The sequence below is a fragment of the Ectorhizobium quercum genome, assembly GCF_026552795.1.
GTDB classification, from domain to species: domain Bacteria; phylum Pseudomonadota; class Alphaproteobacteria; order Rhizobiales; family Rhizobiaceae; genus Ectorhizobium; species Ectorhizobium quercum.
Genome location: NZ_JANFPI010000001.1, coordinates 1 through 918,057 on the forward strand (window position 1 = coordinate 1; position 918,057 = coordinate 918,057).

The 918,057-nt window shown below is 64.2% G+C and carries 805 protein-coding genes, 10 tRNA genes, 1 other RNA gene, 13 pseudogenes and 3 riboswitches (1 of these 832 only partly in view); of the genes and pseudogenes, 486 read left to right on the top strand and 343 right to left on the bottom strand.

Going from position 1 to position 918,057, the window contains the following annotated elements:
* Positions 1 to 123: 123 nt before the first annotated feature.
* A pseudogene (locus NOF55_RS00005) lies at positions 124 to 372 on the top strand (hypothetical protein); the annotation flags it as partial.
* Positions 373 to 563: 191 nt separating this feature from the next.
* Positions 564 to 1,253: a DUF72 domain-containing protein gene (locus tag NOF55_RS00010; protein ID WP_306409270.1), complete on the top strand. Its 690-nt coding sequence runs from the start codon at positions 564 to 566 to the stop codon at positions 1,251 to 1,253.
* A 361-nt stretch (positions 1,254 to 1,614) separates the two neighbouring features.
* Here the strand turns inward: NOF55_RS00010 and NOF55_RS00015 are convergent, their stop codons facing one another.
* Positions 1,615 to 1,773 (bottom strand): hypothetical protein, encoded by a 159-nt coding sequence (locus NOF55_RS00015; RefSeq protein ID WP_306409271.1) that lies wholly within the window; start codon positions 1,771 to 1,773, stop codon positions 1,615 to 1,617.
* Positions 1,774 to 2,487: 714 nt separating this feature from the next.
* On the opposite strand from NOF55_RS00015, the pseudogene NOF55_RS23430 reads away from it, so the two are divergent.
* From NOF55_RS23430 to NOF55_RS00060, 9 genes and pseudogenes are all read left to right on the top strand, one after another.
* A pseudogene (locus NOF55_RS23430) lies at positions 2,488 to 3,441 on the top strand (Ig-like domain-containing protein); the annotation flags it as partial.
* A 48-nt stretch (positions 3,442 to 3,489) separates the two neighbouring features.
* Positions 3,490 to 7,563, top strand: a complete 4,074-nt coding sequence (locus NOF55_RS00025) for a BapA/Bap/LapF family large adhesin (RefSeq protein ID WP_306409273.1) — start codon at positions 3,490 to 3,492, stop codon at positions 7,561 to 7,563.
* 207 nt (positions 7,564 to 7,770) lie between these two features.
* Positions 7,771 to 9,051 carry a TolC family protein gene (locus tag NOF55_RS00030; RefSeq protein WP_306409274.1) on the top strand — a complete coding sequence of 427 codons (1,281 nt, stop codon included), beginning with the start codon at positions 7,771 to 7,773 and terminating at the stop codon, positions 9,049 to 9,051.
* A complete protein-coding gene (locus NOF55_RS00035; RefSeq protein WP_306409275.1) occupies positions 9,051 to 11,249 on the top strand; it encodes a type I secretion system permease/ATPase in 2,199 nt (732 codons plus the stop codon). Before NOF55_RS00030 ends, NOF55_RS00035 begins: the two co-directional genes overlap by 1 nt.
* 1 nt (position 11,250) lies before the next feature.
* Positions 11,251 to 12,444, top strand: coding sequence for an HlyD family type I secretion periplasmic adaptor subunit (locus NOF55_RS00040; RefSeq protein ID WP_306409276.1), 1,194 nt, complete (start codon positions 11,251 to 11,253; stop codon positions 12,442 to 12,444).
* Between the two features lie 75 nt (positions 12,445 to 12,519).
* Positions 12,520 to 13,545 carry an alpha/beta fold hydrolase gene (locus tag NOF55_RS00045; RefSeq protein ID WP_306409277.1) on the top strand — a complete coding sequence of 342 codons (1,026 nt, stop codon included), beginning with the start codon at positions 12,520 to 12,522 and terminating at the stop codon, positions 13,543 to 13,545.
* Positions 13,546 to 13,617: 72 nt separating this feature from the next.
* Positions 13,618 to 16,683, top strand: coding sequence for a UDP-N-acetylmuramoyl-tripeptide--D-alanyl-D-alanine ligase (locus tag NOF55_RS00050; protein WP_306409278.1), 3,066 nt, complete (start codon positions 13,618 to 13,620; stop codon positions 16,681 to 16,683).
* Positions 16,680 to 17,444 (top strand): D-alanyl-D-alanine carboxypeptidase family protein, encoded by a 765-nt coding sequence (locus NOF55_RS00055; protein WP_306409279.1) that lies wholly within the window; start codon positions 16,680 to 16,682, stop codon positions 17,442 to 17,444. Before NOF55_RS00050 ends, NOF55_RS00055 begins: the two co-directional genes overlap by 4 nt.
* 198 nt (positions 17,445 to 17,642) lie before the next feature.
* Entirely contained in the window at positions 17,643 to 19,262 is a 1,620-nt protein-coding gene (locus tag NOF55_RS00060) for a PAS domain S-box protein (RefSeq protein WP_306409280.1), read from the top strand.
* Between the two features lie 174 nt (positions 19,263 to 19,436).
* Here NOF55_RS00060 and NOF55_RS00065 read toward each other — a convergent pair whose 3' ends face one another.
* A complete protein-coding gene (locus NOF55_RS00065) occupies positions 19,437 to 20,915 on the bottom strand; it encodes an NAD-dependent succinate-semialdehyde dehydrogenase (protein WP_306409281.1) in 1,479 nt (492 codons plus the stop codon).
* Positions 20,916 to 20,918: 3 nt separating this feature from the next.
* Complete coding sequence (locus NOF55_RS00070; protein WP_306409282.1) at positions 20,919 to 22,199, bottom strand: 4-aminobutyrate--2-oxoglutarate transaminase; 1,281 nt, start codon at positions 22,197 to 22,199, stop codon at positions 20,919 to 20,921.
* 177 nt (positions 22,200 to 22,376) lie between these two features.
* Here NOF55_RS00070 and NOF55_RS00075 point away from each other — a divergent pair, with 177 nt between their 5' ends.
* Positions 22,377 to 23,195 (top strand): MerR family transcriptional regulator, encoded by an 819-nt coding sequence (locus tag NOF55_RS00075; RefSeq protein ID WP_306409283.1) that lies wholly within the window; start codon positions 22,377 to 22,379, stop codon positions 23,193 to 23,195.
* Between the two features lie 6 nt (positions 23,196 to 23,201).
* On the opposite strand, the gene NOF55_RS00080 is transcribed toward NOF55_RS00075, so the two are convergent.
* The 11 genes from NOF55_RS00080 to NOF55_RS00130 all read right to left on the bottom strand — a co-directional run bounded on the left by NOF55_RS00080 (position 23,202) and on the right by NOF55_RS00130 (position 36,227).
* The gene (locus NOF55_RS00080; RefSeq protein ID WP_442342024.1) at positions 23,202 to 23,984 is read right to left on the bottom strand and encodes an ABC transporter permease; all 783 of its coding nucleotides are present in this window, start codon (positions 23,982 to 23,984) and stop codon (positions 23,202 to 23,204) included.
* Positions 23,985 to 23,986: 2 nt separating this feature from the next.
* Entirely contained in the window at positions 23,987 to 25,162 is a 1,176-nt protein-coding gene (locus NOF55_RS00085; protein WP_306409285.1) for an ABC transporter permease, read from the bottom strand.
* Positions 25,159 to 26,229, bottom strand: a complete 1,071-nt coding sequence (locus NOF55_RS00090) for an ABC transporter ATP-binding protein (RefSeq protein WP_306409286.1) — start codon at positions 26,227 to 26,229, stop codon at positions 25,159 to 25,161. Before NOF55_RS00090 ends, NOF55_RS00085 begins: the two co-directional genes overlap by 4 nt.
* 125 nt (positions 26,230 to 26,354) lie before the next feature.
* Entirely contained in the window at positions 26,355 to 27,410 is a 1,056-nt protein-coding gene (locus NOF55_RS00095) for an ABC transporter substrate-binding protein (RefSeq protein WP_306409287.1), read from the bottom strand.
* Positions 27,411 to 27,829: 419 nt separating this feature from the next.
* Positions 27,830 to 29,365, bottom strand: coding sequence for a SpoVR family protein (locus tag NOF55_RS00100; RefSeq protein ID WP_306409288.1), 1,536 nt, complete (start codon positions 29,363 to 29,365; stop codon positions 27,830 to 27,832).
* Between the two features lie 22 nt (positions 29,366 to 29,387).
* Positions 29,388 to 30,701, bottom strand: coding sequence for a YeaH/YhbH family protein (locus NOF55_RS00105; protein WP_306409289.1), 1,314 nt, complete (start codon positions 30,699 to 30,701; stop codon positions 29,388 to 29,390).
* A gap of 34 nt (positions 30,702 to 30,735) precedes the next feature.
* Positions 30,736 to 32,685 carry a PrkA family serine protein kinase gene (locus NOF55_RS00110; protein WP_306409290.1) on the bottom strand — a complete coding sequence of 650 codons (1,950 nt, stop codon included), beginning with the start codon at positions 32,683 to 32,685 and terminating at the stop codon, positions 30,736 to 30,738.
* Between the two features lie 653 nt (positions 32,686 to 33,338).
* Positions 33,339 to 34,388 carry a site-specific integrase gene (locus NOF55_RS00115; RefSeq protein ID WP_306410153.1) on the bottom strand — a complete coding sequence of 350 codons (1,050 nt, stop codon included), beginning with the start codon at positions 34,386 to 34,388 and terminating at the stop codon, positions 33,339 to 33,341.
* A gap of 133 nt (positions 34,389 to 34,521) precedes the next feature.
* Positions 34,522 to 35,010, bottom strand: coding sequence for a DUF6985 domain-containing protein (locus NOF55_RS00120; RefSeq protein ID WP_306409291.1), 489 nt, complete (start codon positions 35,008 to 35,010; stop codon positions 34,522 to 34,524).
* Positions 35,011 to 35,201: 191 nt separating this feature from the next.
* Positions 35,202 to 35,606 carry a LysR substrate-binding domain-containing protein gene (locus tag NOF55_RS00125; protein WP_306409292.1) on the bottom strand — a complete coding sequence of 135 codons (405 nt, stop codon included), beginning with the start codon at positions 35,604 to 35,606 and terminating at the stop codon, positions 35,202 to 35,204.
* Positions 35,607 to 35,717: 111 nt separating this feature from the next.
* The gene (locus tag NOF55_RS00130) at positions 35,718 to 36,227 is read right to left on the bottom strand and encodes a helix-turn-helix domain-containing protein (RefSeq protein WP_306409293.1); all 510 of its coding nucleotides are present in this window, start codon (positions 36,225 to 36,227) and stop codon (positions 35,718 to 35,720) included.
* Positions 36,228 to 36,623: 396 nt separating this feature from the next.
* Here NOF55_RS00130 and NOF55_RS00135 point away from each other — a divergent pair, with 396 nt between their 5' ends.
* The 7 genes from NOF55_RS00135 (at position 36,624) to NOF55_RS00165 (ending at position 41,782) form a co-directional block, all read left to right on the top strand.
* Positions 36,624 to 38,399 carry a transposase domain-containing protein gene (locus NOF55_RS00135; RefSeq protein WP_306409294.1) on the top strand — a complete coding sequence of 592 codons (1,776 nt, stop codon included), beginning with the start codon at positions 36,624 to 36,626 and terminating at the stop codon, positions 38,397 to 38,399.
* A 62-nt stretch (positions 38,400 to 38,461) separates the two neighbouring features.
* The gene (locus tag NOF55_RS00140) at positions 38,462 to 39,214 is read left to right on the top strand and encodes an AAA family ATPase (protein WP_306409295.1); all 753 of its coding nucleotides are present in this window, start codon (positions 38,462 to 38,464) and stop codon (positions 39,212 to 39,214) included.
* Positions 39,215 to 39,223: 9 nt separating this feature from the next.
* On the top strand, positions 39,224 to 40,045 hold the full coding sequence (locus NOF55_RS00145) for a hypothetical protein (RefSeq protein ID WP_306409296.1): 822 nt from the start codon (positions 39,224 to 39,226) through the stop codon (positions 40,043 to 40,045).
* Complete coding sequence (locus NOF55_RS00150) at positions 40,032 to 40,346, top strand: hypothetical protein (protein WP_306409297.1); 315 nt, start codon at positions 40,032 to 40,034, stop codon at positions 40,344 to 40,346. Before NOF55_RS00145 ends, NOF55_RS00150 begins: the two co-directional genes overlap by 14 nt.
* Complete coding sequence (locus NOF55_RS00155; protein ID WP_306409298.1) at positions 40,333 to 40,776, top strand: regulatory protein GemA; 444 nt, start codon at positions 40,333 to 40,335, stop codon at positions 40,774 to 40,776. Before NOF55_RS00150 ends, NOF55_RS00155 begins: the two co-directional genes overlap by 14 nt.
* Before the next feature lie 102 nt (positions 40,777 to 40,878).
* Entirely contained in the window at positions 40,879 to 41,448 is a 570-nt protein-coding gene (locus NOF55_RS00160) for a hypothetical protein (RefSeq protein ID WP_306409299.1), read from the top strand.
* Positions 41,441 to 41,782 carry a hypothetical protein gene (locus tag NOF55_RS00165; protein WP_306409300.1) on the top strand — a complete coding sequence of 114 codons (342 nt, stop codon included), beginning with the start codon at positions 41,441 to 41,443 and terminating at the stop codon, positions 41,780 to 41,782. The genes NOF55_RS00160 and NOF55_RS00165 overlap by 8 nt, the downstream gene beginning before the upstream one ends.
* A 146-nt stretch (positions 41,783 to 41,928) precedes the next feature.
* On the opposite strand, the gene NOF55_RS00170 is transcribed toward NOF55_RS00165, so the two are convergent.
* The gene (locus tag NOF55_RS00170) at positions 41,929 to 42,528 is read right to left on the bottom strand and encodes a LysR family transcriptional regulator (protein ID WP_306409301.1); all 600 of its coding nucleotides are present in this window, start codon (positions 42,526 to 42,528) and stop codon (positions 41,929 to 41,931) included.
* A gap of 194 nt (positions 42,529 to 42,722) precedes the next feature.
* Here NOF55_RS00170 and NOF55_RS00175 point away from each other — a divergent pair, with 194 nt between their 5' ends.
* Together NOF55_RS00175 and NOF55_RS00180 are read left to right on the top strand one after the other, a co-directional pair.
* Positions 42,723 to 43,610 (top strand): DMT family transporter, encoded by an 888-nt coding sequence (locus tag NOF55_RS00175; protein WP_306409302.1) that lies wholly within the window; start codon positions 42,723 to 42,725, stop codon positions 43,608 to 43,610.
* A gap of 54 nt (positions 43,611 to 43,664) precedes the next feature.
* Positions 43,665 to 44,234, top strand: a complete 570-nt coding sequence (locus NOF55_RS00180) for a putative glycolipid-binding domain-containing protein (RefSeq protein ID WP_306409303.1) — start codon at positions 43,665 to 43,667, stop codon at positions 44,232 to 44,234.
* A gap of 33 nt (positions 44,235 to 44,267) precedes the next feature.
* Here NOF55_RS00180 and NOF55_RS00185 read toward each other — a convergent pair whose 3' ends face one another.
* On the bottom strand, positions 44,268 to 45,188 hold the full coding sequence (locus NOF55_RS00185) for a LysR substrate-binding domain-containing protein (RefSeq protein ID WP_306409304.1): 921 nt from the start codon (positions 45,186 to 45,188) through the stop codon (positions 44,268 to 44,270).
* Between the two features lie 214 nt (positions 45,189 to 45,402).
* Between NOF55_RS00185 and NOF55_RS00190 the strand changes: the two genes are divergently transcribed.
* From NOF55_RS00190 to NOF55_RS00230, 9 genes are all read left to right on the top strand, one after another.
* Positions 45,403 to 46,251, top strand: a complete 849-nt coding sequence (locus NOF55_RS00190; RefSeq protein ID WP_306409305.1) for a transporter substrate-binding domain-containing protein — start codon at positions 45,403 to 45,405, stop codon at positions 46,249 to 46,251.
* Between the two features lie 76 nt (positions 46,252 to 46,327).
* Positions 46,328 to 47,038, top strand: a complete 711-nt coding sequence (locus NOF55_RS00195) for an aspartate/glutamate racemase family protein (RefSeq protein WP_306410154.1) — start codon at positions 46,328 to 46,330, stop codon at positions 47,036 to 47,038.
* 16 nt (positions 47,039 to 47,054) lie between these two features.
* Positions 47,055 to 47,714, top strand: a complete 660-nt coding sequence (locus tag NOF55_RS00200) for an amino acid ABC transporter permease (RefSeq protein WP_306409306.1) — start codon at positions 47,055 to 47,057, stop codon at positions 47,712 to 47,714.
* Between the two features lie 22 nt (positions 47,715 to 47,736).
* Complete coding sequence (locus tag NOF55_RS00205; RefSeq protein WP_306409307.1) at positions 47,737 to 48,513, top strand: amino acid ABC transporter ATP-binding protein; 777 nt, start codon at positions 47,737 to 47,739, stop codon at positions 48,511 to 48,513.
* Positions 48,514 to 48,810: 297 nt separating this feature from the next.
* Complete coding sequence (locus tag NOF55_RS00210) at positions 48,811 to 50,079, top strand: NAD(P)/FAD-dependent oxidoreductase (RefSeq protein ID WP_306409308.1); 1,269 nt, start codon at positions 48,811 to 48,813, stop codon at positions 50,077 to 50,079.
* Between the two features lie 97 nt (positions 50,080 to 50,176).
* Positions 50,177 to 51,163 (top strand): D-2-hydroxyacid dehydrogenase, encoded by a 987-nt coding sequence (locus tag NOF55_RS00215; protein ID WP_306409309.1) that lies wholly within the window; start codon positions 50,177 to 50,179, stop codon positions 51,161 to 51,163.
* Positions 51,164 to 51,198: 35 nt separating this feature from the next.
* Positions 51,199 to 52,446, top strand: a complete 1,248-nt coding sequence (locus tag NOF55_RS00220; RefSeq protein WP_306409310.1) for a pyridoxal phosphate-dependent aminotransferase — start codon at positions 51,199 to 51,201, stop codon at positions 52,444 to 52,446.
* 12 nt (positions 52,447 to 52,458) lie between these two features.
* Entirely contained in the window at positions 52,459 to 53,820 is a 1,362-nt protein-coding gene (locus NOF55_RS00225; RefSeq protein ID WP_306409311.1) for a hypothetical protein, read from the top strand.
* 98 nt (positions 53,821 to 53,918) lie between these two features.
* Positions 53,919 to 54,647, top strand: coding sequence for an aspartate/glutamate racemase family protein (locus NOF55_RS00230; RefSeq protein WP_306409312.1), 729 nt, complete (start codon positions 53,919 to 53,921; stop codon positions 54,645 to 54,647).
* A gap of 22 nt (positions 54,648 to 54,669) precedes the next feature.
* Here the strand turns inward: NOF55_RS00230 and NOF55_RS00235 are convergent, their stop codons facing one another.
* Entirely contained in the window at positions 54,670 to 56,862 is a 2,193-nt protein-coding gene (locus NOF55_RS00235; protein ID WP_370868844.1) for a TonB-dependent siderophore receptor, read from the bottom strand.
* Positions 56,863 to 57,126: 264 nt separating this feature from the next.
* On the opposite strand from NOF55_RS00235, the gene NOF55_RS00240 reads away from it, so the two are divergent.
* From NOF55_RS00240 to NOF55_RS00285, 10 genes are all read left to right on the top strand, one after another.
* Positions 57,127 to 57,951 (top strand): ABC transporter ATP-binding protein, encoded by an 825-nt coding sequence (locus tag NOF55_RS00240; protein WP_306409314.1) that lies wholly within the window; start codon positions 57,127 to 57,129, stop codon positions 57,949 to 57,951.
* Positions 57,948 to 58,973 carry a FecCD family ABC transporter permease gene (locus NOF55_RS00245; RefSeq protein WP_306409315.1) on the top strand — a complete coding sequence of 342 codons (1,026 nt, stop codon included), beginning with the start codon at positions 57,948 to 57,950 and terminating at the stop codon, positions 58,971 to 58,973. Before NOF55_RS00240 ends, NOF55_RS00245 begins: the two co-directional genes overlap by 4 nt.
* A complete protein-coding gene (locus NOF55_RS00250) occupies positions 58,970 to 60,022 on the top strand; it encodes a FecCD family ABC transporter permease (protein WP_306409316.1) in 1,053 nt (350 codons plus the stop codon). The genes NOF55_RS00245 and NOF55_RS00250 overlap by 4 nt, the downstream gene beginning before the upstream one ends.
* A gap of 13 nt (positions 60,023 to 60,035) precedes the next feature.
* Positions 60,036 to 60,980 carry an ABC transporter substrate-binding protein gene (locus NOF55_RS00255; protein WP_306409317.1) on the top strand — a complete coding sequence of 315 codons (945 nt, stop codon included), beginning with the start codon at positions 60,036 to 60,038 and terminating at the stop codon, positions 60,978 to 60,980.
* Between the two features lie 58 nt (positions 60,981 to 61,038).
* Positions 61,039 to 61,932, top strand: a complete 894-nt coding sequence (locus tag NOF55_RS00260) for a MurR/RpiR family transcriptional regulator (protein WP_306409318.1) — start codon at positions 61,039 to 61,041, stop codon at positions 61,930 to 61,932.
* Between the two features lie 152 nt (positions 61,933 to 62,084).
* Entirely contained in the window at positions 62,085 to 63,449 is a 1,365-nt protein-coding gene (locus NOF55_RS00265) for an MBL fold metallo-hydrolase RNA specificity domain-containing protein (RefSeq protein ID WP_442342025.1), read from the top strand.
* Between the two features lie 189 nt (positions 63,450 to 63,638).
* Complete coding sequence (locus NOF55_RS00270) at positions 63,639 to 64,130, top strand: tripartite tricarboxylate transporter TctB family protein (protein ID WP_306409320.1); 492 nt, start codon at positions 63,639 to 63,641, stop codon at positions 64,128 to 64,130.
* 8 nt (positions 64,131 to 64,138) lie between these two features.
* A complete protein-coding gene (locus tag NOF55_RS00275) occupies positions 64,139 to 65,644 on the top strand; it encodes a tripartite tricarboxylate transporter permease (protein ID WP_306410155.1) in 1,506 nt (501 codons plus the stop codon).
* A 22-nt stretch (positions 65,645 to 65,666) separates the two neighbouring features.
* Positions 65,667 to 66,650: a Bug family tripartite tricarboxylate transporter substrate binding protein gene (locus NOF55_RS00280; protein ID WP_306409321.1), complete on the top strand. Its 984-nt coding sequence runs from the start codon at positions 65,667 to 65,669 to the stop codon at positions 66,648 to 66,650.
* 128 nt (positions 66,651 to 66,778) lie between these two features.
* On the top strand, positions 66,779 to 68,104 hold the full coding sequence (locus NOF55_RS00285) for a CapA family protein (protein ID WP_306409322.1): 1,326 nt from the start codon (positions 66,779 to 66,781) through the stop codon (positions 68,102 to 68,104).
* Between the two features lie 19 nt (positions 68,105 to 68,123).
* Here the strand turns inward: NOF55_RS00285 and NOF55_RS00290 are convergent, their stop codons facing one another.
* From NOF55_RS00290 to NOF55_RS00300, 3 genes are read right to left on the bottom strand one after another with little or no spacing between them, the layout of a single operon-like run.
* On the bottom strand, positions 68,124 to 68,849 hold the full coding sequence (locus NOF55_RS00290; RefSeq protein ID WP_306409323.1) for an SDR family oxidoreductase: 726 nt from the start codon (positions 68,847 to 68,849) through the stop codon (positions 68,124 to 68,126).
* A gap of 35 nt (positions 68,850 to 68,884) precedes the next feature.
* Positions 68,885 to 69,307 (bottom strand): GlcG/HbpS family heme-binding protein, encoded by a 423-nt coding sequence (locus NOF55_RS00295; protein WP_306409324.1) that lies wholly within the window; start codon positions 69,305 to 69,307, stop codon positions 68,885 to 68,887.
* Between the two features lie 11 nt (positions 69,308 to 69,318).
* The gene (locus NOF55_RS00300; protein WP_306409325.1) at positions 69,319 to 69,801 is read right to left on the bottom strand and encodes a MarR family winged helix-turn-helix transcriptional regulator; all 483 of its coding nucleotides are present in this window, start codon (positions 69,799 to 69,801) and stop codon (positions 69,319 to 69,321) included.
* Positions 69,802 to 69,976: 175 nt separating this feature from the next.
* Here NOF55_RS00300 and NOF55_RS00305 point away from each other — a divergent pair, with 175 nt between their 5' ends.
* Both NOF55_RS00305 and NOF55_RS00310 read left to right on the top strand, forming a co-directional pair.
* Entirely contained in the window at positions 69,977 to 70,651 is a 675-nt protein-coding gene (locus tag NOF55_RS00305; protein WP_306409326.1) for a hypothetical protein, read from the top strand.
* Positions 70,652 to 70,770: 119 nt separating this feature from the next.
* Positions 70,771 to 71,214 (top strand): PepSY-like domain-containing protein, encoded by a 444-nt coding sequence (locus NOF55_RS00310; protein WP_306409327.1) that lies wholly within the window; start codon positions 70,771 to 70,773, stop codon positions 71,212 to 71,214.
* A 33-nt stretch (positions 71,215 to 71,247) separates the two neighbouring features.
* Here NOF55_RS00310 and NOF55_RS00315 read toward each other — a convergent pair whose 3' ends face one another.
* Complete coding sequence (locus NOF55_RS00315) at positions 71,248 to 71,910, bottom strand: DJ-1/PfpI family protein (RefSeq protein ID WP_306409328.1); 663 nt, start codon at positions 71,908 to 71,910, stop codon at positions 71,248 to 71,250.
* Positions 71,911 to 72,156: 246 nt separating this feature from the next.
* On the opposite strand from NOF55_RS00315, the gene NOF55_RS00320 reads away from it, so the two are divergent.
* Complete coding sequence (locus NOF55_RS00320) at positions 72,157 to 73,182, top strand: ketopantoate reductase family protein (RefSeq protein ID WP_306409329.1); 1,026 nt, start codon at positions 72,157 to 72,159, stop codon at positions 73,180 to 73,182.
* Positions 73,183 to 73,275: 93 nt separating this feature from the next.
* Here the strand turns inward: NOF55_RS00320 and katG are convergent, their stop codons facing one another.
* Positions 73,276 to 75,450 carry a catalase/peroxidase HPI gene (gene katG / locus NOF55_RS00325; RefSeq protein ID WP_306409330.1) on the bottom strand — a complete coding sequence of 725 codons (2,175 nt, stop codon included), beginning with the start codon at positions 75,448 to 75,450 and terminating at the stop codon, positions 73,276 to 73,278.
* Positions 75,451 to 75,644: 194 nt separating this feature from the next.
* Here katG and NOF55_RS00330 point away from each other — a divergent pair, with 194 nt between their 5' ends.
* Positions 75,645 to 76,601, top strand: a complete 957-nt coding sequence (locus tag NOF55_RS00330; RefSeq protein WP_306409331.1) for a hydrogen peroxide-inducible genes activator — start codon at positions 75,645 to 75,647, stop codon at positions 76,599 to 76,601.
* On the opposite strand, the gene NOF55_RS00335 is transcribed toward NOF55_RS00330, so the two are convergent.
* Positions 76,559 to 77,962 (bottom strand): helix-turn-helix domain-containing protein, encoded by a 1,404-nt coding sequence (locus NOF55_RS00335; protein ID WP_306409332.1) that lies wholly within the window; start codon positions 77,960 to 77,962, stop codon positions 76,559 to 76,561. The two genes, NOF55_RS00330 and NOF55_RS00335, sit on opposite strands and share 43 nt — an antisense overlap.
* A 125-nt stretch (positions 77,963 to 78,087) precedes the next feature.
* Between NOF55_RS00335 and NOF55_RS00340 the strand changes: the two genes are divergently transcribed.
* Positions 78,088 to 79,680: an isocitrate lyase gene (locus NOF55_RS00340; RefSeq protein WP_306409333.1), complete on the top strand. Its 1,593-nt coding sequence runs from the start codon at positions 78,088 to 78,090 to the stop codon at positions 79,678 to 79,680.
* Positions 79,681 to 79,782: 102 nt separating this feature from the next.
* Here the strand turns inward: NOF55_RS00340 and NOF55_RS00345 are convergent, their stop codons facing one another.
* From NOF55_RS00345 to NOF55_RS00370, 6 genes are all read right to left on the bottom strand, one after another.
* Complete coding sequence (locus NOF55_RS00345) at positions 79,783 to 80,466, bottom strand: DsbA family protein (protein ID WP_370868847.1); 684 nt, start codon at positions 80,464 to 80,466, stop codon at positions 79,783 to 79,785.
* Positions 80,467 to 80,571: 105 nt separating this feature from the next.
* Positions 80,572 to 82,080 (bottom strand): alkaline phosphatase family protein, encoded by a 1,509-nt coding sequence (locus NOF55_RS00350; protein WP_306409334.1) that lies wholly within the window; start codon positions 82,078 to 82,080, stop codon positions 80,572 to 80,574.
* A gap of 88 nt (positions 82,081 to 82,168) precedes the next feature.
* Positions 82,169 to 83,527, bottom strand: coding sequence for an ABC transporter permease (locus NOF55_RS00355; RefSeq protein ID WP_306409335.1), 1,359 nt, complete (start codon positions 83,525 to 83,527; stop codon positions 82,169 to 82,171).
* On the bottom strand, positions 83,524 to 84,438 hold the full coding sequence (locus NOF55_RS00360) for an ABC transporter permease (protein WP_306409336.1): 915 nt from the start codon (positions 84,436 to 84,438) through the stop codon (positions 83,524 to 83,526). Before NOF55_RS00360 ends, NOF55_RS00355 begins: the two co-directional genes overlap by 4 nt.
* 8 nt (positions 84,439 to 84,446) lie before the next feature.
* Positions 84,447 to 85,553 carry an ABC transporter ATP-binding protein gene (locus NOF55_RS00365; RefSeq protein WP_306409337.1) on the bottom strand — a complete coding sequence of 369 codons (1,107 nt, stop codon included), beginning with the start codon at positions 85,551 to 85,553 and terminating at the stop codon, positions 84,447 to 84,449.
* A gap of 112 nt (positions 85,554 to 85,665) precedes the next feature.
* Positions 85,666 to 86,805, bottom strand: coding sequence for an extracellular solute-binding protein (locus tag NOF55_RS00370; protein ID WP_306409338.1), 1,140 nt, complete (start codon positions 86,803 to 86,805; stop codon positions 85,666 to 85,668).
* Positions 86,806 to 87,026: 221 nt separating this feature from the next.
* On the opposite strand from NOF55_RS00370, the gene pdxR reads away from it, so the two are divergent.
* From pdxR to phnX, 3 genes are all read left to right on the top strand, one after another.
* Complete coding sequence (gene pdxR, locus NOF55_RS00375; RefSeq protein ID WP_306409339.1) at positions 87,027 to 88,511, top strand: MocR-like pyridoxine biosynthesis transcription factor PdxR; 1,485 nt, start codon at positions 87,027 to 87,029, stop codon at positions 88,509 to 88,511.
* A gap of 163 nt (positions 88,512 to 88,674) precedes the next feature.
* Complete coding sequence (locus NOF55_RS00380; RefSeq protein ID WP_306409340.1) at positions 88,675 to 89,805, top strand: TIGR03364 family FAD-dependent oxidoreductase; 1,131 nt, start codon at positions 88,675 to 88,677, stop codon at positions 89,803 to 89,805.
* Positions 89,802 to 90,578, top strand: coding sequence for a phosphonoacetaldehyde hydrolase (phnX, locus tag NOF55_RS00385; RefSeq protein WP_306409341.1), 777 nt, complete (start codon positions 89,802 to 89,804; stop codon positions 90,576 to 90,578). Before NOF55_RS00380 ends, phnX begins: the two co-directional genes overlap by 4 nt.
* Before the next feature lie 19 nt (positions 90,579 to 90,597).
* Here phnX and NOF55_RS00390 read toward each other — a convergent pair whose 3' ends face one another.
* Positions 90,598 to 91,059 (bottom strand): Lrp/AsnC family transcriptional regulator, encoded by a 462-nt coding sequence (locus NOF55_RS00390; protein ID WP_306410157.1) that lies wholly within the window; start codon positions 91,057 to 91,059, stop codon positions 90,598 to 90,600.
* Positions 91,060 to 91,225: 166 nt separating this feature from the next.
* Here NOF55_RS00390 and putA point away from each other — a divergent pair, with 166 nt between their 5' ends.
* Both putA and NOF55_RS00400 read left to right on the top strand, forming a co-directional pair.
* On the top strand, positions 91,226 to 94,915 hold the full coding sequence (gene putA / locus NOF55_RS00395) for a trifunctional transcriptional regulator/proline dehydrogenase/L-glutamate gamma-semialdehyde dehydrogenase (RefSeq protein ID WP_306409342.1): 3,690 nt from the start codon (positions 91,226 to 91,228) through the stop codon (positions 94,913 to 94,915).
* 299 nt (positions 94,916 to 95,214) lie between these two features.
* Positions 95,215 to 96,606 carry a hypothetical protein gene (locus NOF55_RS00400; RefSeq protein ID WP_306409343.1) on the top strand — a complete coding sequence of 464 codons (1,392 nt, stop codon included), beginning with the start codon at positions 95,215 to 95,217 and terminating at the stop codon, positions 96,604 to 96,606.
* Positions 96,607 to 96,664: 58 nt separating this feature from the next.
* Here the strand turns inward: NOF55_RS00400 and efeO (NOF55_RS00405) are convergent, their stop codons facing one another.
* From efeO (NOF55_RS00405) to NOF55_RS00425, 5 genes are all read right to left on the bottom strand, one after another.
* On the bottom strand, positions 96,665 to 97,483 hold the full coding sequence (gene efeO / locus NOF55_RS00405) for an iron uptake system protein EfeO (RefSeq protein ID WP_306409344.1): 819 nt from the start codon (positions 97,481 to 97,483) through the stop codon (positions 96,665 to 96,667).
* Positions 97,484 to 97,512: 29 nt separating this feature from the next.
* On the bottom strand, positions 97,513 to 98,838 hold the full coding sequence (gene efeB, locus NOF55_RS00410) for an iron uptake transporter deferrochelatase/peroxidase subunit (RefSeq protein WP_306409345.1): 1,326 nt from the start codon (positions 98,836 to 98,838) through the stop codon (positions 97,513 to 97,515).
* Between the two features lie 4 nt (positions 98,839 to 98,842).
* A complete protein-coding gene (gene efeO, locus NOF55_RS00415) occupies positions 98,843 to 100,021 on the bottom strand; it encodes an iron uptake system protein EfeO (RefSeq protein WP_306409346.1) in 1,179 nt (392 codons plus the stop codon).
* Between the two features lie 2 nt (positions 100,022 to 100,023).
* The gene (gene efeU, locus NOF55_RS00420) at positions 100,024 to 100,869 is read right to left on the bottom strand and encodes an iron uptake transporter permease EfeU (RefSeq protein WP_306409347.1); all 846 of its coding nucleotides are present in this window, start codon (positions 100,867 to 100,869) and stop codon (positions 100,024 to 100,026) included.
* Positions 100,870 to 101,670: 801 nt separating this feature from the next.
* Positions 101,671 to 103,170, bottom strand: coding sequence for a lipopolysaccharide biosynthesis protein (locus NOF55_RS00425; protein WP_306409348.1), 1,500 nt, complete (start codon positions 103,168 to 103,170; stop codon positions 101,671 to 101,673).
* 129 nt (positions 103,171 to 103,299) lie between these two features.
* Between NOF55_RS00425 and NOF55_RS00430 the strand changes: the two genes are divergently transcribed.
* The 5 genes from NOF55_RS00430 to NOF55_RS00450 all read left to right on the top strand — a co-directional run bounded on the left by NOF55_RS00430 (position 103,300) and on the right by NOF55_RS00450 (position 108,165).
* Complete coding sequence (locus NOF55_RS00430) at positions 103,300 to 104,229, top strand: ATP-grasp fold amidoligase family protein (RefSeq protein WP_306409349.1); 930 nt, start codon at positions 103,300 to 103,302, stop codon at positions 104,227 to 104,229.
* A gap of 245 nt (positions 104,230 to 104,474) precedes the next feature.
* Positions 104,475 to 105,668, top strand: a complete 1,194-nt coding sequence (gene exbB, locus NOF55_RS00435) for a tonB-system energizer ExbB (protein WP_370868849.1) — start codon at positions 104,475 to 104,477, stop codon at positions 105,666 to 105,668.
* Positions 105,669 to 105,672: 4 nt separating this feature from the next.
* Positions 105,673 to 106,161: a TonB system transport protein ExbD gene (exbD, locus tag NOF55_RS00440; protein ID WP_306409351.1), complete on the top strand. Its 489-nt coding sequence runs from the start codon at positions 105,673 to 105,675 to the stop codon at positions 106,159 to 106,161.
* Positions 106,158 to 107,090, top strand: a complete 933-nt coding sequence (locus NOF55_RS00445; protein ID WP_306409352.1) for an energy transducer TonB family protein — start codon at positions 106,158 to 106,160, stop codon at positions 107,088 to 107,090. Before exbD ends, NOF55_RS00445 begins: the two co-directional genes overlap by 4 nt.
* Positions 107,091 to 107,157: 67 nt before the next feature.
* Complete coding sequence (locus NOF55_RS00450) at positions 107,158 to 108,165, top strand: Ldh family oxidoreductase (protein ID WP_306409353.1); 1,008 nt, start codon at positions 107,158 to 107,160, stop codon at positions 108,163 to 108,165.
* An 83-nt stretch (positions 108,166 to 108,248) separates the two neighbouring features.
* Here NOF55_RS00450 and NOF55_RS00455 read toward each other — a convergent pair whose 3' ends face one another.
* Genes NOF55_RS00455 through NOF55_RS00465 form a run of 3 tightly spaced genes read right to left on the bottom strand, consistent with a single transcriptional unit; the run spans position 108,249 to position 113,952 of the window.
* Entirely contained in the window at positions 108,249 to 110,018 is a 1,770-nt protein-coding gene (locus tag NOF55_RS00455; protein ID WP_306409354.1) for an acyl-CoA dehydrogenase C-terminal domain-containing protein, read from the bottom strand.
* A 16-nt stretch (positions 110,019 to 110,034) separates the two neighbouring features.
* Positions 110,035 to 112,305, bottom strand: a complete 2,271-nt coding sequence (locus tag NOF55_RS00460; protein WP_306409355.1) for a 3-hydroxyacyl-CoA dehydrogenase/enoyl-CoA hydratase family protein — start codon at positions 112,303 to 112,305, stop codon at positions 110,035 to 110,037.
* Between the two features lie 6 nt (positions 112,306 to 112,311).
* Positions 112,312 to 113,952 (bottom strand): electron transfer flavoprotein-ubiquinone oxidoreductase, encoded by a 1,641-nt coding sequence (locus NOF55_RS00465; protein ID WP_306410158.1) that lies wholly within the window; start codon positions 113,950 to 113,952, stop codon positions 112,312 to 112,314.
* A 276-nt stretch (positions 113,953 to 114,228) separates the two neighbouring features.
* Here NOF55_RS00465 and NOF55_RS00470 point away from each other — a divergent pair, with 276 nt between their 5' ends.
* A complete protein-coding gene (locus NOF55_RS00470; protein WP_306409356.1) occupies positions 114,229 to 114,876 on the top strand; it encodes a TetR/AcrR family transcriptional regulator in 648 nt (215 codons plus the stop codon).
* Between the two features lie 9 nt (positions 114,877 to 114,885).
* Here the strand turns inward: NOF55_RS00470 and NOF55_RS00475 are convergent, their stop codons facing one another.
* The 5 genes from NOF55_RS00475 to NOF55_RS00495 all read right to left on the bottom strand — a co-directional run bounded on the left by NOF55_RS00475 (position 114,886) and on the right by NOF55_RS00495 (position 119,916).
* Complete coding sequence (locus NOF55_RS00475; protein WP_306409357.1) at positions 114,886 to 115,677, bottom strand: ABC transporter permease; 792 nt, start codon at positions 115,675 to 115,677, stop codon at positions 114,886 to 114,888.
* Positions 115,677 to 116,861, bottom strand: coding sequence for an ABC transporter permease (locus NOF55_RS00480; protein WP_306409358.1), 1,185 nt, complete (start codon positions 116,859 to 116,861; stop codon positions 115,677 to 115,679). Before NOF55_RS00480 ends, NOF55_RS00475 begins: the two co-directional genes overlap by 1 nt.
* Positions 116,858 to 117,937, bottom strand: coding sequence for an ABC transporter ATP-binding protein (locus tag NOF55_RS00485; protein ID WP_306409359.1), 1,080 nt, complete (start codon positions 117,935 to 117,937; stop codon positions 116,858 to 116,860). Before NOF55_RS00485 ends, NOF55_RS00480 begins: the two co-directional genes overlap by 4 nt.
* A gap of 115 nt (positions 117,938 to 118,052) precedes the next feature.
* Positions 118,053 to 119,099, bottom strand: a complete 1,047-nt coding sequence (locus NOF55_RS00490) for an ABC transporter substrate-binding protein (RefSeq protein ID WP_370868851.1) — start codon at positions 119,097 to 119,099, stop codon at positions 118,053 to 118,055.
* Positions 119,100 to 119,181: 82 nt separating this feature from the next.
* A complete protein-coding gene (locus tag NOF55_RS00495) occupies positions 119,182 to 119,916 on the bottom strand; it encodes an SDR family NAD(P)-dependent oxidoreductase (protein WP_306409360.1) in 735 nt (244 codons plus the stop codon).
* A gap of 302 nt (positions 119,917 to 120,218) precedes the next feature.
* Between NOF55_RS00495 and rimP the strand changes: the two genes are divergently transcribed.
* From rimP to truB, 6 genes are all read left to right on the top strand, one after another.
* A complete protein-coding gene (gene rimP / locus NOF55_RS00500; RefSeq protein ID WP_306409361.1) occupies positions 120,219 to 120,824 on the top strand; it encodes a ribosome maturation factor RimP in 606 nt (201 codons plus the stop codon).
* A 50-nt stretch (positions 120,825 to 120,874) separates the two neighbouring features.
* Positions 120,875 to 122,479, top strand: coding sequence for a transcription termination factor NusA (gene nusA / locus NOF55_RS00505; RefSeq protein WP_306409362.1), 1,605 nt, complete (start codon positions 120,875 to 120,877; stop codon positions 122,477 to 122,479).
* Positions 122,476 to 123,162, top strand: coding sequence for an RNA-binding protein (locus tag NOF55_RS00510; RefSeq protein WP_306409363.1), 687 nt, complete (start codon positions 122,476 to 122,478; stop codon positions 123,160 to 123,162). Before nusA ends, NOF55_RS00510 begins: the two co-directional genes overlap by 4 nt.
* Positions 123,163 to 123,259: 97 nt before the next feature.
* A complete protein-coding gene (infB, locus tag NOF55_RS00515; protein WP_306409364.1) occupies positions 123,260 to 125,962 on the top strand; it encodes a translation initiation factor IF-2 in 2,703 nt (900 codons plus the stop codon).
* Positions 125,963 to 126,070: 108 nt separating this feature from the next.
* A complete protein-coding gene (gene rbfA / locus NOF55_RS00520; protein WP_306409365.1) occupies positions 126,071 to 126,481 on the top strand; it encodes a 30S ribosome-binding factor RbfA in 411 nt (136 codons plus the stop codon).
* 7 nt (positions 126,482 to 126,488) lie between these two features.
* Positions 126,489 to 127,424, top strand: a complete 936-nt coding sequence (gene truB, locus NOF55_RS00525; RefSeq protein WP_306409366.1) for a tRNA pseudouridine(55) synthase TruB — start codon at positions 126,489 to 126,491, stop codon at positions 127,422 to 127,424.
* Positions 127,425 to 127,436: 12 nt separating this feature from the next.
* Here truB and NOF55_RS00530 read toward each other — a convergent pair whose 3' ends face one another.
* Positions 127,437 to 128,639, bottom strand: a complete 1,203-nt coding sequence (locus NOF55_RS00530) for a serine hydrolase (RefSeq protein ID WP_306409367.1) — start codon at positions 128,637 to 128,639, stop codon at positions 127,437 to 127,439.
* 64 nt (positions 128,640 to 128,703) lie between these two features.
* A complete protein-coding gene (locus NOF55_RS00535) occupies positions 128,704 to 129,705 on the bottom strand; it encodes a helix-turn-helix domain-containing protein (RefSeq protein ID WP_306409368.1) in 1,002 nt (333 codons plus the stop codon).
* A gap of 120 nt (positions 129,706 to 129,825) precedes the next feature.
* Between NOF55_RS00535 and NOF55_RS00540 the strand changes: the two genes are divergently transcribed.
* The 5 genes from NOF55_RS00540 to NOF55_RS00560 all read left to right on the top strand — a co-directional run bounded on the left by NOF55_RS00540 (position 129,826) and on the right by NOF55_RS00560 (position 136,092).
* A complete protein-coding gene (locus NOF55_RS00540) occupies positions 129,826 to 130,845 on the top strand; it encodes an alpha/beta hydrolase family protein (protein ID WP_306409369.1) in 1,020 nt (339 codons plus the stop codon).
* Positions 130,846 to 130,996: 151 nt separating this feature from the next.
* The gene (gene rpsO / locus NOF55_RS00545; protein WP_306409370.1) at positions 130,997 to 131,266 is read left to right on the top strand and encodes a 30S ribosomal protein S15; all 270 of its coding nucleotides are present in this window, start codon (positions 130,997 to 130,999) and stop codon (positions 131,264 to 131,266) included.
* A 354-nt stretch (positions 131,267 to 131,620) separates the two neighbouring features.
* Entirely contained in the window at positions 131,621 to 133,759 is a 2,139-nt protein-coding gene (gene pnp, locus NOF55_RS00550; protein ID WP_306409371.1) for a polyribonucleotide nucleotidyltransferase, read from the top strand.
* Between the two features lie 82 nt (positions 133,760 to 133,841).
* Positions 133,842 to 134,858, top strand: a complete 1,017-nt coding sequence (locus NOF55_RS00555; RefSeq protein WP_306409372.1) for a class I SAM-dependent methyltransferase — start codon at positions 133,842 to 133,844, stop codon at positions 134,856 to 134,858.
* Between the two features lie 205 nt (positions 134,859 to 135,063).
* Positions 135,064 to 136,092: an AraC family transcriptional regulator gene (locus NOF55_RS00560; RefSeq protein ID WP_306409373.1), complete on the top strand. Its 1,029-nt coding sequence runs from the start codon at positions 135,064 to 135,066 to the stop codon at positions 136,090 to 136,092.
* Positions 136,093 to 136,183: 91 nt separating this feature from the next.
* On the opposite strand, the gene fabI is transcribed toward NOF55_RS00560, so the two are convergent.
* The 3 genes from fabI to fabA are packed head-to-tail and all read right to left on the bottom strand — an operon-like array spanning position 136,184 to position 138,793.
* Complete coding sequence (fabI, locus tag NOF55_RS00565; RefSeq protein ID WP_306409374.1) at positions 136,184 to 136,990, bottom strand: enoyl-ACP reductase FabI; 807 nt, start codon at positions 136,988 to 136,990, stop codon at positions 136,184 to 136,186.
* Between the two features lie 5 nt (positions 136,991 to 136,995).
* Positions 136,996 to 138,219 (bottom strand): beta-ketoacyl-ACP synthase I, encoded by a 1,224-nt coding sequence (gene fabB / locus NOF55_RS00570; RefSeq protein WP_306409375.1) that lies wholly within the window; start codon positions 138,217 to 138,219, stop codon positions 136,996 to 136,998.
* Between the two features lie 58 nt (positions 138,220 to 138,277).
* A complete protein-coding gene (gene fabA / locus NOF55_RS00575) occupies positions 138,278 to 138,793 on the bottom strand; it encodes a 3-hydroxyacyl-[acyl-carrier-protein] dehydratase FabA (RefSeq protein ID WP_306409376.1) in 516 nt (171 codons plus the stop codon).
* Positions 138,794 to 139,089: 296 nt separating this feature from the next.
* Here fabA and irrA point away from each other — a divergent pair, with 296 nt between their 5' ends.
* Positions 139,090 to 139,509, top strand: a complete 420-nt coding sequence (gene irrA / locus NOF55_RS00580; RefSeq protein WP_306409377.1) for an iron response transcriptional regulator IrrA — start codon at positions 139,090 to 139,092, stop codon at positions 139,507 to 139,509.
* A gap of 12 nt (positions 139,510 to 139,521) precedes the next feature.
* On the opposite strand, the gene NOF55_RS00585 is transcribed toward irrA, so the two are convergent.
* Positions 139,522 to 139,722: a TRIC cation channel family protein gene (locus NOF55_RS00585; RefSeq protein ID WP_370868854.1), complete on the bottom strand. Its 201-nt coding sequence runs from the start codon at positions 139,720 to 139,722 to the stop codon at positions 139,522 to 139,524.
* 165 nt (positions 139,723 to 139,887) lie between these two features.
* Between NOF55_RS00585 and NOF55_RS00590 the strand changes: the two genes are divergently transcribed.
* Positions 139,888 to 140,379, top strand: coding sequence for a hypothetical protein (locus tag NOF55_RS00590; RefSeq protein WP_370868856.1), 492 nt, complete (start codon positions 139,888 to 139,890; stop codon positions 140,377 to 140,379).
* Positions 140,380 to 140,393: 14 nt separating this feature from the next.
* Here the strand turns inward: NOF55_RS00590 and NOF55_RS00595 are convergent, their stop codons facing one another.
* From NOF55_RS00595 to NOF55_RS00615, 5 genes are all read right to left on the bottom strand, one after another.
* Positions 140,394 to 141,185, bottom strand: coding sequence for a YdcF family protein (locus NOF55_RS00595; protein ID WP_306409378.1), 792 nt, complete (start codon positions 141,183 to 141,185; stop codon positions 140,394 to 140,396).
* 198 nt (positions 141,186 to 141,383) lie between these two features.
* Positions 141,384 to 141,662, bottom strand: a complete 279-nt coding sequence (locus tag NOF55_RS00600; RefSeq protein ID WP_306409379.1) for a helix-turn-helix domain-containing protein — start codon at positions 141,660 to 141,662, stop codon at positions 141,384 to 141,386.
* On the bottom strand, positions 141,659 to 141,931 hold the full coding sequence (locus tag NOF55_RS00605; protein ID WP_306409380.1) for a type II toxin-antitoxin system RelE/ParE family toxin: 273 nt from the start codon (positions 141,929 to 141,931) through the stop codon (positions 141,659 to 141,661). The genes NOF55_RS00600 and NOF55_RS00605 overlap by 4 nt, the downstream gene beginning before the upstream one ends.
* A 218-nt stretch (positions 141,932 to 142,149) precedes the next feature.
* Positions 142,150 to 142,225 (bottom strand) — tRNA-Ala (locus NOF55_RS00610).
* Positions 142,226 to 142,376: 151 nt separating this feature from the next.
* Positions 142,377 to 142,766, bottom strand: a complete 390-nt coding sequence (locus NOF55_RS00615; RefSeq protein WP_306409381.1) for a TIGR02300 family protein — start codon at positions 142,764 to 142,766, stop codon at positions 142,377 to 142,379.
* Positions 142,767 to 142,989: 223 nt separating this feature from the next.
* On the opposite strand from NOF55_RS00615, the gene aroA reads away from it, so the two are divergent.
* From aroA to rpsA, 3 genes are all read left to right on the top strand, one after another.
* Entirely contained in the window at positions 142,990 to 144,348 is a 1,359-nt protein-coding gene (gene aroA / locus NOF55_RS00620; protein WP_306409382.1) for a 3-phosphoshikimate 1-carboxyvinyltransferase, read from the top strand.
* On the top strand, positions 144,345 to 144,980 hold the full coding sequence (cmk, locus tag NOF55_RS00625) for a (d)CMP kinase (RefSeq protein ID WP_306409383.1): 636 nt from the start codon (positions 144,345 to 144,347) through the stop codon (positions 144,978 to 144,980). Before aroA ends, cmk begins: the two co-directional genes overlap by 4 nt.
* Before the next feature lie 199 nt (positions 144,981 to 145,179).
* Entirely contained in the window at positions 145,180 to 146,883 is a 1,704-nt protein-coding gene (rpsA, locus tag NOF55_RS00630; protein WP_306409384.1) for a 30S ribosomal protein S1, read from the top strand.
* 127 nt (positions 146,884 to 147,010) lie between these two features.
* Here the strand turns inward: rpsA and NOF55_RS00635 are convergent, their stop codons facing one another.
* From NOF55_RS00635 to recR, 4 genes are all read right to left on the bottom strand, one after another.
* Positions 147,011 to 147,913 carry a hypothetical protein gene (locus NOF55_RS00635; protein WP_306409385.1) on the bottom strand — a complete coding sequence of 301 codons (903 nt, stop codon included), beginning with the start codon at positions 147,911 to 147,913 and terminating at the stop codon, positions 147,011 to 147,013.
* A 288-nt stretch (positions 147,914 to 148,201) separates the two neighbouring features.
* The gene (locus NOF55_RS00640) at positions 148,202 to 148,828 is read right to left on the bottom strand and encodes a ribonuclease D (protein ID WP_306409386.1); all 627 of its coding nucleotides are present in this window, start codon (positions 148,826 to 148,828) and stop codon (positions 148,202 to 148,204) included.
* A 64-nt stretch (positions 148,829 to 148,892) separates the two neighbouring features.
* Complete coding sequence (locus NOF55_RS00645; RefSeq protein ID WP_370868918.1) at positions 148,893 to 150,113, bottom strand: lytic murein transglycosylase; 1,221 nt, start codon at positions 150,111 to 150,113, stop codon at positions 148,893 to 148,895.
* Between the two features lie 108 nt (positions 150,114 to 150,221).
* Entirely contained in the window at positions 150,222 to 150,827 is a 606-nt protein-coding gene (gene recR, locus NOF55_RS00650) for a recombination mediator RecR (RefSeq protein ID WP_306409388.1), read from the bottom strand.
* A 56-nt stretch (positions 150,828 to 150,883) separates the two neighbouring features.
* Here recR and NOF55_RS00655 point away from each other — a divergent pair, with 56 nt between their 5' ends.
* Positions 150,884 to 151,504, top strand: coding sequence for an MOSC domain-containing protein (locus NOF55_RS00655; RefSeq protein WP_306409389.1), 621 nt, complete (start codon positions 150,884 to 150,886; stop codon positions 151,502 to 151,504).
* A gap of 6 nt (positions 151,505 to 151,510) precedes the next feature.
* On the opposite strand, the gene NOF55_RS00660 is transcribed toward NOF55_RS00655, so the two are convergent.
* The 3 genes from NOF55_RS00660 to ffs form a co-directional block, all read right to left on the bottom strand.
* Entirely contained in the window at positions 151,511 to 151,834 is a 324-nt protein-coding gene (locus NOF55_RS00660) for a YbaB/EbfC family nucleoid-associated protein (protein ID WP_306409390.1), read from the bottom strand.
* Between the two features lie 38 nt (positions 151,835 to 151,872).
* Positions 151,873 to 153,747, bottom strand: a complete 1,875-nt coding sequence (locus NOF55_RS00665) for a DNA polymerase III subunit gamma/tau (protein WP_306409391.1) — start codon at positions 153,745 to 153,747, stop codon at positions 151,873 to 151,875.
* A 42-nt stretch (positions 153,748 to 153,789) separates the two neighbouring features.
* Positions 153,790 to 153,879: signal recognition particle sRNA small type (gene ffs / locus NOF55_RS00670), an RNA gene on the bottom strand.
* Positions 153,880 to 154,003: 124 nt separating this feature from the next.
* Between ffs and NOF55_RS00675 the strand changes: the two genes are divergently transcribed.
* Both NOF55_RS00675 and nudC read left to right on the top strand, forming a co-directional pair.
* A complete protein-coding gene (locus NOF55_RS00675) occupies positions 154,004 to 154,411 on the top strand; it encodes an HIT family protein (protein ID WP_306409392.1) in 408 nt (135 codons plus the stop codon).
* Complete coding sequence (nudC, locus tag NOF55_RS00680) at positions 154,408 to 155,364, top strand: NAD(+) diphosphatase (RefSeq protein WP_306409393.1); 957 nt, start codon at positions 154,408 to 154,410, stop codon at positions 155,362 to 155,364. Before NOF55_RS00675 ends, nudC begins: the two co-directional genes overlap by 4 nt.
* Positions 155,365 to 155,385: 21 nt before the next feature.
* Here nudC and NOF55_RS00685 read toward each other — a convergent pair whose 3' ends face one another.
* Both NOF55_RS00685 and NOF55_RS00690 read right to left on the bottom strand, forming a co-directional pair.
* Entirely contained in the window at positions 155,386 to 156,240 is an 855-nt protein-coding gene (locus NOF55_RS00685; RefSeq protein WP_306409394.1) for a prephenate dehydratase, read from the bottom strand.
* A gap of 4 nt (positions 156,241 to 156,244) precedes the next feature.
* Positions 156,245 to 157,003, bottom strand: a complete 759-nt coding sequence (locus NOF55_RS00690) for a 3-deoxy-manno-octulosonate cytidylyltransferase (RefSeq protein ID WP_306409395.1) — start codon at positions 157,001 to 157,003, stop codon at positions 156,245 to 156,247.
* Positions 157,004 to 157,163: 160 nt separating this feature from the next.
* Here NOF55_RS00690 and NOF55_RS00695 point away from each other — a divergent pair, with 160 nt between their 5' ends.
* Positions 157,164 to 157,697 carry a c-type cytochrome gene (locus NOF55_RS00695; protein ID WP_306409396.1) on the top strand — a complete coding sequence of 178 codons (534 nt, stop codon included), beginning with the start codon at positions 157,164 to 157,166 and terminating at the stop codon, positions 157,695 to 157,697.
* Between the two features lie 167 nt (positions 157,698 to 157,864).
* Here NOF55_RS00695 and NOF55_RS00700 read toward each other — a convergent pair whose 3' ends face one another.
* Positions 157,865 to 158,809, bottom strand: a complete 945-nt coding sequence (locus NOF55_RS00700) for an AEC family transporter (RefSeq protein ID WP_306409397.1) — start codon at positions 158,807 to 158,809, stop codon at positions 157,865 to 157,867.
* A 432-nt stretch (positions 158,810 to 159,241) separates the two neighbouring features.
* Between NOF55_RS00700 and NOF55_RS00705 the strand changes: the two genes are divergently transcribed.
* Positions 159,242 to 160,234 carry an adenosine kinase gene (locus NOF55_RS00705; RefSeq protein ID WP_306409398.1) on the top strand — a complete coding sequence of 331 codons (993 nt, stop codon included), beginning with the start codon at positions 159,242 to 159,244 and terminating at the stop codon, positions 160,232 to 160,234.
* Positions 160,235 to 160,243: 9 nt separating this feature from the next.
* Here NOF55_RS00705 and NOF55_RS00710 read toward each other — a convergent pair whose 3' ends face one another.
* On the bottom strand, positions 160,244 to 160,774 hold the full coding sequence (locus NOF55_RS00710) for an SH3 domain-containing protein (RefSeq protein WP_306409399.1): 531 nt from the start codon (positions 160,772 to 160,774) through the stop codon (positions 160,244 to 160,246).
* 197 nt (positions 160,775 to 160,971) lie between these two features.
* Between NOF55_RS00710 and NOF55_RS00715 the strand changes: the two genes are divergently transcribed.
* On the top strand, positions 160,972 to 161,976 hold the full coding sequence (locus NOF55_RS00715; protein WP_306409400.1) for a 2-hydroxyacid dehydrogenase: 1,005 nt from the start codon (positions 160,972 to 160,974) through the stop codon (positions 161,974 to 161,976).
* Positions 161,977 to 161,987: 11 nt separating this feature from the next.
* Here NOF55_RS00715 and NOF55_RS00720 read toward each other — a convergent pair whose 3' ends face one another.
* The 4 genes from NOF55_RS00720 to NOF55_RS00735 form a co-directional block, all read right to left on the bottom strand.
* Positions 161,988 to 162,464 carry a GNAT family N-acetyltransferase gene (locus tag NOF55_RS00720; protein WP_306409401.1) on the bottom strand — a complete coding sequence of 159 codons (477 nt, stop codon included), beginning with the start codon at positions 162,462 to 162,464 and terminating at the stop codon, positions 161,988 to 161,990.
* Complete coding sequence (gene moeB, locus NOF55_RS00725) at positions 162,461 to 163,222, bottom strand: molybdopterin-synthase adenylyltransferase MoeB (protein ID WP_306409402.1); 762 nt, start codon at positions 163,220 to 163,222, stop codon at positions 162,461 to 162,463. Before moeB ends, NOF55_RS00720 begins: the two co-directional genes overlap by 4 nt.
* On the bottom strand, positions 163,219 to 164,355 hold the full coding sequence (gene recF / locus NOF55_RS00730) for a DNA replication/repair protein RecF (RefSeq protein WP_306409403.1): 1,137 nt from the start codon (positions 164,353 to 164,355) through the stop codon (positions 163,219 to 163,221). The genes moeB and recF overlap by 4 nt, the downstream gene beginning before the upstream one ends.
* Positions 164,356 to 164,416: 61 nt before the next feature.
* A complete protein-coding gene (locus NOF55_RS00735; protein ID WP_306409404.1) occupies positions 164,417 to 165,025 on the bottom strand; it encodes a TetR/AcrR family transcriptional regulator in 609 nt (202 codons plus the stop codon).
* 104 nt (positions 165,026 to 165,129) lie between these two features.
* Here NOF55_RS00735 and NOF55_RS00740 point away from each other — a divergent pair, with 104 nt between their 5' ends.
* Positions 165,130 to 165,366 (top strand): putative antibiotic biosynthesis monooxygenase, encoded by a 237-nt coding sequence (locus tag NOF55_RS00740; protein WP_306409405.1) that lies wholly within the window; start codon positions 165,130 to 165,132, stop codon positions 165,364 to 165,366.
* Between the two features lie 156 nt (positions 165,367 to 165,522).
* Here the strand turns inward: NOF55_RS00740 and dnaJ are convergent, their stop codons facing one another.
* The 6 genes from dnaJ to NOF55_RS00770 all read right to left on the bottom strand — a co-directional run bounded on the left by dnaJ (position 165,523) and on the right by NOF55_RS00770 (position 174,430).
* On the bottom strand, positions 165,523 to 166,662 hold the full coding sequence (gene dnaJ, locus NOF55_RS00745) for a molecular chaperone DnaJ (protein ID WP_306409406.1): 1,140 nt from the start codon (positions 166,660 to 166,662) through the stop codon (positions 165,523 to 165,525).
* 83 nt (positions 166,663 to 166,745) lie between these two features.
* Entirely contained in the window at positions 166,746 to 168,653 is a 1,908-nt protein-coding gene (dnaK, locus tag NOF55_RS00750; RefSeq protein ID WP_306409407.1) for a molecular chaperone DnaK, read from the bottom strand.
* A 185-nt stretch (positions 168,654 to 168,838) separates the two neighbouring features.
* Entirely contained in the window at positions 168,839 to 171,130 is a 2,292-nt protein-coding gene (locus NOF55_RS00755) for a transglycosylase domain-containing protein (protein WP_306409408.1), read from the bottom strand.
* Positions 171,131 to 171,314: 184 nt separating this feature from the next.
* Positions 171,315 to 171,773, bottom strand: coding sequence for a YbaK/EbsC family protein (locus NOF55_RS00760; RefSeq protein WP_306409409.1), 459 nt, complete (start codon positions 171,771 to 171,773; stop codon positions 171,315 to 171,317).
* A gap of 779 nt (positions 171,774 to 172,552) precedes the next feature.
* Positions 172,553 to 173,935, bottom strand: a complete 1,383-nt coding sequence (locus NOF55_RS00765; protein WP_306409410.1) for a M20/M25/M40 family metallo-hydrolase — start codon at positions 173,933 to 173,935, stop codon at positions 172,553 to 172,555.
* Positions 173,936 to 174,013: 78 nt separating this feature from the next.
* Positions 174,014 to 174,430, bottom strand: coding sequence for a MarR family winged helix-turn-helix transcriptional regulator (locus NOF55_RS00770; protein WP_306409411.1), 417 nt, complete (start codon positions 174,428 to 174,430; stop codon positions 174,014 to 174,016).
* Between the two features lie 373 nt (positions 174,431 to 174,803).
* Here NOF55_RS00770 and polA point away from each other — a divergent pair, with 373 nt between their 5' ends.
* Positions 174,804 to 177,782: a DNA polymerase I gene (gene polA / locus NOF55_RS00775; protein WP_306409412.1), complete on the top strand. Its 2,979-nt coding sequence runs from the start codon at positions 174,804 to 174,806 to the stop codon at positions 177,780 to 177,782.
* 197 nt (positions 177,783 to 177,979) lie between these two features.
* Here the strand turns inward: polA and phnN are convergent, their stop codons facing one another.
* From phnN to phnG, 14 genes are all read right to left on the bottom strand, one after another.
* Positions 177,980 to 178,561, bottom strand: a complete 582-nt coding sequence (phnN, locus tag NOF55_RS00780) for a phosphonate metabolism protein/1,5-bisphosphokinase (PRPP-forming) PhnN (RefSeq protein ID WP_306409413.1) — start codon at positions 178,559 to 178,561, stop codon at positions 177,980 to 177,982.
* Positions 178,561 to 179,700, bottom strand: a complete 1,140-nt coding sequence (locus NOF55_RS00785; protein WP_306409414.1) for an alpha-D-ribose 1-methylphosphonate 5-triphosphate diphosphatase — start codon at positions 179,698 to 179,700, stop codon at positions 178,561 to 178,563. The genes phnN and NOF55_RS00785 overlap by 1 nt, the downstream gene beginning before the upstream one ends.
* Positions 179,701 to 179,717: 17 nt before the next feature.
* Entirely contained in the window at positions 179,718 to 180,404 is a 687-nt protein-coding gene (locus NOF55_RS00790; RefSeq protein WP_306409415.1) for a DUF1045 domain-containing protein, read from the bottom strand.
* A gap of 137 nt (positions 180,405 to 180,541) precedes the next feature.
* Positions 180,542 to 181,894, bottom strand: coding sequence for a phosphonate ABC transporter, permease protein PhnE (gene phnE, locus NOF55_RS00795; RefSeq protein ID WP_306409416.1), 1,353 nt, complete (start codon positions 181,892 to 181,894; stop codon positions 180,542 to 180,544).
* The gene (gene phnE, locus NOF55_RS00800; protein ID WP_306409417.1) at positions 181,891 to 182,871 is read right to left on the bottom strand and encodes a phosphonate ABC transporter, permease protein PhnE; all 981 of its coding nucleotides are present in this window, start codon (positions 182,869 to 182,871) and stop codon (positions 181,891 to 181,893) included. The genes phnE (NOF55_RS00795) and phnE (NOF55_RS00800) overlap by 4 nt, the downstream gene beginning before the upstream one ends.
* Before the next feature lie 71 nt (positions 182,872 to 182,942).
* Entirely contained in the window at positions 182,943 to 183,848 is a 906-nt protein-coding gene (gene phnD / locus NOF55_RS00805) for a phosphonate ABC transporter substrate-binding protein (protein WP_306409418.1), read from the bottom strand.
* Between the two features lie 77 nt (positions 183,849 to 183,925).
* On the bottom strand, positions 183,926 to 184,771 hold the full coding sequence (phnC, locus tag NOF55_RS00810; protein WP_306409419.1) for a phosphonate ABC transporter ATP-binding protein: 846 nt from the start codon (positions 184,769 to 184,771) through the stop codon (positions 183,926 to 183,928).
* Positions 184,772 to 184,879: 108 nt separating this feature from the next.
* Positions 184,880 to 185,500, bottom strand: a complete 621-nt coding sequence (locus tag NOF55_RS00815; RefSeq protein WP_306409420.1) for a DapH/DapD/GlmU-related protein — start codon at positions 185,498 to 185,500, stop codon at positions 184,880 to 184,882.
* Positions 185,497 to 186,204: a phosphonate C-P lyase system protein PhnL gene (phnL, locus tag NOF55_RS00820; protein ID WP_306409421.1), complete on the bottom strand. Its 708-nt coding sequence runs from the start codon at positions 186,202 to 186,204 to the stop codon at positions 185,497 to 185,499. The genes NOF55_RS00815 and phnL overlap by 4 nt, the downstream gene beginning before the upstream one ends.
* Positions 186,205 to 186,206: 2 nt before the next feature.
* A complete protein-coding gene (gene phnK, locus NOF55_RS00825; protein ID WP_306409422.1) occupies positions 186,207 to 186,983 on the bottom strand; it encodes a phosphonate C-P lyase system protein PhnK in 777 nt (258 codons plus the stop codon).
* 178 nt (positions 186,984 to 187,161) lie between these two features.
* A complete protein-coding gene (locus tag NOF55_RS00830; protein WP_306409423.1) occupies positions 187,162 to 188,052 on the bottom strand; it encodes an alpha-D-ribose 1-methylphosphonate 5-phosphate C-P-lyase PhnJ in 891 nt (296 codons plus the stop codon).
* Positions 188,049 to 189,161 (bottom strand): carbon-phosphorus lyase complex subunit, encoded by a 1,113-nt coding sequence (locus tag NOF55_RS00835; RefSeq protein WP_306409424.1) that lies wholly within the window; start codon positions 189,159 to 189,161, stop codon positions 188,049 to 188,051. Before NOF55_RS00835 ends, NOF55_RS00830 begins: the two co-directional genes overlap by 4 nt.
* A 1-nt stretch (position 189,162) precedes the next feature.
* A complete protein-coding gene (gene phnH / locus NOF55_RS00840; RefSeq protein WP_306409425.1) occupies positions 189,163 to 189,771 on the bottom strand; it encodes a phosphonate C-P lyase system protein PhnH in 609 nt (202 codons plus the stop codon).
* Positions 189,771 to 190,238 (bottom strand): phosphonate C-P lyase system protein PhnG, encoded by a 468-nt coding sequence (gene phnG, locus NOF55_RS00845; protein WP_306409426.1) that lies wholly within the window; start codon positions 190,236 to 190,238, stop codon positions 189,771 to 189,773. The genes phnH and phnG overlap by 1 nt, the downstream gene beginning before the upstream one ends.
* A gap of 144 nt (positions 190,239 to 190,382) precedes the next feature.
* On the opposite strand from phnG, the gene phnF reads away from it, so the two are divergent.
* Entirely contained in the window at positions 190,383 to 191,120 is a 738-nt protein-coding gene (gene phnF, locus NOF55_RS00850) for a phosphonate metabolism transcriptional regulator PhnF (protein ID WP_306409427.1), read from the top strand.
* Positions 191,121 to 191,282: 162 nt separating this feature from the next.
* On the opposite strand, the gene NOF55_RS00855 is transcribed toward phnF, so the two are convergent.
* From NOF55_RS00855 to mepA, 5 genes are all read right to left on the bottom strand, one after another.
* Positions 191,283 to 191,918 (bottom strand): 2,3-bisphosphoglycerate-dependent phosphoglycerate mutase, encoded by a 636-nt coding sequence (locus NOF55_RS00855; RefSeq protein WP_306409428.1) that lies wholly within the window; start codon positions 191,916 to 191,918, stop codon positions 191,283 to 191,285.
* Between the two features lie 34 nt (positions 191,919 to 191,952).
* On the bottom strand, positions 191,953 to 192,762 hold the full coding sequence (dapB, locus tag NOF55_RS00860; protein WP_306409429.1) for a 4-hydroxy-tetrahydrodipicolinate reductase: 810 nt from the start codon (positions 192,760 to 192,762) through the stop codon (positions 191,953 to 191,955).
* A gap of 27 nt (positions 192,763 to 192,789) precedes the next feature.
* Positions 192,790 to 194,574 (bottom strand): ABC transporter ATP-binding protein, encoded by a 1,785-nt coding sequence (locus NOF55_RS00865; RefSeq protein ID WP_306409430.1) that lies wholly within the window; start codon positions 194,572 to 194,574, stop codon positions 192,790 to 192,792.
* 102 nt (positions 194,575 to 194,676) lie between these two features.
* A complete protein-coding gene (locus NOF55_RS00870) occupies positions 194,677 to 195,699 on the bottom strand; it encodes a glucokinase (protein ID WP_306409431.1) in 1,023 nt (340 codons plus the stop codon).
* A 222-nt stretch (positions 195,700 to 195,921) separates the two neighbouring features.
* Entirely contained in the window at positions 195,922 to 196,950 is a 1,029-nt protein-coding gene (mepA, locus tag NOF55_RS00875; protein ID WP_306409432.1) for a penicillin-insensitive murein endopeptidase, read from the bottom strand.
* 231 nt (positions 196,951 to 197,181) lie between these two features.
* On the opposite strand from mepA, the gene NOF55_RS00880 reads away from it, so the two are divergent.
* The 6 genes from NOF55_RS00880 (at position 197,182) to pncB (ending at position 205,431) form a co-directional block, all read left to right on the top strand.
* Positions 197,182 to 199,023, top strand: coding sequence for an extracellular solute-binding protein (locus tag NOF55_RS00880; protein WP_306409433.1), 1,842 nt, complete (start codon positions 197,182 to 197,184; stop codon positions 199,021 to 199,023).
* Between the two features lie 108 nt (positions 199,024 to 199,131).
* Positions 199,132 to 200,229 (top strand): microcin C ABC transporter permease YejB, encoded by a 1,098-nt coding sequence (locus NOF55_RS00885; RefSeq protein WP_306409434.1) that lies wholly within the window; start codon positions 199,132 to 199,134, stop codon positions 200,227 to 200,229.
* 1 nt (position 200,230) lies between these two features.
* Positions 200,231 to 201,379: an ABC transporter permease gene (locus NOF55_RS00890; RefSeq protein WP_306409435.1), complete on the top strand. Its 1,149-nt coding sequence runs from the start codon at positions 200,231 to 200,233 to the stop codon at positions 201,377 to 201,379.
* Between the two features lie 7 nt (positions 201,380 to 201,386).
* Positions 201,387 to 203,021 carry an ABC transporter ATP-binding protein gene (locus NOF55_RS00895; RefSeq protein ID WP_306409436.1) on the top strand — a complete coding sequence of 545 codons (1,635 nt, stop codon included), beginning with the start codon at positions 201,387 to 201,389 and terminating at the stop codon, positions 203,019 to 203,021.
* Positions 203,022 to 203,050: 29 nt separating this feature from the next.
* On the top strand, positions 203,051 to 204,010 hold the full coding sequence (locus NOF55_RS00900; protein ID WP_306409437.1) for a 2-hydroxyacid dehydrogenase: 960 nt from the start codon (positions 203,051 to 203,053) through the stop codon (positions 204,008 to 204,010).
* Positions 204,011 to 204,123: 113 nt separating this feature from the next.
* Entirely contained in the window at positions 204,124 to 205,431 is a 1,308-nt protein-coding gene (gene pncB, locus NOF55_RS00905) for a nicotinate phosphoribosyltransferase (protein WP_306409438.1), read from the top strand.
* A gap of 51 nt (positions 205,432 to 205,482) precedes the next feature.
* Here the strand turns inward: pncB and NOF55_RS00910 are convergent, their stop codons facing one another.
* The 3 genes from NOF55_RS00910 to NOF55_RS00920 form a co-directional block, all read right to left on the bottom strand.
* On the bottom strand, positions 205,483 to 205,815 hold the full coding sequence (locus NOF55_RS00910; RefSeq protein WP_306409439.1) for an ElaB/YgaM/YqjD family protein: 333 nt from the start codon (positions 205,813 to 205,815) through the stop codon (positions 205,483 to 205,485).
* 224 nt (positions 205,816 to 206,039) lie between these two features.
* The gene (locus NOF55_RS00915) at positions 206,040 to 206,645 is read right to left on the bottom strand and encodes a nucleotidyltransferase domain-containing protein (RefSeq protein WP_306409440.1); all 606 of its coding nucleotides are present in this window, start codon (positions 206,643 to 206,645) and stop codon (positions 206,040 to 206,042) included.
* 249 nt (positions 206,646 to 206,894) lie between these two features.
* A tRNA-Ser gene (locus NOF55_RS00920) sits at positions 206,895 to 206,984 on the bottom strand.
* A gap of 189 nt (positions 206,985 to 207,173) precedes the next feature.
* Between NOF55_RS00920 and NOF55_RS00925 the strand changes: the two genes are divergently transcribed.
* The 13 genes and pseudogenes from NOF55_RS00925 to NOF55_RS00980 all read left to right on the top strand — a co-directional run bounded on the left by NOF55_RS00925 (position 207,174) and on the right by NOF55_RS00980 (position 217,016).
* Complete coding sequence (locus tag NOF55_RS00925; protein ID WP_306409441.1) at positions 207,174 to 207,467, top strand: hypothetical protein; 294 nt, start codon at positions 207,174 to 207,176, stop codon at positions 207,465 to 207,467.
* Between the two features lie 18 nt (positions 207,468 to 207,485).
* Entirely contained in the window at positions 207,486 to 208,136 is a 651-nt protein-coding gene (gene msrA / locus NOF55_RS00930) for a peptide-methionine (S)-S-oxide reductase MsrA (protein WP_306409442.1), read from the top strand.
* Positions 208,137 to 208,313: 177 nt separating this feature from the next.
* Positions 208,314 to 209,309 carry a BMP family lipoprotein gene (locus NOF55_RS00935; RefSeq protein ID WP_306409443.1) on the top strand — a complete coding sequence of 332 codons (996 nt, stop codon included), beginning with the start codon at positions 208,314 to 208,316 and terminating at the stop codon, positions 209,307 to 209,309.
* A 74-nt stretch (positions 209,310 to 209,383) separates the two neighbouring features.
* Positions 209,384 to 210,895 (top strand): ABC transporter ATP-binding protein, encoded by a 1,512-nt coding sequence (locus NOF55_RS00940; RefSeq protein ID WP_306409444.1) that lies wholly within the window; start codon positions 209,384 to 209,386, stop codon positions 210,893 to 210,895.
* A 7-nt stretch (positions 210,896 to 210,902) separates the two neighbouring features.
* Complete coding sequence (locus NOF55_RS00945) at positions 210,903 to 212,006, top strand: ABC transporter permease (protein ID WP_306409445.1); 1,104 nt, start codon at positions 210,903 to 210,905, stop codon at positions 212,004 to 212,006.
* A gap of 10 nt (positions 212,007 to 212,016) precedes the next feature.
* On the top strand, positions 212,017 to 212,988 hold the full coding sequence (locus tag NOF55_RS00950) for an ABC transporter permease (protein WP_306409446.1): 972 nt from the start codon (positions 212,017 to 212,019) through the stop codon (positions 212,986 to 212,988).
* Position 212,989: 1 nt separating this feature from the next.
* Complete coding sequence (locus tag NOF55_RS00955; protein WP_306409447.1) at positions 212,990 to 213,382, top strand: cytidine deaminase; 393 nt, start codon at positions 212,990 to 212,992, stop codon at positions 213,380 to 213,382.
* Positions 213,383 to 213,423: 41 nt separating this feature from the next.
* Positions 213,424 to 214,185, top strand: a complete 762-nt coding sequence (locus tag NOF55_RS00960; RefSeq protein ID WP_306410161.1) for a purine-nucleoside phosphorylase — start codon at positions 213,424 to 213,426, stop codon at positions 214,183 to 214,185.
* Positions 214,182 to 214,952 carry a deoxyribose-phosphate aldolase gene (gene deoC, locus NOF55_RS00965; protein ID WP_306409448.1) on the top strand — a complete coding sequence of 257 codons (771 nt, stop codon included), beginning with the start codon at positions 214,182 to 214,184 and terminating at the stop codon, positions 214,950 to 214,952. The genes NOF55_RS00960 and deoC overlap by 4 nt, the downstream gene beginning before the upstream one ends.
* A gap of 7 nt (positions 214,953 to 214,959) precedes the next feature.
* Positions 214,960 to 216,267 (top strand): thymidine phosphorylase, encoded by a 1,308-nt coding sequence (gene deoA, locus NOF55_RS00970; RefSeq protein WP_306409449.1) that lies wholly within the window; start codon positions 214,960 to 214,962, stop codon positions 216,265 to 216,267.
* 139 nt (positions 216,268 to 216,406) lie between these two features.
* Positions 216,407 to 216,523, top strand: a pseudogene (locus NOF55_RS00975) (IS5/IS1182 family transposase); the annotation flags it as partial.
* Positions 216,500 to 216,690: pseudogene (locus NOF55_RS23435) on the top strand (IS5/IS1182 family transposase); the annotation flags it as partial. The pseudogenes NOF55_RS00975 and NOF55_RS23435, both read left to right, overlap by 24 nt.
* Before the next feature lie 11 nt (positions 216,691 to 216,701).
* Positions 216,702 to 217,016, top strand: a complete 315-nt coding sequence (locus NOF55_RS00980) for a DUF6678 family protein (protein WP_306409450.1) — start codon at positions 216,702 to 216,704, stop codon at positions 217,014 to 217,016.
* A gap of 122 nt (positions 217,017 to 217,138) precedes the next feature.
* On the opposite strand, the gene NOF55_RS00985 is transcribed toward NOF55_RS00980, so the two are convergent.
* The 7 genes from NOF55_RS00985 to NOF55_RS01015 all read right to left on the bottom strand — a co-directional run bounded on the left by NOF55_RS00985 (position 217,139) and on the right by NOF55_RS01015 (position 222,509).
* Positions 217,139 to 217,666, bottom strand: coding sequence for a TIGR02281 family clan AA aspartic protease (locus NOF55_RS00985; RefSeq protein ID WP_306409451.1), 528 nt, complete (start codon positions 217,664 to 217,666; stop codon positions 217,139 to 217,141).
* Between the two features lie 114 nt (positions 217,667 to 217,780).
* The gene (gene upp, locus NOF55_RS00990; RefSeq protein WP_306409452.1) at positions 217,781 to 218,410 is read right to left on the bottom strand and encodes a uracil phosphoribosyltransferase; all 630 of its coding nucleotides are present in this window, start codon (positions 218,408 to 218,410) and stop codon (positions 217,781 to 217,783) included.
* 39 nt (positions 218,411 to 218,449) lie between these two features.
* The gene (locus NOF55_RS00995; protein WP_306410162.1) at positions 218,450 to 219,469 is read right to left on the bottom strand and encodes an adenosine deaminase; all 1,020 of its coding nucleotides are present in this window, start codon (positions 219,467 to 219,469) and stop codon (positions 218,450 to 218,452) included.
* A gap of 23 nt (positions 219,470 to 219,492) precedes the next feature.
* On the bottom strand, positions 219,493 to 220,713 hold the full coding sequence (locus NOF55_RS01000) for a phosphopentomutase (RefSeq protein ID WP_306409453.1): 1,221 nt from the start codon (positions 220,711 to 220,713) through the stop codon (positions 219,493 to 219,495).
* A gap of 101 nt (positions 220,714 to 220,814) precedes the next feature.
* Complete coding sequence (locus NOF55_RS01005) at positions 220,815 to 221,333, bottom strand: TadE/TadG family type IV pilus assembly protein (protein ID WP_306409454.1); 519 nt, start codon at positions 221,331 to 221,333, stop codon at positions 220,815 to 220,817.
* A gap of 82 nt (positions 221,334 to 221,415) precedes the next feature.
* Complete coding sequence (locus NOF55_RS01010) at positions 221,416 to 222,048, bottom strand: TadE/TadG family type IV pilus assembly protein (RefSeq protein ID WP_306409455.1); 633 nt, start codon at positions 222,046 to 222,048, stop codon at positions 221,416 to 221,418.
* Positions 222,049 to 222,128: 80 nt separating this feature from the next.
* Complete coding sequence (locus NOF55_RS01015) at positions 222,129 to 222,509, bottom strand: pilus assembly protein N-terminal domain-containing protein (protein WP_306410163.1); 381 nt, start codon at positions 222,507 to 222,509, stop codon at positions 222,129 to 222,131.
* A gap of 365 nt (positions 222,510 to 222,874) precedes the next feature.
* Between NOF55_RS01015 and NOF55_RS01020 the strand changes: the two genes are divergently transcribed.
* From NOF55_RS01020 to NOF55_RS01060, 9 genes are all read left to right on the top strand, one after another.
* Positions 222,875 to 223,084, top strand: a complete 210-nt coding sequence (locus tag NOF55_RS01020; protein ID WP_306409456.1) for a Flp family type IVb pilin — start codon at positions 222,875 to 222,877, stop codon at positions 223,082 to 223,084.
* Between the two features lie 155 nt (positions 223,085 to 223,239).
* A complete protein-coding gene (locus tag NOF55_RS01025; RefSeq protein ID WP_306409457.1) occupies positions 223,240 to 223,752 on the top strand; it encodes an A24 family peptidase in 513 nt (170 codons plus the stop codon).
* 188 nt (positions 223,753 to 223,940) lie between these two features.
* Positions 223,941 to 224,813 carry a Flp pilus assembly protein CpaB gene (gene cpaB / locus NOF55_RS01030; RefSeq protein ID WP_306409458.1) on the top strand — a complete coding sequence of 291 codons (873 nt, stop codon included), beginning with the start codon at positions 223,941 to 223,943 and terminating at the stop codon, positions 224,811 to 224,813.
* Entirely contained in the window at positions 224,810 to 226,297 is a 1,488-nt protein-coding gene (locus tag NOF55_RS01035; protein ID WP_306409459.1) for a type II and III secretion system protein family protein, read from the top strand. The genes cpaB and NOF55_RS01035 overlap by 4 nt, the downstream gene beginning before the upstream one ends.
* Before the next feature lie 59 nt (positions 226,298 to 226,356).
* Positions 226,357 to 227,031: a CpaD family pilus assembly protein gene (locus NOF55_RS01040; RefSeq protein WP_306409460.1), complete on the top strand. Its 675-nt coding sequence runs from the start codon at positions 226,357 to 226,359 to the stop codon at positions 227,029 to 227,031.
* A gap of 31 nt (positions 227,032 to 227,062) precedes the next feature.
* Positions 227,063 to 228,358, top strand: coding sequence for a CtpF protein (locus tag NOF55_RS01045; RefSeq protein WP_306409461.1), 1,296 nt, complete (start codon positions 227,063 to 227,065; stop codon positions 228,356 to 228,358).
* A gap of 57 nt (positions 228,359 to 228,415) precedes the next feature.
* The gene (locus NOF55_RS01050) at positions 228,416 to 229,921 is read left to right on the top strand and encodes a TadA family conjugal transfer-associated ATPase (RefSeq protein WP_306409462.1); all 1,506 of its coding nucleotides are present in this window, start codon (positions 228,416 to 228,418) and stop codon (positions 229,919 to 229,921) included.
* A gap of 44 nt (positions 229,922 to 229,965) precedes the next feature.
* The gene (locus NOF55_RS01055; protein WP_306409463.1) at positions 229,966 to 230,970 is read left to right on the top strand and encodes a type II secretion system F family protein; all 1,005 of its coding nucleotides are present in this window, start codon (positions 229,966 to 229,968) and stop codon (positions 230,968 to 230,970) included.
* Between the two features lie 13 nt (positions 230,971 to 230,983).
* Positions 230,984 to 231,943, top strand: coding sequence for a type II secretion system F family protein (locus NOF55_RS01060; RefSeq protein WP_306409464.1), 960 nt, complete (start codon positions 230,984 to 230,986; stop codon positions 231,941 to 231,943).
* A 48-nt stretch (positions 231,944 to 231,991) separates the two neighbouring features.
* Here the strand turns inward: NOF55_RS01060 and NOF55_RS01065 are convergent, their stop codons facing one another.
* Entirely contained in the window at positions 231,992 to 232,822 is an 831-nt protein-coding gene (locus NOF55_RS01065) for a tetratricopeptide repeat protein (protein ID WP_306409465.1), read from the bottom strand.
* 133 nt (positions 232,823 to 232,955) lie between these two features.
* On the opposite strand from NOF55_RS01065, the gene NOF55_RS01070 reads away from it, so the two are divergent.
* The 4 genes from NOF55_RS01070 (at position 232,956) to NOF55_RS01085 (ending at position 236,017) form a co-directional block, all read left to right on the top strand.
* The gene (locus NOF55_RS01070) at positions 232,956 to 234,347 is read left to right on the top strand and encodes a leucyl aminopeptidase family protein (protein WP_306409466.1); all 1,392 of its coding nucleotides are present in this window, start codon (positions 232,956 to 232,958) and stop codon (positions 234,345 to 234,347) included.
* A gap of 69 nt (positions 234,348 to 234,416) precedes the next feature.
* Positions 234,417 to 234,767 carry a MarR family transcriptional regulator gene (locus tag NOF55_RS01075; protein ID WP_306409467.1) on the top strand — a complete coding sequence of 117 codons (351 nt, stop codon included), beginning with the start codon at positions 234,417 to 234,419 and terminating at the stop codon, positions 234,765 to 234,767.
* A gap of 39 nt (positions 234,768 to 234,806) precedes the next feature.
* Positions 234,807 to 235,655 carry a C40 family peptidase gene (locus NOF55_RS01080; RefSeq protein WP_306409468.1) on the top strand — a complete coding sequence of 283 codons (849 nt, stop codon included), beginning with the start codon at positions 234,807 to 234,809 and terminating at the stop codon, positions 235,653 to 235,655.
* A complete protein-coding gene (locus NOF55_RS01085) occupies positions 235,652 to 236,017 on the top strand; it encodes a hypothetical protein (protein WP_306409469.1) in 366 nt (121 codons plus the stop codon). Before NOF55_RS01080 ends, NOF55_RS01085 begins: the two co-directional genes overlap by 4 nt.
* Before the next feature lie 6 nt (positions 236,018 to 236,023).
* On the opposite strand, the gene NOF55_RS01090 is transcribed toward NOF55_RS01085, so the two are convergent.
* Positions 236,024 to 237,793, bottom strand: a complete 1,770-nt coding sequence (locus tag NOF55_RS01090; RefSeq protein WP_306409470.1) for a putative bifunctional diguanylate cyclase/phosphodiesterase — start codon at positions 237,791 to 237,793, stop codon at positions 236,024 to 236,026.
* A gap of 568 nt (positions 237,794 to 238,361) precedes the next feature.
* Here NOF55_RS01090 and NOF55_RS01095 point away from each other — a divergent pair.
* The 7 genes from NOF55_RS01095 to NOF55_RS01125 all read left to right on the top strand — a co-directional run bounded on the left by NOF55_RS01095 (position 238,362) and on the right by NOF55_RS01125 (position 241,948).
* Positions 238,362 to 238,550 (top strand): hypothetical protein, encoded by a 189-nt coding sequence (locus NOF55_RS01095; protein WP_306409471.1) that lies wholly within the window; start codon positions 238,362 to 238,364, stop codon positions 238,548 to 238,550.
* Positions 238,551 to 238,689: 139 nt separating this feature from the next.
* Positions 238,690 to 239,745 (top strand): succinylglutamate desuccinylase/aspartoacylase domain-containing protein, encoded by a 1,056-nt coding sequence (locus tag NOF55_RS01100; RefSeq protein ID WP_306409472.1) that lies wholly within the window; start codon positions 238,690 to 238,692, stop codon positions 239,743 to 239,745.
* A gap of 158 nt (positions 239,746 to 239,903) precedes the next feature.
* Positions 239,904 to 240,254 carry an ArsC family reductase gene (locus NOF55_RS01105; RefSeq protein ID WP_306409473.1) on the top strand — a complete coding sequence of 117 codons (351 nt, stop codon included), beginning with the start codon at positions 239,904 to 239,906 and terminating at the stop codon, positions 240,252 to 240,254.
* 183 nt (positions 240,255 to 240,437) lie between these two features.
* Positions 240,438 to 240,524: transfer RNA gene (locus tag NOF55_RS01110), tRNA-Leu, on the top strand.
* 164 nt (positions 240,525 to 240,688) lie between these two features.
* Positions 240,689 to 240,973 (top strand): Arm DNA-binding domain-containing protein, encoded by a 285-nt coding sequence (locus NOF55_RS01115; RefSeq protein WP_306409474.1) that lies wholly within the window; start codon positions 240,689 to 240,691, stop codon positions 240,971 to 240,973.
* On the top strand, positions 240,970 to 241,548 hold the full coding sequence (locus tag NOF55_RS01120; RefSeq protein WP_370868860.1) for a tyrosine-type recombinase/integrase: 579 nt from the start codon (positions 240,970 to 240,972) through the stop codon (positions 241,546 to 241,548). The genes NOF55_RS01115 and NOF55_RS01120 overlap by 4 nt, the downstream gene beginning before the upstream one ends.
* Entirely contained in the window at positions 241,517 to 241,948 is a 432-nt protein-coding gene (locus NOF55_RS01125; protein ID WP_306409476.1) for a tyrosine-type recombinase/integrase, read from the top strand. The genes NOF55_RS01120 and NOF55_RS01125 overlap by 32 nt, the downstream gene beginning before the upstream one ends.
* Positions 241,949 to 242,097: 149 nt before the next feature.
* Here the strand turns inward: NOF55_RS01125 and NOF55_RS23475 are convergent, their stop codons facing one another.
* Positions 242,098 to 242,430, bottom strand: a complete 333-nt coding sequence (locus NOF55_RS23475) for a hypothetical protein (RefSeq protein WP_442342026.1) — start codon at positions 242,428 to 242,430, stop codon at positions 242,098 to 242,100.
* A gap of 404 nt (positions 242,431 to 242,834) precedes the next feature.
* Here NOF55_RS23475 and NOF55_RS01135 point away from each other — a divergent pair, with 404 nt between their 5' ends.
* Positions 242,835 to 243,683: a MipA/OmpV family protein gene (locus NOF55_RS01135; protein ID WP_306409477.1), complete on the top strand. Its 849-nt coding sequence runs from the start codon at positions 242,835 to 242,837 to the stop codon at positions 243,681 to 243,683.
* 83 nt (positions 243,684 to 243,766) lie between these two features.
* Here NOF55_RS01135 and NOF55_RS01140 read toward each other — a convergent pair whose 3' ends face one another.
* From NOF55_RS01140 to NOF55_RS01155, 4 genes are all read right to left on the bottom strand, one after another.
* Positions 243,767 to 245,107, bottom strand: a complete 1,341-nt coding sequence (locus tag NOF55_RS01140) for an ATP-binding protein (protein WP_306409478.1) — start codon at positions 245,105 to 245,107, stop codon at positions 243,767 to 243,769.
* A complete protein-coding gene (locus NOF55_RS01145; protein ID WP_370868861.1) occupies positions 245,107 to 245,832 on the bottom strand; it encodes a response regulator transcription factor in 726 nt (241 codons plus the stop codon). Before NOF55_RS01145 ends, NOF55_RS01140 begins: the two co-directional genes overlap by 1 nt.
* Positions 245,833 to 246,008: 176 nt before the next feature.
* Entirely contained in the window at positions 246,009 to 249,110 is a 3,102-nt protein-coding gene (locus NOF55_RS01150) for an efflux RND transporter permease subunit (RefSeq protein ID WP_306409480.1), read from the bottom strand.
* Positions 249,107 to 250,315 carry an efflux RND transporter periplasmic adaptor subunit gene (locus NOF55_RS01155; RefSeq protein WP_306409481.1) on the bottom strand — a complete coding sequence of 403 codons (1,209 nt, stop codon included), beginning with the start codon at positions 250,313 to 250,315 and terminating at the stop codon, positions 249,107 to 249,109. Before NOF55_RS01155 ends, NOF55_RS01150 begins: the two co-directional genes overlap by 4 nt.
* A gap of 379 nt (positions 250,316 to 250,694) precedes the next feature.
* On the opposite strand from NOF55_RS01155, the pseudogene NOF55_RS01160 reads away from it, so the two are divergent.
* Positions 250,695 to 251,755, top strand: a pseudogene (locus NOF55_RS01160) (HlyD family secretion protein).
* Positions 251,752 to 252,567: pseudogene (locus NOF55_RS01165) on the top strand (ATP-binding cassette domain-containing protein); the annotation flags it as partial. The pseudogenes NOF55_RS01160 and NOF55_RS01165, both read left to right, overlap by 4 nt.
* A 14-nt stretch (positions 252,568 to 252,581) precedes the next feature.
* On the opposite strand, the gene NOF55_RS01170 reads toward NOF55_RS01165, so the two are convergent.
* Positions 252,582 to 253,481, bottom strand: a complete 900-nt coding sequence (locus NOF55_RS01170) for a LysR family transcriptional regulator (RefSeq protein ID WP_306409482.1) — start codon at positions 253,479 to 253,481, stop codon at positions 252,582 to 252,584.
* A gap of 106 nt (positions 253,482 to 253,587) precedes the next feature.
* Between NOF55_RS01170 and NOF55_RS01175 the strand changes: the two genes are divergently transcribed.
* The 3 genes from NOF55_RS01175 (at position 253,588) to NOF55_RS01185 (ending at position 256,569) form a co-directional block, all read left to right on the top strand.
* The gene (locus tag NOF55_RS01175) at positions 253,588 to 254,382 is read left to right on the top strand and encodes an SDR family NAD(P)-dependent oxidoreductase (protein ID WP_306409483.1); all 795 of its coding nucleotides are present in this window, start codon (positions 253,588 to 253,590) and stop codon (positions 254,380 to 254,382) included.
* A 45-nt stretch (positions 254,383 to 254,427) separates the two neighbouring features.
* Positions 254,428 to 255,378, top strand: coding sequence for a LysR family transcriptional regulator (locus NOF55_RS01180; RefSeq protein WP_306409484.1), 951 nt, complete (start codon positions 254,428 to 254,430; stop codon positions 255,376 to 255,378).
* Between the two features lie 78 nt (positions 255,379 to 255,456).
* A complete protein-coding gene (locus tag NOF55_RS01185) occupies positions 255,457 to 256,569 on the top strand; it encodes an NADH:flavin oxidoreductase (RefSeq protein ID WP_306409485.1) in 1,113 nt (370 codons plus the stop codon).
* Positions 256,570 to 256,587: 18 nt separating this feature from the next.
* On the opposite strand, the gene NOF55_RS01190 is transcribed toward NOF55_RS01185, so the two are convergent.
* Positions 256,588 to 257,532: a LysR family transcriptional regulator gene (locus NOF55_RS01190; protein WP_306409486.1), complete on the bottom strand. Its 945-nt coding sequence runs from the start codon at positions 257,530 to 257,532 to the stop codon at positions 256,588 to 256,590.
* Positions 257,533 to 257,628: 96 nt separating this feature from the next.
* On the opposite strand from NOF55_RS01190, the gene NOF55_RS01195 reads away from it, so the two are divergent.
* Complete coding sequence (locus NOF55_RS01195; protein WP_306409487.1) at positions 257,629 to 258,429, top strand: NAD(P)H-dependent oxidoreductase; 801 nt, start codon at positions 257,629 to 257,631, stop codon at positions 258,427 to 258,429.
* Between the two features lie 37 nt (positions 258,430 to 258,466).
* Here NOF55_RS01195 and NOF55_RS01200 read toward each other — a convergent pair whose 3' ends face one another.
* On the bottom strand, positions 258,467 to 258,763 hold the full coding sequence (locus NOF55_RS01200) for an ArsR/SmtB family transcription factor (protein WP_306409488.1): 297 nt from the start codon (positions 258,761 to 258,763) through the stop codon (positions 258,467 to 258,469).
* 188 nt (positions 258,764 to 258,951) lie between these two features.
* On the opposite strand from NOF55_RS01200, the gene NOF55_RS01205 reads away from it, so the two are divergent.
* Entirely contained in the window at positions 258,952 to 259,536 is a 585-nt protein-coding gene (locus NOF55_RS01205) for an NAD(P)H-dependent oxidoreductase (protein ID WP_306409489.1), read from the top strand.
* Complete coding sequence (locus NOF55_RS01210) at positions 259,533 to 260,717, top strand: MFS transporter (protein ID WP_306409490.1); 1,185 nt, start codon at positions 259,533 to 259,535, stop codon at positions 260,715 to 260,717. Before NOF55_RS01205 ends, NOF55_RS01210 begins: the two co-directional genes overlap by 4 nt.
* A gap of 93 nt (positions 260,718 to 260,810) precedes the next feature.
* Here the strand turns inward: NOF55_RS01210 and NOF55_RS01215 are convergent, their stop codons facing one another.
* The gene (locus tag NOF55_RS01215; RefSeq protein WP_306409491.1) at positions 260,811 to 261,764 is read right to left on the bottom strand and encodes an AraC family transcriptional regulator; all 954 of its coding nucleotides are present in this window, start codon (positions 261,762 to 261,764) and stop codon (positions 260,811 to 260,813) included.
* Positions 261,765 to 261,871: 107 nt separating this feature from the next.
* On the opposite strand from NOF55_RS01215, the gene NOF55_RS01220 reads away from it, so the two are divergent.
* Positions 261,872 to 262,846, top strand: a complete 975-nt coding sequence (locus NOF55_RS01220; protein WP_306409492.1) for an SDR family NAD(P)-dependent oxidoreductase — start codon at positions 261,872 to 261,874, stop codon at positions 262,844 to 262,846.
* A gap of 85 nt (positions 262,847 to 262,931) precedes the next feature.
* Here the strand turns inward: NOF55_RS01220 and guaA are convergent, their stop codons facing one another.
* From guaA to dnaN, 15 genes are all read right to left on the bottom strand, one after another.
* Positions 262,932 to 264,509 (bottom strand): glutamine-hydrolyzing GMP synthase, encoded by a 1,578-nt coding sequence (guaA, locus tag NOF55_RS01225; RefSeq protein ID WP_306409493.1) that lies wholly within the window; start codon positions 264,507 to 264,509, stop codon positions 262,932 to 262,934.
* Positions 264,510 to 264,670: 161 nt separating this feature from the next.
* The gene (locus tag NOF55_RS01230) at positions 264,671 to 265,309 is read right to left on the bottom strand and encodes a 5'-methylthioadenosine/S-adenosylhomocysteine nucleosidase (protein ID WP_306409494.1); all 639 of its coding nucleotides are present in this window, start codon (positions 265,307 to 265,309) and stop codon (positions 264,671 to 264,673) included.
* The gene (locus NOF55_RS01235; protein WP_306409495.1) at positions 265,306 to 265,755 is read right to left on the bottom strand and encodes a PaaI family thioesterase; all 450 of its coding nucleotides are present in this window, start codon (positions 265,753 to 265,755) and stop codon (positions 265,306 to 265,308) included. The genes NOF55_RS01230 and NOF55_RS01235 overlap by 4 nt, the downstream gene beginning before the upstream one ends.
* Positions 265,756 to 265,823: 68 nt before the next feature.
* On the bottom strand, positions 265,824 to 267,113 hold the full coding sequence (locus NOF55_RS01240; RefSeq protein ID WP_306409496.1) for an RsmB/NOP family class I SAM-dependent RNA methyltransferase: 1,290 nt from the start codon (positions 267,111 to 267,113) through the stop codon (positions 265,824 to 265,826).
* A 180-nt stretch (positions 267,114 to 267,293) separates the two neighbouring features.
* Positions 267,294 to 267,638, bottom strand: coding sequence for a septal ring lytic transglycosylase RlpA family protein (locus tag NOF55_RS01245; protein ID WP_306410164.1), 345 nt, complete (start codon positions 267,636 to 267,638; stop codon positions 267,294 to 267,296).
* A gap of 412 nt (positions 267,639 to 268,050) precedes the next feature.
* Positions 268,051 to 268,914: an SDR family oxidoreductase gene (locus NOF55_RS01250; protein WP_306409497.1), complete on the bottom strand. Its 864-nt coding sequence runs from the start codon at positions 268,912 to 268,914 to the stop codon at positions 268,051 to 268,053.
* Positions 268,911 to 270,068 (bottom strand): tRNA epoxyqueuosine(34) reductase QueG, encoded by a 1,158-nt coding sequence (gene queG, locus NOF55_RS01255; RefSeq protein WP_306409498.1) that lies wholly within the window; start codon positions 270,066 to 270,068, stop codon positions 268,911 to 268,913. Before queG ends, NOF55_RS01250 begins: the two co-directional genes overlap by 4 nt.
* A 66-nt stretch (positions 270,069 to 270,134) precedes the next feature.
* Positions 270,135 to 270,827 (bottom strand): glutathione S-transferase family protein, encoded by a 693-nt coding sequence (locus NOF55_RS01260; RefSeq protein WP_306409499.1) that lies wholly within the window; start codon positions 270,825 to 270,827, stop codon positions 270,135 to 270,137.
* 199 nt (positions 270,828 to 271,026) lie between these two features.
* The gene (locus NOF55_RS01265) at positions 271,027 to 271,173 is read right to left on the bottom strand and encodes a hypothetical protein (protein ID WP_306409500.1); all 147 of its coding nucleotides are present in this window, start codon (positions 271,171 to 271,173) and stop codon (positions 271,027 to 271,029) included.
* A gap of 245 nt (positions 271,174 to 271,418) precedes the next feature.
* The gene (locus NOF55_RS01270) at positions 271,419 to 272,399 is read right to left on the bottom strand and encodes a complex I NDUFA9 subunit family protein (RefSeq protein WP_306409501.1); all 981 of its coding nucleotides are present in this window, start codon (positions 272,397 to 272,399) and stop codon (positions 271,419 to 271,421) included.
* A 100-nt stretch (positions 272,400 to 272,499) separates the two neighbouring features.
* Positions 272,500 to 272,787: a DUF1330 domain-containing protein gene (locus tag NOF55_RS01275; RefSeq protein ID WP_306409502.1), complete on the bottom strand. Its 288-nt coding sequence runs from the start codon at positions 272,785 to 272,787 to the stop codon at positions 272,500 to 272,502.
* 12 nt (positions 272,788 to 272,799) lie between these two features.
* Positions 272,800 to 273,498, bottom strand: coding sequence for an orotidine-5'-phosphate decarboxylase (gene pyrF / locus NOF55_RS01280; protein WP_306409503.1), 699 nt, complete (start codon positions 273,496 to 273,498; stop codon positions 272,800 to 272,802).
* A gap of 3 nt (positions 273,499 to 273,501) precedes the next feature.
* A complete protein-coding gene (locus NOF55_RS01285; RefSeq protein ID WP_306409504.1) occupies positions 273,502 to 274,086 on the bottom strand; it encodes a histidine phosphatase family protein in 585 nt (194 codons plus the stop codon).
* A gap of 18 nt (positions 274,087 to 274,104) precedes the next feature.
* Positions 274,105 to 274,701, bottom strand: a complete 597-nt coding sequence (gene pmtA, locus NOF55_RS01290; RefSeq protein WP_306409505.1) for a phospholipid N-methyltransferase PmtA — start codon at positions 274,699 to 274,701, stop codon at positions 274,105 to 274,107.
* A gap of 121 nt (positions 274,702 to 274,822) precedes the next feature.
* Positions 274,823 to 275,941 (bottom strand): DNA polymerase III subunit beta, encoded by a 1,119-nt coding sequence (gene dnaN, locus NOF55_RS01295; protein ID WP_306409506.1) that lies wholly within the window; start codon positions 275,939 to 275,941, stop codon positions 274,823 to 274,825.
* Between the two features lie 246 nt (positions 275,942 to 276,187).
* On the opposite strand from dnaN, the gene rsmI reads away from it, so the two are divergent.
* The 5 genes from rsmI (at position 276,188) to NOF55_RS01320 (ending at position 280,934) form a co-directional block, all read left to right on the top strand.
* Positions 276,188 to 277,099: a 16S rRNA (cytidine(1402)-2'-O)-methyltransferase gene (gene rsmI, locus NOF55_RS01300; protein ID WP_306409507.1), complete on the top strand. Its 912-nt coding sequence runs from the start codon at positions 276,188 to 276,190 to the stop codon at positions 277,097 to 277,099.
* Positions 277,096 to 277,458 (top strand): YraN family protein, encoded by a 363-nt coding sequence (locus NOF55_RS01305; protein WP_306409508.1) that lies wholly within the window; start codon positions 277,096 to 277,098, stop codon positions 277,456 to 277,458. The genes rsmI and NOF55_RS01305 overlap by 4 nt, the downstream gene beginning before the upstream one ends.
* 105 nt (positions 277,459 to 277,563) lie before the next feature.
* Positions 277,564 to 278,076 (top strand): cupin domain-containing protein, encoded by a 513-nt coding sequence (locus NOF55_RS01310; protein ID WP_306409509.1) that lies wholly within the window; start codon positions 277,564 to 277,566, stop codon positions 278,074 to 278,076.
* Between the two features lie 173 nt (positions 278,077 to 278,249).
* Positions 278,250 to 279,197, top strand: coding sequence for a glutathione synthase (gshB, locus tag NOF55_RS01315; protein WP_306409510.1), 948 nt, complete (start codon positions 278,250 to 278,252; stop codon positions 279,195 to 279,197).
* Positions 279,198 to 279,401: 204 nt separating this feature from the next.
* Positions 279,402 to 280,934 carry a YifB family Mg chelatase-like AAA ATPase gene (locus NOF55_RS01320; RefSeq protein WP_306409511.1) on the top strand — a complete coding sequence of 511 codons (1,533 nt, stop codon included), beginning with the start codon at positions 279,402 to 279,404 and terminating at the stop codon, positions 280,932 to 280,934.
* A 149-nt stretch (positions 280,935 to 281,083) separates the two neighbouring features.
* Here NOF55_RS01320 and NOF55_RS01325 read toward each other — a convergent pair whose 3' ends face one another.
* Positions 281,084 to 282,157: a sensor histidine kinase gene (locus tag NOF55_RS01325; protein WP_306409512.1), complete on the bottom strand. Its 1,074-nt coding sequence runs from the start codon at positions 282,155 to 282,157 to the stop codon at positions 281,084 to 281,086.
* Positions 282,158 to 282,886: 729 nt separating this feature from the next.
* Here NOF55_RS01325 and NOF55_RS01330 point away from each other — a divergent pair.
* On the top strand, positions 282,887 to 283,978 hold the full coding sequence (locus NOF55_RS01330) for a GGDEF domain-containing protein (RefSeq protein ID WP_306409513.1): 1,092 nt from the start codon (positions 282,887 to 282,889) through the stop codon (positions 283,976 to 283,978).
* Positions 283,979 to 283,990: 12 nt separating this feature from the next.
* Here the strand turns inward: NOF55_RS01330 and dut are convergent, their stop codons facing one another.
* The gene (gene dut / locus NOF55_RS01335; RefSeq protein ID WP_306409514.1) at positions 283,991 to 284,461 is read right to left on the bottom strand and encodes a dUTP diphosphatase; all 471 of its coding nucleotides are present in this window, start codon (positions 284,459 to 284,461) and stop codon (positions 283,991 to 283,993) included.
* A gap of 90 nt (positions 284,462 to 284,551) precedes the next feature.
* Between dut and NOF55_RS01340 the strand changes: the two genes are divergently transcribed.
* Positions 284,552 to 286,132, top strand: a complete 1,581-nt coding sequence (locus tag NOF55_RS01340) for a peptide chain release factor 3 (RefSeq protein ID WP_306409515.1) — start codon at positions 284,552 to 284,554, stop codon at positions 286,130 to 286,132.
* A gap of 2 nt (positions 286,133 to 286,134) precedes the next feature.
* Here the strand turns inward: NOF55_RS01340 and NOF55_RS01345 are convergent, their stop codons facing one another.
* Positions 286,135 to 287,766, bottom strand: a complete 1,632-nt coding sequence (locus NOF55_RS01345) for an alpha/beta hydrolase (RefSeq protein ID WP_306409516.1) — start codon at positions 287,764 to 287,766, stop codon at positions 286,135 to 286,137.
* Between the two features lie 221 nt (positions 287,767 to 287,987).
* On the opposite strand from NOF55_RS01345, the gene NOF55_RS01350 reads away from it, so the two are divergent.
* Complete coding sequence (locus NOF55_RS01350; RefSeq protein WP_306409517.1) at positions 287,988 to 288,797, top strand: class II glutamine amidotransferase; 810 nt, start codon at positions 287,988 to 287,990, stop codon at positions 288,795 to 288,797.
* Positions 288,798 to 288,856: 59 nt separating this feature from the next.
* Here NOF55_RS01350 and coaBC read toward each other — a convergent pair whose 3' ends face one another.
* From coaBC to ubiE, 3 genes are all read right to left on the bottom strand, one after another.
* A complete protein-coding gene (coaBC, locus tag NOF55_RS01355) occupies positions 288,857 to 290,065 on the bottom strand; it encodes a bifunctional phosphopantothenoylcysteine decarboxylase/phosphopantothenate--cysteine ligase CoaBC (RefSeq protein ID WP_306409518.1) in 1,209 nt (402 codons plus the stop codon).
* 20 nt (positions 290,066 to 290,085) lie between these two features.
* A complete protein-coding gene (gene ubiB / locus NOF55_RS01360; RefSeq protein WP_306409519.1) occupies positions 290,086 to 291,660 on the bottom strand; it encodes a 2-polyprenylphenol 6-hydroxylase in 1,575 nt (524 codons plus the stop codon).
* A gap of 88 nt (positions 291,661 to 291,748) precedes the next feature.
* Positions 291,749 to 292,525, bottom strand: coding sequence for a bifunctional demethylmenaquinone methyltransferase/2-methoxy-6-polyprenyl-1,4-benzoquinol methylase UbiE (gene ubiE, locus NOF55_RS01365; RefSeq protein WP_306410165.1), 777 nt, complete (start codon positions 292,523 to 292,525; stop codon positions 291,749 to 291,751).
* 141 nt (positions 292,526 to 292,666) lie between these two features.
* Here ubiE and mutM point away from each other — a divergent pair, with 141 nt between their 5' ends.
* The 4 genes from mutM to NOF55_RS01385 all read left to right on the top strand — a co-directional run bounded on the left by mutM (position 292,667) and on the right by NOF55_RS01385 (position 296,998).
* Complete coding sequence (mutM, locus tag NOF55_RS01370) at positions 292,667 to 293,557, top strand: bifunctional DNA-formamidopyrimidine glycosylase/DNA-(apurinic or apyrimidinic site) lyase (RefSeq protein ID WP_306409520.1); 891 nt, start codon at positions 292,667 to 292,669, stop codon at positions 293,555 to 293,557.
* A 211-nt stretch (positions 293,558 to 293,768) separates the two neighbouring features.
* On the top strand, positions 293,769 to 294,035 hold the full coding sequence (gene rpsT, locus NOF55_RS01375) for a 30S ribosomal protein S20 (protein WP_306409521.1): 267 nt from the start codon (positions 293,769 to 293,771) through the stop codon (positions 294,033 to 294,035).
* 883 nt (positions 294,036 to 294,918) lie between these two features.
* Positions 294,919 to 296,367, top strand: a complete 1,449-nt coding sequence (dnaA, locus tag NOF55_RS01380; protein WP_370868863.1) for a chromosomal replication initiator protein DnaA — start codon at positions 294,919 to 294,921, stop codon at positions 296,365 to 296,367.
* 13 nt (positions 296,368 to 296,380) lie between these two features.
* Positions 296,381 to 296,998: a LysE family translocator gene (locus NOF55_RS01385; RefSeq protein ID WP_306409523.1), complete on the top strand. Its 618-nt coding sequence runs from the start codon at positions 296,381 to 296,383 to the stop codon at positions 296,996 to 296,998.
* Positions 296,999 to 297,057: 59 nt separating this feature from the next.
* Here NOF55_RS01385 and gcvA read toward each other — a convergent pair whose 3' ends face one another.
* On the bottom strand, positions 297,058 to 297,948 hold the full coding sequence (gene gcvA / locus NOF55_RS01390; protein ID WP_306409524.1) for a transcriptional regulator GcvA: 891 nt from the start codon (positions 297,946 to 297,948) through the stop codon (positions 297,058 to 297,060).
* Between the two features lie 219 nt (positions 297,949 to 298,167).
* Here gcvA and NOF55_RS01395 point away from each other — a divergent pair, with 219 nt between their 5' ends.
* Positions 298,168 to 299,079 (top strand): DMT family transporter, encoded by a 912-nt coding sequence (locus NOF55_RS01395; protein WP_306409525.1) that lies wholly within the window; start codon positions 298,168 to 298,170, stop codon positions 299,077 to 299,079.
* Positions 299,080 to 299,189: 110 nt separating this feature from the next.
* Here NOF55_RS01395 and hemW read toward each other — a convergent pair whose 3' ends face one another.
* From hemW to rph, 4 genes are read right to left on the bottom strand one after another with little or no spacing between them, the layout of a single operon-like run.
* A complete protein-coding gene (gene hemW, locus NOF55_RS01400; protein ID WP_306409526.1) occupies positions 299,190 to 300,374 on the bottom strand; it encodes a radical SAM family heme chaperone HemW in 1,185 nt (394 codons plus the stop codon).
* 4 nt (positions 300,375 to 300,378) lie between these two features.
* Positions 300,379 to 301,023, bottom strand: coding sequence for an RdgB/HAM1 family non-canonical purine NTP pyrophosphatase (gene rdgB, locus NOF55_RS01405; RefSeq protein WP_306409527.1), 645 nt, complete (start codon positions 301,021 to 301,023; stop codon positions 300,379 to 300,381).
* Between the two features lie 4 nt (positions 301,024 to 301,027).
* Positions 301,028 to 301,450 (bottom strand): VOC family protein, encoded by a 423-nt coding sequence (locus NOF55_RS01410; protein WP_306409528.1) that lies wholly within the window; start codon positions 301,448 to 301,450, stop codon positions 301,028 to 301,030.
* A 13-nt stretch (positions 301,451 to 301,463) separates the two neighbouring features.
* Positions 301,464 to 302,180 (bottom strand): ribonuclease PH, encoded by a 717-nt coding sequence (gene rph / locus NOF55_RS01415; protein WP_306409529.1) that lies wholly within the window; start codon positions 302,178 to 302,180, stop codon positions 301,464 to 301,466.
* A 164-nt stretch (positions 302,181 to 302,344) separates the two neighbouring features.
* On the opposite strand from rph, the gene hrcA reads away from it, so the two are divergent.
* From hrcA to NOF55_RS01430, 3 genes are all read left to right on the top strand, one after another.
* Positions 302,345 to 303,430 (top strand): heat-inducible transcriptional repressor HrcA, encoded by a 1,086-nt coding sequence (gene hrcA / locus NOF55_RS01420; protein WP_306410166.1) that lies wholly within the window; start codon positions 302,345 to 302,347, stop codon positions 303,428 to 303,430.
* 69 nt (positions 303,431 to 303,499) lie between these two features.
* The gene (gene grpE / locus NOF55_RS01425; protein ID WP_306409530.1) at positions 303,500 to 304,132 is read left to right on the top strand and encodes a nucleotide exchange factor GrpE; all 633 of its coding nucleotides are present in this window, start codon (positions 303,500 to 303,502) and stop codon (positions 304,130 to 304,132) included.
* 95 nt (positions 304,133 to 304,227) lie between these two features.
* A complete protein-coding gene (locus NOF55_RS01430; RefSeq protein ID WP_306409531.1) occupies positions 304,228 to 304,857 on the top strand; it encodes a histidine phosphatase family protein in 630 nt (209 codons plus the stop codon).
* A gap of 104 nt (positions 304,858 to 304,961) precedes the next feature.
* Here the strand turns inward: NOF55_RS01430 and ptsN are convergent, their stop codons facing one another.
* From ptsN to lptC, 6 genes are all read right to left on the bottom strand, one after another.
* Positions 304,962 to 305,426, bottom strand: coding sequence for a PTS IIA-like nitrogen regulatory protein PtsN (gene ptsN / locus NOF55_RS01435; RefSeq protein WP_306409532.1), 465 nt, complete (start codon positions 305,424 to 305,426; stop codon positions 304,962 to 304,964).
* A gap of 68 nt (positions 305,427 to 305,494) precedes the next feature.
* Positions 305,495 to 306,067: a ribosome hibernation-promoting factor, HPF/YfiA family gene (gene hpf / locus NOF55_RS01440; RefSeq protein WP_306409533.1), complete on the bottom strand. Its 573-nt coding sequence runs from the start codon at positions 306,065 to 306,067 to the stop codon at positions 305,495 to 305,497.
* 334 nt (positions 306,068 to 306,401) lie between these two features.
* Positions 306,402 to 307,958: an RNA polymerase factor sigma-54 gene (gene rpoN / locus NOF55_RS01445; RefSeq protein WP_306409534.1), complete on the bottom strand. Its 1,557-nt coding sequence runs from the start codon at positions 307,956 to 307,958 to the stop codon at positions 306,402 to 306,404.
* 182 nt (positions 307,959 to 308,140) lie between these two features.
* Entirely contained in the window at positions 308,141 to 308,911 is a 771-nt protein-coding gene (gene lptB / locus NOF55_RS01450) for an LPS export ABC transporter ATP-binding protein (protein ID WP_370868919.1), read from the bottom strand.
* 51 nt (positions 308,912 to 308,962) lie between these two features.
* On the bottom strand, positions 308,963 to 309,523 hold the full coding sequence (locus NOF55_RS01455) for an LptA/OstA family protein (RefSeq protein ID WP_306409535.1): 561 nt from the start codon (positions 309,521 to 309,523) through the stop codon (positions 308,963 to 308,965).
* A complete protein-coding gene (gene lptC, locus NOF55_RS01460) occupies positions 309,516 to 310,202 on the bottom strand; it encodes an LPS export ABC transporter periplasmic protein LptC (protein ID WP_306409536.1) in 687 nt (228 codons plus the stop codon). The genes NOF55_RS01455 and lptC overlap by 8 nt, the downstream gene beginning before the upstream one ends.
* 203 nt (positions 310,203 to 310,405) lie before the next feature.
* On the opposite strand from lptC, the gene sppA reads away from it, so the two are divergent.
* From sppA to olsB, 8 genes are all read left to right on the top strand, one after another.
* Positions 310,406 to 311,365, top strand: a complete 960-nt coding sequence (sppA, locus tag NOF55_RS01465) for a signal peptide peptidase SppA (protein WP_306409537.1) — start codon at positions 310,406 to 310,408, stop codon at positions 311,363 to 311,365.
* 28 nt (positions 311,366 to 311,393) lie between these two features.
* Positions 311,394 to 311,699 carry an integration host factor subunit beta gene (locus NOF55_RS01470; RefSeq protein WP_306409538.1) on the top strand — a complete coding sequence of 102 codons (306 nt, stop codon included), beginning with the start codon at positions 311,394 to 311,396 and terminating at the stop codon, positions 311,697 to 311,699.
* Between the two features lie 126 nt (positions 311,700 to 311,825).
* Positions 311,826 to 312,182, top strand: coding sequence for a DUF1049 domain-containing protein (locus NOF55_RS01475; protein ID WP_306409539.1), 357 nt, complete (start codon positions 311,826 to 311,828; stop codon positions 312,180 to 312,182).
* Between the two features lie 105 nt (positions 312,183 to 312,287).
* Positions 312,288 to 313,409: a class I SAM-dependent methyltransferase gene (locus tag NOF55_RS01480; protein WP_306409540.1), complete on the top strand. Its 1,122-nt coding sequence runs from the start codon at positions 312,288 to 312,290 to the stop codon at positions 313,407 to 313,409.
* Entirely contained in the window at positions 313,406 to 314,263 is an 858-nt protein-coding gene (locus NOF55_RS01485; protein WP_306409541.1) for a TrmH family RNA methyltransferase, read from the top strand. Before NOF55_RS01480 ends, NOF55_RS01485 begins: the two co-directional genes overlap by 4 nt.
* Positions 314,260 to 314,754 carry a signal peptidase II gene (lspA, locus tag NOF55_RS01490; protein WP_306409542.1) on the top strand — a complete coding sequence of 165 codons (495 nt, stop codon included), beginning with the start codon at positions 314,260 to 314,262 and terminating at the stop codon, positions 314,752 to 314,754. The genes NOF55_RS01485 and lspA overlap by 4 nt, the downstream gene beginning before the upstream one ends.
* Before the next feature lie 55 nt (positions 314,755 to 314,809).
* Positions 314,810 to 317,107, top strand: a complete 2,298-nt coding sequence (locus NOF55_RS01495; RefSeq protein ID WP_306409543.1) for a hybrid sensor histidine kinase/response regulator — start codon at positions 314,810 to 314,812, stop codon at positions 317,105 to 317,107.
* An 84-nt stretch (positions 317,108 to 317,191) separates the two neighbouring features.
* Positions 317,192 to 318,070, top strand: a complete 879-nt coding sequence (gene olsB / locus NOF55_RS01500; protein WP_370868920.1) for a l-ornithine N(alpha)-acyltransferase — start codon at positions 317,192 to 317,194, stop codon at positions 318,068 to 318,070.
* Positions 318,071 to 318,173: 103 nt separating this feature from the next.
* Here olsB and NOF55_RS01505 read toward each other — a convergent pair whose 3' ends face one another.
* Positions 318,174 to 320,459: an NADP-dependent malic enzyme gene (locus tag NOF55_RS01505; RefSeq protein ID WP_306409544.1), complete on the bottom strand. Its 2,286-nt coding sequence runs from the start codon at positions 320,457 to 320,459 to the stop codon at positions 318,174 to 318,176.
* A gap of 195 nt (positions 320,460 to 320,654) precedes the next feature.
* Here NOF55_RS01505 and mutS point away from each other — a divergent pair, with 195 nt between their 5' ends.
* From mutS to trmB, 18 genes are all read left to right on the top strand, one after another.
* On the top strand, positions 320,655 to 323,303 hold the full coding sequence (gene mutS / locus NOF55_RS01510; RefSeq protein WP_306410169.1) for a DNA mismatch repair protein MutS: 2,649 nt from the start codon (positions 320,655 to 320,657) through the stop codon (positions 323,301 to 323,303).
* Positions 323,304 to 323,359: 56 nt separating this feature from the next.
* Positions 323,360 to 326,182: a [protein-PII] uridylyltransferase gene (locus tag NOF55_RS01515; protein WP_306409545.1), complete on the top strand. Its 2,823-nt coding sequence runs from the start codon at positions 323,360 to 323,362 to the stop codon at positions 326,180 to 326,182.
* Positions 326,179 to 327,768 carry a murein biosynthesis integral membrane protein MurJ gene (gene murJ, locus NOF55_RS01520; protein WP_306409546.1) on the top strand — a complete coding sequence of 530 codons (1,590 nt, stop codon included), beginning with the start codon at positions 326,179 to 326,181 and terminating at the stop codon, positions 327,766 to 327,768. The genes NOF55_RS01515 and murJ overlap by 4 nt, the downstream gene beginning before the upstream one ends.
* A 94-nt stretch (positions 327,769 to 327,862) precedes the next feature.
* Positions 327,863 to 328,933 carry a tryptophan--tRNA ligase gene (gene trpS, locus NOF55_RS01525; protein ID WP_306409547.1) on the top strand — a complete coding sequence of 357 codons (1,071 nt, stop codon included), beginning with the start codon at positions 327,863 to 327,865 and terminating at the stop codon, positions 328,931 to 328,933.
* A 61-nt stretch (positions 328,934 to 328,994) separates the two neighbouring features.
* Positions 328,995 to 329,486 carry a universal stress protein gene (locus NOF55_RS01530; protein WP_306409548.1) on the top strand — a complete coding sequence of 164 codons (492 nt, stop codon included), beginning with the start codon at positions 328,995 to 328,997 and terminating at the stop codon, positions 329,484 to 329,486.
* 101 nt (positions 329,487 to 329,587) lie between these two features.
* Complete coding sequence (locus tag NOF55_RS01535; protein WP_306409549.1) at positions 329,588 to 330,151, top strand: NifU family protein; 564 nt, start codon at positions 329,588 to 329,590, stop codon at positions 330,149 to 330,151.
* 3 nt (positions 330,152 to 330,154) lie between these two features.
* Positions 330,155 to 330,823, top strand: a complete 669-nt coding sequence (gene tsaB / locus NOF55_RS01540) for a tRNA (adenosine(37)-N6)-threonylcarbamoyltransferase complex dimerization subunit type 1 TsaB (RefSeq protein ID WP_306409550.1) — start codon at positions 330,155 to 330,157, stop codon at positions 330,821 to 330,823.
* Positions 330,824 to 330,870: 47 nt separating this feature from the next.
* On the top strand, positions 330,871 to 331,362 hold the full coding sequence (locus tag NOF55_RS01545; RefSeq protein WP_306409551.1) for a GNAT family N-acetyltransferase: 492 nt from the start codon (positions 330,871 to 330,873) through the stop codon (positions 331,360 to 331,362).
* Positions 331,363 to 331,397: 35 nt separating this feature from the next.
* A complete protein-coding gene (locus NOF55_RS01550; protein WP_306409552.1) occupies positions 331,398 to 331,826 on the top strand; it encodes a Fur family transcriptional regulator in 429 nt (142 codons plus the stop codon).
* A gap of 67 nt (positions 331,827 to 331,893) precedes the next feature.
* Positions 331,894 to 332,679, top strand: a complete 786-nt coding sequence (olsA, locus tag NOF55_RS01555) for a lyso-ornithine lipid O-acyltransferase (RefSeq protein WP_306409553.1) — start codon at positions 331,894 to 331,896, stop codon at positions 332,677 to 332,679.
* Positions 332,680 to 332,771: 92 nt separating this feature from the next.
* Positions 332,772 to 334,172 carry a tRNA (N6-isopentenyl adenosine(37)-C2)-methylthiotransferase MiaB gene (gene miaB, locus NOF55_RS01560; RefSeq protein WP_306409554.1) on the top strand — a complete coding sequence of 467 codons (1,401 nt, stop codon included), beginning with the start codon at positions 332,772 to 332,774 and terminating at the stop codon, positions 334,170 to 334,172.
* A 26-nt stretch (positions 334,173 to 334,198) separates the two neighbouring features.
* Complete coding sequence (locus tag NOF55_RS01565; protein ID WP_306409555.1) at positions 334,199 to 335,260, top strand: PhoH family protein; 1,062 nt, start codon at positions 334,199 to 334,201, stop codon at positions 335,258 to 335,260.
* Positions 335,261 to 335,483: 223 nt separating this feature from the next.
* Positions 335,484 to 335,990 (top strand): rRNA maturation RNase YbeY, encoded by a 507-nt coding sequence (gene ybeY / locus NOF55_RS01570; protein ID WP_306409556.1) that lies wholly within the window; start codon positions 335,484 to 335,486, stop codon positions 335,988 to 335,990.
* Between the two features lie 12 nt (positions 335,991 to 336,002).
* A complete protein-coding gene (locus NOF55_RS01575) occupies positions 336,003 to 337,157 on the top strand; it encodes a hemolysin family protein (protein ID WP_306409557.1) in 1,155 nt (384 codons plus the stop codon).
* 157 nt (positions 337,158 to 337,314) lie between these two features.
* Positions 337,315 to 338,904, top strand: a complete 1,590-nt coding sequence (gene lnt / locus NOF55_RS01580; protein ID WP_306409558.1) for an apolipoprotein N-acyltransferase — start codon at positions 337,315 to 337,317, stop codon at positions 338,902 to 338,904.
* Between the two features lie 142 nt (positions 338,905 to 339,046).
* The gene (locus NOF55_RS01585) at positions 339,047 to 339,466 is read left to right on the top strand and encodes a helix-turn-helix domain-containing protein (RefSeq protein ID WP_306409559.1); all 420 of its coding nucleotides are present in this window, start codon (positions 339,047 to 339,049) and stop codon (positions 339,464 to 339,466) included.
* Positions 339,467 to 339,665: 199 nt separating this feature from the next.
* Positions 339,666 to 340,904, top strand: a complete 1,239-nt coding sequence (metK, locus tag NOF55_RS01590; RefSeq protein ID WP_306409560.1) for a methionine adenosyltransferase — start codon at positions 339,666 to 339,668, stop codon at positions 340,902 to 340,904.
* Between the two features lie 7 nt (positions 340,905 to 340,911).
* Positions 340,912 to 341,613: a tRNA (guanine(46)-N(7))-methyltransferase TrmB gene (gene trmB / locus NOF55_RS01595; protein WP_306409561.1), complete on the top strand. Its 702-nt coding sequence runs from the start codon at positions 340,912 to 340,914 to the stop codon at positions 341,611 to 341,613.
* Between the two features lie 90 nt (positions 341,614 to 341,703).
* On the opposite strand, the gene NOF55_RS01600 is transcribed toward trmB, so the two are convergent.
* Both NOF55_RS01600 and NOF55_RS01605 read right to left on the bottom strand, forming a co-directional pair.
* Positions 341,704 to 341,961 carry a BQ00720 family protein gene (locus NOF55_RS01600; RefSeq protein ID WP_306409562.1) on the bottom strand — a complete coding sequence of 86 codons (258 nt, stop codon included), beginning with the start codon at positions 341,959 to 341,961 and terminating at the stop codon, positions 341,704 to 341,706.
* A 47-nt stretch (positions 341,962 to 342,008) separates the two neighbouring features.
* Positions 342,009 to 342,440: an Hsp20 family protein gene (locus NOF55_RS01605; RefSeq protein ID WP_306409563.1), complete on the bottom strand. Its 432-nt coding sequence runs from the start codon at positions 342,438 to 342,440 to the stop codon at positions 342,009 to 342,011.
* A 162-nt stretch (positions 342,441 to 342,602) separates the two neighbouring features.
* Between NOF55_RS01605 and NOF55_RS01610 the strand changes: the two genes are divergently transcribed.
* Positions 342,603 to 343,547: a nucleoside hydrolase gene (locus tag NOF55_RS01610; protein ID WP_306409564.1), complete on the top strand. Its 945-nt coding sequence runs from the start codon at positions 342,603 to 342,605 to the stop codon at positions 343,545 to 343,547.
* A 79-nt stretch (positions 343,548 to 343,626) separates the two neighbouring features.
* Here NOF55_RS01610 and NOF55_RS01615 read toward each other — a convergent pair whose 3' ends face one another.
* Together NOF55_RS01615 and NOF55_RS01620 are read right to left on the bottom strand one after the other, a co-directional pair.
* Positions 343,627 to 345,960 (bottom strand): methyl-accepting chemotaxis protein, encoded by a 2,334-nt coding sequence (locus NOF55_RS01615; RefSeq protein ID WP_306409565.1) that lies wholly within the window; start codon positions 345,958 to 345,960, stop codon positions 343,627 to 343,629.
* Positions 345,961 to 346,147: 187 nt separating this feature from the next.
* A complete protein-coding gene (locus NOF55_RS01620) occupies positions 346,148 to 347,035 on the bottom strand; it encodes a ribokinase (RefSeq protein WP_306409566.1) in 888 nt (295 codons plus the stop codon).
* Between the two features lie 288 nt (positions 347,036 to 347,323).
* Here NOF55_RS01620 and NOF55_RS01625 point away from each other — a divergent pair, with 288 nt between their 5' ends.
* From NOF55_RS01625 to truA, 4 genes are all read left to right on the top strand, one after another.
* Positions 347,324 to 348,838, top strand: a complete 1,515-nt coding sequence (locus tag NOF55_RS01625) for a globin-coupled sensor protein (RefSeq protein ID WP_306409567.1) — start codon at positions 347,324 to 347,326, stop codon at positions 348,836 to 348,838.
* Positions 348,839 to 348,921: 83 nt separating this feature from the next.
* On the top strand, positions 348,922 to 349,434 hold the full coding sequence (def, locus tag NOF55_RS01630; RefSeq protein WP_306409568.1) for a peptide deformylase: 513 nt from the start codon (positions 348,922 to 348,924) through the stop codon (positions 349,432 to 349,434).
* Positions 349,435 to 349,474: 40 nt separating this feature from the next.
* Positions 349,475 to 350,413, top strand: coding sequence for a methionyl-tRNA formyltransferase (gene fmt, locus NOF55_RS01635; protein ID WP_306409569.1), 939 nt, complete (start codon positions 349,475 to 349,477; stop codon positions 350,411 to 350,413).
* Positions 350,413 to 351,162 carry a tRNA pseudouridine(38-40) synthase TruA gene (gene truA / locus NOF55_RS01640; protein WP_306409570.1) on the top strand — a complete coding sequence of 250 codons (750 nt, stop codon included), beginning with the start codon at positions 350,413 to 350,415 and terminating at the stop codon, positions 351,160 to 351,162. Before fmt ends, truA begins: the two co-directional genes overlap by 1 nt.
* A 6-nt stretch (positions 351,163 to 351,168) precedes the next feature.
* Here truA and NOF55_RS01645 read toward each other — a convergent pair whose 3' ends face one another.
* The 3 genes from NOF55_RS01645 to dapD are packed head-to-tail and all read right to left on the bottom strand — an operon-like array spanning position 351,169 to position 353,852.
* Entirely contained in the window at positions 351,169 to 351,765 is a 597-nt protein-coding gene (locus NOF55_RS01645; protein WP_306409571.1) for a hypothetical protein, read from the bottom strand.
* Positions 351,752 to 352,945: a succinyl-diaminopimelate desuccinylase gene (dapE, locus tag NOF55_RS01650; protein WP_306409572.1), complete on the bottom strand. Its 1,194-nt coding sequence runs from the start codon at positions 352,943 to 352,945 to the stop codon at positions 351,752 to 351,754. Before dapE ends, NOF55_RS01645 begins: the two co-directional genes overlap by 14 nt.
* A 55-nt stretch (positions 352,946 to 353,000) precedes the next feature.
* On the bottom strand, positions 353,001 to 353,852 hold the full coding sequence (gene dapD, locus NOF55_RS01655; RefSeq protein ID WP_306409573.1) for a 2,3,4,5-tetrahydropyridine-2,6-dicarboxylate N-succinyltransferase: 852 nt from the start codon (positions 353,850 to 353,852) through the stop codon (positions 353,001 to 353,003).
* A 222-nt stretch (positions 353,853 to 354,074) separates the two neighbouring features.
* Here dapD and NOF55_RS01660 point away from each other — a divergent pair, with 222 nt between their 5' ends.
* A complete protein-coding gene (locus NOF55_RS01660) occupies positions 354,075 to 354,947 on the top strand; it encodes an LOG family protein (RefSeq protein ID WP_306409574.1) in 873 nt (290 codons plus the stop codon).
* 149 nt (positions 354,948 to 355,096) lie between these two features.
* Here NOF55_RS01660 and NOF55_RS01665 read toward each other — a convergent pair whose 3' ends face one another.
* The gene (locus tag NOF55_RS01665) at positions 355,097 to 355,813 is read right to left on the bottom strand and encodes a hypothetical protein (protein ID WP_306409575.1); all 717 of its coding nucleotides are present in this window, start codon (positions 355,811 to 355,813) and stop codon (positions 355,097 to 355,099) included.
* Between the two features lie 99 nt (positions 355,814 to 355,912).
* Positions 355,913 to 356,626, bottom strand: coding sequence for a pyrimidine 5'-nucleotidase (locus tag NOF55_RS01670; protein ID WP_306409576.1), 714 nt, complete (start codon positions 356,624 to 356,626; stop codon positions 355,913 to 355,915).
* A gap of 100 nt (positions 356,627 to 356,726) precedes the next feature.
* Between NOF55_RS01670 and NOF55_RS01675 the strand changes: the two genes are divergently transcribed.
* On the top strand, positions 356,727 to 357,629 hold the full coding sequence (locus tag NOF55_RS01675) for an EamA family transporter (RefSeq protein WP_306409577.1): 903 nt from the start codon (positions 356,727 to 356,729) through the stop codon (positions 357,627 to 357,629).
* 116 nt (positions 357,630 to 357,745) lie between these two features.
* On the top strand, positions 357,746 to 359,125 hold the full coding sequence (tpa, locus tag NOF55_RS01680; protein ID WP_306409578.1) for a hypotaurine--pyruvate aminotransferase Tpa: 1,380 nt from the start codon (positions 357,746 to 357,748) through the stop codon (positions 359,123 to 359,125).
* A gap of 103 nt (positions 359,126 to 359,228) precedes the next feature.
* Here tpa and NOF55_RS01685 read toward each other — a convergent pair whose 3' ends face one another.
* The gene (locus tag NOF55_RS01685; RefSeq protein WP_306409579.1) at positions 359,229 to 360,821 is read right to left on the bottom strand and encodes an IclR family transcriptional regulator; all 1,593 of its coding nucleotides are present in this window, start codon (positions 360,819 to 360,821) and stop codon (positions 359,229 to 359,231) included.
* A 447-nt stretch (positions 360,822 to 361,268) separates the two neighbouring features.
* Between NOF55_RS01685 and NOF55_RS01690 the strand changes: the two genes are divergently transcribed.
* The 8 genes from NOF55_RS01690 (at position 361,269) to NOF55_RS01725 (ending at position 372,070) form a co-directional block, all read left to right on the top strand.
* On the top strand, positions 361,269 to 362,879 hold the full coding sequence (locus NOF55_RS01690) for an ABC transporter substrate-binding protein (RefSeq protein WP_306409580.1): 1,611 nt from the start codon (positions 361,269 to 361,271) through the stop codon (positions 362,877 to 362,879).
* A gap of 143 nt (positions 362,880 to 363,022) precedes the next feature.
* Entirely contained in the window at positions 363,023 to 363,964 is a 942-nt protein-coding gene (locus NOF55_RS01695) for an ABC transporter permease (RefSeq protein ID WP_306410170.1), read from the top strand.
* A 74-nt stretch (positions 363,965 to 364,038) separates the two neighbouring features.
* Entirely contained in the window at positions 364,039 to 364,851 is an 813-nt protein-coding gene (locus NOF55_RS01700) for an ABC transporter permease (RefSeq protein WP_306410171.1), read from the top strand.
* Entirely contained in the window at positions 364,848 to 366,515 is a 1,668-nt protein-coding gene (locus NOF55_RS01705) for an ABC transporter ATP-binding protein (RefSeq protein WP_306409581.1), read from the top strand. The genes NOF55_RS01700 and NOF55_RS01705 overlap by 4 nt, the downstream gene beginning before the upstream one ends.
* A gap of 175 nt (positions 366,516 to 366,690) precedes the next feature.
* On the top strand, positions 366,691 to 368,193 hold the full coding sequence (locus tag NOF55_RS01710; RefSeq protein WP_306409582.1) for a M81 family metallopeptidase: 1,503 nt from the start codon (positions 366,691 to 366,693) through the stop codon (positions 368,191 to 368,193).
* 39 nt (positions 368,194 to 368,232) lie between these two features.
* Positions 368,233 to 369,393: a M20 aminoacylase family protein gene (locus NOF55_RS01715; protein ID WP_306409583.1), complete on the top strand. Its 1,161-nt coding sequence runs from the start codon at positions 368,233 to 368,235 to the stop codon at positions 369,391 to 369,393.
* A gap of 102 nt (positions 369,394 to 369,495) precedes the next feature.
* A complete protein-coding gene (locus tag NOF55_RS01720; protein WP_306409584.1) occupies positions 369,496 to 370,629 on the top strand; it encodes a M20/M25/M40 family metallo-hydrolase in 1,134 nt (377 codons plus the stop codon).
* A gap of 16 nt (positions 370,630 to 370,645) precedes the next feature.
* Positions 370,646 to 372,070 (top strand): amidase, encoded by a 1,425-nt coding sequence (locus tag NOF55_RS01725; protein WP_306409585.1) that lies wholly within the window; start codon positions 370,646 to 370,648, stop codon positions 372,068 to 372,070.
* Between the two features lie 121 nt (positions 372,071 to 372,191).
* On the opposite strand, the gene NOF55_RS01730 is transcribed toward NOF55_RS01725, so the two are convergent.
* From NOF55_RS01730 to NOF55_RS01755, 6 genes are all read right to left on the bottom strand, one after another.
* Positions 372,192 to 373,838 (bottom strand): ABC transporter ATP-binding protein, encoded by a 1,647-nt coding sequence (locus NOF55_RS01730; protein WP_306409586.1) that lies wholly within the window; start codon positions 373,836 to 373,838, stop codon positions 372,192 to 372,194.
* Positions 373,835 to 374,761 carry an ABC transporter permease gene (locus NOF55_RS01735; RefSeq protein ID WP_306409587.1) on the bottom strand — a complete coding sequence of 309 codons (927 nt, stop codon included), beginning with the start codon at positions 374,759 to 374,761 and terminating at the stop codon, positions 373,835 to 373,837. Before NOF55_RS01735 ends, NOF55_RS01730 begins: the two co-directional genes overlap by 4 nt.
* Positions 374,761 to 375,768, bottom strand: a complete 1,008-nt coding sequence (locus tag NOF55_RS01740; RefSeq protein WP_306409588.1) for an ABC transporter permease — start codon at positions 375,766 to 375,768, stop codon at positions 374,761 to 374,763. The genes NOF55_RS01735 and NOF55_RS01740 overlap by 1 nt, the downstream gene beginning before the upstream one ends.
* 167 nt (positions 375,769 to 375,935) lie before the next feature.
* Positions 375,936 to 377,525, bottom strand: a complete 1,590-nt coding sequence (locus NOF55_RS01745; RefSeq protein ID WP_306409590.1) for an ABC transporter substrate-binding protein — start codon at positions 377,523 to 377,525, stop codon at positions 375,936 to 375,938.
* Between the two features lie 35 nt (positions 377,526 to 377,560).
* Complete coding sequence (locus NOF55_RS01750) at positions 377,561 to 378,241, bottom strand: AroM family protein (protein WP_306409591.1); 681 nt, start codon at positions 378,239 to 378,241, stop codon at positions 377,561 to 377,563.
* Between the two features lie 185 nt (positions 378,242 to 378,426).
* On the bottom strand, positions 378,427 to 379,395 hold the full coding sequence (locus tag NOF55_RS01755) for an AroM family protein (RefSeq protein ID WP_306409592.1): 969 nt from the start codon (positions 379,393 to 379,395) through the stop codon (positions 378,427 to 378,429).
* Between the two features lie 102 nt (positions 379,396 to 379,497).
* Here NOF55_RS01755 and NOF55_RS01760 point away from each other — a divergent pair, with 102 nt between their 5' ends.
* The gene (locus NOF55_RS01760; RefSeq protein ID WP_306409593.1) at positions 379,498 to 380,577 is read left to right on the top strand and encodes an S-methyl thiohydantoin desulfurase family protein; all 1,080 of its coding nucleotides are present in this window, start codon (positions 379,498 to 379,500) and stop codon (positions 380,575 to 380,577) included.
* Complete coding sequence (locus NOF55_RS01765) at positions 380,574 to 382,118, top strand: hydantoinase/oxoprolinase N-terminal domain-containing protein (RefSeq protein WP_306409594.1); 1,545 nt, start codon at positions 380,574 to 380,576, stop codon at positions 382,116 to 382,118. Before NOF55_RS01760 ends, NOF55_RS01765 begins: the two co-directional genes overlap by 4 nt.
* Positions 382,119 to 382,370: 252 nt before the next feature.
* On the opposite strand, the gene NOF55_RS01770 is transcribed toward NOF55_RS01765, so the two are convergent.
* The gene (locus tag NOF55_RS01770) at positions 382,371 to 383,003 is read right to left on the bottom strand and encodes a TetR/AcrR family transcriptional regulator (RefSeq protein ID WP_306409595.1); all 633 of its coding nucleotides are present in this window, start codon (positions 383,001 to 383,003) and stop codon (positions 382,371 to 382,373) included.
* Between the two features lie 72 nt (positions 383,004 to 383,075).
* On the opposite strand from NOF55_RS01770, the gene NOF55_RS01775 reads away from it, so the two are divergent.
* The 9 genes from NOF55_RS01775 to NOF55_RS01815 all read left to right on the top strand — a co-directional run bounded on the left by NOF55_RS01775 (position 383,076) and on the right by NOF55_RS01815 (position 395,173).
* Positions 383,076 to 383,942, top strand: coding sequence for an aldo/keto reductase family oxidoreductase (locus tag NOF55_RS01775; RefSeq protein ID WP_306409596.1), 867 nt, complete (start codon positions 383,076 to 383,078; stop codon positions 383,940 to 383,942).
* A gap of 204 nt (positions 383,943 to 384,146) precedes the next feature.
* Positions 384,147 to 385,040 (top strand): SDR family oxidoreductase, encoded by an 894-nt coding sequence (locus tag NOF55_RS01780; protein ID WP_306409597.1) that lies wholly within the window; start codon positions 384,147 to 384,149, stop codon positions 385,038 to 385,040.
* Between the two features lie 507 nt (positions 385,041 to 385,547).
* The gene (locus tag NOF55_RS01785) at positions 385,548 to 386,813 is read left to right on the top strand and encodes a RhtX/FptX family siderophore transporter (RefSeq protein WP_306409598.1); all 1,266 of its coding nucleotides are present in this window, start codon (positions 385,548 to 385,550) and stop codon (positions 386,811 to 386,813) included.
* A complete protein-coding gene (gene rhbA, locus NOF55_RS01790; RefSeq protein ID WP_306409600.1) occupies positions 386,806 to 388,212 on the top strand; it encodes a diaminobutyrate--2-oxoglutarate transaminase in 1,407 nt (468 codons plus the stop codon). The genes NOF55_RS01785 and rhbA overlap by 8 nt, the downstream gene beginning before the upstream one ends.
* A complete protein-coding gene (locus NOF55_RS01795) occupies positions 388,209 to 389,693 on the top strand; it encodes a pyridoxal phosphate-dependent decarboxylase family protein (protein ID WP_306409601.1) in 1,485 nt (494 codons plus the stop codon). The genes rhbA and NOF55_RS01795 overlap by 4 nt, the downstream gene beginning before the upstream one ends.
* A 97-nt stretch (positions 389,694 to 389,790) precedes the next feature.
* Entirely contained in the window at positions 389,791 to 391,434 is a 1,644-nt protein-coding gene (gene rhbC, locus NOF55_RS01800; RefSeq protein WP_306409602.1) for a rhizobactin siderophore biosynthesis protein RhbC, read from the top strand.
* A complete protein-coding gene (gene rhbD, locus NOF55_RS01805; protein ID WP_306410172.1) occupies positions 391,427 to 392,017 on the top strand; it encodes a rhizobactin siderophore biosynthesis protein RhbD in 591 nt (196 codons plus the stop codon). Before rhbC ends, rhbD begins: the two co-directional genes overlap by 8 nt.
* 2 nt (positions 392,018 to 392,019) lie before the next feature.
* Positions 392,020 to 393,384 carry a rhizobactin siderophore biosynthesis protein RhbE gene (rhbE, locus tag NOF55_RS01810; protein ID WP_306409603.1) on the top strand — a complete coding sequence of 455 codons (1,365 nt, stop codon included), beginning with the start codon at positions 392,020 to 392,022 and terminating at the stop codon, positions 393,382 to 393,384.
* A complete protein-coding gene (locus tag NOF55_RS01815; RefSeq protein ID WP_306409604.1) occupies positions 393,368 to 395,173 on the top strand; it encodes an IucA/IucC family protein in 1,806 nt (601 codons plus the stop codon). Before rhbE ends, NOF55_RS01815 begins: the two co-directional genes overlap by 17 nt.
* Positions 395,174 to 395,229: 56 nt before the next feature.
* On the opposite strand, the gene rhrA is transcribed toward NOF55_RS01815, so the two are convergent.
* Positions 395,230 to 396,183, bottom strand: coding sequence for a rhizobactin biosynthesis transcriptional regulator RhrA (gene rhrA / locus NOF55_RS01820; RefSeq protein WP_306409605.1), 954 nt, complete (start codon positions 396,181 to 396,183; stop codon positions 395,230 to 395,232).
* Between the two features lie 137 nt (positions 396,184 to 396,320).
* Here rhrA and rhtA point away from each other — a divergent pair, with 137 nt between their 5' ends.
* From rhtA to NOF55_RS01835, 3 genes are read left to right on the top strand one after another with little or no spacing between them, the layout of a single operon-like run.
* A complete protein-coding gene (gene rhtA, locus NOF55_RS01825; protein ID WP_370868868.1) occupies positions 396,321 to 398,585 on the top strand; it encodes a TonB-dependent siderophore receptor RhtA in 2,265 nt (754 codons plus the stop codon).
* Positions 398,585 to 399,706 carry a GNAT family N-acetyltransferase gene (locus tag NOF55_RS01830; protein WP_306409606.1) on the top strand — a complete coding sequence of 374 codons (1,122 nt, stop codon included), beginning with the start codon at positions 398,585 to 398,587 and terminating at the stop codon, positions 399,704 to 399,706. The genes rhtA and NOF55_RS01830 overlap by 1 nt, the downstream gene beginning before the upstream one ends.
* Positions 399,707 to 400,795 carry a siderophore-interacting protein gene (locus NOF55_RS01835; RefSeq protein ID WP_306409607.1) on the top strand — a complete coding sequence of 363 codons (1,089 nt, stop codon included), beginning with the start codon at positions 399,707 to 399,709 and terminating at the stop codon, positions 400,793 to 400,795. It begins immediately after the preceding gene.
* A 261-nt stretch (positions 400,796 to 401,056) separates the two neighbouring features.
* Here the strand turns inward: NOF55_RS01835 and NOF55_RS01840 are convergent.
* The 3 genes from NOF55_RS01840 to NOF55_RS01850 form a co-directional block, all read right to left on the bottom strand.
* Positions 401,057 to 401,133, bottom strand: a tRNA-Arg gene (locus NOF55_RS01840).
* A gap of 142 nt (positions 401,134 to 401,275) precedes the next feature.
* A complete protein-coding gene (locus tag NOF55_RS01845; protein ID WP_306409608.1) occupies positions 401,276 to 402,757 on the bottom strand; it encodes a sensor histidine kinase in 1,482 nt (493 codons plus the stop codon).
* A gap of 138 nt (positions 402,758 to 402,895) precedes the next feature.
* Complete coding sequence (locus NOF55_RS01850) at positions 402,896 to 404,893, bottom strand: HAMP domain-containing methyl-accepting chemotaxis protein (protein ID WP_306409609.1); 1,998 nt, start codon at positions 404,891 to 404,893, stop codon at positions 402,896 to 402,898.
* Positions 404,894 to 405,185: 292 nt separating this feature from the next.
* Here NOF55_RS01850 and rpmH point away from each other — a divergent pair, with 292 nt between their 5' ends.
* The 4 genes from rpmH to yihA all read left to right on the top strand — a co-directional run bounded on the left by rpmH (position 405,186) and on the right by yihA (position 408,356).
* The gene (gene rpmH, locus NOF55_RS01855) at positions 405,186 to 405,326 is read left to right on the top strand and encodes a 50S ribosomal protein L34 (RefSeq protein WP_306409610.1); all 141 of its coding nucleotides are present in this window, start codon (positions 405,186 to 405,188) and stop codon (positions 405,324 to 405,326) included.
* 91 nt (positions 405,327 to 405,417) lie between these two features.
* Complete coding sequence (rnpA, locus tag NOF55_RS01860; protein ID WP_306409611.1) at positions 405,418 to 405,810, top strand: ribonuclease P protein component; 393 nt, start codon at positions 405,418 to 405,420, stop codon at positions 405,808 to 405,810.
* Positions 405,810 to 407,612 (top strand): membrane protein insertase YidC, encoded by a 1,803-nt coding sequence (gene yidC, locus NOF55_RS01865; RefSeq protein WP_306409612.1) that lies wholly within the window; start codon positions 405,810 to 405,812, stop codon positions 407,610 to 407,612. Before rnpA ends, yidC begins: the two co-directional genes overlap by 1 nt.
* A gap of 84 nt (positions 407,613 to 407,696) precedes the next feature.
* Positions 407,697 to 408,356, top strand: a complete 660-nt coding sequence (yihA, locus tag NOF55_RS01870; protein WP_306409613.1) for a ribosome biogenesis GTP-binding protein YihA/YsxC — start codon at positions 407,697 to 407,699, stop codon at positions 408,354 to 408,356.
* Positions 408,357 to 408,425: 69 nt separating this feature from the next.
* On the opposite strand, the gene NOF55_RS01875 is transcribed toward yihA, so the two are convergent.
* A complete protein-coding gene (locus tag NOF55_RS01875) occupies positions 408,426 to 409,034 on the bottom strand; it encodes a hypothetical protein (RefSeq protein WP_306409614.1) in 609 nt (202 codons plus the stop codon).
* 208 nt (positions 409,035 to 409,242) lie between these two features.
* Here NOF55_RS01875 and argB point away from each other — a divergent pair, with 208 nt between their 5' ends.
* The 5 genes from argB (at position 409,243) to nrdF (ending at position 414,774) form a co-directional block, all read left to right on the top strand.
* Entirely contained in the window at positions 409,243 to 410,130 is an 888-nt protein-coding gene (argB, locus tag NOF55_RS01880; protein WP_306409615.1) for an acetylglutamate kinase, read from the top strand.
* Positions 410,131 to 410,344: 214 nt separating this feature from the next.
* A riboswitch (cobalamin riboswitch) is annotated at positions 410,345 to 410,559 on the top strand.
* A gap of 251 nt (positions 410,560 to 410,810) precedes the next feature.
* On the top strand, positions 410,811 to 411,032 hold the full coding sequence (gene nrdH, locus NOF55_RS01885) for a glutaredoxin-like protein NrdH (RefSeq protein WP_306409616.1): 222 nt from the start codon (positions 410,811 to 410,813) through the stop codon (positions 411,030 to 411,032).
* 12 nt (positions 411,033 to 411,044) lie between these two features.
* Positions 411,045 to 411,443 (top strand): class Ib ribonucleoside-diphosphate reductase assembly flavoprotein NrdI, encoded by a 399-nt coding sequence (gene nrdI, locus NOF55_RS01890; RefSeq protein WP_306409617.1) that lies wholly within the window; start codon positions 411,045 to 411,047, stop codon positions 411,441 to 411,443.
* On the top strand, positions 411,440 to 413,584 hold the full coding sequence (gene nrdE, locus NOF55_RS01895; protein WP_306409618.1) for a class 1b ribonucleoside-diphosphate reductase subunit alpha: 2,145 nt from the start codon (positions 411,440 to 411,442) through the stop codon (positions 413,582 to 413,584). Before nrdI ends, nrdE begins: the two co-directional genes overlap by 4 nt.
* A 215-nt stretch (positions 413,585 to 413,799) precedes the next feature.
* Complete coding sequence (gene nrdF, locus NOF55_RS01900; protein ID WP_306409619.1) at positions 413,800 to 414,774, top strand: class 1b ribonucleoside-diphosphate reductase subunit beta; 975 nt, start codon at positions 413,800 to 413,802, stop codon at positions 414,772 to 414,774.
* Positions 414,775 to 414,898: 124 nt separating this feature from the next.
* On the opposite strand, the gene NOF55_RS01905 is transcribed toward nrdF, so the two are convergent.
* Positions 414,899 to 416,248 (bottom strand): dicarboxylate/amino acid:cation symporter, encoded by a 1,350-nt coding sequence (locus NOF55_RS01905; protein WP_306409620.1) that lies wholly within the window; start codon positions 416,246 to 416,248, stop codon positions 414,899 to 414,901.
* Between the two features lie 240 nt (positions 416,249 to 416,488).
* Between NOF55_RS01905 and NOF55_RS01910 the strand changes: the two genes are divergently transcribed.
* Together NOF55_RS01910 and NOF55_RS01915 are read left to right on the top strand one after the other, a co-directional pair.
* Entirely contained in the window at positions 416,489 to 418,339 is a 1,851-nt protein-coding gene (locus NOF55_RS01910; RefSeq protein WP_306409621.1) for a sensor histidine kinase, read from the top strand.
* A 2-nt stretch (positions 418,340 to 418,341) separates the two neighbouring features.
* A complete protein-coding gene (locus NOF55_RS01915) occupies positions 418,342 to 419,691 on the top strand; it encodes a sigma-54-dependent transcriptional regulator (RefSeq protein WP_306409622.1) in 1,350 nt (449 codons plus the stop codon).
* On the opposite strand, the gene NOF55_RS01920 is transcribed toward NOF55_RS01915, so the two are convergent.
* Positions 419,676 to 420,503 carry a PfkB family carbohydrate kinase gene (locus NOF55_RS01920; RefSeq protein ID WP_306409623.1) on the bottom strand — a complete coding sequence of 276 codons (828 nt, stop codon included), beginning with the start codon at positions 420,501 to 420,503 and terminating at the stop codon, positions 419,676 to 419,678. The genes NOF55_RS01915 and NOF55_RS01920 overlap by 16 nt on opposite strands.
* 214 nt (positions 420,504 to 420,717) lie before the next feature.
* On the opposite strand from NOF55_RS01920, the gene NOF55_RS01925 reads away from it, so the two are divergent.
* From NOF55_RS01925 to NOF55_RS01955, 7 genes are all read left to right on the top strand, one after another.
* The gene (locus NOF55_RS01925) at positions 420,718 to 421,686 is read left to right on the top strand and encodes a hydrogen peroxide-inducible genes activator (RefSeq protein WP_306409624.1); all 969 of its coding nucleotides are present in this window, start codon (positions 420,718 to 420,720) and stop codon (positions 421,684 to 421,686) included.
* A 353-nt stretch (positions 421,687 to 422,039) separates the two neighbouring features.
* Positions 422,040 to 423,530, top strand: coding sequence for a succinyl-CoA:acetate CoA-transferase ScpC (scpC, locus tag NOF55_RS01930; RefSeq protein ID WP_306409625.1), 1,491 nt, complete (start codon positions 422,040 to 422,042; stop codon positions 423,528 to 423,530).
* 130 nt (positions 423,531 to 423,660) lie between these two features.
* Positions 423,661 to 424,965, top strand: coding sequence for an alpha/beta hydrolase (locus tag NOF55_RS01935; RefSeq protein WP_306409626.1), 1,305 nt, complete (start codon positions 423,661 to 423,663; stop codon positions 424,963 to 424,965).
* A gap of 11 nt (positions 424,966 to 424,976) precedes the next feature.
* Positions 424,977 to 426,029: a 4-hydroxyproline epimerase gene (locus NOF55_RS01940; RefSeq protein WP_306409627.1), complete on the top strand. Its 1,053-nt coding sequence runs from the start codon at positions 424,977 to 424,979 to the stop codon at positions 426,027 to 426,029.
* Positions 426,030 to 426,105: 76 nt separating this feature from the next.
* On the top strand, positions 426,106 to 427,143 hold the full coding sequence (pyrC, locus tag NOF55_RS01945) for a dihydroorotase (RefSeq protein ID WP_306409628.1): 1,038 nt from the start codon (positions 426,106 to 426,108) through the stop codon (positions 427,141 to 427,143).
* A gap of 26 nt (positions 427,144 to 427,169) precedes the next feature.
* Positions 427,170 to 427,868 carry an orotate phosphoribosyltransferase gene (locus NOF55_RS01950; RefSeq protein ID WP_306409629.1) on the top strand — a complete coding sequence of 233 codons (699 nt, stop codon included), beginning with the start codon at positions 427,170 to 427,172 and terminating at the stop codon, positions 427,866 to 427,868.
* A gap of 153 nt (positions 427,869 to 428,021) precedes the next feature.
* Entirely contained in the window at positions 428,022 to 428,990 is a 969-nt protein-coding gene (locus NOF55_RS01955) for a glutathione S-transferase family protein (RefSeq protein WP_306409630.1), read from the top strand.
* 21 nt (positions 428,991 to 429,011) lie between these two features.
* Here the strand turns inward: NOF55_RS01955 and NOF55_RS01960 are convergent, their stop codons facing one another.
* Positions 429,012 to 431,753 (bottom strand): glycoside hydrolase family 9 protein, encoded by a 2,742-nt coding sequence (locus NOF55_RS01960; RefSeq protein ID WP_306409631.1) that lies wholly within the window; start codon positions 431,751 to 431,753, stop codon positions 429,012 to 429,014.
* Positions 431,754 to 431,839: 86 nt separating this feature from the next.
* Here NOF55_RS01960 and NOF55_RS01965 point away from each other — a divergent pair, with 86 nt between their 5' ends.
* The 3 genes from NOF55_RS01965 to NOF55_RS01975 all read left to right on the top strand — a co-directional run bounded on the left by NOF55_RS01965 (position 431,840) and on the right by NOF55_RS01975 (position 436,298).
* A complete protein-coding gene (locus NOF55_RS01965; protein WP_306409632.1) occupies positions 431,840 to 433,189 on the top strand; it encodes an O-antigen ligase family protein in 1,350 nt (449 codons plus the stop codon).
* A gap of 169 nt (positions 433,190 to 433,358) precedes the next feature.
* A complete protein-coding gene (locus NOF55_RS01970; protein ID WP_306409633.1) occupies positions 433,359 to 434,561 on the top strand; it encodes a polysaccharide biosynthesis/export family protein in 1,203 nt (400 codons plus the stop codon).
* 138 nt (positions 434,562 to 434,699) lie between these two features.
* Complete coding sequence (locus NOF55_RS01975; RefSeq protein ID WP_306409634.1) at positions 434,700 to 436,298, top strand: tyrosine-protein kinase domain-containing protein; 1,599 nt, start codon at positions 434,700 to 434,702, stop codon at positions 436,296 to 436,298.
* Positions 436,299 to 436,307: 9 nt separating this feature from the next.
* Here NOF55_RS01975 and NOF55_RS01980 read toward each other — a convergent pair whose 3' ends face one another.
* Entirely contained in the window at positions 436,308 to 437,045 is a 738-nt protein-coding gene (locus NOF55_RS01980; protein ID WP_306409635.1) for an FkbM family methyltransferase, read from the bottom strand.
* A 456-nt stretch (positions 437,046 to 437,501) separates the two neighbouring features.
* Here NOF55_RS01980 and NOF55_RS01985 point away from each other — a divergent pair, with 456 nt between their 5' ends.
* Positions 437,502 to 438,329, top strand: coding sequence for a WecB/TagA/CpsF family glycosyltransferase (locus NOF55_RS01985; RefSeq protein WP_306409636.1), 828 nt, complete (start codon positions 437,502 to 437,504; stop codon positions 438,327 to 438,329).
* 479 nt (positions 438,330 to 438,808) lie between these two features.
* Complete coding sequence (locus tag NOF55_RS01990; RefSeq protein ID WP_306409637.1) at positions 438,809 to 439,006, top strand: hypothetical protein; 198 nt, start codon at positions 438,809 to 438,811, stop codon at positions 439,004 to 439,006.
* A 433-nt stretch (positions 439,007 to 439,439) separates the two neighbouring features.
* Here NOF55_RS01990 and NOF55_RS01995 read toward each other — a convergent pair.
* Positions 439,440 to 439,568: pseudogene (locus NOF55_RS01995) on the bottom strand (helix-turn-helix domain-containing protein); the annotation flags it as partial.
* A gap of 128 nt (positions 439,569 to 439,696) precedes the next feature.
* Here NOF55_RS01995 and NOF55_RS02000 point away from each other — a divergent pair.
* Complete coding sequence (locus NOF55_RS02000; RefSeq protein ID WP_306410174.1) at positions 439,697 to 440,011, top strand: hypothetical protein; 315 nt, start codon at positions 439,697 to 439,699, stop codon at positions 440,009 to 440,011.
* A 107-nt stretch (positions 440,012 to 440,118) separates the two neighbouring features.
* Here NOF55_RS02000 and NOF55_RS02005 read toward each other — a convergent pair.
* Both NOF55_RS02005 and NOF55_RS02010 read right to left on the bottom strand, forming a co-directional pair.
* Positions 440,119 to 440,194: transfer RNA gene (locus NOF55_RS02005), tRNA-Thr, on the bottom strand.
* Between the two features lie 123 nt (positions 440,195 to 440,317).
* Positions 440,318 to 441,277, bottom strand: a complete 960-nt coding sequence (locus NOF55_RS02010) for an NAD(P)H-dependent flavin oxidoreductase (RefSeq protein ID WP_306409638.1) — start codon at positions 441,275 to 441,277, stop codon at positions 440,318 to 440,320.
* Positions 441,278 to 441,528: 251 nt separating this feature from the next.
* Here NOF55_RS02010 and NOF55_RS02015 point away from each other — a divergent pair, with 251 nt between their 5' ends.
* The gene (locus NOF55_RS02015) at positions 441,529 to 442,680 is read left to right on the top strand and encodes a hypothetical protein (protein WP_306409639.1); all 1,152 of its coding nucleotides are present in this window, start codon (positions 441,529 to 441,531) and stop codon (positions 442,678 to 442,680) included.
* A 15-nt stretch (positions 442,681 to 442,695) separates the two neighbouring features.
* Here NOF55_RS02015 and ppk2 read toward each other — a convergent pair whose 3' ends face one another.
* Positions 442,696 to 443,583, bottom strand: coding sequence for a polyphosphate kinase 2 (gene ppk2, locus NOF55_RS02020; RefSeq protein WP_306409640.1), 888 nt, complete (start codon positions 443,581 to 443,583; stop codon positions 442,696 to 442,698).
* A 242-nt stretch (positions 443,584 to 443,825) separates the two neighbouring features.
* On the opposite strand from ppk2, the gene phoR reads away from it, so the two are divergent.
* The 7 genes from phoR (at position 443,826) to phoB (ending at position 451,523) form a co-directional block, all read left to right on the top strand.
* Complete coding sequence (gene phoR, locus NOF55_RS02025) at positions 443,826 to 444,998, top strand: phosphate regulon sensor histidine kinase PhoR (RefSeq protein WP_306410175.1); 1,173 nt, start codon at positions 443,826 to 443,828, stop codon at positions 444,996 to 444,998.
* Between the two features lie 291 nt (positions 444,999 to 445,289).
* Entirely contained in the window at positions 445,290 to 446,324 is a 1,035-nt protein-coding gene (locus tag NOF55_RS02030) for a substrate-binding domain-containing protein (RefSeq protein WP_306409641.1), read from the top strand.
* An 83-nt stretch (positions 446,325 to 446,407) separates the two neighbouring features.
* The gene (gene pstC, locus NOF55_RS02035) at positions 446,408 to 447,892 is read left to right on the top strand and encodes a phosphate ABC transporter permease subunit PstC (protein ID WP_306409642.1); all 1,485 of its coding nucleotides are present in this window, start codon (positions 446,408 to 446,410) and stop codon (positions 447,890 to 447,892) included.
* Complete coding sequence (pstA, locus tag NOF55_RS02040) at positions 447,889 to 449,220, top strand: phosphate ABC transporter permease PstA (RefSeq protein WP_306409643.1); 1,332 nt, start codon at positions 447,889 to 447,891, stop codon at positions 449,218 to 449,220. Before pstC ends, pstA begins: the two co-directional genes overlap by 4 nt.
* A 15-nt stretch (positions 449,221 to 449,235) precedes the next feature.
* Positions 449,236 to 450,051 (top strand): phosphate ABC transporter ATP-binding protein PstB, encoded by an 816-nt coding sequence (pstB, locus tag NOF55_RS02045; protein ID WP_306409644.1) that lies wholly within the window; start codon positions 449,236 to 449,238, stop codon positions 450,049 to 450,051.
* Positions 450,052 to 450,101: 50 nt separating this feature from the next.
* A complete protein-coding gene (gene phoU, locus NOF55_RS02050; RefSeq protein WP_306409645.1) occupies positions 450,102 to 450,815 on the top strand; it encodes a phosphate signaling complex protein PhoU in 714 nt (237 codons plus the stop codon).
* Between the two features lie 24 nt (positions 450,816 to 450,839).
* On the top strand, positions 450,840 to 451,523 hold the full coding sequence (gene phoB / locus NOF55_RS02055; protein WP_306409646.1) for a phosphate regulon transcriptional regulator PhoB: 684 nt from the start codon (positions 450,840 to 450,842) through the stop codon (positions 451,521 to 451,523).
* A 534-nt stretch (positions 451,524 to 452,057) separates the two neighbouring features.
* Here the strand turns inward: phoB and NOF55_RS02060 are convergent.
* Positions 452,058 to 452,582: a GcrA family cell cycle regulator gene (locus tag NOF55_RS02060; RefSeq protein WP_306409647.1), complete on the bottom strand. Its 525-nt coding sequence runs from the start codon at positions 452,580 to 452,582 to the stop codon at positions 452,058 to 452,060.
* A 429-nt stretch (positions 452,583 to 453,011) separates the two neighbouring features.
* On the opposite strand from NOF55_RS02060, the gene NOF55_RS02065 reads away from it, so the two are divergent.
* From NOF55_RS02065 to NOF55_RS02075, 3 genes are all read left to right on the top strand, one after another.
* Complete coding sequence (locus tag NOF55_RS02065; RefSeq protein ID WP_306409648.1) at positions 453,012 to 454,211, top strand: aspartate aminotransferase family protein; 1,200 nt, start codon at positions 453,012 to 453,014, stop codon at positions 454,209 to 454,211.
* A gap of 108 nt (positions 454,212 to 454,319) precedes the next feature.
* Positions 454,320 to 455,237, top strand: a complete 918-nt coding sequence (gene argF, locus NOF55_RS02070) for an ornithine carbamoyltransferase (protein ID WP_306409649.1) — start codon at positions 454,320 to 454,322, stop codon at positions 455,235 to 455,237.
* Between the two features lie 329 nt (positions 455,238 to 455,566).
* Positions 455,567 to 456,553, top strand: a complete 987-nt coding sequence (locus tag NOF55_RS02075) for an Hsp33 family molecular chaperone (RefSeq protein WP_306409650.1) — start codon at positions 455,567 to 455,569, stop codon at positions 456,551 to 456,553.
* Positions 456,554 to 456,784: 231 nt separating this feature from the next.
* Here NOF55_RS02075 and apaG read toward each other — a convergent pair whose 3' ends face one another.
* Complete coding sequence (gene apaG / locus NOF55_RS02080; protein ID WP_306409651.1) at positions 456,785 to 457,177, bottom strand: Co2+/Mg2+ efflux facilitator ApaG/CorD; 393 nt, start codon at positions 457,175 to 457,177, stop codon at positions 456,785 to 456,787.
* A gap of 139 nt (positions 457,178 to 457,316) precedes the next feature.
* Positions 457,317 to 458,501 carry an O-succinylhomoserine sulfhydrylase gene (locus tag NOF55_RS02085; protein WP_306409652.1) on the bottom strand — a complete coding sequence of 395 codons (1,185 nt, stop codon included), beginning with the start codon at positions 458,499 to 458,501 and terminating at the stop codon, positions 457,317 to 457,319.
* A gap of 47 nt (positions 458,502 to 458,548) precedes the next feature.
* A riboswitch (SAM riboswitch) is annotated at positions 458,549 to 458,626 on the bottom strand.
* Between the two features lie 77 nt (positions 458,627 to 458,703).
* On the opposite strand from NOF55_RS02085, the gene NOF55_RS02090 reads away from it, so the two are divergent.
* Both NOF55_RS02090 and NOF55_RS02095 read left to right on the top strand, forming a co-directional pair.
* Positions 458,704 to 459,801: a 2'-deoxycytidine 5'-triphosphate deaminase gene (locus NOF55_RS02090; protein ID WP_306409653.1), complete on the top strand. Its 1,098-nt coding sequence runs from the start codon at positions 458,704 to 458,706 to the stop codon at positions 459,799 to 459,801.
* A 67-nt stretch (positions 459,802 to 459,868) separates the two neighbouring features.
* Positions 459,869 to 459,942: transfer RNA gene (locus NOF55_RS02095), tRNA-Gly, on the top strand.
* Positions 459,943 to 460,634: 692 nt separating this feature from the next.
* Here NOF55_RS02095 and NOF55_RS02100 read toward each other — a convergent pair.
* Positions 460,635 to 460,790, bottom strand: coding sequence for a hypothetical protein (locus NOF55_RS02100; protein WP_306409654.1), 156 nt, complete (start codon positions 460,788 to 460,790; stop codon positions 460,635 to 460,637).
* Between the two features lie 300 nt (positions 460,791 to 461,090).
* Between NOF55_RS02100 and NOF55_RS02105 the strand changes: the two genes are divergently transcribed.
* A complete protein-coding gene (locus NOF55_RS02105) occupies positions 461,091 to 462,056 on the top strand; it encodes a GntR family transcriptional regulator (RefSeq protein WP_306409655.1) in 966 nt (321 codons plus the stop codon).
* Positions 462,057 to 462,093: 37 nt separating this feature from the next.
* On the opposite strand, the gene NOF55_RS02110 is transcribed toward NOF55_RS02105, so the two are convergent.
* The 9 genes from NOF55_RS02110 to NOF55_RS02150 are packed head-to-tail and all read right to left on the bottom strand — an operon-like array spanning position 462,094 to position 471,987.
* Positions 462,094 to 462,939: an alpha/beta hydrolase gene (locus NOF55_RS02110; protein WP_306409656.1), complete on the bottom strand. Its 846-nt coding sequence runs from the start codon at positions 462,937 to 462,939 to the stop codon at positions 462,094 to 462,096.
* Between the two features lie 43 nt (positions 462,940 to 462,982).
* Positions 462,983 to 463,864, bottom strand: a complete 882-nt coding sequence (locus tag NOF55_RS02115; RefSeq protein ID WP_306409657.1) for an N-formylglutamate amidohydrolase — start codon at positions 463,862 to 463,864, stop codon at positions 462,983 to 462,985.
* Positions 463,861 to 464,574, bottom strand: a complete 714-nt coding sequence (locus NOF55_RS02120) for an RraA family protein (protein ID WP_306409658.1) — start codon at positions 464,572 to 464,574, stop codon at positions 463,861 to 463,863. Before NOF55_RS02120 ends, NOF55_RS02115 begins: the two co-directional genes overlap by 4 nt.
* An 11-nt stretch (positions 464,575 to 464,585) precedes the next feature.
* Positions 464,586 to 465,428 (bottom strand): creatininase family protein, encoded by an 843-nt coding sequence (locus NOF55_RS02125; RefSeq protein WP_306409659.1) that lies wholly within the window; start codon positions 465,426 to 465,428, stop codon positions 464,586 to 464,588.
* Entirely contained in the window at positions 465,421 to 466,980 is a 1,560-nt protein-coding gene (locus tag NOF55_RS02130; RefSeq protein ID WP_306410176.1) for a serine hydrolase domain-containing protein, read from the bottom strand. Before NOF55_RS02130 ends, NOF55_RS02125 begins: the two co-directional genes overlap by 8 nt.
* 5 nt (positions 466,981 to 466,985) lie before the next feature.
* A complete protein-coding gene (locus NOF55_RS02135; RefSeq protein ID WP_306409660.1) occupies positions 466,986 to 468,650 on the bottom strand; it encodes a dipeptide ABC transporter ATP-binding protein in 1,665 nt (554 codons plus the stop codon).
* A 4-nt stretch (positions 468,651 to 468,654) separates the two neighbouring features.
* Positions 468,655 to 469,470, bottom strand: coding sequence for an ABC transporter permease (locus NOF55_RS02140; RefSeq protein ID WP_306409661.1), 816 nt, complete (start codon positions 469,468 to 469,470; stop codon positions 468,655 to 468,657).
* Positions 469,467 to 470,411 (bottom strand): ABC transporter permease, encoded by a 945-nt coding sequence (locus NOF55_RS02145; RefSeq protein ID WP_306409662.1) that lies wholly within the window; start codon positions 470,409 to 470,411, stop codon positions 469,467 to 469,469. The genes NOF55_RS02140 and NOF55_RS02145 overlap by 4 nt, the downstream gene beginning before the upstream one ends.
* Before the next feature lie 25 nt (positions 470,412 to 470,436).
* Positions 470,437 to 471,987 carry an ABC transporter substrate-binding protein gene (locus NOF55_RS02150; protein WP_306409663.1) on the bottom strand — a complete coding sequence of 517 codons (1,551 nt, stop codon included), beginning with the start codon at positions 471,985 to 471,987 and terminating at the stop codon, positions 470,437 to 470,439.
* Positions 471,988 to 472,125: 138 nt separating this feature from the next.
* Here NOF55_RS02150 and NOF55_RS02155 point away from each other — a divergent pair, with 138 nt between their 5' ends.
* The 3 genes from NOF55_RS02155 (at position 472,126) to NOF55_RS02165 (ending at position 475,585) form a co-directional block, all read left to right on the top strand.
* Positions 472,126 to 472,575 carry an Lrp/AsnC family transcriptional regulator gene (locus NOF55_RS02155; protein WP_306409664.1) on the top strand — a complete coding sequence of 150 codons (450 nt, stop codon included), beginning with the start codon at positions 472,126 to 472,128 and terminating at the stop codon, positions 472,573 to 472,575.
* 107 nt (positions 472,576 to 472,682) lie between these two features.
* Positions 472,683 to 474,200, top strand: a complete 1,518-nt coding sequence (locus NOF55_RS02160; protein ID WP_306409665.1) for an NAD-dependent succinate-semialdehyde dehydrogenase — start codon at positions 472,683 to 472,685, stop codon at positions 474,198 to 474,200.
* Positions 474,201 to 474,211: 11 nt separating this feature from the next.
* A complete protein-coding gene (locus tag NOF55_RS02165; protein WP_306409666.1) occupies positions 474,212 to 475,585 on the top strand; it encodes an aspartate aminotransferase family protein in 1,374 nt (457 codons plus the stop codon).
* A gap of 31 nt (positions 475,586 to 475,616) precedes the next feature.
* Here the strand turns inward: NOF55_RS02165 and NOF55_RS02170 are convergent, their stop codons facing one another.
* Positions 475,617 to 476,534: a GntR family transcriptional regulator gene (locus NOF55_RS02170; protein WP_306409667.1), complete on the bottom strand. Its 918-nt coding sequence runs from the start codon at positions 476,532 to 476,534 to the stop codon at positions 475,617 to 475,619.
* 180 nt (positions 476,535 to 476,714) lie between these two features.
* Here NOF55_RS02170 and NOF55_RS02175 point away from each other — a divergent pair, with 180 nt between their 5' ends.
* From NOF55_RS02175 to NOF55_RS02210, 8 genes are read left to right on the top strand one after another with little or no spacing between them, the layout of a single operon-like run.
* Entirely contained in the window at positions 476,715 to 477,884 is a 1,170-nt protein-coding gene (locus NOF55_RS02175; protein ID WP_306409668.1) for a C45 family autoproteolytic acyltransferase/hydrolase, read from the top strand.
* A 2-nt stretch (positions 477,885 to 477,886) separates the two neighbouring features.
* On the top strand, positions 477,887 to 478,831 hold the full coding sequence (locus NOF55_RS02180) for an ABC transporter permease (RefSeq protein WP_306409669.1): 945 nt from the start codon (positions 477,887 to 477,889) through the stop codon (positions 478,829 to 478,831).
* Positions 478,828 to 479,646, top strand: a complete 819-nt coding sequence (locus NOF55_RS02185; RefSeq protein ID WP_306409670.1) for an ABC transporter permease — start codon at positions 478,828 to 478,830, stop codon at positions 479,644 to 479,646. The genes NOF55_RS02180 and NOF55_RS02185 overlap by 4 nt, the downstream gene beginning before the upstream one ends.
* The gene (locus tag NOF55_RS02190; RefSeq protein WP_306409671.1) at positions 479,643 to 481,304 is read left to right on the top strand and encodes an ABC transporter ATP-binding protein; all 1,662 of its coding nucleotides are present in this window, start codon (positions 479,643 to 479,645) and stop codon (positions 481,302 to 481,304) included. Before NOF55_RS02185 ends, NOF55_RS02190 begins: the two co-directional genes overlap by 4 nt.
* A 13-nt stretch (positions 481,305 to 481,317) precedes the next feature.
* Positions 481,318 to 482,175, top strand: coding sequence for an alpha/beta hydrolase (locus NOF55_RS02195; RefSeq protein WP_306409672.1), 858 nt, complete (start codon positions 481,318 to 481,320; stop codon positions 482,173 to 482,175).
* Between the two features lie 30 nt (positions 482,176 to 482,205).
* Positions 482,206 to 483,765, top strand: coding sequence for an ABC transporter substrate-binding protein (locus tag NOF55_RS02200; RefSeq protein WP_306409673.1), 1,560 nt, complete (start codon positions 482,206 to 482,208; stop codon positions 483,763 to 483,765).
* Positions 483,766 to 483,782: 17 nt separating this feature from the next.
* A complete protein-coding gene (locus tag NOF55_RS02205; protein WP_306409674.1) occupies positions 483,783 to 485,219 on the top strand; it encodes an amidase in 1,437 nt (478 codons plus the stop codon).
* 10 nt (positions 485,220 to 485,229) lie between these two features.
* Positions 485,230 to 485,850 carry an FMN-binding negative transcriptional regulator gene (locus NOF55_RS02210; protein ID WP_306409675.1) on the top strand — a complete coding sequence of 207 codons (621 nt, stop codon included), beginning with the start codon at positions 485,230 to 485,232 and terminating at the stop codon, positions 485,848 to 485,850.
* 163 nt (positions 485,851 to 486,013) lie between these two features.
* On the opposite strand, the gene NOF55_RS02215 is transcribed toward NOF55_RS02210, so the two are convergent.
* Positions 486,014 to 486,457: a type 2 periplasmic-binding domain-containing protein gene (locus NOF55_RS02215; RefSeq protein ID WP_306409676.1), complete on the bottom strand. Its 444-nt coding sequence runs from the start codon at positions 486,455 to 486,457 to the stop codon at positions 486,014 to 486,016.
* A gap of 11 nt (positions 486,458 to 486,468) precedes the next feature.
* Between NOF55_RS02215 and NOF55_RS02220 the strand changes: the two are divergent.
* Positions 486,469 to 486,804, top strand: a pseudogene (locus NOF55_RS02220) (hypothetical protein); the annotation flags it as partial.
* On the opposite strand, the gene NOF55_RS02225 reads toward NOF55_RS02220, so the two are convergent.
* Entirely contained in the window at positions 486,781 to 487,608 is an 828-nt protein-coding gene (locus NOF55_RS02225) for a helix-turn-helix transcriptional regulator (RefSeq protein ID WP_306409677.1), read from the bottom strand. The pseudogene NOF55_RS02220 and the gene NOF55_RS02225 overlap by 24 nt on opposite strands.
* Before the next feature lie 99 nt (positions 487,609 to 487,707).
* Here NOF55_RS02225 and NOF55_RS02230 point away from each other — a divergent pair, with 99 nt between their 5' ends.
* Entirely contained in the window at positions 487,708 to 488,607 is a 900-nt protein-coding gene (locus NOF55_RS02230; protein WP_306409678.1) for an SDR family oxidoreductase, read from the top strand.
* Positions 488,608 to 488,806: 199 nt separating this feature from the next.
* Complete coding sequence (locus tag NOF55_RS02235; protein WP_306409679.1) at positions 488,807 to 489,157, top strand: VOC family protein; 351 nt, start codon at positions 488,807 to 488,809, stop codon at positions 489,155 to 489,157.
* Positions 489,158 to 489,632: 475 nt separating this feature from the next.
* Here the strand turns inward: NOF55_RS02235 and NOF55_RS02240 are convergent, their stop codons facing one another.
* From NOF55_RS02240 to NOF55_RS02270, 7 genes are all read right to left on the bottom strand, one after another.
* Entirely contained in the window at positions 489,633 to 490,391 is a 759-nt protein-coding gene (locus tag NOF55_RS02240) for an ABC transporter ATP-binding protein (RefSeq protein WP_306409680.1), read from the bottom strand.
* Positions 490,388 to 491,221: an ABC transporter ATP-binding protein gene (locus NOF55_RS02245; protein WP_306409681.1), complete on the bottom strand. Its 834-nt coding sequence runs from the start codon at positions 491,219 to 491,221 to the stop codon at positions 490,388 to 490,390. The genes NOF55_RS02240 and NOF55_RS02245 overlap by 4 nt, the downstream gene beginning before the upstream one ends.
* Positions 491,218 to 492,147, bottom strand: coding sequence for an ABC transporter permease (locus NOF55_RS02250; RefSeq protein WP_306409682.1), 930 nt, complete (start codon positions 492,145 to 492,147; stop codon positions 491,218 to 491,220). Before NOF55_RS02250 ends, NOF55_RS02245 begins: the two co-directional genes overlap by 4 nt.
* A complete protein-coding gene (locus NOF55_RS02255; RefSeq protein WP_306409683.1) occupies positions 492,144 to 493,211 on the bottom strand; it encodes an ABC transporter permease in 1,068 nt (355 codons plus the stop codon). The genes NOF55_RS02250 and NOF55_RS02255 overlap by 4 nt, the downstream gene beginning before the upstream one ends.
* A gap of 18 nt (positions 493,212 to 493,229) precedes the next feature.
* Positions 493,230 to 494,840, bottom strand: a complete 1,611-nt coding sequence (locus tag NOF55_RS02260; RefSeq protein WP_370868873.1) for an ABC transporter substrate-binding protein — start codon at positions 494,838 to 494,840, stop codon at positions 493,230 to 493,232.
* A gap of 783 nt (positions 494,841 to 495,623) precedes the next feature.
* Positions 495,624 to 495,863, bottom strand: a complete 240-nt coding sequence (locus tag NOF55_RS02265; RefSeq protein ID WP_306410199.1) for a hypothetical protein — start codon at positions 495,861 to 495,863, stop codon at positions 495,624 to 495,626.
* 215 nt (positions 495,864 to 496,078) lie between these two features.
* Entirely contained in the window at positions 496,079 to 496,480 is a 402-nt protein-coding gene (locus tag NOF55_RS02270) for a response regulator (RefSeq protein WP_306409685.1), read from the bottom strand.
* Between the two features lie 353 nt (positions 496,481 to 496,833).
* Between NOF55_RS02270 and NOF55_RS02275 the strand changes: the two genes are divergently transcribed.
* The gene (locus NOF55_RS02275) at positions 496,834 to 501,228 is read left to right on the top strand and encodes a chemotaxis protein CheB (RefSeq protein WP_306410177.1); all 4,395 of its coding nucleotides are present in this window, start codon (positions 496,834 to 496,836) and stop codon (positions 501,226 to 501,228) included.
* A gap of 65 nt (positions 501,229 to 501,293) precedes the next feature.
* Here NOF55_RS02275 and NOF55_RS02280 read toward each other — a convergent pair whose 3' ends face one another.
* Positions 501,294 to 501,662, bottom strand: coding sequence for a PRC-barrel domain-containing protein (locus tag NOF55_RS02280; protein WP_306409686.1), 369 nt, complete (start codon positions 501,660 to 501,662; stop codon positions 501,294 to 501,296).
* 288 nt (positions 501,663 to 501,950) lie between these two features.
* Here NOF55_RS02280 and NOF55_RS02285 point away from each other — a divergent pair, with 288 nt between their 5' ends.
* Both NOF55_RS02285 and NOF55_RS02290 read left to right on the top strand, forming a co-directional pair.
* On the top strand, positions 501,951 to 502,121 hold the full coding sequence (locus NOF55_RS02285) for a DUF3309 family protein (protein WP_306409687.1): 171 nt from the start codon (positions 501,951 to 501,953) through the stop codon (positions 502,119 to 502,121).
* Between the two features lie 189 nt (positions 502,122 to 502,310).
* Complete coding sequence (locus NOF55_RS02290; protein WP_306410178.1) at positions 502,311 to 502,595, top strand: hypothetical protein; 285 nt, start codon at positions 502,311 to 502,313, stop codon at positions 502,593 to 502,595.
* A gap of 39 nt (positions 502,596 to 502,634) precedes the next feature.
* Here NOF55_RS02290 and NOF55_RS02295 read toward each other — a convergent pair whose 3' ends face one another.
* A complete protein-coding gene (locus NOF55_RS02295) occupies positions 502,635 to 503,519 on the bottom strand; it encodes a LysR family transcriptional regulator (RefSeq protein WP_306409688.1) in 885 nt (294 codons plus the stop codon).
* 122 nt (positions 503,520 to 503,641) lie between these two features.
* On the opposite strand from NOF55_RS02295, the gene NOF55_RS02300 reads away from it, so the two are divergent.
* The 5 genes from NOF55_RS02300 to purU all read left to right on the top strand — a co-directional run bounded on the left by NOF55_RS02300 (position 503,642) and on the right by purU (position 509,614).
* Complete coding sequence (locus NOF55_RS02300) at positions 503,642 to 504,883, top strand: FAD-dependent oxidoreductase (protein WP_306409689.1); 1,242 nt, start codon at positions 503,642 to 503,644, stop codon at positions 504,881 to 504,883.
* A 9-nt stretch (positions 504,884 to 504,892) separates the two neighbouring features.
* Positions 504,893 to 505,156, top strand: a complete 264-nt coding sequence (locus tag NOF55_RS02305; protein ID WP_306409690.1) for a sarcosine oxidase subunit delta — start codon at positions 504,893 to 504,895, stop codon at positions 505,154 to 505,156.
* Positions 505,153 to 508,038, top strand: coding sequence for an FAD-dependent oxidoreductase (locus NOF55_RS02310; protein ID WP_306409691.1), 2,886 nt, complete (start codon positions 505,153 to 505,155; stop codon positions 508,036 to 508,038). Before NOF55_RS02305 ends, NOF55_RS02310 begins: the two co-directional genes overlap by 4 nt.
* Positions 508,039 to 508,635, top strand: coding sequence for a hypothetical protein (locus NOF55_RS02315; protein ID WP_306409692.1), 597 nt, complete (start codon positions 508,039 to 508,041; stop codon positions 508,633 to 508,635).
* A 94-nt stretch (positions 508,636 to 508,729) separates the two neighbouring features.
* Positions 508,730 to 509,614: a formyltetrahydrofolate deformylase gene (gene purU, locus NOF55_RS02320; RefSeq protein WP_306409693.1), complete on the top strand. Its 885-nt coding sequence runs from the start codon at positions 508,730 to 508,732 to the stop codon at positions 509,612 to 509,614.
* Positions 509,615 to 509,623: 9 nt separating this feature from the next.
* Here purU and NOF55_RS02325 read toward each other — a convergent pair whose 3' ends face one another.
* Entirely contained in the window at positions 509,624 to 510,490 is an 867-nt protein-coding gene (locus tag NOF55_RS02325) for a LysR family transcriptional regulator (protein ID WP_306409694.1), read from the bottom strand.
* A gap of 123 nt (positions 510,491 to 510,613) precedes the next feature.
* Here NOF55_RS02325 and NOF55_RS02330 point away from each other — a divergent pair, with 123 nt between their 5' ends.
* The 12 genes from NOF55_RS02330 (at position 510,614) to NOF55_RS02385 (ending at position 523,866) form a co-directional block, all read left to right on the top strand.
* Positions 510,614 to 511,831, top strand: a complete 1,218-nt coding sequence (locus NOF55_RS02330) for a pyridoxal phosphate-dependent aminotransferase (RefSeq protein WP_370868875.1) — start codon at positions 510,614 to 510,616, stop codon at positions 511,829 to 511,831.
* A gap of 146 nt (positions 511,832 to 511,977) precedes the next feature.
* A complete protein-coding gene (locus tag NOF55_RS02335) occupies positions 511,978 to 514,047 on the top strand; it encodes a hydantoinase/oxoprolinase family protein (RefSeq protein WP_306409696.1) in 2,070 nt (689 codons plus the stop codon).
* Positions 514,040 to 515,764 (top strand): hydantoinase B/oxoprolinase family protein, encoded by a 1,725-nt coding sequence (locus NOF55_RS02340; protein WP_306409697.1) that lies wholly within the window; start codon positions 514,040 to 514,042, stop codon positions 515,762 to 515,764. The genes NOF55_RS02335 and NOF55_RS02340 overlap by 8 nt, the downstream gene beginning before the upstream one ends.
* 108 nt (positions 515,765 to 515,872) lie before the next feature.
* Positions 515,873 to 516,910: an extracellular solute-binding protein gene (locus NOF55_RS02345; RefSeq protein WP_306409698.1), complete on the top strand. Its 1,038-nt coding sequence runs from the start codon at positions 515,873 to 515,875 to the stop codon at positions 516,908 to 516,910.
* A gap of 63 nt (positions 516,911 to 516,973) precedes the next feature.
* Positions 516,974 to 518,050 carry an ABC transporter ATP-binding protein gene (locus NOF55_RS02350; protein ID WP_306409699.1) on the top strand — a complete coding sequence of 359 codons (1,077 nt, stop codon included), beginning with the start codon at positions 516,974 to 516,976 and terminating at the stop codon, positions 518,048 to 518,050.
* Complete coding sequence (locus NOF55_RS02355) at positions 518,047 to 518,907, top strand: ABC transporter permease (protein ID WP_306409700.1); 861 nt, start codon at positions 518,047 to 518,049, stop codon at positions 518,905 to 518,907. The genes NOF55_RS02350 and NOF55_RS02355 overlap by 4 nt, the downstream gene beginning before the upstream one ends.
* 20 nt (positions 518,908 to 518,927) lie before the next feature.
* Positions 518,928 to 519,722 (top strand): ABC transporter permease, encoded by a 795-nt coding sequence (locus NOF55_RS02360; RefSeq protein WP_306409701.1) that lies wholly within the window; start codon positions 518,928 to 518,930, stop codon positions 519,720 to 519,722.
* A 43-nt stretch (positions 519,723 to 519,765) separates the two neighbouring features.
* The gene (locus NOF55_RS02365; RefSeq protein ID WP_306409702.1) at positions 519,766 to 520,749 is read left to right on the top strand and encodes a threonine ammonia-lyase; all 984 of its coding nucleotides are present in this window, start codon (positions 519,766 to 519,768) and stop codon (positions 520,747 to 520,749) included.
* Positions 520,750 to 520,808: 59 nt separating this feature from the next.
* Complete coding sequence (locus NOF55_RS02370; protein WP_306409703.1) at positions 520,809 to 521,591, top strand: aspartate dehydrogenase domain-containing protein; 783 nt, start codon at positions 520,809 to 520,811, stop codon at positions 521,589 to 521,591.
* Between the two features lie 178 nt (positions 521,592 to 521,769).
* Entirely contained in the window at positions 521,770 to 522,498 is a 729-nt protein-coding gene (locus tag NOF55_RS02375) for a GntR family transcriptional regulator (RefSeq protein WP_306409704.1), read from the top strand.
* A gap of 187 nt (positions 522,499 to 522,685) precedes the next feature.
* On the top strand, positions 522,686 to 523,588 hold the full coding sequence (locus NOF55_RS02380) for a DnaJ C-terminal domain-containing protein (protein WP_306409705.1): 903 nt from the start codon (positions 522,686 to 522,688) through the stop codon (positions 523,586 to 523,588).
* A 2-nt stretch (positions 523,589 to 523,590) separates the two neighbouring features.
* Positions 523,591 to 523,866, top strand: a complete 276-nt coding sequence (locus NOF55_RS02385; RefSeq protein ID WP_370868921.1) for a chaperone modulator CbpM — start codon at positions 523,591 to 523,593, stop codon at positions 523,864 to 523,866.
* 54 nt (positions 523,867 to 523,920) lie between these two features.
* Here NOF55_RS02385 and NOF55_RS02390 read toward each other — a convergent pair whose 3' ends face one another.
* From NOF55_RS02390 to NOF55_RS02440, 11 genes are all read right to left on the bottom strand, one after another.
* A complete protein-coding gene (locus tag NOF55_RS02390) occupies positions 523,921 to 524,934 on the bottom strand; it encodes an NAD/NADP octopine/nopaline dehydrogenase family protein (RefSeq protein WP_306409707.1) in 1,014 nt (337 codons plus the stop codon).
* Between the two features lie 17 nt (positions 524,935 to 524,951).
* Positions 524,952 to 525,644, bottom strand: a complete 693-nt coding sequence (locus tag NOF55_RS02395; protein WP_370868876.1) for an FGGY-family carbohydrate kinase — start codon at positions 525,642 to 525,644, stop codon at positions 524,952 to 524,954.
* A gap of 109 nt (positions 525,645 to 525,753) precedes the next feature.
* Complete coding sequence (locus NOF55_RS02400; protein WP_306409708.1) at positions 525,754 to 526,428, bottom strand: TetR/AcrR family transcriptional regulator; 675 nt, start codon at positions 526,426 to 526,428, stop codon at positions 525,754 to 525,756.
* Positions 526,429 to 526,540: 112 nt separating this feature from the next.
* Complete coding sequence (locus tag NOF55_RS02405; RefSeq protein ID WP_306409709.1) at positions 526,541 to 527,050, bottom strand: GAF domain-containing protein; 510 nt, start codon at positions 527,048 to 527,050, stop codon at positions 526,541 to 526,543.
* Positions 527,051 to 527,123: 73 nt separating this feature from the next.
* A complete protein-coding gene (locus NOF55_RS02410) occupies positions 527,124 to 528,047 on the bottom strand; it encodes a branched-chain amino acid ABC transporter permease (RefSeq protein ID WP_306409710.1) in 924 nt (307 codons plus the stop codon).
* Position 528,048: 1 nt separating this feature from the next.
* Positions 528,049 to 528,909 carry a branched-chain amino acid ABC transporter permease gene (locus NOF55_RS02415; RefSeq protein WP_306409711.1) on the bottom strand — a complete coding sequence of 287 codons (861 nt, stop codon included), beginning with the start codon at positions 528,907 to 528,909 and terminating at the stop codon, positions 528,049 to 528,051.
* Positions 528,910 to 528,923: 14 nt separating this feature from the next.
* The gene (locus tag NOF55_RS02420) at positions 528,924 to 530,111 is read right to left on the bottom strand and encodes an ABC transporter substrate-binding protein (RefSeq protein WP_306409712.1); all 1,188 of its coding nucleotides are present in this window, start codon (positions 530,109 to 530,111) and stop codon (positions 528,924 to 528,926) included.
* Between the two features lie 46 nt (positions 530,112 to 530,157).
* Positions 530,158 to 530,865 carry an ABC transporter ATP-binding protein gene (locus NOF55_RS02425; RefSeq protein WP_306409713.1) on the bottom strand — a complete coding sequence of 236 codons (708 nt, stop codon included), beginning with the start codon at positions 530,863 to 530,865 and terminating at the stop codon, positions 530,158 to 530,160.
* Entirely contained in the window at positions 530,862 to 531,617 is a 756-nt protein-coding gene (locus tag NOF55_RS02430) for an ABC transporter ATP-binding protein (RefSeq protein ID WP_306409714.1), read from the bottom strand. The genes NOF55_RS02425 and NOF55_RS02430 overlap by 4 nt, the downstream gene beginning before the upstream one ends.
* Positions 531,618 to 531,719: 102 nt before the next feature.
* A complete protein-coding gene (locus tag NOF55_RS02435; protein ID WP_306409715.1) occupies positions 531,720 to 532,961 on the bottom strand; it encodes a metal-dependent hydrolase family protein in 1,242 nt (413 codons plus the stop codon).
* 215 nt (positions 532,962 to 533,176) lie between these two features.
* The gene (locus NOF55_RS02440) at positions 533,177 to 533,827 is read right to left on the bottom strand and encodes a GntR family transcriptional regulator (protein ID WP_306409716.1); all 651 of its coding nucleotides are present in this window, start codon (positions 533,825 to 533,827) and stop codon (positions 533,177 to 533,179) included.
* Positions 533,828 to 533,981: 154 nt separating this feature from the next.
* Here NOF55_RS02440 and NOF55_RS02445 point away from each other — a divergent pair, with 154 nt between their 5' ends.
* The 16 genes from NOF55_RS02445 (at position 533,982) to NOF55_RS02520 (ending at position 558,516) form a co-directional block, all read left to right on the top strand.
* Entirely contained in the window at positions 533,982 to 534,629 is a 648-nt protein-coding gene (locus tag NOF55_RS02445; protein WP_306409717.1) for a GntR family transcriptional regulator, read from the top strand.
* A gap of 280 nt (positions 534,630 to 534,909) precedes the next feature.
* The gene (locus NOF55_RS02450) at positions 534,910 to 535,737 is read left to right on the top strand and encodes an ABC transporter substrate-binding protein (RefSeq protein ID WP_306409718.1); all 828 of its coding nucleotides are present in this window, start codon (positions 534,910 to 534,912) and stop codon (positions 535,735 to 535,737) included.
* Positions 535,738 to 535,865: 128 nt separating this feature from the next.
* A complete protein-coding gene (locus tag NOF55_RS02455; RefSeq protein ID WP_306409719.1) occupies positions 535,866 to 536,558 on the top strand; it encodes an amino acid ABC transporter permease in 693 nt (230 codons plus the stop codon).
* Positions 536,559 to 536,578: 20 nt separating this feature from the next.
* Positions 536,579 to 537,469 carry a dihydrodipicolinate synthase family protein gene (locus tag NOF55_RS02460; RefSeq protein WP_306409720.1) on the top strand — a complete coding sequence of 297 codons (891 nt, stop codon included), beginning with the start codon at positions 536,579 to 536,581 and terminating at the stop codon, positions 537,467 to 537,469.
* Positions 537,470 to 537,487: 18 nt separating this feature from the next.
* Positions 537,488 to 540,376 carry an FAD-dependent oxidoreductase gene (locus tag NOF55_RS02465; protein WP_306409721.1) on the top strand — a complete coding sequence of 963 codons (2,889 nt, stop codon included), beginning with the start codon at positions 537,488 to 537,490 and terminating at the stop codon, positions 540,374 to 540,376.
* A 7-nt stretch (positions 540,377 to 540,383) separates the two neighbouring features.
* Complete coding sequence (locus NOF55_RS02470; protein ID WP_306409722.1) at positions 540,384 to 541,112, top strand: amino acid ABC transporter ATP-binding protein; 729 nt, start codon at positions 540,384 to 540,386, stop codon at positions 541,110 to 541,112.
* Between the two features lie 12 nt (positions 541,113 to 541,124).
* Positions 541,125 to 542,543, top strand: a complete 1,419-nt coding sequence (hydA, locus tag NOF55_RS02475) for a dihydropyrimidinase (RefSeq protein WP_306409724.1) — start codon at positions 541,125 to 541,127, stop codon at positions 542,541 to 542,543.
* Between the two features lie 61 nt (positions 542,544 to 542,604).
* Positions 542,605 to 543,018, top strand: a complete 414-nt coding sequence (locus NOF55_RS02480) for a DUF3830 family protein (protein ID WP_306409725.1) — start codon at positions 542,605 to 542,607, stop codon at positions 543,016 to 543,018.
* Between the two features lie 277 nt (positions 543,019 to 543,295).
* Positions 543,296 to 544,513, top strand: coding sequence for a PQQ-dependent sugar dehydrogenase (locus NOF55_RS02485; protein WP_306409726.1), 1,218 nt, complete (start codon positions 543,296 to 543,298; stop codon positions 544,511 to 544,513).
* Between the two features lie 300 nt (positions 544,514 to 544,813).
* A complete protein-coding gene (locus NOF55_RS02490; protein ID WP_306409727.1) occupies positions 544,814 to 545,932 on the top strand; it encodes an efflux RND transporter periplasmic adaptor subunit in 1,119 nt (372 codons plus the stop codon).
* 9 nt (positions 545,933 to 545,941) lie between these two features.
* On the top strand, positions 545,942 to 549,016 hold the full coding sequence (locus NOF55_RS02495; protein WP_306409728.1) for an efflux RND transporter permease subunit: 3,075 nt from the start codon (positions 545,942 to 545,944) through the stop codon (positions 549,014 to 549,016).
* A 583-nt stretch (positions 549,017 to 549,599) separates the two neighbouring features.
* Complete coding sequence (locus NOF55_RS02500) at positions 549,600 to 551,834, top strand: FepA family TonB-dependent siderophore receptor (RefSeq protein ID WP_306409729.1); 2,235 nt, start codon at positions 549,600 to 549,602, stop codon at positions 551,832 to 551,834.
* 117 nt (positions 551,835 to 551,951) lie between these two features.
* Positions 551,952 to 553,307 carry a class I SAM-dependent methyltransferase gene (locus tag NOF55_RS02505; protein ID WP_306409730.1) on the top strand — a complete coding sequence of 452 codons (1,356 nt, stop codon included), beginning with the start codon at positions 551,952 to 551,954 and terminating at the stop codon, positions 553,305 to 553,307.
* 297 nt (positions 553,308 to 553,604) lie between these two features.
* Complete coding sequence (locus NOF55_RS02510; RefSeq protein ID WP_306409731.1) at positions 553,605 to 555,122, top strand: efflux RND transporter periplasmic adaptor subunit; 1,518 nt, start codon at positions 553,605 to 553,607, stop codon at positions 555,120 to 555,122.
* Positions 555,119 to 557,095, top strand: a complete 1,977-nt coding sequence (locus tag NOF55_RS02515) for a MacB family efflux pump subunit (RefSeq protein ID WP_306409732.1) — start codon at positions 555,119 to 555,121, stop codon at positions 557,093 to 557,095. Before NOF55_RS02510 ends, NOF55_RS02515 begins: the two co-directional genes overlap by 4 nt.
* Positions 557,096 to 557,109: 14 nt before the next feature.
* Entirely contained in the window at positions 557,110 to 558,516 is a 1,407-nt protein-coding gene (locus NOF55_RS02520; protein ID WP_306409733.1) for an efflux transporter outer membrane subunit, read from the top strand.
* 193 nt (positions 558,517 to 558,709) lie between these two features.
* Here NOF55_RS02520 and NOF55_RS02525 read toward each other — a convergent pair whose 3' ends face one another.
* The 3 genes from NOF55_RS02525 to NOF55_RS02535 all read right to left on the bottom strand — a co-directional run bounded on the left by NOF55_RS02525 (position 558,710) and on the right by NOF55_RS02535 (position 561,352).
* Entirely contained in the window at positions 558,710 to 559,063 is a 354-nt protein-coding gene (locus tag NOF55_RS02525; protein ID WP_306409734.1) for an RcnB family protein, read from the bottom strand.
* A 190-nt stretch (positions 559,064 to 559,253) separates the two neighbouring features.
* The gene (tolA, locus tag NOF55_RS02530; RefSeq protein WP_306409735.1) at positions 559,254 to 560,195 is read right to left on the bottom strand and encodes a cell envelope integrity protein TolA; all 942 of its coding nucleotides are present in this window, start codon (positions 560,193 to 560,195) and stop codon (positions 559,254 to 559,256) included.
* Between the two features lie 542 nt (positions 560,196 to 560,737).
* Positions 560,738 to 561,352, bottom strand: coding sequence for an invasion associated locus B family protein (locus NOF55_RS02535; RefSeq protein WP_306409736.1), 615 nt, complete (start codon positions 561,350 to 561,352; stop codon positions 560,738 to 560,740).
* 266 nt (positions 561,353 to 561,618) lie between these two features.
* On the opposite strand from NOF55_RS02535, the gene NOF55_RS02540 reads away from it, so the two are divergent.
* Positions 561,619 to 563,061: a YncE family protein gene (locus tag NOF55_RS02540; RefSeq protein WP_306409737.1), complete on the top strand. Its 1,443-nt coding sequence runs from the start codon at positions 561,619 to 561,621 to the stop codon at positions 563,059 to 563,061.
* Between the two features lie 110 nt (positions 563,062 to 563,171).
* Here the strand turns inward: NOF55_RS02540 and NOF55_RS02545 are convergent, their stop codons facing one another.
* The gene (locus NOF55_RS02545) at positions 563,172 to 564,011 is read right to left on the bottom strand and encodes an alpha/beta hydrolase (RefSeq protein WP_306409738.1); all 840 of its coding nucleotides are present in this window, start codon (positions 564,009 to 564,011) and stop codon (positions 563,172 to 563,174) included.
* A 109-nt stretch (positions 564,012 to 564,120) separates the two neighbouring features.
* Between NOF55_RS02545 and NOF55_RS02550 the strand changes: the two genes are divergently transcribed.
* Positions 564,121 to 565,197, top strand: a complete 1,077-nt coding sequence (locus NOF55_RS02550; RefSeq protein ID WP_370868877.1) for a FecCD family ABC transporter permease — start codon at positions 564,121 to 564,123, stop codon at positions 565,195 to 565,197.
* On the top strand, positions 565,194 to 565,982 hold the full coding sequence (locus tag NOF55_RS02555; RefSeq protein WP_306409740.1) for an ABC transporter ATP-binding protein: 789 nt from the start codon (positions 565,194 to 565,196) through the stop codon (positions 565,980 to 565,982). Before NOF55_RS02550 ends, NOF55_RS02555 begins: the two co-directional genes overlap by 4 nt.
* A 10-nt stretch (positions 565,983 to 565,992) precedes the next feature.
* On the opposite strand, the gene NOF55_RS02560 is transcribed toward NOF55_RS02555, so the two are convergent.
* On the bottom strand, positions 565,993 to 567,552 hold the full coding sequence (locus NOF55_RS02560; protein ID WP_306409741.1) for a cytochrome b/b6 domain-containing protein: 1,560 nt from the start codon (positions 567,550 to 567,552) through the stop codon (positions 565,993 to 565,995).
* A 361-nt stretch (positions 567,553 to 567,913) separates the two neighbouring features.
* Between NOF55_RS02560 and NOF55_RS02565 the strand changes: the two genes are divergently transcribed.
* From NOF55_RS02565 to NOF55_RS02590, 6 genes are read left to right on the top strand one after another with little or no spacing between them, the layout of a single operon-like run.
* Positions 567,914 to 568,921, top strand: a complete 1,008-nt coding sequence (locus tag NOF55_RS02565; protein ID WP_306409742.1) for an isochorismate synthase — start codon at positions 567,914 to 567,916, stop codon at positions 568,919 to 568,921.
* Positions 568,918 to 570,546 carry a (2,3-dihydroxybenzoyl)adenylate synthase gene (locus NOF55_RS02570; protein WP_306409743.1) on the top strand — a complete coding sequence of 543 codons (1,629 nt, stop codon included), beginning with the start codon at positions 568,918 to 568,920 and terminating at the stop codon, positions 570,544 to 570,546. The genes NOF55_RS02565 and NOF55_RS02570 overlap by 4 nt, the downstream gene beginning before the upstream one ends.
* Positions 570,547 to 570,550: 4 nt before the next feature.
* Positions 570,551 to 571,186, top strand: a complete 636-nt coding sequence (locus NOF55_RS02575) for an isochorismatase family protein (protein WP_306409744.1) — start codon at positions 570,551 to 570,553, stop codon at positions 571,184 to 571,186.
* A 12-nt stretch (positions 571,187 to 571,198) separates the two neighbouring features.
* Positions 571,199 to 571,471 carry a phosphopantetheine-binding protein gene (locus NOF55_RS02580; protein WP_306409745.1) on the top strand — a complete coding sequence of 91 codons (273 nt, stop codon included), beginning with the start codon at positions 571,199 to 571,201 and terminating at the stop codon, positions 571,469 to 571,471.
* Positions 571,458 to 575,387 carry a non-ribosomal peptide synthetase gene (locus NOF55_RS02585; protein ID WP_306409746.1) on the top strand — a complete coding sequence of 1,310 codons (3,930 nt, stop codon included), beginning with the start codon at positions 571,458 to 571,460 and terminating at the stop codon, positions 575,385 to 575,387. Before NOF55_RS02580 ends, NOF55_RS02585 begins: the two co-directional genes overlap by 14 nt.
* On the top strand, positions 575,384 to 576,148 hold the full coding sequence (locus tag NOF55_RS02590; RefSeq protein WP_306409747.1) for a 2,3-dihydro-2,3-dihydroxybenzoate dehydrogenase: 765 nt from the start codon (positions 575,384 to 575,386) through the stop codon (positions 576,146 to 576,148). Before NOF55_RS02585 ends, NOF55_RS02590 begins: the two co-directional genes overlap by 4 nt.
* 13 nt (positions 576,149 to 576,161) lie before the next feature.
* Here the strand turns inward: NOF55_RS02590 and NOF55_RS02595 are convergent, their stop codons facing one another.
* The 3 genes from NOF55_RS02595 to NOF55_RS02605 all read right to left on the bottom strand — a co-directional run bounded on the left by NOF55_RS02595 (position 576,162) and on the right by NOF55_RS02605 (position 580,855).
* A complete protein-coding gene (locus NOF55_RS02595) occupies positions 576,162 to 578,540 on the bottom strand; it encodes a putative bifunctional diguanylate cyclase/phosphodiesterase (RefSeq protein WP_306409748.1) in 2,379 nt (792 codons plus the stop codon).
* Positions 578,527 to 579,570, bottom strand: coding sequence for a polyamine ABC transporter substrate-binding protein (locus tag NOF55_RS02600; RefSeq protein WP_306409749.1), 1,044 nt, complete (start codon positions 579,568 to 579,570; stop codon positions 578,527 to 578,529). The genes NOF55_RS02595 and NOF55_RS02600 overlap by 14 nt, the downstream gene beginning before the upstream one ends.
* 184 nt (positions 579,571 to 579,754) lie before the next feature.
* Positions 579,755 to 580,855 (bottom strand): glycosyltransferase family 2 protein, encoded by a 1,101-nt coding sequence (locus tag NOF55_RS02605; protein WP_306409750.1) that lies wholly within the window; start codon positions 580,853 to 580,855, stop codon positions 579,755 to 579,757.
* Between the two features lie 250 nt (positions 580,856 to 581,105).
* On the opposite strand from NOF55_RS02605, the gene NOF55_RS02610 reads away from it, so the two are divergent.
* Complete coding sequence (locus tag NOF55_RS02610) at positions 581,106 to 581,624, top strand: hypothetical protein (protein ID WP_306409751.1); 519 nt, start codon at positions 581,106 to 581,108, stop codon at positions 581,622 to 581,624.
* An 88-nt stretch (positions 581,625 to 581,712) separates the two neighbouring features.
* Positions 581,713 to 582,588: a transporter substrate-binding domain-containing protein gene (locus NOF55_RS02615; protein ID WP_370868879.1), complete on the top strand. Its 876-nt coding sequence runs from the start codon at positions 581,713 to 581,715 to the stop codon at positions 582,586 to 582,588.
* Positions 582,589 to 582,623: 35 nt separating this feature from the next.
* Here the strand turns inward: NOF55_RS02615 and NOF55_RS02620 are convergent, their stop codons facing one another.
* The 3 genes from NOF55_RS02620 to NOF55_RS02630 all read right to left on the bottom strand — a co-directional run bounded on the left by NOF55_RS02620 (position 582,624) and on the right by NOF55_RS02630 (position 584,724).
* Complete coding sequence (locus NOF55_RS02620; RefSeq protein ID WP_306409753.1) at positions 582,624 to 583,292, bottom strand: S24 family peptidase; 669 nt, start codon at positions 583,290 to 583,292, stop codon at positions 582,624 to 582,626.
* 239 nt (positions 583,293 to 583,531) lie between these two features.
* Complete coding sequence (locus tag NOF55_RS02625) at positions 583,532 to 584,179, bottom strand: response regulator (RefSeq protein ID WP_306409754.1); 648 nt, start codon at positions 584,177 to 584,179, stop codon at positions 583,532 to 583,534.
* A gap of 140 nt (positions 584,180 to 584,319) precedes the next feature.
* Complete coding sequence (locus tag NOF55_RS02630) at positions 584,320 to 584,724, bottom strand: hypothetical protein (RefSeq protein WP_370868922.1); 405 nt, start codon at positions 584,722 to 584,724, stop codon at positions 584,320 to 584,322.
* A 114-nt stretch (positions 584,725 to 584,838) separates the two neighbouring features.
* On the opposite strand from NOF55_RS02630, the gene NOF55_RS02635 reads away from it, so the two are divergent.
* On the top strand, positions 584,839 to 585,201 hold the full coding sequence (locus NOF55_RS02635) for a DUF952 domain-containing protein (protein ID WP_306409756.1): 363 nt from the start codon (positions 584,839 to 584,841) through the stop codon (positions 585,199 to 585,201).
* A complete protein-coding gene (locus NOF55_RS02640; protein WP_306409757.1) occupies positions 585,198 to 586,283 on the top strand; it encodes a quinone-dependent dihydroorotate dehydrogenase in 1,086 nt (361 codons plus the stop codon). Before NOF55_RS02635 ends, NOF55_RS02640 begins: the two co-directional genes overlap by 4 nt.
* A gap of 66 nt (positions 586,284 to 586,349) precedes the next feature.
* Here the strand turns inward: NOF55_RS02640 and NOF55_RS02645 are convergent, their stop codons facing one another.
* Both NOF55_RS02645 and NOF55_RS02650 read right to left on the bottom strand, forming a co-directional pair.
* Complete coding sequence (locus NOF55_RS02645; protein WP_306410179.1) at positions 586,350 to 586,808, bottom strand: CAP domain-containing protein; 459 nt, start codon at positions 586,806 to 586,808, stop codon at positions 586,350 to 586,352.
* Between the two features lie 39 nt (positions 586,809 to 586,847).
* Positions 586,848 to 587,114 (bottom strand): DUF6460 domain-containing protein, encoded by a 267-nt coding sequence (locus tag NOF55_RS02650; protein ID WP_306409758.1) that lies wholly within the window; start codon positions 587,112 to 587,114, stop codon positions 586,848 to 586,850.
* 168 nt (positions 587,115 to 587,282) lie between these two features.
* Between NOF55_RS02650 and NOF55_RS02655 the strand changes: the two genes are divergently transcribed.
* The 5 genes from NOF55_RS02655 (at position 587,283) to pdeM (ending at position 592,917) form a co-directional block, all read left to right on the top strand.
* Positions 587,283 to 588,221: a class I SAM-dependent DNA methyltransferase gene (locus NOF55_RS02655; RefSeq protein WP_306409759.1), complete on the top strand. Its 939-nt coding sequence runs from the start codon at positions 587,283 to 587,285 to the stop codon at positions 588,219 to 588,221.
* A 135-nt stretch (positions 588,222 to 588,356) separates the two neighbouring features.
* A complete protein-coding gene (locus NOF55_RS02660; protein ID WP_306409760.1) occupies positions 588,357 to 588,995 on the top strand; it encodes a YitT family protein in 639 nt (212 codons plus the stop codon).
* A gap of 99 nt (positions 588,996 to 589,094) precedes the next feature.
* Positions 589,095 to 589,706 carry a YitT family protein gene (locus NOF55_RS02665; RefSeq protein ID WP_306410180.1) on the top strand — a complete coding sequence of 204 codons (612 nt, stop codon included), beginning with the start codon at positions 589,095 to 589,097 and terminating at the stop codon, positions 589,704 to 589,706.
* Positions 589,706 to 592,195 (top strand): ligase-associated DNA damage response DEXH box helicase, encoded by a 2,490-nt coding sequence (locus NOF55_RS02670; RefSeq protein WP_306409761.1) that lies wholly within the window; start codon positions 589,706 to 589,708, stop codon positions 592,193 to 592,195. Before NOF55_RS02665 ends, NOF55_RS02670 begins: the two co-directional genes overlap by 1 nt.
* The gene (pdeM, locus tag NOF55_RS02675) at positions 592,192 to 592,917 is read left to right on the top strand and encodes a ligase-associated DNA damage response endonuclease PdeM (RefSeq protein WP_370868880.1); all 726 of its coding nucleotides are present in this window, start codon (positions 592,192 to 592,194) and stop codon (positions 592,915 to 592,917) included. The genes NOF55_RS02670 and pdeM overlap by 4 nt, the downstream gene beginning before the upstream one ends.
* Here pdeM and NOF55_RS02680 read toward each other — a convergent pair whose 3' ends face one another.
* From NOF55_RS02680 to NOF55_RS02695, 4 genes are all read right to left on the bottom strand, one after another.
* On the bottom strand, positions 592,918 to 593,355 hold the full coding sequence (locus NOF55_RS02680; protein ID WP_306409762.1) for a universal stress protein: 438 nt from the start codon (positions 593,353 to 593,355) through the stop codon (positions 592,918 to 592,920).
* Between the two features lie 10 nt (positions 593,356 to 593,365).
* The gene (locus NOF55_RS02685) at positions 593,366 to 594,184 is read right to left on the bottom strand and encodes a TIGR02186 family protein (RefSeq protein ID WP_306409763.1); all 819 of its coding nucleotides are present in this window, start codon (positions 594,182 to 594,184) and stop codon (positions 593,366 to 593,368) included.
* A gap of 3 nt (positions 594,185 to 594,187) precedes the next feature.
* Entirely contained in the window at positions 594,188 to 595,108 is a 921-nt protein-coding gene (locus NOF55_RS02690; RefSeq protein ID WP_306409764.1) for a sulfite exporter TauE/SafE family protein, read from the bottom strand.
* A 180-nt stretch (positions 595,109 to 595,288) separates the two neighbouring features.
* Positions 595,289 to 598,897 carry a peptidoglycan-binding protein gene (locus NOF55_RS02695; RefSeq protein ID WP_306409765.1) on the bottom strand — a complete coding sequence of 1,203 codons (3,609 nt, stop codon included), beginning with the start codon at positions 598,895 to 598,897 and terminating at the stop codon, positions 595,289 to 595,291.
* Between the two features lie 623 nt (positions 598,898 to 599,520).
* On the opposite strand from NOF55_RS02695, the gene NOF55_RS02700 reads away from it, so the two are divergent.
* The 4 genes from NOF55_RS02700 to NOF55_RS02715 all read left to right on the top strand — a co-directional run bounded on the left by NOF55_RS02700 (position 599,521) and on the right by NOF55_RS02715 (position 605,327).
* The gene (locus NOF55_RS02700; RefSeq protein WP_306409766.1) at positions 599,521 to 601,314 is read left to right on the top strand and encodes an acyl-CoA dehydrogenase C-terminal domain-containing protein; all 1,794 of its coding nucleotides are present in this window, start codon (positions 599,521 to 599,523) and stop codon (positions 601,312 to 601,314) included.
* Between the two features lie 15 nt (positions 601,315 to 601,329).
* A complete protein-coding gene (locus NOF55_RS02705) occupies positions 601,330 to 602,538 on the top strand; it encodes an acetyl-CoA C-acetyltransferase (protein WP_306409767.1) in 1,209 nt (402 codons plus the stop codon).
* Between the two features lie 11 nt (positions 602,539 to 602,549).
* Entirely contained in the window at positions 602,550 to 604,763 is a 2,214-nt protein-coding gene (locus tag NOF55_RS02710; protein WP_306409768.1) for a 3-hydroxyacyl-CoA dehydrogenase NAD-binding domain-containing protein, read from the top strand.
* Positions 604,764 to 604,874: 111 nt separating this feature from the next.
* Positions 604,875 to 605,327 (top strand): BA14K family protein, encoded by a 453-nt coding sequence (locus NOF55_RS02715; protein ID WP_306409769.1) that lies wholly within the window; start codon positions 604,875 to 604,877, stop codon positions 605,325 to 605,327.
* A gap of 92 nt (positions 605,328 to 605,419) precedes the next feature.
* Here NOF55_RS02715 and NOF55_RS02720 read toward each other — a convergent pair whose 3' ends face one another.
* Entirely contained in the window at positions 605,420 to 608,929 is a 3,510-nt protein-coding gene (locus NOF55_RS02720) for a hybrid sensor histidine kinase/response regulator (protein WP_306409770.1), read from the bottom strand.
* Between the two features lie 273 nt (positions 608,930 to 609,202).
* Here NOF55_RS02720 and mscL point away from each other — a divergent pair, with 273 nt between their 5' ends.
* The 9 genes from mscL (at position 609,203) to NOF55_RS02765 (ending at position 618,576) form a co-directional block, all read left to right on the top strand.
* Positions 609,203 to 609,622, top strand: a complete 420-nt coding sequence (mscL, locus tag NOF55_RS02725; protein WP_306409771.1) for a large conductance mechanosensitive channel protein MscL — start codon at positions 609,203 to 609,205, stop codon at positions 609,620 to 609,622.
* 188 nt (positions 609,623 to 609,810) lie between these two features.
* Positions 609,811 to 610,980 carry a pyridoxal phosphate-dependent aminotransferase gene (locus NOF55_RS02730; RefSeq protein WP_306409772.1) on the top strand — a complete coding sequence of 390 codons (1,170 nt, stop codon included), beginning with the start codon at positions 609,811 to 609,813 and terminating at the stop codon, positions 610,978 to 610,980.
* Positions 610,981 to 611,165: 185 nt separating this feature from the next.
* Complete coding sequence (gene galE, locus NOF55_RS02735; RefSeq protein ID WP_306409773.1) at positions 611,166 to 612,203, top strand: UDP-glucose 4-epimerase GalE; 1,038 nt, start codon at positions 611,166 to 611,168, stop codon at positions 612,201 to 612,203.
* Between the two features lie 337 nt (positions 612,204 to 612,540).
* Entirely contained in the window at positions 612,541 to 614,145 is a 1,605-nt protein-coding gene (locus NOF55_RS02740; RefSeq protein ID WP_306409774.1) for an ABC transporter substrate-binding protein, read from the top strand.
* 7 nt (positions 614,146 to 614,152) lie between these two features.
* Positions 614,153 to 615,142, top strand: coding sequence for an ABC transporter permease (locus NOF55_RS02745; RefSeq protein WP_306409775.1), 990 nt, complete (start codon positions 614,153 to 614,155; stop codon positions 615,140 to 615,142).
* The gene (locus NOF55_RS02750; RefSeq protein WP_306409776.1) at positions 615,139 to 615,972 is read left to right on the top strand and encodes an ABC transporter permease; all 834 of its coding nucleotides are present in this window, start codon (positions 615,139 to 615,141) and stop codon (positions 615,970 to 615,972) included. Before NOF55_RS02745 ends, NOF55_RS02750 begins: the two co-directional genes overlap by 4 nt.
* Positions 615,969 to 616,754 carry an ATP-binding cassette domain-containing protein gene (locus NOF55_RS02755; protein ID WP_306409777.1) on the top strand — a complete coding sequence of 262 codons (786 nt, stop codon included), beginning with the start codon at positions 615,969 to 615,971 and terminating at the stop codon, positions 616,752 to 616,754. The genes NOF55_RS02750 and NOF55_RS02755 overlap by 4 nt, the downstream gene beginning before the upstream one ends.
* Positions 616,751 to 617,533, top strand: a complete 783-nt coding sequence (locus tag NOF55_RS02760) for an ABC transporter ATP-binding protein (RefSeq protein WP_306409778.1) — start codon at positions 616,751 to 616,753, stop codon at positions 617,531 to 617,533. The genes NOF55_RS02755 and NOF55_RS02760 overlap by 4 nt, the downstream gene beginning before the upstream one ends.
* Positions 617,530 to 618,576, top strand: a complete 1,047-nt coding sequence (locus NOF55_RS02765; protein ID WP_306409779.1) for a pyridoxal-phosphate-dependent aminotransferase family protein — start codon at positions 617,530 to 617,532, stop codon at positions 618,574 to 618,576. Before NOF55_RS02760 ends, NOF55_RS02765 begins: the two co-directional genes overlap by 4 nt.
* 1 nt (position 618,577) lies before the next feature.
* Here NOF55_RS02765 and NOF55_RS02770 read toward each other — a convergent pair whose 3' ends face one another.
* Positions 618,578 to 620,149 carry a peptidoglycan L,D-endopeptidase MepK gene (locus NOF55_RS02770; protein ID WP_306409780.1) on the bottom strand — a complete coding sequence of 524 codons (1,572 nt, stop codon included), beginning with the start codon at positions 620,147 to 620,149 and terminating at the stop codon, positions 618,578 to 618,580.
* Positions 620,150 to 620,414: 265 nt separating this feature from the next.
* A tRNA-Thr gene (locus NOF55_RS02775) sits at positions 620,415 to 620,489 on the bottom strand.
* 155 nt (positions 620,490 to 620,644) lie between these two features.
* Here NOF55_RS02775 and NOF55_RS02780 point away from each other — a divergent pair.
* The 10 genes from NOF55_RS02780 (at position 620,645) to NOF55_RS02825 (ending at position 626,687) form a co-directional block, all read left to right on the top strand.
* Positions 620,645 to 620,845 (top strand): hypothetical protein, encoded by a 201-nt coding sequence (locus tag NOF55_RS02780; RefSeq protein WP_306409781.1) that lies wholly within the window; start codon positions 620,645 to 620,647, stop codon positions 620,843 to 620,845.
* Between the two features lie 179 nt (positions 620,846 to 621,024).
* The gene (murA, locus tag NOF55_RS02785; protein WP_306409782.1) at positions 621,025 to 622,317 is read left to right on the top strand and encodes a UDP-N-acetylglucosamine 1-carboxyvinyltransferase; all 1,293 of its coding nucleotides are present in this window, start codon (positions 621,025 to 621,027) and stop codon (positions 622,315 to 622,317) included.
* Between the two features lie 160 nt (positions 622,318 to 622,477).
* Complete coding sequence (locus tag NOF55_RS02790) at positions 622,478 to 622,918, top strand: DUF2948 family protein (RefSeq protein ID WP_306409783.1); 441 nt, start codon at positions 622,478 to 622,480, stop codon at positions 622,916 to 622,918.
* A 46-nt stretch (positions 622,919 to 622,964) separates the two neighbouring features.
* Entirely contained in the window at positions 622,965 to 624,263 is a 1,299-nt protein-coding gene (hisD, locus tag NOF55_RS02795) for a histidinol dehydrogenase (protein ID WP_306409784.1), read from the top strand.
* Between the two features lie 3 nt (positions 624,264 to 624,266).
* Positions 624,267 to 624,740: a UPF0262 family protein gene (locus NOF55_RS02800; protein ID WP_306409785.1), complete on the top strand. Its 474-nt coding sequence runs from the start codon at positions 624,267 to 624,269 to the stop codon at positions 624,738 to 624,740.
* 5 nt (positions 624,741 to 624,745) lie between these two features.
* Positions 624,746 to 625,207: an arsenate-mycothiol transferase ArsC gene (locus NOF55_RS02805; RefSeq protein WP_306409786.1), complete on the top strand. Its 462-nt coding sequence runs from the start codon at positions 624,746 to 624,748 to the stop codon at positions 625,205 to 625,207.
* Positions 625,208 to 625,330: 123 nt separating this feature from the next.
* Positions 625,331 to 625,549, top strand: a complete 219-nt coding sequence (infA, locus tag NOF55_RS02810) for a translation initiation factor IF-1 (RefSeq protein ID WP_004435948.1) — start codon at positions 625,331 to 625,333, stop codon at positions 625,547 to 625,549.
* Positions 625,550 to 625,581: 32 nt separating this feature from the next.
* A complete protein-coding gene (locus tag NOF55_RS02815) occupies positions 625,582 to 626,202 on the top strand; it encodes a Maf-like protein (RefSeq protein WP_306409787.1) in 621 nt (206 codons plus the stop codon).
* 3 nt (positions 626,203 to 626,205) lie between these two features.
* Positions 626,206 to 626,421 (top strand): DNA gyrase inhibitor YacG, encoded by a 216-nt coding sequence (gene yacG, locus NOF55_RS02820; protein WP_306409788.1) that lies wholly within the window; start codon positions 626,206 to 626,208, stop codon positions 626,419 to 626,421.
* Positions 626,422 to 626,611: 190 nt separating this feature from the next.
* Positions 626,612 to 626,687, top strand: a tRNA-Phe gene (locus tag NOF55_RS02825).
* 86 nt (positions 626,688 to 626,773) lie between these two features.
* On the opposite strand, the gene NOF55_RS02830 is transcribed toward NOF55_RS02825, so the two are convergent.
* The 6 genes from NOF55_RS02830 to NOF55_RS02855 all read right to left on the bottom strand — a co-directional run bounded on the left by NOF55_RS02830 (position 626,774) and on the right by NOF55_RS02855 (position 631,663).
* Complete coding sequence (locus tag NOF55_RS02830; RefSeq protein WP_306409789.1) at positions 626,774 to 627,262, bottom strand: hypothetical protein; 489 nt, start codon at positions 627,260 to 627,262, stop codon at positions 626,774 to 626,776.
* A 32-nt stretch (positions 627,263 to 627,294) separates the two neighbouring features.
* Positions 627,295 to 628,218: a hypothetical protein gene (locus tag NOF55_RS02835; RefSeq protein ID WP_306409790.1), complete on the bottom strand. Its 924-nt coding sequence runs from the start codon at positions 628,216 to 628,218 to the stop codon at positions 627,295 to 627,297.
* A 355-nt stretch (positions 628,219 to 628,573) separates the two neighbouring features.
* On the bottom strand, positions 628,574 to 629,638 hold the full coding sequence (locus tag NOF55_RS02840; protein WP_306409791.1) for a hypothetical protein: 1,065 nt from the start codon (positions 629,636 to 629,638) through the stop codon (positions 628,574 to 628,576).
* Positions 629,639 to 629,647: 9 nt separating this feature from the next.
* The gene (locus NOF55_RS02845; RefSeq protein ID WP_306409792.1) at positions 629,648 to 630,112 is read right to left on the bottom strand and encodes a hypothetical protein; all 465 of its coding nucleotides are present in this window, start codon (positions 630,110 to 630,112) and stop codon (positions 629,648 to 629,650) included.
* Positions 630,113 to 630,151: 39 nt separating this feature from the next.
* Positions 630,152 to 630,895 carry a hypothetical protein gene (locus NOF55_RS02850; protein ID WP_306409793.1) on the bottom strand — a complete coding sequence of 248 codons (744 nt, stop codon included), beginning with the start codon at positions 630,893 to 630,895 and terminating at the stop codon, positions 630,152 to 630,154.
* A gap of 24 nt (positions 630,896 to 630,919) precedes the next feature.
* On the bottom strand, positions 630,920 to 631,663 hold the full coding sequence (locus tag NOF55_RS02855; protein WP_306409794.1) for a hypothetical protein: 744 nt from the start codon (positions 631,661 to 631,663) through the stop codon (positions 630,920 to 630,922).
* Here NOF55_RS02855 and NOF55_RS02860 point away from each other — a divergent pair.
* A complete protein-coding gene (locus tag NOF55_RS02860) occupies positions 631,644 to 633,113 on the top strand; it encodes a hypothetical protein (RefSeq protein ID WP_306409795.1) in 1,470 nt (489 codons plus the stop codon). The two genes, NOF55_RS02855 and NOF55_RS02860, sit on opposite strands and share 20 nt — an antisense overlap.
* 13 nt (positions 633,114 to 633,126) lie before the next feature.
* On the opposite strand, the gene NOF55_RS02865 is transcribed toward NOF55_RS02860, so the two are convergent.
* Positions 633,127 to 633,630 carry a hypothetical protein gene (locus NOF55_RS02865; RefSeq protein WP_306409796.1) on the bottom strand — a complete coding sequence of 168 codons (504 nt, stop codon included), beginning with the start codon at positions 633,628 to 633,630 and terminating at the stop codon, positions 633,127 to 633,129.
* A gap of 12 nt (positions 633,631 to 633,642) precedes the next feature.
* Entirely contained in the window at positions 633,643 to 633,999 is a 357-nt protein-coding gene (locus NOF55_RS02870; protein ID WP_306409797.1) for a hypothetical protein, read from the bottom strand.
* A 480-nt stretch (positions 634,000 to 634,479) separates the two neighbouring features.
* Here NOF55_RS02870 and NOF55_RS02875 point away from each other — a divergent pair, with 480 nt between their 5' ends.
* On the top strand, positions 634,480 to 635,475 hold the full coding sequence (locus tag NOF55_RS02875; RefSeq protein WP_306409798.1) for a hypothetical protein: 996 nt from the start codon (positions 634,480 to 634,482) through the stop codon (positions 635,473 to 635,475).
* Positions 635,476 to 635,603: 128 nt separating this feature from the next.
* Here NOF55_RS02875 and NOF55_RS02880 read toward each other — a convergent pair whose 3' ends face one another.
* The 3 genes from NOF55_RS02880 to NOF55_RS02890 all read right to left on the bottom strand — a co-directional run bounded on the left by NOF55_RS02880 (position 635,604) and on the right by NOF55_RS02890 (position 637,828).
* Positions 635,604 to 636,008, bottom strand: coding sequence for a lysozyme inhibitor LprI family protein (locus NOF55_RS02880; protein ID WP_306409799.1), 405 nt, complete (start codon positions 636,006 to 636,008; stop codon positions 635,604 to 635,606).
* 11 nt (positions 636,009 to 636,019) lie between these two features.
* Positions 636,020 to 637,162 (bottom strand): hypothetical protein, encoded by a 1,143-nt coding sequence (locus NOF55_RS02885; protein ID WP_306409800.1) that lies wholly within the window; start codon positions 637,160 to 637,162, stop codon positions 636,020 to 636,022.
* 93 nt (positions 637,163 to 637,255) lie between these two features.
* Positions 637,256 to 637,828 carry a hypothetical protein gene (locus NOF55_RS02890; protein ID WP_306409801.1) on the bottom strand — a complete coding sequence of 191 codons (573 nt, stop codon included), beginning with the start codon at positions 637,826 to 637,828 and terminating at the stop codon, positions 637,256 to 637,258.
* 276 nt (positions 637,829 to 638,104) lie between these two features.
* Between NOF55_RS02890 and NOF55_RS02895 the strand changes: the two genes are divergently transcribed.
* The 6 genes from NOF55_RS02895 to NOF55_RS02920 all read left to right on the top strand — a co-directional run bounded on the left by NOF55_RS02895 (position 638,105) and on the right by NOF55_RS02920 (position 643,279).
* Entirely contained in the window at positions 638,105 to 638,575 is a 471-nt protein-coding gene (locus tag NOF55_RS02895; RefSeq protein ID WP_306409802.1) for a hypothetical protein, read from the top strand.
* Positions 638,572 to 639,195: a DUF1176 domain-containing protein gene (locus tag NOF55_RS02900; RefSeq protein WP_306409803.1), complete on the top strand. Its 624-nt coding sequence runs from the start codon at positions 638,572 to 638,574 to the stop codon at positions 639,193 to 639,195. Before NOF55_RS02895 ends, NOF55_RS02900 begins: the two co-directional genes overlap by 4 nt.
* A gap of 286 nt (positions 639,196 to 639,481) precedes the next feature.
* Complete coding sequence (locus tag NOF55_RS02905) at positions 639,482 to 640,972, top strand: vWA domain-containing protein (RefSeq protein WP_306410182.1); 1,491 nt, start codon at positions 639,482 to 639,484, stop codon at positions 640,970 to 640,972.
* Positions 640,973 to 641,119: 147 nt separating this feature from the next.
* Positions 641,120 to 641,647, top strand: coding sequence for an RNA polymerase sigma factor (locus NOF55_RS02910; protein ID WP_370868924.1), 528 nt, complete (start codon positions 641,120 to 641,122; stop codon positions 641,645 to 641,647).
* An 80-nt stretch (positions 641,648 to 641,727) separates the two neighbouring features.
* Entirely contained in the window at positions 641,728 to 642,402 is a 675-nt protein-coding gene (locus NOF55_RS02915; protein ID WP_306409805.1) for a hypothetical protein, read from the top strand.
* Positions 642,403 to 642,682: 280 nt separating this feature from the next.
* Positions 642,683 to 643,279: an HI_0983 family protein gene (locus NOF55_RS02920; protein ID WP_306409806.1), complete on the top strand. Its 597-nt coding sequence runs from the start codon at positions 642,683 to 642,685 to the stop codon at positions 643,277 to 643,279.
* 101 nt (positions 643,280 to 643,380) lie between these two features.
* On the opposite strand, the gene NOF55_RS02925 is transcribed toward NOF55_RS02920, so the two are convergent.
* From NOF55_RS02925 to NOF55_RS02945, 5 genes are read right to left on the bottom strand one after another with little or no spacing between them, the layout of a single operon-like run.
* On the bottom strand, positions 643,381 to 643,563 hold the full coding sequence (locus tag NOF55_RS02925; RefSeq protein WP_306409807.1) for a hypothetical protein: 183 nt from the start codon (positions 643,561 to 643,563) through the stop codon (positions 643,381 to 643,383).
* A 10-nt stretch (positions 643,564 to 643,573) separates the two neighbouring features.
* Positions 643,574 to 644,563, bottom strand: coding sequence for a saccharopine dehydrogenase NADP-binding domain-containing protein (locus NOF55_RS02930; protein ID WP_306409808.1), 990 nt, complete (start codon positions 644,561 to 644,563; stop codon positions 643,574 to 643,576).
* Positions 644,564 to 644,582: 19 nt separating this feature from the next.
* Positions 644,583 to 644,924, bottom strand: a complete 342-nt coding sequence (locus NOF55_RS02935; RefSeq protein ID WP_306409809.1) for a nuclear transport factor 2 family protein — start codon at positions 644,922 to 644,924, stop codon at positions 644,583 to 644,585.
* A 4-nt stretch (positions 644,925 to 644,928) separates the two neighbouring features.
* Positions 644,929 to 645,330, bottom strand: coding sequence for a VOC family protein (locus tag NOF55_RS02940; RefSeq protein WP_306409810.1), 402 nt, complete (start codon positions 645,328 to 645,330; stop codon positions 644,929 to 644,931).
* A gap of 10 nt (positions 645,331 to 645,340) precedes the next feature.
* On the bottom strand, positions 645,341 to 646,084 hold the full coding sequence (locus NOF55_RS02945) for an SDR family NAD(P)-dependent oxidoreductase (protein WP_306409811.1): 744 nt from the start codon (positions 646,082 to 646,084) through the stop codon (positions 645,341 to 645,343).
* Between the two features lie 133 nt (positions 646,085 to 646,217).
* Between NOF55_RS02945 and NOF55_RS02950 the strand changes: the two genes are divergently transcribed.
* Positions 646,218 to 647,105 (top strand): AraC family transcriptional regulator, encoded by an 888-nt coding sequence (locus NOF55_RS02950; RefSeq protein WP_306410183.1) that lies wholly within the window; start codon positions 646,218 to 646,220, stop codon positions 647,103 to 647,105.
* A gap of 200 nt (positions 647,106 to 647,305) precedes the next feature.
* Here NOF55_RS02950 and NOF55_RS02955 read toward each other — a convergent pair whose 3' ends face one another.
* Positions 647,306 to 648,742, bottom strand: coding sequence for a sensor domain-containing diguanylate cyclase (locus NOF55_RS02955; protein WP_306409812.1), 1,437 nt, complete (start codon positions 648,740 to 648,742; stop codon positions 647,306 to 647,308).
* A gap of 487 nt (positions 648,743 to 649,229) precedes the next feature.
* On the opposite strand from NOF55_RS02955, the gene NOF55_RS02960 reads away from it, so the two are divergent.
* Positions 649,230 to 649,439 (top strand): TOBE domain-containing protein, encoded by a 210-nt coding sequence (locus tag NOF55_RS02960; protein ID WP_306409813.1) that lies wholly within the window; start codon positions 649,230 to 649,232, stop codon positions 649,437 to 649,439.
* 4 nt (positions 649,440 to 649,443) lie between these two features.
* On the opposite strand, the gene msrC is transcribed toward NOF55_RS02960, so the two are convergent.
* From msrC to NOF55_RS03015, 11 genes are all read right to left on the bottom strand, one after another.
* Positions 649,444 to 649,935 (bottom strand): free L-methionine (R)-S-oxide reductase MsrC, encoded by a 492-nt coding sequence (gene msrC, locus NOF55_RS02965; protein WP_306409814.1) that lies wholly within the window; start codon positions 649,933 to 649,935, stop codon positions 649,444 to 649,446.
* A 23-nt stretch (positions 649,936 to 649,958) separates the two neighbouring features.
* Positions 649,959 to 650,483: a tRNA (N6-threonylcarbamoyladenosine(37)-N6)-methyltransferase TrmO gene (gene tsaA, locus NOF55_RS02970; RefSeq protein ID WP_306409815.1), complete on the bottom strand. Its 525-nt coding sequence runs from the start codon at positions 650,481 to 650,483 to the stop codon at positions 649,959 to 649,961.
* Positions 650,483 to 651,280: an ABC transporter ATP-binding protein gene (locus tag NOF55_RS02975; protein WP_306409816.1), complete on the bottom strand. Its 798-nt coding sequence runs from the start codon at positions 651,278 to 651,280 to the stop codon at positions 650,483 to 650,485. Before NOF55_RS02975 ends, tsaA begins: the two co-directional genes overlap by 1 nt.
* Positions 651,277 to 652,302: a FecCD family ABC transporter permease gene (locus tag NOF55_RS02980; protein WP_370868883.1), complete on the bottom strand. Its 1,026-nt coding sequence runs from the start codon at positions 652,300 to 652,302 to the stop codon at positions 651,277 to 651,279. The genes NOF55_RS02975 and NOF55_RS02980 overlap by 4 nt, the downstream gene beginning before the upstream one ends.
* The gene (locus NOF55_RS02985) at positions 652,299 to 653,333 is read right to left on the bottom strand and encodes an iron ABC transporter substrate-binding protein (protein WP_306409817.1); all 1,035 of its coding nucleotides are present in this window, start codon (positions 653,331 to 653,333) and stop codon (positions 652,299 to 652,301) included. The genes NOF55_RS02980 and NOF55_RS02985 overlap by 4 nt, the downstream gene beginning before the upstream one ends.
* A gap of 134 nt (positions 653,334 to 653,467) precedes the next feature.
* On the bottom strand, positions 653,468 to 654,427 hold the full coding sequence (locus NOF55_RS02990; protein WP_306409818.1) for a sugar phosphate isomerase/epimerase family protein: 960 nt from the start codon (positions 654,425 to 654,427) through the stop codon (positions 653,468 to 653,470).
* 12 nt (positions 654,428 to 654,439) lie between these two features.
* Positions 654,440 to 655,453, bottom strand: coding sequence for a Gfo/Idh/MocA family oxidoreductase (locus tag NOF55_RS02995; protein WP_306409819.1), 1,014 nt, complete (start codon positions 655,451 to 655,453; stop codon positions 654,440 to 654,442).
* Positions 655,454 to 655,463: 10 nt separating this feature from the next.
* Positions 655,464 to 656,441, bottom strand: coding sequence for an ABC transporter permease (locus NOF55_RS03000; protein ID WP_306409820.1), 978 nt, complete (start codon positions 656,439 to 656,441; stop codon positions 655,464 to 655,466).
* Positions 656,441 to 657,217 (bottom strand): ATP-binding cassette domain-containing protein, encoded by a 777-nt coding sequence (locus tag NOF55_RS03005; RefSeq protein ID WP_306409821.1) that lies wholly within the window; start codon positions 657,215 to 657,217, stop codon positions 656,441 to 656,443. Before NOF55_RS03005 ends, NOF55_RS03000 begins: the two co-directional genes overlap by 1 nt.
* 17 nt (positions 657,218 to 657,234) lie before the next feature.
* Positions 657,235 to 658,191, bottom strand: a complete 957-nt coding sequence (locus NOF55_RS03010; protein ID WP_306409822.1) for an ABC transporter permease — start codon at positions 658,189 to 658,191, stop codon at positions 657,235 to 657,237.
* Positions 658,192 to 658,299: 108 nt separating this feature from the next.
* The gene (locus tag NOF55_RS03015; RefSeq protein WP_306409823.1) at positions 658,300 to 659,331 is read right to left on the bottom strand and encodes a sugar ABC transporter substrate-binding protein; all 1,032 of its coding nucleotides are present in this window, start codon (positions 659,329 to 659,331) and stop codon (positions 658,300 to 658,302) included.
* Between the two features lie 199 nt (positions 659,332 to 659,530).
* On the opposite strand from NOF55_RS03015, the gene NOF55_RS03020 reads away from it, so the two are divergent.
* From NOF55_RS03020 to visR, 24 genes are all read left to right on the top strand, one after another.
* Entirely contained in the window at positions 659,531 to 660,556 is a 1,026-nt protein-coding gene (locus tag NOF55_RS03020) for a LacI family DNA-binding transcriptional regulator (protein ID WP_306409824.1), read from the top strand.
* Between the two features lie 89 nt (positions 660,557 to 660,645).
* Entirely contained in the window at positions 660,646 to 661,296 is a 651-nt protein-coding gene (locus tag NOF55_RS03025; protein WP_306409825.1) for a helix-turn-helix domain-containing protein, read from the top strand.
* 36 nt (positions 661,297 to 661,332) lie between these two features.
* Positions 661,333 to 662,406, top strand: a complete 1,074-nt coding sequence (locus tag NOF55_RS03030) for an extracellular solute-binding protein (protein WP_306410185.1) — start codon at positions 661,333 to 661,335, stop codon at positions 662,404 to 662,406.
* Between the two features lie 155 nt (positions 662,407 to 662,561).
* Positions 662,562 to 663,326 (top strand): ABC transporter permease, encoded by a 765-nt coding sequence (locus NOF55_RS03035; protein WP_370868925.1) that lies wholly within the window; start codon positions 662,562 to 662,564, stop codon positions 663,324 to 663,326.
* The gene (locus NOF55_RS03040; protein WP_306409826.1) at positions 663,326 to 664,111 is read left to right on the top strand and encodes an ABC transporter permease; all 786 of its coding nucleotides are present in this window, start codon (positions 663,326 to 663,328) and stop codon (positions 664,109 to 664,111) included. The genes NOF55_RS03035 and NOF55_RS03040 overlap by 1 nt, the downstream gene beginning before the upstream one ends.
* 1 nt (position 664,112) lies before the next feature.
* A complete protein-coding gene (locus NOF55_RS03045; protein ID WP_306409827.1) occupies positions 664,113 to 665,225 on the top strand; it encodes an ABC transporter ATP-binding protein in 1,113 nt (370 codons plus the stop codon).
* Positions 665,226 to 665,251: 26 nt separating this feature from the next.
* Complete coding sequence (locus NOF55_RS03050) at positions 665,252 to 666,637, top strand: NAD(P)/FAD-dependent oxidoreductase (protein ID WP_306409828.1); 1,386 nt, start codon at positions 665,252 to 665,254, stop codon at positions 666,635 to 666,637.
* A gap of 43 nt (positions 666,638 to 666,680) precedes the next feature.
* Positions 666,681 to 667,037, top strand: a complete 357-nt coding sequence (locus tag NOF55_RS03055; RefSeq protein ID WP_306409829.1) for a cupin domain-containing protein — start codon at positions 666,681 to 666,683, stop codon at positions 667,035 to 667,037.
* A gap of 151 nt (positions 667,038 to 667,188) precedes the next feature.
* Entirely contained in the window at positions 667,189 to 667,812 is a 624-nt protein-coding gene (locus NOF55_RS03060) for a TetR/AcrR family transcriptional regulator (RefSeq protein ID WP_306409830.1), read from the top strand.
* The gene (locus tag NOF55_RS03065) at positions 667,809 to 668,978 is read left to right on the top strand and encodes an efflux RND transporter periplasmic adaptor subunit (protein WP_306409831.1); all 1,170 of its coding nucleotides are present in this window, start codon (positions 667,809 to 667,811) and stop codon (positions 668,976 to 668,978) included. The genes NOF55_RS03060 and NOF55_RS03065 overlap by 4 nt, the downstream gene beginning before the upstream one ends.
* Positions 668,979 to 668,992: 14 nt before the next feature.
* Positions 668,993 to 672,109: a multidrug efflux RND transporter permease subunit gene (locus tag NOF55_RS03070; protein ID WP_306409832.1), complete on the top strand. Its 3,117-nt coding sequence runs from the start codon at positions 668,993 to 668,995 to the stop codon at positions 672,107 to 672,109.
* Positions 672,110 to 672,771: 662 nt separating this feature from the next.
* Complete coding sequence (locus tag NOF55_RS03075) at positions 672,772 to 674,370, top strand: globin-coupled sensor protein (RefSeq protein WP_306409833.1); 1,599 nt, start codon at positions 672,772 to 672,774, stop codon at positions 674,368 to 674,370.
* A 43-nt stretch (positions 674,371 to 674,413) separates the two neighbouring features.
* Complete coding sequence (locus tag NOF55_RS03080; RefSeq protein ID WP_306409834.1) at positions 674,414 to 674,707, top strand: STAS domain-containing protein; 294 nt, start codon at positions 674,414 to 674,416, stop codon at positions 674,705 to 674,707.
* Complete coding sequence (gene cheY1 / locus NOF55_RS03085; protein ID WP_306409835.1) at positions 674,707 to 675,072, top strand: chemotaxis response regulator CheY1; 366 nt, start codon at positions 674,707 to 674,709, stop codon at positions 675,070 to 675,072. Before NOF55_RS03080 ends, cheY1 begins: the two co-directional genes overlap by 1 nt.
* A 14-nt stretch (positions 675,073 to 675,086) precedes the next feature.
* Positions 675,087 to 677,357, top strand: a complete 2,271-nt coding sequence (locus NOF55_RS03090) for a chemotaxis protein CheA (RefSeq protein WP_306409836.1) — start codon at positions 675,087 to 675,089, stop codon at positions 677,355 to 677,357.
* A gap of 3 nt (positions 677,358 to 677,360) precedes the next feature.
* Positions 677,361 to 677,828: a chemotaxis protein CheW gene (locus NOF55_RS03095; RefSeq protein ID WP_306409837.1), complete on the top strand. Its 468-nt coding sequence runs from the start codon at positions 677,361 to 677,363 to the stop codon at positions 677,826 to 677,828.
* Positions 677,825 to 678,733 carry a protein-glutamate O-methyltransferase CheR gene (gene cheR / locus NOF55_RS03100; RefSeq protein WP_306409838.1) on the top strand — a complete coding sequence of 303 codons (909 nt, stop codon included), beginning with the start codon at positions 677,825 to 677,827 and terminating at the stop codon, positions 678,731 to 678,733. The genes NOF55_RS03095 and cheR overlap by 4 nt, the downstream gene beginning before the upstream one ends.
* Entirely contained in the window at positions 678,733 to 679,779 is a 1,047-nt protein-coding gene (gene cheB, locus NOF55_RS03105) for a protein-glutamate O-methylesterase CheB (RefSeq protein ID WP_306409839.1), read from the top strand. The genes cheR and cheB overlap by 1 nt, the downstream gene beginning before the upstream one ends.
* Positions 679,779 to 680,168, top strand: a complete 390-nt coding sequence (locus NOF55_RS03110) for a response regulator (RefSeq protein WP_306409840.1) — start codon at positions 679,779 to 679,781, stop codon at positions 680,166 to 680,168. The genes cheB and NOF55_RS03110 overlap by 1 nt, the downstream gene beginning before the upstream one ends.
* Positions 680,165 to 680,722, top strand: a complete 558-nt coding sequence (gene cheD, locus NOF55_RS03115; protein ID WP_306409841.1) for a chemoreceptor glutamine deamidase CheD — start codon at positions 680,165 to 680,167, stop codon at positions 680,720 to 680,722. The genes NOF55_RS03110 and cheD overlap by 4 nt, the downstream gene beginning before the upstream one ends.
* Positions 680,723 to 680,854: 132 nt before the next feature.
* Positions 680,855 to 681,244, top strand: coding sequence for a chemotaxis protein CheT (cheT, locus tag NOF55_RS03120; RefSeq protein WP_306409842.1), 390 nt, complete (start codon positions 680,855 to 680,857; stop codon positions 681,242 to 681,244).
* 118 nt (positions 681,245 to 681,362) lie between these two features.
* A complete protein-coding gene (gene fliF, locus NOF55_RS03125; protein WP_306409843.1) occupies positions 681,363 to 683,051 on the top strand; it encodes a flagellar basal-body MS-ring/collar protein FliF in 1,689 nt (562 codons plus the stop codon).
* A 347-nt stretch (positions 683,052 to 683,398) separates the two neighbouring features.
* Positions 683,399 to 684,145: a transcriptional regulator VisN gene (gene visN, locus NOF55_RS03130; protein ID WP_306409844.1), complete on the top strand. Its 747-nt coding sequence runs from the start codon at positions 683,399 to 683,401 to the stop codon at positions 684,143 to 684,145.
* A gap of 17 nt (positions 684,146 to 684,162) precedes the next feature.
* Entirely contained in the window at positions 684,163 to 684,909 is a 747-nt protein-coding gene (gene visR / locus NOF55_RS03135) for a transcriptional regulator VisR (RefSeq protein ID WP_306409845.1), read from the top strand.
* Positions 684,910 to 685,157: 248 nt separating this feature from the next.
* Here the strand turns inward: visR and NOF55_RS03140 are convergent, their stop codons facing one another.
* The 6 genes from NOF55_RS03140 to motA form a co-directional block, all read right to left on the bottom strand.
* Positions 685,158 to 685,622 (bottom strand): BspJ family T4SS effector nucleomodulin, encoded by a 465-nt coding sequence (locus NOF55_RS03140; RefSeq protein ID WP_306409846.1) that lies wholly within the window; start codon positions 685,620 to 685,622, stop codon positions 685,158 to 685,160.
* Positions 685,623 to 685,626: 4 nt separating this feature from the next.
* Positions 685,627 to 686,706 carry a flagellar biosynthesis protein FlhB gene (gene flhB, locus NOF55_RS03145; protein WP_306409847.1) on the bottom strand — a complete coding sequence of 360 codons (1,080 nt, stop codon included), beginning with the start codon at positions 686,704 to 686,706 and terminating at the stop codon, positions 685,627 to 685,629.
* 181 nt (positions 686,707 to 686,887) lie between these two features.
* Positions 686,888 to 687,922, bottom strand: a complete 1,035-nt coding sequence (fliG, locus tag NOF55_RS03150; protein WP_306409848.1) for a flagellar motor switch protein FliG — start codon at positions 687,920 to 687,922, stop codon at positions 686,888 to 686,890.
* A gap of 29 nt (positions 687,923 to 687,951) precedes the next feature.
* On the bottom strand, positions 687,952 to 688,512 hold the full coding sequence (gene fliN, locus NOF55_RS03155) for a flagellar motor switch protein FliN (protein WP_306409849.1): 561 nt from the start codon (positions 688,510 to 688,512) through the stop codon (positions 687,952 to 687,954).
* Between the two features lie 61 nt (positions 688,513 to 688,573).
* Entirely contained in the window at positions 688,574 to 689,524 is a 951-nt protein-coding gene (locus NOF55_RS03160; protein ID WP_306409850.1) for a FliM/FliN family flagellar motor switch protein, read from the bottom strand.
* Positions 689,525 to 689,529: 5 nt separating this feature from the next.
* Positions 689,530 to 690,399, bottom strand: coding sequence for a flagellar motor stator protein MotA (motA, locus tag NOF55_RS03165; protein ID WP_306409851.1), 870 nt, complete (start codon positions 690,397 to 690,399; stop codon positions 689,530 to 689,532).
* Between the two features lie 269 nt (positions 690,400 to 690,668).
* Here motA and flgF point away from each other — a divergent pair, with 269 nt between their 5' ends.
* The 15 genes and pseudogenes from flgF (at position 690,669) to NOF55_RS03240 (ending at position 709,453) form a co-directional block, all read left to right on the top strand.
* A complete protein-coding gene (flgF, locus tag NOF55_RS03170) occupies positions 690,669 to 691,403 on the top strand; it encodes a flagellar basal-body rod protein FlgF (RefSeq protein ID WP_306409852.1) in 735 nt (244 codons plus the stop codon).
* Positions 691,404 to 691,498: 95 nt separating this feature from the next.
* Positions 691,499 to 692,827 (top strand): annotated as a pseudogene (gene fliI / locus NOF55_RS03175) (flagellar protein export ATPase FliI); the annotation flags it as partial.
* Between the two features lie 11 nt (positions 692,828 to 692,838).
* Positions 692,839 to 693,408, top strand: a complete 570-nt coding sequence (locus NOF55_RS03180) for a flagellar protein (protein ID WP_306409854.1) — start codon at positions 692,839 to 692,841, stop codon at positions 693,406 to 693,408.
* Positions 693,409 to 693,641: 233 nt separating this feature from the next.
* On the top strand, positions 693,642 to 694,031 hold the full coding sequence (flgB, locus tag NOF55_RS03185; RefSeq protein ID WP_306409855.1) for a flagellar basal body rod protein FlgB: 390 nt from the start codon (positions 693,642 to 693,644) through the stop codon (positions 694,029 to 694,031).
* A gap of 5 nt (positions 694,032 to 694,036) precedes the next feature.
* Positions 694,037 to 694,450, top strand: coding sequence for a flagellar basal body rod protein FlgC (gene flgC / locus NOF55_RS03190; protein ID WP_306410187.1), 414 nt, complete (start codon positions 694,037 to 694,039; stop codon positions 694,448 to 694,450).
* A 2-nt stretch (positions 694,451 to 694,452) separates the two neighbouring features.
* On the top strand, positions 694,453 to 694,794 hold the full coding sequence (gene fliE / locus NOF55_RS03195; RefSeq protein ID WP_306409856.1) for a flagellar hook-basal body complex protein FliE: 342 nt from the start codon (positions 694,453 to 694,455) through the stop codon (positions 694,792 to 694,794).
* Positions 694,795 to 694,815: 21 nt separating this feature from the next.
* Positions 694,816 to 695,604 (top strand): flagellar basal-body rod protein FlgG, encoded by a 789-nt coding sequence (flgG, locus tag NOF55_RS03200; RefSeq protein ID WP_306409857.1) that lies wholly within the window; start codon positions 694,816 to 694,818, stop codon positions 695,602 to 695,604.
* 19 nt (positions 695,605 to 695,623) lie between these two features.
* On the top strand, positions 695,624 to 696,103 hold the full coding sequence (gene flgA, locus NOF55_RS03205; protein ID WP_306409858.1) for a flagellar basal body P-ring formation chaperone FlgA: 480 nt from the start codon (positions 695,624 to 695,626) through the stop codon (positions 696,101 to 696,103).
* Positions 696,100 to 697,218, top strand: coding sequence for a flagellar basal body P-ring protein FlgI (locus tag NOF55_RS03210; RefSeq protein WP_306409859.1), 1,119 nt, complete (start codon positions 696,100 to 696,102; stop codon positions 697,216 to 697,218). Before flgA ends, NOF55_RS03210 begins: the two co-directional genes overlap by 4 nt.
* Positions 697,215 to 697,757 carry a MotE family protein gene (locus NOF55_RS03215; RefSeq protein ID WP_306409860.1) on the top strand — a complete coding sequence of 181 codons (543 nt, stop codon included), beginning with the start codon at positions 697,215 to 697,217 and terminating at the stop codon, positions 697,755 to 697,757. The genes NOF55_RS03210 and NOF55_RS03215 overlap by 4 nt, the downstream gene beginning before the upstream one ends.
* Positions 697,754 to 698,476: a flagellar basal body L-ring protein FlgH gene (gene flgH, locus NOF55_RS03220; RefSeq protein ID WP_370868887.1), complete on the top strand. Its 723-nt coding sequence runs from the start codon at positions 697,754 to 697,756 to the stop codon at positions 698,474 to 698,476. The genes NOF55_RS03215 and flgH overlap by 4 nt, the downstream gene beginning before the upstream one ends.
* Positions 698,477 to 698,512: 36 nt before the next feature.
* Complete coding sequence (locus NOF55_RS03225) at positions 698,513 to 699,055, top strand: flagellar basal body-associated FliL family protein (protein ID WP_306409861.1); 543 nt, start codon at positions 698,513 to 698,515, stop codon at positions 699,053 to 699,055.
* Positions 699,052 to 699,789 carry a flagellar type III secretion system pore protein FliP gene (gene fliP, locus NOF55_RS03230; RefSeq protein WP_306409862.1) on the top strand — a complete coding sequence of 246 codons (738 nt, stop codon included), beginning with the start codon at positions 699,052 to 699,054 and terminating at the stop codon, positions 699,787 to 699,789. Before NOF55_RS03225 ends, fliP begins: the two co-directional genes overlap by 4 nt.
* A gap of 377 nt (positions 699,790 to 700,166) precedes the next feature.
* Positions 700,167 to 707,246, top strand: coding sequence for a beta strand repeat-containing protein (locus tag NOF55_RS03235; RefSeq protein WP_306409863.1), 7,080 nt, complete (start codon positions 700,167 to 700,169; stop codon positions 707,244 to 707,246).
* 173 nt (positions 707,247 to 707,419) lie between these two features.
* Entirely contained in the window at positions 707,420 to 709,453 is a 2,034-nt protein-coding gene (locus tag NOF55_RS03240; protein ID WP_306409864.1) for an O-linked N-acetylglucosamine transferase, SPINDLY family protein, read from the top strand.
* 134 nt (positions 709,454 to 709,587) lie between these two features.
* On the opposite strand, the gene NOF55_RS03245 is transcribed toward NOF55_RS03240, so the two are convergent.
* Entirely contained in the window at positions 709,588 to 710,730 is a 1,143-nt protein-coding gene (locus tag NOF55_RS03245) for a UDP-galactopyranose/dTDP-fucopyranose mutase family protein (RefSeq protein ID WP_306409865.1), read from the bottom strand.
* A 292-nt stretch (positions 710,731 to 711,022) separates the two neighbouring features.
* On the opposite strand from NOF55_RS03245, the gene NOF55_RS03250 reads away from it, so the two are divergent.
* From NOF55_RS03250 to folD, 26 genes are all read left to right on the top strand, one after another.
* The gene (locus NOF55_RS03250; RefSeq protein WP_306409866.1) at positions 711,023 to 711,880 is read left to right on the top strand and encodes a flagellin N-terminal helical domain-containing protein; all 858 of its coding nucleotides are present in this window, start codon (positions 711,023 to 711,025) and stop codon (positions 711,878 to 711,880) included.
* Positions 711,881 to 712,180: 300 nt separating this feature from the next.
* Complete coding sequence (locus NOF55_RS03255) at positions 712,181 to 713,041, top strand: flagellin N-terminal helical domain-containing protein (RefSeq protein WP_306409867.1); 861 nt, start codon at positions 712,181 to 712,183, stop codon at positions 713,039 to 713,041.
* Positions 713,042 to 713,438: 397 nt separating this feature from the next.
* Positions 713,439 to 714,323 (top strand): flagellin N-terminal helical domain-containing protein, encoded by an 885-nt coding sequence (locus NOF55_RS03260; protein WP_306409868.1) that lies wholly within the window; start codon positions 713,439 to 713,441, stop codon positions 714,321 to 714,323.
* A gap of 264 nt (positions 714,324 to 714,587) precedes the next feature.
* Positions 714,588 to 715,544 (top strand): flagellin N-terminal helical domain-containing protein, encoded by a 957-nt coding sequence (locus NOF55_RS03265; RefSeq protein ID WP_306409869.1) that lies wholly within the window; start codon positions 714,588 to 714,590, stop codon positions 715,542 to 715,544.
* Between the two features lie 202 nt (positions 715,545 to 715,746).
* A complete protein-coding gene (locus NOF55_RS03270) occupies positions 715,747 to 716,376 on the top strand; it encodes a hypothetical protein (protein ID WP_306409870.1) in 630 nt (209 codons plus the stop codon).
* Positions 716,373 to 717,566 carry a MotB family protein gene (locus NOF55_RS03275; RefSeq protein ID WP_306409871.1) on the top strand — a complete coding sequence of 398 codons (1,194 nt, stop codon included), beginning with the start codon at positions 716,373 to 716,375 and terminating at the stop codon, positions 717,564 to 717,566. Before NOF55_RS03270 ends, NOF55_RS03275 begins: the two co-directional genes overlap by 4 nt.
* Before the next feature lie 4 nt (positions 717,567 to 717,570).
* Positions 717,571 to 718,824 carry a chemotaxis protein MotC gene (gene motC, locus NOF55_RS03280; protein WP_306409872.1) on the top strand — a complete coding sequence of 418 codons (1,254 nt, stop codon included), beginning with the start codon at positions 717,571 to 717,573 and terminating at the stop codon, positions 718,822 to 718,824.
* Complete coding sequence (locus NOF55_RS03285) at positions 718,821 to 720,506, top strand: flagellar hook-length control protein FliK (RefSeq protein ID WP_306409873.1); 1,686 nt, start codon at positions 718,821 to 718,823, stop codon at positions 720,504 to 720,506. Before motC ends, NOF55_RS03285 begins: the two co-directional genes overlap by 4 nt.
* Positions 720,436 to 721,008 carry a transglycosylase SLT domain-containing protein gene (locus NOF55_RS03290; RefSeq protein ID WP_306409874.1) on the top strand — a complete coding sequence of 191 codons (573 nt, stop codon included), beginning with the start codon at positions 720,436 to 720,438 and terminating at the stop codon, positions 721,006 to 721,008. The genes NOF55_RS03285 and NOF55_RS03290 overlap by 71 nt, the downstream gene beginning before the upstream one ends.
* Positions 721,009 to 721,291: 283 nt before the next feature.
* A complete protein-coding gene (gene rem / locus NOF55_RS03295) occupies positions 721,292 to 721,963 on the top strand; it encodes a transcriptional activator Rem (protein WP_306409875.1) in 672 nt (223 codons plus the stop codon).
* Between the two features lie 424 nt (positions 721,964 to 722,387).
* The gene (locus NOF55_RS03300) at positions 722,388 to 723,650 is read left to right on the top strand and encodes a flagellar hook protein FlgE (protein ID WP_306409876.1); all 1,263 of its coding nucleotides are present in this window, start codon (positions 722,388 to 722,390) and stop codon (positions 723,648 to 723,650) included.
* Between the two features lie 23 nt (positions 723,651 to 723,673).
* Entirely contained in the window at positions 723,674 to 725,116 is a 1,443-nt protein-coding gene (flgK, locus tag NOF55_RS03305) for a flagellar hook-associated protein FlgK (RefSeq protein ID WP_306409877.1), read from the top strand.
* Between the two features lie 3 nt (positions 725,117 to 725,119).
* Complete coding sequence (locus NOF55_RS03310; RefSeq protein ID WP_306409879.1) at positions 725,120 to 726,148, top strand: flagellar hook-associated family protein; 1,029 nt, start codon at positions 725,120 to 725,122, stop codon at positions 726,146 to 726,148.
* Between the two features lie 55 nt (positions 726,149 to 726,203).
* Entirely contained in the window at positions 726,204 to 726,551 is a 348-nt protein-coding gene (flaF, locus tag NOF55_RS03315; RefSeq protein ID WP_306409880.1) for a flagellar biosynthesis regulator FlaF, read from the top strand.
* Positions 726,548 to 726,997 (top strand): flagellar biosynthesis repressor FlbT, encoded by a 450-nt coding sequence (gene flbT / locus NOF55_RS03320; protein ID WP_306409881.1) that lies wholly within the window; start codon positions 726,548 to 726,550, stop codon positions 726,995 to 726,997. Before flaF ends, flbT begins: the two co-directional genes overlap by 4 nt.
* Positions 726,988 to 727,413, top strand: coding sequence for a flagellar hook assembly protein FlgD (gene flgD / locus NOF55_RS03325; RefSeq protein ID WP_306409882.1), 426 nt, complete (start codon positions 726,988 to 726,990; stop codon positions 727,411 to 727,413). The genes flbT and flgD overlap by 10 nt, the downstream gene beginning before the upstream one ends.
* A 32-nt stretch (positions 727,414 to 727,445) precedes the next feature.
* Positions 727,446 to 727,712 carry a flagellar biosynthesis protein FliQ gene (fliQ, locus tag NOF55_RS03330; RefSeq protein WP_306409883.1) on the top strand — a complete coding sequence of 89 codons (267 nt, stop codon included), beginning with the start codon at positions 727,446 to 727,448 and terminating at the stop codon, positions 727,710 to 727,712.
* A gap of 136 nt (positions 727,713 to 727,848) precedes the next feature.
* Positions 727,849 to 729,936: a flagellar biosynthesis protein FlhA gene (gene flhA, locus NOF55_RS03335; RefSeq protein ID WP_306409884.1), complete on the top strand. Its 2,088-nt coding sequence runs from the start codon at positions 727,849 to 727,851 to the stop codon at positions 729,934 to 729,936.
* Complete coding sequence (gene fliR / locus NOF55_RS03340) at positions 729,933 to 730,688, top strand: flagellar biosynthetic protein FliR (RefSeq protein WP_306409885.1); 756 nt, start codon at positions 729,933 to 729,935, stop codon at positions 730,686 to 730,688. The genes flhA and fliR overlap by 4 nt, the downstream gene beginning before the upstream one ends.
* Before the next feature lie 12 nt (positions 730,689 to 730,700).
* Positions 730,701 to 731,120, top strand: coding sequence for a hypothetical protein (locus tag NOF55_RS03345; RefSeq protein ID WP_306409886.1), 420 nt, complete (start codon positions 730,701 to 730,703; stop codon positions 731,118 to 731,120).
* Positions 731,121 to 731,243: 123 nt separating this feature from the next.
* Complete coding sequence (locus tag NOF55_RS03350) at positions 731,244 to 731,804, top strand: rod-binding protein (RefSeq protein ID WP_306409887.1); 561 nt, start codon at positions 731,244 to 731,246, stop codon at positions 731,802 to 731,804.
* A 109-nt stretch (positions 731,805 to 731,913) separates the two neighbouring features.
* Complete coding sequence (locus NOF55_RS03355) at positions 731,914 to 732,279, top strand: hypothetical protein (RefSeq protein ID WP_306409888.1); 366 nt, start codon at positions 731,914 to 731,916, stop codon at positions 732,277 to 732,279.
* On the top strand, positions 732,279 to 732,809 hold the full coding sequence (locus NOF55_RS03360) for a hypothetical protein (RefSeq protein ID WP_306409889.1): 531 nt from the start codon (positions 732,279 to 732,281) through the stop codon (positions 732,807 to 732,809). Before NOF55_RS03355 ends, NOF55_RS03360 begins: the two co-directional genes overlap by 1 nt.
* 212 nt (positions 732,810 to 733,021) lie before the next feature.
* Positions 733,022 to 733,903, top strand: a complete 882-nt coding sequence (locus tag NOF55_RS03365; RefSeq protein WP_306409890.1) for a WecB/TagA/CpsF family glycosyltransferase — start codon at positions 733,022 to 733,024, stop codon at positions 733,901 to 733,903.
* A 205-nt stretch (positions 733,904 to 734,108) separates the two neighbouring features.
* Positions 734,109 to 735,650 carry a GumC domain-containing protein gene (locus tag NOF55_RS03370; RefSeq protein ID WP_306409891.1) on the top strand — a complete coding sequence of 514 codons (1,542 nt, stop codon included), beginning with the start codon at positions 734,109 to 734,111 and terminating at the stop codon, positions 735,648 to 735,650.
* Positions 735,651 to 735,731: 81 nt separating this feature from the next.
* Positions 735,732 to 736,631: a bifunctional methylenetetrahydrofolate dehydrogenase/methenyltetrahydrofolate cyclohydrolase FolD gene (gene folD / locus NOF55_RS03375; protein WP_306409892.1), complete on the top strand. Its 900-nt coding sequence runs from the start codon at positions 735,732 to 735,734 to the stop codon at positions 736,629 to 736,631.
* Between the two features lie 234 nt (positions 736,632 to 736,865).
* Here folD and NOF55_RS03380 read toward each other — a convergent pair whose 3' ends face one another.
* Genes NOF55_RS03380 through NOF55_RS03400 form a run of 5 tightly spaced genes read right to left on the bottom strand, consistent with a single transcriptional unit; the run spans position 736,866 to position 743,242 of the window.
* The gene (locus NOF55_RS03380; RefSeq protein WP_306409893.1) at positions 736,866 to 737,960 is read right to left on the bottom strand and encodes an ABC transporter ATP-binding protein; all 1,095 of its coding nucleotides are present in this window, start codon (positions 737,958 to 737,960) and stop codon (positions 736,866 to 736,868) included.
* A 19-nt stretch (positions 737,961 to 737,979) separates the two neighbouring features.
* Complete coding sequence (bglA, locus tag NOF55_RS03385; RefSeq protein WP_306409894.1) at positions 737,980 to 739,629, bottom strand: beta-galactosidase BglA; 1,650 nt, start codon at positions 739,627 to 739,629, stop codon at positions 737,980 to 737,982.
* A gap of 27 nt (positions 739,630 to 739,656) precedes the next feature.
* Entirely contained in the window at positions 739,657 to 740,811 is a 1,155-nt protein-coding gene (locus NOF55_RS03390) for a carbohydrate ABC transporter permease (protein ID WP_306409895.1), read from the bottom strand.
* A 1-nt stretch (position 740,812) separates the two neighbouring features.
* Entirely contained in the window at positions 740,813 to 741,823 is a 1,011-nt protein-coding gene (locus NOF55_RS03395; protein WP_306409896.1) for a carbohydrate ABC transporter permease, read from the bottom strand.
* A 57-nt stretch (positions 741,824 to 741,880) separates the two neighbouring features.
* Positions 741,881 to 743,242 carry an ABC transporter substrate-binding protein gene (locus tag NOF55_RS03400; RefSeq protein WP_306409897.1) on the bottom strand — a complete coding sequence of 454 codons (1,362 nt, stop codon included), beginning with the start codon at positions 743,240 to 743,242 and terminating at the stop codon, positions 741,881 to 741,883.
* A gap of 275 nt (positions 743,243 to 743,517) precedes the next feature.
* Between NOF55_RS03400 and NOF55_RS03405 the strand changes: the two genes are divergently transcribed.
* Positions 743,518 to 744,540, top strand: a complete 1,023-nt coding sequence (locus NOF55_RS03405; RefSeq protein WP_306409898.1) for a LacI family DNA-binding transcriptional regulator — start codon at positions 743,518 to 743,520, stop codon at positions 744,538 to 744,540.
* A gap of 139 nt (positions 744,541 to 744,679) precedes the next feature.
* A complete protein-coding gene (locus NOF55_RS03410) occupies positions 744,680 to 745,033 on the top strand; it encodes a hypothetical protein (RefSeq protein WP_306410189.1) in 354 nt (117 codons plus the stop codon).
* Between the two features lie 48 nt (positions 745,034 to 745,081).
* Here NOF55_RS03410 and edd read toward each other — a convergent pair whose 3' ends face one another.
* From edd to NOF55_RS03435, 5 genes are all read right to left on the bottom strand, one after another.
* Positions 745,082 to 746,902: a phosphogluconate dehydratase gene (edd, locus tag NOF55_RS03415; RefSeq protein ID WP_306409899.1), complete on the bottom strand. Its 1,821-nt coding sequence runs from the start codon at positions 746,900 to 746,902 to the stop codon at positions 745,082 to 745,084.
* An 83-nt stretch (positions 746,903 to 746,985) separates the two neighbouring features.
* Positions 746,986 to 747,681 carry a 6-phosphogluconolactonase gene (gene pgl / locus NOF55_RS03420; RefSeq protein WP_306409900.1) on the bottom strand — a complete coding sequence of 232 codons (696 nt, stop codon included), beginning with the start codon at positions 747,679 to 747,681 and terminating at the stop codon, positions 746,986 to 746,988.
* A 24-nt stretch (positions 747,682 to 747,705) separates the two neighbouring features.
* Positions 747,706 to 749,184, bottom strand: a complete 1,479-nt coding sequence (gene zwf / locus NOF55_RS03425) for a glucose-6-phosphate dehydrogenase (protein ID WP_306409901.1) — start codon at positions 749,182 to 749,184, stop codon at positions 747,706 to 747,708.
* A 333-nt stretch (positions 749,185 to 749,517) separates the two neighbouring features.
* Positions 749,518 to 750,804, bottom strand: coding sequence for an NAD(P)/FAD-dependent oxidoreductase (locus NOF55_RS03430; RefSeq protein ID WP_306409902.1), 1,287 nt, complete (start codon positions 750,802 to 750,804; stop codon positions 749,518 to 749,520).
* 9 nt (positions 750,805 to 750,813) lie between these two features.
* Positions 750,814 to 752,250: a glutamine synthetase family protein gene (locus NOF55_RS03435; protein ID WP_306409903.1), complete on the bottom strand. Its 1,437-nt coding sequence runs from the start codon at positions 752,248 to 752,250 to the stop codon at positions 750,814 to 750,816.
* A gap of 45 nt (positions 752,251 to 752,295) precedes the next feature.
* Here NOF55_RS03435 and NOF55_RS03440 point away from each other — a divergent pair, with 45 nt between their 5' ends.
* Together NOF55_RS03440 and NOF55_RS03445 are read left to right on the top strand one after the other, a co-directional pair.
* Complete coding sequence (locus NOF55_RS03440) at positions 752,296 to 753,531, top strand: BaiN/RdsA family NAD(P)/FAD-dependent oxidoreductase (RefSeq protein WP_370868892.1); 1,236 nt, start codon at positions 752,296 to 752,298, stop codon at positions 753,529 to 753,531.
* Positions 753,532 to 753,700: 169 nt separating this feature from the next.
* The gene (locus NOF55_RS03445; RefSeq protein WP_306409905.1) at positions 753,701 to 753,835 is read left to right on the top strand and encodes a hypothetical protein; all 135 of its coding nucleotides are present in this window, start codon (positions 753,701 to 753,703) and stop codon (positions 753,833 to 753,835) included.
* A gap of 292 nt (positions 753,836 to 754,127) precedes the next feature.
* On the opposite strand, the gene NOF55_RS03450 is transcribed toward NOF55_RS03445, so the two are convergent.
* Positions 754,128 to 754,376: an SMc00767 family acetate metabolism repressor gene (locus tag NOF55_RS03450; RefSeq protein WP_306409906.1), complete on the bottom strand. Its 249-nt coding sequence runs from the start codon at positions 754,374 to 754,376 to the stop codon at positions 754,128 to 754,130.
* 298 nt (positions 754,377 to 754,674) lie between these two features.
* Between NOF55_RS03450 and NOF55_RS03455 the strand changes: the two genes are divergently transcribed.
* The 5 genes from NOF55_RS03455 to NOF55_RS03475 all read left to right on the top strand — a co-directional run bounded on the left by NOF55_RS03455 (position 754,675) and on the right by NOF55_RS03475 (position 760,265).
* Positions 754,675 to 756,084: a helix-turn-helix domain-containing protein gene (locus NOF55_RS03455; RefSeq protein ID WP_306409907.1), complete on the top strand. Its 1,410-nt coding sequence runs from the start codon at positions 754,675 to 754,677 to the stop codon at positions 756,082 to 756,084.
* A gap of 124 nt (positions 756,085 to 756,208) precedes the next feature.
* Positions 756,209 to 757,303, top strand: coding sequence for a polyamine ABC transporter substrate-binding protein (locus NOF55_RS03460; protein WP_306410190.1), 1,095 nt, complete (start codon positions 756,209 to 756,211; stop codon positions 757,301 to 757,303).
* A gap of 62 nt (positions 757,304 to 757,365) precedes the next feature.
* Positions 757,366 to 758,508: an ABC transporter ATP-binding protein gene (locus NOF55_RS03465; RefSeq protein WP_306409908.1), complete on the top strand. Its 1,143-nt coding sequence runs from the start codon at positions 757,366 to 757,368 to the stop codon at positions 758,506 to 758,508.
* 13 nt (positions 758,509 to 758,521) lie between these two features.
* Positions 758,522 to 759,433, top strand: a complete 912-nt coding sequence (locus NOF55_RS03470) for an ABC transporter permease subunit (protein WP_306409909.1) — start codon at positions 758,522 to 758,524, stop codon at positions 759,431 to 759,433.
* A gap of 13 nt (positions 759,434 to 759,446) precedes the next feature.
* Positions 759,447 to 760,265: an ABC transporter permease gene (locus tag NOF55_RS03475; protein ID WP_306409910.1), complete on the top strand. Its 819-nt coding sequence runs from the start codon at positions 759,447 to 759,449 to the stop codon at positions 760,263 to 760,265.
* A 56-nt stretch (positions 760,266 to 760,321) separates the two neighbouring features.
* Here the strand turns inward: NOF55_RS03475 and NOF55_RS03480 are convergent, their stop codons facing one another.
* Positions 760,322 to 762,133, bottom strand: a complete 1,812-nt coding sequence (locus tag NOF55_RS03480) for an AsmA family protein (protein ID WP_306409911.1) — start codon at positions 762,131 to 762,133, stop codon at positions 760,322 to 760,324.
* Positions 762,134 to 762,595: 462 nt separating this feature from the next.
* Positions 762,596 to 766,009 carry an ATP-binding protein gene (locus NOF55_RS03485; protein ID WP_306409912.1) on the bottom strand — a complete coding sequence of 1,138 codons (3,414 nt, stop codon included), beginning with the start codon at positions 766,007 to 766,009 and terminating at the stop codon, positions 762,596 to 762,598.
* 227 nt (positions 766,010 to 766,236) lie between these two features.
* Here NOF55_RS03485 and NOF55_RS03490 point away from each other — a divergent pair.
* The 4 genes from NOF55_RS03490 (at position 766,237) to NOF55_RS03505 (ending at position 770,182) form a co-directional block, all read left to right on the top strand.
* Positions 766,237 to 766,313, top strand: a tRNA-His gene (locus NOF55_RS03490).
* Positions 766,314 to 766,637: 324 nt separating this feature from the next.
* Entirely contained in the window at positions 766,638 to 768,131 is a 1,494-nt protein-coding gene (locus tag NOF55_RS03495) for a glycoside hydrolase family protein (RefSeq protein ID WP_306409913.1), read from the top strand.
* Positions 768,128 to 768,865, top strand: coding sequence for an HAD-IIB family hydrolase (locus NOF55_RS03500; protein WP_306409914.1), 738 nt, complete (start codon positions 768,128 to 768,130; stop codon positions 768,863 to 768,865). Before NOF55_RS03495 ends, NOF55_RS03500 begins: the two co-directional genes overlap by 4 nt.
* Positions 768,866 to 768,895: 30 nt before the next feature.
* A complete protein-coding gene (locus NOF55_RS03505; RefSeq protein WP_306409915.1) occupies positions 768,896 to 770,182 on the top strand; it encodes a glycosyltransferase in 1,287 nt (428 codons plus the stop codon).
* A 92-nt stretch (positions 770,183 to 770,274) separates the two neighbouring features.
* Here the strand turns inward: NOF55_RS03505 and NOF55_RS03510 are convergent, their stop codons facing one another.
* Positions 770,275 to 771,156, bottom strand: a complete 882-nt coding sequence (locus tag NOF55_RS03510; protein WP_306409916.1) for a LysR family transcriptional regulator — start codon at positions 771,154 to 771,156, stop codon at positions 770,275 to 770,277.
* 123 nt (positions 771,157 to 771,279) lie between these two features.
* On the opposite strand from NOF55_RS03510, the gene NOF55_RS03515 reads away from it, so the two are divergent.
* From NOF55_RS03515 to NOF55_RS03540, 6 genes are all read left to right on the top strand, one after another.
* A complete protein-coding gene (locus NOF55_RS03515) occupies positions 771,280 to 772,776 on the top strand; it encodes a CoA-acylating methylmalonate-semialdehyde dehydrogenase (protein WP_306409917.1) in 1,497 nt (498 codons plus the stop codon).
* A gap of 164 nt (positions 772,777 to 772,940) precedes the next feature.
* Complete coding sequence (locus NOF55_RS03520) at positions 772,941 to 774,002, top strand: YjgN family protein (protein ID WP_306409918.1); 1,062 nt, start codon at positions 772,941 to 772,943, stop codon at positions 774,000 to 774,002.
* The gene (locus tag NOF55_RS03525) at positions 773,992 to 775,053 is read left to right on the top strand and encodes a M48 family metallopeptidase (RefSeq protein ID WP_306409919.1); all 1,062 of its coding nucleotides are present in this window, start codon (positions 773,992 to 773,994) and stop codon (positions 775,051 to 775,053) included. The genes NOF55_RS03520 and NOF55_RS03525 overlap by 11 nt, the downstream gene beginning before the upstream one ends.
* Positions 775,054 to 775,167: 114 nt before the next feature.
* Positions 775,168 to 775,629 carry an iron-responsive transcriptional regulator RirA gene (gene rirA / locus NOF55_RS03530; RefSeq protein WP_306409920.1) on the top strand — a complete coding sequence of 154 codons (462 nt, stop codon included), beginning with the start codon at positions 775,168 to 775,170 and terminating at the stop codon, positions 775,627 to 775,629.
* A gap of 81 nt (positions 775,630 to 775,710) precedes the next feature.
* On the top strand, positions 775,711 to 776,763 hold the full coding sequence (locus NOF55_RS03535) for an AbrB family transcriptional regulator (protein ID WP_370868894.1): 1,053 nt from the start codon (positions 775,711 to 775,713) through the stop codon (positions 776,761 to 776,763).
* Entirely contained in the window at positions 776,760 to 777,269 is a 510-nt protein-coding gene (locus NOF55_RS03540; protein ID WP_306409922.1) for a gluconokinase, read from the top strand. The genes NOF55_RS03535 and NOF55_RS03540 overlap by 4 nt, the downstream gene beginning before the upstream one ends.
* Here the strand turns inward: NOF55_RS03540 and NOF55_RS03545 are convergent.
* From NOF55_RS03545 to NOF55_RS03560, 4 genes are all read right to left on the bottom strand, one after another.
* Complete coding sequence (locus tag NOF55_RS03545; RefSeq protein ID WP_306409923.1) at positions 777,266 to 778,570, bottom strand: NAD(P)/FAD-dependent oxidoreductase; 1,305 nt, start codon at positions 778,568 to 778,570, stop codon at positions 777,266 to 777,268. The two genes, NOF55_RS03540 and NOF55_RS03545, sit on opposite strands and share 4 nt — an antisense overlap.
* Positions 778,571 to 778,572: 2 nt before the next feature.
* Positions 778,573 to 779,931 (bottom strand): glutamine synthetase family protein, encoded by a 1,359-nt coding sequence (locus NOF55_RS03550; RefSeq protein WP_306409924.1) that lies wholly within the window; start codon positions 779,929 to 779,931, stop codon positions 778,573 to 778,575.
* 393 nt (positions 779,932 to 780,324) lie between these two features.
* Positions 780,325 to 781,578 (bottom strand): NAD(P)/FAD-dependent oxidoreductase, encoded by a 1,254-nt coding sequence (locus NOF55_RS03555; protein WP_306409925.1) that lies wholly within the window; start codon positions 781,576 to 781,578, stop codon positions 780,325 to 780,327.
* Positions 781,579 to 781,900: 322 nt separating this feature from the next.
* Complete coding sequence (locus NOF55_RS03560) at positions 781,901 to 782,983, bottom strand: DUF475 domain-containing protein (protein ID WP_306409926.1); 1,083 nt, start codon at positions 782,981 to 782,983, stop codon at positions 781,901 to 781,903.
* A gap of 450 nt (positions 782,984 to 783,433) precedes the next feature.
* Here NOF55_RS03560 and NOF55_RS03565 point away from each other — a divergent pair, with 450 nt between their 5' ends.
* The 6 genes from NOF55_RS03565 to pheT all read left to right on the top strand — a co-directional run bounded on the left by NOF55_RS03565 (position 783,434) and on the right by pheT (position 790,099).
* A complete protein-coding gene (locus NOF55_RS03565) occupies positions 783,434 to 784,792 on the top strand; it encodes an amidase (RefSeq protein ID WP_306409927.1) in 1,359 nt (452 codons plus the stop codon).
* A gap of 145 nt (positions 784,793 to 784,937) precedes the next feature.
* Positions 784,938 to 785,141 carry a 50S ribosomal protein L35 gene (gene rpmI / locus NOF55_RS03570; RefSeq protein WP_134647921.1) on the top strand — a complete coding sequence of 68 codons (204 nt, stop codon included), beginning with the start codon at positions 784,938 to 784,940 and terminating at the stop codon, positions 785,139 to 785,141.
* 37 nt (positions 785,142 to 785,178) lie between these two features.
* Positions 785,179 to 785,583, top strand: coding sequence for a 50S ribosomal protein L20 (gene rplT / locus NOF55_RS03575; protein WP_306409928.1), 405 nt, complete (start codon positions 785,179 to 785,181; stop codon positions 785,581 to 785,583).
* A gap of 152 nt (positions 785,584 to 785,735) precedes the next feature.
* Positions 785,736 to 786,587, top strand: coding sequence for a BUD32 family EKC/KEOPS complex subunit (locus tag NOF55_RS03580; protein WP_306409929.1), 852 nt, complete (start codon positions 785,736 to 785,738; stop codon positions 786,585 to 786,587).
* A complete protein-coding gene (pheS, locus tag NOF55_RS03585; RefSeq protein ID WP_306409930.1) occupies positions 786,580 to 787,662 on the top strand; it encodes a phenylalanine--tRNA ligase subunit alpha in 1,083 nt (360 codons plus the stop codon). The genes NOF55_RS03580 and pheS overlap by 8 nt, the downstream gene beginning before the upstream one ends.
* A 13-nt stretch (positions 787,663 to 787,675) precedes the next feature.
* Positions 787,676 to 790,099 carry a phenylalanine--tRNA ligase subunit beta gene (gene pheT, locus NOF55_RS03590; RefSeq protein ID WP_306409931.1) on the top strand — a complete coding sequence of 808 codons (2,424 nt, stop codon included), beginning with the start codon at positions 787,676 to 787,678 and terminating at the stop codon, positions 790,097 to 790,099.
* A 205-nt stretch (positions 790,100 to 790,304) separates the two neighbouring features.
* On the opposite strand, the gene NOF55_RS03595 is transcribed toward pheT, so the two are convergent.
* The gene (locus tag NOF55_RS03595; protein ID WP_306410191.1) at positions 790,305 to 791,306 is read right to left on the bottom strand and encodes an aldo/keto reductase; all 1,002 of its coding nucleotides are present in this window, start codon (positions 791,304 to 791,306) and stop codon (positions 790,305 to 790,307) included.
* 105 nt (positions 791,307 to 791,411) lie between these two features.
* On the opposite strand from NOF55_RS03595, the gene NOF55_RS03600 reads away from it, so the two are divergent.
* Positions 791,412 to 792,302, top strand: coding sequence for a LysR family transcriptional regulator (locus NOF55_RS03600; protein WP_306409932.1), 891 nt, complete (start codon positions 791,412 to 791,414; stop codon positions 792,300 to 792,302).
* 1 nt (position 792,303) lies between these two features.
* On the opposite strand, the gene NOF55_RS03605 is transcribed toward NOF55_RS03600, so the two are convergent.
* From NOF55_RS03605 to NOF55_RS03620, 4 genes are all read right to left on the bottom strand, one after another.
* Entirely contained in the window at positions 792,304 to 792,747 is a 444-nt protein-coding gene (locus NOF55_RS03605; protein ID WP_306410192.1) for a GNAT family N-acetyltransferase, read from the bottom strand.
* Positions 792,747 to 793,697, bottom strand: a complete 951-nt coding sequence (locus NOF55_RS03610) for an aldo/keto reductase (protein ID WP_306409933.1) — start codon at positions 793,695 to 793,697, stop codon at positions 792,747 to 792,749. The genes NOF55_RS03605 and NOF55_RS03610 overlap by 1 nt, the downstream gene beginning before the upstream one ends.
* A gap of 94 nt (positions 793,698 to 793,791) precedes the next feature.
* Complete coding sequence (locus NOF55_RS03615; protein WP_306409934.1) at positions 793,792 to 794,169, bottom strand: GtrA family protein; 378 nt, start codon at positions 794,167 to 794,169, stop codon at positions 793,792 to 793,794.
* Positions 794,166 to 795,173 carry a glycosyltransferase gene (locus NOF55_RS03620; RefSeq protein ID WP_306409935.1) on the bottom strand — a complete coding sequence of 336 codons (1,008 nt, stop codon included), beginning with the start codon at positions 795,171 to 795,173 and terminating at the stop codon, positions 794,166 to 794,168. The genes NOF55_RS03615 and NOF55_RS03620 overlap by 4 nt, the downstream gene beginning before the upstream one ends.
* 408 nt (positions 795,174 to 795,581) lie before the next feature.
* Here NOF55_RS03620 and NOF55_RS03625 point away from each other — a divergent pair, with 408 nt between their 5' ends.
* Positions 795,582 to 797,450, top strand: coding sequence for a hypothetical protein (locus NOF55_RS03625; RefSeq protein ID WP_306409936.1), 1,869 nt, complete (start codon positions 795,582 to 795,584; stop codon positions 797,448 to 797,450).
* A gap of 104 nt (positions 797,451 to 797,554) precedes the next feature.
* Here the strand turns inward: NOF55_RS03625 and NOF55_RS03630 are convergent, their stop codons facing one another.
* Positions 797,555 to 797,791, bottom strand: a complete 237-nt coding sequence (locus NOF55_RS03630; protein WP_306409937.1) for a hypothetical protein — start codon at positions 797,789 to 797,791, stop codon at positions 797,555 to 797,557.
* Between the two features lie 112 nt (positions 797,792 to 797,903).
* Positions 797,904 to 798,167: a spike base protein, RCAP_Rcc01079 family gene (locus NOF55_RS03635; RefSeq protein WP_306409938.1), complete on the bottom strand. Its 264-nt coding sequence runs from the start codon at positions 798,165 to 798,167 to the stop codon at positions 797,904 to 797,906.
* Positions 798,168 to 798,363: 196 nt separating this feature from the next.
* Between NOF55_RS03635 and xseA the strand changes: the two genes are divergently transcribed.
* Positions 798,364 to 799,959 (top strand): exodeoxyribonuclease VII large subunit, encoded by a 1,596-nt coding sequence (gene xseA, locus NOF55_RS03640; protein ID WP_306409939.1) that lies wholly within the window; start codon positions 798,364 to 798,366, stop codon positions 799,957 to 799,959.
* A gap of 196 nt (positions 799,960 to 800,155) precedes the next feature.
* Here xseA and NOF55_RS03645 read toward each other — a convergent pair whose 3' ends face one another.
* The 3 genes from NOF55_RS03645 to NOF55_RS03655 all read right to left on the bottom strand — a co-directional run bounded on the left by NOF55_RS03645 (position 800,156) and on the right by NOF55_RS03655 (position 803,103).
* Entirely contained in the window at positions 800,156 to 801,403 is a 1,248-nt protein-coding gene (locus NOF55_RS03645; RefSeq protein ID WP_306409940.1) for an aminopeptidase, read from the bottom strand.
* Positions 801,404 to 801,477: 74 nt separating this feature from the next.
* On the bottom strand, positions 801,478 to 801,951 hold the full coding sequence (gene ybaK / locus NOF55_RS03650; protein ID WP_306409941.1) for a Cys-tRNA(Pro) deacylase: 474 nt from the start codon (positions 801,949 to 801,951) through the stop codon (positions 801,478 to 801,480).
* A gap of 66 nt (positions 801,952 to 802,017) precedes the next feature.
* Positions 802,018 to 803,103, bottom strand: coding sequence for a glycosyltransferase family protein (locus tag NOF55_RS03655; RefSeq protein ID WP_306409942.1), 1,086 nt, complete (start codon positions 803,101 to 803,103; stop codon positions 802,018 to 802,020).
* Between the two features lie 293 nt (positions 803,104 to 803,396).
* On the opposite strand from NOF55_RS03655, the gene rfbB reads away from it, so the two are divergent.
* Complete coding sequence (rfbB, locus tag NOF55_RS03660; protein WP_306409943.1) at positions 803,397 to 804,452, top strand: dTDP-glucose 4,6-dehydratase; 1,056 nt, start codon at positions 803,397 to 803,399, stop codon at positions 804,450 to 804,452.
* 11 nt (positions 804,453 to 804,463) lie between these two features.
* Here the strand turns inward: rfbB and NOF55_RS03665 are convergent, their stop codons facing one another.
* Positions 804,464 to 806,326, bottom strand: a complete 1,863-nt coding sequence (locus tag NOF55_RS03665) for a glycosyltransferase family 2 protein (protein WP_306409944.1) — start codon at positions 806,324 to 806,326, stop codon at positions 804,464 to 804,466.
* A gap of 218 nt (positions 806,327 to 806,544) precedes the next feature.
* Between NOF55_RS03665 and rfbC the strand changes: the two genes are divergently transcribed.
* The 5 genes from rfbC (at position 806,545) to NOF55_RS03690 (ending at position 813,233) form a co-directional block, all read left to right on the top strand.
* Entirely contained in the window at positions 806,545 to 807,117 is a 573-nt protein-coding gene (gene rfbC, locus NOF55_RS03670) for a dTDP-4-dehydrorhamnose 3,5-epimerase (protein WP_306409945.1), read from the top strand.
* Positions 807,118 to 807,131: 14 nt separating this feature from the next.
* On the top strand, positions 807,132 to 808,037 hold the full coding sequence (rfbD, locus tag NOF55_RS03675) for a dTDP-4-dehydrorhamnose reductase (RefSeq protein ID WP_306409946.1): 906 nt from the start codon (positions 807,132 to 807,134) through the stop codon (positions 808,035 to 808,037).
* On the top strand, positions 808,034 to 808,900 hold the full coding sequence (gene rfbA / locus NOF55_RS03680) for a glucose-1-phosphate thymidylyltransferase RfbA (RefSeq protein ID WP_306409947.1): 867 nt from the start codon (positions 808,034 to 808,036) through the stop codon (positions 808,898 to 808,900). Before rfbD ends, rfbA begins: the two co-directional genes overlap by 4 nt.
* 124 nt (positions 808,901 to 809,024) lie before the next feature.
* Positions 809,025 to 810,548 carry a class I SAM-dependent methyltransferase gene (locus NOF55_RS03685; RefSeq protein ID WP_306410193.1) on the top strand — a complete coding sequence of 508 codons (1,524 nt, stop codon included), beginning with the start codon at positions 809,025 to 809,027 and terminating at the stop codon, positions 810,546 to 810,548.
* Between the two features lie 90 nt (positions 810,549 to 810,638).
* Positions 810,639 to 813,233, top strand: coding sequence for a glycosyltransferase (locus NOF55_RS03690; RefSeq protein ID WP_306409948.1), 2,595 nt, complete (start codon positions 810,639 to 810,641; stop codon positions 813,231 to 813,233).
* A gap of 21 nt (positions 813,234 to 813,254) precedes the next feature.
* Here the strand turns inward: NOF55_RS03690 and NOF55_RS03695 are convergent, their stop codons facing one another.
* The 8 genes from NOF55_RS03695 to NOF55_RS03730 form a co-directional block, all read right to left on the bottom strand.
* A complete protein-coding gene (locus tag NOF55_RS03695; protein ID WP_306409949.1) occupies positions 813,255 to 815,441 on the bottom strand; it encodes a glycosyltransferase family 2 protein in 2,187 nt (728 codons plus the stop codon).
* Between the two features lie 6 nt (positions 815,442 to 815,447).
* The gene (locus tag NOF55_RS03700) at positions 815,448 to 816,272 is read right to left on the bottom strand and encodes an ABC transporter permease (RefSeq protein WP_306409950.1); all 825 of its coding nucleotides are present in this window, start codon (positions 816,270 to 816,272) and stop codon (positions 815,448 to 815,450) included.
* Positions 816,272 to 817,534: a KpsE/RkpR family capsule polysaccharide export protein gene (locus tag NOF55_RS03705; RefSeq protein ID WP_306409951.1), complete on the bottom strand. Its 1,263-nt coding sequence runs from the start codon at positions 817,532 to 817,534 to the stop codon at positions 816,272 to 816,274. Before NOF55_RS03705 ends, NOF55_RS03700 begins: the two co-directional genes overlap by 1 nt.
* 37 nt (positions 817,535 to 817,571) lie before the next feature.
* Positions 817,572 to 818,225 carry an ABC transporter ATP-binding protein gene (locus NOF55_RS03710; RefSeq protein WP_306409952.1) on the bottom strand — a complete coding sequence of 218 codons (654 nt, stop codon included), beginning with the start codon at positions 818,223 to 818,225 and terminating at the stop codon, positions 817,572 to 817,574.
* Between the two features lie 9 nt (positions 818,226 to 818,234).
* Positions 818,235 to 819,311 (bottom strand): KpsE/RkpR family capsule polysaccharide export protein, encoded by a 1,077-nt coding sequence (locus tag NOF55_RS03715; protein WP_306409953.1) that lies wholly within the window; start codon positions 819,309 to 819,311, stop codon positions 818,235 to 818,237.
* Positions 819,312 to 819,524: 213 nt separating this feature from the next.
* Complete coding sequence (locus NOF55_RS03720; protein WP_306409954.1) at positions 819,525 to 820,574, bottom strand: hypothetical protein; 1,050 nt, start codon at positions 820,572 to 820,574, stop codon at positions 819,525 to 819,527.
* A 1-nt stretch (position 820,575) separates the two neighbouring features.
* On the bottom strand, positions 820,576 to 821,427 hold the full coding sequence (locus tag NOF55_RS03725) for a class I SAM-dependent methyltransferase (protein ID WP_306409955.1): 852 nt from the start codon (positions 821,425 to 821,427) through the stop codon (positions 820,576 to 820,578).
* A 136-nt stretch (positions 821,428 to 821,563) separates the two neighbouring features.
* Positions 821,564 to 822,745 (bottom strand): polysaccharide biosynthesis/export family protein, encoded by a 1,182-nt coding sequence (locus NOF55_RS03730; protein WP_306409956.1) that lies wholly within the window; start codon positions 822,743 to 822,745, stop codon positions 821,564 to 821,566.
* 305 nt (positions 822,746 to 823,050) lie between these two features.
* Here NOF55_RS03730 and NOF55_RS03735 point away from each other — a divergent pair, with 305 nt between their 5' ends.
* Genes NOF55_RS03735 through NOF55_RS03755 form a run of 5 tightly spaced genes read left to right on the top strand, consistent with a single transcriptional unit; the run spans position 823,051 to position 835,579 of the window.
* Entirely contained in the window at positions 823,051 to 830,493 is a 7,443-nt protein-coding gene (locus tag NOF55_RS03735) for a type I polyketide synthase (protein WP_306409957.1), read from the top strand.
* Complete coding sequence (locus NOF55_RS03740; protein ID WP_306409958.1) at positions 830,486 to 831,871, top strand: aminotransferase class I/II-fold pyridoxal phosphate-dependent enzyme; 1,386 nt, start codon at positions 830,486 to 830,488, stop codon at positions 831,869 to 831,871. The genes NOF55_RS03735 and NOF55_RS03740 overlap by 8 nt, the downstream gene beginning before the upstream one ends.
* 28 nt (positions 831,872 to 831,899) lie before the next feature.
* Positions 831,900 to 832,691 carry an SDR family oxidoreductase gene (locus NOF55_RS03745; protein WP_306409959.1) on the top strand — a complete coding sequence of 264 codons (792 nt, stop codon included), beginning with the start codon at positions 831,900 to 831,902 and terminating at the stop codon, positions 832,689 to 832,691.
* Positions 832,692 to 832,706: 15 nt separating this feature from the next.
* Positions 832,707 to 834,296 carry an LTA synthase family protein gene (locus NOF55_RS03750; protein ID WP_370868899.1) on the top strand — a complete coding sequence of 530 codons (1,590 nt, stop codon included), beginning with the start codon at positions 832,707 to 832,709 and terminating at the stop codon, positions 834,294 to 834,296.
* Positions 834,293 to 835,579, top strand: a complete 1,287-nt coding sequence (locus NOF55_RS03755; protein ID WP_306409961.1) for a capsule polysaccharide biogenesis protein — start codon at positions 834,293 to 834,295, stop codon at positions 835,577 to 835,579. Before NOF55_RS03750 ends, NOF55_RS03755 begins: the two co-directional genes overlap by 4 nt.
* On the opposite strand, the gene NOF55_RS03760 is transcribed toward NOF55_RS03755, so the two are convergent.
* Both NOF55_RS03760 and NOF55_RS03765 read right to left on the bottom strand, forming a co-directional pair.
* Entirely contained in the window at positions 835,569 to 836,321 is a 753-nt protein-coding gene (locus tag NOF55_RS03760) for a DUF6030 family protein (RefSeq protein ID WP_306410194.1), read from the bottom strand. The genes NOF55_RS03755 and NOF55_RS03760 overlap by 11 nt on opposite strands.
* 297 nt (positions 836,322 to 836,618) lie before the next feature.
* Entirely contained in the window at positions 836,619 to 836,816 is a 198-nt protein-coding gene (locus tag NOF55_RS03765) for a DUF2735 domain-containing protein (RefSeq protein WP_306409962.1), read from the bottom strand.
* Positions 836,817 to 837,181: 365 nt separating this feature from the next.
* Between NOF55_RS03765 and NOF55_RS03770 the strand changes: the two genes are divergently transcribed.
* Positions 837,182 to 838,222 (top strand): glutamine synthetase beta-grasp domain-containing protein, encoded by a 1,041-nt coding sequence (locus NOF55_RS03770; protein ID WP_306409963.1) that lies wholly within the window; start codon positions 837,182 to 837,184, stop codon positions 838,220 to 838,222.
* Positions 838,223 to 838,449: 227 nt separating this feature from the next.
* On the opposite strand, the gene NOF55_RS03775 is transcribed toward NOF55_RS03770, so the two are convergent.
* Both NOF55_RS03775 and NOF55_RS03780 read right to left on the bottom strand, forming a co-directional pair.
* Positions 838,450 to 840,771, bottom strand: coding sequence for a putative bifunctional diguanylate cyclase/phosphodiesterase (locus tag NOF55_RS03775; RefSeq protein WP_306409964.1), 2,322 nt, complete (start codon positions 840,769 to 840,771; stop codon positions 838,450 to 838,452).
* A gap of 636 nt (positions 840,772 to 841,407) precedes the next feature.
* Positions 841,408 to 847,875 carry a type I polyketide synthase gene (locus NOF55_RS03780; protein WP_306409965.1) on the bottom strand — a complete coding sequence of 2,156 codons (6,468 nt, stop codon included), beginning with the start codon at positions 847,873 to 847,875 and terminating at the stop codon, positions 841,408 to 841,410.
* A 412-nt stretch (positions 847,876 to 848,287) separates the two neighbouring features.
* Here NOF55_RS03780 and NOF55_RS03785 point away from each other — a divergent pair, with 412 nt between their 5' ends.
* Positions 848,288 to 849,487 carry a glycosyltransferase family 2 protein gene (locus NOF55_RS03785; RefSeq protein WP_306409966.1) on the top strand — a complete coding sequence of 400 codons (1,200 nt, stop codon included), beginning with the start codon at positions 848,288 to 848,290 and terminating at the stop codon, positions 849,485 to 849,487.
* A gap of 9 nt (positions 849,488 to 849,496) precedes the next feature.
* On the opposite strand, the gene NOF55_RS03790 is transcribed toward NOF55_RS03785, so the two are convergent.
* Genes NOF55_RS03790 through NOF55_RS03800 form a run of 3 tightly spaced genes read right to left on the bottom strand, consistent with a single transcriptional unit; the run spans position 849,497 to position 853,055 of the window.
* Entirely contained in the window at positions 849,497 to 850,483 is a 987-nt protein-coding gene (locus NOF55_RS03790) for a glycosyltransferase family 2 protein (protein WP_306409967.1), read from the bottom strand.
* Positions 850,484 to 850,509: 26 nt separating this feature from the next.
* Positions 850,510 to 851,847, bottom strand: a complete 1,338-nt coding sequence (locus NOF55_RS03795) for an oligosaccharide flippase family protein (protein WP_306409968.1) — start codon at positions 851,845 to 851,847, stop codon at positions 850,510 to 850,512.
* Positions 851,847 to 853,055 (bottom strand): glycosyltransferase, encoded by a 1,209-nt coding sequence (locus NOF55_RS03800; RefSeq protein WP_306409969.1) that lies wholly within the window; start codon positions 853,053 to 853,055, stop codon positions 851,847 to 851,849. Before NOF55_RS03800 ends, NOF55_RS03795 begins: the two co-directional genes overlap by 1 nt.
* Before the next feature lie 434 nt (positions 853,056 to 853,489).
* Here NOF55_RS03800 and NOF55_RS23480 point away from each other — a divergent pair.
* The 7 genes and pseudogenes from NOF55_RS23480 to NOF55_RS03820 all read left to right on the top strand — a co-directional run.
* Positions 853,490 to 853,960, top strand: a pseudogene (locus NOF55_RS23480) (formyltransferase family protein); the annotation flags it as partial.
* Positions 853,961 to 854,281: 321 nt separating this feature from the next.
* Positions 854,282 to 855,739, top strand: a pseudogene (locus NOF55_RS23485) (AMP-binding protein); the annotation flags it as partial.
* A gap of 129 nt (positions 855,740 to 855,868) precedes the next feature.
* Positions 855,869 to 857,332: pseudogene (locus NOF55_RS23490) on the top strand (LLM class flavin-dependent oxidoreductase); the annotation flags it as partial.
* Positions 857,333 to 857,482: 150 nt separating this feature from the next.
* Entirely contained in the window at positions 857,483 to 858,133 is a 651-nt protein-coding gene (locus NOF55_RS23495) for an AMP-binding enzyme (protein ID WP_442342027.1), read from the top strand.
* A 5-nt stretch (positions 858,134 to 858,138) separates the two neighbouring features.
* On the top strand, positions 858,139 to 858,840 hold the full coding sequence (locus NOF55_RS03810; protein ID WP_306409971.1) for a 4'-phosphopantetheinyl transferase family protein: 702 nt from the start codon (positions 858,139 to 858,141) through the stop codon (positions 858,838 to 858,840).
* A gap of 10 nt (positions 858,841 to 858,850) precedes the next feature.
* The gene (locus NOF55_RS03815; protein ID WP_306409972.1) at positions 858,851 to 860,122 is read left to right on the top strand and encodes a glycosyltransferase; all 1,272 of its coding nucleotides are present in this window, start codon (positions 858,851 to 858,853) and stop codon (positions 860,120 to 860,122) included.
* On the top strand, positions 860,123 to 861,241 hold the full coding sequence (locus NOF55_RS03820; RefSeq protein ID WP_306409973.1) for a hypothetical protein: 1,119 nt from the start codon (positions 860,123 to 860,125) through the stop codon (positions 861,239 to 861,241).
* A gap of 12 nt (positions 861,242 to 861,253) precedes the next feature.
* On the opposite strand, the gene NOF55_RS03825 is transcribed toward NOF55_RS03820, so the two are convergent.
* From NOF55_RS03825 to NOF55_RS03840, 4 genes are all read right to left on the bottom strand, one after another.
* Complete coding sequence (locus NOF55_RS03825; RefSeq protein ID WP_306409974.1) at positions 861,254 to 862,177, bottom strand: glycosyltransferase family 8 protein; 924 nt, start codon at positions 862,175 to 862,177, stop codon at positions 861,254 to 861,256.
* A gap of 58 nt (positions 862,178 to 862,235) precedes the next feature.
* Positions 862,236 to 862,817 carry a class I SAM-dependent methyltransferase gene (locus NOF55_RS03830; protein WP_306409975.1) on the bottom strand — a complete coding sequence of 194 codons (582 nt, stop codon included), beginning with the start codon at positions 862,815 to 862,817 and terminating at the stop codon, positions 862,236 to 862,238.
* Between the two features lie 455 nt (positions 862,818 to 863,272).
* Entirely contained in the window at positions 863,273 to 863,458 is a 186-nt protein-coding gene (locus NOF55_RS03835; protein ID WP_306409976.1) for a hypothetical protein, read from the bottom strand.
* A 79-nt stretch (positions 863,459 to 863,537) separates the two neighbouring features.
* Positions 863,538 to 863,930, bottom strand: coding sequence for a hypothetical protein (locus NOF55_RS03840; protein WP_306409977.1), 393 nt, complete (start codon positions 863,928 to 863,930; stop codon positions 863,538 to 863,540).
* Between the two features lie 661 nt (positions 863,931 to 864,591).
* Between NOF55_RS03840 and NOF55_RS03845 the strand changes: the two are divergent.
* From NOF55_RS03845 to NOF55_RS03875, 6 genes and pseudogenes are all read left to right on the top strand, one after another.
* Positions 864,592 to 864,846 (top strand): annotated as a pseudogene (locus NOF55_RS03845) (hypothetical protein); the annotation flags it as partial.
* A gap of 300 nt (positions 864,847 to 865,146) precedes the next feature.
* Positions 865,147 to 865,371, top strand: a complete 225-nt coding sequence (locus tag NOF55_RS03855; protein ID WP_306409979.1) for a hypothetical protein — start codon at positions 865,147 to 865,149, stop codon at positions 865,369 to 865,371.
* Between the two features lie 15 nt (positions 865,372 to 865,386).
* Positions 865,387 to 865,713, top strand: coding sequence for a hypothetical protein (locus NOF55_RS03860; RefSeq protein ID WP_306409980.1), 327 nt, complete (start codon positions 865,387 to 865,389; stop codon positions 865,711 to 865,713).
* Entirely contained in the window at positions 865,710 to 865,985 is a 276-nt protein-coding gene (locus tag NOF55_RS03865) for a DUF1488 family protein (RefSeq protein ID WP_306409981.1), read from the top strand. The genes NOF55_RS03860 and NOF55_RS03865 overlap by 4 nt, the downstream gene beginning before the upstream one ends.
* A gap of 121 nt (positions 865,986 to 866,106) precedes the next feature.
* A complete protein-coding gene (locus NOF55_RS03870) occupies positions 866,107 to 866,925 on the top strand; it encodes a transglutaminase-like domain-containing protein (RefSeq protein ID WP_306409982.1) in 819 nt (272 codons plus the stop codon).
* A 172-nt stretch (positions 866,926 to 867,097) separates the two neighbouring features.
* Entirely contained in the window at positions 867,098 to 867,955 is an 858-nt protein-coding gene (locus NOF55_RS03875; protein WP_306409983.1) for a glycosyltransferase family 2 protein, read from the top strand.
* Between the two features lie 48 nt (positions 867,956 to 868,003).
* On the opposite strand, the gene msrA (NOF55_RS03880) is transcribed toward NOF55_RS03875, so the two are convergent.
* From msrA (NOF55_RS03880) to NOF55_RS03895, 4 genes are all read right to left on the bottom strand, one after another.
* Complete coding sequence (gene msrA, locus NOF55_RS03880) at positions 868,004 to 868,729, bottom strand: peptide-methionine (S)-S-oxide reductase MsrA (protein WP_370868901.1); 726 nt, start codon at positions 868,727 to 868,729, stop codon at positions 868,004 to 868,006.
* 10 nt (positions 868,730 to 868,739) lie between these two features.
* The gene (locus NOF55_RS03885; protein ID WP_306409984.1) at positions 868,740 to 870,599 is read right to left on the bottom strand and encodes a cytochrome c biogenesis protein DipZ; all 1,860 of its coding nucleotides are present in this window, start codon (positions 870,597 to 870,599) and stop codon (positions 868,740 to 868,742) included.
* A gap of 17 nt (positions 870,600 to 870,616) precedes the next feature.
* Complete coding sequence (gene msrB / locus NOF55_RS03890) at positions 870,617 to 871,111, bottom strand: peptide-methionine (R)-S-oxide reductase MsrB (RefSeq protein ID WP_370868902.1); 495 nt, start codon at positions 871,109 to 871,111, stop codon at positions 870,617 to 870,619.
* 420 nt (positions 871,112 to 871,531) lie between these two features.
* A complete protein-coding gene (locus tag NOF55_RS03895) occupies positions 871,532 to 872,179 on the bottom strand; it encodes a LysE family translocator (RefSeq protein WP_306409985.1) in 648 nt (215 codons plus the stop codon).
* Between the two features lie 480 nt (positions 872,180 to 872,659).
* Here NOF55_RS03895 and NOF55_RS03900 point away from each other — a divergent pair, with 480 nt between their 5' ends.
* The 4 genes from NOF55_RS03900 (at position 872,660) to NOF55_RS03915 (ending at position 876,286) form a co-directional block, all read left to right on the top strand.
* A complete protein-coding gene (locus tag NOF55_RS03900) occupies positions 872,660 to 874,000 on the top strand; it encodes a hypothetical protein (RefSeq protein WP_306409986.1) in 1,341 nt (446 codons plus the stop codon).
* 467 nt (positions 874,001 to 874,467) lie between these two features.
* Positions 874,468 to 874,725: a hypothetical protein gene (locus tag NOF55_RS03905; protein ID WP_306409987.1), complete on the top strand. Its 258-nt coding sequence runs from the start codon at positions 874,468 to 874,470 to the stop codon at positions 874,723 to 874,725.
* Positions 874,725 to 874,997: a hypothetical protein gene (locus NOF55_RS03910; protein WP_306409988.1), complete on the top strand. Its 273-nt coding sequence runs from the start codon at positions 874,725 to 874,727 to the stop codon at positions 874,995 to 874,997. The genes NOF55_RS03905 and NOF55_RS03910 overlap by 1 nt, the downstream gene beginning before the upstream one ends.
* Entirely contained in the window at positions 874,997 to 876,286 is a 1,290-nt protein-coding gene (locus NOF55_RS03915; RefSeq protein WP_306409989.1) for a plasmid recombination protein, read from the top strand. The genes NOF55_RS03910 and NOF55_RS03915 overlap by 1 nt, the downstream gene beginning before the upstream one ends.
* 520 nt (positions 876,287 to 876,806) lie before the next feature.
* Here NOF55_RS03915 and NOF55_RS03920 read toward each other — a convergent pair.
* Positions 876,807 to 878,165 carry a DNA cytosine methyltransferase gene (locus tag NOF55_RS03920; RefSeq protein WP_306409990.1) on the bottom strand — a complete coding sequence of 453 codons (1,359 nt, stop codon included), beginning with the start codon at positions 878,163 to 878,165 and terminating at the stop codon, positions 876,807 to 876,809.
* A 176-nt stretch (positions 878,166 to 878,341) separates the two neighbouring features.
* On the opposite strand from NOF55_RS03920, the gene NOF55_RS03925 reads away from it, so the two are divergent.
* Both NOF55_RS03925 and NOF55_RS03930 read left to right on the top strand, forming a co-directional pair.
* Entirely contained in the window at positions 878,342 to 878,926 is a 585-nt protein-coding gene (locus tag NOF55_RS03925; RefSeq protein ID WP_306409991.1) for a hypothetical protein, read from the top strand.
* A 13-nt stretch (positions 878,927 to 878,939) separates the two neighbouring features.
* Positions 878,940 to 879,266 carry a hypothetical protein gene (locus NOF55_RS03930; RefSeq protein WP_306409992.1) on the top strand — a complete coding sequence of 109 codons (327 nt, stop codon included), beginning with the start codon at positions 878,940 to 878,942 and terminating at the stop codon, positions 879,264 to 879,266.
* A 24-nt stretch (positions 879,267 to 879,290) separates the two neighbouring features.
* Here NOF55_RS03930 and NOF55_RS03935 read toward each other — a convergent pair whose 3' ends face one another.
* Positions 879,291 to 880,100 (bottom strand): helix-turn-helix domain-containing protein, encoded by an 810-nt coding sequence (locus NOF55_RS03935; RefSeq protein WP_306409993.1) that lies wholly within the window; start codon positions 880,098 to 880,100, stop codon positions 879,291 to 879,293.
* A 67-nt stretch (positions 880,101 to 880,167) separates the two neighbouring features.
* Between NOF55_RS03935 and NOF55_RS03940 the strand changes: the two genes are divergently transcribed.
* From NOF55_RS03940 to NOF55_RS03970, 7 genes are all read left to right on the top strand, one after another.
* Complete coding sequence (locus tag NOF55_RS03940; RefSeq protein ID WP_306409994.1) at positions 880,168 to 880,779, top strand: recombinase family protein; 612 nt, start codon at positions 880,168 to 880,170, stop codon at positions 880,777 to 880,779.
* Positions 880,780 to 881,024: 245 nt separating this feature from the next.
* Positions 881,025 to 882,266, top strand: coding sequence for a DNA (cytosine-5-)-methyltransferase (dcm, locus tag NOF55_RS03945; RefSeq protein WP_306409995.1), 1,242 nt, complete (start codon positions 881,025 to 881,027; stop codon positions 882,264 to 882,266).
* Entirely contained in the window at positions 882,266 to 882,733 is a 468-nt protein-coding gene (locus tag NOF55_RS03950) for a very short patch repair endonuclease (protein ID WP_306409996.1), read from the top strand. Before dcm ends, NOF55_RS03950 begins: the two co-directional genes overlap by 1 nt.
* The gene (locus NOF55_RS03955) at positions 882,720 to 883,949 is read left to right on the top strand and encodes a type II restriction endonuclease (RefSeq protein ID WP_306409997.1); all 1,230 of its coding nucleotides are present in this window, start codon (positions 882,720 to 882,722) and stop codon (positions 883,947 to 883,949) included. Before NOF55_RS03950 ends, NOF55_RS03955 begins: the two co-directional genes overlap by 14 nt.
* 378 nt (positions 883,950 to 884,327) lie before the next feature.
* Positions 884,328 to 884,825, top strand: coding sequence for a hypothetical protein (locus NOF55_RS03960; protein WP_306409998.1), 498 nt, complete (start codon positions 884,328 to 884,330; stop codon positions 884,823 to 884,825).
* Positions 884,822 to 885,106: a hypothetical protein gene (locus NOF55_RS03965; RefSeq protein WP_306409999.1), complete on the top strand. Its 285-nt coding sequence runs from the start codon at positions 884,822 to 884,824 to the stop codon at positions 885,104 to 885,106. The genes NOF55_RS03960 and NOF55_RS03965 overlap by 4 nt, the downstream gene beginning before the upstream one ends.
* The gene (locus NOF55_RS03970) at positions 885,103 to 885,510 is read left to right on the top strand and encodes an Ig domain-containing protein (protein ID WP_306410000.1); all 408 of its coding nucleotides are present in this window, start codon (positions 885,103 to 885,105) and stop codon (positions 885,508 to 885,510) included. Before NOF55_RS03965 ends, NOF55_RS03970 begins: the two co-directional genes overlap by 4 nt.
* Before the next feature lie 91 nt (positions 885,511 to 885,601).
* Here NOF55_RS03970 and NOF55_RS03975 read toward each other — a convergent pair whose 3' ends face one another.
* The 6 genes from NOF55_RS03975 to NOF55_RS04000 form a co-directional block, all read right to left on the bottom strand.
* Entirely contained in the window at positions 885,602 to 885,862 is a 261-nt protein-coding gene (locus NOF55_RS03975; RefSeq protein ID WP_306410001.1) for a hypothetical protein, read from the bottom strand.
* 1 nt (position 885,863) lies between these two features.
* Positions 885,864 to 886,154, bottom strand: coding sequence for a hypothetical protein (locus NOF55_RS03980; protein WP_306410002.1), 291 nt, complete (start codon positions 886,152 to 886,154; stop codon positions 885,864 to 885,866).
* A 55-nt stretch (positions 886,155 to 886,209) separates the two neighbouring features.
* A complete protein-coding gene (locus tag NOF55_RS03985) occupies positions 886,210 to 886,926 on the bottom strand; it encodes a hypothetical protein (RefSeq protein WP_306410003.1) in 717 nt (238 codons plus the stop codon).
* Positions 886,923 to 887,162, bottom strand: a complete 240-nt coding sequence (locus NOF55_RS03990) for a hypothetical protein (RefSeq protein ID WP_306410004.1) — start codon at positions 887,160 to 887,162, stop codon at positions 886,923 to 886,925. The genes NOF55_RS03985 and NOF55_RS03990 overlap by 4 nt, the downstream gene beginning before the upstream one ends.
* 545 nt (positions 887,163 to 887,707) lie before the next feature.
* Entirely contained in the window at positions 887,708 to 889,453 is a 1,746-nt protein-coding gene (locus NOF55_RS03995; RefSeq protein WP_306410005.1) for a site-specific integrase, read from the bottom strand.
* Between the two features lie 90 nt (positions 889,454 to 889,543).
* A tRNA-Gln gene (locus NOF55_RS04000) sits at positions 889,544 to 889,617 on the bottom strand.
* 219 nt (positions 889,618 to 889,836) lie between these two features.
* Here NOF55_RS04000 and NOF55_RS04005 point away from each other — a divergent pair.
* Together NOF55_RS04005 and NOF55_RS04010 are read left to right on the top strand one after the other, a co-directional pair.
* Entirely contained in the window at positions 889,837 to 891,462 is a 1,626-nt protein-coding gene (locus NOF55_RS04005; RefSeq protein ID WP_306410006.1) for a Ppx/GppA phosphatase family protein, read from the top strand.
* Positions 891,463 to 891,467: 5 nt separating this feature from the next.
* Positions 891,468 to 892,193 carry an RlmE family RNA methyltransferase gene (locus NOF55_RS04010; protein WP_306410007.1) on the top strand — a complete coding sequence of 242 codons (726 nt, stop codon included), beginning with the start codon at positions 891,468 to 891,470 and terminating at the stop codon, positions 892,191 to 892,193.
* 9 nt (positions 892,194 to 892,202) lie between these two features.
* Here the strand turns inward: NOF55_RS04010 and NOF55_RS04015 are convergent, their stop codons facing one another.
* Positions 892,203 to 893,591, bottom strand: coding sequence for a DHA2 family efflux MFS transporter permease subunit (locus tag NOF55_RS04015; RefSeq protein WP_306410008.1), 1,389 nt, complete (start codon positions 893,589 to 893,591; stop codon positions 892,203 to 892,205).
* 217 nt (positions 893,592 to 893,808) lie between these two features.
* Here NOF55_RS04015 and NOF55_RS04020 point away from each other — a divergent pair, with 217 nt between their 5' ends.
* From NOF55_RS04020 to adhP, 4 genes are all read left to right on the top strand, one after another.
* A complete protein-coding gene (locus NOF55_RS04020; protein ID WP_306410009.1) occupies positions 893,809 to 894,804 on the top strand; it encodes an MBL fold metallo-hydrolase in 996 nt (331 codons plus the stop codon).
* 254 nt (positions 894,805 to 895,058) lie between these two features.
* A complete protein-coding gene (gene guaB, locus NOF55_RS04025) occupies positions 895,059 to 896,561 on the top strand; it encodes an IMP dehydrogenase (protein ID WP_306410010.1) in 1,503 nt (500 codons plus the stop codon).
* Positions 896,562 to 896,578: 17 nt separating this feature from the next.
* Complete coding sequence (locus NOF55_RS04030) at positions 896,579 to 897,121, top strand: hypothetical protein (protein WP_306410011.1); 543 nt, start codon at positions 896,579 to 896,581, stop codon at positions 897,119 to 897,121.
* A gap of 195 nt (positions 897,122 to 897,316) precedes the next feature.
* Positions 897,317 to 898,345, top strand: a complete 1,029-nt coding sequence (gene adhP, locus NOF55_RS04035; RefSeq protein WP_306410012.1) for an alcohol dehydrogenase AdhP — start codon at positions 897,317 to 897,319, stop codon at positions 898,343 to 898,345.
* Between the two features lie 174 nt (positions 898,346 to 898,519).
* On the opposite strand, the gene NOF55_RS04040 is transcribed toward adhP, so the two are convergent.
* Entirely contained in the window at positions 898,520 to 899,479 is a 960-nt protein-coding gene (locus NOF55_RS04040; protein WP_306410013.1) for a LysR substrate-binding domain-containing protein, read from the bottom strand.
* A gap of 142 nt (positions 899,480 to 899,621) precedes the next feature.
* On the opposite strand from NOF55_RS04040, the gene NOF55_RS04045 reads away from it, so the two are divergent.
* Positions 899,622 to 899,933, top strand: coding sequence for a YjiS-like domain-containing protein (locus tag NOF55_RS04045; RefSeq protein WP_306410014.1), 312 nt, complete (start codon positions 899,622 to 899,624; stop codon positions 899,931 to 899,933).
* A gap of 119 nt (positions 899,934 to 900,052) precedes the next feature.
* Positions 900,053 to 900,133: riboswitch (ZMP/ZTP riboswitch) on the top strand.
* Positions 900,134 to 900,157: 24 nt separating this feature from the next.
* Positions 900,158 to 901,456, top strand: a complete 1,299-nt coding sequence (locus NOF55_RS04050) for a bifunctional folylpolyglutamate synthase/dihydrofolate synthase (protein ID WP_306410015.1) — start codon at positions 900,158 to 900,160, stop codon at positions 901,454 to 901,456.
* Positions 901,457 to 901,636: 180 nt separating this feature from the next.
* On the opposite strand, the gene NOF55_RS04055 is transcribed toward NOF55_RS04050, so the two are convergent.
* From NOF55_RS04055 to NOF55_RS04075, 5 genes are all read right to left on the bottom strand, one after another.
* On the bottom strand, positions 901,637 to 903,004 hold the full coding sequence (locus NOF55_RS04055; RefSeq protein ID WP_306410016.1) for a glutamate--cysteine ligase: 1,368 nt from the start codon (positions 903,002 to 903,004) through the stop codon (positions 901,637 to 901,639).
* A gap of 184 nt (positions 903,005 to 903,188) precedes the next feature.
* The gene (locus NOF55_RS04060; protein ID WP_306410017.1) at positions 903,189 to 903,926 is read right to left on the bottom strand and encodes a 16S rRNA (uracil(1498)-N(3))-methyltransferase; all 738 of its coding nucleotides are present in this window, start codon (positions 903,924 to 903,926) and stop codon (positions 903,189 to 903,191) included.
* Positions 903,927 to 903,937: 11 nt separating this feature from the next.
* On the bottom strand, positions 903,938 to 905,431 hold the full coding sequence (locus NOF55_RS04065) for an inorganic phosphate transporter (RefSeq protein WP_306410018.1): 1,494 nt from the start codon (positions 905,429 to 905,431) through the stop codon (positions 903,938 to 903,940).
* A 166-nt stretch (positions 905,432 to 905,597) separates the two neighbouring features.
* On the bottom strand, positions 905,598 to 906,071 hold the full coding sequence (locus NOF55_RS04070; protein ID WP_306410019.1) for an NUDIX hydrolase: 474 nt from the start codon (positions 906,069 to 906,071) through the stop codon (positions 905,598 to 905,600).
* Between the two features lie 142 nt (positions 906,072 to 906,213).
* On the bottom strand, positions 906,214 to 907,110 hold the full coding sequence (locus NOF55_RS04075; RefSeq protein ID WP_306410020.1) for a LysR family transcriptional regulator: 897 nt from the start codon (positions 907,108 to 907,110) through the stop codon (positions 906,214 to 906,216).
* Between the two features lie 259 nt (positions 907,111 to 907,369).
* Here NOF55_RS04075 and NOF55_RS04080 point away from each other — a divergent pair, with 259 nt between their 5' ends.
* The 3 genes from NOF55_RS04080 to glcF all read left to right on the top strand — a co-directional run bounded on the left by NOF55_RS04080 (position 907,370) and on the right by glcF (position 911,550).
* Positions 907,370 to 908,809 carry an FAD-linked oxidase C-terminal domain-containing protein gene (locus tag NOF55_RS04080; RefSeq protein WP_306410021.1) on the top strand — a complete coding sequence of 480 codons (1,440 nt, stop codon included), beginning with the start codon at positions 907,370 to 907,372 and terminating at the stop codon, positions 908,807 to 908,809.
* On the top strand, positions 908,806 to 910,014 hold the full coding sequence (locus tag NOF55_RS04085; protein ID WP_370868906.1) for an FAD-binding protein: 1,209 nt from the start codon (positions 908,806 to 908,808) through the stop codon (positions 910,012 to 910,014). The genes NOF55_RS04080 and NOF55_RS04085 overlap by 4 nt, the downstream gene beginning before the upstream one ends.
* A 207-nt stretch (positions 910,015 to 910,221) precedes the next feature.
* Positions 910,222 to 911,550 (top strand): glycolate oxidase subunit GlcF, encoded by a 1,329-nt coding sequence (glcF, locus tag NOF55_RS04090; RefSeq protein ID WP_306410023.1) that lies wholly within the window; start codon positions 910,222 to 910,224, stop codon positions 911,548 to 911,550.
* A gap of 230 nt (positions 911,551 to 911,780) precedes the next feature.
* Here glcF and NOF55_RS04095 read toward each other — a convergent pair whose 3' ends face one another.
* Entirely contained in the window at positions 911,781 to 912,473 is a 693-nt protein-coding gene (locus tag NOF55_RS04095) for a L,D-transpeptidase (protein WP_370868908.1), read from the bottom strand.
* Positions 912,474 to 912,625: 152 nt separating this feature from the next.
* Entirely contained in the window at positions 912,626 to 913,444 is an 819-nt protein-coding gene (locus NOF55_RS04100; RefSeq protein WP_306410025.1) for a L,D-transpeptidase, read from the bottom strand.
* Positions 913,445 to 913,645: 201 nt separating this feature from the next.
* On the opposite strand from NOF55_RS04100, the gene NOF55_RS04105 reads away from it, so the two are divergent.
* The gene (locus tag NOF55_RS04105) at positions 913,646 to 914,287 is read left to right on the top strand and encodes a DNA-3-methyladenine glycosylase I (protein ID WP_306410026.1); all 642 of its coding nucleotides are present in this window, start codon (positions 913,646 to 913,648) and stop codon (positions 914,285 to 914,287) included.
* Between the two features lies 1 nt (position 914,288).
* Here NOF55_RS04105 and NOF55_RS04110 read toward each other — a convergent pair whose 3' ends face one another.
* The 4 genes from NOF55_RS04110 to NOF55_RS04125 form a co-directional block, all read right to left on the bottom strand.
* Entirely contained in the window at positions 914,289 to 915,023 is a 735-nt protein-coding gene (locus NOF55_RS04110; RefSeq protein ID WP_306410027.1) for an HAD family hydrolase, read from the bottom strand.
* A 79-nt stretch (positions 915,024 to 915,102) separates the two neighbouring features.
* Entirely contained in the window at positions 915,103 to 915,459 is a 357-nt protein-coding gene (gene copM / locus NOF55_RS04115; protein ID WP_306410028.1) for a CopM family metallochaperone, read from the bottom strand.
* Between the two features lie 72 nt (positions 915,460 to 915,531).
* Positions 915,532 to 915,897: a hypothetical protein gene (locus NOF55_RS04120; RefSeq protein ID WP_306410029.1), complete on the bottom strand. Its 366-nt coding sequence runs from the start codon at positions 915,895 to 915,897 to the stop codon at positions 915,532 to 915,534.
* A 51-nt stretch (positions 915,898 to 915,948) separates the two neighbouring features.
* On the bottom strand, positions 915,949 to 916,704 hold the full coding sequence (locus NOF55_RS04125) for a hypothetical protein (protein WP_306410030.1): 756 nt from the start codon (positions 916,702 to 916,704) through the stop codon (positions 915,949 to 915,951).
* A gap of 225 nt (positions 916,705 to 916,929) precedes the next feature.
* Between NOF55_RS04125 and hisS the strand changes: the two genes are divergently transcribed.
* Positions 916,930 to 918,057, top strand: the 5' portion of a protein-coding gene (gene hisS, locus NOF55_RS04130; protein ID WP_306410031.1) for a histidine--tRNA ligase. Its footprint extends 390 nt past the window's final position; only the first 1,128 of its 1,518 coding nucleotides appear in the window; its start codon is at positions 916,930 to 916,932; its stop codon lies off the right edge, out of view.

Here is a 918,057-nt window from a genome sequence, read left to right on the forward strand (position 1 = left end):
ACCCTCGCCGTCGAGAACCATCCGCACCGCGCGCTCGCGGACCTCCGGGGAAAACTTGTTCGTCGTCTTGCTCATCATGCTCCACCTTACTCAAGAGTTGGAGCCTCCGGCAAACCCGGAGCGGTTCCGCATCTGACGCGATCGTCATTGTATCGATGCCTGCAGCGTCATGGGATTTCAAGACTGCCGAATGTGGATGGCGACAAGCCATCGAGGAAGACGTTCAAGGCCTACGCAGACATCCCGAAGAACCGCAACGGACCAACCGCACGGTTCCGGGGGCATCCGTTCGACCGGGCATGCTGGCGACACTGTATCGAGCACAGGCTGACCAAACCCAAGCATCCCTGGACGAACGGCCAGGTCGAGCGGAATGATCTCCAGAACCTGCGATCCAAGTTCAATCCAGTCTTTGTCGCCAGCTCGCAGAACATCAGGGAGGGGGACCGGCTGCTATTGGGATGTACCTGCTCAATTATCGGGAGTCGGATGGGGAACTGCACCATCGATTGCTTCATTACTTCTTGAAGACAAGCATCCAGACGTGTGGGGAGAGTTCCGATTTGCCGATCATTGCGACAGCCGCCTGGTCCATTCCGAAAACGGTGGCCGATCGGTTCGCCCGCGAGGGCAGCGGACTGACCCGATACGCATCGGTGTTCGCCGGCGTGGAAATCAACTCCACCTTCTACCGCCGGCACAAACCGTCGACTTTCGCCCGCTGGGCCGAGTCCGTACCAGGCAGCTTTCGGTTTTCGGTGAAGATCCCCAGGGAGATCACGCATGTCCGGGCAATGAAAGATATCCGCGAACGGTTCGACATCTTTCTTGAGGACATTGCACCGCTCGGTGAGAAGCGTGGGCCTCTGCTCTTCCAGCTGCCTCCTTCGCTGGCGTTCGATCCTGATGAGATGGAAACCGCGCTCAAGACAATACGGAACGCGGATCAAGGAATGATCGTCATCGAGGTGCGGCACAAAAGTTGGCGGCCGGACGAAGCGGTCGCCCTGTTGAGGAAATATTCGGTCGACCGGGTTCTCGCCGACCCTGCGCCGGTGTGGTCGGCCGAGACTTTCACAGATCCGCCGCGCTATGTCCGTCTGCACGGTAAACCGAAAATCTACTACTCGCGCTATACCGACGAAGAAATCAGGTCGTTTTCCAGACGTCTGGCGTCCGACAGCTGGTGCGTCTTCGATAACACCGCCTCGGGGGCTGCGATCGAAAACGCGCTGACGATGCTCGCATTGTGACGAACACCTTCGCGGTCGCGGAGAGTGGTGCCTCGAATGGCGCAAGCCCGAGGGAGTGTGGTTCGTGGCATTCCACTCACCTTGATTATCGAGCCTTTCTCGATACCGCCGGCAAATCCATGCGGCATATCAGAAGAACATCGGCAGCACTGTCGTCGATCCTGAACTGCTCACCTGTGCCGAGTGGCAGCAGTACTCGCTGGAGAGCTGGTTGCCCTTGGCTCGGCAATGGCCGGGAACAAGGTATACGAAACGCGGCGGCGCTCTGGCGCGAGATGCGTGCGGAAGGCTTTCATGGGCAGAGCGGTGTCGTTTCGTAATGGGCGCAGCCCCGACGGCTTGCGGAAAAGGTAAATCGGAGTCAGCTGGCGCGAATACCATCAGAACGGGTTTTCGCGCGCTTGGTGACATTAGCGCGCGATGAGCTGACGACGTCCGAGACGATTTTGGTGGCGGCCATTGCAGGAAACGTTCCGGAGCGGGTTGTCGGCCGCACGATGATCCTCGTCTTCCAGTCCATGATCCGCTCGAAGGCGGCTGAAAACGGGATGACTGGCTCCATGTGACGAAGGAGAGCTTGGTCGGGTCGCTCGCCAATGACGTCGGGAAGGACATCGCCGTGGTCCGCAACACGATCATCAACCGTCGTCCAACGGGCAGACGGAAGGGCAGATCGCGCGCCCGAAACCCATGAAAAGCCAGATTAAACTCGATCTGCTTCGGGCACGATTGATCGGGGCAACGTAAGAGTTGCCCTTCGGCGAATTTGCGTCAGAACCAATTTTCCGTGGAAACGCCGGGTCAGTTCTCAGTGGCAACCAACGGCGACAACGCCCTTGTCTCGGATCATACGCCTGCACTCCCCTCCGCTCGGGTCTGCCAATTATGACGATCGCCTCTAACTCCCCTCATGCTGCATGCCAGACTTGCGAAAGTCGTATGTCTCCTGAAGACGTCAGGTCCTTTCGAGAGGCGAATCCATTTTTCGGACAGCGGTGTTTATGAGTTGTAAATCATATTAATGCGCAATCATAGGAAGTATTCGCCATTGGCGGAACCTATGCCTCGATGAGGCTTTAATGGCTACATGATCCGAGTTGGATTGCGGATTTTATATTTCCCTGAAGAAATAAAAGTAGTTTCAATGTAATGTTGAATATTATTTCAAGTAATTTTCCTGGAAATGAAGCATGTCCAGTTCGATTTCCCTTGTTTCCTCTTTGGAGAAGATGATATGCCAGTAACGATTACGAGCAAGGTCGACGGTTCCGTAGAAACGGTTTCAGGCAGCGAGATTGCATTGAGCGGGCCCAGCGTCGTGACGCTATCCCTGAGCCCGCGGGCTGTCGCTGAATACCAGCGCACTGGCGACGATCTCATGATCGTGTTGCGCAACGGAGAGACGATCCGCATTTCGCAGTTCTTTGCCGCCCAGGAGGGAGGGCAGAACGAACTCGTTCTGGAAGATGAGGACGGGACGCTCTGGCTCGGCGAAAACAGCGAAGGCCTGGCCGACTTCAGCTTCTCCGAAATCGCGTCGGTCGACCAGCTCGTCGGCGCATCCGGCGACTTTTCCCCCGTTCTCCTTGGTCTTGCCGCGCTTGCCGGTGGCGGCGCTCTCATAGCTGCGGGGTCTGGTGGTGGAAGTGGAAATGGTGATGACTCGGATGCAGATGCCGACGCCGATACGGACGCTGACGCTGACGCAGATGCGGACGCCGACGCCGACTCGGATGCAGATACCGAAGCCCCCGAGGCACCGAGGGAACTGGCCATCCACGAGACGGGCAGCCACACGACGGGACGAGGCGAGCCGGGTGCGAAGGTTACGATCCTCAACGAGGCCGGCGAGGTCGTCGGTGAAGGTATCGTCGGAGACGACGGCACGTTCCTCGTTGAACATGATCCCCCGCAGCAGCATGGTCGCCCCCTTGAGGTTTTCCTGGAGGATGCCGCCGGAAACCGGTCGGAATCCGGCTTCATCAATGCTCCGGATCTCATCCCTCCGGATGCCCCCACCGATCTGGCTGTCAATGATGCCGGCACCGAGTTGACCGGGCAAGGCGAGCCGGGCGCACGCGTGATCGTGACGAACGCGGCCGGCGAGATCGTCGGTGAGGGAGTGGTCGGAGATGATGGTGCATTCTCTATCGATCTCGATCCCGCACAACTGGATGGCGGCGAGCTTGAAGTCGTCCTTGTCGATGATGCCGGAAATCAGTCGGAATCCGGTCTGGTGACGGCTCCCACAGACGATTCGGACGCCGATGCTGATGCGGATGCCGACGCAGACGCAGACGCCGATGCTGATGCAGACGCCGATGCTGATGCTGATGCTGATGCCGACGCGGACGCTGATGCAGACGCCGACGCCGACGCCGACGCTGATGCAGACGCCGACGCCGACGCTGATGCCGATGCCGATGCTGATGCGGACGCTGATGCGGATGCCGACGCTGATGCAGACGCCGACGCTGACGCGGATGCCGATGCTGATGCCGACGCAGACGCAGACGCCGATGCGGATGCCGACGCAGACGCAGACGCAGACGCCGATGCGGATGCAGACGCTGACGCGGATGCCGACGCTGATGCAGACGCCGACGCCGACGCTGATGCTGATGCCGACGCGGATGCTGATGCTGATGCGGATGCCGATGCAGACGCCGACGCGGATGCGGATGCCGACGCGGATGCTGATGCGGATGCGGACGCTGATGCAGACGCGGATGCCGATGCGGATGCGGATGCCGATGCGGACGCTGATGCGGATGCAGACGCCGACGCTGACGCCGATGCCGATGCGGATGCTGACGCTGACGCTGATGCCGATGCCGATGCGGATGCGGATGCCGACGCTGACGCCGATGCCGATGCGGATGCGGACGCCGACGCGGATGCCGATGCGGACGCGGATGCTGATGCCGATGCCGATGCGGATGCGGATGCCGATGCGGACGCTGATGCGGATGCAGACGCCGACGCTGACGCCGACGCTGACGCCGATGCCGATGCCGATGCGGACGCGGATGCTGATGCCGATGCCGATGCCGACGCAGACGCCGATGCGGATGCAGACGCTGATGCAGACGCTGACGCGGATGCCGACGCTGATGCAGACGCCGACGCCGACGCCGATGCTGATGCCGACGCGGATGCTGATGCTGATGCGGATGCCGATGCAGACGCCGACGCGGATGCCGACGCGGATGCGGATGCCGACGCGGACGCGGACGCGGATGCTGATGCGGATGCGGACGCTGATGCGGATGCGGACGCTGATGCAGACGCGGATGCCGATGCAGACGCCGATGCCGACGCCGACGCCGACGCTGATGCAGACGCCGACGCTGATGCAGACGCCGACGCCGACGCCGACGCCGATGCTGATGCAGACGCGGATGCAGACGCTGACGCGGATGCCGACGCTGATGCAGACGCCGACGCCGACGCTGATGCTGATGCCGACGCGGATGCGGATGCCGACGCTGACGCCGATGCCGACGCTGACGCCGATGCCGACGCCGACGCGGACGCCGATGCAGACGCCGACGCGGATGCCGACGCGGATGCGGATGCCGACGCTGACGCCGATGCCGATGCGGACGCGGATGCTGATGCCGATGCCGATGCAGACGCCGACGCCGATGCAGACGCTGATGCAGACGCTGATGCAGACGCCGATGCAGACGCCGATGCCGATGCCGACGCCGACGCGGACGCGGATGCGGATGCCGACGCAGACGCAGACGCAGACGCTGATGCAGACGCCGATGCCGATGCCGACGCCGACGCGGACGCGGATGCCGATGCCGACGCAGACGCCGACGCGGATGCGGATGCCGACGCCGATGCCGATGCGGACGCCGACGCGGATGCCGATGCGGATGCGGATGCCGACGCCGACGCCGATGCTGATGCTGATGCCGATGCCGACGCCGACGCCGACGCTGATGCCGATGCGGATGCGGATGCCGACGCTGACGCCGATGCCGACGCCGACGCCGACGCGGACGCGGATGCTGATGCGGATGCCGACGCAGACGCAGACGCAGACGCAGACGCCGATGCCGACGCCGATGCTGACGCTGATGCCGACGCGGACGCGGACGCTGATGCCGACGCTGATGCGGACGCCGATGCTGATGCCGACGCGGATGCCGACGCGGATGCCGATGCCGACGCGGATGCCGACGCCGACGCCGACGCGGACGCGGATGCCGATGCGGATGCTGATGCGGACGCGGACGCGGACGCCGACGCCGACGCGGACGCGGATGCTGATGCTGATGCGGACGCCGATGCAGACGCCGACGCCGATGCAGACGCCGATGCGGATGCAGACGCTGATGCGGATGCCGATGCGGATGCGGATGCGGATGCTGACGCTGACGCTGACGCTGACGCGGATGCCGACGTGCAGGCGTTCGATGACGTTATTGCGGCGGAGGTGGCGCTTTCACCGGTGATGAGCCAGCGTGTTCAGACGCAGTCTGACAATGTGCTGATCAACGTCGGAAACTTCTCGCAGAGCTTCCAGTTCGATGTGCCCGCAGGGGTTACGACCGACGCTTCCTTCGTAGTTTCCGTGTCCGGCCTGGTCGGGCTGCTGGACAATGCCGCGGCCACGCTGGAGGTTCTGGTCGATGGCAACTGGGTCACGCTCGGCGACTCGTCGCAGGGCGGCCTGCTCGATCTTCTCGGACTGGCCGGAGAAGGCGTGCGGATCGACGTCGAGGACCTTCAGTCCGGCTCCTACCGGCTGAATTACAGTGGTGGCGGCCTGGTGGGTGTCGGCACGACCATCGACCTTGAGGCCACGCTCGACGATACCAGCCTGACCGACTTCACGGGCACCGGCGGCCCCGCCGTGGAGGGAAGCCTTCTCGACGGCAGCGGCAGCGGCGGCGAGCCCGACCTGCTGGGACCGGGCGGTCTGGCGGTGTTGCAGATCGACATCGACGGCACGGGCAACTTCGTCGAGGTCACGGACGGTCTCGTGGTCGAGGGCGAGTATGGCACGCTGACCGTCAATGCCGATGGCAGCTACAGCTATCAGGTGAACGACGACGCAACGGCGGTCGGTAAGGTCGACAGCTTCGCCTACAAGCTGGTGCATCCGACCGCCGGCGAAGCGACGGCGAACCTGCACGTGCAGATCGGCAGCCCCGACGCCTTCCTGACCTGGGATCCCGACAACCCGTCGGCGGCGGCCGCAACGATGGTGGCCAACGACAACATGGACACGGCCGGCATCGAGGTCACCAACCTCGTGACGACCGAAGAAGTCCCCAATGCCATCCAGTACACCAGCGTGCTGCTCTTCGGCGGATCGGGCAATTTTGATTTCACCATCGATGCGGATACCGTATCCGATGCCACTTTCAACATCAGTTCGAGCGGGCTGGTCAATCTTCTGACGTCGCTCAATTTCAGCCTTTCCCAGAACATCGGCGGCACCTGGGTGCAGATTTCCGATGGCTCGGACGGCGGCCTGATCGATCTTGTCGGCATCGGCTCGAATGCCATCCAGGCCAATATCGACGGCATGTCGGCGGGACAATACCGCCTGACGGTCAGCAATGGCGGTTTGGGGTTAGCCACAACCATCACGGCCAATGCGACGTTCGAGACCACCCATCTCACGGTGGACGTCCCCGGCGAGCTGACGAACGCCACCGGCAACGTGCTTGCCGACGATGCGCCGGGTTCGGTCTACACCGCGCTGGCGATCAGGGACGAGAACGGCAATTTCGTCATGCCGGGCGTCGGCGGCGTTACGGTGGACGGCGCCTACGGCCAACTGACCATTACGGCCAGTGGCGACTATACCTACGTTCCCAACTCCAGCCTCAACAACATCGGATCGAGCGACACCTTCACGTATCAGTTGCTTCATCCGAACGGTGATACGGTGACGGCCGAACTCGTGATCGACATCGCGGATGCGGCAACCCTGGGCACGACGGGTCTGATGAGCTTCGCATCCTACGACATGGCCATCGAGGGCGATGTGGTGCCGCTCGGCGATTTCGAGCGGGAAGGCGACAGCGATGTCGATGCCCCTCCCTTGCAATACGGCCTTACGGAGGACGTGACCTTAGATGATGCTAATTCAACCTTGGAGATAGAGCTTGCTGACGACGCTATTATAGGTAATATCGACGATATCAAGGCTGATTCCCTGTCGGGAACGAGCTGGCAAGTATCGTCGGATGGTGCGTTGGCCGGGACGGAAGATCCTCTGGGCTACATCATCTCAGACCCGTTGATGCAGGATGATGATCTGCATCACGCCGGCAATGTCTGACCCCGTACATCTCGAAACCGCCGGGTTGAACGCCCGGCGGGCTGGAAAGTGGGAAGATGCTTTCGCGGATATTCACCACGGGAGCTCGTCATCATCAAAAGCTGGGCGGCATTATTCATGATTCTTCTTCTTGCGTCGTGCCAGACGTCGGCAGATGGCGGCCGATCCGCAGGCAAAGGCGGACAACAGGGACGGGACGGGCGGGCCATGCCGGCCACGCCCGGCCCGCCGGGCGGGAGGGCGGAAGCGGCTGCTGTCTCGGCGGCGAAAACCGCGCCCCTGACGTTCGAGACGGCGGTCGTCCGGGCGCTTGCATGGCATCCGGCGATCGACGAGGCCGTGGGGCAGATCTATCGCGCCGAAGAGCGGATCGCGGAGGCCAAAGCCGGTTACTATCCGAAGATCAGCGCCGGCGTCGATTCCGGATACCGCAGCACCAGCGGCTGGGGTCCGCGGCTCAATGTTTCCGCATCGCAGATGATCTATGATTTCGGCAAGGCGGCAAGCTCGGTCGACACGCAGGCGGCGGGCCGCAACGTCGCCGATGCCCGTCTCCTGCTCGCTACCGACACCCTTGCCCGCGATACCGCGCAGGCGGTCATCGAACTCCAGCGCTACCGCCGGCTGTCGCGGCTGGCGCAGGAGCAGCTTAATGGCGTGCAGGCCATCGCACGGCTCGTCAAGGAACGCAGCGACCGCGGGGCCAGCACCACCTCGGACAGGGTCCAGGCCGATGCGCGGGTGGAAGCGGCGCTCGCGACGAAACTGCAATACGATTCGGAGCGCGAGCGCTGGCAGGCCAGCCTTTCGGCTCTCCTCGGCGGCGGTCCTGCCAATCCGTCCGACGACGTTCCGGCCTGGCTGGCCCGCTCGTGCGATCCTGGCTCGCCCGACTGGTCGCAGGTGCCGGCCATGCTGGAGGCAGAGGCGCAGAAGGAGGAAGCTGCGGCGCAACTCAAGGCGAGCCGTGCGGAGGCGTTTCCGACGATTTCGCTGGAAGGCGGCGTCGGTTACGACATTCTCGGTTCCAAAGGCTCGAGCGACGACCTGGACCCCTCCATCGGCGTGAACGTGTCGTGGAGCCTTTTCAACGGCGGACAGCTCGGCGCGCGGGCGCGGGCGGCCGGCCATGCGCTGAGAGCCGCGGAGGCTTCGCTCCTCAACACCCGTTTCGAAGTGGAGCGCAGCTTCCTGGAAGGGCGCAGCCGGGCCGGAACCCTGGGCCGCCTGCGCGACACGCTCCAGTCGCGCTACGACATGATGGTCCAGACCCGCGATCTCTATCGCCATCAGTATCTCGAACTCGGCACGCGCACCCTTCTCGATCTGCTGAATGCCGAACAGGAGCTGCACGAGGCGCAGTTCCAGACCGCCAACACGGTTCACGACCTCAGGCGCTTGCATGTCGATTGCCTCTATAACACGGGAAGGATGAGACAGAGTTTCGGCGTCGAGGCCGCCGCCCTGCGCGGGAGAGGGAGCGGCTGATGCCCTTCACCGACATCCCCCCGCTTTTCCCCGGCAGCGTCGGCTGGCTCGAAAGCCTGCGCCTGGTCGCGCAACATTACCGGCTTGCCCTGTCCGTCCAGGGCGTCAAGCAGGCCGCCGCGTCGGATATGACCGGCAGCGAGCAGGATCGCGTGCGCAACATCGCCCGCAACATGGGGTTGCGCATCAAGTTCCTGAAGCCCGGGCGGCTGTCTCTTTCGGGCTGGCATCTGCCGGCGATCCTGAAGATGAAGACCGGCGAAGTTGCCGTCATCCACGCGATCTCCGAAACGGGCGAGGCAAGCGTCAGCTTCGGCGGCGAAGAGGGGCTGGAGCGGGCGCATCCGCTGGACGCGCTTCTCGCCGGCGCGGAGGTGATCGCCATCGCGCGACCCGCGCGCACCGTGGCCGACGCCCGTGTCGACACCTATATCCAGCCCTACGAGGAACACTGGCTGCGGCGGATCGTGCTTCGCGACATGGGCGCCTATGGCCATGTGCTGATCGCTTCGCTGATCGCCAATGCGCTGGGTCTGACCGGCGTCCTGTTCTCCATGCAGGTCTACGACCGGGTGGTGCCGGCGCAGTCCTTCAACACGCTGTATGTGCTGTTCAGCGGCGTGGTGCTGGCCCTGCTGTTCGATTTCCTCATCCGCCGCGTGCGCATGACCATCATCGACGTGCTCGGCAAGCAGGCGGACCTGAAGATGTCCGACCTCGTCTTCGGCCATGCGCTGCGCGTGCGCAACCGGGCAAGGCCGACATCGACGGGCTCCTTCATCGCCCAGTTGCGCGATCTGGAGCAGGTGCGCGAACTCATGACCTCGACGACCGTCGCGGCGCTGGCGGACCTGCCGTTCTTCTTCCTGTTTCTGGTGATCTTCTGGTTCATCGGCGGCATTCTGGTGCTGGTGCCGCTTACGGCGCTTTTCCTGCTCGTCCTGCCGGGCCTTCTCCTGCAACGGCGCCTGCGGACCTATGCCAACGAAGCCATGCGGGAGGCCTCGCTGCGCAACGCCATGCTGGTCGAGGCGGTGCAGGGGATCGAGGACATCAAGACTCTCCAGGCGGAGGATCGCTTCCAGCATCAATGGAACCATTACAATGCTGTCACCGGCGAGGCCCAGATGCGGCTGCGCGGACTGACCAAGAGCCTCGGCATCTGGACGCAGAACATCCAGACCTGCGTCTATGTCGTCATCGTCTTTGCCGGTGCGCCGATGATCATCGCCGGCGACATGACCACCGGCGCGCTGGTCGGTGCCTCCATTCTCGGGTCCCGCATGATGGCGCCGATGGGGCAGCTCTCGCAGATCGCCGGCCGCTTCCAGCAGGCGCGCATCGCCAAGAAGGGGCTGGATCGCATCATGGAAATGCCGGTCGACCATCCGGCGAGCGAGAACAGGATACACCGCCCGAAAATCGAGGGGAGCTACCGCTTCAAGGGGGCGACCTTCCGCTACGGCGACGACGCGTCTCCGGTTGCCCTGTCGGTCCGCGACCTCAAGATCGACCCCGGCGAAACGATCGCCCTGATCGGCAAGAACGGCGCGGGAAAGTCGACGCTTCTCCTTGCCATGTCCGGGCTTCTCGAGCCCTCCGCGGGCGAGGTTCTTCTGGACGACCTTGCCCTCGGGCACATCGATCCCGCCGACATACGCCGCGACGTCGGCCTGCTGACCCAGAATTCCAGGCTCTTCTTCGGCACGCTGCGCGACAACATCATGATGGGTGCGCCGCATGCCTCCGCGGAGGAGATCGGCAATGCGCTGGCGATGGTCGGCGCCGACGCTTTCGTCAACAGGCTGCCCAAAGGGCTGGAGCATGTGATCCAGGAGGGCGGCCAGGGCCTGTCCGGAGGGCAGAAGCAGGCCCTGCTGCTTGCACGCCTTCTCATCCGGGAGCCGACCGTCATCCTGCTCGACGAACCGACGGCGGCGATGGACGAAGCCACGGAGCGCAACTTCATCGAACAGTTCGCCCGCTGGAGCGCGGGGCGAACCGTCATCGTCGCGACGCACCGCATGCGCGTTCTGGAACTGGTGAACCGGCTGATCGTGGTCGAAAACGGCATGATCGCCCTCGACGAGCCGAAGGAGAAGGGCCTGCAAGCGCTGACGGGCGTCAGGAAGGTAAGCCCGGACCGGGAGCCGGGACAGATGCGCAAGGCCGCGGCTTCCCCGGCGGGAGGGATATGACATGCCGGTTGCCGACGAGGATGTCCAGTGGACGGAAGGTGGATCGGAGGCGGACAATCCGCGGCTCAGGGTCTCCAAGCGGTTCGTTCGCCTCGCCCTGCTTTTCGGCGCCCTGGCCATTGCCTGGTCCTACGTGGCCCTGCTCGACGAGGTCTCGACGGGAACGGGCAAGGTCGTGCCGACCATGCAGGAGCAGGTGATCCAGTCTCTCGAAGGCGGCGTTCTCGCCCGGCTGCATGTGCGTCAGGACGATGTCGTGGAGCCGGGACAGATCCTGGCGCAGCTCGATCCGACCGTCACCCAGTCGAGCGTCGAGGAAAGCGCCGCCAAGTATCGCGCGGCTCTTGCCAGCGCCGCACGGCTCACCGCGGAGGTCAACCGGACGGCGCTCAGCTTCCCCGTCGAGCTGGACGACTATCCCTCGCTCAGGGCGGCGGAAACGGAGCTTTTCGAGGCCCGCCGGAAAAGCCTTTCGGAAACATTGCAGTGGATCGACGAATCCGCCCGGCTTGTACGCGACGAACTGGCCATCAACCAGTCGCTGACGGCAATGGGGGCGGCCAGCAATGTCGAGGTCATCCGGCTGAAACGCCAGCTCGTCGAACTTCAGCTCAAGCAGACCGAGGTGCAGTCCGATTATGTCGTGCGGGCGCGTGAGGAGCTTGCGAAAGCGAATGCGGAGGTCGAGTCGCTTTCCTCCGTCGTCAAGGGGCGCGCGGATTCACTCTCGCGCCTGACGCTGCGCTCGCCCGTGCGCGGGATCGTCAAGAACATCGAGGTCTATACGATCGGCGGCGTGGTTCCGCCCAACGGGAAGCTGATGGATATCGTGCCGCTCGACGAGCAGCTTCTGATCGAGGCGCGCATCTTTCCGCGCGACATCGCCTATATCCACCCCGACCAGCGGGCGAACGTCAAGATCAGCGCCTATGACTATGCGATCTATGGCGGGCTGACCGGCAGGGTGACGAGCATATCCCCGGATACCATCCAGGACGAGATCAAGCCCGACGATTACTATTACCGGGTGTTCATCAGGACCGAAAGCGACGCGCTTTCCAACGCCCGCGGCGACCGGTTCCCGATCGTTCCGGGCATGGTGGCGACGGTCGATATCCATACCGGCAGCAAGACGGTGTTCGACTACCTTGTCAAACCCCTGAACCGGGGACGCGAGGCCATGCGTGAGCGCTAGGGCGGTTCCAGCAAATGTGCGGGACGCGCGTCCGCACGCATTCGGACTATGTGTCCGTCGACCGGGAGGCTGACCATGTTGCATCTCATCCGCTCGGTTCTCGTCTTTCTGTCCTTTCCGCTGGGATTGAACGACGCCCTGTCGGCCGACCCCCGGCTCGGCCCTTTCGAGAAGCCGCGCCCGAAACAGCTCGCCGTGCCTCTGGGCGAGGAGACCTTCGGCAAATACGAAGCGCTGAACGGTGCGATCGGTTCGCCGGACCGGTGCGGGGAAATCCCGGACGCCCTGTGGGTGGGGGCCGACGGTGAGGGCGAATGCATCAGATACTACCCGCAGGGCTTGCAGGCGAGCAATTCGCTCGTGCTCGTCTATTTCGGCGGCGACGTCATCCTGCGAACCCGCAAGGCCGTGCGCTTCGTCTCCGACCTCTATGCCGCGCAATCCCCGCACAGCATCGGCGCTGACATGGCGGCCTGGGGCGAGGAGGCGGGAACGCCCGCCGTCTTTCTCGCCCGTCCCGGCACCTACGGATCGTCCGGCGATCACAACATGCGCCGCATGCCCCGCGAGATCGCGCTGATGGATGGAGCGCTCGACCGGTTGAAGGCGCGCTTCAATGTCGGGGCCTTCGTCCTCGTCGGGCAGTCGGGAGGCGGCCATGTCGCGGCCTCGCTGGTCAACAGGCGCGACGATATCGCCGCCGTTTTCATTTCCTCGGGCCTGCTGTCGGTCAAGCGCGCCATGCGCGCCTGGGAGCACAGGCGGTCGATTCCCGGCCGGCTTCTCTACGATGCCGCCGCGTTCTACGATCCGATCGAGGATATAGAGAAGATCGGACGTGAACCGGCGCCCGCCATCTGGGTGATCTCCGACCCCGATGACCGTGTCGTGCCCTTCTCGACGCAGCTTCATTACGTTCGCCGCCTGCGGGCGGCGGGCTTTGCCCCCCACCACGTCTACGCCCATGCCGGCGACGCAAGGAGACATGTGCTGGCGCCGCATGCGAAGCGCGCCGCCGCGCTGTTCGCGCGCGGCGGCAGCGAGCGCGACATCCGGGCGGCGCTTCATGCGCTCGACATCGACAATCTGGAACGGGACTGAGATTTCGGTATGCAGGACACGACAACAGCGAAAAGTGCCGGCCGGCACGCCGGACGATCACCGCAGCCGAGGATGGATTTTTCGGAGAAACTGAAACTTGCGCGCAGGAAGACCGTTGAAAGCCTGCCGGCTGAGAAAGGCGTCGTGCGCACCGTCACGCTGTTTTTCTCCGTTTCGGACGGCGAGAAGCGCGCGCAGGTGGTTCACGCGAGCGGGTTTCCCTTCGAAGCCGTGTGGCAGAAAGCATGCCTGCAACTGCGCGAGATCATGGCGCGGGAGGGCCTGACGGGAAAATGGCTGCGTATCGACTGGGTGGAGGACGTCGAAGCCGTCACCTGGAAAGAGCTGCGCCGCCGGCTGACGAAGATCAAGCGCAACTACTTTCGCCACGGCCTCGCGCTCGACCCGGAGCTCAGGATCGCCTTTCTGGAGCAGGAACTGAACGGCAATGCCATGCTTTACGGCGGCAACGCCATCGCCCATGCGGTCGTCAACGAGAAGAATTTCTCGATCTATGCAAGGCGGCGCTTCGGGGAGGCCACCGATCCCGATTTCTCCGACGACAGGCCCGTCTATATCCTGTCCACCGGCGGCCTGTTCGTTGACGAGGAAGGCGCGTGCCAAGCGCTGGGCCCGGCCGGCCCGAACGGCGGCCGGCGGCATGTCGAGAAGCTTTCGGCCGGCGACGTGCGGTCCCTGATCGAGAACAGCTCATCCTTCCTCGCCCGGCAGGTGCGCGACGACGGCCTGTTCGTCTACGGTTATCATCCGTGCTTCGACCGGCAGATTGCCGCCTACAACGCCCTGCGGCACGCCAGCACCACCTATTCGATGATCGAGGCATGGGAGATCACGCGCGATCCGGCGTTGAAGGTCGCAATCGACAAAGCGCTCGGCGCGCTGGAGGAAAGGCTGATAAAGCCGGCCACCCTGCCTGACGGGACCGCCGCGGCGTTTCTGGTGGAAGCCAATGGCGAGATCAAGCTCGGCGGCAACGCCGTCTGCCTGCTGGCGCTGGTGAAGTACAGCGAAGTCACCGGCACGCGGCGCTATCTCGATCTGCTGGAGAGGCTGGCTTCCGGAATCCTTTATCTTCAGGACCCGGAAACCGGCATCTTCCGGCACGTCATCCACTATCCCGGCCTCGAGCCGAAGGAGGATTTCCGCATCATCTATTACGATGGCGAGGCGGCGTTCGGGCTGATGCGCCTTTACGGGCTGACCGGGGACGCGCGGTGGCTGGAAGCGGTCGAAAAGGCCTTCGGGCACTTCATCCGGGCCGAACACTGGAAAGCGCACGACCACTGGCTCGGCTATTGCGTCAACGAACTCACGCGCGTCCGCCCGGACGAGAAATATTATCGCTTCGGGGTCAGCAACATCGCGGACCATCTCGATTTCGTCCTCGAACGGATCACCACCTTCCCGACGCTGCTGGAACTGATGATGGCCGCCCGGCAGATGATCGCCCGGTTGCAGGCCGACGACGCCAACCGGCATCTCCTCGACGCCATCGATCTCGACAAGTTCCATCGCGCGCTGCATGCCCGCGCCCATTATCTTTTGAACGGGCATTTCTGGCCGGAACTTGCGATGTACTTCGCCAATCCCGCCGGCATCGCCGGCAGTTTCTTCATTCGCCACCACGCGTTTCGCGTGCGCATCGACGATGTGGAGCATTACCTGTCCGGCTTCGTCGCCTATCTGAAATATCTGGAAGCGGAGCCCGGCGAGGCGGAGACGACCGGAGAACCACCTTCCGTCTGGACCGCCGCCGAGATGGAGCAGGCGACCGGCGGGACCTGGGCCGTGAAGCCGCCGCAGGGCTGGTCGGCTGGTGGCATCTGCCCTTACGCGCCGGCCTACCGCCCCGGGGACATGGTCGTGTCGAGAGCGCACGGGGAGGCGAAAGGGATCCCGCTGCGGTCGCTTGGCGACCTTCGTCCGAAGCCGGCCGCGGTGCTTGCAACGGCGATGGACCCTGCGCTGGATCGTCTCGGCATTCCCGTTCTGACCGTCGCCGATACCAAAAAGGCGGTCCTTGCGCTGGGACACCATGCCCGCGGCAAGATCGGCGGAAAGGTCATCGGCATTACCGGAAGCGCCGGCAAGACCACCTGCGTCGCCATGCTGGCCCATGTCCTTCAGGCGTGGGGAAGCGTCGAGCAGAGCCGCGAAAACGCCAACCTGCCGTTCGGCGTGGCGTGGAACCTTGCCTCCTTCGACCGCCGGACGAAGCATATCGTCATGGAACTGGCGGTCGGGCGGATGGGGCAGAGCGCCCGCATGGCAAGGCCGCATGTGGCGATCTTCACCAACGTGCTTCCCGCCCATCTCAGCGAAACGAGCACGATTGCCGATATCGCCGCCACGAAAGGCGCGATCTTCAGCGGCATGGAGCCCGGCGGCGTCGCCATCCTCAATCGCGACATGCTCGAATGGCAGACGGTGCTGCGTCTGGCGCAGAGAAGAGGATTGCAGGTGCTGCATTACGGCAGCGCGGAGGATTGCGACTACCGGTTGCTGTCCTATTCGCCATCCGAAGGCCGGGTCCATGCGGCAATCGGCGGGCGCGATGTCGTCTACGGGATCGGCGCAGCGGGTGCCCATATGGCCCTGAACAGCCTCGCGGTGCTGGCTGCCGTCTCGGCGATCGGCTATCCGCTGGAGACCGCCCTGCCGATGCTGCGGACCTTCGCCGCGCTTCCCGGCCGCGGGCAGGAGATCGCGCTGGAACTCGACAATCGGCGGCTGACGGTCATCGACGATGCCTACAACGCCAATCCCGGCTCGATGCAGGCGGCCATCGAGCGGCTCGACGACGAGGACGCTTCCGGGCGCCGCATCGCCGTTTTCGGGCAGATGGCCGAACTCGGGCCCCAGGCGCCGCATTATCACACCGAACTCGCCGCCATCGTGAACCGAAGCCGGATCGACAGGGTCTATGCCGTCGGCGATCTCTATGCCGGGTTCTGGGAACTGCTTTCTCCCGGCAAGCGCGCCGCGCATGTCGAGGAACCCGAACAGCTCAAGGCAATGCTCGTGGAGGAATTGTGCGACGGCGATACCGTCCTGTTCAAGGGTTCCAACAGCACGCGCATTCACGAGGTGGTGGCCTGGCTGAGAGGCCTCGAATGAGCGTGGGAGACGACGGCGACGCGCGGCGCAGGCTGGAAGCGGGCATTCCCGAAGCAAGCGCCCTGCTTTATCGGGAACGGCAGGACGAGATCCTCTTTTCCCTCAGGGAAAGCCGGCGCTATCCGCCCGCATCGCTGACGAAGCTCCTGACGCTCTGCCTGATCGACGAGCGGCTTGAGGAACGCGGCCTCGACCCGGCGACCCGGCTTGCGATGCCGGCGGACGTCGAGCGCGTGGATAGCTGGTGGGGCTTCGCCCCGGCGGAGCGCGTGGGCATCGATACGTTGATGCAGGCGGCGGCCGTGGTCAGCGCCAACGAGGCGGCCAATGCGCTGGCCGACTGGCACAGCGGATCGGCGGAAGCCTTCACCCGCCTGCTCAACGAAAGAGCGAAGGTGCTCGGCATGGAAGCCACCACCTTCTCCTCGCCGAGCGGGCTCGGGCGGCATCAGCAGACGACGGTGACGGACATGCTGCGACTGGTGCGCCACGTCCATGCCCGCCATCCCCGCATCGCGCAACTGTGCGCCCGGCAGAGCTTCGAGTGGAACGGCAGGAGCCATCCGAACACCAACCGGCTTCTGAGCAGCCTGCCGGGCGCCTGCGGCATGAAGACGGGAACGCTCGGCGGGCGGATCAACAACATCGCCTTCACGGCGAGGAGAGGCGGGGAACTGTACGTCGCCATCGTGCTCGGCGCACCGACGAAAGTGAGCCGCGATGAGGCAGTCCGTCTCCTGATGGAAAGCCTTGCGCCCTAGGCGCCGGCGGGCCTCCCGGCACGCGGCGTTTCGCCAGCCGGACGCGGATGCCGCTGTTAACCAACGATTAGCGATCACAACCATTAGTGATTATCAAAAGTTGAATTTATGGGAATATACATCAATTGCGATTATTCGTGATAGCTAATCAAACCCATCAGGTTCGATGAAAACGGTTTCCTCTCGACTGGAGAAAACATGAGTTCGATGCAGCCTCCCCATGAGCGGCACATGCGTTTTCTCGCTCCCGATACCCGTTCCGTGTCTTCGGGCGCCCCGGAATTGAGCCTGGAAACCCTGCACCGGGTGGCCCAGGCGATTGCCAGCGATCTGGACATAGAGCGTATCGTCCAGGTGGTGACGGACGCGGCAACGGAACTGACGGGGGCGAAATTCGGCGCATTCTTCTATAACGCCATCAACGCCAGCGGCGAGATCTATCAGCTCTATACGTTGTCGGGGGCTCCGCGGGAGGTCTTCGGGAAGAGCGGGATGCCGCGCAAGACGGCGCTCTTCCAGCCGACCTTCGAGGGTGGCGCGCCGATCCGCTGCGGCGATGTCCGCAAGGACCCCCGCTATGGCCTCGGCTGCGGCACACCACCGTCCGGCGATGGCGGCATGCCGCGCGGCCACCTGCCGGTGGTCAGCTATCTCGCCGTGCCCGTCGTCTCCCGCTCCGGCGATGTGCATGGCGGCCTGCTTTTCGGCCATGACGAACCGGATGTCTTCAGCGAAACGAGCGAGCGGATCGCGCTGATGATCGCCTCGCATGCGGCCATCGCCATCGACAACTCAAGGTTGCTGCTGCGGGCCCGCTTCGAGATCGAGGAACGCAAGCGCGCCCAGACGACCGCCGCATGGCTGGCGGCCATCGTGACATCGTCGGAGGACGCCATCGTCGGCGAGAGCCTGGACGGCACGATCACCAGCTGGAACCGCGGGGCCGAACGCCTGTTCGGCTTCTCCGCCGCCGAGATGATCGGCAAGTCATGGCAGATCCTCGTCCCGGAAGGCCAGCTCGATGAAGGGCGCGAGATGCTTTCGAACGGGGCAGCCGGCAGCCATGTCCATCTGGTCGAGACCGTCCACAGGCACAAGGACGGCAGCCTCATCGACATTTCCCTCAGAAGCTCGCCGGTATACGGCCCGGAGGGACAGGTGATCGGCATATCGAGGATCGCCCGCGACATCACCGAGCGGCGCCGGGCCGCCGAGCGCCAGCAGCTGATGCTGCGGGAAATGGATCATCGCATCAAGAACGTTTTCGCGCTCGCTATGGGGGTCGTCTCGTTGAGCAGCGGTTCGGCCACGACCCCCCAGGAGGTCTCGCAGGCCATCCGCAACCGGCTGGCGGCGCTTGCCCGGGCGCACGACCTGACCATGTCCTCCTCGCAGCACGGCTCAGGCCCGGTCGGGATCTGCGAATTGCTGCGCGCCGTCGTCGCCCCTTACGAGTCGGCGGATGCCTGCCGCCTGGCCATTACCGGAAACGACGTGGCGGTGTCGGGCGGCGTCTTCACCAGCCTCGCCCTGCTGTTCCACGAATTCACCACCAACGCAGTCAAGTACGGATGCCTTTCCGTACCCGAAGGACAGTTGCAGGTGAAGATCGATGCCGACGACGGCAGCATGAATTTCGTCTGGTCCGAACATGGGGGACCGCCGCCGCGGCCCGATGCGTCCGAAGGCTTCGGCAGCCGGCTGGAAAAGGCGATCCTGCACAACCAGCTCGGCGGCACGGTCCACCGCGAATGGCACGCGAACGGGATTACGATCCGCCTCGCCATTCCGTTGGTCGGGCTTGAAAGCTCTCCCTGAAAGGCCGGCAAGCGGCCCTTCCGCTCAGGAGATGCGCGGGACAGGACAGAAGGATCGCACGGAAATCGCGGCCTCTCCCCGGCGGGCGGTTCGATGCCCCGGCGGGAGCGGCCGGAAGATCACGGGCGTATCGGCCCCCCGATACGCCCGCTGGGCTCGGCCTTCGGCGTCTGTTCAGATGCTGAGGCAGAGATATTTGATCTCGATATAATCCCCGATCCCGTATTTCGAGCCCTCGCGGCCGAGGCCGGACTGCTTGATGCCGCCGAACGGCGCGACTTCCGTCGAGATCAGGCCGGTATTGATGCCGACCATGCCGTATTCCAGCGCCTCGGCCACCCGGAAGATCTTCGAGACGTCCCTGGAATAGAAATAGGACGCCAGCCCGAATTCGGTGTCGTTGGCCATAGCGATCACATCCTCTTCGGTTTCGAAGCGGAAGAGCGGGGCGACGGGCCCGAAGGTTTCCTCGCGGGCGACCTTCATGTCGGGCGTCACCCCGGTCAGGATCGTCGGCTCGAAAAACAGGCCGCCGCGCGCATCCGGCTTGCCGCCGAGGGCCACCCCGGCGCCCTTGGCCACCGCATCGGCGATATGCTCGCGCACCTTGGCCACCGCCTTCTCGGAAATCAGCGGGCCGGCGCTCACGCCCGGCTCGAACCCGTCGCCCACCTTGATGGCGCGCACCTTCTCGGCGAGTTTCGCGGCAAAGGCGTCGTAGACGCCGGCCTGCACGTAGATCCGGTTGGCGCAGACGCAGGTCTGGCCGTTATTGCGATATTTCGAGATCATCGCGCCTTCGACAGCCGCATCGAGATCGGCGTCGTCGAAGACGATGAAGGGCGCATTGCCGCCGAGTTCCAGCCCGAGCTTCATGATCTGTTCGGCGCCCTGGCGCATCAGGATCTTGCCGACGCCGGTCGATCCCGTGAAGGTGAGCTTGCGGACCCGCTCGTTGCCGGTGAACTCCTCGCCGATGGCGGCGGAATCCGTCGAGGTGACGACGCTGAAGAGAGCGAGCGGCAGGCCGGCCCGCTCCGCCAGCACGGCCAGCGCCAGCGCCGAAAGCGGGGTTTCCGCAGCCGGCTTGGCCACCATCGCGCATCCCGCCGCGATGGCGGGCGCGAATTTCCGGGCGAGCATCGCATTGGGGAAATTCCACGGCGTGATCGCCGCGACGACGCCGATGGGCTGCTTGATGACGATGATCCGCTTGTCTGCCTGGTGGCCGGGGATCGTGTCGCCGTAGACGCGCTTGGCCTCCTCGCCGAACCACTCGACATAGGACGCGCCGTAAAGGATTTCGCCCCTCGCCTCCGCCAGCGGCTTGCCCATTTCCATCGTCAGGATCGTGGCCAGATCGTCGGCATGGGCAAGCATGAGGTCGTAGAGCGTGCGAAGGATCGCCGCGCGCTCCTTGCCGGTCTTCCTCGCCCACGCCTTCTGCGCGTCATGCGCGGCGTCGATGGCGCGCGCTGTCTCGGCGCGCGACAGATCCGGCAGCGTGGCGATCACCGCGCCGGTGGCCGGGTTGGTCACGTCGAATGTTTTGCCGCCATCGCCTTTTTCGATCCACGCGCCCGCGACCGGCACCTTGCCGGTGACGAGCGCGGGGTCTTTCAGCCGCGAGAGAAGTTTATCGGAAATCGTCATGGCTCACGCTTCCTTCGCGCTTTCGCGCAGCGATTCCTCCAGAATGCCGAGCGCTTCGGTGAAAACGCCGTCCTGGATCGTGATGGGGGCGAGAAAGCGGATGACATTGCCATAGGTGCCGCAGGTCAAGAGGATGAGGCCTTTTTCGAGCGCCTTCAGCCGCACCCTGTTGGCGAATTCGGCGCTCGGCAGGCCGGTCGAGGCGTCCTTGAACTCGACGGCGTTCATGAAGCCCGGTCCGCGCACGTCGGCGATCTGCGGAACCGCGTCCCTGAGCGAGGCCAGTCGCTGCTTGAGCCGCGCGCCGAGGCTTTCGGCCCGGTTGCAGAGATCCTCGTCGCGAATGACGTCGAGAACCGCGTGCGCCGCCGCCACGGCGATGGGGTTGCCGCCATAGGTGCCGCCGAGGCCGCCCGGTCCCGGTGCGTCCATGATTTCGGCGCGGCCCGTCACCGCCGCGATCGGAAAGCCGCCGCCCAGCCCCTTGGCCATCGTCATCAGGTCGGCGGCGAAACCGTAATGCTCCATCGCGAAGAGCTTGCCGGTGCGGGCAAAGCCGGTCTGCACCTCGTCGGCGATCAGCAGGATGCCGTGCTGGTCGCAAAGTTCGCGCAATGCCTTCATGAAGGCGGCGGGAACCGGATAAAACCCTCCCTCGCCCTGCACCGGCTCGACGATGAACGCCGCCACGCGGTTGGGATCGACATCGGCGGCGAAGAGTTTCTTCAGCGCGGCCAGCGACTGCTCGACCGTCGTGCCATGAAGCTCCACCGGGAAAGGCGCATGGAAGACGTCGCCCGGCATCGCGCCGAAACCGATCTTGTAGGGCACCACCTTGCCAGTCAGCGCCATGCTCATGAAGGTGCGGCCGTGGAAGCCGCCGGTGAAGGCGATGATGGCCTGCCGGCCGGTGGCGGCGCGGGCGATCTTCACCGCGTTTTCAACAGCTTCGGCGCCGGTCGTCACGAAGATCGTCTTCTTGGCGAAATCGCCGGGCGTGGCCGCATTCAGCCGTTCGGCAAGCTCGACATAGTTCTCGTAAGGCACCACCTGGTGGCAGGTATGCGTGAAGCGGTCGAGCTGCTTCTTCACCGCCTCGATGACGCGCGGATGGCGGTGGCCGGTGTTGACGACCGCGATGCCGGCGGCGAAGTCGATGTAACGGTTGCCGTCCTTGTCCCAGATCTCCGCATTCTCCGCGCGGTCGGCGTAGATCTGCGTCGTCATGCCGACGCCTCGGGAAATGGCGGCGTTCTTGCGGTCTGTAAGCGTGATGGCATTCATGGGAGTGTATCCTGATGATGGATTGATTTTAAAAAGTTTGCATTTTTTCTGCAAAATTGCAACTTGAATCTGGTTCCCGTACCGATCTGTCGGCGTGGCCCGAATTGCGGTTGCCGTTTGCGGGTTCGGCAGCGATATGGAATGAGAGCAGGGAGCCACTGCGGAAGCGGAAAGCAGATGAACGAAAGCAAACAGATCTATCGCGTCGCGGAAGCGGCCCGTCTCGTCGGCGTCTCCGCATCGACCCTGCGCCTGTGGGAAAGCCAGGGGCTGGTCGTGCCGGACCGGACCGAAAAGGGACACAGGCAATACAATGCCGAGCAGCTTGCGCGCCTGAAGCACATCGCCTGGCTGCGGACCGACCGGGGGCTCAACCCGGCCGCCATCCGCGAGACGCTGGAGATCGAGGAGGAGCCGGACGCGTCGGCTTCCGCCCCGGCCTCGGAAGATCCTTTCGTGGAAATCGGGCCGCGCCTGCGCTCGCTGCGGCATGCGGCCGGCAAGACCCTGGAGGCCGTTGCGTCCGACCTCGGCATAGCGACGTCGAAACTGTCGACGTTCGAGCGCACCTCGCACGGTTTCAGCATTCGCGACCTGCGCGATCTCACCGAATATTTCGGCACGACGATTTCGAAGATCTCCGGCGAGGAGCCGGCCGACGAGCGGCGTCTGGTGAAATCCGGGGAATGGCGGACCTGGCCGACCATGTCCCCCGGCGTCACCATCCAGCTGCTCGCCGAAGGCCGCAACATGATGGACTGTCATCGTTTCGTCCTCGCCCCCGGCGCATCGAGCGAGGGCGCCTATCATCACGAGGGGGAGGAGTTCATCTTCGTCCTTTCGGGCCGTTTCGAGATCGTTCTCGACGGGCAGGAGTTCTACGAACTCTCCCCCGGCGACTCGCTTTACTTCGCGAGCCGCCGCCGCCATTCCTGGCGCAACCGCTTCGACGGCGAAACGGTGCTGATCTGGGTCAATACGCCCCCGACCTTCTGAGGCCGCTCATGCGGCCGCGTGACGGGAGCGCCGCTTCAGCAACGCCATGAGCAGCGCGATGGTCACGGTTCCGACGATGAACACGAAGGCCGCCGCGGCGATGGCCGGGCTGATGTTTTCCCGGATCGTGGAAAACATCTGCCGGGCGAGCGTGCGCTGGTTGGGGCCGGCCACGAACAGCGTCAGCACGACCTCGTCCAGCGACGTGGCGAAGGCCAGCACCGCGCCCGAGAGCACGCCGGGCATGGCCAGCGGCAGCGTCACCTCGCGAAAGACGGTGAGCGGCGGCGCGCCGAGGCTTTCGGCGGCAAGCTCCACCCGCCGGTCGATGCCCGCGAGCGCCCCGCTGATGCTGACGACGACGAAGGGGATGGCGACGACCGTATGGGCGATGATGACGCCGACATAGCTGCTGGCGATGCCGACCCGCACGAACAGCACCTGCATGCCGACTCCGAGCACCACCGCCGGAACCACCATTGGCAGCAGGAAGACCGTCTTGGCGGCGCTGAGAAGCATCGACGTCCGGTTGCGCAGTCCGAGGGATGCCAGCATCCCCAGAACGGTGGCCAGCAGCGTCGTGCCGAGGCCGATGATCAGGCTGTTGACGATCGACCGCCGCCAGGCGTCGGCGTTCACCAGCTCCGCGAACCAGCGCGTCGACCAGGACGGTATCGGATAGTTGAGGAAGGCGCTGGACGTGAAGGCCAGCGGCAGGATGGCGAGAAGCGGCGCGATGAGGAACACGATGACCGCCGTCGTGAACACAAGCCTGGTGACGTTGAGCATGTTCATGTCCTCCTCGGGTCTTCCGCGGACAGGCGTCCGTAGACCGCGTAGAGCGCGATGGTGATGACGAGGAGAACGAGGCCGAGCGCGCCGGCCATTCCCCAGTTGGCCGTTCCGGTCGCGTAGAACGCGATGACGGAGCTGATCATCTGGTCGCCCGGTCCGCCGATCAGGGCGGGCGTGATGTAGTAGCCGATGGCCGACATGAAGACGAGAAGCGCCCCGGAGGCGACGCCGCGCAGGCTCAGTGGCAGCAGGACTTCCAAGAAGGCCCTGAGCGGGTTCGCCCCCAGCGAGGACGCGGCCGGCATCAGGTTCTTCGGAATGGAGATCAGCACGCTGTAGATCGGCAGGACCATGAACGGCAGGAGCACGTGGGTCATGGCGATGACGACGCCCGTCCGGTTGAAGATCAGCGCGACCGGCCCGTCCGTCAGCCGCAGCGCCTGGAGGAGATCGTTGATCAGGCCCTGTTCCTGGAGAATGATGAACCAGGCCGCCGTGCGTACCAGAAGGGACGTCCATAGCGGCAACAGCACCGCCGCCAGCAGCAGGTTGCGCTTCCACCCTTCAGCGGCGGCGGTCGCCATCGCATAGGGAAGGCCGATCACCACACAGGCAAGGGTGACGAGGGCGGCGATCCAGAAGGTGCGCAGCAGGATGGGCAGGTTCGCCGAGGCCTCTTCGGGCAGGCGGACGATGGCCCCGGACGTGTCGCGGCCCATGTCGACCGCGGCGAGAATGTTGCGGTCGGTGAGCGGCGAAAGCGCGTCGGCGATGGCGATCCAGAATTGCGGCCTCTCCCAGCGGGGATCGATGGCGGCAAGATCGGGAGCCGGATCGGCGGTCGCCAGCGTCCGGATCGTCTTCGACATCAGCGTGCGGAAGCCGGACTGGGCGCTGTTCAGCCGGCTGACCATGTCGCCGACCGCCTGCGCGTCCGTCGCCGCCTTCAGGTCGTCCACCATCGCCGCCTTCATTTCCGGCGTGGGCGGCGAAACCCGGTCCCACCCGGCCGCCGCTTCCGCCGTCCTCGGCAGGACGCGCAGCACGGCCGTGTCGGAAACCGCCTGGGACATCATCGTGACCAGCGGCCAGACGAAGAAGAGGGCGAGGAAGAGCATCAGCGGCGCCAGCAGGAGAAAGACGCCGGTCTTTCCGGAGGATCGCGCGCTCATCGGGCGATCACCCGGCAATCTTCGGCCCGGAATTCGGCGACCACGGAGGCGCCCGGCTGCCATTCGCGGAACTTGCGGTCGAGCCGGACGACGAAGCCGTGCGCGCCGTCGTCGAGCTGGACGCGCAGGTGATCGCCCTGGTAGACGCAATCGGCGACCTTAGCAGAAAGGCTGTTTTCGCCGCCGCCGGCGTGGTCCTTCAGCTCGATCCGCTCGGGCCGGATCGAGACCAGCACGTCCTGCCCGCCGGTGGCCGGCTCCGACAGGCTGGCGACGACATGGCTGCCGGACTTCAGGGCGATGCGCGCCGCGTTGCCGCTGACGCTTTCGACGGTTCCTTCCGCAAGGTTGGTCTCGCCGATGAATTCGGCCACGAACCGGGTCTTCGGCTCGTCGTAGATCACGCGGGGGCTGCCGATCTGCTCGATCTTGCCCTTGTTGAACACGGCGATCCGGTCGGACATGGTCAGCGCTTCCGACTGGTCGTGCGTCACGAAGACGATGGTCAGCCCGAGGCGGTTGTGAAGGGCGCGGATGTCGAGCTGCATCTGCTCGCGCAGCTGCTTGTCGAGCGCGCCGAGCGGCTCGTCCATCAGCACCACGCGCGGCTCGAAGACCAGGGCGCGGGCGAGTGCGACGCGCTGCTGCTGGCCGCCGGAAAGCTGGGCGGGCCAGCGGTCGCGCAGCGCCGAAAGCTGCACCATGTCGAGCGCCCGCGTCACGCGCTCGGCGATTTCCGCCTTGGCGACGCCGCGCATGCGCAGGGGAAAGGCGACGTTCTCGGCGATCGTCCTGTGGGGAAACAGCGCATAGTTCTGGAACACCACGCCCATGTCGCGGCGATAGGTCGGGACGTCGTTGACGGCGCGGCCATCCACGAAAATCCGGCCTTCGGTCGGCGCCTCGAAGCCCGCGAGCATCATCAGAAGCGTGGTCTTGCCCGAACCGGAGGGGCCGAGAAGGCTGACGAACTCGCCCTTGGCGATGTCGAGAGAAAGATTGTCCACGACCTTGAGCGGGCCGTAGGATTTGCTGATTCCGTCGAAGCGGATACGAATGTCTGTCACGGGCGCTCTCCAGCTGTTTTACCGCCGTTCCCGCCGGACCGGAACGAACGGATGGCCGATGCGGAAGATCGCGGGCAGGTTCGAAAACCCGCCCGCGTCTTGCGGTCAATCGTCGAAAGGATCGTTCAGCGTGCGAGCCAGGCGTTGAAGCGCTGGGTCAGAGCCTCGGAGTTGTCGATCCAGAAATCGACGTCCAGCGAAATGGCGTCCGCGATGTTTGCGCTTTCCGTCGGCAGGTCGGCGGCATATTCCGGCGCGACCGCGGCAGCTGCGTCCGTGTTGGGCAGGCCGTAGGCGATGTAGGGCGGCAGCTTGGCCATGTTTTCCGGCAGGCTCGCAAAGGCGATGAAATCCTGCGCGGCATCCTTGTTTTCCGCTCCCTTCAGGATCACCCAGCTGTCGATGGCGTAGATGCTGCCCGGCCATACGACCTTGAAGTCCTTGCCTTCGCTGCGGTTGATCCCGGTGATGCGGCCGTTATAGGCGGAGGTCATGACGACTTCGCCGGAGGCCAGAAGCTGAAGCGGCTGGGCGCCGGCTTCCCACCAGACGAGGTTCGGCTTGAGTTCCTCGAGCTTCCTGAACGCGCGGTCCACGCCCTCCGGCGTCGACAGCACCTCATAGACCTCGTCCTTGTCGACGCCGTCGGCCAGCAGCGCGAATTCGAGCGTGTACTTGGCGCTCTTGCGCAGGGCACGCTTGCCCGGAAACTTTTCCACGTCCCAGAAATCGGCCCAGGACTGCGGGCCTTCCGCAAGCTTCGCGCCGTCATAGGCGATGGCCGTCGACCACACGATGGCGCCGACGCCGCAATCGCTGACTGCTGCCGGCAGGAACTTGCTCTTGTCGCCCACCTTGCTCCAGTCGATGGTTTCGAACAGGCCGTCGGAGCAACCGAGTTCCAGTTCCTCGGCTTCGACCTGAACGACGTCCCAGTTGGGTGCGCCGGCCTTCACCTTGGCCTGAAGAACGCCGAAGCCGCCATCCCACGACTCGTCCAGCACCGGTTTTCCGGTTTTCTCGGCGAAGGGCTTGAAGAAGATCTCGCGCTGGGCGTCCTGGAAGTTTCCTCCCCAGGAGGAGATGGTGAGGTCTCTGGCGGCGGCGGATTGCGCCGTGAAAAGGCCGGCGGAGGCCAGAATGGCCGCGCCGAAGATGGCTGTCCTGTGGGCAGTCTTCATTTTGATATCCCCAATTTGTTGTGAATTCCCCTGAGCACCGTTCAGGCCAATGCTTCACTGTGCTGGCGAATTTTATCTTGCATTTTTTCTGCAATATTGCAACCGCTTTTCGCGGCGCAAACCCGCTCGGGCGCAACCGGCGGGGCTCGCTGCACATTTTCAGGCAAACGGTCTTTCGCCCATGTCTTGGGATTTTCAGGCTTTTCCTGATGCGAGGCGTCGATGCGGGTCCGCAGGCCATCGCCGGAAAATCGGCAGCGCGGCTCCTGAAGCAGGCGCTCTGCCGCGCAGCATTTCGTGGAAACCGTCCACCCCGCTTTCGGCGTGAACGAGGTCCGGCAGGGGAAGGCGTGGCTGGAGGGGGACGTCAGGCAGACTGAAAATCCGCCTGCATGGTCGAAGCGGGCCTCGGTGGCCCGTCAGCCGTCCGACGAGGCTTCGTAAAGCGTCTCCCCTGCGGGATCGACGCCGACGAGGCTGACGTCGTAGCCCCACAGGCGGCGGACATGGCGCAAGGTGGCGTCGCGGCTGCCCTCGGCCAGCAGGATGCCGTCATGGACGGTGTGTTGCAGGCGCAGGTGCCGGTTGCCGAGAAGATCGACATCGGCCACCTGGATATCCGGCTGGTTCGCGCTGACGTCGAAGCTGCGGGCCAGCGCCGCGCGCACCTTCGCGTAGCCGCGCTCGTCGTGGATCGAGGCGACCTTGTAGTGGGTTTCGCCGGCCTCGTCGTCCAGCACGAACATCCGGAATTTCCGCATCAGCGCCGGGCTCAGGTGCTGGAGGACGAAGGATTCGTCGCGATGATTGGCCCAGGCGTCCAGCAGCGTCGCACGCCAGTCGCCATTGCCGGCGATGTCGGGAAACCAGTCGCGATCCTCCGCCGTCGGTTCGGTGCAGATGCGCTGAATGTCCTGCATCATCGCGAAGCCCAGCGCGTACGGGTTGAAGGACGAGAAGCGCGGATCGTCGAAAGACGGCTGGAAGACGACGTTGGAGTGGCTTTGCAGGATTTCCAGCATCGTCCCTTCGCCGATCCTGCCCTGGTCAAACAGCGTGTTCATGATCGTGTAGTGGACGAAGGTGGCGCAGCCCTCGTTCATCACCTTGGTCTGGCGCTGCGGATAGAAATATTGCGCGACGACGCGGACGATGCGCAGGATTTCCCGCTGCCACGGCTCCAGCACCGGGCTGGTCTTCTCCAGGAAGTAGAGCAGGTTCTCCTCCGGCAGGTTGAGCGCCTTGCGGCGCTCCGCCTCGTCGTCGGGCCGGTCCGAAATGGCGTCGTCGCGGGAAGCCGGCAACGTCCGCCACAGATCGCTGAAGGTGCGCTCCTCATGCTCCAGCCGGTCGCGTATCCGCTCGCGTTCGGCCTGCATGGAAAGCCGCGGCGGACGGCGGTAGCGGAACACGCCCTGGTCCATCAGCGCGTGCGCCGCGTCGAGGATCGACTCGACCGCCGCCAGCCCGTGCTTTTCCTCGCAGCGGGCGATGTAGGACTTGGCGAATTCCATGTAGTCGAGGATCGCCGCCGCATCGGTCCATTGCCGGAACAGATAGTTGTTCTTGAAGAAGTGGTTGTGGCCGAAGGCGGCGTGCGCCGTGACGAGCGCCTGCATGGCCATCGTGTTCTCCTCCATCAGATAGGTGATGCAGGGGTTCGAGTTGATCACCAGCTCGTAGGCGAGGCCGAGATAGCCCTTGCGGTAGAGGTGCTGCTCGCGCACGAAGCGCTTGCCGAACGACCAGTGCCGGTACATCAGCGGCATGCCGATCGAGGAATAGGCGTCCAGCATCTGCTCGGAGGAGATGATCTCCATCTGGTTGGGGTAGACGTCGAGCTGGAGGTCCTCGAGGGCGACGGTCTCGATCGCGTCGTAGGTGCGCGAGAGCGTTGCGAAATTCCAGTCGGATCCGTCGAACAGAAGGTCTGACGTGCGGGCTTGCCTGCTCATGTTTCCCTACCGTCCCATCGTTTCATTCGGCTGCCTGCCGGGAGAAGAGCTTCCTGAAAACCGGATAGATATCGCCGGGCGTGGCGATCCGCGTCATCTGGAAATTGCTCCACTTGTCGCAGACGCGGCGGTAGGAGCGCCAGAGCGCGGTCCCGTTTTCCGCCGACCGGAAGATGTGGCTCTCGCGCTCGTCGATGATCTCGACATAGGCGTAATACTGGCAAAGCCGCATCAGCTCCTGGTCCAGCAGCCCGACGCAGCGGTCCGAATCGCTGGCCGCGTTGTCGCCGTCGGAGGCCTGCGCGGCATAGATGTTCCAGCTTCCGCTCGGATAGCGCTCCTCGATGATGCGCCGCATCTCCTCCAGCGCCGTCGACACCGTCGTGCCGCCGCTCTGCGGGCTGTAGAAGAAGGTCTCCTCGTCCACCTCGCGGGCCTCGTGGGTGTGGCGGATGAAGACGATCTCGATGCGCTCGTAACGCCGCTTCAGGAAGAGATGCAGAAGCACGAAGAAGCGCTTGGCCAGATCCTTTTCCCGCTCGCCCATCGAGCCGGAAACGTCCATCAGGCAGAACATCACCGCATTGGCGTTGGGCACCGGCTGCGGCTCCAGCCGGTTGAAGCGGATATCGACCGGATCGACATAGGCCACCAGCTTGCGCTTGCGCAGCAGCCTGTCCAGTTCCTTGCGCAGGGCGTCCAGACGCTTGCCGGTCTCCGCATCGGGTTTCTTCCGGGCTTCGAGCGCGGCGATCTCGGCCGCGATCGCGTCCAGCTGCGCCTGTTTCGGCCGCCCGAGCGCCAGCCGGCGGCCGAAACTGTTGCGCATGGTGCGCCCGACATTGATGTTGGTCGGCGCGCCGGTCACGGCATAGCCGGCCCGGCGCGACCGGAAGGACACGATCTCCTTCAGGTCCAGCTTGACGAGATCGGGCAGTTCCAGATCCTCGAAGAACAGGTCGAGAACCTCCTCACGCGACAGCGCGAACCGGAAATCGTCCTGCATGTCGCCGTCGCCGCCGGCACCCTCGCTGCCGGCGCCGCCGCCGGCGCTGCCGAGCGGCTTGGGAAGAAGGTCGCCGGGCATGAACTCCTTGTTGCCCGGCAGGACGTGCGCATGGCTGCCGCTGCCGGCCGCCGGCCGGAAACTCGGCTCGGAAGTGCCGCCGACCGGCATCGGCACGACATGTTCGGCATCGACATCGGCGATCTTGCCGGTCTTGATCTGCTCGGTGACGATACGCCTCAGTTCCTTGCGGGCCCGTGCAAGAAAACGCTGGCGGTTGCCAAGGCTCTTGTCCTTCGGGTTCAGACGACGGTCGATGAAATTCCGCATGAGATGGTCTCTTTTCCCGACGTCCGGCTCGCCGTCACCCTGCCTTGTTCACCCGCATGTACCAGTCGACCAGCCGCCGCACCTGCCGTTCGGTATAGCCGCGCTCGGCCATGCGCTGGACGAACTCGGTGTGCTGCTTTTCCGTGGCGCTGTCCTTCTTGGAACCGAAGCTGATGACCGGCAGCAGGTCCTCGACCTGGCCGAACATGCGCTTCTCGATCACCTCGCGCAGCTTCTCGTAGCTCGTCCAGGACGGGTTCTGGCCGTTGTTCCTCGCCCTGGCCCGCAGGGTGAACTTCACCACCTCGTTGCGGAAATCCTTCGGGTTGGCGATGCCGGCGGGCTTCTCGATCTGCGACAGCTCGCGATCGAGAATCTCTCGGTTGAGGATCTGCCCCGTGTCGGGGTCCTTGTAGTCCTGGTCCTCGATCCATGCGTCGGCATAGGCGATGTAGCGGTCGAACAGGTTCTGCCCGTATTCGCTGTAGGACTCCAGATAGGCCTTCTGGATCTCGTGGCCGATGAACTCGGCATAGCGCGACGCCAGCTCGGACTTGATGAAGTCGAGATAGCGCGCCTCGATCTCCTGCGGGAACTGCTCGCGCCGGATCGCCTGTTCGAGAACGTACATCAGATGGACGGGATCGGCCGCCACCTCCCTGGTGTCGTAGTTGAAGGTCTGCGACAGCACCTTGAAAGCAAAGCGGGTGCTGATGCCGGTCATGCCCTCGTCGACGCCGGCGGCGTCGCGGTATTCCTGAACCGACTTCGCCTTGGGGTCGACGTCCTTGAGGTTCTCGCCGTCATAGACGCGCATCTTGGTGTAGAGCGGCGAGTTCTCGTGGACGGTCAGCCGGGTCGACACGGTGAAGCGGCTCAGCGTCTCCAGAACCTCCGGCGCGCAGGGGCTGTCGGCCAGCTCGCTTTCGCGCAGCAGCTTCTCGTAGATCTGCCGCTCTTCCGTGACGCGCAGGCAATAGGGCACCTTGACCACCAGGATGCGGTCGAGGAAGGCCTCGTTGTTCTTGTTGTTCTTGAACTGGAGCCATTCCGATTCGTTGGAATGGGCGAGGATGATGCCCTGGAAGGGGAAGGCGCCGAAATTCTCGGTGCCGTTGTAGTTGCCTTCCTGCGTCGCCGTCAGCAGCGGGTGCAGCACCTTGATCGGCGCCTTGAACATCTCGACGAATTCCAGCAACCCCTGCGTGGTCCGGTTCAGGCCGCCGCTGTAGGAATAGGCGTCGGGGTCCGACTGGCTGAAATGCTCGAGCTGGCGGATGTCGACCTTGCCGACGAGCGAGGAAACGTCCTGGTTGTTCTCGTCGCCCGGCTCGGTCTTGTCGATGCCGATCTGGCGCAGGCGCGACGGCGTCAGCTTGACGACGCTGAACTTCGAGATGTCGCCGCCGATCTCGTCGAGCCGCTTGGCGGCCCACGGCGAGATGATGCCGGTCAGCCGCCGGCGCGCGATGCCGTACTTGTCCTCGAGAAGATCGCCCATGCGGTCGGGATGGAACAGGCCGAGCGGCGATTCGAAGATCGGGCTGATCTGGTCGCCGATCTTCAGCGTGTAGATCGGCTCCTTCTCCATGAGCTTCTTCAGCCGTTCGGCCAGCGACGACTTGCCGCCGCCGACGGGGCCGAGCAGATAGAGGATCTGCTTGCGCTCCTCCAGCCCCTGGGCCGCGTAGCGGAAATAGCCGACGATCCGCTCGATCGTCTCTTCCATGCCGTAGAAATCGGCGAAGGCCGGATAGATCTTGATGGTCCGGTTGGTGAAGATCCGGCCCAGCCGGGCATCCGTACTGGTGTCGATCAGCTTCGGCTCGCCGATCGACTTGACCATTCGTTCGGCCGCCGTGGCGTACATGGACGGGTTCTCGCGGCAAGCAAGGAGATATTGTTGAAGGCTCATCTCCTCTTGCGTTTCGCTGCTGTAGATCTCCGAGAAGAGGCGGAAGACGTCAGAATCCTGCGATTGCATGTGGACCTCGCGACAAGAGAATCGAACGGAACACGGTTGGCTGACAAAAGGGCCTTTTGACGGCATTGCTGCCGAAAACTTCGAAACCGGAAAGGAGCGTCACCTGAGCCTCCAGCCTGTTCCACCATTTGTGAACATTACAGGCGAAGCATCTTCATGGTCTTGGTGAGGCTCCACCTGCGATCGCTTCGAATCATGCAGGTCTCGAAGACATCATACCGATCTAATGCCGGAAGAGATAGCGATGGCGATCAAATGAATGTGGTCGCCCGTCACCTTCCATCCGGATTGAGTGCAGGCTGTCCCATATCCGGCACCCGGCCAGGACGGCCAGACCGCATGATCCGACGCAACGGCCCGGTTTGCACTGCACCCTTGGGGCATCCGCGCCGTTCGAATCATCCCAATCTTCGAATGAGGCATTTTCGCAGTTCTCACCGCCCCTGTCGCCGCAATGGTCCATCATATCTTTGTGAGGAGCCGTCCGGAAGTGGGCAATCGTCTTTCGGATTCGACGGCCGCCGATGGCCGGAATATCGACCGCGGCGCAAAATAATGACCCGATGCGTTCCCGTTCCGGTGCCGGACAACGAATCGCCCCGGCGTGATCGCAGCCCGCGCCGGTGTGGGCTTGTGTTTTCAGTTTCCCGGCGTCAGAGCCCGGCTGCCTTGGTCAGGTTGACGCGGAAGCGATCCCGGCGGCGCTGGTAGCGGCGGGTCATTTCGGCGGAGGCGTGGCCAAGCTGTTTCTGGATATAGCGTTCGTCCACTTCCGCCGAGGAGGCGAGGCCTGCGCGCAGCGAGTGGCCGGAGAATTTCTGCTCGCGTTCCGCCTCGGACAGGTCGCCGCGCACGCCGGCGGCCAGGGCGGCCCGTTTGATGAGGCGGGCGACTTCCTGGTCGTTGAGGCGCTCCGGGCCGACGTCCTTTCCCCGGCCGCGGACGCGACGAAAGAGCGGACCCCGGATGATCCTGGCGAATTTGAGCCAGGTCTCGACGGCGACGACGGGGCAGGTCGCATCCGACGAACCGCGGCCAACCTCCACCTCGCGCCAGCCGGTCTTGCCGCGCAGGGTGATCAGCATGCCCTTGTCGAAGATTTCGATCCAGCCGCGGCCGTCCTCCGTCTCGCCGCGCGAACAATCGAGGCCGACGATCTCCGAGCGGCGCAGGCCGCCGGCAAAGCCGAGCAGCAGCATGGCGCGGTCGCGCAGGCCGCGCAGGGTGCCGCGGTCGAGCGTTTCCAGCATGGCGATCAGATCCTCCGGCAGGATCGCTTCCTTCTGGCGCGGGGGCGCGGCGTGACGGTTGCGGATGCCGGCCAGCACGGTGGCGATATGGCGGTCGCGGCGGTCGAGCGACATGCCGCGCTGGGCGCAATTCCAGCTGATGGCCGACAGGCGCCGTTCGATCGTCGACACGGTGTTCGGCTTCATGCCGCGTTCGGCGGTGCCGGAAGCGCAGGCGGTGATGTAGAGGCCGACGACCTGCGGGTCGGGGGGCAGGGGAGACAGGTTCTGGCGCCGGCACCAGGTGGAGAAATGCTTCCAGTCCGAGGCATAGGCGCGCCGCGTGTTGGCGGAACTGGCGGCCTCGACATAGGAGCGGGCCCGTTCCGTCAGGCCGGCAAGATGACCCGGAAGGGCACCGCCTTTCGCGTTCTGCGGCTGCGCGGAGAGAGGAAAAGGCGTGTCCCGCGGCATTGAAGACGCGGATTCGCCATCCGGGCGCCCGTCGCCCGTCGCCCGTTGGGCCGCAGCGCTGCCGGCATGCGCCGCCTCGACGAGGCGGTCCGTGCCGCCATTTCGCTCGTCGCCGTCCCCGAATGCCGTTATTTCATTTTCCATTCAGATACGTCCTGTATGTCTTGTTCGTCGCGGCATAGACCACATCGGCGAGGCCGGGATCCGCATAGGCGTTCACATTGGTGGGATGTCCGTCATAACCGCCGACCTTGCAAAGGGCCGTGCCGTTTCGCCACACCATCATCAGGCCGTGCTCTTCTTCCCACCGGCATTCCGCTTCCATCACGACATACCAGCTGGTGTCGTCCTTCCTGCCGTTTTCGAACAGGACGGGCCCGGGGGTCACATGCTTCCAGATGTCGGCGGGGGTTTCCGGCACGCCCATCCGCTCGTCGAGCCAGTCCTCGCCGCCAACGGCTTCGTGAAAGTCGCGGTAGTAGGCAAACACATGGCGGGAGTCCGCCAGCCGGTCCGCGGCGGTGAGCGAGAGAAATGCCTGTAGCGCCGTTGCCGCATCGGGATCGTCGATGTCCTCGGCCAGTTCGACCTCGGCATTGTCGAAATAGGGAACCTGGATCATGGACGTGAAATCTCCACAGCAATGGCTGATATGGATCGAGATGCGGATTTCATACCGGATTCGCCCTCTTCGGATGGAATCCTAGCCTGATTTGGGTGCCGAAGGCGAGGGGTGTCGGATGAAAGGGGCCGGCTTCCTCTTCCACCTGACACCACGATTTCCACCTGACACCACGATGCGGCCGGCGTCTGTCAGCGCGGAATGCCGAAAACCGCCAGGATTTCCTTGACCACGCTGGAGACCGGCCGGCTCGTTCTCGCCCCCTCGGCACGGACCAGTCCGAGTTCGCAGGGATCGAGAAGGGGGAGGCCTTCCGGCGGCACCCGGATTTCGGCATGGCCTGCAATGACGGATGCCGGCAGGGGCGAAACCCCCAGGCCGGCCTGCACCGCCGCCAGCTGGCCGCCGGTCGCCTTGCTGGTGCATACGATTTCGAAGGAACGCTTTTGTTCTTCCAGCGCTTCGATGGCGCGGGCCCGCCATCGGCACCCTTGCTCGGAAACGACGAGCGGCAGGGGGACGGGGAGGTCCGGCCCGGTGCGGCGCACGGCTGAGGGCGGACAGATGGTTTGACCCTTCCGGGCAAAAAGAGCCATTTCCGCACACTAAGTGTGGCGGATCAGCATTGTAACTCATTGAAATATAAAGGCGGCTAAATCGCCAAAGGTGTGCGCATTCTTCTAGGTGTGGCGGGATTTTACGGCCGATTACGTCTCTGCATCATCTCTGTCAGGCCGAAACACGAAGGGTTGCGCTCTTGGTGTATATTTCCCAACAACTCCCTTACTGTACCAATCATCTTTAATTACAGATATAGCATTTCTAAGTTCTATTTTCTCTCTTAGAGAGAGTTTAATGCACTGATGCTCAAAATTCATCCGAAGACGGCGGAAATAGACTAGAAATTCTTCGCGATTCAGATTTTCGGCCTTTTGCTCATCGAATGCTTCCCCGGCAGCAATCTCAGCAGCCTCATACATGAGGTAGATATAATCCTCATCCTCAACGGTGTTGTTCAATGTGAACATATAGTCGAGAGAAATGCGGTACTTTTCGGATGCCTCCACGAGGACATCCATAGGGATCGATCCCCTTTTTTTCCATGAGTTAAGCGTCTGATAAGGAACGCCCAATTTCTCTGCAAGCTCGGCATCGGTCTTCACCGAGAGCTTAAACTTCAACCGTTCCAACACGACTTTGGCGTCAACAATCGCCATAATAAACACCCTTGCAAACTGGTTCGATTTGGACTATTAAATCCTCATAATGAACCAAAAAACAACACATCATAACCGTCCTGAACCCGGCCCGCAACTGAATGCGAGCGTTCGCGGCGCATTTATAACCATTGGTGAAAGCCTTCACTCTTGGTGCAAGGCCAACGGTTATCATCAGCAAAACGTGCGCTCGGCTCTTGTTGGATCGTGGGATGGCCCGAGGGCTGCGGAAATTCGGGCGCAAATCGTAGCATATCTTCGCGGTCGCGGGGCGGGCATATGAGATACATCTCACTGTCCACAATTCGGGCCATAGCGAATGCGGCGGGACTTTCAACACATAAGTCAACCCTCATTCGTCAACTCGCTAAACTTGGTGCCGTTCAAGAAACAGGGATGGCAAAAGGTAATCAGCTTGGTTTCATCTACCAGTATGAAACGCTACCTGTCGCCTTGCAGGGCCTTGTAGATACGCAGACCGACACTGATGGCGATGCAGAGCGCCGTTCTTCTTGGCAAAGGTTCGCTGAGGCCCCTGCCTCACTTCGTGCCGATGCCGAAGCTCGCTACGGAATGCTGAAAGCGGTTGCTGCGCTCATTGCCGAGGGCAAGAGCTTGACGGTTGCCCTCGTTGACGTGGCGAACATACATGGTTCCAGTGTTTCCACCGTCAAACGGGCGTGGAAGGCTGTCAGAGAGGTTCCTGAAGCCGATTGGCTTCCCTCACTCGTCAAGGATTACAAACCTCGCCAGAAAGAGGATATCTCGCAGGAAATCCTCAGCTATTTCTTTGCTGATTATGGTCGAATGGAGCAGCCGCAGGCACAGGCAGTGTGGGAACGCACAGTGCGTGCCGCTGTCAAGAACGGCTGGGGTGAGGTTCCAAGCGCCAAGACCCTGAAACGGCGCTGGGATGCCTTGCCTGCCGATGTCCGAATTCTCTGGCGCGACGGTGAGGAGGCATTGCAAAATGCGCATCCTCACTCCGGGCGTGATCGCTCCGGTATGAAGCCGCTGGACATGATCAGCCTCGACGGACGCGAATGGGACCTTTTCGTCCGGTTGCCCGATCAGCGCATCATTCGCGTATGCGTCGTCATGGTGCAGGACGTGGCCACCAACATGATGCTGTCCTATCACGTGGGCGAGACGGAAAGCGCCGATGCGTATCGTAGGGCGCTCTGCCAGTCATTCGTTACCTATGGCATTGCCAAGGTGGCCCAGTTCGACAACACCCGCGCCGCCGCCAATAAGACGATCACAGCAGGCGCAAAGAAGCGTAACCGCTTCAAGATCAAGGAAACCGATCTCCCCGGTATCCTGCCCCGCGTCGGCTGCGAACCGATCTTTACGAAGCCCTATAACGGTCGTTCAAAGACCGTTGAACGGTGCTTTGCCGAGGTGAAGGAGCGTTCGGAGAAAGACCCGCGTTGCGCCGGAGCCTACACCGGGCGCAATCCTACCGAAAAGCCTGAGAACTATGCGGAAACCGCTATCGATCTCGCCCTTTTCGAGCAGGTCCTTGCCGAGGCCGTCGAGCACTACAACACCCGTACCGACCGCAAGAGCAAGGTGGCTTACAAAATCTCGCACCGTCAGGCCTTTCAAGCCGGACTGGAGACGACACAGGTTCGCCAGTTGGCGGAGTTCCAGCGCCGATACTTCTTCTTCACCGCTATCCGTCGCACGGTGTCACCGTCCGGTACGGTGACTATCGGCAAGCGCCCTCACGAAAACCGTTTCCATCACCCGGAATTGTTGCGTTACGCAGGTCAGGAAATCGTCGTTTTCTATGACCCCGACAATTTGAAAGACCCCGTTTGGGCTGAAACGGTTGATGGCCGATACATTGCCGAACGGATCGTCTGCCTTGAGGCTCGCGGCTTCAATTCCGAGGAAGACGCAAAGGCCTACGCCCGCGAAAAGCGTAATTCTATCAAGGCTACGAAGGCCAAGGCCAAGGCTATCGGGCGCATGTCGCAGATCGAAATGAAGTCGGCCGTTGCGCCGTTGCCTATCAGCACACCGCCGTCGCCTTCAATCATACAGCCCATTTTCACCAGAAAGCCGACGCCCGCTCAGCAGGACAACTCGGCTCTTCTGAGGGAAGTCATCGAACTGTCCCGAAAAGGCAGGGAGATCGAAAAGCGCTTGGTCGGCTTTGACGACTGAGTGTCTGGCCGAAGGCGTCGCAACCGCCTTCGGCCATATCCAAAACCGGAAAGGAATGTGGAATGGACAGCAGGAACACTACAACGCCACCGCCCGAACAGCAACAGGGCGACCCGACAAGGGTTTACGTCTCTACGCCGACCTCCGAACATATTCTGGCAACCTTGATGCTGGCGAAAGAAGACGGCGAGATCGTTTCGGTTTCGGGAATGCCCGGGATCGGCAAGACACAGGCAATGGAGCGCCTGAAAAGCACCGAAACTAGCGTCTGGTATTGCCAGTTTTCCGACGATATCGGGAGCGTGTTCGCGACCCTGACGGAAGTCGCCAAGGCGGTGGGCATTACCGAAGTGCCGAGCAAGCCCGATGACGTTCGCCGCCAGATCGTCAGTCGTGTTCAGGGAACGGAAGGCATCATCCTTTGCGATGAGGCCCAGCACCTGAACAGCAAGGGGTTCGAGGTCATCAGGACCATTCATGACCGTAGCGGTGTTGCCATCGCCTTCTGCGGCCATCTGGACCTTGCCGACAAGATCGCCCGCCTTCCGCAACTCGCGGGCCGTATCACGGCTCCCTTGCGGATCGGTGCGGCCCGTGCCGAAGATGCCGATGCCCTCTTTGACGCATGGGGCCTGACGGACAGGCGATCCCGCGAGTTTCTGCGCGCTTTTGCCAGCAACCCGACGGGATTGCGCCGGATCGCGAAAGCCTTCCGTTTGGCTCGCCGAATGGCATTGGCCGCAGGGAACCCCGTCACTTTCGAGCATGTCCGCAAGGCGTGGGCATCCCTCCAAGAAACCGTCATCGAAGCGTGAGGACCGGATATGTCTACCACTGACCACCATGTTGAAATGCCCGCCTCGCGTGGGTTCAACCGCGACACCACCTCCCGCGTCGGCGGGCAAGATGTGTTGAACCTGAGGCCGCTCCCCAATCGCCTTGGCTACAATGGCCCGTATTATGGGCATGCCGCCATGAAGGCCGTTGATTGGGATTGTGACCGCATCGAAGGTCACTCCGGCCTTTTCCGCGACGTGGAAACGTTCGAAGCCGATCTCCGCAAGGCGATTACGGTCATTTGGGACGAGATGACAGCCTTGAGCATCATCCGCCATCGCATTGCCGAAGGGGCGGAACAGCCCGAAACCGCGATGGAACAGGCCACTTATGCCCTGACAACGGCATTCCAGTACATGCAGGAAGCCTATCTCGTTACCGAAATCCTTGATGAACGGGAGCGGCGGCGGCTGAGAGAGCGCGATGCCAAGGACTTTCTGGCGCTCATCCCCACCAAACCACGTGAGCAGATGACGTCCTTGGAATGCCTTGCCGAGGAAGGCGAACTCACATGGAAAATCTCGGCTCTACTGGATCGTATGGGGCAGACGCGAGGCGCGAAATACGATTGGCCCAAACCCGGCGTTGATCAGTTGAAGGAACTCACCGGGCGGCTTGAGAAGGCGCTCATGCCTCCGACCACCGAGGAATTGGAAGATATGCCCGACGACGCTCTTAGCGCCGAACTGCGGGCGCTCGAAGAGAAAATCAGCGATATGCGCCAGTCCGTTTCGCTGATTCACGCCCTCCGCCTGATCAGGCGCAACCGTTCGCAGGAAGACAAAGGAGCATCCTATGCAGGAGCATGAGTTGGAAGACGCATTTGAAGGCGATGAGAGCGTATGCCATGCCGATACGGTAGGTGGCTTGCGGTCTTCATTGGCTGGGCTTGCCGATGAGCTGGACGATTACATAGCGCAGGTGCGCAGTTTCCTCCCGGTTGTCGCAAAGCACTATCTCAGCCCGGATGATAGTTTGCCTGATCTGTATGCGGCGGCTGTGTCGCTTCTCTATACGACCGAAGAGCATATGGGGCGTATCGCCTCAGAACTCGCCGTCATCAAGCAACATCCGATCTTCTTCCGGAGAGAGCGCGATGGCAAGGAATAGCGCCGTCGCACCTGCGACGAAAAAGCAGATCGCCCTTCTTCACGTGGCCAAGCGCGAACTGGGGCTGACCGACGAAGACTATCGGGCCATTCTGGCCCGATACGGCCATTGCGACAGTGCCGCCGATCTCAACGCCTCCGGCTTCACCAGCGTCATGAAATACATGGCGGCGCTGGGCTTCAAATCGACCTCTGCATCGTCTTCGGGCTTCGGTGAGCGCCGTGGCATGGCAAGCCCTGCGCAGGTCGATCTCATCCGGGCGCTATGGCTGAAATACCATAGCGAGGGAGACGAGAAGGAAACGGCCCTCAACAACTGGCTGTCCCGTTTCCACAAGGTATCGGCTCTCCGGTTCGTTGATGTCGCCAAGGCCTCGAAGATCATTACTGCCCTCAAGCGGATGACCTCACGGCAGAAAGACGGGATTTGAAGCTGCTTCAAAGGCCGTAGAGCGCGTTTCCAACCCGGAACGATGCTCTGCGGCCTTTTCTCATTCAAGCGCCCCTGTGGGCCAGAAATCGAAGGAAAGCACATGCCGAAGAAGATCAGGTACTTTGACATTCAGGTGGCGAAGATCGACCGCCAGAAATACGCCGTGGTGCCGCTTCACGAATACGAGGCGTTCGTCCGTGAAAACCGGCTGCGTAAAGCCCAGCGTCGGCCCAGACCGACGAAAATCAACGCGAATCCCGAGATAGCGGCATTCCTCGCGTCGGTTCTCGGCACGATGCCCGTCGATGAAATCTTCTTCCAATGCCGCATCCGATTTGGTGAAGAAAACGCGCCGAGCGTGAAAAGGATATATGCCCATTGGGCGCGGCTTCGTCGGCAAGCCGCCCTCAATGATGAGCAGGCGATGACGAACCGCGCCTTGTTTGGCGGTGCATTCGGTCCACATGCGTCAGCGGTCGATAAGAACCCAGCACTGGCCGAATTCCTCGCGACGACACTCGGCACCAAGCACATTGATGATGTCATTGCCGAATGCCAGGCGCGGTTCGGAGCCGAGAACGTTCCGTCCAAGTCCGCCATATACCGCCACTGGACGAAGCTACGCCAGCGGCCCACACGAACCGTCACGATGGAGAACGAGCATGAATAAGGGTGTTGGCAGCATCATGGGCTTGGAGCGGTGCCTGACCTGCAATAAGCTGGCTCTTCACGAGGACACGATCACAATTCCTGTTTCGGAGTACGAGGCGATGAAGGCTGCTGCTGATACCAGCGTCCAGCGCAAGAAGATCGCCAGCTACCGCGCTATCTCCGGTTCCAAGATCGCCAAAAATCCAGAGATGGCGGAATTCATCATCGAGTGCGCCGCGACGATGACGGTTGCGCAGGTCACGGCGGCTTGCAAGGAACGTTTTGGCAATGCCACGCCGTCATGGTCCACGATCTTCCGGTTTCTCGATGCCATCAAAAAGGGAGGGAGATAGGATTTGAGGGCGTTTTCTTTACTTCATGCGGAATTTTTATACTTCCGCCCACGAGCCTCCCAAACGATCCCATCCCCGTTTGAATATGACCGGATATCATTGGATGATCCCGCATGATCCCAGGTCAAACCATCTGTCCGGCAGGGTCAAACCATGTGACTGTACAAAACGGCCCACACCAGCGGTTCGGGCTGGAGGCGAATGGCGTCGGCGGGCAATCCCGCGCCGCCATCGGAAAGAATGGCGAGATCGAAGGATCGCGACCGGGTCGATTCCAGCAGTTCCGACGAATAGGCCACCTTCAGCGCGATCCGCAATCCCGGATGGACGGCGGCGCAGCGGCGCATCAGTTCCGGCATGCGCGCGAGCCCGACGTCGTCGGTAATGCCGAGCCGCACGTGGCCCGTCACCAGTTCGCGCCCGAAGCGGTCTCCCACCTCGCCGGCCAGCGAGAGAAACCGCCGGGCGAAATCCGCCAGGGCTTCGCCCTCCGCGTTGGGGACCAGCCCCTTGTGCGACCGCACGAAGAGCTGCCGCCCCAGTTGCTCCTCCATCCGCCGGAGCTGTTTGCTGACGGCCGAGGGCGTCAGCCCCACCGCGTTCGCCGCAGAGCGCACGGAGCCGAGTTCCGCGACGGCCAGCACGACCCGCATGGCGTCCGACCGTAAAACCTGGCGCACCACCGGCGAAGCGTCGGTGTGTCCTGTCGGTTCATATATCGATGACAAGGTTTCCATAGACGACATGGTATTTCCGGCATAGCTCTGGGGCAAGGCGGCAAAGGACGCCGCCGTCCCCGGCGGCCCCGACGTCCGCAGCCTGCGCTTTTGCTCGAAACGCTCCGGGAGCCACGATGATCCAAGGTCCGCATTCGCCCGCCCCATCGTCCCCGGCCATCCCGGTGCCGGCAGATGCGAGCCGGCGGGGAGCGCTGTCGCTGATGGCATTCGGCACGCTGGCCATTCCGGTCATGGATGTGATCGCGAAGGTGCTCGTGACCGACGGCCTGTCCGGCTGGCACGTCGCACTGGCCCGGTTCGTGGCCCAGGGGCTGTTGACTCTCCTGCTCATGCCGCTGATGGTGGCGCAGGCAGGTGCCGCCGGCAAGGGCGGCGTGATCCGCCCGGTCGTCGACGATCTGAGGGCGGCATGCACATGGACGAATGCAGCCCGCGGCGTCGCGCTCGCCTCGGCGACGGGGCTTTTCTTTTCGGGGCTGCGATACCTGTCGTTGCCGACATCGACCGCGATCCTTTTCCTCACGCCCCTGATCCTCACCCTGCTTGGTGGCGTGGTGCTGCGCGAGCGTGTCAAACGCGGCACCGTGCTGCTGTGCCTCACCGGATTTCCCTGTGTTCTGCTGATCACCCGGCCGGGCACGGATGTGGTGGGTATGGCGGCATTGCTTCCCCTCATGGCCGCCTTCTGTTTCGCCGGCTACTTTCTCCTCACCCGCATGGCCGCAAAGCAGGGCTCACCCCTCGCGATGCTCGTCGTGGCCGCCTTCACCGGCGCGGTGTTCCTGGCGGCGGTCACGGTGTCGATGGGCGCCGTGCATGGCGATTCGGGGAGGATTTTCCAGCCGCTCGACGGCAGCGCATGGTTGGCGCTGGCGGCGATCGGCATCGTCTCGACCGCCGCGCATGTGGCCATCACCGTCGCCTTTTCGCAGGCACCGGCATCCAGCCTCGCCCCGCTCAACTACCTCGAGATCGTCTCGGCGACGATCCTGAGTTTCCTCGTATTCGGCACGTTGCCCGATATGCCGGCCGTGGTCGGAGCGGTTCTGATCGCCCTGATCGGCCTGAAGATCGTGCGCAGCGGCTGACATGCGCATCGATACGGTTTTCGCCGTCCCGAATGGACCGATCCGGAGAGAGACATGAAGACGATTGTTCGCTGGTGCGACTGGCAGGGAAACGGTCTCGAGCATTGCTACATGCGAGAAGGCCCGGAAGGCCTGCTTCTCGAGGGCGTCGTCGCCGGCACGCGCGAAGGCCTGTACGGCGCCTGCTACACCGTCAGGACCGTCGCCGATTTCCGCACGCGCGAAGTCAGGGTTTCCTATGTGGACGGCCCGCAGCTTCACGTCACGGCGGATGGCGAGGGCCACTGGCATGACATGATTGGCCGCGTGTCCATTCCGGCACTCGACGGGGCCATCGATGTCGATATAGGCGTCACGCCGGCGACGAACACCTTGCCTGTCAAACGCCTGCGGCTGGAGCCGTGCCAGAGCCGCGACATCGTCGCGGCCTATGTCCCCCTGCCGGCGCAGGTCGACGGACCCTTTCTCCCCAGACCCGCGAAACAGCGCTATACCTGCCTCGTCGCGAACCGCCGCTACCGGTACGAAGGTTTGTTCCGCGGCTTCAGCGCCGAACTGGAATTCGATGCGGCCGGCCTTGTGCTGGACTATCCGGACACGTTTCGCCGCATCCTTCCCGCATGAAGCCTCGATCCCGTCGCAGGCGAGGGGGAGCCGTCAGGCAGGCGGCCGCGCGGTGCAGGCATTGCGCTCCCTGACGGCCTCGCGCAGCAGCCAGTTTCGAAAGGCGGCGGCGTTTTCATGCTGCGATTCGCGTTCGGATTGCACCACCCAGTAGCCTTCGCCGGATCGGACGGGCGGCCCGAAGGGCGTGTGCAATTCCCCGCGCTCGATCTCGCGTTTCACGAACTGGGGCGGGACGACCGCCAGGCCGATGCCGTTGACGGCCGCCTGGATCAGCAACTCGCTCGTCGAGAGCCGGACGCCCTGGATGCGGCCGCTGTAGTTGAGCTTGGAAACCCTCAGCCAGATGAGCCACAGGCTGGGCCGGCTGGCATTTTGCAGGATCGGATAGCGCGCGAAATCCAGCGGCTCCTGCGGACTGCCGGGCGGAACGATCTTCGGGGAGGCAACGACGACCAGTTCCTCGTCGAACAGCGGCTTGGCGCGCGCGTCGGGCCAGGTCCCGAAACCGCGCATGATGGCGATATCGATGCCGTCGTTCCTGAAGTCGGGTTCGGCCCCGAGCGTCGTTATCTCGACCGGAATGTCGGGATGCTCGCTCAGGAAGCTGCCGAGCCGGGGAAGGAGCCAGCGCGTTTCGAGCGTCGGCGCCGCGCCGATCATCAGCGACGCATCGGCCGTGCGGCCCCGCACCGCATCCATCGACACCTCTTCCAGCCTGTTGAGGTTTTGCGTGATTTCCAGGAAGTATTTGTTGCCGAGGCCGGTCAGGGTGAGGCGCGAGCCGATGCGCTCGAACAGCCGGATGCCGAGGAACGTCTCCAGATTCTGGATCTGGCGGCTGATGCCGCTCTGGGTCATGCCCAGCTCCTCACCGGCCTTGGTGAAGCTCTGGTGCCGGGCGGCAGCCTCGAAGGCCTGGAGCGCCGACAGGGAGGGAAGAAAGCGTCGCATGAAGGTCGCTCCGGTTGCCATCATGACGATTACTCATGACGAACCAACTTTTCAAGTTTTGCGTTTTGAAGGGAATTGATCCACAAATAGGCACTCGCTATCGATGCACAAAAAATAAACAGACGCGGGCGGGCCAGGTGGCGGCTATCGGGTATGATGCACCTGCCGTGAACCAGACAATACAAATGTCGAATACAAAAGAGGGGAATGCAAAATGATGAACAGACGAGATTTTGCGGGACTCATCGGGCTTGCGGGCACGGGAGCGGCCGTTGCGGCGCTTGCCACGCCGGCCGTGGCGCAGTCGTCCGTAAACGAATCGACTTTCGACAAGATTCGCCGGACGAAGAAGCTCCGCATTGCCGGCATTCCGGGCACGGAACCCTATTACCACAAGGATCTCATCAGCGGCGAGTGGTCGGGCTTCTGCATCAGCATGGCCAAGGATCTGGCTGCCTCGCTGGAAGCCGAGATCGAAGTCAGCGAAACGACCTGGGCCAATGCGGTGCTGGACCTGCAAGCCGACAAGATCGACATCATGTTCGGCCTCAGCCCGACGCCGACGCGGGCCCTGATCGTCGAGTTCACCCGCCCGATCATGAACAATACCTTCACGCTGGTCGCGCGTTCGGGCATCGAAGGCGAGACGTGGGAGGATTTCAACAAGCCGGAGTTTCGCGTCGCCGTCGATATCGGTTCGACGCAGGATACCTTCGCCCGCAGCGCGCTGCCCAAATCGACGCTCAACGCGCTTCCGACCTTCAACGACGTGACGGCGGCGCTCGTGTCCGGCCGTGCGGACCTTTCCGTCCAGGTGGCGATGAACTCGCTCGCCACGGTCAAGAAGAACCCGTCGGTCGGCACGATCATCGTTCCGACCCCGATCAGCGCGCAACCGACCTGCGCCGGCGTCCGCGCGGACCCGGATGGCCGCTTCCTGCGTTTCGTCGACAACTGGCTCGAATACAACCGTTCGCTGGGAGCGATGAAGACCTGGATCGTGTCGAGCCTTTCCCTCGCGAACATCAAGCCGGAAGACATCCCGGCAAGCCTCACGTTCTAAGGTGCGATGGCGCCCGTCGGAAACGAGGGGCGTCGCTTCCCGAAAGAAAGAATGGGTCGGCAAGGTTTCGATGGTCATGCCCGTGCGCAGCGCCCCGCCCCTGGGGGTCATCATGCTCGACACCCGTTTCGAGCGCCCGCCCGGAGACGTGGGCAACGCCTTGAGCTGGCCTTTCCCCGTGCTCTACCGGACGGTGGCGGGCGCGACGGCGCGCTCCGTCATCGACGGCAGGGAGGAACGGCTTCTCGATGCTTTCGTGGAAGCCGGCGAGGATCTCGGGCGGCAGGGTGCATGTGCGCTCGTCACCTCCTGCGGTTTTCTGGTGCGGCGGCAGTCGTATCTTGCCGCACGGTTGAAACTGCCGCTGGCAACCTCCAGCCTGTTGCAGATTCCGGCCGTGCAGCGCCTGTTGCCGGCGGGGAAAACGGTGGGGGTCGTCACCTATGACGAACATTCGCTGACAGCGGCGCATTTCGCCGAAGCCGGCGTGGCCGAACCGGTGCTGGTCGCCGGCCTGCCGAAAGGCGGCCGTTTCCACGAGATGATCGAGGGAGAGGTGCCTTACCGGAGGGAGATGTTGGAAGAGGAGCTTCTCGGCACGGTCGCAGCCTTGCTGGCGCGATCGTCCGGAATCGGGGCGATCGTGCTCGAATGCACCAATCTGCCGCCGTTTTCGCCGGACATCGCGAAGCGTTTCGGTCTGCCGGTCTTCGATGTTCTGACGCTTGGACGGTGGCTGCATGCCAGCGCCGCCATGCTCGGGCGCACCGTCGCCCAGGAAAAATAAAGGGGTCATCCGCACCATGCCGTATCAATGGGACTTCAGCTTCCTGCTGCAATACAAGTCGCTGATCTGGACCGGCGCGCTCTACACCATCGGCTTCACGATCTGTACGGCGATTTCAGGCCTCGCCGTGGGCTGCGTCATCGCTCTGGCCAACCTGTCGAATGCGCGGGTCGTCAAGGTCATCGTGACGGGTTTCATGGAGATCTTCCGCTGCACGCCGGTGCTGGTCCAGCTCATCTGGTGCTATTATGCCCTGCCCATACTGGTCGGTATCGAACTCTCGCCCGCCATTGCCGCCTTCATCACGCTCACGCTTTACGGGGCGTCGTTCTATGGCGAGATCATTCGCGGCGGCATCGTTTCCGTCGATGCCGGCCAGTGGGACGCCGGGCGAGCGGTGGGCATGCGCCGTCACCAGCTCATGCGGCGGATCGTCATGCCACAGGCGTTCAAGCGCATGATACCGCCGCTGGTCAACCAGACCGTTCTCCAGCTCAAGAATACCTCGCTGCTTTCCGTCCTTGCCGTTCCGGACCTGCTCTATCAGGGACAGCTCATCAATTCGGCGACCTACAGGCCGCTGGAGACCTACACGATGATCGCGGTGATCTACTTCATCATTCTCTTCCCGCTCACCCGCCTGGCCCACCGGCTCGAGGCCAGGGTATCCAGGTAAGACGGACAGGAAAGGCGGACCCATGTCGCAGAACAAGATGATCGAACTCATCGGGGTGAAGAAATCCTTCGGCAACAACGAAGTCCTCAAGGACATCACGCTCGACGTTGCAAAAGGCAGCGTGGTCGCGCTGATCGGACCGAGCGGGTCGGGCAAGTCGACGCTTCTCAGGAGCATCAACCTACTCACCGTCCCCGACCGGGGTTTCATCCGGGTCGGCGATCACACGATGGATTTTTCCCTGCCCTATGCCCTTCCGCGCGACCGCGAACTTGCAGCCTTCCGCGCCCGGACCGGCATGGTCTTCCAGAGCTTCAATCTCTTTCCGCACATGAGCGTGGAGGAGAACGTGATGGAGGGGCCGGTCACGGTCCTCCGGCAACCCAAGGCGCAGGCGCGCCAGCTTGCCCGCGAACTTCTCGCCAAGGTCGGGCTGGCGGAGAAGGCCGAGGCGCAGCCGGACAGTCTCTCCGGCGGACAGAAGCAGCGCGTGGCGATTGCCCGGGCGCTGGCCATGAAGCCGGAGGTCATGCTGTTCGACGAGGCGACGTCGGCGCTCGACCCCGAACTGGTGGGCGAAGTGCTGGCGGTCGTCCGCTCTCTCGCCGCCGAGGGCATGACCATGCTGCTCGTGACCCACGAAATGGCCTTCGCCCGCGATGTCGCCGACCGCGTGATCTTCATGCGCGACGGCTGCGTGGTCGAGGAAGGCGAGGCGCGGCAGGTGATCGACAATCCCGCCCATCCGGCGACTCGAAGCTTCCTCAGTCACTTTCACGGCGGGCTCGGCTCTGCCTGAGGCGCCAGCCGGCGGTGTCTTGCATGAGTAATCCTCATGACGAACCCAGTTTTTCGAGTTTCCTTCCTGCGGAGGATCCGGGGCAGAATGGGACAGGAATACGCATGAAGGATGCGATCCTACCAGTCGGACGGGCGGTTTCTCGCGGCAAAAAAGGCCGCATTCCGGAAACTTCCGGCGGGGATGAGGCGCAGATTGTTCGATGATGGCGGCGCATTCGAAAAGCGCGGCGCCATGAGGAAATTGAATTTGACGGTGATGGATGCGCATCGCGGCAGACACCGGAGGAATGGGTTGATGTTGGAACCGAAACATATCGCCGTCATCGGGGGCGGCATCGTCGGTGCGAGCAGTGCGCTTGCGCTGGCCAGAAGCGGGCAGCGCGTTACGCTGATTGAGCCGGACCAGCCGGGCGGCACGCAGGCGGCGAGCTACGGCAACGGCGCGTTCCTCAGTCCGGCCTCGATCATTCCGATGTCGATGCCAGGCATCTGGAAGAAGGTTCCGGGCTATCTCCTCGATCCGCAAGGGCCGCTGACGATCCGCTGGCGCTACCTCGCACGCCTCGCGCCCTGGCTCGTGCGCTTCCTCTATGCCGGCTATTCGCTGGAAAAGGTGCAGCGCACGGCGGCGGTGCTGTGGTCGCTGGTCGGCGATTCCCCGTCGCGCCACGCAGCGCTCGCGGAAAGCTGTGGCCACCCCGAAATGATCCACCGCGACGGCCTGATCTATGCCTATACCGACCGCGCCGCCTTCGAGGAAGACGCCCTGGCCTGGCGCCTGCGGCGGGAGAACGGGCTCGTCTGGCACGAGCTTTCCGCCGACGAGCTGCATGAGCTGGAGCCCGCCCTGGGGGCGAGCTATTCCTTCGCGGCTTTCGTCGAGGCCGGCGGTCATTGCGTCGATCCCGGCGGCTTCGTCGCTGCCATCGTCGCGCAGGCGGAGCGGGAAGGCATTACCGTCAGGAAGGCGAATGCGAAGGATTTCGCCTTCGCGAACGGACGCCTGAAGGCCGTGCTGACGGATGCCGGAACGATCGCCTGCGACGGCGCCGTCATTGCCGCCGGCGTCCATTCCCGGTCTCTCGCCGCACGCGCCGGCGACGACATCCCGCTGGAAAGCGAAAGGGGCTATCATGTGGAGCTTGCGAACCCGTCGGTCACGCTGCGCCGTCCGGTCATGCCCGTCGACGGACGCATGGCCAACATCATGACGGCCGGCGGCCTGCGCGCCTCCGGCCAGGTCGAACTGGCGAGCATCGAAGCGGCGCCCGACTGGAAAAGGGCGGACATTCTGCGCGATCACCTGCTTCGCACCTATCCGGCGCTTGCTGCGAGCCGGGCGGATCTCAGGATTTCGCGCTGGTACGGCCACCGCCCGTCAACGCCGGACGGTCTGCCCGTCATTTCCCGCGCGTCGGCGAGCGAGGACGTCATCCACGCCTTCGGGCACGGCCATATCGGCCTGTCCGCCGGGCCGATGACCGGAGAGCTGGTGGCCAGCCTGGTAACGCGCAAGACACCGCCATTCGATCCCGCGCCGTTCTCGGCGGCGCGCTTCCGATAGCTGCCGGCGCAACCGGCATTCGACATCCCGAAGCCCCTGTGACCGGCGTTCGTCGAACGCCGGAAGGGATACCTGCGACCTTTGAAAGGACATGCTCATGACCCTCACGAACACGCTCCTCCCGCCCCGCGACAAACTCAAACTTCTGTTCGCCCACGGCGCCTATGACATGAAGCCGATCTTCGACGCGAAGGACGAAGGGATCGAGACCATGCAGGTCTCGACCTACGACGATCTCAGGCAGCGCCTGCCGGAAGCCGACGTGCTCATCGTATCCGGTCTCTGGAAGAACGATCTTCTCGATCATGCACCACGCCTGAAATATCTCCAGTCGGTCAGCTCCGGCACCAACCAGTACGATACTGAAGCGTTCAAAAAGCGCGGCATCCTTCTCGCCAGCGGTCAGGGCGTGAACATGAATGCCGTCTCCGAGCATGCCATCGGCCTCATTCTCTCCCTGACGCGGCGGCTGGCGCTGGCGCGCGACAACCAGCACCGGCATCACTGGCGGCCGGAACAGCGCGACCCCGCGGAGCGCGAGGGCGAACTGCCGGGCAAGACGATGCTGCTCGTCGGCCTCGGTCGCATCGGCGACCGGATCGCCCGTCTGGCCAAGGCCTTCGGCATGCACGTCATCGGCGTGCGTCGCAACCCGCAGGCCGGTGCCGGCAGCGCGGATGAGGTGCATGCATTCACGGAGATCAAGTCGCTCATTCCGCGCGCCGATATCGTCGTCCTGAGCTGCCCGTTGACGGACGAGACGCGCAACATCATCGACCGCGAGGCGCTGGCCCTGTTCGCCAGGACGGCATTTCTGGTGAACGTCGCCCGCGGCGGCTGCGTCGAGGAGGATGCGCTGATCGAGGCGTTGGAAGCCGGGCGGATCGCCGGCGCGGGGCTCGACGTGACGCAGGTCGAGCCGCTGCCGGCGGAATCGCGGCTCTGGTCGCTGCCGAACGTCATCATCACCCCGCATGCGGCGGGGGAAACGACCCGCTATGAAATGAACGTGCTCGACATTCTCTCCGGCAATCTCGCAAAGCTCTGGAACGGCGATGCGCACATCGTCAATCGCATTGCCTGACAGCGCGCGACCCTCACGGATAAGGAATTGAGAGAATGAATCAGCCAGCCAATCCTGAGCAGCCGGCGTTCCGCGCGGCAGGCCGCATCGCCAATCTCAGCGTGTCCGAGATCCTGCGCATCGGCGCGCGCGCCGGCGCGTTGAAGAAGGCGGGGCATCCGGTGATCGTGCTCGGTGCGGGCGAGCCGGATTTCGATACGCCCGAAAACGTCGTCGATGCCGCCATCCGCGCCATGAAGGCGGGGGATACCAAATATACCGCGCTCGACGGCACGCCGGAGCTGAAGGCGGCGATCTGCGCCAAGCTGAAGAGGGACAACGGCCTCGATTACGGTCCGGCGGAAATCACCGTCGGGGCCGGTGCCAAGCAGGTGATCTACAACGCGCTGATGGCGACGCTCGATCCGGGCGACGAGGTGATCATCCCCACGCCCTACTGGACGACCTATTCGGCAATGGTGGAGATCGCCGACGGCGTGCCCGTGCTGATCCCCTGCGATCAGGCCTCCGGCTTCCGCCTGCGCGCCGAGCAGCTCGAAAAGGCGATCACGCCGAAGACGCGCTGGCTGATGCTCAATTCGCCCTCGAACCCGAGCGGCGCGGCCTATGCCGAGGAGGATTACCGGCCGCTGATCGAGGTGCTGATGCGCGCGCCGCAGGTCTGGCTGATGAGCGACGAGATCTACGAGCATATCGTCTATGACGGCTTCCGCTTCGTCACCCCGGCGGCGCTGGAGCCGGCGCTGCGTTCGCGCTGCCTCATCGTCAACGGCGTGTCCAAGGCCTATGCCATGACCGGCTGGCGCATCGGCTACGGCGCCGGTCCGGCCGTGCTGGTCAGGGCGATGGCCGTGGTGCAGAGCCAGTCGACCTCCAACCCGGCCTCGATCAGCCAGGCGGCGGCCGTCGAGGCGCTGAACGGCCCGCAGGATTATCTGGCCGCACGGACGGAAAGCTTCCGTCAGCGGCGCGATTTCGTCGTCAAGGCGCTGAATGCGATCGAAGGCATCGATTGCCGCGTGCCGGAAGGCGCGTTCTATACCTTTGCGAACTGCGCCGGCCTGATCGGGGCGATCACCCCGGACGGCCAGCGTCTCGAAGACGACCGCGCCTTCTGCTCGTGGCTGCTCGAAACCGCCTATGTCGCCACCGTGCCGGGGGCCGCCTTCGGGCTTTCGCCCTATTTCCGCATCTCCTACGCGACCTCGATGGAGGAGTTGCGCGAGGCGCTGGCGCGGATCGCCAGGGCGTGCGGCACGCTCGCCCGGCCGGGCCGGGGGTAAGAGACGGACACGATGGCCGAACCGCTTCCCCTCAGAAACTGGCTGCAATTCCTGATGATCCTCACTCTGGTTGCCGGCGGCTTTTCCGGCAACCGTCATCTGCTTGGCGTCGCCGCCGTTCTGGCCATCGCCGCGACCGCGCTGGAGTGGGGGAGGCTGTTGAAACTCGCGCGTGTGTTCGCGATCCTCGCCGTGCTGGCCGGCGGCGTCATCGCCGTTCTTCTGCCGGACAGGTTCGCGCTGCTCTGGCAGGCGCTCGTCCAGGGCGTTTCCTTCGCGGCCCTGATGATGGTGCTCGGCATGCTGCGCCGGCCCGTCCGGCGGTCGGCATTCGTCCGCAGCGGCACGCAGTACCTGCTCGCCTTCGAACCGAAGCGCCGTTACGCGGCCATCAATATCGGCGCGCATTTCCTGAGCCTGCTTTTCAATGTCGGGATGATCGCCATGATCGGCGACCTTGCCCGGGCCGGCGGGAGCGGCGACGCCGCCCGGCGGCCGATGGTGATCGCGGCCATGCGCGGCGCGGCTCTCGTGAGCATCTGGTCGCCGATCGGGCTCGGCTTCGCCATCGTCACGGCCGGCGTGCCGGCGCTCGACGGCATGCAACTTATGCTGACCGCGTTCGCGTTCACGGCCGTGGTGCTGGTGCTGACTTCCCTTCTTCCCCTCCTGCCCGCCGACGCGAGGGGAACCGACGGCGCGACCGCCATTTCCGAGAACGCGACCGTTCGCCCGCTTCTGATTACGCTGGGTGTCTGCGCGTTGCTTCTCGCCGTCACCATCGGTCTCCACAGGGGGGGCGGCGTCAGCTTCACGCTCGCCTCCGTTGCGGTGCTGCCTGTCTTCACCGCCGCATGGCTGTGGCTGGAGATCGGCAAGGACAAGCGGCTCTATCTCTCGGAACTGAAGGGTGCGCTCGCCGGCCTTGGCGATCTCAGGTCGGAAAGCGCCATTTTCCTGTCCGCCAATGTCATCGGCGCCGCCATTTCCATCGTTCTCGTCTCGCGGCCGGAATGGCGGGAAGTGGCCGCTTCCGGCACGCCGGCGCTGCCCGTCCTGCTCGCCGGCCTGTTTCTCATCCCGCTGGCGGCGGCCTGCTTCATTCCCAATTCGATCTTCGTGGTGATCCTGGCGCAACTGCTCGGCGCCAGTCCCATCGGAACGGCGCATCCGCTGGCGCTCGGCGTCATGCTGACCGTTGCCTGGGCAAGCGCCGTCTCGGTCTCGCCCATCAGCGCCATGTGCCTCATCACCGCCGCTCAATCCGGCGTTTCGCCCCAGCGCGTCGCCTGGCGCTGGAATGCGCCCTTCGCAATTCTCGTGCTCGCGCTCGCCGCCGCCCTGATTTCGGGGCTGGTCGCTTTCGGCCGGTAGGGCGGAAGGCAATGCAGGCCCGGCCCGGTCGCAACCTCGAACCCTTTTCCGCCGTTCCGCGCGGAAAAGCCCGCAATCCCGCAGCAATGGAGACGAAGATGATCTTGAAGGGCGGTTTCACCAATTACGGGCAGGAGATCGGCATCCTGATGCTCGACACCGTTTTCCCGCGCCCGCGCGGCGATATCGGCAATGCCTGTTCCTACGATTTCCCGGTCCGTTACAAGACCGTGAAGGGCGCAGTCACGAAGAAGATCATGGGCGACGCTCCGGATGCGGACCTGATCGCTCCCTTCATCGACGCCGCCCGGGAACTCGAGGCGGAAGGCGTCAGGGCCATCACGACGAGTTGCGGCTTTCTGGCGCCGTTCCAGAAGCAGATCGCCGAAGCCATCAATATTCCGGTTTTCACCTCCGCCCTGCTTCAGGCTCCGCTCATCCACGCCATGCTGCCGCCCGGCAAGATCATCGGCGTGTTCACCGAGCGGGCCCATCACCTGAACGACCGGCACTTTCGAGGCGTCGGCTGGTCCAGCGAGAATATTCCGGTCCAGATTCAGGGCATGAAGCCGGATGCCGAATTTCCGGCGACCTATATCGGCGGAAGAACCGAGCTGGATACGGACGTGTTGAAGGAAGAGATGCTGGACATGACGCGGGAATTCCTGTCGACCTGCCCGAATCCCGGCGCCATTCTGTTCGAATGCACTAATATGTGCCCGTTCACCTCCTTTGTGGCGGAGGCGTCCGGCCTGCCGGTCTTCGACATCAATACGCTGATCAACACCTTCCACCTCGCCGCCCGTCCGCGGCGCTATCTCCCGTGAACCGGTCCCGGCCGGCCGGACGTCAGAACTTCACCTTCGCCGTCAGCGTCGCATTGAACGGCTCGCCGATCTGGTTGCCGAGCGCCGTCGCGCCGATGGACGATGTGTAGTAGGTCCTGTCGAATATGTTCTTGAGGTTAAGCTGGAGCGTCAGCGGCCGCTCGAGATTGATCGTATAGGCCGCGAAGGCATCCACCGCCGCATAGCCGGGCAGGAAATAGGCGTTGTTGTTGATGCCCGCCCGCTCGCCGACCGCGCGCACGCCACCGCCGACCTTCAGCGTGTTGCCCATCGCGCCCAGTTCGCCGAAATCGTAGGTCACGTAAAGCGAGCCGGTATGGCGCGGCACGTTGACCGGACGATAGCCGGCATAATCGCCCTTCCTGATTTCGGCGTCGGTGAAGCCGTAGCTGGCGATCACGTCGATCTTCTCGGTCAGCGATCCGGCGATGTCGACTTCGAAGCCTCGGGCACGCACCAGGCCGGCGGTCTTCAAGATGGTCGCGCCGCCCGCACCCTCTTCGGAATAGGCGACGTTCTTCTTGTCGCTGGTGTAGAGCGCCACATTGGCGGTCAGCCCGGAGAACAGGTCGAATTTCGCGCCGACTTCGTAGGATACGCCCTCTTCCGGATCGAGATTGCCGTAATAATTGGCGATGGACGACTGCGGCCGGAAGGTCTTCGCTGCATTGGCGTAGAGCGAGACGTCGGGCGTCAGCTTGTAGACCACGCCGCCGCTCGGAACGATCGCGTCGCCGTAGCTGTCGGTATTGGTGGTGAAGGGGCGTCCCTTGCCCGCCATCAGGTCATAATACTGGTAGCGCAGCCCGCCGACCAGAATCCACTGGTCGGTGAGATGCAGCGCATCCTGCATGTAGAAGGAGACGGTCGAAAGCTTTTCCGTCTGGTCGCTGTCGGCGGCCGAAACCGCCGTGCATTCCGGCAGGTTTCCGTAGACGGGATTGTAGATGTTGAAATTCACCGAGGCCGGGCAGCGGATCATGTCGGTGCGCAGCGTGTCGCTGTAATCGTAGGACGTCCCGAACAGGAGATCGTTGCGCAAGCCGCCGATCTCGACCTCGCCCGTCAGGTCGGCGCGCAGGGCGTGGTTGTAGATCGTGGAATATTGCGTCGCGTCGGCACGGCGGGAGAGATTGCCGGTCGCCGCATCGTAGGACATGACGCGCGCCTGGTTGTCGGAATATTCGTTGCGGCTGTAGCTGTAGTCGATGCCGAGCTTCCAGGTGTCGGAAAGCTGCCGGTCGATCTCGACCTGCACCGTGTCGGACTTGCCGTCGGTGATGTTGTAGGGCTCGTCGAAGCGGATCTTGCGATCCACATTGACGGCGCGTCCGGTCGTCACGTCGAAGATGGTGCCGCGGTCGAAGGGAACGCTGTAGTCCTCATGCGTGTAGGAAACCGTGACCTCCGTATCCTCGCCCGTCCACTTCAGCGACGGGGAGAGCAGCCATCGTTCGGTTTCGCCGAAATTGCGCCAGTAATCCGTCTTCTGGTATTCGCCGATCAGGCGGTAGGAAAGGTCGGTGCCGGCAATCGGCCCGGTCACGTCGAAACCGGTCGCGCCGCCACCGAAGCTCGAAAGGCTGCCGTAGACCTCCGCCCCGAAGGTGCTTTCCGGCTTTTTCGTCACGACATTGACCATGCCGCCGGGATCGAGGATGCCGTAGAGCGTCGAGGCCGGCCCCTTGAGAACCTCGACCCGCTCGGTCGTGGCGTTGAAGGAACGCGGCAGGGCCGTCTTCAGGCCGTTGGTGAGGATGGAGCCGTCGCGATTGTCGCCGAAGCCGCGCCGGATAAGCGCATCCTGCGTGCCGCCCAGCGTGTTGGACTGCGAGACGCCGCTGACATTGGCGAGCGCCTCGTCCAGATTGGTGGCGGCCTGATCCCTGAGCACCGCGCCGCTGACGACGTTGACGCTCTGGGGAATGTCCTTGAGCGGCGTTTCGCTCCGCGTGGCGGTCGCGGTCGAAACCGGCCGGTAGCCGTCGGTCGATCCGGCGGCACCCTCGACGGTGATGGTTTGTAGGCGGGTTTCCCCGTCTTCGGAAGAGGCCGCCTCCGCCGCTTCTGCGGTCGGGCGCGCGGTTTTCTTCAAGACCGCATCCTGTGCGCCGGCCGGTCCGCCCGGCACGAAACCGAGAAGAAGAAGGACGGACAATGCCGTCCCGTGCTCAAACCGCCGCCTGTGCGCCATCGATGCGAATCCCCTTGCCTGCGAATAGCCCGCCTGTTGCGCGAGTCGAGCGGTTTTATTTATTTCATGATTGTAGTAGTCAACTTTATGCCGCGCCGGGGAAGGCCTTCGCCGGGGAAAAATGACGTTTGAAAGGCCGCTGTCGCGCCGTCCGGCCCGCTTCGCAGGCCTGCCGGAAGGGTCGATGACAAAATTTTCATCCGCCTTCATCTTGACTACTACATTCAGGAAATACAGGCGATTGCGAAATCAGGATGAAAGACGATGACGGCACCCGACCAGGGCCTGCACGAAACCGCACCGCTCGCGGCGCTGAATATCGACGTCTCTTACGGCAGGGAACGCGCTCTGGCCGGGGTCTCCATGCTGGCGCCCGCGGGCCGGCTGACCGTGCTCGCCGGTCCCAACGGGTCTGGCAAGTCCACGCTGCTGTCGGCCCTGTCGCGCATCCTGAAGCCCGTTTCGGGGGCCGTGCTGCTCGATGGTAGGGCCATGTCGGACATGCCGACCCGCGAGATCGCCAGAACGCTCGGCCTGCTGCCGCAGGGACCGCTGGTGCCCGAAGGCATCACCGTCTACGACCTCGTCTGCCGCGGGCGCTACCCGCATCAGGGCTTCCTGAAGCAATGGAGCGCTGCCGACGAGGAGGCCGTCGGCCGTGCCCTGTCGGTCACGGGCGTCGAGGCGCTGGCGTCCCGGCCCGTCGAAAGCCTTTCCGGCGGGCAGCGCCAGCGTTGCTTCATCGCCATGACCCTGGCGCAGGAAACCGCCATCCTGCTGTTCGACGAGCCCGTGACCTTCCTCGACCTGCGCTACCAGGTGGAGGTCATGGAACTGATCGCCAGCCTGTCGCGCCGTCACGGACGCACCGTGGTCGCGGTGCTGCACGACATCAACGCCGCCCTGCAATATGCCGACCGGATCGTCTTCCTGAAGGACGGGCGCATCCACGACGTCCTCGAAAATCCCGCCGACTGTAGCGAGGAGCATATCCACACGGTTTTCGGGGCGAAAGTCACCCGCGTGACGCATCCGCTGACCGGCAAGCCGGCCTTCCTGCCCTCGCCGCCGACCGGGGCCGCGCCATGACCGCCGCTTCCGGCAGGCTGCGCCGGGCGGGCGCCGGGCAGGGCGGCCTGTGCCTCGTTCTTCTGGCATGCGCAACCTGCCTCGTCGCCCTCCTGCATCTGTCCACCGGGGCGCGGCCGATTGCCCCGTCCGTGCTCATCGAAACGATCGGCGGTTTCGATCCCGGCAATCTCGATCACCGCATCCTCACCGGCATCCGCCTGCCGCGGCTCGCCGCCGGTCTCGCCTGCGGCGCGGCGCTTTCCGTTTCCGGCCTGCTCCTGCAATCGCTGCTGCGCAATCCGCTGGGGGAGCCGCATGTTCTCGGCCTCAATGCCGGGGCGAGCCTTGCGGTCGTCGCCCTTTCCGCCCTGCCGGCCGGCCTCGTTCCCGGCATGGCGCGGCCGCTGGCCGCCGCGCTCGGCGGCGGCGCACTGTTCTCGCTGGTGCTGGTGCTCGCCTCGGCGGGCCGGATCGGGCTGACGATGACGAAAGTCACCTTCTGCGGCATCGCACTGTCGGCGCTCGCCTCCGCGCTCATCTCCGCGATCCTGATCCTCGATCAGGAAACGCTGGAACAGATACGGCTGTGGCTTGCGGGCGATCTGGCCGGAGCGGCCTGGAGCGAGATCGCGCCGGCCCTGCCGGTCATGCTGTGCGCCCTGCTGGCCGCTGCCCTCATCGCGCCGCGGCTGGATGCGATGGCGCTCGGCGATGCCGCCGCCGTCAGCCTCGGCGTGCCGGTGCGCGCCACCCGCCTCGTCGGCCTCGTCGCCACCGCCGCCCTGTGCGGCGGCGCCGTCTCCATCGCCGGGCCGATCGGCTTCGTCGGCCTCATCGTGCCCGGCATCGCCCATCGTCTTTCGGGCGGGCGGCACCTGCTGTCGCTGCCGATCGCCGCCATCGGCGGCGGCGCGCTGCTTCTTGCCGCCGATGTTGCCGGCAGGACGTTGCTTGCGCCGCAGGAAATCGCCACCGGCATCATGACCGCCTTCATCGGCGCGCCGGTCTTCCTCCTCATCGTGGCGAGGACCTTGCGATGACGGACCTTGCGATGGCAAACGGCTACGGACGACTGGCCCTTGGGCCGCTGCGGTGGCGCTTCCACCGCCGTCGGCTGGCGCTTTGCCTGCTGCTCGCCCTCCTCGTCTTGGCCGCCGCCTTCGCCGGGCTGGCGACGGGAAGCGGCAAGGCCGGCCTTGCCGACCTCCTCGCCTTTCTTTCCGGTACGGCGGACATGACCGGCGGCGGCCTTTCCGTCGTCGGCGACCTGCGCCTGCCGCGCGTGCTGCTGGCGCTCGCCTGCGGCGCGATGCTCGGCCTTGCCGGCGCGGCGCTGCAAACCCTGACCCGCAACGGTCTTGCCGATCCCGGTCTTCTCGGCGTGCGCGAGGGCGCGAGCCTCGCGGTCATCACGCTGATCATCGCCCTGCCGGCGGCGCCGCTTTATCTTCGCCCCTTCGCGGGCATGGCCGGCGGGCTTGCCGTGGCGCTTGCCGCCGTGGCCATCGCACGCTCGCTGTCGCGCCTGCGCTTCGTCCTGGTCGGCATCGGCCTTTCCTGGCTCCTGTCGGCCGCGATTTCCATGATCCTCGTCACGGCCGAGGTCGACCGGGTGCAGACGGCGATGGTGTGGATGGCCGGCAGCCTGGCCACGGCCTCCCCGGACATGCTGCCGCTCGCCTTTGCCTGCCTCGCGGTCGGCGGCGGGGTGCTCGCCCTCACGGCCCGCGCCGCCGATACCGGCCTTCTGGGCGATGCCGCCGCCAGGGGGCTGGGCGTGAAGACCGGGCAACTGACCGCGCTGCGCATCGCCGCGCCTGTCCTGCTCACCGCGGCCGCCGTTTCCTGCGCGGGAGGGTTGGGCTTCGTCGGGCTGGTCGCGCCCCATCTCACGCGGCTCGCCTTCGGCGGTGGGCAGGCGACGCTTCTCACCGGCAGCGCCTTGTCCGGGGCCGGGCTGGTTCTGGCCGCCGACACGCTGGGGCGCACCCTGTTCGCCCCCTTGCAAATCCCCGCCGGGATCGTGCTCGCCGTCATCGGCGTGCCGGTCCTGCTTGCCCTCCTGTGGCGACGCCGCAACCAGTTCTGAAGGAGTCTGGCGCATGATCCGCTGGCTGTTCCTCGTGCCGTTCCTCTACCTCGCCCTTGCGGCGCAGGCGCAGGAAACGCGCCCCTTCACCGACGATACCGGCCGCACCGTCGCCGTTCCGGCAAGGCCGGCGCGGATCGCCTCCCTGCACGACATCGACATCACCATCCCGCTCGTCGAACTCGGCGTCGTTCCCGCCGCCAGCCACGGACGCATCGGGCTGGACGGCAAGCCCTATCTGCGCTCGGGTGCGTTGCTGGCCGGCGTCGATTTCGACAATTCGGACATGCTCTACATCGGCTCCACCGATATCGACATCGAGGCGCTGGCGGAAGCCAGGCCCGATCTGATCGTCACAGCCACCGGACGGCCGACGCCGGTGGACATCCTCGAACGGATCGCCCCGACCGTCGTTCTGGACGCCACGCGTCTCGGCGCGCCGCATGTCTATGCCCGGCTTGCGGAACTGACGGGAACGCAAGCCCGCCTCTCGGTGCTGGAGCGGCGCTATCGCAGCGGCATCGAGGCGCTGAAGCGGGCCGTGGAGACGGACAAGGTGACGGTCTCGGTGTTGCAGCCGCTGAACGGCAAGGTCAACACCTACCACACCTACCGCTCCCTCGGCCGCGTTCTGAGGGATGCGGGCTTCCGTTTCCCCGCGCTGATCGATTCCATCCCCGAGGGTGGCCGCATCGAGATCAGCGCCGAACGCCTGCCTGAACTCGATGCCGATTTCATCTTCGATCCCTACCGCTCCGACACCGGCGGCACCTCGGCGGAGGAAATCGCCGCGATGGAAAAGGTCCTGCCGGGCTTCTGCACCTTCCTCAGGGCCTGCCGCGAGGGGCGCTACGTGATGGTGTCGCGCGAGGAGGCGATCTCCAACAGCTATGCGGCGCTGGCGCTGATGACCGCTGTCGTGCAGGCCAGCATCGCGCCCCGTCCCGCCGCGCCTTGATGGGGGGCGGCTTTTGCGGCTATATGGAGGGGAAGACCGTTTGACGGAACATTCCCGAATGGACCAGCCGCCGAGCCCGCCCGCCCATATCCGGCGGCGCGACCCCTACGGGGAGCGCCTCAGGAAGCGCCGCGCCAGCCTTTCCCCCAGCCTGCTCACCGTGGCGGACTATATCGACGGCCATCGTCATGCCGTCCTCGGCAAGTCGGCGCTGGAAATCGCCCGGGAAACCGGAACCTCGGACGCGACCGTCATCCGCGCCATCCAGATGCTCGGCTTCGACGGGCTCATCGACCTGAAGGACACGCTCGAGGCCTATCTCGGCCAGACGGATTCGCCGTCGGAAAAGATGGCGGCGACCACGGGCACGCTGGTGGACGATGTGGATTCCTGCCTCGATTTCGTGCTGGAGGATCAGGCGAACGCGCTGGCGGCGCTTTCCTCGCCCGACAACCGCAGGAACATGGCGCAGGCGGTTTCCCTTCTCGCCTCGGCGCGACGTATCGGCGTGTTCGGCATCGGCGCATCGGGCATCATCGCAGCCTATGCGGCGCGGCTTTTCCTGCGCTCCGGTTATCCGTCCTACACGCTGGACAGGACCGGCATCCTGCTTGCCGAACAGATCATCCAGATGGACGGGGGCGATGTGCTCATGATGCTGCTGCACGCCCGCCCGCACCGGGAGGCGATGGCGGCGATCGCCGAGGCGGAACGGCTTTCGATCCCGGTGATCATGATCGTCGGCAAGGAAGACACCGTGCTTCTGAAACACGCCGCCGCCCATATCGTCATCCCGCGCGCCAGGAGCGAGCATGTCGCGCTGCACGCCCCCACGCTCTGCTGCGTCGAGGCCCTGATGCTCGGCCTGGCCGGGCGCGACAAGAACCGCACGCTTGCGACCATCGACCGGCTTCTGGACGTGCGTCAGCAGATCCGGCCGAGCAAGCGCTAGGGTCAGGACCGGGCGCTACGACTGGGTGTCGATCGCGAGAATGCCCGCGATTTCGATTTTCTGCCCTGCATGTTTACCCGATGGCAAAACCCGATGGCCTTATCTTCCTTATGCGCCGGGATATTGCCGCCCGGCTCGTCGGGAGAATGAACGTGCCGAAATTGACATTGAAATCGCTGGGCGGGGCGGGAACCGTCACCGGGTCGAAACATCTGCTCTCGCTGGGAGAGCATCGCATTCTCATAGATTGCGGCCTGTTTCAGGGATTGAAGAACCTGCGCGAACTGAACTGGGCGAAGCTGCCGGTCGCGCCGCGCGATATCGATGCGGTGATCCTCACCCACGCCCATCTCGACCATAGCGGCTATCTGCCGCGGCTGGTGCGCGACGGGTATGGCGGCAAGGTCTATGCGACGCCCGCCACCCGCGACGTCGCCGAACTCATCCTGAAGGACAGCGGCTACCTTCAGGAAAAGGACGCGGAGTTTTTGAACCGGCACCAGCTTTCCCGGCACAGGCCCGCCCTGCCGCTCTATGGCGCGCGGGATGCCGCGCGGGCGGTGGAGCATTTCTCGACGGTCGAATTCGGCCAGACGGTGCGGCTGGCGAACGGCGCCGCGTTCCGCTTCCGCCATGCAGGCCATATTCTCGGCGCCGCCAGCGTGGAGATCGAATGGGGCGGCACCCGGATCGTCTTTTCCGGCGATATCGGCCGTTACGGCGATCCGCTGCTGCCGGATCCCGTGCCGGTTGCGGAGGCCGATTACGTCATGATCGAATCGACCTACGGCAACCGCCTTCACGACAGGAGCGACCCGGTGGACGTGCTGGGCGACATCGCCGAGCGGACCCTGAAACGCGGCGGCACGCTGATCATTCCGGCCTTTGCCGTCGGCCGGGCGCAGGAACTGCTGTATTACTTCTGGCGGCTGAGGAAGGCCGGTCGGCTCGACACGGCGCCCATCTTTCTCGACAGCCCGATGGCTATCGATGCGACGGAGCTGATGATGCGGCACGCCGCCGACCACCGGCTCGACGCGGAGACGTGCAGGCAAGTGTTCGCAATCGCGCGCTATACGGATGATGTGGAGGCGTCGAAGGCCATCACGGCCAACCGCTTTCCGAAGATCGTCATTTCCGCTTCCGGCATGGCGACGGGCGGGCGGGTGCTGCACCACCTGAAGACCTTCGCGCCCGATCCGAGAAACACGATTCTGCTGGCCGGTTTCCAGGCGGCCGGCACGCGCGGCCGGGCGCTTCAGGAAGGAGCGAAGGAACTGAAGATCCACGGCATGTGGATACCGGTCAATGCGGAGGTGGACCAGCTCGACATGCTGTCCGCCCACGCGGATTCCGGCGAACTGATCCGCTGGCTGTCGGGTTTCCGGCGGCCGCCGCGCAAGGTCTTCATCGTTCACGGCGAACCGGAGGCGGCGGAAGCCCTTCGCATCCGCATCGGCAGGGAACTCGGATGGCAGGGCGTCGTGCCGCTGATGGATCAGGAGTTCGCCCTTTAACGCGACGCAAAATCCCGATTCACGACTGTTTCATTCTAGAGTCTGGATGTTCTTTGGAATGTTCATCCTTGAAGGCGGGCTTCCCATGTAGAATGCTCGGTCTACCGAGTATCTGGAATGAAAAGTGCCGAACCGCATGATTTGGCCTCACCGATTTCGGCGCTGGTTGTCGGAGGGTATCGAGGCGAAATGGTGGACGGACAGGGCGGCGAAGCCGATATTTCCCACAGGCCGCTGGGCCTTTTCCTGATCGTGGCGGGGCTCGTGGCCCTGTGGATCGCGCGCGACTACGATATCGGAACCTTCATCAGCATGGGGCCGGGCTTCTTCCCGGTCGCCGTGTCCGGTTGCCTCGTCGTCTTCGGGGTGCTGGTCCTGCTCATGAGCGGCCGGGACCTGCCGGAAGGCGAGCGCCGGGCCGGCACGCCGGTGCCGTTTCTCCACCGGCTGCGGGTGCTTGCGGCCATCGCGGGCGCCATCGTTCTCTTCGGCCTGACGCTGCGCAGCCTCGGCCTGCCGGTCGCGGCCTTCCTGCTGGTGTTCGTGGCCGGTCTCGCCCGTCCCGTCGAGCATCCCCTCGTGGCCATCGCCACGGCGGCGGTCCTGTCCGCCTTCACGACCCTTCTGTTCGTCGTGCTGCTCAAGCTGAACATTCCGATCCTGCCGGAGTTCCTGCGGTGATCAACGGCATCGACGTTTTCGGCGGCATGGCCCTCGGGCTTCAGGTCGCGATGGACCCGACCAATATCCTCTTCTGCCTGCTCGGCTGCCTCGTCGGCACGCTGGTCGGCGTGCTGCCGGGCCTCGGCCCCACCGCGACGATCGCCATCCTGCTGCCGATGACCTTCGGACTGGAGCCCGTGACCGGCCTCATCACCCTTGCCGGCATCTATTACGGTGCGCAATACGGCGGCTCGACCACGGCCATCCTGCTGCGGCTGCCGGGCGAATCCTCCTCCGTGGTGACGGCGCTCGACGGTTACGCCATGACCCGCAACGGGCGCGGCGGGGCCGCCCTCGCCATCGCCGCGCTTTCCTCCTTCGTCGCCGGCACGGTCGCCACCTTCTTCATGGCCGCCTTCGCGCCGGCGCTGGCCGGGCTGGTGCTCCGGTTCGGGGCGCCGGAATATTTCATGCTGATGCTGCTCGGCCTCATCACCTCGGTGGTGCTGGCGCAGGGCTCGGCCGTGCGGGCGCTGGCGATGGTGCTGTTCGGCCTGCTGCTCGGCCTTGCCGGAACCGACATCAATTCCGGCCAGTACCGCTACGATTTCGGCTTCATCGAGCTGCTCGACGGCATTCCCTTCGTGCCGCTGGTCGTCGGCCTGTTCGGCGTCGCGGATATTCTCGTCACGCTCGAGCGGGCGGTTCGCGACGGCCTGCCGCCAGCGCTGGGACGCATCACGAGCCTGTGGCCGACGAAAGAGGAAGCGCGCCGCGCCACGCCCGCGACGCTGCGCGGCACGATGATCGGCCTTTTTCTCGGCCTGTTGCCGGGCGGCGGCGCGCTGCTTTCGTCCTATCTCGCCTACACGGCGGAAAAGCGCCTGTCGAAAACGCCGGAAAAGTTCGGCAGCGGCATGGTGGAGGGCGTGGCCTCGCCCGAAGCGGCGAACAATGCCGGCGCACAGACCGCCTTCCTGCCGCTGCTGACGCTGGGCATTCCCTCCAACGCCATCATGGCGCTGATGGTCGGGGCGATGATGGTGCACGGCATCGTGCCCGGCCCGCGCATCATGACCGGTCAGCCGGATCTGTTCTGGGGGCTGATCGCCAGCATGTGGATCGGTAACCTGATGCTCCTGGTCATCAACCTGCCGCTGGTGGGCATCTGGGTGCAGATGCTGCGCATCCGCTACCGCTATCTGTTCCCGACCATTCTTCTGGTCAGCGTCGTTGGCATCTACGGCGTCGAATTCACCACCTTCGACGTCTATCTCACCGCCGTCTTCGGCGTTCTCGGCTATTTCCTCCACAAGTGGCGCTGCGAGCCGGCGCCGCTGATCCTCGCCTTCGTGCTGGGGCCGATGATGGAGGAATATTTCCGCCGCTCGATGCTGGTGGCGCGCGGCGATCCGATGATCTTCGTCCAGCACCCGATCAGCCTGGCCATGCTCGTCGTCGTTGTGGCGCTGCTGGCGAGTCTTTTGTTTCCGTTCATTCGAAATTTCCGGCAACGGGCCTTTGCCGAATAATCGTTCCAAGGAGGACACCTGCATGAACCCGACCCCGTTTCCCCGTTTCACCCGGCGCGCGGTGCTGGCGGCGGCCGCCGTCATGGCGGCCGGCCTGCCGGCGCAGGCGCAGGACTTTCCCTCGCGCCAGATCGACTACATCATTCCCTATAATGCCGGCGGCCTCAGCGACAACATCTCCCGCCTGCTCGGGGAAAAGCTGACCGCCCTGACCGGCCAGCAGGTCATCAACGACTACAAGCCCGGCGCCGGCGGCGCGATCGGCGCCAACTTCTTCGTCCGCACCCCGGCCGACGGCTATACGCTGCTGCAATCCACCAACAGCTTCTACGGCATCATTCCCTTCGTCACCAAGGTGGAGTACGAGCCGCTGAAGGATCTGGTGCCGCTCGTCCTCGTCGGCGACGCGCCGATGATCATCGCCGTCAATCCCTCCGTGCCCGCCAATACGCTGCCGGAACTGATCGACTACGCCAAGGCCAATCCGGGCGCGCTCGCCTTCGGCACGGCCGGCAAGGGCACGGTCGGGCATCTCAGCGGCGAATGGCTGCAAAAGCGCGCCGGCATCGAACTCCTGCATATTCCCTATAACGGCACGCCCGCCGCCCTTCAGGCCGCCCTGTCCAACGAGGCGCAGATCGTCTTCGGCCCGGAAAGCGCCGAACATATCGCCGCCGGCACGCTGAAGGGCATCGCCGTTCTCGGCGACCAGCGCTGGGACAAGGTGCCGGACCTGCCGGCCACCGCCGAGGCCGGTCTCGAAGGCTGGGCGCCCCGCAGCTGGCATACGGTGTCGGTGCAGGGCGCCGTGCCGGACGACATCAAGCAGAAGCTGAACGAGCTGATCAACGGCATTCTCGAACAGCCGGACGTGCGCGAGAAGGTGGCCGGCTTCGGCCTCATTCCCGGCATCGAAACGCTGGAGGGCGCGCGCCAGCGCGCCGTCGACGACCGCGAGCAGTTCGGCGAACTCATCCGCGACGCGGGTCTCGCCGTCGTCCGGTAAGGGCGGCAGGCCGGAGATGGCGGGCCGGACCGGGTGTTGCAACAACGCGCCTCCTGCCATGACCGACCGTCATGGCAGGATCGTCCCGCCGTCATTTCAGCCGTCGTGAACATGGAAAGGACTTGAAAATGCGTATCGTGGCAAGCGGCGACGCCCTGTTTTCCGGGGGCAATCTGTCAGGCAGGCTCGACCCGCGCCTGCTGGAGCGGATCGAGGATTCCGACGCGGCCTTCACCAATGCCGAGTTCATCTGCCCGGCCTACGGCACGCCGCCGGCGCCGCGCCGCTTCATCACCGCCGTCGGCATCGAGGCGGTAGACGAGCTGACGTCGATCGGCATCAATCTCCTGTCCTTCGCCAACAATCACACCGGCGATTTCGGGCCGCAGGGCGTCATCGACACCATCGAGGCCTGCGAGGCGCGCGGCGTGATCCACAGCGGCATCGGCCGCAGCCTGGAGGAAGCGCGCATGCCGCATTTCCTCGATACGGACAAGGGCCGCATTTCGCTGATTTCGGTCAGCACCACCCGTTCGGCGGAGTTCGCGGCAAGCTCGCCGGGCACCGGCATTTCCGCCCGCCCGGGCCTCAACCCGTTGCGGTGGGGCCGCGCCTATGTGCTGCCCGACGAGGAGTTCCGGCAGATCCGGGCGATCGAGGAAAAGCTCGGCATCGCCGCCAGCCGCCGCGAGGTGATGGCGGTCGAGGTGATGGCCGACCCGGGCGAGGACCGCATCCCCTTCGGCTCCGCCTTCGAGGGCTCGTTGCAGTTCGAACGCGGCGAAACCGCCCATGTGCGCTATCATTTCAACGAGCGTGACGCCCGGGCCATTCTCGAAAACATCCGCGATGCCGCCAACCGCTCGGAAATCGTGCTGCTCAGCCTGCACGCCCATGAGGGCACGGAGGAGAACTGGTATTCGCCGCGCCCGGCGCCGTTCATCGAGGAGTTCGCCCGCCAGGCCATCGATGCCGGCGCCACGGCTGTCATCGGCCACGGCCCGCACATGCTGCGGGGGATCGAGTTCCACAAGGGCCGGCCGATCTTCTATTCGCTCGGCAGCCTCCTGATGGAGTTCGAGGCCGGCATGCAGAAGATGACGCCGGAAATGTATGAAACCTACGGCTTCGGCCGCGATGCGCTGCCCTCGCACCTGCACCGTTCGCGGGCCAGCGACGCTGAGGGAAGGCCGATCGGTTTCTACGCCGACGCCCGCTTTGCGAAATCCTGCATCGCCATCTGCGATTTCGACGATGACGGCGTGAAGATCAGCCTGGCCGCCATCGACCTCGGCTTCGACCGCAAGCGTGCCTCGGAACGCGGCCTGCCGGCGCTCGCCGAACCGGCGCTGGCCCGCGAGATCGCCGCCGATCTGGCCGAAATGAGCAAGGCCTACGGCACGCGGGTCGTCTACGACCAGGCCGATGGCCTCATCCGGGTCGGCGCGCCGTAAAGCGCGCCGCGGAAATGCTTTAGCTGACCAGCGTCAGGCCACCGTCCACGGTGATCGTCTGTCCGGTGATGAAGCCGCATTGCATCAGGAACACGTAGGCCATCGAAACCTCCTCGATTTCCGCCGTGCGGCCCAGTGGAATCGAGCGGGCGAAATTCTGCCGTGTCGCCTCGACCTCGGCCGGTGCCATATGGCGCCAGAGCGGGGTCGGGGTCCATGTCGGCGCGACGGCGTTCACCCGCGCCCTGGGAGCCAGTTCGGCTGCCAGACCCTGCACCATCGTCCGCACCGCATCGTTGCCGATGATCGCGCCGGAGGCATTGTGCGGTCGTCCGCCCGAGCCGGCGGTGAAGGTCAGGCTGCCGCCCTCGGCCACTTTCGGCGCGGCGGCGCGGGCGATGCGCAGATTGGCGAAGAGCTTTTCCTCGACCGCCCGGCGGATCGTGGCGAAATCGGCATCGAGAAAGCCGCCGCCCATGAAGCCGCCCGCCATCGAGACGAGATGGTCGAAACGCTCGATCCGGCCGAAGAAGCCGTCGACCGATGCCTCGTCGGCGGCATCCAGCACATGGCTTTGCGCCACATGCCCGGCCGCGGTGAACTCCTCGACGCAGCGGGCGAGCTTGCCGTCGTCGCGGCCGGTCAGGATCAGCTTCGCGCCCAGGCCGGCGACCACCTGCGCGGTGGCCCTGCCGAAACCCGAGGTGCCGCCGATCACGACGATGGTCTTGTCCCTGAGGTCCATCTCATTCTTCCTTCTGTGTCATCCCGTCGAAAGGGTCATGCCGCGGCAAGGGCGCCGGCAAGCTCGGCGGCGACGGCCTGATCGCCATCGCCGGACGAACCGCTGACGCCGACGGCGCCGGCCACCGCGCCGTCGACCAGCACCGGCATCCCGCCTTGCAGCGGCAGCAGCCCCGGTGTCGTGGCCATCGAGGGCGTTCCGCCGTTGATCATGTCTTCGAACAGTTTCGACGGCGCCTTGAGGAAGGCCGCCGTCCGCGCCTTGCCGATCGCGACGTCGATCGTCACGAGCGCTGCGCCGTCCATGCGCGCGAAGGCCAGCAGATGGCCGGAACGGTCGACGACGGCGAGGCTCAGCGCCATGCCGCGCGCCGATGCGATCCCCTGTCCGTGCGCGATCAGCGCCTGCGCCGCCGTCAGCGTCAGTTCGGCATGGGTAATGGTCGGATGGTCCTGCATTTCGCTCTCTCTCACGGTTCGGGTGGTGGGGACGCGCCATTGGCGATGACGCGCTCCAGAAATTCCAGGAATTGTGCGCTCTCTTCGGCGGAGAAGCCGCGCAGGTGCCCGGCGATCACCTCGGAGGCGATGGGGCGGATGGCGGGATAGAGCGCCTCGCCGGCGGGCGTCAGTTCGAGGCGGGCCGCCCGGCCGTCCTCCGGCGAGGGCAGGCGCCGGACGAGGCCTTGCCGCTCCAGCCGGTCGAGCATCCGCGTCATCGCGCCGCTGTCCTTGCCGAGACTGCGGCAGAGATCGCTTGCCGTGGCGGCGAGGCCGCCGCCGATGCGGATCAGTACGATCCACTGCGCGCCGCTGATGCCGAAGGAGCGTGCGCGCCGGTCCACCGCCGCCGTCATGATGGCGGCCGCATCGATCAGGGCCCGCCCGATATTGTGCTGGGGGTGGTAATCGGCGCCGTCCGGCGAGGGGTGGGGATTTTCAGGAAGCGACATGGCCTTGCATCCGATTTATCTGCCTAGGCAGATAAATGGTTTCGATGAGAGAAAGTCAAGGGACGCCTAGGCGACTTTTGCGCGTTTGCGGGATTATGAAAAGTCACGGTTCGTTGTAGTGGTGGAGAACCGCGAAGGTCGGCAAGGCGGCGACACGGCTGAAGGTGAGGTTTCGATGCGTTTTCTGGATTTCAGTTCCTGGCAGGGGATCATGACCACGCTTCTCGGTCTGGTGATGGTGACGCTCATCGGCGTGGGCATTCGCGTCGTGATGATGTTGACCATCCAGCAGCGCCAGCAGCGGATGAACCGGCAGATCAACGAGCGCCTGCGCACGCTGATCGCCGCCTACAAGGTGCTGGGCGGTTCCTTCACCGGCGAGCTGATCGTCGATCCCACCCATCTGCGCGACCTGCGGCTGCGCGCGCAGGAGGCGGAGGAGGTGGAAGCCGGGCCGGCCGGATCGGAGCGGGCAAGGCGAATCCGCGATGCGGTCGAGGCGGCGCTGTCGGATATCATCCTGCTGGGGACCGAAGACCAGGTCAGGCTTGCGGCGAAGGCGGCGTCCGACATGGCCACGGGGCAGCCGATCCGCACCGGCGAACTGGTGGTCTCGCTACGCGACTTCATCCGCAAGGCGCTCGATCTCGGGCCGGTGCCGCCGGGTGTCGTGATCCCGCTTCAGGGGCCGGCGCGCCAGCAGGGCGGCGGCGCCAAAGGCAGCAGCCGGGGCGAGGGCGGCGGCGGCTCTGGTGGCGGCGGCGGAGGAGGAGGCGGCGGCATGGGCGGAGGCGGCGGCATGGGGATGGGCCTCGGGCTCGGCGGACGGCGCAGCACGGACGAGAGTTGAGCGGCGGATTGTCGCACGCGCTTCCCTTGAAATGCCGGCCGCCTATATCAATCTGGAAGTGCATGCCGGACGAGACGTCCGGTTGGTCTTCACATGGAATATCCGAGAGAACAGACACGATGAAACACCTCCTCATGACTGCCGCCGTCGCCGCCGCCCTTGCTGTCCCCGGCCTTTCGGCCGCGCAGGACCTTCCCCCGGCGGTGAGTGCGCTCGGCCTCACCGACGTCCAGGTCCACGGGAAGCGGCACGCGGATTACGGCCGCAAGATTCACGGCACTCTGCCCGGCGGCACGCGGGTCGAGATCGAACTGGATCGCAACGGTGAAATCGAGGAAGTGGAGGCGAGGGGCCGCGGGCTGTTCCCGATTGCCGAAATCCGCTCGCTGATCCCGGAAGCGGTGCAGTCGAACAGTTCCTTTCCGGCGGATGCCCGGGTAGAGAAGATCGAGTTCGAGCACAACGGCCGGATCGAGATCGATGGCCGGCTTGCCAATGGACGCGAATTCGATGCCGAATTCACCGCCGACGGCCAGCTGATCGAATTCGACGTCGACGATTGACCGGACGCGGCCCCGTTCCCCGGGGCTGACGGTTCACGATCCGGGGAGCGGGGCCGGTTCCCAGTCGAACTGCATCTGGCGGGCCGTGGCCCGCGCCAGCGCCTCGCCGCCGATACGGGCCACCAGATGCAGGCTCATGCCGATGCCGGCGGAAATTCCGGCGGAGGTGACGATGGCGCCCTCGTCGATGTAGGGCACATCGTCGATCACCGCGACCGCCGGAAAGGCGGTGCGGAGATCGGGAATATCCTCCCAGTGGGTCGTCGCGCGCCGGCCATCGAGCAAGCCGATCCGGGCAAGGACGAACGCGCCGGTGCAGACCGAGGCCGTCAGCAACGCCTGCCCGCTGGCGGCGCGTACATAGGCAAGCGTTCCGGCATCGTTCAGCGGTTGCGTCACGACGCCTCCGGGCACCACGAACAGGTCGAACGGCGGCGCCTCCGCGAAACCGTGGCGCGGCTCGACCGTGAGGCCATGCCGGGCGATCACGTTTTCCCGCCGGGCGGCGACCGTCGAGACGTCGAAAGCGGGCGCGTTCCTGTCCGGATTCCGTTGGGCGACGCGCGAAGCGACGGAAAAGACCTCGAACGGGCCGGCAAAATCGAGCACTTCGACCTCGGGAAAGAGGAGGATGCCGACCTTTATGGTGCGGCCCGCTTCGAAGCGTTCGGCAAGGGGATCGGATGCGGCGGTCATGACTGTGCTCCCGTTGGTGTTCTTCCGCTATCATCATGCCGGCAAGCCGTCCATATCCGGTTCCGGGAGCGCTTTGGCGTTCCCCCCGGGTCCGCAGGCCCGGAAAATTCCCGCCGGAGCCGTGGAATGGGAATGATCTGTCTTCTCCGGGCGCCCGGTGCTGCCTAACATGCCGTCATCTCCCGGTGGACGCGGCCGCAGATGCGCGAAGCCTGCCGGGTTCACCGGTGGTTCAGGAAGAAGAGCATGACACGATATATCGTCATCGGAGCGGGGGCCGTCGGGGCGACGCTGGCCGCGCAGTTCGAATCGGCCGGGATCGGCTATGCCCTCGTCGGCCGCGGCGCGCAGATCCGGCATATCGTCGAGCATGGACTGACCTATCAGCGGCCGTCCGGAACGCGGCAGATCCGGCTGAACGCCTTCGACACCGCCGCGCCGCCGGCGCTGGCGGCGGATGACGTGCTGCTGCTCACGGTCAAGGCGCAGGATGCGGCCGAGGCGCTCGCCTTCTGGGCCTGGCGGCCGGTCGGGGATGCGCCTGCGCTCACCGCGTCGCGCCTGCCGCTCGTCACCTTCCAGAACGGGCTGGCGACGGAGACGATCGCGCTCAGAACCTTCGCCCATGTCTATGGGGCGAGCCTGCTGACGCCGGCACGGTTCACCGAAACCGGCAGGATCGCCGTCGCCGGCGATCCGCAGGTCGGTGTCGTGACCCTCGGCCGGTTTCCGCGCGGCACGGACGAAACGGCCGAGCGGATCGTCGGCGATCTCGCCCGGGCGGATTACATTGCCGAAACGAGCGCGGATGTGCGGCGCTGGAAGGCCGCCAAGCTTCTTCACAATGTCCGCAACGTGCTCGACCTGTTCGACGGCCCCGAGGCGGAGCGAACCGCTTTCGGCGCAGCGTTGGTCGAGGAGGCGAAGACGGTGCTCGAGGCGGCTGGCTATTCTCTGGCGTCGCCGTCCGAGCGCAAGATCAGCCTTGCGAACTGGCGGAAGGCCGAAAACAGCGGCATCGAGGGTGGACAGCAATCGACGTGGCAGAGTTTCGTGCGCGGCGCGTCGAGCGAGGTCGATTATCTCAACGGCGAAATCGTGCTTCTCGGACGGCTGCACGGCATTCCCACGCCCCACAACGAGGCCGCCCAGATCGCGGCAGGGCTGGCAACGCGAAAGGCCGGTTTCCCGGCCCTGCTTTCCTTCGACACCTTGCGGTCGCTCGTCGACGATCCCGCCACCTTGCGGCCGCACCCGCCGGCCGGAGACTGACGTCTTCCGGGCCATGACAAGCCCGTCTTTTCGCGGACGGCACAAACGGAAGACCCCCGCGCAGCCGGAAGGCCGCGCGGGGACGGATTGCAATCAGACCAGATCGAAGCGATCCGCGTTCATGACCTTGGTCCAGGCGGCAACGAAGTCCGTGACGAACTTCTCCCTGTTGTCGTCCTGGGCGTAGACCTCGGCATAGGCCCGCAGGATGGAGTTCGAGCCGAAGACCAGATCGACGCGGGTGGCCGTCCACTTCACCGCGCCGGTCTTGCGGTCGCGGATCTCGTAGAGGCCGTTGCCGGCCGGGTTCCAGGTGTTGGCCATGTCGGTCAGGTTGACGAAGAAGTCGGTCGTCAGGACACCCTCGCGGTTGGTGAAGACACCATGCTTCGTGCCGCCGTGATTGGTGCCGAGAACGCGCAAGCCGCCGACCAGGACGGTCATTTCGGCCGCGGTCAGGCCGAGAAGCTGGGTACGGTCGAGCAGCAGCTCTTCCGCGCTGACGGCGTAGTCCTTCTTCAGCCAGTTGCGATAGCCGTCATGGATCGGCTCCAGCGCGTCGAAGGAGGCGGCATCGGTCTGTTCGTCGGTGGCATCGCCGCGACCCGGCGCGAAGGGCACCTTGACGTCGAGGCCGGCGGCCGCGATAGCCCGCTCGATGCCGACATTGCCGCCCAGAACGATGACATCGGCAATGCTGGCGCCGGTTTCGGCGGCGATGCCTTCCAGAACCGAAAGGACCCTGGCGAGACGTTCCGGCTCGTTGCCTTCCCAGTCCTTCTGCGGGGCGAGGCGGATGCGGGCGCCGTTTGCGCCGCCGCGCATGTCCGAACCGCGGAAGGTGCGGGCGCTGTCCCAGGCGGTGGAGACCAGTTCTTCGAGCGTAAGGCCGCTGCCGGCGATCTTCGCCTTGACGGCGTCGACGTCATAATCCGTCCTGCCGGCGGGAACCGGGTCCTGCCAGATCAGGTCTTCCGCCGGAACGTCGGGGCCGAAATAGCGGGCCTTCGGTCCCATGTCGCGGTGGGTCAGCTTGAACCAGGCGCGGGCGAAGACCTCTGAAAAATAGGCGTGGTCGTTCTTGAACCGCAGCGCGATTTCCCGGTAGATCGGGTCCACCTTCAGCGCCATGTCGGCATCGGTCATCATCGGGTTGTGGCGGATTGCCGGGTCCTCGACGTCGGCCGGCTTGTCCTCTTCGCTGATGTAGACCGGTTCCCACTGCCATGCGCCGGCCGGGCTCTTGCGCAGCTCCCATTCATGGTTGAACAGCATGTCGAAGAAGCCGTTGTCCCATTGGGTGGGATGGGTGGTCCAGGCGCCTTCCAGCCCGCTCACGACGGTGTCGCGGCCGATGCCGCGCTGCGTCTTGTTGAACCAGCCGAGACCCTGGTCCTCGACGCCCGCCGCTTCGGGATCGGCGCTGAGAAGGCTGGCGTCGCCGTTGCCGTGCGTCTTGCCCACCGTGTGGCCGCCTGCGGTCAGCGCCACGGTTTCCTCGTCGTCCATCGCCATGCGGGCGAAGGTCTCGCGCATCTGCGCGGCGGTCTTGAGCGGATCGGGATTGCCGTTCACGCCCTCGGGGTTGACGTAGATCAGGCCCATCTGCACGGCGGCCAGCGGGTTTTCCAGCGTCGCGGGGTTCTCGACGCTCTCATAGCGGTTGTCGCTCGGCGCGAGCCATTCCTTTTCGGAGCCCCAGTAGACGTCCTTTTCGGGATGCCAGATATCCTCGCGCCCGAAGGCGAAGCCGAAGGTCTTCAGGCCCATCGTCTCGTAGGCGATGGTGCCGGACAGGATGATCAGGTCGGCCCAGCTGATCTTGTTGCCGTACTTCTTCTTGATCGGCCACAGCAGGCGGCGGCCCTTGTCGGTGTTCACATTGTCCGGCCAGGAGTTCAGCGGCGCGAAACGCTGGTTGCCGGTGCCGCCGCCGCCGCGTCCGTCAGCCAGACGGTAGGAGCCGGCGGAATGCCAGGCCACGCGCACGAACATGCCGCCGTAATGGCCCCAGTCGGCCGGCCACCAGTCCTGGCTGTCGGTCATCAGCGCGCGCAGGTCCGACTTCAGCGCCTCGATGTCGAGCTTCTTCAGCTCTTCGCGATAGTTGAAACCCGGCCCCATCGGATTGGTCTTCGTATCGTGCTGGTGCAGGATATCGAGGTTCAGGGCGTTCGGCCACCAGTCCATGACGGACGTGCCGCTCGCCGTGTTGCCGCCGTGCATGACGGGACACTTGCCGATTGAGTTCACGCTGTTTTCACCCATCTTCATCTCTCCAGGTTCAGTTTTGGCCATATCGGCCGATGCGAACGGAATACTCCCACCCGTTCACCATAACGTGGCGAGGCGGGGCGCCTGTTGAGGCAGGACAATTCCACCTGCCCGATCGCAGGGAGTGGTAGCAAAGAACTTCGATAATTAATAATTGCATTTTCTAACCATTACGATAATGAAATCTAATGATAACCCCATCGATCCGACATCTGCGCTATTTCGACGCCCTGGCCCGCCACGGCCACTTCGGTCGCGCCGCCGAGGACTGCTCGGTTACGCAGCCGGCCCTTTCCGTGCAGATCAAGGAACTGGAGGAAATCGTCGGCGCGCCGCTCGTCGAACGCAGCGTCCGCAAGGTCCGCCTGACCGGGCTCGGCGAGGAATTCGCCCTGCGCACCCGCGGCATCCTGCGCGCCATCGACGAGCTGGGCGATCTGGCGCGCGCCTTTCAGGGGCCGATGGCCGGGCGGTTCAGGATCGGCGTGATCCCGACGGTCGCGCCCTATCTGCTGCCGGTCATCATCAAGGACCTGGCGCTGCATTATCCTGGGCTCGACCTGCACCCGCGCGAGGCCGTCACGCAGAAGCTGATCGAGGATCTGCTGGAGGCGAAGCTCGACGCCGCCATCGTCGCCCTTCCCGTTTCGGAAGCCTCGCTGACGGAGGTCAGCCTGTTCGACGAGGAATTCGTTCTGGTGCGTCCGCTGGAAGATGCCGACAAGCCGGTTCCCAACCCGGAAATGCTGCACGAGATGCGGCTGCTATTGCTCGAGGAAGGGCATTGCTTCCGCGACCAGGCGATTTCCTTCTGCCGGATGTCGTCGTCCCTGCCGCGCGACCTGATGGAGGGAAGCTCCCTGTCGACGCTCGTGCAGATGGTGAGCGCCGGCATCGGCGTCACGCTCATTCCGCAAATGGCGGTGCCGGTCGAAACGCGCTCGGCGCCGGTCTCGATCGTCCGCCTGCCGCACGCGCGGCCGTCGCGCACCATCGGCATGGTCTGGCGCAAGACCAATCCGCTCGCCGAGCAGCTCGAACGGATCGCCGGCATCGTCCGCCAGTCGGGCATGGCCGCCAGCCGTCCGCCGGCCCCCGCGCATCAGGAATCCGAGAAACCGAACGGCACATCCGTCCTGCGATAGTCGTCCGGCAGGATCTGGCGGCCGATGGGCGGCTCGGAGCGCGCCGTGCAGTTCATGCGATGACAGATGCGGCAGGCGATGCCGATCGGCGTCGGCGCCGCCGGTTTCGGCTGATGGCGCGCATAAACGAGCCTTTCGGCAAAATGCGCCTCGCAGACCAGCGCCACGGCCCGCTCGACGCTCGCCACCCCGAAGGCGCCGCCGCCGGAACTGACCGTGCGGGCGATGGAAAAGAAGCGCTGGCCGTCCGGCAGTTCCAGCCATTGCGTGACCAGCCGGCGCGGCGTCTGGAACACCGTGTGGACGCTCCACAGCGGACAGCCGCCGCCGTGGCGGGCGAAGGGGAAGCTGCCGCCGTTCAGGCGTTTCGACACATTGCCCGCCGCATCGACGCGAATGAAGAAGAACGGAATGCGCTCCTGTCCCGGCTTTTGCAGCGTCGTCAGCCGGTGGGCGGTCTGCTCGAAGCTCGTTCCGAACTGCCGCCCCAGCGCCTCGATATCGTAGTGGCGGCTTTCCACCGCCCGGGCGAAGGCGGCATAGGGCATGAGCATCGCCGCCGCGCAATAGGCCGCCAGCGAGCGCTGCGCCAGACGGCGGGCGTTCTCGTTGCGGAAATTGCCTTCCTCAGCGGCAGCCCGGATCTCGGTGTAGAGTTCCAGATAGGCAAGCTGCTGGGCGAGCTGGAAATTCTGGCTCGCCATATCCAGCGTATCGTCGAGAAGCAATTCCTTGCGGTGCCAGTCCAGCCGCCGCAGGGAACCCGTCATCACGTCCGGGGGAAGGCGCCGGACCCGAAGCTGGTGCTTCTGCTGGATGAAGCCGGCCAGGCCCCCGGCCTCGGCGATCTTCGCCGAAAGCCTTTCGGACGCCGCATCGAGAACGGGAAAGAAGTTGCGCCGCGCCGCCAGAAAGGTGCGCACGGCCGTAACCGGATCGCCCTGCGCGCCGCCGTCGCCATCGGACGCACCCTGTCCGCGGTCGGCAAGGGCGAACTGTTCTTCCCGGTAGGCGGTATGCAGGCGCAGCATCGCCTCCGCGAAGGCCGGAAAGCTGTGAACGACATCGGCGATTTCCAGCGGCAGGACGTCGATGTCCTGAAAGATCGGATCGCGCATGACGCCTTCCAGACGGCCGGCAATGCCGGCGCCGGCATCCTCGGTGAAATCCGAGAAATCGATCTTGTAGGCCTTCGCCAGACGCAGCAGCGTCTCCGCCGTGACGGGGCGCTGGTTGCGCTCCATCAGGGCGATATAGGACGGCGAAATCTCCAGGTCCGCCGCCATGTGGGCCTGCGTCAGGCCGAGATCCCTCCGAAGCCGCCGGAGGCGCGGTCCGAGATAGACGCCCTGCTTTTCCATAAGGACATTACAACATTACAAGGAATATTTGTAAAGTTATACAACTGCACACCGAAGGGACTCCCCGCCTCCTGCGGGCGGCGCTATCGATCGCGTAACGCAACGAGCGACGTTCAGGAGGAAACATGTCGTATCAGTCTCTCATTCAGGAAGCCGGAAAACTCATCGAGGGCAATCCGAAGTGGTCGGGCATCACGGCGGAGGCCGTCGCCCGCATGCGTCTCCAGAACCGTTTCCAGACGGGTCTCGACATCGCGAAATACACCGCCGGCATCATGCGCCGCGACATGGCCGCCTATGACGCCGATCCGTCGAAGTACACCCAGTCGCTCGGCTGCTGGCACGGCTTCATCGGCCAGCAGAAGATCATCTCGATCAAGAAGCACTTCAATTCCACCGACCGCCGCTACCTTTATCTTTCCGGCTGGATGGTCGCGGCGCTGCGTTCCGAATTCGGCCCGCTGCCGGACCAGTCCATGCACGAGAAGACCTCCGTTCCGGCGTTGATCGAGGAACTCTACACCTTCCTGCGCCAGGCCGACGCCCGCGAGCTGGGCGGGCTGTTCCGCGATCTCGACAAGGCCCGCGAGAGCGGCGATCAGGTCAAGGCGGCGCAGATCCAGTCCCAGGTCGACAATTTCCAGACCCATGTCGTTCCGGTCATTGCCGATATCGACGCCGGTTTCGGCAATGCGGAGGCCACCTATCTTCTCGCCCGGAAGATGATCGAGGCCGGCGCCTGCGCGCTCCAGATCGAGAACCAGGTTTCCGACGAAAAGCAGTGCGGCCATCAGGACGGCAAGGTCACGGTTCCGCATGAGGAATTCGTCGCCAAGATCCGCGCGCTGCGCTACGCCTTCCTCGAACTCGGCGTCGACGACGGCATCATCGTCGCCCGCACGGACAGTCTCGGCGCCGGCCTCACCAAGCAGATCGCCTTTTCCGCGCAGGAAGGCGATATCGGCGACCGCTACAATGCATTCCTCGACGCGGAGGAGGTCCGGCCGGGCGAGAACCTCAACGGCGAGGTCCTCATCACCCGCGGCGGCAAGGTCCTCAAGCCGAAGCGGTTGCGCTCCAACCTCTTCCAGTTCCGCGAAGGCACCGGCGCCGACCGCTGCGTTCTCGATTGCATCAATGCGCTGGAAAACGGCGCCGACCTTCTGTGGATCGAGACCGAGAAGCCGCATATCGAGCAGATCGCCGGCATGGTCGACCGCGTCCGCGAGGTCATTCCGAACGCCAAGCTGGTCTATAACAACTCGCCTTCGTTCAACTGGACGCTGAACTTCCGCCAGCAGGTGTTCGACGCCTGGAAGGAAGCCGGCAGGGACGTTTCGGCCTATGACCGCGCGAAGCTGATGAGCGCCGACTACGACGAGACCGAACTGGCCGCCGAAGCCGACGAGAAGATCCGCACCTTCCAGCGTGACGCCTCGAAGCGCGCCGGCATCTTCCATCACCTGATCACGCTGCCGACCTACCACACCGCGGCGCTGTCGACCGACAATCTTGCCCGGGAGTATTTCGGCGATCAGGGCATGCTCGGCTATGTCGCCGGCGTCCAGCGCAAGGAAATCCGCCAGGGCATCGCCTGCGTCAGGCACCAGAACATGGCCGGCTCCGACCTCGGCGACGACCACAAGGAATATTTCGCCGGCGAGGCGGCGCTCAAGGCCGGCGGCGCGCACAACACCATGAACCAGTTCGCGGCCTGAGAAACGCTGCGCAGGAGGTGGCCCGGCTGTCCGGGCCGTGGAGACGCCACCGCGGGAGCGGTGGCGTTTTTGATCGGTGAACCCGCCTTGCCGGCGCATTCCTCACGGCAGGCGCCGCTGGCGCCGGCTACCGGGCAGCGTTCGCGCTGAGGCGCTGAAAAGCCGCTGCGCCGGCGGCGAAAGGCGCGACAGCCGGCCTCCGCAAACCAGCGTCTCGACAAGTCGCTGTTCCGCATCGAAGGGGTGCCCGTCCCATCCCCGATGGTCGAAACCCGCCAGCCGGACCGTATCCTGCGGCCTCGCGATCTCGCCGAGGACATAGGCGATGGTCAGCAGGCCGGAACTGGGTACGACATATCCCTCGGCGCCGAACCGGGAAAGATCGGCGTCGAGCCGGTCGTGATAACGGCGCGGGATCGAGGAGAAGGCCTTGCCGGTTTCCGCGGCGAAATCCGCGAAGCCGGCGGTCAGGTCGTCGCAGAAATCGCCGAGATCGGGGTGGCTTTCGGCAAGTTTGCCGCGCAGCGCGCGAAACTTGCCGCCGTCGCGCACGCACCAGAGGGACGCCGCCGCGCGGACTGCCGGATGGGTCTTCCAGGCCGTTCCGCCGATCATCGCCCGGGCCGGGCGTCCGGTGTTGCACACGGCGACGACATCGGTGCGTGTGCCGGCGCTGCCGTAGGAGCGGCAATCGTTGAAGCGGATCACCAGATCGCCATCATCGATGGCCGATGCCGCGAAGGCGGGCATGGTCCCGTTGCCGACAATGACGATTGTGCGGGACATGAAAATCTCTCGCTGTTCCGACGCCGACAGCCTCGACACGAAGACCGGGCCGGCCCGTCATCGCATTCGCTCGATGCTCCATTGTAAACGGCTTCGGGCCGGATGTCAGCGCCTGCCGACGACGCCCTCTTCCGTCAGCGTGGTCAGCGCCAGCGTCTGGTCGAGGTGGCGGGCGCGCAGCGACAGCAGCTTTTCGGCATAGGCGAGGCGGATTTTCAGGTAATAGGGGTCTTCGGCGCAGTTCTCCAGCTCGTCCGGATCGCGCTCCAGATCGAACAGCACCGGCGGCAGCCCTGCGAAGTGGACATATTTGAACCGCTCGTCGCGGATGACCGAGAGGTTGCACAAGGTGGACTCCAGGCCGAAATACGCTTCGGCTTGGCCCGTTTCCACGTCGCGGAAATCGTATTCGAAGAAGGCCGCGTCGCGCCAGAGCGGCGGGTTCTCGCCTTCGAGGAAAGGCAGGAGCGAGGCGCCGTCGACGTGGTTCTGCGGCGCGACGCCGATCCGTTCGCACACCGTCGGCATCAGGTCCGCCGCCGAGGTGAAGCGGCGCACGACCTGCCCCGCGCCGCCGGGCCGCGCCGGATCGCGGATGACCAGCGGAATATGGTAGCTGCCGTCGAAGAAGCCGCCCTTGCCGAGCGCCCAGTGGTCGCCCATCATTTCCGCGTGGTCCGAAGTCAGGATGACGATGGTGTTCTCCCATGCGCCGCGGGCCTTGAGCGTTTCGAACAGCCGCCCGACCTGGGCGTCCACCTCGGCGATCATGCCGTAATAGACGGCGCGGATCGCGGCGAGGTCCTCCGCCGTCCAGTCGCTCACCCGGCCGGTCGTGCCCGCCATGAAGCTCGATTTCGTCTGGCGCGGCCACTCGTAGGCGAGGAAGGGATGCGCGGCGATTTCCTCCGCATGGCTTCTCGCCCGCGGCGGCGCCGGGCCGTCCGACGGGCGGAACATGCTGTTATAGGGTTCGGGGACGGTAAAGGGCGGATGCGGGCGCAGGAACGAGACATGCGCGAACCACGGCCTGTCCTGTTCCGCCTCCCAGGTCAGGAATTCGTCGACCAGAAAGGCGGTCTGCGTTTCGTCCGCGCCATAGGCGGGCGGCGCGCCGATGGTGCCGGCCGGCGCATCGGCGGGGCCGTGTGGAAGGGCGGGGTCGAGATCGGTGCCCCGTGCGGCCAGCCAGGACCTCCACGGCTTTTCATGCTCCGGCAGCAGCCGCCGGACCGTGAAGCCGGGCAGCACGCCTTCATAGGTCGTCAGGTGCGGGTCGTTTTCCGGCATGCCGCGCGGATCGGGCGCGGTATCCGTATAGCCGAACAGCGTCGGATCGTAGCCGGCGCGGCGCGCGGCCAGCGCCACCGTGTCGAAGCGGGCGTCGAGCGGCGAGCCGTTGCGGCAGACCCGGTGGTTCATCTGGTAGAGCCCGGTATAGATCGAGGCGCGGGCGGGCGAACAGGGAGCCGCCCCGGCATAGTGGCGGGCAAAAAGCGTGCCCTGCGCCGCCAGCGCGTCGAGCGCCGGGGTCCGCACCGCCGGATGCCCGAGCGCGGAAACGCAATCGCCCCGCCACTGGTCGGCGGTGATCAGCAGGATGTTGGCTTTCATGGCGGGGCCCTCCGGGAAACGGTCGCGACGCGCACCATGCCTCGTGCGTGTTGCGACGGGATGAACGGAATGGGAATGCGTAAAAAAACTAGGGGTTCGGCCGCAACGTGCCGGGATCGAAGGCGCCGCCGAAGGGGGAAGGGTTGGCCGATGGCGGCGGCTCGGGCGGCGGTAGTGCCGGTGGCGGGCCGGAAGCGCCCGGCGCGAGGCTTCCCGGGTTGAAGGCGTCGCCGAACGGGGACGGATTGGCGGAAGGGGCCGGCGGCGGTGCGGGCGCGGCGGGAGCAGGCGCGGTGCCCGGGGCGATGGTGCCGGGGTTGAACGCGCCGCCGAAGGGCGAGGGGTTGGCGGAAGGCCCCGCGGGTGCGGCCGGAGCGGTCTGCTGTTGCAGGCGGCGCTGCTCCTCGATGCGCTGGCGCTGTTCTTCCAGAAGCCGTTCCTGCACCTGCCGCTTCTGCTCGATGAGATCGGCCTGGCAGGCCCGCGAATCGTGCTGGCTGCCGGCATGGACGAGCGCGGCGGCAGCGGCGATCAGAACGATGCCGACACCGGCGGGATGGGTCAGCCAGCGCGTGACCGGATTGGCGTAGAGCCGCGATTTCGAGGCCCGGCCGCTGCGCAGCAGTTCCTGCCGGCGGCTGTGCGCCTCGTTGATCATGGCGCCGATCAGCGTGACGGCGATGATGATGACGGCGAGCGCCGACAGCGACGGGTCGGTGCCGAGGCGCACCTTCGAGGCGAGCGCCGTCGTGAAGGTGTTGCCGGAGAGAATGGTGAAGACGGTGGTGTTGTAGTTCTCGAAGGAGGCGAGCAGCGCCATGAAGGCGGCGGAAGCGATGGCTGGGCCGAGGAACGGCAGTAATATCCTGCGGAACGCCTGCCCCGGCGTTGCGCCGAGATCGAGCGCGGCCTCCGTCAGCGTTGGGTCGAAGCGCTGGAGGCGGGCCATGAAGACCAGCATCGCATAGGCGGCTATGAATGTGACCTGTCCGGCGAGAGTCAGGAACATGCCGTTGTAGAAGATGCCGCTGTAGCCGGAGCCGAAGGCGCGGCCGACCCCGCCCCAGAAGACGATGGTCGAAATGCCGAGCACCACGCCGGGCACGAGGATCGGGATGATGAGGATGCCGTAAAGGGCCGGGCGCAGGCGCGGGCTGACCTCGGAAAGGGCCAGCGCCCCGGCCAGTCCCAGCGGCACGGCGATGGCGACGACGCCGATGCCGAGGATGACGCTGGTCCACAGGCCGGACATCAGGCGCTGGTCGCGGATCAGCGCGCCGAACCAGTCGGTGGTGAAGCATTCCCACGGCAGGATGCGCGGAAAGGAGGAGGAGTTGAAGGCCGTGACCACCATGATGATCAGCGGGCCGAACAGGAAGGTGAAGAAGAGGAGCGTATAGCCGATCGCGAAAAGGCCGCCGCCGGTGCTTCTGGAAGCGCTGCTCATCGTCCGATCGCTCCTATCGACACCTTGAACACCCGCATCGCCAGCATCACGAACAGCATGCACGACACCAGCAGGATGGTGGCGTAGGCAGAGCCGCGCTGCCAGTCGCCGGCATCGTTGAACCACTGGTAGATGACCTGGGTGAACCAGAGGTTGGAGGGGCCGCCGAGGATCTGCGGCGCGGCGAGCGCGCCCGCCGTCAGCATGAAGACCATCGTCGCGCCCGATGCGATGCCGGGCTTGGCCATCGGCAGGACGACGCGCCAGTGGACGCGCCACCAGCTCGCGCCCATGTCGCGCGCCGCCTCGATCTGGTTGCGGTCGAGCGCCTCGACGGCATTGTAGATCGGAAAGATCATCAGCAGGATATAGGCGTATGTCAGGCCGGAATAGAGCGCCACGTCGGCGCGGATGAAGTCGACGGGCGTATCCCACAGGCCCATTCCCATGCCGACGCCGTTGATGACCCCGGTCGCGCCGAAGATCACCCGGAAGGCGAAGGCGCGCAGGATCTCGTTCACCCAGAACGGCACGATCAGGCCGATCACCATCAGCCGGGCGGCGACGCCGCGGGCCGAATGGGCGAGGATGTAGGCGATCGGATAGCAGATCAGCACGTCGATGATCGTCACGAACACCGCCGCGACGATGGTCTTGAACAGCACGCCCATGTCGAGCCAGTTGGCCTGCCCGCCCGAGGTGCGAAAGAAGGCGGCATAGTTCGACAGCGTGTAGACGTCGTTCGGGCCGCCGAGTTCGGCGCGCGGCAGATTGTGGCGCAGCGAGAAGTCGAACATGGCGATCTGCGGCAGGGCGATCAGGAAAAGCACCCAGAAGCCGACGCCGAGACCGACGAAAAGCGCGACGCCGATACCGTGGCGCCCGGTAAATTCCCGCCATCCGGCCGTCATCGCCGCCCTCATGCGTCCACCTCGGCCATGCTGGAGACGGGAAGCACGGCGGCGTCGGCCGCCTGGAAATCCAGCGTGACCGGCGCGCCGGAGGCGAGCGGGGCGGCGAGACCGTCATTGACGCGGGAAAGCTTCAGCACGAACTCGCCGACCCGCACGAAGGCGATGCGGATATTGCCTTCGAATTCTTCCTTCTCCAGCGTGCCGGAAATGCGGTTGGCGCCGTCCGCCGACGCCGTGCCGAGGACGAGCCGTTCGGGCCGCACGAAGAGGATGCAGGAATCGCCCGCCTTGTAGTGGCGCCCGCCGGCGGCGATGCCGCTCAGCACCCCGACCGGCGTATCGAGCGTGGCGATGCCGCCGTCCTGGCCGCGGACCGTGCCGGGGATGGCGTTGTTCTCGCCGACGAAGGAGGCGACGAACGCCGTCCTCGGGCGGTTGTAGATCGCTTCCGGCGCGTCGACCTGCTCGATGACGCCGGTGTTCATCACCGCCACCCGGTCGGACATGGTGAGCGCCTCGCCCTGGTCGTGGGTGATGTAGATGAAGGTCAGGCCGACCCGCTGCTGGATGGTGCGCAGTTCCGTGCGCATGTGCTGGCGCAATTTCAGGTCCAGCGCGGAAAGGGGCTCGTCGAGAAGCAGGATATCCGGCTCGACCGCCAGCGCCCGGGCGATCGCCACGCGCTGGCGCTGGCCGCCGGAAAGCTCGTGGACCTTCTTGTCGCCGGTGCCCGGCAGCGCGATCATGTCGAGAAGCTCGTCGGCGCGCCGGCGGCGCTCCTTCCTGCCGATGCCGCGCACTTCCAGCGGAAAGGCGATGTTGTCGGCGACGCTCATCAGCGGAAAGAGCGCGAGGTTCTGGAAGATCAGCGCGGTCGGGCGCCTGTTGGGGCCGACATTGCGCATGTCCCTGCCGCCGATCATGACGCGGCCTTCCGTCGGATCGACGAAGCCGGAAATGCAGCGCAGGAGCGTGGTCTTGCCACAGCCGGAGGGGCCGAGGAAGGAGAAGAATTCGCCGCCCCTGATGGTCAGGAAAGCGTTGTCCACCGCCGTGTAGGAGCCGAAACGGATGGACACGTGATCGAGCACGATGTCTTTGCTGCTGGTCATGCTGCCTCGTGACAATGCGATGATGGGGGACGGCCCCCGGCGTCACCGGGTGCGTCCTGTCTCGTCGCCGGCAGGACGGCGCGCGTCCTGCCGGGCCGCATGCGGCAGGGGATCAGGCGCTCAGGAACCGATTGACGAACTCGGTGCGGGCCGTCACGTACCAGGGCATTTCCGCCGGCCAGGCATTGAGCCTGGAAAGCGCCTCGCCCGGATAGGCGTCGGCGAAGTTCTTCGCATAGATCTCGCCGCCGAACTGGTCGGCGCCGATGACCGGCGAATTGTAGCCATGCGTCTGGATCGCCTCGCCGGCGAGCTTCGCATCGTAGGCGGCTTCGATGAAGGCATAGACCTGGTCTATGTTCTTCGCGCCGACCGGCAGGGAAAGACCGTCCACCCAGGCCAGCGCGCCTTCGACCGGCGCGCGGTACATGACCGGCTCGCCGGCGGTCTTGAGCGCGATCGGCGGGCCGTCCCAGGTCTGCCCGACGATGACGCCCTCGTTCAGGAGACCGTTCTTCTGGCCGTCCGCATCGTTCCACAACAGCTTGATGTTCTTCTTCTTGGCGATGGCGGTCTCGGTGATCTTGCCCCAGACCTCCTTCATCTTGTCCTCGTCCTTGTAGGCTTCCCAGACCGAGCCGGGCTCCATGTCGCCGCGCCGCTCCATGCCGAGCCCGAGGCCGAGCATCATCGAATGGCCGCGGCCCATCGTCCTGCCGGCATTGGCTTCTTCCCAGACGTCGTAGTAGCTCGGGAACTCGCCGGCGGGCGTGAAGGCGTCCGTGCGCCAGGCGACGCCTTCCGTGCCCCAGATGTGCGGCAGCCAGTGGACGCCCTTGCCGCCGAAGTTCCAGTGGCTTTCGCCGAGCGCCATCGCCGGGTTGACCTTCTCGATCGCGACGCGGTTCATGTCGAAGGGCTGGAGGAGATCGAGGTCCGCCCACAGCGGATTGCGGTTGACGGTCGGCGTGACGATGTCGAAGCCCTGGCCGTTCGTGGCCTTCATCTTGTTGAGGATTTCGTCGTTGGAGCCGATGCCGGTGAAGTTGATCTTGATGCCCGTCTGGTCGGTGAATGCCTTGGTGAAGCTTTCCGGCAGATAGTCCGACCACATCATGATGTTGATCTCGCCGGAGGAGGCGAGCGCGGAGGAACCGATGATGGCGGGCATGGCAAGGCCTGCGCCGGCCGCGGCGGTGGATTTCAGCAGCGTCCGGCGGCCGAACGGTCTGGAAAGAATGGAGTGAGACATCGTATTCCCCTTGCTGCGGCTGTTTGCCGATTATCGTTTGTCTGATGCCGTTTCGTGCGTCCTGCCGAACCTTGTCCCGGTCGTGCGGACACCTGATGAAAGCCTATTTCCGGCGTCGCGCCGCGCCGTAGAGCCACGGACTTAAAACTATGGAGCCAGAACGGCTGGACAGCCGCCGCCCGAAGGCAATAGGCTGGATGCGGTTTTGAAACGGGGCGGCGATGCTGGAACATTTTTTCTCGGTCCCTCTCGACCCCGGTCGAAAATTGCAGCAGCAGATCCAGGAACGCATCATCGAGGCCATATTGGCCGGGACCCTGCCGTCGCACGAGCCGCTGCCGGCGACGCGCATCCTCGCCCGCGACCTCGGCGTCGCGCGCAACACGATCAGCCTCGTCTACGAGCGGCTGGCGGAGGACGGCTACCTGAAGCCGGTGAAGCGGCGCGGCTATTTCATCGACGAGCGCTACGTGCGCGAACAGCTCAACCTGAAGCCCGAAACCGGCGGCGCGGCGCTTTTCCCGCTGACCGGCCGGCCGATCGACTACGGCGCCCGCATCACCATGAGCTACAAGGCGCAGCGCATGATGGTGAAGCCCACCGACTGGCGGCTCTACGCCTATCCGTTCATCTACGGCCAGCTTATTCCCGACCGCACCTCGGTCAGCCGCTGGCGCGACTGCATCCGCCAGGCCGGCACCGCCGAGCATGTCGGCAACTGGGCCGCCGATCTCATCGATGCCGACGATCCCATGCTCATCGACCAGATCATCCGCCGCATCCTGCCCAAGCGCGGCTTCCGCGCCGACCCGTCGGAGGTGCTGATCACCGTCGGCGCCCAGCACGCGCTTTTCCTGGCCGCGACGCTCCTGTGCCGCGAGGGGACGCGGGTCGGCATCGAGGAGCCCGGCTATCCGGATTCGCGCAACATCTTCCTGTCGCGCGGCGCGCGGCTGAAACCGCAGGCCGTGGACGGCAACGGCATGCGGGTGACGGAGGATCTCGCCGGCTGCGAACTGGTCTGCGTCACGCCGGGGCACCAGTCGCCGACCAACGTCACCATGACGCTGGAACGCCGCCTCCAGCTTCTGGCGGCGGCGGAGGAACACGATTTCTTGATCGTGGAGGACGATTACGAGAGCGAGCTGAACTTCGTCGGCAAGCAGCGGCCGGCCTTGAAGAGCCTCGACGTCAGCGGCCGCGTGCTGCATGTCGGCAGCCTTTCCAAGCCGCTCTTTCCGGGGCTGCGCCTCGGCTTCATCGTCGCGCCGCGTCCGCTGATGGAGGAGCTGCGGGTGCTGCGTCGCCTGATGTGCCGCCACCCGTCCGCCCTCGACCAGAGGGCGATGGCGATCTTCTTCGCCGACGGGCATTTCGACACCCATATCCGCCGCCAGCGCAGCGATCTGGCCCAGCGCTGGAAGACCATCCTCCAGGAGATGGCCAAACGCCTGCCCGATTGCGACGTGACGATGACGACCGGCGGCTCCGGGCTCTGGGTGACGTTGCCGAAGGGCATGGATGCGCGCCGGCTTTCCGCCATCGCCGCGAAAAAGGGGGTTCTGGTCGAGCCCGGCGACGTCTGCTACCTGCGCGACAACCCGCCGCTGAACCGCATCCGCATGGGTTTCGCGGCCATCGCGCGCGAACGGATCGGGTCGGGCATCGCGCTGCTGGCGGAGGCGGTGGAGGAAGCCCGCGCCTGATCCGGGCGACGGCCCGGGCGATGCCGATGCTGGTGCCACGCCTGAGAATTGGTGGGGCCAGAGGCCGATGCCCCCGCCTTGCGCTTGGCCTCGTCCGGCTGTGCCTGTAAACCGTCAGACGGTGGACGGCCGTGCCGGACGCACGTGAAGCAGGACATCGCGAATGACTCACTACGATCTCGCCGTGGTCGGCGCCGGCATTGTCGGTCTGGCGCATGCGCTGGCTGCGGCACGGCGCGGCAAGCGCGTCGTCGTCCTCGAGCGCGACGTGCAGGCGAACGGCGCTTCGGTGCGCAATTTCGGCTTCGTGACCGTCACCGGCCAGGAAGCCGGCGATTGCTGGGAAAAGGCCCGCCGGGCGCGGGATGTCTGGGCCGAGGTCGCCGCCGCGGCGAAGATCCCGGTCCTGCTCAACGGTCTGGTTCTCACCGCCCGCCTGTCGGAATCGGAAGCGGTGATCGACGCCTTCCTGAAGACGCCGATGGGCGAGCAATGCCGCAGGATCGACTATCCGGAGGCGCTCGACTTCGTGCCGGCGCTGCGCCGGGAGGCCGTTGCCACAGCGCTCTACAGCCCGCACGAGATCCGCGTCGAATCGCGGACGGCGATCCCACTCGTGGCGAAGTACCTCGCCGAACGCTACGGGGTGGACTACCGCTGGCAGACCAGCGTCACGTCGGTCGCGCCGCCCGTAATCGAGACGCCCGCCGGCATCGTCGAGGCCGAGGCGGCCGTCGTCTGCGCCGGCGACGATTTCAATGGCCTCTTTCCCGGGCGCATCGCCGCCTACGGCCCCACCCGCTGCAAGCTCCAGATGCTGCGCGTGAAACCCGCCGCGCCCGTGTCCTTCCGGACCGCGGTCCAGTCCGATCTGGGGCTCGGCCGCTATCTCGGCTATTCCCTTCTGCCGGAGGCGCAGGCGCTCAAGGCCCGTCTCGACGCGGAATGGACGGCTCATCGCCAGAATGGCATCCACCTGATCGTCACCCAGTCGGCGGACGGCTCCTTCGTGGTCGGCGACAGTCACCATTATGCGCCGACGCCCGATCCCTTCGCGAGCGAGGCGGTCGACCGGCTCATTCTCGACGAGTTCGACGCCGTTCTCGATCTGCCCAGCCGCACCGTCACCGAACGCTGGGTCGGCACCTATGCCTCCGCGCCGGACCGCTGGCGCTTCACCGACAGGCCCTCTGATGCCGTGCGCATCAGCGTCGTCACCGCCGGCTGCGGCGCATCCACCGCCTTCGCCATCGGCGAGGAAACCATCGCCGACCTTTATGGAGATGCCTCATGACCCGCTTCAAGGCCGCTATTTTCGACTGGGCCGGAACCATGATCGATTTCGGTTCCTTCGCGCCGATGGGGGCCTTCGTGGAAACCTTCGCCCGGTTCGGCGTCGAAACCTCCATCGCCGACGCCCGCAAGCCGATGGGCCTGCCGAAGCGCGCCCATATCGCGGCCATGCTGGCCGATCCGGCGATCGCAGCGCGCTGGACGGCGGCGCAGGGCAGCGCCCCGGACGAGGTGGCGATCGACGCCGTCTACGCGCTGTTCGTTCCGCTCAACGAGAAGGTCGTGACGGATTATTGCACGCTCATTCCCGGCGCCCTGGAGGCTGTCCGCTATTGTCGCGGCAAGGGCATGAAGATCGGCTCGACCACCGGCTATACCCGCTCGATCATGGAGCGGGTACTGCCGCTGGCGAAGGAACAGGGCTACGAGCCGGACAACCTGATCTGCGCCGACGACCTTCCCTATGGCCGCCCGACGCCCTACGGCATGTACAAGTGCTTCCTCGATCTCGAGGTCTTTCCGGCCGGTGCGGTGCTGAAAGTGGACGATACCGAGCCGGGCATCGCCGAAGGCGTCGCCGCCGGCTGCGTGACGGTCGGCCTGACGCTTTCCGGCAACGAGGCGGGGCTGACGCCGGAGGAGGTTGCAGCACTTTCGCCCGACGCGCGCCGGAACCTGCACGAAAGGATCGCCGGCAAGCTGAAGGCCGCCGGCGCCGATCACGTGCTCGAAACCGTCGCCGATCTGCCGGCGCTTCTGCAAACGCTGGAGTGAGCGGCGGGCCGAAGGCGCGTCAGAGTTCCTTCACCGATTGCATCACGACCGAGGTCGACGTGCTGGCCACATGCGGCAGGCTGGAAATCTTTTCGCCCAGCACCTCCCGGTAGCGGCGGATGTTCTGCGTCCTGACCTTCAGCAGATAGTCGAAACGCCCGGCGATCATGTGGCATTCCTCCACCTCGCGGATCCTGCGGACCGCCCGGTTGAACTCCTGAAGCGCGTCCTCGCGCGTGTCGGTCAGCTTGACTTCCGCGAAGGCGACGTGATCGAGGCCGAGCTTGCGGGTGTTGAGCACCGCCCGGAAGCCGAGAATGAAGCCGTCCTCGATCAGTCGCCTGAACCGGGCCGTCACCGGCGTCTTCGAAAGGCCGACCTTTTCGGCAAGCTCGGTGACGGAAATCCGCCCGTTTTCCGCGACCGTATCGAGGATCTTCATATCGAACTGGTCGAGTTCACCTTCTTTTGACTGTTCCAGGGTGAAAATTCCTTCAATAATCGAAAAATATGGTGATTGAGAATAGGAAATCACCAAATCAAAGTCCAGACATTCTGCGTGGATCGGTTATTCTCGATCCATGATGCACCGGCGCAGGAAAGCTGCGGTATCGTGCTCGCCTCGCACAGGATTTCGGACCACGGATATGACGGACACCCTCGAGGGCGGCGCTGCCGCCGGACCTTTCGCCGATTTCGCCGCCCCGCTTTCGCCGCGCACGCCGCTGCGCCGGGCGATCACCGCCGCCTGCCGCCGTCCCGAGGCGGAATGCCTGAAGCCGCTTCTGGAGGCGGCGACGCTGCCGGACGAGCTGCGCGGCCGGGTCCGCGATACGGCCCGCGGCCTCATCGTCGCGCTGCGCGCCAAGCACAAGGGCACGGGCGTGGAGGGTCTTGTGCAGGAATATGCGCTCTCCAGCCAGGAAGGCGTGGCGCTGATGTGCCTTGCCGAGGCGCTGCTGCGCATTCCCGACGATGCGACGCGCGACGCGCTGATCCGCGACAAGATTTCGGAAGGCGACTGGAAGTCCCATATCGGCGGCGGCCGGTCGCTGTTCGTCAATGCCGCCACCTGGGGGCTCGTCGTCACCGGCAAGCTCACCGCGACCGTCAGCGACAGCGGCCTTTCGGCGGCGCTGACGCGGCTGATCGCCCGCTGCGGCGAACCGGTCATCCGCCGCGCCGTCGACATGGCGATGCGCATGATGGGCGAGCAGTTCGTGACCGGCGAGACCATCGAAGAGGCCTTGAAGCGCGCGCGGGTGCGCGAGGCGCAGGGGTTCCGCTACTCCTACGACATGCTCGGCGAGGCGGCGACCACGGCGGAAGACGCGGCGCGCTATTATCGCGATTACGAGCAGGCCATCCATGCCATCGGCAAGGCGTCCGGCGGGCGCGGCGTCTATGAGGGACCGGGCATCTCCATCAAGCTGTCGGCGCTGCATCCGCGCTACACCCGCGCCCAGCCGGGCCGTGTGCTGAACGAACTGCTGCCGTCCGTGAAGGCCCTGATGCTGATCGCGAAATCCCACGATATCGGCGTCAACATCGACGCCGAGGAAGCCGACCGGCTGGAGCTTTCGCTCGACCTTCTGGAACGGTTGGCGCTCGATCCCGACCTGGCCGAATGGGACGGCCTCGGCTTCGTGGTGCAGGCCTACGGCAAGCGCTGCCCCTTCGTCCTCGATTTCATCATCGATCTGGCCCGGCGGGCGAAGCGCCGCATCATGGTGCGGCTGGTCAAGGGCGCCTACTGGGATTCGGAGATCAAGCGCGCCCAGGTCGACGGACAGGCCGATTTTCCGGTCTATACCCGCAAGGTGCATACGGATGTCGCCTATGTCGCCTGCGCGAGGAAGCTTCTGGCCGCGACCGATGCCGTCTTTCCGCAATTCGCCTCGCACAACGCCCAGACGCTGGCGACGGTCCATCACCTCGCCGGCCCGGATTTCCATGTCGGCAAGTTCGAGTTCCAGTGCCTGCACGGCATGGGCGAGCCGCTTTACGAGGAGGTCGTCGGCCCCGCCCGCCTGAACCGCCCCTGCCGGGTCTATGCGCCCGTCGGCACCCACGAGACGCTGCTCGGCTATCTTGTCCGCCGCCTGCTGGAGAACGGTGCGAATTCCTCCTTCGTCAACCGCATCGCCGACCCGAACGTGACGGTGGACGAACTGACCGCCGATCCGGTCGACCGCGTTCTGGCCATGCCGGAGCCGGGTGCCCGTCATGACAGGATAGCGCTGCCGAAGGACGTGCTGGGTTCGACCCGCATCAATTCTGCCGGCTACGACCTGTCCGACGAGGATACGCTTGCAGTTCTCAGCCGGGAATTCGCGGCCAGCGCCGCGAGGCCGCGGACCGCTGGACCGATGCTTGCCGCCTCCACGGCGGTGGAAGGGGAAACCCGCCCGGTCCGCAACCCGGCCGACCATGCCGATGTCGTCGGCTCGGTGACGGAGGCGTCGGAGGATGCGGCGCGCGCGGCAGCGGCGCAGGCCGCCGCCGGCGCTGCCGATTGGGCTGGCGTGCCGGCCCGGGAGCGCGCCGTCCTTCTGGAACGCGCCGCCGATCTCTTTCAGGAGCACACGCCGGACCTGATGGCGCTGACCGTGCGCGAGGCGGGAAAATCGGTTCCCAACGCGATTGCCGAGGTGCGCGAGGCCATTGATTTCCTGCGCTACTACGCCGAACAGGCCAAGCTGACGCTCGGGCCCGTCCACAGGCCGCTCGGGCCGGTCGTCTGCATCAGTCCGTGGAACTTCCCGCTGGCGATCTTCACCGGGCAGGTTGCCGCCGCGCTCGTCGCCGGCAATCCGGTTCTGGCGAAGCCGGCGGAGGAAACCCCGCTGATCGCGGCGGAGGCCGTGCGCCTGCTGCACGAGGCCGGCATTCCGCGTCCGGTCCTGCAATTGCTGCCGGGCGACGGCCGCATCGGTGCCGCGCTGGTGGCGGCCCCGCAAACGGCGGCGGTGATGTTCACCGGTTCCACGGAGGTGGCCCGCCTCATCCGCACGACGCTTGCGGGCCGCGTCTCGGCGTCGGGCAAGCCCGTTCCGCTGATCGCCGAGACCGGCGGCCAGAACGCCATGATCGTCGATTCCTCGGCGCTTGCCGAACAGGTGGTCTTCGATGTCATCGCCTCGGCCTTCGACAGCGCCGGCCAGCGCTGCTCGGCCCTGCGCGTGCTCTGTATCCAGGAGGATGTGGCAGAGCGCACGCTCGCCATGCTGAAGGGGGCGCTGAAGGAGCTTTCGATCGGCCGCACCGACAGGATCGATGCCGATATCGGCCCGGTCATCACGGCAGAGGCGCGCGAAACCATCGAGGCGCATGTGGAGCGCATGCGCGCCGCCGGCTGCCCGGTCGAGCGCCTGCCGCTGCCGCCGGAAACGGCGAAGGGCACCTTCGTCGCCCCGACGATCGTCGAAATCCGCTCGCTGTCGGAACTGAAGCGCGAGGTCTTCGGCCCGGTGCTGCACGTGCTGCGCTATCGCCGCGCCGATCTGGACCGGGTGATCGACGGGATCAATGCCACCGGCTACGGCCTGACCTTCGGCCTGCACACGCGCCTCGACGAGACCATCGCTCATGTCGTGAGCCGGGTGCGCGTCGGCAATATCTACGTGAACCGCAACGTCATCGGCGCCGTGGTCGGCGTGCAGCCCTTCGGCGGGCGCGGCCTTTCCGGCACGGGGCCGAAGGCCGGCGGCCCGCTCTATCTCGGGCGTCTGGTGGAAGTCGCCCCGGTGCCTCCGCGGCACGGTTCGGTCCATGCCGATCCGGCGGCGGCCGACTTCGCCGCCTGGCTGGGCAGCAAGGGCTTCGACGATGCCTCGGAAGCCGTCCGCACGCAGGCGGCCGCATCCGGGCTCGGTCTGGAACGCGAATTGCCCGGCCCCGTCGGTGAAAGGAACCTCTATGCGCTGCACCCGCGCGGCCACATTCTCGTCGTCCCGGCCACCCGGGCCGGCCTGCATGTCGCGGTCGGCGCCGTTCTCTCGACCGGCAACATCGCCGTGATCGACCGGACCCCGGGTCTGGAAAAGGCGCTGGAGGACGTGCCGGCCACGGTCGCCGCCCGTATCTCCTGGACCACCGACTGGGAGAAGGACGGTCCCTTCGCGGCCGCGCTCGTCGAGGGCGATGCGCAAAAGGTGCGCGCGGTGTCCGAACGCGTTGCCGCTCTTCCCGGCCCGCTGGTCACGGTCCATGCGGCCTCGTCCGACGAAGCCGTCCGTGCCGACGGCTGGTGCCTGAACTGGCTTCTGGAAGAGGTCTCCACCTCCGTCAACACCGCCGCCGCCGGCGGCAATGCCAGCTTGATGTCCATCGGCTGAGGCAAGCAGATAGGGTCGTTCAGGAAGGCGTGCGAATATATCGAGAAACCCTCTCCTCCTGTCCCCCTCGGGCTCGACCCGAGGGTCCGTGCCGCACCCGCGGCAGGGCAAAAGAGGGCGGCAGGTCCTTCGCCGGCAATCTGGACAGGCCGCGGAAAGCGCGCCCTTTTTGCAACAGGTCGGAAATGGACCGAACCTTTATCTCGCAACTGCGAAATAACCGTTGAGCGGCCCGGGCGGTTGTGCTTTGAGAAACCGCGCCGCAACCGGCGCCTTTCCCAGCCGCAAAGTGCTTGCCCATGCCGTCCTTTTCCCGCGCCGCCTCGGTATTGTCCCGAAGCCTGATCCTGTTGCTTGCCGCCGCCGTGCTGCTCGCCCATATCGGCGGCGTCCGGGCGGCCTCGGACGTGGCGCTTGCAGCGCTGGTGGCTTTCGTCATTCTGGAATGGCGCAACCTGCCGCGCCTTGCCCGCCTGTTCGCGGCCGGATCGGTGGTCGCCGTCGTCGCCGTGCTGTGGCTGAGGCCGGATGCCACGGCGCAGATCGTCTCGGCCATGCGCCAGAGCACCACCTTCGCCTGCCTTCTCGCCATGCTCGGCGTGCTGCGCTATCCCGCGCGGCGGTCCCGTCTCGTGGCGCGCGCGGCGGCCTGGCTCGTCAGCCGCCGGCCCCGCCATGCCTATGCGGCGCTCAGCTTCGGCGGTCATTTCCTCAGCCTGTTGTTCAATGTCGGCATCCTGCCCCTGATCGGTGACATGATCCGCAAGGCTGGTGGCCGCTTCGGGGAAGGGGAGCCGGGCCGGGAGATGATGCTGGCCGGCATGCGCGGCATGTCGCTGATGACGATCTGGTCGCCGATGGGCATCGGCTTTGCCATCGTCACGACCTCGACCGCCGGGCTGGACCCGGTGAAGTTCCTGTTCGTCGCCTTTGCCGCCGCGATGATCCTGCTGGCGGTGAGCTGCCTGACGGCCACGCCCGTCGAATCGTCGATGAGCGACGAGGAAGCCGCCGCGGCGAAGGATCTGTCGGTCATGCCGCTCCTGCGCATTCTCGCCGCCTGCCTCGCGCTCATGGTCATGACCATCGTGCTGCACGACCTTCTTTCTGTGAGCTTCATCGTCGCCACGATCCTGATCCTGCCGGTCTTCAGCGTCGTGTGGCTTCTGCTGGAGGGTGACGGATCGGGCCAGCCGGCCACGACGACGCTGCGTATCGGCATGAAGGGCATTTTCGCGACGCTGGCCGACATGCGCACCGAAGCGACCTTCTTCGCCGCGGCGACGGTGATCGGCGCGGCGCTGACGATCTTCATCTCCGCCGTTCCGGGGTGGGACAGCATCGCCGAAAGCCGCAGCGCGGGCCTGCCCATCCTCATTCTCTGCCTGCTGGCCGTGCCCGTCACGGCGGCGCTCGCCATTCCGCACACCATCGTCATCGTGCTTGCCGCGCAGCTTTTCGGCCATAGCCCGCTCGGCGCCGGCCATCCGATGGCGCTGGCGCTGGCGCTCACCATCGGCTGGTCGCTCGCCATCGCCGTGTCGCCGGTCAGCGCCACGACGCTGATCACCGCGGCGCAGGCCGGCGTTCGAAGCCATGTCGTCGGCCTCGTCTGGAACCGGCGCTACGTGCTGATCCAGGCGGCGGTGTCGATCGTGATGGTATCTCTCGCCTATGTGGCGGGCATCTGAACGAAAAGGCCCCGGCGCGGATCGTCCGGGCCGGGGCCTTTTGGGGAAGTGGGCCGGGTTAGTCGAGGCCGAGCTTGCCGCGCAGCGTCGAAAGGTCTTCCGCGAGCGTGTTGACGGCGGTGGCCAGAACCTTGCGGTCGTCGTCCGTCAGCTTTTCGTAGGAAACGTAGCCGTCGCCTTCCTTGTACTTGGCGAGGATCGTATCGACCTTGGCGAAGTTCTCGTCGACCGTCTTCAGGAAGTCGCCTTCCGTCTTCTCGATCAGCGGCCGCACCAGCTCGACGATCTTGTAGGCGCCGTCGAAATTGCCGCGGAAATCCCACAGGTCGGTATGGCTGTAGCGGTCTTCCTCACCGGAAATCTTGGTCGCGGCCACTTCCTCCATCAGCACCGCGGCGCCGCCCACCACCTTTTCCGGCGGGAAGGTCAGCCCGGTGATGCGCTCCTTAAGTTCGGTGACATCGGCGAGCAGCTTGTCGGCGACCGGATCGAGGCCCTCGGTCGAGTTCTTTTCCCAAAGGCCGTACTCGATGCGGTGGAAGCCCGGGAACTCCGGATCGGCCTCGGCCGCCTCGTAGTCGTCGGCGCGCGAGTCGATGGCGACGTCGAGATCGCTGAACAGTTCCGCGATCGGCTCGATCGCCTCGTAGGACAGGCGGGTGGGGGCGAACAGCGCTTTCGCCTTCTCGACATCGCCGGCCTTCACGGCGGCGGTGAAGGCCGTGGTGTCCTCGACCAGCTTTTCGAGCTTTTCCGAGACGTAGATCTTGTATTCGGCGATCGGCTCGACGAGATCGAGCGTTGCCGTCTGCGCGAAGGCGGAGGCGGAAAGGAAGAGCGTCAGCGCCGTGGCGCCGAAGATTTGCCTGATGGTCATGTCGTAGTCTCCAGTCGGGTTGGGGTTCGTCAGGGTGTCGTTTTCCGTACCGCCGCGATCAGCGTGCTGCCGAGATGGTCCGAGGCATCGCGAATGCCGGGCAGCGTGAAGAAATATCCGCCGCCGACCGGCTTGATGTATTCCTCCAGCGGCTCGCCATCGAGCCTGCGCTGCACGGCTATGAAGCCCTTTTCCAGATCGCCCTGATAACAGATGAACAGCAGGCCCTGGTCGAGCTGGCCGGACCGGGTGACGCCGTTGGAATAGTTGAACGGGCGGCGCAGGATGAGGTTCTCCTCGGAGGCGGGCGTGCGCGGATTGGCCAGCCGGATATGCGCGTCGAACGGCGTCAGCCTGCCGTGCGCGTCGGCGGCATAGTCCGGAACGGTGAACTCGTCCGCCTCCGGCCGGTCGAGCGGCGCTCCGGCCACCTTCGTGCGGCCCATGATGCGCTCCTGTTCACGCAGCGGCGTGCGGTCCCAGCGCTCGACGAAATTGCGGATGATGCGCACGAGCTGGTAGCTGCCGCCGAGCGCCCATTCCGGTTCGCCACGCTCCGGCCCCACCCACACGACCCTTTCCATCGCCGCCGCGTCGCCGGCATCCGGGTTGGCCGAGCCGTCGCGGAAGCCGAGGAAGTTGCGGGCGCTTTCGACGACGCCGTCCGGGCCGGGCACGATCACCGGAACGGTGCCCTCCTGCTTCCATCTGAGAACCAGATGGCGGGAGGTGTTCCTGATGATGTCGCGCAGCGCATGGATCGTCGTGTCCTGCGTGTTGGCGCAGATTTGCAGCGTCAGGTCGCCGTGGCAGAGCGCGGCGTCCAGCGCGTCGTTGGGAAACCGCGTCATCCGGCTCAGGCGCCGGGGCTTCAGTTCCTTCAGCCATGCCCGGTCGTCGAACAGCGAGGCGCCGAGGGAAACCGTCACCGTCAGCGCATCCGGGCGGATGACGGGGCCGAGAATGCCGGAGCCGGCCGGCGGCAGGCGCGGATCGAGGTCCGGCGACACGCCGCCGCCGGTCAGGAAGGCGATCCGCCCGGTCAGGGTCTTGAAAAGCGCCTCCAGGTCGTCGGGCGTTTCCGCGATCACGTCGAAGCTGGCGATCATGCCGTTGGCCGGGCGCGGCGTGGTGATGCCCGCCTGATGCCTGCCGAGGAACGGAACCCGGTCTTCGGCCGAAGCGGCATTGGCGACCGGCGCATCGGTCATGTGATGCGCGGGCGGCGCCTCCGCGCGGGCCGTGGCGATGCCGGCGAAGGGGCAGCCGAAGGCCGCGAGCCCGAGGCCCTTCAGGACCTGCCGGCGATGTCCGTCGATGGGAGCGGGCGTGTCTGCCCGGCGATTGCGCGACATGGGCTTACTCCATTCCGAGAGCGGGATTGACCGTGTCGATGCGCCCGGCGAGCGTCGCGAAGGCGGCGGAAAGGCGTGCGCGCGCATCGGCATCCACCGACCGGTAGGAAACGTCGCCGATATCCGAAAGCAGGGCGCGGACATCGGAAAAGCCGCGTTTCACCTCCTCCGCCGTCTCCGGCCGGGCCGCCTCGACCAGCGGATAGAGCAGGGAAACGCTCTTTTCGATGCCGTCCAGATTGGCGGCGAACTCGGCGGGATCGGTATGGCCGTAACGGTTGTCGCCATGCGGCACCGTCTCCTCCGCCAGCCGCCGGGCCTGGCGTGCGGCGGTCGCGGCCAGCTCGTCCGGCGCCAGCCGGGTTTCCTTCAGGCGGTCCTTCAGCGCGGCCACGTCGGCCGCCAGCGCATCGGCGGCCGGCGCCAGCCCGTCGGTGGCGTTTTGGGAAAAGAGGCCGTATTCGATGCGGTGGAAGCCGGTGAAGCCGGGGTCTTCCTCGCGCTTCTCGAAATAATCGGCCAGCGGATCGATGCGGTTTTCCAGATCCGCGATCCGGCCGGCGAGGCTCTCCAGCCGCTTGTAGGGCAGGCGCGCGGCGGCGTACTGGCTGCGGGCGGCATCGAGATCGCCGGCATGGATCGCGGCGGCGAGTTTCTCCGTCTCCCGCACGAGGGCGGAAGATTGCAGGCCCACATAGACCCGGTATTCCGAAAGCGGCCCGATGAAGGCCTTGAGCGGCGGCTTGGTCCTTTCGGCTTCCGAATCCGCCGAGGGCGTCACCGTCAGCGTGCCGCGCGGGTTGGAGAGCAGACCGCAGGCGATTTCGAACGTGCCGGGCTTGAGCCGGGCCGTGAGCGTGGAGCGGAAGCCCGGCGCGATGTTCTCGCGCTCCTCGACCACCATCACGCCGTCGAGGATTTCCCATTCCAGCGTGCGGTCCGAGGCGTTGACGATCTCGAAGGTCGTGCGTCCGGCCGGAACGGTGACTTCGTTCGGAACGCAGCCCTTCGCGTTGACCGTCACGGTGTGGACGGCGCCTTTTTCCGGGCCGGTGGCGGTCTTCGAGGCGTAGTAGAACAATGCGCCGCCCGCGACGGCGAGTGCCGCAGCACCTGCGACGGCAAGCGGCATCAGGCGCGGGGGCCGCGCCGCCGGACCGGTTGGCTGGCCGGGATTCGACATGATCATACCTTTGCGTGGCCGGTCGTTTCCGCTTTGGCGGCATTGCCGGCTTCAGGCTTGAGGAAAAGAAACAGCGTCACCGCGAGGAAAACGACCCAGGCGATGGCTTCGCCGGCTGTCGGCGCGTCGTGGTAGTTGAAGATGCCGGAGAGGATCGTGCCGGCGAGACCCGATACCGGCAGGATCTCGGTCAGGTCGTAGACCGTGGTCTGGAGATGGTTCCACAGGCCGGCTTCGTGCAGGTTGCGCAGCACGCTGGCGAGAAGCCCCGCCGCCACGATCAGGATGAAGACGCCCGTCCAGCGGAAGAAGCGGCGCAGGTCGATGCGGATGCCGCCGTAATAAAGCGCGAAACCGAGGATCACGGCGACGCCGACGCCGGCCAGCGCGCTGAGCGGCGCGGCCGGGCCGGGACTCTGCTGGAAGATGGCGAGAAGGAAGAAGATCGATTCGAGCCCCTCGCGGGCGACGGCGAAGAATGCCATGCCGATCAGCGCCCAGGTTCCGCCGCCCGGCGCCGCAAGGGCCTGATCGACGGAGTGGTGGAGATCCGACCTGATGGAGCGGGCCGCCTTGCGCATCCAGAAGACCATCGAGACGAGCACGACCACCGCCACGAGGCCGACGATCGCCTCGAACAGTTCCTGCGCCTTCTGCGGAAACTCCGCGCTCATCAGTTGCAGGGCCGCGCCGGTGAACAGAGAGAGCGCGACGGCGAGGAAAACGCCGACCCATATGGCGGGAAGCCAGGCGCTGCGTCCCGTCTGGCGCAGATAGCTGGCAATGATGCCGGTGACGAGCGCGGCTTCGATGCCTTCCCTCAGCATGATCAGGAACGGTGCCAGCACGGAAATCTCCTTGGGCGGCGCAAAACTTGTGTCGTTCCGTCAAGAAATACGCCCGGTAACATTTTCGTGCAATATCGTGATTGGGAAAACAAGCCGCCGAATCGTCGGTTTCCGCGATTCGGCGGCATCTGCGACAATCGGTCTCCGGCATCGGTGCCGATTCGCGTCGAAACGTCTTCGCCGGCGGTTCGAAGGCGTCGGGCTTATCCTGCCTTGCCAAAAGGGCCGAAGGTTCGCGCAAATAATTCGCGAATATCGCTATGCAATCGACGCAAACCTGAAGGAGCGGCCTGACGATGCCTCATTCATGCAGAAAAACGCGGAAACGGCGGGTTTTGCGGATGGACGTGCTTCTATCACTGCCGGATTTGCGTAAAAATTCATCAGGCTGCGTATGAGGAAAGCATGAATCGGTCCGGCAGGCTGCAAAAGCCTGTTTCGCTCCAGATATGGATTAAAGCGCTTTGAGTAGTCCAAAACGGGGAGATTCGGATACGAACCGATTTAAACCCTGCGCTATCCGCATGGCGACTGACGCGGTTTGCAAGCTATGCAATTATGCATCGCTGTGTTGCGTGAACCATACTTTGAGCGCCGCGGAAATCAGCTATAACTCTCCTCATCGCAGCGGCGCACTCCTCCTCCCAGCGCCCCGGCGATCTGATCGGCAACACTCCTCCTCCTCCCAGTTGCCGATACAATCAAAGCCTGACGCACCTCCTCCCGCGTCAGGCTTTTTTGTTTTCAGCCCCCTCCCTTTCGTTTTGTCCGATGATCCTGCCGTGGCAAACGGAGTAGCCGTCAACGGCGTCGGGCGACGAGGCGCAGCAGGCTGGCGAGAACGGATTTCAACGGGCCGGGCAGGCGCCGGACGGCCCGGAAGCCGAGCAGCGTGCGCGCGTCGCCGGCTGTCACCAGTCCGAAAAGCCTGAGGCCGGCCAGATAGGCCGGAATGGCGGCGGCGATCGCGGCGATCACGCCGGGCCAGCCGGGCAGGGCCCGGGCTGTCGCCCATGCGGTAAGGCCGCACAGGCCGGCGGCCAGCGCGGTTCTGATGAGCGTCGCCAGCGGCATGACGGGGCCGTCGCGGTGTGCCAGCGCATTGACCAGCAGGGTGAGCGTCAGGGCTTCCACGAGGATGCGGGCCAGGGCGGCACCGTTCAGCCCGGCAAGCCAGATCGCCGCGGCGAGGAAGCCGACGGTCGTCACCGCGCTGCCAGCCATGATGCGCAGCAGGCTGCCGCTGCCGCCCGTCGCGGCGAGATAGGTCCACGGAACGACGGCAATTCCCCCGATGGCGGAGGACAGGAGCAGCAGGGCGGCGGCGGTGCCGGCAGGCGCGAAATCCGCGCCGAAGACCAGCGGAATAAGATGCGGGACGATTGCCGCGCCGCCGAAGCCGATAGGGAAGACGGCGAGCGCCGTCAGCCGCATGGCCTGGGTGAAGAGTGTCCGCTGCATGTCCTCGGTCATGCCGGGCCGGGAAAAGCCGACGACCAGCGAGGGGGAGAGCTGAAGGGCGAGCTGGCCGACGAGGCCGGCGAAGACGGCGGCGGCGGCAAAATATCCCATTTCCGTGGTCGAGAACAGAAGACCGAGCAGGACGAGTTCGATGCGCGTCACCAGGATGACGTCGATCATGTCGCTGAGCCACATCTGTCGCGCATGACGGCGCATGTCCGGTGTCAGGCTTTCCGGACGCGGCGGCGCGGCGAAACGGACGTAGCGCCGTAGCCGAAGCGCCTGCGGCACGAAGCGGACCGCCATGCCGGCAATCGCGCCGGCGGCGCCGAAGAACAGCGCGCCGGCGACGATGAAGGGCAATTGCAGAAGGCTGCCGGCGACGGTGCTGAGGGCCGTTTCGCGGAAATTGCCGCGGCCGCGGGCGGCGGCGGTCGAAAAGGCTGACAGTGCATAGAGCAGGAAGAGAAGCAGCGTCATGGCCCAGAACAGGCCCGGCTCCCGTCCCTCGTCATGCCAGACCCACAGGCCGTAGGCCGCCGTCGCCAGTCCGACGGCGGCGACGGGCCCGGAAAACAGCGAGAAGGCCGTCCGGGCGATGGCCTGCCACTCCGTCCGGGGCTGGCTGCCGGAGGCGCCCAGCGAGCGCAGCAGGACCTGTGGCATGCCGCGGTCGGCAAGCGCGCTGAGCGAGGCGGCGAACCAGAGGGCGAAGGCCGCCAGGCCAGACCCTTCGGGCCCGAGCAACCGCGCATTGAGAATGCTGACGGCGAAGCCCGCCAGCATGGAAACGAACGTGGCGGCCAGATTGACCAGCGAGGATTTCAGCACGGTGCCCATGTTCCGGCTTTTATCGTAAAGAACGTAACCATCGATTAAAGAAAGGGGCGCATTTTGACGCTGGCGCGGTGTGCGCTCCGCACGGGGATTTGCGGCAGGATCACGCAATCTGGCCACGGAGGCGAAATCATGAGCGATATGTCTGTCCGCCAGGAAAGTTTCCTGATGCCGGGATATCAGGACGGCAGGATCCGGGAAAAAGTCCACCATCTCATCTGGCGCCTGATCGCGCCCTTGCCGGACAAGCTCTATCTGACGCTCAAGTACCGCATCATCAAGGGCGTGTGGCCTAACATCGACAACCCCGCGACCTTCTCCGAAAAGGTGCAGTACCGCAAGCTGCACGACCGCGATCCGCTCTATGCCGTTCTGGTCGACAAGGCCGGCGCCAAGGCCTATATCGACGGCAAGCTCGGCGCGCCCTATGCCGTTCCGGCCTACTGGGTCGGGACCGATCTGTCCAAGGTCGACTGGGCGAAGGTGACGCTGCCCGCCGTCGTCAAGCCCACCCATGCCAGCGCCCAGGGCCGCTTCCTTTACGACCAGGCCGATATCGACGCGCTGATCGCCGAAAATCCGCTGCCCGGCTGGCTGGCGCTCGACCATGCCCATTACAATCGCGAATGGGCCTATTCGCAGGTCCGGCCGCAGGTGGTCATCGAGAAGATGCTCAGCGTCGACGGCGGGGTGCCGTGGGATTACCGCTGCTTCACCTTCGGCGGGCGGGTGTTCTGCATCCAGCTCGACATCCGTCACGAGGGCAAGGGCTATTCCTGCTTCTATTCCCGCGACTGGGAGCCGATGCCGTTCCTCGATGCCGATTACCTGCCGCCGTTCCCCGGGACGCTGCCGCGCCCGCAACGCCTCGACGAGATGATCTCCGTCGCCGAGCGGCTCGGCGAGGACATGGATTTCGTGCGGGTCGATCTCTATGCCAGCGCGGAATGGGTCCATGTCGGCGAACTGACGCTCTATCCCGGCGGCGGCTTCGAAAACTACGAGCCGGCCCGCTACGACCGTATTCTCGGCGATCAGTGGACGTTGAAGAACCGGGCCTGACGGCAATCCTCCCGCAGTGCACGCATATGTGAAGCGCCGCCCCCGCGGACGGCGCAGAAATATGAGTGTTACCGTCCAGTTAATTCTTGCATTTGGCTGTCAAGTTATTTATCGGAGAGGCAATGCCGACGACGGCACGCTGTCCTTCCGGGACGGCAGGCGCGCGAGTGCGCCGGGGGAGAGTGGGACTGCGTCTCTCCACTGTCCTTTCGAGACAGCCGAAGCATGAGAGAGAATTGCCGGTTATGCGTATGACGAACCCAGACATTGGTCGAACCCTCCGCCTTCTGCTCGTCGCGGGCGGCCTTCTGGCTCCCGCCGGGATGGCTTTTGCCCAGACGGTGGAAAATCCGGCTTCCGCTCCCGCCGCGGCGCCAGCCGAGACCGGCGCCCAGCCCGTGCCCGCACCGGGCGAGCCGCCCGCTTCGCCCGCCCCTTCGCCTGCGACGAACGAGGCTGCTCCTTCTCCCGCTCCCGCGGCAAGCGAGACCGCCCCTTCGCCTGCACCGGCGGCAGGTGACGCTGCGCCCTCACCCGCACCGGGCGAGGCCGCTCCGGCGGCGGCTCCCGAAGCAGGCGCTCCTGCTCCTGCGGCCTCTGGCGATGCCACCTCCGATCCGGCTGCTGCCGCCGCGCCTGCGCCGGAGGCGGTCCAAAGCGCGCAGCCGGCCGAGCCGCAGGGCGTGTTCGACCAGTTGCTCGGCCCGCCGCGCGAGGACCTGCCGCACGACCTGTCGCCGATGGGCATGTTCCTGGCCGCCGACTGGGTGGTCAAGTCGGTCATGATCGGGCTGGCGCTCGCCTCTGTGGCGACCTGGACCGTATGGCTCGCCAAGACGCTGGAACTCGCCGGCGCCCGCCGCCGCGCCTCGGCGGTCATCCGCATCATCCACCGCTCGAAGAGCCTTGCCGACGCGCTGCGCGAGACCGGCAAGCGGGGCGGCCCCGCCGCCGCCATGCTTCATGTCGCCGCCGAGGAGGTCCGCCTTTCGGAAGAGGCCATCGACCACACAGACGGCGGCGGTCTCAAGGAGCGCGTGGCGCTTGCCCTGTCGCGTATCGAGGCCCATGCCGGCCGCCGCATCATGCGCGGCACCGGCATTCTCGCCACGACCGGCTCCATCGCCCCCTTCGTCGGCCTGTTCGGCACGGTCTGGGGCATCATGAACTCCTTCATCGGCATTTCGGAATCGCAGACCACCAACCTGGCCGTCGTGGCGCCGGGTATCGCTGAGGCGTTGCTCGCCACGGCCATCGGTCTCGTCGCGGCCATTCCCGCCGTCGTGATCTATAACGTCTTCACACGCTCCATCGCCGGCTACCGGTTGCTGATCGCGGATGCCTCCTCGGGCGTCGAGCGCCTGATCAGCCGCGATCTCGACTATCGCAAGGTGCCGCCCGGCGAACGCAAGAGCGCCGTCACCCTGGCTGCGGAGTAGGATCATGGCAGGCGGAATTCGGGAAAATCAGGGCGACGACATGGCTGAAAGCCATGAAATCAACGTCACGCCCTTCATCGATGTGATGCTGGTTCTTCTGATCATCTTCATGGTCGCGGCGCCGCTTGCGACCGTCGACGTCAATGTCGACCTTCCGGCTTCCACCGCCCAGCCCGCCCCCCGGCCGGAGGAGCCCCTCTATCTGACGCTGCAAGAGGACCTGACGATCAATGTCGGCAACGACCCGGTCGCCCGCGAGGGCCTCGGCTCCGCGCTCGACCGCATCACCGAGGGCGACAAGGAACGCCGCATCTTCCTGCGCGCCGACAAGTCGGTCGATTACGGCCAGTTCATGATCGTGATGAACCTCCTGCGTGATGCCGGCTACCTGAAGATCGCCCTGGTCGGGCTGGAAACCGTGCCGCAGCCGGGCAATGCGGCTGCCCCGGCCGAGGGTGGCCAGACGGGAGCGGAAGCGGGGACACAGCCATGATCCCGTCCTGTCCTCACGAGCCTCGCTCCAGCCGTCTGCGCGATACGCTTCTGTGGGGTAGTGCGGCGCTGGTCATGCTTTCGGCCCATGTGTCGAGTGCTGCCTGGCTGTTGAGCCGCGAACCGGAGGTCATCGCCGACAGCGGTTCGCCGCCGGCGATCCTGATCGAGATGGCCGCCGAGCCGGAAGCGGTCAACACGGAAACCACGCAGGTTTCCGAGGACATGCACGAGGCGCAGGACGTGGCGAGCCTGACCCCGCCGGAAGAACAGCCGGTGGAGGAGGCCGAGCTCGAGCCGCCGCCACCGCCCGAGCCCGAGCCGGTGGTCGAGCCGGAACCGGTCGAGGACGTGACCGAGACGCTGCCCGAGCCGGACCCCGAGCCCACGCCGATCGAGCAGGAAGTGGCGAAGCTGATGGAGAACGTCGAGGTGCCGCTGCCGGTCGCCCGTCCCCAGCCGCCGAAGCCGGAAGTGAAGAAGGTTCAGGAAAAGCCGAAGAGGGTGGAAGCCCGCAAGGAAGAGCCGCGCGAGCGGCCCCGTCCGCGTCCGCAGGCGTCGAAGGGGGCGGTTGCCGCCGCCGCCGAGGTCAACCGGGGCACGCGCAACGCCTCGGCGCGCTCCTCCACCGGGGCATCGTCCTCCAGCGTTTCGCCGGCCCGCTGGCAGTCGCGCGTGCAGGCGCATCTGGCGCGCCGCAAGAACCAGCTCGTCAAGACGCGCGACAAGAGCACCCAGGGCACGGTCTATGTCCGGTTCAACATCGACACCAGCGGCAACGTTCTTTCCGTGGCGCTGTCGCGCTCGTCCGGACACCCGTCTCTGGACCAGGAAGTCCTGGCCCTGGTGCAGCGCGCATCGCCGGTTCCGGCCCCTCCGCCGGACGTCAGCCGGACGCTGACCATACCGTTCGAATTCACCACGCGCTGATCGCGCCAAAGCGCTTTTACAGGCATTTCTTTCGCGCTATGAGGTGGCGACGAAAGGAATGCCCGCCATGAAGCTCTCCATTGCCGAGGCCCATCGCCTCGTTTCCGAAACGCTTGAAAAGAATCGGGTCAGCCCGGCGAATGCCGCGGCGGTCGCCCGTGCGCTGGTCGAGGCCGAAGCCGTCGGCCAGAGCGGCCACGGCCTGCGCCGCGTCGAGGCCTACAGCCTCCAGGCGCGCATCGGCAAGGTTGACGGTTTCGCGCGGCCGGTCGTCGAGGAGAGCCGCCCCGGCGTCCTGAAGGCCGATGCCGCCTCGGGTTTCGCCTATCCCGCCTTCGAATGCGTTCTTCCCCGTCTGGCGGATGTGGCCCTGCGGCAGGGCATCGCGGTTGCAGCCGTTTCCCGCTCGCATCACGCTGGCGTTCTGGGCCTGCATGTCGAGTATCTCGCCAATCGCGGTCTCGTGGCGCTGATGGTGGCCAATGCGCCTGCCGCGATGGCCGCCTGGGGCGGGCGACGTCCCATGTTCGGCACCAATCCCGTCGCCTTCGCTGCGCCGATCGCTGGCAGCGACCCGGTCGTCATCGACATGGCGCTGTCCACCGTCGCGCGCGGAAGGCTGATCAAGGCTGCCCAGAAGGGCGAGCCGATACCCGAAGACTGGGCGCTCGGTCCGGACGGCAATCCCACCACCGATCCGAAGGTCGGCCTTGCCGGGACGATGATGCCCTCCGGCGGCGCCAAGGGCGCGGCGCTCGCCATGATGGTCGACCTGATGGCCGCCGGCCTGACCGGCGCGCAGTTCGGTTTCGAGGCCTCCTCCCTGCTCGACGACAAAGGGCCGTCGCCAGCCATCGGCCAGACCATCGTCGCCATCGATCCGCAGGCGACGGGCGGTTCGGCGGATTATATGGCTCGCCTTGCGGAAGAACTCGGCCGCGAGGAGGGCGTGCGCCTTCCCGGCCGGCGCGGGGCCGATGCCCGCCGCCGGTCGCTGGAAAGCGGCATCGAGGTGGACGACGACGTGCTGGAAGCCATTCGTGCGCTTCAGAGCAATTCCAGGAAAAGTGCGTAGCGGTTTTCCGTCCGGAATTGCGTGAAAACAATAAAGATAGAGCGTGCGATCCCGGCGGGTTTTCCCCGCCGGGATCGCAGCGGTCAGAAGTCGTCCGCCGTAAGCGCCATCAGGCTGTCCGGGCCGTTGAGGATGGAGGCTTCGAGGGCGAGCGTCTGTGGCAGGATGCGGGCGGCGAAGAACGCGGCAAGCGCCGGCTTACGGCGGATGGCGGGAGCGGCATCGGCACCTGCGGAAAGCGCGGCGACCGTCATCTTCGTCCAGCACCAGCCGAGCGTCGTCAGCGCGAAGAGGCGCAGATAGTCGGTCGCGGCAGCACCCGCCTCTGCCGGGTCTTCAGCCCGCGCCAGGATATGGGCCGTCGACCGCTCCAGCCGGTCCAGCGCCTGCGCCGTCGCGGTGGTGATCGCCTCCGCGCCGGGCACCAGCGCGGCGGATTGGAGGCTTTCCTTCACCAGCGCGAAGAAGCGCGGCGCCAGTTCGCCGTCTTCCATCGGCAGCTTTCGGCCGGTCAGGTCCATCGCCTGCACGCCATTCGTGCCTTCGTAGATCTGGGTGATGCGGGCATCGCGCACGAACTGTTCCATGCCCCATTCGCGGATATAGCCGTGACCGCCGAGAACCTGCTGCGATAAAACGGCCGTCTCGAAGCCGAAATCGGTGAAGGCCGCCTTCACCACGGGTGTCATCAGCGCCACGAAACCGTCGGCGGCGTTGCGGACCCCGGCGTCCGGGTGGCGGCCGGCGATGTCCATCTGAAGCGCGGTCCAGACGGAAAGGGCGCGCGCGCCGTCGCAGAGCACGCGGCCCGTCAGCAGCATCCTGCGCACGTCGGGATGCTCGATGATCGGCACCAGCGGGCGCGAACCGTCGAGCGAGCGGCCCTGAAGGCGCTCCTTCGCATAGGCCGTCGCCTTCTGGACGGCGGCTTCGCCAACGCCCAAGCCCTCGATGCCGACGAAGAGACGCTCGGCATTCATCATCGTGAACATGGCGGCCAGGCCGCGATGCGGCTCGCCGATGAGCCAGCCGGTCGCCCCGTCATAGTTCATCACGCAGGTGGGCTGGGCGTGGATGCCCATCTTGTGCTCCAGCGCGCCGGCGGAAAGCCCGTTGCGCGCGCCGAGGCTGCCGTCCGCGTCCGGCAGGAACTTCGGCACGAGGAACAGGCTGATGCCCTTCACGCCCTTCGGCGCGTCGGGCAGGCGGGCAAGCACGAGATGGACGATGTTGCCGCCGAAATCCTGATCGCCGGAGGAGATGAAGATCTTGGTGCCGGTGATCCGGTAGGAGCCGTCGTCCTGCGGCTCGGCGCGGGTGGTGAGAAGGCCGAGGTCGGTGCCGGCGGAGGCTTCGGTCAGCGCCATCGCCCCGGTCCATTCGCCGGAAATCATCCTCGGCAGGTAGAGGGCCTTGAGGTCTTCGCCGGCATGGTGGCCGATCGCCTCCGTCGCGCCGCGCGTCAGCCCCGGAAACAGGCCGAAGGACAGGTTGGCGGATGACACCATCTCGTCCGTGAGGATCTGCAAGGTGCGCGGCAGGCCCTGCCCGCCATAGTCGGGGTCGCCGGAAAGGCCGCTCCAGCCCGCTTCCGAAAACGCCTTGTAGGCCTCCTTGAAGCCCTTCGGCGTGACGACCTCGCCGTTTTCCAGACGGCTGCCTTCCTCGTCGCCGCTGCGGTTCAGTGGCTCCAGAACCTCCGCCGCAAACTTGCCGGCTTCCTCCAGCACCGAGGCGGCAAGGTCGGTGTTCACCTCCTCGAAGCCGGGCAGGGCGGCCATCTGCCGGTCGAAATCGAACACGTTCGAGAGAAGGAAGATCATGTCTTCCACGGGTGGAACATAGTTTGCCATGACTGTCTCCTCCTGATCAGTTCCTGAGCGGCTTGCCTGTCTCCAGCATATGGCGGATGCGGGCGACCGTGGCCGGCGTTTCGAGCAGGTCGAGGAAGGCCTTGCGCTCCAGCGCGGTCAGCGCATCCTCGCCGATGGTCGTGCCGGCGGCGGCATCGCCACCGGTCAACACGCGGGCGAGCGCTGCGCCCACCACCCTGTCATGCGCCGTCACGCCCTCGGCATCGAGCGCCGCCGTCAGGGCCGCAAAACCCTCCGCGCCGGTGATCGTCACTGCCCTCGGTGCGGGAGGTTCGTAGCCGGCTAAAAGATCGCGCGCGCGGGCTTTGGCGTCGGCGATCAGCCGCTCGCGGTTCATCGTCACGCCGTCGGTGGCCCTCAGAAGCCCGAGATTGCGGGCCTCATAGGCGCTCCCCGAAGTCTTCGCTCCGGCGATCAGGTCGAAGGCGGCTTTGGCGGCGTCGAGCGGCGGCAGGGTTTCGGAAAAGCGCAGCAGCATTTCCTTGCAGCCGCCCCAGCCGGGAATGAGGCCGATCTTCGTTTCGACGAGACCGATGGAAAGCTCGGCATGGGCCTGCACCGCGGCCGAATGCAGGGTGATTTCCGCGCCACCGCCGAGCGCCAGTCCCGAGGTGGCGCTGACGACCGGAAAGGGCGCGAACTTGAGTGCCCTGAAGGTCTGCTGGCCCCTGTCCACGAAACGGCCGAGCGCCTCGCGGCCTTCCGTTTCGAAAAGGGAGAGGAACTGGCGCAGGTCGGCGCCGGCGCTGAACGGGTCGGCATCGCCGCCGATCACCAGAGCGCCGAAATCCTTTTCCACGGCGTCCAGCGCCGCCACAACGGCATCGAGCGCCGCCGGGCTGAACGTGTTCATCTTGGTGCGAAGCTCGAGGCCGGCGACGCCGTTGCCGAGATCCCAGAGATTGGCTGCCTCGCCACTCATGACCGGCGCGGTGGAAAGCTTCAGGGCGGCGAGCCTGACGACGCCCTCCGGCACGTCGATCTCATGCCAGTCGCCGTCCGTGCCGAGATGAACGGCCTTGCCGTCGCGCACGCTGTAGAAGCTGCCGGCTCTCGCCGCTGCGGCGAGATAGGCGGGCACCGGCACGCCAAGCGTTTCGAGCTTTCCGGCGAGCCATCCGGGACCGAGCCTGTCAATCAGTTCGAACGGGCCGGACTTCCAGCCGTAGCCCGTCCGCATCGCCTCGTCGACGGCCTGCGGCGTGTCGGCGATTTCCGGCACGAGGGCTGCCGCATAGGCGAGCGTCTTGCCCATGACGATGGCGGCGAACCGGCCGCCGGGGCTGTCATGGTCCATCAGTACCCTGGCATCGCCCTTCGCGGCGGCGAGCGCTGCGGAGGCGAGCGCCTGCATCGGCCGGTATTCGCCGGTCGCAAGGTCGGTGATCTCGCGGCTCTTGCGGTCGGCGGAAAGCTTCACGAAGCCCGCGCCGCTTTTGCGGCCCAGCCGGTTCTCCGCAATCATCCGGGTCACGAGCGGTGGTTCGGCGGCATAATCCTGCATCGGGTCGGTGGCCGGCAGCGCGCCCTGAAGGCTTTTCAGGATGGTCGCCATCAGGTCGATACCGACCAGATCGAGCAGGCCGAAAATGCCGGTCGAGGGAATGCCGAAGGGCCTGCCGATGATCGCGTCCGCTTCCTCGACCGTCAGGCCGCGCGCAATCGCCTCGTTTTCCGCCACCATCATCCAGTAATTGCCGATGCGGTTGCCGATGAAGCCGGGCGTATCCTTGGCAAGGACGACCGCCTTGCCGAGCCGCCGGTCGGCGAAATCGGCGATTGTCGCGCGCGCATCCGCCCGCGTCCTGCCGCCGGCCACCAGTTCGAACAGCCGCATGCGGCGCGGCGGGTTGAAGAAATGGGTGATGAGGAAATCGTCCGCGAACCGCTCCGGCATGCCCTCCGTCAGCCGGGCGAGCGGAATGGTGGAGGTGTTGGACGAGACGATGGAGCCCGGCTTGCGCACCGCTTCCAGCGCCCTGTAGAGCCCCTGCTTGATCTCCGGCTTCTCGGCGATGGCCTCGACGATCCAGTCGGAATCGGCGGCGAGTGCAAGGTCGGTAACGGACGAGCCCGTGCGGATGTGCGCGGCGAAGGCGGTGTCCATGAAGCCCCCGGCCTTGAGCTGGCGCGCGACACCAGCTTCCGCGAGCTTCGCATCCATGTCGAGCAGGGTGACGGACACACCGGCATTGGCGAGATGGGCGGCGATGCCGGAGCCCATCGTGCCCGCTCCGATGACGGTGGCTTTCTCGATCGTGGTCATGGTGCCTCACATGTTCGGATAGTTCGGGCCACCACCGCCTTCGGGCGGCACCCAGGTGATGTTCTGCGCCGGGTCCTTGATGTCGCAGGTCTTGCAATGCACGCAGTTCTGCGCGTTGATGACGAAGCGCGGATCGCTCTTCGCCGCCTCGTTCCCGTATACCACCTCATAGACCCCGGCGGGACAGTAGAGACGCGCCGGCTCGCCATAAAGCGGCAGGTTCTTGGCGACGGGAATCGAGGGATCGGCGAGCTTCAGGTGCACCGGCTGGTCTTCCTCATGCGCGGTGTTCGACAGGAACACGGATGACAGCCGGTCGAAGGTGAGCTTTCCGTCCGGCTTCGGATAGGAAATCGGCGCCACCTCGGAAAGCGGCTTCAGGCTGGCGTGATCCGGCTTCCGGTGCGCAAGCGTGCCGAACGGCGAGGCCTTGAACAGGGTCTGGCACCACATGTCCAGTGCGCCGAACGCCACGCCGGGCACGGTGCCGAAGCGCGACCAGAGTGGCTTGACGTTGCGCACCGGCTTCAGGTCCTGCCCGATCACGGATGCCCGCCATCCTTCCTCGTAGGTGTCGAGCCTGTCCTGCGCCCGGCCCGCCGCCAGCGCTTCGGCCACGGCCTCCGCCGCCTGGATGCCGGAATGCACGGCGTTGTGGCTGCCCTTGATGCGCGGCACGTTCATGAACCCGGCGGCGCAGCCGATCAGCGCCCCGCCGGGAAAGACGAGTTCGGGAACGGACTGGAAACCGCCCTCGGTCAGCGCGCGGGCGCCATAGGCGATGCGATTGGCCCCCTCGAACGTATCGCGGATCAGCGGATGCGTCTTGAAGCGCTGGAATTCGTCGAAGGGCGAAAGCGTCGGGTTCTTGTAGTCGAGATGGACGACGAAGCCGACCGCCACCAGCCCGTCGTCGAAATGATAGAGGAAGGAGCCGCCGCCGGTGCCGTTGTCGAGGGGCCAGCCGAAGGAATGCTGCAACAGCCCCTTGCGGAATTTTTCCGGCGCCACCTGCCACAGTTCCTTGAGGCCGATGCCGTATTTCTGCGGGCTTTTGTCCTTCGAAAGAGCGAAGCGGGCGATCGCCTGCTTGGAAAGGCTGCCGCGCGCGCCCTCGGCCAGCAGAGTGTAGCGGGCGCGAAGCTCCATGCCGGGCGTATAGTCCGGCTTCGGTTCGCCGTTTCGGCCGACGCCCATGTCACCGGTGGCGATGCCCGCCACCGCGCCCGCCTTGTCGTAAAGCACCTCGGTTGCCGCGAAGCCGGGATAGATCTCGACGCCGAGCGCCTCGGCCCGGGCCGCGAGATAGCGCGCCACATTGCCGAGCGAGCCGACGAAATTGCCGTGATTGTTCATCAGCGGCGGCATCAGCGCGTTGGGAAGGCGAATGCCGCCCGTTTGCCAGAGAAGCTGGAAGCGGTCCTCCATCACTTCCGTCGTCAGGGGCCGGTCCGGATCGCTGCGCCATTCCGGCAGAAGCCGGTCGAGGCCCGAGGGGTCGATCACCGCGCCGGACAGGACATGCGCGCCGACTTCCGAGCCCTTTTCCACCACGACGACCGACGCGTCCGGCTGAAGCTGCTTCAGGCGGATCGCCGCGGCAAGCCCCGCCGGACCCGCGCCGACGATGACGACATCGAAATCCATGCCCTCGCGGGTCTGTTCCTCGCTCACGCCCGATCCTCCGCTCGTGGTTCCTCCCTGCCCTTGTTTGTATATCAAACGGTTGTTACAGTTTGCAAGAGGCGAAAGAGCGGATATGGGAAGGAAGAACGGCGCAGGACATTTTTCCGGCCACGGCAAAACGCGGCGGCGGCCCGTGTTCGGACGAGGGCAGTTCCCGCAAAAGTGTGAAGCGGTTTTCCATCGGGAATTGCGTAAGAAACGAAGAGTAGGAGCTTCGCGATTCGGAGAAACGCGCAAATGCTCTCTGGAGGGATGATGGCATCGGCGAGCGACGGCAAGGCGACGGAGACAGGCGCGGCGCGGCCCGGCAAGGGGCTGTTCCGCAACGAGGCGAGCGAGCGCTATCAGGAGATCCTGGAAGCCGCCGCCGCCCTGTTTGCCGAGCGCGGCTATGCGGCGACCTCCGTGCGCGATATCGGCGAGCGGGTCGGCCTGCTCGGCGGCTCGCTCTATCACTACATCAAGTCCAAGGAAGCGTTGTTCGTGAAGATCCACGACACGGCGCTGGACGTGGCGGCGGAGCGGCTGGAGGAGGCGATATCGGGCGTGACCGACCCCTGGGAAAAGCTGGAGGCCGCCTGCGTCCGCATGCTGGAAATCCAGCTCGACCCGCATTCGATCACCATGCCGCTGATGAACGATTTCCAGTCGACGCCTCTGGAGGTGCGCGAGCGGCTGGTGGCCCGCCGTGACGTCTTCGAGCAGACCTTCCGCGACCTGGTCGACGACCTGCCGCTCGATCCGGCACTCGACCGCGGCATCTATCGCTTGCTGCTGTTGACATTGCTCAACAATATCAGCGGCTGGTATCGCCAGGGCCGGCTGACGCCCGCCGAGATCGGGCGCCAGATCGTGCTGGTGTTCCGCCACCAGGCCGGCGGCTGACAGTCTATCCTACGCTGCAACCTTCCTGCCCGGCATGCGGCTGCGCACGATGACGACGATGGCGCCGATCAGGATCGTTCCGACGATGAACAGGAAGGCCGACGAGGCGATGGCCGGGCTGATGTTCTCGCGGATGGTCGAGAACATCTGGCGGGCAAGCGTGCGCTGGCCGGGGCCGGCGACGAACAGCGTCAGCACCACTTCGTCTAGCGACGTGGCGAAGGCGAGCACCGCGCCGGTCAGCACGCCCGGCATGGCGAGTGGAAAGGTCACGCGGCGGAACACGGTGGCCGGCGATGCGCCGAGGCTGGCCGCGGCGAGTTCCACGCGCTTGTCGATGCCCGCCAGCGCCCCCGCCACGCTGATGATGACGAAGGGGATGGCCAGCACCGTATGGGCGATGATGACCGCCGAATAGGTGTTGGCAAGGCCGAGCCCGGACAGCAGGATCTGCATGCCGATGCCCAGCACCACGGCCGGAACCACCATCGGCAGCATGAACAGCGTCCGCAGGACACCGCCGATGAAGGGCAGGCGCTGGCGCAGGCCCAGCGCGGCCAGCGTGCCGAGCGTGGTGGCCAGGAGCGTCGTGCCGCCGCCGATGATCAGACTGTTGATGATCGCCCGCCGCCAGGCCTCGTTGTTGACGAGCTCCTCGAACCACCGCAGCGAGTAGGAGGGGACGGGGTAGACGAGAAGCGCGCTCGAGGTGAAGGCGAGCGGCAGGATGACGAGCAGCGGGATGACCAGAAAGGCGACCATCAGCGCCGCGAACAGGACCTGGACCGTCTTGACCGGCATCATGCGCTCCTTTCGCGTCCGCCCGACAGCCGTTCGTAGACGGCGTAGAGCAGGATGGTGATGACGAGGAGCACGAGGCCGAGTGCGCTCGCCATGCCCCAGTTGGCCGTGTTCGTCGCATAGAAGGCGATGAAGTAGGAAATCATCTGGTCGCCCGCCCCGCCGATCAGCGCCGGCGTGATGTAATAGCCGAGCGCCGACATGAAGACGAGCAGCGAGCCCGAAAGGATGCCGCGCAGGCTGAGCGGCAGAAGCACGCGCGTGAAGGCCCTGAGCGGATGCGCGCCGAGCGAGGCCGCCGCCGGCATCAGGTTCTTGGGGATGGTCAGCAGCACGCTGTAGATCGGCAGCACCATCAGCGGAAGCTGCACATGGGTCATGGCGATGACGACGCCGGTGCGGTTGAAGATCAGCGCCAGCGGCTCGTTGATGAAATTGAGGGTGAGCAGCAGTTCGTTGATCAGGCCCCTGTCCTGCAACAGCATGAACCAGGCGGCGGTGCGGACCAGAAGCGAGGTCCACAAGGGCAGCAGAACGGCGGCCAGAAGCACCTGCCGCTGCCATCCTGACGTGGCGGCGATCAGCAGCGCGTAGGGATAGCCGACAGCCAGGCAGAAGAAGGTGACGAGCGCCGAAATCCAAAGCGTCCGCGTGAAGATCGCCTGGTTGATCGCCGCGTCGGGCGGCTGGGAGACGATGGCGCCGGAGGCATCGCGGGTCAGGTCGACGGCGGCGAGGAGATAGCGGTCGGTGATCGGCGACAGCGCTTCCGCGATCGCCGTCCAGAACGGCGGCTGCGCCCATCTCGCGTCGAGCGCCAGCAGATCGACGGGGCCTTCGCCGGTTTCCGCGGCGGCCCTGATGGTCTTCGACATCAGCGTGCGGAAGCCGGACTGCGCGCTGTTGAGGCGGCGCACCATGTCGCCCACCGCCGCCTGGTCGCCGGTTGCGGCGCGCAGGTCGTCTATCAGCGCCTGCTGGAGTTCGGGGGACGGTTCGGACGTGCCGTCCCACGCACCGATCGCCTCGGCCGTGCGCGGCAGGATATGCAGCACGGCAGTGTCGGAAACCGACTGTTTCATGACGCTGACGAGCGGCCAGACGAAGAAGAGGGCGATGAAGAGGAACAGCGGCGCGACCAGAAGAAAGGCGCCGGCCCGGCGTGAAAGGGCGCGTTTCGTCATGGCAGGACGACCTTGCAATCCACCGGGCGGAACAGCGCGTTCACTTCCGTGCCCTTCGGCCATTCGGCCGATTTGCGGTCGAGCCGGGCGACATAGGTCGCTCCGGCGCCGTCCTCCAGCTGGAGACGGATGTGATCGCCCTGGTAGACGCTGTCGGCGACCCGGCTCGCCAGTGCGTTGGCGGAACCCGCCGACAGCATGGCGTCCTGAAGCTCGATCCGCTCGGGACGGATGGAGATGAAGACGTTCTGGCCGGGGCTGAGGTCCTGCGTGTCGGCGACGGCGATCGCATGGCCGGACGTCAGCCGCACCAGCGCCTCGCCGGCGCTCGTGCGGTCCACGACGCCTTCGAGAAGGTTGGTCTCGCCGATGAACTCGGCGACGAACCGGGTCTTCGGCTCGTCGTAGATTTCGCGGGGGCTGCCGATCTGCTCGATCTTGCCCTTGTTGAACACGGCAATCCGGTCGGACATGGTCAGCGCCTCCGACTGGTCGTGCGTGACGAAGACGATGGTGAGGCCGAGACGGTTGTGAAGGGCGCGGATGTCGAGCTGCATCTGCTCGCGCAGCTGCTTGTCGAGCGCGCCGAGCGGCTCGTCCATCAGCACCACGCGCGGTTCGAAGACGAGCGCGCGGGCGAGCGCCACGCGCTGCTGCTGGCCGCCGGAAAGCTGCGTCGGGCGGCGCTCGGACAGGTGCCCGAGCTGAACCATGTCGAGCGCGCCTGTCACGCGCTTTTCGATCTCGGCCCTGGAGACGCCGCGCATCTGGAGCGGAAAGGCGACGTTTTCGCCGACGCTCATATGGGGAAAGAGTGCGTAGTTCTGAAAGACGACGCCCATGTCGCGCTTGTAGGACGGGACGTCGTTGACGGCGCGGCCATCCACGAAAATCCGGCCTTCGGTCGCGTCCTCGAAGCCGGCGAGCATCATCAGAAGCGTGGTCTTGCCCGAGCCGGAAGGGCCGAGAAGGCTGACGAATTCCCCCTTGGCGATATCGAGTTTGAGATTGTCGACCACGCGCACCGGGCCGTAATTCTTGCTGACGCTGTCGAAACGTATGCGGATGTCCACCAAGGCCGATTTCCCCGATTGAATAGCACCGGCGGCCCGGACGAAAGGCGCCCGGGCGGCGATTGCCTCCCGCCGGCAGCGGCGCGGGCCGCTACCGGGGGAGTGCGCAACGATGTGGTTACTGGGCGAGCCAGGCGTTGAAGCGCTCGGTCAGCGCCTCGGAATTGTCGATCCAGAAATCGACATTGAGCGGCAGGGCGTGCTCGAGGTTTTCCGGATAGGTCGGCAGGTTCTTCTGCACGTCTTCCGGAATGGCTGCGGCGGCCTTCTTGTTCGGCACGCCGTAATCGACCTTGAGCGGCAGCTTGGCCTGGTTCTCGGCCTGGCTGGCGAAGGCGATGAAGTCCAGCGCCAGATCCTTGTTCTCCGCGCCCTTGAGGATGACCCAGCTATCGACGGCATACATGCTTTCCGGCCATACCAGCCTGAAATCCTTGCCTTCGGTCTTGTTGATGCCGGTGATGCGGCCGTTGTAGACCGAGGTCAGGGCGACTTCGCCGGAGGCGAGGAACTGCACCGGCTGGGCGCCCGATTCCCACCAGACGATGTTCGGCTTCAGCTCGTCGAGCTTCTTGAAGGCGCGGTCGACGCCCTCCGGCGTGGACAGGACGTCGTAGAGTTCGTCCGCCGTCACGCCGTCGGCGAGCAGGGCGAATTCGAGATTGTACTTGGCACCCTTGCGCAGCGAGCGCTTGCCCGGATATTTCGCCGTATCCCAGAAATCGGCCCAGTTCTTCGGTCCGTCGGCGATCTTGCTGCCGTCGTAGCCCATTGCCATCGACCAGTAGATGACGCCGGCGCCGCATTCGGAAACGGCGTCCTCGAGGAACTCGTCCTTGACGCCGATCTTGTCCCAGTCGAGCGTTTCATAGAGGCCGTCGGCACAGCCGAGCGCCAGTTCTTCGGCTTCCACCTGCACGACGTCCCAGTTCGGCGCGCCGGCCTTCAGCTTGGCCTGGAGAACGCCGTAGCCGCCATCCCAGCTTTCCTGGATGAAGGGCTTGCCGACCTTTTCGGAAAAGGGCGTGAAGTAAACCTCGTCCTGGGCGGCCTGGCCCGCGCCGCCCCAGCCGACGATGGTCAGGTCGCGCGCCGCTGCCGGCAGGGCGGTGGCGAGAACGGCGATTGCCGCCCCCGCGAGAATGGTTGTACGCATGGTCTTCATTCGGTAGTTCCCCTTTTTGCTTCGTCCGGCTTTTGCCGGCCCGTTTGATGAAATGTCCGCGGCGGCCGGCGCCCTTGCGCCTCTATACGTGCTGGCCTCCGTTGATATGGATCTCCGCGCCGTTGATGTAGGAGGATTCCGGCGTGCAGAGGAAATAGATGGTGCGGGCGACTTCCGCCGGCGTTCCCAGCCGGCCCATCGGCACCTCGGCCTCGACCAGCTTGTCGGTGCCCGGCGAAAGGATCGAGGTCTCGATCTCGCCCGGCGCGATCGCATTGGCGCGCACCCCGCGCGGGCCGAATTCGTGGGCGAGTTCGCGCGTCAGCGACGCCAGCCCCGCCTTCGAGGCGGCATAGGCGACGCCGGCGAAGGGATGGACGCGCGAGCCGGCGATCGACGTCACGTTGACGATCGAGCCCTGCGCCTTCTCAAGTTCCGGCAGGAGGCCGCGGGCCAGAAGCGCGGTCGAGACGAGATTGACGTTCAGGACCCGCGTCCACACGTCCGCGTCGGAGCCGATGACGCCGAGACGGCTGCCGCCGGGACCCTTGGGCGAAATGCCGGCATTGTTGACGAGCGCGTGCAGTTCGCCATCCGGCAGGCGCGAGCGCACCTCGGCGATCAGGTCGTCGATCGTGTCGAGATTGGCGAGGTCGGCCTGGATGTGGCTCTCGCGCGCCGACGGCCAGCGGCATTCCTCGGAAAAGGGTTGGCGGGAAACGGTGAAGATGCGCCAGCCATGTGCCTGGAAAAGCTTGACCGTTGCATGGCCGATGCCGCGGCTAGCCCCGGTTAGAAGCATGAACTTGACTGACATTTCATCACTTTCGGAGCGTGCTAAATTTGTGTGCATATTATTATTCGCGTAGCCCAATGCAAGCGGGTTTCCATGAGTTTTTCACATCGCCGCGGTGAGTTTCCGTGCGAAGGTGCGGCCGCGCCCGCCGCGCGGTCGCCGCCGGTGCGGCCTTGTGCTTGCAATGAAGGCGAAACCGGCGTATAAGACATGCAAATTCTTGATCGTTGGATGAAGAGTGGGCCCGCCGGACCCGCTCTTTTTTGTTGCCGCGATCGGACCCGGTGCGGATGTCGGACCGGATTGTCCCGGAGGTTTGAGAAGTGTCTGATAACAATGTGGCTGCAATCGGCCCGGAGCCGAGGCTGATCGTCGAGACCGGCCTCGACCGGCGCATTGCCGAGATCATCGAGCCGGTTCTGGAGGCGATGGACTTCCGGCTGGTGCGCGTGCGCCTGATGAACCAGAACGGCCAGACCCTTCAGGTCATGGCCGAAAAGAACGACGGAACCATGACCGTGGAGGATTGCGAAGCCGTTTCGATGGCGATCTCACCGGTTCTTGATGTGGACGATCCGGTTCCCGGAGCGTATCATCTGGAAGTGTCTTCGCCGGGCATCGATCGTCCGATGGTCCGCAAGTCGGACTTCACGCGCTGGCAGGGGCACATCGTCAAGTGCGAGACCTCCGTGATCGTGGAGGGCCGCAAGCGTTTCCGGGGCCGCATCGCCAGCGCCGACGACACCGGTTTCACGGTGGAGCGCAGCGATATCGCCTATGGCGAGAACCCGGTCGTGACCGTGCCCTATACGGCTCTGGCCGAAGCCAAGCTGATTTTGACCGACGATCTGATCCGCGACGCGCTGAAGGCCGACAAGCAGGCCCGCGAAGCCGCGAACCAGAACGAAGAAGCGGACGAAACCGATTGATTTTTGAGGCGCCGGCCCAAGCGTCCCGGCAAGAGACGGAGTGAAACGAAATGGCAGTCAGTGCGAACAGGCTTGAGCTTCTGCAGATTGCGGACGCCGTTGCCCGCGAAAAGGTGATCGACCGCGACATCGTGCTCGCCGCGATGGCGGACGCCATCCAGAAGGCGGCGCGCTCCCGTTACGGCAGCGAGACCAACATCCGCGCCGACATCAACTCCAAGACCGGCGAAATCCGCCTCCAGCGTCTCCTCGAAGTGGTCGAGACGGTCGAGGACTATTCCACGCAGATCGCGCTGGAACTCGCCCGCGACCGCAACCCGGAAGCCAAGATCGGCGATTTCATCGCCGATCCGCTGCCGCCGATGGATTTCGGCCGCATTGCCGCCCAGTCGGCCAAGCAGGTCATCGTGCAGAAGGTGCGCGAGGCCGAGCGCGACCGCCAGTTCGAGGAATTCAGGGATCGCGTCGGCGAGATCGTCAACGGCACGGTCAAGCGCGTCGAATACGGCAACGTCATCGTCGATCTGGGCCGCGGCGAGGGCATCATCCGCCGCGACGAGATGATCCCGCGCGAGAACTTCCGCTACGGCGACCGTGTCCGCGCCTATGTCTATGACGTCCGCCGCGAGCAGCGCGGTCCGCAGATCTTCCTGTCGCGCACCCATCCGCAGTTCATGGTGAAGCTGTTCACGATGGAAGTGCCGGAAATCTACGACGGCATCATCCAGATCAAGTCGGTCGCCCGCGATCCGGGGTCCCGCGCCAAGATCGCCGTCATCTCGAACGACTCCTCCATCGATCCGGTCGGCGCCTGCGTCGGTATGCGCGGTTCGCGCGTGCAGGCCGTCGTCGGCGAGCTTCAGGGCGAGAAGATCGACATCATTCCGTGGAGCCAGGACCCTGCCTCCTTCATCGTCAACGCCCTCCAGCCGGCCGAAGTCTCCAAGGTCGTTCTCGACGAGGACGCCGAGCGCATCGAGGTGGTCGTTCCCGACGAGCAGCTTTCGCTGGCCATCGGCCGCCGCGGCCAGAACGTGCGCCTGGCCTCCCAGCTCACCGGCTGGGACATCGACATCATGACGGAGCAGGAAGAGTCCGAGCGCCGCCAGAAGGAATTCAACGAACGCACCGCACTGTTCATGACGGCGCTCGACGTCGACGAGATGGTCGGCCAGGTTCTGGCCTCGGAAGGCTTCGCCGCCGTCGAGGAACTGGCCTATGTCGATTCGGACGAGATCTCCTCCATCGACGGTTTCGACGAGGAGACCGCGTCCGAGATCCAGACCCGCGCCCGCGAATATCTCGACCGTATCGAGGCCGAGATGGATGCCCGGCGCAAGGAACTCGGCGTGGCCGACGAGCTGAAGCAGATCGACGGCATGACATCGCAGATGATGGTCGCCCTCGGTGAGGACGGCATCAAGACGATCGAGGATTTCGCCGGCTGCGCCGTCGACGACCTGACCGGCTGGACCGAGCGCAAGGACGGCGAGACGAAGAAGTTCGAGGGCCTGTTCTCGAAGTTCGACGTGTCGCGCGTCGAGGCCGAGAACATGATCCTCCAGGCGCGTCTCGCCGCCGGATGGATCACCGAGGAGGAGCTTGCCCAGGACGGTGCCGAAACCGTCGAGGGCGACGCCCCCGCGGAAGAATGAGCGGGCCCGGCCCAGAGGCGGAGGCTGCGGATGACGACATGGAGGCGCTGGTGAACGGCCGCCTCTGCATCGTCACCCGGCAGAGTGCTCCGCCGGAAGGTCTGATCCGCTTCGTTGCCGGGCCGGACGGTTCGGTGGTTGCAGACCTGAAGCGCAAGCTTCCGGGACGCGGCTGCTGGGTCACGGCGAACCGCGCGACGATAGAAACGGCCCTGGCGCGGAAGCTCTTCGCCAGGGCGCTGAAGGCCGATGTCACGCCGGCGCCGGATCTGGTCGATCGGGTCGAGCGGCTGCTGGCCGCCGATCTGGCGAGCATGATGAGCATGGCGCGCAAGGCGGGCCAGTTCGTCATGGGGGCGACGAAGGTGGAGAACGCGGTCCGTTCGGGCGCGGCGCTCGCCACCTTCCATGCCCGTGACGCCGCGCCCGACGGCGTCCGCAAGATCGACCAGGCGCGCAAGGCCTTCGCTCTGATGAGCGATGAAGACGAAATACCGTCCTTTTTGCTCCTCACGCGGGAGGAAATGGACGTGCTGATGGGCCAGAACGCGTTTATCCATGCCGCAGCGCTTGCAGGGCAGGCGGGTGAGGGTGTAGTGAAGCGCGCAACAGCGCTTGTCGGTTTCCGCGATGGCGGAAAAGACAACCGGATTGGCGGCCGTGGCGGCCGGTCCTCGCGATGAGACGGGTACGGGCGGCAGCTCGTCATCCATCTCAGGAATTTGATTGAACGACGGGGTCCGGTCCCAATCCGGCCTTGTCTGAAGGAACGGAAACGGAATGACCGACAACAAAGACGACAAGACCCTTGGCATATCCGGCAAGAAGACGTTGACGCTGAAGCCATCGGGGCTCGCGCAGGGCACGGTGCGCCAGGACATGGGCCGAGGTCGCACCAATTCCGTCGTGGTCGAGACGGTGAAGCGTCGCACGACGCGCCCCGTGGAGGCGCCCAAGCCGGCCGCCCCCGCGCCGGCCGCACCGGCGCCCGCGGCGAAGACACCGGAACCCGTGGCCGCCCGTCCGGCCCAGCCGGCCCAGCCGCCGCGCATTCACCAGCCCGTGCAGCAGCGCCCGTCCGGCGGCCATCCGCAGCGCCACGACCGCCAGGATCGCGACCACCGTCCGCGCGGCGGCCAGCCGTCGCATGGCGGCAGCCTGTCCGCCGGCGAAATGGAAGCCCGCCGCCGTGCCCTGATCGAAGCCCAGGCCCGTGACGCCGAGGACGCCCGCCGCCGCGTGGAGGAGGAAGCTCGCCGCCGCGTCGAGGAAGAAGCGCGCGCCGTAGCCGAAAAGGAAGAGGCGGCCCGCCGCGCGGCGGAAGCCGCCGCAGCGCCGGCTGCCGCTTCGCAGGCGCCCGCCGCCCCGGCTCCGGTGCAGCATCCCGCCGACGCGACGCCCGCCGCCGCCCGCAAGCCCGACGCCCGCCCGGCAGCCCCGGCTGCGGTCGTGGCCGGCCGCGGCCGCAAGACCGGCGACGACGAGGACGAGGACCGCGGCGCTGCCCGCAGCAGCCCGGCCCGCGGCAAGGTCGCCGCACCGGCTCCGGCCAAGGTTCCGGCCCGCCCGAAGGGCGAGGAGGACCGCCGCCGCGGCAAGCTGACGGTAACGGCCGTCAGCGGCGAGGACGACGAGGGTTCGTCGCGCGGCCGCTCGCTTGCCGCCATGCGCCGCCGGCAGGAGAAGTTCCGCCGCGGCCAGATGCAGGAGCCGCGCGAGAAGCTCACCCGTGAAGTCGTCCTGCCGGAAACCATCACCATTCAGGAACTGTCGCAGCGCATGTCCGAACGCGCCGTCGACGTCATCAAGTACCTGATGAAGGAAGGCCAGATGATGAAGCCGGGCGACGTCATCGACGCCGACCTCGCTGAAATCATCGCCGGCGAATTCGGCCACACCGTCAAGCGCGTGTCCGAATCCGACGTCGAAACCGGTATCTTTGGAGTGGAGGACCGCGACGAGGACCTCGTGTCGCGTCCGCCGGTCGTCACCATCATGGGCCACGTCGACCACGGCAAGACCTCGCTGCTCGACGCCATCCGCAATGCCAACGTGGTCGCGGGCGAAGCCGGCGGCATCACGCAGCACATCGGCGCCTATCAGGTCGAACAGCGTGGCCAGAAGATCACCTTCATCGACACGCCCGGCCACGCCGCCTTCACGGCCATGCGTGCCCGCGGCGCGCAGGTGACGGACATCGCCATCCTCGTGGTCGCGGCCGACGACAGCGTCATGCCGCAGACGATCGAATCGATCAACCACGCCAAGGCGGCGGGCGTTCCGATCATCGTGGCGATCAACAAGATCGACAAGCCGGCGGCCAACGCGCAGAAGGTCCGCACCGAACTGCTCCAGCACGAGGTCTTCGTGGAATCGATGGGCGGCGACGTGCTCGAGGTGGAAGTCTCGGCCAAGGCCGGCACCAACCTCGACAAGCTGCTCGATGCGATCCTGTTGCAGGCCGAAATCCTCGACCTCAAGGCCAACCCGAACCGCTCGGCGGAAGGCTCGGTTGTCGAGGCCAAGCTGGACCGCGGCCGTGGTTCCGTCGCGACGGTCCTCGTCCAGAAGGGCACGCTGAAGCCGGGCCAGATCATCGTCGCCGGCGATGTCTGGGGCCGTGTGCGCGCGCTGGTCAACGACAAGGGCGAGCATGTGAAGGAAGCCACCCCGGCCATGCCGGTGGAAATCCTCGGCCTGTCCGGCACACCGCAGGCCGGCGACAAGTTCGCCGTGGTCGAGAACGAGGCCCGCGCCCGCGAGATTTCCGAATATCGCCTGCGTCTGGCCCGCGACAAGGCCGCGGCCCGCCAGTCCGGCTCGCGCGGCTCGCTCGAACACATGATGACCCAGCTCCAGACCTCCGGCATGAAGGAGTTCCCGCTGGTCATCAAGGGCGACGTGCAGGGTTCGGTCGAGGCGATCAATGCCGCGCTCGACAAGCTCGGCACGGACGAAGTCCGCGCCCGCATCGTCCATTCGGGCGTCGGCGCGGTCACGGAAACCGATATCTCGCTGGCCGAGGCATCGAACGCCGCCATCATCGGCTTCAACGTCCGCGCCAATGCGCAGGCGCGTGCCGCAGCCGAACGCACCGGCACGGAAATCCGCTACTACAACATCATCTACGATCTGGTGGATGACGTGAAGGCGGCCATGTCCGGCCTGCTCTCGCCCGAGCGCCGCGAAACCTTCCTCGGCAATGCCGAAATCCGCCAGGTCTTCAACATCACGAAGGTCGGCAAGGTCGCGGGTTGCCAGGTCACGGAAGGCAAGGTCGAGCGTGGCGCCGGCGTCCGCCTCATCCGCGACAACGTCGTCATCCACGAAGGCAAGCTCAAGACGCTCAAGCGCTTCAAGGACGAAGTGGCGGAAGTGCATGTCGGCCAGGAATGCGGCATGGCCTTCGAGAACTACGAAGACATCCGCGAAGGCGACACGATCGAGTGCTTCCGCGTGGAGCACATCACCCGCACGCTGTAACAAGCCGCGGCATCGAGAAAAAGCGATCTGGCGGCGGGCGCTGGTTTTCCAGCGCCCGCTTTGCCGAACGCGTTTGTTTCCCAGGTTCCATCCCTGAAGGACGAGACCATGACCAGACCCACATCCTCCGCTCCCTCGCAGCGCATGCTGCGCGTCGGCGAACAGGTTCGCGCCGCCATCACCCAGGTGCTCCAGCGCGGCGAGGTGCGCGATCCGCTGATCGAAAAGACGGTGATCTCCATTTCCGAAGTGCGCATGTCGCCGGACCTGAAGATCGCCACCGCCTATGTCACGCCGCTCGGCGTCGCCGACCACAAGGCCGTCATCGACGCGCTGAACCATCACGCGAAATATATCCGCGGCCGTCTCGGCCCGCAGCTTCGCCAGATGAAATACATGCCGGAAGTGCGGTTCCGCGACGATACGAGCTTCGACAACTACAGCCGGATCGACGCGCTGCTGCGCTCGCCGGAAGTGGTGCGAGACCTCGATCACGACGACAACGAAGACAAGCAGTAAAGAAGCCATGTCGAAACCCCGCAAACCCAAGGGCCGTGCCGTTTCGGGCTGGCTGATCCTCGACAAGCCGGTCGATTTCGGCTCCACCGAGGCCGTTTCCAAGATCAAGTGGCTGTTCAACGCCCAGAAGGCCGGCCATGCCGGCACGCTCGATCCGCTCGCCTCCGGCATGCTGCCGATCGCGCTCGGTGATGCGACCAAGACCGTCCCCTATGTCATGGACGGCCGCAAGATCTACGAATTCACCGTGAGCTGGGGCGAGCAGCGCACCACGGACGATCTGGAAGGCGAGGTCGTCGCCTCCTCGGACAAGCGCCCGGCGAAGGACGAGATCGTCGCGCTTCTGCCGAAATATACCGGCACGATCAGCCAGATTCCGCCGCAGTTCTCGGCGATCAAGATCGACGGCGAACGTGCCTACGATCTCGCCCGCGACGGCGAGGCGGTGGACATTCCCGCCCGCGAGGTCGAAATCTACCGGCTGAACCTCATCGGCTGTCCGGATGAAAACACCGCCCGTTTCGAGGTCGAATGCGGCAAGGGCACCTATGTCCGGGCGCTCGCCCGCGACTTCGGCCGCGATCTCGGCTGCTACGGCCATATTTCCGATCTGCGCCGCACCTTCGTTGCGCCCTTTGCCGAGGAAGCGATGGTGCCGCTGGCCGATCTCGTCGCGTTGGAAGAAATCGAGGACCGGGACGAGCGCCTTGCCGCCCTCGATGCGTTCCTGATCGATACCGGCGAGGCGCTTTCCGCTCTGCCGCATCTGGCGGTTTCGGAGGATCAGGCCCACCGCCTGCGCATGGGCAATCCGATCATCCTGCGCGGCCGTGATGCGCCGCTTTCGGCCGAGGATGCCTGGGTGACGGCGCGCGGCAGGCTGGTCGCGATCGGCGAGATCGCCGGCGGCGAATTCCGCCCGAAGCGCGTTTTCGGCGGATAAGGCGCGGCCGCGTCAATCGCCCGGCGCGGCAAGCTGCTCGGCAAGGGCGGCGAACAGTTCGGCGACCCTCGTTTCGTCGATGGTTGTGTCGCTGTTGACGGTGAGCGAAACGCAGCGGCTGCGCCTGTCGTGGCCGGTCAGCGCGGCCGTCAGGTTGAGAACGCCGGCCTCGCTGCCGCCCTTGAAGGCGACGCCGGCCCATCGTCCGGCGTTGACCGGGCCGGGATTGAGGGCGAACACATCCGCCTCGCGAACGGAAAGGGCCAGTTCGCACAGCGTTGCCGCATCGACATACCATTCGACGCCGGGCGTGTGGTGAACGCTTGCCCGCACCGGGTCCGGCAGCGGGCGTCCCGCGAGGCCCGCGAGGATGTCCGCGCGTTCGGCAGGGTTCTCGCGGTAACGGGCGGCCAGCGCGCCGTCGGCCTTGAGCGTGAAGAAGGCCCGCGTGGTCGGCAACGCGTCGAGGCCGAGCGTTTCGGCGATCCGTTCCGCCCCGAGCACGCGGATGAGCACATCGGTTGCAGTGTTGTCGCTGTTTGCGATCATCGCCGCGGCCAGCGTGTGCAGCGTGAAGGGAGAGCCGTCCGGATAGCGCTGGAGCGTGCCCGAAGGCAGGGACTTGTCCTGCGCTTGTAGCCGCACGACATCCTCCCATTTGCGTTTGCCGACCGCGATGTCGTCGATAAGCACTTTCAGGATGCCGAGCTTGAAGGCGGAACCGACGGCCAGTTTTTCCCCGCCGTTGCGTCCGTGGAGGACCGCGTCGCCGCTCCGCACGAGATAGGAGACGGTTCCGGGAAGTTCGGATATCGCCGCCAGCGTTTCGGTGATGTCGCCGCCAAGCGGCAGGGCGGCGCGGAAGAAAAGCCCGGTGATGCGGCCTTCGGCATCGAGCGCGATCTCGACGGGAATGCGGTGGCTTGCGGTTTCGATCGCATAGCCGCCGGCCTCTTCACGGACGGCGGCCGCGGGGCCGTAGCGCGCCCGCATGCTTTCGACGATCTCGGCGATCTGCGCCAGCGGCACGGCTTGCAGGAACCCCTCCGAGAAACGGGCGCCGGCCGCCGCCGGATCGGCATAGACGGCCTCTATGGTTTCGACTTCGGCCTCGCCGGCCGATGCGGGCAGGACCGCACCGCCGATCAGGCCGGCCGAGAGAGCCATTGCACGGCAGGCTGCCGAAACGCGGGCAGTGAGACTTTCTGTGGGCATGGCGGCATAATGCCCGCTCGCCGATGGGGGTGCAAGTCCGCGCGGCCTGCTCTGCGCCTGCCTTTCATGCCGGCGGTTTCGCATGTTTTTGCGCGATCCAGTCGCTCGGCGTCGCGCCGGTCACGCGCAGAAATTCCCGGTTGAAGTTCGATTTCGTGTTGAAGCCGCTGTCCAGCATGGCGGCGGTCACGTTCGCGCCCGTCGCAAGTCGTGAGCAGGCATGGCGGATGCGAAAGCCGTTGATGAAGCGCGAGACATTCTCGCCGGTCGCCCGGTTCACCGCCGCCGAGAGCCGTTTCGCCGGCACCCGCAGCCGCCGGGCGAGGCGTGCCAGCGTCAGGTCCGGATCGAGGTAAAGCGCGTCCTTTTCCATGAGGCTTTCCAGCGCGGCAATCAGCGTCGTGTCGGGCTCGCTTGCCCCGGCCGGCGCTTCTTGCGGTGCATCCTCCCCGCCGTCGAGGCTCTGCGAGAGGCTGAGCGCGCCGATGGCGAGAAGCCAGAGCGAGGAACCGAGGCTGACGATCAGCGGTGCGAGCCAATGCGCGCCCGCGGCGTGCGAAAGGGCGATCAGCACGTCGCTCAGCGCCGAAAGGATCAGGGCGGCGGCGATGGCGCGCCAGACGAGCGCCGGAAGGTCCCCGGCCTCCAGTTTCGCCAGCGGCAGGCTGTCCGTCCCGGGGCGCAGCGCGACGAGGATCGCCGCGCCGTAGACGGCGAAGGTGCCGGGCACCACGACGTCGAGCGCCGGGGAGGCGAACAGCACGCAGAAGGCGGTGAAGGCGGGAGCGGCGAGGTGAACGAGGTCGCGGCGCGGATCGGGGGCGCGAATGGCGGTCGTCTGGAGCGTTACCCAGGCGAGCGGCGGTATGACGGTCGCCGTCACCGGCTGCACGGCGAGAAGGCCGTTCAGGCCGTAATGCTGGCAGAGCGAGACGACGACGCCTTGCAGGGCGCAGGCGGCCAGCAGCGCCAGGAACAGCCGTGGGCGGTCGCGCCGCACCCAGGCGCGGACGAACAGGAAGCCGAGGACCAGCGAGACGATAAGCGGAATGGGCAGGGCGATCATGGGGCACCGTTCGATTTGCTGCGCACGCTTGTGGTCCTCGATCCGGTTTCAGGACGCGGATTTCTACAAACCGGGCGTATCGGCATCGGCGTCGATGTTCAATCCCGAAAGGACCGCCCCATGAAACGCCTCCTGCTCGCCGCCTGCGCGACCGCCTTGCTCGCCACCTCCACCCTTGCCGATCCGCTGCCGGGCTACGACCGTCTCGACATCGAGGCTCCCCACCGCGCAGCCCCCGTTGCCGCCTCGCTCTGGTATCCCGCCGGAGAGACCACCTATCGTGTCCCCATCGGCGAAAATGCCATCTTTTACGGCACTCCGGCCTATATGGGCGCGGCCATCCGCGAGGGACGCCATCCCCTCGTTCTTCTCTCGCACGGCTCCGGCGGCAACATGGACAATCTCGGCTGGCTGTCGTCGCGGCTGGCGCTGAAGGGCGCGATGGTGCTCGCCGTCAACCATCCCGGCTCCACCTCCGGCGATTCCTCGCCGCGCCGTTCGGTGCGCCTCGCCGAGCGGGCAGCGGATCTGACGGCGGCGCTGGACCAGATCCTGAACGATCCAGACCTCGCCAGATATATCGACCCCTCGCGGATCGCCGCGCTCGGCTTTTCGCTCGGCGGCGCGACGGCGCTGAACCTTGCAGGCGCAAGGGCCGACAGGAGCCTTTACGCGCGCTATTGCGAACGCTTTCCCGACGCGGCCGATTGCGTCTTCTTCGGCGTGAGCGGCGGCGTCGATTTTTCCAGCCTGCCGGATGCCTTCTCGGACGACAGCCGCGATCCGCGCGTCACCGCCGCCATCGCCGTCGATCCCGCCATCACCTATGCGATGACGCCGGAAAGCGTGAAGGCGATGAACCTGCCGGTGCTGCTGGTCAATCTCGGCGGCGACGATCTCCTGAAGGCCGTCGACGTCAGCGCGGCCGGCAGCGGGCTTGCGGGGGCATTGCCGCAGGCCGAATACGCCCGCTTTGCACCGGCCAATCACTTCACCTTCCTCGGCCTCTGCAAGCCGGACGGCGGCAGGGTGCTGGCACAGGGGGGGGAAGACGCGATCTGCGACGATCCGCAAGGGGCGGACCGGGCGGGCGTCCACGAGGTGATCGCCGAAAGGATAGCGGCCTTCCTGCGTCTGTAAGGCCTCGCGGTTTGGCTCTTTCCTTCCGGGTCGAAATGCACTATATGCGGCGCCAGCAGCAGGCTTCGCCTTGCGTGCGTTCATGGCCAAGGCTGGACGACATCCCGGCTTCTGGCGTCCCTCAAGATCCAGCATATGAAAGGATTGTCCGATGTCGATCACTGCTGAGCGCAAGGCTGCCCTCATCAAGGAATACGCAACCGCCGAAGGCGACACCGGTTCGCCGGAAGTCCAGGTCGCGATCCTGACCGAGCGCATCAACAACCTCACCGAGCACTTCAAGGGCCACAAGAAGGATAACCATTCCCGCCGTGGCCTCCTGAAGCTGGTTTCGAGCCGTCGTTCGCTTCTCGACTATCTGAAGAAGAAGGAAGAAGGCCGTTACGCCAAGCTCATTGCGAGCCTCGGCATTCGCCGCTAAGCTCTTCCGGCAGACGCCGATAACCGGCGTCTGCCGCCTCTTTTCCGGGCCCTGTCGGGTTCGTGCCGTCCCGGTCTGAAGCCGGAACGGATTGCGCCGAAAAGCGCCGCCATCCGGGCGGACATGATTTCGGCGCGTATCAAGGCGTCCGCCGCAGGCGGAGGCCGGGGTGAACCGGATGGGCCGGTCGCCCGTTTCAACCGATGACCTGTCATGGGGCAGGATTGCCGGATGCTTGTGCCCGCGCGGCGCGTCTTTGAAGCCTCCCGCTGTCTTGCCCGTGATGCGTCACAATCGCGGCATGCTCCCTTGCCCCTTTCGAGGGCGGGGCTGTCGCAGTTTCAAGGACAAGATATGTTCGACGTTCACTCTGTAGAAATCGAATGGGCCGGCCGCCCGCTGAAGCTGGAAACGGGCAAGGTCGCCCGCCAGGCCGACGGTGCGGTGCTTGCCACCTATGGCGAGACGGTCGTCCTCGCCACCGTCGTTTCGGCCAAGTCGCCGAAGCCGGGCCAGGATTTCTTCCCGCTCACCGTCAACTACCAGGAAAAGACCTACGCCGCCGGCAAGATCCCGGGCGGCTACTTCAAGCGTGAAGGCCGTCCGAGCGAAAACGAGACGCTCGTTTCCCGCCTGATCGACCGCCCGATCCGCCCGCTCTTCCCGGAAGGCTACAAGAACGACACGCAGGTCGTCGTCACCGTTCTCCAGCACGACCTCGAAAACAACCCCGACATCCTGGCCATGATCGCGACCTCGGCGGCTCTGACGCTGTCCGGCGTTCCCTTCATGGGCCCGATCGGCGGCGCGCGCGTCGGCTACATCAACGGCGAATATGTTCTGAACCCGCATCTCGACGAGATGCCGGAAAGCGCCCTCGACCTCGTCGTCGCCGGCACGCATGACGCCGTGCTGATGGTCGAGTCCGAAGCCCGGGAACTGCCGGAAGACATCATGCTCGGCGCCGTCATGTTCGGCCACCGGGGTTTCCAGCCGGTTCTGGACGCGATCATCCGCCTCGCCGAAGTGGCCGCGAAGGAACCGCGCGATTTCCAGCCGGAAGACTTCTCCGCGCTCGAAACCGAAATGCTCGGCCTTTTCGAAGCCGAACTGCGCGACGCCTACAAGATCACCCAGAAGGCCGACCGTTACGCCGCCGTCGACGCCGTCAAGGCCAAGGTGAAGGCCCGCTTCCTGCCGGAAGAGGGTGAGGCGCAGTACACGCCCGAGGAAGTCGGCGCCGTGTTCAAGCACCTCCAGGCCAAGATCGTCCGCTGGAACATTCTCGACACCGGCAGCCGCATCGACGGCCGCGATCTGAGCACCGTCCGCCAGATCGTCGCCGAAGTCGGCGCCCTGCCGCGCACCCACGGCTCGGCCCTCTTCACCCGTGGCGAAACGCAGGCCCTCGTGGTCGCGACGCTTGGCACCGGCGAAGACGAGCAGTACGTCGATTCCTTGACCGGCATGTACAAGGAAAACTTCATGCTGCACTACAATTTCCCGCCCTATTCGGTCGGTGAAACGGGCCGCATGGGCTCCCCGGGCCGCCGCGAGATCGGTCACGGCAAGCTTGCCTGGCGCGCCGTCCATCCGATGCTGCCGACCGCCGAGCAGTTCCCCTATACGCTGCGCGTCGTCTCGGAAATCACCGAGTCCAACGGCTCGTCCTCGATGGCCACCGTCTGCGGCACCTCGCTGGCGCTGATGGATGCGGGCGTGCCGCTGGCCAAGCCGGTCGCCGGCATCGCAATGGGCCTCATCAAGGAAGGCGAGCGCTTCGCGGTTCTCTCCGACATCCTCGGTGACGAAGACCATCTCGGCGACATGGACTTCAAGGTGGCGGGCACGGATGCCGGCATCACCTCGCTCCAGATGGACATCAAGATCGACGGCATCACCGAAGAGATCATGCAGGTTGCGCTGACGCAGGCCCGCGGCGGCCGTCTGCACATCCTTGGCGAAATGGCCAAGGCCATCACCGAAAGCCGCTCGCAACTCGGTGAATTCGCACCGCGCATCGAAGTGATGAACATCCCGGTCGACAAGATCCGCGAAGTCATCGGTTCGGGCGGCAAGATCATCCGCGAGATCGTTGAGAAGACCGGCGCCAAGATCAACATCGAGGACGACGGCACCGTCAAGATCGCCTCTTCCTCCGCCAAGGAGATCGAGGCGGCCCGCAAGTGGATCCACTCCATCGTCGCCGAGCCGGAAGTCGGCCAGATCTACGAAGGCACGGTCGTCAAGACCGCCGATTTCGGCGCCTTCGTCAACTTCTTCGGTGCCCGCGACGGCCTCGTCCACATCTCGCAGCTTGCCGCCGACCGCGTCGCCAAGACGACTGACGTCGTCAAGGAAGGCGACAAGGTGTTCGTGAAGCTCATGGGCTTCGACGAGCGCGGCAAGGTCCGCCTGTCCATGAAGGTCGTCGACCAGGCGACCGGCAAGGAAGCCGCCGCCAAGAAGGACGAAGGCGAAGCCGCCGAATAACCGGCCCGCCTTATGAATGAACAGGCGCGGGATTTCGGTCCCGCGCCTTTGTCGTATCTGTATCCTGCTGCTGGAGGCTGCGATGTCCCGCGATGCCCTGAAGACCCTGTTTCATCCTTTCGCCGCCGAGGTGCTTCCGGCACCCGCCGCGGGCGAACGTTACCTGTTTCTCGGGGCCGAGGCGGGGTTCCGGCTACCGGATGGTTTCGAGGCCGGCCTCGACTGCGTGCAGGGGTTCCGCCCCTTCTGGCTGCCGCTGGAAAAGGCCGGCTTTGCGCCGAAGCCGGTCGTGGAGGGCGATGATTACGACGGCGCGCTGGTGCTGGTCGGCAAGCACAAGGGCGAGAACGAGAACCGGGTCGCCGAGGCGCTGAAGCGCGTCCGCGCCGGCGGTGCCATCGTCGTCGCCGGTTCGAAGGAAGACGGCATCCAGTCGCTGCGCAAGACGCTGGAACGTCTTGGCCTGCTGACGGATCACATGCCCAAGTATCACGGCGTCGCGCTGATCCTGCGCCGGCCGGACGATATCGCGCCGGCGCTCGCCGTGCTGTCCGCCCGCCCGGCGACGGTCGAGAACCGCTTCACCGCCGCGCCCGGCATGTTTTCCCACGACCGTGTCGATGCCGGTTCGGAACTGCTGGCAAGCCGCCTGCCGGCGGGCTTCGACGGCAATGCCGCCGATTTCGGCGCCGGCTGGGGCTATCTTTCCGTCATGCTGGCGGAAAAGGCGCCTTCTACCGCGCGTATCGACCTGTTCGAGGCCGATTACGCGGCGTTGCAACACGCCAGGGCCAATCTCGCCGCCAATTGCCCGAACCTCACCGCACGCTTCTTCTGGCAGGATCTCGGCACCGAGCCGCCGAAGGAAAAATACGATCTCGTCATCATGAACCCGCCCTTCCATGAGGCGCAGGCCGCCGAGCCGGCACTCGGGCAGGCCTTCATCCGCACCGCCGCGGCGGTGCTGCGCCCGGGCGGCGAACTGCTGCTGGTCGCCAATCGCGGCCTGCCCTACGAGCCGGTGCTGAAGGAGAATTTCCGCGAGAGCGGCGAGGTCTGCCGCAACGCCCGCTTCAAGGTTCTGCAAGCCCGCAAGTAGGCGCGCGGATCTGTCGCGATTGTCCCGATCGCTTTGCGGGTTCGGGAAAGGCCCGTCGGCCTTACGGAAACCATTTTGTGAATCCATTCCCACGTCCGGAAGCGTCCGGGCGGCTGTCGGGACGCGCCGTCCCGATCTTTCTATCGACAAGCGCGAATGTCATGTTAACATCATCCGACATTAACTTGATGTCAGGCGCCATAGTATGACTCATTCTCCGGATCTCGAGGATATCACCGTCATCGCCGGCGTCGCGTCCGCCATTGCCGTGCATGCGCGCAGTTACGGCATCGATATCAAGCCGATCTGCGATGCGCTGGACATCGATCCGGCGATCTTCCAGGACATGACCGCACGCGTCAGCCTCGATCGCGTTTGTCGTCTGCTGGAAGCTTGCGCGCTGCTGGCGAACGACGAGGCCTTCGGCCTGAAATGCACAGACGTGTACGAGCGCGGTGCAAGCGGCCCGTTCGGCTATGGCCTGATCGTCGCGCCGGATGTCCGGTCGCTGGTGGATTTCCTGGAGGCGCATGTGCCCGGCGCGACGTCGTCCAGTTATTTCGCCCGGGAAACGACGGACCGGGGCGTGACGCTGCGGCTGACCTTCTCGCCGCTCGTCGTCAAGCGGGATCAATATGTCGATATGGCGCTGGCGATGATCATGGCGCGCGTGCGCGAGATCATCGGCGAACGGGCGTCGCTGATCGAGATCGAGCTGGAACGGCCGAAGCCGCGCGAGCCGGCGATCTTCCAGCGCTATCTGTCGGACCGGCTGACCTTTTCGAGCCGGATCAACAGCCTGATCTTCCCGCACGAAATCCTCGATGTGGTCAATTCGCGCGGCGACAGCCGGCTGTTCACCCTGATGGACATGCAGTGCCGTAGCCTCTATCCCGCGCGTTCGGCCTCGCAGGAGGAATTCGTGAGTGCGGTGCGCGAATATCTCCAGCTTCGCATCGCAGAGGCGGAATTGTCGCTGGCCGATGCGGCCCGGCATTTCGATCTTTCGGAACGCACGCTGCAACGGCGTCTGGCGGAGCGGGGAACGAGCCTCAACGATATCCGTGACGATATCCGCCGCGAGATGAGCCTGACCCTGCTCCGGGAGAGCGACCTGCCGATCGCCGAAATCTGCTACCGGCTCGGCTATTCCGCGCCCAGCGCCTTCAGCCGTTCGGTCACGCGCTGGTTCGGAGCCTCGCCACGCGCCGTGCGCAACGGCAAGGCGCGCTGAGGGCCGGGGAAAGGCGCCCCGAAACGAAACCGCCCGCCGGAGCCCGGCAGGCGGTTGTTCTGTCCGTATGTCGGTGACGGGATTGCCGTCTTTACTCGGTATCGACGTTCTTCAGCACTTCCAGCGGCGGAACCGAGGTGATGTTGAAGCCGCCGTCGACGTAATGGACTTCGCCCGTCACGCCGTTCGACAGGCGGCTGAGCAGATAGAGCGCCGAGCCGCCGATGTCCTCGATGGTCGCCGTGCGGCGCAGCGGCGCGTTCTTCTGGTTCCACGAATACATGGCGCGGGCATCGGCGATGCCGGCGCCGGCCAGCGTGCGCACGGGGCCGGCCGAAATCGCGTTGACGCGGATGTCGTTCGGGCCGTAATCGGCGGCCAGATAACGCATGGAGGCCTCGAGAGCCGCCTTGGCGACGCCCATGACGTTGTAGTTCGGGATGACGCGCTGCGAGCCGTTGTAGGTCAGCGTCAGGATCGAGCCGCCCTCGTTCATGATCGCCGCTGCCCGCTTGGTGACTTCCGTGAAGGAGAAGCAGGAGATGATCATGGTGCGGACGAAATTGTCGCGCGTCGTGTCGGCGTAGAGGCCCTTCAGCTCGTTCTTGTCGGAGAAGCCGATGGCATGCACCAGGAAGTCGATCTTGCCCCAGCGGGCCTCCAGCGCGGCAAAGGCGGCATCGACGGATGCGAGGTCCTCCACGTCGCAGGGCAGGAGGAAGTCGGAACCGACTTCCGCGGCCAGCGGCTTGACGCGCTTGCCGAGCGCCTCGCCCTGATAGGTGAAGGCGATTTCCGCGCCTTCCGCGGCAAGCGCCTTGGCGATGCCCCAGGCGATGGAGTGATTGTTGGCGACCCCCATGATGAGGCCGCGCTTGCCGTGCATGATACCCGTCATGGAGTTCATCCGTTGTAGCGCTGGAATACCAGCGTGGCGTTGGTGCCGCCGAAGCCGAAGGAGTTCGAGAGCGCGATGTCGATCTTGGCATTGTCGATGCGGCTGCGGACGATCGGAACGCCTTCAAATTCGGGATCGAGCGTTTCAATATGGGCGCTTTCGCCGATGAAGCCGGCCTGCATCATCAGGAGGCTGTAGATGGATTCCTGCACGCCCGCCGCGCCGAGCGAATGGCCGGTCAGCGACTTGGTGGACTGGATGTGCGGAATCTTGTCGCCGAACACTTCGCGGATGGCGCCGATTTCCTTGGCGTCGCCCACCGGCGTCGAGGTGCCGTGGGTGTTGATGTAGTCCACCTCGCCCGTCACCGTGGAAAGCGCCTGGCGCATGCAGCGCGCGGCACCCTCGCCCGAAGGGGCGACCATGTCGTAGCCGTCGGAGGTCGCGCCGTAGCCGGTGATTTCGGCGTAGATCTTGGCGCCGCGCGCCTTGGCGTGTTCCAGCTCCTCGAGGATGACGACGCCCGCGCCGCCGGCGATGACGAAGCCGTCGCGGGTGGCGTCATAGGCGCGCGACGCCGTTGCCGGCGTATCGTTGTATTTCGAGGACATGGCGCCCATCGCGTCGAACAGGTTCGACATGGTCCAGTCGAGATTTTCATGGCCGCCGGCGAACATCACGTCCTGCTTGCCCCACTGGATCAGCTCGTAGGCGTTGCCAATGCAATGGGCGGAGGTGGAGCAGGCCGAGGAAATCGAATAGTTGACGCCGTGAATCCGGAACCAGGTGGCAAGCGTTGCCGAAGCGGTGGACGACATGGCCTTCGGCACCGCGAAGGGGCCGATGCGCTTCGGATTGCCGTTCTTGCGGGTGATGTCGGCCGCGTCGATCAGCGTGCGCGTCGAGGGGCCGCCCGAGCCCATGATGATGCCGACCCGCTCCTGCTCGGCATAATCCTTTTCCTCCAGGCCACTGTCGGCGATGGCCTGATCCATTGCGGTATGGTTCCAGGCGCCGCCCTCGGAGAGGAAGCGCATGGCGCGGCGGTCCACCAGTTCGGCGACGTCCAGTTCCGGCTTGCCCCAGACCTGGCTGCGGAAACCGTTTTCGGCGAAGTCGGGCGAAAAGGAAATACCGGACTTCGCATCGCGCAGCGACTGCGTGACCTCGGCCGCGTCGTTTCCGATGGAGGACACGATGCCAAGACCCGTGACAACAACACGTCTCATCTCATGGACCTTTCGTTCTGTGGGCGGGGGCGGGCGTTTCAGGCGCCCGCGCTTCCGTTTAGCCCTGTTTTTCCTGGAACAGGCCGACGCGAAGATCGGTGGCCTTGTAGATGACCTCGCCGTCCGCCTTCATCCAGCCATCGGCGATGCCGAGCACGAGGCGGCCACGCATGACGCGCTTGAAGTCGATGCCGTATTCGACGAGCTTCGTTTCGGGCGTCACCATGCCGGTGAACTTCACCTCGCCGGTCGAGATCGCGCGGCCCTTGCCCGGTTCGCCGAGCCAGCCGAGATAGAAGCCGGTGAGCTGCCACATGGCGTCGAGGCCGAGGCAGCCGGGCATGACGGGATCGCCCTGGAAATGGCAGGGGAAGAACCACAGGTCCGGCGTGATGTCGAACTCGGCGCGGATATAGCCCTTGTCGTGCGGGCCGCCGGTTTCGGAGATATCGGTGATACGGTGGAACATCAGCATCGGCGGAAGCGGGAGCTGAGCATTGCCCGGACCGAACATTTCGCCCCGACCGCAGGTCAGGATTTCCTCATAGGTGAAGCTCGACTGTTTCTGTGCCATTAACGTGATGTGTCCCGTCTTGATCTTCGCGCTCTGCCGAGAGTGCCTGAAAAGCCTCTAGTGCATGTTTGCGGGAAAATGAAGCGCCACTTTGGCGCAAGCGCCAGGCCGGGCCGCCCTCTCCCTGTTTTCCGTTCAACAGGTCGCATACAGGAACAGCCCCGTTCCGGCCAGCGAAAAAGCCGCATCCGCGCCTCTCGTCAGGGTGCTTTGGCGGAATCTGTTGAAAGAAGCAGCGCGAAACGTTATATGCAACCGTAAGAATTCCCTCTTTCCGGGGGGACGGGGTGATGTGCATGAACGAAGAGACCGATCTGGAGATGGAAGACAGGCTGCGCGAGTCGGGTTTGCGCCCGACGCGGCAGCGTGTCGCATTGGCGGAGCTTCTGTTCGCCAAGGGCGACCGCCATCTGACTGTCGAGGAACTGCACGAGGAGGCGGTCACGGCCGGCGTGCCTGTGTCTCTCGCAACCGTCTACAACACGCTGCACCAGTTCACCGAGGCGGGGATGATCCGCGTTCTGGCGGTCGAGGGGTCCAAGACCTATTTCGACACCAACACCTCGGACCATCACCATTTCTTCGTCGAGGATACCAACGAGGTTCTCGACCTGCCCAACGGCAATCTGGCGCTCAACCGCCTGCCGGAGCCGCCAGCAGGCATGGAAATCGCCCATGTCGACATCGTCGTGCGCCTGCGCCGCAAGACGAACTGATCCTTTTCCGTCTCAAGTTTCGTTCCTCTCGGCCTGCGGCCCTGCCGCGGCCTGACCGGGCACGAGATCGCACATCGTGCCGCCGCCGATCCTTGTCATGGCGGCGAGGAACAGGAAGCCGATCGGATCGAGCTGCCCGCGTGAAGCGGCGAGCCTACCGGTGACGGCAAAGACGGCGGTGCCGGCATGATCGAGAATGGCGAGCGTCGACATCGGGATTCCCGCATGGGGGCTGGCGGGTTCCAGGGGCTGTGGCGGCGAAACCGTTAACACTTCCGTGGCATCATGCCATCGGATCGCCCGAAAGCACCGGGGGCATGAAGCTGGCCTGGAGGCGATTCGGTGCCTTGCCTTCTTCCTTCCGGCGAAAACCGCCGGATGCCGGAAACAGAACCCGTGAAAAAGTCCCGCCCGCTTCTTGCCGCCGTCCTCATGCTTTTTGCCGCCAGCGATGCGTTCGCCCAGCAGGAATTGCTGAGCGACCCGGAAATCCACGAGAAGAAGTATTTTCAGGAACGGTGCGGGACCGTCCAGTTCGACAGCGCATTCGTGATCCGTCAGGACATCAACAATGACGGTCTGGTAGATGCCGTGGTCAATCACGGCGCCGCCGTCTGCGACGGCGAGCGCGGCCCCGGCTGCAACGAGGACGGCTGTCTTTACAATTTCTATCTCCAGGTGAAGGAGGGCGGCTATTTCATGATCGCCACCGCCCGCCTCTATGGCTACGATTTCGTCCAGCGGTTCGGCAACATGGTTCTGGCCATGAAGATGCATCCGCGCTTCTGCGAACGGGCCGAGGGCACGGAGCCCTGCGTCGTTACATCGCGCGTGCGCGGCGCCAGATTCTACACCATCTCCAGGATGTGAGGCGATTGCGGCGCTCAGCCGGGAAAGAAGGCGTCGGTGCGTCCGGCCAGCCGGTAAGCGGCAAGCCCGATCCATTCGCGGATGGCGGTCGACATCAACTGGGTGTTGAGGGACGGCTGGGTGAAGTCAATGGACGGGCGCCCGATCCCGCCGCCGGTGCGGTAATCGGTGGGCCAGGCGACGACCTCGATGCCCTGCCTGCGGAACAGGCCGATGGAGCGCGGCATGTGGAAGGCCGAGGTGATCAGCAGGCAGTCGCGCAGCCCGGCCTCGTCGAGAATTGCTTTCGAATGGGTCACGTTCTCGAAGGTGGTGCGCGACGTGCCTTCCAGCACCAGCCTGTCGGCGCCGATGCCGAAGGCAGGGTAGAAGCGTTCCGCCGCCGCCGCATCGCCTTCCTTGGGGCCTGACAGCGAGCCGTCGCCGCCGGAAATGACGATGCGCGCCTGCGGGTGCTTCAGGGCGAGCCGGAGCGCCTCGACCAGCCTGTCGCCCGCCTGGTTGAGTTCCACGGTGCCGCGCGCGGTCGTGACGTCGAGATCGAAGCCGCCGCCGAGAACGATCATGCAGGACAGATCGTGCGGTTCCGCCAAGGGCCTCGGAAACCGTTCCTCGAGAATGTGCAGGAGATAGGAGCCGGTGCTGGTGTAAAGCGTGACGAAGAGCAGAAGGACGGCGACGCCGTGAAAGCCCATCCCCGCCCTGCGCCAGCCGATGGCGATGGCCAGCAGGCCCGCGGCGATCAGCAGAAAGGCGAGCGACAGCGGCTGGGCGAGAAGCCAGAAGATTTTCGAAAGATGGAACATGCGTCTTCCACGGCTGATTCGGACGCCGGACATCATCCGTGCCGCAGGCAGGATAACAACCCCGCTTCACGCATTCGTGCAAAACCCGGCCCGCCGGGGGAGCGCTTGGGAAGCGGCGGCTGTATCAGCTTTTCGCGGCAAGTCCGATGGAGAAGCTGAGGGGCGGGGTTTCCGGTCTTGCTTGCCTATGGTCGCGGTTCAGCGCGTGACCAGATTGATTTCGAGCTTGGCCCCGGTGGCTTCCGCATAACGCCGCAACGTCGAGATCGAAGGCGACACGCCGCCGCCTTCCAGCCGGGCGATGGCCGATTGCGTCGTGCCGATGCGCTTGGCCAGTTCGGCCTGGGAAAGGTTCGCCTTCGTCCTGGCATGGACAAGGGTTTCGATAAGCCGGAATTCCGCGTCCGCCTTCTCGTATTCCCGCCGGAACTCCGGGTTCTCCATGAGCTTCTTCTTGAGGTCTGCAATCTTCGTCATGGCTTCACCTCCTTCATGCGTGCCCTCGCAATCTCAAGGGCCGCTTTCGGCGTCTTCTGCGACTTCTTCATGAAGACATGCAGGATCACCACACGCCGCCCCGTGACGGTCACGTAGATGCCCCGCGCGATGCCTTCGGATGCCTTGGCCCGCAATTCCCAGAGCTTGCCTTCCAGATGCTTGACGTGCGGTTCCCGCAACTGTTCAAGGCCGACAGCCTCGACCGCCTCCATGAGGCGGATAAGCCGGGCCTGAAGACCGGGTGGCAAGGCCTCGATTTCCGAATCGACAATATCGAGGGTTTCAACCGTCCATCGCATAAATGCTATATAGCGAATACGCGATAAACATGCAATGCCGTCAAACCCGGTTCAGTCGGCCCGCATTGATTTTCGTTCTCGGGGTGCCCCGGGGGTGCCCCGAAGCGGTCCGGCCAAAACCACCGAAAACCATGCATCGATAACATACTGTATTGTCGGGAGAAATTTGGTGGAGCTAAGCGGGATCGAACCGCTGACCTCTTGCATGCCATGCAAGCGCTCTCCCAGCTGAGCTATAGCCCCATCTAAGGTGCCGGTCTTTCCGGCCCGGGAACCATCCGGAGAGCGCGTCCCCGTCTGGTGTGCGGCTTATTACTTCGTGGTCTTTTGAAGCGCAAGCCGAAAAATGCAGGCCGGCCGAAATTTTTTCGGCAGGCCTGTGCAGTGTTCGCGATCAGGCGTCGTCGTCGCCGCCGGTCACGCCGATGATGCCGGACATGTCGTCGTCGTCGTCATCTTCGTCCGCTTCGAGGAAGGTGTCGTCGTCGTCATCGTCGAGCTCGACGTCGTCGTCGCCGATATCCGGCAGGTCGTCGCCGCCCGACGCTTCGTCATCGGCTTCTTCCAGCGAGACCAGTTCGACATCCGTGTTTTCGGTATCGACTTCCTGAACCTCTTCTTCCTCGGCCTTCTCCATGATGGCGGCTGCCGTGCTTTCTTCGAAGAAGGAAAGCGGCCAGCTCTTGCCGGTATAGGGAGAAACGACCGGATCACGGTTCAGGTCGTAGAATTTCTTGCCGGTATCGGGGTCGGTGCGCTTGGTACCAAGTTCCGCTTTTGCCACTGTTAGGCCTCATGAATGGCTGAAGTCACAATCGGTGCGAGCCGTCAAGACGGGCGCAGGACGAAAAATTATAGCCGGTCCCCATAATCGTTGTCCCGCCGTCTGTCAAAGGCAAACTGCGCAAGCGCCGCAGGGCTTTTCGTCGTCCGGTGCGTGACCGGGTTGCGACAATGTGGTAGCAAGCGGCGCAAGCAAGCGAACAGGATCACCGGGGAAGCCCCTCATGCCGCATTCCGACGCCCGGCCGAAGCCCGCCGTCGCGTTCAAGTCCGGGAAACTCTCGGGACACCTGTGTGTTCCCGGCGACACGTCGATTTCCCATCGCAGCCTTCTGCTCGGCGGCCTGGCTTCGGGCGAAACGCGCCTGACCGGCCTTGCGGAGAGCGCCGACCTGCTCGATACCGCGAAGGCCATGCAGGCGCTGGGCGCGCGGATCGCGAAGAGCGACGGGACATGGGTGATCGAGGGCACCGGCAACGGCTGCCTGCTGGCACCCGTTGCCCCGCTCGGTTTCGGCCCCGCCGGCACGGGCTGCCGTCTGGCGATGGGGCTGGCGGGCGTTTACGATTTCGCGACCACCTTCACCGGCGATGCGTCGCTTTCGGCCCGGCCGATGGCGCCCGTGCTCGATCCCCTGAGGATGATGGGTGTTCAGGTCGATGCTGCCGGGAGCGACCGCCTGCCGGTGACGCTGCGGGCGCCGGGCACGGCCAATCCCATAGATTATCGCATGCCCGTGGCCTCGGCGCAGGTGAAATCCGCCGTTCTGCTAGCCGGGCTCAACACGCCGGGCGTGACGACGGTGGTGGAGCCGGTTGCGGCGCACGACCACATGGAAAGGATGCTGCTCGCCTTCGGTGCGGCCCTCTCCGTCGAAAAGGGCGCCGGTGGCCTGCGCACGATCCGCCTTGAAGGGCGCGGCAAATTGACCGGTCAGGCAATCGAGGTGCCCGGCGATCCGTCCCTGGCGGTGTTCCCGCTGGTGGCGGGCCTGATCGTGCCGGGCTCCGACATCGTGATCGGCAACGTGCTGATGAATCCGGCCCGCACCGGCCTGATCCTGACGCTTCGGGAGATGGGCGCCGATATCGACATCCTCGCGCCGCGGCAGGCGGGCGGCGAGGATGTCGCGGATCTGCGCGTCCGCTCCAGCGAACTGAAGGGTATTGCCGTTCCGGCGGAGCGCGCGCCGTCGCTGATCGAGGATTATCCGGCGCTGGCCGTCGCCGCCGCCTTTGCGGCGGGCGAGACGGTGATGGACGGCCTCGGGGACGCGCGCGTCGGGGAAACCGGCCGGCTGGCCGCCCTCGCCGCGGGGTTGACGCTCAAAGGCGTCGATTGCGAGACGGGCGGGGCAGGTCTTCTCGTGCGCGGCCGTCCCGGCGGAAAGGGCCTGGGCAATGCGTCCGGGGCCGCCGTCGAGACCCGTCTCGACCACCGCATCGCCATGAGCTTCCTCGTCATGGGGCTTGCCAGCGAGCATGCGGTGCGCATCGACGATTGCGGCCCGATCGCCACGCATTTTCCCGGCTTCGTCGGTCTGATGACCGGGCTGGGCGGAAGAATAGAGGAAGAACCATGAGTTTCGTTATCGCCATCGACGGTCCGGCCGCCGCCGGCAAGGGAACGCTTGCCCGCCGGATCGCCGAAACCTATGGTTTCCACCATCTCGATACGGGGTTGACCTACCGGGCGACGGCCAAGGCCCTGCTCGACGCCGGGCTGCCGCTCGACGACGAGGCCGTGGCCGAAAAGGTGGCGTCGCAACTGGACCTTGCCGGTCTCGACCGGTCCGTGCTGTCGCGCCATGAAATCGGCGAGGCCGCCTCGAAGGTCGCGGTGATGACACCGGTGCGCCGGGCGCTCGTCGAGGCCCAGCAGCGCTTTTCGCGAAAGGAGCCGGGCACGGTTCTCGACGGCCGCGACATCGGCACGGTGGTCTGCCCGCAGGCGCCGGTGAAGCTTTACGTGACGGCGTCGCCCCAGGTGCGCGCCAGGCGCCGATACGACGAAATCGCCGCCGCCGGCGGCACGGCGGATTACGAGGCGATTTTCGCCGATGTGAGGAAACGCGACGAGCGCGACATGGGACGGGCCGACAGCCCTTTGCGGCCGGCGCAAGACGCGCACTTGCTAGATACCTCGGAAATGAGTATAGAGGCGGCGTTTCAGGCCGCAAAAGCCGTCATTGACGCTGCCCTGAACGGGAATTGATTCTTTTCTTCCGAAGAGAAATTGTCGAATACGGAGGGAACCGGCACTGGCCGGTTTCGTTTAAGGGTCCGCAAGCGCGTCCTGCGCCGGTTGCCCGCCCTTTGGATAGAGGCGGGCGGACACACTTGCGGATCGGTGCAACACCAACCCCCGGCGCAATCGCATCCGCTCGGATAGAGCGGATGACCCAGGAGATTACATGTCTGTTTCTACCCCCACGCGCGAAGATTTTGCCGCTCTGCTCGAAGAGTCCTTCGCCAAGACCGACCTTGCCGAAGGCTATGTCGCCAAGGGCATCGTCACGGCCATCGAAAAGGACGTCGCGATCGTCGACGTCGGTCTGAAGGTCGAAGGCCGCGTTCCGCTCAAGGAATTCGGCGCGCGCTCCAAGGACGGCTCGCTGAAGGTCGGCGACGAAGTCGAAGTCTATGTCGAGCGCATCGAAAACGCGCTTGGTGAAGCGGTCCTGTCGCGCGAGAAGGCTCGCCGCGAGGAAAGCTGGATCAAGCTCGAGGCCAAGTTCGAAGCCGGCGAGCGCGTCGAAGGCGTCATCTTCAACCAGGTCAAGGGTGGCTTCACCGTCGATCTGGACGGCGCCGTCGCCTTCCTGCCGCGTTCGCAGGTCGACATCCGTCCGATCCGCGACGTGACGCCCCTGATGCACAATCCGCAGCCCTTCGAAATCCTCAAGATGGACAAGCGCCGCGGCAACATCGTCGTCTCGCGCCGCACGGTTCTCGAAGAGTCCCGCGCCGAGCAGCGTTCGGAAATCGTCCAGAACCTCGAAGAGGGGCAGGTGGTCGACGGCGTGGTCAAGAACATCACCGACTACGGTGCGTTCGTCGACCTCGGCGGTATCGACGGCCTGCTGCACGTCACCGACATGGCTTGGCGCCGCGTCAACCATCCGTCGGAAATCCTGTCCATCGGCCAGCAGGTCAAGGTTCAGATCATCCGCATCAACCAGGAAACCCACCGCATCTCGCTCGGCATGAAGCAGCTCGAGTCGGATCCGTGGGACGGCATCTCGGCCAAGTACCCGGTCGGCAAGAAGATCTCCGGCACCGTCACGAACATCACCGACTACGGTGCGTTCGTCGAACTGGAACCGGGCATCGAAGGCCTGATCCACATTTCCGAAATGTCGTGGACGAAGAAGAACGTCCACCCCGGCAAGATCCTGTCCACGAGCCAGGAAGTCGACGTGGTGGTGCTCGAGGTCGATCCGGCCAAGCGCCGCATCTCGCTCGGCCTCAAGCAGACGCTGGAAAATCCGTGGCAGGCATTCGCCTTCTCGCATCCGGCCGGCGCTGAAGTCGAAGGCGAAGTCAAGAACAAGACCGAGTTCGGCCTGTTCATCGGCCTCGAAGGCGACGTCGACGGCATGGTCCACCTCTCCGACCTCGACTGGAACCGTCCGGGCGAGCAGGTCATCGAGGAATACAACAAGGGCGACGTCGTCAAGGCTGTCGTTCTCGATGTGGACGTCGAGAAGGAACGCATCTCGCTCGGCATCAAGCAGCTCGGCCGCGATTCGGTCGGCGAAGCTGCCGCTTCCGGCGACCTGCGCAAGAACGCGGTCGTTTCCGCCGAGATCATCGCGGTCAACGATGGCGGCATCGAAGTGAGGCTCGTCAACCACGAGGACATCACCTCCTTCATCCGCCGCGCCGATCTGTCCCGCGACCGCGACGAGCAGCGTCCGGAGCGTTTCTCCGTCGGTCAGGTTGTCGACGCCCGCGTCACCAACTTCTCCAAGAAGGACCGCAAGGTGATGCTGTCGATCAAGGCGCTGGAAATCGCCGAAGAGAAGGAAGCCGTCGCACAGTTCGGTTCTTCCGACTCGGGTGCTTCGCTCGGCGACATTCTCGGTGCCGCGCTGAAGAACCGCAACGCCGAGTAATCGGCGGTTCGATCCGAAATGAAGAAACCCGCCGGGCGGCCTGCCCGGCGGGTTTTTTATTGCCTTGTCTTCTGTGTCCTGTGAGCGGAGCTTGACCGGCGCCCTGCCGGGCACTGGGGGAAGGGCGTTACAGACCGCCCGACATGCGCTGGTAATAGGTGTAGGCCATGTCGTCGCCGGCGGTTTCGCCGGCCGCATCCTCTTCGCCATCCTCGTCGGACGACAGGAGCAGGCCGTCATCACCGTGCTGGCTGCTCTCTTCTCCGGAGGCATCCTCGTCGTCGCCCCGATGCGGTGCGTGGCGGCGTTCGATGTCCTCCTCGGCGTCCGCCTGCGCGTCGTCGATGGCGTAGCTGACATAGGGCAGGGCGATGCCGGCCCGCATCGCGGCGGAATGGGCGGCCTGCGAGAGCTGGGCCTCGAGCATGGGGGAGAGCATGCGCCCCTGCAATTCGATTTCCGGACGCGGCTGGCGCAGGACGGGCGTGCCGAATCCGTTTTCTTCGTCCCCTTCGTTCTGGAGATAGGACGCGACGACGGCCTGCGTCACGGGATCGCCCTTATGGCGATAGAGTTCCAGATAGGCGCTGATCCGTGCGGCTTCGGGGCCGCCGGGGTGTTTCAGCGCCAGCGCCACCAGTTGCAGCGAAAGTCCTTGCAGGGTGTGGGCGAGCTGGCGCTCGAGGGCCATGCGCTCGCCGCCGTTCAGGTCGAGAACGGCCTCGGCCAGCCGCAATGCGTGCATGGCGGCGCTTTCGCCGGGCAGCGCCGGCATGTCCAGCGCCTTGCCGATGGCCTGCGAGAGGCGCGCCATCTCCTTCGTCGGGGCGTCGAGGCCGGAAAGGTTGAGCACGTTCATGCGGCCCGTCGCCGCGCTGGAGACGGCCACCGGCGCCTGTTCCTGCCGTTCGCCCTGGTGCTGGCCCTGGTACTGGGCTTGCCCGCCGCGCTGCTGGCCGCCATGTTCCTGCCGCGGCGGCACCTTGTGCTGTACGGTCATGTTCGAAACGGATTGGATGGGAGTCAGCATGCGGTTTTCCTCGTGGAGGCCAGCAGGAAAAGACAACATCAAGCCGCTCATGCGGCCGCCGCATCCGAGGCGCGGTCGCGGGAACCGCGCATTGCCTCATGGCTCGTGCGAATGCAATTCACTCTTCACATGCCGCAGCATGCCTGAACCGAGTTACTGATGCGATGCCCGGGCGGTTCAAGCGCGATGCGACTTGCTGCACGATAAACATCCGATATCCCCATGCAAAGGATATGGATCAACCCATCTTCGTTATAATGCCGAATAGTTAACAATCCATCAAGATCGTCAACTATGGGCGAAGATGTCGGTGTCCTCCCAGCCGATCAGGTCGAGCTGCGCGCGGGTCGGCAGGAAGCGGAAGCATTCCTCGGCCAGCTGGCGGCGGCCGTCGCGCCTCAGGCGGAAGTCCAGCTTCTCGCGCAGGGCATGAAGATGCAGCACGTCGGAGGCGGCATATTCGAGCTGTTCCGGCGAAAGCGTCTCGGCCGCCCAGTCGGAGGACTGTTGCGCCTTGGAGATGTCGATGCTGAGCATTTCCTTGAGATTGTCCTTGAGGCCGTGGCGATCGGTATAGGTGCGCGACAGGCGTGAGGCGATCTTGGTGCAGAAGACCGGCGCCGTCAGCACGCCGAAGGTGTGGAACAGCACGGCGATGTCGAAGCGCCCGTAATGGAAGATCTTCTCGCGGGCCGGATCGGCCAGCATGGCGACGAGGTTCGGAGCCTCTTTCTGCCCGGCGGCGATGCGGATCACGTCGGCGCTGCCGTCGCCTGCGGAAAGCTGCACGACGCACAGGCGGTCGCGGCGCGGAATGAGGCCGAGCGTTTCGGTATCGATGGCGATGGCGCCCGTATAAAGGGCTGCGGCTTCGGCGGAAATGTCGCCGTCATGGTAGCGGATCGTCGCGGGCATGGCATTCTCCGGTCGTTCGGGTGTCGAGCGTTTGCCTAGCTCCTATGACGGCCCCGTGCAATGGCTATTTCAGGCGGCTCTTCAGCGAAACATCCGGGAAGCAGGTCGGCGCCAGCCCGTTCTTCGCCTGCCATTCTCCGAGCGAGCGGCGCGTCTTGAAGCCCGCCAGGCCGTCGGCCCTGCCGACGTCGTAGCCCTGCGCGACGAGCCGGTTCTGCATCGCCAGCACGTCCGAGCGCAGCATCTTGCCGACATTGCCCCACGGGGCCCGGAATGCGCCGGACCCGTAGGCGATCCGGTCGGCGAGGTTGCCGATGAAGAGCGCGTAGAGGTCGGAATTGTTGTATTCCTTGAGCACGTAGAAATTCGGCGTCACGATGAATTCCGGCCCGTGCGTGCCCGCCGGAACGAGCATCATGGCCGAGGCCCGCATCTCGCCGGAGGGAAAGGCGCGGCCGGAAACCCGGGCGATGCCCTGGCCCGCCCAGGCCGAAAGCGGCTTGGCGCGGTCGGGCCCTTCCTGCGCGCAGGAGACGCCGGCGGGAATCGTCACCTCATAGCCCCAGCCGCGCCCGGCCTGCCAGCCCCGCTGCTTCAGATAGTTGGCTATGGAACCAAGCGTGTCCGGCACGGAGTTCCAGATGTCGCGGTGCCCGTCGTCGTCGAAATCGACGGCATATTTCAGATAGCTACCGGGCATGAACTGGGGCTGGCCGAGCGCGCCGGCCCACGACCCCATCATGGAACGGGCGGCGACGTCGCCGCCGTCGACGATGTGAAGCGCCGAGATTAGCTCCTGCCGGAACATGTCCTTGCGGGTGGACATGAAGGCCTTGGTGGCCAGAACGCCGATGGCCGGATAGGGCAGCCTCGCCCGCCCGTAGCCCGATTCACGCCCCCAGACGGCCAGGACGATCTCGCCGGGCACGCCATAGGCAGCCTCGACCTTCTTCAGCGTCGCCGCATGCGTTCGCGCCAGCGTCCGCCCGGTGGCGGCAAGGCCCTGAAGCCGGCTCTCGTTGAAATAGGCCCCCGGCGAGGAGAATTCCGCCTGGCTCTGGCTCTGCTGCTTCGGCGGCTGCGTGCCCGGCGGCACCAGGTCCGGCAGGTCGAAATAGAGGGTGACGCCGGAAAAGGCCTGCCGGAAGGCGGTCTCGGAAATACCCGCCGCCTTGGCCTGCGGCCAGAGATCGCGGTCGATCCACTGGCGGAACTGCGCCTCGACGGCGGCCTTGTCGAGCGCGAAGGCGGGGGCAGCCGTCGCGATCAGCCCGGCGGCCAGCATCGCGGCAATACGTTTCAGACCCATCGGCACATTCTCCCGGTTCCTCGCGAATCGTTCGTCCGAGGATGACTTATCGGAACGAAGGAGGAAACAGTAGGGCGGGCCGGATCAAATGCTGGTGCGTGCCCGCAACGCCGCCGTCAGCGTGCCCTCGTCGAGATAGTCGAGTTCGCCGCCCACCGGAACGCCGTGGGCGAGCCGGGTGATCGTCACGTCGAGGCCGGCAAGCTGGCCGGTGATGTAGTGGGCCGTCGTCTGTCCCTCGACCGTGGCGTTGACGGCGACGATCACCTCGCGCACGCTGCCCTTGCTCACCCGGTCCACAAGACCGGCAATGTTCAGGTCGTCGGGGCCGACGCCGTCGAGCGGCGAGAGCGTGCCGCCGAGAACGTGATAGACGGCATTCAGCGCGCCGGCGCGTTCCAGCGCCCACAGATCGGACACGTCCTCCACGACGATGATGACGCCGTGGTCGCGGCGCTCGTCGGTGCAGACGGTGCAGGGGTCGATGGTGTCGACATTGCCGCAGCAGGAACAGACGCGCACCTTGTCGTAGGCCTCGCCCATCGCCCTGGCGAGCGGCCCCAGAAGCTGGTCCTTCTTCTTGACGAGGGTGAGCGCGGCGCGCCGGGCCGAACGCGGCCCGAGTCCCGGCACTTTCGCCAGAAGCTGGATCAGTTTTTCGATTTCGGGGCCGGTGACTCGCTTTGCCATGCGCCGTTTCTATCCCATATGCTGACCAAACGGAATCGCCGAGGAGCGGCTTGCCGATGAAACTGACAGCTATCTGCCTGGGCCGGCCCGAAAGGCTGCCGGGCAAGAGCTACAAGACGGGCATCGGCAAGATGCCGGTCAACGCCCCCATGATGATCGACACGCTCGGCCTCGTCGGCGATGCGGTGTGCAATGCCCGCCATCATGGCGGCCCGGATCAGGCTATCCTGCTGGAAGGATCGCTGACGATGGACTGGTGGGCCGAACGGCTCGGCAGGCCGGTGCCGCCCGGCATGTTCGGGGAAAATCTCGTGATCGACGGGCTGGACAACCGCGACGTGGCGGCCGGAGACCGGTTCTTGATCGGCGAGGTGGTGCTGGAGGCGGCCTCGCCGCGCGTTCCCTGCAACACGCTCGCGGCCCGCATGGGCGATCCGGGCTTCGCCAGGCTCTATGCGCAGGCAGCGCGTCCGGGCATCTATTGCCGGGTCGTGCGGGGCGGCGTGCTCGAAGCCGGGCAGGCGGTCGCGCTTCAGCCCTATGCGGGCGAGCGCGTTGGGATGGCCGAACTGCTGTCCGGCCTCGCACGGGACCTTTCCGCCGAAGACAGGCGGCGCCATCTGTCGGCGCCGCTCGGCGTCAGGTTCCGGGCGCTGGTCGAGGCCCCCAAGCGGTAAGGCGGATCAGAACGGCAGCTTCATGCCGGGCGGCAGCGGCAGGCCGGCGGTGATCTCCTTGGTCTTCTCGGCGGCGGCGGCCTCGGCCTTGTCCTTGGCGTCCTTGTGGGCGGCGACGATCAGGTCTTCGAGGATTTCCACGTCGTCTTCCTTGAAGAGCGAGGGGTCGATCTTCAGGCCGGTCAGCTCGCCCTTGCCGGTCAGCTTCACGGTCACGAGACCGCCGCCGGAGCGGCCTTCCACTTCGAGACTGGCGATCTCGGTCTGCAACTGCTCCATCTTGGCCTGCATTTCCTTGACCTTGCCCATCATGCCCATGATGTCGCGCATGGCTGCTCTCCCTTCCTCGTTGTCGTCGGATGTATGCGTCAGAATTCGATGTCGTCGCCGGGCAGGATGTCGCCCTCGGCGGATTCGCTGATCGGCGGCGCTGGCGGATTGTCCACGTCGCTTTCCGCCTCGGCGGCCGGCTTGGAAATGCGCACGTCGACGATCTTCGACCCCGGGAAAAGCGCCATGACGGCGGCGACGTCGGGATCGGCCTTGGCGTCCTCGAACCGCGCCTGCTTGGCCTGCGCCTCGGCTTCCACCAGCGTCGGCTCGCCCTGTTCGTTGGAAAGCGTGACCCACCATGTCGTGCCGGTCCATTCGCGCAGCTTCGTCGTCAGGTCGTTGACAATGGTTTTCGGCGCATCGGGCGTCAGGCCGATCTCCAGCCGGCCCGGTTCCAGATGCACGAGGCGGACGAAATTCCTGAGCTTGGCGCGCAGGACCGGATCGTGGTTCTCGCTGCACAGGCTGGCGATATCCTCCAGCGAGCGGATATGCACCTTCGGTTCCGGCTGCGGTTCCGGCGCGGCCTGCGAAACGGGGCGTTCCATCGTCTCCGGCTGCCGTTCCGGCGTCGGCACGGCGCGCAGGTGGGCGGTCGGCCCGCTGGATGCGGGCGCGCGGGTATCGGAATTGCGCCCCACCGCGGCCGTCGCCTGCTGCATCTGCGCGCCGCCGCCGTTGCCATTGCCATTGCCGGCGGGGGCGCGGGGCGCGGCAGCGCCTGAAAAGTCGGCGAGGCGCCGGGCGGCATCTTCCGGCGAGGGAAGATTGGCCGCATGCGCAAGGCGGATCAGCACCATCTCGGCGGCCGCGGCGGGCCGCGAGGAATTTTCCGCTTCGGGAATGCCCTTCAGCAGCATCTGCCAGAGGCGCGACAGCGTACTGACGGCGATCGCTTGCGAGAATTCGTGGCCGCGGACGCGCTCCACCTCGGAAAGCGAGGGATCGTCCGCCGCGTCGGGCACGAATTTCAGCCGCGTCACCAGATGGGTGAAGTCCGCCAGGTCGGTCAGCACCACGACCGGGTTCGCGCCCGCCTCGTACTGGCTGGTGAACTCCGCGAGCGCCGCCGCCGCGTCGCCGCGCAGCACATGCTCGAACAGGTCGACGATCCGGGCGCGGTCGGCAAGGCCGAGCATGCCGCGCACGGCTTCCGCCGCCACCGTGCCGCCGCCATGCGCGATCGCCTGGTCGAGCAGCGAAAGCCCGTCTCGCGCCGAGCCTTCCGCCGCCCGGGCGATCATCGCCAGCGCTTGCGGTTCGGCATCGATGCCTTCCTTGGCGGCGATGGTGGTGAAGAGATGCACGAGGTCGGAGGCGCTGATCCGGCGCAGGTCGAAGCGCTGGCAGCGCGACAGCACCGTGATCGGAACCTTGCGGATTTCCGTGGTGGCGAAGATGAACTTCACATGCTCGGGCGGCTCTTCCAGCGTCTTCAGCAGGCCGTTGAAGGCCTGCGTCGAGAGCATGTGGACCTCGTCGATGATGTAGACCTTGTAGCGTGCCGACGTCGGACGGTAGCGCACCTGCTCGATGATCTCGCGGATGTCGTCGATGCCGGTGTGCGAGGCGGCGTCCATCTCGATCACGTCGACATGGCGGCCTTCCATGATCGCCTGGCAATGGATGCCCGGTTCGCGAAGGTCGATGGTCGGCCTGTCGATCGTGTCCGTCTTGTAGTTCAGCGCGCGAGCGAGGATGCGGGCGGTGGTGGTCTTGCCGACCCCGCGCACGCCGGTCAGCATGTAGGCCTGCGCGATGCGCCCGGTCTCGAACGCGTTGGTGAGCGTGCGCACCATCGGTTCCTGACCGACCATGAGATCGGAGAAATCCTTCGGGCGGTATTTGCGGGCCAGAACGCGGTATCCGCCTGCATTCGTCTGGCTTGCCGCCGGTTGCGTGTCGCTCATCCGACCTCAGATCGTGCCGCCAAGGGGAAAACAGGGTGGGAGACCGGCGAGGCGACCCGTGCCCGCTCGTTAGGGCTGCTTCCTTCCGGACCTGACCCGGTTGGCGAGTGGCGACGTCCGCCACCGGCCTCCCGCGCCACATATCGGCAATTCCTGTTGCAAATGCAAGCCAACCGGTCAAAAAACTGTTATGAGGAAAAAACGGGAAGGAGCGCCCCTTCTCAAAAAGACGACAGCGCTTCAGGAGGGACGTCAGGTGAGCGATTTTCTGCTGGATGAACGGCTCGCACGCGACAGCGATTGCCTGTCGAAGCTGGGTCTGTGCCAATTGCGGCTGATGAAGGATAGCCGCTGGCCCTGGCTGGTGCTGGTGCCGCAGCGAAGCGGCGTGAGCGAGATCTTCGAGCTGACGCCGCTCGATCAGGCGGTGCTGACTTTCGAAATCAACACGGTGGCGGTGGCCTTGCAGAAGATCACCGGCGCGACGAAGATCAATGTCGGGGCGCTCGGCAATGTCGTGCGCCAGCTTCACGTCCACGTCATCGCCCGCAAGGAGGGCGACCCCAACTGGCCGGGCCCGGTCTGGGGTCACGGTTCGGCCGAACCGTGGGACGAGGCGGCGCGGCAGGCATTCGTCGACAGGCTGAACGGAGCCCTGGCATGACGACAGCCGCCGTCTTCGACCGCACCGGCGAGGCGAGCGCGCTGACCGCCTTTGCGCGCAACACGCTAGTGCGCGACTCCGAGCATCGCACCGACGATTGCGCCCAGGTCGCACTGCGCGACCGGGAGGCCCGGATCTTCGCCTTTTGCAGCGGCAAGCTGGTGCTCAAGCACGAGCACACGGTGGTGGATCCGCTGTTTGCGCTCTACGAACTCGCCGATCTCGAACCCGCCCTCGACGAAGCCGTGCTGCTCGGCCACGATCCGGACGGGCGGCCGCGCCTTGCCGTCAGCATCCTCAGGAATGTCGAGGAGCCGGCCAGCCATTTCCGCCTCACCGACGGGCGTTCGCTGATTCGCGAATACGATCTCGATCCCGAGCTGCTCGGCGAATTCGCGCAGGCTGCCGGCCTGATCCGCTGGAATGCCGACAACCGCTTCTGCGGCAAGTGCGGCGCGCGGATGAACATCCGCGCCGGCGGCTACAAGCGCGAATGCTCCGGCTGCGATCATGTCATCTTTCCGCGCACCGATCCCGTGGTCATCATGCTGACGCTGGATGCCGCCGGCGACCGCTGTCTTCTGGGGCGCGGCCGGCATTTCGCGCCGGGCATGTATTCCTGTCTCGCAGGCTTCGTGGAGCCGGGAGAGACGATAGAGGACGCCGTTCGCCGCGAGACGGCGGAGGAATCGGGCCTGAGGATCGGGCGGGTGCGCTATCACGCCTCCCAGCCGTGGCCGATGCCGCATCAGTTGATGATCGGTTGCTATGCCGAAGCGCTGTCGACGGACCTCACCCCCGATCTGGAGGAGCTTGAGGATTGTCGCTGGTTCACCCGCGATGAATTGCGGACCGTGCTGTCCGGCCGCGCCGGGGAGGACCCGCTTTTCGCGCCGCCGCCCGGTGCCATCGCCCACCGGCTGATGCGCGACTGGCTGGAAGGCGGCGCCTGAAGCCTTCCTCCGGCTTCGGCCTCAAAGCTGGTGGCGCATCTCGTGTCCCATGTAGACGCCGAGAATGCGCACCTTCTCCGAGAAGAAGCGCAGTTCCTCCAGCGCGCGCCGCACCGGCTCGTCGTCGGGATGGCCCTCGATGTCGGCATAGAACTGGGTGGCCACGAAACGCCCGCCGATCTGGTAGCTTTCGAGCTTCGTCATGTTGATGCCGTTCGTCGCGAAGCCGCCCAGCGCCTTGTAGAGCGCGGCCGGGATGTTGCGGACGTTGAAGATGAAGGTCGTGACGATCATGTCGTCGTCGCGCTCGCGCTTCACCCACTGCTCGTCGCGTGACAGGATGACGAAGCGGGTGACGTTGTTGTCGGTGTCCTCGACGTTCTCGGCCACGATGTCGAGGCCGTAGAGCCCGGCGGCCAGCCGCGGCGCGAGCGCCGCCATCGACCGGTCGCCCTGTTCGGCGACGAGTTTCGCCGCTCCCGCCGTATCGCCGGCGACCACCGGTTTCCAGCCGTTGGCGCGGATGATCTGGCGGCACTGGCCGAGCGCATGGATGTGGCTGTGTACGGTGCGGATCTCGCTCGTCTCGACGCCCGGCAGCACCATGAGCTGGAAGCGGATCGGCATGAAGTATTCGCCGATGATGTTGAGCCGCGACAAGGGCAGCAGATAGTGGATATCGGCCACCCTGCCGGCGATGGTGTTCTCGATCGGGATCATGGCAAGGTCCGCCTCGCCGGTTTCGAGCGCCGTGAAAGCATCCTCGAAGGTCGGGCAGGGCAGGGGCTCCATGCCCGGAAACACGTCGCGGCAGGCCATGTCGGAATTGGCGCCGAAGTCGCCCTGGAAGGCGATCCTGTTGGTACGCTGGATCATGGTGTCAGACCGTTTTTCTGGAAGAAAGAAGGATGCGGGCCTTTTCGAGGTCTTCCGGCGTGTCGACGCCGAGCGGCACGGCCGCGACGATTTCGGCGTCGATGCGCATGCCGGCCTCGAGGGCGCGGAGCTGTTCGAGCTTCTCGCGCAGTTCGAGCGTCGACGGGCCCAGCGAGACGAATCTTTCCAGCGCCGCGCGGCGATAGGCGTAAAGCCCGATGTGGTGGTAGAGCGGGCCGTCGCCGTAAGGGGCGGTGGCGCGGGTGAAGTAGAGCGCCTTCAGCCGCGTGCCGGAAAGCGGCGAGCCGACGACCTTCACGACGTTCGGGTTGGTCTTCTCGCTCTCCTCGGTGATCGCGGTCGTCAGCGTGGCGATGTCGACGGCCGGGTCCTCCAGCGGCCGCAGTGCGGCGCGGATGGTTTCGGGCTCGATGGTCGGCAGGTCGCCCTGGACGTTGATGACGATCTCCGCCCGGCCGTCCGGATCGGCCGCCGCTAGCGCCTCGTGGATCCGGTCCGAACCCGACTGGTGCGCCGCCGATGTCATCACGGCGGTGAAACCGGCGGCCGAAACCGCATCGAAAACGCGACTATCGTCGACTGCGACAATTATTCGCCCCACCTGCGCCTCCTCGGCGCGTTTGGCCACCTGAACGATCATCGGAAGCCCTTCGATGTCGGCCAAAGGCTTGCCAGGCAGGCGAGTCGAGGCCATTCGGGCCGGAATCAGGACGAGAATCCGGTCTGAGGCGGATTTGGACATGGGTCGGCCCTTCGATTGCGGCCCCTGAAATGGCACGATGAGCGCGATGCGGGCCGGGTGACGATATTGCAACGAACAGCCAAAAGACATAGGTTCCGCGCAATTTCAAGGGCGGTTCGGGGGGCCGGATCGTCGACTTGCGATGAAGAGGGACGGGTTCATGACATCAATCCTATTGAATGGCGCGGGAGCGCTGATCAGCACGGCTCTGGTGGTTGCCGCGGCTTCGGTCACGGCGAATGCGATTTTCACCACGACGGTTCCGGCAACGCCCGGTTACGAGATCGCCGTCGGCGATGCGCCGGCCACCGTGACCGAGGAAGCGGCGCCGAAGACGCTCTCCGAACTTCTGGCGAGCGCCGATGCCTCGGCGGGCCAGGCTGTTTTCAGGAGATGCGCGGTCTGTCATGACGCCTCCGCCGGAGGCCCGAACAAGGTCGGCCCGAACCTTTACGGCATCATCGGCCGCCCGATGGCCGAGCATGAGGGATTTGCCTATTCCGAAGCGATGAAGTCGTATGCCGATGGCGGCAAGACCTGGACCTTCGAGGAACTCAACAACTACCTGACCAACCCGAAGGACGAGATCCCCGGCAACAAGATGGCCTTTGCCGGCCTGCGGCGGGACGAGGATCGCGCCAACCTCCTGGCCTGGCTGAACGCCCAGTCGGAAGAGCCGCAGCCTCTGCCCTGACCGGGGCCGAAAAACGGGAACGGGATGCGGCCCGGTCGGTTCTGCCGGCCGGGCTCGGTTATATTGACCCAGCCTCTCTTTCGTCATGGTCGGGTCCAAGCCCGACCATGACGAAAGAGAGCGATACACCCTTTGTCAGCAAATCCGGGCCCGGCCGGCCTTTCGGCTCACATAAGCAGCCAGGCCCAGAAGGAAACGGAGAGAACGCCGAACAGCGTACTCATGGTGATCGTTGAGGCGGCCAGCGACTGGCCGGCATTGAAGCGCGTGGCCAGAAGCCACGAGTTGACCCCGGTCGGCAGGCACGAGGTGAGCACCAGCGCCAGCGCCCAGGTCGGCGGCAGGCCGAAGAAGTGGGCGGCGAGCCACACGCCGGCCGGCATCAGGAACAGTTTCAGGAGCGTCATGACCGCCGAAAGGCCGATATTGCCGGAAACGGAATAGCGGGTGAGGCCCATGCCGAGCGAAATCAGTGCTGCCGGACCGGCGATGCCGGCGATCTGGTCGAGCACGGTCTTGCCGACGGTGGTCAGCGGCACGGAGGCGAAGTTGACGGCAACACCCGCAGCCATCGCGATCACCAGCGGATTGGTGACGAGATTGCGGCCCACCTGCTTCAGGATGGCGATGACCGAGCGTCTTTCGCCGCCCTCCAGCTTGAACTTTGCGTTCTCCATCAGGATCGTGCCGATGATCATCATGATCGGCAGGTGGATGGCGAGCAGGATCGACAGCGGCACCAGGCCGCTATGGCCGATGATGCTGCCGACCAGCGGCAGGCCGATGAAGACGTTGTTGGCGAAGGAGGAGGATATGCCCGCAATCACGCCGAGCGTCACGTCGCGCTTGAAAATCCGCGTTGCGATGAGATGGGCGGTGGTCCAGGTGATGCCGACGCCGCAGAAATAGGACGCCCAGAGCCGGAACGGCGAAAGCCCGTTGAAATCCGCTTCGACGAGGGTGCGGAAGATCAGGACCGGCAGGGCGATCTTGAAGACGAAATCGCCGAGCCCGTCGCCCACCGTCGCCTTCAGGACACCGCTTCGGGCAAGCGCCCAGCCGAACAGGATGAGAATGAAGATCGGAGCGACATTCAGGGCGATTGCAGACATGGAAGAGGCGGCTTTCGGCAGGGGCGAGTATCCGCTTCCTAGCGGATAAAGCCGAAAGTGACAAATGGTTTGAACCAATTTTCGCGCATGGCAGGGCCGCGTTTTCGCGCGCGTTTCCCGACGAAAGCGGCTGCGCATTTTTCCGGAACGGCTCTGGATGGCGAAGCGGCTTTTGCGGCTGCCCCTCGGGGGCCGGAAAGCCGTGCCGCCAGTTCCTCCGTGGTCGACACGAACATTCCGGTCGGAAAGGGCCGCGGCCGGTGCCTTCATGGCGTGACCCCGACTTTCCGGGCGAAACCATGTTTCCGCCGCGACCATCTCTAGCGGCAGCCCGTGACGGGCGTATGACGGCGCGGCGGCGCTTTTTCTCTTTCCAGCGGCCCAAAAACGGCTATACCCTCTGCCCAGGGAAATCAGGGGTTCTCGAGGTTCATGACGCAATATGACGTGCTCACCGTCGGCAATGCGATTGTCGATATCATCTCGCGCTGCGAAGACGGCTTTCTGGCGGACAACGCCATCGTCAAGGGCGCCATGAACCTGATCGACGCCGGGCGGGCGGAAAGCCTCTATGCCCTGATGGGGCCGGCGGTCGAGGCTTCGGGCGGCAGCGCCGGCAACACGGCGGCGGGCATCGCGAATTTCGGCGGCCGCGCGGCCTATTTCGGCAAGGTGGCCGAGGATGCGCTCGGCGAGATCTTCCGTCACGACATCAGCGCCCAGGGCGTGCATTACGGCGTCTCGCCGCTTGTCGGCAGTGCGCCGACCGCCCGCAGCATGATCTTCGTGACGCCGGACGGCGAGCGCTCGATGAATACCTATCTCGGCGCCTGCGTCGAGTTCGGCCCGGAGGATGTCGATCCTGCCGTCGTCGCCGAAGCCCGGGTCACGTATTTCGAAGGCTATCTCTGGGACCCGCCGCGCGCCAAGGACGCCATCCTCGAATGCGCCCGCATCGCGCATGAGAATGGCCGCGAGGTGTCCATGACGCTTTCCGATTCCTTCTGCGTCGATCGTTATCGCGGGGAATTCCTCGACCTGATGCGGTCCGGCACGGTCGATATCGTCTTCGCCAACAAGCAGGAAGTGCTGGCCCTTTACGAGACGGAGGATTTCGAGGCGGCCCTGACGCAGATCGCGCAGGATTGCCGCCTTGCCGCCGTGACGATGAGCGAGGAGGGCGCCGTCATCCTGCGCGGCGGCGAGCGCATTCCCGTTGCCGCCTTCCCGGTGCCGGAGGTGGTCGACACCACGGGCGCCGGCGATCTCTTCGCCTCCGGCTTCCTGTTCGGTTATACCCAGGGCCGCACTCTGGAAGAGAGCGCCCGCCTTGGCTGCCTGGCGGCCTCGATCGTGATTTCGCAGATCGGCCCGCGCCCGCTTGGTTCGCTTCAGAAGGCCGCCGCCGAGGCCGGCCTGCTCTGACGGGCCCGGCTATTTGAAGGCTTCGCCGGGATAGGCGCCCCAGATCTCGCTCTGCGCGACCCATCCCTCGATGCCTCCGGCCTCGGCCCGGCACCAGTCGCCGTTGCATTCCCGGATCCGGAAGATCACGCCGGGTTCGAGCCGGGCGGTGATGGTGGCGTTCGGCTGCCGATCGCGGCGCAGGTTGACGTAGACATCCTCGCCCCTGCTGCGCATCCACGGGGCGGCGACCGCCATGCGCTCGCCGGACAGCAGCGACTGGTTCACCCAGCCCTCGGTGCCGTCGGCATCGCGGATCTTGCGCCAGTTCTCGTATTCCTGGGTGATCTCCACCGGCAGTCCGGCGCGCGTATACATCCACGCCGCCGCATAGTCGGTGCTCGGCCCGATGCGCAGGTTGACGCGCCTGGCCTTGAGGCTGACGAAGCGGGGAAGCGGCAGGCCGCTGGCCCCCTTGGCATTCTGTGCCTGGGCTTCCGGAATCATCGTCACGAGTCCGAGGGCGAAGGCGAGGCAGGAACGGAAAATCACGCGGCGCATTCTGGATAATCTCCGGTCTGTTTCATGGCGTTTGGCAACGCCCGCCCTGGCCCTGCGGCTCAGGTGCGACCCCAAAACCGTTTGCAACACCACGAGTTTTGTTGTCTTCCCCTGCGGGTCTGGTAGAAAACGCCCATAACAGCTTAATATTCGGTCATTCTGGTTAATGACCTCTAAATCAGGCGGCGGGAAACGCGATGACGAACAAGAAACGTCCGAGGGTTTACATTACCCGGAAACTCCCCGAAGCGGTCGAAGCCCGAATGGGCGAATTGTTCGATGTCGAGCTGAACGCCGATGACCGTCCGCGCACATCCGCGGAACTCGCCGCGGCCATGCGCCAGGCCGACGTTCTCGTCCCGACCGTCGGCGACCGCATCGACGCGACGCTGATCGAGCAGGCCGGTCCCGACCTGAAGCTCATCGCCTGCTTCTCGAACGGCACGGACCAGATCGACGTCGAGGCGGCGACCCGCCGCGGCATCACCGTGACCAACACGCCGAACGTCCTGACGGAGGATACGGCGGACATGACGATGGCGCTCGTCCTCGCGGTTCCGCGCCGGCTGGCGGAGGGTGCGCGGCTGCTGACCGACACGCCCGGCGACTGGGCGGGCTGGTCGCCGACCTGGATGCTCGGGCGCCGCATCTGGGGCAAGAAGATCGGCATCATCGGCATGGGCCGCATCGGCACTGCGGTCGCCCGCCGCGCCAAGGCCTTCGGCCTGTCGATCCATTATCACAACAGGAAGCGCGTCAACCCGGCCACCGAGCAGGAGCTGGAGGCGACCTGGTGGGACAGCCTCGACCAGATGCTGGCCCGCGTCGATATCGTGTCGGTCAATTGCCCGTCGACGCCGGCGACCTTCCACCTGCTGTCGGCGCGGCGTCTCGCGCTGCTCCAGCCGACGAGCTACATCGTCAACACCGCCCGCGGCGATATCATCGACGAGGCGGCGCTGATCCAGTTCATCCGGGAGGGAAAGATCGCCGGTGCCGGCCTCGACGTGTTCGAAAGCGCGCCCGCCATCAATCCGAAGCTGGTGAAGCTGGCGGCGGACGGCAAGGTCGTGCTCCTGCCGCACATGGGTTCGGCCACCATCGAGGGCCGTGTCGAAATGGGCGACAAGGTCGTCATCAACATCCGCACCTTCTTCGACGGCCATCGCCCGCCGAACCGCGTGCTGCCCCTGCGTCCCTGAGACCTGTCGAATCAGAGCGCCTTGCGCATTTCGATACAGGTCGGGCGGTCGTAGCCGGCATGGGCCCTCTCCGCGGTCCTGACGAAGCCCCATCTGCCGAAGATCGCATGGTTCTCCGTTAGTTCGATCCGCGTTTCGAGACGCAGCGCCGACAGGCCGAGCGCGCGCGCATGGGCGGTGGCGGCGTCGAGCAGCGCGCGGCCCACGCCCTGGCCCTGGGCCGAAGGGGAAATCGCGAGCTTGCCGATATAGAGGCTGTCCGGCTCCGCCTTGCAGAAGATGCAGCCGATCAGTCCGCCGTTTCCGGTGGCGAGGATGCCGGTTTCGAGCGTCGCCTTTTCCTTGAGGCTTTCCGGCGTCAGCCGGTGCGCGGAGGAGGGCGGGTCGATCCGCCCCTCCATAGAGGCGAAGGCATCGAGAATGAGGTCGAGCAGCGCCTGCCAGTCGTGGAAGCCTTGCGGATCGAGGCGCGAAATGACGACGCTCATGCTGTTTTCCTGCGGCTGTAGCGGATCGTGTCGAAACGGCCGGCAAGGCCGTCATAGAGCATCAGGCGCCCGACCAGCGGGTCGCCGGCGCCGGTTATCAGCTTGACAGTCTCCATCGCCATCAGGGAGCCGATGATGCCGGTCAGGGCACCGGCGACGCCGGTCTGTGCGCAGTCGGGCACGAGGCCGGGCGGTGGCGCCTCGGGAAAGAGGTCGCGGAACGTTGGGTTCGGCCGCCCGTCGGCGCCGGTCTCGTAGGGTTTCAGCACGGTCAGCGATCCGTCGAAGCGGCCGACCGCGCCGGTGACGAGCGGCAGGCGGGCGGCCTCCGCCGCATCGGCCGCGGCATAGCGCGTGTCGAAATTGTCGGAACCGTCGATCAGCAGGTCGAAGCCCGAAAGCAGGCGTTCGCCGGTGTCGGGCGTGAAGCGCTCCTCGAAGCGGGTGACGGTGACATGGGGATTGAGCCGGACGATGGCGCGGGCGGCGCTCTGCGTCTTTTCCTCCCCGATCGTGCCGGTGTCGTGGATCACCTGCCGTTGCAGATTGGAAAGGCTGACGCCGTCGTCGTCGACGATGCCGAGATGCCCGACGCCGGCGGCGGCGAGATAGAGCAGGACCGGGCTTCCGAGCCCCCCGGCGCCGATCACCAGAACGCGGGCACGCTTCAGCTTCTGCTGGCCGGCGCCGCCCACCTCCGGCAGCAGGATATGGCGGGCGTAACGCTGGATCTCTTCGGGCGAAAGCGTGTCGCTCATGGGGCTTCCTCCGTCACGGCGGCGTCGCGCACGGTGAAATATTGCGCCCTTTCGCCGAGCGCCGCAAACATGGAACGGTCGGTGCCGGTCATGAAGGCCTGTCCGCCGAGCGCATGGATGCGGTCGAACAGCGCCGCACGGCGGTTCACGTCGAGATGGGCGGCGATCTCGTCGAGCAGCAGCAGCGGCGCATGGCCGGTCATGTCGGCGATGAGGCGGGCATGGGCGAGAATCAGGCCGACGAGCAGCGCCTTCTGCTCGCCGGTCGAGCAGCGCTCCGCCTCCATGTCCTTCTCCCGGTGGCGCACGAGAAGGTCGGCGCGGTGCGGCCCCTCCAGCGTGCGGCCGGCGGCGGCGTCGCGATGGCGGCCCTCCTCCAGCATGGCAGCATAGCGGTCTTCGAGTTCCAGGGCGGGCACGCCACGCGTCTCGTCCAGAAAGCCGGAAAGCGCCAGCGTCGCGGTCGGGAAGGGCTGGGCGTCGCCGCCGGCGGTGCGGTCCATGAGCGTCGTCAGGAGGCCGAGCATTTCGTGCCGGGCGAGCGTCATGGCGATGCCGAGCCCGGCCATCTGCCGTTCGAGGCCGGATAGCCAGGCGGGATCGAACCGGCCTTCGGAAAGCAGCTTGTTGCGGCCGCGCATGGCGCGCTCGAAATCGGCCGCGCGGCGTCCGTGGGCCGGATCGAGCGACAGCACCAGCCGGTCGAGAAAACGCCGCCGGTCGGAGGCGCCGCCGGTGAAGAGGCCGTCCATCGAAGGGGTGAGCCACAGGACGCGCAGATGGTCGGTCAGCTCGTCGGCGCTTTTCGCCGGCGTGCCGTTGAGCCTCAGTTTGCGGGAAAGGCTTTCTTCGGAAAGATCGACGCCGGTGCCGATGGCGATTTCGTCCTCCATCCCCACCACTTCGGCGAAGACGGTGAAGGCCCTCGCGCCGTTGCGGATCACCTCGTCATAGGCGGCCCTGCGCAGGCCGCGTCCGGGCGAGAGGAAGGAGACGGCCTCCATGAGGTTGGTCTTGCCCGCGCCGTTCTCTCCGCTCAGCACGACATGCCGCCCGTCGAAGCGCAGGGCGAGCGACGCATAATTGCGGAAATCGGTGAGCGACAGGCGCTTGAGGTGGACTTTGTGGGTCATGGGCCGAATCGGAACGTGTCCGAACGTGCTACCCTATTCGGACCCGGGACGGAACCGCCGTTCATGCCGCCCGCACGGCGATGCCGGCCAGAACCATGTCGACCGCCGCAACGATATCCCCGTCATTCACGTTCAGCCGGTCGGTCAGAAGCCGGCTCCAGGCGAAGCTTGCCAGAAGCTCGGTGACGATTTCCGGGTCGGCGTCGGCCCGCACCTCGCCGCGCGCCTGCGCCTTTTTCACGATCTCGCTGCTCTGGCAGCGCCGGTCGGCCATATAGGCGGCGAGTGCGGCGGCCGTGTCGGGATCGGCCTGCGCCTCCGCCACCACCGACCGGAACAGTGCCCCCGTCGCGGGATTGCGCCACACGGTGAAGAGGCCGGAAAGATAGGCAATCAGGTCGTCGCGGACGTTTCCCTTGTCCGCATAGGAAAAATGCGTTTGCTTGTGGTTGTGGTAGACGTCGAGCAGCAGGGCGGCTTTCGACGGCCACCAGCGATAGATGGTCGGCTTGCCAGCCCGCGCCCGCCGCGCCACCGCCTCGATGGAAAAGCCGGAAAGGCCGTTTTCCAGAAGAACGGCCTCAGCCGCCTTCAGGATCGCCTCCTCGCTCGCCGGGTTGCGTTGGGCGCCGATGGAGCGCCGCCCCGGTTTCACCTCTGCCTCTGACATTCTGCCTCCCGAACGATTTTTGTCCACGATAGCACGAGGGGGACTTGAACGGAACGTTTCGTTCTTATATAAACGAAACGTTCCGTTCAATAAAGGGGTCCGCCATGAGCAACACCGCTCCCGCCCGCAAGCTTTCGAAAACCCGCCTGGCGCTCGCCATGCTGCTTCCCGTCTATCCGCTGATCACCGCGCTGCTTTACATCGTCCTGCCGCTGACCGAAGGCTGGGCGACCTGGCAGAGGACGCTGCTGATGGCGCCGGTCATGGTCGCCTGCATCGTCTTCATTGTCGCACCAATGGTGCAGAAGCATTTCGCCGGCTTCATCATGCGCGTCGTCTGAGCAATTCCAGGAAAAGTGCGAAGCGGTTTTCCGTCCGGAGTTGCGCAAAAAAAGAGTTGGAGCCTCCCTGATGCTTTCGTTCGGATGCACGCCGCTTCAACGAAAAAAGGCCGGAACGCTTTGTTCCGGCCTTTTCCTGTCTTCGGTCTTCGGCGCTCAGCCTTCGAAGAAATCCTTCATGCGGGCGAAGAAGCCCGACGATTCCGGGCTGTTTTCGCCGGAGGAAAGTTTCTCGAACTCCTGAAGCAGTTCCCGCTGGCGCTTGGTGAGTTTCTGCGGCGTCTCGATCTGGATCTGGATGTAGAGATCGCCGATCTGGGAAGAGCGCAGCACCGGCATGCCCTTGCCTTTCAGGCGGAACTGCTTGCCGTTCTGCGTGCCTTCCGGCACCGTCACCCGCGATTTCGAACCGTCGAGCGTCGAGACGTCGAACGTCCCGCCGAGCGCTGCCGTCGTCATGGAGATCGGCACCGTGCAGTAGAGATCGGCGCCGTCGCGCTGGAAGAACTCGTGTGGTTTGACCGACAGGAAGATGTAGAGATCGCCCGCCGGACCGCCGCGCAGGCCGGCCTCGCCCTCGCCCTGGAGGCGGATGCGCGTGCCGTCCTCGATGCCGGACGGGATGTTCACGGAAAGCGAACGCTCTTCCGTCACACGGCCCTGCCCGTTGCACTTGGTGCAGGGGTCGGGAATGATCTGGCCGCGGCCGTGGCATGTCGGACAGGTGCGCTCCACCGAAAAGAAGCCCTGGGCGGCCCGCACGCGGCCGGAGCCCTGGCAGGTGGCGCAGGTCTTCGGCTGGGTGCCGGGCTTGGCGCCCGTGCCGGTGCAGACGTCGCAGATGATCGACGTCGGAACGTGGATCTGCGCGGTCTTGCCGGTGTAGGCTTCCTCCAGCGAGATTTCCATGTTGTAGCGCAGGTCGGCGCCGCGTTCGCGCCCGCCGGACGAGCGGCGGCCGCGACCGCCCCCCATCATCTCGCCGAAAATGTCCTCGAAAATGTCGGAGAAGCCGCCGGCGCCGAAACCGCCGCCACCGAAGCCGGCTCCACTACCGCCGAAGCCGCCCTGTTCGAAGGCGGCATGGCCGTAACGGTCGTAGGCCGCGCGCTTTTGCGGGTCCTTCAGCGTCTCGTAGGCTTCGTTGACTTCCTTGAACTTCTTCTCGGCTTCCGCATCATCCGGATTCTTGTCGGGGTGATACTTCATCGCCAGCTTGCGGAAGGCGCTCTTCAGTTCCTTCTCGTCAGCCGTCCTGCTGACGCCCAGCGTTTCATAGAAATCAGCTTTTGCCATCGAAATTCCGGTCCTCAAAGAATGTCCGGCTGTCTGCTGAGACAGCCGGACTCCAAGGTTTCAGGCCTGAGAGAAATCCGCGATCAGGCGGACTTCTTGTCGTCCTTGATTTCCTCGTAGTCGGCATCGACGACATCGTCGTCCTTGCCGCCTTCCTCGCCGGTGGCGCCGGCTTCGGCCTGCTGCGCTTCATAGACCGCCTGACCGAGCTTCATGGAAACTTCGAGCAGGGTCTGCGTCTTGGCCTTGATGTCCTCGGCATCGGGCTCAGAAGCCTCGATCGAGGTCTTGAGGGCGGCCAGCGCATCCTCGATCGCCTTGCGGTCGGTCTCGGAAACCTTGTCGCCGTAGTCCTTCAGCGACTTCTCCGTGGAGTGGACGAGGCTTTCGGCCTGGTTCCTGGCTTCCACGCCCTCGCGGCGCTTCTTGTCCTCGGCGGCATGGGCTTCCGCGTCCTTCACCATCTTCTCGATGTCGGCGTCGGACAGGCCGCCGGAGGCCTGGATGCGAATCTGCTGTTCCTTGCCCGTGCCCTTGTCCTTGGCGGAGACCTGCACGATGCCGTTGGCGTCGATGTCGAACGTCACCTCGATCTGCGGGATGCCGCGCGGTGCCGGCGGCAGGCCGACGAGGTCGAACTGGCCGAGCAGCTTGTTGTCGGCGGCCATTTCGCGCTCGCCCTGCGATACGCGGATGGTCACGGCCTGCTGGTTGTCTTCCGCCGTCGAGAACACCTGGCTCTTCTTCGTCGGGATCGTCGTGTTGCGGTCGATCAGGCGGGTGAAGACGCCACCGAGCGTTTCGATGCCGAGCGACAGAGGGGTCACGTCGAGAAGCAGGACGTCCTTGACGTCGCCCTGGAGAACGCCGGCCTGGATGGCGGCGCCGAGCGCCACGACTTCATCCGGGTTGACGCCCTTGTGCGGCTCCTTGCCGAACAGCTGCTTGACGACTTCCTGGACCTTCGGCATGCGGCTCATGCCGCCGACGAGAACGACTTCGTCGATCTCGGCCGCCGAAACGCCGGCATCCTTGAGGGCGGCCTTGCACGGCGCGATGGTGCGCTGGACCAGATCGTCCACCAGGCTTTCGAACTTGGCGCGGGTCAGCTTCAGCGTCAGGTGCTTCGGGCCGGAGGCGTCGGCGGTGATGAACGGCAGGTTGATTTCCGTCTGCTGCGAGGAAGAAAGCTCGATCTTCGCCTTTTCGGCGGCTTCCTTCAGGCGCTGAAGGGCCAGCTTGTCGTTCTTCAGGTCGATGCCGTTGTCCTTCTTGAACTCGTCGGCAAGATATTCGACAAGACGCATGTCGAAGTCTTCACCGCCGAGGAAGGTGTCGCCGTTGGTCGACTTCACCTCGAACACGCCGTCGCCGATTTCCAGAACGGAGATGTCGAAGGTGCCGCCGCCGAGGTCGTAGACCGCGATCGTCTTTCCGTCCTTCTTGTCGAGACCGTAGGCCAGAGCGGCGGCCGTCGGCTCGTTGATGATGCGCAGAACGTCGAGGCCGGCGATGCGGCCGGCGTCCTTGGTGGCCTGGCGCTGGGCGTCGTTGAAGTAGGCCGGAACGGTGATGACGGCCTTTTCGACCTTCTCGCCGAGATAGGCCTCGGCCGTTTCCTTCATCTTCTGAAGAATCATCGCGGAAATCTGGGCCGGCGAATAATTCTTGCCGCCTGCGGCAACCCATGCGTCGCCATTGTCGCCCTTGACGATCTCGAAGGGAACAAGAGCCTTGTCCTTGGTCACGGTCGGGTCGTCGAAGCGGCGGCCGATGAGGCGCTTGACGGCGAAAAGGGTGTTGGTGGGGTTGGTCACTGCCTGGCGCTTGGCCGGCTGGCCGACGAGGCGTTCGCCATCGTCGGAGAAGGCGACCATCGACGGCGTCGTGCGTGCGCCTTCGGCATTTTCGATGACCTTGGCGTCCTTGCCATCCATGACGGCGACGCAGGAATTGGTCGTTCCGAGGTCGATACCGATAACTTTTGCCATATTACTTCTCCTTGAAGCAGACCGTCTTGAACCCCTTGAAGGCATTCGTGGGCGGCCCCTTGACGTAGGTCCTGGATTTCGGGGCCTCCCCGGCCTCGATTATGACGGGTATATAAGGAGCCGTTTTTCGGACTGCAAGGCGCTCATCCGCGCAATAGCGGCCAAATTTCAGCTTGTTGCAATGATCAGTTGCCCAGAATGACGTCGAGCAGCGTCGTGCGCCTGCCTGCGGGCGGTTGGCCCGGCGCCGCACCGACATCGGCCGGCGGAACCGGCCCTCCCTGCGCGGCGGAGCGCCCGGGCGGCAACGGCTGCTCGAAGCCGCCCGACGCGGGGGGCAGCGGAGTGGTCGCGCCGGTCCGTTCGGGCGTCACCCGGGGCTGCGGCGCGGGCTCCCGCTCGCCGGGAAAGACGCCGGAAATGATGTCCAGGATGGAGGTCTGCGGCCGCTCGTGCGCGGCGGGGATATCCTGCGGCGGCGGCACCGCCGCGACGGGATCGCCGCGGCCGAGGCCGAAGAGCGGCGAGGGCGAAAGCCCCTTGTGGGCGGCGGTCATGAATTCCTTCCATGCCCGGGCAGGCAGGCCGCCGCCCGTGACCTTCTTCATCGGTGTTCCGTCGTCGTTGCCGAACCAGACGCCGGTCGTGAGGTTGGAGGTATAGCCGACGAACAGCGCGTCGCGGAACGATTGCGTCGTGCCGGACTTGCCGGCCGCCTGCCAGCCGTCGAGCCGCGCGGCCTTGCCGGTGCCCTCGGTGACGACGCGCGTCAGCATGGAGTTCATCGTCGCCGCGAGCGTGTCCGAAAGCACGCGCGGCGGATCGCCGTAGGTATTCTCGTAGAGCACCTTGCCGTCGAGCGAGGCGATCCGGCGGACGATGTGCGGCGTTGCCTTGTAGCCGCCGTTCATGAAGGGTGCGTAGGCCGCGGTCAGCTCGGTCAGCGAGACCTCCGACGTGCCGAGCGCGATCGAGGCGTTCGGCTGGAGCGTGGATTCGATGCCCATGCGGTGGGCGAAGCTGACGACCTGATCCGGCCCGGCCTCCATGACGAGTTGGGCGGCGATGGTGTTGAGCGACTGGGCGAGCGCCGTCGAGATCGTCACCGGGCCGCGGAACTTCTGGTCGTAGTTTTCCGGCGTCCAGTTGCCGATCCTGACCCGGGCGTCGTTGCGCATGGAATCGGGCGAGACGCCGGCTTCCAGAGCCGCGGCATAGACGAAGGGCTTGAAGGCCGAGCCCGGCTGACGCTTTGCCCTGACCGCGCGGTTGAACTGGCTGGTCGCATAGTCCCTGCCGCCGACCAGGGCGCGGATCGCGCCGGTGCCGTCGATGGCGACCAGCGCTGCCTGGCTCGCGCCCTGCTTGGCGCCGTCGCCGGCGAGAAGTGTCGAAAGCGTCCGGTCGGCCGCGTGTTCCAGTCCCATGTCGAGCGTGGTGTCGACGACAATGTCCTGCTTGATGTCGCCGATCAGGCGCTTCACCTCGTCCATCACCATGTCGGCGGCATAGTATTGCGCGCCGGACCAGTAGCTCTTGGCCTTGGTCGGCGGCTGGCTCTTGGCCGAGGCCACCTCGCTGTCGGTGATCAGGTCCTGATCGTGCATCGCGCCGAGGACGACCTGCGCGCGCGCTTCCGCCGCCGCCGGGTCGCGGGCCGGCGACAGGCGCGACGGCGCCTTGAGAAGCCCGGCAAGCAGCGCCGCCTCGCCGAGATTCACGTCGCGGGCCGATTTGTTGAAATAGCGCCGCGAGGCCGCTTCCACGCCATAGGCATTGGAACCGAAGAAGACGCGGTTGAGATACATCGCAAGGATCTGGTCCTTGGTGTAGTTCTGTTCCAGCCAGAAGGCGAGCAGCACTTCCTGCACCTTGCGCTCGAGGGTGCGTTCCGGCGAGAGGAACAGGTTCTTGGCGAGCTGCTGCGTCAGCGTCGAGCCGCCCTGCACCATGCGTCCGGTCGTCACGTTGGTGATCATGGCGCGCGCCAGCCCTAGCGGATCGATGCCGAAATGCGAATAGAAGCGCCGGTCCTCGATGGCGACGACCGCCTGCGGAATGTAGGGCGACATGTCTTCGAGGGCGAGTGCCTCGCCGCCGGTCGTGCCGCGGTTGGCGATGGTTTCGCCGTTGACGGACACGATCTTCACGTTCGGCGGGCGTTCGGGAATCGACCAGGTGGAGGCATTCGGCATGCGCGCGCCGTAATAGATGACGACGCCCGCCACGCCGATGCCGCCCCAGATGCCGAGCACGATGGTCCAGTAGGCGGCGAAACGGATCAGGCCGAGGAAGCCGCCGCCCGACCGGCGGCGTCCCTTCTTGCGGGCCGGGCGCTGCGGTTTCGCCGCGCGTTTCGAACCGCTGCCGGTCACGCGGTCGCTGGCGCTGAGGCGCAATTCGCCGTTTGCGCCGGACCGGGACCCGGACTCGAAGAAGGGGTCCACACGTTCAGATGATCTTTTCCTGCCTGTCATGGACCGGCCATATCCTCCGAAATCCGGGTCGCGTGAAAGACGAAACCCGCGGGCACTGAGATAACGCAATCGCGGCCCGGGCCACGCCAGGCACCGCCACGTTCGTGGACTGCACGTTAAATGCGGCGATTTAAGGTGACGTTAACAGCCGGTTAACCGGGAAGACGCGGGGACGGCGGATCCTCTACTGGCAGAGGTCGGTCCATTCGGCGCCGGTGAGTTCGGCCATGCGCTCCGGCGCGATCCGCACCGCCGCATTCGTGGCGCCGGCGGCCGGCACCACCTGCTCGTAGGCCTTCAGCGACACGTCGCAATAGATCTTCAGCGCAGAGGGCAGGCCGAACGGGCAGACGCCGCCGACCGGATGGCTCGTCGCCGCAACCACCGATTCGGCGTCGAGCATGCGCGGCTTCACGCCGAAGGCGTCCTTGAACTTGCGATTGTCGAGCCTCTTCGTGCCGGCGGTGACGATCAGGGCGATGTCCTCGCCGAGCCGGACGGCGATGGTCTTGGCGATCTGGTCGGGTTCGACGCCGTGCGCCTCTGCCGCCAGCGCCACGGTGGCGGAACTGGCCTCGGTTTCGATGACGGTGATGTCGGGGGCATGCGCCGTGAAAAAGGCGCGAACGGATTCGATACTCATGCCGTCAATCTATTCGCGAACGGGCGACGGTCAACCCGGATGTTTGAGCTATGCATTCATTGCATAACAGCGGTGTTGTAATGTGACTGTTTTTTAGGCGTGATTGCGTTATCTTAAAGTCATCCAAGTAGCGCACTTCTCCTCCCGGTGCTCTTGGTGTCGGACTGGCAACACCCTCCTCCCGGTTGTCGGTCAGTTTCTAGCAGCCCGGCGCCTCCTCCCGCGCCGGGCTGTTTGCTTTCCGGCCACCGTCATCTGGCCCGCATCCCTTGAAAGCATCCCGCCACGCTCCCATTTAAAGGTCATCGGTGTACCGAAGACATGTTTCGCGCAAGCTTGCCGGGCAATGCTGGCGGCGAGCGAAACGGAAGCGGTCGCCTGAGGGAAGGCCGGCGGCGATTAACCATTCGTTAATCATTCTGCCGCATTCTTCTTCTCAAGAGCGTTTGCAGGCTTTGCCTGACGCGCCGGGAAATCGATGAATTAAATTCGCCTCGAAAGTCTGACCACGGATGTACTGGCAGGTTTCGAAAAGCGGATTGGGAAAGGTCGGGCTTGCCCGGCCTTTTTGTTTTCGGGGCCTTTGAAAGAAAGGGCGCTGGCTGCGCCTTCAGTATATTGGCAACCCTTCTCCTTCGTCGCCCTCGGGCTTGAGCCCCAAGGGTCTACGCCGCAAGCGACGCGGATATGGTCGGGTTCAGGCCCGACCATGACGACAGGAAGCAACGAGTCCTTTCGCAACAGCCGGGCGGGCGCAGGCTGCGCCCTTTTCGTCCGTCTCAAAGGGCTGCGAGGATCCGGATCCACGAGCGGATGCCCTTGTGGAAGGAGCGAAGCTCGTATTTCTCGTTCGGCGAATGGATGCGGTCGTCGGAAAGACCGAAGCCGACCAGCAGCGATTCCATGCCGAGCAGTTTCTGGAAATCGCCGACGATCGGAATGGAGCCGCCCATGCCGACGACGATGGCCGGTTTCGGCCACTCGTCGGACAGCGCCGCCTGCGCCTTCTGGAGCAGCGGCGAATCGTAGGAGAGATGGATGGCGGGCGAGCCGCCATGTTCGTGGAACGCGACCGAGCAATCGGCGGGCAGCTTCGAGCGCACATAGGCGCGGAAGCTCTCGCGGATCTTCGCCGGGTCCTGCTGGCCGACGAGACGGAACGACACCTTGGCGGATGCCTGGCCGGGAATGACGGTCTTGAAGCCCTGGCCGGTATAGCCGCCGGTGATGCCGTTGACCTCCGCGGTCGGCCGCGCCCAGGTCAGCTCCAGAATCGAGCGCCCTTTCTCGCCGGAGGGAACGGACAGGCCGACCTCGCCGAGCAGGCTTGCCGAATCGCGGCCGAGCTTGTCCCATGATGCCTTGATGTTGGAGGGCGTCTCCTCGACGCCGTCGTAGAAGCCGTCGAGCGTCACGCGGCCCGTCTCGTCGTGCAGGCCGGCGCAGATGTCGGCGACGATGTGGATCGGATTGGCGGCCGCGCCGCCGAACATGCCGGAATGCAGGTCGCGGTCGGCGGCGGTGACGACGAATTCCTCGCCGACGAGCCCGCGCAGCGTCGCGGCGATGGCCGGCGTGTCGGCATCCCACATGCCGGTGTCGCAGACCAGTGCGTAATCGGCCGTCAGTTCCCCGGCATTCGCCTCGAGGAAGGGCTTGAGTGAGGGCGAGCCCGATTCCTCCTCGCCCTCGAACAGGATCGTCACCTTGCAGGGCAGCGCGCCCCTGACCGCCTTGTAGACGGCGCAGGCTTCCACGAAGGTCATGAGCTGGCCCTTGTCGTCGGATGAGCCGCGCCCGGTGATGACCTTGCGGTTTCCGTCGAGGTCGGCGACCGACGGATCGAAGGGATCGCGGCTCCACAGATCGAGCGGATCGACCGGCTGCACGTCGTAATGGCCGTAGAAGAGCACATGCGGCGCATCCTCCGTTGCGCCGGGATGATGGCCGACGACCATCGGATGGCCGGCTGTATCGCGCACCGAGGCCTCGAAGCCGAGCGCCTGGAGGCGGGCCGCCAGCCATTCCGCCGCCCTGCGGCATTCCGGTGCGTAGGCCGGGTCGGTCGAGATCGAGGGAATGCGCAGCAGCTCGAACAGGTGTGCGAGGCTGGCATCGAGCTGGCTGTCGGCGTGGTCGAGAAGGGCGGGAAGATCGGTCATGGCGCTGGACTCACATAATGAATTCTGTGAGGGAGCGAAGCACGGCCGGGCGTGCGGCGCAAGGCGTCTTGCCGGCTTTTATGCCTTGCCGGCATTGTCGATGACGCGGCGGATATATTCCAGCATCAGCTCGCGTTCGAAACGGCGGAAGCCGGCAAACAGGACGTCGTCCGCCTCCAGTGCGGCGGAAATCGCCGCCTCGCGCATGGCATTGGCCTTTTCGGTCAGGCGGATCACCTGCTTGCGGCGGTCGTTCGGATGCGCCTCGCGTTCGATCAGCCCGTCGCGTTCCATCCGCGACAGGGTATTGGCGAGCGTCGCCTGTTCCACGTCGAGCCGGTCGAGCAGGTCCTTCTGCGTCAGGCCGTCGCCGTTCCACAGTTCGAGCAGCACGGGGAATTGTCCGGGCAGGAATCCGAGGCCCGCCGACCGCTCGTGAAGCGACCGGCTGAAACTCTTCGCCAGTTGTCCGGCAAGATATGTGGCCGAATTCATGCGATCGAATGCCATGATGACTGGATAAGCCGAATCCGGGCCGCATACAATCGTCGGGTGGTCGCATATCGGGGAAGGGTAAACGGCAGCGAAAAGCCGTCATGGTCCGGGGGCTGACCATGACGGCTTGTGCAAATGGACGAAGACCCGGAGAGGGGGGAAGGTCTTCATCCGGCCTGCCGCGGCGGGGGACGAGCCGACGGCAAGAAGGTGGGCGGACAACGCCGCCGTCGAGGAACAGATGATAGGCCAAATGCGGCTTTTCAAGGGAAAGCCCATTACAAATCGGTAACGTTGCGGTGAGAGGCGCCGCCGGTTCCGGTGCAGAACTTTGTGTTGGACGCCGCGCGGCACTCGGGTTATCCATTCGCGCATGAAAAAAGGTGATCATCTCTTCCTCGTCGACGGTTCCGGCTTCATTTTCCGCGCCTTCCACGCATTGCCGCCGCTCACCCGCAAATCCGACGGCCTGCCGGTCGGCGCCGTGTCCGGTTTCTGCAACATGCTCTGGAAGCTGATCACCAATGCGCGCGACACTTCCGTCGGCGTCACGCCCACCCATCTCGCGGTCATCTTCGATTATTCCTCCCAGACCTTCCGCAAGGAACTCTTTCCCGAATACAAGGCGAACCGCTCCGCGCCGCCGGAGGAACTGGTCCCGCAATTCGGCCTGATCCGTCAGGCGACCGTCGCCTTCAACCTGCCCTGCATCGAGACCGAGGGCTTCGAGGCCGACGACATCATCGCCACCTATGCCCGCCAGGCGACCGAGGCCGGCGGCGACGTCACGATCATCTCCTCCGACAAGGACCTGATGCAGCTCGTGACGCCCTGCGTCCACATGTACGACAGCATGAAGGACAAGCAGATCGGCATTCCCGAGGTCATCGAGAAATGGGGCGTGCCGCCGGAAAAGATGATCGACCTCCAGGCGCTGACGGGCGATTCGATCGACAACATTCCCGGCGTTCCCGGCATCGGTCCGAAGACGGCGGCGCAACTGCTGGACGAATATGGCGATCTCGATACGCTTCTCGCCCGGGCCGGCGAGATCAAGCAGGCCAAGCGCCGCGAGAACATCATCGCCAATGCCGACAAGGCGCGTCTTTCCCGTACGCTCGTGTCGCTCAGGACCGACGTGCCGCTGGACATGCCGCTGGACGGGCTGGTGCTGGAGCCGCAGGACGGGCCGAAGCTGATCGCCTTCCTCAAGGCTATGGAGTTCACCACGCTCACCCGCCGCGTCGCCGAAGTCACCGGCGCGGATGCCTCCGCCGTCGATCCCGTCGAGGTGACGGTGGAATGGGGCGCGGACGCGCATGGTCCCGATGTCGGCGAGGGCGCAGCCGCCCTGCCGGAACCGGCGAAGGCCGGGGCCGTTTCCGCCATTTCTGCCCCAGCCGTTTCGCCCGATGCGCTGACGCCCGCCTCGCTCGCGGCTGCGCGCGCCGCAACCTTCAAGGGTGCGAAGATCGACACGGAAGCCTACGAGACCGTCCGCGATTCCGCGGCGCTCGACCGCTGGATCGCGCTGGCGCGCGAAACCGGCGTCGTCGCCTTCGATACCGAAACGACCTCGCTCGATCCGATGCAGGCCGAACTGGTCGGCTTTTCGCTGGCGGTGGCCGACAACACGGTCGATGCGGCGGGCACGGCGGTCAGGGCGTGCTATGTGCCGCTTTCCCACAAGAGCGGCCGGGGCGACCTGCTCGGCGGCGGTCTGGTGGAAGACCAGATTCCCGAAAGGGAAGCGCTGGCGCGCCTGAAGCCGCTTCTGGAGGATACCTCCGTTCTCAAGGTGGCCCAGAACCTGAAATACGACTACCTGCTGATGAAGCGCCTCGGCATCGAGATCGCCGGTTTCGACGATACGATGCTCTTGTCCTACGTTCTGGAAGCCGGAACCGGCTCGCACGGCATGGACGCGCTGTCGGAACGGTGGCTCGGCCATACTCCCATCGCCTACAAGGAGGTCGCGGGGTCGGGCAAGGGCGCCGTCACATTCGATATGGTCGAGATCGCCCGGGCCACGGCCTATGCGGCGGAAGATGCCGACGTGACGCTGCGCCTCTGGCATGTGCTGAAGCCCCGCCTTATCGCCGAAGGGCTGGCGACGGTCTACGAGCGGCTGGAACGGCCGCTGGTGCCGGTGCTGGCGCGCATGGAAGAGCGCGGCATTTCGGTGGACCGGCAGATCCTCTCGCGCCTTTCCGGCGAGCTTGCCCAGAAGGCCGCGGCCTTCGAGGCCGAAATCTACGAACTGGCCGGGGAGACGTTCAATGTCGGCTCGCCGAAGCAGCTCGGCGACATCTTGTTCGGCAAGATGAGCCTGCCCGGCGGGTCGAAGACCAAGACGGGGCAATGGTCCACCTCCGCGCAGGTGCTGGAAGACCTCGCCGCCGCCGGCCACGACCTGCCGCGCAAGATCGTCGACTGGCGCCAGCTTACCAAGTTGAAATCCACCTACACCGATGCGCTGCCGGGCTTCATCCACCCGGAGACGAAGCGGGTGCACACCTCCTATTCGCTGGCCGCGACCACGACGGGCCGGCTTTCGTCTTCGGAACCGAACCTCCAGAACATTCCCGTGCGCACGGCGGAAGGCCGCAAGATCCGCACTGCGTTCATCGCCTCGCCGGGCCACAAGCTCGTCTCCGCCGACTACAGCCAGATCGAGCTGCGCGTGCTCGCCCATGTCGCGGAAATCCCCCAGCTTTGCCGCGCCTTCGACGAAGGCATCGACATCCACGCGATGACGGCGTCCGAAATGTTCGGCGTGCCGGTGGAAGGCATGCCCGCGGAGGTGCGCCGCCGCGCCAAGGCCATCAATTTCGGCATCATCTACGGCATTTCCGCCTTCGGTCTCGCCAACCAGCTCGGCATCGAGCGCTCGGAGGCGGGCGAATACATCAAGCGGTATTTCGAGCGTTTCCCCGGTATCCGCGACTACATGGACAAGACCAAGGCCGAGGCGCGCGAGAAGGGCTATGTCGAGACCATCTTCGGCCGCCGCGCCTATTATCCGGAAATCCGCTCCTCCAACCCGCAGGTCCGCGCCTTCAACGAACGCGCGGCGATCAACGCGCCGATCCAGGGCTCCGCCGCCGATATCATCCGCCGGGCGATGATCCGCATGGAAGGGGCGCTTTCGCACGCCGGGCTTGGCGAAAAGGCGAAGATGCTGCTTCAGGTTCACGACGAACTGATCTTCGAGGTCGAGGACGAGGCCGTCGAGGCGACGCTCGGCGTCGTCACGCAGACGATGGAAAACGCCACCCGCCCGAGCCTCGAGATGAAGGTGCCGTTGAAGGTCGATGCGCGTGCCGCCCATAACTGGGACGAGGCGCACTGAGGGTCAGGACCGGTATCTCCCATACGCTCTCGTTCGTCATGGTCTGGCCTGACCCGACCATTCATGTCGCGTCCGCTGCGTGGACCCTCGGGTCGAGTCCGACAGTGACGGAATGTGTGTGGGCATTCGACCCCATTGTCTCCCCTTGTGGGGGAGATGGCCGGCAGGCCAGAGGGGGCGACACGGCAAGCCCCGAGCTAAACGCGCTCCGCCGCGGCCTCTTCCAGCGCCGTCACGAAGGCGTTCACCGTATCCTCCAGCCGGCCGCTGTTGTCGATGGTCAAGACATCGAGGTCGCAGTCGATTTCCTGGGGCGCGCGGGCGAGGCGGTTCAGGATCTCCTCGCGGCTTTCCCGGCCGCGCGCTGCGAGCCGTTCGGCGAGAACCTCGGGCGTGGCGGTGATGGAGATCACCTTCACGCGGGTGAAGATCCGCCCGAAGGCGCGTAGGGCCGAGCGCGAGCCGTTGACGACGGCGACATGCCCTCTGGCGAGTTCCTCGCAGGTCGTGCGCGGCACGCCATATTTCAGCCCGTGGGCGCCCCACCAGACCGCGAACGTATCCGCTGCCACCAGCCGGTCGAATTCCTCGCGGGACACGGCCGCGTGGTCCTCGCCGCCGGCTTCGGCCGGCCGGGTGATGACGCGGCGCACGAAGTGGATGTCGGCGCGCCCGGCGAAGTGGCGGCGGGCGGCGTCCATCAGCGTGTCCTTGCCGGCCCCGCTCGGGCCGACGACGACGATCAGGGCGCCTCTGCCGGTGCCGGTCGTGCAGTCCATCAGACCACCCGCCGGCCTTCGCGCCACACCGAACGCACCACCGGGACATCGTTGGAGCGGTGGACGCGGACGAGATCGGCGCGCAGGCCCGGTGCGATGCGGCCCCGGTCGTCGAGCGAAACCGTGCGGGCCGGGGTGGCCGTCACCATCGCCAGCGCCTTCGGCAGGCTGATTCCCTCGACGCCGTCGGCCAGCAGGAAGGGCGCGTAGAGCAGGCTGAAGGGAACGTAATCCGACGAGAGCACGTCGAGCACGCCCTTCTCGGCGAGGTCGCGCGCGGCGATGTTACCGGAATGCGACTTGCCGCGCACCACGTTCGGCGCACCCATCAGCACGCTCATGCCCGCGCCGTGCGATGCCTTGGCGGCTTCGAAACTGGTCGGGAATTCGGCCAGCCGCACCCCGTGGCCGATCGCCTCCTCGACATGGGCAGTGGTCGCGTCGTCATGGCTCGCGACGGTGATTCTGCGCTCGGCGCAGGCCTTCGCCAGGAAATCGCGGTGCTGCGCCGCGTATTTTTCCGAGGCTGCCACGCGCCGGTCGACGAAACGGGCGAAGGCCGCGTCGTCCAGCCCGCGCTTGTTCTTGTAGTAGAAGGTGTACTGCTCCATCGATTGGAACTGGCGCTGGCCCGGCGAATGGTCCATCAGCGAGATGAGGCGGACATGCGGGTCCTCCTCGAAATCGGAATAATGGTCGAGCACATCGCTGGAGGCCACCTCGCAGCGCAGGTGGATGAGGTGGTCGGCGCGCAGCCGGCCCTCGCGCTCGGCGGCCTGGATGGCGTCGGCCATCTCGCGCATCTCACCCTTCTGGAAGCCCCCGTCCTCGTCGGAGCCGAGGCGCAGACAATCGAAGACGGTGGTGATGCCGGAAGAAGCGATCTGTGCATCGTGCGCCTGGATCGCCGCCGTCTTGTGCCAGCGGACGCTGGGGCGCGGCGAATAATGCGTCTCCAGATGGTCGGTATGCAGTTCCACCAGGCCGGGGATCAGGTAATCGCCCTCGATATCCTCGCCGGCATGGGTGTTGCCGGCGGAGATGTCGGCGATCCGGCCGTCGCGGACCAGCACGGATCCGTTGACGATCTCGTCTTCGAGGACGATGGCGGCGTTGGTGAATATCTGTTCGGCGGACATCGGTTTTCTTTCGTCAGTCATGCCGCAAGCGGCAGCCATGTATGGACGGTGAAGGGGGCTCCCCGCTCCGGTTCGACGAAGAGCGCGAGACCCGAGACAGGGAGCGGTTTGCCGAGGAAACCGGCAAAGCGGGATTTCAGAACCGGCTCGACGGCATCGGCCAGGGCCGGTTCCAGCGGGCCGGAAAGCGTCATGTGGAAACGGAATTCGTCCATGACGTAGGGATAGCCCCATACGGCGAGATGCTCGCGTTGCGCGGGCGTCAGCCTTTCCGGCCTGCGGCGCGCGATATCGGCTTCCGCAAGAGGGGCGCGGAACGGTTCGAAACGGCGCACGCAATCCGCCGCGAATTCCCGAAGCGGTGGGCAGGGCGCGCCCGGCACCAGCGCGAAGAAGGCGCCGATCCGGCCGAGGGACAGGGCCGGGATGTCGAAGATGCGGGTTTCGGCGGCAAAGGCGGCCATAGCGTCGATCAGCCCGGCTGGCGACGCGCCGTCCGCAAGGGCGAAAGGCGCCTTCAGCGTCGCGTGGAAACCGTAGCGGCGTGGTTCGGCGGTCGCCTCGCGCAGCGTTTCGAGGGAAAGCGGCGCCTCCTCGCCCTGCGCCACAAGCCCGCCGGAAAAGGCGTCGCGACCCAGCCACCGGGCGGCCGCAACGGTCAGCGGATCGTCCTGGGCGGGCGTGAAATAGAGGGCGTAGCGCACGGGCGGATCTTTCTGTCATCGGCGGAGGGCGTGCATTAGAGTGCAATCGCGTACCCGCCGCAAGGTCGGCTACTGCCCTAGTCGCTTTCCATGACAGAATGATGATGGTTTTCCGGCGATTTCGCCGGAAAAGGATTTCAGTGCGTCTGCTTGCCGATCAGCCTCCAGCGCAGCGTGTTGGAGATGTTGTCGAAGATGAAGACGACGGCGAGGATGAGCAGCACCATATAGGCCACCTTGTCCCAGTCGGCGTTGGTGCCCATTGCCTCGAGCAGCTTCAGGCCGATGCCGCCGGCGCCCACCGCGCCGATGACGGTGGCCGAGCGGGTGTTCGATTCCCAGAAATAAAGCGACTGCGAGATGAACACCGGCAGCACCTGTGGCACCACGCCGTATCGGTTGACGGCCGCGGGGCCGGCGCCGAGCGACTTCACGCCCTCGCGCTGCTTCTCGTCGATGTTCTCGACGGCCTCGGCATAGACCTTGCCGAGCGCGCCGGTGTCGGTGGCGAAGATCGCGGCGATGCCGGGAATGGGGCCGGGGCCGAAGCTGCGGGTGAAGAACAGCGCCCAGATCAGCATGTCGATGGAGCGCAGGAAATCGAAGCAGCGCTTCATGCCCCAGTTCACCGGGCGGCTCGTCGTAATGTTGCGGGCGGCGACGAAGGCGAGCGGGAAGGCGACGAGCGTCGCGAACAGCGTGCCGACGAAGGCCATGACCAGCGTCTGCATCAGCTTCGACAGGATGTCGGCGTGCTGCCACGTGCCGTTGTTGAGGAAGTCGCCCAGCATCTTCGAGGCGTTCGACTGCGCCGGGTCGACGCGCTCGCCGAAAAATGCCAGCCCCGCCAGTTCGGTGAAGCTCTTGCCCCAGAACGGCGAGCGGGTGTCGAAGAAGAAATTCGCCCAGCCGAGGAAGCGCCGCTGGATATAGACCTGGCTGGTGCGGATTTCCGCCTGCCCGGCGAAGCCGTAACGAACGACGACCTTGTTGCCGTCCTGCACGATTTCCTCGGGCGCGCCCGCCGGCGCCACGGTCTCCTCCTGGTGGATGGCAACAGGCCAGGACACGCCGTCGACGAAGACGTCGACGCGCTGCGGCGTGACTTCGAGGCGATTGTCCATGCCGTCGAAGATCACCGTATAGCCGCCGTCCGGGGTCGGAACCAGCCAGTCGATCTCGGCGCCCGCCGGATATTGCCCGCGGCTCGACCATTGCGCCGTCACCGCGCCGTCCTGGAAGCGCAGGCGCGGCTGCGCCCGCCAGGAATACCAGTCCTGGATGTAGATGGAGGCGCGGTCCCAGCGCGCCTGCTGGAAGGCCGGGCCGACATTGAAGAAGACGAAGCACATGCCGAGATAGGCGAAAATGGCGGCGACGGCGACGACAAGCCCGTAGCGCTGGAGGAAGCTGCGGTGGAAGGCCTGCGGATAGGCGGCGAGAAGACGCTCGCGCTCGGCGGCGTTGATCAGCGGAACGGAGGATTTCATATGACACCCCTGCCGATGTTGAAGGTCTGGTCGTTGGTCAGCCGGCGGCGCAGCCAGGCGGAGAACTGGTCGACCACGACGATGGTGACGAAAAGCAGGATGATGATCGCATAGGTCTTGGCGGCATGGTCGCGGCCGATGGCGAGGCGGAAGACCTCGCCGATGCCGCCGCCGCCGACCGCGCCGATGATCGTCGAGGCGCGCACGTTGATCTCGGCGCGCAGCAGCGCATAGGAGACGAAATTCGGCAGCACCTGCGGCACGATGGCGAAGCGCACCCGCTCCACCCAGCTGGCGCCGGCCGCGCGCAGGCCCTCCTCGGGCCGCATGTCGGCATTCTCGACCACTTCGAAGAACAGCTTGCCCAGCGCGCCGATGGTGTGAACCGTGATCGCGATGATCGCCGCGATCGGGCCGATGGAGAGGATAGCGGTCAGGAGCCCGGCGATGACGATTTCCGGGAAGGCGCGCATCACCTCCATGATCCGCCGGACGACGAAGCGCAATGGCCCCGTGCCGACCAGGTTGGTGGCGGCGAGGAAGCACAGCACGAAGGCGAGGGACGTGCCGATGATGGTCGCGACGAAGGCGATGTTGAGCGTGACGACGAGCTGGTAGATGAATTGCGGGATGTAGATGCTCTCGGTGATGTAGACCCGGCTGGAGGTGTAGTCGTATTTCAGCGAGCCGTCCGCATAGGGCGAGGGCAGGTCGAACATCGCCCGGACGATTTCCATCGGGCTGTCCGGCACGAAATTGCGGATGAAATCAAAGAAATAGGGCAGGCGCTCGAAGAACTTGCCGGAATTGGCGTTGTTGGCGAAGTTCAGCGACGCGCCGAGCGCGAAAAGGAAGACCACGATGGCGATGCCGGTATAGATCCGGCGCTGCACCACCTGCTGCTGGTAATGGCGCATCACCAGCGCCGAGGAGGCGCCAAGCCCGTCATCCGGTGCGGTTGAGATATTTCCGGCCATGCTGTCGGCTTCCTTTCATGAAGACGGCGGCGCTTTGATGAAGCGCCGCCGTTCCGGGGTTCGAAGAGGGATCAGCCGCCGATGACCGATTTGCGGGCGTCGATGATCGTCTGGTAGAAGGACTGGTCGACCTTGATGTAGTCCTTGTTGTCGCCCTGCGTGTAGGCGCGGAAGCACTCGGCGTCCTTCTGCGGCAGTTCGAAGAAGTAGGTTTCCACCTTTTCCTTGACGTCGGCCGGCAGCTTGTTGGAGACCATGAGCGGGCCGTTCGGGATCAGCGGCGACTTCCAGACCTCGACGAGGTCGTCCATGTCGAGGATGCCCTTGTTGACCATCTGGTGCAGGTTGCCGCCGGTGTAGCCCTCTTCCCAGCTGCCGACGCCGGAGCCGAAGGTGGTGGCGACGTCGAACTTGCCGTCGAGAACGCCGAGAACGAGGTTCTCATGGCCGCCGCCGAAGCCGGTTTCGCTGAAATACTGGTTGACCGGCGCGCCGATTTCGTTCGGCAGGGCGACGTTCGGCACGAGATAGCCGGAGGTCGAGTCGGGATCGGCGAAGCCGAGCGTCTTGCCCTTGGCGTCGGCGAGCGTCTTGATGCCGCTGTCCTTGCGCGCCACCATGATCGAGTAGTAGCCGCTGGAGCCGTCCGACTGCGTATAGGTCAGGATCGGGTCGACGGCATCGGGGGCCTGGAGGTAGATCGCGGCATAGGAGGAAGCGCCCATCGAGGCGATGTCGATGGTGCCGCCGAGCAGGCCCTGGATGACGCCGTTATAGTCCGGCGACGGGAAGATCTGGACTTCCTGGACGCCGGTCGCGGCCTTCAGGCCGTCGGCGACACATTGCGTGTTGCGGATCTGGTCGGCTTCGTTTTCCGAACCGTCGAGGCCGATGCGCAGGACCTTGACGTCCTGGGCGGCGGCCGAGCCGGCGAGAAGGCCGAGCGTGGCGACGGAGAGGAGGAGTTTCTTCAGCATGGGTGTTGCTCCTGTTGGACCATGTGTGAGGGGATCGAAAAAATGGCGCCGGTGACGGCGCCGTGACGGGAACGGATTCAGGCCCGCGCGGTGGCCACCGCCGGCACGGACGGCGTGAAACCCTGCGCGGCCTTGCCGGAGGTGATGCTGGTCGAGGTCATGCTCTCGTCGATTTCGGAGCCGTCGCTGCCGGTTCCGTAGATCATCCGCACCGCCTCGGCGTCGAGCTGGTCGGGCGTGCCGTCGAACACGACGTGGCCGCCGGCCATGCCGACGATGCGCTCGCAATAGGCGCGGGCGGTGTCGAGCGTGTGCAGGTTGGTGATGACCGTGATGCCCTCGCGCTCGTTGATGTCCTTCAGCGCGTCCATGACGATGCGGGCGTTCAGCGGGTCGAGCGAGGCGATGGGCTCGTCGGCGAGCAGCATTTTCGGCGCCTGCATCAGCGCCCGGGCGATCGCCACGCGCTGCTGCTGGCCGCCGGACAGCGTGCCGGCCGGCTGGAGCGCCGTCTGCTCAATGCCGAGCCGTTCGAGGGCGGCGATCGCCGCGATGCGCTCCTCGCGGGTGAAGATGCCGAGAAGGCTCATCGCCGCCGGGCGGTGGTTGAGCCGGCCGAGCATGACGTTGGTCATCACGTCGAGGCGCGGCACGAGGTTGAACTGCTGGAAGATCATGGCGCAATCGCGCTGCCAGTTGCGCAGCGCCGCGCCCTTGAGGGCGGAGACTTCGAGATCGCTGAAATGCAGCGAGCCGGAGGTCGGGTCGGCCAGCCGGTTGATCATCCTGAGCAGGGTGGATTTGCCCGCGCCCGACCGGCCGATGACGCCGACCATCTGGCCCTGCGGAATGGTGAGATTGACGGAATTGACCGCGATATGGCCGCCGAAGCGCCGGGTGATATTCCTCAACTCGAACTTCATGTCCAGACCGTTCCCTGCCGTTATTGCTTGCCCGGCAATAGCGACCTGTCATGAAGCCCGAATGTCAGTTGTGTGTCAGTTTTGTTAAAGCGGCGGGCGGCTGACGATTCAGCCGCCGTGGCGGTTCAGGAATTCGTGAACCGTGAGCGACCGAAAGTCGCCGAGCGCCTCGCGCAGCCGTTCGTGGTCCCAGTCCCACCAGGCGAGCGCTTCGAGCCGCGCCGCCGTCTCCCGGTCGAAACGCTCCCGCATCGGCCGGGCCGGAACGCCGGTGACGATGGTATAGGACGGCACGTCGCGGGTGACGACGGCGCCGGAGCCGACCACCGAGCCGTTGCCGACGGTCACGCCGGGCAGGATCGTGACGCCGTGGCCGATCCAGGTGTCGTGGCCGATGGTCACGGGCTTCGAGCGCCGTGCCGCGAAGAAATCCGCCTCGTCGTCCTCCACGCCCGGCCAGTAGTTGCCGGCGCGGTAGGTGAAGTGGTGCAGCGTGGCGCGCTCCACCGGATGGTTGGTGGCGTTGATGCGCACGAAGGCGGCGATGTTGGAGAACCTGCCGATATGCACGTTCCACAGATGGCCCTGTTCCATCACATAGGAATAGTCGCCGACCACGCTCTCGCGGACGCGGCAGAATTCGGCAATCTCGGTATAGCGGCCGAGACGGCTGTCCTTCACCACGGCGGTTTCGTGAATGGTGGGCTGTTCGGAAAGAATGCTGTTCATGCCGCCTTCCTTCCGGGCGAAAAGGCCGAGACGTCGATCAGCCGGTCGGCGACCTTCCTGCGCACGTCCGCATCGTGGAAAATGCCGACGATGGCGACGCCCGCCGCCTTCTTGGCCGCGATCAGCTCTTCGACGACGGCGCTGTTGGCGGCGTCGAGCGAGGCGGTCGGCTCGTCGAGCAAAAGGATCGTGTGGTCGGTGATGAAGCCGCGGGCGATGTTGACGCGCTGCTGCTCGCCGCCGGAGAAGGTGGATGGTGGCAATTGCCACAGTGCCTCCGGCAGGTTGAGGCGCGACAGCATGCGGCCGGCGCGCTCGCGCGCCTCCTCCTGCGCGACGCCGCGCGCCAGCAGCGGCTCCGCCACCACGTCGATGGCCGCGACGCGCGGCACGGTGCGCAGGAACTGGCTGACATAGCCCATCGTCTTGCGGCGCACGTCGAGAACGGTGCGGGCGGCCGCCGAGGCCATGTCCAGCACCTTGCCCTGATGGTTGACGAGGATCTGGCCGCCGTCGACGCCGTAATTGCCGTAGAGCATCTTGAGGATCGAGCTTTTGCCGATGCCGGAGGGGCCGGAGAGCACGGCGCATTCGCCGCTCGCCACCGAGAAGCCGACATTGGAGACGACCGGCAGCACGAGGCCGCCGCGCAGGTGCATGACGAAGTTCTTGCGGACTTCGGAAACGACGAGAGGGGTGGGCATGGTCACACCTGAAGGATCGAGGAAACAAGCAATTGCGTATAGGGTTCGCGCGGATCGTCGAGCACCCGGTCCGTCAGGCCGGTCTCGATGACGCGGCCCTCCTTCATCACCATCATCCGGTGCGAGAGCAGTCGGGCGACCGCGAGGTCGTGGGTGACGATGACGACCGCGAGGCCGAGATCGTTGACCAGCGAGCGGACGAGGTCGAGCAGGCGCGCCTGCACGGACACGTCGAGGCCGCCGGTCGGCTCGTCCATGAAGACGAGGCGCGGGCCGGTGATCAGGTTGCGGGCGATCTGGAGGCGCTGGCGCATGCCGCCGGAAAAGGTGCGGGGCTGGTCGTCGATGCGGTCGGTGCCGATCTCGACGCGCTCCAGCCAGTCGGATGCCGTGGCGCGGATGCGGCCGTAATGGCGCTCGCCGACCGCCATCAGCCGCTCGCCGGCATTCGCCCCGGCGGAGACCGTCATGCGCAATCCGTCGGCCGGGTTCTGGTGGACGAAGCCCCAGTCGGTGCGCATCAGCATGCGCCGTTCCGCCTCGCCCATGCGGTAGAGGTCGCGGAAGGCGCCGTCGCGCATGCGGTATTCGACGCTGCCGGCGGTCGGGGTCAGCCGCGTCGAGATGCAGTTGAGAAGGGTCGTCTTGCCCGAGCCGCTTTCGCCGACGATGGCAAGCACTTCGCCCGGGTAAAGCTCGAAGGAGACGTCGCGGCAGCCGGTGCGGGTGCCGTAGAACTTCGAGATGCCGTTGACCTTGAAGAGGGGAGTGTCGGTCATCGGTTATTCTCCACGAAACGGTTGGATGAAATGCAGGCGGCCCTCTCATCCCCGTGCCGGGACCTTCTCTCCCCCGGGGAGAAGGGAATCGGGGCAAGGCCGGCGCTTCTTTCGCCTTCTCCCCGCCGGGGAGAAGGTGGCGGCAGCCGGATGAGGGGGACTTTCCGGAAAACCGCGCTCATTCCGCCGCCTCCCTGACACCCAGCTCGCCGACGCAGCCGCAGGCGCGGCGTTCCTCGCAATGGTCGGTGTCTGAGCAGACGAACATGCGTCCGCCGCGGTCGTCGAGGATCACCTCGTCGAGATAGACGTCTTCCGCGCCGCACAGCGCGCAGGGGCGGTCGAACGTCTGCACCTCGAAGGGATGGTCCTCGAAATCGAGGCTGACGACTTCGGTGTGCGGCGGCACGGCGTAGATGCGCTTCTCGCGGCCCGCGCCGAACAGCTGGAGCGCATCCGACATGTGCATCTTCGGATTGTCGAACTTCGGAATGGGCGACGGGTCCATGACGTAGCGCCCGGCGACCTTCACCGGATAGGCGTAGGTCGTGGCGATGTGGCCGTTCATCGCGATGTCCTCGTAGAGCTTGACGTGGATGAGGCCGTATTCCGAAAGCGCATGCATGGTGCGCGTCTCGGTCTCGCGCGGTTCGAGAAAGCGCAGCGGTTCGGGGATCGGCACCTGATAGACCAGCACCTGGCCTTCCTTCAGTGTCTTTTCCGGAATGCGGTGGCGCGTCTGGATGATCGTTGCCTCGTCCGTGTGGGTGGTGACGGCGACGTTGGCGACCTTGGCGAAGAATGCGCGGATGGAGACGGCATTGGTCGTGTCGTCGGCGCCCTGGTCGATGACCTTCAGCCTGTCGTCGGGACCGATGATCGCGGCCGTCACCTGCACGCCGCCGGTGCCCCAGCCGTAGGGCATCGGCATTTCGCGCGAGGCGAACGGCACCTGATAGCCGGGAATGGCGATGGCCTTCAGGATGGCGCGGCGGATCATCCGCTTGGTCTGCTCGTCCAGATAGGCGAAATTGTAGGCCGCAAGGCCTGTCGCGGCGGCGTCGCTCATTCGGCAGCCTCCTTTTTCTCGGATGATTCGGGAGTGGCGTTGGCCGCCTCGTATTCGGCGCGCATCCGCCTGACGAGGCCGAGTTCGGCCTGGAAGTCGACATAGTGCGGCAGTTTCAGATGTTCGACGAAGCCGGTCGCCTGAACGTTGTCGCAATGGGACAGCACGAATTCCTCGTCCTGTGCCGGGGCGACGATGTCCTCGCCAAATTCCTTCGCCCGCAGGGCCCGGTCGACCAGCGACATGGACATGGCCTTGCGTTCGCTCTGGCCGAAGACGAGGCCATAGCCGCGCGTGAACTGCGGCGGCACCTTGGCGGAACCCTTGAACTGGTTGACCATCTGGCATTCGGTAACGCGGATTTCACCCAGCGAGACGGCATGGCCCAGTTCCGGAACCTCGATCTCGATCTCCACCTCGCCGATGCGGATCTCGCCGGTGAAGGGATGGGTGCGGCCGTAGCCGCGCTGTGTCGAATAGCCGAGCGCCAGCAGGAAGCCCTCGTCGCCGCGCGCCAGCGCCTGAAGGCGCAGGTCGCGGCTCATGGGAAATTCCATCGGCTCGCGGGTCAGGTCGCCGCCGCCCTCGTCGTCCAAAAGCGTGCCGTCGCCTTCGATCAGCCCTTCCTGTGCCAGAATGTCGGACACGCGCATGACGTCGTCGCCGCCCTCCTCGCGCCGTTCGCCTTCCTCCACGGCGCCGTCGTCGAGCAGCGAGGGGTCGAGCAGCCGGTGGGTGTAGTCGAAGGTGGGCCCGAGAAGCTGGCCACCCGGCAGGTCCTTGTAGGTGGCGGACACGCGCCGCTCGACCAGCATGGCGGCGGTGTCGATGGGGCGCGACGTGCCGAAGCGCGGCAGCGTGGTGCGATAGGCGCGCAGCAGGAAGATCGCCTCGATCATGTCGCCGCGCGCCTGCCGGAAGGCGAGCGCGGCCAGCGTCCGGTCGTAGAGCGAGGCTTCGGCCATGACGCGATCGACGGCAAGCGCCAGCTGCTCGATCACCTGTTCGTTGGAAATCGCCGGCAGCGAGCGGTCTCCCCGCCGCCGGTCGGCCAGCAGGCGGTGGGCGTTGGCGATGGCGGTTTCCCCGCCTTTCACGGCTACATACATCTTACAGTTCTCCGGCGGAAATCCGCGTGGTCCGGGGCAGGCAGAGGAAGCGGTCGCCCGCCGTCAGCACGATGTCCATGCCGCGCGGGAAAAGGGCGTGGTTCTGCGCCCATTGCCGCAGGAAGCCTTCCGGCAGGCTTTCCGGGTGGACGAGGCGGCCGCCGGCAATGCCGGGACCCGACAGCTTCAAGGCGTCGGCGCCGTCGAAGCCGCCGATCTCGATGATGAGGGTCGCCGAGCGGTCCGGATAGTCCTGCGTTCCGGCCGAGAACAGGCCGAAAGCGGGAAGGGGGGCGTCGGCTTCGAGGAATGCGAAACGGGCCTCGGTCTTTTCCGTCGCCGGCGGTGCGCCGGTGTGGAAGGCGAGCCAGCCCGGCACGGAGGATTTCTGCAAACCGGCGGAAAGCCAGACCGGCGTGTCGTGGTCGAGCAGCGTCAGCGCGATGGCGCCCGCCGCCGCGCCGAGCGGGGCCGGGGCGCCGGCCTCGTCCGTCACGGTCTGGAGGGTGCCGGGCCGCGCCATGCCATCCATGACGAGGCGGAACACGGCCTGCCCCTGAAACACCGGGTCGTGAAAGCCGCCGGCCAGCGTATCTGCTGCTGCTCCCATCAGTCCTCTCCTCTGACCATCGTGAAGAAATCGACGCGCGTGGCGGCGGTTTCGGCCCGCTTGCGGGCATTCTCTTCGGTGATTCGCCGTTCGACGGGCGCAAGCAGGCCGCTCTCGACGCGGTCCCGCGTGGCCTCTTCCTGCCACAGCGCATGGACGATGGCGCCGAGCCGCGCCTTTTCGCGGTCGGTGCCGAGCGCATGGGCGTGGCCGACCGTGCCGGAGGCAAGCCGCATCGTGGCACGGCTGACCGTCACCTCGCCGAGATTGAAGGGAGAGCCGCCGCCGCCCATGCGGCCGCGCACCATCACAAGGCCGGTTTCCGGCCCTCTGAGCGGCGTCGCCTCCGCCGTGACGCCGAGCGCATCGATCAGCGTCTTGAGTTCGGCCCGCGTCGCGCGGGCAATCAGGTCGGACGCGCGCTTGGCCCGCGCCGTTCCCGGATCTGGAATTGCCGTCTCGGCCATGTCTTGCACCTCCTGGGTCGGTTCGGGGCGCATCTTCGAAAAATTCGTCGGCTGTCTCGAAGATGGCTCGCAAATATCTATTTATGTAGACAACCATACAATATGGTGTATATCTATTCCGAACTCATGACAAGCGTGTGACGGATGAACGACAGCGGATTGGTAAGACGGCAGAGCGGCGTGGCATTGTGGCGGCAGATCGCCGACCGGATTCGGGCGGCGATCGCGGACGGAAGCTACGACGAGACGGGCATGGTGCCGCCGGAAACGGTTCTCGCCGCCGATTTCGGCGTCAACCGCCACACGGTGCGCGCAGCGCTTTCGGCCTTGACGCAGGAGGGCATGCTGCGGCCCGTGCAGGGCGTGGGGACGCTCATCCTGCGCCGCGAGCGGCTGAATTTTCCGATCTCCCGTCGCACCCGCTTCACCGAGGGGATCGGGACGCAGGCGCGCGAACTGTCGGGTCATGTGCTCGACCATGCCGAGGAGCCGGCCAGCGCCGTCGTCGCGGCGGCGTTGGACGTGGCGCCGGGAACGCCGGTGCTGCGGATCGAATCGCTGCGCATGGCCGACGCGCGGGCCGTGTCGCGCTCGACCGCCTGGTATCCGTTGCCCCGCTTTCGCGGGATCGCCGATGTCTACGCGCGGACCGGATCGGTGACGGCGGCGCTGAAGGATTTCGCGGTGGAGGACTATGTGCGCGTGAAAACGGAAATCAGCGCGGTGCATGCCGAGCCGGGCGATCTTTCCGATCTCGGCCTCGCGCCCGGCGCCATCGTTCTGGTCACGGCGGCGTTGAACGCCGATCCGCACGGCCTGCCGATCCAGTATGCCGTCAGCCGCTTCCCGGCGGACCGGGTGCAGTTCACCGTCGAGGGCTGAAACGGAAAAACCCGCCATGCGGCGGGTTTGGAAGGTTGGCGAAACGCGCCGCCCCCTCCTCCGTCATGGTCGGGCTGGACCCGACCATCCACCGCGCTGCTTGCGGCGTGGAGCCTTGGGGCTCGAGCCCGAGGGTGACAAAAGAAAAACTGAAGGCGGCGCTCAGTGCGCGTTCGACATGTCGCCCAGGACGTCCTTCGATGCGACGGTCGAATCGGCGTTCAGCTTGTAGACCATCGGCACGCCGGTCGCGAGGTTGAGCTTGAGGATTTCCTCCTTGCTCAGCCGGTCGAGCACCATGACGAGGGCGCGCAGCGAATTGCCGTGGGCGGCGACCAGAACCTTCTGGCCGGCCAGCACGCGCGGCAGGATTTCCGTCAGGTAATAGGGCCACACGCGGGCGCCGGTGTCGCGCAGGCTCTCGCCGCCGGGCGGCGGAACGTCGTAGGAGCGGCGCCAGATGTGAACCTGATCCTCGCCCCACTTGGCGCGGGCATCGTCCTTGTTCAGGCCGGACAGGTCGCCGTAGTCGCGTTCGTTGAGCGCCTCGTTCCTGATCGTCTCGAGGCCGGCCTGGCCGACATTCTCGAGAATGATGTCGCAGGTCTTCTGGGCGCGGGTCAGGGCGGAGGTGAAGGCGATGTCGAAGGTGATGCCGTAATCCGCCAGCGCCTTGCCGCCGGCATTGGCTTCCTCGACGCCGAGCGCGGTCAGATCCGGGTCGCGCCAGCCGGTGAAAAGGTTCTTCAGGTTCCATTCGCTCTGGCCGTGGCGAACGAGGACAAGGGTACCGCTCATGACATGATCCTCTGCTTGGGTGATGGAAAGGCGTTCAGGTTTTCGACAGCCCGAGAACGTCGGACATGGTGTAGAAGCCGGGCTTCTGCCCGAAGGCCCAGAGCGCGGCCTTCACCGCGCCGCGGGCGAAGATGCTGCGGTCGAGGGCGGTGTGCGACAGCGTCACCAGCTCGCCCTCGCTGGCGAAATAGACCGAATGGTCGCCGATCACCGAGCCGCCGCGCAAGGTGGCGAAGCCGATATCGCCCTCCCGGCGCGGTCCCGTATGGCCGTCGCGCACCCGCACCGATTTCTGCGCAAGGTCGATGCCCCGGCCTTCCGCCGCGGCCTCGCCGAGCAGCAGTGCCGTGCCGGAGGGGGCGTCGACCTTGTGCTTGTGGTGCATTTCCAGAACCTCGATGTCCCAGTCGGCGGCTTCGAGCGCGCGGGCCGCCTGCCGCACCAGTTCGGCCAGCAGATTGACGCCGAGGCTCATATTGCCGGACTTGACGATGCGGGCGTGCCGGGAGGCGGCGCGGATCTGCTCGTCCTCGGCGGCGGAGCAGCCCGTGGTGCCGATGACGTGGACGATACGCGCCTGCGCCGCCAGCCCCGCATATTCGACGCTGGCCGCCGGGGAGGTGAAGTCGACGACGCCTTCGGCATTGAGGAAGGCGGTCAGCGGATCGGCGGTGATCGGCACGCCGAGCGTGCCGACGCCGGATATCTCGCCGGCATCGCGGCCGATCAGCGGCGAGCCTTCGCGGTCGATGGCGGCGTGCAGCGTCGCGCCCTGCGTTGCCGCGATGATGCGGATGAGCGCTTGGCCCATGCGTCCGCCCGCGCCCGTCACCACCAGTTTCATGCCGTCCCTCGTCCTGTTTTCGTTCCGTCAGATATCCGCACGCACTGTTTGCAGGTTGTTGAGGCGCGCGTAAAGCCCGTTTTCGCGGCCCATCAGCGATTCGTGCGTTCCTTCCTCCGCAATCCTGCCGTCCTGCATCACGACTATCTTGTCTGCATTGACGACCGTGGACAGGCGATGGGCGATGACGATCACCGTACGGCCCGTCATGGCGGTGTCCAGCGCCTTCTGCACGAAGGCCTCCGATTCCGTGTCGAGCGCCGAGGTCGCCTCGTCGAGAAGCAGGATCGGCGCGTTGCGCACCAGGGCGCGGGCAATGGACAGGCGCTGGCGCTGGCCGCCGGAGAGCGTCACGCCGTTCTCGCCGACGGCGGTGTCGTAGCCCTGCGGCTGGGCGACGATGAAATCGTGCGCATAGGCCATCTTCGCGGCTTCTTCCACCTCGGCGTCCGTCGCATCCGGGCGTCCGTAGCGGATATTGTCGCGGATCGTGCCCTCGAACAGGTGCGGCTGCTGCGACACATAGGCGATGTGGCGGCGCAGGGACGATTTCGTCACCTTGGCGATGTCCTGCCCGTCGATCAGGATCGCACCCTGCTCGGGATCGTAGAAGCGCGGGATGAGATTGAGGATCGTCGATTTGCCGGCGCCGGACGGGCCGACCAGCGCGGTGGTCATGCCGCCTTCGGCGACGAAGGACACGGCATCGAGCACGCGCCTGCCGTTGCCGTAGGCAAACACCAGATCGCGGAACTCGATGCGCGCCTGCGTGACCTCGAGCGCCTTCGCACCGTCCGTGTCGCGCTGCAACGGTTCGATGTCGAGGATTTCGTAGAGCATGCGGGCGTTGGTCGCGGCAGCCTCGACCCTCACCTGGAGGCGGGCGAGCCGGCGGGCCGGGTCGTAGGCCATGAGCAGGGCGGTGACGAAGGCGACGAAGGCGCCGGGCAGCGCGCCCGCATAGAGCGACTGGTAGGCGGTGTAGGCAATGACGCTGGAAATCGCCAGGCCGGCGAAGGTTTCCGTCATCGGCGCCGTGCGCTCGGCAAGCCGGGCGATGCGGTTGGCCCGCCTCTCGGCGTCGGAGATCAGGTGGCTGACCTTGCGGCTGAGTTCTTCCTCCATCGTGAAGGCCTTCACGACGGCAATGCCCTGAACCGTTTCCTGCATGGCGCCGATGACGTAGCTGTTGACTTCCACCGACAGGCGCGTAGCGGAACGAAGCCGCTTGGAAACGTAGCGCAGGCCGAGCATCAGCGGCGGCGCGACGATGAAGACGATCAGCGTCAGCACCCAGTCCTTCGAGATCATCACGCCGATCAGCGCGATCAGCGTCAGGAGATCGCGGGCGATCGAGGTGACGGTCATGTTCAGGATGTCGCGGATGCCCGAGATGTTCTGGCCGATCTGGGCGGCGAGCTGCGCCGAGCGCGCGTCGCTGTAAAAGCCGACGGAAAGCTTCATCAGATGTTCGTAGATGCGGCGCTGGTATTTCGCGACGATATTGTTGCCGATCTTGATCAGCAGCACAGCCTGCCAGTAGGTCGCCAGGCCGCGCAGGACGAAGGCCAGGAAGATCACGACGCAGACGATCCAGATTAAGCCGGAATCGCTGCGGCCGAACGCCTCGTTGATGACGGTTTCCATGATCCACGCCGTGAACGCCGTCGTTCCGGCGATGAGGCCGAGGCAGATGATGGCGAGGATGTAGGACTTGATGTGTTCGCGGCCGTTCTCGGCGATGACGCGCTTCAGAACCGCCCCGACGTTCTGCGTGTCGATGGCGCGCTTGGGCTTATCCGTATCGGTCAAGGCGCGAGACCTTCCTGTCGATTCAAATGCTTTCCAGCCGCGCTCTATAGAGGCTGGAAAGCCGTTTGACCATAGGTTTTCGCCGGGGCCGGAGGCGCGGTCTCAGCCGCGCCAGCGGCGGCCTTCGGTGGCGACGCCGAAATTCGTCGGCGTGCGGGCATAGGCGGCAAGGCCCGCCAGCGCCGCCTGCGGATGGGTGACGGCAAAGGTGGGGATCGTCCGCATCAGCGCCGAATGCGGTGCCTTGTCCTCGAACGCCGCGCGGAATTCCGGCTGCTTCAGGACGGGCAGGATCTTCTGCGTGATGCCGCCTGCCAGATAGACGCCGCCGCGCGCCATGAAGGCGAGTGCCATGTCGCCGGCGACGCGGCCGAGATAGGTCGCGAAAAGCGACAGCGTCTCGACGGCGACGGCATCGTTCCCGCCGAGACCGGCGGCGGTGACGTCGGCCGGATCGGACAGGGCCGGCTTCACGCCGTCCGCCTTGCAGACGGCGCGGTAGAGGTTCACGATGCCGCGGCCGCACAGCACCTGCTCGGCGGAAACGCGCCCTTCGATGCGCTCGATATGGGGGAAGACCGAAAAGTCGCGTTCGCTGCGCGGCCCGAGATCGACATGGCCGCCCTCGCCGGAAACGGGAATCCAGCGCCGCTGGACATGGACCAGCCCGGCGACGCCGAGCCCGGTGCCGGGGCCGAGCACGACCCGCGACGCGACCGGCACCTTGCCGACGCTGCCGATCTCCTCGCGGTTTTCGTCCGACATCGATGCCACGGCCAGCGCCTGCGCCTCGAAATCGTTGATGACGACGATGTCTTCCAGTCCGAGGCTGGCGCACATGTCGGCCGGGCGCAGCACCCAGTGACAGTTGGTCAGCGGAATTTCCTTGCTGTGGATCGGCCCGGCAACGGCGAGAATGGCCGAACGCGGCTGGATCGAGGTCTTGTCGAGCACGCCCTGCTGGATCGCGTCCTCGATGCCGGCGAAATCCGCCGTGCGCAGGATCGGAAATTCCTTCGGTTCCGCATAGGTATCGATGAGAATCGAAAAGCGGGCGTTCGTTCCGCCGATGTCCCCGATCAGGATGGGAAAGGGCTGATGGTCGGTGTCCGGGTATTTGAGCATCGTCGATCCGTTTTCGCGCCGCAGGGCGCCGTGTGCGAGAGGCTGGCAGGGGCCGCGACCGCCTGACGATCGCAAGGCCGGCCGTCAGGCGGATATGACCTTATACCCGCTTCGTTACGATCCGGCTATGTTTCCGGATGCGTTCCGCATCGCCGCAGCCCTGTCATTTCAACCGATTGAATAGCGCCGGGACCACGCAGAGGCAAGCCCCTTCGATCGGTTTCAGCGCCCGGCGGGCCGGGCCCGCGGCACGGGAATCGTCTGGCCGGGCAGAAGTGCTCCGGCTGCGGCCGGCGCGGCAGGGGAGGGCGCGTAGGCGCTGGCGGCCACCGCGCCGGAGGGGGCGGCGGCCAGCACGGCGGAGCAGGCCCTCGGCAGGTCGGCCAGCGTTACGGCGCGCGGCGGCTTGGGCGGCGGCGCGTTCGGGTCCTTCTTCGGTGCCGCCCAGGGCTCCTTGGTGAACCACCAGGCGAGGTTCTTGCCGCAATCGTCGCCGCTCGGCGGCGCGGCCTGTTCCTGGCAGCCGGAAGCCCCGGCGGGGCAGGAGATGCGGATGTGGAAATGCGCGTCGTGGCCGTAGATCGGGCGCACCTTGCCGAGCAGGTTGCGGTTGCCGGTCCAGGTCTCGCAAAGCCGCTTCTTGATCGCCGGGTTGACGAAGATGCGCGCCACTTCCGGATAGCTTGCCGCCTTCATGATCAGGCGGGCATGGGCGGGCGTCCACTTGCTGTCGTCGATGGTCAGGAACTTGTTGGGCGCCAGCATGGAGGTGAAGGGCATCTGGTCCCGTTCGCTCGCTGAAAGGCGGCGGTTCGGCATCGGCGTCAGCCAGATGTCGGTGTCGAGGCCGATCTGATGCGAGGCGTGGCCGCTCGTCATCGGTCCGCCGCGCGGCTGGGAGATGTCGCCGACGAGAAGCCCCGGCCAGCCTTCCCGCACGCCGTCGCGCGAAAGCCGCTGGATGACGGACAGAAGCTCCGGATGGCCCCAGTTGCGGTTACGCGAGAGGCGCATCACCTGCCAGTTCGGACCGTCGACCGGCAGGGCCTGCGCCCCCTCGATGCAGCCCTTGGCATAGGAACCGTAGGGCACCGGCGAACCGGCGCTCGGAACCGCGGCCGCGCCGAAAAGCGCCTTGGCGGGGGTGGCGTTGTCCGCCGCTGCCGGCGATGCGCCGGCGGCGACCGCCAGAGCCAGGAGCGCGCCGGCAACCCGCCGGGTGCCGGAAGAACGTGTGAGGAAGGATGTCATGCCGCTGCCGCTCGTCTTTCGTTTCCACGCGGTCGGTGCGGAGCCGCCGCCTGCCGGGCAGGATCCGCCTCGTTCCCGCGTGCCCCTGGGAATACGTTTCTTGTAAACTGATTTGCGATTGGGGTGAAAGCGTGGCCTTTGCGCCGCTCGGCTTATTGTGATCGACGGCCCCTGTTTTTCGCCTTACTTTGGCCTATGCTTGGGTTGCGATGCAAAAACGAAAGGGTTGGCATGGCTGCAATGCGGATGATGGTGACGGGGCTTGCGGTTCTGGCGGCGAGTTTGATCGCGCTGGCGCCTGCGGGCCGGGCGGACGACAGGGTGTGGCGTCACGGCGTGACGCTCGGCGACGAGATGAAGTATCCGGAAGGCTTCGCCCGCTTCGACTATGTCAATCCGGATGCGCCGAAGGGCGGCACGCTCAGGCTGTCCTCGGACGGCACGTTCGACAGTTTCAACGCCACCCTCGCCAGGGGCGAGGTCGCAGTCGGCGTCGGCATGGTGTTCGACACGCTGCTGAAAGCCTCCGGCGACGAGGTTTCGACCGCCTACGGGCTGCTGGCGGAATCGCTCTCCTATCCCGATGACGTGTCCGAAGTGACCTTCCGCCTGCGCCCGGAAGCGAAATGGGCCGACGGTGAGCCCGTGACGCCCGCCGACGTGATCTTTTCCTTCGAGACGCTGAAGGAACACAATCCGCTTTACGGCAACTATTACCGCCACGTCACCGAAGCGGTCGAGACCGGCGAGCGCGAGGTGACGTTCCGCTTCGACGAGAAGAACAATCGCGAATTGCCGCAGATCCTCGGCCAGTTCCCCATCGTGCCGAAGCACTGGTGGGAGGGCACGGGGCCGGACGGCAGGCCGCGCGACATTTCCCGCACGACGCTGGAGCCGGTGATGGGCTCCGGCCCCTACCGGATCGCTTCCTTTTCCGCCGGCTCGACCATCCGCTACGAGCTGCGCGACGACTATTGGGGCAAGGACCTTCCGGTCAATGTCGGCCAGAACAATTTCGGCGTCGTCACCTATACCTATTTCGGAGACCGCGACGTCGAGTTCGAAGCCTTCCGTGCCGGCAATATCGACTACTGGTACGAGAACATGGCCGCCCGCTGGGCCACGGGCTACGATTTTCCCGCGATGAAGGACGGCCGCGTGCTGCGCGAGGAGATCGAGAACCCCTTCCGCGCGACCGGGGTGATGCAGGCGCTGGTTCCCAACATGCGCCGTGGGAAGTTCAAGGACGAGCGGGTCCGCGAGGCTTTGAACTACGGCTTCGATTTCGAGGAACTGAACCGCACCATCGCCTTTTCCGCCTACAAGCGGGTGGACAGTTTCTTCTGGGGCACGGAACTGGCCTCCTCCGGCCTGCCGGAAGGCCGGGAGAAGGAAATCCTCGAAGGGCTGAAGGACAAGGTGCCGGAACGGGTCTTCACCACGCCCTACGCCAATCCGGTCGGTGGCGATCCGCAGAAATCGCGCGAGAACCTGCGCACGGCGCTGACGCTCTTCCGGGAAGCCGGCTACGAATTGCGCGGAAACCGCCTCGTCAACGCGGCGACCGGCGAGCCCTTCGTCTTCGAGATCCTGCTGTCGAGCCCGACGCTGGAGCGCTGGGCCGTGCCCTATGCCCAGAACCTGCGCAAGATCGGCGTGGAGGCGCGCGTGCGCACGGTCGATCCGGCGCAATACACCAACCGGGTGCGCGCCTTCGACTACGACGTGACCTGGACGGTCTGGGCGCAGACGCTGCATCCCGGCAACGAGCAGTCGGACTACTGGGGGTCGGTCTCGGTCGACCGGCAGGGATCGAAGAACTATGCCGGCATCTCCGATCCGGCCATCGACGAGCTGATCCGCATGGTGACGTTCGCGCAGACCCGCGCCGAACTGGTGCCCGCGGTCCATGCGCTCGACCGCGTTCTGCTCGCCCACCATTACGTGATGCCGCTCTTCTACGGCAATACGGCGCGCATCGCCTATTCGAACGCGCTCTCCCATCCGGCGGAACTGCCCTATTACGGCACCGGGTTTCCGGATGTGTGGTGGTCGAAGGCCGCGGCGAACTGAGCCGGGGTTGCGTTGGCGGCTGGAGCCGTTACCAAATGAAACGGAACGAATCACGCCGCCCGCCGCAGGGCGGTGCCTGCTTGGAAACGACCGGAAGGGCCTGATCGTATGGGCGCCTATATTCTCAGACGCCTTCTCCTGATGATCCCGACGATGATCGGCATCATGGGCATTTCGTTTCTCGTCGTGCAGTTCGCGCCGGGCGGTCCCGTCGAACAGGTCATCGCCCAGCTCACGGGGCAGGCCGACGGCGTTTCCGACCGCCTGAGCGGTGGCGGCGGCGACATGCTGGGCGGGCAGGACTTCTCCTCCCAGGACAGTTCGAGATATCGCGGCGCGCAGGGCCTCGACCCGGAACTGATCGAGAAGCTCGAAAGGCAGTTCGGCTTCGACAAGCCGCCGCTGACCCGCTTTCTCGACATGATGTGGAACTACATCCGCTTCGATTTCGGCGAGAGCTTCTTCCGCAACACGCCGGTGATCGACCTCATCATCGACAAGCTGCCGGTCTCGATCTCGCTCGGCGTCTGGATCCTGATCATTTCCTACACGATCTCGGTTCCGCTCGGCATCCGCAAGGCGGTTAAGGACGGTTCGGCCTTCGACGTGTGGACCTCGGGCGTCATCATCGTCGGCTATGCAGTGCCCAGCTTCCTGTTCGGCATCCTGCTGATCGTGCTTTTCGCCGGCGGCTCGTTCTTCGACTGGTTCCCGCTGCGCGGCCTCGTCTCCGACAATTTCAGCCAGCTGTCGTGGTGGGAGAAGATCATCGACTATTTCTGGCACCTGACGCTGCCGCTGATCTCGCTGGCGCTCTCGGCCTTCGCCACGACGACGCTCCTGACCAAGAACTCGTTCCTCGACGAGATCCGCAAGCAATATGTCGTCACGGCCCGCGCCAAGGGGCTGAGCGAGCGCAAGGTTCTCTACGGCCACGTCTTCCGCAATGCCATGCTGATCGTCATCGCCGGTTTTCCGGGGGCCTTCATCTCGGCTTTCTTCACCGGATCGCTGCTCATCGAGAACATCTTCTCGCTCGACGGGCTCGGGCGGCTCGGCTATCTCGCCATCGTCAACCGCGACTACCCGATCGTCTTCGGCACGCTCTACATCTTCTCGCTGCTCGGCCTCGTCGTCGGTCTGGTGTCCGACCTGATCTACACCTGGATCGACCCGCGCATCGATTTCGACAAGAGGGAGGTCTGACATGGATGCGACCTCGCCCGCATCGGCGGCGCAAACCGCGAAGAAGCCGCGCCGTCCCTGGCTTTCGCCGGTCAACCGGCGCCGGCTGGAGAACTTCAAGGCGAACCGCCGCGGCTACTGGTCCTTCTGGATCTTCATGATACTGTTCGTCCTGAGCCTTTTCGCCGAGTTCATCGCCAACGACAGGCCGCTCCTCGTCTCCTACAAGGGCGAGATCCTGTTTCCCGTGGTGGTGAACTATCCGGAGGAGAAGTTCGGCGGCTTCCTGGCCGAAACCGACTACCGCTCCTCCTTCATCGCCGACGAGATCGACGCGAACGGCTGGGCGGTCTGGCCGCCGATCCGCTATTCCTACAACACCGTCAATTCGAACATCCCGCATTCCGCTCCGACCCCGCCTTTCTGGCTGATGAGCGAGGAGGAGCGCTGCTCGGCCTATCCGGGGGGGACTGCCGATCCGGATTGCAATTTCGGCAACCTCAACTGGTTCGGCACCGACGACCAGGCCCGCGACGTCACCGCCCGCATGATCTACGGTTTCCGCATCTCCGTCCTGTTCGGGCTGGCGCTGACGATCTGCTCGGCGGTGGTCGGGGTCTCGGCGGGCGCGGTGCAGGGCTATTTCGGCGGCTGGACCGACCTGCTTCTCCAGCGCTTCATCGAGATCTGGTCGTCGATGCCGGTGCTCTACATCCTGCTGATCATTGCGGCGATCCTTCCGCCCGGCTTCTTCATATTGCTCGGCATCATGCTGCTGTTCTCCTGGGTGGGGTTCGTCGGCATCGTGCGTGCGGAATTTCTGCGCGCCCGCAATTTCGAATATGTGCGGGCGGCCCGCGCGCTCGGCGTCGGCAATGCGACAATCATGCTGCGACACCTTTTGCCGAACGCGATGGTGGCGACGCTGACCTTCCTGCCGTTCATCCTGTCCGGCTCGATCACCACGCTGACCTCGCTCGATTTCCTCGGCTTCGGCATGCCGCCCGGCTCGCCGTCCCTCGGCGAGATGATCGCGCAGGGCAAGAAGAACCTTCAGGCGCCCTGGCTGGGGCTGGCGGCCTTCTTCACCATGTCGATCATGCTGTCGCTGCTGATCTTCGTCGGCGAGGCGGTGCGCGATGCCTTCGATCCGCGCAAGACGTTCCGGTGAGGCGGTAATGACAGAGCAACACAAGAACCCGCTTCTTTCGGTGAGGAACCTCTCCGTCGCCTTCCACCAGGCGGGGGAGACCGCGCTTGCGGTCGACGACGTGTCCTTCGACATCATGCCGGGAGAGGTGGTGGCGCTGGTGGGCGAATCCGGCTCCGGCAAGTCCGTGTCCGCCAATTCGATCCTGAAACTGCTTCCCTATCCGGCGGCCAGCCATCCCACGGGCGAGATCCTCTTTCAGGGCACGGATCTGCTGAAGGCCGACGAGCGCACGCTGAGAAGGGTGCGCGGCAACGACATCACCATGATCTTCCAGGAGCCGATGACCTCGCTCAATCCGCTCCACACGATCGAGAAGCAGATCGGCGAAATCCTCGAACTGCATCAGGCCATCACCGGCGACAAGGCCCGCACCCGTACGCTGGAACTGCTCAACCAGGTCGGCATCCGCGAGCCCGAGAAACGGCTGAAGGCCTATCCGCACGAGCTTTCGGGTGGCCAGCGTCAGCGCGTGATGATCGCGATGGCGCTGGCCAACCGCCCGGCGCTGCTCATTGCCGACGAGCCGACCACCGCGCTCGACGTGACCGTGCAGGCGCAGATCCTCGAACTGCTGCGCGACCTCAAGGTCACGCACGGCATGTCCATGCTGTTCATCACCCACGATCTCGGCATCGTGCGCAAGTTCGCCGACCGGGTCTGCGTGATGACCGGGGGCAGGATCGTCGAGACCGGCGCGGTGGAGGACGTCTTCACGGCGCCGCAGCACGCTTACACAAGGCACCTGCTCGCCTCCGAGCCGCGCGGCGAGCCGCCGCCCGCCGACCCCACCCGGCCGGTGGTGATCGAGGGCCACGACGTCCGCGTCTGGTTTCCCGTCAAGGCCGGCTTCCTGCGCCGCGTGGTGGACCATGTGAAGGCGGTGGATGGCATCGACGTGACGCTGCGGGCTGGCCAGACGCTCGGCATCGTCGGCGAAAGCGGCTCCGGCAAGACGACGCTCGGCCTGGCGCTCACGCGTCTCGTCTCGTCTAAGGGGCGCATCGCCTTTCTCGGCCAGGGCATAGACGGCTACTCCTTCAAGGCGATGCGGCCCCTGCGCGACCGGTTGCAGGTGGTGTTCCAGGACCCCTACGGCTCGCTATCGCCGCGCATGACCGTGGGCGACATCATCGCCGAGGGACTGAAGGTTCACGAGGCCGCGCTCGATGCCGATGCCCGCGACGCCCGCGTGGTGGAGGGGCTGACGGAAGTGGGCCTCGACCCGGCCACCCGCTGGCGCTATCCGCACGAGTTTTCCGGCGGCCAGCGCCAGCGCATCGCCATTGCCCGCGCGATGGTGCTGAAGCCCCGCTTCGTCATGCTGGACGAACCGACCTCGGCGCTGGACATGAGCGTGCAGGCGCAGGTGGTCGATCTGCTGCGCGATCTCCAGAAACGGCACGATCTCGCCTATCTCTTCATCAGCCACGACCTGAAGGTGGTGAAGGCGCTCGCCAACGATATCGTCGTCATGCGCGCCGGCAAGGTGGTCGAGCAGGGACCGGCGGCGGACATCTTCTCCGCGCCGAAGGAACCCTATACGCAGGCGCTGCTGGCGGCCGCCTTCGATCTCGAGGCCCGGCCGGCCGTCGGCCAGTAAGACGCAGCAAAACCGGAAGGACCGTTTTCATGAATGCCAGAAGCGCCATCATTCTCGACCTGAAATTCGCGCGCGGCGAACTCCGGGAGACGATCCAGGGCTTTTTTCCGGACCGCGAAATCGTCGATCTGGCCGATCCGGCCAATGCCGGGCGTGACCTTTCCGGTATCGCCTATGCGGTGGTCTGGAAGCCCGACGCCGATCTCTTCCGCCGCGCGCCTGATCTCGAGCTTCTGTTTTCCGGCGGCGCCGGCGTCGATCACATCATGGCGGTCGAGGGCATTCCCGACATCCCGATCGTCCGTTTCGTCGATCGCAACCTGACGACGCGCATGAGCGAGTGGGTGGTGCTGCAATGCCTGATCCACCTGCGCCGCGTCCTGCCTTATCTGGAGCAGCAGCAGAAGCGTATCTGGAGCGAGTTCCTCCAGCCGGAGGCGGCGGAGGTGACGGTCGGCCTGATGGGGCTCGGCGTCCTCGGCCTCGATGCTGCGGCAAAGCTGAAGGCGCTCGGCTTCGACGTCATCGGCTGGTCGCGCACGAAGAAGCAGATCGAGGGCATGGAGACCTTCGATGCCGCCGGCATGGACGATTTCCTGTCGCGCACCGATTTTCTCGTCGGCCTGCTGCCCCTGACGCCGGAAACGACAGGGCTTTACGACCGCGCGCTTTTCAGCCGGCTGCGGCAGGGCGGCGCGCTCAAAAAACCGGTCTTCATCAATGCCGGGCGCGGCGGCAGCCAGAACGAGGCCGATCTTTATGCGGCGCTGGCCGACGGCACGCTGGGCGGTGCCTCGGTCGATGTGTTCCAGGTGGAGCCGCTGCCGGAAACGAGCCCGCTCTGGGGCCTCGGCAATCTCGTCATCACGCCGCATGCGGCCGCCCCTTCCGAGCCGGCGGCGCTTTTCCAGCTCATGCAGGACCAGATCGGCCGCTACGAGCGCGGTGAAACGTTGCAGTTCACGATCGATCGCGCCGCCGGCTATTGATGGACCGCCGTCCTCAAGGGTGGACAGGGCTGCGGATTTGGTCATAACTTTCGCCCGGGATGAGCGGCGGAAAAGCCGCCGGAAACATCGAAGGACGAGGGGATTCAGGGCGCATGACCAACAAGATCGATATAGCGGCGCGCGTGTATAACCACACGTTCAAGCTCGACCCGATCATCCGCAGCCTGATCGACACGGATTTCTACAAGCTCCTGATGCTCCAGATGATCTGGAAGCTCTATCCGGATGTGGACGCCACCTTTTCGGTCATCAACCGCACGCGGACGGTCCGCCTTGCCGACGAGATCGACGAGGGCGAGCTGCGCGCCCAGCTCGATTTCGCCCGCACCCTCCGGCTGACCAAGAAGGAGATGATCTGGCTCGCCGGCAATACCTTTTACGGGCGGGCGCAGATATTCGAGCCGGAATTCCTGACCTGGCTTTCCACCTATCAGTTGCCCGAATACGAGCTGACGAAGCGCGACGGCCAGTACGAACTGACCTTCCGGGGCCGCTGGAAGGACACCACCATGTGGGAGATTCCGGCGCTCGCCATCATCAACGAGCTGCGTTCGCGCGCCGCCATGCGCAATCGCGGCTTCTTCACGCTGGACGTGCTTTACGCCCGCGCCAAGGCCAAGATGTGGGAAAAGGTGGAGCGGCTGCGCGAATTGCCGCGCCTGAAGATTTCCGATTTCGGCACCCGCCGCCGGCATTCCTTCCTGTGGCAGCGCTGGTGTGTCGAGGCCCTGAAGGAAGGGATCGGCCCCGCCTTCACCGGAACCAGCAACGTATTGCTCGCTATGGATTCCGACCTCGAAGCCGTCGGCACCAATGCCCACGAACTGCCGATGGTGGCTGCCGCCCTTGCGGAAACCGGTGCGGACCTGAAGGCTGCACCCTACAAGGTTCTGCGCGACTGGAACACGCTCTACGGCGGCAATCTGCTGATCGTGCTGCCGGACGCCTTCGGAACGGCCGCCTTCCTGCGCAATGCGCCGGACTGGGTGGCCGACTGGACGGGATTCCGCCCGGACAGCGCTCCGCCCGTCGAAGGCGGCGAGAAGATCATCGACTGGTGGAAATCGCGGGGCCGCGATCCGAAGAAGAAGATGCTGATCTTCTCCGATGGTCTCGACGTCGATGCGATCATCGACACCTATCGCCATTTCGAGGGGCGCGTGCGGATGAGCTTCGGCTGGGGCACGAACCTGACTAACGATTTCGCCGGCTGCGCGCCGAGCGAGATTGCCGGGCTGAAGCCGATCTCCATCGTCTGCAAGGTGACGGAGGCCAACGGCCGCCCGGCGGTCAAACTGTCGGACAATCCCGAAAAGGCCACCGGTGATCCGGCCGAGGTCGAACGGTATCTGAAATTCTTCGGCGGCGAGGATCGCGTTCCCCAGCCCGTGCGCGTATAGGGCAGGCTGACAAAAAAGGCGCCGTCTCCGGCGCCTTTCGGGAAGCAGCGCTTAGCGCCAATGTTTCGTCCAGTTCGAGGACGGCGTGCTCCGGCCCGAATTGCCGAGCAGGTAGCCGAGCGCGAAACCGGCCAGCGCCGCCACGGTGGCGAGCGAAGTCGCCGTGCCCGGGTTCTCCTTGACGGCCTCCAGCGCCTGATGGCTGTTGTCGCGAACCGTCAGGGCCGCGCGGCGAATGCCGCCCTTGGCGTCTTCCAGACGGTCTTCCGCCTTCTCCTTGAGCGAGCCCGCCTGCGCGGAAACCGTTTCCGTCAAGCTGGAAAGCTGCTCACGCAAGGCCGCGATCTGTTCTTCAATGTTCGCTTCGGTCGATTTCGTAGCCACGTTGCACCTCATTTCTTTGTTGTCGCTATTATAATGCACGGCGAGGGGGAAAGTTCCGAAAATGGGCGCTGGCCCACCTCCATCACCGAAACCGTGCCGATGAACGTTCCCGTTTCATATTCCGGCCAAGCGGACGTCGACGACCCACGCGCCGCAAGCAAGCGTTACGGAAGGCAGGATACGATTTTTGAACTATTGCGGCAGCTATAGCGAAAATCTGCCATTTACTCTGAACCGAGCAATTCTATCCAGGCATGGCCGGGATGCAGCATCTCCAGCCACCGGCGAAGATCGGCCCTTTCCTGGCGTTTAAGCCGAGGGAGGGCGATGTGGAAGTCATGATGGTCTTTTTCGCGAGCATGTTTGGCTTTGAAGAGCAGGACTATTGAGGGGGCCAGATAGGGAATACCATATTCGGTTGTACGAATCGCAGTCGTTCGCGGCATTCTCAGCGCCGGGTCACGCTTATAGACCCAGTGGTCATGCGTTCCCCGATCAACCATCATGTCGACGCGCCAGCATCCGGCAGCCACATCCGCTCCCCATTGCTGCCAAACATTGGACGGAACCACCGCAGCCGATGGGAGATGACTTAGTTTTCCATCGGCTACTGAGAAGAATTCGAGGCCGGACAGTGCCCGGCGATAATGTTGGCTTCGTATAGACAGGACCGAGAACTCCAAGTCCTCGTGTTCACGGGTCTGGCGTCCATGCCACAGATCCAGAGCCCAGCCTCCGACAATATACCAGTCTTCACCCATGCCTTCCAGGCGCACTTGAAGTTCAGAAGGAGACCACGGGCTCCAATTGTCTTCGGGAAGCGGATTCATTGAGCCTCGTTTTGATAAACCGGATGGATTGGCTTCTATTCGGTCTGAGCTAACAGGTGCAATCTCGCTTCGACGCTAAAGAGGACATGCATGGATCCCAGCCCTATATCCGCAATTGGGTCGGAGGTTGCCGTTGCAGCACTCAAGACATATCGGGCTGTCGAGCGTAGGTTCGGCGGCTTGCTATCTCACCCGGCGGATGCGGTGATCGGCGGCAATATCGCGACATGGAGGGCAATCGGGGGGTTATGGCGGACAGAGAGGGATTCGAACCCTCGATACGCTTTCACGTATACACGCGTTCCAGGCGTGCGCCTTCAACCACTCGGCCACCTGTCCTTATCGGGGCGTGAGATGCGTGAGGTGCAAATCAGCCGGTCGGGCGCGATATATACCGATGATTTCCGAAGGATCAACCGGAATCTGACGTTTTCTTGACGGTGGCTGTGAAAAGAGGAAGAGGTGCGCCATTGTTCCCCGGAGGTTTCCGCCCTATTTCTAACAGGCCTGCGGCTGGAAGAGGTGGAGATGTCGGCTTTCATCAGGTTTTGCGCCCGCTTTCTCAGTTTCGTTGCGCTGGTTGCAGCCGTCGTGGCGGCGGCGGTGGATGCGGTCCGGTTCGCCGCGACGTCGGTCGTCAGTCTGCTGCCGCTGAGGTCCGTGCTGGTGGCGGTGGGAGGCGATGTGGCCGGGGCGCATGTCCCCGATGCCCTGCTGGCGCAGCCGGCCGTGCCGGTGCTGCTGGTGTTTTCGCTGGTTTTCTGGATGGCGGGCTATCGCCGCCCGAAACCGTTCGCGCCGTTCAGGGCGGCGGATATCTGACGATCTGGAGGTAAGACCATGTTCGGATTTCATGAGAAGAAGGTGGTGATGCCGACGCCGGACGCGGCGCTGCCCGGGCGTCCGGAGCCCATCCCCACGGCGACGCGTCACTTCGTGAACGGCAATCCGCTCAAAGGCCCCTATCCGGACGGCTTCGAGACCGCCGTTTTCGGCATGGGCTGCTTCTGGGGCGCCGAGCGCCTGTTCTGGAACCTGCCGGGCGTCTGGGTGACGGCCGTCGGCTATTCGGGCGGCCTCACCCCGAACCCGACCTATCGCGAGACGACGACCGGCCTGACCGGCCATGCCGAAGTCGTGCTCGTGGTGTTCGATCCCGCCGTGATCTCCTACGAGCGCCTGCTGGCGACCTTTTTCGAGGAGCACGATCCGACGCAGGGCATGCGCCAGGGCAACGATATCGGCACGACCTATCGCTCGGCGATCTACACGACCTCGCCGGAACAGCAGCGCCAGGCCGTCGCGGCGCGGGATGCCTTTGCCGAGGCGCTGAAGAAGGCGGGCCACAGGGCGGAGATCACGACCGAGATCGCCCCGCTTGGCCTCTTCTATTTCGCTGAAGCCGACCATCAGCAATATCTCGCGAAAGTGCCGGACGGCTATTGCGGATTGCGGGGCACCGGCGTTTCCTGCCCGGCGCCGGCTGCCTGAAAAATCCTGTTTTTTCCGCTGGGGCAAAAGTTTACCGTTTGAAAAAATCGGGTGAATTTTTGTTCGGCCCGTGCAAGACTGGTCGGAGCCGTGCCTGAAAAAGGCCGGTACCGCGGCCGTGCCGTCCAGACGGCTGCGGGGGGAACCGAAGTTCAACAGCGATGACAGGGCTGAACAATGAAAAAAAGCTTTTTGACCATGCTGGCGCTTGCCGCGATGTCCACAACCGCGCTGGCCGCCGACATCAGGCCCGCACTGGTCTACGGCACCGGTGGCAAATTCGACAAGTCCTTCAATGAGGCGGCCTTCGCCGGCGCCGAGAAGTTCAAGGCCGAAACCGGCATCGATTTTCGCGATTTCGAGCCGACCGGCGACACGCAGGGCGAGCAGGCCATCCGCAATTTCGCCAGCCGCGGCTTCAATCCGGTCGTCGCCGTCTCCTTCGCCTGGACCTCGGCCATCGAGAAGGTCGCCGCCGAGTTCCCCGACACCCAGTTCGTCATCGTCGATTCGGTCGTGGACCAGCCGAATGTGCGTTCGGTCGTCTATGCCGAGCATGAAGGCTCCTATCTCGTCGGCGTTCTCGCCGGCATGGCATCGAAGACCGGCAAGGTCGGTTTCGTCGGCGGCATGGACATTCCGCTGATCCGCAAGTTCGCCTGTGGCTACGAGCAGGGCGCGCGTGCCGCCAATGCCGATATCCAGGTCTTCCAGAACATGACGGGCACGACGGGCGCTGCCTGGAACGACCCGGTTCGCGGTGGCGAACTGACCAAGAGCCAGATCGACCAGGGCGCGGACGTGATCTACGCGGCGGCCGGCGCGACCGGTCTCGGCGTTCTCCAGACCGCCGCCGACAACGGGAAGCTGTCGATCGGCGTCGATTCCAACCAGAACCACCTGCATCCGGGCTCGGTGCTGACCTCGATGGTCAAACGCGTCGATCTGGCCGTCTACAACGCCTATCTGGACGCCCGGGACGACAAGTTCACGGGCGGCACGGTGGCGATGGGCGTCAAGGACGACGGCGTCGCCTATTCGGTCGATGACGACAACAGGGCGCTGATCACCGACGAGATGACGGCCGCCGTCGAAAAGGCCAAGGCGGATATCATCTCGGGCGCCATCCAGGTGCATGATTACATGACGGATAATTCCTGCCCGAAACCCTGACGGAATGGCATTGATGCAGCGCGCGGGCGGAACATGCTTTCCGTCCGCGTCCGTTCGTTTCGGGAGTTTGCGGTTTGAGTGACGTCGCAGCGATTGAACTTTTCGGGATCGATAAGCGGTTCGGTTCCGTCCACGCCAACAGGAACATCGACCTGAAGGTCGCCAAGGGCTCGATTCACGGCATCATCGGTGAAAACGGTGCCGGAAAGTCGACGCTCATGTCGATTCTCTACGGCTTTTATCAGGCCGATGGCGGCGAGATCCGCGTCGATGGCCGGCCGGCTCACATCCGTGACAGCCAGGCGGCGATCGCGGCGGGAATCGGCATGGTCCACCAGCACTTCATGCTGGTCGAGAATTTCACCGTCCTTGAAAACATCATGCTCGGCGCCGAAGGCGGCGCGTTTCTGAAGAGCGGCACCGACAAGGTGCGCGGCGAACTGAAGCGGCTGGAAGAGGAGTACGGGCTGGATGTCGATCCCGACGCGGTGATTGATGAGCTTCCGGTCGGCCTCCAGCAGCGCGTCGAGATCCTGAAGGCGCTTTATCGCGGCGCCGAGATCCTGATCCTCGACGAGCCGACCGGGGTTCTGACGCCGGCCGAGGCGGATCACCTGTTCAGGATTCTCGTGCAGCTTCGCGAGCAGGGCAAGACGGTGATCTTCATCACCCACAAGCTGCGCGAGATCATGGCGGTCACGGATACCGTGTCCGTCATGCGCCGCGGTGAGATGGTGGCGACGGTGAAGACCGCCGAGACCTCGGTCGAGGAACTGGCCGAACTCATGGTCGGCCGCCGCGTGCTCCTGCGCGTGCGCAAGGGCGAGGCCGCCCCCGGCGCGGTGCTGCTTTCGGTTCGCAACCTCACGGTCAAGGACAATCGTGGCGTCGTCATGGTCGATAACGTGTCCTTCGACGTGCGTGCCGGAGAGATCGCCGGCATCGCCGGCGTGGCGGGCAACGGCCAGTCGGAGCTGCTGGAGGCGATCGCCGGCATCCGCAAGCCCGTTTCGGGCGAGATCGTCGTGGACGGCAAGCCGCTGGCGGCCGCCGATCCCGCCTATATGAGGGAAATCGGCCTCGCCCATATTCCGGAAGACCGCCACCATATGGGGCTCGTCCTTCCCTTCGAGGAATACGAGAACGCCATGCTCGGCTATCACCGTGACCCGGCCTTCGGCCGAGGCCCTTTCCTCGATCTGGAGGCCATCCGCGCGGATGCGCGCGAAAAGATCGAGAAATACGATATCCGTCCGCCGGATTGTCGGCTGAAGACCGCCAATTTCTCCGGCGGCAACCAGCAGAAGATCGTCTGCGCCCGCGAAATCGAGCGCGACCCGAAAATCCTGATCATCGGCCAGCCGACGCGGGGCGTCGATATCGGCGCCATCGAGTTCATCCACAAGCGCATCATCGACATGCGCGATGCCGGGAAGGCCGTGCTGCTGGTCTCGGTGGAGCTGGATGAAATCCGCGCGCTGGCGGATCGCGTCCTGGTCATGTTCGCCGGTCATGTCGTCGGCGAAACCGTGCCCGACGCCGATGAAAAGACGCTCGGCCTGATGATGGCCGGCATCGCCGCATGAGGTCCGAATGAGTACCGCTTCCGTCAAGCTGCCCAACTGGATCAATTACGGCCTGATGCCGTTCCTGAACCTCAGCGTGGCCTTCTTCATTTCCGGCCTCGTGGTCTGGTCGATCGGCGAGAATCCGTTCGAGGCCGTTTCGCTGATGCTCGAAGGGGCGCTCGGCAGCGGCGAGGGCATCGGCTTCACGCTCTATTATGCCACGAGCTTCATCTTCACCGGCCTGTCCGTCGCCGTCGCCTTCCATGCCGGTCTCTTCAACATCGGCTCGGAAGGGCAGGCCTATGTCGGCGGGCTCGGCGCGGCGCTCGTTGCGCTGGCGCTCGATCATTACGTGCCGTGGTACGTGACCATGCCCTTCGCCGTCATCGGCGCCGCCCTGTTCGGCGCCGGCTGGGCCCTCATCCCGGCGTGGATGCAGGCGACGCGCGGTAGCCATATCGTCATCACCACCATCATGTTCAACTTCATCGGCGCGGCGCTGATGGTCTATCTTCTAGTCAACGTGCTGATCGTGCCCGGCAAGATGGCGCCGGAAACCCGTACCTTTCTCGAGGGCGGGCAATTGCCCAAGCTCGACTGGCTGATGGCGCTTTTCGGCATGAGGCTCGGTCCGGCGCCCTTCAACGTGTCGTTCCTGATCGCCCTGGTCATGGCATTTCTGGTCTGGGTGCTGATCTGGCGCACGAAGCTGGGCTTCGAGATGCGCACGCTGGGCATCAGCCCCTCGGCCGCGGTCTATGCCGGCGTTCCCTATGTGCGCACGGTCATCGTCGCCATGCTGATTTCCGGCGGCCTGGCCGGCATGATGGCCCTGAACCCGGTGATGGGCGCTTCGGCCCGCCTCCAGGTGGAATTCGTCGGCGGCGCCGGCTTCGTCGGCATCGCGGTGTCGCTGATGGGCCGGAGCCACCCGGTCGGCATCGTGCTGGCCGCCATTCTCTTCGGCATGCTCTATCAGGGCGGCAACTGGGTGTCCTTCGAGATGCCGAACATCACGCGCGACATGATCGTGGTCATCCAGGGCCTCGTCATCCTGTTCGCAGGGGCGCTCGAATACATGTTCCGGCCGGCCATCGCGAAGGCCTATGGCCGGCTGGCGAAGGGGTGAGGAGGCAGACATGGACGGTTTCGATATCTTCGTCAGCATTCTCGGCTCCACCATCCGCCTGTCGATCCCGCTGATCTTCACGGCGCTGGCCGGCCTGTTTTCCGAGCGCGCCGGAGTGTTCGACATCGGGCTGGAAGGCAAGATGCTGGCGGCGGCCTTCGCCGCGGCCTGCTTCGCGCATGTCACCGGCTCGGCGCTGACCGGGCTCGGGGCGGGCATCGTCGTCTCGATCCTGCTGTCGCTGGTCCACGGCTTTGCCTCGATCACCAGCCGCGGCAACCAGATCGTTTCCGGCGTGGCGCTGAATTTCGTGGCGGCGGGGCTCACCATCGTGCTCGGGCAGGCCTGGTTCGGGCAGGGCGGGCGTACGCCGACCCTGCCGCTGACGGCGCGTTTCCAGCCGATCGCCCTTCCGGGCGTCGATCTGGTGCGTGACGTGCCGGTTCTCGGGCCGCTTTATGCCAATGTCGTCTCCGGCCACAATCTCCTGACCTATCTCGCCTTCCTCGCCGTGCCGCTCAGCGCCTGGGTGCTTTACCGCACCCGCTTCGGCCTGCGCCTGCGCGCGGTCGGCGAAAATCCGGGCGCGGTCGATACCGCCGGCATTTCGGTCTCCTGGCTGCGCTATCGCGCCGTCATCGTCGCGGGCTTCCTCTGCGGCTTCTCCGGCACCTACCTGGCCATTGCCCAGTCGGCGGCATTCATCAGCAACATGTCGGCCGGCAAGGGCTATATCGCGCTCGCGGCGCTGATCTTCGCCAAGTGGAGGCCGGTGCCGGTGCTGTTCGCCTGCCTGCTGTTCGGCTTCCTCGATGCCGTCGCCAATTTCATGCAGGGCAAGGCGGTGCCGGGCATCGGCGAGGTTCCGGTGCAGATCTTCCAGGCGCTGCCCTATGTGCTGACCTGCATCCTGCTTGCCGGTTTCATCGGCGTTGCCCGTCCACCGAAGGCCGGCGGCGTCGCCTATACGAAGGAACGCTGATATGTCCCACGACCTGTTCGAGGCGGCGCGCGGCGCCATGAAATTCGCCCATGCGCCCTATTCGAAATTTCCGGTGGGCGCGGCCATCCGCGCCGACGACGGGCGGATCTACACCGGGGCCAATATCGAGAACCTGTCCTTTCCGCAGGGCTGGTGCGCAGAGCCGACCGCCATCGGCTGCATGATCATGGGCGGCGGAAAAAAGATCGTCGAAATGGCGGTGATCGCCGAAAAACGGGCGCTCTGTTCGCCCTGCGGCGGCTGCCGCCAGAAGATCGCCGAATTCGCGCAAGCCTCGACGCGCATCTATCTGTGCGATGAGGCCGGCGTGGCGAAGGCCCTGACGATGGACGAGCTTCTGCCCTTTTCCTTCGAGGCGGAGATCCTCGGGTGAGACGCGTGATCGACCTTCTCGTGGACCGCCTTGACGGGTTGATGCCGCGCGTCGCCGTCGTGCTCGGCTCCGGCCTCGGATCGCTTGCCGACGAGGTGGAGGTGACGCTGCGTGTGCCCTACGGCGAGATGGAAGGCTTTCCGGTCAGCCGCGTTTCCGGCCATGCGGGCGAGCTGATCGCCGGTCGTATCGGGCGTGAGCCCGTCATCATGCTGTCGGGCCGCGTGCATTTCTACGAGCGCGGGGATGCGCGCGTCATGCGCCGGCCCATCGAGGTCCTGGCAGGCCTGGGCGTCCAGTCGGTCATTCTCACCAATGCCGCCGGCTCGCTCAGGCAGGACATGCCGCCCGGTTCGGTGATGGCGATTACCGATCATATCAACTATTCCGGCATGAACCCGCTGATCGGCGAGGAAAGCGACGGTCGTTTCGTCGGCATGACGACGGCTTATGACGACAGGCTCGCCTATCGCATGCGGGCGTCGGCGGAAAAGCTCGGCATCCCGCTGCACCAGGGCGTTTACATGTGGTTTTCCGGCCCGAGTTTCGAAACGCCGGCGGAAATCCGCATGGCGCGCACGCTCGGCGCGGATGCCGTCGGCATGTCCACGGTGCCGGAAGTCATTCTGTCGCGTTTTTTCGGGCTGCGCGTTGCCGCCGCATCGGTTATTACCAATTTCGGGGCGGGAATGACCGGGGCCGAGCAAAGCCACGATGAAACCCGGGAATGGGCCCCCGCCGGCGGCAAGCGGCTCGCCGCGATCCTGAAGGATATGATTGCCGCTGGAGGATTCGAGGCATGAGCGAGCTCAACCTGCGGGAGGCTGCCGCCGTCGCGCTGACGCTTCTCGACCTGACCAATCTCAGGGACGATTGCACCGAGGCCGATGTCGTGGCGCTGGCGAAGCGCGCCCACACCCCGTTCGGAGACGTGGCGGCGATCTGCATCTGGCCGCGTTTCGTCGCCGCCGCGCGCCGGGAACTGGGCGCGGACAGCCCGATCCGGATCGCCACGGTCGTGAATTTCCCCTCCGGGGATGAACCCGTTGCCGATGTCGTTGCCGAAACGCGCCGGGCGATCGCCGACGGCGCCGACGAGATCGATCTCGTCCTGCCCTACAGGGCGCTGATGGCCGGCGATGCCGCCGCCGGCGAGGTCATGGTCAAGGCCGTGCGCGAGGCCTGCCCCGCCCCCGTCAAGCTCAAGGTCATCATCGAATCGGGTGAGTTGAAGGAAAAGGCGCTCATCCGCCAGGCCTGCGACATCGCGATTGCCGGCGGCGCCGATTTCGTCAAGACCTCGACCGGCAAGGTCGCCGTCAACGCCACGCTGGAGGCCGCCGACACGATGCTGCTGGCGATCCGCGATTCGGGCCGCAATGTCGGCTTCAAGGCGGCGGGGGGCATTGCCACCGTCAACGACGCGGTTTTCTATCTCGATCTTGCCGATACGATCCGCGGGCCGGACTGGGCGATTCCGTCCACCTTCCGCTTCGGCGCCTCCGGCCTGCTCGACAACGTTCTCGCGGTGCTGGCCGGCAGTCATCAACCGGCGGCCAGAGGCTATTGAGGTCGGCATGATCCCGCAGGAAATCATTCGCCGCAAGCGCGACGGGCAGGAACTGACGGGGGGCGAAATCGCGGCCTTCATCGAGGGCCTGACCCGGGAAACCGTGTCGGAAGGACAGATCGCAGCCTTTGCGATGGCGACGTTCTTTCGTGGCATGAGCCGTGACGAGGTGATCGCGCTGACGCTTGCCATGCGCGATTCCGGCGACGTCCTGACGTGGTTGGATGCGGGCAGGCCGGTGGTCGACAAGCATTCGACCGGCGGCGTCGGCGACAATGTCTCGCTGATGCTGGCGCCCGTGGTCGCCGCCTGCGGCCTTGTCGTGCCGATGATTTCGGGCCGGGGCCTCGGCCACACGGGCGGCACGCTGGACAAACTCCAGTCGATTCCGGGATATGACGTCATGCCCGGCGAGGCGGCTCTGCGCCGCGTGGTCGGGGATGTCGGCTGCGCCATCATCGGCCAGACCGGCGATCTCGCCCCCGCCGACAAGCGCCTCTATGCTATCCGCGACGTGACGGCGACGGTCGAATCCGTTCCGCTCATCACCGCGTCCATCCTGTCGAAGAAGTTGGCGGCGGGGCTGGAAAGCCTCGTGCTCGACGTCAAGTGTGGCAACGGCGCCTTCATGGCGAGCCGGGAGGATGCCGAGGCTCTCGCCCGCTCGCTGGTCGACGTGGCGAATGGTGCGGGCGTGAAGACGGCGGCGCTACTCACCGACATGAACGAGCCGCTGGCGGATGCCGCCGGCAATGCCGTGGAAGTCGCCAATGCCGTTGCCTTCCTGCGCGGCGAAAAGGCCGGCACGCGGCTCGACGAGGTGACGTTCGCGCTGGCCGCCGAAATGCTGGTTCAGGCCGGCAAGGCTCCTGATCGTGCCGCTGCCGAGGCGCAGGCGCGCCGAGCTCTGGAAAGCGGTGCGGCGGCGGACATCTTCGCCCGCATGGTCCATGCGCTCGGCGGTCCGGCCGATTTCATCGAAAGGCCGACGGCCTATCTGGCGCAGGCACCGGTGATCAGGCCCGTTCCGGCCGTGGCGAGCGGTTTCCTCGCCGCCTGCGAAACCCGGGATGTCGGCATCGCCGTTCTGGAACTCGGCGGCGGCCGCAAGCGCCCGCAGGACGATATCGACCACCGGGTCGGCTTTTCGGATATTCTGCCGTTGGGCGAGCGCGTCGAGAAGGGCGTGCCCTTCGCCTTCGTGCATGCCGCCGACGAGGCGGCGGCGGAAAGGGCGCTCGTTCGCCTCCAGTCGGCCTACACGATCGCGGCCGACGCGCCGGCGTCGCGTCCCGTGATCCTCACGCGGTTCTAGAGTGCCGTGCGTCCAAATAGACGCAGTAGGTCAAAACCCAATCAACCTTTTAAGAAATTTTGTCTTTCCTGATTCACTACCGGGTGCTGATCGGGAGAAGCTAGATGGCTTTGTTTTGGCTGCCGGATGATGCATGGTGGACGACAGTCTGGTGATTTCAGGTATTATCCACGTTTTGAAGATTGACAGCCGTTGGTGTGATTGTCCTGTCGATTATGGCCCCTCGACGAAGGTCATTTCTGGTCGGCGCAACCGAAAGAGAGCCGTTCGCCATGACCCGCAGCGATACCGGGGGCGGCACGTGATCGAAAACGCCTCTTGTCGTCTCAAGGATTTTCGACACATTGTTAACCGTTGCGACAAATTGGCCACCACTTCCTGTTGGAGGTGTCATTGGCTACCATAATATCATTCTGGCTTTGAGAGGTGACGTCATGCTCAACCCGGTGATGAACAACACAAAATGGGACGAACTCAGGCTGGAGATGCATGCGCTAACGCCGCCCCCGGCATGGAGTACAGTTTCCACGGCTGGCTACGACCACGGGCCTGATCGGGAATGGTTCTACCACTTTAAAGAAGGCGGTTACGATGACATTGTCCACGTCGATATCCAGGTCGAAACGCCTGGCCAGCGTGAACTTGTCAGATCAGTACTCAGAAAAGTGCATGTGCCGGGCGAGGAAATCTCTGAGGGCTTTCGCGTGTTCGGCTATCTTCAGGATGGCCAAGGGGCTGAGTACATTTGAAACCTTCGTACTCGGCTGATTGAGTCTGAGTCCTAATGACGCTCTATCTGTTTGAATTTAAAGAATTTTAAGAAAAGTGAAGCGGTTTTCCGTCAGGAAATGCGTAAAATAAGATAAGCCGGTCAGTCGACCAGTCGCATTTGCCCGCCTTCCACCTTGTAGGCGGAGAGCTGCCTCAGGAAGGTGTTTCCGATCAGCGTCGCCGACAGCGCGTCGTCCTTCAGGACCAGCGCCGCGACGTTGCGGACGCGCACCGGGCCGATCTCGACGCGGTCGAGCGTCACCAGCGCGCCCGTGATGCTGCCGTTGGCGGTGGCGACCGGATAGTCGAACCTGAGCGCCGCGGCGCCGAAGCCCAGCCGCCGGGCGACGCTTTCGGGCAGCGTCACGAAGGATGCGCCGGTGTCGACCAGGGCGTCCACGGATTTGCCGTTCATGCGGAACGTACCGAGGTAATGGCCACGACTGTCGGAGGCGAGCGTCGCCGCACCACGGCTGGCGGCGGACTGCGTTTCGACTTTTTGCGGAACGGTGGCCATCGCCCGGGCCTCGGCCTGTGGCCGCAGCGCGAAGCGCTCCAGGTAGGCCGGCACCTGCGTGGCGGCGGCGGCGATCACGCCGGCGATGAGGATGAGGCTGCGCATCGACATGAAACGGTTCCGAGGGCGATTGCATTCGCAGCGAACGTCGCAGGCCGGCGCTGATATGCCGTTAAACCCGTCCCGGCAATTTTAACGAATGCCGGAACGGGACGATCCACGGGATCATTTCGTGCCGTACATGCGGTCGCCGGCGTCGCCGAGACCGGGCACGATATAGCCCTTCTCGTTGAGATGGCTGTCGATGGAGGCGGTATAGACCGGCACGTCCGGGTGCGCGGCGCGGAAGTTCTCGATGCCTTCCGGCGCGGCCAGCAGGCAGAGGAAGCGCAGGTTCTTCGCGCCCCGCTCCTTCAGCTTGTCGACGGCGGCGATCGAGGAATTGCCGGTCGCGAGCATCGGGTCGACGACGATGACCAGGCGCTCGGCGATGTCTTCCGGGGCCTTGAAGTAATATTCGACCGGCTTGAGCGTTTCGTGGTCGCGATAGACGCCGACATGCGAGACGCGGGCCGAGGGAACGAGGTCGAGCATGCCTTCCAGCAGGCCGTTGCCGGCGCGCAGGATCGAGGCGAAGACCAGTTTCTTGCCTTCGAGAACGGGCGATTCAATCGTCTCGAGCGGCGTTTCGATGGTCTTCATCGTCAGTTCGAGGTCGCGCGTCACCTCGTAGCAGAGCAGCGTCGAAATTTCGCGCAGCAATCGCCGGAAGCTTCCGGTCGAGGTTTCCTTGCAGCGCATGATGGTCAGCTTGTGCTGGACAAGCGGGTGTTTGATAACGGTCACGCCATTCATTGGAAGCTCCCCGGCCACTGGTTCTTTATCTTTTGTTTTTCACGGAAGCCGCGGCGCCGCAAGGGGTTCGTCCGCGCAACGGCGCACCGTCCCCAGAAGGCGTGCCCGTGTTTCCTCGTCGACGAATGCGGCTTCGATGGCGGTGCGCGTCGTGGCGAGAAGCCGTTCGCGGGAGAGGCCGAAGACTGTTTCCGCCCGCTCGTATTCCATCGCCAGCGTCGTGTGGAAGAAGGGCGGATCGTCGGCGTTCAGCGTCACGCGCACGCCGGCCTCGATGAAATCCGTCAGCGGGTGGCTTTCATAGTCGGGGAAGACCTGGAGTGCGATGTTCGAGCCCGGGCAGACCTCCAGCACCGTGCCGAGATCGGCAAGCCGCCTGACGAGATCGGCATCCTCTGCCGCCCGCACGCCGTGGCCGATGCGCGACGGGCGCACCAGATCGAGCGCGTCGGCCACGCTTTGCGGGCCGGTCAGTTCGCCGGCATGGATGGTCAGCCCCAGGTCGGCATCGCGGGCGATGTCGAAGGCGGGGACATAATCGGCGACGCGGTTCATCCGCTCGTCTCCGGCCATGTTGAAGCCGGTGACGAGCGGGTGCCTGTGCAGGTGCCGCGCCGTTTCGCGCGCACGGCGCAGCACGTTTTCCGGGCCGAGATGCCGCTCGCCGATGATCGTCATGCGGGATTCGATGCCGGTCTTTTCCCTTGCCGCGAGCATGCCGGCGGCAAGCCCTTCCAGATAGGCGTCCGCCGGCAGCCCGACCGCCTCGCCATGATCGGGCGAGACGAAAAGCTCGCTGTAGATCGTGCCGAAGGAGGCAAGCTCCAGCAGGTAGGTTTCCGCCAGGCGGGCATAGTCTTCCGGCGTCCGGAAAAGGCCGGCGACGAGATCGTAGGCGGCGATGAAGCTGGTGAAGTCCTCCCACATATAGGCGTTGCCGCGGATGAAGCGGGAGGTGTCGACGCCGTATTTGCGGGCCTGTTCCAGCGCCAGCGCGGGCGTTGCCGCGCCTTCGATGTGGCAATGCAGTTCGGCTTTGGGCAGTTCGGCTTTGGGCAGCTCGGCCTTGGGGACAGTGCCGGTCACAGGAAGCTCTTTCCGTGCGGGCCGGGTTCGAGGCCGAGATGGGCGGCGACGGTCTCGCCGATATCGGCATAGGTGTCGCGCACGCCGATGGAGCGTGAGCGCAGGCCGGGGCCGAAAACCAGCACCGGCACGCGCTCGCGGGTATGGTCGGTGCCGCGCCAGGTCGGATCGCAGCCGTGATCGGCGGTGACAACGACGATATCGCCGTTTTTCAGGCGGCGGTGGATGTCCGGAACGACGTAGTCGAAGGCTTCCAGCGCGGCGGCATAGCCGGGCACGTCGCGGCGGTGGCCGTAGGCCTGGTCGAAATCGACCAGATTGGTGAAGACCAGATCGCCGTCGCCGGCCTCCTCCATGACCTGAAGGGACGCCTCGACGAGCGCCGCATTGCCGTTGGCCTTGATGACGCGGCTGACACCCTGATGGGCATAGATGTCGCCCACCTTGCCGATGGCGTGGACCTGCCCCCCGGCGAACGTCACCCGGGCGAGCAGGGTCGGCTCCGGTGGCGGCACGGCGAAGTCGCGGCGGTTGCCGGTGCGGGTGAATGTGGCGGCGGTTTCGCCGACGAAGGGTCGGGCGATGACGCGGCCGATGTTCAGCGGATCGAGCAGGCGGCGCACCACCTGGCACAGCGCGATCAGCCGCTCGAGGCCGAAATGCTCCTCGTGCGCGGCGATCTGGAAAACGGAATCCGTCGAGGTGTAGCAGATCGGCATGCCGGTGCGGATATGCTCTTCGCCGAACCGGGTGAGCACGTCGGTGCCCGAGGCATGGCAATTGCCGAGAATGCCGGGAACGTCGCCGTCGCGGCAGATATCCTCGATCAGGTCCTGCGGGAAGGCGGTTTCGCCCGGCGGGAAATAGCCCCAGTCGAACGTCACCGGCACGCCGGCGATCTCCCAGTGGCCGGAAGGCGTGTCCTTGCCACGCGAGACCTCGCTCGCGGCGCCGGAAAGGCCGAAGATGCGCTCCGGCACCGGCATGCCGGCGGGAAAGTCGCCGCAGGCGAGCTTCGCCGCATGCAGAAGGCCGAGCGCGCTCAGATTGGGAAGCTGGAGCGGCCCCTGCCGCAGTCCGGCGCGATCGCCGGCGCCGGCCGCGCAGAATTCGGCGATGTGGCCGAGCGTGTTGGAACCGGCATCGCCATAGAGGGCTGCGTCGGGCGCCCCGCCTATGCCGAAGGAATCGAGAACGTAGATGAAGGCACGTGCCATGATCGACCTATTCTGGAGACGCCCCGCGCCGCCCGTCGGACAGGGACGGGCGGCGCGGGTCAACCGTCAGATAGGGTGCCGGAGGCGGATTGGCAAGAAACTCAGCTGGTAGGGCAGTCGCTGCACGCCACCGAACTGTCGACGCGCTGGCGGAAGAAATATTCGCGGCTGATGGTGATGTTCTTGACGCTGGCCGGCACCAGGCTCGGCATGAACATCAGGATCTGGTGCGGTATCGAGACCCGCACATGCACGAGGAAAGAGTCCGGCACGGCGATGTCGGAGGGAAGGTCGTATTCCGTGCCCGTCGTGTGGGCGGCGTGGCCATCCTGCGCCCAGGACCAGTCCACGAGTGCCTTGCGGGTGCTGTCGATCTTGAGGGCGGTGATCTCGATGGCGAGATTTTCGGTCGAATAGGGGGCGAAGATCGCGCTCGCCACATCCCCCATCGTTTCCAGCGTCGCCTTGTCGACCGCGTTGACCTGCGTGGTCAGGTCGGCGATGGCGCTGGCCGCCCGCGCCGTCCGCTTCGTGACGGAAAGGCCGACCGTCACCTCGAAGGCGGTGAGATAGAGCATCAGCAGAAGCGGCGCGATCATCGCGAATTCGACCGCGCCCATACCCGAGCGGTCCTTGCGGAGCCTCGAACAAAGGCGCTTGAATCTCGAAACGTCCGGCCGGCGGCCTGTCATGCGCATGGTCCTATTGCGGGAAGGCTTCGTTCTTGTAGGCGGCGGTCGCCATGATGAGGAAATAGGAATTCGACCCGTCGGTGCCGAGCTTGATATTGCTGATATAGGGGCGGACGAGATCGGTGATCACCTGCCACTTGTAATAGGCGCGGAGCATGTTGATCGTGCTCGGCCCGCCCGGATTGTACTGGAAGGTGCTGGTGTCCAGGTCGGAGCCCTCTCCCTCCTCCTCTTCCTCCAGCAGGGTGAAGTTCTTCGGTATGCTGGCGAAATCGGGAAAGCTGCGGATGTCGAGGTAGAGTTTGGACGGGACGTTGATCTCGGATTCGCTACAGGAAATGAGGATCGATACCTCCGCGCAGAACGCCCGCCGGAATTCCGGCTCCGTGCTGCTCGCGGCGGTGATCTGGCCGGTGCGCAGCTTGCGCGCCATCGTATCCACCGCGTTCGAGACGAGCTGCTCGCCGGTGAAGGCGATGAAGGTTTCGAAGATGGCGAAGACGATGACGAAGTAGGGAATGGCGAGAAGGGCGAACTCGATGGCCGCGGCGCCGTCGCGCGATCTTGCCAGGCGGGGCAGGAGACGCCGCAGGCGTCCTCGGCGGGAGACGTGCCGTTTCTTCTTGTTCTGTGCGTCGCTCATGCCGGTATCCGCATCCAGTCAGGACTACGAGAGTAGGGCGAGAGGGGTTTATTTTCCGTTTCCGTCCATTCCACCGGGTTTTATGGACCAGTGGCGCCCGCCTGCTGCACATGCTTCTCGCAGTTCGGGGCGCAGGAGAAGACGTTCCGTTCCGTCTGCTTGTAGACGCGCACCGTGTTTCCCTCGTCGATCGACACCAGAATCCGCTCGTCGACGATCGGATTGCCGTCGATATCCAGGAGAAGCAGGTTGGTGGTGCCGAAATTCTTGCCGGTCAGGACGATCGTGCGGGCATCCGCGACGGTGGCATCCGCAACCGCGGCGTTGCCGATGATGACCTTGGCCACCGGCCGGTCCAGCCGCAGCACGCGCGCATGGTTCATGTAGACGAGCAGCATGTCGCCTTCCGGGGCGGCGTTCGCCGGGCCGGCACTCAGCGGAAGAAAGACGCTTGCAGCCATCGCCAGACAGGAAAGCAGGTTCTTGAGGGTCATGGCCGCGGTCATCCCGAAAATGGACGTGAAAAGCTCCGTGCCGAAAATGAACCGGATGGGTGAACGAAGCGTTAAGCCCGCCTTCGCGGCGGCCGTATATAGAGGCAAACGCGTTGCCGGTCCGGGAAACGGCTCCGGGAAATACCGGGTTCGAATTCGCGTGGGCGCCTTAGCCTTTTGTTTACCAACGCCTCCTTTCGGCCCGCCTTTAGCGCCCTCTTAACCCTGTTCCTTAAATCGCTGGAAATGAGCCTGCGCTAATTTGTGGCCAACCGAACAACGGAAACAGTTGTCGGACGTGCTGAAAAAACGAGTGGAGTTAGGAGAGAGTAATGACCAAGCTTTTCGCAAAGTTCCTGAAAGACGAATCCGGCGCGACCGCCATCGAATACGGCCTGATCGCAGCCCTCATTTCCGTCGCCCTGATCACCGGCGCGACGACGCTCGGCAACACGCTGAACGAAACGTTCGGCGCGATCTCTGACCGGATGGGTGAAGCCCGGGATAACATCCCCGCTGGTGCCGGCGAGGGTGGTGGCTGATCGCTTGCATCGGCTTATGCTGATCGGAGCGCCCTGCGGTTTTCGCGGGGCGTTTTCGTTTCGGCGCGATGCTGCCGCCCGTTCGCCCTTTCTTAAGGGCGCGGGCCTATCCTGACAGCAATGATTGCCGATCTTTCGAAAGGAGCGCGCCGGAAATGACGACCGCAGCGATCTTCGTCGTATTGCCGCTTTGCCTCGCCTTCGCGGCGCTTTCCGATCTGTTCACCATGACGATCCCGAACCGGGTTTCGGCAATCGTCCTGGCGGCGTTCCTCATCGTCGCCCCGTTCAGCGGGCTCGCCTGGAGCGAGATCGGCATGAGCCTCGTCGCTGGCGCGGCGGTCTTTGCCGCCTGCTTCGCCCTGTTCGCGTTCAACGTCATGGGCGGCGGCGACGCCAAGCTTTTGACCGCCGCATCCGTGTGGTACGGCTTCGGCATGCCGCTGGTCGAGTTTCTCGTCTGCGTCGCCTATGTCGGCGGCCTGCTGACCCTGTTGATCCTGATCCTGCGGGCCAAGTCGGCCTCGGTGCTGGCAATGGGGCTGCCCATTCCCTCCTCCCTGCTTCTGGCCAAGAAGGTGCCCTATGGCATCGCGATCGCCATCGGCGGTTTCATGGCCTTTCCGGAAGCGCCGATGGTGGCGATGCGCCTCGCCGGCACGGGCTGAAGGCAGTCCTTGCTGCCACGACAGGTTATGAGCAGCCGGTCCTCTGGGCCGGCTTTTTGCGTCGGGGCGCCATTGGCGTAACCTGTTGTTAACCGAACACTTAAGGAAGTTGTTAACCATAATTACACCATTGCGGCCCATGCTTGTGTGACGAAGCAGCAGCTTGCGCACATTTGCAGGAAACGCCCATGAAGCCCGCTCGCATTATCATTCTCGCCGTCGCGGTCGGCGCAGCCGGTCTTGCCGGCCTCATCGCGATGCGGATGACCGGCACGAAACAGGTCGTCATGCAGCAGGCGGAAACCATCGTCCAGAAGGAGCCGACCGTCAGGGTTCTCGTCTCCGCCGAGAACCTGCCCGTGGGCTCCCGCCTGAACGACAAGGCCGTCCGCTGGGCGGACTGGCCGGAAACGGCGCTTGTCGACGGCTTCATCACCGACCGTGCCATGCCCGACGCTGTCAGGGACGTGACGGGCTCGGTGGTGCGCATGCCGCTCTTCGCGGGTGAGCCGGTCCGCCGCGAGAAGATCGCCGATGCGAAGACCAACATCATGTCGGCCCTGCTGCCGGCCGGAAAGCGGGCGGTTGCCACCGAAATTTCCGTTTCGACCGGTGCCGGCGGCTTCATCCTGCCGAACGACCGCGTCGATATCATCATGGTGCGCCAGGCGGCGGGCCGCGGCTACACGACCGAGGTCGTTCTCGAGAATATCCGGGTCCTCGCCATCGACCAGCAGATTCAGGAGCGCGACGACGGCGTGAAGGCGGTGGTCGGCACGACGGCGACGCTCGAACTCACGCCCGACCAGGCCAAGGTCATGTCGGTCGCCCAGCAGATGGCCGACAGGCTGACGCTTTCGCTGCGGTCCATCGCGGACGCGCAGGAAGAGGACACGCGCTCGGCGGATTATCTCCTGAGCGGCGGCACGAATGCACCGGCCATCCAGCTCATCAAGTCGGGCGAGATCGTGACCAGCACGACGAGCGCCGGCGGTTCGCCCGCCACGCAGGCGGCGGGCGCCTCCGCCGGAGGGGTTCAGGACGGGACGGAAATGCGATGAGCGAGGTCGGGGCAGTGAAAAACAACCGCAAAACATTCTCCGCCGTCCGGGCTGTCCTCGCGCTCGGCATCGGTTTCTCCATGCTGCCTCCGCCGCTCTGGCACGCTCCGCAGGCGCTTGCGGCGGCAAACGGTTCGGCCAGCATCCTGCGTGTGGCCGACAGCGGTCCCGGCACCCGCAAGCGCGTGAAGCTCGGCCTCAACAAGGCGCTGGTCGTCGACCTGCCGGCCGATGCGCACGACATTCTGGTCGCCGATCCGTCGATGGCCGATGCCGTGACGCGCACCGCGCGGCGCATCTATCTGTTCGGCAAGACGGTCGGCCAGACGAACATCTTCATTTTCGGTGCCAACGGCCAGGAGATCGTCAGCCTCGATGTCGAGATCGAACGTGACATTTCCGGGCTCGAGGCCAATCTCCGCCGTTTCGTGCCCGATTCCGATGTCAGGATCGAGATCGTTTCGGACAATATCGTCCTGACCGGTACGGTGCGCACGCCACAGGATTCCGACCAGGTGGTCAAACTGGCCAGGGCCTTCCTCAAGGGTGGCGAGGCGACGACGCGCAATATCTCGCTGACGGGCGGCGACAATGGCGGCGATGCCGCGATCTATGCGGAAGGACGTCAGACCTCGCAGGTGGTCAACCTGTTGACGGTCGAGGGTGAGGACCAGGTGACGCTGAAGGTCACGGTGGCGGAGGTGCGCCGCGAAGTGCTGAAGCAGCTCGGCTTCACCAATAGCGTCCAGCAGGGATCGGGCTCCGGCTTCGACCTTCTGACCCTTTCCAGCAGCGCCGCCGGCCTGTCCGGAACGGTCACGGGCCAGATCGGCAAATATGCGCTGCAATCGACCCTCGATGCGCTCGAACAGGCCAAGGTGCTGAAGACGCTGGCCGAGCCGACGCTGACGGCGATTTCCGGCCAGTCGGCCACCTTCAATTCGGGCGGCGACCGGCTTTACTATGTTCCCGACGGCAACGGCAGCTACACGCTGACGTCATACAGTTACGGCATCTCCCTCGGGTTCACGCCGACCGTCCTCTCCTCGGGCCGCATCAGCCTGCGCATCCAGACGAAGGTTTCCGAACCGATCAGCTCCACGACCGGGGTGGAGTACCGCAAGCGCGACATGGAGACCTCGGTCGAATTGCCGTCCGGCGGATCGCTGGCGCTGGCCGGCCTCATCCAGGACGACCAGAGGCATACGACCAACGGGACCCCTGTCGCCAACAAGTTGCCGATCTTCGGCGCGTTGTTCCGCGACAAGACCGTCGAGCGGTCCGAAACCGAACTCGTGATCATTGCCACGCCCTATCTCGTGCGTCCGGTGGCGCGCAATCAACTCGCCCGGCCTGACGACAACTTCTCGGCTGCCAACGATGCGGGCACGTTCCTGCTCGACCGGGTGAACAAGATCTACGGTCGCAAGGAACAGGTTCAGCCGGGTTCCTATCACGGCAATGTCGGCTTTATCTACAAGTGAGGAACGGCGTCATGAAGATGAGTGAAACCATCAGGCCGTTCGACGGAAGGGACGGGAAAATGTCCGGTGGAATCAAGGTTGGCCCGCTCCGCATCCTCGGCGGTCTGTCGCTGGTTCTCCTGCTTTCGGCCTGCGGGAGCGCCCGCGACGGCACGACCACCGGCTCCATCGACGACTATCGCGAGCGCCATCCGATCGTCGTCACCGAGGCAGAACATTCGATGGACGTCCCGATCGCCGCCGGCGACCACGGTCTGAACATGGCCTCGCGCGAAGTGATTCGCGGGTTCGCCAGGTCGCGTGTGGAGCGCTCGCAGGGCACGGTGCAGGTTCTTTACCCGCAGGGCGCGCCGAATTCTGCCGCGGCGCAGGCGGCCCGCAGCCAGATTGTCGCCGAACTGAAGCGCGGCGGCGTCGATTCGCGCTACATCGTGGAGGGCAGCTACGCGGTTCCCGGCGGCGAATCCGCTCCGATCCGCCTGAGCTATGTCGCGACCACCGCGATGGTCGCCAGCACCTGCGGCGAATGGCCGAAGAACATCGCCCCCGACATGGCGAATCGCCAGTACCACAATTTCGGTTGCGCCTATCAGAACAATCTCGCAGCGCAGATCGCCAATCCCTCCGATCTGATCGGCCCGCGGGCCATGACCCCGGCGGATGCGGAATCCCGCGCAAACGCGCTTGAACGCTACCGCACGACATATACCGAGCTGAAGGACATGAGCAATTGACCGGACGTCGTCAGGGAATGGAACGCACGAGATGAGCGCAGTCGATTACGAAATCCGCAGGCCCGACGACCTTGCCGGTTCGGCGATGGACGAGGGCGCCCATCCCTCCGATCTGGAAACGCTGCGGCCGCTGCCGCGCATCTCCGTGCATGCGTTTTGCGAAAGCCCGGAGGTGCAGCGGGTCATGGAGCGGCTTGCGGCCGACCGACGCATGGCCAAGGTCGGCATGCGGGTGACGGGCGGTTCGGTCTCCGCGGCCGCCAACATGTTCTCGGCCGCGCCGACGCCGAACCTCATCATCATCGAAACCCACGCCGGGCCGGAGGACATCCTGCCGGAGCTCGGGCCGCTGGCGGAGGTCTGCGACCCCAACACCCGCGTCATCGTCATCGGCCTCTACAACGACATCGCGCTCTACCGCGAACTGATCCGCAACGGCGTTTCGGAGTACCTGGTGAGCCCGGTGGGCATGCCCGAACTGCTGACGTCGATCGCGGCGATCTTCGTCGATCCCGATGCGGAACCGCTCGGTCGCTCGATCGCCTTCATCGGCGCGAAGGGCGGCGTCGGTTCCTCGACCATCGCCCACAATTGCGCCTTCGGCATCTCGACGCTGTTTTCCTCGGAGACCATCCTCGCCGATCTCGACCTGCCCTACGGCACGGCGAACATCGATTTCGACCAGGACCCGGCCCAGGGCATCGCGGAGGCCGTGTTCGCGCCCGACCGTCTCGACGAGGTGTTTCTGGACCGCCTGCTGACGAAATGCTCGCAACACCTGTCGCTGCTTGCCGCGCCGTCGCTGCTCGACCGGGCCTACGATTTCGAAAGCGGGGCCTTCCTGCCGGTCATGGAGGTGCTGCAGCGCAGCGCTCCCGTGTCCGTGCTCGACGTGCCGCATCTATGGTCGGACTGGACGCGCTCCATCCTCGCCGATGTCGACGAGGTGGTGATCACGGCCGTTCCCGATCTCGCCAACCTGCGCAACACCAAGAACATGCTGGACGCGCTGAAGAAGCTGCGGCCGAACGACAGGCCGCCGCATCTCGTGCTGAACCAGGTGGGGATGCCGAAGCGCCCGGAAATCGCGCCTGACGATTTCTTCGAGCCGCTGGAGATCGAGCCGCTCGCCGTCATTCCCTTCGACGTGCAGATGTTCGGCAATGCCGCCAACAGCGGCCGCATGATCTTCGAGGTCGATCCGAAATCCTCGATCGCCGAGACCTTCTCGCAGATATCCCATGTCGTGACCGGCCGCGTTGCGGCTAAGAAGCAGAAGAAGGGCGGCCTGGAATCGGTGCTCTCGATATTGCGCAAGCGCAAGTAGTGACGTGAATGCCGGAGCTTTCGCAGTTCCGGACCCGGGTGAAGATGGAAACAGGGCATGTTTGGAAAACGCGGTAACGATGGCTTCGGCAGGAAACCCGCTGCGCCGGTTCAGACGGCGCCGCCGGCTGCGCCCGCGGCTTTGCCGGCATCCGCGCCCGTTTCGGCGGGGCCGGAGATCCTGGCGGAGCCCCGGCTCGATCATGGCCAGCCGCGCCAGCAGATGACGCCGCCGGCCATGCAGGCGCCGGCCGCACCGGCGCGCCGCCGTCCCGCCCGCGACGAGGACTATTACGATACCAAGACGCAGGTCTTTTCCGCGCTCATCGACACGATCGACCTGTCGCAGCTCGCCAAGCTCGACACGGAAAGCGCGCGCGAGGAAATCCGCGACATCGTCAACGACATCATCACCATCAAGAACATCGCCATGCCGATCGCCGAGCAGGAAGACCTGCTCGAGGACATCTGCAACGATGTTCTGGGCTATGGTCCGCTGGAACCGCTGCTGGCCCGCGACGACATCGCCGACATCATGGTCAACGGCTCGGGCCAGACCTTCATCGAAGTGGGCGGCAAGACCGTCGAGTCGGAAATCCGCTTCCGCGACAATACCCAGCTCCTGTCCATCTGCCAGCGCATCGTCAGCCAGGTCGGCCGCCGCGTCGACGAATCGAGCCCCATCTGCGACGCCCGCCTGCCCGACGGCTCGCGCGTCAACGTCATCGCCCCGCCGCTGGCCATCGACGGGCCGGCGCTCACCATCCGCAAGTTCAAGAAGGACAAGCTGACGCTCGACCAGCTCGTCCGCTTCGGCGCGATCACGCCGGAAGGGGCGGTCCTGCTCCAGATCATCGGCCGCACCCGCTGCAACGTCGTCATTTCCGGCGGCACCGGCTCGGGCAAGACGACGCTGCTGAACTGCCTGACGCGCTACATCGAGACGGACGAGCGCGTCATCACCTGCGAGGACACCGCGGAACTGCAATTGCAGCAGCCGCATGTGGTGCGTCTGGAAACCCGCCCGCCGAACATTGAGGGCGAGGGCGAAGTCACCATGCGCGACCTCATCAAGAACTGCCTGCGCATGCGTCCAGAGCGCATCATCGTCGGTGAAGTGCGTGGACCGGAGGTGTTCGATCTCCTTCAGGCGATGAACACCGGCCACGACGGCTCGATGGGCACCATCCATGCCAACACGCCGCGCGAATGCCTGAGCCGTATGGAATCGATGATCGCGATGGGCGGCTACACGCTGCCGGCCAAGACGGTCCGCGAGATCATCTCCGGTTCGGTCGACATCATCATTCAGGCGGCGCGCCTGCGCGACGGTTCGCGCCGCATCACCCATGTGACCGAAGTGGTCGGCATGGAAGGCGATGTGATCGTGACGCAGGATCTGGTCCGCTACGAGATCGAGGGCGAGGACATCAACGGCAGGATCATCGGCCGCCACGTCTCCGCCGGCATCGGCAAGCCGCATTTCTGGGATCGCGCCCGCTATTACAACGAAGAGAAGCGCCTCGCCGAAACGCTCGACGCTATGGAAAAGCAGGTCGGTTGACGCGCATCCGGCGCGCCCCGCACGGTTAACGGAGGAATGGAGCGATGGACCTGACCGTAGCGGCGATTGTCGTCCTTGCCGCCATTTCCGCCGGCGCGATCACCTGGGGCCTGCTTTACAACCGCCTCGAGGTGGAAAAGAAGACGGAAAACCGCGTCCGGCGCGTCAAGTCCGCCGAAACGGACCGGGCCAAGATCAAGGCGTCGCGCGACCGCATCGCGGAAATTTCCAAGCGCCGCAAGTCGGTGCAGGATTCGCTGCGGGACCTCGAGCGCAAGCAGGTGGAAAAGAACCGCAAGGCCGGCAGCGGCAGCGTCAAGACCCGGCTGATCCAGGCCGGGCTGTCGATCTCGCCGCGCCAGTTCTTCCTGATGGGCGGCGGTTTCGGCCTGTTCATAATGCTGGTGGTGCTGCTGGCGGGCTTCAATCCGCTGCTTTGCCTCGGCGTCGGCTTCATCGCCGGCGTCGGTCTTCCCCATTTCGGGCTGAACTATCTGCTGAACCGGCGCAAGAAGAAGTTCCTCGAAGAGTTTCCGAACGCGCTCGACGTCATGGTGCGCTCGATCAAGTCCGGCCTGCCGCTCAACGACGCCCTGCGCCTGATCGCCGCCGACGGCCAGGAGCCCGTCAGGAGCGAGTTCCGCCGCGCCGTCGAATCCCAGCAGATGGGGCTGTCGGTGGCCGATGCCTGCGCCCGCATCATCCACACCATGCCGCTTCAGGAGGTGAACTTCTTCTCGATCGTCATCGCCATCCAGTCGCAGGCCGGCGGCAATCTGTCCGAGGCGCTGGCAAACCTGTCGCGGGTGCTGCGCGAGCGCCGCAAGATGCGGGCCAAGGTCAATGCGCTGTCGATGGAGGCGAAGGCCTCCGCCGTCATCATCGGTGCGCTGCCCTTCATCGTCGCCCTGCTCGTCTACCTGACGTCGCCCGATTACATCTCGGTGCTGTTCAACGACGTGCGCGGCCACATCATTCTCGGCGTATCGGGGGTCTGGATGTCGATCGGCATTCTGGTGATGCGCAACATGATCAACTTCGACATCTGACGGGGAGGGAACGATGGACACGTCGATGATCATTGCCGTTCTGGTCGCCGTCGCGGTGTTCGGCACGCTCTACGCGCTGGTACAGCCCTATCTGGAGCGCGAGGGGCTGGAAAAGCGCATGCGCGCCGTCTCCTCCGAGCGCGAGCAGATCCGCGCCCGCGAGCGGGCGCGGCTCGCCTCGGAGACGGCGATCGGGCGCGCCTCGCTGCGCGGCACCAACAACACCTCGGTCAAGCAGATCGTCGAGCGCTTCAATCTGCGCGAGGCGCTGGTCGACGCCAACACCGTGAACAAGCTGAAGGCGGCCGGCTATCGCTCGCAGAACGCGTTGAACGTCTTTCTCGTTGCGCGCTTCCTCCTGCCGTTTGTCTTCATCGTCCTGGCGCTGATCTGGCTGTTCGTGCTCGGCAATCTGGCCGACAAGCCGCTGCCCATGCGCCTGTTCGGGGTGATCGTCTTCGGTTACGTCGGCTTCTACGCGCCGAACATGTTCGTTTCCAACAAGATGGCCAAGCGCCAGCTTTCGATCAAGCGCGCCTGGCCGGATGCGCTCGACCTGATGCTGATCTGCGTCGAATCGGGAATTTCTATGGAAGCCTCGATGCGGCGCGTCGCCGAGGAAATGGCCGAGGCCTCGCCTGAACTGGCCGAGGAAATGGTGCTGACGACAGCCGAGCTTTCCTTCCTTCAGGATCGCCGCACGGCGCTCGAAAACCTCGGAACCCGTACGCAGCTCGATATCGTGAAAAGCGTCGTGCAGGCGCTCATCCAGGCGGAGCGCTACGGCACGCCGATTGCCGCGGCGCTGCGCGTGCTGGCCCAGGAGAGCCGCGACGAACGCATGAACGAGGCCGAAAAGAAGGCCGCGGCGCTGCCACCGAAGCTCACCGTGCCGATGATCCTGTTCTTCCTTCCGGTGCTGATCGCCGTGATCCTCGGCCCGGCCGGCATCCAGGTCGCCGACACCTTCTGATCGCGCCGCGCCAGGCGTGCGGCGGTCCTGCGAAAACGGGGAGGGGATTCAGCCGCCGGCCTGCGGCTTGTCTTTCTGGGCAAGGGCCTGCCAGGCATTCTGCTGGGAGAGCATGCTGCGCAGATAGGCGAGGTTGGCGTCCGCCTGCTGCGGCGAAAGTTCCTGCCGCGCGATCTTTTCGGCTTCGGCGAAGCGGCCCTGAAGGCCGATGACCAGCGAATAGTTCTGCCGCACGCGGCTGTCGGCCGCCGGTTGGGCCATTGCCGAGCGCAGATAGCTTTCCGCCGATTTCAGGTCGCCGGTCAGGAGATAGGACATGCCGAGGTTCGAAAGGATGCTCGGCTCGTTCGGCTGGATCTGCAATGCGTCGTTGTAGCGGCGGCGGGCCTCGTTGGCACGCCCGAGCTGGTCGAGGACGGCGCCCTCGGCGGATACGAGACGCCAGTCGGGCATGTCGGGGGTCTGGGCGCGGCGGATCGTCGCCAGCGCCTCGTCGAGCTGGCCGGCCCCGGCCTGCGCCTTGCCGTAGGCGGCCAGAACCTCGCGGTCGTTCGGATAGGAGATCGCTATCTGCTGCATCACGGCCAGCGACTGCGCGTTGCGGCCCGTCATGCGCAGGACGTTGGCGTAGTTCAGGCCGATAGCGCGGTCCTTCGGGTTCTTTTCATAGGCCGCGCCGTATCGGCGGGTGGCGTCGGCCAGTTCGCTCGCCGTCATGTTCTCGATCGGCTTGCCCGAGTCGGAAAGCGGTGCCGAGGCGCTTCGTGTAGAGCCGGTGATTTCGCGACCCGACGCGCAGGCGACCAGCGGCAGGGCGATCATGATCGCCGCGACGCTGCGCAAGAGGCGGCTGTTCGACTCGGACGATATCTGCGGCATGGGTTGGCTCCCGATTCAGGCCCTTTTTCGCCGCTTTGCAGGCATTGGACGCGGCGCAATCCTCAAGTCAGCAATAATCTGTTAACCCTAACAGATCGTTAACGCATCGATTCTGCCCTATCCGAAGGTCGCCATGCAGCCCTATCAGTTCATCGAAAGAGCCACTCCCTTCTGCCAGAAGGGGGCCAGAACCCTTCCCGTTTTCGCGGTCACGCCCGCCCATATCGAAACGGGAACCATCGAACCGGCGGCGCTCGACTGGGCGCGAAAGGCCGGCTTCAAGGCCACCAACGGCTCGCTTCTTCTCATCCCCACGCCGGACGGCCATCTGGGCGGCGCGCTGTTCGGCCTGGGAAGCAACCCGCGCGAAACGCCCTTTCTCACCGGAAAGCTGGCACGACTGCTGCCGCCGGGCGACTGGCACGTCGAGACCGCGCCGCTGACCGCCAACCGCCTGGCACTGGGCTTCGGCTTCGGCGCCTACGGTTACGACCGCTACAAACCGGAGCCCTCCGCCCAGCCGAAGCTGCTCGTTCCGGCGGATGCGGACGCAGTCCTGGTGCGCCGCGAGCTGGCGGCGGTCTACCTCGCCCGCGATCTCATCAACACGCCGGCCAACGACATGGGGCCGGTGAAGCTGGAGGAGGTCTTCCGCGCGCTGGCCGCCCATTACAAGGCGGAGGTTAGCGTCATCACCGGCGATGCGCTGCTGGGCGCGAATTTCCCTCTGGTGCATGCCGTCGGCCGCGCCGGACCCCAGGCGCCGCGCCTGATGGAAATGCGCTGGGGCAAGCGCGGCCATCCCCGGCTGACGCTGGTCGGCAAGGGCGTGTGTTTCGACACCGGCGGCCTCGACATCAAGACGGCGGCGGGCATGGCGCTGATGAAGAAGGACATGGGTGGCGCGGCCAATGTGCTTGCCCTTGCCCTGATGATCATGGATGCCCGGCTGAAGGTCGATCTGCGGGTCATCGTGCCCGCGGTCGAGAATTCGATCTCCGCCGACGCCTTCCGCCCCGGCGACGTCTATCGCAGCCGCAAGGGGCTGACGGTGCAGATCGACAACACCGATGCGGAAGGCCGCCTGATCCTCGCCGATGCCCTTGCCTATGCCGACGAGGAGGCCCCCGACCTGCTGATCGACATGGCGACCCTGACCGGAGCCGCCCGCGTCGCGCTCGGGCCTGACGTGCCGCCCTTCTTCACCGATGACGAGGACCTGGCCGCCGGCATCGCCGATTCGTCCATCGAAACCGACGATCCGGTGTGGAGGCTGCCGCTCTACCGCGGATACGAGAAGGATCTGTCCGCGCGAATCGCCGACCTCACCAATGCGCCCTCCGGCGGCATGGCCGGCTCCGTCACCGCCGCGCTTTTCCTGAACCGCTTCGTCAAGGCCGCGAAACAATGGGTGCATTTCGACGTCTATGGCTGGGCGCCGTCGCAGCGTGCGCACGGCCCGGCGGGCGGAGAGGCGCAGGCGATCCGCGCGCTCTACCATCACATATCGACGCGGTTCGTCTGATTCGCTTGTCAACCGGCCCGCATTGACGGAAAATGAAACGGAAGCGAAACGACAACGCGGAGCCTTCCGTTGCCCGTCGAAATGAACCCGTCGCAGGCGCTCCTGCTCTGGCATGCGGTGACGCTCGCGCAGGTCCGGCAGGAGCGGTCCGATCTGACATTGCGCCAGATGGCCATCCTGCTGCATATTTACCTGAAGCCGCCGCCGCACACGGTGCGCGGGCTGGCGGCGGCACTCGGCGTCACGAAACCTGTGATCACGCGGGCTCTGGACACGATGGGCGAAATGGGTTTGGTAGAGCGCATGCGCGACGAGCGCGACCGGCGCAACGTCGTCATCCGCCGCACCGTTTCGGGCGCGCTTTATCTCGAGCGCCTCGGCGACCTGATCATCGCCGAAGGCCATCGGCTGGACGTCTGAGGACGTGCCGCCGCATCTGTCATCCAGGGGAATGCCCGCATGCTCGACCGCCGTCTCAACGCCTTTCGTTCCGATCTCGCGGATATCCGCCTGAAGGGCCGGGTCGAGGCCGAACGTTTCGTCGAGGGCGAGCCCGCGTCGGTCGCCGTTCCGGTGGCGGCGCTGCGCCCGCATCCGGATTTCCGCGCGTCCATCGACACGCAGCTTCTGTTCGGCGAAACGCTGACCGTTTTCGACCGCCGGGACGAATGGGCCTTCGTGCAGTCCGATATCGACGGCTATGTCGGCTATCTGCCGGAGGAGGAGATTTCCGACGCGATGGAGGATGCGACCCATTGGGTGGCCGTGCCGCGCACCTTCGTCTATCCCGGCCCGGACCTACGCTTTCCCCATGCCGGCGAGCTTTCGATGGGAAGCCGCGTCGCCATCGTCGGCGAGGAGGAAACCCGCGGCACGCGCTATGCGCTGATGGAGGGCGGAGGTGCGGTGGCCGCTGCCCATCTCCTGCCGGTCGGGACGGCGGCGGGCGACGATTACGTGGCGATTGCCGCCCGCTTTCTCGAAACGCCCTATCTCTGGGGTGGCCGCTCCGGCTTCGGCATCGATTGCTCGGGTCTCGTGCAGCTCGCCATGATGATGGCCGGCGCTTCCGCTCCCCGCGATTCCGACATGCAGGCCGCCGGTCTCGGCCAGCCTGTCGGGCGCGAGGCGCTGCGCCGCGGCGATCTGGTCTTCTGGAAGGGGCATGTCGGCATCATGGAGGACGGGGAGACCCTCCTCCATGCCAACGGGCTGACGATGACGGTCGCGCGCGAAAACCTCGATGCGGCTGTCGAACGGATCGGCCGGCTCTACGATGCGCCGACCGGCTACAGGAGGCCCCGATGAACCTGCGCCCGCTCATGATCGTTCTGGCCGCCTGCATCGCCCTGCCTGCGGGTGCGGCGGAGAAGAACCCGCCAAAGCTGAAATTCGATACCATCCTGCCCGAGGTGAGGCTTCCCGCCTACAAGGACCTGCCCGGTGTCAAGACGCCCGAGGAACTGGAGGCGAGCCGTGCGGACGGCTTCACCTGCACCACGGCCCTGCGCAGCTATCGCAACGACGACCCCAGGGCGGGCTTCCGCCGCACCTTGCCGCGCCAGGTCTACCGCTGCGAGAAGAACGGCATCGTCGTCGAGAGCCGCGAACTGCCGGCCCGGGGTGCATGGATGCCCGGCATCAACCCCTCCGACGCGCGGATGGACTGATCCCGGTCACGGCCCGGTGTGGCGGGCTTGCGATCGGGCGGCGCGGGGTTTGGCGATGCCGACCGGCGGGAGACCCGGCATCGACGCCACTACCTGTTGCAGAAGCTCCGGCGCGGTGGCCTTGGCGAAATACCATCCCTGGAGATGGTCGCAGCCGAGTCGCAACAGCAGTTTGGCCTGATCGAGCGTTTCCACGCCCTCTGCCGTCACCGTCTTGCCGAGATTGTGGGCGATGCCGACCATGCCGCGCACGATCGCCAGATCCTCAGGGCTTTTCATGATGTTGGTAATGAAGCTGCGGTCGATCTTGAGCCGGTCGAAGGGAAGCTGGCGCAGATGCGTCAGCGAGGCATATCCCGTGCCGAAATCGTCGAGGGCGATCTCGACGCCGGCATCGTGCAGGCATTTCAGGCGATTGCGCACCTGGGTCAGGTTGCGCCCGAGAAACATGCCTTCGGTGACTTCCACGCAAAGATGGGACGGATCAAGCTCCAGCGTCTTGCAGAGCTCGAAGAAGCGGTCGATGAACGTCTCGGAGCGGAGGTCGGCATTGGTCAGGTTGATGGCGACGCGCCCGATCGCCATGCCCTGCCGGTTCATCGCGGCATAGTCGGTCAGCGCGCGCTTGAGCACGTAAAAGCCGATTTCGGCCTGGATGGCGGGATCGCGCATGCCTTCCGCGAAGCGTTCGGGCGAAATCAGGCCGAGGTGCGGATGCTGCCAGCGCAGCAGGGCTTCGAGCGATACGGGTCTGCCGGGGCGGGCATCGACGATCGGCTGGTAGGAAAGCGAGAACTGGCCCTCTCCCAGCCCGGTCTCGATCTCGCCCAGCAGTTCGCCGCGGCGGTCTATGGCGTCCTTGAATGCGCTGTGGAAGCGTTCGCAGCGGTCGCGGCCCATGCCCTTGGCGTAATAGAGCGCGATATCGGCCATCTTGAAGAGGCTTTCGGTGTCGCTTGCATGTTCGGGGCACAGGGCGATGCCGATGCTGGTGGTGCTGTGCCTTTGCCGGTCATTGATGGAAAACGGCGCGCGCAGGGCCTCCTGTGCTGCATGGACCAGCTTGCCGGCCTCTTCCGCCGGCATTCCGTCGATGACGATGGCGAATTCGTCGCCGCCCAGCCGGGCGATGAAGACCGTGTCGCCGGCCAGTGTCCGCAGGCGGCTGGCAACGGTCTTCAGGAGCTGGTCGCCGGTATCGTGGCCGAACGTGTCGTTGATTTCCTTGAAGGCGTCGATGTCCAGCAGGGCCAGGCAGAGCGACGAACCGGACGACGACGCCAGACGCAGCCTGCCTTCCAGATGCTCCTGGAAGCAGCGGCGGTTGGGAAGACCGGTCAACCCGTCGATGTTGACGGCCTTTTCCAGTTCGGTGCGATTGGCGAGCAGCTCGCTTTCGGCCTGCTTGCGGCCGGTGATGTCGAAACGAACGGCGGTGTAGCTCGCCAGGCGGCCGGCATCGTCGAAATGGGGAACGATGGTCGTATCGACCCAGTAGAAATTGCCGTTCTTGCGTCGGTTGCAGATTTCCCCGTGCCAGATACCTCCTTGCGTGATGACGCGGTACATGTCGCGGAAGAAGGCCTTGTCATGCACGCCCGAGCGGAGAATGCGGTGGTTCGCCCCGATCAGCTCCTCTTCGGAGTAGCCGCTGATCTCGCAGAATTTGGAGTTCGCGAAGGTGATGGTGCCGCGGACGTCTGTGCGGGCGACGATTGCCGCGTTGTTCAGCGCGTCGCTGATCAGATGCAGGGTGTTGGGGTGGTTCTTGGTCATCGGCAATACCCCCGCGGTGTGGGGCGGACGTGCAGTGCCATTTCGCCGCTGCCGGTCGGCGACGGCGCCCGAAAGCATGCGGGGAACTGAACGGCGGGCAAAGGAGTTCCTTTCGTCGAATGCATGGATGGTCCTTCATCGTGTATGACGAAGTGCTTAATTTTCTTCTGTGGGGAGGCGTCTTTTCCGTGAGTATAAAATCCGCCGGGTTTCCGGAGCAAAGAGAAGATCGTACCTCTATTCCACTAAATGGAGGAAAAATCAGCAAAATTTTGCCATTGTGGGGCCATATTAGTTGACTTATTTTGTGGGAAATCATATTCATGTCTCATCAAATACATTCAATGAGACCGGATTTGTCCGCAGGAATGAAGCCTGCCAACCAGAGGAGAGTATGCGATGATTCATGTATCCGCGCGTCATACGCTGCCCTGGCCGGTTGCGTGCTGCCGCCTGAAACGCACCTGTCGCCGCTCGCTTGAACGAATGTGACGCTCGCCCGTCATCTTTCCCTTACAAAGCGAAATTAAGAGACAGCCCGGCAGCTCGCTGCTGGCAGGAGTTTTTCATGCAGAAGCAAGTCGTAGAATATCAGGGTGTTCCCGTCGGGATCGTCATTCCCGATCAGAACCGGCTGCGGTTCATCGCGGTGAAGTACCATGTGATCGGCCTCGACAACCAGCACTTCCACTCCGTGCAGGACGTGCAGCGCGCCATTCGCGCCCATCTCAACCACGCACCGCGCTTCGCCGCCTGAGCGGCCGCGCTGCGCCTTGACAGGCGCTTGCCCGCAAAGGCTAATACCTGTGCGGCGAGGCGGAACGATCCGCTTCGCTGCACAGGCATTTCCTTTGAAAGCGTCGCGAAATCGCGCGCGCAGGACTACGGGCAGGCGCATGGATGTTTCCGACCTCGTGATCGATGGCGACACGCCGGGCGTGGCGTGGCGCCTCCCGGTTTTCCGCTTCAGCGGCACGGTGCCGGCCGCACCTTCCGTCTATATTCAGGCCGCCCTCCATGCCGGCGAACTGCCCGGCACGGCGCTGGCGCACTTCCTGCTCGGGGCACTGGCCGAAGCCGAGGCGAGGGGCGCCATTCGCGGCGATATCACCGTCGTGCCGCATGCCAATCCGATAGGCCTCGCCCAGAGCCATTTCGGCGAGATGCAGGGCCGTTTCGATCTCGGCTCGCGCACCAATTTCAACCGTGATTTTCCCCTGGTTCCGCTATCCGGCCGCGATGGCCTGCTGGAAAACCTCGGAACGTTCAGCGCAGTCGAGCGCCTGAAGCGGCATGTGCTGCACACGGCGCTGGGGGCGGACCTGGTGCTCGATCTGCATTGCGACGACGAATCCCTGCAATATGCCTATCTGCATTCCGTTTTCTGGCCCGGGGCGGCCGATCTGGCGGAGGCTCTCGACATGGATGCGGTCTTTCTGTCCGATGGGGCGAGCACGGCGTTCGAGGAGGCCGTGGCCCACGCCTTCAGGATGGACGCACCCCATGACGGGCTGCCGGCCGGCCGGCTTGCCGTCACCGTCGAGTTGCGCGGTCTCGCCGATGTGGATAGGGATACGGCGAAACGGGACGCGGCCGGTCTCCTGCGCTTTCTCGCGATGCGGGGCGTCGTCGCGGCCGAAGCCGGTTCGCCGCATAGCTTCGACGGGCCGGTGCTGCCGCTCGACTGGGTGGAAATGATCCGCGCCCCGGAGGCCGGCACGGTGCTGTTCCATCGCCGGGTCGGAGACAGGGTCAAGGCTGGCGACGGGCTGGCGACGATCATCGCCCGTCCGGGCTTCGCCGATGGCGAGGTGACGCTTCACGCACCGCAGGACGGCCTGGTCGTGACGCGCGTTTCCCGCCGCTACGTGCGCCGCAACGGCGACCTGATGAAGATTGCCTGCGCCGGGCCGAGCGCCCGGCAGCGCCCGCCGGGAACGCTCGAGGACTGACCGCGGTGCCAGCTGTCTCGGCGACGAGATTGCAATTGCCACGGTTTCGGCGTTCCATTATCACCCGGTCCGGAACGCCGCTTCGGTTGCGTGCCCTTCTCTTCGGCGGGGAGGGCGACGAATCCGCCGCCTGTCCCCTTGCATGAGGTTTGCATTCCATGACGATCATCATCTACGGTATCCGCAACTGCGATACGATGAAGAAGGCCCGCACCTGGCTCGACCAGCATGGTGTCGATTATCGGTTCCACGACTACAAGGTGGAGGGCATCGGCCGCGACGTTCTGGAAAGCTGGAGCGGCAAGACGGGGTGGGAAACCCTGCTCAATCGTCAGGGCACGACCTTCCGCAAGCTTTCCGAAGAGGAGAAGCAGGATATCGACCGCAACAAGGCGATCGAACTGATGCTGGCGCAGCCCTCGCTGATCAAGCGCCCGGTGCTCGAAAAGGACGGAACGATTCTCGTCGGCTTTCGCCCGCAGGCCTATGAGGACGCCTTCGGAGCCTGACACCGGCGTCACCGCCGGGCACGAAAGAAGTTTTCGAGCATCTTTCGTATTTAATATCAATCTCTTGAGAGGTTAATGCGGGGTTGGGAAGACGGATTTACGACAGGTTTTCGGGTAAAGAAGCATAAAACTTCAAAATGCCTGTTGACAGGAAAGCCCCCTCCTTTTACATGCCTCCTCGTCGCCCAGATGGCGGAATTGGTAGACGCGCCAGCTTCAGGTGCTGGTACTCGCAAGGGTGTGGAGGTTCGAGTCCTCTTCTGGGCACCATTTCCTAGTTTTTCAACGTCCAAGGACGTCTGAGAAATACCGAAATTCTCAAGGAATTTCACCAGTCTACGTCTGATGACGTTTTCTGGCGCCCGTTGGCATCCGCAAAATTTGTTGGTATGATTGCTGGTATCGGCATAACGGTACCAAACAGGCACCAGCATATGACGACGGACAGACTCGGTGATGCGGCGCTCCGATCCATCAAGCCGTGCGACAAGCCATTCAAGCTGACGGACGGCGGGGGCCTGTTCCTGCTCGTAAACCCGAACGGCAGTCGATTGTGGCGGCTTGCTTATGGTTTCGCAGGTCGCCAAAAGCTGCTCGCTCTCGGTTCATATCCGGCAACCCTGCTTGCCGACGCGCGGGAAGCACGCGGAAGGCAAAAGGGCTACTTGAGGCAGGCATCGATCCGGGCGAGGAAAAGAAAGAGCGCAAGGTCGCTGTGAAGGCTGCCAAAGAGGCCGCAGAAAACACCTTTGCCGCAGTCGCGGAAAAATATCTGACCAAGGCGGAGAAGGAAGGGCGGGCAGCTGTCACGATGGGCAAGGCGCGCTGGTTGCTTGTCGATCTGGCCGCGGGCTTGGCGGACAAGCCTGTGCATGAGATCGCGCCGAAGGATGTTCTCGCCGTGCTTCGCCCTATCGAGGCCAAGGGGAACTACGAAACGGCGCGGCGCTTGCGCTCGACCATCGGCCGCGTCCTGCGGTTTGCCGTTGCCAACGGCTGGGCGGAACGGGATGCGACTGCCGATCTCAGAGGCGCGCTGACGGCCCCCAACGTTCGACATCGAGCCGCTATCGTGAAGCCAGAGCCGCTCGGTGTGCTGATGCGCGCGGTCTATTCCTGGGAAGGCGGTCAACCGACCACGATCGCCGCGTTGAAGCTGATGGCGCTGCTTGCCCTTCGGCCCGGCGAGGTCCGGGCCGCACGGTGGGACGAAATCGATTTCGAAAAGCGGACGTGGACCGTTCCATCGGGACGCATGAAGGATGCGGCGTGTCCATGCCACACCCCTGCCTGATCAGGCGATTGCGATCCTCAAGGCATTGCACCCGCTGACAGATCGAGGCGAATCTTCATTCATTTCCCCGTCCACAACTTCGTCCAAAATTCCGATTTCGGAGAACACCACGACAATTGCCCTGCGCCGGTTGGGCTTCGGCCAGGACCAGATGACAAGCCACGGTTTCCGCGCAGCGTTTGCCACGCTTGCAAACGAAAGCGGCAAATGGTCCGTGGATGCTATCGAGCGCCAGCTTGCACATATGGAGGGAAGCGCTGTCCGCCGCGCGTATGCGCGTGGACAATATTGGGATGAGCGCGTTGCGATGATGCAATGGTGGGCGGACTACCTAGACCAGCTTCGAGAAGGTGCGAAAATCATCTCTTTTCAGGACAAGCGAAAGACAAAGCGGCGATAACTCGATTGCTCCTCCCCTACATATGGAAATGCTTCGGAAGGGAAGCCCTTTTGCCTTTTCCTCGCCTCTTCTGGATAGAGCCATTTCCCCTAATTCCCTTCCCCTGAATTCTTGCCTTCAAGCCCTTTCCCTTGGCTTTTCAGCATGGCTTAACCCGGCAGCATCATGTGTCGGCTGCAGCAGATATGAGCGCTGCGGTTTGGGGTTTGTGAATGTTGTAATGGTCTGGCACCTTGCGCGGACCGCAACCACTTCAGAGCTTCGAGGTCCTCGTCCTGAAACCGCATGAATATGGCCTTGCGGAGTTGGCCGTTGCGCAAATCGTGGAGCGCTTGCGCGATCACCGCCTGGTTGAGAGGATGCGGACCGGACATGGTGGCTACCTCATGATCGGGCCGCTGCGAGCAGCCAATCCCCGCCGACTTGGAAAGTAAAACGAGGACCTGGCGAGTGTGGGCGGCGGCGGCGCGATCGTTGTTCATCGGATTCGGCTCTAACCTCACGCCGAATTATAGGCTTTTAGGGCCAAAATTGAATTTTGTTTTGTTGCGGTTTGTTTCTATTGCCAAATCGACTCACCTGATCCTGCCACGTTTGCCCCGAGAAATTGTGGCCGTCACCTCTGTATGAGCGCCCTCAGACCTGAAGGATTGGGCGCACTCCTCGTATCTATGAGGCCAATTTTCACAGAGGCGTCGAAGTGCTGGAATGTCATTCCCACGTGATCAGTCGACACTCAGGGGAAACGTCTCGCCATCCTGTGTTGCAATAAACCGAAACAAAAAAACACACATGCCTGGATACCCCCGTGGGAAGGAGTGAAGGGGCCACGAATACCGCCAACCGCTGCATACCAGCATGGCCGGTCAACTTATCTGGAGCAAATATGCTGCGCGTTAAAAAAAATCATCCGCTTCTCAAGCCATTGTCGATAAGCGCAAGTTTAACCGTGCTGGCAGTGACGACAGGGGCTCGTGCCGCTGATTTTGCCATCGCCGACCAGACGCCCGGGCCCGTCTTTGACGAAAGGCGATTCGAGCCGGAACGGGCCGAACCGAAGTGGGGCCTGATTATCGGCGCCGGCGCGAGCTATAAGCCGGAATATGAGGGCAGCGGCGACTTCAAGGTCAGTCCGATACCCATGATAGCGATCACCTATGGTGGTTGGGTGGAGGTCGATCCTCGCGGTCTTTCCGTGACGGTCCTTGAGCACAGCGGCTTTTCGTTTGCGGGCAGGGTCGGTTATGAAACGGGCCGTGACGAGGACGATCACGACATGCTGCGTGGCCTCGGCGATATCGACTTCGCGGCGACGGTCGGCGCAAGGGTGGGATACAATTGGGGTCCGCTCGAACTCTATGCCGAAGTCGACAAAACGATCAGCGGAAGCGAAAGCCTCATCGGAACCTTCGGGATGGAGTATAGCGCTCCGGTGACGGAAAGGCTTATCCTCGGCGCCGGCGTTTCGGCGACCGTGGCGGACGACAACCACATGGAATCCTATTTTGGCATCAATGCCGTCCAGTCCGCAGCCTCCGGCTTGTCCGAATACAAGGCCGAAGCCGGCCTGAAGCGAGTCGATTTCACAGCCACGGCCACCTACATGGTCAACGAGAACTGGCTTGTTCGCGGGCAGGCAGGGCTCGGCGTTCTGACGGGGGATGCAGCCGATAGCCCGATCGTCGAGGAAAAGATACAGCCATCGATCATGCTGGGCGTGGGCTACAAGTTTTAGTTCGCCCCACCCACCCCAAGCCGAAACCGGGCGGCGGGCTGCTTGCGGCCTGTCGCAGGCCGGCGCCGGAGGAATCGGACTTCCTAAGGCTGTGCTTCATGGCGCGGTAAAACGATCGAGACACGCAGTCCATGGGGGACATTGTCGTCGAAGACAATAACGCCCCCATGGTCGCGAACGATCTCGTCGACGATGGAAAGACCAAGGCCGAAGCCGGTCTGATCGGTCCCGCGCGTTCGCGCCGCGTCCATCTTGAAGAACGGCTCCAGCACCTCGTGCCGGAACGGCTTCGGGATTCCAGGTCCGTCGTCGAGGATTTCGATCCTCAAGGATGCGCCATCCTCCCGCAGAACCATTTGGACCTGCGTGGCGAACTTCAGTCCGTTCTCGCAAAGGTTGGTGATCGCACGGGTGAGCGCGCCGGGCTTGCAGGGCCAGACCAGCCTGGCCGGTCCTTCATAGGTGATGGCGCCGCCCATATCGGAAAAATCGAAACAGATCGTCTGCATGACGCTGGCGATATCGGTCCGTTCCCGTTTTTCCGTCTTGCGGTCGTCCCGGAGAAAATCCAGCGTTGCGTTGATAAGCGCGTTGACCTGCGCGATATCAGACAGGATCTGATCGCGAACAGCAGAATCCCCGATGCGCTCCGCGCGCATCCGCGCCCGGGTAAGCGGGGTCCTGAGATCATGGCTGACGCTGCGCAGCATCCGCGTGCGGCTTTCGATCATGTCCCGGATGCGGGAGCGCATTTCATTCAAGGCCCGCGTCAATTCGATGATTTCGACACTGCCGTTCTCTTCGAGAGGCTGCGGTTGGGCAATGAATGCCTCCGTATCCTGCAATTTGCCGGCTATCGATTTCAGGGGGGCGGTAATGGCGCGAACCGCGAAAACGGAGAAAAGGCCGACCAGCGTCACGAATGAAAGGAAAGAATACAACACCCGGCCGGTCAGATCCGTCGTCAGCATCGTATCCGGAACAGACTTGTAGATCAGAGCATCATCGTCGTCGATCGGCATGGCGAAGGCCCGACGCGTTTCATAGACGATCATGCTCGCTCCGGCAGGCAGGTCCATGTCCGGCGGAAAGAGGTAGGTCACAAGTCGGCCGATCCGGGACTGGAAATCTTCCGGCTTGGGGAGAGCGTCGATCTGTCGGCGGCTGACGATGTCGAGATCGATCCCCGCCTCGGCCGCGCGCGTTACGATGCGTTGCCGATCCTCTGGACCTGCACCCTGAAGCAGCAGCGACAGAGTGTGCGCACGTTGGCCGATCAGGTCGACATCGGCTGCCGTCACGTATTCGAACGTGTCCACCCTGTCGAGAAGCCGGCCCGTCATGAGGACGAAGACGATGGCAAACACGACGATAAGCATGATCTGGCCGCGAATTGTCCGCAGGCCAAATGTCGGGATACCCATCAGGCTTCCTCGACAGCGGCCGTGAACAGATAGCCGCCAAGCCTCACAGTCTTCAAAAGCATGGGCTCCTTGGGGTCGCTTTCGATCTTTTGCCGCAGGCGGCTGATCTGGACATCGACGCTGCGTTCGATCGGTCCGGCAAGGCCCGAATGCGTCAGCGTCAGAAGCTCCTCGCGCGTGATGATCCGCCCAGGATTGCGGCAGAAGGCGAGCAGGAGATCGAACTCCGTCGTGGTAAGCGCGACGCGCGCATTGCTGGGGTCATGAAGTTGACGGCGCAAAGGATCGATCCGCCATCCCTCGAACCGCATCGGCCGCTGCCCGTTGACGCGCGCAAAGCCGTATGAAGCGCGCCTAAGGATGCTGCGGATGCGCGCCACCACCTCGCGGGGACTGAACGGCTTGGTGATGTAATCGTCGGCCCCGACCTCCAGTCCGACGATCCGGTCGACTTCTTCTCCAAGCGCGGTCAGAAGAATGATCGGGGTTGTCTTTTCCGCGCGGATGCGGCGGCAAAGGCTGATGCCGTCCTCGCCGGGCAGCATCACGTCGAGAATGATCAGGTCGAATGCCTGCTTCCTCATCAGCGCGTACATCGCATGACCGTCTTCCACGATGCTCGCCGTCATGCCGCTATCGTTGACGGTTTCAGCCAGAAGCCGGCCGATTTCCGGATCATCCTCGACGATCAGTATCTGGGGGCCTTTTGTGCCATTCGCCTGCATGTGCATTTCCCGTTGCGTCGATCCGCGCAAGATGAGCGCGGGGAACCTCCGCGTTTATTTCACTTTGTTAAGTTTTATTACGGTTTGCAAATGCGCGAACGGAAATCGGCCTGCCATGAAAGAGCCGGACGGCCTCGGGGACGGGCTGCCCCTGCTCTTGCCAAAGCGCCATCAGCTCAGCCGGCGCTTCTTCCGGCGGCCTCGGTCTCGTAAGCATGCATCTCGCTCGACTGGAGAACAGGCCTGAAGATCCGTGCCACGCGGTCGCTGAAATTCGAAACGATGAGATGAAGGGCGGGGATGACGATCAGCGACAGCACCGTCGAGACCAGAAGCCCGCCGATCACGGCGATCGCCATGGGAGCCCGGAACTCGCCGCCGTCGCCGATGCCGAGCGCCGAAGGCACCATGCCGGCGGTCATGGCAAGCGTCGTCATGACGATCGGGCGGGCACGCTCCGAGCAGGCTTCGACGATGGCGTCGAAGCGCGAAAGGTCATGGGCTTCGCGCTCGACCGCGAAATCCACCAGCATGATCGAATTCTTGGTGACGATGCCCATCAGCATCAGGATGCCGATGACGACGGGAAGCGAGATGGCGCTGCCCGTCAGCACGAGCGCGGCGGCGACACCCCCGATGGAAAGCGGCAGGGCGGCAAGGATGGTCCAAGGTGTCAGCAAGCTGCCGAAAAGCAGGATCAGGACGACGAGGACGAGCATGATCCCCGAGCCCATGGCGACAGCGAAGCTCTCGAACACGTTGCCCTGCGTATCGGAATCGCCGGTTTCCAGAATCCGCACGCCGTCCGGCAGGTTTCGAACGCTTTCGAGCTGGCGCAGACGATCCAGCCCCTGCCCCGACGTCATTTCACCGGCCATGTCGGCGCTGATCTCGATGCGCCGTTCGCGGTCGAGGCGCTCGATGGCGGAAACCGTCTGGTCGAAGGAGAAATCGACGAGGCTTGAGAGCGGCACCTGCTGGCCGTTCGCCGTGGGCACGCCGAGCAGTTCGAGCGTCGGCATGTCGTCCCGGGCTTCGCGGCCCAACAGCAGGCGGATCGGAATCTGCCGTGACCCGTCGATGAAGGTCGGCAGGCGGCTGTCCACATCGCCGACCGTCGAGACCCGGATGGTCTGGGCGATCGACGCAGTCGAGACGCCGAGAACAGCGGCCTTGTCGGCCTGGACATCCATGCGCAGTTCGGGACGCATGGCGGCGGTATCCGAGCTCGGATTGACGTAGGCTCCGTCGAGCGCCATCTCTGCCAGGATCGCATCCGCCGCCTGCTGCGCGGCCTCGCCGTCGGTGTTGAGGACCGCGAAGGAGATATCGCGTCCGCCCCGGCCGTTTAGAAACTGGAGACGAACATCCGGAATGGCCGACAGGATTTTCTCGATGTCCGCCTGGATGGCAAAGGACGACCGGGCGCGTTCCGATTTATGGACGAGATCGATCGAGACGGCGGCGCGGCGAACATCCTGCTGGCCGGTCGGGCTCGCCCCACCGCGGACGAACACGCCTTCGACTTCATCCAGCGTGCCGATGCGGCGGGCGATCTCGTCGGACGCCAGCCGCGTCTCCTCCAGCGTCGAGCCGGAGGGCAGTTCGACGGACATCGTCAGCCGGCCCGTGTCCTCCTCCGGCAGGAAGGCTGTCGGAAGCGACATCAGCGACATCATCGAAAGAACGAAAAGGCCGATGGCGAGGGCCACCGTCATCCTGCGCCAATGCAAGGTGAGCCGCAGGAAACGCTCGTAAGTTCGTCCGGGCAGGCCTTTCTGCTGTTTCTTCGGCGGCCTGGTCGTCATGATATAGGCAGCCATGATCGGCGTGATCATGCGCGCCACCAGAAGCGAGAAGAACACGGCAATGGCGACGGTGAGACCGAACTCCCTGAAATAGAGGCCGACGATGCCGCTCATCATTCCGACCGGCGCGAAGACGGCGATGATGGTCGCCGAGATGGCGATGACGGCAAGGCCGATTTCGCCGGACGCATCCAGCGCGGCGCGCCAGGCGGACTTGCCCATGTTGCGGTGGCGTACGACGTTCTCGATCTCGACGATCGCGTCGTCGACCAGAATGCCGGTGACAAGCGTGATGGCGAGCAGGCTGATGATGTTGAGCGAAAAGCCCAGCATATCGATGACGAAGAAGGTCGGGATGATCGAAAGCGGCAGGGCGACGGCCGCGACGAGCGTCGCGCGCCAGTCGCGCAGGAACAGGAAGACGACCACCACCGCCAGCGCGGCGCCTTCAAGCAGCGTGTTCATCGCCGAGTGGTAGTTTCCTGCCGTGTAGGAGACGCTTTCGTCGACGAGACTGAAATCCACATCGGGATACCGGGCGCCGAGATCGCTAACGGCGGCGGCGACGGCTGCCGCGACGCTCACGTCGCTCGCACCCTGCGAGCGGAAGATGGAAAAGCCGGCCACCTCGGCGCCATCGAGGGCGGCGAAGACACGCGGTTCCGCAAACGTGTCGTCAATCGTGCCGAGCTCGCCAAGCCTGATGTGATTGTCGCCCGTGAGCGCGATCCTGAGATCGGCAAGGTCCGAAATGCTTTTTGCGGCGGCGTTGGTCGACACCGACCGCTCGCGGCCGTTGATCTCGCTGCGGCCCCCCGAGAGGTCGAGCTGCGTCGTCATGAGGCCTTCGTTCACGGCGCTCGCGGTCAGCGAAAACGCATGAAGCCTGTCGGCATCCAGCTCCAGATGGATTTCCCGGTCGACCCCGCCCACGCGGTCGATGCGGCCGACCCCGGCAAGCCCCTGAAGGTCGCGGATCAGCACGTCGTCGATGAACCAGGAAATTTCTTCCGCCGTCATGTTCCGGCTTGAAACCGCATAGGTCGCGACGGCCTGGGCCTCCTCCTCGATCCGCTCGATCACGGGTTCGTCGATATCGTCCGGCAGATCGGATCGGATCTTCGCGATTGCATCGCGCACGTCCGCAATGGCGCGGTCGGTGGAGACGACGCCGAGCTCGAACTCGACGGTGGTGGTCGAGCGTCCCTCGCTGAGGGTCGAGGTCATCTCCTTGATGCCGGTCAAGGAAGCGATCGAATTCTCGACAAGTCTTGTAACTTCCGTCTCCAGCTCCGCCGGCGTCACGCCCGGCTGCTCGATCGTCACGCTGACCTGCGGCACGTCGATTGTCGGGAAGTAGGTGACGGGGAGCCGGCTGAAGCTGTAAAGACCGACGATCGTCAGAACGGCGAACAACAGGATGGAGGGAAGCGGATTGCGGATCGCCCAGGCCGAGATGTTGCTGTTCATCGCACCGTCGCTCCCGTGATGTCGGCGAGCGAGGATCGAAATGTCGAAAGTTCCGGCCCGGAAGGCCCCGGATAATCGGCGACGACAGGCTCGATCCGTTCTTCGGCTTTCAGGAAGCTGCCGGCTTTCAGCACCACCAGCTCGCCTTCGGTCAATCCCTCGATAACCTCACGGAGATTTCCCTGCTGGAGGCCGACCGTCACGATGCGCGGGCTCACGATACCGTCGTCCACCACATAGACGCTGTGTACGCCGCGGCGGCTTTCGACCGCTGTCCCCGGCAGCAGGATGTTCCTGCGTTGCAGCGCGTTGATCGTACCCCGGCCGAAAGCGCCGGCGACCAGGCCTTCGTCCCCGGCAAGGGCGATCCGCACCGTCCCCATCCGTGTCGCCGGATCGAGCTGCGCGGCGCTGAGCCTGACCCGGCCGATGAGCGGCCGGGCTTTGCCGGCGACGTGGATCTCGGCCGGCATGCCTTCCCCGAGGCGGACGAAGCCGGTTTCGCTCACGCGGGCTTCCATCTCGATGTCGCCGTCCTCGGCGATGACGAACATCGGATCGCCCGACGACGATGTCATCGCGCCGACCCGCGCATTGCGGGCAAGCACGAGGCCGGACGCGGGAGCGCGCACCGTGCTGCGTTCGATCGTCAGCCGGATTTCGAGGCGTTCGCGCTCGATCAGCGCACGATCGGCTTCGGCCAGCGCCAGCGACTGACGGGCAAGCTCCAGCTGCGACAAGGCGCGTGCGTGGGCGTTCTCGTGTTCGTCGAGGATCTGTTGCGAAACGACGCCCTTCACCTGCAGCGACCGGCTCCGCTCCAGAAGCTTGTGCGCCTCGCGTTCGGTGATCATCGCCGCCTCGACCCTGCTGCGCTCCTGCGCGATTGCTGCTTCGGCGCGGCGTCCCTGCACGACATTCCTGTCGAGCAGCATGCCGGCATCCGTGTCGTCAAGGACGGCAAGCGGCTGCCCCTTTTCCACGAACGCGCCGACCTCCGCCAGGATTTGCCGGATCTCCTTTTCCTGCACCAATGGATTGACCCGGATTTCCTCGCGCGCAACCAGGGTCCCGACGACCGCAATCCGGTCGGTGACAGCGCCCTGCCGGGCCGCGACGACCGTGACAGGCCTCGGTTCCTGCCCGGCAGCTTCGACGGCGAAAAGCGGCACGATCAACGCGCTCAGGAAGAAAGCGAGGACCATTCCCGCGCGCCGGACCTTCGGCGATTTGGATGCAACGCCATTTTCCATGTTCGAGTCCTTCTGTTGCGTCGCCGGCGATGAGCTCACCGCGTGCTGCAACCGGACTCTAGAGATGCGCGGACGTCGCGTTGTGTGATCGCATTACGAAATGTTGCGAGCCTCACGAATGCAGTCGCGCCTCGTTCGATGATCGGGACGTGGCAGCGTCGGTTACGCACCGACGCCTGTCGGACGCGGCTTTCACATTTCGCAATACAACGAAACATCCCGGCTTGCCCGCATGTGCAAGGGTGCCGGGAAGACAGACGTTTTCCCGGCTTCGTTCGTCGGAATGAAGATGTCTTAGAGGTTTTCGGCGGCTTGTTAAAAGGAGTGCCGGGTGGCAAATGCGAAGAAGACCTGGCTGCGGATAGCCGTCGTTGCGGCCGCCATAGTTGGAGGCGGGTCTTATTTCTGGTCCTCGTTCGCGAGCAACACCCTTCCCGAGTGGATCGCAAAGGGTAACGGGCGAATCGAGGCCACCGAGATCGATATTTCGGCGCTCTCGGGGGGGGCGGATAAGCGAAATCCTGGTGGAGGAAGGCGATTTCGTCGAGGCTGGGGACGTGCTTATCCAGATGGATATCGCGCAGCTTTCCGCCCAGAAACGCCAGGCCGAGGCGCAGTTGCATCGCGCCCGGATCGGTGTGGAAACCGCCAGCAGCCTTGTCGTCCAGGCCGAGGCGCAACGGGCCGCCGCGCGAGCCGCCGTCGCACAGCAGCAGGCGGTTGCCGATGCCGCAGCTTTGCGGCTGGCGCGATCCGAGCAACTCGTCAGAACCAGTGCCATCTCGCAGCAGACGCTTGACGACGACAGGGCCGAGGCCTTGCAGGACGCCGGGCTTGCCTCGGCGCAGGCTTCGCTGGCGGCGGCCGATGCCGCCCATAGGAGCGGGAAAGGCGCAGGTCGTGGATGCCGGGGCTGCGATCGACTGGGCCCAGGCCGCGATCGACGCCTCGATCGATGACAGCACACTGACATCGCCGCGTGCAGGAAGGGTGCAGTATCGCGTCGCGCAACACGGCGAGATCGTGGCGTCGGGCGGACGCATCCTGAACCTCGTCGATCTGGAGGATGTCTACATGACGTTCTTCCTGCCGACTTCGCAGGCCAGACAGGTGCAGGTCGGCGCCGAGGTGCGGCTGATCATGGATGCAGCACCGCAGTTCGTGCTTCCGGCCACGGTCAGCTATGTGGCCGATGTGGCGCAATTCACCCCGAGGACGGTTGAGACGGCGGAGGAGCGCGAAAAACTGATGTTCCGCATCCGTGCCCGCATCGCGCCGGACCTGCTGAGGAAGTACATCCGTTATGTCAAGACCGGCCTTCCGGGGATCGCTTATGTGCGTCTTGGCGAGACCGGGGCCTGGCCGGGCTTTCTGGGCCGTGTCGTTCAATGAGCGCGGGACCGGGAGGGTCCGGCACACCCGCCACGGTGGCGGAGGTTGCGGCACTGTCGCTCTCCTATGGCAACGTCCGCGCGATCGACGATGTGACGCTGGCGATTACCGCGGGTCGGAAGGTCGGGCTGATCGGCCCGGACGGCGTTGGCAAATCGAGTTTTCTGTCGCTTCTGGCAGGCGCGCGGGAGATCCAGACTGGCGAGGTCCATGTTCTGGGCGGCGACATGCGCGATAGGGGCCATCGCCGCCGCACCTGCCCCAGGATCGCCTATATGCCGCAGGGTCTGGGCAGGAATCTCTATCCGACGTTATCGGTCTTCGAAAACGTGGATTTCTTCGGGCGCCTCTTCGGCCATGACAGCGCCGAGTGCGAACGGCGGATCGGCGAGCTTCTGGACTCGACCGGCATGTCGGCCTTCCGCGACCGTCCGGCCGCAAAGCTCTCAGGCGGGATGAAGCAGAAGCTGGGGCTGTGCTGCGCACTGATCCACGACCCCGATTTCCTGATCCTCGACGAGGCCACGACCGGCGTCGACCCGCTGTCGCGCCGCCAGTTCTGGGAATTGATCGACGCGATCCAGCGCGAGCGTCCGGGCATGAGCGTGATCGTCGCCACCGCCTATATGGAGGAAGCGGCTGGTTTCGACTGGCTGGTTGCGATGAATGCCGGCAAGTTGCTGGCGACCGGCACGCCCGCCGAGTTGATGCTACGCACCGGGACGGCCAATCTGGACGACGCCTTCATCGCGTTTCTGCCCGCCGAAGACCGCGCCGGTTATCGGAAAGTCGCAATCCCTCCGCGTGATGTCGCGCCTCGGGCACGCTATCGATCCGAGGAGACCCGCAGCATCTCCACCAGCGCGCGCAGGGCGGCTGGCGCCTGGCGGCGGCTGGGGTAATAAAGGAAGAACCCCGGATAGGGTGGGCACCAGTCCTCCAGCACGCGGACGAGGCGGCCCGAGGCCAGATGCTCGCCGATATGCTGCTCGGTCGAATAGGCGATCCCGATGCCATCGAGCGCCGCCGCGACCATCAGGTCGGGATCGTCGAGGACGAGCGGGCCGTTCACCGCGACGTTGAGCGCCCGTCCGTCCTTCTCGAACTCCCAGCGATAAAGCGCGCCGCTGGCGATCTGGCGAGAACCGATGCAGCGATGGCGATGCAGGTCGCGCGGCGTTTCCGGCGGCAAAAAGCGTGCGAAATAGTCGGGCGAGGCGACGATGGCCGCGTTGAGATCCGGCGTCACCCGCACCGCGATCATGTCGCGTTCGAGGCTTTCGCCGAGGCGGATGCCGGCATCGAAACCCTGCTTGATGATATCGACGAAGCCATTCTCGGCCGCGATCTCCAGCGTCACGTCGGGGTAGCGGTCGGTGAAGGCGCGGAACTTCGGCGTCAGCACCCGCGCCGCCACCGTGCGCGGCACGCTGAGCCGGATTGTTCCGGCAGGGTGGTCGCGGAAGTCGTTGATGGTCTCGACCGCCGTTTCGATGCTGGCGAAGGCCGGGCCGATCTGGCGCAGCAGCGCGTGCCCGGCTTCGGTCAGCGCGACCGTTCGCGTGGTGCGGCTGACCAGCCGCACGCCGAGCTTGCCTTCGAGCGAGCGCAGCGAATGGGAAAGCGTCGAAGGTGTGAGGTTCAGCCGCGCAGCCGCCCGGCGGAAACCACCTTCCTCCGCAATGGCCACGAAAGCCGCCAGTTCTCCGAGATCGCCCGTTCGCATGATTGATGAATTTCACCCAACAGCACATGCAATGCAAGGCGGATTATTCTGAACAATGCGCTGGCCTATCGTGGTGGTTCAACTCCAGCTTCCATGAGGATCACCCATGTCCGATACCATTTCCACGTCTTCCACCCGCCGTCTTCAGGATCGCGTCGCCATCGTCACCGGCGGCGGCACCGGCATTGGCCGCGCCGCAGCACTCGCCTATGCGCGGGAGGGTGCGACGGTCGTGCTGGCCGGACGCCGCCCCGCCGAGATCGAGACTGTCGCGCAGGAGATCGTCGCGGCAGGCGGCGACGCGCTGGCCGTGCCCACGGACGTGTCGAAGGAAGACGACATCCGCCGCCTGGTCGACATTGCCCTCGATCGCTATGGCCGGCTCGATGCCGCCTTCAACAATGCCGGCATTCTCGGCAATTTCGCGCCCATCACTGAGCAGACGAGTGCGGACTTCGACACGGTGATCGCCACCAACCTTCGCGGCGTATGGCTGTCGATCAAATACGAGATCGAAGCCTTTCTCGCGCAGGGCACAGGCGGCAGCATCGTCAACACGTCGTCCTGGCTCGCGAAGGGCGCGCTGGCCGGATCGTCCAGCTATTCCGCCAGCAAGGGCGCTCTCGACGCGCTGATCCGGGCCGTGGCCATCGAATACGGGCCGAAGGGCATCCGCATCAACAACATCAATCCCGGCATCATCGACACGCCGATGGCGCGCAGCGGCTGGACCGACGATTCCGCTTTCGTGCCCTTCATCGAGCACACCCCCGCCAGGCGCGCCGGGCAGCCCGATGACGCCGGCGATGTCGCGGTCTGGCTTTCGACGGACGAGGCCCGCTTCGTCACCGGCCAGAGCATTCTGGTGGATGGCGGCTACACCATCGCCGGCCTGCGTTGAATGCCATTCATGTTGTGGATGCGCCGGACATGCTAATGTCGCCGCATGGATATCTCGCGCATCGACTTCAATCTGCTGAAGGTGCTGGACGCGCTTCTTTCCGAGACGAGCGTATCGGGCGCCGCGCAGCGGCTGGGGCTCAGCCAGCCGGCGACGAGCGCCGCGCTTTCCCGTCTGCGGCGGGTGACGGGGGACCTGCTTCTCGTCAGGCGGGGCAATCTGATGGTGCCGACGGCGCGGGCGGAAGAACTCCGTCCCCGCGTCGCGCGTCTCGTTGACGAGATCGCGCAGACGCTGCAACAGCCCGTCGCCTTCGATCCGATGACCAGCCACCGGCGCTTCCGCGTCATCGCCAACGAATATGCGACCCTCGTGCTGATGGCGCCGCTGGCGCTGCGCCTCAGGGAAACGGCTCCGAACGTCACGCTGGAAGTGCTGCCTTTCGATCCCCGGTTCGAGGAGCGGCTGGCCGCGCAGGACTGCGATCTCGTCGTCGGCCACAGGGATTTTCTCGGGCCTGCGCGCCGGACGGAGGCGCTGTTCACCGAAACCTGGGTTTCGATCGCCCGCGCGGACCATCCCCGGCTGGGGGCGAAGGTGACGCTGGACGCCTTCCTCGCCGAAAGCCACGCGATGGTGACGAGCACCGGCCGGGCGGAAGGCAATGTCGACCGGGCGCTCGCCCGGATCGGGCGCGAACGCACGGTTGCGCTTACCCTGCCGCATTTTCTGGTGGCGCCGGAGGTCATCGCGCGCAGCGATCTCGTCATGACCCTGCCGCACTGCGTTGCCTCGACATTCGCAGAGACCTGGCCGTTGCGCCTGTTTCCGCCGCCGCTCGATCTGGCGGGCTTCGAGGTGGCGCTTGTCCGCCATCCACGCAGCGTCGGCGATCCGCCGGTGGACTGGCTGCGACGCGAGATCGATGCCGTATGTGCAAGGCTGTCCGCCACCTGCACGGACGCCGGAAGGTCATTTGTCAAACCGATATCGTGAATACATGCCATCTATTTGAATGATTTGAGGGGCGGCTTCATCTTGAGCGGGAAATCCTGTCACGCCGGAGGTCGCACTATGGATACCCCTTTCACCCTTGCTCCGCTTTTCGAGCCCTTCACCATCGGACGCACGACGCTTTCCAATCGCATCGTCATGGCGCCCATGACCCGGCAGAAATCGCCGGGCGGCGTGCCGGGCGTGGATGTCACGGCCTATTACCGGCGCCGGGCCGAAGGTGGCGTCGGCCTCATCATCACCGAGGGCACCTACATCGATCATCCCGCGGCCAACGCCTTTGCAGATGGGCCGGATTTCTTCGGCGAAGCCGCGCTCGACGGCTGGAGGCGGGTCGTCGATGCCGTGCATGATGCCGGCGGCAAGATCATCCCGCAGCTCTGGCATTGCGGGCCGGAGCGTCGGCCCGGCATGCCGCATGATCCGGCGGTGCCGGGATACGGGCCGGTCGAGCTGCGCGACAACGACCGCGTGCTGGTGCATGCCATGACGCCGGCCGATATCGCAGCGGTGACGGACGCCTATGTCCGCGGTGCGCGGACGGCCGAGCGGCTCGGCTTCGACGGCGTCGAGATCCACGCCGCGCACGAATTCCTGCTCGACACCTTCCTCTGGGCCGGCAGCAATACCCGCATCGATGATTACGGCGGCAGCATCGAGAAGCGCCTGCGGTTCCCGCTCGAAGTGGTCCGGGCCGTGCGCCAGAATGTCAGCGCCGATTTTCCCGTTGTGCTCCGCTTCTGCCAGTTCAAGCGGAGCGATTATGGCGCGCGGATCGCGGAAAATCCCGAGGACCTTGCCCGCATCCTCAAGCCGCTCGCACAGGCGGGCGTCGACGTGTTCCACGCCAGCGAGCGTCGTTTCCGGGAGCCGGCCTTCGCGGAATCGCCCGATAATCTGGCGAGCTGGGCGAAGACGCTGACGGGCAAGCCGGTGATCACCGTCGGCAGCGTCGGGCTCAAGAACCCTGGCGAGGGCGATCCCGGCGTGATGTCTTCGGCGCCCGCCGACCTTCGGCTGGTTGCCGAACGCTTGCGGGCGGGCGCCTTCGATCTGGTGGGGGTGGGGCGGGCGCTGCTCGCCGACCCGTTCTGGGCCGCCAGGGTGCGCGATGGGCGGTTCAGCGAGCTGAAGGACTACGATCCGGTGATCCTGTCAGGGCCGCTGGTCTGAGCGGTAGGCAAGCCCGCTTCATCGATCTGGCCGGATGAGAGTTCCTGAGCGTCGAATACCGGGAATACGCAACACTTCCCCGGCCAGAAACTCCACCAGCAGCCTGACGCGCGCGATGCCGGCACGTTCCGGCACGATGAGCATGTTGAGCGGTACGGAGGGCGGTGCATAGTCCGGCAGGATCGTTTCGAGCCGCCCTTCGGAAAGCAGGTCGTCAACCAGCCAGAGGTGCGCCGGGCCGATGCCGCGACCGGCAAGATAGGCTTCCCGCGCGGCAAGCCCGTGATCCACCCGAAGGTTTCCGCCGAACGGCACGACATGGCTTTCGCCATCCGGCCCTTCCAGCGCGAGCGTATCGCTGCCGGCGATGTTCGACATGCGGATGCCTTCTAGGGTCGCCAGTTCCTCGGGTGTCGTCGGCCTGCCATGCCGCGCCAGATAATCGGGCGCGCCGACGAGGATGCGCCGGCTATGCCCGAGCGCCCGCAGCTTCATGGAACTGTCGGCAAGCGGGCCGAGGCGGATGGCAATGTCGACGCCCTCTCGCACGAGGTCGATGCGCTCGTCGGTCAGGCTGAGATCGACGGAAATCCCGGGATAGCGGTCCTGGAAGGCGAAGACCAGCCGGCTGATATAGCGGACGCCGAGCGCCGCCGTGCAGGACATGCGCACCACGCCGGCGGCGGCTTCGCCCGCATTGCGCACTTCGCCGCTCGCCTGATCGACAAGACGCAGAATCTGGACCGCGCTGGCGTAGTAGCGGCCGCCTTCCTCGGTGAGCGTCACGCGCCGCGTCGTTCGGCTGAACAGCGCCACGCCGAGGGCCTCCTCCAACTCGCGGACATGCCGTGTGACGCTCGACTGCCCGAGATTCATCTCACGCGCCACCGCCGACAGGTTCCCGCGTTCCGCAACGCGGACGAAGGTGCGCATGCGCTCGAGCGTGACGTTCGATTGATCCATTTTACGGCATTGTCCTATCCATAACCGATCTATATCGGATCAATGGCAAGGCGCCTAGCTTGGGAGAAATTCGTCTCCAACACATAGGTGCCTGCCGTGAATGTACTTATCGTCTTCGCTCATCCCGAACCCCACTCGCTCAATGCGGCCCTCCGCGACGCCGCCGTCGAGGAACTGAAGGCACAGGGCCACGTCGTGCAGGTCTCGGACCTTTACGCCATGAACTGGAAGTCGGAGGTGGATCGCGCCGATTTTCCCGACCGTGCAGCGGGCGAGCGCCTGAAGATCGCTCCGGCTTCCGGCGCTGCTTTCGCGGCCGATGCACTGACGGATGACGTAAAGGCCGAGCAGGACAAGCTGCTCTGGGCAGACGTGCTGATCCTTCAGTTTCCGCTCTGGTGGTTCACCATGCCGGCGATCCTCAAGGGCTGGGTCGATCGTGTCTATGCCTACGGCTTCGCCTATGGTGTCGGGGAGCACAGCGACAGCCGCTGGGGCGACCGCTATGGGGAGGGCACGCTTGCCGGCAAGCGCGCCATGCTGGTCGTGACGGCCGGCGGCTGGGAACAGCATTACTCGCCGCGCGGCATCAACGGCCCGATCGACGATCTGCTGTTCCCGATCCATCACGGCATCCTGCACTATCCGGGCTATGACGTGCTGCCGCCCTTCGTCACCTACCGGGTGGACCGTCTCGACGCGGCCGGTTTCGCGCAGGCGGCCGACCGCCTGCGCGCGCGGATGCGCACGCTGGAAACCACGCCGCCGATCCCGTTCCGCCGTCAGAACGGCGGCGACTATCTGATCCCCAGTTGCGAGCTTCGGCCTGGTCTGGGCGCACCAGCCGCGACCGGATTTGCGCTGCACCAGCGCGAAAACGAAGCGGGAACCGCTTAGGAGCGACGCATCGGCAACAATGGCAACCGGTCGCTTTTCAGGGCGCGCCCGGTTTCCACGATTTCACGAGAGCCAGCAGGCCGGGAAAGCGCGCATCGAGGTCTTCGGTGCGCACCCGGCTACGCCGTTCGAGGCCATATTGGCGTTGGCGGATCAGGCCGGCTTCCCGCAATGCCTTGAAATGATGCGTCAGCGACGACTTGGGCCGGTCGATGCCGAACCAGCCGCAGGGATGGTCATAGGCTTCCGATTCCAGCAGCAGCTTGCGGATGATCGACAGACGCAGCGGATCGGCCAGCGCCGCCAGCACTGTCTCCAGACGCAGTTCTTCCACCGCTGGTTCGGGCAGCGGAGGCGGTAGATCGGAGCCGGGCGTTGCGGCTTCAACGTGGAGAATCTCGGAGCACATAAGCGAAGGATAGCACGAAAGTACGATTCTTGTCGAACTTATATGTACGAACAAAGTCGAACTATGATAAGTACGATTCAATTCGTACTGTCAGGTTCAAGGAGCGTACCCCCATGTCGTCGGCAGGTTTGGCCAATCATCTTCAGGCACAGCGCGAACCGCCATCCATGCTGGTTGTCGTCGCTCATCCCGATCTCGCCCATTCCCGGATCAACGCGGCATGGCTCGACGCGGTGCGCGGTATCGGAGGCCTCACGGTCGACGATCTTTACGGGCGCTATCCCGACTGGAGGATCGATGTGGCGGCAGAGCAGGACCTGCTTGTCCGGCACCAGCGGATCATCCTCCAGTTCCCGTTCCAATGGTACAATTGCCCGCCGCTTCTCAAGCATTGGCTCGACACCGTGCTGACGAATGGCTGGGCTTACGGGACGGGCGGCGGTGCGCTCAAGGGGAAGGAACTCGGGATCGCGGTCTCCACCTGGTCGAAGGCCGGAGATTACCAGCCCAATGCCCGCTACCGGCGGACCATGCAGGAATTGACCAGCCCGTTCGAGGTGACGGCGCGGCGTCTCGGCATGCGCTACCTTCCGGGCTTCTTTCTCAATGGCGCCGGAGAGGTGGACGACGCCCGCCTCGCAGAGAACGCACACGCCTATGTCGCGCATCTCCAGGGCGTTGCGGAGAGTGTGGCATGACGATAGCCCGGACGCCGATGCCTGCCATGCTCGCCGCCGCCTGGGTGGTGACGGCAGTCTTCATCCTCTCCAACATGCCGACGCCGCTCTATGTCCGCTGGCAGGAGGAGATGGGCTTCTCCTCCGCTACGCTGACGATTGTCTTTGCCGCCTATATTCTCGGATTGTTGCTCACGCTGCTGGTGGCGGGACAGGTCTCCGATCGCTTCGGCCGCCGGCCGGTGCTGTTGCCCGGAATGGCGGCGGCGATCCTTGCGAGCCTCATCTTCCTCGGTGCGGATTCCGTCGGTGCTCTGGTGATCGCCCGGTTCCTGTCGGGTGTCGCCGTCGGCGTTGTCGTATCGGCGGGCATGGCGTCGATCATCGACGTGGGCGGTCCTGAAAGACGGCGGCAGGCCTCGCTCCTCGCCTCGGTCTCTATGGTGCTGGGCGCGGGTCTTGGACCTCTGACGGCGGGGGCTATCGCGCTGACCATCCCTGAGCCGGTGGTGCCGATCTTTGCCACGGAACTCCTTCTTCTCGCCAGCGCCGTCGTGATCGTTCTGCTTCTGCCGTTGAAGCGAAGCCCTGCCAGCCGAAACGACGGATGGCGATTGCGCCTGCCAGGCGTGCCGCGCGCGAACCGCAGGCATCTCGCCTTCGGTATTGCCGTCTTCGGTCCGGGGATCACCGCGACCTCCTTCGTGCTGGCGCTCGGGCCATCGCTCCTGTCACGGCTGATTGGCGTCACCAGCCCTCTGATGGCGGGTGGCATAGCCTGCGTCATGTTCCTGACGGCGACCGGCGTGCAGTTCCTTTTGCGCAACCTCGCCGTCCGCACGATCTTGCTGGCCGGAGCCGGAGCGACCATTCTTGCCATGATGACCATCGCACTTGCCGTGTGGACATCCAGCGCCACGGCGCTGATCGCCGGTGCTCTCCTGGCCGGCAGCGGACAGGGGCTCGGCCAACTCGGAGGGCTGACCCTCATCGGCCTGCGCGTGCCGGGCGAGCGGCGGGCCGAGGCCAATGCGGTGCTCAACATCGGCGGCTATATTCCGGCCGGCCTCATGCCGGTCGCGGCCGGCTTCGTTATCGACGTGACGGGACTTGCGTCAGGCGCGGCTCTCTTTGCGGCAGCACTGACCATTCTGGCCGGCCTTGGCGGTTGGATCGTATGGCATGGGGTTCAGGCTGACTGAGGGAGCGCTGCTGAAAAACAGATCTCCATCCGGAAACGGCATTGGCGCAAGCTTCCAGACCTTTAACCGTCCGGCGTGGGTTTCCGGAAGATGTCAGGCGGTCGATTCATGCCGGTCTGTGACGGGACCCTCGGACGCAACGTCTGCGGCGCCCCTGTAGCGTCCGGGCGAGGTTCCCATGATACGGCGGAAGGTCGTGCTGAATGCCGCCTCCGATTCGTAGCCCACCGACGAGGCAATAGCGGGAAGCCGCTCGTCGGTTCGCCGCAATCGGTCTGCCGCCGACCGCATGCGCCAGTTGATGAGATAATCGAGCGGCGTCCGCCCGACCGCGTTGCGGAAGCGCTCGGCAAAACTGGTTCTCGACATGCCGGCGACGCCGGCGAGTTCGGCCACAGTCCACTTCCGGCCCGGCTCGGCGTGCATCGCTCCGATGGCGCGGGAAAGGCGCGGGTCCGACAACGCACCCAGCCAGCCCGGCGCTTTCGTGGCTTCGGACGCAAGCCACAGTCGAAGCACCTGCAACAGCATGATCTGCGAAAGATGCTCCGCCATCAGCGCGCCGCCGGGCGGCCGTGCCCTGAGCTCGTCGGCCAGTTGTTCCAGCGACCAGCGCAGCACGGCCGCTTGTGCGGAAGCATCGTGAACGTGAAGGACCGCTGGCAGGGCATCGAACAACAGCGCCGCGTGATCGCCCTCAAAGGAAAACCGGCCGCCGATCAGAAAGAAGTCGCCGCCGCCGTTGCAGGTGGCGATACCGTCCACGGCCCGGTCGTAGATCGTCGTGGACTCTATTGCCGGCAGCGCAAGATCGGTCGCGAACTGGAAAGACCGGCCGCGCGTGAGGAGAAAGCAGTCGCCGGCCTCGATCCTCTGCGCCTCCGGTTCGCCTTCGACCTGCACCCAGCAGGATCCGCGCATCACCGCGTTGAACTTGATTCCCTCATGCGGCGGGAAGCGGATCGCCCAATCGCCGCCCGCATCGAGGCCGGCGCTGATCGCGCTTTTTGGCCGTAGCAGGGAAAGGACATCGGACAAAGGGTCCACGGTGGCAAATCCGAACGATCAAGAAGGAGGTTCGTACTCTATAGCATGGATCGTTCGGCCTCCAGCGTGGATGTTCTCCTGAACATCCAGAATGACAGGAGAACCTCATGACCGATCGTCAAAAACCGCTCGGCTCCGGCTTCGGAGCGAGGACAACAGCCTGCGAAGTGCTCACCGGCCTCGATCTTTCCGGCAAGCGGGCCATCGTCACCGGCGGGCACTCCGGGCTGGGGCTCGAAACGACGAAGGCGCTGGCCAGCGCGGGCGCGACGGTGATCGTCGCGTCGCGCGATCCGGCTTCGGCGGAGAAAGCCACCTCTGAGATTGGCGGCGTAAGCGTCGAGAAACTGGACCTGTCGGACCTCGCCAGCGTGCAGTCCTTCGCAGATCGTATCCTCGCCGCAGGCAGCCATATCGACACGCTCATCAACAACGCCGGCCTCATGGCCTGCCCGGAAACGCGCGTCGGACCGGGCTGGGAAGCGCAGTTCGCCATCAATCATCTCGGGCATTTCGCGCTGACCAATCGGCTTTGGCCGGCGCTGAGGGGTGGTGCGCGCGTCGTTTCCGTGTCGTCGGCCGGTCATCACAATTCACCGATCCGCTGGGACGATATGCAGTTCGAGCAGGGCTATGACAAATGGCTCGCCTATGGCCAGTCGAAGACGGCCAACGTGCTCTTTGCCGTCCATCTCGACACGTTGGGCCGCGAATCCGGCATTCGTGCCTTCTCGCTGCATCCGGGCAAGATCTTCACGCCGCTACAACGGCATCTGTCGCAGGCGGAAATGATCGCGGCCGGCTGGCTCGCTACGGACGGCTCTCCAGCCGATCCCACTTTCAAGACGCCGGAGCAAGGCGCGGCGACAGCGGTATGGGCCGCGACTTCGCCCCAACTCGCCAACCTCGGCGGCCTCTATTGCGAAGATTGCGACGTGGCCGCATGTGCCGAAGCGATCAATGAGCCGTTCTCCGGCGTTCGCTCCTATGCAACCGATCCTGGCGAGGCCGAACGGCTCTGGAGGCATTCCGCCGAACTCGTTGCAGGCTTCACCCCTCCCGCCGGGGCCACGGCCGAATAACGGGAACTGGTAGCGATGCTCGACCTGTCTCTCTTCCGCTATACGCGTATTGGCGCGCCATCGGCGGCGTTCGGATGAGCCTGAATCATTCCCACTCGATGGTGCCGGGGGGCTTCGAGGTGATGTCGTAGACGACGCGGTTGATGCCCTTGACCTCGTTGATGATGCGCGTTGCCGCGCGGCCGAGGAAGTTCATGTCGTAGGGGTAGAAATCCGCCGTCATGCCGTCGACGGAGGTGACGGCGCGTAGCGCGCAGACGAAATCGTAGGTGCGGTAGTCGCCCATCACGCCCACGGTCTGCACCGGCAGAAGCACGGCGAAGGCCTGCCAGATCGTGTCGTAGAGGCCGGCCTTGCGGATTTCGTCGAGATAGACGGCGTCGGCCTTGCGCAGGATGTCGAGCTTCTCGCGCGTCACGCCGCCGGGGCAGCGGATGGCGAGCCCCGGGCCGGGGAAGGGATGGCGGCCGATGAAGCGGTCGGGCAGGCCGAGTTCGCGGCCGAGCGCGCGCACCTCGTCCTTGAAGAGTTCGCGCAAGGGCTCGACGAGCTTCATGTTCATGCGCTCGGGCAGGCCGCCGACATTGTGGTGGCTCTTGATCGTGACCGAAGGGCCGCCGGAGAAGGAGACGCTTTCGATCACGTCCGGATAAAGCGTGCCCTGGGCGAGGAAGCTCGGAGCGCCCTTGCCGTCGGCGGCGATCGTCTTCGCCTCGTCCTCGAACACCTCGATGAACAGGCGGCCGATGATCTTGCGCTTGGTTTCCGGGTCGGCAACGCCTTCCAGCTCGCCGATGAAACGGTCGGCCGCATCGACGTGGACCAGCGGGATGTTGTAGTGGTCGCGGAACATCGAGACCACTTCGTCGGCCTCGTTCAGGCGCATCAGGCCGTGATCGACGAAGACGCAGGTGAGCTGGTCGCCGATGGCCTCGTGGATGAGGATGGCCGCCACGGAGGAATCGACGCCGCCGGAAAGCGCGCAAAGAACGCGTTCGGAGCCGACCTGCTCGCGGATCTTGCGGACCATTTCGGCGCGGTAGGCCGCCATTGTCCAGTCGGATTTCAGGCCGACGATCTTGTGGACGAAATTGGCGAGCAGCTTGCCGCCGTCCGGCGTGTGCACCACTTCCGGATGGAACATGGTGGTGTAGTAATGGTGGCTCTCGTCGGCCGCGATGGCGAAAGGGGCGTTTTCCGAGGTCGCGATGACCTTGAAGCCTTCGGGAAGCTTCGTCACGCGGTCGCCGTGGCTCATCCACACCGGATAGCGCTTGCCCGTTTCCCAGAAGCCGTCGAACAGCGGGCTTGCCGCCTTGATCTCGATATCGGCGCGGCCGAATTCCGCCGCATGGCCGCCCTCGACCACGCCGCCGAGCTGGGTGCAGAGCGTCTGCTGGCCGTAGCAGATGCCGAGGATCGGAACGCCCGAATCGAACACCGCCTGCGGGGCGCGGGGGCTGCCTTCCGCCGTCACCGAAGCCGGGCCGCCGGAGAAGATCACGCCCTTCGGGTTCAATCGGGCAAAGGCTTCCGCCGCCGAGTTGAACGGGTGAATCTCGCAGTAGACGCCGGTTTCGCGCACGCGGCGCGCAATGAGCTGCGTCACCTGGCTGCCGAAGTCGATGATGAGGATGGTGTCGTGATGGGCTGTCTGGGTCATGGCGCGGTCAGAGCAAGTCCAGGAAAGTGTGAAACGGTTGTCCGTCCCGAATTGCGACGAGACAAGACGAGGCAGCGGTTCGGCAATTCCAATTGAATTGTCGATGGCTCTAATGGCTTTTGCCGCTTTTCGCAACCGGAGAAATGAGGGCAGCCGGCCTTTCAGCCGATCAGCCGTCCATCCGCCGCCAGCGCTTCCAGCCGGTCGACGGCCTGGGCCAGCTTTTCGTCGATGACATGGAGATATTCGGTCCAGTCGTCGACGTGCCGCAATTCCGCCCGCCCGTCGGAAATGCCGCGCAGGCCGATCAGTGCAACGCCGAAAGCCTGGCATGCCCGGAGCAGCGCGAACGTCTCCATGTCCACCATGTCGGCGTCGATGGCGTCGTAGGCGGCGCCCGATACGATGTTCGCGCCGGTGGACAGGCGCGCGGCGGGAATGCCCGGCAGCGTGCAGGGCAGGGGAATGGCGGCCGGCAGGTCGAGGAAAGGCGTGCGGCCCTTCTCGAAGCCGAGCGGCGAGGCGTCCATGTCGCGATAGGACACGGAAGAAGCCTGATAGATTTCCGTCTGCTCGAGGCTTGCGGAACCCGCCGAGCCGAGTGAAACGACGATATCGGGCAGCGCATTGCGCGCCGCGAGTTCCCCGAGCGCCCGGGTCAGCGCGACCGCAGCCTCAACCGGGCCGACCCCGGTCATCAGCGGCGCGATGCGGGCCTGAAGATGCGGGCCGTATTCGGCCTTCGCCGCCATGACGTAGAGGATCGCCGTTTTGCCGACGGTCTTCGGCTTCCATGTCATTGCTGGATGTCCTCGCGCCCGCGCACGATCATCAGCGTGCTGGTCATGGAGGCGATCAGCTTGGCGGGCCCGTCGGTCAGCGCATAGGCGCGCCCGTCGGCGACGATGATGGTCGAGCCGGGCTTGGTGATCTCTCCGTGGAAGAGAAAGCGCTCGCCGCGTCCCGGCGACAAAAGGTTCACCTTGAATTCGATGGTCAGGACCGAGGCGTCGGCATCGATCAGCGTGTAGGCGGCAAGGCCGCAGGCGGAATCGAGCCCGGCGGCGATGGCGCCGCCATGCAGCCAGCCATGCTGCTGGGTCATCTTCTCGCTGAAGGGCAGTTCCAGTTCCACCAGCCCGTGGCCGATCCGGGTCAGTTCGGCGCCCATGCTCCTCAGCGCCGGCTGCCGCCTGAAATTCTCCTCGATGCGGGCCTGGACAGCCGCAGCATGTCCTTCGCTCATCCTCTCCTCCCTGTTTTCGCCGAGAGTGGCACGGGCCTGCCGCTTCGGCAAGTCGCCCGCGAACCGGTTCAGCCCCGGCGCTTCAGGTGGCAGAAGAAAAAGCCGTCCGTGTCGGTCGTGGCCGGCGTCAGTGTCAGCGTCTTTCCGTCGCGGCTGATCGGCCGGACCGCATCCGCGCCGTAGAGGTGGTCCCAGGCGGGCAGCGCCGATACCACCTCGAAGGCCGGATTGGCGGCGGTGAAGGCCTCCATCTGCCGGTCGTTTTCCTCCGGCAGTACCGAGCATGTGACGTAATAGAGGGAGCCGCCGTCGCGAACGAAGCGGCTGGCCTGCGCCAGCGCGTCCTGCTGCTGGATGATCCGTTCCTCGAGGTTGCGCGGGGTCAGCCGCCACTTGGTGTCCGGGCGGCGTCGCCATGTGCCCGTGCCGGTGCAGGGCGCGTCGACCAGAACGCGGTCCATGCGGCCGTGCAGCTTTTCGAGTTCCGCGTCCCTGTCATGGACCTGGACATTGCGGGTGCCGGCCCGTTTCAGCCGTTCGATGATCGGCGCGAGCCGCCGCGAATCGGCATCGTAGGCGTGAACCTGCCCCTTGTTGTTCATGGCCGCGGCCATCGCCAGCGTCTTGCCGCCGCCGCCGGCGCAATAGTCGAGCACCTGCTCGCCCTCCTGCGGCGTGACCAGATCGGCGACGATCTGCGAACCTTCGTCCTGAACTTCGAACCAGCCTTTCTGGAACGAAATCTCCGCTGTCACGTTAGGAAGGCGTGCGCTCTGCTCGCCGGCCGGAATGCGAATGCCGAAGCGCGCGGTTTTGCAGGCGGCGGCGCCGGAGCGCTCCAGCGCCCTGAGCACCTTGGGGCGTTCGGCCTTCAGCGTGTTGACGCGCAGGTCGAGTGTCGGGCGTTCGGTCAGCGCCTCGGCCTCGGCAATCCAGCGGTCGCCGAAGGCGGAGACGAGCGAGGGTTCGACCCATTCGGGAATGTCGCCCTGGACATGCAGCGGCGCGTCTGAAAGCGGGCGGCGGGAGAAGGCGGCGAGATGTTCGGCGGACAAGGGAGCGGGGGCGAAACGGTCGCCTTCGAACTCCGCCCCGAGCGCTTCGGGCGAAAGGCCCCATTGCCGCAGCAGGACGGCATAGCCCAGCGCGAAGGGGCTGTCGTCGTCCATGAGCCAGGCATGGGAGAGACGCTTGCGCAGGGCGTCGTAGACGATGTTGCCGATAGCGGCGCGGTCGCCAGAGCCTGCGAAACGGTGCGCGAGACCCCAGTCCTTCAGCGCGTCGGCGACGGGACGCTTGCGCGTCTCTATGTCGTTCAGAACCTCGATGGCTCCGCTCAGTCTGCCGCCCAGCCGCATGTTCCGTCTCCCGGTACTGGCGCCCGCCTCCCGGGCCGCATGGGTCCGGGCAGGACAGCTGACGCCGTCTCAAAACCTGCCGGCGCCGTGAGGGTCTTGGGAAATGCCGGCGCCGAGAGAATAGAACCGGGCTCCTAGCGGCGAAAAGGCCCGAGGGCAAGCCTTCTCTTGTGCGGGCTCCTAGCCGACGCTCTGGAAGCAGACATGGGCGACGCCGGATTGCACCATGCCGATCTGGTGGGCGGCGGCCTTGGAAAGATCGATCACCCGGCCCTTAATGAACGGGCCGCGGTCGTTGATGCGCACGATCACGCTCTTGCCGTTCTTGCGGTTTGTCACTTTCACCTTGGTGCCGAACTTCAGCGAGCGGTGGGCCGCGGTCAGGTGGGCGGCGTTCATCCGTTCGCCCGAGGCGGTGCGGGAGGTCAGCGCATACCAGGAGGCACCGCCACAATTTTGAGGTGTGGATGCCTCGGAGGAAGTAACGAATGCAGAGAGAAGAACTGCCGAAGCGGCAGCGAGCATGAGGGGCTTCTTGATGGTCAAACCGTAATTTCCTGTGCCATTAAACGTCCGCTTGCGCGTCGGCGGGCTTAAAGGCGGCGAAAAATGGCAAAAAACGGCCACTTTCGATCACGAAACATTACATAGTGTAATAATCGTGATGCAACCGGATTGAACATATCGGGCTATGGATCGCGGTTGTATCCCAAAAAGCGTTTATGATTCAGTAACCCTGGTGGAAGGACGGCGTTCCGCCCGGGCGGATGACGCGCGATCACGAAAATGAGAGAAATAAATTTTCTCGCACGCCGCAAAGTCTGCCCGACATGCGGATTCTTTAAGGCTTGAAGTGGCGGAAATGGAGAACAAACGGACAAAAATGGGGCTCTCTCTGGAATTTTCCTCCGAATGCCCCTTGCGCTGCTCGTGGAAGTCAGCCCCGCCAGCGGTCGCTTTCCCACAAATCCGTGAGCGCGCAATGGTAGTCCGGGAAGCGGAACGAAAAGCCTTCGCGGTTGATCCGGGCGTTCGAAACGCGCTTGTTCTCGCTGTAGAAGGAACGGGCCATCGGCGTCATGGAAGACGGGTCGAAAGGCGTCTCCGGCGGCGGTTCGACGCCCATGATCCGGGCGGCTTCCGTCACCACGTCGGGGGCCGGCGCAGGCAGGCTGTCGGTGACGTTGTAGAAGCCGTCCCCACCGCGTTCGGCAAGAAAGAATGCGGCCGCGCCGATATCCTCGACACGAATGCGGTTGAAGACCTGACCGGGCTTGACTATGCGCCGGGCCGTGCCGGCGGCGAGGTTTACGAAGGCGTTGCGGCCCGGCCCATAGATGCCGGAAAGGCGCAGCGAAGCGACCGGCAGGCCGCGCCCGGCAGCGTGGCGGCGCCAGTCCCTTTCCGTCGCCACCCGCGCCCGGGAACGGGCGGAGACAGGGCGGCATTCCGTCTCCTCGTCCACCCAGGCTCCGTCATGATTGCCGTAGACGCCGACGGTCGAAAGATATCCGATCCATTCGAGGGCGGGCATGGGAAGGTCGCCTGCCAGCCGCAGGAAGGGATCGCCCGCCTCGTCCGGCGCGATGGACTGGACGAGATGCGTCACGCTGTGAAGGGCGTCTCGCAGATCCGCGCGGATCTGCGTTCCGTCGAACAGAAAAGGGTGGATGCCCGCGGCGCGCAGGCGTTCGGCCTTTTCGGGCGAGCGGGTCGTGCCCAAAACCGAAAAGCCGGCGGCTGAAAAGACACGGGCGATTTCGCTGCCGGAATATCCGGCTCCGAGGATCAACAGATTCATGCGGCGGCTCCTGCCATTGTCCATTCCAAGGCGACGTCCGGGTCGGCATCCGGGGCGCGGCCGTCGCGCAGCGCGCGCAGCTCGTCCGGCGTCGTCAGCCGTGCCAGCGCCCACACGGCCATGCCGCGCACCTCGGGCGAGGCGTCGTCCAGCAGCGCCGTGCAGGCAGCGATGAAACCGCGATTGTCGGAATTGCCGGCGGCGATCAGCACGTTGCGCACGAAGCGGTTGCGGCCGATGCGCTTCACCGGCGAGCCGGAGAAGAAGCTGCGGAAGGTTGGGTCGTCGAAGGTGAGGAAGAAGGCGATATCCGGCGCCTTCAGGTCGTCGCGGGCCCGGAGCTTCATCTCGGAGGCGGCCTGCGCGAACTTGTTCCAGGGACAGGCGGCAAGACAGTCGTCGCAGCCATAGATGCGGTTGCCGAACAGCGGGCGCAGCGCCGGATCGATCGTCCCCCTGTGCTCGATGGTCAGGTAGGAGATGCAGCGCCGCGCGTCGATCCGGTAGGGCGCCGGGAAGGCGTTCGTCGGGCAGGCGTCGAGACAGGCCCGGCAGGAGCCGCAATGGTCGCGTTCGGCTTCGTCGATGCTCAGTTCGGCGGTGGTGAACAGGCTTCCGAGAAACAGCCAGGAGCCGAATTCGCGGGAAACGAGGTTGGTGTGCTTGCCCTGCCAGCCAAGCCCGGCCGCCGCGGCCAGCGGCTTTTCCATCACCGGTGCGGTATCCACGAAGACCTTCACGTCTTCCCCGGCGCGGGCGGCGAAGCGCGTGGCGATTTCCTTCAGCCTGCCCTTGATGACGTCGTGATAGTCGCGGTGCCGCGCATAGACGGAGATGACGGCCTTGTCCGGCCGCGCCGATAGCGCCCGCGGGTCTTCCTCGGGGCCATAGTTGAAGCCGAAGAGGACGACGGAGCGGACCTCCGGCCACAGCACGCGGGGGTCTGCGCGGCGCTCGCGCGTCTGCTCCATCCATTCCATCGTGCCGTGATGGCCGGCTTCCAGAAAGGCGTCCAGCCGTTCGGGCGCCAGCGGGATCGCATCCGGCGTCGTGACGCGGCAGAGATCGAAGCCCTGGGCGGCCGCTTCCGCGCGCAGGAACGCTGCCAGCGTTTCGCGCCGTTTACGGGCCTTTGCTTCCGGATCTGCGACCACGCCTTCTCCCCGAACGATGACAGGACGTTCTGTAACCGTTTTGTGCCGGTGACGGCGACAGAAAAATCAGAAATCGAGATCGGCGTAATGGGAAACCGGGGTGACGCCGCGAATGCGCTCGGCAAGCAGCGGGCGGAAGGAAGGCCGCGATTTCAGGCGCTGATACCATTCCTTCGCCTCCGGGTTCTCCTGCCAGTTGATCTCGCCGAGATAGTCCAGCACCGAAACCGTCGAGGCGGCGGCCAGATCGGCATAGGACAGCCGGTCTCCGGCCAGCCACGAGCGCGAGGCGGCCAGCCAGCCGAGATATTTCATGTGCTGGCGCACATTGTTGCGCGCCATGCGCAGGATCTTCGAATCCGGCGCGCCGCCGCCCATCGCCGCCGGCATCTGCAATTTGAACACCCGCTCCCGCACCAGCGGGTTCGTCACGTCCTGCTCCATCTTTTCGAGAAACCATTCCGTGAGCCGGCGTATCTCGGCGCGCTGGAACGGGTCTTCGGCAAGCAGGCGCCGGTCGCGTTTCAGAACCCCGTGGGTCTCGTCGAGGAATTCCGAGATGACGGTTGCGCCGCTCAGGACACGCCGGCTGTCGTCGACATAGACCGGCAGGGTTCCCGCCGGGTTGAGGGTCAGGAATTCCCGCCGCTTCTCCCAGGGTTGCTCTTCGGCAAGATCGTGCTGAAAGCCGTATTCCTGGAGAATCAGGCGGACGAAGCGTGACGCGGCGGACATGGGATGATGATAAAGAATTGTCATTCAGGGAAAAACGCTGGCGGATGAGTTCAACTGGAATATGGCTGTGTCCGTTATCGCCCGCATGCGGCACCCTTGCAGCCCCTATGGGCGGAAATCTGCCGAAACGAACAAAAGACAGGCCATTGTAAGGTTGCAAAAAGGACAAATCATGGCTGACCAACGAAAAGGGCCGGCTAGAAGCCGGCCCTTTTCGTTTCACTCATTCGGCTTCCGAGCCGCAGGGGTCCACGCCGTAGGCGGGGCTGCACTCGGCCCGGCTCGCGGCAACGGTGCCGGGCGACAGGAAGGAACCGATCAGGATAATCGAAGCCGCGCACACGAAGAAGAGCGCGATGGATTTGCCCATAATGGAGTGCCTTTCAAAATTCCGGTGTCGCACGCACTGTCCAGCCCATAGACAGGCCGCTGCGTGCTGCGGCGCTGTCTATGCTGTGAAACGCAGAATATCAATAGAGGTTCATACTGAACTGTACGTTAACGGCTATTATTTTCCGCTGCTGCATTTTTGCAACGTAAAGAAAAACCCGGACCGCTATTCCGCGTCCGGGTTCGCATCGATTCAGGCCGCCGGCGCGCCCTTGCGCAGCGTGATCAGGCGGTCTTCGCCATGCGCGTGAACTGGCCCTGCGGGCGGAAATGCACGGTGTAGTCCGGCAGGATCGAGGAGATCAGCACCGGCGCGATGCCGAGGCCCTCGAGGGTCAGGCCGGCCTCCTTCGCGGCGGCGGAAACGACGTTGTCCTTGTGCAGCAACTCGACCTGATCGGCGGTGATCGGCGGCGTGATCAGCGGGATCTTCTCGGCGATCCTGCCGATCAGCGAGGCGAGGCCGAAGGGCAGCGTTACCAGCACGCGCTTGCGGCCGATGGTCTTGAGAACCAGCTTGAGACAGTCCTCGAAGCTCAGCACGTCCTCGCCGCCGAGTTCGTAGACGGCGCCGGGCTTCAGCGTGCCGTCGACCGAGCGGGCCACCACTTCGGCGACGTCACCGGCATAGACCGGCTGGAATTTCGTCTGGCCGCCGCCGATCAGCGGCAGGACGGGGAACAGCCTGGCCATCGCGGCGAACTTGTTGAAGAAGTCGTCCTCCGGGCCGAACACCACGGACGGGCGCAGGATCACGGCGTCGGGGACGGCTTCGAGAACGGCCTTCTCGGCGCGGCCCTTGGTGGAGGCGTAGGCGGACGACGAGGAAGCGTCGGCGCCGATGGCCGAGACATGCGTCAGCTTCGCACCGGCGGCTCTGGCCGCGGCGGCAACGGCGGCCGCGCCCTTGTCCTGGACGGCGAGGAAGGTGTTCTTGCCGCTTTCGAACAGAAGGCCGACGCAATTGACAATGTGATCGGAGCCTTCGGCGGCCTTCGCAACCGATTCCGGATAGCGCAGATTGGCCTGCACGAAGGATATCTGCCCGACATTGCCGAGCGGCTGAAGAAAGAGCGCGAGATCGGGCCGGCGACAGGCGACGCGGATGCGGTATCCGCGCTTGGCGAGGGCGCCGACGACATAACGTCCGACGAAGCCAGACCCCCCGAAAACGGTGACGAGCGGAGGAAGGTTTGCCAGGGTCATGAGAGGCTCCAAAAATATGAATGGTTCTATGCGCTGCTTATAGCGCTTCTTAGCCTAATCGACCATGAAGGTGAAGAGAGAAGCGCTGTCGCAAAAGGTCTCAGACGCCCTCAACCACGATCAGTTCGCCGTCGGCGATTTCCTGCCGGATCTTTGCCGCGATCTGGTATTCCGGCGAGTTGTAGCAATCGATGGCCGCCTGCGCGGAAGGGAACTCGATCACTACGTTGCGCGCCCGCGCCTGGCCTTCGAGGGAGGTCGTCGCGCCACCGCGGGCGAGGAAGACCGCGCCGTATTTCTCGAAGGCCGGTTTGGCGGCGGCCACATAGTCCTTGTAGCGTTCCGCATCGTGCGAATCGACGCGTGCAATCCAGTATCCCTTGGCCATTGCTGTCCTCCTTCAGTCTTCGAGTACGGTGTTCATCTCGTCGAGAATGGCACGGGCTGCGGCGAGCGGATCGGCGGCCCTGACGATGGGGCGTCCCACGACGAGATGCGTCGCGCCGGCGTTCAGCGCCTGCGCCGGCGTCATCACGCGCTTCTGGTCGCCGGGATCGCTGCCGGCCGGGCGGATGCCGGGCGTGACGATCGCCATGTCGGGGCCGAGGATGTCGCGCACGCGCGACGCCTCTTCCGCCGAGCAGACGATGCCGCCCATTCCCGCCTCGCGCGCCTGGGCGGCCCGCTTGAGGACCAGCGTTTCGGCGCTGTCGACATAACCCGCTTCCTGCAGGTCGGCATCGTCCATCGAGGTGAGGACCGTCACGCCGAGCAGGGTCAGCGGCGAACCGGCGGCGGCCTTCACGGCAGCGCGCATCGCCTTCGGATAGGCATGCAGCGTCAGCATGGAAACGCCCATGCGAGCGATGTTCTCGACGCCGGATGCGACCGTGTTGTCGATGTCGAGCAGCTTCATGTCGAGAAAGACCTGCTTTTCGCTTTCGATCAGTTCGCGCGCGAAACCCATGCCGCCGGCAAAGAGAAGCTGGTAGCCGATCTTGTAGAAGGTGATGTCGTCGCCGAGCGTCGAGACGATGGTTTCGGCTTCCCTGAGGGTCGGAACGTCGAGGCCGACGATCAGGCGGTCGCGTGCGGTCATGGATCAGACTCCCTGCCAATCTTCGATGGGCGTCCAGTTGCACGAGACGCGGCGATCCGCAAGGGAAAAGCAGTAGAGATTGCCGCCGCCGCCAGACTGGTCTTCGTCGCGGGCGATCGGCCGGCGCTGGAGATGGCATTTCAGCAGCGTGCCGACACCGCCGTGGCCCACGAAGGCGATGGGGACCTGCGGGTCGTGGGCATCGAGAATGCGGGTAACGGCCGAGACGATGCGCGCCTGGGCGTCGGCGGCGCGCTCCCATCCCCTGAAGCTTTGCTCGGGGCGGGCGAAGAACTGGTCCGCTGCTTTCTCGAAGTCCGGCGGCGGCAGGAAACCGGTTGCCGAACGGTCGTTCTCATGCGTGTCGCCGGCGATCTCCACCGGGACGCCGGCTGCCCGCGCGAGGATGTCCGCCGTCTCGACGGCTTTCGTCTCGTCGCTGGAAACGATCCGGCCGAGCCTTTGGACCCACGCTTGGCGCGCAGCCGCTTCCACCCGCGCCCGTCCGCCATCGGAAAGGCTCCAGCGCGGCACGGGGATGTCCGGATCGATCGTCACCTGCGGATGGGTGATGTACAGTCCGAACATCGGTCGTTCCGTTTCGGGTCAGGCCTTGCGGTAGATCCAGAGCTGGGCCGGCGGAATATTGCGCACCACGAATTCGAAGTGCTCGATGTGGTAGCGGTCGGGCCAGGCGATGACCGGCGAGACCGGACCGTAGGTGATCTGGATCACCGGCCGGCCGGGCGGCAGGAGTTCGAGCAGCTGCTCCATGAGCTGCACGCGGCGGTACATCGGGAAGGACAGCAGCGGTATGGCCGAGATCACACTGTCGAACTTCCGGTCCTTCCAGGTCTCGCCGAGCGTGTTGCGGATGTCGAACGCATCGCCGTTGATGAAGTTCACCCCCGGGAAGTGCTCCAGGAGATGGTGGTAGAAGTCGGTCGAGAACTCGACCGAGACCAGCTTCTCCGGTGGAATGCCGCGCTCGAGGATTGCCTTGGTGATGATCCCGGTGCCGGGACCGAGCTCGAGGACCGGAAGGTCCGATTGGGGGTTGATGACGCTGGCCATTCGCCGCGCCGTGACGGAGGAGGTCGGCAAAATCGCGCCCACCCGCTTCGGTTTATCGATCCAGCCTTTGAAGAAACGGATTTCCTCGTCGAATTTCTGTTCGATCTTCTCCCTGAGGCGCAATGCCATCCTCGTCCTCTCCACTGAGTTCAAACAACGTCATGCCTTGAACCGACAGACGTTGCGGCTTGATCTAGCACAAATCCGCAAGGCCCGCCACGGTTCCCGAAGGAAACGCTTATTTGTCGTCCTAAACGCGCATCGGCATCAGAACGTAGAGTGCATCGCCGCCCGCCGTGTCGCGGATCAGCGTCGGCGATCCGGCGTCGGCCAGCAGGAAGATCGCCTCGTCGCCGGAGAGCTGGCCGGTGATGTCGAGCAGGTATTTGGCGTTGAAGCCGATCTCCATTGGATCGGACTCGTAGGTGGCGGACAGTTCCTCGGTTGCCGAACCCGAATCGGGATTGTTGACCGTCAGCGTCATCTGACCTTCGGAAAGGGCGAGCTTCACGGCCCGGCCGCGCTCGGAGGAAATGGTGGACACGCGGTCGACGGCCTGGGCGAAGGCGCCGCAATCGATGCGCAGTTCCTTGTCGTTGCCGGCGGGAATGACGCGCTGGTAATCGGGGAAGGTGCCGTCGATCAGCTTCGACGTCAGCACGATGGAGCCGACCGTCAGGCGGATCTTCGCGTCGGAAAGCTCGACCCTGGCGATGGCTTCGGCATTGTCGGAAAGCTTCTGGATCTCGCCCACGGTCTTGCGCGGAATGATGATGCCCGGCATGCCTTCGGAACCGGAGGGCGCCTCCACTTCGGCGCGCGCCAGACGGTGGCCGTCGGTCGCCACGGCGCGCAGCTTCAGGTCGCCGCCGCTTTCGATCGTGTGGAAATAGATGCCGTTCAGGTAGTAGCGGGTCTCTTCGGTCGAGATCGCGAACTGCGTCCGGTCGATCAGCATCTTCAGGTCGGTGGCCTTGAGGCTGAAGGAATGGCTGAAGCTGCCGGCCGTCAGGTCCGGGAAGTCCTGTTCCGGCAGGCATTGCAGCGAGAACTTCGAGCGGCCCGATGCGACCGTCATGGCCGCGCCGTCCGGGGTGGTGGCGAGCAGCACTTCCGAGCCGTCGGGAAGCTTGCGGACGATTTCGTAAAGCAGATGGGCCGGAACGGTGGTGGCGCCCGCCTGTTCGACGGATGCCGGCGTCGCCTCGGTGATCTCGAGATCGAGGTCGGTCGCCTTCAGCGAAAGACTGTCGCCTTCCGCCCGCAGCAGGACGTTGGAGAGAATCGGGATCGTATTGCGCCGCTCGACGACACGGTGGACGTGGTTCAGGGATTTCAGAAGATTCGAGCGTTCGAGAGTAATACGCATGGGATACTACCGTTTTCGACCTTTTCGGACGGGCGGGACCCGGCCGCATGAAATGTGTCCCGCCATGAAACCGGCGGGGTGGAGAGTCAAATTGCAAAATGGCCGGGGCTTTGGCAAGGGCCGCGACGCGCGGCAATGCGCTTTGCCGATTTTTGCATGCGCCTTTCCCCGTAAATCATCACTTGCGGCGCGTCGGTCTCTTGACCCATAAGGGAAAAACAGCGGGAAACGGAGCGGATCAACACGGTGACGGACAGCGAAACGGCGGCAGGCGCATCGGAAAAGACCTTTCGCATCCACGATCACGTCATCGTCGCCCGGCCGCTGACCGCCGGCCTCCATCTCGTTGCGACCCCCATCGGCAATCTCGGCGACATCACCTTGCGCGGGCTGGAGACGCTGGCCGCCGCCGACGTGCTGGCGTGCGAGGATACCCGCGTGACCCGCGTGCTTCTCGACCGCTACGGCATCCGCAAGCGGCCCTTTTCCTATCACGAGCACAATGCCGGGGAGGCGGGCGACAGGCTGCTCGCCTTTCTGGAGGAGGGGAAATCCGTGGCGCTGGTCTCGGACGCCGGCACCCCGCTCGTCTCCGATCCGGGCTATCGCCTCGCCGTCAGGGCCATCGAGGCCGGTCATCGGGTCGTGCCGCTGCCGGGTGCGTCCGCGCCGCTGGCGGCCCTTCTCGGCTCCGGCCTGCCGAACGATGCCTTTCTCTTCGCCGGTTTCCTGCCGACGCGGGACAAGGCGCGGCGCGAGCGGCTGCGCGAGCTGGCGGCGGTGCCCGCGACGCTGATCTTCTTCGAATCGCCGCACCGGATTGCCGCGACACTCGCCGCCGCCGCGGCGGAATACGGCGCCGACCGCCCCGCTTCCGTCTGCCGCGAGCTCACCAAGACCTTCGAGGAGTTTCGCCGCGGCCCGCTCGGCGAACTCGCCGCCGATTTCGCCGAGCGCACGGTCAAGGGCGAGATCGTCCTCGTCATCGGCCCGCCGTCTGAAGAGGAAGCGGCAGACCCGGCGGATGTGGACCGGTTGTTGCAGGAACTGGCGGCGGATCGGTCGGCGGGGCAGGCGGCGACGGAAGCCGCCCGGCTCACCGGCCTGCCGCGCCGGCAGCTTTATCAGCGCCTTCTGGACCTGAAGGGCGGCGCATGAGCCGGCACACCGGCGCGCGGCGCAAGGCCGAACGCCGCGGCCGTATTTGCGAGTTTCTCGCCGCGGCATGGCTGACGCTGAAGGGATATCGCGTCGTCGCCTTCCGCTACCGGACCCATGCCGGCGAGGTGGATATCGTAGCGCTGAAGGGCGATCTCGCCGTTTTCGTCGAGGTCAAGGCGCGGCGGGAGGCCGGACTTGCCGTCGACGCCGTGACGCAGGCGGCGCAGGCGCGGATTCGCGCCGCGAGCGATGTGTGGATGTCACGCCGGCGAGATGCCGCCCGCCTTTCGCAGCGCTACGATATCGTCGCGGTTCTTCCCGGCCGTCTCCCCCGCCATTTTCCCGATGCCTTCTGACGGGTTTCGCCGGGGTCGCTAAAATGCGAGCGATCGGCTGAACCATGCCCTTACTTTCATCGGCTATGGAGAAGGCCAAGGTAGAACGACGCTGTGGGGGAAATCATGGCCTTGAAACTGCTTCTGGCCGGTGCGCTGGCCTTGATGGCGAAGCGCCGCACCGCGGCGGAGGGCGACACGACGCTGTCGGACCCGGCATTCGTGGCCGCCCGCGACGGGTTCATGCCGATGCACGACGCGCCGATCGAGCCGTCGTGGATCGTCGAGGGCACACCGCACGCGCGCGAATCGGTTCACTCGAAGGGGGACGACGATGCCTCCGTGACCGCGCTGTGGGATTGCACGGCTGGCACGTTCCGCTGGCATTTCGGCTGGGACGAGACGGTCGTCATCCTCGCGGGCGAAGTCCATATCACGGCCGAGGACGGCAGCGAGCGCGTTCTCCAGGCCGGCGACATCGCCTATTTCAAGGCCGGAACCTGGGCGACCTGGCGGATCGACGACTATCTGCGCAAGGTGGCGTTCGTGCGCCGGCCTTTCCCCGGTCTTCTCGTCACCGCGATGAAACTGAAGCGCGCCCTCAAGGGCAAGGAGCCGCAGGCCGGGCTGGCGGCCTGACGCCGTCGCGCGTCCGCGTTGCGCTCGCTCGTTTCCCGTCTTAAATAAACGGAACTTTATGGCTGGACAGCCTCCTTTTCCGAGCCGAAAAGGAGGCTGTCCATCCGTGTGTTTGCGCAATGCCCGCTGAAAGGCCCTTACGGCTTCCGGGAATTGCCCTGAAGAGGATTGTTATGGCGAAGATCAGGAATGTCGCGGTCCAGATGGACCATGTCTCGACCATCAGTATCGCGGGTGATTCCACATTCGCCATGAGTCTGGAGGCTCAGGCGCGGGGCTACAGGCTGTTTCACTATACGCCGGACCGCCTGAGCCTGCGCGACGGCAAGGTCTACGCCACCGTCGAGCCGATGGAACTGCGCGACGTCGAGGGCGATCATTACACGCTGGGCGTGCCGGAGCGGGTGGACCTCGCCACGATGGACGTGGTGCTGCTGCGCCAGGACCCGCCCTTCGACATGGCCTATATCACCTCGACCCATCTTCTGGAGCGCATCCATCCGCAGACGCTCGTGGTCAACGATCCGGCCTGGGTGCGCAATTCCCCCGAGAAGATCTTCGTCACCGAGTTCGCGGACCTGATGCCGCCGACGCTGATCACGCGCGACCCGGCTGAAATCGCCGCCTTCCGCGCCGAAATGGGCGATATCATCCTGAAGCCGCTCTACGGCAATGGCGGCGCCGGCGTCTTCCACACCTCCCGCGACGACCGCAACTTCGCCTCGCTGCTCGAGATGTTCGCCCAGATGTTCCGCGAGCCCTTCATCGCCCAGGCCTACCTTCCGGCGGTGCGCAAGGGCGACAAGCGCATTCTTCTCGTGGACGGAGAGCCTGTCGGGGCGATCAATCGCGTTCCCGCCGAGCACGACAGCCGGTCCAACATGCATGTCGGTGGTCGCCCGGAAAAGACCGTGCTTACAGCGCGCGAGAAGGAAATCTGCGACCGGATCGGGCCGTCGCTCAAGGCGCGCGGCTTCCTCCTCGTCGGTATCGACGTGATCGGTGACTACATGACGGAGATCAACGTCACCTCGCCGACCGGCCTTCGCGAAGTGCGCCGCTTCGACGGCACCGACATCGCCGCGCTGCTTTGGGACGCCATCGAGCGCAAGCGGGCCTGATCGCCCGTCCGGCACGCCCCGCGTGTGCCCGGTTGCCGCAATTTGTTCCGGCGCCACAACCTTTCGCAACCTTTATGCACTGGATGCGGGAGATTGTTCCTATATTGTTCTTGTTCTATTCCAGAAATCGTGCCAGATTGCAACCGAAAAGCCGAAGGAGGGGCTGACCCTCGCCTTCGGCAGAGGGTTACTGGGGATTTCTGCATGGTGGCGCGCGTCTCGACGGTTGCATTTCAGGGTATCGACGGCGTTCCCGTCGAGGTGCAGGTCATGGTCGCTCCGGGCAAGGTCGGCATGCAGATCGTTGGCCTGCCCGACAAGGCGGTGGCGGAAAGCCGGGAGCGCGTTCAGGCAGCGCTTCATGCCACAGGTCTTGCGTTGCCACCCAAGCGGATCACCGTCAATCTGGCGCCTGCCGACCTGCCCAAGGAGGGATCCCATTTCGACCTGCCGATCGCGCTCGGCCTGATGGCGGCTCTGGGTGCCGTGCCCGAACAGGCGCTCGAAGCCTATGTGGTGGCGGGCGAGCTGAACCTCGACGGGACGCTGGCGCCCATTGCCGGGGCCTTGCCCGCGGCGATTGCCGCCAATGCCGCCGGCAAGGGGCTGATCTGCCCCGCCGCCAGCGGCCCGGAAGCGGCCTGGGCCGGGGAGGGAATGGATATTCTGGCGCCGCGCAGCTTGATCGCGCTCGCCAATCATTTCAAGGGCCAGCAATTGTTGTCGCGTCCCCAGCCGGCGATCCGCGGCGTTCAGGGCGCCTTGCCCGACCTTGCGGATATCAAGGGGCAGGAAAGTGCCCGCCGGGCGCTCGAGGTGGCCGCTGCCGGCGGGCACAACCTGCTGATGGTGGGGCCGCCCGGTGCCGGCAAGTCCATGCTGGCCGCGCGCCTTCCGTCCATCCTGCCGCCGCTGTCGCCGGCCGAACTGCTCGAAGTGTCGATGATACACTCCGTCGCGGGTGAACTGGCCGATGGACGGCTGACCGACAGGCGTCCGTTCCGCACACCCCACCATTCGGCCACGATGGCCGCGCTGACCGGCGGTGGCGCCCGTGCCAGGCCGGGCGAGGCGTCGCTGGCGCATCATGGCGTGCTGTTCCTCGACGAATTGCCGGAATTCTCGCCGCAGGCGCTCGATGCCCTGCGGCAACCGCTCGAAACCGGCGCCTGCGTCGTTGCGCGCGCCAATCATCGCGTCTCCTATCCCGCCCATATCCAGCTCGTGGCTGCGATGAACCCCTGCCGCTGCGGCATGGCGGGCGAGCCGGGCCATACCTGCGCGCGCGGCCCGCGCTGCGTGGCCGATTACCAGTCGCGCGTGTCGGGCCCGCTGCTCGACCGCATCGATATCCGCATCGACGTGCCGGCGGTGACGGCGCTCGACCTGATCAAGCCGGCGGCGTCGGAGGCGAGCGAAAGCGTGGCGAGACGCGTCGCGGCGGCGCGGGAACGCCAGAGACGGCGGTTCGCGGAAGCGGGCTTCGGCGGGGTGACAACCAATGCCCGCTGCCCTGCCGCGCTGATCGAAAGGCTGGCGGAGGCGGATGCCGGCGGAATGCAATTGTTGAGCGACGCGGCGGAGAAGCTGAAGTTCTCGGCGCGCGGCTACCATCGCATCCTGAAGGTGGCGCGCACGCTGGCGGATCTGGATGGCAGCGAGCGGGTCGGGCGGCTTCATCTCGCCGAGGCGATTTCCTACCGGATACCCGGCGACCGGCTGTCGGCGGCGGCCTGACCGTTGCGTCCGGTCTCCTGCCGCCCGCCTTTGTCCTGCGCTCGGGCGGTGCAACGCCGTAGCGTTTCCGGCAGGAATGCGGGCCTGCCTTTTGCGATCGGCAATACGCAAGAACAATGAGATGGAGCTGTTTGGCGGGGTGAAACCGGTCAGAAACCGGCTTCCTCGCTTTCTTCCAGCGGCTTGGCGATGGCCCGCATGGGGATCGTCATGGTGACGCACGCGCCGCTTGCGGGAAACTCGATGCGGGCTTCGCCGTCCAGCATGGCGATGACGCGGGAAATCAGCGTCGAGCCGAAGCCCTTGCGTTCCGGTTCTTCGGAGGGCGGCGCGGGCCCCCGGGTTTCGCGCCAGACCATTTCCAGCCGCGGTTCGCCGGGCGCATCGGAAAGCAGCACTTCCTTCCAGCTGATCTCCACCTGTCCCCGGCTGGTTGAAAGCGCGCCGTACTTGGCCGCGTTCGTTCCCAGCTCGTGCAGGATGAGGCTCAGGACGACGGACGTCTGCCCGGCGGCGGCGATCGACGGTCCGGCCAGCTTGAAGCGGTTCGTGTCGCCGGCGCAGAAGGGAGAGATCGCCTGCCGGACCACGGCGCTCAGCGTCGTCGGGCCGCTGTGGCCCGGCTGGCGCAGCAGCAGGCTGGACCGTGCCATCGAATTGAGCCGCTCCTTCAGCTTATTGGCAAGCTCGCCGGAGGTAGAGGCATGGCGTTGCGACAGCGTGATGACCGCGTTCATCGTGGCGAAGACGTTCTTGAGCCGGTGGTCCAGCTCGTTCATCAGGATTTCCCGTTCGTCGGCCATGCGCTCGAGGTCGCGGCGCGCTTGCAGATCCGCCCGGTAGGCGCTCATCATCACGCTGAGCAGGAAGAGATCCGTTGCAACCACGATGATATAGAGCGCCATCGCCGTCAGGGTGCCCTTGGCGAAAAACGGTTCGCCGGGGGCGACGAAGAAGTACCATGCGGAAATGCCGGACAGGACGGCGACGACCATGCCGGCCCGCACGCCGAACAGGAAGCCGGCAATGACGACCGCGGGAAAGAATGTCAGGAACGGAATGCCGGGCGGAAGAACCGGTTCCAGCCAGAATCGGAGCGCAAGGGCGATGGCGAAGATGCCCAGGGAATAGAGATAGCTGGCCGCTTCCTGCCGGCGGGTCAATTCTCCACGAGCGGCCTTGAAGGCGGGAAATTTTCGAAAATGGCCGATCTTTTTTGGCATGTGCGCTCCCGCGACAGAATACGCGTCGTACAAACGCGCCGACACGCTACTTCAGATGTCGCGAAATCACAATCCTGTGCGAGGTATTTGAAAACGGTGTGAGAATCAGGATGAACGAACCGGTCGGGAGAGGATCGCGGTGGCAGGGATCGTCCCCGCGGATGCGCGGAAAGAGCTGCCGAAAGACAGCCTCCGGCGAAGTGGGCCATGACGAAGCTGCCCCCCGTTTTTCGTGCGTCGGCCGGCCTTGATGGCCGCCAGACAGGAGCCGGGCGACGGTTCGTGCCCGCGGCGACTGCGAAAGCCGGGGCAATACCCGCCTTGCCCGGGGCCGATCCGATGACGAAAGTCCTGCCGGAGGCGATCCTGCCATTGCCGGACGCGGCCGCGGAGACCGGCAATATCGACCCCGGCAGGATGCGACTTTCGTCGACCCGGAAGGAGAATGTCTTTTCAACCCGGGCGAGCGTGGGCGCCCGCGGTGCGGCTTTCGTCCGGCTGGCCGCGGTCCGGCGTTCGCGCTATAGTGACGGGCGCTTTGCGCGAAAGCCGTGCCGCCGTCTTCCTGGTGCCGGCGAGGGCGCGAAGTGCATGAAGGGTCAGGGAGTTCATCGCATGAGGCGATTGCAACGGCTTGCGGACTTCTTCGGAAATCCGTTCCGTTCCCGATCGTCCGCATGGAAGAAGCGATCTGTCCGGGAAGGGAAGCCCCAAGCTGCGGACAATGGATTGACTTTTCGGCACATCTATTCGCCGGGCGCCGCCTCGCACCGGCCCGAGGCCCGGCTGGCATTCCGGAACGCGTTCGTCCGGGGGCTGATCGTGTCCGTTCCGGTGCTGGTGCTGCATGCGCTGCTGCTTGCCTTGGCCGGCGAGCCGGGCTGGGCGCTCCTGTCGGTTGCAGTCATTCTCGTCATAGCCATCGCCTGTATGGTCGCGATCCATGCGCCGGATCACCATCCCCTGGCGGCAACCGCCGTGCCGGCGGTGGTGTTCGCGTCGGCCTATTGCCTCGTTCTGGCCATAGGGTTCGGGCCGGCGTTCGGTTTTCACAATCTGCTGATCGTGTTCCTGCCGCTGATGCTGCTGTGGGAGAAAGTCGGCGAGGCCGGAAAATGGGGCGGGGCGACGGCGCTGGCCCTTGTCGTCCTTTGGGTGGAACTCGGCGGTGCCGGCACCTTCCTTGCGAAGGGTGATGCGGCCGGTCTCCCCGCGAATCTGTTCCGTTTCGTCAATGTCGCGGCGTCCCTGCTGCTGCTGGTGGCGTTCGTCCGCATCCTGTTCGATTTCAAGGACGACCAACGGCGCAGGGAGCCGTCTCCGGCCGTTTCGTCGCGGTCGGGCACCGGCGGGAGCGAAAGGCGGCGGTTGACGGATGCGGTCAACAGGCCGCACCTGCATTTTCTCGATCCGGATCGGGTCTTCTCGGTGATTTTCGTCGGCATCGATCATCACGTGGCCATTGCCGAAATCTTCGGGCCTCGGGCGGCGGACGACGTCACCCGTCACGTCTCCGCGCTGATCATGGGCAAGGTGCGCGAAACGGACATGATCAGCCGGCGCTGCCGCGGCGGCTTTCTCATCTTCCTGCCGGAAACGGTGGAGGAGGAGGCCCACACGGTCGGCGAGCGCATCCGCATGGCGATTGCCGCCACCCTGTTGCCGGCCGCCGGATTGACGATCAGGGTGTCGGCGACGCTTGGCATCGCCCAGTCCGCATCCAATGCGGATGTGGCGGCGGTGATCGAGGAGGCGCAGAACGCGGCGGCTGCCGGACGCGCCGCCGGGCATAACAGGACGATGCTGGCTGGCCTGCTCTGAGAGGCGCCGGCCTCAGACGCCGGTCGAGCCGAAGCCGCCCGCGCCGCGGCCGGTGCCGGAGGTTTCCGTCACTTCGGCAACAGTGATCTGCGTGACCGGCGCGATGACCATCTGGGCGATGCGCATGCCGCGCTCGATGACGAAATCCGCCTCGCCCAGATTGACGAGCAGCACCTTCACCTCGCCGCGATAATCGCTGTCGACTGTTCCGGGCGTGTTCAGGCAGGTGATTCCGTTCTTGAAGGCAAGGCCGGAGCGCGGACGGATCTGCGCCTCGAAGCCGCCGGGAATTTCCATGACAAAGCCGGTGGGAACCAGCGCCCGCCGGCCGGGCGCCAGCGTCAGCGGCTCGCCTTCCGCCACGGCCGCGCGCAGGTCCATGCCGGCGGCGCCCGCCGTCTCGTAGGAGGGCAGGTCCAGTCCTTCGCCGTGCGGCAGGCGAAGAAGTTTCAGGGTCGGGCGTGCGGGATCGTGAAGGGTCATGGGCGATATGTTTGTCTTTTGCGGGCCGGGGTCAATTGCAAAGGGGGGGCATACCCGCTAGATACGCGGCAATTCCACAGGATTCAGAGAATGGCCGAAACCCTTTCCGAAGCGGTCTCCCGCCGCCGCACTTTCGCGATCATCGCGCACCCGGACGCCGGCAAGACCACGCTGACCGAAAAACTGCTGCTGTTCGGCGGCGCCATCCAGCTTGCCGGCGAAGTGAAGGCGAAGAAGGACCGCATCCAGACCCGCTCGGACTGGATGAAGATCGAGCGCGAGCGCGGCATCTCGGTCGTGACCTCGGTCATGACCTTCGAATACGGCGGCAACGTCTTCAACATTCTCGACACGCCCGGTCACGAGGACTTCGCGGACGACACCTACCGCACGCTGACGGCGGTGGACGCCGCCATCATGGTCATCGACGCTGCCAAGGGCATCGAGCCGCGCACGCTGAAGCTGTTCGAAGTCTGCCGCATGCGCGATATCCCGATCATCACCTTCATCAACAAGATGGACCGTGAAAGCCGCGATCCCTTCGAGATTCTCGACGAGGTGGAGGAAAAGCTGGCGCTCGACACCGCGCCCGTCACCTGGCCGGTCGGCCGCTCCAAGACCTTCTGCGGCGCTTACAATCTCGCCGACGGCACGTTCCGCGGCGCGGATACGCAGGTCGAGGCCGAAAAGGTTGACGGTCCGCGGGCCGTCGCCGCCCACCTGCCGGAAAACGAACGGCAGGTCTTCGTCGACGAGCTGGAACTTGCCATCGAAGCCTGCCGTCCCTTCGACCGGGAAGCGTTCCTGGAAGGCCACATGACGCCGGTCTTCTTCGGCTCGGCGCTCAGGAACTTCGGCGTTCGCGATCTCATCGATGCGCTGGGCGCCTTCGCGCCGCCGCCGCGCGACCAGGTGGCCGATACCCGCACCGTGCATGCCTCGGAAGATTCCATGACCGCCTTCGTCTTCAAGATCCAGGCGAACATGGACCCGAACCACCGCGACCGCATCGCCTTTGCGCGCATCTGCTCCGGCAAGCTGCAACGCGGCATGAAGGCGCGGCTGGCCCGCACCGGCAAGCAGATCGGCCTCACCGCGCCGCAGTTTTTCTTCGCCTCGCAGCGCCAGCTCGCGGATACGGCCTATGCGGGCGATGTCGTCGGCATTCCCAACCACGGCACGCTCAGGATCGGCGATACGCTGACGGAGGGCGAGGCGATCGTCTTTCAGGGCGTGCCGAACTTCGCGCCGGAAATCCTGCGCCGCGTGCGGCTCGAGGATGCCATGAAGGCGAAGAAGCTGAAGGAAGCGCTCCAGCAGATGGCGGAGGAGGGCGTCGTGCAGCTCTTCTCGCCGGAAGACGGCTCGCCGGCCATCGTCGGCGTCGTCGGCGCGCTCCAGCTCGACGTTTTGAAGGAGCGCCTGATGGCCGAATACGGCCTGCCCGTGTCCTTCGAAATGTCGCGCTTTTCCGTTTGCCGCTGGATTTCGGCCGATCAGGCGGGCGACCTCGACACGTTCATGAACAGCCATCGCGGTGACATCGCCCGCGATCTTGACGGCGATCCGGTCTACCTGTCGCAGGATGCATTCTCGCTACGCTATGAATCGGAGCGCTATCCGGCCGTCAGGATGGTGGCGATCAAGGAGTATCACGCCGTCAAGGCGTGATATTACGGGTCGGCATCGACGAAATGCTGGCGCAGCCGGTGAAGGCCGGCCTCGTCATAGGCGCCCGTTCCCGTCACCGCCACCCAGGCATCGAGATAGTGTTCCGGCGCGTAGGAATGTCCGTAGCCGTTCGGCGCCTGATTGGCGATCAGCATGTCGAATCCCATTTGCAGGAAGGTGACGGCCGGAAACCAGCGCACGGACGGCGAGACGTCCGGCGCGCGCGGCGCCTCAAGGATCGCTGGCGGGCGGTAAAAGCTGGCAGGTTCGAAAAAGGTGACGGCGTCGCTTGCATATTGCAGATAGACGATCCTGATCGGCCCCCACCCGTCCTGCGGGCCGCGTCCCGTCAGGTCGAGCGCGTTGGTCTGGCTGGTGAAGCGGATGGCCGCGCCGTCGCGGTAGCGCGGCAGCCAGACGGGCGTGTCCCTCTCGCGCTCGGCCGTCGCCATCTGCCAGAGGCGGCTGTTGAAGGGCGGGCCGCTCCATAGCGCCCCCTGGAACGGGTCGCCGGCGATATCCAGGAAATCGGCGGAAAGATCGGAATTCATCGCGCCGAGGCTGAGGCCGAAGAGATAGAGCAGCGGGCGGCTGTCGCGCGGCAGCGTCTTCCAGTGGCCGTAGACGGCGTTGAAAAGCGCGCGGGCGCTTTCCTGGCCGTAGCCCGGTTCGACGGCCAGTGCGAGAAAGCTGCTGAGATAGGAATATTGAAGCGCCACGCTGGCAATATCGCCATTGTGCAGGAACTCGATGGAATCGATTGCGGCCTGATCCACCCAGCCGGTGCCGGTCGGGGTGATGAGAAGCAGGACCTTGCGCTCGAAGCCGCCGGCCCGTTTCAGGTCCTCCAGCGCGAGTGCCGCCCGTTCCTCCACCGTTTCCGCTGTGTTCAGCCCGGCATAGATGCGAACGGGGGTGAGGGCGGGCTTGTCGGAAAACCGCTCCATTTCCTCAAGGGTCGGTCCGGTTGAGACATAGGAGCGGCCCTGACGGCCCAACGTGTCGAAATCGATCAGCGAACCGGGGCCGCCGGCGCGCAACGGCGAGGCGGGTGCGGCGAGGTCGGCATCGATCAGGGCGTCGAGGCGCTGGTAGGAGCCGTCGACGGCGCGCAACGCGTAGCGCAGCACGACGCCGTCGATGATCCCGGCCATCAGCAGCGCTGTTGCGAGAAGCCCGGCAAGCGTGGCCGCCCGCCGCGGCACGCGGTGATGAATGCTGGAGGTGACGGTGCGGATCACAAGAAGGATCGAGCGGGCAAGGCCGAGCAGGGCGAAGAAGATGGCCAGTGCGATTCCCGAGACCTTGAGGATGCCGAAAGGCTCGATCGACTGCATCGCCATCAATCCGCGCAGTTCCTTCTGCCAGCCTTCGGCCAGGAACAGCATGGCGATGCCGAACAGGCTGGCGGCAAGGGCGATCCAGCGGCCCGGCCGGCGCGGCAGGTCCGGCAGTTCGAGAAGGCGGCCGAGTGCGGCGACCGCCGTGCCGGCGCCATAGCCGACCGCAAGGCACAATCCCGAAAGGGCGCCCTGCATCAGTGCCGTGCGCGGCAGAAGGCTGGGGGTGAGGGAGGCGGCGAGAAAAAGGGAGGCTCCGGTTATCCCGGCAAGCGACAGGCGTCTCGGAAACAATGGGCACTTCTCCGTTGGCATCGAACTTTATTGTAGCACGATCGCGACGCGCGGGGCGTCCGGCCGGGCCGGGGGAGGAGCCGTTCACTTGAGGATACCGGCATTGCAAAAGTGTGAACGGCGGGCGGCCCGGAATCGTGCAAGATTTCCGTTCGTTCAGTTTGCATTAACTTACACGGATGGAAACTGGCGTCGACGTCAACAAAGCCGGAGTGTTCAGAATGTGCCGCTGGGCTGCCTATCGCGGGGCGCCTGTTTTCATCGAGGAACTCGTGTCTTCGCCCGCCCATTCGCTGATTGTCCAGTCCCATTGTGCCACGATGGCACATACGGCCACCAATGGTGACGGTTTCGGCCTCGCGTGGTATGGCGAAAGGCCGGAGCCGGGGCGTTATCGTGACGTTCTGCCCGCCTGGGCGGATTGCAATCTGCGAAGCCTTGCCAGCCAGATCCGTTCCGGCCTTTTCCTCGCCCATGTCCGGGCCGCCACCCACGGTTCGACGCGCCGCGACAATTGCCATCCCTTCGTCGTCGGCAACTGGTCCTTCATGCACAATGGCCAGATTTCCGGTTTCGCGCATCTGCGCCGCCGGCTGGAAGCCGAGCTGTCCGATGTGCTGTTCGGTTTCCGCACCGGCACCACCGATTCCGAATTGCTGTTCCTGCTCGCCCTGCAATTCGGTCTCGACGACAAGCCGCTGGAGGCGATGGCCAAGGCGGCCGGCTTCGTCGAGGACCTGTCCAACGAGATTCTGGGCCATGCGCTGCTGCGCTTCACCGCCGCCTTTTCGGACGGAAAGAACCTCTTTGCCGTGCGTTATGCCACCGATGCGCGGGCGCCGACATTGTATGCCGCGCCGGTCTGCGGCGGCTCCGGGCATTGCCTTGTGTCCGAGCCGCTCGACGACGAGAAGGACGCCTGGGTGGAAATTCCCGACGGCTCGACGGTCATCCTCAACGAGCGCGGCCTGGATGTCGCCCTGTTCGAACCCGCGACCGGCTGGGCGGCGAGGATGCGCAAGGCGGGCTGACCCCGGAGCATTTCCAGCAAAGGGGGACGCGGTTGTGCGTCCGGACATGCGGAGATGCTCTATGGCGCCAGCCGCTCCGCGGCAAAGGCGGCGAGCCTTGCGGCCACCGCCTCCTTGTCCATCTCCGGCCATTCGTCGATCCCGTCGCGGGAGACGATCTTCACGCTGTTGCGCGTGCCGCCCATGATGCCGGTTTCCGGCGAAACGTCGTTGGCGACGATGAAATCCGCGCCCTTCGCATCGAGCTTCGTCCGGGCGTTGGCGAGAATATCGTGCGTCTCGGCGGCGAAGCCGATGATCAGTTTCGGGCGGGCGGCATGGTGGCCCACGGTCTTCAGGATGTCGGGATTTTCCGTCATGGCGAGGGTCGGCGCCTTGTCGCCCGGCTTCTTCTTGATCTTGCGGGCCGATTCCGCCGCCACGCGCCAATCGGCGACCGCCGCCACCATGACCGCGAGATCGGCGGGAAGCGCACCCAGAACCGCTTCCAGCATCTCCGCCGCCCGCTCCACATGGATGACCTTCACGCCGGCCGGATCGGGGATCGAGACGGGGCCGGACACCAGCGTCACATCGGCGCCGAGTGCGGCAAGTGCTGCCGCGATCGCGTGGCCCTGCCGGCCCGACGAGCGATTGGCGATGTAGCGCACCGGGTCGATGGGCTCGTGCGTCGGGCCGGAGGTGACGATGGCCCGCTTGCCCGCAAGCGGCCGGGGCGTGTCGTCGAGAAGCGCTTGCGCCGACGCGACGATGTCCAGCGGCTCGGCCATGCGGCCGATGCCCTGTTCGCCCGCCTCGGCCATCTCGCCGGCCATCGGCCCGATGAAGCGGACGCCGTCTGCGGTCAATGTCCTGAGGTTGCGCTGCGTGGCCGGGTTCGACCACATGGCCGGGTTCATCGCCGGGGCCATCAGCACCGGGCGGTCCGTGGCGAGCAGGATGGCCGAGGCCAGGTCGTCGGCCAGCCCGTTGGCGCGCTTCGCCATCAGGTCGGCGGTCGCCGGCGCCACGACGATCAGGTCGTGCCCGCGGGCAAGGCGGATATGGCCGACATCCTGCTCGTCCGTGCGGGAAAAGAGATCGAGGAAGACATGGGTCGCCGACAGCGCGCCGACCGCAAGCGGCGTCACGAATTCCTGCGCCGCCTTCGTCATCACCGGCGTGACGGTCGCGCCGCGCTCGCGCAGCCGGCGGATCAGGTCGAGGCTCTTGTAGGCGGCGATGCCGCCGGAGATGATGAGAAGGATGCGCTTGCCGGAAAGTGTCATGGTCCCCTCCCGTTTCCCGATCAGGTGAACTGCACGGCGATGTAGACGAGCGACGCGGCGATCACCCAGAGCGCCAGACGGCCCGACCGGCTGTGCCGCGCCTCGGCGCGCCCGATGGCCTCGGCCGTTTCCGGGTCGAAGCGCAGGCCCTTGTCCACCATGCCGGCGATGTCGTGATTGAGCTTTTCCGCCCGGGCCGCGATCTCGGGCGCCGCTTCCGCCAGCCGCCGCGCCGCCTTCAGCCCCTCGCGCACGTCGTTGACGATACGGCCGGGGCCGAGGTTCTGGCGAATCCAGCCCCCGACCACCGGCTCGGACGCCTTCCACATGTTGAACTGCGGATTGAGGATGCGCGCCACGCCCTCGACCACGACCATCGTCTTCTGGAGGTTCACCAGTTCGGGCCGGGTTTCCATGTCGAAAAGCTCCGTCACCTCGAAGAGCAAGGTCAGCAGCTTGCCCATCGAGATGGTTTCCGCCGGCTGGCCGTGGATCGGTTCGCCGATGGCGCGGATTGCCTGCGCGAAGCTTGCGATATCGTGATGGGCGGGCACGTAGCCGGCTTCGAAATGCACTTCCGCCACGCGCATGTAGTCGCGGGCGATGAAGCCGTAGAGGATTTCGGCGAGGAAGCGGCGCTGTTTCGGATCGAGCCGCCCGACGATGCCCATGTCGACTGCGACGATCATGCCGTGCGCGTCGACGAACAGATTGCCGGGGTGCATGTCGGCATGGAAGAAGCCGTCGCGCAGCGTGTGCCGCAGGAAGGACTGGATCAGCGTGTCGGCGAGCCTGTCGAGGTCGTGGCCGGAGGCTCGAAGCGCCTCGACGTCCGACATCTTGATCCCGTCGATCCACTCCATCGTCACGACGTCGCGGCCGGTGCGCTCCCAGTCCACCTTCGGCACGCGGAAGCCCGGATCGTTTTTCGTGTTGTCGGCGATTTCGGAAAGGGCGGCGGCCTCGAGGCGCAGGTCCATCTCGATGCGGGTCGTCTGCTCGAGCGTTCTCGTGACCTCGACCGGGCGCAGGCGCCGGTGGGAGGGGAGGAAGCGCTCCTGCATCCGGGCCACGAGATACATGGCCTCCAGATCCTGCGTGAAGCGCTGGCGCACCCCGGGGCGGATGACCTTCACGGCCACCCGGCGGGGCCCCGACGCCGTCGCCACTTCCGCCGGATGGACCTGGGCGATGGAGGCAGCGGCGATCGGCGCGTCGAAGCGGCTGTAGAGTTGTGAAACCGGGCGTCCGAGCGAACCCTCTATGGCCTTTTCCGCAGCCTTTTGCGGAAAGAAGGCCATGCGGTCCTGAAGCTTGGCGAGGTCGTCGGCGAAGTCCTTGCCCACCACGTCCGGACGCGTGGCGAGAAATTGCCCCATCTTCACGTAGGACGGGCCGAGCCGTTCCACGGCGCTCGCCAGCCGGTCGCTGCGGTCGGCGTCGCGTGCGCGGTTGCGGGCCAGAAGCGAGGTCGCCTTTCTGGCCGCGATCGCAAGGGGGGGCATCCCCTCTTCGGGGAGGGCGGCGATCACACCCTCGCGCATCAGCACCCAGCCGACGCGGACGAGTTGGTAATAGGCGTTGAAAAGGCTCATCGGCGCCCTTCCGTGCGGAAGCGATTCCAGCGAAGGCGTGAAGCGGCCCCGCATGCGCGATCACCTGAAAAAGCCTCGATGCGAGCCATCACAGCTTCCAGCCGGAATGCAGCGCGGCGATGCCGCCGGTATAGTTCGTGTAACTGACCCGCGAGAAGCCGGCGTCGCGGATCATCGTCGCGAAATCCTCCTGATTGGGGAATTTGCGGATCGATTCCACCAGATACTGGTAGGGCTCGGCATCGCCGGTGATCATCTTGCCGAAGCGCGGAATGGCGTGGAACGACCAGGCATCGTAGAACCGGTCGAGCAGGGGCATCTCCACTTCGGAAAACTCCAGCACCAAGAGCCGGCCGCCGCGCTTCAGCACCCGATGGGCCTCCGAAAGCGCCACGTCGATATGCGGCACGTTGCGGATGCCGAAGGCGATCGTATAGGCGTCGAACGAGCCGTCCTCGAAGGGCAGCTCTTCGGCATTGGCCTCGACGAAGGTCAGATTGTCGGCAAGCCCCTTCCTGCGGGCGCGCTCCTCGCCGACGCCGAGCATGGAGCCGTTGATGTCGAGCACCGTCGCATGGGCCTGCCGGTTCGAGGCCTCGACGATGCGGAAGGCGATGTCGCCCGTGCCGCCGGCAACGTCCAGCACCGTGTAGCCCGGCTCCTTGCGCGGGTTGAGCGCCGCGATCATGGCGTCCTTCCAGGCGCGGTGCAGGCCGGCCGACATCACGTCGTTCATGATGTCGTAGCGCTTCGCGACCTTGTGGAACACATCGTTCACGAGACCCTGCTTTTCTCCCTCGTTCACCTCGCGGAACCCGTAGGAGGTCGCCATACCGCCATCGGCGGTGGTGCGGCTGTCGGCCATCATGAAACTCCCTGCTTTAAACTCGAACTGCGGCGCACCATATAGCAGGCGAAGAACCGGCGCCATGCCGCGGGTTGCGACCAATTAGGTCAAGTTCTATAGCTCAAGCGCCCGACCGTTGAAACAGGAAGATAAAGCGCCATGCCGGAATTGCCAGAGGTCGAAACGGTGCGCCGGGGACTTGCCCCGGTCATGGAGGGCGCCGTCATCGAACGGCTTCAGCTCAACCGTTCCGATCTGCGCTTCCCCTTTCCGCCGGGCCTTGCCGAACGCGCGCAAGGGCGCCGTATCCTGTCGCTCGGACGGCGCGCCAAGTATCTCCTGATCGAGCTGGACGACGGTGCGACGATCGTCGCGCATCTCGGCATGTCGGGCTCGTTTCGCGTCGAGGCCGGCGAGGGGACCGAGACGCCCGGCGACTTCCACCACCCGCGCTCCAAGGACACAAGGCACGACCATGTGGTTTTCCACCTGCGCGGCCCGGCGGGGCCGGTGCGGGTCCTTTACAACGACCCGCGGCGTTTCGGCTTTGTCGACCTGATCGCGCCGGGCGGCCGCGATGCCTATCCGCCCTTCCTGGGGCTCGGGCCGGAGCCGACCGGCAACAGCCTGGACGCCGCCTATCTGGCCGCGCGCTTCGCCGGCCGGGCGCAGCCGCTGAAGAGCGCGCTGCTCGACCAGAAGGTGATCGCCGGGCTCGGCAATATCTATGTGTGCGAGGCGCTGTGGCGCGCGCAGCTTTCGCCCGCGCGCAAAGCGGGCAGCCTGGTGACGCCGGCGGGAGGGCCGAGCGGCGAGCTGGAGCGCCTGACGGACGCGATCCGCGCGGTGATCGCCGATGCCATCGCCGCCGGCGGCTCCTCGCTGAAGGACCATATCCGCACGGACGGATCGCTCGGCTATTTCCAGCACTCCTTTTCCGTCTACGATCGCGCCGGCGCGGCCTGCCCGACGCCCGGCTGCGGCGCCACCGTTCTGCGCATGGTGCAGGCCGGCCGCTCGACCTTCCATTGCGCCGCCTGCCAGACATGATCCCGGGCCATCGGGGGGAGGCGGGGAATCGGGAATGTTGCATGCCGGGCGAAATTGCGCGTTGACGCCGTGCCGCTTTCCCGTTATAGGACCGCCCACGGTTTAGGAAAGCCCCGCGGGTTTTCCGGTTGCTCCCGTTTGCTGTCATGACAGGCTGTCGAAGGCCGGCGCGGCGATCGCGGAGATAGGTTCGATTTCGAGAGAGGCATAAATGGCCAATACCACTTCCGCGAAAAAGGCGACCCGCAAGATCGCCCGCCGCACCGCCATCAACAAGGCACGTCGCTCGCGCGTCCGCGGCTTCATCCGCAAGGTCGAGGAAGCCATCGCAACCGGCGATCTCGCAACGGCGACGGAAGCCCTGCGCGCCGCGCAGCCTGAAATCCAGCGCGCCGCCACGAAGGGTGTCCTGCACGGCAACACCGCTTCCCGCAAGGTGTCGCGTCTGGCCCAGCGCGTGAAGGCGCTCGCCGCTTAATCTACACATTTGTGACATGTTTGAACCCGGCCGTATGACGGCCGGGTTTTTCGATTCATACTTGTCTTGAAGATGTCGCAGGCTTGCTTCCGAAGGTCGTTCGCGGCTTGTTCCGCGCTTTGGTGGCAGCATAAATAATCGTGTAAAAACAAGAGATTATCGGAGAACTGCGATCCGTCTCCGCCAGTGGCGGGGAGCGTCCGGGCCTGATCCTGAGTCAAGCGCTTTTTTATTTTTTTGTCGTATTGGCCGGTCTCATACCAGCCATTTTTGAATCCCATTGATTCAAAAGCGATTCTCCAACGGGGTAATTGTGACGCTCAAATGACGCCCCGAGAGTCAATGGCTTTCCGGCGCGCCGCGTCAAAAAAGGCCGTTGATCTCCCTGATCGATCCTGCGTAAATGGCTCTCAGGAAAGGGCCGAGGCCGATAAGAACGGACCTGAAAATCTGATCGCAGCCGATGCGGCAGAATAAGGCTTGGACCCTTCCTCGGAGCAGATCTGCTTCGTTTTTTCATTCACTGGCTGACTGAAGCCTGCACTGTCGGTAGATGCAGAATGTGTTTCTGTGTCCATGTCGGCGTGGCGGGGTGAGGGAAGCCGTATTCTGACGGCTGCGCACGTTTAACGAGGACGGGCGCAGTCGGGCGGACCCTCGGGTCCCGAACGGGGGCGCGGAACGCCGGTTCATGAATGAGCCGTATTTCCGCATGAGAAGAGAAGTCCCGGCGGATGGTATGCAAGCCATCTGGCGGTAATGAAATTCGGAAGGCGGCGAAATGCAGATGAACCTGGTGACGAAGAACGTATCCCCCAGCGAAAGCGAGGGCTGCGGGCGGGAGGAACTGGTCTCTGGAACCACGGCAGGAGATGCGGCTTCAATGAAGCATGATGCTCTTTTCGAGCGGGTCAGCATCCGCTTGAAGACGCAGGTGGGCCCGGAAGTTTACGCAAGCTGGTTTGGCAGGCTGAAGCTGCACTCCATCTCCAAGAGCGTCGCCCGGCTGACCGTGCCGACGACTTTCCTGAAATCCTGGATCAACAACCGCTATCTGGATCTGATCACCGGCCTGTTCCAGGCCGAGGACCCGGCGGTCCTGAAGGTCGAGATCCTGGTGCGCACGGCAACCCGCCATCCGCGCGCTCCTGCCGCCGACGAACGTCCGGCAAGCGAGATCGCGGTCAACCAGGGGCGCCTGCGCGGTCCCCAGCAGGTCGGCCAGATCGCCGTGCCGCAGCCGGATTCTGCCGCTGCGCCGCGGTCCGCCGCCGGCCCGCTGTTCGGCTCGCCGCTCGACAGCCGCTTCGTCTTCGACAATTTCATCGAGGGCTCGTCCAACCGCGTGGCGCTGGCCGCCGCCCGGACGATCGCCGAGGCCGGCGCCGGGGCCGTCCGTTTCAATCCGCTCTTCATTCACTCGAATGTCGGTCTTGGAAAGACGCATCTTCTTCAGGCCGTCGCCAATGCCGCCGTCCGTTCGCCGCGCTCGCCGCGCGTCGTCTATCTGACGGCCGAATATTTCATGTGGCGTTTTGCCACCGCCATCCGCGACAATGATGCGCTGACGCTGAAGGATTCGCTGCGCAATATCGATCTGCTGATCATCGACGACATGCAGTTCCTGCAAGGCAAGATGATCCAGCACGAGTTCTGCCATCTGCTCAACATGCTGCTCGACAGCGCCAAGCAGGTCGTCGTCGCCGCGGACCGTGCGCCCTGGGAGCTGGAATCGCTCGACCCGCGCGTCCGTTCGCGTCTTCAGGGCGGCGTCGCCATCGAGATGGAGGCGCCGGATTACGAGATGCGCCTCCAGATGCTGAAGATTCGCCTCGAAGCGGCCCGCGCCGACGACCCGACGCTCGACATTCCCGAGGAAATCCTCAACCACGTCGCGCGCAACGTCACCGCCAGCGGTCGCGAGCTGGAGGGTGCCTTCAACCAGCTCGTGTTCCGCCGCTCCTTCGAGCCGGACATCTCCATCGATCGTGTCGACGAACTGCTCGCCCATCTGGTCGGCACCGGCGAGGCCCGCCGCGTGCGCATCGAGGACATCCAGCGCATCGTTGCCCGCCATTACAACGTGTCGCGGCAGGAGCTGGTTTCGAACCGCCGCACCCGGGTCATCGTCAAGCCGCGCCAGATCGCCATGTATCTGTCGAAGACGCTGACGCCGCGCTCCTTCCCGGAAATTGGCCGGCGTTTCGGCGGCCGCGATCATACGACCGTGCTTCACGCCGTGCGCAAGATCGAGGAACTGATCTCGGCGGATGCCAAGCTCAGCCACGAGATCGAGCTGCTCAAGCGGCTGATCAACGAAAACAACGCCTGACCGGGTGAGCCCGATGTTCCTTCTGTCGGTTGCGATGATCTGGACTGTAGCGGCGATAACGCCGGGTCCGAACACGCTTCTGGCTATCCGCTACGCGCTGACGGCAGAGCGGCGCGTAGCGATCGTCGCGGCCGTCGGAACGATAACCGGCACCTTGTGCTGGGGGCTTGCCGGCTGGTTCGGCATCAATGCGCTGTTTCAGGCGGCCCCTTTCGCCTATACGGCGCTGAAGGTGGTAGGCGGCCTCTATCTGATCTGGCTCGGCGCGAAAATCCTCTGGGCGGCGCGTAGGCCCGCGCCGGCGCCCGAACTGGTGCTGGAGCGCCGGGCTGTGTCGCTGAAGACCGCCTATCGCATGGGGGTGATGACGAACCTTGCCAATCCCAAGTCCGCCCTGTTCGTCGCGAGTCTCTTCGCGGCCACCATGCCGGCGGATGCGCCGTGGCACTATGGCGTCGCCGCCATTGCCACGATGGTCGTCATCTCGGCCATCTACTATGTGATGCTGATCGGCCTTCTGACGCATCGCCGTGTGGCCGCCGCCTATCTCAGGACACGCCGCAAGACCGATCTTCTGGTCGGGACCATCTTCGTCGGCTTCGGCTCGCGGCTTCTCCTGTCCGGGCGCTGAAGCCGTTCCGGCGGGAATGCGGGGATGGAATCTTTCCGCATCCCCGTTTGGTCGCCGTTTCAGGATCTGCCGGCTTCCGAAAGCAGCCAGTCGCGGGTCTGGCGCACGGCGGGGCGGTCCAGCACACCCGGCGGATAGACGATGTAATAGGCGAAACGGCTTTTGACAGGCTTGCCGAAAGGCGCGGCGAGACGCCCCTGCGCAAGATCGTCGGCAACGAAGCCCTGCCGCATCAGGGCGAAGCCGATGCCGGCACGCGCCGCTTCCAGCGCTCCGTTGCTGTCGGGCGCGATGAGCGGCCCCTTGCGCCAGCCGATCTCCGCCACGCCGGCGGCTTCCAGCCAGAGCCGCCAGTCCTCCCGCCCTCCATCGTGGATCAGCGTTGCCCCGTGCAAGGCCCCGGGCTGCGGGTCCGGCCCGAGCCGTTCCGCGACGGCGGGGCTTGCGACCACGATCAGGTCGTCGTCGATCAGCTTTTCGCTGACGAGGCCGGGGTAGCCGCCCAACCCGTGCCGCACGGCCAGCGCGACGCCGTCCCGCTGGAAATCGACGAGCCGGCTCGTCGTGCTGATGCGCAGGTCGATGCCGGCATGGCCGGTCTGGAAACGGTCCACCCGCGGCAGAAGCCACTGGAGGGCGAAGCCCGGCGTGCAGCTCAGCGTGACGATGTCCGACCTCGCCTGCGCCCGTGCGACGGCCGTCGCCTCGCGAATGAGCCGGAACGCCGTATGCAGCGTTGCCGCATAGTCCTTGCCGGTAGGTGTCAGAATGAGCTGTCGCGGCCGCCGTTCGAAAAGCGAAAGCCCGAGCGCGGCTTCCAGCTCCCGCACCTGAAGACTGACCGCGCCGGCCGTCACGTTCAGTTCCGCCGCCGCGCGCGTCATGCTCTGGTGACGGGCGGCGGCCTCGAAGGCGCGCAGGGCGGAAAGGGAGGGCTCGGCCGGGTTCATGGTTTAGAAAAACTCGTTCATGGGTCGAGAAAGTCTCGTTTGCCGAAGGCAGCGCTCAAGGCTATGCAATCCATAGCACAAGGACCAGCCCGCAGCCAGTTTCGCCTGCCTGCCGCAGGGGTGTTTGTGGCGATTCCATCTTGAACGTCCGGCTGCGGGATTCGGGTGGCTACCGGTTGAAGACTGTGGAAAGATGGCCGGGCGGCAAGGGAGAAGGCGATGGCGTCGAAGGAAATGGGACTGGCGGAATGGGCCATGCTGGCGGCGCTCTCCGTGCTGTGGGGCGGCTCCTTCCTTTTCAACGGCATTCTGGTCAAGGTCTGGCCGCCGCTCACCATCGTCGCGGGCCGCGTGGTTCTGGCCGCGCTGGCGCTCTGGCTGGTGGCCCGCCTGTGGGGCATCGTCGTGCCGAAAAGCCGGCAGGCCTGGCAGGCCTTCTTCGGCATGGGCCTGATCAACAATGTCGTGCCCTTCGTCCTGATCGTCTGGGGCCAGACGCATATCGCCAGTGGCCTGGCGGCGATTCTCAACGCCACGACGCCGCTGTTCGGCGTCATCGTCGCGCATGTCCTGACGGCGGACGAAAAATTGACGGTGAACCGCGCCGCCGGCCTGCTTGTCGGCTTCGCCGGGGTGGTCGTCATGGTGGGGCCGTCCGTTCTCGGTCACGCCGGCAACGATTTTCTGGGGGAACTGGCTGTTCTCGGCGCCGCGCTCAGCTATGCCTTCGCCGGTGTCTATGGCCGCCGGTTCAAGGCGATGGGCATGCCGCCGCTCGTGCCGGCGGTCGGCCAGCTCACGGCCTCGTCGGCGCTTCTCCTGCCCGTCGCCCTGCTGGTCGACCGGCCGTTCAGCCTGCCCGTGCCGGGGCTGGAAGCATGGCTCGCCCTGTTCGCGCTCGCGATCCTCTCCTCCGCGCTCGCCTATATCCTGTTCTTCCGCATTCTGGCGACGGCGGGCGCGACGAACCTGATGCTGGTCACGATCCTCATTCCGCCGAGCGCCATCCTGCTGGCGGCGATGGTGCTCGGCGAGCAGCTCGCGCCGCGTCACTTCGCCGGCATGGTGCTGATCGGGGCAGGGCTTGCGGCCATCGACGGCCGCCTCTGGCGACGCTTCGTCGCGCGATAGAGTTTGTCAGGGAAAAGTGGGAACCGGTTTTCCCGAAAAGACAAACGTAAACAAAGAATCCTGGAGTTTGCCTGGTTCAGAATGAACCAGACAGTCTCCAGGCGCGCTGATCAGCAGGCGAGGTCGGCGACCACGGCGTCGAGAATGAGCATGCCGGATGGCGTGCAGCGCAGCCGCGAATTGCCGATACGCTCGACGAAGCCGTGTTCGAGCAGGAGCGCTTCCCGGTCCGGATTGAGATCGCGCCCGGAAAACGCGCTCCAGCGGGCGAGATCGATGCCCTCGCGCAGCCGCAGCCCCATCAGCAGAAGCTCGTCGGCCTGCTCTTCCAGGCCGAGGCGCTCCCGGTCGACCATGCCGTGGCCGTCCTGCTCCACGAGGTCCAGCCAGCGCTCCGGGTTGCGCTCGGTCGCGGTGGCGAGCTTGTCGCGCCCGGTGGTCAGCCGTCCGTGCGCGCCGGGGCCGATGCCGGCATAATCGCCATAGCGCCAGTAGGTGAGATTGTGCCGGCTTTCCGCGCCGGGGCGGGCATGGTTGGAAACCTCGTAGGCCGGCATGCCCTCGGAGGCGGTGATGTCCTGCGTCGCCTCGTAGAGCGTTGCGGACTGGTCGCCGTCCGGCACGATCAGCTTGCCGGCCTTGTGCAGCCCGTAGAAGGGCGTGCCCTCCTCGATGGTGAGCTGGTAGAGCGACAGGTGGTCGACCGCGTAGGAAATGGCCTGCCGCAGTTCCGCCTCCCAAGCCTCCACCGTCTGGTTAGGCCGGGCATAGATCAGGTCGAAGGACATGCGCGGAAAGATCTCGCGCGCCAGCCGGATCGCCTTCAGGGCGTCTTCCACGTTGTGCAGGCGGCCGAGGAATTTCAGGTCGCGGTCGTTCAGGGCCTGCACGCCGAGCGAGACGCGGTTGACGCCGGCGGCGCGATAGCCGCGGAAGCGTTCCGCCTCGACGCTGGAGGGATTGGCCTCCATCGTGATCTCGATGCCGTCCGGCACATGCCAGCTGCGGGCGATGCCGGACAGGATCGCATCGACCGTCTGCGGGTCCATCAGCGAAGGAGTGCCGCCGCCGATGAAGATGCTGGTCACGGTTTTCGGGCCGCTCAGCGCCCGCATCCTCTCCATTTCCCGGAGAAAGGCGGAGACGAAGCGCGGCTGGTCGACCGGCTGGTGGCGCACATGGCTGTTGAAGTCGCAATAGGGGCACTTGGCCGCGCAGAACGGCCAGTGGATATAGACGCCGAAGCCCGGTTCGCCCGTGTCGGGCAGAAGAAAGGTCGAGGCTGCGGCGTTCATGGGGTCAGGCCGTCAGGCAGGTTTCGACGAACAGCTTGAAGGCGCGGGCGCGGTGCGAAAGCGCCGTGGCGTCGCCCGGCTTCCAGCCGTGCTTTTCCTCCGACGTCAGTTCGCCGAAGGTCTTGTCGTAGCCTTGCGGCTGGAAGAGCGGATCGTAGCCGAAGCCCTTGTCGCCGCGCGGAGGCCAGACGACCGTGCCTTCGACCTCGCCGCGGAAGATTTCCGTGTGGCCGTCCGGCCAGGCGAGGCAGAGAACGCTGACGAAACGGGCGGAACGCTGTTCCGGTGCCGTGGCGCCCCGTTCGGCCAGCGCCTTTTCGACCTTTTCCATCGCCCAGGGAAAATCGCGGGTCCCGTCCTCGCGCTCGGCCCAGTTGGCGGTGTAGACCCCCGGCGCGCCGCCGAGCGCGTCGATGACGAGGCCGGAATCGTCGGAGAGCGCGGGCAGGCCGGAGGCTCTGGCCGAAGCGAGCGCCTTGATCGCGGCATTCTCCTCGAAGGTCGTGCCGGTCTCCTCCGGCTCGGCGAATTTCAGTTCGGCGGCGGATTTCGCCGAAAAGCCGAACGGGCCGATCAGTTCCGCGATCTCGCGGATCTTGCCGGCATTGTGGCTTGCGACGACGATGGTGCGGGTGTCGAGCTTGCGCATCGGTTCAGGTCTCTTCCATGTTCCAGATCGCCGGTTCGGCGCATTCGAGGCTGTTTCCCGCCGGGTCGCGGAAATAGAGCGAGCGGGCGCCGTTCGGCCAGCGGAAATCCGCCTCGATGGCGATGCCGGCGGCCCTGAGGCTTTGCGCCATCGCATCGAGTTTCGCGCCGCGCACCCGGAAACAGGCGTGCCCCGGCCCGTGTGCGCCATGCGCGGGAACCGGAAAGCGGCTGGCCGGATCGGGCCGTGCCGTCTCGGCGGCGTTGAAGATCAGCAGAACGCCGGGGCCGCATCGGAAGAAGACGTGCCGGTTGCCGTCGCGCAGGATTTTCTCAAGTCCGAGCAGCGTGCCGTAAAAGGCTTCTGCCGCATCGAGGTCGTCCGCGTAAAGCGCCGTCTCCAGAATGCCTTCGATCAGCTCGGCCACGGGTTCGCTCCGTTCAGGCGATCGCCTGTTTTTGCAGTTCCACCAGTTCGGCGATGCCGTTGCGGGCAAGGCCGAGCAGGGTCATCAACTCGTCCTGGCTGAAGGGTTCGGCCTCCGCCGTGCCCTGGATCTCGACGATGCCGCCCTTGCCGGTCATGACGAAATTGGCGTCGGTCTCGGCAGAGGAATCTTCGAGATAGTCGAGGTCGATGACCGGCTGGCCCGCGAAGATGCCGCAGGAAATGGCGGCGACATGGTCCTTCAGGACCTTCTCGACCTTGACCATGCTGCGCGCTTCCATCCACTTCAGGCAATCGTGAAGGGCGAGGAAGCCGCCGGTGATCGAGGCCGTGCGCGTGCCGCCATCGGCCTGGATGACGTCGCAGTCGATGGTGATCTGGCGTTCGCCGAGCGCCTGGAGATCGACGACGGCGCGCAGCGAGCGGCCGATCAGGCGCTGGATTTCCTGCGTGCGGCCGCCCTGCTTGCCGGCGGCGGCCTCGCGGCGCATGCGGTCGCCGGTGGCGCGCGGCAGCATGCCGTATTCGGCCGTCACCCAGCCCTTGCCGCTGTTGCGCAGCCATGCCGGCGGCTTTTCCTCGAGGCTAGCCGTACAGAGAACATGCGTGTCGCCGAACTTCACCAGACACGAGCCTTCCGCGTGTTTCGAGACGTTGCGCTCGAAGGAAACCTTTCGCATCTGGTCGGTTTTTCTGCCTGAAGGCCGCATTTCTCGCTCCTGAATCCGTTCGTTGGAGCCTTCTACGGGCACGCACGCCGTTTTGCAAAGGAAAAGCGGGCGGGAATGACGGACGTCTCGCCCATTTTCCCTTTTGCATGGGCGAAGTCGTGACTATATTTCGGATATGGAGAATGTCGAGGTGTAACGGACAGATGGGATCGACGAAACCGGCCGGGGAAGAGATTGTCGCGGCGCTGGACGAGCGCTCGCGCGATATTTTCCGTCGTATCGTGGAAACCTACCTCGATACCGGCGAGCCGCTCGGCTCGCGCAACCTGTCCCGGCTGCTGCCGACGCCGCTGTCACCGGCTTCGGTGCGCAACGTGATGAGCGATCTGGAATCGCTCGGACTCATCTATTCGCCGCATGTCAGCGCCGGGCGCCTGCCGACCCAGCAGGGCCTGCGCTTCTTCGTCGATGCCTTCATGCAGGTCGGCGATCTTTCCCATCAGGAGCGCGCCGAAATCGACCGGCAGATCCGCCCCTCCGGCACGGACACGACGATGGAAAGCGTCATGAACGAGGCGAGCCGGCTGCTTTCCGGCGTCTCGCGCGGCGCGGGCCTCGTCATCACCGGCAAGAACGACCCGGTTCTCAAGCATGTCGAGTTCATCCGGCTGGAGCCGACGCGGGCGCTCGCCATTCTGGTCGGCGAGCACAACCAGGTCGAAAACCGCATCATCGAGCTGCCGGCCGGCGTGTCCGCCTCGCAACTCACCGAAGCGGCGAATTTCCTCAACGCCCATCTCGGCGGCCAGACACTCGCGGAGCTGCGCGGCCAGCTTGCCCGGCTGAAGATCGAGATCGCCGGCGAACTCGACCAGCTTGCCGGCGATCTGGTCGAGCGCGGCCTTGCGGTCCGGTCCGGCGAGAGCGAAAGCGGCAAGCCGGCGCGTCTCATCATCCGCGGCCATGCCAACCTGCTGGAAGGGCTGGCGGGCGCGGAAGATATCGACCGCGTGCGCATGCTGTTCGAGGACCTGGAGCAGAAGGACGGGCTGATCGAACTGCTCGATCTGGCCGAAAGCGGGCCGGGCGTGCGCATCTTCATCGGTTCGGAGAACAAGCTTTTCTCGCTGTCCGGCTCATCGCTCATCGTCTCGCCCTATCGCGACAGCGAGGAGCGCATCGTCGGCGTCGTCGGCGTCATCGGGCCGACCCGTCTCAACTATTCCCGCATCGTGCCGATGGTCGACTATACGGCGCAGGTCATGGCAAGGCTGTCCCGAAAGCCTTGATTTTTCCGGGCCGAACCTCGATATGTGCGACGAATTCCTTCATACTCGAAATCGAAATCGGAGTACGTCATGACCGACGAAACAAAGAACAACGGACCTGACGCCAATACGGCGGAAAAGCCGGAGACCGTGGCGGACGAAACCGCCCGGGAAGCGCCGGTTTCCGAGGAATTAAACCCGCTCGACGTTCTGAAGGCCGAAAACGAGGATCTGCGCGACAAGTTCCTGCGGCTTGCCGCCGAGATGGACAACCTGCGCCGCCGCACCGAGCGTGAGGTCAAGGACGCCAAGACCTATGCGGCCTCTTCCTTCGCGCGCGACATGCTGGCCGTTTCCGACAACCTGCGCCGTGCGCTGGACGCCATTCCCGCCGAACTCAAGGATTCCGCCGACGCCGTCATCAAGCCGCTGGTGGAAGGCGTGGAAATGACCGAGCGCTCGATGCTCTCGACGCTTGAGCGTCACGGCGTGAAGAAGATCGAGGCCGAAGGGCAGAAGTTCGACCCCAACTTCCACCAGGCCATGTTCGAGGTGCCGAACCCGAACGTGCCGAACAACACGGTCGTCCAGGTCGTGCAGGCGGGCTACACGATCGGCGACCGCGTTCTGCGCCCGGCGATGGTCGGCGTCGCCAAGGGTGGCCCGAAGGCGGATGCCGCCTCGCCCGAGGAGGCCCCGGCGGAAGGCGGCAAACAGGGCTGAACGGTCGCTATCGCGGCCGGCCCCGTAACGGACAATCGCTCCCTTCTCCCGCGCGGGAGAAGGGATTTTTGTTTGCGTGAGGAAGGCGAAGCGGAATGAAGGATGTTTTCGTCGTCACCCATACCCAGTCCGTCCACCATGTCGAAAACAGGGTCGGCGGCTGGTACGACACGGGATTGACGGAAAAAGGGCTGAGGGACGCCGGCGCGGTCGCCGGGCGGCTTGTGGCCATGATCGGCGGCGGGCCGGTCGAGATTTTCAGTTCCGATCTCCTGCGCGCTACACAGACGGCGGAAGTCATCGCAGGGCGGCTCGGGCAGCATGTTTCCCGTACCGCCGATCTCAGGGAAATCAGCTACGGGGCTGCGGGCGGAAAGCCGCAGGAATGGCTGGATGCCCGTCAGGTTCCCGCTCCCGAGGACAACCGGCTCGATCACCGGGGAGGCGTGGACGACGCCGAAACGCGCCGCGAATTCGCCGCGCGCATCTATCGCGGCATGGACGCCATTCTGGCGCGGCCCTGCGAAACGCAGATCGTGGTGACGCATGGTTTCGCGCTGACCTTCGTCATCGCCGCATGGATCGGCATGCCGCTGGAGGCCGTGGGCCGCGTCAGCTTTCCCGCCCGATCCGGCAGCCTCACCCATCTGCGGCAGGACGATTACTGGCGCAACCGCGCCGTGCTGCGCCTTGCGGATATTTCCCATCTGGCGGAGGAGGAATGAGGCCCGCAGGCCGCTCCCGCACTTTTGTCGTTCGAGCATGAAAAAGCCGCGGTTTTGCCGCGGCTTTTTCATTACATCGACTTTCCGCGATGCGAAAAGGCGGGTCAGGCCGCGTTCGATGCGTGGTCTTCGTTCAGGAAGGTGTAGATGGCCGTGGCCGAATCCGTGGCGCGCAGTTTGGCGACCAGATCCTGGTCGCGCAGCACGCGGGCGATCCGCGAAAGGGCCTTCAGGTGGTCTGCGCCGGCGCCTTCCGGGGCGAGCAGCAGAAAGACGAGATCGACGGGTTCGTCGTCGATCGCTTCGAAATCGACGGGCGTTTCAAGGCGCGCGAACAGGCCGCAGATCGCGGGAATGCTGTTCAGCTTGCCGTGCGGAATGGCGATGCCATTGCCCACGCCGGTGGAGCCCAGCCGTTCGCGCTGGAGAATGACGTCAAAGATTTCGCGTTCGGGCACGCCGGTCAACTTCGCGGCCTTGGCCGCGAGTTCCTGGAGCAATTGCTTCTTGGAATTGACCTTGAGGGCGGGAATGATCGCGTCTGGTTGCAGCAGATCTGCCAAAGCCATACTTCTTTTCCTTCAAGCCTTCAGGCGGAAGAGGGGGGCGCCGGTGCGGCCGGCGCCGCCCGGCTGGTTTAACTCTTGATGCTGGCCGAATCGATCCAGCCGATATTACCGTCCGGACGACGGTAGACGATATTGAGCTGCTCGCTGCCGGGGCTGCGGAACAGCAGGATCGGATCGTCGGTCATGTCCAGCGCGATCACCGCGCTGGCGACCGACATCGTTTTCAGCGGCCGGGTGTTTTCGGCCACGATGGTCGGGGCGAAGTCTTCGGGAACCTCTTCCGCCTCGTCCGGAACGGCATCCATCACGGAGAAGGTGAACTCGCCGGAGGCGCCGTTGGCGCTGGCATGGTGGTCGCGGAGCTTGCCCTTGTAGCGGCGCAGGCGCTTTTCAAGCCGCTCGCAGGCGGTGTCGAAAGCGGCCTGCGGTTCGGTGGCCTGCCCGGTGGCGTGAAGATTGACGCCCGTGTCGAGATGAAGCCTGCAATCCGCCGAAAAGCGGGATGCGGATTTCTCCACGATCACCTGACTGGAATACCCTCCCTCGAAATACTTCGTGACCGCATCGGCAATCTGGCCCTCGATTTTCTGACGGAACGAGTCACCGACATCCATTTGCTTACCGGATACACGCACACTCATGGAGTTTCCCTTCTTGTTGTGATTTGCGGGTACCAGTTTAAGTCAACCCCGGTTCGCATCCAAGCCTTCGCGACAAATATACCGGCTGGCCGAAGCCCGGTCCGGCAGGTGCTTCGTCGTCAATGTGCCGGTATGCCGCAGCAGGGTAGAGGATCCTTCGATCATGCCGTTCTGGCGCATCGTGACTGAGTGCCGGTTCCTCCGGCACAGGTTGTCCCGTGCCCGCATGCCCGATCCTCGATACGAGCGGGCTTCTACCTTTCGGGGCACCGAAAGTCAATTGCCGCTTAAGAACAGGTTAATTTCCCGGCCCCGTATCGTTAACATGCGCCCTTCACTGCGCGGCGATCCTCGCCAGCGCGCGCTTCTCCCGGCGGCGCTGGACGGAGGAGGGGATGTTCATGGCCTCGCGATACTTCGCGACGGTGCGCCGGGCGAGGTCGACGCCGGCGCCCTTCAGGCTTTCGACGATGTCGTCGTCCGACAGAACGGCGTCCGGGCGTTCCTTCTCGATCAGCGCGCGGATGCGGTGGCGCACAGCTTCCGCCGAGTGATTGTCGCCGCCTTCCGCCGAGCCGATCGAGACCGTGAAGAAATATTTCAGTTCGAACAGGCCGCGCGGCGTCAGCATGTATTTGTTGGAGGTGACGCGGCTGACCGTCGATTCGTGCATCTTGATCGCATCGGCGACCGTCTTGAGGTTGAGCGGGCGCAGATGGTCGACACCGTGCAGGAGGAAGGCGTCCTGCTGGCGTACGATCTCGCTTGCCACCTTCATGATCGTGCGGGCGCGCTGGTCGAGGCTGCGGGTCAGCCAGTTGGCGTTCTGCATGCACTCGGACAGGAAGGCCTGGTCCTGGTTGTTCCGGGCGGTGTTGCGCGAAACCTCGGCATAATAACTTTGATTGACCAGAACCCGCGGCAGCGTGTCGGGATTGAGTTCCACCAGCCAGTTTCCCTGCGGGCCGGCGCGGACGACGATGTCGGGCGTGATGGTTTCCGACAGGGCATCGCTGAAGCCGCTGCCGGGCTTCGGATTGAGCCCGCGAATCTCGCCGAGCATCTCGATCAGGTCCTCCTCGTCGACGCCGCACAGCTTCTTGAGCGTGTGAAAGTCGCGTTTCGCCAGCAGGTCCAGATGGTTGACCAGGGCTTCCATCGCCGGGTCGAGACGGTCCTTCTGCCGAAGCTGGATCGCCAGGCACTCGCTGAGCGAGCGAGCGAAGACGCCCGGAGGATCGAGCGTCTGCAACGCCGCCAGGACGCGCTCCAGATCGGCGGCATCCTTGCCCAGCCGCTCCGCGATTTCCGCAAGCTCGCCGCGGAAATAGCCGGCCTCGTCGAGATGGTCGGTCAGGACCTGCGCGATCAGCCGGTCAGGCGCGGTGGTCACGAGAAAAGGGATCTGCTGGTTGAGATGGTCGGTCAGCGTGGGCTGCATCGCCGCGAAGGCATCGAGGTCGTAGCCTTCGCCGGCATCGCCGCCTGGCATGGATTTCCATTGGCTGACCAGTTCCGGCACGTCCGCGTGCCGCTCCGGCCCGTCATCGGGAAACACGTTCTCGAAGCTGGTGTCCAGTGCGCTGTTCAGCCGGTCGGCGCCGCCGGACTGGCCGCTTTCGTACCAGTCGCTCGAAAGCCGCTCCTCGCCCGTGTCGCGGTCGTCCGGGCGCTCCTGCGTTTCGGCGCCGAAGGGTTCGGCCGCCGGTTCCGCAGCGCCGTCGTCATCGCCGGACGAAAGTTCCAGCAGGGGATTTTTCTCGACTTCCTGGGCGATGAACTGGGCCAGTTCGAAATGGGTCATCTGAAGCAGCTGGATGGACTGCATCAGCTGTGGAGTCATGACGAGAGACTGGCTCTGGCGCAGGAAAAGACTGGCGGAAAGTGCCATGACTGACGCGAAACTCCCTCAATTCCCTCGGCGTTCCCCGGTCCTGAAACCCGGACATGCGGAACTGGCCCAAAAATTGCTTTTTTGAAGGTTCCGGTCAAGCGGAACTGTCATCGGCCTGTCAAAAACTTTCAAACGCGCCGGATTTCACGCAAAAATACGCCTCGACACGCGTTTTTGCGCTAAAGGCTGAATTTGTCGCCAAGATAGAGGCGGCGCACATCCGCGTTGGAAACCACGTCGTCGGCCCGGCCGTGCGTCAGTACCTCGCCGGCATGGATGATGTAGGCGCGGTCGATGAGGCCGAGCGTTTCGCGCACGTTGTGATCGGTGATCAGGACGCCGATGCCGCGCGCCGTCAGGTGGCGGACGAGGTTCTGGATATCGGCGACGGAGATAGGATCGACGCCGGCGAAGGGCTCGTCGAGAAGCATGAAGGCGGGGTCGGTGGCCAGCGCCCGGGCGATTTCCAGACGGCGGCGTTCGCCGCCCGAAAGCGCCACGGCGGGCGACTTGCGCAGCTTCTCGATGTGGAACTCGGCCAGCAGGGAATCGAGCTTCGCCTCGCGACGGGCCTTGTCGTTGTCGTGCAGTTCGAGAACGGCGCGGATATTGTCCTCGACCGTCAGGCCGCGGAAGATCGAGGCTTCCTGAGGCAGGTAGCCGACGCCGAGACGCGCGCGCCGGTACATCGGCATGCCGGTCACGTCGTCGCCGTTGATGGCGATGGTGCCGGTGTCCACGGGCACGAGGCCGGTGATCATGTAGAAGCAGGTGGTCTTGCCCGCGCCGTTCGGCCCGAGCAGGCCGACCGCCTCGCCCCGGCGCACGACGAGCGACACGCCGTTGACGACACGGCGCGTCTGATAGGTCTTCGTCAGTCCGTGGACGACCAGGGTTCCCTCATAACGGCTCTTGTCCGCGATCGTCTTGACGGGCTTGCTTTTCGGCAGAAGCCTGCCGGCGATGTTGGTAAGGCTGCTGATCTTCACGGGAACAGCGCCTTAGGGCTTCTTCTGCGATTTCGGATCGAGCTGGATGTTGACGCGGCCGCCGCAACTGTCGAGCCTCGCCTCGCCGGTGTTCATGTGAACCGTCAGCTTGCAGCCGACGAACACGTTCTGGCCTTCGGACAGCACCACGCGGTCGCCGGTCAGCACGAAGGTCTGCGAATCCATGTCGAAACGCCCGTCGTCGGCGGTGGCCTGCTGCGTGCCGGACGACAGGAACACCTTGCCGCCGACCTCGATGCTCTGGATGTCGGCGCTGCCCGAGCTGATCGAGGTGCCCTGGCCGCGATAATGGACGGTCATGTTGCCCGACTGCATGGTCATGCCGCCCTGCACCACCTTCACATTGCCGGTGAAGATGGCCTTGGCTTCCTGGTCCTTGACGTCGAGCTGGTCGCTTTCGATCTGGATCGGCTGGTCGTTGGAAAGCCTCAGGTCGCCCCGAGTCGAGGTGCTCTGCGCCAGTGCGATCTGCGGCAGACAGACGGCGGCGAAGGCGAGCCCCGCCAGAACGGCGACGGTCTTGCGGGCGGGGATCAGGCTGAACTCAATCATTAAGGCCGCTCTGCTGCTTGTTGTTTCGGATGGCGACGGGATCGATGTTGACGCGAACCTCGCCGGCGAAGGATATCAGGTGCCCCTTATCCGTTATCTTGACGCTGTTCGCAAGAATCGAAGATCCATCCGTGAAGATCGTCACCGGCTCGTCGCTTTCGAGCGTGCCGCCCTTGACGTCGATCCGGGCCGAGGCGAGGTGCGCGCGCAGGCCCGTCGAAAGGTCGATGTCGAAGGGGGCCGTCATGTTCAGCCGGTCGGAGGAGCGGTCGTAATCGCCCCGCTCCGCCGTGACGCGGGCGATTAGCCTGTCGTTCAGGGGCACGGCGGCTTTGATCGTCTCGAGCGTCAGGAAGTTCGGGTCCCTGATGTCTTGCAACGCGCGTTCCGCGGTCATCGAATAATTGATGCCGTCCTTGTTGCGCCCGGCAATGGCAGGCTTCTCCATGACGATCCGGCCGTCCTCGATCTTCGTGCCGAGAACGGAAATCTCGTCGGGAATGTAGGAACGGATCACGGAGACCAGAACGAACATCAGCGATATGAGCGCCGCGCCGACGGGAAGAATGATCTTCAGGCGCTGCACGCGTGCGGAATGCTGCCGCGCAGCCGTGTAGGAGCGGGCTTCGGGCATCTTCACGGCATTCGTCTCGGCAGCGCTGTCTGTTCGGTCAAGCATCGTCGGGGCCTGCGGTGGAGGTGGGGCCAGGTCGGCCCACGGGGTCGTTTCGCATGGATATCGGTGCTTGCCAATATGGAAATTGCCGCAGCCCTCTTCAACCCGGGGCGTATCCGCCATAGATAATACATTTAATGCGCCTTCATTGAGACCGGAGCCTGGGCGCGGCGTTGCAACGGCAAGGGATCGGGCGGGGCATGGAAATGGACGGAACTTCGATTGCCGAACGGCGGCGCCTGCGCCGGAAACTCACGTTCTGGCGGGTGGCGGCCCTTGTCGTCGTGGCCGCCGCGCTGTTCTTCGCCTGGCGTGCGATCCTGCCGTCGGAACGCGATACCCGCCGCGATCATGTGGCGCAGGTGACGATTTCCGGCGTCATTCAGGACGACCGCGAACTGCTGGAGCGTCTTGACAGGATCGCCAGGAGTTCCTCCGCGAAGGCGCTGGTGGTCTCGATCTCCTCGCCCGGCGGGACGACCTACGGCGGCGAACGGCTCTACAAGGCGTTGCGGCAGGTGGCCGACCGCAAGCCCGTCGTATCCGATGTCCGTACGCTTGCCGCATCCGCCGGTTATATCGTCGCACTCGCCGGCGACCGGATCTTCGCCGGGGAAACCTCCATCACCGGCTCGATCGGCGTTCTCATGCAATATCCTCAGGCCGGAGAACTACTTGAAAAGATTGGCGTTACGGTCGGCGAGGAAAAGTCCTCGCCGTTGAAGGCCGAGCCGTCGCCCTTCCATCCGGCCAGCGAGGAGGCCAAGGCGATGATCCGCGCCACGATCATGGACAGCTACGACTGGTTCGTCGCGCTGGTGGCCGAGCGGCGCGGCCTTCCGCGCGAAACGGTTCTGCCGATCGCCGACGGCCGCATCGTCACCGGACGGCAGGCGCTGGGCCTGCAACTGATCGACGAACTGGGCGGAGACGGCGAGATCCGCGCCTATCTGGACACCCGCGGCGTCGGGACCGCGCTGCCCGTGGTGGAGTGGAAAACGCCTTCGCGTGGCTCCGTCATTCCGCTTCTGGGAAGCGTCATGCGGCTCGCCGGATGGGCGTCCGGCGAGGAAAGCCTTGATCCGGCCGCCATCCTGCGCGAAATAAGGTCGCGCAACTTGTTCCTTGACGGGCTTCTTTCCGTTTGGCAGGTTGGGCGCGATTGAAAATGCCTTGGGGTTTCAGGGGGTAAACGTGATCAAGTCGGAGCTTGTCCAGATTGTCGCAGCGCGCAATCCACATCTCTACCACCGGGACGTCGAGAACATCGTCAATGCCGTGCTCGATGAAATCACCGATGCACTGGCTGCCGGCAACCGTGTCGAACTGCGGGGGTTCGGCGCATTTTCCGTCAAGAACCGTCCCTCCCGTTCCGGCCGCAACCCGCGCACCGGCGAAACCGTTTTCGTCGAGGAAAAATGGGTGCCCTTCTTCAAGACGGGCAAGGAATTGCGCGAGCGCCTGAACCCCGGCATGGCCGACGACGATCAGGCCGACTGACCGGCGTCACGTAAGAGCGATTCCAGGAAAAGTGTGAAGCGGTTTTCCGTTCGGAATTGCGTAAAAGAAGAGTTAGAGCGTTTCAGCTTTTCCATGAAAGGATGAAATGCTCTAAGGAGGTCTGCCATGATCAGGAAACTGGCCAATCTGTTCGTCCTGTTGCCGCTCGGCATCGTGCTGATCGTTCTTTCGGTGGCGAACCGTCATTCGGTTTCGCTCGCCTTCAATCCGTTCAGGCCCGAAGACGAGGCGCTGGCCATCAGCGCGCCGTTCTTCGTGTTCCTGTTCCTCGCCCTTATTCTCGGCATGGTCATCGGCTCGCTGGTCACATGGTTCTCGCAGGGGCAGTACCGCAAGCGTGCCCGCGCCGAGGCGCGCGAGGCGGTGAAGTGGCACGACGAGGCGGATCGCCAGAAGGCCCGCGCCGAGGAAATGGCCGCCCACGCGGTCGCCCCGTTGCCCGCCCAACTGCCGGCCAAGTGATTGCATCGCACCGTTTTCAGGCTTTGACCGTGCCCGTCGCGATGGTAAAGCAGGCGCCGGAGCCGGTCGCCGGAAATGTGCGTCCGCAAATCTTGGGGTAGAGGCGTGAAGGACAAGGATCGCCGCAAGGCGCAGAAACCGGCGGGAAAATCCGGCTTTGGCGAAAAAACGGCAGCGGCGAAGCGCCCGTCCGCGCGCGGGCCGGTCCAGCCGCGCCGGCAGGGCGAGGCCGGGCACCCGCCCGCCCGTGCCGAACAGGCGGAAAAGCGCGCGGAAACGGTGGAGAAGGTCTTTCTGGCGCTACGTGAAGGCGCCCGCCCCGCCGAGCGCGTCCCCGTCATTCTGGAAACCGGCGGTTCGGAGAGCTTCCGCCTGATCGATAGCGGCAACGGCGAGAAGCTGGAGCAATACGGCCCCTATCGCATCGTGCGTCCCGAGGCGCAGGCATTGTGGCCGAAGTCCCTGCCGGAGCATGTCTGGCAGAAGGCCGACGCGATCTTCACCGGCGATACCGACGAGGACGGCATGGGCCGCTGGCGTTTTCCGCGCGAGGCGCTCGGTGAAACCTGGCCGCTTTCGCTGCTCGGGGTCGATTTCCTCGGCCGCTTCACCGCCTTCCGCCATGTTGGCGTCTTTCCGGAACAGCTTGCGCACTGGCGGTGGATGAAGGACGAGATCGACAGGGCCGGCCGGCCGCTGAAGGTGCTGAACCTCTTCGGCTATACCGGCGTCGCCTCGCTGGTCGCCGCGGCGGCGGGCGCCGAAGTCACGCATGTCGACGCCTCGAAGAAGGCGATCGGCTGGGCGCGCGAGAATCAGGCGCTGTCGCGTCTCGACCGCGCCCCGATCCGCTGGATCTGCGACGATGCGATGAAATTCGTCCAGCGCGAGGTGCGCCGCGGCAGCCGCTACGACATCATCCTCACCGACCCGCCGAAATTCGGCCGCGGCACCAATGGCGAGGTGTGGCATCTGTTCGAGCACCTGCCGCTGATGCTCGACCAGTGCCGCGAAATCCTCGCGCCCAGGGCGCGCGGCCTCGTGCTGACGGCCTACTCGATCCGCGCCAGTTTCTATTCCATGCACGAACTCATGCGCGAGACGATGCGCGGACGCGGCGGCGTGGTGGAATCGGGCGAACTGGTGATTCGCGAGGCGGGTCTCGACGGAGAGACGCCCGGCCGGGCGCTTTCCACCTCCCTTTTCAGCCGCTGGGTGCCGGAATGAGCGAATTTCACAGGGAAGACGGCGTGCGCCGCGTCGGGCAGGTCAAGGAAATCACCAGCCTCGCCAATCCGATCGTCAAGGACATCAAGGCGCTGGCGAACAAGAAGGCGCGCGAGGAGAGCGGAACCTTCATCGCGGAGGGGCTGAAGCTCGTCATCGACGCCATCGAGCTCGGCTGGATCATCCGCACGCTGATCTACGCCAAGGCTGCCAAGGGCAAGCCGGTAGTGGAGAAGGTGGCGGCGAAAACCGTCGCTTCCGGCGGCCTGGTGCTGGAAGTTTCCGAAAAGGTGATGTCCTCCATCGTCCGCCGCGACAATCCCCAGATGGTCGCTGGCGTGTTCGAGCAGCGCTGGCGACCGCTTGCCGGGCTGAAGCCGAAGAAGCACGAGACCTATGTGGCGCTCGACCGGGTGCGCGATCCGGGCAATCTCGGCACGATCATCCGCACGGCCGATGCGGCCGGCGCCTCCGGCGTCGTCCTTGTCGGCGAGTGTACCGATCCCTTCTCGGTCGAAACCGTGCGCGCCACGATGGGCTCGGTCTTCGCCATGCCCGTCTCGCGCGCCTCGGCTGAGGAATTCCTTGCCTGGCGCAAGGGCGTGGACGCACAGGTCGTCGCCACCCATCTGGCCGGCTCCGTCGATTACCGCACGGTGGATTATGCAAGGAAACCAACCGTGCTGCTGATGGGCAACGAACAGTCCGGCCTGCCGGACGATCTGGCGGAGAAGGCCGATACGCGGGTGCGCATCCCGCAGCAGGGCCGGGCGGATTCGCTCAATCTTGCGGTCGCGACCGCCGTGATGCTCTACGAATCGCGCCGGCATCTCCTGTCGCTGGAGGGGCCGTGACGGTGGAGCGCGTTCCCTTTTTCTCCCGCCCCGCCGTTGCCGCGGTCGTCGTCATCGTCGCCCTGGTCATCGACCAGATCGTCAAGGCGGCGGTCGAGGCCTGGCTACCGCTCCATCAGGATGTGCCGGTCCTGCCGTTCCTGGCGCTTTACCGCACCTATAATCTCGGGGTCGCCTTCTCCCTGCTGGCCGACATGGACGGCTGGTTCATCGTCGGCATGCGCCTTATCATCGTCGGCTTCGTGTTGTGGCTGTGGAAGCGCACGCCGCAATCCCACTGGCTGGCCCATCTCGGCTTTGCCCTCGTCATCGCCGGGGCGCTCGGCAATATCATCGACCGTTTCGTATACGGGCATGTGGTGGACTACATTCTGTTCCACACGGGAAACTGGTCTTTCGCCGTCTTCAATCTCGCAGATACCTGGATTTCCGCCGGCGCCGCGCTGATTTTCCTCAACGAGTTCTTCGCGCCCAAAGCGTCGGATCGTTAAAATTCTAACGATCCGGACAACCGGATCGGAACGGGCCTCATGCCAGGGTATTCCCATGAGCGACCTGACCCGGCTGAAGAACCGCATTTCCGATGCTTTCGGCGCGTCTCCCGAAAAGGGAGAGGGATCGTCTGGCCGTGTTGCGCTCACGCCACCGTCTCTCTCGGCCGATGCGGCTTTCGATACGGTAAACGAGGTGCTGCGGGCGGAGCGTCGGCGGTCCTTCCGGCCCGGCTCCTATCTTCTCGGCGCCGCGGGCCTGCTCGCCTGCGCCGTCGCGCTCGCCGTCGGCCGGGATGCCGGCCTTTACGCGGTCATCGGCGGTCTGGGCAGCGGCAGCGCCGCCGCCGCCCTGTTCCATCTCCTTTCGCGGGCGCCTGCCGCGGCATCGCCCGGCCCGGTCCCGGCCGCGCGGCAGGATGCCATGTGGTATTTCGGCGAAAGCGCGGTCATCCACGACACGCTGGGCGATATTCTGCTGACCCGCGATGCGGAGGGGCGCATCCTTTCGGCGAATGCCCGCTTCCGCAGCCTTGTCGGTGATGCGGCGCCCGAGGGCCGCACCTGCGGTGAGCTCGGGCTGGTGTTCGAGCCTGCCGGCAAGCCGGGACGTTTCGAGGTCGGGATCGCCACCGGCCGCGGCCCGCGCATGTTCCTCTGGCACGACGTCATGGGTCGCGACGCCGCCGGGCGGCCTGTCGTGCAGAGCCTTGCCCGCGATGTGACGGACGAGCATCAACTTGCCCGTGCCCGCGAGGAAGCCCGCCTGCGCGCGGAGGAGGCGAGCGAGGCCAAGTCGCGGCTGCTGGCCACCGTCAGCCATGAGATCCGCACGCCGCTCGGCGGCATTCTCGGCATGGTCAGCCTCCTGTCCCGCACGCGGCTGACACCCGAGCAGGTCAATTATCTCGAAGGGATCCGCCAGTCCGGCGAGGCGCTGGGCCAGCTGGTCGACGAACTGCTGGACTGCGCCTCCATCGAGGCAGGCCGCTTCTCGGTCAATCCGGTCGTCACCGGCATGCGGCCCTTCGTCGAGGGCGTTTCCGAAATGCTCGCCCACCGGGCCCATGCCAAGGGGTTGGAAATCGCCGTGACCGTCACGGCCGATGTGCCGGAGCGGCTGGAATTCGATTCCGCCCGCGTGCGGCAGGTCCTGTTCAACGTCATCGGCAACGCGGTCAAGTTCACCCGCACCGGCGGCGTTCTGGTGTCGGCGGCAATGGACCGCTCCGAGATCGTCATGACCGTCAGGGACACCGGCCCGGGCATGGGTGAGGCGGAGCTTTCGAGCATTTTCGAAGAGTTCGAACAGGTCGGCGAGGCGCGTGACCGCAGCGGCGGCACGGGTCTCGGCCTGTCGATCTCCGCGCGCATCATGACGGCGCTCGGCGGCAGCCTGTCGGCGGCAAGCCGCAAGGGCGAGGGCAGCATCTTCACGATACGCTTTCCGGTCGAGGTTCCGGCGGGTGAAGTGGGTGCCGGCAACGGCCACCCTCTCGAAGAAAGCCGCGTCCTGCTGCTCGCCCCGGCCGGCCCGGCCGCGCGGGCGACCGTCGCCACGCTGGAGACGCTCGGCGCGCTGTGCCGCCATGTCACATCGGCCAGCCAGGCCGCGCGGGCGCTCGGCGGCGCATCATCGGCCAGGGCGTCCTTCACCGACATCATCGTCGACCATCGCCTGTCGGCTTCCTTCGCCCGCGCCGTGCCCGCGCGCCGCGAGGGCGAGACCGGCGGCCCGCGCCGCATCTTCCTCGTCAACCCGGAGGAGCGCACGGCCCGCCGGCGCGGCGATTACGATGCCTGGCTCATCCGTCCGCTGCGCGAGAAGACGCTGACCGACGTGCTGACCGGCCGCATGAGCGGCGTCGAAAAGCGTGATGCCCGCAACGACAACCGGCCGCTTCCCGGTTTCGCCTCCACCCTGCCGGACGACGGGACCATGTCGGGCCTCGACATATTGCTGGCCGAAGACGATCCGATCAATGCCATGCTGGCCCGTTCCGCGCTGGAAAAGGCTGGTCACAACGTCTCCCATGTCAGCGATTTCGAGGCCGTGCTGTCCGTCATGACGGATCGCCATGCCGCGCGCCCGGACCTTCTCGTCACGGATCTCTCCATGCCGGGCGGCGAGGGGCTGGAAATCATCGGCCGCATCCGCGACACCGAGCGGCAGGATGGGCTGGCCCGCGTTCCGATCCTCGTCCTGACCGCCGACAAGCGCCGGCAATCGGCCCAGCGCGCGCTGGCGAACGGCGCCGACGGCATTCTCGAAAAGCCGGCCGTGCCCGAGATGCTTCTCGAGGAGGTCGCCATCCTGTGCGGCCTTGCCGGCGCGCAGAAGGCCGGCGGCTGAGCCGTTCCTGCGTCGCCCTGTCACTTTCCTGTTGCACAGGAGTGGCATATGCCTGATCGCAGGATTGACGAGGGTCAGGCCATCATGAGCATCGAACTCCTTAAACCGGAAACCGCAGCGCAAGCCGGCGAGCACATTCTCGCCCGCGCTGGCGCCGGCACCGAAGGTCTGCTCGGGCGGATCGGCACGCTGGAGACGCGGCTTGCCCGCTCGCCCGCCGAAGTCGAGGCGGCCCAGCGCGTCCGCTTCAATGTCTTCGTCGAGGAGATGGGCGCGCGGCTTCCCGCCTCCACCATGCAGACGCGCCGCGATTTCGATGCCTGGGATACGATCTGCGATCATCTTCTGGTCATCGACAGCGCCCTCGAGGGCGACCCCGAAGATCAGATCGTCGGCACATACCGCCTTCTGCGCCAGGATGCGGCCGAGCATCGAGGCGGCTTCTATTCCGCCCACGAATTCGAGATCGAGCCGCTTCTCGCCCGCCACCCGGACAAGCGTTTCATGGAGCTCGGCCGCTCCTGCGTGCTGCCGCAATACCGCACGCGCCGCACGGTGGAACTGCTGTGGCAGGGCAACTGGGCCTACGCGCTGAAGCACGGCGTCGACGCCATGTTCGGCTGTGCCTCCTTCCCCGGCTACCGGCCCGAGGCGCATGCGCTGGCGCTTTCCTTCCTGCACCATCACGCGCGGGCCGGCAGCGACTGGGCCGTTTCGGCGCTTCCCGAACTGCATTGCTCGATGGACATGATGCCGGCCGAGGCCGTCGACGCCCGCCGGGCGCTCGCCGTCATGCCGCCGCTGGTGAAGGGATATCTGCGTCTCGGCGCGATGGTCGGCGACGGCGCGGTGATCGACAGGGCTTTCAACACGACGGATGTTCTCGTCGTGCTGCCGATCGCGGCGATCTCGGGCCGCTACGTGAACTATTACGGCGCGGATGCCGGACGTTTCGCCGGCTGACACGGGCCGTCCGTGGTTTTCACGAAGCCATTTTCAGTAGGTCTTTTCGAGAATGGACATGCCCTGCACGGCTTTGGCCATGCAGGGCATGTTTCTTTCGTGCTCAGTCGCCGGCATTGTAGGCAGCGATGGCCGCCAGGTTGACGATGTCGCGGTCGCGGGCGCCCTGCGAGGTGATCTGCACCGACCGCGCGAAACCGAGCAGGATCGGGCCGATCACGGTCGAGCCTCCGAGTTCCTGAAGCATCCGCGAGGAAATCGACGCCGAATGCGTGCCGGGCATGATGAGGACGTTGGCCGTATCGGAAAGACGGCAGAACGGATATTGCGCCAGGCGCTGGGCGTTGAGCGCGACATCGGCGCCCATCTCGCCGTCATATTCGAAGTCCACGTCGCGGCCGTCGAGTTCCGCGACGGCGGCCCGCATCCGGTCCGACGTATCGCTGACCGGCGAGCCGAAGGTGGCGCTGGAGAGGAAGGCGACACGCGGCGTGTAGCCCATCTCGCGGGCGAAGGCGGCGGCCGTCTCGGCGATATCGGCCAGTTCCGCAGCGCCCGGGCTGTCGTGAACGGCGGTGTCGGCGACGAACACGGTGCGCCCGCGCGAAATCGCCATCGAAACGCCGATGACGGGCCGGTCCGATGCCGTGTCGATGCAGCGGCGGATGTCCTTCAGCGCCGTCGGGAACTTGCGCGTCGCGCCGGTCACGATGGCGTCGGCATCGCCGAGCGCCACCATGCAGGCGGCGAAATGGTTGCGGTCGGTGCGGATCAGGCGCTGGCAGTCGCGCAGCAGGAATCCCTTCCTCTGAAGGCGCTCGTAGAGATAGGCCGAATAGCGCTCGATGGTATCGGGCAGGCGGTGGTTGGCGATCTCGATGCCGGCCCTGTCGAGTTCGACGCCGATCTTGCGGGCCGTCGCTTCGATTTCGGCCTCACGGCCGAGCAGTACGGCGGTGCCGAGGCCCTGGTCGGCGTAGCCGATCGCCGCGCGCAGCACCTGCGCTTCCTCCGCTTCGGCGAACACCACCCGCTTCGGGTTGGCGCGCACCTGCGCGTAGAGGCTGTCGAGCGTCGAGGCGATGGGGTCGCGGCGGGCCAGCAGCGAGCGCTTGTAGGCGGCGAAATCGGCAATCGGCTTGCGCGCGACGCCGGAATCCATCGCGGCGGCCGCGACCGCTGCCGGAATGGCGGCGATGAGGCGCGGATCGAACGGGACGGGAATGATGTATTGCGCGCCGAAATGCGGGCGCTGGCCGTGATAGGCCGCCGCCACCTCGTCAGGCACTTCCTGTCGCGCGAGGCTGGCGATCGCCCGCACGGCGGCGATCTTCATCGGCTCGTTGATCGTGGTCGCTTGCACGTCCAGCGCACCGCGGAAGATATAGGGAAAGCACAGGACGTTGTTGATCTGGTTGGGATAGTCGGAACGGCCCGTCGCCATGATCGCATCGCCGCGGATCTCCGCCACTTCCTCCGGCGTGATTTCCGGATCGGGGTTGGCCATCGCGAAGATGATCGGGTTCGCGGCCATCGAGCGGATCATGTCGGCGCAGAAGGCGCCTTTCTGGGAAAGGCCGAGAACGACGTCGGCGCCCTTCATGGCGTCGGCCAGCGTGCGTGCGCCGGTCTTCACCGCATGCGCCGATTTCCACTGGTTCATGCCTTCGCTGCGGCCCTGGAAGATCACGCCCTTGGTGTCGCACAGCGTCACGTTCTCGGGCGCGAAACCCATCGCCTTGATCAGCTCGATGCAGGCGATGGCCGCAGCGCCGGCGCCATTGCAGACGAGTTTCGTCGTCTTCAGGTCGCGGCCCGTCAGCTCCAGCGCGTTGATCAGGCCGGCGGCGGCGATGATCGCGGTGCCGTGCTGGTCGTCGTGGAACACGGGAATGTCCATCAGTTCGCGCAGCCGGCTTTCGATGATGAAGCATTCCGGGGCCTTGATATCCTCCAGGTTGATGCCGCCGAAGGAAGGGCCGAGATAGCGCACGCAATTGATGAATTCGTCGACATTCTCGGTATCGACCTCGAGGTCGATGGAATCGACGTCGGCAAAGCGCTTGAACAGGACGGACTTGCCCTCCATCACCGGCTTGGATGCCAGCGGCCCGAGATTGCCGAGGCCGAGAATGGCCGTGCCGTTCGAGATGACGGCGACCAGATTGCCCCTGGCCGTATAGTCGAAGACCGCCGCCGGGTTCTCCGCAATCGCCTGCACCGGAACGGCCACGCCCGGCGAATAGGCGAGCGAAAGATCGCGCTGTGTCGCCATCGGCTTGGTCGGCACGATCTCCAGCTTGCCGGGACGGCCCATAGAGTGGAAATCGAGCGCCTCCTGCGCAGTGACGGTGGCGCGGCTGCGCTCGGGCTTTTCGGATGCGGACATGCTTGGGAACCTGGTTTCTGTGGGCAGCCCCGCGGAGGCCGGGGGCTTGTCTTGTTTTGACTGGGGCACACCGATAAAGTCGCAGGCCCTGCCGCGCAATAAAAATCTAAAGCCGTGACAACAAGCGATACAAACGAAAACGGCCTCACCGCCGCTGCCCTGATTTCCGAGGAAAGCCGCGCATCGGCGACGCCGATGATGGAGCAGTATATCGAGATCAAGGCCGCGAACCCGGATTCGCTGCTGTTCTATCGCATGGGCGATTTCTACGAGCTGTTCTTCGACGACGCCGTGGAGGCCTCCCGCGCGCTCGGCATCACGCTGACGAAGCGCGGCCAGCACATGGGCCACGACATTCCCATGTGCGGCGTGCCGATCCACGCGGCCGACGATTATCTCCAGAAGCTGATCTCGCTCGGCTTCCGCGTCGCCGTCTGCGAGCAGGTGGAGGATCCGGCGGAGGCGAAGAAGCGCGGTTCGAAATCCGTCGTGCGCCGCGATGTCGTGCGCCTCGTGACCCCCGGAACGCTGACGGAGGAGAAGCTCCTTTCCCCGTCGGAATCCAATTACCTGATGGCGCTCGCGCGCATTCGCGGCGGCGGCGAGGCGCAATATGCGCTGGCCTGGATCGATATCTCGACCGGCATCTTCCGCGTCGCGGAAACCGAGCAGTCGCGGCTTCTCGCCGATATCCTGCGTATCGATCCGCGCGAGCTGATCCTTGCCGATCCGGTCTTCCACGATGCCGAACTGAAGCCCGTCTTCGACGTTCTGGGCCGCACGGCCTCGCCGCAGCCCGCCGTTCTCTTCGACAGCGCCAGCGCCGAGGGCCGCATCGCCCGCTATTTCGGCGTCGGCACCCTCGACGGTTTCGGCACGTTCAGCCGCCTGGAACTGGCGGCCGCGGCGGCGGCCATCGCCTATGTCGAGAAGACGCAGATCAACGAGCGCCCGCCGCTCGGCCGTCCCGAGCGCGAAAGCGCGGGTTCGACGCTGTTCATCGATCCCGCGACCCGCGCCAATCTCGAACTGGCCCGCACGCTTTCCGGCAGCCGCGAGGGCGCGCTGCTCAGGGCCATCGATCGCACGGTGACGGGTGGCGGCGCCCGGCTTCTGGCAGAACGGCTGATGTCGCCGCTGACGGACCCCGCAAGGATCGGCGAACGGCTCGATTCCATCGGCTGGCTGATCGGCGAGCCGGACACGGTGTCGTCGCTGCGCCATCTCCTGAAGCGTGTGCCGGACATGCCGCGGGCGCTGACCCGTCTGGCGCTCGACCGCGGCGGCCCGCGCGATCTCGGCGCGATCCTTCAGGGGCTCGTCGCCGCGCGCGAACTGGCCGGGCGGCTGGCGCTGGCCCCGCTGCCGCCGGAACTGGCCGGGGCGCTGACGGCGCTCCAGGCGCTGCCGGCCGGGCTGGAGGAGACGCTGGCCCAGCAGCTCGACGACGAGTTGCCGCTCCTCAAGCGCGATGGCGGCTTCGTCCGCGCCGGCGCCCGGGCGGACCTGGACGAGGCCCGGGCCCTGCGCGACCAGTCGCGGCGGGTCATCGCCGGGCTGCAATTGCAATATGCCGAAGAGACCGGCATCCGCTCGCTGAAGATCAAGCACAACAACGTGCTCGGCTATTTCATCGAGGTCACGGCCGGCAATTCCGACACGATGACCGGCACGCCGGAGGCGAAGGCGCGCTTCATCCATCGCCAGACGATGGCGAACGCCATGCGCTTCACCACCACCGAACTCGCCGAACTCGAAACCCGCATCGCCAATGCGGCGGGCGAGGCGCTGGCCATCGAGCTTGCCGCCTTCGGCCGCATGGTCGAGGCCGTCGTCGCCGAGGCGGACGCGATCAAGGCGGCGGCCCGCGCGCTCGCCGTCTTCGACGTGGCGGCGGGGCTGGCCGTTCTCGCCGTCGAGCGCGCCTACTGCCGTCCGCAGGTGGACGGCAGCCGCGCCTTCCGCATCGAGGGCGGTCGTCATCCGGTGGTCGAGCAGGCGCTGTTCAGGCAGGGCGCCGGCCCCTTCATCGCCAACGATTGCGATCTTTCGCCCGCAGAGGGTGGGACCTATGGCGGCGTCTGGCTGCTGACCGGGCCGAACATGGGCGGCAAGTCGACCTTCCTGCGCCAGAACGCCCTGATCGCGATCATGGCGCAGATGGGCTCCTACGTACCGGCGACGCAGGCCGTCATCGGCGTCGTCGACCGGCTGTTCTCGCGCGTCGGCGCCTCCGACGATCTGGCGCGGGGCCGTTCCACCTTCATGGTGGAGATGGTCGAGACGGCGGCGATCCTCAATCAGGCGACCGACCGCTCCCTGGTCATCCTCGACGAGATCGGCCGCGGCACGGCGACCTTCGACGGGCTTTCCATCGCCTGGGCGGCGGTCGAGCACCTGCACGAGGCGAACCGCTCGCGGGCGCTTTTCGCCACCCATTTCCACGAACTCACCGTGCTTTCGGAAAAGCTCGACCGCCTTTCCAATGTCACAATGAAGGTCAAGGAGTGGCAGGGAGAAGTGATCTTCCTGCACGAGGTCGGCCCCGGCGCCGCCGACCGTTCCTACGGCATCCAGGTGGCGCGTCTGGCCGGCCTGCCGGACTCGGTCGTGGCGCGGGCCCGCGAGGTCCTGACCAAGCTGGAGGACGCCGACCGCAAGAACCCGGCGAGCCAGCTGATCGACGATCTGCCGCTTTTCCAGGTTGCGGTGCGCCGCGAGCAGGTCTTGGCCGGGCCCTCGAAGGTCGAGGAAATGCTGAAGGGCATCAACCCGGACGACCTGACGCCCCGCGACGCCCTGGAGAAGATTTACGCTCTCAAGAAAGAGCTTGGCAACGGGTGAGGGCTATCCTATCCCGCGAGCCGGAAACGCGTCGAACGCGGCGCGACAAATGAAAGATGCCCGACATGGCGAAACTCGAAGCGGAATTTCCTGAAGTCATCGACGTGGAGCGGCTGAGCGCCGAATGCGAGGTGCTCGCGACGGCCCATGCCGGCAATCCCGACGACATGAAGGCGGCGCTTCTGCCGGTTCTGAAGGCGGCGAGCAAGGAAGGACGCGATACCGCCCGCCGCATTCTGGAAGCCGAAGGCGGCGGCCTCGATTGCGCCCGTCGCATCTCTTACCTTCAGGACTGCCTGATCGACATCATTCACGGCATCACCATCAACCACATCCACCCCGTGGCGCGCGCCCAGATCGCCGTGACGGCGGTCGGCGGCTACGGGCGCGGCACGCTCGCGCCCGGCTCGGATATCGACCTTCTCTTCCTGCTGCCGCCCAGGGCCGACAATGTCGTCCACAAGGCCGTGGAATTCATCCTGTATCTCCTGTGGGACATGGGCTTCAAGGTCGGCCATTCCGTGCGCAGCGTGGACGAATGCATCCGGCAGTCGATCGCCGACATGACGATCCGCACCGCCGTTCTCGAAACGCGCTTCATCTGCGGCGAGGAAGCCTTCGCCACCGAACTCGCCGGACGGTTCGACAGGGAAATCGTCGTCAATACCGGGCCGGAATTCATCGCCGCCAAGCTGGCCGAGCGCGACGAGCGCCATCGCAAGGCGGGCGACACGCGCTATGTGGTGGAGCCGAACGTCAAGGAAGGCAAGGGGGGCTTGCGCGACCTGCACACGCTGTTCTGGATCTCGAAATACTACTACCGTATTTCCGATCCCGCCGAACTGGTGCGCCTCGGCGTGTTGTCGCGGCAGGAATGGCGGCTGTTCCAGAAGGCCGACGATTTCCTCTGGGCGGTGCGCTGCCACATGCACTTCCTCACCGGCAAGGCCGAGGAACGGCTGTCCTTCGACATCCAGCGCGAGATCGCCGAGCTTCTGGGCTACAATGCCCGCCCCGGCCTGTCGACGGTCGAGCGCTTCATGAAGCACTACTTCCTGGTGGCGAAGGACGTGGGCGACCTGACGCGCATCTTCTGCGCCGCGCTGGAAGACCAGCAGGCCAAGGACACGCCCGGCCTGACCGGCGTCATCAGCCGGTTCGCGCGCCGCCGGCGCAAGATCGCCGGCACGGTGGATTTCGTCGAGGATCATGGCCGCATCACGCTCGCCGACGCCGATGTCTTCAAGCGCGATCCGGTCAACATCATCCGCCTGTTCCACATCGCCGACATCAACGGGCTGGAGTTCCATCCCGATGCGCTGAAGCGCGTCACCCGCTCGCTGTCGCTGATCGACCAAGGCGTGCGCGAGAGCGAGGAGGCCAACCGTCTCTTCCTGTCGATCCTCACCTCCAAGCGCGATCCGGCGCTGATCCTGAAGCGGATGAACGAGGCCGGTGTCCTCGGTCGTTTCATTCCCGAGTTCCGCAAGATCGTCTCGATGATGCAGTTCAACATGTATCATCACTACACCGTCGACGAGCACCTGATCCGCTCCGTCGAGCAGCTTTCGCGTATCGACAAGGGGCTGGGCGCCGACACGTTCCCGCTTTCGGTGAAGCTGATCGAGACCGTCGAGGACCGCACCGCGCTCTATGTCGCCGTGCTGCTGCACGATATCGCCAAGGGCCGGCAGGAGGATCACTCCATTGCCGGCGCCAAGGTGGCGCGCAAGCTCTGCCCGCGCTTCGGCCTGTCGCCGAAGCAGACCGAACTGGTCGCCTGGCTGATCCAGGAACATCTCACCATGTCGATGACCGCCCAGACGCGCGATCTGCACGACCGCAAGGCGATCACCGATTTTGCCGAGAAGGTGCAGTCTCTCGACAGGCTGAACATGCTGCTGATCCTGACGGTCTGCGATATCTGCGCGGTCGGTCCGGGCGTCTGGAACGGCTGGAAGGGCCAGCTTCTGCGCACGCTCTACTACGAGACCGAACTGCTTCTGTCCGGCGGCTTCTCGCAGGTGCCGCGCAAGGAGCGCGCCGAGGCCGCCGCCAACGCGCTGGCCGAAGCGCTGTCCGATTGGCCGCAGAAGGACCGCCGTCAATATACGCGGCTGCATTACCAGCCCTATCTGCTGTCCGTGCCGCTCGAGGATCAGGTGCGTCATGCGCAGTTCATCCGCGAGGCCGACAAGGAAGGCAAGACGCTTGCCACCACGGTGCGCACCCACTCCTTCCACGCGGTGACGGAAATCACCGTTCTGGCACCCGACCATCCGCGCCTGCTTTCGGTCATCGCCGGAGCCTGCGCGTTTGCCGGCGCCAACATCGTCGGCGCCCATATCTTCACGACGTCGGACGGCCGCGCGCTGGACACGATCTTCATCAACCGCGAATATCCGCAGGACGAGGACGAGATGCGGCGCGCCGCCACCATCGGCCGGATGATCGAGGAGGTGCTGGCCGGCACCAAGCGCCTGCCGGAGGTGATCGCCAGCCGCACGCGCGGCAAACGGTCGAAGAACCGCGCCTTTCCGGTCATTTCTGGCGTTTCGATTTCCAACACGCTGTCGAACAAGTTCACGGTCGTCGAGATCGAATGCCTCGACCGGCCCGGCCTTCTGGCGGAAATCACCGCCGCGCTCGCCGATCTGCTGCTCGACATCCAGTCGGCGCACATCACCACCTTCGGCGAGAAGGTGATCGACACCTTCTACGTCACCGACCTGACGGGAGAGAAGATCAACAACGAGAACCGCCAGGCGGCCATCACCTCCCGACTGCGCTCCGTCATGGCCGGCGATCACGATGCGCTTCATGCCGGCGCGCCGAAACATTCGGGCGCGGGGCTCGCCCCGGTCGGGGGCGGCAAATGAGCCTTCTCCGGAAGTTCGCGACGGTCGGGGGCGCCACCCTCGGCAGCCGCGTGTTCGGCTTCGTGCGCGAAATGCTGATGGCGGCGGCGGTCGGGACCGGTCCCGTGGCCGATGCCTTCAACGCCGCCTTCCGCTTTCCGAACACCTTCCGCAGGCTCTTTGCCGAGGGCGCCTTCAATTCCGCCTTCGTGCCGCTGTTCGCCAAGGAGATCGACGCCGGCGGCATGGAGGGCGCCCGGCGCTTTTCCGAGGAGGTCTTCGGGGTTCTCTTCACCGTCCTTCTCGTGCTGACCATCGTCATGGAACTGTCCATGCCGCTGCTGGTGCGGACGATCATCGCCCCGGGCTTTGCCGACGACCCGGAGAAATTCGGGCTGACGGTGCGCCTCGCCGTCATCATGTTCCCCTATCTCGCCTGCATGTCGCTGGCGGCGATGATGGGCGGCATGCTCAATTCCCTGCACCGTTATTTCGCGGCGGCGATCGCGCCGGTGTTCCTGAACTTCATCCTGATCGGCGTTCTGGCGTTCGCCTGGTGGAACGATCACGACGCGCTGGATGTCGGCCTCGGCCTGTCCTGGGGCGTCATGGCGGCGGGCGTGGTGCAACTCGCCATCGTCTGGATCGCCGTGCGCAATGCCGGCATGCGGATCGGCTTCCGCCGCCCGCGCCTGACGCCGAACGTCCGGCGGCTGCTCGTTCTGGCGCTGCCGGCGGCGATCACCGGCGGCATCACGCAGGTCAACCTGCTCATCAACACCGCCATCGCCTCCGCGGCGGAGGGGGCTGTGTCCTCGCTCGTCTATGCCGACCGCATCTATCAGCTTCCGCTCGGCGTGATCGGGATCGCGGTCGCCACCGTGCTCCTGCCGGAATTGTCGCGGGCCCTGCGCGGCGGCGCCGGGGCGGAAGCCGCCAATCTCCAGAACCGTTCCGTCGAATTCGTGCTCTTCCTGACGCTGCCGGCCGCCGCCGCCCTGCTCGTCATGTCCGAGCCCATCGTGCGGCTTCTCTACGAGCGCGGCAATTTCCACGCGGATGCGACGGTCACGGTCGGCGCGATCCTCGCCCTCTACGGCCTCGGCCTGCCGGCCTTCGTGCTGATCAAGGCCTTCATTCCCGGCTTCTTCGCGCGGGAGGATACCCGCACGCCGATGATCTTCGCCGGCATTTCGGTGGTCGTGAACGTCTCGCTCGCCATCACGCTCTTCCCGCGCTTTTCCGCCCTCGGCATCGCGACGGCGGAAATCGTCGCCGGCTGGGTCAATGCGGCGCTCCTGTTCTTCACGCTGGTCAGGCGCGGCCACTGGGGCGGCGACAGGGCGCTTTTGCGGCGCATTCCCCGCCTCGTGCTGTCTGCCGCGCTGATGGCGGCAGCGCTTTATTACGCCATCGGCCTGCTCGGTCCCCAGCTTTCCTCCGCCGCCCCGGTGGCGGTGAAGGCAGCCACCGTGGCGGCGCTCGTCCTCGTCGCCATGACCCTCTATTTCGGCCTGGCCTTCGCCACCGGCGGAGCGGACCGCTCCATGCTGACGCGGGCCCTGAGGCGCAAGGCGGTCCCGAAGACCGAACCGCTCTCCGAGTGAAGGTTTTTCTTGATCGCGAAAGGTTGAGGGTGCATACAGCCCCCGCCTTTCCACCCTTTTCGGGGCCTCCATCCGGGGCCTGTCGAGGACGACGATGACCGAATTCAAACCGCTTGTCTTTTCCGGTATCCAGCCGACCGGAAATCTCCATCTCGGCAATTATCTCGGCGCCATCCGCAAGTTCGTCGCCCTTCAGGCCGAGAACAACGACTGCATCTATTGCGTCGTCGATCTGCACGCGCTGACGGCGCAGCTCGTTCACGACGACATGCCGACGCAGATCCGCTCGATCACCGCGGCCTTCCTCGCTTCGGGCATCGATCCGGTGAAGAGCATCGTCTTCAACCAGTCCGCCGTGCCGCAGCATGCCGAACTCGCCTGGATCTTCAACTGCGTCGCGCGCATCGGCTGGATGGAGCGGATGACCCAGTTCAAGGACAAGACCGGCGGCAAGAATGCCGAACAGGTCTCGCTCGGCCTGCTCGCCTATCCGAGCCTGATGGCCGCCGACATTCTCGTCTACCGCGCCACCCATGTTCCGGTCGGGGAAGACCAGAAGCAGCATCTCGAACTCGCCCGCGACATCGCCCAGAAGTTCAACATCGATTTCGGCGCCCATATCCGCAAGGCGGGCCTCGGCACGGATGTCCTCGTCGGCGACGAGCCGGTACATGCCTATTTCCCGATGGTCGAGCCGCTGATCGGCGGCCCGGCGCCCCGCGTCATGTCGCTGAAGGACGGCACGAAGAAGATGTCGAAGTCCGATCCCTCGGACCTGTCGCGCATCAACCTCACCGACGACGCCGACGCCATCGCCCGCAAGATCCGCAAGGCCAAGACCGATCCGGACGCGCTTCCTTTGGAGGTCGCCGGCCTTGCCGGCCGTCCGGAGGCTGGAAACCTCGTCGGCATCTATGCCGCGCTGTCCGACACGACGCGCGAGAAGGTCCTCGAACAGTTCGGTGGCCAGCAGTTCTCGGCGTTCAAGCCCGCCCTGGTCGATCTGGCGGTTTCGGTTCTCTCGCCGATCGGCGAGGAAATGCGCCGCCTTCTGGATGCCCCCGACCATATCGACGCGGTGTTGCGCGACGGCGGTGCGCGGGCCCGCGAGATTGCCGAAAAAACCATGCAGGACGTGCGCGACATCATCGGTTTCGTGCGCTAAGATCGCCACGCTTCCGGGGCCGGAATCCGGTTCCGCAGTCGGTTTCGCGGGTGGAGGCTCTATGGTTTCGAAACGATTGTCCAGTCTCGAGGGCCATCGGCGCAAGTTCATGGCGGTCATCGACAATACGCCGGAATGCGCGCGCGCAGTGCATTATGCGGGCCGGCGCGCCAAGAATTCCAATGGCGGCCTGGTTCTGGTCTACGTGATTCCCGAGGGCGACTTCCAGCAATGGCTCGGCGTCGAGGAAATCATGCGCGTCGAGGCCCGCGAGGAGGCCGAGGCGGCGGTGGCCGCCGCCGCCGCGACGGTGCGCGAGACGATCGGCGTCGAACCGGAGATCGTCATCCGCGAGGGCTCCGCCGCCGAGCAGATCAATGCGGTGATCGAGGAAGATCGCGACATCGCCATCCTCGTTCTGGCCGCAGGCTCGACCAAGGAAGGGCCCGGTCCGCTGGTTTCCTCCGTCGCCGGTCGCGGCGCAGCCTTTCCCATTCCGGTGACGATCCTGCCGGATACGCTGACGAACGAGGAAATCGACGCCCTGTGCTGAGGCGATCACAATCGTCCCGTCGCTCTTGAAAGTGGAGCGGCGGAGTTATATTTTGGAAGAATTCTAAATTGACGCGGTGGCGCCACCGCAGGGAGACGATCATGTTCATCCAGACCGAGACGACGCCGAACCCCGCCACGCTGAAGTTCCTGCCGGGCCGCGTGGTGATCGAAAGCGGCACCGCCGAGTTCCGCAACGCTGCGGATGCCGCCGCGTCGCCGCTTGCCGCACGCCTGTTCGAGATCGGCGGCGTGACGGGTGTCTTCTTCGGTTATGATTTCATCACCGTCACCAGGGACGGCCCGGAATGGCACCACCTGAAGCCGGCCATCCTCGGCACGATCATGGAGCATTTCATGTCCGGCGCGCCGGTGATGGGCAGCGCGGGCACGACCGTGGACCCCGATTCGGATGAGGAATTCTTCGACGCCGACGACGAGAGCATCGTCCTGACGATCAAGGAATTGCTGGAAACCCGCGTCCGCCCGGCGGTGGCGCAGGACGGCGGCGACATCACCTTCCGCGGCTACAAGGACGGCACGGTCTATCTCAACATGAAGGGCGCCTGCTCCGGTTGCCCGTCCTCGACGGCGACGCTCAAGCACGGTGTGCAGAACCTGCTGCACCATTTCGTTCCGGAAGTCCGCGAAGTCGAAGCCGTCTGATCCATGATCCTTCTGGCTCTGGACACGGCGGGGGCGGATTGCACCGCCGCTCTTTATGAATCGTTGGAAGACCGGCTGCTTTCGAGTGCGGTCGAAACCATCGGCAAGGGCCATGCCGAGCGGCTGATGGCGGTGGTCGACGCCGCACTCGACGAGGCCGGGCTGACGCTCGACGCTGTCGGGAAGATCGCGGTGACGGTCGGGCCGGGCTCCTTCACGGGCATCCGTGTCGGCGTGGCGGCGGCGCGCGGTTTCGCGCTGGCGCTCGGCATCGAGGCGGTCGGCGTGTCCACGCTCGGCGTCATCGCCGCTGCCGCCCGCGAGGCGCATCCCGGCCGGCCGGTCATGGCCGCCATCGATGCCCGGCGCGGCGAGATCTATGCGCAGCTCTTTTCGGCGGCCGGCGAAGCCGATGGACCGCCCCTGCTGCTGACGCAGGCGGAAGCCGCGGAGCTCGCGCGCGAAAGCGGCGCCCTCGTCGCAGGTTCCGCGCGGCCTCTTCTTGTGGAGAACGCCGAAGACGGCGGGACGGACCGTTATCCGCCGCTTTTCATTGCCAGACTGGGGGCGAGCGCCGATGCGCTGCCGCCTTCGCCGCTTTACCTGCGCGGTCCCGACGCCAGGCCGCAGACGGGTTTTGCCGTCGCGCGGGCCGGATCGCCTGCCGCCTGACGATTGATTGCCGATACCGTTTCGACACCCGCATATTCGAGAATCGCATGCTGAAATATCTGACCGGAGCCCCGGAATTCGATCTTGCACCGATGGAAGCCGGCGATTGCGCCGAGGTTGCCGCGCTGCATGCCGGCCGCTTTCCCTCTCCCTGGGGCGAGGACGAATTTGCGTCGCTGTTTTCGCAGGAGACGGTCTACGGTTTCGTGGCCCGCCAGACCAATGCCTGGACGGGCCGCCCCATGACCGGTTTCGTGCTGGCCCGCGAGGTGGCGGGCGAGGCCGAGATCCTGACGATTGCCGTGTCCGAAAGGGTGGCGCGCGCCGGTCTCGGCTGGCGGCTGATGCGTGCGGCGATGGGCGAGGCCGATCTGCGCGGGGCGACCGAGATGTTCCTCGAGGTCGATTCGGCCAACGGCCCGGCGGTCGGCCTCTACGGCAAACTCGGCTTCGAGAAAGTGGGAGAGAGGGCGGCCTATTACGCCGCCGGGGACGGGACGCGATCGACGGCGCTTGTCATGCGCCGCGTTCTTGGCTAACCCCATCTCAGGACCTGAACGGACGGGGGCGCCTCATGGCTGATCTTTCCAATACGCTGGAGGAGCTTTGCACCGAGCGCGGCATGCGCATGACGGAGCAGCGCCGCATCATCGCCCGCATCCTCCAGGAGTCGGACGACCACCCGGATGTGGAGGAGCTGCACCGCCGCGCCGTGCAGATCGATACCCGTATTTCGATCTCGACGGTCTATCGCACGCTGAAACTGTTCGAGGATGCCGGCATCATCGCGCGTCACGATTTCCGCGACGGCCGCTCGCGCTACGAAACGGTGCCGGAAGAACATCACGACCATCTCATCAACCTGAAGACCGGCGAGGTGATCGAGTTCCATTCGCCCGAGATCGAGGCGCTTCAGGAACGCATCGCCCGCGAATACGGGCTGAGGCTGGTCGATCACCGTTTCGAGCTTTACGGCGTGCCGATCCGCAAGGACGAAGGTTGACCGTGAGGATGCGCCGCGCAAAGCGCCGGGCGACCGCTCGTCCGCCGTTGCGGTAGGACGGCGCTTCATGCTCGCGCTGCGCGCCGCTCTCCTTGCCGTCGTGCTTCTGGCGGTCACGCTGGTTCTTCTGCCCTTCCAGCTTCTCGGCCTGCGGTTCGACTGGAGGCTGCGCCGGCGCATCCCCCGCCTGTGGCATCGTGTCGCCTGCTTCATGATCGGCCTGAAGATCCGCGTTCACGGCAGGGTCGACCGCCGCCGGCCGCTGATGCTGGTTGCGAACCACGCCTCCTGGGTCGATATCCTCGTTCTCGGCGCGATCGCCGATGTCGTCTTCATCGCCAAGACGGACGTGGCCGGATGGCCGGTCTTCGGTGTTCTCGCCCGGTTGCAGAAGACGGTCTTCGTCGCCCGCGACGCGCGCGGACGCGCAGGCGAGCAGGTGGACGAGATCGCCGAACGGCTGAGGGGCGGCGAGATCGTCGTGCTGTTTCCGGAGGGAACGACCTCGGACGGAAACCGCCTTCTCGAGGTGAAGACGTCGCTTTTCGGCGCCGCCGCCGCCGCGCGGGCGCATGTGCCGGGCGGGGTCGTTCATGTGCAGCCGGTTTCCATCGCCTATACCGGCGTGCAGGGAATGCCGATGGGGCGGTTTCATCGGCCGATTGCCGCCTGGCCCGGCGATATCACGCTTCTGCCGCATCTGAAGGGTATTCTCGCCGCCGGTGCGTTCGAGGTCGACGTGGATTTCGCCGAGGCGATCGCTTTCGGCCCGGATGGCAACCGCAAGATCCTCGCCGCGGACGTGACCGCGACGATCCGCAGCATGCTTTCCGAGCGGTTGCGCGGTCGCTGATTCCCGCGCGGAGCGGCTTTTGCGGCATTTTTTGATTTTATCGCAGGCGGAAAAGCATTAAAGCGAGGCCGAGACAGTTCCCGGAAAAGCCGATGACCGAACAGACCGCGACCCTTTCCGCTCCCGAGGCAGCGCCCGGCGCCAACAGCCGCAAGGTGTTCATCAAGACCTATGGCTGTCAGATGAACGTCTACGATTCCACGCGCATGAGCGATGCGCTGGCGCGCGACGGCTATGTGCAGACCGAGGAGATCGCCGATGCCGACCTTGTGCTGCTGAACACCTGTCACATCCGCGAGAAGGCAGCGGAAAAGGTCTATTCCGAGCTGGGTCGCCTGCGCGACATGAAGAAGGAACGGCATTCGGACGGCCGTGAGTTCATGATCGGCGTGGCGGGCTGCGTCGCGCAGGCCGAGGGCGAGGAAATCCTGCGCCGCGCGCCGGCGGTCGATGTCGTCATCGGCCCGCAGACCTATCACCGCCTGCCGGATGCGCTGAAGCGCGCCCGCCGCGGCGACCGCGTCGTCGAGACCGACTATGCCATCGAGGACAAGTTCGAGCACCTGCCGAAGATGGAAAAGGCGAAGATCCGCTCGCGCGGCGTCACCTCCTTCCTCACGGTTCAGGAAGGCTGCGACAAGTTCTGCACCTTCTGCGTGGTGCCCTATACGCGTGGTTCCGAGGTTTCGCGGCCGCTGGCGCAGATCGTCGACGAGGCGCTGCGCCTGGTCGATGCCGGCGTGCGCGAGATCACGCTGCTCGGCCAGAACGTCAACGCCTGGCGCGCGGCAGGCCCCGATGGGCGCGAATGGAGCCTCGGCGACCTGCTTTACCGTCTGGCCGATATTCCCGGCCTCGAGCGGCTGCGCTACACCACCAGCCATCCGCGCGACATGGACGACCGCCTGATCGAGGCGCATGCCGACCTTCGCAAGCTGATGCCCTATCTGCACCTGCCCATCCAGTCGGGTTCGGACCGCATTCTCAAGGCGATGAACCGCCGGCACACGGCAGACGACTATCTGCGCCTGATCGAGCGCATCCGCGCCGCCCGCCCGGATATCGCCCTGTCCGGCGATTTCATCACCGGCTTTCCCGGCGAGACGGACGAGGATTTCGAATGCACCATGAACGTGGTGCGCGAGGTGAAATATGCCGGCGCATTCTCGTTCAAGTATTCTAGCCGTCCCGGCACGCCGGGCGCCGACATGAAGGGCCATATCGATGAAGACGTGAAGGCCGAGCGGCTGGAGCGGCTGCAAGCGCTGCTCGTCAGCCAGCAGGCCGAGTTCAATGCTTCCTGCGTCGGCAAGACCGTTTCGCTGCTCCTGGAGAAGCCCGGACGCTTCGATGGACAGTTGATCGGACGCTCTCCCTGGCTTCAGTCTGTGATTGTTGATGCAAAGGGCGTCGAAATCGGTGACATTATTTCTGTGCGAATCACTGGAACCGGGCCGAATAGTCTATATGCTGACATGGTGCCCGGCGTATAAATGGCCAAACAGAGGAGCATGACCGCTTGAACGGACAGGACTTGGTAGCCACCCCCACGCGCCAACCCAAAAGTGCAGCGACCGACGCCAGCCACTTTGTCCTGACCTTCGAGAACAACCGGCTTGCCGGTCAGCTCTTCGGCCAGTTCGACGAACATCTGAAGCTTCTCGAGCAGCGGCTGAACGTCGCCGCCAATCCGCGCGGCAATTCCGTGGCCATCAAGGGCGATGTGACCGCCACCAATCAGGCCCGCCGGGCGCTCGATTTCCTCTATGCCCGCCTCCAGAGCGGCGGCTCGGTCGAGCTTTCGGATGTCGAGGGTGCGATCCGCATGGCAGTCGCGGCCGACGACCAGCTGACGCTGCCGACGCTGGAGCGCCGCGCGAGGCTGTCGATGGCCCAGATATCCACCCGCAAGAAAACGGTTGCCGCCCGCACGCCGACGCAGGACGCCTATATGCGGGCGCTGGAGCGCTCCGAACTCGTCTTCGGCGTCGGCCCCGCCGGCACCGGCAAGACCTATCTCGCCGTGGCGCATGCCGCCCAGCTTCTGGAGCGCGGCGCGGTCGACAAGATCATCCTGTCGCGTCCCGCCGTCGAGGCGGGCGAGCGCCTCGGCTTCCTGCCGGGCGACATGAAGGAGAAGGTCGATCCCTATCTGCGCCCGCTCTATGACGCGCTCTACGACATGATCCCGGGCGACAAGGTCGAGCGGGCGATCACCGCCGGCGTGATCGAGATTGCGCCGCTCGCCTTCATGCGCGGCCGCACGCTGGCCAATGCTGCCGTCATTCTCGATGAGGCGCAGAACACCACGTCGATGCAGATGAAGATGTTCCTCACCCGTCTGGGCGAGAACTCGCGGATGATCATCACCGGCGATCCGAGCCAGGTGGACCTGCCGCGCGGCGTCAGGTCCGGCCTCGTGGAAGCTCTCAACGTTCTGAACGGCGTGGAAGGCATTTCGGTGATCCGCTTCAAGGATACCGACGTGGTGCGCCATCCCCTCGTCGGCCGCATCGTTCAGGCTTACGACGCGCAATATGTGGCGCGTGCAGAAGATGCCGTGACGACGCCCGAGGAATGAGGTGTCGACAAGGGTCGCTTGGCGGCCCGCGGACTGCTGATAAAAGGCGCAGCGCTCTTTTCGTCATGGTCGGGCTTGACCCGACCATCCACCGCGCCGCTTGCGGCGTGGACCCTTGGGGCTCAAGCCCGAGGGTGGCGAAGGAGAGGGGGTGCTCGATATACTGGGCCGCCCGAAGGCGCCCCGTTTTTCATCACGATGAGAAGGTTCAAGCGACAGGCCCATGCCCGAACTCGACATACAGGTGAGCGTCGAAGACGCCGGATGGCCGGATGAACCGGTCCTGGAGGCGGTGTCGGCCCGTATCCTCGGGATGGCCGCGTCCTATCTCGCCGAGAACGAGGAGCAGCCCTTCCCGGAGCATCCGGTGGAGGTTTCGCTGCTTTTCACCGGCGACGAGGATATCCGGACGATCAACGCGGAGTGGCGCCAGCAGGACAAGCCGACCAACGTTTTGTCCTTTCCCGCCGCCCCGCTGGCGCCCGGCGACATGCCCGGCCCGATGCTGGGCGATATCGTGATTGCCCGCGAAACGGTGGAGCGCGAGGCCGAGGCGCTGGAAAAAACGTTCGACGAGCACCTGGCGCACCTTCTTGTGCATGGATTTTTGCATCTTTTCGGTTACGATCATATGATTGCCGAAGAGGCGGAGAAAATGGAGGGGCTCGAGACTCGCATTTTGGCGTCTCTTGGCCTATCTGATCCCTATGCGGGTCAGGGTCCCGTTTGACAGACAGGTATAATGAGCGACTTTACGACACATACGGCCTCGGCGGCCAGGGATGAAGCGGGTGCTTCGTCGTCCGAAGAGGGAAGTAGTAGTTCCTCCGGCGGACAGGAGACGGCGGCGCGTGCGCGCCCGTCATTCTGGGCGCGCGCTGCGCGTCTGTGGCGCCCTGCCCAGGGAGAAAAGCTGAGAGAGAACATCGCCGACGCGCTGATGACGGATTCCGAGATCAGCGCCGCCTTCTCGCCGGAAGAGCGGGCGATGTTGCAGAACATCCTGCATTTCCGCGAGGTTCGCGTCGAGGATGTCATGGTTCCGCGCGCCGATATCGAGGCGGTCGAGCAGAGCATTTCCATCCGCGACCTGCTGATCCTGCTCGAGGATTCCGGCCGCTCGCGCATGCCGGTCTATGCCGAGACGCTGGACGATCCGCGCGGCATGGTCCACATCCGCGACGTGTTGTCCTATGTGACGCGCCAGGCCCGCAACAAGCGCCGCAACGGCAGCAAGGCGCCGCCGCCGGAGAACGGCGAGAAGCCGGCCCGCCAGCCGCGCCCGGTCTTCGACCTGGCCCGTGTCGATCTCGACAAGTCCGTGGCCGAGGCGGGGCTGATCCGCTCGGTTCTGTTCGTGCCCCCGTCCATGCTGGCGTCCGATCTTCTCAAGCGGATGCAGGCCGCCCGCACCCAGATGGCGGTGGTGATCGACGAATATGGCGGAACGGACGGTCTCGTTTCCCACGAGGATATCGTCGAAATGGTCGTCGGCGATATCGATGACGAACACGACGACGAGGACGCGATGATCGTCTGCGTGTCGGACGATACCTATATCGCGGATGCCCGCGTCGAACTTGACGAGATCGCCGAGACGGTCGGTTCGGATTTCGACGTGCGCGAACAGGCCGAGGAGATCGACACGCTCGGCGGGCTGATCTTCTCCGCGCTCGGCCGCATTCCGGCCCGTGGCGAGGTGGTGGAGGCCGTCCCCGGCTTCGAGTTCCATATTCTCGATGCCGATCCGCGCCGCATCAAGCGCGTTCGCATCACCCGCAAGAAGACGGCTGTGAGCCGTCGCCAGCGCGGGGCGCTCAAGATCGAAGCCGGCCCGAAGGCGGACGTGCCTGCGGCCACCGATGCGCAACCGTCTCCGCCGGCGGACGGGAACTGAGCGGACAGGCGCCGTTCCCCGGCATGTGAAACCGCCGCCGCGTCGCTCCGGTGACGACAAGCGTCGCGTTTTTCTGCAAGATCGCGCCATGTGATTCGTCGTCTTCGCCCCGCCTGCTCGGCCGGGGCGGCGAGATGGTATGCGGAAAGGAATCTGCGTGGAACGGCTTGCGGGCAGGGTCATGCTGTTGTGGGGGTGGCGTCGCGCCCTGCTGGCCATTCTGGCCGGTGCCTTTGCGGCGCTGGCGATGCCGCCGCTCAGTTTCTTCGCTGCGCTGTTCGTGGCCTTTCCGATGCTGGTCTGGCTGCTCGACGGCGTGTCCGGCGGGCCGGACGGCGGCTGGATGCGCCGCCTGCTTTCGGCCTTTCTTCTCGGCTGGTGCTTCGGTTTCGGCTATTTCGTCGCGGGCCTGTGGTGGCTCGGCAACGCGCTGCTGCTCGAGGCCGACGAATTCGCCTGGGCGCTGCCGCTGGCGACGCTGGGGCTTCCGGCCGTCCTGGCGGTCTACTACGGCCTTGCCGCCCTCGTGGCGCGCCTGTTCTGGTCCGATGGCGCCGGGCGCATCGGCGCGCTTGCCGTCGGCTTCGGCCTTGCCGAATGGCTGCGGGCGTTCCTGTTCACGGGCTTTCCCTGGAATTCCATCGGCTACGGGCTCATGCCCCTTCCGGTCATGATGCAGCCCGTCGCCGTGGTCGGTTTGCACGGCATGACGGTTCTGACGGTCCTCGTCACTGCCGCGCCCGCCCTGCTCGGCACGGGCAAGGGCGTCAAGACCGGTATCGGTCTGGCGCTCATCCTCGTCGCGGCCCAGTTCGGATACGGCTTCTGGGCCCTGTCGCAGCCGGAACCGGAAGGGCCCGGGAAACTCAACGTCCGGCTGGTCCAGCCCGATATCGACCAGTCAGTGAAGTTGCAGGGCAACGACCGCGCGGAGATATTCAGGGAGCATCTGCGTCTTTCGGCGCTGCCGCCGGAAGAGGGCGGGCCGCGTCCCGACGTGATCGTCTGGCCCGAGACCTCCATCCCCTTCATCCTGACGGAGAATACCGACGCGCTGGCAGCCATCGCGGAGATGCTGGACGACGGGCAGATCCTCATCACCGGCGCGGTGCGCATGGAGGAGGCCGCCGCCGGCTATCTGCCACGCTACTACAATTCCGTTTACGTGATCGACAGCAGCGGGCAGATCCTCGCGGCGGCCGACAAGGTGCATCTGACACCGTTCGGCGAATATCTGCCGATGGAAGACATCCTGCGCGAGCTGGGGATGGATAACCTGATCGCGCTTCCGGGCGGCTTCACGGCGGCCACGCGCCGGACCGGCCTGACGCTGCCGAACGGCATGGGCCTTTATCCGCTCATCTGCTACGAGATCATTTTTCCCGACGAGATGGACGGCGTCGAGGCCGGTGCGAATGCGCTGCTCAACGTCACCAACGATGCCTGGTTCGGGCTGACGCCGGGGCCCTGGCAGCATTTCCAGCAGGCGCGGGTGAGGGCCGTCGAAACCGGTCTTCCCTTGATTCGGGCCGCCAATAATGGCATTTCGGCCGTCGTCGACGCGAAAGGCAGAATTATTGCCGGTTTAAGCCTTGGCACGAAAGGTAAAGTGGATGCTACCGTGGATATGAAAGCGCGACCGTCTGGCTTTATACTCTGGCGAAAAAGTAACTTCTGGTTGTTGATTCTGGCGGCGTTTGTTTACGTTGTTTTGACCCGCCGACGTTTTGTTTTCGGGGAGAATTGACCGAAAACCCCTAAAATTGCATAGTGCCGAAACTTTCTACTCCAGGACGCGCTCTGGCTGTATTGTGTATAAAGCACACGCGTGTATCCGGTTGTATTCTGGTGTGGAGCGAACGCGGTTTTTTAATTTTAGTCAGGACATGATGATGGAGAATAAAAAAAAGCCGAACCCGATCGACATTCATGTCGGGAGCAGAATCAGGCTGCGTCGCACCATGCTGGGCATGAGCCAGGAGAAGCTGGGTGAAAGCCTCGGAATCACCTTCCAGCAGATACAGAAATACGAGAAGGGCACCAACCGCGTTGGCGCCAGCCGTCTCCAGAATATTTCGAGCATCCTCAACGTGCCCGTCTCGTTCTTCTTCGAGGATGCGCCCGGCGATAACCCGGTCCGGGCCGATGGCCTGGCGGAGGCGGCCAGCTCGAACTACGTGGTCGATTTCCTCTCCTCCTCGGAAGGATTGCAACTCAACCGTGCGTTCGTCAAGATCGCCGACCCCAAGGTCCGCCGCCGGATCGTCGATCTGGTCAAGGTGCTCGCCGACGATGGCGAGGCGGAGTAGGTCCGCTAGACAAGCATCGTTCCCGAAAGCGGCCTGCGGGCCGCTTTTTTGTGTCCGAATGCGGGGGGTGCCCGCCATGTCGGCGGTTGCGCTGCGCTGGCGCGTGACATAAAGATATGCTTATGTCGTTGTGCGCTTGTCTTCCGCCTGCGAACTGAATAGAAGCCTATCTTGTGTCTTTCTTTGAGGGGAATCCCGAATGCGTGCCAACTACCTCTTCACCAGCGAGTCCGTGTCCGAGGGGCATCCCGACAAGGTTTGCGACCGCATTTCCGATGAGATCGTCGATCTGGTCTACCGCGAAGCCGCCAAGACCGGTATCGATCCGTGGACCGTTCGCATCGCCTGCGAAACGCTGGCGACGACCAACCGCGTCGTGATCGCCGGCGAGGTTCGCCTGCCGCCGAGCCTTCTCAAGAAGGACAAGGACGGCAAGGACGTCATCAACCCCTCGAAGTTCAAGTCGGCCGCCCGCAAGGCGATCCGCGACATCGGTTACGAGCAGGACGGCTTTCACTGGAAGACGGCGCGCATCGATGTGCTGCTGCATTCCCAGTCGGCCGACATCGCCCAGGGCGTCGACAAGGCTGCCGACCACGACAATGCCGAGGGCGCCGGCGACCAGGGCATCATGTTCGGTTACGCCTGCCGCGAGACCCCGGACCTGATGCCGGCGCCGATCTATTATTCCCACCGTATCCTTCAGCTTCTGGCCGCCGCCCGCAAGAAGGGCGAGGGCGATGCCGCAAAGCTCGGTCCCGATGCCAAAAGCCAGGTGACGGTGCGCTATGTCGACGGCAAGCCCGCCGAGGTGGCCTCCATCGTTCTTTCCACGCAGCATCTGGACGACAGCTGGGATTCGGACAATGTTCGCTCCGTCGTCGAGCCCTATATCCGCGAGGCCCTGGGCGACCTGAAGATCGCCGACGATTGCAAGTGGTACATCAACCCGACCGGCAAGTTCGTGATCGGCGGTCCCGATGGCGACGCCGGCCTCACCGGCCGCAAGATCATCGTCGATACCTATGGCGGTGCCGCGCCGCACGGCGGCGGCGCATTCTCGGGCAAGGACACGACCAAGGTCGACCGCTCCGCCGCCTATGCCGCCCGCTATCTGGCCAAGAACGTCGTCGCCGCCGGCCTTGCCGAACGCTGCACGATCCAGATCGCCTATGCGATCGGTATCGCCCAGCCGCTGGCGATCTATGTCGACCTGCACGGAACGGGCAAGGTCAGCGAGGACCAGGTCGAGGCCGCGATCCGGCAGGTCATCGATCTTTCGCCGACCGGCATCCGCCGTCATCTCGACCTCAACAAGCCGATCTATGCCAGGACGTCCGCCTATGGGCATTTCGGACGCAAGGCGGGCCGCGACGGTTCCTTCTCCTGGGAGCGCCTCGACCTGGTGAAGCCACTCAAGGACGCGATCAAGGGTTGATCCGGGCGTGAGCGAGGAGACGAGACGCAGCCGCGCGACCGAAGCCTTCTTCGGTCGCCGCAAGGGCAAGGCGTTGCGCGACCGGCAACTGGATGTCATGGAGCATCTGCTGCCGGCGCTTCGCATCGACCCGAACGGGCCACCGGTCGCCGATCTGTCTAAGCTTTTTCCGGTGCCGGTAGAGCGCATCAGGCTGGAGATCGGTTTCGGCGGGGGCGAGCACCTCGTTCATCGCGCAACCGAGGAGCCGGCCACGGGCTTCATCGGCGTGGAACCCTTCGTCAATTCGATGGCCAAGCTGCTCGGCAGCGTGCGCGACCGCGATCTTCGCAATATCCGGGTCTATGACGACGATGCCACCGTTCTGCTCGACTGGCTGCCGGAAGCCTCCGTCGACCAGATCGACCTGCTCTACGCGGACCCGTGGCCGAAGCGGAAGCACTGGAAGCGCCGGTTCGTGTCGCAGGTCAATCTCCGCCGGTTCCATCGCGTGCTGAAGCCCGGCGGCCATTTCTGCTTCGCCTCGGATATCGACACCTATGTGAACTGGACGCTTCAGCACTGCAAGCGTCATGGCGGCTTCGCGTGGACCGCCCGCAACGCCGCCGACTGGCTGACGCCCTATGCCGGCTGGCCTGGCACCCGCTACGAGGCGAAAGCCAGGCGGGAAGGGCGCTCGTCCGCTTACCTGACCTTTCGTCGAATCTAGAGCAATTTCAGCAAAACCGCTGCGCACTTTTGCCGGAATGGCTTCAGGTGGAATCGTTACGGCCCGCCGTTTTCCAGCGGGCCGTTTGCATCAGTGTACGCTGATGGTTTTCAGGTCGTCCTCGGCCGCCTTGAAGAAGGTGCTCGACCGGTTGTCGGTCAGGAGGATCGGTGTGCCGTCCGCGCCGAACAGCGCCCAGAGATCCAGCTGGGGATCGATGACCGGCGCTTCCGGGAAGCATCGGGACACTTCTTCGGACCGCATCTTGCGGACATAGGCAACTTCACCCGCGCCGATATGCGCCAGTTGCGAAGGGGTCAAAAGCGCGTGGGCTTCTTTTAAAAGCATTGCTGTTTCTCCGTGAAACAGAGGAAGTCTCGGCCTTCGCCGCAATGCTACTTTGAGACGGAAATGTTAATTTTCTTTACCATGTTTATATTTTCCGGGCGGACCAGATCGATCGCGAGAAGACCGTTGCGCAATCGCGCGCCCTGCACTTCGATGCCTTCCGCCAGCAGGAAAACGCGCTGGAACTGCCGCGCCGCGATGCCGCGGTGAAGATAGTCGGCCTCGGGGCGCTCGACCTGCCGTCCGCGCACGATCAGGCGGTTTTCTTCCGTCAGGACATCCAGTTCGTCCTCCGAGAATCCGGCGACGGCAAGGGTGATACGCAGATGGTCGGAGCCGCTTTTCCGGTTGCGCAGGCGCTCGATATTGTAGGGAGGGTAGCCGTCATTGCTGCGCATGTGGCGGCGCAGGCTTTCTTCCAGCATGTCGAAGCCGATCAGGAGGGGGTGGGAAAAGGGGCTCGTCGCGTCTCCAGCCATTCGTTTTCCTCTCGGCGTCTCAAGCTGCTGTCAATATAGGAAGGGGCCGTGCGCATGCAAGGAATTGTCCTGCATAAGCCGCCGCCCCGGGTTGCGCCGTATTGACATGGACCGCCATGCCGATCCCATATCGTCGCACGAGGAAAGCCCCGGAAGGACGACATGCCAGCACCGCAGAAAATCATCATCGATACGGACCCGGGACAGGACGATGCCGCCGCGATCATGCTGGCGCTCGGCAGTCGCGAGGAGGTGGAGGTTCTGGGCATCTGCGCGGTTGCGGGCAACGTGCCGCTGACGCTGACGAGCCGCAATGTGCGCATCGTCTGCGAACTGTGCGACCGTCGGGACATCAAGGTCTACGAGGGCGCCTCCGGGCCGCTGGAACGGCCCCTGGTGACGGCCGAGCACGTTCACGGCAAGACCGGCCTCGACGGCCCCGTCCTGCCGGAGCCGTCGATGTCCGTCGAACGGCAGCACGCCGTGGATTTCATCGTCGAGACGCTGATGCGCGAACCGGCCGGAACGGTGACGCTGTGCGCGCTCGGGCCGTTGACCAATATCGGCATGGCCCTGCGCCGGGAGCCGGCCATCGCCGGGCGTATCAAGCGCCTCGTGATGATGGGCGGCGGCTTTTTCGAGGGGGGCAACATCACGCCCGCTGCGGAGTTCAACATCTATGTCGATCCGGAAGCGGCTGCGGAAGTCTTCGCGGCGGGCATGCCGATCACCATGATGCCGCTGGATGTCACTCACCGGCTGCTGACCTACCGGCGTCGCGTCGAACGGCTGAAGGCGATCGGAACGCGTCCGGCGGTGGCGCTCGCCGAAATGCTGGAATTCTTCGAGCGCTTCGATGTCGAGAAATACGGCAGCGACGGCGGTCCGCTGCACGATCCCTCCGTCATCGCCTGGCTTCTGAAGCCGGAGCTTTTCAGCGGACGCGACTGCAATGTCGAGATCGAGACGCACTCGCCCCTGACGCTCGGCATGACGGTGGTCGACTGGTGGCAGGTTTCGGGCCGCAGGCCCAATGCGACCGTCATGCGTTTCGCCGACGATCAGGGCTTCTTCGATCTCCTGACGGAACGGGTGGCCCGTCTCTGAGGCCGGGGCCGGCGGGGCGTGAAAGAAGAAGGCCGCCGGGGCATGCCCGGCGGCCTCTTTCATGTCGTATGGCCCGGTGTCAGAACTCTTCCCAGTTCTCGGCGGCCTGCGCCGCTGCGCGCGGGGCGGGTTTGCGAACCGGCGCTTCCGGCCTTGCGGGTGCGCGCGGCGAGGCGGCGGCCCGCAGGGCTGCGGCGGTTTCGCGCAATGCGCCCGGCGCGGCGGCGGAACCGCCGGAGACCTGGAAGCGGGTGGAAAGCGCCCGCAGGCGCTCGGCCTCGTCCTTCAGCGCCATCGAGGCGGCGGTGGTTTCCTCCACCATCGCCGCATTGTGCTGCGTCACCTGGTCCATCTGGTTCATGGCGGCATTGACTTCCTTCAGGCCGACGGCCTGCTCGCTCGCCGACTGCGAGATTTCCCGGATCAGGCCGCTGATCTGCATGACCTGCGCGGAAATGCCTTCGAGCGCGGCGCCCGCCTCGCCGACCAGATCCACGCCTTCCGCCACCTGCGTGGAGGAGGCGTTGATCAGCGAGCGGATTTCCTTGGCGGCGTCCGCCGAGCGCTGGGCAAGCTGGCGCACCTCCTGCGCGACGACGGCGAAGCCCTTGCCCGCATCGCCGGCCCGTGCCGCCTCGACGCCGGCATTGAGCGCCAGCAGATTGGTCTGGAAGGCGATCTCGTCGATGACGCTGATGATCTGGCCGATCTGGCTCGACGAACGCTCGATCCCCTGCATGGAGGTGATGGCGCGCTGGACGATCTCGCCCGATTTTTCCGCATCGGTGCAGGCCAGGGCGACGGTCGTGGCCGCCGACTTGGCGTTCTGGGCGCTGGAGTTCACCTGTTCGGTGATCTCGTTGAGGGCGGCGGCCGTTTCCTCGAGGCTGGCGGCCTGCTGCTCGGTGCGCTGCGAAAGGTTCGAGACGCTGCCGGAGATTTCGCCCGTGCCGTTGCCGATGCCCTGGATCGTACTGTTGACCGTGATGATCGTCTCTTCGAGGCTGGATATCGCCGCGTTGAAGTCGTCGCGCAGCTTGGCGTATTCGCCCGGGAAGGCTTCGGTGATGCGGTGGCTGAGCCGGCCGTGGGAAAGCGCCGTCAGCCCTTCGCCGACGATGGAAACGATATGGCGTTGCAGTTCCTCGGAGCGGACGCGGTCGGCTTCCGACAGGTTGCGCTGGTTTTCCGCATCCCGGCGATGCGCGGCGGCTTCCTGCTCATGGAGATGGGACTGGGCCAGCGCATGACGGAAGCCTTCGAGCGCCTTGGCGACGGAGCCGATCTCGTCCGAACGGTTCTGGCCGGTGACGGGCTGGTCGTAGTCGCCGGAGCCGAGCCGGGCGACATCGCTGACGAGGCTGTCGATCGGGCGGCGGATCAGGCTGCGGACGGCGAGGTAGAGCGCGAGGATGACGGCGCCCAGAACGACGATCGCGCCGATGACCATAAGGGTGGTCTGTTCGTTGACGGCGGCGCCGATGGCCGTGTTCGGCACATCCACGAGAACGGCCCAGGTGGTCGGCATGTCCGGAACGGTGAAGGGCAGCACCACGCGCTGGTAGCCGCCTGTGCTGCCGGCTTCCTCCGTCGCATGGAAGCTCACCGGCTTCATCGAGGCGATGGATTGCCTGACGAGGTCGGCGCCTTCGCCGTCATAGTCCTGCATCAGCCGGTCTTGCGTCGGCGCGACGAGCCATTTGCCGTCGCCGGACACCAGCATGACGCGGCCGGTGCCGAAAGGCTTCAGCTGCGAGAGATGGTCGGAAAGCGATGCGAGCGACATGTCGACGCCGCTGACGCCGATCAGCCTGCCGCCGGACAGGACCGGATAGGAAATCGAGGTCATCAGGGTCGGCACGTCCGTGTCCTGCGTCGTGTAGGGCGGCGTGATGGCGCCCTTCTGCGTGTCCCTGGAGACCTTGTACCAGGCCGCGGCATAATCCTCGGCGAAGGTGGTCAGCGAAATCTGGCCGTTGCGGTCCTTGGCCCAGTAGGGCGTGAAGACGCCGTTGGCGTTCGTGCCCAGCGTCTTGTCGTCGCGGATGTCGGTGCGGCCGTCGAAAGCCTGCGGCTCTTCCATGAACCAGCTTCCGAACGCCGACGGGTTCTGGTCGGTGCTCGCCTTCAGGATGGTGACGACGCCGGCGCGGTCGAGAAGGTTTGCCGCATGCGTCTTGCCGATGATGTCGGCCATAGAGCGCGCCGCGCTGATCATCAGGCCCGTGCTGGCCCTGAGTTCGTTGGCGATCGAGCTGGCCTCGGCTTCGGCGCGTTCGAGCGTCAATTGCTGGACGCGGTCGCGCGTCTGGAAGATGAGGAACGAGTTGGAGACCAGCATCACGCCTGCGATGGCGACGCCGGTTGCCAGAATGAGTTTGCCCGCCAGGGACTTGAGAAGGATTTTCGACATGAATTCCTCGACAACGGAGCATTGCCGCAAATGAGAATGAAACGAAGTTCTTTTGGGAAATGCTCCGTCATGGAGCGACAGGGCACAATCATGCGCGCGTCATGACGTGTAAAATACAAATTAAAATGTTAATCGCATGTAAAAGGCGGCCATTGCGAGTGACAGGGCCTTGTCGGATCGCCGCGGCTCAGAGTGCGGCGTCCACCGCCTCCGCCAGCGGGATCGAGGGCTGTGCGCCATGCGCGAGGCAGGCGAGCGAGCCGGCGACCGCCGCACGGCGCAGGGATTTCTCCAGGCTGAGGCCCGCATCGAGACTGGCCGCCAGATAGCCCGAAAACGTGTCGCCGGCGCCGACGGTGTCGACGGGCCGTATCGCCAGACCCTCTGCGCGCCGGACAGCACCACCGCTCGCCGCGACGACGCCGTCGGCGCCGAGTGTCACGACGACCGTCTGCCCTGTCCGGGCATGCAGGGTCGCAAGCGCGGCCTCGCTGTAGGCGTCGATGCCGGCGAGAAGCGCGAATTCCGTTTCGTTGGCGATCACGATATCCGCAAGGGCGGCGAGCCGCACCGCGTCGTCGGTCAGGGGCGCGACGTTGAGAAGGGAGACGAGCCCCTTCTTTCGCGCGAGAACGAGCGCCTTTTCGACGACCGCTGCCGGCACTTCCAGTTGCAGCATCAGGATATCGCCTTCGCTCGCCCCCTCTATCGTGGCGACGGCATCGTCCTCGGTCAGCACGCCGTTGGCGCCGGGCACGACGACGATGGTGTTCTCGCCGTCCGCCGAAACCGTGATGAGCGCCGTTCCGGTGGGCTGCTCCGTCTGCCGCACGCCGGAAAGATCGACGCCGGCCTCGGCCAGGAACGCAAGCGCCGGGGCGGCGAACTCGTCCCGTCCGGTCGCGCCTGTCAGGGCGACGGACCGTCCCGCGCGCCGCGCCGCCAGTGCCTGATTGGCGCCCTTGCCGCCGGCGGACATGGAAAAGGCCGTGCCGCCGACCGTCTCGCCCGGCTGCGGCAGCCGCACGGCATTCGCAATCAGGTCGATATTGATGGAGCCAAGCACCTTGATCACGCCGTTTCCTCCTCGATCTGGCCGGTTGCGACAGTGGAGAAATCCATTCCGCGTGTCAAATCCACGGGAAGTTCTGGGGGGTGAATTCTGGTCATGCCGGATTAAGGCCCGATATACCTAATTCCTTGAGTTCTAATAATGGATTCAAAATTCTAAAACGGTACTAGGCAACCTATAGCCGACGGTTTCCAGCGGATTGCGTCTGAAAGACGCCGGCCGGCCTTCCCGCATTTAAGATAATGAATTGCTTTTGATCACGATAGGGAATGGGACGGGTGGGGGTTGCAGATGGCCGATGATGTGGAAAAGACGCTGAGAGAGCGTCTCGAGTTTGTGGAGATCGACGAGAAGACCCGTCGCACCTTGAGGGAGATACAGCCGGCCATTCGCGAAAGCCTCGGCGGCACGCTCGATTACTTCTACGACAAGATCGCCCGGGTTCCGGCCCTTGGCGGATTTTTCCGCGACAAGGGCCATATGAACGGCGCCAAGGGGTTGCAGGAAAAGCACTGGGAGCGGCTTTCCGGCGGTCAGCTGGATGCGGATTACGTCCGCAGCGTCACCATGATCGGCAGGACCCATGCGCGCATCGGGCTCGAGCCGCAATGGTATATCGGCTCCTACTCGCTGGTCGTCGCCGGCCTGGTTCACGCGGTGCTGGACAAGCACTGGCCCTTCTTCTTCGGCAAGCGGCATGCGAAGCGTCTGGCGGACAAGATCGTGGCCATCGTCAAGGTCTCGAACCTCGACATGGATTACGCGATCTCGACCTATCTCGAGGCGCTGGAAAACCAGCGGCAGGCGATGGAGTCCGAGCGGCTCAGGTTCGAGGCCGATCAGAAGATCGCGCTCGAGCATCTGCGCGCCGGGCTGGCGGCGCTGGCCCAGGGCGATTTCGAAACGGAAATGACGACGGACCTGCCCGACAACTACAAGGAGATGGCGGCGAACTACAATGCGACGCTTGTGGGGCTGCGGCGCTCCTTCGGCGGCGTGCGCGAGTCGTCCCGGGAAATCCTGGCGCGGACCGAGGCCATCGCCTCGGCTGCCGACGACCTTGCCATGCGCACCGCGCAGCAGGCCGCCGGCGTGGAGGAAAGCTCGGCGGCACTTCAGCAGCTTTCCGTCAGCGTCGGCCAGACCGCGGCCAGCGCGGAGCAGGCCTTCAAGGTCGTGCGCGATACCCAGACCGCCGCGAGAACCTCGGGTGAGGTCGTGACCAAGGCCGTCTCGGCGATGGCCGGGATCGAGCGTTCGTCTTCCGAAGTCTACAAGATCATCGGCGTGATCGACGATATCGCCTTCCAGACCAATCTTCTGGCACTCAATGCCGGCGTCGAGGCGGCCCGCGCTGGCGATGCGGGCAAGGGCTTCGCCGTCGTCGCGCAGGAGGTGCGCCAGCTTGCGCAACGTTCGGCAGATGCCGCCAAGGAGATCAAGGCCCTGATCGAGCAAAGCTCCAATCAGGTACAGGAAGGCGTCGCGCTGGTCAGCAACACCGGCGAGGCGCTGAGCGGCATGATCGATCGCATCGATTCGATCAACCGCATCGTCACCGGCATCGCCTCGGCGGCGCGCGACCAGGCCACGGGCGTGGGCGAGGTCAATGTGGCGATCCACAACATGGACGAGATCACCCAGCAGAATGCCGCGATGGTGGAAAAGACCTCCGGCGAAACCGCCGGCCTGCGCGAGCAGCTCGATCTGCTCGTGACGACGCTCGACGGTTTCAGGACCCGGGGAAGCGCCCACGGGCAGATCGTTTCGGCCTATCCCGGCGACGACTGGCGCGAAGCGGCTTGAACAGCCGGCCGGGCATCAAAAATATCGCCTCGCGGCGCAAGCGGATTATTCCATCGCCGGGCAAGATGCGCTAAGGGAGCCTTATGACGATCAAGCCCCTTATCATTTTGCCGGACCCCTTGCTGCGCGAGGTTTCCAGGCCCGTCGAGCGTGTCGATTCGGAGACCCGGACGCTGGCCGACGACATGCTGGACACCATGTACGATGCGCCCGGCATCGGCCTTGCCGCGATTCAGATCGGTGTGCCACGCCGGCTTCTGGTGATCGACATCGCCCGGGAAGGCGAGGACAAGCAGCCGCTCGTCGTCATCAATCCGGAAATCGTCGCCTCGTCCGACACGCGCTCGGTCTACGAGGAAGGCTGCCTTTCGATTCCCGACTACTATGCCGAGGTGGAGCGCCCCTCCGAAGTGACCGTGCGCTTCCTCGACCGTGAGGGCCGGGAGCAGATGTTGCAGGCCGACGGGCTTCTCGCCACCTGTCTCCAGCACGAGATCGACCATCTGGATGGCGTTCTGTTCATCGATCATATTTCGCGCCTGAAACGGGACATGGTGATCCGCAAGTTCACCAAGGCCGCCAAGGCCAAGGTCTGAGGGGAGCGACGCTCTCATTCTCAAACGGGAGGAGGCCGTCATGACGCTCCGCATCGTCTTCATGGGCACGCCGGACTTCTCGGTGCCGGTTCTGGAAGGGCTGGCCAGGGCCGGCCACGAGATCGTCGCGGTCTATACGCAGCCGCCGCGCCCGGGCGGACGCCGCGGTCTCGAACCCGTGCCCTCGCCGGTGCATCGCACCGCCGACGCGCTCGGGCTTCCCGTTCTCACGCCGGTGAACTTCAAGGCGCAGGAAGACGGCGAACGCTTCCGCGCCTTCGGTGCCGATGTGGCGGTGGTCGTCGCCTATGGCCTGCTGCTGCCCGAGGCGATCCTGACCGGAACGAGGCTCGGCTGCTATAACGGACACGCATCCCTGCTGCCGCGCTGGCGCGGCGCCGCCCCCATCCAGCGCGCCATCATGGCCGGCGACAGGAAGACCGGCATGATGGTGATGAAGATGGACAAGGGGCTGGACACCGGCCCCGTGGCCCTGACCCGCGAGATCGCCATCGGCCCGGACATGACGGCCGGCGAGCTGCACGACGCCCTTTCGCCGCTCGCCGCCTCGGCCATGATCGAGGCTATGGAAAGGCTGGAGGCCGGCGACCTGCCGTTGACACCGCAGCCGGAGGAGGGGGTTCTCTACGCCGCCAAGATTTCGAAGGAGGAAACCCGTGTCGAATTCTCCAAGCCGGCGGCCGATGTCCACAATCACATTCGCGGCCTTGCGCCGGTGCCGGGCGCCTGGTTCGAACTGACGGTCAACGGCCGGCCGGAGCGCGTGAAGATACTGGGGTCGACGATCGGTGACGGGAACGGCCAAGCCGGCGAGGTTCTGGACGGACTTCCGCTGACGGTTGCCTGCGGCGAGGGCGCGGTGCGGCTGACGACGCTCCAGAAGGCGGGCGGCAAGCCGCTTGCCGCCGTGGATTTCCTGCGCGGCACGCCGGTTCCCGCCGGAACGAGGCTTGCCTGATGCCGCGTTACCGCATGACGGTCGAATATGACGGCACGACCTATGTCGGCTGGCAGCGGCAGGAGAACGGCCATTCCGTGCAGAGCGCGCTCGAGGGCGCGCTCCTGTCGCTGACGGGCGAAGCCGTGACGATCCGCGGCGCCGGCCGCACCGATTCCGGCGTGCATGCGCTGGGGCAGGTCATCCATGCCGATCTGTCGCGGGAATGGGCGGAATACAAGCTGCGCAACGCGCTGAACGCGCATCTGGCGCTCGCCGGGGAGCGCGTCTCCGTCCTCGACGCGAAGGCGGTCGGCCCGGAATTCGACGCGCGTTTTTCCGCCCTGCGCCGCCACTATCTCTACCGCATCGTCAACCGTCCGGCCCGCCTGGCGCTGGAGGCGAACCGCGCCTGGTGGGTGCCCCGGCCGCTGGATCACGAGGCCATGCATGCCGCGGCGCAACGCCTGGTCGGCAAGCACGATTTTTCCACCTTCCGCTCCGCCCATTGTCAGGCGAACAGCCCGGTCAGAACGCTCGACCGGCTGGACGTGACGCGAAACGGCGATGTCGTGGAGATCCGTGCCACCGCCCAGAGTTTCCTGCACAACCAGATCCGCTCCTTCGCCGGAACGCTGAAGCTCGCCGGCGACGGCAAGATGACGCCCGACGACGTGCAGACGGCGCTGGAAGCCCGCGACCGTAAATATTGCGGGCCGGTCGCGCCGCCCGACGGGCTCTATTTCATGCAGGTCGATTACGCCGGCTGACTGCACTCAGACCGGGAAGATGCCGAGAAAGCGCTGCAACCAGTCGGCCAGCAGCAGCGGCGGCACGAGCAGCAGCATGGTCAGCGTTCCCGCCATCAGGTTCTGCTTTTCGCAGACGAGGTAGAGGATGCGGAACAGCATCGTGACCAGGGCGAACACCAGCGCCAGCCACAGCAGCGAGATGATCGGCGCGGCGCCGGGAAGCAGTACGAGCAGGATCACAAGCACCGTATAGGCATAGGCGAAAGGCACGGACAGCCAGTTGTTGACGACGACCGCCGCCGGAAAGAACTTTTCCGCCTTCAGCGCGAAGAGCAGGATGCCGGCGACGACGATGGGGAATATCCAGCCGGCGGCTTCCACCATCGCAAGCCGCAGATAGAAGGTCGATCCCGGGCGGAAGCCTTCCGGCATGCCGTCGAGGAACAGCGCCCGCCGCCACAGCCACGAAACCAGGATGGCCGGGAAGGTCCAGACGATCGCCCAGAAGGACCGAACCATGCCGCGGTCCGTCAGGTCGAGCTGGCGGAACCCCTGCGGATCGTGCATGGCCAGCAGCATGAGGCCGCGCAGATAGAATCGGACTTCCTCAAGCCTCGGCATGCCGGAACCAGCTTTCGATGAAGGTCTGGTAGATTTCGGTCAGCTTCTCCAGATCGGAAATGGCCACGCGCTCGTCCACCTTGTGCATCGTCTGGCCGACCAGGCCGAATTCCACGACCGGGCAGTAGTCCTTGATGAAGCGCGCATCCGACGTGCCGCCGGTCGTGGAGAGCGACGGTTCCTGTCCGGTGACGGCGGCGATGGCTTCCGACAGAGAGGAGATCAGTGCCTCGTCGCGGGTCAGGAACACCTGTCCGACCCGTTCGGGCCAGACGATGGTGTAGTCGACCGGCGGACGGCCGGGGCGCAGCGGACCGGATGCGGCCGCGATGTCGAGGCGCCGCCGGATTTCCGCCTTCAGCGTTTCCTCGTTCCAGACGTTGCTGAAGCGGATGTTGAAAGCGGCGCTCGCCCGTGCGGGAATGACGTTCACGGCCGTGTTGCCGGTGTCGATGGAGGTCACTTCGAGGTTCGAGGGCGGGAAAAGATCCGTGCCGTGGTCGAAGGGCGGGTCCATCAGCGCATGGGTGAGCTGCAACAGGCCGCGCAGCGGATTGTCGGCCAGATGCGGGTAGGCTACATGCCCCTGCACGCCCTGGACGGTGATGCGCCCGGACAGGGAGCCGCGGCGGCCGACCTTGATCATATCGCCGAGCTGGTCCGGGTTGGTCGGTTCGCCGACGAGGCAGGCGTTCCAGCGCTCGCCGCGTTCCTCCGCCCATTTCAGCAGTTTCTCGGTGCCGTTGATCGAAGGGCCTTCCTCGTCGCCGGTGATCAGGAAGGAGAGGGAGCCCCTCGGAGCGCCGTGCCTTGCGATGGAGCGCGCGACCGCCGCCACGAAGCAGGCGATGCCGCCCTTCATGTCGACCGCGCCGCGGCCGTAAAGGTCGCCGCCGTCGAGCGTCGCCGCAAAGGGCGGATGCTTCCATGCCGCCGCGTCGCCGGGCGGCACGACGTCGGTGTGGCCGGCGAACATCAGGTGCGGCCCCTCCGTGCCGAGGCGGGCGTAGAGGTTCTCGACGTCCGGCGTGCCCTCCTCGCGCGCCACCATCCGCTCCACCGCAAAGCCGAGCGGCGCAAGCATCGCTTCCAGCGCCGACAGGGCGCCGCCTTCGTCGGGCGTCACCGAAGGGCAGCGGATCAATGTCTGGAGATTGGCAACGGGATCGGTCGCGGTCATGGTGGGCGTTTCCGGAAGAGAAAACCGGCCGGATCGCTCCGGCCGGCCGGGACAATCAGTCGCGCAGCAGTTCGTTGATGCCGGTCTTGGCGCGGGTCTTCTCGTCGACGCGCTTGACGATCACGGCGCAGTAGAGGCCGGGACCCGGCTCGCCGTTCGGGAACGGCTTGCCCGGCAGCGTGCCGGAAACGACGACGGAATAGGGCGGCACCTCACCATAGGTGATTTCGCCGGTGGCGCGGTCGACGATCCTGGTGGACTTGCCGATATAGACGCCCATGCCGAGCACGGAGCCTTCGCGGATGATGCAGCCCTCGACGACTTCCGAGCGGGCGCCGATGAAGCAATTGTCCTCGATGATGGTCGGGCCGGCCTGCATCGGCTCCAGCACGCCGCCGATGCCGACGCCGCCGGAGAGATGGACGTTCCTGCCGATCTGGGCGCAGGAGCCGACGGTCGCCCAGGTGTCGACCATCGTGCCCTCGTCGACATAGGCGCCGAGATTGACGAAGGACGGCATCAGCACGACGTTCCGGGCGATGTAGGCGGAGCGGCGCACGACGGCGTTCGGCACGGCGCGGAAGCCGGCGGCGCGATACTGGTTCTCGCCCCAGTTCTCGAACTTGGAAGGCACCTTGTCCCACCAGGTCGCAGCACCGGGACCGCCCCTGACCACTTCCATGTCGTTCAGGCGGAAGGAGAGCAGAACCGCTTTCTTCAGCCACTGGTGAACGGTCCAGGCGCCATCGGCGCCGCGCGAGGCGACGCGGGCCTTGCCGCTGTCCAGAAGCTCGAGCGAAGCCTCGACGGCGTCGCGGATTTCGCCTTTGGTGCCGGTGTTCACCGCGTCGCGGTCGTCAAAAGCGGCTTCGATGATCTTTTCGAGGGAGGCGAGATCCGTAGTCATGGCTTTCCTTAAATATTCTCTGGCTATCATCTGGGGGTCGGTCTATCTCAGGATGCGATTGGTCTAAGGGAGAGCCGGGCAGGCGTCAATGCGGTTGTCCCGGTCGCGCGTGTTCCGCACCGCTCGTGAGACAGGCGGCCGGACACGGCACACGTGATTTGCGCATCGCCCGCCGGGTCCGTCCGGGGCCGGCGGGGCGCGCTGTTTGAACGAGAGGAAAGCATGGCGAAAAACGACAAGGCGGTCGAGCGTAAACCGGGCCGCCGGTGGGATCCGTTGCAGAGCAGTTCGAGCGACAAGCGTCGCGCCGAGGACGTGCCGAAGACACCGCAGACGCTGTCGCCCGCCTATCGCCTCGCCTATGCCGATACCGATTTCCTGCTGCGCCCGGAATTGCAGCCGGTCCGCCTTCAACTGGAACTGATGAAGGTGGACATGGCGCTGGCCGAAATGAATATCCGCTCCACCATCGTGATCTTCGGCGGGGCGCGCATTCCCGCGCCCGGCGCCGAGGCCTGGGCGGCGCGCAATCCGGTGCAGCGCGCCAATCTGGAGGGTGCGTCGCGTTATTACGAGGAGGCCCGCAAGTTCGCGCAGCTCTGCTCCGATCATGCGCGCCGGTCGGATTTCGAGGAATTCGTCGTCGTCACCGGCGGCGGGCCGGGCGTGATGGAAGCCGGCAACAAGGGCGCCGCGGATGCCGGCGCGCCGACCATCGGCCTCAATATCGTTTTGCCGCACGAACAGGCACCGAACCATTTCGTGACGCCCGAACTGTCCTTCAACTTCCACTATTTCGCCATCCGCAAGATGCACTTCCTGAAGAGGGCGAAGGCGATCACGGTCTTCCCCGGCGGTTTCGGCACGCTGGACGAACTGTTCGAAACGCTGACCCTGATCCAGACCGGGCGCATGGCGCCGGTGCCGCTGATCCTGTTCGGCGAGGCCTTCTGGCGCCGGATCATCGATTTCGAGGCGCTGTCCGAGTTCGGCACCATCGCGCCGGAGGACATCGAACTCGTCAATTTCGCGGAGACGGCCGAGGACGGCTGGCGGATCATCCAGGATTTCTACGGGATGTCCGGCGAAGCGTGAAACGGGGAGTGCCCGCCCCGCTGGGTAGGGGGCGGGCGGCGGAACGGACACTCCCGACGCGCCGCAACCGGGGCAAGGCTGCGGCGCGGAAGGCCGGGGAGCGCTGAAGCGCACTCTCCGGCCCGATGCATGGGATCAGCGCCTGAAGGTCAGGGGAACGGACGATCCGGCAGGTCGTCGATGGACATCACGCCGTCCTTGTTCACGTCCAGACGGGCGAAGATCTTGTCGCCGAAGGCCTTGGCTTCCTCGCGGCTGACCTGGCCGTTCTCATCGGTGTCGGCATGGCGCAGCGGCAGCGAGGCGCGCAACGGGCGGGCTTCGCGATCGCCCCGGTCCCGGCCGAACCAGCCGCGGCCTTCGCCGCGCGGCCCGTCGCCCCGCGGTCCTTCCGCACGCGGGCCTTCCCCACGCGGCCCGTCGCCGCGTTCGGCATGCCGTTCACCGCGCGGGCGCTCACGGTCCGGGCGGGCATCGTTCTGTGCCTGTTCCTGATCGTCGGCATCGTTTGCCTGCGCGCGCTCCGGGGGCGGGTTGTTCTTGCGGAACTCTTCCATGCGTGCCTGGGTATAGTTGCGGAACTCGCCGGGCGTCACGGCGCCGTCCTTGTCGCCATCGATCTCGTCGAAGATCTTCAGGAAGGCGGCGTCGGCTTCTTCCTTCGTCACTTTGCCGTCCTTGTCGGCGTCGGCGAGCTTCAGCATGTGGATGAAGGCCGCATCGGAGCGCATGTCGCCCCGCGGGCCTGCCTGATGCGCATGGCCGCGTTTTCCGCCGCGCTCGCCATCCCAGGGAGCTGCGTGAGCGATGCCGCCGGCCAGCAGGGCGCTACCTACGGCTACAATGGCGATCTTCTTGAGATTCATGTCTTTTCCTCTCGGTTGTTGATGAGAGGAAGATAGGCCGGGCAATTGCAGGCCACCACTTAAATGCCTGTAATGTGAATGAAATTTTGGTAAGCTTGCTTACAGCCGGCCGATGACGGAGCGCAGGAAGCGTTCCAGGTCCTCCGTCATGTAGTCGATGTGGTCGTCGGCGTCGCTCACCTGTTCCCAGCGGTCGAGCACGGCGTCGCCCAGATTGTTGGGCACGATCAGCACGGTGCGCATGCCGCGTTCCTTGGGCGCCTTGAGGTTGCGCGGCAGGTCCTCGAACATGGCGGCCCGGCTTGTGTCGACCCGGTTCAGCGCCGCGAACTTGTCGTAGGTCTCTCCCGCCGGCTTCGGCACGTAACCGGCCGCCACGATGTCGAAAATATCGTCGAAATGGTCGAGGATGCCGAGCGCCCGCGCCGTCGCCTCCGCATGCGGCACGCTGCCGTTGGTGAAGATGAACTTGCGGCCCGGCAGCGCCTTGATGGCCTCGCCCAGTTCGGGGTGCGGCAGCAGCGGCGAATAGTCGATGGCGTGCGCCCGCTCCAGAAAGGCGTTCGGGTCCACGTGGTGGTGGATCATCAGGCCCTGAAGCGTCGTGCCGTGGTCGAGATAATACTGCTTCTGGAGCTTCCTCGCCTCCACGGCATCCACTTGCAGCAGCTCCGAGACGAACCGTGTCATGTTCCGGTCGATCTGCTCGAACAGGTTGATGCGGTGCGGATAGAGCGTGTTGTCGAGATCGAACACCCATTCACGGACATGGGCGAAATCGGCGGCATCGGGCGTTTGGGTGAGCTGCGGCATGGGTGCTTTATGCACCGCCGGCAGCCAAAAGAAAAGACGGAACGGATTCGCGGCCCGCCGGGCTTGGCGGCTGTGTTTTGCCCATGCTACCGCAGCGCCTATGGAAGCCTGGATACCGATCACCATCGCCGCCGCGTTCCTCCAGAACCTGCGGTCGGCCCTTCAGAAGCGCCTGCGGTCGTCGCTGGGAACGCGCGGCGCCAGCTTCGTGCGTTTCGGCTACGGTTTTCCGCTCGCCGTCCTTTATGTCGGCGTGCTGCACGGCGTCGTCGGCTATGCCGTGCCGGACCTGAACCTGCGCTTCGTTTTCTGGGCGGTGATCGGCGGACTGGCGCAGATTTACGCCACCATCCTCTTGGTCCACCTGTTCTCGCTGCGTAATTTTGCGGTCGGAACGGCCTATTCCAAGACCGAGCCGGTTCAGGCAGCGCTGTTCGGCTTCCTGCTGCTGGGGGAGAAACTGACCGCCGGCGCGGTGTTTGCGATCGTCGTCGGCGTGGTCGGCGTCATGCTCATCTCGATGGCCCGGTCGCCGCTGTCGCCGAAAAGCCTGCTGACGGCGCTGGCCAGCCGCACGGCCCTGATCGGCATCGCCTCCGGCGGTATCTTCGGCATTTCGGCCGTTGCCTACCGGAGCGCGGCGCTTGCGCTCGAGGGACCGAACCCGGTCATGCAGGCCGCGACGACGCTCGCCTTCGTCACGGGCTTCCAGACGCTCTACATGCTGGTGTGGATGCTGGCGACGGACCGGGGCGAGATCCTCCGCGTCGCGAAATCGTGGCGTTCCTCGTCGCTGGTCGGCCTGGCCGGCGTGCTCGGCTCGGCGTGCTGGTTCACGGCGATGGCGCTTCAGCCGGTCGCCTATGTCCGCGCGCTCGGGCAGATCGAGCTGGTCTTCACCTTCATGGCCTCTTGGTTCATGTTCAAGGAGCGCCTCAACCTGCGGGAATTGTCCGGCTGCCTGCTCATCGTCGGCGGCATTCTCGGCCTGCTTCTCGCCTGAGCGGCGGCGGTTACTGGGCCAGCGCGCAATTTCGACAGGGCCAGAGGACTTTCCTGCCAGCATTACCGATATATCGTGCTATTTCATGGTCATCCAATGACCTTGAGAGGCCCGCTATGAACAGTGTCGTCAACCCCAACGATATTCGCGGCGTGATCGAAGCCGACCGCGCGCATGTCTGGCACCATCTGAGCCAGCACAAGCAATATGAAACGATTGACCCGCGCGTCTTCGTCGAGGGGCGCGGCATGAAGCTCTGGGATGCCAAGGGCGCCGAGTTCCTCGATGCCGTTTCGGGGGGCGTCTGGACGGTGAATGTCGGCTACGGCCGCGAAAGCATCGCGAACGTCATCCGCGACCAACTCGTCAAGCTGAACTACTGGGCGGGCGCCGGCGGCAACGTGCCGGCCGCGCTGTTTGCCGAAAAGCTTCTGACCAAGATGCCGGGCATGAGCCGCGTCTATTATTCCAACTCCGGTTCGGAAGCGAACGAGAAGGTCTACAAGATGGTGCGCCAGATCGCGCATCGTCACCACGGCGGCAAGAAGTGGAAGATCCTCTATCGCGACCGCGACTATCACGGCACGACCATCGGCACGCTGGCCACATCCGGCCAGGACCAGCGCGCGGCCATGTACGGGCCCTATCCGGACGGTTTCGTGCGGGTGCCGCATTGCCTCGAATACCGCAAGCAGTGGGATGTCGGGAATTACGGCGAACGCGCCGCCGACGCCATCGAGGAGGTGATCCTGCGCGAGGGCGCCGATACGATCGGCGCGATCGTGCTGGAGCCGGTGACGGCCGGCGGCGGCGTCATCGTCCCGCCGAAGGGCTACTGGGAGCGGGTTCAGGAGATCTGCCGCAAATACGAGATCCTGCTGCACATCGACGAGGTCGTTTGCGGCGTCGGCCGCACCGGCACATGGTTCGGCTACCAGAACTACGGGATCGAGCCGGATTTCGTCACGATGGCCAAGGGCGTCGCTTCCGGCTATGCCGCGATTTCCTGCACGGTCACGACCGAGCGGGTGTTCGACCTGTTCAAGGACGCGCCGGACGACACGATGAGCTATTTCCGCGACATCTCCACCTTCGGCGGCTGCACCGCCGGCCCGGCCGCGGCGCTCGAGAACATGCGGATCATCGAGGAGGAAGGCCTGCTCGACAACACCGTCAAGATGGGCGAGCGCCTGATGGACAATCTCGCCGGCCTCATGGAAAGGCATGAGGTGATCGGCGATATCCGCGGCGCGGGCCTGTTCTGCGGAGCCGAACTCGTCTCCGACCGCGCGACGAAGGAGCCGGCGGAGGAGAAGAAGGTTCAGGCCGTCGTCGCTGAGTGCATGGCCCAGGGCGTCATCATCGGTGCGACCAACCGTTCGCTGCCGGGCCTCAACAACACGCTATGCCTCAGCCCGGCCCTGATCGCGACCGCAAACGACATCGACGCGATCACCGGCGCCATCGACACCGCGCTGACGAAGGTCTTCGGTTGACCGGGACGCGCAGGGACCGGCTCCCGTAAGGAGTGCAGTTTTGGGGGTCGCCTTCGGGCGGCCCTTTTTCATGGATGCCGCGCCGGGGCAGGAGACCGGCGGTTCAGCCGGTCAGCAGGCCGCCGCGCGCATGCGAGACGAGCAGCGGCACGACTTCCCTTTCCAGGCGCTCGACGCTCCAGCTTCGGACCGGGGCCGAAACGACGATGGCGCCGCATGGCCGGCCGTGCGGGCCGGGAACGGCGGCGGCGACATTGACCTCGTCGCGGATCGACTGCCGGTCGGTGAAGGCGATGCCGCGCGGGCGGGCCGCAACGATCTCGGCCCGGATCGCCTGCTTGTCGGTCACGGTATGGGGCGTGCCGGGCTCCACCGCGCTGTTGGCCAGGATCGCGTCCATCTCGTCTTCCGGCAGCCAGGAGAGGATCGCCCGCCCGCCCGAGGACGAGACGGCCGGCAGCCTGCGGCCCGGATAGGCGGTGCGGAAGGCGGGCTGCGGGCGGCTCTGGATATGCAGCAGGTGGACGATCTCCGAGCCGTCGAGAATGCAGAAGGAACAGCGCAGCCCGCATTCCTCGCGCAGCCGGACGAGGCGCGGCCAGATCGAGCGGATGAGGCTGCTGCCCATCTGCAAGCGATAGAGCAGGTCGAGAGAGCGGACGGATACGTGGAAGGCACGCTTCCTGTCGTCCCTTTCCAGATAGCCGAGGCCGATCAGCGTGTCGGTGATGCGCTGGACGGTCGGCACTGGAAAGCCGGTCTGCCGCGACAGTTCCGTCAGCGTCATGAGCGGAACGGCCGGATGGAAGAACTGCATGAGGTAAAGGCTCTTGGCCACCGCCGTCACGGCCAGCGGGTCGCCCGCGTCGTCGACGAGTGGCCAGGTGTAGCGTGTGTTCGGTTCGATGTTGGCGGGGTGGACGGCCCGGGTGACGCGCAGTTCGTTGATGCGGGCGACCGTTTCGGCAAGCTGCTCCGCCGCCTTGCGCGCGGCCTCGGCATTGCGCAGGCCGGAAACGGAAATCGCCGCGACGGGCTGGCCGGCCGCATCGCGGAACGCGGCTGCGACGAGATGGCCGCCTTCGCTTTCCTGCGGCGCGTCGGAGGCATGGCCCGCCGCGCGTTCGGCCGACAGGCGCCCGGAGAGCCCCTGTGAGGCGCCGGCATCGGCCGTCGTGGTGTGGATGCTGAGGAAGCGGGCCAGCATGTCCGGCGCCATCGCGGCCAGAAGGGCGCGGCCGGGAGCGGCATCGGCGAGTGCGATGCGGCTGCCCACGGGCGCGAGCGCCAGCGAGGCCGCCGGCGAAGGCACGCGGGCGAGCGTCACCGCCTCGTCGCCATCCAGAAGCCAGAGGTCGCAGCTCAGTCCGGTGCGGGCGTTCAGCTCCACCAGCAGCGGCATCGTAAGGTCGATGAGCTGGTTCGAGGCGAGATAGACATGGGCGGGATAGCCGGCCCGGTGCGCGAGCGAGAAGGTGCCACTGGCCGCATCGCGCTGAAGCCAGCCGGACGTCACAAGCGTGTGAAGCAGCCGCTGGGCGCTGGACCGGTTCATGCCCGTGCGCGATGCTACATCGGCGATCCTGAGTTCCGGAGCGTCCGGACCGAAAAGCTCGAGAATGGCGAAGGCCTTTTCCAGCGCGGCTATGCGAGCCCTGCGATCGGTGGCCTTTGGCGTTTCCGGGATGAAATTCATTTTTTGCGATGCGACAGAAAGTTGACAACCATGATCCTGAGCCTATAATCGTATCTCAAGAATAGCAATCGCATCGCGGTAAAATAATCCTGAGGGGAACGCAGTGCATCGGATGTCTCATTCCTGATGATTCCATAGGAAGCGCGCGGACGCCAGCCCGGATGCGAAAAGAGCGTCTTGCGCCGGGACGATGGGGACGGTGGGGCCGCCCCGAAGGTGTCCGCAGGCTTCCTTCGACGCCTTTCCCGCAGGCGGAAAGGGGTGTCTTGCGCCCGGCAGCGCGGGGCGGCCGAAGCTTTCCTGACGTGCATTCTCATGTGGGAGGATGTGCGGCGGGCATTTCGAAAACGACCCGGCGGGAAGACCGGTGCCGTGCGTTTGCGCGCGGGCCATCGCTGTCGGCTTGCCGGTCGTCATCTGCAAATGAAACAAGGGAACAGCGAACAAATGAATGTACCAACCACCAGAAAAGCAGGCCGCCTGAAAAGCCGGCTTGCCGCCGCCGTCCTCGCCCTTTCGGCCTGCGTGAGCGGCTTCGCGACCGATGCGTCGGCCACCACCCTCCTCGCCGTTCCGCATTCGGGCCTGCGCATTCTCGACCCGATCATCACGACGGCGCATATCGTGCGCAATCATGGCTACATGGTGTGGGATACGCTGCTGGCGCTCGATTCCGAGTTCAATCCGCAGCCGCAGATGGCCGACTACACGGTTTCCGACGACAAGCTGACCTATACGTTCACGCTGCGCGACGGGCTGAAATGGCATGACGGCACCCCGGTGACGGCGGAAGACTGCATCGCCTCGCTACAGCGCTGGGGCACGCGCGACACGTCGGGCCAGGTTCTGTTCGACAAGACCGAGAGCCTGACCGCCGCCGACGAGAAGACGATCGTGCTGAAGCTGAAGGAGCCCTTCAACTACGTGCTCGACGTTCTGGCGAAGCCGTCCTCCGTCGTGCCCTTCATGATGCCGAAGCGCGTCGCCGAAACGCCGGCTGACACCGCCGTCACCGAAATCATCGGCTCGGGCCCGTTCAGGTTCGTGCAGGAGGAATACCAGCCGGGCGTGAAGGCGGTCTACGAGAAGTTCGAGGACTACGTGCCGCGTTCGGAACCGGCGAGCTGGCTGTCCGGCGGCAAGGTCGTAAAGGTCGATCGCGTCGAATGGATCACCATGCCGGACGCCCAGACCGCGCTCAACGCCATCCAGTCGGGCGAGATCGACTATGTCGAGTCGCCGCCGGTCGATCTCCTGCCGCTCATCGAAAGCAATGACGAACTGACGGTGAAGATCCTCAACACCCTCGGTTCCCAGACGATGGGCCGGATGAACTTCCTTTTCCCGCCCTTCGACAACAAGCAGATCCGCCAGGCGGCGCTGAAGGCGCTGAACCAGAAGGATGTTCTCGACGCGCTGATCGGCAACCCGGATTACTATACGGTCTGCGGCTCGGTGTTCGGATGCGGCACGCCGCTGGAATCCGAGGCCGGCGCGGACAGCCTGATCGGTTCGGGCGATATCGAGGGCGCCAAGGCGCTGCTGGAGGAAGCCGGCTATGACGGCACGCCCGTCGTGTTGATGCAGCCGACCGATGTCGTCACCATCAAGGCCCAGCCGGTCGTCGCCGCTGCCGCCCTGCGCGCCGCCGGCTTCAACGTCGACATGCAGGCAATGGACTGGCAGACGCTCGTGACCCGCCGCGCCTCCCAGAAGCCTCCGGCGGAAGGCGGCTGGAACCTGTTCTTCACGAACTGGATCGTTCCGGAGATCATGACCCCGCTCAACAACCCGATGCTGAACGGCCGCGGCACGCAGGGCTTCTTCGGCTGGCCCACGGACCCCGCGCTCGAGGAGCTGCGCGCCAAGTACATCGCCGCCGGCTCGCTGGAGGAACAGCAGGCCGCCGCCGCCGAGTTGCAGGCGCATGCGCTGGACGAGGTGAACTACATCCCGCTCGGCCAGTACAAGAACCCGAGCGTCTGGCGCAACGAACTCTCCGGTTTGCTGGAATCGCCGGTTCCGGTGTTCTGGAACATCGAGAAGAAGGAAGACTGAGGTCTTCTTCGTGATCCGCCGCCGGAAGGTCGCCCTCGTGCGCGTCCGGCGGCAAGCCTCCGCTGTCAGCCGCGGCCCGGCGGCACCCTTCCCGCAAGGCGGGCGCCGCCGGCCTCTCCCGAATAACCGACGTGAGGATGCTCATGCTCGCCTATACGTTCCGCCGGATACTGGCGGCCATCCCGGTGATGGTCACGGTTGCCGTATTCGTCTTCCTGCTGCTTCGCCTGACGCCGGGCGACCCCGCCGCCATCATCGCCGGCGACATGGCCACCCCCGAACAACTCGAACGGATCCGTACCTCGCTCGGCCTCGACAAGCCGATCGCCGTGCAGTTCTTCTCCTGGTTCTGGTTGCTGCTCCAGGGTGATCTCGGCACCTCGCTGATTTCCAACACGCCCGTCACGGCCATGATCGGCCAGCATATCGAGCCGACCATCAGCCTGGCGCTGCTCACCATCGTCCTGTCCGTGCTGATCGCCGTTCCGCTCGGCGTCATCGCCGCCTGGCGGCACGGCACCTGGATCGACTACGCCGTCATGTCGATCTCGGTCATCGGCTTTTCCGTGCCGGTCTTCGTCATCGGCTATATCCTGATCCAGTTCTTCGCCATCGACCTGAAGTGGTTCCCGGTTCAGGGCTTCCGCAGCATTTCCCGGGGACTGGGGCCGTTCCTCGAACGCGCCGTGCTACCGTCCCTGACGCTCGCCTCGATCTATGTGGCGTTGATCGCCCGCATGACGCGCGCCTCCGTGCTGGAAGTGCTGGGCGAGGACTATATCCGCACCGCCCGGGCCAAGGGCCTGCGCGAGAACATCGTTCTCTTCCGCCATGCGCTGCGAAACGCCGCCGTGCCCGTCCTGACGATCATCGGCACCGGCTTCGCGCTGCTGATTTCCGGCGTGGTGGTGACGGAAAGCGTCTTCAACATTCCCGGCATCGGCCGACTGACCGTCGATGCGATCCTCGCCCGCGACTATCCGGTCATCCAGGGCATGATCCTTCTGACCAGCGGCATATATGTGCTGATCAACCTGCTGATCGACCTTTCCTATTCCTTCTTCGACCCGAGGATCCGCTACTGATGGCCCAGCCGACCCCTCTCGGCGCCGCGATGCGCCTGCCCGGTTTACGGTCCAAAGGCAAACGCCAGCGCTCGATGCTCATTCCCGGCATCGCGCTTGCGGTGTTGGCCATAACCGTGCTGCTCGCCGTCTTCGCGCCGCTGCTCGCCCCCCACGATCCGCTGGCGATGATGCCGTCCGCCCGTCTGAAACCGGCAAGCGACGTCTATCCGCTCGGCACCGACGCCTACGGCCGCGACCTCCTGTCCCGCGTTCTCTACGGCGCGCGCATCTCGCTGTTCATCGGCGTCGGCGCGGCGGTCATCTCGGTCGCCATCGGGCTGTTCATCGGCCTCGTTTCCGGCTTCTTCCGCATTCTCGATGCCATCGTCATGCGTATCATGGACGCGCTGATGGCCATTCCGAGCCTGTTGCTCGCCATCGCAGTCGTCTCGCTGACGGGTGCGAGCATCTGGACCGTGATGTTCGCCATCACCGTGCCGGAAATTCCCCGTGTCGTGCGCCTGGTCCGCTCCGTGGTGCTGACGGCGCGCGAGGAGCCCTATGTGGAAGCGGCGGTTGCCGCCGGCTCCAGCCTGCCGAAGATCCTCTGGCGGCATCTGATGCCGAACACGCTGGCGCCGCTTATCGTGCAGGGAACCTATGTCTGCGCCTCGGCGATCCTGACGGAGGCGATCCTGTCCTTCCTCGGCGCCGGCGTTTCGACCGAAATCGCCACCTGGGGCAACATCATGGCCGAGGGGCGCGCCTACTTCCAGCTCAAGCCTTCGCTGATTTTCTGGCCGGGGCTGGCGCTTTCCCTCTGCATTCTCTCCATCAACCTTCTCGGCGACACGGCGCGCGACCTGCTCGATCCGCGCATGAAGAAGAGGGAGGCCACGAAATGACGACAAACGTTTTCGATCCCGCCGCCGCGGACGTCCTGCGCATCAACGATCTGGTCATCGCGCTCACCGGCGACGATGAAAGCCCGCCGGTCCTCAACGGCATATCGATCACCATCCGCGCCGGCGAAACGGTCTGCCTCGTCGGGGAGTCCGGCTCCGGCAAGTCCGTGACCTCGCTGGCGACGATGGGGCTCCTGCCGCGCCAGTCGCTGGAGCCGCGCGGCGGCGAAATCCTGTTCGAGGGCGAGGACCTGCTGAAGGCCGACGCCGCCCGCATGCGGGCGCTGCGCTCGAAGAGCATCGCCATGATCTTCCAGGAGCCGATGACGGCGCTGAACCCGGTGCTGACCGTGGGCCGGCAGATCTGCGAGGTGCTTCAGGAACACACGAGGCTGTCGGCGAAGGAACAGAAGGACGCCGTGCTCGAGATGATGCGCGAGGTGCATCTGCCGGATGTGGAGCGCATCTTCAATTCCTATCCGCACCAGCTTTCCGGCGGCCAGCGCCAGCGCATCATGATCGCGATGGCGCTGATCCTGAAGCCGAAGCTCCTGATCGCCGACGAGCCGACCACGGCGCTCGACGTCACGACCCAGAAGCAGATCCTCAAGCTGATCGACGAGTTGCAGGAAAAGCAGGGCACCGCCGTCCTGTTCATCACCCACGACATGGGCGTGGTCGCCGAAATCGCCGACACGGTCTATGTCATGCACCGCGGCAATCTCGTGGAGAACGGCCCCATCGGGCAGATCCTCACGGCGCCGGAAAAGGACTACACGCGCACGCTTCTGTCGTCTGTTCCGAGCCTCGTGCCGCGTGAGCCGCGCGCCTCCGTCTCCGACGAGATCGTCCTGTCGGCCTCGCAGCTCGAAAAGGTCTACGGCAAGAAGTCGTTTTTCGGGAAACAGGCGCCCGGAACCAGGGCGGCGGCGGACGTGTCCTTCACGCTGAAGAAGGGCCGCACGCTCGGCATTGTCGGGGAAAGCGGTTCGGGCAAGTCGACGGTGGCGCGCTGCATCATGCGCCTCATCGACCCGACCTCCGGTTCGATCCGCATCGGCGGGCAGGAGATCGCCGATTTCTCCCGACGAGCGTTGCAGCCGCATCGCCAGCATATCCAGATGGTGTTCCAGGACCCCTACCGCTCGCTCAACCCGCGCATCACCGTGGGCGAAAGCATTGCCGAGGGGCCGGTGAACTACGGCACGCCGAAGGCGGAGGCGCTGAAGCGCGCCCGCGAGATCCTCGCCATCGTCGGTCTGCCGGAAGACGCGGTGAACCGCTATCCGCACCAGTTTTCCGGCGGCCAGCGACAGCGCATCGCCATCGCCCGCGCGGTGGCCATGAACCCCAAGGTTCTGGTGGCCGACGAGGCGGTTTCGGCACTCGACGTCTCGGTGCAGGCACAGGTGCTCGACCTTCTGGCGGAACTTCAGGAGCGGCTCGGCATCGCCATCCTGTTCATCACCCACGACCTGCGCGTCGCCGCGCAGATCTGCGACGACGTGATCGTGATGCAGAAGGGCCGGATCGTCGAATACGCCACCGGCTACGAGGTGCTGACCAACCCCTCCCATGCCTATACGCGCCAACTCATCGAGGCCGCACCCGGACGGCACTGGGATTTCGCCAATTTCCGGCCGCTGGAGCCGGAGGCGGCATGAAAGACCCGACCATGCGCCACACGTTCGCCCCACGCTCCCCCGTCACCCTCGGGCTTGACCCGAGGGTCCACGCGGCACCCGGGGCATGGATGGTCGGGTCAGGCCCGACCATGACGGAGGGGAAGGGGCAGAACCTGCCGGATACGGCAAAGGCATTGAAACAGGAGAATACGAAATGAAGTCCCGGCGCGTTGCCTTTGCCGGTTTCATTCATGAAACCAATACGTTCGCCCCCACGAAGGCCGATTACGACGCCTTTCTGAAGGGTAGCGGCCATCTGCCGCTTTGCCGCGGCAAGGACATGATCGAGATGGTCGCCGGGGCCAATACCGGCATCGAGGGGGCGCTCGATTACGCCCGCGAGACGAAATGGGACGTCGTGCCGGTGCTGCGCGCCAGCGCCGTGCCGTCCGCCCATGTCACGCAGGACGCCTTCGAGCGCATTTCGGCGGAAATCGTCGAGGGCATCGTCGCGGCGCTGCCGCTCGACGGCATCTATCTCGACCTGCACGGCGCGATGGTCTGCGAGCATCTGGACGACGGCGAGGGCGAGCTTCTCGCCCGCATCCGCAAGGCGGTCGGCCCCGACATTCCCGTCGCCGTCAGTCTCGACCTGCACGGCAACATGACCGAACAGTCGATGAAGGACGCCGATATCATGGTCGGCTACCGCACCTATCCGCATGTGGATATGGCGCTGACCGGCTACCGCGCCGCCGTCCTGCTCGACCGGCTGATGGATGGCGAGCGCTTCGCCAAAGCGTATCGCCAGATCGATTACCTCATCCCGATCTCCTGGCAATGCACGAGCATGCAGCCGGCGAAATCCATCTATGCGAAACTCGAGGCGCTGGAGGAGCGGGAAGGGGTCGTCTCCATGTCGTTCTTTCCCGGTTTTCCCGCTGCGGATTTCAATGCCTGCGGCGCCACGGTGCTCGCCTACGGTGAGACGCAAGCGGCCGCTGATGCGGCGGCCGACGAGCTGAAGGCGCTGGTCGACGCCAGCGAGGACGCCTTCGCGGGCCGCGTCTTCGACCCGGACGGGGGCGTGAAGGAGGCGATCAGGATCGCCGCGACCGCCTCGAAGCCCATCGTCATTGCCGACACGCAGGACAACCCCGGCGCGGGCGGCGATTCCGACACGACCGGCATGCTCCGCGCGCTGGTCGAAAACGATGCACAGAACGCCGCCATCGGCCTGCTCTACGATCCGCAGGCGGCGCTGGCCGCGCAGGAGGCGGGCGTCGGCGCGACGATCCGCATCGCACTCGGCGGAAAATCCGGCATTCCTGGCGATGCGCCCTATGAGGCGGAGTTCACCGTCGAGGCACTGTCGGACGGCTTTACCCGCGTCAGCGGCCCCTATTACGGCGATACGCTGATGCGGCTCGGCCCCTCGGCTTGCCTGAGGATCGGCGGTGTGCGCGTCGCGGTCGCCTCGCACAAGGTGCAGATGGCCGACCGGGGCCTGTTCCGTTATCTCGGCATCGAGCCGGAGGGTGAGGCCATCCTCGTCAACAAGAGTTCGGTGCATTTCCGCGCCGATTTCGAGCCGATCGCCGAAACCATTCTCGTTTGCGCCGCGCCCGGGCCGATGGCCGTGGACCCCGCTTCCCTGCCGTGGACGAAGCTTCGCCCCGGTATTCGCCTTTCCCCGCTCGGCCCGGTCTTTTCCTGACCGAACTTTCATCGCCAATATCCGCCAAGGAATGAAGACATGCCCGTTATCGAGAAAATCGCCTCCTGGCACGATGAGCTGACCGCCATCCGCCGCGACATCCACGAACATCCGGAAATCGGCTTCGAGGAGGTGCGCACCTCCGGTATCGTCGCCGAAAAGCTGGCAGGCTGGGGCATCGAGGTGCATCGCGGCATCGGCAAGACCGGCGTCGTCGGCATCCTCAAGGGCGCGAAGGGCGAGGGCCGCACCATCGGTCTTCGCGCCGACATGGACGCCCTGCCGATGGAAGAGCGCACCAACCTGCCCTATGCCTCGAAAATCCCCAACCGCTTCCACGGCTGCGGCCATGACGGCCACACGACCATGCTGCTCGGCGCGGCCCGCTATCTGGCCGAAACCCGCGATTTCGCCGGCACTGCCGTCTTCATTTTCCAGCCGGGCGAGGAAGGCTGCGGCGGCGCGCGCGCCATGATCGCCGACGGTCTGTTCGAGCGCTTCCCCTGCGACGAGATCTACGGCCTGCACAACGCCCCGAACGACGATCCCTTCCGGATCGGCATCAAGCCGGGCACGGCGATGGCCGGCGCGGATTTCTTCGACTTCCGCATCAAGGGCCGCGGCAGCCACGGCGCCCATCCGGAAGTGTCGAAGGACCCGATCATCGTCGCGACCCAGCTCGTCTCGGCGCTGCAATCCATCGTCTCGCGCAACATCTCGCCGCTGAAATCCGCCGTCGTCTCGGTCACGCAGGTTCATGCCGGCACGGCCTACAACGTCGTGCCGGAAGAGGCGACGGTGTCCGGCACGGTGCGCTATCTCGACCGCGAGGTGAACGATGAGATCCGCGAACGCATGCGGGCGATCGCCAGCGGGCTGGCCGCTTCCTTCGAGGTCGAGATCGAGACCGACATCCGCAACGTCTTCGACGTGCTGGTGAACACGGACGAGCTGGTGGAAGGCTTTGCCGATGCCGCCCGCGACATCGTCGGCGCGGAGAGCGTCTACACCAAGACGGACCCGGTGATGGGCAGCGAGGACTTCGCCGACATGCTGTTCAAGGTGCCGGGCGTCTATTGCACGGTGGGCCATGCCGGCACCATTCCGCCGCACAATCCGGGCTACGTGCTCGACGACGGCATCCTGCCGGTCGGCGCGAGCCTGCTCGCCCGCATCGTCGAAAAGCGCCTCGCCGCCTGAATTCCCTCCCGCCTGGCCCGGCCTCGCAAGGGGCCGGGGCTTTTTCCGAATTGTCCAGCATCGTTCGGGCTGCGAACCCGCGACGAAACGAGAAAGCGCAAGATGGATTTCACCCGACTTCCCTTCGAAACCGGCGAGATGCTGGCGGGCCTCAGGCCCTGGATCGAGTGCGAGAGCCCGACCTACGACGCGGCCGCCGTGAACCGCATGATGGATCTGGCGGCGCACGACTTCGCCACCCTCGGCGCGTCCGTCGAGCGCATTCCCGGCCGCATGGGCCTCGGCGGCAGCCTGCGCGCACGGTTCCCGCACCCGGTGCCGAACACGCCGGGCATTCTGGTTTCCGGCCATTTCGACACGGTCCATCCCCTCGGTACGCTGGCGAGCCTGCCCTTCCGCATCGACGGCAACCGTGCCTACGGTCCCGGCATTCTCGACATGAAGGGCGGCAATTTCATCGCCTTCGAGGCAATGAGGCAGTTGATCCGCGCCGGCATCGAAACGAAGCTGCCCGTCACCTTCCTCATGACCCCGGACGAGGAGATCGGCACGCCTTCCACCCGCGAACTGATCGAGATGGAGGCGGCGCGCAACCGATATGTGCTGGTGCCCGAACCGGCGCGTGAGGAAAACGGCGTGGTGACGGGGCGCTATGCCATCGCCCGCTACAATCTGGAAGCGCGCGGCAAGCCCTCCCATGCCGGTGTCTCGCCGAAATCCGGCCGTTCCGCCATTCGCGAAATGGCCCGCAGGGTGCTGGAAATCGATGCGATGAGCGGCGAGGAATGCACGTTCTCGGTCGGCGTCATCGATGGCGGCCAATGGGTCAATTGCGTTTCCTCGCTCTGCACCGCGCAGGCGCTTTCGATGGCGAAGACCGACGAGGATCTGGAAGCCGGCATTGCCCGCATGCTCGCCCTGTCCTGCACGGAAAACGGGGTCGAGTTCGCCGTCACGCGCGGCGTGACCCGGCCCGTCTGGCAGCCGGGTCGCCCGGAAACGATGGCGCTTTATGAAAAGGCGCTGGCGCTGGCCGGCAGGCTCGGCGTTTCCCTGCCGCACGGCAGTTCCGGCGGCGGCTCGGACGGCAATTTCACCGGGGCGATGGGCATTGCCACGCTCTGCGGTCTCGGGGTCCGGGGCGCGGGCTACCACACACTGGAAGAACATATCGAAATCGACAGCCTGATCGACCGGGGGCGGCTGATGGCCGGCCTGTTCGCGACGCTGGACTGAGCCGGAGGACATTTCCGTGACTGAAGACATCACCCGGCTTTCCGCCGCCGCCCTTTCCGAAGCCATCCATCAGCGGCGCCTTTCCTGCGTCGCGGTGATGGAGGCCTATCTCGACCGGATCGACCGGTTGAATCCCGAAATCAATGCCATTATCAGCCTGCGTCCGCGGGCAGACATCATGGAAGAGGCGCGCGCCTGCGACCGCGAACTGGCTGAGGGCCAGTCGCGCGGCTGGATGCACGGCTTTCCGCAGGCGGTAAAGGACCTTTCCGAAGCGAAGGGCCTGCCCTGCACCTTTGGCTCGCCGATCTTCAAGGATTATGTCTCGACGGCGGATTCGATCCCTGTCGAGCGCGCACGCGCGGCGGGGGCGATCTTCATCGGCAAGACCAACACGCCGGAATTCGGCCTCGGCTCGCATACGACCAACCCCGTTCACGGCCCGACCCGCAACCCCTACGACCGTGCGAAGAGCGCCGGCGGTTCCTCGGGCGGCGCGGCGGCGGCGCTGGCGGCGCGGCTTCTGCCGGTGGCCGACGGCAGCGACATGATGGGCTCGCTGCGCAATCCCGCCGCCTTCGACAATGTTGTCGGCTTCCGCCCGAGCTTCGGCCGCGTTCCGAGCGGCAAGGGCACGGAATTCTTCCTCGGCCAACTCGGCACGTCCGGCCCGATGGGCAGGACGGTGGCGGACGCGGCCCTGCTTCTGGCGACGCAGGCCGGTTACGACCGGCGCGATCCGCTCTCGCTCGACGATGCGGACATGACGCTGCGCGGCCCGGCGAAAACCGCCGGCCTGACGATCGCCTGGTTCGGCGATTTCGGCGGCTACCTGCCCTTCGAACCGGGCGTGCTGGATGTGGATCGCAAGGCGCTCGACGTGCTTGCGGATATCGGCTGCCAGGTGGACGAGATCGCGCCCGAATTCGACCTGCCGAAGCTGTGGGACGCGTGGCTGACGCTGCGCTCCTTCGCTGCCACGCACGGCCTGCGCGCCCTCTACGACCAGCCGGAAAAGCGGGCGCTGTTCAACCCGCAGCTTTCCTTCGAGTTCGCCATCGCGCTTTCGCGCAGCGCGGCCGACATTCACGCCGCGTCGGTGGTGCGCACGAGCTGGTACAAATATATGTGCAGCCTGTTCGACCGCTACGATTTCATCATCATGCCCGCCGCGCAGGTCTTTCCCTTCGACGTGACCCTGCCGTGGCCGGGTGAAATCGCCGGCCGGACGATGGACACCTATCATCGCTGGATGGAAGTGGTCATCGGGCCGACGCTCGCCGGTCTGCCGGTCGCGGCCATGCCCGCCGGCTTCGGCGTAAACGGCCTGCCGAACGGCGTGCAACTGGTCGGCCCGCCGCGCGGCGACCGCGCGACGCTCGAATTCGCGCTCGCCTATGAACAGGCGGCGGGCATCGAGACCGGCAACGCCTTCGATTAGAGCAACTCCGGGAAAAGTGTGAAACGGTTTTCCGTCCGGAATTGCGCAGAAACAAAGAGTTGGAGCATTTCATGGAAACACTGAAATGCTCCAACGGCCGAGGGCGTCGCGGCCCGGCTGGTCAGCCGTGCTGTTTTTCCAGAAAGGCCTGACGGGAGGTCTTTCGGCCGCTCTCGATCAGGGTTCGGGTGTAATCGTCCTGCGGGTTCGCGAAGAGGTCGTGCGAAAACCCTTCTTCCACGATCCGGCCGCGCCGCATGACGATCACGCGGTCGCATATGGCGCGAATGACCGCCAGGTTATGGGAAATGAACAGGTAGGTCAGGTTCAGGTCGCGGCGCAGCTCCTGAAGGAATTCGAGAACCTGCGCCTGCACCGACACGTCGAGCGCCGAGGTCGGTTCGTCGAGCACCAGAAGCTTCGGATTGAGCGACACGGCCCGGGCGATGCAGATGCGCTGCTTCTGGCCGCCTGAAAGCTCGTGCGGATAGCGATACTTGAAGGCCCTGGGCAGTTGCACGATGTCCAGCAGCTCTTCAACGCGCCGTTCGATGTCGCGGCCGCTCATCCGGGTCTGGAGGCGCAACGGTTCTCCGATGGCGTCGGCAATGGTGTGCCGCCCGTCGAGGGCCGAATGCGGATTCTGGAAGACGAGCTGCATGTGGCGGCGCATCTGCCGCAGTTTTTCGGCGTCGAGCCTGTTGACCTTCTGGCCGTCGAAGACGACCTCTCCCGCCGTCGGCTCGATGAGCCGCAGGACCATGCGCGCCACCGTCGATTTGCCCGAGCCGGATTCGCCGACGATGCCGAGGATCTCCCCCGGCGCGACCGAAAAGCTCACGCCGTCGACGGCGGCAAAGTCCCTGCCGCTTTTCGAGCGGTAGACCTTTTTCAGGCCGTTGGCTTCCAGCAGGGGACCGGCGTTGCTGTCGACGGCGGCTGCCGCAATCGCCGGCTCATCGTCGATTTCCGGCACGGCGTCGAGAAGCCGCTTCGTATAGTCGTGCTTCGGAGCGGCGAGAATGTCGGCGGTCAGGCCCTGTTCGACGATCTCGCCGCGATACATGACGGCGCATCGCTTCGCGACCGTGGCGATCGCGCCGACATCGTGACTGATCATGATGACGGTCAGGTTCAGCTTCCCGACCAGCTCGTTGATGAGGTCCAGAACCTGCGCCTGGACCGTCACGTCGAGGGCCGTGGTCGGCTCGTCGGCGATCAGCAGGTCGGGTTTGCCCGAAAGCGCCATCGCGATCAGGATTCGCTGCCGCATGCCGCCGGAAAGCTGGTGCGGATAGCTTGCGAAGACCCGGGCCGGCTCGGGAATGCCGACCTGGTCGAGCAGTTCCTCGACGCGCACCCGCCGTGCGGCTTTCGGGGAAACACCGTTCCCGGAGGCCTTCTCATGGGCGGCGATCACGTCGGAAATCTGGCCGCCGACCGTGAACAGAGGGTTCAGGTAGGTCATCGGGTCCTGGAAGATCATCGAGATGCGGACGCCGCGGATCTTGCGCCAGCCCTTGTCCGTCAGCCCGAGCAGGTCGATCCCGTCGAAACGCAGGCTGCCGCTCTTTACCTCGGAGCGTTTGGGCCCGATGCCGAGGATGGTACGCACCAGCACGGTCTTGCCGGAGCCGCTTTCGCCGACGATGCCGAGCGTATCGCCGCGATGGACCGTCAGGCCGATGCCCTTCAGCACATGGACGGGACCGTCGAACGTGCCGATGTCGAGCGTCAGGTCGCGGATTTCGAGAAGCGGTTCGATCATCGCTCGCGGCTCCGGGGATCGAGAATGTCGCGCAGGCCGTCGCCCAGCAGGTTGAAGCCGAGCACGGTGAGGAAGATGGCCGCGCCGGGGAAGAAGGAATACCACCACCAGTCGGGCATGTAGGTGCGCGCCACCGAGATCATCGCGCCCCATTCGGGCGCCGGCGGGCGGGCGCCGAGGCCAATGAAGCCGAGGCCGGCAGCCGCGAGAATGGCCATGCCCATGTCCATGCTCATCTTGACGATGATCGGCGAAAGGCAGTTCGGCAGGATGTGGTGCCAGAGGATCCACGGCGTCTTCGCGCCGATGGAGCGGGCGGATTCGACGAAGAGCTCTTCCTTGACGGAAAGTGTTTTCGCCTCGACCAGCCGCACATAGCCCGGCCACCAGACGATGGCGAGCGCCAGCATGCAGTTGGTGATGCCGGGGCCGAGCGCCGCGACGATGGCGAGCGCCAGCGCAAGGCCCGGCACGGCGAGGAACAGTTCCGTCACGCGCATGATCACGGCGCGGGCCCAGCCGCCCTTGTAGCCGGCAATGACGCCGAGCGGCACGCCGATCAGCGCTCCCAGCCCGGTGATCACGATGCCGATCCACAGCGAGGTGCGGGCACCGACGATGACGCGCGAGAAGATGTCGCTGCCCATCTCGTCCGTGCCGAACCAGTGAACCGGCCCCGGCGGCATCAGCCGGTTCGCCATGTCCGTGGCGCCGAGAGCGTCTTCCGGAAACGGCGCGAGCCACGGTCCGAAAGCGGCCAGAAAGAGAAAGAGAACCACCAGAAGCAGGCCGAGCATCGAGGAAAAGCTCGACCGGAACATGTGGGCATAGAGCCGCCATTGGCGGATGCGGCTGGCGTGCCGCTCGCGAAAGGTGAGCGCCGGCGGCTGTTTCGAGGAAGCCGTGGGGGAGGGCGTCGTCATCAGGCACTCCTGAGGCGCGGGTCGATCCAGGCATAGGCGAGATCGACGAGCGTGTTGGCGACAATGAAGAAGAATCCGATCATCAGCGTGACGCCGATCACCGGCTTGAAATCGGAAGCGAGAGCGGAGGAGACGGCATAGAGCCCTATGCCCGGCCAGTCGAACACGGTTTCCACCAGCACGGTCGAGCCGAGCATCCAGCCGAAGCGCAGGCCGATGATGGCGAGCGTCGGCAGCATGGCGTTCTTCAGGGCATAGAGGGCGACCACGCGACGCGACGAAATACCGTGCGCCCGCGCCGCGACGATGTAATCGGATTGCAGGACCTCGACCATTTCGGCGCGGTTGACGCGCAGGATGGAGGCGAGGCAGGGGAAGGACAGGACGAAGGCGGGCAGGATGATATGCTGCAAGGCGACCCAGAAGGTCGAGAAGCGTCCGGCGATGAGGCTGTCGATCAGGAGCATGCCGGTCACGGTTTCCGGCGGGCGGGTGATCAGCGGCAGGCGGCCGGACACGGGCAGCCAGCCGAGATCCACCGAGAACCAGAGCTGGAGCAGGATGCCGAACCAGAAGGCGGGCAGCGCCACGCCCGAAATCGACAGGATGCGCGTGACGTGGTCGAGCGGCCCGTCCTTGTAGACGGCCGAGAGCATGCCCAGCGGAACGCCGACAAGGATGCCGAACAGCATGGAGACGAAGACCAGTTCCAGCGTTGCCGGGGCATAGCGCAGCAATTCGTCGAGGACCGGCCGGGTCGTGACGATGGACTGGCCGAGATCGCCGCGCATCAGGTCGCCCATATAGACGACGAACTGTTCCGCCAGCGGCTTGTCGAGCCCGTATTCGACGCGGATGGTCTCCACCATGTCCTCGGTGGCGTTCGGGCCGGCGACCAGACGTGCCGGATCGCCCGGCGCCACATTGGTGATGACGAAGGTCAATGCCGCGATGCCGATCATGGTCAGGACCAGCGTCGCGATCTTGCGCAGGATGAATGTCAGCATCGATTGGGTTCCGGCATTCCTGGATTGTGCGGCTTCGTCGAAGGATCCTGCCGCCCGGTTGGGACAAGGCGGCAGGATACCTCACGAAACGGATCGGGTAACAGAGGGGGCCTAACCCGATCCGGCTGCGCCGGGAGCGTCATGCCGCCCGGCGCAAATCGCGGCGCTTATTCTTCCTTGATCCAGAGCGGATAAAGGTCGACCTCGCCGGTGAAGCGGACGGGGCTGAAGGTGAAGCCCTGAAGGTAGTTCTGGTGCGCCCAGCGGCGGTTCTGGAGCATGCCGAAGACTTCCGGCTGGTCGGCGACGATCTGCTTCTGGATGTCGGCATAGAGGCTAGCGCGCTCGTCCCAGTTCGTCGAGGCGCGGGCCTTGTCGATCATCTCCGAAACATCCGGGTTGTCGTAGAACGCCATAGCGTAATACTGGCCCCAGGAACTCTTGTGATACTGGTAGGCGACGGCGTCCGGATCGGTCGAGATCGGCGTCGTGTAGACCGAGGTCATGGCCGGGGAGGTCTCGACCCTGGAGCCGGCGGCAACCATGTTCGGCCACTGTTCCGGCTTGATCTCGACGTTGATGTTCAGCTCCTTGAGGTTTTCCAGAAGCACGAGGCCGATGCGGCGCGCTTCTTCCAGACCGGCCACATGGACGTAGGGCAGGGTGATGCCGCCGTCCGGATAGGCCGATTTCGCCAGATATTCCTTTGCCTTGGCGATGTCGCGGCGGGGAATGTCGGGCACGGCGATGTGGCCCTTCATGCCGTCCGGCAGCGGGCTGGTCTCCAGCGTCGCCTCGCCGTTATAGACCTGCACCAGCGCGTCGTAGTCCATCGCATAGGCAATGGCCTTGCGCAGGTTGATGTCGGCCGTCGGACCCTGCTGCGTGTTGAACTTGATGCCGAAGGTCGTCATGCCCTTGTGGTTCTGGATGACGATGTTCGGAAGCCGGGCGATCTGGGTGTAATCGTCCGAGGTCAGGCCCTCGACGATGTCGGCCTCGCCGCGCTGGAGGGCGGCCTTCTGGGCGGCCGGCTCGCGGATGATCTTGTAGATGACGCCGGCCGGTTTCGTCTCGCCTTGCGGCCAGCCCTTCCAGTAGTCGTCGACCGACTCGACCTCATAGAGAACGTTCGGTTCCCAGCGGCCGAGCTTGAAGGGACCGGAGCCTGCGGCATTGTCGGTCAGCCACTTCTGGCCGTAGTCGCCGTCCACCTCGTGCGCCGTCACCTCGGCCGGGTTGACGACGAACCACCAGGGCAGGAAGGAGAGGAACGGGGCGTAGGGGGCCTTGAGTTCGAACTTCACGGTGTAGTCGTCGACGACGGAGACGCCTTCCGGCGCCAGGAAGTCCTTGAGCATCCAGGCGATGCCCTTGTTGAGCTTCAGCCCGCGCTCGAAGGAATAGCGCACGGCTTCGGCCGTGACCGGGTCGCCGTTGTGGAACTTGGCGTTCGTGACGAGGTGGAACGTCCAGGTCTTGCCGTCCTCGCTCGTTTCCCAGCTTTCGGCGAGCCACGGCTTCACCTCCGCCGGATCGCCCTCGTATTTCACCAGCGCGTCGTAGACGGCCTGCTGCACCATGCGGGTCGACCAGTCGTAGCGGACATGCGGATCGAGCACGGGAATGGCCTGGCGGCCGCCGAAGACGATGACGTTGCCTTTGTCGGTGCGTTCGAAGGCCTGCGCCGGAGCCAGCATGGCGCTGGACGCCATCAGCCCGGCCAGAACGGTGCAACGGATAATTTTGCCGAACATTTTCGTTCCCTCTCTTGTTTCGTTAACGGATCGGTTCAAAGCATCTGGCGGACGACGCCGGCAACGACGCGGCGCGACAGCAGGACGGGAGCGCCCGACGCGCTGCGGGCCTTTTCCAGCATGGCGGCGGAATAGCCCATGCAGTGCATCACGATCAGGCCGCAATCGGCAAGCTCGGCGGCGCGGGCGGTGATGTCGTCGCCCGCATAGGGCGATGCGGCGACCAGCTTCGGTGCGCCGGGCAGAACGTGGCGCTCGTGGAAATCCGCGACCTGCCGCTCCAGCGGCAGGATCACGCCCAGCTTTCCGCACGACGCCGACAGGGCTTCCACGGTGGAATCGACGATGCGCTGCGCCTCGACGACGAGCGTATTCTTCAGCGGCTCGATCTGCGTGCCCGTGCATAGCAGTACGATGAGGTCGAAGCCCTCTTCGTCGATCCGGTGCAGGAGAGCGTTCAGCCGTTCCTCGGTGCGTGCCTTCGAGGTGACGATTTCCTCGCCGCTTTTCAGGCGGGTGGCGAAGGAATGCTCGCCGGGCCGCGCGCGCAGTCCGTCGAGTGCGGCGCCCTCCAGCCCGTCGAGAACGCCGAACTCCCGGTAGGATACGTCGCGGGCGTCCAGTCCGGCAACGATCTCCTCCATCATCTCGGGGACGAGATCGACGCGGGGCGTCTGGCCGATGGTGACGAATGCGATTCGGGATGATCTGGACATGGCTGGTGCGCTTTCCGTTTCAGGCGAACATGAAGCGAAGCCTACTGCCTCCGGTCGTATCTTCACTATAAGGTAATGCCCCTAGAAGGCGCGATTTTCGGCAGGAAAATGAAAGCCCGAAAAATGTGCAGGCAGCGCCCCGGAGCGGTTGTCCAGATCATATTTGAGGCATGGGCAGCCGGGTGTCAGGACCAGCCCGCGCCGATGACCAGACGGATGAGCGCGCTGGAGGAGGATACCTCCATCTTTCCCATCAGGTTCGAGCGGTGGATTTCCACGGTCTTCGGGCTGATGCCGAGCTGGCGGGCAATTGCCTTGTTGGACAGACCTTCGGCGACGAGCGACATCACCTGCCGCTCGCGCGGCGTCAACCGCGCCAGTTTCTCCATGAATTCCGACGATATGCCGGGCAGGGCGACGGGCCGGGTGTCGTGCAGGAGCAGCCGGATGGCGCTGGCGACGATCCGTCTGGCGAGCACGACCGGCTTGCCGCTGGCGCGGGCCACCGTCTCCCGGTCGGCTTCGGTGAAGGACACGGAGTTGAGCACGATGATTTCGCTGCCCGACAGGTCCATCAGCGCCCGGGCGAGAAGCGAACGGTCGCCCTCGCGGCCATAGGCCGCCAGCACCCGGTAGGGCGACAGTGCCGGAATGTCGAGTTCGTGAATCTGCTGTTCCAGCGGCTGGATCAGGCCGACGACGGCGCCGTGCGCGGCAAGGGAGATGATCGCCGATTCGATGGCGCGCTGGGCGTTGACGGTCGGGCAGGTGCTTTCGAAATCCCGGAAAAGCCCGGTCGAGAGCATGACCACCAGATCGTATTGCTTCGGCGAGAAGGCGGCGACGATCTCCGCCATGCGCTCGCCGATCCGCGGCTTCGAAAGCACGATGTCCGAACCGTCGGCCAGGCGGGAGATGATGCTCGTCTCGCCCGGACGCACGCGCAGCGCGTCGATATGCTGTGCCGAAAGCCCGTCGAGCGCGCCGATCTCCAGCGCTTCGATGGGAACGTCAAGGTTCTTCAGCATCTCGTCGATCAGGTCGCGCCGCGGAGACTGCCCGACGCTGACGAACATGACGCGGTGCGGCCTGTCCGGCGTCGCCTGCGCTGCATCGTCTGGGCCGGAACTCTCCCGCACGGTCTCTCCTGTCATTCGATCTGCCTAAAAAAACGGCGCACCTAATATAAGGGCAGTTCCCTATAGGCATGCAATACACCTCGACGCTAGTGTCTAGCACAGTTTTCGGAGGTAGACATGATCCGTGATTTCCAAGAAAGCGAGATCGATCCGCTCGCTGTCGGCGCCTGGATTCTGGGAACCGGCGGCGGCGGCAGCCCGTATCTCGCTCAGCTCAACCTGAAGAATCTCTATCGTCAGGGCAAGCGCGTCCAGCTTATCGATCCGCGTGATCTCGACGACGACGACGCGGTTGCCGTCGTTTCCAAGATGGGCGCTCCGCTCGTCGGGCAGGAGAGGCTGGTCGATCCGGCGCACCTCGCCCGCGCCGTGCAACTGATGGAATCCTATACCGGCCGCAAGTTCCGGGCGGTCATGAGCGTGGAGATCGGCGGCGGAAACGCCCTGTCGCCCTTCCTGGCGGCCGCTCATCTCGGCATTCCCGTGGTGGATGCCGATGCGATGGGCCGCGCCTATCCGGAAGCGCAGATGACGAGCTTCGCCATCGGCGATCTGCCGATGTATCCGCTGACGCTGGTCGACTGCCGCGACAACGAGGCCATCGTCGCCAGGGCGGCTTCGTGGAAGTGGATGGAGCGCATTTCCCGCAAGATCTGCACGGAAGTCGGCTCCACCTCCGCCACCTGCAAGGCTCCGCGCACCGGCCGGGAAGTGAAGGACTGGGGCGTGCTCGACACCGTGACCAAGGCGGTGGCGCTCGGCGGGGCCGTGCTCGAGGCGCGTGCCGCCCATACGGATCCCGTCGAGGCCGTTCTGCGGCACGAAGGCGGCAAGACGCTCTTCAAGGGCAAGATCTGCGATGTGGACCGCACCACGACGGGCGGCTTCCTGCGCGGTTCCGCGAAGATCGAGGGACTGGACGACGACAGGGGATCGGTGGTGGAACTGGCCTTCCAGAACGAATGGGCCGTCGCCTTCCGCGACGGGCAGCCCATCGCCATGACGCCGGACCTGATCTGCCTGCTCGACACGGTGTCCGGCGAGGCCATCGGCACGGAGACCGTTCGCTACGGCCAGCGCGTCACCGCCATCGCCCTGCCGGCGCCCGCCGTCCTGACCACGCCGAAGGGGATCGAGCACGTCGGTCCGCGCGCCTTCGGATACGACATTGATTTCAAATCGGTATTCGCATCATGAAACGCATAGGTATCGACGTTGGCGGCACCAATACGGATGCCGTGCTCATCGACGGCGACACGGTTCTGGCCGCCGTCAAGTTCCCGACCACCACGGACGTCATGCAGGGCGTTGTCAATGCGATAGGCAAGGTCATGGACGGTCAGGCGGCGGATGCGGCGCCCGTCGACGCGGTGATGATCGGCACCACGCATTTCACCAATGCCGTGGTCGAGCGCGCCCGTCTGGAACGGATCGCCGCGATCCGCATCGCCATGCCGGCGGGGGCCTCCCTGCCGCCGATGATCGACTGGCCGGAGGATCTCCGTTCGGAGGTGAACGCCCTGTCCTTCATGGTCGAGGGCGGGCATGAATATGACGGCCGTCCCCTCGTGCCGCTCGACAGGGCCGCCGTGCGCGATGCCGCGATGAAGATTCGCGATGCCGGGATCACCTCCATCGGCATCACCGCCCTTTTCTCGCCGCTGACTACCGAATGCGAGGACGAGGCGGCGGAGATCGTCCGCTCCGTCATTCCGGACGCGCGCATCACGCTTTCCCACACGCTCGGCCGCATCGGCCTTCTGGAGCGCGAGAACGTGACGTTGCTGAACGCCGCCCTGCAGGGTCTGGGCGGGCGGACGGTGGCGGCCTTCGGGAAGGCGCTGAAGGAAGCGGGCATTTCCGCTCCCTTCTACCTGACCCAGAACGACGGAACCGTGGTTCTCGCCGAAGTGGCGGCCGCCAACCCGGTCTACAGCTTCGCCTCCGGTCCGACGAACTCCATGCGCGGCGCCGCCTTCCTGACCGGCCTCAAGGAGGCGATGGTCATCGATGTGGGCGGCACCACGTCGGATGTCGGCTGCCTGGTCGGCGGCTTCCCGCGCGAGGCCAACAATGTGGTCGAGGTCGGCGGCGTGCGCACGCTGTTCCGCATGCCCGACCTTCTGCCGATGGCGCTTGGCGGCGGAACGATCATCGATCCGCAGACTGGGCGGATCGGCCCGCGCAGCGTCGGCTACCGCATAACCGAGAAGGCCCTCGTCTTCGGCGGCGATACGCTGACGACCTCCGATATCGCCGTGGCCGCCGGCCTCATCGACATCGGCGACCGTGATCGGGTCAAGCATCTCGACAAGGCTTTCGTGTCCGAAATGCTGAAAAGGATCGGGGCGATGGTCGAGGACGGCGTCGACCGGATGAAGACATCCGCGGAAGGCGTGAAGGTCGTCGCCGTCGGCGGCGGGGCGGCTCTCATTCCCGAAACGCTGAAGGGCGTTTCCGAAGTCGTGACCGTCGGGCATGCCGGCGTTGCGAACGCACTCGGCGCGGCAATGGCGCAGGTCTCCGGCGAGGTCGATCAGGTCTTCTCCGGCCTGTCGCGCGAGGAAGCGGTTGCGCAGGCCGAGACGATGGCCCGCCAGCGGGCCATCGATGCCGGCGCGCAGGCCGGTTCGATCACCCTGCTGGATACGGAGGATATTCCGATCGCCTATCTGCCCGGCAATGCCCGCCGGGTGCGCGTCAAGGTGGTCGGCGACATCGCATTCGCAGGTCGCTGAACCCCGCTTCCGAAACGCCCATGCTCCGGAGCATGGGCGTTTTCCGTAACAGCGCGCTTGCCTACCGGCCGCTGGCTTCGGACAGCAGGGGCGAGCCGGCCATCGGAGCGCCCCGTACCTCGATGCCGGTTTCTCTCATATGACGTCGCCCGCGCCTGTTGGCGTGGCTCACGGCGTCTTTGACGGCAACGACTGGAAGCCGGGGTGCAACCGGCAGAATGCCATTGGCGGCTCCGCTCTCCGGGTCGACCCTTACGGTCGCGACCGATGCGTCTGGAGATAGGCCGTCAGAAGCCGGACGAGGTGGTCTTTGAGGCGTGTTTCGAAGCCGGCCTCGGCATGTCCCTCGAGCCACGCCCGCACCGGCCCGATCAGAGCGCCGAAGGCGATCGTGCCGGTCGTGGCCGGATCGTCGAAACGGGCATCGGGAGCGCTCGCCAGCATCGCCGCGATGGCCACGACGATGCGCGCATGCCCGCGAGCGGACAGCGCCGCCCCGCCCCGGTCTCCCGCGACCGCATAAAGCGCCTTGGATTCCTCGGGGTCACGCAGCTTTGCGGCCAGGACGGCGGTGACAAGGGCCGAGGCCATTTCGCAAACAGGCTTGCCCCGGTGGGCGTGGCAGGCACGCTCGATGGCATTCGCAACGCTGTCCAGATGCTTTTCCAGGATGGCGGCAAGCAGGGCGTCCCGGTTCGGATAATACTGATAGAGGCTGCCGACCGACATGCCCGCCCGCTCGGCGACGCGCGTCGTCGTGCAGCGGCTCAGGCCCTCCTGCGTCAAAACCTGAATGGTCGCGGTATGCAGCGCGCCGACGGTTGCTGCCGAACGCGCCTGAACCGGGGATTTCCGCGGCTTCAGGGCCGCTGTGACTGTGCTCATGGAATGCGAATTCCAAAACTGAAGGATGCTTCATATACTTCCCTGATCCTAGCAACGCAAGAAAGTATGGATATGACGAGCATCGACAAGACCGGCACATTCCCCCTTGGCAGCCGCACCGTCAAGCGGCTCGGCTACGGCGCCATGCAGCTCGCGGGACCGGGCGTGTTCGGCCCGCCCAAGGATCGCGGCGCGGCGTTGGCCGTGCTGCGCGAGGCCGTCGCCTCGGGGGTCGACCATATCGACACCAGCGACTTCTATGGCCCGCACATCACCAACCAGATCATCCGCGAGGCATTGGCTCCCTATCCCGACGATCTCACCATCGTTACCAAGATCGGCGCCCGGCGCGGCGAAGACGCTGCCTGGCTGCCCGCATTTTCGGCGGAGGCCCTCACGCAGGCGGTGCATGACAATCTGCGCAATCTCGGTCTCGACGTGCTGGACGTGGTCAACCTGCGGATCATGTTCAAGACAGAGGGGCCGGCCGAAGGCTCGATCGAGGAGCCGCTGACGGTGTTGGCCGAATTGCAGCGGCAGGGGCTGGTGCGGCATATCGGCCTGAGCAATGTCACCGCCGCGCAGGTGGCGCAGGCGCGCACGATCACGCCCATCGCCTGCGTGCAGAACATGTACAACATCGCGCATCGGCAGGACGACGCCCTGATCGACGATCTTGCCCGGGACGGCATCGCCTATGTGCCGTTCTTTCCCCTGGGTGGGTTCACGCCGTTGCAGTCCTCCACGCTGTCGGCGGTCGCCAGCCGCCTCGACGCCACGCCGATGCAGGTGGCGCTCGCGTGGCTGCTTCGCCGCTCGCCGAATATCCTGCTGATCCCCGGCACCTCCTCGCTCGCGCATTTACGCGACAATCTCGCCGCCGCCGAACTCGAACTGCCGGATGATGCGCTCGCCTTGCTCGATGACGTCGCGGCATAGATCCGGGGCCGGCGCGGCCAGGAAGGTCCGCCGGAAAGGGAAAGATGGGCCGGGTCGAAATCCCCTTGCGCAGGGTGGGGGCATTTCCCGGCCATGCGCCGCCGGAACAAAGAGTTTGCTGTCACGTTCCTTCTGTACCGCGGGCGATAGCTGCCGCATCGCCTTGACTTCCCGGCAAATTGCACGCCCAGAGGAGACGTCGCCATGACCCGTTCGTCCGGATTGCAGGACCCCCGCAGCCTCTATCCCGCTCCGCCCTTTCCGCAGCAACCCCAGCCCATGCCCGGCCTCGCCCGCCAGATGGACCCCGTTCCCGACCACGGCGAGGAAAGCTATCGCGGCTCCGGCAGGCTCGAAGGCCGCAAGGCGCTCGTGACCGGCGGCGATTCCGGCATCGGCCGGGCAGCCGCCATCGCCTTCGCCCGCGAAGGCGCGGACGTGGCGATCTCCTACCTTCCCGAGGAAGAGGCCGACGCCAAACAGGTGATCGACCTGATCGAGGCGGAGGGCCGCAAGGCGGTCGCGCTGCCCGGCGACATCCAGGACGAGGCGTGGTGCCGGGAATTGGTCGAAAAGGCGGTCTCAGGGCTCGGCGGGCTCGATATCCTCGTGATCAATGCCGCCAGGCAGCAGTACCGCGAGACGATCGAGGAGCTCACGAGCGATGACTTCGACCGGACGATGAAGACCAACCTCTATGCGCTGCACTGGATCGCGCAGGCGGCGGTTCCGCATCTGCCTGCCGGAGCGTCGGTCATCACCACAGCCTCGATTCAGGCCTACCAGCCCTCACCGATCCTGCTCGACTATGCGACGACCAAGGCCGGCATCGTCGCCTACACCAAGGCGCTCGCCAAGCAGCTCATCGAGAAGGGTGTCCGCGCCAATGTCGTCGCGCCCGGTCCGGTCTGGACGGTGCTTCAGCCGAGTGGCGGCCAGCCGGACGAGAAGGTCGAGAATTTCGGCAAGAGTAGCGATTTCGGCCGCCCCGGCCAGCCGGTCGAACTGGCGCCGGTCTATGTGCTGCTCGCCTCTCAGGAAGCAAGCTTTATCAATGGCGAAGTCTACGGCGTCACCGGCGGCAAGGGCGTCGCCTGATAGCCGGGGCCGACTATCCGCGTCGGGCGTTGAAGGTCACTTGAACACCGGGAGAGACGAATAACACCGGAACGAAAGCTGACCGCTTCGACAACGATCTGCGACCTTCAACATCGACGGCGTGAACGAACGGCCCCGGTGCGCTTGCGCTGGCCCGGGGAAGCGTGGCTGGAAGGTGTGGTCGCGCGCTTTTCTCGCGCGCATAGCATTTACCATCGATGTTTTGCGCCTGAACCGTGAGGTGACGGGATACTGCTCCCCTTCGGATCGGAAAGGACTATCGATCCTCTCGTCGCTGTCGTCCCTCTGTCCTGGTGGCGGCGTCTTTCCGAAACCAACGGTTCGCAATTGTCTTACTCTGGTTCGTCCGTCTCCAAGCCTGCTTTGCCGGCTCCGGTTAAACATGAGAAAAATACTCGTGTTTCAATCTTCGTGATCGCGGAGAACCACTACGCGCAACGCCGCGTGTGTTGGCTCAACTGATCATGACGTGGACTTGGTTGGCATATGACAGACGTCCAAAGCTCTGATCCATTATATGTGTCCAAAACTGCTGGTTTTGACCGGCGTCTCATGGCGGTTCTCGGCGGCCTTTATCTCGCCCAGGGGATACCAACCTATCTGCTGCTGGTCGCTCTGCCGCCTATCATGCGTGAAAGTGGCGCCTCGCGCACGGCAATCGGCCTGTTTTCGTTGCTGATGCTGCCATTGATTCTGAAATTCGCCGTGGCTCCATTGGTGGATCGCTGGTCGCCCTTGCCGAAACTCGGCCACCGCCGTGGCTGGGTTGTCCCGACCCAGCTTCTCGTCAGCGCCGGCATCGCCTCGATGGCGCTGGTCGACCCAAGCGATGCGGGGATCCTTTTCTGCGTCTGCTTATCGATCACTATTATTTCGTCGATACAGGATATTGCGACGGACGGTTATGCCGTGCGGCATCTGACGGACGAAACACGTTCCATAGGCAACGCCGTGCAGGCGGGGGCCGTGGCGTTGGGCGTGATTATCGGCGGGACGGCCGCACTCGTGGTGTTCCACATCGCCGGATGGCGCACGATGATCCTGCTCGTTGCGGCACTTTCGCTGCTACCGCTCGCCGCTGCCTGGGCCATGCAACCGGAAGCGCCCGCTGCCGGGAGAGATCGAAAGCGAGCCAGCTTGCTCGGTTTCTTCCGCCGCCCGAATGCCTGGCTGATCCTCGGTTTCGCACTGACATACCGGGCCAGCGAGGGCCTGGTGCGCGGCATGGAGGGAGCCTATCTGGTCGATATCAAGGTGCAGACGGACTGGATTGGGTATCTCTCCGGCGGAGCTGCGGCAACGGCGGGCCTGATCGGTGTGGCCATCGCCGCCTTCCTCATCCGCAGCGCCGGACTGACGGCGACACTCGTTCTTCTGGGCGGGCTCAGAAGCATCTGCTTTCTTGCCTTTGCGCTGAATGCTTTCGGCATATGGCCCGGCATAGGGGTAGCCATGTCGGCCTCGGCATTCCAGACGTTGATCCGCTACATGGAACTCGTCGCCATCTATTCCTTCTTCATGAAGTCCTCTTCGAACGACCAGCCGGGAACGGATTTCACCATTCTGACCTGTGCGGAATTGATCGTCTACGTGGTGGGGGCCTCGTTGGCAGGGCTGGTGGCGGACAGGTTCGGTTATCCTGCCCTGTTTTCCACGGCAACCGTTATCTCCCTGCTCGGAATGGGACTGTCGGTCTATTTCCTCCAAAGGATCGGGCGCTGTTCGAGGGCATCTGCTCCGGCAGGTGTCTGATACGAACGCGAATTCCACGAAAGATTCCACTGGAGTTGATCTCATGGACACGTTCCCGCGGTGCGATAACGACTTCTACCTCAAGCGCCAGGCCCGACGAGAATCCAATGCGCGCAGCTATCCGCGACGCTTCCCGCTGGCGCTGAAATCGGCGTCTGGCTGCCTGGTGAGAGATGTCGAAGGCCGCACCTATCTGGATTGCCTTGCCGGTGCCGGAACATTGGCGCTCGGCCACAATCACCCGGAAGTCATTGCAAGCCTTCAGGACGTGCTCGCCTCCGGCCTGCCCCTGCATACGCTGGACCTCGTGACGCCTGTGAAGGACAAGTTCGTATCGGATCTCTACGAGACCTTGCCTGCGGACCTGCGCGACGAAGCGAAAATCCAGTTCTGCTCGCCGAGCGGCACGGATGCGGTGGAAGCAGCGATCAAGCTTGCCAAGACCGCCACGGGACGTACCGATATCATAGCGTTCCGGGGCGCCTATCACGGCATGTCACAAGGGTCGCTTTCGCTGATGGGATCGCTGGGGCCGAAGGCGGCTGTCGGCCAACTGGTGCCGGGAACGCATTTCTTTCCCTACCCTTACGCTTATCGTTGCCCTTTCGGGCGCGGCGGGGACGAGACGGCCACGCTGGCCGCGGACTATTTCGAAAAGGCGCTGCGCGATCCCGAAGGCGGCATCAACCTGCCAGCGGCGGTTATCCTCGAGGCGGTGCAGGGTGAGGGCGGCGTCATTCCGGCACCTGTCGAATGGCTGCGCAAGATCCGCAGCGTCACCCAAGAGCTTGGTATTCCGCTGATCCTCGACGAAGTGCAGAGCGGCGTAGGCCGCACCGGAACCTTCTATGCCTTCCAGAAGGCGGGCATCGTGCCGGATATTATCGTTCTCTCCAAGGCGATCGGCGGCGGCCTGCCGATGGCGGTGATGATCTATCGCGAAGGGCTCGACCTGTGGAAGCCCGGCGCGCATGCCGGCACGTTCCGAGGCAACCAGCTGGCGATGGCGGCGGGATCGAAGACTTTGGAAATCATCAAACGCGACGGGCTTGTCGAACGGGCGGCGATTGCCGGAAGCAGGCTGCGCGCCAATCTGGAACGCATCCAGATGCACACTCCCTATATCGGCGAGGTGCGCGGGGAAGGGCTGATGCTTGGCATCGAAGTCATCGATCCGGGCGCCAGACCGGACAGTTTCGGCCAGCCCCCGCACGGCGCAGAAATCGCGAAGGCGGTGCAGGGCGAGGCATTCCGTGCGGGCCTTATTCTGGAAACAGGGGGGCGACACGGAAGTGTCCTGCGGCTTCTGCCACCGCTGACCATTTCCGACGCCGAGATCGACCAGGCCTCCAGCATTCTTTCCGATGCCTTCATGCGCCTTGGACGCAACGCGGCATGAACGTGACCTTGTTACCCGGCAAACAGGCGCGTGTCATGGATGACGAGCTGTCGTCCGTCATTCTCGGACCCGGTGTTGCCGCGCAGGCCGCTTATCGTCAGGCGATGGAGGCGGCAGTCGCGATGATTGCCGAAAACGCCTCCCGGCACAGTATTCATTCCGGCGTGAATGCGGATGGCCTGCGCGGCTTTCTGGCCGCGCTGGAGGTTTGCCCGGAGCGTGGCACCGGTGTTTTCGCCGCCCTTGAGGAGATTGGCATTCCGGCCGTGCGGCATGCGCTCGATGTGGGCAACCCGGCGACGATGGCGCATCTGCATTGCCCGGTGGCCGTGCCCGCCCTGGCGGCGGAAGTGCTGATTTCCGCCACCAATCAATCGCTCGACTCCTGGGATCAGTCGCCCTTCGCGACGCTGGTCGAGGAAAGGGTTCTGGCGTGGCTAACCGCCTTTTGCGGCCTGTCCGCGGAGGCTGGCGGCAGCTTCACCAGTGGTGGCAGCCAATCCAATATGACGGCGCTTTATCTCGCCGCGGAACGTCATGGTGCGGTGGCCAGAAGCCGGGGCGTCATCTTCGCCTCGGAGCAAGCGCATTTCAGCATTCGCAAAAGCGCCTCCATTCTCGGTTTTGCCGGCGATGCGGTGATAGCCGTAGCGACGGATGACGAGGGGCGCATGTCCGCCGCCGCCTTGCGAACCGCGATCGAAAACGCAACAGGGCACGGGCGGGCGCCTGTTGCGGTGGTGGCCACCGCCGGCACGACCGACCTCGGCGCTATCGACCCCCTGGCCGATATCGCCGATCTCGCCGCATCGCATGGGCTATGGCTGCATGTGGACGCGGCCTATGGCGGTGGGCTTCTGTTTTCTCGGCATCGTCATCGCCTGGCTGGAATGGAGCGGGCGGACTCAATAGCGCTCGACTTCCACAAGATGCTGTTCCAGCCGATCAGCTGCGGCGTCCTGCTTTTAGGGGATGGCGCGAATTTCTCTCCTCTGGCGACGAAGGCGGATTACCTCAATCCCGAAGTTTCGATCTTCGGCGATGTGCCTAACCTCGTGGAATCATCCGTGCAAACCACGCGCCGGAGCGATGCCCTGAAAGTTCTGATGACCTTGCGTTCCATCGGGTGCGAAGGTCTCGATGCGCTGGTTTGCAAAACCCTCGACAATGCGACGTCGGCGGCGGAAGCGATCCGCGCACGCGCTTACCTGCATCTGGCGCAACAGCCGTCATTGTCCACGGTTCTGTTCCGTTATGTTTCACCGCACGGCGCGGAACGGTCGGACGAATTGACGCTGACGATCCGGACCGAACTTTTCCGCACCGGCGTCGCGGCACTTGCCACAACCGTCCTTGATGGACGCGTTCACTTCAAGCTGACGCTTCTCAATCCGAATTCCACTCCCGACGTCATCGGCCGTGTTCTGGATGCGATTGGAGATATGGCACGCGAACTGGAGAACGACCATGTACGCACGTAAAGCAGCAACACTTGCACTTCGATCCCTTCTCAATTGCGTCGCCCGTGAATATGCGGACCGCTCTGTCTGGGAGCAGGACAACGGCCGACAAAGACTGATGCTGAATTTTCCCGGGAATGGCGGCAGCCTGAAGATTCCGGTGCTCTATCGCTCCGCAACGGGACATCATCTGTTCGGCGAGCCGCTTGTCCTGAGCGACAAAAGCGGTGCGGGCACGATCAGTGCCACGGATGCGATCACGGTCATCGTCGAGCGGATCGAGGCGAATGCGTCCGAAGACGGTCGCACGGACCTGCTGAACCGCGCCCATTCCAGCCGCCTGCTGGTGGAGACGGCTCTTCATGACCGCCATGCCGATCTGGAAAAGCTCATTGGCAACGAGGTTTCTTTCGTGGAGGCGGAACAGGGATTGCTTGCCGGTCACGGCATTCACCCTTGCCCGAAAAGCCGCGACGGCATGACGGAAGACGAGGGCAGGCGTTATTCGCCGGAATTTGCCTCGAGCTTCCCGCTGCGCTGGTTCGCCATTTCCCGCGACGTCTATCACACGGGCCATTCCTCTGGCTCTCCCGGCGCTGAGGAATGGCTGAACGGGGCGGAAGGCGAAACGCTCGCCGCCCTGCGCAGCAAGCTGCCTGCTGGAGATTTCGCTTTCCTGCCGGTCCATCCCTGGCAGGCGGACGCGATGCTGAAGCAGGCGGATGTCGCGAGACAGCTTTCCCTCGGCAAAATCGTGGATTGCGGCGAGGCGGGCAAGCCGTGGTTCCCCACCTCTTCCGTCCGCACGCTCTACAGGCCGGACGCCCCCTTCATGCTCAAGCTCTCGCTCGGTGTCGGCATCACCAATTCCGTGCGGGTCAATCTGGCGCGTGAACTTCTGCGTGGCGATGACATGTATCGCTTCCGGGCGCATTCGTTGTGGCAGGATCTGGCAAGGGATTATCCGGGATTGAACCTGATGCCCGACCCTGCCTATGCGGGCGTTGCCCCCGGCGGGGGCGTGATCGACGGGCTCTCGGTATCGCTGCGCGAAAATCCGTTCCACGGTGCGGATGCCGGACGCAACGTCACCCTGCTGGCCGCCTTGTGCGAACATCTGCCGGATCGCGGCAGCAGGGTGGGGGCGTTGATCCGCGAGCGTGCCGAACTCGAAGGCCGCCCGGTCGAAGCCGTTGCCGTCGACTGGTTCTCACGCTTCCTCAAGGTTTTCGTGCAGCCGGTCTTTGCGCTTTATCTGCGCCACGGCATTGCCATCGAAGCGCATCAGCAGAACATGCTGCTCGAAATCGGCGATGGCTATCCGATCGCGGCATTCTATCGCGACAATCAGGGTTTCTTCCATCACGAGCGTGCTCATGCGGCGCTGAACGCCGCCATTCCGGGGATCGGAGAACGCAGCGAATCCGTCTTCGGCGAAGAGGCGGTGGATGAGCGTATTCTGTATTACGCCTTCATCAATTCCACCCTCGGCATGATCGGCGCGCTGGGACGCGAGGGACTGGTCGAGGAAGAGACGCTCATTTCCCTGCTGCGCGAGACGTTGCTGGAACTCGACGCGAAGGAGGGTGGGCAATCCAACGTCATCGGAAAGATGCTGTCGCCGGTTCTGCAATGCAAGGCCAACCTCAAGACCCGGCTCGCGCAGATGGATGAGCTGGTGGGGCCGCTTGAAACGCAGTCGGTTTATCTCGAAATCGACAACCCGTTGTTTCGGCGTGCGCGGGCGCAGGCTCATGGCTGAGCGTACCGAATCCGGCGCTGATTTTGCCTATTCCAGATATGATCCGGATATAGGCCGGACAATCGGCTTCCGGCTGCTCGACAAGGGCCGCGACCTCGACCTGCTGTGGCACTGGATGAACCAGCCGCATGTGGTGCCGCAATGGAAGATGGCAAAGCCGAAAGAGCATATTGCCGCCTACATCGACACCAATCTGGCCGACCCGCATCAGGATCCGTATATCGGTTTCATCGACGGCACGCCGATGAGCTATTGGGAAGCCTATTGGGCTAAGGACGATATTCTCGGCCGCCATTATCCGGCGGACGAGAAGGATCGCGGCTGGCACATGCTTGTGGGGGAGCCGTCCTTCTTCGGTCGCGGCATTGCGCCCGCGATAATCCGGGCTTTCACACGCTTCCTGTTTCTGGATGATCCCGCGACCGAAAAGGTCGTCGGAGAACCCAGCGTCGAAGCGCGCCGCCTGCTTCGCTATGCCCCCGTCTGCGCCTTCGAGGAGCAGGGGGAAATCGATCTGCCGGACAAACGCGCCAAGCTGATGTTCTGCCATCGGCATCGCTTCATCGAACAATTCGGATTATGACCATGACCACACTCGACCTGACCGGTATCGGTATAGGACCATTTAATCTGGGCCTCGCCGCCCTTCTCTCCTCCCATCCGGAAATCTCGGCCACGTTTCTGGAACGCAAGCCGGGCTTCCGCTGGCACGAGGGCCTCATTCTGCCCGGTACGACCCTGCAAGTGCCGTTCCTCGCCGATCTCGTTTCGATGGCCGATCCGACCCACGGGATGAGCTTTCTCAACTATCTGGCGGCGCATGACCGACTCTACAAATTCTATTTCTACGAGAATTTTCTGATCCCCCGGCAGGAATACGACGATTATTGCCGCTGGGCGTCGCATCAGCTGAAAAGCTGCCAATTTGGCGAAAGCGTTGTCGATGTGCGGCATGTTTCCGCTTCGGACACCTTCGTGACCGAAACCCGCTCTCTGAGCGGAGCGACACGCAGCTACCGCAGTCGCAATATTGCGATCGGCGTCGGCACCGCGCCCTATCTGCCGAAGTGGACCGGCCTGCATGGCAATTCTCCGGTTTTCCACTCGGCTGAATTTGCAAAACGCAAGGAGGAACTGACAAGGGCCCACCGCGTGGTCGTGATCGGTTCCGGCCAGAGTGCGGCGGAGTGCGTGCTGGCGCTCTTCAGCGAACTGACGCCGGAAAGGGTGGCCGAGGGAGCTTCCATTCGCTGGATTACCCGTTCGCCCGGCTTCTTCCCGATGGAATATTCCAAGCTTGGGCTGGAATATTTCACGCCGGATTACATGCATGAGTTCCACAAGCTGCCGAGATCGACACGCAGGCAGGTGGTTGCAGATCAGGGCCTTCTCTACAAGGGAATCAGCTTTTCGACCATCGCCGACATTTTCGATCTTCTCTATGAGCGTTCCATCGGCGGGCGCGATCCGGGCCTGTCGCTCGCATCCAATTGCGAGGTCACTGCGGTCGAAGGCGCCGGTTCTTCCGATGGCGTCAGGGTCAGCCTCCGGCACAATCTTTCCGGCGAGGAAAGTGCCGTCGTGGCGGATGCCATCGTGGCGGCGACCGGATACCGCCATGCCTGGCCCGAATGGCTGGACACATTGAAAGGCGAGGTTCTCGCAACCTGCGAGCACGGCGACCTCGTCGTCGGCGCCGATTTCCGCGCAGAGCGCCGCGATGGTGGAAACGGGGCCGTCTTCATCCAGAATGCCGAAACCTTCCAGCATGGCGTCGGCGCACCGGACCTCGGTCTTGGTGCTTTCCGCAACGCCGTCATCATCAACCAGTTGCTCGACCGGGAGCATTACCGGGTCACGGCAAGATCTTCCTTCCAGAATTTTGGCGTTCCGCAAGACCAGATCCCGTCATCGAGAATTTCAGGAGACGTCTATGCCCGCGCCGTTTGAAACGCTTCTTCAGCCCGCCTTCGCACCGGCTCTCTGGAGAGAGACGGCACGTCGCCTTCTGGCCAAGGTCATCGAGGAATTCGCCTATGAGCGGATTTTCCCCGTCACACAGGACAGGCCCGGACATTACCGGATCGATTTTTCCGCCGCGTCCTACAGCTTCAAGGCCAGGCGCTATGTCTTCGACAATTTGTCCGTCGATCCACACAGCATCGTCAGGCACGCGGCCGGTCTCGACACACCGGCTCACGATCCGCTGGCCTTCTGCGCGGAGATTCTGCCCGAGCTCGGCGTCAAGCCGATGACGGTGGCCCATTTCATTCGCGAGCTTGGCAACACGCTGGTGTCGGACGCCCATATTGCTGCCCGCGCCGACAAGACCGGTGCGGATCTGGCGCAGCTCGATGATATCCGCATGGAAGGCGAAACGACCGGTCATCCGTGGATCACGGTCAGCAAGGGCCGTATAGGTCTCGGTTACGCCGACTATCTCGCCTATACGCCGGAAAACCGCGCGGCGACGAAGATCGTCTGGATCGGCGTCAGCCGTCAGCGGGCCTCCTTCGTGGCCGAAGACGGTTTGACGAACGAGGCGCTCGTCGCAGAAGCGCTCGGCGACGCGCTTTACGCGACGTTCGTCGCGAAGCTCCAGGCCGCTGGCGCGTCGCAGGAAACGCACCACATCATGCCGGTCCATCCGTGGCAGTGGGACCACATGATCGTGCCGCACTTTGCCGCCGAGATTTCTTCCGGCCATATCGTCCTGCTGGGGGAGGGGGACGATCTCTACGTGCCGCAGCAGTCCGTCCGAACCATGTCGAATGTCAGCCATCCCGGAAAATCGACGCTGAAGCTGTGCATGACCATTCTCAATACCGCCGTCTATCGCGGCATTCCGGGCAAACGGGCGCTGACGGCAGCGCCATTGACCACATGGCTGGACAGGCTTCTGGAAAACGACGCTTTTCTTTCGCGGGATTGCGGCCTCATCCTTCTCGGGGAGCGGGCGGGCATGCATTATGTCCATCCCCAGTTTTCCACCATCTCCGGCGCACCCTACCAGTTCAACGAAATGCTGGGGTGCCTGTGGCGCGACAGTCTTGCCGGTCATCTGAAAGCCGGAGAGACCGGAATGCCCCTTGCCGCCTTCCTGCATGCGGGCACGGATGGCAAGCCGGTGGTGCAGGCCCTCGCCGAAAAGGCCGGTGTCGGCGTTGAAGACTGGATTGCGCGCTTTTTCGATGTCGTCATCCCGCCGGTCCTTCATCTTCTCGCCCGATATGGCCTTGCATTTTCCGCGCATGGGCAGAATGCGACGCTTGTTCTGAAAGATGGTTTGCCGAAGCGTCTGGCGTTGCGCGACTTTATCGATGACGTCATCGTCTGCGACCTGGATTTTCCCGAAAGCGCCAGCCTTCCGAAGGAAGTTCAGGAAGTCCTGCTGCGCCTGCCGCCGGATTTCCTCATCCATTTCATCCAGACGACACTGTTCATCTGCGTCTTTCGTTACATGTCGGTTCTGCTCGACACGCGTTCCGGGCTTTCGGAAGAAACCTTCTGGGCGTTGGCTGCCGAAAGCATCCGGCGCTATCAGGCGCGCTTCCCGGACATGGCCGAGCGCTTCGCCATCTTCGATCTGTTCACGGATGAATATCCCCGGCTTTGCCTCAACCGTGTGCGGCTGTTCACGCACGGCTATGCCGACGACGACGAGCGCCCCTCGCCGGATTTTCAGGGCATGGTAGACAATCCGCTTGTCCATTTCCGCAGGAAGAAAGACGCCGCCTGACGGCGCTGTGGCAAGTTGAAATCGCGGGCATCAAGGCGTCCCGCGAAATCCAGGGATTACACATTTTCGGTTTGCGCCGCCATGCGGCGCAAATCCGTGGGACGTATGCCGTAGCGGCTGCGGAAGGTCCGGTTGAAATAGGACAGGTCGTTGAAGCCGACGCTGTAGACGATCTGGCCGATCGGGGTGGCGCTATTATCGGCCAGTATCTTGTTCTTTGCGAGCACGAGCCGCCTTTCCAGCAGGTAGCGGGAGAAGGTCGTTCCTGTCCGGCTGAAAAGCTTCTGGATGGCGCGGGGCGTAATGCCTTCCGCCGTCGCCACATCGGCGATGGAAAACGAGCCGTCCGCCAGATTTTCCTCGATCATCGCCTTGATCGCTTCCAGGCGGTTTTGCGGGGAATCGGGCAGGGCATCGTCGTTGACGTGCTGGGCCAGAACCGGAAGCAGATCATAGAAATGCGCCACCATCATGCTGGCATGCTGTTTGTCCTGATGTTCCTGCCGCAAAAGATAGCCGGCGTAGTTCGTCAGCAGCTGTAAAGGCAGATATTCCGAGGGGAAGGGCTTCAGCAAGACGCAATCGACAGACTTGCGAACATGCGCCATCGCTGAATGCGGAAGGTGAGCGCAATCGAATCGCCCGCCTTCCGGCAAAACGATCTCCGAACGCCTGTCTGCGGGAAGCAGGATGACGTCACGCGGCGTCAGTTCGAATGTTCGCTGCCTGTGGTGAACGACGAGCGGACCGTCTATTGCCCGCATGATGACGATATCCGGCGAGTCGACACCATGCGCAGTAAGGCGGAGCGGCATCCGGGGGAGGTACAACGTTGCCAGCGAAAGATCGACGTGTTTCCAGAAAAGGCCGGTGACGCCGGCGAGATCGCCGTCCTCGACGGTGATCGTCGCCTCACCCAGCATGTCCAGCAGGATGGTGCGGCAAACGAGCCTGCTTTCTGAATCCGGCAGGGAGAACGCTCCGAGTTTCAGGGGTCGGATTACTTCCATGAAAATCAACCTGTCTTTCCTGTTGATGTTCGCATCTATCCAAATCAGGTTCGCTCAAATCCAAGCCCCGCCATCTCTTACCTCATAAAACATGACAAAAACAGTCTTGTATTTTTCACGGCTCGGTGGCTGTGGGCATGTTTTTGCGCATCGGGGGCGAAATGAACGTAAAGTGGAATGTTGGCTCAAGCCTGTTGGCGATCGTCGTTGCAACCGCCGCAACGGCGACTGCGCGAGCGCAGGACACATCGCAAGATGGAGAGGGAAGCGGCAACGTCACGGTGCTTGAGCCGATCGTCGTGACTGGCAGCCGTATTCCCCAGCAGATCTCCCAGACCGCCCGCACGATCTATGTCGTCGATGCCGAGGAAATCCAGGCGGAGGCCCGTTCAGGAAAATCGCTTCAGCAGATCCTCGCCAAAACGATTCCAAGCTTCGATCCTGCCAGCGAAGGCGCGCGCACCTCCTACGGGCAGAACCTTCGTGGGCGAACCGCACTTATCCTCATCGATGGCGTTTCGATGAATTCGGCGCGTTCGCTGAGCCGCCAATTCGATTCCATCGATCCGTTCAATATCGAGCGGGTCGAAGTGCTGTCCGGAGCGACCTCGATCTACGGCGGCAATGCCACGGGCGGTGTCATCAATATCATCACCAGGAAAGGCAAGGACGCGCAGGAGGGCCTGCATGGAGAGGCAACCGGCGGCATGGCCAGCGGGTTTTCCGGCAGCCGGGACTTCGACCGCAATGCGGCGGGAGCGGTCACGTACAACGGTGAGTACTGGGATGCGCGCCTGTCGGTCGCAGGCACCCGCTCGGGCGCCTATTATGACGGTGACGGCACCATGCTGATCCCCGATATCACGCAGACGTCGACCGCTTTCAACAAGCGTATCGACGTCATGGGATCGCTCGGCTTTCAGATCGACGATAGCCGCAGGCTGGAACTGTCGGGACAATATTTCGACAGCGAGCAGGACTCGCCTTACGGCCTCTATTATGGCCCCTATTTTGCGGCCCTCGCCAATCCCGACCTGTTCGAGACGCGGAACGGGTATGAATCGGACTTCAATCCGCAGACCCGCCGCTCCATGTTCAACGCCACCTATACGGACGACGATTTGCTGGGGCAGGAATTCCTCCTCCAGGGGAGTTTCCGGCGGGAAGGAATCCGCTTCAATCCGTTTCCCGGAACCAGCCCTTACTTCTATTTCGGCGGAAGCTCGCAGGACACCGACTATTACAGCGTGAAGGCGGCCTTTATTGCCAAACCCCTCGATGGATTGACGATTACCTATGGCGTCGATGCAGACCGCGATTCTTTCACGTCCAAACAGAATATCTTTGACATGGCGACAGCAGCGCAGACCGGCGGGCTCGACTTCGACACGCTCGGGATCGTAGGCCTTTACCCCGATATCGACGTTTCCACCGTTGCCGGCTTCGTACAGGCGGCCTACGAAGCGACCGATCGACTGACGATCAATGGTGGCGTGCGCTATCAATACATCAAGACGGAAGTATCTGATTTCGTCGGCGCCGCCCAGCAGATCGCCATTCTCAACGGCACGGCAACCTCCGCGGATGTCATTCCCGGTGGCGAGGTCAGCTATGACGCCGCCCTTTTCAACGCCGGTGCAGCCTACAAACTGACGGACACCCAGGAAGTTTATGCCAATTTCAGCCAGGGGTTCGAGCTGCCTGATCCGGCAAAATACTACGGCATTGGAAATTATGCACTTTCAGGCGGCGTCTACTCTCTTCTGGGGAGCGTGAACGTGGGCGATTCCGCGCTCGAGGCCATCAAGACCAATTCCTTTGAGGTCGGCTATCGTTTCAACGATGGCACATACAGGTTCGAAGCTGCCGGATATTATTCGACTTCCGATCGGTCGATCGATCTCAACCGCACCACGCTCGCCGTGGATGTGGTCGATCAGGAACGGCGCGTATACGGGATTGAAGCCAGCGGCAGCGTCAGGCTTGACCACGGCTTTGATGTCGGCGCGTCCGGGCATTGGGTGAAAACGGAGGTTAAAGCCGATGGAGGATGGGAAAACGAATCTATCGGAACGGCAAGCGTTTCCAAGCTCGGCGGTCATCTCGGCTGGACGAACGATACTCTCAGCCTGAAATTCTCCGGGCAACATGTCTTTCAGCTTGACGATGCCGACGGCTACGAGATCGACGGATATACCCTGTTCGACCTGACCGGCTCCTATACGTTCGAGAATACGGACACGACGCTCCGCTTTGGCGTCCTCAACCTGTTTGACAACGACTATACGACCGTCTGGGGCGCACGCGCCAAAGCGCTCTATGGTGCGCTCGCGGATGAGGCCATATTTGACTACAAAGGTCGGGGACGAACCTTTGCGGTGTCTCTGACGAAGGTCTTCTGATGGATCGTTCGCTTGTGGCGCAGCAACGCGCGAGCGCGTCCTACGGGGCCGGCTTCTTGATGGAGACCGCGGACGACCTCGTCTTCAAGACCTTTCATCTCGACGGAAAGGCCATGAACGCTGTCCGAAGAGCGGGGCCGATCGTGTCAGTGTCGTCCGCGGGGGCTGAAACTGCCTTCTTCCGTTTGTCCCTGCAGGAGGGGCTCACGGAACTCGAGGCCGTCGAAGGGGCGGCGCATGGTGCCCAGGGACGGCGCTTTGCCTGCGCGGTTTTCGAATATCTCTTTGCGACATACCCAAATCTGCGTTCGCTGTCGCTGAAAGGCGACTACTGGTTGTCTCTTCTGCCGGAATTCCGCCAGCATGGGCCTCATATCCTTGTGGATGGCTTGTTCTCGCAGCCATACGTTCTGGCAGATATGTTCTGGCAAACAGCCAATTTGTGGATGACCTCCGGACACCAGCCCTATCCGCGCCACGACGTATACGATGGAAGGATCGCACACCCGTCGCGCCCGCCTAAACCGCAGGGCAGGTTGTATGCCCGTTTCATTCCCTGGCTCGGAGGGACTCTTTCTTTCGACGTTGCGACATTGGAGGACCTGCCTGACATCCACCGCTGGATGAACGATCCGAGAGTCAACGAATTCTGGAATGAGGCTGGAGACGAAGACCGGCATCGTCGGTATCTGGAGGGAATGTTCTCGGACCCGCATATCATTCCATTGATCGGCAGGTTCGATGAGAAAGCTTTTTCCTACTTTGAAATCTATTGGGCCAAGGAAGACATCATCGGCACTTTTTGCGACGCTGGCGACTATGACCGGGGCTGCCACGTGATCGTCGGGGAAGATGCGTTCAGGGGGCAGCCCTGGTATACGGCGTGGCTTCCCTCACTGTTGCATCTCATGTTCTTGGACGATGCCCGCACGGAACGGATCATTCAGGAGCCCAGCAGCAGGCATTTCCGGCAATTGCGTAACCTGCAACGTTCGGGCTTTTCCCATATCAAAAGCGTTGACCTGCCCACAAAGCGGGCGGCCATCATGTCGATCTCCAGACAGCGCTTTTTTTCCGACCGGCTCTGGCATCCGGCGCATGCGCCGGATGAGGGACTTTAAATGAACGATGACGAGGTTGACGTGCTGGCCGATGATGCCGTTTTTCGTCGCGGATTGCCTCATGTCGCGAATGCGACGATCATGCCGGGTGATGACGCAAGCCTTGTGCTTGCAAGGCTTCACGCTCACCTGCGCCAGCACGACGTCAGCGTTCGAAAGCTGAATGACACTCTTTTCGTTGAAATGCCGGACTTGTCGGCTGCCTTGCGATTATCCGACAGCAATATTTCCGTAGAGATCACAGCGGTCGATACCGATACGCTCTACTTTTCTAAACTATGGCTTGAGGACGCCGTTTCCGGGGCATGCGATGGTGAGGGGAGAATCGAATGGGGCGAGAACTGTCGCAGTTCCGTTCTTCCGCCTGGCCTTCTTGTATTGACGGTTGCTGGCGTAGAAGATCTTTCCCCGAAAAATCGTCGCATTACCTTTCGGACTTCTCATGCAGCGTCGTTCGACAGAGCGGATCGTATCCACCTGCGTCTCATGCTGAATTTTCAGGAGGTCACGGCATCAGTCATCCGGTCGGATGCGAATGGAGAGCCAAGAGCGGATCATCCAAAACCTCTTTGGCGGACGTACACGATCTCTTCGGTCGATTCGGTTGCAGGCACGATCAATGTCGAATTCCTGCTGCATGGAGCGAACGGGCCGGGAGCAGACTGGGCCCGGCAGGCCAAACCACTGGATCGTGTGGGGGCTACCGGACCGATCGGCAAGGCACTTCGCCCGGCCCGATCCTATCTTCTTGCGGGAGATGAAACCGCTCTTCCCGCGATTCGTCGCCTTATCGCGTCTCTCGACGAAACCGTGACCGTAAAGCTTGTCGTGGAAGTCGCGACGCAGCAGGATACGATTCCTATGGAAAGTAAGGCTATGATCGAAACTCGGTGGCTTTATCGTGGAAAGCAGGGCTCCGCCAGTATCCTTCCGGATGTACTGCGTACGATGGAAATTCCTGCCGCATCCTCCCGACGGTTCGTCTGGGCCGCATGTGAAGCAGATGCTGCGAAGCGCATTCGATCCGTTCTCTCCGACCGGGGCGTCAAGCCGGAAGAGCAATTGGTTGCGGCCTATTGGCATAGGTAGTCCCCCCGTTCTGTGTTTCATAGCGGCAGTGGGAGGATGATGGCTGAGATTTCTCGCCCGATACGGATCTGCCTATGAAGGATGGTCGCGTAAACGAGGTAGATGTTGCCCGATCTGAAAATCAGCGATCGTGAAATTCAGGGGCGAACTACGGATCGTGTAGTAGATGGAGCGTCGTAGCGAGGAGACAAGTTCCGCAGACTAAATCGCGGACTAATTTGATTTTCTAGTCTGCGATGATCGGCTAAGTTATTGAAAAAATGGCGCACCCGAAGAGATTCGAACTCCTGACCCCCAGATTCGTAGTCTGGTGCTCTATCCAGCTGAGCTACGGGTGCGTGCCGTTTCGGCGGTGGCGAGCGGCGTTGCGCTTGCGTGGCGATCCTCTAAAACGTCGCCGGTTCGATTGCAAGCGAATTTCTCCGCACGAGGAAATTTTTTCGGGAAGAAATATGTAACCTGTTGATTATACGGGAAATGTCAGCTTCTCCGCTGGCGGTAGTCATGCAGGGAGACCGGGCGGTCGGGAATTTCTATCCGGAATTCCGTGCCCGGCGTCGATTTCTCGACCAGTGCGATCGTGCCGCCATGCGCCAGAACGAGCTCGCGGGCGATGACGAGGCCAAGTCCCGTGCCGCCCGAGCGCACGCCGCCGCGGAAGGGCCGGAACAGGTTCTCGCGTGCCTTGTCGGGCATGCCCGGGCCGGTATCGTCCACGGATATGGCCACCACCGTGCCCCGCCTTTCAGCGGAAACGGTGATGCGGCGCGGCAGCGACGGATCGCCCGGTATCATCGAGGCGAGTGCCTGATGGGCATTGCGGCAGAGATTGTTGATGACGCGGAAAAGCTGCTCGCTGTCGGCGTCCACCTCGAGACCGGGGTCGATGGCGATGACGAATTCGATGCCGCCCGCGGCGTCGAGGCCCAGCATGTCGCGCACCTCGCGCGCCAGCGCCGCAAGCGGCAGGCGTCGCCGTTTCGGCTCGGCCTCGGTGGTCTGGCCATAGGAGAGCACTTCGTTCGTATAGCCCACCGCCCGGTCGATGGTGCGCAGCAGCTTCGGGGCGAAATTGCGGACCATCGGATCGTCCACGTCGACCAGCCGGTCCGATATGAGCTGGGCGGAGGCGAGAATGTTGCGCATGTCGTGGTTGATCTTGGAGACGGCCAGCCCGAGATCGGCGAGGTTCTTCTGCTGCTTGAGCGTCCGTTGCAGTTCGGTCTGCATGGCCGCGAGGTGCTGGCCGGCAATGGTCAGCTCGTCGCCGCCCGTGTCGGGCACCATGATGCGGGCCGGATCGGACGGGTCGGCGGAAAAATCGCTCATGCTGTTGGTCAGCCTGCGCACGGGTCGGATCATCATGCGGTTGATCGACACGTAGATGAGCCCTGCCGTGATGAGCGAAATCACCAGCGAGATGGCGAACACGTTGCGGGCATAGACGAGCATGGCGCGGCGCAACGGCTCGTCCGGCATCACCAGCTCGACCACCATGTCGGTGTCGCCCAGGGTGCCGTAGGCGCGTATCAGCCGCGAGCCGCCGAACAGAAGCGTGTCGAACGCGTCGCTGACGGTTGCCACGAGGGCGGTGTGGCCGACGTCGTAATGGCCGTCCACCTCGCCCGGCATGTCCTCCGACACCGCGATCAGCCGCGACGTGCCGTCCTTGCGCAGCACGATGGCGCGGGCGCCCGTCGCCAGCAGCGTGTCGGCCTGGACCGAAGGGGGGAGTTCCGCCTGAAGACCGTCGATCACCACCCCGGCCGCGGCGGCGATGGCGAGGTGGTCCTGAAGCCAGCGCAGGCGCATGGAGGCGATGGACGGCACGAAGATCAGCACTTCCGCCAGCATGACGAAGACGACCGTCAGCGCCAGCAGCCGGCCGGAAAGGCCGCGGAAAAAGCCCGGCAGGCGTTCGATCGCCCGCTGCCCGTGCTCCGCTTCGGCTTTCTGGTCCATCGTCCGGCTTTGCCTTTCTGGCGTCTCGCCGCCGGAGGGTCGTCACGCCCCCGGGCAACGGTTTGCTTATGCGCCTATTCTAAAGCGCTGCACCGCGATTTCCAGCCCCCTGTCGCGGCGAAAGGAAGCAGCCGGCGATCAGAACTCCTGCCAGTCGCCGGACGCCCGGGCAAGCGGCGGCGCGGCGAAGGCCGCGGCAGCCCTGGCAGCCATCTCCCGCGCCGGTGAGGCGACCGGCGCGGTGCCGGCGCGGACGGCGGCGGGACGCGGTGTCTTTGCTTCGCCCAGCCGGAAGCGGTCCACCAGGCTGAGCAACCGTTGCGCGTCGGACGAGAGCCGGGACGTGGCGGCGGAGGTCTCCTCCACCATCGCGGCGTTCTGTTGCGTCACCTGGTCCATCTGGTTGATCGCCGTATTGATTTCCTTGAGCCCCGAGGACTGTTCGGAGGCGGCCGTCGCGATCGACTGGATGTGGTCGTTGATCGTCAGAACGCGGGTCTCGATCCCCGAAAGCGCCGTGCCGGTCTGCTGCACCAGCGTGACGCCGCTCTTCACGGCATCGCCGGATTTGGAAATCAGCTCCTTGATGTCCTTTGCGGCGGTTGCCGAGCGCTGGGCGAGTTCGCGCACTTCCTGCGCCACGACGGCGAACCCCTTGCCGGCCTCGCCGGCGCGGGCGGCCTCGACCCCGGCGTTCAGCGCGAGAAGATTGGTCTGGAAGGCGATCTCGTCGATGACGTTGATGATCTGGGTAATTTCGCCGGACGCCTGTTCGATGCGGTTCATGGCGGCGATGGCGTCGCGGACGATGGCGCCGGATTCGGCGGCGCTGCGGTTCGCTTCGGCCACCATCGTGCTGGCTTCCTGCGCGCGCTCCGACGAGGCGGTCACGACGGCGGTGATCTCGTCCAGCGCGGCGGAGGTTTCCTCCAGCGCGGCGGCCTGCTGCTCGGTGCGCCTGGAAAGATCGTCGGCGGCGCTGCGCAGTTCCCCGGCATTGGCCTCGATCTGGTCGGTATTGGCGCGAACGTCGCCGAGAGCGGCGCGGAGCGCGTCAAGGGCGCTGTTGAAGTTGCGCTGAAGGTCTGCGAAGGCGCCGCGGAATTCGCCGCGCATGCCCCGGGTCAGATCGCCTTCGGCCAGCCAGGACACGGCTTCGCCGGTCTGCGTCAGGCCGGTTTCCACGCCGTTCAGCAGCGCGTTGACGTTTGCCGCGAAACGGTCGAGGTTCTCGTCGTCGTAGGTCTTGTCGATGCGGCGGCTGAAATCGCCCTCGGCGGCGGCCGCGACGACGACGGAAAGCCCGGCCTGAAGGTCGTCGCTGCGCGCCCGCATGGCTTTTTCCTCGCTGTCGCGGCGCTGGATTTCCAGTCCGTTGTCGCGGAAGACAGCGACGGCGCCGGCCATCGCGCCGATCTCGTCCCGGCGTCCGGTATGCGGAATGTCCGTCTCGTAGCGACCGTCGGCGACTTCGCGCATCGACGTCGTGATCTCGCGGATGGGCCGGCTGATCTGCCGGTTGGCGACATAGAAGCCGGCGCCCGTTCCGGTGACGATGCCGAAGGCCGTGACGCCGAGCACGAGTTCCACGATCATGGTGGAAAAGCTGGCGAGGCTGGCGGTCACGGCGGTGAGTTCGGCCTTGTCGGAATCCACGATGGAATCGATCGCCGCCTGGAAATTCCTGCGGTTGGCGCGGTTGGCCTCGTTGTTGCCCTGGGTGTTGGCGGCGGCGGGACCTTCCGTTTCGGCCAGACGCACCGTTTCCGAGCGGAACGCCTCGAATTCGCGGGCCTGCTGGACCATCCTGTCGAATTCGGCGCGCTGCGTGGCGGGAACCAGCTTGTCCCATTCGGCCAGCAGGCCGCGAATGTCGGAGAGGGTGCTCGTGAGGCCGTCGCCGAACCTTTTCGCATCCTCGGAGCTTTTCGAGGCGTAGATCCCGCGGGCCTCCATGACGACCGCCGTCACGAGCCGGTTGAGCCGCTCGCCCTGGTAGGCGCGCGTCGCCGCCGTTTCGTAGGCTTGCGACTTGCTGTGATACTGGGAAAGAGCATAAAGCGAAACGATGCTCACGATGATGGCCATGAGGCTGGCAAAGGCCACCAGCAGATTGATCTTGCGTCCGATACTCAAGGGATTGTCCTCCACATATCCTGCAAGCGGCCGGATGTTCTCCCCTGCATTCGCACCGCTTGCGTTTCCTGCCCAGTCTACGGCGCCGTGCTTAACGAAGCGTTGGGGTCCTCTTCCCAAAAATAGTGTGATCCGGCTTTCGCCCTGCGGCGATTGACTTTTCGGGCCGCATGCCCTTATAAGCCGGCACGTTCGGCCGCTTGCCGCCTGCCTTCCGGGCAAAGGTAATGCACCGTTCGGCAATCATAACGCTCAGATCAAGAAGGGCCGCACTCCGCGGTATTTAAATAACATGGCTACAAAGCGTACCTATCAGCCTTCCAAGCTCGTCCGTAAGCGTCGTCACGGCTTCCGTGCGCGCATGGCAACCAAGGGCGGCCGCGCCGTTCTGAACGCCCGCCGCGCCCGCGGCCGCAAGCGTCTGTCGGCTTGATGCCTCGCGCCCCGATCCTTGTCGCCGAGGTCCGGGGATGAACGCGCCGGCAGGGTTCCGGCCCTTCCGGTGATGTCTTGAGGTTGCCGGAATGACGGACCCACAGACTTTGGAACAGATGCCCGGGCGGCTGAAAAGCCGGCCGGAATTTCTCGCCGTCAGGGAGGGCGAGAAGCGCCGGGGTCCCCTGTTTCTTCTCGAGGTGCTCGACCGGCGGCGTCCCGACACGCCCCCGCGGGCCGGCTTCACGGTCACGAAGAAGCAGGGCAATGCGGTCGAGAGAAACCGGATGAAGCGGCGTCTCAGGGAGGCTGTCAGGCTCCATGCCGCAATTGCAATGCAGCCCGGACATGATTATGTGATCGTCGCCCGTCGGGAGGCGCTGACGGCGCCGTTCGATCGTCTGGCAAACGAACTTGTCGCGCGCGTGAAAGGCCGGCCCGGTCCAAAGCGAAGTCAGGGCAAAGGCCCCAGGAAAGAGTGATGGAAAAGAATCGAAATTATCTGGTGGCGATCGTCCTGTCCGTGATCATCGTGCTCGCCTGGCAGTTTCTTTACATGGGCCCGCGTCTGGAGCGGCGCCAGGCCCAGGAAGCGGAACGCGCCGCCCAGACGCAGACGCAGCCCCAGACCGCGCAGCCGGGCGGGGCGGGTTCCGCAACCGGCGGTGCCGGCGTTCCCTCGGCAACCACGGCCGCGCAGCCCCTCTCGCGCGACGAGGCGCTTGCCCGCTCGGCCCGCGTCGAGATCGACACGCCCTCCATTTCCGGCACGCTCAATCTGACCGGTGCCCGCTTGGACGACATCCACCTGAAGGAATATCGGGAGACGGTCGAGCAGACGAGCCCGATCATCACGCTTTTTTCCCCCTCCGATGCCCCGAACAGCTATTTCGCCGAACTCGGCTTCGTGAGAAGCGAGACGTCCGGCACCGTGCCCGGCCCGGCGACGGTCTGGGAAGTGGCCGAAGGTTCGCGGCTGACGGATACGACGCCGGTCACGCTGCGCTTCGTGAACGAGAAGGGCGTGACCTTCACCCGCCGGATCGAGGTGGACGAGCATTACCTCTTCACCGTCACCGACCGTATCGAGAATGCCGGTTCCGAGCCGGTGACGCTGGCCTCCTATGGCCGCATTACCCGCGCCAACAAGCCGACGACGCCCTCCATCTACGTTCTGCACGAAGGCTTCCTCGGCGTCATCGGCAGGGACGGCTCCTTCATCGAGGAGCATTACGACAGCGTCGACGAGAAGCCGATCGAGAACGCCAAGGCGACCGGCGGCTGGATCGGCATCACCGACAAGTACTGGGCCGCCGCCCTCGTGCCGCCGCAGGACGCGGTCTTCGATTCCCGCTTCGCGCATTTCAAGGACGGTCAGCCGCGCTACCAGGCGGACTACCGCAACGAGGATTTTTCCGTTGCGCCCGGCCAGCCGGTCGAGCTTCAGACCCGCGTCTTCGCCGGGGCCAAGGAAGTACCGATCGTCGATGCCTATGAGGAGCAGTACGCCATCCCGCGCTTCGACCTGATGATCGACTGGGGCTGGTTCTATTTCATCACCAAGCCGATGTTCAAGCTGATGGACTACTTCTATCGCTACATCGGCAACTTCGGCGTCGCGATTCTGCTGACGACCGTCGTCGTGAAGCTGATCTTCTTCCCCCTCGCCAACAAGCAATATGCCTCTATGGCGAACATGAAGCGCGTCCAGCCGAAGCTGGAGGAGCTGAAGGCGAAGTTCGGCGACGACCGCATGGGCCTCCAGCAGGCGATGATGGAGCTTTACAAGACGGAGAAGATCAATCCGCTGGCCGGCTGCTGGCCGCTGCTCCTGCAAATTCCGGTGTTCTTCGCGCTCTACAAGGTGATCTACGTCACCATCGAAATGCGCCACGCGCCGTTCTTCGGCTGGATCCAGGACCTTTCGGCGCCCGATCCGACGACGCTGTTCAACCTGTTCGGCCTGCTGCCCTACGATGTTCCGGCCTTCCTGCATCTCGGGATCTGGCCGATCATCATGGGCATCACCATGTTCGTGCAGATGCGCATGAACCCGACGCCGCCAGACCCGACGCAGGCGATGATCTTCAACTGGATGCCGCTGGTCTTCACCTTCATGCTGGCGAGCTTCCCGGCCGGTCTGGTGATCTACTGGGCCTGGAACAACACGCTCTCGGTCGCCCAGCAGGCCTTGATCATGAAGAAGCACGGCGCGAAGATCGAGCTGTTCGACAATCTCAAGGGCCTGTTCCGACGAAAGGGATCGGCGCCCACCGAGAAGTGAAATCGAACCCCGGGGCCGGTCCCCGGGGTTTTGCTTGATGAAGCGGGATCGTCAGGGTCCCGGACGCAGCGAGGACAAGCGAACATGGCCGAGGCCGACCGCAAGACTGAACGACCGATCTTCGGCCATCCCTGGGTGTTCATCCGGGGCGTGCCGTCGATGAAGTTCCTGCCGCCGGAAGGCCCGCTGGAAATTGCCTTCGCCGGCCGTTCGAATGTCGGCAAGTCGTCGCTGATCAATGCGCTGGTCGGCCAGAAAGGGCTGGCGCGTACCTCGAATACGCCGGGCCGCACGCAGGAACTGAACTATTTCGTGCCCGACGGCTATTCGGGGCAGGGCGACGACCTGCCGCCGGCGGCGCTGGTCGACATGCCCGGATACGGCTATGCGCAGGCTCCGAAGGAGCAGGTGGATGCCTGGACGAAGCTGGTCTTCGACTATCTGCGCGGCCGCGCCACCCTGAAGCGCGTCTACGTGCTGATCGACAGCCGTCACGGCATCAAGAAGAACGACGAGGAAGTGCTGAGCCTGCTCGACAAGGCGGCCGTTTCCTATCAGATCGTTCTGACCAAGACGGACAAGATCAAGGCGGCCGGCGTGCCGCGGCTGATATCCGAAACGGCGGCGAAGATCGCCAAGCGCCCGGCGGCCTATCCGGAAATCCTGGCCACATCGTCGGAGAAAGCCTCGGGCCTCGACGAATTGCGCGCCGAGATCGCCCGGACGCTCGGCCTGCCCGGCTGAACCGCTTCATCTCATTGTCTTGAGGCGATTCCGGACGGAAATCGGCCGCGCACTTTTCCCGGAATTGCTTTAATCGACCGGCACGGCGGCGATGCTGGCGCCGTCGGCCAGCCGCTGCTTCATGTCCGCGTCGAGAGCCACCGTGCCGTTTGCCGGCACCTTGCCCAGCAGATGCGCCTGTCCCGCCCTTTCGATCAGCCAGACGTTGAGAAACGGCTTCGCCGGCGTCGCGATATCGACGATGATGCGTCCGGCCGCCGGATCGTAGACCGGCGTCAGCACGCTGGCCGCCGCCTCGACGGGCGCTGCCGGCGCCGTGACGGTGTTGCGGCTCTCGATCACGGCATAGAGCGCCAGCAGGCCGAGCGCCGCGAAGCCGAAGCCGCGCCAGAAGGCGAACGACTGCCAAGCCTTGAGGCGGGACATGGAGAAGCCCGGCGCCAGGCGCGCGCCCGGCACGCGGTCGCTGCCCGCCAGCATCCAGGGATCGGCATCGCCGTCGTCGCAATCGCTGAGATTTTCCTGCCAGCGCCGGACCATCGCCGCGAAGTGGCGGTCGGTCCGCACACGGGACTCCACCTGCCGCGCCGTATCTGCCGGCAATACGCCCAGGACATATTCGCCGGCCAGCACTTCGTCATGCGCGCCACTGCCGGTTCCTCCCACGGGTACTGTCATAATCGTGTGTTCCTGCTGTCCGAATAGTCCGGAACATTTCCGGAATTAGCCTTTTGTTAACCATTTTTCCTGCTTTGGCCGAACTGTCAATTCTTCAATGGGCGATGGAGGCGCACTTAATGTCACAGTTGCGTAATATTTTCGGCCATTATTCCCTCGGATCGCAACATGGTCTAAAAGGCCGCGACACACAGGCATGGAGGATCGAATGAGCGCTTCGGAAAGTGAAACCCAGGCCCGGCTTCTGGCGCAGGCGCTGCCCTTCATGCAGCGGTACGAGAACAAGACGATCGTCGTGAAATATGGCGGCCATGCAATGGGTAACGCCGAACTGGGCAAGGCTTTCGCGGGCGATATCGCGCTGCTCAAACAGTCCGGCGTCAATCCCATCGTCGTCCACGGCGGCGGGCCGCAGATCGGCGCTATGCTGAACAAGATGGGCATCGAATCCAAGTTTGAGGGCGGCCTGCGCGTGACGGACCAGAAGACGGTCGAAATCGTCGAGATGGTTCTGGCCGGGTCGATCAACAAGGAGATCGTCGCGCTCATCAACCAGACGGGCGAATGGGCCATCGGCCTGTGCGGCAAGGACGGCAACATGGTCTTCGCCGAAAAGGCCAACAAGACGGTGCGCGATCCCGACTCCAATATCGAGCGCATCCTCGATCTCGGCTTCGTCGGAGAGGTGGTCGAAGTCGACCGCACGCTGCTCGATCTGCTCGCCAAGTCCGAGATGATCCCGGTCATCGCCCCGGTGGCACCCGGCCGCGACGGCCATACCTACAACATCAACGCCGACACCTTCGCCGGCGCCATTGCCGGCGCTTTGCGCGCCACGCGCCTTCTTTTCCTGACGGACGTGCCCGGCGTGCTCGACAGGAACGGCGAGCTGATCAAGGAACTTTCCGTGTCGCAGGCGCGCGCCCTGATCGCCGACGGCACGATTTCGGGCGGCATGATCCCGAAGGTGGAAACCTGCATCGACGCGATCAATGCGGGCGTCCAGGGCGTGGTCATCCTCAACGGAAAGACCGCGCATGCCGTGCTGCTGGAAATCTTCACCGAGGGCGGTGCGGGAACGCTGATCGTTCCCTGATCTCCGGTTCCCCCACACCGAAAACCGTGACATTCACCGGATGGACGGCGTGGACGGCCTTTGTCCCGTCGCTTCCGGCAAGCGCCCGCACGGCTCTGTGCGCAGGCCATCGACGGCTATGGTTGCCCCACCGCCGCGTGATCGCGGCTGGCCTCTCTCGTAAAAATGTGGGGAGCAGATATAGGAATTTGTTGACGGAAAATTCACGATGTCTACTATATCTTGTGTCTGAGGTTCTCGCGATTCGAAAGATCGCGGGCTAAGACGGGAATCCGGTGCGCGGCTGTCATGGCTGCAATTCCGGAGCTGCCCCCGCAACTGTAAGCGGCGAGCGCCCGTTCCGAAATGCCACTGGGCCGAAAGCCCGGGAAGGCGGGGCGGGAGCGTTGACCTGCGAGCCAGGAGACCTGCCTCAGCGCGTGAACGTCCACCGGCGGGGTGTCCGGCAGGTCGCGGTTTTCGCACGGCATCAGGCCGGGCGCGCCGCAGCCTCCGAAGCGTCGCCAATCGTCAGCTTCGGGGTGAAGTCCATGTCCGTTTCGATCCGTTTCCGCTTGCCCGGCTCCTGATCCGTCAGGCCGTCCCGGCCCGTTGCGTCCTTTTGCTATCCATTCTCTCGACCGGCGCCTGCCGCGCCGGAACGATCCCGCATGCGCCTTTTCACGTCTCACGAGGAACCCATGACCGTCACCGTCTACAGCAAGCCCGCCTGCGTCCAATGCACCGCCACTACCCGCGCCCTCGACCGGCAGGGCATTCCCTATGACGTCGTCGATATTTCGCGCGATGCGGCCGCCCTCGATCTGGTCCAGGGCCTCGGCTACCGGCAGGTGCCCGTGGTGGTCGCCGGCGAAACGCACTGGTCGGGCTTCCGTCCCGACATGATCGGCAGTCTCGCCTAAGGGGGCGGTTTCATGGGTGGGCTCGTCTATTTCTCCAGCCGGTCGGAAAACACCCGCCGTTTCGTGGAGAAGCTGGGTGTGCCGGCGCTGCGCCTGCCGCTTGCGGGCGATGAGCCGGCACCGGCGATGCAGGAGTCCTATGTGCTCGTGACGCCGACCTATGGCGGCGGGGGAGAGAAGGGGGCGGTGCCGAAGCCGGTCATCCGCTTTCTCAACGATCCCGCCAACCGCGCGCTCATCCGCGGCGTGATCGCCGCGGGTAACACCAATTTCGGCGCGGCTTTCGCGATGGCGGGCGACATCGTCGCCGCGAAATGCGCCGTGCCTTTCCTCTATCGGTTCGAGCTTCTCGGAACGGCGGAGGACGTCGACAACGTCAGACAGGGACTCGCACGATTTTGGACCAGATGACCCTCGCAAAGCCGCCGGCAGGCGCCGAGCCGTCGCTCGACTACCACGCCCTCAACGCCATGCTGAACCTCTACGACGAGGACGGCCATATCCAGTTCGACAAGGACCGGCTGGCGGCGCGGCAATATTTCCTCCAGCACGTCAACCAGAACACGGTCTTTTTTCATAACCTGCGGGAAAAGCTCGATTATCTGGTGAGAGAAGGCTATTACGAGCAGGAGGTTCTGGATCGCTATTCCTTCAACTTCGTGCGCGATCTCGTCGATCTGGCCTATGCGAGGAAGTTCAGGTTTCCCACGTTCCTCGGGGCCTTCAAGTATTACACCTCCTACACGCTGAAGACGTTCGACGGGAAGCGCTACCTGGAGCGCTACGAGGACCGCGTCTGCATGGTGGCGCTGACGCTGGCGCGCGGCGACGAGCAGCTTGCCCGCGACCTGATGGAGGAGATCATTTCCGGGCGCTTCCAGCCGGCGACGCCGACCTTCCTCAATGCGGGCAAGAAGCAGCGCGGCGAACTCGTTTCCTGCTTCCTGCTGCGCATCGAGGACAACATGGAATCGATCGCCCGCGGCATCAATTCCGCGCTTCAGCTTTCCAAGCGGGGCGGTGGCGTCGCATTGTGCCTCACCAATCTGCGCGAGGCCGGCGCCCCCATCAAGCAGATCGAGAACCAGTCTTCCGGTGTCATTCCGGTCATGAAGCTGCTGGAGGATTCGTTCTCCTACGCAAACCAGCTCGGCGCGCGGCAGGGGGCGGGGGCCGTCTATCTCCACGCCCATCACCCGGATATCATGCGTTTCCTCGACACCAAGCGCGAGAATGCCGACGAGAAGATCCGCATCAAGACGCTGTCGCTCGGCGTGGTGATCCCGGACATCACCTTTGAGCTGGCGAAGAACAACGAGGACATGTACCTCTTCTCGCCCTACGACGTGGAGCGCGTTTATGGCGTGCCCTTCACCGAGATTTCGGTGACGGAACACTACAGGGACATGGTGGCCGACAGCCGCATCCGCAAGAAGAAGATCAAGGCACGCGACTTCTTCCAGGTGATCGCCGAGATCCAGTTCGAGAGCGGCTATCCCTACATCATGTTCGAGGACACGGTGAACCGGGCCAATCCGGTTGCCGGGCGGATTTCGATGAGCAATCTCTGCTCGGAAATCCTCCAGGTCAGCGAGGCGAGCACATACAACGACGATCTGTCCTACAGCCATATGGGCAAGGACATTTCCTGCAATCTGGGCTCCCTCAACATCGCTGCCGCGATGGATTCGTCCGATTTCGGCAAGACGATCGAAACGGCCATCCGGGCGCTCACCGCCGTCTCCGACATGAGCCACATTTCGGCCGTTCCCTCCGTCGAAAAGGGCAATGACGAAAGCCATGCCATCGGTCTCGGCCAGATGAACCTGCACGGGTTTCTGGCCCGCGAGCGCGTCTTCTACGGCTCCGAAGAGGGCGTCGATTTCACCAACATCTATTTCTACACGGTGACGTATCATGCCGTCCGGGCCTCGAACCGGCTGGCCGCGGAGCGCGGCACGAGCTTCAAGGGGTTCGAAAACTCGACATATGCCTTGGGCGACTATTTCGACAAATATACGCAGCAGGAGTGGGCGCCGGCGACGGAGCGGGTGCGCACCATCTTCGAAAAGGCCGGCATCGCCATCCCGACGCGCGAGGACTGGCTGGAACTGAAGCGCCGCGTCATGGAAGGCGGGCTCTACAACCAGAACCTTCAGGCCGTGCCGCCGACCGGGTCGATCTCCTACATCAATCACTCGACCTCCTCGATCCATCCGATCGTTTCGAAGATCGAGATCCGCAAGGAAGGCAAGATCGGCCGTGTCTACTATCCGGCCGCATTCCTGACCAACGACAACCTCGACTATTATCAGGATGCCTACGAGATCGGCCCGGAGAAGATCATCGACACCTATGCGGCGGCCACCCAGCATGTCGACCAGGGCCTGTCGCTGACGCTTTTCTTCCGGGATACGGCAACGACGCGCGACATCAACCGCGCGCAGATCTACGCCTGGAAGAAGGGCATCAAGACCATCTACTACATCCGGCTGCGCCAGATGGCGCTCGAGGGAACGCAGGTTCAGGGCTGCGTCTCCTGCACGCTGTAATCCTGGGCGGTGCCATCGGCCCCCTCATCCGCCTGCCGGCACCTTCTCCCCGCGGGGGAGAAGGAGAGGCGCAACCGACGCCACTCCGATGGCACCGTCCGGTGCGGGACGTGAGCGTTTGCCGCAGGTTTCCTTCTCCCCGCGGGGAGAAGGTGGCCTGAAGGGTCGGATGAGGGGGCTTTCTCCGCCGCTCCCGTTTTCAAAGGAACAATGCCATGAACATTGCCGTGAAACCCGTTTCCCGCGTCCGGGCGATCAACTGGAACCGCATCGAGGACGACAAGGATCTGGAAGTCTGGAACCGGCTCACCTCGAATTTCTGGCTGCCGGAAAAGGTGCCGCTTTCGAACGACATCCCCTCCTGGGCGACGCTGAAGCCGGAGGAACAGCAACTCACCATCCGCGTCTTCACCGGGCTGACGCTGCTCGACACGATCCAGAACGGCGTCGGCGCGGTCCGGCTGATGGCCGATAGCGCCACGCCGCACGAGGAGGCGGTGCTGTCCAACATCTCCTTCATGGAGGCGGTGCATGCGCGCTCCTATTCCTCGATCTTCTCGACGCTGTGCCCGACGCCGGATGTGGACGATGCCTATCGCTGGTCGGAGGAAAACGAGTTCCTGCAAAGGAAGGCGACGCTGATCCTCAAGGAATACGAAGGCGGCGATCCGCTCAGGAAGAAGGTGGCGAGCGTCTTCCTCGAAAGCTTCCTGTTCTATTCCGGCTTCTATCTGCCGATGTTCTGGTCGAGCCGTGCGAAGCTGACCAACACGGCGGACCTCATCCGACTCATCATCCGCGACGAGGCGGTGCATGGCTATTACATTGGCTACAAGTTCCAGCGTGGGCTGGAGAAGCTGTCCGAGGCGGAAAGGCAGGCGGTCAAGGATTTCGCGTTCGATCTGCTGCTGGAACTCTACGACAACGAGGCGAAGTATACCGAGTCGCTTTACGACAGCGTGGGACTTTCCGAGGATGTGAAGAAGTTCCTGCACTACAACGCCAACAAGGCGCTGATGAACCTCGGCTACGAGGCATTGTTCCCGGCCGAGGCCTGCAAGGTCAATCCGGCGATCCTTTCGGCGCTGTCGCCCAACGCTGACGAGAATCACGACTTCTTCTCCGGTTCCGGCTCGTCCTATGTCATGGGCAAGGCGGTCTCGACCGAGGACGAGGACTGGGATTTCTAGAATCGTGAGATCGGGCCTTGGGCCGATGAACGAGGAAAGCCGCCGGACATGTCCGGCGGCTTTCCTGTTTTCGGAGCGGGCCGCTTGATGAAGAGACCCGTTCGCCGCTTTCCCGGGAGGACGCTTACTCGGCGGGCTGGGGGGCGGCCGGCGTCACCTCTTCAGCCGGCACCGAGATGTCGTCCACCGGCTCACCGGCGAGAACCTTGTGGAAGGTTTCCTCGTCCAGTTCGCCTTCCCAGCGGGCGACGACGACCGTTGCAAGGGCGTTGCCGATGAAGTTGGTGATGGCGCGGCATTCCGACATGAAGCGGTCGATGCCGAGGATCAGCGCCATGCCGGCGACCGGGACGGACGGCACAACGGAAAGCGTGGCGGCAAGCGTGATGAAGCCTGCGCCGGTGATGCCGGCTGCGCCCTTGGACGACAGCATGGCCACCAGCAGCAGCAGGATCTGCTCGCCGAACGACAGCTGGATGTCGGTGGCCTGGGCGATGAAGAGCGCCGCCAGCGTCATGTAGATGTTGGTGCCGTCGAGGTTGAAGGAATAGCCGGTCGGGATGACGAGGCCGACGACGGAGCGCTTGCAGCCCGCCTTTTCCATCTTGCTCATCAGGCCCGGCAGGGCGGCCTCGGAGGAGGACGTGCCGAGAACGAGCAGGAGTTCTTCCTTGATGTAGCGGATCAGCGCGAAGATCGAGAAGCCGTTGTACTTGGCGACGGCGCCGAGGATCACGACCACGAAGAAGAACGACGTGATGTAGAACGTGCCGATCAGGAAGGCGAGGTTCGTGACCGAGGAGATGCCGTACCTGCCGATGGTGAAGGCCATCGCGCCGAAGGCGCCGATCGGGGCGGCCTTCATCAGGATCGCGACGAGCTTGAAGATCGGGTACATCAGCGCGTGCATGAAGTCGGTGACGGGCTTGCCGCGTTCGCCGACGATGCCGAGCGCAATGCCGAACAGGACCGAGAAGAACAGCACCTGAAGAATATCGCCGCTGGCGAAGGCGCCGACGATGGTGGCCGGGATGATGCCCATCAGGAAGCCGGTGATCGTCGATTCATGCGCCTTGGCGGCATAGTCGGCGACGGCCGCGCTGTCGAGGGTCGCCGGATCGATGTGCATGCCGGCGCCCGGCTGCAACGTGTTGGCGACGATGAGGCCGACGATCAGCGCCAGCGTCGAGAAGGTCAGGAAGTAGATCATCGCCTTGCCGGCGACGCGGCCGACCTTCTTCATGTCGCTCATGCCGGCGATGCCGGTGGCGACGGTGAGGAAGATGACGGGTGCGATGATCATCTTGACGAGCTTGATGAAGGCGTCGCCCAGCGGCTTCAGTTCGGCGCCGACGCTCGGCCAGTAATGCCCGAGCGTGATGCCGGCGACGATGGCGACAAGAACCTGGAAATAAAGAAGCTTGTAGAAAGGGGTATGCACGTGGCGGGTCGCCACGACCTTTTCATCGATCATGATGTCCTCCTTGGCGGGCCTGCCCGGTTCCCCGGCCTCCGAGGCGCGCCTGTGTTGCGTAGCAGCCGTCCGCGGCTGTTCGTTTCCGTATTCGCAAGAGGCGTGCCAGTTTGGTTCTGTCGAGATAAAAGGCTGATAAGAAAAGATTAATTAATTTGTCTGCCCTGTGGCGGGATGCATTCGTGCGGATATCCGCACATTCCGTCTTGTTGTTTGTGTGAAAATGCGCACAATAACCGCATGTCCGATGCTGCCCTTTCTCCTGCTTCCCGCCTGCGAATCCGCGCCCGCCGCCAATGGATCGCCTTCTTCGCGATCGCGGCGGCGATGGTCGTTGCCGCCCTGCTCGCCGCCGGTGAGGTCGGGCGGGCGAGGGCCATGCGCGCGCTGGAGGCGCAGGCCGAGACGGACGCATCGCTGAAGGTGGCGCTTCTCAACGCCGCCCTGGAAAGGCCCCGGGCGCTGCCACTGGTTCTGGCGGGCGACAGCGATATCCGGCTGGCCCTTGAAACGCGCTCCGCCGCTGCCGTCGACCGGGTCAACCGCAAGCTGGAGGGCCTGATCGAGGCGACGCAGGCCTCGGTGATCTACGTGATCGGCGCCGATGGTGTGGCGATGGCGGCGAGCAATTTCCGCGAGCCCGACAGTTTCGTCGGGTCGAGCTATGCGTTCCGCGATTATTTCGGCCATGCGATGGAGCGCGGTGGAACGGAGCAATATGCGCTCGGCACCGTCAGCCTCCGGCCGGGCCTTTATATTTCCCGCCGTGTCGAGAACGAGGCGGGAGAGGTTCTCGGCGTCGTGGTCGCCAAGGTGGAGTTCAACAGGCTGGAAGCCGACTGGAGCATCGGCGGCCGGCCGGTCTACGTCACCGACGGGCGCGGCATCGTGCTGATGACCAGCGTCCCCGACTGGCGCTTTCTGGCGGTGGCGCCGATTTCCAACGAGCAGAAGGCGAGCATAGCCGACAGCCTGCAATTCGGCGATGCCCGGCTCGATCCTTTGCCGTTCTCCACGCTCGAGCGGGCCGGGGAGCACGAGGACACGATCCGGATATCGAATGCCGGCGTGCTCGATGGCGATTACCTGCGGCTCAGCCTTCCCGTCCCCACCACCGGGTGGCGCCTGCATTTCCTGTTGCCGGTGGCCGAAACGGTCGCCGCCATGAAATGGCAGGACAGGTCGGTGGCGTTCGCCACGCTTCTTCCTGTACTCGGCCTTGCGGGGTTCGTCCTGCGCCGCCGGCAGCAGGCCCTGCGCAAGATCGAGGTCGAGCGGGTCGCCCGCGAGGAACTGGAGCGTCGCGTGGAGGCCCGGACGCGGGATCTGACGGCCGCCCGCGACCGGTTGCAGGAGGAAATATCCGGCCATGAACGCACCGGCCGCAAGCTCCAGAGCGTGCAGCAGGAACTCGTCCAGGCCAACCGCCTTGCCATTCTCGGGCAGGTGGCGGCGGGTGTCGCCCATGAGATCAACCAGCCGGTTGCGACTATTCGCGCCTTTGCCGATAACGGCCGCACCCTTCTCGACCGGGGTCGGGTGACGGAGGTAGAGGAGAATCTGGAACAGATCGCCGCCCTGACCGACCGCATCGGTACGATCACCGGCGACCTGAAGATGCTGGCGCGCAAGGGCCGCGCCGCTGCCGGGCCGACCGGCATGAAGGATGTGATCGAGGGCGCGGTGCTTCTTCTGCGCAGCCGCTTCGCCGGGCACATGGATGCGCTCGATATCGTTCCCCCCGATGCCGGGCTGAAAGTGTCCGGCAGCCGCGTGCGGCTGGAGCAGATCGTCATCAATCTTCTCCAGAACGCGCTGGAAGCGGTCGCGGGCCGCGAGGACGCCCGGGTTTCCGTTCGCGTGCGGGAGGAGGGGACGGACGAGGTGGTGCTGACGGTATCCGACAACGGTCCGGGTCTTGCGGCGGAGATCCGCGAGGCGCTGTTCACGCCCTTCAACACCTCGAAGGAGGCGGGGCTGGGCCTCGGTCTCGTCATATCGAGCGAGATCGCCGCCGATTACGGCGGACGGATCGAGGTGGAAAGCGGCCCGGACGGCGCCTCTTTCTCCGTACATCTGAGGAGGGCCTGACGATGGGCGCCCCCGGTCCCGTTCTTCTGGTCGACGACGACACGCAGCTTCGCAAGGCGATGGCGCAGACGCTCGATCTTGCCGGCTTTTCCGTGACGCCGCTGACCGGCGCCGCCGAAGCCCTGCGGCAGATCACCCCCGATTTCCCCGGCGTCGTCATTTCCGATATCCGCATGCCCGGCATCGATGGCCTGCAATTCTTCGAGCGGCTGAAGGCGATGGATCCGGACCTGCCCGTCATTCTCGTGACCGGCCACGGCGACATTCCGATGGTGGTGAAGGCCATCCAGGAAGGTGCCTACGACTTCATCGCCAAGCCTTTTCCCGCCGACCGCCTGGTTCAGAGCGCGCTGCGGGCGATGGAAAAGCGCCGCCTCGTGATGGAGAACCGCGCCTTGCGGCAGGCCGCCGAAAAGGCGGAAGGCGATGCTCCGCTGATCGGCCAGACGCCGGCGATGGAGCGGCTGCGCAACACTCTGCGCCATATCGCCGGCACCGATGTCGACGTGCTGGTGGCGGGGGAAACGGGCAGCGGCAAGGAGGTGGTGGCCACACTTCTCCACCGCTGGAGCCGCCGGGCATCGGGGCATTTCGTGGCGCTGAACTGCGGCGCCCTGCCGGACAGCGTCATCGAGGCCGAGCTGTTCGGCCACGAGGCCGGCGCCTTTACCGGCGCGCAGAAGAAGCGCGTCGGGCGCATCGAATATTCGAGCGGAGGCACGCTGTTTCTCGATGAGATCGAAAGCATGCCGCTTTCGGCCCAGGTGAAGATGCTGCGCGTTCTGGAAAAGCGCGAGGTTTCGCCGCTCGGCACAAACGAGGTGCGGCCCGTCGACCTGCGCGTCGTGGCGGCGGCGAAGATCGACCTCGGCAATCCCGCCGAACGCGGCGATTTCCGCGAGGACCTCTATTACCGGCTGAATGTCGTGACGCTGTCGATCCCGCCGCTTCGCGAGCGGCGCGAGGACATTCCGCTGCTTTTCTCGCATTTCGCCGCGCGCGCGGCCGCCCGCTTCGACCGCGATGTGCCGCCGATCACGCCGGCCATCGCCCGGCATCTGGCCGAGCATGCCTGGCCCGGCAATGTCCGCGAACTGGGGCACTACGCCGAGCGCGTCGTGCTCGGCGTGGACGGCGCGGCGCCGGCGGAGGTGCCTGCCGGTTCGGCGGCGGGCGGCGGCACGCTGCCGGAACGGATCGACCGCTACGAGGCCGAGATCATCCGCGAGACGCTGAGGGAGAAGAAGGGCGACGTGGCCGGCACCGTGGAGGCGCTCGGCATCGCCCGCAAGACCTTCTACGACAAGCTCCAGCGTCACGGCATCCACCGCTCGGATTATGTCGGGGAGTGATCCGCCTGGCGGTTCTGCCGCTCGACCAGCCGCCTTTCCGTCAGTCGGCATGCTTCCAGCGCGGCGTCCGGCGGCGGCAGGCCGTCGAGAACGGCATGAAGATAGCTGCCGGCGAAGATATCGCCTGCGCCGATCGTGTCGGCGAGCCGCAGGCGACCGGGCGGCGGAACGAGGCGGATCGTCTCTTCGTCGATCAGCCTGACGGGCTCCGGCCCGTCGGTCATGACGAGATGGGTCAGGCGTGCGCCGGCGATGCGGTGCGCCGCAGCCAGGATGTCGGGATAGTCGCGGCCGCTCATGTCCGCCGCCGAGCCGATCAGGATATCGGCGGGCCGGGCGCTCTCCCGTGCCGGGAACTGCGCCATGCCGAGCGGCGCCCGCCGCATGGCGTCCAGCAGGCCTGTCGTGCATTCGGCCGCGTTCACGTAGACCGCATCGGCCTCGACGGCGCCGGAGACGGTCACGGGCGGGCGCCTGCGGCCGGGCGGGGCGATGATGGTGCGTTCGCCGGAAGGGTCGAGGAGAATGTCGGCCGGGGCGGTCTTGCCGTCGACGACTGCGACATGGGTCGTGTCGAAGCCCATGCCCTTCAGGGCGGCAAGGGCCTCCCGTCCCGTTTCGTCGTTCATCAGGCCGCCGGCGATCAGAACCGTGTGGCCGAGCCGCAGGAGCTGCGCGCCGGTATGGTAGGCGCCGCCGCCGAGCCGGATTTCGCGATCGAGGCAGGACAGACGCCCGCCAGGCACCAGCGTCCGGTCGAGGTGCCAGATGCGGTCGTGATTGATGTTTCCGGCAACGAGAATGCGGGCCACTTTGATCCGTCCTGCATGGCTGTGTTCGGTCGGGTCCGCTACTATTCTCAACCGGGGCGCATCTGGCAAGCGCGCCGTTTGCCTTTCCGGTCGGGAAGGAATGCGGGCGGGGTGGGCTTGCGGTCGGCAATTTGCGCCGGAATCATTCCTGTGCGATAGAGAGGAACGTCTGGCAGCGACAGGAACGGCCGGACCTGCTTCGAGGAATTTACGGTTGACCCCGCTGCCCAATCTGCGTCAGCTTCGCTATCTCGTAGCGCTTGCCGACCATCTTCATTTCGGCGAAGCCGCCGACGCCTGCCAGGTGACGCAATCGACGCTTTCCGCCGGCATCCAGGAGCTGGAATCGCTGCTCGGCGTGCCGGTGGCCGAACGCACGAAACGCTCGGTGATGATCACGCCCGTCGGCCGCCGCATCGTCGAGCGGGCCCGCTTCATCCTGCGCGATGCGGAGGAACTGGTGGAGATCGGCACGCGCGCCGCCAATCCGCTTTCGGGCCGGTTGGAACTCGGCGTCATTCCCACCATCGGCCCCTTCATGCTGCCGAAGCTGGTGCCCTACATCATCGGTCGCTATCCGGACATGCGGCTGATCCTGCGCGAGGACAAGACCGCCGACCTGCTGGAGCGCCTGCATGCCGGGCGGCTCGATCTGGTGCTCATGGCCTTTCCCTACGAGGCCGAAGGGTGCGAGACGTTCATGCTGTTCAGCGACGGCTACCGCCTCGCCTGCAATCCGGAGGACCGTCTTGCACACCTGGAAAACGTCAGCGTGGAGGATGTGCGCGACGTTCCGATCATGCTGCTCGAAAAGGACCATTGCCTGCACAGCCACGCGCTGCCGTTCCTGAAGGCGTTGCCGGGACAGGCGGTCACGACGTTTCAGGGCACCAGCCTCTATACGCTGATCGCGATGGTCGCCGAAGGCCTAGGATCGACGCTGGTGCCCGATCTGGCGATCGCCAGCGGCATTCTGAACGAAAGCAACGTGACGACACGGCCGCTGGCGGACAGCACGGCCGTGCGCGAAATCGGGCTCTGCTGGCGCAGAAATTCTTCGCGTGCGGCGGAATTCCGCGAACTCGGCGCGGTCATCCGCGCCTGGGCGGAAAGCCACATAGCGCCCGTCGGCAACGTTTCCTCACGGCCTTCCGACTGGCTTCCCGACCGCGCGCCGTCCTGACCGGCGGGCAAAAATCGTCGCTGCGGCGCAGTGACTTCCAGCGGTCGCGATGAATTGAACCGATTAGGGTGGACGTGCCCGGCATTCGGGGCCGGCATGCGGAAAACCCGTTGCCGAACAGCGGATTACGCCGGATATCGACCGGGCGCCGCACAAATTTCCGCCGTCCCCGGCGAACTTCGCGCCGCGAAAAGATGGATGGATTTCGAGCCGTCTTAGTCTCTTGGATAATTGCTTTTCCAACGCCGGGGCTTATTGCAGGCATAAGTGTGTTCGCGCATGCCTCCGGCCGTCGCGAATATCGGGTTGAGGACAACAAGGTTTTACGACCATTACGCAAAGAGGGATTGCCTATGCTTCGTGACCGTGTGCGCCGCAAAGCGCTTCTGGATAAAGTGGTGAGTGCCGAAGAGGCTGCCTCGCTGGTTAAGAACGGTAGCCGTCTCGGCATGAGCGGCTTTACCCGCGCCGGCGAAGCCAAGGTGGTGCCGCCGGCGCTGGTGGAGCGCGCCAAGAACGACGGGCTCAAGATCGAGCTGTTCACCGGCGCGTCGCTCGGCAACGACATGGACGGTAAGATGGCCGCCGCGCATCTTCTGACCCGCCGTTCGCCGTTTCAGGCCGATCCGGTCATGCGCAAGGCGATCAACAACGGCGAGATCATGTTCGTCGACCAGCATCTGTCGCTGACCGCCGAATCCATGCGCGCCGGCCAGATCAGGAAGGTCGATACGGCCGTCATCGAGGCCTGTGCGATCACCGAGGAAGGCTACATCGTGCCGACCAGTTCCGTCGGCAATTCCGCGACCTTCGCTCTCGACGCCGACCAGATCATCGTCGAGCTGAATCTCGCCCATACGGACCAGCTGGAGGGCATGCACGACGTCTACATCCCGGAAAAGCGTCCGAACCGCACGCCGATCCAGGTCAGCCACACGATGGACCGCATCGGCGTTCCCTATTTCGCCGTCGATCCGTCGAAGATCTCCGCGATCGTCGAGACCAACATCCCGGACAGCCCGGCCAACAACCTGCCTCCGGATGACGATACCGCCCAGATCGCCGGCCACCTGCTCGACTTCCTCAAGAACGAGGTGAAGCAGGGCCGCCTGACGAATGCGCTGCGTCCGCTGCAATGTGGCATCGGCACGATTGCCAACGCGGTGCTCTCCGGCTTCCAGGATTCGCCGTTCCACGACCTGGAAATGTTTTCGGAGGTTCTTCAGGACTCGACCTTCGAACTGTTCGACTCGGGCAAGCTGCTGCGCGCCTCCACCACGTCGTTCTCGCTTTCCGCCGCGACGAACGACCGCGTCATGTCGAGCCTCGCCGACTTCAAGGACAAGATCATCCTGCGCCCGCAGGAAATTTCCAACAATCCGGAAATCTCCCGTCGTCTCGGCCTGATCTGTATCAACACGGCGCTGGAATTCGACATCTACGGCAACGTCAACTCGACGCATGTCGGCGGCACGCACATGATGAACGGCATCGGCGGCTCGGGCGACTTCGCCCGCTCCGGCCAGATGTCGATCTTCGTCACCAAGTCGATCGCCAAGGACGGCAAGGTCTCCTCGATCGTGCCGATGGTCGCCCATGTCGACCACTCCGAGCACGACGTCGCAATCGTTGCGACCGAAATCGGCCTCGCCGACCTGCGCGGCCTGGCGCCGCGCGAGCGCGCGCCGCTCATCATCAAGAACTGTGTGCATCCGCTCTACCGCGACCTGCTGACGGATTACTACGAGCGCGCCGTCAAGCGCGGCGGCCACACCCCGCACGTTCTCGAGGAAGCGTTGTCCTGGCACGTCAACCTGGCCTCGAAGGGAACGATGCTGCTTTGATGGTCTGTTGATCGTTAAGCGGGAAGGGCGCCTTGGGCGCCCTTTTACGTTGCTGTGGTGTTTCCGCCACTGGCATTCGGCGTGCGGGGGCTCTAAAGAATAAACCAACGGCGAATTTCGGAGCAGCGGCATGACGGCCACGAATGGCGGATCGAACTTTCGGTGCCTGGAGCGCACGGCCCGGGTGGTCGCCGTTCTGGCGCTGACGCTTCTCGTGGCTTCGTGCGGAGGGCGCCCCATCGGGGTCATGACGCCCGAAGCCGCGGCGGAGACGGTGCCGGGCGCTTCGAAGGTCAACCTTCTCGTCGCGACGACCCGCGCTCCGGCTGAAAACCCGGCCGTGCTCTTTTCCGGTGAGCGTGGCACGGGCCTTGCCATTTCCGCGGTCACGATCTCGATCCCGCCGGAAAGCCATCGCACGGTGGGGCAGGTGCAATGGCCGAAGAAATTGCCGGCGGACCCGCGGACATCCTTCACCACCGTCTCCGTGAAGCCGATGCTCACCGCGCCGCAGGCGCAGGAGTGGATGCACGGCTCGCTGAGGAAGGGCCATCGTGTCATGGTCTTCGTCCACGGCTTCAACAACCGTTATGAGGACGCCGTCTATCGCTTCGCGCAGATCGTTCACGATTCCAAGGCCGACGTCGCGCCGGTGATCTTCACCTGGCCGTCGCGCGCGAGCATTTTCGATTACAATTACGACAAGGAAAGCACCAACTTCTCCCGCGATTCGCTGGAAGAGCTTCTGAAAAGCCTGGCGGACGATCCGTCCGTGGAAGAAATCACGGTCATGGCCCATTCGATGGGCACCTGGCTGGCGATGGAATCGCTCCGCCAGATGGCGATCCGCGACAAGCGCGTGGCGGCGAAGATCGGCAACGTGATCCTCGCCGCGCCGGATCTCGACGTCGATGTGTTCGGCCGGCAACTTGCCGAGATCGGCCCGCAAGGGCCGCATTTCACCATCTTCACCTCGCAGGACGACCGCGCGTTGCTCGTGTCCCGCCGCATTTCGGGCAATGTCGACCGGCTCGGCCAGATCGATCCGGGCGCGGAGCCCTATCGGTCGGCGCTGGAGCGGCTCGGCATCACCGTCATCGACCTGACCAAGATGAAGTCCGGCGACAGCCTCAATCACGGCAAGTTCGCCGAAAGCCCGGAAGTGGTCCAGCTCATCGGCACGCGCCTTGCCGCCGGCCAGACCGTGACCGATTCGGATGTGGGCCTCGGGGAGGCGCTGGGCTCGGTGGCCATCGGCGCCGCCAACACGGTCGGCCAGGCGGCTTCCGTCGCCGTCTCCACCCCGATTGCGGTTTTCGACGCCAATACGCGCCGCAACTATGGCGGCCAGTGGCAGCGGGTGACGGGCTCCGTCGGCGCCACGGTCGGCTCCTTCGGCGCGCCTTTGGAACTCCTCACCAACGAGAATCGATAGGGACGGCTGAAATGCGGTGGAAGCGGACGCTCCAGCTTCTGGATGTTCATTGCGAGGGTGAAATCGGCAAGGCCGCCATCGGCGGCGTGCCGAAGATTCCCGGCGAGACGGTGGCTGAACAGCTTCACTGGCTGAACACCGATCCGAAGGGCGAGGCCCTGCGGCGCATGGTCTGCCTGGAGCCGCGCGGCGCGCCCATCGGCTCCGTCAATCTCGTCCTGCCGGCGAAGAACCCGCAAGCCGATTTCGCGTTCATCATTCTCCAGCCTGATCAGGCGCATGCCTCCTCCGGGTCCAATTCCATATGCGTCACCACCGCACTGCTCGAAAGCGGCATGGTCGAGATGACGGAGCCGGAAACCATCGTCATGCTCGAGACTGCCGCGGGTCTGGTGAAGGCGACGGCGCGCTGCCGGGACGGGCGCTGCGAGAAGGTGACGCTGACGATGGTGCCCTCCTTCGTCCACACGCTCGACGCCGAAATCGAGGTCGCGCCGTGGGGCAGGGTGCGTTTCGACCTTTCCTATGGCGGGATTTTCTACGCGCTGGTCGATGCGGAGCAAGTCGGACTGACGATCAACGAGGAAAGCGCCCGGGCGCTGGTCGAGGCCGGCATGGTGCTGAAGGCGGAGATCAACCGGCAGTTCACGGTGGTTCATCCCGAGATACCCGCCATTTCCGGCGTCGCCTACGTGATGTTCCGCGGCGTCGACGACGATGGCGCGATCCGCACCGCGACCACGATGTGGCCGGGCCGGGTCGACCGTTCTCCCTGCGGCACGGGCAATTCCGCCAATCTCGCCACGCTTCATGCGCGCGGCAAGGTGAAGGTCGGCGACGTCTACACGTCCCGCTCGACGATCGGGTCCGAGTTCGAGGTCGGCCTTGCCGGCGTGACGGAGGTTGCGGGCCGTCCGGCGGTCATCCCGACCATTGCCGGACGCGGCTTCACCTTCGGCCTGCATCAGGTGGCGCTCGATCCGTTCGATCCGCTTGGCGACGGTTTCGCCCTGACCGATGTCTGGGGGCCGGAAGCCGGCAGCATCGGCCGGTCCAGAGGGTGATTTTCCTGCGTTCGGCGCTGTTTTCCCGCGTTCAAAAATGCTAAGCGCGGAAAACATCCCGTTCCGGAGGCTCCCCATGACAAAGCTCACCATCCGTCGTCCCGACGACTGGCATCTGCACCTGCGCGACGGCGCCATGCTGGAAGGCGTGATCGGCGATACGAGCCGTCATTTCGCCCGCGCCATCATCATGCCGAATCTCGTGCCGCCGGTGGTGACGTGCGCCGATGCGAGGGCCTATCGCGAGCGGATCGTCCGGGCCATTCCCGCTGGCGACCGGTTCGAGCCGCTGATGACGCTTTACCTGACCGAGCACACCAGCCCCGACGATGTGGAAGAAGGCTGGAAGAGTGGCCTGATCGCCGCCGTGAAGCTCTATCCGGCCGGCGCGACGACCAATTCCCACGGCGGCGTGCGCGATATGGATAAGGCCATGCCGGTTCTGGAGCGCATGGCGAAGATCGGCCTCAATCTCTGCGTTCACGGCGAGGTCACGACGCCGGAGGTCGATATCTTCGACCGGGAAGCGGTGTTCATCGAGACCGTGCTCGATCCGCTGCGCCGGCGCCTGCCGGACCTGAAGATCACGATGGAGCATGTGACGACCGAAGACGGCGTGAACTACGTCCGTGCCGCGGATCGCAATCTGGCCGCGTCGATCACCACGCATCATCTCATCATCAACCGCAATGCCATTCTGGTCGGCGGCATCAAGCCGCATTATTACTGCCTGCCGGTCGCCAAGCGCGAGAAGCACCGGGTCGCCCTGCGCGCCGCCGCGACCTCGGGCGACGCCCGCTTCTTCCTCGGCACGGATTCCGCGCCGCATGTCGATCCGCTGAAGGAATGCGCCTGCGGCTGCGCCGGCATCTACACCTCCGTCAACACGATGAGCTGCCTCGCGCATGTCTTCGAACAGGAGGGCGCGCTCGACAGGCTCGAAGCCTTCGCATCGCTGAACGGCCCGGCCTGGTACGGGCTGCCGGTCAACGAGGAGACGATCACGCTGGTCAGGCGCGACGCGCCGGTTGCCTTTCCCGAAAAGATCGAGACCGGCGCAGGCCCGGTCACTGTCTTCGACCCCATGTTCCCGCTGCATTGGGACGTGGCCTGAACCCTGCTTTACGAAAGGAAAATCCGATGAGCGTCAATTCCTTCAACGACAGGCAGGTCGTGGCCGAACTCGTGGCCGGCATGCTGTGGGAAATCAAGGCGGTGCATTTCTCCGCCCATGAGCCCTACACGCTGTCCTCCGGCATGAAGAGCCCTGTCTACATCGACATGCGCAAGCTGATCTCCTTCCCGCGCATCCGCTCCGCCGTCATGGATTTCGCCGCTTCCACGATCATGCGCGAAGCCGGTTTCGAGGCCTTCGACGTCGTCGCGGGCGGCGAGACGGCGGGGATTCCCTTCGCCGCCTTCCTGTCCGAGCGCCTGTCGCTGCCGATGATCTACTGCCGCAAGAAGCCGAAGGGCCACGGCCGCAACGCCCAGATCGAGGGCCACATGCCCGAAGGCGCGCGCGTTCTCGTCATCGAGGACCTGACGACGGCGGGCGGGTCGATGTTCACCTTCATCGACGCCATCCGCGCCGCCGGTGGCGTTGTCGACCACGGCATTGCCCTGTTCTACTACGGCATCTTCCCGGAGGCGGAGCAGCGTTTCGAAAACGGCAAGGTGAGGCTGCATCATCTCGCCACCTGGCGGGATGTCCTGGCTGTTGCCAGGACGCGGAAACTCTTCGACGACAAGACGCTGGCCGAAGTCGAGGCCTTCCTCGATGCGCCGCTTGCCTGGTCGGCCGAAAAGGGCGGGGTCGGCGCGTTGCCGACCGCCTGAAACCCCGGGCGATCCGGGCGGCACCCGCAAGGTGCCGCTTTGTCAACCGAAACCGGCATTTCCGGATGATCGTCCGCTCTGTATGGTCGTGAAAAATCGCGGCCGGGCCCTTTGCGGGGCGATGCCGCACCCGATGCGAAAGGATCTGGCATCATGCTCGTGAATGGCAAGTGGACGGAAGACTGGCAGCCCGTGCAGGCGACGGATGCGCAGGGCGGCTTCGTGCGGCAGACCTCGTCCTTCCGCAACTGGGTGACGCCGGACGGAGCACCGGGGCCGACCGGAAAGGGCGGCTTCAAGGCCGAGTCCGGCCGCTACCATCTCTATGTCGCGCTGATCTGTCCCTGGGCCTCGCGCACGCTGATGGCGCGCAAGCTGAAGGGGCTGGACGAGGTCGTTTCGCTTTCCGTCGTCGATCCCGACATGTCCGACAAGGGCTGGCGCTTCGGCAACTATCCGGGCGCGATCGCGGACAGCGTGAACAATGCCGAATACATGTACGAACTCTACGTGAAGGCCGATCCGCACTTCACGGGCCGCGCCACGGTTCCGGTTCTTTGGGACAAGGAAACCGGCACGATCGTCAACAACGAGTCCGCCGATATCCTGCGCATCTTCAACACCGGCTTCGGCGATCTCGCCGATTCCGCGGTCGACCTTTATCCGCAGGCTTTGCGGGCAGAGATCGACACGCTCAACGAATGGATTTATCCGAACCTCAACAACGGTGTCTATCGCGCCGGCTTCGCGACGACGCAGGTGGCCTATGACGAGGCTTTCGTCGGCGTGTTCCGCACGCTGGATGCCCTTGAGGACAGGCTGGCGCAGGGCGGACCGTTCCTGGCGGGCGAGCGCTTCACTGAGGCCGATATCCGTCTTTTCGTGACGCTGATCCGTTTCGACGCCGCCTATCACGGCCTCTTCAAGTGCAATCTGCGCATGCTGAAGGACTACAAGGCGCTCACCGCCTATCTTCACCGCGTTTACGGGCTGCCGGGCGTGGCGGAAACGGTCAGCATCGACCATATCAAGCGCGGCTACTATTCCATCAAGGCCCTGAACCCGAAGGGCATCGTGCCGCTCGGCCCCGACCTGCCGGGTATCGATCCAGTCAAGGTGTGAACTGGGTCCGTCCCGTTCACCTCATTGCAGGGAATCGAGAAAGAGGGCGATGAAGGTGACGGGGCCGATTGCCTGGTCCACCGTGTATTCCTGCTGGATGATCACGGCGGGATGTTCCACGAGATATTCGAAGAACGGCAGCGTGAAGCGGTGCGGTTCTATCCGGCGCGTGGCGACGATGCGTTCCGGGCCGACCTCCGCCAGCGGCGACCATTCCGGGCCGAACACCCAGCCATAGGCGGAGGCGCTTTGCGGCGCCCAGCCGTAGATGGTGATGCCGGGTGGCACCGGGATGCCCATCGAGCGATGGTCCTCGTGCAACGGGTGCTCGATGCCCCTGACGCCGATTCCAGTGGTGAAACTCAGCCCCAGCTGGTTCGCGCCATGCAGGCCGTGCATCGTCTGTTCCATGAGGCGGATGATGGCCGGATTGCCGTTCAGCTGATAGGCGCGGAACAGCAATTGCGTCTGGCCGAAGTCGGGTGGGCCGCCCTGTCCCCAGCCGGCCGGCGCGTAAGGATGCTTCATGCTCGGATAGGCGAGCGACGATTGCGCTGACAGGAGAAGCTCGCTTTCGCGCAGGATCGTCTCCCCGATCGCGGTGCGGATCGCCGGGTCGGCGTTCGCGCTCTGGTGATAATCCCAGGCCGCATCGCCCTTGTGCAGATAGAGATCCCAGCCGCCGCGCCACGCCTCCTCCACGATTTCGGCATGGCTTGCCTCTCCCTCCAGGCGAAACAGCGATGCCGCCGCCGCGACCCGGAAGTCGCCGGCGGAATCCTGCAAGGCCGCCTTGCGCTCCTCCCACGGCACATCGTTGAAAGCGCCCGCCTTCGTCGCGGCGGCAATCGCGTCCGCGTAGAACGCGTCCGGATCCGCGGTGGCCCGTTCCGCCGCGTCCCAGGCATGCAGCGCGCTGGCCCTGAACAGGTCCGCCAGCGCCGGCTGGCCGGCATCGCGCAGCACGCGGGCCAGCCGGGCGGCGGAGGCGGCATATCTGTATGTCGCGATATGATCCGGCGCATAGGCGTAGACCGGAAGATGCTCCAGAAAGCTGGTCGAGCCGGGCATGGGGTGCTCACTGCTTTCGATGCCGCCGCGAATGCTGCCGTCCGGCATCTGGAGCCGCCGGTAGAAATCCACGTTCCAGATGGCTTCGTGCAGCAGGTCGGGAAGGGAATCCGCATCCCGGTAGGCCGGGTGCGGCAGCACCTCGCCCGATTTCGGAATGCCGGCGGAAACCGTGCGCTTTTCAGGCGGAAGCCTTTCGAACAGATCGATGAAAGCGTCGGAAATCACGAGATGCTGTATCCGCCGGTCCCAGTCGCCGGCGTCCATGTAGCCGCCCCAGTAGTCGTCAGGAACGGTCCGCCCCGTCACCCAGTCCGGCTTGGGGCCCTGTTCGAACGAGATGAAGCCGCCGGGCCAGTTGGAGGTCCAGGAAAGCGGCAGTTTGCTTTCGGCGATTGCCATGTCCGGCCCCGGACGAAAGGCCGCCGGGCGAGTGAAGCCGAAGCGGCCGTCCAGCGGAATGCCGCTGCGGTGGTTGTAGAGGCCGGCGAAGCCATTGCGCGCCAGGGCCATCCACCGGTCGTCCGAAACGGTGAAGGTGTCGCTGACGCCGAGCCCGTCGATATGGAGACGGTATTCGCCAGAGGCCGCCGGAACCCAGTCGGAATAATCGAGTTCGAAGACGAATGTCCCGGCCCGGTTCGACCTGTGGGTCGAGGTGAAGGTCGCCCCGGCTGCTGCCGTCTGCGGTATCGGACCATCCAGGTCGACGAGGGCGAATGTATCGGCATCGGCCTCCGCCACCGTGGCGAGCAGGCCCGAGGCATCCTGCTCCCCGCCCATCCGCTCCAGCAGGACGCGGGTCCCGTCGCGAAGTCCGTGTCCGGGTGCGGTGATGCGCGGTGGTTCGCCGGGTTGAAAATCCTCGACGGGTTGCGGCGTGCCATCGGCATAATCGACGAGCGGCGAGGGAAGGCCGTTGGCCGGTTCCGGGTCGGCCGGGCCGGAGCGCAGCCGGATCGGCGCGGAAAAGACCTCCCGGCCGGAGGCGTCGACGACGGAAAACGCTTCGATGCCGTAGGTGCGGAAATTCACGGCGCCGTGGTCCGGCCCGCCCGGCAGCCAGAGGGCCAGATAGGCGGCCTTGCCGAGATCGTGGGAGCGGTGGCCGATCTGCGTGGCGCGGATGGCCAGCGCGCGGGTGGTCAGCGGATCGAAGGCGAAGTCCGTTGCCGGAAACGTCTCCTGCGGCCACGCGATCCGGTGCGGCCCGGTCTCCAGCGCGCGATCCAGCTTCAGGTAGAGCATGTGCCGGAAGGAGGCGCCGGTCTGCGTGGTGCCGCCGTCGCCGCGATAGAGCCCGGAGCTGCGGGGCATGGATTTGCGGTAGACGGCGACGACGCGGTTGTCCCCGTCGATCCGGTAGGCGTCCGGCCTGTCGAAGGCGGCACGCTCCAGAAACCGGTCGGGCGGCACGTCCGACATCCGAAGATGGCGCCGCTGCGGGCCGATCACCAGGCCCCATCGGTTCTCGTGGAAGACCCAGGTGCCGACTGCCTCGGGCCGGGGGCGGTCCAGTTCGACGATCTCGCCGCTCAGGAAGGCGGAATCGTGAATCTCGACGGCGATGATGTCCGGAGCGGCCATCGTGATGTCGTGAACGTGCAGGGCGGGGTCTGGCGGCGGGCTGGCGAGTGCGAATGCGGGACACAGGAGATGGAGCGACAGGCACAATATCAAGAAATGCTTCATCGTATCTCTTTTACCTTCCACGCCTTGCACTTTGTGATAAATCTGATCCCGACGAGGATCTATGGAACAAGTTCAGGATATTTTTCTTGAAAATTGCATTCGCCGCTCTCGCAATTCTGAGCACGCTGCCGATAGCCTTGTTGCTTCAACGCTATGTCTGGTTATCCAGACTGTTCTGGACGTGTTTCGGAGCACTGCCGTTCTTCCTCTCAGCCATACCGGTTCTCGATATAGGAATTGTTTCATGGGAGACCTGGGCGGGTTTCGTCTACGGCGTCGAAATCACTGCCATCGACTTCATGGCCGTGATCGCTTTTCTCATCCTGCCGCGACACCGCGTGCCCGTATTCTTCTTCCTCCCTTTTATACTGTACATAATCGTCATCGCACTGTCGATGTATCAGGCGATCGAGCCTCTGGCGGCCTTCTTCGGCGTCTGGCAATTCGCCCGCATGTTCCTCATCACGGCGGTGATTGCGCGGGCCAGCGCCTTCGAGGAAATCCCGTACCTGATCTTCAGGGGAATGTTCATCGGCATTCTGGGGCATTTCATCGCTGTCCTGTGGCAGCGTTTCGGCCTCGGCCTTCCGCAGAACACGGGTCTCTTCGTCCATCAGAACACGCTCGGCATGGCGCTTCATTTCGTCCTTTTCCCATGTCTGGTCATGCTCCTGTCGGGCGAGAGAAGCCTGAAGTACCTCGTTCCGCCGCTGGCCATGACGCTGGTCACGCTCATCCTCACCGCGTCGCGGGCCTCCATCGGCTTTGCGGCGGTGGGAATAGGCGCTACCTTCCTGTTGATGGCCCTGGCAGGACTGACGCGGCGCAAGCTGGCGGTCGGCTTCGCGGCCCTTCTCGCCGTCGCCATCGTCGGGCCGATCACTTTCGTGACATTCCAGAAGCGGTTCGAGAATGCGCCGCTGAACGAGGACGTGTACGACGAGCGGGCGGCCTTCAATCAGGCGTCGTTCCACATGATCCATGATTTCCCGTTCGGCGTCGGCCTGAACCACTATGTGTTCGTCGCCAAGAACCAGGGCTATTCGGATCGGGCCGGGGTCGCCCCGGCCGAGGGCAACCGCAACGCCATCGTCCACAACGCCTACATGCTCGCCGGGACGGAGACGGGGTACGCCGGCTTCGCGACCTTCTGTCTCATGCTTGCGGTTCCGTTGATCGTCGCCTTCGTTTCCGGCTGGCGCAACAACCGCGAAGCAGATGGCGTGGTTCTTCTGGGCTGCGCGATGGCCATGCTGGTCACATATTTTCATTCTTTTTTCGAATGGGTCATCTTTTCTAAAGAAATCCAGTATCTTCTGTCGCTCACGATGGGATTGGTCTTCGGCATTGCAAGCCGTGCCAGAATTCGCGAAACTCCCGTTATTGTGAATAAATTTACCGCTGTAGAAAATACGGTTCTTTTAAATTCGCAGTAAATCCTGTTTAGTAATTCTATTCAGGACCGTCTGGCGCGGCGTGCGGTCCTACTGCCGGATAACTCGGCGTCATGGCCGCGCTAGTCAGTCGATATAGTTCATGTGTGAGCAACAGGATCAGGCGATGACGATCTCCAGAAGGCAAGCACCGCTCCCGGCCCGTGTTCGCATGTCTGCATGGGTCCGCAAGGCGACCTCGATGGCGGCGCTCCTGTGCTGTCTCGCGGCGGGATCGGGCACCGCTTTCGCGTATACGCTCGACATTCAGGATCGCCTTCGCGTCTACGTCAACGAATGGCCGGCTCTGAACGGCGAAGTGTCGGTCGGGGCGAACGGCAGCGTGTCGCTTCCCGTGATCGGCGAGGTGGAGGCGCGCGGGATGCAGCCTTCCGAACTGGCCACGCAGATTGCCGACCGGCTGAAGGCGAAGGCCAATCTGCGGCAGCTTCCCGATGTCTCGGTCGATGTGGTCATGTACCGGCCCTTCTACATTCTGGGTTCCGTCACGACGCCGGGCGAATATTCCTACCGTCCCAACATGGTCGTGCTGAATGCCGTCAGCATCGCGGGCGGCGTCTATCGCGCGGTCGGGCTTTCCGAGTGGGATCTCGCCCGCACATCGATCAGCAGCACCGGCGAACTGAGGGTTGCCGAACTGCGGCGCTCGGCCCTGCTCGCCGAGCAGATTCGCTTCGAGGCGGAGGTCGGCAAGCGGGCGTTTCCGCCTACGCCTGCGGACGCATCGCCCGAACTGGTCAGGGCGATCGAGGAGCAGAGGGAACTGTTCGAGGCGGAGTTGCAGGGGTATGAAAACCAGAGCAGGGCGCTGGGTGCGGTCGTCCAGTTGCATGAAATGGAAATAGAATCCATTTCGCAGCAGCTCGAGGCGGTCGCCGGCAAGCTCGAATCCTTCGAGGCCGAACTGGCCACGGCCACCAAGCTCGAGCAGCAGGGACTATCCGTCAACCGGCGCCTGCCGCTTGCGCGCGACGTCTTCGATATCCAGCGCGAGCAGAGGCAGCTCGAGTTCGAGAAGGTCCGGGCCGAACGCGCCGTCCAGGACGCGAAGATCCGGATCGACGAACTGGACAGCCAGCGCAAGGCGGACGCGCTGTCGGGCCTGCAACGGGTGCGTTCGCAAATGCGCGAGCTGGAGGAACAGTTCGCAACGCTGAGCAGGCTGGTCAGCGGCGCCGTCTCGCAGGGCGAGGAACTGGAGCGGACCCGCGTGGCCGGCTCTTCGCCGAGGTTGCGCTTTACGATCGTGAGGGGCAACGGTCAGGACGTGCAGCAGCTTTCGGCAACGGAAACGACGCCGGTCCTGCCGGGGGACATCATCAAGGTGGATTTCGAGGGACGGAGTTCGATGTGACCCCCGGGTCTTCTATCGAGGCGCCCGGTTCGGCAGCTTTTCGTGGAATTGCGCAAAATTGAAGAGATCGGGCATTTCCGCGATCCGGCTGCGGCCGGAAATGTCCAGGCGGCGTAGAGAAACATCAAGAGAGATTTAATGTCCCTGCCCACTATGACGAAGAGTTTCGAAAAGTCTCTTCCCGTGTCATCGGATCTGCTCTACGACTGGCGCTGGATGGTCAGGACCATTCTCGGGCAGCGGCTGGTCGTGCTTGTCTTTCCCGCCATCGCCATCGTTCTCGCCATTGCCTATGTCATTTACCGGCCGGCCGAATACACGGCCACGTCGACGCTCAACGTCACCAACCTGCGACTGACGTTGAGCCGCGACGATGCGTTCTTCGCGGAATTGCAGTTCGATCCGACCTTCCTGGAAACGCAGATCCAGATCATTTCCTCGGAATCGGTCCTCACCGACCTTCTGGGCAAGATCGAGATCGAAGGCGTGCCATCCAACCTGCCGGAGCGCACGCAGGACAACAACGAAACCTTCGACATACGAGCCGTCGACGTCAGGGCGCTGGAGGAGTTCCGGCGTCCGCTCAACGTCCAGCGCGTCGGCATGAGCAATCTCGTCAATGTCAGCTACACCGCTTCCGACCCGAACCGGGCGGCGGAAGTGGCGAACGCCTTTACGAACGCCTATATCACCAAACTCGAACTGGACCGGTTGGAGGCCGCCGAGGCTGCCAGCAGTTGGCTTCGCGAGCGGTTGCAGGACGTGGGGCCGAAAGCGCAGGTCGTTTCCGTGGCCCTGCCTCCGATCCACAAGAGCAGCATGCGTGGGATCGTCATCATCGCCGCCGCTGCGGTGGTGGGAACGGCTGTCGGCGTGATCGCCGCACTGGGCGTTGCCTTGATCGATAACCGGGTCCGCAGCCCCGAGCAGATCCTGGATGCCCTCGGCGTGCCCTGTTTCGGCATTGTCCCGACGCTCGCGCCGGACCGGGGCAGCGACGGGGCGATGTTCCGCGAGGCGCTCGACCAGCCGATGTCGCCGCTCTGGCATGCGCTCCGGCATATCGACATCGCGCTTCAGGAAGCGGGAAAGCTGACGAAGACCCGCCTGATCGGCATCACGTCCACCGTGGCGGGCGAGGGCAAGACGACGATCGCGGCGAACTTCGCCATCATGCAGGCCAATGCCGGCAAGCGCGTCCTGATGGTCGATGCGCAACCCTATAACATGTCGCTTTCGCGGCTGCTTGCGCCGACGGCGGGCAGGGGCCTGTCGGACATGCTGCGCCTCGGCGATGGCAACCTCTCCTTCTATGTAAAGACGGACCGTGCGACGGGTCTGGATTTCCTGCCGCTCGGCGGCATGGACGCGCCGGAAAGAACGGCCCAACTCCTGTGGTCGGATGCGATGACGAAGTTCATGCCCTCGTTCGAGGGCTACGATCTCGTCGTGTTCGATCTTCCGCCGATGGTGGCTGTGGGCGACCTTTATGGCGCGGCGCGCATGCTGCACAGCTTCATCCTCGTCGTCGAATGGGGCAAGCCGACCAGCGAGGCGCTGCGGACCGCAATGGTGATGAACCCGCTGCTGCACGCAAAACTGGGAGGCGCCTTGCTCAACAAGGCGGACCAGTCACGCATGCGGCAGGTCTTCTCGCCATTCGCATCCCTGCTGATGAAGCAGCCGGCGCTTTCCGCCACGGCACGTCTGCCCTATCAGGGGCATGCGTCGTCCTGACCGGGCGGGTTACGATGCCACGAAGATCGCATTGGGCCCGCTGTTCTTGCCCGGCCGAAGTCCGCCCGCGTCGAGTGCGAATTCCCGGTAGCCGAGATTTCCGAGAATGGCGGATACGCCGTCGAAGCCCCTGTCTCTTTCGATGAGCATCGTCGGCCTGTGCCGGGTGATTGTATCCATCCCGCCTTTGATGACGCTGAGTTCCGTGCCCTGCACATCGATTTTGATGAGACCGGGAGAAAAATCGTAATCGTCGATCCGGCGGACGAGACACGATTGTTCGAAGATCTTCAGCTTCGATTTCCGGAAGAGATAGAGCGAGGATTCGCATAGCCAGCTCTCGGCGGCGTCACGATCCAGCGAAGCTAGGCCATCATATATGTGCCCATTGTATATCGGCGTATAGAGCGTGAATTTACCTGGCTTTTCGCCGAGGGCCGCATTGACGATTTTGATGTTCCTGTCGCGCCTGTAGCGAAGCTCGATTTTCTTGGCCAGAAGGACGTTCGGTTCAAAGGCGCAGATCTTCACGGTCTCGTTGTAGACCCTGATGGCCTCGATGCTCTGGCCGCGGTTCGCGCCGACATCGATGATCTCCCGTCCCGCGAGATCGATCAGGCGAAGGATCCCGAAATCCTTCTCGTGCGGACGCTTCAGCCATTTCCTGTAATGCCGCACGCCATTTTCTTTAAGAGCCTTTATGAACGGAATTTCGCTTTGGGCAGTCCGCAACAATTTGGCAATCATATCCCCCTCCCGTTTCAGTTTCCGCAAAGCTTTCCATGAAGCATCGTTCACGTGTGCGAGATTTAATCTTGATCGATATGTTCGGGTCCATCGCGATGTTGTTGAATTTTTTAGTTTAAATTTACGAATGGAATCAATGTATCATTCATTATGATGTAATTTATGTGCAATATAGATTATTTATTTGTGATTTGTAGATTGATCATGTGTTGAATTATACATGGAAGTAGCGATTGGAGCCCTATCCAGTCGAGAAACATTGAAGAATCCAGAATGAGTGCGGGATATCGCAGCAACCTGCATCACGAAATTTTAATTTGAAGAATAGAAATATTACCGAAAAGAGAACAGTCGCGTTAACGAATCGGTTCGTGACTGGATTGACTCTCTTTAAAAGAGCAATATTGTGCGGTCGGAAGTTAAATTTCTATAAAAAAGATTGAGGGAGAAGAGACCGTGGCCAATATTTTGATCGATACAGACATTTTTGAGAGAAAGGAATATTTTTTGAATGTTCCTTACACGAATATAGAATTCGAGAACGTTGTCGAATTAATCGACAGTGTTCATGGGTATGAAAAATTTTTTTATATCGTGACGCCGAATGTGGATCATGCAGTAAGATTGCGTGATAATGAAGCATTGCGGGATGTATACAGAGGCGCCTGGTTGTCGCTTTGCGATAGCAAGCCCATTTCCTGGATGGCGCGCGCGCTGTTTCTGCGTCTTTATCTTGTGACGGGATCGGATCTGACTTCAAGGCTGTTTCACGAAACCATTCGCGAAGGCGATCATGTCGTTCTGATCGCCCCGTATGAAGAGGTCGGGCTCAAGATGGCGAAGCGGTTTCCGCATATTGAATTCCGCTGTCATGTTCCTCCTCCGGACGTCATCAACAATCCGGATGCAATGGCCGAATGCGTCGATTTCGCCGCGACGGGAAGGCCCGATTTCGTGTTCATTGCGATCGGCTCGCCGCAGTCGGAACTGATCGCGCATCAACTGTCGAAAGAGCCCGGCGCGAATGGCGTATGTATCTGTTGCGGCGCGTCCCTTGAATTCATCACCGATCTCAAGAAGAGGGCGCCGGTTGGAATGCAGCGGTTCGGCTTCGAGTGGCTCTACCGGTTGATGTCGGACCCGCGCCGCCTCTGGCGCCGCTATGTTTTCGCGGTGCCGCCGCTGATTTCCATGTTCGCTGCCGAGGCGCTCAGGCGGGCGAAGATGGCCTCGTCTCCCGTCGGCATCAAGTCGGCCTTTTCCCGGAGATTGAAGAAAATCTGAGGGTTGGCTATAGCCGGCTGACCCACAAGGCCACGGTCTGCCGGTTCCTGTAGAAAGCCATGCGTCACAGGGTTTTCCGAGGCGGGTGGCTTTTGGCATATGGGCGTGCCAAAATCCTGTGAAGGTCCGATTGCCGTCGCAACCTTGCCCGTCACCACGATATTGTTCTGGTTCCTTCCGCCATTTATGGGCCGGGCACAGTCTCGACGCATGCGGTTATCCGCTTCCACCGGCAACTCTTTTGAACGGCTGCTTCCCGCCGATTGCACGATATCGCGGCATCGACGATGCCTGCTTCGGCATATTGTCGTGTTTGAAAACCGAAAGCCATCAGAACGCCTCCATCTTCGCGCAAGCTCACAGAGCGATACTCGACACCGAATGGCGGATCGTGCCCGGACAAGCCAAGGGCAACTGTCGGCCTCCTGTTTGCCTTCTATGTGGTCAGCATGGACGGCAGAAGCGCGAGGGAGAGAATTGTGGCGATACTGGAATATGCCTATATCATCATCGCCATTATTTTTTTGACGGCGAATTTCTTTGAGGGCCGGAGAAGACGGCTCCCTCTGATGGACCGGCTGATCGGATTCGGATTGTGCCTGTTGTGGCCGATCCCGCTATGCGTTGTCGCCTTTTCCGAACTCCGGAGCCTGAAGCCGAGCCGCAGCGACACCTGAACGGTCCCGGGTCCTGCGATGCAAGAGCCGCGCCGCTGGCGAAGACCCTTCTGCCGACGGCCGCAGAGGCCCCCCCATCCTGTCATTCCACCATTCACCTGCGGATCGAAAGCCGGGCAAGGTCCATTCCGGGCTCCGGCCACGTCCTGGACAGTCCGTATTCCCCGGCTCTTTATGTGTCGCTAAAACCGCGCCGGAGGCCTCCGTCGGACTTCACGCTGCCCCTCGCGTCTTTTCACCCCATAAACGCCTTCAGCATCTTCGCGGCACGGTCGAGTTGGTCGTCGTTCATACGCGACAGGGTACGGTGAATATCGGTTAGAAGCCGTGCCCGTTCCCTGGTGCCCGGCACGGCATCGGCGCCGAACAGGACAGGCGCGGGAACGTCGAGTGCCGCCGCAATCTTCTCGGCCGTCTCGAAAAGCGGTGCCGCGACGCCCCGCTCGATCTTGCCGATGGTCTCGCGAGAGATACCGGTTTGCCCGGCAAGCTGCTCAAGGGTCCAGCCCTTGGCTTTCCGATGATGACGCACATTCGCGCCGAATAGTCGTTGAAGCTCCATACGCACACCTCTGCCGGAGAGAGGTGGCAATGCAGTGCGCAAATCGAGAAATGAGAGCTTTGCATTCTCATAATTGAGAACTATAGATTCTCTTATACGCTAAACAGGATGTTGTGGTTCAGTTCGGGATGATTGGCGATATTTTCCTCCGGGCAGCAAGCTGGCTCCTGCTCGCCTTCTTCGGCGGTCAGGCGCTGATCTTTATCGGGCTGGTCCTGCGGGTGATCTGGACGGATACGATAAAGCCGAGGCTGATTCCCGCTGCGGACATCGACCGCGCAGCAGCAGACATCATCGCCAACCATCCCGATCCTGAGGAGGAGGCCTTCGCCCGCCACGAGCGCGCGTGGCACGATAGTGACGGCGCGGAACAAACCTATTGGTATCGGGTGCGGAAAGCCGTCAGGCGGCGGCTGCAGGACAGGCGAGCGATGGAGGAATGATCCGTTCGGGCAATGGGAAGAGGTGGCGCCTCACGGCAACTGCCGGTCGTCCGGCATTTCCTCCGAGGCGAAGCGACCGAAGCTTGCAACAGCGTGAGGAAAAGAGATGGTGCCGCTTACGTGACTCGAACACGTGACCCCGTCATTACGAATGACGTGCTCTACCAACTGAGCTAAAGCGGCTTGCTTCGCTGACCGGCAGGTCCGGCTCGCGTTTCGTGTGGCGGTGGATACAGGCAAAGCGTTTTAATTTCAAGCGCTGAATTGGGGAAAAATGCGGAAAGTTTGCCGCATTCTTCTCTCGTTTCAGAGCGCCAGCCGTTGCCGCGCGGCACGGTATTCTGCCGCCAGTCGGTCCACGATGGTTGAAACCGGTTCGACGGCTTTGACCGCGCCGACGCCCTGGCCGGCACCCCATATGTCGCGCCACGCCCTGGCGCCGTCGCCGGCCTTGCCGAAGTCCATTTTCGACGGGTCGGCTTCGGGCAGGCGATCGGGGTCGAGGCCCGCGGTGATGATCGAGCCGCGCAGATAGTTTCCGTGTATGCCTGTGAAAGAGTTGGAATAAACGATGTCCTTCGAGGCGCTTTCGGTCAGCGCTCTCTTGTATTCGTCGCTGGCCCGGGCTTCCTCGCTGGCGATGAAGAGCGAGCCGATATAGGCCATGTCGGCCCCCATCGCCTGGGCCGCGAGAATGCCGCCGCCGGTGGCGATGGCGCCGGCAAGAAGCAGGGGCCCCTCGAACCATTCGCGGATTTCCTGCACCAGCGCGAAGGGCGAGGTGGTGCCGGCGTGGCCTCCGGCGCCGGCGGCGACCGCAATCAGCCCATCCGCACCCTTGCGAATGGCGGAGCGGGCGTGACGGTCGTTGATGACGTCGTGCAGCACGATGCCGCCATAGGAATGTATCGCCGCGTTGACCTCCGGCACCGCGCCGAGCGAGGAGATCACGATTGGAACCTTGTATTTCACGCAGAGCGTCAGGTCGTGTTCCAGCCGCCTGTTGGAGGTGTGGACGATCTGGTTGACGGCGAAGGGCGCAGCCTTGCTGCCCGGGTTCGCTGCGTCGTGGGCGGCCAGTTCTTCGGTGATCTCGGCCAGCCATTCGTCGAGCTGGCTTTCCGGCCGGGCGTTCAGCGCGGGAAATGCCCCGACGATCCCGGCCTTGCATTGGGCGAGCGTCAGTGCCGGATGCGAGATGATGAAGAGCGGCGACCCGATGACCGGCAACCTGAGATTTTCCGTCAGAACGGACGGTAGCACCATGTTCTCCTCCCTGAGAATTGACGTTTACGATAACGTCAAAACAATAGCGGCGTCCCCGGCATCTGTCAGCCGTTTTGTTTCACGCGTCCGTTTTGCCGGTCTCGGCCGTCATTACGTGACATATGTCAATTCCAGCGGGGACTTGCCACTTCTGAGGCTTGCGGATTGCCATTCTTGCCGTTACCGAATCTTTCACGAAGTATTAACGGACCGGCGGAAGCGGTCCGTTGGGTTTGCGAGAAGGACGGCATGTGAACGGATTTGAAGCTGCCATCAGGAATGCGCTGGCGAAGTCCGACAGGACCAACCCCGAAATACGGGCCCGCATCTACCAGTCGGCACGTCATGCCTTGGAGGCGGGCCTGCGCAAGCAGGGCGTCAGCGACGCCGGCAAGATCGCGGCGCAGCGCCGCTGGCTGGAGCAGCTGATCGCCACCGTCGAAGCCGGCGAACAGCAGGCCGCCGCTGCATCCCGGCAGCCCTCCGGCAAGCGTATCGAGCCGGATTTGTCCTCGCACCCGGCCGCTGCCCCGGTGTCCGGCGGGCGCCGCGAACCCGGTCTGACGGTCCCGCCCGTGGAACGCGATGAGGACGACTACGACGACGATTACGCCGATGACGACGATCTGCGGGCGGAGCGAAGCGACGCGGTGCCGGACGGGGAAATGCTGGGTGCTGCCGGCTACCGGCAGGTGGCGCTCGAAGACGGCGTGACCGCCGGTGAGAACCGTGCCGCCCGCCCGCGCCGCCGGCGCGGCTTTTTCGCCCGCCTTTTCATCTATTTCATTCTCGGCGTTTCGCTGATCATGGGGGCCACCTGGCTATACATTTCCGGTGCGTTGCTGAGCCCGCAGCAGCGCGACACCAGCGTTCCCAATCCGCCGCCGAGCGTGGCCGACGAGGATTTCGCCGGAACCTCCTCCACGCCGAACTTCGATCCGCAGGGCGGGTTTTCGGGCGATTGGGTGGAGATTTTCACGCCCGATGCCGCGTCCCGCCTGAGGGTGGGCTCGGCGGCGCGGGCGGAGACGACCGCGAGCGCCGGCGGCCCGGCGGTCCGCATTACGTCCACCCGGCCGGGAGACGAGGGGCAGGTGCAGATCGACGTCCCGGTGGATGTGCTCAGTCGCATGGCGGGGCGCACGTCGACGGTGGCCCTGACCATGCAGTCGGCCACCAGCGAATCGGCCACCGTATCGGTGCAATGCCAGTTCGGCAGCCTCGGGCGGTGCGAGCGCCATCGCTTCACGGCCAATCAGGAGAAGTTCGATGCGCTGTTCCGCGTGACGCTGCCGCGTGGCCTGACACCCGGCACGCCCGGAGCCCTTCTGGTCAATCCCGGTCTCGGCGGCGCCGGCCGCAGCATCGACCTGTTTTCCGTGCGTGTCCTGCCCGGCGAGTAAGGCCGGGCAGGGTGCTCACTTTTTCAGGAAATCATATCCGAAGCCGAGAATCTTGTCGTCGATCTCGCCGATGGCGCTTTCGTCCTTGTCCTCATAATCGAGGCTGGAAAGGATGTGGCGGATGACGTTGATGCGGGCTCGCCGCTTGTCGTTGGCCTTGACGACGACCCAGGGCGCGTGGTCGGTGTGGGTTTCCTTCAGCATCCTGTTGCGCTTGTCGGTATAGTCGTCCCAGCGGGACAGGGCGGCGATATCCATTGAGGACAGTTTCCACACCTTGAGGGGATCGTGGCGGCGATCGTGGAAGCGCTTGATCTGCATCTCGCGGCCGAGGTTGAGCCACACCTTGAAAAAGTGGATGCCCTCCTTGACGACCATCTTCTCGAAGCGGGGCACCTGTTCCATGAAATGTTCGTATTGCTCCTGCGTGCAGAAGCCCATGACCGGCTCGACCCCCGCGCGGTTGTACCAGGAACGGTCGAACAGCACGAACTCGCCCGCTGTCGGAAAATGCGAGACGTAGCGCTGGAAATACCATTGGCCCTGCTCCGTGGTCGTGGGCTTGGTGAGCGCCACGATGCGGGCCGAGCGCGGGTTCATGTAGGCCATCGTCGCGGAAATGGCACCGCCCTTGCCGGCGGCATCGCGTCCTTCGAACACGACCATCACCCGCTGGCCGGTCGCCTGTTGCCAGAACTGGACCTTCACCAGTTCCTTTTGCAGCTTGGTCAGGGTCCGGATATATTCGTTTTCCTTCAGTTTTTTCTTGTGCGGATAATCGCCGGAGGAGAAGGCTGAGTCCTTCACCCAGTCCGGAAGCACCGGGTCGTCCACGTCGAAGAGGCGCTTTTCGCCATCGATCTCCAGTTCCACGACGCGTGTGCCCTTCTGATCCTGATGCATGCCAGTCTCCTTGCTGCTGTATTCCGGTTGCGCAGAATATATGTTTTCCGTCCGGGTTGAAGACCGGCGATGCGGAATTGCATATCTGACAAGATCGGATGATATGCGGTCGTGATTGGCAAGCGGGCGCAGCGGCCGGAAGGAGAGAGGTTTTGAACGGACAGCAGTCATTTGGAAGCCGTCTCGGCCGTGCCGTTGCCGCGCAATGGACCGTGCTCCTGGCCGTGGCGCTGGCCACGCTGATGTCCGCGCTTGCCGGCGCGCCGTTCTGGGCTGCGGCATCCGGCGGCACGCTTGCCGTCTTCGCCCTGCTGGCTGCCAATCTCCCGCCGCGCCGCGTCATCGACATCGAGCCGGAACCGGAGGCGGATGAGGCGGTGGACGTCGGCGCTCTCGTCGAGGCGGCCTGCGCCTCCGTTCCGGCGGCTCTCGACCTGCCGCTGTTCCTGCTCGGCAGGGACGGTTCCGTCATCTTCCAGAACCGCGCGGCGGAGCGCCTGTTCGGGCCCGTGCCGCACGGCGCGCATATCACGGCGCGGCTGAGGTCGCCCGGCATTCTGGACATGGTGCGGGAAACCATGACGACGGGCGAGCCGAACCAGATCGAACATTCCGAGCGCCTGCCTTCCGACGCCGTCTATGTGGTGCGCATCGCGCCGCTCGCGCGCGTTCTGCCGGAAGCTGACGGCGCGCATTACGTCCTTTCGCTGCGGGATATTTCCGAGTTGCGCCGCATCGACCGCATGCGGTCGGATTTCGTCGCCAATGCCAGCCACGAATTGCGCACGCCGCTCGCCTCGATGCGCGGGTTTATCGAAACCCTCCAGGGGCCGGCGAAGGACGATACCCGGGCGCGCGAGCGCTTCCTGTCCATCATGCTCGACCAGGCGACGCGCATGAGCCGTCTGGTCGATGATCTTCTGTCGCTGTCGCGCCTCGAGGTGAAATCCCACATCGCCCCGGACAGCATCGTCGATCTGGTGCCGCTGATCGGCAAGGTCAGGGATTCGCTCGCACCGCTTGCGGAGGAACTGGGCGTCGAGATTGTCATGGATGCGCCTCAGGGCAAGGTCGAGGTGGCGGGCGACCCGGACGAACTCGTGCAGGTCTTCGAGAACCTGATGGAGAATGCCTGCAAATACGGTCAGGAGGGCAAGAAGGTCGAGGTGCGCATCGCGAACGAGCCGGGCCGGCCCGTCGAGGTGGCGATCAGGGACTATGGACCGGGCATTCCGGCGGAGCATGTGCCGCGCCTGACCGAGCGCTTCTACCGCGTCAACGTGGAGGCGAGCCGCTCCAGAAAAGGCACCGGATTGGGGCTGGCGATCGTCAAGCATATCCTGACGAGGCACCGCGCGCGCCTCGTCGTCCGCTCCCAGGAGGGGCAAGGTTCGGAGTTTACCGTGCGTTTTTGACATAAAGGCGGGAAGCGTCACGGATGTGCGTAAAATCATATAATGATTTCAATATATTGGCTTGTCACAAATGTTTCATCGAAATGACATAAAAGGGAGGGCCAACGGGGGCTAAGAACCCTTGGCGAGGCCCAACGGAGCGGAGGAAAAGCACCGGAGAGCCTCGCGGCAAGTCACCGGCCGGCTCCGAAGATCAAGGACCGGCAGATGCTTTGAGGTTTCAAACAGCGCATGTCGCGCGCCGGTGCTGCCGGCGGCGTTACCATGTGCCAGCCCTGACGGGAGTTGTTCATGACCCTTCTGAAAATGTCCGCCGCCGCTCTGGTGGCCTCTGTCGCCTTTGCCGGCGCCGCTGCCGCCCGCGACCAGGTGCAGATCGCCGGTTCGTCCACCGTTCTGCCCTACGCCAAGATCGTCGCCGAAAACTTCGGCGAGACCTTCCCGCAGTTCAAGGCTCCGATCGTCGAATCCGGTGGCACCGGCGGCGGTCTGAAGGAATTCTGCAAGGGCGTCGGCCCGGAGACCATCGACATCGCCAACGCCTCGCGCCCGATCAACCCGAGTGAGCTGGAAGCCTGCAAGGCCGCCGGCGTGACGGAAATCCAGGAAATCCGTATCGGTTACGACGGCATCGTCTTCGCCACGGACAAGGGCAACCCGGACCTCAACCTGGTTCCGGCCGATCTCTACAAGGCCCTGGCCGCCCAGGTCATCGTTGACGGCAAGCTCGTCGCCAACCCCTACAAGAAGTGGTCGGAAGTCAATTCCAGCCTTCCGGACCTGGAAATCGCCGCCTACATCCCGGGCGAAAAGCACGGCACGCGTGAAGTGTTCGAACTCAACCTGCTGAGCGCCGGCTGCAAGGCCACCGGTGCGGCAGAAGAGCTGAAGACGCTGATTTCCGACGAGAAGGCCGCTGCTGCGGCTTGCATCGCGGTCCGCAAGGATGGCGCTGCGGTCGACATCGACGGCGACTACACCGAAACGCTCGCCCGGATCGCCGCCAACAAGTCCGGTATCGGCGTGTTCGGCCTGTCCTTCTATGAAAACAACGCCGACAAGCTGAAGGTCGCCACCGTTTCGGGCGTCGTCCCGACGGCCGAAAGCATTGCCGAAGGCGAATATCCGGTTTCGCGCCCGCTGTTCTTCTACGTCAAGAAGGCTCACCTCGGCGTCATTCCGGGCCTGAAGGAATATGTCGAGTTCTTCATCGACGACCAGCAGATCGGCCCCGATTCCCCGAACGTCGAATACGGCCTGGTTGCGGCTCCGGAAGCCGAACGCGATCAGGTCCGTGCGGACTTCGAAGCCGGCAAGAGCCTCTGATACATGGAAATCGGGCGCGGTGGTCTTCCGCCGCGCCTCCCTCTTTCGGCGGCCGTCCATGAGGACGGCGAAGGGAATACCCGATGAGCGGATCCGTTCTTCTCTTTTGCTTGCTGGTCATAGGCGTCGTGGCCTATTGGCTCGGTCGTCTGAGGGCCCGCGCCCTCGCCGGCCCGAAGCTGTCCTCCCTCCATTCGCGTCCATCCTATTACGGCGGCTATGTCGCGGTCTGGTCCGCGCTGCCGGCGCTTCTCATGCTCGGCGTGTGGCTGTCCGTCAGCCCGAGCCTCGTCCAGTCGGTCGTGCGCGGCGGTTTTCCCGAAGAGGTGCTGGCCGCTCCGCAGGCCACGCAGAACCTCGAATACAACATGATCCGCTCGCTGGCGCGCGGCCTGACGCTTCTGTCGCCGTCCGAGGCCACCTCGCTGGTCGACGGCTCCGGCGACGTTCGCGCGCTCCTTTCGGCGAAGGGCGTCCCGGTCGCGGGCGAGCCCAAGCCCTACATGATCCCCGCCGCCGTCGAACTCAATCGCCTCAGCGCCATCAGCCAGTGGACGATGACCGGTGTCGTCTTCCTCATGGCCGCCATCGGCCTTTTCTTTTCGCTGCGCGCCATCACGCCGAAGCTCAGGGCGCGCAACCGGGTCGAGCAGGTCGTGCTGGGCGGCCTGATCCTCGCTTCCTCGGTGGCGATCCTGACCACGGTCGGCATCGTCGCCTCGATGCTTGGCGAGGCGGCCCGCTTCTTCAGCATGGTTCCGGCCCATGAATTCTTCTTCGGCACGGTCTGGGACCCGCGTTTCGCCGCGGCCGGCTCGGGCAGTTCGGCAGGACAGTTCGGCCTCATTCCGCTGCTCGCGGGCACCCTTTACATCGCCATCGTCGCGATGGTCTTTGCGGTGCCGGTCGGCCTCTTCGCCGCCATCTACATGGCCGAGTACGCCAGCTCGCGCCTGCGCTCCGTCGTCAAGCCGCTTCTCGAAGTGCTCGCCGGCATCCCGACCATCGTCTACGGCTTCTTCGCGATGGTCACGGTCGGCCCGTTCCTGCGCGACCTCTCCGGCCAGCTGAACGGCCTGGTCTCCGGCAATTACGCCAGCTTCATCCAGGCGCAAAGCGTTCTGACGGCCGGCTTCGTCATGGGCATCATGCTCATCCCCTTCGTCTCCTCGCTGTCGGACGACGTCATCACGGCGGTTCCGCGCGCCATGCGCGACGGCTCGCTCGGCCTCGGCGCCACGCGCTCCGAAACCGTCAAGCGCGTCATCCTTCCCTCCGCCCTGCCGGGCATCGTCGGCGCCCTGCTGCTGACGGCCTCGCGCGCCATCGGTGAGACCATGATCGTGGTTCTGGCCGCCGGCGTCGCCGCCCGCATGCAGATCAACCCTTTCGAACCGATGACGACGATCACGGTCAAGATCGTCAACCAGCTCACCGGCGACCTCGAATTCACCTCGCCGCAGACGCTGGTGGCCTTCGCGCTCGGCATCACGTTGTTCGTCATTACCCTCTGCCTCAATGTCTACGCGCTGTACATCGTCCGCAAATACCGGGAGCAGTATGAATGAGTGAGATCGTTTCCAGCCCGGTCGTGGCCCCGGCAGGCGCCCCCGCTTCGCGCACGAAGCGGCGCGACATCGGCCTCAAGCGCCGCTATGCGGCGGAACGCCGGTTTCGTTTCTACGGGATATCGGCCATCGTCATCGGCATCTTCTTCCTCTTCCTGCTGATGTACACGGTGGTCAGCGGCGGCTACACCGCCTTCCGCCAGACGATGATCACCCTGCCGATCGAGTTTACGGAAGAGATCATCGATCCGAACGGTGAGCGCGCGACCAACCCGAACGTCCTGATCACCGCCAACTACCCGCTGCTCGCCCGCAATGCGCTGGCGAAGGAACTCGGCGTCGATGCCGACGACCGGGTGGCGATGCGCCAGGTCAATGCCATGATCTCGGCCAGCGCCCGCGTCCAGTTGCGCGACCTCGTGCAGGCCGATCCATCGATCATCGGCAGGACGGTCGACGTCGCGATCCTCGCCGAGGCCAATGTCGACTCCGCCTACAAGGGGCAGATCGACCTTGCGGTGGACGAGGGCAGCCGCAAGATTTCCGACCGCCAGGTCGGCTGGATCGAAGAGCTTTCCCAAAAGGGCGTGCTGGCGGGCCATTTCAACACCGGCCTGTTCGTCAACGGTGCCTCGAGCCGTCCCGAGGCGGCGGGCGTCGGCGTGGCCCTCATCGGCTCGCTCTACATGATGCTCACCGTTCTGGTCCTCGCGCTGCCGATCGGGGTGGCGGCCTCGATCTATCTCGAGGAGTTCGCTCCGAAGAACCGCTTCACCGACCTGATCGAGGTGAACATCAACAACCTCGCCGCCGTGCCGTCGATCGTGTTCGGTCTGCTCGGCCTCGCCGTCTTCATCGGCTTCGCCGGCATGCCGCGCTCGGCCTCGCTGGTCGGCGGCCTGGTGCTGACGTTGATGACCCTGCCGACGATCATCATCGCCACCCGCGCGGCGCTGAAGGCCGTGCCGCCGTCGATCCGCGCCGCGGCCCTCGGGCTCGGCGCCTCGCGGATGCAGACCATCTTCCACCATGTTCTGCCGCTTGCCATGCCCGGCATTCTCACCGGCACGATCATCGGGCTCGCCCAGGCGCTCGGCGAAACCGCGCCGCTGATCCTGATCGGCATGGTGGCCTTCGTCGCCGGTTATCCGACGACGCCCCTCCAGCCTGCCACGGCCCTGCCGGTGCAGATCTACATGTGGGCGAACGAGGCCGAGCGCGCCTTCGTGGAGCGCACCTCCGGTGCTATCATCATTCTCCTGCTTTTCCTCCTGGTCATGAACGTTGCGGCCATTCTTTTGCGGCGCCGCTTCGAACGACGCTGGTAAAACGAGGTAACGTCAATGAATATGCTGAACGAAACGGCAGTCGAGAAAGTTCTGGAACGTAAAATGAGCAATGCAGCCCTGAAGATGAGCGGCAAGGACGTCTGTGTTTTCTACGGCGACAAGCAGGCGCTTCACAATGTCAATCTCGACGTGCGCGAGAATACGGTGACGGCGCTGATCGGCCCCTCGGGCTGCGGAAAGTCGACCTTCCTGCGCACGCTGAACCGCATGAACGACACGATCGACAATTGCCGCGTCACCGGCAAGATCCTGCTCGACGAAGACGATATCTACGATCCGTCCATCGACGTCGTGGAGCTGCGTGCCCGCGTCGGCATGGTCTTCCAGAAGCCGAACCCGTTCCCCAAGTCGATCTACGAGAACGTCTCCTACGGCCCGCGCATCCACGGCCTGGCCCGCACGCGGGCCGAATTCGACGAAATCGTCGAAAGCTCGTTGCAGCGCGCCGGCCTGTGGAACGAGGTGAAGGATCGTCTGCAAGAGCCGGGCACCGGTCTTTCCGGCGGCCAGCAGCAGCGCCTGTGCATTGCCCGCGCGGTGGCCGTCAGCCCGGAAGTCATCCTGATGGACGAGCCCTGCTCGGCACTCGACCCGATCGCCACGGCCCGCGTCGAGGAACTGATCCACGAGCTGCGCACCAACTTCACCATCGTCATCGTGACGCACTCCATGCAGCAGGCGGCGCGCGTCTCGCAGCGTACCGCCATGTTCCATATGGGCATTCTCGTCGAGGAGAACGATACCGACAAGATGTTCACCAACCCGGACGACCAGCGCACACAGGACTACATCATGGGCCGCTTCGGCTGACGGCGCGTCCTGTCGCCCGCTTCCCGTTCTCGAGATTCCAAGGAACAATCATGGCACCGTCCCACATCGTTTCCGTCTTTGACGACGAATTGAAATATCTGACCCGCCGCATTTCCGAAATGGGCGGACTGGCCGAGCAGATGGTCGGGGAGTCCGTTCGTGCGCTCATCAATTCCGACGTCGCGCTTGCCCAGAAGGTGATTTCCGACGATACGATTCTCGATGCCGCGGAGCGCGAGATCGGCGACAAGGCCATCGTCACCATCGCCAAGCGCCAGCCGATGGCGGCGGACCTGCGCGAGATCATGGGTGCGATCCGCATTGCCGGCGACCTTGAGCGCGTCGGCGATCTCGGCAAGAATACAGCCAAGCGCGTCATCGCCGTTCGCGACACGGGCGTTCCGCGCTCGCTTGCCCGCGGCCTGGAGCATCTCTGCGAACTCGCCATGAGCCAGTTGACCGACGTCCTCGACGTCTACGCCACGCGCTCGCCCGAAAAGGCGGCGGCGATCCGCGAACGCGACGACGAGATCGACAGCGTCTACACGTCACTGTTCCGCGAACTCCTGACCTACATGATGGAAGATCCGCGCACGATCACCACCTGCACGCATCTTCTGTTCTGCGCGAAGAACATCGAGCGCATCGGCGATCATGCCACCAACATCGCCGAGACGATCTACTATATCGCCACCGGTGCCCAGCCTGAAGGCGAGCGTCCGAAGGAAGATCTCTCGACTTCCGTGGGCGCGGGCGTCAAGTAAGCCCGGACGGAGTGGAGACATACAATGCAGCCCAGAATTACGGTTGTCGAAGACGAGGAGGCGTTGAGCGTCCTTCTTCGCTACAATCTGGAGTCCGAAGGCTATGAAGTCGAGACCATCATGCGTGGTGACGAGGCGGAGCTTCGCCTTCAGGAGCGCGTGCCGGATCTTCTGCTTCTGGACTGGATGTTGCCCGGCGTGTCCGGCATCGAACTGTGCCGGCGGCTTCGCGCCCGTGCCGAAACCGAGCGCCTGCCGATCATCATGCTGACGGCGCGCGGCGAGGAAGCGGAGCGGGTGAGGGGGCTGAGTGTCGGCGCCGACGACTATGTGGTCAAGCCGTTCTCGACCCCGGAGCTGATGGCCCGCGTCAAGGCGATGCTTCGCCGCGTCAAGCCGGAAACCATTTCGACTGTTCTGCGCTGCGGCGACATCGAGCTGGACCGCGAGACCCACCGCGTCCACCGCAAGAGCCGCGAAGTGCGCCTCGGCCCGACCGAGTTCCGCCTCCTGGAGTTCCTGATGGCATCGCCGGGGCGTGTCTTCTCGCGCTCGCAGCTTCTCGACGGCGTGTGGGGCCACGACATCTATGTCGATGAAAGAACGGTGGACGTCCATGTCGGGCGCCTGCGCAAGGCCCTGAACTTCGCCAACATGCAGGACGTCATCCGCACCGTGCGCGGCGCGGGCTATTCGATGGAAGCCTGACGAAATCGGACGACGGGCGGCTGTGAGCCGCCGTCGTCCTGCCGGGTCAGTTGATGGACCGGATGTCCGTACTGGCCGCATGCTCGACCGGCAGCCGGTGAGACCAGTAGATGCTGACGCTGCACACCACCACAAACCAGCAGAGTGCAGAGAACGTTATAGCCGTGAGCATTGCTTTCATGGGAACCGACATCGACATTGCTCCTCCTTCAAGGTCGACGAACTGTACTTTTCCAACGTTCTAACAATCCGATGGTTCCCTGTCGACCGGATTTCAGGAATGGCTGGCTGCAAAATCAAAAACGGGCCGCGAGGCCCATCAGCGTGTTGATAAAATGCCTCATCTCTCTTTCGTCATGGGCGGGCTTGGCCTGACCATCCACCGCGACGCCTGCGGGGTGAACCCTCAAGTCAAACACGAGAGTAATGAGGAATACAGTAACGGGCCTCAAGGCCCGTTCTGAAAAGAAGCTATGCGCAATACGCGACGCGGCTTTCCCGCCGGAATGGTCCGGTGCGGCTTCGCACGTGGGATCAGCGCATCTTCCGGCGTTCCGTCACCGGCTGGTAGGCCAGCTTGCGATGGAAGTTGCAGTAGGGAGACGCCTCGTTGGCATCACAGCCGCAGAAGTGGAAATCGTCCTTCAACGGATCGCCGACCGGCCACTTGCAGGTCCGTTCCGTCAGCTCCGTGAGGGCGAGGCGACGGGAAATCGGCACGACGACGTTTCTGGCCGGCGCGTATTCGACTTCCTGGATCGTGTCGATCTCGATTTCTTCCTTGAGCATCGTGGCGCCGGACTGGCGCGCAACGGTGCGCGTCGTGACGCGGGATGCGTAGTTCGGTGCGCGCGGCGCTGATGTCTGACGCTTGGCGGGGCGGCTCGCCGCGCTGGTGCCGCCGCCGGCTTTCGCGCGGCCCGGCAGGCTGAGGCGATGCACCTTGCCAATCACGGCATTGCGGCTTACACCACCGAGCTGGGCTGCGATCTGGCTTGCGCTCAGACCTTCAGACCAGAGTCTCTTGAGTTTCTCGACTCGTTCATCTGTCCAGTTCATGACGCCTCTCCGCATTTGGCGTTGGGCGGCGGAATCCATCACCGTTGCCGCGATCGGTATCGCGACACCCTCGTGCCTCTGACTTTCGGTGAATAGTCCGCCGCATGCAGTCAATTCATTAAATATTAACCTAGTGTCAGGCTGACTCGCTGACAAGAGTCCCCGGAATCACGGGGAATCGATTTTGCAGTTTTCCCCAACATTGGTGACGCGGTGTGACATTTAGGACTCCGGGCCAACGGGTGCAAGAACGTGCCATAATGCTTGGAGTGCCTTTAAACGCCCGGAAATGCACCCTTTTGTTGACAGCGCCGGGTGAAAGGGGAATAGTGCCTCTGCCGTCCGCACTGGGCGGCATTTTGATTTTTTGAGGCTTGGCGGCTCGCGTCTCGCAGGATGGCCGCCTGAACACCACGGAGATAGCGCGTCATGGCCACGGCCGCCTCGCTTTATGAGACCTATAACAGAGCCCCGCTCCGGTTCGAGCGCGGCGAAGGCGTCTGGTTGATTACGGAAAGCGGCGAGCGATATCTCGATTTTGCGGCGGGCATCGCCGTCAATTCGCTCGGCCATGCCCATCCGCATCTCGTCGAGGCGCTGAAGTCGCAGGCCGACAAGGTGTGGCACCTGTCGAACCTCTACGAGGTTCCCGGCCAGGAAGAGCTGTCGAGGCGCCTGACGGAGGCGACCTTCGCCGATCGCGTCTTCTTCACCAATTCGGGCGCGGAAGCGCTGGAATGCGCCATCAAGACGGCGCGTCGCTATCAGTATTCGAAGGGACACCCGGAGCGCTTCCACATCATCACCTTCGAGGGCGCCTTCCACGGCCGCACCCTGGCGACGATCGCCGCGGGCGGGCAGGAGAAATATCTCGAAGGCTTCGGCCCCAAGGCGCCGGGTTTCGACCAGGTGCCGTTCGGCGATCTCGACGCGCTCGATGCGGCGATCACCGACGCGACGGCGGCGATCCTGATCGAGCCGGTTCAGGGCGAGGGCGGCCTGCGTCCGGCGTCCAAGGAATTCATGAAGAAGCTGCGCGAGATCTGCGACGAGAAGGGCCTGCTTCTCATCCTCGACGAGGTCCAGTGCGGCGTCGGCCGCACGGGCCGGTTCTTCGCCCACGAGCTTTCCGGCGTGACGCCGGACATCATGGCGATCGCCAAGGGCATCGGCGGCGGCTTCCCGCTCGGCGCCTGCCTGGCGACGGAAGAGGCCGCATCCGGCATGAAGCCGGGCACGCACGGCACGACCTATGGCGGCAACCCGATGGCGATGGCCGTCGGCAATGCCGTGCTGGACGTCGTTCTCGGCGAGGGTTTCCTCCAGCACGTCAACGATGTCGCGCTGATCTTCCGTCAGGGGCTGGAAAGCCTCAAGGACCGTTTCCCGGAGGTTATCGAGGATATCCGCGGCGAGGGGCTGATGCTTGGCATCAGGACCCGCGTGCCGAACACGGATTTCGTGGCCGCGGCCCGCGACGAGCATCTGCTGACGGTGCCGGCCGGCGACAATGTCGTGCGCATCCTGCCGCCGCTCACCGTGACGGCGGAAGAAGTGCGCGAGGGTCTCGCCCGGATCGAGAAGGCCGCCGAAAAGCTCGACGCCGCGAAACTGAAGAAGAGCGCCTGAGCGGTAGCGCAGGTAACGAGACGGGGCGTCTCGTCGTTTCCCAAGGCAAGCGAGATGCTCCGAGGCCGCCGCACCAGCGGCGTCTTCCATGACAAGGGGTAAAATGGAATGGCTGCACCGAAACATTTTCTCGATCTTTCCGCGATGTCTTCCGCCGATCTGCGCTCGATCATCGACGATGCGCGCACGCGCAAGACGGCGCTGAAGGAGGGCAGGGCCGACAAGCCGCTCGCCGGCAAGGTTCTGGCCATGATTTTCGAGAAGCCTTCGACCCGCACCCGCGTCTCCTTCGATGTCGGCATGCGCCAGCTCGGCGGCGAGACCATTTTCCTGTCCGGCACGGAGATGCAGCTCGGCCGGGCCGAAACCATCGCCGACACGGCGCGCGTCCTGTCGCGGTATGTCGATGCGATCATGATCCGCACGACGCAGCACTCGCGCCTGTTGGAACTGGCCCAATACGCGACCGTTCCGGTCATCAACGGCCTGACGGACGATACGCATCCCTGCCAGATCATGGCCGATATCCTGACGTTCGAGGAGCATCGCGGCAATATCGCCGGCAAGACGCTCGCCTGGACCGGTGACGGCAACAACGTGCTGCATTCGCTGGTCGAGGGCTCCGCGCGGTTCGGCTATCGCATGCACATGGCCGTGCCGCTGGGGTCCGAGCCGGACGACAGGTTCCTGAACTGGGCGCGCAACAATGGCGGCAACGTCATGCTGTGCCACGAAGCGGAACGGGCCGTCGAGGATGCCGATTGCATCATCACCGACACCTGGGTGTCGATGAACCAGGAGCACAAGGCACGCGGTCATAACGTTTTCCAGCCCTTCCAGGTGAATGGCGAGCTCATGAAGCGGGCCAATCCCGATGCGCTCTTCATGCACTGCCTGCCGGCCCACCGCGGCGAGGAAGTGACGGACGAGGTGATCGACGGTCCGCAATCGGTCGTGTTCGACGAGGCCGAGAACCGCCTGCATGCCCAGAAGTCGGTTCTGGCCTGGTGCCTCGGCGCGATCTGACGCCATCGTCCGTAAACGGGCTTGATCTTGCGCAGCCGAGCCCCCATCTGTCCGCCAAACAGGACGCGGCGATCTTCGTCGCGCGGCCGGTGCTGCATGCGGGCAGGCGCCGGCCAGAACGTTCACCCATCTTGCAGGGCGCTCACGGCTCGTTCGGGCCCGGGTTCCCGTTGTGCCGCCAGAGCAATTCCAGGAAAAGTGTGAAGCGGTTTTCCGTTCGGAATTGTGCAGAAACAATTAGATAGAGCAGTTCAGCGATTCCGTGAGGCGCAGGACCGCTCTTGCCAGTCCGGTCGCGTTTCGACACGCGGGCCGCAAGGAGAAGTGCCATGACGGATAATGCGATGCAGCTCGACGATATTGCCCTTGCCGGCGATGATCGGGTCGTGCCCTTTCAGGCCGAAGGGCTCGACGTGCGAGGCCGTGCGGTCCAGATCGGCCCGTTGCTCGACGGCATTCTCGGTCGCCACAATTATCCCGCGCCGGTCGCCCGGCTTCTGGCGGAAGCGATCGTGCTGACGGCTCTGATCGGCACCTCGCTGAAATTCGAGGGCAAGTTTACCGTGCAGACCCGCAGCGACGGCCCCGTCGATCTTCTGGTCGCCGACTTCACCTCGCCGGATAGTATCCGCGCCTATGCCCGTTTCGACGATGCGGCGCTGGCCCGGGCGGTGGCCGATGGCAAGACCTCGCCGCCGGAGCTTCTCGGCACCGGTGTTCTGGCGCTGACCATCGATCAGGGCTCCTTCATGCAACCCTATCAGGGCATCGTGCCGCTCGACGGGTCCTCGCTGGAGGAAATCGCCGGCACCTATTTCCGCCAGTCGGAGCAGATTCCGTCGCGCGTGCGTCTCGGCGTGGCCGAGTTCTTCGACCGCGACAGCGACGGCAAGCCTCGGCGCGGCTGGCGGGCCGGCGGCATCATCGCCCAGTTCCTGCCGGAAGCGCCGGAGCGCATGCGCCAGCCCGACCTGCACGGCGGCGATGGTTACGAGGCCGGCAACCACAGCGACGACGATTCCTGGACGGAAGCCCGGATGCTGGTGGAAACCGCGGACATGGACGAACTGACCGATCCGCAGATCGGCGCGGAACGCCTGCTCTACCGGCTGTTCCATGAACGCGGCGTCCGCATCTATCCGTCGCAGCCCGTCTATGACCGCTGCACCTGTTCGCGCGAAAAGTTGTTCGGCGTTCTGAAGGGCTTTACCGCAGAAGAACTGGAGGCAAGCACGGAGGACGGCGCGATCTCCGTGACCTGCGAGTTCTGCTCGACGACCTATCGTTACGAGGCCTCGGAAATCCTTCAGGGGTAATTCCGGCACCCGGAAGGGAAAAGACCGGCGCGGCAACGCGCTGGACTCGCACCGCTGACGAAGGGTGTATCGCTCTTTTTCGTCATGGTCGGGCTCGAACCGACCATCCACCCGTATCGCTTGCGGCGTGGACCCTCGGGTCAGGCCCGAGGAAGACGAAGGAGGGGATTGGCCAACATTACCGAGGCCGGTGCGGCAGCGCGCCGGCCTTTTTCATGGAATGGCGTCGGTTCAGTTCAGAACGCGCACCAGCCCGGGCAGGTCGAGGGAGAAAGCGGGGATATCGGCGTTGAACGTCGCGCCCTCGTCGGTTTCCATGCGGAAATGACCGAACATCATGCCCGACGGCGTATCGAGCGGGCAGCCGGAGGAATATTCGTAGACTCCGCCCGGAAGGATGCGGGGCTGATCGCCCACCACGCCTGGGCCTGTGACTTCGTCGACCTGCCCGTTTTCGTCGGTGATATGCCAGTAGCGGTGGGTCAGCGTCACCGGCTGTTCCGAATGGTTGGCGATGACGATGCGATAGCCCCAGACATAGCGATTGTCCTCCGGATCGGATTGCTCCTCCAGATAGAACGGCTCGACAGAAATTTCGATGTCGCGCGTGCGGGCACGATACATCGGCTCACCTTTTTCTTTTCCGGCAACGAAACCGGAGACTGCAAGGCCAATGGCTTGACCCTGCAATATAATCTACAGCTTTGCGGCGAAGGTCAAGGAAAGCCGTGGCCGGCCGCAGCGCTTGCCACGGCCGTTGGCGTCAGGCCGGAACCTTGTCGAGGGCCGCGAGGAAGTCGTCGATCAGGTCCTGCGTGTCCTCGAGCCCGGCGGACAGGCGCAGCGTGCCGCCGGAAATGCCGAGTTCGGCGCGGGCCTCGTCCGTCAGGTTCTTGTGCGTGGTCGTCCCCGGATGGGTGATCAGGCTGCGGGCGTCGCCGAGATTGTTGGAGATCTTCACGATCTTCAGCGCATCCTGAAGCGCGAAGGCCGCTTCCTTGCCGCCCTTCAGTTCCAGCGCCACCAGAGTCGATCCGCCGGTCATCTGCTTGGCGATGATGTCCGCTTGCGGATGATCCTTGCGGCCCGGATAGATTACGCGGGCAACCTTCTTGTGATCGGCGAGCACGTCCGCGAGGGCGGCGGCCGTCTCTGCCTGCTGGCGGACGCGCAGCGCCAGCGTTTCCAGCCCCTTCAGCAGCACCCAGGCGTTGAACGGCGACATGGCCGGCCCGGTATGGCGGAAGTAGTCCTGAAGCACTTCCTCCGTCCACTGCTTGTCGGCGAGGATGACGCCGCCGAGGCACCGGCCCTGACCGTCGATGTGCTTGGTGGCCGAGTAGACGACGATATCGACGCCAAGTTCGAGCGGCTTCTGGAACAGCGGCGTGGCGAACACGTTGTCGACCACGACCTTCGCGCCGATTTGCTTGGCGAGCTTGGCGACGCCAGCGATGTCGACCACTTCCAGCGTCGGGTTGGTCGGGCTTTCCAGGAAAAACAGCTTGGTGTTGGGGCGGATCGCCGCTTCCCAGTTCTTCAGGTCGCGGCCGTCGACCAGCGTGCATTCGACGCCGTAGCGCGGGGCAAGGGTCTCGACGACCCAGCGGCACGAACCGAACAGCGCGCGGGCGGCGACGATGTGATCGCCGGCCTGGACCTGGCAGAGAATGGCGGCGGCAACCGCAGCCATGCCGGAAGCGAGCGCGCGGGCGTCCTCGGCGCCTTCCAGCAGGCACATGCGCTTTTCGAACATGTCGTTGGTCGGGCTCGCGTAACGGGCGTAGATGAAGCCTTCCGTCTCGCCCTTGAAGCGGGCTTCGGCGGCGGCGGAACTGTCATAGACGAAACCCTGCGTCAGGTAGATGGCCTCGGAGGTTTCGCCGTAGGGGGAGCGCAACGTGCCGCCATGAACGAGTTGGGTTGCGGGACGCCATGTCTTGGTCATATCGGTTGCCTTCACATCAAAAAACCGGTCGCAAAAAGCAGACCGGTTTGACAACAACCCGGTCCTTTTAGCCACTTGTTTAACGTGGCTGCAAGCCGACCGGCCAAATCACCACGGAATAGGATGTGCATTACGCCTCGCTACGCCTTGCGTCAAGCACAAGAGTTTGCTTGTGTCGCCGGTCAGATAAGGAAGGACGACGATGACGGACAAAACGGGGATTCTGGCCGATGGCGCCATTCATGCGCTGTTTGCCGCGCGCGGGCTGATCAGCGCCTCCGCGCTGGACCCCGACCAGGTTCAGCCGGCCAGCCTCGATCTGCGGCTCGGCCCGAAGGCCTATCGCGTGCGCGCCAGCTTCATGCCTGGGCCGGGCCATCGCGTGGCCGACAAGCTGGAAAGGCTGAAGCTGCACGAGATCGATCTCGAGAACGGCGCGGTGCTGGAAACCGGCTGCGTCTACATCGTGCCGCTGATGGAAAGCCTCGCGCTGCCCTCGCATCTGTCGGCCTCGGCCAATCCGAAAAGCTCGACGGGCCGTCTCGACATCTTCACCCGCGTCATCACCGATTTCGCGCAGGAATTCGACAAGATCCCCGCCGGCTACCACGGCGGTCTCTATCTCGAAGTTTCCCCGCGCACCTTCCCGGTGGTGGTTCGCAGGGGCTCCCGCCTTTCGCAGATCCGTTTTCGCGCCGGCCACGCCCTTCTGACGGAAAGCGAGCTTCTGGCCTTGCACGAGGCCGAAACGCTGGTGGCGAGCGAGCGGCCGAACATTTCCGGGGGCGGCATCGCCCTGTCAATCGATCTTCAGGGTGCGGGACCGGATGGGCTGATAGGCTATCGCGGCAAGCACCATACCGCCGTCATCGACGTCGACCGTAAAGCCGCGCACGACATCTACGATTTCTGGGAACCGCTCTATAGCCGCGGCAGCGGCGAACTGATCCTCGATCCAGATGAGTTCTATATCCTCGTGTCGCGCGAGGCCGTTCATGTGCCGCCGCTCTATGCCGCCGAAATGACGCCCTACGACCCGCTCGTAGGCGAATTCCGCGTCCATTATGCCGGCTTCTTCGATCCCGGTTTCGGCCATGCCGGCGCCGGCGGTGCGGGCAGCCGGGCGGTGCTCGAGGTGCGCAGCCACGAAGTGCCCTTCATTCTGGAGCACGGCCAGATCGTCGGGCGCCTGGTTTACGAACGGATGATGGAGCCGCCGGGCGCGCTTTACGGCGCGGGCTCCGGCTCCAACTATCAGGCCCAGGGCTTGAAGCTCTCCAAGCATTTCCGGACGCCCTGACCGCTTGACAGCACGGCCGAACTGTCCGAAGAGTGCGCACCGGCGTTTCGCCACGATGCGCCGCCAGGCGGGTATGATGTAATGGTAGCCTGTCAGCTTCCCAAGCTGAACGCGCGGGTTCGATTCCCGCTACCCGCTCCAATTTTTATTCCATTAAATTCCACTGAAGTTTACAACCCTATGAAATCCGAGGGCTATTCGATTTTCTTCGTTCCAGTGAGTTCTACTGAGAGCCATCGACAGCCAGCATTTTTGGGTACGTTAAATTTTATAAAATATAATAAGATCAATACTATAGAGGAGGGTTCAATTCTGTATGAATTTCTCGCACTGAGAATGGCGCCTTGGAAGGCAGAAGGCTCTCAGGTTTGACTTTCACGGACAGCAGTTCAATAATTTGAGAAATATACCGTATATTTCGGCTCGCAATTTTTGTTCCGAGAGATGGCGCGGCATTGTGATTTCTCTGGCTCAGGATCCTTTGCTTCAGATGTTTCCTTGCCGGCCTAGCGAATGATTGCTTCAAGGCCCGAGTTAGCTTCTTTTGCAACATAGGCGCCAGATCGTCCTCAAATATTGTAGGCTGCTGAGAGAATCCAATGGAGAGGTTGGTATTTACTTGATAATGAATACTTCGCTGCCAACCCCTCTGGACCGATCAAGTAGTCGATAAGGCCACCCTCACAAGTCAGGCGCCATATTGATCGGAATGTGGACGACACCGTTCCTGAAGGGCGATGGCACTATGCTGGTCCATCCCCACTGCGCATAGTCCTTCAGGCAGGCCGTGGTGGAAACTCTGGTCGTTGTCTTCAGATGCGGCATCTGTGCCTTCAGCCTGCGGCGATATCGTCCATGCCTTCGGCCAGGGCCATACCGGCCTCTCTTCCGCGCCCGTCAGCGGCCACATCGTCGCCGATCTTGTCGCGGGCGGGGCGGTCGATCTGCCGATGCCCTGTCGGCGCGCCGCTTCTGAACGATTCCGGCAACCGTTCCGGGACCCGTCAGCTACAACGCTTCGCCCTTTCAGAAGGTATTGCGTGGGGCTCCCTTTAAACAACGGGCACCGTGAACGCGACAGGAGCAACTCGTTCGATGCGTAGTATGAGCCAAATCTGGGAACTGGGCGGAGCTTTCGAACGAAGGTAGTCTGCTGCTCGTTGAGCGGCGGCAAATTCGAGAACCCAAGGCAAGCGGCGGAGGTGGTCTCGTCCGACGAACTAAAGCGAATGGAAATTGCCATATTGGTCCAAATATGTATTATGATGAGGAATAAATCATAATAACGGATGGCCCTGGACTATTCCACCGGGCCGATTGAAGAGCGTTCCTTGTCAAGAGGCATTCAGACCATCGACACGAGCTCACTGAGTTCCTTGCAGGCGGAGGTGGCTCGCAAGATTATAGCGATGATGCAGGAAAGCCGCTGGAGCATAGGAGACAAGATCTCGGATGCTGCTCTCGCGCGGGAGTTGAGATTGTCACGCTCGCCCGTGCGGCATGTCCTGCAATTTCTCGCGGAGCGGGGTTTTGTCAGCCAGACGGAAAATCGCGGCTTCCAGCTTGCGCGGGCAATGCCGGCGGACGAGGACATGGATGCGCTTGTTCCGCCTTCGGAGGTCGATAGTCTCTACGAACGGCTGATGCGCGCGCGCGCGAACGGCCTGATCGGCAACGAGGCATCCGAAACGGAACTGCTGGAGCAGTTCGGCACATCGCGCGGCACGATCCGCCGGGCGCTGATGCGGTTTGCGGCAGAGGGGCTGGCGGAACGGCGGCAGGGCCACGGCTGGCGTTTTTCCGAGTGCCTGGATAATCGCCAGGCGGTCAATGAAAGCTATGCCTTCCGCACGATCATCGAATGCGGCGCGATGATGGAAACCACATTCCATGCCGATCCGGCGCAACTTGCCGCCCTCGAGGATGAGCAGAGAAATCTGCTGAATGCACCGCTGTCATCGATAAACGGTTCGGAATGGTTCGAGGCTAATGCCAATTTTCATGAAACCGTGGTCGCCTGGTCCGGAAACCGTTTTCTGACCCAGGCGATCCGCCGGCAGAATAATCTGCGCCGGATGACGGAATATGCCGAGTTCACCGAACTCAGCGAAGCCGGTGTGCGCAAGGCGGCGACGGACCACCTTGCGATACTCGAAGCGATCAAGCTGGACGACCGGAAACTGGCGGCGGCCATCCTGCTGCGTCATCTGAGCCGGTCGACCGTTACCGTCAACGCGCAAAAGACGACCGGTTGAGCGCGCCGCCGCCTCCCAATGCACACGGATGTTGACATCAGGCAGCCGTGGTGCCGTTCAGGACGTCAACGAAGAAGGCCTTGACCGGCTGCTGAACGAGCCCGCCTCTATGCCCCACGCCCGGCACCATATCGAAACGCGGCGCGATGCCCATCCCGACGAATGCGGCCTCGAGCGCCCGCAACCGCTCGATCCTTGTATTGCCGGTATCATTTATGCCGTCCGTCCAGAGGGCGGACGTCGGCTTGACGACGACTGTCCCCGTCTCGGTATCCTTCTCACCGACAACGAGTTGCACCGGAACCTGCCGCATGGCCTGCGGATTGAAAGGCCGGCCGAAGATTTCCTGCATCCGGCGGGTGCCGACCCACCAGTCGGCGTTCTCGTCCGGCAGCGTCACGGTTCCCGGTGCGCCGATGGAAACGCCGAGCAATCGTTCCGGGTGAAGATAGAAGAAGCGGTGAACGAACTGCCCGCCTCCGGAGAAACCGTGCATCAGAACCCGGTCTTTTTGCAGACGGTAGACTCCCGAGATCTCCTCGATCATGTCGAGGAGCAGCAGGTCGAAACGGATGCCCCTATACAGGATAAGCTTGTAATTGTGCGTATCGCCCGGCTCCTCGATACCGCAGGGAAAGAGCGGCGCCAGCAGAACGCACTGGTTTTCCTCGGCGAAATCGATGAATTCGTCGCGCAATATATCCGCATTGCGCAGACTTCCGTGCACAAGCACCGCCAGAGGATAGGTGCGGTCGCTTTCCTTGCTGTAGCTCGAAGGCGCATAGCAGCAGTAGGAAAACCGCTGGTCCATGCGCGATGCGAAAAGCGCGGTGGGTCCGGGCTTGGACAAGACGGCTGCCCTGCGCTGATCGGTTGTCGTCATCGGTGTCGCTCCAGGTAATGGATAGGAATTGTCCGGCATCGTTTCAAATCTGTGCGCGGGCATAATCGGCCAGCACCCGGTTCATCCGCGCCAATGCCGCCTTGAGATCGTCGTAGCCCTCCGTGCGCTGCCGGGTCGTCTCGTCCATGTAGAGCCTGCGGTTGATTTCGAACTGGACACTGTGGCGCCCATGCGCCGGGTTCGAATAGGCTTCGATCAGTTCAGCACCGCGGAACGGCTTGTTCAAGGCAACGCTCAAGCCTTCGCCACGCAGGGTATCCGCGATCAGTTCGACAAACTCGGCCGATGCCGAAGTGCCTCTCATGTCGCCGATGCAGATGTCGTCGCGCAACGTTCCCGCCGGGTCGGAGGAAATCGCATGGCCAACGGCTGTCATCGAGTGGCAATTGATATGATAGACCCGGCCGAACCGGGCATACACCGCATTCAACAAGCCGGTGAGGCTGCGATGGTAGGGCTGCCAATACCGGATGATCCGGTTCTCGGCCTCCTCCACTGTCAGCGGGCGAGCGTGCATCAACTCATCGCCCCACGCAAAGCGCCACATCAGCCCCATGCCGCGCCGCGCCGTGGCACTGTCGCGCACCGGGTGCGGCCAGGGCTGGCCCACCATGCTCTTGTCCATATCGAGCAGCGAGCGGTTCACATCCAGAAAGCTGCGCGGGAATTGCGCTGCCAGAAGCGGTGCGCCGATGCCCGGCGCGGAGGAAAAAAGATCGTCGACATGCGTATCGGCAGCCACCAGCACCCGCTCCGCTGAAACGGCGGGTTCGAAATCGTCCGGAATGGTCAGGCCGCTATGCGGGCTGTCGAAAACCATCGGCACCAGTTCCGCCTTCGGGCCGGTGACGGATAGAACTCCCTCGATCATGCGGTCCTGTAAATCCTCGAACATGGTCCTCATCCGTGCTTTCCGCCTTTTTGTTCATGCCTTTGCGCTTTGATTGCGAGGTGAGAATTGACCTTTTCAACCGCCCGCGTGATGTCGCCCAGCTTCTCCCCGGTCAGAAGGCGCTCCATCGTGCGGGCGACCCGGATTTCGCGGGCAATACATTCCGTCGCGATTTCCCATGCCTCATCGGCAGGAAACGCCACGACGCCGGAAGCGTCGGCAAGCACGATGTCGCCGGGCAGAACCGGCACGCCACCGCAGGAAACCGGCCTGTTGAAGGTGCCGCCAAGTTCCGCCTGCCGTGTGGTGACGGGCGATACACCGCGGCACCACACGGGCAGGCCTTCCGCCAGGATTTCCGCGACATCGGTGCAGGGGCCATCGATCACCACGCCCGCGAGACCGGCCTGTTTTGCCGCGCGCGCAACCGCGCCGCCAAGGCAGGCATGCTTGCCATCGCCCAGCCGGTCGATGACCAGCATGTCGCCGGGCCGGACGTGGCTGAGCGCATAATGCAAAAGGGTCGAGCAGACGGCAGGCAGCGCCAGCGTCACCGCCACGCCCGCCCGCGTTTTCTGCCCGCGGTCGAGCGACTGTATATCGCCATGCATGAAACCGGTGTAGCGAAGATGCCCGACACTGGCCGTCTCTATCTTTTCAAGCTCCGCCAGAAGCGCCGTATCGGCAGGAGCCGGCATGGAATCGATGCGGTATTTCTGCATTGCGCGTTCCTTCAATCATGGTTCCCGTCAACGTCTGCAAGCATCTTCCGTGGATCGTATTGCAGCAAATGCCGCATCAGGCGTGCCGTATGACCGACGATATGGTCGCAGATCGCCCGTCCCTTGTCGGCGCTCGCCATGTCGGAGATCCCGCCCAGCAGGCCTTCCCGGTCGACCTCGTGGCAATCCAGCGGCAATTGCACCGGCTGTCCCTCGAAACGCGCCCCGGACACGCCCGCTATCGGCAGGCCGAATGCCTTGCCGCGCGGCGATGGCGTTCGTGCGAGATCGCGGCGCATCAGTTCCGGAAAGAGATGCATGCAGACCGAGGTCAGCGGTTCGCCGCCATGTCCGCGAACCCTGGCGCCAGCCTCGCCGTAAAGCTCGTCCCACAATCGCTCCGGCAGGATCTTCCAGATATTGAGCGACGCGACTGCGGTGCCGCGCTCGCGCCGGATCTTCCGGGCGACCCGGTCGATCAGCGATGCATTGGTGGTATGCCCGTTGAAGATCAGCAGCCGCTCATGGCCATGATCGAGAAATGCGCCGAGCATGTCCTCGAGAACCGCACAGAAGGTTTCGGCCCGCAACTGTATCCCGCCGGGCATGGAGCGGAAAAATTCCGCATGACCGAATGGCAGCGTCGGAGCCGCAAGCCCGCCGCCGATGCGGGCGCTCATTTCCGCCAGCCTTTCGGTCAACATGAAATCGCCCATAGGCGCGTGCGGCCCCTGCTGCTCCTGCGATCCGAGGGGAACGAGAATAACGGCCGGTTCTTTCATGCGTTCGGCGAACTCGGCATGCGTCATGTCACGGATCGCAACCTTTTTCATGGCATCTGCACGCTCAGGCATAATCCCTGTCTCCCATTGCCGGAACCTGCGCGACGAACCGCCCCGTCAGATCGGGCAGATGCGTTTCCATCGAATTGACATTCACCTTCCGCGTCATGCGCAGATCGCCCTCATGAAAGTACAGCCGGACCGTATCCCTGAAAGCGGTTTCGACAAAAACCCAATCCATTTCCAGCACATGGCTCTCTTCCACCAGGGGCAGCCAGCGCGCGCAGGCCAGAATGCGCAGGCCCCCCTCCGGCTGGTAGGAGTGGTGCAACCGCGCGCCCGGCATTGTCGTCATGGCCTCGATCCACCGGCCGAAACCGGCATGGATACGATGTTGCCCGTCGGCATCTTCCAGCAGGATCTCGACACCGCCGGAGATGGGCAGGATTGCAATGCGGCTCACATGCTGGTCGTTTTCGGCGATGCGATAGACACCATAGGCATCATTGCCGGCACACGCGTTGCGAACCACGCCCGGCTGCGTTTTCAGCGACAGGCCCGCAAGCCGCGCAGGCAAGGACGCGCCCGCCCGGCCGCTCGCAGATACGCCGGCGCCAAGCGCCGGGCGCAGATGGTCGTAGATCAGCGAATGCACCCTGCGGTCGCTGTCGGCCAGCCCGCCGGTGAAGGCCACGACCGCCTTCTGCTCCGGCAGGACGATGCAATATTGCCCGAAGAGACCATTGGCCGAAAAACTGTTGTGCGGTCCGCGCCACCATTGATAGCCGTAGCCCTCGCGCCGCGCGGCGGGGCTGCCGTCGCCTTCCTCGCCGGGGCCTAGGTAATGATCGCCGGTGAAAACGCCCAGCACCACGTCGCGCACCTGCAATGCCGTGGCATCGGCAACCCATTGCCGGGGCAAAAGCTGGCGGCCTTGCCAGGCGCCCCCTTGAAGATGGAGGATGCCGAGCTTCAGCATGTCGAGCGCTGTGCAGCTCATGCCGTTTCCGCCGGTATTGACGCCATCCGGTCCGACATCCCATGTCATCGAGGGCGACATGGACATGGGGCGAAAGATCTTTTCATCGAGATAGTCGTGAACCGGCCGCCCCGTAACGCGCTGGACGATGGCCGAAAGCATGTAGCTTGCTGCACTGTCGTAGACGAATACGGTGCCCGGTTCGTATGGCACCGGCTGGCGCAGGAAATCGGCGATCCAGCTCGTCTTGAGACGCCGCCACGCGCCGCCGGAAATGCCGCGATCGTGGCCGCTGGTCATGGTCAGCAGATGGCGCACCCGCATGGCCTGAAGATTGGGCGCTGGATTGATCCCGGCATGCTCGGGAAAGAAACTCATCACGGTGTCGTCGACCGACATCAGTCCCTCTCCGACAGCCAGCCCGACAGCCACGGACGTGAAGCTCTTGGTGACGGAGTGCATCATATGTGGCCTGTCGGCCGCGAAAGGCGCCCAGTATGCCTCGGTGACGAGCGCATCCTCCTGCCAGATCAGCAGGCTGTGAAGCTCGATGTCCTGACGCTCTATTTCATCGAGCATGGCAAGGAGCACGGCCGGATCCGTCAGCCGATCCTGGGGCTCCGCACGCGGCAAGGTGTCCATCATGTATTTCACTGCATCATTTCCGTTGTTTTTGCTGTCTCGCCCGCGAAGCGCCAGTTGAGGGTGACACCCGTTTCCGTGCGCGAAAGCGTCGGGATGGCCGACAGAAGGGCCCGGGTGTAATCGGAACGCGGCGCATCGAAGATGCTGTCCCGGCTTCCTTCTTCCACGATGCTGCCGTCCCGCATCACGACGACCCGATCCGCCAATTGCTCGACGACGCCGAGATCGTGGCTGATGAACAGGCAGGAAAACTTGTAGCGCTGCTGCAATTGCGCCAGAAGCTCGAGCACTCTGGCGCGCACGGTTACATCGAGTGCCGAAACCGCCTCGTCGGCGATCACGAAATCCGGACGCCGCACGATGGCCCGGGCAATGGCGACACGCTGGCGCTGGCCACCGGACAATTCATGCGGAAACCGGTCGAGGTAGCGCTCGTCCATTCCCACTTCGGCCAGAATGGATCGCACGCGATCGGCGATCTGCTCGCGGCCGGGCATATCGTCATGGCGAAGGGCTTCCGCGACCAGATCGCGGATCCTGATGCGTGGATCGAGCGAGCCGAACGGATCCTGAAAGATCATCTGGCAGTTGAGCCGGTAGTCCCTGTAGCCGTCGGTCCCGGGTTTGACCGGCTTGCCGCGAAAAAGCATGCTGCCGCCTGAAATCGGCGTCAGCCCGGCGATCGCGCGTCCCAATGTCGTTTTTCCCGAACCGGAGGCGCCCACAAGCGCGACCACCTCTCCGGGGCGGATCGAAAGATCGATGCCGTGCAACGCCCGCTTGGCCTTGCCCCGTGCCAACAGGCTCGCCTTGACGCGGTATTCCACCTCGAGGCCGCGCACTTCGACAACGGGAGGAGCCGTGGCGTCAATCTCGCGCACCGGCCCGCGCGTCGGCATCGCCTGCAGGAGATCGCGGGTATAGGGGTGCCGCGGATGGGCAAGTATCGCCGCGGTTTCCCCTTCCTCCACGATTTCGCCCTGCCGCATGACCAGGATGCGGGTGCAATAGCGGGCGACCATCGGCAGATCGTGGCTGATCATCAGAAGTGCCGTTCCCTGATCCCGCGTCAGCTCCAGCATCAGTTCCAGCACTTCCTTCTGCACGAGCGCATCGAGCGCCGTGGTCGGCTCGTCGGCAATCAGGAGAGCGGGATGCAGGAGCATTGCCGAGGCAAGCATGATACGCTGGCGCATGCCGCCGGAGAACTGGTGCGGAAAAGCGCTCAAAGCGGCTTCCGGCTCCTGGATGCCGACGCGCCGCAGGATGTCGACAATCCGCGCGTGCCTTTCCTGCGTCGTTGCGCGGGAGTGGAGTTTCAGCGGTTCGTCGAGCTGCCGGCCGATCGTCATCGACGGATTGAGCGACGTCATCGGCTCCTGAAACACCATGCCGATTTCGGCACCGCGCAACCGGCGCAACTGCTTCGCAGGCATGCCGGGAATCGACTGGCCGCGAAACAGGATGTCGCCACCGGTCAGTTCGATCGCAGGCGGCTGCAAGCTCATCAGGCTGCGCGCCACCATCGTCTTTCCCGACCCGGATTCGCCGACGATGCCGACGATCTCGCCGGGCGCAATCTTGAAGGAAACGTCACGGACGATATGCAGGTGGCTATCGCCGCGCACATGAAGGTTCAAGCGGTCGACCTGAACAAGAGGATGGGTCATGGCTTTACAATCCTCTCATGCGCGGGTCGAACCGGTCGCGGATGGCATCTCCGAAGAGATTGATGCCGAGAAGGGTGAGCGAGATGCAAAGGCCGGGGAAGATGCCGAGCCAGACGGCTTCGGCCATATGCGGCCGGGCGCTGGCCAGCATGTTGCCCCATGTGGGCGCCGGCGGGGGCACGCCGAGGCCGAGAAAGCTGAGCGCGCTTTCGGTCAGCAGCACCGAGCCGAACATCGAGGTCGCAAGCACGATGACCGGCGCCATGCAGTTGGGCAGGATGTGCCGGAACATCGTATAGGCCGCCGAATTGCCCATGATGCGCGACGCTTCGATGAATTCGCGTTCGCGCAACGACAGGACGGAACCGCGCACCACCCGCACGACGGACGGCGTGTAGGCCATACCGAGCGCGAGAATGATGCCATACATGTTGGCGCCGGTGATGGAGAGCAATGCAAGCGCCAGAAGCATGCTCGGGAAAGCCAGAAGCGCGTCGTTGAAAGACATGATGACGCGATCGGTCCAGCCACGGGTATAACCGGCAAGAACGCCGAGGAATACGCCGGCGAGAATGGCGAAGCAGACCGTCGTCAGGCTGATCGAAACGCTGCTGCCTGCCGCCGCCATCAGCCGGGACAGAACGTCGCGGCCGAATTCGTCCGTTCCGAGCCAGTGCGCGCCACCCGGCGCCTGCAGCTTGCTGCGCAGGTCTATCCGCAGAGGGTCGAATGGCGTCCATATCCGGCCCAGCAGGGCCGCAAGCAGGAAACCGGCAAAGAGGGCACCGCCAATCGCGCGGTTTCGTTGATGTTTTCTCATTCGGCAGTCACACGCGGATCAAAAAAGGGATAAAGGAGATCGACCACCAGATTGACCATCACATAGGTCACGGCCACGAAAAGAAGGCAGCCCTGCACGACGGCATAATCGCGCGCATAGATCGCATCGATGATCAGACGGCCGAGCCCCGGTATGGTGAAGACGGTTTCCACCACGGCAACGCCACCGAGCAGGTTTCCGAGGATGAGGCCGATCAGCGTCCAGGTCGGGCCGAATGCGTTGCGGGCGGCATGGCGCAGCAGGACGGACGTCTCGCTCAACCCCTTGGCGCGGGCATGGGTGATATAGTCGAGCCGCAGCACGTCGAGTGTCGAGGCGCGCGCCATGCGCACGATGATACCCGCCTCGTGCAGCACCAGCGTCATCACCGGCATCACGAGATAGATCAGGCCTTGCACCGGATTGTCGGTGAGGGAAACGTAACCGATTACGGGCAGCCAGCCGAGTTTGAGGCCGAAAGCCAGCAGGATCATCAGGCCGAGCCAGAACGTCGGGATGGACAGCAGCAAGGTGGACAGGCCGACGATGGACAGATCGAGCGTACTGTTCTGCCGCCAGGCGGCGATCATGCCGAGCGGGACCGCTATTCCCACCGAAAGGCCGACGGCGATCAGCACCATCTGGGCACTGGTCGTGAACCGGTGCAGCACCAGTTGCAGCACCGGCTGATCGTTGATGATCGACCGGCCGAGATCGCCTTGCAGGACATTGCCGATCCAGATCGCAAACTGGACGGGTATGGGCCGGTCGAGCCCCATGCGTTCGCGCACGGCGGCGAGCGTCTGCTCATCGGCGAGATCGCCGAGCATGAGGCTTGCGGGATCGCCCGGTATCAGACGGATCAATCCGAACACCGCAACCGACACGATGAAGAGGGTAGGGATTGCCGAAAGCAATCTGGAAAAGGCAAACTTCAACATTGTTCATGTCCTGCCGAACGCCGCGTCATTCGCTGCGTTCAACACCCCAGAAGCGCGAAAAGCCCTGCCATGTGCGATAACCTTTGATCCTCGGTCCCGAAACGCCGACATCGAGGCCGTTGGCGAGCATGACGAACGGAACCTGATCCAGGAACCGGGAATGCAGATCGTCGAAGATGGCCTGGCGCTTGACCGGATCGGTCTCTTGCAGCGACTGATCGACAAGCCTGTCGACGGCAGGATCGTCCCAGATGGCATTCACGCGCTTGTCCTTCGATCCGACGACCGTGCGGTAGGCCAGACCGGGATCCGGGCGGTTGGAGTAGGTGAACGCCATGACCTGATATTTGCCGCTATTGAAACGGTCGAGCTGGCTTGCCCATTCGAGAACCTCAATCTCGGCATTGATGCCGGCCGATTGCAACATGGCCTGCGCGATCACCGCCGTATCGTAATTGATCGACGAACGGCGATTGGTGAGGATATTGATCTTTTCACCCTTGTAACCGGCTTCGGCCAGCAGAGCCGCAACGGCGTCCGGATCATAGGCATAACCCTTGTCATGCGCCGCCGTATGGTAAAAGGAGCCAGACGCCACCAGCGAATTGTTGGGAGTTCCCAGCCCGGAGGTGACGGAATCCACGATCTGCGGCGTATCGAGCGCGGCAATGAACGCCCGGCGCAACGCGATGTTCGACATCAGCGGGTCCGCCGTCTGGAACAGCATGGTTATCAGGCCGCCATGCGGGGCGGCGACCAGGGTGAAATCCTTTTCCTCTTTCAGCTTGGCCGCTTCTCCCGGCGGCAGATAAGGCAGGATGTCCAGCGCTCCGCTGCGCAGTCCGGCAACCGCCGTCGCCGCATCGGGCACGACCACGAGCTTGACATCGTCCACCATCACAGCCTTGCGGCCGCCATACCCGTCGATTGCCTCGCCGGTAATGGAATAATCGGCAAATTTCGTCAGTTGCAGGCTTTCGCCGCGCCGCCATTCACCGAACATGAAAGGACCGGTGGCAACCGGCTTGTTCCAGCTTCCGTCCTCATTGTAGGAGGACTTGTGAACGATGCCGGTCGCGCCGCACTGGGCCTGCGCCATATAGTTCAGCAGCATCGCATCCGGCCGTTCCAGCCTGAGAACGACCGTCTGCACATCGGGAACCTCGATCGCCGTTATCTTCGCGTCGCGGCTGCCGTCGAAAAAGGTCTTGCAGTTGTATTCCGCAGTGCCGAGCATCTTTTCGAGGCTCCACTTCACATCGGCAGAGGTCATCGTCTCGCCATTGTGGAATTTCACATTGCTGCGGAGTTTGAACGTATAGACGGTCCCGTCGCCGGACACCGTCCAGCTTTCCGCCAGCATAGGCCGTATCTCGCCCTTCTCCCCGGCGGCCACGAGGCCTTCCACCACATTGAGCACGATGGAATCGGTAATGGCGTCACGATTGACGCCGGGTTGCGAGCTGCGAATATCCGCGGAAAGCTGCACGGTGAGGGTATTGGCGGCGGCCAGGCACGGGGTGCCGGCAAGCGCTGCGGCGAGCAGGATACGGCGCATGGATTTCATTGAGGTCATTGCGTTCACCCTTTTATGTTTTATAATTTATCAAAAAACATTTCATGGATGATAAATATAGTCAAGGACCTTTTTGACTGTATTATGATGCATAACAGAGCATGTACGAATGGCTACACCAAGCGCATGAAACCTCCGATGAAACTCGATTCGATAGACCTGCGAATTCTCGACGCGGTCCGCCGTGACGGACGCATCACCAAACAGGCGCTGGCGGAACAGGTCGGCCTGTCTGCCACGCCAAGCTGGGCGCGGCTGAAGCGAATGGAAGCCGAAGGCATCGTGACCGGTTATCATGCCCGCATCGTGCGGCAGCGCATCGCGCCCGTTACGCGCGTCATGGTGGAGATCACCCTTGCCAGCCACCGGCAAAATGATTTCGCACGCTTCGAACAGGCAATAGCCACCATTCCGGAAATAACCGGTTGCTGGTCCGTCGGTGGCGGCATCGATTATTTCCTGACCGTCGCGACGGCCGATATCGATAGCTACCAGCGCCTCATCGACCGTCTTCTCGGCATGGAAATCGGCATCAAGCAATATTTCACCTACATCGTCACCAAGACGATCAAGGAAGAGGCGGACTGAAACACGGCCCGAATTCAGCCTGTACGGGCTGCCGGGCAGGATTATTCGGCCCGAAATCACCCTGCATACCTGACATTCTATTCCCACGCATAAGATGGGGAAAAGCAATGTCAGTCGTTCCGAAGGCAGAAGGCGGCGTGCGGGTCAGGCGCCACGGCGCGCTCGTCAACCTCGCCGATCCAGGCCTTTTGAGAGAGCTTGCCTATATTGACGGCCGCTGGACGGCGGGTCCTAAGGATTTCCCTGTCACCGACCCGGATTGCGGTCTGCCGCTTGGCCATGTCGCCGCCATCGATGCAAGCGGCACGGCCAGCGCCATCGAAGCCGCTTCGTCGGCCCTTGCCGGCTGGCAATCGCTGCTGCCGCAGGAACGCGGCGCCATATTGCAGCGCTGGCATGCGTTGATGATCGGGAATCGCGAGGATCTCGCCCTGCTGATGGTTCTGGAGCAGGGAAAACCGATTGTGGAAGCGCGGGCAGAGATCGATTACGCCGCATCCTTCCTGGAATGGTTTGCGCAAGAAGGCTGCCGCCTGAATACCGAGGGCATTACCTCCCATCTGCCTGATGCCGAAATGATCGTGCGGCGCGAACCGCTCGGTGTCGCGGCCCTCGTCACGCCGTGGAACTTTCCCTCCGCAATGCTGACCAGAAAGGCCGCCGCCGCGCTTGCCGCCGGTTGCACCGTCGTTGCCCATCCGTCTTCCGAAACGCCCTTGTCCGCCCTGGCGCTGGCCGAGCTTGGCGAGCGCGCCGGGTTGCCGGCAGGCGTATTCAATATCGTCACGGGCGACGCAGAAGAAATCGTCGGCGTGCTGTGCGACGATCCGCGCGTGCGGGCCCTGAGCTTTACGGGCTCCAGCCCGGTCGGAGCCCGTATCGCCGCCCGTTGCGCCCCTTCCATGAAGAGGCTGGTCATGGAACTGGGTGGCCATGCGCCGCTGATCGTCTTCGAGGATGCCAATCTCGGCCGCGCCGTCGATATCGCGATGGATGCCAAGTTCGCAACATCCGGCCAGGATTGCCTCGCCGCCAACCGCATCTTCGTCCATCGCTCGCTGAAGGACGCCTTCCTTACGCTTTTCGCCGAAAGAATAGCCGGGCTACGCGTTGGCTCCGGTCTTGAGGCCGGCACGGAAATCGGCCCGCTGATCCATGAAAGGGCTGTTGCAAAAGTCGATGAGCAGGTGCGCGACGCGATCGCCCGCGGCGCAAGATGCCTGACCGGTGGCGGCCGGCATGCGGCAGGCCCGCTCTATTACACCCCGACATTGCTGGCGGACGTGCCCGACGATGCCCTGATCATGCGCGAGGAAACCTTCGGCCCCGTGGCGGCAGTCACCTCGTTCGACACCGAGGAAGAGGTCATACGCCGTGCCAACGCAACGGATTACGGTCTCGTCGCCTACGTGGTGACGGCCGACGGCGCGCGCCAGTGGCGCATGGGCCGCGCCCTCGATTTCGGAATGATCGCGATCAACCGGGTGAAGATGACCGGAAGCCCGGTTCCTTTCGGCGGCTGGAAACACTCCGGAACAGGGCGCGAAGGTTCGCGCCACGGCTTGGAGGCCTTCACCGAACTCAAATACCTCTGCATCGATACGGCCGCCCGGGCGGCGGAATGAAAGGAAACAGCATGACTGACAGACGCAACGACCTGACCGCCTGGGACAGGGATCACTTCTTCCATCCCTCGACGCATATGGGTGCCCATGCCCGTGGCGAACTGCCGGCAAGGACCATCGCCACAGGGGAGGGCGTCTACATAACCGACACACAGGGAAAACGCAGTCTCGATGCCTTTGCCGGGCTTTATTGCGTGAATGTCGGATACGGCCGCCGGCAGATTGCCGACGCGATAGCGGCACAGGCCAGCAATCTCGCCTATTATCACGCCTATGCCGGCCACGGCACGGAAGCTTCGGTGACGCTTGCGAAAATGATCATCGACCGTGCGCCGAAGAGCATGAGCCGCGTTTATTTCGGCCTGTCGGGTTCCGACGCCAACGAGACGAACATCAAGCTCATCTGGTACTACAACAATGTGCTCGGCCGCCCGGAGAAGAAAAAGATCATTTCGCGCTGGCGCGGCTATCACGGCTCCGGCATCATGACAGGCAGTCTGACAGGTCTCGAAGCATTCCAGAAAGCATTCGACCTGCCGCGCAGCCCGATCCTGCACACGCAGGCGCCCTATTATTTCCGCCGTGAAGACCGCAGCATGAGCGAGGAGCAGTTTTCGGCGGATTGCGCTGAAAAGCTTGAAGCCCTGATCCTTGCCGAAGGCCCGGATACCATCGCCGCCTTCATCGGCGAACCGGTCCTCGGCACCGGCGGCATCGTCCCGCCACCTTCAGGCTACTGGAGCGCCATTCAGGCCGTGCTCAGGAAGTACGACATTCTGCTGGTCGCCGACGAGGTCATTACCGGCTTCGGCCGCCTGGGCACGATGTTCGGCTCCGATCATTACGGCATGGAGCCGGACCTCATCACCATCGCCAAGGGACTGACCTCGGCTTACGCTCCCCTTTCCGGCAGCATCGTCAGCGAAAGCATGTGGCAAGTGCTCGTGCAGGGATCGGATGAGATGGGGCCAATAGGCCACGGCTGGACCTATTCCGCGCACCCGATCTGCGCGGCCGCCGGTGTCGCCAATCTCGAACTGATCGACGAGCTTGGCCTTGTCGGGAATGCCCGCACCACCGGCGCTTATTTCCGCAAGGCTCTGAAGGAGGCGCTTGGCGATCACGCCCATGTCGGCGATGTGCGCGGCGATGGCATGATCGCGGCCATCGAGCTTGTCGAGGACCGGGACGACCGGCGTTTCTTCGATGCCTCCCGCAAGGTCGGTCCTGCCATTGCAGCCGCCATGCTGGAGCGCGGAGTGATTGCCCGGGCCATGCCGCAGGGCGACATCATCGGCTTCGCGCCACCCCTTTGCCTGACCGAAGATGAAGCTGCGACGATCGTTTCCGTAACAGCCGACGCGGTCAAAGCGGTCCTCGGCTGACCACGCCCTTGGGCAACCGGGTCCCGCACGATCATTCTGAAGGTTCGTCGAACGAAACCGAACTCGCCCGGCTGAGATGGCGCCGAAGCAGGGCGGAGGCGAAATTGTAGTCGCCGGCCTCGATGGTGCGCAGGATCGTCAAGTGCTCCTGCGCGGATTCCCTCAGCCGCGGTTCGCTCAGATGGGAGAAATCGCTGAGTTCCGTCATGCGGCGCAGGCTGTTTTGCCTCTCCAGGCTTTGCGTCAGAAAACGATTGTTCGACCATGCGACAATCGATTCATGGAACCTGGCATTGATCGAGAACCATTCCGTCCGGCTGATCTCCTGGATCGGCCGCGTCAGCATGGCTTCCTGTTCACGGATGAGCGCCTGCAACTGATCCCGTTTCGGCGCATAGCCCGGCACGAGAAGCGCGTTGCACTCTATGATCAGGCGAAATTCGTAGCTCTCGTCCACGGCTTCCTTGCTGACCAGGCACTCCACGAACTGCCACCCATGCCCGGCGCGGCGGCTGACGAGGCCCTCCATCGACATGCGCATCAGCGTGCGCCGCACGGCGCCGCGCGTGGTGGAAAACTGCTCCAGCAATTCCGCTTCGGAGACTTCCTCTCCGATCCTGCCGGCGGCCCGTGCTTCCATGAACTGGTTATAGAGGGTTTCGGTTTCGGATTCGCCGATCACATCCTCCATCGAGACCTCGCGCGGGTCTCGCGCCAGCTGGAAGCCACGCGTCGCGGAATGTTCGATCAGCCCTTGGGACAGGAAAAGCTGCAAGGCCTGACGAACGGGCGTGCGGGAGACGCTGAGTTCCCTGGCGAGCGCCGTTTCGGAGATGCGTTCCTTCACGCCCCAGCGGCCCTGTTTGATCAGGGCGAAAACCTTTCTGGCCACATCGGCCTGGAGGTTGCTCAGCGCCGATGTCTGTTCGGGTGCTCCGGTCTCCGCCAAAGGGTGCCTCCATGCCGCGCCATTTTCCGGCGCATCCTGTTGTTTCTGCGCGAATATAGGGATGTCGTGACGTTGGTGCAATCGTTTCCCATGATTTCAAAATTCCAAAATTGAGGACAAAATAATAGACAACGGTTTTTTGTGAATATATAGAACCAAAAAGACATAAACGGAGCAGGCATGCAGATCGACCCCTTTCCGCTCGTGACACTGACAGGCGCGCCTCACGAACGAGGCCGGCAATACGGCGCGCTTCTATCGGGCAGGATCGCACTCAGTGCGCGGCTCTATGGCGGCGCCCTCGAAAAGCTCGGTTATCCGGAAGACCGCAGGATCGCCCTTATCCGCTCCTACGCGGACCGGATCGGTGAATTCGACGGGACCTATGTGGAGGAGATGCGCGGCATCGCCGACGGCTCCGGCGTCGCTTTCGAAGACATCGTAATGATCAACGCGCGGACCGAGATCGTCGCCGTCGCGCGGGCCGAGCTTGGCGCCGCCGAGGAGGAAGACCCGGATGACGGCTGCACCTGTGCGCTCGTCATGCCGGAGCGGAGCGAGAGCGGCACATTGCTGCATGCGCAGAACTGGGACTGGCGGGCCGAGTGCGCGGAAACCGGCGTAGTGCTGCGCGTCCGCCGCGGCGACGACGGTCCCGACTTCGTCACCTTCGTCGAGGCGGGCGGTCTGGCGCGCAGCGGCTTCAACGCCGTCGGCACGTCGATCACGGCCAACTATCTCGAATGCGAACGCGATTTCACCCAGCAGGGCGTGCCGCTCGGGGCAATCCGCCGCAAGGTGCTGGAAGGCGGCCATTTCGCCAAGGCGATCAAGACGGTGGCCACGACGCCGAAGTCCTGCTCGAACAACATCATGATCGCATCGGCGGCGGGTTTCGGCATCGATATGGAGTGCGCGCCGGACGAGGCGTTTCCGATCTATCCGGAAAACGGCCTGCTGGTGCATGCGAACCATTGGGTCAGTCCGGTGGCATTGTCTAAACTCCGCGACACGGGCATTCCCTATGTTCCGGAAAGCTATTATCGCGACTGGCGCGTGCGCCGCATTCTCGACGAGCGGGGTGTGAAGCTCGGGCGCGACGATCTGAAGGCCGCGCTCTTCGACGATTTTCTGACGCCCTATTCCGTCTGCCGTCCCCCGCGGGAAAGCGAGACGAACAGCATTTCCACGACGGTTGCGATGATCGTCATCGATGCCGCCAAGGGGTTCATGGAGATCGCGCCCTTGCCGGCTCTCAATCGGACGTTCCGCTCCTATGCGCTGGATGACTGGCGGCCGTTGCCGCAGGATGCGGCGCCCCGGGAGCCGTCCCGGCAGATCGGGGACTAGCGATGCTTCGTTTCGCGCTCGGCCGCCTTGTCATGGCAGTACCGACACTCGTGCTCGTCGCGGTCACCGTGTTCGTTCTCATCCGCCTCATTCCCGGCGACCCGGCCGCGCTGATGCTGGGCGACGCCTCGGATGCGCAAGGTCTCGCGGCCCTGCGGGAGCGGCTCGGGCTCGATAGAAGCATTCCCGAACAGTTCGTCATATGGGTGTCCCTGCTGCTTCAGGGCGACCTCGGAAAATCGATCGCGACCGGCCACGATGTGCTGTCGTCCATCGTCGATCGCTTTCTCGTCAGCGTGCGGATCGTCGTGCCGGCCGTCATTCTGGCAACGCTGGTCGCCGTGCCGCTCGGCATGTTTGCGGCATGGAAACAGAACAGCCTGCGGGACATAACGCTCGTCAGTTGCGCGACGCTTCTCCTGTCCATTCCCGCCTTCTGGATGGGAATGCTGATCCTGCTTCTCTTCGGGCTGAAACTGCGCTGGCTGCCGATCGTGGGCTATGTGGATTTCTCCGAAGATCCGAAACGCGCCCTTGTTTATCTCATACTGCCGGTGCTGACGCTTTTTCTGCACGAAATCGGCGTGATCCTGCGCATGGCCCGTGCCTCGACACTCGAAGTGCTCGGGCTGGATTACATTACCCATGCACGGGCGAAGGGCTTGCCGGAAAGCGCCGTCATGTGGAAACACGCGTTCCGCAACGCCTTCGGTCCGACATGGACGCTGCTCGGGCTGATCCTCGGCAATCTGCTGGCCGGCGTCGCGATCATCGAAACGGTTTTCACCATTCCCGGCTTGGGCCGGTTTCTGGTCGACGCCATTTTCGCGCGCGACTACCCGGTCATCCAGGGATGCCTGCTGTTCATCGCGTCCATCTACATTCTGGTCAATCTCGTGATCGACCTGCTTTATCCCTTCTTCGATCCCAGGATTACGGTGCAATGAAGCGGGTCGGGCTCAACCTTTATCTCGGGGGCGCGCTGGTCGGCATGCTGCTCGTCATGGCCTTTCTCGGCATGGTCTGGACGCCGCACGATCCTCTGGCGATGAATTTTTCCGCCCGGCTTTCCCCGCCCGGCCCCGGTCATTGGCTCGGAACGGACGAATTCGGGCGCGACCAGTTGAGCCGCCTGATGAAGGGCGCGGCGACGAGTGTCAGAATCAGCGTGCTGACCGTCATTCTCGCCATTGCCAGCGGCACGGTGCTCGGCGTGGTCAGCGGCTTCCTGCGCGGCTGGGTCGACCGCGTGATCATGGCGGTCAACGATGTGCTGCTCGCCTTTCCCGGGCTGCTGTTCGCGCTCGGCCTGCTTGCCGTGCTCGGGGCGAGCGAAAGCGGCATCATCCTGTCGCTCGGCCTCATCTACATGTCGTCCGTCGTGCGCGTGGTGCGCGGCACGGTTCTCGGCCTCAGGGCGCGGGAATTCGTGGAAGCCTCATCGGTGATGGGCAATTCCAGCCTGTTCACCATGCGCCGGCATATCCTGCCGAATTGCGTGGCGCCGCTGACGGTGCTTGCGACGTCGATCTGCGGCTGGACGATGCTGGCGGAAAGCTCCCTCAGCTTTCTCGGTCTGGGCGTCGCGCCGCCGGCGCCGACCTGGGGGAACATGCTCGCCGGCAGCCGTTCCTTTCTCGATCAGGCCGTCTGGCTGGTGGTGTTTCCCGGACTTTGCATCTCCCTGTCGCTTCTCGGCATCAATCTTCTCGGCGATGCCCTGCGCGACATGCTCGACCCCCGCATGAGGAAACGCGCATGACGGACGCACCGCTTCTGGAGATCGGGAACCTCTCGCTCGGGATACCGGACATAGACCTGACCATCGTGCGCAATGCCAGTCTCACCATCAAAGCGGCGGAGACCGTCGGTATCGTCGGCGAATCCGGCTCGGGCAAGACCATGCTCGGCCGGGCGGTGATCGGCCTTTCGCCGCCGCCGGTCCGGGTGACGGAAGGCGACATCCGCTTCCGTGGCGCCTCCTTCCGTTCGATGAGCGAGAAGGCGATGCGCGCCATTCGCGGGCCGGGCGTCTCGATGATCTTCCAGGAGCCGATGACGTCGCTCAATCCGTCGATGACCATCGGCAGGCAGATGGAGGAAGGGCTGGCGCTGCACGGAGGTATCGATGCCAACGAACGTCGCCGGCGCATTCTCGCCATGCTCGAGCGGGTCGGCATCGGTGACGGCGAGCGGCTGCTGCGCGCTTACCCTCACGAATTTTCCGGCGGGATGCGCCAGCGCATCATGATTGCCAGCGCCATGCTTCTGAAACCGGCGTTGCTGATCGCCGACGAGCCGACGACGGCGCTCGATGCCGTCACGCAACGCGACATCATGGATCTCCTTGCCGAACTGACCCGGGAATACCGCACGGCGGTCATGCTCATCAGTCACGACCTGCCGATGGTCGCGCGCTACGCCGACCGGATCGTCGTCATGCAGCACGGCGATATCGTGGAAACGGGCAGGAAGGATACCGTTCTTGCCGCGCCCGCGCACGACTATACCCGCAAACTTTTGTCCTCCCTGCCGGTGCGCGGCCCTTCGCGGCCGAAAGCGGAGGGCGACCCGCTGATATCCGTGGAAAAGCTCGGCGTGACGTTCATGAAACGGGGCGGATTGTTCGCCCGCAACGGCATCAAGCAGGCCGTGCGCGGGGTCAACCTCGATATCCGGGCCGGGGAGGTGGTGGCCGTGGTAGGTGGCTCCGGCTCCGGCAAGACGACACTCGCCCGGGCGATTGCCGGTCTGACGGCTTACCAGAGCGGCGCGATCCGCTTTCGCGGTCTCGATCTTTCGGACGCCAGGGGGCAGGCGAGGGCGCAATACCGCAGGCAATGCCATATGGTGTTTCAGGATCCGTTCTCGTCGCTCGACCCGCGCATGAAGGTCGGTGAGCTGATCGCCGAAAGCCTGTGCATCCTGCCTGAAATCCCGCAATCCGATCATGCCCGGCTGGTCAGCGAGGCGCTGGCCGATGTCTCGCTCGATCCCGGGCTTGCGGAGCGGTATCCGCACCAGCTTTCCGGCGGTCAGCGCCAGCGCGTGGCGATTGCCCGCGCGCTGGTGCGGCGCCCGTCTTTCGTGATCGCCGACGAAGCTGTTTCCGCGCTCGACGTCACCGTGCGCGCGCAGGTGCTCGCCCTGCTGGCCGACCTGCAACGGAAATACGGTTTCGCCTGCCTGTTCATCACCCACGACCTCGCGGTCGTGGAGCAGATCGCCGATCGCGTGATCGTGATGCAGAACGGCGAGATCGTCGAGGAAGGCACGCGCGATGAAATCCTCGATGAGCCTCGCCATCCTTACACGCTGAAATTGCTCAGCGCGATTCCCGTGCTCGAACCGACGAACACCGGCGGCCTGACGCTGAAATGGCGGCATACGCCCGTCTCCGACGCAACGCCGCTGAACTGAAAGGAGAAGCCGGATGGCCGACACACTCGCAAAACAACGGCAAGGGCACGGAATCAAGCTGAGCTTCTACGATTTCGGTGCGACACCCTTCTTCGCCAGCCAGATGGACCAGCGGTTCAGCTATTGCCTCTATGTGCCGCAGGATTACAGCGAGACGGAGGATAAACGGTACGATCTTGCCGTGATCGTTCACGGCACGGGGCGGACCGCGACGTGGTATCGTGATCGCTTCGCCGATTTCGCCGAGAAGAACGATTGCATCGTCCTGGCGCCGCTCTTTCCGGTCGGCATTATCGAACCGGGAGAACTGGCCAACTACAAGCGCATCGAATTCCACGGCATCCGTTACGATTTCGTGCTTCTGTCGATGGTCGACGAGGTTGCCGCAAAGTACCGTCTCCGCGACCGGGGGTTCCTGATGTACGGCTATTCCGGCGGCGGTCAGTTCTGCCAGCGCCTCTTCATGCTGCATCCGCAACGGCTGATGGCCGTTTCCATTGGCGCACCGGGCGTGGTGACGCTGCTGAACGCCGATTACGACTGGTGGGTCGGCGTTCGCGACATCGGGCAGAGGTTCGGCCGGGAGATCGACCTCGAAGCGATGCGAAGCGTCGCTGTGCAGACGCTGATCGGCAGCGAGGATACGCAGACCTGGGAAATCACCATTCCCCGCGACAGCAAGCTCTGGATGGACGGTGCCGAACTCCAGGGCGCCAATCGGCTCGACCGCATCGAGGCGCTTGCGCGGTCTTTCGAGGCCGCCGGCATCCGGGTGCGCCGGGATGTCGTGCCGGGGGTGGCTCATTCGCCTTTCGACATGGCCGATCCGGCCGAAGACTTCTTCAGCAGCGTCCTCAAAGAAAAAAACTGACGCGCAACCTCCAGCAACGGGAACAGGATCATGAGATTGAAAATACGATATTCGCTCGCTTCGGCTCTGGCAGGTGTGCTCGCCATGACGGCGCCTGCTTTGGCGGCGGACGCCGGCACGCTGCGGGTGGCGATCCATTCGGACATCGCCAGCCTCAACCCGGGCGTCAATCGCGACGCCAATTCCGACATGGTGCTTTTACACATCGCCGAGGGTCTCGTGGCGTTCGGCGACGATCTTTCCGTCAAGCCGATGCTGGCCGAAAGCTGGACCGTGAACGACGACAGCACGGTCTACGAGTTTCGCCTGCGGTCCGGCGTCACCTTTCATGACGGCAGGCCGCTGACCGCCGAAGACGTCGCCTGGAACTTCGAGCGTTATCTCGATCCGGCCACGGCGTTCCAGTGCGTCGGCCGCTACAACGGCCAGATCGGTCCGAAGCTGGCGAAGATCGAAGCCGTCGACGCCACGACGGTCCGCTTCACCTTCGATGCCTCCGCGCCGAATTTCCTCACGACGCTTGCGACTGTGCAATGCACGCCGTGGATCATCGCCAGGTCTTCGGTCGACGAGAAGGGAGCGTTCGTGAAACCGGTCGGAACCGGCCCCTATACGTTCGATTCCATGCAGAACGGACGCTATCTCGATCTCGTCCGCTACGCGGATTACACGGCCCTTCCGGGCGGCAAGGACGGTCTGGCGGGCAACAAGACCTCGTCCATCGAACGGCTCCGCTTCATGACGGTGCCGGACGCCAGCACCCGGTCCAACGGCTTGCAGGCAGGCGAGATCGATGTGATCGACGAAGTCGAGCCCACCCTGTTCGACAGCCTGAAGGCGAACGGGATCACCGTCGATATCCAGCCGACGCCGGCCTGGATGACGCTTCAGCTCCAGACGGGCGCGCCGGTGCTGGCCGATCCGCGCATGCGGCAGGCAATCGCCCATGCCATCGACCTCGGGCAGCTTTCGGAAGCGCTGGGCGGCGGTCTCTACAAGCCGAATCCATCGGTGCTTTCCGAAGGAACCTATTATTACGACAACGCCGCCGCCGCATGGCCCGCTTTCGACATCGAGGCATCGCGCAAGCTGGCGGGCGAGGCCGGATACAAGGGCGAGCCGATCGGCCTCCTGGTCGCCAACCGCCAGAATCGCGTGCAGGTGGCGACCATCGTCCAGGCGATGCTGCTTCAGGCGGGGATCAATGTGCGCCTCGATGTGCGGGACTGGGCGAGCCAGCTCGACCAGTACCGTTCCGGCAATTACGAACTGGCGATCTTTGCCTATTCCGCCCGCCTCGACCCGCTCCTCAGTTTCCAGTCGCTGATCGGCGACAAGAAGGCCGAGCCGACCCGCATGTGGGATGACGGGACCGCCTCGGCCCTGCTGGATAGGGTGGAGGCCCTGCGCGAGCCGGCCGATCGCAAGGCGGTGTTCTCCGAACTGAATGCCGAAATGGGCAAACAGGTGCCGATCCTCGGCCTCTACAACATTCCGAGCGTCACGGCGCTTGCGCCTTCGGTGAAGGACTATGCCGGCTGGCAGGGCGGCACCCACCGCTTCTGGGGCGTTTCCAAGATTGCGAACTGAAGAAGAGCGAACGCGGAATGACGATGCGGGATTTCAATTATGAAACGTCTGACGCCGTGGGCGTTGCCGAGGCCATCGCCGCCGGTGTCCTCACACCGGGGGAGGCCGTGGAGGAGGCGTTCGCCGCCATCGGCAGGGTCAATCCCGCCTTGAATGCCGTCATCCTCGAAATGCGGGAGGCGGCTGAGGCGCAGCTCGCGGCGCTTCCGGCGGATGCCCCCTTGCGGGGCGTTCCTGTCCTGCTGAAGGACGACTGCCCGTCCTATGCCGGTGTCGCCATGTCCTTCGGCTGCCGGGCGGCGGTCGGCAACGTGTCGAGGACCGATCATGCCATCGTGACCCGCTATCGCGCGGCGGGTCTCGTCGTCGTCGGTAAGACGAACATGCCGGAAATGTCCTGCAACATCGCGACGGAGCCGACCCTGCACGGCGCCACGCTCAACCCCTGGAATGTCGAGCGCAGCGTCGGCGGCTCGTCCGGCGGTTCCGCCGCCGCCGTCGCCTCGGGCATGGTGCCGGTGGCCTATGGAAACGACGGCGCGGGCTCGATCCGTATTCCCGCAGCCAATACCGGTCTTTTCGGCCTCAAGCCGTCGCGCGGCCGCACGCCCTGCGGTCCGGTCTCCTCGGAAAACTGGGGCGGTCTCGTCTGTCACCATGTGCTGACGCGCAGCGTCCGCGATTCAGCCCTGATGCTGGATCTGACGTCCGCGCAGGAACCGGGCGCGCTCTATGCCGCGCCCGTGCCCCGGGGCAGCTTCCTTTCTGCGTTGAATGCAAAATCAGGCCCGATGCGCATCGGGATCGTGTCCGATGCCGGTCTCGGCATGCCGGTCGACCCCGAAGTGGGCGCGGCTCTGGATCGTGCAGCGACGAAGATGGAGGCGCTCGGCCATGCCGTCGTTCCGATTGCGTTCGCCCATGACGGCGAGGCGCTGGCCGACGCGCTGCAAAAGCTGATCGCCACCTATACGGCCATCGAGGTGGACGATATCGCACGCGACATGGCTTGCCCTGCCGATGACCGGCATTTCGAGCCGGTGAACCTCGCGCTGGCCGACTACGGCCGCAGCCTGGCGGCGACGGACGTCATCCGGGCGCGCAGCCTTGCGAATGCGACCGCGCGTTGCTTTGCCCGTACCTTCTCCGACGTCGATATGGTCATGTCTCCGGTGACACCCTGCCTGCCGCAGCCGCTGGGGACGTTCGATGTGCGCAGCGCGGACTGGCGGCATTTCATCGGACTGTTCCTTTCAGGGAGCGTGTTCACGCATCCCGCCAACGCGGCGGGCATTCCTGCGATGAGCGTTCCGCTGGAGACGAGCGCGAGCGGCTTGCCCGTCGGCACGCAATTCATGGCTCCTTACGGCGAAGAAGCACGGCTTCTCATGCTCGCGGCCGATCTCGAACGTCATTATCCGTGGTCGGCCCGCCGTCCGCTCATTCATGCCTGAGGCTTTCCCGATGCTCTATACCAAGCCCTATTTCGCCCCCCAGGCAGACGAGGAAATTTTCGATCTCGTGGACAGGGTGGTGCTCGGAACCCTGATCACGCCGCACGAGGAGGGCGTGGCGATCTCGCATCCGATCTTCATGGCCGACAGGAAGCGCAATCGCCTCGTGTCGCATCTGGCTGCCGGCAACGATCATACCGATCTGATCCGCCACGGCCTGCCTTCGGTTGCGGTTCTGATGGATGCCGGAAGCTACATTTCCTCCTCCTGGTATCCCGCCGCGCCGGCGCGCGACAGTGCCCCCACCTGGAATTTCATGGTCGTTCATTTTCATGGAAAACCCGAACTCATGTCGACGGCGGCGACGGCGAAACATCTGAGCGATCTCGTTTCCCATATGGAAAAAGGCCGCGACAAGGCCTGGAAGATGGGGGAGCTGGGCCCCGGAGGACTTGAACGGCGCCTGCCGAATATCCTCGGTTACGAATTGCCGATCGAGCGGGTGGAGACCCGCTTCAAGCTCGGGCAGGACGAACGCCGGCGTGACATGCTGGCGGCGGAGGACAAGCTGCGGGAGGAAGGAAAAACGGAACTGGCCGCACGAATGGCACAATACCGCCCCGAGGAGTGACCCTGGGGAGGGGTCTCAACAAGCGCAGCCTTTCAACAGAATGCGCCCCCGTTCATCACGGGGCAATATCACGCCCGGTGAATTTGCAATGAAAATGGCTATGGAACACAGGCCGCAAGAGGCCTGATCTGCTCCCGAAAAGGTTTGGGAGCAGATCGGATCGTCAGCCGCTCGACCAGGCGGACGGCTCAAGGTCGAGGTTGGGATAAAGCGCCTTGACGGCAGCGATGTCGTCGTGGAGTTCGGCGATCAGCCAGTCCCGGACCTGCGTGACGATCGGGCGGGCGGGCTTGTCGCGCAGCCGGATGAGATGGCATTGCCGGCCCGTCTTCATGAGGTGCTCGCTTGCCGGCACGAGCGCGGCCGTGCGCAGCCAGTGGGCGACGACGTTCAGCCATCCGAGCGCCACGCCCTGTCCCAACAACGCTGCCTGAACCACGATCGCATAGTCGGAAAAGATCATCGAATTGACTGCGTCGCCATCATTGGCGGGAGAAAACAGGCTGGACCAGTTCGGCTGGGCATCGCTGAGATTGATCGTCGTGTCGGGAGCGCGCCTGACATTGATGCCGTCCAGGCCGTGGCTTTCCCGATAGGGGGCCCGCAAGCGTCGCGACGGGCGATACGTCGGTCGCCGTGGGCTCGCAGTCTTCGGCCGCCGGCGACGGGGCATCGGCAAGCGAGGGGAACAGCGTGGCGCTGGGTGCCGGTTCAACGACGTCCGAGGTCGTCGCAACCACTGGCACCACGATCCGAGGGCAGGGCTATACCTTTGCCGGCGGCACGCCGGTGGGCACGGTATCGATCGGCTCGGAAGGCGCGGAGCGTACCCTGACCAATGTCGCGGCGGGCCGCATCGGCGCCGGCTCGACCGACGCCGTGAACGGCTCGCAGCTCCACGCCACCAATCATGTGGACCGGCACCCTGCCTCAGCGGCACGCCGCCGAAATCAGGGAGCGAAAATGGTCCGTCAGCTCAGAGTTCGCCGGGCTGTAAACCATCATGTTGAGGTCGGATCGTCCTTCGACTGCAAAGGTCGAGAATTCAAGTTCTATCGGCCCGAGGACAGGGTGGTGGAGACGCTTGACGCCTTCTTGGAACCCAGCGATTTCGTTATCGTCCCACAGCGCCTTGAATTCGGGGCTGCTGGCCGAAAGCTCATCGACCAACCGCTGAATTTCCACGCCGGCACCTGCACGCGTGGCATCGGCGCGGAAAGCGCCGACGACATAGCGGGCGACACTCTGCCAATCGTCTTGCGCCGCACGTATCCGCTCGTCGGAGAACATCAGGCGAAGGATGTTGCGCCCATCCTTGGGGAGCCTGGCATAGTCCGTCAGAATTACGGTTGCTGCCGCGTTCCATGCCACCACATCCCATGTGGCCGTCCTGATAATGGCAGGGCTGAAGCGCATGGCATCAAGGACGCGTTGCAGCCGCGGGGTAATGCTTTCGAACTGGCGGTATCGCGCCTCCGGCGGATGGCCGAAAGCGAGAATGTGAAGGTGGTCGCGTTCGGGCTCTGTCAGCATGAGCGCAGTGGCAATTCGATCGAGCACATGTGCTGAAGGCGCTCCGCCGCGCCCCTGTTCCAGCCAGGTGTACCAGGTCGGGCTTATGTTCGCGCGCTGGGCGACCTCTTCGCGACGCAGGCCCGGCGTGCGGCGGCGCCCAACCTGGAAGCCGAACGTCGCGGGATCAAGCCGCATGCGCCGGTCGCGCAGGAATGTGCCCAGGATGTTTTCGAAGTCGCTCACGCTCGTGATCCTGTTGGTAATTATACCATGATAAAGTCACTACTTTAACAGGACAATTTTTCATGAGATCAAGCGGCACGTCAATGTCGGAGACTTTCCATGCGTATTTTCCTAACGGGTGCCACGGGTTTCATCGGGTCCCGCATTCTTCCCGAATTGCTCGCCGCCGGCCATGAAGTGATCGGCCTCACCCGCTCCAGGGCCGGAGCGAACGCCCTGGCGGCGGCAGGCGCAGACGCTCATCTCGGCACGCTGGAGGATCCGGCCGGGCTCGCAGACGGAGCTCGGAACGCAGACGCCGTGATCCATACTGCCTTTGATCATGATTTCACGAATTTCGTGGCGAATTGCGAGAAGGATCGCGGCGTCATTGCTGCGCTCGGGTCTGTGCTGAGAGGGTCGGATCGGCCGCTGCTCATCACTTCGGGCGTTGGCATGGGGGACCCACGCGATGGCCGACCTGCCAGGGAAGACGTCTTTGATGCACATCATTCCAATCCGCGCATCGCGTCGGAACTGGCGGGGCAGGCCTTGCTCGAAGCGGGCGTGAACCTGTCTGTGGTGCGACTTCCGCAGGTCCACGATACCTTCAGGCAGGGCCTGGTCTCGCCCTATATCGAGATGGCGCGGGAGAAGGGCGTGGTCGCCTATGTCGGGCAAGGCGCCAACCGTTGGGCGGCCGGCCACGTACTCGATGTGGCAAAACTCTATGTGCTTGCCGTTGAGCGCGCCGAGGCAGGTGCCCGCTACCATGCTGTTGCAGAAGAAGGCGTGGCGGCGCGGGACATAGCCGAGGTGGTTGCTGGCGGTCTCGCCCTCCCGACCGTCTCCCTTTCGCCGGACGAAGCGGCACCGCATTTCGGCTGGTTCGCGATGTTCGCCGCGGCAGACATGGTGGCATCCAGCGCGCAGACGCGTGAGAAACTGGGTTGGACGCCGACTGGTCCTGGCCTGCTCGAAGACCTGCGGCAGATGGATTATTCCGCGAAAACGGCCTGACGCCGTCAGTCCGCTTCCAGCCAAAGCCAGCCTCTCAACTCCCGGCCTCAACGTGATCGCCGGCGCGGACCTGACGCTTTTCCGCGAGCGGATGGCCCAAGGTTTTTCTCTTGCAGCCTTGCGGAGTGGGCGTCCGGTGGGGAACCTCAGGTCGTCTGAAACAGTTTTTGATGCTGGCAGCCAAAGCGAGGACATTGCCATGCTGAGAGTCGGTTCAATAGTCTGGGGTGTGGAAAACGTTCCAAGGGCCATCGCGTTCTGGTGCGCCGCCTTGAACTACAAACCCCTGAGAGAACCTGCGGTCGATTGGGCGATACTGGTGCCAAAGGAAGGGCCGGGCGTTCAGCTTGCGATCGACAAGGCCGATGTCGGCCCCTCCAGGGAGCGGCCCCGGCACCATCTGGATCTTTATGCCGATGACCAGAAGAAGGAAATCGCCCGGCTTCTTTCACTCGGTGCATCCGAAGTGGAGAGAGAGTATCCCGAAGACGCAGATTACGTCGTTCTGGCCGACCCCGATGGCAATCGATTCTGCGTGATACAGAAGTAGACGGAGATCGGCTCCGCTATTCGATGGAAGCTCCGGGAAGCAAGCCGGGTGTCGTTGCGCAAGCCTGCGGAGCAGTGCCCGGCGAGCGTTCCGCTCGGCTTTAACGGATCGAAGGCGAGGTCGCGCTTATCGGCGGGCTTGAGACGTGGGCGGAGTGCGTCCGCCTGACTATGTGCGGGCCGGCGCTGCCCAAACGCTCACCAGAATTAGGGATGGCGACAGCGAAGACGACGTGGCCGGGCTTTTCAATCCTGCCTTCGTGATTTGAACTGGAAAGCAGAAGGCTTGCCCGGCCGGGCTATCGGCTCACCGGACATTCGAATGCCCCCGGTGCTTTCGAGCCCGGCTACTTCGGTCAGACCGACCATACAGCCGAGCGCAAGCTGTTGACCTCCGGTGCCACGCTCAAGACGGTCTGGAGCGATCTCGCCAGCGTCGCCAATATACGGGTCTGACGGCGGGGCCGTCACCAATGTCACCTTCCGGACCTGCCAAACCCTTCACTGGCGATCAGGAGCTGGCGGGTGTAGTCCGCGGAGAATTCACGCTTTTCCAGCGCCTCGGGCAGCAGTGTCTCGACGACCGCGCCATTCTTCATCACGGCCAGCCGGTCGCACATATGGCTGACGACGCCGAGATCGTGGCTGACCATGATGAAGGTCAGGCCTCGCTCGGTCCGAGCCTGTTCGAGCAGGTTGAGGATTTCCGCCTGGATGGAGGCGTCGAGCGCCGAGGTCGGCTCGTCGAGCAGCAGGATCTTCGGCTCCACGATCAGCGCCCGGGCAATCGCGATGCGCTGGCGCTGCCCGCCGGAAAGCTGGTGCGAGTAGCGGAAGCGGAAGCCGGAACCGAGCCCCACCTCATCCAGCGCCCGGGCGATGCGCACCTCGCTGTCGGAAAAACCGTGGATCGCCAGCGGTTCGGAAAGCAGCCGGTCCACCGTCTGGCGCGGATGCAGCGAGCCGTAGGGGTCCTGGAACACCATCTGCACGGTGCGATAGAAATCCTTGTCGCGCCCCCGGCCGGGATAATCGCGGCCATTGACGGCAAGCGTGCCCTTCTCGAACACGTTGAGTCCGGCGATGGCGCGCAGAAGCGTCGATTTGCCCGAGCCGGATTCACCGACGATGCCGAAGGATTCTTTCTGGGCGACATCGATACTGACATCCTTCAGCGCGACGAAATCGTCGAAGGCGACCTGCATGTCGCGGATGGAAACGGCGGGATTGTTCATTCGGCCCACTCCGCCTGGCGCTTGAGAACGGGAAGCGGGTGCCGATGGCTGCCGATCACCGGCAGGCAATTCAAAAGCCCCTGCGTATAGGGATGCTTCGCGTTCCTGAGATCGGCCGAGGGCAGTTCCTCGACGATCCGGCCCGCATACATCACCAGCACCCGGTCGCAGAAGGAAGAGACGAGGCGCAGGTCGTGGGAAATGAAGATCAGCCCCATGCCGCGTTCGGCCACCAGCTTGTCCAGGATCGACAGCACTTCGAGCTGCACGGTCACGTCGAGCGCCGAGGTCGGCTCGTCGGCGATCAGCAGTTCCGGCCCGCAGACCAGCATCATGGCGATCATCGCCCGCTGGCCCATGCCGCCGGAAACCTCGTGCGGATAGAGGTCGAAGACCCGCTCCGCGTCACGGATCTGCACCGCCTCCAGCATGGCGAGCGCCCGCCCGCGCGCCTCGGCCTTCGAAATCTTCTCATGCGTCCTGAGCGTCTCGACGATCTGCCGGCCGATGGTCATCACCGGGTTGAGCGAATATTTCGGGTCCTGGAGGATCATCGCCACCCGCCGGCCGCGCAAGGCCCGGCGCTCCCGGGCGCTCGCCTTCAACAGGTCGATGCCGGAGAACTCGAGCGTCTCGGCGGAAATCGCCGCATGGCCCGGTGTCAACCCCATGATCGCGCGGCCCGTCTGCGACTTGCCGGAGCCGGATTCGCCGACGATGCCGAGCCGCTCCTTTCCGAGCGTGAAAGAAACGCCGCGCACCGCCTCCACCCGGCCAGTGCGGGTCGGGAAAGCCACACGCAGGTCCTTGACCGTCAGAAGCGGCGTCATTGCCCCGCCTCCTTCGGGTCGAGCGCATCGCGCAACCCGTCGCCGAGCAGGTTGAAGCCGAGGCTGACGATCAGGATGGCGAAGCCGGGCATCGCCGCCACCCACCACTGATCGAGAATGAAGCGTCTTCCGGAGGCGATCATCGCCCCCCATTCGGGCATCGGCGGCTGCGCCCCGAGGCCGAGGAAGCCGAGGCCCGCAGCAGTCAGGATGATGCCCGCCATGTCGAGCGTGACGCGCACGATCAGCGACGACATGCACAGCGGCATGACGTGGCGAGCCACGATGCGGAAGGGCGAGGCGCCCATCAGCTTTACCGCCTGGATGAAATCGGAATTGCGGAAGGTCATGGTCTCGGCCCGCGCGATGCGCGCATAGGGCGGCCATGAGGTGACGGCGATGGCGAGAATGGCGTTCTCTATGCCGGGTCCCAGCGCCGCCACAAGAGCCAGCGCCAGAACCAGCTTCGGAAAGGCGAGAAAGATGTCGGTGATGCGCATCAGCACCGCATCGACCCAGCCGCCCGCATAGCCGGACACCGTGCCGACGATGAGGCCGATGGGCGCGGCGATGATAGCGACGAGCCCGACGACGAGCAATGTCAGCCGCGAACCGTGGATGAGCCGCGAGAGAATGTCGCGGCCCTGGTCGTCGGTGCCGAGCAGGTAGCCGTCCGTTCCCGGTGGCAGCAGGCGCGCGCCGCGCAGGTTGCCCTGTACCGGCGAATACGGCGCAAGCTGGTCTGCGAAAATCGCGATGAAGACCAGCGCCAGGATGATGGCGAGCCCGATGAGCGCCAGCCGGTTCTCCGAAAATCTTCGCCAGACGATATAGGCGCGGCCGAGCCTTGCCTGCGCGCGCGATTGCGGCCGGTCGGACAATAGCCATTCCCGGAAGGTGGGTGGGGTTTCGGCGGTCTGGCTCATTGGCTGCGCGTCCTCGGGTCCAGCGTGCGGTAGATGAGGTCCGACAGGAGGTTGATGCCGATGAAGACGGAACCGATGATGATGGTTCCGCCAAGCACGGCGTTCATGTCGGCGTTCAGCAGCGAATTGGTGATGTAGAGGCCGAGCCCCGGCCAGGCGAAGACGGTTTCGGTCAGCACCGATCCCTCCAGAAGCCCCGCATAGGAAAGGGCGATCACCGTCACCAACGGAACGGCGGCGTTTCTCAGCGCATGGAACCAGATGATCCGCGTCTCCGAAAGCCCCTTGGCGCGGGCGGCGACGATATATTCCTGTTGCAGTTCGGCGAGCATGAAAGAGCGCGTCATGCGGCTGATATAGGCAAGCGAGAAATAGCCGAGCAGCGAGGCGGGCAGCACGATATGCCGGAAGATGTCGCGGAAGGCGCCCCAGTTGCGCTGCCACGCCGCATCGAGGAGATAGAGCCCGGTGATCGGCGTGAAGGTATATTCGTACACCACGTCGATGCGCCCCGGCCCCGCCGTCCAGCCGAGCCGGGCGTAGAAGATCAAGAGCGCGATCAGCCCGAGCCAGAAGATCGGCACCGAATAGCCGACGAGCCCGATCACCCGCACGATCTGGTCGATGATGCTGCCGCGCCTCACCGCCGCCAGCACCCCGAGTGGCACCCCGAGAAGCGCCCCGATCAGCGTGCCGAGCGAGGCGAGCTCGATCGTCGCCGGAAAGAAGCGGCGGATATCCGTCATTACCGGGTTGGAGGTCATGACGGAGCGGCCGAACTCGCCGGTCGCCGCGTTCTTCACATAGATTGCGAACTGCTCGATCAGCGGCCTGTTCAGGCCCAGTTCCTCGCGGGTGCGCTCCACCAGATGCGCCGGCGCCCGGTCGCCGACGATGGCGAGAACCGGATCGACGGGAATGACCCGGCCGATAAAGAAGGTCACGGCCAGCAGGCCGAGGAAGGTGGTGATCACCGTCACGAGGAAACCTGCGACGGCAGTCAGCCGGGCAGGAGCGCGGCTCTTGCCGCGCCCCGTCCGCTCAATCGGTTCGACGATGCTCAAGACTCCGGTCTTTCCCGATCAATCCTTGGAGACGTTGAAGACGTAGTTGGCATCGAAGGTCGGCCCGAGCCGGTAGCCCGAAATGCCCTTGCGCACGCCCGCCACCTCGGTCTGCTGGAAGATCGTCACGTAGGGCCCGGTTTCGCGGACCTGCTTCTGAAGGTCCTGATAGAGCTGCACGCGCTTTTCGGTGTCCGTTTCCAGAACGGCGGCGCGGGTGGCGGCCGTCAGTTCCGGAATGTCCCAGGCATTGCGCCAGGCGAGCGTCGTCGAGGACGCACCGTCGGCATTGTCGGGGTTGCTGGCGAAGGTATCGGCGTTGGTGTGCGGGTCCCAGTAATCCGCGCCCCACTGGCCGATATACAGGTCATGGTTGCGGGCGCGGTACTTGGTCAGCGTCTGGCTGCCGTCGCCGGGAATGATCTCCAGCTTGATCCCGGCCTGGGCGAAGGTCTGCTGCACGCTTTCGGCAATGCCCGTCACCGGCTGCGTGTTGCGCACGTCCATCGTGATGGTGAAGCCGTTTTCGAGCCCCGCCTGCGCCAGCAGTTCCTTGGCCTTGTCGACGTCGAGCGTGTAGGGCTTTTCGTCGGAGGCGCCGAGCATGCCGACCGGCAGGAAGTTCTGGTGGACGGTGCCGATGCCCTTGATCAGCGTCTCGCCGATGCCGTCGTAATCGACGAGATATTTCATCGCCTCGCGCACTTCCGGCCTGGAAAGGATTTCATGCTTCTGGTTGAGGCTGAAATAATAGATCGTGCTCTTCGGCGCGCTGGTGACGGTCAGGTCTTCATTCGCCGACACGGCGTCGAGATCGCCGGGCTCCAGGTTGCGCGCCACGTCGATGTCGCCGGCCTGCAACAGCAGGCGCTGCGTGGCGCTTTCCTTCACGTGCCGGTAGATGACGCGGTCGAGCTTCGCCTTCTCGCCGTAATAGTTGTCGTTGCGTTCGAGAACGAGGATCTCGTTGGCGCGCCAGTCGCGGATCGTCAGCGGGCCGGACCCGGCATAATTGGTCTTCAACCATCCGTTGCCGAGATCGCCGTCTGCCTCGTGCTCCTCGACCAGCGCCTTGTCCACCACTGCCGCGACGCTTGCCGTCAGGCAGTTCAGCACGAAGGTCGGCGCGTAGGCCTCGTCAGTGGTCAGCACGAAGGTCAGTTCGTCCTCCGCCTTGGCCGTCTCCTCGATATTGTCGGTGGAAAGGCCGAGCTGCGTCAGGATGAAGGCCGGGTTCTTGTCGAGCTTGATCGCCCGCTGGATGGAGTAGGCCACGTCCTCGGCCGTCACCGGGTTGCCGGAGGCGAAGGTGAGCCCCGGCTTGATCTTGAACGTATAGGTCTTGCCGTCCTCGGAAATGGTCCAGCTTTCGGCGATGTCGCCGACAAGCTCCTCGGGCTTGTCGATGTTAAAGCGCACGAGGCGGTCGTAGCTGTTGCCGAGAATCTCGCCGGCGCTGATTTCGAAGGATTCGGCCGGATCGAGCGTGATGATGTCGTCGATCGCCCAGGCGAGAACCAGCGTGTCCTTCGGCGTCTCGGCGAAGGCCTGCGGTGCCAGCGCCATCAGCGCCGACATGGCCGCGCCGGCCGCCAGCATTCGGGCGTTACGATTGAATTTCATGTGCATAGTCGTCATTCCCCTGATCGTTAAGATAGGCATGGATCGCAACATGCCGACGGACACCCGGCACCGGTTCTCATGGCGGATATTCTTGACAGCGAATATAAGGCTATCCCGCGTTCCGAAGCCTCGCAACCAGTTTCTGGCGTCCTCTACGCCGCCGGGATTTCGACCGCGTAGATTATGCTATAGTCGCAGCGGGTTGATTGTTGCCGGAAGACGATCTCTATTCCCGGCCCGCGCAGTTGAGGCTCCCGCCTTCTTTCCGATTTTCAATCCGAGTGGCCCATGTCGATTTCAGATGCGATCTACCGTCCCTTCGACAGGTCATCGTCAACGGCGTAACGCAACAGGGCGCTTCCGCTTTCCTGCAGAGCGAGTGGCCGCTGTTGACGGTCCTCGGGCTTTTGATCTTTCCGGCCATACCGGCGCCGATCTTCGTCGAACGCTCGCGCCGCACGGCTAAGCAGCGCAGCCCCGTGGCCGGCGCCATTCGCCGCATCCTTCTGAAGGCGGTTCAGACCCGGCGTCAACACATCTATAGGACGTCGGAGTGGCCAGAGCCTGTCCGTGGCCACTGGTGCCGCGTGCGGGCGGATGCGCGCAAGCATGTGGCATATCGGCCGGAAAACGGTCGGGAACGTCTGACGCAGGCCGCGGCGGAGCATGCCTGTCCCCCAAGTATCCGGGGAGGGCGCAGCACCGCCGATGCGAAGCATGCGCGCGCCGATGCGCCGGCGATCGGAAGAATGCGCATCGCTTTCTGGAACGGCAAAGGGAAGGCCATTGTCACCGACGAGCGTCGTTCCGCTGGCGCTCTCTGTCGCGGAGTTCCGGTTTCGCCTTTCCTGCGGATGCGCTATCGCGTGCGTTATCAACCAGGGCGAAAGGAACCATCACCGGAGCGGCGATCACCATGCCGGTGGCTAGGCCGGCTTGGCAATGCGCGGGCATGGGGGAGGAAAGAATATTGCAGTTGGCGCAACCGGCCAGCATCAGCGAAGCAAGGACGACAGAAAATTCTTTCAACGGTTTCTCTTCCCGGATCGGCGCTACAGAAGACACTGAAAGGGGCTCATCGAGTAGATTGGCCCGATCGGTCCTGACCCTAGGTTGCCAATGAGGCACCGGTCAAGCGTGCCTTCGAAACGCGACATCGATGAAAATGCAAGAATATCTTGATTGAATTGATGTTTTTTCCATTTTCCAGTCAACCTTCCGGCCCGGTCGGCACCTCGGCCAGCCTATCGGTCCGGTATTGGCGCGGCCGTCAACGCCTTCTGGATGGCACGGGCGAGATCCGGATCGAGGAACGGTTTCTGCACGATGATGGCGTCCGGCATACGGGAGCGGACGCCGGCGCGGTCTCCGCTGACGAACAGATGCGGGACGAAGCGATGGCGCACGATTTCCTGAACCGCATCCACGCCGCTGCCGTCCCGCAGCGATGCGTCCGCGATGATCAGATCCGGCTCGTGTTCCGCCGCCGCCGCCACGGCGTCGGTCACGGTCTGCGCGATCGCACAGATGCTATGCCCCATCTCCGCCAGCACATCCTCATAGAGCATGCCGATCAGGGCATCGTCCTCGATGACGAGGACGCGGTGCGCCGATACGGGCGCCTTGTTCGTCTCTGGTGTCTTCATCCGGCCGCTCGCGCTCTTAATTTCCGTTCTGCCTTGACCTTGACGCTTTCGCAGCGCCAATGATCTCCGCATGGATGCGTGTTCCGGTCAAGTCATAGCCGGATGACGCCTGTCCGCGCAGGGACGGAAACTACTCAGTCCCTGACTTGTGGGCTTTTTTGACTTGCGCGGCAACACGGGGGCCCTGATGGCGGGTCGAACGCCAAGACAGGGCACGCCACCGTCTGCATGCCGGCAGCGTCAGCTGTCTGTCGCAGAGTTCCGTGTGAACCAGGGATTCCGCTTCCCCCTTCTCCTCCTCCCGATTGAGTGAAAGTGATGTCGCAATGACCCAGACAGACCCCTCCGGGGACATGGCCGCGCGTGGGCCGCCGCATGGGTTCGGGGATTTTCCCGTTGTCGGGATAGGCGCCTCCGCGGGCGGGCTGGATGCCTGCGCACGATTTCTCGATGCCTTGCCGTCCGCCAGCGGAATGGCTTTCATTCTCGTGCAGCATCTCGATCCGACCCACGAAAGCATGATGGTGGAGCTGCTGGCGCCTCATACCGCGATGACTGTGGTGCAGGCCGATGACGGCATGCGGCTCGAACGCGACCATCTCTATGTCATCCCCCCCGGCACATATCTTTCGGTGGCATCCGGCGGCACGCTCCACCTCTCCGCACCCGAGGCGCCTCACGGCGCCCGCATGCCGTTCGACTTCCTGCTGCGGTCGCTGGCGGAGAAATTGCACGAGCGTGCGGTCTGCGTGGTTCTGTCCGGAACCGGCGCCGACGGCAGTCTCGGCCTGAAGGCCGTCAAGGAAAAGGGCGGCCTCGTCATTGCGCAGGATCCGGCCGAGGCGGCGCATGACGGCATGCCGGGCAGCGCGATCCTCACCGGGGCGGTCGATCTCGTGCTGCCCCTGGCGGGCATTCCCGCCGCTCTTGTGCGGTTTCATCGCCGCCTGTCTCGCATCCGCGCGGCGGCTCCACCGCAGGCGCGGAAGGCCGGCGAGGATTGGCTTCCCGCGATCATCGAGCTTCTGCGGGAGAAGACGACCCATGATTTCAGGCTCTACAAGGACGGCACGCTGCGGCGGCGGATCGAGCGCCGCATGGCGATGGCGGCGGTGGAGATCGACGACATCAACCGGTATGTCGAGATATTGAAGGACGATTCCCGCGAACTCGACCGCCTTGCGACGGATCTGCTGATCAATGTCACGAGTTTCTTCCGGGATCCCGGCGTCTTCGACGTTCTGGCCAGGACGATCGTTCCCGATCTGGTCAGGAATCATTCCATCGACCAGCCCTTGCGCATCTGGATCGCCGGATGCAGCACGGGCGAGGAAACCTATTCGCTTGCCATGCTGTTTCGCGAGGAGATAACCGCCGCGAAACGGGAGATCAAGCTTCAGATCTTCGCCTCCGATATCGATGCCGACGCCGTGGCGACGGCCCGGGAGGGGGTCTATCCGCCATCGATCGCAGCAGAGGTGTCGCCAGAGAGACTGGCGCGGTTCTTTTCGAAGGACGATCACGGCTACAGGATCCTGCCCGAACTGCGCGCGGCCATCGTCTTCGCGGTGCAGGATGTCCTGACCGATCCGCCGTTTTCGCGCCTCGACCTGGTCTCATGCCGCAATCTGCTGATCTATCTGCTGCCGGAAGCCCAGCAGAAGGCGATTTCCTTCTTCCACTTCGCCTTGCGGGAAGGTGGCATTCTTCTGCTCGGAAGTGCGGAGACGGTCGCAGAGTCGGAAAATCGCTTCGAGGTCATATCGAAGGCGGAAAGGCTTTATCGCCACATCGGACGCAATCGTCCCGGAGAACTCGGGGTTCTGATCGGTGCGGCGGATGCAGCGCGCGGTCTCGCCCGCGCGCCGGCCGGTCAGGTTCCGTCGCGGCAGGCGGCTCTTGCCGAGGAGTGCCGTCGCCTGGTCATGGACATCTACGCGCCCGCGGCGGTGCTGATCAACCGCAAGCTGGAATGCCTCTACTCGCTCGGCCCCACGGAGCGTTACCTGCGGGTGCCGCAAGGCCATCCGAGCTACGATTTCCTCGCGATGGTGCGGCCGCACCTGCGCATCAAGCTGCGCGCCGCCATCCATCAGGCCATCGTGGAAAAGACGCGCATCCTGATGTCGGGCGGTCAGACGGATTATGAAGGCCGGCCGGGATCGTTCCATATCGCCGTGCATCCGGCGGCGATCGACGGCGAGGCGTTGCTGCTGATCTGCTTTCTCGACGATCCGGAGCCGGCCTTGCCGGACACGCAGCCGGATGGCCCGCAGGATGCAGCGCATGTCGCCGAACTCAGGCAGCAGCTTGCAGCGACCCGGGCGGAGCTTCAGGCTGCGATCCACAGCCTCGAAACCTCGAACGAAGAGCAGAAGGCGATCAATGAGGAAGCGCTGTCCGTCAACGAGGAATATCAGTCGACCAATGAAGAGCTGCTGACATCCAAGGAGGAACTCCAGTCGCTCAACGAGGAACTCACGGCCCTCAACGGCCAGCTTCAGGAAACGCTGGAGCGCCAGCGCACGACCGCCAGCGACCTGCAAAATATCCTCTACAGCACCGACGTGGCGACGATCTTCCTCGATCTCGGCCTCGATATCCGTTTCTTCACGCCATCGACCAGATCGCTCTTCAACATCATCCCGACCGATATCGGCCGACCGCTCGCCGACCTCAATTCGCTTGCCACGGACGATGATCTGTTGGCCGATGCCCACACGGTGTTGCAGACCCTCACCCCCATTGAGCGGGAGATTCAGGCGCGCAACGGCCTGTGGTACAACCGCCGCATCCTGCCCTATCGCGCTCAGGACGACCAGGTGGAAGGGGTGGTCATCACCTTTTCCGATATCACCGAGCGCCGGCGTGCGGTCGAGGCGCTCGAGGCGGCCAGGAAAGAGGCGCAGCAGGCCAATATCGCCAAGTCCCGCTTTCTTGCCGCCGCAAGTCACGATCTCCGCCAGCCGTTGCAGGCCCTCAATCTCATGCACGGCGCCCTGGCCCGCAAGATCCGCGACGACAGGAAGGACGAGGCGCTCGCCTTCATGACGCGCCTGGACGGGACGGCGGCGGCCATGTCCGGCATGCTCAATACGCTGCTGGATATCAACCAGCTCGAAGCCGGTACGGTTCATCCGCAATTGACAAGCTTCCGTATCGACGAACTGCTCGAACGTCTGCGCGACGAGTTCACCTATCATGCGCAGGCCCAGGCGCTTCTCCTGCGCGTCGTCGCGTGCCGTGTGTCGGTCTACAGCGATCCGCATTTGCTGGAGCAGATGATCCGAAATCTGATGGCGAACGCGCTTAAGTACACCCGGCGCGGCAAGGTGCTGCTCGGCTGCCGCAGGCATGGTGCAATGCTCCGCATCGAAATTTGGGACACCGGTGTCGGCATTGCCGAGGCGGATCTTCAGTCGATCTTCGACGAGTATCATCAGGTCGGCAACGCGGCGCGCGAACGCAGCCGGGGCCTCGGTCTCGGGCTGTCGATCGTCCAGCGTCTGGCGAGCCTGCTCGATCATCCGGTTCGCGTCCGCTCGCAGCCTGACAAGGGGTCGGTCTTCTCCATCGACGTTCCGCTTCCGCCAGGGGGCGGGCCGGAGCCCGACAAGGATTCCCATGCCGTTTCCGGCCGCCCGGACGATGATCCGGTCCCCCGGTCGATCTTCGTCATCGAGGACGATGGCGAACTGAGGGAGCTTCTGGAAGCCGTTCTCACGGAGGAAGGTTACGTCACGAAATCGGCGCCCGATGGGCTTGCCGCGCTCGATGCGCTGGCCCGCGGCGCTTTTCAGCCGGAGTTGATCCTTGCGGATTACAACCTGCCGAACGGGATGAGCGGACTGGCAGCCGCCACGACGATGAGGGAGCGCCTGCATCGTCCGGTCCCGATTGTTATCCTGACCGGCGACATATCGACGGATACCTTGCAACGGATCGCCAGCCAGGATTGCGTGCAGCTCAACAAGCCGGTCAAGACGGCGGATCTCGTGCAGACCGTCCGCCGGCTTCTCCGCGCTTCCCGGCCTCTGCTGGCCCCATCGTCACACCGGGCGGCGGAAGCGACCCGGTCGGCGGCGCAACCTGTCATCTTCGTGGTCGATGACGACAGCCACATTCGCGAGGGCTTGCGCGGCCTGCTGGAGGCGGAGGGGCTGACCGTCGAGACCTTCGCGACGTGCGAGGCGTTTCTCGGGGCCTACCGCCCCGACCGCGAGGGCTGCCTTCTGGTCGATGCCTACCTTCCGGGCATGAGCGGTCTCGAATTGCTGGAATGGCTCCGCGACAGGAAATCTGGCATGCCGTCGATCATGATCACGGGGTCCAGTGACATACCGATGGCGGTCAACGCCATGAAGGCGGGGGCTTCCGACTTTATTGAAAAACCCGTGGATCGCGGCGAGCTGCTTGCCGGCGTGAAACGCGCCCTCGAACAATCGCGCGACGCGACCAAATTGTCGGCATGGCGCAGCGTGGCGAGGGATCAGGTCGCCTCGCTGACGACGCGCCAGCGCGAGATCATGGATCTCGTGCTCGCCGGGCACCCCAGCAAGAACATCGCCGCGGATCTGGGCATCAGCCAGCGAACGGTCGAGAACCACCGGGCGGCGATCATGAGGAAGACCGGGACCAGATCCATTCCGGCCCTGGCTCGGCTGGCGCTGGCGGCGGCCTCGAACGAGCCACGTGAGCCGCCTGCCGAAGGCGCCGTCACAATGGATCATGGCTGCCGGCCGGAGTGAGCGCAGAACGGCCGGGAGCGTTCGCCCCCGGGCCGCCTGCGCTCGGCTCTGGCTGACACTGGTCTTCAAGACCAGTAGTGCGGCGCGTTATAGTAGCTGTCGACCCTGCGCCCATATTCCGGCGTCCATTCGAAGGGCGAGCTCTGGTCGTAATGGGGGGCATCCTGCAATTGCTTCTTGTCGAGATCGACGACATAGCCATCCTTCTGGCTGTCGTATTTCAGGCTGCTCCACGGCAGGGGATGGTACTTTTCGCCCATGCCGAGGAAACCGCCGAACGACATGATGGCGTAGATGGCCCGGCCGCTGGCCTTGTCCAGCATGATGTCGTCGACGCTGCCGAGCTTGTCGCCGGCCGTATTGTAGACATTGGTGCCATTCACCTTTTCGGCGGCGATCAGAGATCCGGATGTCGTCTTGGTCATGTCGGTCATTGGATGCTGTCCTTGAAAGAGAGGTGGCCCGACCGTTGCGATCCGGCTTGCCATACGATCAAGGTCATCATGCCCCGGGTCCCGGCGCCAGTGACGGAAACTACTCAAGGGGCCATCGGCGCTCATGGACAGCGCGGTGGCGCTGTCCGGCCCGCTCGCAAGCTGTCCGGCCGCCGTGAGTAGTTTCCGAGCCTGCTGCTTCACCTGCGAACCGGCTAGGGTGCGCCATCGAAGCCGTCAGCGGACCTGTCCGCTGAACGACCAACAATGAAGGCTAAGCGTATGGGAATGATTTTACTGATCCTGGTCCTGTTCCTCCTGTTCGGCGGCGGTGGCTATTACGGCTACAATCGCTATGGGAGCCGGGGGCTTGGAGGCGTGCTGGGTCTTCTGCTTCTCGTCGTCGTGGTGCTTTGGCTCATGGGCGGCCTCGGCGGACTGAACCTCGGCAGGGTCTGACCCGATCTGCCCGACGGCCTTACTGGCCTGAGGACCGCAGCGATGCCGGACATGTCTGTGCATCGTCAGCCCTTTCCCGCATCCGGTGCCCGACGGTTCCGGATGCGGTTGCATTGCAACGCCGGGATTTCCGTTCGCGACAATCGGAGACCGGACAACAGAAGACTGCCGTCCTATTCGAGGTCACGTATAATGGAACGCACCATTGAAACGGAAATTACCTTTGCCCATCCCTTTGTGCTGAGTTCGCTGGTGATACCGCTGGAGGCGGGAACCTATCGGCTCATCGTCGACGAGGAAGAAATCCCGGGCATCTCCTTCTCCGCATTCAGGAGAACAAGCACCCAGCTCGAGATACCGGCCATCGCGATAGGCATTGGCGTCAGGCAGCGCCTGCAGGTGTCTTCGCAGGAGATCGAAACCGCCCTGGCCAGGGACGCAAGGATTGGCGGTGATGCCGCCGGAACAGGATAAAGGGCTTCCCGTCCTTTGACTGCACATGGAATTTCCATGCTACGGCTTCGTCATTCCCTGCGTGCGCTCGAACTCGCCTGCCAGCCATTCATGGAGACGATGGGCCGGATGCCATGAGGGACGGGACGGCGGACGTATGAGGGTGTGGCTGAGGGTGGTGGGCTCGCCGGCGCCAGCCGGCGCAACGAGCTTTCCGGCGTCCAGATAGGGCGCGCAATAGCTGGAATAGCATACGGCGACGCCGAGACCCTGCGCTGCCGCTTCCAGGGCCGAGGCGGAAGTGTCGAGCTTGATCGGCGACATTCCGCCTTCGAGTGAGAGGCCTCTTGGCTTCGACCAGCGCTCCCAAAGCGGGTGTCGTCCCTGAACGTAGAGGCGGCGCGTGTTCGCAAGCGCTGCCTGAAGCGGCAGTTCGCGAAATGGGACTGCGAGATCCGGCGAACAGACCAGGACCAGATGCTCGGGTTTCATCCTGGGCATGGTCGAATCCGTCTCGCCGGCATCGCGAACCTCGATGGCGATATCGGCGAGTTCGATATTGGGGTCCGTCCAGATGGCGCTGTTGATGCGCAGCTCGACATCCGGATTCGGCAGGAGAAACCCGTTTACGCGCGGCAGCAGCCAAAGCGTGAGGAAGGAGAAGGGCCCCGAGACCGTGACGCTGCGGCGCAGGTTCCTGCCTTGAAGGCCCTCCGTCGCCGCTGCGGCGATGTTCAGCGATTCCGTGATGCCGGGCAGGTAGGCTTCGCCGACTTCCGTCAGTTCGAGGCCGTTCGGCTTGCGCGAGAAAAGCTTGCGGGCAAGATAGGTTTCGAGCCCGCGGACGCGCTGGCTCACGGCGGCCTGCGTGCAGCCAAGCTCCTTGGCGGCCTCCGTGAAGCTGCGATGGCGTGCCGCGGCCTCGAACGCCTGAAGATAGCTCAAAGGTGGCAGGGTTCTCATGGCGGACCGGCGGGCAACGAAAACGATGGCAGAGGGATCGTTTCTATTTCTTGGGCGGTGCGCAGGCAAGTGCCAAGATACTCCGCAGTCAACCGGAGAATCCAATGGTGCTATCGCTCCTGAAATACGGCCTGCGTCGCAGGTATGTTTCGCATGCGGACATACCTGCCACCCCGGAGTTGAAAAGGTCGTATGACGTCGTCATCATCGGCGGCGGCGGGCATGGGCTGGCAGCGGCCTATTATCTGTCGAACCTGCACGGCGTCCGCAGCATCGCCGTTCTGGAAAAAGGGTATCTGGCCGGCGGCAACACGGCGCGAAACACCACGACGATCCGTTCCAACTACATGACGGAGCAATCCGTCCGCTTCTACAAGGAAGGCGTGTCGCTGTTCGAGACGATGTCGAACGACCTCGGCTTCAACGTCATGTTCTCCCAGCGCGGCCAGCTAACGCTCGCCCATTCGGAAGCCACCTTGAGGTCGTTTCGCCTGCGGGCCGAAATGGGCAGGCACGCGGGAACGCGGATCGAGGTCGTCGACGTCGCCACGGTTCGCGAGATCTGCCCGCACGTCAATCTCGATCCGGGCGGCCAGCATGAGGTGCTCGGCGGTCTCTGGCACGAGGACGGCGGCACGGCGCGGCATGACGCGGTGGCCTGGGGTTACGCCAAGCGTGCCGCGGAGAAAGGCGTCGAAATCCATCAGCGCACGGAGGTGACGGGTTTCCGCACCGAGGCGGGCCGGATCACCCATGTCCGGACGAACCGGGGTGATATCGCAGCCGGTCAGGTTCTTCAGGCCGTGGGCGGCCTCAACGGCCAGCTGGCGGCGAAGGCCGGCATCCGCCTGCCGATCCGCAGTTTCCCGCTTCAGGCGATGGTGACGCAGCCGCTGAAGCCCTTCCTCGACATCCTTTTGTCGTCGGCCAACATGCACACCTACCTGGTGCAGTCGTCCCGCGGGGAAATCGTGATCGGCGGCGGTTCCGACCCATATCAACTCGTTTCCACCCGCTCCACCTTCGACCAGAAGGAGAGCCTGGCCGCCGGGGCGGTTCATCTCTTTCCGTTCCTTCACAATGTGAAGGTTCTTCGCCAGTGGGCGGGCATCACGGACATGACCCCGGACTACAGCCCGATCATGGGCGAATCCCCGCTGAAGAATTACTGGCTGGACTGCGGATGGGGAACCTGGGGGTTCAAGGCCACGCCCGTCGCCGGAAAGCGGATGGCCGAGACCATCGCCACCGGACGGGTTCCGGATATCCTCCATCCTTTCAGCCTCTCCCGCTTCGACCGGTTCGCGCTTGTGAACGAAATGGGCGCAACGGCAGCGAGCCATTGAGAAACCGTCATGAAAATCCTGAACTGCCCGATCAACGGCCCGAGGAACATCAACGAGTTCCAGTGTTTCGGGCCCGTGAAAGACGAGGCGCCGGAAACCGCGGAATCGATCGTCTCGCGCATCTTCCATGCCGCCAATCCGGCCGGACCTCTCGTGGAGTGGTGGCGGCATACGCCATCCAACACGTTCTTCCTCGCGGAACGAAACACCCTCACCGACGAAATCATCCGCACTTGGCTTCCCGCCGGGACGGCAGGGGAGCCTGAGCAATGACCGATCGTCTTTCTCTTCCCTGGGGATCGCGGATCGATCGGGCTTCCTCGCTGGACTTCGTTTTCGAGGGGCGGAGTTATTCCGCGCTCAAGGGCGACACCATTGCCAGCGCGCTCGCCGCGAATGGCCGGAAGGTGCTGTCGCGCTCCTTCAAATATCACCGGCCCCGGGGAATCCTGACGATGGCGGGGCAGGATGCGAACACCCTTGTCCAGCTCGGCGACGAGCCGAACGTGCGCGCCGACCTGCGCGAAGTCGAAAAGGGCATGGTCGTCAGCGCCCAGAACGTGGTCGGCAGCCTCTCGCACGATCTGGCCGCGGTCATGGGGCCGCTCGGCAGGTTCATGCCGGTCGGGTTCTACTATCGCAGCTTTTACGGCCCCGGCCGGAAGAGCTGGCTGAAGGTGTGGGAACCGATCATCCGCAAGTTCGCGGGCCTCGGAAAGATCAGCTTTGCTCCGGCCCCGGTGCATTACCGCAAGCGCAGCCTGCATTGCGACGTGATCGTCGTGGGCGCAGGCCCGGCCGGCATGGCCGCGGCGCTGAAGGCGGCAGAAGCCGGGCTGGATGTGCTGGTGGTCGACCAGAATCCCGAGATCGGCGGCTCCCTGACCTATGCACGGTTCGACGTCGAGGGGGACGCCGCGCGAACTGCGCTGGACGATCTTCGCGCGCGCGTCGAAAGGCATCCTGCTATTCGCCTGCTGGCCGGCGCCACGTGCAATGGCTGGTATGCCGACAACTGGTTGCCCGTTCTCCGGAAGGACACGCTGTTCAAGGTTCGGGCGAAGCAGGTGGTCCTTGCAACCGGTTCGCAGGAGCAGCCGCTCGTCTTTCGCAACAACGATCTGCCGGGCATCATGTTCTCGTCCGCCGCCCAGCGGCTGATGCGCCATTACGCGGTGCGCCCGGGCGCACGGAGCGTAGTCTTCACCGGCACGCCGGACGGCTACCGGGTGGCGCTCGATCTGGACGATGCCGGCATCGAAGTGGCGGCGGTTGTCGAACCGGCGGTGAACGACGGCAGCGAGTCCTATCGGCAGGCAGTGCGGTCGCGGGGCATCAGGCTGCTTCCGGATGCCCGGATCGTGGAGGCACACGGACGGTCGGAAATCACCGGCGTCACCGTCGCTTCCGCAGCGACGGGAGAGGAAAGGATCGCCTGCGATCTGCTGGTCACGGCAGCCGGTTACACGCCGACCTATCAACTGGCGCTTCACGCCGGCGCCACGCTCGGCCATGACGACGAGACGGGGCAATTCCGGCTCGGCAACGTTCCCGGGGCGATGTCCCTGGCCGGATCGCTGGCCGGCGCCTTCGATCTCGATGCCGTGATCCGGTCGGGCGAAATCGCCGGGGTGAATGCGGCCCGAAATCTCGGCGGAGCCATGCCGGAATTGCCGACCATCGGCAATGCGAAGGGAAGCGCCGTCAACTACACGCCGGCTCTCCGGCCGCATCCGAAGGGACACGATTTCATCGACTTCGACGAGGACCTGCAATCCCGCGACATCTGGAATGCCGTGGCCGACGGTTACAGTGAACTGGAACTCGTCAAGCGGTTCTCGACCGTGGGTATGGGCCCGTCGCAAGGCCGCCATTCGGCCTTGAACACCGCACGCATCGTTGCAGCCGCCACGAAGCGCTCGGTGGGCTCGGTCGGGATCACCACGTCGCGGCCGCCTTTCGGGCCGGAACGCCTGGGCTTGCTGGCGGGTCCCGCCCACCATCATTTCCGTCATACAGCGCTGCATGAGGACCTGCTGGCGGCCGGCGCCCGGATGATCCCGGTCGGCGCCTGGTGGCGGCCGTCCTGTTTCGCAGGGGCTTCCGGGGTCGGGCCGGCCATCGAGGCCGAGGTGCGGACGGTTCGGAACGCCGTCGGCATGCTCGATGTCTCCACGCTCGGCAAGATGGCCGTCCGCGGCCCTGACGCAGGCCTGTTTCTCGACCGTTTCTACACGATGATGCACAGCAGCCAGCCGGTCGGAAAGGTGCGCTATTGCCTGATGCTGAACGAGATGGGGTCGGTGGTGGACGACGGGGTCGCCTATCGCGTCACCGACACCCATTATCACGTCACCACCACCACGGGCGCGGCGGCGCGGGTCTATGCGGAAATGACCTGGTGGAACGCCCAATGGAAGCTGGATGTCGACATCCAGAACATAACCGGCGCGTTTTCCGGGATCAACCTGACCGGGCCGCTGGCCAGAAAGGTTCTGGAAGATCTGGATGGCGATATCGATTTCTCGGCCGGGGCCTTCCGATTTCTCGACGGGCGCACGGGAACGCTGGCGGGCTGCCCGGTTCTCGCGATGCGGATCGGTTTCACCGGCGAGCTGAGCTACGAAATCCATGTGCCCTATTCCAGCACGCGCCGTCTCTGGAAGGCTCTGCTCGAAGCGGGCGAACCCTGCGGCATCAAGCCCTACGGCCTAGAAGCCTCGCGCATCCTGCGCCTCGAGAAGGGGTATATCATCATCGGGCAGGACACCGATGCGCTGACGACGCCTGACGAACTGTCGATGGAATGGGCATTGTCGAAGAAAAAGCCGTTCTTCATCGGCCGGACCGCGCTGCAACACCGCCGCCGGTTTCCGATGTCCCGCAAGCTCTGCGGCTTCCGTTTCGACGGTGAACTGGCAGGATTTATCGCAGAAGGCTGCCTCGTCTACAGGCAGGGAAATCCGGCAGGTTTTGTGTCCTCGTGCGCCTGGTCGCCCACGCTCGGCGCGTCCATCGGTCTCGCATACGCTCACCCCGACGATGCCCGACCGGGCGGCGCCATCGACATTCGAGGCCTCGACGGCACGACCATCACCGTCCCGGTCGTCTCCCCCCATTTTTACGATCCGCAGAACAACAGGCAGGACATCTGAATGCTCATCTCCGGCTCAAGGCATTTCGCCTCCCTGCTTCCTCCATCCGTCTCTGCACGGCAGGATTCGCTGATCGTGGATTGCACGACGGTTCCGAGGTTCGGGCTTCGCGGTCCCGGCGGTTGCGAATGGCTGGTCTCGCAGGGCTTCGACGTCCCCGAAACCGTCAACCGCGCCACTCTGGACGAAAACGGGGTTCTCGCATTGCGGCTCGGACGAAACGAGGCGGTGATCAGCGGTCTGCAATGGGGCGGCCATCCTCTTTGCGAAATCGGGCGCCGCTGGTCGGCGGCGCAAGGGCCGAAGGGCTATGACGGCTTCCGGCACGATGGCTGGGGACATATTCTGGTGTCGGGCCCCGAAGCGCCCGCTTTCATGACGGAGATCGCCGAGATCGATTTCCGTCCCGCCCACATGACGACAGGCTGCATCGCGCAGACGCGGGCATTGCACCTCGACGTGATCATCGTCCGCACCGACAGGTTCGGCACGTTCGGCTACGAACTGTTCCTCGACATCGCGTCGATGACCTATGCCGTCGAGGTCATGACCCGTCTGGCCGCCGGCTACACCTTCCTCGCCCTGGCGGAGGCGTGAACGCGACGAATGTGGCGTGTCTTCCCGCCGTTACATTAGACGCCTGCGCCGGCCGGTCTTTTCGCCCTGATATCCGGTTTCGATGGAGATTTCGATGACATCCTATGTGTTGAATGTGCAATGCGCGTCGCGCAGAGGCATTGTTGCGGCCATTTCGACCTGTCTCGCCGGCAATGGCTGCAACATCACGGATTCGGCGCAGTTCGACGACGAACTGACCGGCCGGTTCTTTACGCGCATCGGCTTCCGCTCGGAAACCGGGGTTTCGGCGGAAGCGCTGACCGAGGGATTTTCCGAGGTCGCCGCGGCGTTCGACATGGAATGGGCGATCAGTGCGCAGAAGCATCGCATGAAGGTTCTGCTCATGGTGTCCAATTTCGGGCACTGCCTCAACGACCTGCTCTATCGGTGGCGCATCGGCGGGCTGCCCGTCGATATCGTCGGCGTCGTATCCAACCATATGACCTATCAGAAGGTCGTGGTGAACCACGATCTTCCGTTTTATTGCATCCGGGTGACGAAAGAGAACAAGCCGCAGGCGGAAGCGCAGTTGATGCAGATCGTCGAGGAGGCCGGTGCCGAGCTGGTGGTTCTCGCGCGCTACATGCAGGTGCTTTCGGACGGGTTGTGCAGGAAGATGTCGGGCCGGATCATCAATATCCATCATTCGTTCCTGCCGAGCTTCAAGGGAGCCAATCCCTACAGGCAGGCATTCGAACGGGGCGTGAAGCTGATCGGCGCCACGGCGCATTACGTGACGGCCGATCTGGACGAGGGCCCGATCATCGAACAGGATACCGTGCGTGTCACCCACGCCCAGAGCGCCGAGGACTACGTGGCGCTCGGGCGGGACGTCGAAGCGCAGGTTCTGGCGCGGGCCATTCATGCCCACATCCATCACCGGGTTTTCATCAATGGAAACAAGACGGTGGTCTTCCCCGCCTCGCCGGGCTCCTATGCGTCGGAACGCATGGGGTAGGCGCGTCGTCTATGGATAGAGCGTGCCGCAGACCTCGACCAGAGCATGGACCGCCGCGATGCGCGCCCCGGAGCGGTTCCACAGGAGGCCTGTGCGCCGCATCGCGCGGCCGGGCAGCGAAACCTTCTGCAACCTGAGCCCCTCCGGCCAGGGCGGGGCCCAATCGGGAACGATCGCCACGCCGAGCCCCCGGTCGACGAGTGCCGCGATCGCATCGAGCGCGTCGAGTTCCAGCCATTCGCGTACCTTCAGGTCGTGACGGCGCAGGTAATCGTCCACGAGCTGGCCGCCCCACTGGTTGCGGTCGTAGCGGATGAAGGGATGGCTGGCGATCATCGCGTGCGCAGGGCCGACAGGAAGGTGCTCGGGGGCGATGAGCAGCAGCGGATCGGCCCGGAGCGTCAGCCAGTCGGCGGATTTCGGAACCGGGAACTGCGGCTGGACGATGATTGCGGCATCCAGTTCGCCTGCGATGACCCGGTGATAGAGATCGACCGATGAGCCCGGCCGCACGAAATAATCGATTTTGGGATGCCGCGAACTCAAGGCGGTGATGATCCCGGGCAGAAGCCCGGTCAGGCCGGTTGCCGTCGCGCCGAGGCGCAACTGGCCGGCCGGCACGTCATTGGCCGCGATCGCCCTGAGGTCGCGTGCCGCTTCCACCAGTTCGCGGGCATGCGGGAGAATGGCGAGGCCGGAACCGGTGGCACGGACGGTACGGCCGACGCGGTTGACCAGCGAATGGCCGAGGTCGCTTTCCAGCGTTTTCAGCCGTTGGGCCAGGGTGGCCGGCGTCACGTTGAGCCGTCGCGCGGCCTCGGCGATGGAGCCACATTCGGCGACGATGACGAAACTCTCGAGGAAACGGATGTCCATAAGATGGTTTTTGTATCTTTTGAATCAAGGAATGGAAACATTTTCTTTCTTTTGAGGCGGGTCTTAAATTCCGGGCCGGAGCTTTCGTCCTTTCACCTCATTGCCAGTCCAGGGAGTATGCCGTTGTCGATCAAGAGCAAGTTCAGCCGGTTGGGTGTAAACAATGCGCCCGGACAGGAGGTCCGGCAGGATGCCGCCGGCATCGAGACCCTGTTGCGGGGCGGTCCACTGCCCGGCATTCCTGTTGATTTTTCGCATGGCGACGTCGACGCGCACCCGCCGACGCCGGGGTCGTTCGAGGTATTCTCCGCCGGCGTGGCGCTCGGCGGCAAGCAGGCCTACACGGAATATCGCGGCGATATCGGCATTCGCGAGCTTGTGGGCGAACGGCTTGCCGCGTTCACCGGTGCGCCGGTCGATGCCCGCGACGGGCTGATCATCACCCCCGGCACGCAGGGCGCGCTTTTCCTGGCCGTCGCGGCCACGGTGGCGCATGGCGACAAGGTCGCCATCGTGCAGCCCGACTATTTCGCCAACCGCAAGCTCGTTGAGTTCTTCGAAGGCGAAATGCTGCCCGTGCAACTGGGATACGCCGAGGCGGAAGAGGGGCGTTCAGGCCTCGATCTCGACCAGCTCGAAGATGCGTTCAAGGCCGGCGCACGCGTGTTTCTGTTCTCGAACCCGAACAATCCGACGGGTGTCGTCTATTCTCGCGACGAGATCGACCGGATCGCCGCGCTGGCGGGGCGGTATGGCGTCACGGTCATCGTCGATCAGCTTTACGCGCGCCTGCGCTATGCGGGTGTTTCCTATACGCATCTGCGGGCGCGGGAGATCGATCCGGAAAATGTCGTCACGATCATGGGGCCGTCCAAGACGGAATCCCTGAGCGGCTATCGTCTGGGCGCCGCCTTCGGGGCGAAGGAGATCATCGCCCGGATGGAGAAATTGCAGGCCATCGTGTCGCTGCGGGCCGCGGGCTACAATCAGGCGGTCATGCGCACCTGGTTCAACGAGCCGGAAGGATGGATGGACGACCGCATCCGCCGGCACCAGGCCATCCGCGACGATCTGCTTGCGGTGCTGCGGGGCGTCGAGGGCGTGTTCGCCCGCACGCCGGAGGCCGGCAGCTATCTCTTCCCGCGCCTGCCGGCGCTTGCCGTGCCTCACGACCGCTTCGTAAAGATCCTGCGGGAACAGGCGGGCGTGACCGTCACGCCGGGAACCGAATTCAGCCCGCGAACCGGCGACAGCGTCCGGCTGAATTTTTCCCAGGACCACAAGGCGGCCGTGGCCGCCGTCGAGCGCCTCGCCGTTCTGATCGAGCGCTATCGCGCCTGATCCTCCCCGGGCGCGCGGCGCGCCCGAAACAGCCTGTCCTTTTGCGCATATGCAATTTTTTCGATGACTCGCGATTTCGCGCTTGCATTGGTATCCTGTTTGGATACTGAATAAGAAAACGTCGTATTAAACAATTGGCGATGGTGATGGGAACAGTACAAAAGAACGAAAACTGGGTCATCGGCGTAGATGTCGGGGGAACATTCACCGATTTCTCGGCGCGGGAAACGAAGACAGGTCGAGTGTTCATTCACAAAAGACCTTCGACGCCCGACGATCCGTCTCGCGCGATTATTTTCGGCCTACGGGAAATGACCGAGAAATACGAAATCGATTCAGAAAGTATCGCAAGATTTGCGCATGGAACGACTGTCGCCACGAATGCGCTTCTCCAGAGACGCGGCGCCCGGGTCGCACTCGTCACGACACGCGGATTTCGCGATCTCGTCGAGATCGGCCGTCAGGTGCGGCCCCACATCTACGATCTTCAGGCCGATGCGCCCCAGCCTCTTGCCGAAAGGGCGCTTCGCTTCGAAGTCGATGAGCGCATCGGCCCTTCCGGGGAGATCATTCGCGAACTGACGGACGAAGCGATTGACGATCTGGTCGCCAAGCTGCGCCGCGAGCCCGACATTCAGGGGCTGGCGGTGTGCCTGCTCTTTTCCTTCATGAATCCTGAGCATGAGCGGCGGCTGGCGGCTGCCCTGCGGGCCGCTCTCCCGGATGTGTTCGTGTCGGCCTCCAGCGAGGTGCAGCCGGAATTCCGGGAGTTCGAACGATTTTCCACCACGCTGATCAACGCCTTCCTGCAACCCGAAGTCGGCCGGTACATGGATCGCCTCAAGGCCGAGGTCGCCACGGTGGCGCCCAATGCCGAGTTCGGCATCTTCCAGTCCAGCGGCGGGCTGATGTCGGTGGACAAGGCCTCGCAGTTTCCGGTGCGGACCGCCTTGTCGGGCCCGGCGGCCGGCGCGGTCGGGGCGACGGGCGCGGCGAAGATGTCGGACATCGGCGATATCATCACGCTCGATATCGGTGGCACCAGCACAGACGTGTGCCTCATTCGCGACGGGAAGACCGCAATCGCCAGCACGCGCGACATATCCGGCTTCCGCATCCGCCTGCCTATGGTGGACATTCACACGGTCGGCGCCGGCGGCGGGTCGATTGCCCGTCTGGGCGCCGACGGCCTGATGAAGGTCGGTCCCGAAAGCGCCGGCGCGGTTCCCGGTCCCGCCTGCTACAACCGCGGCGGCCAATTGCCGACCGTATCCGACGCGAATGTGATCCTGGGCCGCCTGCCGGTGTCGCTGACGGGCGGCGGCATGACGATCGACCGCAATCTCGGCGTGAAGGCGGTCGAGCCGCTTGCCGCACAATTGTCGACGAGCGTGGAGAAGACGGCGCTCGGCATCGTCGGCATCGTCACCTCGAACATGGTCCGGGCGATCCGGGCCGTGACGATCGAGAAAGGCTACGATCCGCGCAAGTTCTCCCTCATGCCTTTCGGCGGCGCGGGCGGGCTGCACGCAGCCGACGTCGCGCGTTCGCTGGGCATGTCGCGCGTCATCGTACCGCATGCGCCGGGAATCCTGTGTGCCGAAGGGCTGATCCTCTCCGATCTTCAGGAGGATTTCGTGATCAGCTATCGCGCGCGGGTCGACGGCGACATGAACGATGTGCGGGCAGTCGTCCGCGATCTGGTCGCCCGGGGAAACGGGTGGCTGGCCGGGGAGGGCGCCGGTGCGCTCGACACCAGCCTCGTCCTCTCCCTCGACATGCGCTACGTGGGGCAGAACTACGAATTGTCGGTCGAGGTGTCGAGCGCGTCCGGCAAGGTGGAATTACCCCCGACCGGGGAGCTGACGCAGGCCTTTTTCGCCGAGTACAAGCGGGCCTATGGCCATTATGACGCGCAGGCGCCGATAGAGATCATCAATATCCGGTTGCGGGCCGTCGCTAGACTGTCGCAAACCGAGGCGTCGGTCGCGGCACCCTCCGGCACGGCGGAACCGTTCGACGTCCGGGACGTCTGGTTCGACGAGAGCGGCAGCGTGCCGACCCCGATGTACGAGCGCTCCGGCCTTCCGGCCGGCACGGTTATCGCCGGTCCCTGCATCGTCACGCAACTGGATTCCACCACCGTCGTGCCGCCGTGGGCGACGATTGCCGTCGACCCCGCCCTCAACATGATCATGGAAATCAAAAATGTCTGACGTGGTCATCGACCCCATCTCGCTGGAAATCACCTGGAACGGACTGAAGTCCATCGCGGACGAGTGCTTCATCAGCATCATGCGCAGCGCCTTCTCCACAAATGTGAAAGAGCGCCACGATCACTCCACCGCGATCGCCGACGCGCAGGGACGGTTGATCGTGCAGGCTGAAATGGCCCTGCCCATCCATCTCGCCTCCATGCGCGGTCTCATGACGGCCATTCTCACGCGTTTCGGCGACGACATATCGCCCGGCGACATTTTCATCGCCAACGATCCGCATACCGCCGGCGGCACGCATCTTCCGGACATCAACATGGCGATGCCGGTTTTCGAAGGCGAGCGGCTGATCGGTTTCGTCGCCAATATCATCCACCATGCGGATGTCGGCGGCGCCGCCGTGGGATCGATGTCGGGAGGGCTCGACGAGATCTACAAGGAGGGGCTGCGCATCCCGATCATGCGACTGTTCTCCAGAGGCGTGCTCGACGAGGACCTCCTGGGCCTTCTGATGCTCAACATGCGCCTTCCGGACGAGCGCAAGGGAGACCTGAATGCGCAGATCGCGGCCTGCAAGCTCGGCGTGGCGCGGCTCGGGGATGTGGTGCGGGAGCAGGGGGGAGATCGCATGGTCGCGATCTTTTCCGAGATCGTCAGCCGGACCGAGATGCGGATGCGCAAGGCGATCGCCGCGCTTCCCGACGGCGTTTTCTCCTTCGTCGATTACATGGATGACGACGGCGCCGGCACCTACGACATCAAGATCGCGCTGAAGATCGAGAAGGCCGGCGACAGGATCCTGTTCGACTTCGATGGGACGGACCCTCAGGTCAAGGGCAACTTCAACATGACGCAGAACGCGACGCAATCCGCGATCTGCTTCTCCATCAAGGCGCTGCTCGACCCGAACGTTCCCAACAATCAGGGGATATTCGACGCCATCGAATTACGCGCGCCGCTAGGCTCCTTCGTCAACTGCGTCGCGCCGGCGGCGGTCGCGCTGCGTGCCAACTCGTGCCAGCGCGTGGTCGATTGCGTCTTCGGAGCGCTCGCTCCGGTGATACCCGATCGCGTCATCGCCGGGGCGAATGGTGCCAATACCAGCGCGGTGTTCACCGGCATCGATCCGCGCACCGACCAGTTGTACGTCTATCTGGAAACGCTTGGCGGCGGCATGGGTGCCCGCGCCACCTTCGATGGCAAGGACGGCGTGCAGGTCAACATCACCAACACGTCGAACCTGCCGGTCGAAGCCATCGAACTCGAATATCCGCTGCGCGTGGAGGAATATGCCCTGATTGAGGACAGCGGTGGCGCCGGGCGCAACCGCGGCGGACTGGGTATCCGTCGCTCCATCCGTCCGATCGGGCACGAATGCGAGTTCAACGGTGTCGGGGAGCGCTTCCTCCACAAACCGTGGGGACTGTTCGGGGGCGAAGAAGGAGAATGCGGACGCTTCTACGTGAAGAGCGATGGCGGTGAAGAGCGTGCGCTCGTTCCGAAGGCGTCGTGCATCCGCATTCAGGAAAACGAGATGGCGGTTCTCGAGACCGCGGGCGCCGGCGGCTACGGCCCTGCCGAAGAACGCAGCCGGGATGCGGTGCTCGAGGATATGCAATCGGGCAAATTCAGCCGCGCTTACATCGAGCGCCACTATCCCGGAATCATGACCGAACGAGAGACGGGCTCGATCCGGACGTTCGCCGGTGCGTCATAGCCGAAAGGGGCGCACCGGTTACTCCCAATAACAAGGCCGAAAAGGTCGTTTAACCTCAGTGGGAACAGGAGAATAACAATGAATGGGAATGGGATAAGCAGAAGAAAAGTGCTCGCCCTCACCGCAGCCGGTGTGGCGATGCCGTGGGTAAGCAGGGCGTTCGCACAGGAACGCCAGATCACGGTGTGCGCATACAGCGCCATTTTCGAGGATATCTACAAGAAGACGGTCATCGAGCCGTTCATGGCCGGGCATCCGGGCATCAAGGTCAACTATGTCGGCCTGCCGACGTCGGCACAGATCCTCGGCACGTTGCGGGCCCAGAAGGCCGCACCACAGATCGACGTCGCCATCATGGACATGACGGTGGCCAAGGCCGGCGGCGACGAGGCGATCTTCGCCCCGGTGACTGTCGAGCAGCTTCCGGTGATGAGGCAGCTCAACCCGCGCGCGCTCATCGAGGGGCTTCCGGGGCCGGCGGTGACGTTCGACAGCATCGTGATGCTCTACTCGCCCCAGAAGTTTGCGACCGCGCCGACCTCCTGGCGCGAGCTGTGGAACAAGGACCATGCGGGCCGCATCGCGGTGGATGCGCCGCCGAACGCGCTCGGACTGGGCCTCACCTTCATCGCCGACAATCTGGCCGGCGGCACCAACTACATGGAATCCGTCGACAAGGGGCTGGAGCTTCTCGGGGAGATGGCGCCGCTGGTGCAGACCTGGGAACCGAAGCCCGAAGTCTACACCGCCGTGATCAGCGGCGCGGTGGATCTCGGCATCGGCTACAATGCGCGTGCCCAGACCTTCTCGCTCCAGACGCCGGAGCGCATCGGCGGCGCCCTGCCGGATGAAGGCTCGGTGTTCCAGATCAACACGATAAACCTGGTCAACGGCTCGGCCCAGAGCGACGCAGCCCTCGAATTCATGTCCTACGCCCTTGGAGCCGAGGCGCAGAAGACGTTCACCGAGGCGATGTTCTACGCGCCGACCAACCAGGAAGCCGACGTTGCTCCGGAAGCGCTTGCCAGAACGGCGGCAACGCCGGAACGGATGGCGAAGATGATCGACGTGAACTGGATCGAGGTGGCGAATATCCGCGACGCGGTGACGAACCAGTGGCGAAGACAGGTCCTCAGCCGGGGTTGAACCGGTTCTCCTGACAAACCGCGCCCCGCGCTTGCGGGGCGCCATTGCCATTGCGAGGATGCCGTGTATCTGACCGTCGAATCTCTTGAAAAGCGATATGGACATCACGATCCGTCCGTATCGGATCTTTCTTTCTCACTGTCGCAGGGGGAGTTGCTGGGAATCCTCGGACCCTCCGGCTGCGGCAAGACCACGACCCTGCGCATGATCAGCGGGCTGGTCCCGATCACGTCCGGGAAAATCTTCGTCGCGGGCAGGGAGGTGAGCAATCTGCCCACCTACCGCCGGAACATGGGTGTCATGTTCCAGTCCTACGCCCTGTTCCCGCATCTGACGATCGCGGAAAATATCGCCTTCGGGCTGGAAATGCGCAAGCTTTCCCGGGCGGAGATCGGCAGGCGGGTGGCCGATGCGCTCGCGATGGTCCAGTTGAAGGCGGTGGGCGAGCGCAAGCCGCGGGAGCTTTCCGGCGGGCAGCAGCAGCGCGTCGCTCTTGCGCGCGCGCTGGTGATCGAGCCGGACATCCTCCTGCTCGACGAACCGCTCTCCAATCTCGATGCGAAACTGCGCGACGACATGCGCAACGAGATCCGCGACATCCAGAAGCGGTTGCAGATGACCACGGTTTTCGTCACGCACGACCAGACGGAGGCTATGGCCATCTGCGATCGCATCGTGGTGATGAACCGGGGGCGGCTCGAGCAGATCGGCACGCCGCTGGAAATCTACGAGAAGCCCGCCACCCCGATGGTGGCCGACTTCGTCGGACGTATCAACCGCCTTGCCGGCACCTGGCGCACCGACGGCGCCCTCATGCTCGGCGATGCCGTGGTCCGCGGAAACGCGTCGGGGACAGCCGGAACGGATGCGGTGGTAATGGTGCGCCCCCACCGGATCACGATGCTGGCGGCGGACGAGACGCCTGCTGCCGGTCCGGGCCGGAACAGGCTCGCAGGTGTCGTCAGGGACGTGACCTTCGTCGGCGACACGCTGCAATACAAGGTCGAGGCGGCAGGCGGTCTCGTCGCGGTCGAGAAGACGACGACCTCGGCGGGCAACCGGTTCAACCCGGGCGATGCCGTCAGTCTCGTCTGGCGCTTTGACGATACGCTGACATTTCCCGGGGAGGTGGCCGGATGAGCTCTGCCAATCTCGCCAGAACCGGCCAGGGACGCACAGTCATCCTGGCTTTCCTGCTGCCGATCCTGCTGGTGAACATGGTGGCCTTCATCGTGCCGGTGGTGAATCTGGCGCTGCTTTCCCTGCGCACGGCCGCGGCGACCGGGGCGCTGACCGACGGTTTCAGTCTGGAAACCTGGCGGTCCGTGCTGGTCGATTCCTTCTACTGGGCCATGCTCGGCAGGACCGTGTGGGTCGGAACGATCATCACGGCGATCACGCTCATCCTGTCCTATCCGCTCGCCCTGTTCGTCAGCAGGACGACCGGCGCGTTCAAAACGGTGCTGGTCATCCTGTGCATCTCGCCGCTGCTCATTTCCGCGGTGGTGCGCACTTACGGCTGGATGGTGATCCTCGGCGATCAGGGCTTCATGCCGGCGCTCATCCGCGCCGTGGGCCTTACGCCGCCGGTATTGCTCAACAATCAGCTCGGCGTCATCATCGGCATGACGGAAATCCTGATGCCCTATATGATCCTGGCGCTGATGTCGGGCTTCGGCAAGCTGGACCCGACCCTCGAGCAGGCCGCCGGGACGTTGGGCGCCAGACCCTTCACGGTTTTCCGCCGCATCGTGCTTCCCCTGAGCCTTCCCGGCATTCTTCTGGGATGCCTTCTGTGCTTTGTGCTCGCGGTCAGCAGTTTCATCACGCCCAAGATGCTTGCCGGCGGCCGGGTCTCGCTGCTGGCAACCGAGATCTACGATCAGGCGATTGTGACGCTGAACTGGCCGCTTGCCGCCTGTCTGTCGGTGCTTGTCCTGGTGGTGTTCGGCACGGCGCTGTTCTTCTACGGACAGCTCTCGAAGATCGTCGATTGAGTGAGAAAGGGAAACTGAAAATGGTGTCGCGCTTTCTGTCCTTTCTGAAGATCGTCGTGGTGATCGCCAGCCTGGCCTTCCTTCTGGCGCCGGTGGTTCTCGTGTTTCCGATGTCGCTCTCGGCAGACAGTTTCATCGCCTGGCCGCCGTCCGGGTGGAGCCTGCGATGGTACGTCGCGCTGGTCGAGAACGAGGCGATGGTTGAGGCCTTCAAGAACAGCTTTCTGCTGGCGTCGATCGTGACGGTGCTGACGCTCCTCATCGCGACGCCGGCGGCTGTGGCACTGGCGCGAAGCAGGTTCATCGGCAGCGAGGTCCTGCTGTCCGTATTCACCGCGCCGCTGCTTCTGCCGAGCATCGTGCTGGGGCTTGCGATCCTGATCATCTTTGTCGGCTACGGTCTCGTCGGCAGCTGGCCCGGCATGATCGTCGGTCATCTCGTGCTGACGCTGCCCTATGCCCTGCGGGTGCTGATCACGGGTCTCAAGACGCTCCCGCCTTCGCTGGAGGACGCCGCGGCGACGCTTGGCGCCCATCCGCTGACGGTGTTCCGGCGGGTGACGCTGCCGTTGATGATGCCGGCCCTCGTGGCATGCTCCGCACTCGCCTTCATCATCTCGTTCGACGAGGTGGTGGTGTCGCTGTTCATCTCGGGCACGCAACTGAAGCTGCTGCCGGTGGTGCTTTACAATTACGTCGAAAGCCGCAGCGATCCGCTGGTGGCGGCCGCCTCCGCCTTGATGGTGACGGGAACGTTGCTGCTGGTGCTGGTGATCGAACGGGCGGTCGGGCTGCGCAGGACGGTCGGCAAGTGAAATCGGTTGGCCATCGGGTGCCGCCAGACACATGGATGAGAAAATGCTGAGTTTCGATTCAATCGCCGAGGCTTGCGCCCGGCTCAAAGGACGACATGTCGTCACCCCGCTGCTCGAATATGAGCCGTTGAACGAGATGTCGGGCGGGCGCGTCCTCTTCAAGGCCGAAAACCTGCAAAAGACGGGATCGTTCAAGTTTCGGGGTGCCTTCAACAAGATCGCCTCTCTCGATCCTGCTGCGCGCCGGCGCGGCGTCGTCACCTATTCCTCCGGAAACCATGCCCAGGGCGTGGCCGCCGCGGCAAAGGCGTTCGGTGTTCCCGCAACCGTGGTCATGCCGCAGGACGCACCGGCCCTGAAGCGGAAGAACACAGAGCGGCTCGGCGCGACGGTCGTTCTCTACGACCGCAGGACCGGGGACAGAAAGGCGATCGCGGAAAAGATCGGCGCCGAAACGGGAGCCGTGATTGTGCCGCCCTACGACGATGAGATGATCATTGCAGGCCAAGGCACGATCGGCATCGAACTGTCCCGCCAGCTGGATGAGGCCAGCATCGCGGCGGACCTCCTGCTGTGCCCGGTCGGAGGCGGCGGCCTGATCGCCGGCATCTCGACCGCGCTTCGCACGCTGATGCCGCATATGCGGATATATTGCGTGGAACCGGCGGGGTTCGACGACACCCGGCGCTCGCTGGAGGAGCGCCGCCGCGTGGCGAATGCGCCGGATGCGTCCTCCATCTGCGACGCGATCGTCACCGCGATGCCCGGCGAGGTGACTTTTCCGATCAACCTTGCCAATCTGGCCGGCGGTTTTGCGGTCGGAGACGGCGATGTCGCCCGCGCCGTCGATGCGCTTTTCGAGATCGCCAAGCTCGTCGTCGAGCCGGGCGGCGCGGTTGGCCTCGCCGCGCTGCTTGGCCGGAGGCTCGAGCTTGACGGTCGCACGGCGGTCGTCGTGCTGTCGGGCGGCAATGTGGACATTGCGGCCTTTCGATCCCGGTTCGGCGTGAAAAGTGATATGATCTGACGCGGTTTCGGGTCGTTGCTGTGATTTCAGGCCGGTTTCATCCGGCGCAAGGAGATGAAATGTCGGGGATAAAGCGGAGACTGCCGAAAATCGGCATCATTGGCGGCGGTACCATTGCCGGGGCGATCGTCGAGCATGTGCAGGGAGCGGGTCTGGCCGATGTCGAGTACGTCCTCGTGTCCTCGCTCGGCAAACCGCGCGGCATGCAACTGCCGGCGGGGATATTGCTGGACGATGTGGAGGAAGCGCTGGGCCGCGACGTCGATCTCGTCGTGGAGGCCGCGATGCCGGACGTGCTGGCGAGCCTGGCTCCACGAATCCTCCGGCGCAGCAGCCTTTGCGGTTTCAGTTGCACCGCACTTGCCGATCCGTCCACGGAGGCGGCGATCCAGGAGGCCGCCACCGCGGCAGGCTTCCGCTACTACGTTCCTCATGGGGCCATCCTCGCCCTCGACGGTCTCGCGGACGGGCGCGAGGTGATCGATACGGTCGTCATCACCACCACGAAGAGCGGAAAGAGCTTCGGTCTGGCGGAGGATGTGTCCGGGGTGGTCTTCGAGGGGAGCGCCCGCGAGGCATGCCGGCTTTTCCCGCGCAATGTGAACGTGCATGCAGCCGTCTCTCTCGCAGGCATCGGCTTCGACCGGACGCAAAGCCGCATCGTCGCCGTGCCCGGTAAGGCCGCGATGGAACACCGGATCGAGATCAAGGGCAAGGGTCTGGAATGGGATCTGCGTGTCTCGTCGCAATCGCTTGGCGGCGTCACCGGATCCTACACGCCCGTCTCCGCTGCCGGATCGGTCAAGCGCATCCTCGCCGGGGCGGGCGTCGGGATCGCATGAGCCGTTGGCATCATTGACGGTTTTGGCCGGCGATAGGCAATCGCTGCCCTTGCCACGCCTGATCGCGTCTTGTAATCGATCCGTTGTCAGCGAGTGATCCGGACCGGGCTTCCCGTCTCGTTGTGATATCCCGGCCTCGGCGCGCGGGAAGGGAGCCCACGGGAAAGGGGGCAAGCGTATGGCGAAGAGGGTTCGCGACGGCAGCAAGGTCTTCAGCAGCATCCGGGATTCGATCCTGCGGCTCGAATTGCGTCCGGGTGCGGTGATCGATGAGGCCGAGCTTGCCACGAGGCTCGATGTTTCCAGAACGCCGGTACGCGAAGCCATCATCCAGTTGATTTCCGATGGCCTCGTCATCAGGGACGGGCGCACGGCCAGGATTGCGCCGCTCGATTTCGACGAGGTGCCGAAACTCTACGATGCGCTGCTCGTATCGAGCCGGATGGTCCACAGGCTCGCCGCCCAGAACCGGACCGAAAAGGATCTGCGCAAGATCAAGGCGACGATGATCGCCTTCGAGGAAGGGATCAAGACCGGAGACGGGCTGTCGCGCTCCGAACTCAACGTCGATTTCCATCTGGCGATCTCGGCGGCGGCCCATAACAGCTACTTCGAGGATTTCTACGAAGGCGTTCTCTTCGCGACGATCCGGCTGGCCAGAGCCTGTTTTTCGGGTGATGAGCCGTCCGAATTCGCACCAGCCTATCCCGACGAGGACATTGCCGCGCATCTGGCGGAAACAGCGCGGCATCACAGGCTGATGTATGAAACGATTCTCAAGCACGACGTCGAAGGATCGGACCGGATGGCTGTCCTGCACGAAAATCTTTCCAAGGCCAGACTGCAAAGAAAGCTCTTTTCCACGTCCGAAGCATTGACGCCCGAAGTGTCCCTCGCTCCCGCCTGACTGCCGTTTTCCAAGGCCTGCCCTGCTTCGGCGTCCGCGATCTGCCGGGTTGCGGCGTTTCGCGTCGATTCCGCCCATGATCGGCGCACTTCCGTGCGGCTTGTCCCATCCTGCGAATAGGAGTTTAAATGGTCGGAAGAACCGTCAAACGGAAAATGGGTAACTTAGGCTAAGTCCGGAGTAAGACGTGAAAAATCCTTATGAGGTCCTTGGTGTCAGTCCGACCGCCTCGGCGGCGGAGATTCAGTCCGCCTATCGCAAGCTGGCAAAAAAGCTGCATCCCGATCTGAACCCGGGTGACAAGGCTGCCGAAGAGAAGTTCAAGGAGGTCGCGTCGGCTTACGATCTGCTCGGGGACGCCGAAAAGCGGAAGCGTTTTGACAGTGGCGAGATCGACGAGTCGGGAGCGGAGCGGCCGCAACATCACTATTACCGGGACTACGCGCATTCGGATGGCGGGCATTCCTATACGGATACGTCGGGATTCGCAGACTTCATGGATTCCGACGATGCCTTCGCCGAGCTTCTGAGACGCAGCCAGCGCAGCCGTGCCAACCGGCGCGGCGAGGACCTGCACTACACGCTGTCCATATCCTTCGTGGAATCGATCACCGGCGCGACCAAGCGCCTGACCCTTCCCGGGGGCGATACGCTGGATGTCACCATTCCGGCCGGCCTCGTCGACGGGCAGGTGCTTCGCCTCAAGGGCAAGGGCGCGCCGGGCGCCGGCAAGGGCGGCCCCGGCGATGCGCTCATCCAGGTCGAGGTGCTTCCGGATCCCCGTTTCGATCGTGACGGCGACGACATCTCGCTCGAATTGCCCATTTCGCTCACCGAGGCGGTGCTTGGCGGCAAGATACGTGTCCCGACGCCCACCGGCGATGTCTCGATGGCGGTGCCGAAGGGCTCGAACACCGGCACGACGCTGCGCCTGCGCGGCAAAGGGGCCCCGCGGCGAGGAGGCGGGCATGGCGACGAGTTCGTCAGGCTCAAGGTCGTTCTGCCGAAGCAGCACGATCCCGAGCTGGAAGCCTTCGTTTCGAACTGGACGGCCGGAAAAGACTTCAATCCACGCGAGGACAGGTCATGATCATCACCAAGAAGGAGTTCCTGACGCGGTCGGGTTTGCAGGGCCACACGCTCGAATTCTGGATCGAGCAGCAATGGGTCATCCCCGAAGAGACGGAGTCCGGACTGTTCTTTTCGGATGCCGACGTCGCCCGGGCCTATCTCATCCGCGATCTCACCGAACGGCTCGGCGCGAACGAGGCGGGAGTGGATGTCATCCTGCACCTGCTCGACCAGCTTCACGGCCTGCGCCGCGCCCTGGAGCAGTTGCAGACGGATATGAAGGAAAAGGACGTCTGATTCTTCCAGCCGTCAGGCGACCGACGTCTCCCATAGGCCGTGATCGCCCTCGCTTCAGGGCAGGGGCGTCATCGTCGGCTTCCGCCGGAAGTCGACACCGTAGAGTGCGGAGAAGATGTCGATGCCGGCGGAAATCAGGGGTGTCCGTACGCCTTGTCTGCGTCCGAGCGCCTCCAGCGGCACGAGCCCGTAGGGAACGTCTTCCAGCACATAGCGGGTGGACAGGCTGGCCGGGCCGAGAGGGCTGAGACCGCGTTCGACGATGGTTTTCGAAATCTCCGGGACGGTCCCGCCGGACATGCCGTTCCATTCGGCGAAATAGCTGTATGTGGAACGGGTCTCGACGCCGATGCTGGCGGCGATTGCCTGGCGTTCGGCGTCGAGCGCATCGATCAGTTTTCCGGCATGCTCCGTATAGCCGGCATAGGTCAGCCAGCTTTCGCCCTTTTCCATGCGGGTGAAATTGCAGAGCGCGTTCGCATAATGGGCTATGGGATTGATGTTGTTGAGATCGGCGCCCGCCAGCGGCGTGAGCGACGAGAGCGCGGTGGCCGGCAGAAGAGGCTGGAGAACCCGTCGCAGACCTTGCGCATGCGGCCCTGCCGAAAACACCTCCAGCGTTTCCTTGATCCGCGACACCAGCACCTCGCAAGGGCCGGTCATCCGCGCATTGACCGGCGGCACCGGCGTCGCCCCGATCGGGACGTCGATGCCGCGCCCTTTCAGCCTCTCCGCCAGAAGCGAGGTCGCGAAGGCGAGCGCGCCGCTCACCAGAACGCATTGGCCGTTGCCGAGATGCGCGTCGAGCGCATCGACGGCGGCCAAATGGCCCTCGACCTGCTGGGCGATGACGGCCAGTTCCGCGCCTTCGAGCGCGGTGTGCGGATCGAGGAATTCGATCTGCCATTGGCCGCTGACGCAGCCGCTTCCTTTCAGGACAGGCCGATCGGAAAAGCGGGCTCGGCCACGGCCGGACAAGGAGACGATAACGGCCTGGTGGCCCTGCGAAAGCCAGTAGGCGGCAAGACTGAGACCGACGGCGCCGGCTCCGAAAATCGCGATACGCATATGCTCCTCCTGCGGGGTCAGCGGCGCCAGCCGTGTGACAGGGCCAGGGCTTCGCGAAAACGGCGACGATCGGCTGCGGAAATCGCATTGCCCGGATCGTATTCCCGCGGATTGCCGAGTTTTGTGCGGATATCGAGACCGCAAAGCTCCGCCAGCCCGATGGCGGTCAGTTCGTGCATCGGCGGCACGAGGATTTTCCGGCCGCAGGCCGAGGCGATCATTCCGGCGAAAGCGCCGCTTTGCGACAGGCCGCCATCGATGGAGATCGGGTCGTGGGATGGAGCGGCTTTGCCCGCCTCGTCGATCAGGATCGCCGTCAGCATGGCGATGCCTTCCAGTACGGCCCGCACGAGATCCTGCTTGCCGGTCGCATGGTCCATGCCGATGAAGAGCGGCGCGGCCGTCCTGTCCCAGAAGGGTGCGGCAAGCCCGGACAGGGCAGGGACGAAGACGATGCCGCGGCTTGCGGCGCTCGGGCCTTCGAAACCGTCCAGCGCGGCTGCGTCCTGAAAGAGACCGAGGCGCCGGGCCCACTCGATGGCGGCCCCGGCGTCATAGACGCCGCCTTCGATCGCCAGAACCGTCCGGTCTTGTGCGCGGCTTCGACGGCGGGAACGTTGCGCAGAAGCCAGCCGAGCTTGCTTGCGGAGAAATAGGGATCGAGCGTCAAGCCGGAGATTTCGCGCGACCGCGCTTCGGCGTGCGGGCATCCTGCCAGACGATGACCGGCGAAAGGGGCGTGCCGGTCAGCGCATCCCAGGAGAGACAGCTTTCGCCCTGGTTGGCGACGGCGATGGCATCGACCGCACCGGCCGCCTGTCAGGAGTTCAGGTTGCTGGCCACCGACAGCATTCGTTTCCATTCCTCCAGAAGCTGCTTCTGGGTGTCCTTGGTGGAATCGGAACTGAAGCTGTTGTGGAGGGCGATGCCGCGCATGACGCAGAGGTTCAGTTGAATGAAACGGCTCGTCTTCGGGTCGCTCAGCGGCGAACCGAGCAATTTCGCCAGCAGCCTGTCGCGGTGCGAGGCCCAGCGCACCATGATTTCGCGGATGCCGTTGCCGAGTTCGTCGTCGTTTCGCGAGGCGAGCATGATTTCCAGCGACGCGATATAGTTGCCGGCCTGGAACAGCTTCTCCCAGAGCAGATCCGTGATGTCGGTCACGGCCATGCGGCGGATATCGTTTTCGTTGGCCGCGACCCAGTCCTCTTCCCACGAGGAGATCAGATATTCGAACGCGGCGATGATCAGCGCATTCCGGCTCGGAAACTGGTGGGTCAACGCACCGCGGGATACATTGGCGCGCGAGGCGACATCTTCCGTCGAGAAACGTCCGTAACCCACCTCGTTCATTGCATCCAGGGCGGCCTGGCAGAGTTTCTTCCGGGTCTCTTCCGACCGCTCCGCCTGTGTCCGCCTTCTGGCCGGTGTGACCCTGCGCTTTCTCGTCATCGGGCTCCGTTTCGTTCTCATTTCGCCGCCACGGTCCGCCATCCGTATCCGCTCGTCTTTCGAAAGCTGATACTAGACGATACCGGTATGGGGAATAGGCTTTCACGAAAAATCAAGGCGTCGCGCCGAATGACCGCACCGGCCGAGAGCCGCTTCACGCGGGCCTGAACGTCGCGGCAACGACCGGCGCGACGATGCCGGCAAGCATCTTCAGATAACCGGAGTCCGCCGCGGTGAAACGGCCTTCGTCATGCGAAATGTTGACGGAGCCGATCACGCTGCCGTTCCAGATCAGCGGAACGTTAATCATGCCTCCGATGCCGAGGTCGAAAATCGTCGCGAAATCCGTGAAGTTGTTGCGGATGTCGTCCCGGTTCCTCGATATCAGCACCTCGCCCCGGTCGAGAACCGTCTCGCCCCAGACGGTGTCCTGCTTCTTCTTGCGCCCCAGCAGGGGATAGGCGTCGAGATTGCTGGAATGAAGCCGCTCGATTTCCATGTCCTTCTCGATGAAGCGGAACAATGTGAAGAGCTTGTGCCCGTAGCGCTGCGCGACGATTTCATCGAGCGCCCGATACGCGCCGGCCGGATCGAGCGGGCCGGTGGTGACGGACACGAGGCGAGCGATATCGTCGAGGGTGGGTTTCCTGTCATGCATGAACATATACTGCCTTTTCTGATCTGCCCGATGGCGGAAACGGCCGGAATCGCCGCCGCCAGCGATGAATGCTCGCCGTCTATCGGGACGGGGTCGCGCCGGGCCGGACAATGAGATGGTCGTGCGCTTCCGGAACGAGGCCTTTCAGCCGGAACCGGAGAACGATGAGCAGCGTGGCGCTCAGGAAGAGTTCGCGCAGCGCAGCGCCCTGGGGCGGCGTGATGTAGGGAATGAAGGGAACGAGGAAACGGGTTCCCTCGAGGATGAGGATGATCACCGCCGCGCCGACCACCGCGCCGCGGTTGTTGCCCACGCCCCCGGCCAGCAGCGAGAGCTTCACGTAAAGGGTCATCAGGGGCACGAACAGCTCTGGCGAGATGAAGGAGGTGTAGTGGGCGTAGAGCCCGCCGGCCAGGCCGACGATGCCGCTGCCGATCGCAAAGGCCGTCACCTTGAAGAGCCGGGCGTTCTTGCCGGCAACCCCCACGACGACGTCGTCGTCGCGAATGGCGTGGAGAACCCGGCCGAAGGGCGAGTAGAGGATGCGCTGGCACAGGACGTAAAGCGCCAGCACGACGGCGGCGACGATCGCCAGGTAGATCAGGTTGAACTGGAGCGTCGTCACCTCTGAGCGGAACGGGCGGGGAATGCCCGAAATGCCGTCGGTCCCGTTCGTCAGCCAGATCTCGTTCGAGGCGACGATCCTGATCGCCTCGGCGAAGCCAAGCGTGACGATGGCAAGATAATGATCTTTCAGCCGGCTGCTGACCAGCGAGAGAAACGCCCCGGCGGCGGCGGCGGCGAGCGCGCCGGCCAGCATGCCGACGCCGATCGGAAGGCCGAGGGACTTGGTGAGAAGCGCGCTCGTATAGGCGCCCACGGCGGCCGAGCCCACCAGGCCGAGATTGACCAGCCCCGCCATGCCCCACATCACGTTGAGACCGAGCGCCATCACCGCGTAAATTCCGGCGACGACCGTCATGCTGACAAGATAGATTTCCATTTCAGGCTGCCTCCCGCCCGAGAATGCCTTGCGGACGGATCGTCAGGATGACGATGATGGCCAGGAAGGCGATCGACGATTTGTAACTTGCCGGCAGCGCCAGCAGGGAAAGCTCTTCCGCGATGCCGACCACCATCGCGCCGGCGACGGCGCCGGGAATGCTGCCGAGCCCGCCGACCACCGCGGCGGCGAAAATCGGCAGCATCGCCCGGAAGCCCGTCAGCGGATCGATGGAGGAATCGAGGCCGATCAGCATGCCGCCCAGCCCGGCGAGCCCCATCCCCATGAAGGAGACCATGCGCGCCACCGTTTTCGCGTTGATGCCCTTGATATCGGCGAGTTGCGGGTTGTCCGCCACGGCGCGCATCGCCTTTCCCATCCGGGTGAAGGAGAGAAAGCCGAAGACGAGCCCCATGACGACGACCGAGACGGCGATGTTCTGGAGTTGCTGGGGGCCGACATGGATACCCCAGAACACCAGGTCCCGCGCCAGCGGCAGGTCGTAGCCGCGCAGGTCGCTTCCGAAGAAAAGCCGGACGAGGTTCTCCAACCCGATCGTCAGCGCCAGAGAGCCGATGGCCGTGGTGATGAAGCCTGCGGAACGGAAGGGCTTCAGCACGAACTCGTCCGTAAGCAGCCCGACGACCCCGCCGGCGAGCAAGGCGACGGCCAGGGAGGGCAGGACCGGCAGGCCGAACGCGGTGTTTGCGACCCACCCCGCGAAGGCGCCCACGGTGGCATGCGAGGCGATCGCGAAGTTGGGAAAACGCAGGACGGCATACATTGCGCTCAGCCCGATGGCCGGTATGGCGAGAATGCTTCCCGCCATGATGCCGTTGACGAGCAGTTGGAGAACGTTCATCTCGGCGTCCCCGTTCAGACGATCTTGATCAGTTCGATCTTGCCGTCCTTCGCTTCGCTGTAACGGAAGCGGCAATCGATGATGTCACCCTTTTCGTTGAAGTCGCACGCGCCGCTGGCGCCGTCGTAGTTCACGTCCTTGCCCTCGCGCAGCAGCTTCAGGCCCTCGACGGCGGACGGCACCTTGACGCCCTCGCCTTGCGAGATCAGGCGCACGGTGTCGCGAATGTCGGTGCCGCTCGCGCTCTTCGCCTTCTCGATGGCCAGCAGGGCGAGGCTTATCCAGTCCGTCGCCTGTGCCTCGTAGGAATCGGGAGACGCGGCGCCGAGCCGTTCCTGCACCAGCGTATAGGCCTGGCTGTCCACGTCGCTGGAAGGCTGCACGGCGATCAGGCCGTCCGTCACCTCGGCGGGAATGCCTTCCGCGACCTGGGCCGTATAGGCGTAGGACTGGGTGAACCTCGCGCCCTCATAGCCGGCGCGGTAGAGGTCCTTGAGCAAGACGGTCAGGTCCGGCGAGTAGCTGTTGAGATAGATCAGGTCGGGCTGCGCCGCGATCGCGCTGTCGATTTCCGAGCGATAGCTCGTCTTGGACGGTTCATAGACGAGGCCGCCGACCAGCGACGCCCCGTTGGCGGCAAGGACGGTCTCCAGATTGTCCTTCATCGACAGGGCGAACGGCGTCTGCACGGCGACGTAGAAGATTTTCTTCGCACCGGTGGACGCGATGTACTCGGCATGTTTCGTCGCCTGCAGGGTCGTCGTCGGCTGGGTGCGGAAGATGTAGCCCTGATGCGGAAGCTGGGTGATGGAATCCGCCCCCGAAACGGTCATCAGGCACGTCCTGCTTTCCCAGCACACGGGCGCCACCGCGGAGGTGACGGCGGAAGCCCAGGTTCCCATGATGACCGGAACGCCGTCGACGCCCACGAGCTTCTGGGCGGCGCGCACGGCGGCTTCCGGGTTGGTCTGGTCGTCCTCGATGATCAGTTCGATCTGGCGGCCGAGCACGCCTCCGGCCTTGTTGACCTCGTCGGCGACGGCCTGCATGGCCTGGACCATACGGGGGCCGTCCTGGGCGCCGGCGCCCGTCAGCGGTGTCAGGACGCCCAGCTTGACGGGCGTCTCCGCCCGGAGAAGGCCGGGTGCGCAGAGCCCGCCGGCAACGAGGGCGGTGGCGGAAAGAAATTCTCTTCTGTTCATCGTGGTTCCCCTTTTTTTCGAACAGGTCTGCTGGATCTATGCGGTATCAGCCTCCAAGGAACATGCGGTTGATGTCCTTGTTGGCCAGAAGCTCGACGGACGGGCCGTCCACGTTGTTCCTGCCGTCCACGAGAATGTAGGTCCTGTCGGAGATGGCCATCGCATCGCGCGCGTTCTGCTCGACGAGCGCGATGGCCTTGCCGACATCCCGGAGCCTGATGATTTCCTGAAACAGTTCGTCGGCCGCCGTGGGAGAAAGCCCGGCCGTCGGCTCGTCGAGCAGGACGAGGCCGGGATCGACCATCAGCGCCATGCCGACCGCCAGCAGTTGCCGCTGTCCGCCGGACAGCGTCTTGGCGAGCTGGCCGCGCTTGCGCCTGAGGATCGGGAAATGCGTCATGACCTCTTCCGCCCGCTCGCGGAACTGGCGGGGATTGATGTAGCCGCCCATTTCCAGATTCTCGTAGACGGTCATGTTGCCGAAGACGTTGTGTTCCTGGGGCACGAAAGCGATGCCGTGGCGGGAGATGTCATGCGGCCTGAGGCCGCCGATCGGCGTGTCGGCGAAGACGATCCGCCCCTCGGATGGGTGCAGCAAGCCGGCAATGGTTTTCAGCAGCGTGGACTTCCCGGCGCCGTTGGGACCGACGATGCAGACGATCTCGCGCGGTTCGACCCGGAAATTCAGGCCCTTCAGGATCTGGTCGCCGGGGGTGTATCCGGCAACGAGATTCTCGACGGTCAATACGGTCATCGGCGCGTTCCCATGTAGGCGTTCTGCACTTCGATATTGCCGGCCACGAAATCGAACGTGCCCTCGATCATCCGCTTTCCGTCGGCCATGACGATGACGTGCTGGCAAAGCCTCGCGATGAGATCCATCTGATGCTCGATGAGAACGATGGTGATGCCGGCCTCGGCAATGGAGATCAGCCGGTCGCCGATCTCCCTGACGAGCGATGGATTGACGCCGGCCATTGGCTCGTCGAGCAGCAGCATGTCCGGATCACGCATCAGGGCGCGGCCGATTTCGAGCAGTTTTTTCTGGCCGCCGGAAAGGTCGGAGGCCTTGTTGTCGAGAACATGGGCGAGTTTCAGCCGTCCGGCGATGGTGAGCGCCTTTTCGATCAGCTCCTCTTCCCGGCGGATGCTCGCCCGGCTGCGGACAAGGGCCTGAAGCAATCCTTCCCCGGGCTGGTCGGCGCCGTAGAGCAGGAGGTTTTCAAGAACGGTCAATCTCGGAAAACCGCGGGCAAGCTGAAACGTGCGGACCAGCCCGCGCCCGGAAATCTGGTCGGATCTCAGGCCGTCGATGCGTTCGCCCATGAAGCGGATTTCGCCGCTGGAAATCGGCAGGATGCCCGAAATGCAATTGAAAAGTGTCGTCTTGCCGGCGCCGTTCGGCCCGATCACGCCTGTAATGCCGCCCTTGCCGATCGTCATGTCGACGCCGGAAAGGGCGTGAACGCCTGCGAATTGCCGGGTCACGCCGCTGATTTCAAGCATATCCACCTCATCCGGACACATGACAAGGCGGCCGGTTCGCCTTGTTCAGACTCTTGCAGACGGTCGTGGGCATCCTTCGAGAGGAAGGAGCGCCCTATCCGTTCATTCCGCCCGGGCCGCGAGCGTGTTCTTGTAGAAACGGCCGCCGCGGACGATTGCCGCAAGCCCCTCGTCGTGACGCTCCAGAAGGGTGATGTCTTCCAGCGGATTGCCGTTCACCACGATGAAATCCGCATAGGCGCCTTCGGCGATGACGCCGATCTGCTCTTCCATCCGGCACAGTTGCGCCGAAACGCGCGTCGCCGAATGGAGGATTTCGGCCACGGGCAGGACTTTCGCCCGGATCGAGAACTCCATCGACTGATACTTGTGCAATTGCCCCAGCAGGTCGGAACCGAACGCCATCGGCAGGCCGGCTTCGCGCATGATGCGCAGGGATTCGAGACCCGCCTTGCGAACGACGTCGATCTTCGCCTGGGAATCCGCGCTCAGGCCGAAGGCAGCGCCTTCGAGGGCGAGCCCCTCATAGGCGACGAGCGTGGGGCAGGCGATGGCGCCCCTTTCGGCGGCGATGCGCGCCGTTTCCGGCTGGATCAGATTGCAGTGCTCCAGCGATTTCACGCCGCATTCCACCGCCCGGCGGATGGAGGCGTCGGAATAGGTGTGGGCGGAAACGTAAAGCCCGTAATTTTCCGCTTCCTCGACGATGGCGCGGATTTCCTCGACGGAATATTGCAGGACATGGATCGGGTCGTTCGGCGAGGAGACGCCGCCATTGGCCATGATCTTGATGAAATCGGCCCCGCCCTTGATCTCCTCCCTTGCGGCGCGGCGCACCGCGTCCACACCGTCGGCGATGCGCCCGAGGCTGCCGAGCGAGGCTTCGTGCAGCGGGCGCCTGTCGTTGCGGCCGCGATAGTCGCAATGGCCGACGGTCTGGCTCAGCGCCTTGCCGCAGATGACCATCCGCGGGCCGTCGATCAACCCTTCCTCGACGGCAAGCTTCAGTCCCAGATCCGCACCGGCCAGATCCCGGATGGTGGTGAAGCCGCGCATCAGCATGTCGTGCATGATCGAGCGGACGCGCAGGGCGATCAGCGAGGAGGGCAGTTCCGCATTCTTTGCAAGGTCCACGAGCGTGGCGATGACATGCACATGCGCATCGACCAGTCCGGGCATCAGCGTGCGTCCGCCCAGATCGATACGCTCGACGCCAGCCTCGCGGATTTCTTGCCCGGAAACCCTGACGATGCGGTCTCCCTCGACCTGAACCTCGACCCCGTCCAGCAGCGTCCCGTTATCCACGTCGTAAACGGTGCCGCCAAAAAATACGTAACTGCGCATGGCTTTCTCCAACCAGATATCGAAGCAAGCTACAAACGATCATGACTGTTTGTAAATATCAAAAACGATGTGCTCTGCACAATTTCCATACGAGGCAGGAAAGTGCCTATAAAATGCACAAGCCGCACGCGGATTGGCGAGAAGATGGTGTTGAACTGGCCGCCTTGCCGTAGCATGGTCGGGTCGACGCGCGCGCCGGCCTGGAGCGCCGTCCCTCAGTCCGGAACGTGCAGGTGGCGCCGGGCAAAGGCGATGAGGCTCTCGATATGCGAGGCGACCGAGCGTCTCACCGCATCGGCGTCCTTCCTTTGCAGGGAGTCCACGATGACCAGATGTTCGGTCGAATCCGGTGTCAGGCGGTCCTTGAGGTTGCCGATCTCGAACAGGCGCGTCGTGGAACGCAGGCCGCGCAGCACCTCGGCCATCACATCGTTGCCGCAGTAGTCGATGATCAGATTGTGCAGATGGTCGTCCGAAAACCAGTGGGCATCGGTATGATAGGCCGTGGCTCCCATCAGGTCGTCGATTTCGCGGCGCACCTCGACGAGCTTGCGGCCGGGAATGCTGTCCATCGCCTGGACGGCGGCCTCCGGCTCGATGAGGGCGCGCAGTTTCAGGCTCTGGATATATTCGCCGATATCGACCTGCCGCACGACGTAGTTGCGGCCGTCTCCCTTGTGGACGAGCCCTTCGCCCTCCAGCCGTTGCAACGCCTCTCGCAGCGGGGTTCGGGAAACGCCGAGCGTTTCGGCCAGCCGCGCCTCGACGATGACGTGCCCGCCGCGCAACCGCCGATGGCGGATCATGTCCGAAACCGCAGTATAGGCGAGCGCCGCCAGTTTGTGGCCTGCCTTGTCGGATGTCATGGGGGCGGGTCGTTTTTCGGCGTGCGTCACGATGTCAAAAGTCCTGTTGCGTTCGAGGCGGATGTGTCGGTTTGTGGGGCGGGGAGGCTTTCCCCGTCCTATAGCATGGTTCATAGCTTTCAGGACGGTGAATCGGCCCGGAGGCGAGGGAGACATGGACGGTGATAGCGTGGCCACCACGGAAGGCAGCCTGGCGGACGAGACCTACCGGACGCTTCTGGACGACATTCTGGCGGCGCGTCTTTCCGGTGGGGCGGTGGTGCAGGAGCGGCGCCTTGCCATGCGGCTCGGTGTTTCGCGCTCTCCCATGCGCGATGCGCTCGGCCGGCTCGAAGGGCAGGGGCTGCTGGTGCGCAACAGCAAGGGCGTGCTGACGGTCCGGGTCATAACCCTCAAGGATTATCTCAACAGTCTCGCCATGCGCCTGCTGATCGAACCGGCGGCCGCTGCCGCTGCCTGCGCGACGATCGATCCCGCCCGGGTGGAGGCGCTGGCGGCGATGCTCGACGCCATCGATGCCGATCCCGATCCCGACCCGGCGGTCGTCTGGCGTTTCGACGATGCACTGCATGACGGCATAGGAGAGGCGAGCGGCAATCCCTTCATGGCGGAAACGATCACGCAGATGCGCCGCTATACGACCATCTTCGAGCGCCAGCGCAAGCTTGGCCGGCGCAAGCCCGGCCTTGCCGACCATCGCGCCATCCTCGAAGCCCTTTCCGCGCGTGACGCCGAAGGGGGGCGCCATGCGATGGCCGTGCATCTGGAACGGGTGCGCGAGGGCGTTCTCAGCACATACTAGGCCGTGTCCGCCTTTCTCCGAATCGTGAAAAAGGTTCGCGCTTTCGGTTTCGCGCCCTTCCGGACGCAAAACCGCTTCACACTTTTGCTGGAATGGCTGCGGGCGCATTTTTTCTGACCGTTCCGCCTTCGCTCTTTTCCGCATCCTTCCGTGAAAAAGAGGGCTTGCGGAATGACGTTCTGATGTGTATGAAATTGGTATACCAATTGAATGCGAACATGGCAAGCATTCAACGGTTCGTGCAAGAGAAAATAGAAACCTACCCCAGAGGCTCTTCCCCATGTCTGTTCGTATCGCTGCCTTGACGGCCCTGGCCGTGTTCCAGCTTTCCTCCGTCGCATTTGCGCAAAACTGCACTCCGAAAGTCGCCGATTCCGAACTCGTCAAGCCCGGCACGCTGGTGATGTCGACCAATCCGACCCTGCCGCCGCTTCAGTTCGTCGCTTCCAGCGGCGAGCTTCAGGGCATGCGCGTCGAGCTGGGCAAGGAGATCGCCAGTCGCCTGTGCCTGACGCCGGAATATATCCGCATCGAATTCTCCGCCATGATTCCCGGCCTTCAGGCGGGCCGCTGGGACATGATCAACACCGGCATTTTCCTGACGCCCGAGCGCGAGGCCATGATGCAGATGATCCCCTACGAGGATCAGGCGATCAGCGTTTCCGTCGCTCCCGACAGCACGAAGGAATTCGCCTCTCAGGACGATCTGGCCGGCCTTCGCGTCGGCGTCGAGATCGGCGGTTTCGAGGAGAACAAGACCCGCGCGCTCGACGCGGAACTGCGCGCCGCCGGCAAGGAGGGTCTGACGATCCAGACCTTCGACAATTTCGCGCTGGCCTTCCAGGCGTTGCGCGCCGGTCAGGTCGAGGGCGTGGTCTCCATCGACGCCGTGGCCAAGGAATACGATACGCGCGGCGACTTCAAGCGGGCCGTCCACGGGCTTTATCCGGCGCCCGTCGCCGTCGCCTTCAAGAGCCCCGTGCTCGCGGATGCGGTCTCGGGCGTCCTCAGGGAAATGAAGGCGGACGGCTCGCTCGGCAAGCTCTTCGATACCTACGGCCTGCCGATGGTGCAGGGCGATTACGCCGTCAAGGGCCCGAACCGCTAACCGTATCTTCCCTTCGCGTCCTGCGGGCGCCGGCCGGGTCCGGCGCCCCTGTCTCCCCGTTTTGACGCAATCCCGCGGGCAAGGCCGTTTTCACGCCTGTGCCGGGATTGCTCTGGAAAGGCCCCGTCATGTCGTTCTGGAACTGGTCAGGTTTCTTCGAATACCTGTTCAATCCTTTCATTCTCGGAGGTGTCGCCACCACCATATGGCTGACATGCGTCTCTCTGGTCTGCGGGCTGATCCTCGGCTTCTTTCTGGCGCTGATGCGCCGGTCGAACGTCGCGGCGGTGCGCGGCAGTGCGAAATTCTACATCTGGCTGTTCCGCGGCACGCCGCTGCTCGTGCAGCTGATCGTCATCTATACGGCCCTGCCGCAGGTCGGCATCCGCTTCTCGGTCGTGCAGGCCGCGCTGATCGGCCTGGCGCTCAACGAGGCGGCCTATCTGGCCGAAATCATCCGCGCCGGCATCGAGGCCGTGCCGGAAGGGCAATCGCGTGCCGCGCGGGCGCTCGGCATGACGGAGCGGCAGATCATGCGCCATATCGTCATGCCGCAGGCCTTCAAGGTCATCATCCCGCCGCTCGGCAACTCGGTGAACGGCCTGCTCAAGACGACCTCCGTCACATCGGTCATCTCGATGGAAGAGCTTCTGCGCCGCACGCAGGTTCTGATCCAGGAGCGCTTCATGGTGCTGGAACTCTTCGCGGTCGCGGCCATCTACTACCTTCTTCTGACCACTGCGTGGGACTTTATCCAGCGGCGGATCGAAAGCCGTTTCGGGCAGGCGTCGGCCAACGTCCGCATCGGTGAAAAGCGTTGAATTTGATAAGGAAAGCGATAATGGCAAAGAAATTTCGCGGTGTCTTCACGGTCATGATCACGCCGCTCGACGCAAACGGCGCCGTCGACCTCAAGGCGCTCGCCGCCTTCACCGACTGGCAGATCCGCGAGGGCATCCACGGCCTGATCCCGCTCGGCTCGACCGGTGAGTTCCTGTCGCTTTCGCAGGAGGACCGTGACGGCGTGGCCCGCACCGTGATCGAGACGGCGGCAGGCCGCGTGCCCGTGCTGATCGGCACCGGCGCCGAGGACACCCGTGAGGCGGTTCGCCTCAGCCGCCAGGCCGAAGCGATGGGCGCCGACGGCGTCATGGTCATTCCGCCGTTCTATTCCACCCCGACCGACGACGAACTGGTCGAGCACTACCGCCAGATTGCGGCGGCCATCTCGATCCCGGTCATGGTCTACAACAATCCGGCGACCGCCAATGTCGACCTGAAGCCGGAGCTTCTCGCCCGCATCGCCGAAATCGACGGCTGCGATTACGTCAAGGAATCGACGCTCGAAATCACCCGCGTTCGCGACATCGTTCGCCTCGCGGGGAAGAACATGACGGTCTTCGGCGGCATTCTCGGCTTCGAATCCTTCGTCATGGGCGCCGAGGGCTGGGTCGCCGTCGCCTCGAACGTGGCGCCGGGCGTCATGTCGCGGATGTTCACGCTGGCCGCCGACGAGAAGAAATACGACGAGGCGCGCGCGCTGTACCTCGAATGGCTGCCGGTCATTCAGGCGGTCGGCGGGCAGGCCTATGTCGCCGGCTCGAAGTCGCTGCTCACGCATATGGGCTTCCAAGCCGGTGCGCCCTTGCCGCCGCGCCTGCCCCTGCCGGCCGCGCAGGATGCGGCGATGAAGGCGCTGGTCGAGCGTTTCGGCCTTCGCTTCAGCGTCTGAGCCGGAAGAGTATCGATCATGGCCGCTTCCGCGATGTCCGACCGCAAGCTGACCCTGTTCATCGACGGCGCCGAACGGCGCGTCGATGCGGGCGTCAGCATTGCCGCCGCGATGGCGCAGGAGGGCCGGAACGGCTTTTCCGCCGATGTGGCGGACAGGCCGCGCGGCGTTTTCTGCGGCATGGGCGTCTGTCACGACTGCATGGTGACGGTGAACGGGCGCACCAGCCAGCGGGCATGCATGACGCCGGTTTCCGAAGGCATGCGGATCGAGCGCCAGATGCCGCGGCCGGACATAATGGATGAAGGGCTTGCCGATCTCTGCGCGGTGCCCGCCGAACTGCCGCGCCGGACGATGGATCTGCTGGTCATCGGCGCCGGGCCGGGCGGGCTGTCAGCGGCGGTGGCCGCAGCCGCGGCGGGCGCTTCCGTCGTGGTCGTCGACGAGCGGCACACCGCCGGCGGACAGTTCTACAAGCAGGCGAATACCGCAGCGGCCGCCTCGGCACTCGCACGCGACAGGCAGGCACAGGACGGCGCGGCGCTGATCGAAAAGGCTCGACGGCTCGATGTCGCCCTGCTGGCCGGCATCACCGTCTGGGGGGCGGCATTGCAGGAAGACGGCCTGCCGCTGGTCGCCTGTCATGGCCCGGACGGTGCGTTTTACTGCGCCCCGCGGATGCTGGTGATCGCGACCGGCGCCTTCGAGCGCCCGGCGGCCGTTCCCGGCTGGACGCTGCCCGGCGTCATGACCGCCGGCGCGGCGCAGACCCTTCTGCGCAGTTATGCCACGCTTCCTGGCAAACGCATCGTGATCGCCGGCAACGGCCCTTTGAACATTCAGGTCGCCAGTGAAATCCTGAAGGCCGGCGGCGGGATCACCGCGCTTGCGGAGAGAGCGGCTTCCCCCTGGAGTAATCCCGCCGCCGCCCTTGCCGTCCTGCGCCGGGACCCGGCTCTCGCCTTCAAGGGCATGCGCGAACTCGGCAGGCTCGAAAAGGCGGCGGTTCGCGTCCTGTGGAAAACCGGCGTCGTCGCGATCGAGGGCGAGGGGCGTGTCGAGCGCGTCACGCTGGCATCGCCCGCGGGGCTGGAAACGGTCGAGGCCGACACCGTGCTGCTCGGCGGCGATTTCACGTCCTCGAACGAGCTTTCGCGCCTGTTCGGCTGTGCCCACGCTGTGGGGCCGGACGGCACCTTGCGGGCATCGTGCGGGGAGGACGGTCAAAGCTCGCTCGCTTCGGTCCACATCGTCGGCGAGGCCGTGCGTTTCGGCGGCGCCCATGTCGCGATGGCCGAGGGCCGGCTGGCCGGTCTGGCGATCGCTGCGAAACTCGGCCTGAAATCGACGCCTGACGGCAAGGCCGAGCGGCGTCTCGCCCGCGCGAAAGCCTTTCAGGCATCGCTGTGGACGATGTTCCGCCCGGCGGCGGAATCCCCTGACGCGCCGGACGAGACGCTGGCCTGCCGGTGCGAAAGCGTCACGCTCGGCAGGCTGCGCGCGCTTTCGCGGCAGGGGCCGCCGGACATCGCCACGCTCAAGCGCCTGACCCGCGCCGGCATGGGCCGGTGCCAGAGCCGCTATTGCGGACGCACCCTGACGGCTCTGAGCGGCGCGCCCGTTTCCCAGACCCAGGGCCTGCTTGCCCCGCAGATGCCGCTGAAGCCGGTGCCGCTTGCAGCGCTCGCCGTCGAAAAGCCCGAATGGGGCGGCCACAGGCGCGCGCTTCTGCCGGAGCGTCCGCCGCTGCCGCATCCGGAGCCGCTGCCGGTGAAGGATGTGGCGACGCTCGTTATCGGCGCGGGCATCGCCGGCCTGTCGACCGCGATGTTTCTGGCGGAAGCGGGCGAAGAGGTCGTCGTGCTGGAGCGCGCCTTTCCCGGCGGCCTCGCCTCGGGCGGCAATGCCGGCAGCCTGCATGCGCAACTGCTTTCCTTCGATCACGGCGCCCGGGCCGAGGGCGGCGGTGGGCCGGCTGCCCGCACGCTTTCGCTGCAACGCGATTCCATCGACCTCTGGCAAAGCCTCGAAAAACGCCTCGGGGCCGATTTCGAGATGAAGATCACCGGCGGCCTCATGGTGGCCGAAACGGAGGCGCACCTTCGCTTTCTCGAAGAGAAGACCGCCGTGGAGCGCGCTTCGGGGGTGGAGTGTCACGTCATCGGCCGCGACGAGTTGCACCGGCTCGAACCGGCTCTGTCGCCGGCCATGATCGGAGCCGCCTATTGCCCGCAGGAGGGCAAGATCAACCCGCTCGCCGCCACGCGCCATGTTCTGGACGCGGCGGTGAAGGCCGGCGCACGGATTTTCGACCGGACGGAAGTGCTGTCGATCGCGGCCGAGGATGGACGCTTCGTCGTTGAAACGTCGCGCGGCAGGCTGACGGCGGCGCGGATCGTGAATGCGGCGGGCGCCTTTTCCGCGCGCATCGGGGCCATGCTCGGCCTTGACGTGCCGGTTTTCGGCGCGCCGCTCCAGATGGTCGTGACCGAGGCAGCGGCGCCGGCGATTTCCCATCTCGTCGCCCATGCCGACCGCCACCTGACGCTGAAGCAGGCCGCCAACGGCAATTTCCTGATCGGTGGCGGCTGGACGGCCGGCCTCGATCCCGTTCACAGCCATCCGCGCCCGCTGTTTTCCAGCATCGAGGGCAATCTGTGGGTCGCCCAGCATGTGGTGCCGGGCCTGCGCAAGCTGCACGTCATCCGCAGCTGGGCGGCCATGAACATCAATATCGACGGGGCGCCCATCCTTGGCGAGCACCCGGCCATGCCGGGCTTCTTCAACGCCGTCACGTCCAACGGCTACACACTCGGGCCGATTGTCGGCCGGATCACGGCCTGCCTCGTGGCGGGCCGCGATCCCGGGCGGGACCTGTCGGCATTTTCCATTTCCCGTTTCAAGTGAGGCGATCATGATCGAGATCACCGGCGTTTCCAAATATTATGGCGAGTTCGAGGTTCTGAAGAACTGCTCGACCCGGGTCGAGAAAGGCGAGGTCGTGGTGGTCTGCGGCCCCTCGGGCTCGGGCAAGTCGACGCTCATCAAATGCGTGAACGCGCTCGAACCCTTCCAGAAGGGATCGATCCGCGTCGACGGCATCGAGGTCGGCGATCCCGGCACCGACCTGCCGGACCTGCGCTCGCGCGTCGGCATGGTGTTCCAGAACTTCGAGCTGTTCCCGCACCTGACCATCGAGACCAACATCATGCTGGCGCAGCGCATCGTGCTGGGCCGCAGCGAGGACGCGGCCCGCAAGAAGGCGATGGAACTGCTCGACCGGGTCGGCCTTTCGGCCCAGGCGCTGAAATACCCCTCGCAGCTTTCCGGCGGCCAGCAGCAGCGCGTCGCCATCGCCCGGGCGCTGGCGATGAACCCGATGGCGATGCTGTTCGACGAACCGACCTCGGCGCTCGATCCGGAAATGATCTCCGAAGTGCTGGACGTGATGAGCGCCCTTGCCCGCGACGGCATGACGATGATGGTCGTCACCCACGAGATGGGCTTCGCCCGCCGTGTCGCCAACCGGGTGATCTTCATCGACCGGGGCGAGATCGTCGAGGACCGCCCCACCGAGGAATTCTTCACGGATCGCCGCAACCCGCGCACCGAAGCCTTCCTCTCCAAGATCCTGCAACACTGAAAGGACGAAGCCATGCGCCCGCTCGACCTCATCATCCGCAACGGCACGGTTGCCACCGCCTCTGACGTGTTTCGCGCCGATATCGGCATCGCCGGCGGCCGGATCGTCGAGATCGCCGAGCGTATCGAGGGCGATGCTGCGGTCGTCGACGCGACGGGCAAATATGTCCTGCCCGGCGGTATCGACAGCCATGTGCATGTGTCCCAGCCCTCCGGCGAGGGGATCGTCATGGCCGACGATTTCGAAAGCGGCACGCGCTCGGCGCTCTATGGCGGCAACACCACCGTCATGCCCTTCTGCCTTCAGGAGAAGGGAAAGTCGCTGCGCGAGGCGCTGAAGGCGTATCACGCGCTGGCCGAGGGCAACTGCTACACCGATATCAGCTTTCACCTGATCGTCAACGATCCGACCGAAGCCGTTCTCGGCCAGGAATTGCCCGCGCTGGTCAGGGACGGCTATGCCTCGCTCAAGGTCTTCATGACCTATGAGGATCTGCGCCTCAGCGATGCCGAGATCCTGAAGACGCTGGATGTGGCGCGCGAAACGGGCGCGACGGTCATGGTGCATTGCGAGAACGAGGATGCCATCCGCTTCCTGATCGAAAAGCACGAGGCGGCCGGCGACGTCGCCCCGCGCGCCCATGCCTCCACCCGTCCCGCTGCCGTCGAGCGCGAGGCGACGCACCGGGCCCTGACGCTGGCCGAAATCGTCGATGTCCCGGTCGTCATCGTTCACGTCTCCAACGGCCAGTCGATGGAGGAGATCGCCCGCGCCCGCAGCCGCGGCATCGAGGTGATCGGTGAAACATGCCCGCAATATCTGGTCCTGACGGCGGACGATCTGTCCGGCATGGACTGGGAGGGCGCCAAATTCGTCTGCTCGCCGCCGCCGCGCGACAAGGCTGCCCAGCAGGATTGCTGGCGCGGCATCGAGACCGGCGTTTTCGACCTGTTTTCCTCCGACCATTGCCCGTTCCGCTACGACGACGAGCGCGGCAAGCTGAACCCGAAAGGCCGCAGGAGCTTCCGCCATATCCCGAACGGCATTCCCGGCGTGGAGACGCGCATGCCGATCCTGTTTTCCGAGGGCGTGATGAAAGGGCGGATCGACCTGCCGCGCTTCGTGGCGCTGACCGCCACCAACCACGCCAGAACCTACGGCCTTTATCCGCAGAAGGGCACGATCGCCATCGGCGCGGACGCAGACCTTGCCATCTGGGACCCGCAGGCCAAACGCACCATCCGCCATGCGGACCTGCATGACGGCGCCGATTATTCGCCCTATGAAGGGCTGGAGATCACCGGCTGGCCGACGACCGTCATTCTCGGGGGCCGCGTGATGATCTGCGACGGCGAACTCATCGGCCGCAAGGGAGACGGCGCCTATCGCCCGGCCGCGGCCCGTACCACGGCATTTCCAGCAAAAGCGTGAAGCGGTCTCGTGTCCGCAAATGCTCTACTGTCCAATCCCCCTCATGGAGAAATGAAACGCAATGAAACTGAAAGTCACCGCCGGCCCGTTCACCTTCGATGCCGTGCTTGAAACCGAAAAGGCGCCGCAGACCTGCAAGGCGTTTCTCGAGCGCCTGCCGTTCGAAGGCCAGATCGTCCATGTCCGCTGGTCGGGCGAGGGCGTGTGGATTCCGCTCGGCGATTACAATTTCGGCGTCGGCTACGAAAATCACACCAGCCATCCGGCTCCGGGCCAGTTCATCCTGTATCCCGGTGGCATGAGCGAGACGGAAATCCTGCTCGCCTATGGCGGCGTGGATTTCTCCTCCAAGGTGGGCCAGCTTGCCGGCAACCACTTCGTCACGCTGACCTCGAACCTCGACAAGCTGCCGGAAATCGGCCGCAAGGCCCTGTGGGAAGGCGCGCAGCCGATCCGCTTCGAGCTGGCCGAATAGGAGTTTCCTTTACCGGTTGTCCATCTCCGGGTCCCTCGCCGCACGGCGAAGGGGCCCGAAGTCGTTTCTGCCGCCGGCCCGAACGGCGGATGCTCGCGGTGCGCGAGGGATCGAAAACATCGTTCACGCAGTTGTGCCTGATGGATCGGACGAATGTCGTGCGATCCGGTGTAGAATTCGAAATCGATGCCGCAGCACTGCCTTCGGTTCGGTATCGGAGCCGTCCGGACGGTTGCCGGATCGCGCTGCGCGATGACGTTCATGAGAGGAGAAAGCCATGACCTCACCTTCGGCACGCCCCTTCCGCCCTGTCCTGACCCTCGGATGCTCCCTGGCAATGGCTCTTGCCTGCGCGGCCCATGCGCAGGACTTCAATGCCGAGCCGCCGAACGCGCCCGACCAGCGCCCCGCCTTCGCGGAACAGACCCGGGCGCCGGTGATCGACGACGGAGTTGAACCTGTGCGCACCGTCGTCGCCAGCGGGCTGGTCAACCCGTGGGGCATGGCCGAACTGCCTGACGGAACCTGGCTCGTGACCGAAAAGGCCGGGCGGTTGCGGATCGTCGGGACGGATGGCTGGGTCTCCGGTCCGATTGCGGGTTTGCCGGAGGTCTACGCGGGAGGCCAGGGCGGCCTTCTGGATGTGGCGGTGCGCGACGATTTCGCCGACACCCGCCGCGTCTGGTGGAGTTACGCCGAGCCGCGCGAGGACGGCAAGAACGGCACGTCGGTCGCGACCGGCACGCTCTCGGCCGACGGCAGCGAACTGACCAACGTGCGGGTGATCTTCCGGCAGGAGCCGGGCTGGGATTCGCGGGCGCATTTCGGCTCGCGGCTGGTTTTCGACAATGAAGGTGCGCTCTTCGTCACCACGGGAGAGCGTTCGGTCGCCGATGCGCGGGTGTTCGCGCAGGATGTCGGCACCCATATCGGCAAGGTGGTGCGCATCGATCCCGATGGCGGTCCGGCGCCCGGCAACCCGCAGATCGAAGGCGGCCTGCCCGAGATCTGGTCCTACGGCCACCGCAACCTGCAATCGGCGGCCCTCGGTCCCGATGGCGCGCTCTGGACGGTGGAGCACGGCCCGCGCGGCGGCGACGAGCTGAACAGGCCCGAGGCGGGCAAGAACTACGGTTGGCCGGTCATCACCTACGGTCTGGAATACAGCGGCGGCGCGGTCGGCAACGGCCTGACCGCCCAGGACGGCATGGAACAGCCGATCTACTACTGGGACCCGGTGATCGCCCCGAGCGGCATGGCCTTTTACAGCGGCGACCTCTTTCCCGGCTGGGAAGGCAGCGCCCTGATCGGCGGTCTGCGCGGGCAGGCGCTGGTCCGGCTGACGATCGAGGACGGAAAGGTGACGGGCGAGGCGCGCTACCTTCAGGGCTTCGCACGCATCCGCGACGTCGCCGTCGCGCGTGACGGTGCGGTCATGGTTCTCACCGATGACGAAGACGGCGCGCTGATCCGGCTCACCCCGGACGAAGGCTGACGCGTCGTCGGCCGCCCACCGGCGTTTTCCGCGGCCGGCAAAGGGGAGGCGGCGGGCGAAGGCGTCCGTCCCGTCCCGTGCGGCGATCAATTCCCGGTGAACGGCTGAGACGCGCCGGCCGCTTGAGGCCGGCGGCACGCTGTGACATCCTTTCCTTTCGCGGCTGCGAAAACATGCAGGACGCTAACGACAACGTGATGGCCGTTTTTTTGATATTACAAAAAGTTAATTTCGCTTTCTGAAACCATTCCGCGATTATCAAGATGATTGATGCGGCGCAAATTTTGCAGGGAGTTCCGGATGAGATTACTGGCCGGTCTTGTGATCGCTCTGGCGGGAGGCGCCATAGGAGCGGCGGCCGTTCATTGGAAAGTGGCGGACCCTTCTGCACTTCTGTCGAGCGCGGCGCCGTCCGGCGGCGGCGCGGGGGAAGGCGCGCGTGCGCCCCAGCCCGTTTCCGTCGAGGTGACGGAGGCCAGGGAAGTCTTGACCAGCGACGACATCGCCGCGATCGGCTCGCTGGAATCGGATGAATCCATCCAGCTTGCACCGGAAGTCGCCGGGCGGGTCGCGGCCATCAATTTTCAGGAAGGCCAGGCGATCAAGGCCGGAGAGGTCCTCGTCCTGCTCGACGACGCACTCGCCCGGGCATCCGAGCAGGAAATAAAGGTCCGCCTCGATCTGGCCAATGCCAATTACGAGCGCGCGCGGCGCATGACCGCGAGCGGAACCGGAACCACCCGCGACCTCGACACCGCGCTGGCGGAGCGCAGCACCGCCGAAACGCTTTTGAACTCGCAGCGCGTGCAGGTTGCGAAACACTCGCTCTCCGCCCCCTTCGATGGGGTCGTTGGCCTCCGCAACGTTTCGGTCGGCAGCTATGTCGGTGTCGGAACGGCGCTCGTCAATCTCGAAAAGATCGACGTGCTGAAGGTCGGCTTCAAGGTGCCGGAGAGGTACCTGCAAAACATCCGCGTCGGGCAGACCGTGGACGTGAGCGTCGATGCTTTCCCCGGCCAGGCCTTCGAAGGCACGATCTACGCCATCGATCCGATGCTGGACGTCAACGGCCGGGCCCTGAACGTGCGCGCGCGCCTTTCCAACAGCGAGATGACGCTGCGTCCGGGCCTGTTCGCCCGGATCGTCATCAAGGGGTTCGATGAGCGCAAGGCCGTTTCCATACCCGAAAGCGCAGTGGTCGCGCGCGGGCAGGAACGGCTGGTCTGGACCATCGTGGACGGGCACGCGCAGGAAGCGAAAATCCGGATCACGGCACGAAAGGTCGGGTCGATCGAGGTCGAGGGCGTGGAACCGGGCACCGTCGTGGTGACGGCCGGCCAGCCTCGGCTGCGCAACGGCGCGCCGGTCACGATCGTCGGCGGCGAGCAGGTGGCGCGAACGACGGGATCGAACGGATGAGGCAGGGCTATGGGTTTCTTTGAACTGTGCATTCGCCGTCCGGTCTTCGCCACGGTGCTCAGCCTGCTCATGCTGCTGGTCGGCATCGTTTCCTACGATCGCCTCGTCGTCCGGGAATATCCGAACATAGACGAGCCGGTCGTTTCGGTGGTGACGAACTATTCGGGCGCCTCGGCCAGTATCATCGAAACCCAGGTCACCCAGGTCCTTGAAGGGTCGATCGCCGGCATCGAGGGGATCGACGTGCTGGAATCGACCAGCCGGGCCGAATCGAGCCGCATCACGGTCCGCTTCCGGCTGGAGGTCGATCCGAGCGTTGCCGCCAGCGACGTGCGCGACCGCGTCAGCCGGGTTCGCCAGCGCCTGCCCGACGAGATCAGCGAGCCCGTCATTTCCAAGGTCGAGGCCGATGCCCAGCCGGTCGTCTTCATCGTGTTCCGCAGCGACCGCATGTCGGCGCTCGAACTGACGGATTATGTCGACCGCAACGTGGTCGACCGGTTCAAGAACCTGACGGGCGTCGCCGACGTGCAGATCTATGGCGAGCGCCGCTATGCGATGCGCATCTGGATCGACCGGGAACGGCTCGCGGCCCTTGGTCTCACGGTCCAGGACGTCGAGAGTTCGCTTCGCAGCCAGAATGTCGAAATCCCCGCCGGCCGTATCGAAAGCACCGACCGGGAGTTCACGATTCTGTCGAAGACCGCGCTGGGCTCGGTGGAGCAGTTCCAGAACATCGCGGTGAAGCGCGACAGCGGTATGGTCGTGCGTCTCGGCGAGGTCGCCCGCGTGGAACTGGGGTCCACCGAAGCGCGGCGCTCAAGCCGATTCGACAGCGACAGCGCCATCATCGTCGGCGTCATCAAGCAGGCGGTGGCGAACCCGCTCGACGTGTCCACCGGTGTCCGCGCGGTGTTGCCCGACATGAACGCCACCCTGCCGGACGGCATGAGCGCCGCCGTCGGCAACGACAATTCCGTCTTCATCGAAAAGGCGATCGGCGCCGTCTACAGCACCATCATCGAGGCGATCATACTGGTTCTGCTGGTGATCGTGTTCTTTCTTCGCTCGGCGCGCGCCTCGATCATTCCCATCGTCACCATTCCGATTTCGCTGATCACCACCTTCGCGATCATGTATGCGTTCGGCTTCAGCGTGAATACCTTGACGCTGCTGGCAATGGTGCTGGCGATCGGCCTCGTGGTGGACGATGCCATCGTGGTGCTGGAAAACATTTTCCGGCATATCGAGGCGGGAATGAAGCCCGTGCCGGCGGCCATGAAGGGCACCCGTGAGATCGGGATGCCCGTCATCGCGATGACGCTGACGCTTGCGGCCGTGTACACGCCGGTCGCCTTCTCCGCAGGACGGACGGGACGGTTGTTCACCGAATTCGCCCTGACGCTGGCGGCCGCCGTCATCGTTTCGGGTTTCGTCGCATTGACCCTGACGCCGATGATGTGCTCGCGCCTGCTGAAGCATCAGGAAAACCCCGGCCGGGTTTCCGCATTCGTGGAGCGGCTGCTGTCCGGGATGGAAAGAGGCTACCGGCGCGCTCTGACAAGCTCGTTCCGGGTGCGGCCGCTGATCGCGCTTCTGGCGGTCGTCGTCGCCGTCGGCAGCGTCTATTTCTACCTGCGGCTGCCGCAGGAGCTTTCGCCGGTGGAGGACCGCGGGGTCATCCGCGTCGTGGGCACCGCGCCGGAAGGATCGACGCTCGCCTATACCGAACGATATTCACGACAGGTCGAGGAGCTTCTCAAGCCGATTTCCGAGGTCGGGAGCGTGCAGACGATCAACGGCATGCCGGAGGTCAACCGTTTCCTCGTCATGGGACGCCTGCGGGACTGGGACGAGCGGGGCCGCAGCCAGCAGGAACTCGTGGCCGAACTCCTGCCGTCGCTGCGCAGCATCGCCGGCGTCAACGCCTTTGCCAGCAACCCGCCGTCTCTGGGAACCTCGGGCAATTCCCGTCCCATCGAGTTCGTGTTGCAGAGTTCCAGTTCCTACGAGGAGCTTGACGAGGTGTCGAGGCGTTTCCTCGACAGGCTTGCCGACTATCCCGGCATCACCAATGCCGATACGGATTTGAAGCTCAACAAGCCCGAGATGACCATCGAGATCGACCGCGACAAGGCCTCGGATCTTGGCGTCGATGTTTCCGTCATCGGTCGCACGCTGGAGACCCTGCTCGGAAGCCGGCAGGTGACGAGCTTCGAGAGCGACGGCGAGCAATACGACGTCTACGTCCAGCTCGCCGCCGAGGACCGGGCCTCGCCCGATACGCTGTCGATGATCTTCGTCCGCTCGGCATCGGGCGAGATGGTGCAGCTTTCGAACCTCGTCACCATCAGCGAAAGCGTCGCGCCGCAGGAGTTAAGGCGCTTCAACCAGCTTCGCTCCGTGACGGTCTCGGCCAATCTGGCGCCCGGCTATTCGACCGGTGAAGTCCTCTCGCATCTGGATGCCGTCGCGCGCGAGGTGCTGCCAGACAACGTCCAGACCGACGTTTCCGGCCAGAGCCGCGAGTTTCTGGCGGCCGGGCAAAGCCTGGCCGTGGTCTTCGTTCTCGCCCTGGGCTTCATCTATCTGGTGCTGGCGGCGCAGTTCGAGAGCTTCCGCGATCCGCTCATCATCATGATTTCGGTGCCGCTGTCGATGACCGGCGCGCTCGCCGCGCTCTATTTCGCCGGCGGCACCCTGAACGTCTATTCGCAGATCGGCCTCGTCACGCTGGTCGGGCTGATCACGAAACACGGCATCCTGATCGTGGAATTCGCCAACCAGCAGCAGGAAAGGGGCGAGGACAGGCTGACGGCGGTGATCGACGCTGCCGTGCTGCGCCTTCGCCCCATCCTGATGACGACCGGCGCGATGGTGCTCGGCGCCATTCCTTTGGCGCTTGCCCACGGGGCGGGCGCCGAAAGCCGCCAGCAGATCGGCTGGGTGATCGTCGGCGGCATGACCTTCGGCACGATCCTGACGCTTTTCGTGGTTCCGATGGTGTATTCGGTCATGGGCCGGCGCATCGCCAAGCGGGACGAGCCGATCGAGCTGGTGCGCCCCGTCATCGCGGCGGAATAGCCAGCCTCATGGCCAAGGGAATCGCCGCGCTTTGCCTCAGGCGATTCTATCGTGCCGGACCGGCGCCGGACGATCTGCTGGCGGGGAATGGGGATGACCGGGGCATTTGTGTGGCAAGGCATTGAGGCCGGTCGCGATTGCCCCCGACTCGCACCGTGGGGTATCACCGGAGGCGACCCGGCAAGGCCGGCCTGCCTGTCAACGGTCGGCTGTCAAGGACAGCGCCACGCGTCGGCCTGCGTGGCGGATTATCCGCTCAAGAATAGAAAATCCGGCCTCTTTTTCATGAAATGAGGCAGGTTTCCTGTGCGCGCCCGCTAAAACATCTTCCTGAGATTCGCAGGTCCGGTTATGGGATTTGGAGGCCGGTATCGCGTGGCTTCTGAGCCATGAAATGCCTCACGCAATGAGTGTTTCCGCGCCTCTGATTTCTCCGTTCACGCGAGATGTGGAGCGGCCTGTGACACAAAAATGCCACAGTAAGGCAAACTTGACTAAACCAGTCTTGTTAAGGTTCCATCGATCAGTTAAGCCGCTACTCATCGATCGTTTCTGTTTCAGTTAACTTTTTGTGGGGGCTTTTATGGGTAGGCGGATCACGTCATTTCGGGCAACAACGGCTCTGGGGCTCGTTCTTTCGATCGGTGCTTCGCACGCGTTCGCTCAGTCGGCGCAGAGCAGCGAGGATGAAAACGGCGAAACCGTCCTCGAGGAGATCGTCGTTCTCAGCGCCGAGGAGCAGCTCAAGCAGTCGCTCGGTGTGTCCGTGATCACCAGCACGGACCTGGAGCGCAGGCCGGTCGGTCGCGATCTCGCCGAAATTATCCGCACCCAGCCCGGCGTCAACCTGACCGGCAACACCTCCAGCGGTCAGTATGGCCAGAGCCGCCAGATCGACCTGCGCGGCATGGGGCCGGAAAACACTCTCATCCTCATCGACGGCAAGCCGGTCTTCTCGCGCAATTCGCAGCGCATGGGCCGTCAGGGCGAGCGCGATACCCGCGGTGATTCCAACTGGGTTCCGGCAGAGCTGATCGAGCGTGTCGAGGTCATTCGCGGTCCGGCCGCAGCGCGTTACGGTTCGGGCGCTGCGGGTGGCGTGGTCAATATCATCACCAAGCGCCCCGAAAAGCAGACTTACTCCCTGACCACCTATGTGGAGGTTCCCGAGGATAGCAAGGAAGGCGGCACGCGCCGTGTCACGGCCACGGCCGGCGGCCCGATCAACGATATCTTCAATTATCGGCTGACGGCCAGCGGTAGCTGGACGGATCCGGATGATACGGACATCAATGCGGACGCCGCAGCCGAAGAAGGACTTGATACGATTCGCGCCGGTCGCGAAGGCGTCAAGTCGTATAATTTGCGCGGCCTGTTGAGCGCCGAAATCGACGGCAGCAACCGCCTCGATTTCGAAGCGGCATGGAGCCGGCAGGCAAACAGCTTCGCTGGCGGCCAGCCGAGCGGCAGCATCGGAACGCCGGGCGATATTATCAACGAACTGGCGGAATCGAACGCCGAGACCAGCCGTATCGACCGCACCACCTTGTCGGTGACGCATATCGGCGATTACGAGTTCGGCAAGTCCAACAGCTATATCCAGTGGGAACATACCGCCAACCGTCGCTTGCGAGAGCCGAACAATGCGGGTGGCGAAGGCGTCTTCGATACGGATAACGAATATCGCACGGCGAAGCTCGACAATCTGAACGCCAAGACGGAGTGGGTTCTGCCGCTCCACCTGTGGCGTGAACAGAAGGTGACGCTCGGTACGGAATATCGCGGCGAGTTCCTGAGCGCTCCGATCAGCGGGGACGCCATCACCAACAATGATAAGAACCACATGGAGACCCACCTGATCGGTCTCTATGTGGAGGACAATGTCCTGCTGACCGACCGGTTCACGCTGACACCCGGTCTGCGCTTCGACTGGCATGATTCGTTCGGGGCCAACCTCAGCCCCAGCCTGAACGCCTCGTACGAAGTGACCGACGAGATCACCCTGAAGGCCGGTATCGCCCGCGCCTTCAAGGCTCCCAATGTCTATCAGCTCAGCCCTGACTATGTCTGGGGAAGCATGGGTATGGGGTGCCCGATCTGGGCGGATGGCCAGTGCTCGATGCGCGGAAACCCGGACCTCGATCCGGAAATCTCGCTCAACAAGGAAATCGGCATCGCCTATGCCAATCTCGATGGCTGGGCAGCAAGCCTCACCTACTACCATAACGATTACAAGAACAAGATCACGACCGGCGACGTCCAGGTCGGCTGGGACGGCACGACAAGGCTCTTCTCCTGGGAAAACAGCGGCCCGGCCATCATTTCCGGTCTGGAAGGCAGCGTCACCGTGCCGCTTCATGAGCGGGTGGAATGGACGACCAATTTCACCAAGATTCTCAAGTCCGAAAGAGAGGTTTTTGGACAGTTGGCTGACGGCACGGACGGGAATTACAAGGTCCCGGTCTCCCTCGTGCCCGATTACACGATCAATAGCTCCGTGCGTTGGGAAGCCAGGGAAGATCTCGGTCTGACGCTGTCGGCGACGCATTACGGGGAGATCGAGCCGACCAACAGGAATGCCCGGGGACAGGAAATTCCTGCGATAGATCAGGAGGCACGCAAGCCTTACACGATCGTCAATCTTTCTCTCGACTATGACTACAATGAGAACGTGAAGGTCGCGGCCGGCGTCAACAACCTGTTCAACAAGCAGCTTTATGCAACGGGTGGCGGTGTCGGGACCGGTACGACCAGCAGCGCCAACACCTATAACGAACCGGGACGGACCTACTGGGTTTCGCTCACCGGCACGTTCTGAGCTATAAGCACGGCTTTGGAATCACCCGCATCGAAGAAGTTCGATGCGGGTGGTTTTGTTGGACGTTTTGAATAATATCGACCGCCTGAAGGCGTCATAAAATGACAGGAATGCCGTATGTCGGATTATCTCCTGGATGTCCCCTATACACCGCAATTTCATCGCGAACATGCGCCGCTGTGGTTTCAGGCAGTGCTTACGGCACTGGGCCGGCCGCAGCCTGTGACGCAGGGGGCAAGCTGGTGTGAAGTGGGGTGCGGATCCGGCCTCGGCCTGATCGTTCTGGCCGCGACCAATCCGTCCACAACCTTCCACGGCATCGATATCAATCCCGAGCATATCGCCCAGGCACGCGCGCTCGCCGAAGAGGCGGGCATCGGCAATGTGGAGTTCCGTTGCGCCGACCTGCGGCAAGCCGAGAGCCTGCCGGGCTTCGACTACATCGTCGTGCGGGGCATCTATTCATGGGTTTCGCCTGAGGTAAGGCAAGCCATCCGCCGGTTTGTCGGACAAAAGCTCAATCCCGGCGGAATAGCGCTCCTGCACTATCTCGCCCTGCCGGGAGGCGCCGATTTCATCGCGGTGCATAGTCTGTTCCGCGCACTTCACCTTCAGTCCGGCACATCGGTACGCGATTCGATCCGGGCGGGTCAGGATATCCTTCTCAAGCTGCACGAGGGCAAGGCCGGCTTCTTCAACACCCATCCGGTTGCGGAGATAAAGGCGCAGCAGATCGCCACCGACGATGCCGATTATACCGCCCATGACTACCTCAATGAGTACTACGTGCCTTTGTCATCGGCGGAGGTTATCGGTTCCATGTCGCAGGAAGGCCTTCATTTCGCAGGCAGCGCCGTGCCGTTCGACAATCTTGACGATTTCTCCGTTCCGGGAAATCTGATCGCTCTGTTCCGAGCGCAGAAAACCCAGATCATGCGTGAGACCGTCCGGGACTTCGCCAGCAACCAGCTTTCCCGCGTCGATCTTTATATGCATGCCGCCCGCCCGCTGGCGGCGGCCGAGCATTTTGCGGCGCTCCGGCGCCTGCGTTTTCGGGCATTGCCCGGCGCTCCGGTCAAGGGCGGTCTGGCTTTCGATGCCCGCATCGGCAAGGTTGAAGGCCCTGCGCAGATTTTTTCTCCCATCCTCGAGCGATTCGCCGGAGGGCAGAGTGTGTCCTATGCGGAGATCGAGGCGCTGCCGGTGTTCAGGGCCAATCCGGGCATCGTGAATCAGGCGCTTCACGCCCTCCTGGGCGCAGGCCTCGTCCACCCCGTTCCGGAAGCCGTTTCCGACCCGGCCCCGGCACGGCGGCTGAACGCCGTGCTTCTGGAACGCCACCGTGCCGGTCAGGCCGTTCCGGCCCTTGCCGCGCCGGCGCTGGCCTCGGGACTTTACTTGCAGCCGGAGGATCTTGAAGCGCTTTCGCGCAGCGACGACGTGCCGCAGGCCGTCCGGCATCTGCTGCCATGATCCTCGGCCCGGGTGCTTTCGCCGCCCGGGTGAAGAGCTGTTCCAGCCTCTGCTTCCGTCCTGCGACGGTGGAGGGGACGCAATGTGGATAAAATTTAATTTGACAGTAAAGATTTGATTTTTAAAAGGATAGTTCATGCGAGCAAGACGGGGAATGGCAGGTTGGAATCGCCGTTTTCTTCAGTGACAGTGTTCAGCCGCCAGCATGAAATTTCCTGACAGCGCCGACTTTGTTGCGATGCACTGCATGCCCGTTTCCGCCCTTCTGGCCCCCTTTTTGTTTTTCTGATCTGATTCATGAGCGATACCATCAAGCCTTCTTCCCGTTCGTCCCGGCGCTCTCGCGTCCGTCTGATTTCGGTCGCGGCGATATTGGCCGTGGCCGCCGCGGGCGGCTTCGTCTGGAAAGCGTGGAGCGGCTCCACGGCGACGGGAATCGAATACATCTTCGCAACGGCCCAGCGCGGCGATTTCGAGGATCTGGTGGCAGCGACCGGCGCGTTGCAGCCGCGCGACTATGTGGATGTGGGCGCGCAGGTCTCGGGGCAATTGCGCAGGCTGCATGTCGAGGTCGGCAACGATGTCACGGAAGGGCAATTGCTGGCGGAGATCGATGCGGAGCAATCCGTCGCCAGGGTGGAGGCCAGCCGCGCCAGCCTGCGCGCACAGCAGGCGCAACTGGTGCAGAGCGAGGTGAACCTGAAGAAGGCCGAGCGGGATTTCGAGCGGCTCCAGAACCTCTTGAAGGCGGACGCCACGACGCTGGAACTGGTGCAGAACGCCGAGACGCTGGTGGAGACCACCCGCGCCCAGATCGAGACGCAGAAGGCGCAGATCGAGCAGCTCCAGGCCAGCATGCGTGTGGATGAATCCAACCTCAAATATACGAAGATCTATGCGCCCATGTCGGGCACGGTGGTGAGCATCACCGCCAAGCAGGGGCAGACGCTCAACACGAACCAGTCCGCACCGACCATCCTGCGGATTGCCGACCTGTCGGTCATGACGGTGCAGACGCAGGTGTCCGAGGCCGATGTGACCAAGCTGCGCACCGGTGTGCCGGCTTACTTCACGACGCTCGGCAGCCAGGGGCAGCGCTGGTACGGCCAACTCGCCAAGATCGAGCCTACGCCCACCGTCACCAACAATGTCGTGCTCTACAATGCCCTGTTCGACGTGGACAATTCCAGCCGCAGCCTGATGGCGCAAATGACGGCGCAGGTCTTCTTCATCGTGGCCGAGGCCCGCGATACGCTGCTCGTGCCCATGTCGGCCGTCACGTTCGAACGCGTGAGCCAGCCGCGGCGCGAAGGTGCGCCCCAGGATCGCAATGCCGCACCGGGACTGTCCGGTGAAGGCGGCCGGCCGGGTGCAGGAGAGCGTGTCCGCGGCGCTGCCGGCGCCCGTGCGGGCGACGGTCAGGCGCGGTCTGAGGTGGGAGCGTCGCCGGAGACGGCAGCCGCCGGAGCTGATGGAGAGCCGCGCCAGCGTCCGATGCGGCCCCGCAATGCCGGTTCCGGAGCGGGACAGGGGGCGGGCGCCGGCCCGAGGCCGGGGGCGGTCATGCCGCGGCGCGCCACCGTCAAGCTCGCCGCCGGGGACGGTGACATCGTCGAGCGCGAGGTCGTCGTCGGCGTGAACAACCGGGTGCAGGCGCAGATCCTGTCCGGCCTGGAGGAAGGCGAACGCGTCGTGGTCGGCATCAGGCCGCCTGCGGCCCAGCGTTCCTCCTTCAGCCAATCGGGCTCCGGCATGCCGCCCGGTGCTGGTCCGGGCATGGGTCCCGGAATGGGACCCGGAGGTCCGGGACGGTGAGCGCGGGCCCGGCTTCGGCGGAGACCGCGCCCGTGCCGCTGATCGAGCTGCGCGGCGTCACCAAGACCTACGGCCAGGGCGAGCTGGCTGTCGAGGTGCTGCACGGGATCGACATGGCCATCTATCCCGGCGAACTGGTGGCGATCATCGGCGCCTCGGGCTCGGGCAAGTCGACACTGATGAACATCCTGGGCTGTCTGGACCGGCCGACGACCGGCAGCTATCGCTTCATGGGCCACGATGTATCGGCGCTGGATCGCGACGAACTGGCCGTCTTGCGGCGCGACGCTTTCGGTTTCGTGTTTCAGAGCTACAACCTCATTGCGACCGGAACGGCCGCCGAGAATGTCGAGGTGCCGGCCATCTATGCGGGCGTTGCGCCGCATGAGCGCCGCGAGCGCGCGAACGAGCTTCTGGCGTCGCTCGGTCTTTCCGACCGCACGCATCACCGGCCAAACCAGCTTTCGGGCGGCCAGCAGCAGCGCGTGTCGATCGCCCGGGCGCTGATGAACGGTGGCCGCGTCATCCTGGCCGACGAGCCCACCGGCGCGCTCGACAGCAAGAGTGGCGCCGATGTGATGCGGCTGCTCAAGGATCTGGCGGCGCAGGGCCATACAGTCATCATCATCACGCACGCGCCGGAGGTGGCGCGCAATGCGCAGCGGGTGATCGAGATCAAGGACGGCAATATTCTTTCCGATCCGGGGCCGCAGGCGGCCGACGAGAGTAAGGGCGAGGCGCGGGTATGGGCGCCGCGCGTGCAGGAGCGCGCCGGCCCCTTCTCGGATGTGCTGGAGGCCACCAAGACGGCCTTACGCGCCTTGTACGCCAACATGTTCCGCTCCATTCTGACGCTGTTGGGCATTGTGATCGGCGTCGCCTCGGTCATCGCCATGCTGGCCATCGGCGACGGCGCCAAGCAGGTCGTGATCGACCGTATCAGCGCTATGGGGTCCAACCTGCTTCTGGTGCGGCCGGGGGCGCCCAACCAGCGCGGCTTTGCCAACACGGCCACACTCGTGCTGTCCGACGTGATGGCGATCGACAGGGAAGTGCCCAATGTGCTCGCCGCCATTCCGGAACAGAACAGTTCCGTGACGTTGCGTTTCGGCGGCTCCGATTATTCCAGCAGCGTGACCGGCACCTCGTCGAAATTTCCGCTGGCGCGGCAATGGCCGGTGGCGACGGGCAGCTTCTTCAGCGAGGACGACGAGAGCAATTACGCGACCGTCGCCGTTCTCGGCCAGACGGTGGCCAATGCCCTGTTTCAGAACGGAGAGGATCCGGTCGGCCAGTTCGTGCTCGTTAACAACCTGATCTTCCAGGTGGTCGGCGTCATGTCGCCGCGCGGCGCCTCGCCGACCGGGCAGGATCAGGACGATGTGGTCCTCGTGCCCTATGCCACGAGCCAGCTTCGCCTGTCGGGCCAGCGTTTCCTGCGCAATGCGACCGTGGCCGTGGAGGATACCGCGCGCATCGACGAGACGCAGGCCGCCGTCGAGGCACTCCTCACCGAGCGCCACGGCGTGGTCGATTTCCAGATCCGCAACATGGCCTCGATCATCGAGACCGCGACCGAGACGCAGAACACCATGACCATCCTGCTCGGCTCGATCGCCGCCATCTCGCTGCTGGTGGGGGGGATAGGGGTCATGAACATCATGCTGGTGAGCGTAACCGAGCGGACCCGCGAGATCGGCATCCGCATGGCGACCGGCGCGCGCATGCGCAACATCCTCCAGCAGTTCCTGATCGAGGCCCTGGTGGTTTCGGCGCTCGGCGGCATCATCGGCGTGATGGGCGGTCTCGGCGTGGCCGCCGTGATCCAGTCTTTTGGCACGCCGGTGCAATATGCCTTGTCGCCGGTGCTGGTGGCCTTCGGCTGTGCCTTCGCCACGGGTCTCGTTTTCGGTTATCTGCCAGCCAAGAAGGCCGCCGGGCTCGATCCGGTGGTCGCTCTCGCCTCGGAATGAAAAAGCGGTTTTCCATGCCTGTTCCGTCTTCTGCCCCATCCTCTCCGTTCTCCTCCGCCGGCCTGCTGGCGACCATCGTGCTCGGCCTCGGTGGCTGCGTGCTTCAGGAGCCGCGCGGTGTCGAGGCGGTCGGCATGCCGGCTGCCTGGAGCGAAGCGGCTCCCGGTGGCGGACAGGCCGATGCCACGGTTCCGGCCGAGTGGTGGCGCGGGTTCGGCTCGCGCCGGCTGGAGGCGCTGGAGGCGGAAGCGCTGGCCGGCAGCGGCGATCTGCGCACCGCCGCCCAGCGCGTGCGGCAGGCGGATATCGCCTTGCAGATTGCGGGCGCCTCGCTGTTGCCGGGCGCCTCCGCATCGGCCGGCAGCTCCGCCAGCCGCAGCGAAGGGTCGAGCACGCGCAGATCCACCAGCATGTCGCTCAACGTGAGCTACGAGGTGGACGTGTGGGGCAGGCTGGCGGCCGGCACGGAAAGCGCCCGGGCGCTTGCCGAGGCCAGCCGCTACGATCTTGAGACCGTCCGCATCACCCTGACGTCCTCCGTGGCGGCCACATATTTCCAGTTGCTTGCCCTGCGGGAGCGCCTGGAGATCGCGCGCCGGAACCTCGCGACGGCCGAACGCATGTCGAACATCGTCGAGGCCCGATTGCGCATGGGCGTCGCCACCCCGCTGGAAGTCTCGCAGCAGGCGACGACGGTGTTGCAGCAGCGCACGGCGCTCGCCCCGCTGGAGTTGCAGATACGCCAGACCACGTCGGCCCTCGCGCTGCTGCTGGGACGCCAGCCCGTTGGCTTCGAGGTGGGGGCGACGGAAAAGCTGATGCAGTTGCAGCCTCCGGCCGTGGCGCCCGGTTTGCCGTCCTCCCTGCTGGTGCGGCGCCCCGATCTGCGCTCCGCCGAGGCACGGCTTGCCGCCGCCAGCGCCGATGTCGCCGCCGCGCGGGCCGCCCTGCTGCCAAGCATATCGCTGTCGGCCGGCGGCAGCGTCAGCAGCGCCGCCCTCGTGAGTTTCGCCGGCGGCGCCGGCACCGCCTCGCTGGCGGCTTCGCTGGCTCAGACCATTTTCGACGGCGGCAGAAGGAGATTACAGGTCGAGTCCTCGCGCTCCCAGCGGGAGGTGCTGGTGGAGACTTACGCCAGCGCCATACGCAGCGCGCTCAAGGAAGTGGACGATGCGCTGGGCAATGCCAGCACGGCCCAGCGACAGGAGCGCACGCAGCGCGAGGTGGTGGTGCAGGCGCAACGCACGCTGGATCTGGCGGAAGTGCGCTATCGGGAAGGGGCCGACACGTTGCTGACCGTGCTGGACGCGCAGCGCACGCTCTTCAGCGCGCAGGACGCGCTTGCCCAGCAGCGTCTGACGCGGCTGAATGCGGCGGTCGATCTTTACCGGGTTCTCGGGGGCGGCTGGCAGTCGCCATAGAGCGATTCCCGTAGACGGGCGGAACGCGCTTCCGTGTCCGCAGTGGCGCAAGAACGAAAACACGGAGCGCCATGCATCCGTTGGGACGCAGGGCGCTCCGGGCAGGAGACGGGCCGGTGGTGCCGCGAAAGGCAGCCCCGCCGGCCATGAAGGGGGCTGGCAAGGCCGCGGGGGCAGCCTCGGTGCAGGTCGTTTATCGGCTTGCGGCGGTGACGCCGAGGATCACGCCGGTTGCGATGCTCACCAGCAGATAGTCGTTATCGATCTTCACCCACTGTTGACCCCTGGCAGGCGCGCGAAGCCCGTGGCGCTGGTAATCCTTGACGGCAGGCTTGCGCTTCCAGTCCGAAACGCGCTGGCCCCTGGCCCACTTCTGCTTCTTGGCGACGGTCTGCTTCTTGACGACGGGGGGCTTCTGGGCCTGGGTCTTTTGCTGGAACTGGACCACAGGCTTTTTCGGGGGATTGTGCTGCTGTGCCTGGGCTGCGGGAATAGCCGCGAAGGAAAGTGCCAAAGCGGCGATGACGGCACGGGGAAGGAATTTCATGGTCGTTATCCTCTTGTAGTCGATGCGAAGACCCTAGGACCGAGGATGTGAACCGAAGATGAATTTGCAGATTAATTATCTGTAATGAAGTCAACCATTTAAGGTGAATATCGGTTGTCCGGATGCCGCCGGGAAGGCGGTGCGGAAGCTGTGCGAGGCCGTCCGGAGAGCCCCGCACGGCCCCCTCGGCTTAGCCCTTGTCGAAACGGATCGGGACGGTGATCGTCTTGCTCGCTCCGGGCGGCGGAGCGGGGACCGGCGATGCCCGGCGCACGAGCGACAGCACCTCGTTGTCCAGTTCCGAGAAGCCGGAGGAGCGGACCAGCGACGCGGACAGGACATTGCCGGAATCGTCGATGCGGAAGCGGATATGCACGACGCCGCGTTCGCCGCGGGAGCGGGCGCCGCCGGGATATTTCTTGCGCCTTTCGATATGCGCCATCAGCCGGGATTTCCATCTCGCGGGCGAGGCCGAGGAAGAGAACAATCCGCCGGACGACGATTCCCGCGCGGCGTTGCGGTTCGACTGTTTCGCGCGTGCCTTTGATTCGACTGCCGCCTGCGATGCCGGTTGCGGACGCTTGCGGCGTTCCTCGACCTGCTTCTTCGGCTCTTCCTTCTTGACGATCTCCCGCGGCCTTTCGACCTTGGGCTTTTCCTCCGGCGGCCTGGGCCGGGCGACCGGAATCGGCACCTCGACATTTTCCAGCTCGGCGACCTGCTCCTCGACGGGCTCTATTTCCTCCTCGACGATTTCTTCGACCGGTTCCGGCTCGGTTTCCTGCGGCTCGGCCTCGGCCACCTCCTCGACGGGTTCCGGCTCGGTTTCCACGATTTCTTCCGGCGGTTCCTCGACCGGGGTCTCCTGCTCCTCGACAGGCTGGCTTTCGGCCACCGTCTCCTGATCGGGCGAGACCTGGTCGTCCTCGGTGTTGATCGCTTCCGGCTCCGCCGCCATCTCGATCATGATCGCGGCAGGCGCGTCGGCCTCGACCGGCTCGGCGGGGCGCTCGTATATCAGCCATGCGGCGGCGCCGACATGAAGTGTAAGCGTGATCATGGCCGCGCTGGTCCACAACACGGTTTCGGCTGCGCGGACGCCCCGGCTCGTACCGTTGTGAAGCGTGTTCATGGGGCCTTACCTCCTGCGGGGACGAGGGAAACGCCGCCCTGGGAGAAGGCGCGCCTTCCGTCACGTCCGTCATGATCGCTGCTGGATACCGGCATCGTCCGGCCGCGGACGAAAGCGATCTTCGAATATCCTGCTGTGCGAAGAAACAGTCCGGCCCGCCGGCGCTTTTCTGCGGGGACGTTGAATGCCAGCCCCGGCGCTGCGTGCCCGCTTCCGCGGTGGAGCGGACGGCGGTGCATCATCTGGCTGAAGCCGGCCGTCCGCACGGCCTGGCCGGCAATGTTACAACTGCGCATACCCATTGTGGTGATCCAACCCCCAAGCAGACACCCAAGGCTGCGTCGCGGCCGCCGTCTTCCAGAATATTGCCTGAAACTGAAAGGCCAGCCCCACAAACGCCCCGATATGCCGAGTACAATACTTGCATTGGCCGCTCAAGTTTTAAATTGCAGATGACGCGGGTCGAACACGGCTTTTTTATCGGTCTGTCGTTCCGCGGGTCCTGACGTTCGAGCCGGCGCGCCGGATCGTCGCAGCCTTTCCTATTTCACGAGGTCGATCGAGCGGTCGAGCGCGGAAGCGAAGCCTTTGAGCGAGACGGTGAACGTCAGCGGCTCCTCGCTGTCGGCAGGGATGGCGGTCAGCTGGATGGCATTGCCGGCCTTGAACTGCGCCAGCTCGCTCTGGTCGATGTCGATGCTGACCAGACATCCCTGTTCGGGGCAGACCGAGAAGGGCAATGTGACCACCAGCTTTTCACCGTCCAGATTGAGCCGGACCCCCTGCCGCAGATCCAGCCCGAAAGGCATGGTCAGCAGCATGTTGGCGGCGCCTTGCGGCTTTGCCGACACTTCCGCGGAAAGGATGGGGCGGCGGCTCTCCTTCGTTCCGAGCGTCTGCGAGGCGACGCAGCTTCGCCCGCTGGCCAGCGCCTCGCAGAGAACGGTCCAGTCGTCATGCGTTTCCGTGATGGCCGTCGCGCCGCCCGGAAAACGGAGGATCTCGCCGCCTGCGTCCTGCGCTGAGGGGAGTCTGCCGGTGCGCGTGGCCCCGGGAGCGGGTTCGGCGTCGTCCGGTGCGTCCTGCGCCAGCGTCGTCGTCTGTGCGGATGCCGTCACGAGCAGGACGGTGGCCGCAGCCAGGAGATGTTTCCTCAACAAATTGAAAGCCTTTCATGTCTGTCCGGTATGCGCGCGCCCGACCTTGGAATTGCCGGGCGACAAGTCTGCGTGGATGATTGAACGCACCGCCGCGCCCAAGGCAAGCCTTTCCATGCAATGTTGAGAAAATTTAATTTGACAAAGGAAGTCAAGTTTATATTGGTGCAAATCGCAAGGGGGAGGACGTGATAACCTCACTCGATATTGTTCATCACGCCACCAGGAAATTGGTGCTGGGGTCAGACTGAAATGGAGAGCAAGTAATGAAGACCGTTGCCTATCGTTTAATGTTGTTAACGACAATCCTGGCGTCGGGGTATTCCTATGCCAACGCGCAATCGGTCTTTTCGACTGCGCCGGAACCGGAGTTTCAGGGTAGCGTTTCGGCTTCCTCCGCAGAGCGCGGCCAGCCCATCTATGCCGGCAGCGAGATCACGCTTTCCGGCGATCGTTTCGCGCCCGGCCAGGAGGTGACGATCTGGCGCGGCGCGACGCAGCTCACCACGGAACCGCTGAAGGCGGACGGCGAGGGCAAGTTCAGGTGGAGCGCGACGATCCCCGATGATGCGGCGGTGGGGCAGCATTATCTGGTGGTCAACGCGGAGAACCCCGCGGCGTCCTCCGTGTTCAAGGTGAAGGTCTCGCCGAAGGTCGACCTGTTCGGCGACGACAAGTTCGTCCTGACCGGCAGCAAGCTCGTGCGTGGCCTCTATCAGGCAGCCTATAGCGACAAGAACGATGCCCTGTTCGTCACCGCCGCGGTCGGCCGCCCGCCGGTCAAGGAATCGGCTCTCGTGAAGATCGATCCGGCGACGCTGGAAATCTCCGCCCAGATTTCGCCGGAAGCGGCGCCCGCGCCGGAGCGCGGCGCAGGCCCTGCCGGCGGACCCGGCGCCGGCCAGGAAGGCCCGCGGGAAGGCGGCGTTTTCGCCGTCTACGGCATCGGTCTGGACGACAGCAAGGACACCGTCTGGGTCACGAACACGCGTCAGAACACGATTGCCGTCTACAAGCAGTCTGACCTGTCGCTGGTCAAGCAGTTCGAGCCGAGCGCGATAAGCCATCCGCGTGATGTGGTGGTCGATGAAGCCCGCGGCCATGCTTACGTTTCGGCAGCCCGCACCAACGTCGTGGCCGTCGTCGATACCAATACGCTGGAAATCGTCAAGAATATCGAGATCCGCTCGGGCAAGCGGGGCCGCGAACAGTTCGGCGCGGCCAGCCTGGCAATCGACGAGGCGGCCGGCAAGCTCGTGACGGTCAGCCTGACCACCAACGAACTGGCGATCATCGACCTCGAAACCCAGAATGTCGAGAAGGTCATCCCGGTCAAGGGTGCCCTGTCGGCCATCGGCGTGGCTTACGATCATGACAGCAAGCGCGCCTTCGTCGCGTCGCAGGGCAGCGACAACCTCGCGATCGTCGATACCGACAGCGGCGAGACGCTGCATACCGTGCCGGTCGGCGCCGGCGCTCTGAGCGTTACCTTCGATCCGGTCAACCACCTTGCTTTCGTCAGCAACCGTGGCGCAGGCACCGTGACCGTCGTGTCTCCGGACGGCGAGATCGTCGCCAACCTGGACGGCGGCAGCAACCCGAACCACGTCATTGCCGACGGCAAGGGCAATGTCTACGCGATCAACAAGTCGCGCGGCGAGGACGATCCGACGGGCGACCGCATCTCCAAGATCGAGCCGAAGTCGTAAATCCGGGCCAGAAGAACCGGAATACCGGCGGCGCCAGCTTCATTGCTGGCGCCGTTTTCGTTTGCGGAATCTGGAAGCGGACTGGGTGGGGCGGAGGAAACGCGTCCTCGCTACCCGTTCCTGGCGAAGGCCGGCAGGAGGGGAAGGGTTGCCGGAAGCGTGGCGGCGTGTCCCAGTCCTTCGAGGACCCGGGAGGTGACGGAGATGTTGTTCCGCTGCGAAAGCCGCCGGATCATCTCCAGCGTGTGCGGGGCGGGGCCTTGCCAATGCGGGCCGGCCGGACTGGAGCGGCGTTCGCTGTCGCCGAGCGTGATGAGAACGTCATGAGGCTCGCCCGGATCGCCGGTCTTCGCCTCGAGTTCCAGCATGATTTCATCGCCCCACCAGATCGACGGGCTGGCGGCCGCGATGTGGCGGAATGCGCCGGGGCGCTTCAGCAGCGTGTAGAGCGCGAACATGCCGGCCAGCGAATGGCCGAAGAGCATGCGGCGGGCGGGATCGACCGGCAGACCTGCTTCGACGCTTTCGCGGATCGGCCCGGTAAGCCGTTGCAGGAAGGCGCCGGCACCGCCGATCAGGCGGTCGGGCCGGTTCGGATCGGGATAGGGGTCCCCGGCATGGCGCGCTGGTGTGTAATCGCGCGAGCGGGCCGGCGGGTCGAAGCGAAGGTCCGTATCGTGCCCGATCCCGGCGAGGATCAGGCCGCTTGCGGCGGCGAGCTGCCCGGCATCCATGAGGTCGAAGGCGGCGTTGCCGTCGAGCAGGTAGAGGATCGGAAAGCCGCCGGCGGGCGGCGAGGATCGGGGAACGGCCAGAAACAGCCGGTGGGCGACGCCGTCGGCGGCGATTGTCCGGCGGGAAAGGCTGTGTGTCGGATGTTCGTTCCGGAACAGCGCCAGTTCGGCAACCGGCGGCGGAGGGCGTATGAGGGTGGACGGCGAATTCGTCATGATCGCGCATTATCGTCAATCATGTGTCATCGAGTCAATAATTGACTATGCCGGTCGCCTGTCGCATATGCTGCGGCCGGGCGCGGTCGATCCGCAACGCTGAAAAATCATGCACTGGGCGGAATCAGTCTTGCCAGCCATCCGAGAGACTCCATCAGACGTCGAAGGCTACACGCGCATCGTCTATCGCCGGGTGGCGCTGGTGGTGCTGCTCGGCGTGGCGATGGCGGCGGCTTTCGTCGCCGACCTGGTGACGGGCCCCTCCAGCCTGTCGGCCGCCGAAGCGCTGCGCGGGCTTTTCGCACCGGACGGACTTTCCCCGTCCGCGCGGGTCATCATATGGGATGTGCGGCTTCCGCAGGCGCTGATGGCGGTGCTGGTGGGGGCAACCCTGTCGCTGGCCGGTGCCGAAATGCAGACCATTCTCAACAATTCCCTCGCCAGCCCCTTCACGCTCGGGGTGTCGTCGGCCGCTTCGCTCGGCGCGGCGCTGGCCATCGTGCTCGGCGTCGGGGTTCCCGGCTTTGACAATGCGTGGCTCGTCTCGACCAATGCATTTCTCTTCGCCTTCGGCTCCGTCCTGCTGCTCCAGTCGCTCGCGGGCCTGCGCGGCACGGGCCCCGAAACGCTGGTGCTTTTCGGCATCGCTATGGTCTTCACCTTCAATGCGCTGGTGGCGCTGATCCAGTTCATCGCGAGCCAGGAGGCGCTGCAACAGCTCGTCTTCTGGAGCATGGGATCGCTGACGCGCGCCAACTGGGAGCGGCTGGGCGTGCTCGTCGTCGTGCTCGCCGTCGTTTCGCCGCTTGCCGTCATGGATTCGTGGAAGCTGACGGCGCTGAGGCTCGGCGAGGACCGCGCGCGTTCGTTCGGCATCGGCGTCGGGCGACTGCGGTTCATGTCGCTGCTGCGGGTCAGCATCCTCGCCGCGACGGCGGTCGCCTTCGTCGGAACGATCGGCTTCATCGGCCTGGTCGGCCCGCATATCGCCCGGCTGCTTCTGGGGGAAGATCATCGTTTCCTTCTGCCGGGAAGCATGCTGACCGGCGCGCTGGTGATGTCCCTGTCGTCCGTGGCCAGCAAGGTTCTCGTGCCCGGCGCGGTGCTGCCGGTCGGCATCGTCACCGCCCTGATCGGCGTGCCGTTCTTCGTGGCGCTGATTTTTCTGAAGCGGGAACGGGTATGAGCGCGCCGGTCCATCGCCTGAGCGTTGCGGATTATTCGGTCGGCTATCCCGGCCGGCACGTCGTTTCCGGCCTGTCGCTGCCGCTCGTGCGCGGCGGTGCCCTGACGGCGCTGGTGGGGCCGAACGCGGCGGGCAAGACCACGCTCCTGCGCGGCCTGGCGGGCCTCATCCGCTCGCAGGGCTCCATAGAGGTCGACGGGCGCGAATTGCATGGCCTGTCGGCATCCGCCTATGCCCGGCACGTGACCTACATGCCGCAGGCCCTGCCGCAGCGCGTTGCGCTGAGCGTCTACGAGGCCGTCCTTTCGGCCCTGCATGCGACCCCGCCCGAGGGCACGAGCAAGGCCGACCTGCGCCGGCGGGCCTTCGAGACGCTGGAGCGCCTCGGGATCGGCGATCTGGCGCTTGCGCCGCTCGACCGTCTTTCCGGCGGCCAGCGCCAGCTTGCGAGCCTGGCGCAGGCGATCGCGCGCCAGCCGTCGGTCCTGTTGCTGGACGAGCCGACCAGCGCGCTCGATCTCCGATACCAGCTCAAGGTCATGAGCGTCGTGCGCGACCTGGCGCGCGAGCGCGGCATGGTGACGATCTTCGTCCTCCACGATATCGCGCTTGCCGCCCGCTGGTGCGAACGCGTCATCGTGCTGTCGAACGGCAGGGTGGCTGCGGACGGGACGCCGGCCGAGGCCATTACGCCGGCGATGTTCGCCGAGGTCTACGGCGTCGAGGCGCGTGTCGAGCGCTGCTCGCACGGCCATGTCCAGATCATGGTCGACGGCCTGCTCTGACCGGGCGCTGTCAGAGGTCCATCCAGTTGATGCCTTCGAGCGGAACGGCGAGGAACCGCGCGTTGATCTCGTGCAAGGTGCCGTCGAGGTCGATGCCGTCGAAGAGGTCGGGACGGATCCATTTCGCCAGCGCTTCCATCGTCAGGACGTCGAGCGGGCTGTTGAGGAGTTGGTGGGCGATGCCATGCACATGGCCCTCGCGCACGGCCTTCAGGCTGGATATGCCATTTCGTCCGGCGACGCGCTCCAGCGTGTCGTGGACGCGCTGCCTGTCGTAGCCCGGGCCGATCAGCAGGCCGTTGGTGCCTTCCATGTGAGGGCCGCCGGTGGCGATATAGACGTCGGGATCGGCCTCGATCACGAATTCCAGGCTGAGGACGCCGGTCACGCCCTTGATGGCCGCGCTTCCGATGTTCTCGCCGCCGGCGAACTCGATGTAGTTGCCGATATTGCCCGTGCCGGGCGAGGCGCAGCACTCGTCGGTGCGCGCGGCATGCGGCTCCAGGAAGACACGGGGCCGCTCTCCGGTCGATGCGGCAAGTGCAGACGTGATCGCATGGGCGCGTTCGCTGCGAAAGGCGATGAAGTCCTCGGCCTGTTCCGTGCGGCCGGTCACTTGTCCGAGAAAACGCAGGCTCGGTTCGAGGTTTTGCAGGGGCTGGTTGAAGAAGTCGATGATGGCGACGGGAACGCCGCCTGCCTCGATCTGCCTGATCTGTTCTTCGGAGGGCTGCGAGGTGAGCGAGAAGATCGCAAGGTCCGGTTCGGCCGCGAGCACCTGTTCCACGGAAAGATTGCCGGCGGAACTGGCGATCTGGTGCAGCGTCTCGATGGCGGGGAATGTCTGGCGGTACTGCTCGTAGACGGCCGGGCCGATGCGGTTGATGTCGCGCGGCCAGGCCGACAGCAGGCTGACGGGATCGGGGGCGATCAGGGAGAGGGCAATGAGATATCGGCCGTCGTCGATGGCGATGCGCTGTGCCGGTTGCTCAAGCCTGACCTGACGGCCCAGAACGTCCGTGGCGATCACCTGGGCGTTCGCTTCGGGCGAACAGATCATCGCGCCGGTCAGGACGATGGTGGCGAGGCTCGACGGCAGCATGCGCGACAGCAACCCGTCGCGGCGAATGAACTGGTGCCAGAGCGCGGCGGCGGCATGCAGGACGATGATCGCGAAAATCACCCCGGTGAGTGTCACATGCAGATCGCGGGGCCAGCGGCCGAGCGTCTTGCCGAAGGCGGTGATCGTCAGAAGGCCGAGGATCGGCTGGATCAGGATGGCCAGATACAGAAGCCCGTGGGTGGCGCGCGCGGCGATGACCGTCGGCCGGTTCATGCCTGCCGGCAGCGGCGGGGCCGGATGCGTCAGCCGCCAGCCGATGCGGAAGACGGCCAGTGCCAGAACGGTGCTGCCCAGCACGATATGCGCCCGGAAGAGATACATGCGCGGCGGCGAGCCGCGTTCGAAAATGCCCCAGATCCAGCCAGTCGCAAAAAGGGCGATGATCAGTATGGCCATCGTCCAGTGAAGCCAGATCGAGACCCGATCGTAAGTGTGCCTTTCCTGCATCGCTATTCCTTTTCGTCGACGCCGTGGCCATGCCATTTCGTCGTGCAAGATTACAGAATTTTAAGTTGACAGGATTGATCATCTTTTTATTCCTGCCTATATGGTGGCCGCCGGCGTTTATGCCGCGCCTTGAGAGCAATCGTCAATCTATCCCATGCGAATGCTTTGGGAAAGTAAATAATTCAGGGGGTTTTGCGGCAAATTTAGTCGCATTTACTTTGCTATGGAAAGTTTTTATCTCAAATCAGACGATTTGTGCTTGAGGGCAGAAGGTATAAATCGGCGGCTGACAAGAGGTAATGCGTCCTCTTTGGCGGCCCGGGCGAATGCTTTCTTCAGCGAATTTCAGGACGGGGTGCGGTTGCTGGCCGGTGTGCTTCCGTTCGACCGCGAAGCCGACGATTATCTTTTCCAGCCGGCCGGCTTGGAACGGGTTGCCGGGCCGCAGGCGGCGCCGGATCGCGCGGCTTTCGCCGGCGACGGCAAGTGGATCGTCTCGCAGGAGCCGCCCGCCGCCGACTACGCCGCGGCGGTCGAAAGGGTTCTCGAGGAGATCGGGCGCGGCGGCGGCGAACATCCGCTGCAAAAAGTGGTTCTGTCGCGCAGCCTGAATATCCGGGCCTCCGCCCCGGTCGATCCGGGCGCCCTGCTGCGCCGTCTTTCCTCCGATGCCAGCACCGTGACGTTCTCCGCATCGCTGCCGTCGCGCGAGGGAATGCCGTCGCGCTTGATCGGCGCCACCCCGGAACTGCTCGTTTCGCGGCAGGGGGAAACCATCGTCTCCCACCCGCTGGCGGGCTCGGCCCGGCGCCGTGCGGACCCGGCCGCCGACCGGCAATCCGCCGAAGCGCTCGAACGATCCGACAAGGACCGGCGCGAGCATCGCGCTGCGGCGGAGGCCGTGTTCGATGCGCTGGCGCCCTATTGCAGCGCGCTTTCCGCGCCGGATGGCACGGCATTGCGCGCCACGGCCACCATGTGGCATCTGGGAACGCGCATCGTCGGCCGGCTCAGGGACCGGGACACGCCGGTGGCCGAACTTGTCGCGGCGCTTCATCCGACCCCGGCGGTCTGCGGCCTGCCGCGCGACCGGGCCGCGGCGCTGATCCGGGAGGTCGAGGGATACGATCGCGACTTCTATGCCGGCGCCGTCGGCTGGATGGACGATCGCGGCGATGGCGAATGGTATGTCGCTTTGCGTTGCGCACAGCTCTCCGGTTCGCATATACGGCTCTATGCGGGTGCCGGTATCGTGGCCGGATCGGACCCGCTGGCGGAGGTGGACGAGACCTCGGCCAAGTTTCTGGCCATGCTGAATGCGCTGGGCGTCGACGAGCAGGGGCGCCCGCTGGGGGAGAAGGCAGCGTGATTCCAGTTCATCAGGATTTTCCGGTCGAGTTCGCCGAGCGCTATCGCGCGGCCGGATACTGGCGGGGCGAAACCTTTCCGGCCTTCATCCGCGAACGCGCGGCTGCGTTTCCTGACCGGGTGGCCGTCATCGGCGGGGAGCAGCGCTGGACCTATGGCGAGTTGCTCGGCCGGGCGGAAGCCGCCGCTGCCGGTTTTCTCGCCCTCGGCCTCAAGCCGGGCGACCGTGTCGTCGTGCAGATCCCCAACATTCCCGAATTCCTGTCGGCGGTCTTCGGCCTGTTCATCGCAAGGCTGATCCCGGTCTATGCCCTGCCGGCGCACCGGCTGACCGAGATCGTGCATTTCGCCCGGAAGTCCGATGCTTGCGCCTATGTGATCGCCGCCGGCCATGACGGCTTCGACTATCGGGCGCTGGCGCGTGAGGTCGTCGCCGAGGTGCCGGACATCCGCCATGTGGTCGTGATCGGCGATGCGCAGGAGTTCACGCCTTTCGCCTCCTTTGCGGCCGACCCGTCGCTGGAGTTTGCGCTGCCGTCTCCCTCCGAGGTGGCGTTCCTGCAAATCTCGGGCGGCAGCACGGGCCTGTCGAAGCTCATTCCGCGCACCCACGACGATTATATCTACAGTTTCCGCGCCAGCGCGGACATCTGCGGGCTCGACGAGACCAGCGTCTATCTCTGCGCGCTGCCTGCGGCGCATAACTTCCCGATGAGTTCGCCCGGCTATTTCGGCGCGCTTTATGCCGGCGGGCGCGTCGTCCTGTCGCCGTCGCCATCGGCCGAGGCCTCCTTCGCGCTGATCGAGCGGGAAGGGGTGACGATCACCGGTCTGGTGCCACCGCTGGCGCTGCTCTGGCTTCAGGCGGCGGCGCGGACGAAACACGATCTTTCCAGTCTTCAGGTGTTGCAGGTGGGCGGGGCGAAATTCATGCCGGAATCCGCCAAACGTGTGCGCCCGGTGCTGGGCTGCACCTTGCAGCAGGTGTTCGGCATGGCCGAGGGGCTGGTGAATTACACCCGCCTCGACGATCCCGAGGACGTCATCGTGGAGACGCAGGGGCGCCCGATCAGCCCGGACGACGAGGTGCTGATTCTCGACGATGCCGGCAATCCCGTTCCGGAAGGCGAGCCGGGCAACCTCCTGGTGCGCGGTCCCTACACGATCCGCGCCTATCACAACGATCCGGGCGCCAATGCCCGCTCCTTCACCGCGGACGGCTTTTACCGCACCGGCGATGTGGTGAAGCGCACGCCCGAGGGCAATCTGGTCGTGCAGGGCCGCGCGACCGACCATATCAATCGCGCCGGCGAGAAGATCTCGGCGGAAGAGATCGAGGATCATCTCCTCGCCCATCCCGATGTGTTCGATGCGGCGGTCGTGTCCGTTCCCGACGAATTTCTCGGCGAGCGAAGCTGCGCGTTCATCATCGCCCAGGGCGAGCCGCCGAAAGCGTCCGCTATTAAGGCGTTCATGCGCACCCGCAACCTCGCGGACTTCAAGGTGCCGGACCAGATCGTCTTCGTGAGCGCGTTCCAGACGACCGCCGTCGGCAAGATCAGCCGCAAGGAACTGCGCGCGGCGCTGCGCGAGAAATTCCTCGAAGGCCAGCGCGGAAAGGCGTGAGACGATGGGACTGCCGAAGATCGCATCCTACGAACTGCCGCGCGCCGACGAGCTTCCCGCGCCGCGCGGGCCGTGGAAAGTCGAGACGGACCGTGCGGCACTGCTGATCCACGACATGCAGAACTATTTCGTCGGCGCCTACGCGTCCGATACCGCGCCCATCGCGCCGGCCACGGCGAATATCGCCGCGCTGGCCGCCCATTGCCGTGCCCGGGGCATCCCGGTGTTCTACACGGCCCAGAACGGTGATCAGGACCGGCGTGATCGCGGGCTCCAGGCGGACCTGTGGGGTCCGGGCATGGGCTCGGCCCCGGAGCATCAGTCGATCGTGCCGGCCCTGACGCCTCAACCCGGCGATATCGTGCTGGTCAAGCACCGCTACAGCGCCTTCCAGCGTAGCAATCTGGAAACGCTGATGCGCGCCCGCAAGCGCGATCAGCTTCTGGTGACGGGCATCTACGCGCATATCGGCTGCCTGATGACGGCCGCCGAAGCCTTCCAGCGCGACATCGAGACGTTCTTCATCGCGGATGCGCTCGCCGATTTCAGCCGGGCCGAACACGACATGGCGGTCAAATGGGTCGCGGGACGTTGCGGCGTGCCCATGACCACGGTAGAAGCCGTTGCGGCGCTGGCCTGACGGAGAGGGATCATGACCATAACACTCGAACGGATGCGCGCGGACATCGCAGCGCTGGTCCATCTGGAGCCCGAGGAAATCGGCCTGGACGACAATCTCATGGATCTCGGCCTCGATTCCATGCGGCTTCTCAACCTCATCATGATGTGGGAGCAGGCCGGCGTGGATCTCGATTTCGGCACTTTCGCCGAACGCTTCACGCTTGCGGCCTGGTGGGAGGCCGTCGAGGCGCGCCAGGGCGGCCAGGGTGACGCCGATGCGGAAGCCGCCGATGGCGTTCGGTAAGGAAATCGAAGCCGGCACGGCGGACGATACGGGCGCCGGCCTGACCGAAGCGCAGTCCGGCCTGTGGTACTTCCAGCGCATCGAGCCGGAAAACCCGATCCTGAACACCGGGCAGTACATCGAAATGCGCGGAAGCCTCGATGTCGCGGCGTTCCGCACGGCCGTCGACCGGATGGTCGCGGAGGCGGATGCGCTGGCGCTGCGTTTCACGGAGACGGGCAACGAGGTTCGGCAGGTGGTCGACGAGGACCATCGTCCCTGGCTGGAGGTGGCAGACCTTACCGGCGAGGCCGATCCCGAGGCGGCGGCGCTTGCCGACATGCGCCGCGACACCGCCACGCCGCTCGACCCGGAAAAGGACAGGCTGGTGCTGTTCCGGCTCTACATCCTCTCCGGCAATCGCGCCTTCTGGTACGAGCGGGCGCATCACCTCGTCATCGACGGCTACGGCTGGGTGCTCGTCACCAACCGCGTAGGCGAGATCTATTCGGCGCTGGTGAACGGTGTCGAGCCGGGTCCGGCGCTGCGTCCGCTCACGCTGGCCGTCGAGGACGACGCGACCTACCGCGCTTCCGAAAAACGCGAAACCGACCGTGCCTGGTGGCTGGAGACGATGTCCGGCATGCCGGAGGTCGCGAGCCTTGCATCCGGGCGTGCCGTCTCGGCCCAGGATTTCATCCGCCATACGATCCGCCTCGACGCCGGACGCCTCCGGCCGCTGACGGCGCTGGCCGAACGGGCGAGCGTGACGTGGCCGGATGCGCTCACCGCCCTCGTCGCCGCCTATTGCCAGCGTTTCGCCGGCGCGGCGGAAACCGTCGTCGGCGTGCCGCATATGGGCCGTCTGGGCAGCCCGACGGCGCGCGTGCCCTGCATGTGGATGAACGTCCTGCCGCTGCGGGTCCGGCCCGATGAGGATATTCCCATCGGGGAATGGCTCGCCGGCGTGTCGAAGGATCTGGTCAAGGCGCGGCGGCACGGGCGCTATCGCAGCGAGCAGTTGCGCCGCGATCTCGGCCTGATCGGCGGCCACCGCCGGCTGTTCGGGCCGATGGTCAACGTCCAGCCCTTCGACGTTCCACCGAAGATGGCTGGTCTTGATGTGACGCTGCACATTCTCGGCGCCGGCGCGGTCGATGACATCACCTTCACCTTCCGGGGCGACCCGAAGGATGCGACGATCTTCGAGGTCGACGCCAATCCCGGCCTTTATTCCCGCGCGGATGCGGCGGCGCATGCGCAGCGGCTGCTGGCCTTTCTCGACCGTGCCTCGGAGGCTGCGGCCCTCGCCGAAGTGCCGACGGCAAGCCCGGATGAGGCGCGGCGCTTCCTCTTCGATCTCAATGCGACGGACCATGCGGTGCCCGACACCACGCTCGTCGCGCTGATCGAGGAAACCTTCCGCGCAACGCCCGGTGCGACGGCGCTCGTCTTCGAGGGCCACACGCTCACCTATGCAGACCTCGACCGGCGTTCCGCAGCACTCGCTGCACAGCTTGCATCGATGGGCGCGGGACGCGAGACCATCGTCGCAGTCGCCCTGCCGCGCTCGCTGGAACTGGTCGTGGCGCTGGTCGCGATCCTGCGCGCCGGCGCGGCTTACCTGCCGCTTGACCTCGACCATCCCGACGAACGCATAGCCCGCATTCTCGCCTCCGCCGGGCCCGTCGCCGTGCTGGCCCTTGACGCAGATGCCGGGCGGTTCGGGGAAAAGGTGCTGGCCGTTTCGCGCTGGGCGCCGGAGGGACAGGCGGCGCCGAGCCCGGCCCGGCCCGGCGACGCGGCCCGGCCGGACGACATGGCCTATGTCATCTACACGTCCGGCTCGACCGGCGAGCCGAAGGGCGTGGTGATCGAGCATCGCGCCATCGTCAACCGTCTCGTCTGGATGCGCGACCATTACGGCGTCGACGCTACGGATCGCATCCTGCAAAAGACGCCCGCCACCTTCGACGTGTCGGTCTGGGAGTTCTTCCTGCCGCTGATCGCGGGCGCGACCCTCATCGTTGCGCCGCCCGGCGCGCATCGCGATCCGGCGGCGATTGCGGCATTGATCCGCGACGAAAGGATCACGACGCTGCATTTCGTGCCGTCCATGCTGTCGGCCTTCCTCGCCTCTCCGGCCAGCCGGGGGCTCGTCGTGAAGCGCGTCTTCTGCTCCGGCGAGGAACTGACGGCCGACCAGTGCGAGCGTTTCCACCGGACGCTGTCCGCCGAGCTGCACAATCTCTACGGCCCGACCGAAGCCGCCGTCGATGTCAGTTCCTGGCCTGCGACCCGCGACGACCGCTCGCTTCCCGTGCCCATCGGCTTTCCGGTCTGGAACACGCGGCTCTACGTGCTCGACGAACGCCTGCGGCCCTTGCCGGCGGGTGTCGCGGGCCACCTCTATCTCGGCGGTGTACAGCTTGCGCGCGGCTATCTCGGCCGGCCCGATCTCACGGCAGAACGCTTCCTGCCCGATCCCTTCCGCCCCGGCGAGCGCATCTACAAGACCGGCGATCTCGCCCGCTTCCGCGAGGACGGCGCGGTCGTCTTCCTCGGCCGCTCCGACCATCAGGTGAAGATCCGCGGATTGCGCATCGAACTCGGCGAGATCGAGGCGGCGATCATGGCTTCCGGCCTGGTGCGCGAGGCGGGCGTTGTCGCCCGCGAGGATCGGCCCGGCGACAGGCGCATCGTTGCCTATCTCGTTCCCGGCGACGGCTTCGGGGAGGCGGCGTTGCGCGCCCATCTCACCCGCACGCTGCCGGATTACATGATGCCCTCGGCCTTCGTCGAATTGCCCGCCCTGCCGGTCACGGCCAACGGCAAGCTCAACCGTGCCGCCCTGCCGGCGCCCGCCTTCCGGCACGAGGGTGCAAGCCGCCCGGCCACACCGACCGAAGCGGCGGTCGGGGCACTCTTCGCAAAAATTCTCGGCCTGCCCGAACCGGCGGGGCCGGAGGCCGATTTCTTCGCGCTCGGCGGCGATTCGCTCTCCGGCGTCCATCTCGTTCTTGCCTTCGCCGAACGCTTCGGTTTCGATCCCGGCCTCGGCGCGCTGTTCGAGCGGCCCACGGTCGCGGCCCTTGCCGCGCTGGTGGATTCAGGCGTCGTGGGGCCGGACGAGGGGCTCGGGCCGCTGATCCGCCTCGCGGAAGGCAAGGCCGGCAATCCGCCGCTCTTCCTTGTCCATCCGGCGGGCGGTATCGCCTGGGGCTATCGAACGCTGGCGCGGGCGCTGGCTGCCGGCCGGCCGGTCTACGGTCTTCAGTCGCCCGCGCTCGATCCGGCGGCACCCATGCCGGAAAGCCTCGCGGTGCTGGCCTCCGGCTATGTTGAGCGCATCCGCGCCGTGCAGCCGCAAGGCCCCTATCACATCGGCGGCTGGTCCCTCGGCGGCATCATCGCGCAGGAAATGGCGGCGCAGCTTCAGGCCGCCGGCGCGCAGGTCGGCGTCGTCGCCCTGCTCGATTCCTATCCGGCCGATTGCTGGCGCGCCGAGCCCGAGCCGAGCGAGGTGGATGCGCTGCGGGCGCTCATCGTCATCGCCGGTCACGATCCGGAAAAACATCCCGATCTCGTGACCCGCGAGGCGATTTTCGATTTCCTGCGGCAAGGCGACAGCCCGCTCGGAAACCTGCCGGCCAGCGCGCTCGAAGGCGTGGTGCGCGTCGTTCCCGACACCAACCGCCTCGTGCGCGGGCATTTCCATTCGCACTATGGCGGAGTGCTGACACATGTGCTGGCCGCCCTCGATCACGAGGGCACCGATCTCAGGCCGGAACTGTGGCTCGCCTATGCGGACGGGGTGGACGTGATCCCGGTGCCGTTCCTGCACCCGCAGCTCACCTCCGCCAGGGCGGTGGAACTGATCGCGCCGCATCTGGCGGAGCGGTTGCGGTCGTTTGACAGAACAGAGGATGAAACATGATGCGCGACACGGGTCTTGCAGGCAAAATCGCACTGGTGACGGGAGCCGGCGGAGGCATCGGTGCCGCGGTTGTCCGGCAGTTACTGGAGGAAGGCGCCCGCGTTGTCGCGATCGACCTTGAAGCGCCCGGTCTCGTTGCTAAGGACAATCTGCGCGCGGAGGCGCTGGACGTGCGCGACAGCGCCGCCGTCGAGGCGCTGGTCGGGCAGGTCGAGCGGGAATGGGGACCGATCGACCTCGGCGCCAATGTCGCCGGCATTCTGGCGACGGGGCTGATTGCCGAAACCGACGATGCCACATGGCGCAACGTCTTCGCCGTGAACACCGACGGCGTGTTCCACGTCTCCCGGGCGCTCGCCCGCCGCATGACGCCGCGCCGGCGCGGATCGATCGTCACCGTCAGTTCCAACGCTGCCGGCATCCCGCGCCACGCGATGGCGGCCTATGCGGCGTCGAAGGCGGCGACGACGATGTTTACCCGCTGCCTCGGGCTGGAACTCGCGCCGCACGGCATACGCTGTAACATCGTCGCGCCCGGATCGACGCTGACGCCGATGCAGACCGGCATGTGGGCCGACGACCAGGGTGCGGCGCGTGTCATCGCGGGCTCGCTGGAAACCTACAAGGCCGGCATTCCGCTTGGAAAGCTCGCCACGCCGGAAGACGTCGCCGACGCCGTGGTGTTCCTGCTCTCGGACCGGGCCGGCCACATCACCATGAGCGATCTTTATGTCGATGGCGGCGCCACCCAGCGCGCCTGAGCCGGATCGGCGTTCAATCGCGGTGACGGGCCGACCACTCCATCGGTAGGCGGCGGGGCAGACGGCCGGCGCCGCCCGAAGCTTCCGCAGCATCCGCCCTGCCGGCGAGCAGGTCCTCCAGCGGGACGGCCGCACCGACGCCGTGTCCCTCGAACAGATCGCATCCCGCCAGGGCCAGCAGGGTCTGGGTGAGCTTGTCGCGAACCCCCTGCGCCACGACCACGCAGCCGCGCGAGTGGCACAGATCGATGATGGCGTTCAATGTGAGCGTGTCGCGGCCGTCATGGATCTTCCCGACCAGATCGCGGTCCAGCTTCACCGTATCGAGCGGATATTCCAGGATCTGCTTCAATGACGTGAAGCCGGCGCCGAAATCGTCCAGCGCTATCCGGAAGCCGGCGTCCTTCAGGCCCTGCACGACGGCCTTCACCTTCTCCGGCGCCCCGATGGAGAAGGTTTCGGTCAGTTCCAGTTCGATCGACGATGCCGGAACGCCGTTTTGCCCGATGGCCTGGAGGGCATGGTCGATGATGGCGCTCGACCGCAGTTCGGCTGTCGAGATGTTGATGCCAAGCAGGAGGCCGTCGCCGAACACCTGCTGCAATTGCCTGAGATCGCCGGTTGCCTTTTGCAGGACCCACCTGTCGATCTTGGAAAACAGGGCATTCGTTTCGGCCAGCGGGATGAATTCGCGCGGCGACACCTCGCCCAGTACAGGCGAGGTCCACCGCAAAAGCGCTTCGCACCGGGTGATGACGCCGCTTCTCGACACGATGGGCATGTAGACGAGGGAAAATTCCTCGTCCGGATCAAGCCGTTGCAACTCCGCCCTGATCTGCTGGATGCGCCGGTCGCCGTCGGCGAAGGCGGAGGAATACCGGGTGATGCGGTTCTTGCCTGACGCCTTGGCGTGATACATGGCCTTGTCGGCGGAGGAGACGAGCTGTGTCAGCGATCGGGCGTCCGCCGGAAAGCTGGCGATGCCGATGCTGGCGCTGACCGGATAGGTCTCGCTTCCCACGGCAAGCCCGTCGCGGAACAGATCGACGATGCGCGCGGCGATCTCCGCCGCCCTGTCCGCCGTCCCGGTGTCCTGAAGCAGGATCGCGAACTCGTCCCCCGACAGGCGCGCGAGCCCCGGTGCCTCCGCCGGGCCTTCCTGACGGCTGGCGGCAAGGATTTCGCGGGCCAGCAACGTGAACCGTTGCAGCACCGCGTCGCCGGCGGCATGGCCGAAGGTGTCGTTGACGAACTTGAAGTTGTCGAGGTCGATGAACAGCAGGCTCAGGCACTCCCGCGCGGCGCGGGCGTCCTCGATCATGCCCTTGCCGACGAGCGTGAAGCGGGAGCGGTTGCTGATACCGGTCAGGCTGTCGGTCCACGAGGCGGTCTGTACCTTGTCGAGCGTGTCGAGCGCCTGATCGTGCAACGTCTTGATATTGGTGGTCAGGCGCTCTATCTCGCCGCGGCCCGTCATGCGGTCGAGATGCAGGCGGCGGCCCGACAGGATGTCCGTGACCTGACTGTCGAGCACCGCAATCGGTTTGGTGACGATGCGCCGGATCAGGAACAGGAGCAGACCCACGGAGCCGAAGCTCAGCAGCAGGCATGCGATCGCCAGGGTGGCTTTCAGTGATTGCAGGCGCGCGGCGAGATAGGCATCCGTGAGCGGCAGACCCAGCTTCAGATTTGCCAGGACGCTGCTCACCGCCATGAATTGCCCGCCATCTCCGGTGATTTCCGGCGCGATGACCAGTGCCGTACCGTATTCCTTCTCCAGCTTGTCCTTCATTCTCAGGAAGTCGCGGGGCCGGACGGCGGCCTGGACGATGAAGGCCTCGTCCCTCTGGGTTGCGAAGGCATTCGAGAAAGTGGTCCGGTCGAGGAGGGCGGTGTGGATGATCAGCGGCCCGCCCTCGTCCTGGACGAATTCGTCCGACGAGGTCGCGACCCCGCTCAGCCGCCGCGTTGCCGTTTCGATCTGCACGGAAGGGATCGAGGCGAACGGGTCGTCGCTCTTTTCAAAGTAGTAGGCGACGGACAGATCGTTCTGGAGGATGGCGAAGGAGACGAAGCGGCTCGAGTTGCTGGAGAAGAACTCGATGCCTTCCTGCACCCTGACACCGAGCGCCGTGGTCCTGAAGCTTTCGTCGGCCTCGCGCATGAAGGCGCGCACGGCATCGCCCGTCTGCATCATGAAGACCAGATTGCGGGCGAAATCCAGATCCTGATCGAACAGCGATTGCAGCCGCTCCATCTGCCTGGAGAGACGGGCGGTTTCGCCCCTCTCGATGCTGTCGCGTTCCAGCCAGTAGACGGATACGGCAATGAGGATGTTGCTCAGCAGGACCACCGGCAGGATGATCGCGGAGGCCCGCCTACCGAGCGTCATGAAGGCCCGTGACCGCGCTGACGATGCGCTTGCGCAACTGGATGATCGGTGCCGAATACTCGTAGTAGAACTGGCTGGCCGCGACGATCTCCTCCGGCGGGAATATCTCGGGATTGTTTTTCATCTCGTCCGGGAGAAGGGGAATGGCCGTTTGGTTGGCGGTCGGCATCGAAAGATCGATGGCGTTCCGGACGGCGATGTCGGGCCGGTTGATGAAATCGAGGAACTGGACCGCGAGATCGCGGCGCGGCGATTTCGCATTGGCCGCCAGACAGTCCACCCAGATCACGCTTCCCTCCTGCGGCAGCACGTATTTCCACGGCTTGCCGGATATCTCGCTCAGCGTGAACTGGTCGCCGCTATAGGCAAGCGCCATGTGGAGCTGGTCGCCGATGGCCGCGTCCTGCGAGGACGTCATGATGTAGTCGTAGGTGCGGACGGATGGTGCCTGCGCCTTGAGCATCTCGAAGGCTTCCTTCAGTTCGTCCTCGTTCTCCGAACTGACGGATTTGCCCGCCAGAATGAGCGGCGGAGAAAGAAGATCGTCATAGCCCGTCACCATCGCCAGATGGCCGGACAGGTCCGCGGAAGGTTCGAGCAGGTCGTTCCACGACGTCGGCGCCGTCTCGATCTTGTCGGAGCGGTAGACGATCCCGAGCGTTCCCCAGAAATAGGGTAGACCGTACCCCACGCATCGCTCGCGCCATCGCGCAACCGAGTGCCTCGCAGACGGCACCGTCTCGTCCGACACCTCGACCAGCATGCCGTTGCGAGAATAGAGGCCGGTGATGTTCTCGTTGAGGATCGCAAGGTCGATATTGCTGTTGGGGTCGGCAAGCAGACGGTCGCGGTCGTCGCCGTTGTCGTAGTAAATCTGCCGGATCTGGACGCCGGTTTCTTCCGTCCACGTCTCCAGGACTTTTTCGGAAATGTATTGTTCCCAGATCAGAAGATTGAGTGTTTCTGCCCTCGCAATTGCGGGAAATACAGATGCGGCGAGCAATGTGCCTGCAAAAAATATTTTTTCCATGATTGTCCCCCTTTTGACGAAGGACAGCATGGTTCTCTGAAAAAAGAGCTAAGCCTCACGAAAGGATTTGAGGCTTATTTCGGTATTTAGAGGTTGATGGCTGCGGTTTCATTGCGTTGACCGTGATGGTCGGAAGATATTTTTACCGAAATTTTAGGTTGCTTTGAAAATATTATGACGACCTTCAAGGCGAGGATGCCGGCGCGTGCGGCGTCTTGCGCCAGAAGAACGGTCTGCGGACCAGTTCGGGCAGGGCGCGCCAGGCAGCGAAGGAAAGCGCCAGCCAGTAGAAGGGCAGAAGAAGCTGGCGCCATCCGACGGCGCGCCGCTCCCGTGCCGTCATGCGCTTCATGCCCATCTGCCGGATGATCCAGTAGCTGCCTAGCACGTTGAAGATATCGACGGCCAGAATGATGCGTTCCATTCCCGTCAGCGGATGCCCGCCGATGAGGTCGTGCAGCGTGTGGACGACGAGCACGATGATCAGGGGATGGGCGAGCGACGAGAGCAGCATGCCGCCGATCAGAAGATGAAAGACCAGGCTGGCCTTCAGGCCGATCTCGCGGGGCAGGGCGAAAGGCGCGCGCATCATCACGAGCCAGGTCTGCATCCAGCCCTTGTACCAGCGGGTGCGCTGGTTCAGCCACACCCGTCTTCGCACCGGCGCATCCTCGATGGTGGGGCGGGAAAGCACGCCGCTGCGATATCCGAGCCGGTGCAGGCGCAGGCCGAGATCCGCATCCTCGGTCACGTTGAACGGGTCCCATCCGCCAACGCGCCTGAGGACATCCGTCCGGAAATGGTTCGACGTGCCGCCAAGAGGCAGCGGCAGGCCCGCGCGGGCCAGCATCGGCAGAAGCGAGCGGAAAAGCCCCGCATATTCCAGCGCGAAAAGCGCGCTGACAGCGCTCTCCTGCGCGTTGGCGATGTGCAGCGGAGCTTGCAGGCAGGCAAGCCGTTCCGGTGCCGACCGGAAGCGGCGGTAGGCTTCCCGAAGCTGGCCGGGATGAGGGCGGTCCTCGGCGTCGTAGATCACTGTGAATTCGCCGCGCGCGCCGGCGAGAGCGTAGTTCAGCGCCTTGGGCTTGGTGACGGGCAGCATGGGCGGCACCTCGACGATCTCGAAGGCTGGACCCGGGTCCGCGGCCTTCAGCGCGGCAATCGTGGACAGGTCGCCCGCTTCGCAGACCAGCTTGATGTCCAGCAGCGAGGCCGGCCAGTCCAGCTTCGTCAGGGCGTCGACCAGTTGGCGAGCGACGGCGCTTTCGCGGTGAAGAGCCACCATGACGGTATAGACCGGCAGCCCGGCATCGTCGGGCGTTGGCGGTGCCGGCGGCGTCGCCGCGCCACGGATCGCGGCGGCGCGGATCAGCAGGGCGGCGCAATAGAACAGTGAAAGAAAGGCATGCAGCCAATCGCCGGTGGCCAGCGGCGCCAGAACCAGGGCGCTGGCGAACAGGGTGATGGCGATTCCCGCGTAGAAGCCTTGCAGGCCCCATAGCGTGACACGGGCGGAAAGATGGGGAGCGGAAAAGATGCGTCACCGTTTCGCGCACCCGTCTTCGTTCGCCGGCCGTCCGCACGGCATCGCGGAGCGCGCGGCGGCCGGTCGCGGCCAACGCCCGGCGGGCATCGGGAAGCCCGTCGAGCAGCGCCGTCAGCTCGAAAAGGCGCCGTGCCTGCGGAACGATGACGATGAGCGGCGGCCGGCCGGGCGGATGAAGCCGCACCATTTCCGGTTGGATGAGCTGCGTGTCCAGCCCGGTTCCATCGGCAAGGTCGTCGGGATCGAGACACGGCAGAAAACGAATGTGCAGGTGGCGGGCAAGGGCGGCATGGTAATCGTTCTCCCGCACCCCGCTTGCCAGCAGCTCATCCTCGATCGTCGCGCCGCTTCGGGCCGCTCGCGCGGCCATGAAGGCGACCAGCGAGGCACCGTAGCCGATGGCGACGAGAATGGCGGCTTCGGGCGCAAGCGCATCCGGCAACGGAATGGTCGCCGGCTCTGCCGAAGATTCATGCGGCATCGCGTACGGGGAGACGGAGTGGAATGAATCCCCGGATTTGCCTTGCCGCATGAGTCTGCTAACCTTGCCCTGACGGTCTGCTACCGGGTTCCCCTCATGATTGTGAATAATAGGTATGAAATTACATTTTGCATCCCTTAAATATAAGGGGATCGGATTTCTTTCCGCAGCGCTTGCGGCCATTGCCGCGACGACCGGCGCAGCGCCCGCGCAACCGTCTGCAGCGCCCGGCATGCCGCTTCTGTTCGACGCGCGCGAACACCTGCCCCTGCCGGACCTGTCGGCTTATCCGCGCCTCCGGTTCCTGACGACGACCGATTTTCCGCCCTTCAGCTTTGCCGACCAGAACGCCCGCCTTGCCGGTTTCCATATCGATCTCGTGCGCGAGATCTGCGCGGTGCTGGCTCTTCAGGCCCGATGCCAGATTCAGGCCGTCCCCTTCGACGAGCTGGAGACGGATCTTTCCGCCGACCAGGCCGAGGCGGCGGTGGCGGCCGTTGCGGTGACGCCGGAGCGGCGCGAGCGTTTCGGCTTTTCCCGGCCCTATATGCTGCTGCCTGCCCGTTTTGCCGCCGTGAAATCGGCGGTGAAGCCAGGAGGCACCGTGCCGGAACCGGGCTGGAAGGTCGGTCTGGTGAAGGCGACCGTGCATGAGGCGATGGCGAAGGCATGGTTCCCTACCATGCAGTCGCAATCCTTCGACAGCCAGGGCGACATGCTCGAAGCGCTGAGGCAGGGCACGATCGATGCCGTCTTTTCGGATGCCCTGCGGCTGTCCTTCTGGGTTTCCGGCGGCGCCTCGCAGGAATGCTGCGTGCTGGCGCCGGGGGCCTTCCTGTCCGAGCGGTTTCTGGGGGAAGGGCTTGCCATCATGGTGAAGCGGCAGGACAGGGTGCTTGCCGCCGCCTTCGACCATGCGCTGGCGGAACTCGTGGTCACGGGCCGGCTCGATGACATTTATCTGCGCTATTTCCCGCTCGGCCTTTTCTGAGCGGCCGGTGCCGGACGCCTATTGGCTGGTGACGCCTACTGGCTGGCCCAGATGATGCGGGCCACCCATTCGACCTCGCTCATGTCGAGGGTGCGGTTCGGGTGTTCGGGATTGAGCGAGACCAGCTCGATGGTCCGGGGCGTCTGGCGCAGCAGCACCTTTGCCATGACCTCGCCTTCGCGCGTCTTCACCACGACACGGTCGCCGCGCCGCACCTGGGCGCTGGGCTCCACGATCAGCACGTCGCCGTCGCGGTAAAGCGGCTGCATGCTTTCGCCCTGAACCTCCAGCGCATAACAACCCGTGCGCCGGGCGGGATCGGCCGGAAAATCGACGATATCCCAGCCCTGGCCGGCGGGAAAACCGCCGTCGTCGAAAAAGCCTCCCGCGCCGGCCTGCGCGAAGCCCAGAAGCGGTATGGCGCTGGTCTGGGGCGGAAAGGCGCCGTGCGGCAGGGAGGCGTCGCGACCGTTCGGAGGGGCGATGCGGCTGAAGAATTCGTCCAGGCTCGCGCCCGTCGCCTCCAGAACCTTGGCGATCGATTCGGTCGAGGGCCAGCGCAGCCGTCCGTCGGGGCCGAGCCGCTTGGACTTGTTGAACGCGGTGGGGTCGAGGCCCGCCTTGCGGGCGAGGCCGGACGGGGTCAGCTGATGGTTTTCCGCAAGGGCGTCCAGCGCATCCCAAATCGTCTCGTGCGAAAGCATTGTCGCCCACTCCCCACCCCGGCGCCGTTCCGGCGCAGCATAAATTCCTGCGGGCCGAATGCGACGGCGAGCCTCAGGCCGCCTTTTTCGCGCCGATGCGCCACGCATCCCGGCGAAAAATCCTCGAAACGGAAAGCGTTGCGGGCAGAACCGGGACCCGGCACGCAGGTCGCTGGAAGATTAGCGGCACTGCGGGGACGAGTAAAGAGGGAGAGGAATAAAATCCTCTCCCTGTCCGCTCAAGCGACCAGCGCCATGTTGATCTTGCTGAGCTGGATGACGGCCTGGGTGCGGCTGTCGACCTTGAGCTTCAGCAGGATGGCCGAGACATGCGCCTTGATGGTGGCTTCGGAAACGCCGAGTTCGTAGGCGATCTGCTTGTTCAGCAGGCCTTCGCGCAGCATGTTCAGAACGCGGTTCTGCTGCGGTGTCAGGGTGCGCAGGCGGGTGATCAGCTCCGCCATGTCCGGGTCCTGTTCCTGGGCACCCTTGTAGGATTCGGGCGTGGCGATATCGCCTTCCAGCACGGTGCGGATGCTGTTGCGGATATCCTCGATGCCCGACGACTTGGAAATGAATCCCGAGGCGCCGAGTTCGATGGCGCGGTGGATGGTGGTCGGATCGTCGGTCGCCGAAACGATCACGATCGGCAGGCCGTAGAATTCGGCCCGCAGCGACATCAGGCCCGAGAAGCCGCTGACGCCGGGCATGGCCAGATCGAGCAGCATGAGGTCGGCGTCGCAGTGATCCGCGGCGGCCTTGCGGGCGTCGTCGAAATCGCCTGCCTCGACGATCGTGACACGGCCCTCGATGCCGTCGACGGCCTGCCGCAGGGCGCCACGAAACAGGGGGTGATCGTCGGCGATGATGATGGTCAATGCAGCCATTCCGGTGTTCCCTCCCAAGAACGTGTTTACAATCCCGCCAGTCGTTTCTCTTTAACCGGGTATGGAGTTTTATACAATAGTCCGGGGTTGCGGCCTGTCATATTCACGGTGCTTAACCGTGAAACCTTGGGCCAGGCGTGTCAGGTCCGGTCGGGTTGCTGTTGCCGGCCGCTGAATTCTTCGACGAGGTTCATGAATGCCCGCATGAACCGTTCCATGATGGAGATCGACTTGTCGATTTCCGCGTCGCTCGGCAGGGGTGAGCGGGACGAAGGCTCCCGTCCTTCGAGGGCGGCGACGCGCTTTTCCAGACGATCCAGCTCGGTTTCGAAAGCCTGCTTCTCGTCGGCGGCCATCCGGCAGGTCAGGGTGCCGTCCGCCAGCGTGCAATAGGACATCGCGCCGGTCTGCCGGTCCATGCGCACGAAGCCCTCCTCCGATTTTTCCAGCACGAACCGGTCGGCCCGGATATCTTCCGCCGGTTGTGCCGGTGCGGCGGCCGGGACGAGGGCGGCCAGAAAGGCAAGGGTCGCGGCGCTGCGCATGGTTCGGTCCTCCTCTTCCGCCCGCTCGGCCGGCATGGCCGTTTCGGTCATGGACATGGCCTGCATTTTGCGGCAAACGGGGCGTCATATTCAATCGTTCCGAGGAAGGCCGCCATGTCCGAGCGCCCATATCCTGCCGTCGTCTACAAGATCGTTCCCGCCCCGCTCTGGGATGAGGCGCGGCAAAAGGGTCTTTTCGAAGGCGCGCCGGTCGATCTGGCCGATGGATTCATCCATTTCTCGACGGCTGCGCAGGTGAAGGAAACCGCGGCCCGGCATTTCGCCGGCCAGACGGATTTGCTGCTGGTGGCGGTCGATGCGCGGGTGCTCGGGGAGGCACTCGTCTTCGAGCCCTCGCGCGGCGGCGACCTCTTTCCCCATCTCTATGCCTCCCTGCCGTTCTCGGCGGTCCTTTCCGAAACCGCCCTGCCGCTCGGCGAGGACGGTTTGCATATCTTCGCGGAGACTCTCGCATGACCAGTCTTTTCAAGCTTGCGCGCCCGGGCCTGTTTCTCATCGATCCGGAAATCGCCCACGGACTGACGATCAAGGCGCTGAAGGCGGGCATCGTGCCGTCCTGCCGGCCCGTTTCCGATCCGCGCCTGGCGGTGACGGTGGCGGGGGTGGACTTTCCCAATCCGCTCGGCATGGCCGCCGGCTTCGACAAGAACGCCGAGGTGCCGGATGCGCTGCTCAGGCTGGGCTTCGGCTTTGCCGAGGTCGGCACGCTGACGCCGAAGCCGCAGGCCGGCAATACCCGGCCGCGCCTGTTTCGCCTGCCGGCGGACGAGGCGGTCATCAACCGCATGGGTTTCAACAATGAAGGCCATGCTCCGGCGCTCGCGCTGCTGAAGGCGCGCGCCGGCCGGCCGGGCGTCGTCGGCGTCAATATCGGCGCCAACAAGGACAGCGCCGACCGCATCGCCGATTATGTCGAGGGCATTCGCCGCTTCTACGCCGTGGCGACCTATTTCACGGTCAACATTTCCTCGCCCAACACGCCGGGCCTGCGCGATCTCCAGGCGCGCGACAGCCTTGCCGGCCTGCTTGCCGCGGTGCTGGCCGCCCGCGCCGACGAGGCCGGCAAGGCCGGCCGGCATGTTCCGGTTTTCCTGAAGATCGCGCCGGACCTGACCCCCGAAGGGCTGGACGACATCGCCGCGGAGGTGCGGGAACACGATCTCGACGGCCTGATCGTATCCAACACCACACTGTCTCGCGAAGGGCTGACGGACCGCACGGCCGCGAAGGAAGCCGGCGGCATGTCCGGCAAGCCGCTGTTCGAACGTTCGACCGCCGTGCTGGCCGCGACCCGAAAGCGCGTCGGCCCCGACCTGCCGATCATCGGCGCGGGCGGCGTGTCGACGGCGGCCGATGTCGTCGCCAAGGTCAGGGCAGGCGCCGATCTCGTGCAGCTCTATTCGATGATGGTCTACGAAGGGCCGGGCATCGCAGCCGCCATCCTGAAGGACCTGCCGGCCCTGCTCGACCGTGAAGGCGTGTCCTCGATCCGCGACCTGCGCGACCGTGACGTGGAAAGCCGGGCGGCCCGGTTCTGATCCGGCGCTCCCGCCTCAGAGCATTTCCGGGCGCAAAACTGCTTCACACTTTTGCTGGAAATGCCTCTAGCGCGAAAGCACCATCGCCCAGTAGGGGCGATTGCCGCTGGCGGGATCGCGCGCCACCGCCACGCCGAGCGCGGTGTAGGATGGGCCGAGCATGTTTTCGAGATGGCGGGGCGAGGCGATCCACGCCTTGACGGCCGCATCCGTCGCCTGTTGCCCGGCGGCGATGTTTTCGGCCGCCGGCAGCGGCACGTTCGCAGCCCGCATGCGTGCGCCGAAACTGTCGCCGAGCCCCATCAGATGCTTCATCTGGCCGTTGGCCGCCATGCGCCGGGCCTGGTCGAGTGCTGCCGCCCGCGTCGGCTGGGCCGCTGCAAGCGCCGGCAATCCCTTGCTGGCGCGCAGTTCGTTCACCGCGCCGAGCGCCTCGGCGGTCCGGTCTTCCGCGGTTCCGGTGAAGGAGCGCTGCGGCTGCATGCCGGTGCAGGCGACAAGGGCACAGAGCGAGCCGATGGCCATGACGGAAAGGGCGCGGCGGGAAAGGCTGTGCGGCACGGGTCAGCGCCTGTAGCTCAGGATGCGCAGGATGACGAAGACGGGGATCACCACCGTCGCGCCGATCACCAGATAGCTCCACACCTCGCCGAGCGCCTCGAAGCCGCGATACCACAGGCCGAGGAAGAATCGGTGCAGGCCGTTGAGAATATCCATCGGAAACACGCCGAAGAAGGCCATGACGAAGCCGACGACGAGGGAAACCAGCACCAGTTTCACGATGGTGCGTAAAGGCGTATCGCCCAGAAAACGGTTCAACTGATCGGACATGCGCTGCTTTCTCCTTGGTTTCGGAGAGATAGGCCCTCGCGACCTGTGCGGCAAGGGGGGAGAGGCATCCGGCGTGCCGGTTTCAGCCGCCTTGAAAATCCCTCTTGCTTTCGGCCGCGCGATTGAGCATGGAAGCGCACCCTTTCCCTTGTGTTTCAGGATATCGCAATGGTGCCGGCCAGCCTTTCTTCGGGCGATCTTCTCGCAGACCGCCGCGCCGCCTACGCGAAACTGCTGTCCGGTGACGGTCTCTTCGCCGAGGCGGCGGAACTGATGGAACAGGCGCTGGAACTGGCGCCCGGATGGCGCGCCGGCTGGTTCCAGCTCGGCGAATACAGGGAAAAGGCCGGAAACCGCGACGGTGCGGTCGAGGCCTATGCCCGCGTGGCGCAGGGCGGGGGCGAGGACATCTTCGGCGCGAACCTGAAACTGGCCGTGCTCGGCGCGGCGGACATGCCGGCCCGTCCGGAAAGCGCCTATGCCGAAAGCCTGTTCGACGACTATGCCGATCGTTTCGAGGAGGCGCTCACCGGAAAGCTCGGCTACGATCTTCCGGCGCTCCTGGCGGAGCGCATCGCGGCCCACGGTGGCGGCAGGCAGCACTTTTCCCTCGTCGCGGATATCGGGTGCGGCACCGGGCTGGCCGGGCCGGAAGTGCGTCCCCTTGCGGAGCGTCTCGAAGGCTTCGACATTTCCGCCAACATGCTCGCCAGGGCCCGCGAGAAAGGCGTGTACGACCATCTCGGCCGCGCCGACCTGTCGCTGTCGGTGGAGGAAAGCGGCCTGTTCGCCGCCGGCCTGCCGCGCCGCCGCGCCGATCTCGTGCTCGCCGCAGACGTCATGATATATCTCGGCGATCTCGATGCGGTCTTTGCGCTCGCGGCCGAACTGGTGAAGCCGAACGGTTTCTTCGCCTTTTCCGTCGAGACGGCGGAAGAAGGCTATGTCTTGCAGCCGTCGCTGCGCTACGCCCATTCCGAGGCGCATGTCGGCGGGCTTTTCGCTCGCCACGGCTTCGAACGTCGGCTCTTCGAGCGCGTGACCCTTCGCATGGACAGGGGGAAACCGGTCTTCGGCTTTGTGTTTATTGCGGAAAGGACGGGTTGAACGGATCGTTTCTTGCTATTTTGCGCAAGCGAACCCGATAGGTCAGCATTGCTGACCGAACCGTCTTGAAAACCGGGCCGGCTCACGGCACAATCCGCCCGTACTTGCCTTGGAAACGAAGCTGGAGAGCCGCATATGCCGCAGTTGAGCAAGGTACCGGGATTCTGGAACACCAGCCCGACCCATCATACCGCGACGGAAGATTTCCAGGGCCTGCTGACGGGAGCGATGGTTTCGTCGCTCGGCTTCTTCCTGCTTGCCAAGGCGGGGCTTCTGACCGGCGGCACCGCCGGTGTCGCCTTCCTCCTGCACTATGTCACCAACACCAGTTTCGGCGTGTGGTTCTTCATCGTGAACCTGCCGTTCTACTATCTCTCGATCCGCAAGGTCGGATGGGATTTCACCATCAAGACCTTCGTCGCCATCGGGCTGACGTCGCTGATCACGGAAATCCAGCCGCACTTCCTCGGTCTCGACCGGCTGAACCCGGTCTGGGCCGCCGTTCTTGGCGGCCTTCTTCTCGGCTACGGCCTGCTGGCGCTCTATCGCCACCGGGCGAGCCTCGGCGGCGTCGGCATTCTCGGCATCTATCTTCAGGATCGTTTCGGCATCCGCGCCGGCCTGGTGCAGATGATCTTCGATGTCGGCGTGCTGGTTGCGGCCTTCTTCGTGGTCGATCCCTATATCGTCGCCTGCTCGGTGCTTTCGGCGGTGGTCATCAATCTCTTCGTTGCCATCAACCATCGCAAGGACCGTTACATCGTCCTGAAATGAAGCGGGCTTGATTGACGTATCGGAGCCGCTAAAACGGCAAGGGACCTGCCTGAAGGCAGGATTCGGAGGTACGTCTTGTCCGAGAAGAAAATCCTGAAGATGATGCTGGAGTCGACGCCGGTCCGCCATTCGCTGGCGGAGGACGCGCAGGCGCTGGTCGTGGGCGCCATGCTTTCGGCGCTCGGGGTGGCACTGCTGAAGAGCGCGGGGCTGCTGAGCGGCGGAACGGCGGGCGTGGCCTTCCTGGCCTATTACGCCTTCGAGTTTCCCTTCGGCGCGGCCTTCTTTGCCATCAACCTGCCCTTCTACTATCTCGCCTGGAAGAAGGTCGGGCTTTCCTTCACCGTCAAGACCTTCATCGCGGTGACGATCACGTCGCTGATGGCGGAAGCACTGCCGCGCTACATCGGCTTCGGCTTCCTCGATCCGGTGGTTGCCGCGCTGTTCGGCGGCGTGCTGCTCGGGAACGGCATGCTGGTCTTCTTCCGCCACCGGGCGAGCCTCGGTGGTTTCGGCGTTCTGGCGCTCTGGCTTCAGGATCGCTACGGCATCCGGGCCGGGCTGGTCCAGCTCGGTCTCGACCTGATCATCCTCGCGACCTCCTTCCTCGTCGCCAGTCCCCGCATCGTCTTCGCCTCCGTTCTCGGCGCCGTGGCGATCAACCTCGTGCTGGCGGTCAACCATCGCCGCGACCGCTATATCGCCGTCTGATGCCGGAACAGGGCGCGCTCCTTCCGACGATTTTCGAACGCTGGTTTGCGGAAAAGGGCTGGTCGCCCCGGCCGCATCAGCTTGCGTTGCTCGAACGCGCGCGCGCCGGGCAAAGCACGCTCCTGATCGCGCCGACCGGGGCGGGCAAGACGCTGGCCGGTTTCCTGCCTTCGCTGACGGCCCTGACGGAGCGGGGCAGGCTGCCGCCGGGCAGTCCGTTCACCGGCATCCACACGCTCTACGTCTCGCCGCTCAAGGCGCTCGCCGTCGATATCGAGCGCAATCTGATGAAGCCCGTATCGGAGATGGGCCTGCCGATCACCATCGAGAACCGCACCGGCGACACGCCGGTTTCCAAGCGCCAGCGCCAGAAGCTCAACCCGCCGGATATCCTGCTGACGACGCCGGAACAGGTGGCGCTGCTGCTGGCCAACGGTCAGGCCGGGCGGTTCTTCCGCGATCTCGAATATGTGGTGCTGGACGAGTTGCACGCCCTCGTTACCTCCAAGCGTGGCCACCTGCTTTCGCTCGGGCTGGCGCGCCTGCGCCAGATCGCGCCCGGCCTGAAGACGATCGGCCTGTCGGCGACCGTTTCCGAGCCGATGGAGTTGCAGCGCTGGCTGGTCGGCCAGCCGCGGGACGGCGAGGCCCATGCCGGCCTTGTGACGGTGAAGGGCGGCGCGAAGCCCGATATCTCCATCCTGTCGACGGAAGAACGCATCCCCTGGTCCGGCCATTCGGCGCGTTACGCGGTGCCGGATATCTACGAAACGCTGAAGCGCGCGAAGATGGCGCTCATCTTCGTCAACACCCGCAGCCAGGCGGAAATGCTGTTTCAGGAACTCTGGAGCATCAACGACGACAACCTGCCGATTGCGCTGCATCACGGCTCGCTGGACGTGGCCCAGCGCCGCAGGGTCGAGGCGGCGATGGCCGACAATCGTCTGAGGGCGGTCGTCGCCACATCGACGCTCGATCTCGGCATCGACTGGGGCGACGTCGATCTCGTCCTGCATGTCGGCGCGCCGAAGGGGGCGAGCCGTCTGGCCCAGCGCATCGGCCGCGCCAATCACCGCATGGACGAGCCGAGCCGCGCCATTCTCGTGCCCGCCAACCGTTTCGAGGTCATGGAGTGCCGCGCCGCGCTCGACGCCAATTATCTCGGCGCGCAGGATACGCCGCCGATCGGCGAGGGTGCGCTCGACGTTCTCGCCCAGCATGTGCTCGGCATGGCCTGCGCCGAACCCTTTGTGGCGGATGCACTCTACGCGGAAGTCACGACCGCCGGGCCCTATCGCGGCTTGCCGCGCGAAACCTTCGACCGGATCGTCGATTTCGTCGCGACCGGCGGCTATGCGCTGAAGACATACGAGCGCTATGCGAAGATCCGGCCGAATGCGGACGGGCTGTGGCGGATTTCCAACCCGGCGGTCGCCCAGACCTACCGGCTCAATCTCGGCACCATCGTCGAGGCGCCGATGCTGAACGTGCGGCTGGTGAAACATGGCGGCAAGGCCCGCTTCGGCGGCCTGTCGCTCGGCAAGGTCGAGGAATATTTCCTCGAACAGCTCGTGCAGGGCGATACGTTCCTGTTTTCCGGCAAGGTGCTGCGCTTCGAGGGCATCCGCGAGAACGAGTGCCTCGTCAGCCAGGCCTTCTCTTTCGATCCGAAGATCCCGGCCTATGCGGGCGGCAAGTTTCCGCTCTCGACCTTTCTGGCCGATCAGGTGCGCGCCATGCTCGCCGATCCCTCAAGCTGGAGTAAGCTGCCGCAGCAGGTGCGCGAATGGCTGGAAATCCAGCGGCTGCGCTCCATCCTGCCGAAGCGCGGGGAATTGCTGATCGAGACGTTTCCGCGCGGCAGCCGTTTCTACATGGTCGCCTATCCCTTCGAGGGCCGGCTGGCGCACCAGACGCTCGGCCTGCTCCTCACCCGGCGGCTGGAGCGCATGGGCGCCCGTCCGACCGGCTTTGCTGCTACCGATTACTCGCTTGCCGTCTGGGGGCTCGAAGACATGGAGGGCGTCGATTTCGGCGACCTGTTCGACGAGGACATGCTGGGCGACGATCTCGAGGCGTGGCTGGCCGAATCCTTCATGCTGAAGCGCACCTTCCGCAATTGTGCCGTTATTGCCGGCTTGATCGAGCGGCGGCATCCGGGCAGGGAGAAGACCGGGCGGCAGGTGACGGTCTCGACCGACCTCATCTACGACGTTCTGCGCAGCCACGAGCCGGATCACATCCTGCTCGAGGCGGCAAGGCGCGATGCGGCGACGGGGCTTCTGGATATTGCCCGTCTTGGCGCTATGCTGAAGCGAATCAGGGGCCATATCACCCACAAGGCGCTGACGCGTGTCTCGCCTTTGGCCGTGCCCGTGCTGCTCGAAATCGGCCGCGAGCCGGTGACGGGCAGCGCCGAGGATGCGGTTCTGGAAGAGGCGGCGGGCGATCTGGTGGAAGAAGCATTGAGGATAGAGGACGAGGCATGAACCGCATGGTTCTGGCGGAAACGTTGAAGAGGGCGGCGCCCGAGAGCGGAGCGGCGATCACGGTCGCCGGCACGCGGGCGGTTTGCGAGCCTACCGGCGCGCTCTGGTTGCCGGAATTCCGCCTGCTCGTCGTTTCCGACCTGCATCTGGAAAAGGGGGCGGCTTTCGCCCGCCGCCGCCAGTTCCTGCCGCCCTACGATACGGCCGCGACCCTTGCCCTTCTGGAACAGGCCGTCGCCCGGCGCGATCCCGACATCGTCGTCAGCCTCGGCGACAGCTTTCACGACCGCATCGGCTCGTCGCAGCTTGCCTTCCCGTTTCGCGAACGGCTTTCATCGCTCGCGCGCGGACGGCAGTGGATATGGATCAACGGCAACCATGACCCGGACGGCGTCGAGGGGCTTGCGGGCGAGGTTGCCGATGAAATCGCGTTCGGGGCGCTCGTCTTCCGGCACGAACCGAAACCGGGCCGGGCGCGGGGCGAGGTGGCGGGTCATCTCCATCCCGCCGCCGCCGTCACCCGGTGGGAAAAGACGGTGCGCCGGCCCTGTTTCGCCTGCGACGGGGAGCGGCTGGTCATGCCATCCTTCGGCGTCATGACCGGCGGCCTCGACCTGCGCCACAGGGCCTTCGGCGGCCTCTTCGACCCTGCACGGCTGACGGCCCACCTGCTCAATGCGGGCCGGGTCTATTCGGTGCGGTACGGGCGACTGTCGGGATGATCACCGGTAGACGATGACCGGCACCGTGGATTCGTTCAGGACACGCATCGTCACGCTGCCAAGAACCAGCGCGGTCAGCCCGCTGCGCCCGCGCGAGCCCATCGCGATCAGGTCGCAGCCGGCCTCGTCGGCAGCCTGGACGATGCTGCCGGCCGCATCGGTTCCGTCGGCGACAATGCTTTCCACGGCAACGCCCAGTTCCTCCGCCCGGCTTTCGGCCTCGCCGAGAACCGCCTTGGCTTCGTTATGGGCGATTTCGAGGAAATCCGTTCCCATGCCGGCAAGCTGCACGTTCTCGACGGACACCAGCGGCTGCGGTTCGACGATGGACAGGAGGGTTACGCGGGCGCCGAGGGCTTTCGCCAGTTGCAGGCCCTGCTCAACGGCCTTGGCCGACAGGTCGGACCCGTCGGTCGGGATCAGGACATGGTGATACATGGCTTTCTCCTCAATCCTTGCGGAAGATCAGGCTGGCACCCCAGCCGGTTGCGATGGCGAGGAACACGCAGAAGATGCCGTAGAGATACGGGGTCTCGTGGGCGGCTTCGGTGATCGCCTGCTCAAGGCCGGTCTTCACGACGCGCAGGGGTAACGTCCGGCCCGTGACATAGGTTCCGCTCTTGAACAGGTAGGCCTTTACCGTATGCACGCCGTCGGGAATGTTGGCGGGCAGCCGCAACGTGGCGCGAAACAGGTTGGAACTGACGAAGCGGACCCCGTTCGTGTCGCGCTGGTAGAGGCCGTGCGTTTCCTTGAGGCGGCGAAAGGCGTCGCGGAACTCGCCGAGGCGCGCCGCCGCGCCGCCGAACGCCGTCGGATTGAGCGCCATGTAGTGGAAGCCCGCCCCCACATCAGCAAGCACCTGCGGTCTGGCGATGTCCTCCAGCGCCCGCGTGCTGGCGAGCGAATAAGATTCCGGAACCGGCGCGAAGGCCATCGACTGGGTGTTGATCCACACCCCCATGACGCGTTCCTTGCGGCGGATCGTGGCCGGGGCGAGGGGACCTTCCAGCGTCACGATGATGTCGTACTGGCCGATGGCGAGCAGCAGCGCGTCGGGATTGCCGAGCGCGCCGAAGACGGTGAGATCGGCGCCGCGGAAATCCGAGGTGATGGCGATTTCGCTGGTCGAGGTGCCGATCTCGATCGTCTCGCGCGGGCTGTCCGGCATCTGGAACGGTACGAGCGATTGTGCCGCCGCCGGAAGCGCCGCGGCAACGGTGAGGCCGAGGGCGAGAAGGACGTTTGCGAGGCGGCGTGCGGCCATCCGTCAATATCCTCCGATTGCGATGGAATAGACATCCGCCGGGGTGACGACGAGTTCGATGGCCAGGCGAACGCCGACGGCAAGCACCAGCAGTGCCAGCAGCGCACGCAATTGTTCGCCGCGCAGCTTCTGCCCGACGCGCAGGCCGTATTGCGCGCCCACCACGCCGGCGCTCATCAGGATGAAGGCGAGCACGACATCGACCGAGTAGTTCGTCGCCGCCTGCACGATGGTGGCGTAGGCGGTGGTGAAGATGATCTGGAACTGCGAGGTGCCGACCACGACGTTGGTGGGAATGCGCAGCAGGTAGATCATGGCCGGAACCATGATGAAGCCGCCGCCGACACCCATGATCGAGGTGAGGATGCCGATGATGAAGCCGAGCGCGATCAGCGGCAGGACGCTGAGATAGATGCGCGATTTCTTGAAGCGCATCTTGAAGGGCAGGCCGTGTACCCAGTTGTGCTGGCCGGGACGCTTCAGCGACACGGGCTGGTTGCGGGCGGCCTTGCGCAGGGCGGAGATGCTTTCCATCAGCATCAGGCTTCCGATGATGCCGAGCAGGATCACGTAGAGCAGCGAGATGATCAGATCCAGCTGGCCGAGCCGTCTCAGCCAGGAAAATATCCATATCCCGACGGTCGCGCCCGTCAGGCCGCCCACGAGCAGGACGGACCCCAGCTTGGCATCCAGCGTGCCGCGCCGGAAATGCGTGATGGCGCCGGACATCGAGGAGGCGATGACCTGGTTGGTGCCGGTGGCGACGGCCACGACCGGCGGCACGTTGTAGAAGATCAGCAGCGGCGTGATGAGGAAGCCGCCGCCGACGCCGAACATGCCCGACAGGAAGCCGACGGCAGCCCCCATCCCGAGAATGATGAACACATTCACCGAGAGTTCTGCAATCGGCAGGTAAACGGTCACGGTATCCTCGATACGCCGGTGGACCGGGAATCCGCCGCAGGTCGCAAACGGGAGAGCCGGTTGAAACAAAGGGGCGCAGGAGCTTCCCGCGCCGGGTGATATCTTTGACCGCGCCGACCGGTGTGTCAATCGCCGCGGGGCGGAGGCTCCGGCGGCGAACCCGCCCGTCCGGCCGGGGCCTTACTTGTTGCGTGCCAGAAGCTCGTGGACCAGTCCGTCGGTGATCTTGCCGGTCGGTTCCTGTCCTATGGAGGTCTGGAAAGCCCTGATCGCGGCAACCGTCTTCGGTCCCATTTCGCCGTCCGGCTTGCCGGCGTCGTAGCCGTTGTTGTTCAGGATGGCCTGAATGTTGTGGATCGCCTTCTTCATGTCCACGGAGGCGGTCTTCAGCCCCTTGCCTGCCCACTCGTCCGGCACGATCGCGTCGTTGGACTTGCTGTCCAGCGGAAGCTGCTTCCACAGCGAGGCGCGGGCGCGGGCGTTTTCGAGCTGTTCCGGCTTCAGGGCGTTGGCGACCTCGTCGCGCTTCTGCGCGGCGTCGGTGTCGCCCGCTTCGGCCGCGATGGCGAACCACTTGTAGCTTTCCTCGAGGTCGCGGGCGATGCCCGAGCCGCGGGCATAGAGAATGGCGAGGTTGAACTGACTGTCCGAGACGCCGAGGTCGGCGGCCTGGCGGAACCAGTTCACGGCTTCCTCGAGATCCGGCGCGCCGTTGGTGCCCGAGGCATACATGACGGCCAGGTTGTGCATGGCGCTGGCATTGCCCTGGGCGGCGGCCTTCCGGTAGTAGTCCATCGCCCTGGCGGCGTCCGGGGCGACGCCGGTGCCCTTCTCGTAGAGGTTGGCCAGGCGATATTGCGCCGGGGCGAAACCGAGGTCGGCGGAAAGCTTGTACCAGACGGCGGCTTCCGGCAGGTTCGCTGCAACGCCGTCGCGTCCCTCCGTGTAGCGTGCGCCGATCTCGAACAGGGCGAGCGCGTCGCCCTGACGGGCGGCGTCGGCGAGGCTTGCGGGCTGTATCTCCTCCGGAACGGAGATGGCGGCCTTGTCGGCTTCGGGAACGGCCAGCGACGAGGAAGGGGAACGGCTTTCCTCGTCCGTGGAACCGGCCGGGGCGAGCGGAATGGTCTCGATCGGGCTGGCCGGCGCGCCGGACCCGCCTTGACCGGACGCTGCCGCCGGGGCTTGCCCTGCGGGAGCCGGGGTCGTTTCGCCGGCATCGCCGGGCAGGCTTTGCTCGATGGCCGGACGGTTCGTGTTGTCGACCACCGGCGGCACGCTGTTGCCCTTCAGGAGCGTGTTGACGAGCGGCAGGCTCATGACGACGAGCAGAACCGCGCCGACGGTGAGCAGCAGCGGGCGGCGATAGCGCGCCAGCCTGCCTTCGCCCGACACCGGGGCGGCTTTCGCCTTCCTGCCGGCTTTGGTCTTCTTGCCGGAACCCTTCGCATCCGCATCGTTGCCCAGTTCGCGGGCGGCGGCTTGCGCGGCGCGGCGCGCGGCGGAAATATAATCCGTGCGGCCGCCGTCCTCCGGCTGGCCGTCCCGGGTCTGGCTGGCGCGAACCCGTTCGAGAATCTTCTTCACGTCCGGCACGCCGGTGCCCGGTTCGAGAAGGTCGTCGGGACCGCCGGCAAGCACGGCGTCGTCCGGCGCGATCGGCGGCGTCGGTTCCAGCACCTGGCGGCCCGGCCCGGTCACGGCGGTGCTTTCCCGGGATTTCTTCGCGAAGCGCCGCGTCAGGCTGCCGAGCAGCCCCTTCTTTTCCTGTGCGGCAGCCGGCATTTCCGGCGGACGGATCAATGAGGCGGAATCCCATTCCGGCAGCGCGTCGCGGATGATGGGGCCATCGGTGCCCTGCTCGTCAGCCGCCGGTGCGGGCGTCGCTTGCGCGCGTGCCGGCGGCGGGGCGAAAAAATCGTCGCCCTCGTCGTTGAGGACGGGAACGGCGCTGGCCGTGGCGGGCGCGGCCTCCTCGCGGCGGACGTTTCCGGTGAAGGCGTAGGCGGGCTCGTCGGCCTCGACGGAGACCGCAGCCTGCGTCGCGGTTTCACGCGGCGGAACGGCCGCCGTCTCTTCGCGGGGCGCTTCGGACCTGTCGGAATTCTCGATATATTCGAGGCGTCCGGCGATTTGCAGCAGCGTGTCGTGCAGCGCTTCGAACGTGCGGTGCGTCCGCTCGTCGGAACTGCGCGTCAACTCCTCGAGATGGCGCAGGTCTTCCGCAAGCCCCGTCAGGGCATTGATGTCGGCGGGCGGAACGGAGCCGGCGGTGGCGCCGCCATTGCGCATGAAGCCGTCCAGCACGGCTTCCGCCGCCTGCCGGGCGGCCTCGATGACATATTCGTCGCTGGTGGCGATATAGTCCTCGATCACCGCCATGCGGTTTTCGATTTCAGGCGACAGCGAAGCGGCGGCGGGAGCCTCCTGCGGCTGGCTGATCAGGCGCGACAGGTTGGCGATCTGCGCTTCGAGACCGGCGAGCGCCCCCTCGTCCGCCGGCGCTGCGGCGGTTTCGTCGAGGCGCGCGGCAATGCCGCCGATCTGGCTTTCGAGACGGCGAAGCGCGCTGTCGTCGAAAGCGGCGGCGGGCTGCGGCTGCGTTTCGATCTCGTCGATGCGGCGCGCGAGATAATCGAGACGCTCGGCCAGAACGTCGTTGACCAGACCGTGGTCGAGCGCGTCGATCTTGCGCGAAATATCGGAGAGCGTGCGGGTCAGGTCCGGCGCCTGCTGGGCCGGCTTCTGGCTGTTCTCCAGCAGGGCCGAAAGGGCGTCGAGCCGCTCGTCAAGCCGCGTGGTCGCGCGGTCGCCGGAAAGGTCCTCGATCCGTGCGGCCAGCGTCTCGAGACGCGAATTGAGCGCGATGGCGGGGTCCGGCCGGCTTGCGGCCACGCCGATATCCTCGATCTGCTCGGCCAGCGCGCCGATGCGGTTTTCGAGCCGCTGAAGGAAGATCGGGTCCATTGCCGGCGCGGCATTGCGTGGCGTCGCGGCGATGGCGCGGGAAATCTCGTCCAGCCTGCGGTCGAGGCCGGCGAACTGCTCGGCGACGATCTCGTTGCGCGGTTCGATGCGCCTGCCGAGGTCGTCGAGCGAGGTGGCGATGGACATCATGCGGTTTTCGAGCGTGCGGATCGCCGGGCTGTCGCTCATCGAGCCGAGCTGCGACTTGATGTCGTCGAGACGGTAGGCGAGTGCGACCAGTTCGTCCTGGAGCGCGTCGGTGCTGAAGCCCTGAAGGCGCTCCTCGACGCCGTTCCAGCGGCTTTCCATGCGGCGCACGGACTCCTCGCGGGCGAGGCCGTCCATCATGGCGCGCAGGTCCTCGAATTCGGCACGCAGGCTTGCGGCGTCGTCCGGCTGGGCCTGGCGGCTGATATGGCCGATTCCCTCGGCAAGCCGGGCGAGGTCGCCGCGCATGTCCTCGGCATAGCGGCGGTCGCCGGCCATCGCCTTGATCGTGCGGATTTCGGAGAGAAGGCCGCCGATCTCGCGCGAAACGCCTTCGGAAATATCCTGCTTCAGCTCCTGGCGCAGATCGACGAGTGCCCGGGCAATGTCCTTCATGCCGTTGTCGCGCCTCGGGGCCTCGCTGCGGGCATAGTCGCGCGGGCCCGGCGCGGGGCGCTCCTCGTAATGGCTAGACAGGCGCGGCTCATAGGGATCGGCAGGGCGGGACGGCGTGTGGCCGGCTTCGAGCGCGCGCTGGCGCTGGCGAATTTCGTCGAGCGGATTCGGTGCGCCGATGGCCGGACGCCCGGTGCGGCGCTCGTCGCGTTCACGCATGCGCTCGGGTTCCGCGCCGCGGCGAGGATCGCGGTGGCCGGGACCGTTCATCAGGTCTTCAATTCGCGCCTCAAGGCCCTCGATCGTGCGGCTCAGGGCGTCCAGTGACGACCTGTTTTCGCCGTGGCGGGGATGAGAAGATCGCGATCCGTTCATGTTTCTGCTCGCTTCGACGTTGCCCGGCCAGGACCGGAGGGGCATGCTGTGCAAACCGGCTCTGGCGGGCCGAAAGGCGTAAACCCGGTGCAGGGACTCTGGCAGGAATGACTGTCTCGAGCCTGACCGGGACGGCATCCGTCCCGGTCCGCCGCGCAGACCGATTCATGAGAGATGCCGCCGACGCTCACATTTCACGAAACGTGGTAAACAAGACGTTAATATCGGCAAAGTTTTCTTTAACCGGATGCGCGTGGGCGGGAAGTCCTTGCCCTTTCGGTCCTTGGCCGCCGGGTCGTTCCGCCGCTTTCCGCTCCGTTTGAAGCCGTCATGCAAGATTGACTTGACGTTTACGCAAACGTCAATATTTTGGTTGGCGAGGAGTGGCTGAACGCCGGGGAGGGCGGATGCGACCGTGCATCGCCCGGACCGGCAGGACGGCCTTATGACGAGGAGGATTTTCTGCGATGCCGGTCTACAAGGCGCCCGTGAACGACACGCTGTTCGTGCTGAACGACGTTCTGAACCTTCAGAACTATGGAAACCTGCCGGGTTTTGCCGATCTCGGACCCGATATGCTGGAAGCGATCGTCAGCGAGGCGGCAAAGGTGGCGGAGGAAGAATTCTTTCCGCTCAACCTGTCCGGCGATCAGGAGGGCTGCACGCGCAGCGACGACGGGTCCGTGACCGTGCCTGCGGGCTTCAAGGAAGCCTATGACGCCTATTGCCAGGGCGGCTGGCTCGGCCTTGCCGTGCCGGAGGAATTCGGCGGACAGGGCCTGCCCTATACGCTGCATGCTGCCGTCGGCGAATACATGTCGTCCGCCAACATCTCGCTGACCATGTATCCCGGCCTGACGCAGGGCGCCATCGCCGCGATCCTCGTCCACGGCTCCGACGCGCAGAAGGCGAAATACCTGCCGAAGATGGTCGAGGGCGTCTGGTCCGGCACCATGAACCTCACCGAGCCGCATTGCGGCACCGATCTCGGCCTCTTGCGCACCCGGGCGGTTCCGGCGGGCGATGGCTCCTACAGGATTTCCGGCCAGAAGATCTTCATCTCCGCCGGAGAGCATTCGATGACGGAGAACATCGTCCATCTCGTTCTCGCCCGCATCGACGGGGCGCCGGCCGGCACGAAGGGCATCTCGCTGTTCATCGTGCCGAAGTTCCTCGTCAACGAGGACGGGTCGTCCGGCGCCCGCAACGGCGTCGCCTGCGGGGCCATCGAGCACAAGATGGGCATTCACGGCAATTCCACCTGTGTCATGAACTACGACGACGCCACCGGCTATCTGCTCGGCGCGGAGAACAAGGGCCTCGCGGCCATGTTCGTGATGATGAACGAGGCTCGCCTCGGCGTCGGGCTTCAGGGCCTTTCGCTCGGCGAGACCGCCTATCAGAACGCCGCCGCCTATGCCCGCGACCGCTTGCAGGGGCGGGCGCTCTCCGGTCCCAAGGCTCCGGAAAAGGCGGCCGACCCGATCATCGTCCACCCCGACATACGCCGCACGCTGATGACGATCCGCGCCTTCACCGAGGCGGGCCGCGCCTTCACGCTGTGGACCGCGCTGAAATCCGACATCGCCCACCGTTCGGAAGATGCCGCTGAGCGCCAGACGGCGGACGACCTGTTGAGCCTCGCCACGCCGATCCTAAAGGGCGTCTTGACCGACAAGGGCTTCGACCATGCGGTGGCCGCCCAGCAGGTGTTCGGCGGCCACGGCTACATCGAGGAACACGGCATGAGCCAGTATGTCCGCGATGCCCGCATCACCATGATCTACGAGGGCGCCAACGGCATTCAGGCGCTCGATCTCGTCGGCCGCAAGCTGGCGGCGAACGGCGGCCGCGCTGTCATGGCGCTGTTCAAGGAAATCGGCGATTTCTGCGAGGAGAACCGCAGCGACGAGACGCTGACCTTCTACACCAAGGGGCTGAAGAAGGGTCTGAACGACCTTCAGACCTCGACCATGTGGTTCATGCAGAACGCGATGGCCAAACCGGACAATGCCGGCGCCGGTTCCACCGATTACATGCACCTCTTCGGCCTCGTGGTGCTGGGCTACATGTGGGCGAAGATGGCCAAGGCCGCCGAGGATGCGCTCGCGGCCGGCGATCCGCGCAAGGAATTCCTCGAAGCCAAGCTCGTCACCGCGCGCTTCTACATGGAGCGCATCATGCCGGAAACGGCGCTGCGCAAGGCGCGCATCGAAGCCGGCGCCGACAGCCTGATGGCGCTGCCCGCCGACGCATTCTGATCCCCGGAGGATATCATGACGGACGTTTACATCTACGACCATGTGCGCACCCCGCGCGGGCGCGGCAAGAAGGACGGTTCGCTGCATGAAGTGCCCTCCGTGCGCCTCGCCGCGAAGGTGCTGGAGGCTCTGCGCGACCGCAACGGTATCGACACGAAGAAGGTCGACGATATCATTATGGGCTGCGTCGATCCGGTGATGGATGCCGGCGCGGTGATCCCGAAGGCCGCCGCCTTCGAGGCGGGCTACGATTTTTCCGCGCCGGGAATGCAGATTTCCCGTTTCTGCGCTTCCGGGCTCGATGCGGTGAACCTTGCCGCGGCCAAGGTGGCGCAAGGGGCCGACGATCTGGTGATCGCCGGCGGTGTCGAAAGCATGTCGCGCGTCGGCCTCGGCATGTCCGGCGGCGCGTGGTTCATGGACCCGTCGGTGAATTTCCCGGCCTATTTCATGCCGCAGGGCGTGTCCGCCGATCTGATCGCCACGAAATACGGCTTTTCCCGCGACGATGTCGACGCCTATGCGGTGGAAAGCCAGAAGCGCGCCGCCCATGCCTGGGAGCAGGGTTACTTCAAGAACTCCGTCATTCCCGTGAAGGACGGCAACGGCCTGATCATCCTCGACCGCGACGAGCACATGCGCCCCGGCACCGACATGCAGGCGCTGGCCTCGCTCCAGCCGTCGTTCCAGATGCCGGGCGAAATGGGCGGTTTCGAAGCCGTCGCCATTCAGGCCCATCCGGAAATCGAGCGCATCAACTACGTCCATCACGCCGGCAACTCGTCCGGCATCGTCGATGGCGCGGCGGGTGTGCTGGTCGGCTCGAAGGAAGGCGGCGAAATCCTCGGCAGGAAGCCGCGCGGAAAGATCCGCGCCTTCGCCAATATCGGCTCCGACCCGGCGCTGATGCTGACCGGCCCGGTGGATGTGACGGAAAAGCTTTTGAAGCGCTCCGGCCTGACGCTCGCGGATATCGACCTGTTCGAACTCAACGAGGCCTTCGCCTCGGTCGTGCTGCGCTACTGCCAAGCCTTCGACATTGCGCACGATAGGATCAACGTCAACGGCGGCGCGATTGCGCTGGGCCATCCGCTCGGTGCGACCGGCGCGATGATCCTCGGCACCGTGCTGGACGAACTGGAACGCCGCGATCTCAACACCGCGCTCGTCTCGCTCTGCATCGGAGCGGGCATGGGCACGGCGACGATCATCGAGCGTGTCTGAGGGAGGACGATATGAGCTACCAGAATTTCACCGTCGAAACCGACGCCGACGGCATCGCCCTCGTCACCTGGGACATGCCGGAAAAGTCGATGAACGTCTTCACGGCCGAGGTGCTTGAAGAGCTTGCCGCGATCCTCGACGCCACGGTGGCGGACGATGCGGTCAAGGGTGTGGTCTTTACCTCGGGCAAGTCCACTTTCTCCGGCGGGGCGGACCTGTCGATGATCCGGTCGATGTTCTCCTTTTATAACGCGGAGAAGGCGAAGGACCCGGACGTCGCCGCCGCGAAGCTGTTCGAGCTGGTCGGCCGGATGAGCGGGCTTTACCGTCGCATCGAAACCAACGGCAAGCCGTGGGTCGCCGCCATCAACGGCACCTGCATGGGCGGCGCGCTCGAATTGTCGCTCGCCTGCCACGGCCGCGTCGCCGCCGATGGGAAGAACGTCAAGCTCGCATTGCCGGAAGTCAAGGTCGGCATCTTCCCCGGCGCGGGCGGCACGCAGCGCGTGGCGCGGCTCACCGATGCGCAATCGGCGCTCCAGATGATGACGACCGGCCAGTCGCTCACCCCGCAGCGGGCCAGGGCGATGAACCTCCTGCATCAGGTCGTGCCCGCCGACCAGTTGATCGAGGCGGCGAAGCAGATGATCAGGGACGGGTTGAAGCCCGTCGCCCCGTGGGACGAGCGCGGCTTCAAGGTTCCGGGCGGCGGCATCTGGACGCCGGCGGCGGCCCAGCTCTGGCCGGCGGCGCCCGCCATCCTGCGGCGCGAGACGGCGGGCAATTACCCGGCGGCGCTTGCCATCCTGAAATGCGTTTATGAAGGGCTTCAGGTGCCGTTCGACACCGCGCTTCGCATCGAGCAGCGCTATTTCACCGAAATCCTTCGCACGAAGGAAGCCTTCGCGATGATCCGCTCGCTGTTCATCTCCATGCAGGAGTTGGGCAAGGGCGCGCGCCGCCCGGCGGGCCAGCCGAAGACGGAGTTCAAAAAGGTCGGCGTGGTCGGCGCGGGCTTCATGGGCGCCGCCGTCGCCTATGTCACCGCCGCCGCCGGCATTCCGGTGGCGCTGGTCGACCGCGATCAGGAAGCTGCCGAAAAGGGCAAGGCCCATGCCGGGGAAACGGTGAAGGCCGCCGTCGGCAAGGGCCGTCTCACGACCGACGAGGGCAACGCGTTGCTCGATCTCATCACCCCGACCGCCGATTACGGCGCCTTGTCGGATGCCACCCTCGTCATCGAGGCGGTATTCGAGGACCGTGACGTCAAGAAGGCGGTGATCGAGAAGGTCGAGGCGGTTCTGCCGGACGGCGCGGTCTTCGCCTCCAACACCTCGACCCTGCCGATCACCGGCCTTGCGAAGAACGCAAAGCGCCCGGTGGATTTCATCGGCATCCATTTCTTCTCGCCGGTCGAGAAGATGATGCTGACGGAAGTGATCCTCGGCAAGGAGACGGGCGACAGGGCACTGGCCGTCGCGCTGGATTACGTCGCGAAGATCAGGAAGACGCCGATCGTCGTCAACGACACGCGCGGCTTCTACGTCAACCGCTGCGTGCTGCGCTACATGGCCGAAAGCTACAACATGCTGGTCGAGGGCGTGCCGCCGGTGATGATCGAGAACGCCGCCAAGTTCGCCGGCATGCCGGTCGGCCCGCTGGCGCTTAATGACGAGGTGGCCATCGACCTGTCGCTGAAGATCCTCAAGGCCACCGTCGCCGATCTCGGTGAAAAGGCCGTCGATCCGCGCCATCTGGACCTGGTGACGCGCCTCGTCGAGACGGAAGACCGCCTCGGCCGCAAGAACGGCAAGGGTTTCTACGATTACCCTCCGAAACCGGCGAAAAAGTCGCTGTGGCCGGAGCTGAAGACCTTCTATCCGCAGAAGAAGCCGGAGGATGTGGATATCGAGGTGCTGAAGGAACGCTTCCTCGCCACCATCGCGCTCGAAGCCGCCCGCACCATCGAGGAGGGCATCGTCACCGATCCGCGCGAGGCCGATGTCGGCTCGATCCTCGGCTTCGGTTTCGCCCCCTATACGGGCGGCGCGCTGTCCTACATCGACGGCATGGGCGTGAAGGCTTTCGTGGCGCTGTGCGAGAAACTGTCGGAGGATTACGGCCCGCACTTCCGGCCGACGCCGCTTTTGAAGGAAATGGCGGAAAAAGACGAAACCTTCTATGGTCGATTCGACCCCTACGGGCCGAAGCATCTGGCGGCCTGAACCCGCGACGGCACCCGCGTGGATTGTCGTCCGCGCGGGCGCGCTTTGCGGATTGGGGAACCATTTCACCGGATGGCCGTTCTCCCTACAGGAGAATAAAAGGATAAAGCCATGAAGATGAAAACAAGATTTTTTGCTGTCGTTTCGATCGGCCTGTCGATGGTGGCCACGTCGCTGACGCCAGCGGCTGCTTTCAACGTCCCCATTCCGGGTGCGAGGCCGGCGGTCGATGTCGAGCAGGTCCAGTATCGTCGTCCGCCGCCGCAGCGCGACGTGCGGCGCGACCGTGACCGGAACCGTCCGGGCTGGTATAACGGCCAGCGCGGTTCCCGTCAGTCTAGGCCCGGCTATCGCCGCCACAGCGACGGTTTCTGGTATCCGCTGGCCGCATTCGCGGCAGGTGCGATCATCGGTGGCGCCGTAAACGCTCCGCGTCCGGCGCAGGCGATGTCTCAGCGTCATGTCCAGTGGTGCTCGTCCCGTTACCGCACCTATCGCGCATACGACAACACCTATGCGCCCCGCGTCGGCGTTCGTGCCCAGTGCAGCTCGCCGTACAACTGACGGTCTGAACGAGCCCGTTGCTGGTCTTTCAAGGGCTCCGCCGGTCGGCGGGGCCTTTTTTCGTGCGGGAGTGCCGTTTCCCTCGGTGAAGCCTATTCCGCCGCGATTTTTTTCTGTCCCGCCACCTGGGTGAGGTAGGCGCGAAGCGCCGCCGGTCGAACCGGCTTGTGCTGAAGCCCGATATGGTGCTTCTCCGCCTCGCCACGCACTTCCTGCGTGCGGTCGGCGGTGATGAGAAGGGCGGGAATATCACGCTCGTAAAGGGCGCGCAGGCGCAGGATCGCGCCGATGCCGCTGCCGTCGTCCAGATGGTAGTCGGCGATGATGATATCGGGCGCTTCCGGGTTTTCGGCGAAGATAGTATCGAGCACCTCGATGGACCCCGCCGTCTGGATGACGCAGCCCCAGCCGGCAATCAGCATGCTCATGCCGTCGAGAATAGCCTGCTCGTTGTCGATGCACAGCACCCGGAAGCCGCGCAGCGGCTGGAGCGCCGGCTCGGGAGCGGGGGCGGCGACCACCGTCTTCGGCTTCTGCACGGACAGGTCGAGCGGCGCGAAGACGCGGAATGTCGTGCCTTTCGCCTGCCGCGAAAGCAGTTCGACCCTGTGGTTCAGCACCCGGGCGATGCGGTCGACGATGGACAGGCCGAGGCCGAGGCCGGAGGCCGTGCGCGCGCCTTGGTCGAGCCGGGCGAATTCCTTGAACACGGTGCGGAACTTGGACGAAGGAATGCCAATGCCGGAATCCGTCACCTGGATGACGACCTCGTTGCCCCATTTGCGCACGCCGACGATCACCTTGCCGGAAACCGTGTACTTGATGGCGTTGGAAACGAGGTTCTGCACCAGACGGCGCAGCAGGTTGGGGTCCGAGCGCGTTCTCAGTTTCGTCGGCAGCACCACGAATTCGAGGTTCTTCTCGCGCGCCATCGGCGCGAAGTCGGTTTCGATGCGCTGGAGCAGTTCGTTGAGGTCGACCGAGGCGAAGCGCGCCTTCATCGCGCCCGTGTCGAGGCGGGAAATGTCGAGAACCGCCCCGAGAATGATCTCCACGGATTCGAGCGCGGAATCGATATTCCTGACAAGGGCGCTGTTTTCGGAATCGCCCATCCGCTCGACCAGCGAGGAGGAATAGAGACGCGCGGCGTTGAGCGGCTGGAGAATGTCGTGGCCGGCGGCGGCGAAGAAGCGCGTCTTGCCGATATTGGCCTCGTCGGCGGCGGCGCGGGCCTCGGCGAGTTCCCGGTTCACGCGGGTCAGTTCCGCGGTGCGCTCGCTGACGCGTTGTTCCAGCGTCTCGTTGGCCTGTTTCAGCGCCCGGTCGGCCTCCACCCGCTGGGTGATGTCGGTGAAGGTCGCCACGATGCCCTTGTCCGGCATGGCGTTGGAGCGCACCTCGATGATCCGCCCGCCGCCGGACAGCACCAGCGGGAAGGGGGCGTCCAGCGTGCGGAAGGTGGCGGCGAGTCTCTGCGGCTCGTCGGCGGCGATGTCGCCGCGCTCGGTCAGGATGGCGATGATCTCCGTCAGCGGAAAACCGACCTGCCCGACATGCTCCGGCAGATCGAGCAGCGAGCGGAACCGACGGTTCCAGATCGTCAGCCGGTTGGAGCTGTCGAACACCGCGATGCCCTGGTCCATCTGCGACAAGGCCGTTTGCAGCATGTCCTGATTGTATTGCAGCGCCTCGCTCGCCTGGTCGAGCAGCCATGCGGTGTCGGCGGAGGTGTCCTCGGCCTTTTGCAGGATGAGCGACAGGACGAGCCGCGCCGAGGAGGAGCCGATGGCGCTGCCGAGAAGCTGCTCTGAATAATGGATCAGCGCCATGTCGGCTGGCTGGTCGTCCTCCAGCCGGCGGCCGATGTTCTTCTCGTAGCTCTCGAAGGAGCGCAGCATGCGCTCGTCGCCGAGATAGCGGGCGATGGCGACTTTGAGGTCGCCGACATTGACGCGGGTCTTCCAGCCGCGCGTGGCGAATTGCGAGCGCGAATGGCGCTTGACGAATATCCCCGACTGGATGCGCTCGACGGGCTTCGGGTTGCGCGACAGCGAGCCGAGCACGAAGGCCGTGCAATTGACCAGCAGGCTGAGGATGGAGACCGTGACCAGCGGGTCGGCATGGTCTGCCGTGAAGGCCGTGACCCCGGGAAACAGGAAGCCGAGAATCGTCGCGGCCACATGGCTGTTGTCGGTGCCGCCGAGGCTCGGGACGAACAGAAGATAGGCCCAGACGAGGAAGCCGGAGGTGAGGCCGGCGATCGCTCCGCGTGCATTGGCCCGCCGCCAGACGAGGCCGCCGAACAGCGCCGGCGCCATCTGCGCCACGGCCGCGAAGGACAGGAGGCCGATGGAGGCCAGCCCCGCGCTGACGTTCACCGACCGGTAGTAGAGATAGCCGAGCAGCATGATCGCGAGGATCGCCGTGCGGCGGATATTGAGGAGCGTGCGGACGAAATCGTCGCGCTGGCTCTGCTTGCCGATCAGCCTCTGGCGCAGCAGGATCGGCATCACGATGTCGTTCGACACGGTGATGGCCAGCGCCACCGAGGCGACGATGACCATTGCGGTCGCGGCGGAAAAGCCGCCGATGAAGGTGATCAGCGTGACCAGCTTCATGTCGTGCGAGAACGGCAGCGCCAGAACGTAGAGATCGGGATTGCCCGTGCCGCCGAAGGTAATGACCCCGCCGATGGCGACGGGCAGCACGAACAGGTTGATCGCGACGAGATAGAGCGGCAGCAGCCGTCCGGCGCGACGCAATTCCTCCGGTGTGCGGTTTTCCACCACGGTGACGTGGAACTGGCGCGGCAGGAGGATGATCGCGAAGGCCGACAGCATGATGAGCACCAGCCAGCGGCTCACCGGTGTCTGGTAGGACAGCGCCTGCATGGCCCGCTCGTTGGCCAGCGCCTGTTCCCAGAGGTCGAGGGGGCCGTCGAAGATCAGGAAGATGACGGCCAGCGAGACCGTGCCGAAGGCCACCAGCTTGACGACCGATTCCATCGACACGGCCAGGATGAGGCCGTCCTGATGCTCCGTGGCGTCGGTGTGGCGCGTGCCGAAGATGATGGCGAAGACGGTCAGGACGGCCGTGACCACAAGCGCGAGATCGACGAAATAGAGATTGCCGTCGCCGATGCCGTAGGAGGCGGGATCGACCATCGCGGAAACCGAGCCGGCCACCGCCTTGAGCTGGAGCGCGATGTAGGGGATGGCACCGACCAGCGAGATCAACGCGACGATGGTCGCCACCGCCGGGTTCTTGCCGTAGCGGGCGGCGATGAAATCGGCGACGGAGGTGAGCTTCTCGGCCTTGGCGAGCGCGGTGATCCGTTGCAGGAGCGGCATGCCCAGCGTGAAGACGAGGATGGGGCCGATGTAGATCGCCGCGAATTCCAGGCCGCGCTCGCTGGCCAGCCCGACGCCGCCGAAATAGGTCCAGGAGGTGCAGTAGATCGCGATCGAAAGCGCATAGACCGTCGGACGCCCCTTTTCGGGCACGCCCGTCGCGCGCGTCCTGCGGTCGCCATAGCTGGCCACTGCGAAAAGCAGCAGCAGATAGGCAAGCGCCGTCGCCAAAATGATCCAGCCTGCGAGCATGTCTCCTCCGGGATCGCCGCCGATCGGTTGAAATCATCTTTATGAACAGGTGAAAGCGCAACGCAAGACAATTGTCCCGCATCGGACCGATGCTTTCGGCGAATGGTGGCGACAATAGGTGATCGTCATGGTTGTTGCCATCTGGCGCCAGCAGTGAAAAAACGAGTGTGAGCCGCAGCCGATTCTGATAATACTCAATTCGACGCAGCGGCGGGGGCACATGCCGCAGCGTTCCGGGCCCGGGGTCCGGAAAGACAAACGGAGAAGGATTAGATGCTGAACGAATTCAAGGCATTCATTGCCCGCGGCAACGTCATGGACCTTGCCGTCGGTGTGATCATCGGCGGCGCATTCGGCAAGATCGTGTCGTCGCTGGTGGACGATATCATCATGCCGGTCGTCGGGGCGATTTTCGGCGGGTTCGATTTTTCGAACTACTTCTTCCCGCTCAGCTCCAACGTGACCGCATCGACACTGGCTGCCGCCCGCGAGCAGGGTGCCGTTTTCGCCTATGGCAACTTCATCACCGTCATCATCAACTTCATGATCCTCGCCTGGATCATCTTCCTGATGGTCAAGGGCGTGAACCGTCTGCGCACGTCGATCGAGAAGGAACAGGAAGCCGCCCCGGCTCCTCCGCCGGCCGATGTCCAGCTTCTCACGGAAATCCGCGATCTTCTGAAGAAGGGCTGAGGCATTTCCGTTCGGCGCGGCGATCGATCCATCACCGGAATAGATTGTTGCCGCACGGAATGTCATGGGATTCTTCCGTCGACTTGCGCTAAGAGACTGAACCGAGGACGCCCTGCGGCGTCGTGGGCCGGGAGCCTTCGTTTCCGGCCCTCTCGTTTTTTAGGAACATACCGACCCAGGAGATACCCGTGACGGTTCTGGAAAGCCTGAGCCCCCGCGCACTCGCCGCGCCGGAGAGCGGCATCGTCGAAGTCATCACCTATGCCCGCGGCCGCGAGGGCCTGATCCCGCTGTGGGCCGGTGAGGGCGACCTGCCGACCCCGTCCTTCATTTCCGATGCCGTTTCCGAGGCGCTGAAGGCGGGCGAAACCTTCTATACCTGGCAGCGCGGCATTCCCGAGCTGCGCCAGGCGCTGTCCGACTACTATGCGCGGCATTTCGGCAAGACCCTTTCCGTCGACCATTTCTACGTCACCGGTTCCGGCATGCACGCCATCGCGCTCGCCGTTCAGGCATTGACGGAGCCGGGCGACGAACTGATCTATCTTTCGCCGATCTGGCCGAACATCATTTCCGCGACGGAGCTGGCCGGCGCGCACGCCAAGGGCGTCACCCTGTCCTTCGAAGGTGGACGCTGGACGCTCGACCTCGACCGGCTGGAGGCGGCAATCACGCCGAAGACGCGGGCATTGTTCGTCAACACGCCGTCCAACCCGACCGGCTGGACGGCGAGCCATGACGATCTGGCCGCCATTCTGGCGCTGGCCCGCAAGCACGGCCTCTGGATCATCGCCGACGAGATCTACAGCCTCTATTACTTCGCCGGGCCGGGCCGGGCGCCGTCCTTCCTCGACATCATGGAGGAAGGCGACCGTGTCATCTTCGCCAACTCCTTCTCCAAGAACTGGTCGATGACGGGCTGGCGCGTCGGCTGGCTCGTCGCCCCGCCGGAGCTTGGGCAGGTGATCGAGAACCTCGTGCAATATTCGAATTCCGGCGTGGCGCAGTTCATGCAGCGCGGTGCGGTCGTCGCCCTGAACGAGGGCGACGATTTCGTGCGCGAGAATATCGCCCGGGCGGCCGAAAGCCGCGACATTCTCTGCGACGCCTTGCTGGCGACGAACCGTGTGGAAACGCTCAAACCCGACGGCGCGCTCTATGCGTTCCTGAAGATCGACGGTGTGACCGACAGCCGCCAGGCGGCCTTCGATATCGTCGACAAGGCTCTTGTCGCGCTGGCGCCCGGCTCCGCGTTCGGTGCCGGCGGCGAGGAGATGCTGCGTGCCTGCTTCCTGCGCAATCCCGACCATATCCGCGAGGCGGCGGGGCGACTGGCGGATTATATCCGCAAGCTGTGACGTTCTGCGGCGGCGAGACACACCGTTTCGCCGCCGTTCGATACAATTCTTCGAAGCATAAAACCCATATTTAACTATAAATCCGAATAGGCACTGTGATTTTTGACGGGTGACTTCGGGAATAACGATTTCTGAAACGCCGCCATGCGAGATTTCTTCCCATAACAAAAGCAGGAAGAAAGATCATGGCTGTATTGGTCACGGGCGGTGCAGGCTATATCGGAAGCCATATGGTGTGGACCCTGCTGGATGCGGGAGAAGAGGTGGTCGTCCTCGACCGTCTTTCCACCGGCTTTCGATGGGCGGTCGCACCGCAGGCGCGTTTCTACCTCGGCGATGTCGGCGACAGGGCGCTGCTGCGGCGGATATTCGCCGAAAACGCCATCGATGCCATCCTGCATTTCGCCGGCTCGGTCGTCGTGCCGGAATCGGTGGCCCATCCCCTGCGCTATTACGAGAACAATACCGCCAACACCCGCACGCTGATCGGGGAAGCGGTCGCCGCCGGCATCGGCCATTTCATTTTCTCGTCGACGGCGGCGGTCTATGGCCGCCAGCCGGTGCCCGGCCCGGTGCCGGAAAGCGGTATCGTCAGCCCGGAAACGCCCTACGGCTTTTCCAAGCTGATGTCGGAAATCATGCTGCGCGATACCGCCGTCGCCTATGATTTCAACTATGTGGCCCTGCGTTACTTCAACGTGGCCGGGGCCGATGTGCAGGGCCGCACTGGCCAGTCCACCAAGGGCGCAACGCATCTGATCAAGGTGGCGTGCGAGGCCGCCCTCGGCATTCGCGATCACATCGATGTCTACGGCACGGACTATCCGACGCCGGACGGCTCCGGCGTGCGCGATTTCATCCATGTCAGCGATCTGGTCGACGCCCATCTCGCCGCGCTGGCCTATCTGCGCCGGGGCGGCGCGCCGCTGGTGGCCAATTGCGGTTACGGCCGGGGTTTTTCCGTGCTGGAAGTGCTGCGGGCGGTGATGGCGATGGAGAAATGTTCCTTCAAGGTCAATCTGTGCCCCCGCCGGCAGGGCGATCTGGGCAGCGTCATCGCCGATGCGCGGCTGATCGGCCAGGAACTCGGCTGGGCGCCGAAGCATGACGATCTCGACCTGATCCTCCGCACCGCGCTCGACTGGGAACGCAGGCTTTCGCAGCGGGCGGCCACCGATCTGGAAACGATCTACCGGAAGCTGGCTTCCGGCCGTTTTCGATGAACTCCGACGCTCCGGGGGGACAAGGGCCGGGGCGTCGGAGTGAAATCCGGGTCAGGAATTCAGCCAATCGCCTGCTGCGCCGGCTGGCAAGGCACGGGGTAGGGATTGCCGGCGGCGCAACGGGCTCGCAATAGGCGGTGCGTGAGGCGACGTTCTTTTGCGGCCCGGCCGCGATTGCGCGAAAATTTATCGCCGAAGGGATTGCGGTCGGGAATTCCGTCCCTGTAAGAATCGGGAAGCGAAGCCGAAAGTGATGTCTTCGCCCCCTCAATTCCGTTCCGGTGCCGCCGCCAGGTTCCGCTCCTTGCACGACGGTCCTCCGATCAGGGAGTATGTCATGCCTTTCCTGTCTCTTTACCGCCGCGATCTTCTCAGGAGCACCGCGCTCGGTCTTCTGGCGACGGCCGCGCCGTTTTCCGCTTTCGCGCAGGCAACGGGCGGCCGCCTGATCGTCGCAGCCGATTCGGAGCCGAAGAACCTCAATCCGGCCATCGTCGCCTCGAACGGCGTTTTCTATGTCGCGAGCAAGGTGATCGAGCCCCTGGCCGAAGCCTCCTATACGGGCACGGACGGTCTGGAACCGCGTCTCGCCACCTCCTGGGAAGGCGCGGAGGACGGGCGCTCGATCACCTTCCGGCTGCGCGAGGGCGTGACCTGGCATGACGGCACGCCGTTCACCTCGGCGGACGTCGCCTTCTCGGCGCTGGAAGTCTGGAAGACGCTCCAGAATATCGGCCGTTCCGTCTTCGCCAATCTGGAAGCCGTGGATACGCCCGATGCGGCGACGGCCGTCTTCCGCTTTTCGAAGCCGACGCCGATCCAGCTCATCCGCAACGCGCTGCCGGTGGTGACCAGCGTCATCCCGAAGCACCTCTACGAAGGTACGGATATCGCCGCCAACCCGGCCAACGTGAAACTCGTCGGCACGGGGCCGTTCAGGCTGGCCGAATACAGGCCCGGCGAATATTATCGCCTGACCCGCAACGAAGCCTACTGGGACAGCAATGCGCCGAAGCTGGACGAGATCGTCTATCGCGTCTTGCCGGATCGTGCCGCCGCCGGCGCGGCGCTCGAGGCGGAGGAAATCCACCTCGCCGCCTTCTCCGCCGTGCCGCTCGCCGATCTCGCCCGCATCGCCGAGGTGCCCGGCATAAAGGTGATCTCGAAAGGCTATGAGGCCCTGACCTATCAGCTTGTCATCGAGATCAACCATCGCCGCAAGGAACTGGCCGACCTCAGGGTGCGGCAGGCCATCGCCCATGCCATCGACCGGACATTCGTGGTCGATACGATTTTCCTCGGCTATGCCGAGGCCTCCACCGGGCCGGTGCCGAAGAACGCTCCCGAGTTCTATACCGCCGATGTGCCGACCTACGATTTCGACGTCGCCCGCGCGAACGCCCTACTGGACGAGGCGGGATATCCGCGCGGTGCGAACGGCCGGCGCTTTTCGCTGAAACTTCTGCCGGCGCCCTATTTCAACGAGACCCGCCAGTTCGGCGCCTATCTGCGTCAGGCGCTAGCCGACATCGGCATCGACGCGGAGCTGGTGAACAACGATTCCGCCGCCCACCAGAAGGCCGTCTACACCGACCACGCCTTCGATCTCGCCGTCGCGCCGCCGGTCTTCCGCGGCGATCCGGCCATTTCCACCACCATCCTCGTGCAGTCGGGCATTCCGGCGGGGGTCGGCTTCTCCAACCAGGGCGGCTATGCCGATGCGGAGCTGGACGACATCATTGCCCGGGCCGCGGAGACCATCGACACCGCCGCCCGGACGGAACTCTACAGGACGTTCCAGAAAAAGGTGGCGGCCGACCTGCCGCTCATCAACGTCGCCGAGTGGGGCTTCATCACGGTTGCGCGCGACACGGTGGAAAACGTGTCGAACAATCCGCGATGGGCCGTTTCCAACTGGGCCGACACGGCCTTGAAGGGCTAGGCCGGCCGTGAAGCGGGTTGCGGCATTGCTGAGGCGGCGGGCGGTCGGCGCCGTGCCCGTCCTGCTGATCGTCGTCGCCGCGACCTTCCTCCTGCTGGAACACGCTCCGGGCGATGCCGTGGATGCCTATCTCATCTCGCTGGGCGGCGGCGATGCGGCACTGGCCGCGTCCCTGCGGGCCCGCTACGGGCTCGACCAGTCCGGCCTTTCCCGCTTCTGGCTCTATCTGTCAGCGCTCGCCCGTTTCGATCTCGGCTGGTCCGTCGCGTTCGACAGGCCGGTTCTCGATCTCATCGGCGAACGGCTGCCGAACACGCTGGTCCTGATGGGCAGCGCCACGGCATTGTCCTTCGGCCTCGGCTCCCTTCTCGGCGTGGCGGCCGGCGCGAAGCCGGGCGGCGTCCGCGACCGGGCGCTGTCGGTCGGGGCGCTGGCGCTCTACGCCGTGCCGGGCTTCTGGCTCGGCCTGGTGCTGGTCATCGTCTTTTCCGTGCAGTTGCGCTGGCTGCCGCTTGCCGGCATTGAAACCATCGCCTCCGGCAAGCAGGGGCTCGACCGGGCCGCGGACATCGCCCGGCACCTGGTCCTGCCGGTCGCCGCACTCGGCCTCATCTATCTGGCGCTGTTCCTGAGGGTGATGCGCACGGCGATGGCGGAGGTCTGGCCGCTCGATTTCGTGCTGTTCGCTCGCTCGAAGGGGCTGAGCCGCAGCCGCATCGTCTGGCGGCATGTGGTGCGCAATGCGCTCCTGCCGCTCGTGACCGTGCTCGGGCTGCAATCCGCCGCCATGCTGGGCGGAAGCGTCGTCATCGAAAGCGTGTTCGCCATCCCGGGATTCGGCAGGCTGGCGCAGGAGGCGGTGAGCGGCCGCGACGCGCCGCTGCTCGTCGGCATCATTCTGACGAGTGCCGTGCTGGTCGTCTGCGTCAATCTGGCCGTCGACATCGTCTACGCCGTTCTCGATCCGCGCATCGGTTCGGGCGAGGAGGGCGCATGAGCTTTCTCGCCCGCTACGCCCGGTCCGGGCCGGGACTGGCCGGGGCCGCCCTCCTCGCGGTGTTGGCGCTGTCTGCACTCATGGCCCCGCTGCTCTTTCCGGGCGATCCACTGCGGATCGCGGGGCCTGCAATGAGCGCCCCCTTTGCCGATCCGGCTTTTCCCTTCGGCACGGACCGTCTCGGCAGGGACGTGCTGGCCGGGCTCTTTCACGGCGCGCGCGCCTCGCTTGCCGTCGGTCTGGCGGCGGCCCTTGCGGCGCTCGCCATCGGTCTCACCGTCGGCACGCTGGCGGGCTTTGCCGGCGGCGTCGTCGACGAGGCGCTGATGCGGGTGGCCGACGCGTTCCAGATCGTGCCCGGCTTCCTGCTGGCGCTGGCCTTCGTCTCGACGCTCGGCGCATCCATGCCGACCGTCGTGCTGGCGATCGCGCTGGCCGCCTGGGCGGAGCCGGCCCGGCTCGTCCGCGCCGAGGTGTTGCGGATTCGCGAATCCGATTATGTCGCTTCTGCCCGCGTTCTCGGCATGCACCCGCTGGAAATCGCCTTCAGGGAAATCCTGCCCAATGCCCTGCCGCCGGTCATGGCGTTTGCCGCGATCATCGTCGCCGGGGCGATCCTGACGGAAGCGGCGCTCTCCTTCCTGGGCCTGAGCGATCCCAACATCGTGACCTGGGGCACGATGATCGCCGAAGGGCGCAATGTGCTGCGCGCCGCACCCTTCCTGTCAGTCTTTCCCGGGCTGGCGCTGATGATCGCCGTCCTTGGCGTCTATCTGGCGAGCGAGGGGATCAACGACGCGCTTCGCCCGCGCGACGGAGGCGGACGATGACGACCCTCTGCACGACAACCGGCCTCGGCGTCCGCTACCGTCATGCCGGCGCTGCGGCGCTGTCCGGCGTCTGCCTTGCCATCGACGCGGGCGAACGTCTGGCGATCATCGGCGGAAGCGGCTCGGGCAAGTCCACCTTCGCCCGGGCGCTGGCGGGGCTGTTGCCGGCCGGCGCGGCGGTGGACGGCACCGTGGCGTGGCCAGCCCTGGGGCATCCGCCCCGGCCGGGGCGCGATCTCGGCTTCGTGTTTCAGGACCCGGGGGCGAGCCTGAACCCGGTGCTGACGGTCGGCGAACAGGTGGCGGAGGGCGCGCAACGCCATCTTGGCCTCGACTGGAAGAGGGCTTTCGAACGGGCTGAATCCCTTCTGGCGCGCGTGCGCCTGCCGGAACCTGCGCGCCTTCTCAGGGCCTTTCCCCACCAGCTTTCGGGTGGCCAGCGCCAGCGCGTGGCGATTGCGGCGGCAATCGCGGCGAAGCCGTCCGTTCTCATCGCCGACGAAGTGACCAGCGCGCTCGATCAGGCCGTGCAGGCCGAAATCGTCGCGCTGCTCGACGAACTGGTGCGCGAGGAGGCGATGACGCTCATCTTCATCACCCACGACATGGCGCTCGCCTCCGGTCTGGCCGACCGGATTGCGGTATTCGACCGGGGCGAACTCGTGGAACTGGGACCGGCCCGGCGGATCGTGACCGCGCCCGAAAGCGCTGCGGCCCGCCTGCTCCTTGCGGCTCACATCGATCTCGGTACGCCGTCGCTGGTGACGGGAGGCGGCGCATGAGCGGCGTTCTTCTGGAGGCCGGGGGACTGGTCAAGACATGGCAGGCGCGGGGCCGTCAGGTCGCGGCTCTGAAGGACGTGAGCCTCGCGGTGGCGCCGGGCGAGACGCTGGGACTGGTCGGCCGTTCCGGTTGCGGCAAATCGACGCTTGCACGGGTGCTGACGCGGCTCACGCCGCCGCAAGCCGGCTCCATCCGCTTTCGCGGAAAGGACTGGCTGTCGCTGGCCGGGGCCGGGCTGCGGGCCGAACGCCGCCACATGCAGATGGTGTTTCAGGACCCGCTGGCGGCGTTCAATCCGCGCAGCACGGTTGCCGGCGCGCTGGCCGATCCCCTGCGACTTCACCGGCTCGTGCCGAGGGAGCGCCGCGCCGCCCGCATCGGCGAACTGCTGGAGCGCGTCGGCCTGCCCGCCGGCTATGCCGCCCGCTCGATCCTCAATCTCTCCGGCGGCCAGCGGCAGCGCGTCGCCATCGCCCGGGCGCTGGCCTGCGAACCGTCGCTGGTCGTGCTGGACGAGGCGGTGTCGGCGCTCGACGTGGCCGTTCGGAGCATGATTCTCGATCTTCTGGTCGATCTACAGCGCGAGCGCGGGCTGGCCTATATCTTCGTGTCGCACGATCTCGCTGCCGTCAAAGCCGTGTCGCACCGCATCGCCGTCATGGAAGCGGGGGAAATCGTCGAGACCGGTCCGGCGGAAACCGTCGTGCGGAACCCGCAATCGCAGGCCGCGAAGGATCTCGTTGCGGCGGTGCCGCGTCTTGTCAGGGAAGGGCCATGACCATGTTCGACGCCAGTCTGCTTCTCGATCCGCCGGCTTGGCCGGCCGCGGGCTATGCCGGCCTTGCGGACCGGATCGGCCGCCTGCTCGGAACCCGGGGCGACGTGATCTTCGTGCAGGCCGAAGCCGTCGTGGCGCTAGAGGCCGTCGCTTCGAGCCTGGCGGCGCCCTCGCTGAAAGTGCTCAATATCGTCACGAGCCCCTATGGCGGGCTGTTCGGCGGCTGGCTTCGCCGGGGCGGTGCGCAGGTGACGGATCTTGTGGCGGAGCCCGCGCGCCCGGTTACGGTCGAGGCGGTGAAGGCGGCGCTCGATGCGGGGGGCAGGGTGGACGCGATCGCGCTCGTCCATGCCGAATCGGCAAGCGGCATTTTGAACCCGCTGGAAGGGATCGCGGCGCTTGCAAAGGCGCGGGGCAGCCTTCTGGTCGTCGATGCGGTCGCTTCGGTGGGTGGTCATCCGCTCGACGTCGATGCGCTGGGGATCGACATTGCCGTGATCGGCCCGCAAAAGGCGCTGGCCGGGCCGGCGGGCGTTTCCGCCGTTTCCGTCAGCGCCAAAGCCTGGGCGCTGATCGACCGTCCCGGCGCGCCGGTCGATTCGGTTCTGTCCCTTCTCGACCAGAAGCGCGGCTGGCTGGATACGGGGCGTGGCGCTCTGCCGGGCACGCCGCCGGCGCTGGAATTCCATGCGCTGGATGCGGCGCTGGCCCGGATAGAACAGGAAGGGCTGGAGAATGTGCTCCACCGCCATGCGGCGGCCGCTGCCGAAGCGCGTGCCGGGCTGGCGGCGCTCGGCCTCGAACCGTTCGAAACCGGCGAACGCGCCTCCAACCTCGTCACGGCCGTTGCGCTGCCGGATGCGGTCGATCTAGGCCGTTTAACGGCGCTGGACATTGCCGTGAAGGCGGAACTGACCGCCGGCGTCGGCCCCGGCGCGGAACGGCTGGTGCGCATCAACCACACGGGCCGCCGGGCCGATCCGGCCATCGTGCGGGCAACGCTTGCCGCGCTTGCGCAGGCGCTGCATCGCGTCGGGCGATAGATCAGAACCGGTTGGGATCGAAACCCTGGACCGGAACGGTCCGTGGTTCCGCTGCGGACGAGGCGGCAGGCGGAGCGACGCGTGCGGCCTTGCCCGGCTTGGCCGGTGCTTGACTCGCCTGCGCCACCGAGACGGGGCGGGCGGGAGCCGAAGGCTGCGCTGCGGCCGTCAGCGGAGCGGCAGGGCGCGGCGGTGCTTCGGGACGAACAGGGCGAACCGGGGCCGAAACCCGTGGCGCTTCAGCCTCCCTCGTGAGAATGGAGGTGGACGGACGGAAGGCGACGGACATCGAAGGCTGTGTGGCGGTGGCGACCTGCGGTGCGGATGCAAGCGCGGCGGACATGGAGTCCGGCGATGGGCGCAGGGCCGGCACGGTGGGAGCGGGCGTCTCGGCGCGTTCGCCGTCGGGCGCGGACGCCTCCGGCTGGGCCGCCGATGCCGGACGGCGCAGCGGCAGCGGAACGAAGGCAAGTTCGGATGCGGGCGTTTCCTGCGCCGGTTCGCGTGCGAGCAGCGACGGCACCGGGATCTGGTAACTGCCGAGATCGGCATGGGCGGGCTGCTGCGGCGCATCCTGCTGGATCGCCTGGAGCGCCGGATTTGCGCCGGGCGGCGGCGTGAGCGCCGACATCAGCGTGCCCGAAGATGCCTGAGCCTGCGGCGGCGCAAGCGCCGGGCGGTTGACCGGCACCGGCGCATTCAGCGCCGCGAGCGCCGGCTGCTGCGTCTGTGCATCGGCGGTCAGGACGGGTTTTGCGGCGGGTGCGGGTTCAGAAGCGGGCACGGCGGGCGCTGCCGGTGCGGCGATGGCATCGGCATCCTCGTCCTCGTCGCCGCCACCGAACAGGAAGGCCAGCAGATTGCGGCGTTTCGGCTGTGTGCTGCTGCTGCTTTCGGCGATCTCGATCGGCGTTTCGGCGCGGGTCTTGTATTCGGCAAGAGCCTGCTGATAGCCCGGCAGGGGCTTGCCGTCGGCGGGAATATGCAGGGTTTTGCCGTTCGGGAACAGGCGCACCAGATCCTCGCGGGGCATGCGCGGCCATGCGCGCACACCGGCAACGTCGAGATGCACGAAGGGCGACTTGGACGACGGATAGAAGCCGACGCCGCCCTGCTGATACCTGACGGCGGTTTCGCGCAGCAGCTTCAGGGAAACGCCGGGAATGTAGAAGTCCATCGCCTTGCCGCGCATGTGCTGGCTGGTTTCCGCCACGCCCTTGGTGCGGGAACGCAGCATCGCATTGGTGGCCGGCGCCCGGTAGGCGGATACGACGTGGACATAATCCTTCGCGCCGACCTTGTTATAGACTTCCCACAGGAGGTCGAACAGGCGCGGGTCCATGCGGGTCGGCTCGTTGCGCCGCCAGTCGCGAAGGAACCGGTTCATCTCCTGCAAGCCCTTGGCGTCGTACTTGCCGTTACGCTTGAAGGTGATGGTGGCCTTCTCGCCGGTATGGATGAAATAGAGCTTGAGGGTGCGCGTTTCGCCCGCAGCTTCGGCAAGCGTCGCCGGATAGGCGCCCGCGGTGAGCGCGATGAGCAGCGCCGCCATCCGGCACCGCGCGGATTTCATCGAAAACATCCTCATCGCGCCGGGCCTGCCTTCGCTGGCGTTGAATGTTTTCCGGCTGGATACGTCATGGGCAGCGACACCATCAGCAGGCACAACGACCCCCGCCGCCGTGCTCTCTCCTCAAACCCCGAAACCGCGATCGATGCCGGTTTCGCAACAAGCCGGACCGTCGTCGACGCGGACCGGGCAGCCCCTTATAAAGCAAGGTGCTCAAGAAGGGAACAGCTTCCGTTGAACTGTTCCGGACCAATCCATGAGTGAAGAATGGTGCTGCCGAGAGGATTTGAACCTCCGACCTCTCCCTTACCAAGGGAGTGCTCTACCCCTGAGCTACGGCAGCATGAAGAGCGGGTGCGAAATCGCGTTGCCTTCAGGCGAGGGGGCTTCTGCCACAGCTTTTTGTGGAGCGCAAGCCGCAATCGGAACTTATTTCATTCGCCCCCCAAAAAGGCGGGACGGGTTTTTTGCGGAGGCGCTTTGCGCTATGGAAAAGCCATGACCGAGAAGAACGACATGTCCGGGAAGAACAAGGCCTCCGGGGCGGGCCGCAGCAATGCCGAATTGCACCGAGAACGGGCGGCGGCCAAGCTGCGCGAAAATCTTCAGCGCCGCAAGCAGCAGGCGCGCGCGCGCCGCGCCGGCGAGGCCGACGAGACGGTGGGACTGCCTGCCGCAAAAAAGGACGAATCGTCCTGAACCACTAAGCGCCTGCGTATCGATTGAAGCGGCGGCCGTTTTCGTCTAAAGAGCCGCGAACTCCCGACAAGGCCATGAGGCTTCGTACCGGCGCAGGCGCGTGTCGCGCCCGGCCGCCGGCTTTGCGAAACAGGCCGGCCTTGCGAAACAGGAAAGGCGGGCTCTGCCCGTAGGAGAATATGGATCGTATCAGAATCGTCGGCGGCAACCGCTTGAACGGCACCATCCCGATTTCGGGCGCGAAGAATGCAGCCCTGCCGCTGATGATCGCCTCGCTGCTGACCAGCGATACGCTGACGCTCGAAAACGTGCCGCATCTCGCGGATGTCGAGCAGCTCATGCGCATCCTCGGCAACCACGGTGTCGACATCTCCGTGAACGGCCGCCGCGAGCGCCAGAGCGAGGTCTATTCCCGCACCATTCATTTCACCTGCCGCACCATCGTCGATACGACGGCGCCCTACGATCTGGTGTCGAAGATGCGCGCCAGCTTCTGGGTGATCGGCCCGCTGCTCGCCCGCGAGGGCAAGGCCCGCGTCTCGCTGCCGGGCGGCTGCGCCATCGGCACGCGTCCGGTCGATCTCTTCATCGAAAGCCTTCAGGCGCTCGGCGCGGATATGGAAATCGACGGCGGCTACATCAATGCCACGGCCCCGAAGGGCGGCCTTGTCGGCGCCTCCTATACGTTCCCGAAAGTGTCCGTCGGCGCGACCCATGTGCTGATGATGGCCGCGACGCTGGCGCGCGGCACGACGGTCATCGGCAATGCCGCCCGCGAGCCGGAAGTGGTCGACCTCGCCACCTGCCTCAACAGCATGGGCGCCCGCATCACCGGCGCCGGCACGTCCACGATCACCATCGAGGGGGTCTCCTCGCTGTCGGGCGCGCGCCATCGGGTCCTGCCGGACCGCATCGAAACCGGAACCTACGCGATGGCGGTGGCGATGACCGGCGGCGACGTGATCCTCGAGGACACCGACATTCACCTGCTCGACAACGCCGTCGAGGCGCTGCGCCGGGCCGGTGCGACGATCGAGCCGGTCGAGCGCGGCTTTCGCGTCGCCCGCAATGGCAACGGCATCAAGCCGGTGGATGTCGTGACCGAACCCTATCCCGGCTTCCCGACCGACCTCCAGGCGCAGTTCATGGGGCTGATGACGAGGGCTGAGGGCGTTTCGCACGTCACCGAGACGATTTTCGAGAACCGCTTCATGCACGTGCAGGAACTCGCCCGCCTCGGCGCGAAGATTTCGCTCTCCGGCCAGACGGCCCGGATCGAGGGGGTCGAGCAGCTTCGCGGCGCCCCGGTCATGGCGACGGACCTGCGGGCTTCCGTGTCGCTGGTGATCGCCGGCCTCGCCGCCGAGGGCGAGACGATGGTCAGCCGCGTCTATCACCTCGATCGCGGCTTCGAGCGGCTGGAAGAAAAGCTGACGCGCTGCGGTGCGATCGTCGAGCGTATCCGCGACTGAGCGGATTTTGCCGGGCCGGATCGTCGTCCGGCGTTGCACAATCCCTCGCCCGCTCCTATCTCACGGTTGTGTGATGGCAGGTGGCAGAAACCATTCCGGCGGCGGCATAGCCCGGCACCGGAACGGCGGGCGCCCCACAAGAGCGGCCGAGGAACAAGCGATGACCGATCTCAAGCTGCTGGCGCTGGATGCGGAGGATCTTTCGATCGTCTCCGCCCATGTCCAGGACAGCGTGTTCAAGACGAAAGATATGTCCTACAAGCCGGGCGGCGGCCAGTTTTCCCTTGCGGTGAACCGCTTCGTTTGGGAAGAAGCGAAGCGGGGGGCGAAGTCCTTCGAACGCTGCCGCGCCGCGCTGGTTTTCAAGCGTGTCAACGCGGTGCGCCTGTCCGGTGTCGACCGGCGCAGGGCGGAGGATGTTCTGTCCCTTCTGGCCATCCGCTTCGCGCCCAATGGCGAGGGGCCGGACGGCACGGTGGAATTGACGCTGGCCGGCGGTCGGGCTGTCGCGCTCGATGTGGAATGCATCGAGCTTCAGTTCGCCGATATCGGCGGGGCGTGGGAAACGGAGCGCAAGCCGGACCATTCGGTTTCGCAGTAATGACTGCCGGGCGGGCGTCGCCGGGCGGAAAGAGGGGAGCAGGCAAGTGGCTATCTGGCTCGATCGGTCGGACGCAGGGTTCGAGGCGCGGTTCGCCGCCTTTCTGACGACCAAGCGCGAGGTCTCGGAAGACGTGAATGCGGTCGTGCGCGATATCATCGCGGATGTGCGCGCTCGCGGGGATGCCGCGCTGGCCGATTACTCGCGCCGGTTCGACGGTGTGGATTTCGCGACCCTGCCGATGAAGGTCGGTGAGGCGGAGATCGACGCGGCCATCGCCGAAGTCGATCCGGTGGTGCTCGACGCCCTGAACCTTGCCGCCGAACGCATCGAAAAGCATCATGCCCGCCAGATGCCGAAGGACGACCTCTACGAGGATGCGCTCGGCGTCGGCCTCGGCTCGCGCTGGACGGCCATCGAGGCGGTCGGCCTCTACGTCCCGGGCGGCACCGCCAGCTATCCGAGTTCCGTGCTGATGAATGCCCTGCCGGCCCGCGTTGCCGGCGTGGAGCGCATCGTCATGGTCGTGCCGGCGCAGGCGGGGCACCTGAACCCGACCGTGCTGGCTGCTGCACGCATCGCCGGCGTGAAGGAAATCTACCGCATCGGCGGCGCGCAGGCCGTTGCCGCGCTCGCCTACGGTACCGAAACCATCGCGCCGGTGGCGAAGATCGTCGGCCCCGGCAATGCCTATGTCGCCGCCGCCAAGCGGCAGGTTTTCGGCACGGTCGGCATCGACATGATCGCCGGCCCTTCCGAAGTGCTCGTCATCGCCGACGCGAACAACGATCCCGACTGGATCGCCGCCGACCTTCTGGCGCAGGCCGAGCACGACATGGGTGCACAGTCCATCCTGATGACCGACGACGCTGCCTTCGGCAAGGCGGTGGAGGAAGCCGTCGAACGCCAGCTTCGCAGCCTGTCGCGCGCGGAAACCGCCAGCGCGAGCTGGCGGGATTTCGGCGCCATCATTCTGGTGCCGGATCTCGCCGATGCGATCCCGCTGGCCAACCGTATCGCTGCCGAGCATCTGGAGCTTGCCGTGGACGACCCGGACGCACTGATGAAGGATATCCGCAATGCGGGGGCGATCTTCGTCGGCCGCCATACGCCCGAAGTCATCGGCGATTATGTCGGCGGCTCGAACCATGTGCTGCCGACGGCCCGTTCCGCCCGCTTCTCCTCGGGGCTTTCCGTGCTGGATTACGTGAAGAGGACGTCCATTCTGCGGCTCGGTCCCGAGCAGTTGAAGGCGCTCGCTCCGGCCGCCATCGCGCTTGCCCGGTCCGAAGGGCTGGATGCGCATGGCCGGTCGGTCGCGATCCGCCTGAATCTCGAGGGGTGAACGATGGCCGACGGCGATTTCCGGCTCTGCGACGTCGTTCTGGACGAGTCCATCGGTCGCTCGACGCCGGACGTCGAGCACGAGCGCGCCGTCGCGATCTTCGATCTGATCGAGGAAAACACCTTTCATCCCGTCGGCCACGCGGGCGGGCCCTACCGGCTGAACATTTCACTGGTCGATTCCAGGCTCGTCTTCGTGATCGCCACCGAGCAGGGCGACGACGTGGCCACCCACATCCTGTCGCTGACGCCTTTCCGGCGGATCATCAAGGACTACTTCATGATCTGCGAAAGCTATTACGAGGCGATCCGCTCCTCTACGCCGTCGCATATCGAGGCCATCGACATGGGCCGCCGCGGTATCCACAACGAGGGATCGCAGACGCTCAAGGACCGGCTGAAGGGAAAGATCGAATTCGATTTCGACACGGCCCGGCGCCTGTTCACCCTGGTCTGCGTGCTGTATTGGAAAGGCTAGGCGGCATGGACGGTCCGGCCTCCGAAGCGATGGAACGGGTGCCGGGCGCGATCCTGTTCATGTGCGGCATGAATGCCATACGCTCGCCGATGGCCGAGGCGCTTGCGCGCTCCATGCTGCCGAAGGGCATCTACATCGCCTCCGCCGGTGTCCGCAAGGGCGAGCAGGACCCTTTCGTCGAGGCGGTGCTGTCGGAGGTCGGCCTGACGTCGCCCAAGCGCCTGCCGCAGACGCTGGAGGAGCTTGAGGACGATTTCTTCGACCTCATCGTTACGCTGACGCCCGAGGCCCATCACCGGGCGCTGGAACTGACGCGCTCGAGCGCGGTCGATGTCATCTACTGGCCGACGCCCGATCCGACGGCGACGACCGGAACGCGGGACCAGATTCTCGATGCGTACCGGGAGGTGCGCGACTATCTCTCCGGGCTGATCGCCAGCCGTCTGGCGCAGCGCGGCAGGCCCTGAACGGCCCTGCGAAATATACGCGATCTGCGTGGTTCACAAAAGCGCAGCGATTGTGTAGTTTCCGCCCAAATTTGCCGGGGTATCTTATGCCCGGCCCCAACTCGTGAGAAAGATCTGTCTTATATGGCCAAGGAAGAAGTCCTCGAATTTCCCGGTGTCGTCACCGAACTCCTGCCGAACGCGACCTTCCGCGTGAAGCTGGAAAACGAACATGAAATCATCGCCCACACCGCCGGCCGCATGCGCAAGAACCGTATCCGCGTTCTCGCCGGCGACAAGGTTCTGGTCGAGATGACGCCCTACGACCTGACCAAGGGCCGTATCACCTATCGCTTCAAGTAGGCGACAGCGAAATGCCGCACGCCGGAGGTAGCATGGCGCCCGTCCGCAAGCTGATATTGGCCTCGGGATCGCCGCGCCGGCTCGACCTGCTTGCACAGGCGCGGATCCGGCCTGACCGCCTGATGCCTATGGACATCGACGAGACGCCGAAGAAGGCGGAGCATCCCCGCTCGCTCGCCCGCCGGCTGTCGTCCGAAAAGGCTGAGGCCGCCCAGAAGGCCGTCGCGGACGACCCGGCCTGGTCCGGTTCGTTCATCCTTTCGGCGGATACCGTGGTGGCCGTCGGGCGCCGCATCCTGCCCAAGGCCGAATATCTGGAAGAGGCGAACGCCGCGCTGGCGCTGCTGTCCGGCCGAAGCCATTGGGTCTTCACCGGCGTCGCCGTGATTGCGCCCTCCGGCCTGCTTCGCCAGACCGTGGTCGAAACCAAGGTGCGCTTCAAGCGGCTCTCCGACCGCGAGGTTGACGCCTATCTCGATTCGGGCGAATGGCGCGGCAAGGCCGGCGCCTACGCCATTCAGGGCATCGCCGGAACCTTCGTCCAGAAGCTTTCCGGCTCCTATACCGGCGTCGTCGGCCTGCCGCTTTACGAGACCCTGCGCATCCTCGAAGGCGAGGGGTTCGGCGTTACATCCGGCTGGGCGGAGGGTTGATCGATGGCTGAAAAGACGACACGCGTTTCCGGCAAGGTCGCACCGCTGCGCAAGGCAAGGCCGTGTCCCGAATGCGGCAAGCCTTCCGCGCGGGACCACTATCCGTTCTGCTCCGACCGCTGCCGTACCCTCGACCTTTCGCGCTGGCTGAACGGCTCCTACGCCATTCCCGTGGCCGACGACGAAAGCAGTGCCGATCCCGAGGACGGCAACGCCTGACCGCGCTGCCCATGCCTTCCTGTCGAACGGCTTGTTTTTCCACAGGAAACGGCAAATTTCGCCAAGCGGCCAAAAAAGTACGTTTTGCCGCTTGCCATGCGTGAGCAAGATGCTATAACCCCGCTCGCTTCCGGGGGAAACCAACCCCCTCGTGCTTCCAAAGCGAAAGCACAGGCTCGAAGAGCCGGATGCCCGGATAGCTCAGTTGGTAGAGCAGCGGATTGAAAATCCGCGTGTCGGTGGTTCAAATCCGCCTCCGGGCACCATTTTTATTCGGTAAGATCAATGTGTTGAGGTGCTAGCGCTGGGTGGGTGTTCCGGCGCCGGATGCGCTTGGATACCGTTCTGGGTATCAGGTGATTTCATATTCTTTCTGAAAGAGTGCGTGCGCTCGTTTAATCACCATCAGCAGGGTCAGAAAAAAGTGCGCATACAGCCATATGGAAATTAGTGTTTCTATGCTGCTGGTTTGCTTCATAACATAGAAAATAAGGAAAGCTGTTACAGCTAGGCAAGACACGACAATCAAGTATGAAATATTGGTGTTGAGCTCACCTAGAAGTTCACGCCGTTCTTCGAGTTTTTTCTTTTTTAAGTCATCTGACAGCTCGTCACCCTCGTATTTCCATTCTCGTTGCGAAATACCAAACAGGGCAATTTGAACATTAAGAAGCAGCGCAGAGAAAATGGCAAAAACGGAAATTGAAACGTTAAAGGTATCTCTGTCTATTGATGCTCCCAATGCCGACGCGATGACAGCCATCAAGAGCGGTAAGATGAAAAATAGCAAGATGTCGGGTCGATGATAACGAGTTTCACCGTCCACCTTTAGTGTGGCCAAGTGTGCTTTCAGTATATGGAAAATGTTAGCCTTCATTTTTTCGGCTTGGACAGCGTTGAGTGGAAATCCTTCAATATCTGCTCAGTTTCGTATTTGATTGAGGCAAATGATGGATGGCCGTCAGTCCCGTATTGCACGCTTTCCGACAGCTCAATGACGCCTGCATCGTTGCTATAACCGAGCACGCCTACAGTGCGACGTTTATTGCCTACAGTTACTTCAGCTTTCGCTTGATCGAACTGTATGCCATCAAAGCGAAGAGCTTGCGCGGCATTGCTGCTAGATCTATCTAAAAGTGACGCTAATGAGCCAAGGGTACGTCTTCTCTTGGCTTTGAACGAAATTTCAAACTCAACTTCTTCTGGCTTGAAGTCGAATAGATATCGGTCTTCTTTGTTCTGCGGAATTTGTTTTTTCACCAAGGTCAACTGTTTGACTGGTGCAGAGTACAGGGCGCTGGATTTCACATCGCCCGGCATCAGCTTTCGAAAGAAAAGTTTATATCCTTTATGTTTTTTCGCATAGGTAGCACATGCTGCTCCTATGACCACCTGAACGCAAGAGCGGGCTTGAAAAGATTGAAATGCTGCTAATGCAAAATCTTGCTTTGCCGGGGTCCAAAAATGAAAATATAATGGGATTTCTTCAAGGTCCCCCACTTTTCTTTTATAATTACTCTTTTTTGTTTTTCTGTCGATTAGATCGCTCTCGAAGCCGTAAGTGCCGTACCTCAGATACCCATAAATGTTATTGACAGAAGATTCTGATTTTTTCTCAAAAAACCAACTTCTTTGCAGGTCTTCATGATCGTTGGCATTGACGTTTTCGCCCACAAAATCAGATAGAAACTTATGGGCATCTGTGGCGGAACCATCCCCCGTCAATAAAAGCGGGGTACGGTCGTTCTCTTTATGAACTGTAACCTGATATACGCGAAGCCCTATAGAAAACGCCATCTTCGAATCACCCGTCTATTGTAAGGGCAATTATTATCGGTTTCCTGATGCCTTTCTACGGGGAAACCATTTTGGATTGTGGGCGGACTAGGCGTTTTAGACAACTATGAGCTACTTCGGCGCGAGCAGGCCCCTGCTTCTTCTCGTACGCTGATCCTTTCAGCCATTGCCAGCCGGACCATTCTGGTTCCTCCTCAATCATTCTGCTGTCTTTAGATTGTGAGAAGAACAAGTACCTCATTACTGCTGATGCGTTTCGCCCGCTCATAAATCCCGTTTCGACCACACCGCGCGTCTGCGCCGGTGAGGTCGATGGCAGCTTCACATGACGAGCGCGGGCGTGACGATCGCGCCGTCAGGGAGCCGGCGGATCGGTCCGACGCGGGAGAGGCGCAAAAATGGCAGAGCCGTGATGATCCCTGGCGAGCGGCATCCGTTGAATGTCCGTCACCTGTTCGTTTTCCAGATCATATTGCACCCGAAGGGCGACGTCGCCCCTTCGGCAACGCTTTCCGTCGCGCGTGGCATGCGTGCATGCCAGCACATAGGTGCGGATCACATCCACCCGCTCCGGGTCGAGCTCGGTCTCCCAAAGCATGACAAAGGTTTCCAGAATCACATCGTCAGGCTGTTTTCGCAGAAAGCTCTCGGCTTCCTTCCCTATGGCTTTTCTGAGTTCGTCGTTGAGCGGGTAGAACGGCAGAAATCGCAATGCGCCGGCCTCGACGTCGGGCCTATCCAGGGAAAAAGTGACGGAATAGGCCGGGGCGCTTTGCAAGAAACCGGGAACGGAGGCCTCGAAGTTCAGGGGATCGGGTGCTTGCGCTTTCCGCCCTTTATCGTTGCTGCTGATGATGATCCTGATGGCGGAACGCTGGTCCCACCATGCCGTGTCGCGATACGCCGCCCGGAAGGTCGTGACGCAGGCGGCGAGCGCGTCGACCACCTTGTGCTGGTTTTCGTTGGTCAGGCGTTGCTCGATGATCGGGACAAGACCGGACGTGCCGCCGTACCAGTGTACGGCAAGAACGGGAATGCCGCAGTTTCGGAAGGTCGTATCGAGCGCCTTGATTTCCTGCCCCAAGGCGATGCCGTTGTCATAGGCCCTTCGCAGCCGTTCCTCACAAGGCGTTCCGAGCGTGCAATCGGCGGGGTTGCGGTCCATCGCGAAACGGATGCGGGTGACGGGATCGTCTTTGACAGCGAGCGTGACGTCATAGTAGCCCTTTTGCAGATGGGTGTCGTAGAGCTCGAGCTGACCCGGATAGATCGCTTCGGCCAGTTTCATGGCCGCTTGCCCCGCCTCTTCGCGCCCGGCCCTGCAACCGCTGGCGAACGCCATCACGGCAATGACGGCCAATCCCCGCATTGCCTGACGCGCAATAGGGTTTCGGCGGCGGGTCGCGAAGAGGGCAATCATGGGCTTGTCTTACCGGGCCCGGTAGGAGAGGTTGCACAATTCGCCATTCTCAAACGCCGTCAGCTTGATGTCGTCGGTCCCGCCGGTCCAGTCGGTGATTGTGATGATGCCGGCACTCATGCTGGTTCCGGGGCCATGTTCCTGCACCAGATGGTCGTGCAACGCCTTGCAGTCATCCGCCGAAACGGGGTTGATCAGGACAAAAACCAGCCGGTCATCGGTGTCGAAGAGCAGGGAGGCCGTCGTCGCGACGCCGGCCAGCCGGTAATCGGTCTTGACGAGCGGCGCATAGGTCGCATCCCCTTCCTCGTAGAGTTCGCTCTGCGCGGGCGTATGCGCCTTCGCGTTCGCCAGGGCCGACAGCGCCTCGTCGGGCGACATGCCCCATCGTGTCGTTTCCCAGTCCGCACGGGCAGGGAAGGCGGCGAGCGCCATCGCCATGATGCTCAGCAAGGCTGCGGGTTTGATTGGCATGGTCGGTTCTCCATCATGCTCATTCGCCTTTCGGCCGGATCATTGCGCCTGCGCGCGCTTCAGGTACTCCTCCTTCAGGAATACAGATGCGTCGAGATCCCGGTTGATCTCGTCCACGAGGGAGCCCATCTGCCGCGCTGTCTGTCTTGGGCCGCATTCGGACGGCGGATCGGATCGGCGGCGTTCGGTCTCCGCGACGATCGCGTCCTGCTCTTCCTTCGGAAGGAAATCGGGAATGCCGAGCGCCTCCTGCGTATCCACCCGGTAACGCCCCCCGTGGCACAGGTCGGCATAGTCCATGTGGGACCGCGTATAAATGATCATGAGGACTTTGTTCCTGCGCAGCGCCCCGGAATAGCCTTCGGCAGTATCGGGTCTAACGAGGATCTGGGGCCGCGCATCCGGCCCGAGCCGCGTGTACGTGAGTTCGGGCAGGTTCCGGTCGGGCAGCAGCCAGTCCCAGGGGTCCATCCGCACCACATCGAAAGCGGCAACAACCTGAATGACGCCCAGCAGACCAGCCAATGCCCCGAGCGCCTTTCGCGCCGCGGTGCCGGATGCCGAAGGCTTCAGGATTGAAAAAGCCATGCCGACGGCAACCAGGCCCAGAACGACGCCGAGGATGTTGAAGCGGTTATCCGCCGTCACGACGCCGTTGACCCGGACCGTATCCTGTGACCCGAGAAAGACAAAGAAGGGGATGATCGCAAGAATGATGGCGATGAGAGGTTTCTTCAAATGAGGCATTTCATATTCCCGCATTAACAGGCCTGTCTCGGCCATCCGAGGCCTTCAGATCATGAATGATCAAGGGCAGATACCCTGCTTCTTGAGCTTCTGGTGGTAGGCCATGCCCTGTTTGCGGGCGTAGGCAACCGCCGCCGCCCGCCCTTCCCGCTGCATGATCCGCATGGCCTGTGCTTCCATCCTCCGGCGCTCGGCAGGGGGCATGGAGTCGGCGGAGCAAGCCGGCCTCGACGCTTTGCGGTTTGTCGGGGTATTCTTTCGTGGCGCAGGTTTCATTCTCTGGCTGTTCTGATGGTCCTGCAGCCGGTTCCACCGCTGGGTATCCAGATGCCGGTCCAGAGTGTTCATGTCATATGCCATGCCGCTCTCGATGAACGAGAACAGGGCAAAAACCGTGAGCGAAACTATTCCCAATCTGTATGACGTCATTGCTGATCTGCTTCTCCACCCGTGTTCGCGATGTTCGCAACAACGGCACATCTTGTAACCGTCGCCCTGACCCTTGATGATATTTCGACGTCTGGAACTGTAACGACCTTTGCCATTTGCGACTTTTTTTAAAGGAAATTGCAAGTGGCCACCAAGTTTGAGAGTTTCGTCAGCGTCTGTCATTGCAGGGGAAACCACTGAAAGGACGAGCGATATGATGATGTCCGGAAGAAAGCGGCGGCGAGCGGGCCTTGCTCTGGCCCTCGCTTTTTCGTTGGCGCTCATAGCCGCTGAGGCACGCGCCGCGACCGAGGCGGAATTCAACGCTGCGCTGTCGGAGACGGCCAGCCGGGTGGTGACGGCGCGTACGCTCAAGACGCTTTGCGACGAGCGGGACCCTGCCGGCGAAAGCGCCCGGCGCGATGCGCTGGCGAGTTGGACCCAACGCAACGATATCGCCGACTACGATGCGGTCATGGCCGCGCTCGAGCGCAGGAGCGATGGGTTGCGAAAGGAGATAGAAGACAATCTGGCCCGTGCGCGCACGCAGATCGGGCAGGCGCTCGATGAGGATTCGACGCATTGCGGAGACCTCGCCGCCTTTCTGGCCGACGAGAAATACGCGATCAGGCCGGTCGTACGGACGTTGCGGCGAATGGCGCGTGACTTCGATCTGGACATGGCGAGGCCGCAGCCGGACACGCCGGAGGTGACGGCGAAGCTTGTGGGGCTGGCGCATCTGTCGGTTCTGGCCGAAGCGGAGATGGCCGTCGTCGGCTCCCATGAGGGCGCGCTCAAGGATCGCGATCTGCGCAAGGCCCGTGAAGCCCGGCTGGAAGACCACCTCGCAAGGCAAGGAACCGTCGCGGGATACGGCCGCGTGGTCTCCGACGACGAATTGCGCGAGTGGCGCGGAGCGAAGCAATCCCGCTTCTCCCTGTCCTGCCGCAGCTTCCGCGACGAGGCGCAAGAGGCGCGCATGAAGAATGCGCGCGGGCAGAAGATGGTCGTCGTCGGCCAGCCGCGCAGCGTGGTCGATGGAGAAAATGCCCGGATAAACCTTCGCGATTGTCTGCTCTTCACTCTGGAGGAAACCGGGGAGACCATCGCTGGAACGGATGATGAGGCCGGCCTCGTGCACAGGCCGCCGGAAGCCGACGAGGTCTATGCCGGCCCCGGCAAGGGCATGGCCATGAAGGATATCGATCGCGTTCTCTATGTGGCGGATTTCGAGAACCGTCTGGACGGTTTCGGCAACGGCTACACCCATCGCGAGGAGGACGTTTACGTCCTGCTGAGGGACGGGACGGCCTATCGACATGCGTGGAGCTTCCCCTTCACGGACCTCGATGTGGCAACGTCGAAAGAGCGTGAACCGGGGCGCTGGATGACATGGTCGAAAGGCTGGACGGGAAAGGTCACGCTGTCGCAGGACGGAGACGAAATCGATCTTTCGAAGGCGCAGCAACTCGTATCCCTGCCTGCGGAGACGCGTCTCGACCACAGCTACTATTTCCTCAATGTCGGCATGGGCGGCATCCGGCGTGACCGGTCCTTCGTGTTCCGTCCCGACGGAACCGTCACCCATGCGCGCGGCGGCTTCGTCGCCGGCAATTTCGCCACCAGCTACATGATCGTCACCAGCGATCGCGACAACAGCGTCACCTCGACCTACCGCTTCGAGGATTACGCGCTTGTCCTCTCCCATCCCGAAGGCGAGGAGCGCCGCTTCTTCGCCGTCTTCGGGAGCGCCGAGAAAAGCGATCCTGACGATGTGATCATAGATGGCGCGGTCTACTGGACCCGCAAGGCCAAGGAGGAATAGGACGGCAGCCTGATCAGTTTCCCGTTTCGGCGCGGTATCTTTCGAGATAGTCCCTGAACCGCTGATCGTTCAGGTTGCCGTCGATCCGGTAGGGCTGGCCGTAGGAAAAGGTGAAGTCGAAGCGGCCGTCGCGCTCGATCACGAGGTCGCAGACCGTCCACCAGCTTCCGCCTTGGGCCTGCATGAGCGCGGCCAGCCGCTGGAAGCCTTCACGAGCCGCGGGTGAAAGCCGGAACCCCATTTTTTCCAGTGCTTCGCCGGGACGTCTGGCAATGGTGAAATTCAGGCTGCTGGTGCGAGTTTGCGGTTGATCCCACAGCGCCTCGTGATTGACGACGATCCGCAGCCAGTCGCGATCCTCCCATTCACCGTCGTAGAGATCCGTGATGCTCGCGGCCACGGCCCGCGCGAGTTCGGTCTGGCAGGCCTTTATTTCGGCGGGCGCCGCGGAGGCGGGCGGCGGGTTTCCGGCCGTGGCGCCGCTATTCTTCTTTCCACCGAACAGTTTTTCCCACATGACGTTTTCTCCCTATTCGCCCTGACCGTCGGCAAGGCCGACGATCACAAGCCGGTCGCCCTCGAAGTATCCATAGGCGAGGATCGACCCGTCCGGCCTCTGCCATGCCTGCTCGATGAGATGCCTGTGCGCGGCCGAGCCGGACAAGGCCGGCAGTTGCGTGCCCGACCACAGCGGCAGGGAAGGGTGAGACCGGCCGTCTTCATGGACTTCGATGATGCCCTTGCGGGGACAAGGCTCCCTGACACACAGGATGCCCGTGTTGCCGATGCGCATCAAAATCGCCTGGTCGGCGGCAAGAGACGCGGTGGTCGCGCCAACCATTCCCAGCATTCCCAGCAAGACGATGATGCCTGGTGTCCTCAGCATGTTCCCTCCTGTCGGTTCTGCCTGTAGGACGGTTCCCGGCGCGTCTTCCTTGGCAGGACAGGACAAGTCGACTACGGCTCTGTCGAGGATGGATGACCCAGGCACGCAGGAAGCCTGCGACCGGATCGCCAGGCTTGCCGTCTGCGACGAAAGCGCGTCCGGCCCATCATCCGGGCTGTCGGCTCATCGGGGCCAGCCCGCACAAGGAGGCTGCGGCCAAGCGTTGCGGATGCGGCACCCGGACTCTGGCGAACATCCTGCCAAGGTCCAGATTGTTGAAATCGTCCTACGCTCTAACCCGAGAAGAAGAAGGAGAAGATGATGCGTAAGCTTTGCACGTCAATTGCGGTAGCCCTTGCCCTGTGCATAGGGGTTGGAGATCCCGCCTCAAGCGCGCCGGGGGAAACCAGTGGCATGACAAATGGCCACGCCGGCGGGGGAGGCGGCGGCGGCGGCGTCGGTGGACGTTGAATCGAAGGCATGTCGTCATCGGATCGACGACGGCGAACGCGTCGCGCTTTCAATCAAATCAGAAAAGGGAGAGAGGCGATGAAACCTATGCTGATCGCCGTCGCGATTGCCGCGATGGCCACGGGCGCGCGGGCCGAGATCGTGATTGAGCCCGATCATGGATTGACGCTCGTTGTTCCCGCCGGGTTCAGCGCAACCCTCCAAAGCATTGATCCGGCTGCCAGTTCACGCCTTATCGGCGTCAAGACGACCGACGCCGATCTGCCGACCGCCAAACCGGCTGCGAACCTTTGCGAGATCGTCTTTCATTATGACGCCACCTATGGCGACTTCACCCAGGGAGAGCTGAACGCGCTTTTTCTCTCGACCAATCATTTTGAGATGATGCGCGAGAAGGTCGTGGCGCCCGGTCCGATCGAAGACAGCGCGCATTTCACGCATAACGGTTCCGCCGCCCATCACTTTCTGGGCAAGATCGATGCCGGCGGAGCATTCGTCGTCAGCGTCATCCCCTCGCCCCGGGGCTTCACCCTGGTCTCATGCGTGACGGCCAATACCGAACTCGATCCGGCCCATCTCCAGCCGCTTTACGACGGGCTGGTGGTGCCCGGCCAGCCCCGCGATGGCCTTGTGCCTTCAGGCGATTGCCCGGCCAGCCCGCCCGATCTGCCTGCGAGCGTGGACGAAGCCGAATATGTCGATGCCGAGGGTGTGCTGATCCGCGCCCTCGATGCCGAACGCGATCGCATCGCCAGCCAATGCGATCCTCTTCATGCCGACATCATGATCGACGCCGCCATGACCGGAACCGGTTTTTCCGGCACTTATCGCGATTTTCGCGAGCACACGCTCTCACGCGCCATTTTCCATCAGCTCTCCAGTGAAGAACTCTCCGAGTTGGAAAAGGGCCACGAGCAGATGGCGGCACTGGCCGGCGCCGAAACGGCGGATCTCTGGATGCGCCACACCCTGTTCATCCTCGGACGGGATCGGCTGCTCGACTAGGGCAGTTGCAGGCAAAAGCGGGAACCGATTTTGCGTCCGGAATTGCGTGAAAACAAAGAGATAGAGCGTTTTCGCGATGCGAGGAAAAGCGGAAATGCTCTCAGCGCCGTCACTGGGCCTCCTTGAAATTACTGGACGGTCCGGGAGGTGGAGGATGGCAAGTCCAGCAGGCCCTTGAGCCAGTCTATGCGTTCGCCGACCAGCCGGACCCGGCAATCGAGGACGGCGACTCCCGAAAAGCTGCCGCCGCCTTGAAATGCGGCCTCGGTGTTGCAGGTGCTGTCGCGATAGGCCAGCCAGTCGCGTTGCGATGACTGGAGCGCATCGGCCATGTCGTCTTCCAGTTCCGACATTGCTTCGGACCACACCTGGTTCAGGATATCGTCGAGCCGGACATGTTCGGCATCGAGACAATCGAGCATCTCGACCGTCACCCCCTGTGCCTCATGGAGGCAGGTGGACAAGGGGATGCCGGCGTCCTGGGCCCATAAGGGGGTGACGGCAAGGCCGGCCCCAAGGAGAGGCGCTGCCACCCACAGGCGCATCATTGCGTTTGACCGATCTGCAGCACCGTGAATTCCCGGCGCATGACAGCGTCCAGGACGCGGCGCGCCAGAACCGGGGAAGACGGGTCGGGAGCGGCGTCGATAAAGGTGACGGTCGCGGCGCACAACCCGCTGCCGCTCTCGACCGACCTCCCCGAGATTTCCACCGGGTTCTGCTCCTGCATGGTCTGGTTCCACCGCGCCTCGATCTGCGTGATCGCCGTATCGGCGGTGGCGCAGTCTTGATAGGCGAGCGACACCACCAATGCAGGTGCGTCGCCTGTTTGCGCATCAACCAGAATGCCGCCCAGATAGGGCGGAATACCCTTTTGTGCGGTTTTCATCTGCGCCTCGATCGCCGCGCGCATATCATCGATGTTCTGCGCGTCGGGGACCAGCATCGTGCCCGGATCGATGGAGGCCATTCCCAGGACGGGCGAGATCAGCATGGCCTGGATCAGCGTGCCGTCCGTCAAGGCACCGTCGATGCCGTCGAGTGCCGTTGCCACGACGATGTTGCCGGCGGCGCCGGCATCGCCTTCCCCCAAAAGCAGATTGGCCATCGCCTCGGGCGCCGGCGCCTGGATCAGGACGCTGCCCTGCCGGGCGACGAAACTGGCCTGGCCGACGGCACCCCGCCAGGGATTGCGCGGATCGATCGCGGAGGGGTCGATGGCGTTCGGCTTGCCATTGCCCAGCACGCCATCGCCAGCGGAAACGAAACCAAGGCCGGAGAGCCCGGTCATCATCTCGCCTGTGGCCGCTTCATCGGCGAGGCCCCAATAGCTGACCGCGAAATGCGATTGCCCGAAACCGGCAAAGTACCTGATCTCCCTTGCATCGATGCCGGCCTTTTCCTTCCACTCCTCGGGAAAGCCCGGCAGCGCGTTGGCCATGACATTGACCGGCGCGACGAAGCGTCCGAAGTTGAGCCGGTTCAAGGTCTCGGCAGGCGATGCGGAAGGGTTCAGCTGCCAGAGCGCCGCCATGTCGACGAAATAGGCCTGATCCGCAACGGGATTGGTGAGGACAATCTCGGGAAGCCGGCCAAGCGCCTCGCGCAAGGTGGCGGTGCTGTCCTGAGCATGGGATGGGGCGCCGGTGGTCATCAACAGAGCAGCAGCGAAGAGGGCAAGACGCATGGGGTTCTCCTTTCCTGTTTTCATACCAGACGCCCGGAGGTGCGCCGACCTTGGCCGCATGCGAAAAAATTCCCCCGAAGATTTTGCACGCGCTCAGAGGGCCGCGACAAGCCTGCGAATACGCAGGACGAGAATGCCGGCCGGGACAAGCGCCAGCAGCAGGGCCGCGCTGCCGAGATTGCCGTAGCGTGTCTTGCGGGTGATCAGACGCTCGTATTCCGCGACGGGCTCGGCGAGCACGCTGCCATTGTGGCGAACCCCGACCACGTCGATGACGAATGTGGAACCGGGATTCGCGCGATGCATGCGGCTGGCTTCAACCGGATCGCGGGTCAGGGTCAGGTCCAGATCGGTCTCCACCGGCACGGAAATGGAAACGGCGGGCCCGCTCAGCCTGAAGGAGACGCCCGGATAGGCATCGGCCAGAAGGGATCTGGCCGGTCGAAGTAAATATCCCGGCCGTTGCGATTTATGCGGGACCCGTTCGCGATGGTTTTCGATCCGGTCGACATAGACGGACCGGGTGAACAGGGCTTCGGGATCGTAGGGGATGCGCACCTGTCCAGCCATCGAAAAGAACATCCATGCCACCACGATGAGAACGCCGGCTGCCGCTGCGGGAAAGGCCAGCGGCTGCAGGGCGGCGCGCAAGTTTGGATCGATCATTGCTGGGCCGTCAGTTCGGGTTGCGTTCGAGTGTGGGACGTCCGGGAAACGGCAAGGCTTGGCTGCGGTCCCCGAAAAAAATGTCAACGCCACCAAGGATAGCGATTACCATGACGTCCCATTGTCGGATTGCGAACCCGGGTCGTCCAGTGAGACTCTTGGTTTCACATTCCGACCTGCATGGAGACCGTCATGGGCAATTTCCATCGGCCTCATGCTGCTGGAAGGTCCCGGACGGCGCAGAACGGGTGGGGACACCCGAAAGGAGAAGCCGTAATGTTTGGTTCGATATTGAGATCCTTGCGCGGTCAGCCGAAACCTCCGGCGATCGACCAATTGCAGGCGGCGCTCGTCAAGGCGGTCGCCGCAGACGTGAGCGATCTTCATGACGGGGAGTGGGAGGATCGGGACTGGCTCAGGATCGGCGTCAACCTCGAACTGCTCATCGATGGAGGCCAGCGCATCAGCAACCAGGCGATCGTCATCGCGCAAAAGCCGGGTGGGTCGCTGGAAAAGCTGAGCTTCCGGCTTCGCCTGGCGAACAAGGAGAAATTCGTCGAACTGGCCCAAGCTATGGGGAAGGGGAACAAGGAACGCTGGACGATCTGCGATCTCCAGATCGAAAGGGATGGGCGCTTTGCGTTTTCGTTCGGCTACGGGCCGCCGCCCCGGCTTGGGGGCGATCTGCTCCATACCCCGCTGAGTGACATGCTCGAGCGCTATCGTGCTGAAACGGGGGCGACATGAGGCCGATCACGCCGGCGGGCATCGCCGCTGTCCTGTCCTGTTGGGCGGTCCCGATCACGGGCGGCGCGCAGGCCCAGGTCGACGGCTGGCAGGCCGGGGCGATCGAGAAGGCCCAAGCCCTCCATCGCGAGAGCCTGCCGGAAGACTGCACACCGGAGGAGGAAATGGCTGCTGCCGGCGACGCCCGGATCGCCTATCCGCTCTGGTTCGGCGAGGATGGCGCGGCGCGCGATGCATTGCTAGTGCAGTTCCTGTGCAGCGAAGGGGCCTATAACCGGAGCTTTGTCTATGTCCTTGTCGACCAATACGGCGTGGCCTCGCCGGTGTTTTTTCCCTCTCCGGTGGTCGAGGTCCGCTATGCTGGCGGCGACCCGGAAGCGGCCGTGGAAGGCATAACGATTACAGGGACGGTGGACAGCCGACAGGTCGTGAACGCCCGATACGATCCCGACAGCCGGACTATGGAGGAATACAACAAGTGGCGTGGCCTCGCCGATGCCTATTCCCTGACCCGCTGGGGCTTCCGGGATGGACGATTCCAGATCATGCATTTCGCCGTCGATGCGAGCTATGACGGCAAGGACAACCCGCAGGTGCTGATCGAACGCGATATCTGGTAGCCTGAAGGCGTGCTCCCGGTCGTCAAGGCCTTCGGCGAGGGGGAGCGACGAAGCGCGCACCAAAACCCGCGCTGGGGACACCCGCCGGGAGATTTGAAAAAAAACCGCCAAGGAAGCGAAAGCCCGTCTCGTCTTAGGAACAACCATCCTGAAGAGAACGGGAATTTCGAAGATGCCAAGACATTTTCTTTTGGGAACGGCCCTTGCCGTATTCGCAGCGATAGCGGCAGGTGCCTTCCTGTTGAGAAATCCCGCTGGAGAGCCGGCCTTCACAGACCGGCAGGAGATGCCGGCCCTTGCACGCCCCGCGGAGCTTTCCCTCATCCGGGATCGTGGTCATGCACCGCACCTGGTCCCCGCTTCCAAAGACCGGTTTCCCGGCTTCGATGCGAACAAGGTGCAGATCGTCGCCGAAGACCCGGTATCCACGTTCTCGATCGACGTGGACACCACATCCTATGCCTTTACGCGCCGATTGCTGGAGATGGGAGAACGTCCCGAACCCGACGCAATTCGCGTGGAGGAGCTTATCAACTACTTCGATTACGACTACGGGGCGCCGGATCAGGCAGACGCACCGTTTGCCTCGACGGTGACGGTTACGCACTCTCCCTGGAAATCCGGGAACCGGCTTGTCCATATCGGGATCAAAAGCCCGCGTTTGCATACGGAGACACTGCCGCCTGCCAATCTGGTGCTGCTGATCGATACGTCGGGCTCGATGAACACGCCCGACAAGCTGCCGCTCCTGAAGCGTGCCTTCGCCCTGCTGGTGAATGCAATGCGGGCGGATGACACCATTTCCATCGTCACCTACGCCGGATCGGCGGGGATCGCCCTCGAGCCGACACCCGGGAGCCAGAAGGCAAAAATCCTGGCGGCGCTCGAAGCGCTCGAGCCGGGCGGGTCCACCGCCGGTTCCAAAGGGATAGAAAGCGCGTACCGCCTGGCCGGACAGGACTTCAGGAAGGACGGCATCAATCGTGTGCTGCTGGCGACCGATGGGGATTTCAACGTCGGCATTTCCGAACCCGAAGCGCTCGAACGGCTGATCGAACAGAAGCGTGGCGAAGGCATATCCCTGTCGGTGCTCGGCTTTGGACGCGGCAATTACAACGATCGGGTGATGCAGGCGCTGGCGCAGGCCGGAAATGGCAATGCCAGTTATATCGACAGCTATTCCGAAGCGCGCAAGGTTCTGGTGGAAGAGATGGGCGGAACCCTGATGACCGTCGCCAGGGACGTCAAGGTGCAGGTGGATTTCAATCCCGCCACCGTGTCGGAATACAGGCTGATCGGCTATGAAACGCGCCTGCTCGATCGTGAGGATTTCAACAACGATGCGGTGGATGCGGGCGACATCGGCGCGGGCCACAGCGTCACCGCCATCTACGAGATCACCCCGAAAGGCGCCGATGGAGCGAACGATCCCTTGCGCTATGAGCATCCCGTGACGGCCGCAAGCGGAAACATCGATGAGTACGGCTTCCTGAAAATCCGCTACAAGGCGCCCGACGGCGATGTCAGCGAACTGATCGAGACGCCGATCCTCGCCGAGGCGCAATCCGCACCGCTCGATGACGCGAATGAAGACACCCGCTTTGCCGTTGCCGTCGCAGCCTTCGGACAAAAGCTCCGGAATTCCAGCTATCTCGCCGGGATGGATTGGGCCGATATCCGCAATCTCGCCGTTGCCGGCCGTGGCGCCGACGAGAGCGGAAGGCGCGCCGAGTTCATCCGGCTCATCGATATCGCCTCGGGACTGGACAATCTCTAAGCCGGCCATTCCTCGAAGACGGCATGCTTGATGAAGTGATGCTCATTGTCTAGACTTCAACAGGGAGTGATATAATTCAGGGAGATGGGGGTGGGCATTACCGGTACGAGGCATCCGGTCGATGGCGGTTCGGCGAGGAGCGGGACGATCGCGCCACCGCAGGAGACGGACACATTCGTCAGGCTTGCAAAGGCAGGCGATGTCGCCGCGTTCGAGCGGCTGGTCGCCTTGCATTACCCGTTCATCCTGAAAACGGCGTTTCGCTGGCTTGGACACCGGAGCGACGCCGAGGATGTCACGCAGTCGGTCTGCATGCGGCTCGCCACGATCCTGCCCGGCTTCGACGGCCGGGCCAGTTTCACGAGCTGGCTCTATCGCGTCACCTTGAACGCGGTTCGCGATTTCCAGCGCAGCCAGCAGCGCCGCCGGCAAATGGCTTCAAGGGTCGCTCTGATCGCTCCCGAAAAAATGGAGCCGGATCAGGAAAACCGTATGCGGGTGGAGGATATATGGCGCAGGGTGCGCGAACTGCCTGAAAAGCAACGTGATGCCGTGCTTCTGGTATATGGTGAACACCTGAGCCATGCAGAGGCCGCCAGGATCATGCAATGCAAGGAGGTTACCGTTTCCTGGCATATTCACAAGGCACGTAAATCTTTGAGAGACCTGCTATGAGCCGTGCGGAACAGAATCCATTCGAGATGCTGTCCAGTATTCCCGTCCCGGAGCCGGATCCCCGGAAGATGGAGGATACGGTGCGCCGCAGTACGGAGGCTTTCGCGCAATATATCGCTCGTCCCGGTCCGGAAAACCGGCCCGGCGCATGGGCGCGCCTTCGCCTGTGGCTGAGAGACCATGCCAATCGCCTCGTGCCCGTCGCGGCAGGCGCATGCGCCGTGGCCATCGGGGTGATCGTCGCCATGCCTATGCTGCGATCGCCGCTGCCATCGACGGCCGAAGCGCCGACGACCGTATCACGGCAGAGAGCGCCCGACATTGCCGACGAGCAATCCGCCCAGCCCGGTACGCGCATGGGGATACGCCCAGCGCCCGTGCCGATGCCGCGGACCGTCGACCCGCAATCCCAGCCTGTCCTCGAACGCTACAGCTTCGGGGATTTCGAACTCGGGGTGATCAACACGCCGGACACGGTGGCGATCTATCTCCTGGAGGGCAATCTCCAGCGACAACTGGAGATCACCAGGAAGGATGCAGGCGTGACGGGCGCGATCACGGATGCCTTTACCTACCAGCCCGGCTCGGAAGCCCCGCAATTGCTGCTGATCCGTTTCCGTCTCGGAGAGGACGAAGGCTGGAAGGTGTTCGCCAGAAGCGGCGCCGGCTACGCGTTCTCCAGCGAGATGACGGCAATCGCCGAAAACGCCCCCGACCGTGCGGAAGCAGAAAGGCGCCTCGGCGGCGCGCCATAGCCGCCTGTCCTGTCCTGCCGAGGAAGACCGCTCGCCGGAGATCGTCACGGCTCGGCTATCCGGGAAGAGAGGCGAAGTTCGGCCCGCTGAATTTCAGTCGGGGACTGGCCTGCGCGCCAGCATTTGCTTTTTTCTTCTTGCCCGGCCAGGCGCCCGATATGTTCCGCGTCCGGGAAGGAATGCATTTTCACAGGCGTCGACCAAGCTTGTCTGAGACAAAAGCGTCCTAGATGATGAAGAAGGGTCCACTCCGGACTGCCTCACCGTGAAAGGAACGATTATGGCTACCCTTATCAGATCGCTCGCCGTTGCCACCGTGATGGCGATGCTCGCCCTGCCGGCAATGGCCCAGTCGGCAACCGCACCCGACCGCCTCGGCATTCCCGGACCCATTACATTCGACGACAAGGCATTCGTGCTCTCCTGGTCGTCGCAGCCGTCGACGACCTACTTCAAGCAGGAATATCTGCCGGCCGGACAGACGGGAAACACCTATACCGAAATGTTCCTTGTCGAAGCGCTGCTCGGCAATGTACGGCCGATCGACAGCGCCGGCGCACAGGTCAAAATGATCCAGCAGCGCCAGCAGACCGACAAGGTCGCCAATTTCAGTATCCTCCAGAATGAGCAGACCGGCGAGGTTCTGCTCGACTTCGTGCTGAGCGATCTCCAGGCCAACCCCATCATCGTCGAGTGGAATGCCTACCGCTATGTACCCCTGGAAGGCGCCGAAGGGGTCGCACTCTACGCCATCAGCCGCCGGGGCTACGGCGAAGACGGCGCCAAGGCTCTGCTCCAGGGATTGGGCGCCATCCGCGACAGCCATATGCAGGAGTTGGGGTCTTCCGATCTGCCTCCCGTCAAGGTCGCTCCGTAGTCGGCGCAGGCCTCTCGGATATGATGCCCGACGAGGACAGGCGTTTGAGGTAATCCAGCAGGTCGCGGATCATATTCGCCTCCCTGTTTCAAGGGTTCATGTTAGCGTCGAGCAGATGGCGACACGACCGAAATCGACCTCTTTCCGGAGGATGACCCGCTTCGCCGGCTATTCCGCGGAACCGATAGAAGGCACTCCACGCCGAACGGCGCGAGTGCCGCCTCACCGAACCGCCGGGCCATGTCGGGGTCGCTCACCGGCATCTCGATGCGGTCGATCGTCATGTTGTTTCTCCTATTTGTCCGTGATCCGCGTATTGGCGATCGTTTCGGCAAAGTCATAACCGAGCAGTCCCGCAGGCGTCTGAAAGCCGGGCCGAACCTCACCGCCGAGCACACGCCGCGCAGCTTCCGCGGCGGCCATAGACGTGAAGGTGTAGCCGTTCACCGTATCGAGCACCGAACGTGTCACCGTTCCGTCCGCGTCGGTCACTTCGACGGCCGCATGATAGCGGTTCGCTTCACGCTCTTCGAAGCTGGGGCCGGCAGGCAGATCCTTGACGTCTCCCGTCGGGAACGCGCCAGCGGTGACATGAACGAAGGTTTCGATGTCTCGCACGCCGGTTGCCTGGTGAATCGTCACAAGATCAGGCAGCGTTGCCGGGAACGAGGATTGCGGCCCGCTGCCGAAGTCGAAGTCGCGCACCTCTTCCGGGCTGCGCGTGACGAGTTCGCCAGCGACGAGATGAAGTGTCTCCGTCACGAGATTCTGGCTCGCGCTGGTCGCCGACCCTCTCGACATCGCCCCCGCTACATGAAGCGCGATGCTGATCTTTCGAGGGTTCTTGATGCGCGCGACGACATGCCCGGCAAGACTACCCAGCATCGCGACGCTTCCACCGCTCCCCGGCAGAAGCATGACGCCGGCTGCGCGAGCGCGGGCATCGAGCGCCAATGCCTCGCGGTATGTGTCGAGTTCGGCCGAAAAATCGAGATAATGGACCCCGGCGCGGATGGCGGCAGACATGAGAGGCTCGGCCGTGTTCGCGAAGGGACCGGCGGCGTTGAGCAGAACGGAGACGCCCTCGAGGCTGGCCGCGATCGCATCGGGATCGTTGATCGAAAATAGCCTGACACCGGCGCCGAGACGACCCGCCAGAGCTTCAAGTCTCACCCGGTCTTGCTCGCGACCTGCAAGAACGAGGTTAAGTCCGGCAGATGCAGCATGCTCCGCTGACATGCCGCCGGTATAGCCGGCGGCTCCATAGATCATGAGAGTGTTCATGGGGATGTTTCTTCTGTGATTATTCGAGATCGGCGTCGATGCGCGTGATGAGTCCATCGGCGTTGACCGAGATGTCGAGAAGGCCGATCTCGTGACCGAAGTCGCCGGTGAAATCGACTCTCGCGCGCGCTCGGGTTTCGCTGATACTCTCGATCGAAAGGAAACGCGTGACCGTGTGATAGCCGATGAAGTATCGCTCGACGTAGTCGCGGATGCCGGCATGGCCGTCGAACCGGTGGCCGGTCGACGGATCGTTCATCACCGCATCCGGCGTAAACCAGCTCAGTGCCGCGGCCGCATCGAAGGCATTGGTTGCGGCGATCAGCGCATCGACCACTGCGCGCACGGTGTTCGTGGTCATCGCATCAACTCCCGTGCTGCCAGCTCTTGAAGACGAATTCGAGACTGTAGCCGTCCGGATCCCTGACCTGCGCCGCGTAGTAGCGGGGATCGTAGTGAAGCTGCGGTCCCGGCGGATGGATCTCGGCTGCGCCGGCCGCCAGAGCTTCGGCATGGGCGGCATTCACCATCGCCTCGGATTCGGCGACGAAACCGACATGCACCGCGCCCGGTGCTGCCGTGCCTTCCCGCAGCCAGAAGAACACCCGGCCCTTCGCGCCGAATCCCTTGAGGTCGGGGTGCCCCGCCGGACCGTCCTTGCCGTCATAGTCGTGTCGGGCGGTGATCCCGAGGATCGGGAGCACCTTTTCGTAAAAGGCGACCGAACGAGCAGTGTCGCTTACGGTGAGGAAGATATGATCGAGCATGTGAACCTCCTCAGATGATGTAGCCGCCGCTGATTTCGATGTTCTGGGCGTTGATCCAGCGGTTCTCGTCCGACAGCAGGCTGGCGACCATGCAGCCGACATCGTCCGGTTCGCCGACGCGCCCGAGCGCCGTCTGCCCGGCGAGCAGCACCTCGAATGCTTCGCTGAGTCCTCCGCCAAGTTCGGTGCGGATCGGTCCCGGTGCGATGGAGTTCGCGCGGATGCGGCGCCCGCCGAATTCCTTGGCCATATAGCGGGTCAGCACGTCGAGGCCGCCCTTGAAGGAGGCGTATGGCGCGACACCGGCGGTCGCGACACGGCTGGTTGCGCTCGTCACGTTCACGATGTGACCGCTGTCGGCCATCAGGGGAAGCAGTGCCTGCGTGAGGAAGAACGGCCCCTTGAGATGCACGCGGAACAGCCCGTCGAACTCTTCTTCCGTCACTGTCGCGATCGGGTTGTAGAGCCCGTACCCCGCATTGTTGACGAGGAAATCAAAGGTCCGGGCGTTCCATGTCTTTGCCAGAGCCTCGCCGACTGCATCGCGAAACCCGGGGAACGCCGCACTGTCGCTGACGTCCAGCTCGAGAGCGACTGCCTTGCCGCCATCGGCTTCGACCGTGCTGACAACCTTCTCGGCTGCTCGGCCGTTGCTGTTGTAGGTAAGAATGACGCCCATGCCGCGCCTGGCGCATTGGACCGCGATGCTGGCGCCGAGGCCGCGACTGCCGCCGGTGATGATGACGATGCTCATGTGGTGCTCCTTTGATCGGATACCTGAACGATAGCCGGTAAGTCCACGCCGTCGCTCGCACGATCCTCTTCGAATCTTGCCTGATTCTGCTTTCTCGTTGAATGTGCGGCGCCCCTATGAAACAACAAAAGGCATGGACACACAGCTTCAGGAGCTCAGGCAACTGGCGTCACGGGCGGAGAACCGCCGCACCGAGACAGGTATTCCACGGGTCGCTATGGTGCAGGGAGAAATCCCGGAACATCAGCTTGCTGCCGTCTACGATCCCATGATCAATCTGATCCTGGCCGGTTCGAAGACCATGACGGTCGGCGACCGGACGTTTCGCTATGATCCCGCGACGTATTTCGTCATGTCCGTCGATCTGCCGGCGGTCGGTTCCGTGCATGCGTCTGATGACGGAGATCCCTATCTCGCAATCAGCCTGACGCTGGAGCCGGCGATCGTCGCCAATCTGCTGGCGGACCTGCCCAAACCTGCCGGAGGTGAGCTCTACAGCCCCGGTTTCTCGGTCGCGCCTGTCACGCCCCAACTGCTCGATGCCTGGCTGCGCATGCTGCGCCTGATGGAGCACCCGAACGAGATCGCAGCGCTGGCACCCGCCTATGAGCGCGAAATCCTCTTCCGGGTGCTGCAGGGGCCGCTGGGCTGGATGCTGCGGGATATCGCCACCCCCGATACCGCTCTTTCGCGGATCGGCATCGCCATCCAGTGGATCAGGGCAAACTTCGCCAAGCCGCTGCGCGTCGAGGCCCTGGCGGAGATGGCGGCACTTAGCGTTTCTGCGTTCCACCGCCACTTCAAGGCGGTGACGGCTCTCAGCCCGCTGCAATACCAGAAGCATGTGCGCCTGCTACACGCGCGATCCCTTCTGATCGCCGGCGAAGGCAATGCCACGTCCGTCGCATTCGGCGTGGGTTATGAAAGCCCGACGCAGTTCAGTCGCGAATATGCCCGGCAGTTCGGCCTGCCGCCATCGCGAGACGCGGCGAGAATGCGCGGGAGAAATATCAGGCGGTAGGCGCGACGGCGTCGCCAACGGCTGTTCTTCAAGGTCAATGGGCTGATTTCTAAATATGGCAGGTCTCGACCTCGGCCGGACGAAAGCTGTCCGCCTGCTCTCCGGCAAACCAAGACGTGATCGGCGGCCGGGTGGCGATTCCCGGGGCTGGCGATAGCCACCGAAGCCATCGCCAAGCCAAGGTGGGAAGAGAGCTGTGTTTAACCGACTACGACCTGGTTTCTTCCCTGTCTCTTCGCGCGATAGAGAGCCTGATCAGCCGTTGCGAGGAGTGATTCAAGATCGGCGGATGGATGTTGGCTTGACGCTGCTGCCCCTATGCTGACTGTTACCGGGACAGCATCCCCATCGTCGTTGCTCGATTTTTCGACAGCTGCGCGAATGCGCTCCGCGACCGTCTCCGCCTGTCCAATGGATGCGTGAGGCAGGACCACGGCAAATTCTTCACCTCCGGTTCGCCCGAAGATGTCCTCGGGGCGCAGCACGTCTGCGACAGCACGAGCGAAAGCGACCAGCACCCTGTCGCCGGTCGCATGGCCGTATCGGTCGTTCACTTGCTTGAAATGGTCAATATCGAGCACCAACACGGCCAACTGGCGGTTGCCTTGGGTTTGATCACCGAAGATGCGGGCTGAACGGTCCATAAATGCCCGTCTGGCAAGCACGCCGGTCAGGTGGTCGTGATCGGCGGCGTGAGCCAGTCTGGAAAGCAGTTCGGTCCGGGCTGAATTGATGCCGGCAGCGGTGAGCGGGCCCAACGCGATAAGGGCGATTCCGAGTCTGAGCGACGATGTCGCGGCGAGGATATCGCCCTGCATGTGAATCTGGACGATGCCGGCCGAGATGGCGACGAGCAGCCAGCCGCAGCAGCACATGGTCAGAACGGCGGTTATGAACACGGAATAGGTAAGGGCACACCATAGCAACGCCGGTACGGCGAACGCGACCGCGCCGGGACCGCCTATCCACATCCCTGCGATCACCGAGGCGAGGAGCGCTCCCAGTGGCGCGATCCGCCACCATGACAGCTTGTCTAAGCTGCGGTGTGGACAGAGTGGATCGAAAGGAGGTTGCCGCCCTTTCGACGAGGCGGGAAATGTGAGTATCGCAGGCAGGATCACGAGGTTGTTTACCAGCTCCGTAACGAACCAGAATTCAAGCCCCGTCAGAAAGCTCCTGCCGAAAACGTTGCGTGCGGCTCCCGCACCGACGAGGGCTGCCACTGCTGCTGCCACAAGGCAGATCGCAAACAGATAGAGCACGGAAAGAGGCCGGCTGAGTCGACGATCGGCTTCCGGCAGCAACTGGAACAAGAGATAGCCGGTAACGGCGCCTGCCATATTGGCGACGGTGAGCCATATGGTGATGCCGATTTCGCCACCTGTTGCCAGATCGGCGGCGATGTATCCGAGGAAGGCGCCTGACCACCCCCATATCGAGGCCATGACCGGGTTTCGCACCATGAGACCGAGCAGGATCGCATTGGCCGGCCACAGGGCAGCAAGAAACCCCACGGGGCGGGTGAGAATGCCGAACAGGGATGCGATGAAAATGACTGAGGCGACGACCAGCCCGACCATCATCTGCCTGGCTATGGGCTGCACCCGGTCGCGAAGGGTGATGATTGCTATTGCCACGCGCTCACTCCCTCATGCATCAGTATCTCGGACAGTTTTATGATGACGGATATGCGTTGAATTCATATTAATCCTGTCGACGAAATTAGACCTTTCCTGTGAAAGGATCACGTCTTACTTCGCTCAGAAAGTCATAGTCATTTTTCGGCGAAGTTCTTACGCCTCAGAAATCCAACGATGGATAAGATATCCATTTTCTTTCATTTCCGACGAAGACCAGACCGGCGGTTTTCCACGCAATCCCGGCCATACCGGCTGAAGCGTTGTGAACTGGGGGCCGCGCTTCCCGGTTCTGTTGAAAATCCGCGCGTCGGTGGCTTGAATCCGCTCTCCGGGCACCATTTCTCTCCAGACAATAAAGCCGTTTATAAGGGTTCTTCCGGGTCGATCCGGCGCATGTAATCGGAACCGGTCGTCTGGCTTGCCTTCCGTCGCGCGGAACGATGCTGTATTCGTGTCCGCCCCATCTATGTGAAGGAGTAGAGTCATGAGGATCAGTGCCCGCAATCGTCTCAAGGGCAAGATTGTCGAGGTCACGAAGGGAGCGACCACGGCCCATGTGCGCATCGACATCGGCAATGGCGTGATCGTAACGTCCTCGATCACCAACGAGGCGGTGGACGAACTCGGCCTGGCCGTGGGAGGGGCTGCCTATGCGGTCGTCAAGGCATCGGACGTGATGGTCGCCGTCGACTGATCCTTCAGAAATCGCTTGCCGCGACATAGAGGGCGGCAAGCGCCTCGAAACCTGCCTGGTCCTCGGCATCGAAGCGGCCGGGCAGCGGGCTGTCGAGATCGAGAACGCCGAGCACTTTTCCGTCTTTCACCAGCGGCATGACAAGCTCGGACCGCGAGGCGGCATCGCAGGCGATGTGGCCGGGAAAGGCGTGAACATCGGGCACAAGTTGCGTTTTCCGTTCCGCGGCGGCGCTGCCGCACACGCCCTTGCCGACCGGAATGCGCACGCAGGCCACCTTGCCCTGGAAGGGGCCCAGCACCAGTTCGTTCTCTTGCCTGAGAAAGTAGAAGCCCGCCCAGTTCAGGTCGGGCACGAGATCGAAAACCAGGGCGGAAAAATTGGCGGCGTTGGCGATGAAATCGCGCTCGCCGTGGAGAAGACCGCCAAGCTGGGCCGTAAGTTCGCGATAGAAGGCGGCCTTGTCGTCGGTTTCGATTGTCGTCGCGGCAAACATGATCTTACCTTCTGAATGAAACGCTAAGCCTTCTGGCAATGATGGACGGCGTCGCCCTGTCCGGTTTCGAAATCGCCCTTCTGCGGCGGTGCGATCGGCTTGAACAGCGTCCGGTCCGGCTTGATATCGATGAGCGGCGTTCCGTCAAGGCAATCCATTCCGCGCACGAACAATGTCGCGCCCTCCACCTTTTCCAGCAGGACGATGGAGGTGCCGATGGGGTTCGGCCGGACGGGCGAGCGGATCGAGAAAGTGCCATGCACCTCGCCGTTGGAGGCCGGGCTTTGCAGCACGAGGTCGCGGCGCGAGCGGTCGAGCCAGTAGAGCACCTCCAGCCGCTCGAACGCCTCGATGCCCCTCAGCGCCGCCACCCACGGCTCGAAGACCTCGATGGTGCAGAGCGGCCCGTCGGGACGGCCCTGCCGGGGCGTTTCCATGCGGAAGGTCCACGGGGTGTGGATGCAGCCGATATAGACCAGCCCGGCATCGACCGGGGCAGGCGGCTCGACGGCGACTTCGTTCAACCGGACTTCGTTCTCGCGCACCATCACGTCTCTCCTCGATACGGCATGCGGTCGAGCCGGGGGGAGCAGACGGGTGCTCCGCCGCCGGCGACCGTGCCGATCACCACATCGATACCATAGATCGTCTTCATCGCCTCGGGGGTCAGAACCGTGTCGGGTGCTCCGACGGCGTGAAGCCCGCCATCCTTCAGGAGCGCGACGCGATCGGCCGCCAGAAACGCATGGTCCGGGTTGTGCGTCGAAAGCACGACCGAAAGACCGGCCCGCGCCAGTTGCCGGATCTGCGCAAGCAGGCGCATCTGGTTGCCATAGTCGAGGCTGGAAGCCGGCTCGTCCATCACCACGATCCTCGCCTGCTGCGCAAGCGCCCGGGCGATCAGGGTCAACTGCCGCTCCCCGCCGCTGATCTCGGTGTAGACGGCATCGGCCAGTTTCACGATTCCGACGCTTTCCATGACGGTTTCCGTGATTTCGCGGTCCCGCCTGCCCGGCGTGGCGAACGGCCTGATATAGGCCGTGCGTCCCATCAGCACGACGTCGCGAACGGTGAAGGGAAAGCTCGTCTCGTGCGCCTGCGGCACATAGGCGATCCTCAGCGCCCGTTCCCTGCGGGACCATTCGGCAAGCGGCTTTCCGTCGAGGATCACCTCGCCGGCCCTGATCGGCAGGAGGCCGAGGATCGTTTTGAACAATGTCGTCTTGCCGGCTCCGTTCGGCCCCAGCAAGGCCAGCACTTCGCCGCCGGCGAGCGAGAGCGATATGTTGTCGCCGATGGTCTTCCGGCCATAGCCGATCCCGAGCGCGCTGAGTTCGAGCTTCATTCCCAGCCCCTCCGTCCGGAAACCAGAAGCCAGAGAAAGAACGGTGCGCCGACCACCGCCGTCAAGATGCCGAGCGGTACCTCGATGCTGGCGATGCTGCGGGCCAGCATGTCGACCACCAGAAGATAGGCGGCGCCGATCATCATCGAGGCGGGAAGGAGCCGGCGGAAATCCGGCCCCACCAGCATGCGTGCCACATGGGGAATGATCAGCCCGATCCAGCCGATGATGCCGGTGACGGAAACGGTCGCCGCCGTCACCAGCGTCGCGCCGGCAACGAGAACGAGCCTGACCTTGAGCGTGTCAACCCCGAGCGTCCGCGCCTCGTCCTCGCCCAGCGTCATAACGTTCATGCGCCAGCGCAGCAGGACCATCGGCGTCAGTCCGATCAGCACCGCCGGCAGGATGGAGAAGACGTCGAAGCGGGTCATCGCGGTCATGCTGCCCAGCAGCCAGTAAGTGATCGCCGGAAGCTGGTCGTAGGGATCGGCGAGGATCTTGATCAGGGAGATGCCCGCCCCGATCAGCGCCTGAATGGCGATGCCGACCAGAACGAGGGTCAGCACCGGATCGCGCCGGCGGATGAGGGAGCCGACTGCATAGACGATGGAGACAGCGATCAGCCCGCCGGCAAAGGCGGCAAGCTGGATCAGCAGCACGGGCAGCGACAGGAATATGCCCATCACCGCGCCGAGGCTCGCGCCGACCGAAACGCCGAGCAGATCGGGCGACACGAGCGGATTGCGGAACAACCCCTGAAACGTGGCGCCTGCGGCGGCCAGCGCCGCGCCGACGATCAACGCCGCCATCACGCGCGGCAGCCGGACATTCCACAGCACGGTCGCCAGCAGGGGATCGTCCGCCTTTCCGCCGAGCAATCCGCCGATGGCCGAAAGCAGCGGACCCGGCCCGCTGCCATATTTGCCGACCATCATCGAGGCGGTCGCAAACGCCAGCACGGTGAGGATTCCGATGAAAATCCATCCGCGCGTGACGCTCTCGCTGGCGACCGGCCTCGTCACGTCGGCCCGCTGCCCCTGGTCAGGTCGTCCACCTGCCGGTCGGTGAGGTCGACCTGGTAGAACAGCTTGAAGAAGTCGCGGATTTCGGAATCGAGATCGAGCCTGAAGGTGTCGGGATAGAACAGGGTCTCCAGCCAGGCGAGACCGATCAGCCGGTTGATGCCGGGTGGCGAATCGAACCAGCCAAACGGCATGCCCGGCGCCACATAGACTTTTCCGGTCCTGACGGCATCGAGATCGGCCCAGAGCGGATCGGTCTTCACGCGGGCGGCGAACTGGGGCGATGCGGCAAGAACGATATCCGGCTTCCAGGACAGCACCTGTTCGAGCGACACCTGCGTCAGCCCGCCCTTGCCAGCCGCGGCCGCGACATTGGTGGCGCCGACGGCTTCGAGGATTTCGACGTTGATCGAGCCGGAAAGGCCTGTTTCCAGCCCTTCCGGCCCGCGTCCGTAATAGACTTTCGGGCGGGCGGATTCCGGGATGGAAGCCAGCCCGTCCCGGAGTGTCTTCAGCTTCTCTTCTGCATAGGCCGCCAGCTCCTCGGCCCGGCCGGAAACGCCGAGAATGTCGCCGGCCTCGCGAAGGATCTCGGCACTGCGCGCAAAGCCGCCGTCGATCAGCACATAGGGAATGCCGGTCTGTTCCTGAACCTTGTCGGCCAGAGACGCATAGGTCGGGTTGACCGTGCCGACGTCGATGATGACATCCGGCCGGGCGGCCAGCACGGCCTCGATGTTCGCCGTTCCGCCTCTGCCTGTCAGTTGCCCGAAGGTCGGCAGATCGCGGACCGATGGGAGAAGATAGGCCTTTTCCGCATCGCCTGGCTGGCGCACCCACCCGGCCAGTTTGTCCGGCGCCAGCACGTAGACGAGAACGGAAGCCGGCGGGCCTGCCGCCAGCACGCGCTCCACCCTGTCCGGCACCTCCACCGTCCGCCCGGCGGCGTCGGTGATCGTTCGCGCGTCGGTGCTTGCAGCCGCAAGTCCCGACACGATGAACAGAGCCAGCAGCAACTTCGAAATTGCCATGACGAACCCCCATCAATATGTCTGCCGGAATATATCGCTTTTAATGTCCGGGCTGGCAACCGTCCGTCGCGATCGGGGGATTGCGGACGGTTGCCGGAGGTCCGAACAGGACCCGTGCCCGTATGTCCCGGCCGTCAGATGGCCTGGGGCTTGTAATCGCTCTGGGCGACGGGCAGGACGCCCTTCAGAAGCGTGATGGACTTTTCCAGTCCTTCGAGGCTGTTGAGGAGCACGTCCTCGTGCTCGACCGAGAGCCAGCCGTCATAGCCCGCCATCCTCAGCCGGTAGCAGAACTGCCGCCACCATTCCTCGCTGTGACCGAAGCCGAGCGTGATGTAGGACCAGCTGCGCGCGGCAATATCCATGAGCGAGCCGTTTTCGAGCAGCGAGGTTGTCGCCTGGACGGGGCCGTTCAGCATCGTGTCCTTGGCATGCACATGGTGAACGGCGTCGCCGAGCGCCTCCGCCGCGACGAGCGGATCGGCCCCCATCCAGAACAGGTGCGACGGATCGAGGTTCGCGCCGATGACAGGGCCGACCGCCGCGCGCAGCTTCAAAAGGGAGGGGACGTTGTAGACGCATTGGTTGCCGTGCAGTTCGAGGGCGATGCGCTCGACGCCGCATTCCCGGGCCAGCGAGACGATGCCGGTCCAGAACGGCAACAGTTCCTCCTCCCACTGGTAGCGCAGGATCTCCTGGGTTTCCGGCGGCCAGGAGGAGACGACCCAGTTGGGCATGAGATCGCCCTTGCGGCCGGCGGGCAGGCCGGACATGGCGCAGACCGTCGTGATTCCCATGTCGCCGGCGATGCGGATCGTGTCCTTCAGGCATTCGCCCTGCTGCGGCTCGGTCGGATGCAGCGGATTGCCGTTGGCGTTGAGCGCGATCACCTCCAGGCCGCGGGTCTCGAAGGCCCGGGCGAAGGTACGGCGGGCATCGGCGCTCGATTTCATCGCCTGAAGGTCGAAATGCGGCGCGGTCGACCAGCCGCCCGTGTTCACCTCGACGCCGGAAACGCCCATGCGGGCGGCCTGGTCGAGCACCTCCTCGAAGTTCATGCCGCCGAGACTATCGGAAACAAAACCCAGTTTCATGTCGGTATCCTCTTATGATCGCTGATAAAGGGCGGGGCGCTCCGCCACCGCGATGTCGACCCGCGCGCCGGTCGCGAGCGCCTCGACGCCCGCTTCCGCGACGCGGGCGGCGCAGTAGCCGTCCCAGGCATGCGCGGCGATGGCGGGAAAGCTTCCGGTGCGGACGAAGTGCAGGAAGGCCCTGTTCTGGAGCCGGTAGGCTTCGGCAAAGCGCGGGCGCCAGTCGGGGGCGTAGCGTTCGGCCGCGGTGAGGGCGATGTTGTAGCGCAGATGGATGGGCGCGTTCAGGAAGACCGAGCCCTTCTCGCCGATGAGTTCGCCGCGCACGTCGTAGCCGTAGGCGGCATTGTTGTTGATCTCGATGTTGACGAGCTGGCCGCGGTCGGTTTCCAGCACCATGAACACCGGCGCCCCGGTCTGCGCCCCGTCCACCGCTCCCGGCTGGAACACCGAAATCGCGGTATAGTCGGCGCCGAGCACGAAGCGGGCCACGTCGAATTCGTGCGGCGCGGAATTGGTGATCGCCATCTGCCCGGTGAAATTCGCCGGTGCCTCCACGTTGCGGTGGAAATTGTGCATCATGATCGCGCGCCCGAGCGTGCCGTCCGAAAGTGCCGCCTTCATCTCCGTGTAGGAGGGGTCGAAACGGCGCATGAAGCCGAGCTGGACGAACTGCCGCCCGCGCGCGACTTCGGCCTCGATCACGTCGAGGCATTCCCGCCCGCTTTGCGACAGCGGTTTCTCGCACAGTACCGGCTTGCCGGCCCTGATCGCGGCAAGCGAAAGCGGCGCATGCGTCTCGTCGGGGCTTGCCACGAGCACGGCGTCGACATCGCCCCGGGCTATGGTTTCCAGCGGGTCGGTCGACACGTCCGCCGCGCCGCATGCCTCCGCCACCGCCCGTGCGCGTTCGCCGGACGCGTCGCAGACGACCTGCACGGAGGCACCCGGCAGGTCGCCGGAGAAGATCCGGGCATGGTCGGACCCCATGATGCCGGCGCCGATGATCGCCAATCTTATGGACATTTCAATTTCCTCAGCGTTTCAGCGCCCACTGGCGTAGCGACCTGTCGCCGTAGGCGGCAAGAACGACGATGATGCCCAGCAACAGCATGAACCATTGCGGACGCACGCTCATCACCACCAGATAGGACTGGATGGAGGAGAGGACGAAGGCACCCGCCAGTGCGCCGGCCAGCGAGATGCGCCCGCCGGCGAGCAGGCAGCCGCCGAGCACGCAGGAGGCGATCGCCTGCAATTCCATCAGCCGGCCCATCGATCCGTCGGCGAAGCCGAGCTTTCCGGCTTCGAGCGAGCCGGCGAAGGCGGCCAGCATGCCGCAGATGACGAAGGCGGAAAGCTTGATCCGGTCGACCCTGACCCCGCGCGAATGGGCGCTTTCCGCCGATCCGCCCACGGCGAGCAGCCGGTTGCCGAACGGCGTCGCCTTGAGAACCACGGTGAGCACGACCGCCAGCAGGATCAGCCAGTAGATGGCCGTGTTGAAGCCGAGGAAATCGCCGCCACCGAGGATCGAGAAGCTCCAGCCGTTGCGTGCCGCATAGGGGATGGAGAAGGAAAACCCCTCGGTGAGCGCGATGGCGATGCCGCGGAAGATCATCAGCGAGCCCAGCGTGATGATGAGCGAGGGCGTGCCGGTGCGCGTGACCAGAAACCCGTTGAAGAAGCCGATGGCGCAGCCCGTCGCGGTCGCGGCCATGACGGCGAAGGCGGGATCGATGCGGGTGGCGAGCCACAGATAGACCAGCGCGCCCATGCCGAAGGTGGAGCCGACCGAAATGTCGATTTCGCCCGTGCCGATCACCAGCGCCACGCCCAGCGTCATCAGCCCGAGCGTCGCCGTCACCTGAAGGATGGTGCCGATGTTATAGACATTGGCCCATTTGCCGTCCGATGTGGCCGAAAACAGGAAAACGAGCGCGACCGCGATCAGGAATATCCCGATCTCCGTATGCCGCCGGACGAGCGGTTTGATTGCCGAAAGACCACCCATCAGACGGCCTCCTGCTTCTCGACCACGCGGCCACCCTGGCGGATTACCTCCTCCAGCTCTTCGGCGCTCATCGTATGGGTGGAAGCATCGGCGATCTTCTCGCCGTTCTCCATGATGACGATGCGGTCGGCGAGCTTATGGACCTGGAAGATGTCATGGGTGATGTAGATCACCAGCAGGCCCTGTTCCTTGAGCTGCACGGCCAGTTCGTTGACGTGCTCGCGTTCGCGCACCGACAGGTGGTTGGTGGGTTCGTCCATGATCACGACGCGGTTCTTGAACTCCACCGCGCGGCCGATCTTGACCGACTGGCGCTCGCCGCCTGAAAGGCGCTCCACCTCGTCGTCGGCCGAGACGTTGTCACGCAGCCCGAACTGGCGGATGACGCGCGTGGACTTGTCGCGCATCAGGGCGAAATCGAGGAAGGGAATGCCGAGGATGCGCCGGACCGGCTCGCGGCCGAGGAAGAAATTGCGGGCGATGGAAAGGTTGTCGCAAAGCCCGACCGATTGCTGGATCGTCTCCATTCCCTGGTCGATGGCGAGTTTGGGATGAAACTTTTCCACCTTCTTGCCGTCGAAATGAACCTCGCCGGAAGTCGGCGTGTGGATGCCGCACAGAACGCGGATGAGCGTCGTCTTGCCCGCACCGTTGTCGCCGACCAGACCCACGAGTTCGCCGGCATGGAAATCGACGGAGACGTTCTTCAGCGCATGGAAGGCGCCGAAATAGAGATCGAGGTTCCTGACCTGGATGAGAGGATGGGTGTTTGCCATTTGGCCTGTCTCCCGCGTCAAACGCTATGCCCGAGCCAGCGGGCGAGTTTCCGGTTGAAGATTACCGCCACGATCAGGACGATGCCGACGAAGGTGATGAACCAGGACGAGGGCGCGCCGAGCGCGATCAGCTCGTAGCGGAAGCTCACCACGATGAAAGCGCCGAGGATGGCGCCGACGAGCGAGCCCCGTCCGCCGGTGAGCAGGCATCCGCCGATCACCGCGGCGGAAATCGCCTCCAGTTCCATCAGGTCGCCCAGCGTCACATGGGTCTGCGGCCGGTCGCACAGGGTCAGGATGCCCGCGAAGCCGGCAAGCAGTGAACAGAGGACGAAGGCCGTGATCTTGATGCGGTCGGTGCGCACGCCCCGCGATTCCGCGCTCTCCCGGCTGCCGCCGGTGGCGAGAAGACGGTTGCCGTAGGGCGTGGCCCACAGAAAGATGTTGAGCACGATGGCGACGGCGACCAGCCAGAAGATCGACGCCTCCACGCCGAAGATTTCACCGCCCAGGGCGCGGGTGACGGGATGATTGCGCGCCGCCTCGGAGAAGTTGTGCACCGAGCCGCCGGTCCAGACATAGATGATGCCGCGTGCTGTGAAGAGGCCGCCCAGCGTGACGATCATCGAGGGCAGCTGTCCCTTGACCACCGCGATCGCCTGGACGAAGCCGGCAAGCGCCGCGATGCAGAGGCCGGCGACCAGCGACAGGGGAACGCCGAGCGTCGGTTCGAGCGTGATGAAGGCGACGCCGGCCAGCCCGTAGACCGAGCCGACGGAGAGGTCGATCTCCCGCGTCATGATCACCAGCGCCTGGCCCATCGCCACGAAGCCGAGGATCGAGGTGAAGTGTGCGACGTTCGACAGGGTCTGCCGGGTCCACCAGCCGGAAAAGTCGATCAGGGTAAAGGCCGTCAGCATCACGACGACGCCGATGGTCGCACCGAAGCTCTGGCCCCGGATAAGCCGTTTCATTGCCATTCTGAAGCTCGCTGAATTCGATGAATGCCGCAGGGATCGTCAGCGGGTGCGAGGCGGCCGGGTTTTTGCGATACCCGACCGCCCCGACCCGGGAGGATCCTTTTACCAGGTGTTCTGCGCGTCGTAGGCCGCATCCCCGAACACGCCGCGGACCAGATCGGCCCATTGGTCGGCATTGTCCTTGTTGATGACGACGGGACCCGTCAGGACGCTCGACTGCGGCGCGTATCCGAACGCCTTGTTCCAGTAGAGCCATTCCATCGGCACATAGCCTTGCAGCCAGAAGCCCTGGCTGTTGGTGGCCAGCACGTGGCCGGCGCGAACGCCCTCGATCGAGACCGGGCCTTCATCGACGGTGAGCACCGTCACGCCCTTGTCGTCCACGTCCGGGTCGAGGCCCATGTCGTTCGCCACGCCCCAGGCCCAGGGCGACGACCAGCCTGCCACCGTGAAGATATAGTTCGTGTCGGAATTGGCTTGCAGGAAGGATTGCAGCGTGTTGCGCGCCGTCGCCGGCTCGGCGCCGATGAACAGTTCGTCGAATTTCGCGCCGGCCGCTTCCATCACCTCCCGCATGCCCTGGCAGCGCGCCTTCAGGCCCTGATGCGCCGCGTCATGGCTGGCACAGACCACCCGGGTCGGTTTCGGGATCGTGCCGGCCTCGGCCTGTTCGAGCGCATATTCGCCGAGCCTCTTGCCGGTCAGGTATTCGTCGCCGCCGACATAGGTCAGGTAGGGAATGCGCTCGTCGTCGGGGCGCGCGTCGGGAATGTTGAAGGCGACGACGGGAATGCCGGCCTCGATGGCCCTGCGCAGCGGGCCCTCGAACGCATCCGAACTGACGATCGGAACGGCGATACCGTCCGGGCGCGTGGCGATCGCCTGTTCCAGAAGACGGACATGCTCCTGAACGGAATAGTTGTTGGTCGAAATATATTCGGTCGTGACGTTCGGATACTTCTTCTCGAACTCCTCCAGCGACATGGTCAGCCAGTTCATGTTCGGGTCGTTGGACCCGATGTGGGAGACCATGACGAAACGGTACTTCTGGTCGCTGTCCTGCGCCACGGCCGCGCTGCCCAGCGCGGCGGCAGCAACAAGGGTGGCAGCCAGCAATCTGCGGGTAATTTTCATGATATCCTCCTCCAATGGACGTGCTCATTATTCAGATCGAAATCACATCATTCAATGACGATCGGAGGAGATTCCTGATGTGATTTGCATTAAAAATTGCTGCAAAGCAAAAAGAGCAGTAAATGTTGCGGCAATCTGGTGTTGCAGAGCACGCGAAAATGGGGAGATGATGTGATATGCATCATTGTTCGAGACCGGAATGACCGATCACCTGAAATCGAAGGCCTGGAAAGGGCCCACCATTCAGGAGATCGCGGAACTTGCGAATGTCGGGCCGGCAACGGTCGACCGCGTTCTCAACAGCCGCAGCGGCGTGCGCGAAAAAACCCGGTTGCGCGTCCTGGGGGCGCTGGAAAAGCTCACGCGCGAGCGTTCCGATGCGGACCTGCCCCTGACCATCCGCCTCTATTGCGATTCCGGCGAGTCCTTCAACGCGGCGATGGCCGAGGCCGCGGCGGAGGTCAACCGTTCGGTTCCGGGCGTGGCGGTCGACGGGGTCTACGTGACGACCAGCGAGGTCGAGCCGATGGCCTTCGCCCGCCAGATCGAGCAGGAGGGCGGGGCCGCCGACGGCGTGGTCGTCGTCGCGCGCGAACATCCCGCGATCAACCGTGCGATCCGCAAGCTGCGCTCCGTGGATGTCCCGGTCGTCTGCCTGACCACGGACCTGCCGAGTTCACGGCGCAGCGCCTATGTCGGCAACGATCAATATGCGGCCGGCAGCGTCGCGGCCCTGCTGATCGGGCATGCCCTGCCGAAGGAGCGCAACAGCATCCTGCTTGCCATGAGCGTGCCGTTCCGCTGCCAGCAGGAGCGGGAGATGGGCTTCCGCAGGGTCCTCCGGTCCGATTTTCCCTATCTGAAGATCGAGGAGCGCGTGCTTTCCGACGAAAGGCTGGAGAGCACCTGCGAGCAGGTCATCCGCTATATCGAGGCGAACGGTCATCCGGCCGCGATCTACAATGTCGCCGGCGCCAACCGCGGCATCGCCAAGGCGCTGGAAAGCGTCGGAAAGGCCCGCGAAACGGTGTTCGTCGGCCACGAGCTGACGAACCATTCGCGCACCCTCCTGGAAACCGGCGTGATGGACTACGTCATATCGCACGACTATGCCGGCGAACTCGCCGTCGCGGTGCGGTGGATCCGCGACAGTTTCAGGGGCTTGATGGCCGAACCCGGCCATTCCCAGATTCTCGTGCATACGCGATACAATTGCGGCCTTTGAGGGCGCATGTACGAATTCGCTTGCCAGGGATGCGTTCACTTAATACGCTGTTAAGTGAGCAGGGAAGGCGCGTTTGAAAAAGCATCCGCATGACCGATGAGCGCGAGAACGAGGCAGGCGATTCCCGGGGAATCGGGCAGCGGATCAAGACCTTCCGCACGACACGGCGCCTGACGCTCCGCGAGCTGGGGGAGATGACGGGCACCACCGCCAGCTTTATCAGCCAGCTCGAGAGAGGCCTGAGCGGCGCCAATACGAGTACCCTGATGCGCATCGCCACCGCCCTGGGGATCGGTATTTCCGATCTTTTCGAGGACGGGACGGTCCTGACGCATCAGATCGTCAGAAAGGCCGATCGCCCGGCCCTGCCGCCGAGCGAGGGATATCGCAAAACGCTTCTGTCCAGCCGCCCGATCCGGGAGTTCGAGGTTTACAGCGGCGAATTCGAGCCCGGCGGATCGACCGGCGAGGACGCCTACGTCCACGGCGGCACGAACGAGATGTTCCTGGTGATCCGCGGCGAGGTGGAACTGACGCTCGGCACCGAGCGCTTCATCCTGCGCGAAGGCGACAGTGTCGAATATTCGACCTCGACCCCGCACAGGACCCGGAATATCGGGCCGGAGCGCGCCGAGGTCCTCTGGATCATCTCGCCGCCGACCAGCGGCGTCGCCGAACTCGACCAGTATGTCCCCCGGAAGCTGCTCGCGGCCGGGGAGAAGGAAGACAGCGGGCCATAAAACAAATTCGGATAACAAAGGGAACGAGTGGACATGATGGGAAGAATCCGGTTCGGCGTTGCCGCCGTAATGGCAACGATTTTGATGGCAGGCCCGGTGACGGCGCAGGAAAAGCCCGTCGCCGGCGAGGTGGCGGAAGGCTCCCTGAAGGGCAAGACGCTCACCTTCGTCTCCTTCGGCGGCATTTATCAGGACGGTCAGATCGCGGCGCTGAAGGAATTCGTCGAGAAGTCGGGCGTGACGCTGCTCAACGACGGGCCGACCGAGATCGCCAAGGTCCAGGCGCAGGTCGAATCCGGCAATGTGAGCTGGGATGTGGTCGACACCGCCGACCTGCCGCCCTTCGTCCATTGCGGCACGCTGTTCCAGAAGCTCGATTTCAGCAAGCTCGACATCTCGAACATCCCGCCGAACCAGGTCGGCGAATGCAGCGTTCCCGCCATGAACTACGGCGTGATCTACATGTACAAGACCGAAACCTACAAGGACAACCCGCCGAAGGACTGGAAGGACTTCTTCGATACGGAGAAATTCCCCGGCGTGCGCGCCATCGACGGCAGCGGCGACCCGACGGGCGGCCTGGTCGAGCAGGCGGTCCTTGCCGATGGCGGCTCGGTCGAAAACATGACGGTGGAGGACATCGACCGCGGTCTCGAAAAGTTCAGGGCTCTCGGCGAGGACACGATCTACTGGAAGACCGGTGCCGAATCGCAGCAGCTTGCCGAATCCGGCGAGGCCGACATGATCATGATGTGGACCGGCCGCGCGATGACGGCCATCCGCAACGGCGCCGAATACACGCCCGTCTGGCAGGACTGGCTGGTCGTCATGGACCAGATGACGATCCCGGTCGGCGTCAAGGACACGGATGCGGCCCATGCCCTGATCAACGCCTATCTCGGCAAGGCATCCCAGGAAATCCTCGCCAAGGAAACCTCCTACACGCCGATCCACATGGACGCGAAGCCCGACGTCGACGAGATCACCGCAGCCTTCATGACGAACAGCCAGGAACGGATCGCGCAGGGCTACCAGCAGAACATCAAGTTCTGGGTCGAGAACTTCCCGGTCGCCTCCGAGAAGTGGACGGAACTGTTGGCGGGTAACTGAGCCTCCCGGGAGCCACGTCCGTGAGCGATCCTTCCGCCATCGACAGAAGCGGGGCCGGCGTCGAACCGGCCCGGCGGCTGCCCGCCTTCGGGCGGACGGTCCTGCACCGGCCCGTCTGGCTGACGCTTCCGGCACTCTTCCTGCTGCTCGCCGTGATGGGCTATCCGCTTCTGACCATCGTCCTGCGCAGTTTCCAGGAGCCCGAATGGGGATTGCAGAACTATGTCTGGTTCTTCGGCACCCCGGTCAACCTGACCGTTCTCCAGCGCACCTTCTCGATCTCGGCGTGGGTGACGCTGGTCTGCGTGCTTGCCGCCTATCCCTATGCCTATATGATGACCGCCGTCGGCCCGCGCCTCCGGCTGGTTCTCATTCTCTGCGTGCTGGTGCCGTTCTGGGTGAGCGGCGTGATCCGCTCGCTCGCCTGGGTGATCCTGCTTCAGGATTCCGGCGTCATCAACTCGATGCTCAAGGCGCTCGCCCTGTCGCCGGTCCGGCTCATCCGCACCCAGACCGGCGTGGTCATCGGCATGGCGCAGGTTCTCATGCCCTTCATGATCCTGCCGCTCTATTCGGTGATGAAGGGCATCGACCTGCGCCTCGTCCAGGCGGCGCGCAGCCTCGGGGCAAGGCCGTCCAGGGCCTTCCTCGACGTCTATCTGCCCCTGTCGCTGCCCGGCGTCTATGCCGGCGCGATCATCGTCTTCATCCTCTCGCTCGGCTTCTACATCACGCCGGCGCTGCTCGGCGGCCCGCGCAGCACCATGCTGTCGACACTCGTGCAGAACCAGGTGCTCAGCCTGCTCAACTGGGGCCGGGGCGGTGCGATGGGCGTCGTGCTTCTGGTCGCGACCTTCATCCTGCTGGCAATCGCGGCACCCCTCATGCGGCAACGCTACAAACAGGTTTCGAGGCACTGATGCAACGTCACACCCGCATCATACTGGGTCTTTTCTGCCTGCTGATGGTGGTCTGGCTTCTCGCCCCGACGCTGGTCGTCGTGCCGATGTCCTTCAACGAGCGGAAGTCGCTGGCCTTTCCGCCGTCGGGCTTTTCCTGGCAATGGTATGTGAACTTCTTCACCAACCCCGAATGGTCGACGAGCCTCTTCAATTCGGTCAGGGTGGCGGCGCTCGTCGCCGTGCTGGCGACCGTGCTCGGCACGCTTGCCGCCTTCGGCATCGACCGCATGCGCGGCAGAAGCAGCGGATTGCTGCGCGCCATGCTGATCACGCCGATGGTCGTTCCGGGCGTGGTGCTGGCGATCGGCATCTATGCGGTCTATCTCGACGCGCGGCTCGTCGGCACGCTGACGGGCTTCGTGCTGGCCCACACCATGCTGGCGATCCCCTTCGTGCTGATCGCCGTCTCGGCGAGCCTCGAGGTCTTCGACAAGCGCCTGGAGACCGCGGCGGCCAGCCTCGGCGCCAATCGGCTGACGACCTTCCGCACCATCACCCTGCCGCTGATCGCGCCGGGCCTGCTGTCGGGCCTGCTCTTCGCCTTCGTCACCTCCTTCGACGAGATCATCGTCGCGCTCTTCATCACCAGCCCCTATCTCAAGACCCTTCCGGTCCAGATCTTCACGAGCATCACCCGCGACGCCGATCCGACGGTGGCGGCGGTGGGATCGATGCTCTTCGTCCTGACCACGCTTCTCATCACCGCGGGACTTCTTCTCGGCGCAAGGCAGAAAGGGAACTGACATGGCCCCCTCCGGCGGACGCGGCGCGGCAATCGACATCCGCTCGGCAACCAAGCGCTACGGCAATTTCGTCGCGCTCAACGATGTCGACCTCAACATCGAGCCCGGCGAGTTCATGACGCTGCTCGGGCCCAGCGGCTCCGGCAAGACCACGACGCTGAACACCATCGCCGGCTTCACGGAGCTTTCCGCCGGCGAACTGAGCATCGGCGGCCGCAGCGTGGTCGGCCTGCCGGCGCACAAACGCAACATCGGCGTGGTCTTCCAGCACTATGCGCTGTTCCCGCACATGACCGTCGGCAGGAACGTCGCCTATCCGCTCGGCCTGCGCGGGGTGGGCAAGGCGGAGCGCGACAGGCGCGTCGAGCGTGCCCTCGACATGGTGAAGATGACCGATTTCGCGCACCGCTATCCGAGCGAGCTGTCCGGCGGCCAGCAGCAGCGCGTCGCGCTGGCGCGTGCCATCGTCTTCGATCCGCCGCTGCTTTTGATGGACGAGCCGCTGGGGGCCCTCGACAAGAAGCTGCGGGAATGGCTGCAACTGGAGATCAAGCGCATCCACCGCGAACTCGGCACCACCTTCGTCTATGTCACGCACGATCAGGAGGAGGCGCTGGTGCTGTCCGACCGGATCGCGGTGTTCAACCAGGGACGCATCGAGCAGATCGGAACGGGCCGGCGCCTCTACGACGAGCCCGAAACGCTGTTCGTCGGCAGGTTCATCGGCGAATCCACCATTCTGAGAGGGTCGGCGGAGACCTCGGCGGCGGAAACCGCGATCACCGTCGCCGGCGAGAGGGTGGTTGCGCCGAAACGGCTGGGCAAAGGCGGCGATCCGGTCATGCTGCTGCGCCCGGAAAAACTCGTGCTGGTTCGTTCCGGTGAACCCGTTCCCGCGGGCCACAACCGGCTGCGCGGGCGGATCGGCGAGGTCATCTATCTCGGCTCCGGCTCGAAATACGAGGTATCGCTGGCCGACGGCTCGGCGGCGATCGTCCGCAGCACGCTCGTCGACGGCGGATTTGCGATCGGCGATGAGGTCGACATCGCCTTTTCGCCCGTCGACATCAAACTTCTGGCCGACGACGACCGCGCCGACCTGACCCTTACCTGACATTGCGAAGCGACGGACCCTCACACATGCACGCGAAAATCAACGGACACGTTTCCTTCTGGTATGCCGACATGGGCGGCGTTCCGGACTATCGGCCACCGCTTGCCGGCGATGTGGAGGCCGATGTCTGCATCGTCGGCGCCGGCTTCACCGGTCTGTGGACCGCCTATTATCTCAGGAAGGCCGACCCTTCGATCCGCATTGTCGTGGTCGAGAAGGAGTTTGCCGGTTTCGGAGCCTCGGGGCGCAACGGCGGCTGGCTTTCGGGCGGGTTCGACTGGTCGCGCGAGAAATATCTGAAGACCTCGTCGCGCGCGGGCGTCATCGCCATGCAGCGCGCGATGGCGGCGACAGTCGACGAGGTGATCGCCGTCACCGAAGCCGAGGGCATCGACGCCGACATCATCAGGGTCGACAATCTCTCCATCGCCACCAGCGGGCCGCAGTTCGAACGGGCGAAGGCGGAATACGAGAAGGCCCTGTCATGGGACGTTCCCCGCGAACGGATCGCGCTGATCGGGGCGGAGGAGGCCCGCGCCCGCATCGCCATCCGCAATGTCGAAGGCGCCCTGGTCATGCGCGGCAAGGCGCGCGTCCAGCCGGCCAAGCTGGTGCGCGGGCTGGCGGCGACCGTCGAGCGCATGGGGGTGCCGATCTACGAGCAGACCGCGGTGACGGCGATCGAGAAGGGGAAGGTTTCCACCGATCGCGGCACCGTGCGCGCGCCGGTGATCATCCGCGCGACGGAAGGCTTCACGGCGGGCATTCCCGGCCACAAGCGCCTGTGGCTGCCCCTCAACAGCGCCATCATCGTCACCGAGCCACTTCCCGAGGCGCTATGGCGGGAGATCGGCTGGGAGGGACACGAGATTCTCGGCGACATGGCGCACGCCTATTGCTACGCGCAACGCACTCGCGAGGGGCGCATCGCAATGGGTGGTCGCGGCGTGCCCTATCGCTTCGGCTCGCGCACCGACATTCGCGGCCGGACGCAGCAGGCGACGATCGACCAGCTGCACGACATCCTGATCCGGCTTCTGCCGCAGACGAAGGGCCTGCGCATCGATCATGCCTGGTGCGGCGTGCTCGGCGTGCCGCGCGACTGGTGTACCACCGTCGGCCTCGATGCCGGGACCGGGATCGGCTGGGCCGGGGGCTATGTCGGTCTCGGTGTCTCCACGTCCAACCTGTCCGGCCGGACGCTTTGCGATCTCGTCCTCGGCCGCGACACGGAGCTGACGCGGCTGCCCTGGGTCAACCGTTCGGTGCGCAAATGGGAACCCGAGCCGCTGCGCTGGCTCGGCGTCCATGCGATGTACCAGCTTTACCGGATGGCCGACCGGCGGGAGGAGGCCGGTCTTGCGCATACGTCGAGGCTCGCCGCCATCGCCGACCGCATCACCGGCCATTGACCGGAGCCGCATTCCCTCCGCCACCCATTTTGCAGGCAGTTCCATGATCGACTTCAAGACCTTCGCCCATCTCGCAGCCATCGACCTTGGCCAGGCGGCGGCAAAGCCGACCTCCATCGCCGGCGCCCAGAGGGAGGCGAGCAGGACGCTCTGGTCGTCTGCGGACGGGCGTGTCGAAGTGGGCGTCTGGGAATGCACGCCCGGCCGGTTCACCGCCGCGCGCGACGACAATTCGGAGATTTGCCATATCGTTTCCGGCCGGGTGTCGCTGCACGAGACCGACGGGCGCAGCCGCGATGTCGGTCCCGGAGAGCTTCTCGTCCTGCCGCTCGGCTGGAAAGGGGAGTGGACCATCCATGAGACGACGCGCAAGCTCTACATCCTGCATTTCGCCGGGTGAGGCCGCTTGCACCGGCTTGTGTCTTTTCGCTGTCGCCGCCATACTTGAGTGCGGTCCCGTTCAAGCCGGATCAATTTTCGGAGAAACCGGATTGACAGACCACAACAAATATCCGAACAAGCGTTCGGATATTTGTTGTGGTGCGGGATAAATGGGACGCAAGCGCAGAGCGGACAAGGAAGAGATCATCGATGCGGTCGGCCTCGTCATCCGCGAAAGCGGTCTCGACGCGCTGAGCATCGATGCTGTTGCGAAGGCTGCCGGGATAGGCAAGGCCAGCGTTCTTTATGATTTCAAGAGCAAGGATGGGCTGCTCGCGGCTTTCGTGGAGCGCACCATCCGGCTGCATCATGAAGCCGTGGACCAGTTGCGCGGCAGATATGCGCAATGTCCCGACACGACGATGCGGGCACTTCTGGAGTATCTCCAGTCACCGGAATCGCAGGACGATTTGTGCAACGGCATGCTGGTGGCGGCTGCCGCTTCGGGAAACGAGAGTTTCCGCACGTTCCTGCAACAGACCTTCCTCGAAAAGATGAGGGTCGTGGAAGCGGAGGCGGCGGCGCCGAACACCTCCCTCATCGCCTTTCTGGCGATCCACGGCCTTTTTGCGCTGGAACATTTCGCCTTCTGCCCGCTGGAGGGCGATGTGCGTATAAGAATACTCAACGAAATCGGGCAGCTGCTCGGAACAGGCAAGCCGCTAATGCCCGCCGCTGAGGCCCCTTTGTCGAATCCTCCCGAACTTTCTCGCAAGAGCCAGGTATCTCCATGATAGAACACATTGCACGAAGCGTCCGTATCGCCGTTCTCTCCGCCTCGCTGGCCGTTGTGCCGGCGGCTTCCTTCGCGCAGGCACCCGGCAACATGCCGCCCACGCAGGTCAGCGTGCTGGAACTGGTGCCGGAGCCGCTGCCGGTGATCAATGAGTTGCCGGGCCGCGTGTCCCCGACCCGCCTTGCCGAAGTCCGCCCCCGCGTTTCCGGCATCGTCGTGGAGCGCGTGTTCGAACAGGGCAGCCTCGTCAGGGAAGGCGACGTGCTCTACCGCATCGATCCCGCCCAGTTCCGCGTGCGCGTCACCAGCGCCAACGCGACGCTGGCGCGCGCCAAGGCTGCGCAACTGAACGCGCAGGCGCAATTGAAGCGCCAGCAGCAATTGCGCGAGCGCAACATCTCGACCGAGATCGAGCTGGACAATGCGGTCGCGACCGCCGCGCAGGCCGACGCCGACGTGGCGGTGGCCGAGGCGACGCTGGCCGAAGCCCAGCTCAATCTCGACTACACCGAGGTCCGGGCGCCGATCACCGGCATCATCGGCCGCGCCACGGTGACGGAAGGCGCGCTGGTGACGGCCCAGACCGACAACATGGCGACGATCCAGCAGCTCGACCCCGTCTATGCCGACTTCACCCAGTCCTCCGCCGACCTGCGGCGGCTTCGGCTGGCAATGGCCTCCGGCCAGCTTACGGCGGCCTCTCCGAACGAGGCGCGCGTGCATCTCTTCTTCGACGACGGCGCGCAATACGAGCACCCCGGCAGGCTTCTTTTCTCGGAAGCGGCCGTCGACCAGACCACGGGTCAGGTGACGCTGCGCGGTGAGTTTCCCAATCCGGACGGCGAACTGCTGCCGGGCCTTTATGTCCGCATCCGCATCGAGCAGGCCATCCGGCAGAACGCGCTCGCCATCCCGCAGATGGCGGTGCAGAGGGACGCCCAGGGCAATGCCCAGGTCTATGTCGTGCGCGACGACAACGGCGTCGAATTGCGCACGGTAAGGCTCGGCCAGACGATCGACACGCGCTGGCTGGTCGACAGCGGCCTCGAGCCGGGCGAAAAGGTCGTCGTGATCGGGGCGCAGAAGCTGTTCCCCGACGCGAAGGTCGATCCGCAGCCCTGGTCTCCGGCGGATGCCGGCGCCGCTGACAATTCCGGCAACTGAGGGGCCCCCGGCATATGGCTCAGTTCTTCATTCATCGCCCGGTCTTCGCCTGGGTTCTCGCCATCTTCATCGCCATTGCGGGGATCATGGCGATCCCCTTTCTGCCGATTGCGCAATATCCGCAGGTAGCACCGCCGCAGATCCAGATTTCCGCGACCTTTACCGGGGCCTCCCCCGAGGAAATGTACCAGAGCGTCGCCCAGCCGATCGAGGAGGAGCTGAACGGCGTCGACGGTATCCGCTATTTCGAATCCACCTCCGACACGTCCGGCCGCATCTCGATCACGGCGACCTTCGCGCCGGGAACGGTGATCGGCACGGCACAGGTCGACGTGCAGAACGCGGTTGCCCGCGTCGAGCCGCGTCTTCCCCAGAGCGTGATCGACCAGGGCATCGAGGTGAGGGCGGCCGGCAGCGGCTTCCTCATGGTGGTGGCGCTGATCTCGAGCGACGGCAGCTTCGACGCGACGGCGCTCGGCGACTATCTCAACCGCAACGTGGCGGGTGAGATCCGCCGCATCGACGGCGTCGGCCAGGCGCAGGTCTTCAGCGCGGCGCGTGCCATGCGCGTGTGGCTCGATCCCGACAAGCTGACCGGGCTCAATCTCTCGGCCGACGACGTGGTGTCGGCGATCAGGGCGCAGAACGCCCAGGTCGCCGCGGGCAGCGTCGGCGCCGCCCCGAACCCCATCGAGCAGCAGTTGACGGCGACCGTGATGGTCAAGGGCCAGCTCAGCAATACCGAGGAGTTCGAGAATATCATCCTCAGGGCCAATGCCGATGGCTCGACCGTGCTCCTCAAGGATGTCGGGCGCGTCGAGATCGGCTCCGAGAACTACAGCTTCGCCTCGCGGCTGAACGGCCAGCCGGCGGCGGCGCTCGGCGTCCAGCTTTCCTCCGACGGCAACGCGCTGGCGACGTCGCAGGCGATCCAGGAGCGGATGGAGGAGCTTGCCGGCTTCTTCCCGGACGGCATCACCTATGCGATTCCCTACGACACCTCGCCCTTCGTCCAGGCGTCGATCGAGAAGGTGCTGCACACGCTTCTGGAAGCCGTGGCACTGGTCTTCATCGTGATGTTCCTGTTCCTCCAGAACTTCCGCTACACCGTCATTCCGACCATCGTCGTGCCGATCGCTCTGCTCGGCACGCTGGCGGTGATGCTGGCGGCGGGCTTTTCCATCAACGTGCTCACCATGTTCGCGATGGTGCTGGCCATCGGCATCCTCGTCGACGACGCCATCGTCGTGGTCGAGAATGTCGAGCGCATCATGGCGCAGGAAGGACTGGCGCCGAAGCCCGCGACGGTAAAGGCGATGGGCCAGATTTCCGGCGCCATCATCGGCATTACCCTCGTTCTGACCGCCGTTTTCATGCCGATGGCCTTCTTCCCCGGTTCGACGGGTATCATCTATCGCCAGTTCTCGCTGACGATGGTGGTGTCGATCCTGTTCTCTGCCTTCCTGGCGCTGACGCTGACGCCGGCGCTGTGTGCCAGCTTCCTGAAGCCGGTGAAGGAAGGCCACCATGAGAAGCGGGGCTTCTTCGGCTGGTTCAACCGCGGCTTCGACCGGACGACGGAGGGTTACGGCAACGGCGTCTCGCGCGTCGTGCGCCGGCCGTGGGCGATGATGCTCGTCTATCTGGTGATCTGCGGCGCGACGGCCTTCGGCTTCATCCAGCTGCCGTCGAGCTTCCTGCCCAACGAGGACCAGGGCTTCATCCTGACGGACATCCAGACGCCGCCCGCCGCCAGCGCCAACCGCACCGAGGAGGTGCTGGCGTCCGCCGAGGCGATTTATCGCGAGATGGATGAGGTGGAGAACATGGTCTCCATCCGGGGCTTCAGCTTTTCGGGCACCGGTCCGAACGCCGGCCTGATGTTCGTCACCTTCAAGGACTGGGGCGATCGCGAGCGCTCGGCTCAGGCCATCGCCAACGCCGCCAACATGCGCCTGTTCGGCCTTCAGGATGCGCAGGCTTTCGCGCTGTCGCCGCCGCCGATCCAGGGCTTCGGCACGGCCAGTGGTTTCAGTTTCCGGTTGCAGGACCGGGCCGGGCACGGCCAGCAGGCCTTGCAGGCCGCCTCCAACCAGCTGATGGCGATGGCGGAACAAAGCGCGGTGGTGACGGGCCTGCGCGTGGAGGGTCTTCCCCCCGCCGCCCAGGTGTCCCTGACGATCGATCGCGAGAAGGCCAACACCTTCGGCGTCACCTTCGCGGCGATTGCCGCGACGATCTCGCAGAACCTCGGCTCGGCCTATGTCAACGACTTCCCCAATGCAGGCCGCATGCAAAGGGTGGTGGTGCAGGCCGACGAAAGCGCCCGCATGCACGCAGAGGGGCTGTTGAACCTCAACGTGCGCAATTCGCACGGTGGCATGGTGCCGTTCTCCTCCTTCGCGACGGTCAGTTGGGAAAGGGGCCCCGCGCAGGTGGTCGGTTACAATGCCTATCCCTCGGTCCGCCTTGCGGGGCAGGCCGCGCCCGGCTATTCCACCGGTGCGGCGATTGCGGAAATGGAACAGCTCGCTTCGCAGCTTCCGGAAGGCTTTGCCTATGAGTGGACGGGACAATCGCTGGAAGAGCTTTCTTCCGGCCAGCAGGCGCCGCTGCTGTTCGGCCTCTCCATCCTGTTCGTCTTCCTGTTGCTGGCGGCCCTTTACGAAAGCTGGTCGATCCCGCTGTCGGTGATGCTCGTCGTGCCGCTCGGCATCCTCGGCTGCATCGCGGCGGTGATGCTGCGCGACATGCCGAACGACATCTACTTCAAGGTCGGCCTGATCGCGATCATCGGCCTGTCGGCGAAGAACGCCATCCTGATCGTGGAATTCGCCAAGGACATCCACGCGGAAGGCAAGAGCCTCATCGAATCGGCGGTGGGGGCGGCCCGGCTGCGCTTCCGCCCCATCCTGATGACCTCGATGGCCTTCACGCTCGGCGTGCTGCCGCTGGCGATCGCCACCGGCCCGAGCGCCGCCAGCCAGAACGCCATCGGCACCGGCGTCATCGGCGGCATGATCACGGGCACCATACTCGCGATCATCTTCGTGCCGGTCTTCTTCGTGGCGGTGCTTTCGGTCGCCAACCGCGTGAAAGGCAAGAAGCCGGTTGCGGACAGCGAGGCATGACGGGTCCCGCAACGCACCATGACATATGAAAAAACGCCGCCCGGAACCGATCCGGGCGGCGTTTTTCATGGAAAGGGTGGAATGGGCGGAGATGCCCCGCAGCCGGCTGTCCTGACGGGGATCAGAAGATCCGACAGGCGGGCTTGTGCAGCTTCGCCTGCATCGTGCCGAGCAGGGCGAAGGCGAGGAGCGTCATGGAAGTGATGAAAAGGGCGCCGATAGCGAGAACAGTCATTGTTGTCCTATTCTGACATCATGGTCATAACTGGCTTGGTCGAGAAAAAGAGTGCATCCGCCAGCTTGCCCGTGGCTTACGTGGTAAACGGGTCTTCATTATGTCCGCAAGGTTGCATCAAAGAAATGATCGGCGTCTTTACCCCGCCCTAATTAACCTTCGGGCAAGGAATTAACCATAAAGATTGTTCCACACGGGGGAATGGGATGGCCACACCGGCTCGTCCCTTCTGGCATGACGCCGCAACTTCCGTACCGGGTCGATCCGGTATTCCTTTAAAAACAATCACTTGACTATCGTAACCGGTGCAGTTGGCGCGCGTGTCGCGCCTGTCGGATGGCGCGTTCACGCTTCCGGCCGCAGGCGGTTCACGCGTTGGAACGCTCGCGACGCGCCCCTCTGGGCTGCGCGGATGCGAAGAGGGGGCATGGTGCGGCAGGAAACGCCATCGGAAACGGCAGGGAAAGGGCAGGCCGGCGGCCTGCGCGATCGCCTGCGTTTTGCCGGGCTGGATGCCGATGGAACCGAGCTTCTGCGCCGCCACCGTCCGCTTCTGGAAAAGAGCGCGGGACAGGCGCTGCGCGACCTCTTCCAGCGTTACCAGACCTTTCCCGACGCCGCCCGGCACTTCGCCAGCGAGAGCGGCATCGACCGCCTCCACGATCTTCACACCTCGCACTGGAACGTGCTGACCGATGCCCGTTTCGACGGCCTCTATGCCGAGCGCGCCAAGCTGGTTGCCGACACCGAGGAACGCATGGGCCTCGATCCGCGCTGGAACATGGCCGGCCACGCCGTGGTGCTGGACCATCTGGTGACGGCCGTTCTCGACACGCTGATGCCGGCCCCCTTCCTGCCTTCGTCGAAGAGGAAGGCCGAAGAAGCCCGCGCGCTGGTCTCGGCGCTGATCCGCCTGGTCATGGTGGACGCCGAGATCGCCCTGTCGCTGCGCTTCAACGGCGAGCGCATGCGCCACGGTGCGGAACTCAAGGCGCAGCGCGCGGACCACGATGCGGAATCCCTGCGACTTCTGTCGACGGTGGCCGAGGCGCTGGAAGACGGCGGCGTCGGCCATCGCTTGCCGGAGGACGGGCCGGAAGGGTACGGCGAGGTCGTCGCACGGCTGAATGCCGGCCTCGAAAAGATCGCGGGCAGCCTTCTCACGGTCGATCGCGTCCGCGGCGACGCCGCCGATCTGGCCCGCTCGGTGGGCGAAGGTACGGAGCGGCTGATATCGCTGGCCGGCAGCCAGACGGAAACCGTCACCGCCGCGGGCGATCTGCTTTCGCAGCTTGCGGACCGGCAGCGCCGCGCCGCCGAAAGCACCGGCGCGGTCGAGCGCGCCGCCACGGACACGGAACGCAGCGTCGAGGCGAGCGGCACGATCGCCGGCAACGCCCTGAACGCGATGGCGGACATCGAACATTCGGCAGAGGAAATCGGCCGCATCATCGGCGTGATCGACGAGATCGCCTTCCAGACCAATCTTCTGGCCCTCAATGCCGGCATCGAGGCGGCGCGCGCCGGCGACAGCGGCCGCGGCTTTGCCGTCGTCGCGCAGGAGGTGCGGGCGCTGGCGCAGCGTTCGGCGGATGCGGCGCGTTCGATCAAGACGCTGGTGGCGACGACGCGCACCCAGGTCGAGGCGGGCGCCGGCATGGTCGGGCAGACGCGCGAGGCGATCGGCGGCATCATGCGCCAGGTGGGCGAGATCAACGCCGCGATTACCGGTATCGCCCGCGAAACCGGCGAACAGGTGGCGGAAATCGAAGCCGCCGGCGACCGTATCGGGCAGATCGGTGCCGGCCTGCGCGAAACCTCCGCCGAGGCCGTGCGCTCCGGCGGAGCGGCTACCGATCTTCACACGGTCATTCTCGAGCTCGGCGACACGGTGCGCGAATTTCGCATCGCCCGCCAGCGTCACGATGGCTGGGGCGAACCGGCTCCGGCACGCATGCCGGAGCCCTCCGCTCCGGCCTTGCGTGCGCTGGGCGGCGGTCAGCCGGGAAGGGCGCAAGGACGATGAACATGGAACAATGTCTCCGGCTGGAAGCGGAAGGAAGGAACTGATGGCGGCGAAGAAGACTGCGACCACCATGAAACTCGCGGCGGTTCTCGATATGAACGAGGCCACGTCGCTGCACCGCGCCTTTCTCGATGCGCGCGGCAAGAACATCACCATCGACGCCTCGGGCGTCGAGCGGGCCGGCGTGCAGTGTATCCAGGTGCTTGTCGCGGCGGCGCGTGCCTGGGAAGCGGATGCCCGCACCTTCACCATCACCGCCCTATCCGAAACCTTTCGGAAAACGCTGAACCTCGTCGGCGTGAACGTCGATCATCTGCTTGCCAAGGAGAGCCACTGATGAAGAAGAGAGTCCTCACAGTCGATGACTCCAGAACGATCAGGAACATGCTTCTGGTCACTCTCAACAATGCCGGTTTTGAAACCGTTCAGGCGGAAGACGGCGTGGAGGGGCTGGAAGTGCTCGAAACGTCCAATCCGGACGTGATCGTGACCGACATCAACATGCCCCGTCTCGATGGCTTCGGCTTTATCGAGGGCGTGCGTCGCAACGAGAAGTACCGGGCCATCCCGATTCTCGTCCTGACGACGGAAAGCGATGCGGACAAGAAGAACCGGGCCCGCCAGGCCGGTGCGACGGGCTGGATCGTCAAGCCCTTCGACCCTGCGAAACTGATCGATGCGATCGAGCGTGTAACCGCCTGACGGGAAGCCTTCCTATGGATATGAACGAAATCAAAGAGATCTTTTTCCAGGAATGCGAGGAGCAGCTCGCTGAACTGGAGTCCGGTCTTCTGAAGCTCAACGACGGCGACCGTGACCCCGAGACGGTCAATGCCGTGTTCCGTGCCGTCCACTCGATCAAGGGCGGGGCCGGGGCTTTCGGCCTGGACGATCTGGTTTCGTTCGCGCATGTGTTCGAGACGACCCTCGACGGCGTAAGGTCCAACAAGCTCGAGCCCACGCAGGACGTGCTGAAAGTCATGCTGAGATCGGCCGACGTCCTGTCCGATCTGACCAATGCCGCCCGCGATGGCGGTCATGTCGATGAAAGCCGCACGCGCGGCCTCGTCAAGGAACTGGAGGCCCTGGCGCGCGGCGAGGTTGTCGCCGCAGCGCCGGAACCGGCAGCGGCGCCCGCTCCGTCTGCCGCCGCCACGCCGGCGCCGACCGACGAAAGCGGCTTCCAGCCGATCCCGTTCTCCTTCGACGATTTCGGCGGCGACGAGCCGGGCGAGGCTGCGCCCGATCCGCTCTTCGAAGTCACCTTCAGGCCGCGGCCGGAACTCTATTCCAAGGGCAACGAGGCCGCCCTTCTGCTGCGCGACCTCGCCCGCCTCGGCGAGATGACGGTCAACTGCAACATGGACGAACTGCCGCCGCTGGACGAGCTCAATCCGGAAGGCGCCTATTTCCATTGGGTCGCAACCGTGCGCACCGCGAAGGGCGAGGAGGGCATCCGCTCCGTCTTCGAATTCGCCGAATGGGATTGCGAGCTCGATATTCGCGGCCTCGAGGAAAACGAGGATGCCGAACTGCCGATGATCCCGGTGCCGTTCGATCTGGCCATTCTCGATGGCGAGGACGGGGCGCTTTCGGCGGAAGAGCACGAGCATGAGGCCGAACCGGACCATGCCGAACCGGCACCGGCTCCGGTGGCCGTCGCGGCCGAGGCCGTCGGTGCCGCCAAGGCGGCAACCGCCGTCTCGCAGGCCGCGCGCGCTGCCGCCGTTGCTCCGGCCGCGGCAGCGGCGAGCCCCGCCGCCAATGCCGCCAATCAGGCCGGCCAGACGATCCGCGTCGACCTCGACCGCGTCGATCGCCTGATCAACCTTGTCGGCGAACTCGTGATCAACCAGGCGATGCTGTCGCAGAGCGTGGTCGAGAACGACAATAACGGCACCTCCTCGATCAACATGGGCCTCGAAGAGCTTCAGCAGCTCACCCGCGAGATCCAGGATTCGGTCATGGCCATCCGCGCCCAGCCGGTGAAGCCGGTCTTCCAGCGCATGTCGCGCATCGTCCGCGAAGTGGCCGACATGACCGGCAAGTCGATCCGTCTCGTCACCGAAGGCGAGAACACCGAAGTGGACAAGACGGTCATCGACAAGCTGGCCGAACCGCTGACGCACATGATCCGCAACGCCGTCGACCACGGCGTCGAGACCCCGGAGAAGCGCGAGGCCGCCGGCAAGAACCCGGAAGGCACGGTTCGTCTTTCCGCAAAGCATCGTTCCGGCCGCATCATCATCGAGCTGGCCGACGACGGCGCGGGCATCAACCGCGAGCGCGTTCGCCAGAAGGCGATCGACAACGATCTCATCACGGCCGATGCGAACCTCAGCGACGAGGAAATCGACAACCTGATCTTCATGCCGGGCTTCTCCACGGCGGACAAGATTTCGGACATTTCCGGCCGCGGCGTCGGCATGGACGTCGTGAAGCGCTCCATTCAGGCGCTCGGTGGCCGCATCTCGATCCAGTCGCGTCCCGGCCAGGGCTCCACCTTCATCATGAGCCTGCCGCTGACGCTCGCCGTTCTCGACGGCATGGTCGTCACCGTCGCCGGCCAGACGCTGGTCGTGCCGCTGACCGCCATCGTCGAGACGCTCCAGCCGGAAGCCTCGTCCATTCATTCCTTCGGCGCGTCGCAGCGGCTCATCTCGATCCGCGACAGCTTCTGCCCGCTGGTGGATGTCGGGCACATCCTCGACTTCCGCGCCCATCAGGCGAACCCGGTCGACGGCGTCGCGCTTCTGGTGGAATCGGAAGGCGGCGGCCAGCGCGCGCTCATGGTCGATGCGATCCAGGGCCAGCGCCAGGTGGTGATCAAGAGCCTCGAAGCCAACTACACCCACGTTCCGGGCATAGCGGCGGCCACCATCCTCGGCGATGGCCGCGTCGCGCTCATTCTGGATGTGGATGCAGTCGTCGCCGCCTCGCGCGGACAATCTCTGAAACCGGACATCGCATTAGCAGCAGCAGGTTAAGTCATGTCGTACACTGCCAGAAATCTGACTGAGGGAAATCGGGAGCTGATCGCCTTCCGCATCGGGGATCAGGAATTCTGCGTGAACATCATGTCCGTGCGCGAGATCCGTGGCTGGACGCCGGCAACGGCAATGCCGCATGCGCCGTCCTATGTGCTCGGCGTCATCAACCTGCGCGGCGCGGTGCTGCCGATCGTCGATCTCTCGGCGCGCCTCGGCATGAAGCCGGCCGAACCCTCGCCGCGCCACGTCATCATCGTCGCGCAGGTCAAGAACCAGGTGGCCGGCCTGCTGGTCGACGCCGTTTCGGACATCCTTACCGTCACCGACGAGAACATCCAGCCGGTTCCGGAAGTGTCCTCTGATATGGAGCGTCAATATGCACGCGGCATTTTTGCCATCGACAAGCGCATGATCTGCATGATCGAACTCGACGCGTTGTTTCCGGACGCCGAAAGCGAGGCTGCATGACGCTGCCCGGATTGAAGAGCCACGGACAGGACGAGGTGCTGGCGGCGGGTGAATATCCGCTGACCCGCCGCGATCTCAACGAGATCGCCGCGATGATCTACGCGGATGCCGGAATCTATCTCAACGAGTCCAAGGCGTCGCTGGTCTATTCGCGCCTGTCCAAGCATATTCGCAAGATGGGCCTCGATGGCTTCCGCAGCTATTGCACGCTGGTGGCGTCGCCGGAAGGTGCGGATGCCCGCCGCGAAATGCTGTCGCATCTGACGACCAACTTCACCAAGTTCTTCCGCGAGAACCATCACTTCGAGCACCTGCGCGACCAGGTTCTGCCAGGCCTCATCGAGCGTGCCCGCCAGGGCGGGCGTGTCCGCATCTGGTCGGCCGCCTGTTCGGACGGGCAGGAGCCCTATTCGATCGCCCTGACCGTTCTCGGTGCGATGCCGAATGCCGCCGACTACGACGTCAGGATCCTGGCGACCGATATCGATCCGAAGATCCTGGCTGCCGCGCGGGCCGGTATCTATGACGAATCCTCGCTGGAAACGGTGGCGCCGCCGCTGCGCAAGCAATGGTTCGGCGAGGTCGACGTTCAGGGCCGCCGCAAGTTCCGGGTCGACGATCGCGTCAAGCGGCTGATCACCTTCAACGAACTCAACCTCATGGCCAACTGGCCGTTCAAGGGGCCGTTCGACGTCATCTTCTGCCGCAATGTGGTGATCTATTTCGACGAGCCGACGCAGATGAAGATCTGGTCGCGCTTCGCCGGCATGCTCGCGCCCGGCGGCACGCTTTATATCGGCCATTCCGAGCGCGTTTCGGGCGATGCCAAGAACGTGTTCGACAACACCGGCATTACCACCTACCGTTATACGGGCGGTCGGTCGCAGGCCGGGAGGGGGAGCTGATGCCGGCACGCGTTCTGGTCGTCGACGATTCCGCCACGATGAGGGGCCTCATCTCCGCAGTGCTGAATTCCGATCCGGATGTCAGCGTCGTTGGGCAGGCCGGCAGCGCTATGGAGGCGCGCACGGCCATCAAGGAACTCAATCCCGATGTGGTGACGCTCGATATCGAGATGCCGAACATGAACGGGCTCGAATTCCTCGAAAAGATCATGACGCTCCGGCCCATGCCGGTCATCATGGTGTCGAGCCTGACCCACCGCGGGACCGAGGCGACGCTGGCTGCGCTTGAGATCGGCGCGTTCGACTGCGTGAGCAAGCCGCGTCCGGGCGAACTCCAGCCGTTCGGCGATCTGGCCGAGAAGGTCAAGGCGGCGGCACGCTCCCATCACCGGGTCGTGCGACCCACGGCGGAGTCGCGGCAGGCGGTCTCGTCGCCCGCCGCGTCGGACTATCGCGTCGGGCACAAGATCGTGGCCATCGGATCGTCGACGGGTGGCGTCGAGGCCCTGATCGCTGTCCTCCAGAAATTCCCGGCGAACTGCCCGCCGACGGTGATCACGCAGCATATGCCGCAGACCTTCACCAAAAGCTTCGCCGAGCGTCTGAACCGGCTCTGTGCGCCGGTCGTCGAGGAAGCGACCGACGGTGCGCGTCTCGAAATCGGCAAGGTTTACCTCGCCCCGGGCGGAGACCGGCATCTCCAGGTCGCCAATACGTCCGCGCCGATGTGCCGTCTGGTCGAACGCGAGCCCGTGAACGGGCACAGGCCGTCCGTCGACGTTCTTTTCGATTCGGTGGCCGAGCTTGCCGGCCGCCGCGCCGTGGGCGTCATATTGACGGGCATGGGCCGCGACGGAGCGGCCGGCCTGCTCAAGATGCGCCATGCCGGCGCCAGAACCATCGGACAAAACGAGAAGACCTGCGTCGTCTACGGCATGCCGCGGGTTGCCTACGAGCTTGGAGCCGTCGAACAGCAATTGCCGCTCGGCTCGATAGGAGAGGAAATTCTGAAGCTTACTGCCGCCCGGAAAGAAGGTGTAGAATAATGTCGATCGCTGAAAAGATTAAAGTGCTGATTGTCGATGATCAGGTGACGAGCCGGCTGCTTCTGGGGGATGCCCTCCAGCAGCTCGGCTTCAAGCAGATCACCGCCGCAGGCGATGGTGAACAGGGTTACAAGATCATGCAGCAGCAGCCGCATCATCTTGTCATCTCCGACTTCAACATGCCGAAGATGGATGGCCTGGGCTTCCTCCAGGCGGTTCGCTCCAACCCGAACACCAAGAAGGCCGCGTTCATCATCCTGACGGCCCAGGGCGACCGTGCCCTGGTACAGAAGGCTGCGGCGCTCGGAGCCAACAACGTTCTGGCAAAGCCGTTCACCATCGAGAAGATGAAGGCGGCCATCGAGGCCGTCTTCGGAGCGTTGAAATGACAGAAAACGACGCGGCCAGGCGGGTGCATGTGATTCAGGGCGAGTTCAAGGTCGTTCGGGACCCCAATGTGGTGCTGACGACCATTCTCGGCTCCTGTGTCGCCGCATGCATCCGCGATCCGGTCGCGGGCGTCGGCGGAATGAACCATTTCCTGTTGCCCGGCTCGGCGGATGCCCTGCGGGCAGGGGGAGACGCGACGCGCTACGGCGTGCATCTCATGGAGCTTCTGATCAACGGGCTCCTGAAGGAGGGCGCGCGTCGCGACCGGCTGGAGGCCAAGGTGTTCGGCGGTGCCAAGACCATCGCCACCTTCTCCAATGTCGGCGATCAGAACGCCGCTTTCGCCATGCAGTTCCTGAAGGACGAAGGCATTCCCGTGGTCGGTTCCTCCACGGGTGGAGAATTCGGCCGAAAGCTGGAATACTGGCCGGCCTCCGGGCGGGCGCGCCAGTATCCGCTGACGGGCGCCGAGACCAAGAAGACCGTGGCGATGGAGCAGGCGCGTCCCGCGCCGGCGCCGAAGCCGGTGGAAAGCACGATCGAGTTCTTCTGACGTCCGGCACGGATGCGGAGGAACAGGCAGGGGCGACGAACGGCAAAGGTCGCCCGTTGCCCGGCGGCATGGACAAGACCGAGGGCGGGCGGTTCCCGGCTATGTATATTCAGGTGAGTGATCGGAGTGGTTATGGAAGGTGGAGAAACGAAACCGGCAGATGTCGAGGAAGCGCTTGCGGAAGTGCTGATGCGGATCGTTTCCGAACTGCATGACGTCGCCTATCTGATCGAGCGGGTCGAGCCGCAGCTTCTGGCCGTTTCGGGCGGCGAGCAGCTCCTGTCCTCGCCCGACAGCCTGAAGGTCCTGCAAGGCATCGACCTTGCGGTGCAGAAGACCCGCGGCCTTGCCGAATTCATCGACACGATCACCGCCTCGATACCGGAAGACTGGCAGATCGACCTGAGCATCGCGCTCAGCCTGGTCAAGCTCGCCGACATGCAGAAGGCGCTTGCCAGTGGCCTGCGTCACGGCCATTCGCAGCCGATCAACAAGGCGGCGGGAGACTTCGACTTCTTCTGACGCTCCGGGCTTTCCGGCCCGCAAAAACGCTGCAACGAAACGCTCGCACAAGTTTCGTTCTCTACCGTGGGACAAGGACAAAGGATGTCCACGGCTTGACTGGCGGCGTGAGAACAGAATGAATCTGTCGAATCAATTAGTTAAAATATATCAAAACCTGTTGGATCTCGGGCAGAAACGGCTCGCCATCCTGGGCGGTGCCGTTGCGGTCTCGCTCGGCCTCGTCGCTGCCGCGGCGTTGTACGTGAACCAGCCGGCCTACGAAACCCTTTATGTCGGCCTGGAAACGGCGGACCTCAACAAGGTCAGCGTCGCGCTTGCCGAATCCGGCGTCAACTTTCAGGTCGGCACCGACGGTTCGAGCGTCAAGGTGCCGGTCGGCGAGATGAGCAGGGCCCGTCTCCTGCTTGCCGAACGCGGCCTGCCGGACAGCGCCAATGCCGGCTACGAACTCTTCGACAAGGTCGGTTCGCTCGGCCTGACCTCCTTCATGCAGGAAGTGACGCGCGTGCGCGCCCTGGAAGGCGAAATCGGCCGCACGATCCAGCAGATCAGCGGCATCGCCGCCGCCCGCGTTCACATCGTCATGCCGGATGCCGGCAATTTTCGTCGTGGCGAGCAGAAGCCGACCGCCTCAGTGATGATCCGCGCCTCGACGAGCGTCGGGCGCAAGGCGGCTCCCTCGATCCGCCATATGGTCGCTTCCGCCGTTCCCGGCCTCGATGTCGCGGATGTCACCATCCTCGATTCCGCCGGCCAGCTTCTGGCCTCCGGCGACGAGAACGACAACGGATCGATGGCCCGCTCGCTCGGGGTCGTCCAGTCCGTCCAGCAGGAAATCGAATCCAACATCGACAAGGCGCTCGCGCCCTTCCTCGGCATGGACAATTTCCGCTCCAGCGTGACGGCTTCGCTCAACACCGATAGCCAGCAGATCCAGGAAACGGTCTTCGACCCCGAATCGCGGGTCGAGCGTTCGGTCCGCACGACGCGGGAATCGCAGAATTCTGAGCAGCGGCAGCAGGACAGCGCGGCGACCGTGGAGCAGAACATTCCCCAGGCGGCGCCCCAGGGCGGCGCGGGCGGCCCGGCCTCTACGGACCAGTCCGACAAGAGGGAAGAGCAGACGAATTACGAGATCAACAGCCGCGTGGTCGCGACGACGCGCAATAGCTACAAGATCGAGAACGTGTCGGTGGCGGTCGTCGTCAATCGCGGGCGTATCGCCAAGATGGTCGGCGAACCGGTCGATCAGGCCAAGATCGACGCCTATCTTGCGGAAATGCAGAAGATCGTGACCTCCGCCGCCGGCCTCAACAGCGAGCGCGGCGACACGGTGACGGTCACGGCGATGGAGTTCCTCGAGAACCAGCTGCTCGAAGACGCCGCGTCCGGTCCGGGGATCATGGATAGCCTGAGCCGCAATATCGGCAGCATCATCAATGCACTCGCCTTCATCGCCGTCGCCTTCCTGGTGGTCTGGATGGGCATTCGTCCGCTGGTCCGCGAGATCTCCGGCAAGGGCAGCGCCGCTTCGGCCGGCGGCCTCGGCGAAGCCGGCGGCGGACTGGAACTGCCCGATTTCGCCCCCGAAATCGGCGGCGGCAATCCCGCCCTCATGGAAGGCTTCGGCGCGGATTTCGGCTTCGACAGCACCGACGACATTCTCTCGGCAGGCGACGAGGACGGTGGCTTCAACCGCCGCGTCAAGGAAGGTCCGGAACGTCGCCTCGCCCGCATGGTCGAGATCAGCGAAGAACGCGCGGCCAAGATCCTCCGCAAATGGGCGGCCGAGAAGGCGGCGTGAGAAAAGCCGGCGGGAATTGATTACGGTCAAATCGATGTTCGCCGGCGGATGCGATGAACGTGCAGGCAAAGATGGCCGTTGAAGTTCGCGGGCACTGACGGTAGCGTGAATTCCGTAACGCGCGAATAAATGGTTTTCTGTCATGGCCGCATGGCAAAGGCCGGAATACCGACGGTGTTGCCGCTATTGGCAGTAGCATTTTGCCGGTGCAGCCTTTTACAATGCAGATGATTCGCGGGGGTTCTTTTTTGAGGCAGGTCGGGGCATTTCGTCGGGGAGAGGATGGCGACAAGGCGGCGGAAGCCGGGTTTATGGCAGGCGAGTTGCTCGCCCGCGGGGTATGCGGAATGGAAGCTGAGGACTTTGCTGGCGCAGCGGAACGTAAGGCACCGCACGGGGATCGCGGTGGTGAGGCGCCGCGAACCCTGCCACGCGAGCAGCTCATCGGCAGGCTCACGCAACTGGCCGGCGTCGGCAATATCGAAGAAGCCATGCGCTGCCTGTCCGAATATGTCGGCGCGAGCCGTTTCATGCTCGCCCGCTACGACCTTCTTCAGGAGCAGGGCCTCAATTTCATCGTGACGTCGAACTGGCCGTTCGACCTCGTTCGCAAAATCAGCGGCGTGCTGGCCGACCGCTATTCCCGTTCGACCGAACTGGAAAAATGCATCGCCCTCCTGCAACCGTCCTTCGAGGACCTTCCGCCGGAATGCCGCGTGCCACCGGGCATGTCGCAGCGATATTGCTCGCTGCTTTTCTGCGTCGGGCGCGTGCGCTTCGCCCTGCTGCTGCTTTTCCCCGATCACATGATCCTTTCGCAGGAGCGCCTGCGCGAAGCCGCCCTGCTCGCCGCCTATGGCGCGAGCTTCGTCGAGGGGCGCAGCCAGAGGAACGACCGCGATTTCGAGCTGACCGAGCGTGAGGTGGAATGCCTCTTCTGGATTGCGGAAGGCAAGACAAGCGACGAGATTGCGGTTATTCTCGGCATTTCGCGCAATACGATCAACAATTACATTACCAGCGTCATGCGCAAGACGGCAACGAAAACGCGTTCCGAGGCGATTGCCTACGCAGTGAGGAACAATCTCGTATGAGACGGGGACCAGCAAGCATGGCGCAATTTCCTGATGCGGTGACGCTGGCCGCTTCGGATGCGGGGGCCTCGCAGATCAAGCGCGTGTCGAGCCGCTCGGATCTCTTCCCGCAGTTCGTGGCCATGCAGAAGAAGCTGAAGGCCCGCAATTTCGCGGTTTTCCGCCTGGCGGGCGGCGGCTTGCCGAACCGCCGCAAACTGGTTTGCGAACTCGAAAATTTCGGGGCCGGCGCGGCGGAAATCTGCAACCGCTTCATCGATACCTACGGTCCGGCCCTGCTCGATCATCTCGACAAGTCGCTTCTGCCGATGATGTGGAGCGGTTCCGGCGAAGCCTGCTTCGCCGAGGCGCCGGAATTCGCGTCGCTGACGGTGCGCCTGCCGGCTGGCGTCCTGCCCTTTTCCGGCATTGCCTTTCCGGTGCGGCTCGGCACGACCGGCAATGGCTACGTCGTCTTCACCGCCACCGCATTCGATCTTGCCAGCGACGACATCATCGACCAGCATGTCGGCAGCTGTCGCCTGATGACCGACCTTCTTGCTCTCGACGAGCGCCGCGTAGCCCATGCCGAGACGCTGAGCGAACGCGAACTCGCCTGCCTCCAGCTTGCCGGAGACGGCCGGATCAGCGACGAAATCGCCGAAAAGCTCGGCCTTTCCGTACACACCGTCAATGCCTATCTGGGATCGGCGGCGATCAAGCTCGATTCCGTCAACCGTATCCAGGCGATCGCCAAGGCGATCCGGCTCGGCTACATCCACTAGGTCCTGACCATAAGCCTGCCTGTGACGGTTCTCGAATGACGTAGCCGCCCCGCAACGATGCGCGGGCGGCTTCTCGTCATGTCGGCCCTCGCGAAGGAATGCGGATGACAGGCTTCCCGTCAGCAGGCCGTGCCGATCCGGCGCGGCGAACGGTTTTCCTCGTCGGCCGCTGATGTTGTGTCTTGCCATGTATGGGAGAGATGGCCCGCGGCCCGTCATGGACCGGGGAAAAATGCCGGCGCGGTGCCTCAGGCGGCGCGATCTTCCCGGAAAACCGGGCCCGTCAGGCATTTGAAGTCCTTGATGAAGGACGCATCGCGCAGGCTTTCCACGAGGAAAGCGGTATTCGCCTCCGGGTCTTCGCAAGGGTTTTCGAAGGCGATGTGGTTGATGGAAACGCCGGCCTCTTCGGCCTGGAGCGTGAGTTGCGCATAGATCGTCACGCCCTGTGGCCTGATTTCGAGATCGAGCGTGATGGAAGGCTGGCTGTCCCAATCGAGCCGGAAATCGCCGCCGAGACCGAAATTCACGGTTCCGGGCAGGAAGTAAAGCTCGGCCGCCGACGCCACGAGGTCCACCAGGCTGCCGTGGCATTCGAACCGCAGCAGGGAAATCAGGTCGGATGCGTCAAGCAATCGCAGTTCCGCCGCCACCGGGCTGATGGCTTCCGCAAGAATGGCTTCGCGTTTTTGGGAGTATGGGCATTTTTTCATCAGGTTATGTGACCCGTTTGCTTTGTGGGCTTGCGGCGTAGACCCTGTGGATCAGTTCCGCGACGGCCTTGTAGAAGACCGACGGGATGACACTATCCACCGAGACTTGCGCAAACATGGAGCGCGCGAGCGGCGGATCTTCAAAGATTGGAATGTGGTTTTTCTCCGCGATTTCGCGAATCCTGAGCGCGATCAGGTCCTGGCCCTTGGCGACGACGACCGGCGCCTCGTTCTCGTCCTTCTCATAGCGCAGGGCGACGGCGTAGTGGGTGGGGTTGGTGATCACCAGCGTGGCGCGGGGCACCGCGTCGATCATGCGGCGGCGGGCGCGGTCGCGGGCGACGGAGCGCTGGCGGGCCTTGACGATCGGGTCGCCCTGCGACTGCTTCATCTCGTCCTTGATTTCCTGCTTGCTCATCTTCAGGTCGGTGAACCATTTGTGGCGCGTCCAGAAGAGGTCGACGATGGCAAGCGCGCCGGTCGCGAACAGAAGCACGATCATCGCCTTGGCGATGACCGCCGACAGCCGCGCGAAAATCGTTTCCGGTTCGGAGAACATGGCGTCGAGCGCCCGGTAGTAGTCGTTCCTGAGAACGAAATACATGATGATCGCGACGACGATGATCTTGAAGATCGACTTGCCGAATTCGACCATGCCCTGGATGCTGTAGATCCGCTTGAAGCCGGACAGCGGCGAAATCCGCGACAGTTGCGGGCGGATCCGCTCAAGAACGAAGGACGGCACGTTCTGGGCCGCGGAGGCCGTGAAGCTGAACATGATGAACATCACGGCCACCGGCAGCAGGAACATCGCGCCTTCCTTCGCCACGTGGAAGAAGAGCGAGATCAGATCCTGGCTGCTGTTGAGCCGCCATTGCTCCGGATGCTCGAAAATATCCTTCAGAGACTGGCTGAGGCGGGCCATGTTGTCGGGCAGGAAGAAGACGAGATAGATATAGAAGGCGAGGGCGGTCGCGAAGACCGAGACTTCACGGGATGAAGGTGTGTTGCCCTTCTCGGCCGCGTCGCTCAGTTTCTTCTCTGTCGGGTCTTCTGTTTTGCTGTCCTTGTCTTCGTCCGACACGGCGCGCTCCCTAAGGTCATGACCCTTGGGTCAGGACAGTCTACAAGCTCCGGGCCTGATGGAACGCAGGGTATCGCCGCATGCGGCACGCTTCAATGGAAGCGGGCCGCGCCGGCGCTGTTTTTCAACATTGTTCGGACAAATGCGGGGCCGGCATCGTCGGCCCGGTGTCCCCGGCAGGTCAGGCAGCCTCCTGGCTTTCCTTTTCCTTGAGTTCGATCTGGCCGGAATTCGCCAGGCGAATCGCTTCCTGCGCGACGGCACGGCGGGCGATGGCGATCTCGCGCGGGTTGATCCCGGCGACCCCTGTGACCAGGTCCGACTCGATCATGCGGCGCTGGCGCGGGCTGATCGAGGAAAGCACGCATTCGCGGATTTCCGCCGATGCGCCGCGCAGCGCCATCGTGAGGATGTCGGCGGCGATGTCGTTGAGCAGCATGACGCGGCCGCGCTGCGGCATCTGCAACAGGTCCTCGAAGAGGAAGATCTTCGGACGAACCTTGTCGACGGCCTCGCGGCTGACCTGTTCGAGCGAGCTGAGCAGGGTGTCGACCTGCGGTTTCTCCAGCTCGTTCATCAGTTCGGCAACCTTGGCCGAGCCGGTCGAGTTGCGCTCGGTCTCGATATCGCGGAGCAGTTCCATCACGCGGTTCTCGATGATCTGGGCGGCCTTCGGCGACACGTCCTTCATGTTGACGGTGCGCTTCATCACGTCGGCGCGCAGCGCCTCCGGCAATTGCAGCAGGACCTTGGCGCCGAAGGAGGACGGCAGCATGGACAGGATATAGGCGATGGTCTGCGGATGCTCCCGCATCAGGTAGCGGCAGATGAAGGCCGGGTCCGCTTCCTGGAGGCGGTCCCAGCTCGATTCCTCGTAGGACTGGAAGGCGGTGCGGCGGCCGAGCAGGCCGTCGACTTCCTCCGGGGTCAGGCCGGCATCGAGAATGCTCTCGATCGCCTTGGCGTTGTCCATGAGGCCGGTGCCTTCGGTGAAGAGGTCCTCGAACTCGTTCACCAGGGCATTGAGTTCGTCCGGAGGAATGGAGCGCAGGGTCTGCGCAGACGATATGATGACCTGAAGTTCGCTCTGGGTGAAATATTTCAACAGCTTGCCGGCCACCGGCGTTCCCATCGCCAACAGCACCGCCGCCGCCTTTTCCGTCGGGGATAGCGGAGAGCCCGGCAGATTCGTGCCGAAATTGTCAAAGTCCATCATGGTCTTCCACCTTGTCTGCCCCTCAGGGGTCAGGCTTTTCTCGTACCGAGAACTTCCAGCAGCTTCACACCGAAGCGTGTATCGTCACCTTCCATGATCGTGATCTCGCCGCGCGCGATCCTGCGGCCGTTCACCATGATGTCGACCGGCTCGCCGATTCGCTTGTCCAGACCGATGATGGCGCCTTCTTCCAGGCTCATCAAGCTCGAAACCTGCATCCGGCTGGTCCCCAGAACGATCTGAACGTCGATGGGGATGTCCATGATCAGATCGTGGTTGGCCGAGAGCGCGCTGCCCGGCGCCTTGGCGGTCGCGGTGTCGGCCGGGCCGGTAGCGTCCGCGGCGAAGTCGCTCCCGCCGCCGAAGTCGCCGCCCCCGAAGTCTCCACCGCCGAAATCGCCGCCGCCGAAATCAGCTCCGTCGAAAGACGCAGGCTCGGCCTGGTCGAAGTCGCCTCCGAACGGGGTGCCGCCGTCGGCATCGGTTTTCAGAACGCCGCGCAGGCTGTCTATCGCGCTGTCGAGGTCTTCGTCGCCTACCGGCACGGGCAGGGCGTCTTCATCGCTGATGGGGGTCGGTTTCTTTGCCATGACGTCATTATTCCTGTCGAAACTTGTCTGAAGCTGCCCGTGCTTGTCAGACGTCAAAATATCAGCCTTTCAGGAGATGCCTGAGAAGCTCCTCGTCGGATGTCGTGTTGTCCTTGATCCGGACGGTGTAGTTCTGGCCGGAACGGCCGAATTCGCAGGCATAGAGTTCATGCCCGTTGGCGGCGACCTCGACATGCACGTCCTCTTCATCGAAGAAAGGAATGACGTCGCCGACCGCGAGGCGGGCAATCGTGCCGAGCTTGAGCGGCGTGAGCTGGATGCGCGCCTCCAGCATCACATGCGAACGGCGGACCTGTTCGGTCAGGTGATCGGCCCAGTCCTTGCTCGCCCTGTTGCCGATCGAGCCGCTTTTCGGCGGCGTGATGCGGGTTTTCAGAAGCGTCTTCTGCGGAACGATGAGGACGATGTCCGATTCGACCGGGTTCAGCTTGATGGAAAAGCGCACGGCCAGCGCGAAGCCCGCTGCCTTCTCGAGTTCGCCGGCCACGCGGTCGGGGTGGTTGACCGGCGTCGAGAGAATGGGTTCGAAGCCGCCCGGCACGGTGATGGCCGAACGCAGCACGCCGGCCACCTTCGAGAAGATCAGGGCGGCGGCATCGAGTTCGATCTTCGAGAGCGGACGCTCTTCCGGAACGTCGATCTCCTCGGGCAGCGCGCCGAGCATGGTGGCCATCAGCGAGATCGCCAGGCTGTTGCCGCCCGCTATCAGAAAATGCGGACACCAGTTGCGCAGGGAGACGTCGACGGTGGAGAAATTGGAGCCGATGCGGGAGACGAGATCGCTGAAGAGGCCGGATTCGCATCCCTGGTAGGACACCTCGATCGGCAATCCCGTTTCGCTTTCGAAGACATCCGGCAGGAAATCCGTGTAGAGGGCGCCGATTTCGCCGGCCAGGCGGTTCAGCATCTTCTGGTCGCCGAGCCCGCCCGTCAGGCGGGCGAGCACGATGGGGTCCATCGGGGTTTCGATTTTCCGTGCAAGATCCGCCATGATCGTCAAGCCGCCTTCTCGCCGCCGGGGTTCATCATTTCCTGCTCGACGGCGTCGATGGACGGACGGTCGCCGCCGGAGATCGTTTTGCGGCCGTATTCCAGCGCGACCTGCGGAACCGAGCCGTTCATGTAGGCGAGCAGCGTCTGCTTGACGATGATGTAGAGACGGTGCTGCTTGGTGCGGACGATCTTGATCTGCGAGGTGAGCGGGCTGCAGAAGCAATAGGAGAGGAAGATGCCGAGCATGGTGCCGACGAGGGCCGCGCCGATGAGGCCGCCGAGCACTTCCGGCGATTCGTTGATCCTGCCAAGCGCCTTGATGACGCCGAGAACGGCGGCGACGATGCCGATGGCGGGGAAGGAATCGCTCATGACGGTCATTGCGTTGTAGGGCTTCATCTTGTCGGCGAGCATGGTTTCCATCTCCTCGTCCATCAGCGCCTCGATTTCGTGGCTTCGGGCGTTGCCGATGATGATGAGGCGCACATAGTCGCAGATGAAGGTGGTGAGTTCCTTGTTCTTCAGCACCGTCGGGGCGGACTGGAAGATGGTGGATTCTTCCGGATTGTCGATATGGGCTTCGATCTCATTGCGCGATTTGGTGCGCAGGTCACGCATCAGGGAGTAAAGCACGCCGAGAACGTCGAGATATTCGCGTTCCTTCGGCACCTGATACTTGAAGGCCTCTACGAGCGCCTTCCCGGAATCCTTGACGGTCTTCATCGGGTTGGCCATGATGAAGCTGCCTATGCCGGCGCCACCGATGATCACCAGCTCGAAGGGCTGCACCAGAACGTCGACGTGGCCGCCCATCGCCATGTAGCCGCCGATGACGCAGCCAAGGGTGATCACGAATCCGATAATAATGGTCATAGTTTGCTCGCAACCGTCATGAATGTTCAAGCGTGAGGGATACGTTTCCTGCCTTGCGTGAGGCTGGTCCGGGTCCGCTTTTCACGGTCTGCGGCCCGCGATTCTTGCGGGTATTTTTTTGCGGTGCGTCAAGTGCGGGACATGCTGCCAGTTTCGCGCAAGGCTTTTTCCTTAACGAAAGGTTAACGGGCAATCTCGCCCTCTTGTCAGACGCGCATGCGGCCCGTCCGCTCCGGCGCGAAAGCCGAGTTTCCAAGGAGAAGCCTGAGATGCAATCCGGTCTTTACGTTGCCATTTCGTCCCAGATCGCGCTGGAAAAGCGCCTGACGACGATTGCGGACAACATCGCCAACATGAACACGGTCGGCTTCCGTTCGACGGAAGTGAAGTTCGACGAGATGATGTCGCGCACGGGTAACGACCTGAATGCCAGGATCGCCTTCGTTTCGCAGGGCAACGATTATCTGAACACGCGCACGGGCCATTTCGTCCAGACGGAGAACCCGCTCGATTTCGCGATCCGCGGCGACGCATGGTTCGCGATCGAGACGCCGGCCGGCCAGGTGCTGACCCGCGACGGCCGCTTCTCCATGTCGGAGAACGGCGACCTTCTCACCACGCGCGGCTATCCGGTTCTCGATGCGGGCGGCGCGGCGATCCAGCTCGATCCGGCTGCCGGTCCGCCGGATGTCGGCGCCGATGGCCGCATCACCCAGAACGGCGTCGTCGTCGGCGCCCTCGGCCTCTTCGAGGTGGATATCGACCAGGGCTACCTGCGTTACGACAACAGCGGCATCATCACCACGGCGGCGCCGCAGCCGGTCGTCGACAATATCGAAGTGGGCATCGTTCAGGGCTATGTCGAACAGTCCAACGTCAACGCCATTGGCGAGATGACCCAGCTCATCCAGGTCAACCGCGCCTTCGACGGCATAGCCTCGCTGATGCGCGACAGCGAAACCGGCTTCAGTGAAGCCATCAAGACCCTCGGCGGCAGCCGATAGTGTCGGGAGCCCGGCAGGATATGCAGGACGCAGCCGTCAGTCTTTCCGTTTCCACCGACCGGCTCGACCGGCTGTCGCAGCTTGCCCGGCAATTCGCCGAGCCTGCCGCGACGGTCGCCCACGGCGGGCGCGTCCGCACGATCTCCGCCGGTTACTACACGGTCAGCGGCCTTTCCCGTCACGTCCGGCTGGGCGATTTCGTGACCCATCGCAGCGTTTCGGGCGAACAACTCGGCGAGGTTGTGCGCGTCGAGCCGGATCTCGTCTATGTCTGCCCGATCCAGCCGGGCGAGCCCATCGGCATTCACGACGTGGTGCTGCGCAAGGGCGAGTTTCGCCTCTCCCCCGACGAGAGCTGGTGCGGCCGGGCGATCAACGCCCTCGGTGAACCGATCGACGGCGGCCCGCCGCTGACGCAGGGCACCGACCGCCGCTCCATCGTCGCCACCGCGCCGCCGTCCATGACGCGCCGCCGCGTCGAGCAGGGTTTCCGCACCGGCGTTCGCGCCGTCGATATTTTCACGCCGCTCTGCCTCGGCCAGCGCCTCGGCGTTTTCGCCGGCTCGGGCGTCGGCAAGTCGACGACCCTGTCCATGCTGGCGCGGGCCGATGCCTTCGACCGGGTGGTGATCGCGCTGGTCGGCGAGCGCGGCCGCGAAGTGCGCGAATTCATCGAGGACACGCTCGGCGACAACATGGCCAAGTCGATTGCCGTCGTGGCGACGAGCGACGAAAGCCCGATGCTGCGCAAGATGGCGCCGCTCGTCGCCATGACGATTGCCGAACATTTCCGCGACCGTGGCGAAAACGTTCTCTTCATCGCCGACAGCGTGACCCGCTTTGCCCATGCCATCCGCGAAGTCGCGATGGCCGCCGGCGAGCCGCCGATCGCGCGCGGCTATCCGGCCTCCGTCTTCACCGAGCTGCCGCGCCTTCTGGAGCGCGCCGGGCCGGGTGCGGAGGGCGCGGGGACGATCACGGCGATCATCTCCATCCTCGTCGACGGCGACAACCACAACGATCCGATCGCGGATTCCACCCGCGGCATTCTCGACGGTCATATCGTCCTCGACCGGGCGCTGGCAGACGAGGGGCGCTATCCGCCGGTCAATCCGCTGTCGTCCATTTCCCGTCTCGCCCGCAAGGCATGGAGCCCGGACCAGGAGAAGCTGGTTTCGCGCCTCAAGACGCTGATCAACCGTTTCGAGGAAACCCGGGACCTGCGCCTGATCGGCGGCTACAGGCCGGGTGCCGACCCCGATCTCGACATGGCGGTCAAGCAGGTGCCGGTCATTTACGAAATTCTCAAGCAATCGCCGTCCGACAAGCCGGCATCCGACGCCTATGCCGATCTCGCCGGCGCCCTGCGCGTCGCCGCGTCCGCAGGACAACAGGGCCGCCCCGCACAGGGAGGAATGCGATGAAGGACACGGGCATGACCGATTTCGACGCAGACGAGGCCATCGCGCCGCTCACCACGGCACGGCCGCGGCCGAAATATCGCTCGCAGCGCTCGGACCGGATTCTCGCCGCGGTGGGCGTCGCGCTTGCCGCCGCCGCTGCCGCCTTTCCGTGGTACGTCTTCTTCAACGAGGAGAAGTTCGGAATCCGCATCGCCGGCTGGGAGCAACTGAACGATTTGCCGCCGGGCTCCGCCGCGCGGCGTCCCTTCTCGGTGTCGCCGCTTGCCACGCCGGACCCGGAAAACAGGCTCGCCGCACCGCCGGCCATCGATCCCGTCGTGACGGCGACCGTCTCCTCGATCGGTGAGGTCAAGGAGGATGCGCCGCTTCTTCAGGAATTGCAGCCGATGCCGGGGCGCAGCGGCTTCCGTCTTCTGCACGTCGCCAACGGGCGCGCGCTGATCGAGGACGGCAACGGCATGTACATGGTGCAGGTTGGCTCCATCCTGCCCGACGACAGCCGTCTCGCGACGGTGGAGCAGCGCGACGGCAAATGGGTGATCATCACCTCGAAGGGCGAGATCTACACCGCGCCGCAATAAGCTCTCCCGGTGTTGCGTCCGCCTGCCTGCCGGGATGATCCGGCGAACCAATGACTGGTCGTGACCTGCTGCGCCGGAGGGATCCGGAAGCGGCTTTTTCCGGTCGTTGCCGAGCGCTTCGCACCGGCCACCGGCGTTTGTCCGAAAAGGCGGCGAACCGGCGCTTTCCCGTAAGTCCCACGCAAGTTTACCGCACTAGTTTCTCCGGCAGATGAGTAGACGGAGAAGTGTCAATGCAGCCGATTCAGCTCTTTGAACTGGCATCGAAGCAGGCCGAATGGCTTTCGGTTCGCCAGGAGGTGGTTGCGACCAACATCGCGAACGCCAACACGCCGAAATACCGCGCAAGGGACGTGACGCCATTCGAGTCCGTGCTGAAGTCCAGCCACATTCCGATGGCGCGCACCAATCCGGCGCATTTTGCCGGCGACACCCTTGCCTCCGACAGGGTCGGGATCGAGGAGAACGACCTGAACCAGGAGATCGGCATCCAGGAATCTGGCAACACGGTGGCGCTTGCCACCGAGCTCGCCAAGACCGGCGAGATCAAGCGCCAGTATGAGCTGAACACCCAGCTCATCAAGAACTTTCACGGCATGATGCTGAGCGTGGTGGCCCGATAATGCCGATCGATCCCTTGTCAGCCTCCCTCAAGATCGCCGGCAGCGGCCTGGAAGCCCAGTCCACGCGCCTGCGCATCGTTTCGGAAAACATCGCCAACTCCCGCACCACGGGCGACACGCCCGGGGCCGATCCCTACCGCCGCAAGACGATCACCTTCGGCGCGGAAATGGACCGCTCCTCCGGCGTCACGCTGGTGGGCGTGAAGAGGCTCGGCGTCGACCGGGGCGACTTCACCGAGGAATACGACCCCAGCCACCCTGCCGCCGACGAGCGCGGCATCGTCAAGATGCCGAACGTCAACATGCTGATCGAGATGGCCGACATGCGCGAGGCGAACCGCACCTACGACGCCAATCTCCAGACCATTCGCCAGACGCGCGACCTCATCAGCGCGACGATCGACCTTCTGAAAGGCTAGTCATGATCGACACAATCCAGGCCACTTCGTCCCTGCTCACCAAGGGCATCGGCACCACGACGGGTTCGAAGACCGAAAATTCGCTGATGGGCAACGCCGTCACCGCCGCCGCCAGCACCGTCGTCGGCCCGACCTTCGGTGCCGTCCTCGGCAACATGGCCAACGAGGCGATCACATCTGTGAAGAACGGCGAGGGCGCCGCCTTCGCCGGCATCCAGGGCACGGCTTCGACCCGCGAGGTCGTGGACGCCATGCTCCAGGCCGACCAGTCGCTCAAGACGGCCATCGCCGTCCGCGACAAGGTCGTCCAGGCCTATCTCGAAATCACGAAAATGCAGATCTGACGGTTCGGAAGGAACGGAAAGATGAGAGCACTCGCCATCGCAGCCACCGGCATGGACGCCCAGCAGACCAATCTGGAAGTCATCGCCAACAACATCGCCAACATCAACACGACCGGTTACAAGCGCAGCCGCGCCGAGTTCACCGATCTGCTCTACCAGACGGAGCGGGCCGGCGGCGTCGCCAACCGCGCCAACCAGGCCGTCGTGCCGGAGGGCGCCAATATCGGCCTCGGCGTCCAGACCTCCGCCGTGCGCAAGCTGCACATGCAGGGCGAGCTGACGCAGACGAGCAACGACCTCGATCTGGCCATCGTCGGCCGCGGCTGGTTCACGGTCGAGGCGCCCGACGGCAACACGCTCTACAGCCGCGCCGGCGCCTTCAACAAGGACGCGGACGGCAATCTGGTGACGATCGACGGCTACACTGTGCTGCCGCAGATCACCATTCCGCAGGACACGACGGAAATCCAGATCGGTGAGGACGGCACGGTTCAGGTCCGTCTCGGCAACGACGAGAACTTCACCGAGGTCGGCCAGCTCCAGCTCGCCAACTTCGCCAACGAAGCCGGCCTGAAGCCACTCGGGGACAACCTGTTCATGCAGACCGAGGCATCCGGCGAGGCGGTGATTTCCAATCCGCGCGAAGTCGGTTTCGGCTACGTCAAGCAGGGCTATCTGGAATCGTCCAACGTCGACCCGGTCAAGGAAATCACGGATCTGATCTCGGCGCAGCGCGCCTATGAGATGAACTCCAAGGTGATCACGACCGCCGACGAAATGGCTTCCATCGTCAGCAAGAACCTGAAGTAATCCGGAAGGCAGGGCAAGCATGAGGTTTCGCCGTCACATCGCAATCAAGGGCCGCGCGCTCGCCGTGGCGGCGGCCTCCTTCGTCCTTCTCGCCGGCCCGGCCGCAGCCGATACCGGCTACGCCATCGTGCCGGTCACGACCATCTATCCGGGCGAGACCATCACCGAAAGCCGGGTGAAGGCCGTGGAAGTCACCAATCCCAATCTTGCTCCGGGCTATGCCAGTTCCATCGAGCAGGTGATCGGGATGGTGAGCAGGCGCACGCTTGTCGCCGGACGCACCATTCAGGTCGGCACGCTGCGCGAACCGTTCACGGTGCAGCGCGGCACGCCGGTCCGCCTCGTGGCGCGGGTCGGCAACCTCACCATCTCGGCGAGCGGAACGCCGCTTGCGGATGCGATGACCGGCGACGTCATCCGGGTGCGCAATCTCGATTCCGGCGTGACCGTCAACGGCACGGTCATGGCGGACGGCACCGTGGAGGTGATGAAGAAATGAGACCGAGCCTGTTCCTGACCGCCTTCGCCGTGCTGTTCGCGCTTGCCGCGAACGCTCTCGCGGCCGGCACCACGGTCTCGCGCATCAAGGATATCGCCTCGCTGCAATCAGGCCGGGACAACCAGCTCATCGGCTACGGTCTGGTCGTCGGCCTGCAAGGCACGGGCGACAGCCTGCGCTCCTCGCCCTTCACCGAACAGTCGATGCGCGCGATGCTCCAGAATCTCGGGATTTCGACGCAGGGCGGCCAGTCGAGCGCCCGCAACGTCGCCGCCGTCATGGTCACGACGAACCTTCCCCCCTTCGCCAGCCCCGGCAGCCGCATCGACGTCACGGTCAGTTCGCTGGGCGACGCCTCGTCGCTGCGCGGCGGCACCCTCGTCATGACTTCGCTTTCCGGCGCCGACGGCCAGATCTATGCGGTCGCGCAAGGGTCGGTCATCGTTTCCGGCTTCAGCGCCCAGGGGCAGGCCTCTTCCCTGAACGAAGGCGTCGTCACGGCGGGCCGCGTTCCCGGTGGCGCGATCATCGAGCGCGAGCTGCCGTCCAAGTTCAAGGATTCCATCAATCTGGTGCTGCAATTGCGCAACCCGGATTTCTCCACCGCCGTGCGCATCGCCGATGTCGTCAACGCCTATGGCCGCCAGCGCCACGGCGGCCCGATCGCCGAAGCGCGCGATTCGCAGGAAGTCGCGGTGGCGAAGCCGGCCTCTGTCGATCTGACGAGATTGATGGCCGACATCGAAAACCTTCTGGTCGAGACGGACTCGCCGGCCAAGGTCGTCATCAACGAGCGCACCGGCACCATCGTCATCGGGGCGGATGTGCGTGTGTCGCAGGTGGCGGTCAGCTACGGCACGCTCACCGTTCAGGTCATGGAAAGCCCGCAGGTCATCCAGCCCCTGCCGTTCACGGACGGCAGGACGGTCATCCAGCCGCAGACCGACATCATGGCGGAACAGACCGGCGGTCCGGTCGCCGTTATCGAAGGTCCCGATCTGAAGACCCTCGTTGCCGGCCTCAACAACATCGGCGTCAAGCCCGACGGTATCATCGCCATCCTTCAGGGGATCAAGTCGGCCGGCGCCCTCCAGGCGGAGCTTGTCCTGCAATGATCGTCAGCAAGAGCCTTTCCGGCCTCAGGGCCAGCCTCACCACCGGCCGCCTCGCCGCGCTGGGTTTCGTTCTGGTCGCGCTGAGCGGCGCGCAGGCGCAGGAGCCGGTCACGGCGGTGATGCCGGGCAGCACGCAGGACGAGATCCGCCAGTTCTGCGGCAATATCGCCGACGCGGCGCGCGATCAGCGTTACCTGATGCAGAAGCAGGAGCTGGATACGCTTCAGGCCGAGATCAACGAGCGCATCACGCTGCTCGAGGAGCGCAGGGCCGAATACGAGGAATGGCTGAAGCGGCGCAACGACTTCATGCAGCAGGCCGAAGTCAGCCTCGTCGATATCTACAAGACCATGAAGGCGGATGCCGCAGCGCCCCAGTTGCAGGAAACGCCCCCCATTCTCGCCGCAGCGATCATCATGAAGCTGCCGGCCAGGCAATCCGGCCTGATCATGGCCGAAATGGACCCTAAGAAGGCAGGTATCATCGCCTCGATCATGGCGAGCGCTGCCGATCCGGTCATCCCGAAGGACCCGTCATGAAAAAACTCGCAATCGCCCTGATGGCGACCGCCGCGCTGACGGGATGTCAGTCGGTGGAAAAGAACCAGACCCTCCGCGAGATCGGCAATGCACCTTCGATGAGCCCCATCGGCTCCGGGCTCGCCTTCGGCCAGACGCCGCAGATGGCACAGTATCCGAAGCAGCCGCGCCATATGGCGAGCGGCTATTCGCTGTGGAGCGACAGCCAGGCGGCTCTGTTCAAGGACGCCCGCGCGCTGAATGTCGGCGACATCCTGACGGTGGACATCTCCATCAACGACAGGGCCTCCTTCGACAACGAGACGGAACGCACCCGCGCCAACAGCAAGCAGACCGGCTGGAACGCCGCCGCGCAGATCTTCGGCTGGACGCCCAACACCGATTCGACGCTCGGCTTCGATTCGGACTCGCAGAGCAAGGGCAAGGGCTCGATCACCCGCTCGGAAAAGCTGACGCTGCTCGTCGCGGCGGTCGTCACCGGCATCATGGAAAACGGCAATCTCGTCATCAGCGGTTCGCAGGAAGTGCGCGTAAACCACGAAATCCGCATTCTCAACGTCGCCGGCATCGTTCGCCCGCAGGACGTCAATTCCGACAACACCATCTCCTACGACCGGATCGCCGAAGCGCGCATCTCCTATGGCGGCCGCGGCCGTCTGATGGAAGTGCAGCAGCCGCCGGTCGGCCAGCAGATCGTCGATATCTATTCGCCGATCTGATGCGGCGGGGTCTTGAGAGGAAGGAACGGTTGGGTCATGGCTGACGAACTGGCCGAGGGCGGCGAAGACGCCTCGAAGAAGAAGTCGGGTCTGATACTGACGATCGCCGGCGTCGCCGTTCTCACCCTCGTGGGCGCCGGCGGCGGCTGGATCGTCGGCAACATGCTGGCGCCGGGAATTTCCCAGGCGGAGGCCGAACAGGCCGCGGCCGCCGAGCATGCCGCCGCGCCGGCCGGCGGTCACGGTGCGCCCGGCGGCGAGGAGGAGGGAGGCCTGCCCCGCGTCGCGACGGAGGCCAACGGCACGGTGCTGCTGGAGCCGATCACGACCAACCTCGCCTATCCGGCCGAAAACTGGATCCGCCTGGAGGTCGCCCTGACGTTCAACGGCGTGCCGGATGCGCCGCTGGCCGAGACGATCCATCAGGACATTCTGGCCTATCTGAAGACGGTTTCGCTCCAGCAGATTCAGGGTCCGCGCGGCTTTCAATATCTCCGGGAAGACCTTCAGGAACGTGTTGACCTGCGTTCGCAAGGGCGGGTATCCAAGGTTCTGTTCAGAACCTTTGTGATCGAATGATTCGTAAGCTCCTGCTCATTGCCGCGGTCCTTGCGGTGCCGCAGCTGGCCGTCGCCCAGCAATTCCCGACGGAGCTGTTCAATGCCCCGCTGGAGGGTTCGGCTGCGGCCTGGATCGTCCGGACCTTCGGTCTCCTGACGATCCTTTCGGTCGCGCCGGGCATCCTCATCATGGTGACGAGCTTCCCGCGCTTCATCATCGTCTTTTCCATCCTGCGCACCGGCATGGGCATCGGCACGACGCCGTCGAGCATGATCCTGTCGTCGATGGCGCTGTTCATGACGTTTTACGTCATGGCGCCGACGCTCGAGCGGTCGTGGCAGGACGGCGTCCAGCCGCTCCTGCAAAACCAGATCACGGAGGCCGAGGCCGTCGAGCGCATCGCCGAGCCGTTTCGCGGCTTCATGATGGCGAATACCCGCGACAAGGATCTGGCCCTGTTCGTCGATATCGCCCGCGAAAAGGGCCAGACCGTCGAACTCGGCGAACGCATCGAATACCGCATTCTCATTCCGGCCTTCATGTTGTCGGAAATCCGTCGCGGCTTCGAAATCGGCTTCCTCATCCTGCTGCCGTTCCTCGTCATCGACATGATCGTCGCGGCCATCACGATGGCGATGGGCATGATGATGCTGCCGCCGACATCGATCTCCCTGCCGTTCAAGATCCTGTTCTTCGTGCTGATCGACGGCTGGAACCTGCTGGTCGGCTCTCTCGTGCGCTCCTTCGCCTGACGCGATACGGATCGGCGTTTCCGCCGATCCGGCAAGCACGATGGAATTCAACTGAAAAATCCCCCGCACGTGTCACAGCGCGGCCCTTGACGGGCAGGCTTAGCCGGTCCCTGCCGGATGCCGCAAAAACCGCCGGAAATATTCTGCCCGAAACGGAATGAGCCGGGCAGCCTCGCGCCCCGGACCGCCCTGCCGCGAAACTTCAGGTTCGGGCAAGCCAGTTTCCCTATTTTCCTCTTCGCTGCGGACAGGCCCGGGTGATCGGCCCGGTCCAGTTGCGGGGCCTTACAAGCGGCCTCGCACGGAAAATGATCTTTCCCGTGAAGCTAATGTATTGATCGGATTGCGCAAAAAGCTTGCTTCAAGGACTTTAGAAAATGACCACGACCATTTCTTCCCTGCCCGTCAGCGTCATCAGGTCTCTTTCGACGGCCGCGGTCGCTGCGTGGACGACGGAAGATGTGGCCTCGCTGACCTCGGCGCAGATCACGGCGCTGTCCTCGGTGCAGATCGCTGCGCTGGACACGGAGGATGTGGATACACTCACCACCCAGCAGCTTCGCGCCATTTCGTCCGGCGCCATCGTCGGGCTGACGCTCGATCAACTTGCCGTCCTCGGCCAGAGCGACATCGAAAACCTCAGCGGCAACCAGGTGGCGGCGCTCACCACCACGCAGCTCAGCGCCCTGACGACCAGCCAGGTCGAGGCGTTCACCACCTCGCAGGTCAGTTCGCTCAGCGCCGCGCAACTGGCGGTCCTGAGCGCGGAGGACCTTGCGACGTTCACGACCGAGGAGATGGCCGCGCTCAGCGACATCGCCGTTTCGGGCCTCAGCCCGGAGGTCATCGGCGCTCTTCCCCCGGAGCATATCGCGGCCTTGAGCACGAGCGCGATCGCGCGCCTGAAAACCGCCCAGGTCGCCGCCCTGACGCCGGCTCAGGTTGCTGCGCTGACGACGGTCCAGGTCGGTGTCCTCAAGGCGTCGCAGGTCGCGGTGCTGGATCTGGAGGACGTCGCCGCGTTTTCGACCGCACAGATCGCCGCCCTGAGCACGGCGGCCGTCGCGGGCTTCACGTCCGGCCAGATCGGCGCCCTAAACATCACCCAGCTCGAGGCATTCTCGTCCGCGCAGGTGAAGGCGCTGACTTCCACGCAGCTTTCCGCTCTGAACGCCGATACCATATCGGCGTTCTCCACCGCGGATATGGCGGCCATCGGCAACAAGGCGGTTTCCGGGCTGAGCACGGCCGTCATCGCGTCTCTCTTGACCGCGCAGATCGCCGCCTTGAGCACCGTGGCGATCGCGGGCCTGACGACCGCGCAGATCGGCGCCCTCGGGACGGCTCAGGCCGAGGCGCTGACCTCCATCCAGGTCGCCGCCCTCGGCGCGGCGCAACTGTCGGCCCTCGGTTCGGACAATATCGCGACGTTCTCGACTGCGGACATGGCGGCCATCGGCTACAAGGCGGCGACGGGTCTGGATACGGCTATCATCGCCTCCCTGTCCACGGCGCAGGTCGCGGCCCTGAACACGAACGTGATCGCACGTCTGACGACCGCCCAGATCGAGGCCCTGTCCACCGCCCAGATCGGCGCGATCACCACCACCCAGGCCAAGGCCCTGACGGCGGCGCAGGTGTCGGCGTTCAGCGTGGACGACATCGGCGTGATGTCCACCGGCACCATCGCGTCTCTGGGGTCGGGCGTCATCGCCGCCTTGTCGACCATCCAGATCGCCGCCTTGTCGACCGGCCAGGCCGCGGCGTTCTCCGCCGCCCAGATCAAGGCGCTGGGTTCCGCGCAGCTCATTGCGCTCGGAACCGAAAAGATCGCGGTATTTTCCACCGAGGGGATTGCCGCCATCAGCAGCAAGGCCATATCGGGCCTGAGCACGGATGTCATCGCCGCATTCTCCACCGCCCAGATCGCGGCGCTGGGCACGGCCACGGTCGCGGGCCTGACCACTGCGCAGGTCGATGCCTTGTCCACCAGCCAGCTCGAGGCTCTCACCTCCGCGCAGGTGAAGGCGCTGACCTCCGCCCAACTGGCGGTCCTCGACGCGGACGACCTGGCGGTCTTTTCGATAGACGACATCGCGGCGATCACCAGCAAGGGCATATCCGGCCTGAGTACCGATGTCATCGCGGCGCTGACCTCCGCCCAGGTCGCCGTGCTGAGCACGAGCGCGGTCGCGGGCCTGACGACGGCGCAGGTGAACGTTCTGTCGGCCCAGCAGGTGGAAGCGCTGTCGTCGGCGCAGGTCACGGTGTTGAGCGCCAAACAGGCCGCCGCGCTCAGCCTCGACGCGATTCCCGGACTGTCCACCGATCAGATTGCCGCGTTGAAGACGACCGCGGTCACGGGACTCGGCGCGGAGCAGATCGCGGCCCTCTCCGCCGCTCAGGTCGAGGCCCTGTCCGTCACGCAGGTCGCGGTTCTCAGCTCCGCGCAGCTTGCGGCCTTCGACGCCGACGACATTGCATTGTTCTCGACGGCCGAGATCGCCGCCCTTAGCAGCAAGGCCGTGTCCGGCCTGTCGACGGATGTAATCGCCGCGCTGACGACCGCCCAGATCGCGTCCTTGAGCATCAGCGCCACGTCCGGCCTGACCTCGGAACAGATCGCGGCCTTTTCCACCGCGCAGGTCGATACGCTGTCCGCCGCGCAGATTGCCGCCCTCAACTCGGTGCAGCTTTCCGGCCTCGACGTCGACGATATCGGGACATTCTCGACGGCGGACATCGCCGCCATCGGTTCCGCTGCCATATCGGGATTGTCGACGGAGCTGATCGCGGCCCTGTCGTCCGAGCAGATCGCCGCCTTGAGCACGGGCGCCGCTTCAAGACTGACGACCGCCCAGATCGGCGCTCTGACCACCGGCCAGATTGCGGCGCTCACCACCAGGCAGCTCGCCGTCTTGAGCGCGACGCAGGCTGCCGCATTGGGCGCGGACGGCATCGCGGCCTTGTCGACCGCGCAGCTCTCGGTCCTGAATACGTCGGGTATTTCGAGCCTCTCCTCCGAGCAGATCGACGCCCTGACCGCCGAGCAGCTTGCCGCCCTGTCCACCAAGCAGATCGCAGCGCTGAGTTCCGGACAGGTCGCCGCCTTGGGCACCGACGGTATTGCAGCCCTTTCCACCGCGCAGATCGCGGCCTTGAGCACGGCCGGCATCAAGGGGCTCGCGGCCGGCCAGATCGATGCCCTGAGCACCGCGCAGATGGAGGCGCTGACGGCGGCCCAGGTCGGCGCTCTCAGCGCCGAGCAGCTCGATGCTCTCGATGCGAACGACATCGCCGTCTTCTCTTCCCAGGACATCGCGGCGATCGGTTCGGCTGCCATATCGGGCCTGTCGACGGCCGTCATCGCCACGCTCTCGACGGCTCAGCTCGCGGCCTTGAGCGCCTCCGGCATATCGGGCCTCTCCACGGCGCAAGTCGACGCGCTGGGCGCCGGCCAGCTTTCGGCCCTGTCCACCCGGCAGGTCGCGGCGTTGAATTCCGCGCAGGTCGGAGCCCTCGGCACGGACGGTCTCGCGGCTCTTTCGACCACGCAGGTCGCCGCGCTGAGCACCTCCGGTATTTCGGGGCTTTCCACCCGGCAGATCGACGCGCTGAGCACCGCACAGGCGGCGGCATTGACGACAATCCAGGTCGGCGCCCTCAGCGCCGCGCAGCTTGAGGCCTTCGGCACGGACGACATCGCCGTCTTCTCGACGGGCGACATCGCGGCCATCGGTTCGGGTGCCATATCGGGCCTGTCCACCGCCCAGATCGTCGCCCTTTCGACGGCGCAGGTCGCCGCGCTGAGCACCTCCGGCATTTCGGGACTTTCGACCCGGCAGATCGACGCGCTGGGCACCGCGCAGCTTTCGGCCCTGTCCACCCGGCAGATCGCGACGTTGAGTTCCGCGCAGGTTGCCGCGCTCGGCACCTCGGACATATCGGCCCTTTCGACGGCGCAGATCGCGGCGCTGAGCACGGCGGGCATCGCCGGGCTGTCGACCGGGCAGATCGCCGCCCTGAGCACGGCCCAGGCCGAAGCGCTGACAAGCGCCCAGGTCGGCTCCCTCAGTTCCAGGCAGGCCGCCGTTCTCGGCACCGACAACATCGCGACCTTCTCGACGGCCGATGTGGCGGCCCTGAGCGCGGATGCCGTCTCGGCCCTGTCCTCCGGCATGATCGCCGCCCTTTCGACCGCGCAGATCGCGGCGTTGAGCACGGCGGGCATATCCGGCCTCTCCTCGCAGCAGATCGTGGCCATGAGCGCCGCCCAGGTCGCGGCTTTCTCCACGCGGCAGATCGCGGCGCTGAATTCTGCCCAGATCGCGGCGCTGTCCACCAGCAACATGGCGGCCCTTTCCACACGGGAAATCGCTGCGATCAGCTCGAGCGCCATCGCGGGATTGTCAACGGGCACGATCGCGGCGCTTTCGGCCGAACAGGTCGCGGCGCTGAGCACGGCCGGCATTTCCGGCCTGACCACGGCCCAGATCGCCGCCCTGAGCGCCAGCCAGATCGACGCCCTGAGCACGCTCCAGCTCGCCGCGCTGGGTTCCAGACAGGTCTCGGCGCTGGGCACGGAGGACATTGCCGCCCTGACGACCGCGCAGATCGCCGCGCTTGGCACAGCCGCCATCGCGGGCCTGACCACGGCGCAGATCGCCGCCCTGAGCATCGACCAGGTGGAGGCGCTGACGAGCCTTCAGGTCGGGGCGCTCACGTCGCGGCAGCTTGCCGCTCTCAGCGCGGCCGAGATCGCGGTCTTCTCGACGAAGGACATCGCCGCGATCAGTGCCGGCGCCATCGCCGGACTGTCGGCGAGCGCGCTCGCCGCCCTTTCGACGGAACAGATCGCGGCCTTGAGCACCGCCGGCATATCCGGCCTTGCCACCGGCCAGATCGCGGCCCTGACCACCCTCCAGATCGGCGCCCTCAATGCGGAGCAGATCGGTGCGCTCGGCTCGCAGCAGGTCGCCGCGCTCGGCACGAATGACATCACGGCGCTTTCGACCGACCAGATCGCCGCCCTGAGCACGGCGGCCATCGCCGGACTTTCCACCGGGCAGATCGCGTCGCTTTCGACCGAGCAGGCGGAGGCGCTGACGAGCCTTCAGGTCGCGGCGCTCACGTCGCGGCAGGTCGCTGCTCTCAGTGCGGCCGAGATTGCGGTCTTCTCGACGAAGGACATTGCCGCGCTCAGCGCCAGTGCCATCGCCGGATTGTCGGCGAGCGTGATCGCCGCCCTTTCGACCGAACAGATCGGCGCGCTGAGCACGGCTGGCATCGCGGGGCTTTCGACGGCCCAGATCGCCGCCTTGAGCGTGGCGCAGGTCGAATCGCTCGGCACGGCGCAGATCGGCTCCCTCAGCTCCCAGCAGGTCGCGGCGCTGGGCACCGCCGACATCGCCGCCCTTTCGACCGGCCAGATCGGCGCGCTGAGCACGGCGGGCATCGCTGCGCTGACGACCGCGCAGATCGTCGCGCTGAGCAACGAGCAGCTGGAGGCGCTGACCAGTACCCAGATCGGCGCCCTCACGTCCAAACAGGTGGCGGTTCTGGATGCGGACGATCTCGAGGCGCTTTCGGCGGACGGCATGGCAGCACTCAGTTCGAGAGCCGTTGCGGGATTGTCGACCGACACCATCGCCACGTTGACGACCGAACAGATCGCCGCGCTTTCGGCGGACGGCATATCCGGCCTGACCACCGGCCAGATCGCCGCGCTGACGACCGGGCAGGTCGAGGCGCTTTCCACCACGCAGGTGGCAGCGCTCAGCGCCAGGCAGGTTGCGGCGCTCGGTGCCGAGGATATCGCGGTTCTCTCGACCGCACAGGTCGCCGCCTTGAGCACGACCGGCATCGCCGGGCTTTCGGCAAGCCAGGTCGCGGCGCTCAGCGTCGATCAGGTCGAGGCGCTGACGAGCGTGCAGGTGGGGGCATTCAGCTCCGTGCAGGTCGCCGCTCTCGGCACGGACGGTCTGGCGGTCTTCTCGGACGAGGACATTGCGGCGCTCAGCGCCAGTGCCGTTCTGGGATTGTCGACGGGCACGATCGCCGCGCTGACGACCGGGCAGATCGCCGCCCTGGGCACGGCGGGCGTCAGCGGTCTTTCGACCGGCCAGATCGCGGCGCTCAGCGTCGATCAGGTCGAAGCGCTGACGGCCGGACAGGTCGGGGCCCTGAGCGCCCGGCAGCTCGGGGCGCTCGGCATCGACGGCTTCGAGGTTTTCTCTGACGAGGACATCGCAGCGATCAGCGGCACCGCCATTTCGGGATTGTCGACGGACATGATCGCCGCGCTGACGACCTGGCAGATCGCGCTGCTGAGCACCGCCGGCATCGCCGGTCTTTCGACCGGCCAGATCGCGGCGCTCAGCGCCGATCAGGTCGAGGCCCTGACGACCGGGCAGGTCGGCGCGCTGACCTCCAAGCAGGTCGCCGCGCTGGAAACGGCCGATATAGTGGCGTTCTCGGCGGCCCAGATCGCCGCCCTGAGTGCGGCAGGCGTCTCGGGCCTGACCAGCGGTCAGGTTGCGGTTCTGGATGTAGACCAGATCGACGCGTTGTCTACGGATCAGATCGCGGCCCTGAGCAAGGGCGGCGTCGCCGGACTGAGCCTGGAGGTTCTGGAACGGCTTTCGCCCGAAAAATTCGGGGCGATCGGTTCCGGGGCGATCGCTGGCCTGTCGACCGATTTCATCGCGGCCCTGACCGTCGCCGAGATCAACGCCCTCGCCACCGCCTTCATCTCCGGCCTCAGCAGCGCGCAGATCCACGCCCTGAGCGCGGGCCAGATCGCTGCCCTGTCCACCGACCAGATCGCGGCGCTGAGCCAGGATGGGGTCGCCGGATTGACGACGGAGGATATCGCGACCTTCTCGACCGCGGACCTCGTGGCGATCAGCTCGGCTGCGATCAAGGGATTGTCGACGCAGGTCATCGCGGCTCTTTCCACGGGCGAGATCGCCGTGCTGACGACGGGCCAGATCGCCGCGCTCGGCTACACCCAGGTGCTGGCCATGAGCACCGGCCAGATCGCCGCCTTGACCGCGTCGCAGATCGGCGCCCTGAACGCCATACAGGCCGCCGCCTTGGGGACGGACGACATCGCCTTGTTCTCGACGGACGAGATCGCCGCCCTCGGCACGAGCGCCATTTCCGGTTTGACCACGGCGACCGTGGCCGCGCTGACGACCGCGCAGGCCGAGGCCCTGACGGCGATTCAGGTCGGCGCGCTGACCTCCGCCCAGGTCGCGGCCATGACCGCCGATCAGCTGGCGACCTTCTCGACCGAAGACATTGCCGCCTTCAGCGCGTCGGCCGTTGCCGGCCTGTCCACGGACGATATCGCAGGCATGTCGAGCAGCCAGCGAACCGCGCTGATGGAAAACCACATGGCCAACCTTTCCCCCGACCAGATCGCGGCGATCATCTCGTTCTATCTGGCGGCCTAACGTCGGGGACATGCATCCGATGCCGTTCCCGCGGCATCGGGCGCATCTGTCGGCCATTGCGGCCGCCGGGTCATCAGCCCGACGCAAGTTCATTCCGGTAAACGGCAGGACAAACCATGTTGCGCGTGGTTCGCCACGCCCGTGCCACCGGATTATCTTGTCGCAGGATCTCGATGAACGCCAATAGCACCACCCTAGCGAAACAGGCCTCGCCGTTTGCCATCTTGCTGTTGCGGGCGCGCCGCCAGCAATTGTCCCTGCACGACCTGTTCCAGGCCGCCGAAACGCTGACGGCCACTGGCCAGCAGGCCCAGGCGGTCGAACTCTACAAGACGTGGATCGCATTCAACGATACGAATGCCCTGCTCCACATGGTCTATTTCAACTATTCCGTGGCCCTGGGGCAGGTCGGAGACACGGCGGGGGCCATCAATGCCCTGCGCGCCTGCCTGAAGCTCGACCCGCTGTTCGGCGCAGCGCATATCAATCTCGGCCGGGCCCTCGAAGACAACGGCCTGACCGGAGAGGCCATTCAGCAATGGCGCAGCTTCACGGAGAGCACGGCGGAACTGACGCCGGACCGGCTCAATTACCGGCTGCTGAGCCTTCAGCACATCGGCCGCGTTCTCGAAAACGTAGGAATGCTCGAAGAATCCGAATCGGTACTGTGGAACGCCATCGAGCTGCGTCCCGACCTGTCCGAAGCCGCACAACACTGGATGCCGTTGCGGCAGCGTCAGTGCAAGTGGCCAATGCTCGCGACCTCGCCGCATGTATCGGCGAAGCATCTGATCGACGCCATGTCGCCGATGACGCTCGCCTGCTATGCGGATGATCCCCTGTTCCAGCTCGCCAAGGCGCACCGCTATAACCGCTATCTCGTCGGGCGGCCCGACACCAGCGAGGTGCCCCGTCCCCAGCCGAAGCTCAAGTCCTGCACCGGAAAGCGCGTGCGCGTCGGCTATCTGTCGTCGGACCTGCGCGACCACGCGGTCGGTTTCGCGCTCTGCGAGGTGCTGGAACTGCACGACAAGGAGAGCGTCGAGATCTACGCCTATTATTGCGGCGAGCCGCGCACTGGCGATGCGACGCAGGACCGGATCAGGAATGCCGTGGATTGCTGGCGCGATATCGCCGCGATGAGCAATGTCGCCGCCGCAAGGCAGATCGTCGACGATGAAATCGACATCCTGATCGACGTCAACGGTTATACGAAACATGCCCGCGCGGCGATTTTCGCCTACCGGCCGGCACCGGTGATCGTGAATTTCTGCGGTTTTCCGGGAACGACGGGAAGCCCTTTTCACCAGTACGTCATCACCGACGGGCAGATCGTGCCGCCGGAATACGAGATCTACTATTCCGAAAAGGTCCTGCGGATTCCCTGCGACCAGCCCGTCGACCGCAAGCGCAAGGTTGCCGAAAGGCCGAGCCGGGCCGCCGCCGGTCTGCCGGAGGATGCGTTCGTCTATGTGTGCTTCAACGGCATGCAGAAGATCACGGAGGCCTGTTTTACGCGCTGGATGACGATTCTTTCGGCGACGCCCGGCAGCGTGCTGTGGCTGCTGGGCGGGGAAAAGGACGTCGATCAGCGGCTGCGCAAGCTGGCCGAGCAAAGCGGCGTGGCGCCAGAGCGCCTGATCTTCGCGCCCAAGGCCGCCAATCCCGACCATCTCGCCCGCATTGGTCTCGCCGACCTTTTCCTCGACACGTTTCCCTACGGCGCGCATTCGACGGCGGCCGACGCCATCACGATGGGGACACCGGTGCTGACGGTTCCGGGAAAGAGTTTCGCGTCCCGCTTCTGCTCGTCGATCGTCAAGGCCGCCGGCATTCCCGAACTGGTCTGCAAGGACCAGGACGACTATGTGAGCCGCGCCATCGGTTTCGCGCAGAATCCCGCTTCGCTGGCGGCGGTGCGCGAAAGCCTGCAACGGCAGAGGGAAACCTGCGTCCTGCGCGACATGCCGGCTCTCGCACGCCGTCTGGAGGAACTGTTCTGGCAGATGCAGGGCGAGGCCGAACGCGGCGAGACGCCGGTTCCCGATCTGCGCAATCTCGACGTCTATTACGAAATCGGCGCGGAACTCGTTCAGGAAAACATGGATTTCAGCGACGACGGCGCCTATCGCCAGCGCTACCGCGAAAAGCTGGCGCAATGGAACGACTACGCGCCGCTGCTGCCCGACGCCCGCCTCTGGCCCTGAGCGGGCATCCGGTTCCGCCCTCGGGCGGAACCTAGAGCATTTCCACCCGAAGGGGGATCGCTTCGGCGTCGGACAATGCGGTAAAAACAAAGAGATAGAGCATTTTCGGTGAACTCGTGTTCAGCGGAAATGCTCTAGGTCGGATCGACGATGAACGGCGGGATTTCTCCGCCGTTGCGCACATAGGCCTCGGCGGCGTCGAGCGCCTCGCGGATCGTGACGTCCATGTCGAGGTAGCGGTAGGTTCCGAGCCGACCGACGAACGTGACCTGCCGCTCCCGTCGCGCGCGCTCCACATATTGGCCAAGAAGCGCTTTCTCCTCCGCCATCCGGATCGGGTAATAGGGAATGTCGTCCGGCCCGCATGCCCGTGAATATTCCTTGTAACATACGGATTTTTCGTGCTTTTCCCACGGGGAAAAGTGCTTGTGCTCGGTAATGCGGGTATAGGGAACCTCCGCGTCTCCATAGTTCATCACCGCGCAGCCCTGATAGTCGCCGTCGTGACGGAACATCTCGAAGTCGAGCGTCCGGTAGCCGAGCCGACCGAGTTCGCAATCGAAATAGCCGTCCAGCGGTCCGGAATAGAAGACGTGATCGAATTCGGCAGCGTCTGACCGGGAAAAGCGTCGGTTCAGGTGAACCTCGATTCCCTCATGGGCGAGGATTTTGCCGATCATGCCGGTATAGCCGTTTGCCGGCATTCCCTGATGGCGGTGGAAGAAGTAGTTGTCGTCGTAGTTGAACCGCACCGGCAACCTCTTCAGGATGCTCGCCGGCAGGTCGTTCGGGTCGCAGCCCCACTGCTTGATCGTATAGCCCTTGAAGAACGCCTCGTAGAGGTCCTTGCCGACGAAGCGCAGCGCCTGTTCCTCGAAGGTTCCCGGCTCCGCGATGGACGTGTCCGAGAGGGATTCGATGAATTGCCTGGCCTCGTCGGGCCGGAAGCATTTGCCGAAGAACTGGTTGATCGTGTGGAGGTTGACCGGCAGGGAGTAGACCCTGCCCGCCGAGGTGGTCTTGACCCGGTTCACATAGGGCATGAACGTCTCGAACCGGTTCACGTAGTCCCAGACCCGGTCGTCGTCCGTGTGGAAGATATGGGGGCCGTAGACATGGACCATGATGCCGCTTTCGGCATCCCGTTCGGTGTGGCAATTGCCGGCGATATGCGCGCGCTCGTCGATGACGGTCACGGCGTTGCCGGCTTCGGCAAGCGCCCGCCCGATCACCGCGCCGGAAAGCCCGGCTCCCACCAGAAGAATCCGTTTTGGCATGGAATATGTTTCTCCTTCAGGAACGGACCCCGGATGATGCCGGCGGAAGCTTGCTTGAAGCCGGTGAAAAGCGTTTGCAATCAATTCTTAACCATGCCGACGGCAGGGGGCCGGGGAGGGGGCTGGATTTAACGGGTTGGCAAGCTTTGGCTGCAAAATTGACCCCACATGACGGGTTTGGTCTTCCAAACGAAAGCGGAACCGAGTGGCATGATGCCGGTCCGTCATCACCGGTAATAGCAATATAGTCCGGTATGTCCTCACCAAAGTCACGCGTTTAGGGGACACTCCAATGACGAGCATCAACACCAACACGTCCGCAATGGCCGCGCTTCAGACGCTGCGTTCGATCAACTCCAACCTCGATACCACGCAGAACCGCGTTTCCTCGGGCTACAAGGTCGAGAAGGCATCGGACAACGTTGCCTACTGGTCGATTTCCACGACCATGAATTCCGACAACAAGGCGCTGAACGCCGCTGCCGATGCGCTCGGCGTCGGCGCTGCCAAGGTCGATACCGCCTATGCCGGCATCGAGAGCGCCATCGACGTTGTGAACGAAATCAAGGCCAAGCTGGTCACGGCCAGCGAAACCAGCACCGACAACGACCAGATCCAGCTCGAAATCGCGAAGCTTCAGGAGCAGCTTACGTCCATCGCCGAAGGCGCTTCGTTCAACGGTGAGAACTGGCTGACGGGCAAGAATACCGCCGACGGCGATATCGACGAAGGCACCGTGGTCGACGGTTTCGTCCGTGAGGGCGGCGCCGTCCGCGTCACGACCGCGACCGTCGATCTTACCGAGGTCATCCTGACCGGCACTGGCGGCCTTCTCGAGAGCGTCCTTACCATCGATGCTTCCACCTCGACCGATCTTGCTGGCGACCTGACGACGGTCGAAACCGCCCTGGCCGCTCTCAACACGGCCGGCGCGACGCTGGGTGCGCTGTCGACGCGCATCGACCTTCAGGACAACTTCGCCTCGAAGCTTTCCGATGCCATCGAGAGCGGCGTCAGCCGTCTGGTCGATGCCGACATGGAAGAGGAATCGGCCCGGCTTTCGGCTCTGCAGACGCAGCAGCAGCTCGCCATCCAGTCGCTGTCGATCGCCAACTCCAGCACGCAGAACATCCTCACGCTCTTCCGTTAATCCGGAAGCGAGCATCTGGAAAAAAGGTGGGCCGCCCCGGTTTCGGGGCGGCCCATTCGTTACTGAATGGTTTCACCGGTCATGTAGAATTTTGCCTCCGAAATGGTGGGGCATGTTTATTTCAAAAAAAAACCGGCGTTTATTCGATGTTAACCAAGCTACTGTTTTATAGGGTCATTCAAGCGGTGAGTTGACCAGACAGTAAAGTAAAGGTTAACGGGCATGTAGCCGATTACCGTTACCGGTTTCGATCCGGGATGTCCCTTGTAAAATAGTGCCGATTAAAGGGGCAATAGTATCATGACGAGTATTCTTACCAACACGTCTGCAATGGCTGCTCTTCAGACGCTGCGTTCTGTCAACACCAACCTCGACACCACGCAGGCCCGCGTTTCCTCGGGCTATCGCGTTGGCGAAGCCAAGGACAACGTCGCCTACTGGTCGATCTCCACGACCATGAATTCCGACAACAAGGCGCTGAACGCTGCTGCCGATGCGCTCGGCGTCGGCGCTGCCAAGGTCGATACCGCCTATGCCGGCATCGAGAGCGCCATCGACGTGGTCAACGAAATCAAGGCCAAGCTGGTCACGGCCAGCGAAACCAGCACCGACAACGACCAGATCCAGCTCGAAATCGCGAAGCTTCAGGAGCAGCTTACGTCCATCGCCGAAGGCGCTTCGTTCAACGGTGAGAACTGGCTGACGGGCAAGAATACCGCCGATGGCGATATCGACGAAGGCACCGTGGTCGACGGTTTCGTCCGTGAGGGCGGCGCCGTCCGCGTCACGACCGCGACCGTCGATCTTACCGAGGTCATCCTGACCGGCACGGGTGGCCTTCTCGAGAGCGTCCTTACCATCGATGCTTCCACCTCGACCGATCTTGCTGGCGACCTGACGACGGTCGAAACCGCCCTGGCCGCTCTCAACAAGGCCGGCGCGACGCTCGGCGCGCTGTCGACCCGGATCGACCTTCAGGACAACTTCGCCGCGAAGCTTTCCGATTCCATCGAGAGCGGCGTCAGCCGTCTGGTCGATGCCGACATGGAAGAAGAGTCCGCCAAGCTGTCTGCCTTGCAGACGCAGCAGCAGCTCGCCATCCAGTCGCTGTCGATCGCCAACTCCAGCACGCAGAACATCCTCACGCTCTTCCGCAGCTAAGGATATTAGACTTGACGAACGCAACGGGCGGCCACATGGCCGCCCGTTTTTCGTTGGCATCCTCTTCTTCGTCACCCTCGGCCTTGGCCCGAGCATGACGAAAGGGAACGACAGGTGCTTGATCATCAGTCTGACGGGCGGCTTTAGAGCCGCCCGTTTTCTGTTGCGTTTAAATAATTGAATTAATTTCACTTAATGGAGTTTTCGAAAACTTTAATAAGTCGCCGGCCCCTTTAAGGTTTGTTAACCATAATAGTGTTTTCTGTGATCATTGAAACGGCGAGTTAACCATTCACACATCGCAGGTTAACAGGCATGTGAGCTGACCGCCGTTCCCGGTTCCGGCCCGGAATGTCCCTTGAAGAATCGAGACCGCAATTAAGGGGCACGTATTCAAATGACGAGCATCATCACCAATATTCCCGCCATGTCCGCGTTGCAGACGCTACGCGCCATCAACAGCAACCTCGAGGCTACCCAGGATCGTGTTTCGTCGGGCTACCGCGTCAGCGAGGCCAAGGACAACGTTGCCTACTGGTCGATCTCCACGACCATGAATTCCGACAACAAGGCGTTGGGCGCCGCCATCGATGCGCTCGGCGTCGGCGCGGCCAAGGTCGACGTGGCCTATGCCGGTGTCGAGAGCGCCATCGACGTTGTGAACGAGATCAAGGCCAAGCTGGTCTCGGCCAGTGAGACCAGCACCGACAACGATCAGATCCAGCTCGAAATCGAGAAATTGCAGGAACAGCTCCGCTCCATCGCCGAGGGCGCCTCGTTCAGCGGCGAGAACTGGCTGACGGGCAGGGACGGCAGCGATAATCCCATCACCACCGGCACGGTGGTCGACGGCTTTATCCGCCAGGGCAGTTCCGTGCTGGTCACGACGGCGGATGTGGATCTTGAAGACATCATTTTCTTCGGCGATGTCGATGCCGGCACGGGCGGTATTCTCGGCGACGTCAATGGCATCACGCTGGAGAGCACCGACGATTTGGATGACATCGACGCCTACCTGACGATCGCTGAGAATACGATGACGGCGCTCAACAAGGCCGGTGCGACCCTCGGCGCCCTGTCGACGCGGATCGACCTTCAGGACACGTTTGCCTCCAAGCTTTCCGATTCCATCGAGAGCGGCGTCAGCCGCCTGGTGGATGCGGACATGGAAGAGGAATCGGCCAAGCTGTCCGCCTTGCAGACGCAGCAGCAGCTTGCCATCCAGTCGCTGTCGATCGCCAATACCAGCGCGCAGAACATTCTCACCCTCTTCCGCCAGTAAGCGGCAGGGCCCTGAAACCGGGCGCTTGGAGATCAGGACGGCCGCATCTGCCCCGGATGCGGCCTTTCCGTTGCAGGAAGGGCACTTTGCGGCGCGCGGGGTGCTTGCCAAAGTCTTTCCGTTTCATTAACCATATGCGAAGCGCTTCCCGATTGTTTGTGAGTGAGCGGCAGAGACCCCGAAGGGTTTCGGCATGAATGCCAGAAGGCCGCAGCCGGTGTTCAGCCCGGCATGTTCCCGTCGACCGTACAGGGACCTCCTCTCATGTCTTATGTGATCATGACATCGAATTCCGTATCCGCCGCGTTGCAGACGCTGCTGTCTTCCAACACCCAGTTGACGGAGGCCCAGAAGCGCCTTTCGAGCGGCATGCAGATTTCCGACGCGAAGGACAATCCCGGTTACTGGTCCGTGGCCAATGCGTTGACCTCGGACGAAAGCACGCTCACCAGCGTCGGGGATGCCCTGAACCTGAGCGAGGCGATGATCGACACCGCCTATACCGCCATCACCACCGTGCTGGACCAGCTTTCGACGCTTCGGGCGACACTGGTCACGGCAACGGATTCGAGCGTCGACCGTTCGCTGACGAATGTCGCGGTCGAGGGCGCGAAGAAGGCGATCGAAACGGCGGTCATATCGGCGCAGTTCAGCGGCACCAACTGGCTCACGAACGGCGACGCCACCCTGGCCGGTACGAACAGTATCGTGACCTCCTTCCAGAGAACGGGGAACGGTTCCGTCAAGCTCCAGACGCAGGGCATCCCGGCTGCCGACACGATTCTGATCGATACCTATGACCCCGGCCGCGGCCTCCTGACCCGGTCGATCGACGCGAATGAGCTTAATCCCGACGGCACCGCGACGCCGCGCAACTATTACCTGCTCGCCCCGGGCGACGGCGGCACGGAAATCGCCGTGACCGACACCACGACCGAGGACGAGATCGCGGACATGATCGACGTGATCGAATCCATGATGGCGGATATTTCGGAGATTGCGAGCCGTTTCGGCGACATGCTGAACCGGGTTGCCAGCCAGTCGAGCTTCGCCCAGTCGATGGCCCAGACGCTGAAGACCAGCGTGTCCCGGCTGATCGATGCCAATATGGAGGAGGTCAGCGTGCGCGTGACGGCTGCGGAAACGCAGGCGTCGCTGGCGGCGGAGACCGTCTCGCTCGTCAATACCAACATGAAGAAACTCCTGCTCGTCTTCGGCTGACCGGAGAAAACGGCAGCGATCTTCATCCTCGCACAAGTTTGACGCCCTAGGCTCAGGAGGAGGTTTCTTCTGGCAAGGCTCCGTTCGGTGCCTGCCGGGATGACTGTCAGCAAAAGTTGGAGAGTTCCTTGGTGAAAAGCAGGGTTTCGAGACGGCCGGAGCGGGCCGTTCACGACGGTCCGCGCGGCTCCGGAGGTCGATGATGAGCGCGATGATCGCCCGCTACCTGAAAGATTTCGGCTCGCCGGTCGCGGAGCCGTTGCCGTCCGACGAGATGCCGTTCGGCTTTCCCGCCGTCGCCGGACCCGAGCCGGAAGAGTCCGTCGACGCCGAGGCCGAACTGCGCGAGACGCTGGCCCGGGAGCACGAGGCGGCGATGGCCGAGCTTTCCGAGCGCCATGCGGCGGAAATGGCCGCGCTGGCGGAGAGCCATGCGAAGGAAATGGCCGATGTCAGGGAGCGTTGCGAAACGGATCTCGTTGCCATGATCGCCAGCCGCATTACGGAAATGACCGGGACGATTGCCCATGCCGTGACCGAGGCTGCCGCGCAGGCGCTGGTGCCCGTTCTCAGCGAGGCGGTCGCCCGCGAGGCGGTCAAGGATTTTGCCGACATGCTGAAGGGCGCGATCGAGGAAGGGGAGGTTGCCCGCATCAGGCTGCGCGGCCCCGAAACCGCCTTCCGGCGATTGTCCGACCTTATGGGCGAAAAGGCGGAGCTTCTCGATTTCGAGGAAAGCGCCGAAATGGATTTGACGGCCGAGATCGGCACGGCCGTGCTGGTGACGCGATTGAGCGCCTTTGCCGCCGGCCTTGAGAAGGTGATGGAATGAGCGAGAGCGAAAGTCACCACCACGGCAAGAACGAGATCATCGTCATCAAGAAGCACAGGGGCGACCACGACGGCCATCACGGCGGCGCGTGGAAGATCGCCTATGCCGACTTCATGACCGCCATGATGGCCTTCTTCCTCGTGATGTGGCTGGTCAATGCCGCCAACGAGGAGACGAAGGCCTCCGTCGCGAGCTATTTCAACCCGATCAAGCTTTCGGACGACACGCCGGCCCAGAGGGGGCTGAAGCAGCCGTCGGAGCAGGCGGACGGGGAGCAGTCGGCCGAGCGCTCGAAGGTCGAGGACCAGACGGAAACGGAGATCGGCGGCAGCGCTGCAACCGGCCAGGACATGGCTGCGACCTCCGGCGACAGCAGTCATTATTCCGAGGCCGACCTCTTCCAGAACCCGTATGCGGTTCTGGCCGAAATCGCCCAGGAAGTCGGCCAGCAGGCCAATGTCAGCGCCAGGGGCGAGGGCGGTGCCGCCAATGCCGGCCCGGCCACGGGAGCATCCGGCGGCGAAGCCTATCGCGATCCTTTCGATCCGGATTTCTGGAGCCGCCAGGTCGAGGCCGCCAAGGTTCAGGCGCCGAGGGTCGAGGACAGTTCCCTGCCGGAAGCCGAGCAGACCGTCGCGGCCCGTCAGCCGGCCGAAACGGACAGGGCCGCTGCCGGGACGGCGGCGAACGCCGGCGAGGCGGCAAGCCAGGCCGCCGAGACCGCCCGCGAACAAAGGGCGGCCGACGATCTGGGCGATGAGATCAGGCAGCAATTGACCGGCGTCAGCGGCAGGCTGGCCGAGGGGCTCGTCGTGACGCCGTCGGAAGGCGGTCTTCTCGTGACCATTTCGGACCGGCAGGACGGCGCCATGTTCGCCGTCGGCTCGGCCGTTCCGCAGCGGGAAATGGTGCTGGCGATGGAGAGGATCGGCAATATTCTCAAGGAACGGCAGGGCCAGGTCGTCATTCGCGGCCACACGGACGGACGCCCCTTCACCGGCAGGTCGGGCGACAACTGGAGCCTGTCGATGGATCGCGCGCATGCGGCCTATTTCATGCTGGTGCGCGGTGGACTGGACGAGAAGCGCATCGAGCAGGTCTCCGGTTTCGCCGACAGGCGTCTTCAGGTGCCGAACGATCCGTTCGATCCGGCCAATCGCCGCATCGAAATCCTGCTTCAGGACGGCTGAGCCCATGACGAGACACAGCCAGCGGTTCCGGTTCCCTTCCTGCCTGCTGATCGGTGCGCTTCTGTGCGGAAACGCCGCCGCCGAGGACGAACTCGCCCCCTACAAGGTCGTGCGGTCGTTGCAGTTCGTGCAGGATTCGGTTGCCCAGGGAGACCACTCCGCCGGCGAGATGCAGCGGTTCATTCTGGAAACGATGGACGAGCGCCTGCGTGCCGCTCCCGTCTCGGTCTTCGACGACCCGCGCAATGTCGATGCCGCCCTGGTCTATGCGATGAGCGGCGGCAATCCGGCGACGCTCGAATATCTGGTGGCGCGCGATATCGAGGGCAATTTCGACAGCCGCGTGATCGACGCCCTGCGCAAGTATTTCGACGGACAGGGCGCGCTGGTCGCCCGCAGCCTGATCGACATGGTGCCGGAATATCGCGACACGAGGATCGGCGCCTATCTGGCGCTTGTCGCCGGCAACATCCTTCTCGGTTCGAACGTGAACGAGGCGCTCTCCTTCTTCGATCAGGCGCGGCTCACGGCCCCCGGGACCATCATCGAGGAGGCGGCGTTGCGACGCTCGCTGGCGATTTCGGTCGAGAGCAATCTCGTGCCGCGCGCGCTGGCGATGGCCAACCGGTATGTGCGCCGCTTTCTGCACTCGCCCTATGCCAGCCAGTTCGCGGACCTGTTCGTCCAGCTCGTGGTGGCGAATGACGGCGCGGTCACACACGACGATATCGCCGCGACGCTCGAAATGATGGACGCCGCGCGCGCCCGCGAAATCTATCTGCGCATCGCGCGTCGCGCCACGCTGGCCGGCAGGAGCGATCTCGCCCGCCATGCCGCGGCCGAAGCGGAGGCGCGGGCCTCTGCGGCGCCGGATGACGGACGCGAGGTCCTGGGCAGTCTCTACGGCAATGTCGCGGCGATTCCGAGCGGCGATGTGGCGAGTGCTGTGAAGGCGATCGACGATATTCCCGACGACCAGCTTTCCGAGCGCGACAGGGCGCTCAGGGACGCGGCAAGGGCGGTCGCGGAACAGATTATGCAGACACCGGCCGTCCCTGCAAGCCACACGCAAGTGGGGCAGGGCAATACGGTCGATGAACAGGTGAAGGACGATCCGGTCGCGGCCCCCGGGCAGACACCGGCCGGCGGCGCATCCGATCCGCAAGCGGACGATGCATACCAGTCCTTCGTCGAGCGCGGTCGCTCGCAACTCGATGCGATCGACGCGCTCCTGAAGCAGAAAGGCATGTCGAGATGATGGATGCACTCAGTCTGCTGGTGAAGCCCGCGCCGGAGCCCGCGGCTTTCGCCAAATCCGGTAAGGCCGTCAAGGGAGGCGATACTGCCGAGAAGGGCAGTTTTTCGCGTGAACTCAAGGGGTTGAACACGGATGAGCGCGGCGGCAAGGGAGCAGGCCGCGGCGCCGTTTCCACCGAAACGGAACAGGCCGAGACGGATGCGGACAGCGCTGACGCCGCGAAGGCGAACGTGAAGATCGCTCCGGCGGCAGCCGGGCCATCCTCGTTTGCGAGCCTCAAGGCCGAATTGCAGACGGCGGTCGATGCGACGTTCACAAGGAACGTTCCACAGCAGCCGGACAAGACCGTTCAGGCACCGGAAATGGAGCTGGAGGTTCAGGTGCCGGACGAGGGGCTGACGGAGCGCATTCTGCCCGAGCCCGTCGAAGGCGAGGCCGTGCCGGCGAGTGAACGCGATGCCGGGCGGAAGCCCGGGGCGGGGGAGACGCAGACGGTCGACAAGACCGACCACAAGGTCAGGATCAAGGGTGCCGATTTTTCAAAGGCAGGTGGCGATAGCGGCTTCACGGTGGACCGCCGGACCGCAACGCAGATCGCCGACCGGATAAAGGTGGACACGCCGAAGAGCGGCGCGGCAAAGGCCGATACCGCCCCCGATACGGACGCCCCGGATGCGAAGGACACGGCGGATACCGGGGATGCCGCCACGGTCGATGCCGGGCCGAAGGCGGATGCCGAAACGCTGACCAATGTTCTGGGCCTTCTGGCCGCCGGCGGCAACGTGACCGACCGCGTCGAGCGGAAGCAGGATGCCGGCAACGGCATGCGCGAGCCGGAAAAGATCGGCAATACCGGCAGGATGTCTGCGGAAACGCAGGATGCCGGGGTGGACATCGGCACCGCCAATGGTGAGGGCGAGGCGCTGGCGACGGATGGCCAGTCCGATCGCCTCTTCCGTCTGACGCGCGGCGAAGGGCGGGGGCAATCCGTCGACCTGAAGATCGCCAGCACGGCCAGCGGCCAGATCGACGTGGAGGCACGCTCGCCGGCGAGCGGCCAGGCGGAAACCGTCAATGTGCTCGAGACGCGCCGTTATCTCGGCTTCAACGCACCGTCGAATTCCTCGACCCTCACGGCGGCTCTGGCCGGAAACGACGAATGGGTCAGTGCCATGCACCCGTCGGCACGCCTTGCCAACGCCGCCCAGCAATCCAGCACCGGGCAGGTCGTCAACACGTTGAAGCTGGAGCTCAATCCGCACGCGCTCGGCACCGTGACCGCGGTGCTGCGCCTTTCGGGCGACGAACTCAACGTGCATCTGACCGTGCATACGGCGGCGGCGTATCGGGAAATGCGGGAGGATTCCTCGGCGATGCTCGACGCCTTGCGGTCGCAGGGCTTCAGCGTCGATCAGGTGACGGTCAGCATGGCGTCGGGCGCCTCGTCTTCCCAGGACGGTGGCGATGCTTCGAGCCGTTTCGCACAGCAGCAACAGCAGAACATGCAGCAGGCAGCCGGTGAAGGCGGCCGCAACGGCGACCGGGGCGCACCGCAGAACGGGCGCCAGGACGGCTCTGATGGCCAGTCGGGTGTCGCAGCAGGACGCAGCGATGACAGTGAACAGAACCTCGCCCCTGCGCGTGGCGCTGGCGCTCCTCGCCCTAGCCACGTTTACATCTGAGGCTTGGGCTGCCGGCGGCTCGTGCGAGCGGCAGATCGAGGCCGCCGCCCGCAAATATGGCATTCCCGAAGGCATCCTGTACTCGGTCGGTCTGACGGAGACGGGCCGCAAGGGATCGCTGAGCCCGCTCGCGCTCAACGTCGAGGGCAAGGCCTATTTCGCGAAATCTCCGGCGGAGGCGCTGACACGCTTCAACCAGGCCCGCAATGGCGGCGCCCGGCTGATCGATATCGGCTGCATGCAGATCAACCATTACTATCATGGCGCAGAATTCGCGTCCGTTCAGGAGATGTTCGATCCGGGACGGAATGTGGAATATGCGGCACGCTTCCTGAAATCGCTCCACGACAGGCATGAGACCTGGACGATGGCCGTGGCCAGATACCATGCCGGTCCCAATAACGACCCTGCCCAGAAACGCTATGTCTGCCGCGTCATCAGCAATCTGGTCGCGACGGGCTATGGAAAATGGACGCCGGAAGCTTCACGCTTCTGTAGCTGAATGCAACCTTTAATCTATTGATTCGCACGCAATGCGGTGTTCGGCGAAATAAGGCAACATTTCGTGCATTTTGTGACTGCAAGACTCTTGTTAAAAAACCGTTAACTTTTCCACGCGAAAATAGTGCTATTCCGCCTTAAGGCCTACTACATCTAGGCCAAATCATGGCATTATGGTTAATCAATTATTAATTTCTCCCAGTAAGTTCCTCCAGTTGTTCCAGATTCGTCCGATTCGTACCCATAGTACATCGAAAACACCACACTGATTCGGAGGCGGACGAATGATCGTAGTGGTTGATGAGCGCGAGCTCGTTAAGGACGGCTATACATCTCTTTTTGGGCGCGAAGGAATTCCGTCCACAGGTTTTGATCCCGGTGAATTTGGCGAATGGGTCAACACGGCAGCAGATTCCGATATCGCTGCCGTCGAGGCCTTTCTGATTGGCCAGGGCGAGCGGGCGCTGGAACTGCCGCGGGCCATTCGCGACCGGTCGCAGGCCCCGGTGATCGCGGTCAGCGACCAGCCCTCCCTGGAGGCGACGCTGGCGCTGTTCGACTGTGGCGTGGACGATGTCGTCCGCAAGCCGGTCCACCCGCGGGAAATCCTGGCTCGTGCCGCGGCGATCCGCCGCCGGCTGAAGGCCGTCGCGAACGTCACCGAAGTCGGTCCGATCCGGGTCTTCTCCGATGGACGCGATCCGGAAATCAACGGCGACGTTTTCCCGCTGCCGCGCCGCGAGCGCCGCATTCTGGAATATTTGATCGCAAACCGCGGCCGGCGCGTGTCCAAGACGCAGATCTTCAACGCGATCTACGGCATCTTCGACGAGGAAGTCGAGGAGAACGTGGTCGAGAGCCATATTTCCAAGCTGCGCAAGAAACTGCGCAAGAAGCTGGGTTTCGACCCGGTCGATTCCAAGCGCTTCCTCGGCTACTGTATCGACTGGGAATGAGCGACGCGGCGGTCCTCTGGAAGAGGGCTGCGCGACCGAGACCGATATCCGCCACCCGTGGCGGATGTTCCTTGAAGGCCCCGTGAATGGTACGGTTCCGGGGCAGCCGGCAAGGGCCGGCGATGCGTTTCGAAACGGGCCGGACGGTCGGGTCGACCAGCTCCGGGAAGACGAACGCAGAGTCGACAATAATCGAAATAAAAGAATGACTTCATGGTGCGCCGGCAAGCCGTCCGGGTTTGCGCGTCCGCGAGATCGCTTGCCGTGCGGTTCACTCCGATCTTCGGCATCGTCGCCGGAGCGCCATGCCGGAAATCGGGAAATCGGAATGCGGACAAGGGCGGGGCTAAAACGGAAGCACATCCAGCTTCACGCAAGGCCCGCCGCATAGTCTCGAATGCAACGACTGAAACGAGGGTCTCAGATGAGCATCTACGGAACGATGAAGACTGCCGTGTCGGGCATGAATGCCCAGGCGAACCGCCTGAGCACGGTCGGCGACAATATCGCCAACGTGAACACCACTGCCTACAAGAAAGTCTCGACGGCGTTTTCGTCCTTCGTGCTGCCATCCGGCAGCGGCAGCTACAATTCGGGCGGCGTGACGACCACCGTCGTCAACTCGGTTTCCCAGCAGGGTTCGCTGACGTCGACCTCCTCCGATACCGATCTTGCGATCAACGGCGACGGTTTCTTCGTGGTGCAGAACTCGGCGGGCGCCACCTACCTGACCCGCGTCGGCTCCTTTTCGCTCAACGAGGAGGGCTATCTCGTCAACGCGAACGGCTTCTCGGTTCTCGGCACCGAAGTCGGCGGCATCGCCAACACCTTCTCGGATCTCTCGCCGGTCAAGGTGCAGGCTTATCAGTTGACCGCGGTCGCCACGACCAGTGCGACGGGTAACACCAACCTGGACCTGAGCGCCGAAGTCGTGGATGCGGCGGCGGACGACACGGCAGCCGACAATACGGCGGATTCGGTCTATACGCTCAAAAGCTCGCTGACCACGTACAACAACGCCGGTACCGAAATAACCTACGACGTCTATTACACGAAGACGGACGACAACACGTGGGAAGTGGCGGTCTACGACGCGGCGGATGCGGATCCCACGAGTTCCACGGGCTTCCCCTATGCCTCGTCCGCCATCACGACGGCGACGATGAACTTCGATTCGTCGACCTACCTGCTGTCCTCGATTGAAACCAACGGGGTCGTCAGCACGGACCTGACGCTCGACATCGACGGCATTTCGCTGGATCTGTCGAAGACGACGCAATACGACGCAGACAGCTTCTCCAAGCTGGCGAGGGACAACGGCAATGCGCCCAGTTCTCTGGATGCGCTGTCGGTCGATTCGGCCGGCGTCGTCTATGCCGTCTATGAGAACGGAACCCAGCTCCCGATTGCTCAGATTCCGCTCGCAACGGTGATCAGCCCGGACAATCTCTCGATGGGAACCGGCAACGTCTACAGCCTCACCAGCACGTCGGGCGCCGCGGTCCTCGGCTTTGCCGGCGATCCCGGCTTCGGCAACATCGTTTCCAGCTCGCTCGAAACCTCGAACGTCGATCTCGCCAACGAACTGACGGAGATGATCGAGGCCCAGCGCAGCTACACCGCGAACTCGAAGGTGTTCCAGACCGGTGCGGACGTTCTGGACGTTCTGATCAACCTGAAGAGATAATTCCAAGCTTTAAGGATTGACGGATGTCACTCGCATCGACTCTCAATACGACAAAAAGTATTTTCAACAATACTTCTGCCCAAAGCGCTGTCGTTTCCACGAATATCCAGAATGCGAGCAATCCCGACTATAACAAGCGGTCGGCGACGACATCCGTCAACATCTACAGCGGCGCCGTCATTCTCTCCACGGAGAGGGCGCAGAACAGCGCCCTCCTCAAACAGGTCCTGAACTCCACCTCGGTCGATTCCGCCCAGCAGGAACTGGTTTCGACGATGGACCAGATCAGCGCCCTGCTTGGCGGCGACAGCTATTCGCTCTCGCCGTCGACCTATCTGGCCACGTTCCGCGACACGCTGACGACCTATGCCGAGACGCCGAGCGACATCACGCTGGCCCAGTCGGTGGTGGCTGCGGCGCAGGACGTCGCCAACTCGCTCAACAATATGTCCGACGGCGTGCAGTCCCTGCGCGTCGAGGCCGACAACGAGATCGCCACGCAGGTGGCGACGCTCAACAGCCTGCTGGCCGAGTTCAAGGTCGCCAACGACGCCGTCATCAAGGCGACCGCGACCGGCCAGGACCCGAACAGCGCCATCGACAAGCGCGAGGCCCTCGTCAAGCAGATCTCCGGGATCATCGGCGTTTCGACCTACGTGCGCAGCGGCAACGACATGGCGCTCTATACCAGCGCCGGCACCACGCTGTTCGAAACGGTGCCGCGCAATGTGAGTTTCTCCGCCTCGGTGGCTTTCGCCGCCGGCGGCGAGGGCAACGGCATCTATATCGACGGCGTCAAGGTCGATGCCGGCGACGGCGCCAGCACGACGGCCCGCGGCAGCCTCCAGGCGCTGCTGCAATTGCGCGACAATGTTCTGCCGACCATTCAGGACCAGCTGGACGAAACCGCCCGCGGCCTGATCTCCCTCTTTGCCGAAACGGATGCGTCGGGCGACAGGATCGCCGGCCTGTTCACCACGAAAACCGGCGCCGCCGTCGATTTCGATACGGCGGAAATCATCACGGGCCTGGCATCCTCGATCACGGTTTCCAGCACGGCGGCAAGCTCTCCCTTCACGCTGCGCGACGGCAACATCTCCGGCGAAAGTGTCAACGACGACGATGCCAGCGGCTTCTCCGATCTGCTGCGCGATTATCTGAGCGCCTTCGATGCTCCGATCGACTTCGACGGCGCGGCGAAGCTCGGCACGAACGTGACGCTTCTGGACTACGCGACGGATACGGTCGGCTGGATCGAGGAATTCCGTAGCAGCGCCACGACCGCGAGTGAAACGACCGGCGCTATGCTGGTCCGGGCGTCCGAAGCCTATTCGAACAATACGGGCGTCAATCTGGACGAGGAACTCATTCTGCTCCTCGATATCGAACAATCCTACAAGGCTGCTTCCAAGCTTCTGTCGACCATAGACGAGATGCTGAAGGCGCTGATGGCAGCGACGGGTTAAATCATGAAAACTTCCACCATTTCGTCCCTTTCGGTCAGCAATGCCATCCAGCTGGTGGTGTCGCATGCCCAGAAGGAAGCCGTGAAGCTGGAAAACGAGTCCGTGACCGGCACCTACTACGATGTCGGTCTCGAACTGGGTGTGAAGACCTCGCAGAGCCTGAATTTCAATCGCGAAAGCGCCCGCCTTCAGTCGATCGTCGATTCCAATGCGCTGGCCGCACAGCGCATGGAGACGTCGCAGCTGGCGATGGGGCAGATGGCCGCCTCGGCCCAGTCCATCCTCGACACGTTCGTCGGCGTCACCGGCGCCAGCGACGGCACGTCCTCGACCGTCGCCGCCAACACGGCGCTCGCGGAACTGGAGAACTTCGCAGGCGTCGCGCTGACGTCGGTCAACGGTGAGTTCGTCTTCTCCGGCATCAACACGGATGCCCAGACGCTGCCGACGGGTTTCATAGACGATATCAAGCAGGACTTCAGCGACGCGCTCGACACCTATCTGGCGGCGAACGGCCTTGGCAGCGTCAGCGACATGACCGGCGACGACGTGGACGCGTTCATCGCCGATTATACCGCCGCTTTCGACTGGTCGAGCTGGACGAATGCCTCCGATACGGTCATGTCGAGCCGCATCAGCATGACGGAAACGGTCAAGACCTCGGCCAGCCTGAACGGAGACGGGTTCAAGAACCTTGTTCTTTCGGCTATCATAGGCTCGCAGCTCACCCGCGAGAACATGCAGTCGGATGCGCTGGCGCAGGTCAAATACAATGTGGTCGAGATTTCCGGCGCCGCGGTCTCGGGCATCAATGCGGCACAGAGCCAGCTCGGCCTGTCGCAGTCCCGCATCGAGAATGCCAACGAGACCCTGGCAACCCAGAAGACGATCATCGACACGCAATTGTCGAATCTCGTCAGCGTCGACCAGTACGAGGCGAATGTGCGTCTGACGGCCCTGATGACGCAACTGGAGACATCCTACACGATTACCGCGAAAATTCAGCAGCTCAGCCTGGTGAACTTTCTCTGAGACGTGAACTTCTCCCGATGAATGGGAGACTGGCCGTAAACATGAAGGAAACACGATGTTTCAGTTTTCTTACGCCGAAGTCATGGCAGATGATGTTGCCGACGCCAAGGAGCGAGAACGTCAGGTTCTTGACCGGTCGATCGAGCTTCTCGCCGCTGCCCGCGACCGGGGCGGATTTTCGAGGGAATCCATCGAGGCCCTGTTCTATACGCGCCGTGTGTGGCTTCGCTTCATCGAAGACCTGAAGCAGCCGGACAATGCGTTGAGCGTCGAACTGCGCGCCAACCTGATTTCCATCGCAATCTGGATCATGAAGGAATGCGAGCGCATCAGGCGGCGGGAATCGACGAACTACCAGGGAATTATTGACGTAACCACCATCATCAGGGATGGCTTGAAATGAAAAGTACGCTCCGAATCTCGCTGAAGTCCGGCGAAAAGATCTTCATCAACGGCGCGGTTCTGCGCGTCGACCGCAAGGTCGCGCTGGAATTCCTCAACGACGTGACTTTCCTCCTGGAAAATCACTTCCTTCAGCCGGAAGACACGACGACGCCGCTGCGCCAGCTTTATTTCATCGCCCAGATGATGCTCATCAATCCGGAAGGCAAGGAGCAGTCGATGACGCTGTTCCGCAAGTCGATCATGATGCTGCTGTCCTGCTTCCGCAACGAGGAGATTCTCGCCGAGTTGAAGCGGATCGACGCGATGGTTTCCTCCGGGCGCCCCTTCGATGCGCTCAAGGCCATCCGCATGCTCTATCCGGCCGAAGACCTCGTCCTGTCCAACCAGGAAATCACGCCGGCCATCATCGACGACATTCGCAGGGAGATCGCACCGTGGCGGTAGACAGCATCAACAGCGCGACGGCGACGACGACCGCCACCGCAACCAAGGCTTCCTCCTCCGACGCCAAGACGGCTTCGCTGGATTACGATTCCTTCCTCAAGCTGCTGCTGGCGCAGATGAAGAATCAGGACCCCACCGATCCGATGGACGCATCCGAGCAGCTTTCGCAGCTCGCCACGTTCTCGCAGGTCGAGCAGTCCATCAAGACGAACTCGCACCTGGAGAACCTGATCACCATCGGTTCCCTTTCGAACGCGGCGTCCTATATCGGCAAGACGATCACGAGCGTGGACGGGCTGACCTCCGGGGTGATCGCTTCCGTCAGGGTCGCTTCCGACGGTGTTACGGCGACGACCACGGACGGCAAGGAAATTCTCGTTGAGGAAGGCATCAAGATCTCCGAGACTGAGACCTGACCCTTGAATGATTCGGAGGCAGCGGTCGTCTCATGAATGAAGCAGACGCCCTCGATATCGTCCAGGCCGCGGTCTGGACGATTCTCGTTGCATCCGGCCCGGCCGTCATGGCCGCTATGGTCGTGGGGGTCGTGATCGCCTTCCTTCAGGCGCTCACCCAGATCCAGGAAATGACCCTGACCTTCGTCCCGAAGATCATTGCCGTCATGCTGGCGCTCGGCGTGTCGGCGCCGCTGATCGGCGGGCAGATGTCCATTTTCACGAACATGCTCTTTTCCCGGATCCAATCGGGCTTCTGAAGACGTTGCCGGCGTTTGCGCCGGCTTTTCCCGTCTTCCGTCCCGCCGGGCCATCCTCGCGCAAGTTTGAACCTTTAGTCCTGTCGCCGAATGGCGCCACATGCGCCGCTGACGCTCATGAAGAGACGGGGTAACGATGGCGCAGACCGATGCGATCACCATTCCGAAGGCCGTGCCGAACGGCCGTGACATCGGCTTCGCCGCCGGCATAGTTCTCATCCTGTGTATTCTGTTCCTGCCCATTCCGGTCATCATGATCGACATGGGGCTGGCGTTTTCGATCGCCTTCTCCGTCCTGATCCTGATGGTGTCGCTGTGGATACAGAAGCCGCTGGATTTCTCGTCCTTCCCGACGGTTCTCCTGATCGCGACGATGACGCGGCTGGCGCTCAACATCGCCACGACGCGCGTCATCCTCTCGCATGGCCATGAGGGGCACGATGCCGCCGGCGGCGTGATCGCCGGCTTTGCCAGCATCGTCATGTCCGGCGATTTCATGATCGGTCTGATCGTGTTCCTGATCCTGATCACGGTGAACTTCATCGTCATCACCAAGGGCGCGACGCGTATCGCCGAAGTCGGCGCCCGCTTCACCCTCGACGCCATTCCCGGCAAGCAGATGTCGATCGACGCCGACCTTTCCGCCGGTATCATCGACGAGAAGGAAGCGCAGCGCCGCCGCCGCGAGCTTGAAGATGAAAGCTCGTTCTTCGGTTCGATGGACGGCGCCTCCAAATTCGTGCGCGGCGACGCCATCGCCGGCCTGATCATCACCGCCATCAACATCGTCGGCGGCATCCTGATCGGCGTCTTCCGCCACGGCATGCCGGTGAGCGAAGCCGCCGACGTGTTCGTCAAGCTTTCGGTCGGCGACGGCATCGTGTCGCAGGTTCCCGCGCTCATCGTCTCGCTCGCCGCCGGCCTTCTGGTCTCCCGCGGCGGCAATCGCGGCTCCACCGACCAGGCGGTGGTCAGCCAGCTTTCGGGCTATCCGCGCGCCCTTTCCGTCGCCGCGGCGCTGATGTTCATCCTGGCGCTCGTTCCCGGCCTGCCGCTGCTGCCGTTCACCGTCCTCGGCCTGATCATGGCCTTCGGCGCATGGTTCATCCCGCGCCAGATCGAGGCCGACAACCGGCTCCTGCGCGAAACGGAAGAAAAGAAGGTCGTCCAGAACAAGGAAGCCGAGCGCGAAAGCGTCAAGAACGTGCTGCGGTCGACGGAAATCGAGCTGGCGCTCGGCAAGCAGGTTTCCACCCGTCTTCTCGGCGCCCATCAGGAACTCGCCTTCCGCGTCGGCAAGATGCGCAAGAAGTTCGCGGCGCAATACGGCTTCGTCGTTCCCGAAATCAAGGTCACGGACGATATCGCCATCCCGGACAAGTCGTACCAGATCCGCATCCACGGCACGACGGTCGCTTCCAACGTCCTGCGCGTCGGCGAGGTGCTGGTCGTGACCGGCTCGGGCCGCAAGCCGTCCGTTCCGGGCGACGAGATCCGCGAACCCGCCTTCGGCATGCCGGCGGTGTCGGTCATGGAGACCTTCGTGGAGGACCTGAAGCGCGAGGGCTTCCACCCCATCGACAACGTTTCCGTGGTGCTGACCCATGTCAGCGAGGTGATCCGCAACAACCTGCCGCAGCTTCTGTCCTACAAGGACGTCAAGATCCTAATCGAGCGTCTGGACCCGGAATACAAGAAGCTCGCGGATGAGATCTGCACCTCGCACATGTCCTATTCGGGCTTGCAGGCCGTGCTCAAGCTGCTGCTGGCCGAGCGCGTCTCGATCCGCAACCTGCACCTCATTCTCGAAGCGGTGGCGGAACTGGCGCCCCACGTCCGCAAGACCGAGCAGATCGTCGAGCATGTCCGCGTGCGCATGGCCCAGCAGCTTTGCGGCGATCTGGCCGACAACGGCACGCTGCGTGTTCTCCGCCTCGGCTCCAAGTGGGATCTCGTCTTCCACCAGGCGCTGAAGCGCGATGCCAAGGGCGAGGTCGTCGAATTCGATATCGATCCCCGCCAGCTCGAGGAATTTTCCGAGCAGGCGAGCAGGGTAATCCGTGAATTCATGGATCGTGGCCTGCCTTTCGTACTTGTCACGTCGCCCGAAACGCGCTCCTATGTGCGCATGATCATCGAGCGACTGTTTTCCACGCTGCCCGTGTTGTCGCATGTGGAACTGGCGAAGGGGATCGACATCAAGATACTCGGATCGATTTCATGATAACGGACCCGCAGGGATCGGTACTGGCGCTCTTTCTGCTCTTCTGCCGTATCGGTTCCTGCTTCATGGTGCTGCCGGGTTTCGCATCGGCGCGAATTCCGGTGATGATCCGCCTCATGGTGTCGCTGGCGGTCACGATGGCCATCCTCCCGCTGATGTGGGATATGGTCTACCCCCGCATCAATGCCGCCGATCCCGGCGCCTATGTCGTGCTGATCGTCAGCGAAAGCCTCATCGGCGTCATGTTCGGGATGATCGCCCGTCTTTACGTCCTCGGCCTCCAGTTCACCGGCGCGGTGATCGGCTCCTCCATGATGCTCATGTCGCCGGGCGGGACCGATATTCTGGAAGAGACGGCGGAAACCGCCCTGACCAACATGATCACCTTCACCGGCCTGATGGTCCTGTTCCTGCTGGATTTCCACCAGGTGGTGATGAAGGCGCTGATCGATTCCTACGACGTCATGCCGGTCGGCACGCTGGTCAGCGGCCAGAAGATGCTGATCACGCTCACGGATACGCTCAGCCAGGTTTTCATGATCATGCTGCGGCTTGCCAGCCCGTTCCTGATCTTCGGCATCATGTTCAACTTCGCCGTCGGCCTCATCAACAAGCTGTCGCCGCAGATCCCGATCTACTTCATCGCGACGCCGTTTTCACTGATGGCGGGCATTTTCCTTCTCTATCTGGCGATAGCGGCCATGCTGCGTCTCTTCGCCGACGGCTTCGGGCCGGTCTTCATCGGGCAGTAGGGCAGGGGCCGCATGGCGAAGGACAGGAAATCCGACAAGCTGAAACGCCTCGTGGCGGTGCAGCGCCATCTTGAGAAGATCGCCGAGAACGATCTGGCCGACACGACGCGCCAGCGCGCCGACGTCGGCGAATCGATGACGATGGTGATGGATGCGATCACGTCGCTGTCGGAGTTGCATCGTCCTTTCGCCCGCAATTATTCGGAACGGTTCTCGCGGCTGATGTTCCGCGATCAGCAGCTTTCCAACCTCCAGCGCACGCACGAATCGCGAATCCTGAAGGAGCGCACCAAGGGCGACCGGCTCGAGGAGCGGATGGAGGAGGCGCGCGGCCTTGAGGAGCGTGCTGCCGAGGACGAGGCCGTTTACGATCTTCTCGACATGACGCTGGCGAATTCGACGCCAGCCTCCAGCAAGCTTCGTTCGTCATAGTGCCTGCCACACCCTGCATGACAGGGCCTTGCGGCCCGCAGGAAGAGGTACAATCCGATTGAGCGCATGCAGCCGGCGGGCCCGGGCGGTCCGCCGTTGCATGCTCCATGCGAGGAAAGCGATATGGCGATTTCACCTCCGAGCGATCTCGTGCTCGATGTGGTCAAGGCGGCCGAGCCGAGCGAGATTCAGGCCGCGCGCGAGAAGCTGCGCAGCCGCGCGGCAGGGGCCGAGGCGACGCTGCTGGCCGGCACGGGCGCCGGCTTCGCGTCCACGGTCGGCACGGTCGACGGCGCTGCGTCCAAGGCGGGTCTCGGCAATGCGCATCCGGCATCGGCGAGCGCCGTTCCGGAGGTCTACCGTAAGTTCGAGGCGAGTGTTCTGTCGACCTTCATCCAGAACATGCTGCCGTCCGAAAGCGAAGAGGTCTACGGCAAGGGCTCTGCCGGCGAGTTCTGGAAGAGCATGATGGCCGAGCAGATGGCCAATGCCGTTGCGGAGCGTGGCGGCATCGGCATTGCCGAACAGCTTTTCTCCAGGCAGGTCGAGCAGATGCGCGACGGCACGCCGAACGCCACGACGGACGAGAATGACCGCAGGATGGCGCTTGGCAGCGTCATGGATTTCCAGCGCCGCACGCTCGGCGTCGGCGAGGATGAAAAATCCGTTGCGGAGAATACCTGAGAGCGCTGCATGAAGCGTCTCCCGGGCCAGGTCGTATCCGCCGAAAGGCGGGTCGAGGCGGCGTGCTGACGGGGCACTCCGTGAAAAAAGCAAAAAAAGGGCACAACATATGGAAATCGTATCCGGTGATTATCGCATCAAAACGGTCCTCGGTCGTCTTGAGGCGATAATCGACAACGAGAACCAGCGCATCGGCAAGGATCCGGAGTTCGACCTCAAGGTCTCGAATGCGCACAAGAGCCGTTGCCTTTATGAATTGACCATGTTGTTCCGCGATACGGACCCGCAGGAACTGGCGACGACCTATATCGGCCAGATGCACGAACTGAAGGGCAAGCTCGCTCTCAATGCGCGCCGGGTCGAGGCGCATCTGCACGCCGTGCGCGCGGTCGCCGATCTGCTGAAGAATGCCGAGCAGTCGGCCGACGGCGACGGCACCTACTCTCAGGAACAGTTCCGTCATAGCGAGATGTGATGCTGAAGCTCCTTCTGACAGGCATTTGGGTTTGCCTTGTGACGCTCGGGGCCGTCTGGTTCTCGATCGGGCAGGCGACGGCGCCGGTTCAGGGCGACACGGGGCCGAGGATCGACACCGAGCTGCTCCGGGGCGAGACGACCACCATCCCGCTGATTGCGGACGGTTCCGTTCAGGGATATTTCCTGAGCCGCGTTTCCCTCATCGTCGACAAGGCCAAGATCGGTGAAACGAAACTGCCGATGAAGGAACTGGTCACGGACAGCCTGTTCACGCTGCTTGTCGGCAACCCGGTCGTCGACGTGGCGCATGTCGAGCGTTTCGACCTCGCTGCCTTCAAGAGCCGCATCAAGGACGGTCTGAACGACCGTTTCGGTGACGGTATCGTGTCGGACGTGCTGGTCGAGCAGCTCGACTACCTGTCGAAGGACGACATCCGCATCAACACCAATGCGCAGCGGTCCGTCCGCCCGGGCTTGCAGATCACGCCGGGCGAAGCGGTCGCCGACCCGGCCCCCGCCGGCCACTGATATCCCCCTTATCCCGATCCGTCGCAAGACGGCCGCAGACGCGTATCTCCCCGCCCGGAGTGCGCGTCTGCGTCATTTCCACCGGGGGTCAAATCGACCGATAGGTTGCATTTTAGCGTTTGATTTAAGCCGTGTGAGACAGACGCCGCGGTAGACCGCTTCATAGCCTTCGCAAATGCCAGCATTCGACTGGCCGGATAAGGGAGGGGGGCATGAACATCGCGGTCAATTTCGGGATTCTGGCATCGAAAAGGGCGGTTCTCGACGTTCCGGTGTGCGATCTCGACTGGGATAGCGCGCTGGCCTTCACGAACCAGCTTGCCAATGTGCCGACGGGCCAGACGGTCATCGCGTTTCTCAATGCGCATAACGCCAACCTGATGATGAAGTTCGAGGACTATCACGAGCTGTTGCAGAACCAACTCGTTTTCCCGGACGGCTTCGGTCTCGATATCGCCTCCGCCCTGCTGCATGGCGAACCGTTTCCGGCCAATCTCAACGGCACGGATTTCATCCCCGCACTCATGACCTACATGTCGGCCGGAAAGCGGATCGGCCTGGTCGGCGCGACGCCGGAAGTGCTGGAGGACGCGGCCGGCGCATTCCGGCGCCGCTGTCCCTGGCACACGTTCATCCCCGTCAGCGACGGCTATCTCGACCACGAGAAGAGCCTGAAGGTGATCGAGAAGATCGAAACGCTCGGGCTGGACGTGCTGGTCGTCTGCATGGGAACCCCGCGCCAGGAGCGCTGGGTCGCCAGATATATCCGTCCCGAACACGCCAGGCTGGTGATGACAGGCGGCGCGCTGTTCGATTTCGTGTCCGGCAGGGTGCCGCGCGCCTCGCACCTGTTGCGCAGCCTGCGGCTGGAATGGGCCTATCGCTTCTGGAACGAGCCGCGCCGTCTGGCGGGCCGCTATCTCGTGGGCATCCCGATCTTCTTCTTTCATCTCCTGCGCTTCCGCTTCGGCAAGCGGGCGCTGCCGTCCTACATGCGACTTGCCGAGCCTCTGCTGAAGCCGACGGAGAAGAGCAAGCCGGAACGACCCCCGCTCGACATGGCCGTGGGCAAGCAGAGGGGCGCTGCGCGTTAACCAAATATTTGCCATGAAAATTTAAACTGGGTTAACCATGACCGTCGGCACGCCCGACGACCAGACCCAGGCGGCAGATATGTATGACCCCGCGGAACAAGGCAGACGGCGCGATCGCGGCTTTCCCGATCGAGAGATCGCCCGCGACGATGTCCGGACGTTCGAAACGGCCAACGGCAACCGCAAGCCGCGCCGGGAAAGAAGCATGGCTTTCTCCCTGCTCTTCCTGGCATCGGCGGCCCTCGGCGGTGCTTCGCTTCCCTTCACGTTCGGCGAAATGTTTCCCCGTTCCTTCACATCGACCGCAGTGGTCGGCATTGATGCAAGCGAGGCCGTCGATGCGCTGGCGTCCGGCCTGAAGAGCGATGCGAGCCTCGATCGCGTCGCCGTGTCGCTCGATCTGTCGCGCGAACCGCTGCTGGCCGCTGGGGCGCCCGGAATGCTTGCCGTCGCCGCCGATCTTCTGGCTGGAACCGAAAAGACGGTCTCGAACCCGGACGACGCGCTGCAACGGACGCTTGCCGGTTCGCTCTCCGTCATGCCCGATCGTTCGGCGGGCCGGCTGTCGCTGGCCGTGACCACGCCGAGCCCGGTTCTGTCCGAGCGGATCGCCAATGCGTTCGCCGAGGAGAGCCTGTCCCTGGCGGCCGGGCAGGCGGTCGAGAAAACCTATGGATTGACCGCCGCCCGCAAGGCCGCCGAAGACGCGGAGCAGGCGCTGGCCGACCATGTGGCAACCAAAAGCACCGGCGATCTGGATGCCGCCGCCCGCCTTGCCGCCGAGATCGCCGGGCACGATGCCGATATTGCCAGCCGCGAGGCGATGCTCGCGGCCCTGAAGGACGAAAGCACCCGTATCGGCGCGCTGAAGGTTTCGGACGACGCTCCCGCGGCATCCGATCTGGGGATCGACGCACCGGGTTTCGACGACGCCCGCCAGAAATATATCGCGGCCAAGCTCGATTACGAGCGCCTCGCGGTCGACCTCGGGCCACGCCATCCCCGGCTTCTCGCCGCCCGCGGTGCAGCGGACGACGCCCGCAATCGTTTTCGCGATGCGCTGGGCAAGCTGGAGGCGGGCTACAAGGAAAAGGTGCAGGCGGCCAGCCGGGCGCTCGACCAGGCGAAAGCCGAAAGACAGCGGCTGGAAAGCGGCCCGGCGGAAAACGGTCAGGACCTCGAAAAGCTCGAGGCCCTGAAGGGCGAGGCCGACCGCCTGCGTGCCGGCTATCTCGACAAGCTCGACGCCAGCCGCACATCGCCGTCACCGGTGCCGGCCCGCATCCTGGCGCCGGCCCATGCGCAAACCGTGATCGTCAACGGCGTCTCGCCGCTCATGGTTTCCCTTGCCGGCGCGGCAACCGGCCTTCTGATAGCCTTCGGCTGGCTCTGTCTTTCCGCCCGCCGCCGGACGGATGATGCGGACGTTGAGCCTGCGGAGGTTCGGCAGAGCGCGGAACCCCATCCTGCGCCCCGGCACCGCCCGGACGACGAATACGGCTACGACGACGAGGAAGACGGTGGGGATGGCGCGTGGGGACCGCCGCCGGCTCAGAACGACGATATGCCGCTGGCCGAGCGTTTGCGCGCGGTTCTGCGGCGCAGCGCCGAAATGGACCGGCACGAGGCGATGCCGGATCCGCTGACCGGCCGCGAGGCCGAGATCGAGGCGATCCGCCGCCGCATGGAGGCCCTGAAGCACCGCGTGAGAGCCTATCAGGCGGGCAGGTCGTCCTCTCGCTTCTGACGTGCCGAAAAGTCTTGCATTCTCCGCTGTTTGGGACCATAGCCCGGAAGGATTGAAAGGCCCCAGTCAGGAGAAACGCCCATGACCACGGTAATCGACGGCAAGACAATCTCGGCCTCCGTCATCGAGGCAGTAACCGCTTCCGCAACGGCTCTCGAACAGGAGACCGGCATTCGCCCCGGTCTTGCGGTTGTCATCGTGGGCGACGATCCGGCCAGCCATGCCTATGTCGCCTCGAAGGGTCGCATGGCCAAGCAGTGCGGCTTCCACTCCGTCCAGCATACGCTGCCGGTGGAAACGACGCAGGAAGCGCTCCTCAAGCTGGTCGGCGAACTCAATGCCGATCCCGCGATCCACGGCATTCTCGTGCAACTGCCGCTGCCGAAGCATCTCGATTCCGAACCGGTCATCCAGTCCATCCTGCCGGAAAAGGACGTGGACGGCCTCCATGTCGTCAACGCCGGCAAGCTCGCCACCGGCGATCTGGAAACGGGGCTTCTCTCCTGCACGCCCGCCGGGTCGATGCTGCTCGTGCGCACGATCCACGGCGCCGATCTCTCCGGCCTCAATGCAGTCGTCATCGGCCGCTCGAACCTGTTCGGCAAGCCGATGGGGCAATTGCTTCTCAACGCCAATGCCACGGTGACGATGGCCCATTCGCGTACCAGGGATCTGGCTGCGATCTGCCGCACCGCCGACATTCTGGTGGCCGCGGTCGGGCGTCCTCACATGGTGAAGGCGGATTGGGTGAAGCCCGGCGCGACGGTGATCGATGTCGGCATCAACCGGGTTCCGGCGCCCGACAAGGGCGAGGGCAAGACCAGGCTCATCGGCGACGTGGCCTATGCCGAGGTTGCCGAGATCGCCGGTGCGATCACGCCGGTTCCGGGCGGCGTCGGCCCGATGACCATCGCCATGCTCATGGCGAACACCGTCATCGCGGCCCATCTGATCCTCGGGCGCCCGCGGCCCCGCTTCTGACAGGCCGAAGGCTGCGGCGCATGAAGAATGAGCGGCCCCGAAGGGCCGCTCGGACGACTGACAAAGGGCGTATCGCTCTCTTTCGTCGTGGTCGGGCCTGGACCCGACCATCCACCGCGCTACGTGCGGCGTGGACCCTCGGGTCGAGCCCGAGGGTGACGAAGGAGAGGGGTGTCAATACGCTGAGCGGCCCCGAAGGGCCGCTCGTCGCAAGGGGCATGTCTTGGGAGGAAGTCATGCCTTGCGATAGCTGTGTCCGTCGGCGTCGAAGAGATGCAGCTTGCCTGCGTCGGCGGTGAAGGTGAGCGTCTTGCCGCGCACGTCGCGCACGATGCCGGGAAGCTTGACGACGACCGGATCCTCTCCCGACAGTTCCTCCAGATGCAGCAGCGTCACCTCGCCCAGCGCCTCGACGATGCCGATCGTGCCGGAGAACAGCGCGTGCTCGCCCTCGGTTGCGATGCGGAGGTCTTCCGGCCGGACGCCGAAACTGGCTTTCCGGCCCTTGTGGTCCGGCGGGGTGGCAATATCCAGCGATATGTTGCGGTCGCCGCCGAGCGAGACCGTGGTCGTCGGCCCGGCTTCGACAATCGTAGTGGGCACGATGTTCATGGCCGGCGAGCCGATGAACTTCGCCACGAACAGGTTCGCCGGGTGCTCGTAGAGTTCGAGCGGCGCGCCGACCTGCTCGACACGGCCGGCCGAAAGCACCACGATGCGGTCGGCAAGCGTCATGGCCTCGACCTGATCGTGCGTCACGTAGATCATCGTCGTATCGGGCATGGATTCGTTCAGTCTCGCGATCTCGATGCGCGTGGCGACGCGCAGCGCCGCGTCGAGGTTGGAGAGCGGCTCGTCGAACAGGAAGACCTTCGGATTGCGGCAGATGGCTCGGCCGATGGCCACGCGCTGGCGCTGGCCGCCGGAAAGGGCCTTCGGCAGGCGGTCGAGATAGGGTTCGAGCTGAAGCTTCTCGGCGGCGGAGCGGACGCGGCGGTCGATTTCGGCCTTGTCCTCGCCGGCGATCCGCATTCCGAACGCCATGTTGTCGTAGACCGTCATATGCGGGTAGAGCGCATAGGACTGGAACACCATCGCGATGCCGCGCTTGGACGGCGGCACGTCGTTGACGCGTTGGCCCTCGATCTGCATCTCGCCGGCGGTGATGCCTTCCAGCCCGGCGATCATGCGCAGAAGCGTGGACTTGCCGCAGCCGGACGGCCCGACGAAGACGACGAACTCGCCCTTTTCGATCTGAAGGTCTATGCCGTGAAGCACCTTCACGGGTCCGTAGGACTTGCGGATATCCTTGAGCACCAGCCCGGTCATGAGAGCCTCCCTGTCTTTCTTATACATGCCGGGCGAAGAAGCCGCCCCACGCCGGAAGCTCGACCGTGCCGCCTTCGAGGTTGCCCGCCAGACCGTGGTCGTCGAGAACCGTCCAGTCGCCCGGCGGCAGCGGAAGGCGCGCCGTCGTCTCGCCCATGTTGAACAGGCAGAGCAGCTTTTCGCCGTCATGCGTGCGGGTGAAGCCGAGCACGTTGTCCGTTACCGGCAGGAAGCGGATGTCGCCCTTGACAAGGGCGGGGTGCTGCTTGCGGAAGGCGAGGAACGTCCGGTAGTGCTCCAGAACCGATCCTTGCGTGCCCTTCTGGGTGTCGACCGAGCGCGAGAGGTGCTCGACCGGCACCGGGAGCCAGGGTTTGGGAGCCGAGGAGAAGCCGCCGTTCAGGCTGCCCGATTCCCAGACCATCGGCGTGCGGCTTCCGTCGCGTCCCTTGAAGGCCGGCCAGAATTCGATGCCGTAGGGGTCCTGAAGGTCTTCGAAGGCGAGGTCGGCTTCCGGCAGCGCCAGTTCCTCGCCCTCGTAGATGCAGACCGAGCCGCGCAGGCTCATCAGCAGCGAGGCGAAGAGCTTGGCGAAGCCGTCGATATCCTCGACGCCGTCGCCCCAGCGCGAGACATGGCGCATGACGTCGTGGTTGGAGAAGGCCCAGCAGGCCCAGCCTTCCGGCGCGGCGGCGGCGAAGGCGTGCAGCACCTCCGCCACCGAAACCGGTGTCGGGCGCTCGGGGGCGAGGAATTCGAAGGCGTAGCACATGTGCATCTTGTCGCCGCCGGAGGTGTATTCGCCGACGATCTCGAGGCCGCGCTGGCTGTCGCCCACTTCGCCCACGGCGGCGATCGCCGGAAACTCGTCGAGTACGGCGCGGAAGCGTTTCAGGAATTCGAGGTTCTCCGGCCGGTTCTTGTCGTAGAGATGCTCCTGGAAGTTATAGGGGTTCACCGCCGGCGCCGTGTTGGCGTTGCGCCGTTCCGGCTCCAGCGCCGGGTTGTCGCGAAGCTGCTGGTCGTGGAAGTAGAAGTTGATCGTGTCGAGGCGGAAGCCGTCGACGCCGCGCTCCAGCCAGAAGCGGGTCGCGTCGAGAAGCGCGTCCTGAACTTTCGGGTTATGCAGGTTGAGGTCCGGCTGCGACGTCAGGAAGTTGTGCAGGTAATACTGCATGCGATCCGGGTTCCATTGCCATGCCGAGCCGCCGAAGATGGAAAGCCAGTTGGTCGGCGGCGTGCCGTCCGGCTTCGGATCGGCCCAGACATACCAGTCGGCGCGGGCATTGTCGCGGTCCTTGCGGCTTTCCTGAAACCACGGATGGTCGCTGGACGTGTGCGATATGACCAGATCGATCATGACGCGGATGCCGAGCCGGTGGGCTTCGGCGACCAGGTCGTCGAAATCGGCAAGCGTGCCGAAGATCGGATCGACGTCGCAGTAATTGGAGACGTCATAGCCGAAATCGCGCATGGGCGAGGTGAAGAACGGCGAGATCCAGATCGCGTCCGCGCCCAGTTCGGCGACGTGGGGCAGGCGCGAGGTGATGCCCTTGAGATCGCCGATGCCGTCGCTGTTCGAATCCTGGAACGAGCGCGGATAGATCTGGTAGATCACCGCGCCGCGCCACCAGTCCTTGTCCGCAGTCAGAATGGAAGAAGAGGTCATGCGATTTTCCTGTTCCTGATGATGTTCTCAGCCGCCCTTGACCGACCCCGCCAGCAGGCCGCGCACGAGGTAGCGCTGCAAGGCGAAGAAGACGAGGAGCGGGACGATGATGGTGATGAAGGCGGAGGCCGTCAGGATTTCCCAGTTGCCGCCGCGCGAGCCGAGCAGCGCGTTCAGCGCCCCGGTCAGCACGAGCTGGTCCCCGGATGTGCCGAGGAAGACCATCGCCACGAGCAGGTCGTTCCACACCCAGAGGAACTGGAAGATGGAGAAGGACGCGAGCGCCGGGAAGGATAGCGGCAGCACGATCCTGACGAAGATCTCGAAGTCGGACGCGCCGTCGACGCGGGCCGATTCGATGATTTCCTTCGGCAGGCCGGCAATGTAGTTGCGCAGCAGGTAGATGGCGAGCGGCATGCCGAAGGCGGTGTGCGCCAGCCAGATCCCGGCATAGGTTTTCGACGGCACGCCGAACAGCATGCCGATGCCGTTATACATCCGCAACAGCGGTATGAGCGACATTTGCAGCGGCACGACGATGAGGCCGACGACGACGGCGATCAGGATCGCCCGGCCCGGAAACTCCATCCACGCCAGCGCATAGGCGGCGAAGGCCGCGATCAGGATCGGGATGACCGTCGCCGGGATGGTCACGGTCAGCGAGTTGACGAAGGCGTTGCCGATGCCCTCGGCGTTCAGCACCGTGCGGTAATTGTCGAACGTGAAGGCGGGCGGCGTCACCACCGTCAGGTAGACGCGCCTGCCGCGCTCGCCGTCGAAACTCGTCGGCTTGCGGTATTCGTAGGTGCCGTCGGCATGGACGGTCAGCGTTTCGCCGTCGCCCACGTCGACCGTTTCGCCGGCCGGAAAGGCGCCGGGCTCCAGAACCCGCGTGCCGAAGGCGGAAACCGTCTTGTCGCCCTCGACCAGCGTTCCGGAGATCACGTAGCCGGTGCCGTCCTGCCGCTGCGCGGAGGGTTCGGCAAGGCGCACGGCCTCGGTCTGGGTCGCGCCCGCAAAGGCGGTCCACCATCCCGAAACGGTAATCTGGTCCTTGTCGCGCAGGGAGCTGACGAGAATGCCGAGCGTCGGCAGGAGCCAGAGCAGCACGATGACAAGCACGGCGAAATGCACGAACAGGCGGGGAAAGCCGGTGCGGCGCAGGGATTGTGCGATGTCCATGTCAATGGCCTCCGTTCTCGCGGTTCGCCTGGCGGATGTTCCAGATCATGATCGGCGTCACGGCGGCCATGATGATCAGCGCGATCACCGCCGCGCGGCCGGAATCGCCGCCGCCGCGGAACATCCAGTTGAACATCAGGTTGGCGAGAACCATCGTGTCCCACTGGCCGTTGGTCATGGTCAGGACGATATCGAAGACCTTGAGGACGAGAATGGTGATCGTCGTCCAGACGACCGCGATCGTCCCCCATATCTGCGGCACCATGATCTTCCAGAAGATCTGCCAGCCGCTGGCCCCGTCGATGACGGCCGCCTCGACGGTCTCTTCCGGAATGCCGCGCAGCGCCGCCGACAGGATGACCATCGCGAAGCCGGTCTGGATCCAGACGAGAATGGCCATCAGGAAGAAGTTGTTCCAGAAGGGCAGGGCGATCCACACCTGCGGGTCGCCGCCGAACCACGTCACGACGGCGTTGAGAAGGCCGATCTGCGTGCCGGAGCCGCGATATTCGTAGATGAATTTCCAGATCACCGACGCGCCGACGAAGGAGATCGCCATCGGCATGAAGACGATGGACTTGGCGATGTTGCCCCACCAGATGCGGTCGGTCAGGACGGCAATGACGAGGCCGAGGAAGGTGCAGGCGGCGGGCACGACGGCCAGCCACAGCACGTTGTTGAGGATGGAGCGGCGGAACTCGCGGTCGAAGACGGCCCAGCGATAGTTGTCGAGGCCGACGAAACTCGTCCCGGTGCGGTCGTAGAAGGACAGTATGACGGTGGCGATCACCGGATAGACCAGATAGACCGCGAGCAGGACGAGGGCCGGCCCCAGGAACAGCCAGGGCCGGACGACGGCCCGGCGGTTGAGGTTGCGCGATGCCGTCATGATGTCGCGGCCGCGCACCGGCAGCGCCGCGTTCAGCAGCCGGTCGGACAGCCAGTAGTAGGCGGCGCAGGCGAAAACGCCCGCGATCATGATGCCGATGGCCGAAACGATCTGTCCTGCCATGTCCCTCCCTCTCCGTTCGTGAACGGGCGGGCTTGCACCGCCCGCTTGCCCTGAAGCTTAGTTCAGTCCGTCCCAGGCGTTCTGAATTTCCGTTGCGGCCTGCTCCGCCGATTTGCCGCCGACGAAATCGACCATGCCGGTCCAGAAGGCGCCGGCGCCGATCTGGCCGGGCATCAGGTCGGAACCGTCGAAGCGGAAGGTAGTGGCCGTCGTCAGGATCTCGCCCTGCCGGCGCATCTGTTCGTTGGCGTAGGCTTCCGGTTTCGCCGCCTTGTAGGGCGTCAGGAAGCTCGACTGCGCCATCCACACTTCATGGGCGATCGGGGTCTTCAGGAAGTCGATGAAGGCGCGTGCGGGCCGGGTGTCGCGGGTTATGGAAACCAGCGTGCCCGCGCCGAGAACCGGTTTGCCGAGGTCGGCCTTGGACGCATAGGGCGGCAGGTAGAAGAAGTCGACATCCGTTCCCAGCTCGACACCTTCCGGGAAGAAGGAGGGGACGAAGGACGCCTGTCGGTGCAGGTAGCATTTCGGCGGAATGGTGAACAGGCCCTTCGGGCTGTCGCGGAAGTCGGTCGAGGCCACGGCTGCGACGCCGCCGTCCACATATTTGCTGTTCTTGGCGAACTTGCCGAATTCCTCGATGGCGGCGACGATTTCCGGCGCGTTGAACTTGATCTCGTTGGAAACCCACTGGTCGTAGACCTCCGGAGGCTGCTGGCGCAGCAGGATGTCCTCCACCCAGTCGGTCGCCGGCCAGCCCGTCGCGCCGCCGGAGCCGAGGCCGATGCACCAGGGGGTGCCGCCATCGGCGACGATCCGGTCGCTCAGCTTGAACAGGTCTTCCATTGTTTCGGGGATTTCATAGCCGGCTTCCTCGAAATTTTCCGGCACGTACCAGACCATCGACTTGAGGTCGGCCTTGAACGGGAAGGCGAAATAGGCCTCGACGCCGTCCCGGCCCTTGTAGGTGCCGTAGTTCACCCAGCTTTCGCCGGCGCCGTAGTTTTCCTTCACCCAGTCGGCCACGTCCTGTCCGAGCGGCACGAGGAAACCCTTGGCGGCAAGGTCGGCGTAAAGGCCCGGCTGCGGCAGGATGGCGATATCCGGCGGCGAGCCGGCCTGTGTGTCGATGACGATCTGCTGCTCGTAGTTTTCGGAGGAGGAATAGCGCACGTCGATGCCCGTCGCATCGGAAAAATAGGCAAGAACCGTGCGGAACAGCGCCTCGTCGTCGCCGCGCCAGGGGCCGAAGATGGTCAGCGTCTGGCCCTTCAGGTCGGCATGGGCCTGCTTGAACGCCTCGTAGCTTGCCCAGTTCAGCCGCTGGTCCTCGCCCGGCGTGAACTTCAGCTCGGCCGCCGCAGCCGGCATCGCGAGCAGGGCGAGCGCCGCAACTCCCGCCTTCAGGTGAAACTTCATCAGGATGACCTCCCCGTCATTCGTGCTGTACCGAAACCACAGTCGAAATCGTGTACGCCCGGCTCCCTCTCAAAGCGCTTTGACCCGTCAATTCACATTTCCTCTTCATGCGAGTCAAGCCTTTTCAGGTGTTGTACCCGGGCAACCTTTTGCCTTGCGGTCTCTTGATGTTGTTTGTTGAGAAGGTTAGGCGCGATGGTGGACAAGTCCAGTATGTGACAGTGTGCGGGTGGGATTGAGTCGCGCGTATTTCTGTAGCCGCCGGGGGAGGACGGATGAATCTGAAGCAGCTTTCGGAAATGCTGGGCCTGTCGCAGACGACGGTGAGCCGTGCCCTGAACGGTTTTCCGGAGGTCAGCGAGGCGACGCGGCAGCGGGTTCTGGCCGCCGCGGAAAAGACGGGCTACCGTCCCAACAAGGCCGCCCAGAGGCTGGCGACCGGGCGGGCGCGCTCCATCGGTCTCGTCATGCCCACCTCGTCGGAGCATCATTTCGACGTTCACTTCGGCGAATTCCTGAGCGGCATCGGCGAGGTTGCGCTGAAACACGACTTCCATTTCGTCATCATGCCCGCCGACCCCCACGACGAGGAAAAGGCGATCCGCCGCCTGGCCTCGTCCGGCAGCGTGGACGGGCTCTATATCGGCTATCTGCGCGCCGGCGATCCGCGCATCGCGACGACGCGGTCGCTCGGCCTGCCGTTCATCGTGCATGGGCGTTCCGCCGGCCTGCCGGAGGATTATGCGTTTCTCGATATCGACAACGAGGCGGTGTTCCGCGATGCGGCCGACCACATGATCGACCTCGGACATCGCCGCTTCGGCCTGATCAACGCGCCGGAAGAATTCGATTTTGCCTTGCGGCGGCGTCAGGGGGCGGAAAACCGGCTGCGCGAGGCGGGCATCGCGCTCGACCCTTCGGCCTGCCTTGCCGTTCCGATGACGGACGACCAGGGCTATCGCGCCATGAACGCGCTTCTCGACCGGCCCGCCCGGCCCACCGCCGTCCTTTGCTCGTCCACCGCGCAGGCGCTCGGTGCGGTGAGGGCCATCTATGCCCGGGGATTGAAGCTTGGCCGCGACATCTCGCTCACCACGCATGACGACGATCTGCCGCTTCTCAAGCCGGAGAATTTTTCCGTGCCGTTGACGACGACGCGCTCCTCGCTGCGCGCAGCCGGTGTTCGCATCGCCGAACGTCTGATCGGCGTGATCGAAAACGGACGGGAGCCGGACCTTCAGGAAATCTGGCATGCCGCTCTGGTCCGGCGGGCCTCGACCGGCCCCGTGCCGGATTGATACGCGGCGGTTTATCCGGCGCTCGAACCCTCTGTTAAAATTTCGGTGCTAAACATCCGGTAGCATACACGGAGGCCGGGTCGTGAGTAATTCCAAGGCTGCGCTGGGGCAGCCCTATCTGAACAAGGAAGAGTCCTTCATGTACGATCGTGAAGCACGCTTTCCCATGCAGGAAACGCGCAATGCGGCGCGCATCGAATATACCGAAAAGGGCGTCATGCACTTGGCGGCGCGCCGGTGCGATATTTTGCAGATTTCGCAAAGCACGGCGATCCTGGGCCTCATGACCCAGTATCATGTGCCGAACCAGTTCTATCTCGACATTCCCGATGCACGCATCACCAAGATCGGCTGCGTGCTGATGAAGACGCTGGCCAACAACCGCATCGAGGTCCGTTTCCTGCGCCTTCTGACGGACAAGGAAATAAACCGCATTTTCGTCTACAGCACGCATCCGGCCCATAAGGACTACGTGCTCGACGTCCGCGCCTGAAGAGGCGCGGCCCGTCGCCAGGGCAATTGCGTGAAACGCTGAACCGCCCTACGCGAACAGCACGCTCGCACCGTGGTCGGCCGGGCCGGCGTTGCGCCGGAACGAGGCGAAAAGCTCGCGCCCCAGCCCGAATTCTTTCGCCGAAAGGTCCGCTTCGACGTGCGGCCGTGCGGCGAATTCGGCGGCATCCACCAGCACTTCGAGCGTTCCGGCCACGGCGTCGAGACGAATCAGGTCGCCGTCGCGGATCTTCGCGATCGGCCCGCCGTCCACCGCTTCCGGCGTGACGTGGATCGCCGCCGGCACCTTGCCGGAGGCGCCGGACATGCGGCCGTCGGTCACGAGCGCGACCCTGAAGCCGCGGTCCTGCAACACGCCGAGCGGCGGCGTCAGCTTGTGCAGTTCCGGCATGCCGTTCGCCTTCGGCCCCTGGAAGCGCACCACGGCGATGAAGTCCTTTTCCAGCTTGCCGGCCTTGAAGGCGTCCTGGATTTCCTGCTGGTCGTGGAAGACAATGGCCGGCGCCTCGATGACGTGGCGGTCCGGCTTCACGGCGGAGACCTTGATGACGCCATTGCCGAGATTGCCGGTCAGCATCTTCAGCCCGCCATTCGGCTGGAACGGCGCTTCGATGGGAGCCAGAACCCTGGGATCGGCGCTGACGTCGGAGATCGGCTCGCGCCTGACCGTGCCGTTCTCGCCGAGCCTGACGTCGATGGCGTAGGCCTCCATGCCCTGGCCGAAAACGGTGCGCACGTCGTCGTGCAGCAGGCCCTTCTTCAGAAGCTGGGCGATGAGGAAGCCCATGCCGCCGGCCGCGTGGAAGTGGTTCACGTCGGCAAGGCCGTTCGGATAGACGCGGGCCAGCAGCGGCACGATGTCGGACAGGTCGGAAATGTCCTGCCATGTCAGCATGATGCCTGCCGCCCGCGCCATCGCCAGCAGGTGCAGCGTATGGTTGGTCGAGCCGCCGGTCGCGTGCAGGCCGACGACGCCGTTGACGATGGAGCGCTCGTCGATCATCTCGCCGGCGGGCGTATATTCGTTGCCAAGCGCGGTGATGGCCAGCGCGCGCTTCGTTGCTTCCTTCGTCAGCGCGTCGCGCAGCGGCGTGCCGGGATTGATGAAGGAGGCGCCGGGCATGTGGAAGCCCATGATTTCCATCAGCATCTGGTTGGAATTGGCCGTGCCGTAGAAGGTGCAGGTGCCGGGGCCGTGATAGGATTTCGATTCTGCCTCCAGCAGTTCCGCGCGGCCCACCTTGCCCTCGGCGTAAAGCTGGCGGATCTTCGCCTTCTCGTCGTTGGGCAGGCCGGAGGTCATCGGCCCGGCGGGAATGAAGATGGCCGGCAGGTGGCCGAAGGTAAGCGCCGCGATGGTCAGCCCCGGGACGATCTTGTCGCAGACCCCGAGATAGACCGTCGAATCGAACATGTTGTGGGTCAGGCCGATGCCGGCGGCCATCGCGATGAGATCGCGCGAGAAAAGCGAAAGCTCCATGCCGGGCTGGCCCTGGGTGACGCCGTCGCACATGGCCGGAACGCCGCCGGCCACCTGGGCGACGCCGCCGGCCTCGGCCGCGGCCTGCCGGATCAGCGCCGGATAGGTTTCGAACGGCTGGTGCGCCGACAGCATGTCGTTGTAGGAGGTGATGATGCCGAGATTGAGCGCGCTATCGCCGGCCAGCGCCTCTTTCCCGGCGGGGGAACAGACGGCGAAGCCGTGCGCCAGGTTGGCGCAGCCGAGAACGGAGCGCTGCACCTTCTTGTGGGAAGCGGAGCGCAGGCGATCGAGATAGATGTCGCGGGTCGGCCTCGAGCGTTCGACGATGCGCTTCGTGATGGACATGATGCGAGAATCGGCGGGCATGACGGCGTCCTTTCTTCAAAGCGCTTCAAGTGACGGGAAGACCGCTGAAAGCGCTGGAACGTTGGATCGAATGGCGGCGGCGCTCAGGGCGCCCAGAAAATCTCGAGCGGCGTGAGCGAGCGGTTCAGCACGGCGCGGATCGGCATGTCCTCCTCACGGCCTTCCGCCCGGGCGGCCTCGAGCACGCGCTTCTTCTCCTCACCCTCGATGTGGAGAGCGAGAAAACGCGCATCGCGCAGCGCGCTGAAGGTGAAGGTCAGCCGCGGCTCGCCCGCGTCCGGCGCCCGTATGGTCACGACGCCGCGCGTCGCGGCGGCATCGAGTGCTTCGGCGAGATTGTCCCCGCCGGGGAAGAACGAGGCCGTATGGCCGTCGGTTCCCATTCCCAGGATCGCCACGTCGAACGGCTCGTCGATGCCGCAGGTTTCCCGGCTTGCGAGGACGGCTGCTTCCTCCGCCGTCCTGCCGGCGTGGTAAAGCGGCACGAAGCGGGCCTTTGCGGCCGCGTTCGTCAGAAGATGCGCGGCGAGCAGGTTATGGTTGGAACGGTCGCTTTCCGGCGGCACGAAGCGTTCGTCGACGAGCGTCACCGTCACCTTTTCCCACGGCAGTGGCCGCGTGGAAAGCGTGGCGAAGAACAGTTTCGGGGTCGAGCCGCCGGACACGGCAAGGCTCGCCCTGCCGCGTGCCTTGATCGCCGCGGTCAGGGCGCCCGCCACTGCGTCGGCCAGCGCGTCTGCAAGCGCCTGCCTCGTCTCGAATGAATGGAAATGCTCCATGTCGTTTCCTTCCTGCGCGGGCGCTCAGTCCGCCTCGTGCCAGGTGCGGCCGTCGCGTTCGATCAGGGCGATGGAGCCGCTCGGGCCCCAGGTGCCGGCGGTATAGCCCTGAACCGACTGGCCGGTGGCTTCCCAGCCCTTCAGGATCGGGTCGACCCATTGCCAGGCGGCTTCCACTTCGTCGCGGCGCATGAACAGCGTCTGGTTGGCGCGGATCATGTCCATCAGCAGGCGTTCGTAGGCTTCGGGGTTGCGCTCCTTCTCGAAGGCTTCCGCAAAGCTCATGTCGAGCGGCACATGGCGGAAGCGCATGCCGCCCGGTCCCGGTTCCTTGATCATCAGCCACTGTTTCACGCCCTCGTCGGGTTGCAGGCGGATGACCAGCGTGTTCGCCTCGATGCGGCCGATGGAATCGGTGAAGATCGAGTGCGGGATCGGCTTGAACTGAACGACGATTTCGGACATGCGCGTCGCCAGGCGTTTGCCGGTGCGGATGTAGAACGGCACGCCCGCCCAGCGCCAGTTGCCGATCTCGGCCTTGATCGCGACGAAGGTTTCGGTGTTGGACACGCCGCCTTCCAGTTCGTCCAGATAACCCTTCACAGGCCCGCCGGCGGAGGCACCGGCGCGATACTGGCCGCGCACCGTCATTTTCTCGGCATTGGCGGCGGTGATCGGCTTCAGTGCCCGCAGGACCTTCAGCTTCTCGTCGCGCACCGCCTCCGATTCCATCGAGGAGGGCGGCTCCATCGCCACGAGGCAGAGAAGCTGGAGAATGTGGTTCTGCACCATGTCGCGCAGCGCACCGGCCTTGTCGTAATAGCCGGCGCGGCCTTCGAGGCCGACCGATTCGGCCACGGTGATCTGGACATGGTCGATATGAGCCGAATTCCACAGCGGTTCGTAGAGCGCGTTGGCGAAGCGCAGGACCATGAGGTTCTGCACCGTTTCCTTGCCGAGATAGTGGTCGATGCGGTAGATCTGCTCTTCCTTGAACACCTTGCCGATCGTGTCGTTCAGGTCGAGCGCGGAGGCGAGATCGCGGCCGATGGGCTTTTCCACCACGATCCGCGTTTGCTTGGTGATCAGCTTGAAATCGCGGATCTTTTCCGAAATATCCCCGAAAAGTGCCGGCGACACGGCGAGATAGAAGGCGCGGATGCGGTCCTTGCCTTCTTCCAGCAGCGCCTTGAGATCGGCCCAGCCCTCGCTCGATTTCGCATCGACCGGCACGTAGAACAGGCGCGAGCAGAAGGTGGCGATCTCCGCCTCGTCGTATTCTTCCGCCTGCAAATGCGTCTTCAGGGCCTCGCGGGCGAAGGTCCGGTATTCCTCGGAGGTCATCTGCGCGCGGGAGGCGGCGATGATTCGGGTCGGGTTGGTGAACTGCCGGGCGAGCTGGCGATGATAAAGAGCCGGCAGGAGCTTGCGCTCCGCGAGATCGCCGGTGCCGCCGAAAACGACGCAATCGAAGGGATCGACGGGAATGATCTGGATGGTCATGCGTTTTTCTTCTCCGGAAAAGAATATCGACATTGTAATCTAATCGATTTAAATACGCCAGTGTGCAACGCAACAAAATTCGCCGACGCCGTTCGCTCCGGCGTCAGCCGCGGGCGTATCCAACAACCCCGGCACCCGCCGGCAGGTCTCTTGCGGCGGGCCGAACCGTGAAAGCGAAACACGCCGGAACCGCCGGAAAAACACGTGCGGTGGAAGGATCGCGGGCCGGCACGCAACGGGAATCGCCACGCCGCCGAAAGCGACTATCACTCTATGGTGCCAGAATATGGAGGCCGTATGAAGCGGCGTCGCGCGGAGCCTCGGACGCCTTGTTCAGAACCTGTCCCTCAGGGCGTACCAGGAAAGCGCGAGGAAAAGCAGCGGCGCGCGCAGCTTCGGCCCGCCGGGGAAGGGGCCGACCTTCAGGTCCTTCAGCAAGTCCAGATCGGGGCTCTTGCCCAGCACCGCCTCGGCATAGAGCCTGCCGCAATAATTGGACAGCATGACGCCGTGGCCGGAATAGCCGCCGATGGAGACGACATGCGGCATCACCTCGCGCACGAAGGGCCGGCGCGGCATGGTGATGCCGACCGACCCGCCCCAGGCATGGGTGAAGGCGATGTCCTTCAGCGCCGGATAGAGTTCCGTGACCTGCCGGTGGATATGGACGGACATATCGGTCGGATGGTCGGCGGTATAGGCCTCGCGCCCGCCGAACAGCAGGCGGTTGTCGCGGGTCTTGCGGAAATAGCGCACCACGAAGCGTGAATCGGCCACCGCTTCCTTGCCGGGCAGCACGTCGGGGAAGTCGTCGAGCGGAACGGTGGCGCCGATGAAGGAGCGGATCGGCATGACATGCGCCGCGGTGACGGGTTCGAGCCGCTCGATATAGGCGTTGGTGGCGATCAGCGCCTTGCCGGCCGTGATCGTGCCGCTGGCGGTGTCGATCTCGACCCGGCCGGACTGCGAACGGATCGCCGTTGCCCGCGTGTTCTCGAAAATGGCGGCGCCGGCGGCGCTGGCGGCCCTCGCCAGGCCGATCAGCAGCTTCATCGGCTGGATATGGCCGGTGCCCATGTCGCGCACGCCGCAATAATAGCGGTCCGAGCCCAGCCGCTCCGCCGTCTCCTTGCGGTCCATATAGGTGGAATGCGGATAATCGTAGCGTGTCGCGGCGATCTCGGCATTGGCCTGATAATCACGCTCGTGACCCGGCTTGTGGGCGACGTTCATCTGGCCGGGCAGGTAGTCCATGTCGATGCCGTTCTCGGCGGCGAAATCGAGCACGTGCTTCTTGGCACCTTCGGCGAGATCGAACAGTGCCCTGGAGCGCTCGTAGCCGAGTGTCGGTTCCAGTTCCTCCGGCCACCAGCGCTGGCCGGTGCCGAACTGGCCGCCGTTGCGGCCCGAAGCGCCGTCGCCGCAGCGATGCGCCTCGATCAGCATTACGGAAACGCCGGCCTTCGCCAGCGCATAGGCCGCCTGCAAGCCGGTGAAGCCGCCGCCGATGATCGCGACGTCGACCGTCGCCGACCCGTCGAGCGCGGGAAAATCCGGCCGCTCGCCGGCATCGGCCTGATACCAGGAGATTCCCGGCGCGATCGGGCTTTGCCACAGCATCCGTGCGCCTCACACGTTGAGAAGCAGGAATTCCCGCTCCCACGGGCTGATCACCTGCATGAAGGTCTCGAATTCGGCGCGCTTCACGCCCGCATAAAGGCCGATGAATTCCGCGCCGAGCACATCGGCCAGCGCCGTTTCGCCTTCGAGAAGCGCCACGGCTTCCAGAAGGCCGCGGGGCAGCTCGATCAGCCCTTCATTGGCCGTGTCCTCGGTCGGCGGCGTCGGCTCGACCTCGTTGATGATGCCGAGCCAGCCAGCGGCCAGCGAGGCCGCGAGCGCCAGATAGGGATTGGCGTCGGAAGAGGGCAGGCGGTTTTCCACGCGCCGCGCCGCCGCATCCGAGACGGGCACGCGGAAGGCGGTGGTGCGATTGTCGTAGCCCCAGGCGGTGTTGACGGGCGCGGCCATGTCCGGCGTCAGGCGGCGATACGAATTCACGTAGGGCGCCAGCATCACCAGCGCGGCCGGCACGTATTTCTGCATGCCGCCGATGAAGTGGAAGAATTCGGGCGAGGGGCCGCCTTCCGGCAGCGAGAAGATGTTCTTGCCCGTCTTCGCATCCACCACCGACTGGTGGATGTGCATGGCCGAGCCCGGCTGGCCCTGCATCGGCTTGGCCATGAAGGTGGCGTAGATGCCGTGTTTCATGGCCGCCTCGCGGATCGTGCGCTTGAACATGAACACCTGATCGGCCAGCGCGATCGGGTCGCCGTGGCGCAGGTTGATCTCGAGCTGCGCCGGCCCTTCCTCATGGATCAGCGTGTCGATTTCGAGGCCCTGCCCCTCGGAGAAGTGGTAGATGTCGTCGATCAGCTCGTCGAACTCGTTGATGCCGGCGATGGAATAGCCCTGGCCGCCGACGATCGAGCGGCCCGAACGACCTTTCGGCGGATGGAGCTGGTAGTCGGGATCCTCGTTCTTGGCGACGAGATAGAACTCGATCTCCGGCGCGACGATGGCTTTCCAGCCCTTGCTGGCGTACAGGGACAGAACCCGCTTCAGCACGTTGCGCGGCGTATAGGGCACCTCCTGTCCGACGGAATTCACCACGTCGCAGATGACCTGCGCCGTCGGATCGGTTTCCCAGGGGACGGAGGAGAGCGTGGAAAGGTCGGGCACCAGCTTCAGGTCGCCGTCGCGCGGCTCGTAGCGGAAGTTCGCCGTTTCCTCCGGATAGTCGCCGGAGATCGTATGGCGGTAGAGCGCCGAGGGGAGCGCCAGAGAGGTGTTTCCGGTGAATTTGGAACTCGGCATCATCTTGCCGCGCGGCACGCCGGCGAAGTCGGGCGTGATGCACTCGATGTCTTCGATGCCGCGGACGCGCAGCCATTGCGCGGCTTCCTTCCAGTTCGTCACGCCGCGCGGCTGATCGTAGGTCGGCTGGGGGATTGCAGTTTTGGTAGAGGACTTGATGGGAGCGCCGGATTTGCGTTTGGCGGGCATGGATCACCGGTTTGATGTTTCGGTTCGTGCCATGATAGACGCGCCATGACGCATTTGGCGAGAGGAAAACGGCGATTCGGTCGCGGGAAAGGGCTGGCCTTGGTTCACAGACGGGATGCGATCGTCATCGGCGCGGGAGCCGCCGGCATGATGTGCGCGCTGACGGCGGGCCGGCGCGGCCGGCATGTGGCGGTTCTCGATCACGCCGCCGCGCCGGGCGAGAAGATCCGCATTTCCGGCGGCGGGCGCTGCAATTTCACCAATGTTCATGCCGGTCCGAAAAACTATCTTTCCGCCAACCCGCATTTTGCCAAGTCGGCGCTCGCCCGGTTCAGGCCGGCGGATTTCATCGCGATGGTCGAGGCCCACGGCATCGCCTGGCATGAAAAGACCCTCGGCCAGCTTTTCTGCGACGGCAGCGCCCGCGACATCATCGCGATGTTCCTCAAGGAGCTTGCAGCAGTGGGCGCGACGCTTCACCTGAAGCAGTCGGTGGTCTCCGTCGAAAGGACGGACGGGCTTTTCCGCGTGCGGACCGAAACCGATCTGTTCGAGGCGCCCGCGCTGGTGGTTGCAAGCGGCGGCAAGTCGATCCCGAAAATGGGTGCTACCGGCCTTGCCTACCGGATCGCCGGGCAGTTCGGCCTCGCTGTGCTCGAAACCCGGCCCGGCCTCGTGCCGCTGACGCTCGATCCCGCATTTCTGGAAAAGATCGCGCCGCTGGCGGGCGTCTCCGTCGATGCCGAAGTCCGCCACGGCAGGACGGCCTTCCGGGAGGCCCTGCTGTTCACCCATCGCGGCCTGTCCGGGCCCGCCATCCTGCAAATTTCCTCCTACTGGCGGGAAGGCGACGAGATCGCCATCCGCATCGCCCCGGATGTCGATTTCGCGGAGGTCCTGAACGCGGCGCGCCGGGAAAACGGCCGGCAGTCCGTCGCCACGGCGCTGGCCGCCGTCCTGCCGAAACGGCTTGCCCAGTTCTTCGCCGCCGAAACCGGCGCCGAAAGGCCGCTTGCGGAACTGTCCGGCAAGGCGCAGGCCGCGCTCGTCGCCCGCCTCGGCGACTGGCGCATCCGGCCGGCGGGGTCGGAGGGCTATCGCACGGCGGAAGTGACGCTCGGCGGCGTGGATACGGCTGGCCTCGATTCCCGCGACATGCAGGCGAAGGCCGTGCCGGGCCTCTATTTCATCGGCGAATGCGTCGACGTGACGGGATGGCTCGGCGGCTACAATTTCCAGTGGGCCTGGGCCTCGGGTCATGCGGCGGGCGAGGCGGTGTGACGCCTTTCTTCGGAGAAGCGGGATCGTCTCCCCGCCGGGGATTCACACGATCTTAAATTTTGGCGCGGAAGCTCGAAGGTCAGCCCGGCTTCGCGGCCGCTTCATGACGATAGGCTGGCCCGCCCTTTGCGGCATGATCGAGATCACCCGTTTCCGGGAAGGAACGCCCATGACCAGATCGCATCGCCGTGCCCGCGCCATCGCCGTCGCCGAAATCCGCGACCGGAACACGCCGCACCTTTGGCGTCTGACGGGGCTTGCCGCCGCAGCGCTCTGCGCCTGGCACCTTTTCCTGCCGCTTTGAGCTGTCCGGAATTGCGCGGAAACAAATAGCTGGCGCAACGGTTGCGGCTGCCGGAAACGAATGAGACCGCGACGGCAGGGCCGTCGGCGGTCTCGTCGTCCTCCTCAGGAAAGCCGGTCCTTTCGACGCGATTCCGCATCGTTTTCCGGAATGGGGCATCGGCCCGGTTACGGGCCGGGCCGATGGGTTTCAGAAACGGATTCAATGGAAAACGGGAGATTTTCCAGAGGGTTCTGCGCAAATCCGTCCCCGAGGTCTGGCGGCTCATGGCAGGCCGCCAAAGGGTAATTCTTCAGGCCGCCTCGCTGCGGACATTGGCCAGAATGACCGGGATCAGGAGATCGCCCCAGTTGCCGTCGCCCCCGTGGTGCCGGGCCGAACGCACCAGTTCGACGGAAACGCCGGCATCGACGGCCTTCATGATCGACTGGTTCAGGCGATGCAGGTCGTTGGCAACCATGCGGATCGTCGCCTGCTGATCGCTGTTCATCGCGGACGCCTGCTCCTCGGCACGCTCCTTGACTCGGGTCTGCGGGGTCATGGCACTTCTCCTCTTGTATGACCGGGTTCTTGTCGGCCGCGCAACGGGCCTGTCGGAACCCGTTGCGTCGCCGCACTGTCCGTCTCCTCCCGAGCGCTCCGCATGGGAACCGTCTTGCCCGGTGTTGATGTGACTAGTTTTACAAAATCTTCCGCTCCCATTCCAGAAAAATCGAAAAAACAACGACTTGAAAAAGGTCGAGATGTCTTGCCTTTGACAAATAAGAGATGTAAAAATGTAAATGTTGTAAAATATGTTGCATCCCGGTTTCGGGGCGGTCTGTCGAACGGCTGGAAGAATGGCGGAAAAGAAGATCTTTGCCGGTCCGAGGGTCAGGCGTATCCGCGCCGGCCTCGACCTGACCCAGACGGCGATGGCCGAGGCGCTCGGCATCTCGCCCTCCTATCTCAACCTCATCGAGCGCAACCAGCGTCCGCTGACGGTGCAGCTTCTCCTGAAGCTCGCCGCCGTCTACAAGGTCGATCTGGATGAATTGCAGGGCGAGGCGGCGGGCGCCGTGGCGCATCTGCGCGAGATCTTCGCCGATCCGCTTCTGGCCGGCGAGGTGCCCGGCGAGCACGAGTTGATGGAACTGGCGGATGCGGCGCCGAACGCCGCCAATGCCGTGGTCAAGCTTTACCGGGCGTACAGGGAGCAGACGGCGCGCCTTTCCGACCTTGCAGCACTTCTGGCGCAGGAGGGGCACGAGACGTCGCTGTCCGGCGCCCGCCTGCCGATGGACGAGGTGCGCGGCAGGCTGGAGCGCCGCGCCAATTTCTTCCCGCGCATCGAGGATGCGGCGGAGGCCTTCCATGCGCGGCTTGCGCCCGCCGACGATCTGTCCGGCGCGCTGAAGGCCTGGCTGAAGGCGGAGCACGGCATCGCCGTTCGCCTGTTGCCCGTCGAGGCCATGCCCGATCTGCGCCGGCGCTATGATCGCCATTCGATGCGGCTTTTCCTGTCCGGCCGGCTGTCGCCGTTCGACCAGACGCGGGAACTCGCCCAGGAGGCGGCGCTGCTTTTCATGGGAACCGATATTCTTGCGGAACTGGATGGGCTCGGCTTCGAGGGCGACGAGGCGCGGCGCATCGCCCGCTTCGAACTCGCCCGCTATGCCGCGCATGCGCTGATGATGCCCTATGGTGTGTTTCTCGCCGCGGCGGTCCGCACCCGCTACGACATCGACCTGCTGCGCAGCCGCTTCGCCGTGTCGTTCGAGCAGGCGGCCAACCGGCTGACGACGCTTGCCCGGCCGGGCGCCTCGGGCCTTCCCTTCTTCCTGATGGAAATGGACCATGCGGGCCACGTTCTCAGGCTTGCGGGCGCCGAAGGGTTCCCGCGCGTCCGTTTCGGCGGGCTCTGTCCCAAGCTCAACATCCATTCCGCCTTCGCCCAGCCGTCGCAGGTGCTGGTCGATCGCGTCGAGATGCCGGACGGCGGCGGCTTCCTGACCATTTCGCGCACGCTGGAGGGGCCGCAGATGCCGTTCAGCGAACGGGTGCGGCGCTCGGCGGTGCTGGTCGGCTGCGATATCGTCCACAAGGACGATGTGGTCTACGGGCAGGCCGCGGTTGCGGCCGTTCCGGCCGGCACGGCCTGCCGGTTGTGCGAGCGCCGCGGCTGCCTTTCCCGTGCCGAGCCGCCCGTCACGCGCCCGCTCGGCCTCGACGAGATGGTCAGTGGCCTCTCCGCCTTCGATTTCCAGTAACGGTTGCGGATATTTTGTTGCGTTGCAATTCCCCTCTTGTGGCTCGCGCAATTCCTTTCTAGTCTCTTGCCCACAGGGGAACGACGGCACCTTAAACCGTTCAATGATAAGGACAGGAGACATGATGAAGTCCGCCATTTCAGGTCTGATTGCAGCTTTTTCGGCCGCCCTGCTTTCGACATCGGCATTCGCGCAGGAACGTGTCGTCCACGTCTACAACTGGTCCGATTACATCGATGAATCGGTTCTGGAGGAATTCACGAAGGAAACCGGCATCAGGGTCGTCTACGACGTGTTCGACAGCAACGAGCTTTTGGAGACGAAGCTTCTCGCCGGCGGCTCGGGCTATGACGTCGTGGTGCCGACCGGCCCGTTCCTGGCGCGCCAGATTTCCGCCGGCGTGTTCCAGAAGCTCGACAAGTCGAAGCTGCCGAACCTCGAGAACATGTGGCCGGAGGTCTCCGAGCGGCTGGCGAAATACGATCCCGGCAACGAATATGCCGTGAACTACATGTGGGGCACGACCGGCCTCGGCTATAACGTCGCCAAGCTCAAGGCGGCGCTGGGCGACGTGCCGGTGGAGAGCTGGGACATCATCTTCAAGCCGGAAAATGCCGAGAAGCTGAAGGCCTGCGGCATCAACATCCTCGATGCCTCGGACGAAACCTTTGCCATCGCGATGAACTATATCGGCAAGGACCCGGACAGCAAGGACGCTGCCGATCTGGAAGCCGGCGGCGATGTCTACAAGGCCATCCGCCCCTATGTGAAGACGTTCAACTCCTCCGGCTATATCGACGATCTCGCCAATGGCGACATCTGCCTGTCGATCGGCTGGTCGGGCGACGTCCTCCAGGCCAAGTCGCGCGCCGAGGAAGCCGGCAACGGCGTCGAGGTGGAATATGTCATTCCGGAGGAAGGCACCTATATGTGGTTCGACAACCTCGCCATTCCCGCCGATGCGAAGAATGTCGATGAGGCGCATGAATTCATCAACTTCCTGATGAAGCCGGACGTCATCGCCAAGGCGTCGGACTATGTTCAGTACGCCAACGGCAACCTCGCCTCGCAGGCGCTCCTCGACGAGGAGGTCTTCAAGAACCCCTCCGTCTACCCGGATGAGGAGACCATGAAGAAGCTATTCACCATTTCTCCCTACGGGCCGAGGGAGCAGAGGGTGCTGAACAGGGTGTGGACTGCGGTGAAGACCGGCAACTGAAGACAGGAAAAAGCGGCGGCGACGCCGCTTTTTTTCAGGATACCGCAGAGCCGGAGCGCGACATGGCCAAATCCCTCGGACCCGTCAAACGCAAGTTCTCCCCGTGGAACGATCCCAATGAAAAGCCCTTCATTCGCTTCGAGAACATCACCAAGACCTTCGGCGACTACACCGCCATCGACAATCTGACGCTCGATATCTACGAGCGCGAATTCTTCTCGCTGCTCGGCCCGTCCGGCTGTGGCAAGACCACGCTGATGCGCATGCTCGCCGGTTTCGACGAGCCGACCTCCGGGCGTATCCTCTTGCAGGGCAGGGATATTTCCGGCGTGCCGCCCTATCGCCGCCCGACCAACATGATGTTCCAGTCCTATGCGCTCTTTCCCCACATGACGGTGGAGAAGAACATCGCCTTCGGCCTGAAGCAGGACGGCCTGCCGAAGGACGAGGTCGCCGCGCGCGTCGCCGAAATGCTCAAGCTCGTGCAGCTTGCGTCGTTTGCCGGGCGCAAGCCGAGCCAGCTTTCCGGCGGCCAGCGCCAGCGCGTCGCGCTCGCCCGCTCTCTCGCCAAGAAGCCGAAGGTGCTGCTGCTCGATGAGCCGCTCGGCGCGCTGGACAAGAAGTTGCGCGAGGAAACCCAGTTCGAGCTGATGGATATCCAGACCAAGCTCGGCCTCACCTTCCTGATCGTGACGCACGACCAGGAAGAGGCGATGACCGTTTCCGACCGCATCGCGGTGATGGACAAGGGCGTCGTCGTGCAGGTCGCCACGCCGGCGGAGATCTACGAGGCGCCGAACAGCCGCTACGTGGCCGATTTCATCGGTGACATCAATATCCTCGAAGGCAAGGTGGTCTCCGGCGGCGCCGGTGCGACCCGGCTCGATTGCGACGGGCTTTCGGTTGCCGTCGCCGAAGAGGCCCGCGGCGCGGCGGGAGACGGCGTGGCCTTCGCCATCCGCCCGGAGAAGGTGGCGATTTCGCCCGACCCGCCGGCCGACACCTCGGTCAACGCCTTTTACGGCGAGGTGTGGGATATCGGCTATCTCGGCGATTTCTCGGTCTTCATCGTCCGCGACGAAGCCGGCCGCACCATGCGCGCCGCGCAGGCCAACGTCGCCCGTCTGGTCGACCGGCCGATCACCTTCGGCGACATGGTGTGGCTCTCCTGGAAGGCCGAATCCGGCCTCGTCCTGACGCGCTGAGGGGGGAATTGCGATGGCCGCCGTGCAAGCCGAACTGAGCAACAAACCCAATCCGGCCCGCTGGCTGGTCGTGCTGGTGCCCTATGTCTGGCTGCTGCTCTTCTTCCTCGCTCCCTTCCTGATCATCTTGAAGATATCGCTGTCGGACACGGCGATCTCGATGCCGCCCTATACGCCGGTTTTCGAGGGCTTTTCCGCGATCGGCGACTTCATTTCCCAGCTCGATTTCGAGAACTACGTCTTCCTGACCGAAGACCCGCTTTATATGGATTCCTATCTCTCGTCGCTGAGGATCGCGGTCATCTCCACCGTCTTCCTGCTTCTGATCGGCTATCCGATGGCGCTCGGCATGGCGCGCGCGCCGGCGTCGATCCGCCCGATGCTGGTCATGCTGGTCATCCTGCCGTTCTGGACCTCGTTCCTGATCCGCGTCTATGCCTGGATCGGCATCCTGAAGCCGGAAGGGCTGCTGACGCTGGTGCTCCAGACCATCGGCTTCCTCGGCCCGGACGAACAGGTGCAGATTTTCCGCACCGATACGGCGGTCTTCATCGGCATCGTCTATTCCTACCTGCCCTTCATGGTGCTGCCGCTCTATTCGACGCTGGAAAAGCTCGACGGCACGTTGCTCGAGGCGGCGAGCGATCTCGGCTGCCCGCCGTGGAAGGCCTTCTGGCTCATCACCTTCCCGCTCTCCATTCCGGGTGTGATCGCCGGCTCGATGATCTGCTTCATCCCGATCACCGGCGAGTTCGTGATCCCGGACCTGCTCGGCGGCGCGGGAACGCTGATGATCGGCAAGACGCTGTGGACCGAGTTCTTCGGAAACCGGGACTGGCCTCTGGCGTCCGCCGTCGCCGTGCTTCTGCTTCTGGTGCTGGTGGTGCCCATCGCCATCTTCCAGAACCAGCAGCGGAAAGTGTGAGGAGGCAAAGACCGTGAAGTTTACCCGCCTCGACGCAACGGTTCTCACCTTCTGCTTCGCCTTCCTCTACATCCCGATCCTGATCCTGATCGTCTATTCGTTCAACGATTCCCGGCTGGTGACGGTCTGGGGCGGCTTTTCGCTGCGCTGGTATCGCGACATGTGGTCGAACCAGGGATTGATGGATGCGGCGTGGATCACCGCCCGCGTCGGCGTGCTGTCGGCCACGATCGGCACGGTGCTCGGCACGCTCGCGGCGCTGGCGATGACCCGCTTCCAGCGGTTCCGCGGCCGGCTGCTGTTTTCCGGCATGATCTATGCGCCGCTGGTCATGCCGGAGGTCATCACCGGCCTGTCGCTCCTCCTGCTGTTCGTCTCCATCGGCGTCGACCGCGGATTCTGGACCGTGGTGATCGCCCACACCACCTTCACCATGTGCTATGTGGCCATCGTCGTGCAGTCACGCCTCGTCGTCTTCGACCGCAGCCTGGAAGAAGCGGCGCTCGATCTCGGCTGCCCGCCGGTGAAGACCTTCTTCGTCATCACCCTGCCGCTCATCCTGCCGGCGGTGATTTCGGGCTGGATGCTGGCCTTCACCCTGTCGCTCGACGATCTGGTGATCGCCAGCTTCACCACCGGTCCTGGCGCGACGACCCTGCCGATCAAGATCTATTCGCAGGTGCGCCTCGGCGTCACGCCGGAAATCAATGCCATCAGTTCCATTCTGGTCGGCATCGTCACGCTCGGCGTCATCGCGACGTCCCTGATGGCCAAGAGCCGCGAGTTGCAGCGTCAGCGCGACGAGCGCGCCGCCTTCCGCGCGGTGGGATGACGCCGCGGGGCGGTCCGGCAAATCGTGATGTCTCGCGGCGGGAAGGCCGGACGCGCTTAAGGAGCCGCTGGCGCGGCGGCGGTGACGACAGGCTCCGACAGCGTGCCGCCGAGGGAGACCGTCACCTGTGGCGCGCTTTCCGGCGCGGCCGCGGAAAGGCTCGCCGTCAGGTTCACGGCGTCTGCGTCGGAAACCCCGCCGGCAATCCGCAGGCGCTGGTTCTGATGGTCCAGCATCGTCGCGTCGATGTCGACGGCACCCTGTTCGATCCTGAGCGCGGCGTCCAGCCGGTTGTATTCGAAGGCGGCGCCGATCTCGGATAGCGGCAGCGGCATCGTCCGCGCCGCCAGCCCTTGCAGGTCCGTCGGGTGGAAATGGTTGAGGCGGCCCTCATTGGCCGTGAGCGTCGCCCGGCCGGAAAGGTCCGTGCGCCCTGTTTCGGTGAAAGGCCTGTCGCTGGAAAGGCTGATATCGAGCGAGCCCGGTCCCGCCGGCCACAATTGGCTCAGCCCGAGGCGCTGGCCGAGAAGCGCGAGGTCGATGTCGCTCAGCGAAAGTTGCAGCCGCGCGCCGCGCCCCATGCCTTGCGGGCCCGAGCTGAGACGGCCGGTCAGCCTGCCGCCGCCGAAATCGCTGTCGCCGATGTCGAGCTGCGCGTGATCTGCCCGGATGAGCACGCTGGCGCCGACATTTGCCAGCGTGGCCTCGCCGAAGCGCGCCCGGCTGGCCGAAAGCCGCAGGTCGAAAGCGGCAAGCGGCTTAGCGGTTCCGGTTTCGTCGCTGGTGAACCGGTTGGCGAGCGGCAGCAGGTTGCGGATGTCGCCGATGTCGAAATCCTCGAAGGCCAGCGTCCCCGTGAATTTCGGCAGGCTGTCCGGCAGCAGGGCCAGGTCCATGATGCCCGTCGCATTGGTGTCGTTCACCGTGAAGGCGAGCTGGTCGAAGCGCAATATATGGCCGGAGGCTCCCAGCCGGGCCCTGATGCGCGCCGTTTTCATGGCTTCCATGCCTTCCGGCATGCGTCCGTACCATGTCTTGAGCGTTGGCAGGTCGGGCGCATCGAAGCTGACATTGCCATTGAAGAAGCCGGAGGCCATCAGGCTTGCGGTTCCGTCGGCCCGCAGCGAGGCGCCGCCCGGCAGCGCGAGCGCGAGCACCACGGGCGCATCCGCGCCGGCGATCAGCCTGTGGAAGCGCGGCGCCGTAAACTCGGCGCGCAGGCGGTGTCCGGCGATGTCGGCGCTCGCCGAGCCCTTGAACGTTTCGTCCGGGTCCGGCCAGGAAAGCGTCGCGTCGATATCCTGCATGATCGCCAGCTGGCCGGCCCTGTCGTTCATGATCAGCGAGCCGTCGACGATCGTGAGCTCTCCGAAGGCGCGTCGGGTGAGAATGAGCGGATCGAGCGGGATTTCCCGGACGATGCCGGAGAAAAGTTCGAGGATGTCGCCGCCGCTGCTCGGCAGGCGCTCGTTCCATGTTTCCGGCAGGTGAAAGCGGGGCCCGTCCAGCTCCACCTCCGGGAAATGCGGGCTTCCGGCGAGCGTGGCCAGCACCGAGAATTCAGCCGAGATCCGCCGGGCTTCGAAGAGCGTCGTGCCGTCGGCATGCCGGGCGGCGACCTCCGAGAGGATCAGGGACGGCACGGGCCAGAGCGAAAGGCGGGGCGCCGAACCCGATTCCAGTTCCAGCCCGCCGCGCAGGCGCAGCATGGTCCGAAGCTCGGTTTCGAGATGCTCGGCCGAGACGATTCGGGGAAGCGACAGCCAGAGCACGAGCACCGCCAGCACGCAGCCGGCAGCCACGCGAAGCCCGGCGCGCAGGATCGTCCTGCGCCAGACTGTCCGCTTTTCCCGTGCCGGGTTCTGCATGTGGTGTCCATCCTCGCAACCAGCCGCGGCCCGCAGGCTTAGAGCATTTCCGGGAAAAGTCTGTAGCGGTTTTCCGTTCGGAAATGCATAGAAACAAAAGGATGGAGCATTTCCGTGACTCCGTCTGAAACGGAAATGCTCCAGGCTGACAGGCGATACAGGATTTGCCGCCGCGAGGCAAACGGATGGCGGTGCCAGTCCTTCCCGGTTTTCCGGAACTGCGGCGGGGCAGGCGAGGCCGGAAACGTGTTTGCGGGGCAGGGGCGGCTTAACGCTTTTTTAATAGGTATTTGTCAATTCTGAATCCAACTTGGGGTCATCCGATGAAAGGGTGACTTGGGGCTTCCAGGCCCCCGATGAACATGATGTTGACGCCCTGTCCCCTCGTTTTTACAGCATTCCACTTGAAAGGCGGCATCTTGCCGCCCTTTTTTTGACGCTGCGCCTTCCGCCCTGCGAAGGTCAGTTCGCCAGCACCCGTTGCGGCGGGAAGGCGATCTCGACCAGCGTTCCCTCGTTCGGCGCCGACTGGATGACGAAGCTCGCCCGGTTGGCCTCGGTCATGGCCTTGGTCAGCGGCAGGCCCAGTCCCGTTCCTTCGCCCCGCTTCTGCTGGCTGGACGTGATCTGTCGGAAGGGCTTCATAGCCTGTTCGAGTTCCGCCCGCGTCATCCCGATGCCGGTGTCGCGGATGCGCAGCGAGACGCTGCCGTTCGCCTCGTAAGAGGTCGAGACCACGATCTGCCCGCCGGCGGGCGTGAAGCGGATCGAGTTCGCCAATATGTTCAGCACGATCTGCTTGATGGAGCGCATGTCGGCGACGACTGCCGGCACCGCCTGCGAAAGCGCCGTGCGGATGATGACGCGCTGGCCGTTCGCCTGCGGCTGCACCAGCGACACGGCCTCGGCGATGGTCTCGTTCAGGCTGACCGCCGTGAAATCGAGTTCCATCTCGCCGGCCTCGATCTTGGAAATATCGAGCAGGTCGTTGACGATGTCGAGCACATGCCGGCCGGAGCGGCCGATGTCGTTGGCATATTCGACATAGCGCGGATGGCCGATCGGGCCGAAATGCTCGGAGGCGAGCAGGTCGGCAAAGCCGATGATCGCATTCAGCGGCGTGCGGATCTCATGGCTCACCCGCGCCAGAAAATCGGTCTTGTGGGCATTGGCGGTCTCGGCGGCGCGCTTGGCGTTGCGCAGTTCCTCCTCGGAGCGCTTCCACTGGGTTATGTCGCGGATGACCGCGCAATAGCCGTTCGAGGAGGTCAGGCGCCCGATGGTCATGAACAGCGGCAGGAAGCCGCCGGACGCCTCGCGGCCGATCACCTCGCGGCCGTCGTTCAGGACGCTCATGACGCCGTTGCCGGACAGGCCGGAAAGATAATCGGCAACGGCGCGTTGGCTTTCATGCGCAAAGAGCATCACGAAGGGTTTGCCGCGCGTTTCATCGTTGTCGTAGTTGAAGAGGGCGCTGGCCGAGCGGTTCATGGAGCGGATGTCGCCGTCCGCACCGAGAATGACGACCCCGTCGGTCGCCGTCTCGAGGATAGAGCGCAACTCGTCGGTCTCGACACGCAGCCGGGCGATTTCCGAGGCGTCCGTGTCCGGCACGGTGGCCTCGGGCGCGGGCAGGTCCGTGGTTTCGCTCTGGTCGCGCTCGACCGGCATCAGCGCCAGCAGCAGCGCGGAGGTGTTTTCCCAGCGCACGGATTGTAGCCGGGCGGTGACGGGAACCACCTCGTCATCGGCGCAGACGACCATCATCGTGCCGGTCGCAAGCTCCTTGCCGTCGAGGTCGGCCCGTTGCAGCAGGGCGTCGAGCCCGCCCACCTCGCGAACCGCGTCGAGGTTCTCGTAACCCGTCAGCCGCAGGAATTCCGGATTGGCATGGTAAAGGACGTCGCCGGCGAGGACGAGCAGGGCCACCGGCATCTGCGCCAGAATGGCCGGCGTCAGCCCGTCCGCCTGCGGGTCGCGCTGAACCGGAACGAAGGGCTCTTCCGGCGCCTGTTCGGCGAACGCGGCCGGCGCCGGCGTTTCGGCGGTTTCGGTATCCGGTTCGTCGACGGTCTCCGCAGGGCCGGGAACGCCGGCTTCCGCAGCCGGCTGGTCGTCTTCCGTCTCTCCGTCTTCGTGCTGCTGCAAGGATTCGAGCTTGCGGCCGATTTCCTGGAAGGCCGCCTGTTCTCCGGGCGTCAGATTGTCCGTCGCCCGGCTGCGGTGCTGCTCGAGGCTGATGATCTTGTCGGAAAGACGCCGTCCCGCATTCTCGGAGACGCGCAGCGCCGGCGGTTCCGCCGACGGCCATTCGTTTTCGCCCTCGTCGGGAGCGGTCTCCTCGGCAGCATCGTCCGTTTCATCTACGGATGCGGGAGAAATTTCCTCGGCGGCCTCGCCTTCCGCGGCAGCCTCGTCTTCCCGGGCGATGTCCGCGACCTCATCGGAGGGTGCGGCAGCGGCCGGTTCGTCTTCGGGAATGATCTCGGGGTCGGCCATGCTCTCCGCAACGGACGGCGCCTGGTCGAAAGCGGGTTCTTCGGCAATCGGCGCTTCTTCCGCCAAAGTATCGGCAGCCGCTGCGCCGTCACCCGATGCGGTGCCGATCGTCAGGCCGATGCCGTCCGGATCATCCACGGCGTCGCCCGGGCGGACGATGCCGAAGCCGCGGAAGCCGTCGAATTCCCGTGTCCGGCTATAGGCGGGCAGGGCCGCCAGATCGACGGGAACCTTCAGCCGCGTGCCCTGCACCGGCCACAGCACGGTCTTGCCCGACCATGTATCGCGCCGCGCCAGCACTTCGCTGATCTTCCCGTCTCCGTCGAGCCCGTAGCGGGTGGCGAGATCGGCGAAGGACCGGCCGGTGATATCCGCCGCCTGGGGGCCGACCGCATCGGCGAACTCGCCCGACACGTCGCTGAAACGCCCTTCCGCATCGGTCTTCCAGACGAAGCGGAAGGTGCGGCGGGCCGGATCGAAGGTAAATGCCGGTTCGGCACCGGGCGTGTCGTCCGCAATGGGAGCCGATGCCGGGACGGCCGGGTCTTCCGCCGCGACGGGCGTCTGCGTATCGGCGGTGCTTTCCTCGTTTATTCCATCGGAAGACGCGGCTTCCGCGCCGTCTTCGCCGGCGGTGCCGGGCGCGGCGGCGTCGAAGGATTGCGCCACGGCGTCGTCCGGTTCCGCCACGGGAACGGCCGGCGGCGGCTCGGCCTCGGCTTCCGGCTCGACGATGAGGATCAGGTGCAAGCCATCGGCGATCCGCGCCGCGGCGGAGGGCAGGTGGCCGCGCACCGTGGGAACGGGGCGCTTGACGAGGCCCGCCGGGTCTTCCGCCGCCAGCGTCACGAGCGTGCGGGCGGTGTGCGGCGTCACGCCCAGATCGGCAAAGCCGGCCGAAGCGGCGATCAGGCCGCCCTCGGCGTCGAGCACCGCCATATGGGTATCGTCGTCGTCGAGGCCGGCCAGCATCTGCTGCGCCCGGTTTTCGGTGTTCGCCTGCGCCGTGTCGCCCGGAACGGAAAGGAGAAGCGCCCTTTCGCCGTCGTCGAGAGTGATGACCTCGGCGGTGGCGTTCACCGTGGCGCTGCGGAAGCTCGTTGCGATCCGCATCAGGAAGGAGCGGCTCTCGCCCGGTTCCGCCAGGCGGCTTGCCGAGGCCTGAAGCTGGCGGAAGAAAACCGAAAGCCGGTCTGGCCCCTGCTCGATGAAGTCGTAGACGGAGGAAAAGTCGAACAGGGCCGCACCCGCGCCATTGGCCCACAGGGCCTGCTCCATCCCCGTCGAAAACAGCGCAAGCGCGTCGCCGGCGGCATAATGCGCGCGCACCTTTTCATGAACGGCGATGTCTATGAACGGATAGTAAGCGGCGACCATGAGTGACCTGTCGAGGTTCCTGCGAGACTGAAATTAACAGATTGTTAATAGCTTTGCACGCCCCCCGGGTCCATCGGCCCGCCGGTTCATTCGGCCAACAGGGTTAACCGGCGCCGGCGGCTTCCGGTCCGGCGCATTTTTTTGTAGAATGCGCTGCGTCGAGGCTTGCAAAACCGGCAAACACCTCGTATGTGACGGCCCGTAACGCCCCCGTGGCGTTTCGATGTGCGGTTGTAGCTCAGTTGGTTAGAGCGCAGGTTTGTGGCACCTGAGGTCGCTGGTTCAACTCCAGCCAACCGTACCATTTTCTCCGATAATAGCGAGATGATTGGCAGGCTTTTGTCGCAGACGGCCCGGTTTGGGTTGGCGTCTCCGGCATGTCCATGCCGCCGTCCTGACAGGCGCCATAGCCCGGACGATGGCCGTTCCCCCTGGTGCTTCGGCGGCGATGTCGAGGTCGAACGTGCCGCCCGCGATCGCCCCGGCACAGCACGCAGCCGGGCCCGGATTGCCTTTCACATCCGCAGCCGAGGCTAAAAAAGGGGTTTACCTTTGGCTCCGGGACCGGCAAATTCGGGGCATGTATGCATCGCACGGCTTTCTCCGCTCAGACATCGGCGACGTTGACGTGGTTTATCACGAGGGCATTTATCATCTCTTCCATCTCGTGCTGCCGAACCACGACTTCATCGCCCATGCGGTCAGTTCCGACGGATTTTCCTGGCGGCGCGTGAAGAACGCGTTTTTCGTCGGCGATCCGGGCGCATGGGACGACGACATGCTCTGGACCATGCATGTCACTCCCGATCCCGACCGGCCGGGCCAGTGGCGGATGTTCTATACCGGCCTGACCCGTGCGGAATTCGGCCGGGTCCAGCGGGTCGGCATGGCGCGATCCTCGGATCTCTATGCGTGGACACGATGCGATGCGTCCTATCCGCTGGAGATCGGCGGCCCGCATTATGAATCCGGCATCGACGAGGGGCGTAACTGGGTCAGCTTCCGCGATCCGTTCTTCTTTCACGAACCCGAAACGGGCGCGCGCCTGCTGCTGGCCGCGGCGCGGACGAAGAACGGGCCGGTGATCCGCCGCGGCTGCGTGGGACTGGCCCGCGAGGTCGCCCCCGACCGCTTCGAATTCGGCCCGCCGCTGCACCGCCCCGGCCTCTATGACGACATCGAGGTGCCGAACCTCTTCCATTTCCACGACCGCTATTACCTGATGGGGTCGATCCGCGAGGATACCAAGATCCACTATTGGTATTCGGATCGCATCGAGGGCCCTTACGAGAACTTCAGCGACGATGTGCTCCTGCCGCACGGCAATTATGCCGGCCGCATCTGCCGGGCCGGGGATCGGCTGCTGCTGTTCAGCTTCTTCAGCAAGACCGAACTGCTCATCAATGGCCGCGAATTCATCAAGAGGCTGCTGCCGCCGCCCAAGGAGATCGTCGCCCTTCCCGATGGCCGGCTCAGGCTGAAATCCTATCATGGCTTCGACGGCCTGGTTACGAGCAGCCTGACGCTCGGCACCGCGGCGGAGTGCCGGCTGCTCTGCGGCAATTCCACGGCCCGGGCCGAGACCCGCGACGATAGCCTGTTCATCGCCAGCAAGAGCGGTTTCGAGGCCTTCATGCTGCCCGGCCAGTACGACGAATTCCGCCTGCGTGCCGCGATGACGCTCGAGGGGCCGGGCAAGACCGGCCTGGTCTTGCGGGCAAACAACGAGGGCGACGGCTACTACCTGTCGCTCGACTACATGAACGGCATCGTCCAGATGCGCGCCTGGGGTGCCAATCCCACGCCCGAATTCGAGCATGCCTTCCGCTACAATTCGTTGCAGGAGGCGCGCCTGCACAGCTCCGCCGGCACATGGCAGATAGAGGTGGTCGCGCACGGCACCTATCTGGAAGTGTCCGTCGATGGCCATGTGGTCCTGAGCCTGGTCGACGACAGCTTCCTCTCCGGCGCCGTGGGCTTCTATGTCGAGTCCGCGACGCTCGGCCTGAAAGGCGTCACGATCGAGACCCTGAGCCGGCCGATGAGCGAACATGCGCCCGAGATGGTCTATACCGCGACCCAGGCGCCCGAGCTCCTGACCGGCGCAGGTGCGGGCGAATGAGCGGGGAACCCGGCGAGGGCCCCTGGCTGCTGGTCAGCGATGTCGACGATACGCTGACCGGAGACCGGCGCGCGCTGGAGCAATTCTGGGCGGCCGTCAGGCGTCATCCCGACCGGTTGCGGCTGGCGCTGAACTCGTCGCGGCCGGCGGCCAGCGTCGATGCGACCCTGGCCAGCGAATTTCCGGCGGATTTCGCGCCGGATGCGATCATCACCGGCATGGGCACCCAAATCCGCGTGGGCGGCGCCTGGCTTTCGGACTGGACCGCCCGCTTCGACCGCTGGCCGGGCGAGGCCGTCTTCGCCCTTGCCACGGAGATGGGCTTTGTCCCCCACGCCGCCGAGTTCCTGACCGCCGGCAAGCTCAGTTTCGCCGCACCCGACCCCAATGCCCGCGCCCGGCTGCTGGATGCGCTCGCCGCGGCGGGCCTTCCGGTCCGGGCGGTCTTTTCGGGAGAAAGCGACCTCGATCTGCTCGCGCCCGGCGCAGGAAAGGATGTGGCAGCGCAGTTTCTGGCCGAAAGACTCGGTATTCCGGCCGACCGGATGGTGGTTGCGGGTGACTCAGGCAACGATCTCGCTATGTTTGAGTTATCAGCCCGTGCCATTGCCGTCGGCAATGCGCGGCGGGAACTGATCGAGGCCATGCCTCCGGGCAAGACCTATCGAGCGCGGGCGCCTCATGCGGCAGGCGTCCTGGAGGGGCTCGTCGCGCTGGGTATCCTGCCCGGCTGACCGTGCCGCACGACAAGAGGAGAGAAGAACATGACGCAGCCGATCGGTTCGCTATTGATGATTTCGTTGCATGGCTATGTCGCGGGGTCGCCTGAGCTTGGCAAGCCCGATACCGGTGGCCAGGTGGTCTTTGTCCTCGAGCTTGCCAAGCGCTTCGCGCGGCTGGGCTACAAGGTCGATGTGATGACCCGGCGCTTCGAGGACCAGCCGGCCGAGGACGTCATCAACGACAACCTGCGGATCTGGCGTATCCCCTTCGGAGGGCCCGATTTCATCCGCAAGGAGGACATGCACGACTGGTATGGCGACTTCATCACCAACGCCCTTGCCGCCATCCGCCGCCGCGGCCTGCGCTACGATGTGGTCAACAGCCATTATTGGGATGCCGGCGTCTGTGGGCAGAAGATCGCCGAGGAATTGCAGATCCCCCATATCCACACCCCTCATTCGCTCGGCTGGTGGAAAAGGCACGACATGCACGGCGCCACGGCGGAGGAGATGGCGGGCTATCGCTTCGAGGAGCGCATCCAGAAGGAATTCGTCCTTTACCGCAACTGCGACCATGTCATCGCGACCTCGGAGCAGCAGGTGGACCTGATCGTGGCCGAATACGCCCTGCCGCGCGAGCATGTCACGATGATCCCGCCCGGCATCGACGAGAACCGCTTTACGCCCGCGACGCCCGACAAGGTGGCCGCGGCGCGCCAGCGTCTGAACATGGGGCCGAGCGATGTCTATGTCGTCGGCCGGGCGGCGGAGAACAAGGGCTATGACCTGATCATCCAGGCGCTGCCGGCCCTGAGGATCCTCCAGCCGGAGGCGCGGCTGGTTCTGGCGGTCGGCGGCAATTCCGAAGCCGATTTCGAGCTTATCGATACGTGGAAGGCGGTGGCCGCTGAAGCGGGCATTGCCGATTTCATCGACTGGCGCGGCTACGTTCCCGACGAGGAACTGGTCGATTATTATCGCGCGCCCGGGGTCTTTGCGCTGCCCTCGCGTTACGAGCCATTCGGCATGACGGCCGTCGAGGCGATGGCCTGCGGCACGCCCACGGTGACGACGATCCACGGCGGCTTGCGCGAACAGGTCGAATTCGGCCGGCATGCGCTCGTGGCCGATCCGAAGCGGCCGGAGGAGTTCGCCGCGATGATCAACATGCCGATGCAATATCCCTGGCTGCGCGAGGTGCTGACCGTTGAGGGCGCGCGCTTTGCCCGCCGCGTCTTCGGCTGGACAGGCATTGCGCGGCGAACCATCGCCGTCTTCGAGCAGTTCCGCGGTCGCTACGACGCCTATCAGGCCGACGTCGATCCATAATCCGGATTGCATGTCTGCATGAGCGGCCGCAGCCTTTCGCATCGCCGCCGTTCCGGCTTTTTGTCGTCTTCGCGGTTCCCGCGTTGCGCCGGCTACTGGAAGATTTTCCGTTCGGCGCTCACCAGTTCCTGAATGAAGGTGGAGACGGCGCGCACGCGGGCAAGCTCGCGCGCGCTTTCGTGAAACGTGATCCAGTAGGCGCGCCGGATCGCCACGTCGGGCAGAAGCCGTCTCAGGTCGGGTGCATGCCGGGCGATGTAATTGTGCAGGATGCCGATGCCGGCGCCGGAGCGCACCGCCTCGAACTGCCCGGTGGCGGAGGAAATTTCCAGCGCCGCGTTCCAGTTGCGCATGATTTCGCCGGTAAAGTCCAGCGAGGCGGAATAGAGCAGGTCCTCGACATAGCCGACGCGGCGGTGGGCGCGCAGGTCGTCGATCGTGCCCGGCGCCGCCCGCCCGTCGAGATAGCGCCTGGCGGCATAGAGGCCGAGCGAATATTCGGTGAGTTTCGAGGAAACGAGCCGGCCCTGCTCGGGGCGGTCGATGGTGATGGCGATATCCGCCTCGCGCCGCGACAGCGAGAAGGACCGCGGCACCGGCACCAGTTCTAGCTTCAATTCCGGATGCCGTTCCGCAAGCCGCCCGAGGCGCGGCGCAAGAAAGGAGACGCCGAAGCCGTCCGGTGCCCCGATGCGCACCGTGCCGGAAATCGCCGCATCCGTTCGCCCGAGGCTTGCCTGCGCGGCGAGCATTTCCGTTTCCATGCGTTCGGCGGCGGCCAGGAACCGCTCGCCCTGCTCGGTCATTTCGCAGCCCTGCGGGCGGCGCACGAAAAGCTGGGTGCCAAGCGCATTTTCCAGCGCCGAGACGCGTCGCGCCAGCGTGGCGTGGTTGACGCCGAGCCGGCGGGCGGCGGCGAGAAACTGGCCGCTGCGCGCCACGGCGAGGAACAGGCGAACGTCGTCCCAGTTCATGTGAGAGGCTCCAGGTGTCGAAAAATGCACAACGGTTACTTATAACAGGCCATTGATTTGGCGTAAATTGAAGTGCAATCCTTATTCCATCAACAAACGCAATGAACCAGAAGGTGAGGAGCCATGAGGGAAATCGGTCATTTTATCGGCGGCAAGCACGTCGCCGGCACCAGCGGTCGCTTCAGCGACGTCTTTAACCCCGCCACCGGTGAGGTGCAGGCGAAGGTCGCGCTTGCCACCGTCGAGGAAATCCGTGCGGCGGTCGAAAACGCCAAGGCCGCGCAGCCCGCCTGGGCCGCCACCAACCCGCAGCGCCGCGCCCGCGTCTTCTTCCGGTTCGTCACCCTGCTCAACCAGCACATGGACGAGCTTGCCACCCTGCTGTCGCAGGAGCACGGCAAGACCGTCGACGATTCCAAGGGCGACATCATCCGCGGCCTCGAAGTCTGCGAATTCGTCTGCGGCATTCCGCATCTCCAGAAGGGCGAGTTCACCGAAGGCGCGGGCCCGGCCATCGACATGTACTCCATTCGCCAGCCTGTCGGCATCGGTGCGGGCATCACGCCGTTCAACTTCCCGGGCATGATCCCGATGTGGATGTTCGCCCCGGCGATTGCCTGCGGCAACGCCTTCATCCTCAAGCCCTCGGAGCGCGACCCGTCCCTGCCGCTGCGCCTTGCCGAACTGATGATCGAGGCCGGCCTGCCGGCGGGCGTGCTGAACGTCATCAACGGCGACAAGACCGCCGTCGACGCGATCCTCACCGATCCGGATATCGGCGCGGTCTCCTTCGTCGGTTCCACGCCGATTGCCCGCTACGTCTACGGCACGGCGGCGATGAACGGCAAGCGCGCCCAGTGCTTCGGCGGCGCCAAGAACCACATGATCATCCTGCCCGACGCCGACCTCGACCAGGCCGCCAACGCCCTGATGGGTGCGGGCTACGGCTCCGCCGGCGAGCGCTGCATGGCCGTTTCCGTCGCCGTTCCGGTCGGCGAGGAAACCGCCAACCGCCTTCTCGAAAAGCTGGTTCCCAAGGTTGAGGCGTTGCGCATCGGCCCCTACAGCGACGACAAGGCCGACCTCGGCCCGGTCGTGACCAAGGAAGCCAAGGCCCGCATCGAGGGGCTGATCGATTCCGGCGTGGCGCAGGGCGCGAAGCTTGTGGTCGACGGCCGCGGCTTCAAGCTTCAGGGCTATGAAGACGGCTTCTTCGTCGGCGGTACGCTGTTCGACGACGTCACCCCGGACATGGACATCTACAAGACCGAGATCTTCGGGCCGGTCCTGTCGGTCGTCCGCGCCGCGAATTACGAGGAGGCGCTCTCCCTGCCGATGAAGCATGAATACGGCAACGGCGTCGCCATCTTCACCCGCGACGGCGATGCCGCCCGCGATTTCGCGTCCCGCATCAATATCGGCATGATCGGCGTCAACGTTCCGATCCCGGTTCCGCTCGCCTACCATTCCTTCGGCGGCTGGAAGGCGTCGTCCTTCGGCGACCTGAACCAGCACGGCACGGACTCGATCAAGTTCTGGACGCGCACCAAGACGATCACCGCCCGCTGGCCGTCCGGCATCAAGGACGGCGCGGAATTCGTCATGCCGGTCATGAAGTAAAAGGTGGCGGCTTGCCGTTCCGGAAAAGGGGCCTCACGGCCCCTTTTTTACATTTCGTCAACAAACTGGATGAAAATAGTCATGAATTAACCGTCTCCTTTCTTGCATTCGGCGCCGCGGGACAGAATGTTTGGAGACAACGAATCGCAAGGCAGAGGATTTTCATGACGGAGACGACTGGGGCGCCGGTGACGGAAGCCGGATATGAACGTGGCATCTTCAGGGGCAATGCCCGGGAATATTTCGGCATCTGGATCGTCAATGTCCTGCTGACCATCGTGACCGTCGGCATCTATTCGGCCTGGGCCAAGGTGCGCCGCAAACGTTATTTCTACGGAAACACCGAGCTTGCCGGACGGACCTTCGACTATCACGCGCGCGGTCTCCAGATCTTCATCGGACGCCTCATCGCGCTCGCCTTCATCGTCGTGGTCAACATGCTCGGCTATGTCAACCCGATCCTGGCGCTGGCCGGCTCCCTGCTGTTCATCGTCATCCTGCCGTGGCTGGTCATGCGCAGCCTGCGGTTCAACGCCCGCGTCACCAGCTATCGCAATGTCCGCTTCGATTTCGTCGGCGGCGTCGGCGGGGCGTTCGTGGCCATCGTGCTCGGCTCTCTCGTCGCGCTGGTCTCGCTCGGCATTCTGGCGCCCTTCGCCAGCCGCTGGCTGAACCGTTATGTCTTCGACAATCTCCGCTACGGCGACCGCGCCTTCGCCACCGATCCGCGGATCGGCGCGCTCTACCGCGTCTGGATACTGCCCGTGCTTCTGATGGTTCTCGGAGTGGTACTGATCGCTCTGGTCAGCATTCCGGCGTTCCTGCTGGCCTCCGACGACGATGCGGCGATGACCATCTGGATCGGGCTGGTCTATGCCAGCGTCTTCGGCACGCTGATCGTGTTCGCCATCGTCGGCTTGCTTTACCAGATCGGCGTGCGCAACGTCGTCTGGTCGGCCACCGTGCTCGACGGGCGCCACCGGCTGGGAAGCGACATGTCCCGCTTCCGCTATCTCTGGATCATGGTGTCCAATCTCGTCGTCACCGTGCTGACGCTCGGCCTGATGCGTCCGTGGGCGGCGGTGCGCGAGGCGCGTTATATCGTCGAACATTCCGGAATCCGTTTCGATGGCGAGCTGGGTGAGATATTCTCTTCGATCGAAAGGACGGGAGGTGCGGCAAGCGCCGAGTATCTCGACATGGAAGGGTTCGATTTTGGCTTCTGAGGACACCGGCCGGCTCGCCGGCGCGTGGCATCCGCCCCGCTCCAGCCTGTCGGTGGAGGCGCTGCTGGTTTGCGAAGGCCGACGCTTCGTCGTGCGCGATGCAGCCGGCGCGCGTCTGGCGGAAGCCGGGGTTGCCTCGGTGGAGGTCAGCGCCCGCGTCGGATCGGTGCCCCGCCGGTTCACCTTTGCGGACGGCTCCCTGTTCGAGACGGTCGACAACGATACCGCCGATCTCTTCCTGCGCTCGGCCGGGGCAAGGCCCGGCGGTTTCGTCCACTGGCTGGAACAGTTCCGGCCGAGACTGGTGGTCATCGTGCTGGCGGTGATCGTGCTGGCCGCCGGCGTCTACCGGTTCGCCCTGCCGGCGCTGGTGGAGGTCGCCATCGTCGTCACGCCGCCCGTCGTGCCGCAGTTGATGTCGCAGGGCACGATGTCGACGCTGGACCGCGCCATATTCTCCGAAAGCACGCTCGACCCGACCCGCCAGGCGGAGATCCGCGCCGGCTTCGGCGAGATCGCCGCCCGGTCCGAGGCGGGGCCGGAAGCCTTCGCCCTGAATTTCCGTCACGGCGGCATCACCGGGCCGAACGCCTTCGCCCTGCCGGACGGCACCATCGTCATCACCGACGAACTGATCGAACTGGCCGGAGGGGACGACGACATGATCCTCGGCGTTCTGGCGCACGAGATCGGCCACGTCGAACACGAGCACAGCCTGCGCCAGCTTTACCGCGCCGCCGGCCTTGCCGGCCTCGTCATGCTGATCGCCGGCGACATCGGCTCGGCGATGGAAGACATACTGGCACAGGGCGGCGGCCTTCTGGCGCTGTCCTATTCCCGCGACGCCGAACGCGAGGCCGACCGTCATTCCGTCGATCTCATGCTGGCCGCCGGCCGCGACCCGCTGGCGATAGACCGTTTTTTCGCGCGAATCGAACCGATTATCGGTAATGAAAGGACGACGAGCCTGCTTGCGACCCACCCGGCCACCGCCGAACGCCGTCAGGCGATCGCGGATTATGTGGCCGAACGGACCGCCGAAAGGCCCTGAACGGCGCCCGCGACAAGATGATGCGCCCCGGGGCGGCATTTTTTTATATTTTGGAATTGTTCCAAAGAAGGTTAGAGACTATATATTCCGCATTCGAGATGGAAGGAGTGCGAAATGCGCCTCACGAAGCAGACGAATTATGCGGTCCGCATGCTGATGTATTGCGCCGCCAATGACGGACAGCTCAGCCGCATTCCGGAAATCGCCAGGGCCTACGGTGTTTCGGAGCTGTTCCTTTTCAAGATCCTCCAGCCGCTCAACAAGGCCGGTCTGGTGGAAACTGTTCGCGGACGCAACGGTGGTGTGCGGCTCGGTCGTCCGGCCGAGGCGATCACCCTGTTCGACGTGGTGCGGGTGACGGAGGATTCCTTCGCGATGGCCGAATGCTTCGACGACGACGGTGACGTGGACTGTCCACTTGTCGACAGCTGCGGTCTCAACTCCGCGCTTCGCCATGCGCTCGGCGCCTTCTTCGAGGTTCTGTCCGGCTATACGATCCACGATCTGATCAAGACCCGGCCGCAGATCAACATGCTGCTCGGCTTGCCGGAACACGAGGCGCAGCCGGCCGCCTGACCATCGAATACTTGACCGCGGTCAGTCATAGCGGATACATCGTCAGGCCGGTTGCGTAGCGCAGCCGGCCTTTGACATTGGATGGCATTTGTGAGTTCTGCGCAGTTTCGCGCCGTCCTGCTGACGGCCTTCTTCGGCGCGGTCGGTGCGGCCGGCGCATGGTATGTCGGCGCTCCCGCACCTTATCTCATCGGCCCGGCTCTGGTGGTCATGCTGGCGGGGCTCGCGGGGCTGAAGCTGGCCGTGCCGAACCGGCTTCGCGATGCCTGCTTCGTGCTGGTCGGCATTTCCATGGGCGCATCCGTCACGCCGGATATCATCGGCGCGGCGAAGCGGTGGCCCTTCAGCTTCTTCATGGTGCTGGTCATGGTCGTCGTGCTGCTCTACGTGGCCGCCTGGATCCTGCAACATCTGTTCCGCCTCGACCGCAAGACGGCGCTGCTCGCCTCCTCGCCGGGCCATCTGAGTTTCATCATCAGCCTCAGCGCCGACAGCAAGGCCGACGTGCCCGCTATCGCCATCATCCAGAGCGTCCGCGTCATGGCGCTCACCCTTGCCGTGCCGCCAATCCTGTCTGCGCTCGACATGGCGGCGCCGGGCTTCACGGGGCCGCAGCAGATGATGGAACTGCCGGTTCTCGCCGTCGTGCTGCTGGCGTCCGTCGCGCTCGGCCTGCTGTTCACGCGCTGGAATTTCCCGGCGGCACTCCTGCTCGGCGGTCTTGCGGCGTCGGCCCTGCCGCATGTCAGCGGCTTCATCTCCGGCCAGGTGCCCTACTGGATCATGAATCCGGTCTATGTGGTCATCGGTTCGCTGATCGGCACGCGGTTCTCCGGGGTTTCCGTTTCCGCCATGCGCACCGCCTTCATCGCCGGCGCCATCACCACCGTTGTCGTCACCATCATGGCGGCGGCCTGCGCGGCGCTCGTATCCTCCGTCATAGGCGTTCCGTTCAACGCCGCCCTGATCGCCTTCGCGCCGGGCGGTCTTGAAACGATGGCCGCGATGGCGGTCATCATGCATGTCGACACGACCTATGTCGGGTCGCACCACGTTCTGCGGTTGATCTTCCTGTCGTTCCTCATGCCCTGGGCCATGAGCCGCCTGCAAAGAAATGGAGAAAGCAAGTCATGATGCCGAAGGTCGTCGTTGTCATGGGGGTCAGCGGTTGCGGCAAGTCGTCGGTCGCCGCCCTCATCGCCGGGGCACTGGGCTACGCGCTGGTCGAGGGCGACGCGCTGCATCCGCCGGAAAACATCGCCCGCATGAGCGCCGGCCTGCCCTTGCGCGACGAAGACCGCATGCCCTGGCTGGACAGCATCGGGGCGGCGGTCCGCGAGGCCCGCGCCGCCGGCGGCGGCATCGTCGTCACCTGTTCGTCCCTGCGCAGGATCTATCGCGACCGCCTCCGGGCGGGGTTCGGCGAGCGGGCGGCATTCGTCTGGCTCGACGGCAGCCGCGAACTGATCGGCTCCCGCATGACGGCGCGCACCGGCCACTTCATGCCGCCGGCACTGCTCGACAGCCAGTTCGCCACGCTCGAACCGCCACTCGGCGAGCCCGATTGCATCCGGGTCGATATCGACCGCTCCACCGAGGAAGTGGCGGCTTATGCCGTAAACGAACTGTCTGAACTCTAGACACCGAGCCTGTCGCGCAGGCCGTACCACCAGGCGCCGAGCACGGTGAGCGGCACGCGGAAGGTCTTGCCACCGGGGAAGGGCAGGTTGGGCAGGGATGCCCAGACGTCGAACCGCTCCGCCTGGCCGGAGACGGCCTCGCCCAGAATGCGGCCGAGGAGCTGCGTGGTCGTCACGCCGTGGCCGCTGTCGCCATGCGAGAAATACACGCTGGGCGAAAGCCTGCCGATATGCGGAATGCGCGTCAGCGTCAGCGCGAAATTGCCGCTCCATGCGAAGTCGATCTTCACGCCTTCGAGCTGCGGGAACGTCTTCAGCAGGTTGGGACGGATATAGGCGACGATATCCTTCGGGTCGCGGCCGCCATAGCCGATGCCGCCGCCGTAGAGCAGCCGGTTGTCGGCGGTGCGGCGATAGTAGTCGAGCACGTAATTCGCATCCTCGACGCAATAGTCGGCCGGCAGAAGCCCCTCGATCAGGCCGGCGTCGAGCGGTTCCGTCGTCACGATCTGGCTTGAGACCGGCATCATCCGGCCGGAAAGCTCCGGCAATGTCTCGCCCAGATAGGCGTTGCCGCACACCAGCACGTATTTCGCCTTCACCGATCCCTTCGCCGTGGTCACGGACGGGGCCGTGCCGGTGGCGATTTTCAGCGCGCGCGAATTCTCGAAGATCCGGCCGCCCTGGCTTTCGATGGCCGCAGCCTCGCCGAGCACATAGTTCAGCGGGTGGATATGGCCGCCGAGCCGGTCGATCATGCCGCCGGCATAGCGGTCGGACTTCACATATTTGCCGGTCTCGGCCTTCGGCACCATTTCAAGCCCGCTATGCCCGTGCTTTTCCCAGGTGGCCTTGAGGACTTCCATGTCACGGACCTGCTTTTCCGTGAAGGCCGCGAAGAAGCCGCCGTGGCGCAGGTCGCAGGCGATGGAGTACCGGGCGACGCGCTCGCGGATGATTTCGCCGCCCTCCAGCGACATGGCGGCCAGCCTGGCGGCCTTCTCCGGGCCGTAGCGACGGGAAATCGTGTCGATGTCGCGGCTGTAGCCGTTGACGATCTGGCCGCCGTTGCGTCCCGATGCTCCGAAGCCGATGCGCTCGCTTTCCAGCACGACGACGGAATAGCCCTTTTCCACCAGCGTCAGCGCGGCGGAAAGGCCGGTGAAGCCGGCGCCGACGACGCAGATATCGGCTTCGATGTCGCCTTCGAGCGTCGGGCGGATGGTCTTGTCGTTGGCCGACCAGGCGTACCAGGACGCGGTGTGGCCGGGATTGTTCGGGGAGGTGATCTGTGCAGTCATGGTCATACCGTTCGGATATAGGCGTCGTATTCGACATCGGTTACGCGCAGCGAGAACTCGGAAATCTCCTGGTCCTTGCAGGCCGTGTAGAGCGCGCGGTACTGCGGGCCGAGCGCCGCATAGGCGAAGCTGGAGCGGGCGAAACTGTGGATCGCCTGCGCCCAGTTGGTCGGCAGCGGCTCGTGCGTGGCGCCGTGCTCGTCGCCGCTCACCGCGCCGCCCGGCCGGATCCGTTCCTTCATGCCGGCGAGTGCCGCCGAAAGGATCATCGCCAGCACCAGATAGGGATTGGTATCGGCGCCGGCCACGCGATGCTCGATGCGCGTCGCCGGCTTCGAGGCGGTGATGACCCGCACGGCGGCCGAGCGGTTGTCGAACCCCCAGGAGGCATAGGTCGGCGCATGTTCGGACGGCCGCAGGCGGCGGTAGGAATTGGCATGCGGCGCGAAGATCGCCATGCTGGCCGCCATATTGTCGAGCAGGCCGCCGACCGAATGCAGCAGCGCCTCGGACGGCCCGTTTTCTCCGACATAGATGTTGCGTCCCTCGGCGTCGAGCATCGAGAAATGAACGTGCATGCCGCTGCCGGCCTGCATGCCGTAGGGCTTGGCCATGAAGGTCGCGTCGAGGCCGTGGCGGCGGGCGACGCCCTTGACGATGCGTTTCAGCAGCAGCGCGTAGTCGGCGGCCCGCACGGCGTCGGGAACGTGGTTGAGGTTGATCTCGTACTGGCCGGGCCCGTTTTCGCGCAGCGTCGTATCGGCGGCGACGTTCTGCGCCCGGCAGGCGGCGGAGACGTCGTGGAAGACCGCTTCGAAATCCTGAAGCTCGGAAATCGAAAGCACCTGCGTCTGGCCGGTGTGCCAGCGACCCTCGCGGCTGTTCGGCGGGCGAACCGGGTCGAGCGCGGAGCGCACCGGATCGATGAGGTAGAATTCGAGTTCCGTGGCCACCACCGGCGTCAGGCCCGCGGCGCGGTAGCGCTGGAGCACCTGTTGCAGCAGGTGGCGCGGATTGGCGAAGAAGGCGGTGCCGTCCGGGTTGCGCATGTCCAGAAGCACCTGCGCGGTCGGCCGGTTCAGCCAGGTCACGCGGGACAGCGTTTCGATGGCCGGAAAGCAGATGCCGTCGGGATCGCCGGTGCCTTCTGCAAGGCCGGCGGCGTTCACGTCGCGGCCCCATACGTCCAGCGCATAGACGGAGCGGGGAATGGCCATGCCCTTGGTCAGCACGTCGAAGGCGCGCTCGCGGGGAATCCACTTGCCGCGCGGCATGCCGTTCACGTCGATTACGAAGGCTTCGAGGAGTTCGATGTCGGGGTTCTGGTCGAAAAAGTCTTTTGCTTGGCTGGCGATATCCATAGGGCACCGGTTGTTGCTTCCGATCTTCCCGGGACGGAGTCCGGCCGGTTCGCAGGAGAGCGGGCCAGGATGCGAATGCCGCGCAGCCGGTTACGGCTGATCTGTCCTTGGAAATCCGATGTCGTCGGGGACGGGCTTCGGCCGACCGCGCGCCGCGCTGTCGAAGGCCTCATGCTCCCATCGGAAGATGCTGCGGAATGACGTCGATGAAACGCCGTTGCGCTAATCGCCCTTTTCCGCGTGGTAGATCAGAAAACGAGGCATGAAGCCGGTCCCCTCTGCATGAATGTCCGGCGGAAGATCCCGTCGGCCCCGATATCCGCCGTCTTGTGCGGCGCCGTATTTTCGAGCTTGCCCGATCCGTTGCCGGAAAGCAACCATCGGGCGATGGGGTTACGGGTTGAAGCGTTCTGCGCGATAGGGCGTGATGTCGATGACCGGCGTTTCGCCGTACATCGCCTCGGAAAGAACGCGTCCGGTGATCGGGCCGAGCGTCAGTCCGTGATGGGCGTGGCCGAAGGCGAACCACAGGCCCTGATGGCGCGGCGCCTTGCCGATGACCGGTATCATGTCCGGCGTGCAGGGCCGCGCGCCCATCCAAGGCTCGGGGTCGAGCCGCTCGGTCAGCGGCAGGATGGAGCGGGCGATGCGTTCGGCCTTTTCGAGCTGGACCGGCGTTTTCGGCGCGTCGCGCAGGGCGAATTCCGCGCCGGTGGTCAGGCGTATGCCCTGGTTCATCGGCGCGAGGAAATAGCCGCGCTCGGCATCCATCGTGCAGCCGTTCAGCGTCGCGCCGTCTTTGGTGGCGTAGTGCATGTGATAGCCGCGCTTGACGCCGAGCGGGAAAGAATAGCCGAGCCGGCGCGTCAGGTCGTCGGACCAGGGGCCGGTGGCCAGAACGGCCTGTTCCGCCTCGACGATACCGTCCTGCGTCACCACCTGCCAGCCGCGTCCGGTCGGGCCGGTGCCGAGGCTGGCCGCGTCGCCGGTGACGAAGCGGCCGCCGAGGCTCTTGAAGTGTTCGACATAGGCAAGCGTCAGCGCGCGCGGATCGCGCACCGTCGTCGGGTCCGTCCATTTCAGCGCGCCGGTGAAGACCGTGGCCAGATGCGGCTCTTCCCTTGCAAGCTCTTCCGGCGTCAGCGTCTCGTAGTTCAGGCCGAACTCGCCTTTCAGCTTCTCGGCGGCCCGGAAATCGTCGTCGCGGCGCCCGGCGGTGCGGTAGATTTCCTTCCAGCCCTCGCGGCGGATCAGGTGCTCCGCGCCGGTGATCGCAATCAGCCTGTCGTGTTCGCTCACCGAATGTTCGATCAGCGGGGCGTAGGCATAGGCGATCCCCTTGTGGCGCTCGGGCTGGGAGTTCCACCAGTAGCGCGCGAGGAAGGGCGCGACCGCCGGAACTGCCGAAAGGTGATAGCGCGCGTCGATCTGATCGTTGAAGGCATAGCGGAACAGGACGTCGAGGCCCTGCGGGAAGGCATAGGGATAGATGCCTTCGCGCTGGATCAGGCCGGCATTGCCGTAGGAGGTTTCGAGCCCCGGTTCGCGCCGGTCGACGAGAACGACGGACTTGCCGCGCAAGGCAAGCTGAAGGGCGGTCGACACCCCGATGATGCCGGCTCCAAGGACGATTGCATCCGCTGTCATGATTAAGTCTATCCAACTGCTTTTGAGAACTTCGCTGCCGACAGGATGCCTCCCGGATACGGGGCAGGCAAACGAAAAATCCGGCTATCCGGGCAAATCGGATGCTGCGATGCAAAAAAGTGTGGGAAGTCGATATATTGCCGCGAAAACAAGCGTCGCGCCGGGCGGGGACGGAAGGGAACGGCCCGCGCCGCCCTTCCTGGGTGGATTGACAAACCCTCTTTTCGTCACTCTCGGGCCTGACCTGAGGACCGGCCCAAAGAGAATAGCAATGAGCCGTTCGTCGGCAGTCCGAGGGCGGCGCAAGCCGCCCTCTAGATGATCAGTGAAGGGCTGCTGCCGCTTCGGCTTCCCTTTCCCTGCGGTTGTGCCGCACGGAGGCCCAGAAGGAGATGCCGATGAGGGTCGCGCCGCCGAGGCCGGTGATGACTTCCGGGATGTGCGCCAGCGTCTGGACATACATGATCACGGAAAGGATCAGCACGGCATAGAAGGCACCGTGTTCCAGATAGCGGTATTCGGCAAGCGTGCCCTTCTCGACCAGCATGATGGTCATCGAGCGGACATACATGGCGCCGATGCCGAGGCCGATGGCGATGATGAAGAGGTTCTGCGTCAGCGCGAAGGCGCCGATCACGCCGTCAAAGGAGAAGGACGCATCGAGCACTTCGAGATAGAGGAAGGCACCGAGACCGCCCTTGGCCCCCGTTTCGACGATCGACTTCTGCGACAGGTCGAGCAGCCCGCCGACGACCTCGACGGCGAGGTAGGTGATGAGGCCGTAGATCGCCGAGGTCATGAAGGTGACGGTGTCCTGGCCGTCCAGCAGGTTGGAGAACAGCACGATGAGCAACAGCACGATGCCGATCTCGATGCCCTTGATCGAGGCGGCGCGGGCCATGTTCTTCTCCAGCCACTGGATCCAGTGGATGTCCTTCTCATGGTCGAAGAAGTAGGTGAGGCTGACCATCATCAGGAAGGTGCCGCCGAAGGCCGCGATCGGCAGGTGGGCGCCCGTCATGATGCGGGCGTATTCGTCGGGGTTCATCGCGGCGAGCTTCACCGCTTCCCACGGCCCGATCTTCGCGGCGATGACCACGATGGCCAGCGGGAAGATGATGCGCATGCCGAACACGGCGATGATGATGCCCCAGGTCAGGAACCGGTGCTGCCATTTCGGCGTCATGTCCTTGAGCTTGTTGGCGTTGACGATCGCGTTGTCGAAGGACAGCGAGATTTCGAGAACCGCCAGCACGACGCAGATGAAGAAGACGGTGCCCATGCCGCCCAGCGTGCCCGTCATCTCCCAGCCGAGCCACGCGCCGAGCAGCAGGCCGACGGCGGTGAAGATGAACGCCCAGATGAAATAGCTGAATGTGGACTTTTGCGTCTGGGGCTGGCTCATCGTCCCGCCTCCTGGGTCCCGACGTTGCACGGGGCGATGACGAAAAGCGAAGACGGCATGCGGTCGAGAGCACGCACGCGAGGCATGATCTTTGTGTTCATGTCAAAAAGAGATCCGCCGGCTTGATTTGCAGGCGGTACCGACATCACGAGAGCGCCGTAAAACTCTCGCCAGAGGGGCCCGGCACCAGGTTTTCGTTCGCCGCGCCGATGTTCGCTGCGGCGGGAACGTCCATTAATTGTCTCAGGCCGCAGGCTTCGTCAAGAGACCTGTAGGAGGGTGGCAGGCGCCACGGCGCATTCCGGCTCCGCCGCACCGGCGCTTGCGGCTTGTCAAGTCGGTATATCGGTTGCAAGGAAAGGCTTTACATCGGCCGGTCTTCCCGCATTGAATAGGCCGCGCGAACAGGCGGCGCTGCGCCTTGCGTCCGCCCCGATGAGGAATGCGATCATGCCCGAGACTTTGAAACTGAGAGCGCTGGCGCGGGAACTGGCCGAAGGGCGCACCACCGCGCGCAAGCTGGTGCGTGAATGCCTCGACCGCATCGCCGACCCGGAAGGAGAGGGAGAGCGGGCGTTCGTGAAGGTCCACTCCGAGCAGGCGTTGGCGGCGGCCAGTGCCATCGATCTGCTGCGCGAGGCCGGGCTCGCGCCGTCGCCCTTCGCCGGCATTCCGGTTTCAGTCAAGGATCTGGCCGATATCGCCGGCGACGTGACGACCGCCGGTTCCGTGGTGCTTTCCGATGCGCCTCCCGCCGCGCAGGATGCGCCGATGGTCGCACGCCTGCGCGCTGTCGGCTTCATCGTCATCGGCCGCACCAACATGACCGAGTTCGCCTTTTCCGGCATCGGCATCAACCCGCATTACGGCACGCCGGCCTCGCCCTTCGACCGGGCGACGCGGCGCATTCCGGGCGGCTCTTCCTCCGGCGCCGCCGTTTCCGTGGCGGACGGCATGGCCGCCGCCGGCATCGGTTCGGACACCGGCGGCTCATGCCGCATTCCCGCCGCGCTGTGCGGCATCGTCGGGTTCAAGCCGACCGCCTCGGCCGTGCCGCGGGAGGGCGTCGTGCCGCTGTCGACGACGCTCGATTCCATCGGCCCGCTGGCCAATTCCGTCGAGTGCTGCCGTATCGTTCACGCCATCCTGTCCGGCCGGCCGGTCGGCGAGGCGGCGGTCCCGGCGCTGAAGGGCATGCGGATCGCCGTTCCGCAGACGGTGGTTCTGGACGGTCTCGACGCCCATGTCGCCTCGCGCTTCGAGCGGGCGCTGGACACCCTGTCGCGCGCCGGAGCGCTTGTGTCCCATGTGCCGATGAAGGAATTCGCGATGGTCGAGGCGATCAACGCGAAGGGCGGCCTGACCGCGGCGGAGGCCTATGCCTGGCATCGCGGGCAGGGGCTGATCGAAAGCCGTGCGGAGGATTACGATCCGCGCGTGCTGGCGCGTCTCGTACGGGCGAGGGAGCAGACGGGCGCCGATTACGTCGATGCGCTGAAGCTGCGCGCGGCCTTCATCGCCGCCGTCGAGGCGGCGGTCGCTCCCTTCGACGTGCTCGCCATGCCGACCGTTCCCCTGGTGGCGCCGGCGATTACGGCGCTGGAGGCCGATGCCGACCTGTTCACCGCCACCAACCTGGCGATGTTGCGCAATCCGGCCATCGTCAACATGTTCGACGGCTGCTCGATTTCGCTGCCGATGCACCGCCGCGGGGAAGCGCCCGCCGGCCTGATGCTGGCCGCGACGGCGGGCCGTGACGGCGCCCTTTTCGCCCATGCGACGGCGATCGAGGCGGCTCTGGCCCCATAGTGCGATTCAGACGTTGCACTTTTGCGGCTTCGCGGTTATAAGCCGCCGTTCCGAACGGTCCGGCAGGGCATGCCGTGGCCGTTCTCAATGCTTGGCAGAACCGGTTTCGTCGCCGGCTTTGCCCCAGAAAAAACGGAGTAGCAAAATGCCCAAGATGAAGACGAAATCGTCCGCCAAGAAGCGGTTCAAGATCACGGCGTCCGGCAAGGTTCTCGCAGCCGCCGCCGGCAAGCGTCATGGCATGATCAAGCGTACCAACAAGTTCATCCGCGATGCGCGCGGCACGATGGTTCTGGCCGAAGCCGATGGCAAGAAGGTCATCAAGAACTACCTGCCGAACGGTCTCTGAGACCAGTCGCCGAAAAGAACGATAAGGAGATCATGACATGGCTCGCGTAAAACGTGGCGTCACTTCCCGCGCCAAGCACAAGAAGGTTCTGAAGGCCGCTGAAGGCTTCTACGGCCGCCGCAAGAATACGATCCGCGCCGCAAAGGCTGCGGTCGACCGTTCGCGCCAGTACGCGACCCGCGACCGCAAGGTCAAGAAGCGCACCTTCCGCGCGCTCTGGGTCCAGCGCATCAATGCCGCCGTCCGCGAATTCGGCCTGACCTACGGCCGCTTCATCGACGGCCTGAACAAGGCCGGCATCGAAGTCGACCGCAAGGTCCTGTCCGACCTGGCCATCCATCAGCCGGAAGCGTTCAAGGCGCTGGTCGATGCATCCAAGAAGGGCCTCGAATACCTCAAGGAAGCCGGTTCGGCCAACGAGTTTGAAACTGCGGTCAACTAAGCCGCGCTTTCCGACGCATTTTGAAAAGCCCGCGTCCGTGAAAGGCGCGGGCTTTTTCGTTTCCAGAGCAATTCCAGGAAAAGTGCCTGGCGGCTTTCCGTCCGGAATTGCGTGAAAACAACGAGATAGAGCCATTTGACGGGGAGGTCCGAATGGAAATGCAGGGTCTCTCGTCCATTCCGGACGTGAGCGACGCCGACGTCGCGCTGCTGGTCGCCGCCCTTGCCGACACGGGCAGGCGCGTGCAGCGGGTCGAGCTGTCCCGGCGAACGGTGTGGATCAAGCGCTATGGAACCGAGGGCGCGAACCTCTGGCAGAAGCTCTATGCCCCGCTCGCCCGCTTCCTGCCGGTGGCCTTTCGGCTCGCGCCGCGCCGCAGCCCGGCGGACATGATCCGGCAGGAGGAAAGCCGGATCATGTGCTTTGCCGGGAAAGGCTTCCGCGTTCCGCAGGTGCTCTTCCGTTCCGGATCGGCGCTCGTTCTTTCCGACACGAGCCCGTCGGTCGAGAACAGGCTGCGCGCCCTGAAGGACGAGCGGCCGCGGGAACATGAAGACCTGCTGGTGTCCTGCGCCGCCACGCTGGGGCGGCTGCACGGGGCGGGCCTTTGCCACGGGCGGCCGCATCCGCGCGACATGACGATCGTCGACGGGGAAATCGGCTTCATCGATTTCGAGGAGCAGCCCGAGGCCGTCATGCCGCTTGCGGTCGCGCAGGCGCGCGATCTCTGGGTGCTGTTCTTCCAGCTTTCCACGCGGGCCGGGGAGGGCGAACGAACGCTGCGGCGGGCCTATGCCGCCTGGAGCGAGGCGGCACCGGCTGCGGCAGGAAGCGAACTGCGGGCCCTGATCGGCTCCGCCGCACGATTTTTGCCGCTTGCCCGGTTGATTGGGCGCGTGCGTATGGGTAGTGATCTGCGACGTTTCATTGTGGCTACCGGATATCTCGAAAAGGCGGTCGGGCTGAGAAGCGAGCCGGTCGGCAAGGCAGGAAAGAATGACTGAACTCACCAATTTGCAGAATGCGCTTCTGGCGGCGGTCGCGGGCGCTGAGGACGAGGCCGCCATCGAGGCCGTGCGCGTCGCGGCTCTCGGCAAGAAGGGGTCGGTTTCGGAACTCCTGAAGACGCTCGGCTCGATGACGCCGGAGGAGCGCCAGACCCGCGGCGCGGCGATCAATGCGCTGAAGACCGAAATTGCCGATGCCATCGCCGCCCGCAAGAGCGCGCTGAAGGACGCCGCCATCGCCGCCCGGCTGAAGGCCGAGACGCTGGACGTTTCCCTGCCGGTCCGCTCCTCGCCCGCCGAGCGCGGCCGCATCCATCCGATCAGCCAGATCGTCGACGAGATCACCGCGATTTTCGCCGATCTCGGCTTCTCCATCGCCGAAGGCCCGGATATCGAGACCGACTATTATAACTTCACGGCGCTGAACTTCCCGGAAGGCCATCCGGCCCGCGAGATGCACGACACCTTCTTCTTCAACCCGGACGAAAAGGGCGAGCGCAAGGTGCTGCGCACGCATACCTCGCCGGTGCAGGTGCGCACGATGGAAGCGCAGGAGCCGCCGATCCGCATCGTCATTCCGGGCAAGACCTATCGTCAGGACAGTGACGCCACCCATTCGCCGATGTTCCATCAGGTCGAGGGGCTGGTGATCGACCGCAAGGCGCATGTCGGCAACCTGCGCTGGGTGCTGGAGGAGTTCTGCAAGGCCTTCTTCGAGGTGCCCTCCGTCACCATGCGCTTCCGCCCGTCCTTCTTCCCCTTCACGGAACCGTCCTTCGAGGTCGATATCCAGTGCGACCGCTCGGGCGGCCAGGTGAAGTTTGGCGAAGGCAACGACTGGATGGAGATTCTCGGTTGCGGCATGGTCCACCCGAACGTGCTGCGCTCCGGCGGCCTCGACCCGGACGAGTTCCAGGGTTTCGCTTGGGGCATGGGTCTCGACCGCATCGCCATGCTGAAATACGGAATGCCGGACCTGCGCGACTTCTTCAACGCCGACGTGCGCTGGATGAACCACTACGGCTTCCGCCCGCTCGACATGCCGACCCTGTTCGGCGGCCTGAGCGCTTGAAGGAGATATTTCGATGAAATTCACGCTCTCCTGGCTGAAGGAGCATCTGGAAACGGATGCCACGCTTGAACAGATCTGCGAACGGCTGACGGCCATCGGGCTGGAAGTCGAGGATGTCGACGACAAGGCGGCCTACAAGCCTTTCGTCATCGCCAAAGTCCTGACCGCCGAAAAGCACCCGGAGGCCGACCGGCTGAAGGTGCTGACAGTGGATGCCGGCGATGGCAAGCCGGTGCAGATCGTCTGCGGTGCGCCGAATGCGCGGGCCGGCCTCGTCGGCGCTCTGGCGCGTCCGGGCACCTATGTTCCGGGCATCGACGTGACGCTTTCCGTCGGAAAAATCCGCGGCGTCGAAAGCCACGGCATGATGTGCTCGGAAAAGGAACTCGACATTTCCGACGACCATGACGGTATCATCGATCTGCCCGCGGATGCGCCGGTCGGCACGTCCTTTGCGTCTTACGCGGGTCTCGACGATCCGGTCATCGAGATCAACCTGACGCCGAACCGTCCGGATTGCACCAGTGTCTACGGCATTGCCCGCGATCTGGCGGCCTCCGGTCTCGGCAGGCTCAGGACGAGGCCTGCACCCGCCTTCCCGGTGGAAGGCGACCTGCCGACCGCCCTGAAGATCGTGCTGGACGACGAGCGTCTGTGCCCCGGCTTCGCGCTTCGCCTCGTGCGCGGCTTGAAGAACGGCCCGTCGCCCGCCTGGATGCAGCAGCGCCTGCGCTCGATCGGTCTGCGCCCGATTTCGGCGCTGGTGGACATCACCAATTACATGACCTTCGATCAGGGCCGTCCGATGCACGTCTTCGACGCCAGCAAGGTCAAGGGCGATCTTGTGGTGCGTCGGGCGAGGGAGGGCGAGACCATCCTCGCGCTGGACCAGCGTGAATATACGCTCAACCCGGCCAATGTCGTCATCGCCGACGACAACGGCGTCGAATCCATCGGCGGTGTCATGGGCGGCGAGCATTCCGGCTGCGACGAGAACACCACGGATGTGCTGATCGAATCGGCGCTGTGGGACCCGATCAACATCGCCCGCACCGGCCGTTCGCTCGGCATCATCACCGATGCGCGCTACCGCTTCGAACGCGGCGTCGATCCTGAATACATGGTGCCCGGCCTGGAGCGCACCACCGAACTCGTTCTCGAACTGTGCGGCGGCACGGCCTCCGAGGCGAGGGTGTTCGGCTACAAGGGTTACGAGCCGAAACGGATCGATTTCCCGGTTTCCGAGGTCAAACGCCTGACCGGGCTTGAGGTTTCGGGCGAGGAAAGCGCCGAAATCCTCAAAGGTCTCGGCTTCGATGTTGAAGGTTCCGGCGAACGGCTGACGGTTTCGGTTCCTTCCTGGCGTCCGGATGTGGAAGGCAAGGCCGATCTCGTGGAGGAGGTCATGCGCATCCACGGCGTCGACAAGATCGCGCCGGAACCGCTGCCGGCGCTCGGCACGGTGCATCCACGCATCCTGACCACGCTTCAGGTCCGCACCCGCACTGCCAAGCGCGCGCTCGCCGCCCGCGGCATGCTCGAAGCCGTCACCTGGTCCTTCATCCCGGAGGAGCAGGCGAAGCTCTTCGGCGGCGGCACGCCGGAACTGAAGCTCGCGAACCCGATCGCCGCGGACATGTCGGACATGCGCCCCTCGCTGCTGCCCGGCCTGCTGACGGCGGCCAGCCGCAATGCCGACAAGGGTTACGGCGACGTGGCGATCTTCGAGGTCTCCGGCACCTATGAGAACGACCGGCCCGAAGGCCAGCGCCGCGTTGCCGGCGGCGTGCGCCGCGGCACAGCCTCGCTGGCCGGCGCGGGCCGCATGTGGTCGAACGCTTCGAAGGGCGGCGGCAAGCCGGTTGACGTCTATGACGCCAAGGCCGATGCGCTCGCCGTGCTAGAAGCCTGCGGCCTGCCGATGGGCAATGTCCAGATCGAGGCCGGTGCGCCGGAATGGTATCATCCGGGCCGCTCCGGCACGATCAAGATGGGCCCGAAGGTCGTGCTCGGCCATTTCGGCGAATTCCATCCCAAGACGCTGGCCACGCTTGACATTTCCGGCGCCTACTGCGGCTTCGAGGTCTTCGTGGACGCCATGCCGGAGCCGAAGAAGAAGGCGACGCGCACCAGGCCGCCGCTGGAGCTTTCGCCCTTCCAGGCGGTGAAGCGCGACTTCGCCTTCGTGGTGGAAAAGACCGTGGAGGCCGGATCGGTGCTGCGCGCGGCGCAGGGCGCGGATCGCAAGCTGATTACCGGCGTCAACGTCTTCGACGTGTTCGAGGGCGCAAGCCTCGGCGAAGGCCGCAAGTCCATCGCCATCGAAGTGACGATCCAGCCTTCCGACCGCACGCTGACGGACGAGGATTTCGAGGCGCTGACCGGCAAGATCGTCGCCAGCGTCACCAAGGCCACTGGCGGCACGCTGCGCGCCTGAACGGGACGAAAGAGGGGCCGAAAGGCCCCTCACTGCACTGTTGAAAGCCCCCTCTCTTCCGTCATGCTCGGGCTTGACCCGAGCATCCAGCGGCGCCCGCTGCATGGACCCTCGGGTCCAGCCCGAGGGTGACGGAGAAGAGAAGTCGAGGACGTGTCAACGAGCCGGGGCCTTGCCGGCCCTTCTGCTTTCCGGGAAGACGGATTTACCGGTTCGACATCCCCGCCATGCGGGTGTTGAGCCGCCCGCCGGCCACCTTTGCTGGGGCGAGCAGTGCGCCGAGCTTCTCCACTTCCGCCGCGCTGAGCACGATATCGGCGGCGGCGGCGTTTTGTTCCAGATGCGGCACCTTGCTCGCGCCGGGAATGGGCACGATGAAATCGCCCTGCGCCAGCACCCAGGCGAGCGCGAGCTGGGCAGGGGCGACGCCCTTTTCCCGCGCCATCTCTTCCAGCAGCGCGACCAGCGCCAGATTGGCGTCGAAATTCTCCGGCTGGAAGCGTGGCAGCGAGCGGCGGAAATCGTCCGCGGTCAGGGTGTCTGTGCTCTTCAGCGCCCCGGTCAGCGCGCCGCGCCCGAGCGGGCTGTACGGCACGAAGCCGATGCCGAGGTCCCGGCAGGTTTCCAGCACGCCGTTTTCCTCCGGGTCGCGGCTCCACAGTGAATATTCGCTCTGCACGGCGGCGATGGGGTGGATGGCATGCGCGCGGCGGATGGTCTCGGCGCTGGCTTCCGAAAGGCCGAGCGCCTTCACCTTGCCCTCGCGCACCAGTTCGGCCATCGCCCCCACCGTATCCTCGATGGGGACGGCGGGATCGACGCGGTGCTGATAATAGAGGTCGATGACGTCGGTATCGAGCCGTTTCAGCGAGGCATCGGCGACGGCTTTCGCGTTTTCGGGCCGCCCGTCCGTGCCGGTGATCATCTCGGCGGCGGGCTTGTCCGGATCGATGCGGAAGCCGAACTTGGTGGCGATGACGACCTTGTCGCGCACCGGCTTCAGCGCCTTGCCGACGAGGATTTCGTTCCTGTAGGGGCCGTAGACCTCCGCGGTGTCGAACAGCGTGATGCCGAGATCGACGGCACGGTGAAGCGTGGCGATGGCGGTGCTTTCGTCGGAAGAGGGGCCGTAGGCATGGCTCATGCCCATGCAGCCGAGGCCGAGGGCTGAAACGGTGAGATCGGAACCGAGGTGACGGGTGTTCATGGTCATGGGATCGCCTTTCTTGAAGAGGATGGACAGATCATAGATCTCCGCGACTGAAAGAATAATCCGTGCAAATGAGTGATGGCTGTTCTATCTGTTGTAACAATGCATCGGAACCAGCTCTCCCAGCTTGCGGTCTTCGCCATTGTCGCGGAAACGCGCAGTTTCCGGAAGGCGGCGGCCGAACTCGGCATCGCGCCCTCCGCCGTCAGTCATGCCGTCTCGGCGCTGGAGGAGGGGCTCGGCGTGCGGCTGCTGGCCCGCACCACCCGCAGCGTCGCGCCGACGGAGGAGGGCAGGCTGCTGCTCGATACGCTCGGACCCGCGCTCTCCGATATCGGCTCAACGCTGGAAGAACTGGCCGAACGCCGCCAGCGTCCCGCCGGGCGGCTCGCCGTCACCATGCCCCGGCTGGCGGCGGAGGAACTGATCGTGCCGCGGCTCGGCGAATTCCTGCGGCTTTACCCGGATATCGCGCTCGACATCAGCACGGACGACCGTTTCGAGGATATCGTTGCCGAGGGCTACGATGCGGGCCTGCGGCTTGGCGAAAGCCTTGAGCAGGACATGATCGCGGTGCACGTCAGCGGCCCCCGGCGCGGTGCGGTGGTCGGCTCGCCCGGCTATTTCGCGGAGCATCCGCCACCCGAACATCCGCAGGATCTTGCCCGCCACCGCTGCATAAGACGCCGCTTTTCCAGCGGCCGGCTCTATCGCTGGGAACTGGAAAAGGACGGCAAGGTGCTGGTGGCCGATGTGCAGGGACCGCTGATCCTCGCCGACCAGAGCCTGATCCTCGCGGCGGCGCTCGATGGCGCGGGGCTCGCCTTCGTCTTCGAACAGCGCGTCGAGGAGGATATCCGGGCCGGCCGCCTGATCCGCGTGCTGGAGGACTGGTGCCCGCCCTTCGACGGCTTCTACATCTATTATCCGTCGCGGCGCCAGATGCGCCCGGCGCTGCGCGCTTTCGTCGATTTCTTCCGCTGCGCGGAGTGAATCAGAAGCTGATCCGGTAGCGGATGTGGTCGTCCCACGCCACATACTGGTCGTAGAGTTTGCGCGCCGTGGCGTTGTTCTTGTGGGTGTGCCAGTAAAGGCGGCTCCAGCCGTTCCGTTTCGACAGCGCCACCAGATCGTCGAGCAGCGCCCGGCCGATGCCCCTGCCGCGCAGCTTTTCGTCGAGGAACAGGTCTTCCAGATAGCAGAGCGGCTCCTTCACCCATGTGCCCTCATGGGTGTGGCAAAGGGCGAACCCCTCCACCGCGCCGTCCACTTCGGCGACCCTGAGGAAAAGCCGCGATGCCGGGTCGAACACCCGGCTCCAGACCGAATCCGTGACCTCCGCCGGCACGTCGACACCGTAGAACGCGGTATAGGCCGCCCATAGGTCCCGCCAGCGGGCCTCGTCGGCGGGCGTGGCGTCGCGAATGACGACAGCCATCATTCACCCGCCTTGTCGAGAAGCGCGACCACCTCGTCGGGCAGGGTGAGATTTGCCGCCGCGATCAGGCTTTGAAGCTGCGAAAGGCTGGTGGCGCTGGCGATCGGCGCGGTGACGCCCGGCTTGCGCAGCAGCCATGCGATGGCGATGGCGGCATGCGTCGCGCCGGTGATCCGCGCCGCCTCGTCGAGGGCGGCCAGAACCTTCGCGCCCCGCTCGTCGAAATAGGCGGCGACACGGTTTTCGCGCGCTTTTCCGACGGCGTCGTCCTTCGTCCTGTATTTGCCGGTCAGGAAGCCGGCGGCAAGGCTGAAATAGGTGATGACGCCGATCTTTTCCTCGATGCAAAGCGCGGCGAGCGGCCCTTCGAAGGCGTCGCGCTTGACGAGATTGTATTCCGGCTGGATGACGTCGTAGCGCGGCAGGCCGGCGGCCTTCGCCGCATCCAGCGACGCCCGGAGTTGCGCGGCGTCGAGGTTGGAGGTGCCGATGGCGCGGATCTTGCCGGCCGTCTTCAGCCTGTCGAAGGCGGCAAGCGTTTCCTCATAGGGCGTGTTCGGGTCCGGCCAGTGCGAGAGGTAGAGATCGATATAGTCGGTCTGGAGGCGCTTCAGCGAATCCTCGACCGCCTTGACGATCCATTGTGCCGAAAGGTCGACATGGCCCTGCCCCATGTCGGAGCCGACCTTGGTGACGATGATCGCCTTGTCGCGGGAAACGCGGCCCGATTTCAGCCATTTGCCGATGATCGTCTCGCTCTCGCCGCCGGAATGGCCTGCAATCCAGCGGGAATAGACATCCGCCGTGTCGATGGTGTTGAGGCCGGCGTCGAAGAAGGCGTCGAGAAGGGAAAACGAGGTCTTCTCGTCCGCCGTCCAGCCGAAGACGTTGCCGCCGAAAACGACGGGTGCAATCGAAAGGCCTGTACGGCCGAGTGGACGCAGTTCCATGTTTCCTCCGATGTTTTTCTGAAGCGATGCGCGAAATGGTTCGCACCATATTGGAAGAAGAGAAAGCCTTAGGCAATAAGCCGCAGTCGGTTGTTCACCGCCGGGCGAAGACAAGGCGGGAATAGCCGACGAAGCTGAGGCCCATCGCGGCGGCTGAGGCGAAGACCAGCGCGGCCAGCGGCTGCAATCCCGGAAGGCCGATGAGAAGCGCCGCATAGAATCCGTAATTGAACAGCGCCGTCACCGTGCCGACGGTGCCGTAGCGGATGCTCTCGGACAGCATGCGGCGGTTGGAACGCCCGAAGGTGTAGCTGCGGTTCAGGACGAAGGTGAAGCTCATGGCGGCGGCGATTGCCGCGATGCGCGCCAGGAACGGATCGGCCGGCGTGAAATGCAGGAGCGCCGAAAGCACCAGCGCATCGACCAGAAAGCCGCCGCCGCCGACGATTGCGAAGCGCGCGATGCGTTTCATGCCGCATCCTTTCTCCCGCTCGTCCCGGAGCGGTACCGGTCGCGCCGGCGCTCGCGGCTGGCCTCCGACTGGCCGATATAGGCAAGGCGCAGATGCTCGTAGCGGGCGCGCGACAGCGAATCCAGGATCATGCCCGCCGTCAGGGCGAGGAAGGACAGCCCGATCATCGCCACCGACAGGATCCAGCTCGGCATGCGGCTGACCATGCCGGTGCGGAAGAACTCGGCAAGAACGGGAATGGCGAAACCGAGGCCGATGCAGAAGCCGGCCCAGCCGAGCATGGCGAAAAACGCGAAGGGCCGCGTTTCTTTCATCAGCATGATAAACATCTTCAGGATCTTCCAGCCGTCGCGAAAGGTCGAGAGCTTGGATTGCGACCCCTCCGGCCGGCGGCCGTAGTCGAGTTCGATCTCGACCACCGGCAGCTTCAGGCGCGAGGCATGCACGGACATTTCCGTCTCGGTCTCGAAAGCGTCCGACATCGCCGGAAAGCTCTTCACGAAACCGCGGGTAAAGGCGCGGTATCCGGAAAAGATATCGGAGAAATCGTTGCCGAACAGGCGGCGGTAGAGCGAATTGAAGACGCGGTTGCCGAAGGCATGGCCCTGCCGGCCGGCATCGTCCGTGACACCGCGCCGGGTGCCGACCGCCATGTCGGCGCCCTCGGCGATCAGGACGCCGACGAGCCTGCCGGCGTCGGCCGGCGCATAGGTGCCGTCGCCGTCCGCCATGACGTAGATGTCGGCGTCAATGTCGGCGAACATGCGCCGCACGACATTGCCCTTGCCCTGCCGTCGTTCGCTGCGGACGATGGCGCCGGCCATCACGGCGGCCAGCGCCGTGCCGTCGGTGGAATTGTTGTCGTAGACGTAGATACGCGCCTGCGGCAGCGCCGCGCGGAAGCCGCGCACCACCTCCGCGATCGTCGCCGCCTCGTTATGGCACGGCAGCAATACGGCTATGTCCTGATCGCCGTTCATCGGCGAGGTCGGGGCTTCGGTCATGGGTCCACCCGGTATTCGATCATCATGCGACGGATTCATTCCGTTTCTCTGGCCTTTACTATTTCTTGAACAGGTTAAGGCTAGGTTTCGGACCGCCGAACATCGTGAAAGTAAGCCGGAAACATGAGGGTCAGGACCTGTTGAATTGACGCATTCTGTTCGAAGTCATGGGATTGGATGGAAGCAAACACGCGCAAGGCAAGACCACATGGTCTTGTCGAGCATTGTCTGCGATCAGCCGGCCCATGACTTCGAACCCGAAGGGCGTTGCGGATTTCGCGCCCGGACGTCGTCGGGAAGATTTGAAAATGATCGGCATTTCCTGCATCTTTCCTCCTCGCCGAACACGAAATCCGCGACGCAGAATGCGCCAATTCAACATGTCCTGACCCTGAGGAATCTGCGGACATGACGAACGCATTTCACCTGCCTGCCGGAACGCGCCGCGTCGATTCCCTGATAGCCGGCGAGGACCGGCTCTGGTGGAGCCGCCTGTCGCTGATGACGGTGCTTTTCAGCCTGGCCGCGATCTCCACTGTCCTGTTGCTGACCGTGCCCGGCGCCACCGATTATGTCGGCGCCGACAATGACGACGTGATGCGTCTGGTCGTCGTGCGCGATCTTCTCGCCGGTCAGGGCTGGTTCGATGCGATGCAGTATCGCCTCGGGCTGGCGGGTGGAACGCTCATGCACTGGTCGCGCCTGATCGACGCGCCGATTGCCGGCCTGATCCTGTTTTTCGGCCTGTTTCTCGACGGGACGGCCGCCGAGGCGGCGGCACTCGCGGTCTGGCCGCTGGCGCTCGTCCCGCCGCTGATCGGCTGCGTCGGGCTCGGCGCCCGCCGTCTCGGCGGTGCCGGGGCCATGAACGTCGCCATGAGCTTCACGGTCATTCTGGTCGTGACCTCCAACCGCTTCCTGCCCGGCTCCATCGATCACCACAACCTCCAGCTCGTCCTGATCGCCGGATTGGCCGCCGTGCTGTTGGATCGCCGCTACGGCGCCGTCAATTATGCTGTCGGCGGCGTTCTGGCGGCGCTGGCGCTCGCCATCGGCGCGGAAACGACGCCTCTGCTGGCCGTCATCTGCCTTGCGGTCACGGGCCTGTGGCTCGTGCATGGCAAGGCGTTCGAAAGGGCTGCTTCCGCCTTCGGCCTGTCGCTGGCCCTTTCCGTCACCGTCCTGTTTCTGGCGACCGTGCCGCCCTCGCGCTATGCCGTGGTGACGTGCGACAGCCTTTCGCTCGGCTTCTATGGCCTGTCGGCGCTGGGCGGCGCGCTGATGTTCGTCTCCGCCCGCCATGCCAGCGGCTGGAATATCCGCCGGCGCCTTGCCGTCGTCGGCGCCAACGGCGCCATCGTCCTTCTGGCCGCGCTGGCTCTGGCGCCGCAATGTCTCGGCAGCCCGCTGGCCGATCTCGATCCGCTGCTCGTGTCCCTGTGGCTGAACAAGGTGACGGAGGCGCAGTCGTTTCTGGCGACGATCCGCTCGGAACCGGCGACGGCCGGCGGCTTCTATGCGGTCGGCTTCTTCGGCATGGCGGTTGCGCTGTCGCGCGTGCTGCTCGGCGATCGCGTCGAAGGCCATGCCATCCTGTTCGCGCTCATTCTCGCGGCCTGGGCCGTCGCGCTGGTTCAGGTGCGCGGCGCGATCTTTTCCAACCTGCTCGTCATCCTCCCGCTCTCGCTGCTCGTCGCGGAACTCCGCCGGCTTTCGAATGCCGAGCCGGAGAACATGGCCGCCGGGTTCTTCTTCCTGACCGCGACGCTCGCGTCCGTTCCGGCCGTCTGGGTGTTCGGCGGCGCCTTGCCGAGCGAAGGCATCAACGGCATCGTGCAGCGGTTCCGCGCGCCGGTCGTCGCCCCCGCCGTTGCCGGTGCGGAGGCGGGCGCGTGGCGCTGCAACGGCGAGGACGCGCTGTCCGGCCTCGCGGCCCTGCCGCCGGGCGTCGTCGCGGCGCCCTCCAATCTTGGAGCGTCGATCCTGCGTTTTTCCGGTCATCGCGTCCTGACGGCACCCTATCACCGCAATCAGCCCGGCATGCTTACCGAACTGCATATCGGGCTGGCCATACCGCGTGAAGCTGAAGCCTTCCTGCGTGGCGCCGGGGTCACGGTCGTCGCCTTCTGCGCCGACGACCCGCAGACGCGACAGATCGCCGCTCTCAAGCCCGACGGGCTCTATGCCGGTCTCGCGGCGGGCCGGGTTCCGGCCTATCTCGAACCGCTGCCGACGACGGCCGGCGCGGGATTGCAGCTTTTCCGCGTCAGGCCGTAGGCGCAGCGGGTTCGGCTGAAGGTGCATGAAACGACCGAAGCGCTCCGTCATCCCTGAAGGAGCGCTTCGGTCGGTCCGCGCGGTTGCGGGAAATGCGGGTCGGATCAGCGCGCTTCTTCGGCGCTCGGTTCCTCGCCGGCAATGCGGACGCAGATGTTGGCGATCAGGCCGACATTGTAGCCGCCGATGGCGACGAGCAGCGCCATGAGGGAGGCACCGCCGCCCAGTGTGGCGGCCAGCGCGAAGGTCACGAGAATGGCGACGGAGGCGGCCACGACCGAGAGGATGGAACGTGTGAGCCCGGCGGCCAGCCCGATTCCGAACGTTGCGACGAAGATCATTGCGAATATCCCTGTTTTCTTGATTGTCGTCAGAATAGCCGTGAACCGTTAAAAAAACGGGCCCTGACAAGGGTTAACGCTTTGTTTCGGTGTTCGAAATCGGGAAATGGCCTCAGATGAGGGCGACGATTGCCGTGGCGGTCGTGCCGGTGGCGTGAACCCGGCTGACGCGCAGCGGCAGCAGGCTGCCGGCCGGAACGGCGCCGAGGCTCACGCTGTCGCCGGACAGCAGCGTCACGGCGAGGTCGCCCGCACCGCCGACATAAAGGGCGCGGCTCGGCTGCGCCAGTTCGGCGCCGTCCGATGGCGTGACGGCAAAGCCCGCCGTGGCCGGACCGGAAAGCGAGGGGTGGGTGTTGAGGAAAGGATCGCTCATTCTGTGCTCCTGAAGGGTTGCGTCGCAGGGGAAGTATGGCCTTGGCCGCAGGCAGGGCGGACGACGCCGGCATCAACCCATTGAACGGACAGGGGCGGGCGGCGCGATTATGCCCGCCCGGCTTTTCCCGAGGAATTCGCCAGATCGGCTGCGAAAAGACGCTGCAATTTGCATCTGCCATGCGATATTTGCGGCCATGAGCAGCTTTTTCGACGATTCGCCGACCAATCTCGCCGAGTTCTCCGTTTCGGAGCTTTCCGGCTCCATCAAGCGCACCATCGAGACGGCGTTCGACCGCGTCCGCGTGCGCGGCGAGGTGTCCGGCTATCGCGGCCCGCATTCCTCCGGGCATGCCTATTTCTCGCTGAAGGACGACAAGGCCCGCATCGATGCCGTCATCTGGAAGGGCACGTTCAGCCGCCTGAAGGTCCGCCCCGAGGAAGGCATGGAAGTGATCGCGACCGGCAAGATCACCACCTTTCCCGGTTCGTCCAAATATCAGATCGTCATCGAAAGCCTGGAGCCCGCCGGCGTCGGCGCGCTGATGGCGCTGCTGGAGGAGCGCCGCCGCAAGCTGGCTGCGGAGGGGCTGTTCGACGCCGCGTCGAAGAAGCCGCTGCCCTTCATGCCGATGGTCATCGGCGTGGTGACGTCGCCCACCGGCGCGGTCATTCGCGATATCCTGCATCGCATATCCGACCGTTTTCCGGTTCATGTCGTCGTCTGGCCGGTGAAGGTGCAGGGCGAGGGATCGGGCGACGAGGTGGCTCGCGCCATCGAAGGCTTCAACGCCCTGACGCCGGAAGGCGGGATCGCCCGGCCCGACGTGCTGATCGTGGCGCGCGGCGGCGGCAGTCTCGAAGACCTCTGGAGCTTCAACGACGAGGCCGTGGTGCGCGCCGCGGCGGCCAGCCGCATCCCGCTGATTTCCGCCGTGGGGCATGAAACGGACTGGACGCTGATCGACCATGCCGCCGACATTCGCGCGCCGACGCCGACGGGTGCTGCGGAAATGGCGGTGCCGGTGAAGGCCGAACTGGAGGCCCAGATCGCCGGTCTTGCCGCCCGCCTGCAAGGCGCCGTGTCGCGGCAAATGCAGAACCGCCAGCAGGGTGTGCGCAGTCTCGTGCGCGCCCTGCCGTCGCTGGACCAGCTTCTCGCCCTGCCGCGCCGTCGTTTCGACGAGGCCGCCACCGGCCTCGGGCGGGGGCTGGAGCGCACCGCCATCGCCAAGCGCCGGACGCTGGAACAGGCCGCGGCGCGGCTGCGGCCCGACATGCTGGGCGCGCGGATCGTGCAGCAGAGGCAATTCATCGCCGAGCGCCTGAACCGCGCGGAACGCATCGTCGAGCGTCTGGTTCTGGCTGGCCGAAGCCGGGTCGGTGCCGCCGATGCGGTGTTCCGGGCCTTTCCGAACCGCCTGCGAAATCAGACGGGCCGCGAGCGCGAAAAGGTGCTGGCCCTGTTCGCACGGGCCGACACGGCAGTGGCGACGGCGCTCGCCCATCGCAGGCTGGCCGTTGCCGCGCAGGATCGCGTGCTGCAATCGCTTTCCTATCGCAACGTGCTGAAGCGCGGCTATGCCGTGATCCGCGACGGGGACGAGCGTCTGCTGGCGCGGGCATCCCTCGTCGCTCCAGGGCAGGTCCTGTCCATCGAATTCGTCGACGGGCGCATCACGGCGACAGCGGGGGAGGGGGCGGAGCCTCCGGCGCCTGTCGCTCCCCCGTCCTCCCGCAAGCGGCCCGCGAAGGCCGGCAAGGCGCCGCCCGATCAGGGCAGCCTGTTCTAAGCCATGAAAAAGGGCGCCGTCCTGGCGCCCCGGGGGTGTATTGACAATTTTCTCTTCCGTCACCCTCGGGCTCAACCAGAGGGGCCACGCCGCAAGCGGCGCGGTGGATGGTCGGGCAAGCCCGACCATGACGAAAGAAAGCGATGAACCGTTTGTCAGCACTCTGATGACGCCGTCATGGCGTCCTCCATCGTTCTCAGGCCCATTCGCCCTTGCGGAACACCGGCACGCGCGTGCCGTCCGGCTTCACGCCGTCGATATCCACCTTGTCGGAGCCGATCATCCAGTCGATGTGGATGAGGCTCGAATTGCCGCCCTTGGCCGCGATTTCCGCCTGCGACAGCGATGCGCCGTTCAGGAAGCATTTGGAATAGCACTGGCCGAGCGCGATGTGGCAGGAGGCGTTTTCGTCGAACAGCGTGTTGTAGAACAGGATGCCGCTCTGCGAGATCGGCGAGGAATGCGGCACCAGCGCCACTTCGCCCAAACGCCGCGCGCCCTCGTCGGTGTCGAGCACCTTGTTCAGCACTTCCTCGCCCTTCGACGCCTTCGCCTCGACGATGCGGCCGCCCTCGAAGCGCACCTGAATGTCGTCGATCAGCGTCCCTTGATGTGACAGCGGCTTGGTGGACGACACCGTGCCTTCGACGCGCAGCGCATGTGGCGTGGTGAACACTTCCTCGGTCGGAATGTTGGGATTGCAGGTGATGCCGTTCTTGGCCGTGGAGGCGCCGCCATGCCATTCGTGATCGTCGGCCAGGCCGACCGTGAGATCGGTGCCGGGGCCGGTGAAGTGCAGCGCCGCGAAACGCTCGCCGTTCAGCCAGGAGGATTTCTTCCTGAGGTTGGCGTTGTGCTCCTCCCAGGCGGCGACGGGATCGTCGCGGTCGACGCGCGAGGCGGCGAAGATCGCCTCCGCCAGCTTTTCGACGGCCTTGGCTTCCGGCAGGTCCGGGAAAACCTGCTTCGCCCAGGCGGGGTTGGGATAGGAGACGATGTTCCAGTTGATGTCGAAATTGGAGATCTTCTCCAGCGCCGGCTTGTAGGACATGGAATTGGCGCGGTTGGCGCGCGCCACCCTGGCCGGGTCCTGTCCCGCCAGCATCATCGGATTGTCGCCGGAAATGGCAAGCCGCGCCGCATTGCCGGCAAAGGCCTTCGCCATGCCCTCGTAGAGCCAGCCGCTGGCGCGGTCGAAGCTCTCGTCGGGCGCATATCGATAACGCGCGAGAATGGCTTCCTCGTCGGAATAGAACGTGGTGACGAGGCCGGCGCCTGCCTTGTAGGCTTCGCGGGTGATGAGACGCACGAGCGGCAGCGCGCCGATCGGTGCCGTCATGACGAGATCCTGCCCCTTTTCCAGCCGCAGCCCGACCTTGACGGCGGTCGTCGCCAGTCTTTCCAGTTTCACGGGGTCGATGAAGGCGCTTGTATCGGATGTCATGGAAGAACCTGCTGTCGTTGGCTATGGAGAAGGGCGGAGGATAACGCCTGAGGGGACGGTGTCCACCCGCAAAATCAGGAGATCAGCGGTGCCGCCTTCGCCCCGAGCGCGGCAAGCGCCGCCTTCGGGTCGAGGCGGACCTGAAGACCGCGCTGCCCGCCGTTCATGAAGACATAGGGCTCCGAAAGGGCTGCGATCTCGATGGCCGTCGGAACGGTCTTCCTCTGGCCGAAGGGGCTGATACCGCCCACATGATAGCCCGTCAGCCGTTCGGCGTCGGCGGGCTTCATCATCGCCGCCGACTTGCCGCCGAACGCCGCCGCGAGCTTCTTCATGCTGACCTCGCGGTCGGCAGGAATGACGGCGCAGACCGGCTTGCCGTCCACCGTCGCCATCAGCGTCTTGAGCACACGGTGCGGTTCCTCCCCGATCGCTTCCGCCGCCTGAAGGCCGACACGCGGCGCATCCGGATCGTAGTCGTAGGAAACGGTTTCGAAGACGACGCCCGCATTTTCGAGCGTCCGGGTGGCAGGGGTGGTTTTCGACATGGCACATTCCGTCTTTTCGATGGACCCGTCATAAACCCCTTCCTCCATGTTTTGAAGGGGATACGGTTACGGAAAGGGCGGCGGCGAAAGGTCGAGACCCCGTTCTGCGCTTCGGGTCATCGCAGCGACGCGTTCGCGGGTGGCAGAGGCCGCAGCGGCACGCTTGTCCGCATCGTCGATCAGTTCCAGCAGCGCCGCGCGCCAGGCGTCCGGATCGTAGCGAAGCAGTATTTCCCCGTCCGCGCCGGCTTCGCCATAGGCCGGAGAGACCGAAAAGATGCCGGCGGCGCCGGCGCGGGCCACATCGATGCGCTTGGTCGGGGAGCGGCAATCGTTGACGGGCGATGGCGTGAGCGGCACGAGCATGATATCGATCTGCCGCGTCGAGGCTTCCGCGAGATAAGCGGCCCACGAAACCGGCCTGCGCACCGTGACCCGCTCCATGCCCTTCCATCGTCCGGCGGCCTTGCCGCCGGCGAATACTTCGAAGAGCGCGTCCGGCCGCGCGGCAAGCACGTCGCGAATGACGGGTTGCAGGAAGGCATGCTCCTCCACATGGACGGCTGTCGCGTGATAGGCGATCATGACGGTGCCGGTGTCGCGGTTGCCGGCGACGTGGGGAATGTTCCACAGGGCTTCGGGCGGGGCAGGTGGCAGGACCCGAGCGTTCGCCGCGCCGAGGCGTTGCGCGAGGCGGGGCGTCGAGGCCCAGACGATATCGAGATGCCGGTTGAGCCGCCTGAGCGGCAGAAGCGCCCGGAAGACGAGAAACAGCCGATAGCCGATATCCGCGTCGCGCCCGGTGACGACGGCGGGAATATCATCATCGAGAAACAGGCCGACGCCGGCGAGTTGCCGCTCTTCCCGCTCGATCCAGCGCAGGGCGGCGGCGGAGGCATAGCGGCAGAGAATGACGAATGTGCCGTCCGCGTCGATGCCGGCCGGATCGCCGTCGCGGATATCGATGAACCGGTGCTCCGGCATTCCCGGTGCCGCAAGCCGCGCCGCGAAATAGTAATCCGCGGTCGGGTTCGGATGCCGCCCGAAGACGATGATTCGCTTCACGGGCCGTCTGGGGCCGCCTGTGGCTCCCGCGCGCAGCCTGGGCGCGGGCAGCAGCCGGGCAATGAGCGCGCGCACCCTGTCGGTCAACGGAGTGTCCTCATGCCGCCCGTAGTGGGCAGCCGCTCGTCGTCAGTCTTCATGTCCGTCGATCCCGTCGCAATCTGGCCGTTCCCAGCCATAGGTCGCCATCTTCCCCGAGTCAAAGCGGGATCGCGGAAGGGACTGCGGGAACCGTTTGAGAGGAAGCCGCCGGGGTGATATATCCAATGCAAAACTGCGGAAACGGAGAGGAGCGACACGCGTCAAGCTTGACGAAAGAAACCGCGTCTCTTCTTATGCCGCGTCACTGAATGTGTGCTGACAGCGGAGAAGATTGCCAAATGCGTGTACTCGTCACGGGCGGAGCAGGTTTCATAGGATCGGCGCTGGTCCGTTATCTGGTTCTTGAAAAAGGCTACGAGGTTCTGAATGTCGACAAGCTGACATATGCCGGCACCTTGACGTCGCTGAAGAGCGTAGAAGGCAATCCGCTCTATCGTTTCCTGAAGGACGATATTTGTGACGGGCGCGCCATCTCCGAGGCTTTCGCGAGCTTCAGGCCGGATCGCGTAATGCACCTTGCCGCGGAAAGCCATGTGGACCGCTCGATCACCGGTGCGCGAGATTTCGTCGAGACCAACGTGCTGGGCACCTTCACCATGCTCGAAAGCGCGCGCGCCTACTGGCAGTCGCTGCCGTTGGAGGAGAAGGACGGTTTCCGGTTCCTGCACGTATCGACGGACGAGGTTTACGGCTCGCTCGGCGACGAGGGGCTGTTCGAGGAGGTGACGCCCTACGATCCGAGCTCGCCCTATTCCGCTTCCAAGGCCGCTTCGGATCATCTCGCCAAGGCGTGGGAACGCACCTATGGCTTGCCGGTCGTCGTTTCCAACTGCTCCAACAATTACGGTCCCTTCCATTTTCCGGAAAAGCTGATTCCGCTGATGATCATCAGTGCGCTGGAGGGGCGGCCGCTACCCGTCTACGGCAACGGCGCCAATATCCGCGACTGGCTTTTCGTCGAGGACCACGCCCGGGCCCTCGATATCATCGTGGAGCGGGGCCGTATCGGCGAGACCTACAATGTCGGCGGCCGCAACGAGCGCCGCAACATTGACGTCGTCAAGCGCATCTGCGCGCTGATGGATGAGCTTCATCCCGCCGGAAAGCCTCACGAATCCTTCATCTCCTACGTGCAGGACCGCCCGGGACACGACGCCCGCTACGCGATCGACGCCACCAAGCTCGAAACGGAACTGGGCTGGAAGGCACGGGAAAATTTCGACACGGGCATCGAAAAGACGGTCAGGTGGTATCTGGAGAACGAATGGTGGTGGGCGCCGCTGCGCAAGAACTACGACGGAACCCGGCTGGGCCTCGTGAAGACGAAGGGATAACGCGGTACGGTTCAGGCCTTGTCCGGTGACGATGGCCGCTTGCGAAGACCGGGACGCCTTGGGGCAAGGTCGCGCGGCGCCGCGTCGAGGGCACGGTCGCCGGCCGTCAGAGACAGGCAAGGGTGGTAGAAAGGATCCCGCAGGAGCACGTCACCCCACCTTTCGTGCATATAGCGTTCTTCCTCCGAAAATCGGGCAATCTTTTCTCGCGTATCATCCGGCCCGCGGGAAACGGATTCGCGATGAATGAGCCTCGCATGGGGCGTCCATATGATGCCCTTGCCGACCTCGCGCAGCTTCAGACAGTAATCGACATCGTTGAACGAGACGGCGAGGTCTTCCTCATTCATTCCATGAACCTCCTGCCACAGGCTTTTGCGGGTGAGCAGACAGGCGGCCGTCACGGCACTGACTTCCTGCCGCTGGACGAGCAGGCCGAAATCCTCGCCCGCGTCTGGATGGCGGAAATGGAAGCTGTGTCGGGCGACTGAACCGGCTCCGAGCGTAGCGCCGGCATGCTGGACGAAGCCGTCCGGAAAGAGCAGGAGCGCCCCGGCGGCGCCGATCCGCTGATCGTCCAGTTCGGCGACCATCTGGTCCAGCCAGCCGGGTTCGATGGGTTCGATATCGTTATTGAGCAAAAGCAGAAGTTCGTGGCAGGCAGCTTCCGCCCCGAGATTGCAGGCCTGCGAGAAATTGAACGATCCGGGCTGAATGATGCGCCGGATGCGTCCCGCGTCCTCATGCTGCTTGAACAGTGCAAGCGTTTCCGGTTCCCGGCTGCCATTGTCTATCACGATCACGTCGATATCGTCGGCGCGCGTGCGATTGAAAAGACCCTCGAGACAGGCTCCCAGCAGGTCCGCCCTGTCGCGGGTCGGGATGATGACGCTCACGCACGTCCGCGTCGTCGCGACTTTCGGCTTGGACGGCGGAGCCGGTGCGCGCGCCCTGTCACGATGCAAGAGCATGCGGGGAACGTGAACGATATCGCCTCGCGCGGCCGCGGTCTGCACCATCTCCTGCGCATACATTCCGTCCATGTCGACCGTGGCGGGCAGACAGTTCCCGCGCACGAGAACGCCTTCCGGCGGAAGCCAGCCGGTGGCCGCGAGAGGAGGGTTCCACGCGGGCTTGAAGAAGGGAGCATGCCGGTCGCCGCTGGCGTCGATGCAGTCTTCGTCACAATATGCCGCTGAGACGTTGCTATCTGCCAGAAGCGGTTGAACGAGATGCTCGATGGCCGTGTCTTCCAGCGTGAAGCCGGCAGGCAGGCGCATCAGGAAGGATGAAGCGATCCGGTCGGGCACGAGGCTTTGCACGCGTTCGGCGCTTGCCTCTTCGACTGCTGGATAGGTTTGACGGCCGATCGATGCGCGGGTGAGTTCAGCCCGGGCACCGTTGCCTGTGATCGTAATGAGGACGGGAGGGGTATCGTGACCAGCGGGCAAGGGCATGTCTTGCCTGCGGGTTTCAGGCCAGGCGGCCAGCCAGTCGGCGTAGCGCGGTTCGCCCAGTCTTTCGAACAGGCGCACGAAGCGATACTGAAACCCCTTGCTGTTTCCGGCGAGAAGAAGCCTGAGTGTCTGGAGCGCGGCGAAAGACGATGCGCACGCGATGTGACATGCGATTTCCGGATAGGAAGGGCGGCGTATACGGAGTGTCGGCATCCTGCCGTTCGAGGCTGAATCGGGAGAGGGCTCGGCCGATATGGCCGTCAGTCCGGCAGGCGTCCAGCCGAAGAATCGACCCCGGCCCCTGTCGTCGATCAGGACAGGACGCGTGAGAATGGCAGGTGTTCTGCCGGACCTGTGCAGGCAGATCGTGGGAGACCGGCCGAGCAGCCGGTCGGGATCGTTGATCGTCACAATCACTGGCTTGTCCGAATAGCGCAGGGCATCGGGCCCGCTAAGCACTTGAAACGTTTGGTGAGGTGTTCGTGTCATGCCTGCCCGTTCATGCCGATGCCGAAAGCCGCTTCGGACGTATGGCGGCATGTTTGTCATAGTTGATTTGAGGCTGCAATCGATGCTGGACCGGCTTTGTGGCTTCGTGTTAAGAATCCCCCAGTTTAGTTGCGCAGGATGTTCGCATGTCATCGAAAGTTTTGTTGATCAAGCCAAAGCGTTTTGGTGATGATCGCGGGTGGTTTTCCGAAGTATATAACAAGGATAAATTTTCGGATTTCGGTGCTGGTGATGAATTCGTGCAGGATAATCACTCGCTTTCCGTGCCCGTTGCTACGCTGCGGGGGCTGCATTTCCAGACGCCTCCCCATGCGCAGGCCAAGCTTGTCCGGTGTATTCGCGGGCGAATCTTCGATGTCGCCGTGGATGTTCGCCGTGGCTCGCCAACCTACGGGGAGTGGGTTGGCGCGGAACTGTCCGCCGAGAATGGACATCAGCTTTATATACCCGTCGGCTTCGCGCATGGTTTCATCACGCTTGAGCCGTCGTCAGAAGTGACCTACAAGGTTACGGATTTCTATGCTCCGGCCAATGACGGCGGAATCCGCTGGAACGATCCGCAGGTGAATGTCGCCTGGCCCTTATCAGGGGGCGTTCAACCCCTGTTGAGCCCGAAGGATGAGGTGCAGCCGCTTCTGGCCGATTTCGACAGTCCGTTCGAATACGATGGAACGCCGCTGACGCTGGTGGAAATCTGACTGGAAAGAAACTCATGCGCATTCTGATTACCGGCATCACCGGACAGGTTGGATACGAGCTTTGCCGGTACGAATGGCCTGAAGATGTCGAAATCGTCGCCGCTTCCCGGCAGGAACTGGATTTGACGGACGCCGGGTCGATTGAGACGTATATCGCCGAAGGGCGCTTCGATGCCGTCATCAATCCGGCAGCCTATACCGCAGTCGACAGGGCAGAGACCGATCCGGTTACGGCCTGGAAGGTCAATGCGCTGGCGCCGGCCGTCATGGCCGAGGCAACCCGCAAGGTCGGAATTCCGCTGCTCTGCGTTTCGACGGACTACGTGTTCGATGGCACGAAGGCGGAAGCCTATGACGAAGGCGATCCGATCGGTCCCGTCGGGGTCTATGGCGCATCGAAGGCGGCCGGGGAGCTTGCTGTCCGTACCGGCAATCCGCGTCATGCGATTTTGCGCACGTCCTGGGTATTTTCCGCGCATGGTGCCAATTTCGTCAAGACGATGCTGCGTCTGGCGGCGGATCGGCCTCTTCTGCGCGTCGTGGACGATCAGAACGGCTGCCCGACGGCTGCGAGCGATATCGCCGCGACACTGGCGAGGATGGCTCTGCGGCTCGTCGCGGACCCGAAGGCTCCGACAGGAACCTATCATTTTTCCAATGCCGGTCCCGTAACCTGGTGCGGTTTCGCCCGCGAGATCTTCCGTCAGCAAGCGGCGCTCGGCTACGCGGTGCCGAAGGTGGAGGCCATTACGACTGCCGACTATCCGACGCCGGCGAAGCGGCCGGCCAATTCCGTTCTGGGGGTGGAAAAGATCGGACGTGATTACGCGATCCGGCCTCGGCCCTGGCAAGAGGCCCTTTCGGAGGTACTGTCCGAACTCCGGCTTGAACAAAGAAAATCACCAGAGGAACCTCGATGAAGGGTATCATTCTCGCCGGCGGCTCCGGCACACGCTTGCATCCGGCGACGCTGGCGGTGAACAAGCAGCTTATCCCGATCTATGACAAGCCGATGATTTATTATCCCTTGTCCGTTCTGATGATGTCGCAAATCCGGGACGTTCTGATCATTTCTTCCCCCGAATATATCGACAGCTACAAGCGGTTGTTCCGCGATGGTTCCGATTGGGGGTTGAACATCTCCTATGCTGTCCAGCCGAGCCCGGATGGTCTGGCGCAAGCCTTTACGATCGGCTCCGAATTCATCGGTGGCGATAATGTTGCGCTTGTCCTAGGGGACAATATCTTCTTCGGCGCCGGCATGAGGAAGCTGCTCGCAAATGCCCGGGATCGCAAGGAAGGGGCGACGGTGTTCGCCTACGAGGTGGACGATCCGGAGCGCTACGGCGTCGTCGAGCTCAATGCCGAGGGGCGGGCTTTTTCGCTGGAGGAAAAACCGAGGCATCCGAAGTCCCGCATGGCAGTGACGGGGCTTTATTTCTACGACAACAAGGTTGTGGAGTATGCGCGCGATCTGAAGCCATCCGTCCGCGGCGAATACGAGATCACCGATCTGAACCGGATCTACATGGAGGTGGGTTCGCTCTACGTCGAGCGCATGTCGCGCGGTTACGCCTGGCTCGACACGGGCACGCACGACAGCCTTCTGGAAGCGTCCGAATTCGTACGCACCATCCAGCACCGCCAGGGCATGAGCGTCGCTTGCATCGAGGAGATCGCCTATCTGAATGGCTGGATATCCCGCGATCGGCTGGTTGAATACGGCAAGCTGTTTTCGAAGACGGCTTACGGGCGGACCCTGCTGAAGATCGCTGAAGAGTAACTGGATTTTGGTCGCTTCGAGTTGTATTATTGAATGCAATTCAATGGGGATTGTGGCGCGGGACAGTTGTGAAAACTTCAGCTAAGAATGTGCATAAAAGCATAGGGATGGAGAGTGCTTGGAAATGAATCAAAGATCGATAACAGAAGCATTTCAGCTTGTTTGTACGCCTTCAACTTTCATGATTCCCCAATATCAGAATATATCTGCTTGGCACGAGCATGTTCCATTTGCATTTTGGTTAATGGAGAGTATGAGGCCCACCTCATTTGTTGAACTAGGTACGCATTATGGGGTTTCATACTTTTCATTTTGTCAGGCAGTTAAAGCGCTTGATTTGGGAACGAGATGCTACGCAGTAGACAGTTGGCGTGGCGATCCACATGCTGGCTTTTATGGAGAAGAGGTGTATAAGGAGGTTTCTTCTTATAATAATGATAATTATTCAAGTTTTTCTTGTTTGATTAGAAGCTCTTTCGATGATGCGTTAGAGTCTTTTCAAGGCGGTGAGATAGATATTCTTCATATTGACGGGAATCATACTTACGAATCCGTAAGAAATGATTTTGAAAAATGGTTCCCAAAATTATCTTCTCAGTCACTTGTTTTGTTTCATGATACAAACGTTCGTGAAAGGGATTTTGGTGTATTCCGGTTGTTTAATGAGCTAAAGGCTCGCTATCCCTATTTCGAATTTTTGCATGGCTATGGTTTGGGTATAATAGGTACGGGATCAGTAATACAGGAAGCGGCGCGAAATTTGTTTGAGTGTCAATCAAATCTGGAAACATATGTCACGGTTGCAAATGTGTTTTCACGATTGGGTCGAGCCTGCTCCGAGGCGGCCGCAAACAAACGAAATGTTGCAGAAATAGGGGCATTGAAAGAGAGGCGGGATCAATTAATAGAAGAAAGTGCCACTAATAAGCAACAATTTCATGCGGTGCAATTGGTGGCATCCGATGCGCAACAGGAAGTGGCGGACCTTCGGGCGCAAAACGAAGCAATGAAGTCCGAGGTTGCCGTTTTGCGGGCGCAAGGCGGAGCCGCGCAACAGGAAGTGGCGGACCTTCGGGCGCAAAACGAAGCAATGAAGTCCGAGGTTGCCGTTTTGCGGGCGCAAGGCGGAGCCGCGCAACAGGAGGTGGCGGACCTTCGGGCGCAAAACGAAGCAATGAAGTCCGAGGTTGCCGTTTTGCGGGCGCAAAGCGGAGCCGCGCAACAGGAAGTGGCGGACCTTCGGACGCAAAACGAGGCCAGCGCATGCGCGAAAAGTGCACTATTGCAACAGCTAGAGGATGCGAATGCAGGGGCTGCGGAAAAAATTAAAGAGAAAGAATTTATTTTGATGGAAAAAATTAATGAAATTGCCGCTTTGACAAATATTATTGGAGATTGTCAGCGAGAGAACATGCTTGATAGGCGTAATACAAAAAGTGATATATATAATGTAATTAATGTCTTAATGAGCGGACCGATTTCAAAATTAAGAATTCGCAAAAATGCCCGACTTTTGCAAGAGGTGGGTTTCGTTGATCGGGAATGGTACTTAAAGAGCTATCCTGATGTAGATGCGGTAGGGATGGATCCGGGAGTCCATTTTCTCCTATACGGATATAAAGAAGGGCGTAGTCCAAATGGAAGATGACTCATTAGATCTCTATTCATATGGACGAAACTTTAAGGTTGGCGTGACGATGTTTGTATTTCAATGCGTTTGGGGGTGGGAGTGCGGTTTATGAAAAGCGAAGATATTGAATTAATTAAAGATTCTGGCTTGTTTGACGAAAATTGGTATAAGGAACAATATTCTGATGTCCAAATAACGGGAATGGATCCTATCGAGCACTACCTTTGGATTGGTGCTAGAATTGGGAGAGATCCTAGCCCGTTGTTTTCGTCTCAAGATTATACTTCTGTTTATGCTGATGTCGCTGCTGCTGGTATGAATCCGTTAATTCATTATATCAGGTTTGGAAAAGCAGAAGGTCGAAAGTTCCTTCCATCGTGGCTGACGCGGCGAATCTATAGGAAATCAAGGTATTCAGACGGCAGAAAGCGTGTTGCTATATTTGCAGTATATAGTGATTCCGGATTCATAACTGATAATATTCTTATTTATCTTTCAAGGTTGACTGAGATTGCTGATCACATAATATTTGTTGCCGACAATAATTTTTCGGATGCAGTCCTTACAAGGGTGCGGCACTTCACTCGACATTTAATCGTTGGTCGACATGGTGAGTATGACTTTGGTTCCTACAAGCGTGGCATTAACTACGCAAAAGAGCAGGGTTTATTTTACGATGCAGATGAACTGATCCTTTGTAATGACAGTTGCTATGGTCCGATAGGGGGATTTAGACGAATTTTCAATTCCATGAACACTCGAAAATGTGAATTTTGGGGTGTCACAGCGAATATTCAGTTTCAACCACACATTCAAAGTTATTTCGTTGTCTTTAAACGGCCTGTGTTTCTGGACCCAGAGTTTCAGCTGTTTTTTAACGGCGTTGAGACCAAGAAAAATGTTTCAGAAGTCGTGATGTCATATGAAGTTCCGATGACTCGGCATTTCGAGAGCCTCGGATTCGAGTGGGACACGTTCATAAACAATGACACTCCAGAGTATTCCAGCTTACAGAAAATAAATCCAAACTTCACTGTTCGCCCTCTCTATCTTCTCGAGCATGGATGTCCTATTGTAAAAGTGAAGGCATTCAAGAAGACTAACTGCAATCATGATGGAATTATTCCTTCTTTAAATCGAGTACGCGCTCAAGATGAAGGAGTTTACGCAGCGATAATGGAACACGCTGGTCCAGAAGCATTTTTTGCTATCCCCAAAGTGGAATTTTCGATTATCGTCCCATTTTATAATAGAGCGCCCAAATTACAGTCCGCCGTTCAGTCAGTTCTACAGCAGGATCACCGCAATTTCGAACTGATACTGATAGATGACGGATCTACGGACGGTGCATCGGATATGATCCGATCACGGTTTTTTAGTGAAATCCAGAGTGGGAAAATTGTACTAATTCGACAGCCGCAACGAAGCGGTGTGTCTGCTGCTCGGAATGTTGGTTTGAAGGTGGCCAAAAAACCGTGGATAGCGTATCTGGATTCCGATAATCAGTTGAAAACGAATTTTCTTTCGACTTTCGCTAGTAGTATTGTGGAGAATCCTAGCCATAAAACATTTTATTCGTATTTTAAGCGCCAGCCGAGCGGAAAAATTCACGGCCAGCATTACAATCGCGCGAACTTACTTGCGGCGAATTATATCGATCTCGGGGCTTTCGTGCATGCGAAGGAAGTTTATCAAAAAAATCTTGGCTTCGATGAAAACCTACGGCGTTTAGTCGATTGGGATTTGATTATAAGATATACAGAAAAAAATCCACCAGTTTGTATCACTATTCCTCTTATAGAATACTGGGATAATGATAAAGACACGTCGCGTATCAGCGTTAGTGAATCTCTTGATGACGCAAGGATCGCTATCCGCCTTAAGTACCGTATGCCGTTTCGCGTTACAACAATCATCCCGACATACAATCATCGCGACTTTATCGAGCATGCGGTTTTGAGTGCTATTGAACAAAAAGGTCATTTTAAGCATGAAATTCTTCTGTGTGATGATTTTTCAACAGACGGAACACGCGAAATCGTATCGGGGTTGGCGCTTAAATATCGCGGATTGGTGCGGAATGTACGAAATTCGGAGAATCTAGGAATATCGAAGACCTTTAAGCGTTGTATTGATCTGGCTAGCGGAGACTTCATAGCTATACTTGAAGGTGATGATGTATGGACAGATAAACAGAAGCTTGAAAGGCAAATTAATTTTCTTGCCGAAAATAATGATTGCTCAATGGTTTTCTCAAAGATACGAGTCAGGTCTTTGCCAAGCGGGAAAGAACGGTTCCTCCAAAGGCAGGATGTAATTAAAAAACAAAAGGTCGATGGGGATGATTTTTTAGCTCATCCATCAATGAATTTGATAGCTAATTTCTCGAGTTGTTTGTTTAAGGCGGGTCTTCTGAAAAGCTCACCGGAGCGCTTATTCCAAGGTCGTTTCAACGAGATTGCAGTTGCTTTCTACATGGAACGTCATGGAAAAATTGGTTTCATCAACGAGCCTATGAGTATTTACCACCAACATGTCAAAGGTGTGTGGTCTGGAAGCAATCAAGAGCAACAGCTACGTAGTGGTATTGAGACCCGTGAGATGGTACTAGACATAGCTCATCCGAAATACAGGGAGCGTATTCTTGAGATCATTGAAAAACGTTATCGGGAGCCGCTGTCAGAATTTTTAGGGCATATATAAACGCTATCGCTATGCTATCTTTCACGCTATGAACCAGCTGCGTGCCTTATGCATATACGGCAGCGGCAGCAGCCTCGGATCCGAATGGCTCCGGCTATAACCCGGATGACACGCCGGGTCGAAAAAGCCCTGGGTTTCGTGCAATCTGCGCAGGTTGGCTTTCTCCTTTTCGAAACGTGCGCGGCGTTCGCCCGAGATGTCGGAACCGCGTGAAACGGATTCGTGATGCACCAGGCATGCGAATGGAGTCCAGACAATCCGGTAGCCTGCCTTGTAGGCCCTCAGGCAATAATCGACGTCGTTGTAGGCTATGGAGAAGTTCTCTTCGTCCCATAGACCTATCTCTCGTGCGCATTCACCTGTGATCAACATTGCGGCGCCGGTAACGCAGGTCAGGGAATTGCGCAGGTGGAGGCGGTTCATCGGTCCGCCGAATCTTTCCGGCTTGTTCAGATACCAATGGCCGGCCAATCCTCCGAATCCGACGATCACTCCCGCATGCTGAAGCTTCCGGTTCGGGTAGAGAAGCTTTGCGCCGACGATCCCGACCCTGTCGTAACTCAGGCATTGTACCATTTCGTCGAGCCAGTCGCGGCTGGTGATTTCAATGTCATTGTTCAGAAGCAGGAAATGGTCTCCGCTTGCATGTGCCATACCCTCGTTGATCGCCCGGGAGAAATTGAAGGGGCGGGCCTTCACATGGAACTGGAAGGATGGATGGCGGCGCGCATAGTCTTCGTAGAGCGCTATCGTCGCACTTTCGGTCGTGCCGTTGTCGACGATGATGACCTCATAGTTGGGATAGTCTGTTCCTTCGTAGATACCCTTCAGAACTGTTGAAATCAGATCGAATGAATCCCTGTTGGGGATGATGATCGAGATTTTTGGCCGGCCGACCGCCGGTTCGTTCCCGAAGTTGACGCGATGCAATGTTTCGGTAAGGGCGGGCAGAACCGTATTGGGTTTGTGGTTGCGCTCGAAATGTTCGTGCAGCGCGCGCCGTGCACTGTCCGTCGCCCTGTACAGGAATTTGTGTGAATAGCTCTTGCCGTTGCGCCGCCACCAGTAGGCCGGATACGGCACATGCAGAACCTCGGAATCGTTCACGCCCTCCAGATAGCGCAACAGCAGGTCATAATCCTGGGAACCCTCGAAAGTGGTGCGCAGAAGCCCTATCTCTTTCAGTCGTTCACGCCGATAGATCGAGAAGTGATTGATGTAGTTGACGCCGGATAGCAGAACGGGGTCGTAGGCGGGCTTCAGCAGGAGGCCGACCGGCTTGAGTGCTTCATCGACAATCAGTTCGTCGGTGTAGAGAAAACAGGCGCCGGGGGAAGCCTCGACCGCTTTGCGGATGACCTTGAGCCCGTGCGGGGCAATCATGTCGTCGTGGTCCAGCAGGGTAATCCAATCGCCTTTGGCGACATCAAGGCCGGCATTGGTCGTGGAGGCAATCCCGCGATTGACCCCGTTGAGCAGACAGTTGATGCGGGGATCGGGCTTGCGAGAAGCGAACCAGTCAAGCGTTTCCGCCGATGTGGAGCCGTCGTCGGACAGGATCAGTTCGGTTCCCGGAATGTCTTGCTTCAGAAAGGACGAGAGAAGGTCGTCCAGATACTGTGCCGGAGCATTGTAGACCGGGACAACGATGCTGAGCCAGGGGCGGTCGGCTGACCGGGGCGCGGCAAGCGACATTTCACCGGCAAGTTCGGCAGCACGCGTCACATAGGCCTGCAAAGAACTGCTCTTGCGTCGAAACGGCAGGGCCGGAAGTGTCTTCCAGAACCGCGGCAGTTTCCAAAAGCGCACGTCTTTCAGGGCCGGAGACTGCCGCCTTTGATCCAGGATATGGGCCTCGACCGCGGCTGTGGTGTCGAATTCCTCGACGGTCATGACGAAACGGCAGGGTTCGTTGGTTGGGTCTACACGCAATGCGCGTATCGTGCCGAAGGCGCCGACATCCGCGACGATCAGGAAGTCCTTGCCGCGACCGACGTCCCGGCTGTCCTCCTCGCGAAAGCCGTGTCCGGTATTGATATAGAGTTTCGGGTCGATCTCGCCATCGGACGCCGTCAGGCGGATGGCGAAGTAACGCTTTCGAAAAAACGGGAACCGAATGAGAAAAAAGGGATCGTCGCCCTCCGCCAGCCAGACTGAGCGTTCGCCCGGGTCGGCGGTCAGTTCGTTCTGGGCAATAATGTCAGGCATGCAAGTCTACTTTCCTTCCAGAGCGATACGGCGAACGATTCTTTCGAGCACGAGACCGCTGCAAAGTGCCCCCAGTCCGAATGACAGGAGATAATACTTGTCCAGCACCGGACTGCTGTAGGACGGATAGAATGCCGAGCGCATCCATTCGACGGAATGCATGACCGGATTCCAGGACAGAGCATAGGCCACCTGAGCGGGGAGGGCGGCGACCACAAAGAGTGTTCCGGACATGATGTAGACGAGAATGAGAGACAGCGCATAGACGGTGGCGAAGAAAGCAAACAGAGAGGTGATGACGCCTGCCAGAACGCCCATGCCGATTGCCAGCAGAATGGTTGATAGAAATGCCAGTGCGGCCTGCTCCCAATCGTGGGGGAACGGATTGTCGCCGAGGGCAAGAAGAATCAGGAATGTCAGCAGGACAGTCATGAAAGCCCCGATGATCTCCAGAAAGGCCCGGGCGAACAGGATGTCGAGCACCTTTACCGCCGGTATGGCCAGCATGGGGCGGTTCATCACGATGGACAGCGCCATGAAGCGGGATACGTACATGAAGGTGAGGCAAGGTAGAAGGCCGGTTGCAAAAAACAGGCGCAGGCTGTCGCCGAAGGGCGCCTTTCTGCCCATGAACGTGTAGATGAGCAGCAATATGAACATGTGCGCCAGCGGCCATAGCGGCACGAGCAGGAAACCCAGGCCGTGATTGAAGAAGCGTGTGCGAACGTCGCGCAGGATCACGGCCTGCATGACATGGCCCTTCTGCGTCAGTGCGTAACGAATCGAGCGCGGATTCTTGCTGGCATCATATTGCGTGATCGTCCGCGTCATCAGACGTCGACCTTGCTTTTGACCAGCTTCATGATGCCGGTCATGGCCAGCCAGAGGAAGAAAGAGCCGAGCACGGTCATCCCCATCCAGAGCCCGCGACGAGGAAAGAGCGCGTCGTCGGGCAGGCTGGGCGGGAGAAAGCTGTCGAGGTACATCAACTGCTGCTTGCTCATGAACTGGACCTGCTCGAAGGTTCGCACGCTTGCCGCGAACTGTTCCTCGGCGAGGCGCGTCTCGAACTGGAGGTTCGAAAGCTGGGCGGAAACGCTTGCCAGATTTTTTCCTTCACCGGCATCGGGGCTGGCGATCTGGCGCTGCAGATCCTCGATCTGGGCTTGCTTGCTTTCAATCTCGCGGGCGAGAACCTTCATCTGCGGAGCAGTCCTGGCGATGCTTTCGAGCCTCACCGCATAGGATTGTTCAAGTGCGATCTTTTCCTGTTGAAGCTTGGTCAGCAGGGACGAGAGCATGAGGGAGGAACTTTCGACAGTCAGGACGCCGCTTTCGTTTTGCTGCGAGGCGACGCGCGCGCGCACCTCCTGAAGCTTTTCGGTCGCCCGGTCCAGATTGACCTTTGCCGTCCCGGTCACATCCTGCCAGATGCGGTCGCTGAGCTGATTGATCATCCTTTCCGAAGACCGGGTGATCTCCGTCGCGATGTCGCGCGCATCCTCGGCGGAAAAGGCGTTGACCGTCACGGTGATGATGCCGCTCGACGGGCTGATCGAGGTCTTGACCATGCCGTCCCAATAATCCAGCAACTCCTCATAGGTGGCATCCGGTTTCAGCCGGGCCGGTCGGTCTATGTCCGGACGCATGAAGCGGCTGCGCAGATCCATCGCCTCCTCAAGCTCTTCGAGCATGGAGCGGCTATGGATGAAGTTCGTAACGATCTGCGTATCCTGTACGATCTTCGCGGAGGGCAATCCGGTTACTTTGCCGAGCTGATCCGTGCCGATCGCGGGGGTCGAGGTGCGTACGACAAAACGGGTTTCCGACCGGTACTGATCGGAGGCGATCACGCCGAAATAGAGAAACGAGGCGATGACGGGCAATATCAGCACGACGAGCGTGTTGATCATGAAAGCCCAGCGAAAAACGCGATCGATGAGACGCGGGCGAAGGCCGACAGCCTTGTAGAGATCGCTGCGATTGGATGTTGAAAAGCGGAGCTTGCGCGCGGTTGCCGACAGGGCTTTCGCCGCCTGCCGGCTCTTTTCGAGAGCCGAGGGTTTCCGTATGTCCTGATCGAGATTCGTCATGGTTTCGATTTTCGGCTTCCGTCCGCGGGAAAATTGATCAGCGATTCAGGCGATAGTAAGTTTCGATGGCGTCGACGACTTTGTCAAACAACAGCATCTGGCCGTCCACGAGCACGATTCCCTTGTCGCAATAGGTGCTGATCGTCGACATACTGTGTGAAATCATGATGATGTCCGAGTTTTTCCGGCGGCCTTCGAAGGCCTCCCTGCACCGTCTCTGAAAGCGGGCGTCACCGACGGCCGTGATCTCGTCGACGAGGTAGCAATCGAATTCGACCGCCATCGACAGACCGAAAGCGAGGCGGGCCATCATGCCGGACGAGTAGGTGCGTACGGGAGCGTTGATGTAGTCGCCGAGTTCCGCGAAATCCTCCACGAAGCTCGAAACGCGGCGAACGTCCTCGCCATAGGCGCGGGCGACGAAGGCGAGATTGTCCCGGCCCGTCATTTGCGGGTGGAATCCGCCGGCAAAGCCAAGGGGCCAGGACACGCGCAGGTCCTTGATGATCCGGCCCGAGTTCGGCAGCGCGGAGCCGGCGATCATCTTCATGGTGGTGGATTTCCCAGCACCGTTCACGCCCAGAAGCGCATAGGAGTAGCCCGACATGAACTCGATGTTGCAACAGTCGAGGATGATCTTCTTGTGCCCTTCCGTCTTGAAGTGCTTGGAGACGTTCTTGAAACGGATCATCCGGCCTCCTCAAAGCTTGTGGTCTTCGATCGAGGCCCACATGAGGGCTCCGGTCAGCCAGGCGACAGCCAGTGCCAGCAGCAGCAGCAGGGGCGTCGATACCCGGTGGGGGTAAAGCGATTCCTCCGGCACGGTCGGCGGCACGAACACCACGAGGTACAGGCCTTTGCGCAAGGCCTCAGCCTGCGCCATTTCGAGGTTCTTTCGGGCGGCTTCGTAGAGACTTTCGGCCACCCGGCGGTCGGTCTCGATCCGCGAGAAATCCCGGATGACGCTGGCGACATTGGCGGCGGAATCGGAGTCGCCGGCCAGATCCTGCTTCAATTTGTCGATCTGGATCTCCAGGTTCTGGCTGGCCAGCACGAGTTGCTGGTGGGCAGGGGAGGATTCCGCATTCGATTCTTTCAGGACGAAGAGGCGCGTCTCAAGCTCGAGCTTTTGTGCGAGAAGCCCCGTCAGCAGCGTGCCGGTTTCCGTCGCGCGGGCTTCGGGGGTCAGCAGGCCGGATGCGTTCTGGAATGACCTCATGGCTTCAAGCGCCGCGCGATAATGCCCGGTTGTCCTGTCCAGTTCGGCTCTGAAGCGGGCGATCATGTCCCGTTGGGCGCGCTCTGAAAGCTCGTTGATCAGCGCCTCGCTTTCCACGAGGATGGCGGAAGCCAGAGCCTTGGAATCGTCCGGCGAGAATGTGCGGGTCTTGAGCGTGATGATGCCCGAGGGACCGTCGATATAGGTCATCACCTGATTGGCCCAGTATTTCAGGAAGCGCTCTTTCGATTCGTCCTTGTCGAAACGCGAAAGGTAGTCGATGCCGTCCTGCGTGAACATGCGGCGGTAGTTGATCTTGTTTTCCAGCCTGTCGAGAATTTCGGATGAGTGTATGAAGTTGGTGACGATGAAGCCGTCCTGGGGCATCGTGCTCATCGACAGGATGCTGCTGTCGACGGAATCGCTGTTTTGCCCTTCCGCAAGAGAGCGTACGGCGAAGCGGGTTTCGGCAATATACTGGTCCGATGCGATGAAGGCGAAATAGAGTATGCTGGCGACAAATGGCAGAATGACGGTGACGACGAAGCTTATGAGCATGAAGGGCATGCGCGAACTGGTTTTTGGTCCGGTTTGTTCTTTCGGCGTCGGCCGCAGCGGTTCTATGTCGAGTGCAACCTCGTCGCGGCTGCTCCGCTGAAGAGGGGAGGCCTGACGCAGCAATCTGTTGATCAATCCATTGCGCGGACGAACCGGCAATTCGGCTTTAGCCTCCCTGGTGTCGGTTTCGGTCATGGTTCGGCGTTCCGTCTGTCAGCTCTTTTTTGCAGCGGCGTCGTCAATCGCCTTGCGCACGTAGTAGTCGAGAATGAGATCATCCTCCAGATAGGATTCCGCCACCGCAAGCGTCTGGAGTTCGACAGCGATCCGGTTGATCGCCCCGTTACGTTGCAAAATCGGTATCCTGTCCATGTCGATGTTCAGCAGTTCTCCCAAGGACGAAGCGAATGAAAGTGTGTCATTAATATGCCCGATAACCTCGAAGCGGGAAATGATGTCCATTGCCGCGGCGATGTCCCGTCGCGTCGCAGGTTGCTCGGCATCGGCACAGGCGAATTGCCGGGTGGTCGGCGACATCAGGACGGTTCGCACGCGCGCCGGAGCCTTCTTGAGGGCCTTCTCGATCGTGTCTGTGTTCTGAAGGTCGATCGTGCTGAAATAGGCGATGGCCGGCGAAAGCGACATTAAATCGCGCTCTCCGAGGAAGGTGGGCTTCGTTGTTGAACAGAGTTTCAGCGTGGCGAGGCGGATTGCCATCTCGTAATAGGGATCGGTGAGAAGCGCGACGCCGACAAAACCCTTGTCGAAAAAGTCCTGATGATTGCGTACCTGCAAGCGGCCGCTCAGGTAGATCGATTGGAGTTTGTCGAGGAGGAAGACCTGCAAGGTCGTTTCATGGCCGTAGCGCTCGATGGAAGGGAGCACGTATTGGAAATGATGCTTCATTTCGCGGTCGAGCGCGACATGCGGCACGAGCTGCGTTTCAATCCGCACGACCTTCCTGTTGATTTGCCCGGACGGCAGCGGTCGGCGATAAATGAGGAGCCCCGATTTGGCGTCCTGAAGAAAGAGTTTCGAGCGGCTCTTCAGTCCCGGAACATTCCCGTCCGTGAGTTTGAAGCCGACGAGCCCTGTCTTGTGGCGTCCGGACGCCACAACCGCGCTGTGCAATTGATCGCATTCGACTTCGGCAATGCGTCCTTCATCGTCCGACACCAGAACAACGGGCACATCGGAAAATCCATCCGGGATAAGGTATCCCTCAACAAGATCGCCGCTGTCACGTTGGATGTTGAAGAGCAAATCAGGCCTGTTTCGCTAGGGCATCACGCTTCGCAAAAAGACAGAAGCATGGGCCACCCGAATGGTTGGGATCTTCCTGAGTGATGCTGATGTCGCCGAAGCCCAGAGATTGGATCAATTTCAGGATGTCGTCCCTATGCATCCAGTAGTGGCGGTCTTTCATGCCGCCGCAGAATTCCTTCGTGGCATTGGCGTTGAAATAGTGGCGCTCATAATAACGAACTGGAACACCGGCGAAAGTGCGCGTCTCGACATTGCCGTTGAACGCTTTGCGGCGCGGATCGTCGGCCTGCATCACCGTTTCATCGAAATAATGTGTCCAGATGAAAAGCTGGTCGCAGCGGCGTGTCAGCTGGGAGAGGAAATAACCTGGATCGGCCATGTGATAAAGAACGCCGGAAGCCACGGCCAGATCGTAGTGCCGTTCTTCCGATTCGAGCCATTTCAGAGCATCGCCCAGATAGAAATGAGCCCGTTCCATACCCAGGATTTCCTTGGTCACGAGACACCGCAGAAAACATTGCTTGTTGGCTTCGACGGCGTCGATGGAAGCGGGCCGGTGTTTGTTGAGCATGTAGGTGTGCATGCCCTCAAGCGGGCCGATTTCCAGCACCTTGCGATTTTCAATGGGGCCGGCCTGCTTGATCGCCCAGACTATGCGCGGATCTGCAAAAAGCGCATGGTTGCCGGCCTGCAATGGAAGGGGACCCGGAAAGGCGGAATTCCATCCGGGCAGAATATCGACCGCGTTTTGGTGGCTGGGGAGATCGTGACAGTACTGATCGAAAAAGCCATCGCTTTCCGGCTGCTCCGTACTCGGACTACGCCCGAAGAATTTCTGGAAGAGCCGCATGATATTTCCCATCATTCATGTCATGTATCGCCTGATGGGCCGTTATAATGGCCGCCCATTCCGAATGCAACCTTGCCATAGATTGCCTGCCGGCAACATATTGAAATAAAAGCGTATTATCAGCGTATGGCTGTTCTCAGTCTGTTACGTCCAGGTAGAGGCCCGTCGTGGAGGCGGCGATGCCGATCGGGCGTGCGACGATGTTCATGAACTTGACGAAATCGACGCTCGGGTGGCGCGACGCGTATATGATATCGCGATTCTTGACGGGAAAGGTTTGCCCTGTGAGCAGGCTGCCGGCCTTGGTCATGTCGAAGCGGTAGACGATCGGATATCGTCCTTGCTTGTCGGACGTCATGCCCTTGCTCAGCAGTTCGTTGAAGCGTTGCCGGCCGAGAAGGTCCATCACGATATCGGGTTCTTCATAGCGGAAGACGAAATAACCGCGCATGTCGCTGACTTCAGCGGCTCCGCCTCCGGCCATTGCGACGCCTTCAAGCAGGTTCAGGTCGTTTGCGCCGAACTCGATCCTGTTATTGGTCTTCACTGCGCCCAGGACCGTAAAGGTGCGCGGCTCCCGCGTTACGAAAATCTGGTCGCCCGGCTGGACGTAGATATTTTCCTGGGGATTATCGATCAGGGTCTTCAGGAGGACCGTTCCGGTCCTCCTGTTGCGCGTCAGGGTGATGTAGCTCTCATACGGCTGGGCCGCGGGGCCGCCGGCTTTCGCCAGGGTTTCCATGATCGTTTCGGAGACGAGACTCAGCGGAACGACGGCCGGCGAGTTCACGGCACCGGAAATTGTCACATTTCGAGACGCAGTTCCGACCGAGTTGATGATGACGTCCGGCTCCACGGCCTTGTTGGCCAGGGCCTCCAGAATGCTCTGGCGCGCCTGTTCGAGGGTCTTGCCCGCGAATGTGACGAGACCGGCATAGGGTATGGCCGCCTTGCCGTCCGGCTGGACGATTATGTCGAGAGTGGCCTGTTTGGTGTCGCCGGTGGAGAAGAGACCGTCCGAGCCCGCTTCGAAAATCGTGATCTTGAGTTGGTCGCCGACGCCGATGACGGGTCGTTTCACGCCGCCGCCAAGGCCGAATCGGCGCTGGAGCAGCTTGCCGTCGTAGTTCGAGATCAGATTTGCGGACCGCGTATCGATATCGACGATGTCGAAAACGACATTGGATCGCGCGGCAGACTGGCTGACCACGGACTGCCGGGACTGTTCTGCGATATCGGAAGCAAGCGGACCGTCGCCCGGCAGGTTTTTGCATGAAGTCAGGGCGAGCCCGACAATCAGAACGCCAGTCTTTTTCACGGCCACTCCATATACTCTACGCCAAGGCAGCACCCACCCCCTAGCAAGAAACGGTTAACAATCAGCTGCACCGCGACTGCTGGGTTACAAAATTTTGGATCGCATGTCACCTCTGCATTTGACGGGGGAACCTTTATCCAAGGGGCTACCCAAACGCTTGCGATAAGTCTAAATTTCCGTATTGGTGCATAATCATAACACACGTGCTACGGCCTTTTTCTTGCCATGTGTTTCGTCTGAATGGCAGGTTTTAAGGGGTGTCGGCCTTGATCGGTCCTGGCCTCGGGCGTTGAAAGTGGGTCTGAATGACGATTGAAATACTGGGTCGCGCCTGTTGTGTCCCGTCCGCAGGTAGCCCTGAGCAATTGTTTGAACTGTTGCGGAACGAGGTCTGCGCAGTCACCACGATTCCGGATGAGCGATGGGATAAAGCCCGCTTCTGGCACCCCGTACGTGGAACGCCGGGCAAGGCATACACGTTCGCCGCCGGCGTGTTGGACAATGTCTACGACTTCGATCCCGCCGTTTTCGGTCTATCGGTGCGCGAGGCCTCCTATATGGACCCGCAGCAGCGCATCCTGTTGCAGCTCGTCTGGCGCGCTCTGGAGGATGCTGGCATCGCGCAGGGCGATCTTCAGGGCGAGCGGGTCGGGGTCTATGTCGGCTCGTCGGGCCTCGATAACGGCAATCTCTATATAGAGGATCCGGCCTCCGGCGGTCCCTATTTCATGACCGGCAACACGCTGTCGATCATCGCCAACCGTATCTCGCACATTTTCGGCCTGAGCGGCCCGAGCATGACGATCGACACGGCCTGCTCGTCCTCGCTCGTCGCTCTGGCGCAGGCAGAGCGTGCGCTTCGTGACGGCGACATTGACACGGCCATTGTCGGGGGCGTCAATCTCCTGCTGCACCCGTTCTCGTTCATCGGCTTCTCGCAGGCGCGCATGCTGTCGCCCGAAGGCCTGTGCCGGGCCTATGGCCAGAACGGAGAGGGCTATGTGAGGGCGGAAGGCGGCGGCGTCGTCATCCTGCGCCGTTCGGATCGTGTCGCTGCCGAAGGCGGGCGCAGCCGTGCCACCCTTGTGGCTGCGGGCATGAACTCCGCCGGCCGCACCAATGGCATCTCCCTGCCGTCGCGCGAAGCACAGGCGGAACTCCTGCGTTCGATCTACGAGGGCCGGGGAATCGATCCGGCGCAGCTTGCCTTCATCGAGGGGCACGGAACGGGCACCCGGGTCGGGGATCCGGCGGAAGTTTGGGCCATCGGCGAGGTTCTCGGCAAGAGGCGACGCGACGTCCTGCCGATCGGCTCGATCAAGACCAACATCGGTCACGCCGAGCCGGCCTCCGGCATCCTCAGTCTCATCAAGGTGATTCTGGCGCTGGAGAACGATTATCTGCCGGCATCCCTGCATGCCGAGGTCCTCAACGAGGACATCGATTTCGAGGGCATGAACGTCGAGGTTGCGATATCGGGCCGTCCGCTTGCGCGCGGTGCCGAACCGCGTCTGGCCGGCATCAACTCCTTCGGTTTCGGCGGCACTAATGTTCATGTGGTCGTTTCCGATCCGCCGGCCCGCGAAAAGCCTGTCGTGGCCGACGACGGCGGCCTCTTCATGGTCAGTGCTCATACGCAGACGGCGCTCGGGCAATTGTTGCAGGGGTATGCGGCGCATCTGTCCTCCTCGTCGCAGGCCGAAGGCGCCCGGATCGTCTCCGCCACGCGCAACCGTGCGGCCCTGAGGCACCGCTTCGCCGTTTCCGGCCGCAACGCTGCGGATATCGCCGAGGCGATCGAAACCCATCTCTCCGGTGCCGCGGCGGGCAGGGGCGAGACCGGCGAGGCGCCGGCGAAATCCGTGAAGACGGCCTTCGTCTATGCCGGAAACGGTTCGCAATGGGCCGGCATGGGGCTCGACGCCTATCGTGAGAATGAAGAGTTCCGCACCCGCTTCGACGCGCTTTCCGCGCTGTTTTCCGAACGGACGGGAGGAAATATGGTGGAGCTTCTCCACTCGGCGGATCTTGCGGCATCGCTGCGGGATGCGCGCGTCGCACAGCCGCTACTTTTTGCGATCCAGGCCGCTCTCACCGATTGCCTCGCCTCGCGCGGCGTCAGGCCGGACGTGGTCTTCGGCCATTCAGTCGGCGAAGTGGCGGCCGCCTATGCCGCCGGCATTCTTTCGGCGGCCGATGCCGCGACGGTGGTGGCGGTGCGCTCGTGTCATCAGCATGCGCTGGCCGGTGCTGGCACGATGGCGGCCGTGGTCATGCCGGAGAAGGCGGCTGTGGCCTTCGCGGCGTCGCACGGCCTTGCCGGCATTCATGTCGCGGCGGTCAATGCCCATAATTCCGTGACGATTTCCGGCCCCGTCGAAGAGATTAGGGCGTTTAAGAAACATGCCCAGGCGTCGCGAATCGTCGTCCATGTTCTCGATATCGACTATCCGTTCCATCATCCGGTGATCGATCGGGAGAGGGAAGCCTTCCTTTCCGAGATTCCGGCGATCTCGCCGATGAGCAGCCACACGGCCTATGTCTCCACCGTCACGGGCACGGTTCTGGACGGCGCTGGACTCGACGCCGGATACTGGTGGCGCAACGTTCGCGAACCGGTCGCCTTCGAGGCCGGCATTTCGGCGGCGCTGAACCTCGGCTGCAACCTCTTTATGGAGATCGCGCCGCGCCCGATCCTGTCCGGCTATATGTCGGAAACGGCGAAGCAGGCATCCGCCGCCGTTGCCGTGATCCCGACGCTGCTGCGTCCGGGGTCGGGCGAGGGCGACGACCCGGTCGAGCGCTCGGTGGTACGTGCGGTGGCTCATGGCGCCGATCCCTGTAGCCGCGGCCGTGCCCGCATTTACGGCGTGGATCTGCCGCCTCTGCCGTTCGAGAACCGGGAATGCCGCACGCAGAAGACCTCGGACGGCATCAATGTCTATGGCCGCGATCTGGTCGAGGCGCCCTACACGCTCCTCGGCTGGCGCGCCGACCCGCGGGCATCGGTCTGGAAAAACCATATTGACGCGCTGCTTCTGCCGGATCTGGCCGGCCACGTCGTCGACGGCAAGCCGATCATGCCCGGCAGCGCCTATATCGAGATCGCTGTCCAGGCCGCCCGCCGCTATTATGGTGCCGCAGAAGTGGAAATCACCAACCTGGAGATTTTCCGCCCGTTGGACCTGCGCGACACACGCATTGCCGAAGTGTCGACGCGGATATCGCCGGAAACCGGCCTGATCGAGATCGCGTCGCGCGAATATATGAGCGAGGACGGCTGGACCGTGCATGCGACGGCCCGCAGCCGCGTTTCCGCCGGCCTGTCGCGCAAGCACGAACTGAACGTGGTGCCGTTCGGCAAGGCACATGAAATCCGTGCGGAGGAGGCCTATGAAACGGCCCGCCGTTTCGGCCTCGACTATGCGGAGAGTTTCCAACTCCTGTCGCGCGCCGAACTGTTCGGCGAGCGCCACCTTGTCGTGGATCTGAAGAGCCCGCCCGCGCCGGCGCATCCGTATCTCTCCTACGATCTCAATCCGATTTCCATCGACGCCGCCTTCCACGGCCTGGTTGCCCTGTTCGGCCGCCTGACGGGCGATGCCGATGGAGCGCCCTATATTCCCGTGCGTTTCGGCGCGATCCGCACGGCGGCCGCCGGCAAGGAAATCGTCCGCGCGGTCATTGAAATCCAGCGCTTCAGCCCGAACAGCCTCAAGGCGCGCTTCGAACTCCTGGCCGAGGACGGCACGCTGGTCGTGGCGCTCGACGATTGCCGTTTCCGCCGCACCTGGTTGCGCCAGCATAACACGCTGGAAACGGTCTCCTTTCACTACGAGACCGTGGCGAACGGCTATGTGGCCGGCCCTCCCGCACGCGCCGTCCTGCCGACCGGCCTCGTTCCGGCATGCGACGCCGAAGAGCCGGGCGAGGCGACGCTTCTGATCGACGCCGCCGTGCATCGGGCCTGCCACGATATCGCGATGGCGCTTTCCGGCAGCGCGGGCCGCATCGATCTGGCGCGGCTTCCGGACGACCGCGCCTTCGCCTGCTTCCTTGCAAGCTGCTTCTACACACTGGAGGATGGCGGCCTTGCAGCCTTCGACGGTGAGGGCTGGTCCGTGCCAGCCGAAAGCGGCCTGCCGGAGCTTGCCGTTCTGCTGCGCGAAGTCTATCGCCGCTTCCCCGGCCGGGTCGCCGAGGCGGTTCTGGTCAACGACGTCTATCTCGAAACACTGGCGCGCCTTGCGCGGGCCGGTGGTGAACGCGAAGAGGGGACACGGTTCCTCAGCGAAGCGACGCTGGACCACGCGCGTCACCATATGCCGCTTGGCCGCCTGCGAAACGACCTTGTCTTGCAGGCCGCCGCCCGCGTTCTCGAGACCGTTACGCCCAGCTCGGCTTTCACCATTCTGGAGGCGGGGGCCGTTTCGGTGGCCTTCAGCGCGCGGCTTGCGGATATGGCGGCGCGCAAGGGAGCGCGGCTTATCATTCTGGAGCCGTCCGATCATCTGCGCCGCACCCTCGAGTTGGCTTTTGAGCGCAATCCTATGGTGTCCGTGCCGGCATTCGATGCCGCGACGGTGGCCGAAGGTGCCGATTTCGCCGTCAGCGCCAGCGGTTCGCTCCATGCCGGCCTGCGCGGCGGCGGCATTCTGCACGAGGCCCTGCGGGCGGTCGCCGCATCCGGCGGTTCCCTTGTCGCGGCCGAACAGCCGTCTTCCGGCCTTGCCGATTTCGTCTTCGGGCTCACCGAAGACTGGTTCGCCGAAAGCGCGTCGCCGGAATTCCCGCTGGGCCGTTTCGCATCGCCCTCCCAGTGGGAGGACATGCTCAAGGAACTTGGCTTTTCCGAGACCCATGTGGCGCTCAACGATTCGGCGGAAGGCAGCCTTCTTTCGATCGAGGCCGCCGCGCCGGCGCCTGCGGTGGAGGCGCCTGTCGAACCTGCGCCTTTCGGCACGGTGTTGCAGATCCTCCCCGAAGGGGTCGCGCCGCTTGCCTTGGCCGGTGCCGAATTCCTCGGCGTGCCCTATGCACCCGACACCGGCGCTGCGGTTTTCGCGAAAGCCTTCGAAAGCTGGAGCGAGGAGCCGGTTCAGGCGGTCTTCACCCTGCCACACCCCCGTGCGGGCGAAGGTGCGGAGGAATTGCAGAACCATATTCTGGTTCTGAGCGCTTTCGCGGAGGCGACCCGCGCCCGGTCCCAGGCCGGCAGCGGCATCAAGCCGGCGCGGCTGGTGATCGTTGCCGCCGGCGGCTCGCCCGCCGGCACGCATCCGGTCGCAAGTGGTGTCTGGACCTTCGTGCGCACCTTGCAGAACGAATATGAGGAGATCGACGCCTTCCTGATCGACGCCGATCCGGCATCCGGCCACACCGAAAAGGCGGTCGCGCGCCTGCTCGCCTATAAGGGCGCGGAGCGCGAATGGCTGCTTGATCGCGAAACGGGGCTGCTTTCGGTCATCCGCGCCGTTCCGGGGCCGGCGCCGGTCTCGCTGCGCACGACGTCGGATTTCGAGGCGGCGACCATCCGCCAGCAGGTGAACGGCCGCGTCGACAGCATCGTCTGGGAAGCCTGCGATCCGCCCGCACCGAAGGCCGGCGAGGTCGTGGTGAAGGTGGCCGCCACGGGGCTCAATTTCCGCGATGTCATGTGGTCGATGGGCCTGCTGCCGGAAGAGGCGCTGGAAGACGGTTTTGCCGGCGCCACCATCGGCATGGAAATGGCCGGCACGGTCGTCGCGGTCGGCGAGGGCGTGAGCGACGTCGTGCCCGGCGAAAGCGTCATGGGGATCGGCCCGCAGGCCTTTTCCACCCATATGAGGGTCGCTCGCGAAGGCCTGATGCGCCTGCCGGACGGCATGGACCTGACCGCCGCCGCCACGGTGCCGGTCGCCTTCCTGACGGCCTGGTACGCGATGGTCGAGCTTGGCCGCATCCGGCCCGGCGAAACGATCCTGATCCACGGCGCGGCGGGCGGTGTCGGGCTGGCGGCGCTCCAGATCGCCAAGCTGAAGGGCGCGACGGTCATCGCCACGGCGGGAACGGTGGAGAAGCGCCGTTTCCTCGCCATGCTCGGTGCCGATCATGTCTTCGATTCCCGATCGCTGGATTTCGTTGGCGACGTGTTGCGCGTCACCGGCGGCGAGGGTGTCGATCTCGTGCTCAACTCGCTCTTCGCCGAGGCGATGGAGCGCAGTTTCGAACTGGTCAAGCCGTTCGGCCGCTTCCTCGAACTCGGCAAGCGCGACTATTATTCCGACCGCAAGCTGGCGCTCAGGCCGTTCCGCCGCAACGTTTCCTATTTCGGCATCGATGCCGACCAGTTGCTGGTCAAGGCTCCTGCGCTGACGCACCGGATCTTCGATGAAATCGGTGCGCTCTTTGCCGAGGGCAAGCTGACGCCGCTTCCGTTCCGGGCTTTCGGCCATGACGAGACGTCAGGCGCGTTCCGGCTGATGCAGAATGCCGGCCATATCGGCAAGATCGTCGTCCGGCCGCCGGTGCCGGGCAGGGATCCGGTGCGCATCGCCACCGGCGGCAGGCTGGCATTGCCGGCGGGCGTCTATCTGGTGGCCGGCGGCATCGGGGGCTTCGGCCTGGCCGCCGCCGGCTGGTTGGCCCGGCGCGGCGCGACCCATGTGGCGCTCGCCACCCGGCGCGGCATCGCCGACGAGGAAACGGCCGCTGCCATTGCTGCCTGGAAGGCGGCCGGCGTCGAGGCGAGCGTTCATGCCTGCGATGTGACCAGCGAGGCTTCGGTGGCCGCATTGCTCGCCCGGCTCAGGGCCATCGGCCCGTTGAAGGGCGTGTTGCATGCGGCAATGGTGCTCGACGACGCGCTGATCGCCAATCTCGACCGCGACCGCAATCGCCCGGTCATCGCGGTCAAGGCGGACGGCGCGTCGATTCTCGACCGTCTGACGCGCGAGGACGATCTGGAACTGTTCCTGCTGTTTTCCTCGGCGACCACGATGATCGGCAATCCCGGCCAGGGCAACTATGTCGCCGCCAACGGCTATCTCGAAGGTCTGGCGCGGGCGCGCCGGGCGGCGGGCCTGCCGGCGCTGGCGGTCGGCTTCGGCGCCATTGCCGATACCGGCTTCCTTGCCCGCAACACCGGCGTCAACGACATCCTGTCGAAGCGTCTCGGCCGGTCGGCGCTCAGGGCGCGCGACGCGCTGGCCTTCGTCGAGCACTGTATGATCGGCGACACCGGCAGGCTCGACGCGGCCATCGTGATGGTTGCGGAACTTGACTGGAGCGCCGCCTCGGCATTGAGGATCACCGATCAGCCGCTGTTCTCGTCGATTCCGCGCAATGCCGGTGCGGGCCAGCAGGGCGGTGACGGCGAGCAGATCGATCTTGCCGCGCTGGTTGCCGGCAAGTCCGTGGAGGAGGCACAGGCCATCCTGCATCGCTTCCTCGCCGGCGAGATCGCCGGGATCCTGAAGGTCGCCGAGGACAGCGTGACGGCGGACAAGGTGCTGAAGGATATCGGCCTCGACAGTCTGATGGCGATGGAGCTCGGCGTCGGATTCCAGCAAAAAACCGGTGTGGACATCCCTCTTTCGGGCATGGGAGACGGCGCGACGGTAGCGGATATCGTTCGCAAGCTGTATGAGAAGGTGACTGCGCGCGGTGGTGGCGACGATGCCGCCGCTTTCGAGGGGAGCATTGTCGAGGGGCTGGCAAGCAAGCACATGAACGCGGAAGCGGAACAGGGGGCCGGCCATAATGGCTGATGACAGGGACGATGAAGTCGGGTCGGCGGAGCTGCTCGGCGCATGGCGCAGCCGCCACGAATCGGCTGGGCAGAACCGCATGGCGCGCATGCGCCGCCGGGCTCCCGAAGTGGTTAAGGCGCCGAAGCGCTTCGAGGACCTGCCCGAATACAAGAAGCTGATGGCCCATAAGGCGATCAGCGTGATGGCCAGCGTCGAGAATCCGTTCTACCGCTCCCACGAGCGTGCGGCGGGCGCGACGACCGTCATCGGCGGCAAGGAGCTCGTCAATTTCGCATCCTACGATTATGTTAGCGCCAACACCCATCCGAAAGTGACGGCGGCGGCGAAGGCCGCCATCGATCGCTTCGGCATCTCCGCCTCGGCCAGCCGTCTGGTGGCCGGCGAGCGCCCGCTGCACACCGAGCTCGAGACGCGTCTGGCCGAGGTCTATGGAACCGAAGCGGCGGTCTGTTTCGTGTCGGGCTATCTCACCAACGCCGCCACCGTTTCGACCCTCGTCGGCCCGAAGGATCTCGTCGTTCACGACGAACTGATCCACAACAGCGTTCTGGCGGGCGTGAAGCTCTCCGGCGCGACGCGCCGTTTCTTCCGCCACAACGACACGGCCGATCTGGAAAAGGTGCTGACCGGCGTCGCCGGCAATTTCGACCGCGTTCTCGTCATCGTCGAAGGCGTCTATTCGATGGATGGCGACATCGCCAACCTGCCGGAACTGGTGCGGCTGCGCTCGCGCTACGGTTTCTGGCTGATGGTGGACGAGGCCCATGCGCTGGGTGTGCTGGGCAAGACGGGGCGCGGCACCTTCGAGCATTTCGGCATCGATCCGGCGTCGGTCGACCTGTGGATGGGAACGCTTTCCAAGACGGCGTCGAGCTGCGGTGGCTATATCGCCGGCAGCCGGGCGCTGATCGAGATTCTCAAGGCCGAAGCCGGCGGCTTCGTCTATTCGGTGGGGCTCGCTCCCGTTCTGGCCGCTGCCGCGCTTGCCAGCCTCAATGTGCTGAAGGAGGAGCGGGAACGGGTGGAAGCCCTGCGCCGCAACGGCCACCTGTTCCTGGATCTCGCCCGGCAGGCGGGGTTGAATGTCGGAACCAGCGCCGGCTATTCGGTCGTGCCGGTCATCGTCGGCGACTCGCTGCGCGCCGTCCAGCTTTCGAACGAACTGCTGGAGGCGGGCGTGAACGCCCTGCCGATCATTCATCCCGCCGTGCAGGAGGGGCTGGCGCGCCTGCGCTTCTTCCTGACGGCGGATCATACGCCCGAGCAGATAACCCGGGCGGTCACGCTCACCACGGAAATTCTGAAGGATCTGGAACGCCGCAAGGTCGGCCTCGGATCCCTCGACATCCACCAGGCGGCGAAGTTCATTTCCTGACGGAGGAACGGACCGGCAGGACGCGGCCATGACCCATGCGATCATCACCGGCGGCTCCAGCGGGATCGGGCTGGAAATTGCCCGTCTTTATCTCGCCCGCGGTTATGCGGTGACGCTTCTGGCCCGCAGGACCGGCTTGCTGGAGGCTGCGCGCCGCGATCTGGCGGCCGCAAGCCCGGAGAATGCGGCCCGCATCCATGTCGTTTCCGCCGATGTCGCGGACGAGGCGTCGGTCGCCGCCGCGCTCGCCGGGGCGGAAGCCGCGCTCGGGCCGTGCGACATTCTCGTGACCGCGGCCGGCCGGGTCGACCCCGGCTTTTTCGACGAGCAGCCACCGGGCCTTTTCGAGGAGCAGGTCAGGGTGAATTTCCTCGGCACCGTCCATGCCGCGCGTGCGGTCCTTGCCGGAATGAAGGCAAGGGGCCGGGGACGGATCATGCTGGTCTCGTCGGCGGCCGCCCATATCGGCATTCCGGCCTATGCCGCCTATTGCGCCTCGAAATCGGCGCTCAAGGGTTTTGCCGAGGCGTTGCGGGCCGAGGCCCGGCCTTTCGGCGTGAGCGTCTGCATCTGTTATCCGCCGGATACGCGGACGCCGCAATACGAGCAGGAGATCCGCCTCAGGCCGGCTGCCGCGCAGGCCGTCATGGGCGGGCTCCGGCCGTGGAAAGCCGGCATTGTCGCCCGGCGCATCGTCACGGGGCTTGATCGCGGGCGCGCGGAGGTGCATTTCGGGTTTGCACTGACGATGCTGGCGCTGTTCGGCGCTTTCATCAAGCCGGTGATCTACCGGCGGACGGCGCATGGCAGGCGCCCGTAACGGAGTGGCATGGTAATGCTTGAAGGGTTGCACGGACATCCTGTGGCGCTGACCGCGGCATGTTTTGCGGTTTCCGCATTGGCCGTCTATCTGACCGACCCCTTCGCCATGCCGCGAAGCGTGCGGCGGGAATCGCGCATCGAGCGGACGCCGTCGCGCGTGGCCCTGGAACTGGCGGCACGGCTGCCGATCATCCTGTTCGTCTTCTCGATCTTCTTCGCCATTTCCTGGCGGCCGCTCTATTGCGCGGCGGGCACGATCAGCTTTTTCGTGATCTTCACCGGCATTTCGCGGGCCAAGTTCATCTTCATCCGCGAGCCGCTGGTGTTTTCCGATATCGCGCTGGTCATGGACGTCTTCAAGTACAAGACGATCTTCTACGCCACGCGGCTGAATATCCTGTTCTGGATCGCGGCGCTTTCCTATGTGTTCGGCGTCTCCGCCCTGTTCATGATCTTCGAGCCGCATCTCCTGCCGGCGCGTTTCGGTTTCTTCTGGATTGTCGTCGGCATTTCCGCGCCCCTGCTGCCTGTCATCCTGCTCTTCGTGCGCCCCGTGGGGCAGGCAGCGGCCTGGATCGCGGAACATCTGCTGCGGACCCTGAACGTGCGCGTCAACACCGTGCGCTTCGGCACCTTCGCCACGGTCGCGTATCATTTCATGATCTGGCTCGGCATGCGGCGGGAGGCGATCGTCGCCGAACTCGCCCACGGCATCCAGAACGTGTTGCAGGAACTGAGGGGGCATGAGGAGGAAGACGCGCCGCTGATCGTGATCTGGCAGTCGGAATCTTTTCTCGACCTGCGCAATGTCGGCGACAGAGACCTCGAACTGCCGACCATCGACGTGCTGAAGAAGCGTGCCGCCCAGTGGGGCCGCATGTCGAGCGTGTTCGAGGGCGGCTATACCCTGCGCACGGAATTTTCCGTCCTGAGCGGCCTCCAGCCGGAGGACGTCCATGCGGATGCGAGCTACCCTTACCTGCGCGCGGCGCATTATTCGGATGTCGTCTGGCCTTCCAAGCTGCGCAAGGCGGGATGGCTGACCCATTTCATCCATCCCTACGACAGCGCCTTCTTCCACCGCAACAAGGCCATGCCGCTGCTCGGCTTCAGCGAGATGACCATGCTCGACGCCTTCGATCACGTGCCGGAGCGCGACGGCCCCTACGTGTCGGACATGCGGCTGACGGAAAAGGTGCTGGAAATCACCGCGGCGCTCGATCATGACAGGCCGGCGCTGCTGTTCGTGGCCTCGATGGCCAATCACGGCCCCTGGGGCCCCGGCCGCTGCGAGGGCATGACCGATTCCGTCGAGATCTACCGCGAACTGCTGAGGCGGGCGGATGCCGCGCTCGGCCGTCTGGTCGAGGAGCTGGACAAGCTCGACCGGCCGGTCTGGCTGACCTTCTACGGAGACCACGCACCGCTTCTGAAGCGTTTCGCCGATCCGTTTCCCGATCCGCGCACCGACTATTTCATCGTGCCGCTGGGCGGGGCGAGCGAGGACGGCCACAAGCCTACCCGCGCCCGCGTCGAGGCGCCGTGGAACCTGTTCGAGACCCTGCTCTGGCATTCGCATCTCTACAAGGAACAGTTCCGATGAGCGGCAAGGCCGCTTTCCTGTTCCTGCAAGGGCCGGCCTCGCCGCTTTTCGGCAAGATCGCCGACCGGCTGGAGGCGGCCGGCCATGCCTGCTGGCGGATCAATCTTCATGCCGGCGACAGCCTGTTCTGGCGGCGCAGGGGCGCCATCGCCTATCGCGGGCGGGCGCAGGCGTGGGGGGCCTTCATTCGCCGCGTGATCGAGGAGCGGGCCATCGGCTCCCTCGTTCTTCTCGGCGAGGAGCGGCCCTACCATGCCGAGGCGGTGCGGGTGGCCCGCGCGGCGGGCGTCGGGGTGTTCGTCGTCGAGATGGGATATCTGAGGCCGGACTGGGTGACGGTCGAACGGGACGGCATGTCCTCGAACTCGCACTTTCCGAACGAGCCCGAAGCCATTCTGGCCGCCGCCGGGAACCTGCCGGAGCCGGACCGAACACGCCTCTATGGCCATAGCTTTCTGGCCGAGGCGCTCTATGACCTCGCCTACAACCTGCCATCCGTCTTTCTCGCCTTCCTTTATCCGCATTACCGCCGGCATGGGCTGTTCCATCCCCTGGCGGAATATGCGGGCTGGATCGTGCAACTCGCCACGCGGGGGCGGCGTGATGCCCGGGCGCTGGCGACGGTTGCCGGGCTGAAAGCCGGCGGCGCGCCGTGGTTCGTCTATCCGCTGCAATTGCAGACGGATTTCCAGCTTCGCGCCCATTCGCCCTATAACAGCCAGCAGCAGGCCATCGCCGCGGTGCTGACGTCCTTCGCCGCCCATGCTCCGGCCTGCGCGCAGCTCGCGATCAAGGTCCATCCGCTGGATAACGGGCTGATTTCATGGAAACGCGTCATCGCGCAGAAGGCGCAGCGGCTCGGCATCGCCGGGCGGGTGCATTATGTCGGCGGCGGCGACCTGGGCTCCCTGCTCGAGGGCTGTTCAGGCATCGTCACCGTCAACTCGACGGCCGCGCTGCACGGTCTGCGCGACGGCATTCCGGCCAAGGTTCTCGGAACCGCGATCTACGACATTCCCGGCATGACGGAACAGCGCCCCCTTGACGCGTTCTGGACGGCGCCGCACAGGCCCGATCCGGTGCTGACATCGGCCTTCTACCGGCTGCTGGCCGCCTCCATTCAGGTGCGCGGCGATTTTTATTCGGATGCGGGCACGACGGCGGCGGCCGAGGCGATCGCCGGGCGGCTTCTGTCCGGCACGGTCAACCAGCCCGGTGGCGACAGCGGTTGCGTTCCGCGCCGCAAGCCGGCCAAATATCCGCCGGCGCTGTTTATCGATTGAAGGCGCCGGGCCGTGCCGGCTTCTGAAGCTGGCGCACGTCCGGATTGGTGCTGGCCGGGCGGATGATCAGGTTATAGGCGTCGGTGTTGGTATATTCCTGCCTGAAGGTCACGGACAGGCTGGAATCGGTCATGTCGATATTGTCCTCCAGCCGGGCGATCCGCTCGCGCAGCGGGGTGAGGTCGCTCCAGCCGGTCGCCTCGATGAGATCGGCGAGAATCTCGTCCATCTCCTTGCGCGCGGCATTTCCCTCCGCCGTCTGCGGTGCGATCATCTTGACGCGCAGCGACTTGATGTCGTCGTGCTGCGTGCCGCGCACCACGGCGAAGAGCGAGGCCGGCGCGCCGGCCTCCGTCTCCGTGCCGATCATCTTTTCCGCCGTGCATTCGGCCTGCGCCTCGCCGGCCATCGGCGACGTGTGCCATCCTTCTCCGACAAAGCCCCGGTCGTTGAAGAGCCGGCACATCTCCGGCGCCGGGAAATGGATCATGCGGGCGAAAGGCGTGGTTCCCGAACCGGAAAAGAGGGCCACCGCATTGGGGGGAGGGACCGCTTGCGGCGTGGCGCGCGCGTGTTTCTGGCTTGCCGCCTCGGGCGGCTGCGGCGGTTCCATCATGCCGTAGTGGATGAGCAGCGCGTTCAGGTGGCGGCGGTCGTTGGCGAAAAGAACGGTCGCCGCGATCGCAAGCACGATCGCCATCGTCATGCCGAGGAAGAAACCCCTGTTCTTTCTGACCGGCATGTCGGTCACGCTTTCGCTCCTGCAAAGGCTGCCCCGACGAATCGGAAAGGCGAGATCATGTTCCACGTGGATATATGGCAGCTTTTATCGGAAATTTTATGGCCTGCCTATCGGTCGCGGAACGCTGCCGCGCGGGCAGCGATGGCCGCAACGGGCGGAAGGCGGGGAAAGCGCCGCCGGATAAAGCGTACGGCATATATCGGCCACTCAGCGGCCGGCATGGAGAGAAGGTGCTCTCACCCGCATCGGGCACGAGTGCCGCAGATGCGGGTGAGGGGGCAGGGACAGGGACAGGGGTCAGTTGGTCGTCTTGCCGTCGGTCGCGATGGCTTCCTGGTGATACCAGCAGGTATCGACGACGGCGTAATGCACCGGCTGCGGAAAGTCGATGACAGACGACTGCATGTTTTCCGCTTTTTGCCCGAAGGTCCGGCGCCGCGTTGCGACGGGGAACTGGTATATGTTAGCGGAATCGTGGTGAAAACCTGCGGTCATTGTCTTTCCTTTCCGAGCTACTCTTTATGCAAAACATCCATCCGGTTAGTTTTTGCGCATTTTTTAGGCGTTAAGCCTATTTTATTATCATGATCTGATCGAGTTGTAACTAATTATTTTTGCAATTTGCCTGATTATGTAAGGGCGTTGGCTACATTTTGTGCATTTATGTGCAAATGAAACGCGCGAGCCGGCATCCGGTTCCCTTGGCGCCGTTTCGAGCCCTTTGAAATAAAGGACTTGGACACTTTCTGACCGCGCGGCTCCCAGTCTGGCACGCGGCGTGCATGGTAGCGAGCGACCTTCATCCGCCGCCTTGTCGGTATAGCAAGGGCCTTGCAACGTTACGTAGTGAGAGATTCGCAATGACCAAATTTAAGCTCGAGTATATCTGGCTCGATGGCTACAAGCCTGTCCCGAACCTCCGCGGCAAGACTCAGATCAAGGAATTTGAGTCTTTCCCGACGCTGGAGCAGCTGCCGCTCTGGGGTTTCGACGGTTCCTCGACCGAGCAGGCCGAAGGCCGCAGCTCCGACTGCGTTCTGAAGCCGGTTGCCGTCTTCCCCGATCCGGCCCGCACCAACGGCGTTCTGGTCATGTGTGAAGTCATGATGCCCGATGGCAAGACGCCGCACCCGTCCAACAGCCGCGCCACCATCCTCGACGATCCCGACACCTGGTTCGGCTTCGAGCAGGAATATTTCTTCTACAAGGACGGCCGTCCGCTCGGCTTCCCGGAGCAGGGCTTCCCCGCTCCGCAGGGTCCGTACTACACGGGCGTCGGCTACAAGAACGTCGGCAGCATCGCGCGCCAGATCGTTGAAGAGCATCTGGACCTGTGCCTCGCCGCCGGCATCAACCACGAAGGCATCAACGCCGAAGTGGCCAAGGGCCAGTGGGAATTCCAGGTCTTCGGCAAGGGCTCCAAGAAGGCCGCCGACGAAATCTGGATTGCCCGCTACCTGCTGACCCGCCTGACGGAAAAGTACGGCATCGATATCGAATGGCACTGCAAGCCGCTCGGCGACACCGACTGGAACGGTTCCGGCATGCACTGCAACTTCTCGACCAAGTTCATGCGCGAAGTGGGCGGAAAGCCCTATTTCGAAGCGCTGATGGCACAGTTCGCGAAGAATATCGACGATCACATCGCCGTCTACGGCCCGGACAACCACATGCGCCTGACGGGCAAGCACGAAACGGCTCCGTGGAACAAGTTCTCCTACGGTGTGGCCGACCGTGGCGCCTCGATCCGCGTGCCGCATTCCTTCGTGAACAACGATTACAAGGGCTATCTCGAAGACCGCCGCCCGAACTCCCAGGGCGACCCCTACCAGATCGCCTCGCAGATCCTGAAGACGATCTCGGAAGTCCCGGCCGAAAACTTCGCGACGGCCGCCGCCTGATCAGGCCGGATCCTTCGGTACGAACCGATGAACCTCCCCGTCGAAAGGCGGGGAGGTTTTCTCGTTCGGTGCCCTTGAGAGCATCTTATCTTGAATCCGGTGTTCCAGCTGATCGAAAGGTGCTCTGGAGCAACTCCAGGAAAAGTGTAACGCGGTTTTCCATGCGGAAATGCATAAAAACAAATAATGGGAGCATTTCAGCGTTTCCATGAAAAAGATGAAATGCCCTAACGGGACGAGGCGCGTTCGTCCCGCAGCGCGGCGTTCAGCCTTTCGATCAGCGGCGCGTCCCGCTCGCTCGGCATCGGGCGGCTGAAGAAATAGCCCTGAACCTCGCTGCACCCTTCCTCCCGCACGCGGTCGAGATGCGCTTGCGTTTCGACACCCTCGGCGACGGTGGTGACGCCGAGCCGCTTGCCGAGTTCGGCGATGGCCCGGACGACGGCGGCGCAATCGGGCCGGTCGACGGCGTCCCTCACGAAAGAGCCGTCGATCTTGATCTTGTCGAAGGGGAAGGCCCGCAGATGGGCGAGGGAGGAATAGCCGGTGCCGAAATCGTCCAGCGCGACCCTGACGCCCATGTCGCGTATGCGCCGCAGGTCGCCGATGGCGTCCGCTTCCTCGGTGAGCAGGGCGGTTTCCGTCACCTCGATTTCCAGCCGGCCGGGCTCCAGGCCGGATTCGACCAGTGCCGCAAGCACGGCGGGCGCCAGCGTGCCCTTGCCCAGCTGTCCGGCCGAGACGTTGACGGCGACGCGGGCGCCGTCGCGCCATGTGGCGGCCTCGCGGCAGGCGCTTTGCAGCACGAATCCCCCGAGCCGGTCAATCAGGCCGCATTGCTCGGCCACGGGCACGAATTCGCCGGGCGAAATCCATCCGCGCTGCGGATGATGCCAGCGCACCAGGGCCTCGCGGGCGGTGGTCTTGCCGGTGTGGATATCGACGATGGGCTGGTAAAAGACGAACAGGCCGTCGTTTCCGTCGAGTGCGCCGCGCAGTTTCGCCTCCAGCCGCACCCGCTCGTGAATGCGGCATTCCATGTCATGCTGGAAGAGCCGCAGCGTTCCCTTGCCTGCCGCCTTGGCCGAATAGAGGGCGATATCGGCGCGCGAGAGCAGCGTTTCGGCGTCGTCTCCATGTTCCGGCGCGAGGGAGAGGCCGATGGAGACGCCGATCTGCGCCTGCCAGTCGTTTTCGAGGTGGTAGGGCGCGCTGAGCGCGCCGATGATCGCGTTGCCGAGCGTCACGGCCTGATCGGGGTCTTCATAGGGGGCCACCACGGCGAATTCGTCGCCGCCCAGCCGCGAGATGCTCATGGACGGCCCGGTGCAGATCGCCTGCAACCGTTCGGCAACCTGCTTCAGCAGCATGTCGCCGGCGCGGTGTCCCCGCGTGTCGTTGACGAGCTTGAAGCCGTCGAGATCGAGGAACAGGAGGCCGATCCGGCCTTCGGGTGCCGCAAGCCGCGCCGCCAGTTGCTCCTGGAAGGTGTTGCGGTTGGCAAGCCCGGTCAGCGTGTCGTAATGGGCGAGCTGGAGGATGCGGTTTTCCGCCTCGATTTCCTTGGTGACGAGCGCCCAGGTCAGCATCGGGCCGATATAGCTGCCGTCATTGTCGCGGACGGCGGAGACTTTCAGGTCGAGCACTTCCGGCCCGAGCTTGATCCGGGCATTGTGCGGCAGGTTGGCGGGATCGGCGAGGATGCCGCGCTGATGCTCCGGGTGCCTGTGGAAGATGTCGATGCACGTGCCGAGCAGGTCGTCCGCCTTCAGGGGCAGGAGATGCTCGATGTTCCGGATGAGCTGTTTCGAGGTCTCGTTGGCATAATTGATCTTCAGCGTGTCCGGCTCGACCGTCATGACCGCGACCGGCATGTCGTCGATCATGTGCAGCAGCCGGCTTTGCTCCCGCTCCTTGCGGAGGGATTCGGTCCGGGCATTTACCATGCGGGTGAAGTCGCGGTAATTGATCCCGAGAATGACCAGCATGCCGGCGGAGACGAGGATGATGTTGACGGCGGTCGCCATGAAGACCGCGTGGCCGGTGAGGGCGAAGAAGGTGACGAACGCGCCGTTGACGATGACGGCGACGATCATGGCGGCCGAGCGCAGGTGCATCAGGCAGAAGATGCAGGTGATGACCGTGATCGCCATGTAGAAGGCGACATGCGACTGCGCATAGGCGTTGCCATAGGGAAACAGCAGGAACGACCACAGGGTGAAGCTGATTGCGATGCCCGGCGCGAGACGATTGGTGCGCCGCAGGGCGCCGGCGGCAATTTCGGCGGTCGGCTCGATGTGTCGCGATTTCCACCAGCGTCGGATCCTCAGGGCCGAGACGAGCGTGAACAGCAGCGGAATGCCGATGGTCAGCCAGACCGGCGCGCCCTCGTCCATATGGGTGATGGCCAGCGCCCATGTGCTCAGCATGAGGATGAGATACATCATCGGCATCTGCCGCGAGAATGCGCGGTACTGGGCCTTCAGAAGTTCCGGATTGTCGGTCGGAACCGAGAAGAACCGGGCGATGGGGCGGATGATGTCTCTCATGATGCCTGTTCCTTCTCCGGCTTCATTGCGTCGGGCCCGGGGATGACGTCTGTTGCGGCGGCGGTGGGCGGCCGGTGGTTCTCGAGCCGGATGGCGGCGGGAGCAACGCGGACAGTCGGTTTCAGCCGCGCCATGCCTATGAACCGGAGACGCAAGATGGGACGGTCGGAGAAAGCCATCTATAATTGTAATTTAAAGAAGTGCCCGATATGATTGTTGTCATGTGAGGAACGCTTTGCCGAGGGAACGGGATGTGCCGGAGCGGCACGCCGCCGGACGATATCGCCCGGCCCACGGCATCATGACGTGGCGATCCGGTTGCATTCGTCAGCCGCCGCGCCATCCCCGTCGTCCGGCGGGAAATGGGGCGGCCATGCGCCCGGATCAGGATCGTATATTAGGTGGAAAAGTTAAAAAAATGCCGCTTATCGCCCGGAATCCGCCGGTTTTGCGGGAAGGCCGGTCGCAAAAACCGTTCGACGGGGCCATGAGCGGGGCATCGCCGAAGCAGGGATACCGTTTTCCGTATAATTACAACTATTGATGGAAATTCTATCCGGCAACACCGCCGGGCGCATCGTTGGGCAGGGGAGGCCGCCGCTTCCGCGCGGCGCCTCCGGTTTCGTGCGAAAACGCCTATTCGGCGGCAAGCGTCGTCGGCGGCAGCGAGAAGCTTGCTTCGGCCTCGGCCAGATGCTGGCGAATCCGCGCCGACATGACGCGCACATTCGGATTGAGCACCATAGAGTCGTGATCGCCGGGAACCTCGAGGACGGTGAGGTTCGGGACGTAGGGAGACCAGCCGTTGTCGTAGCGCACGAGGTTGCGTCCCTCCTGCAACTGCCGCCCGCCGGTGATCCTGTAGAGCACCTTCATTTTCGGACGCAGCAGCAGGACATGTCCGCCGTAGGGCTTGACCTCGTAGCGGTCCAGCGCGCGCAGGAAGGCCGCATGGATGCGCTCGTTGTGGAAATCGACCGCCTTCGGCTGTGCCTGGAGCGATTTCGATTCCTGGTAATGCGCCCACTCGCGCCGGTTCTTGAGCCACTTGGCGATGAAGGCCCCGCGGTCGCGCCTCACATCCTGGGCCTTCATCAAGAGGCGGTCCACGACCGTCAGGTGGTTGGGGCCTGGCAAGGGGGTGTCGAGCATCACCACCAGAGCCACCTCCTCGCCGGCCGCTTCGAGCTGAAGCGCCATTTCGTAGGCGACCAGGCCGCCGCCGGAAAAGCCGCCGAGGAAATAGGGTCCGTGCGGCTGGACGGCGCGAATTTCGGCAAGGTAATCCCGCGCCATCTCCGGGAACGTCTCATGCGGCTCCTGCCCGCCGTAAAGGCCGCGCGCTTGCAGGCAATAGACGGGCCGGTCGCTGCCGAGTTGCAGGGACAGGTGGCGCAGGTTCAGCACGTTGCCGAACATGCCCGCGCACAGGAAGAGGGGCGTGGCGTGGCCGCCCTGTCCCTCGTTCATCGGCACGAGGTGCGTCGGCACGGCCGTGGCGCCTGCCTGCCCGTGCTGCGCATCGGTTTCCGGCGCCGGTGCGCTTTCCGCCGAGATGAGTTCGGCGCATTGGGCAATCGTCGGCGCCCTGAACAGCACCGATATCGGCAGGTCGACCGAAAAGGTCTGGTGGATCATGCGGAACAGGCGCACGGCGATCAGCGAATGCCCGCCGATGTCGAAGAAGCTGTCGTGAACGCCGATGCGCTCGACACCCAGAAGCTCCGTCCAGTATCCCGCGAGCGTGCGCTCTATGTCGGTGCGCGGCGCGACGTAGTCGCTGTCGAGATCCGGGCGCTCGAACACCTGCGATTGCGCGGCCGTATCCTTCTCCACGCGGTTCGCCCGTTCGCGCAGCCGGTCGAGCGGCATGGTGGAAACGATCGGCTGCGGCTGGCCGGTCGCCAGCGCGCGCGACAGGGCCTCGAAGCCTTCCGACGGCAGGATGCCCTGCCGGACCTGCGCCGCCAGCTCGGCAGCGGCCGGCGATGCGGCGGCGTCCGCCCGCCGGCCCACCCGCCCGGTCTGTGCGGCCGGGCTCGCGAAACTGACATTGTCCGCCAGCCGCTTGATCGTGAAACGCTCCACCTCCAGAACGACGGTGCCGTCCGGCCGTGCGATCGTGACGTCGAAGGCCGCATAGCCGTCGTCCGCATTGCCGATTTCGGACAGCCGGACGTGGCTGAGAACCTCCGAAGGCAGCGTGTCATGGACGCGGATGCTGCCATAGGACACCGGCGCCCACAGCACGCCGGAGCGGTCGTATCCCGCGATCAGCTCCATCGCGTAGCCGGTCGCAATATCGAGAAGACCCGGATGCAGGCGCGTTCCCGCCTCGATGTCGGCGGCAAAGGCAGCCGGAAGGGCGAGTCTTGCCAGAGCGTCGCCGTTTCCGAGCGATACGGCGCGAAGCACGGACCAGCGCGGCCCGAATTTGATGTGGTTCTCCTGTGCTGACGGCAAGGCGCGGTCGGCCTCGGCGCGGCGGGTGCTTGTCCAGCGGTCGTCGTCCAGCGTGACCCGCAGCCTGCCCGGAACCGTCTCTTGCAGCCGGTGGACCGATGCTTCCGCATGGATGTGGAACGTATCGGCGTCGCCCCCTTCCGAGCCCGCCGCGACATAGGCGCGGAGGCCGCCGTCCTGCTGCTCGAGGCGGACGCGGACCGGTTTTTCCGTTCCGTCGGCGATGTCGAGCGTGCTGAGGAAAATGAGGTCCCGGATTTCGAATCCGCCGTCGATGCCGTATTCCGCCATCGCCTGGGCGATGAGTTCGATATAGCCGGTGCCCGGCAGGATGGGCAGGCCCGAGACGAGGCGGTGCTCGCTCCACATCCAGTGGCGCTCGGGGCTGGCGGTGAACTGAAGCCATTGTGTGCGGCCGGCATCCTCCACCCATTGCTCGAAAAGCGGCCCGTGCGCCGGGGCTGGCTGATGGCCGTTCGCGGCGGCGGTGCTGCCGCCGCCTGCCGCCCGCGCGGCAATCCCCACCTCGTTCCAGATGCCCCAGTGAACCGCCACGGTGCGCCGGCCCGCAATGCCGGCGCGGCTTTCCGCATAGGCGTTCAGATAGGCATTGGCGGCAACGTAGTCGACCTGTCCCGCCGGACCCGTGTCGGTGCTGGTCGAGGAAAACAGCACGAAAAGATCGAGCGGTTCCTTTTCCAGCAGACGGTCGAGCACGGCGGTCCCGTACACTTTCGGCGACAGGACATTCTCGGTTTCGGCGAAGGACTTCAACTGGATCAGATTGTCATCGACGATGCCGGCGGTGTGGAGGACCCCGTGAAGGGCGCCGAACTTCGCCTTTGCGGTTTCGATGGCCCTGGCCATCTGCTCGGGGTCCCGCACATCGGCGGTGATGTAGAGGACCTCCGCGTCCAGCGCCTCGAGTTCGCCGATGGCGGCGATGGCGCGGCAGACCGGGTGGTTGCCGGCATGCAGGCGGCGGAAGGCCGTCCACTCGGATCGTTCGGGCAGCCGTGTCCGGCCGAGAAGAACGAGCCGTGCCGCAAACCGCCCCGCCAGTTCCCGCGCCATGACGAGGGACAGGTCGCCGAGGCCGCCGGTCAGCAGATAGACGCCCTTCTGCCGGAACTGCTGTGCCGCATCGGCGGGCCGGAGCGGCAGCCGCTCGTAATGGCGGATCCAGCGGCGGCCTTTCCTGTAGGCCACCACTTCGCTGGCGGGCGTCGCGAACAGATCGTCCCAGAGCTGGTCGAGCCCGTATCCGGCCGTTGCGGCCTCCGGCGCCTTCGCCACGGTCCGCAGAAGGTTTTGCAGGGTGGAGCCGTTGCGGGCCTCCGGCTCCGCCGGGCGGTCGATGTCGATCAGGCGGATGGTGGTGTTCTCCAGTTCCTTCGCGATCACCAGCCCCGGCCCCAGCGCGGTCGCCTTGCCGGGATGCGGCAGCGCCTCGTCGCCGACCCGCTGCATGCCGTTGGTCACGACATCGATATGGCAATCCTTCAGCGAGGCGTCGCCCATCGCCTGGGCCAGATGGAACAGGCTGTAGAAGCCATGCTCCTGCAAGCGGTCGAAGAAGCTCGATCCCGGCCGGTGCGTCTCGTCACCGGTCACGAGCCAGAGATGGACGATATGGGACGGGAAGGGGCCGTCCTCGATCAGGCCGCTGACCAGCGCATCGTATCCGACCCGCCCGTCTTCCGGGCAGAGGACATAGGCGTTCTGCCCGATCTTGCCGAAGGCGTCGCCGACGGAAACCGTGGTCACGCTGTGGCCGAGCGCGGTCAGCCGGGCCGTCAGCTTTGCGCCGAGGCCCGTGTCGTCCATGAAGACCAGCCAGGAGCGCGGCTCGATTCCGGCATCGATGGGCGCATCGCTAAGAGCCTGCTTCCAGGTCGGACGATAGCCCCAGTCGGCCATGTCGGCCTGCCTCGCCAGCGGGGCATCGGTTGCCTCAGGCGACCGGGCGGCATCCTTCACCCGCTCGATGAAATAGCGCTGGTGAAGGAAGGGATAGGCCGGCAGGCTGGCGCGGCGCGGTGCATGGTCCCGCCATGACCGTTCGACGTCGACATCAAGGCCGGTGGCCCATGCCCGCCCGACGGCGGAGAGGAAATGGATGCGGTCGTCCGTGTCGTCGTCGGGATGCGGCAGCGTGTTGATGACCTCGTTGGCCTGGATGCCCGGCTGGAGCTTGGCGAGCGAGGAAAGCGTGCGCCCGGGCCCGGCCTCGATATAGATGCGCCCCGGTGTCTGCGAGAGCTTTGCCATGCCCTCCGCGAAAAGGACGGTCGAGCGCAGGTGCCGCACCCAGTAGAGCGGATCGCAGGCATCGGAATGGGTGAGCCAGTCGCCCGTCAGGTTGGACATGATCGGGATCGACGGCGCCTCGAGGCGTATGCCGCGCAGGAAGGCTTCGAATTTCGGCAAGATGCCGTCGAGCATGCGCGAATGCGCGGCGATGTCGATGGCGACGCGCGTCGCATCGATGCCCTTTTCGGCCAGCGCCGCCCGGAAGGCGTCGATGTCCTCGTCGCGGCCGGACACCACGCAGAGTTCCGGCGCATTCACCGAGGCGAGGTCGAGTTCCGGCGGCAACAGGGCCGACAGCCGGTCGGGGGACAGGGGAACGCTGAGCATGCCCCCCGGCGCGATGGTGTCGAACAGCTCGCCGCGCAGGCGCACGAGGTTCACGGCGTCGCGATAGGTCATCACGCCGGCGATGCAGGCCGCGGCGTTCTCGCCCATCGAATGGCCGATCAGGGCGGCGGGCCGGACGCCCCGGTCCATCCACAGGCGGGCGATGGCCACCTCGACGATCAGGATGGCCGGAAGCTGAAGGGAGGGGCGCAGGAACCTGTCCGCCGCCTCGCCGTCCGCGCCGAACCAGACGTCGCGGATGTCGGCCGCGACGGCCGCCGCGAGATAGGAAAGCCCCTCGTCGACCGATGCGCGAAAGGCGCCGTCCTGCGCGTAGAGGACGGCCGCCATGCCCGCATGCTGCGCGCCGCCGCCGGGCATCAGGAAAACCGAGCCCGCCGGCGCATCGAGGGCCGTGTGGCTGAACAGGCGTTTCGGCTCCGCGCCGGACAGCACGGCGATGGCGTCCCGGCGGCCGCGCACGGCGAGGACGCGGCGATGCTCGAAATGCTGGCGCCCGGCGTGCAGCGTATAGGCCGTGTCCGCCATCGAAAGCGCCGGTCGGCTGGCGATAGCTTCGCCCAGGCGCTCGGCCATCCGGTCGAGCGCCTTGCGGTGTCGGGCGCTCAGAAGCAGGATCTGCGGTTCGTCGTCGAACGCGCCGTTCGAATGCTCCTCGACCGGCGCCTGTTCCAGGATGACATGCGCATTGGTGCCGCCGACGCCCAGCGAATTGACGGCGGCGCGGCGCGGGCCGTCGACATCCGGCCACGGCATCAGCGCGTCGTTGACGGTGAACGGGCTGCTGTCGAAATCGATCGAGGAGTTCGGTTTCTCGAAGCCCAGAACGGGCGGTATCTCGCCGTTCTTCAGCGCCAGCGTCGCCTTGATCAGGCTGACGACCCCGGCGGCCGTGTCGAGATGGCCGATATTCGCCTTGACGGAGCCGACATGGCAGAAGCCGGTCCGGCTGGTCGTCTGCCGGAAGGCCTGCGTGAGCGCCTCGATCTCGATCGGGTCGCCCAGCGCCGTGCCGGTGCCGTGACATTCGACATACTGGATGGTGTCCGCGTCGATCCCGGCGAGCCCCTGCGCCTCGATGATCGCTTCGGCCTGGCCGGTGACGCTCGGCGCCAGATAGCCCGCCTTGGTCGCACCGTCGTTGTTGACGGCCGTGGCCTTGATCACGGCGTGGATGATGTCGCCGTCGGCGATCGCGTCGGAAAGGCGGCGAAGCACGACGACGCCGGCGCCGCTGCCGAACACGGTTCCGGCCGCGCGGTGGTCGAAGGGCCGGCAGCGCCCGTCGGGAGACAGGATCTCGCCTTCGTGGAAGATGTAGCCGCGCCGGTGCGGCAGCTCGATGGTCACGCCGCCCGCCAGCACCATGTCGGTTTCGCCGTTGAGCAGGCTCTGGCAGCCGTAATGCACGGCCACCAGCGATGTGGAGCAGGCCGTCTGCACGTTGACGCTCGGCCCGCGCAGGTTGAAGGCGAAGGAGGCGCGGGTGGCGAGAAAATCCTTGTCATTGCCGGTATGGCGCAGCAGGAACATGCCCGTCTGCTCGACGAGCTGCCGGTTGCTGCAAACGTTGAAATAGAAGTAGCTGCCCATGCCGCATCCCGCGAACACGCCGACCGGGCCGGGGATCGTGTTCGGCGTGCGGCCCGCATCCTCCATCGCCTCCCAGGCGCATTCAAGGAACTGCCGGTGCTGCGGGTCCATGATCGCCGCTTCCTTGGGGCTGAGCCCGAAGAAATCGGCATCGAACATTTCCATGTCCGGCATGTCGGCGGTGCGGCGGACATAATTCGGATTGAGGATGCGCGACTGGCTTTCGCCGGCTGCGATCAGCTCCTCCTCCGAAAGGGTGCGGATCGATTCCGTGCCCGAGCGCAGGTTCTGCCAGAACGCGTCCACCGTTCTCGCACCCGGCACCCTCAGCGCCATGCCTACGATTGCGATATCATTCGGCGAAGCATCGATTTGCGTTTGCATCATTTCAGTTCTTCGTTAAATCCCGCGCCTTGACAATTCTAGTATCAAAATTGATATTCAGGCATCAATAAATTTTTTATGCAGTTAACTTGACTTAAAGGTGAAAAATAATTCCGAATTATTGCATTGACACAAACATGTGAGAGCAATGAAACTGCCGTTATCGTTCGAAAAATATTCTTTCAAGGAGCGAAGCGGGAGGCGTTTGAGAACAAAACCTGCATTCGTGCCGATATGATGGGCAGGAAACATCTGCGCAGCCCATAACGGAAGCGCCCCGTTTTTGAAGGAACATATTCCCGCTATTCGAAATTCGTCCGTTAATAGTGAATTTTGTTTGGGCGACGGGAACGGGCGATAGAATTCGCGATGGTTTTCGAGGGGCCTCGTTCTCGGGGAGACGTCTTTGCCGGTCATGCAGTCCGTTTCTTTCTGGTGCCTTTTCGCCCTGAATATCGGGCTTTCGGCCATCACCTTCCTGTATGCCGCCGAGCTGTTCGCCGCACTGGTCCCCGGCCGCCGCCGTTCCGACGCCGTGAAGCAGGCGCGGCCGCATGCCGCCGTGCTGGTTCCCGCCCATGACGAGGAGGCCGTTCTTGCCGGCTCGCTCGCGGCGATCCGCGCCGCACTCGCGGACGGGGACAGGCTGGTCGTCATTGCCGACAACTGTACCGACCAGACCGCCCGGATCGCCGCCGCCGCGGGAGCGGAGGTTGTGGAGCGCAACGACCCCGTCCACAGGGGCAAGGGCTATGCCCTGGATGCCGGCATGCAATATCTGGCGTCGGCGCCGCCGTCCGTCGTCGTTCTCATCGATGCGGATTGTTTTCCAGCGCCGGATGCGGTGGAGCGGCTGGTGGAGACGGCGGTCCAGACCGGCAGGCCGGTGCAGTCGCTTTACCTGATGACGGCGCCCGCCGATGCGGCAATCCCCGTAAAGGTCGCCGAATTCACCTTCATGCTCAAGAACAAGGTGCGCCAGCGCGGCCTTCACCGGCTCGGCCTGCCGTGCCACCTCACAGGCAGCGGCATGGCTTTCCCGTGGCAGACGCTGAACGGCCTGCACCTCGCCCACGGGCATCTCGTCGAGGACATGAAGATGGGGCTGGAACTGGCGGTTGCCGGATCGGGGCCGGTCTTCTGCGAGGAGGCCGTGGTCCTCAGCCCGTTTCCGCAGACCGCGACGGGCTTGCAGTCGCAGCGCCGCCGCTGGATCGGCGGGCATCTGACGCTGATCGCCGGCGCTCTCGTCAGCGTGCCGCGGGCACTCGCCCGGGGCAATATCGCCGGCGCGTTCGCCGCGCTCGCCACGGCGATACCGCCGCTCACCGTGCTGGCGGCGCTTCTCGTCGCGTCCCTGCTGGTGACGACGGTCGCGACATGGGGTCTGCAACCGGACCTGTTGCCGTGGGGCCTGTCCGTCCTGAACATCACTCTCTTCCTCGTCGCGACCCTGTCGGCCTGGCTAGCCTTCGGCCGCGCCATCCTGCCGGCGGAGGATCTCGGCCGCGCGGTCGTTCTGGTCGCCTCGCGCATGCTGAAGGCCCCGTTCGCGTTCTTCGCAGCGCGTCGCGACGGCTGGATCAGGACCGACCGCAGAGGGTCCGGCGACTGATCTTCCCCTCTATTTGTATTCGATGAGCGTCTGGCGGCGGTTGCACAGCCTGTTCAGGTAATAGGCGCAAACGCCCTGCATTTCCGCGAACTTGCCGATCACCATGAAGAAGGAATGCCGCCAGTTGTCCGGGCGGGGCAGGTCGCTGCGGACGGCAAGCCGCGCGATTTGCAGCGGATAGGCCGCCAGCAGGGCGAGGAAGGCCGGGTGGATGGCGAGACTGCCCGAAACGGCCAGCAGTGGCAGCAGACCGCCCCACAGGACGGCGCGCCGCACGTTTTGCGACCAGATCCGTTTGGGCGATGTCCTGTGCCGCGCGGCGACCTCCGCATAGGCATGCCCGGCCCGGACGGACCGCCGCCACCATTGGAAAAAATGGGTGAGAGCGGCATCGTGCAGGGTCATTTCCGCATCGATGCGCCAGATGGACCAACCCGCCTCGCGCAGCCGCAGGCACATTTCGGGTTCCTCGCCCGCGATGAGGTCGGGGGCATAGCCGCCGACCGCGCGAAAGGCGCTGCTGCGCACGAGGCAATCGCCGCCGCAGGCGATGGCCTCGCCGACCGGCGTGTCCCATTCCCGGTCGCAGATCGCGTTGTAGATGGAGGCATCCGGGAAACGTTCCCGCCGTCGCCCGCAGACGATGGCCGCGTCGTCCCGGTTCAGAAGGAAAGCCCGGGCCTTCTCGATCCAGCCGGCGGCGATCCGGCAGTCCCCGTCGACGAACTGGACGAAGTCGAGCGCGGGTGCGGTCCGCATCAGTTCGGCAAACCCGGCGTTGCGGGCACGCGCGGCGGTGAAGGGCGTGCCGGCGTCGAGCAGCACCACCGTCAGCCCCATCCTGCGCGCCGCCTCGACGCTGCCGTCGGTGGAACCGGAATCGACATAGACGGAGCGGGACGCCAGCGGACCGAGCGATGCCATGCAGGCGGTGAGGCGGGCGCCCTCGTTGCGGCCGATCAGCACGACCCCGACATCCTCGACTGCGCTGTGCATCGGTGTCCTCCTGCGGGTTTCGCCCGTCAAAATCCGGGGATTGCGTCGAAGGGCGTGCCGAAACCCGTTTCCAGGCGCACGAACAGGAACAGGGCGAGGAACGCCACCAGGGCGGCATTGACCAGAACGTCCTGCCTGACGAAGGATATCTGCTCGCGCCATTGCCCATAGACGACGGGAAGATAGCGAAACAATTCGCACGCCGATATCGCCATGATCGCACCCGGCAGCCCCATCCACGCCGATGCAACCGGCGTGAGCGCGACGAGGCCGGCAAGCTTCAGGCTGTTTCCGATCACCGCATAGACGGGCTTGCCGAGCCCGAGCAGCATGTAGTCGTTGACGGTGCAGACGATGGAGAACCAGATTCCGACGAGCAGCATCGCCAGCATCCAGCCGGCCTCGTGATAGCGGGAATCATAGATGATCTCGGTTGCGATATCGGCGACCGAAATACCGAACGCCATGCAGAAGGCCGCGCCGAGCAGAAGCTTCAGGCGCAGCGAGCCGACATGCCGGCGCAGGGCAGCACGCGTTTCCCCGGCATGGGCGGCGATCAGCGGAAACACGAGCTGATAGCTGATGCGGCCGATCAGGGCGGAGGGAAGGTCGGCGATGGTGCGGGCGATCGCATAAACCCCGACGACGGCGAGCGGCAGCGACTGGGCGAGGAAAAGCTTGTCGAAATTCATGCACAGGAAGGACAGGATCGACGACAGGAAAATCCACTTCCCGAACGACAGCACCTCCTCAACATGCGCCCTGTTCCATTCGAACCAGTTGCGGGCCCGCGGCAGCGCGTAGCTCAATGTGGCGCGAAAGGCGGCGCCGAGCAGATTGGCCGCGATGATCGACCACACGGTCGGGTTGATCAGGGCGAGGCCGACCACGAGCACGGCGGAAACGGCGTCGACCGCCAGGTCGAACAGGTTCATCCGCATGAGCTGCATCTGCCGTTGCAGGTAATAGATCGAGGTCGACGCCGCTCCCAGGATGACCAGCGTCAGGCCGCTCAACTGGATGGCCGAGGCGGGGATCTGGTAGATCTGGCTGAGGGGATAGGCGGCCATCGTCAGCAGGCCGAAGAGAACGAGGCCACGGACGAACTGAAGCGTCCAGGCCGTGTTCTGGAACGACTTCTTGTCGCCGTCCTTGCTGCGCACGACGTTCTGGGCGATGCCGACATCCGTCAAAAGTTCGATGCCGAACTTCAGCGTGGTGATGATCATCAGCACGCCGAACACCTCGGGAACCACGATCCGCGACAGGATGATGTTGGATACGAAGCGTATCCCGACGGTCAGGACATAGGTTCCGATCGTCCACATCGCTCCCGTGACGACACGTCTCTGCGAAATGGCCATCAGCGATTCCCGCCGCCTGCGAACAGCCGGGCGAGATCGCCCGCCAGCCTGCGAATGTCGTGCATGGCCATGACCCTTGCGCGGCCCGCCCGTCCCATCCGGTCGATGTCGGCGGGCGTGGCTTCCAGCGCCGAGCGCATGGCCGCGACGAGTTGCGCGTGGTCGCCGGGCTGGACGAGCCAGCCGCAGGTCGCATCGACGAGTTCCGGTATGCCGGCGATCGTCGTCGTGATGACGGGCCGGCACAGGGCCAGCGATTCCATCAGCACGATCGGCAGCCCCTCGGCGTAGCTCGGCAGCAGGAGCGCGCGGCCGTCGCGGATCAGCCGGCGCACCTCCTCGTTTGAGGCCCAGCCATGCAGGAGGACTTGCCTTTCGACGCCGTGGCGGCGGATTTCCGCCTCGACGTCGGCCCGGCTTTCTCCGTCGCCGACGAGAATGACGCGAAGCTGGGGAAAGTCGCCCCGCAAGGCCGCCACGGCCGCGGGGATATGAACCTGCCCCTTCTGCGGGCACAGGCGCCCCACGCAGACCAGCGTGAGGTTGCCGGGCTGGATGGGAGGCGGCGGCACGAAGTCCTCCAGGCGCAGGCCGCACCGCACCACCTCGATTTTCCGGCGGCTGTCCTCGTCCCCGCCGATGCCGCTCAGGACGCGCTTGCAATAGTCCGAAATGGCGACCACGAAGGACGAATGCCGGATTTTCAGGGCGTAGCTGCGGGATTCGGCGTCGACGAATTCATCCGGCCCGTGGGCGGTGAAGCTGTAACGCGGGCCGCCCATGAGACGGGCGAGCATCACCACCGCCGCTGTATTGGTGCCGTAATGCGCATGGACGTGGGCGATGCCGGCGCGGCGCGTCTTCCGGCGCAGGCTGGCGGCCTGCATCGCATAGGCGGCATGACGGATCGGCTCGCCACCCGCGTTGCGGACGAGCGTGATCCAGGCGGGCAGCATCCGCATGACACCGGCCGGATTGAGCAGGATTTCGCGCAGGGTGGACAGCATCAGGTCCGCAACGTTTCCTTCCAGCAGATAGACGGTTTTGTCGCTTTCGGCGATGTCGCGCGGGTCCACCAGTTCTCCCGCGAAGCGCCGGACCGCGAAGCGCGATACCGTCTCGCCTTCGGCTTCGAGGGCTTCGATTTCCCGGCGGATGAAGGTGCCGCTTGGTACAGGATACGTATTCAGGAAATAACCAATCTTCATCCTGCACTTCCATCAAGGAATTCCGGCGCGGGCTACGATATTCCTTCGCCTCGCAGCGTAGTTTACAATAATTACGGGGAACGGTATATGTATTAACGCGCGTTCGGGGTAAGTTTCATTCGGGAAAACTGAAAACATGGTTAGTGACGGAAATTTTTTCTAATTATGCTTAATCGTATAAGGTCCATGTAAAATATAGACGGATTTGTGAATGGTGTAGTCAAGTTCGATTTCTGTCCGGAAATTTAAACATTGCATTTTGTATGTGTTATATGTTGATCTATTGCGAGATACATTTCAGCTTAATTCGATCCGGGTGTTCCGCCTGCATGTTTGACGGCGGGGAGATTTATAGGGAATTTTGACTGGAAAGTCGAATGTCGATCGGCTTGGCTGACACGGGTGGCGCGTAATCGTAGCGGGGTGGTGTTTATATGTTCGATTGCCTTCTCATCGGCGATGAATCGCTGCTGGTACAATGCTGTACGCTGCTGCGCGACCGCGGCCACCGGATCAACGGTGTGGTCTCGGCCAGCCCGTCCGTCAGGGACTGGGCGCGCCAGCACGACATTCCGGCGCTGGAATGGGGCGACGATCTCGCACGCTCCCTCCAATCGGTCGATTACGACTGGTTGTTCAGCATCGCCAACCTTCGCATGATCCCGCAGGCGGTCTGGCAGAAGGCCAGAAGCGGCGCCGTCAACTTTCATGATGGCCCCCTGCCACGTTTCGCCGGCCTGAATGCGCCCGCCTGGGCGCTCATCGCGGGCGAGACGTCATTCGGCGTGACCTGGCATGAAATCACCACCGGCGCCGACGAGGGCCGCATTTACGCGCAGGCCCGCTTCGACATCAGCCCCGACGATATCAGCCTGACCCTGAACACCAAATGCCTTGCTGCCGGCGCGGAGACCTTTGCGACTTTGGTCGCCGATATCGAGAACGGGACGCTGACGGGGCGCCCGCAGGACTTTTCGCAGCGCAGCTATTTCGCGAAGAACCGCCGCCCGGATGCGGCGGGAACCCTGCTGTTCGACAGGACGGCGGAGGAACTGTCGCGCCTGTACCGCGCCCTGAACTTCGGCCCCGGCTATGCCAACCGGCTGGTGCATCCGAAGGTGCGCCACGCCGGCCGCGTCTTCCTTCTCACCAAGTTCGAAATCTCCGGGCCGGGGGCGGGCGGGGTGCCGGCCGGCAGCGTTCGCGCGGCCGGCACGGATGGCGTCGTGGTCGCCACGGCGCAGGGCGACGTCGTCATCGATGGTGTCTGCCGCGATGGCGGGCGCGAAATCCGCCTCTCCGCCAGCGTTCGGCCGGGCGAGACCCTGCCCCTGCTGCCGGACGCGGAGATCGAGGCGCTGAACGGCGCCGTCGCCGAGGTGGTGCGCAACGAGGACAGGGCGGTCGCGCGGTTGCGGGCCCTGGAAGACGTCCAGTTGTTCGATGTGGCCGAGACACCGCAGCGGGATGGCGATCTCGCCGGCATCGCGCTCGACCTTCCGGCGCGCCTGACGGCGGACGGCCGCATGGCGGCGATTGCCGCGTTCCTCGCCCGGTTCTCGGGTCAGGACCGGCTCGACGTCGCCTATTCGGGCGATGCGGTCCTGCGCCATGCCGGCCGCTTCCCCGGCTATTTCGCCAGAAGCGTGCCGCTGCGCATCGAACTGCCTTCGGCCGGTTCTGTCAGCGCTTTTACCGCCGACGTGGCGGGCCGGCTCGAGGTCCTGCGCGGCGAGGGAACCTATCTGGACGACCTGACCTGGCGCGAGCCGGAGCTGAAAGACGTCCGGCTGACCGTCGGCATCGTCGAGACCGGTAATACCGCCGACGCGGCCGGCATTGCCGGATGCGCGCTGACCTTCGTGGTTGGCGCCGCCGGCGGCGCCGACCGGCTGATCTACGATCGCGCCCGGCTCTCCGATGCGGTCGCGTCGCGATATGCCCGGCAGGTCGAATGGCTCGCCTCGGCCTTCGCCACGCAGGAGGGCCTCGTCGCCGACCTGCCGCTGATGTCGCCCGAAGAGACCGACAGGGTGCTTTACGCGTGGAACGACACGGCGCGGGAATATGACGGCTCGGCCTGCGTCCACACGCTCATCGCGCGTCAGGCCGCACGCACGCCCGAGGCCGTGGCGCTGGCATGGCGCAACGAGGAGATCACCTACCGCGAACTCGACGAGCGCGCCAACAGGATCGCCCATGCGCTGGTCGGCATGGGGATCGGACCCGACACGATGGTCGGCCTCAACCTGCCGCGCTGCATCGATCTCGTTGTCGGCGCCCTGGCCATCCAGAAAGCGGGCGGCGCCTATGTGCCGCTCGATCCGCATTTCCCGGCCGACCGCCTCACCTACATGGTGGAGGACAGCGGCATTCCCGTCATCCTTTCCAGCCGCACCCTTGCCGGTGCGCTCACCGCGCCCGGCGTCAGGACCGTGTTCGTGGAGGACATTCTCGCCGGGTCGCAGCCGGCGCAGCCGCCTGCCGTCGAGGTCGGGCCGCATCATCTGGCCTATGTGATCTATACGTCCGGCTCGACGGGCCGCCCGAAGGGCGTGATGGTCGAGCACCGCAACGTCGTCAACTTCTTCGCCGGAATGGACGAGCGGATCGCGTATGACAGGGCCAGCCAGCCCGTCTGGCTCGCCGTGACCAGCCTGTCCTTCGATATTTCGGTTCTCGAACTGTTCTGGACGCTGGCGCGGGGCTTCAAGGTCGTCATTTATTCCGCCAGCGCAAAGGAGCACAAGGCCGTGCCGGTAGCTGTGCGGCGTGCGAACGGTAGCGGCGCGGCGATGGATTTCGGCCTGTTCTACTGGGGCAACGACGACGGGGCAGGGCCGGCCAAATATCGCCTGCTGCTCGAAAGCGCGAAATTTGCCGATGCCAACGGTTTTCAGTCGATCTGGACGCCGGAGCGGCATTTCCACGCCTTCGGCGGGCCCTATCCTAACCCGTCCGTCACCGGGGCCGCCATCGCGGCGCTCACGACAAACCTGTCGATCCGGGCCGGCAGTTGCGTCCTGCCGCTGCATCACCCGGTTCGCGTGGCCGAGGAATGGGCGGTTCTGGACAATCTCAGCAACGGCCGCGTCGCCGTGGCGTTCGCCTCCGGCTGGATGCCCGAGGATTTCGTCCTGCGGCCTGAAAACGCGCCGCCGAACAACAAGGCCGCGCTTCTGCGCGATATCGAAACCGTGCGGAAACTGTGGCGCGGCGAGCGCGTCGAATTCGATTTCGGCAACGGCACCGCCGGCATCGTGACGCAGCCCCGGCCCGTGCAGGCCGAACTGCCCGTCTGGCTGACCACGGCCGGCAATCCCGAGACCTATCGCGAGGCGGCGCGGATCGGCGCCCACATCCTGACCCACCTGCTCGGCCAGTCGATAGAGGAACTGGCGGACAAGCTGCGCATCTATCGCGAGACGCTGGTGGAATGCGGCCGCAATCCGGACGACTACAAGGTCACGCTGATGCTGCACACGCTGCTGGGCGAGGACCGCGAGGAGGTGCGCGACGCCGCGCGCGGGCCGATGAAGGATTACCTGCGCAGCGCCGCGGCGCTCATCAAGCAATATGCCTGGGCCTTTCCGGCCTTCAAGAAGCCGCAGGGCGCGTCGAGCGCAATGGATATCGACCTGCAATCGCTCGACCCGGACGAGATGGACGCCATCCTCGAATTCGCCTTCCTGCGCTATTTCGAGGACAGCGGCCTGTTCGGCACCGTCGAGGATGCGCTGCGGCGGATCGATCAGGTGGCCGCCATCGGCGTCAGCGAAATCGCCTGCCTCATCGATTTCGGGGTTCCCGCCGGCCTCGTTCTCGAAAGGCTCACGCCTCTCGCCCAGGCGGTTTCCCTGGCGCGGGCGCCGGCTGCTATGACCGATGCGGTCTCCGACAACAGCTTCGAGGAGGATGTTCGCCGCCACAATGTGACGCATCTTCAATGCACGCCGTCGATGGCGCGCATGTTCCTGATGAGCGAGACCGACCGTTCGGCCTTCGCCCGGATCCGCCACCTGTTCATCGGCGGCGAAGCGCTTCAGGCGTCGCTTCTCGCCGATATCCGCACGCTGACGCAGGCGAGCGTCGAGAACATGTACGGCCCGACCGAGACGACGATCTGGTCGTCGACGATGACCGCGGACATGTCGGAAAGCGTCGTTCCGCTCGGCCGGCCCATCGCCAATACGCAGCTTTACGTGCTGGACGCGGCCGGAAAGCCGGCGGCGCCCGGCCAGCCCGGCGAGCTTTACATCGGCGGCGACGGGGTGACACGCGGATACCTCCACCGCGAGGAACTGACGCGCGAACGCTTCCTGCCCAATCCCTTCGCTCCCGGCCGCATCTACCGCACCGGCGACCTCGGTTGCCGCACGGATGACGGAACCCTGCGCTTCCTCGGACGAACCGACTATCAGGTCAAGGTGCGCGGATACCGTATCGAGCTTGGCGAGATCGAGGCGCGCATCGCCACGTTCCCCGGCATTGCCGAGGCGGTGGTGATCGCCCGCGAGGACCGGGCAGACGATGTCCGCATCGTCGCCTATGTCCGGCTGAGCGGCGAGCCGGTCTCCGAGGATGCGCTGCGGCGGCATCTCGGCGAAACCCTGCCGGATTACATGATTCCGGCCCATGTCGTCACGCTCGACGCCTTCCCGCTGACGCCGAACGCGAAGGTCGACCGCAAGGCGCTGCCCAAGCCGGCGACGGCGACGGCGACCGCGCCGGCTGCGGCGCAGGCCTTCGTCAGCCCGGAAAGCACGCTCCAGAAGGATATCGCCGAGGCGTACAGGCGGACGCTGGGGCTGGAGCGTGTCGGTGTGAACGACAATTTCTTCGCCATCGGCGGTCATTCCCTTCTGGCCGTCCAGCTTCACCGCGACCTCAAGGCCGGCCTCGCGCCGGAATTGACGATCACCGACATCTTCCGCTTTCCGACGGTCGGGACGCTGGCCGGCCACCTCGCCAACCGCGAGAAGGAGGACGACCGGCTGAGTCAGGTGGCCGACCGGGCGGCCATGCGGCGCGCGGCGCTCGGGGACAGGCGGGCGGCCTTGACGCGCGCGCGGACCTGAGCGGCATGGAGGCGTTGCGGGCTCTTTTTGCCGAAGGCGTCGGGACGGCGTGCTGCGATCCGCGCGCCGCGGTCGCCCGTCCGTATCGCGAGGAGGAACGCTTCGTGGAGCGCGCCGTCGACAGCCGCAGGCGCGAGTTTCACGCCGGACGCGCCTGCGCGCGGATGGCTATGAGTGCCCTCGGGCTGGAAGGCGTCGCCATTCCCGCCGCGCCCGACCGTGCGCCCGTCTGGCCCGAGGGCGTCGTCGGCAGCATCAGCCATTGCGCCACGCTCTGCGTTGCGGCGGTGGCACTGGTCCGCGACGGCTATGGATCGATCGGCCTCGACGTGGAGCCGGCCGAACCTCTGCCGGCGGATCTGGTCGAAACGATCTGCACGCCGGAAGAGGAGGCATGGCTCGGCCGCCAGCCGCCGGAGCGCCGGATGCTGCTGGCCCGGGCGATCTTCAGCGCGAAGGAATCGCTCTACAAATGCCAGTATCCACTGACGGGCGTCCTCCTGGATTTTCAGGATATCGACATCGCTCTCCATGCGTCTTCCTATCATGCGCGGTTCCGCAGGGATGCCGCCGGCATCGCTCGCGGCACGATCCTCGAAGGCCGCCTGACCATCGAGGACGGTTACATTCTCACCGGCTTGACGATGACGGCTTCCCGGCATGCCGGGTTATTTCGCCGTCTTGAGACGGCCAACCTGACGGATTGAAGGCGGCGCCATGCTGGATGTGCAGGACACGAAAGGCCGGGAAACGCTGCCGCCTCGCGCCGATGCAAGCGTTCTGCTCGTCACGGCGGTCCGTCTGCGCCGCGGCCCGCGCGGTCTCCAGCTCGACGATCAGACCTGCGCCGGTCTCGTCCGCTATGCGGAGAATTTCCGGCAGGTGACATTCGCCGGCATCGTTCTCGATGCCGAGCGCGAGGAGGACACCTCCGTCGCCTGGGTCGACGTCGTGGATCTGCCCTGTTCCGGGCGCGTCGAATTCATGGAACTGCCGTTCGCCTACAGGATCACGGCATTCGCGCGGACCTACAGGCGGACGCGCGCGCTGCTCGGGCAGGCCATTCGCGACAGCGATCACCTCTGCTTCACGCTCGGTTATCTGTCCGGCGACTGGGGTGCGGTCGCCGCGCTGGAAGCGGATGCGCAGGGCCGCAAGTTCGCCGTCTGGTTCGATCGGGTCGAGCACGACGTCATTCTCAGGACGCTTCCGGACCACAGGTTCCGCCGGCGCATGAAGGAGCGCATGACGCTGCCGGTCATGAAGCGCTATCATCGCTATCTCATCGGCCGCAGTTCGCTCGGCCTGTTCCAGGGACGCGATACCTACAACGCCTATGCCGGCTTCTCCTCCAACCCCGTGTGCATGTATGACGTCCACACGCAGCGCGCCGACCGCATCGACGGGGAGAGGCTGGAGGCGAAGGTGGAGCGGCTTCTGTCCGGCGCGCCGCTTCGGATCGTCTATGTCGGACGGGCGGCGGCCATGAAGGGGCCGCAGGACTGGATCGACGCTCTGGCGGCCGCGGCCGGCGCCGGCGTCCCGCTCGAGGCGCGATGGCTGGGGGACGGTCCGCTCGTGGAGGCGATGCGCGGCCTGATCCGCGAGAAGGGCCTGTCCGGTCATATCCGTCTCGCCGGCCATGTCGCCGACCGGGAGGCGGTTTTGGACGCGATGCGCGACAGCGATCTGTTCGTGTTCTGCCACAAGACGCCGGAATCGCCGCGATGCCTGATCGAGGCGCTGGTCTGCGGCTGCCCCATCGTCGGCTACACCTCCCCTTATGCCGAGGATCTGGTTGCCGAACAGGGCGGCGGCGTCCTGACCCCGCTTCACGATGCCGGGGCGCTCGGCCGCCGGATCGCGGACCTCGCCACCAGCCGCCGCGATCTGGCGCAACTGGTTCGCGATGCGGCCGCGTCCGGCGCCCGCTTCGATGAGGAAACGCTCTACCGCCGCCGTGCGGACCTGCTCGTGGAGTTTGCCTGAATGATGTCGCGTGCCTTCGCACTCTCTGCCGCCGCCGTCCTTGCGGGATCGATCCTCTTCGCATTCGCCGCCGGGGCACCGCAAACCGGAAAGGATACCCCCGTGCATCTCTCGCTGCCGGACCCGGCCGGAATGGAAGCCCGGCGCCACATCTTCATCTCCGGCCACAGCCTGACAGACCGCCCCGTGCCGTACTTTCTCAGCGAGATCGCCGATGCTAGCGGCCTGCCGATCGTCTGGAACCGGCAGCATATCGGTGGATCGTCGATCAGGAGCCGGTCCTTCGGCGACGACGCGGCAAGGCCGTGGTCGGGATTTTCCGCCGGCACGGACCCTGAGGGCCGGCCGATCGACGTGCTGGCGGAGCTGCGTGCGCCCGAGGTGCCGGAGGCGGGGCCATACGACATCCTGCTGATCACCGAGCAGCACAGGCTGCTCGACACGCTTCTGTGGCAGGATACGGTGACGCATCTGGGCGCCTATCAGGACAGGTTCGTGGCGGCGAACCCGCAAGGGCAGACGTTTTTCTTCACCCCGTGGCTCGACGTATCGGACAAGAGCGACCTTGCCGACTGGATCGCCTATGAGCGGGCGGCATGGCCGGTCTGGCAATGCACGGTTGCCCGGGTGAACGACCGGATCGCGGCCGAGGGCCGGCCGGACCGCATCTTCATGATCCCCGTGTCCCTTGCGCTGGCGGACCTGATGGCGCATCTGCGCGACGACCCGGCTCTGCCCGGTTTCGCCTTCGCGGACGACAGGCAGGCGGCGGATGCGATCTTTTCGGACGACGTCCACTTGACGCCGGTCGGCAACTACTTCGTGGCGGCGCTCACCTTCCATGCGATCTACGGCAGGCTGCCCGGCCCGGGGGCGCCGTCCCCGATCCCCGCCGGACAGGCGGAAACGCTCCGGCAATTCGCCGCCGCCTTCATGGATCGATACCGCGAGACGACGCCGACCTTCGACAGCGCGGCCTGCGCCTCGGGCCCGGGCCTGCCGTTCATCCTGCATTATACGGGCTATGTGGAGCGAACCTACACGCGGGCGGAAAGGGGCTATCTGCGATCGAGGATCCAGCAGGTCCGCGATACGCTACGCTTTGCCTTCCGGCTGTGACGCCTCCCGGACCTATCCGTTTCGCGAGACCATCCGGCGCAGCTTGCCGGCGATCATGTCGCGGGTGGGGATGTTGCCCCTGAACGTTTCGGCAAGGGCGCCGAGGCCGGCGACATTCCACGGCCGGTAGCCCCTGTAGGCCGTCCTGTCGAGGATGCCGTAGAAGCCGTCGTACATGACGTTCTTCATATAGGGATCGTCCAGCTTCTTCGCATAGCGGGCATGCCACGGCTTTACGGTGCCGATCAGGTGGATGATCCTGCCCTCCAGCCGCTCGGGCCGTTCATACTGTGAGGTGTTCCAGTCGGGGTCGAGGAGCAGCGTTTTGTTTTCGAAGACGAGGTTGAGGGCATCCTGGTCCTGCGAATCCAGCCTGTCGAACGCGGCAATCGAGATGTCCACCAGCGCCTGCTCGATGTCATGCGCCCGCCAGGCGGTGAGATCGATGATCAGGAAGCCGCTGTTGAAGTAGGTGCGTTCGTCCTGAAGCCCCAGCCGCGCCCGCAACTCGGGCCAGCTCTTGCGGGTCCGCACGGACACGTCCGCGACGGCGGCGATCGGATGGCCGGCGAGATCCATTCGCGCGGCTTCGGCGAGATCCCGCATCACCAGAAGATCGGTGTCGAGATAGATGCAGCGCGTCACGTCGGCGGGGAGGAGGGCGATGAAGTAGCGGGCATAGGCCGATTTGCTCTTCAGGTACTTGGTCGAGCGGAACGGCGCGAGCTTTTCGGCCGGAACGTCGTAAAACGCGACGGTCCCGCACTTGCCGTGCGCCCACGACCGTTTGAGATCCGCGCGGTCCTTTTCCGAAAAGCCGGTTGCCAGCACATGGACGTTCACGATGTCCGACGACGATTCCAGTGCGGAGCGCACCGTGGTCGCAAGGCCGTAGAGTACGCCCCGGTCGGCGGAAAGAACGATATCGATGGTCATGGACGCCTCTGCCGCGGTTTTTCCCAGTATCGGCGCACCAAGCGCCATGAATAAAAGGTCATCGCTTCGAAGCGGCCCGGTTGTCGAAGACGATGTAGGATTTGGGCAGCCCCATGAACCGCTCGACGATCACCCTGGCCTCCGGAAACAGCCGCTCGAGCTCCTTGCGCGAGACGATATCGGTGCCGTCGATCATCTCCGTCCAGGCCGGCAGCTTGCGCCGCCAGCGCTCGACGATGAAGCGGCGCAGCGATGCGGGATAGAACCACCAGAACGGCATGCCGTTATGCGGCTCGATGGGGAAATACTTGCAGGGCGTCTGCACCCAGTAGCTCTTGCCGAGCCGCTGGACCTCGCGTGCGAAGGCCGCCCGGAAGCGCTCGTCGCCGACATGCTCGATGACGCTGTTGCTGAATACGATGTCGAAGCTCTGGTCTTCGTAGCCCGTCACATTGCAGGCATCGCCCTCGACGTAACGGATGGTGTGGTGGGAATGCGGGGCAGCCTGCGCGATCCCCGGAAGATTGAGAATGGTGATATCCAGGCTGGGATCGACCGGTTCCCAGATCATCGGCTGTCCGCCAAGGTCCAGAACAGTGACGCTGCGGTCGATATTCATGATCGAACAGAATTGTTCCATGCGCTTGCGTCGCGTGCGGGCCGAAAACGGCATCAGTAACTTGTAGAACAGATTGATACGCAAATACCGAAAGTCTACCAAGCTTCTGTCTCCCCAACGCAAATCGACTTGGCCGGGATGTTGCCCAAGGCAATAACAAAATGCAAATATTATATAAGTTGAACGGGAATTTTTTTAACTGGAGAAGGTGAAGTAAACCAGAAAGAAAGATTGGAAGCCGTGTATTGACAAAACTTTTCCTTTGTCACTCTCGGGCTCGACCTGAGGGCCCACGCCGCAAGCGGCGCGGTGGATGGTCGGGGGTCGAGCCCGACCATGACGAAGGAGAGCGAGGCGCCGTTTGTCAGCAGTTTGACGCGTCATGAAACGCCGATAGACAGTCAAACCGGACATGCGGAACGCGGGCATAGCTTGTCGCTGCGTCGAACGCTTTTACCCGGCGTGACACGTTCGGTTCAAAGAAGGCGGTCGGCGTCGACGGCTGGCCGGGCGCGTCGCTGCCTGCGGCCGGGGCCGGATGCCGGCTCCCCACTGGTCTTCGCCTCGGGAGCCAGTGCGCGGTCCTGGTCTTCGGCTTCCGGCGGCAATATGGTTTCCGGCGTCTGGGGCTGCGGGTCGGGCTTCGTTACGAAACGGATCATGGGCATGTTCCCTGTTGTGGTCGGTCGTGGAATCGCTCCGGCAGGCACCGGAGCGCAGGCGTGCCGGAGAAGGCCGGTTTCAGGCGGAGAGGGCGGCGGCACAGCCTTGTCCGCCGAGCCTGTCGGCGGTCGTCTGCCCGGGCATCGTCGCCCAGCCGCCGGTCTCCACGAACTGGCGCCTCCTGTAATTATCGGGCAGGGCCTTGAATTCCGTGAGGCGGGCCGCCGCGTCCGGCGCCGCGTTGAACCGTTCGACACAGATGGCGGTCGCCAGTTCGCCGCGCGCGACATCGCCGGCAGTGGTCGCTGCCGCGCGGGACGTGCCGCCCGTCACCCAGCCGCCCCAGTTGAACCCGATGACGATCGTGGCGACGACCGCCCCGATACATGCCCAGATCAACGCGCCCTTCGAAGGCTGATAGTTTTCCCAGCGCTGGGACAGGGATGGTTTCGTCGTGCTTTGCATGGCCATGAAATCAATCCTTTCTGATCGATATTCGGTTTGCGCCCGCTGTCGCGGGACGATTGAGGTGCGCATGCTTATGCCCGCCCCGCGCCGCTATCGGCCGCCGGAGCGGGTTTTCCTGCCGGAATGCCGGCGGTCGTTTCGCCGTCCTGCGGCTTTTGGCTGATGGGGTGGGGGTGACGATCCTGTTCCCGGGTCTGGCGCCGCCATCCACAGGCCGGAGGACGGCGCGGTCGGCGACTGGATGGGATGTCATCGGGATCTTTCTGCGGCCTGCGAATAGGGCGTCCGCAATTCATTCATAACACCTTTGCTATTTCGAGGACAGGATTTTCAAATTTAAAATCCGGTTTATGTGAAATTATTGAAATAAATAAATTGATTTCCGGATTATTATATACGTTATGACGCGATATTTATTTTTGGATAAGAGTGATTTTCATTCGGATGTTGTATTTTTTATATGAATTTAGAAATAAAAATTTCTTCACGCCTTGTTCGAAACTCATTTGGGGCGCATACATGATGCTCGTTGAGCCTGAAGAACATGGTTTCGCGGCTCCGGTTCTTGGTGGACCGCGCGCTGCGGCCCGCCATCCGATACCGAATTCTCGACAGCGAATGCACCGTGCCGGTCCGGCGCGGTCGAACTTGTGGAGACCGAGACATGGCCAGCCGCGCCACGCAGACCGTCGCCCGTTTTTCGTTCCCGTTCCGCCTGCCTGGCCTCACCGTGGCGCAACCGGCCGGACAATACCGCGTCGAGCAGGACGAGGCATTGATCGAGGCCGTCTCCCGCCATGCCTGCCGGCGTCTGGGCGCTGTCATCCACCTGCCGGCAATCGGCCGGCAAGCCTCCGCCTGGCAGATGGTGCCGGTCGATCCGGCCGATCTTCAGGCCGCACTCGAAAAGGATCAAGAACACGCGATGACCGCTATCCATTTCCGGCAATCCTATACCCGCCCTGTCCGACGCGCCGCGGCAACGCATCTTTTCGCGGTGGGGCAGCGCGTCCGGATGAAGGCCGGCTTCATCAAGTCCGCCATCCGCTCTCCCGATGTCTACCGCATCACCTGCGTGCTGCCGCCGCAGGGCACGTCTTTCCAGTATCGCATCCGCAACGACGAGGAGCGTCATGAGCGGGTGACGACGGAAGACAATCTCGAGCCGGTGGACCGGAACTGAAGGGAATGGCGCGCTCTTAGAGGGAAGAGAGGGTCGGTGAAGGTCGAGATCGAGTTCTACCGCACCCGAAACAGGGACGATGCGCACGCCGTCGTCGGCCGTGAGGTCGCGGAAGCCGCCGATCTCGCTGACGCGATCGAAATCGCCCGGCGGCTGGCGCAGACCCTCGGCATGCCGCAGCGGCCGGATGCCATGACCATAAGGGACGGGCAGGGGAACGAACTCTATTCAGGCGACCCCGGCGCCATTGAGACATTTTGACGAAAGGTCATCACCATGAATATCCTGAGAACGGAAATCGACAGTCCCCGACGGGCGTTTGCGCTCGGTGTCTGGGAAAACGAAGGCGGAGCATTGCCATCCGCAACGATGGATCATCAATACGGTCGCCGCGTCGAAGGGGACCGGTCCTGGACGATCTATCACGTCTTCACCGGCGTGCCGGCACGCATCGACGGCGAGGCGATGACCGGCCTCAGCCGGGCGGATGCCACCTGCGGCATGCTGTCCCTCAACCTCCGCAGTCTCGCTCGCCGGAAGGAGCGTGTCGCCACCCGGCCGGCCGTCGTGCGGGCTCCCACGGACGCGGGGTGCCAGTCATGACGCTGGCCTTTCCCAATCCGAGCCGCAGCTTCGACGAAACACGCAACGCCGTGCGCTTCATCGGCCATGACGGCATGTTCGAGGTGCGGTTCTTCATCGAGGCGGGCGCTTTGGCAAAATCGGATGTTGCCGCACGCCGGGCCGGGTCGCTGGAGGCGAAGTGCCTTTCGGCCTTCGATGCCCTGCGAACGTCGATCCACGATATCGCGCGCAAGGCCTATGCCCAGGGCCGCCGCCCGTCCTACACTCTGACCGCCGCCGATTTCCATTAGGGGGCATTCGATCTTTTCACGGAAACGCTGAAAGGCTTTGATTATTTGTTTTTGCGCAATTCCGAACGGAAAACCGCCTCATACTTTTCCTGAAATCGCTCCAAGAGAGGACCCCGCCCGGATGCTGATCCGCTACGGTTACGAGATCACGCTGGCCTGCCGGCAACCCACCGCTCTGGTGTGTCTTCTGTCGGTCCATGACGATCGCGCGGCCGACATCAGGGGGGCGGAAACGGTGTTCACCGATCCCGATGTCCCGACATCGACCTACCGGGATCTTTTCGGCAACCGCTGCCGGCGGCTCGTCGCGCCGGCGGGCGACCTGATGATATGGGGCGATGCCACCATCGAGGACGACGGCCGGCCGGACAGGGTGCTGCCGGACGCGCGGGAGCTTCCTGTGGCGGAACTGCCGGACGATTGCCTCAACTATCTCATGGGCAGCCGCTATTGCGAAACCGACCTTCTCAGCCAGGCCGCCTGGGACATGTTCGGCACGGTGCCGCCCGGCTGGGGCCGTGTGCAGGCGATCTGCGATTTCGTTCACGGCCACATCCGTTTCGACTACATGCAGGCCCGCTCGACGCGGACGGCCTATGAGGTGTTCCATGAGCGCGTCGGCGTCTGCCGCGATTTCGCCCATCTCGCCGTCACGCTCTGCCGCTGCCTCAACATTCCCGCCCGCTACGTCAACGGCCATCTCGGCGATATAGGCGTTCCGGTCGTCGATCCGATGGATTTCAGCGCCTGGATCGAGGTCTTCCTGGACGGCGAGTGGCACACCTTCGATCCGCGCAACAACACGCCGCGGATTGGCCGGATCGTGGTCGCGCGCGGCCGGGATGCGGCCGACATACCGCTCGTCAATTCCTTCGGCCCGCACGTTCTCAAGGCGTTCCGCGTCTGGACCTACGAAGTGCAGGACCTGCAAAGCGTCTGAGACGTCGGGATGGCGCGGCCAGACTGGAGAAGGACGCTGTTCTCCGCATCTGGAAAATGCGGCGGCGTTCGGATAGAAGATGCCTCCCGGGCGTCTTCGCAAGACATAAAGGCGAGGTACGGCGGTATGGTGTCGCTTCATGGGCGACCGGTACGATGGAAAGAGCCGTAGCATGGATTTCGCCGACAGAGTGACTGCCGTTTTCACCACGTTCAACAGCGCGCATGTCATCGGCAAGGCATTGCAATCCTTGCCGGACGGTGTCCGCGTCATCGTGGTGGATAATGCCAGCCGTGACGACACCGCCGAGCAGGCGAAACGGGCCCGTGCCTCGGTGGAGGTTATCTCACTTCCCAAAAATGTCGGTTTCGGGCGGGGATGCAATGTCGGCCTGCGTCTGGTGGAAACCGATTATGCGGTGGTGATCAACCCGGATCTTTTTGTCGGGGAGGATTGCCTTTCGGTCTGCGTCGCGGCTGCGGACGCTCATCCCGAAGTGGCCTTGTTCGGCCCCCGGGAGGAAACCGGCGGCAGGGGTGATGCCCGGATTACGGATGTGGACTATTGCGAGCAGGTGTCCGGCGCGTTCATGTTCATGCGCATGAGCGCTTTCCGGACGATCGGCTTTTTCGACGAAAACATATTCATGTATTTCGAGGATAACGACCTGTGCCTGAGAACGCGCGATTGCGGCTACAGGCTCGCCCGCGTGCTGCGCGCCGAAACGCAGCATATCGGCGCCGGCTCGACCCAGAAGAATTACGACTCGGCCTATGAAAAGTCCCGGCTCTGGGGAAGCGCCTGCGCCTATTTTGCCGACAAGTACAAGGATTCCCCCGAGGGAAAGGCCGCCGGACGCAAGCTCAGGCACTATTATATCAAGTATTACAAGAACCTGGTGCTCGACCGGCATCTGGCGAGAATATATGCCGAGCGCATCCGTGGCTGGAAAGAATATTCCTCCCTCGGGCCGGGCGCGATGTTCGACAACACGTTCGTGACGCCGGCGAATGCGAAGGCCGACGCGTAAGACGTCCGGCCACCGGGATTGCTAGGTTCCCCTGTGCTGTCCCGGCTTTCAGCCGTCGATGCCCACCTTGGCGACCAGAACCGGATCGGCCCGGAAATCGTCGGGAAACAGTCGCTTCAGGTTCTCGATCTTCGGCAGGTCGTTGTGGACGATATAGGGATAGGTCGGATTGTTGGTCAGAAAATCCTGATGGTAATCCTCCGCCGGGTAGAAAGCCTTCTCCGGCTCGATGGTGGTGACGATGGCGGCATCGTAGACCCGCGCCTTGTTGAGCTGGTCGATATAGGCCTTGGCGATACGGGCCTGTTCCTCGTTCACCGGGAAGACGGTCGAACGGTACTGCGTGCCGATATCGGGGCCTTGCCGGTTGAGCTGCGTCGGATCGTGCGCCACCGAGAAATAGATGTGCAGAAGATGACCGTAGGTGATCTTGCCCGGATCGTAGGTGATCCTGACCGCTTCCGCGTGGCCGGTCCTGCCGCTGCCGATCATCTCGTACCGCGCGGTTGCGGCCGCGCCGCCGGCATAGCCTGACACCGCGTTGGCAACGCCCTCGACGCGCTGGAACACGCCCTGAACGCCCCAGAAGCAGCCGCCGGCGAAGATGGCCGTTTCCTTCGCGGCGCTGGTCTTCGCCTCATCGACGGCCGGGGCCGGGATCGCGATCCCCTCCTGGGCGGACGCGCTTGCCGTTGTGAGCGTAAGCCCCGCGAAAACGAGGCCAGCGCTGGCGATGGCGGTGAACATGCCGGATAGTCTCGCTCTCGTTCGCATGGCGGTCTCCTCAACCGAAGGTGAAAGCATAGGCCTCCAGACCGGGGTCCAGGAAGCGGATTTCGAAGGTGCGGTCGGCAACCGGCCCGCTCTGGCGCACGAGCTGGTAAAGCCGCTGTTCCGTCACGGTGCCGTTGCCCTCGGCATCGGTATCGACGCCGTGATCCTCGCCCGGCGGCTTGCCGTCGATCGTCACCTTGAACCGCACCGGCTTGCCGTCGCTGCCGGGGCCGAGAACGAGGTGAAGGTCGCGGGCGTGGAAGCGATAATAGAGGCTGCCTTCGCCCTGCGAAAGCGCGGCCTTTTCCGGGCCGACGACCCAGCTTCCGGTCAGGCCCCATTCGTTGCGCCGCGGTGTCTCGGCCGTGTAGACATGGGCGGCATCATTGACCATGCCGTCGGCGCCGAGAAAGTTCTGCGCCCTGAGATAGCCGATATAGGTTTCCGGCGATTGCACCTCGGCTTCGTTCGAGGCGGCTTCCGCGCCCGTGGCGTTCACGGCGACGATATCTTCGGCGACATCGGGCCGGCCGGCCTCGGCCAGAAGCTGCTGGATCACCCGTTCGGACTGCTCGTATTCGCCCTCGCCGAAATGGTGGTGGCGCACGCGGCCCTCGGCATCGATGAAGTAATGCGCCGGCCAGTACTGGTTGTTGAACGTCCGCCAGATGGCATAGTCGTTGTCCACTGCCACGGGATAGTCGATGGCCAGGGTCTGCGTCGCGCGCCTGACATTGTCGATCCGCTTCTCGAAGGCGAATTCGGGCGAATGCACGCCGATGACCACGAGGCCCTGATCCCGGTACTTCTCCGCCCAGGCGCGGACATAGGGAATGGCGCGCAGGCAGTTGATGCAGGAATAGGTCCAGAAATCGACCAGCACCACCTTGCCCTTGAGCTCGCTCATGGTCAGCGACGGCGAGTTCAGCCACTCGACCGCACCGTCGAACGAAGGCACGATGGATTCAACCGGAAGCGGCGCATCGCCCGACGGCGACGGCCCGCCCTGCATCATCATCGATGGATTGCCGGACATCATCATGCTGTTGTTGTCGGCGCCCGTCATCGCATTGCCCGGAGCGGGCTGCATGGACATGGAGGGCGCCATCGCGGTGCCGTTCGCACCCGTCTGCGGCCTCGGTTGAAGGCGGTCGATCAGGGATTGTTCGAGCGCCGTGGTGCTCTCGGCCGAAATCCGCGTCAGGAAGCCTGTGTCGAGCCCGAAGGCAATCGCCACGACCGCCACCAGCACGGCGGCACCGATGCCGCGCCTGACATATTCGCCGATGCCGAGCGACCGTTTCATGGCCTGATAGACGCGCCCGCCGACCAGCAGTGCCAGCGCCAGCGAGGTCGCCGCGCCCAGCGCATAGGCCGCCAGCAGCGCCGTCGTTCCGGCGCTCGCGCCATTCAGTGCCGCGCCGGTCAGGATGAGCCCGAGGACCGGTCCGGCGCAGGGCGCCCAGAGAAGGCCGGTCGCCACGCCGATGAGCAGCGAGGTTCCGACCCCTGAAAGCCCACCGGTCCTGCCGCGGCGGTCGGCCGTTTCGCTGAGACGGGCGCCCAGCGCCACGACCGGGCGCGTGACGCGCTCGGCCAGCGCCGGAAAAAGCAGGATCACGCCGAAGGCGGCGAGGATGATCATCGCGATCAGCCGTCCATATTCGTTGGCGTCCACTGCCCAGCCGCCGCCGACCGCGGCAAGCGTCGCCACCGCGGCGAAGGTCGCGGCCATGCCCAGCAGCATCGGCAGCGTGCCGCTGAGGAAGGGTTGCCCGGCCCGCGCGAAGACGAAGGGCAGCACCGGCAGAATGCACGGGCTGACGATGGTGAGCACGCCTGCGAGATAGGCGAGGATGGCGAAGGTCATGGTTCAGCCTTTCCCGGTCACGCGGCGGCCGGCGTGAATGTCAGGGCCAGTCCGTTCAGGCAGTAGCGCAGTCCCGTCGGCCGCGGCCCGTCGTTGAAGACATGACCGAGATGGCCGCCACAACGGCTGCAATGGACCTCCACCCGCACCATGCCGTGAGACGTGTCGCGCGTCGTGCCGACCGCATTGTCGAGCGGTGCCCAGAAACTCGGCCAGCCGGTGTTGCTCTCGAACTTGGTGTCGGAGGAAAACAACGGCTGGTCGCAGCCCGCACACGAGAACGTGCCCTTGCGGTGCTCGTTGAGAAGCGGGCTCGATCCCGGATACTCCGTTCCCTGCTTGCGCAGGATGTCGAACTGCTCGGGCGTCAGGCGCTTGCGCCACTCCTCTTCGGTATGGCTGACCGCAAACGTCCCGCCGGATGCGGCAAGAAGCGAGTGGACACCCATGCCGAGATAGCCCGCAGCGACGACCGCCGTTCCCGCCGCCAGAAATTTGCGTCTGTTCATCATGCCACACCGCCTGTTCCTGACCTGGCCTTTCGGTGACGAAGAGGCAGGCGACCGCTCCGCTGTCGCATTCCACCCCCCATCACGGGGAGGAGCGGTTCGCCTGCGCCTCGTTCACATGCCGTCAGCGATCCATGCTGTATATTGGCTCTTACCGGCGCGCTGACAATCCCTCTTCTCGCCCCGCGCGTTCAGAGCTTCGTGACAGGCCCGTCGCCGGAGAGGTGGGGGAAGGCCGGCGGCCGATGGATGCGATAATCGGGATCAGGCCTGTGCCGATTCCGCTCACCTGCCGGTATGGGTTCAATGAAGCCTATCACGGCTGCTCGGAAAGACGGCTCGACCCCGGCGCGCGTCTTTCCGGCTCGGGCTCGCTTGATCTCGCCGTTTCGAAAGGCTGATCGGCAAGTTGCCGGCTTCGGTTTACTGATTGGGCCGCCCCGTCAGGGCCAGGCGAACTGCGAGGCCAATGAAGAAGATGCCGGCAATTCCGTCCAGCCAGCGGCCGACGCTCGTTCTGGAAATCCACCCGGCAGCCTTTCCGGCGGCGAGCCCGACCGCGATCAGGAAGGTCAACCCGATGGCATTGTGGATGCAGCCGAGCAGGAACACCTGCAAGCCGACCTGTCCAAGCTCGACGTTCACGAACTGGGGCAGCAGGGCGATGTAGAAGATCACCACCTTCGGATTGAGGATATTGGTGATCAATCCGCGTGAGAAGACCCGCCATACGGAAACCTCTTCGCTCTGCCCGAGCTTCGCGTCAGCGCCCGCGTTGCGGATGAAAGCCCTGAGCGCCTGAAGCCCGAGCCAGGCCAGATAGGCCGCGCCGACCATCCTCATGATGTCGAATGCGAGCGGAGATGCGGCGATGACGGCAGAAACGCCCAGCGCTGCGGCGGTTGCATGAACGAGCGAGCCAACCCCGATGCCGAGGGCGGCGGCGAAAGCCCCTCTGGCCTTGTGTCGCATGCCATTTGCGACGACGAAGACGACGTCGGGTCCGGGTGCCAGCGCGAGAGCGGCGGCCAGCACGATATAGGCGGCCGTCAGGGCGGGATCGAGTATCATTGCGACCTCTGAAGAAAAAGGGTTGGGAATCGGACGCGGGCCCAGACATTCGTAACTCTAAAGACGGCGATCGTCTCCATCCAGATTCGAATTCAGATGACGGTCCGCCGACCTCCCGGAGCAACGGGCACCAAGTCGCCAAAACGATATCCGGCACGACTGGAAAATCAAGGAATCAAGGGCTTTTGGGGAGAATTGGCTGGGGAACCTGGAGCCGGACAAACGTTCCTGAAACCCATTTACTTTCAATGCGTTGCTCGATGTCGCGCCAACAATGTGGGGGTAGTTTGTGGGGGTGTCAACAATTAGATTTTGTTTCAGATACGGAACGATTTTGTGAGGCGGTTGACCAGATCGCGCCTACGACCGAGCATGGAAAAACCGCCATCACAGGGCTCGCAACCCTCCGGCGGTTTTCACAAGGTGTTCCAGAATGCTGAACGACATTTCTGAAGTTGTAAAGCCGCCGATGGCGGTTGCGTGAGCGCGAATCCCGAAGCATTCGAGTTTCTGCGAAAGAGCGCGTACGGGCATGTGCAGAAGCATGGGAATGAAGCGCAGGCGCTCCGCCAGCATTGCCGGGACGCGCTCGATGCCTGGCTTCGAGATGAAGGGGCAGGTAGCGACCTGCATGCCAGCGAGGCCGAAGCGCTGGTTGACGATGTCTCCTTCTGGGTGAACCAGAACTATCGCAGACCGAAGCGGAAGGCAGAACGGCGACGGGAGGAACGTGCCGCATCCGCGATGGTAGCTTCTTTCTTTCTGGAAGAGGCGGCGCAAGCTGGACTCAAGCCGAGCATCAGGAACGCCGCCCGGATGGCGGGGCGCTCGAAGTCCACTATGGCGCGGCATCTGCGCTTGCAAGGCATCGCACCCGTCCGTGAGAAGAAGATCGCGGCGCTGGCGGCTCCGGCGAAGCGCCTTGCGCGTATCCTCGACAGCACCTTCCCGATCGATGGCGCATGGCTCGTCCAGGTGGATCATTGCATCGCCAAACTCTGGGACGATCTGGATGTCCTGCCCGAAGCCATGCCACGCTCCACGAAGTCCGAGCGCCGGAAGAAACTGCCGGAACTGATGGCGACGATCACGGCGGCCGGGATCGGCTTCAATGCCCTCGTCAACGGCGACGTGGTTGCCGTTCGCCGGGGCCGACGCTTCCACGGGATGAAGGATGCTGCGGCATGGATGGAGGAAGAGGAGCGCGTCAACGGTTTCCGGCTCTTGCGAGGCCCGGAGACCGATGGCCGGAAACAATGGTTCTGGGACGATCCGTGGGTTGCCGACGTGCTGGCGGTGATGTCTACGGGAGCCATCTGGCGAACGTTTCCGGATGCGGGCCATTTGAAGCCGTGGCTGCGTCTCCTGCGCCCTCTGCTCGATCCTCGCCCGCTTGTCGCCGTCATCGATACGGCGGTCCGTGGGGCGATACAGGGCGATTTCGTGCTCGATCTGCGTGGCTTGTGCGCGGGCGTGACGGACGGTGAAGTCAGGAAGGCCGGGTACAGGCTGGCAAGCGTTATCGAGACGGCCCGGCTTTGTGCGGAACGAGGATGGGAACCGTTCGACTACTTCAACGATGTCGACCACGAACTGGGATTTATGAAGTACGTGGCGGCCAACGTGCCGAAGAGCTATGCGAAGCTGATGTATTTCCGGAACGTCGTGCTTGAGGAAGTTGGCGCAAGCTACGCGGACGATCCGAATCCGATCCAGGCGACACTGGCACGATGCAGGACGCTACGGGAGGAGGAGCGGGCCGGAACGTGGACGGCTCCCAAGCCGAAGGAACTGGCGGCGTTCCTGCCTCCGAAAGGGTGACGGCATGGGCTTCCACCGCGCAGGTCGCCAAGTCGGCATGTTCGGATTTTGGAGATTAAAAATTCGATGAAAACAACGATATTTCAGATGTTTACTTCTGAAATCGTCCCGTTTTCCTATTATAGTAGGAAATCTACCTGATTGCCTACTGCCGCACGAGAAAGCGAATGACAGACGCAGGGCACAGGTCCTGCATTCGGCATTTCGGGATCGGTGTGCGGCGTGACGGCAGAGCCTGTCGTCACCACGGCAACCACCCGGTTGCCTCGTCGTCCCTCTGGACGGCGACAAGGCCCCTGCTAGGTCCGCCGGAAGGCTCTCCATGAAATGGTCCGGCGGAAGCCTCCCCGAAGGGCCGACGACTCGCCCAACGGAAGAGCCATTAGTCGGTCACTAAAGACTATTGTTTCAGGCTCCGCCGGCGGTCACGATTCTTCCACCGGGATTTCCCCGGCGAGGATCACATCATGCAGGAATATGAACTGCCTATCGTCGTCACCAACCAGGGCCCGGCTGCCCCGGCACTGCTCAAGATCATCCGGTTGCCGACTAGCTGGTACGCCGCCATCTGGGAGAGCGCCGAGCGATATGCCAGCTTCTCGCAAGAAAAGACCGAACTGAACGGTGGCTTCGCTCATATGAACGCCCGCGAGTTCCTTGACCGCGTGCAACTCGTCGCGGCCTTCACGCATGGCATCAGTTTCGAGTGGGGGGAGGATCTGTAATGGTCCTGAACATCACTGACACGTTGCGCGATCGGGTTCGTCGCATGGTCTATGCCAAGGCCCGCGCCGAAGGTCTTGGTATCGCTCTGATGACCCAGATCAAAGATGATCCGAAGTTCGGACCGCTCTATGCCGAACACAAGGCCGCATACGAGGAATCCTTGATGCTCGAAGCGAAGACTCTCGGCCTGGTCGGCGGCAACGTCGATCTTCTCGAACGGCTCATTCGAGATGTTCACGCGGAAGGCGGGGCGACCTCCCGGAAGCACTGATGTCCTTCCAGTTCGTCCATCTCGAAGCATTCTCGCGCAAGGGTGACGGCAAGGGACGTTCCACGGCCTTTGTCTTCGCGGAAGCCCGACGCGATCCAGCGGCATCCGTCCACGTTGCGAATCCATTGCCCCCCGCCGTCGTCTTCGGCATCGGCGTGGATGAGGTCGAGCGGTTGCACGATGCCACAGCCGATGCCGCGACGACGACCCCGAAGGGTGGAAAGCCACGAAAAATCCAGAAGACGCAGCACACGTTGATGACGGTGGTTGCCTCGCATCCGTATTCGATGGAGGAAGTTCGCGCCGATCTGGAAAAACAACGCGAGGCGGAGGATTGGGAAAAGCGAACAGTGACGTGGCTTCGTTCACAGTACGGCGACAAGCTTGTCTCCGTGATCCGCCACGAAGATGAAGGGTATTTCCACGTTCATGCCTACATCCTGCCGGACGATCCCGCCATGCGGGCCTCTGCCCTGCATCCCGGCCAGTGTGCGAAGGCCGCTGTCATGGCGGCCGGTCCTGCCGAAGGCGAGGATATCAAGGCGCTGAACAAGCGCGGAGATCAGGCATATAGGCAGGCGATGCGGGAATGGCAGGATTCGTATCACGAGACCGTCGCCATCGCGTGCGGCCTGACCCGCCTCGGCCCGCAGCGCCGTCGGCTGACGCGGGCCGAATGGCAAGCGGAGCAGACGCAGGCCAAATCTCTGAAGACGACGATCGAAAGAGCGAAGGCCGTGAAGGAGAAGGGCGAATCCTTCATCACTGCCACGAAGGAAGATGCAGCCGCGATCCGGGAGGAAGCGGCACAGGCGAAGGCGGAAGCCGACCGCCAGCTTGCCGCCGCCAAGGCCGCGACAGAAGCCGCCAAGGCGGCTCAAGACAAGGCCGTCTCCGAACAGCGCAAGGCCCGGTCGATGATGGCCCGCGTCCGTCAGGAAGCCGCCCGCGTCCGGGCGGCGACGGCAAGGCTCCAGCGCCTGCCGGGTGCGCTACGCAGCGTGTTCGACGGCTTCAGAAATTCAGCGGTCGCGGCCCGCATCCGGCAGGCCGTCGAATCCGAGATGGAGGCTCTTCGGCGAGCCGCCGACCATGCCGCCGACCGGGCGAGTGCCGCAGACGCGGGGCGGCGTGAAGCCGAGATACGGGCAAAGAACTTACGGGAGAACTTTGCAGAGGTCGGGCGCGAACTGGCCGTCGCCAGGCGTGAGCTTGCCGCGCTCCGTCCACCAGAGCCGGAACCGGAACGGGCTCCGTCCATTTCGATGCCCGGTCTGCGTCGGCCGTGATGTGCCGTTTCGAGACTCTGGAATTGTCAACAATTACAGAATGTTAAGTGTCAACTTTTTTGTAAAAAGTTGCGTCTGCCCCCTTGCTAAGGTCAGCGATTGGCGTCATCATTTTTCTTGTCAGCGCGATGAAAGAAACGCTGACACGGTGTCGCTCCGCACGAGGGATTAGGAAATTGCCGGGTTCCGACTTGGTGTTCCGCGTTATCGTTCCCCTTGAGGGATTACGTTGCGGTCTCTACGGGGGCCGTTAACAAAATTAAGACCAGAGCTCCGGCTCTGGTCTTCACGTCCGCCGCTGCATAAGCGGTCTGGGGTTCGGTGGCCTGTCGGCTGAGTCCCTTTACCTCCTTTTAAGGGAGGCGTGTGACAGGACTTTCCTCCCTTCACGGGAGGGTGTTCTCTGCTTCGGCAGAGATGTACCGTTCTAGATGGAGATGCCTGCATCTCTACGAGCGTCCCTCTGCATCAGCAGAGATTTTGGATCGGGAGGCTTCGGCCTCCCTTTTCTGTTGATGGATCATGCCGCCTCCGCGAATCCTTCAATCGGCTGCGCGGTAGCCTGTCGAGGCTTCTGGCGGCGCTGTTTGCCTTTGGCCTGATATTCGGCCAGCAACCGCAATGCCTGGCGAAGATCGGATTGCGTGGCTTTCCTCATCGCCTGAAACTCCGGAAGACTTTCGAGGGCGGAGATTTCCAGTGCCAGATTGTTGAATGTTCTTCCGCCAAGTAGCCGGCGCGCACGGCCAGCGGATGCCTTGACGTTGCGGGCCGATGCCTTCGATTTCCCGCGCTTGTGTAACCATTGAAGGAACCCGCCTGAAATATCAGGCGCTGTCCTGCCTGCCTCGCGATCGAGGATGACGCGACCAAGCGCGGTGGCAACCGGGGCAGGAACGGCATTTGCGATCATCTGCAAGATGTCCTGTTTGGCGCTGGCCCGCCATTCCCATGAGACCGGGAACCCCTGGATTCGGGAAATCTGGTGAACTGTCAGGACGGCGGTATCGACCGCTGCAACAGGGTCGCCGGGATGAGGTGCTGAGAGATAGCGCGGGGTCGGTCGTTCCCATGCCGTGCGTGTCACGGTAGGGAACGGTTCATCGATCGAGCGAACGCCCCGGCCAGCGCGAACAGGGCGGGAATACACGTATCCATTCCGGATCAGGGCCGCGTCGTCTGGATGCGGCTGGTAAGAGGTAGGAATGGGCCTGATGGACCGTTCGCGGATCGTCGGTGCTGGTTCATCTGGCCCCCATATCGAACGTCGGGCTTCGGAGGTCGCAGGGAAATAGATTGCCGCCGGCGTGATCGCGCCAAACAGGTCGCGCAACGTCATCGGCTGCGCGGATGCCGTCGCCGCTATCGACGACGCGAGGAAGTCGTCACGTTCTCCGATCCTTCCAATGACGAACAGACGCCGCCGCGATTGCGGAACCCCGTATCGGCTGGCGTTGATCCTGCTTTCGGTGATGCCGTAGCCCGCCCGTTTCAGGATCGCCCGCGCCTCGGCCCATGTTGATGACTTCGCGCAGCCGATGACATTCTCCATCATGAACCATCTCGGCCTGACCGTCGCTACGATCAGGGCGAAGGCCAGTGTCAGACGGGCATTGTCGGCTTCCGTGCGGTTCCCGGCACTGGAATAGTCCTGACAGGGAGGACCGCCCGCAATCATGTCGGGGGCCAGTCCAAGGATTTCCGGAATGGTCGAAAGCAGGTCCTTCAGGTCAGCGACCACGGCATGGTTGCCGACATTCCGATTGTAATTCTCGACCGCGACCGGCCACGCATCATATGCCTTTAGAATATCGAACCCCGCCCGCCGGAGCCCGAGCGATATTCCTCCGGCACCCGAAAATAACTCAACTACCCGCACGAAATCCCCGAAAAACCATCTTGTAAAATTACATGACGGAAAATGACGGCCAGAGCTTACGAAAATGCAAATGCTGGCGACTGCCTCTGGATGCAATGAGGGGGATTTCCCCCTGCCGGATTGGCATTTCTCTTAATCGGAAGATGCCAGCATCCCCGCACAACAGGGGGTATAATATGTCCATTCAAGACAATCCGAATATTATCAAGGTCACTGGAACCGTGAAGGAATTTAACGGCAGAACGTTCCTCGACCGCAATGTGCTCGATGACCTGTGGCACTATGCCTATCTGATCATCGAGGACGAGAAGGGCGAATTGCTCAAATTCGAGCGCGTCACGACCAATGAAAAAATCGATCCGGAAATAGTGATCGGGAATTCCTGCACGCTCTACTTCCGGCGAATCCGCTCGTGGAACAGGTCGGTTTTCCATTTGGTCGCCAGCGAAAGCGATGACCGTGGACTCAATTGCTTCAGTCTCTACCAGACGGCGAACAGAATCGCGCATACCGCGATGATGGTGAAGGCGGTTCCGGGGGCCTATATTTTCGGTCTGCTCATGTTCCTGATTCCCGCCCGGTTCACCATCGGTATCGGGAACGTCTTCTGGCTCGCTCTCATCCCGCCCATAGCCTTTCTCGTGATGAACCATCTGAGCGGACCTGGCCGCATCAGGAAGGATTCGATCGCTCTCCACAAGGAACTGGAACAATCGAGAATCGGCGCGAAATTCGACGGTCGCCAATTGAAGACGGTGTGATGCGATGAAAATCATGTCGGAAGAAAGCAGGCTTCGGCGCTGGCTCATCATCGCGCTGATGGGCGCGTTCATCCTGCCGCTCGGCGCAACGCTGATTATGGCATCCTACAAGCTGGTGACAACGGCAGGGCCGATGATATGGGGTTCGTGGTCGAACCATAGCTCCCGCCTGCAACGGGAAGAGGATCGTGTCGCCCGCATAGAGCAAGATGCACGGGAAAGAAGTTTCCAGATTGTCTGCCCCGATTACTTCGATGCCTCGATCCTCGACAGGTGGACCGGATATCGGAATCTTTCATGGTGCGAGGATTATCGCGACAGGATGCCCGAAACGGATTGAACGGGGTGGAATGCAGGGCGGGCATCATCCGTCCTGCCTGCCGATCCCCGCGATGCCTGCCGAAATCGCCAGCGCAACGAGATGGGGGATGTTTCTGGCCTTGAAGCGGGCCTTCAATCGGTCGATCCGGTGTTCGACCGTCCGCGGCGACAGGCGCAAGATCGCCGCGATTTCCCTTGTGCTGGCCCCTTCCGTCAATAGCTGGAGAATACCGGGATCGATGTTGTCGAAGCCGATGCCGTGCGGGGCTGCTGGCAGCAGGGCATGAATTGCGAGAAGGCCGATGCACCATGCGCTTCGGCCACGGGCATTCTTCTGCGGGAATATGGCCCTGTCGTAGATCATGGTCATGCCGAGTGCTTCCGCCGCCACGCGTCTTGTCGCGGGGCGCTGGCGTTCGGCTGCTTCAGTATAGGCCGGGATCACGGTGCTACGGAGATAGGCTTGATCCGGGAAGTCGGAAAACCGCACGGTCTGTTGAAGCGTCTGCATCGCCTCAAGCGTGGTCGGCAGCCGATAGCGACGGATGAACACGATCCCGAAATCCTCGCAGGCGGTCGGCTGCATGTCGATGACGACAAGCGCCATGTTCGGGCGCAGCACGTCGAGGAATGGCACATAGAGAGCGGTAGCACTCTCAAGGCCGCCGGGGCTGGAAATCCACGAATCCATCATCCACCGCGATATTTGCCGGAACGTCGCCGGCGGCCTCATGGGCAAAATCCGATGACGCGCAAAGAACAGACGACGGTTCGCGAGGATGGAAACCAAGGTTTTTGTCACGACGAACAAAGCCCATTTGTTCCATGCGTAAGTCCTTGTCATCGTTTCCATAATGAATTTGTCGCATTTCCAGATATTCGCCCCGCGAAAACCTTCCTTTCTGTCAAGGCATCCGGAAATGCGTATCGGCGTGGAGGATTCGACGGGAATGGCAAGGATTGGATATGCGCGGGTTTCAACGGCAGACCAGCATCTTGACCTGCAAAGGAACGCGCTTGAGGCGGCGGGATGCACGCGCATATTCGAGGACCACGGTGTTTCCGGAGCGGCGAGCAAAAGGGATGGCCTGTCTTCCGTTCTGAGAATGCTACGGCGGGGCGACGTTCTGGTGGTCTGGCGGCTGGACCGCCTCGGTCGCTCGGTCGGCCATCTGGTTCAGATTATCGGTAGGCTCCAGAAGCGACAGATCGGATTCCACTCTTTGACCGAGAACATCGAAACGGAATCCGCCGGGGGCCGGATGGTTTTTCATGTCCTCGCGGCGATGGCGGAATTCGAGCGGTCCATCATCCGTGAGAGAACGGTGGCAGGCATTGCTGCTGCGCGTGCGCGTGGGCAGCGACATGGCCGGAAACGGTCACTGACGGATGAACAGTGTGTCGAGGCGTATCGGAAGATCGACGGTGGCGAGCAGTGGGAAGATGTCGCTTCGCGTCTCCACGTCCATCCGCGCACGCTGAAACGCTGTATCACAAAGGTTTGCGGCGACCTGCCGGGCGGCATCGGCTGAGCAAGATCACTTCTTCCCTGTCGGGTGCTTGAAGCTTTTCATTCAGTTCGGATCGGTCTCGTTTTCATAGAGCAACTTCGTATTGCCATCCTACGAACTGACTGGTGATCACTCTGAGGTTGCGATGCTCGATAGAAAAGCCAAAACGGGATCCGAGAACAATCTTGTTAATGTTCTCTTTATGTTCTATGGATAGTTTTCTGCCGGGATGTCAGAAAGATTCCCAGAGCGATGCGAGGTGATTCATGTCCGATTTTTCCGTTCTCCGGCAAAAAGCCGGATTGAGCGTCCCTGAAGCAGCCAAGCTTCTAGGCTACAACGAGCGTCAGGTTTATCGGTGGGAATCGGGAGAAAACGTTCCGCGAAAGATTGTGACGGACAAGCTTGAAGCCATGCGTCAAGAGCGATGCGCTGCTTCTCCAGAGCATTCCTTCACCTTTATCGACTTGTTCGCTGGTATTGGCGGCTTGCGTCGTGGATTTGATGCCATTGGTGGCAAGTGCATTTTCACCTGCGAATGGGACAAGCATTCCAAGGAAACTTATCGTGCAAACTATCCTGACGACGAGCACGAAATCTGGAACGACATCCGGGATCTCAAGGCGGAAGACGTGCCTGATCACGACGTTCTTCTTGCAGGTTTCCCATGTCAGCCGTTCTCACTTGCCGGGGTCTCGAAAAAGAATGCTCTAGGACGAGCTCACGGGTTCGCCTGTGAGACGCAGGGGACGCTATTCTTCGACATCCAGCGGATAATCGAGGTGAAAAGACCAAAGGCGTTTCTACTCGAAAACGTCAAGAATCTCGTGAACCATGACAAGGGGCGTACGTTCGCCATCATCAAAGATGTTCTCGAAAATCAGCTTGGCTACACGATTGAATGCAAGATCCTTGATGCCAAATCCTGGCTACCGCAGCACCGAGAGCGCATCTTCATCGTCGGTTTTCGGGAAAATCAGGGATTCTCGTTTGAAGATCTTCAGATCCCGGATGTCCTGAAAGGGCCGAAGCTTAAAACGATCCTTCATCCGGAGAACGGTGAAGAGGCTCCCGAGAAGCCTTTCACTGATGGTAACATCGGGCGCGTTTCGGATAAGTACACGCTCACCGACAAGCTCTGGGCCTACCTTCAAGCTTATGCAGACAAGCACAGGGCTGCGGGTAATGGTTTCGGTTTCGGGCTATTCACGCCAGAAGGTATCGCACGGACTCTGTCGGCACGATATCACAAGGACGGTTCCGAGATCCTGATTTCCAGAGGTGACGGACGCAATCCTCGTCGGCTAACGCCGCGCGAATGTGCTCGTCTCATGGGCTTTGACGGGCCCGGCGAGAGCAACTTCAGGATTCCAGTCTCCGACACGCAGGCTTACCGCCAATTCGGCAACTCGGTTGCCGTTCCGGCCGTGAAAGCTGTAGCGGAGCTCATGAAGCCGTATATTCTTGACTACCAGGAATTCGAGGAAGTCGTCAGAAAGCGGGCCTGATGGTCGATATTGTCAGCCCTGAGAAGCGTAGCGCCATGATGGCGGGTATTCGGGGCAAGGACACCCGACCCGAAATCGCCATCCGTAAGGCCCTTTTCAGGTTAGGATGGCGCTATCGCATCCATGACAAGCGGCTTCCTGGCAAGCCTGATCTGGTATTTCCCAAGCGCAAAGCCGTGATCTTCGTCGAGGGCTGTTTCTGGCACGGGCACGACTGTCACCTTTTCAAGATGCCATCCTCTCGTCAGGATTTCTGGCAGACGAAGATCGAAGGCAATCGGCAACGCGATGCCCGCGTCCGGAGCGAGCTACAAGCGTTGGGCTGGCGATATCTTGCTGTGTGGGAATGTGCCCTCAAGGGTAGAACCCGATTGCCATTTCCCGTCCTCTTGGACACCATCATCGGATGGCTCGAATCAGCCGAGCCTACGGGGGAAATCGAAGGGGTGAAGGATGGCGCTGGCTGATCTGACAGATTGGATGAACGAATTTGGTCGGCCGGGATATGTCTGGTATGCCAAGCGCCTTTCTGGCAATGACACTCTAGCAAACAAAAGCCATCAGGCGGGGCCTTACATCCCGAAGGATTTCCTCTTCGAGATGGTGCCAAGCATCAACAAACCGCAGGTATTGAATCCCGATGCCTTCTTCGAGCTTTACGTTGATTCACATCCTGACGTTAAGACAATCCGGGCGATCTGGTACAACGGGAAGCTGCATGGAAAGACTCGTAACGAGACGCGTCTGACGGGGTTCGGCGGGGCACAATCTGCGCTGCTGGATCCTGACAGCACCGGTGCGCTTGCCGTATTCGCATTTCGTCCAGAAACAGAGACGACGGTAGCGGAGTGCCATGTGTGGGTCTGCGGCGGCGAAGGCACTGAAGCGGACCTGGTGGAAGAGCGGCTTGGCCCTGTCGAGCCAAAGATTCCTGTGATCTGGCGTCCGGGTGTGTCGGAGCCTCAAGCCGACCTGTTCACTCGGCCTCCTCCGGCAAGGGCTTCCTGCTGGCTACAGCCAGATGAGATTCCGGCTGACTGGTTGATCACATTCCCGACCGGACGTGAGATCATTGCCAAAACGATCGAGCTACGGTCAGCAACCGGGATGAATGCCGATGTTCGGCTGCTACGTCGGCGGACATGCGAATTCGAGATCTTCAAATCCATCGAAGAAGCGAGCTGGCTACCGAAGATCAAGGAAGGTTTCCATTCTATCGATGGCTTCCTCGGGCTGGCGAACACAATCCTGCAAAGCCGAAAATCCCGCGCTGGCAAGTCTTTGGAATACCACACAGCATCAATCCTGGAAGAGGAAGGCCTGACACCAGGAACAGCCTTCGTTCACAATCCGCTGATCGAGGTGAACAAGCGTCCCGATTTCCTGTTCCCGAATGTTGCCGCTTATGAGGATTCATCATTTCCCGCGCATCGGCTACGCATGCTTGCCGCAAAAACGACCTGCAAGGACAGGTGGCGTCAGATCATAAACGAAGCGGATCGAATCCAGACGAAACATCTGCTGACCCTTCAGGAGGGTGTTTCTGAACCGCAATTCCGCGAGATGACCGAAGCAGGTGTTCGTCTTGTCGTGCCTTCGGGGATCCATGATGCCTATCCGGAAGCTGTGCGCCCCCATCTGATTACGCTCGAAGAGTTCATCGGAGACGTTCGCACCGCCTGACAGGCCGCGCCATGATTTGCGCCGGTCCGCCTTCGCCCGCATCCTTTTGAGGTGCATATGGCAACGGAGGATCGGGCATGTCGGCAGTCAATCAACGGATCGAATACGTCTATCAGAGTGCAGCCTGGCTCGCGGAAGGCGTGTTGATAGCTGCCTGCGAGGGAGACTGGCCCGCCGACCAGATCGCCCAGGCTGCGCGGGAGTGGCATCGCACGCGGGGCCTTCTGGCTCTCTCGAAAAGATGGCGGGAGGAGGTCCGTCCGGGGGATGTCGATGGCTAGGAAGAAGCGCCGTCGCCGGACATGTTTGGATGAGATGCGCCGGAAACTGACGGAACGCCAGAGGCAACGCCGTGGCGGCGATCCTGCCGGAAAGCTCATGCTCCAGCTTCTCGGCATCCTATCGGGAGCGCTGGCGATGGTGCCGCCGATCCCGATGCCTGCCTTCGCGTTCTCCTTCGGTCCATCCCGGTCGTCGGTCCCGGCCATCGATGATGATCGCGGGCCTACGGCCTACGCAATGGAGCGCGGTATCGAGCCGCATTTTTACGCCACCAGCGTCATGCAGCCAGCGCCAGCGCCGTCTTTCCGGCGGCTTGTGAAGGACTTGGCGCGTAGCCGAAAGGCAGACCGCGCACGCGAACTTCTCGAAGCGCGGGTTCCGCCAGCCGCTATCGAGTGGCTGCGCGACATGATCGACACTGGCGACCTGTGGCAAATCCGGATGGCAGCCCAGCCTGGTTTCACTGAGGATGAAATCACGGCATCCATGCTGGCGGCGGCGCAAATGTGGGAAGCCGAACGGCAGCAGGCTGCGGGGCCACAGCCGGAAACTCCGGGCGACGATCCGGACACGACGAAAGGACTGCAATCATGAGCGACAACGTTTTTATCGGTGCCCCTAGCCTCTCCGGCTTCCTCGATCGCCTCGGCCTGCCTCCGGCATCTCGGGATCGTGTGATCGCCATCGACCGGGAGCTTGCTGAAAAGGTGGAGGGCGGCGATCCGGATGAGTGTGCAGAACTCATCCTCGAAGCGGTCGATCTGCTCGCGGATGTCAATCCGGCGGGATTCGAGTGGTCGGGATGGGATGATGACGATGATCCGGGCGATCCCGGCGACTTCGATCTCGACGGCATGGAACGGGGTGAAGAATGATCCGCGCCTTCCTGATGCTTCTGAGCCTCGGCGTTGCCGTGCCGGTCCATGCAGATACGATCTCGTCCGCCCTGACGTGGGGCGGAAAATCCGACGCGGCACACTGGTCGGCGTTCGTTCCTCCGCCTGCCAGCTTCACCGTGTCGATCGCCGGGGAGGCATCCGTCACGGCAGGGGCGGCGCTCGATCTCCGTCTGGTGGTTAATCCGATCGTCACCGGACGGCAACCGCCATCCGTCACCTATCTGTTGTTCGGGAGGCTACCTGATGGGGCTATCTTCGATGCCACGACGGGCAGGATCGGCGGGCGGGTGCTGGAAACAGGATCGCATCGGGTCTGGGTGTCGGCGACGGATTCGACCGGGGCGACGGTGAGTGCCGGAATCACCATCGTCGTGACCTGAAACGCGAAAACGGGGCCAATCGGCCCCGCTGTCCATTTTCTAAAGCTTCTGGAAGGCCGTAGGATGCCTTCCAGGCGCTCGGGTGGTGTCTTTACTCATCGACTTTCGCGGTCGCTTCCCAGTCTATGATTTCGTCCTGAAATTCAGCGCGTAGCTGCCTGACTAGCACGATGTCCTGATCGCGGAGATAGCGCCAGCAGCCGTCCGAATTCAAAGAGGTCAGGCCGGGAGGATGGTCAAGGATAAGAGCCAGCGCGGCAAGCTCTGTCGTGCTACCGGGCATCTTGCGCGGTGTGATCTCGCCGGAGAGAATTTCCTTCAGCTTCCGGCGCACAATGTCTTCAAAGTCCATTTCAGTTTCCTTTCACGATCTTGATCGATGCGCGGCGGGCCTCTATCTCTGCCGTCCGGCATGCCGTTTCAAAATCGTCTTCGATGCTCTTCCAGATAACAACCTGTTTTCCGTCGCGCATCGCAAGAACTTCGCAGGAGAAGGGAGGTTTGTTGCCGACCTTGCCAGTCACGACCATCTCAATGTCGCCATCTTTGCTGTCCCTGCCTTTGAGATAATTGGTCCAGATTGAATCAACGTCCGGTGCAATGTCCGGATCGATCTCCCATCCTTCGAATTTCACAGCGTTCATGTCGGTGTCCTTTCGGTTGCGTTGGTTGTCATGTAATGAGCGGCGTTCAGCCTGCTTACGTTCCGCATCTCTCGACTTGCGCCAGGGTCGGGAGCCGGGTGACCGGGATGGCATTGGAGCGGGACAGGTAGGGCGTGAGGTCACGCTGGTCGCAGAGCTGATCCTGAACGGCCATCAGGAAGCGGTGTGTCAGCGATGGCGACAGTGTCACGAAGCGAATACCGCGAAGGATATTGCTGGCCGTATCCACGAGATGGACCTCGATGCTCAATCGCTGCTGGTCGTTCTCGATATCAGGCAGCCACCGTGCGGATGCGGGTATGATCCTCGCATCGAAGGGGCAATCTAAGATGATCGTACCGAACTGGAAGACCCAGAGGATCAAAGGGCCTTCCACGATGATTCCGGCCTTCATGGGATCATTCCGGATCGACCTGGCCTCGGTTCTGACCAGGTTCGGCATGGCGATCTGAAGTACATTTCCGGAGTTGGTCAGGAAGTTGGCTGCCGCTCCTTCATAGGCTCGGACGGGAAGCGGGTATTGCTCACCCCGCGAAAGTTTAATAAAGCTCATCTGGACCTCCTGTTGAGCATTGATGACAGAGACAGGGTTGCCGCTTTCGAGGAGAAAATCGAGGAATTTCATATCCTTGGGGCGGATGTGCGGTTGCCCTGCGACCGCTTTGAATCCTTGTTGGAAAGGATTCGAGGGGGACCGAATCCTTGCATCGGCAAAACGAGTCCTTGGCGAATCCTTGGAAAAATATTTCACGCCGCTGTCAAAAAAGTTTCCAGAGCCCTGAGACCCCGCCTCTGAACATCGCGGGCAAGTGCCTGCCCGGAGTTCGGAATGCGGGTCCGCTGAACAAGGTGCTGCGCACCAGTCTTGCGGTGACGGACGTAGATCATCGCGATATAGAAGAGCGTCCCGATAGCATCCGTATGCATCGTCTCGACAACGATCACGTCAATCGCCAGACCGCGCACAATGGTCTTTTTCGTCTCCATCCGGGAGTCTCCTAAAGCATTGAAAACATGAGTTTTATATCAGATTTCGGGAGTCGAGCCCAGGGCGATCGGAAATCATTTCCGGCTTCCCGGAGAGAAGGCGTCCAAGGTGTTAACGTGCTTCAGGATGGCGCAACGGCTAGGCAGGGGTTGACGGCCAGCGTGGCGGCATAGGCTCTTCGTCCGCCTTGGCCAGAATGGGCATGGCGGTGCCCGCAGGGCATAAAGAGCCGCCGCGCTGGTCGTCACTGAGCGAGAAGGTTCCGCGACTATTTTTTTCCCGGTCCGCTTGCGGATCGGATCGAGACACGTGGCTCGATCCGAAGGACAAGGAAAAAATCGTCGTGGAAGAGAGCGAGGCTACCCCTGCCGGATTACATGGATGAGCGTATCGGAGACGTCAGCATAGCGACCCTGTACGGGAGACGGCGGGCATTCGCGCATGCCGAGACCGGATGAGAGCACAGCCGCAGGAGCGTCAACATAGTGCCGCCAACGGCGGGACGCGGGATCGACTGTGCCCGGCGAAGCATTCCGTCCGTCGGCTATACCTTCCGTCCTCGAACAACCCGTCCGTTGGAATCCAGGATGGGCGGTGTCAGTTTACGTTTCTTTACTGTAACCTTCGGAAGGGGCGGAGTAGTGGTTGCCGCTGCCGCGCCTAGGAAATCGAGTTCAAGAGGCGGATGAAAGGCTTCCACTACCTCTTTGAGTTTCGCCGTCGTGACTCGTTTGGCGTAGGTTTGTCCTTGGCCGCCTCCGCCTTCGTGGCCCATCACGGCATTGATATGAGACTCCTTGAGATCAGTCGATTCTAGTACAGTCCGGAAGCTGTGCCGGAAGGAGTGAAACGCGGTCTTCGAGCCGACACCCAGTTCAATTTTCAACTTCGAGAATTCGCGGCTGAATCCCGAACTGATCTTGCCCTTGTGAAGTGGCAATTCGGGGGAGAACAGATGTTCCGCGCCTCTTGCACGCTGCTGTGTCAAGAAGTCCATGAACCCATGCTGGATCAGCCAAGAATGCACGGGGATAAGCCGGGTTCCTGCCTCGGTTTTGGGGTCCCACCCGTCGCGCTTGGCGATGTTGAAGCATGGGATGCCGTCCTTTGTGATGATATCGATTCCAGGGCGCAGACGGCATATCTCTTCCAGTCTCATGCCGGAGTGCAGAGAGATGAGGGGCAGCCAGTGCAATGCGCTGGAATCCGGTGCATCACGGTATTCGCGGGATGTGAAAAGACGATGCAGGTCTTCGCGTGACCAGTCGTCGCGAGCGGATTTCTTCGATTTCGTTCCCGGAAACGAATGACCGGAAAACGGCTGAGCAGTCACAGAAACGTGCTTCTTGTAGATGAGCCATTTCCAGATGGAATTCATACCGGAAAAATGGCGCTTTGCGGTTTTCATGGTTACGCGTGGCAAGGTCTTGTCGGCCTTGGCGCGAGCCAGTTCCTTTTTCGGAGACCCCGTTGCACCCTTCCCGTGGGCCGCCGGCATCTGAAGGACAAGCTCTCGAAACTCGGCGGCTGTGTCGAAGGTGATCTTTCCAACGGGAAGGTCGCCCATCAAGGCGATGAACATCTCCACGGTTTTGAGATACTGATCCGTGGTCTCGTCACCGAGCCCCTTGTTGTAATTGTACCCGGCGATGATGTCGTTCTGCCATGCCTTGATGAACGTCGAAAGCTTCGTCATGTTCGCGGGCGATTCTGATGGCGCTACTGCGGCTACGGTCTGCACCGAGGCCACGGCAACGGTTTCCTGTCCGAAGACGGTCTCCATTCGACGATCGACATATTCGCGTAGCTGTTTCTGAAGCGCTGACGCTGTCCTTCGGAGACGGTCCCCGCTTCGAACGTCGAAATAGTCGGAATGATCCAGTGCAGCGTTTGCTTCCTGACTGAGATTATCACCATAGGAGACACCTTCGTCGGCGCTCATCTTGAGGAGCGTATCCGGTAAGGACTCATGGTACGCCCTGAGCCCGCCGGGCGACATCTCATCCACGATCTTGAGGCGCTGCTTCCATGCGCTCGTATCAAGCCATCTGCGCACGGCGACCCGGATGTCGTCATCCGTCAAAGGAAATTCATCGTCTTCTTCTTCCAGCATCCGGAATAGCTTCTCCGTAGCAATGAACAGGTGCGCGGCTCGCGCTCTGGCTGTTCTTCGCACGGTGGTCTTTAAGGACCGGTATATCTCGGTCTGCCCGAGGCGGGCTTGAAAAGGGGCGGGGACACGCCGCCGGAAGAAGAAGGAATCGGCTTCGCGCCGGAGGAAGTTCGACATCGCCAGAAGCGCCCTTTGTGGGGGTGCAGTGTGGGGGTATTCCCGGCACTGGCGACATGAAGCTAAGTTATTGAATTATAACAGGGAAAGTGGCTGGGGAACCTGGATTCGAACCAAGATCGACGGAGTCAGAGTCCGCTGTTCTACCATTGAACTATTCCCCAGCAGGGTCCGCACGTTTCCGTCCGGTGGCCGGGCTTATAAACAAATCGCCGTGGAATGCAAATAGGTTTTTCGAAAAAAAAGCGCGCTCCCGTCCCTGTGCGGGCGGGTCCAAAAACAGTTTGGAGAATGGCCCCGCCGCTGGTATGTTGTTGACAACGTAGCATTTGGTGCCAGCAGCATGCCGTTCACGGCCTTGCGCGGCGACATAGGACATAACAGTGAAAGACCCCGAAAACGGCTTCAAGCCGTCCGATGGCGGGGTGTTGGCCGCTCAGCGCGGGGAGGCGAAGCCTTCCCGGCGCCGCAAGGGCAAGCGTGGCGGGGGAAACCGCAACGCGAACCAGGCAGCCGATGCCAGACCGGATATGAAGGCCGGTCTGCCTGCTGATGCCGTCTTGGCGGAAGCGGGCGCTTCGCCTCCGCGCAAACGCAAGCGTCGCCGTCGGTCGAAATCGGCGGCAGCCGCTGCCGGAGGCGCCACGCAGGCCGGTGAAACACCCGTGTCCGCCGGTGGCGCGCCGGCCGTGCGTCCGCCTGTGCCCCCAGGTGCCGGGCCGCAGGCCCCCAAGGCGCGCCGGAAGCATCGTCCCGGTCATCATCATCAAAAGCGCGGACCGCAGGGTCGGCCGCTGGCGAACGGCCAGAATCCCGGTCAGAAGCAGGGCGCGGCCGTTGCCGGACCCACCGCGGATGCGCGTGCGGAACCGGAGCGTGCCGGCGGCGCGCGTCATGAGGACCACCGTCGCGGCCATGCCGCCGGTGACGGGGGTGCTGCTGCCCGGCAGGCATCGGGCGGGTTCGGCGATCTCTATGCGGCGCTCGACCTCGGCACGAACAATTGCCGCCTGCTGGTGGCCCAGCCGACGCGCCCCGGCCAGTTTCGCGTCATCGATGCCTTTTCGCGGATCGTGCGGCTGGGCGAGGGGCTGGGCGGCAGCGGCCGCCTCGCGCCCGAGGCGATGGACCGCGCCGTGGAGGCGCTGCGCATCTGCGCCGGCAAGCTCCAGAGCCGCCGCATCCGCCGCATGCGCCTGATCGCGACGGAAGCCTGCCGGGCCGCGGCCAATGGCGAGGATTTCCTGAAGCGCGTGACGCATGAGACCGGGCTCGATCTGGAAATCATCGACCGCGAGACGGAAGCGCGCCTGGCGGTATCCGGCTGCTCCTCGCTGGTGGAGGCGGAAGCGCGCTCGGTCGTGCTGTTCGACATCGGCGGCGGTTCGTCGGAGATCGCCATGATCCGGCTCGGGCGCAACCGCGCGGGAAGTCGCCTCGCCAATAACATCACGCACTGGACCTCGCTTCCGGTGGGCGTGGTGACGCTGTCCGAGCGCCACGGCGGACGCGACGTGACGCCCACCGTCTTCGATGCGATGGTGAGCGAGGTGGCGGGCATGCTGGACCGCTTCGACTGCCCGCCCGTGCCCGGCACGGAGGAGGGCGGCATTCCGGAGGATTTTCACCTGATCGGCACGTCGGGCACGGTCACGACGCTTGCGGGCGTCCATCTCGGCCTGGCGCGCTACGACCGCCGTCGCGTCGACGGCCTGTGGCTGTCGGATTCGGAAGTATCGGCCATGCAGGCCAAGCTTCTGTCCTGGGATTTCGAAGGGCGGGCCGCCAATCCCTGCATCGGGCCGGATCGCGCCGATCTGGTTCTGGCTGGCTGCGCCATTCTGGAAGCGATCCGCCGCCGCTGGCCGTCCCGGCGCATGCGCGTTGCCGATCGCGGCCTGCGGGAAGGGCTTTTGACCGACATGATGACGGAAGACGGCGTCTGGCGGCGCGCGGGCCACAAGCCGCGCCGCGCCGGACGCGGCAAGCACGGCCAGAAAGACGGGTGAACGGAATGGTCAAGACACCGACCGGCGGCAATCGTACCGGCCGAAAGATCGGCCAGAAGGTGAAGAAGGGCAAGCTGAAGGCGTCGTCGCGGCGCTGGATCGAGCGCCACATCAACGATCCCTATGTGCAGCGCGCGCGGCTTGAAGGCTATCGCGCCCGCGCCGCCTTCAAGCTGCTGGAGATCGACGAGAAGCACGCCATCCTCAAGGGTGCCCGCCGGATCATCGATCTGGGGGCGGCGCCCGGAAGCTGGTCGCAGATCGCCGCCAAGGTCACGGGCTCCACCGAGGAGGACATCCGCGTCGTGGGCATCGATTTTCTCGAAGTCGCGCCCATTCCCGGCGTTACCCTGCTTCAGATGGACTTTCTCGACGACGAGGCGCCGAAAAGGATCATGGAAGCCCTGGGTGGCACGCCGGACCTGGTGATTTCCGACATGGCGGCGCCGACGACCGGGCACCAGAAGACCGACCACCTGCGCACCATGCATCTTTGCGAGGTCGCCGCCTATTTCGCCGTGGAGGTTCTGGCGGAGGGCGGCCATTTTCTCGCCAAGACCTTCCAGGGTGGCACGGAACGCGACCTGCTCAACATGCTCAAGCAGAATTTCAGGCAGGTCATCCACGTCAAGCCCGGCTCGTCGCGGGCGGAATCGGTCGAGATGTTCCTGCTGGCCAAAGGGTTCAAGGGGCGCAAACCTGTCGAGGCGCAGACGCCCGGCGAGGCGTGACCCGCCGGGTCAGGCCCGGCTGCCCGCCTTGTGACCGGAGACCGACGCGCCCGCATTGCGCGGCAGCGCGAGAAGCGGCGGCAGCGCGGTGAGCGACAGGGCGGCGATCGCGAAGAAGGCGACGTGGAAGTCGCCGAGGGCCAGATGCGAGCCCGAAAAGACAGTCTGGATCTCGAGGATGGCCGCTGCCGCAGAGACGCCGAGCGCCAGGCTGATCTGCTGCGTGACGGATGCGATGGACGTGGCCTGGCTCGCCTGAGAATCCTCGATCTCCGAATAGGAGAGCGCGTTCGTGCTGGTGAAGAAGAACGAGCGGGCGAAGCCTGCCAGAAGCAGGAAGAAGAAGATCACCGCATAGGGCGTTTCCGGCGTGAAGAAGCCGTTGGCCGCGGTGGCGACGGCCGTGACCAGCGCGCCGGTGATCAACACGGTGCGGAAGCCGGCGAAGGCGAGAACCCGTCGCGCGATGAACTTCGTGGTGATGGCCCCGATGGCACCGACGAAGGTGATCATGCCCGACTGGAAGGGCGACAGCCCGAACCCGATTTGCAGCATGAGCGGCATCAGGAAGGGGATGGCGCCGCCGGCGATGCGAAACAGCGTGCCGGAGGTGATCGCGCTTCTGAACGTGCGGTTGGAAAAGATCGTCAGCGACAGGATGGGGTCCGGTGTGCGGCGGGCATGGATGACATAGGCCACGCCCGCGGCGATGCCGATCGCCACCGTCGCGATGCCGATGGCCGGCGGCAGCGCCGGAAGGCTGACGACGGACAGCCCGAAGATCACCCCGCCCGCCGCCGTGGCCGACAGGATGAAGCCGGGCGTGTCGAGCGGCGGCGGCCGCTGGGCCTCGATCTCAGGCAGGAATATGCCGGAAAGGATGTAGCCGATCACCCCGACCGGCACGTTGATCAGGAAGATCCAGTGCCAGGAGAAATAGGTGGTGATGAAGCCGCCGACGGGCGGGCCGGTCAGCGGTCCGACGAGTGCGGGAATGGTCAGGAGCGCCATCGCCGACACGAGTTCGCTGCGCTTGGTGGTGCGAAGCAGCACGAGGCGGCCGACCGGCGTCATCATCGCGCCGCCCATGCCTTGCAGGAAGCGTGAGACGACGAACTGCAACAGGCTGGACGACACGGCGCAGGCGATGGAGCCGACGACGAAGACGAGGATGGCCAGGCGGAAGACCTTCTTGGCGCCGAACCGGTCGGCCATCCAGCCGCTGACGGGTATGAAGATGGCCAGCGACACCATGTAGGCCGTCAGCGCCAGCTTCAGCGTGATCGGGCCGATGCCGAGATCCTCGGCGATCGTCGGCAGCGCCGTGGCGATCACGGTCGAATCCATCTGCTCCATGAAGAGGGCGACGGCGAGGATGAGGGGGACGATGCGGTTCATGAGCCGGGCAGACCATTCCAGAAAGACAGGAATGTCTGTAGCCTCAGTTTTGGTCTGTGCCAATTGCGCGTGGGAGATTAAGGTGCATTTGGGTGTCCATGCCTGCCTGCGATGGCGCGTGAAGGCAGGGTGTGGCGGGTTTCATCAAGTCTGCGTGAGCGTACTTTTCGTGTCGCAGCTTTGTTCTATGTTGTGCGAAACGGCAAAGGAGACAATCATGTCGGAGGATGCGATTTTCAACAGACGGCTTCTGCTCGGAGCGGGCGCGGCGGCGCTGGCGGCTCCCGCCCTTCTGGGGGCGACGCGGGCAGCGGCGCAGCAGGCCGGTGCGCAGGAGGCGCGGCCGTTCGTCTTTCCCCCGGATATTCACCGTTTCAAGGTCGGGGGCTTCGAAGTCACCGTGATCAAGGACGGCGCCCGCGAGGCCGGCGCGCCCAACGAGACCTTCGGCATCGACCAGGCGCCGGATGAGGTCGCCCGTCTGCTGACCGACAATTTCCTGCCGCCGAACACCTTCGTGAACGGGTTCTCGCCGGTTCTCGTCAATACGGGATCGGATGTCGTGCTGTTCGACACGGGGTTCGGCGAAAGCGGCCGCGAATGGGGCGGCGGCCGCCTGGTCGAAGGCATGGCGCTGGCCGGCTACCAGCCGGAAGACGTCACCGTCGTCGTTCTGACCCACCTGCACGGCGACCATATCGGCGGCATGACGGAGAACGGCGAGGCCACCTTCCCGAATGCGCGTTATGTCACCGGCCAGGTCGAATACGATTTCTGGGTCAACCCCGAACGGGTCGGCACGCCGGCCGAAGCCGGCCATCAGGGCGTGCTGGCCAAGGTGCAGCCCTTCGCCGAGAAGTTCACCTTCCTTGACGACGGCGGCGAGGTGGTGTCCGGCATCGGCGCGATGGCGGCGTTCGGCCACTCGCCCGGCCACATGATCTATCGCCTCGAATCGGACGGCAAGCAGCTCATCCTGACGGCCGATACAGCCAACCACTACGTCCTTTCCCTGCAACGGCCGGACTGGGAGGTGCGTTTCGACATGGACAAGGCTGCGGCCGCCGAAACCCGCAAGAAGGTGTTCGACATGATCGCCACCGACCGGCTGGCCTTCCTCGGGTACCACATGCCGTTCCCCGCCGCAGGTTACGTGGAAAAGCAGGACACGGGCTATCGCTTCATCGCCAAGTCCTACCAGTTCGACGTCTGAGCCGTTTCTCAGGCGACAGAGTACCGGCATCATCCCCGCTCTCCGGGCCGGGGATGATCATGTCGCGGCCGTCCGTGTGCGTGGTCAAACCATGACACGGCTGTGAAATTGTACCGGAGTGCAAGATTTTGCCGGCCCCGGCTGTTCCCATCTTCGCAAAAGCGTGGTAGCAGCCCTCGTCAACTTCCTATTCGCGAAGATCTCTTCCGGCCTCCCTCCGCCGGACGAATTTCTATTTACTCAAGGAACTTGGCATGGCCCGCATCCTGCAAACCGCAACCGGCGCTGAAGCGCTGACCTTCGATGACGTTCTGCTCCAGCCCGGCCACTCGGAAGTCATGCCGGGGCAGGTCAACATCGCAACGCGCATCGCCCGCGACATCGATCTCAACCTGCCGATCATCTCGTCCGCGATGGACACGGTGACGGAAAGCCGTCTTGCGATCGCGATGGCCCAGGCCGGCGGCATCGGCGTCATCCACCGCAATCTCACGCCGGCCGAGCAGGCGGAGGAAGTCCGCCAGGTCAAGAAGTTCGAAAGCGGCATGGTCGTCAATCCGGTCACGATCGGCCCGGACGCGAAGCTTTCCGAGGCCCTGGCGCTGATGAAGGCACACGGCATCTCCGGCATCCCGGTTGTCGAGAACGGCGGCTCCGGCGGCCACAAGACCGGCCGTCTCGTCGGTATCCTGACGAACCGAGACGTCCGCTTCGCCTCCGACCCGGACCAGAAGGTCTACGAACTCATGACCCGCGAGAACCTCGTGACGGTCAAGGAAAACGTCGAGCAGACGGAGGCCCGCCGCCTCCTGCACAAGCACCGCATCGAAAAGCTGCTGGTCGTCGACGGCGACGGCCATTGCGTCGGCCTCGTCACCGTCAAGGACATGGAGAAGTCGCAGCTCAACCCCAACGCTACGAAGGATGCCCAGGGCCGCCTGCGCGCCGCCGCCGCCATCTCGGTGGGCGCCGATGCCGTCGAGCGCGCCGAGCGCCTGATCGACGCGGGCGTGGATATTCTGGTGGTCGATACCGCCCACGGCCACTCGCAGCGCGTGCTCGATGCCGTCGCCCATGTGAAGAAGATGTCGAATTCCGTTCGCATCATCGCCGGCAATGTCGCGACCGCCGACGGCACGAAGGCGCTCATCGATGCCGGTGCGGATGCGGTCAAGGTCGGGATCGGCCCGGGCTCGATCTGCACCACCCGCATCGTCGCCGGCGTCGGCGTTCCGCAGCTTGCTGCCGTCATGGCCTCCGTCGAAGCCGCGGCTGAGGCCGATATTCCGGTGATCGCGGATGGCGGCATCAAGTTCTCCGGCGATCTCGCCAAGGCGATCGCCGCCGGCGCTTCCGCCGTCATGATCGGCTCGCTGCTGGCCGGAACGGACGAAAGCCCGGGCGAGGTCTTCCTCTACCAGGGCCGTTCCTTCAAGGCCTATCGCGGCATGGGCTCGGTCGGCGCGATGGCGCGCGGCTCGGCGGACCGCTATTTCCAGGCCGAGGTGCGCGATACGCTGAAGCTGGTTCCGGAGGGTATCGAGGGGCAGGTGCCCTACAAGGGCCCGGTGGCCGGCGTGCTGCACCAGCTCGGCGGCGGTCTGCGCGCGGCGATGGGCTATGTCGGCGGTGCGACGATCAAGGACTTCCAGGAGCGCGCCACCTTCGTGCGCATCTCCGGCGCGGGCCTGCGCGAAAGCCATGCCCACGACGTGACGATTACCCGCGAAAGCCCCAACTATCCGGGGGCGGTCTAAGGGTGGCTGCGGGCGGCATGCAACAGGTCGACCGCGTGATCCTGCTGACGGGGGCGGCATCCGCCGCCCTGTTCGGCTGGATGCATTTCGCCTTTCGCCGGCCGCTCGAGGCCCTTCTGCCGAATGCCGACCTGCCGGATCTCGCCGTCGGCGACCATGCCCGCGAGAGCGTGGCGGCCTTCTTCCGCGCGCTCGAGGGCAGTTCGCAGGCCGCGGCCCTGTTCCACAACATGCTGCTGGGTCCGGAACTGTATTTCCCGCTGGTTTTCGCGGCGTTCCTGTTTCTCTTCCTGCTGCGCGTGTCGGAGGGCGCACAGATGTTCAGCCGCCCCGTCACCGGGCCGCTGAAGGCCATCGTGCTCGCCCAGCCGTTGACCTATGTGCTGGCCGATTATGCTGAAAACGCTGCCTTTTTCGCGCTGCTGCAAAGCCCGGAACCGTCCGGATGGCTGCTCGATCTCGCGCCGTGGCTCACCGCCTTCAAATTCGTCGGCGTGTCGCTGGCGGCGGTCTTCCTGCTGCGCTTCACATTGCTGAAACGCTTGCAGCCAAAGGCGTAACTATATAACTTTACTTTCCGAGTCAAGTTTTTGACTCCACGCCTGTCGCGTTTTCGATACAGATCGGCATCACAAATTCCGTGGGTTTGATCCAGGCCCTTGGCCGCGCGTTGCGCGACTGTCTTCCTGTCATGTGGTTGATCCGCCGTAGGCGGAGCGTACCGCCAACTCTGGAAGTTTTACGGGAGAAAACTCATGGCAAAAACGATGAAGGCCGCCGTCGTGCGGGAATTCGGCAAGCCACTGACCATCGAGGAGGTTCCGATTCCGGATCCGGGTCCGGGTGAGATTCTGATCAACTACAAGGCGACGGGCATATGCCACACAGACCTGCACGCCGCCACCGGCGATTGGCCGGTCAAGCCCAATCCGCCCTTCATTCCGGGCCATGAGGGCGTCGGCTACGTCGCCAAGATCGGCGCCGGGGTCAAGGGCATCAAGGAAGGCGACCGCGCCGGCACGCCTTGGCTCTACACGGCTTGCGGTTGCTGCGTTCCGTGCCGCACCGGCTGGGAAACCCTGTGCCCGGACCAGAAGAACGCCGGTTACTCGGTCAACGGTTCCTTCGCCGAATACGGGCTGGCCGATCCGAAATTCGTCGGCCGCTTGCCGGACAATCTGGAGTTCGGCCCCGCCGCCCCGGTGCTGTGCGCCGGCGTGACGGTCTACAAGGGCCTGAAGGAAACGGAAGTGCGGCCCGGTGAGTGGGTGGTGATTTCCGGCGTCGGCGGTCTCGGCCACATGGCCGTGCAGTATGCCAAGGCGATGGGCATGAATGTCGTCGCTGCCGATATCTTCGACGAAAAGCTCGAACTGGCGAAGAAGCTCGGCGCCGACGTCACCGTCAACGGTCGCGACCCGGATGCCATCGAGCAGGTGCAGAAGGCGACAGGCGGCACGCATGGCGCCCTCGTCACGGCCGTGTCCCCCAAGGCGATGGAGCAGGCCTATGGCTTCCTGCGCTCCAAGGGCACGATGGTGCTGAACGGCCTCCCCCCGGGCTTCGTGGCCCTGCCGGTTTTCGAAACGGTGCTGAAGCGCATCACGGTGCGCGGCTCCATCGTCGGCACCCGGCAGGATCTGGAGGAAGCGCTCACCTTCGCCGGCGACGGCAAGGTGGCGGCCCACTTCTCCTGGGACAAGCTGGAAAACATCAACGACATCTTCCACCGCATGGAGGAAGGCAAGATCGACGGCCGTATCGTGGTCGATCTCGCCGCCTGATCGACGGTTCGTTGTTGAACGGAAAAAGGCCCGCGCGGGAAACCGCGCGGGCCTCTGTGTATCTGCAAACCCTCTCCCCGGTTGCCCTCGGGCTCGACCCGGGGACCGCCCATGCCGAAAGAGAGCGACACCTCCCTCGTCGGCAGTCTGCGGTCCGCGCAGGGTCGCCCGTCTTTACCAGCCCGGCATCAGGTGGCCGGGGCGGTGGCGCGGCGGGCGTGGCGTGAAACTGCGCACGTCGCCGTCCAGATCGTCGGGAACCGCGGCCTGGCCGATCGAGATATTGTCGAGGCAGGCGGTGATGTGGTCGGTGATCGCGTTCATCAGCGAGGCGGAGAGGCCGGGGCGCTTCATCAGGCCGATCTGCACCGGCGGCAGCGGCGGGAAGCCGTCGGCCGAAGTCAGCACCTTCATGCCGGGGCGCAGGGCCGATTCCGGCAGGACGGAAACCGCCATGCCGGCCAGAACCGCCGCGGTGACGACGGTGGACGACCAGCTCGTGAAGAGAATCTGGTAGTCGCGGCCGTCCGCGTCGAGCGCCGAGCAGGCAAGCTGCCGCCAGCAGCAATCGCGCCGGCCCACGGCCAGCGGCACCGGCGCGTTTTCGCGCAGCGGATGGTTGGCGGACGTGACCCAGCACAGGGGTTCGGTGCGCACCACGTCCGATTGCCGTTCGCGCGGATTGTGCGTTACGAGCGCGATATCGAGTTCGCCGCGCTGCATTTTCTCCGTCAGGCTCGTCGAGGGCTCGCAGACGATATAAAGCTCGACATTCGGATGCGTCTTGGCGAAACGGCCTATGATTTCAGGCATGTAGCGGTCGGCGTAATCGTCGGGCGTGCCGATGCGCAGCGTGCCCTCCAGACGGTTGTCGTCGAAGGCGGCGATGGCCTCGTTGTTCAGGCGGATGATGCGGCGGGCATAGTTCAGCAGCTTCTCGCCTTCGGCGGTCAGGCGGTTGCCGCGCCCGTCCTTGGCGAAAAGCTGTTTGCCGATGCGTTCCTCAAGCCGCCTCATCTGCATGGAAACGGCGGATTGCGTCTTGAAGATCCGGTCGGCCGCCCGGGTGAAGCTGCCCGTATCGGCGATGGCGATGAAGGTGTGCAACTGGTCGATGTCGAGGGGTGCGGCCACGGAAACCATCCATAAAAATAGTTGATGATACATATTAAAAACATTCGATGGACTGATCAATAGGTTTTGGGCAATTTATCTCGCGAGGCCGGATCGAACACGGTCGGCCCGCAAACCAGACACCAATAACGGGAAGAACCCCATGTCCAGCATCAAGGAGATCAGTTTCGCCAGCGCGGCAAGCCTTGGCCGCAAGCCCAAAGCCCGCTCGTTCGTCGGCGCACCGTCCACCGTCCGCACCGCCGTTTCCGGCCTGGTGCGCGCCGTCTTAAACCGCCTGAGCGCCAACGACCTGCGCGATCTCGACGATCGCATGCTCGACGATATCGGCCTGACGCGCGCCGATCTGGACGATGCGCTTGCCGATGCCGGCGCGTTCGGAGACCCGACGCCGGGGCTGACGCGGGCCGTCCGCGCCCGCGCATGGCGCCGCTTCGCGCCGCGCCGCGGCTGATCCTGACGATTTTCCCCGCGAAGCGGCCGCCAATCCGCTTCGCATTTGCCCGGCGCCGCACCCCGTCGCCGGGTCTTTTTATGCCTGCTTGCGTCCGTCCCTTCGGGACGCTATACCGTCCGCCGCTGCGTGACTGGCGAATTGAGATGGATACCATCGGGAAGCGCGGCCTTGGCTTGCCGCTCGCCTGGGCACCGATCGGGAATGTGACGAGGGTGCCGACCATGCGGAAGATCCACGACCAGCATTTGATTGATGTTCTGGCCGAGCTTGACGGGCTGACCAACTGGGAAAGCCGTCCGCGCGACGGCATGCGCGTCGATCTGGAGCCGATCCGCGATCTCGCCGCCCGGCTCGGTCATCCCGAACGCAGTTTCCGCTCCATCCATGTCGCCGGCACCAAGGGCAAAAGCTCGACCTGCGCGCTGCTGGAGGCTGCCCTTTCGCGAGCCGGCTTTCGTGTCGGGCGCTATTCCTCGCCGCATGTCGAATATTTCGGCGAACGCATGACCCTTGACGGGCATACTGCCCCCGAGCCGGTGATGGCGCAGGCGCTGGCCCGCGCGCTGGAGGCGCTGAAGCAGGCGCGCGCGCAACAGACGCCTGCTGCGGACGCGACATGGTTCGACGTGCTGACCATCGCGGCATTCCTCGTGTTTAGGGAAGCGGGCGTGGAATGGGCCGTGGTGGAGACCGGCCTCGGCGGCCGCCTCGATTCCACCAATGTCGTGCCGAGCGATGTCGCCATCGTCACCAATATCGAGCTCGAGCATACGGAAGTGCTGGGCGATACCCGCGCGAAGATCGCCTTCGAGAAGGCGGGCATCGTCAAGCCGGCACGCATCGCCGTGACGCCGCTGACGGCGGACGACGAGGCGGGCGCGGTGATCGCCGCCCGGGCGGATGAGCTGGGCGCGGCGCTGATCGTGCCGGTCCTTCCCGAGGACGCGACCATTGCCGAACGGAATACCCAGGTCGTCGGCGCGGCGCTGGAAGCACTCGGCGAACGCGGCGTGGCGGCGAAAGGCGGGGCTGCCGCCGGCAAGCCGCTCGGCGCCTGGCTGCTCGACCGCGCCACGCTGGAGGCGGCACGCCTTCCGGGCCGCATGGAATTCTTCGACGTTAACGTGGGCGAGGGGGCCGGGGCCCGCAGGGTGCATGTCGTTCTCGACGGCGCGCACGTTCCCTTCAACCTCGCTGCCGTCCTCGCCGACCTGCGCCGGACGCCGGAACATGCCGGTGCCTGTCTCGCCGTCGTTTCCATCGCCCGCGACAAGGATGCGGAAGGCTTGCTTGGCGTTCTGGCGAAGGCGGGCGTGACGGCGATCCTGACCCGCGCCAACGATCGCTCGCGCGATCCGGCCGAACTGGCCGCGGTTGCCGAAAAGCTGGGCCTTGCGTATTCCGTCGAGGCCGATCCGCTGGACGCTTATGCCGGGGCGTTGAGGCGGGCGGCGGCGGCTGGCCAATGGGTACTCGTCACCGGCTCGCTCTACATGACCGGCGTCGTGCCGCGCCCTTGAGGGCACGCCTTCGCGGTCCCTCTCTGGTTGCCGCCATCTCCCCCACAAGGGGGGAGAACGATAGATGCGCCGGTTTCCCGTATCACAACATTTGCGAAGGGCGAAAGGTTGCCGCGTATCTTCTCCCCTCTTGTGGGGGAGATGGCCGGCAGGCCAGAGGGGGTAAACCCGGCCAAACCTTCAATATCGGTAGGCTTCGAAAACCGGCTCCACCGAGCCGTTCCACGGGCCGTTGAAGGCGGCCAGCATGTCCTCGGCCAGCGTCGCCTTGCGGGCGATGATCGCGTCCAGCGGCGCGAGGAAGAGGCTTTCGTCCTCGCCCTGCGCGTTGCGGATGCCGCGGGCCTTGAGGCCCTTGCGCGAGATCGCCACCGCCTCGCGGGCGATGTCGAGAGCCGTGTGGCCCCTGATCGCCGTCTTCAGCCCCTGCGTCGGAACGCCGTCGCGCAGGGCGGTCACGTCCTCGAACGTCCATGCCGCGGTCAGCGCTTCCGCGTCGGCCAGCGCCGCTTCGTCATAGAGCAGGCCGACCCAGAACGCCGGCAGCGCCGTGATATGCGGCAGCGGGCCGTTGTCGGCGCCGCGCATTTCGAGAAAGCGCTTCAGGCGCACGTCGGGAAACAGGGTGGAAAGATGGTTGGTCCAGTCACCCTGCGTCGGCTGCCAGGCGTCGATCCTGCCCTTCAGCGCCCCGTCCAGGAACTGGCGGAAGGTGATGTCGGTGCAATTGATGTAGCGGCCGTCGCGGATGACGAAATACATCGGCACGTCGAGCGCCCATTCCGCATAGTCGGAAAAGCCGAATTCCGGCTTGAAGACGAAGGGCAGACAGCCGGCGCGGGTGTTGTCGGTGTCGCGCCAGATCTCGCCGCGCCAGGAATGATAGCCGTTCGGCTTGCCGTCGGTGAAGGGTGAAGCCGCAAACAGCGCGGTGGCGATGGACTGGAGCTTCATGGAAACGCGCATCTTGCGCGCCATGTCGTCCTCGCTGGAATAATCGAGGTTCACCTGAATGGTGGCGCTGCGATACATCATGTCCAGCCCGTGGCGGCCGACCTTCGGCATATAGCCGGTCATGATGTCGTAGCGCGATTTCGGCATGCGCGGGGTTTCCGCGAGCGTCCATTTCGGGCTGCCGCCGACGGCGAGGAATTCGATGCCGAGCGGCTCCGCCACGGTCTTCAGCACATCGAGATGCGTCTGCGTTTCCGTCTGCGTGTCGAACAGGCTGGCAAGAGGGGCGCCGGAAAGCTCGAACTGGCCGCCGGGCTCGATGGAGATCGCGCCGTTTCCGGCCGGCTCCGAAAGCCCGATGACATGGTCGCCGTCCACGATGGGCTCCCAGCCGAGCAGGTCGCGCATGCCTTCCAGCAGGGTCTCGATGCCGTTTCCATAGGGCACGGGGCGATTTCCGTCGACGTAGAAGGCAAACTTCTCGTGCTCCGTCCCGATCCGGAACTGCTCCTTCGGCTTGCTGCCGGCTTCCATGTAGGAGGTCAGTTCGCAATGCGCGGAGAGCGGCGTATCGTCGGTCGTGTCGCGAGCCATGAAACCTGCCTTGTCTGGGACGCTCTTTTCGGTTTTCCGGAGTGATTGGACTGGAAATTGTTCAGAGGCAAGTGAATTTCTTTGGGAGATCGTTCAAAAAAACAATCTCCTTCTGCCGGGGAAAATGAGCGGGATATTCTCTTGCTATCGTACCGGCAGTGCGAAAAAATTTCTACGGGCCGGGTCAGCGCCAGTCGCCGGCGGTCGCCTGGACCAGCGCCATCGCCGCCACGGCCGCCGTGTCGGCCCGCAGGATGCGCGGCCCGAGCGGAATGGCGGTGACGAAGGGCAGCGCGCGCAGCCAGTGCCGCTCCTCCTCAGAAAAGCCTCCCTCCGGGCCGATCAGCAGTGCCGCATGCCGTTCGGCGATCGCCTGCAAGGCGCTGAGCGGATTGTTGGTTTCCTCGCCTTCGTCGCAGAAGAGAAGGCGCCGGGCCGGGTCCCAGCCGTCCGTAAGGTCGCGCAGCTTCACGGGCGCTTCGAGCCTCGGCACGGAAATCACCCCGCATTGCTCGGCCGCCTCGACGATATTGGCCCGCAGGCGGTCCATGCTGGTGATCCTGCCCTGAACATGCTGGGTCATGACGGGCTGAAGCACGCCGGCGCCCATTTCCACGGCCTTCTGCACCATATAGTCCATGCGGCCGGTTTTCAGCGGGGCGAAGAGATAATGCAGGTCGGGCATGGGCGTCTGCGCGCGCGTCTGCTCCGCGGCCACCATGACGATCTTCTTGCGGGCCGGAAAGGTCAGGCGCGCCAGCCATTCGCCATCGCGGCCGTTGAACAGGAGAACCTCGGCGCCGTCCTCCATCCGCAGCACGTTGGCGAGATAGTTGAACTGGTCGGCATCGGCGGGGATGGCCGCTTCGGCATGAAGGGCATTTTCGACGAACAGCCGTTGCAGGCGGAAATTGGCACGCATGGCAGGCGACCTCAGAAGAACAGCGACATCAGCCCGTAAAGGGCGGCGGACATGGCGGCCGACGCCGGCACCGTCAGCACCCATGCGGCGATGATCGTCATGAAATGCGAACGGCGCACCAGATAGCGGCGGCGCACCTCGTCGGGATTGTGCTCGTGCCGGTTCGCCATGCCGGATCTGTCGTGCATGTAGGCGAGGCGGCGGCTCGAATTTCGCGTGTACCACTCGCGGAAGAAGCCGACGCCGAACACGGCGCCCACGGCGATATGCGTGGTGCTGACCGGCAGGCCGAGCCAGGAGGCGACGATCACCGTCACCCCCGTCGAAAGCGATACGCTGAAGGCGCGCATCGGGTTCAGCTTGGTGATCTGGGCGCCGACGAGGTTGATGAGGCGCGGGCCGAACAGGATGAGGCCAACGGAAATGCCGAGGCCGCCGATCAACATCACCCAGAAGGGAATGGCGACGGTCTCGCCGAAATTCGCCCGCTCCGTCGCGTTGACGATGGCCGAGAGCGGCCCGACGGCGTTCGACACGTCGTTGGCGCCGTGGCCGAAGCAGAGGATCGCCGCGGTCAGCACCAGCGGCAGGCGAAACAGCTTTCGCAGCGACTGGTTGCGGTTTTCCAGCCCGGCGGCCTGGCTGCGGATGAAGGGAATGGCGGCGAGCCAGCTCAGGATGCCCGTGGCGAAGCCGAAGAAGGTGGCGTGCGGCAGAGAGACGAAGAACAGCCGGTTCAGCCCCTTGAAGGCGAGATAGGCGGAAAAGGAGCCGGCCATGACGCCGATCAGCACAGGCACCCAGACGCGCGCCGCTGCGATCTTGTCGTCGCGGTAGACCACGGTTTCCTTGATGACGTAGAGAAAGCCGGCGGCGATGAGGCCGCCCAGAACGGGTGAGATCACCCAGCTTGCCGTGATCCCGGCCATCGACGGCCAGTTGACGGCATCCAGCCCGGCGGCGGCGATGCCGGAGCCGAGCACGCCGCCGACCACGGTGTGGGTGGTCGAGACCGGCGCATTGGCGAGGGTGGCGATGTTCACGAACAGCGCGGACGACAGCAGGGCGGCGATCATCATCCGCACCAGCGTGCCGGGGTCTGAAATGGCGGCGGGTGATATGATGCCGTCGGAAATGGTCTCGACGACATCGCCGCCGGCGATCAGGGCGCCGGCGGTCTCGAACAGCGCCGCCATCATCAGCGCCGCGCCCATGCTGAGCGCCTTGGCGCCGACGGCGGGGCCGACATTGTTGGTGACGTCGTTGGCGCCGATGTTCATGGCCATGTAGGCGGCGATCGTCGCGGCGGCGATGACGAGCAGCGAACCCGGCTGCTGGATGACCGTGGCCGTGGCGATGATCGCGGCGGCAATCAGGAACAGCAGGCCGAGGCCGGGCGCAATCAGCGGGCGGGCGACGTGGTGCGCCGCCTGCTCGTGGAGCGTCATCCGGTCCAGATCCTTGTCGAGGGTCGGCTTGCCGGCCGGCCGCGGTGCCTGTTCCATGAATTTTCCGCAGGTTGGAAATGACGAAGCGATCCCCGGCGCCGTTGCCGGCGCGGGAAACCGCGTCCGGTCGAGTGCCATGATGCCTCCGGCATTGCAATGGAAGAATGACGGCGGAGACGAAAGTCGGCCGGCCGTTCAGCCGTTCCCGGTCACTCCGTCCCGATCACTCCTTGCCAGACAGCCGTGCCGGAAAATCGCGCAGAATGCTTCGCAGCCCCGACTCGCGAACGCGCCCGGCGGCCTCCTCGAAGCTGAACCATTCGAGGCGGCGCTCATCCCTTTCCGGGAAGTCGTCCACCATGTGGTCCACCTTCAGCGCGTGAACCTGCACCCGGCAGGGAATGCGCAGGCCGTTGTCGAGAACCTTGGTATAGAGGAAGGAGCCCGCCGGGACGGGATCGGCCTCGCCGCGCACCCCGGCTTCCTCATAGGCTTCCTGCGCGGCCACGGCATGGGAGGGCTTGCCCGGCATGGGCCAGCCCTTCGGGATCACCCAGCGCCCCGTGTCGCGGCTGGTCAGAAGCAGCACCTGCGGGCCGGCTTCGCCCGCGCGATAACAGATCGCGCCATATTGCTGGCGCGGCGGCCGCTGCACCATCAGCCTGACATTCGTTGCGATCCGTTCGAGCAGGGTCAAGTCCTTACCGTCCTTTCGCGGCACTCATCGCCGCAAATCAGTTTCGTGAATCGTGCAGCACCGACCGTGGCCGCGCAAGAGCGTCCTTCGGTCGGGCACATACTTATATGGGGTTGCTGATGCGAAGCTTGAAGGCCTGACCCTATCTATCCCAGTAGGGGGTGGGGCCGTAAAGCGACGCCAGATAATCGATGAAGAGCCGCACCTTGGCCGGCAGGAACTCGCGGCTCGGATAGACGGCGGAGAGCGAAACGCCGCGCCCGCTCTCGTAAGCGGGAAGTACCTGCGTCAGCCGGCCGGACTTGAGTTCCTCGCCGATATCCCAGGTCGAGCGCAGCGCGATCCCGAGACCGGCGATCACCGCCTCGCGGATCACCTCGCTGGAATTGGTGACGAGGCTGCCCTGGGGCTTCAGTGTCACCGGTCCGCCGGGACCGACGAGCCGCCAGCTGTCGTGATTGTGGGCCGGCAGGCAGGCATGGGTCTTCAGTTCGTCCAGAGATTGCGGCATGCCGTGGCGGGCGATGTAGTCCGCCGAGGCGCACAGGATGCGCCGCACCGGCGCCAGCCGGCGCGCGACCAGCGTGGAATCGCTCAGGTCGGCGATGCGGATCGCCAGATCGTAGCCGCCGCCGACGATGTCGGTGAACTCGTCCGACAGTTCGAGCTGCACGATCAGGTCCGGATGCGCTTCCATGAAGCCGATGAGATGCGGCGCGACGTGCATGCGCCCGAACGAGGTCGGCGCCGATATCTTCAGCGTGCCCTGCACCTTGGCGGAACGGCCGGAGACGAAGGCCTCCGCCTCCTCGATGCCGGACAGGATCGACTGGACCCGGTTGAAGAAGCCCTGTCCCGCTTCCGTCAGGGCGATCTGCCGCGTCGTGCGCTGGAGAAGCCGGGTGCCCAGCCTGTCCTCCAGCCGCTTGATGCGCTTGGAGACGACGGCGGGCGACAGCCCGAGCGACCGGCCCGCCGTGGACATGGAATTGCAGGCCGCAACCCGCACGAAGACCTCGAGATCGCCGAGATTGGTCATGCACGCTCCTCTTTTGCCCGGCGGCCGGTGCCGCGTTCCGGCCTCTCCGCATCCCGATTCATGCGGACGCGCGCCCGCGACCTTCGCCGTCTCCTTCGTCATGCTCGGCCCCGACCCGAGCATGCGAGAAAAAGGCCAGAGGCCGGAAAGGCGGGTTCCGGAAACAAACCCGCCTATTCTTTCCATTTTCGTCATAGGTGATTAGCATTTGTTCGGTCCTTCGCAAACTGCTAGGAATCGCAATCGGGAGGAACGGGCGATGAGTGGATCGATCGGATTTCTGGAGCCTCGGGCCGATGTTCTGTCGCGCCGTAAGGCGATCGTCGAGGATCTGGCGGACCTCCTGCCGCCGGACGCGCTGATCGCCGAGCCGCGCCGGCTGGTGCCTTTTGAAACGGACGGTTTCATTTCCTATCGCCGCCTGCCGCTCGCCGTGGCCCTGCCGCGCACAACGGCCGAGGTGGCCGCTGTCATGAAATACTGCCATCGTTATGGCGTTCCGGTCGTTCCGCGTGGGGCGGGGACGTCCCTTTCGGGCGGCGCGATCCCGCAGGAGGATGCCGTCGTTCTCTGTCTTTCCGCCATGACCCGCATCGTCGAGCTGGATTACGCCAACCGCACCGCGACGGTGGAGGCGGGCGTGACCAACCTGGCGATTTCGGAGGCCGCCGGCCCCGAGGGCTATTTCTATGCGCCGGACCCCTCGTCGCAGCTCGCCTGCACCATCGGCGGCAATATCGGCATGAATTCCGGCGGCGCGCATTGTCTGAAATACGGCGTGACGACCAACAACCTGCTCGGCGTGAAGATGGTTCTCGTCGACGGCACGGTGATCGAGCTGGGCGGCAAGGCGCTGGACGCGCCGGGTCTCGATCTTCTCGGGCTGGTCTGCGGTTCGGAAGGCCAGCTCGGCATCGTCACCGAGGCGACCGTGCGGCTCATCGCCCGGCCGGAAGGCGCGCGCCCCGTCCTGTTCGGCTTCGACACGTCGGAGGCGGCGGGCGCCTGCGTGGCCGATATCATCGGTTCCGGCATCGTGCCGGTCGCCATCGAGTTCATGGACAAGCCGGCCATCGAGATCTGCGAGGCCTTCGCCCATGCCGGCTATCCGCTGGATGTCGGCGCGCTGCTGATCGTCGAGGTCGAGGGGTCCGAGGAGGACATGGCCGCGATGCTCGCGAGCATCGTCGGGATCGCCCGCCGTCACGGCGTGAAGGTGGTGCGCGAAAGCCAGTCGGCAATGGAGGCGGCGGCGATCTGGAAGGGCCGCAAGTCCGCCTTCGGTGCGACGGGCCGCATCGCCGACTATATCTGCATGGACGGAACCGTGCCGCTCGGCCAGCTTTCCCATGTGCTGAAACGTACCGGCGAGATCGTTGAGGGCTACGGCCTGCGCGTCGCCAACGTCTTCCACGCCGGCGACGGCAACATGCACCCGCTCATCCTCTACGATGCCAACGACCCGGAGGATGCCGCGAAGGCGGAGGCCGCCGGCATGGACATCCTCCGGCTCTGCGTTGATGCGGGCGGCTGCCTGACCGGCGAGCACGGGGTCGGCATCGAGAAGCGCGACCTGATGCGCCACCAGTATTCGCAGGCGGACCTGAACCAGCAGATGGCCGTGCGCGCCGCCTTCGATTCCGGCTGGCTGCTCAATCCCTCCAAGGTCTTCCCGCTGGAAGGACGGCCCCGGCCATGACGGAGCCACCCGTGACGAAGACGCGGTATCCCGCATCCGCCGAGGAGGCCGCGGCCCTGATCCGCGATTGTGCCGGTTCGGGCACGCCGGTCGTGCCGCGGGGCGGCGGCACCCGGCTGGATTTCGCCGTGTCCGGAACGGTGCTTTCCACCGCCGGCCTTGCCGGCATCGCGGTTTACAACCCGGCGGAAATGGTGATGACGGCCGGGGCCGGAACGCCGCTTGCCGAAGTCGAGGCGGCCCTTGCCGCCAACGGCCAGATGCTTCCCTTCGAACCGGCGGACAGCCGCCCGGTTCTCGGCACGGCCGGCGAGCCGACCATCGGCGGCGTATTCGCCGCCAATGTCTCCGGCCCGCGCCGCCTGACGGCGGGGGCAGCGCGCGACAGCCTGCTCGGCGTCACCTTCGTCAACGGTCGCGGCGAGGTGATCAGGGCCGGCGGCCGGGTGATGAAGAACGTCACCGGCCTCGATCTGGTCAAGCTGATGGCCGGCTCCCGCGGCACGCTCGGCTACATGACCGACGTCACCTTCCGAGTCCTGCCCGCGCCGCGCGCGACGGAAACCGTCGTGGTGACGGGGCTGGACGACGCCCATGCCGCAGCGGCGATGGCGACGGCCATGTCCCTGCCGGTCGAGGTGTCCGGCGCCGCGCACCTGCCCTTCACGGTCGCCGGCCGTTTCCTGTCCGGCGCCCTGCCGCAAGGGGCCGCGACCGTCTTTCGCCTGGAGGGCCTGCCGCATTCGGTGTCGGTCCGCACGGAAAAGCTCACGGCGGCGCTGTCCGCATTCGGTGTGATTACATGGCTCGACGAGCCGCAAAGCCTGACACTCTGGCGCCAGATCCGCGACGCCGCGCCCTATGCGCAGGATCGCGGCAAGGTGCTGTGGCGCGTCTCGGTCGCCCCCACGGCCGGCCACCTGCTGATGGGCGCCCTGCGCCTGCATGCCGGCGCCGACTGCTTCTACGACTGGCAGGGCGGGTTGATCTGGCTGCGGATGGAAGCCGATCCGGAGGCGGATTTCCTGCGCAAGGCGATCCGCCAGCTCGGTGGCGGCCATGCGACGCTGGTGCGCGCGCCGGACCGTTTCCGCAAGGATATTCCGGCCTTCGAGCCGGAGGCTCCGGCGGTGGCGGCGCTTTCCGCCCGGATCAGGGAGAAATTCGATCCGCGCGGCATTTTCAATCCCGGCCTGATGGGGTGAGATGGTGATGGTTCTCCTGTGGCTAAGACCCCCTCTGGCTGACGCCATCTTCCTCGCAAAGGGGGAGAGCGGTGGGCGCGCCGGTTTCCCGGTTTCCGATGTTGGGAAAGGGCGAAAGGTCGTCGTGAAACGTCGCCCCCCTTGTGGGGGAGATGGCCGGCAGGCCAAAGGGGGGCTCTTCCCCGTTGCCACCGGAGGATCGGCCTGATGCAGACTCATTTCACGCCCGGGCAACTGGCCGATCCCCGCGTGGCGGAGGCGGAGAAGATCCTGCGCAAATGCGTGCATTGCGGCTTCTGCACGGCCACCTGTCCCACCTATGTGACGCTCGGCAACGAGCTGGACAGCCCGCGCGGGCGCATCTATCTCATCAAGGACATGCTGGAGAACGGCCGTCCGGCGGACAGGGAGATCGTCACCCACATCGACCGCTGTCTTTCCTGCCTTTCCTGCATGACCACCTGTCCCTCCGGCGTCGACTACATGCACCTGGTCGACCATGCCCGTATCCACATCGAGGAAACCTACCGGCGCCCGCTGCCGGACCGGCTGACGCGCGCGCTGCTCGCCGCCGTGCTGCCTCATCGCCGGCGCTTCCGCGCCGCGCTGAAACTGGCGAACCTCGTCCGGCCGCTGGCGGGCCTCCTCGGAAAGGCGGCGGCCCTGCGGCCCTTCGCGGCCATGCTTCGGCTCGCCCCCGAAAAGGCCCATGAGCCGACGCCTTTCACCCGGGCCTGCACCCATGTCACGCTCGGCCCGCCGAAGGGGCGCGTGGCGATGCTGACCGGCTGTGCCCAGCCGGTGCTCGATCCGGGCATCAACACGGCGGCGATCCGCCTGCTGACCCGTTTCGGGATAGAGGTCGTCCTGCCGGAAGGGGAGGGATGCTGCGGCGCGCTGACCCACCATATGGGCAAGGAACAGGCGGCGCTCGCCTCCGCCCGCCGCAACGTCGACATCTGGGCGAGCGAGATCGATGCGGGCGGCCTCGACGCGATCCTCGTCACGACGTCGGGCTGCGGCACGGTCGTCAAGGATTACGGCTACATGCTGCGCCACGATCCGGCCTATGCCGAAAAGGCGGCCCGCGTTTCGGCGCTGGCGCGCGACGTGACGGAATATCTCGATACGCTCGATCTGCCGCAGCAGACCTTCCGGGGGCTGACGGTCGCCTATCATTCGGCCTGTTCACTTCAGCACGGCCAGAGGGTGACGCTTCAGCCGAAGGCGCTTCTGCGGCGAGCGGGTTTCGCCGTTCGCGATCCGGCCGAGGCGCATCTGTGCTGCGGCTCTGCCGGCACCTACAACATGCTGCAACCGGAGATTTCGCAAACGCTGAAGGCCCGCAAGGTGCGGAACATCGAGGCGACGAAGCCGGACCTGATCGCGGCGGGCAATATCGGCTGCATGACCCAGATCGGCAGCGGCACGCCGCTTCCCGTGGTCCACACGGTCGAACTGCTGGACTGGGCCTATGGCGGCGACGTGCCGGAAAAGCTGGAAAAGCTGCTGGCGCAAAAGGCCGCCGCCGTGTGAACGCCTTGAGCGGAAAGGCACGCCCCCCGGGCAGGCCGGAGGATTCTTGCTTATTGACCAACCCTCTCCTTCGTCACCCTCGGGCTAGACCCGAGGGTCCATGCCCCGGACGCCGCGTAGATGGTCGGGTCAAGCCCGACCATGACGAAAGAGAGCAATGCGTACTGTGGCAGAGGTCTAACCCCTCAGGTATGCCCGAGGGGTTCGATTTCCCGTTTTCGGCGCCTCACTCAGCCGCCAAACAGCGTCCGCAGGAGGTCGGTGCCGCGGTCCTCGAAGCTGACCTGGCCCTGCCGGTTGCCGGGGCCGATCACAACGACCTTCGAGCCTTCCGGCACGCGCTTGTAGAGATGTTCGACATCCTTGTTCATCATGCGGATGCAGCCGGAAGACAGGTTCTGCCCGATCGACCACGGCTGGTTGGTGCCGTGGATGCGGAAGCCGGTGTCGCCGCCGTTCGGCCGGTAGAGATAGAGCGCGCGCGAACCGAGCGGATTGTCCGGGCCGCCTTCCATACGCGCCGGCAGGATATGGCCGCGCTTGCGTTCGCGGGCGATCATTTCCTGCGGTGGAATCCAGGCCGGCCATTCGGCCTTGCGGCCGACGCGGGTGACGCCCGACCAGCCGAAGCCTTCCCGTCCGACGCCGATGCCGTAGCGGGTCGCCTTGTTGCCGCCTTCGACGAAATAGAGGTAGCGGTTATGGGTGTCGACGAGGATGGTGCCCGGCTTCTCGCTGGTCACGAGGCGGACGGCCCTGCGCTTGTACTTGTCGGCGACCGGCTTGTTTTCCGCCCCCCTCGGCAGGATGACCTCGCCGCGCGCATTGGTCTGGAGAGACTGCGCCGTGGCGGTCTGGGCCGCCGTAAATGTCGTCATGATTGCAATCGCCGCCGCTGCGGCAGCCATCCATGCTTTCGTCATATGGTTCGTTACCCCCGTTGAAACTGGCGGAAAGATTACGTTTGCGCGTGCCCTGCGTCAAACCGCCGCTGGTTGCATTTCAGTCGACGGAAAAGGGGAGGGCGGCCTTCGCCGTCCTCCCCCTCCCATGCTCATCGTCCGGTGTTGTGCCGTCACTGGACGATAACGCGGGTTCCCACGCCGACCCGTTGATAAAGGTCGATCACGTCTTCGTTGCGCATGCGGATGCAGCCGGAGGAGACGGCGTTGCCGATCGTCCAGGGCGCGTTGGTGCCGTGGATGCGGTAGAGCGTCGAGCCGAGATAGAGGGCGCGGGCGCCGAGCGGATTGGCCGGCCCGCCCTCCATTTTTACCGGCAGGACATGCCCCTTCTTGGCCTCGCGGGCGCGCATCTCCGCCGGCGGATGCCAGGTCGGCCATTCGGCCTTGCGGGTGACTTTGTGGACGCCGGCCCATTCGAAGCCCGGTTTGCCGACGCCGACGCCGTAGCGCTTGGCCTGCCCGCCGTCCATCACCAGATAGAGAAAGCGGTTGTTGGTGTCGATGACGATCGTTCCGGGCTTTTCCGGGGTCCGGTAGGACACCATCTGCGGCAGGAACTGCGGCTCCACGCCGCCGACGGGCGCGTTCGGCCGCACGGCGGCCTGCTGGATGACCTGCTGCCGCCCGGTATTGCGGCCGATATGGACGCCCGGCGGCGGCGCGGCCAGCTGGCGGCGCTGATAGGTCTGGCGCTGCTGGTATTGCGGCGCGGGCTGCTGCTGGAACCGGGCCTGCGGCTGCGGCTGGACGCGGCGCGGCGGCGCATAGACCTTAGGGCGGACGCCGCCGCCGAGCTGGTTGACCCAGGGCGCCGTCAGGTCGGAATTGACGATGACCGGCGGGCGGTTGCCGTAACGGTCGCTGGCCAGCGCCGGCTGGGTGATGCCGGCCAGCAGGCCGACGGCAAGAAGAAGGAAGGATCTGTTCATCGGATCGACTCGCTACATTCACCGAAGAAGGGGCGCGAACATGCCCCGGATGGCAGGATCGTCGCATTCCGCTCCACTCGGAATGGTAAACGCCCGTTCATGAAGGGGCCGGGCGCCGTCTAAACCTTCCGGCAAGGTTAGCATCCGGTTGCGAAAATAGGTGAACAAATGGTAAACACTCCCGAGAAGGAGAATCGAACCATGACGGATGCCGCCAAGACGGGGTTGATCGAGGGCGAGGACGGGCGCACGGGCTGTTTCTGGCACGGCAATCTTGAGGATTACCGCCGCTACCACGACGAGGAATGGGGGCATCCGGTGACGGACGACCGCCGGCTTTTCGAGAAGATCTGCCTCGAAGGCTTCCAGTCGGGCCTGTCCTGGCTCACCATCCTGCGCAAGCGCGAGAATTTCCGCGCTGCCTTCGCCGGTTTCGATTTCGAGAAGGTCGCCCGTTTCGACGAGCGCGACGTCGAGCGGCTGCTGGCCGACAAGGGCATCGTGCGCCACGGCGGCAAGATCACCTCCACCATCAACAACGCCGCCCGCGCGCTGGAGATGAAGGCCGAGTTCGGTTCGCTCGCCCGCTATTTCTGGCGTTTCGAGCCGACGCCGGATGAGCGCCCGGCGGTGTTCGACTACCAGACCCTGCGCGCCAACCCCACGACGCCGGCCTCCGTGCGGCTGTCGCGCGACCTGAAAAAGCGCGGCTGGAGCTTCGTCGGCCCCACCACCGTCTATGCCTTCATGCAGGCGATGGGCATGGTCAACGACCATATCGAGGGCTGCCATTGCCGGGCGAAGATCGAGCGCCTGCGGGCGGAATTCGTGCGGCCGGTATAGGTTATTCGAGCGACCGGATGAGGTCGGTCAGATCGCCGATCTCGGGCAGTTCCCGGAAGCGCGGCGCGTCCTTCGGCTTTTCGACATGTTCGAGAATCCACGTCAGGGCATGGGGAATGAACACACCCCAGGCGCCGACGGCGAGTGCCGGCACGACGTCCGATTTCAGCGAGTTGCCGACCATCATCGCCCGCTCCGGCGCTTCGGCGTGCCGGGAAAACAGGCGGCGATAGGTGGAGGCGGTCTTGTCGGAGACGATCTCCACCGCGTCGAAATAGTCGCCGAGCCCCGATTGCGCCAGCTTGCGCTCCTGGTCGAACAGGTCGCCCTTGGTGATGAGAACGAGAGCGTAGTCACCGGCGAGCGCCTCCAGCACGTCGCCGACGCCCGGCATGGTCTCCACCGGATGGCTGAGGAGGTCGCGGCCGATGGAAAGGATTTCGCCGATCACATGGCCCGGCGCGCGTCCGTCCGTCACCTCCAGCGCCGTCTCGATCATCGAAAGGGTGAAGCCCTTGATGCCGAAGCCGTAATGGGCAAGGTTGCGCTTTTCCGCGTCCAGCAGGCGGCTGGACACGTCGTCCCCGTCGGCATAGTCGGCCAGCAGCCCGCGGAAGTGGTCTTCCGTCAGCCGGTAATATTGCTCGTTCTGCCAGAGCGTGTCGTCGGCATCGAGGCCGATGGTGGTAAGCTGGCGCGTCATGCTCGTCGGGTCGTGCTGATGGCGATGCGCCATTCTAATCCAGTTTTCGCGCAAGTGTGAACGGATTTGCAAACCGGCAATGCGGCGGCGCGCAAGCGCCGCCGCATCGGGTTTATTGGCCGTGCTTTTCCAGCCATTCCCGCATGAAGGCGATCTCGCCTTCCTGGGCGGCGATGACCTCCTCGGCCAGCTTACGGATCTCGGGGTCCTTGCCGTGTTCCAGCACGATCCGGGCCATGTCGATGGCGCCCTGATGGTGCGGGATCATGCCGCGCACGAAGTCGACATCGGCATCGCCCGAAAGCTCGATTGCCATGTTCTCGTGCATCGTCTCGCTGGCTTTTTCGAATGCTTCGGTCGCGGCGTTGCGTGTCCCGCCGCCGGAAGCGTGGCTGCCGTGGTCCTGGGCGAGCGCCGGAACGGCGAAGGCGAGGACGGCGGCGATGGTGAGGGTGTTCCTGAAAGACATGATGGTCCATTCCCTTGCAAGGGGTTATGTCTGCCGGTCGCCCGGCGGTTCGACGATGGGGAAAGCGGATTTTCAGGCGCGGGGAGGCGGTTCCGCCGGCGCGGGCGCGGCATCGGCCAGTTTGCGGGTCGGCAAAGGCTCCGGCCAGGAAAAGGGCGGGTGCCCTTCGCGCCCGGCATCGACGACCGGCACGATGGCGAGGCAGGCGGCGCAGAAGGTGCCGCATCCCGGCAGCCCGGAATGCGGACAAGGATCGTTGCGGGAATGCGCCCCGCCGTGATTGCCGTGCGTTCCGGCCGTCTCCATGCCGTGATGATCCGCGTGGTCGTGATGGGCCACGGAGACCTGAACGGCCTCCATGACGACGCCCGCCCGGGCCGGCATGAAGCCATAGACGAGGCAGGCGATCAGCATGGTGACGACGACGAAGGCGCGCATAAATTCAGTCTAGTCGCATTTCACCGTGAAACAAGCCGTCCGGATGCGGCCTCACGCCGCGATGACGCGGTGGACGACCCGGTAATCGGGGCTTTCCTCGCCGAGCGGGGCGACGGGCCAGTCCCAGCTCGCGAAGGCTTCAGGATGCGCGACGCCGGCCAGCAGGTCCTGCCGCTCGTGGGTATGGCCGTTGCGGTCGATCACGGCGAAGGAAATGTCGCTCAGCAGGCAGGTCGCCGCCGGCAGGCCCGCAAGGCCGTCGAAATGGGCCGAGACCAGCCGCGTGACGGTATCGGCCGGCATCGCGCCCGGCGGCTCCTTTTCCAGAAGCCGGCCCGCGCCGATACCGATCTGCGAGATGAGATTGGCCGAGACCACGAAATCCAGATAGGGAACGTGCCGCAGGAAGGCGAAGGGTTCGGGATCGCGGCCCGCCTTGAGGTCGCCGTAGCCGGACAGGTCGCGTTCCACGAGTTGGATGTTGGGGAACTTCTTCAGCGAAAGCCCCATCCGCACCGAGGCCAGATGCACGCGGTCGACCAGAACCACGGTGTCGAAGGCGCGGGCGAGCATGTCCAGCGGCACGTCGCGCAGCAGGCCCGAGCCGAGAACCACCGCCGTGCGGCGCAGCCTGAGGTCCTTCGCCTTGAAGAGAACGGCGCGGTGGCAATTGTCCTCGTGATCGCGCCATGCGCCGGATACGCGCCGGGCGCGCGACCACAGATTGACCGAGGCGCGGACGAACGGCCGGTTTTCCGGCTTGGTGAGCGGCCATGTGGCGGCGAAATTCAGGGCTTCGGCCAGCATTTCAGGCGCAGCGCTCCGGCGCATTGGGAAGGATGGGGTTCATGAAATCGGATGACCGGGAATCGGAACGGGGAAAAGTCGCGGATTTGGATAGCAGAATCCGGCCCCGCCTGCCAATCGGCCGTGTGCTTGCGGCTTGCCGCAGGGGGCTACTTCCTCTAAGACACGGCCACGAATTCCAACTCCTGTGAGCGATTTCGGGCCGCGCCCGAATGGTTGAAGACGATGAGCGACAAGCAGAAGAAACCGCAAAAGCCGAAAGCCCGCCTGCCGCGCGGCTTCGTGGACCGCGACGCCGCCGATATCCGCGCCGTCAACGAGATGACCGCGAAGATCCGCGAGGTCTACGAACGCTACGGCTTCGATCCGGTGGAAACGCCGCTGGTGGAATATACCGACGCGCTCGGCAAGTTTCTGCCCGACGCCGACCGTCCGAACGAGGGTGTCTTTTCTATTCAGGACGACGACGAGCAATGGGTGAGCCTGCGCTATGACCTGACGGCGCCGCTCGCCCGTCATGTCGCGGAAAATTTCAACGAGATCCAGCTTCCCTACCGCACCTACCGCGCCGGCTACGTGTTCCGCAACGAGAAGCCCGGCCCCGGCCGCTTCCGCCAGTTCATGCAGTTCGATGCCGATACGGTCGGTGCGCCCGGCGTTCAGGCCGATGCCGAAATGTGCATGATGATGGCCGATACGCTGGAGGCGCTGGGCATCCGGCGCGGCGATTACGTCATTCGCGTCAACAACCGTAAGGTTCTCGACGGCGTTCTCGAAGCCATCGGCCTCGGCGGCGATGAGAACGCCGCCAGGCGCCTGACGGTGCTGCGCGCCATCGACAAGCTCGACAAGTTCGGCCCCGAGGGCGTGAAACTTCTGCTCGGTGCCGGCCGCAAGGACGAATCCGGCGACTTCACCAAGGGCGCGGGGCTGGATGCCGCGCAGATCGAAAAGGTGCTGTTCTTCGTCGGCATCGAGGACTATGCGGCAAGCGCCGCCGACCTCTCGGCGCTGGTCGCCGGCACGGCGAAGGGCGGCGAGGGTGTGGAGGAACTGAACCTCATCGGCGCGCTGGTGAAGGGTGCCGGCTATGACGACGGCCGCGTGAAGATCGATCCATCCGTCGTGCGCGGCCTCGAATATTACACCGGCCCGGTCTACGAGGCGGAACTGACCTTCGACGTGACCAACGAGAAGGGCGAGAAGGTCGTCTTCGGCTCGGTCGGCGGCGGCGGGCGTTACGATGGCCTCGTTTCCCGCTTTATGGGACAGGCGGTGCCGGCCACCGGCTTCTCCATCGGCGTCTCGCGGCTGATGACGGCGCTGAAGAACCTCGGCAAGCTCGGCCAGGAC

Bases quoted from the DNA above. Each gene is read 5' to 3' on its own strand.
- NOF55_RS00015 (WP_306409271.1), bottom strand. From the start codon at position 1,773: ATGGACTGGAAGACGAGGATCATCGTGCGGCCGACAACCCGCTCCGGA.
- NOF55_RS00030 (WP_306409274.1), top strand. From the start codon at position 7,771: ATGCCGGCCACGCCCGGCCCGCCGGGCGGGAGGGCGGAAGCGGCTGCT.
- NOF55_RS00035 (WP_306409275.1), top strand. From the start codon at position 9,051: ATGCCCTTCACCGACATCCCCCCGCTTTTCCCCGGCAGCGTCGGCTGG.
- NOF55_RS00040 (WP_306409276.1), top strand. From the start codon at position 11,251: ATGCCGGTTGCCGACGAGGATGTCCAGTGGACGGAAGGTGGATCGGAG.
- NOF55_RS00045 (WP_306409277.1), top strand. From the start codon at position 12,520: ATGTTGCATCTCATCCGCTCGGTTCTCGTCTTTCTGTCCTTTCCGCTG.
- NOF55_RS00050 (WP_306409278.1), top strand. From the start codon at position 13,618: ATGGATTTTTCGGAGAAACTGAAACTTGCGCGCAGGAAGACCGTTGAA.
- NOF55_RS00055 (WP_306409279.1), top strand. From the start codon at position 16,680: ATGAGCGTGGGAGACGACGGCGACGCGCGGCGCAGGCTGGAAGCGGGC.
- NOF55_RS00060 (WP_306409280.1), top strand. From the start codon at position 17,643: ATGAGTTCGATGCAGCCTCCCCATGAGCGGCACATGCGTTTTCTCGCT.
- NOF55_RS00065 (WP_306409281.1), bottom strand. From the start codon at position 20,915: ATGACGATTTCCGATAAACTTCTCTCGCGGCTGAAAGACCCCGCGCTC.
- NOF55_RS00070 (WP_306409282.1), bottom strand. From the start codon at position 22,199: ATGAATGCCATCACGCTTACAGACCGCAAGAACGCCGCCATTTCCCGA.
- NOF55_RS00075 (WP_306409283.1), top strand. From the start codon at position 22,377: ATGAACGAAAGCAAACAGATCTATCGCGTCGCGGAAGCGGCCCGTCTC.
- NOF55_RS00080 (WP_442342024.1), bottom strand. From the start codon at position 23,984: ATGCTCAACGTCACCAGGCTTGTGTTCACGACGGCGGTCATCGTGTTC.
- NOF55_RS00085 (WP_306409285.1), bottom strand. From the start codon at position 25,162: ATGAGCGCGCGATCCTCCGGAAAGACCGGCGTCTTTCTCCTGCTGGCG.
- NOF55_RS00095 (WP_306409287.1), bottom strand. From the start codon at position 27,410: ATGAAGACTGCCCACAGGACAGCCATCTTCGGCGCGGCCATTCTGGCC.
- NOF55_RS00100 (WP_306409288.1), bottom strand. From the start codon at position 29,365: ATGAGCAGGCAAGCCCGCACGTCAGACCTTCTGTTCGACGGATCCGAC.
- NOF55_RS00105 (WP_306409289.1), bottom strand. From the start codon at position 30,701: ATGCGGAATTTCATCGACCGTCGTCTGAACCCGAAGGACAAGAGCCTT.
- NOF55_RS00110 (WP_306409290.1), bottom strand. From the start codon at position 32,685: ATGCAATCGCAGGATTCTGACGTCTTCCGCCTCTTCTCGGAGATCTAC.
- NOF55_RS00115 (WP_306410153.1), bottom strand. From the start codon at position 34,388: ATGCCGCGGGACACGCCTTTTCCTCTCTCCGCGCAGCCGCAGAACGCG.
- NOF55_RS00120 (WP_306409291.1), bottom strand. From the start codon at position 35,010: ATGATCCAGGTTCCCTATTTCGACAATGCCGAGGTCGAACTGGCCGAG.
- NOF55_RS00125 (WP_306409292.1), bottom strand. From the start codon at position 35,606: ATGGCTCTTTTTGCCCGGAAGGGTCAAACCATCTGTCCGCCCTCAGCC.
- NOF55_RS00130 (WP_306409293.1), bottom strand. From the start codon at position 36,227: ATGGCGATTGTTGACGCCAAAGTCGTGTTGGAACGGTTGAAGTTTAAG.
- NOF55_RS00135 (WP_306409294.1), top strand. From the start codon at position 36,624: ATGGCAAAAGGTAATCAGCTTGGTTTCATCTACCAGTATGAAACGCTA.
- NOF55_RS00140 (WP_306409295.1), top strand. From the start codon at position 38,462: ATGGACAGCAGGAACACTACAACGCCACCGCCCGAACAGCAACAGGGC.
- NOF55_RS00145 (WP_306409296.1), top strand. From the start codon at position 39,224: ATGTCTACCACTGACCACCATGTTGAAATGCCCGCCTCGCGTGGGTTC.
- NOF55_RS00150 (WP_306409297.1), top strand. From the start codon at position 40,032: ATGCAGGAGCATGAGTTGGAAGACGCATTTGAAGGCGATGAGAGCGTA.
- NOF55_RS00155 (WP_306409298.1), top strand. From the start codon at position 40,333: ATGGCAAGGAATAGCGCCGTCGCACCTGCGACGAAAAAGCAGATCGCC.
- NOF55_RS00160 (WP_306409299.1), top strand. From the start codon at position 40,879: ATGCCGAAGAAGATCAGGTACTTTGACATTCAGGTGGCGAAGATCGAC.
- NOF55_RS00165 (WP_306409300.1), top strand. From the start codon at position 41,441: ATGAATAAGGGTGTTGGCAGCATCATGGGCTTGGAGCGGTGCCTGACC.
- NOF55_RS00170 (WP_306409301.1), bottom strand. From the start codon at position 42,528: ATGTCGTCTATGGAAACCTTGTCATCGATATATGAACCGACAGGACAC.
- NOF55_RS00175 (WP_306409302.1), top strand. From the start codon at position 42,723: ATGGCATTCGGCACGCTGGCCATTCCGGTCATGGATGTGATCGCGAAG.
- NOF55_RS00180 (WP_306409303.1), top strand. From the start codon at position 43,665: ATGAAGACGATTGTTCGCTGGTGCGACTGGCAGGGAAACGGTCTCGAG.
- NOF55_RS00185 (WP_306409304.1), bottom strand. From the start codon at position 45,188: ATGCGACGCTTTCTTCCCTCCCTGTCGGCGCTCCAGGCCTTCGAGGCT.
- NOF55_RS00190 (WP_306409305.1), top strand. From the start codon at position 45,403: ATGATGAACAGACGAGATTTTGCGGGACTCATCGGGCTTGCGGGCACG.
- NOF55_RS00195 (WP_306410154.1), top strand. From the start codon at position 46,328: ATGCCCGTGCGCAGCGCCCCGCCCCTGGGGGTCATCATGCTCGACACC.
- NOF55_RS00200 (WP_306409306.1), top strand. From the start codon at position 47,055: ATGCCGTATCAATGGGACTTCAGCTTCCTGCTGCAATACAAGTCGCTG.
- NOF55_RS00205 (WP_306409307.1), top strand. From the start codon at position 47,737: ATGTCGCAGAACAAGATGATCGAACTCATCGGGGTGAAGAAATCCTTC.
- NOF55_RS00210 (WP_306409308.1), top strand. From the start codon at position 48,811: ATGTTGGAACCGAAACATATCGCCGTCATCGGGGGCGGCATCGTCGGT.
- NOF55_RS00215 (WP_306409309.1), top strand. From the start codon at position 50,177: ATGACCCTCACGAACACGCTCCTCCCGCCCCGCGACAAACTCAAACTT.
- NOF55_RS00220 (WP_306409310.1), top strand. From the start codon at position 51,199: ATGAATCAGCCAGCCAATCCTGAGCAGCCGGCGTTCCGCGCGGCAGGC.
- NOF55_RS00225 (WP_306409311.1), top strand. From the start codon at position 52,459: ATGGCCGAACCGCTTCCCCTCAGAAACTGGCTGCAATTCCTGATGATC.
- NOF55_RS00230 (WP_306409312.1), top strand. From the start codon at position 53,919: ATGATCTTGAAGGGCGGTTTCACCAATTACGGGCAGGAGATCGGCATC.
- NOF55_RS00235 (WP_370868844.1), bottom strand. From the start codon at position 56,862: ATGGCGCACAGGCGGCGGTTTGAGCACGGGACGGCATTGTCCGTCCTT.
- NOF55_RS00240 (WP_306409314.1), top strand. From the start codon at position 57,127: ATGACGGCACCCGACCAGGGCCTGCACGAAACCGCACCGCTCGCGGCG.
- NOF55_RS00245 (WP_306409315.1), top strand. From the start codon at position 57,948: ATGACCGCCGCTTCCGGCAGGCTGCGCCGGGCGGGCGCCGGGCAGGGC.
- NOF55_RS00250 (WP_306409316.1), top strand. From the start codon at position 58,970: ATGACGGACCTTGCGATGGCAAACGGCTACGGACGACTGGCCCTTGGG.
- NOF55_RS00255 (WP_306409317.1), top strand. From the start codon at position 60,036: ATGATCCGCTGGCTGTTCCTCGTGCCGTTCCTCTACCTCGCCCTTGCG.
- NOF55_RS00260 (WP_306409318.1), top strand. From the start codon at position 61,039: ATGGACCAGCCGCCGAGCCCGCCCGCCCATATCCGGCGGCGCGACCCC.
- NOF55_RS00270 (WP_306409320.1), top strand. From the start codon at position 63,639: ATGGTGGACGGACAGGGCGGCGAAGCCGATATTTCCCACAGGCCGCTG.
- NOF55_RS00280 (WP_306409321.1), top strand. From the start codon at position 65,667: ATGAACCCGACCCCGTTTCCCCGTTTCACCCGGCGCGCGGTGCTGGCG.
- NOF55_RS00285 (WP_306409322.1), top strand. From the start codon at position 66,779: ATGCGTATCGTGGCAAGCGGCGACGCCCTGTTTTCCGGGGGCAATCTG.
- NOF55_RS00290 (WP_306409323.1), bottom strand. From the start codon at position 68,849: ATGGACCTCAGGGACAAGACCATCGTCGTGATCGGCGGCACCTCGGGT.
- NOF55_RS00295 (WP_306409324.1), bottom strand. From the start codon at position 69,307: ATGCAGGACCATCCGACCATTACCCATGCCGAACTGACGCTGACGGCG.
- NOF55_RS00300 (WP_306409325.1), bottom strand. From the start codon at position 69,801: ATGTCGCTTCCTGAAAATCCCCACCCCTCGCCGGACGGCGCCGATTAC.
- NOF55_RS00305 (WP_306409326.1), top strand. From the start codon at position 69,977: ATGCGTTTTCTGGATTTCAGTTCCTGGCAGGGGATCATGACCACGCTT.
- NOF55_RS00310 (WP_306409327.1), top strand. From the start codon at position 70,771: ATGAAACACCTCCTCATGACTGCCGCCGTCGCCGCCGCCCTTGCTGTC.
- NOF55_RS00315 (WP_306409328.1), bottom strand. From the start codon at position 71,910: ATGACCGCCGCATCCGATCCCCTTGCCGAACGCTTCGAAGCGGGCCGC.
- NOF55_RS00320 (WP_306409329.1), top strand. From the start codon at position 72,157: ATGACACGATATATCGTCATCGGAGCGGGGGCCGTCGGGGCGACGCTG.
- katG (WP_306409330.1), bottom strand. From the start codon at position 75,450: ATGGGTGAAAACAGCGTGAACTCAATCGGCAAGTGTCCCGTCATGCAC.
- NOF55_RS00330 (WP_306409331.1), top strand. From the start codon at position 75,645: ATGATAACCCCATCGATCCGACATCTGCGCTATTTCGACGCCCTGGCC.
- NOF55_RS00335 (WP_306409332.1), bottom strand. From the start codon at position 77,962: ATGGAAAAGCAGGGCGTCTATCTCGGACCGCGCCTCCGGCGGCTTCGG.
- NOF55_RS00340 (WP_306409333.1), top strand. From the start codon at position 78,088: ATGTCGTATCAGTCTCTCATTCAGGAAGCCGGAAAACTCATCGAGGGC.
- NOF55_RS00345 (WP_370868847.1), bottom strand. From the start codon at position 80,466: ATGTCCCGCACAATCGTCATTGTCGGCAACGGGACCATGCCCGCCTTC.
- NOF55_RS00350 (WP_306409334.1), bottom strand. From the start codon at position 82,080: ATGAAAGCCAACATCCTGCTGATCACCGCCGACCAGTGGCGGGGCGAT.
- NOF55_RS00355 (WP_306409335.1), bottom strand. From the start codon at position 83,527: ATGAGCAGCGCTTCCAGAAGCACCGGCGGCGGCCTTTTCGCGATCGGC.
- NOF55_RS00360 (WP_306409336.1), bottom strand. From the start codon at position 84,438: ATGACGGCCGGATGGCGGGAATTTACCGGGCGCCACGGTATCGGCGTC.
- NOF55_RS00365 (WP_306409337.1), bottom strand. From the start codon at position 85,553: ATGACCAGCAGCAAAGACATCGTGCTCGATCACGTGTCCATCCGTTTC.
- NOF55_RS00370 (WP_306409338.1), bottom strand. From the start codon at position 86,805: ATGTCTCACTCCATTCTTTCCAGACCGTTCGGCCGCCGGACGCTGCTG.
- pdxR (WP_306409339.1), top strand. From the start codon at position 87,027: ATGCTGGAACATTTTTTCTCGGTCCCTCTCGACCCCGGTCGAAAATTG.
- NOF55_RS00380 (WP_306409340.1), top strand. From the start codon at position 88,675: ATGACTCACTACGATCTCGCCGTGGTCGGCGCCGGCATTGTCGGTCTG.
- phnX (WP_306409341.1), top strand. From the start codon at position 89,802: ATGACCCGCTTCAAGGCCGCTATTTTCGACTGGGCCGGAACCATGATC.
- putA (WP_306409342.1), top strand. From the start codon at position 91,226: ATGACGGACACCCTCGAGGGCGGCGCTGCCGCCGGACCTTTCGCCGAT.
- NOF55_RS00400 (WP_306409343.1), top strand. From the start codon at position 95,215: ATGCCGTCCTTTTCCCGCGCCGCCTCGGTATTGTCCCGAAGCCTGATC.
- efeO (WP_306409344.1), bottom strand. From the start codon at position 97,483: ATGACCATCAGGCAAATCTTCGGCGCCACGGCGCTGACGCTCTTCCTT.
- efeB (WP_306409345.1), bottom strand. From the start codon at position 98,838: ATGTCGCGCAATCGCCGGGCAGACACGCCCGCTCCCATCGACGGACAT.
- efeO (WP_306409346.1), bottom strand. From the start codon at position 100,021: ATGTCGAATCCCGGCCAGCCAACCGGTCCGGCGGCGCGGCCCCCGCGC.
- NOF55_RS00425 (WP_306409348.1), bottom strand. From the start codon at position 103,170: ATGGGCACCGTGCTGAAATCCTCGCTGGTCAATCTGGCCGCCACGTTC.
- NOF55_RS00430 (WP_306409349.1), top strand. From the start codon at position 103,300: ATGAGCGATATGTCTGTCCGCCAGGAAAGTTTCCTGATGCCGGGATAT.
- exbB (WP_370868849.1), top strand. From the start codon at position 104,475: ATGCGTATGACGAACCCAGACATTGGTCGAACCCTCCGCCTTCTGCTC.
- exbD (WP_306409351.1), top strand. From the start codon at position 105,673: ATGGCAGGCGGAATTCGGGAAAATCAGGGCGACGACATGGCTGAAAGC.
- NOF55_RS00445 (WP_306409352.1), top strand. From the start codon at position 106,158: ATGATCCCGTCCTGTCCTCACGAGCCTCGCTCCAGCCGTCTGCGCGAT.
- NOF55_RS00450 (WP_306409353.1), top strand. From the start codon at position 107,158: ATGAAGCTCTCCATTGCCGAGGCCCATCGCCTCGTTTCCGAAACGCTT.
- NOF55_RS00455 (WP_306409354.1), bottom strand. From the start codon at position 110,018: ATGGCAAACTATGTTCCACCCGTGGAAGACATGATCTTCCTTCTCTCG.
- NOF55_RS00460 (WP_306409355.1), bottom strand. From the start codon at position 112,305: ATGACCACGATCGAGAAAGCCACCGTCATCGGAGCGGGCACGATGGGC.
- NOF55_RS00465 (WP_306410158.1), bottom strand. From the start codon at position 113,952: ATGGATTTCGATGTCGTCATCGTCGGCGCGGGTCCGGCGGGGCTTGCC.
- NOF55_RS00470 (WP_306409356.1), top strand. From the start codon at position 114,229: ATGCTCTCTGGAGGGATGATGGCATCGGCGAGCGACGGCAAGGCGACG.
- NOF55_RS00475 (WP_306409357.1), bottom strand. From the start codon at position 115,677: ATGCCGGTCAAGACGGTCCAGGTCCTGTTCGCGGCGCTGATGGTCGCC.
- NOF55_RS00480 (WP_306409358.1), bottom strand. From the start codon at position 116,861: ATGACGAAACGCGCCCTTTCACGCCGGGCCGGCGCCTTTCTTCTGGTC.
- NOF55_RS00490 (WP_370868851.1), bottom strand. From the start codon at position 119,099: ATGAAGACCATGCGTACAACCATTCTCGCGGGGGCGGCAATCGCCGTT.
- NOF55_RS00495 (WP_306409360.1), bottom strand. From the start codon at position 119,916: ATGTCAGTCAAGTTCATGCTTCTAACCGGGGCTAGCCGCGGCATCGGC.
- nusA (WP_306409362.1), top strand. From the start codon at position 120,875: ATGGCAGTCAGTGCGAACAGGCTTGAGCTTCTGCAGATTGCGGACGCC.
- NOF55_RS00510 (WP_306409363.1), top strand. From the start codon at position 122,476: ATGAGCGGGCCCGGCCCAGAGGCGGAGGCTGCGGATGACGACATGGAG.
- infB (WP_306409364.1), top strand. From the start codon at position 123,260: ATGACCGACAACAAAGACGACAAGACCCTTGGCATATCCGGCAAGAAG.
- rbfA (WP_306409365.1), top strand. From the start codon at position 126,071: ATGACCAGACCCACATCCTCCGCTCCCTCGCAGCGCATGCTGCGCGTC.
- truB (WP_306409366.1), top strand. From the start codon at position 126,489: ATGTCGAAACCCCGCAAACCCAAGGGCCGTGCCGTTTCGGGCTGGCTG.
- NOF55_RS00530 (WP_306409367.1), bottom strand. From the start codon at position 128,639: ATGCCCACAGAAAGTCTCACTGCCCGCGTTTCGGCAGCCTGCCGTGCA.
- NOF55_RS00535 (WP_306409368.1), bottom strand. From the start codon at position 129,705: ATGATCGCCCTGCCCATTCCGCTTATCGTCTCGCTGGTCCTCGGCTTC.
- NOF55_RS00540 (WP_306409369.1), top strand. From the start codon at position 129,826: ATGAAACGCCTCCTGCTCGCCGCCTGCGCGACCGCCTTGCTCGCCACC.
- rpsO (WP_306409370.1), top strand. From the start codon at position 130,997: ATGTCGATCACTGCTGAGCGCAAGGCTGCCCTCATCAAGGAATACGCA.
- pnp (WP_306409371.1), top strand. From the start codon at position 131,621: ATGTTCGACGTTCACTCTGTAGAAATCGAATGGGCCGGCCGCCCGCTG.
- NOF55_RS00555 (WP_306409372.1), top strand. From the start codon at position 133,842: ATGTCCCGCGATGCCCTGAAGACCCTGTTTCATCCTTTCGCCGCCGAG.
- NOF55_RS00560 (WP_306409373.1), top strand. From the start codon at position 135,064: ATGACTCATTCTCCGGATCTCGAGGATATCACCGTCATCGCCGGCGTC.
- fabI (WP_306409374.1), bottom strand. From the start codon at position 136,990: ATGACGGGTATCATGCACGGCAAGCGCGGCCTCATCATGGGGGTCGCC.
- fabB (WP_306409375.1), bottom strand. From the start codon at position 138,219: ATGAGACGTGTTGTTGTCACGGGTCTTGGCATCGTGTCCTCCATCGGA.
- fabA (WP_306409376.1), bottom strand. From the start codon at position 138,793: ATGGCACAGAAACAGTCGAGCTTCACCTATGAGGAAATCCTGACCTGC.
- irrA (WP_306409377.1), top strand. From the start codon at position 139,090: ATGAACGAAGAGACCGATCTGGAGATGGAAGACAGGCTGCGCGAGTCG.
- NOF55_RS00585 (WP_370868854.1), bottom strand. From the start codon at position 139,722: ATGTCGACGCTCGCCATTCTCGATCATGCCGGCACCGCCGTCTTTGCC.
- NOF55_RS00590 (WP_370868856.1), top strand. From the start codon at position 139,888: ATGCCGGAAACAGAACCCGTGAAAAAGTCCCGCCCGCTTCTTGCCGCC.
- NOF55_RS00595 (WP_306409378.1), bottom strand. From the start codon at position 141,185: ATGTTCCATCTTTCGAAAATCTTCTGGCTTCTCGCCCAGCCGCTGTCG.
- NOF55_RS00600 (WP_306409379.1), bottom strand. From the start codon at position 141,662: ATGACGAAGATTGCAGACCTCAAGAAGAAGCTCATGGAGAACCCGGAG.
- aroA (WP_306409382.1), top strand. From the start codon at position 142,990: ATGCCGCATTCCGACGCCCGGCCGAAGCCCGCCGTCGCGTTCAAGTCC.
- cmk (WP_306409383.1), top strand. From the start codon at position 144,345: ATGAGTTTCGTTATCGCCATCGACGGTCCGGCCGCCGCCGGCAAGGGA.
- rpsA (WP_306409384.1), top strand. From the start codon at position 145,180: ATGTCTGTTTCTACCCCCACGCGCGAAGATTTTGCCGCTCTGCTCGAA.
- NOF55_RS00635 (WP_306409385.1), bottom strand. From the start codon at position 147,913: ATGCTGACTCCCATCCAATCCGTTTCGAACATGACCGTACAGCACAAG.
- NOF55_RS00640 (WP_306409386.1), bottom strand. From the start codon at position 148,828: ATGCCCGCGACGATCCGCTACCATGACGGCGACATTTCCGCCGAAGCC.
- NOF55_RS00645 (WP_370868918.1), bottom strand. From the start codon at position 150,113: ATGCTGGCCGCCGGGCTGATCGCGACGGCTGCCCCCGCCTTCGCGCTC.
- recR (WP_306409388.1), bottom strand. From the start codon at position 150,827: ATGGCAAAGCGAGTCACCGGCCCCGAAATCGAAAAACTGATCCAGCTT.
- NOF55_RS00655 (WP_306409389.1), top strand. From the start codon at position 150,884: ATGAAACTGACAGCTATCTGCCTGGGCCGGCCCGAAAGGCTGCCGGGC.
- NOF55_RS00660 (WP_306409390.1), bottom strand. From the start codon at position 151,834: ATGCGCGACATCATGGGCATGATGGGCAAGGTCAAGGAAATGCAGGCC.
- NOF55_RS00665 (WP_306409391.1), bottom strand. From the start codon at position 153,747: ATGAGCGACACGCAACCGGCGGCAAGCCAGACGAATGCAGGCGGATAC.
- nudC (WP_306409393.1), top strand. From the start codon at position 154,408: ATGACGACAGCCGCCGTCTTCGACCGCACCGGCGAGGCGAGCGCGCTG.
- NOF55_RS00685 (WP_306409394.1), bottom strand. From the start codon at position 156,240: ATGATCCAGCGTACCAACAGGATCGCCTTCCAGGGCGACTTCGGCGCC.
- NOF55_RS00690 (WP_306409395.1), bottom strand. From the start codon at position 157,003: ATGTCCAAATCCGCCTCAGACCGGATTCTCGTCCTGATTCCGGCCCGA.
- NOF55_RS00695 (WP_306409396.1), top strand. From the start codon at position 157,164: ATGACATCAATCCTATTGAATGGCGCGGGAGCGCTGATCAGCACGGCT.
- NOF55_RS00700 (WP_306409397.1), bottom strand. From the start codon at position 158,809: ATGTCTGCAATCGCCCTGAATGTCGCTCCGATCTTCATTCTCATCCTG.
- NOF55_RS00705 (WP_306409398.1), top strand. From the start codon at position 159,242: ATGACGCAATATGACGTGCTCACCGTCGGCAATGCGATTGTCGATATC.
- NOF55_RS00710 (WP_306409399.1), bottom strand. From the start codon at position 160,774: ATGCGCCGCGTGATTTTCCGTTCCTGCCTCGCCTTCGCCCTCGGACTC.
- NOF55_RS00715 (WP_306409400.1), top strand. From the start codon at position 160,972: ATGACGAACAAGAAACGTCCGAGGGTTTACATTACCCGGAAACTCCCC.
- NOF55_RS00720 (WP_306409401.1), bottom strand. From the start codon at position 162,464: ATGAGCGTCGTCATTTCGCGCCTCGATCCGCAAGGCTTCCACGACTGG.
- moeB (WP_306409402.1), bottom strand. From the start codon at position 163,222: ATGAGCGACACGCTTTCGCCCGAAGAGATCCAGCGTTACGCCCGCCAT.
- recF (WP_306409403.1), bottom strand. From the start codon at position 164,355: ATGACCCACAAAGTCCACCTCAAGCGCCTGTCGCTCACCGATTTCCGC.
- NOF55_RS00735 (WP_306409404.1), bottom strand. From the start codon at position 165,025: ATGTCAGAGGCAGAGGTGAAACCGGGGCGGCGCTCCATCGGCGCCCAA.
- NOF55_RS00740 (WP_306409405.1), top strand. From the start codon at position 165,130: ATGAGCAACACCGCTCCCGCCCGCAAGCTTTCGAAAACCCGCCTGGCG.
- dnaJ (WP_306409406.1), bottom strand. From the start codon at position 166,662: ATGGCAAAAGCTGATTTCTATGAAACGCTGGGCGTCAGCAGGACGGCT.
- dnaK (WP_306409407.1), bottom strand. From the start codon at position 168,653: ATGGCAAAAGTTATCGGTATCGACCTCGGAACGACCAATTCCTGCGTC.
- NOF55_RS00755 (WP_306409408.1), bottom strand. From the start codon at position 171,130: ATGACAGGCAGGAAAAGATCATCTGAACGTGTGGACCCCTTCTTCGAG.
- NOF55_RS00760 (WP_306409409.1), bottom strand. From the start codon at position 171,773: ATGAGTATCGAATCCGTTCGCGCCTTTTTCACGGCGCATGCCCCCGAC.
- NOF55_RS00765 (WP_306409410.1), bottom strand. From the start codon at position 173,935: ATGACCGATCTTCCCGCCCTTCTCGACCACGCCGACAGCCAGCTCGAT.
- NOF55_RS00770 (WP_306409411.1), bottom strand. From the start codon at position 174,430: ATGAATTCGGCCACATATCTTGCCGGACAACTGGCGAAGAGTTTCAGC.
- polA (WP_306409412.1), top strand. From the start codon at position 174,804: ATGAAAAAAGGTGATCATCTCTTCCTCGTCGACGGTTCCGGCTTCATT.
- phnN (WP_306409413.1), bottom strand. From the start codon at position 178,561: ATGGACTGCACGACCGGCACCGGCAGAGGCGCCCTGATCGTCGTCGTC.
- NOF55_RS00785 (WP_306409414.1), bottom strand. From the start codon at position 179,700: ATGTCCGCCGAACAGATATTCACCAACGCCGCCATCGTCCTCGAAGAC.
- phnE (WP_306409416.1), bottom strand. From the start codon at position 181,894: ATGAAATCCTCCGTTCCGCTGATCAACGCCGCCGAGCGCGAGCGTCTT.
- phnE (WP_306409417.1), bottom strand. From the start codon at position 182,871: ATGGCCGGAAATATCTCAACCGCACCGGATGACGGGCTTGGCGCCTCC.
- phnD (WP_306409418.1), bottom strand. From the start codon at position 183,848: ATGCTGAAGAAACTCCTCCTCTCCGTCGCCACGCTCGGCCTTCTCGCC.
- phnC (WP_306409419.1), bottom strand. From the start codon at position 184,771: ATGAAGTTCGAGTTGAGGAATATCACCCGGCGCTTCGGCGGCCATATC.
- NOF55_RS00815 (WP_306409420.1), bottom strand. From the start codon at position 185,500: ATGAACAGCATTCTTTCCGAACAGCCCACCATTCACGAAACCGCCGTG.
- phnL (WP_306409421.1), bottom strand. From the start codon at position 186,204: ATGCCCACCCCTCTCGTCGTTTCCGAAGTCCGCAAGAACTTCGTCATG.
- phnK (WP_306409422.1), bottom strand. From the start codon at position 186,983: ATGACCGACACTCCCCTCTTCAAGGTCAACGGCATCTCGAAGTTCTAC.
- NOF55_RS00830 (WP_306409423.1), bottom strand. From the start codon at position 188,052: ATGAGCGACGCCGCCGCGACAGGCCTTGCGGCCTACAATTTCGCCTAT.
- NOF55_RS00835 (WP_306409424.1), bottom strand. From the start codon at position 189,161: ATGTATGTAGCCGTGAAAGGCGGGGAAACCGCCATCGCCAACGCCCAC.
- phnH (WP_306409425.1), bottom strand. From the start codon at position 189,771: ATGGGAGCAGCAGCAGATACGCTGGCCGGCGGCTTTCACGACCCGGTG.
- phnG (WP_306409426.1), bottom strand. From the start codon at position 190,238: ATGGCCGAGACGGCAATTCCAGATCCGGGAACGGCGCGGGCCAAGCGC.
- phnF (WP_306409427.1), top strand. From the start codon at position 190,383: ATGAACGACAGCGGATTGGTAAGACGGCAGAGCGGCGTGGCATTGTGG.
- NOF55_RS00855 (WP_306409428.1), bottom strand. From the start codon at position 191,918: ATGAGCGGTACCCTTGTCCTCGTTCGCCACGGCCAGAGCGAATGGAAC.
- dapB (WP_306409429.1), bottom strand. From the start codon at position 192,762: ATGAAACTGGTGGTGACGGGCGCGGGCGGACGCATGGGCCAAGCGCTC.
- NOF55_RS00870 (WP_306409431.1), bottom strand. From the start codon at position 195,699: ATGCTCAAATACCCGGACACCGACCATCAGCCCTTTCCCATCCTGATC.
- mepA (WP_306409432.1), bottom strand. From the start codon at position 196,950: ATGACATCCTTCCTCACACGTTCTTCCGGCACCCGGCGGGTTGCCGGC.
- NOF55_RS00880 (WP_306409433.1), top strand. From the start codon at position 197,182: ATGGCTGCAATGCGGATGATGGTGACGGGGCTTGCGGTTCTGGCGGCG.
- NOF55_RS00885 (WP_306409434.1), top strand. From the start codon at position 199,132: ATGGGCGCCTATATTCTCAGACGCCTTCTCCTGATGATCCCGACGATG.
- NOF55_RS00890 (WP_306409435.1), top strand. From the start codon at position 200,231: ATGGATGCGACCTCGCCCGCATCGGCGGCGCAAACCGCGAAGAAGCCG.
- NOF55_RS00895 (WP_306409436.1), top strand. From the start codon at position 201,387: ATGACAGAGCAACACAAGAACCCGCTTCTTTCGGTGAGGAACCTCTCC.
- NOF55_RS00900 (WP_306409437.1), top strand. From the start codon at position 203,051: ATGAATGCCAGAAGCGCCATCATTCTCGACCTGAAATTCGCGCGCGGC.
- pncB (WP_306409438.1), top strand. From the start codon at position 204,124: ATGACCAACAAGATCGATATAGCGGCGCGCGTGTATAACCACACGTTC.
- NOF55_RS00915 (WP_306409440.1), bottom strand. From the start codon at position 206,645: ATGAATCCGCTTCCCGAAGACAATTGGAGCCCGTGGTCTCCTTCTGAA.
- NOF55_RS00925 (WP_306409441.1), top strand. From the start codon at position 207,174: ATGTCGGCTTTCATCAGGTTTTGCGCCCGCTTTCTCAGTTTCGTTGCG.
- msrA (WP_306409442.1), top strand. From the start codon at position 207,486: ATGTTCGGATTTCATGAGAAGAAGGTGGTGATGCCGACGCCGGACGCG.
- NOF55_RS00935 (WP_306409443.1), top strand. From the start codon at position 208,314: ATGAAAAAAAGCTTTTTGACCATGCTGGCGCTTGCCGCGATGTCCACA.
- NOF55_RS00945 (WP_306409445.1), top strand. From the start codon at position 210,903: ATGAGTACCGCTTCCGTCAAGCTGCCCAACTGGATCAATTACGGCCTG.
- NOF55_RS00950 (WP_306409446.1), top strand. From the start codon at position 212,017: ATGGACGGTTTCGATATCTTCGTCAGCATTCTCGGCTCCACCATCCGC.
- NOF55_RS00955 (WP_306409447.1), top strand. From the start codon at position 212,990: ATGTCCCACGACCTGTTCGAGGCGGCGCGCGGCGCCATGAAATTCGCC.
- NOF55_RS00960 (WP_306410161.1), top strand. From the start codon at position 213,424: ATGCCGCGCGTCGCCGTCGTGCTCGGCTCCGGCCTCGGATCGCTTGCC.
- deoC (WP_306409448.1), top strand. From the start codon at position 214,182: ATGAGCGAGCTCAACCTGCGGGAGGCTGCCGCCGTCGCGCTGACGCTT.
- deoA (WP_306409449.1), top strand. From the start codon at position 214,960: ATGATCCCGCAGGAAATCATTCGCCGCAAGCGCGACGGGCAGGAACTG.
- NOF55_RS00980 (WP_306409450.1), top strand. From the start codon at position 216,702: ATGCTCAACCCGGTGATGAACAACACAAAATGGGACGAACTCAGGCTG.
- NOF55_RS00985 (WP_306409451.1), bottom strand. From the start codon at position 217,666: ATGTCGATGCGCAGCCTCATCCTCATCGCCGGCGTGATCGCCGCCGCC.
- upp (WP_306409452.1), bottom strand. From the start codon at position 218,410: ATGAATGGCGTGACCGTTATCAAACACCCGCTTGTCCAGCACAAGCTG.
- NOF55_RS01000 (WP_306409453.1), bottom strand. From the start codon at position 220,713: ATGGCACGTGCCTTCATCTACGTTCTCGATTCCTTCGGCATAGGCGGG.
- NOF55_RS01005 (WP_306409454.1), bottom strand. From the start codon at position 221,333: ATGGGCGCGGTCGAATTCGCGATGATCGCGCCGCTTCTGCTGATGCTC.
- NOF55_RS01010 (WP_306409455.1), bottom strand. From the start codon at position 222,048: ATGAGCGACGCACAGAACAAGAAGAAACGGCACGTCTCCCGCCGAGGA.
- NOF55_RS01015 (WP_306410163.1), bottom strand. From the start codon at position 222,509: ATGGCTGCAAGCGTCTTTCTTCCGCTGAGTGCCGGCCCGGCGAACGCC.
- NOF55_RS01020 (WP_306409456.1), top strand. From the start codon at position 222,875: ATGACCAAGCTTTTCGCAAAGTTCCTGAAAGACGAATCCGGCGCGACC.
- NOF55_RS01025 (WP_306409457.1), top strand. From the start codon at position 223,240: ATGACGACCGCAGCGATCTTCGTCGTATTGCCGCTTTGCCTCGCCTTC.
- cpaB (WP_306409458.1), top strand. From the start codon at position 223,941: ATGAAGCCCGCTCGCATTATCATTCTCGCCGTCGCGGTCGGCGCAGCC.
- NOF55_RS01035 (WP_306409459.1), top strand. From the start codon at position 224,810: ATGAGCGAGGTCGGGGCAGTGAAAAACAACCGCAAAACATTCTCCGCC.
- NOF55_RS01040 (WP_306409460.1), top strand. From the start codon at position 226,357: ATGTCCGGTGGAATCAAGGTTGGCCCGCTCCGCATCCTCGGCGGTCTG.
- NOF55_RS01045 (WP_306409461.1), top strand. From the start codon at position 227,063: ATGAGCGCAGTCGATTACGAAATCCGCAGGCCCGACGACCTTGCCGGT.
- NOF55_RS01050 (WP_306409462.1), top strand. From the start codon at position 228,416: ATGTTTGGAAAACGCGGTAACGATGGCTTCGGCAGGAAACCCGCTGCG.
- NOF55_RS01055 (WP_306409463.1), top strand. From the start codon at position 229,966: ATGGACCTGACCGTAGCGGCGATTGTCGTCCTTGCCGCCATTTCCGCC.
- NOF55_RS01060 (WP_306409464.1), top strand. From the start codon at position 230,984: ATGGACACGTCGATGATCATTGCCGTTCTGGTCGCCGTCGCGGTGTTC.
- NOF55_RS01065 (WP_306409465.1), bottom strand. From the start codon at position 232,822: ATGCCGCAGATATCGTCCGAGTCGAACAGCCGCCTCTTGCGCAGCGTC.
- NOF55_RS01070 (WP_306409466.1), top strand. From the start codon at position 232,956: ATGCAGCCCTATCAGTTCATCGAAAGAGCCACTCCCTTCTGCCAGAAG.
- NOF55_RS01080 (WP_306409468.1), top strand. From the start codon at position 234,807: ATGCTCGACCGCCGTCTCAACGCCTTTCGTTCCGATCTCGCGGATATC.
- NOF55_RS01085 (WP_306409469.1), top strand. From the start codon at position 235,652: ATGAACCTGCGCCCGCTCATGATCGTTCTGGCCGCCTGCATCGCCCTG.
- NOF55_RS01090 (WP_306409470.1), bottom strand. From the start codon at position 237,793: ATGACCAAGAACCACCCCAACACCCTGCATCTGATCAGCGACGCGCTG.
- NOF55_RS01095 (WP_306409471.1), top strand. From the start codon at position 238,362: ATGCAGAAGCAAGTCGTAGAATATCAGGGTGTTCCCGTCGGGATCGTC.
- NOF55_RS01100 (WP_306409472.1), top strand. From the start codon at position 238,690: ATGGATGTTTCCGACCTCGTGATCGATGGCGACACGCCGGGCGTGGCG.
- NOF55_RS01105 (WP_306409473.1), top strand. From the start codon at position 239,904: ATGACGATCATCATCTACGGTATCCGCAACTGCGATACGATGAAGAAG.
- NOF55_RS01115 (WP_306409474.1), top strand. From the start codon at position 240,689: ATGACGACGGACAGACTCGGTGATGCGGCGCTCCGATCCATCAAGCCG.
- NOF55_RS01125 (WP_306409476.1), top strand. From the start codon at position 241,517: ATGCGGCGTGTCCATGCCACACCCCTGCCTGATCAGGCGATTGCGATC.
- NOF55_RS23475 (WP_442342026.1), bottom strand. From the start codon at position 242,430: ATGAACAACGATCGCGCCGCCGCCGCCCACACTCGCCAGGTCCTCGTT.
- NOF55_RS01135 (WP_306409477.1), top strand. From the start codon at position 242,835: ATGCTGCGCGTTAAAAAAAATCATCCGCTTCTCAAGCCATTGTCGATA.
- NOF55_RS01140 (WP_306409478.1), bottom strand. From the start codon at position 245,107: ATGGGTATCCCGACATTTGGCCTGCGGACAATTCGCGGCCAGATCATG.
- NOF55_RS01145 (WP_370868861.1), bottom strand. From the start codon at position 245,832: ATGCAGGCGAATGGCACAAAAGGCCCCCAGATACTGATCGTCGAGGAT.
- NOF55_RS01150 (WP_306409480.1), bottom strand. From the start codon at position 249,110: ATGAACAGCAACATCTCGGCCTGGGCGATCCGCAATCCGCTTCCCTCC.
- NOF55_RS01155 (WP_306409481.1), bottom strand. From the start codon at position 250,315: ATGGTCCTCGCTTTCTTCCTGAGCGCGTTGATCGTGCCGCTTTTCGCC.
- NOF55_RS01170 (WP_306409482.1), bottom strand. From the start codon at position 253,481: ATGCGAACGGGCGATCTCGGAGAACTGGCGGCTTTCGTGGCCATTGCG.
- NOF55_RS01175 (WP_306409483.1), top strand. From the start codon at position 253,588: ATGTCCGATACCATTTCCACGTCTTCCACCCGCCGTCTTCAGGATCGC.
- NOF55_RS01180 (WP_306409484.1), top strand. From the start codon at position 254,428: ATGGATATCTCGCGCATCGACTTCAATCTGCTGAAGGTGCTGGACGCG.
- NOF55_RS01185 (WP_306409485.1), top strand. From the start codon at position 255,457: ATGGATACCCCTTTCACCCTTGCTCCGCTTTTCGAGCCCTTCACCATC.
- NOF55_RS01190 (WP_306409486.1), bottom strand. From the start codon at position 257,532: ATGGATCAATCGAACGTCACGCTCGAGCGCATGCGCACCTTCGTCCGC.
- NOF55_RS01205 (WP_306409489.1), top strand. From the start codon at position 258,952: ATGTCGTCGGCAGGTTTGGCCAATCATCTTCAGGCACAGCGCGAACCG.
- NOF55_RS01210 (WP_306409490.1), top strand. From the start codon at position 259,533: ATGACGATAGCCCGGACGCCGATGCCTGCCATGCTCGCCGCCGCCTGG.
- NOF55_RS01220 (WP_306409492.1), top strand. From the start codon at position 261,872: ATGACCGATCGTCAAAAACCGCTCGGCTCCGGCTTCGGAGCGAGGACA.
- guaA (WP_306409493.1), bottom strand. From the start codon at position 264,509: ATGACCCAGACAGCCCATCACGACACCATCCTCATCATCGACTTCGGC.
- NOF55_RS01230 (WP_306409494.1), bottom strand. From the start codon at position 265,309: ATGACATGGAAGCCGAAGACCGTCGGCAAAACGGCGATCCTCTACGTC.
- NOF55_RS01235 (WP_306409495.1), bottom strand. From the start codon at position 265,755: ATGAGCGAAGGACATGCTGCGGCTGTCCAGGCCCGCATCGAGGAGAAT.
- NOF55_RS01240 (WP_306409496.1), bottom strand. From the start codon at position 267,113: ATGCGGCTGGGCGGCAGACTGAGCGGAGCCATCGAGGTTCTGAACGAC.
- NOF55_RS01245 (WP_306410164.1), bottom strand. From the start codon at position 267,638: ATGCTCGCTGCCGCTTCGGCAGTTCTTCTCTCTGCATTCGTTACTTCC.
- NOF55_RS01250 (WP_306409497.1), bottom strand. From the start codon at position 268,914: ATGAATCTGTTGATCCTCGGAGCCGGATATTCCGGCAGCGAAATCGCC.
- NOF55_RS01260 (WP_306409499.1), bottom strand. From the start codon at position 270,827: ATGACAATTCTTTATCATCATCCCATGTCCGCCGCGTCACGCTTCGTC.
- NOF55_RS01265 (WP_306409500.1), bottom strand. From the start codon at position 271,173: ATGGGCAAATCCATCGCGCTCTTCTTCGTGTGCGCGGCTTCGATTATC.
- NOF55_RS01270 (WP_306409501.1), bottom strand. From the start codon at position 272,399: ATGACCCTGGCAAACCTTCCTCCGCTCGTCACCGTTTTCGGGGGGTCT.
- NOF55_RS01275 (WP_306409502.1), bottom strand. From the start codon at position 272,787: ATGGCCAAGGGATACTGGATTGCACGCGTCGATTCGCACGATGCGGAA.
- pyrF (WP_306409503.1), bottom strand. From the start codon at position 273,498: ATGACCGCACGCGACCGCCTGATCGTCGGCCTCGACGTTCCGACCCTC.
- NOF55_RS01285 (WP_306409504.1), bottom strand. From the start codon at position 274,086: ATGTTCGGACTGTACATCACCCATCCGCAGGTGACGATCGATCCGGAC.
- pmtA (WP_306409505.1), bottom strand. From the start codon at position 274,701: ATGGCATTGCGCCTCAGGGAGAAGATCGAACAGAAATTCGACGAGGAA.
- dnaN (WP_306409506.1), bottom strand. From the start codon at position 275,941: ATGCGTATTACTCTCGAACGCTCGAATCTTCTGAAATCCCTGAACCAC.
- NOF55_RS01305 (WP_306409508.1), top strand. From the start codon at position 277,096: ATGAGCCGGCACACCGGCGCGCGGCGCAAGGCCGAACGCCGCGGCCGT.
- NOF55_RS01310 (WP_306409509.1), top strand. From the start codon at position 277,564: ATGGCCTTGAAACTGCTTCTGGCCGGTGCGCTGGCCTTGATGGCGAAG.
- gshB (WP_306409510.1), top strand. From the start codon at position 278,250: ATGGCGAAGATCAGGAATGTCGCGGTCCAGATGGACCATGTCTCGACC.
- NOF55_RS01320 (WP_306409511.1), top strand. From the start codon at position 279,402: ATGGTGGCGCGCGTCTCGACGGTTGCATTTCAGGGTATCGACGGCGTT.
- NOF55_RS01325 (WP_306409512.1), bottom strand. From the start codon at position 282,157: ATGCCAAAAAAGATCGGCCATTTTCGAAAATTTCCCGCCTTCAAGGCC.
- dut (WP_306409514.1), bottom strand. From the start codon at position 284,461: ATGACCCTTCACGATCCCGCACGCCCGACCCTGAAACTTCTTCGCCTG.
- NOF55_RS01340 (WP_306409515.1), top strand. From the start codon at position 284,552: ATGGCCGAAACCCTTTCCGAAGCGGTCTCCCGCCGCCGCACTTTCGCG.
- NOF55_RS01350 (WP_306409517.1), top strand. From the start codon at position 287,988: ATGTGCCGCTGGGCTGCCTATCGCGGGGCGCCTGTTTTCATCGAGGAA.
- coaBC (WP_306409518.1), bottom strand. From the start codon at position 290,065: ATGACACTTTCCGGCAAGCGCATCCTTCTCATCATCTCCGGCGGCATC.
- ubiB (WP_306409519.1), bottom strand. From the start codon at position 291,660: ATGAGCCTTTTCAACGCCTATTACCAACTCGTCCGCGTCGGCTGGGTG.
- ubiE (WP_306410165.1), bottom strand. From the start codon at position 292,525: ATGGCCGACAGCCGCACCACCGCCGATGGCGGTATGGCGACCTCCTAC.
- mutM (WP_306409520.1), top strand. From the start codon at position 292,667: ATGCCGGAATTGCCAGAGGTCGAAACGGTGCGCCGGGGACTTGCCCCG.
- rpsT (WP_306409521.1), top strand. From the start codon at position 293,769: ATGGCCAATACCACTTCCGCGAAAAAGGCGACCCGCAAGATCGCCCGC.
- dnaA (WP_370868863.1), top strand. From the start codon at position 294,919: ATGAAGCATGATGCTCTTTTCGAGCGGGTCAGCATCCGCTTGAAGACG.
- NOF55_RS01385 (WP_306409523.1), top strand. From the start codon at position 296,381: ATGTTCCTTCTGTCGGTTGCGATGATCTGGACTGTAGCGGCGATAACG.
- gcvA (WP_306409524.1), bottom strand. From the start codon at position 297,948: ATGAACCCGGCCGAGCCCTCCCTTTCCGCCCTGCGCGCCTTCGAGGCC.
- NOF55_RS01395 (WP_306409525.1), top strand. From the start codon at position 298,168: ATGGCGTCGAAGGAAATGGGACTGGCGGAATGGGCCATGCTGGCGGCG.
- hemW (WP_306409526.1), bottom strand. From the start codon at position 300,374: ATGAACGCCGCAGCCTCGACCTTTCTTCTGCCCGACACGGGCGAACCG.
- rdgB (WP_306409527.1), bottom strand. From the start codon at position 301,023: ATGCGCAAGCTCGACACCCGCACCATCGTCGTCGCAAGCCACAATGCC.
- rph (WP_306409529.1), bottom strand. From the start codon at position 302,180: ATGCGGCCTTCAGGCAGAAAAACCGACCAGATGCGAAAGGTTTCCTTC.
- hrcA (WP_306410166.1), top strand. From the start codon at position 302,345: ATGGGATCGACGAAACCGGCCGGGGAAGAGATTGTCGCGGCGCTGGAC.
- grpE (WP_306409530.1), top strand. From the start codon at position 303,500: ATGACCGACGAAACAAAGAACAACGGACCTGACGCCAATACGGCGGAA.
- NOF55_RS01430 (WP_306409531.1), top strand. From the start codon at position 304,228: ATGAAGGATGTTTTCGTCGTCACCCATACCCAGTCCGTCCACCATGTC.
- ptsN (WP_306409532.1), bottom strand. From the start codon at position 305,426: ATGGCTTTGGCAGATCTGCTGCAACCAGACGCGATCATTCCCGCCCTC.
- hpf (WP_306409533.1), bottom strand. From the start codon at position 306,067: ATGAGTGTGCGTGTATCCGGTAAGCAAATGGATGTCGGTGACTCGTTC.
- rpoN (WP_306409534.1), bottom strand. From the start codon at position 307,958: ATGGCACTTTCCGCCAGTCTTTTCCTGCGCCAGAGCCAGTCTCTCGTC.
- NOF55_RS01455 (WP_306409535.1), bottom strand. From the start codon at position 309,523: ATGATTGAGTTCAGCCTGATCCCCGCCCGCAAGACCGTCGCCGTTCTG.
- lptC (WP_306409536.1), bottom strand. From the start codon at position 310,202: ATGCTTGACCGAACAGACAGCGCTGCCGAGACGAATGCCGTGAAGATG.
- sppA (WP_306409537.1), top strand. From the start codon at position 310,406: ATGGACGGAACTTCGATTGCCGAACGGCGGCGCCTGCGCCGGAAACTC.
- NOF55_RS01475 (WP_306409539.1), top strand. From the start codon at position 311,826: ATGATCAGGAAACTGGCCAATCTGTTCGTCCTGTTGCCGCTCGGCATC.
- NOF55_RS01485 (WP_306409541.1), top strand. From the start codon at position 313,406: ATGAGCGAATTTCACAGGGAAGACGGCGTGCGCCGCGTCGGGCAGGTC.
- NOF55_RS01495 (WP_306409543.1), top strand. From the start codon at position 314,810: ATGAGCGACCTGACCCGGCTGAAGAACCGCATTTCCGATGCTTTCGGC.
- olsB (WP_370868920.1), top strand. From the start codon at position 317,192: ATGAGCATCGAACTCCTTAAACCGGAAACCGCAGCGCAAGCCGGCGAG.
- NOF55_RS01505 (WP_306409544.1), bottom strand. From the start codon at position 320,459: ATGTCCGCATCCGAAAAGCCCGAGCGCAGCCGCGCCACCGTCACTGCG.
- mutS (WP_306410169.1), top strand. From the start codon at position 320,655: ATGATGGAGCAGTATATCGAGATCAAGGCCGCGAACCCGGATTCGCTG.
- NOF55_RS01515 (WP_306409545.1), top strand. From the start codon at position 323,360: ATGCCCGACATGGCGAAACTCGAAGCGGAATTTCCTGAAGTCATCGAC.
- murJ (WP_306409546.1), top strand. From the start codon at position 326,179: ATGAGCCTTCTCCGGAAGTTCGCGACGGTCGGGGGCGCCACCCTCGGC.
- trpS (WP_306409547.1), top strand. From the start codon at position 327,863: ATGACCGAATTCAAACCGCTTGTCTTTTCCGGTATCCAGCCGACCGGA.
- NOF55_RS01530 (WP_306409548.1), top strand. From the start codon at position 328,995: ATGGTTTCGAAACGATTGTCCAGTCTCGAGGGCCATCGGCGCAAGTTC.
- NOF55_RS01535 (WP_306409549.1), top strand. From the start codon at position 329,588: ATGTTCATCCAGACCGAGACGACGCCGAACCCCGCCACGCTGAAGTTC.
- tsaB (WP_306409550.1), top strand. From the start codon at position 330,155: ATGATCCTTCTGGCTCTGGACACGGCGGGGGCGGATTGCACCGCCGCT.
- NOF55_RS01545 (WP_306409551.1), top strand. From the start codon at position 330,871: ATGCTGAAATATCTGACCGGAGCCCCGGAATTCGATCTTGCACCGATG.
- NOF55_RS01550 (WP_306409552.1), top strand. From the start codon at position 331,398: ATGGCTGATCTTTCCAATACGCTGGAGGAGCTTTGCACCGAGCGCGGC.
- olsA (WP_306409553.1), top strand. From the start codon at position 331,894: ATGCTCGCGCTGCGCGCCGCTCTCCTTGCCGTCGTGCTTCTGGCGGTC.
- miaB (WP_306409554.1), top strand. From the start codon at position 332,772: ATGACCGAACAGACCGCGACCCTTTCCGCTCCCGAGGCAGCGCCCGGC.
- ybeY (WP_306409556.1), top strand. From the start codon at position 335,484: ATGCCCGAACTCGACATACAGGTGAGCGTCGAAGACGCCGGATGGCCG.
- NOF55_RS01575 (WP_306409557.1), top strand. From the start codon at position 336,003: ATGAGCGACTTTACGACACATACGGCCTCGGCGGCCAGGGATGAAGCG.
- NOF55_RS01585 (WP_306409559.1), top strand. From the start codon at position 339,047: ATGATGGAGAATAAAAAAAAGCCGAACCCGATCGACATTCATGTCGGG.
- metK (WP_306409560.1), top strand. From the start codon at position 339,666: ATGCGTGCCAACTACCTCTTCACCAGCGAGTCCGTGTCCGAGGGGCAT.
- NOF55_RS01600 (WP_306409562.1), bottom strand. From the start codon at position 341,961: ATGCTTTTAAAAGAAGCCCACGCGCTTTTGACCCCTTCGCAACTGGCG.
- NOF55_RS01605 (WP_306409563.1), bottom strand. From the start codon at position 342,440: ATGGCTGGAGACGCGACGAGCCCCTTTTCCCACCCCCTCCTGATCGGC.
- NOF55_RS01610 (WP_306409564.1), top strand. From the start codon at position 342,603: ATGCCAGCACCGCAGAAAATCATCATCGATACGGACCCGGGACAGGAC.
- NOF55_RS01615 (WP_306409565.1), bottom strand. From the start codon at position 345,960: ATGTCGAAAATCCTTCTCAAGTCCCTGGCGGGCAAACTCATTCTGGCA.
- NOF55_RS01625 (WP_306409567.1), top strand. From the start codon at position 347,324: ATGGCCGATGATGTGGAAAAGACGCTGAGAGAGCGTCTCGAGTTTGTG.
- def (WP_306409568.1), top strand. From the start codon at position 348,922: ATGACGATCAAGCCCCTTATCATTTTGCCGGACCCCTTGCTGCGCGAG.
- fmt (WP_306409569.1), top strand. From the start codon at position 349,475: ATGACGCTCCGCATCGTCTTCATGGGCACGCCGGACTTCTCGGTGCCG.
- truA (WP_306409570.1), top strand. From the start codon at position 350,413: ATGCCGCGTTACCGCATGACGGTCGAATATGACGGCACGACCTATGTC.
- NOF55_RS01645 (WP_306409571.1), bottom strand. From the start codon at position 351,765: ATGCCGAGGCTTGAGGAAGTCCGATTCTATCTGCGCGGCCTCATGCTG.
- dapE (WP_306409572.1), bottom strand. From the start codon at position 352,945: ATGACCGCGACCGATCCCGTTGCCAATCTCCAGACATTGATCCGCTGC.
- dapD (WP_306409573.1), bottom strand. From the start codon at position 353,852: ATGACTACGGATCTCGCCTCCCTCGAAAAGATCATCGAAGCCGCTTTT.
- NOF55_RS01660 (WP_306409574.1), top strand. From the start codon at position 354,075: ATGGCGAAAAACGACAAGGCGGTCGAGCGTAAACCGGGCCGCCGGTGG.
- NOF55_RS01665 (WP_306409575.1), bottom strand. From the start codon at position 355,813: ATGAATCTCAAGAAGATCGCCATTGTAGCCGTAGGTAGCGCCCTGCTG.
- NOF55_RS01670 (WP_306409576.1), bottom strand. From the start codon at position 356,626: ATGCCGCAGCTCACCCAAACGCCCGATGCCGCCGATTTCGCCCATGTC.
- NOF55_RS01675 (WP_306409577.1), top strand. From the start codon at position 356,727: ATGGAAGCCTGGATACCGATCACCATCGCCGCCGCGTTCCTCCAGAAC.
- tpa (WP_306409578.1), top strand. From the start codon at position 357,746: ATGAACAGTGTCGTCAACCCCAACGATATTCGCGGCGTGATCGAAGCC.
- NOF55_RS01685 (WP_306409579.1), bottom strand. From the start codon at position 360,821: ATGAATTTCATCCCGGAAACGCCAAAGGCCACCGATCGCAGGGCTCGC.
- NOF55_RS01690 (WP_306409580.1), top strand. From the start codon at position 361,269: ATGAATGTACCAACCACCAGAAAAGCAGGCCGCCTGAAAAGCCGGCTT.
- NOF55_RS01695 (WP_306410170.1), top strand. From the start codon at position 363,023: ATGCTCGCCTATACGTTCCGCCGGATACTGGCGGCCATCCCGGTGATG.
- NOF55_RS01700 (WP_306410171.1), top strand. From the start codon at position 364,039: ATGCTCATTCCCGGCATCGCGCTTGCGGTGTTGGCCATAACCGTGCTG.
- NOF55_RS01705 (WP_306409581.1), top strand. From the start codon at position 364,848: ATGACGACAAACGTTTTCGATCCCGCCGCCGCGGACGTCCTGCGCATC.
- NOF55_RS01710 (WP_306409582.1), top strand. From the start codon at position 366,691: ATGAAGTCCCGGCGCGTTGCCTTTGCCGGTTTCATTCATGAAACCAAT.
- NOF55_RS01715 (WP_306409583.1), top strand. From the start codon at position 368,233: ATGCCCGTTATCGAGAAAATCGCCTCCTGGCACGATGAGCTGACCGCC.
- NOF55_RS01720 (WP_306409584.1), top strand. From the start codon at position 369,496: ATGGATTTCACCCGACTTCCCTTCGAAACCGGCGAGATGCTGGCGGGC.
- NOF55_RS01730 (WP_306409586.1), bottom strand. From the start codon at position 373,838: ATGATCGAACCGCTTCTCGAAATCCGCGACCTGACGCTCGACATCGGC.
- NOF55_RS01735 (WP_306409587.1), bottom strand. From the start codon at position 374,761: ATGACGACGCCCTCCCCCACGGCTTCCTCGAAACAGCCGCCGGCGCTC.
- NOF55_RS01740 (WP_306409588.1), bottom strand. From the start codon at position 375,768: ATGCTGACATTCATCCTGCGCAAGATCGCGACGCTGGTCCTGACCATG.
- NOF55_RS01745 (WP_306409590.1), bottom strand. From the start codon at position 377,525: ATGTTCGGCAAAATTATCCGTTGCACCGTTCTGGCCGGGCTGATGGCG.
- NOF55_RS01750 (WP_306409591.1), bottom strand. From the start codon at position 378,241: ATGTCCAGATCATCCCGAATCGCATTCGTCACCATCGGCCAGACGCCC.
- NOF55_RS01755 (WP_306409592.1), bottom strand. From the start codon at position 379,395: ATGACAGGAGAGACCGTGCGGGAGAGTTCCGGCCCAGACGATGCAGCG.
- NOF55_RS01760 (WP_306409593.1), top strand. From the start codon at position 379,498: ATGATCCGTGATTTCCAAGAAAGCGAGATCGATCCGCTCGCTGTCGGC.
- NOF55_RS01765 (WP_306409594.1), top strand. From the start codon at position 380,574: ATGAAACGCATAGGTATCGACGTTGGCGGCACCAATACGGATGCCGTG.
- NOF55_RS01770 (WP_306409595.1), bottom strand. From the start codon at position 383,003: ATGAGCACAGTCACAGCGGCCCTGAAGCCGCGGAAATCCCCGGTTCAG.
- NOF55_RS01775 (WP_306409596.1), top strand. From the start codon at position 383,076: ATGACGAGCATCGACAAGACCGGCACATTCCCCCTTGGCAGCCGCACC.
- NOF55_RS01780 (WP_306409597.1), top strand. From the start codon at position 384,147: ATGACCCGTTCGTCCGGATTGCAGGACCCCCGCAGCCTCTATCCCGCT.
- NOF55_RS01785 (WP_306409598.1), top strand. From the start codon at position 385,548: ATGACAGACGTCCAAAGCTCTGATCCATTATATGTGTCCAAAACTGCT.
- NOF55_RS01795 (WP_306409601.1), top strand. From the start codon at position 388,209: ATGAACGTGACCTTGTTACCCGGCAAACAGGCGCGTGTCATGGATGAC.
- rhbC (WP_306409602.1), top strand. From the start codon at position 389,791: ATGCTGAATTTTCCCGGGAATGGCGGCAGCCTGAAGATTCCGGTGCTC.
- rhbD (WP_306410172.1), top strand. From the start codon at position 391,427: ATGGCTGAGCGTACCGAATCCGGCGCTGATTTTGCCTATTCCAGATAT.
- rhbE (WP_306409603.1), top strand. From the start codon at position 392,020: ATGACCACACTCGACCTGACCGGTATCGGTATAGGACCATTTAATCTG.
- NOF55_RS01815 (WP_306409604.1), top strand. From the start codon at position 393,368: ATGCCCGCGCCGTTTGAAACGCTTCTTCAGCCCGCCTTCGCACCGGCT.
- rhrA (WP_306409605.1), bottom strand. From the start codon at position 396,183: ATGGAAGTAATCCGACCCCTGAAACTCGGAGCGTTCTCCCTGCCGGAT.
- rhtA (WP_370868868.1), top strand. From the start codon at position 396,321: ATGTTTTTGCGCATCGGGGGCGAAATGAACGTAAAGTGGAATGTTGGC.
- NOF55_RS01830 (WP_306409606.1), top strand. From the start codon at position 398,585: ATGGATCGTTCGCTTGTGGCGCAGCAACGCGCGAGCGCGTCCTACGGG.
- NOF55_RS01835 (WP_306409607.1), top strand. From the start codon at position 399,707: ATGAACGATGACGAGGTTGACGTGCTGGCCGATGATGCCGTTTTTCGT.
- NOF55_RS01845 (WP_306409608.1), bottom strand. From the start codon at position 402,757: ATGGACCAGAAAGCCGAAGCGGAGCACGGGCAGCGGGCGATCGAACGC.
- rpmH (WP_306409610.1), top strand. From the start codon at position 405,186: ATGGCTACAAAGCGTACCTATCAGCCTTCCAAGCTCGTCCGTAAGCGT.
- rnpA (WP_306409611.1), top strand. From the start codon at position 405,418: ATGACGGACCCACAGACTTTGGAACAGATGCCCGGGCGGCTGAAAAGC.
- yidC (WP_306409612.1), top strand. From the start codon at position 405,810: ATGGAAAAGAATCGAAATTATCTGGTGGCGATCGTCCTGTCCGTGATC.
- yihA (WP_306409613.1), top strand. From the start codon at position 407,697: ATGGCCGAGGCCGACCGCAAGACTGAACGACCGATCTTCGGCCATCCC.
- NOF55_RS01875 (WP_306409614.1), bottom strand. From the start codon at position 409,034: ATGACAGTACCCGTGGGAGGAACCGGCAGTGGCGCGCATGACGAAGTG.
- argB (WP_306409615.1), top strand. From the start codon at position 409,243: ATGAGCGCTTCGGAAAGTGAAACCCAGGCCCGGCTTCTGGCGCAGGCG.
- nrdH (WP_306409616.1), top strand. From the start codon at position 410,811: ATGACCGTCACCGTCTACAGCAAGCCCGCCTGCGTCCAATGCACCGCC.
- nrdI (WP_306409617.1), top strand. From the start codon at position 411,045: ATGGGTGGGCTCGTCTATTTCTCCAGCCGGTCGGAAAACACCCGCCGT.
- nrdE (WP_306409618.1), top strand. From the start codon at position 411,440: ATGACCCTCGCAAAGCCGCCGGCAGGCGCCGAGCCGTCGCTCGACTAC.
- nrdF (WP_306409619.1), top strand. From the start codon at position 413,800: ATGAACATTGCCGTGAAACCCGTTTCCCGCGTCCGGGCGATCAACTGG.
- NOF55_RS01905 (WP_306409620.1), bottom strand. From the start codon at position 416,248: ATGATCGATGAAAAGGTCGTGGCGACCCGCCACGTGCATACCCCTTTC.
- NOF55_RS01910 (WP_306409621.1), top strand. From the start codon at position 416,489: ATGTCCGATGCTGCCCTTTCTCCTGCTTCCCGCCTGCGAATCCGCGCC.
- NOF55_RS01915 (WP_306409622.1), top strand. From the start codon at position 418,342: ATGGGCGCCCCCGGTCCCGTTCTTCTGGTCGACGACGACACGCAGCTT.
- scpC (WP_306409625.1), top strand. From the start codon at position 422,040: ATGCTTCGTGACCGTGTGCGCCGCAAAGCGCTTCTGGATAAAGTGGTG.
- NOF55_RS01935 (WP_306409626.1), top strand. From the start codon at position 423,661: ATGACGGCCACGAATGGCGGATCGAACTTTCGGTGCCTGGAGCGCACG.
- NOF55_RS01940 (WP_306409627.1), top strand. From the start codon at position 424,977: ATGCGGTGGAAGCGGACGCTCCAGCTTCTGGATGTTCATTGCGAGGGT.
- pyrC (WP_306409628.1), top strand. From the start codon at position 426,106: ATGACAAAGCTCACCATCCGTCGTCCCGACGACTGGCATCTGCACCTG.
- NOF55_RS01950 (WP_306409629.1), top strand. From the start codon at position 427,170: ATGAGCGTCAATTCCTTCAACGACAGGCAGGTCGTGGCCGAACTCGTG.
- NOF55_RS01955 (WP_306409630.1), top strand. From the start codon at position 428,022: ATGCTCGTGAATGGCAAGTGGACGGAAGACTGGCAGCCCGTGCAGGCG.
- NOF55_RS01960 (WP_306409631.1), bottom strand. From the start codon at position 431,753: ATGAAGCATTTCTTGATATTGTGCCTGTCGCTCCATCTCCTGTGTCCC.
- NOF55_RS01970 (WP_306409633.1), top strand. From the start codon at position 433,359: ATGTCTGCATGGGTCCGCAAGGCGACCTCGATGGCGGCGCTCCTGTGC.
- NOF55_RS01975 (WP_306409634.1), top strand. From the start codon at position 434,700: ATGTCCCTGCCCACTATGACGAAGAGTTTCGAAAAGTCTCTTCCCGTG.
- NOF55_RS01980 (WP_306409635.1), bottom strand. From the start codon at position 437,045: ATGATTGCCAAATTGTTGCGGACTGCCCAAAGCGAAATTCCGTTCATA.
- NOF55_RS02000 (WP_306410174.1), top strand. From the start codon at position 439,697: ATGATTGGCGATATTTTCCTCCGGGCAGCAAGCTGGCTCCTGCTCGCC.
- NOF55_RS02010 (WP_306409638.1), bottom strand. From the start codon at position 441,277: ATGGTGCTACCGTCCGTTCTGACGGAAAATCTCAGGTTGCCGGTCATC.
- ppk2 (WP_306409640.1), bottom strand. From the start codon at position 443,583: ATGCATCAGGATCAGAAGGGCACACGCGTCGTGGAACTGGAGATCGAT.
- phoR (WP_306410175.1), top strand. From the start codon at position 443,826: ATGTCCGCGCTTGCCGGCGCGCCGTTCTGGGCTGCGGCATCCGGCGGC.
- NOF55_RS02030 (WP_306409641.1), top strand. From the start codon at position 445,290: ATGACCCTTCTGAAAATGTCCGCCGCCGCTCTGGTGGCCTCTGTCGCC.
- pstC (WP_306409642.1), top strand. From the start codon at position 446,408: ATGAGCGGATCCGTTCTTCTCTTTTGCTTGCTGGTCATAGGCGTCGTG.
- pstA (WP_306409643.1), top strand. From the start codon at position 447,889: ATGAGTGAGATCGTTTCCAGCCCGGTCGTGGCCCCGGCAGGCGCCCCC.
- pstB (WP_306409644.1), top strand. From the start codon at position 449,236: ATGAATATGCTGAACGAAACGGCAGTCGAGAAAGTTCTGGAACGTAAA.
- phoU (WP_306409645.1), top strand. From the start codon at position 450,102: ATGGCACCGTCCCACATCGTTTCCGTCTTTGACGACGAATTGAAATAT.
- phoB (WP_306409646.1), top strand. From the start codon at position 450,840: ATGCAGCCCAGAATTACGGTTGTCGAAGACGAGGAGGCGTTGAGCGTC.
- NOF55_RS02060 (WP_306409647.1), bottom strand. From the start codon at position 452,582: ATGAACTGGACAGATGAACGAGTCGAGAAACTCAAGAGACTCTGGTCT.
- NOF55_RS02065 (WP_306409648.1), top strand. From the start codon at position 453,012: ATGGCCACGGCCGCCTCGCTTTATGAGACCTATAACAGAGCCCCGCTC.
- argF (WP_306409649.1), top strand. From the start codon at position 454,320: ATGGCTGCACCGAAACATTTTCTCGATCTTTCCGCGATGTCTTCCGCC.
- NOF55_RS02075 (WP_306409650.1), top strand. From the start codon at position 455,567: ATGACGGATAATGCGATGCAGCTCGACGATATTGCCCTTGCCGGCGAT.
- apaG (WP_306409651.1), bottom strand. From the start codon at position 457,177: ATGTATCGTGCCCGCACGCGCGACATCGAAATTTCTGTCGAGCCGTTC.
- NOF55_RS02085 (WP_306409652.1), bottom strand. From the start codon at position 458,501: ATGACCAAGACATGGCGTCCCGCAACCCAACTCGTTCATGGCGGCACG.
- NOF55_RS02090 (WP_306409653.1), top strand. From the start codon at position 458,704: ATGACGGACAAAACGGGGATTCTGGCCGATGGCGCCATTCATGCGCTG.
- NOF55_RS02105 (WP_306409655.1), top strand. From the start codon at position 461,091: ATGGCCCTGGACTATTCCACCGGGCCGATTGAAGAGCGTTCCTTGTCA.
- NOF55_RS02110 (WP_306409656.1), bottom strand. From the start codon at position 462,939: ATGACGACAACCGATCAGCGCAGGGCAGCCGTCTTGTCCAAGCCCGGA.
- NOF55_RS02115 (WP_306409657.1), bottom strand. From the start codon at position 463,864: ATGAGGACCATGTTCGAGGATTTACAGGACCGCATGATCGAGGGAGTT.
- NOF55_RS02120 (WP_306409658.1), bottom strand. From the start codon at position 464,574: ATGCAGAAATACCGCATCGATTCCATGCCGGCTCCTGCCGATACGGCG.
- NOF55_RS02125 (WP_306409659.1), bottom strand. From the start codon at position 465,428: ATGCCTGAGCGTGCAGATGCCATGAAAAAGGTTGCGATCCGTGACATG.
- NOF55_RS02130 (WP_306410176.1), bottom strand. From the start codon at position 466,980: ATGATGGACACCTTGCCGCGTGCGGAGCCCCAGGATCGGCTGACGGAT.
- NOF55_RS02135 (WP_306409660.1), bottom strand. From the start codon at position 468,650: ATGACCCATCCTCTTGTTCAGGTCGACCGCTTGAACCTTCATGTGCGC.
- NOF55_RS02140 (WP_306409661.1), bottom strand. From the start codon at position 469,470: ATGAGAAAACATCAACGAAACCGCGCGATTGGCGGTGCCCTCTTTGCC.
- NOF55_RS02145 (WP_306409662.1), bottom strand. From the start codon at position 470,411: ATGTTGAAGTTTGCCTTTTCCAGATTGCTTTCGGCAATCCCTACCCTC.
- NOF55_RS02150 (WP_306409663.1), bottom strand. From the start codon at position 471,987: ATGACCTCAATGAAATCCATGCGCCGTATCCTGCTCGCCGCAGCGCTT.
- NOF55_RS02155 (WP_306409664.1), top strand. From the start codon at position 472,126: ATGAAACTCGATTCGATAGACCTGCGAATTCTCGACGCGGTCCGCCGT.
- NOF55_RS02160 (WP_306409665.1), top strand. From the start codon at position 472,683: ATGTCAGTCGTTCCGAAGGCAGAAGGCGGCGTGCGGGTCAGGCGCCAC.
- NOF55_RS02165 (WP_306409666.1), top strand. From the start codon at position 474,212: ATGACTGACAGACGCAACGACCTGACCGCCTGGGACAGGGATCACTTC.
- NOF55_RS02175 (WP_306409668.1), top strand. From the start codon at position 476,715: ATGCAGATCGACCCCTTTCCGCTCGTGACACTGACAGGCGCGCCTCAC.
- NOF55_RS02180 (WP_306409669.1), top strand. From the start codon at position 477,887: ATGCTTCGTTTCGCGCTCGGCCGCCTTGTCATGGCAGTACCGACACTC.
- NOF55_RS02185 (WP_306409670.1), top strand. From the start codon at position 478,828: ATGAAGCGGGTCGGGCTCAACCTTTATCTCGGGGGCGCGCTGGTCGGC.
- NOF55_RS02190 (WP_306409671.1), top strand. From the start codon at position 479,643: ATGACGGACGCACCGCTTCTGGAGATCGGGAACCTCTCGCTCGGGATA.
- NOF55_RS02195 (WP_306409672.1), top strand. From the start codon at position 481,318: ATGGCCGACACACTCGCAAAACAACGGCAAGGGCACGGAATCAAGCTG.
- NOF55_RS02200 (WP_306409673.1), top strand. From the start codon at position 482,206: ATGAGATTGAAAATACGATATTCGCTCGCTTCGGCTCTGGCAGGTGTG.
- NOF55_RS02205 (WP_306409674.1), top strand. From the start codon at position 483,783: ATGACGATGCGGGATTTCAATTATGAAACGTCTGACGCCGTGGGCGTT.
- NOF55_RS02210 (WP_306409675.1), top strand. From the start codon at position 485,230: ATGCTCTATACCAAGCCCTATTTCGCCCCCCAGGCAGACGAGGAAATT.
- NOF55_RS02230 (WP_306409678.1), top strand. From the start codon at position 487,708: ATGCGTATTTTCCTAACGGGTGCCACGGGTTTCATCGGGTCCCGCATT.
- NOF55_RS02235 (WP_306409679.1), top strand. From the start codon at position 488,807: ATGCTGAGAGTCGGTTCAATAGTCTGGGGTGTGGAAAACGTTCCAAGG.
- NOF55_RS02240 (WP_306409680.1), bottom strand. From the start codon at position 490,391: ATGAACAATCCCGCCGTTTCCATCCGCGACATGCAGGTCGCCTTCGAC.
- NOF55_RS02245 (WP_306409681.1), bottom strand. From the start codon at position 491,221: ATGACGCCGCTTCTGACGGTCAAGGACCTGCGTGTGGCTTTCCCGACC.
- NOF55_RS02250 (WP_306409682.1), bottom strand. From the start codon at position 492,147: ATGAGCCAGACCGCCGAAACCCCACCCACCTTCCGGGAATGGCTATTG.
- NOF55_RS02260 (WP_370868873.1), bottom strand. From the start codon at position 494,840: ATGCACATGAAATTCAATCGTAACGCCCGAATGCTGGCGGCCGGCGCG.
- NOF55_RS02270 (WP_306409685.1), bottom strand. From the start codon at position 496,480: ATGAAGACACCAGAGACGAACAAGGCGCCCGTATCGGCGCACCGCGTC.
- NOF55_RS02275 (WP_306410177.1), top strand. From the start codon at position 496,834: ATGGCCGCGCGTGGGCCGCCGCATGGGTTCGGGGATTTTCCCGTTGTC.
- NOF55_RS02280 (WP_306409686.1), bottom strand. From the start codon at position 501,662: ATGACCGACATGACCAAGACGACATCCGGATCTCTGATCGCCGCCGAA.
- NOF55_RS02285 (WP_306409687.1), top strand. From the start codon at position 501,951: ATGATTTTACTGATCCTGGTCCTGTTCCTCCTGTTCGGCGGCGGTGGC.
- NOF55_RS02300 (WP_306409689.1), top strand. From the start codon at position 503,642: ATGGTGCTATCGCTCCTGAAATACGGCCTGCGTCGCAGGTATGTTTCG.
- NOF55_RS02305 (WP_306409690.1), top strand. From the start codon at position 504,893: ATGAAAATCCTGAACTGCCCGATCAACGGCCCGAGGAACATCAACGAG.
- NOF55_RS02310 (WP_306409691.1), top strand. From the start codon at position 505,153: ATGACCGATCGTCTTTCTCTTCCCTGGGGATCGCGGATCGATCGGGCT.
- NOF55_RS02315 (WP_306409692.1), top strand. From the start codon at position 508,039: ATGCTCATCTCCGGCTCAAGGCATTTCGCCTCCCTGCTTCCTCCATCC.
- purU (WP_306409693.1), top strand. From the start codon at position 508,730: ATGACATCCTATGTGTTGAATGTGCAATGCGCGTCGCGCAGAGGCATT.
- NOF55_RS02325 (WP_306409694.1), bottom strand. From the start codon at position 510,490: ATGGACATCCGTTTCCTCGAGAGTTTCGTCATCGTCGCCGAATGTGGC.
- NOF55_RS02335 (WP_306409696.1), top strand. From the start codon at position 511,978: ATGGGAACAGTACAAAAGAACGAAAACTGGGTCATCGGCGTAGATGTC.
- NOF55_RS02340 (WP_306409697.1), top strand. From the start codon at position 514,040: ATGTCTGACGTGGTCATCGACCCCATCTCGCTGGAAATCACCTGGAAC.
- NOF55_RS02355 (WP_306409700.1), top strand. From the start codon at position 518,047: ATGAGCTCTGCCAATCTCGCCAGAACCGGCCAGGGACGCACAGTCATC.
- NOF55_RS02360 (WP_306409701.1), top strand. From the start codon at position 518,928: ATGGTGTCGCGCTTTCTGTCCTTTCTGAAGATCGTCGTGGTGATCGCC.
- NOF55_RS02365 (WP_306409702.1), top strand. From the start codon at position 519,766: ATGCTGAGTTTCGATTCAATCGCCGAGGCTTGCGCCCGGCTCAAAGGA.
- NOF55_RS02370 (WP_306409703.1), top strand. From the start codon at position 520,809: ATGTCGGGGATAAAGCGGAGACTGCCGAAAATCGGCATCATTGGCGGC.
- NOF55_RS02375 (WP_306409704.1), top strand. From the start codon at position 521,770: ATGGCGAAGAGGGTTCGCGACGGCAGCAAGGTCTTCAGCAGCATCCGG.
- NOF55_RS02390 (WP_306409707.1), bottom strand. From the start codon at position 524,934: ATGCGTATCGCGATTTTCGGAGCCGGCGCCGTCGGTCTCAGTCTTGCC.
- NOF55_RS02395 (WP_370868876.1), bottom strand. From the start codon at position 525,644: ATGCCCGCACGCCGAAGCGCGGTCGCGCGAAATCTCCGGCTTGACGCT.
- NOF55_RS02400 (WP_306409708.1), bottom strand. From the start codon at position 526,428: ATGGCGGACCGTGGCGGCGAAATGAGAACGAAACGGAGCCCGATGACG.
- NOF55_RS02405 (WP_306409709.1), bottom strand. From the start codon at position 527,050: ATGTTCATGCATGACAGGAAACCCACCCTCGACGATATCGCTCGCCTC.
- NOF55_RS02410 (WP_306409710.1), bottom strand. From the start codon at position 528,047: ATGGAAATCTATCTTGTCAGCATGACGGTCGTCGCCGGAATTTACGCG.
- NOF55_RS02415 (WP_306409711.1), bottom strand. From the start codon at position 528,909: ATGAACGTTCTCCAACTGCTCGTCAACGGCATCATGGCGGGAAGCATT.
- NOF55_RS02420 (WP_306409712.1), bottom strand. From the start codon at position 530,111: ATGAACAGAAGAGAATTTCTTTCCGCCACCGCCCTCGTTGCCGGCGGG.
- NOF55_RS02425 (WP_306409713.1), bottom strand. From the start codon at position 530,865: ATGACCGTATTGACCGTCGAGAATCTCGTTGCCGGATACACCCCCGGC.
- NOF55_RS02430 (WP_306409714.1), bottom strand. From the start codon at position 531,617: ATGCTTGAAATCAGCGGCGTGACCCGGCAATTCGCAGGCGTTCACGCC.
- NOF55_RS02435 (WP_306409715.1), bottom strand. From the start codon at position 532,961: ATGCGCAGTTACGTATTTTTTGGCGGCACCGTTTACGACGTGGATAAC.
- NOF55_RS02440 (WP_306409716.1), bottom strand. From the start codon at position 533,827: ATGACATCCGACAAGGCAGGCCACAAACTGGCGGCGCTCGCCTATACT.
- NOF55_RS02445 (WP_306409717.1), top strand. From the start codon at position 533,982: ATGGACGGTGATAGCGTGGCCACCACGGAAGGCAGCCTGGCGGACGAG.
- NOF55_RS02450 (WP_306409718.1), top strand. From the start codon at position 534,910: ATGTCTGTTCGTATCGCTGCCTTGACGGCCCTGGCCGTGTTCCAGCTT.
- NOF55_RS02455 (WP_306409719.1), top strand. From the start codon at position 535,866: ATGTCGTTCTGGAACTGGTCAGGTTTCTTCGAATACCTGTTCAATCCT.
- NOF55_RS02460 (WP_306409720.1), top strand. From the start codon at position 536,579: ATGGCAAAGAAATTTCGCGGTGTCTTCACGGTCATGATCACGCCGCTC.
- NOF55_RS02465 (WP_306409721.1), top strand. From the start codon at position 537,488: ATGGCCGCTTCCGCGATGTCCGACCGCAAGCTGACCCTGTTCATCGAC.
- NOF55_RS02470 (WP_306409722.1), top strand. From the start codon at position 540,384: ATGATCGAGATCACCGGCGTTTCCAAATATTATGGCGAGTTCGAGGTT.
- hydA (WP_306409724.1), top strand. From the start codon at position 541,125: ATGCGCCCGCTCGACCTCATCATCCGCAACGGCACGGTTGCCACCGCC.
- NOF55_RS02480 (WP_306409725.1), top strand. From the start codon at position 542,605: ATGAAACTGAAAGTCACCGCCGGCCCGTTCACCTTCGATGCCGTGCTT.
- NOF55_RS02485 (WP_306409726.1), top strand. From the start codon at position 543,296: ATGACCTCACCTTCGGCACGCCCCTTCCGCCCTGTCCTGACCCTCGGA.
- NOF55_RS02490 (WP_306409727.1), top strand. From the start codon at position 544,814: ATGAGATTACTGGCCGGTCTTGTGATCGCTCTGGCGGGAGGCGCCATA.
- NOF55_RS02495 (WP_306409728.1), top strand. From the start codon at position 545,942: ATGGGTTTCTTTGAACTGTGCATTCGCCGTCCGGTCTTCGCCACGGTG.
- NOF55_RS02500 (WP_306409729.1), top strand. From the start codon at position 549,600: ATGGGTAGGCGGATCACGTCATTTCGGGCAACAACGGCTCTGGGGCTC.
- NOF55_RS02505 (WP_306409730.1), top strand. From the start codon at position 551,952: ATGTCGGATTATCTCCTGGATGTCCCCTATACACCGCAATTTCATCGC.
- NOF55_RS02510 (WP_306409731.1), top strand. From the start codon at position 553,605: ATGAGCGATACCATCAAGCCTTCTTCCCGTTCGTCCCGGCGCTCTCGC.
- NOF55_RS02520 (WP_306409733.1), top strand. From the start codon at position 557,110: ATGCCTGTTCCGTCTTCTGCCCCATCCTCTCCGTTCTCCTCCGCCGGC.
- NOF55_RS02525 (WP_306409734.1), bottom strand. From the start codon at position 559,063: ATGAAATTCCTTCCCCGTGCCGTCATCGCCGCTTTGGCACTTTCCTTC.
- tolA (WP_306409735.1), bottom strand. From the start codon at position 560,195: ATGAACACGCTTCACAACGGTACGAGCCGGGGCGTCCGCGCAGCCGAA.
- NOF55_RS02540 (WP_306409737.1), top strand. From the start codon at position 561,619: ATGAAGACCGTTGCCTATCGTTTAATGTTGTTAACGACAATCCTGGCG.
- NOF55_RS02545 (WP_306409738.1), bottom strand. From the start codon at position 564,011: ATGACGAATTCGCCGTCCACCCTCATACGCCCTCCGCCGCCGGTTGCC.
- NOF55_RS02550 (WP_370868877.1), top strand. From the start codon at position 564,121: ATGCACTGGGCGGAATCAGTCTTGCCAGCCATCCGAGAGACTCCATCA.
- NOF55_RS02555 (WP_306409740.1), top strand. From the start codon at position 565,194: ATGAGCGCGCCGGTCCATCGCCTGAGCGTTGCGGATTATTCGGTCGGC.
- NOF55_RS02560 (WP_306409741.1), bottom strand. From the start codon at position 567,552: ATGCAGGAAAGGCACACTTACGATCGGGTCTCGATCTGGCTTCACTGG.
- NOF55_RS02575 (WP_306409744.1), top strand. From the start codon at position 570,551: ATGGGACTGCCGAAGATCGCATCCTACGAACTGCCGCGCGCCGACGAG.
- NOF55_RS02580 (WP_306409745.1), top strand. From the start codon at position 571,199: ATGACCATAACACTCGAACGGATGCGCGCGGACATCGCAGCGCTGGTC.
- NOF55_RS02585 (WP_306409746.1), top strand. From the start codon at position 571,458: ATGGCGTTCGGTAAGGAAATCGAAGCCGGCACGGCGGACGATACGGGC.
- NOF55_RS02590 (WP_306409747.1), top strand. From the start codon at position 575,384: ATGATGCGCGACACGGGTCTTGCAGGCAAAATCGCACTGGTGACGGGA.
- NOF55_RS02595 (WP_306409748.1), bottom strand. From the start codon at position 578,540: ATGACGCTCGGTAGGCGGGCCTCCGCGATCATCCTGCCGGTGGTCCTG.
- NOF55_RS02600 (WP_306409749.1), bottom strand. From the start codon at position 579,570: ATGGAAAAAATATTTTTTGCAGGCACATTGCTCGCCGCATCTGTATTT.
- NOF55_RS02605 (WP_306409750.1), bottom strand. From the start codon at position 580,855: ATGGTGGCTCTTCACCGCGAAAGCGCCGTCGCTCGCCAACTGGTCGAC.
- NOF55_RS02610 (WP_306409751.1), top strand. From the start codon at position 581,106: ATGCGTCACCGTTTCGCGCACCCGTCTTCGTTCGCCGGCCGTCCGCAC.
- NOF55_RS02615 (WP_370868879.1), top strand. From the start codon at position 581,713: ATGAAATTACATTTTGCATCCCTTAAATATAAGGGGATCGGATTTCTT.
- NOF55_RS02620 (WP_306409753.1), bottom strand. From the start codon at position 583,292: ATGCTTTCGCACGAGACGATTTGGGATGCGCTGGACGCCCTTGCGGAA.
- NOF55_RS02625 (WP_306409754.1), bottom strand. From the start codon at position 584,179: ATGGCTGCATTGACCATCATCATCGCCGACGATCACCCCCTGTTTCGT.
- NOF55_RS02630 (WP_370868922.1), bottom strand. From the start codon at position 584,724: ATGCGCAGCGCCGCGACCCTTGCCTTTCTGGCCGCCCTCGTCCCGGCC.
- NOF55_RS02635 (WP_306409756.1), top strand. From the start codon at position 584,839: ATGTCCGAGCGCCCATATCCTGCCGTCGTCTACAAGATCGTTCCCGCC.
- NOF55_RS02640 (WP_306409757.1), top strand. From the start codon at position 585,198: ATGACCAGTCTTTTCAAGCTTGCGCGCCCGGGCCTGTTTCTCATCGAT.
- NOF55_RS02645 (WP_306410179.1), bottom strand. From the start codon at position 586,808: ATGGCCATCGGCTCGCTCTGTGCCCTTGTCGCCTGCACCGGCATGCAG.
- NOF55_RS02650 (WP_306409758.1), bottom strand. From the start codon at position 587,114: ATGTCCGATCAGTTGAACCGTTTTCTGGGCGATACGCCTTTACGCACC.
- NOF55_RS02655 (WP_306409759.1), top strand. From the start codon at position 587,283: ATGGTGCCGGCCAGCCTTTCTTCGGGCGATCTTCTCGCAGACCGCCGC.
- NOF55_RS02660 (WP_306409760.1), top strand. From the start codon at position 588,357: ATGCCGCAGTTGAGCAAGGTACCGGGATTCTGGAACACCAGCCCGACC.
- NOF55_RS02665 (WP_306410180.1), top strand. From the start codon at position 589,095: ATGATGCTGGAGTCGACGCCGGTCCGCCATTCGCTGGCGGAGGACGCG.
- NOF55_RS02670 (WP_306409761.1), top strand. From the start codon at position 589,706: ATGCCGGAACAGGGCGCGCTCCTTCCGACGATTTTCGAACGCTGGTTT.
- pdeM (WP_370868880.1), top strand. From the start codon at position 592,192: ATGAACCGCATGGTTCTGGCGGAAACGTTGAAGAGGGCGGCGCCCGAG.
- NOF55_RS02680 (WP_306409762.1), bottom strand. From the start codon at position 593,355: ATGTATCACCATGTCCTGATCCCGACCGACGGGTCCGACCTGTCGGCC.
- NOF55_RS02685 (WP_306409763.1), bottom strand. From the start codon at position 594,184: ATGGCCGCACGCCGCCTCGCAAACGTCCTTCTCGCCCTCGGCCTCACC.
- NOF55_RS02695 (WP_306409765.1), bottom strand. From the start codon at position 598,897: ATGCGTGAACGCGACGAGCGCCGCACCGGGCGTCCGGCCATCGGCGCA.
- NOF55_RS02700 (WP_306409766.1), top strand. From the start codon at position 599,521: ATGCCGGTCTACAAGGCGCCCGTGAACGACACGCTGTTCGTGCTGAAC.
- NOF55_RS02705 (WP_306409767.1), top strand. From the start codon at position 601,330: ATGACGGACGTTTACATCTACGACCATGTGCGCACCCCGCGCGGGCGC.
- NOF55_RS02710 (WP_306409768.1), top strand. From the start codon at position 602,550: ATGAGCTACCAGAATTTCACCGTCGAAACCGACGCCGACGGCATCGCC.
- NOF55_RS02715 (WP_306409769.1), top strand. From the start codon at position 604,875: ATGAAGATGAAAACAAGATTTTTTGCTGTCGTTTCGATCGGCCTGTCG.
- NOF55_RS02720 (WP_306409770.1), bottom strand. From the start codon at position 608,929: ATGCTCGCAGGCTGGATCATTTTGGCGACGGCGCTTGCCTATCTGCTG.
- mscL (WP_306409771.1), top strand. From the start codon at position 609,203: ATGCTGAACGAATTCAAGGCATTCATTGCCCGCGGCAACGTCATGGAC.
- galE (WP_306409773.1), top strand. From the start codon at position 611,166: ATGGCTGTATTGGTCACGGGCGGTGCAGGCTATATCGGAAGCCATATG.
- NOF55_RS02740 (WP_306409774.1), top strand. From the start codon at position 612,541: ATGCCTTTCCTGTCTCTTTACCGCCGCGATCTTCTCAGGAGCACCGCG.
- NOF55_RS02750 (WP_306409776.1), top strand. From the start codon at position 615,139: ATGAGCTTTCTCGCCCGCTACGCCCGGTCCGGGCCGGGACTGGCCGGG.
- NOF55_RS02755 (WP_306409777.1), top strand. From the start codon at position 615,969: ATGACGACCCTCTGCACGACAACCGGCCTCGGCGTCCGCTACCGTCAT.
- NOF55_RS02760 (WP_306409778.1), top strand. From the start codon at position 616,751: ATGAGCGGCGTTCTTCTGGAGGCCGGGGGACTGGTCAAGACATGGCAG.
- NOF55_RS02765 (WP_306409779.1), top strand. From the start codon at position 617,530: ATGACCATGTTCGACGCCAGTCTGCTTCTCGATCCGCCGGCTTGGCCG.
- NOF55_RS02770 (WP_306409780.1), bottom strand. From the start codon at position 620,149: ATGAAATCCGCGCGGTGCCGGATGGCGGCGCTGCTCATCGCGCTCACC.
- NOF55_RS02780 (WP_306409781.1), top strand. From the start codon at position 620,645: ATGACCGAGAAGAACGACATGTCCGGGAAGAACAAGGCCTCCGGGGCG.
- murA (WP_306409782.1), top strand. From the start codon at position 621,025: ATGGATCGTATCAGAATCGTCGGCGGCAACCGCTTGAACGGCACCATC.
- NOF55_RS02790 (WP_306409783.1), top strand. From the start codon at position 622,478: ATGACCGATCTCAAGCTGCTGGCGCTGGATGCGGAGGATCTTTCGATC.
- NOF55_RS02800 (WP_306409785.1), top strand. From the start codon at position 624,267: ATGGCCGACGGCGATTTCCGGCTCTGCGACGTCGTTCTGGACGAGTCC.
- NOF55_RS02805 (WP_306409786.1), top strand. From the start codon at position 624,746: ATGGACGGTCCGGCCTCCGAAGCGATGGAACGGGTGCCGGGCGCGATC.
- infA (WP_004435948.1), top strand. From the start codon at position 625,331: ATGGCCAAGGAAGAAGTCCTCGAATTTCCCGGTGTCGTCACCGAACTC.
- NOF55_RS02815 (WP_306409787.1), top strand. From the start codon at position 625,582: ATGGCGCCCGTCCGCAAGCTGATATTGGCCTCGGGATCGCCGCGCCGG.
- yacG (WP_306409788.1), top strand. From the start codon at position 626,206: ATGGCTGAAAAGACGACACGCGTTTCCGGCAAGGTCGCACCGCTGCGC.
- NOF55_RS02835 (WP_306409790.1), bottom strand. From the start codon at position 628,218: ATGGCGTTTTCTATAGGGCTTCGCGTATATCAGGTTACAGTTCATAAA.
- NOF55_RS02840 (WP_306409791.1), bottom strand. From the start codon at position 629,638: ATGATTGCCCTCTTCGCGACCCGCCGCCGAAACCCTATTGCGCGTCAG.
- NOF55_RS02845 (WP_306409792.1), bottom strand. From the start codon at position 630,112: ATGCCAATCAAACCCGCAGCCTTGCTGAGCATCATGGCGATGGCGCTC.
- NOF55_RS02850 (WP_306409793.1), bottom strand. From the start codon at position 630,895: ATGGCCGAGACAGGCCTGTTAATGCGGGAATATGAAATGCCTCATTTG.
- NOF55_RS02865 (WP_306409796.1), bottom strand. From the start codon at position 633,630: ATGTGGGAAAAACTGTTCGGTGGAAAGAAGAATAGCGGCGCCACGGCC.
- NOF55_RS02870 (WP_306409797.1), bottom strand. From the start codon at position 633,999: ATGCTGAGGACACCAGGCATCATCGTCTTGCTGGGAATGCTGGGAATG.
- NOF55_RS02875 (WP_306409798.1), top strand. From the start codon at position 634,480: ATGTCGTCATCGGATCGACGACGGCGAACGCGTCGCGCTTTCAATCAA.
- NOF55_RS02885 (WP_306409800.1), bottom strand. From the start codon at position 637,162: ATGCGTCTTGCCCTCTTCGCTGCTGCTCTGTTGATGACCACCGGCGCC.
- NOF55_RS02890 (WP_306409801.1), bottom strand. From the start codon at position 637,828: ATGATCGATCCAAACTTGCGCGCCGCCCTGCAGCCGCTGGCCTTTCCC.
- NOF55_RS02895 (WP_306409802.1), top strand. From the start codon at position 638,105: ATGTTTGGTTCGATATTGAGATCCTTGCGCGGTCAGCCGAAACCTCCG.
- NOF55_RS02900 (WP_306409803.1), top strand. From the start codon at position 638,572: ATGAGGCCGATCACGCCGGCGGGCATCGCCGCTGTCCTGTCCTGTTGG.
- NOF55_RS02905 (WP_306410182.1), top strand. From the start codon at position 639,482: ATGCCGGCCCTTGCACGCCCCGCGGAGCTTTCCCTCATCCGGGATCGT.
- NOF55_RS02920 (WP_306409806.1), top strand. From the start codon at position 642,683: ATGGCTACCCTTATCAGATCGCTCGCCGTTGCCACCGTGATGGCGATG.
- NOF55_RS02925 (WP_306409807.1), bottom strand. From the start codon at position 643,563: ATGACGATCGACCGCATCGAGATGCCGGTGAGCGACCCCGACATGGCC.
- NOF55_RS02930 (WP_306409808.1), bottom strand. From the start codon at position 644,563: ATGAACACTCTCATGATCTATGGAGCCGCCGGCTATACCGGCGGCATG.
- NOF55_RS02935 (WP_306409809.1), bottom strand. From the start codon at position 644,924: ATGACCACGAACACCGTGCGCGCAGTGGTCGATGCGCTGATCGCCGCA.
- NOF55_RS02940 (WP_306409810.1), bottom strand. From the start codon at position 645,330: ATGCTCGATCATATCTTCCTCACCGTAAGCGACACTGCTCGTTCGGTC.
- NOF55_RS02945 (WP_306409811.1), bottom strand. From the start codon at position 646,084: ATGAGCATCGTCATCATCACCGGCGGCAGTCGCGGCCTCGGCGCCAGC.
- NOF55_RS02950 (WP_306410183.1), top strand. From the start codon at position 646,218: ATGGACACACAGCTTCAGGAGCTCAGGCAACTGGCGTCACGGGCGGAG.
- NOF55_RS02960 (WP_306409813.1), top strand. From the start codon at position 649,230: ATGAGGATCAGTGCCCGCAATCGTCTCAAGGGCAAGATTGTCGAGGTC.
- msrC (WP_306409814.1), bottom strand. From the start codon at position 649,935: ATGTTTGCCGCGACGACAATCGAAACCGACGACAAGGCCGCCTTCTAT.
- tsaA (WP_306409815.1), bottom strand. From the start codon at position 650,483: ATGGTGCGCGAGAACGAAGTCCGGTTGAACGAAGTCGCCGTCGAGCCG.
- NOF55_RS02975 (WP_306409816.1), bottom strand. From the start codon at position 651,280: ATGAAGCTCGAACTCAGCGCGCTCGGGATCGGCTATGGCCGGAAGACC.
- NOF55_RS02985 (WP_306409817.1), bottom strand. From the start codon at position 653,333: ATGGCAATTTCGAAGTTGCTGCTGGCTCTGTTCATCGTGTCGGGACTT.
- NOF55_RS02990 (WP_306409818.1), bottom strand. From the start codon at position 654,427: ATGAAACTGGGTTTTGTTTCCGATAGTCTCGGCGGCATGAACTTCGAG.
- NOF55_RS02995 (WP_306409819.1), bottom strand. From the start codon at position 655,453: ATGTCCATAAGATTGGCGATCATCGGCGCCGGCATCATGGGGTCCGAC.
- NOF55_RS03000 (WP_306409820.1), bottom strand. From the start codon at position 656,441: ATGGGTGGTCTTTCGGCAATCAAACCGCTCGTCCGGCGGCATACGGAG.
- NOF55_RS03005 (WP_306409821.1), bottom strand. From the start codon at position 657,217: ATGGCAAACACCCATCCTCTCATCCAGGTCAGGAACCTCGATCTCTAT.
- NOF55_RS03010 (WP_306409822.1), bottom strand. From the start codon at position 658,191: ATGAAACGGCTTATCCGGGGCCAGAGCTTCGGTGCGACCATCGGCGTC.
- NOF55_RS03015 (WP_306409823.1), bottom strand. From the start codon at position 659,331: ATGAAAATTACCCGCAGATTGCTGGCTGCCACCCTTGTTGCTGCCGCC.
- NOF55_RS03020 (WP_306409824.1), top strand. From the start codon at position 659,531: ATGACCGATCACCTGAAATCGAAGGCCTGGAAAGGGCCCACCATTCAG.
- NOF55_RS03025 (WP_306409825.1), top strand. From the start codon at position 660,646: ATGACCGATGAGCGCGAGAACGAGGCAGGCGATTCCCGGGGAATCGGG.
- NOF55_RS03030 (WP_306410185.1), top strand. From the start codon at position 661,333: ATGGGAAGAATCCGGTTCGGCGTTGCCGCCGTAATGGCAACGATTTTG.
- NOF55_RS03035 (WP_370868925.1), top strand. From the start codon at position 662,562: ATGGGCTATCCGCTTCTGACCATCGTCCTGCGCAGTTTCCAGGAGCCC.
- NOF55_RS03040 (WP_306409826.1), top strand. From the start codon at position 663,326: ATGCAACGTCACACCCGCATCATACTGGGTCTTTTCTGCCTGCTGATG.
- NOF55_RS03045 (WP_306409827.1), top strand. From the start codon at position 664,113: ATGGCCCCCTCCGGCGGACGCGGCGCGGCAATCGACATCCGCTCGGCA.
- NOF55_RS03050 (WP_306409828.1), top strand. From the start codon at position 665,252: ATGCACGCGAAAATCAACGGACACGTTTCCTTCTGGTATGCCGACATG.
- NOF55_RS03055 (WP_306409829.1), top strand. From the start codon at position 666,681: ATGATCGACTTCAAGACCTTCGCCCATCTCGCAGCCATCGACCTTGGC.
- NOF55_RS03060 (WP_306409830.1), top strand. From the start codon at position 667,189: ATGGGACGCAAGCGCAGAGCGGACAAGGAAGAGATCATCGATGCGGTC.
- NOF55_RS03065 (WP_306409831.1), top strand. From the start codon at position 667,809: ATGATAGAACACATTGCACGAAGCGTCCGTATCGCCGTTCTCTCCGCC.
- NOF55_RS03070 (WP_306409832.1), top strand. From the start codon at position 668,993: ATGGCTCAGTTCTTCATTCATCGCCCGGTCTTCGCCTGGGTTCTCGCC.
- NOF55_RS03075 (WP_306409833.1), top strand. From the start codon at position 672,772: ATGGTGCGGCAGGAAACGCCATCGGAAACGGCAGGGAAAGGGCAGGCC.
- NOF55_RS03080 (WP_306409834.1), top strand. From the start codon at position 674,414: ATGGCGGCGAAGAAGACTGCGACCACCATGAAACTCGCGGCGGTTCTC.
- cheY1 (WP_306409835.1), top strand. From the start codon at position 674,707: ATGAAGAAGAGAGTCCTCACAGTCGATGACTCCAGAACGATCAGGAAC.
- NOF55_RS03090 (WP_306409836.1), top strand. From the start codon at position 675,087: ATGGATATGAACGAAATCAAAGAGATCTTTTTCCAGGAATGCGAGGAG.
- NOF55_RS03095 (WP_306409837.1), top strand. From the start codon at position 677,361: ATGTCGTACACTGCCAGAAATCTGACTGAGGGAAATCGGGAGCTGATC.
- cheR (WP_306409838.1), top strand. From the start codon at position 677,825: ATGACGCTGCCCGGATTGAAGAGCCACGGACAGGACGAGGTGCTGGCG.
- cheB (WP_306409839.1), top strand. From the start codon at position 678,733: ATGCCGGCACGCGTTCTGGTCGTCGACGATTCCGCCACGATGAGGGGC.
- NOF55_RS03110 (WP_306409840.1), top strand. From the start codon at position 679,779: ATGTCGATCGCTGAAAAGATTAAAGTGCTGATTGTCGATGATCAGGTG.
- cheD (WP_306409841.1), top strand. From the start codon at position 680,165: ATGACAGAAAACGACGCGGCCAGGCGGGTGCATGTGATTCAGGGCGAG.
- cheT (WP_306409842.1), top strand. From the start codon at position 680,855: ATGGAAGGTGGAGAAACGAAACCGGCAGATGTCGAGGAAGCGCTTGCG.
- fliF (WP_306409843.1), top strand. From the start codon at position 681,363: ATGAATCTGTCGAATCAATTAGTTAAAATATATCAAAACCTGTTGGAT.
- visN (WP_306409844.1), top strand. From the start codon at position 683,399: ATGGAAGCTGAGGACTTTGCTGGCGCAGCGGAACGTAAGGCACCGCAC.
- visR (WP_306409845.1), top strand. From the start codon at position 684,163: ATGGCGCAATTTCCTGATGCGGTGACGCTGGCCGCTTCGGATGCGGGG.
- NOF55_RS03140 (WP_306409846.1), bottom strand. From the start codon at position 685,622: ATGAAAAAATGCCCATACTCCCAAAAACGCGAAGCCATTCTTGCGGAA.
- fliG (WP_306409848.1), bottom strand. From the start codon at position 687,922: ATGATGGACTTTGACAATTTCGGCACGAATCTGCCGGGCTCTCCGCTA.
- fliN (WP_306409849.1), bottom strand. From the start codon at position 688,512: ATGGCAAAGAAACCGACCCCCATCAGCGATGAAGACGCCCTGCCCGTG.
- NOF55_RS03160 (WP_306409850.1), bottom strand. From the start codon at position 689,524: ATGGCGGATCTTGCACGGAAAATCGAAACCCCGATGGACCCCATCGTG.
- motA (WP_306409851.1), bottom strand. From the start codon at position 690,399: ATGACCATTATTATCGGATTCGTGATCACCCTTGGCTGCGTCATCGGC.
- flgF (WP_306409852.1), top strand. From the start codon at position 690,669: ATGCAATCCGGTCTTTACGTTGCCATTTCGTCCCAGATCGCGCTGGAA.
- NOF55_RS03180 (WP_306409854.1), top strand. From the start codon at position 692,839: ATGACCGATTTCGACGCAGACGAGGCCATCGCGCCGCTCACCACGGCA.
- flgB (WP_306409855.1), top strand. From the start codon at position 693,642: ATGCAGCCGATTCAGCTCTTTGAACTGGCATCGAAGCAGGCCGAATGG.
- fliE (WP_306409856.1), top strand. From the start codon at position 694,453: ATGATCGACACAATCCAGGCCACTTCGTCCCTGCTCACCAAGGGCATC.
- flgG (WP_306409857.1), top strand. From the start codon at position 694,816: ATGAGAGCACTCGCCATCGCAGCCACCGGCATGGACGCCCAGCAGACC.
- flgA (WP_306409858.1), top strand. From the start codon at position 695,624: ATGAGGTTTCGCCGTCACATCGCAATCAAGGGCCGCGCGCTCGCCGTG.
- NOF55_RS03210 (WP_306409859.1), top strand. From the start codon at position 696,100: ATGAGACCGAGCCTGTTCCTGACCGCCTTCGCCGTGCTGTTCGCGCTT.
- NOF55_RS03215 (WP_306409860.1), top strand. From the start codon at position 697,215: ATGATCGTCAGCAAGAGCCTTTCCGGCCTCAGGGCCAGCCTCACCACC.
- flgH (WP_370868887.1), top strand. From the start codon at position 697,754: ATGAAAAAACTCGCAATCGCCCTGATGGCGACCGCCGCGCTGACGGGA.
- NOF55_RS03225 (WP_306409861.1), top strand. From the start codon at position 698,513: ATGGCTGACGAACTGGCCGAGGGCGGCGAAGACGCCTCGAAGAAGAAG.
- fliP (WP_306409862.1), top strand. From the start codon at position 699,052: ATGATTCGTAAGCTCCTGCTCATTGCCGCGGTCCTTGCGGTGCCGCAG.
- NOF55_RS03235 (WP_306409863.1), top strand. From the start codon at position 700,167: ATGACCACGACCATTTCTTCCCTGCCCGTCAGCGTCATCAGGTCTCTT.
- NOF55_RS03240 (WP_306409864.1), top strand. From the start codon at position 707,420: ATGAACGCCAATAGCACCACCCTAGCGAAACAGGCCTCGCCGTTTGCC.
- NOF55_RS03245 (WP_306409865.1), bottom strand. From the start codon at position 710,730: ATGCCAAAACGGATTCTTCTGGTGGGAGCCGGGCTTTCCGGCGCGGTG.
- NOF55_RS03250 (WP_306409866.1), top strand. From the start codon at position 711,023: ATGACGAGCATCAACACCAACACGTCCGCAATGGCCGCGCTTCAGACG.
- NOF55_RS03255 (WP_306409867.1), top strand. From the start codon at position 712,181: ATGACGAGTATTCTTACCAACACGTCTGCAATGGCTGCTCTTCAGACG.
- NOF55_RS03260 (WP_306409868.1), top strand. From the start codon at position 713,439: ATGACGAGCATCATCACCAATATTCCCGCCATGTCCGCGTTGCAGACG.
- NOF55_RS03265 (WP_306409869.1), top strand. From the start codon at position 714,588: ATGTCTTATGTGATCATGACATCGAATTCCGTATCCGCCGCGTTGCAG.
- NOF55_RS03270 (WP_306409870.1), top strand. From the start codon at position 715,747: ATGAGCGCGATGATCGCCCGCTACCTGAAAGATTTCGGCTCGCCGGTC.
- NOF55_RS03275 (WP_306409871.1), top strand. From the start codon at position 716,373: ATGAGCGAGAGCGAAAGTCACCACCACGGCAAGAACGAGATCATCGTC.
- motC (WP_306409872.1), top strand. From the start codon at position 717,571: ATGACGAGACACAGCCAGCGGTTCCGGTTCCCTTCCTGCCTGCTGATC.
- NOF55_RS03285 (WP_306409873.1), top strand. From the start codon at position 718,821: ATGATGGATGCACTCAGTCTGCTGGTGAAGCCCGCGCCGGAGCCCGCG.
- NOF55_RS03290 (WP_306409874.1), top strand. From the start codon at position 720,436: ATGACAGTGAACAGAACCTCGCCCCTGCGCGTGGCGCTGGCGCTCCTC.
- rem (WP_306409875.1), top strand. From the start codon at position 721,292: ATGATCGTAGTGGTTGATGAGCGCGAGCTCGTTAAGGACGGCTATACA.
- NOF55_RS03300 (WP_306409876.1), top strand. From the start codon at position 722,388: ATGAGCATCTACGGAACGATGAAGACTGCCGTGTCGGGCATGAATGCC.
- flgK (WP_306409877.1), top strand. From the start codon at position 723,674: ATGTCACTCGCATCGACTCTCAATACGACAAAAAGTATTTTCAACAAT.
- NOF55_RS03310 (WP_306409879.1), top strand. From the start codon at position 725,120: ATGAAAACTTCCACCATTTCGTCCCTTTCGGTCAGCAATGCCATCCAG.
- flaF (WP_306409880.1), top strand. From the start codon at position 726,204: ATGTTTCAGTTTTCTTACGCCGAAGTCATGGCAGATGATGTTGCCGAC.
- flbT (WP_306409881.1), top strand. From the start codon at position 726,548: ATGAAAAGTACGCTCCGAATCTCGCTGAAGTCCGGCGAAAAGATCTTC.
- fliQ (WP_306409883.1), top strand. From the start codon at position 727,446: ATGAATGAAGCAGACGCCCTCGATATCGTCCAGGCCGCGGTCTGGACG.
- flhA (WP_306409884.1), top strand. From the start codon at position 727,849: ATGGCGCAGACCGATGCGATCACCATTCCGAAGGCCGTGCCGAACGGC.
- fliR (WP_306409885.1), top strand. From the start codon at position 729,933: ATGATAACGGACCCGCAGGGATCGGTACTGGCGCTCTTTCTGCTCTTC.
- NOF55_RS03345 (WP_306409886.1), top strand. From the start codon at position 730,701: ATGGCGAAGGACAGGAAATCCGACAAGCTGAAACGCCTCGTGGCGGTG.
- NOF55_RS03350 (WP_306409887.1), top strand. From the start codon at position 731,244: ATGGCGATTTCACCTCCGAGCGATCTCGTGCTCGATGTGGTCAAGGCG.
- NOF55_RS03355 (WP_306409888.1), top strand. From the start codon at position 731,914: ATGGAAATCGTATCCGGTGATTATCGCATCAAAACGGTCCTCGGTCGT.
- NOF55_RS03360 (WP_306409889.1), top strand. From the start codon at position 732,279: ATGCTGAAGCTCCTTCTGACAGGCATTTGGGTTTGCCTTGTGACGCTC.
- NOF55_RS03365 (WP_306409890.1), top strand. From the start codon at position 733,022: ATGAACATCGCGGTCAATTTCGGGATTCTGGCATCGAAAAGGGCGGTT.
- NOF55_RS03370 (WP_306409891.1), top strand. From the start codon at position 734,109: ATGGCTTTCTCCCTGCTCTTCCTGGCATCGGCGGCCCTCGGCGGTGCT.
- folD (WP_306409892.1), top strand. From the start codon at position 735,732: ATGACCACGGTAATCGACGGCAAGACAATCTCGGCCTCCGTCATCGAG.
- NOF55_RS03380 (WP_306409893.1), bottom strand. From the start codon at position 737,960: ATGACCGGGCTGGTGCTCAAGGATATCCGCAAGTCCTACGGACCCGTG.
- bglA (WP_306409894.1), bottom strand. From the start codon at position 739,629: ATGACCTCTTCTTCCATTCTGACTGCGGACAAGGACTGGTGGCGCGGC.
- NOF55_RS03390 (WP_306409895.1), bottom strand. From the start codon at position 740,811: ATGGACATCGCACAATCCCTGCGCCGCACCGGCTTTCCCCGCCTGTTC.
- NOF55_RS03395 (WP_306409896.1), bottom strand. From the start codon at position 741,823: ATGGCAGGACAGATCGTTTCGGCCATCGGCATCATGATCGCGGGCGTT.
- NOF55_RS03400 (WP_306409897.1), bottom strand. From the start codon at position 743,242: ATGAAGTTTCACCTGAAGGCGGGAGTTGCGGCGCTCGCCCTGCTCGCG.
- NOF55_RS03405 (WP_306409898.1), top strand. From the start codon at position 743,518: ATGAATCTGAAGCAGCTTTCGGAAATGCTGGGCCTGTCGCAGACGACG.
- NOF55_RS03410 (WP_306410189.1), top strand. From the start codon at position 744,680: ATGTACGATCGTGAAGCACGCTTTCCCATGCAGGAAACGCGCAATGCG.
- edd (WP_306409899.1), bottom strand. From the start codon at position 746,902: ATGCCCGCCGATTCTCGCATCATGTCCATCACGAAGCGCATCGTCGAA.
- pgl (WP_306409900.1), bottom strand. From the start codon at position 747,681: ATGGAGCATTTCCATTCATTCGAGACGAGGCAGGCGCTTGCAGACGCG.
- zwf (WP_306409901.1), bottom strand. From the start codon at position 749,184: ATGACCATCCAGATCATTCCCGTCGATCCCTTCGATTGCGTCGTTTTC.
- NOF55_RS03430 (WP_306409902.1), bottom strand. From the start codon at position 750,804: ATGCTGTGGCAAAGCCCGATCGCGCCGGGAATCTCCTGGTATCAGGCC.
- NOF55_RS03435 (WP_306409903.1), bottom strand. From the start codon at position 752,250: ATGCCCGCCAAACGCAAATCCGGCGCTCCCATCAAGTCCTCTACCAAA.
- NOF55_RS03440 (WP_370868892.1), top strand. From the start codon at position 752,296: ATGACGCATTTGGCGAGAGGAAAACGGCGATTCGGTCGCGGGAAAGGG.
- NOF55_RS03445 (WP_306409905.1), top strand. From the start codon at position 753,701: ATGACCAGATCGCATCGCCGTGCCCGCGCCATCGCCGTCGCCGAAATC.
- NOF55_RS03450 (WP_306409906.1), bottom strand. From the start codon at position 754,376: ATGACCCCGCAGACCCGAGTCAAGGAGCGTGCCGAGGAGCAGGCGTCC.
- NOF55_RS03455 (WP_306409907.1), top strand. From the start codon at position 754,675: ATGGCGGAAAAGAAGATCTTTGCCGGTCCGAGGGTCAGGCGTATCCGC.
- NOF55_RS03460 (WP_306410190.1), top strand. From the start codon at position 756,209: ATGAAGTCCGCCATTTCAGGTCTGATTGCAGCTTTTTCGGCCGCCCTG.
- NOF55_RS03465 (WP_306409908.1), top strand. From the start codon at position 757,366: ATGGCCAAATCCCTCGGACCCGTCAAACGCAAGTTCTCCCCGTGGAAC.
- NOF55_RS03470 (WP_306409909.1), top strand. From the start codon at position 758,522: ATGGCCGCCGTGCAAGCCGAACTGAGCAACAAACCCAATCCGGCCCGC.
- NOF55_RS03480 (WP_306409911.1), bottom strand. From the start codon at position 762,133: ATGCAGAACCCGGCACGGGAAAAGCGGACAGTCTGGCGCAGGACGATC.
- NOF55_RS03485 (WP_306409912.1), bottom strand. From the start codon at position 766,009: ATGGTCGCCGCTTACTATCCGTTCATAGACATCGCCGTTCATGAAAAG.
- NOF55_RS03500 (WP_306409914.1), top strand. From the start codon at position 768,128: ATGAGCGGGGAACCCGGCGAGGGCCCCTGGCTGCTGGTCAGCGATGTC.
- NOF55_RS03505 (WP_306409915.1), top strand. From the start codon at position 768,896: ATGACGCAGCCGATCGGTTCGCTATTGATGATTTCGTTGCATGGCTAT.
- NOF55_RS03510 (WP_306409916.1), bottom strand. From the start codon at position 771,156: ATGAACTGGGACGACGTTCGCCTGTTCCTCGCCGTGGCGCGCAGCGGC.
- NOF55_RS03515 (WP_306409917.1), top strand. From the start codon at position 771,280: ATGAGGGAAATCGGTCATTTTATCGGCGGCAAGCACGTCGCCGGCACC.
- NOF55_RS03520 (WP_306409918.1), top strand. From the start codon at position 772,941: ATGACGGAGACGACTGGGGCGCCGGTGACGGAAGCCGGATATGAACGT.
- rirA (WP_306409920.1), top strand. From the start codon at position 775,168: ATGCGCCTCACGAAGCAGACGAATTATGCGGTCCGCATGCTGATGTAT.
- NOF55_RS03535 (WP_370868894.1), top strand. From the start codon at position 775,711: ATGGCATTTGTGAGTTCTGCGCAGTTTCGCGCCGTCCTGCTGACGGCC.
- NOF55_RS03540 (WP_306409922.1), top strand. From the start codon at position 776,760: ATGATGCCGAAGGTCGTCGTTGTCATGGGGGTCAGCGGTTGCGGCAAG.
- NOF55_RS03545 (WP_306409923.1), bottom strand. From the start codon at position 778,570: ATGACTGCACAGATCACCTCCCCGAACAATCCCGGCCACACCGCGTCC.
- NOF55_RS03550 (WP_306409924.1), bottom strand. From the start codon at position 779,931: ATGGATATCGCCAGCCAAGCAAAAGACTTTTTCGACCAGAACCCCGAC.
- NOF55_RS03555 (WP_306409925.1), bottom strand. From the start codon at position 781,578: ATGACAGCGGATGCAATCGTCCTTGGAGCCGGCATCATCGGGGTGTCG.
- NOF55_RS03560 (WP_306409926.1), bottom strand. From the start codon at position 782,983: ATGAGCCAGCCCCAGACGCAAAAGTCCACATTCAGCTATTTCATCTGG.
- NOF55_RS03565 (WP_306409927.1), top strand. From the start codon at position 783,434: ATGCCCGAGACTTTGAAACTGAGAGCGCTGGCGCGGGAACTGGCCGAA.
- rpmI (WP_134647921.1), top strand. From the start codon at position 784,938: ATGCCCAAGATGAAGACGAAATCGTCCGCCAAGAAGCGGTTCAAGATC.
- rplT (WP_306409928.1), top strand. From the start codon at position 785,179: ATGGCTCGCGTAAAACGTGGCGTCACTTCCCGCGCCAAGCACAAGAAG.
- NOF55_RS03580 (WP_306409929.1), top strand. From the start codon at position 785,736: ATGGAAATGCAGGGTCTCTCGTCCATTCCGGACGTGAGCGACGCCGAC.
- pheS (WP_306409930.1), top strand. From the start codon at position 786,580: ATGACTGAACTCACCAATTTGCAGAATGCGCTTCTGGCGGCGGTCGCG.
- pheT (WP_306409931.1), top strand. From the start codon at position 787,676: ATGAAATTCACGCTCTCCTGGCTGAAGGAGCATCTGGAAACGGATGCC.
- NOF55_RS03595 (WP_306410191.1), bottom strand. From the start codon at position 791,306: ATGAACACCCGTCACCTCGGTTCCGATCTCACCGTTTCAGCCCTCGGC.
- NOF55_RS03600 (WP_306409932.1), top strand. From the start codon at position 791,412: ATGCATCGGAACCAGCTCTCCCAGCTTGCGGTCTTCGCCATTGTCGCG.
- NOF55_RS03605 (WP_306410192.1), bottom strand. From the start codon at position 792,747: ATGGCTGTCGTCATTCGCGACGCCACGCCCGCCGACGAGGCCCGCTGG.
- NOF55_RS03610 (WP_306409933.1), bottom strand. From the start codon at position 793,697: ATGGAACTGCGTCCACTCGGCCGTACAGGCCTTTCGATTGCACCCGTC.
- NOF55_RS03615 (WP_306409934.1), bottom strand. From the start codon at position 794,169: ATGAAACGCATCGCGCGCTTCGCAATCGTCGGCGGCGGCGGCTTTCTG.
- NOF55_RS03620 (WP_306409935.1), bottom strand. From the start codon at position 795,173: ATGACCGAAGCCCCGACCTCGCCGATGAACGGCGATCAGGACATAGCC.
- NOF55_RS03625 (WP_306409936.1), top strand. From the start codon at position 795,582: ATGACGAACGCATTTCACCTGCCTGCCGGAACGCGCCGCGTCGATTCC.
- NOF55_RS03630 (WP_306409937.1), bottom strand. From the start codon at position 797,791: ATGATCTTCGTCGCAACGTTCGGAATCGGGCTGGCCGCCGGGCTCACA.
- NOF55_RS03635 (WP_306409938.1), bottom strand. From the start codon at position 798,167: ATGAGCGATCCTTTCCTCAACACCCACCCCTCGCTTTCCGGTCCGGCC.
- xseA (WP_306409939.1), top strand. From the start codon at position 798,364: ATGAGCAGCTTTTTCGACGATTCGCCGACCAATCTCGCCGAGTTCTCC.
- NOF55_RS03645 (WP_306409940.1), bottom strand. From the start codon at position 801,403: ATGACATCCGATACAAGCGCCTTCATCGACCCCGTGAAACTGGAAAGA.
- ybaK (WP_306409941.1), bottom strand. From the start codon at position 801,951: ATGTCGAAAACCACCCCTGCCACCCGGACGCTCGAAAATGCGGGCGTC.
- rfbB (WP_306409943.1), top strand. From the start codon at position 803,397: ATGCGTGTACTCGTCACGGGCGGAGCAGGTTTCATAGGATCGGCGCTG.
- rfbC (WP_306409945.1), top strand. From the start codon at position 806,545: ATGTCATCGAAAGTTTTGTTGATCAAGCCAAAGCGTTTTGGTGATGAT.
- rfbD (WP_306409946.1), top strand. From the start codon at position 807,132: ATGCGCATTCTGATTACCGGCATCACCGGACAGGTTGGATACGAGCTT.
- rfbA (WP_306409947.1), top strand. From the start codon at position 808,034: ATGAAGGGTATCATTCTCGCCGGCGGCTCCGGCACACGCTTGCATCCG.
- NOF55_RS03685 (WP_306410193.1), top strand. From the start codon at position 809,025: ATGAATCAAAGATCGATAACAGAAGCATTTCAGCTTGTTTGTACGCCT.
- NOF55_RS03690 (WP_306409948.1), top strand. From the start codon at position 810,639: ATGAAAAGCGAAGATATTGAATTAATTAAAGATTCTGGCTTGTTTGAC.
- NOF55_RS03695 (WP_306409949.1), bottom strand. From the start codon at position 815,441: ATGCCTGACATTATTGCCCAGAACGAACTGACCGCCGACCCGGGCGAA.
- NOF55_RS03700 (WP_306409950.1), bottom strand. From the start codon at position 816,272: ATGACGCGGACGATCACGCAATATGATGCCAGCAAGAATCCGCGCTCG.
- NOF55_RS03705 (WP_306409951.1), bottom strand. From the start codon at position 817,534: ATGACGAATCTCGATCAGGACATACGGAAACCCTCGGCTCTCGAAAAG.
- NOF55_RS03710 (WP_306409952.1), bottom strand. From the start codon at position 818,225: ATGATCCGTTTCAAGAACGTCTCCAAGCACTTCAAGACGGAAGGGCAC.
- NOF55_RS03715 (WP_306409953.1), bottom strand. From the start codon at position 819,311: ATGCTCATAAGCTTCGTCGTCACCGTCATTCTGCCATTTGTCGCCAGC.
- NOF55_RS03725 (WP_306409955.1), bottom strand. From the start codon at position 821,427: ATGCGGCTCTTCCAGAAATTCTTCGGGCGTAGTCCGAGTACGGAGCAG.
- NOF55_RS03735 (WP_306409957.1), top strand. From the start codon at position 823,051: ATGACGATTGAAATACTGGGTCGCGCCTGTTGTGTCCCGTCCGCAGGT.
- NOF55_RS03740 (WP_306409958.1), top strand. From the start codon at position 830,486: ATGGCTGATGACAGGGACGATGAAGTCGGGTCGGCGGAGCTGCTCGGC.
- NOF55_RS03745 (WP_306409959.1), top strand. From the start codon at position 831,900: ATGACCCATGCGATCATCACCGGCGGCTCCAGCGGGATCGGGCTGGAA.
- NOF55_RS03750 (WP_370868899.1), top strand. From the start codon at position 832,707: ATGCTTGAAGGGTTGCACGGACATCCTGTGGCGCTGACCGCGGCATGT.
- NOF55_RS03755 (WP_306409961.1), top strand. From the start codon at position 834,293: ATGAGCGGCAAGGCCGCTTTCCTGTTCCTGCAAGGGCCGGCCTCGCCG.
- NOF55_RS03760 (WP_306410194.1), bottom strand. From the start codon at position 836,321: ATGCCGGTCAGAAAGAACAGGGGTTTCTTCCTCGGCATGACGATGGCG.
- NOF55_RS03765 (WP_306409962.1), bottom strand. From the start codon at position 836,816: ATGACCGCAGGTTTTCACCACGATTCCGCTAACATATACCAGTTCCCC.
- NOF55_RS03770 (WP_306409963.1), top strand. From the start codon at position 837,182: ATGACCAAATTTAAGCTCGAGTATATCTGGCTCGATGGCTACAAGCCT.
- NOF55_RS03775 (WP_306409964.1), bottom strand. From the start codon at position 840,771: ATGAGAGACATCATCCGCCCCATCGCCCGGTTCTTCTCGGTTCCGACC.
- NOF55_RS03780 (WP_306409965.1), bottom strand. From the start codon at position 847,875: ATGATGCAAACGCAAATCGATGCTTCGCCGAATGATATCGCAATCGTA.
- NOF55_RS03785 (WP_306409966.1), top strand. From the start codon at position 848,288: ATGCAGTCCGTTTCTTTCTGGTGCCTTTTCGCCCTGAATATCGGGCTT.
- NOF55_RS03790 (WP_306409967.1), bottom strand. From the start codon at position 850,483: ATGCACAGCGCAGTCGAGGATGTCGGGGTCGTGCTGATCGGCCGCAAC.
- NOF55_RS03795 (WP_306409968.1), bottom strand. From the start codon at position 851,847: ATGGCCATTTCGCAGAGACGTGTCGTCACGGGAGCGATGTGGACGATC.
- NOF55_RS03800 (WP_306409969.1), bottom strand. From the start codon at position 853,055: ATGAAGATTGGTTATTTCCTGAATACGTATCCTGTACCAAGCGGCACC.
- NOF55_RS03810 (WP_306409971.1), top strand. From the start codon at position 858,139: ATGGAGGCGTTGCGGGCTCTTTTTGCCGAAGGCGTCGGGACGGCGTGC.
- NOF55_RS03815 (WP_306409972.1), top strand. From the start codon at position 858,851: ATGCTGGATGTGCAGGACACGAAAGGCCGGGAAACGCTGCCGCCTCGC.
- NOF55_RS03820 (WP_306409973.1), top strand. From the start codon at position 860,123: ATGATGTCGCGTGCCTTCGCACTCTCTGCCGCCGCCGTCCTTGCGGGA.
- NOF55_RS03825 (WP_306409974.1), bottom strand. From the start codon at position 862,177: ATGACCATCGATATCGTTCTTTCCGCCGACCGGGGCGTACTCTACGGC.
- NOF55_RS03830 (WP_306409975.1), bottom strand. From the start codon at position 862,817: ATGGAACAATTCTGTTCGATCATGAATATCGACCGCAGCGTCACTGTT.
- NOF55_RS03835 (WP_306409976.1), bottom strand. From the start codon at position 863,458: ATGATCCGTTTCGTAACGAAGCCCGACCCGCAGCCCCAGACGCCGGAA.
- NOF55_RS03840 (WP_306409977.1), bottom strand. From the start codon at position 863,930: ATGGCCATGCAAAGCACGACGAAACCATCCCTGTCCCAGCGCTGGGAA.
- NOF55_RS03860 (WP_306409980.1), top strand. From the start codon at position 865,387: ATGAATATCCTGAGAACGGAAATCGACAGTCCCCGACGGGCGTTTGCG.
- NOF55_RS03865 (WP_306409981.1), top strand. From the start codon at position 865,710: ATGACGCTGGCCTTTCCCAATCCGAGCCGCAGCTTCGACGAAACACGC.
- NOF55_RS03870 (WP_306409982.1), top strand. From the start codon at position 866,107: ATGCTGATCCGCTACGGTTACGAGATCACGCTGGCCTGCCGGCAACCC.
- NOF55_RS03875 (WP_306409983.1), top strand. From the start codon at position 867,098: ATGGATTTCGCCGACAGAGTGACTGCCGTTTTCACCACGTTCAACAGC.
- msrA (WP_370868901.1), bottom strand. From the start codon at position 868,729: ATGCGAACGAGAGCGAGACTATCCGGCATGTTCACCGCCATCGCCAGC.
- NOF55_RS03885 (WP_306409984.1), bottom strand. From the start codon at position 870,599: ATGACCTTCGCCATCCTCGCCTATCTCGCAGGCGTGCTCACCATCGTC.
- msrB (WP_370868902.1), bottom strand. From the start codon at position 871,111: ATGATGAACAGACGCAAATTTCTGGCGGCGGGAACGGCGGTCGTCGCT.
- NOF55_RS03895 (WP_306409985.1), bottom strand. From the start codon at position 872,179: ATGATACTCGATCCCGCCCTGACGGCCGCCTATATCGTGCTGGCCGCC.
- NOF55_RS03905 (WP_306409987.1), top strand. From the start codon at position 874,468: ATGCAGGAATATGAACTGCCTATCGTCGTCACCAACCAGGGCCCGGCT.
- NOF55_RS03910 (WP_306409988.1), top strand. From the start codon at position 874,725: ATGGTCCTGAACATCACTGACACGTTGCGCGATCGGGTTCGTCGCATG.
- NOF55_RS03915 (WP_306409989.1), top strand. From the start codon at position 874,997: ATGTCCTTCCAGTTCGTCCATCTCGAAGCATTCTCGCGCAAGGGTGAC.
- NOF55_RS03925 (WP_306409991.1), top strand. From the start codon at position 878,342: ATGTCCATTCAAGACAATCCGAATATTATCAAGGTCACTGGAACCGTG.
- NOF55_RS03930 (WP_306409992.1), top strand. From the start codon at position 878,940: ATGTCGGAAGAAAGCAGGCTTCGGCGCTGGCTCATCATCGCGCTGATG.
- NOF55_RS03935 (WP_306409993.1), bottom strand. From the start codon at position 880,100: ATGGAAACGATGACAAGGACTTACGCATGGAACAAATGGGCTTTGTTC.
- NOF55_RS03940 (WP_306409994.1), top strand. From the start codon at position 880,168: ATGCGTATCGGCGTGGAGGATTCGACGGGAATGGCAAGGATTGGATAT.
- dcm (WP_306409995.1), top strand. From the start codon at position 881,025: ATGTCCGATTTTTCCGTTCTCCGGCAAAAAGCCGGATTGAGCGTCCCT.
- NOF55_RS03950 (WP_306409996.1), top strand. From the start codon at position 882,266: ATGGTCGATATTGTCAGCCCTGAGAAGCGTAGCGCCATGATGGCGGGT.
- NOF55_RS03955 (WP_306409997.1), top strand. From the start codon at position 882,720: ATGGCGCTGGCTGATCTGACAGATTGGATGAACGAATTTGGTCGGCCG.
- NOF55_RS03960 (WP_306409998.1), top strand. From the start codon at position 884,328: ATGCTCCAGCTTCTCGGCATCCTATCGGGAGCGCTGGCGATGGTGCCG.
- NOF55_RS03965 (WP_306409999.1), top strand. From the start codon at position 884,822: ATGAGCGACAACGTTTTTATCGGTGCCCCTAGCCTCTCCGGCTTCCTC.
- NOF55_RS03970 (WP_306410000.1), top strand. From the start codon at position 885,103: ATGATCCGCGCCTTCCTGATGCTTCTGAGCCTCGGCGTTGCCGTGCCG.
- NOF55_RS03975 (WP_306410001.1), bottom strand. From the start codon at position 885,862: ATGGACTTTGAAGACATTGTGCGCCGGAAGCTGAAGGAAATTCTCTCC.
- NOF55_RS03980 (WP_306410002.1), bottom strand. From the start codon at position 886,154: ATGAACGCTGTGAAATTCGAAGGATGGGAGATCGATCCGGACATTGCA.
- NOF55_RS03990 (WP_306410004.1), bottom strand. From the start codon at position 887,162: ATGGAGACGAAAAAGACCATTGTGCGCGGTCTGGCGATTGACGTGATC.
- NOF55_RS03995 (WP_306410005.1), bottom strand. From the start codon at position 889,453: ATGTCGAACTTCCTCCGGCGCGAAGCCGATTCCTTCTTCTTCCGGCGG.
- NOF55_RS04010 (WP_306410007.1), top strand. From the start codon at position 891,468: ATGGTCAAGACACCGACCGGCGGCAATCGTACCGGCCGAAAGATCGGC.
- NOF55_RS04015 (WP_306410008.1), bottom strand. From the start codon at position 893,591: ATGAACCGCATCGTCCCCCTCATCCTCGCCGTCGCCCTCTTCATGGAG.
- NOF55_RS04020 (WP_306410009.1), top strand. From the start codon at position 893,809: ATGTCGGAGGATGCGATTTTCAACAGACGGCTTCTGCTCGGAGCGGGC.
- guaB (WP_306410010.1), top strand. From the start codon at position 895,059: ATGGCCCGCATCCTGCAAACCGCAACCGGCGCTGAAGCGCTGACCTTC.
- NOF55_RS04030 (WP_306410011.1), top strand. From the start codon at position 896,579: ATGCAACAGGTCGACCGCGTGATCCTGCTGACGGGGGCGGCATCCGCC.
- adhP (WP_306410012.1), top strand. From the start codon at position 897,317: ATGGCAAAAACGATGAAGGCCGCCGTCGTGCGGGAATTCGGCAAGCCA.
- NOF55_RS04045 (WP_306410014.1), top strand. From the start codon at position 899,622: ATGTCCAGCATCAAGGAGATCAGTTTCGCCAGCGCGGCAAGCCTTGGC.
- NOF55_RS04050 (WP_306410015.1), top strand. From the start codon at position 900,158: ATGCGGAAGATCCACGACCAGCATTTGATTGATGTTCTGGCCGAGCTT.
- NOF55_RS04055 (WP_306410016.1), bottom strand. From the start codon at position 903,004: ATGGCTCGCGACACGACCGACGATACGCCGCTCTCCGCGCATTGCGAA.
- NOF55_RS04060 (WP_306410017.1), bottom strand. From the start codon at position 903,926: ATGCGTGCCAATTTCCGCCTGCAACGGCTGTTCGTCGAAAATGCCCTT.
- NOF55_RS04065 (WP_306410018.1), bottom strand. From the start codon at position 905,431: ATGGAACAGGCACCGCGGCCGGCCGGCAAGCCGACCCTCGACAAGGAT.
- NOF55_RS04075 (WP_306410020.1), bottom strand. From the start codon at position 907,110: ATGACCAATCTCGGCGATCTCGAGGTCTTCGTGCGGGTTGCGGCCTGC.
- NOF55_RS04080 (WP_306410021.1), top strand. From the start codon at position 907,370: ATGAGTGGATCGATCGGATTTCTGGAGCCTCGGGCCGATGTTCTGTCG.
- NOF55_RS04085 (WP_370868906.1), top strand. From the start codon at position 908,806: ATGACGGAGCCACCCGTGACGAAGACGCGGTATCCCGCATCCGCCGAG.
- glcF (WP_306410023.1), top strand. From the start codon at position 910,222: ATGCAGACTCATTTCACGCCCGGGCAACTGGCCGATCCCCGCGTGGCG.
- NOF55_RS04095 (WP_370868908.1), bottom strand. From the start codon at position 912,473: ATGACGAAAGCATGGATGGCTGCCGCAGCGGCGGCGATTGCAATCATG.
- NOF55_RS04100 (WP_306410025.1), bottom strand. From the start codon at position 913,444: ATGAACAGATCCTTCCTTCTTCTTGCCGTCGGCCTGCTGGCCGGCATC.
- NOF55_RS04105 (WP_306410026.1), top strand. From the start codon at position 913,646: ATGACGGATGCCGCCAAGACGGGGTTGATCGAGGGCGAGGACGGGCGC.
- NOF55_RS04110 (WP_306410027.1), bottom strand. From the start codon at position 915,023: ATGGCGCATCGCCATCAGCACGACCCGACGAGCATGACGCGCCAGCTT.
- copM (WP_306410028.1), bottom strand. From the start codon at position 915,459: ATGTCTTTCAGGAACACCCTCACCATCGCCGCCGTCCTCGCCTTCGCC.
- NOF55_RS04120 (WP_306410029.1), bottom strand. From the start codon at position 915,897: ATGCGCGCCTTCGTCGTCGTCACCATGCTGATCGCCTGCCTCGTCTAT.
- NOF55_RS04125 (WP_306410030.1), bottom strand. From the start codon at position 916,704: ATGCTGGCCGAAGCCCTGAATTTCGCCGCCACATGGCCGCTCACCAAG.